The following is a 922746-nucleotide window of genomic DNA, read 5'->3' as shown; positions in this document are numbered from 1 at the left end:
ACAAATTGAGCCACTTTCAGTTTTTAAATTAAACCTAATAATTTAGGTTTATTCTCGGAACAACGAACAGCACTGAGGGAGCTGCACCAGAAACCTACTCATAATTAAACGAGCAAGCCCCAGCTGTTGTATTGCAATTAATTGCTTTAAAAAATATTAAAACTAATTAGCTTGCTTTTTCTTTGTTGGAGCGACCATCATTTGCATTTGACGACCTTCCATCTTAGGCATTTGTTCAACGGTAGCAACCTCTTGAATATCATCCCTAATACGTTCCAACATTTTAAGTCCCAGTTCCTTATGAGTGATTTCACGGCCACGGAACCATATAGTTACCTTGACGCGATCACCGTTATCTAGGAATTTCACCAGGTTGCGTAGTTTTACCTGATAATCTCCCTCCTCAGTTCCTGGGCGAAACTTAACCTCTTTAACCTGGACTTGCTTCTGCTTTTTCTTAGCTTCATGCTGCTTTTTTTGCTGCTGGTAAAGATATTTACCATAGTCCATGATCTTACAAACTGGAGGACTTGCTTTCGCAGTAATCTCAACCAAATCTAACCCAGCTTCTGCCGCTTGTGCTAATGCATCCTGAATGGATACAACACCCGCTTGTTCACCCTCTGCATCAATTAAGCGTACTTCTGGTGTAGCAGTAATTGCCTTGTTAATTCTATCTTTTGGTGCTTCTGGTTGTTGCGGTCTTCCACGACCACCTCTTCTGATTGCGATAGCAATATCCTCCAATTAATTAAATTCTTTTTTTTGCCTGTTATTAGCAGGCGTAACAAAATGCTAGTTTTGTGTTTCGACAACACGTCCTAAATTAGCAATATCGTTATTAAATAGTTCTACAAGTTGTTCAAAGCTAAATGAACCTAGATTTTGACCGTTTCTTGCACGAACATTTACACTGCCTTCTTCCATCTCTTGATCACCTACGACCAAAATATATGGAACACGTTGCATAGTGTGTTCGCGAATTTTAAACCCAACCTTCTCATTTCTCAAGTCCGAATCGACTCTAAACCCATGTTTTTTCAATTTTTTAGTCATTTCGACCACATATTCATTGTGGGTTTCAGAGATTGGTGCGATTACAGCTTGAACTGGAGCCAGCCAAGTTGGGAATCTTCCCTCATAGTGTTCAATCAAAATACCGACAAAACGCTCTAGAGATCCTAAGATTGCACGGTGAATCATCACTGGGTGATGTTTTTCGTTATCTTGACCAATATAAGTAGCATTTAAACGCTCTGCTTGAGTCATTGAGAAATCAAGCTGAATCGTTCCACACTGCCAAACACGACCAATACAGTCTTTCAATTGAAATTCAATTTTTGGACCGTAAAACGCACCTTCACCAGGCTGTAACTTATAATCTAAACCTGCATCTTTAAGCGTGTCTTCAAGGGCTGTTTCTGCTAAATCCCAAACTTCATCAGAACCTACACGCTGTTCTGGACGGGTTGAGAATTTAACTGCAATATTATCAAAACCAAAATCTGCATAGGTTTCAAATACTAAATCGATACAACCTTGCACCTCTTCCTTAATCTGTTCTTCTGTACAGAAAATATGAGCATCATCTTGAGTAAATGAACGAACTCGCATCAAACCATGTAATGTTCCAGATGGCTCATTACGATGCACAGTACCAAACTCAGCAATACGAATTGGCAAATCACGGTAACTAGTCAAGTGACGGTTATATACTTGAATATGCCCAGGACAGTTCATTGGCTTAACCGCATAATCACGGTTATCCGTTTCTGTAGTAAACATATTGTCTTTAAATTTATCCCAGTGCCCTGATTTCTCCCATAGAGATCGATCTAAAATCAATGGGGTACGAATCTCATCATAATCATTAGCAACCAACTGACCACGCATATACTCTTCCACAATGCGATATAAAGTCATTCCTTTTGGATGCCAAAAAGCCATACCTGGAGCTAAATCTTCAACGTGAAACAGGTCTAATGTTTTACCCAGTTTACGGTGATCACGTTTTTCTGCTTCTTCCATCATGTGTAAGTAATCTTTTAAAGATTGCTTATCAGGAAAGGCCACACCGTAAATACGCTGCAACATTTTATTGTCTGAATTACCACGCCAGTAAGCACCAGCAACATGCGTTAGTTTTAGTGCTTTTACAAAGCCCATGTTTGGCAAGTGAGGCCCAACACACATGTCGATATATTCTTCGTGAAAGTAAAAACCAAATTCTGTTTCGTTCGGTAAATCACGAATCAATTCTAATTTATAGTCTTCACCACGAGATTCAAATGTGGCTACAGCCTCTTCACGAGACAACATCTTTTTAACAACTGGGTATTTGGTTTTAGCCAATTCCAACATGCGTTTTTCGATTTTTTTCAAATCATCAGGCGTAATTTTATATTCCAAATCAATATCATAATAAAATCCATTGTCAATCACAGGTCCAATTGCCATTTTCACATCTGGATACAATTGTTTTAAGGCATGCCCCAATAAATGGGCACAAGAGTGGCGCATAATATGAACGCCCTCTTCATCTCGCATAGTGATAATTTCTAGGCTTGCATCTTCAGTAATTAAATCACTTGCATCCTTTAGCTTACCATTCACACGTCCCGCTACCGTAGCCTTTGCCAGTCCCGTACCAATAGTTTCAGCCACTTGCATAACTGAAATAGCGTCGTCGAACTGTTTAGTAGAACCATCTGGTAACGTAATGATTGGCATTGATTTAGTCTCTTATTTTTGAAATTTACATAGTTTGAAAATTAAGCCCGCTATTTTAGCACTTTCTAATACACTTTATCTAGAATTTACATCAACATATCTTAATTATTTCTAGAGCCAATAATCTATGTAAAAAAAATTACCAGGCCTGGTAATTTTTTGTTGCAAAGTGAAGTATGTTAAAAACACAGGCGATATTGAACCTAACCGAGCTTACATTCCCATTTTATCGGCTTCTGCCAAGCCAAGCTGGGATATTTCATCGTACGTTTCAATACTCATATCAAAAAAAGCTAAGGCTTCTATAAGTTTTGCGGGAGGGTTTTCTATGTCACCTTCTAAAATATCTGCTATACCGTTATCAAAACCTAATCTGAATACAGCATGTTCAGCCAAAAATGTTAAATAAGCAAAAGGCTGAAAACGAGGGTCTGCTTTCTCTGGATTGTGGTGAAACGCCACCCCCATTAACACCTCATTTGGGAACGTCCATTCTTGTAATAATCGAGCACTCATTAATGCATGGTAAGTACCAAACATTTTGTTTTCAGCCTGTGGCAATTTGGAGATATCAAAATCTGTTTCTTTAATAACTTCCAAATATTTATCTCTATCCTCAGTGGCGAGTAAATACACACCAATATCACGCATGAGACCAGCTAAAAAGGCTTCACCTGCATCTAACTTTAAATATTGAGCTAACTTTTGAGCAATTAATGCCGATAAAAATGCGTGTTTAAGGAAATGTGTATCGCTAAAGGGAGGTTTGCGTTTAAAAGAAGTTTGATAATTAATGAGATGTGCCATCAATCTCATCTCTTTTAAACCAATCATTGTCACAGCATCTGATAAATCAGTTACTTTGCTACCCGACATATATTTTGCACTATTTGCCATCTCAATTAAGCCAGCAACTAGACGCGGATCCTGTGCAACTAGCTGAGTGATATCCTGCATAGGCAAATCTTCATTTTCAGTTAATGCTTGCTCTAACCTCATAAGTGCATCAGGAAAATGGGGTAAATCATCTAAAGATTTAAGACGTTGCATAATCTCTTTGCTAATATTTGGTTTTGTACTCTCAGACATTTACTGACCCTTTTATAAAATTTTACTTATGTAAATCACATCTACACCTAAGCATTCAGTTGATTTCCATTTTATACAAATTTACTGTACAATCCGCAAAAAATTTAAACCAAATATTCGACTCATTAAGGATTAATTATAAAACCTTAATTTGCCAGGGGTGGTCATTTACGACCTGAGATTTCTAAGTTACTGAAAGACCCTTTGAACCTGATCCAGATAATACTGGCGTAGGAAAGGCACTATCTAGTCAAAAAGATCATCATTGAGTTTGCTCAAGCATTTTGAGCAGGCTAGTTTTATCTTTTCTCGTCTATATCTACTTGTCTTTTCTTGCCCATAAGGAAAGTGCATGACCAACAAACTTAAGCCTATCACCTTGGCTATTTTCGCCTCATTATCAAGCAATCCCTCTTTTGCAGACGAACTCAAACCTGTTGTTATCAGTGCAGACTTGCGTGAAGCAAGCAAGCAAGACATACCTGCCAGTGTTGACGTAAAAACCCAAGCAGATCTGCAAGACCAAGGTGCAATTGAATTTGATGACGTCCTTTTAAAAACGCCTAACGTAAACTTTTCGGGTCAAAGCTCACATGCTCGTCACATTCAAATACGTGGTATTGGACAACGAGATGAGTACACTGGTGCACCAAATTCAAGCGTTGGCTTTTCAGTTGATGATATGGATTTTAGCGGCATTGGTATGGCTGCCAATCTATTTGATGTAAAACAAGTTGAAGTATTACGCGGCCCACAAAACACACGTTATGGCCAAAGCGCGATTGGTGGTTTAATTCATATTGAATCAAACAATCCTACGCCATACCAAGAAAGCATGGCTGAAACTAGCTTGGGACAAGATAACCTAAAAGAAATTGGGTTTATGACTAGTGGACCTGTTAGCTCTAAAGAGGACGCAACTCAATACCGTTTCTCACTGTTTAAACACAACAGTGACGGTTTTAGAGACAATAAGACTCTAAACAGAACCGACACCAATGGACGTGATGAACTAACCTTACGAGGAAAGTTACGCTTCTTCCCTGATTCCGATACTACCGTTGATGTATCAATATTACATGCAGACTTAAATAATGGTTATGACGCTTGGTCAAGAGATAATACATTTACTACGTTAAGTGACCAACCAGGTAAAGACACTCAACTTTCTAATGGCGGCTCTGTAAAGCTAGTATCTAAAGCAAATCCAAACTTTACCTTAACAAGCAAAACCAGTATGGTTATTTCAGATATGCGTTATAGCTATGATGAAGACTGGACAGCCAATTCATATGGTACCTACTCAAACACCAAAAGTCGTAACACCTATAGTCAAGAAGTAAGACTTACGTCTAATGAAAGCTCTAAAATTAATGGAAATACCGATTGGCTAATTGGTGTTTATGCTTCAAAACTAGATGAAAAAAACAAGACTGAATATTACGGCACATCTAGCAGTGACTTCAGCATGACCAAATTAGCTGGCTTTGGCCAACTTGATTATGCCATGTCTTCAAAAGCAACCATTAGTGCTAGCTTACGTCTAGAAAATGATAATAGCAGCTTTTCAAATAATGCAAATGAAGACTATTCACCAAATGAGACTCTTTGGGGAGCCAGCTTAACTTATCGCTATATTTATAATCCAACATATACAGCCTATGCTGGAGTAACACGTGGATATAAAGCTGGTGGCTTTAATGCAGGCCAACCTGCTGGAACACCAGATAAATACTTAAGCTATGACGCCGAAACACTGATGAATTATGAAATTGGATTAAATTCTAATTTCCAAAAATACAAGCTTACAACCAATATAACGGCCTTCTACATGGATCGCCACAACCCTCAAATAGATGGCTATAGCTATGATCCAAACAGTGGTACTAACTGGGTGTTTTATACAGAAAACTTTGATACAGCATCTAATTATGGACTTGAAGCCGACTTTAATTGGCAGGCAACAAACGCCTTTAATTTTTACGGAAGCGTTGGCTTACTACAAACCAATGTATCTGGAACACCATTAAATACTGGATTCGATGTTAGTAATCGAGAGCTTGCTCATGCTCCTAACTATCAGTTAAATATCGGTGCTAAGTACCGTTCAAATAATGGATTTTATGCTCAAACAGATATCACTGCGGTTGATAAATTTTATTTTGATACCACCCATTCAGCAGAATCTAAACCATACCATTTAATCAATGCTCGTATAGGGTATGAAAATAAAGATTACGAAATTTATCTTTGGGCAAAAAACATTACTGATGAAAAATATGCCACTCGTGGATACTATTTCGACTTTAACGCACCGTATACAAATCCTTCAGAATATTACCGTTTAGGCGACCCGCGTCAAATCGGTGTTACAGGAAGAGTTTATTTTTAATAAAGACAACGGGCTCTAATGAGCCCCTTTTTTGGAGCTTACATAAATGAAAATTTCAGTTGATATAAGCCTCTACCCTTTGCAAGAAAGCTATAGAGCTTCGGTAAAGAAATTTATAGATGATATTAAAGATATGCCTAATACCACTGTGACTGTGAACGCAATGAGCACGACTTTATTTGGTGAATATCAAGATATTATGCCTGCACTTAAAAAGGCCATGCTAAGCTCATTACAAGAGATCCCACAAAGCATTTTTGTTATTAAACTTTCTGGCGGTTGCCACTAAAACTTTTTTTGAAACGAGAATAATCTTATGGCTAAAACCAAAGGGTATGAATCCCACGCAACAACCTATGATGAATGGTTTGATGAAAATCCTGACATATATCAAGCTGAAATTTCAGCTGTCAAACAACTTTTACCGAGTGGTAAAGGAATTGAAATTGGTGCTGGCAGTGGGCGTTTTACCGCACCACTTAAGATTGATACCGGAATTGAACCTGCTTTAGCGATGCGTGAACAAGCTAAGTTAAGAGGTCTTTCATTAATTGAAGGTACTGCTGAACAGCTACCCGTTGCAGATAATGAGTTTGATTTTGCCATCTTTATTACCTCTACTTGCTTTTTAGATGACCCACTAAAAGCTTATCAAGAAGCCGCACGCGTGACGAAAGAAAATGGAAAAATCATCATTGCCTTTTTAGAAAAAAACTCCGAACTTGGCAAGCTTTATGAAGCTCACAAAGCAGACAGCCCGTTCTATTGTGATGCCACTTTTTATAGCTATAAACAGATTAGCGGCTTTTTAAATGACGCAGGTTATAAAAACCTTACTAGCGTTCAGACTGTATTACCTGAACATAACAATCAAAAAAAACATGACATCTTACCTGGTCATGACCAAGGCACATTTGTTGTAATTTGTGCAGAAAAATAAAGGAACCACAATGAAAGTATCCGTTGAAATTAGCATGTATCCACTACGCGAAAAATACTGCCAACCCATTATTGATTTTATTGACCGTTTAGAAAAACAAACAAGTGTGAGTATTCAGCGTAATAGCATGTCCACCCATATCTATGGTGACTACCGTGCCGTCATGGATACATTAGATACAGAAATGCTAAATGTTTTAGAGCAAATTCCTGAAACGGTTTTTGTAATCAAATTAATTGGTACAGATCGCGAAAAAGCAGTGATTAATGCTTGCGAGTAATGAACTATTCAATGATATTCTACAAGCCTTTTTAGCTCAATCGGGCTGGGAATGGTTGGCGGCTAGCTTAGGTATTTTATATGTAATTTTAGCGGCTAAAGAATCTGTCTGGTGCTGGCCGTCAGCGTTTATCAGTACAATAATTTATACCGTACTATTTTGGGATGGTCAGCTCCCCATGCAAGCCTTGCTTAATTTCTATTACATGGCAATGGCCATATATGGGTTTATGCTTTGGAACAAAAAATCAGATGTGGAAGACAGATTACAAATCAGCAATAAACCATTAAAGTTTCACCTGATTTATATTTTTACAGGCCTGGTAGTTTCGGGTCTTATTGGTTTATATCTTTCAACCTATCCAGATACACAACTACCTTATTTAGATGCTCTTGTAATGGTATTTTCTGTCATGACAACAGTGTTAATGGCTCGTAAAGTGATAGAAAACTGGCTGTATTGGATTGTCATTGATAGCTTTGCTATCGCTTTATATTGGCAAACTGGTTTTTATGTCACGATTGCTATGTTTCTTGTCTATTTAGCATTGGCTTTTTATGGCTATATCAATTGGTACAAAATACACAAACAATCACTGCCGGAACATTAGAACATTGAAAAATATTCAGCCAGTGAATAGCACTGGCCGAGCCATCCATCTATCTATATCTTTTTCTCCCAATGCGTTCATCAGATAAAATAACACTCGGTAAACCACTCTTTGCTCTTTTGAAATAATCACCTGGCAATTAGTGGCCAAAAAATAACGCTTTTTAAAAACATCTGCTTGTTGGGCGGTTAATAAATATTCCAACATAACAAAGTCCAACTCCGCAGGTGCAAATACATACGCATCTAAATCAAATACTCCAGTAATATCACCATTATTTTGAGCAAATTGATCCCAACGTAAATCCATCATTAACGGCACATTTTTAGAAGATTCAATCTGTTTTACAAGCTCTATTGCTTGATCAATATAAACCGATTCAATACTCTTTTTTTGAGAAAGCACTTCAATCGCTTCAGTGACTTTTTGTCGCCAAACATTTGAATCATAAAAACTGGTGGTAGATATTTTAGGGAATTCAATTCTGCCAAAACCACTGACTGAATATTGATGCAAACCAATTAATAAATCACTCAACTGCTCGATATTTTTCATACTCAGTTGACTTGAACTAAGCGGACAACCAGAAATTTTTTCTACTGCAAGAGCCGCTTGATTTTGCCCTACAAGTAAATCAATCGCGTTAGGTATTTTTAACTGACAAAGAGAAGATATAAGTGGATAAGAATAAGAGGCATTTTGATAAGCTTTTTTTAAAGATAAACCAAACAGTAGGTTCATTGCTTCCCAAAAAGGCGTGCTTAATACCGCTTGGTTATCATCACAACTTTTTAACACACACTCAGAAAAGCCAGATTTATTAAATTCATTACTAAACTGCAACAACCAAATTTGTGAACTACTATCGGAATACAGGCCTGGTAAAAACTCTACATGAGTAATTTGTTGATATTTTTTTAACAACGATCCAGAGTAACCTTTAAACGGAGTTTTATTTATAAAAGTATTATTTATTGTCTGAGGCAATACAAATAACTCCCGTTAATAATTAGTTAAGCAACACGCCATATTCAACAAACAAATAATAGCCTTTTCATTCTTATTGTGTAAAAAACTGTTAAATATTATGGCATTTAATGGCTTTTTTAGCGTTTCAAACAAACAAAGCGTTTATAAAAGAGAACGAATTAGATATAATCTGTCGGCTAAAATTTTGGTCAGCTAATTTTCGGTCAGTTAATCGCTACCTAAAAATATTTAAGAACTAATACAAGACATAAAGGTTAAAAAATGAATCTAGATCAAGCGCGCTTTTTCATGGTAGAACAGCAAATCCGCCCTTGGGATGTTTTAGATCCCAAAATTCTAGATTTATTAATGGACACTCCAAGACACCTATTTGTAGATGCTGGTAATGAAGAATTAGCTTACATGGACATTGAATTGCCTATTGGTGAAGATGAAGCCATGATGGCACCAAAAGTTGAAGGCCGTTTATTACAGGCTTTAGATATTGATGAAAACGATAACGTTTTAGAAATCGGTACAGGTTCTGGCTACTTAACCGCATTAATGGCAAGCCTTGGTAAAACAGTCACTACGGTAGAAATACACGAAAACATTCAGGCCACAGCTAAAAAACGTTTAACCAATTATGAGAATATCGATTTTCAAATCGGTGATGGAAGTCAAGATTGGCCAGATGGTAAAGAGTATGACGTTATTGTTTTGACAGGCTCAGTTTCAGAAACACCAAAAGCTTACAAAGATAAGTTAACTCTTGGTGGTCGATTGGTAGCTATTTCTGGTAACTCTCCGGCAATGGCCGCTAAAGTCATTACCCGTATAAGTAATCAAGAATGGGAAGTTGAATCTCTATTTGAAACAGATCTCAAACCATTAATCTCATCAAACACAAATTCTAAATTTATTTTTTAAAAACTAAATATCTTTGCATTTAAACCTTTACTAACCTCCAATTTTAGTAAAGGTTTAGATCTTTATCCCCCTATAACTACTTTTAATTCACTTTTCCTCAATACTACAATATCTTACGTATAATTAAGAAAAGTTTATGACAAATCTCAAGAGTCATAAATTTTTTCATACCCCTATCAATAAAATATTTTGAATTCTATTCCCACTATATATTTCTTACAATAACACCAGTTTATAAGTTTATCTTATGCTACATAAACCCTATTAATAATAAGGAAATTCACATGGATTTGATTAGCCTTTATCCTACGTGGTTTGAACCGATGGTTGGTTCTGGCTGGGTAGTGGCGCTGATTGCGACCTTCCACGTACTTGCATCTCACACATCTGTGGGTGCTGCTATGTTGTTCGCATACCTTTCGCACAAAGCTTACCGCGAAGATCGAGATGATCTTCTTGATTTTATTAAGAAATATGGTCTTTTCTTAATGGTCTTTACCTATGTTGCCGGCTCGATTACTGGACCTGGTATTTGGTATTCAACAACCGTTGCTAGTCCAAATGGTATTGGAGCTTTAATTCACTCATTTGTATGGAAATGGGCTACTGAGTGGGTATTCTTCGTTATCGAAGTTGTCGGTGTTTACATGATCGTTTACCTAGTAGGTAAAGTTGATAAGCGAACTCACATGAAGATTTCTATCATTTTTGGTATTGCTTCTTTCGCAACTCTAATCATTATCGTTGGTATCTTGTCATTCATGATGCTTCCTGGTAAAGAGCAGTGGTTTACTGAAGGTGGTTACTTAAATGGCTTCTACGGAACAAATACCTTTATTCAAACCGCAATGCGTATTGCATTTATGTTCACAATGACTGCGGTCGTTGGTGGTATTGTTGTTGCAGGCATTAAAGACCCAGCATTCAAAAAAGAGATGGCTCGTAAATTGGGTTGGTTAGGTATTATCTCGACTATTTCTGGTGCTCTTTTATTCCAGTGGTATTTAACATCAGTTCCAGATCAAGCTTTACTGGTTATGGAAAACCGTCTACCAACCTATTTTGTACCAAGCATTATGGCAGTACTAGCGGGCACATTAACCTACTTTGTCATTACAATGCTTCGCCCTCAGGTATTGGTTGAAGGCTTTGCAGGTGCAATGACCGTTATTATTCTTGTTGCGGGATTATGGCCTGAAGAGACTGCTCGTGAATCTATGCGTAAACCTTGGGTTGCGGGTCAATACGTTTACTCTAACCAAGTTATTGGTAGAGACGTGCCAGGTATGGACATTAAGTCACAATTACCAACCATTGAAAGAGTTGGTATTTTAAAAGCTCATCCTTTTACACCTGACGCTCTAAAAACCGTTACCGATGGTAATAAGATCCAAGCAGGTGAATATATTGCAATGGTGTATTGCTCTAACTGCCACTCACCAAGTAAAACCGGGATTCGTCCACTTCACCGCTACTTCCCTGATGGCATTACACAAGCACGAATGGAGCAATATGTTAAAGGTGTTTTAACAACAGGTAATATTGCTTATATGCCAAAAATGCCAATGTTAGATTCTGAAGTAACAGCACTATCTGCGTTCTTAGTAATGAATAAAAATCAAGGTCAAGATGCTGTTGTTGCTGCAATCAAACAAGAAGTTGACGACCGTAATCGTGCTCTTGCAGAAAAAAATGCAGCTGACAAAGTTGCCTCTGCAACTATCTCACAGGAGGTGAAATAATGGATGCTTCTCAAGTAGCTCAGATCACTGAGATGATGTACGCCCTGCGTAATCCAGCGGGTGTACCAACCTACCCAATTATTTTTATAGGGCTTGGTGTATTAACGTTTGCTCTACATATTTTATTTGTACAGCTGATGTTAGGAACCTCTGCCATTACCATTTTTGGTGCTTTTAAAAATGATGCCAAATGGCGTCGTTTAGGTGCAGCAATGTTAGAAATAGCTAAGGTTTCTGTATCAGTAGCTATTGTTATTGGCGTGGCACCGTTGTTGTTTGTACAGGTCGTATATGACCCTCACTGGTACACATCTAATGTTTTATCAGCGGTATGGGTTATTGCCTTTATTGTAATTCTTATCTTTGCTTATTGGGCTATGTACGGCTACTACTTCCTAAACAGTAAAGAAAAAGATAAAACTAAAGAGCCTAAAGGCAAAGCTTGGATGTTAATTAGCTTGGCATTAATGTTAACTGTTGGTTTTATTATGCACAGCTTAACGTCACAAATCCTGCACCCAGAACTTTGGAAAGAGTGGTATCTGCAAAATGGTGTGCTTGATTATTCTGGTTCTAAATTACATGCATATAATTTATGGCGTTTTGCGTTCTTTATCAGCATGGCTATTCCTGTAACTGGTGGTATGTTGGTGACTTATCGTCGCTTTAAAATGGTTCGCGAAGATGCTGATCACGAATACCTCGACTGGGCTGCCGAAGTTGGTAAAAAATGGATTAAAGTAGGTTCTGTTATTTCTGCTGCTCTTTATGTTGCATGGATGATGACAATTCCGGAAACTGCTGGTAATTTTGCAACTTCATTCTGGGGCATTATCGGTGGCGTTATGGTTCTTTTCTACGCTATCTGGGCACAAATCCGTTTACGTGGCAATGCAATGTTCTGTAGCTATATGGCTCTACCAATGGCATTAGTAATCGGTTTAGTAGTGTCGATTTCAAGAGAAATGTTACGTTATGGAATTTTAGACGGTTTCTTTGGCTATAACTTTATGGACTATAAAGTTGTGATGGACTGGTATTCAACTGGTCTGTTCTTTGTAACCTTTGCAGTAGTGGGTGGTTCTGTTTTAGCTTACTTCTTAACGATTGCATGGCAAGCTGGTCAAACAGTAGGTGTTTATACTCCAAGCCCAATGGTTAATAAAATGGGAACTATTGCTCTTTGGGTAATGGTGTTATGGACTGTGCAATTCTTTGTAATCGGTTTTTATACCTGGGCACAATAGGAGAAGAATATGAAAAAGACATTATTAATAAGTGCCCTACTAAGCACTTCAGCTATGGTTTTAACTCAACCAGCTTTTGCTGAAGCACAAAATCCAATTGCATCAGGTGCGGCAATGGCTTGGCAATGTGCACCGTGTCACGGTACTAATGGTCAAGAATTTTTAGAAGCCATGCCACCACTTGCAGGCATGCCTGTTGAACAGTTTACTAGAGCAATGCTTGCTTACCGTGATGGTACTCGTCCAGCCGTTATTATGGATCGAGTAGCTCGTGGATTCACTGATGCTGAAATTGATGCAATGGCAGCATGGTTTGTAAAACAACCTATTAAACAATGGGAAAACACAAGCCTAAATGAAGAGCTTCAACTTAATGACAAAGCAGATGCTCAAGCGACAGGAGGTCAAAAATGAGCCAGCTAGAAAACAAAACATTCGACAGTAAAATCACTCGTCGTGACTTAGTTAAAATTTTTGGTGCTACGGCGGTTGCTGGTACAGGTATTTTTGGTGCAAGTTCTAAAGCTTTTGCAAAATCGGCGGCTCATGTTGTTGTATTAGGTGGTGGTGTTGGTGGATCTACCTTTGCTAAATACCTACGTTTTGCTGATCCTGATGTCAAAATCACCATTATTGAACAAGAGCCAGAGTACATTACGTGCTTAAGAAGTAATGATGTTATTGTTGGCATGCATACCTTAGATGAACTTACTTTCAACTTAGACACCATTCGCTCTAAATATAATGTAAACGTGGTTATTGATAAGGTTGTTGGTGCAGATTTTGATACTAAAACGGTAACAACCGCAAAAGGTGACAAGTTCAGCTATGACAAATTAGTTGTTTCACCTGGTATTGATTTTAAATTCGAAGATTACGAAGGTTATACAGCGGAGTTAGCCGCTACCGATTTTCCTCACGCATACAAAGCTGGCCCTCAAACTTTAAAACTAAGAGAGCAACTTTTAGCTATGCGTCAAGGTGGTACAGCGATTATTTCTCCTCCACAAAATCCTTTCCGCTGCCCTCCTGGGCCGTATGAAAGAGCATCTTTCTTTGCGGAATATTTTAAAAATCATAACCCAACGGCTAAATTGATTGTTTTAGACCCTAAAGAACGTTTTACCAAAGACATTCCTTTTAAAAAGGCTTGGGAAAGACTTTATGGCTTTAAAACAGAGAACTCTATTATTGAATGGGTTCCAGGTTCAGAAGGTGGTCGCGTAATTGGCTTAGATGCCGCTACAAAAACAGTGGAAACTGACACGGGTGAAATTAAAGCAGATCTAATTAATATCATTCCTAATCAGCGTGCTGGTGTTTTAGCACAGAAACTTGGATTAACAAATAGATCAGGTTGGTGTCCAATTAAACGCAATACCATGGAATCTGAGATTCAAGAAAGTGTTTATGTTTTAGGTGACAGTTCAATTGCCGATGCTATGCCTAAATCAGGTTACTCAGCTAACTCACAAGCTAAAGTTTGTGCACAAGCTGTAGCAGATACACTTAAAGGCAAAACGCCAGGAACTGCCATTTACTCAAACGTTTGCTACAGTCTAGCGGGTGAGAACTATGGTGTTTCTATTGCCGCTATTTATGAGGTTAAAGATGGTTTAATCCAACCAAAAGGTAAGTCTGCAGGTGTTTCACCTATTACAGATAAGCCTGCACAACCTATTCTAGAGGCCGTTTATCAAAAGAACTGGCAGCGTGAATTTGTTAAAGATGTATTCTCATAATTAAGGTAGAAAAGATATGTTAAAACAAACTTTATTAGCCGCTACCTTAGTAGGGGCGACTCTAGCTAGCAGTGCTGCATTATCTGCTGGTCATGGTGAAAAGCCACATACAACTCCTTGGTCTAACTTTTCTTTGGAGGAAAAAGTAAAAACAATGCCGCAAGGTGATGCTACTCGTGGACAACAGATTCATGAACAAATGATGTGTAATTCATGTCACGGTGTTAAAGGTGAGTCTCCATCACGTAATTACGCCTCATTAAATGGTCAAACTAAAGAATACACCATGAAAATGATGTTGGACTATCGTGATGGTCGTCGTTGGGAATCATACAAGCAAGCCAATATTATGGTAAAACTTGCACGAGCGATGGATGATCAACAAATTGCAGATGCAGCGGCATTTTATGCCAGTAACCCATCAACAGTTTGGCAAATTGAAGCACAACCAGTATCAGCAAAAATCGACCATCTGGTTCGTAAAGGTGATGTAAGTCGTATGATTACGCCATGTGCATCATGTCATGGTGCACACGGTGAAGGTAAAGGGATTACACCGGCAATTGCAGGTCAAGTTCCTGAATACTTTATTCGTACCATGAAGGCATACCAAGGTAAAGATCGTCACAATGATGTTAACCAAGGTATGGCACAATTTACACACGACTTAACCGATGAAGAAATCCGCGAATTAGCAGATTACTATGCAACATTAAGTAAATAAGAGGATAACGTTATGACTGGTATCAAAGCCATTATTTGGGGTCTCATTTTAACGTTTGGTTCTATTGCGTTAATGTGGTGGTTAAGCACCATAACGGTTGTTGCCGTTTAAACCCAACAACTCTCCTAAGTGACCTCTCAAAATCATTTTTGAGAGGTTTTCAACTCTATTCAAATTCTTTAAGAATCGTTAATTGTACAAACTCATGAGTTTGTAGAGTTAACTATTCTCATAATAAAAGAGCTTATTGTATGAAAACTTTAAAAACACTTTCGATATTAGAGGGAAGCTCTTTGCTTCTTTTACTTTTTATTGCTGTGCCTCTAAAACGTCTTGGCGACATGCCTGAAGCGGTAAGCGTTATCGGCCCTATTCACGGAGCTTTATTTGTTATTTTTAATTTATTTATCTTTTTTGCGATTTCTAAATTAAAACTTAAAAAGAAATATGCCGCTCTTGGGTTTATTGCTTCACTTATCCCTTTTGGTAGCTTTATCTACAAAGCCAAAATATTAAACCGTAGAAGCTCTTTTCGCTAACCAATAGCTTTTCTTCGCATATCATCTGGAGAACACCATGTCACAAAGACTACAAAATATTGCTTATTTTCCCGCCAGTTTCTTTGGGATGATTATGGGCTTAACAGGTCTAAGCATTGCTTTTATAGAACTATCAAAAGCATACGCAAGCACCTCACCATTGGTCAATATATCACTAGACCTTACCCTGCTTCTGTTTGTAGTGTTGTTACTGATGTATCTTTACAAAATAGTAAGATTTCCAAGAGAGGTTATTGCTGAGCTTAAACATCCCATTAAAATGAACTTTGTACCAACCATTAGCATAAGCATGCTTTTACTAAGTATTGCGTTCTATACACTTGGCTACACTGAGATTTCAAAGTACACATGGATAGTTGGAGCAGTTTTACAATTAAGCCTAACCTATTGGGTATTGTATAACTGGGTTCACCATGATTTCTTTACTCCTGAACATTCTAACCCAGCGTGGTTTATTCCTATTGTGGGTAATATTGTTGTGCCAATTGTCGGTGTTCATCATGCACCTGTAGAACTAAGTTGGTTCTTTTTCTCAGTTGGGATTATTTTTTGGTTGGTAGTAAAAGCCATTTTAGTAAACAGAATTATCTTTCATACGCCTTTACAAGAACGTCTTATTCCGACTTTATTTATTTTTATCGCTCCGCCTGCAGTGGGCTTTATTTCATATCTTGCTTTAAATAATCAAGAAATGAATCAGTTCGCCATAGTTTTATACTTTTTTGGTTTAGCGATGACACTTTTAATGCTCGTCTCTGCGGGCAAATTTATGAAGCTGTCGTTTGCTTTATCCTGGTGGGCATTCACCTTTCCATTAGCGGCTATGGCTATAGCAAGTTATAAAATGGCTCATATTTCTTCACATGAAATCTATTTTTATATTGCTGTAGCTATTCATCTATTTTTACTATTCATTGTGCTTTTGTTCTTAGTCAAGACCAGTAAAGCTGTTTATTTACAACAAATTTGTAATGACAAACACTAAGACACAACCATGAATCAAACTAACAAGGATGTTTTTAAGTTAACAATGGAAGCAAGAGATCACGAATGTGATATTCAAGGCGTGGTTAATAATGCACATTACCAACATTATTTTGAGCACGCCCGTCATCGCTATTTGCTTGACCATAAAATAGATTTTGCACAACTCGCCAAACAAGGTATTAACTTAATGGTTAATCATATTGAGATTAGCTACAAAGCATCACTAAGAGCTCATGATACTTTTATAGTTACCGTAGAACCGATACAAATATCTAAGCTCAAAGTCTGTTTTAAACAAATCATCTATATGACTGACTCTACAAAAATTATGGCCATTGCGAATACTACGGTTGTTACCGTGGGTGATAACGCTAAACCGCTTAAAAACAGTCCATTGCTTACACTATTTAATTAAGGAGCCTGCGTATGAAAATTGCGATTACAAGCCCAAATGCAAAAACTATCAGCGGGCATGCTGGCAAGTGTCCTGGTTATTTAATCTATGATATTGATGAGAGTAACAATATTCAAAAATCTCATATTAAATTATCAAAAGAAGAAGTTTTTAAAAACTTCTCTGGCACTTTATCTCAAAACCCAGACCACCCTCTTTATGGGATTAACGTATTTATTACACAAGGTTTAGGAGATGGCTTAAACAACCGTTTAAGCCAAGATAACATTCAAGTTTTAACAACGAATGAAGAAGATCCAGAAGTTATTTTAAATTCTATTTTAAATCACTGATACTCCATATTTAAGTTTTACCAGGCCTGGTAAAATATAAATTCATAAACCGAAGACAATAAAAAACCCCATAACTCATTAAGAATTACAGGGGTTGATATAACAATACTTACCGAAGAATGTCGAAAAATCAATCTATATCATAATCATGACAATCGACTAAAGAATTTATTTAAATTCTCTGCTTTCCAACTTTCAAACAAGGTTATTCAACATTATTTGTAGTTTGACCCTATTGCGCATGATGGACTATTGCACTATTTAAATCCGATAAAGCAATATCTAACTGATCAGTAACTTTTACAAATTCATCTAAAATAATATCCTTTTCTTTTAATTCATCAATCGACAATACCGAGTGGCTATCCATAATTTCTATGGCCTCTTTAACAAGTTCATGTTGCCTAATATGTAAATCGTCAACTTTGCGATACTCAGGGAAATTGGATATCTCAGGCGCTCTACTGATTATCGTTGCCAAACTCTTACCAACTCCGCAAGCACTTGGATTAATAGCACTTTCTAATTCTAGAGAAGTAGGTATTCCATTTAAAAATGTTTGAACACTACTTCTCCAAACACGCATGTTTTGACGAATATCCGACAACTTAACACCATAAACTTCATTTGAATGCTGAATTAATTTTTCAGCTTCGCTTTCATTGATAACAAACTTGCTCGTTTCAGCATTCAGAAGCACTGCCTGCTCCTTAAGTGATACAGCAGCACTTGAAGACTCTTCTACTAAAGCTGCATTACTTTGAATATTAGAATCAAGGTTACTGATTGCTAAAGCGATTTCACTTACCGAATGTTGCTGTTCTTGAATAGATGCAAGTACTATTTTCATCGCTTGACCAATGTTACTGACACGTTCATCAACAGATTCAAATGCCTTTTGAGTTTCGTAGACCTTAGAAACCCCTTCATTGACCTTATTTACTGAGCTATCTATTAACCCTTTAATATCTTTTGCTGCTTCTGCAGATTTTTGTGCAAGCGTTCTTACTTCACCAGCAACCACTGCAAAACCTCGACCATGCTCGCCAGCTCGAGCTGCTTCCACTGCTGCATTTAGTGCCAACAAGTTTGTTTGAAAAGCAATGCCATCAATTATAGTAATAATATTTGCAATTTCTTCAGAAGTCTTCTGGATTTGTTGTATAGAGCTGACTGTGGCCTCAAGAGATTCTTTTGCTACCTTATTGTCATCAACGGTTAAGTGCGCTGTATCGTTCACAGCAGTCAATTCTGCTGTATTCTCGTGCTGCAAATCGCTCATATTTGTCATCGAAGCATTGATTTCTTCCAACGCAGCGGCTGCTTGCTGTGTTCTATCTGAAAGATCGAGTGCTGCTTTGGACGATTCTTCAGCCGCTAAACCCACTGTTTCTGCAGCACGTTTAATATGTAACACAATCGCACTCAAATTATCCAAAGAGACGTTTGTCGCCCCTTTCATTGCGGCAAGAGAGCCTTGTAAATCTTTTTCGACACGACCACGAATATCTCCAATAGCCAACTTAGTCATAACAAAAACCATACTTTCAATAATGGCGTTAAGTTCTTCTAGTAATGAGTTCACATTATTCGAAGTGTCTAAATAAAATCCAGATAGATTTCCAGTATCAATATGCAATGCAGTATGCCCAGTGGAAGCCATACGCAATGTTGATTGTAATTCTTGCTCAATCAAACGCTGTTGTGTCATATCCTGCCATTCAATAATTGAACCGATACTTATACCATCACTATCTTTAACTGGAATAACTGATAGTTGAACCTTCAACAAGCCAATTTCTTCTTCAGACTGCTTCATCTGACTCAAGTCTTTAAAAAATACATTTGGACAGATACTATTTAATTTACAGCCAATCAACTTTGAAAGATCAAAACTTTGCGAACTCTTTCTCACTTCGTCAATATTTGTTTCAAAGAAAGTGTGCAGTTGTTTATTAACATAGATCACTTCGCCGTGATGATTCACCATCATCACACAGGAAGATGCATTATCTAAAGCAGATTTAAGACGCATACTGATTTTCAGCTTTTCTTGAGCATCTACATAGCTAGCACCTAACTGCACTTGCATCATTTTTACCGAAGATATCAGTCGGCTTAAAGAGTGATTACCATAGTAATTAACCTGCCCCGAAAAGTCACCTTCGCGCATTTTATCTATAACAATTTTGGCTTTACCTAAACGACTGAAAGCATACTGCCTCCCTGCATAAGAGTAACCTATAAAAAACAAGCTGATTGCTATTGCTATTTCAATTGATAGATTAAGCAATCCAGAAACTTCTCCTACTAATATCACTCCTAGAATAGCCACCATTGTAATCATCAAATTAATCGGATGAATCTTATCAAATACACACAGACGTTGAAATCCATCACGAATATAGCCATAACGAATCGATTTTCGACCTGAATCAATCTCTTTATAGAGAGTCGATGCAGATTGTTTTATTTCATTGCTAACCGGTTTTCTTATCGATAAATAACCAACTATTTTCCCTTTTTCTAATACCGGGGTAACATTTGCCTCCACCCAATAATAACTTCCATCTTTACAACGGTTTTTTACAATTTGCACCCAGGGAGAACCAGCCTTCAGCGTCATCCACATGTCTGCAAAAACTGCTTTGGGGACATCAGGATGCCTTACTATATTATGAGGTTGACCAATTAACTCTTGCTTACTGTAGCCACTAGCAATTACAAAAGCGTCATTGACCTCCAAAATCGTTCCGTTCAAATCGGTTTTGGATACTATCACCCCTAAATTAGATACATCTTTTTCGGTATTTTGCATTCTTATCACTCTTTTCAGACCAAACAAAAAAGGCATCAATCCCAAACAAATGAGAATGACGCCTTCGTCTTGGATTTATTCTTTAAATACTTTAATTAAATTGAGATTTTGATACTTGAGATAGTCTCGTCAGGATGATAAGCATCATAACAAGCAATGATATTTTGCCTACTTTTCAACTGAATCCTCTTTGAAACAGTCAAACAAAGCTCTACATAAAATGAAAACTGAGAACATTTAGACAGCTAAACCTTGTTAGGATTCAACTGTGCTTTAAAAATATCGCTTATTCTTCAAACAGACACTCTTTTCACTTTTCATAAGCGATAAAGAGAAGACGGCAAACTTTTTCACTAGGCAAAGTATTTAGCAGGTTCCAGGCCACCTGAGCCATCAAATAAGACTTCTTATCCATTTTTTTATTTTTCAGACAATATTGCGTATATTTATGCATATCAATTGTCAATCAAGGACTGTAACAAACAATTTTCTAGCTAGGAGTACCGTTCCCTATAACCATATACTCATTCTAAATAGTGCAATGCCGGCAAAACTTTGCCTAATGCAAATAAAATACCGCCTAAAACTCCAATACAGACTAATACTTGAAAAAAATTTAATTCAAAAAACTGTCTTTTGACCCATTGGTTTCTATTTTGCTTTTTGAAATAAACACCCACTTTATTTTCTAAATAAATGCACCTCTTATTAAGACTCCTCTTTTTGCTCAACTTTGTACACATTTACATACATTTCTTTACAGGCAATGAACACTTAAACACCTTTACCAGGCCTGGTAAAAGTTAAATTCAGCAATCTCCAAACAATAAAAAACCCCGTAATTCAATTGATCTACAGGGTTTTAAAACAAATCATTTTTAGCGAGCGTTTTTGCCAAGGTCAAGGCGGAGCTTGGTGAAATTTAGTGTACTAAACGAACCTATCGACAACACAGAGTTTGGCAAAACAAGCCAATCTACCTGGCCTGGCAAATTTTGGAAAACTTAAATTTTAGACAATAAAAAACCCCATAAACCGAAGAGGTTTACAGGGTTTTGAAACAAACCATTTTTAGCGAGCATTTTTGCCAAGGTCAAGGCGGTTAATGGCGAAGCTTACATTTAGTAAGCGAGTCATTAACCAACGCAGAGATTAGCAAAACAAGCCAATCTACCTGGCCTGGCAAATTTTGGGAAACTTAAATTTTAGACAATAAAAAACCCCATAAACCGAAGAGGTTTACAGGGTTTTAAAACAAACCATTTTTAGCGAGTATTTTTGCCAAGGTCAAGGCGGTTAATGGCGAAGCTTACATTTAGTAAGCGAGTCATTAACCAACGCAGAGATTGGCAAAACAAGCCAATCTACCTGGCCTGGCAAATTTTGGAAAACTTAAATTTTAGACAATAAAAAACCCCATAAACCGAAGAGGTTTACAGGGTTTTGAAACAAACCATTTTTAGCGAGCATTTTTGTCAAGGTCAAGGCGGTTAATGGCGAAGCTTACATTTAGTAAGCGAGTCATTAACCAACGCAGAGATTGGCAAAACAAGCCGCTAAAAAATTAGTTTTTGTCTTGGTCTACGATCTTATTCGACGCAATCCAAGGCATCATACCACGTAGTTTTTTACCAACTACTTCAATTCCGTGCTCAGCGTTATTACGACGAGCAGCTGTCATTGATGGGTAACCAGCTTGTCCTTCTAAAATGAACTGTTTAGCGTATTCACCTGACTGAATGTTTTTCAATGCTTGACGCATTGCTGCACGAGACTCATCATTAATAACCTGAGGACCAGTAACATATTCACCATATTCAGCGTTATTTGAGATTGAGTAGTTCATGTCTGCAATACCACCTTCAAACATTAGATCTACAATCAACTTAAGCTCGTGTAAACACTCAAAGTATGCCATTTCTGGCTCATATCCAGCTTCAACAAGTGTATCAAAACCAGCTTTAACAAGCTCAACTGCACCACCACAAAGAACTGCTTGCTCACCAAATAGGTCAGTTTCACATTCGTCACGGAACGTAGTTTCGATGATACCTGTACGACCACCACCTACACCAGAAGCGTAAGATAAAGCGATTTCTTTAGCGTTTCCAGATGCATCTTGCTGTACAGCGATAAGATCAGGAATACCACCACCACGAACAAATTCAGAACGTACAGTGTGACCAGGTGCTTTTGGAGCAATCATGATTACGTCTAAATCTTTACGAGGAATAACTTGGTTATAGATAATTGCAAAACCGTGAGCAAATGCTAAAACAGCACCTTGCTTGATGTTAGGTTCAATCTCTTCTTTATAAAGAACTGATTGAAACTCATCTGGAGTAAGAATCATAACAACGTCAGCACCTGCAACAGCTGTTGCAACGTCAGCAGTCTTTAGGCCGTAACCTTCTGCTTTAGCGATTGAAGAAGAACCAGGACGAAGACCAACAGTGACATCAACACCAGAGTCTTGTAGGTTAGCTGCGTGAGCATGCCCTTGAGAACCAAAACCGATGATGGCAACTTTCTTACCTTGGATGATTGATAGATCGCAGTCTTTATCGTAATAAACTTGCATTGTTATATCCTTACTTTTAATGAACACCCTGTATTCAAGGTATTCGTTGTTACTAAATAATTGTTTAAATTGGGTAAATATTAAAATTGGCTTTTAAATAATTCATTCTTTATACCCACTCACTTTATGCGGGCATTATCAACGACTTATCTATATGTGTAAACACTTTTCTCCACGCATAACCCCTACCGTTCCTGAACGCACTGTTTCAAGAATTAATACAGGATCAATTGCATCAATAAAGGCATCTAATTTTTTAGATTCACCTACCATTTGCACAGTATAAGTCGTTGAAGTCACATCAATGATGTCACCTCTAAAAATATCGGCTAAACGCTTATACTCTTCACGCATCTCTCCAGTAGCAGAAAGTTTAATTAACATCAGTTCACGCTCAATATGTGTACCTTCTGTTAAATCTAAAACTTTGACTACATCAATTAAACGGTTTAAGTGTTTAACAATCTGCTCTACCTGAGCAGATGTTCCACTTGTCACCAGAGTTAAGCGAGAGAGTGAATCGTCTTCGGTAGGAGCTACCGTTAATGCATGAATGTTATAGCCACGAGCTGAAAACAATCCAGCAACACGTGAAAGTGCACCTGACTCATTTTCCATTAACATTGAAATAATATGTTTCATCGTCTGCCCCTATACCAAAATCATTTCATTAAGGCCTGCACCTGCAGGAATCATTGGGTAAACGTTTTCTTGTTGATCCGTTAGGATGTCAACAAATACCAAACGGTCTTTATACTTGTCAGAAAAAACTTCTTCTAACTGAGCATCCAACGTTTTTGGATCTTCGATACGAACACCAACATGACCATAAGATTCAGCCAACTTCACAAAATCTGGTAGAGACTCCATATAAGACATCGAATAACGACGCTCATAAAAGAACTCCTGCCATTGACGAACCATACCTAAGAAACCATTATTTAAGCAGATGATTTTGACAGGTAATCCGTACTGTAAACAGGTCGATAATTCTTGAATGTTCATTTGAATAGAACCTTCACCCGTTATGCAAACGCTGATTGCTTCAGGATGAGCCATTTGTACACCCATTGCCGCTGGCAAACCAAAGCCCATTGTGCCTAAACCACCTGAATTGATCCAACGACGTGGTTTGTCAAATGGGTAATATTGCGCTGCGTACATTTGGTGCTGACCAACATCAGACGAGACATAGGCATCTCCATTCGTTGCTCGCCAAACAGATTCAACCGCTGCTTGAGGTTTGATTTTTGAACCCATCGTGTCATAACGTAAACATTTCGTTGCACGCCACTCTTCAATTTGAGTCCACCAATCGGCTATCGCTTCTGCATCTGACTTTAGCTCTGTCTTATCTAAAATGGCATTCATTTCTGTTAAAACTTGCTTAACAGGCCCAACAATAGGAATATCAACCAATACGTTTTTAGAAATAGACGCAGGGTCAATATCTACATGAATGATTTTTGCATCAGGACAAAACTTTTCAAGATTACCTGTGACTCGGTCATCAAATCGTGAACCAATTGCAATAATCACATCACTGTTATGCATTGCTAAATTAGCTTCATATGTACCGTGCATACCCAGCATGCCTAAAGACTGTTTATCTGATGCTGGGAACGCACCCAAGCCCATTAAGGTTTGAGTAATTGGGAAACCCAATTTATGCGTTAACTCAGTAAGCTCTGCCGAAGCATCACCTAAAATAACACCGCCACCAGTATATAAAATCGGTCGTTTCGCCGAAAGCATCATTTCTACAGCTTTCTTAATTTGTCCACTATGGCCCTTTGTTACAGGCAGGTAGGAGCGCATATCAACTTCTTGTGGATACACATAGGAGCTTTTGGCGTTTTGGATATCTTTTGGAATGTCAATCACAACAGGGCCAGGTCGGCCTGTTGTTGCTAAATAAAATGCTTTTTTGAGCGTAATAGCAAGATCATTAACATCCTTAACTAAGAAGTTGTGTTTTACGATAGGTCTTGTAATCCCAACAGTATCAATCTCTTGGAAAGCATCTAAGCCAATCAGTGCTGTTGGCACCTGACCAGTAATACAAACCATTGGAATTGAATCCATATAAGCTGTTGCTATCCCTGTTACCGCATTAGTTGCACCAGGGCCAGACGTTACAAGTACCACTCCTGGTTTGCCTGTAGAGCGCGCATAGCCGTCTGCAGCATGCACTGCAGCCTGTTCGTGACGCACTAAAATATGGCTTAATTTTTTAGCGTCCGTATCAAGGGCATCATAGATAGGCAATACTGCCCCACCTGGATAACCCCATATATGCTCTACTCCCTCATCTTCTAGATAATTTACGAAGATTTGGGCACCAGTCATTTCCACAACATCGTCCTCTTAGTAATAAATCGTTCCATTTTTTGATGTAAATTCCTATAGCGGATTCACCAGAAATAAAAACGATTAAAATGTAGTTAAAAAGATCACAAATTTTCTAATGTGACAAAGAGGGAATTATATAAGATTTTCTAATGCTTTAGAACCTTAAGAGGAAGTTTTTATTGACTAAATAAACTTGAAATCGCGGTGTTTTGGGTCAGTTTCCACATGATTTATAAAAAATAACCATTTAATACATCAATTCGATTGATAAATACGGCTTTAAACAACTAGTTTTGGTATTCTGCCAAGAGCATATATTTACGGTAGTGTTGCAGTTCATCAATCGACTCTAAAATATCTGCCAAAGCTAAATGTGCTCCACTTTTTTTGTGCGATTGATAGACTTTTGGCGCCCACCTTCTTGCAAGCTCTTTTAAAGTACTCACATCTAGATTGCGATAGTGAAAAAAGGCTTCTAAAGTTGGCATTTGTTCAACCATAAAACGTCGATCCTGGCAGATGCTATTACCACACATAGGCGATTTACCAGCGGGTACATAATCTTTTAAAAACTCAATCGTTAATTCTTCTGCCTGCTGCATAGTAACAGTGCTGTCTTGAACTCTCTTGGTTAAACCTGAGTTACCATGATGTGTTGTGCACCAGTCATCCATTTTATCTAATTCAGATTGTTGAGTTTGAATGGCTAAAACCGGCCCTTCTGCTAACACATTTAAATCACTGTCTGTAACGACTGTCGCAATCTCAATAATTTTGTGCTCTTTGGGCTCAAGGCCTGTCATCTCAAGATCTATCCAAATTAAATTTTTATCTGACTTCATCACTCATTCTCTTTATACAGTCACCGCTCAAACCCTTTAAAACTCTTAACAACAAGACTAATTACCCTAGTTTTGTTATCAATGCCTATCGTGATAACGGCTCTTAACTTACAATATACGACTATATTAACGTAGAATTCCGATAGAAAACACAGTTACCCATAATCAGAAATAGATAAATAAATAGGTTTTACATGAATTGGATTACACCACTTTTTTTAATCGCCCTAATTTTAAACTTGATAATTGAAGTCTGGTTAAATATCAAAAACCAGTTTCACATTGGAAAGAATCGTGAACAGGTTCCACCTGATTTTGCTGATGTCGTCAGCCTAGAAGCACACCAAAAAGCCGCAGACTATAGTCGTGCAAAATTACAGCTTGGTCGCTTAGGGCTTTTTTATGATGCGGCTGTCTTATGGTTTATGACCTTAGGTGGCGGGTTTCAAAACATTTATTCTCTTTGGCAACAAAGTGGCCTTGAAACGCAATGGATGGAAGTGGCTTTTATTCTGTCAACCCTATGGTTCTTATCCATCTTGCACTTACCTTTCGCCATTATGAGTACGTTTAAAATTGAAGCCGAATTTGGCTTTAATAAAACTAGCCCAATGAAGTTTATAACCGACTTACTCAAACAATGGGTTCTAATTTTAGCGTTGGGATTACCCTTGATTTGGGTTGTTTTAAGTATTATGACGCACTTTATTGACCAGGCCTGGTGGTTTTATACTTGGATAGTTTGGATGGCGTTTCAACTGATTGTTATGTGGGCTTACCCTAAATGGATCGCGCCTATTTTCAATAAATTTACGCCGCTTGAAGATGAAGAAATGAAAACCCGCATTACTAATTTACTTGAACGTACAGGATTTGAATCTAATGGTATTTTTGTAATGGATGGATCTTCTCGATCCGGCCATGGTAATGCCTATTTTACCGGCATGGGTAAAAACAAGCGCATTGTCTTCTTTGACACTTTGCTAGAAACCTTAACGCCAGAAGAAGTCGAGGCGGTTCTTGCTCATGAACTTGGCCATTTTAAACACGGTCATATTCGCAAACGTTTAATTGAAGGTACAATCTACAGCTTAATCGGATTGGCTTTATTAGGTTGGTTAATTCAATTGCCACAGTTTTATACAGGCCTGGGTATGCAAGATCAATCGCCAGCAATTGCCCTTTTATTATTTATGACAGCCGTACCTGTTATGTTCTTTTTTATGGGGCCAATTGGGGCAATGAAAAGCCGCAAACACGAGTTTGAGGCTGATGCGTTCGCTGCTCAACATGTTGGAGCCGAACATCTGATTTCAGCTCTATTAAAAATGTACCGAGACAATGCTAGCACCTTGACGCCTGACCCAGTATTTTCTGCTTATCATGATAGTCACCCGCCAGCAAAAATTAGAATTGAGCACTTAAAATCATTATCAAAAACGGGTTAAAGTTGATTAAATGATGATGCAAAGTCTAAAAGTAGAGTAAAACTAGACTTGAATAAGTCATTATAAAACCCAATATTAAAAAAATAGAAAACCGTAAATTTATACACATCAATATTTTAGGATTTAAACAATGAGCGATACATTATCCCCTCTAATTAAAGAACTGTTAAATCAACATTGCACAGATATGCCTAAAGGCTCTAAACCCATTATTATTCCAACAATTGAAAGTAATTTAAGTGTTTTAAAAGGTTGGGATGCACCACTTAACTACGCAAGCATTGAAAAAACATTTCAGTTTAAAAACTATCATCAAACCATTGCTTTTGTAAATGCGGTAACTTGGTTAGCCAATAGAGAAGATCATCATCCTAAAATTTGTTTTGACTACAATAGCTGTGAGATAAGTTTAACCACTCATTCAGCAAAAGGCTTAACCATGAACGACATGATTATGGCCGCCAAAATTAATGCCCTGTTAGACTAAAACAGTAATGAATTCAATATCAGGTAACCAATAAACAGAATGGCCAAACGCAAGCTGACCCACCAACAAAAACGCCGAGTACTCGAGAAAAAGAGTACTCAAAAAAGCTCTCAAGCAAACAATGACAACAGTTCACTTGGAGAAGAACAACCAGGCCTGGTAATTACTAGTTTTGGTAAACGCGTACTTGTTGAAAACAGCAAAGGTGATCAATATACCTGTGCAATTCGTCAACACTTGGGTAAATTAGTGGCTGGTGATCAGGTCATTTGGCAAACGGATATTGAAGAAAATAAAGGTGTTGTGGTTAGAGTACTACCTAGAACACATGAATTAAGTAGGCCAGGTTTTAGGGGTCAAACTCGCATGATAGCGGCTAATATTGATTTTATTGGTATTGTTATGCCAGTAGTACCTGGTATTCATCCAGATATGATTGACCGATATTTAGTTGCTGCACAGCAACTCGATATACCTGCGATTATTATCATTAATAAAGTCGATTTACTTGAATCAGAAGATGACTGGGAAGCCATTGCGGAACTTTTAGAACCCTACGATGCTATGGACATTGAGTTAATTCCCGCCTCAACCGTATCTCAAGAAGGTTTACAAACCTTGCAAGACTTTATGGCTGATAAAAACAGTGTTTTTGTTGGCCCTTCTGGGGCGGGAAAATCATCGTTAATTAACGCATTAATTCCAGATTTAGAGATTCGTGTAGGCCAGTTATCAGAAGCTACTGGCTTAGGTAAGCACACCACAACCAACAGCATTTTGTATCATCTACCTCAAGCAAATGTAGAACAAGACCAACTACGTAGCACAGGTAATTTAATTGACTCACCTGGTGTAAGGCAATTCAGCCCTGCTCCATGTGAACTGGCAGAACTTGAAAGTTATTACCCAGACTTTGCTCCGTTTTTAGGACAATGTAAATATAATAACTGTACACACTCGATTGAGCCTAATTGTGCAATTAAACAAGCAGTTGAAAATGATGAAATTGCTTTGAGTCGATATCAAAGCTTTCAGCGTTTATTAGAAGAGTTTAAAACAGCAGAAAATGAAGCTAATTCATTTAATGCTTAATTATCAAGTTAAGGTTTTCAGTCGATATTCAAAACCTAAAAATTAAGCAAACTTATGTTTTACTAAATGAATGTATTAACTTGAAACAAACCAAACTGAAATGGCGTATAGCCCAACGGTACTTACAAAAATTACCGCAACCCAAAACAAAAACACCAAACCAATATGCATTGGTTTTCTGATTAACTTTAATAAAAGCCAACTTATTAAAGTTAAGATGATTGCAACAGCCCATAAACGTAAAAAAACCATAGCTTACCTTTGATATTTTTTTATCTTTAATAATTTATCGTTAACAAGTTTTCATTATAGCTAAAGCAAACTAAACAGTAGCTTCAAAATAAATCATTTAAAGACTAAAACTAAGCTTCTTTCTATACTAAAAAAGCTAATCACATGATATTAAGACCTTTTTAAATTTTGCTAAACATGCAAAATTTTAAGCCTACTAGATGTCTTTTGATTAATTAATTAGGGAGCTGTAATATTTAATCAATCATTATGCTAGGTTTTACCACTATTCCCCTAAATATTAAGGGTTGCTCAACTCTTCTTATCTTGACTAACCCCCCCTTTTCGTTTGTAATTGCACTCAGGGATAAAACCCGAACTTTTATTTAAGTGCTTTTAGGAGAGTACACTATGAAAAATACATTAATTGCATTAGCTGCGGCTGGTTTAGTTTCTTTTGGTGCAGCGGCTCAAGCTGCTGGTGATGCAACTGCTGGTCAAGCAACTTTCGCAACTTGCGTAGGTTGTCACGGTGCTGCAGCTGAAGGTGGTGTTGGACCTAAGCTAGCTGGTCTTCCTGCTACTGAAATCATCTCTAAGCTACATGCTTATAAAGCAGGTGAGCAAGTTGGTCCTATGACTTCTATGATGGCTCCAATGGCTGCTGGCCTATCTGAAGCTGACATGGAAAACGTAGCTGCATACGTTAGCTCTCTATAATACATAGAGTTATCGTATAGAGACCGCCTCTTGGTGTAAACCTTAGGCGGTTTTTTTATACCTATAATTTTATATAGAGACCTTTGCACAAGATCATAAACGAAACGAAGTACTCGGCGAAGTGCCGAAAATAAAAATGGTTAAAACAGCACTGCTTTTTGTTCTAAAACTTATCAATAGCTTGGCTATTAACAGCGTTTCAGGCATTTTAAAAGCGCGAGACTTGATTTAATGCTCTTATCGCTATAAATTACTACTTTATGATTCAACATTTACTAAATAAAGAGAACCAGTATGAAAAAACTACTTATTGCAACACTTTCAACAGGCTTACTTATCACTGCTAATGCTCATGCTGCAGCGCCAGCAGCTCCTGCTAAAGCAGCAATGTGTATTGGTTGTCATGGTGACCACGGTAACAGTGTTGTACCTAATTTTCCAAAATTAGCCGGTCAGCATGCAAGTTATCTAGAAAAACAATTAAAAGACTTCAGAGACGGTTTTCGTAAAGATGCAACAATGGTAACTTTTGCAAAAGGCTTATCTGATAGCGAAATTAAAGAGTTAGCAGATTATTACGCATCTCAAACAGCTAAATAAGTCATTCTGTATTACATAAGTTAAATTTAAGAATTACCAGGCCTGGTAATTTTTAAATTAAGGCTCAAAAAGCTTATTAAATATTATTTCATATAGATATATTCATATAAAAAAGGCACATCAACTGATGTGCCTTTTTATTTGATAATAATCAAAATGATTAATATCTAAAGCAATACTTTTTCCACACCTTCATGCTCTAGTCTATTAACAAACTGACCTTTCCAATCATCCCCGTAAAGATTTTTAGCTAGCTCAACCACGATGTAATCGGTTTTTAAGCCAGTTTCATCTTCATAACGATTTAAACCTTGCTGACATGCTGGGCAAGAAGTTAATAACTTAACCTCTCCACCAATTGATTTGTCATGGCCAGTTAATTCATTAATGCCATTGGTAAGCTCAATGGTTTTTCTAAAACGAAGCTGTTCAGAAATATCAGGTCTCGCTGTGGCTAGAGTTCCTGCCTCACTACAACAACGGTCAGAAAGTAACACTTCCTCTGTTTTTAATAAATCTTTAGCGACTTCGGTACCATCCATTTTTTTCATAGGATCATGACATGGTGCGTGATACAAATATTTAACACCATTAGATGAGTCTACCGATATCCCCTTTTCTGAAAGGTATTCGTGTATATCTAATAAACGACAACCAGGGAATATACGTTCAAATTCATATTTTAATAGCTGATCCATACAGGTACCGCAAGAAACAATCACCGTCTTAATATCTAAATAGTTCAGGGTATTAGCCACACGATGGAACAAAGCTCTGTTTTCTGCAGTAATTTGAGCACCTTTATCCGCTTGACCCGCTGCTGTTTGAGGGTAACCACAACATAGGTAGCCTGGTGGTAGAACCGTTTGTGCTCCTGACTCAGATAACATCGCTATCGTTGCTAAACCAATATCACTAAACAGACGTTCTGAACCACAACCTGGGAAATAGAATACCGCATCCGAATCATCATTCACCTTATTTGGATCACTAATAATCGGAACCATATTCGCTTCTTCTAAGCCTAACAAGGCACGCATAGTAGATTGATTTGGGCCTGTATTTAAAGGCTTACGAACAAAGTTAATTACCTGCTGTTGTACAGGTGCAATTGTTGTCGATTGTGCAGGTATATCTTTTGCCTTACCTAAAAGGCCAAACAATTTTGCCGTTTTATGCCCTAGGGTAATAAAATTAGCACTCCAGCCAATCATCACTTTACGCATGATTTTAATGGTTGCCGGATTTTTAGCGTTCAAGAACCACAATGCGGCTTTTACCGTTATAGAAAAGCGTTTTTTACCCATTTTTGTTAGGATATTTCGCATACGGATAGAAACATCACCAAAATCGATGTCAACTGGGCAAGGTGTTTCACACTTATGGCAAGTTGTACAATGGTCAGCCACATCGTTCATAGCGTCAAAATGCTGCAATGAAATACCGCGACGAGTTTGTTCTTCATACAAAAACGCTTCAATCACCTGACCCGTAGCTAAAATCTTATTACGTGGTGAATAGAGTAAATTAGCTCTAGGAATATGAGTCTGGCACACAGGTTTACACTTACCGCAACGTAAACAATCTTTAATATCATTGTTTAAGGCATCTAGCTCATTTGCTTCTAAGATAATCGCTTCTTGATTTACCAAGCTTAAAGATGGCGTGTAGGCATTATCTAGGCTAGACCCAGGCAGTAACTTACCTTTGTTGAAATGACCATTTGGATCGACTTCATTTTTGTACTTAACAAAGGCTTCGACTTTAGAAGGTTCCAAATATTGGAATTTAGTTAGACCAATTCCATGCTCACCAGAAATAACACCACCTAGACGATGAGCCACTTCCATAATTCTATCAACCAGAGACTCAGCTAAATGCACCATTTCATAGTTACCAGAATGCACTGGAATGTTAGTGTGGATATTTCCGTCACCCGCATGCATGTGCAATGCGACAAACAAACGTGCCGTTCGAATATCGCCATGAATTTTATCTAATTTTTTATGCAATGCTTCAAAATCATGGCCTAAGAATGTTTGTTTTAAAAACTCTTTCACCTCTTTTCGGTATGAAAGAACTGTCTCTCTTCTTAAGAACAGACTTGCTAAGGTATCTTCTTCACGTACATTTGCATGAGATTCTTCAGGTAATAAGTCTAAACACTCTTTTGCTGGGCTATTCAGACGTTCTAACTTACCTAACCAACGAGTTTTAACTGTTTTAAAGTGTTCAAGCGTCTCTTCAACCTTACCTCTAAAGTAGTTAGATGGACCTGAAATATCCTCAAAATCATCGGCTTGGATAAACTCTGGTATATCCCCTTCAAAATACTCAATATATGCATTCAGAATATCAATTTTGTTCTTAATTGACATTTCAATATTGATTTTTTCAATTTCAATATTGTATTCATTTAAGCGATCTAACGGGATAACCACATCTTCATTGATTTTAAATGCATTGGTATGTGATGAAATTGCAGCGGTACGAGAACGGTCAAGCCAGAAACGTTTACGAGCATCATCACTAACAGCAATAAAACCTTCAGCATTACGTTTGTTCGCTAGAGCAACAATTTCAGTACAGGTATTGGCAACTTCAAAGCCATTTTCACCACAAATATCAGCAAGCAATAACATCTTAGGCAATTCTTTGCGACTCGCCTTGGTATTGTATTTAACCGCTTTAATATAACGATCATCTAAGTGCTCAAGACCAGCAATCAGAATGCCTTCTTTTTTCTTAGATTCAACGTAGTCAAGAATTTCAACAATAGCTGGTACTGCTAAACTTAGATCAGTCCCAAAAAACTCTAAACATACTGTTCTTGTATGGCTAGGCATGCGATGAACAATAAAACGGCTAGAGGTAATTAAACCATCACAACCTTCTTTTTGAATACCAGGAAGCCCACTTAAAAACTTGTCAGTAACATCTTTACCTAAACCCGCTTGCCTAAAACCTGAACCTGGAATTTCTAAACGTTCAGTTTCACCAATTTGAGTCTGGCCGTCTTTTTCATAACGACGAATATCAAAAATGACAGTTTGTTGGTCTTGTAGTTTGCCAAGGTTGTGATTTACACGCTCGACTTCTAACCATTTTGCATCAGGAGTTACCATTCTCCAAGATGCTAAGTTATCAAGAGTTGTACCCCACAATACGGCTTTCTTACCACCCGCGTTCATTGAGATATTTCCACCAATCGTAGAAGCATCTTGAGAGGTTGGATCTACTGCAAATACATAACCAAAACGTTCAGCTTGCTCAGATACTCTACGGGTAACCACACCTGCACCAGTACGTATCGTAGGAACTTTACCAATCATTGGTAGCTCTACTTGCTCAACTAAACTCATAAACTCAAGTTTTTCAGTGTTGATTACTGCAGTATTTTGATGAAGAGGAATCGCACCACCGGTATACCCTGTACCTCCACCACGTGGAATAATGGTCAACTCTAAATCAATACAAGCCTGAACCATCTCTATGGTTTCTTGTTCAGAGTCAGGAGTTAATACTACTAGTGGTAACTCTACACGCCAGTCAGTGGCATCTGTTGCATGAGAAACTCGTGCTAAGCCTCCAAAGTCAATATTGTCTTCACGTGTACATTTTTTTAAACGTTTTAATACTTGATGACGCAAGATAACCTGTTTTGGAAACCATGCTGAAAACTCTTCCACCGCTTTAGAAGTTGAAGCTAAAAGTTCTGCTGCCGTTTCATTACCATTTAGGCGCTTTTCTACTTCTTTTAAACGATGGTGTAACGCTTGAATTAATGCATCACGACGTTTAGGATTTTGAATTAAATCATCTTGAATGTAAGGGTTACGACTTACCACCCACATATCACCCAGCACCTCAAAAAGCATACGTGCAGACCGACCTGTATTACGAGTTTGACGTAAGGACTCAATCGTTGTCCAACACGACTCACCCAAAAACCTTAACACAATCTCTTTGTCCGAGAATGAGGTATAGTTATAAGGGATTTCGCGAATACGTTTAGTCGGATTTGGACTCATGGTATTAATTCAACTCTTAGTGTTTTTGGGGATTGAAGATGGTAACGCTTTAATTTAAAAAAAACTGTGGATAAACACTGTGTAATCAGTATTTATCTTTATACAATTTTATTTATGTACGGCGTTTTTGAGTTTTTTTCTTTTTCTTAAGTTTAGCTTTCATATCTGATTTTTCTGACTTTGCAGATAATCGAGAAGTTAACTTGTTTTTACGGCCTTCAAAAGGGTTTTGAGTTGCCTTATATTCTACCGTAACAGGTGTGCCAACCCATTTAAACGCCTTACGAAAAACATTAACTAAATACTTTGTATAAGACGCAGGCAACTTATCTACCTGTGAGCCGTGAACAATGACTCTAGGTGGGTTTAAACCACCTAAGTGAGCATAACGCAGCTTCACTCTTCGGCCAGCAATTAGTGGTGGCTGATGATCTAGAACGGCTTGTTCTAACACTCGGTTTAAGTCAGAAGTCGAAACTCGCTTAAATGCAGCTAGGTGAACAGCATCAATGGTATCAAAAAGATCACCAACCCCAGTTCCATGAAGGGCTGAAATCAGATGTTGTTTAGCATAATCAGCAAACTGAATACGGAAACTCAATTCATTCTTAACCCAGTCTTTTTGCTCGGTAGATAAATTATCCCATTTATTAACGGCAATAACCAAACCACGGCCTGATTCAATAGCTAATCCAAGAAGAGTTAAATCTTGATCTGTTAAACCTTCTGAGCCATCAATAAGAACAATCACAACATGTGAATCTTCCATTGCTTCTATAGCCTTAACAATACTAAACTTTTCAATTTTTTCTTTGATGTTTTTACGTCGGCGAATACCTGCTGTATCAATTAAGGTATAAGGCTTGCCATTACGTTCAAATGGCACAAAAATACTATCTCGTGTGGTACCAGGCATATCAAAAGCCACAACACGATCTTCGCCAATCATACGGTTAATCAGAGTTGATTTTCCTACGTTTGGACGTCCAACAACGGCAACTCTGACTCCAGGATGCTCATCTAAATCAAACTCGTCTTCATCTTCTTTTTGAGGAAGAGAAGATAATATATGATCTATTGCAACGGTAACATTATCACCGTGAGCAGAAGAAATGGCGTACGGTTCACCCAATCCAAGTTGAAAAAAATCAGAAGTAGCCATAGAGTAATCACTACCCTCTGCTTTATTCACCAATACCTGAACAGGTTTATCAAACTGTCTAATGTAATTGGCAATGACTTCATCGGCAGGAACAATGCCTTGACGACCATCAACCAAGAAAACAATAGCATCAGATTCTTCTAAAGCCGCCCTAACTTGGTCAGCCATTAAAGGATCAACACCCTCGATCTCGCCACTAAGACCGCCTGTATCTACAACAATATAAGGCATCTTACCAACACGGCCTGTTCCATATTGTCTATCACGAGTTAATCCTGGATAATCAGCCACAATGGCATCTCTTGAACGTGTCAAGCGATTAAAAAGCGTGGATTTACCCACATTTGGTCGCCCAACTAGAGCGATAACCGGTTTACTCATTTTTTCTCTTTACCTAAAACAACAAAATCTGACTGTTTGAATCAACCAGATTTGTTTTTATATTATTTTGCTTTTTGCAATAAAGCCGCTATTGCGTATTTGGTGTTTCTTTCGATTCTTCTTTTGTCTTCTCAGCATATTGTTCTTTAAATAGCTTTAAGTCTGATGGCGTGACATTATAACTTGTGACCACTCCCTCATCATCAAGCAAATAGATGCGTTTATCTTCAGAATGCACTCTTAAAATTCTATTACCGTCGCCGTATTCATTACTGTGTTTTGCTCGTGCAACTTCAATACCCTGTACTTTATTTAACCAATGTAAATAACCCCATCCATCAACAACAAGTAAGTCATCGTCAGCTAAAGACAAATCACCGACTAATCGGTTTTTAAAGGCATTTTGTTTCCATAAGGTTGCACCACTAATCAAATCGAAACTATACAAAGTATCGTTATCATCAACTAAATAGATTGCTTTATCGTCAACAACAAAGTTTCTAAAACCAGAAACTTCTTTAACAAAATAAAAATTTCCATTCTCAGGGTTAATGGACGCAAATTTACCGTGAAAACCTAAAACATAGAGTCTGCCATCTTTTAAAACCAGGTTTGATTGCACATCAACCATACGTTCTAAATCCGTTCTTCCACTTGGTACAGCAACACGAGTTTCCCATAATAAAGAACCAGATTTTGCTGATAGAGCTTGAACAGATCCTGATTCCCACCCCACAAAAACCTTACCATCAGAATATAGTACCTGAGGAGAACCACGTAACGATAAGTTTGGCATTTGGTGCTCAGCAACCCATTCAATGTTACCGTTCTTAGAATTTAACGCATAAAGCTTACCGTCAACGGTTCTTGTAAAAATCTTTTTATCGGCAATAACAGCACGGCTCATCACTTCACTAGAAAGCTGCGTTTGCCAAAGATATTGACCTGTTTTACTAGAAACAGCAATTAACTGACCTTTTGAAGTACCAATAAATAAACGATCACCATCTTTGGTTGGCCCAGAAACAATAGGTGAATCAAATTTCACTTCCCATTGAACTTGGTCTGTCCAACGTGATGTATTGTTCTTTTTTAATGAGACTAAATAGCCTGTTTCAGAAGCAACATAGATATTTTGTTCATCTTCATCAATAAAGAGTCCTTTAGAATCTCTATTAGGCATAGAATCTAACTTTACTTGCCAGTTTTTATGCAAAGAATAGTCTGATTCCATTGGTGCCATATAAGGTTCAACTAAAGGCTTAGCTGTTGAGCAACCACCAATCACACCTAAACTAGCTGCAAATACAACAGCAAGAGTAATACGTTTATTCATTCTAGATTCCAACTCAATTTTTGGGTTATTTTGCTAAATCATCTAACTGAATTTGAGCCAGACCTAGTAGGTTTTTCTCAGTTTCTGGATTTTGAACTACAGCAGTAAAAGCAGTATGGGCATCGTCAGTTTTGTTTCTTTTTAAAGCCAACATTCCGGCGACATAATCAACATCTCCCTTTGCCGCACCTTTCAAGTCTAAATCTTTAAGCTCTACTAACTGTGCTTCTGCTTCATCAAACTTCTTTTGATCCGTAAAAATTCTGGCTAAACGGATATGTGCGGTTGCTTTTAATGCGATATCTGGCGAGTTAGTTACAACCCAACTTAAATGGTCAATAGCATCATCCATATCACCTTTATCGTAACTATAAGTGGCCAGCAACATAGCCGCACCTGCAGAATACGGGCTTTCAGGTTGCTCTTGAATTAACTTTAATGCTTCACGAGTGACTTCACCAAATGTGCCTTGTTGCATATTAGCTTGTAATAACTCATACATAGAAGAAGCATTGGCAGCTTCAACGTACTTTGTATTTGTCCAATAACGCCAACCAGAAAAAGCTAATACAACTACCAAAATAGCGGTAAGTAACTGTGTACCGTATTTATTCCACCAACTTTTAAATGCTTCGATTTGTTCTTCTTCGGTTTCGTAGCGACTCATTTGTTATAAACCCTTTTCAATTTGTTTATATTAAAATTTAAATATATGACGGAATCCGTCAAAAACCCTTAGTTAAAAATTGACTGTAAGTGATTGGTTAATTCACTCAACAAGATAGTTTGCTGTTCAGCTTCTGCTCGCAATGGTTTTACCGCAACAACTTTGTCATTAACCTCTTGCTCCCCCATCACCAAAGCGTAACTTGCTCCAGACTTATCGGCTTTTTTAAACTGGCTTTTAAAACTTCCACCACCACAATTCATTTGAACATTAAGGTGTGGAAATGCATCTCTAACCATTTCAGAAATTACCAGGCCTGGTCTTGAAGCTGCATCACCAACAGCAACAATAAAAAGATCTGCTTTGTTTAGTGTAGGTACCAGTTCTTTATCGATAAGAAGAGCAACTAAACGCTCAATCCCCATAGCAAAACCTACTGCCGGAACAGATTTACCACCAATTTGTTCCACCAGGCTATCGTAGCGACCACCGGCACAAACTGTTCCTTGAGCACCCAGTTCTGTAGTAACCCACTCGAAAACTGTACGATTATAATAATCCAGTCCTCGCACTAAGTTAGGATTAACAACATATTCAATGCCTAAATCGTCTAAGTAAGACTTAACCATATCAAAATGTACTTTAGATTCTTCATCTAGATGATCAATTAACTTAGGAGCTGCATCAACAATAGTTTTCATATCTGGATTTTTTGTATCCAGAATACGTAATGGATTACTTTCTAAACGTCTAAGACTGTCTTCATCTAAACTCTCTTTATGCTGCAAAAGATAGTCCACTAAAGTTTCACGATAACTTGCTCTGGCTTCTTGACTACCAAGAGAGTTAATTTGCAATTCCAAATTATCTAAACCAAGTTGCTCCCATAAACGAGCGGTAAGAACAATTAACTCGGCATCGATATCTGCTGTCGCCAAGCCAAAAACTTCAACACCAAATTGATGAAATTGACGATATCGTCCTTTTTGCGGACGCTCATATCTAAACATTGGCCCAGTGTAATACAGTTTTTGAATTTGATTATATGCGAGTCCATTTTGCACAATAGCTCTAACACAACCTGCAGTACCCTCTGGACGTAGCGTTAAACTATCACCATTTCGGTCTTCAAAGGTGTACATTTCTTTTTCAACAATATCGGTCACTTCACCAATAGAGCGAGCAAATAATTCGGTTTTTTCTACAATAGGTAATCGAATTGAATGATAACCATATTGTTTTAATGCATTTTCAGCAGTGTTAATTAAATAATCAAAAGCGTTTGAATCCTCACCATAAATATCGTTCATGCCTCTGATTGCTGAAATCTGTTTTGCCATTGTGTTTTATTCTCTTAAATCTAAATATTATATTTATTTTTTATTTTTATTTATTTGGTTCAGGCAATGAAATTTCTGTTGCCTTTTCTAACGTCTTACCAAGATCTGATTGTGAAAAGTCGATACCTAATGTAGATAAAACCCAAATCACCAATATAATCAAAGCAACAAAAAATATGAACTTGAAAAAACGACCTATTTTAATAGGCTTTCGGGTTTTAAAGTTATCACGTTGAATTGACTGGAGCTCTGCTCCAACACTCATACCTCGAGGAAACTGCTCTTCAAACTTTTCAATATTTACACCTAACAAAAAAGCATAATTTCTAAGATAACCACGTTCAAAAGTCGATAATGTCGTTAAATCCAAGTCAGACTCTTCAAATTTTTCTAGCTGCTTAACGGATAAATTGAGTTTTTCGGCCGCTTCATCAATCGAGATATTTTGTTGTTCTCTTGCCTTTTGCAGTAGCTCTATTAGTTGCTCATTACCTTCTTCAACAGTATCCGTCATTTATATATCCTGTTAGGTTAAACTTTATTTAGGACGTTACCAGCAAATTCAACCCGATGCTGAGTTCGTTTTGTTCTATCTGAAACCTTTCCAGCTAGCTGACCACAAGCGGCATCTATATCATCACCACGAGTTTTTCTAACCGTTACATTTAACCCACCTTCTTCTAAAATAGCCCTGAACTTATGAATGGCATTATTCGATGAACGTTGATAATCCGTATTAGGAAAAGGGTTAAATGGAATCAGGTTTACTTTACAAGGCAAGTCAGCTAATAACTCTACTAACTGATGTGCATGCTCCACTCTGTCATTAATTTTATCCAACATCACATATTCAACTGTCACATGTTTTTTACTGTGACCACCTTCAACATATCTATGCAAACTCGGCATTAATTGTTCTAGAGGGTATTTTTGGTTGATAGGAACCAGCTCATCTCTTAAAGGGTTATTAGGAGCATGCAATGAAATTGCCAAGCTCACATCAACTTCTTCTTTTATCTTATCTATCGCTGGAACAACACCTGCTGTACTAATTGTAACGCGTCGCTTAGACAATCCGTATGCAAAATCATCCATTAAAATTCGAGCTACGGGAAAGGTGTGGGTTACATTCAAAAGAGGTTCCCCCATACCCATAAACACGACATTTGAAATACGTCTTTCTTCTTTTGGTTTACAGCCTAATGCTTTGTTCGCGACCCACATTTGGGCAATAATTTCCCAATTTTCTAGGTTTCGATTAAAACCTTGCTGCCCTGTTGAGCAAAAACTACACTCTAAGGCACAACCGACTTGAGAAGAAATGCATAAGGTACCGCGGTTTTTTTCGGGTATAAAAACGGTTTCTACTGAATTGTGATTATCTACTTCTAATAGCCATTTAATCGTGCCATCTTCAGAAAGTTGCTCAGCAACAATTTTTGGAGTTCTTACCTGAGCGACATTAGCAAGTTTTTCTCTAAGAGCTTTACTGAGATTTGTCATCTCTTCAAATTCACTAACACCAAATTGATGAATCCACTTCATCACCTGTCCAGCTCTGAAAGGTTTTTCGCCTATTGAAGCAAAAAAAGACTCCATTGCCTGTCTATCCATACCCAACAAATCAATCTTTTGGGGCTGTTCAGAGCTTTTATTAATAAGATTAGTATCCATTTGATTCATGTAAATTAGTAACCATTATGCTCTATAGCAAAGTTCATTTTCATCAAAAAAGTAAGCAATTTCTCTTTCTGCACTTTCTAAAGAATCTGAGCCATGAACCGAATTTTCACGAACAGAGATAGCAAAATCTGAGCGAATAGTACCCTTTTCTGCTTTAGCAGGATCAGTTACGCCCATGATTTCGCGATTTTTTGCAATAGCATTTTCTCCCTCTAAAACTTGAACAATAACGGGAGCTGAAGTCATATATTTGATTAAAGGCTCATAAAAATCACGCCCTTTATGCTCAGCATAAAACCCCTCTACTTCTTCAAGAGTTAACCGTTTCATTTTTGAAGCAATAATACGCAAACCATTTTCTTCAAATCGCTGTGTAATTTGCCCAATTAAGTTTCTAGAAACAGCATCTGGCTTAATAATTGAGAATGTTTTTTCCATCTCTGAAGTCCTTTAATTTTTAATCCGCACATTTTACCAACAATTAACCAAACCTGCAGAAAAACAAAACCCCGGTCAAATGCCGGGGTTAAATTTAGTCTATTACTATTTAGAATGGCTAGACGGTAAAAGATTCACCGCAACCACAACTGTCTTTTACTTTTGGGTTTTTGAAATCAAAACCCTCATTTAATAAACTTTCTTGCACATAGTCAATTTCCATGCCGTCAATATTTTCAAGACTTTTAGGATCAACAACAACTTTGGTTCCAAAACTCTCGAAAACCAAATCATCCTCTTTTATCTCATCAGCATAATCCACTACATACGAGAAGCCAGCACAACCACTAACCTTAGTTGCCACACGCAAACCAATACCATGACCTCGTTTATCAATCATTTTTTTAACACGGTCAGACGCAGATTCAGTCAGATTTACAGCCATTTTATTTCCCTATTTCACCCAAATGCAATTTCTTTAACATTGGATTGCTTCTTATCCATTACACTTTGAAGTGTAATGCTTTTTAGAAAACTGTCAATTGTAGTGCTTAATTCACTCCACAATTCATGCGATAAACACTCATCACCACCATGACAATTTGCTTTACCACCACATTTACGTGCATCAACCGATTCATCAACAGCACGAATAATTTCACTGATTGAAATATCTCCAGGGATACGACTTAGTCGATAACCACCACCTGGACCTCTTGCACTTGTTACTAAATCAGCTTTCTTTAACTTTGCAAACAATTGCTCTAGATATGACAATGAAATACCTTGTCTCTCTGAAATTAATGACAGAGTAATTGCACCTTTGTCTTGATTTAGTGCAATATCAATCATTGCGGTAACCGCATAACGTCCTTTAGATGTTAACTTCATAACAATAAAATCCAGTTGAATAGTATATTAGAATTCTATAATAACCTACTATTTAACTCAAGAATTATTACTCTAAATCGCTTTCATCTTAATACTTGATTAAGACTTAAAACATTAGATATTTAATTAGAACGTTTTTTCTTTAAATGCGCGATCTGCTCAGGGTCACTTGGCTCCAGAACAACATCATCTAATTCTGGCATATCCATTTCGATAGACTCTCCACCCATTTGAGCAAGAGATTTTGCTAATTTTTCCAACTTTTCATCCTGAGCTTGAATATGATCTAACAAACTATAAATCGCTTTTTCTACGGGATCAGCCATCTCTTGACCAACTCCATAAGCATCAAAACCGATTTTTTCAGCCATCTTAGCTCTTTTTGCTTGCACATCATCAGACTTTTGAGTCACCACACGACCAGGAATACCAACAACAGTCTCCCCAACACCAACAGGTTTTATTACAACCGCATTAGAACCAACGCGTGCTCCATCACCAATTTCAATAGGACCCAAAACTTTAGCACCTGCTCCAACAACAACGCCATTACCTAAAGTAGGATGTCTCTTACCTTTTTGCCATGAAGTTCCACCAAGAGTCACACCATGATACAAAGTACAGTCATCACCAATTTCGGCAGTTTCACCAATTACCACACCCATACCGTGATCAATAAAAAAGCGTTCACCAATCGTAGCCGCAGGATGAATTTCAATACCTGTAAACCATCTTGCAAACCCGGATATAAACCTTGCCAACCATTTAAGATTTTTCTTCCAAAACCAGTGAGCCAATCTATACCAAAGAATGGCATGTAACCCAGGATAAGTGGTTAAAACTTCAAATGTATTGCGTGCAGCAGGGTCACGGTCAAAAACACAATTAATGTCAGATCTTAATCTTTTAAACACAATATGTGTTCTCCTTTAAACTCAATACTAAACTTTAAAAAACCAATCAATTCTAACTTATTATTTAAGTGATTGCCTTTGTGCCGCTGTTAAAATTCCTCTAAGGATATCTATCTCTTTTACATCTAGCTGAGAACGATTAAATAATCGACGCATTCTTCGCATAAAACGAGCATTTTTAGCAGGATCTAAAAACTCTATATCTTGCAACGCCTGGTATAGATGGTCATAAAACCCTTCTAATTGCTCGGTAGTCGCCAACTTATGCCTATAACCTTTACGATGAACCGATTCAATTTGCGTTGCCATTAAACATTCATAAGCAAAAACCTGAACAGCGGCTACAATATTGAGTGAGCTATAGGTAGGATTAGTTGGAATATGGGCCAAATAATGACACTTATCCATCTCCGCATTACTAAGCCCTGAATCTTCTCGCCCAAAAACCAACGCAACCTCACCCTCTGCAACGGTTTCCAAAGCTAATTTAGCCGTCTCTCTAACATCAAGTTGCGGCCAAGACACTTTACGCAAACGTGCACTCGCACCTACAACCAATTTAGTGCCTTGCAAAGCCTCATCCAGGGTCGCTACCACTTTTGCATCATTTAACACATCAGTTGCACTTGATGCTCTTGCCGAAGCCACTTGACTAGGAAACTCTTTAGGGTTGACCAATACCAATTGACTAAACCCCATATTTTTCATGGCACGAGCAATCCCGCCAATATTTCCAGGGTGTGAAGTTTCGATCAGCACAATTCTAATTTTTGCTAACCCTGGATCAAGACGGTAATCTTCAATCATTTTTCTTTTCCGTTTATAATATTTTCATTAAAATTTAATTTGATAAACGTGTATTCTACCCGTTCATAAAGAAATTAAACACACTCACAAATAAAAACCAAAGGCACGCCATGCATCCACTTCTAAATATCGCCACTCAAGCCGCTAGAGCCGCAGGAGGCAACATCCTTCATCATCTTGACAGAATTGATCAACTCAATATCGAGTACAAAGGCAAAAACGACTATGTGAGTGAAGTGGATAAAGAAGCTGAAAACACCATCATCCAGACTATTAAAAAATACTATCCTGACCATGAAATCCTTGCTGAAGAGAGTGGCGTGTCACATCAAAAAGGCAAAAAGTCAGATACTCGTTGGATTATTGATCCATTAGACGGTACAACCAACTTTCTTCATCAATTTCCACAGTTTTCAGTTTCCATTGCGGTAGAAGTTAAAGGTAAAATTCAGCATGCCGCCATTTTTGACCCTGTGCGTGATGAAATGTTTACCGCAAGCCGTGGAAGCGGTGCTTTCATTAATAATCGTCGTATACGTGTTTCAGAACAAAAAACACTCAATAATGCTTTATTAGCTACGGGTTTTCCATATCATGATTTCAGCTATCTAGATGCTTACATGGCGAGTTTAAAAGAGTTTATTAGCACAACGGCTGGCATTCGTAGAGCAGGTTCGGCGGCACTTGATCTAGCTTACGTGGCCGCTGGCCGTGTAGATGGTTTTTGGGAGTTTAATTTAAAACCATGGGATATTGCTGCAGGCTCATTAATTATTACTGAAGCGGGAGGTTTGGCAACTGATTTCAACGGCGGTGCAAACTTTTTAACACACGGTAATATTTTAGCTGCCAATCCAAAACTCTATAAAGAGATGGCTCAGACCTTAACTAAAACCGTGCCAGTCGAGCTGAGAAAATAACACTTTCTTTAGCTTTTTCTTATACAACAACTTCGCTAAGGATTTCTATATTCATTAGCGAAGTTGAACTACCCTGCTCTTTGTGGCTTCATTTAATTGAAAACGACATTAAAATCGCATCTTCCTTTTCATCAATCAAACTTTGCGTTTCATCATCCCAAGCTTGAGATCGATAATATCCTTTTCTGATACCATCCTCACTAAAACCTAATTTTTTATACAGTGATTGAGCTGGATAATTAGACTCTCGCACCTCTAAAAATACAATTTTAAAATCACGGTCTTTTAAACCATCAAGAATACTTAAAAAGGCCTGCTTAGCGATGCCTTGTTTTTGAAACTTTGGAGCAACGCAAATATTTAAAACATGAGCTTCATCCAAAACAGGAAGAATACAACAATACCCAAGCATTTTATGGTCTGCATCGCAAAAGACGTAATTCAAACCTTGATCTAAGCTTTTTTCAAAGCCATTTAGGGTCCATGGGTAGTCATAAGACTTTTGTTCAATTTCGTAAACCTGGTTCAAATCAGATTCATCCATCAAACGGAGATAATTAAATTCAAAGGTCTTGGGCATAATTTTAGGTCGACAAAAACAATATAACTTGTTTAAACATGCTTTATTTAAACATACTGTTTAAGAGCAATAATTGAGTGGTAGAAACTTTGTTTGGCATAAGGATCAGATAGCATTAATTCAAACACAGGAACAGAAACAACTTGAACGCCTTCTGACAACTGCTCAGAAATTTCATGCTCCTCGTCCATGCTTAAAACCCACTCCACGCCTAATTCTATAACTTCTTCCATTGTTGAAAAAATGGCATCTTCAGTAACAATCAGCTCAGTATCAAAAAACACGACATGGGCCTCATCCCATTCAAAAGCTTTCATAATATTTTGCCAAAGCTGCCAAGCGAGACTCTCTTCGTTTTGCCAAATGCTCTCTAAACCAGCACCGATAACAACTATAGGCATAATTGGTAAAACACTTTTAGAAATTAAAAGAGCATCTTCATTTTCAGACAATATTTCACTTGAATCATTTATAGGAATATCGGTATGTAGGTTTTGTTCTTCATATTTAACAGCTGAATCTATCTCTTCAGTTTTATCCTGTAACTGACGATTATTAAGATCATTTACCATATTTTCTAAAGATTCTTTTTCAAATTTACCAGGCCTGGTAATCCAATTAGTACCACCTATCTGATCAAACAGGTCTGTTGAAAAGTGTATATTTGCCATAAATATCTACATTACTCAACCAACATTAAACTCTAGCCTGAGGATGCTCTTTACCAACATCAGTTTCAAGTTTATTCAAGGCATTAATGTAGGCTTTCGCAGAGGCAGTAACAATATCTGTATCTGAACCTTGTCCATTAACTATACGCCCGCCCTTCTCAAGACGCACTGAAGTCTCACCTAATGAATCGGTTCCATTTGTTACATTACTTACAGAGTAAAGCAACAACGAAGAACCCGATTCTACTATGGATTCAATGGCTTTAAAGGTAGCATCTACCACGCCGCTTCCCGATGCTAAAGCACTAGCTTCACTGCCTTTAGTCCAAATTGTAACTTCGGCTTGTGGACTTTCTCCTGTTTCCGTAGAAGCTTTAAGAGAGACTAAGCGATATGATTCATTTTCAACACGCTGAGTATTATTATCCGTTACCAGTGACTGAAGATCTTCATCGTAAATTTCATGTTTACGATCGGCTAACTCCTTAAAACTAACAAAAGCTTCATTCAGTTCTTGCTCGGTTTCAAAATCTATACCTAATTCTTCAAGACGAGTTTTAAACGCATTACGACCTGAATGCTTACCCATTACCATTTTATTGGTGCTCCAGCCAACATCTTCGGCACGCATAATCTCATAGGTTTCACGATGTTTAAGCACACCATCTTGATGAATACCTGATTCATGAGCAAAGGCATTTGCCCCAACAATCGCCTTATTCGGCTGAACAGCAAAACCGGTAATATTTGAAACCAATCTTGAAGCGGCTAATATCTCACGTGTATTAATACGAGTATCCACTTCAAAAATATCTTGGCGAGTTTTTATCGCCATAACAACCTCTTCTAGTGCCGTATTACCAGCACGTTCACCTAGGCCGTTTATAGTGCACTCGATCTGTCTTGCACCATTTCTTACTGCCGCTAAAGAGTTTGCAGCAGCCAAACCTAAATCGTTATGACAATGAGCTGAAAAGATTGCTTTATCTGAATTAGGAATTCGCTCTAGCAGCTGTTTAAACAGTTTACCAAATTGATGTGGAACGTTATAACCGACTGTATCTGGAATATTGATGGTAGTGGCACCAGCATCAATAACCGCTTCGATTACTCGGCATAAAAAATCCACATCTGAACGACCAGCATCTTCTGGCGAAAATTCGACATCATCGGTGTAATCACGTGCTTTTTTAACTGCCCATACTGCACGTTCAACAACTTCGTCTGGAGACATACGAAGCTTTTTTTCCATGTGAATGGGTGAAGTTGCAATAAAGGTGTGAATTCGACCAGAATTTGCGGGTTTAATTGCTTCACCTGCCTTTCTAATATCGTTTTCAATCGCTCTAGCCAAACCACAAATAGTACTGTCTTTAATAATAGAAGCAACGGCCTGAACAGACTCAAAATCCCCTTCACTGGCTGCAGGAAATCCTGCTTCAATAACATCAACCTGGAGCTTTTCTAATTGTTTTGCAATTCTAATTTTTTCTTCCTTGGTCATTGATGCACCAGGGCTTTGCTCTCCGTCACGAAGGGTGGTATCAAAGATAACTAAATGGTCTTTCATGCTCTATCTGTCCAAACAATATTTATGATTTTATGATTGTTAACGCGTATTTAAACCGCGAGTTATTTAATGTTATTTTCTTTATTTTCATCAGAATGAATTTCATTAACTTCATCATGATTCGTCTTTTCAACTGATTCTGACGTAGTACTCTCATCAACAACCGTTTCAGCAGCGGTCTCTTCTGATTTATTTACCTTTCTCATTGCTCTAGTTTTTTTAAGGGTAACAAGAGTTATCACGGGACCAGAAATGGCATAACTTAAGAAAATTAAAAACAGAATCATAGCTGGTTTAATGGTAATCACCACAAAGACCAACACCACTAAGAGAAGAGTCACAAAAGGGACTTTGTCTTTAATATTAAGCTCTTTAAATGAACTAAAACGAGTATTACTCACCATCATTAAACCGCCAAATACAGTTAACACTAAAGCGATAACAGGTGTAATGACCAAGTCAATTTGATTACTTTCAACCACCCAAATTAAACTTGCTAACAGTGCCGCCGCGGCAGGACTTGGCAAACCTTGAAAATAGCGTTTATCTGCAGTACCAACCTGAGTATTAAATCTTGCTAATCTAAGTGCAGCTCCCACGGTATAAATAAATGCTACCAACCAGCCTAACTTACCAAAATCCATTAAAGCCCATTGAAAAACTAATATTGCAGGGGCTAGACCAAATGAAACCATATCTGCCAAACTGTCATATTCAGCACCAAAAGCACTGCTTGAGTTTGTCATTCTAGCAATACGGCCATCTAAGCCATCAAAGACCATCGCAATAAGAATAGCAATAGCTCCCTGCTCAAAGTTTCCTTGAATCCCAGCAATAACAGCATAAAAGCCCGCAAAAAGAGCCGCCGTTGTCATTAAATTAGGAAGTAAGTAAATCCCTCTTTCAAAACCTTTCATATTTTATTCTCTAAAGTCATTTTTATGGTTTTGCTTTACCTCAATTTGCTTTTCTAAAAACATAAATTAAGGCTTAACATTTGTAAGTACCGCTTATTCTAACAATTAATTTTATTTTTAAAGCAAAGTATTTACACTACCTTTTAAGTCGATCTCCATTGCAATGATTCTCACGACCTTACATTAAATACTTTACGGTACGACTGAAACATCTCATATAAATAAACTTTGACTATCTGGTGAAGATGCAAAATAGGTAGCCGCTCCCGCAAAACCGATTCCTTCTATAAATTCACTTTCTTTATAACCTTGAAGCTCCATTGTCATTTGGCACGCTGTCATATTCACACCCAATTCCAAGCAAAGCTCCCTTAACTCCTCAATTGGAACCTGCCCTTGCTGTAACAAAGTTTTCTTAAACCCCCAGGTCGCAAGCTTACTCATTCCAGGTAATGTCCATACCAGGCCTGGTAATTTTCGATTTAAATCAATTTCTTTTAACCAATTTGGCCCTACTGGACTTTTAACAACCATACCAGGATTACCCAAAGGAGATACTTTTAATGAATCGGTAGATTTAAGCACCGCTTTAAGACCATAAAAGGTAAAAAACAATTCAACTTCTTTATCCATAGCGGCAGCTGTACTAGCCAAAATAAAAGTTGGATAAGCCCAATCGAGCGTCCCTTTCGAATGTATAACACTCAACTGTCTATTATTTATTTGATCTAATGACATCTATAAACTCTGGATATTAAATTGAATCTTAGGCACATCTTCAATTAACTCACAACTTAGACCTGCTTGTTTACAAAAAGCAGGAATATCTCTTAAACCAGCTTTATCTGAAATGATTAAGTTAATTTCCACCGTTTCACCTTTATGTTCAGCTAAATATTTCTTTAGCTTAATTACTGGCATTGGACAAGCCAAGCCTTCCAAATTTAATTGCATTCTTAAAATACCTTGACTATTTTCGCTACCATTTTATTTCTTCAATATAATAACCAAAAGCAACCTAAATTAATAAAAAGATAATACTTAATGAATCTTAACAACAAACTTCAGAAAAGAATGAAATGTGTGCATTCAATAATCAAGAACGTATTTCTCTTATCTTTATTTTTAGGAAGTTATTCAACTGCTCAGGCAAATACTCTACCAGACTTAGGTTCCCCTGATTTAGTCGAATATGACACTCAAACAGAGCAAGAGCTTGGACGAGCTTTTACCAATGCACTTCACACGCAATATAAACTTTATAACGACCTAGACACTAATGATTACATAAGAAACTTAGGGCATAAACTTGCAAGCTATACCGGTAATAATCGTCACTACTCTTTTTATGTTATTGATGATAACAACATCAATGCTTTTGCTGGTCCAAATGGAGTTATTGGTATTCACACAGGTTTAATTGAAGCCTGCCAAACAGAAGATGAGCTTGCTGCTGTAATTGCTCATGAAATCTCGCACGTTACCCAAAACCACCTATCAAGAAGGTATGAATACTCAACAAGTCAAGGAAGTCTAAACACAATAGCAACCTTAATCGCGGCAATTCTAATCGGAACGCAAGATCCATCCGCTGGCATGGCAACTCTTATGGGAGGCATGGGATATAACTTGCAACAACAACTTAAAAATTCTCGACAACATGAGTCGGAAGCCGATGCCATAGGAATTCAATTACTTTATAAAACGGGTTACAACCCTCACGCAATGGGCGATTTCTTTGCAAGGCTTTCAAAAGAGAGCCAATTGGACAGTATTAAAGTACCTGAAATCTTAAGAACTCATCCCGTTTCAGAACATCGTTTAGCAGAAGCTGAAAATCGTGCCCAAAACCTTCCTCAGAAAAAAGAGATCAAGCCATATAGTTTTCTTAAATTAATTCAAAGCAGAATAATATCTAATAAATACTCACAAGACTCATATCAAGAAAACACTTTAAATGGCTTGAACAGTGAACAATCTTGTTACATAAAAACACTTGAACAAATAAAAAACAAAAAAATGCCACCTAAATGCATTGATAGCCTAGCCTTTAACACCCAATCAAACCCTATTTATATATCAACCCTAATACAAGGGTTAATAAAGTTAAAGGGCATACCAAACCCAGAAACATATAAAAAAATAAAAAAAATAATCGATTTAAAAATAGAACTTTATCCAAAAAGTGAATCTTTACCTATCTATTACAGTAGGTTACTTCGTAAAGACAATCTTAACTCTCAAGCTGGTAAAGTTTTAGAAACAGCTGAACAACACCTTAACTATAAGTATAATCTTCTTATTGAATTGTCAGAACAAAAAGCAAAAGAAGGTAAAAATGGCGAGGCTTATTTAAATTTAGCCAAAGCATATTTAGAAAGTGGCAACGTAGAACGTAGTCAATATTTTCTAAAACTGGCAGAAGAGACAAAAACGAATAATGACGACAATCTTGAGCAAGCAATCCTGTTATTTAAAGAACAAAATAGCAAGTTATTGAATAATAAGGACAAAACTAAAGAAAATTAAATAGCCATAAAAAAATATTTAACATTGATTAAATAATACTATCGCAATCATTACCCAAAAACCTTGCGTTTATTAAGTAACTGAGTAAGCTAACACCACAAAGAGCAATCTCTTTTGTTCATATAAAAAAATCCCAACATATAATGGGAACGTCGAAAGACACTTTTGGAGGAGAAGAATGATGAATTCTAAAATGAAGCAACTGTTGACAGCTTTAGCTATTTCAACTGCGGTAGTTGCAGCACCAATTAATGCTGTTCAAGCAGCGGAGAAAGGTGCTTCAACGGTTGAAGAAGGTAAGAAGCTAGCATACAGCCGATCAAAAGGTAACTGTCTAGCATGTCACATGGCTGGCGATGGTGCTATGCCAGGTAACATTGGTCCTGCTTTAATCGCGATGAAACTTCGCTACCCTGATAAGCAAAAGCTATACGACAAAGTATGGGGTAAGCCTGGAACACACGTGCCTAACAGCATGATGCCTGCATTCGGGAAAAACGGTATCTTATCAGATAGTGAAATCAGCAAAATTGTTGATTACATTTATACTCTATAATTTTTATTAAACCTTAACCGGGAGTTTAAATCCTTATGAAACGTAGATCTTTCCTTAAAGGTACTCTAGCAACTGGTGTTGCAGCAGTAGCTGTAAACGCTGGTCTTCTTACACCTAGCACAGTATTAGCCGCAGATTATAATGCAAAAGCATTCGCTGCTAAGACTACTGATGACGCATTAAACGGCGTATATGGTACAACAAGTGCTGCAGAATCTGGTGATATCAAATTAAAAGCACCAGCTATTGCAGAAAACGGTGCTGTAACTCCAATCACAGTTGATGCTTCTGGTATCGATGGTGTTGAATCTATCGCTATCATGGCTAGCAAAAACCCAATGCCTTTAGTATGTGAATATACTTTCGGTGCATCTGCAATTGGTTACGTTTCAACACGTATCAAAATGGGTCAAACAATGAATGTTATTGCCGTTGTTAAAGCTGGTGGGAAACTACTTAAAGCTGAACAAGAAGTTAAAGTAACAATCGGTGGTTGTGGTGGTTAATCCCCACTGAAATTACTTAATTTCTACAACGAATCAAATTATTAAAAGGAAATAACATGTCTATTAAAATTAGAATGCGTGGTAAAACTAAAGGTGGCGTAGCTGCAGTTAAAGCTCTAATCAAGCATCCAATGGAATCTGGTGTTCGTATGAACAAAAAAACTGGTAAGCCATATCCAGCTAAGTACATCGATTTAGTTACAGTTTCTGTAAACGGTACTGTTGCTGTTGATGCTCAGTGGTCTGGTGCAGTTTCTGCTAACCCATACATGGAAGTAAAAGTTAAAGCTAATGCTGGTGACGAAGTTACTATCTCTCTAGCTGACAACACTGGTGAAAAAGGTACTCACTCTATTAAACTAAAATAATAGTGATTTAACCTTAGGTATTAGCCTTTGGGCTAATACCAACCTCTACAATAATAATAATTAGAAATATACAGAGCTCTCGGACGGAGGATTGGAATGAAAAAAACACTACTAATCGCCTTAACATTAGGTGTGACAGTAGGTGCCGCTTCAACATCGGCATTGGCTGTTGATCCAGAAATGGATCGTCAACAAATCGTTGATTACTTCAAAGCAAAAAATCCAAAAATTGCACCTGAAGAATATATTAATGGCGCATATATTTATAGTGCCGACAAATTTGCTCAATGGGAAGCAGCAGAAGAATTCCCTCCTTATTTAGATGCCATTGATGCTGGTGAAGCTGCTTGGAATAAAGACAAAGCTGTATTTGAAAAATGTTTTGGTTCAGACGTATCTAAGATACGTGTAAAGTATCCATACTTTGATGATAAAGCTAATAAGGTAGTTACTCTAGAAGGTGCTATCAATAAGTGTCGTACAGATGCTGGTCTTAAACCTTACAAGTGGCAGAAAGGGACTATCGCGCAAGTAAGTGCATATCTTGCTTACAATGCTCGTGGTCAGAAAATCAATGTTAAGATTGACAGTGAAGGTGCACGTAAAGCTTATGAAGCCGGACGTGCTATTTATATAGAGCCTCGTGGTCAATTAGGTTTATCATGTGCTAAATGTCACACATATAACGCTGGACGTAAAGCTCGTTCTAACTTGCTATCACCAATGCTAGGTCACACATCAGGTTTCCCAGTATTTCGTGCTAAATGGCAAAACTTAGGTACTTTACACCGTCGTTATGTTGGTTGTAACAAGAATATGCGTGCTAAACCATATAAGCCTCAAAGCCCTGAATACAGTAACCTAGAGTTCTTTGAAGCTTATACTTCTAATGGACTTGAAATCAATGGTCCGTCATACCGCGAATAATAATCAAAAACTATTATTCATTTAAAAACCCAGCCTAGCTGGGTTTTTTTATATCTAAAATATATATCTAATCTTGGTATTATTTAGGTTAATCGATTTATAGATTTGTAATTTTATTAACTGCACTCAACTCTAAACTAGATACAAAGTATAAATTCGAAACATAAAAAAACCGACTTTTAAGCCGGCTTTCTATATAACTTTAGTGTTATCGAACTATTAGATTATGATTCCTCAATCATCATCTCACCCTCGTACATCCAATCGAACCCTTGACGAACCCAACTTTCAATACGAATCATAAGCTCTGGATCATTTAACCCCATTTTTTGGGCAATTAGAAACACCCTATCTTGTTCTTCATCACCAAAATGACCATCTTTGTAAGAAAGCTTAATTAGCTCTTGCAATGTAATAATGCGGGATGCCTTGGTATCAAGCAAAGTAATCGCGTCATCGATATTCAAGTCACTTTTGTCAAGGTTATAATCAATGCCGTATGCATCGCTAAAGTCTTTTAAATATTGAATTTCTTCATCTGAAACATCATTATCGGCTGCAGCTAAATTTGCTGCTAAATCAAACACTACCTGACGTTGAGCTTGAGTAAGTTTATCTGCAAACATATTAATTTCTCCAAGTAGTTTTATTTACGTTCAATTTGTTCAACATTACGAACAGCACCAAAAGCGGCACTTGTTGTCATTGCTGCATAAGCTCTTAGAGCTGCTGATACTTTACGTTCTCTTGGTTGCTCTGGTTTCCATGCATGAGATGCACCCTTTGCCTCCATTGCTTCTCTACGCTTCTCAAATTCTTCATCTGATACTAACGCATTGATTGTGCGGTTTGGAATATCAATTTCAATAACATCACCTTCTTGCACTAAACCAATATTACCACCCTCAGCAGCTTCTGGAGAACAATGTCCTATAGATAGACCTGAAGTTCCTCCAGAAAAACGACCATCTGTTAATAAAGCACACTCTTTACCCAAACCTTTAGATTTTAAATAGCTTGTTGGGTAAAGCATTTCTTGCATCCCAGGCCCACCTTTTGGCCCTTCATAACGGATAAGAACAACATCACCTGATTTAACATCATCTCCCAAAATGGCAGCAACGGCAGCATCTTGACTCTCATAAATTCTAGCTTTTCCTGAAAACTTAAATATGGATTCATCAACACCTGCTGTTTTAACAATACAACCATCAATGGCAATATTACCTTTTAATACAGCTAAACCACCATCTTGTGTATAAGCATGCTCCATTGAGCGAATACATCCGTTTTCAGAGTCTGTATCTACGGTCTTCCAACGTTTAGACTGACTAAATGCCTCTGTAGTTCTAACATTTCCTGGTGCCGCTCTAAAGAAAGTTTCAATCGCTTCGTCTTCTGTGCGACTAATGTCCCACAAATCAATTGCTGCACCCATAGATGAAGCATGAACAGTATGTACATCGGTATTAATTAAACCACCACGTTCGAGCTCACCAAGAATTCGCATAATACCACCTGCACGATGAACATCTTCCATGTGGTAAATTTTAGAATTTGGAGCTACTTTTACCAAACAAGGAACTTTGCGAGAAATTTCATCCATATCTTGCATAGTAAACTCTACTTTTGCTTCATGAGCAATTGCAAGCAAATGAAGAACAGTATTGGTTGAACCACCCATTGCCACATCTAAGGCCATTGCATTTTGAAATGCTTCGTATGTAGCAATTGAACGAGGAAGAACTCGATCATCATCTTGTTCATAATACTGCTTGGTAATCTCAACAATACGACGACCAGCTTCAATAAATAAATTTTTGCGGTCTGCATGAGTGGCTAAGGTTGTACCATTACCAGGTAAGGCAATACCTAAAGCCTCTGCTAAACAGTTCATTGAGTTTGCTGTGAACATTCCTGAACAAGAACCACAAGTTGGGCAGGCTGAAACCTCAACATCATTAACATCACTATCAGAACAAGAGTCATCAGCGGCCATAACCATTGCATCCACTAAATCTAACTTGATACCTTCACCACCTAGAACTGTTTTACCAGATTCCATTGGCCCACCCGTAACAAAGATAGTTGGAATATTCAAACGCATTGCTGCCATCATCATGCCTGGAGTGATTTTGTCACAGTTTGAGATACAAACCAAAGCATCGGCACAATGTGCATTACACATATACTCTACTGAGTCAGCAATCAAATCACGTGAAGGCAGTGAATACAACATGCCATCGTGGCCCATTGCAATACCATCATCAACCGCAATAGTGTTAAATTCTTTTGCTACACCGCCCGCTTCTTCAATAACTCGTGCGACTAATTGCCCCATATCCTTTAAATGAACGTGACCTGGTACAAACTGAGTAAATGAGTTTGCTACAGCAATAATTGGTTTACCAAAATCTTCTGTATTCATTCCTGTTGCACGCCAAAGTGCACGAGCCCCTGCCATATTACGGCCATGCGTACTGGTTTTTGAACGATATTGTGGCATTAAAAACTCCTTTTAAAGGGCATAAAGCAATTTCAACTTTAGACTTTACCCTTGAGACTGTTATACTTACAAAATTATTAACCTTATTTTCGCACATTCATGCAGCAATCTGAATTAGATTTTATTAATACATTAAGACAATCCTCTCGTTATATAGAACAACACCGTGGAAAAACCTGTGTTATCTATTTGCCAGGAGAATTTTTGGCGTCAAAAGATTCTACATCTCAGCTATCTCAAGACATTGGTTTACTTTATAACCTAGGCTTAAAAATTGTCTTAGTAATGGGGGCTTCCCCCCAACTTGATCAAGCTTTTACAAGTGCAGGTATTGATTGGCAATTACACCACCAATTTAGAATTACTCCTACAGATTTAATTCCTGTATTTCAACAAACCATAGGTCTGTTACGCAGTCAATTAGAAGCGACCTTCAGTCAAGCTAACTGTATGCAGCCTAATCCCCCCACTCTTGTTTCAGGTAATTGGATTGTTGCTCAACCTAAAGGCGTGATTGATGGCATTGATTTTCAACACACTGGTAAATTAAGAAAAATACGTCACCAAGCCATCTCAGACTGCTTAGAATCTGATCAGGTGGTGCTATTAACACCTATAGCTTATTCTTTAACTGGTGAAGTCTTTAACCTGAATACGCTTGAACAGGCTTGTGAAATCGCAAGTGTTATTCACGCAGATAAATTAATGATTTATGGTTCAAATGAGCAGTTAACAGATTTGCCAAAACAATTAAGTATTCCACAACTTAATCAAATTTTAAAAACGCCTGCCAATCATGAGCAAGCATTAATGTTAAAACAGGTTTCAGTCACCAATAATAAAGTTAAACGAGTTCATTTAATGGATCAAAACAATCCAAGTGCTCTGTTACTCGAACTGTTTTCTCGCGATGGTTCTGGCACTCTGATTTTCAGTGACCGTTATCATCAATTACGTACTGCAAATATTGATGATGTTGGTGGAATTTTAGGCTTAATTGAACCCTTAGAACAAGAAGGTATTTTAGTTAAGCGTTCAAGAGAAAGATTAGAATTAGAAATTAATAATTTTATTGTAATTGAACGTGATCAACATATTATTGGCTGTGCGGCTCTGTATGAAAATGAAAACCATACCGCCGAACTCGCCTGCTTAGCTGTGCATAGAGAATATCAAGGCCAAGAACTTGGCAGTGAGCTACTTAAGGCAATAGAAATTAATGCTCTCGATAAGCATGTTAAGGAGTTATTTCTATTAACTACACATACCCATCATTGGTTTATTGAACACGGTTTTCACCTAGCTGATGTCTCCGCTTTACCTAATCAAAAACAATCCCTTTATAACCTCCAAAGACAATCCAAAGTGCTTGTCAAAACGCTGTAAAATTCAGCTAAAGTGAAATCATGAGTAAAGTCACTCAAATCAAAGACCGTTTTCGCGGTTTTTTACCTGTTGTAGTTGATGTTGAAACTGCCGGTTTTAACGCCAATACAGATGCCCTATTGGAAATGGCTGTCGTCACCCTAAAAATGGATGATGATGGAATATTAAGCCGAGATCAAACCATTGATCGTAATATATTGCCATTTGAAGGCGCTAACCTCGAAGAAAGTGCTCTCAAATTTATAGGTATGGAAGACCCTTACCACCCTTTTAGAAACGCGATAAATGAAAAACGTGCTTTAAATGAATTGTTTGCCCCGATTCAACAACAGATTAAAGCTACAGATTGCACCCGTGCCATTTTGGTCGGTCACAATGCTTTTTTTGATTTAAACTTTGTGCAAAAAGCCGCTGAGCGTTGCAAGATAAAATCACCTTTTCATGAATTTAGCACCTTTGATACAGTTTCACTTGCCGGTTTAGCTTATGGACAAACTGTTCTTGCAAAAGCGGCTGTATGTGCCGGAATGGATTGGGATAACCAACAAGCTCACTCTGCGGTTTACGATACAGAAAAAACAGCTGATTTGTTTTGTGAAATTGTTAACCAGTGGCCTATTTCACTGAACAATTAAGAAGTTTAAGCTTAGCAGTTAATATCTGAATAGGCTCTTATTAAAATTACCAGGCCTGGTAATTTTAAAGCTGAAACAAAGTGATTCGATTATCTTTCTTTGATTCATAATCAATAGACATTAAAAAAGGCACCTAAGTGCCTTTTTATGATTAACGCATCAAAATTCAGTGTTTTGTCTTAAGCGTTTTGTTTTGCTTCATGCTTAGCATTCGCTTCTGCCATCATCTTTTTCAGCTCACCTGACTCAGCTAACTCAAGAGTGATATCACAACCACCTTGAAGCTCACCATCAATATACAACTGTGGAAAAGTTGGCCAGTCTTGATATTTTGGTAAGTGTTCAAAAATGGTCGCATCAGCCAAAATATTTACAAAAGCAAACTTCTCTCCCGTTTCAGCAACTGCTTGCGCAGCACGACTTGAAAAACCACAAGATGGCATTTGTGGCGTGCCTTTCATGTATAAAACAACAGGGTTATTCGTTACTTGACTATGAATACGCTCTAAAGTTTCTTTTACAATCGGATCTTGGTTTTCCATGGTTTATTCCTTAATAATTTTAAATCCAGAGTAGTTTACTAGGTTATCACAAAAAAATATAGATTTTCTTAGTGGGAGATTAAATAGTTTTATCAACATGCTTTTGCAACCAAAATTCTAATAAGGCCGCATGCCAAAGTTTACTTCCTTGAATTGCAGTAAAAGCATTAGGAGCCTCAGGGTTCGCCAATAACTCTTCAAGTTTTTGTTGATTAAATATCCCTCGAGCCTTAGCTTGTGGCGAAGTTAACAACGTTTTCATATATTCAAAAAATTCGCCACGCACATATTTTAAAGCAGGCATTGGAAAAGCCACTTTAGGGCGGTCTATGATTTCATCAGGCACAATGCCTCGCCCTATTTCTTTAAGAATATGCTTACCATCATTTTTTAACTTTAATTCATCAGGCGCTGCCATGGCTACCTCAACCAATTTATGGTCAAGAAATGGAACTCTAGCTTCTAACCCCCAAGCCATTGTCATGTTATCTACTCGTTTTACTGGATCATCAACAATCAAAGTCGTCACATCAAAACGTAATACTTGATCTAAAAATGTATCCGCTCCCTCTTCAGTTAATCGGTCTCCTACCAAATCAGAGGTAACATCGTGAATATGATATTTAGGATTAATCACTTCTAACCACTCTTGATGAGAACGGTCGAAATAATAGGGTGCAAATGCAGACACAGCTTGTTTTGGTTTGGTTAAATCAATGTTTTTGCCTGCTTCAGCCATTTTGGCATACCAAAAATAGCCACCAAACACCTCATCAGCACCTTGACCAGACATAACGACCTTAACGTCTTTTGATACCTGTTCTGATAACAAATAGAACGCTACAGCATCTTGACCAACCATTGGTTCAGACATCGCTTCAACGGCCTCATGTAAACGCGGTAAAACCTCATTATTAGAGATTAAATACTTTTTATGGTCCGTTTTATATCGCTCTACCACTAAATCAGAAAACTCAAATTCATTGCCTTTCTCTTCTGGAGCATCTTCAAAACCAATTGAGAACGTTTTGATATTTCTTACACCTGCTTCAGCCAACATGGCAACGACTAAACTTGAATCTAAACCACCAGACAATAGAACACCGACAGGCACATCTGAGGCTGTTAACCTTTTATAAACTGCTTCTTTTAATGATTCATGAATGGCATCAATCCACTCTTCTTCGGTTTTTGGTGCTGGTAATCCCTTTAACATTTCAGGGCGTTTAGCTTCTAAGTGCCAAAAACTTTTCTTATACATTTGCCCATCAGGATTTACAATCAACCAGTGGCCTGGCTCGAGTTTTTTTATACCTTTCAAAATGGTATGTGGAGCAGGAATCACAGCATGCAAGGTCAACTGGTGATGAAGTCCAACTGGGTCAATCTCTGTATTAATGCCGTCTGTTTCTAATAACGCTTGTGTATTTGAAGCAAAACGAACCCCTCCATCAATGGGAGAATAATAGAGCGGCTTGATTCCCATACGATCACGAGCAAGCAATAATTGATGTTGTTCGTCATCCCAAATAGCAAAAGCAAACATTCCTTCAAAGCGAGAAACACAGTCCATCCCCCACTGCCGATAAGCCTTTAAAATAACTTCAGTATCTGAATGTGAAACAAACGTCTGTCCCAGCTCCTCTAATTCAACTTTTAGAGCTTCGTAATTGTAAATACAGCCATTAAAAACCAATGTTAAAGTATCATCAATCATAGGCTGATGACCCGCTGAAGAAAGATCAATAATAGATAAACGCCGGTGACCTAGTCCAACATGGTCATTTAACCAAATACCTTCATCATCAGGTCCACGTCTTTGCATGGCGTTTAACATAGGTGAAAGCTTCTCTTTAGAAGCTTGTTTTCCATTCCAATATATCTCACCGCAAATTCCGCACATAAACTCTTCTCGTTTTTTATATTCTTGTATTAAAATTAAACTAACTGTATTTTAACGTTTTTGATTGTTCTTAGCGTCTTTTTACATAGACAAATCCATCTTTAATCTAGGTTAGATATAGCCTAAAATCTCTTCACAAAAACTGAGACAATTCATGCATTAAATCTATAGATTCATTTATTTTGATTTACCTAATTATAAAATTTTGCTACTCTTTCTAGATAATATATATACTTGTTACCAAACTTAAATCGCTAACGATATACAGTAACTCAATAAGTTGTTTATATTGTTTGTAACTCCGTAATGCGTGATAACCAAATTCACGCCAATCAAAGCTGAAAATTATGAATAGTGAAAAAAAGGTAAACTTGATATTAATACGATTATTCAATATTACTCTTTTACTGTTACTTTCATTTCAAAGTCACGCGGAAACGGTATCGCATAAAATCCCTCACTCAAACATCATTGCAGAAGCCAATTATTTTGATGGTGACCCAAAAAAACCCGCCGTTCTTATTATTCATGGCTTTTTAACAACAAACAAATTTCATACAGTTGTTGCAATGTCTAAAGCTTTAGAAAGTGAAGGTTATACCACGCTTGCCCCGACCTTAACATTGGGTATCAATAGAAGAAAAAGCTCTATAAAATGTAATTCAATCCATACCCATACCCTTGAATCTGACGTCGAGGAAATAGAATCATGGGTTAACTGGCTTGTAAGTAAAGGACATAAAAACATTGTTCTGATCGGTCATTCTAGTGGTAGTCAAGAATTGATAGAATATCTCAATACCAAACCTTCAAAATATATTTCTAAAACAATTTTTACCAGTTTATTTTATTTTAATGGTAAAGAATTGGGTACGCTTGAACATGAGATTGTCTACGCTAAAGGTTTAATCCAAAAAAATCAAAACCAGCCACATAAATATAACTTTTTATTCTGTAGAAATAACTACTCAGCTACCCCGCAAAGTTTTCTATCGTATATGAAGTTAGATAGACAATACATTTTAGACAGTCTAAAAAATCTAAAAATCCCAAGCTATACCATTATGGGTAGTGCGGATAAACGTTATCAAAGTGTGGGCTTGAATTGGTTAGATGAATTAAAAGCGACTGGCACTCATTTAATAGAAGTTAAGGGGGCAAATCACTTCTTCTCTAGTGAACATGAATTTGACTTACAAGATCTTATTGTTCAAATTAGTCAAAATAATTCAATAAATACAGGCGATGCTCCTTGAACCTGCCTAAATATCTAGTCCAATCAATTCGTTTTTATTTTTTACTTTCACTCTTTATTTCTGTGTTTGCACTGATATTGGTAGATTTAACCCTCTATGACGAAGGTGAAAACATAAAAAAAACAGTTCACAATCAATCATTACTAGAAGCTCAAAAAGAGATTGAAAATGCAGTTCATCACTCACTAACAATCGTAGAGAAAGAAGCCACTAAAATGGCTGACTGGGATGAGGTACACCAGCAGTTCAACGACCCAAGTTACTATTTTTTTTGGCATGACGAACGTTTAAAAGAAAGTAGTTATTTTAAGCAATACTATGATGCTTTAGAACTGTATAAACCTGATAAAACTTTATTAATGCCATCGTCCCCCGAAGAAAGCCTAACGTCATTACTACCTAATAAAATAAATAGCTTTGAACCAACACTGGTTTTTGATAAACAGTCAAAAATTCACTTGAATGTTTTTCATAAAGTAACTCGTAGAGAAACTAACAAGGTGTTGGGCTATATAGGGATATCGGTTGACTTCAATACTCTTTTGCTAACTCAAAATACCTTTTATAGAATTGATAAAGCCTCAATTAATTTTATGGGTAATGGTGAACATTCATTTGATGAAATACAGAATGTTCTTTCATATAAACCTACCTCAAACCCTGTAAATGACTATTTATGGCAGTTAATCCAAGATTTTATTATAGAACTTAGTTTCTTAATGGTGATTATCGCTTTATTAGTGACCATTTTATTTAATGTCACTATTCTTAAACCATTAAGAATTATTTCTAACTATTTACAGCAGCTCAAAAATAATCCTCAAAAAATTCATCCAATGCCAAATAAAACTTTTATTTTGAAAGAGTTTGAAGAGTTTAAAAAGACAATCCACGATTATCACTATAATTTACAAAAAGCACATAAAGAGCTAGATAAACAAAACCAGGCTGTTTGGGAACAAGCCCGTAGAGATGTTTTAACTAACATCTACAACCGTAGAGCCTTTGATGAAGCCTGGCAAGAAGCCATAGAAGATTACATTCACAATCCGGTACCAACGACTTTCATGTTGTTTGATTGTGATTTTTTCAAAGCATTAAATGACACCTATGGACATGAAGTAGGCGATCAGGTTATTAAGTTATCTGCCATAACAATACAGCAAAGCTTGCCTCTAGATTGCCCTGTGTATCGAATTGGTGGTGATGAATTTGCTGTTTTATTACAAAACAAAACACCGGAAGAAACTGTTTCAATTGCCCAACGTTGTTTACTTGCTATTGAAGAAGCTCCTTTTACCAGTATTGGAATTAAAGAGCATTTAAACTTTAGTGTTGGTGTTAGTAGCACGCTACAGGATATGAGTAATGACATATTCCAGCTTCCAAAACAAGCTGACATAGCCATGTATAAAGCTAAACAATCTCTAAAAGAAAAAATTCAATGCTACCACAGCAGTTTTGATAAGGAATCTATGTCCTTAGTGACAAGTAGTATTATCAATACCGTAGTTGAAGCCATACATAGTGGCGTCAATATACAAATGAATTACCAGCCTATTAAATCTTTAGCAGATAACTCAATCTATTACGAATCTTTAATTCGTATTAAACAAGGTGATGAACTCATCTATCCAAATGATATCTTTTCAGTTGTGGATCGTCGTAGATTAGAGTTTGAACTAGACCATCAAGTTATTCAACAAATTAACAGAGCTTTAAAAGAAGGCGACATACCCAAAGGTACAGGGCTGGCAATTAATATTTCAGGTAAAACATTATTACAGCCAAGCTTTCCCGAATTATTCAAATCTCTTAAACCGTTTTTAGAAGATTATAAAATCGTTTTAGAAATCACAGAAAATAGTCTTATAGATCATATGGAGTACGCTCAAGTTGTACTAAACAATTTACGTTCTGATGGATTTTTAATTGCACTTGATGACTTTGGTAGTGGCTATTCATCAATTCGATATTTAGCTCATATGCCGGTAGATATTATTAAGTTTGACATGACTATGACCCGTGCCTTATTGGGTACAGACACTAAAACCCAAAACATTATTAAAACGACTGCTGAAATGATTATAAATGCAGGCTATGACTTGGTAATGGAAGGCATTGAAGACGATGAATTACTCCAAAAAGTGATTTCAGCGGGTGCAACACATGTTCAGGGTTATCTCATAGGCAAACCTTCGAGCCAGGCTCAATATAAACAAACAGTAAACACGTAAACCTTTTACACTTTTATCTGTATAAATCACAAATGAGTAATGTAATGACAACCGTAATTGGCCTTACAGGTGGAATAGGTTCTGGTAAAAGCACGGTTACCAATCTATTAGCACAACAAGGCATACCCATTATCGATACAGACATCATCGCTCGCCAAGTTGTAGAGCCTGGCTCTGATGGTCTACAACAGGTTGTTAGTCACTTTGGAGAAGCCTGCCTTAACCAAGATAAAACACTGAATAGAGCCTATCTTAGAGAACTGATTTTTAATGACAAAAGTGCTAAAAAAACTCTCGAATCAATACTTCACCCTCTTATTAAAGAAGAAACTTTAAAACAGATAGCTAAATATAGATCCAATAATCCTCGCTTTATTGTGGTGGCTATTCCGCTTTTAATTGAAAGCATTGAAAAGCATTTCACCAGGCCTGGTTACTTAGATGAAGTTTGGGTTGTTGACTGTTCTGTTGAACAACAAATAGAACGTGCCATGCAGAGAGATGGCAATAATAGAGATTTAATTATAAAAATTATTGCTCAACAAGCCAGCCGTGAACAACGTCTAGAGCACGCCGATTTTGTTATAGATAACAGCAAAACAATAGAGCATCTAACGAATCAACTACGTGTAAAACTAAACTCTTAGAGAACAACTGAAAAAGTTAAGGTTTATATGTTACGGCTAAGAACTTTAGTCTTAATCTAAATCTCCCATTTAAAAATCAACTTGGCCAGAAACCAGAAATTGCCGCAATGCCTTGCCCACCGTGCTGTTTTGCCACTAAAACATCATCAGCCTTCATTCCACCTAAAGCAAAAACAGGAATAGGGATTTCTTTTACCTTTTGGGCAAAAACATCCCAACCAATTCCGGGTAGATCAGGATGGGAAGTGGTTTCTTTAACTGGTGAAAGTAAAATAAAGTCGGCCTCTATTTTTAGTGCCTGAGCAATATCTTCATCAGTGTGGGTAGAAACACCCAATAACTTATCTTTGGAAATAGGACGTTTATCAAACTGATAAATTTCATTTGAAGCCAGTTGAATTCCATCTGCACTTTCAAACTGTTCAAGTAATGAAACCCTTCCATTTAAAAGAAGTTTAGCTCCATATTGATGACATAAGTCAATAGCAGGATTTGCAAGTTCAGCAAACTCTTGGTTTGTTAAACCTTTTGCTCTCAATTGACAGAAACTTATGCCATTATCTAGAGCTCTCGAAAACTTATTCAGAGCATTTTCAGCATCAGTGAACGAACCTGAAATCATATACCTATCTGCTAATTCAAGTGCCATAATAATGCCTCTATTCGCTTCTGGAAAAATTAAATCTTTAAGTTCTTCAAGGGTAAACCACTTAACAATCTGCCCTTCATTTCCCATTGGTTCATTAGTATATTGCTCTGTTTGATAGACATGTAATCGCACAGATACCTTTTCATAATGCCATGGAATCTCAATTAGTTTGTTCCAGCCAGAGGTTTCTACCGCAAGCTCTTCTTTAAATTCTCTTATTAAGGCATCCTCTATACTTTCTTGCTTTTCAACCTTACCGCCAGGAAATTCCCAATGATCAGCATGCGACTGATGTTTTTGCCTTAAGCTTAAGCAGAAAGAGTTTTGATTTTTAAGAACGCCTACCGCAATATCAATATAAGAGTCCAAAATATTACCTTTGTCTGTTTTTAAATAATGGGTTGATAATGTATGACTTTAAACAAAACATTCTATGCGGGATATAACTACAAGTTAAGTTTTCTTAAAAAGAATCTCACATATAATTAGCTGTTGTATTCAAGTTTTGTTTAAGCCTAATTTACCAGGCCTGGTAAGTTTAAGGTAAAATAAGCCATAGAAAATTACCCAATTAACCTTTATCTGTTTTTAATTTTAAGAGTCTATCCCATGAGTCAATTTTGGAGTTCGTTAGTTCACACCTTAACCCCCTATGTTCCTGGTGAACAACCTAAGGTGAGTAATTTAATAAAGCTCAATACCAATGAAAACCCTTATCCGCCTTCTGATAGTGTTTTAAAGGTGATCAAAGAGGTTGCTGATGACAAACTTAAACTTTATCCTGATCCTAACGCTGATGTCTTAAAACAGCGTATTGCAGACTATCATAACCTGCAAGCAAATCAGGTTTTTGTAGGTAATGGTTCAGATGAAGTATTAGCTCATGCCTTCCAAGCTCTGCTTAAACACGATAAACCCTTGCTTTTTCCTGATATTACGTACAGTTTTTATCCTGTTTACTGTGGTTTATATGGAATTGATTATCAACAAATTCCACTAACTGATGACTTTGCAATTGATATCAATGACTATCACCAAGAATGTGGAGCGATTATCTTCCCTAATCCTAACGCACCAACAGGCCGCCTTTTAGAACTAGAAAAGATAGAAAGCTTAGTCAAATCACACCCGAATCAAGTTGTGGTCATTGATGAAGCTTACATTGATTTTGGTGGGCAAAGTGCGATTACTCTAGTGAACCAATATCCGAATCTATTAGTCACACAGACCTTATCAAAATCTCGTTCTTTAGCAGGTTTGCGCGTTGGGTTTGCTATTGGTCATCCAGATCTTATTGAAGGTCTTGAACGAGTTAAAAATAGCTTTAACTCTTACCCTTTAGACCGTTTGGCAATATACGGAGCTGTGGCTTCTTTTGACGATGAAACGACTTTTCAACAAACCTGTAAAGCAATTATAGGAACTCGTCTGGAGTTGGTTTCTCACCTAGAAAAACTCGGTTTTGATGTCATTCCATCAAAAGCCAATTTTATCTTTGCTACACATAAAGATTTTTCTGCTGAAGATATTGCTGCTAAGTTACGTGATAAATCGATTATTGTTCGTTACTTTAACAAACCACGTATAGATCAATACCTGCGTGTTACTATTGGTAACAACAAAGAAAACCAAGCATTATGTAAGGCGTTAAGTGACATCGTTGCTTAGTTAAATGACTAGCAACAACCTGGTGAATCATGGCTAATTATAACTAATCATGGCCAACAATAAAAAAGCCCCGAATTAGATAATCTAATTCGGGGCTTTTTTGATTAATATCCACCAGAAACTTAATAATTTAAGTTCTGATTAGCTATAAATCATGAACGATACTCAGCATTAATTTTTACATAGTCGTATGAAAAATCAGTTGTCCAAACCGTTTCTTTAGCTTCACCACGATTTAGCTGAATCACAATATCAATATCCGTTTGATTCATTACCGCTTGGCCTGCTTCTTCAGTGTAACTTGCTGCTCTACCACCATTTTCAACAATACAAACATCACCTAAATAAATTTTAAGGGCATTCACATCCAAAGAATCAACACCAGCCCTACCTACTGCGGCTAAAATACGCCCCCAGTTTGGATCTGAAGCAAATAATGCCGTTTTTACTAAAGGCGATAACGCCACAGCATGAGCAACCTTCAAACACTCTTCTTGTGATGCACCGCTCTCAACAATAACACTTACAAACTTAGTTGCCCCTTCTCCATCACGAACAATCATCTGAGCTAACTCAGTCATCACATCATTAATTTCATTAGCAAAAGCTTTATAAGCCAATGAATCTGTAGAATTGATTTCAGGCATATCGGCTTGTTGTGTTGCCGTTAAGGTACAAGCATCATTGGTAGAAGTATCACCATCAACTGTAATTCTGTTAAATGATAAGTTCACGGCATCACTTAAACATTTCTGCAAACAAGCCTGGTTAATTTTGGCATCTGTTGCTACAAAACCTAACATAGTCGCCATATTAGGGTGAATCATTCCTGAACCTTTGGAGATGCCTGTAATTGTTACTGAACATCCATCTATGTCAACTACTCTACTAACCGATTTAGGAACCAAGTCCGTAGTCATAATCCCTTTTCGAGCGTCTTCCCAACCAGAAATAGATAGGTTTGATAAGGCTAATGGAATCCCTCTTTGAAACTTGTCTAATGGTAGATTCTCACCAATCACACCTGTAGAAAAAGGCAATACTTGATTCTTTTCGCAACCAAGCTCTTGAGCAACCCAAGCGCAAGTCTGCTGAGCATCAGCCATGCCTTGTTCACCGGTTCCAGCATTAGCATTACCACTATTGATTAATAATGCTCGCGGCTGTGCATTTTTTAAATTATTTTTAGCTAGGGTAACAGGGGCTGCACAAAACGCATTTTGAGTAAAAGTAGCTGCGGTAATCGATCCCTCAGCTAATTCCAAAATAACTAAATCTGTTTTGCCGTTCTTTTTTATTTTTGCTTCACAAGAACCTAAATACACGCCTGCAATAGGATGTAATTCTTGAGTATCTGTATTCATAACAATTCCTTAACACCACAATTATCTTCAATAGATAATGGGGAAAAACAAAACCCACCTTACGGTGGGCTTTTTTATGCTTATATCACTTAACTTATAACACTGAATTTAAGTGAGCTAATCAAAAGGATTTAATTAAATTCTTTTAATGCAATTTATTAAATCCTAACAATACAATTTAGAATACTGCGGATTAACTTAATTTTCCACAACATTGTTTATATTTTTTACCTGATCCACAAGGACATGGGTCATTACGCCCTACTTTTGGAGCTTCACGTCTAAAAGTAGTTTCCTCTTCAATATCAATTTCTAACTTATCATCAGAAATACTCTCTGCCTCTGGATGCCTTGCATCTAAATCGTGTGGACGTTCTTTCTCAGTTTGCTCATCAAAATCAGCAACATCTTGAGTGCCCTCAATCTGTACTAAAGACAGTACTTTAACCGTCTCAAAGGTGACTTCTTGTAAGAAGTTTTGGAACATTTCAGAGGATTCACGACGATACTCTTGAAAAGGGTCTTTTTGTGCATAACCACGTAAATGAATACCACGGCGTAGGTAATCCATCTCAGACAGATGTTCACGCCACTGTCTATCAATTGTTCTTAATAAAACTTCTTTTTCAAAATGATGACGTGTCTCAGGATCAACTACATTCATTTTAGCTTGATACAACTCTGCCAACTCAGCAATAACACGCTCGACTAATTTCTCTTCATATAGATTTTTATCGTTATCTAACCACTCTTGAATTGAAAAATCTGCACCAAGCTCTTCTGCCAATGCCTTCTCAAGTCCTTGAACATCCCATTGCTCTTCAATTGAACCTTTAGGAATGTAGGTACCAACAATCTGCTCAACAATCTGTTCACGAAGACTATCAACCACATCAGAAACATCATCCGCTTCCATTAACTCATTTCGTTGTTGATAAACCACTTTTCGCTGTTGGTTAGAGATATCATCAAATTTAAGTAGATTTGCACGCTCATCTTGGTGCATACGTTCTACTTGTTTTTGAGCTCTCTCAATCGATTTACTGACCATCTTGTGCTCAATCGCTTCTTCCGATTTCATACCTAATCGCTTCATCATCGATTTGACTTTTTCAGAAGCAAAACGTCGCATTAAATCGTCATCTAAAGAAAGGTAAAAACGGGTTGAACCTACATCTCCTTGACGACCTGAACGCCCACGTAACTGGTTATCAATACGACGTGACTCATGACGTTCAGAACCAATAACCTTTAAACCACCAGAATTTAAGACTTGTTCATGTCTCTTTTTCCAAGCCTCTTTTACTTGTTCAATTTGTTGTTCAGTTGGATTTTTTAGCTCAGAAAGCTCAAGTTCTAGATTACCACCTAACACTATATCAGTACCACGCCCAGCCATATTTGTTGCAATGGTAACTGCTCCTGGCTGCCCAGCATTAGCAATAATAGAGGCTTCTTTTTCGTGCTGTTTTGCATTTAAAACGTTATGAGGAATATTTTGCTGAGTTAAGAAACGAGAGAGCAGCTCAGACATTTCAATAGATGCAGTACCTACTAAAACTGGTTGTTTAGCTTTATGAGTTTCTTCAATATCTTTGACTATGGCATTAAACTTACCTTCCATATCCAAGAAAACAAGATCTGGTAAATCATTACGAGTTGGCGTTTTATTTGGTGGAATCACCACAACTTCTAAATTATAAGTTGATAAAAACTCACCCGCTTCAGTATCTGCCGTACCCGTCATACCTGATAATTTCTCATACTGACGGAAATAATTTTGGAAGGTAATTGACGCAAAAGTTTGACTCTCTTGTTGAATTTTAACACCTTCTTTCGCCTCTACGGCTTGGTGTAAACCTTCACTCCAACGACGTCCTTCCATCTTACGCCCAGTAAATTCGTCGATAATAACGACTTCGCCGTTTTCAACAATATAATCGCGGTTTTTTTCAAATAATAAGTTCGCTCTTAAAGCCGCATTAACGTGAATCATTAAACCAATGTGAGCAGCATCATAGAGACTATCACCTTCTTCAAGCAAACCTTGCTCAGCCATCATCGCTTCTACTTTAGCGTGCCCTTCATCGGTTAAATAGATTTGTTTGGCCTTTTCATCAATCGTAAAATCACCAGTTGATGTTTTTGTTTCTAAATCTTCTTGGCCCTGTTCAAGGTGGGCAACCAATGGATTAATAGCCGTATAAAGATGGGATTTATCTTCAGAAGGCCCTGAGATAATTAAAGGCGTACGAGCTTCATCAATTAGAATTGAGTCAACCTCATCGATTACCGCATAGTGCTGGCCACGCATAACTTTTTCGGCAGAAAAAATGGCCATATTGTCACGTAAATAATCAAAGCCAAACTCATTGTTGGTTCCGTAAGTAATATCTTTACCATAAGCCGCTTGTTTTTCTTGTTGCGACTGACCACTTAAAATAACACCCGTGCTCAAACCTAAAAATGAATATAACTGACCCATTTGCTCAGCATCACGTTGTGCAAGATAATCATTCACGGTAATAACGTGAACACCTTCACCTTTTAATGCATTTAAATAAACAGGTAATGTCGCTACAAGGGTTTTACCTTCACCAGTACGCATTTCAGAAATACGACCATCATGCAGTGCCATACCGCCTATCATTTGTACATCGTAGTGACGCATGCCAAACACGCGTTTACCAGCTTCACGAACTACGGCAAAAGCTTGAGGAAGAATGTCATCTAAACTTTTTCCATCAGCAAGTAATTGCTTAAACTCTTCAGTTTTATGTTTTAGCTCTTCATCAGATAACGCTTCGTACTCTGCTTCCAATGCGTTGATGGTTTGAGTCGCTTTGCGATACTGTTTAAGCATACGTTCGTTTCGACTACCAAAGAGTTTTGTAAAGATATTTAAGGCCATTTAAATGTACATTCCAGTTAAAAATAGTGCTAACAATATGATGACAAAAATTGTCAAATGGATGAATCTGCTATTGGATTCTATCTCATTTTACCTGCGAGTAAGATTATTCAAATTATACATAATCCGAATACGGTAAAATGAGCAATTATTCTAACATAAAACCAAACAGCAACAGTATGAAACCACTCTTAAATCAGGCACAAGGCGCACTAAAAAACTTACTGGCAGATGCACAGCTTTTCCAGGCATTGCTTGAGGTAGGACAAGACAGCTTACCGTTAGATTTACAACCACATTTGATTGGTGTAAGTTTTGAAAAAAATACCTTGTTATTGCAATTGGATGAGAGTATCTGGGCGACTCAATTGCGTTTTTATGAACCAAACCTTCTTGGTATATATCAGGAGCACTTCCCTCACCTTGAGTTACGAACTGTTAAAGTTCATGTCCTACCACAGTCTCCAGAACCAGTACGTACCAAAAAAATCATCACTCCACCAAGCAATGAGGATGCTGAACAAATGCTTGAGATGAGTAAAAATGTAAAATCTCAAGGTTTAAGCAAAGCCCTAAAATCTCTAAGTTTACGGGCAAAAAAAAACGCCCGTAATTAAAGGCGTTTTTGAAGAGTTATCTCAAACTTGATGTAATAAACTTATTTAAATTTAAGCAACAACTTTACTACTACCGTATCTCACAGGTGGTTTTTCGCCACCATCAGGATATTCAACAAGTTCATAAGCATCTGGTTGTTCTAACAAAGCTCTTAACAATTGATTGTTTAATGCATGTCCTGATTTATGGGCGGTGAACTCACCAATAATTGGGTGTCCAAGCATATATAAATCACCAACCGCATCCAAAATTTTATGGCGTACAAATTCGTCTTTGTCTCTAAGCCCTTCAATGTTCATAACACCTTGTTCATCTAGACCAATGGCATTTTTTAAACTTGCACCCAAACCAAGGTTACGCGCTCTTAAGGTTTCCATATCTTTCATAAAACCAAACGTTCTTGCACGACTCACTTCTTTAAAATAGGCCGTTGAAGAAAATTCTAAGGTCATTTTTTCAGCTGTCTCTTGAAATGCCGGGTGTTCAAAATCTATTGAGAAATTTAATCTGTAACCTTCATAAGGCTTAAATTCTGCAGAACCGCCTTTATCATTCTCAACACGTACAGGCTTTAGGATTTTTACAAATTTCTTTGGTACGTCTTGAATTTCAATACCTGCTGACTGCAATAAAAAGATGAAGTGGGATGAACTACCATCCATAATTGGCACTTCGTCAGAGGTAATATCAATATAGACATTATCAATCCCAACGCCCGCTAAAGCAGACATCAAATGCTCAATAGTTGCAATCTTAAGTTTTTTATCACCTAACGGAGTTACAACAGTCGTGCATAACATGGTCTCACCCACAATCTCAGGCGACACTCTAAACTCAACGACTGGAAGACAGTCAACACGTCTAAACACAATACCCGTATTTACAGGTGCAGGTCTTAAAGTCATAACAGATTCATGACCAGTATGTAAGCCAATGCCTTTGGCTTTGATTTTGTTGGCAAGGGTTCTTTGATTCAAGGGGAACTCATTCTTTAAAATTGTATTTATATGTTTTATTGACTTTGTCTATTAGTAACGCTTGTTTTTTTATAAAAATAGGCAATACAAAGCATTTTAACATATATCATTAGGCTTCAATCAGCCCTAAATTTACTTATATACCGAAGACAATAAGCCTAAAAACTTTTACTGAACCATGTTTTCATACGTTCAAAAATAGAGCTAGCGTCTGCAAAACCGCTACGTTCGCTGATTTCAGGAATCGCCCCACCCAAATGATCACGGGCATGCATAAGTAACCCAACGGTTGTCGCGTAAGATGGGCTATTGACTTCATCTTTTAACCCTTGAACACCTTGTGGATAACCTAATCTAACCGGCATATGGAACACTTCTTCAGCTAACTCAACCGCACCTTCAACTAGAGAGCTGCCGCCGGTTAAAACAATACCTGCTGCCAGTACATCTTCAAAACCAGCACTGCGAAGCTCGGCTTGAATCAGCTGAAATAATTCTTCGTAACGAGGTTCAATAACTTCTACCAAGGTACGACGTGATAAACAACGTGCAGGACGATCGCCTACACTTGCTACTTCAATTTCTTCATCTTTATCAATTAACTGCGGCAAAGCACAAGCGTATTTACGTTTAATTTCTTCAGCCGCTTGTGTAGGGGTACGTAAAGCAACAGCAATATCATTAGTCACTTGATCACCCGCTACGGATATAACCGCAGTATGACGAATCGCCCCATTATGAAAGACCGCGATATCGGTAGTACCACCACCAATATCCACCAGGCAAACACCCAATTCTTTTTCATCTTCAGATAACACTGCTTCACTTGACGCTAACTGCTCAAGAATAATGTCTGCCACACCTAAATTACAACGTTCAACACACTTGGTAATATTCTGTGCAGCACTGACTGACCCGGTAACCATATGTACTTTAGCTTCTAAACGCACACCTGACATACCAATTGGTTCACGGATTCCACCTTGGTTATCAATAATATATTCTTGAGATAAAATATGTAAAACACGCTGATCACCTGGTATGGCGATAGTTTGTGCCGCATCCATAACGCGTTCTATATCATCAGGCTGAACGTCTTGGTTACGAATAGCCACCATACCGTTTGAATTGAAACTTTTTATATGGCTACCAGCAATACCAACATAAACCGATTCAACTTCAAAACCAGACATTCTTTCAGCTTCATCAATCGCTCGCTGGATTGATTCAACGGTAGAATCAATATTGACTACAACACCTTTTTTTAGTCCTCTTGAAGGGTGGGTTCCCATTCCTACGATTTCTATTTCACCATCGGGTTTAATTTTTCCGATAATTGCAGCAATCTTTGAAGTACCAATATCCAAACCCACTACGGTATTTGAGGAGTGTTGTTTTCGCGCCATGCTATGCTTTACCTTTTCTTTACACACTGTCAAATTTTGATTTTGAACCAAGTAAAATTACGATTTATTTCTTGGCAATAATAAAACCATTACTATAGCGTAAATCGTAGATTCGTGCTGATTTTCTCATTGCCAAATCCAGCTTGGGATAGGCTTTTAAAAAACGTTGTAATTTATGCTCATAATTTAAAGAATCCAAAATCACGCTAGGCCCATTTAAAAACCCAATATGCCAGACGTTATCGGACGATAAACTGAGCGATTTAATTGTTAAATCTAAATTTGAGAACTGGCTTTGTAAACTAATAAAATGACGTAACACCTGTTCAGATTGATCTAAGGCCCCGTCTAATTGAACTAAATTTTTAAAACCCTCAATAGATTTTGGGAAAAAAACCTCTCCAGAACGATTTACCAGGCCAGCTTCACCCCAGCGAGCTACAGGCACTTGTTCTTTAATTGAAATATAAAGTAAATTAGGCCATTTGCGTTTAACTTGTGCAGATTTTACCCAATCTAAATGCGTAAGATCGGCTTGAATTTTATTTAAAGGAATATCCCAAAAAGAGCTACCCAAATATGGTTTGACTGCAGATGAAATTTCATTTTGAGTCACTTGTTGCAGTGGCGAAACCAACTCATAATTTTCGATTGGCTGATAAAAAGGGGAATCTTTTTGAGTGGATAACCAACCTACCAGGCCTAGTAAAAACAGTGCCAAAACAAGAAAAGCAATTTGGATACTTCGCCTAATATTAAACAAGGTTTTTATACTCACTTAGTAACAAGGTGTGACCTTAATCTTCTTCTAAGGTGGTTTTTAAAATATCAACCACTAACTGTTCAAAAGAGATACCTGCAACTTTTGCTGCCATTGGCACAAGGCTGTGATCCGTCATTCCAGGAACGGAGTTTAATTCAATTAACCAAGCTTGGCCTTCATCATCTAACATCAAATCAACTCGCCCCCAGCCTTTTGATCCTAAAACCTGAAAGGCTTGTAGTAATAATTCTTGAATCTCTGATTCAGTTTCAGTTCCCAAATCACAAGGGCATATATACTGAGTATCATTAGATTTATATTTAGCATCAAAGTCGTAAAAATCGTGTGAGGTTTTTAACTCAATCAAAGGTAACGCTTGATTGTTTAAAATCGCTCCAGTGTATTCACGCCCAGTAATCCATTGCTCAACCAAAACTTCTGAGTCAAATTCACGTGCGTAATTAACCGCTTCAACCAAACTCTCTTTGTCATAAACTTTACGCATTCCAATGCTAGAGCCTTCATGACATGGTTTAACGATGACTGGAAAAGGTAAATCAAACTCATCAATATCTAATGGCATAACGTCAGATATCCAAATAAAACCGGGCGTTGGCAGACCTGCTCCCATCCACATCCATTTGGTTCGTAATTTATCCATTGCCACAGCAGAAGAAGCCATTCCACTGCCAGTATAAGGCAACCCTAAATCATCTAAAATTGCCTGAACAACACCATCTTCACCCCAACGGCCATGCAAAGCAATAAAAGCTCGGTCATATTCTTTGGCAATACGTTGTAAATCTTCTAATTGAGTTACATCTTCTGAAACGGCATCAATACCTTGAGCTAAAAATGCTTCTGTAACGGCTGCACCACTTCTTAAAGACACCTCTCGCTCAGCTGCTTTTCCACCCATTAAAACGGCGACTTTTCCAAATTCCATTATGCTTGCACCTCAGTTGTTTGCCAATTCTTAGACACCTGACCTACGTCACCTGCACCCATGACTAATAATACGTCATCATCATGCAAAATATCTTTGGCAATTTCATCTAACTGTTCCAAACTGTCTGCGTAAAAACCATGTCCACCACGTACTCTTAAAGCTTGTAACAAAGCTTTTGAGTCAAACATAGGCAACGGCGTCTCACCTGCTGCATAAACGTCCATTAACACCACCAGGTCTGGTCCCGTTAAAGCTTGAACAAAGTCATCAAACAAATCACGGGTTCTGGTATAACGATGAGGTTGAAAAACCAAAACTAGTCGCTTGTCTGGAAACGCCTCTTTGGCTGTTGAAATTGTCGCCTCTAACTCTGTTGGATGATGTCCATAATCATCAACTAAAGTTACAGTATGATTACCAATCACTCGTTCAGGATAAACTTCAAAACGTCTCCCAACACCACCAAACTCTATTAATGCTTGCTGAATTGCATCAATCGAAACTTCTAACTCTAAACCAATCGCAATCGCCGCAAGTGCGTTTAACACATTGTGTTTGCCCGGAGTATTTAAAGTCACATCAAAACTAATTTCTCGCCCAACTAAAACCTGAAACTGCATTTGCAGTCCCTTTGCTTTCACATTAATAGCTCTAACATCAGCAATTTCAGAAAAGCCATAAGTCTTAATTTTACGAGACAGCTTAGGCAATATTTTTTGGATATTCTCGTCATCGATGCACATAATCGCCATGCCATAAAATGGCAAACGATGAATAAACTCAATAAAGGTATTTTCTAAGTTTTGATAATCGCCATGATAAGTTTCCATGTGATCTTCATCAATATTGGTCACCACCGACATCATTGGCGAAAGGTGTAAGAATGAGGCATCGGACTCATCGGCCTCGGCAACTAAATAACGGCTAGAACCCAAACGGGCATTTGAACCTACTTGATTTAATTTACCGCCAATCACAAAAGTTGGGTCAATTCCGCCTTGGGTTAATACTGCTGCGGCAAGACTGGTTGTTGTGGTTTTCCCATGAGTACCCGCAATCGCAATACCAAAACGCATTCTCATTAATTCCGCCAGCATTTCAGCACGGGGAATGACAGGAATTCGAGTACTCTTTGCCCAATCAACTTCTGGGTTGCCAGCCCCAATTGCAGTTGAAACCACAACCACATCGGTATTTTTAACATGATTCGCTTCATGGCCTAATTGAATCAAGGCGCCCAAAGATTCCAATCGGGCAACGGTAGGATTATGCTTTAAATCCGAACCTGATACGACATAACCAAGGTTAAGACAAACCTCAGCAATACCTGCCATACCTACTCCACCAATTCCGACAAAATGAATCTGCTTAACTTGTTCTTTCATTGTGCTGACAACTTCAATTAATAAATTTTAAATATGTGCAGAGCCCATTGTACGAGTGAGCTGCGAATTAAAAATGTGAAAAAATTTCGCTGATTTTAGTAAAAAAATACACATAATAGCTAGCTATTGGGCGTATTTTTTGACTGAAAGATGTGGGATTTTAGCCATTTTTAAACGTAGATACACTCGTGCAAAGGTCTCGTTCAATATCATACAATGATTTTCCCAATAACACGCCAATTTCTATTATGAATATTGATGTTTTATGCGTCGTGAACTTTAAGTATTAAACAGCTATTTTCTTAAGTTATTGAAACTAAAAGACACCTTTAAATGAGACTTTAAAATAATACAAAAAAGTTCAATTTCATTATTGAATTGAGGGGGAATCTAATATATTTAATTGTTCTGTATCTATATCTTCAAAAGGTTTAGATACAGGTTGCGGGTTCATCCAATAATACCGCCCTAATATCGCCGCCAACTCAGTAGGTTTTTGATATGGATTGGTTATTTCAACCGTTCCATTTGATACCGTTGAGACAACCCCTTTAGCTATAGCCTGGTGAATTAATTTTTCTACTAAATCCACTTCTCCTTCCAACAAACCTTTATCGGGATTCCACCAAAAAACCAACTGTGGATAAGGTTCAGATAAGGTCGGCAAAGGAATTAACTCGATACGAATCCAGTTAAGAGGTTGATGGTTTTGTGATTTCATAGAAACCAATATACTGAAAACAGAATAGAATTTATAAAGAATATTTAAAAATATATGAAAAATAACTAGAAATAATTAAAGGTTAAACTTTAAAAAGTTACCAGGCCTGGTAACTTTTGATTTGTCACAAAAAACTAAACTAGCATCTCTTTTGCTTCAAGAATAGAAGCAACTAAACGATCGATATCATCGAAATTATTATAAGCACCAAATGAAGCACGAATCGTAGCGGGTACATTAAAGTGTTGCATAACAGGCATAGCACAGTGGTGACTTGCTCTAACCGCTATACCATCTTGATCCATTAAAGTTGCCATATCATGAGGATGCACACCATCAATGATAAAAGAGACTACGCCTCCCTTGTGTTCAGCTTGACCGATAATCTGTAAACCTTCAATTTCTGAAAGTTTTTCTGTGGCATATTTAAGCAACTCAGCTTCATATTTTGCAATATTGTCTAAACCAACTTCATTCAAAAAATCTACCGCAGCAGCAAGGCCAATTGCCCCAGAAATATGTGGTGTTCCGGCTTCAAATTTATAAGGCAACACGTTATATTCTGTTTTATCAAAGGTCACAGAATAAATCATGTCTCCTCCACCTTGATACGGAGGCATAATTTCTAGCAACTCTTCTTTGGCATACAAAACCCCAATTCCGGTTGGACCGTACATTTTATGCCCAGACAAAGCATAAAAATCACAATCTAAATCTTGTACATCAACTTTCATATGAGGTGTTGCCTGTGCACCATCAATCATAATTTTTGCACCCACCGAATGAGCGATTTCAGCCATCTCTTTTACTGGGTTAATTGTACCTAATGCGTTTGACATATGAGTCACAGAAACCAGCTTGGTTTTTTCTGAAACCAAACTTTTAAGAGCGTTCATACAAACTTCGCCCCGTTGGTTCATTCGCAATACAATCAAACGAATTCCAATGCGATCTCTAAGCAACTGCCAAGGCACAATATTTGAGTGATGTTCCATTTCTGTCACAATCACCTCATCGCCTTCTTTTAGGTTTTCTAACACCCAGCTTTGAGCAACAAGATTTATCGCTTCGGTAGTACCGCGAACAAAAACGATTTCTTTGGTGCTTTTGGCATTAAGAAACTTTCTCATTGTTTCACGTGCACCTTCATACTTCTCGGTTGCACGCTCACTCAAGCCATACACACCTCGATGTACATTGGCATTTTCTTCACGATAATATTTATCTAATGCCTCAATCACTCTTAATGGTTTTTGCGATGTCGCTCCACTGTCCAAATAAACTAAAGGATGACCATTTTCAACTACGTTTAAAATAGGAAACTGTGCTCTAACTTTTGCAAAGTCGATTGTGTTTATTGACATACGTATTCCGTTAGTTGATCACTTAAAGAGTGAAACAAATGAATAAATTTAATAAAAATAAAGAAAATAAATTAAAGTGAATGAATTAAAGTAACAAAAAAACTACTGGTGAATTCTTACCAGGCCTGCTGATAATCTATCTGTTACCCAGTTACGCACCTTAGCATTACTGATATCTTCAGCTGGCTCTAGTAAAAAAGCGTGAGTAATCATTTTAATGGCATCTGCTCGGCGAATTCCGCGTGCTTGTAGATAGAAGATTTGATTTTTATCAATCTGTCCAGACGCTGAACCATGCGAACATTTAACGTCATCCGCATAAATCTCTAACTGAGGTTTGGTATCCATTTTGGCAAAATCCGATAATAAAAGATTTTTGTTATCCATTTGCCCGTCTGTTTTTTGAGCTTTTTGGTCAACTCGAATCATACCGTTAAACACCCCAATAGCATGATCGGCTAAAACATATTTATGCAACTGTTGACTGATACCCCAAACATCGTTGTGTCTGGTATTTGTACGAGAATCAACCACTTGTTTGTCTTTTGCTAAACAGGCACTATTTTGCTGACTTTCAATGTGTTCACCATTCATCCAAACATGGTTCTGATGGCGAGACAATTGCGAACCTAAACCACCATAAAAGCTATGAAAATTGCTATTATCAGCTTGATAGATAAATTGATTATTAAAATAGAAGGCCTGGTCACTCTGCTCTTGCATCACAATTTGCTTACAACGAGCTTGGTTAGCTAAGTGAATCTCTGTTACCACATTGGTACAAGCGGTTTCATCTTGTTCATGCAAACTCACAAAACGTTGTATTACAGTCAACTCTGCATTTTCAGCCAACTCAATTCTATTGCGAACATTACTCATTTGGTTAGCACGCGTTTGAATATGCAAGACAAAAAACGGAGTTTCCATATAAGCATTAGCGGCAACTTGTAAATAAAAACCATCTGCCAACAGCAGGCTATTTACAAGACCAAAAGGCTCTTTATCGATATCGGCTTGATGTTCAAAAAAGCTTGCTGGATTACCAGAAATTTCTTCAATATCCCTAAACGATTCGCAAACCACGCCGTTAGGTAAAGACGATAAATTATCTGACAAGGCATCGCTAAACCAACCATCCACAAAAACAATCATCGTTACTGCAAAATTTGGTCTAAAAGCACTTAACTGTTCACGGGTTACAGAGCTTGCCGCTTGCATAGCAAAATGATTTTGTACAAAAGTCGTTAAACGAGTGTATTGCCACTCTTCATCACGCTGAGTGGGAAACCCTTGCAACGCGATTTGTTCTTGAGCTTGTTTACGAATCTTTTGAAAAGTAGCACTCTGGCAATTGGCATTTAATAACTCAGACTGAGCGATATAATGCTCAACCGCTTTTTGGGCTACGGGAGAGATTTTTCTTTGCATTTAGATATCCGCTATTGTCTTAGTTTTTATTGATTTTGCTGAATGATGTCATCGTAACCATTCTCTTCAAGCTCATGAACTAATTCAAATCCACCTGATTTTACAATCTTACCGTCGTATAAAACATGCACATGGTCTGGCTTAATATAATCAAGCAGACGTTGGTAGTGAGTTACGACAATAAAACTTCTGTCTTCAGAACGCAGAGCATTGACGCCATTAGCAACCACACGTAAAGCGTCTATATCTAAACCTGAATCGGTTTCATCTAAAATACATAGCTTTGGCTCTAGAAGAGCCATTTGAAAAATATCGTTACGTTTCTTTTCACCACCTGAGAAGCCAACGTTAACAGAACGCTCAAGTAAGTCGGCACGCATATCTAACAGCTCAATTTTTGCCTTGGCAAACTCATCAAAATCAAACATATCTAACGCAGGCAAGCCACGCTCTTCACGAATGGCATTTAATGCCGTTTGCATAAACAATTTATTACTTACACCAGGAATTTCTACAGGGTATTGAAATGCCAAGAAAACACCTTTACGAGCACGTTCTTCAGGGTCTAACTCAAGTAAATCTTGGCCATCAAACTCAATAGAACCGCCTGTAACTTCATAATCATCACGACCTGAAAGCACGTTAGCTAAGGTACTTTTACCTGCTCCGTTTGGCCCCATAATGGCGTGTACTTCTCCTGGCTTAACTTCAATATTTAGCCCTTTTAGGATTTGTTTTTCATCAATTTCTGCTTGTAGGTTTTCTACTTTTAATAACATGGTATCAATACTTTTGATTTATAAATTCTGTCAATAATGTATCTAATTGAATAATGTAAATTATCCAACAGACCCTTCTAAACTAATCGCTAATAACTCTTCGGCTTCTTGAGCAAATTCAAGTGGTAATTCGCTAAATACCTCTTTACAGAAACCATTTACAATCATAGAGATAGCATCTTGTTCGCTAATTCCACGCTGTTTGCAATAAAACAACTGATCTTCACCAATACGCGATGTAGTTGCCTCATGCTCAATTTGAGCTGTTGGATTCTCTACTTCAATGTAAGGGAAAGTATGTGCACCACATTTATCACCAATTAACATTGAGTCACATTGGGTAAAGTTTCTCGCCCCTTCGGCACTGGGTAAAATTTTAACCAAACCACGGTAAGTGTTATCACTCTTACCAGCAGATAGCCCTTTTGAGATAATCGTACTGCGAGTGTTTTTACCAATATGAATCATCTTGGTACCAGTATCTGCCTGCTGTCTACGATTAGTTAAAGCAACAGAGTAAAACTCACCAATTGAGTTATCACCTTTTAATATACAGCTTGGATACTTCCAAGTAATGGCTGAACCTGTTTCTGCTTGAGTCCAAGATAACTTTGAGTTTTTACCTTCACAGATTCCGCGTTTGGTTACAAAGTTTAAAATACCACCTTGGCAGTCATCATCACCTGGGTACCAGTTTTGAACGGTTGAGTATTTTACCTCAGCATCTTCATGCACAATAACCTCAACCACTGCAGCGTGCAGTTGGTAGGTATCTCTTACTGGAGCCGAACAACCCTCTAGATAACTTACATAACTACCTTTATCTGCAACGACGATAGTACGTTCAAACTGACCCGTTTTAGCTTCGTTAATACGGAAATAGGTAGATAAATCAATTGGGCAACGCACGTTCTCTGGAATGTATACAAAGGTTCCATCAGAAGCGACTGCTGAGTTTAAGGCCGCAAAAAAATTATCGTGATACGGTACAACCGAACCAATATACTTTTGTACCAAGTCTGGGTAGTCGTGAACCGCCTCAGAGAATGAACAAAAGATAATACCAAGCTCGGCTAAATCTTCACGTTTAGTGGTAGAAACTGAAATTGAATCAAAAATAGCATCTACTGCAACATTAGAATCGTCACCCGTAATTGGTACACCTAATTCTGCAAAGGCTTTAGCAACTTCTGCATCGATTTCATTGCTCTGCCCATCTGTGTCGCACGAACCAGCACATGAACCACATTCTGGAGCCGAATAATAACTATAGTCCTGATAGTCTAAGGAAGTATATTCTGCTTTAGCCCAATGTGGCTCTTCTAAAGTTTTCCAGTGTGCAAAAGCTTTTAAACGAAAATCAAGCATCCATTCAGGTTCATTCTTTTTCGCTGAAATAGCTCGCACAACCTCTTCGTTTAAGCCTTTTGCAAAAGTCTCAACATTGGTCGATGTAACAAAGCCTTCTTTGTAGTGTTGATTTTTAGAAAGCAGAGCATTGATCTCTTCATAGTCGCTTTCATCCACCCTAGTTTCAGGCTGTAATTCGGTTATTTTCGCTGCGTTAGCCATTGTTCTAATTCACCTAATTTTAATATCTGAGTATTTTAGTGGGTTATTAACTAAAAGTCTATCCCTAAGCTCAACTCTTCACCAGTAACTACAGGGTATTTACACTAGTTTTGTCTTACAAGTAAGAACAAATGATTATATTGATTAAGCTTTAATTAATTAGACCTTACAGGCCTGTATCATTTCGGTTAACCAGGCCTGGTTAAGTCCTGTTCCGCAAACTGTAAGCGTTCCAATTTTTTCTTCTGAATCTGCAGCAAAGGTATCCCAACGATATGGAGTTCCTTCAATCTGTACTAAGTTGGCATACTCAAAGGTATTTAATACCCCCGTTACTCGGGTAATATTTATGCCGTGATTTTGCCGTGCGTTATCTAAAACCATCAGTAGATGGTCAAGCATGACTCGTTCAAGAGTAAAATCAAAACACTCATTTTTTTGTTCTGTTAACTGATTATTTGTTGAATTATCTAGCCCCTTATTATCAACCGTAACATCATCAGCAACATTAACTTGCCCTACTGCTCTCTTTTCAAAACCACTAAAGTTACTGGGTAAATTTTGATTTAGCATTCGAACAATCGGTATTTGACTATTGGCGGTCTGTTTTTTAATCCAGCTACCCCACCAAGCCTGGTCATTTAAAGAGCTGTTTTCAGAAAAACTAAAGACAATGCCATCAGCTACATTTATCATTTTTTGCAACATGTTATTTGCCCAGAGCAAAGTTTCCATTGGCAAAACCGACCTAATATCAATGATGCAATAGACATGAACATCACAAAAACCAATACCGCCTAAATTTTGAGTTAATAAGTCAGGCAAACAATCTAAATCATGCCATTCATAACTACCAGGCCTGGTAAATTGAATCTGTTTATTTTCAACTTTTACATCTTCTTTGAACAACACTTTACAACCAAATTGGTTCTGTAACGCCTGGGCAACCTTGCTTTTTCCGGAACCTGGCAAACCTAATAACACAATGTTTTGATTTTGAATGCTACTCACCTAATGTTTACCAGTTTATTTAGTTTGCGATAAACAGTCGTAAAACTGATTAGATAGCTGCTCCAAAAAAACATCATACGGTAGATAATCCGCACTATTTTTTTGCTGATACTCTTTAGAAACCAAGCCAATTGGGTCTAAACTACCTACTTTAACTTTAAGATTTTTAGTTACGGCATAAACTCGTTTAGCTGGAAACTGTGGCTCTTTAAAGACACATCGGACATCACCTTGTTTAATCTTTTCACGTAGCTCAGCCACTCGTTTTAAACTTGGAGAAATCGTTGGGTTTAACTGAATAGAACCAATGCCATTTAAATTATATCGGTTTGAAAAATAGTGAAATGCATCGTGCAATACCATATAAGGCACATCTTTAACTGGCGTTAATTGGCTTTGTATTTTTAAATCAACCATGGCTAACTGCAACAACCAATCTTGAGTTTTTTGTTGAATAATCTTTGCTTGCTGAGGTTTAAGTAATTGCAGCTGGTCAGAAACCACTTTAATGAAGCTTTGAGCGTTATTGAACGACATCCAAATATGGCCATCCATTTGACTCATTTCTGAATTGTGTGACGATTCATGTTCATGTTCATGTTCATGTTCATGCTCATCCTCGTCCTCGTCATGATGGTGTTTTTTTCGCTCCCACAACCCACCTTGTCTTATAGCCAATTGCTCTACATCAGGAACACTCAACAAAGACTGCTTTGGCACCGTAATATTTTGCAGTGGTTTTTTCATCCAATGGTCAACAGGAGTACCTACCCACAACACTAAATCACTTTCTTTCAATGTTTTAATATTAGAAGGCTTTAACTGAAAACCATGTGGACTTGCTCCGGGTTTAAGTAAAACCTCAATATGATCATCATCAGACAGTAAAGGTTTAATCATCCCCGCTAATGGCGGAATGGAAACCGTAATATTTAATGCGTTCGCCGCTGAAGAAAAAACCATGGCGAATAGCAAGCCACCAAGTACAATGCTTTTGTGTAACGTTAATTCTTTTCGGACTTTATGCTGTAAACTCGATAAAATATTCACAATGTTTTTATTCCTTGCTTAGTTAAGCTTGCTTTTGCCTATTTTACTGGCGATAAATCAACCTAAGTTTGAATGTATTTTTTGTATTAAAAGGCTCTTGTCATCGTGCAGTTCTCACAAACCCAGCAACCCCTGATTCAAGCAGAAAAGGTCTCTCACCAGTTTAACTCAACTCAGGTACTGCAACAGATATCGCTTCAAGTTTACCCTAAACAAATAGTGACCTTAATCGGCCCAAACGGAGCGGGTAAATCAACCTTACTTAAAATTTTGTTAGGTCTAATTGAACCAACTCAAGGCTCGGTAACTCGTCAAAAGAATTTACATATTGGTTTTATGCCACAAAAAATTCAAATTGATCCAACCTTGCCTATGACAGTAGAACGCTTTTTGCAACTAGGTTTACCCAACCAAAATGTATTTCAAAAACTATTTGGCGGACAATCAAAGGCAGAATATTTTAACACATTGATAAATAAAACGACCGATGATCTTGATATTACAGAACTACTCAAACAACCTATACAAAAAGTCTCTGGCGGCGAAATGCAACGTATTCTTTTAGCCCGTGCACTTATACGTAAACCCAATTTGCTGGTACTAGACGAACCTGTTCAAGGGGTTGACTTACAAGGCCAAACTGAAATTTACGACTACATCAATAAAATTAGACATGAGTACGGTTGTGGTATTTTGATGGTAAGCCATGATTTACATATTGTAATGAAACACACCGACGAAGTACTCTGCTTAAATCAACATATGTGTTGCACTGGGCATCCACAAAGTGTCAGTAAATCATCCGAATTTAAAGCACTGTTTGGTGATTTATCAGAAAGTTTGGCATTTTATGAGCATCATCACAATAATGACGTGTGTGAACACACTCACGGCTTACACCATAATAGCGACGACCACAATCACGAACATGAACACTCGCACACATCAACAATCAATCACGGAAAAACATCATAATGGCCTGGCTACCTGACTTTATGCTTTTCGCCTTAATTGGCGGTATTGGGCTTGCCATTATCTCAGCCCCACTTGGGGTCTTTATGGTTTGGCAACGCCAATCTTATTTTGGAGCGACCTTAGCTCACTCGGCTCTTTTAGGAATTAGTATTGGGCTATTTTTACAATTGGATCTAACCTTAAGTGTGATTATTGTCTCTATGCTCGTGGCGGCAATGATTTTTTGGCTAAGCCACTTTAAACAGCTCTCATCTGACACTTTATTAGGCATTTTAGCTCACAGCAGCTTGGCTTTTGGTCTGATTTTAATTAGCCTGCAAGACAATATCCAAGTAGATTTAATGTCCTATCTATTTGGAGATATTTTGAGTATTAACGAGGTCGATTTAGGTTTGATTTTATTAACCAGCGTATTGATCTTGCTATTTTACGCCCAACACTGGCAGTCGTTATTAAATGTCACCCTCAATCCAGAACTGGCTCAAGTGGAAGGGGTAAACATAAAACGAGTGCAATTACTGTTTGTGTTATTGCTTGCGTTTATGATTGCATTATCGATGAAAATCGTAGGGGTATTATTGGTGACTTCGTTATTGATTATTCCTGCTGCAGCGGCAAGACGTTTATCTAGCTCTCCAGAACAGATGCTGATTTACAGTATTTTAATTGGTTGCTTATCGATTTTGACAGGCCTGCTACTTTCTTATCAAGTAGATCTACCAACCGGCCCAAGTATTGTAACAACCGCCACCATAATTTTTGTATTACTGCTATTGAAACCACAGCCTAATCAATAACAAGCAATCTTAGGCTCTTTCTAAGGTAACAAAATCAAATGCGTAAGCGTGGCGATCATCTTTTGCATGTTGTTCTCTAGCAATTTCATTCCAGGTAAATTGTGTCCAGTCTGGAAAAAAGGTATCGCCATTTATATCCGCATCTATCAGCGTTAAATAGAGCTTATCAGCTTGTGGAAGCATTTTTGAATATAGCTGCCCACCGCCCATAATAATTACTTCTTCGGCTTCACCTAAATCGGCAAGTTCAGCTAATGCACCTTCAAGAGAACTGAATAGTTTTGCTCCGTTTGCTGCAAAATTCATTTGTCGACTAATGACATAATTTTCGCGATTCGGTAACGGTTTTGAGCCAATCGATTCAAAGGTTTTTCTTCCCATAATCACTGGTTTACCAGTGGTCATCGCTTTAAAAAACTTTAAATCATCTGGCAAATGCCAAGGCATATCGTTATCTAAACCAATCACTCGGTTATTTGCCATTGCGGCAATCATGGCAATTTTCATACAGACACCGTTGCTTTAATGTGTGGGTGAGATTCATAATCCACAATTTCAAAGTCTTCAAACTGGTAATCAAAGATGCTCGCAGGCTTACGTTTAATCACCAGCTTTGGCAGAGGAAAAGGCTCACGACTGAGTTGCTCTTTGGCTTGTTCAATCGTGTTGTTATATAGATGAACATCGCCGCCAGTCCAAACAAAATCGCCTACTTCTAAACCTGTTTGCTGTGCCATCATATGCATCAACAATGCATAACTAGCAATGTTAAAGGGAACGCCCAAAAAAGTGTCAGCACTGCGTTGGTATAGCTGGCAAGAGAGCTTACCGTTTGCCACATAAAACTGAAAGAACGCGTGACATGTTGCTAAGGCCATCTGCCCATTTTCAACATTTTCTTGAGGGCTAATAGATTCATCAGGTAAATCCGCTGGATTCCAAGCAGTAACAATCATACGGCGACTATTTGGATTGTTTTTTAGGGTTTCAACCACTTCAGCGATTTGGTTAATGGTCTCACCATTGGGTTTTTGCCAAGCCACCCACTGCTTGCCATATAAAGGCCCTAAATCACCGGATTCAGTTGCCCACTCATCCCAAATACGTACGCCGTTATCTTTTAAGTATTTAATATTGGTATCGCCCGTTAAAAACCATAACAGCTCATGCACAATAGAGCGGATATGTAGCTTTTTAGTCGTGACTAATGGAAACCCTTTTTGTAAATCAAATCGCATTTGATAACCAAAAACAGATCGTGTTCCTGTACCTGTTCTATCACCCTTATCGGTGCCGTTTTCTAAAATGTGAGTTAATAAATCTAAATACTGTTTCATAATGGATACGCTTTGTTTTCAAAATGGCCTGTTCATTTAATCAAGATTAATCATGCTTTAACATCGTTTGCTATTTTACCAGGCCTGGTAAATTTATAACCGCCATAATCTACTGTTGTAGCACTGTTGTTTTAATTGGCTGTTACGAATGTCTGCTTTTACTTTGATATCTTTACTTTGCTGTTTTTACTTTCTCACTTCTAGCTTTATAAGCCATTAGCAATAAACCAATAATAATCATCGGCAAAGAGAGTATCTGCCCCATTGTCACCCAGCCCCATAGTAAATAACCAAGCTGAGCATCAGGAACTCGCCAGAATTCAACGGTGAATCTAAACACACCATAACCAATTAAAAACAGCCCTGCTACTGAACCTGGTGTTCTTGGTTTTCTGGCATACCATGCTAGCAAAATAAACAGTACAACACCTTCAAGTAAGGCTTCTAATAATTGTGTTGGATATTTTTGCACCGTTTGCTGTATAACCGGATCATACACCCACATACCCAAAGGCGAATCTGTTGTTTTACCCCATAATTCACCGTTAATAAAGTTGCCGATACGCCCTGTAAATAGTCCGATTGGCACTAAAGGGGCAACAAAGTCGGCTACTTGAAAGAGCGACTGTTTGGTCTTTTTAGCAAAAAACAGCATGGCAATGGTGACACCTAAAAGCCCACCATGAAAAGACATACCGCCATGCCAAACTTTAAAAATATCTGTTGGCTCAGCTATGTAATGACTTAAATCATAAAACAGAATATAGCCAATCCTACCGCCTAAAATGACACCCATCGCCACATAAAACAGTAAATCTCCCACCATTTCTGTGTTCCAAGGTTCAATAAACTTTGCTCTGTAAGTTCCGTAAAACCAGCCCAAAGTAAAAGCCAATAAATACATTAAGCCATACCAATGTACTTGTAAAAAACCTAAATCTAGGGCAACAGGGTTAATACTGGGATAAGACCACATAAGACAAATCTAAACTCAAATTAAAGTATATTAAAAAGCCACTTTAATCAGTGGCAGGTAAAAATCTACTTTGCATTATATAGTTTCTAAAAATAATTATGATTACAAATCTACAACTAAACGCGACTAAATGAGAGATATAAAAAAACGACCTCAGTTGGTCGTTTTAATAAAGGCGATTTAATTTAAAAACTTAAAAATTAAATTTTAAATTGATGCACTAAACGTTCAAGTTTATCGGCCAAAACTTGCAGATTATTACCCGCCTGTTCAGTACTATTAGAGCCATTTGCCACCATCTCGGTAACATCGTGAATTTGACTAATGTTTTGATTAATCTCTTGCGCTAAGACACTTTGTGAATGAGCCGCATTAGACATCTGTTGACTCATTTTATTAATATCATCCATTAAAATAACAACTGGCTGTAAGGCATCTTTCGTTTTAGAGATAGTGTCACAACTGGCCTTGGTAGCTTCTTGCCCTGCCTCAACTACATCAGCGGTAGTAAGTGTTGCATTGCGAATTTTTTCAATAATCTTCTCAATCTGACTAGTCGACTCTTGAGTACGTTGTGCTAATCCTCTAACCTCATCGGCAACCACGGCAAAACCACGACCATGCTCTCCTGCACGTGCCGCTTCAATAGCCGCATTTAAAGAGAGCAAATTAGTCTGTTCTGCAATCTCTCTAATCACATTCACCACAGTACCAATTGATTCACTGTCCTCTCTTAACAATCTTACCGAAGAAGTCATCTCCTCCATACCATTTGAAAGTTGTTGAATTTGATCAGCGCTACTCAACACCATATCACCGCTTTTTTTAATGCGTTCTGCCGCTTCGTTAGTGGCTCTAGAAGTGTTTTGCGAATGATCTTCAACACTTTTAGACTTCTCAGTCATCTCAATCATAGAAGCCGATAAACCACCACTAGCTGAAAGCTGTTGCTGAGCCCCCGTTTTAGCCTGGTTAGTAATTTTAAGAAGCTCACCTGAAGAGACTTCTAATTCATGAATAGTTGAAGAAACCTCAGATAACATTTGGTGTATTTTTTCAACAAAAGCATTGAAGTGTTGAGCGAGTTGCCCAACTTCATCTATGCTATTAACCGGCAAACGACGGGTTAAATCACCCTCTCCTTCTGAAATATCTTTCATAGCAGCTGATATTTCTTGAATAGGTGAGACCACAGAATGAGTAACTCGACTTGAAATAATCATACCTGCAAGCTGACCAATCACAGATAACACAATTAATAAAATAATGTTATTTAGACTCATTTGCAGCACGTTTTGACTGGTTGTTTTTACCTCACTCACGGCCAACTTAGAAATAGACATTAACTCTTTATCAAGCTCACTAAACACTGGTCTAATTTTATTATTCATAAACCAAACATCCATACGCCACTTATCACCGCCATGAATGCCTTTAACCACCATAAAATGCTCGCGATAGGTTTCATATAAACCAGCAAGATTACTTAAACCATCTTCCTCTTCAATGGTGAGCTCTACCTTTCTTTGTTTAGCTAATTTATGCATAACCGTTTCAAAAACATCTAAATAGTTATCGGTCGCATCAGACATGGTCTGACTTCTAAAGCCGATATAACCGCGTAAACTACTGGTGACGTTTAGCCAACTTTTTTGAAGTTCAAGTAAATCACTCACCACACTTTCACGCTTTGGTGAAAGTTCAGACAGTTCAGAGCTAATCATGGTAGAAACGATTTGCTGAACTTGATTAGCAATCGATAGCATATTTTCGTTTACATATTTAAAAGCAGGAAATTTTTCCGCACGATTATTTTGAAATTTTTTGACCTCTTTTACCAATTGATTTAGCTGTAAAAGGTGTTGATCTAACTGCTTATATTTTTGAGTTAATGCACTTTGCTCTAGGCTATTTTGATTCAAAGTATCTTGTGCCTTAGCTATGTTTTTCTTAACAGAATCAATGCCAGCCTCATACTGTTTAAGTACGCTTTCATCGTTCATAAGAATATACATACTCAAAGAGTTCATACTTTTTTCTAGTAAAAAGGCTGATTCAATCGCGTCTATGGCAACAGGTTGCTGTTTTTCAACCACATCAGACATATTTGATCGTACAACGGCCAAATTTACCGCCGCTTGAATGGTAATAATGGCTAATACTGCCCAAATCACTCCGAACCCAAAACGCATTTTTTGCTTAATGGTGAGTTTTTTTAACCAATTTTTCATACAGTCTCTTCAATTAATTGACACATAATGAAGTTTGCTAGCAAATTAAGTGCCAGAAAAAGGAAGTGAATTCGAAAATTTTAATACTTAGCATTTAGAAATCATTAATAGAAAGCTTGATATGATTAGGCCAAAAATGTGGCCTAGAGTTGCGTTACTAGTAGAGGCGTTAATGTAAAGTGAGTTTAACGAACAGGGTAGTTTCCACGGGCAATTAAGCCGCCGTCTATCGTTAAAATTGAGCCTGTCATCCATTTAGCCGAGTCAGACAATAGAAAAGCGGTTGCTTCGCCCATATCTTCAACTGTTCCATAACGACCAGCCGGCATTTGGTCACACCATTTTTTTGCCATAGAAGGTTCGTGCAAAATTTTATTGGTACGTTCAACCGGCACGACACCTGGAGCTAAACCATTAACACGAATTCCGTGTTTGCCCCACTCAACAGCCTGAACTTTAGTAATTGCATCCAACCCCATTTTTGAAGCCGAATAAGCAGAAAACCATTCACAGGTTGCTTGACCATGAATACTGCTGTTATTAACAATAATACCTGGCTGTTTTGCTTCAATACAAGCTTTGGCAAAAGCGGTACTTAACTGATACGGTGCTTGTAAATTAACGGTTAACGTCTCGGCAAATTGTTCACCTAGCGGGTCATTTAAAGACGTACTTTTGGTGACAATACCTGCATTATTAACCAAACCATCTAAACCACCATAAAATGACCAGGCCTGGTTAAAAAAGTCGGGCAAATTAGAGAGCTTTTTAAAGTCGCATTTTAATAATTTGGCTTTGGCTCCAAGCTGTTTAACTTCTTGCAAGGTATTTTGAATACCAGACACATTACGGTTGTAATGTAATACTAACTGGCAACCTTCACGAGCCAAAACTTTTGCCATTCCAGCCCCTATTCCGCTTGATGCTCCTGTAATTAAAATACGTTTATTCTTTAAACCTTTCATTTCTTTAGCCCTGTTCGTTTTCTAACGACGCTTTATTTTGTGTGTATTTAACTTATTATTTAAATAATTAATTGCTTACTAACTTAATCAACTAACTAATTAACTTATTGTTTGAATTATTGCTTAACTCAAAATATTAAGTAATTGCTCAACAATCTTTTCTGTTGCTTGAGTCTTTGCTTGATAACGAATATTCATTGAGGCAGCAACCCGTTTTTCCGGCTGTTCACACCAAATAGTTAATGCCGCGGCCAAAACCTCTGGCGTTAGCTGATTTTGCTGAATGATTTCACCACCATCAAGATCAACCAGCGCTTGAGCATTTGCGGTTTGATGGTCATCTACTGCATGGGGGTATGGCACCATAATCGCGGGTCTTGCTGAGGCCATTAATTCACTCACTGTTAAAGCACCTGAACGGCATAACAGCATATCAGCACTGGCATAAGCCAATAGCATATTATCTATAAACGGTACAACATCCGCTTGCACCCCAGCATCGGCATAAGCTTGTTTAGCTTGTTGCAAAGTCTTTTCACCCGTTTGGTGTTTAACTACTGGGCGAATTGATTCATCCATTAAAGCCAAAGCTTTAGGCAAAGTTACATTTAAAGCTAAAGCCCCACGGCTACCACCTAAAACCAACAAGTGGCATGGCTGTGTATTCTCTACCACGTCAATCTCTTCTAGGCCCGCTCTAACAGGGTTACCAATATTAATAACCTTTTTACCTGTTATTTTTTTTTGTGGAAACGCGGTAATGACTAATTTGGCAAATGGGGCCAATAACTTATTGGTTAATCCAGGAATGGCATTTTGCTCGTGAATCACTAGAGGAATACCTAACCATTTAGCTGCCATGCCTCCTGGCCCACAGACAAAACCACCCATACCTAACACTAAGTCTGGCTGAATGTTTTTTATCAATGATTTTGCTTGTAGCCAAGCCTTGGTAACATTAATAGGAGCCTTTAACCAGCCTATTAAGCCATTGCCTCTTAGTCCTTTAATTGAAATAGTAAATAAAGGTATTTGGGCATTGTTAACCCAGGTGGCTTCCATTCCACCTTCTGTTCCTAACCAAACGACCTCAATATTTTTTTCTTGTAGAGCTTGTGCCAGAGCAATACCTGGAAAAACATGTCCGCCAGTACCGCCTGCCATAATTAATACTTTTTTTGTTTTTGTCATATACATCTTCTATTAATATTTTGAGATGAAATTTAAGGAATTTAATGGATTAAAATCTGCTCAATTTAAGTTTACCGTTGCTAACTCAAATTTGAATTTATAAAGACTGAATAACACATATTTTGATGCATGTTTTGATTTCACTTTAACGTCATGTCGTTCAGCAAATGATTAAGCCTAAACTTAACTACCTGCTATACCGCGTGATGGTGAGACTTTGCGTCTGCTTTTACGATGGTTCTGTTTTGGCTGTTCGGTTTCATTTTCATCTTCAACCTCTTCTTTTGGCTCTCTTGGATGATAACGCGTTTCATAATCTACTCTAAACACCACTGCCAAAGCGATACTAAGCAACAACACACTACTGCCACCATAACTCATAAAAGGTAAGGTTAAACCTTTGGTTGGAAAGGCCCCAAGATTAACCCCCATATTGATGCCAGCCTGCAAAATAATCCAAATCCCAATACCATAAGCCACCATACCGCCAAAGAAATGGTTGGCTTCAATGCCTTTTCGACCAATTCGGAATAAGCGATATAAAATACTTAAATACAGTATTACCAAAAATATCACGCCAACAAAACCAAATTCTTCAGCAAAAATAGAAAACAAAAAATCCGTATGTGCATCAGGTAAATAAAGCAGTTTTTGCACGCTGGCTCCAAGTCCGGCACCAAACCATTCGCCACTACCAGAAGCAATTAAGGCTTGAGTTAATTGATAACCTGCTCCAAATGGATCTTGCCAGGGATCCAAAAAGCTACTTACCCTGGCCATTCGGTATTTGGAGGTGACAACCAAAGCGACTAAGATAGTAACCATAGGTAAAACCGTTAGCACAAAATAACGCCACGGAGCACCTGCAATTAACAACATACCCGTAATAATGACCGCAATTACAAAGGTGCTTCCGTAATCAGGCTCCATTAACAGTAATATGGCCATTAAACCAAATGGCAAAGCTAAACGAATAACCGCACTAAACTCTTCTTTAACTGCTGAAGAGTGACGATCTAAGTAACCAGCCATAAAAAGCACGATGGCCAATTTCATAAATTCAGATGGCTGAAAGTTCATAAAGACAAGTGGTAACCAACGTTTACTCCCGTTGATTTCACGTCCAACTAATAAAACCGCTACCAGTAAAAAAATGGCAAGCAAAAAGATTTTACCGCGATGTTTCTCCCAAAAAGCCAGTGGAATTTGAAAAAAGATATATGCGGCTACCGCACCTAAACCCATAGACATCAGCTGTCTTATAAAATAGTGATCTGGGTTTCCAAAGCGCGTTTGACTTATCGCTACCGAGCTAGAGGCCACCATGGTTAGACCCGTTACTGCCAATATTACGACAAAACCTAATAGCCAAAAATCCATTGGCCACGCTTTATTTTGCTGTTGTAAATTGTGAATAAAGGCTTTCATAGGTGTTATTTACTCTTTTACCAGGCCTGGTAATTCTTGTTTAGTTAATATTTGTTTAGTTAATATTTGTTTAATTAATATCAGCTTGTTCATTAATCTCCACCTGTTCATTAATATGTATAACATTACAGGCTTGGTGCACTAACTCAACAAAATGCTCACCGCGTTTAACGTAATTAGCATATTGGTCAAAACTGGCACACGCTGGAGAGAATAAAACATAATCATTTGGTACGGCATTTTCTAACGCAATGGCCACTGCTGAGGCTAAATCTTCTACTTTAGTTATTTGTACATCATTAACTGAATACTGCCCCGCTTTGCTGATAGCGTTAGCAATAATATCTTGGTCTCTGCCAAGTAAAATCACTTGTTTACAATAGGTTTCAACAGGCTGTTTTAGGCCAGAAAAATCTGCGTCTTTTCCTACACCACCGGCAATCAAAATTAGTTGGCCTTTTGCCTGTCTTGCCTGTTCACCAATACTTTGAATCGCGGTAACTGTTGCTCCAACATTAGTGCCTTTTGAATCATTCACCCAACTAATATGATGAGCAACTTCAACCAATTCTGTTCTATGTGGCAGACCTGAAAAAGAGCTTAAGACGTTTTCAAAATGCTGGTTTTCTACATTAAAAGGTCGGCATAGAGCAAGCATGGCTAACGCATTTAACTGATGGTGCATACCTTGCATTTTCATACAAGAAACGGGCACTTGTGGATGGGCTCCATGACCTAACCAGGCCTGGTTATTTTGATAAATCACGCCATAATCCATATCGCTTTCAATACAGCCGTCTTGCAAACAAAAACGGGCAACATCCCCGTTGTGAATCAAGGCTTCAAGCCCAGAATCTTTTGGAATAACCGCTAAATCTGTTTCTGCAAACACTTTGGTTTTTGCATGGATATAGTCTTCAATAGCTTGATAACGATCCATATGATCTTCAGAAATATTAAGCACCGTGGCAGAAATGGTTGCTAATGAATAGGTTGTCTCTAACTGAAAACTTGATAACTCAAGAACATAAACGTCATATTCATTATCATCAATTAATAAATCAAGAGCGGGTTGTCCAATATTACCGCCTACTCCAACGCTATATCCTGCCTCTTGCAACACTAGACCGGTTAGCGTAGTGACCGTACTTTTACCATTTGAGCCTGTAATAGCAATGACAGGAACCCCAACAGCTCGCGAAAATAGCTCAATATCACCAATAATCTGTTTTTCGATTTTTTGCAGTGCTGTTACCCAAGGCTCAGATTTTGCAATGCCAGGGCTAAGAACAACAAACTCAAATTTCTTAAGCCAAGAATTTGGAATTTCACCTAATGCAAATTGCACCTCTGGAAACTGTTTTTGCAGCTCTGACACATCAAAATCTACTCGGGTATCAAATGCTAAACAAGGCTCACCCTGCGTTTGAAAATAACGCAATACCGATTGACCTGTTACCCCTAAGCCGGCTACTAAATACATCTACAAAACTCTCTATAAGCTGATATTTTTCTATTAACGCAGTTTTAAACTCGCTAATCCAATCAATACTAAAATAATGGTAATTACCCAAAAACGCACGATAACTTGTGACTCATGCCAGCCCTTTTGTTCATAGTGATGATGCAGCGGAGCCATTAAAAAGATACGTTTGCCGCGTAATTTAAATGAGCCTACTTGCAAAATAACCGATACGGTTTCAGCTACAAAAATCCCACCCATAATAAATAACACTAACTCTTGTTTTACCGCAACAGCCATACCGCCTAAAACAGCACCTATCGCTAATGAACCTACATCACCCATAAACACTTGGGCGGGATGTGCGTTGAACCATAAAAACCCTAAACCTGCTCCTACTAAGGCGGCGGCTAAAATGGTTAACTCCCCTACACCAGGTATATAAGGAATATTTAAGTAAGCAGAAAAATAGACATGACCTGACAAATAAGCAAACACCCCTAAAGCACCAGAAATCATAACCGTTGGCATAATCGCCAAACCGTCTAATCCATCAGTTAAATTCACCGCATTTGAGGTACCCACAATCACAAAATAACTTAATACAATGGTCCAGGCACCTAGGTGAATAACCGTATCTTTCATATAAGGAATTAATAAATCACTTTCGGCGGGAACCGTGGCCAAAGCAAATAGAGCGTAAGCGGTTGCAAAACCAATAATAGACTGCCATAAATATTTAGTACGAGCACGCATTCCATTTGGGTCTTTGTAAACCACTTTTTTATAATCATCAATAAAGCCAATAACCCCAAAACCAAGCATTGATAAAGTTACAACCAATAAATAGTGGTTAGTTAAGTTACCCCATAAAATCACGGCCATGGCAACAGAAAACAGGATCATGGTGCCACCCATTGTCGGTGTACCAGCTTTGATTAAGTGGGTTTGTGGGCCATCTTGACGAATCGCTTGCCCCACTTTTAATCGTGTTAACCAACGAATCATGGCTGGGCCGACCATAAATGACAAAATCAAAGCAGTTAATACACTCATTATGGCTCGCATGGTGATGTAGCTAAACACACCAAAACCTGAGATATATTGTTGTAAATATTCTGTTAAATAAATAAGCATATTGCTATTCCCTTTGCTTTGTCATCTATGAGCTTGCATTTGATGCATCTGTATTTTATGCACGAGTCATTATGTTTTTGCTATGGTGATTTTCACTATTGTGCCGCTAGCACCTGTTCAACCACTTTTTCCATCTTGGCACTTCTAGAACCTTTCACCAAAACGTTCATTGTTTGTTTTTGTTCTTCACAATCGTGCAACTCTTTTAATAACGATTGTGCGAGTAGATCGTGTGTTTCAAAGTAAAATGCGTTTTCTCCAAATACCTGTGGCATTGTCTTGGTATCTTGACCATAAACATAGAGGTTTTTAACCCCTCTTTTTTTAGCATATTCAGCAATATCCTGATGTGCCTGTTGAGAGGTTTCGCCAATTTCCGCCATTGCTCCCAGACACAGAGTTGCCTGGCCTGGTAAAGAGACTAAGGCATCAATTCCTGCCTTAACGGATTCTGGGTTGGCATTATAACTGTCATCGATTAACCAACCATTACTTATTCTGGTTTTTTGTAATCTTCCAGAAACCCCTGTAAAACTTACCAGGCCTGGTTGAATCTGGTTCCACTTTAACCCAGCCGCCAAGGCAACCGCTAAACAACCCGCTGCATTCATCGCGTTATGAAAGCCCAATACAGGCATTTCAACCGAATAACTTGCCGCTTTTATCTCTAAAACATTCACCACTAATCTAAAACTGATTGCCGAGACTTTTTCATTATTCACTTCTACGTTCGTTTCTTCTAAGTTAACCTTTTCGGTATTAACGACTTCAAAGTCAGATACCTTGATTTTAGCGGTCTCTTTAGTACCAAAAGAGATAATATTTTGAACGCCTAAATTCTCTAAGCTGGTTAACCAATCTTCATACCCTGGTGAATCTGTATTAATGATGGCGGTACCCGGTTTACGACCAGGTATTTTATTCAGCCCTTCAAAAATTTCACCCTTGGTATTGATAATACCTTGTAAACTGCCAAACCCTTCTAGGTGGGCTCCTGATGCATTATTCAGCAGAGCGATATCCGGCAAGGCTAAATGGGTTAAATAGCGAATTTCATGTAAATGATTCGCTCCCATTTCAATAATGGCAAACTCGTGTTCAGGGCGTAAATTTAATAAGGTTCTTGGAACACCTAAGTCATTGTTTAAATTACCAAATGTCGCCAAGGTACTGCCGACGCGACTAAAGATATTTTGTAATAGAGTTTTAGTCGTGGTTTTACCATTACTGCCCGTTACGGCAATCAAGGTTTTAACTGGCATTTGCAAACGATGCCAGCGAGCAAAAGCCCCCAATGCGATTCGAGTGTCGTCTACTTGTACACCTGGCACAATACTCTCAACATCTTCAGAGACTAAAACTGCAACCGCACCTTGTTGAACCGCTTTATCAATAAAATCATGGCCATCAAAGTTTTCACCTTTAATGGCAATATATAAAGCTCCCGGTTCTAGAGTTCGGGTATCGGTACTAATAGAGGTAAATTCTACTAAATCTGAAATAGGCCCAATTCTATCGCCATCAGTACTTTCGCAAAGTTGTTCTAACGTCCAAGAAAACATATTCAATTCCTTTTGTTTGTAAGGACCTGCATCACTATTCGTATCTATTTGTGCTTGTAAAGTTGCCACCAGTTGCTCGGCGTTTTCTGGATGCTTACTGTTTTTTAGGCTCATAAAGTTTTTGGCTCTTTGCCTGTTTTACGTTGCAATGTATTGAGCCAGCCATTTACGACATTGGCATCACTGTATGAGATTTTTTGACCTTTAATCTCTTGATAGTTTTCATGCCCTTTACCCGCAATAACCACAATATCGTCTGCAGTTACACTGTTTAAAACGCTTAAAATCGCTTGTTGTCTATCCAATTCTTTTGCCGCTTTTTGTGGCTGGCTAAGGCCGTTTACTATATCTAGCAAAATCTGTTGCGGCTCTTCATCACGCGGATTATCACTGGTTAACATCACCTTATCCGCTAAGTTTTCTGCAATTTTTCCCATTAAAGGTCGCTTACCTTGATCACGGTTACCGCCACAACCAAACACCACCGTAAGTTTGCCCGCAGAATCTTTTAGATGAGCCTTAATCGCCATTAAAATTTGCTGTAAAGCATCGGGCGTATGGGCAAAATCTAAAATAATGGTTGGTGACTTGGTTGACTCAGTTGACTTAGCCAATATTTGCATACGCCCGGCAACTGATGTGAGAGTGCTTAAATGATTAAATAGCTGTTTTGCATTGAAATCATTTACCAATAAAATCGAGCAGGCACAAAAAACATTTTCTAAATTAAACAATCCCATTAATGGTAATTGAACACCTTTAACTGAGGCTTGCTCTTTTAACTGAGCATCAAAAACAATACCTTCAGGATTTAAATGACTCTCTGTGCAGACTAAATCAGCTGAGCGATCTAAATTTTCTGCATTGGCGTTATAACACCAAACACCTGTTTCATGATTAGCTTTAGCATCGACACATAATTGCTCACCCAATGAATCATCCATATTGAGTACTTGGTTTTGAGTTTTATAATCGCTAAACAATTTGGCTTTTGCTTGTTGGTAAGCCTCTTCCGTGCCATGAAAATCAATATGATCACGAGTCACCTGAGTAAGAGCCACAGTTTGAAAAGACACGCCTTGAATACGTCCTAAACACAAACCGTGAGATGAGACCTCCATAATGACCCACTCAACACCTTGTTGATAAAACTCATGCAATAAACGATGCACCGTCACACTTTCTGGCGTGGTGTTGGTAGATTGCTGTATGGCATCAATTGGCCCATTGCCTAACGTACCTATTAAAGCGACTTTTTTGCCAAAACTTTTTAGCAATTGCCCAGTATAAAACGCGGTGGATGTTTTACCGTTGGTGCCAGTGATACCTACCACTTTAATATTTTGACTAGGATAGTTATAAAACCATGAAGCAAAATCACCAATAAACTGACTTATATCTTCAACAATCCAAACTTCACAAATTGAATCACTTTCATGTAATAGTGTGTTCTCTTGTTCTGTTAATTCTCTATCGCAAATTACCAGGCCTGGTAATTTATCTAAAACATTGGCTAAGAAATCAATACCGTGCCTAGTTTCACCTTGTACTGCAAAAAACAAATCATTTTGAGTGATCTGTCTCGAATCTAACGAGATATTGATAATACTGTTTTGTGAATTTTGTAAATCAAATTTACCAGGCCTGGTAAATTCAAAATACGCTGAAGCTTTGCTTAAAAACTCAGCAATATCCAACACCGTTTTACCGTTAAATCTTGGCTGACTCATAAACAAAAACTCGCCATATTAATGTCCCACCGCTATTTCATCTGGTGGCACATTTCTTAAACGTAACGCCTCTTGCATCACCTCTTTAAAAGCAGGAGCAGCAACCGCACCGCCGTAATAAATACCTCTACTCGGTTCATTTACAGTCACAATCATCACCATATCTGGGTCAGAAACCGGAACAATGCCTGCAAATAAAGATAGGTAGGTATTTTTTTCATACCCACCTCCTTTATTGGTTTTATGAACCGTACCCGTTTTACCCGCAACCCGGTAACCTGGAATTTGTGCTTTAGGGGCGGTGCCCCCTTTGGCAACAACGGTTTCCATCATCTCTAAAACTTCTTTAGCCATTTCAGGTTTTACCAACTGTTTACCCACAGGAGGTTTGTTTAATTTAATTAAACTCAGAGGCAACATCTCACCTTTATTTGCAAACAATAAGTAAGCGTGAGCTAAATCTAATAAATTGGTGTTAAAACCATAACCAAAAGAGGTAGATGCTTGATCTATTTTTTGCCACTGGTCCGCAGGTTTTAAATACCCCATTGCTTCACCAGGTAAAAACAAGCCGCTTTCTTGACCAATACCTATCTCAGCCCAAAAACCACGTTGCTGTTCTGGGGTAAGTTTAAAAGCAATTTTAGAAGCCCCAACGTTACTGGATTTTTGAATTACTTCTAATGGAGTGATTATCCCATGATCGTGAGTATCGGTAATTCGGTTCCCTTGAATACGAATAGAACCTGGACGAGTGTCAATTTTAGTTTCAGTGGTAATAACGCCTTCATCCAATGCTTTAACAATGGTAAAAGGTTTCATGGTTGAACCGGGTTCCATTAAATCAGTAATCGCTCGGTTTTTTATACCAATACCCTTCCTTTGGCTTGGATCATTAGGGTTAAAACTAGGCAAGCTCACCATCGCTAATATCTCACCTGTTTTAGCATCTAGAATGACAGTGCTAGCAGATTTAGCCTGATGTTCAATCATTACTTTTTTAAGAGCACGGTAAGCAAAGTACTGAATATTTTGATCAATACTCAAGGTCATGGATTTACCAGGCTTCGCGGCTTTAACGTCTTTAATAAAGTCGACTACATGCCCTGCTCGGTCTTTTACCACTTGTTTTTTACCTGGAACGCCTTCTAACCAACTGTTATAAGCTAACTCAATTCCCTCTTGGCCTTTATCGTCAATATTAGTAAACCCAAGTAAATTAGCACTACTTTCTCCTGCTGGGTAATAACGACGATATTCGCCTTGGGTATACACGCCAGTTAAATGCATATCTTCAATTTTTTGTGCAACATTAGGCTGTAAACTTCTTTGCAGATAAAGAAAACGTCGCTTAGGGTGTTTGTAAATTTTTGAGGTAATTTCTAAACGATCTTTACCTAAGGCTTGAGCCAATCTTGATGGTGTATAACGATAACGATTAATTAAACGCATATCGACCCAAATTGAAGGCAGTACTTTATTTACCTCAACATGATTAGTTGGTGTGTCATAACTTAGACCAACATATTTGGTATAAGTACCAGGCAACTCTAATTTTGCTAATTCATCAATGATATTTTTATCGGTTACTTGCTTAATAAAACTGAGTTTTTTATAGCGATTTTGTTTACCCAAAGCAGTTAACTCTGAATCGCTTAAGCCAAGTAAATCAAGAAAAGCCAAATAGTTTTGTTCATGTTTAATGACCTCTTTTGGATCAACCCACACTGAAGCCATTGGCGTACTTAACGCTAATAAACTACCATTTCGGTCATAAATCTCACCTCTTGGAGCGGGAATAGCGATGGTACGAATTTGACGTTTATCACCTTCTGCCTGTAAAAAATCAGTTTTAATGACTTGAACATAAAAAGCTCGTACACCAATTGCCACAAAACCTAAAAATATTAAGGCATAAACAACAGAATCACGTTTAATGTTCAACTTGCTCAGCCTCTTCAGTTTGGTTATTGATATTTTCTACATTAGGAAAGGCCGGCTCAACATACAGGTATTGAAAGTGCTCTTTATCTAAGGTCATGCCCAATTGCTGTTTAGCAATTTGTTCAACCATATTTGGAGAGGTAAGGTGTTTTTTCTCTAACATCAAACGCCCCCATTCTTCTTTTGCAACTAGGGATTGTTGTAAAGATTGATAATAGCGGGATTCAATATTACGAATTTTATGTTGTACATGAACAATAGCCAGCAAACTTGCACAAACAAGAGTGACTAAAATAAATAGAAAAAACCCACGCCACTTAAAATTCTTTAAGTGAGTGGGCTCTGGGAACCTATCATGCATATCGAGAACCCGACATGTCAATGCTTGACTTAACTTCGTTTTATGACCGTTGGACAAACGCTCAAATTAAACGAAATTAGTCTGCTTGGCGTCTTAAGAAAGCAGGAATATCTAAATAATTAGAGCTTTCCATACTTCCAGCCATACTACCATTTACGGCCATTTTAGGACGTACAACTTCTGGCTCAGTCGACAATAAATCAGGTTGAGTCATTGCTGCTGCCGCAGGCATAGAATTTTCATTTACCGCTTTAGGAGCTTCTTCAACAACTGCTGCTGCCGCTTGTTTAGCTTCTTGGTTTGCTTTAACCGCTTGTAAGTTTGGCTTAACCGTTTCTGGCTTACCATTTGCATCTAGTGCAGAAGAAAGCCCCGTTGCTACAACAGTAACACGAATTTCATCTGTCATAGATTCATCAACCGATGTACCAATAATTACACGAGCATCAGCCGCTGCAACCTGATCAATAACATCACCTACTTCATTAAACTCACCTAAAGTGAAGTCAAGACCACTTGTAATGTTAACTAAAAGACCACGAGCACCAGAAACTGAGATATCTTCTAACAGAGGGTTAGCAATGGCTTTTTCGGCCGCTTTGATGGCTCGGTCTTCACCAGTAGCGTGACCCACACCCATCATTGCCATGCCACGTTCACCCATAACAGTACGTAAATCTTCAAAATCCACGTTAATCATACCTGGGCGAGTTACAAGCTCAGAAATCCCTTGAACAGCACCAAATAGTACTTCGTTAGCGTAATCAAATGCCTTAGCTAATACAAAGTCACGACCTAGTACTTTTAATAATTTATCATTTGGAACCGTGATTAATGAATCAACGTGTTCTTGAAGCTCAGCAATACCGGCTTCTGCAATGTGGTTGCGACGTTCAAAACCAAAAGGCTTACTCACAACACCTACAGTAAGAATACCCATCTCACGTGCAGCTTGTGCTACTACTGGGGCAGAACCTGTTCCTGTTCCACCACCCATACCAGCTGTAATAAATACCATATCGGCATCTCTAAGCTGTTCTTTTACTGCATCAATATCATCTTTAGCAGCTTGTCTACCACGCTCAGGATCTGCACCCGCACCTAATCCACCCGCACCTAATTGAATGCAAGTGTCTACTGAAGCACTTTCTAATGCTTGAGCATCTGTGTTTGCGCACATAAACTCAACGCCCTTCACGTTTGAGCGTACCATATAATCAACGGCGTTACCGCCGCCCCCGCCTAAGCCAATAACTTTAATGACCGGCATACCAGGTGTCCGAACTGGTGTAACTTCTTTTCCTACAAAATTCATGGCGACGATTCCCCTTAATCAGCATGATAAACAGTAAACAAACTTTTTTTGATTTAACAATGACTTCTTAAGTCAGGTTAAATTTTTTCTGCAATTCTCAATACCGCACTTCGTGATCTTGAGTTTTGCTTGCACTCCTCTGTGCTAGGAAAGACAGGCTTTCCTACTTTCTTCAACACCGGCTCAATAACTTCTAACTGAATCGGTGAATCAGGAAACAGATCTCGAATCCTCGATTGATCTCGAATAAATACTTTAACTATTCGATCTTCTAGCGAGTGAAAGCTAATAACTGAAAGCCTTCCTCCTGGTGCTAGAATCTCCATTGAAGATTCCAATACATTCTTTAATACATCCAACTCACGATTTACCGCAATACGAATTGCTTGAAACGTTCTAGTTGCAGGATGTTTATTTTTTTCTGTCTTTGGCGATACTCTTTGTACTAACTTAGCCAAATCCAATGTTGTTTGTAATTCATCTCGCTCAGAGGCTTCTTTTATCTCTCGAGCAATACGGCCAGAAAATCGTTCTTCGCCGTAATTTTGTAAAACCAACTTTAAGGTTTTTTCATCAACTTGTTTTAACCACTCTTTTGCACTTAACCCTTCTTCAGGATTCATTCGCATATCAAGAGGCCCTTCACGCATAAAACTGAAACCGCGATCAGCATCATCTAACTGTGGTGACGAAACGCCTAAATCTAAAAGCAGCCCATCTACCATGCCAACCAAACCACGTTCTTCACAATACTGCTTAACATTTTCAAAACTGCCGTACTGAATTTCAAAACGCTTATCTTTAAAATGTGTGTTTGCGTACTCTATGGCTTCGGGGTCTTGATCTATCGCAATCAACCGCCCATTTTCACCTAATCGTTTTAACAACGCCGAGCTATGACCACCTCGTCCAAATGTGCCGTCAATATAAATTCCATTTGGTTTTATATTGAGCCCATCTAAAGATTCATTTAAAAGAACTGAAAAATGTGTTTCTTGTGAATCCACGCTGCACCCTTGTTTTGGTCTAAGTAACTTGTATTGTGAATTCTAAATTACAAACTTAAGCTTGCAAGTGATTCTGAAATCTCGTTTGACATCGCCGTATCCAACATTTCTGGGCGACTATTATCCCAAGCTTCTTGCGACCACAATTCAAACTTATTACCCTGGCCTAACAATATGGCCGGCTTATCAATATTGGCATGCTCTCTCAACAAGCTCGGTAACAAAACACGACCTTGTGAATCTATTTCCATCTCAGATGCATGACCCAATAGCAAACGCTGGTACAATCTCGCCTGTGGATCAACGTTTGGTAATGACATTAATTTGCGTTCAATGATTTCCCATTCGTCTAGGGTATAAATCAATAAACATGGACTGTGTAAATCAATCGTGGCAACCAATTGGTTATCACTTGCGTCAGCAATTGACTCACGATACTTCTTAGGGATAGCCATTCTTCCCTTAGTATCGATGCTGACCGAATTGATTCCTCTAAAAAAAAGCATTTTTACCACTTTTCACCACTTTGCCCCACTTGGTGCCACTATATGGAGTTTTGACGCCACTGTCAACCGCTTAAAAAGGTAAATTCTATTTACTGACAACAACTTACGGAGCATTTAGAAGAATACGAAAATATTTTACATAAAATTTTTATCTATATTTATCAATAAGTTATAAAACTTATAAAAAAGTTATTTTAACTACGGACAACAACATTCTGTCTTTACATTGGTAAAATTACATAGCCTTTCATAACCATCCTTAAAGCCATATATATGAAAGCAGAAAAAATTAAACACAACATATAGTATTAACAAATATATAAAAATATTTTTTTAAAGGAAGTGGGGATTTTTTCCTTTTTTTTAAAAAAAATTAAAAAAAGTGGAAATTTTGACCTTTTTTAAGAAATGAGACGAGTCGAGCTAAGAAGTGGTTTGTAAAAATGAGTAAAGAAATTTGCCTGTTTTATAAGCATTGCAAGCTTAGCTAGCAAAAATACTTTTTATCATTTAGAAAAGCAGTAAATAGTATCGTAGCAAACTAAAGTTAAATAAAAGCAAACTGAGTTTGAGTAGAAAGCCAGTACAAACCACCTAGATTAGCAATAACGGTTATCCAAAAAATTGAACGGAATGGTTGTTTTTGAGTTTTATGCCTTAATTTTTGTTGTGCCACCATCGCACCTGGCCAACCGCCAATTAAAGCCAATAGATGTAAAGTGTTTTCAGACGTTCGCCAACTACCGCTTTGAGCCGCAGATTTATCAATCCAATAGACAATAAACGTCAATAAGCTGATTACTAAATATCCAATAGGTATCCAGTAATTTGATATTTGTATTAGCGAGTACAAACTGATTGCTACTAATGATATTAAAGCGATCGCAGTATTAAAGATTGAACCTGAAGAAGATTTTTCATAGGGTAAAAATTCACCACATAACATGGCCGCCTTGCCACAATCTCTTCCTTTAATATCTTTTGCATGAATAAAGCTAATTGTTTGACCAATTTCTGGCTTCCAATTGAACTCTTTGATATGAATAAAGACTTCTTTATGTCCATTCAATGGCTTCACAAATCCAAATCCCTTTTTATGATTCCAAGAGACTATTTTTCCTTGTATTCGCATTAACTTACTCCCAAACTAAAAACACAGACATACATTATACGTAAATAGTAGTATCGAATAAATATTATCAAGTATATTATTAATAGGTAAAACTAAATAGAGCCTAATTTGATTTTTGGTACAGTTTAATAAATATTTAAAATTTCAAAAAGACATTGTCTGCACAATAGGTGTTTCACTTTTTAAGAACTTTCTATTATTATGAAAACCCATTTAGAAAAATTAAATCATATCCTTACGCGTTATATCGAACTACCTGATGACGATTCCAAACAAGTTAAAGTTCTGCATGATTTAAGAGTTTCCGCTCGTAAATTAATCACACTAATAAACCCTAATGAAACTCTAACAGCTAGCTTAAAAAAACTTATTCAGTCTAGTAATAAAATACGGGATCTAGACGTTTTTATAAATGAAACCCTTCCTATTTTTCCCAAAAAGCTGCAAGCTGATTTAAAAGAAGTTCACCTTACACTTCACAATACTAGAGCGGATATGAACCATGAATTTAAGAGTTTGCTTAGTGATGAATTGATTGGCGATCTAAATCAGACACACACCCCATCAACTAAACAAGAAATTAAAGCAGATTTAAGCCGTCATCAAATGCCATTAAACGACATTGATAAACGACTAAAAAAAGTGGTTAGAGAATTACAGTTACTTGATTTAGAAGACAAGCAACTTCATAAAATACGCTTGGTAACTAAACGTTTACATTATCAACTCGAACGTTTTTACCCAGAAGAAAAGAAATCCATTGCATTAGCAAAACTCATACAAACTCAGCTAGGAAAGTTTCATGACATTTATCAAGCAATAAAATTAGTCAAACACAACAAACCGCTCCTTAAACCAAAAACCTATAAAAGCTGTATAGATTTTTTAAAAGACAAAAAGATGCAATCAATTAGAGAGTTACGTAAAGACATTCGTAAAAAATGATTACATCAAACAAATATTCTTAATCAAAATCTAAAGAGCCTATTTAAAAAAGTACTTTTCAAAGATATAGAGTGTTTTGAGATTTACGTAATACAATAGAGATATTGGTCATTACAAGAGATGCTCTTGGGAAAAGAAAAAAGTGGGTCTATAAGCCGGGTTCTGTACTCTTGCGAGTGACAACCATTCATCTGGACTAAACATCACTGCTAGCCTCAAGCAACCTACCCGAAAACTCCTGCGAGCAGCAGGTTGTACCAAGCACGCTTGATACGGTGTTTTCCTATTTGGTCTTGCACCGGATTGGGTTTTCACTGCCACTTCTGTTACCAAAAGCGCGGTGCGCTCTTACCGCACCATTTCAACCTTACCTGATCTCCGAAGAGCCATCGGCGGTATATTTTCTGCTGCACTATCCGTCAGCTTTCACTGCCCAGCCGTTAGCTGGAATCCTGCTCTATGGTGCCCGGACTTTCCTCCGAAGAGTAAACTCTCCCGCGGTTGTCCGACCCACTTTTTAGAGTGCGTATAGTACAGCAATATATCTGAAAAGGCGAATAATGGATTTACGATTCAAGTAAAAGCCTAACCAGGCCTGGTAAATTATTGATATTAGATAAAAAATAGAGGTTTTTACTCGTAGTATTGAACTCGACAAAGAATCGAAAATCACTAAATTTTATAACTTTTTCTTTAGGTGATGACTCATGCAGAGGTCTTATATTAAAACTTACCAGGCCTGGTATTTCCTGTGGACGACTTTACATTATGAGCATAGGGTAAGATTCGTATGCTGAACAAAAAACTAGTAAGCCTGTGCCAGTTCTTTTGCCAATTTATTTCTAAATCTGAAAGGTACTTTTTGATTAATCATAATCGCAAAAGGTAAAAATTTTTCTTGCTTCTGGACGTAGCCTGCCAAAGTACTTACTCCAATTAATGTTCCTGACTTTGCAAACACACTTTTTTCAATTTGAGGTAGAAGCTTTTTCCATGGGGTAAATGCTTCTAACACATCAACCAACTGGCTCGGTGCTAAACGATTATTTCTAGAAAGCCCTGCACCATCTTCAACATGAAATGCTTGCCAATTAAATTGTTTTGAAAGCAGCTGTTGATAAGCCTTTTGTACTTTTTGTTGCGTAGCTGGACCACCAAACAATTCTGCACCTAAATTTAACGCCAGCTGATTGGCAATAAAATTGGTGGAATACTTCATCATCGGTTTAATGATTTCAGCTAAATCTTTACTATTTAAATGTGTATATACTTTTTGAATTGAAGCCGTTTGATTTGGCTGCATTGGTTTAAATAAGATTTGTTTACCTACCGTAATCTTATGTTGACCTAAAAAGGTCGCTAAAAGCTCTGCAAAATATTGCTCATTCAGCTGTGCATCATTTCCTAAATTAACCCTTTTATTGTTTGATTTTGGGTAATGCTTAATCGTTTTAGCTATAGTCAAACCTGCAGGGGTCAGTGGAGTTTGTGGCTCAGCTGAAGTTAAAACGCCAGCATTTTTGTGAATATAAATACTATTAAAGTTTGCGGCAACAGCCGCAGGAATGGCGTCATACGGGTTATCGCTCTCGCCGGTTCCTGGCATAACCAGGCCTGGTAAATAATAACTACTGTCAATTTGAATGCCTGCCAATTGCTTAACACCCAAGTCATTAAGATGCGTGGCTAAATTTTTAGCAAGTAGTTGCAACTCTTCTGATACCAAAAATGGATCGCCATACCCTTTCACAATTAAGGTGGGTAAAGAGTCAGTCTGTTTTTGCAAATAAAATTCTGTTTTAAAACGATGCTTTTCGCCCCAATGTTGCAAACTTAATAGAGCCGTAATTAACTTAGTTGTTGAGGCGGGTACAAAAAATTGTTGAGCATTCTTTTCATTTAAAGGTTGGTAGTTTTCATCTACAAACAAAAAACCTGCATCGTGCAATGTTGCAAAATGCTGCCAATTTGGGCCATCCAAACTAACATGCTGAAGGCTTAATTGGGAAGCCGTTGCCGTTGAACTCACTGTAATTAACAACATAAACCAAAAGCCCATCAAAGAATTTTTGACAAGATTAGTCACGCGTTTATTAAAAACTCGACCTTGTAAAAGCACTGATGTTTTATGAGATGTTGTATAAATAGTATGACTCATTGTCTTAGGGTTCATTGGTACTCGCAGGCCTTAACTTAACTTAAATTAAATTAGGAAGCCTTTTCGCAACCAGGTTCATAAAGTATAAAACACCCATTATTGTACACCCTCATTTGGCTATAAATAAATGAATATAAAGTGAATAGTTATAGCCATTGAGAGCATCCAACACAATCATTTTGGGCGAGATAATATTTATATACACTCAGTTAGAATCCTATTTACCAAAAGCGTTTTGGTTTAAGATAGCGATTCAATGCATCACAACAGTCAATTGAAAATGAATAATCAAACCAAAATGCCTTTTTATAAAAACCCACTAAACAAAACGCTTTTTTATAGTTTTATTTGGGCGTTTGGCTTTGCTTTTCTATTGCCTACTGCAAACATTAGTTTTTGGCAGTACACTTATTTTATTGGCTCTGTTCCCAGTATGTTGTTATCTGACATGTTAAACATGCAGCATAATGGCATTGCTTTACTGGTCGCCATGGCTAATAGTTTAATCTTGTTGATTCCTTATTTTTATTACTTAAAAACCCAACAGCAATATTGGTGGTTATATTGGAGCATTTCTTTGTACGGTTTTATTAATGCCTCTCTTGGCTTCACCATTATTATTAGCATGATCGGGATTACGCATTAAATTATGGAACAACTCAACTCTCATATTAAACCCTGTATTGCCAATACCCATCCAGATAAAGCCAAAGATCTTAGTTACAAGCTAAATTTACCAATCTGTGATGAAGCCGCCACCTCTCCTCTTTGGTTAGATTGGCTTAGCAACAAAAAAGACCCAACCCTCAACCTTAGCTTGTGTTCAGACAAACAAGGCCCTGTGTCGATTGATTTTTTGAGTGGCAAAAAAGCTCATCGCTTGCAGTTTGGCGGCGGTAAAGGCCAACCTTTAGTAAGAGCTATGGGGCAAATTGAAAATGACAACACAAGCCGATTACCCAACATTATTGATGCAACAGCAGGCATGGGTGGCGATAGTTATGTATTGGCAAGTCTAGGCTTTAAAGTGCAGATGATAGAACGCTCACCGATTGTAGCGGCATTATTAGATGATGCTCTGAAAAGAGCCAATAACCCAACTGAAACACTTAGCACGGAGATAACAAGCGGCATTGCCAACCTTTCTTTAATCAATGCCGATAGTGCCGAATATTTGCTGGAACAAAAACCCGATATTGATGTGATTTATATGGATCCAATGTATCCAGAAAAAAAGAAAAAGGCGGCCGCCAAAAAAGAGATGCAGGCCTTGCAGCAATTGGTTGGGCCAGATACCGATAGCGAAAACTTACTTGCCGCGGCACTTCAAACCGCCAAATACCGTGTGGTAGTCAAGCGTCCAAAAGGAGCTATTCCTGTTTTTTGCCCTATCAATAACATTCAACCTAGTGCCCAAGTTAGTAGCCCAAATACCCGTTATGATATTTATGTTATTAAGGCTTTAAAAGCGTCAAAACATCTATAAAATAATACTACCAGGCCTAGTAATTTAGCTTTGCATTTATGATAATCATCACTATACTTAAGCCCATCTCAATCAACAATCCCAGTCACTTACAAGAGGTTGCATGCTAAAAATTCTTATTCTAGATGACGCCAAAGTCATACGAGCATTACTAAAAATGACTTTAGAAAGTGATGGAATAGAAGTAGATAGTGCTTCAACAGTTACAGAAGCCACTCTATACACTATGCAAAAAAGCTATGACCTGATGATTGTGGATCTCATGTTGGAAAATGGGCACCATGGTTTTGAGCTGGTGAAAGCGGCAAAAAAACAGGGTAAAAACACCCAAACGCCTAGCATTATGCTGAGTGCCGAAGGTAGTAAAACATGCAAAGATGATGCTCAAGAATTAGGCGTAAAAGCCTGGGTTAAAAAACCTTTTACTCCAATTGGTATTTTAGAGGTTGTCTATAAAGTACTAGACATCGATTTCTCAGCCCCCAAAGCACTTAAAAAATCAATGCATCACCACCATCAATAAAAGCCTCTTATTTTAAGGTTTCTACTGTGCTTTGAACTCCAGCACTCTCTGGTAAATCGCTTTTTTCTTTTCCCCCGTTATCTCCGCAATCATTTCCGATATCTGTTTTACAGGTAAAGATTGTTTTAACATCACTTGAATCATCTTATCGGTTTCAACCATCGCCGCCGCAGATTCTTCATCGTTTTTAAGTTCAGCCCCTGCCAACATCAATACAAACTCGCCACGTACCTTATCACTATTTTCAGTAAAGTAAGTTAGCACCTCTAGTAAAGAACCTGAAACAAATTGTTCAAACTTTTTAGTTAATTCACGAGCTACTACAATCTCTCTTTGTTCGCCAAAAGTCTGTTGCATATCTTGCAAACAATCTATTAAACGGTGTGGGGACTCATAAAACACCAAAGTACGAGTTTCTTTAACCAAGTTTTCTAATGCTAGTAAACGTTTACTTGACCTGGCGGGTAAAAACCCTTCATAGGTAAAACGATCCGTAGGTAGACCAGCCGCACACAGTGCGGTAATTACCGCACTTGGACCAGGAATAGGCACTACATTAACGCCTTCTTTACGTAACCGCTTAACCAAATAATAACCTGGGTCATTAATTAATGGGGTGCCCGCATCTGAAATTAACGCTCCATTTTCACCATTCAATAATTTCTCTAAAAGCTGTTCTGTACGTTGGGCTTCATTGTGTTCATGTAAACTGAGTAAAGTTTGATTAATGCCTAAAGAATTCAATAAAGGTTTGCTGTGACGAGTATCTTCTGCGGCCACCCAATCTACTTTTTCTAATGTTTCAGTCGCTCTACGGGTAATATCGCTTAAATTACCAATTGGTGTGGCTATTACATATAGAGTTCCTGAAACGGGGTTATTAGCATACTGATTCATATCGACCTTTTTATCTTTAGTGGAACTTTAACGTTTTACTTTACTCTAAAGTTACTATGAAGTTATTTTGAGATTATTTCTTTAAAATTAAAGTATTACTATGGGTTTTAACTGGTTACAATTAGTCTCATTAACAAGCTTTTTTCTTGAAAAAAGCTACAAAACAGAGTGGTAATCAATAAGCAAGGTTACTCAACCTTTACTTAGATATAAGATATAATCCACAAAAACAATTCATAATAAACAAGTTATTCTAAATCAAAATGATAAAGACCTCGCCTTTTTACATTACTAAGCCTCTCAAAACTTTTATGGTTTCCGCCCTATTAATGGGGCTATCGGCTTGTGGAACACCGCCAAGTAAACCTGTTCAGTCTAAAGCAGCAGAGACGATAACACCAAAACCGATTAGTGTAACCCAAGACACAAAAGATCTGAGTATTGAGCAACTAGAATCGCTAAGAAACCAAGCTTCTGTAAATGGGTTATGGGCTGACTATCTTATATACAGCACTCAGCTCTGGCATAAACAAGCAAATAAACCAGAGATTCAAGCTCAACTTGAGGACCAGGCCTGGACAATTGTAAGTTCTTTATCTGCCAATAATTTAGAGCAATTAGCCAATAGCCAAAATCCAGAAGTTCAAGCGTGGAATGATTTATACACCACTATTAATGCATCTCGTTATGATTACCCTACCGCTCTATTGAACCTAAATACCTATGATGAAAACGCCATATTCCATCAAAACTTACTGGCTAAACTCATCGCAGAAAGACCTAAACAAGGTCAGATTAAACAAATAGCCGTGCTTTTACCCTTTGATGGACGTTATAAATTTGTAGGCAACCAAATTCGTAGCGGAATTATGAAAGCCTTTTTTGCATCAGACCAAGACGTTACTCTAAAATTTTACGACACCAGTAATCTTGAAGAGGTAGAAGCAACCTATAATCGAGCTAAAGAAGAAGGTGCTGATAGAATTATTGGCCCTCTTAGAAAAGAAGCTATTCAGCAAATTGCTAGCTTTCAAGATGACCAAGTTTTGGCCTTAAACACCGTTGAGAATAGTTCTATCACTCAATTTAGTTTTAAATCTGCAGACCAAAGTGCACAAATGTTAAGCCGTTTTAATAAATCGGGCTTTAAACGGATTGGCATTCTCACCAACAACGACACACACTCTCTTTCTAAAGCTCAAGAATTGCAGTACATACTGAATCAAGCCAATGATTACGCTGAACTCAGCATGTATCCAGATCAAAATCCGAGGTTAAGAGAAGCTCTAGGCCAGCTAATCCATGAGAATAACAGCAACGAACGTCAAAACAATTTGCGATGGTTATTAGGTGAAAAATTAAGCTTTTTTCCACGTACACGTGAAGATTTAGATGCAATTGTTATCTTTGATAATGCACACCGTATGGCTGTATTTAGACCACAGTTTGACTTTTTTGAGCTTGAAACACCACTTTATGGCGACAATGAATTAACCCCCAATAATTTTCAAGATATTGCGGTTAATCGTGATTTAAACAAAGTTAGTTTCTTAACCTATCCCGCCGTTTTAGATCCTGCAGATCTAAACTCAGCATTTGAAGCCTTTGGTTGGGATAGTTTTGAAGTGACTATGGAAATGGCAAACCTGCAAAACGGGGGTTGTTTAACCAGTGGCAAAACAGGCATTTTAAGTCTCGATGGCAACCAAATTAAACAGAAGTTAGTTTGGGCAAAATATGACAAAAAAGGCTTATTACAAGAAGCACCGCCAGTTGATGTAAAAATCGTAAATCAACAAAATCAGTCTATAAGAAATGCCGATACCGAATAAAAACTACGAATAACTGAGACAAAACCATGTCAAAACTAACCAGTTGGTTCTCTATAGGTCATCAAAAAGAGCAACAAGCTAAACACTGGTTAGTCAATCAAGGCATTCAAATACTAGCTGAAAACTTTCACTGCAAAGGTGGAGAGATTGATTTAATTGGCCTGTATAAAAAAGCTAATCAAGAAACCCAATTAATCTTTTTTGAAGTCAAATACCGCAAACAAACCGCCTACGGCCACCCTTCTGAAACCGTAACGAGCAAAAAGCAACAACACATCATTCTCTGTGCACAAAACTATCTGCTCAAACATCCTCAATATCAAGAACTGGTTATGCGATTTGATGTACTCAGTTACACCGCACAGCAAACTGAACCCGAATGGATTCAAAATGCTTTTGAGGCTTTTTAGTTATTGGTCTATAAGTCGATTGTCCTGACTATCTAACCGTTCGTTATTGGTGACCGAATTTTTAAAAATGCATCACCAATACTAAACACTATTGTCCACTGACTAACGTTTACTAAACCTCTTCTCCGCTGCAATAATCGTTGGCAAGGTACATAACACCGAATCTGGATTTAAACTCATGGCATCAATTCCAAGCTCTACTAAAAACTCGGCAAATTCTGGATAATCTGATGGCGCTTGTCCGCATAAACTTATGTGCTTGCCATTGCGTTTGGCTCCTTCTATGGCCATTTTCACCATTTTTTTCACGCCTGGATCTCGCTCATCATAATTGTAAGCCACCTTGGCAGAATCACGATCAACACCCAAGACTAATTGTGCTAAATCATTGGTTCCAATAGAGAAGCCATCAAAATATTCAGAGAACTCGTCAATCAACAATACATTGTTTGGAATCTCACACATCATATAGATTTTTAAGCCATGAATACCACGTACCAAACCGTTATGAGCCAAGGTATCAATCACTTTTTTGGCTTCTTCAAGACGGCGGCAAAATGGAATCATAATTATAATATTGTCAAACCCCATCACTTCACGTACATGTTTTAAGGCTGCACACTCCATAGCAAAGCTTTCTTTAAAAGAGGCATCGTTATAACGTGCCGCACCTCTAAAGCCAATCATTGGATTTTCTTCTTTTAATTCAAACGCTTTACCACCAATTAAACTGGCATATTCATTCGATTTAAAATCCGACAACCTCACCACAACCGGTTTGGGATAAAATCCAGCCGCTAGAGTTCCAATCCCCTCAGACAACTTACGAATAAAGAAATCTTTGCCACTACTATAGCCCTCAGTCAACTGTTTGATTTTAGCTTTATCTTCTTCACTCTCAATCAGTTCTGGTTGTAATAACGCTTGTGGATGAATTTGAATTTTATTGTTAATAATAAATTCCATGCGTGCCAAACCCAGGCCATCGTTTGGCAGTTTATTTACTCTAAAGGCCATTTCTGGGTTGGCTAAATTCATTAATATTTTGGTTTTCGGTTTTTCAATACCTGACAAATCCGTTTCAATGATTTCAAACGGTATCTGACCTCTATAAACATGGCCTTCATCACCCTCGGCACAACTCACGGTCACTATTTCACCCGTTTTCATTAACTCGGTTGCTTTGCCAGTACCGACAACCGCAGGGATTCCCAACTCACGAGAAATAATAGCGGCATGACAGGTTCGACCACCGCGATTAGTCACTAAGGCTGATGCAATTTTCATAACCGGTTCCCAATCTGGCGTAGTAATATCTGAAACCAACACCTCACCCGCTTTAAACTCATTTAAATGTTCAACCGATTCAATCACTCGCACTCGACCATAGGCAATTTTGGCCCCCACAGAACGACCAATTACCAAACTTTCAGCAGGCTTTTCAGTTAACTGATATTGCTTTAACACCATACCTGCTTGCTGCGAAGCGACCGTTTCTGGACGAGCTTGCACAATAAACAGTTCACCAGTAAGACCATCCTTAGCCCACTCAATATCCATGGGACGATGTTGATTGGCATGGTCGCTATAATGTTTTTCAATTTTAAGTGCGTATTCGGCTAACTTAATGGCTTCAGTATCGCTAATACAGAATTTTTTCTGCTCAGAGATTCCCGTAGGAATATTATGAACCGGCTCTCTTCGGTTTTCATCGCTGGCGTACACCATCTTAATTTTTTTAGTGCCTAAATGGCGTTTAAAGACACTTCTAAACCCTTTTTCAAAGGTGGTTTTATGCACATAAAATTCATCAGGATCTACTGCACCCTGCACCACGTTTTCACCTAGTCCATAAGCCCCAGTAATTAAGATTACATCTTCAAAACCGGTCTCAGTATCGATGGTAAACATCACACCTGATGAGGCTAAATCAGAACGCACCATAATCTGCACACCAATCGACAGACCGACTTCAAGGTGGTCAAATCCTTGATCAGTTCGGTAGTGAATTGCCCTATCAGTAAACAAACTCGCAAAACAGTGACGGCATGCATCAATATAAGCGGCTAAACCTGATATATTCAAATAGGTGTCTTGCTGGCCTGCAAAACTAGCGGTAGGCAAATCTTCTGCTGTAGCCGAGCTTCTTACTGCAAGAGAAGCATTACCATCATATTCTTTAAGCAATTTCTCATAAGCTTCAACCATCTCTTGATATAAGTCATCAGGTAGTTTTGCCGCATAAACTAATCCACGAAGCTGAGCACCACGTTTTTGTAAATCAATAGAATTTTCCGGATTTAAACCATCTAAAAGTTGGGTTATTTCAGGCCAAAGGTTGTTCTCGGTCAATATCCAACGATAGGCTTCGGCAGTAATGGCAAAACCATTAGGAATAGGTACGCCTTGTGGAGTGAGTTCTTGATACATCTCTCCCAATGAGGCGTTTTTACCACCTACTAATGGAATATCTTCAATGGCGATTTCATTAAAAAAACGAATGTATTTAGCTTGATCAGAACGACGTTGCTCAGACATGGTAAGTCTCCTTAAAGAAGTTGACTAGATTTTAATAAATGATGGTAATCAGCTTACGCTTATTAGACTAGAAATGCTAAAGAATTTCATTATTACAAAATAAGAAATATAAATGATTTTACCCTGTGCTTACAAAGCATAGATTGCCACAGGGCATGCCAGGCCTGGTAAACCTATCTGACCGACGATATTGTGAGTATAGGGTAAATTATGAAACCCAAATACTAAAAAAGCCATCAAGACAAATCTTGATGGCTTTTACTTACTACTCATTACACGATTGATTTAGGAGTGAATCAACCGTATATATGGTGCACGCTTCTTAGATTGATTTTGTGCAGAAGTAGAAATCAACACAATCATAGTCATCAGACGCCATACGTGCTTTAGCTTCTTCTGCTGTTGCTGCTGGTGGAACAATCACTTTATCACCAGGCTGCCAAGCCGCTGGAGTCGCCACTTTATGCTCATCAGAAGTTTGCATTGCTTTAACAAGACGTACAAACTCATCCATTGAACGACCATTACTCATTGGGTAGTACATCATGGCACGTAATACACCTTTATCATCAATAATGAAGGTTGCACGTACTGCAGAAGTATCTGCCGCACCAGGGTGAACCATTCCGTATGATGTTGCTACTTTCATGTCTAGGTCAGCAATAATCGGGAATTCGATCTCCATACCCCAGTTTTGTTTAATATTTAGTTCCCAAGCAATGTGAGAGTGGTGAGAGTCAATTGAAAGACCTAAAAGCTCACAGTTCATTGCATCAAATTGAGGTTTACGTTCTTGGAACGCCATAAATTCAGTGGTACAAACTGGCGTAAAGTCAGCTGGGTGGGAGAAAAGAATTAACCACTTACCTTTGTAATCTTCAAGTGTTTTACGGCCGTGAGTTGTAACTGCATCAAATGCTGGTGCCGCTTCGTTCAAACGTGGTAATGAAATGATTTGCTCTTGGTTTTCCATTTTAAATTCCTCATTGAATTATTAAGTATTGTTTTCATCAGTTCGTGTTTCTGATGACTTGTGCATACTATAACTATTTTTTATTTATAGATAAAATTGATTGTTACTAACAGTACGATAGTAAATTACTATTAAGATGTAGACAGGCTTTAACTTATTGCTCAGATTAATAATGGAATTTACCAGGCCTGGCATGCCCTGTGGCAATCTATGCTTTGTAAGCACAAGGTAAAAAGACAACAGAAAATATATTGCGATAGTAATAGGAATTTAACGTGATAAAGCTTTCCCTCTTTGGAGATGCAAAGAAAGTAAGGGAAAGCCAGAAAGAGAGCATTATAAGGTATATAAATGTTTAAAAAGACTTCTCAATTACTCAGAAAAGTCATGATATTTAACGAACTTAAATAAAACATCAGGCTTGGCATGGCCTGTGGAAATCTGTTCTTTTTAAGCACAGGGTAAACCTATTTTTCAACCACAATGCGAACAAATCGCCCACCGCGTTGTGGTGTGTTTTCTATGATTTTGAATCCTAATGATTTCAACATAAAAATAATATCATCCGCATGATAACGATTATGCTCTAAGAAGTGTTCAAACACATCTTCAATATCATCGCGTGAAACATTAGTATTCCAAAGTTCTGCATTGGGGTATTTATGCGTTAAATAGTCTTCTAATGGCTGGCGAACCAAATCAATAATGCAAAAACGCCCGCCTGGTTTTAGCCATTTATAGACAGCCTTAAACATATTTACTGGCTGTGGTAGCTCATGCACCAACATACTCGCCATAACTGTCGCTACTTTGCCATCACCGATATTGGTTGTTGGCTCATTCAAATCATCTTTAAGCATTCTGGCATTGTCCGGTAAGCTAACTTGTGCAGTTAACATATATTCTGCCGCATCAATCCCTACCGCAGTATTTTCTGGATAACGTAGAGCTAGGTCTTCCACAAACTGGCCAATCCCAGCTCCCAAATCTAAAAGTACGTCGCCCTTTGCAATACAGGTACTCATTTGAGCATTCCAGAACTCCCAAAAATCAATATCATGACGTTTCGCATAGGTTTCGGTAATCATTTTTCGAGCGTGTTCTGCATCACCACCGTGGTGACGTAAAATTTGTGCTTGTGTCTTTTCCATTATTTATTCTCTTTTAAATTTTTACGGCAATTTATTGCTATATTGTGTTGCCGTATTTTACAGCGTATTCAGCTCATGCCAAATATTCAAATAACTAAAATACAACACCCATTTTTGAGGTCGATTTTCTATCTGTTTAAACAACTCTCCATAACGAGCAAGTTGTGGTTGGTATTTTTCAGTTTGATGTTTTAAAAACACGTCGGTTTGTTCACTGTCATTTACGCTGGTTTTATAATCCACAATCCAACGTACACCCTCTCGATCAACAAAGGTTCTATCCACAATATGATTGGCAATCACGCCATCATCAATTGATGTGAGCGGATATTCTGTAGCCGATTCAGCATGACTATCTTTCAATGCCCACAGCAGCTTAGTATTTTGTAAACCATTTTGAATAGATTGTTTTACTCTGCGAATTGCTTCAGGTAAATCAACCTCTGGCAAACCTTGTTGTAATAGCCATAGCTCATAAACGGGCAAGCGATTTTCTAACGTATCACTTGTCCAATTTTCAACACCTTCAGTCACCATTTGCTCAAAGATGGCATGAACTAAGTTACCTACCGTTGTATTTAATACCGCGTTTTGTTGGCTAAATACCAGGCCTGGTAAATTGCTTTGATCTTCATTATTTAGGTCTTCATTATTTGTCTCTTCACTATCACTCACTAAAGGAATAGATTGACTGGCCAATTTACGATTCACTAAAGCACTAAAATCATTCTCCGATTTTGGAACAAAATCTGCAAAACCTGATCGCTCAACAGGTAAGCGGCTCACTTTTGGCCAGATTTCTTGCTGATCAACTTGTTGCTCCTCCACAGGTTCATACTGTTTAGCGAGTGCCATAAAATCAGTTTTTACAAACGGCCATAAACTCTGTAACAAACTGTCTTTATTGGGATTAATAATAATCTCATCGCTGGCGAGTTGTTTTTCCGTTGGCTGATATTTCACCTGCCCCAAAAGATGCAAATGCTGTTTGGCACGAGTTGCGGCAACATAAAGCAATCGCCCTAACTCATAACCCTGCTTTTCAGATTCAAAGGTTTTTAATAAATTACGTAAACCTGAAGTAGCTTGGCCTTTTTGATCAATTGGAGCAATCACCAACTGCTCTTCACCGGCATCACTCAAGAACTGAAACCATGAAACTAACGCCGCATCATCACCACGTGGCTTTTTACCCAGGCCTGGTAAAATCACCGTATCAAATTCCAAACCTTTAGATTTATGCATGGTCATCAGTTCAATGGTTTGGCTTTCGGGCGAAGAATCTGGTCGAGCAAATAAGCTTTCAACCTGTTTCTCGAGTTGTTGTAAATCAATCACCGGTGAATCACTGTTTGCCAAGGTTTGGCAAAAGACATCCACGTTCTCTAAAGCCACAACATTTTCAACCGTTTGTGCACCATCCAATTGCAACCAGGTTTCACGAACTAAGGTGGAAAAACCAACGCTGCCTAAACGTTTTAAGGCATTTTCTAATACTGGAATCGCTTGTTGTAATCGCGTTTTTCCTATCTCAGAAAGCTCTGGTAAGTTGTTAAAACACCAATCTTTGTGCGAATCTTTGTGCGAATTTTTGTTGTTAGGTTTTGCACAGCGGCCACGCTCAATCGCTGCCCAAACCGTTTGGTATGGCATGTCACCAATCAGCGTATAAATATCGGTTAAATTAAGCCCCACTAAAGGTGAACGTAATAAGGCAATCCATGCGGCTCTGTCTGCTAAATGTAATAAAGCACGGCTTAAGGCCAAAACATCCTGAACTTCTTGGCGATCTGCAAGGTTCTCTAAATCAACCGCTCTAAAACCAATTTGATGCTGCTTTAACAATTGGGCAATGCCCATTAAGCTTGAGCGAGAACGACCGAGAATGGCGATTTTATGTTTTTTACGGAATGATTCTTTTTGATTGGCATCAAGCTGACTTTCGGCTTGAGCAAAATCATTTAAACGATTTTGAATAATCTGTAAAACTTCCTGAGCTTCTTGCTCTGCAGATTGATTTAATTGCCAGTGAGCAGTTACCGCAGGAGAATCATCTTTAGAGTTCTCTTTAAAAAAGGCGATGGAATCCGAATAAGTTACTGCCCCTTTTTCAATCGCATTCTCTTTAGGCAAGACCTGTTTAAAGGCCTGGTTAACCCAATTGACTACGCCCGCAGATGAACGGAAGTTAACTTGTAAATTAAGCTGTTTTAAAGTGACATTACCAATCGTGCCTTGCCAGGCTTTTAAGAAGTTACCGACTTCCGCTTCACGAAAGCGGTAGATAGACTGCATGGGATCGCCCACCAAAAACAGCGTGCGACCATCATCGACCTGCCAGCCTGCAATCAATTGCTTAAGCAATTTAAACTGTTCACTACTGGTATCTTGAAACTCATCCACCAATAGATGTTGAATTTGGTAATCAAGCTGTTGAGCCAAATCGGTTGGTTCTAGTTCACTACCCAAAGCTTGGCTAGCAGCTTGGGCGATTTCAATGTAATCGGCTTGGCCACTCTGCTGAAAGACCAGTTTTAAAAAAGCCGCACTCATGGTCAATAACTGAATTAACCACTGTAAATCTTGCCATTGGCTGTCGCTGTAGTCAGGCTCTGGCAAATCTCGTAATGTGACCAGGGCTGGCAAAATTTTAGAATCGTTTGCTACCGCAATACGCACCTGATCTAAAACATCAGCAAACCGTTCTTTATTCTCTTGTGCCTCACCTTTTCCAGGCGGAAAGCCTTCATTTTTAGTTAAACGTTTACGGACACTTTTACCATCTTTGGTTAATATCCAATCGGCCAAAACTCGCCACTTTTCAGTTTCAGAGCTGTCTTCAGCAATTGGCCAAGCACCGCATAAAACCGCTAATTGCGGTTGGTCATTTTGCACCGCATAATCGGCAATTTGGCAAATCTCTTCAAATGCAGGTTTTAGGTAATATAAAGCCTTAAACTGTTCGGTCAGTAGTTTACTTACAATCTCTTCAATCGCGGCTTCCAATACCTCTCGTGCTTCATCACCTTGGTACTGTAATAAGGTACGCATCCATTGATCACGTTTGGCTAACATGCCAATCAGTAGGTTTTCAGCTCGATTAAAGCGACCATTTACCAAACGTAATAATCGCCCGACTGGTTCTTCAAGTTCGGGCATTTTTAACACTTGGCGAACCGCTTCTTGATAAGCAGGCGTGGCATCTTGTAACAGTTGCGATTGCCCGCCCATCTTAGAGAGCAGCGGCATTTGGCCGACTAAATAACTATTTAAACCGTCAATGGTTTTAATGCGTAAACGGTTGGGATTCTCTAATAAAGACCATTGCTGTTGAGCATCTCGTTGCAAAGCTTTTTGGGCTAATTGCCAAGTGTTTCTTTCAACAATACTCGCATTTTCTGGCAACGGTTTTTTACCCGTCATTAATGCCTCAATAATACGTTCACGCATCTCAGCGGCGGCTTTTTTGGTAAAGGTCATGGCAACAATTTTTTCTGGCGAATCGACTTGCGACAATAACGCTAAAAACCGCTGAGCGAGCAATGAGGTTTTACCCGAACCCGCTGGAGCTTGCACAATATAGGAGTAATGCGGATGGATACCTTTAAAACGTGCTTCACCATCTGACAGTTGGCTATCTAACTCTAAGTTAAATTCTGTTTTAAGCCATTCAATCGGATTCATAGAAGAATCAAAGTTTGAATTTATCAGGCCTGGTTGACTGTGTTGACCTGGATTATCTACTTTAGCGGTTTCGTGAGCGAATAAATCATTTTGTTGCATTACTCTACTCCCCCATCAAAATCATCATAAATTGACTCAATATCTTGGCGTTGTTGCATGACCTCAGGGAGTCGTAAAGCTAACTTTCCAGCCGCATACTCTATATCTTGAGGTTTTTTAAATGTCATTTGTGCTTGGCCTTGCTGAATTTGTTGGGCGAGTTCTAAGACTTGTTGTTTTAAATGGTCTAAAAAATCAGGCCAAGTGGTTTCAAAATAGTCACCACCCTCTTTTTCTGCCATTTTGGCAAACACTTGAATACTTCGACTTTTAGATAAAAGCACCTCTTCATGTTCAACAATCGCACTGATTTTTACCCCTTCATCCGAATGTAATAAGGCGTAACCGATACCACTAATATCTTGCTTTATTGCCAACAAGTAAACCGCTAACTGCGGTGCTTCTAGCGGTGTATTTAATAGACTGTTAATTGAAGCTTTACCGGTTTTATAATCCAAAATAACGGCTTGTCCATCCACTTCATCAACACGGTCAATAATGATTTTAAATTGAATACCCGCTAAGGTAATAAAATGCTCTTGCTCGGTTTCTATTACCGTAAAACTGCTGCGTTTAGATTCTTCATCTAACCATTGCAAACAAAGCTCTAGCACCCTGGCCTGCTCAACTTCCAAAATCCCTTTTGCCAAACTATCATGCAAGGTTTCAAATGCGCTTTGAATGTGTGAGTTTAGTCGCTCAATTAATTGCTCAGGGCTTAAACTCAACATGGCCACCTGGGTTTTGGTCTCTAGCCAAAAATGCTCTAATACCTGGTGAATCAACGTGCCTTGATTGGTGTTTTGTAAGCTATCTTCAACCTGTTGCAAACCGTATTTGGCACCGAGTCGATAATCTACATAGGCCATTAATGGGCACTGACTTTGAGCCTGTAAAATACCCGTTCCACCCGGGGCAATCGTGCCCTCTGGAATTTCTGCACCTTGGGCATCTAATTCCCATAACAAACCATTTTCTGGCTTACGCAGGGTTAGCATTGCTTCTGCAAGCGTTTGATAGGATTTTGCTTGATAAGCCCGCACACTATGATTTGCTTGCTCCGCTTTGGGCAAAATAGAGCTGGGTAGTAATAATGCCTCGCAAGTTTGCTGTGGATAACTCCAAATAACTTTATTTGCCGAGTTCACTAAACGCTGACTGATTTTTTGTGCGTAAACCAATTCACGGTTAGCATCGCTTCTAGGCAAGCCGTGCTGGCGTTGCAGATACATGGGAATAAAGGGATTAGGGTTTGGCATTCGTGGCCAAGCCTCATTGGTTAAACCCATTATCCACAAGGCATCAAAACTTTGGCCACCCGCTTCTAACATCCCCATAACTTGAATCGGTTGATGACCCACGCTTTGCGATTGATGAACTTGTTCGGTTAAAAAACGTTTCAGTAAACTGAGCCATTTTGAATAGGATTGTTTACCCCCAATTTCAGTTAACTTAGCAAACTGGGTTAGGCTATTTTCAAAGGCGGTTTTTTGCTGATATTCATCCGAATTAAGGGTTCGGTTTCCCGGCCATCCTAAGCTTTCTAGAAGTTGCCAGGCCTGGTCGATAAACTCTTTTAAAGACACCGACGTGTTAGCTTGCTCATTTTGAATTTTTAACCAATTTTGCATGGCGGTTTTTAATGCATTGGGTAACCCCATCGCCGCTTTTGTTTCTAGCAGTTTTGGCCATTGAATATTGGCCCATTGCAAACGTCTAAATTGCGCATCCGCTTGTTGCCTTAAAGCAAAATCGCCGAGAGTATAAGCCGATATTAACCACTGGCTCCAGACCTGGTAAGTGACACTTTTGGTTGGTTGAAAAAACAGGCTTAAGGTTTGCCAGGCGTTTTCGATAAGAGGTTGAGAAAACAGCGGCTCACCTAAAGAGAGGTTGTAGAGTTTTGATTTTATAGCTAAATAATCACCGCTTTGGGTCTGTAACTTACCGAGCCCTTGTAAAAAAAGCTGTTCATCTAAACATTGAATGAGAGAGGTTTTATATTCACCAATATTGGGAGCGACAATCGCGACTCGAATCTGCTCAAGCGGTTTTGATTTTAATTGCTCTGCCACCTCATGAATTGCCCAAGATACGGCTTGTTCAGCTTCATCAAAGGCATCTCGTGCGGGATAAAACTCTATGGACTTGGTTAAGCTATCTAAGTCTTCTAAGCTTTGTTGACTATCAATATTATCTTGATAAACCTCACAACCTAAGCTTTTGACCGCGGATTGCCATTGAACAATATTAGGTGATAAATCATCAAAACCATGTAACTGAAATTGTTGCGGTAAACGCTGAGCACCAATTTGTGAATCGGTTAACCAACTCAATCTCTGTTGAGCCAGTAAAGCTTCATCTTGCCAGTTCTTGGATTTAAGGTGATTTAAGTATTTTTGTAAAACTTTTTTAAAAAGCTCGGCTTCATCCGATAAAAAGCCTTGGCTATGCCAATCTTCTGGTAACCATTCGGCGGTTAATACCCAGGCCTGGTAAAGTTGTTTTGCGGTGGTATGTATATTTAATAACGCTATCGGTTTTAAGCTACCATTGTTACCATTGTTACTAGTATTATCGTCATCATTGATTTGCTGACGATGATCCAACTCTTGTTGCAGTAGACTTTCCCACAACCATTGTGCTTCAAAGCTATTAAGCACCTTTTTAGGTAAGTCCGTTGCCGACAATTCACCTGTTAATAAAGCCGCTGTTTGCCATTCTTGCCACCACTGCCCTAAAGTCATAACCTTGGGTGTTTGCACCACGTTTTGCTGTGCATTAAGAATCGCTTGTTGCTTAATCTCAGCGGTTAAACGGCTATTGGCGGTAATGTGAATAATTGGCATATTTTAGTTTCACTAGTCTATGGTCTGGAGCCCATGGGTAATAAGGCTTTTATTTTTGTAAAAATTCTATCCATTGTCGGCCGTGGGTTTTTAATACTTTTTTGGCCTCGTTGGTTTTTGGGTAGTGTTGCTCCACCAAATCCCAAAACGCTTTTGAATGATTAGCATGAATTAAGTGCGCTAACTCATGCACCACCACATAATCGACTACCCACTCCGGAGCTTGTAATAAGCGCCAATTAAACTGAATGCGGCCATCAGAGTAACAACTTCCCCAGCGAGATTTATAACCTTTAACGGTTAAAGAACGATAGTTTACTCCCATGAGCTGTGCATAAAAATCTAATTTGGGAAGCAAATATTGATGGGCTTTTTCTTTAAAGGTCAATTCAATTATTTGACAACAAATATCCGCTTTTTTATGTTCATCTAGCGTACCATCAAATACAATTTTGGCTAGTTGACTATCATCACAAAAATGCATTTTTGCTGGTAATGACTTTGAAAACTTTTCACCTTCATCCAGCTGCCAATGACACAAGTATGTTTTACCAAAAAAAGTAATAACATCGCCTTGTTGGCCACTAAATGCTGGAGCGGTAAATTCTGATAATTGCTGAATACGGCGAAGTAGCCATTGATGATTGGCTTTTAAAATACGGCTTAGTTGATTAGGTCTAATGGCTTTGGGCACTTCTAATAACAACTGCCCTTGTTTCTGTTTAATGGCAATGGATTTTCTTCTTGCCGACAAAACAATAGGCAAGCTGTAATCACCAAACTGATATTCATCTGGCAGACCTGGCGATACCGAGTTTTTAAGTGATTTAAGCGTAAACATTTTTTAGGTTTTGCCTGTTACTTATACTTTTATTTAGAGACCTTTAAAACAAAAAACGCCCTGAAAGTAATCAGAGCGTTTTTGAAATTAACCCACAATTTGCACATTAAGCTGCTTCAAGGCCTGCCATGGTTTTATAAGCCCAAGAGTTGGCATTCATGTATGCTGAAGAGACCATCATAATATCAATATTTCTGTCGTCCATCTCGTCGTTACCTTGTTCTAAAGAACATATAACAAACAACGCTCTCCCCATGTCGCCAGAGTGGTCAACTAAAGCGCTCTTTACTTCTTTTGATAAAGGCAGTTGTTCAACAATATCAGCCATAGAGGTTTTTAAGAAAGCATTAAGTGTTGAAAACATACCCGTCATAAAATAACGATCTTTGTCAGCATCTCGACCTTGTTTGGCTGCCAAAACTTCCATAAATTTAGCTCTGACTAATGCTGTAGTTAATAACTCTTTTGGCACATCATTTACATCTGACATGACCATCATATTTACCCAAAATTTAAGACGTTTTAAACCCATAAAGTTCACAGCATCTTTTAAGGTTTCAACCACCTGAGGAATATGATTACTTGGGTGATTAATGGCACTTAATAGCTTATGAGTTAAGCCAACATCAGAACCTATCGTTTGTACAATTTTATTGAATTCAATTTCTGAGTCATTCACTTCGGCTAATAATTTGAGCATGGCTAGTCTACTGCCTGACAGCTCTTTTTGACCGGAAATGATAGGGTTAGTGAAGAAATATCCTTGATAAAGATCAGCATCAGTATTGGCATAGTCTACAAACTCTTCTTCTGTTTCTAAACCAGTAATAACGGTTTTAATTTGTTGAAGTTTCAGTGCACTAATAATCTTTTTTACTTCTTCAGCAGTAAAATTCTTAGCATCTAACTTAACTGTTTTAGCAATGGTTAATAGTTTTTTAAAGTCATCACTATCTTCATAACCCAATATAGCAACCTTGGCACCCGATTTTATAAGCTCTTTTAAAGCCTCTAAAACGGTTTTATTATGTAAAACAGATAAACCGACTTCTACGGTTAGTTTTGAAAAATCACCAATTTTTGGTAGCAAGTCTAATGAGAGCACTTCAACTGGAGCTCTATAAAATATCGGTTTATTAGACGTCAAAGCCGTCATGCCATCTTGTTCAGCAATATCTTTACAAAACGCTTTCATAACTTTTTCCCATTCAACCGTTGATGGATCAACATCGTTCACCAGTTCTAAAGATAAATGATATCCGTATAACGCTTGTTTAGAATCTAGTACAGGTTGTTTATTTAAGAAAAGTTGTGCTTGCATTGAGTATTTCCTTGTTAAAACGACTTATCAAATTCATCTGTCACATTCATATTAATGCGGTATATGATTCTGCTTTATCGCTCTTTTAGCTTTCAAATCGCTTTTTGGGCCGTCTAAATTAAATGACTTAATTACCCATCATTATAGGAAGATTCTGAAAAAGGAAAAGAGACAATTCTAAAAAATACTAATGATTTACTGATAATTTAATGCTCAATCTTTAAAATCAACAACATAGCTAGCAAAATCATTTTTATTGGTGTTGAGGTCTCATTTATACTATGCCGATGACAAATCAAAAACCAAACCTTAATCTAGACACCAATCCAGATGTTAATCCAGATGTTAATCCAGATGTTAATCCAGATGCGAAGCAGCACTTTTCAATTCAATGTGCTCTAGAACAGACTGCTTTGGATTTACTGGCAGAAAAAACTGGCCTGGCAAAACAGCAGCTTAAACAGTATGCACAGCAAGGTGCGGTTTGGATTCAACGTCAACCTAATAGCAAACCAGAACGTTTACGCCGTTTAAAAAAAATGATTTTACCAGGCCAGGTAATTGAGTTTTACTATTACCCTGACTTACTCAATGAAACACCAGCAACACCTATCTTAATTGCAGATTTCATTGAATATTCTGTGTGGTTAAAACCCAGAGGAATGTTATCACAAGGTTCTAAATGGGCTGATCATACCGCCTTATATCGTTGGGTTGAACAAAATTACCAACCTGAAAATAACGGCCAAAAGCAAATTCGCCAGGCCTGGATAGTACATCGTTTAGACAGAGCAACCCAAGGTTTGATGCTACTGGCACACACTAAAAAAATGGCTGCCAAGTTGAGTCATCTTTTTGAAACTGACCAAGTTCATAAAAGCTATCAAGCCAATGTTTGGGGTTGTTACCCAGAGAATACTCAAACCATCAACATTGAGATTGATGGGAAACATGCAGTAAGTCATGTTTTAAGATTACAGTACGATAAATTGCAAGACTGTTCCCGAGTTCAAATAGACATTGAAACCGGGCGTAAACATCAAATTCGTCGTCATCTATCAGAGACAGGATTTCCGATTATTGGTGATCGGCTTTATGGTGATGAAACTAAAGACCAACAACTTAAAAGCAGGCCAGACCTCCAACTCACTGCTTTCAAACTTCATTTTAAATGCCCAATAACCGGTGAACCTCGGCATTTTAAACTTGAGGAATCTCAACTTGATCTGCTCAACTTGATTTACTCACCCTCAATTAACCAGGCCTGGTAATGAAAAGAGCCATTCAACTTCCTATTAAAGGTACTTTTTATTACAGTGCTTTTTTTGCGATGCAAGATGACTTAATCTCAACAAACACAGAACTTACATTCAAATTAGAGCCTGACAACATTCATGACATGAATGCGATTCAAATCTGGTTACCCTCAAGTAATCAACCTGAAGCGTTGGGTTTATTACTGGGTTATGTCCCCAAAAGCCTCTCTAAAAAAATAAGTGGCTTGCTCTCTAATCACTTAGTGACGAATATATACATTGTGCACATTGCTCAACAAGGCAAACACATAGAGATTGATTGTCAAATCACCATTGACCAGGCATGGTTACCTTATTTTAGGCTACTTATTCAAAGTAAAATCATCTCAAAATGGTATGCATTAAAAAGAGCGAGAAATCACTGGCTTGCTAATCACTTTAAACAGCTATAACGCAACCGTAAATTATTGATACAATCAAACGCAATTCAAGAAAACATCATTTAAAGACGACACTATTAAAGACGACCCTATGACTGATATGCAAACACTACAAAACTGTGCTGAACAACTCAACCAATCAGAAGACTTTCAAGTTCTTAATAAATTAATCGCTAAAACGGAATTTAACCCACCCACGGCTGAGTCAACCCACAAAGTTTGTATTATTGATACAGAAACTACTGGCCTAGATACTGATGTGTGCGAGATTATTGAGCTGGGTTACCAAATTATTGAATTTGATTCGCACGGCAACTTTTATAAAGTGCTGAGTGCCAAAAACTATTTAAATGAACCTGATGGAGAAATCACCGCAGAAGTCACGCAAGTAACTGGTTTAACCATGGACGATGTAAAAGGCCATAAAATACCTTGGCAAGAAGTTGAAGCAGAAATAAGCCAAGTACAGCTTTGCGTTGCACACAATGCTGGCTTTGACCGCCCGGTAGTTGAACGTTATAGCGATATTTTTATTAATAAAATCTGGGGCTGTTCTGTTGCCCAAATTGATTGGCTAAAACAAGCTCATGTGGGATCAAGAAGCCAAGAATTTTTATGTTGGAAAGTAGGCCAATTTTTCTATGGTGCTCACCGAGCTTTGGATGATGTTCAGGCCTTAACACAATTACTTTCATGCCCTATCTCTGAAAATAAAGTACCCGCTTTTAGCTTTTTATTAGAGGCTGTACGTCAAAGTAAATCATTAGTTAAAGCAACGGGAGCTCCATTTGATATTAAAGATGATTTACGCTCTCGTGGCTACCGTTGGAATGTGGGTGAACGCGTTTGGCAAAAAGTGCTTGATGACTCTAAGCTACAAGACGAGTTAGCGTGGTTAATTGAGCATCAAACGCCAAATCCAAATGTGATTAAACTCAAAGCGACTGACAGCTTTTCAATTAGAGCACGTTAACGTAACAACAACGCTCGCAATACTCGCAAATAATAGAAGATTGACTTAATACAATAATTTTTACCAGGCCTGTATATGACATTAAACCCAACCCCTGAGCTTTTAAATAGTCTATTTTGGATTACGCTTTTTGCTGTTGTGGTCTCTTCTGCATCAGGAGTGCTAAAAGCTGGATTCCGTCAGTTTGATTTGTTTGGTGTGATTATTATTGGTATTACTACCGGTTTAGGCGGTGGTTCACTTAGAGATATGTTACTAGGCAAACAGGTTTTTTGGATTGTCAATGAAGCCTTTTTTATTGCCTCTTTAAGCAGTGCTATTTTGATGTTTATTTTGGCCAGAAACATCACAATAAATCCACGATTTTTTCTTATTCCAGATGCCGCAGGTTTAGCCACTTTTAGTGTGGCAGGAACCTTAGCCTCTCTTATGTTGGGTGCACCTTGGTTTGTTGCCGCTTTTATGGGAGTTATGACGGGTATTATGGGAGGGATTTTTCGTGACATTTTATGTAACACCTCACCCATCGTTTTTCAAAGCCCACTTTATGGAACCGTATCTTGGATAGGGTCGCTGTTTTTTATTGGCTTACTCTATATTGATATTAATGCGAGTGTGGCAGCGATCGTGACAGGTATCGTTATTTTTATTAGCCGTTTATTAGCATTATATTACGATATTAGTTTGCCTACATTTCGCTTTAAGTCTTAAAAAATAAGATTGAAATATCGTGAATGATATATCTAGATTGAATTATTTTGTATAAAATATCTACTTAGACGCAACGTCGTGTTAATTCTTGATTAACCAAGCCTGGTTAATAGCATTTTCAAACGAACTCCACCATAACCACCTACAACTTACTATCTCAATTAAACGTTTATGGTAGCTTTTGTAATTGAATGAAACCAAGAGGTAACACTATCCAATGAATAATCTACAGACCTTAATGCCGCTATATGTATTAAAAGTAAAAGGAGAGCATGGGCTAGTGTTTAAAACAAAACACCCATCAACGATCTATTTACAACAGGTAGGCGAAGAATTGATTAACAGGCCCAAAAGTCATTACCATGAGTATGAAATCCACCCAAGTGATCACTCAAACTCAGAAATGACACAGGCCGAAATTTTATTGCATCCAGTATTTGACTAACCTTAGAAACATAATTTAAAAAAGCATATATTAAAAACATATGTTAAAAAACATAGCCTAGTTACTAAAGTTAACCCTTAGTGCTTTACTTAGTGCTTTACTTAGTGCTTTACCTCAAACACCTTTGAAACACCCTCACCTCTATAATCAGAAGCCGCTTGCCAACCTTGCTGAGTTTTTAAAATAAGTTGCACGTCACCCATATAATTATTCTTTTTAAGTGTATAACCCATAGTTTGTAATTCATCTTTTACCAGGCCTGGTAAATCCGGATTATAAGCAATTTGGTTTTTAGGTAATAACTGATGATGAACTCTAGGAGCATCGACCGCTTGCTGTGCACTCATACCTTCTGTTACCACGTTAATAATGGTTTGAAACACTGAAGTAATAATGGTTGATCCGCCAGGTGTGCCCACCACCATCTCAATTTGGTTGTCTTTTAAAACAATCGTTGGCGACATGGAAGAAAGCATACGTTTTTCTGGTGCTATGGCATTAGCAGCTCCACCAACCACGCCAAACACATTAGCAACACCAGGCTTGGTACTAAAGTCATCCATTTCATCATTCATTAAAAACCCAGCTCCTTTTATCACCACACCGCTACCAAATGGCATATTTAACGTATAGGTGTTAGAAACCGCATTACCATTGGCATCCACAATATTAAAATGCGTGGTTTCTGGGCTCTCAATTTTGCCTGGCTTAATCTTTTCGGATTCTGAAATTTCATCTAGCAACACGTCTTTGCTTCGCTGTTTAATATATGCATCAGAAATCAATTGCTTGACCGGCACATCAATGAAATCAGAATCTCCCAAATAGTGGGCTCTGTCTGCATACACTCGTTTTTCTAGCTCGGCATAAAAGTGAGTTTTAACGGCTAATTCTGATATGCCCTCTTTTTTAGCTTTTTGAATTTCTTGATTTAATTTAGGCTCAAGCAGTGCCTGCATTTTTAATAGTTGCACAATGGCAATACCGCCTGAGCTTGGTGGTGGAGCTGAGATAATGGTTCTGTTTTTCCATTGTCCCATTACAGGCTGACGCCACTTAGCTTGATAATGGGCTAAATCATCCAGGGTAATTAAGCCGCCATTGGCCTGCATTTGGTTTACCAATAATTTAGCCGTTTGCCCGCTGTAAAACTCTTTTACTCCAAGTTGAGCAATCCGTTTTAAAGTTTGTGCCAGCTCTGGTTGTTTTAAAATTTGTCCAGTTTTTAAACCTGAAAAATAATTACTAAAATTCAGTTCGACGGGTGATTTATCTGAAATCCAATCTTTAAACCATTTAGCCCGTGACTCTAACTGTGGTGAAACCTCAAAACCTTGCTGAGCAAGATTGATCGCAGGTTGTAATAAAGCTTGCCAAGGCAATGAGCCAAAACGTTGATGGGCCTGCCAAAATCCCATTACTGTACCTGGCACACCAGAAGCTTTGTACCCCACTAAAGACTGGTAAGGAATCACTTGCTGGTTGTTATCCAAATACATATTTTGGGTAGCGGCTTTGGGGGCTTTTTCACGATAATCTAAAAAATGTACGGCTGATGAACTTAGGTTTTGTTGAGATGCCTGGCTGTCTTGACTAGATCCTGTTTTACCACCATTTGTTGCTGAAAAATGATCTTTAAGTGTTGGAGAGTACAATGTCATAAACCCACCGCCACCAATATTGCCTGCTTCTGGATAAGTTACGGCCAAAACAAAAGCCGCTGCTACCGAAGCATCTACCGCGTTACCACCTTGTTGCAAAACGTCTTGAGCTACCTGGGCACTGTATTTATCAGGCATGGCAACCGCAGCTTGAGTTTCTGTCGCTGCTATACAAGAATTTGAAAAATTAACTAAAAAAACAAATGACAAAAGCCATAAAAAATTCGCTAATTTTGTCTTAAAAAACAACATAGGTTTCCTTGAAATAAGAGGTTAATAAGAGATTAATAAGATGTTATTGCAATAAATTTAAACGCGGAATCGGTGCATTCATGGTAGCAGCAATCGCAAGTACTAACTCTTTTTCTACTGCATTGATTTGACCATCATACTCAATTGACAATACAAGAGCCTCTACAATTTTCTGTTTTAATGGCTCTGAACAATAGAGCAATTTTTCTACCGCTAAACCAAACACTTGTTCTTGATTAAACTCTTTGCCTGATTGTTGATTGTCAATATCAATGCGTTGAAGGTTATACAACTCTAAATGTTTAATCGCTTTGTTAAAGGCTAAATCCATAGTAATTTGTTGATTATGTTTAGAGGCTTCGTTATGTCCGTAATGCACCACAGAAGATAAAATAATTTGTAGCTCCATAGCAACCTGTTGAGCTTTTTTATAACGTACTTTATTGGCCTTAACTAACCCAAAATTTACATCAAGATAACGGCTAACCAATTGAAATATACTCTGTTCAAAGATAGTCTGTTGGCCATCCCAATCAATCACTTTTTGTAGCAATGTTTTAAACTCAAGATATTGTGATTTAGATAAAGTTTTTAAGGCTGGCATAGCCAACTCAACCAAAGGCAACTTATTAACCAGGTTGGTAGATTCAAGCAATTTTTGCTGTTGTTCTAGTAGAGTCAGTAAACCTTTAGCTGAGTTGTTTTCAAGTATTTTTTGCCACTCTATTTGCGGTGTTTTTACTTCAGGATCAGATTTATCATCTGCCGCTAAAACAACCAATACTAACGCCATGGCTTCCATTGGATCTTGAGCTTTTTCTACTAAGGTTTTCAGTGTGTCTTGAGCTTGTGCATTAAGATGTTCAACCATAACCCCGGCTGCCATCAACATAGCCAAAGGTTGCGATAAAGGCTGAGGTAAACTCTCTTGCAAACGTTCTAGACCAGAAGCTGATTTTTCTGTTTGTGATGCCTCACTTTCATTTTGCATTGGTTCTTGGGGCGGTAAGGGTTTTAAATATTCACCATTCCAATTAGGTTCAATACGCTGAATACGCATCTCTATAGGCGGATGAGTGGCAAACAAAAATGCTAAACTCGTGTGAAACGCTTGACCAAAAAACATATGAGACACTGCATGCACATCGGTGTTTTTTAGACGGGAACTCTCGGTTAGACCTCCAATCACTTTTAAAGCACTGGCAATGGCGTCTGGGTCACGGGTAAATTGAACAGAAGAAGCATCTGCCAAAAACTCTCGCTGGCGACTAACAGCTGCTTGAATCATATTGCCAAATAAGATACCAAACCAACCAATAATCCGCAGAGCAATCCCTGCTAAAACAATAGCGCCATTGCCTTTCCCCCTTCGTGACGAACGGTTTCGGTTTGATGAAGTTAAGATACGCCCTAATAAAGCAATAAATTCAATTCCATAGAGCAGCATGATTATGCGTAAATTCAATCGCATATCGCCATTTAAAATATGGCTAAACTCATGCCCTACCACACCCTGCAATTGTGAACGCGTTAATTTATCAATACAGCCTTGGGTTAAACCAATTACCGCATCTTGTGGCGTTTGTCCTGCTGCAAAGGCATTAATTGCTGATTCTTTACGCAAGACAAACACTTCTGGAACAGGCATTCCAGAAGCGATAGCCATCTCTTCAACCACATTTAACGCTTTACGCTCATTTAATTCTTTACTATTGGGCGATAACTTAACTCCCCCCAATGAAGCGGCAATAACAGAACCGCCTTTTGAAAGCGCACGAGCTTTAATCAAAGAACTAATTAAAGCTCCCCCCATCACGAAAGTACCCACCCAAAATAAGGTAGGTAAATTACGTTGATCAAATATGCTGCCCCCAAAATGGTTAAGCATAATAGGGTCACCAGTAAACATAGGTACAACAAACATTAATACCAATGTACTTAAAAAGGTGAGCACCAAAAGAACCAAAATATAAAGTAGCACTAAATATTTAGTTTTCTTTCTAGCGTTTTCTTGGGCAGAGTAAAAGTTCATAGGACTTACACTAATGAGTAATAACGTCTATTAATGAATATTTGCAACTAAATCGACAAGCAAATTTTAGTGAATTAAAATTGAACTTTTGGAGCGTGTTTAATGACTTCTTTATCTTCAAACTCCAGCATTTGTGCATCAACTGGGTGACCAAACATAGCCGCGAATAGGGTTTGCGGAAAACTTTGACGATAAGTGTTATAAGACATAACTGAATCATTAAATGCTTGGCGAGCAAAGGAGACTTTGTTCTCGGTGGTAGTTAGCTCTTCAGTCAGCTGCATCATATTTTGATTGGTTTTTAGATCGGGGTAAGCTTCCATCACCATATTAAAACGTGACATGGCACCGCTTAATACTCCTTCTGCATTAGAGAGCTGAGCCATAACGCCACTATCCCCAGGGTTAGCAGCCGCTGCTTTTAATAAAGATGCCGCTTCATTACGAGCCGCAATAACCGATTCTAAGGTCTCTCTTTCATGAGCCATTGCTTTTTTAGCGACTTCTATTAAGTTAGGAATTAGGTCATAGCGTCTTTTTAACTGCACATCAATTTGAGCAAAGGCGTTTTCAAATCGATTTTTTAAAGCCACTAATTGGTTATAAATGTTGATTACGTAGAGAATCGTAACCACAACTATCGCTAAAAAAATCATCATTCCAGTACTCACAGCAAACTCCTCGGTCTTTTAATTATGTATTTTTTATTTTACACATTTTGATTAAGGGAATTAGATAAAGATAACCGATATTAATAACTGTTTTATAGGGAAAATTAATAAACTGATGTCGCTGTGGTTTAGTCAGTTAAAGCCGTCAACATTTCCATTATCTTCATCTTATTTTCATAATTAGATTTTCATCTCACTCCATTTATGATTAAAATGGAACTAATTTACAGCTTGTCATAATCCATACGTTTATGGGCTATTTTATAAGCCACTCTAACAAACAAGGATACATAAAAATGATTACATCTCTATTTAAAAAAGCAGCAATATTAACCCTGGCAGTATCCAGCCTTACGGTATTTGCTTCAGCCTATAGTTCAACCGTATATGCCGACGATGAATTCAGCGATTCTCAGCCTGAAATGACGCAAGACGTGGATGATGCTGAATACGATAAAACCATTGCAGCGTTTCATCAAGCTCCGCAGTCAGCGGCATTTTTTGATAACTCATACGGTTATGCCGTTTTTCCAACGATTGGTAAAGTGGGCTTTGTGATAGGTGGTGCTTATGGTAAAGGACGTGTTTATGAGCATGGTCGTTTAGCTGGAACGGCTGAAATGACTCAAGCGACCATTGGTTTTCAATTAGGTGGTCAGGCGTTTAGCCAAATTATCTTTTTCCAAGATCAGCGTGCTTATGATGAGTTTACTAGCGGAAACTTTGAATTTGGCGCCCAAGCCTCAGCCATTGTTATTAATGCGGGTGCCAATGCAGAAGCCTCAACCAAAGGTACATCTGCCTCTGCTAATGCTGGAGAAAGACATGTTAAGGCCGATGGTCAATACTATAAAGGCATGGCGGTATTTAGTTTAGCCAAAGGTGGTTTGATGTATGAAGCAACTATAGGTGGCCAAAAATATAATTTTTATCCTAACTAATTCGCTTTAACTTTAACTTTTTAAAAGCCGCCAAATATTAATATTTAACATTAATATTTGGCGGCTTTTTTGGTTACCTTTTTTGTTTACTTTATGTAAACTGTTCAGCAAACAACCCCCTATCAATAAACTAAAAATAATACTATAAGGCAAAATATGGATATTTTAGGCTGGCTAAATGACACGGTTTTACACCTCTCAGGTTGGATGAAAGGATATTTGTATCAAATCGTTCTCTCTATGGTTGCTACACTTTTAGTGATTTATGGCGATAACATTATGAAGATTGTTAAACAACAAATCGGTACTTTAAAATTATTTTTAAGAATCACCCTGTTTGTTGCTTTTTGTGCGTTTGGCTTTAGTTTTCTTACCTCAATAGCCGCACCATTTTTAAGCGGTTTCTTGGCCAAGTCTGACCCACTCTATTTACCGTTTATTATTGTATTTATTTATTATGGTTTAGGATATTTGGCACAAAAGAAAGGCATGATTTAACCATTATAGATTAATGGTTTAAGCCATTATTTTAGACAATAAAAAAGCCAATTTACCAGGGGCCTGGTATGCCTTGTGACCGGCGATACACTGTGAGCATAGGGTAAATTGGCTTTTTGTAATAGGTTGAGTGTTTAAACACTCAACAACTATTAATTAGCTACGGCTAGTCACTTCTAATAAATGATAACCAAACTGAGTTTTTACTGGCCCTTCAACTGAACCCACATCCGCACTGAATACCACTTTGTCAAATTCAGGAACCATCATACCAGGACCAAACTGACCTAAATCACCACCGTTTGAACCTGATGGACAATTTGAGTTTGCTTTTGCTACTTCAGCAAAATCTGCCCCATTAGCAATTTGATCTTTCAATTCATTACATTTCTCTTCTGTATCTACCAAAATGTGGCGGGCTGTTGCTAAAGTCATAGTATTTCCTTTTCAAAACTTATCAATAAAACGTCAATTAACGTTGCTTTAATTAATATAAAGACAAATTAATAGCTTTCAAGGCTGATAATGTGAATTTTTAAAATAGTTTTTGCTATTTTCCTGCCCTTACGCACTCTTGCTCATTTATAATATTGCACTATGACGACACAGACTAAACACCCAACCCAACCTTTCGCATCTATACCAATGCAGGCTGTAGGACCTTTTAAACTTATTGGCGATGTAGAAGTCGATGATTTAATGGTACCAATGGCAACCTATGAAACCCCTCTTTGGCCTTCCGTAGCTCGTGGAGCTCGTGTTGCTGCTCACTCTGGTGGCATTAGGGTAACGGTGATTGATGAAAGAATGACTCGCTCAGTATTGCTACAAGCTCCAAATGCAGGAGTTGCCGCTTTACGTTTAAAACAAATTCAAGCACGCCATGGTGATTTGCAAGAAGTTGTCTCGCAAAGTAGTCGTTTTGCTAAATTGATTGATACCCATTATCAAGTTGTGGGCAATTTAATTTACTTACGTTTAGAGTTTAAAACAGGTGATGCATCAGGTCACAATATGGTGACTAACGCTGCAGATAAGTTACTACCGTGGTTATTAGAACAATACACCGATTTGAGCTATGTCTCTATCTCAGCAAACTACTGCACAGACAAAAAAGTTTCAGCGGTTAACGGTATTTTAGGCCGAGGTAAATATGTGGTTTGTGAAACCACGATTCCAAGAAAATTTTGTAAACGTTTTTTAAAAACCACACCAGAAGCATTGGTTGATCTACATATTAAGAAAGACTTGATTGGCAGTATCGTCTCAGGCGGATTACGTTCAGCCAACGCTCACGTTGCCAACATGTTGTTAGGGTTTTATTTAGCAACAGGGCAAGATGCCGCCAATATCGTTGAGGGATCTCAAGCGATTAACCATGCAGAAGTCACTCCGGAAGGTGACCTATACTTTTCAACCACCCTACCCAACTTAATTGTGGGAACAGTGGGCAATGGCAAAGGTTTAGACTTTGTTTTAGAAAACTTAACTTTACTAGGCTGTGCTAATAACAATGCTCAACCTGGTGAAAATGCTCGCCGCCTAGCTTGTATTGCAGGTGCTACCGCTTTTTGTGGCGAGTTATCGTTGCTTGCCGCACAAACAAATCCTGGTGAACTGATGGAAGCTCACATAAAGTTAGAACGAGCTCAAAATGACTAAAAAGAGTTCATTGAGTTTTGCAGAACAAGTCACCAGCCGTAAACAAGATCATATTGATGCGGTATTAAATGACCCGCAAGTAGAACGTCGTAATGGAGTTTACGGCCAAGGTTTTGACCAAGTTCGATTAATGCATCGCGCTCTACCAGAATGTGACTTTGCAAGCATTGACACCACAACCACATTTTTAGACAAAACTATTAGCTTTCCATTTTTAATTGCTTCAATGACTGGTGGAGCCGCCAACAATTTAGGTGATATTAACATCCATTTAGCTGAAGCAGCTGAAGCTCTTAATGTACCGATGGCAGTAGGCTCCCAAAGAGCGATGATTATTGATGAAGCCGCCAAACAAAGTTTTGCGATTAGACAATACGCCCCCAATGTGCCTCTTATTGCCAATATGGGTGCGGTACAGCTTAATTATGGGTTTGGTTTAGATGAAGCTCGCAGAGCGATTGATGTCTTAGAAGCCGATGCCTTATATCTACACCTTAATCCATTGCAAGAAGTGGTTCAGCCTGAGGGTGATACCGATTTTGCAAATCTGGCCAATAAGATTCATGCTCTGGCTGAAAATATTGAAGTGCCCATTATTCTTAAAGAAGTAGGTTGTGGATTGTCTCCACAAGATATTGAATTAGGGCTGTCTGCAGGTATTAGCCACTTTGACTTGGCTGGAAGAGGCGGTACTTCATGGAGTAGAATTGAGGCCCACCGATCTGAAAATGATTTAGGCATCATCTTCCAAGATTGGGGTCTTACCACATACGAAAGCCTTAAATTAGCTCAACCTTATCAAGAAAATGCGTATTTTATTGCCAGCGGCGGCATACGAAGCGGAATGGATATGATAAAAGCTGTTATAATGGGCGGTCGTTTGTGTGGTGTAGCCGCTCCATTGTTAGAGCCTGCCCAACATTCAACAGAAAAAGTTGTCGCCAAAATAGAACAATTTCAGCAAGAGTTCAAAACAGCTCAATTCTTGCTCGGCATCAAAAATTGCGATGCCTTACATTTAAATACTGCTTTGATCTTACCTTTTTAGGTTTGTATTCAGAGTAAATAACAACCCAATTATTTATGTACTTGCCTCAATGCTTGGCGGACTTTCACGTTTTTAAGCAACGATGCTCAAGTAGTGTAATTAAGAAAAGAACGAATCCACTTTAGATTATGAAAGTAGGCATTGATTTAATCCATTTTGCAACAGCAGACTATTTCCTAGGCTTAGATACCTTTGCCGCAGAGAAACAGACTGATGTAAATAAATTTACCATTGGTATTGGTCAAGAAAAAATGTCCATAGCTCCTCCAGATGAGGATGTGGTAAGTTTAGCAGCAAAAGCAGCTGCTCCAATATTAGACCAAATTAATAGCAACGAAGTCAGTGCTGTCTTATTCGCTACTGAAACCGGTGTTGACCAATCAAAGTCAGCAGGTGCGTTTTTACACGGGTTATTAGGTTTATCAAACCGTTGTCGCGTAATTGAATTAAAACATGCTTGTTATGCAGGTGCGGCAGCTCTTCAAATGGCCACAAATATGGTGCGTGTAAATCCGAAAGAGAAAATTCTTGTGATTGCTGCGGATATTGCAAAATATGATGTGGATACCTCTGGTGAAGCCACTCAAGGTTGTGGTGCTGTTGCTATGTTAGTTACAGAATCACCGCGTATCATTGCAATTGAACCTGGTTCAGGTTATTACACGGATGATGTAATGGATTTTTGGCGACCTAACCATCGCACAACCGCTTTAGTGGATGGAAAATACTCAACAAAAGTCTATTTAAACAGTCTTAAGCACGCTTGGGAACACTTTACCGAGCTAACTGAACGCAAGTTTGAAGATATCGATTACTTCTGTTATCACATTCCATTTACAAAAATGGCTGATAAAGCTCACAAAACCCTAATTAAAAAAGTGGGGGCTACCTTAACCCAAGCACAGCAAGATTCGCAAACCCTACCAAGTCAGCTATATAACCGCATTGTGGGTAATAGCTATAGTGCCTCTTTATTTGTAGGCTTTATCTCTTTACTGGATAATGTAAAAGAGAATATTGAAGGCAAGCGCGTTAGTTTTTTTAGTTATGGTTCTGGTTGCGTTGCTGAATTCTTTACTGGAATTATGCAAGCCGGATATAAATCTGTTTTAATGACAGCAAGTCATAAAAAACAAATTGATGAACGTCTACCTTTAACGTATCAACAATATCTCGATTTTTATCATAATGTTGATAACAGCATTGAAAACATCGTTTACCCAGTGACCAACAAAGGGCCGTATCGTTTAGCAGGTATTGAAGAACATAAACGCTACTATCAAAAAACTACATAACAAATATGTAGGTATGTAGGTACTCAAAATATGCACTCCGCCATGCAAACTCTCTGTTCCGTTCCTGCCAAAATCATCCTTTCAGGGGAGCATGCAGTTATTTATAACAGCTCAGCTCTGAGCATGGCGATTAAACTTTATACTCACTGCGAATGTCAGTTTGAACAAAGCAGTACCAGCAGTGCCACCATTGAATTGGTTGATTACCAACAAAAACATAGCTTTCCCTTAATGGTTTGGCAAAACCTTGCCACCAACATAGAGACTCGCTACACCCTTTTCAGCAACGGCAGCACTGCCATTCAAAGTGTTATTGTTCAACCTATTGATTTAGTGGTGAATGTACTACATCACTTTGATCATTTTCATACTATGAAAAAAGGTAACTGGCACTTCAAAATCTATTCTGAAGTACCAATTGGAAAAGGCCTAGGTAGTTCTGCCGCGGTTATTTTATCTATTTTAACCAGCCTATTTACTCACCATAACTTAGAACCAAATCGTGAGATTTTATTGGCTTTAGCCCGTAAAATTGAAGCTAGACAACATGGACAATCAAGCGGTATTGATCCCGCCACTATGTTATATGGCGGGCTTTTGGAATTTAACCAAAATAAAACCACCCAAAAACTAAACACTCAAGACTTTAAAGCCTGGTTAATTGATACCGGCTGCCCTGTCAGCACCACTGGACAAGCGGTTGATGCCGTAAAAAAGCAATTCGCCACAGACGTAACTTTATGGCAACAGTTTGCAGGAATTACCCAAAATATTATCCAGGCCTGGTCAGAGCAAAATAGTGCCAACCTCTATCAATACATTGAACAAAATGAGATGTTACTTGAACATATTGGCGTTGTACCCAAACGAGTACAAACTTTTATAGAACAGGTTAAAACCGATTTAAACGGCATCACAAAGGTATGTGGTGCAGGCAGTGTAAAAGGTGACAATGCTGGAGTTTTAATCTGTTTTTCTAAAAAAGAGCCTAAAGCGTTATGTGAACAATTTGGTTACCAATGGCAACGCATCAGTATTGATAACCAGGGGGTACAATGCCGCCAGCTGTAAAACCGGATTCGTTACCTAGCTGGCACAGTCAAGCACCAGCCAACACTATGATTTTGGGCGAGCACAGCGTAGTTTATGGACACCCTGCCCTAGCTTGTGCAGTAAATCAGTTTGTAAAGATTACATGGCATGCCAGAGCTGATAACGCCCTTAATATTTACTCTGCTTTGGGCCAACATCATACTCAAATAGATGCCATTTCTCTTCATCCAAAACTTAATTTTGCTGTTGCCGCATTGCAGGCATTTCAATACCAACTGCCACATGGTTTAGATATTCATATTGAGAGTGAGTTCTCCTCCACGATTGGTCTTGGTAGTTCTGCTGCAGTGCTTGCGGCCATGCTCTCTGGTTTAAATACCATTTGCCAAACCAAACATGAACTTATTGCTCTGTTTACAATAGGTCATAAAATCATTATTGATATTCAAGGTCGTGGTTCAGGCACAGATTTAGCCGCCAGTTTATCGGGCGGTGCTATCTATTTTCAACCCAAAAATGAAACCCACAAACACCCTGTTATTAAAAAAATAACGGTTGAACTACCAATCCAACTATTTTACTGTGGCTACAAAACCCCTACTGCCGTGGTATTGCAGCAAGTCGCTGAGGCCTGGCAAAACAAACCTGCTGAGTTAAGCATGCTTTATCGTGCTATGGCTAAAACGACCCGAACAGGATTTGAAGCTTTACAAAACAATACCTTCAGTGACTTTTACCAGGCCTGTAAAAAATACCAACAACTCATGACTGAGCTTGGTGTTAACGACTCCACCCTACAAACCATTATTGATTTACTAACAAGCTGCCCTTCAATTGATGCGGCTAAAATCTCTGGTTCTGGCCTTGGCGACTGTGTATTAGCGATTGGTGTTTTAGATAACTGTTCTACTGAAACCTCTAACAGACTAAACAACTATCAACAGATTAGCGTTAATATTTGCGAAAAAGGGGCTTTTACGCTCTGTGATTCAAATTACCAGGCGTAGTAAAAGCAAGTTAAAATCAGATAAAAATAGATAACAAAACAATTCATTAATGGTTAAAAACCAATATATTCAATATTTAGGACCATGTTATGTCAAAGAGCCAAACGCCTTTAACAAGCAAGCAAAAGCAACAGCAAACCTTTGTTCACCAAGTTATTGGCCATACGTCATCTCATAATGCTTTACAGGCTAAAAAGGCCAGTGGCGATGGTTCAGCCCCAGTGAATATTGCGTTGAGCAAATATTGGGGTAAACGTGATACCGTATTAAACCTACCTACCAATAGTAGTGTTTCGATTAGCTTACCGAGTTTGGGAACTTCAACTCAAATTAGCCTAATAACAGAATCAAACGAACCTGACCAAGTTTCACTTAATGGAGAATCGTTAGAATCCAGCCACCCTTTTGCCAAACGAGTAAGTGAATTTTTAAATCACTTTAGAGTAACTCCAAACACCACTTTTAACGTAGTCACTAAAAACAGTGTGCCTACGGCGGCGGGTTTAGCGTCTTCTGCTTCGGGTTATGCGGCATTGGTTTTGGCTTTAGATGATTTATTTGATTGGCAGTTAACACACAAAAAACTCTCACTATTAGCTCGATTAGGCAGTGGTAGTGCCAGTCGTTCTGTATTTAATGGCTTTGCCATTTGGCACCAAGGTAATCAACAAGATGGATTAGATAGTTTTGCCGAGCAAATTGAAACTCAATGGCCTGAGTTTTGTGTAGGGCTATTAGAAATAGATATTAAGCAAAAACCGGTTAGCTCAACTCAAGGCATGCAAAATACGGTAGAAACCTGCGAACTTTACCAGGCCTGGCCTAAGCAAGCTAATGCGGATGTACAAACCGTATTAACCGCAATTAAAAATCACGACTTTAGCCTGTTAGGTAAAACCGCAGAACATAATGCCTTAACCATGCACGCCACCATGATTGCGACCTGGCCGCCAATTGTTTATTGGCAACCAGAATCCGTTAAGGCGATGCACACCGTTTGGGAACTGCGTGAACAAGGCGTAGAGGTTTATTTTACGATGGATGCAGGGCCAAATTTAAAATTGCTGTTTCTAGAAACGCAAAAGCCTGCGGTTATGCAGGCTTTTGGAGATATTAAGATTTTAGAGCCGTTTAAAGATTAGAGGTTAAATAAATCATTTAACAATCGATAAACTTGGCTTTTTCTTATCTGATTTTTTGGCATTTGAATCTGCTTTTGAAGCGGTTTTTGATTTATCATCTTTTGAAGATTCCACCGACTTCAAGGTTGGTTTATCTTCTTGCTCATCATACCCATCTGGATAAGGCTCTGGTGGAAACGGCATACCATGACCATTTTCACGGGCAAAACAAGCTAAGACTGCTTCTGGCGGAAAGTAAATACTACGCTCCACCCCGCCAAAACGAGCTTTAAAGGCAAATAAATCATTATCTAAACTTAAACCAACCACGGCAGATGGGCTTGCGTTTAACACGATCACACCGTCTTGAACAAACTCCTGCGGCACATTGGCACCAGGATAGTTCGCATCAATTTGTAAATGCGGTGTCCAGTCGTTATCTACAATCCAATCGTAAATAGCACGAATTAAATAAGGGCGATTCGAAATCATCGTCATAAACCTTAAAAAACGTCTCGCATATCGATTTCATCGTCAGACAAACTCTCTTGGAACATCTCTCTGCTTAACACTTTATCTGCATAATCCGTAATGGCCTTAGCCCCTTTTGGAAGTTCAATTCCTAAAGATGGTAGACGCCATAGCAATACAGACATACTGATATCAACCAAAGAGTAATCTTCGCTCATAAAATATGGCATGTGATCAAATACAGGAATTAACTGAATTAAACGCTCTAGTAAGTTACGACGAGCCGTTTTAACCGCATCAGCATCTTCACTGTTAGCAATAGTATCAATTAACGGATACCATTCTGTTTCAATTTGACGCAACATTTGGCGCGAACGGGCTTTTGAAATAGGGTCAACAGACATTAACGGCGGATGCGGAAAACGCTCATCTAAATACTCAATAATGACTTGTGGATCATAAAGCACTAAATCTCTATCTACTAAAGTAGGTAGCGTTGCATACGGATTAAGCTCTAACAAATCTTCTGGAAGATTGTCTTTATCTACTTCAATCACCTCCATTGGAATATCTTTCTCTTTAGCAACTAAGCGTACACGATGGCAGCTTGGGCTTTTAGAGTCAGAAAATAAAACCATTACGGAACGTTTAGTGACTGGAATGTCGGACATGGAGCTCTCCTAAAATAAAAACACGAATAACTTAATGAATACGTGCAAAATACATTTTGCTAAACGTTTTAATTAAGGCTTTTTAAAATTGTTTAAGTTGATTAATAATTATACACCCTCTGTCAAGCCCTTTTGCTCTAGCAAAAGCTCTCTAGCCACTAAAATAAGCCGTTATTACAGAGTGTTAAGCACAATTAAAGGTTTTACCAGGCCTGGCAAATTGTAATTTATTTATAAATAATCAGGGTTTTAGAGTAATTAGGCATCTTCAATACCAAAACAGATACCTTGCTGAAGATTAGAGAGGTTTTGCTGTAAGGCAAATAATCTATCTATACCCAAAGCCACCCCACTACAATCTGGCAGAGTTTGTTGGTTTAAGGTTTGCAATAGGTTCTCATCTAAAGGCACAGCAGGTAGGCCCAATGTCTGTCTTTGCTGTAATGCTTCTGTAAAACGTTGACGATAAATAGTTGCGTCTGCCAACTCATGATAGCCATTTGCCAATTCCATACCGTTTACAAAAACCTCAAAACGTTCAGCAACCAATGGATTATCTTCACAAACTTGGGCTAAAGCGGCATCTTTAGCGGGATAATGGTACATAACACTTATAGTGGGTTTACCTTGATGATTGCCTAATTGAGGTTCAATTACTTCAGTTAAAACCAATTGCTCCCACAAATCTTTATCATCATTATCCACCCCCACAATTTCTGCAATATTATGTTTTTTTAAGCAGGCCTGGTAATCTTCAGCGGTGGCGTTAAATACATTCTCAATATGAGCATATTTTGCAAACACTTGTTGATAACTCAAAGTCTCAACTTCTAATGGCAAATCAGCATGAAATTGCATAGCGATTTGAATCAATTCAATTACTTCATCAATAAGTTGAAACATTGAAAAACCAAGGCGATACCACTCCAACATACTGAACTCTATTTGATGACGCGGGCTTAAATCACCATTACGAAACACCTTACCTAAATAGAAAATATCGCCACTGCCTTCACACAACAGCCGTTTCATTGGATATTCTGGAGAGGTGTGCAAATAATAAGTCTTTGGTTCTTTATAACCAGGCACTTGCAGTTGAGAGCTTAAAGATGCCAAATGAACATCAGGCGTTGCCGCTTGAGAGAGCATAGGGGTATCTACCTCTAGCACTGAGCGGGCATAAAAAAACGCCCTAACCTGTTGCAACAAGTTAGAGCGTTTTTGTAGAGTGTCGCGTCTATTCAACATAAAACCTTATTTAGAATTAGAGCTTTTAAATAAATTGCTGAAAAAGGTGATTTTTGTTCAGTTTCGCGTCGTGCGAGAAGCCGTAGCGGACGACTACATGGATGTAGTCGGTAGAGCAAAGCAGGATGCCCGAGCCGAATGTCCTTACTAGTACATGAGCAACGGAAGTCACAGTGCAACAAAGAAGCTGGGCAAAAAGCACTTTTTCAGTTTTTATTTAGCACGTGAAATGTATTCACCCTTTTCGGTATTTACAATAACTTTTTCGCCAATTTGTACGAATAAAGGAACTTGTACCACAGCACCCGTTGATAAGGTCGCTGGTTTACCACCTGTTCCCGCTGTATCACCTTTTAAACCTGGATCAGTATCAGTCACTTCAAGAGTAATCTGCTTAGGAGGGGTTACCGAGATAATTTGACCATTAAACAACGTCACTAAACAAACATCTTGCTCAATTAACCATTTTGCAACATCAGAAACCGCGGCTTCTGCGGCTTGATATTGTTCAAAAGAGGTTTCGTCCATAAAGTGCCAAAACTCACCGTCGTTATATAAGTACTGTAAGTCAGTATCGATTACATCTGCCGCTTCAACTTTTTCACCTGACTTAAAGGTTTTTTCTAGAACTTTACCCGTCATTAAGTTACGGTATCTAACACGGTTAAAGGCTTGCCCTTTACCTGGAGAAACTTGAGTATTTTCAATAATTGAACATGGTTGACCGTCCATTAAGAACTTCAAACCTGCTTTAAATTCAGTTGTGCTGTAAGTTGCCATATCTTTACCTGAGTACTTGACTTAAAATAATCGCGACATTCTATCTTAAAATACCTTAAAAAACATCATAAGTTAAAACGACCCAATAATAATCAACCATATTTACTGATACTTTTAACGTTAACCATACAACAAAAAACACATACTTCATGGCTAAAAATTTAAGCTCTATACAGTCCGAATCGCAAAATGATTCGCCTAATAATCGTACCTCAAATAAACTCATGCAGCTTGTTCAAACTCTTGAGCTTAATTCAGTAAACCATAAAAATTTAGAAGAGATTGGGATTATTAAAGAAAGTGATTTTATTTATAAAGCACCCAATGATTTTATTGAGCAAATTCAAATCAATAACCTAAATGATCCCCTGCTTAAACAGATATTACCCGTCAAAGCAGAAAATCAATTAGCGATAGATTTTGTAAAAGACCCGGTTGGCGATCTACAAAAAAACCCAACGCCAAGTTTGATTCATAAATACCAGGGCCGAGTATTATTGATTGCTAGCCCAAAATGCGACATTCATTGCCGCTACTGCTTTAGAAGGCATTTTCCTTATGAAGAACAGAGTAATCAACGCCATTGGCAAGCTGCAATACAACAGATAACTCATGATAAAAGTATTCATGAAGTGATTTTAAGCGGTGGCGATCCAATGAGCTTAAGCGAGGCGGTTTTAATGCGCTTAATTGAATCTATTGAACAAATTAAACACATTACCACCATACGAATTCATAGCCGAACGCCCATTGTATCGCCATCTACTGCACCGCAAAAAGCATTGTTAATTTGGGCACAACAAAGTCGTTTAAATAAGGTATTAGTGGTGCATTGTAATCACGCCAATGAATTAAGTGATAAAACTGCAGCCTTGCTACAACAATATCGCCAAAGTGGTTTTACGCTATTGAATCAAAGTGTATTGTTAAAAGATATTAATGATTCAGCAAACACCTTGGCAGAACTCAGCCACAAGTTATTTTCTCAAGGCGTTTTGCCCTACTACTTACATCAATTAGATAAGGTTCAAGGTGCAAGCCATTTTGAGGTAAGCGATTCTGACGCAAAACAAATTCACGAACAGTTATTAACGCAATTACCAGGTTATTTAGTACCAAAATTAGTAAGAGAAATTGCCGGACAGCAAAGTAAAACGCCTTTATAAAACAAAATATTTTGTTTTCACTCTAACCACACGACAAAAGATATTTTTTAAATAAGACGAAAGCTAACAACAAACGCCCAACTTCCCCTTGGAATAGATTGAGCAAGGTTCTTGGTGTAGCGAACGTTTAAAAAACGCTGCTGTTAGAGCGTAGCTTGCGAAGCGAGTTCAGCGTTTTCAGTGAGCAAGCCTAGAACTTGCCAATATATGGAGCGGGGTGCCCTTTTTCTGGTTACTCTTTTTAGGCAAGTAAAAAGAGTAACGGGAAGCCCTTAATTGAAATTGAAGATATATACATTTCTAAAAGGGCTTCTCAACCACTAAGAAAAGCATTCCACTTTTAAACAAATCATTCAAAATCATACTTTTGTTTAAACCCACAACCATCTTTAACCTTTGGAAACCAATCGGGAGCGGTATAAAACTTTTCATTAACAGGCTTAAGCACTTTCTCACGATATAAATCATAATTAAACTCTTCACCCACAAACCAATAATAGGTGGTTGAATCATCGATTTTTAGCGGTGTAATGCTAAAACGCTTAAAAAACTTCTCTACTTGATTTAAGTCTTTATCTTGGGTAATTAAAATTTGCAGATTCTTACCGTTTAAGGCTTTAAAATTCGTTAACTTATCGTCTTCTCTGCCATATTTTGACGTACTGGCAAACACATGAATATTATCATTACCACAGTGATATGAAAGCGTAGATTGACTGCTATAACCTAAGGTAAAAAAGCTTGGCGACGTTTGTACTTTTGCGATTTTTTCACACACATTTTGCGGTTGAACGTAGACCGCTAAATGATGTTTTTGGGTTGGTTTAATCAATTGATTAACCAGTGATAACGCCACTAATATAACTACGGCAACCAACACTGAAAAATAGCCATTAATAACAAACAGTTTTTGTAACTGTTGCACAGTTAAGGTTCTGTATAAAACATACAGAGCCGTGACCGAAATTAACGGCCAATGCAAACCAACCTGATTGGTAAAACTGACTACCAGCAACACCAACAATAAAGGTAAAGCCGCAAAAACTACCAGCTGATTGGGATTAACAAATTGGCTTGCTGTTAGCTCTGCTTGCGATTCTAATTTTGGCTGTGATTGCATTTTTCTATTTTTAAACCAATACCACATCCCTACTGGCGATAATAAAAGCACAATCATCAATAAATAACTTATCACGTTACCGATTTCAAAATGACTCGCTTCAGTGCGTGAAAAGAAATTAAACAGAATATTGTTCCAGCAATGAGTGGCATTAAAATAGAGGTTTTCAGCCACAGCCAATAACACAATAAATACCATCACTAACAACTGTTTAAAGTTGATCTGTTTCCACTGCCACAAGGCATAAAGAATTAGACCAATCAGCATAAACGCGGCAAAGTATTTAGATAAAAATGCCATACCAAGTAGCAAACCAGCCAATAGAACATCGACCCACTTTTGATTCTGTAACGCTTTGGCAAAGAAATATAAACCAAGCATAGAAAAAAGCACCAAAACGGTATCGTTGGCAGTGACCACAAACATTAATGAAATGGGAGATACAAAAAATGCCAGTGCGACCCATAAAGCGGTATTTTCTGATGTGTCCTTAGCCAGCTTAATTAGCTTGTAAATTAAATACGCCAAGATAATCGCGGAAACAAAAGCAAATGCTCGATACCAAACCAAACTGTCGCTAATTTGACCTAATAAATAAAGCACCCAACCAACGGCAGGAGGATGATCGTAATACCCTAAAGCGAGATGTTGCCCCCAAGTAATAAAGTAAGCTTCATCACCCGTTAACGGCACCATAAAAATCAATACAACCTTGAGAAGAACAAAGGCGGTAACTAGCCATTTTTGATGTGTCGTTAACTCTGAGAAAAAAGTAGAGAATGCATGATAAGTATTGTTAGCATTGTTAACATGATGATTTTTAGACATATAAATTTACTGAGCCGTGCCAATTAAAAACGTAAATAACGTATAGGCAACCAGGCCGCCCACAATAATGCCTGCCAAAATCTCAACCCGAGTATGCCCCATTCTTTCACGCAATGGCTTTTCAGTTGAGTTGGTTTTATTTAAAAGATTAATCGCTTTGGCGTGTTTACCTACTTGCTGACGCAAGCTATTAGCATCTAACAACACAATGAATGCTAAAGTGATTGCCACACCAAACGCTGGAGAGGCCATACCTTCTTTAAAGGCGATTAAAAACACCATGCTACTGACAATGGCACTGTGGTTACTTGGTAGGCCACCATAACCAATTAATCCAAATGCCAGCTGTTTGGCTTTAATTGAGTTAACAATAAATTTGGTTATACCTGCAACCAACCAAGCCGCAAACGGGGTAATTAAATAAATATAGTCCTGTAATGCATATTCTTGTAGGGCATAACCTTGTAATACAGACATTATTGACCACCTGCGGGCCATAAAGCCCAAATACAAACACCAATCCAACCCACAACGGTCATTAATAGCTGTTTATCGGCAAACAAAGCATCGGTAGGCGATTCACCTTCATCTAATACTTCACTGACATACCAATAACGATATAAACCAAATAAGACAAATGGTATGGTTATTACCATTTCAGGGCGAGCATTCATGACAAATAAACTGTAAAACATTAGTGCACCGGTTGCCGCCATTTCTGCATAACGGTCCATTAAACTCACGGTATATTTTTGTAAAACTGCACGGCCTTCTTGGTCGGTTAAAAGTAATTCTTGACGACGTTTAATGGCGGCTAAATACAAAGCCAAACATAATGTGGTCACAAACATCCATGAAGAAAGCGGCACAGAAATGGCCACCGCACCCGCATAAACTCGCAAAACAAAACCAATGGCAATGGTAAAAATATCCAAAACGGGTTGATGTTTTAAATAAAAACTATAAGCGACATTCAACAGCAAATAAGCCACAATCACGGCCATTACCATTGGCTGAAACACAAAACCAATCAACAAAATGGCATATAAACCAATTAACAACGCTTTTGCTTGAGATGGCGTGACTTGCCCAGATGCTAAAGGGCGTTTTTTAGACTTAATCGGGTGTTTTCTATCTTGTTCAATATCTTGTAAATCATTAACCACATAGGTTGCAGAGGCGGCCAAGCTAAATAAAGCAAAGGCAATTAAAGTCTGAGAAATTGCGACAACATCAAAAAATAGACCGGTAAACATAAGTGGGGCAAATACAAAAATGTTTTTAGTCCACTGTTTAGGCCTCATGAGTTTTAACAAACCAAGTAATACCGATTTATTACCGTTTGTAGAAGTGTTAGAATTCATGAATGCTTTTACCGCCTGTAACTATGATTGCTGCAAATACTGTGGTGTTTGATTTGTTATGACAATATTTTAACTTACGAAAATATTTTGATTTAAGGGTTTAACCACTAACCATGTCTAAAAAATCGTTTATTACCAGGCCTCTTAAAGTGTTTAAAACACCCGTTTCAAACGCCCCTTATAACCCGCTATTCAAAAGCCAAAGTACTCAATAAATGAAGATTGCCATAATGTACACGATTTTTGCGGTAATCTCCACCATCGCAAACATCGGCAGCCAAACCCTTTCCTTTAGAATCTATCAGGGAAATTATGATTTATGGCTCGCCATTTTTATAGGAACCGCTGTGGGTTTAGTGGTCAAATATTTCTTAGATAAACGCTATATTTTTAAATATCAAACCACTTGCATTAAACACGGCTCAAAAACCTTTTATTTGTATACTTTGATGGGGATTTTCACCACTGTCATTTTTTGGGGATTTGAATATGCGTTTAATTCTATCTACCAAACTGCAGAAATGCGTTATTTAGGTGGTGTGATTGGTTTGGCAATTGGCTATTTTATAAAATACCAATTAGATAAACGCTATGTCTTTAAGTAGGAGAAACTGGTGAAGATTGCAGGATGGGGACGATATCCCAAGATTGAAAGTGAATGTCTTTATCCAAATTTACCGGGCCTGGTAAATCCTATCGTGAGTAAAATGTTTGCTAATCAAACACAGTCTTCTATTCAATCGCATAAAGACGATTCTCATCCTCAACCAACTGGGCACCCAGAGTTTATTGCCCGCGGAATGGGTAGAAGCTATGGCGACAGCAGTTTGGCCAAACATACTTTACACACCACAAAACTAGACCACTTTTTAACCTTTGACGAACAAACTGGCGTATTAACGTGTGAAGCTGGAATGAGTTTTGCAGAAATCTTGCGAATCTTTATTCCGCAAGGTTGGTTTTTACCGGTGACACCAGGCACTCAATTTATAACTGTGGGTGGTGCCATTGCCAGCGATGTTCACGGTAAAAATCACCACCTAGACGGAAGCTTCTCACAACATGTTTTAAGTTTTACATTATGTTTAGCCAATGGCGAAAACGTAGAGTGTTCACTTAACCAAAACCGCGAGCTATTTTTAGCCACATGTGGAGGTATGGGGTTAACTGGTGTGATTCTTTTTGCCACCTTTAAACTCATTCCCATCAAAAGTGCCTTTATTGAAGAAACCACTTATAAAACGGCTAACTTGGCAGAAACCTTGGCCAAATTTGAAGAACACGATTCAGCTACCTATTCTGTTGCATGGATTGATTGTTTAGCCAAAGGTAATCAACTGGGACGGTCACTTCTTATGTTGGGTGAACATGCTACAAAGTCAGCACAAACACCTCTCACGGTTGCTAAACCGAGCAAACTCAATATGCCTTTGGACTTACCTAGTTTTACACTAAACAGCTTAAGTGTTAAAGCCTTTAACACCTTATATTACGGCAAAGTCTTTAATCAACATAGCCAACGCATAGCTCATTACGCCCCCTACTTTTATCCATTAGACAGTATTCAAAACTGGAACCGTATGTATGGTAAAAATGGTTTTGTGCAATATCAGTTTGTTATTCCAAAATCTGCAGGCCTGGTCGGTTTAAGTCAAATTTTAAGCATGATTGCCGACTCTAAACGTGGATCATTTTTGGCGGTCTTAAAAGTATTTGGTCAAGGTAATGACAACTATCTAAGCTTTCCAGAAGAGGGTTACACCTTAGCACTAGATTTTAAAATGGATAGCTCACTTTTGGCCTTTTTAGATCGCTTAGATGAAGTGGTGCTATCTTATGGCGGCAAGCTGTACTTAACCAAAGATGCCCGCATGTCTGAACAGACATTTAAACAAAGTTACCCACAATGGGAGACGTTTCAAGAAATTAGACACAAATATAACGCACATAAAGTCTTTAATTCATTACAATCTATTCGCCTTGGTTTATAGGATTAGATTCATGGGATTAGATTCATGAGTTTAAATTCATAAGCTTAGATTTATAGATTTTATCGGTAAATAGTTCAAGAAACGCCATTAGGAAAAAACATGCCACAAAACATTGTCATTATTGGAGCCACATCGGCCATTGCTCAAGCCACATTAAAAATGTACGCCGAACAAAATAACAATTTATTTTTAGTGGCTCGTAATGTGGAACAACTTGAAACTATTTCTAGCGATGCCAAAATTCGTGGTGCGAATCAAGTGGAATCTTATGCTTTAGATCTTACCGATATAGAACAACACTCTGCTCTAATTGACAACGTGTATCAAACCTACCCAAAGATTGATGTATTGCTTATTGCTCACGGCACTTTGCCAGACCAACAGGCCTGCCAAAATAGTGTTGAATTAACGCTCAAAGAGATTCAAATTAATGCCTTAAGTACTCTCTCTTTACTGACTTTATTTGCCAATAAATTTGAAACCCAAAACTCGGGTTCCATTGCGGTTATTAGTAGTGTTGCGGGTGATCGTGGTCGTCAATCAAACTATGTTTATGGTGCGGCTAAATCAATGGTATCCACCTTTTTACAAGGTTTACGTAATCGTTTAAATGACAGTAATGTGCAGGTATTAGATATTAAACCAGGGTTTGTAGACACCCCGATGACAGCAGAGTTTAAAAAAGGGGCTTTGTGGGCTCAACCAGAACAGATTGCTAGCAGCATTATTAAAGCGATTAACAGCGGTAAAAACACACTTTACACGCCATGGTTTTGGTGGGGAATTATGTTCATCATTCGCTCTATTCCAGAGTTTATTTTTAAAAAGCTAAAACTTTAAATTTCTATTTAATCGAATATCCTTAAGATAATTAACATTATGCCTAACAATCAACACGCATCATTAAGCCCACAAAAAGCCAGTATTTTGCTGGTTGCTTTTATGACTTTACTCCACCTCTTTTTGGCTTTTAATGTTGAGTTGGGTGGTGATGAAGCACATTATGCTTTATATGGTTTAATGCCGGATTGGAGTTATTTTGACCACCCGCCAATGATTGGTTGGCTACAAATCATACCGATGTGGTTAGCCCCCTATGATTGGAGTGCTCGACTTGTACCGATTGCCTTATATGCGGTTTTAAACTATCTGTTGTACCAAATTACCGTGACTTTTTTTGCTGAGAATTTAACCGAAAATACGACTGCAAAAAAACAAACCGCTTGGAAAGGTTTTGCGAGTTTAGTGGTATTAAACACCAGTATTATCTTGTCATTAATGGGTATGGCCATGTTGCCAGACAATCCATTAATGGTCTCTGTTTTGGCGTTGGTTTTAGTCACTCACAAGTTATTACAAACTAATCAAACTAAATATTGGCTGTTGTTAGGATTATTTGTCGGTTTAGCCGCCCTATCAAAATACACGGCGGTAACCGTAATTGCCTCTTTGATTTTGATTTTATTGATAGAACGAAAATGGCAGTGGTTAACCTCAAAGGGTCTTTGGCTTGCCATCATTATTGCGTTGGTTTTAATTGCCCCAATCCTTTATTGGAATGCAATCCATGATTGGGCTTCTTTTATTTACCAAATTGATCATGGTACAAAACACAGTGAATGGCGAGTTTCTCGCCTGCTTCAAACCCAAGCAATTCAATTTGTTTCTTATACGCCATTTTTGTTTATTTTTGGTTGGTGGATGATGTTAAAACCAAGCAATTATGCAGACAAAAACAGCCGTTTATTACTGCTATTTTCTCTACCTATTACGCTTTTATTTGCTTGGGGTTCAGGCTATGAAAAAAGCCTGCCGCACTGGGTGTCTTTAGCGTGGGTTTTATTGATTCCGATCATTGTTAACTTTTTATGGCAAATTCGTTTTAAAGGTTGGGTAAAAATCGTAACAGGCCTGCATATTGTTTTAATGGGGTCTTTGGTGTTGGTTGCTCATAGCTTATTGTTTAGCCCGTGGATTAATTTTCCTGACTATAAAAATCCGTTACAAGGGGATTACGGTTGGCCAAAGGCTTCACAAACCGCGATTGAGCTACAAAAAGAACTTGGTAAAACGCCAGAAGAACTGCCGTTATTTGTCTCTAACTGGAGTTATGCCAGTCATTTAGCTTGGTATAGTCGCCCACAACCGGTTTACATTACCAGTGGAAAACAAACCCAATTTGAGTTTTGGTTTGGCAAACCTAAAGCCGGTATGAATGGTTTATTGGTGTCGCCACATTATGAAAAGAATCCACCTATAACAGGCACGGCAAATCATTTTGAGAGCTGTACACCACTCAAAAAATTAAATGAACCTTCGCAAGGACCAATCATTGTGACGTATTACTATTATTTGTGTAATAACTTTATACCTCAAATAAAGTAGTGACTAGATAAATAGGCAATTTACCAGGCCTGGTAAATTTAAAATAGGCTTTATAATCAAACCTAAACGGAACTTTACAAAACAAAGACACTTTATGTCAGCAACATTGTCACTCTCATCATTTATGGCGGTTTTACGTTGGCCATTTACTAAGCCCGTAAAAGTGGCTCAACAAATTATTCATCAACCGAGTAAGGCATTTCCAGTGGTGGATTTTTTGAAAGGTTTGAGTGTATTGATGGTGATTTTATTTCATATCTTTTTTGCGGTTTTTTTTCTGTTTAAAAAAGACCCTGTCAAACTTCAACAATTTGTAGACAGCATTCCGGCTTGGTTGAGCTTTGTATTAAGTTTTGATAAAGCCGTTGATATCTTTTTTATGCTCAGTGCCTTCTTACTGAGCTACGCCCTACTAAAAGTTTATGACAAACAACGTTTTATTCATATTCGTCGCTTCTATTTGCACCGTTTTTTTAGGATTTACCCTGTATTTTTAGTCGCTTTATTACTTTATGGACTAGCTGACATACACAAGTTAATAACAGACGGCTGGTATAGTCTGCTTTTTATAGAAAACATCTTTAGTAAAGGCATTATTCCCGTGCAGTGGAGCTTGTCTATTGAGATGCAGTTTTATTTAATTTTGCCCTTTTTATTGCTGTTCTTAGCAAAAAGCTCACGCCCTATCATGTGGATTATTATTTTAATCGCGGCCTCTATTGGCCTACGCTTTTGGGTAGCCTTACAACATCCTGTTATTTACCAAACGCACTGGTATCAATTTTTTGATAGTGCTAGCGGTAAAGTCTATATGGACAATATGTACTATGTTATTCAAAGCCGAATCACACCGCTATTTTTAGGCATTTTATGGGCCTTACTTTATTGGCGTTATCCTTTAGCCAAAATTAATCTTAGCAAGAGCAGTGTAGCAATACTTTGGGCATTGGGACTTACCGTAATTTACATGACGATGCGTTTTCCAATTTATTATCCAGACTCTTACTACTTTGAACATTTTAATGAAACCCTAAATCTGTTGGTGGTAACTCTGCACCGTATTGTGTTTAGTATGGCAATTCTAGGCTTGGTTCTGTTGGCACACTATCAAGTGAAACAAGAAAATCCTTTATCACTATTTCAAAAGATTAAAAAGTCGGTTGTTGAATGGAAAGGCTGGCGTTTATTATCTGAAGTAGCTTATCCAATGTACTTTTTTCATTTTCCGTTTATTGTGCTCGCGTGGGTAATTGTTTTAGGTACGATTGATGTGCAAAGTATTCAACAAGTTTCACTGTATAAAATTCCTTTTGCGTACGTTTTGGCAGTATTAATGACGTTATATTTTTCTCTTTTACTGCATTTCTGGGTGGAAGCTCGTTTTATCAAATACGGAAAACAGATTGAAACCAAGTGGTTTGGCGGGCATAATGCCACCACAAATAAGCGTTAATTAAACCTTTAAATATACATTCATTTATAAAATAGAGTCGAAATCATGATATCGATTATTGTTCCTACTTATCAAGAAGTAGAAAACCTAGCCCCACTTAGCGAGATGATTCACTCTGCTCTTAATGAGGCGGGAGAACACACTTATGAAATCATCATTATGGATGATAATTCACAAGATGGCTCTATTGAAAAAGTGGCTGAGCTTGAAAAACAGTACCCAATTCGCATAGTGACTCGTACCGAAAACCGTGGTTTATCACCCGCTGTTATTGACGGATTTGGTGAGGCCAAAGGTGATTTTGTGGTGGTTATGGATGCCGATTTATCGCACCCAGCTTCTGCTATTCCTAAAATGGTAACGCAACTGCGTAATCGAGAAAGCGACTTTGTTTTAGGTTCTCGTTACGTTGAAGGGGGCAGCATTGATGATAGTTGGACATTGTGGCGATATATTAATTCTGTGGTTGCCACAATCCCCGCTTTGCCAATTACCCGCGTAAAAGACCCAATGTCAGGTTTTTTTGCCGTTCGTAAGGCAGATATCCCAAATGAACACAATCTCTCGCCTATTGGCTATAAAATCGCTTTAGAGGTAATGGTTAAAGGTGACTTTCCTGTTGTATCAGAAGTGCCTATCCATTTTGTAGATCGTGTACATGGTGAATCTAAGCTAACCTTTAAAGAACAACTTAAATATTTACGCCATTTACGCCGCTTGTATCAATATAAGTTTCAAACCAAAGCGGAATTTTTTCAGTTTGCAATCGTAGGCGGAAGTGGATTTATTGTTGATTTGGCGGTGTACTTATTACTGCAAATGTTTGGAGCATCACATACTTTAGCTAGAGCCATCTCTTTTTGGCCAGCAGTAACATGGAATTGGATGCTTAACCGCGTTATTACCTTTAGCCACCGTGAAAAAACCAAAAAATCAACACAATGGGGAGCCTTTGCCAGTAGCTCCTTAATTGGTTTTACGGTTAACTATGGAACCTACTATACCCTAACCAAATATGTACCTTTCTTTGAAGAACATATGATTGCGGCATTAATTATTGGGGTCATTATGGGGATGGGCTTTAACTTCTCAATCTCAAACTTATTTATCTTTAAAAAGTTAAGAGAAGAAGTGGATCACGAAAAACAGCAAGAACAACCTAATAATCGATAAACAACCAGTAACTAACAGCAGATAGGATTACATTAAGGTTTTCTAAAAGCTAATTGCTGGTTTTGGATAGATTCAAACGCATCCAGCAAAGGCTGAAATTTAGTTGGATTGTTTTCTAGCTGAGCGAGAAGTTCATAAATCGCTTCTATTGTGGCCAAAGATTGTTGGTCTTTTTGCTTTCTAATCTTGTATTGGGACTCATTCAAGGGGTTAAGCTCAATCCGATCTAATTGTCTTAAAGCAGAATTGAGTTGCATCATTTTATAGGTTTTTCGCCAGGTCCCATCCAATACCAATATCTTAATACCTTGTTTACTCATCGCTGATTGAGTGAGTTCTTTAATTGAATAAGAATAATAAGCCTCTGTTTGATTTTCAATATCAGGGTAAAGCAAATAGACTTTTTCATCTTGATCTAACCAATTTACCAGGCCTGGTAAATCATCTAAAGACTCGCCAACCCAATACGAAACCTTGCATAAAGACAGTTGAGCAATAATCGCCGTACCTTTAATTTGTTTCACCTCAGATGGGTGCTGTAATATACCTATTTCAATATTGTTATTTATTGGTTTAATAAAGCCACAAATGCACACCTTATCGGGTCGCAGGCAATATTGACAAACGTTTCTAGACATAAGACAAAGACATAATCCAATTAGATGACAAAAACAAGCAACCTAACGCTCACATTTAGTATGGCAAAAGAAAATGAGTTTTATGAAATAAAGCATTTTCTTAAACGTAACAAGACCTACTCTGCTAACCGAGATGATTTAATTTATCTTGTACGTTCAAATAACGCCCTAGTTGCTACCGCTAGGCTTCTCAATATTGAAGGTTCTGATTGTGCTTTATGGTTAAGAGGTTTATTTGTAGCGGAAGAGTTTAGGCATAATAAGATTGCTTCTCAGTTGTTAGAACATATACATACAGACTTATTCATTAACCAAAAAACAGACTGTATTTTTGCCTTTGCTGAAGTACATTTAAATCATTTTTACTTACAGAATCAATACCAAATCATTGAACCTGACTTGCTTCCAATCTCTTTAAAACAAAGATTTATAAATGCACAACAACAAGGTAAAAAATGGCTTTGTTTAATGAAACCACTTTAAAAATTAAACATACAAAATGAATTTACCAGGCCTGGTAATTTAATTTGATTCTTCCGATGTAAGTGATGGCGAAAGATCTGCTTCTTTTAACAAATGACCTGGAATCTCTTTTTTGGTTTTACCTGCCAAAGATTTTAGCATTTCAGCCTGTCTAACCAAATTACCATTACCCGATATCATCTGTTTATGTGATTGTTGATAGGTCTGCTGAGCAGTTTGCAACTGTTTACCCACTTTTTCAAAGCTCTCTACAAAACCAACAAACTTATCATGCACCTCAGCGGCACGCTTAATCAGTTTTACCGTATTTTCACTTTGGCGTTCATATCGCCACAGTTGTTCAATGGTTTTAAGCGTAGTAAATAAAGTGGTTGGTGTTACTACCGCAACACGTTTTTCAAAAGCATCTTCAAATACACCACTGTCTGCCTCAATCGCCATTAGATAGGCTCCTTCAACAGGTATAAACATCAAAACAAAGTCTGGTGCATTTAGTTGCTCCAAATGGTCATAGCGCTTTTCTGCAAGAGCGGCAATATGTCGCTGCAAACTACTTAAATGTGCCTTAGTTGCAATAGCCTGACTTGCTTTATCATCTGCGTTTAACGCTTGTTCGTAATGTAATAGAGAAACTTTAGAATCTATAATGACATGCTTATCATCAGGCATATTAATAATAACGTCTGGTCTAAGACGCTTACCTTTTTCATCAGTAAAACTTTTTTCACGTTCAAACTCAACACCTTCAGTAAGCCCAGAACGTTCTAATAGACGCTCTAAAATTAATTCCCCCCAATTACCTTGAGTTTTACTGTCACCTTTTAAAGCATGTGTTAAGTTTTGGGCTTCTTGAGTCATTTGGGAATTAAGAGAGTGAAGTTGTTTAAGCTGTTCCGTTAGGCTGGCTCGGCCCTCTAAATCTTCTTTATGAACCAACTCAACACGACTCTTAAAGGCATCTAAAGCACCTTGCATAGGTTTCAAGACCGCTTCAATGGTAGATTGACTGCTTTGTGTAAATTGAGCCTGCTTTTGGTCAAAAATTTGATTGGCTAATACTTTAAATTCATCTGATAATTGTTTCTTGGCAGACTCTAATAAAGCAATCTTTTCTGAAGCAACTTCCTGCTCTTTCTCTAAGGCAATCGCCAGCTCAGCAGATTGTGTTTCACTAAGCGTAAGGCGATCTCTAAGCTTATCTAAGTCGGCCTCTTTTTTAGAAAGCTGTTCATTTAGATACGTTTGTTGTTTTTGAAGCTGGTCAGATTGGCCTTTAATTTCTTGCAACCCATCGAGTTGAATTCGATAAGAGTCGAGTGTTTTCTCTAACTCAAGTTTATGAGATTCAGCAGTTTGAAGTTGGTACTGACTGGATTGTAATTCAGACTCTATTTGGCTTTGAGTCATTGTCAGGTTAGATAAGGCTTTATTTTTAAGATAAATAGATCGCCATTGCAGCAATATAATTAAGACGCTTACCATTCCGACGATAAGCGATATAGTGAAGAGATCAATAATCATTCGTTTGGTTTTAAATCAATAGGGTCTGCTGTAAGAATCTTGACTTCATCCAGTCTCTTTTTAACGGCTTTTTGCTCTGTTTTTGGCAATGCGTTCTTGCGTGCCGCAGCATCCAATTTATAAGTATCGATTAATTTATTTTTGTGCGTTAACAAAGTTGTACCAACAGGCACAATTTTAGTTTTACCGTTCACGGTAATAGGTACACCATTTGTATTTGTACCACGTTCATCTAACTGAATATATTTTGAAGGTGATTTATTGTATTTGCCATTTACACGAATAATAGTAGAACCATCTGGCCGAACAATAACAGCCGAAATAGCCACTTTAGGTGGAATATAAATTCGTTTTTTCTTTGGCTTACCATCACCTACCTTAGCAATTAGTTTTTCAGGTTCTTTTGCTGGTGGATTTAAATAAGCTTCTCTTTGTTTGTCTATTCTTTGTCTCTCTTCTTGAGTCAAAAACAATTTCTGAAACAACGGAGTAACCTGGTTATTTTTTACCTTAAATCTTTCGATATTCGAATCTGCCTTATCCGTTTCAGCCAAGCTTACCTGAGAGACAGATATCCCAAAAACCAAGGTACATAAAACTGGTATAGTGAACTTTACTTTTTTCATAACTTTTACCTTATGCTCTCAGTTTTAAAGTGGTTTTTTAGTTTCTGTTTGATGAGTATGGAATACAATCAAAGAACAAGTTGCGTCAATGTTTCCACTAGTTAAATTAAAGTTAGCATTGACCTCATAACTACTATCTTTAAGTTTTAGATCACAATCATGAACTAAATATAATGGTGAAATATTTTGACTTATGCTTTCAAATATACGTACTAAATCTTCTTCATGTTGAAGAGACATTTTTAACTTAACGTCACTGTAAAAGAACATACCATTTGGGATTTTAATTTTACTAAATTGCCCACTACTTAAAGGTTTTTCTGGCGAAAATGAGAAACTTAAATCTGGAACAATATATTCATCTTTTAATTTAATTAATGAGTCTGTCCAAAAAACACGATCCTGCTGTTTAACTAAACCTTTTTTAACTAACTCTTGGTATTTTTCACCATACTCTTGATACAACCTTACCTGCTGTTGTAAAAACTTAACTTGGCTTCTCAATGAGTTGAGTTTTTGAACTTTTGGTCTTTCTTGCGCGGCTAATTCTTTTTGTAATTCACCATAACCATACCAAGCTAATCCAAGTAAAACTGAAAGAATTAGTAGTATGATTACCAACTTTTTAAAAAATCGTTGGACAAGTGGATCCCTTATTGTATTACTTAGGTTCAGCATCTTTCACTCTCAACGTTACAGTAAATGGTAAAGCTTGAACGTTACTCATTTTGGAATTAATGTTTAATGTTTGACTCAATTGGCGATTTAAAGGCTCTTTTTGAAGCTGTACCATTTCAACACCGTCAATAGTCTTGAGCTCATTAACAAAAGCATCAACCCACATAACAGGGTCATGATATGTTTCATAAAATGGAAATACCCATGCTTTAATTTCAATCTGATTTTTACGGCTATCAAAACGATCCAGCCCTTTCCATTCAATATCAGAAAGTTGTATATTTTTATGATGTGCAAAAGCCTGACTCAAAGCATTTATATCAAAACTAATTAAGCGATTTACTTTTAGTTTAAGTATGGCTTCAGAAAACTCAACAGAAGCTTTAATTTGTTGTGCATCATCCTGAAGTTTTACAACTTCTTGCAGACGCTTTTTTTCTGACTCATGTTGCTCAATCTTCTGTTCAAGTAGTGCTTGTTTTTGAAAACTAACCAAAGTATCGATACCTGTAATTAACACATAATACAGGCCTATTAAAAATACAAAAATATTAAGAGCAATAAATACTTTTTGGCCGGCGACAAAGCCATTTATTTTGCTTACATAATCATTACTGTAAAAAGTTTTTGGTCTGTCACTAAGAACAAAATCTACCGTAGCTTCTCTTGAATAGCAGGGTAATTCTGCTTGTCCACAGTTAGTTCCGTTGGGCGTTATTTTTCTGAAGTTTGCCGTACCAACAAAATACTCACCCTCTTCCCAAGTTGCTCTAATTAAACCTTCTTCTTGGCATTTGGCTAAGATACCATCAAGCATCTCTTGATCACCATCCAAAAAGACGTAACTAATCGGGCTGTTGAACGGAACGATCTTTTGGTTGTAAACATAGGTGATTGCTAGCTTTGTTTCATCAATAAGTGCTTGACGAATACTATCAATCTTTTCAAAGGATTTATCTATTTCAACCAAACGACTTAAACGTAACTCACCGTTGTAGAAGAAAGTTTGTCTATATGTATTATGAGACTGGTGAGTAACTAATAAAAAAGGTTTATTTAAATCTTGTCGTTTAAGCTTTAAGAAAGGACGAACTTTTTTACGAAAATATTCTTCAAGCAAAAAGGCTTTTGAATGGATTGCTTTTAAAATAATTTGAGCTTCTTCTAGGCTCTGCAAAAAACTACTTAAATTGAAAGAATCTGTGACCGTTGCGGCAAGAATCAATTCCTCTTTTCTGCCATCAGCACTAGTTTGAACATTACCTGTCCATCTAACTTCGGAAAGTGCTATGTTTTCTTGATGCAATCTCTGTTTACGACGATCTGCAATACCCGACTTTTCCCAAGGATGAACTTTGGGAGCCCATTCAAAATACAAATCTTCATCGATCAGATCAAGAATGACATCCGCTTCAGCTTTATCTGGCATAGTAGATAGATAGGCATCAATAAGAGCAACATCGTTCCATTCAAACGACTCATAGGCTTTTGAACCATATTTAGCACTATTGTATGCCGTTAATCCACTATCTGTAATATAAAAAACGTATCTCATTCTTACTGCACCTGTGAAATCGTGTCATATATAGGACCTAAAACAGCAATCATTACCCATCCTACAATAAACCCCATTACTACCGTTAAAATTGGTTCAATGGTCGGTTCTATTTTCTCTATAAGCTCTTTTGCTTCTCTATCATAAAAATAACTAACATTCCTTAAAGAGGTATCCATGCCACCACTTAATTCACCAACTTTAATCATTCTCACTGCCATAGAAGGAAATACCGATGCCTCATCAAAAGATTCATAAATTGGCTTTCCTTCCTTTATCATTCGCGTCGCATGAAGGATATTACCTTCTAAATATTTATTACCTGCTATGACACTTGCCATTTGTAAGCTGTCTGGAAAACTTACCCCGGCACCGTACATAACAGCCAAAGAATTAGCAATACGAGCTAGTTTTAACTTATATAAAACAGGCCCAACAATCCATAAATGTAAGGTCATTTCATCCGTTTTAACTTTGAAATCTGGAGACTGCTTTCTCCAAAACTTAAGAATGACAACGATTAAAATAGGGATAATAAATATCTCCAAAATATAATTCTGTATAAAATCCGAAGTTAAAATTAACGACTTGGTTGCAAAACCAAGCTCTCCACCCATTGATGTAATAAACCCAAGTAGTTCAGGTACTACAAATAACATCATTAGAATAACTACACCAATAACAACTGTTGCAACAATTGCTGGATATATCATAACTTTCTTAGCTTTAGAGACTAATTCGTCTTCCCACTTAAGCATGTTGGCCAAATCCAACAAAATATCTTCTAATTGCCCTGTTTTTTCACCAACAGACACTAAAGAGATATAAACTTCGCCAAAATCATTTTCAAAGTTTTGCAATGATTCTGAGAATGTAGCGCCGCCTTCCATGGACTCGTACACGTTAGCAAGCATTTCTTTTACAGCATCACTTTCAAAATTGTCCTTCAAGTCATTAATAATTTCTAAAAGTGGTACACCGGCTCTAAGAAGTTGCTCTAACTGAAAAGTAACCCCAATAACATCTTTTCTTGTTATTTTTTGTTTGCCTAATAATGAAAAAGAACCTGATTGCTTTTTGTAAGTAAGTAAATCAATATTTGATTTTAATAATTTCTGTTCTAGCTCTTGCTCGTTAGCAGCAGGTAGGACTCCATTCACACGTTTACCGTATTTATTGATTCCTGTGTAATTATAATTTTCCATTTATTATTCTCGCCTACAACAGTTCGGTTAAGTTCACAACACGACTAATTTCTTCGAGTGTTGTTTCACCTTGTTTCACCCAGCGTATTCCACTTTGAGCCATTGTTGAAAAACCATTTTCAATAGCCTTTTCTAATATTGCGTGTTGTGAAGCCCCTTCTAACAAAAGCTCATCCATTTCTGTAGTAAACCTCATGGTTTCTAACACTGCAAGCCTGCCTTTATAACCAACTCCGTTACATTTATCACAACCTTTTGCTTTATACAATTGAGAACCATCTCCATCTGATATAGATAACAATTGTTTCTCAAACTCCTCAGGTTCATAACGCTCTTTACAGTGTTTACAAAGCTTTCTAGCTAATCGTTGAGCAACAATACCTATTAAGTTGCCAGACATAATTGATCTAGAAACACCAATATCTAATAATCTAGGAATTGCACCAATTGCCGAATTTGTATGTAAAGTAGCAAAAACTTGGTGGCCAGTCATCGCTGCACGAAGAGACATTTCAGCGGTTTCTGCATCTCGTATTTCACCGATAAGAATAATATCTGGATCTTGCCTTAATAGAGATTTAATACCAGCAGCAAAACCCATTCCAATCTCTTCATTAACGGGTGTTTGTCTAATCAAAGACATTGGGTATTCGACTGGGTCTTCCAGTGTCATAATATTTACGCCAATATCATTCAATTCATTCAAAATTGAATATAAGGTCGTTGTTTTACCAGAACCTGTGGGGCCTGTTACAAGCATAATGCCAGTCGGCCTACCCATCATGATTTTCAATTCATCATAGGAATCTTTATCTAAACCTAATGCATCGAGAGGGACGATTCCCTTCTCTCTGTCAAGGATACGAAGAACAAAATTTTCTCCATGTGTACCTGGTAAGGATGACACACGAAAATCAATACGTCGTCCATGTACAATTAAAGTCATACGTCCGTCTTGAGGAATTCTTTGTTCTGTTAAATCCAATTCAGACAATACTTTAAGGCGAACAACTAATCCAGACCAAAACATTTTATGTAACAGTCGAATTTCTTGTAAAACGCCATCAATACGATAACGAATACGAATGTAATCTTCTTCTGGTTCGAAATGGATATCAGATGCATTTCGTTTAACAGCATCCGTTAGCAAATTATCAACTAACCTCACCATGGGTTGAGAATATTCATTATTAGCCGATATAGATGCTACATCAGCCTGCCCTGTTTCTAACTCCTTAAGAATACCTTCGATAGAAAGTTCATAACCATAGTAGTTGTCAATCGCATTTTGGATTTCTGACTCAACTACAAGTACTGGTTCAACTTGAATTTTAGGGTTCTGCAAGTGACGTCTAAGTTTATCTAAAACTAAAATATCACCTGGATTAGACATAGCAACTTTAAGAATATTATCTTTGATACTGATGGGCATCAATTGATAATTATGTGCAAATGTTTCTGAAATCAAAGAGAGAGACTTAGGATCAGGGACAACCTCTTTTAGGCTCATTGAGGCATAACCAACAAACGAGCCTACTGCTTCACGAACAACTTCAACATTGACAAAACCCAAAGAAACTAAAATTTCACCTAGTTTTTGCCCATTACGTTTATGTTCCGTTAAAGCAATTGATAGCTGATCAGGTGTTATATACCCCTCATTGACCAATCTTTCACCAAGACGCATTGGAACCAGCATTTAATATCCTTTAACAATAAACTGGCGAATTGAGACCAATCTGTCTTTAACCTGTTTTTTATCAAAACTTACTTGTTTAAATTCTGAATAGCCCAACGCCTGAGTATAGTATTTATCAGCTAATTTATACTCACCTAAATGATCAAAACTAATAGCAAGGTTAAGCATATAATCAGGATTTGTAGAGTCTAAAACGAGTGCATTAAAATAATTTTTTTGTGCCTTTAACCAATCATTTTTTTCTGCAAAAACATTTCCTTGTGCATATTGTAAAACCGCTGATTTAGGGTGTTTTTCAAGCATGCTTGCCAATTCTGATGACCATTCGTTATTTAGGCTTACACGACCAGAAAGATTCGCTATAGATTCAAATGCATATAAATTGTTTGGATCATTATCCAAAACTTTTTGGTAAAGGTTTATTGCCTTATAAAAGTTACCATTTGCGACAGATACACCACCTAATCCCAAAAGAGCATTAATGTTGTTTGGCTGTTTTTCTATAACTTTAGAAAATAAACGCTGAGCTTCGGTAAAGTTTTGTGAATCATAAGCAGAATAAGCTTTAGCAATATCAGACATAGTTGAATTGGTAACAATTATCCCTTTTGATGAGGATTTCTCTGCTTGATTGTGCTTAGGCACAACAGAATGAATAGTCTTTTTACTATTAACGACTGTTTTATTAGATTTAGCCAATGTAGTTTTGTTACCAACAATCGAAGTAACTTCACTATTATCAGTATTTTTAGATTTTTGTTCGTCGACATTAGTAGTATTTAAGTCATCAAGCTTGACTGTTTCTATATTATCTGGAGATATATTACCTTGACCTGAAAGAGGTTGAATAACATTTTTTTCCACTGCATCTTTTATTGTATTTCTTAAAGAAATCACTTTATCAGAGACTAAATTCGTATTTTTTTCACTTTCTTCAGAATCAGAAGCCTTTTGTTTATTTTGTTCATTAGACTGCGAAGGTAGAGTCATTTTAGAAAGGTTATACTTTCTCATACTGAACTCTAATTCTTCATTTTGCTCTTGATAATAAAGCAGGCCGTAGAAACCAATTCCAATAAACAAAAGGATTACGACGAGACTTAAAATAACACGCGTTGATGTGGCATATTTTTTTGCGACCTTAGGTGGTACATTTTCACCATTGACTAGTATCGGATTAGTAACATAAGCTTCATTTTCACTAGAAACAACCTGTTCAGCTTGCTGGTTATATCCTGGAAGTTTATCTAAGCTCCAATCGAAATCATCCTCGGGTAGAGAATCTTGGTTATTATTGGCGAGGGTCGGATTACTATTTTGATTTTCATCTAATTCAAAATTGCTTGTAGATTCAAAGGAATTTTGATCAGGAGAAGATGATTCATGATTAAATTTCTCACCTGAACTGCCAGTAACCTTTTCATCGTCCAGAGACGCCATTAAAGAGATTAAACCTGAATCGTCTGATTCAACATCAACTTCACCATCAGACAACTTAAGCGTTAGGCCTTGAGACGGGGAAGTTGGTTCTATAGCAAGCTGTTCTCTTTCTGTACTAGGTTGTACCTCTTTAGCAACATCCTCACTAATCTTAAGGTCAAATAGAGGTAATTCTTCACTAGTATCTACAGAATCTACAATTGTGACATTTGTTGATTCTAAACTCGATTCTTCAACATGTTCTTCAATACTAAAATTGGAGTTTTGTATTGCATCCAAAGACTCTGATTTTTGTTCAGAGGCACTATTTACAGCTTTCTTTTCTTCAGCTGCTTTTTTTAAAGCATCAAGCAATACACTCACAATTATTTCACTTCTTTATCGTTACTTGTCTTTAAAAATCGACTAACAGATTGCAAGTCACCATTATCAACATCAGGGTTTTTAATAATAATCGGTCTAATAAAAATAACTAACTCACTTTTGGTAGTAGAATCATCTCTTTTTGAGAAAAGATCACCAAAAATAGGAGTATCACTAACCCAAGGTAAACCAGTTTTATTGTTAGCGTTATTATCTTCAATCAAACCTCCAATTATAGCTGTTTGTCTATCTCTTAACCTTAAAACAGACGACATCTCTTTTTCTTGGATAATAGGTATGTTACTAATGACTCCTGCAGTTGCCAAGTTCGGATTAGGATCAGGAACTTCACCAATTTTTCGTGATATAGTTGGACGAACATTTAAAGTAACATCACCATTTTCACTAACAAACGGTGTAACACTCATTGTGAAGCCAACAGGAACTGTATGTATTTCTGTTTCGTAGGTTGTCAATCCTGGCACTGTCGATGTTGATGCTGTTACATTTACATCAACCGAAAAATACACCAAATTATTTACTACTTTCAATAATGCAGTCTGATTATTTATAGCCATAATTTTAGGACTTGATAAAACCTTCGAATCACCAAACTCTTTTAACAATGAGATATTTGATAATATATTCCAATCACCACTAATAACCCCGCCTGCAGCACCTGTATTGTCTATTGTGGCAATCGAAAAACCATTAGAAGGGCCTGGAAATGGTGATGTGATTTTTAAACCACCATCACTACCAAATGCTCTATTACCAAAAAAGGCCCAATCAATACCAGCCTGATATTGATCATTTAAAGTTACCTCTACAACAGTAGCCTCAATCAGAACTTGTCTTTCAGCACGTTCTGTTACTTCTTCAATATAATGCTTTATTGCTTTATGCTGTTTTCTTGTTGTGTAAACTGAAATAACACCAGCTTCAGCATTAACTACAGTATTCTGAGATACGCTTGAAAGAGCAGGCCCTGATTTTTTATTACCTTGGTCTTTACCCTGCGGAACGATTACTCTATTTGCATTAGGATCTAACTGGGCTAATAATTCAATATTTTTAGCCAAATTACCCCAAAAATCATGTTCAGAGGAAGTAGAAACCTTGGTTGAACTTGCACGCCCAGCCGAACTACCACCACTTGTCGTTCCTTTAACGGCGTTAGTTACAGTCATTTTCATGTCAATAGCTTCTTCACTTTTTTTCTTGATATTGACATAATCAATCTTGTAATTTCTCCACTCGGGTAAATCAGGCTTGATTTTCAATGTTTGACCGTCAATTTCAAACATAAAGCCAACTTGATCCGAGATACGATCCAAAATAGTTTCTAATGGCTGGTTTATTGCATTGATAGTTACATTACCTTGAATACCTGAGTAGATATCAACTTCTTTGTTTGCATCTTTTGCTAATTTAAATAGTAAATCAGCAACAGGTACATTCACCGCTGAAATAGAATAATTGTCATTTTGAGAAGACATACCTGACAGAGGAGGAAGTTTAGGAACAGTACTTGAAGTTAGTGAAGGGATATCTGCACTGTTAGCAACGACTTTCTCAACCTTTGGCTTTAATCCAAGGTGCCCTGCTGGTGCAAATTGTTCCGATACTGGTGGAGCAGGAGGATCTCGTTTTACACTGCTATCCTGACAACCGTTTAAAGTAACAATAATAGACAATCCGATAATGATTGGTACTATGGTTTTAAATTTACTATTCATTGACTATTCCAATATCTTCTAATTTTCTATCTGTATAAAGTATGTTCTGTTTTATTTGATCTATGCGTGCAATATAAGGACTTGAAGCCCTGATTTTATAAGGAAGTTCTTCAATAATTTTATTTAGAGCAGAAAATCTAGACGATGCCAGATAAAATACCTTTAACCTAAATTTATCAATATTTTTGTTATAGTCAATCAAAATATGAACACTTCCGTCTTTGATTCCCTGTTTTTGATAAAACTTTAATGTTGTATCTAAGCTACGTATGTGCCTTGTCGAAAGCTGGATTACATAAATATCTTGCAATGAATCTAACCATTCTCTGCCTTCTTTATGATATCTGAGAATTTGCATTAATTGTGCGGGATTTCCAACAATAGCATTAGGATTTTTTATATTTAGATTAGTTACTCCCGAATCTAGCTTAGCATGTGGAGAACTTTTTAGTGGTTTAACAACAGAAGATTGGCTCTTAATTGTAGCAATATCTTGATTATTAACATTAATTTCACCATTACCAACAACAGATTCAGAGTCTTTTTGATCTTGTTTCACAGAATCTACATTCAGCCCCTTATGTTTAGGCAAAACATCTGCTTTTTTAATAGAAGTAGGCTTTTTAATAATCGATGATATATCATCTTTCTGATTGTTAACTTGATCAAGAGGTAATACTGAATGTTTTGAAGAGCTTTCAAAAAATAAAAAATAGCCGAATAAGACTAACAGAAAAAATAATAACGTTATGATAACGGTTGGAAATATAGCAAATCTTGGATTGACCCGCGTAAGATCATCTAACTCTGGCAACGCTTTGAGGTGCTTCGGTTTAGCAAATTTATCACCAGAACCAAAAACCGACATTAAAACTTTATCTGCAACAATATTAATATTTCTTGGAAGGCCATGAGTAAGTTTCTGAATTTTATTAGAAATAGATAAATTAAAAACATCTAAACCAACATATCCAGCTTTACGCATTCTATAATTAAGATATGCTTGAACATCTGAGCCTTTTAATGGTGGTACATATATGTTGTAACTAATTCTACTTTTAAGTTGCCTTATATCATCATGCTCTAATGCCTTGTCTAATTCAGGCTGACCGAAAAGAACCATTTGCAAAAGCTTATCATCGCCTGTTTCAATATTACTTAAAAGCCTTAATTCCTCTAAAGCATCAAAAGTCATTGTTTGTGCTTCATCCACCAACATTACAACTTTTTTATCTTGACTATATAAACTCAATAACTGTTTTTTTAGTGCATTGGTTAGAGTAAATTTTTGAGCATTAAGATCAAACTCTAACCCTAATTCCGAACAAATATATAGCAAAATATCTTTTGCAGATAAGTTTGGAGAATTTATATAGATAACTTCAAAATTAGCCGGCAACCTATCTGCTAACAACCGTAAAAGCATAGTCTTACCGCTGCCAACTTCTCCAGTAACTTTGATAATTCCATCGCCACGAGAAATTGTATAAATTAACGCTTCGAGAATCTCCTGACGTGAACCATGCTTATAAAACATATCCAAATCAGGAGTTGTTTTAAAAGGCAGTGAGCTTAAACCAAAATACTTTCGATACATTTATAATTACCAACTTAAACACTCATTGTACAAAATAATACTACGTTATTTTAATTATATTATTTTAATAAGGCAAAAAAAAACCCGTCATATCTAAGATATAACGGGTTTTAGGATATAAGCTTGGCAATGACCTACTCTCACATGGGACCTCCCACACTACCATCGGCGCTAAGACGTTTCACTTCTGAGTTCGGAAAGGGATCAGGTGGTTCCATCTTGCTATTGTCACCAAGCAATTTGGTGTTACGGGCTGATGACATCAACCTCGTAAAATTCTTTGGAATAGATCTAAACTATCAGTATTCGGTATATATAGTTGATTATACTCAAGGTATATCACAACATCGCTTGTCGTTGATTTTCATCATCTCACAAGTCACTTTTGAGTTGTATAGTTAAGCCTCACGGGTAATTAGTACAAGTTAGCTTCATACATTACTGCACTTCCACACCTTGCCTATCAACGTCATAGTCTCTAACGGCCCTTCAGAAGACTTAAAGTCTAGGGAAATCTAATCTTGGGACAGGTTTCCCGCTTAGATGCTTTCAGCGGTTATCCTTTCCGAACGTAGCTACCGGGCAATGCTATTGGCATAACAACCCGAACACCAGCGGTTCGTCCACTCCGGTCCTCTCGTACTAGGAGCAGCCTCCCTCAAATTTCCAACGCCCACGGCAGATAGGGACCGAACTGTCTCACGACGTTCTAAACCCAGCTCGCGTACCACTTTAAATGGCGAACAGCCATACCCTTGGGACCGACTTCAGCCCCAGGATGTGATGAGCCGACATCGAGGTGCCAAACACCGCCGTCGATATGAACTCTTGGGCGGTATCAGCCTGTTATCCCCGGAGTACCTTTTATCCGTTGAGCGATGGCCCTTCCACACAGAACCACCGGATCACTAGAACCTGCTTTCGCACCTGCTCGACGTGTCAGTCTCGCAGTCAAGCACCCTTTTACTCTTGCGCTCATTGCACGATGTCCGACCGTGCTGAGGGTACCTTCGCGCTCCTCCGTTACTCTTTAGGAGGAGACCGCCCCAGTCAAACTACCCACCATACACTGTCCCTGACCAGGATTCACTGGCCTAGGTTAGAACCTCAATAATATCAGGGTGGTATTTCAAGATTGGCTCCACCATGACTAGCGTCACGGCTTCAAAGCCTCCCACCTATCCTACACAGATAGTATCAAAGTCCAGTGCAAAGCTGTAGTAAAGGTTCACGGGGTCTTTCCGTCTAGCCGCGGGTACGCAGCATCTTAACTGCGATTTCAATTTCGCTGAGTCTCGGGTGGAGACAGTGTGGCCATCATTACGCCATTCGTGCAGGTCGGAACTTACCCGACAAGGAATTTCGCTACCTTAGGACCGTTATAGTTACGGCCGCCGTTTACCGGGGCTTCGATCAAGAGCTTCGCCTAAGCTAACCCCATCAATTAACCTTCCGGCACCGGGCAGGCGTCACACCGTATACGTCATCTTTCGATTTTGCACAGTGCTATGTTTTTAGTAAACAGTTGCAGCCACCATTTTATTGCAACCCTCTAGAGCTTACGGAGCAAGTCCTTCACCTAAGAGGGCGTACCTTCTCCCGAAGTTACGGTACCATTTTGCCTAGTTCCTTCACCCGAGTTCTCTCAAGCGCCTTAGAATTCTCATCCTGACCACCTGTGTTGGTTTGGGGTACGATTCTTTATTACCTGAAGCTTAGAAGCTTTTCTTGGAAGCATGGCATCAATCACTTCGTCCAAAAGAGGACTCGTCATCAGGTCTCAGCATAAAGTATCCCGGATTTACCTAAGATACATGCCTACATCCTTAAACTTGGACAACCATCGCCAAGCTGATCTAGCCTACTCCGTCCCTCCATCGCAGTAATAAAAAGTGCAGGAATATTAACCTGCTTCCCATCGACTACGCCTCTCGGCCTCGTCTTAGGGGTCGACTAACCCTACGTCGATTAACGTTGCGTAGGAAACCTTGGTCTTTCGGCGAGGGAGCTTTTCACTCCCTTTATCGCTACTCATGTCAGCATTCGCACTTCTGATACCTCCAGGACACTTTACAGTGCCCCTTCGCAGGCTTACAGAACGCTCCTCTACCATGCCATAAATGGCATCCGCATCTTCGGTATATTACTTAGCCCCGTTAAATCTTCGGCGCAGGCCGACTCGATCAGTGAGCTATTACGCTTTCTTTAAAGGGTGGCTGCTTCTAAGCCAACCTCCTGACTGTCTGAGCCTTCCCACATCCTTTCCCACTTAGTAATATTTAGGGACCTTAGATGGCGGTCTGGGTTGTTTCCCTCTTGACAACGGACGTTAGCACCCGCAGTCTGTCTCCCATGATTGCACTTGTTGGTATTCGGAGTTTGCAATGGGCTGCTAATCCTTGACGGACCGCTAGACCATAACAGTGCTCTACCCCCAACAGTGATACATGAGGCACTACCTAAATAGTTTTCGAGGAGAACCAGCTATCTCCGGGCTTGATTAGCCTTTCACTCCGATCCACAGCTCATCCCCGCATTTTTCAACATACGTGGGTTCGGTCCTCCAGTACCTGTTACGGCACCTTCAACCTGGCCATGGATAGATCGCCCGGTTTCGGGTCTACACCATGCAACTATACGCCCATTTAAGACTCGGTTTCCCTACGACTCCCCTATTCGGTTAATCTCGCTACATAATGTAAGTCGCTGACCCATTATACAAAAGGTACGCAGTCACAGAACAAGTCTGCTCCTACTGCTTGTACGTACACGGTTTCAGGTTCTATTTCACTCCCCTTCAGGGGTTCTTTTCGCCTTTCCCTCACGGTACTGGTTCACTATCGGTCAGAAGAGAGTATTTAGCCTTGGAGGGTGGTCCCCCCATGTTCAAACAGGATTTCTCGTGTCCCGTCCTACTCGATTTCACTGCTAAAAGATTTTCGTATACAGGACTATCACCTTGTATCGTTAGACTTTCCAGACTATTCTACTAATCTTATAACAGCTTAAGGGCTGGTCCCCGTTCGCTCGCCGCTACTTAGGGAATCTCGGTTGATTTCTTTTCCTCCGGGTACTTAGATGTTTCAGTTCCCCGGGTTAGCCTCCTGCAAGCAGGATATCCATAAATGGATGGGTTTTCCCATTCGGAAATCCACGGATCGAAGCATGTTTACTGGCTCCCCGTGGCTTATCGCAAGTTACTACGTCCTTCATCGCCTTCTTCTGCCTAGGCATCCACCGTGTACGCTTAGTCACTTAACTATACAACTCAAAAATAACCTTATGCCTTTTGTTAACTCCACTTAATTTGGTAGCTATACCATTTAATAACTAAGCTTCTGTTTATAAGGTCTGATGAGTGTACGCAACTAAAAGTTTTTCGCTGTCATGATATACGCTTGAGTATTCTCAATTATATATTTTACCTATACTTGATAACTCCTAAGAGTTATCCAGTTTTGCGTGGTAAGCACCTGGAAGGGATACTTACCACACTCACCTCTCAAATTGTCGGCTGAGAGGTGAGCTTCTCATTGATTGAGCTTTTAAACCAACTACATCTTAAATAAATAAGAAGCTTGTATCTAAAATCCTCAATCGAGAGATCTATTCCAAATTGTTAAAGAACTTTTCAGTTTTTTCAGTATTGTTTGTTTACTTAACGTAAAACAACCAATGCTACTGTTAATAAACTCTAGTTTTTACACTAAAACTCATTAAGAGTAGTATTGGTGGAGCTATGCGGGATCGAACCGCAGACCTCCTGCGTGCAAGGCAGGCGCTCTCCCAGCTGAGCTATAGCCCCATATAATGGTGGGTCTGGGTGGATTTGAACCACCGACCTCACCCTTATCAGGGGTGCGCTCTAACCAACTGAGCTACAGACCCGGGTCGTTCACTATACTTCATGTAATTCAGAGACAATTTATGTGAAAACTCACTTAAGCTCGCAACCTTTTTCTATCTTAAAGGAGGTGATCCAGCCCCAGCTTCCGCTAGGGCTACCTTGTTACGACTTCACCCCAGTCATGAACCACAAAGTGGTAAGCGCCCTCCCGAAGGTTAAGCTACCTACTTCTTTTGCAATCCACTCCCATGGTGTGACGGGCGGTGTGTACAAGGCCCGGGAACGTATTCACCGCGACATTCTGATTCGCGATTACTAGCGATTCCGACTTCATGGAGTCGAGTTGCAGACTCCAATCCGGACTACGAAGGGTTTTTTGAGATTCGCGCACTGTTGCCAGTTGGCTGCTCTTTGTACCCCCCATTGTAGCACGTGTGTAGCCCATCCCATAAGGGCCATGATGACTTGACGTCGTCCCCGCCTTCCTCCGGTTTATCACCGGCAGTCTCATTAGAGTTCTCAACTAAATGGTAGCAACTAATGATAAGGGTTGCGCTCGTTGCGGGACTTAACCCAACATCTCACGACACGAGCTGACGACAGCCATGCAGCACCTGTATCCAAGCTCCCGAAGGCACGAAACTATCTCTAGTAACTTCTTGGTATGTCAAGGGATGGTAAGGTTCTTCGCGTTGCATCGAATTAAACCACATGCTCCACCGCTTGTGCGGGCCCCCGTCAATTCCTTTGAGTTTTAATCTTGCGACCGTACTCCCCAGGCGGTCAACTTATCGCGTTAGCTTCGTTACTAATCTTTTTAATAAGACCAACAACTAGTTGACATCGTTTACGGCGTGGACTACCGGGGTATCTAATCCCGTTCGCTACCCACGCTTTCGCACCTCAGCGTCAGTTTTAAGCCAGGAAGTCGCCTTCGCCACTGATGTTCCTCCAGATATCTACGCATTTCACTGCTACACCTGGAATTCCACTTCCCTCTCTTAAACTCTAGACTACCAGTATCAGATGCAGTTCCCAGGTTGAGCCCAGGGCTTTCACAACTGACTTAATAATCCGCCTACGCGCGCTTTACGCCCAGTAATTCCGAATAACGCTTGCACCCTCTGTATTACCGCGGCTGCTGGCACAGAGTTAGCCGGTGCTTCTTCTAAAGTTAACGTCAAGAACAGCAGGTATTAACTACTGAACCTTCCTCACAATTGAAAGTGCTTTACAACCCTCGGGCCTTCTTCACACACGCGGTATGGCTGCATCAAGCTTTCGCTCATTGTGCAATATTCCCCACTGCTGCCTCCCGTAGGAGTCTGGGCCGTGTCTCAGTCCCAGTGTGGCTGATCATCCTCTCAAACCAGCTAGAGATCGTTGCCTTGGTGAGCCATTACCTCACCAACTAGCTAATCTCACGCGGGCTCATCCTATAGCGATACCTTCCAAGGAGAGGGCACCTTTACTCCGTAGAGCATATTCGGTATTAGCATGCGTTTCCACATGTTGTCCCCAACTATAGGGTAGATTCCCACGCGTTACTCACCCGTCCGCCACTCGACGCCTAAAAAAACAAGTTTTTTTATCGTTTCCGTCCGACTTGCATGTGTTAAGCCTACCGCCAGCGTTCATTCTGAGCCAGGATCAAACTCTTCAGTTTAATCTTGCTGATATTTTTCAATTCCTTCTCAGGAAATAAACACTCGGAATTGACAAAGTTGAAACATGATAAAAAATAATTAATTATTATTTACCAATTTACATATTTGTCAAAAATCGAGATTTTTTATTTGGTCACTCACTAAAGCGAGTTTCCACATAAATTATCTCTGAATTACCTGATTTTTAAAGAACTTAGGTCTCTTCGAGAAGAACTAACTTGGCGACTAAGTCGCTTGCTTTTCCTTCTCGGTAAGCCGCTTATTATAAGTTGATTTCCAATCCGTTGTCAACAATTTATTTTAAATTATTTTCAACTTTTTTTCGCTCAACTTACTCAATCCGTAGACTTCATAAGCGCTGTTCTCAACCACTTCTTCTCGCTAACTCGTAGCTTGTTTTCTGTGTCTGCGTTGGAACAGGTGCGTATTCTAACCATATCCGCTAACAACGCAACCCCTTTTTTATCCTTTTTGACACTTTTTTTACATTTTACCCATTTCTTTTACTTTACCCCACTTTACACACTACTTATCCACAGACTTATTCACATTTTAGGGGTTTTGCCTTATTTTTAACTAAATCACTTTAAGTTATTCACAGTAGATTTAACTCAACCCGGAATAAAAGGAATCGATACGTTTCTACCCTTGAGCTTTTTATATGCGATGAAATGAATAGGGAATGAGAAATTGTAATGAGAGATGAATCTATTTTTTAGATACTTCAATCAGGTGCTAAAAAAACTAATAGTCTAATATAGTGTCTTTACGATTCTGAAGCGGTACTTCTTCTTTATGATTACCATCAATAATAGGTGATGACCATGGACCTGTGATTTTGTATTTATAAGTAACTAAATTTTCATTCACACCCGGCAATACTTTCATTAATGTATAAACAGCCAAGGCGGCTAGTGGATTAGCAGCTCCTGCAAAAGCAGCAATGGTTGGCAATGTGGCACCTATTTTAGGCGTTATTTGTGCATTCAAATCAAAAATTTGGGTTTTGATATTAGTTTGACCTTTTATTATCCCATTTGCCGATGGCGCTTTAATAGTGAAGTTTTTTATTGTTAAAACATTATGATTTAACTCCGCTTCACCTTTTATTTGGTCATAAACCATTCCCTTATTGGTGACATCCTTAATATCTAATTGTAACCTTCTTATTAAAGACTCTACACTTAACAAACCAATAAGGCGTGCAAAGCCTGGCTCTATATCTTCAACAGAACCATCCTCTAACACAAATTTAATATTACCCGCAGATTGTTCAGTTGAGAAACAGTGTAAGCCACCATTCCAATGTAATTTAAGATTGACCTTTCCTGACTTTCCAGTAAACCCTTTATTCAGTTTTATAAAGTCTGTCACTGCTGTTACATTTTTAGAGGTAAGCTGTGCTTGAATTTCACTCTGATCTGTTTTCTTATTTAATTGATATTGCCCATTAATAACCCCTGCTCCAGCTCCAAAAGTTCCATTAATTTTTTGTATAAGCATTTTCTCAGGCGTATCTGTTAATTTAAAGTTAATGGCATCTATTTTTCTGTCATTTAAAATCAACTCTTTACCTTTAAATTCAATGGTCGGTAACAAACTAGCCGTATCTGAAATTGAGCATTTTTTTGTTACTTCATCTTTAGCACTGCCTGTTTTTGAGCTTTTATTAATTTCATCGGTATAAAACCTGAACTTGTTTACATCAACATTTATTAAATTTTTACTCGTTAGAGTTACGGTGCCGTCAATGTCATTATTATGTAAATCGATTTTTAGCGGTGTCTTTTGTTGAGATTTCCAACTGAGTATTAAATTATTATAATCATGAGACAAAAATTTAATGTCTTTTACAAATACTTCAGACTTAGCCCACTGCAGGGGATGTTGGTTATTTTCAGTTGACGATAAATTTAATTCTTTAGCGATTGGAATCCATTCATCTAAAGCCAAACGTTCGATCTCTCCTTTCACATAAGAAAGATTATTCATACTTTGTTTTTTATCTATCTGCGACTTGCCTATCCATACCTTTGTATTACTTAAGGCATAACCATCTTTGAATTTAGCCCAATTCAAGTTTGCATTTACCAGGCCTGGTAAATTAAAAACAGAATGAATCGAGCCATCGATAATAGTTGTATCTATAGTTGCTTTTTTAGTATTAAGCGAAGATTGATTGAGCGGTTCAGGCAATTTACTTTCTGCTTTATCAAGGCTCATTGTTAAGTTTATGTTTATATCTTTTTGTTTAGCCTTCTTAAAAGGCACAGTAATGGCTGTTTTCCAAGGTATCGCATTTTTAAACCAGGTATGGTTATTTTCCAAAAAATGACCATTTCCACTTATCCGTACTTTTTGCGTTTTACTATTGGTCGATACTGCAACATGTCCCCTGCCTTGAAATAGATTAAAATTTAAACGTTTAGCAGAAACGCCCTTCTCTGAAAAGTTTAATTGTCCTTGCAAATTTTCTAATTGAATTTTATTTAAAATCTTTAAATCTGCATTTTTAAAAACAACATTACCCAGAACAGTTTCAGAACGTTTTTTATAACCAGAGATGGGTATCCAAATTTTTTCAAGATTAACTGATGCATCCCCATTGAGTTTTGCCCCTTCTTGCAAAAACTCTTTTAAACCAATCGTTTTAGCTAAAGGTGAGAGTTGCAAATAATTGACTATATTTGGCAATTTTGCGTTCACTTTTCCTTTTACGGTCAAAGCAATGTCTTTTTGATCTAAGTCATTTATTTCTACCAAAACATTATCTGCAGTAACATTGGCTCCAACAGGTAGTTTATCTACAGCAATATCGAGCTTAAACGGCGTAAAAGTAAGGTTAGCATCAAAGTTCTTAAGAACAGGCCAATCAGAGTTAAACAGTAAACTGGCATTTTTAACCTGACCAGTCATTTCAAAAACTCCGCCTCCATTTTTGTATGGAAAGTGATCAAACGCTCCTCTTAGAACACCTTTTAATTCAATATCTTCACCAGCTAATAACCCTTTAGTTAACCAGCTTTTCAGTTTTGGACTCATAAAACCGTAAGGTAAATACTCTTTTAGCTGACTCATTGATGAGATTTTAATTTCGAAATTACTATCAATCTTCTGGGCATTGATTTTTTTCAGTGTAAGTAGAACGGGAATTTTATTTACCAAAACAGTGGCTTGCGGCAATGACCAGGCTTGGCTTTTTTGATTGAAATCCAGGGTAAACGAATCTGGCAAATCAATTCTCATCGGTTTATTGTGTACTCTCGGTTCCATTAACCAAACAGGATTGGGTGATGAAACCGTAACACTCTCTTCTGTTTTAACGATTTTCAGGTTACGTAAACTCATTCCGGGGTATTCAGATACGGGTAAATCTAAACGGTCAAATACGATTTCTAAATCAGGTAAAGCTAGGGTTTTCCAGTTAAAGCGGCCATTTAAGTTTGAAATATTCAAATAAGCAGATCGGTCAAAAATTTTGGCTATATGGGGATTATGTATTAAGGACTTAACGATCACTTTGAATGGATCAATATCAAAATAATCAGCATTAAAACGAAGGAAATCTTGGCCTTCGAATTTTAATTGCATTGCAGAAACTGAATCGATAAAACGGTTATCAATTTGAATATTGGAAAGTGTAAATTGCCAATCTTTTAATTGCTTAGGAATATTTTGATGCTCCATATTCCACAATAATTTTAAACCCAAACTTTCTGGTAAACCTTTGTGTTTTTGGTGCCATTTAAGTGCTTGAGTATTCAGATTTAACGTCATTGACGAAAGTTGCGACTGGGCTACTTTACCTTTTAAATCTAGAATAAGTTCGCCATCGGGCAACACTGACTGCCAATTGACTGACAACAATTTACTTAAACGCTTAATACTTAACGGACGAAACGAAGAAAGCGAAAACTCACCATTTTCAATCCCACCCCAAATATTTGGGGTAAAAGAAGACTTAAAATTGAAGCGTTCATAATTTAATATGTCTTTGTAACTCAAACTAAATTCTGAAGCGACGCTGAGACGAACCCCATTAAGAGATTGAAACTCGTGCAACTGAACTGAAAGACCAGGCCTGGTAAATTCAGTTATTACAAAATCTTTAAGTTTGATTCTTTTCCACAGATGACTAATATTAGCATCTATTTTGCCAATATCTTGAAGGTTCAAAGGTTGATCATCAACTTGAGCGTTTACTACGGCTTTTGGTTGAAAGGCCCCTTTACTGATCTCTAAATAATCACCATAACCTGCAGAAGGGATTAAAAGTGAAAACAGGTTAATATCAATCTTAAGTTCTTCAGCTTGAAATTCAAAATCACTTGATTTAACAGAGAGTTTTTTGACATCTGCCTGAAACCCCAGCCAATCTTGATCAATATTTATAGAACCAAACTGAATGGTAGAACCAGTTAACCATTGAGAAGTGGCTACAAATTGATTAGGTAAAAACTGAACCCAAGAAATAAACAGACGGGTAATTAATAAATAGGCAACAAACAGGCCAAATGCCCAATGCAACGCATGATGTGTTCTTTTAACAATCATAAGGTGTGCCTAAAAGATGAAACAATTGAAATACATCCTTCTATTATCTCTGATTTAACTCTTAAACATCTTTAAGAAAATATTAACTGAGCGTTTTCACTTTAATCGTGACTAAATATAGCTGCTTCATCCACTACATCATAACCACATCAAACTGCTCAGTAGCATAAGTACTTTCAGCCTGAAAACGAATACTTTTATTTAAGAATGATTCAAGCTCAGCGACACTGCTAGACTCTTCATCCATAATGCGTGAGACCACCTCTTCTGCAGCAATAACCCTATATTTACTTGCATCAAAAGAACGTGCCATACGAGTGATTTCTCTAAAAATTTCATACGCAACGGTTTCTGCGGTTTTTACTGTGCCACGGCCGCTACAAATAGGGCAAGGCTCACAAAGCGTTCGCTCAAGACTTTCTCTGGTTCGCTTGCGAGTCATTTCAACTAGCCCTAAGTTAGAGATATTACTAATCGATGTTTTCACTCTATCTTTACTTAGCTCTTTTTCAAGTGCCGACAAGACATGCTGCTGATGGTCTTCATCTTCCATATCGATAAAATCAAGAATAATAATGCCGCCCAAGTTTCTCAGTCTTAATTGACGTGCGATTGCCTGGGTTGCTTCAAGATTGGTGCGATAAATGGTCTCTTCTAAGTTTTTGTGACCAACAAACGCACCCGTATTTACATCAATCGTTGTCATAGCTTCAGTTTGATCAATAATCAAGTAGCCGCCAGATTTTAGGTTTACACGTTTATGTAAAGCCGTTTGTATCTCTTCTTCAATATTATATAAATCAAATATTGGGCGTTCTCCTTGATACAAGCCCAACCTATCATTCAGTTCCATTACATACATTTCAACAAAAGCTTTCATTTTATTAAGCGTTTCTGTTGAATCGACTCGAATTTTTTCAATTCTATCAATCGGAATATCTCTAATAATTCTCAAGAAGAGTGGTAGATCTTCATAGATGAGTGCAGGTTTTTTGGCGTTTCTTGCTCGCTCTTGCACACCATTCCACAAACGTTGTAAATAAATCATATCGGCACGCATCTCATGAAAATCTACACCTTCAGCAACCGTTCTAACAATTAACCCACCTTCTGATTCTTTATATTCAGGAATGGTTTTTGCCATCTCTCTCAATCTTTCTCGCTCATCCGAACCGTCGATTTTTTGAGAAACCCCTAATGTTTTTTCAACTGGCATAAACACTAACATTCTTGAAGGGATAGTTACCTGCATGGTAATTCGAGCCCCTTTTGTTCCAAGAGGGTCTTTTAAAACTTGAACCATAATTTTTTGGCCACAATGCAAAAGCTTAGTAATATCTTCACACTCTTCATCTTCATGCCCAATCGCTTTATGACAGACGTCAGATACATGCAAAAAAGCCGCTCTTTCTAGACCAATATTAATAAACGCGGCTTGCATTCCCGGCAATACTCTATCCACTTTACCAATATAGATATTACCGACTAAACCTCGCTTATTTGCTCTCTCAACCCAGACTTCTTGTAAAACGCCGTTTTCTACCCAGGCAACACGAGTTTCATTTGGGGTAACGTTTACTAATACTTTTTCTTCATTGTGCATTGACAAATGCCTTTCTTTTTTATGTTTTATACGGTTTTATAACCAGATTTTAAGAGTAACTGATTAAGCTCAAATAATGGTAATCCCATTACTCCTGAATAACTGCCATGGATTGAATCTATAAAATTAGCACCCAAACCTTGAATGGCATAACTTCCTGCCTTATCTTGCGGCTCGCAAGTGGCTATATAGTGTTTTATTTCTGAATCTGATAATGGTTTAAAACTGACTTCTGTTTGGTTTAATGCTGAAAACACCTCACCATCATAAACAATCGCAATGGCAGATAAAACTTTATGTTTTTTGCCAGATAAAAGCTGAAGCATTCTATATGAATCGGCCTCATTTTTAGGCTTACCTAACACTTTACCGTCCACCATTACTGCCGTATCACCACCAATAACCCAAACCTCTTTACCTGCAACTTTATTAAATCCAGCCAAGGCTTTTTCAATTGCAATTCTTAACACATAAGACTCTGGACTTTCATTTGGCAGGGCAACTTCTTCAACAGGTGCATTAACGACTTCAAAAGTTAGGCCAACTTGTTGCAGAAGTTCTTTACGCCTTGGCGAGTTTGATGACAAATAAAGCGGTTTATTTTTAGTTTCTTGTGTCATAATTTGAGAGCGAGATTTATTTTATTCTTAATTTTATAATGTTGTCATTCTAACGCCTAAACAAGGATTTTTGTTGGCTTTAAGAGAGTCTTATATCAAATAAAGCTCAAATTAAATTAGAATTGAATACGAACTGAAAAAAGAACTGAATTAGAACGTAAATCAAGCCCCATTTCTATTAAGAACAGATACGAGAAAAGCATGGACTTTATTCTTAGCGACCATTCACCACAAAATTTAGAAGCCACTTTTGATAGCCTCTACCTTTACGACCACCCTCTTTACTCTTTAATGGCTGAAAAAACCGAAATGAAATGGTTATTGGTTGTGCCTAAACAAACATTGGATGCCAGTATAAACCTGTCTTATATTCAAGAACTTTACGGTGCCATCTATGAATTGATTGCATACATCCAACAAAATAAGATAGCAGAGCATTTTAATATCGCCAAAATTGGTAATAAAAACCCTAACCAGCATATTCATTTAATTTTTAGAGAAGAGAATGATGAAGTTTGGCCAGATGCCGTTTGGTGCCATGAACCGTTAAAAAGTTCATTAGAAACACCAGAAAAGTTAAGAGAAGCCTTAAAGCCTTTTTACCAGGCCTGGTAAATCTACTTTGAATTATTGATTATATTCTTAGAATTGTGATTCATTTAACGCCATAGCAAAGACTTGAGCTATATGCAGTGATTGATATTGACCCAAATCTTCTAACTGATGTCGGCAACTGGTTCCCGTTGCCACAATCAAGTCATCCGCTTGAGCTTGTTCTAGTGTTGGTAATAAAACTTGATTAGCAATCGTTTTAGACACCTCATAATGTTTATAACCAAATTCACCAGACATCCCACAGCACCCTGATGGAATCATCTTAACTTCAAGACCTGGTATTAATTTCAGTGCATTTTGTGAGTCAATCGGTTTTGCTAAAGCCTTTTGATGACAATGTACATGCAACCAAAGGATTTTGTTGATTGCCTTTAACTCAGGCAACATCGCTTGTGCGTTCAATTTAAGAACCAGCTCTTCAAATGAAAGGATGCTGCGTAAACCCAGTGTTTTATTTTTAGTATTATTCGGGCTATTACTCTCTTTATGAATTAACCAGGCCTGGTTATCTTCAAACACAATATTATTCAGTAAATCTTTTGCTTCATCTCGCCAAACCAACAACTCAGAAGGCTCAATTCCCACGATCAAATCTTGAGGTTGATACTCTTGCATCGCAAACACCGTTTCTAATAACGCTTTTCTAGCTTGTTTTAAAAGCCCTTTACTAATCAAAGCTCTTGGCGAATGCTGCAAATAAACTGGTATTACCTCTAAACCAAAATGATGCAAAACCTCTAAAACCGCTTGCCCAACTCTAGGCTCTTGATACTGACTATATAGATCACACAGCACCCAAACTTTTGTTTTAACTATAGATGATTGAGTTTTGTTTAGTTCTTTAAAAGACAAGTAATTCCACCATTCAGCTAGATTTGATGAATGTGCCTTAGGCAAAGTTCTGCGTTTATCTACCTGCATTAAGGCCTTGATTGCCGATAAAGATTGCAACCAATTAAAGGTATTAGGCCAATTTTTAGCCTGTTTTAAAATAAATCCGTAGTTGGCAAAAATCCAATTAGAAAGTGACAATCCTTGTGTTTGATACAACACTTCAGCTTTCAGTTTTGCCATATCTACATTAGCTGGGCATTCTGTTTTACACGCTTTGCAACCTAAACACATCTCTAAGGCATCTTGTAGTTCCGCTTGAGATAAGGCTTTTTGTGGATTGGGTTCCGTTAAAGCAAAACGCAGTAAATTGCTTCGCCCTCTGGTAGAGTAGTTTTCTTCACGTGTTGCTTGATACGACGGGCACATCACGCCACGGCCTGCCGACTTTCTGCAAGCTCCAGCACCATTACATTTTTCAACCGCATCCATTAAAGAGAGATCTCTCGACCAATCAAATTTAGTCTCAATCAATTTTTGCGGTTGTCTATCCGCTCGCAAATTATCGGTAATGGGCATATCGCCAATAATCACGCCCGGATTCAATAAATTATGAGGGTCAAATGCCCGTTTCAGCTCCAGCAAATACGCATAAACCTGTTCACCAACTTGTTCTTTAATAAACGGAGCTCGAATGCGACCATCACCGTGCTCGCCTGAAATCGCTCCACGGTATTTTTTAACTAATTTAGAGTTTCGTTCGGCAATGGTTCTAAAAAGTTGCTTACCCTCTTCGGTTGCCAAATCAATTTCTGGGCGAAGATGAATCAACCCTACTGAAGCATGGCCGTAATAAACACAACCTACTTCTAACTCTGCCATTAAGGATTGAACATCGCTAAAGTAATCAAATAGATTTTTAACTGGAACAGCCGCATCTTCGATTACCGCAACGGCTTTTTTACGCGTGACTTTGCCCATTAACATCCCTAAGCCCGCTTTACGAACCTCCCAAACTTTTGCCGCTTGTTTGGCATCAATAATTGGCGACGCATAAGCACCGTTTTTAAGTAACCAGGCCTGGTAATTTAACATTTGATGATTTAAATCTGCTTGATTATCTGCAAACCATTCACAAACTAAAACGGCTTGTGGATCACCTTCAATCCAAAAACGATTCTGTTGTTGGTGAATATTAGCCTTAGTTCCATCAAGCGTCGCTTTATCAATTAACTCAATCGCCGCTGGTTCAAACTCAAGTAACTCTGACACCACCTGCATTGCCGATTCAATCGAATCAAACTGAGCACACAAAAGCTGTCTGTGTTTAGGTTGGGTAACCAAATTTAACGTGGCCGTTTTAACCACCGCCAAAGTACCTTCGCTACCGCAAATCAGAGGGGCTAAATTAAACGGTTTTCCATTCGGATTAAATGGTTGATGATGACGATAAAGCTCGTCTAAAGCATAGCCGGTATTGCGGCGTTTTATGGAGGGGTGAGGAAAGTGTTCTAGAATTTGTTTGCCATGGGTTTCTAACAAACGCATCACAGTTCGATAAATACTGCCTTCAAAATCTTGTTGATTCAATTTATCATGCAGCTGTTTTGCAGTGAGAGGGCCAAAATACGCTTCAGAACCATCGGCTAAAATTACCTCTAACGCCTTAACATGCTCACGCGTAGTACCGTAATAAACTGAGTAAGAGCCACAAGAGTTATTACCAATCATGCCTCCAATCATCGCACGGTTAGAGGTTGATGTATCTGGTGCAAACCTTAAACCATCCGCATTTACAAAATCATTCAAATCATCCTGAATTACGCCAGGTTCAACAGTAATCTCACGTAAATCAGGCTGATAATCAAGAATATTAGTCAGATGCTTAGAAACATCAATAACAACGCCTGAACCAATCGCCTGACCACCTAAAGAGGTACCGCCTGCTCGCATTGTTAATGATTGATGAGAAACTAAATGCTTATGAACAAGCTCAGATAAAACTTGGCCATTCTTTGGTACTTCAATAAGAAGGGTCTTTAACTCATAGACAGATGCATCAGCTATCATTGGTTATTATTTTTCTGCTTATAAAAAGGATTTTTATCAGTTGCATAAGGTAATTTACCATGCATTGTTCTGGCATCTTCCGCAGATAAAGTATAAGCTTCATTTGTTATATCACATTTATTACAGTAATGTTCGGCATTAAGATTAATACCAGAAAAACCAATAAATGAATCAAAAACCAAGTCATTAGAAAATAGTTTATTACTGTTATTTTGTAAATTTTTAAACTTAGTTAAGTATTGTTTTTTGTATTCTGGTGATGCCCAAAATATGGTGGGAATTTCTACCATATCATAGGAAAAATTAGCAGAAGAATGCCCTATACCACGAGCAATATCGTCTGAATGATCTGAAAAATACATTAGACCACCACTTTTATCATTACCTAAAAATGTTTTTAATTGACTTTGAATTTTGTCAATTAGATAGTCATTATATAAAACACTATTGTCGTAGCACTGTTGTGCATGGCCTGTTCCACCAGCCACAAGATTAAACCAAAGTTTTTCAGTAAATGGTATTTTGAACTTTTCAAACTCTGGAGGATAGCGCTTGCAGTAGTGTGTATGATTCCCCATTAAGTGTATAAAAATAACGTTGTTTTTTGAAGAATCAAGTTTAGCAAAAGTCTCTTTTAGGAGCGGTAATAAAACACCATCTGGCTTTTGTCTACTATCAGACATAGTTGTAAATTTTCGATCAAATGTTAAATGTTTTTCGTTAACATGATTTGCAATATAACCTAGAACCATATCATAACTATTTGACAATGGTTGATTCCCTAACCAAATAGTATTAAAACCGGCATTATTAAAAACTTGAACAATTCCCACCGAATCTGCATATTTCTTTTTGTTATATTGATTTGCCTCAGTCATAGCTAATGACAATGCTGCCATTGTACCTGGATAGTTAGCAAAGGCTCTTTCAAGAAAGACTGTATCATCTCTTTTTCTTTCTTTATCTAAAAATGGTGTGGTTTCTATTTTATACCCATATGACGACATATGATGTTTATTTAATGATTCTCCAATCACCAAAATATATGTTTCGCCTTTATTTTTTTTGTCAGCTTTAATATCCATGTCTTGCGATGCATTAGAATACGTTTTTTGCCTTTGTTTAACCGTATCCAGCTCCTTACTATAAGAAGCATATGTAATAAAAGGATAAGTATATAATCCTTTTTCATCAGGAACGATTAACAACGTTAATACCAAAAAAACAAAATAACGTATCATTTCATTTCTACTAAAGGCCTCTTTATCTTTTTTAACGTATTTCTTTGAATAGACATATGTAAGATAAAAAAACAATAAGAAAACAACCACCATTATAGGTGATGCAAAAGATGCTACATACTCTATAGCTTCGTGGAAATTAGTTTGAAAAATTGCTATAAAACTATCAGAATTTACTACAGCTCCCACTAAAAATAAATGCTGAATATAAAATAAAGGCATTAAGGATAATGCAAATATTGTGACAAATACCACAAGGACTCTTAACATGTAGTTTTTGATTTTAGATTCAAGCCAAATTAATAAGATTGCAATCAAAAAGCCAGTTGCAACATCTATTACAAATCCATATGGATATACTTTACCTATAGAAAAGATTGCTAAAATAACAGCCGAAATAGTACTTATTAAAAAACTCCAAAATACTAAATGATGATTTCTTGATCGACAATCTTGATAAAACTTAACCGACAAATAAATCAATCCAATAGCAAAAAAAAGTTTTACCGGAACAAGAGCAAAAACATCCATAAAATAATTTACCTAACTATGCTAATTTCTTTTTACTGTTATTAAATAAAAAGAATGAAGAAATAAAAATAAAGACAAAAATGAAGTATTTTTGAGAAAAAGTATCATCTGTTAATGAAAATTCTAGAATTGATTCTGTAACAACCATTACCAAAATAGCTAAATATATAGTGTTATTAAACTCTTTAGTTTGTTTTATATATCGAATAGCAACAAAAAAAGGCCAAAGCATAAAGGCTAACAGTGAGAGAAGCCCTACCAATCCAGTTTCTACTAAAAACAGGAAATATTGATTATGAGGGTGTCCAAAATCCCTTATGGCTGCAATATCACCCTCATTAAAGACAAACTCTTTAGCAACATTAAAATTTGTCCATCCCCAACCAAACAGAGGTTTTTCTAAAAATGCGTAATAAGATGCCTTCCATAACTCAAAGCGATAACCAACTGATGAATAGGGATTACCATCTAAGTAATTATTTATATCAACAAATACTTGATCTACTCTTTGTTGAATAGGCAGTTCTTCCCAAAAAACAATCAAACAAATCGTTAAAAACAGTTGAATATAAACTAAACTTTTAAACTCTATTTTTTTACCAAAACGATAAAAAATAAAGGTCAATGTAAACATAGAAATCAAGAGTGCAAGCCATCCACCTCTTGACCCCGAAATAAGACTAAGTGCAACACCACTAATAAAACCTAATACAGCTAAAGTTTTCCAAACTTTACTTGGTAAAGCAAAAAATGAAACCATTGCCATTAAACCAAATAGCATACCCATATTGCCGCGATTAATCGCATCTGATAAATAACCAGTATCTCGCGTTACGGGCCAATTCAAAAGGACAAGGCAAAGCCAAAAAATGCTATACAAAGCCGAAATAATTAATGTTTTCCAAAAAATCTCTTCTGAATTAAAAGCAAAAGATGCAAACATTCCAATTAAAGGTATAAAAAGCAACAACTGGAATGCCGTAAACCGCCATTGAAAAAAAGTATGCCAATCATGCATAAGAATGGAAGAGCTGATAATAAATATTAACGTCAAAGCGAGTACATAGAACACTTTAAGCTCAGAAGGTAAATTCTTTTTTTTTATATATAGAGCATACATTCCAACAAAGAATATTAATAGATAAATCGCATCAACACTTCTATGAAGAACGCCACTAAATACTAATGCTAAAATTGCCAAAATGGGCATCAATTTAATCATTAATTAAGCCCTCATAAGCCTTAGCTACTTTAGTTGCATCAAACCTATCAAAGTCAAATATTTGTTGCTCATTATTAATAAGAGCATCATCGAGAACTAGGCTCAACTTATTGACATCACCGATAGGTACAAGGTATTTGGAGTTTTCACCTAATAACACCTCATTAGGCCCTGATGGACAATCAGTTGAAACTACTTTAGTACCAATAATTATTGACTCTATTAATACTCTAGGTAACCCTTCTGCTTCAGAGACTAAAACAGACAATCTCGCATTTTTAATTAAACGATAAGGATTTGGATCCCACGGCCAAAAAACAACCCTATCATCTATTTTAAGCTGCTTAGCTAAATTTTCTAAACGCTCTTTAAGTGCCCCTTTACCTACCAAAACCAATTTAATACTTTTATTCTGCATTTTGCTAAAAGCATGAAATAAATCAGAATGTCTTTTACGTGGTATCAAAGCCGAAACATAGACAATATATTCACCAACTTCTTTAGATTGTTCAAAATGCTCTAACGCTTGATTTTGTATTTTTGCAATATCAAACGGATTATTTATAACCGTAATTCGCTTCTCATCGACATCTAAGTTATCAACCAAATCTGTTTTTATGCCCTCAGAAAGTGCAATCAAATTTTTATTAGCAAATTTATGTTTTAACTTAATAGTTTGAATTAATGTTTTCCATTTAAAGAAAAAGTTACGTTTTTTTAACCAAGCTGTTGGCGTAATATGTACTGAACAAAAACGTTGTTTTGCAGTTAATGCCTCATAATATTCTGCTCTACTGGTCACGAATAAATCTAGCATTCCAATCTCTTTAGCAATTTCTGATAACCCTTTATTTTCATTTTTTGCATAATCCGTTACAACGTGAATATTTAATCCCTCAACAACTTTATAGTCTTTTGCATTTTTTAAAACAACTAAATGCACTTGATTTCCTAATTCATAAAGTTTGCTTGCAAGCGTTAATATCGTTTTTTCAGCACCAGCTCCAGCTAGAGAGCCTAACAAAAATCCTATTTTTTTCATATTTCCATCTTATATTTCAAGCCTATACCTTTTATTAAATACTTTGCTTAAAAAGCATAAAAGTTAAGTTTCTTGAATCTTTCTATTGAACTTTCATTTTTCTTAGAACCCGTTTCTCTAAAATCTTTTACGGGCTTCATTCGCCAACTGTTTTTTATATCTTTTTTTCTTTTTTTTGGTTAGAAACCTATCAATATTCTTTTTAAATTTTCGAATCTCTTTAGTAAGAATTTCTTTTATACTTTCTTTAGAAGGCTTGGCTTCTTGACAAACTTCATAGCCATGAATTGTCATTAAGCTTAACAACCTATCTTCAATCTCATATATTTCAGAAGCCGTTAACTTTTCTTTCCAACCATCTATTCTTGAAGAATCAATTGACTTACCAACTAGGTCATGCTGTTCTTTTGTATACTCAGGAAGTTTAAATCCAGTTCCACCCAACATATTAGAAGCATATTCAATACCTATAAAATCACAAACTTCTTTAAGCACAGGTTCCGTGCTCAACAATAGATCTTCATAATAAATAACCAATACTCTATCTGGAATAGACTGTTGAAGTGCACAACCATAACCAATACTTTCAGCCCATAACTTTGATGCGTCTTTAACGTTATTTGGGCCCCAATCACGATCAATAATAGATGCTGCTACAGCCCTAGGATCTCTAATTAAATGAATAAACTTACTTTCAGGAAAGAGCTTACTTAATATTAAACCATATTGAATATGCGTTGGAGTGTGGTCAATCCAGTGCGTTGAATTCTCTTGGTTTGTTTTTAAAGCATATAGTTGAATAAGATCATTTAAAAAAGCTACATATTCTTTGGAGCTAAACATTTCTTCTTTGTAATTAGAAATATTCGGTATCGGCGACTCCCACAAATGAAATCTAAAATTCTTTTTAAGCCTTTTAAATATTAATTGCTTAGAAAGAATTTCTTGATTAGACCGAAAAGCATCTTTCCACAAATCAACCACAAACTGAGATTCCGGTGTAACCACCGATTCAACAGAAGTTCCCAACAATGACCCAAGCAACGTCGTTCCATTTCTCTGAGAGCCCCCAATAAAAACTGGTTTTAATTTTTTTACCTGATTCATATTCACTTCTCCGAGCACCTGTTTAGTCATTAAAGCATTTACATAACATGTTAAGGCTTATTTAATATCTCTTTCTTGGAACCATTTAACAAAACGCTTTATCCCTACTTCAATCTCTGTAGACGGCTTAAAATCGACGTCCTTCATTAATTCAGAAACATCTGCATAGGTTCTCGGCACATCACCTGCTTGCATGGGTAGGTTATTTCTAATAGCTTTTTTACCCACGGCATCTTCAATGGCATTAATAAATCGCTCTAAGGTGATGGGTTGATTGTTACCAATATTGTAGATTTTGTATGGTGCTTCTGCTGTAGAAAATTCACTGGATTGTCTTTCTGGAATTCTTTCCATGACTCTAACTATGCCCTCGACAATATCGTCGATATAGGTAAAATCACGTTGCATTTGTCCGTGGTTAAAGACATCAATGGTTTCGCCATTCAATATCTTCTTAGTGAATGAGAAATATGCCATATCAGGACGTCCCCAAGGACCATATACAGTAAAGAAACGTAATCCAGTCGTTGGGATGTTATAGAGATGGCTATAAGTATGTGCCATTAATTCATTGGATTTTTTGGTCGCTGCATATAAAGAGATTGGATAATCAACTCTATCATCGGTTGAGAATGGAATCTTGCTATTCATGCCATAAACAGAACTCGACGAGGCATAAACTAAGTGTGCGGTTTGTTGCTGACGACAGCCTTCCAATACATTCACAAAACCAATTAAGTTGGAATCTACATAGGCATTTGGGTTTTGTATCGAATAACGAACTCCAGCTTGAGCGGCTAGATGAATGACTCTATCAAATAGATTCTCTTCAAATAAAGTATGCATCGCTTCTCTATCAGCAATATCCATTTTGATAAATTGGTATTGGTCTTGAAATTGATTCTCATCGCAAAACTGCGTTAAAAAATCTAAACGTGCTTGTTTTAATGAAACATCATAATAATCATTTAAATTATCAATACCAATGACGGAATGACCTTGCTTTAATAAGGATTGAGTGACAAAAAAGCCGATAAACCCGGCTGAACCAGTTACTAAAATATTCATTAATCTTTTCCAAATAAATCGCGAGTATAAACTTTTTCTGCCACATCACTTAATTCATCAATAATGCGGTTTGCAATAATCACATCGCTTTTGTTTTTGAACTCAGTTAAATCCTGCATTACCTTAGAGTGAAAGAATTCCTTTTCACCTTGCTCAGTTAAAACGGGTTCAAATATGACAACTTCTATACCTTTAGCTTTAATACGTTTCATAATCCCTTGAATAGCACTGGCTCTAAAGTTGTCTGAGCCTTGTTTCATGACTAGACGATAGATTCCGACTGTTTTTGGGTTGCGTTTGATGATTTGATCAGCAATAAAATCTTTACGAGTAGTGTTTGAATCGACGATTGCTCTAATAATATTATTAGGTACATATTGGTAGTTGGCTAACAGTTGTTTGGTGTCTTTTGGTAGGCAGTAACCACCATACCCAAAACTTGGGTTGTTGTAGTGATTACCAATACGAGGATCTAAGCCTACACCTTCTATTACTTGCTTGGTACTAAGACCGTGACTTTCACAATAGGTGTCTAGTTCATTAAAGTAGGAAACACGCATCGCTAAATAGGTGTTTGAGAAAAGTTTGACTGCTTCAGCCTCTGTATTGTCGGTAAACAAAACAGGAATCTCATGTTCAGACTTTTCTGCCCCTTCGACTAACAGGCCTGCAAATATTTTAGCTTGCTCAGATTCTTCGCCCACAATAATACGTGATGGATGAAGATTATCGTATAAAGCCTTTCCCTCTCTTAGAAACTCTGGTGAGAAGATGATATTTGTAATGCCAAACTTCGCTTTCACTTGATCGGTATAACCCACAGGAATGGTGGATTTGATAATCATGGTTGTGTTTGGGTTAATGGCTAATACATCGGAAATAACCGCTTCTACCGATTTTGTATTAAAGGTATTGGTTTCGGTATCGTAATCGGTTGGGGTAGCAATCACCACAAAATCGGCATTTTGGTAGGCCTGGTCTTTATCTAAGGTAGCCGTGAAATTTAGGTTTTTATTTTCTAAAAAATACGTAATCTCATCGTCCACAATAGGAGATATTTTTGCATTTAACAAATCAATTTTTTCAGGAACGATATCCAGTGCCACTACTTCATGATTTTGAGCCATTAGCATGGCAAGTGATAAACCGACATAACCGGTTCCTGCGACTGCGATTTTCATTTGCAAGCCATCCTTTGTTTACGATACGTATAATTTCAAGGGCACTATTGTAGTGCCTTTGCTATAGCTTTACCTGGTTTATTGTTATAAACAGCCACTCGATACTCTATAAAAGTTGTCAATTGCTCTTGGGTTAAAACAAACCGTTCAAACTCTTTTGGCAGCTCACCTTGCTCATAAAGCCTAACCCAACGACGGTAGTGATCACCCATCTTTGCATTGGGTAATTTAAGCAATTCAGCACGATGTTTAATATTGGCTTCAAACTGTTCATAGGAGCGAATAGGATAATGATAAACGTGAATACCCGGTTCGTTTCGTGCCGAAAAAGCCTTACCAATATGTTTAGCACGATGATTACCGCCGCTTAACTTAATTAACCCTTTTGGATTCACAATTACTTTAGGGCTAATTGGCACCAATAACATTGAGATTTGATCATCACTTTTTTGAACATCCCGATCATAACAAATAGGATACAACACGCTATGTTCTGCTTGAGAAAAATGATAGTCTGGCTGCAAGGCTTCTTCAGTCAATAACATATTGCTACGCTTAACGGTAACAACAGAATCTTTGGCTTGCAGATAAGACTTTAAATCGCCATTTTCAGGAATCCAAAATTCATCGGCATCATTACTGATTACCCAACGAGCATTCATTTTATTGCGAGCATAAAAGGCCAATTGTTTCATCCATTTAGCCTGTTGGTAGGTTTGTGATGGCTGATCGATAATATGCAGATTATAAATTAGAGCTAACTCGGCTAACTTTTCTCTAGTGCCATCGGTAGAACCGTTATCCATCACTACAAAACCATCTACCCCCAAAGTAGCGTGCGTTTTAATATTGGCTTCGATAATGTCAACTTCATTACGGCATAAAATACTCATTACCAACTGATCTTGATTGCTTTTTGCTTGACGTAATTGCCAAATATATTCGATGCTTGCTAGCATTAAACGATATCCTCAAGTTGATTCGTTACATGGATTTGCATGGTGTTTGATATGGTAATAAAGCGTCTTTGAAAATCATCATGCTCATCTAAAACCGCTGTTAGCGGTAAATCTGGCCTTAGCCATTTACAGGTAAATAACGCCGTACCCACATCACCTATTATGTGACACTTTGCATTAAAAACTGGTAAACAAAACTCAAATGCTATTTGTGTGGGTATGACTTCTGCTGCACCAGAGTCCATTAACGCTAATAAATCTCGCTCTTTTGTTCTGGGATGATATTTAACCCCAATACGTTTGCCCTGGCTGGCTAGCCTATTAACCAATTGCTGAATACGGCCTTTATAGCCAGGCATTTTTTTTATGTTATTTGGGTGCGGAATCAATATAACCACATCTAAGGTGGCTAAATCAGCTGTGTTATATTTCAATTCTTGTGCAACCAATTGGCTTAAATTAAGAATTTCTTGTGTGGTAAACCACTTGGCTTGTAATTGCTTAAGCGGCTTATCTTTTAACAGCTCAACAGCATTATTAGGTGCAAATAACCAGGCCTGGTTAATCCAACTCGAAGCACCAACCGTTTTAGGTTCTCGCCACCAAAAACCATAAGCGAGTTTTTTGAGTAATGCATTAATTCCATCTTTTAAAACGTTATAAGGCCGCCCCGCATAAGAGTACAAACCATCATCTAAATAAATACCTTTTGCACTCAGATGCAATCGCTTTAGCAACTGCATAACAAACTGAAACTCCACTCGGCGATCACTGCCAACCGCAACTTGATTGGGTTGAAACGATTTTATTGCGGTTGTTAATTTTTTAAAGAGCTGTTTTCTATGAGAGATTTTATTTTGTCCATCAGTATTACCCGAAAAAATATCGACTTTTTCAAACGGTGAATCCTGCCATTTTTGCAAGGCCAAAAAATAAGGATTCGATTCACTATTTTTTTGGTCAATTAACCAGAGCTGTGCAGATTCTGGCTCTATTGATGTTTTTTGATTATTTTGCACAGCTAAAGCACAGCTCACCAACACGTTTAATGGGGTCGATGGCATATACAGAGTTTTAGTTTGTGACTCAATATTATGTGACTCAATATTATTTTTCTGCTCAGCTCCAGACAAATCAATCACCCACACGCATTAAAGTTTTAAGGCTTCACTAGCTCTATCTGCTAGTAATAAAGTAAGTCGTTTATTTGCAGCTTGCCAGTGTTCTAGCCCTGGATTTTTCATTGCATTGCCAACAACACCATAATCATGCTGTAAATAATCAATAAAGCTGGCAATAGCCGTTTCATTTAATACTAAAGCATCTAAATGCGATAATTGTTGAAATAAAGCGTCTTCACTATCTACGGGAAAACTAATACCTTCAATTCCAAACAGAGCATCACCCAACACAAATACCTTCTTACGAGCTATCAACGCCTCAATACCCACTGTTGAGTTTACAGTAATAACCGCATCCGCATACTGCACTAATTCTGAAGTTGTAAAATCATCTATGAATTGTAATTGTGTACTTTGCTGCTTTCTCAAATCATCGTATTGTTCATCACAGGCTGGGTGCTCTTTAAAGACAAACGTTATGTTAGGTAATTTTTTACTTAATGACTCACATACTGAAAACAGCTGACGCATATTGCGAATCCATTTTGAATGCAGATAAATATTACTGTCTTCAACGACTTGAAAGGGTACTAAAACAAAACGTTTTGGCAAATTACCAGGCCTGGTATTTTCATGTTTAATGATTTCATTTGTAACATCAGATGACAAAGTTCTATTTAAATAGAAATCAAGAGTATTGGGGATTGAACTATAAAAATTCACCCCTTTAGGGTCGATCGCTGATAGCCCTGGCAAAGGGCCTGTCTCAAAGAATATCGCTTTTTTCTGCTGGTTTTGTAACGCAATCACCAAAATAGCTTGTCTGAATTTTTTACCATTCCAAACGCCAACAAATTTTGCAGATACTCTCTTTAACCAACCAATATAGATGGAATATAACCAACATGCCTGTAGAAGCGATATAAACGTAAACAAAGGCCAAATAAAAGCTGGATACTTTTTACCCTTGGAACTATTTTGTTTTCTAATTGTTAGTAGTTCAGCTTGCTGCCAAAGTTGAGCTAATGGATACGTTATAAATAGAGAAGGTATTTTGAGCGACTTATACCAAACGACTTCACTATCCAGCTCTATATGCTGGTTCAATTCAGTAAAGTAATGTCTTTGGTCTTTACTGGCCGCAAAAAAAAGGATTGCACTCATCGATTATCCTTTGAGCCTAGCGAGCAAGACATTTAATACATCGTCTACCGCCAAGCCTTGCAAAGAGAGGAGCTCCTGCTCTTTGTTGGCAAACTTTTTGATATAACCAGGAGCACAAGGAGATTCTAATCGAGTTACTTTTGCTCCATCCGCTCCTACTAATTTAGGGTCGGTTACTCGGTATAAAACCACCATAGGCACTTCTAAAGCGGCCGCTACATGAGACAAACCGGTATCTACAGAAACTACCGCTTGAGCATTTTTTAAGGTTTTGGCCATATCATTAAGAGACAACATTTCACTAGGCACCCAAACACTTTCTGCCTCGGTGGTGCTCGCTATTCGTAAAGCACGTTGCTGCTCTTCTTGATTTCCCCAAGGCAAAATCACCTTTATACCCAATTTATTGGCTTTTTGTAATAGCTCAATCCAATGGTCTTCTGGCCAATATTTGGTTTCCCAAGTGGTGCCATGTAAAAACACCCAGTAATCTTGTTCGGCAAACTGCTCGATCACCAAATTTGGTTTTGACCAGGCCTGGGTATTTAAACCATAAACAATCGGAGCGTTTTCTGCCAGTGGGTAATTGAGGCTTTGGGCAACTAATTGACGTAAACGTAAAATAGCGTGTTGTTCTTTGGCAACCGGATACTTAAATTGATAAAACAATGTCGCTAAAGGTTCACGAGCACTTTGCCAGTCATAACCCGCCGTTTTGGCCTTAATTTTTCTAGCAACCCAAGCACTTTTTAAAAGTCCTTGAGCGTCAATAATTAAATCGTATTGAGTTTGATTTACTTCTTCAAAAAACGCTTTGATCTCTTGGCGGGTTTGTTTTTTTAGTAGGTTTTTACGCCATTTACGTAATTCTATTGGGTAGACTTTATCAACCACAGGGTGCCATTTTGGAATTTCTGCGAATGACTTTTCAACCACCCAATCTATTACCAGGCCTGGTAAATTGTATTGAGCATCCGACAACGCAGGAAAGGTGTGGAACACATCTCCCATTGAGGACATTTTAATGAGCAGAATTCGCATATTCTAGAAGTTTACTTTGTAAAATTTAAAACTGTCGGGTTTTCGGTTAACCAAGTTAAATACTTTTTAACGCCTTGAGCGACATCATTAAAAGGTTCGCTATAACCCGCCGCTCTTAATGCCGAATTATCCGCTTGAGTAAAGCTTTGATAAGCCCCTTTTAAATGTTCGGGAAACGGAATATATTCGATTTCACCCTTACCATGAAAATCAATCACGGCTTCGGCAATGTTTTTAAAGGGTTCTGCCGCAGCTGGCCCTAGATTGAAGATGCCCGATTTCTCTGGGTGTGCTAAAAACCATAAGTTCACTTTAACGACATCTTCAATGTAGACAAAGTCACGGGTCTGCATTCCCTCACCATAACCATCATATTCGCCAAATAGTTTAAGCTTTTCGCCTGCTAAAATTTGGTTATGCAGTTTAAAGGCCACGCTCGCCATATCACCCTTATGCTGTTCTCTAGGACCATAGACATTAAAGTATCTAAAACCGACAATCTGGCTTTTCGCTTTCGGCAAGATCTGGCGTACATATTGGTCAAACTGAAACTTGGAGTAGCCGTAAACGTTTAACGGTTTTTCGTAGGCTCTATCCTCAATAAAGTCTGGGCCATCGCCATATACAGAAGCCGATGAAGCGTAAAAGAATGGGATTCCCCAATTAAGACAATAATTAAGCACATCTTTTGAGTACTCATAGTTATTATCCATCATAAATTTGCCGTCCCACTCGGTGGTAGCTGAACAGGCACCTTCGTGAAATACCGCTTCGATATCTGGCAGACCTTGTTCGGCAAAAATACGTTGCTGGAAATCCTCTTTATCAAGGTAGTCAGCAATATCGCAATCGGCAATATTGATAAACTTTTTACCGTTTTTTAAATTATCCACCACAATAATGTCTGTGCGTCCTTGTTCATTTAACGCCTTAACAATATTACTGCCAATAAAGCCTGCACCACCTGTTACAACAATCATTTTTTAACCCATAATCTTAGAAATAATAAAACCGCCCCACACTAAAATGGCGATAAAAAAAGATAAAAATACCGCAGCTGACCCTTGGTCTTTAGCACGGCCTGATAGTTTATGATAATCCTCACCAATACGATCCACAACGCTTTCTACTGCTGAGTTTAAAAGCTCAACGACTAAAACGATCAGTAAAACGGCAATTAAAATCACGGTTTCGGATGCGGTATCTCCTATCCAAAACGCTAGAGGCATCATTAATGCAAATAATATAACCTCTTGCTTAAAAGCCGCTTCGTGCTTCCAAGTAGATTTAAACCCTTTCCAGGAATAACCTGCTGCATAGATAACTCGTTTTAACCCAGAGTGCGGAGATTTCATTTCAACCCTTTATCGTAATCTTTGCCATACACTATTCGTGGCTTTGATTGATATTCTGGCAAGCAGAGTGATTTTTTCTGATTCATTAAGTCACTTTTTACTGGAATCATACACTGGGCAATATGAAAAAAGTCATCCAGCATAATTGGAGTTTTGGTATGGCTTAGCAAAGCTTTATCAACTGATGGAAATGCTTTTTCATAGGCCTGGTTACGCCAAAAAACAAATGGAACCTCTAGCATAGACGTTGTTACACCATCAGGGCCATGACCTTTAAAGTCTTTTGTATCAAAAACTTCTTCACCATGATCTGACCAAAAGGTCATCCCAGCAATACCTTTTACTGATTTTAAATCACTTATAATCTTCCCTAGAACATAGTCAGTGTAATGTACCGAGCTATCATAAGCATTAATATAATCTAGTTGAGAAGAAGATGGTTCCGAAGTATATGCCTGAACACCTTTTGAACCTGTAAAGATCATCTTCTCAGGCGGGAAACGGTTTTCATACTGCAAATGGCTCCCCATTAGGTGCACGAAAATCACTTTATGCTGTGCCGGATCATCTATCGCTTTTTTAATTTCTGGTAATAAATAACCGTCATATCGATTAGCCTCTACGCCATGAAAATCATGGCTAATAAAATGTTGCACATCTGCAATGGTTGCCAGAGGTTTAGTTGGCACTCTCAGTGGCTGTTGATTAGATAGCCAAAAAGTCTTAAAACCGGCACGTTTAAACACGCCTACTAAACTAATAGATTCGGCTAACGATTTTTTATTAACCGTATCTTTTTCTGTCAAATTCACACTTAAGGAAGGGGTAGTTTGGGCAAATGCAGATATTGTATTTTTATAGACAATTGCTTGAGAACCTAATGAGATTAAATTTGGTGTAGTGGCTCTATCATAACCATATAAAGCCATGTGATTTCGTCCCAATGACTCTCCAACGACAACCACATAGGTTTGCGGAGCAGTTGATTTTAAGCTTGCTTTAAATGGGCTGTTCTTATAAAGAGCAACACGATTAGCAATGACTTTATCAATAGACTTATGGCTATCCATATAATCAATCGCCACCCCACTAAAACCTGGAAGTACATCAAACGTTCTGCCACGTTCATGAATTTGCTGGACAGCAACGAAAAGCATTAACACACCCAGGCCTGCAAAAACCTTTTCACGAGTTAATTCAGCTTCTTTAAACAAAATTCGTTTTAATGAGTAATAAGCAATCACCCAATAAATAAATAAAATCCCAACATTGACGATACTGGCATAAGCTTGTAAAAACTCTAAAGCCTCATGCTTATCAGTCAACGCCATCGCTTCAAAGGTCGCACTAACAAATACACCACCAAAGGTCACAGCATAAAGAATATCCAAGCTGCCTGAGACCACAAATAAAAAGATAACGCCTAATAGGACTTTTTGTAGAACTGTATGTCTAAACAAATAGGCTAGACCACCCAAAAGGATTAACCAGCCAAACCGTGCATTAAGCTCTGAGCTTCTAATAAAGTCAGAATAGATATACATGATAAGCAGCGGAAAAAACAAAACAAAAAACACTGACCACCAATGAGAACGAACCAATTTAGACACTCATGCTCCTACTGCAAGAATAGAGATTTAAAACTTATAAAGTCGCAATTAACGACAAAAACGTGATTTTATCATTTAAGGCTAATAAAAGGGTAAAATAGCCACAACTTAATCCGCCAATTAAAAGCAATTAAAAGCCAGAATGACTCAATTAAACTCTTTTTGGAAACGTACCAAAGCTCATTTACATGCATGGTTTGTTGACCATGAAATTCTTCGTAGTCTATTTAGAAATTTTTACCCTCTTTCCGAGAACGCGTACCGTAGCAACCACCCTTCTCCGGCTTTTATTAAAAAACTGCACCAAAAATACGGTGTAAAAACCGTTATTAGCATGCGTCGAGCCGATACAACTGGGGCTTACTTACTTGAAAAAGAGGCTTGCGATAAATATGGTATCACCTTAATAAACCATCCAATGTCTTCACGCTCACTGCCAGATATTGATAAGGTTTTACAAGCTAAAGAAATTCTAGAAACTGCTGAATATCCTATCTTAATCCATTGTAAATCAGGTGCTGACCGTGCAGGTATGATGAGTGTTTTCTACAAACTGTTTATTGAACACCAATCTATTGAAGAATCATTACAACAATTAAGCATGAAATACGGCCATTTTAGATGGGCTGAAACAGGCAAATTAGATTACTTTTTTGACAATTACCTAGAATATAAACAACAAAATCCAGATATCTCTTTTTTAGACTGGCTTGAAAACCACTATGATAAACCCAAACTAAATAAAGAGTTTCATAGCTCTGGCTGGGCAAATATTGTGGTCAATAAAATCCTTCACCGAGAATAACTCATGCTAGATCGAGCTACCCTTTCACTTTACCGCCGATTATTGAATTATATTTTGCCTTTTAAAGGCATGATAGCAATCACCTTATTGGCTCTTATCACCATTGCCATTATGGAACCCGCTACTGCGTGGGTGCTTAAAGAGTTGGTTGATGAAAGTTTAATTGCAAAAGACCCAGACTCTTTTATAAAGATGCCGCTATTACTGGCAGGTATTTTTATCATTAAAGGGTTTGCGGAATATTTTAGTAAAGTCTTTAGCCAGTGGATTGCTCAAAAAGCGATTTTGGCGATTCGTGAGGACATGTATCACAAAATGCAGCACCTTCCTTTTGGGGTTTTTCAAAGCTACGGAACGGGCAAATTAATGTCCAAAATAACTTATGATGTGCCCCAAGCTAGCAATGCACTCTCCACAGCCTGGGTAACTTTGATTAGAGATTCACTGACGATTATTGCTCTTATTGCTTGGTTACTTTACATCTCTTGGAAACTCACTTTATTGCTTATTATTATTGGGCCTGTAGTCGCTTGGATTATTGATAAAGCCAGTAAGATGATGCGACAGTCCAGTAAAAATATGCAACAGAATATGGGGCAACTCACTCAAAGACTGGAAGAAAGCCTTACTGCACACCAAGACATTAAAATTTTTGGTGCTGAGCAGTATGAGCAAAATCGTTTTCAAAATACCGCTCATGAGCTTCTCACCAACACAATGAGAGTAACTAAGGTATCTGCTCTCAACGTTCCCTTAGTACAAGTTTTGGCAGCCATTGCTCTTGCTGCAGTGGTTTACACTGCACTACAAATGTCAGCACAAAATCAATTTACAACGGGTGAACTACTTTCTTACATTACCGCTATGGCATTAATTTTTGAGCCTATTCGTCGCTTAACTAGTATTAATGAAACCATTCAAAAAGGCATGGCGGCTTCAGAAAGTATTTTTGAGCTTTTAGACCAGCCAAATGAAACCAATCTTGGACAAACAACACTCGCACAAACTAAAGGAAACATCGTTCTTAAAGATGTGCATTTTCAATACCCAAACAGTGACCAAACTGCCTTAGAACATTTCTCGCTCACTATACCAGCTGGTAAAACTACGGCTTTAGTTGGGCAATCAGGTAGTGGAAAATCAACCCTAGTGAATCTCATTACCCGATTTTACGATGCTGAAAATGGTGAAATTTTACTGGATGGTAAAAACATTCAAGACTTAGACCGCCACTTTTTAAGAGAGCAAATTGCCCTAGTCAGCCAAAAAGTCACTCTTTTTGACGATACCGTTGCCGCCAACATTGCTTATGGCAAAGGAAACACTGAACGAGAAGAAATTATTGCCGCCGCTAAAGCGGCTCATGCATGGGAGTTTATTGAAAAACTGCCTCAAGGTTTAGACACCAATATAGGTGAGAATGGAAACTTACTTTCAGGTGGTCAACGCCAACGTTTGGCGATTGCTAGAGCCTTTTTGAAAAACGCCCCTATTTTAATTTTTGATGAAGCCACTTCCGCCCTCGATAATAAAAGTGAGCAAATGATCCAAAGTGCTATGGAAGTGCTTAAACATAATCGGACCGTAATTGTCATTGCTCACCGCTTAAGCACCATTGAAAATGCCGACAATATTGTGGTGATGGAACACGGCAAACTTATTGAACAAGGCGACCATAGCAGCCTATTAAAGAACAAACGTACCTATTCTCAACTGTATAACCAAGGACAAACAGGAACAGACGATCTATGAGCAAAATTTCAGCTACCAAACACGTACCTGATTTTAGTTACCAGTTCTTTCATCCAAAATACTGGGGTATCTGGTTAGGCTTAGGTTTGTTACGTTTATTGGCATTTATTCCATTCAAACAAAAATTTACGGTAGGTAAGCTTCTTGGCAAAATTTTCTATTTGATTGCAGGTAAACGTCGTCGTTTGGCTAAGGCTAACATAGATTTATGTTTTCCTGAAAAAACTGAAATGGAACGCAATCAAATCCTTAAAGAAAACTTTAACTCTATTGGTATTGCCCTAATGGAGATGACTATTGTCTGGTGGGGTGACCACAAAAACAACCATAAAAATGCATTTGAAAGAAGCATCGTAAGCTTTACTGGTGTACACAATCTTGAACAAGCTCAACAGCAAGGCAAAGGGGTATTAATTCTAAGCCCACACTTTACAACGTTAGAATTATCAGGCCTGTTCATCTCTTTTTTAACCAATTACTACGCCGTCTATCGTCCTCACGACAACCCTTTTATGGATTACCTCATTGCAAAAGGTCGCTCTATCCAATTTGATAATGGTGAGCATGTAGAACCCATCTCCAAAAATAACACAAGACAAATGCTTAAGGTTCTGCGAGCAGGAAAAACCATGGCCATTTTACCTGACCAACGTTACCGAGCAAAAGGCCATATTGAAGTACCTTTCTTTGGAGCATTATCCAAAAGCAATCCTGCCACATCAAAATTAGCCAAAATGACTGGCTGTGCAGTAGTGCCGGCGTTTACAAGACGTTTAGGCGATAATCACTATGAATTTGAGTTTCTGCCCGCTTTAGAGAACTTTCCATCCGGCGATGATTACCAAGACACCTTGAGACTGCACCACCTATATGAAGAAGAAATTCGCCGCAATCCCAGTCAATATTTATGGGTTCACAATCGTTGGAACTTAAAAGATTATTAAAGATTACCTGACCTATATAACACCTTACCGGGTGTGGTAAATTTACAAATTGCATACATTTAAAACAAAAAAGCCGTAATTGAATTTAATCAATTACGGCTTTTCTTATGTGAACTAATTATAAGTTCAGAAAATTAATGACCAGAATGATGCTCTGGATCAAAATCTTTTAACACATACTCCGCACCACAATATGGGCACTTAGCTTTCCCCGTTTCTTCAATTTGTAAAAAAACTCGTGGGTGAGAGTTCCATTTACTCATGTCATCTGTTGGGCAGTGCAGCGGCAGATCATCATAAGTTACTTCATAATGCGATTTAGAATTGGTGGAATTTTCAGCCATTGTCTTTTCCTTATTATTTAGTAGCCTAATTAAGCAACGGTTGTTAACCAATCCAAATGCTTTTCAGAACGGCCATGAACAATATCAAAATACATGCCTTGTAACTTTTCTGTAATAGGTCCACGTGAACCAATTCCAATTGGACGATTATCTAATTCGCGGATTGGCGTTACTTCCGCAGCCGTACCAGTAAAGAATGCTTCATCTGCAATATAAACCTCATCACGGGTGATTTTCTTTTCTATTACATCAAGCCCAATCTCTTTGGCAAGCGTCATAATAGTTTTACGTGTAATACCATCTAAACAACAGGTTAGCTCTGGCGTGTACAAAACACCGTCTTTAACCATAAAGAAGTTTTCACCAGACCCTTCTGCAACATAGCCGTCAACATCAAGCAGTAAAGCTTCATCACATCCGTGATTAATTGCTTCTTGCAAAGCCAACATTGAGTTCATATATGAACCATTCGATTTTGCTTTAGTCATCGTTACATTTACATGGTGACGAGTATAAGAAGAAGTCGCGATTTTAATACCACGAGTTAAATTTTCCTCACCCATGTATGCACCCCATTCCCAAGCGGCAACCATAACGTGTACTTTTAAGTTATCAGCACGAATACCCATACCTTCCGAGCCATAGAATGCCATTGGACGAATATAAGCTGATTTAAGATTGTTTTCACGAACTGCGGCTCTTTGTGCTTCGTTCAAAGTCTCTTTATCGAAAGGCATTGGCATATTAACGATTTTAGACGAATTAATTAAACGATCTGTATGAGCATCTAATCGAAAGATAGAAGTACCTTGCTCAGCCTCATAAGCTCTCACACCTTCAAACACACCCATACCATAATGTAATGTGTGCGTTAGCACGTGAACTTTGGCTTCACGCCATGGAACCATTTCGCCATCTAACCAGATTACGCCATCTCTATCTGCCATCGTTTGCATCAACAAATTCTCCAACAAAATTTTCATTAAATATTTAAGAATGACATTTTATCCTAAATACTCTGCTACTGAATTGAATATTCTTTAATTTTCGCTAATATTCTTTTCAAAAACCGTCTTTAATACAATATATGCTAATTTTTGCTTATCAAAACCGATTAGACTTGATTTTTTTTTAAAATTCGCTAATATAATTTGTTTGAAAACATGCATTAAAAGACAAGAACAAAACGTCAGAATGCATCCTCAAAAAAGCAACCTTGCAGAAACTATTTATAAACATCTAACCTCTTGTAATTCTTCATAGGATTTACACTATAGGTTTTTATAAATAGCCTTCTCAGGTTGCTTTTTTTGTTTATCCATTTCATTTGTTTACGGAGTGACTTTTTGGCGTAATACGCCATAGTTAAAAATTTATGTCAGACCACTTAATGAACACTTATGCAAGAATGCCTGTAACCTTTAAAAAAGGACATGGTGCGACATTACAAGACACCAATGGTAAAACCTATATTGATGCCATTAGTGGTATAGCGGTATGTAGCTTAGGCCACGCTCACCCAAATGTAAGCGAAGCAATTTGTGAGCAAAGCCAAAATTTAATTCATACATCTAACCTATATGAGATTGAGAATCAGACCAAATTGGCCGATAAGCTCATTCAGTATTCGGGAATGGATAGAGTATTTTTCTGTAACTCTGGTGCCGAAGCGAATGAAACCGCGATTAAAATCGCCCGCAAATATGCACATCAAAACAACATTGAAAACCCAGCTATTATCGTAATGGAAAACAGTTTTCACGGGAGAACACTTGCAACTCTTTCAGCAACTGGAAATGCAAAAGTTCATGAAGGTTTTGCCCCCTTAGTTCAAGGTTTTATACGTGTACCTTATGATGATATTGAAGCCGTAAAACAGCATTCAGAAAACCATAACATTGTTGCTATTTTGGTTGAACCCGTACAGGGTGAAGGCGGTGTGCATGTTCCAAAGCCAGGCTACTTAGCCGCACTTAGAGAAATTTGTGACACCAATAATTGGTTACTTATGGTTGATGAAGTTCAGACTGGTATTGGTAGAACAGGACGTTGGTTTGCATTTCAACATGACAACATCAAACCTGACGTTATGAGCCTTGCTAAAGCACTTGGTAACGGTGTACCAATTGGTGCCTGCCTAGCTCACGGAAAAGCGGCACAAGTGCTAGTACCTGGTAATCACGGTACAACATTTGGCGGCAACCCATTAGCTTGTGCTGCTGGCCTAGCGGTCGTAAACACCATCGAAGTTCACGGGTTTGTAGACGCTATTGCCAAAAAAGGTGAAAAACTTGTCAATGCATTTAAAAACAAATTAAGCGATACTCAAGGAATTGTAGATATCCGTGGTAAAGGTTACATGATTGGCATTCAACTCAACCAGCCTTGTGGAGAGCTGGTTAGCCTAGCACTGGAGCAAGGTTTATTAATCAATGTAACTCGTGGTGACACGGTTAGATTACTGCCGACCTTTGTCATGAGCCAAGAACAAACAGATGAACTTGTTGAAAAACTCAGCGAGCTGATTAAAACTTATTTAAACAAAAAGAAAGATTAGAAAGATGACTGTAAGACACTTTTTAACCCTAAAAGATTTAACTCCAGAAGAACTTCAGCAAATAATGCATCGTGGCATTGAGCTAAAAAAAATGCAACATTCTGGTGAAATTTACGAACCTCTAAAAAATCAAACCTTAGCAATGATTTTTGAAAAATCCTCTACTCGTACGCGCATTTCTTTTGAAACTGGCATGACCCAATTTGGTGGTCACGCTTTGTTTTTATCATCAAACGATACTCAGTTAGGTCGAGGTGAACCCATTGAAGACAGTGCTCGAGTTATCTCTAGTATGGCTGATGGCATAATGATCCGAACTTTTGGACATGATATTGTTGAAACCTTTGCTCAACACTCTTCTGTACCCATTATTAATGCATTAACGGATGATTATCACCCATGCCAGCTATTAGCCGATATGCAAACCTACCAAGAACACCGTGGTAGCATTCAAGGTAAAACCGTTACCTGGGTTGGCGATGGTAACAATATGTGCCACTCGTATATCAATGCTGCAGAACAATATGACTTCAAGTTACGCATTGCTTGTCCAGAAGGATATGATCCAAACATGGATCTTGTTAATGCTCACAGTGACCGTGTTGAGATTGTTCGTAACACCTTAGAGGCCGCAACAAACTCAGACCTTATTGTGACCGATGTTTGGGCCAGCATGGGCCAAGAAGAAGAGCAAAAGCTGCGTGAAAAGGCCTTTGCTGATTATCAAGTCAATCAAGACGTTATGAATCAAGCAAACAAAGATGCCTTATTTATGCACTGCCTACCGGCTCACCGTGGTGAAGAAGTCACCGCAGAAGTGATTGATGCCCCAGATTCAGTGGTATGGGATGAAGCAGAAAATAGACTTCACGCACAAAAAGCACTTCTTGAGTTTTTAATGGCAAAATAACTGACATTAAATCTATACAAAAAAGCCCGCTAATGCGGGCTTTTTTGTAAGTTTAAATTCTAAAGCAAGGTTTAGATTGTTTTTCTCGCTAAAAAAGCTTGAGAAAGTGTACCACTATCCAAATATTCCAACTCCCCCCCCATAGGAATTCCTTGAGCCAACCTCGAAACAGTAACACTTAGTCTTTGAGCAATTTGCTGGATATAATGAGCCGTAGCTTCACCCTCCACTGTCGGGTTTGTTGCAATAATAAGCTCTGTTATCTTGCCATCCAACAAACGCTTTTCTAAAACATCTAGCCCAATCTGCTGAGGACCAATACCATCAATAGGTGAAAGGTGTCCCATTAGCACAAAATATTGACCTTGAAAAATCCCTGATTGCTCTATCACCGTTATATCAGATGGAGATTCAACAATACAGAGCTCTCCTGTCTCACGGTGACTTGAATTACAAATTGAACAGGTTTCTTGCTCAGTTAATGTACGACATTTAGAACAATGTTGAATCTCTTCAACGGCCTTTTGCAAGACTTGTGCCAGTACCATACCACCATTGCGGTTTCTTTCTAAAAGGTGGTAGGCCATACGTTGTGCAGACTTTGGGCCAACTCCAGGCAAAACTCTAAAGGCCTCAATGAGTTCTTTAATAAGGGGACTTTGCAATGAATATACTCAACGATTTAAAATGGCATTTTCATTCCTGCAGGCATATCCATACCTGCAGTCAAACCACCCATTCTTTCCTGAGTGACTTCTTCAACTTTACGTGATGCACTATTTACAGCGGCAGCAAATAGGTCTTCTAACATCTCTTTATCATCCATTAAAGAATCATCGATTTCTACCTTAACTAATTCATGCTTTCCAGTCATAACAACTTTTACCATGCCGCCGCCTGCTTCGCCATTAATTTCCATTTTTGCAATTTCTTCTTGAGCACTTTGCATATTTTTTTGCATCTCTTGTGCTTGTTTCATTAAATTGCCAAGGCCACCTTTTCCGCCAAACATAATTTTTCCTTTTTAGTATTTTCTAATTTTAATTAGAGAGTTTGAAATATATCCGTTTAATTATACTGGTTTGATGCTTCCAGCAATCACTTCCATACCTAATGTTGTAACCAATTGCTGAACCATTCCATCTGTTTCAATCGAGTTTTGTGCATCAGCCAATCTATTTGATTCTTGCTGAGCATAGAATTTTGCAGGCGTATCGTGACTATCAGTCTCTACAACTTTAAACTCTATATCAGACCCCAGCTTGGCCTTTATTGATTGAGCAATCTGTTCAAAATACATTTCAGGCTTAGCGTATTGTTGATTAGGGTCAATACTCATCGCCAGAACAGAATCAGTTAATTCAACTAGAACACTATTCCTAGCCATTTCAGAAGCCATTCCTTTCAGCTCTAAGATATCAATAATAGAAATCCAATCTGAGAGCTTATCACCAGATGGTATAAATTCAGTTATGCCAGTGTTCTGCTCTAAAACAGTAGCATTAACTCTAGGTTGCTCTGGCACTTCAGGTTGATTAAGTTGATTTTCTTGAACACTCTGCTCAATCTGTTCGTATGGTTCATCCATAACGCTTACATTTTGAGCTTCTAAATTCATCGACTCTTGTGAAGCTGGAATCTCTTCTAAAGCCCATGGCGGTGGCTCGTGATTCTCTAATGACTGACTTTTTAAAGCCTGATTGTCAGATGAATCACTACCTACGTAGCCATTGTGATTACTTACAAAATTATCTACTAAATTACTTTCTAAATTTGTAGATCCCTGCTCAATATTATCGGATCTCACCGCCCCCCCACTAGCAGTCTGCTCAACTGGAATAGAATTTTCTACCAGATGGGAATCATTAAATTGATTGCTAATATTATTCAATGTCTCTGATAAATTTTTGGGAGTAGAGACTTGATTCTCAGTTTGAGAAACATCAGGTTGTGCCGATGAAAACTTTTGGTTTGAATTGCCAAACGGTTGTTTTAATCTCTCCCGGATTTGAGCTAAGTGATCACTATGACTTGATTTGCTAGTAACATCTTGATGAGAGACAGAATTATGATTGTTTGTTTGCAAGGTTGTTTGGACTGTTGCTTCCGCTATTGCATGCTCGGGCTGTGATGAATTTTCCGGCTCAGAAACTGAATCAGTTGGAATAGCCTGAGTATCATCAAAAGCAGTTAATGAACTATCATCAACAGAGAGTGAAGAATCTCCAGTTGAATAATTCATTTCAAACTCACTTACACGGTCTGTTGATAAATTTTCTTGTACAGAAACGGTCTGTGAAGGAGTCTCTTGGGAGGCAGGTGTATGAATTTGAGAATTGATTTCTGAGTTAGATTGCTGACTTACCTCTTCATTAGAACCATTAGCTACGCTTATTTCATCGTTTTTTTTTCCAACCAAAGATCTTGCTGTTGCTAAGCTTGCAAGAGCATCCATCGGATTTTCTAAATTGCCTTTTTCTAGGGCCTGATTTTGTGTCTCTTTTTGCAGAGGTTTAGACTGAGTCATTTGAGATTCAGAAAGCTCTTTTGACTCCGCAGGCATAAACGCTAACATTCTCATTAAAGCCATTTCAAAGCCGATGCGAATATCTGGTGCTAATTGCATATCTTGCTTAGCAAGCAGTGCGACCTGATATAACAACTGCACTCTTTCTGGAGCAAATTTTTGAGCAAAATTTTGAACAATCTCTACCGGTAGCAAGGTAGTGGTTTCATTATCAGCAAATATCTGAACATAAGAGATGGCGTGTAATGTCTCTATTAATTGAGATAACAATGCTTGGTAATCAACCCCCATAGTAGCTAATTGCTGAATAACGGTTTTTATCTGCCCTGCATCATCATCAGCTAATGCTTTTAATATTGCGACACCAAATTGCTGATCAACCAAACCTAACATTGTTTGCACAGGTTCAAACATGACCTGCCCCGCACCATAAGCAATGGCCTGATCTAAAAGGCTTAAACTATCACGAGCTGAACCATCTGCACTTTTGGCAATTAATGCCAAAGCGCCATCTTCAAACGGTACTTGTTCTTGAGCCAAAATATGAGCTAGATGGTTTTGAATTTGCGGTTGAGTTAATCGCATTAAATTAAACTGCAAACAGCGCGAAAGCACCGTAATAGGCAGCTTATGGGGATCAGTGGTAGCAAGTAAGAACTTTACGTGTTCTGGTGGCTCTTCAAGAGTTTTAAGCAAAGCATTAAAACTGCTTTTAGAAAGCATGTGAACTTCATCAATTAAATAGACTTTGTATCTTCCCTGGGTGGGAGCAAACTGAACATTGTCTAAAATCTCTCGAGTATCATCCACCTTGGTTTTTGATGCCGCATCAACTTCAATCAAATCAATAAATCGACCTTCATCAATTGAACGACAGGTTTCACAAACACCACAAGGTTTTGAAGAGATGCCTTCTTGGCAATTAAGAGCCTTGGCAAAAATTCGTGCAATTGTTGTTTTACCAACACCGCGAGTACCCGTAAATAAATAGGCATGATGCAGACGTTGTTGATCTAATGCATTTGACAATGCCTGCATAACATGCGACTGACCAACTAACTCTGAGAAATTTTTAGGGCGCCATTTTCTTGCTAAAACGGTATAACTCATACGAGAACAACAACTCTTACATAAGAAAAAATTGGGGTTCATTTTAACGTGATTTCATTACAAAATCAGAACTATTTACCAGGCCTGGTAAATTCACCAAACAACGATAGAAGTAAACAATAAGATAAGAACTTTATGGAATAAAATAGAATAGATAAAAGGGTGGCAACCCTACCCGCCTTACCTCGGCGCACGCATCAGAAGGTACCGTTGCTTCCTTCCGGACCTGGCGGAGTTCCCAACTTAGCGTCGCGAGGGGACGAATAGAGTCACCATAATTTGGAGCGGGTAAGGAGAATCGAACTCCTCTCATCGGCTTGGAAGGCCGAGGTAATAGCCAATATACGATACCCGCTTGGCGGAGAGCGAGGGATTCGAACCCTCGATAGGGATTAACCTATACACACTTTCCAGGCGTGCGCCTTAAGCCTCTCAGCCAGCTCTCCCGAACAAGTGGCGAATTATACTTGGTATAACCCCCCTTGTCTAGGAGACAACTGGCGCAAACTTGAATAAGTTAGGATTTGTGAATAAATGCTAGTACATGAGAGCTAAATGCATTGATTATTGCATTTCTAGATCTTCAAGCACTGATTGTACACCTGCAATAGCACAAGCTTCATCATCTTTACCATCTGGTGCTCCGCTTACACCCACTGCTCCATACATCTTACCACCAGCAGCAATTGGCGTAGAACCAGCCATAAATGCTAACCCTTCTCCAAGAGTTGGTAGAGGTCCTTTTGCACGCCCTTCAAGCTGAGAACCTTTGACGTTAAACATAACTGAAGTATAAGCTTTTTTCTTACTGATATTAAGTGATACTGGTGGAGCTGTGGTGTCACGCATTTGTACCTGAACAATTCCATTTCTATCCACAACCGTAACACTTACGGGAATCCCTTTTTCTCTACATGCTTTAATAGTATTCACTGCAATAGTATTTGCAGTATCTGCGGTAATGCGTGCAACATTGACAGTCATAGCCTCTTCAGCATGAGCAGGAAAAGTTCCTGCAACGGTTACACCTGCAACAATAAGTGCTTGAGCTAATTTTTTCATATTTTCATTTCCTATGCTATTAAACATGAACATGCAAAACTTGTACAAAATAGTACAAACATGGATCTAAAGTATAACCTTTTAATTGTTCTACTCTTAAGAAAACAATGTTCAATTTTTAAAAACGTAATATAAACTTTCTCATTCTCAATTAGTTATGAATTTTAGTGGCCAGGTAAACCCATAGACATAAAAAAAACCGGGACAGAATTTCTATCCCGGTTCTTATTAAGTTAGCCTAAATCTATTAAATATAGCTCTTAGCTTACTCAGTGTTAACAGTATTAACTGTATTAAGCATTAGCTTGTTTTTCTAAAGCTTCTTGCTGTTTCACTCCACCATGCCACTGCCAAATATAATACAACAGTGGAATAACCAATAAGGTTAATACAGTAGAAGACAGAGTTCCAAAGATTAACGATACTGCTAACCCTCCAAATACAGGGTCAGTAATCATAATCATAGAACCGAACATAATAGCTAAAGCCGTTAATAAAATTGGACGGAATCGAACTTTACCTGCCTCAATAACTGAATCTTTTAATGACTTACCTTCTGCTCGGTACTCTAAAATAAAGTCAATCAGTAGTAGCGAGTTCCTAACCACAATTCCCGCAAGTGCGATCACCCCTATCATTGATGTAGCAGTAAACGCTTGACCCGTTAACCAGTGACCAGGAAATACACCAATCATAGTCAATGGAATCGCTCCCATTACAATGACTGGCATCATAAAGGATTTATAGTAAGCCACTAAGATTAAGTAGATAAAGATCAACGCAACAATAAATGCACTCCCCATATCTCGGAACACATCTAATGTTAAACGCATTTCACCACCCCACAGAATGGTGTAATTCATAACATCATCAGGCTGTGCTTGAACAAATCCTAAATTAGCCGTATGGAAAGTCACTCCTGAGTTAGGGAGTTTGACACCATCTAACATTTTATCCAGGGTTAACACCGCATAGACAGGACTTGATTGCAATAACTCACCACCAATCATAACCATCTGATGCTGATCACGTCCTAATATAGGTTTTGCATATAAAACCTCATCAACTTTGGCAACTGCAGACAATGGAACTGAAGCCCCCGAACGAGATTGAACCTGTAAAGACATCATCTGCTCTGCGACCGTTCTTTCTGAACGTGGTAAACGTACAATAATATTTACTGGTTCACGCACACTATCAAGGTGCATATAACCCAATTCAAAACCATTTATGTAGTCACGCAACATCTTGCTGACTTGAGCAGGTGCAACGCCCAAAAGGCTCGCCTGTTCACGGTCAATATTGATTTGGTAACTGACATTATCTGCGGTGACAGAATCGTCCACATTGATTAAGCCATAAACCTGATTAAAGGCTTTAGTTACCTCTTTTGCGGCTTCACGTAACTTATCATAATCTGGGCCATATAACTCAGCCATAATTTGAGTAGTAACAGGTGGGCCTGGAGGGGTTTCATACAGCTTAATATTTGCCGTTGGGAACGATTTACGTAAATCATTCAACTGAATATTAAATTTTTCAACAATCTCATGAGAAGAGACATTACGGTCATGTTTATTAACTAAATTAACACGTATTTGAGCAAAATTAGCCCCTTCTTTAATTAAGTCTCCACGCACTAAACCAGCAAAATCAATGGGAGCGTGATTACCTAAATATACACTGTAATCCGTTACAAATTGCGTATGAGAGAGACGCTCACCTACATGACTAACCACTCGATCCGTTGCTTCTAAAGCAGTTCCTTCAGGCATATCAACCTGTACTAAGAATGTACTGGTATTGTCATAAGGCAGCATTTTCACCTCTACACCAAGTGGGTGAAGTGGATTATTCATACCGTCACCACGCATAAATTGTAGTGCAGGCTGAATCATCGCCGCAATTAATGAAAGCAATACTACAAACAAAAAGATGTTACGTTTTGTACGGCTCTCAATCATTGGACTGATGGCTTTCACATACAACTTTTGCATCCAGTCTTCTTTTGTCACGTGATGAGTTTCTAAACTCTCACGTCTTTTCATTTCTTTAATAGCTTTTTTACCAAGCAATCTATAGGCAGAATAAGGCACTAAAATATAGGCAACCACCAATGAAGCAATCATGGCAACAGGTACATTAAATGGAATCGGTGCCATAAATGGCCCCATCATTCCTGTAACAAACAACATAGGAATAAACGCTAAAATAACTGCAATGGTTGCAACGTTTGTTGGGTTACCTATTTCATTAGTCGCTTTAATCAATACCTCATCAAAATTTTCGGGATCAAAGCCATCATGAATATGCCGGTGTATATTTTCTATTACCACTATGGCCGCATCAACAAGCAACCCCAACGATAAAATAAGTGCAAATAACGTTATTCTGTTAATGGTCTGCTCAGCAAGCATCCCAATAAACAAAACCACAAATAATATTAATGGCACTGTCAAGGTCACAATTCCAGCTTCTCTCCAACCTAAGAAAAGCACTAAAATGACAACAACAGAAGCCACCGCAATACCCAAGTGTTCCATTAATAGGTTTACTGCCGCATTGGCCTTTTCACCGTCGTTTCGAGTAACAACAACATGCACATTAGCAGGAATAACCGACTTTTTAAGTTGAGCTAACTGCTCCAACACCGCATTTGCAACATCTACTGCATTAGTACCAGGCTTCTTAGCTAAAGTAATGGTTACTGCTTGTTGCTCATGTGTACCCTCTTTTGAGTTAGGACCGAACCCTAATCGAGTATAACTTTGAGACTCTTGCGGGCCGTCAGAAATGGTTGCAATATCTTTTAAATAAATAGGACGACCATTATTTGAGCCAATAACAAGTTCGCCTACTTCTTTAGCATTACCTAAATAGCCATTAACACGAATCAGCTTATCATGGTTATTGTTAACAACAGAACCAACTGGCAGAGAGACATTACTGCCTTTCAACATTTCACTAACCTGATCTAACGACAGGCCTGTTAATGCAATCTTTTGCGCATCTAACCAGACATTAATTGCCCGCTTTTTACCACCAATAACATCAGAGAATGAAACCCCTGGGATATTTCGTAAGTTTTCTACCAACTTTAGCGATATATCACGTAAATCATAACCAGATAACTCATTTGAAGTTACCGCTAACGTCATAATTGGGACATCGTCAACGTTAATAGGTTTGATTAACGGTTGTTGAGTATCTGGCGGCATCTTATCCATGTTTTGCATAATCTGGTTATAAACCTTAACCAAACTATCTACCTGGTTTTCACCTACTTCGAACTGAACTGTTACTACACCAAAGTCATTGGAAGCATAACCAAAAGTATGATCCACACCTGGTAAAGCACTTAAAATAGTCTCTAATGGTTTGACCACCATATTATTGACTTCTTCAGGCGTAGCACCGGCTTTCGGTACAATAATATTGGCCGCAGGAACAACAATTTGGGGATTATATTCACGTGGTGTAATCAGGTAAGCCATAATCCCTGCAAGGGTTACAGCCACCACCATCATCATCGTAATTTTTGAATGAATAAACGCTTTAGCAAGCTTTCCTGCTATGTTCAGGTCCGCTTCAGGCTTTACCTGGTCTTGAACTTGATTTTCAGCCATCTTATTCTCCTTCGGCTGCGTTCACAGGTTTTTCAGATTCAACCTCATCACCGTTTAACATATCGGCATTGTTGCTAATAACCACTTGCTCACCCAAAGCCAAACCAGATTGAATCTCAACCATGTCACCAATCACGGTTCCTGTTCTAACCATATGAAAGAAAGCACGGCCGTCTTCAACAACAAAGACACCTTCAATGCCAGCTCGATTAACTACCGCTGAAGTTGGTAACATCATTGTTTGACGTTCACCACGAGTAAAACTCACACGAGCAAATGTACCACTATTCACATCATTTACATTCGGCAAGCTTAACTTAACCGTGTGAGTACGTGATTTTGGATCTGCAGCACTTACTAAAGTATAGATGGTTCCTACAAAAGGCTTATCAATACCATCAATTAATATTTTTGCAGTATCGCCATTTCGTAAAACTGCATACAAATCTGCAGACACTTGAGTTTGCACACTTAAAGAAGTTAGGTTTTCCATAACCACAATTGGGTTGCCTGGTGCGGCCAAAGAACCTGCAACAGCCATTTTCTCAACAATAACGCCGTCAAATGGTGCCGTAACATTTGCATACTTTAATTGTGCTTTAGCTTGGTCTAACCCCGATTTAGCTGAGGATAAATTCTCTTCAGCAACACTTAATTGCAAACGCACTTTGTCATACTGCTGTTTAGAAACCGAGTCTTCTTTATACAATTTAGTAAAACGATTAAAGTCTAAGCGAGCATCTGTTAATGCTGCTAGAGCCTGCTGGTAGCCAGAACGCGCTTGAGAAATTTGACTTTTAATATCACCTGAATCAATTGAGAATAAAAGATCTCCTTGCTTAACTTTCTCACCAACTTTTACATCTAAATTTTTGATGTATCCCATTAATCGAGAAGCGATTTGAGCCTTTTGATCTGGCACAACTGCACCCGGCACAACAGATGTTAATGGCACAGAACCTAAAGAAACCGTGTAAACATCAGCAATCACTTTTTTAGCTGACTCTTTGTTTTGCACCTGTTCTTCTTCGTGATTACACCCCGATAAACCTAAAGTTGCCACTAATAATGACATCCCAATTACTTTAGAGATTTGTTTCATTTTTAACCTCAATTCCATATTCTTATTAATCTTTAAAATCATCTATTATTTTCTAATATGTCTTGTTAGATACGAGCAATATCCATACGTCCAGTTAGCAATAACAACTTAGCTTTAAGCACATTTACGTCATAACGTGAAGAAACCAAATCTGCACGAGCCCTATCTAACTGCGTTTCTCCAGCAAGGACCTCTGTAATGGTTGAAACCCCATTTTTGTATCTTTTCATAATCAGGCTTTGAGCCTCAGTCGCTTGCTGAACAGCTAACACATTTGATTGCACCTGTTTTTTAGCAATTTGCAATTTTCTCCAAGATGTCAGCACATCTAAACGCAACGTATTCTCTTGAGATTTAACGGCCGCTTTTTTCTCAGCCGCAGATGCATTTGCCATATCCACCGAACCACGAGTTACACCAAAATCGGTAATTTTCCATGACACAACACCTGCGATGGTATAAGAACCATTATTTAATGCCAAGCTCTCATCATTCCAATCCTGTCTTAACATGACATTAAAGCTAGGGTAGTAATCAGCTCTGGCTGCTTCAACAGAAAAACTAGTTGAAGCCGCTTGTTTACGTTTAGCATCTAGTTCATAGTTACCATTAAGAGCCATACCTAAAAGTTCTTCTGCATTATCAACAGGTAGTTCTAAATCTACTCGATTGGCCACATCCACTTTTGTAGATGCATCCACATTCATTAACATTTTAAGAGTGTCTAATGCAATTTCCTCTTGCCCTTTGGCCTTTAACAAAGCTACTTGTGCACTTGACTGATTCACTTTTGCACTTAAAAACTCTGAGCGAACCACAATACCTTGCTCGACTAAATTACTGGTAGTTTTCACATATGAGTCAGCCGTTTGTACTGCTTGCTCAGCAACCTTAACAAATGAGCGTGCCGCATGCACTGCCTCATAAGCTTGATAAACGTTATAGGTTAAGAATTGCTGTACCGCTAAATCACCTTTTTTGGCAGCATTAATCATTGCTTTAGCTTGGTCTTCGTAACTACTAATCTTGCCGCCATTCCATACAGGAATCAGCATTTCAATACGGGTATTAAAATCAGTATGAGCTTGAGGGTTATTTAAATCACTTGGTGCAATATTGCTAGATGAAGCTGGATCAGCAAACGGAAACTGATTAATACCAAAATCCCCAAATGTCGCTTGACGTTGTTGTAACTTCATACCAAACACATTTAAAGCGTTATCAGAGTTGCTGCCAGTAACAGAAAGGGTAATTTGTGGTAAACGGCTTGACTCAGCCTTGGTTAAAGCACCTTCGGCCTGTTCAATTCTAGCAGCACTTGCCGACATTTCCGGATTTTGATTTAAAGCAGTTTCAACACAGGCTTTAAAATCATATTCTTGTGCATTAGCTGCTAGCGGCATACTTGCAGACAACGCAATTATCCATGCTGTTAATTTACGTTTTACCATTTTTTGTTGTTTCATTCTGACTCCAGCGACTCAAGCTTTTTAACAATAGATTTACTTAAGATATAAAGCAAAAAAGGATGGTTAACCATCCTTTTGCACAACTCTAAATTTCCCAGAAAATATTACCTTTTATTTTGGAAACCTTTTTAAATACCAATAACCAAAAATCAATGAAAATTTAGCCATTTCATTGATTTTTGGTTTTGTGCAAAAGTCTCTTAGTTGAGATTTAGTAACATTAGCGAGTATTTAGAGATAACTCAAGCTTATTAGCATATAAGCAATTGCTGATATTATATGCATTTAGTAAATATAAGCAAATTCTTATATATTTCAAAAACACTCACCATTTAGTAAGCCATCTCAATCACTTTCCTCAACCAAATCAACTCTCCATGAAAGAAATGGCTTGCTTTATCTCTCCAGTAAACATCAGGTTTAGCATCTTGCTTCATAGCCCAATCAAGGATTTCTTGTGCAGAAATAACTTCATCCTGCCCCCCTTGAACCAGCACCCAAGGCAAAATAATGTCTTGTATATCAGAGAAATCATACAACCCAACTGGCGGAGCAATCGTACACAAGGCATCTACATTGCACTTTTTATGTGCTTGCAAAGTAACGTAACTACCAAATGAAAAACCAGCCAACACGGTTTCATCAACATCAAATTCACTCTGAGCCCAGTTAATGACAGCTTGTAAATCTTTTTGCTCACCTAAGCCATTGTCATACTCTCCATCACTATGTCCTACCCCTCTAAAATTGTAAGCGATAGTGATATATCCTAAATGGGAAAAGGCTCGCTCTAATGTGGTAACCACTTTATTGTTCATGGTACCTCCATAAAGAGGGTGTGGATGGCTGATCACCACTAGCTGTTTTTTTGAGCTAACGTCGATAGTTTGTGTGGGTTTAATTCGTACTTCAATATTACCCACATCGCCTTTTATTAATTTTGTTTCTGCTTTCTTCTTCAAACTCATTCTCTACTATTAATATGAGTAATTACTCTTTATTATATGAATATAGTCTTAATTGCTCATTGTATAAAGGTTGTAGTGACACTGTATTCAAACATTTCCAACACTGAGCCTAATTCATAGCAAAATAAAAACAATCAATTTTACCTAAACTATTTCTGTTAATAACTCTAACAAACACACTATATAAATAGACAAACAAAATGAAAATAAAAAAAATCGTTATCGATGATGCCGTACCTTATGCTCACGCCATATTCTCTCACTTAGGTGAAATCATCACCTTACCAGGCAAATCAATCAATGCAGCAACCGTAAAAGATGCTGATGCTTTAATTGTTCGCTCTAGAACACAAGTCAATGAAGACCTTTTAAAAAACAGTAATGTAAGTTTTGTAGGTAGTACTGTTGTTGGGCTAGATCATATTAATCAAACTTACTTAAAAAATAACGGTATTACTTTTTACTCTGCACAAGGCTGCAATGCAAATTCAGTAGCAGAATTTATTATTACCATTCTTTTTCAACTTGCTGAACAATTTGAATTTGATATAACTCAAAAAACACTGGGAATTATCGGTGTAGGTAATGTAGGGCAAAGAGTGTATAACAAAGCCAAAATATTAGGCATTACCTGTTTATTAAATGACCCGCCAAGAATAGAGAAAGAACCAGGCCTGCAAAAAAATCCTGACTTTACTGATTTAGACACTTGCCTGACCGCTGATATTATCACCGTTCATACTCCATTAACTAAAGATGGCAACTATCCGACTTATCAACTTATTTGTGAAAACAAGCTGGCCAAAATTAAGCCAAACCAAATTATAATTAATGCTGCTCGCGGAGGCATTATTAATGAACAGGCCTGGTCAAAAACCCAAACCTTGTGCAATATTATCGACTGCTGGGAAAATGAACCCTATATTGATGAGGCACTCTATAAAACCGCTTTAATTGCAACACCACACATTGCAGGCCATTCATTAGACGCAAAAGTTGCTGGTAGCTCAATGGTTTACCACGCACTCTGCCAACACTGGAACATAAATCCGAGTAATGACTGGCAACAGCAATTACCAGAACCGCCACAACCTATAAAAGTAATTGAATGTAAATCCATTCAAAAAACACTCAACGATTTATTCACCCAAACACATAATATTATTAATGACGATTTAGCTATTCGCTCAAAAAACATGATAGAAACACACCAAAAATATGAAAATTATAGAAGAAATTTTCCTATTTATAGAGAATGGCATCAACATAATATTTTTAAAACTCAAAACTCAAAACTCAATAACTTATTAGAATCATTAGGGTTTACCCTTAGTGGATCATAAACATATTAGAGTATTAGCAATTCTTAATAAAATAAAGTTATAAAACCTATAATTTTTTTAGGTTTCCAATTGAATAAATACTCTGTAATCTACTTAATGACCAAATTGGAGCTGGGAAATATAATCCTACTCAATACACAAAAATATCCAATTGCAACGGAGAAAAGAATGAAATTATCAAACTTATTTAAAGCAGGTATTTTAGCTGTAACAGTAACAACGCTATCAGGCTGTGGAACAATGAACGCAATCAGCAACCTAAACGATGGTGCTGGTGAAACTTTCATGCAAGTCTGGGACAAGTGGGTTGCATCAGACGGTGACATTGCTGATGCCACTATGTGGGAAGTAACTGTTGATGAAGGTGTTGCACTAGAAGACGTTATTGATGCTATCAACGGTGTAGGTATTGCAAACAACATTAAAAACGTTGGTGAACTACCTCTTTCTGAAGAACTAAAAGCACGTGGCATTAAATCTGGTGTTATTCATGTAATGTCATTCTGTAACCCAGAAACAGCTCGTAAAATGGTTGACTTCTCACCAGCAATGGGTGGCTTCCTTCCTTGTCGTGTAAACATTATTGAAGAGCCAGATGGTCGTCTTCATATTTATACAATGAACATGGATATGGCAATTAAAATGGGTAAAAAAATGCCACCAGAACTTTACGAAGCAACCATGCAAGTTCGTAACACTATGTGGGAAATGCTACAAAAAGGTAAATCTGGAGCATTCTAATTTTTAGAATATTCAGCAGACCTATTAGGCCTGGTAAATATCATCAGGCTTGAAAATCAAAACCGCGAATTGTTAAACAACTCGCGGTTTTTTTGTGTTTAAGAATTATCTCTAAACAAACTATATAAATATACAATCAGTCAAAACTTGATACCTATAATTTATTAATATTCTTTATTCCTAAAACACCTTAACCACCTCATTCATACAATCAATCACTCTCAATAAAACTGAGCAAAAAGCACCTAACAGGCACTCAACTCGTTAGAGGTAAAACCACTAAAGAACCTCAAATAGTGTTGCATATTTACAACATAAGTAAAAACTACATATTAGAGCTTTCTAATACTTATAAAATAAAACAAACACCCCGTACAAGACTTTTTTTATTTTCCCTTTAATATCAACATTTTACCCCTCTTAAAAATTTTTATAGACCCATATATTAAAATATCACCAACTTCTGATATAGAAACTAATGGCTCATTAAATTTTTTTAATTACCAAAGTAAAAATAAATATTGCATAGTAGATGTCGACAAGAAAACGGGCCTGGTAAAAATAAAAAAAACCAAAGCCAGTTTAAATAAAACCAAAAAAGAGAATGAAGAGACAATGAAAAAAACTAAATTAGCATTAGCAATCTCAACAGCAATATTCGCGACTTCAGCAATGGCAACCAACGGTGATAACATGATTTCTACCGGTGCGAACGAAACTGCAATGGGTGGCGCAGGTGTATCAGGTATTCATGGTGCAGAAGGAATACTAACAAACCCAGCTTCGACAGGATCAGTTACTGGAACAGAATTCAATATTGGCGGAACTGTTTTCATGCCATCTATAAAAAACAGCACTACATCTTTCCCTACTGAATTGACTAGTGATGGTGATATGTACGTAATTCCAGCCGTTTCTACAGCAACAAGAATAAATGAAAACTGGACATTTGGTTTAGGGATGTGGGGTACCTCTGGGTTAGGTGTTGACTATTCAAATGCTGATGCAGGCGGATTACTATCTACATTCGATGCTTCATCAAACCTACAGCTATTAAAGTTTGCACCATCTGTAACTTATAATGAAGATAACTTTGCGGTAGGTTTTGCACCAGTACTGCAATATGGTTCATTAGACATCCATGAAGACCAATCTGTATTCGGTGGAAATGTAGTTGGTGCGGGCACTTCTTCTGATCTTGGTTGGGGTTATACCGTAGGTGCAACCTACAAAACAGGTGACTTAACCCTTGGTGCATCTTATGATTCCGCTATTGACATGGAATACAAAGACCAAATCACAACACAACTTAATAGCTTTAGTGGTTTTGGTGTAACAAGCTTTACAAATGATCACTTGGAACAGCCTGCCCAAATTAAAGTAGGTGCGGCATACCAAATGGATAACATTACCTTTGCAGCAGACTTTAAACAAATCAAATGGGGCGATGCGAAAGGTTATAAACAATTTGGCTGGGAAGATCAAAACGTATTTGCTTTAGGTGCTAAATACTCTGCTAATGACTACTGGCTAGCAGTAGGTTATAACAAAGGTGATACGCCAGTTAAAGAGCAAAACGCTACCACACCTGATGGAGCAGCAAAAAACTTCTTTAACTTAGGATTTTTCCCTGCAACAGCAGAGCAACACTTCACATTTGGTGGAGGTTACTCTGTAAGCAAAAACTTATCTGTTGATGCTGCTGTTGCATATTCACCTGAAACCACAAAAACCTTTAAAACAACTGCATTTGGTCCGACATTTGGAGATGTCACTACTAAGCATAGCGAACTTGGTTATTCAGTACAAATGAGTTATAAGTTTTAATTAACAACTTTTTAATTAGTTTTATCAAGCCGTACTAGATTTATCTAGTACGGCTTTTTTATTATTTAAACAAACGCCTTTCTTTAAATTACCAGGCCTGGTAATTTTTTATTTACGACTTAAATTTTTAATCTTTTGCTTATTGTATTTTGATACGTTTATGCATACTATTGCAGAAAATGGTTTTACATAGACTTTACATATTTGGAAGAGAATAAATGGCAAATATTTTAATTGTAGGATGCGGTGATATTGGTTGTCAGCTTGGCTCAATACTGAGTGAGCAGAATCACACTGTTTTTGGTTTACGACGCAATATTGAAGAACTTCCGGAAAAAATCACCCCCATTCAAGCGGATTTAGCTTTTGCTTTACCTGAGCTACCTGAAGAGATTGATTATGTTTTTTATATTGCGTCAGCAAGCAAATATAAAGATTCAGCCTATTATCAAGCCTATGTTTTAGGCGTAAAACACACCTTACAAGCTTTAAAAAATCACAACATTAAACGTTTTATTTTTATTTCAAGTTCTTCTGTTTTTGGGCAGTCTGACGGTGAAAAAGTAGATGAAAATAGCCCTACTTCAGATTTAAACTTTTCTACCAAACGTCTTTTAGAAGGTGAAGAGTTGGCTCTAAACAGCAATATCCCTTCTACCGTAGTGCGTTTTGGTGGCATCTATGGTCCAGGAAGAACACATCTAATTGACTTAGTGCTAAACGGTAAAGCTCATTGTATGGAAGATGTTTGGAGCAACCGTATTCATTCAGCAGATTGCGCTGGCATGCTAGCCTTTTTATTAGAGAAAGACATTGAAAAACCAAACAGTTTAGAGTCAATTTACATTGGAGTAGATAGTAACCCTACTCTATCTTGTGAAGTGTACGACTGGCTTTCTGAACAGTTATGTGTACCTGATGTAGAACATATAGAACCTAAAGAATCTTCTCGCCAAATGCGAAGCAATAAACGCTTATCCAATGCTCGAATTGTGAATTTGGGTTATGAATTTATTTATCCAGACTATCAAGCGGGATATCTTGCTCTCCTGGACACTCTTGATTAAAGCAACCAAACAGCCTCAAATATACACTGTCATTATCGGGCTTGACCCGATAATCTTTATTCGAAAAAAATAGAATCCTTTGGACAAGTCAGAGGAAGACGAGTGCGAAGTTAGGTAACGTGCGTGGTTTAGAAGACGTATGATATTTCTTTACCTATGTTTCTACATTAGGGCTTTACCCCCCGCCAAGAAGGTATAAATTACTGGTAATTTATTATTTTTCTTTAAACTCACCATCTAACATGTCATTTTTAATAGTTTTAGGTGGTTGTTCTGGCTTTTCAGCCCATTCACCTTCATAAACAGAATCGTTTTGTTGATAGCGGAAACGACCTCGAGCTTGCATTCCTTTTGTACTTTGTTTAATTAAAAACTTACGTACAAACGGGACTAAAAACAGCAAACCTATAAAATCAGTGATTAAACCCGGAAAAAATAAAAGCACACCACCTAAAAAGATAAACACACCTTCCAACATACTCTCTTGCGGTGAGCGACCTGCGGCAAGCTCAAGCTGTACATTTTGCATAATGGCTAATCCCTGGCTTCTCATTAACGCAACACCAAATACCGCAGTAAAAACAGTCAGTAAAACCGTTGGCAAAGCGCCAATAACATCACCCAGCTGAATTAAAAAATAGAGTTCAATGAGTGGAACAATAAAAATAAGTAGAAATAAAATTCGCATTTTCTGGTCTCTAATATATACAAAGTAAAAAATCAATTTAACGCAAACTTTTTCTAAAAGTATTGAGTAAAAATTTAATATTACAATTTAAGTCTAAGCTCACTTTATTAAAGTGAATAAAAGATTATAATTGATGCTTTATTAAAACATCTAAACAGCAAGCCTAGTCGTTTAAAAGCTTTAACTTTTTATAACGATTATTTTTTGTTTTTCAAGCACTAACGAATGAGAAAATTTATGAGTTCAGTACAGCCAATACCCAAGACAGATAAGCTCAGCCTTTTATGCAGTGAAAGCAGAAAAAAAGCATTTACTTTTTTTACTGGCCTTTTAATTGTACTAAGTTCACTCTTTTCTACAAACGTGTCGGCAAGTGATGAGTTACTTGAAGTTGACCAAGCCTTTGTTTTAAACCAGCCTACCGTAGCAAACCAAAACATTGTAGTTAGCTGGGATATTGCTAATGACTATAAACTCTATAAAGATAAAATGTCAGTTACCGCAACTAACATTACTCTGGGTTCTCCAAGCTACTCAAAATTTGACACTGTCAATGACGAATTATTTGGCAAAAGTGACGTATTTCATCATCAAGCGACCATTACCATTCCTTACAGTGGTGCAGCGAAATCAACAGAACTTACCATTAAATACCAGGGCTGTGCTGATAAACTTGGAGTCTGTTACCCACCACAAACAAGAACCTTTACAGTTACTTTACCAGCTCAAGTAACTGCATCGACAACAACAAAAGAAAGTAATCTAAATTCTTTATCTGAACTTAATAACTATTTAAAAGAGGAAAGTGACCAACCTGAGTTATTAGATGCTGACCAAGCTTTTGCATTTACTGAACAAACCAACAAAAATGGTCAAATCGATCTAAATTGGAAAATCGCCCACGGTTACCACCTTTATAAAGACAAGATTAAAGCGTCAGTAGTAAAAGGTGATGCCACTTTAGGCGAATTAAAGTTACCTAAAGCAGAATTAATTGATGACGAACTTTTTGGTAAAACACTGGTTTATCATGGTGATTTAGCTGCCTCATTACCCGTTACAAAACTTAGCGGTGATGCCACTATTCAAATTGAGTACCAAGGATGTTCAGCCGAAGCTGGTGTTTGTTACCCACCAATCAAAAAACAAATTACGCTTGCGGTAGGTAGTGTAAAAACAACCACTAGTGCTGCTGACAACTCGAATACAGCAGATCAAAACGTAGCTGTAAATACTGATAAGCAAGCCCTTTCAGAAACTGATCAAATTGCTGACACACTTAAAAACAGTAGTGTTTGGATTGTAATTGCTACCTTCTTTATTTTTGGTTTACTACTGGCATTCACACCTTGTGTATTCCCAATGATTCCGATCTTATCGAGTATTATTGTGGGTCAAGGTGATCAACTTACTACTCGCCGTGCCTTTGTTATGTCTCTGGTATATGTTCTAGCGATGTCGGTAACCTACACCGTGGCCGGTGTTTTAGCTGGGATGTTTGGTGAAAACTTACAAGCTGCTTTCCAAAACCCATGGATTATTGGTAGTTTTGCCGCTATTTTCATGTTGCTAGCCCTATCTATGTTTGGTTTTTATGAGCTACAACTTCCAAATTCTGTACAAACAAAATTAACTAATATCTCTAATAAACAACAAGGTGGAACCTTAACTGGTGTTGCTGTAATGGGCTTCTTATCTGCATTAATCGTTGGTCCTTGTGTTGCCCCTCCTCTTGCAGGTGCACTGATTTACATAGGGCAAACCGGTGATGCCTTATTAGGTGGAACCGCCCTATTTGCAATGAGTATGGGTATGGGATTACCACTACTCCTTCTTGGTACATCAGCTGGTAAATTATTACCACGTGCTGGAGCTTGGATGGATAACGTTAAAGCTGTATTTGGTGTCATGTTAATTGGTGTGGCTATTTGGATGGTTGAACGTATTGTGCCACCTGAAGTTGCCATGCTGAGCTGGGCAATTTTATTTATTATGTCTGCCGTTTACCTAGGAGCCTTTGAAAGTACTGCAGAAAAATCTGGCTGGTTAAAGCTAACCAAAGGGTTTGGTTTAGTCCTGTTCTTATACGGCACAATGATCTTAATTGGCTTACTCGGTGGAAGCACACAAATGTTTCAACCATTAAAAGTGTTTCAAGGTGGAGGTTCTCACGTTCAAACACAATCAGAGCACTTAACGTTTAAAACCATTAAATCACCAGCTGATTTACAAGCAGAACTGGCTAAAGGTAAACCAGTTATGCTCGACTTTTATGCTGACTGGTGTGTTAGCTGTAAAGAGATGGAAGCTAGAACCTTTACTGATCCAGCCGTTCACAACGCATTAAAAGGGGTAACTCTTCTACAAGCTGATGTAACCGCTAATGATGATACCGATAAAGCCCTTATGAAACAGTTTGGAATTATTGGACCACCAGGTATTTTGTTTTTTACCGCTGATGGTAAAGAACAAAAAGCACAACGTGTTGTCGGTTTTAAAAAACCAGAAGCTTTTACTAACAACATCAATAATGCTTACAAATAATTCATCTCTCTTGAATTAAAGTCTTTAATTGCAACTATTCCCTCCTGGGGTTTAGTTGCAACATTTCCAAACTATAGAAAATTTCAATTTTCATATAATTTCTAGCACATTCAAAACAGAACGCATCATTTCACGTAAAAAACCTTTTAGTTTTATTGTTATTTACGTAGAGATATTACTGCACTTACGTTATAATTCAGCCATTCAATTTACTTGTAAATACGCTTACAAAGGCAAGTTATGGCAACAATTCTGGTGATTAATGGACCAAACCTCAATATGCTGGGAAGACGTGAACCAGAAATCTACGGTTCTGAAACTCTTGAAGACGTTATTGAGGGCCTATTAGAGCTAGCAGATGAATACAATGTTCGTCTATTTGATTTTCAAAGCAATGCAGAGCATGAAATTGTAGAACGTATTCACCAAGCAATGGATGATGGTACAAACTATATCATCATAAATCCTGCTGCTTTCACTCATACAAGTATCGCCATTCGTGATGCTTTAGCCACAATTAATGTGCCATTTATTGAAGTTCACTTGTCTAACATTCATAAGCGTGAAGAGTTTAGAACCCATTCTTACTTTTCAGACCTTGCAGAAGGCGTAATTGCGGGCCTGGGAACCAAAGGTTACCAATTGGCTTTTGAAGCAATTATTGACAAGTTAGATGACTAATAATCAAATTTAGCCAAGTAAAAAACAAATAAACTTTTAAAACTATTCAACCTGAACAGCTTGTTTAACAGGCTAAAAAAATAAGACCAGAGGATACAAAATGGATATTCGTTCAATTCGTAAACTAATTGAAATTGTAGAACAATCAGACATTGCTGAAATTGAAATCAAAGAAGGTGAACATAACATCCGCATCTCTCGTAGCAAAGAACAAGTCATTGTTCAAGCTCCAGCAGCAGCGGCCCCAATGGCTGCTCCAGCTCCAGCAGCGCCTGTTGCCGCGGCAGCTCCAACTGCAGAACCTGAAGCTCCGGCTTCAACAGAAGCTAACGGACATAAGGTAACATCACCAATGGTTGGTACTTTCTACTCTTCACCATCTCCAGATGCAGGTGCGTTTGTTAAGGTTGGTGATAAAGTGTCTGAAGGCGATACTCTTTGTATTATTGAAGCAATGAAAATTATGAACCCGATTGAATCTGATAAATCTGGAACAGTTAAACAAATTGTTGCCGTCAATGGTGAGCCAGTTGAATTTGGTCAAACTCTATTCGTAATCGAATAAGGAATAGCAATATGATCGATAAAATTCTAATTGCTAACCGTGGAGAGATTGCTCTTCGTGTTTTAAGAGCCTGTAAAGAATTAGGCATTAAAACCGTTGCAGTTCACTCTACGGCAGATGCCGATTTAAAACATGTTTTATTAGCTGATGAATCCGTTTGTATTGGACCTCCAGCATCAACTAACAGCTACCTAAATATGGCAGCGATTATCTCTGCGGCTGAAGTGACTGATGCCAGTGCGATTCACCCAGGTTATGGTTTCCTTTCTGAGAATGCCGACTTTGCGGAACGTGTTGAAGAGAGTGGTTTTGCCTTTATTGGTCCAAAAGCCGAAACGATTCGTATTATGGGAGATAAAGTTTCTGCCATTCGAGCTATGAAAGCCGCAGGTGTACCAACTGTACCTGGTTCTGGTGGTCCTTTGGGTGATGATGATGCGGAAAACCATCGTATTGCAAAAGAGATTGGTTATCCAATTATCATCAAAGCTTCTGGTGGTGGTGGTGGCCGTGGTATGCGTGTTGTTCATACTGAAGCCAGCCTACTTAAATCTATTCAGCTTACTAAATCTGAAGCGGGTAGCTTCTTTGGTAACCCTGAAGTGTACATGGAAAAATTCTTAGAGAATCCACGTCATGTTGAAATTCAGGTTTTAGCCGATGGTCAAGGTAATGCTGTTCATTTAGGTGAGCGTGATTGTTCTATGCAACGTCGTCACCAAAAAGTAGTTGAAGAAGCCCCTGCTCCTGGTGTAACTGAAGAGCAACGTGCAAGAATTGGTGCCGCTTGTGTTAAAGCATGTATCGAGATCAATTACCGTGGTGCAGGAACATTTGAATTCTTGTATGAAAATGGTGAATTCTATTTCATTGAAATGAACACACGTTTACAGGTTGAGCATTGTGTTACTGAGATGGTTACAGGTATTGATTTAGTAAAAGCTCAAATTGAAGTGGCCGCTGGCATGCCATTAACACTTAAACAAGAAGACATTAAGATAACTGGTCACGCTATTGAGTGTCGTGTTAATGCTGAAAACCCTTCTAAAAACTTTATGCCATCACCTGGTAAAATTGAAAGATTACACTTACCAGGCGGTTTAGGTGTTCGTTGGGATTCTCACATTTATACAGGGTATTCCATTCCACCGCACTACGATTCAATGATTGGTAAACTAATCTGTTTTGGTAGTTGTCGTGATACTGCAATCGCTCGTATGGACAGTGCGTTGAGCGAAATGGTGATTAAAGGAATTGAAACCAATATTCACCTTCAACGTGAAATCATGAATGATGGCGGCTTCCAAGACGGTGGACGTAACATTCACTATTTAGAAGAGCGTTTAGAACACTTAGTTTAAGAAAATACGCTTTTTTGTGAACATGTTTCACATCTAAAACCTCTAATGCCTTTTGGTATTGGAGGTTTTTTGTTTTACACAGATTCAATAATTTTAGGAGTCAAAATGGCTTGGATTCAAATCAACACGGTTGTGCCAGAAGCATTAGCAGAACCCTTATCGGATGCTTTTATGGAAGCGAATGCCGCTTCTGTAACTTTTGAAGATGCCAAAGACCAACCCATTTACGAACCTGAAATTGGCACTACTCCAATTTGGGGTAATACCAAAGTCATTGGCTTATTTGATGCAGATGTGGATAGCAAAGCGATTATTGAATTACTTATTCAAATCGTTCCAGAATTAAAACCTAACCAATTCAAAGTTGAACAGCTTGAAGACAAAGATTGGATTAGAGCCTGGATGGATCAATTTAAACCAATGCTATTTGGTGATAATCTATGGATTGTGCCAAGCTGGACAGAAGCCCCACAACCTGATGCAGTCAATCTCTATTTAGACCCAGGCATGGCCTTTGGAACGGGCACACACCCTACTACTTCTTTATGTTTAACCTGGTTAGATCAAAACCCGCCAAAAGATTTAAGCGTGATAGATTACGGTTGTGGTTCAGGCATCTTAGCTTTAGCGGCTCAAAAGTTAGGTGCTAAATCGGTTTCAGGCACCGACATTGATCCGCAAGCGATTACCGCAAGTATTGAAAATGCCAAGCGTAACAATGAAGCGATTCCTTTTGCACTGGTTAAAGACTTTGATGCAGAACCCGCTGATATGATTGTCGCCAATATTTTAGCCGGGCCTTTAAAAGAACTCTCTTCAGAGTTTGACCGCTTATTAAAACCAGGTGGAACCTTAACACTCTCTGGACTGTTAGCGACTCAAGCTGATGAGTTAATTCAACACTATCAAACCATTGGAATCACCCTAGATACTTTTGAAACAAAAGAGGAATGGGGATTGTTATCGGGCAAAAAACAAGCTTAATTCGCTTTATTTACTTGTGCATTTACTTTTAATACACAAGCCAAAATAATTTTACCAGGCCTGGTCGCCTCTCAAAATGGATACCAGGCCTAGTAAAAGACCATTAATTCTTTACACAGTTTCGGATAATAAACTCAATTCATGTTAAAAATTGGACCTTATCAATTTGAACACAATATTGTGCTTGCACCAATGGCAGGCATTACTGATGCTGTTTTTCGTGATTTGTGCCGTACTCATGGAGCAAGCTATACCTTAGCTGAGATGGTGGCTTCAAAAAAAGAGCTATGGCAATCTAAAAAATCGTCTACTCGACACGTTAATATTAACGACCCAGAACCTCGAGCAGTTCAATTGATTGGCACCGATCCGCAGGAATTAGCCGATGCCGCCGCTTGGCAAGTATCGCAAGGTGCTCAAATTATTGATCTAAATATGGGGTGCCCTGCCAAGAAGGTTTGCAGTGTTTCAGCTGGTTCGGCCCTTATGGCTGATCCTGAAAAAGTTAAAAACATTTTTCAGGCTGTGGTGAGTTCTGTAGAGATTCCTGTTACTGTAAAAATTCGTACAGGCACTGACAATCAAAATAAAAATGCCCTTGAAATCGCTCTTATTGCCGAAGAACAAGGCTTACAAGCCATCACTATTCATGGCAGAACGCGTGAGGCTAAATTTACTGGCAATGCTGAATATGACACCATTAAACAGGTCAAACAGCAGGTAAATATTCCCGTGATCGCAAATGGCGATATTTGCACTCCCGAGCAAGCTGATTTTGTATTAAAATACACCTCTGCTGATGGCATCATGATTGGTCGAGCCTCTCAAGGCTACCCTTGGATATTTCGTGAAATAAATCATTACCTTAAAACTGGCCAACAACTTAAAAAACCGAGTTCTTTAGAGTTTAAGCAAACCATGTTTAAGCATATTAATGGTTTACACGAGTTATATGGTGAAATGTTAGGGGTCAGAATCGCCAGAAAACACATAGGTTGGTATGCACAACATTTACCTAATGGTAATACGTTACGTAAGACATTTAATCAACTCAACTCAGCAAAAGAACAATTAACATTACTCAACGATTATTTTGAACACGGTTTTTAGCCATTCTCAATATAGAGACGGCACTAACTAAAATGCATAGGCTTAACAATAAAGATGACGAAAACTAGAGAAAAAATTTTGGAAACTCCTTCATCGTTATCCTTAAGTGATCAAGTTACTTTAATGTTAAACACCTATTTCAATACGCTAGCCGAGCAAAATGCCACTGACGTATATGACATGGTCATACAACAAGTAGAAAAACCGATGATTGAATTTGTATTGCAACAAACAGATAACAATCAAACACATGCAGCCAATATTTTAGGGATCAACCGCAATACCCTTAAAAAGAAAATGCAGAAATATAATCTCGTTTAATACACACAACTTAGATAACTAAAACCAGTTTAATTTTATTTTTTGGAGAACCACAACCATGAAACCAGTACGTCGCGCCCTGATTAGCGTTTCAGATAAAACAGGCATCTTAGAATTTGCCAAATCTCTAGTTGCAATGGATATTGCCATTCTTTCAACAGGCGGTACTTACAAAGTACTTTCTGAAGCAGGATTAGCGGTAACTGAAGTATCTGAATATACAGGTTTTCCAGAGATGATGGATGGTCGTGTAAAAACACTTCACCCTAAAATTCACGGTGGACTTTTAGGTCGTCGCGGTACTGATGATGCGATTATGGAAGAACACGGTATTGATGCAATAGATATGGTTGTGGTTAATTTATACCCTTTTGAAGCAACGGTGGCTAATCCAAACTGTAAACTAGAAGATGCTGTTGAAAACATCGATATCGGTGGTCCAACAATGCTTCGTTCAGCGGCTAAAAACCATAAAGATGTAGCGGTAGTTACCGACCCACAAGACTACATTCACATTTTGGATGAACTTAAAATCAATAACGGTAAACTGTCTCACGCTACCCGTTTTGACTTAGCCATTAAAACCTTTGAGCAAACGGCTCGTTACGATGGTGCAATTTCAAACTACTTTGGTACTATGTTCTCTGAAGACAAAGCAGATAAATTTCCACGTACCTATAACACCCAGTTTGTTAAAAAACAGTCTATGCGTTATGGCGAAAACCCGCATCAAAATGCAGCTTTCTATACTGAACGTTCACCTTCAGAAGCCTCAATTTCTACTGCGTCTCAAATTCAAGGTAAAGAACTGTCTTTTAACAACATCGCCGATACCGATGCAGCTTTAGAACTGGTTAAAACATTCAAAGAAACCGCTTGTGTGATTGTTAAACATGCAAACCCTTGCGGTGTTGCCGTTGGAGCTTCTCAATTTGAAGCCTATGATCGTGCTTACAAAACAGACCCTACTTCAGCATTTGGTGGCATTATCGCATTCAACACAGAGCTTGATGCTGAAACTGCGAAAGCCATTGTAGAACGTCAATTTGTTGAGGTGATTATTGCCCCTACTGTTTCAGATGAAGCAAAAGAAGTAGTAGAAACTAAGCAAAATGTTCGTCTTTTAGCGTGTGGCGATTTAGATGCACAGCAGCCTGCTTACGACTACAAACGTGTAACTGGTGGTTTATTGGTTCAAGACCGTGACTTAGGCATGGTTGATGAAGCTGACCTTAAAGTTGTTACTGAAAAAGCCCCGACAGCAGAACAGATGAAAGACCTAATGTTTGCCTGGAAAGTCGCTAAATTCGTTAAATCTAACGCGATTGTTTACGTTAAAGATGGTATGACTATTGGTGTAGGTGCTGGCCAAATGAGCCGTGTTTACTCAGCAAAAATTGCCGGCATCAAAGCGGCAGATGAAGGTTTAGAAGTGCCAGGTTCTGTTATGGCTTCAGATGCCTTCTTCCCATTCCGTGATGGTATTGATGCGGCAGCTGAAGCTGGAATTACCGCTGTTATTCACCCTGGTGGTTCAATGCGCGATCAAGAAGTAATTGATGCTGCCAATGAACACGGAATAGCAATGGTATTCACAGGGATGAGACACTTCAAACATTAATCAACAGGCCGTAATGGCTTATTTTTCCAATTTCTGCGTTCTAAGAAAAAATCCGCTGCTCACGTACTTTATGTACGCTCCGCTGCGATTTTTTCTTACGCCTTGAACTTGAAAAAAACGCTCATTACTATCTTAGAAAGTGTTTAAAAAAACTAATTTTTATTAAGCCTAACGGCTTAATAATGCATTAAATACAAAATATTTATAATGCTTTTGGGGATTTATAAATCTGGCTAGGCAAGGCAAAAAATGTGAGCTTACACACTGTAAGTGACCATTTTTGAACGCAGCATAGGCTGATTTAGAAATACCCAAAAGCATTATCTAGCGACGGAACGAGATATTAAAATGAAAGTATTGATTATTGGTGGTGGCGGCCGTGAACATGCCTTGGCTTGGAAAACTGCACAAGCAGCTGAAGTAACTGAAGTATTTGTTGCTCCAGGCAATGCAGGTACCGCTTTAGAGCCAAATTTAACCAATGTAAATATTGCAGTAGATGATTTACCAGGCCTGGTAAATTTTGCAAAAGAAAACAATATTGAATTAGCCATTGTTGGCCCAGAAGTGCCATTAGTCTTAGGTGTGGTTGATGCCTTTTCAGAAGCTGGACTAAAGTGCTTTGGTCCAACAGCTGGTGCCGCTCAGTTAGAAGGTTCTAAAGCCTTTTCTAAAGATTTCTTAGCCAAGCACAATATTCCAACTGCGGCTTACGATGTATTCACGGAAATTGAGCCAGCCCATGCTTATTTAGATAAAGTTGGCGTGCCGATTGTTATTAAAGCTGACGGTTTAGCGGCTGGTAAAGGTGTTATTCTTGCTGATACGATGACTGAAGCTAAAGAAGCCGTTTCAGATATGTTAGCGGGTAACAAATTTGGTGATGCAGGTTCTCGTGTTGTTATTGAAGAATTTTTGGTTGGTGAAGAAGCCAGCTTTATTGTTATGGCTGATGGTAAAAATGTGTTACCTATGGCAACCTCTCAAGACCATAAAGCACGTAATAATGGCGATACAGGGCCAAACACTGGCGGTATGGGGGCTTACACTCCAGCACCAGTAGTCACTCGCGAAATTCATAACCGTATTATGGATGAAGTGATTTACCCAACCATTAATGGCATGGCAGAAGATGGTTTACCTTACACAGGCTTCTTATATGCCGGTGTTATGATTGATGCTTCTGGTGCTCCAAAAGTATTAGAGTTTAACTGCCGTTTTGGTGACCCTGAAACACAACCTATTATGATGCGTTTACAGTCTGACTTACACGCTTTATGTTTAGCGGCAATTGACGGTAAGCTAGATACCGTAACGGCTAAATGGGATAGTCGTGCAGCTTTAGGTGTGGTAATGGCGGCTGGTGGCTACCCAGACGAGTACCGTAAAAATGATGTGATTTCAGGTCTAGAACAAGCAAATGCTTCTGATTTGAAAGTGTTTCATGCTGGTACAGCCATCAATGATAACAATGAAGTTACGACATCTGGCGGCCGAGTTTTATGTGTAACTGCTTTGGGTGAGAATGTTACCTCTGCACAAAAACGTGCATATGAAGGTGTTGCTATGATTCACTGGGATGAAGTTTATTACCGTACTGATATCGGCCATAGAGCAGTTTCTAGAGAAAAGTAAAATTAGTTTTTAACTTTTCTCTTTAATGCTTTCGGTAATTATTGAATAAAGGCACTCAGAAACTTTCTCAGTGCCTTTTTTATTGCTCCATATTATTAGAACACTGGCCTGTTCATTGCTTTGTTGAAGATAATGCAAACATGTTATAGTTTAAATGCTATTTTCAGTATTTTTATAGGCTGAGGGTGTATATAAACACCTCAAATTTAATTGAAGGAAGGTTCTCTCAATGTATATTCCCGGAACACTCCATAAGGAGTCAATGATGCCAATGGACAGCGTACACAATTATTTTGAACGACTCGTATTTAATGAAATCAAAGAAAATTATGCCGATAAGTTTGACGACAGCAACGCCCTGGCAGATATGGCTTGTATCGCTCTAAACCGTATCGCTCCACGTTATATTCGTTATGATATTGATATGTCTTTTTATATGTCGGTTGATGAACATATTGAAGTGGAACAGAAAGTAAAAAAAGCGGTTAAAAAAGCTTATAAGAAAGTAAAACATTTTCAGCATGAAAAAGAACAATCTTAAATTTTTGAACGTCAATTCAATCTTTTTAGATTTTTAAGCATTATTGAGTAAAAGTGATGCTTTAATTCCTTTTCAGTAGAAATAAAAAAAACCCACTTTCCTAAAAGAAAAGTGAGTTTAGTGATTTATCGAATCAAACTAATTCTGACTAATTAAAGGTAATCTCATCACCTTGCAATTCAATATGTATCGTTGAACCTGATGCATAATTTCCTTTGAGGATTTTTTGTGCCAATGGGTTTTCAATACGTTGTTGAATTACACGTTTTAAAGGTCTTGCTCCAAACACCGGATCAAAGCCTTGTTCACCAATCGCATCTAACACGGCATCTGTTACCTCTAAAGCTATTTCAGAATGAGCCAAACGTTCACGCAAGCCTTGTAACTGAATATTGGCAATAGAGCGAATCTGTTCTTTTCCTAATGGGTGGAACACCACAATATCGTCAATACGGTTTATGAATTCAGGTCTAAAGTAATCACCTACCACTTCCATAACATCAGCTTTCATTTCATCGTAAGTAGCAACACCCGCCTTCTCTTGAATGACTTGCGAACCTAAGTTTGAGGTCATAACAATTACTGTGTTTTTAAAGTCCACAGTACGCCCCTGACCATCGGTTAAACGTCCATCGTCTAATACTTGCAATAAAATATTAAAGACATCTGGATGTGCTTTTTCAACCTCATCCAATAATATGACAGAATAAGGTTTACGGCGAACTGCTTCGGTTAAATAACCGCCTTGTTCATAACCTACATAACCAGGAGGTGCACCCACTAATCGAGAAACCGAATGTTTTTCCATAAACTCAGACATATCAATACGCACAATCGCATCTTGAGTATCAAATAAGAAATCAGCTAAAGATTTGGTCAATTCGGTTTTACCAACGCCCGTTGGCCCCAGGAATAAGAATGAACCATTAGGACGATTCGGGTCTGAAAGACCCGCACGTGAACGACGAATCGCATCTGAAACAGCTTTAACCGCTTCATCCTGCCCAATAACATTTTTAGTTAACTCTTCTTCCATACGCAATAACTTATCGCGCTCACCTTCCATCATTCTTGAAACAGGAATTCCTGTCCAACGTGCCACCACTTCGGCAATCTCTTCTTCGGTTACTTTATTACGTAATAAATGCGAACCTTCACCCTCTTCAGCTTCACTCTCCGCCATTTCAGCGGCTTGAATTTTAGCTTCTAAATCAGGAATCGTGCCGTATTGAATCTCAGACATTTTGGCTAAGTTACCTGCACGCCTTTCAGCTTCAAGCTCAATACGTGCCGCTTCAAGTTTCTCTTTATATTGCTGAGCACCTTGTAAAGCCGCTTTATCTTTTTTCCAAATTTCTTCTAAATCTGAATACTCTTTTTCAAGATTTTTGATTTCATCCTGTAAAATCTCCATGCGTTTTTTAGAGGCTTCATCTTTCTCTTTTTTCAGTGCAACTTGCTCGATTTTTAACTGAATTAAACGGCGATCAAGCTTGTCCATCACCTCAGGTTTAGAGTCAATTTCCATACGAATGCGAGATGCCGCTTCATCAATCAAGTCAATTGCTTTATCCGGTAACTGGCGGTCAGTGATGTAACGTTGCGACAATCTGGCTGCGGCAACAATCGCAGGGTCAGTAATATCAACCCCGTGATGCACCTCATAACGCTCTTTTAAACCACGTAAAATCGCGATGGTATCTTCTTCTGTTGGCTCATCGACAATGACTTTTTGAAAACGACGCTCTAAAGCCGCATCTTTTTCAATATTTTCACGGTACTCATTTAACGTAGTAGCACCAATACAATGCAAAGCACCACGTGCAAGAGCAGGTTTAAGCATATTACCTGCATCCATAGAACCTTCAGTTTTACCTGCTCCTACCATGGTATGAATCTCATCAATAAATAAGATTACCTGACCTTCTTGTTTGTCTAAATCTTTAAGCAATGCTTTTAAACGCTCTTCAAATTCACCACGGTATTTAGCTCCAGCTAACAGGCCTGCTAAATCCAGTGAAAGTAAACGTTTTTTCTTTAGGCCTTCAGGTACTTCGCCATTTACAATACGTTGCGCTAAACCTTCTACAATGGCGGTTTTACCCACACCTGGCTCACCAATTAATACTGGATTGTTTTTGGTACGACGTTGTAACACTTGAACAGCACGGCGAATCTCATCATCACGACCAATTACTGGGTCTAACTTTCCTTGTTCCGCTAGTTCAGTTAAATCTACAGTATATTTATCTAATGCTTGTCTGTTTTCTTCTGCATTTTGATCTTGCACGCTTTCGCCTCCTCGTACATTTTGAATCGCATTATTGAGTGCCTCTTTTGTTGCACCTGCTTTCTTCAATAAAGTTGCTGCATAATCAGAAGTCTCTAATAATGCAGGATAAAACAATTCACTCGCAATATAAGCATCACCATTTTTTTGGGCTTGCTTATCCATTATATTTAAAACATTGGCCGATGCTTGTGACAACTGCACATTACCACCAGCTCCAGAAACTTTTGGCAAACTGCTAATTTTTTCAGCCAGTGATTGCTTAAGTAAAGGCACATTTACATTAGCCAGTTGCAATAAATTACCAGACTCGTCAATCAACGCTGATAGGATGTGCACAGGCTCAATATATTGATTGTCATGCCCTACTGCCGCAGATTGTGCTTGAGCCAGAATGCTTTGAAATTGGGTTGTAAACTTGTCCATCATTTTTGACAAACTCCTTAATTCTTGTCTGTTTGATACTAAGATAATGGGGATGATTATCTGATTTAAAAGAGTTTTTTTCGTTTTTACAATAAATAGACAAAAAATTCACCTGAAAAGGTGGTAGATTTATCACATAATTTGTAAATCTACAAAACCCTACATTTAAGATGTAAAGACTAATAAAAAGCCCTATTTAAAAGTGTCGAAGTTATGCCCAAAGAATTAAGTACTGTCGATTTAAACGTTCTGTTTGATAACATGGAAGATGCAGTTTATCTAATTGATCCAGGCAGTTCTAACATCTTATGGTGCAACCGTGCTGCACATGAAGATTTAGGTTATGAAAAACATGAAATTCTAAACCACTCAGTACTGAGTTTGCAGCGGCATATGGTTGGCATGCCGCAATGGGAAGAAATCGCTCAAGTTATTCGTAACAACAAATCTTTTACCTTTGTTGGAAATCACCACCATAAAAATGGTGGCGACATCTCTGTAGAAATCATTACTACCGTTTTTGAATATAAACACCAAGAATATTTTCTCTCAGTCGCACGTGATATTGGTAAACGCTTAGAGCACGAAGATACACTCAATACCCGTGATCATAGAATTTGGTTTGCTTTAAATGAAGCCTCTGATGGATTATGGGAGTGGGAGATAAGCAACGGCCATGTGTTTTTTAGTCCGCAATTAAAAAAAATGCTTGGTTATGGCCCTGATGAAATGGAGCCAACCGTAGATACATGGAGCAATAACATTCATCCAGAAGATCTTGAATACGTTATGGCTTCACTTAATGCCCACCTCAATAATGAACGTTCACATTATGAACATCAATACCGTTTAAAAAATCGCAATGGACACTACTTGTGGGTTCATGATAAAGGCAAAATTTGCGAGCGGGATGAATCTGGTAACCCCATAATGATGGTCGGAATGGTGCATAACATCAACAAGCTAAAACAGCTTGAACAACAGTTAGAAGACTTAGCTTCTGAAGACTTTTTAACCAAATTACCCAATAGACGTTGTGGTGAATTAAAAGCTCAGGAGTTGATTTCTAAAGCTATTGCACACAACCAAGACCTTTGTTTAGCCATGCTAGATTTAGATTACTTTAAACGTATTAATGACCAATATGGGCATCAACGTGGTGATGAAGTGCTCAAGTTTACTGCTGATATTCTAAGCCGTTTTATGCGACCAACAGATTTGATTTACCGCTGGGGTGGTGAAGAGTTTATTTGCGTTTTTCCAAATACCTCAATAGTTGAAATCAATTCATTTACCGCTAAGATTCATAAATTATTTGAAAATGCTGATTGGCAAACTTTAGGCATCCCTAAACAGACCATAAGTATTGGTATTGCTTGCACTTCAGAATCAGATTCTAAAGACTTTGAAAGCCTTTTCAAACGAGCTGACTCCGCTTCATATATCGCCAAACAAAGTGGTCGAAATCAAACCGTTATAGCAAAAGCAAATGACGAGTACTCTTTTAAATAATTCATATTATGAATGAACTATTTTTTCTACTTTCAAAAATCAGTTGGGCTTTATTAAGCCCTGGCAACCTATTAGTCTTTGCTCTTTTTGTTGGCATATTGTTTCTATTATTTAATCGAATTTTTCTGGCAAAATTAATTCTTATTCCTACCGGATTAATCGCCTTTATTTTGATGGCCTACCCCGTTAGTGATTATGTCATGAAACCGCTAGAAAACCGTTTTAGCAAACCTCAAACTCTACCCTCTAAAATTGATGGCATTATTATTTTAGGTGGTGGAGAAGACTTAAAACGTTCTTTAAGCTGGAATGTTGCCGAACTCGGAATGGGTGGTGATCGTTATATTGGTGCTGCACACTTAGCCAAGCTTTATCCACAAGCACCCGTTATTTTTACTGGTGGCAGTGGTTTAATCAGTTTGCAAAATACCTCTGGCGAAGCTTCAATAGCAAAACAACTTCTTACCACTATTGGTATTAAGCCATCACGCTTAATTATTGAATCTAAATCACGAAATACCTACGAAAACTTTAGATACACTAAACCGTTGTTACCTACTGAAAATGGTACTTATTTATTAGTCACTTCTGCCTTTCATATGCCAAGAGCCGTGGGGATTGCAAGAATGCAAGGTGTGAAAGTTGTGCCCTATCCGGTTGATTACCGTTCTAATTCAGACAGCTTACGTATTTTAGATTTTGATTTCTTTGACCATTTAAAAGCGTTAGAACCAGCTTGGAGGGAATGGATTGGCTTAACGGTGTATTACTTAACCGGTAAAACCAATAGTTGGTTTCCAGAACCTTAATAGGTTTCCAGAAGCTTAGATTTGATAATTTTTTGAACCACGAAGTCACGAAGGTTTTTGAAATTTTACCAGGCCTGGTATGTCCTGTGGAAAACCATACATTGTGAGCATAGGGTAAATCTAAACAATCAACACAACGAAAAAGACAAATCCAGCTATCGTCATTCCCGTGTTAAACACGGGAATTTACTTTTATCTTATTAAATCACTTTAGAGAAACGGTTAGCCGTACCTTCTTTTAAGTACGCATCAAACACCATGCAGATGTTACGAATCAATAAACGGCCTTTTGGTGTAATGTAAATATCTTCATCGCTTAAGGTTAATAATTCGTCTTCTGCCATAGGGGCTAAGTTTTTTAATTCTTTAGCGAAATACTCTTTAAAACGAATTTTCCAGGCCTGGTCGATTTTGGCAAAATTTAGATGAAAATGACTAATTAAACGAGTAATGACATCACGGCGAAGCTCGTCATCTTCGGTTAATTGAACCCCTCTAAATACCGCTAAATCACCAGCATCAATCGCCTCATAATATTCCGCTAAACCTTTACGGTTTTGGGCGTAGGTGTTATTTACCAAAGAGATGGAAGTCGCTCCCATTCCCACTAAATCACACTCGGCATGAGTTGAATAGCCTTGAAAATTTCTGTAAAGAGTTTCATTACGTTGTGCAATCGCCAATTCATCGTCTGGCTTGGCAAAATGATCCATTCCAATATAGACATAACCCGCTTCTAATAAACGTTCAGTTGAGGCATGCAATATCGCTAATTTTTCATCGGCTGAAGGCATATCAGCTTCATTCATTTTCTTTTGCGTTGGAAACATGCTTGGCATGTGGGCATAGTTAAAGATAGAGAAACGGTCTGGTTCAGCCTCAAGCACTCTATCAAGCGTTTTAATAAACCCTTTCTCTGTTTGCAACGGCAGGCCATAAATCAAATCCACATTCACAGACATAAAACCTGCTTCACGAGCCCCTTCTAACACCTCAAAAGTCTCGGCTTGGGTTTGAATACGATTGACCGCTTTTTGAACATCAGGGTCAAAATCTTGCACCCCTAAACTCATTCGATTAAAACCAAGTTCACGCAGTAATTTAACCGATTCACGATTCGCTTCACGAGGGTCAATTTCAATAGAATATTCACCAGAATCATCGTCATACAAATTGAAATGTTGACGAGTTTTTTCCATTAACTGACGCATTTCATCGTTATTAATAAAAGTAGGTGTACCGCCCCCTAAATGCAATTGTTCTACTTTTCTAGATGAATCAAATAGCTCAGACTGCATCTCTATTTCTTTAAACAGACGTTCTAAATATGGCGTGGTTTTTGAACGATCACGCGTCCAAACCTTATTACAGGCACAAAAAAAGCAAACGGTGTCACAAAACGGAATATGGTAATACAACGATAAACCACGACCAGAGTCATTACTTCTTTGCACCGCTTCTTTGTAATCGGCAATACCAAAGGTTTCGTCAAACTGTACCGCAGTTGGGTAAGAGGTGTAACGTGGCCCTGATTGGTTATAACGTTTAATCAACGCTTCATCAAATTGAATTTTTTGTTCCATATGCCCGTTCCGATTTTGCTGTTATTTTAAAGATAAGGATAATAATCTAAATTGCGAATAGATAAGTTAATCTCACTCAAGAGTTATGTAAGAAACTCGGTTTCTTCCGAGCTCTTTAGCTTTAAAAAGCTGCTGATCAACCAATTCAAAGACTTCTTTGGCAAATAAATCGACTTCTGGGTGAAAACTAATCGCTCCACAACTGACAGTGCATTTATAAGATTGGGACTCTTCTTCACAAAATACTGTTTGTTCTACACTCTGACGAATCCGCTCTGCAAGCTGCTCAACACCTACAGCCGATTTATCCATAGCCAATACCGCAAACTCTTCCCCGCCCCAACGGTAAACATTATCTTCTAGGCGAATAATGGTTTCTATCACACTCGCTAGTTCAATTAATACCTTATCACCGTAAGAGTGACCAAAGGAGTCATTAATGTTTTTAAAGTAATCAACATCAATCACAATGAGTCCAACCCATAAACCACAGCGTTTGGCTAAGGCTAAGTTATGATTTAACTGAGTATCAAAGGCTTTTCTATTTGGTAAATTAGTTAATGAATCCAAATTTGCCGCCAATATAAATTCTTCTTCAATGCATTCAAGCAATACTCTACAAACTTCGTCAGAGGCTAATTCCATTTCGTTTAAAAATTCAACGATTCGTTCTGGATGTTGTTCCGATGCTTCTTTTAAAGCCAAATAGCCTAAACGATGCACCTCTTCATGATAATGTAAAAAGTTCTCTATTTCTTCCGTAGGAATTTTATCCGTACCACCAGAATCTAACCATTTTCCTAAAAGGCAATCGTGAGTTGAATAGGCAAAATCAAAATTATCTACTTCACCTAAAGCACAGGCGTACGCCGTTATTTTCCAGTTTTGGTGGTCAATAAAAGCTTGTACTAGCTCTTCTGGGGCTCTTGATGAGATAAGATGAAATGAACGACGAATACGTTTGATTTCAGTTTGTGATCGTTTGCGAAAACTCACTAAGGTTTGATGCAAGTGATACACGTCAGAAACAACTGCTTGCCCTATATCTATGCTATTGCAAAGATCCTTAGCAAGCACATGGTTATTTTGTTGCTCTGCAATTAACACAAACTGTTGACGAAAATTAGAAAGCAATAACATAGCTCTGCTTAGATTGAAGCCATGACTATGCCACGCTAAGGCTTGATGATATAAATCAATATAAAATTGTTCATCATAATGGCCTGCTATAAAAGCCCTAAATAAATTTTTGTTTAAAATTTTATCCTTATCTAAAACAATCAAATTGAGAGATTCGTACCAACGAAAAAACTCCTCAAAAAATTGATTTTCTTTACTAAGAAGATAGTCAGCTTGTTTTTGAATTTCAAAACTCTCTTTAATACCAATACCTAGCAAACTTTGCCTGGCAATAGAGTAATTCATAAAATTTATCTCCTGCTTTACTGCTGCAGTGCCTTATATTCTTTAAGCACTATTCACTTTTAACGCCGCATTAACATCCCATTAACGACTAATGAATTCCTAATGGTGAGAAATTAACCAGGCCTGGTGAATTTTGCTGTTTCTTTGAAAATCTCTTGGCATCGTTTTTTGGGTAATGTTTTCAATGCTCAAATTCTCTAACGCTTCAGTATCTAACTTAAACTTACGTAGATTATTTGAGAACACTAAAGTTCCGCCTGGGTTAAGCAGTTTCATCGTTTGATTAATTAAAGCGACATGATCACGCTGAATATCTAAAGTGCCTTCCATCCGTTTTGAGGTAGAAAATGATGGCGGGTCTAAAAAGATGACATCAAACGTTGCTTTTGGGTTTTCACTCTCTTTAGATAACCAATCTAAAACGTCAGCCTGTAAAAACTTATGTTGGGCACTGTCTTTAATGCTCTGTTCATTGTGCATTAAGTTATGTTCAGCCCAATACAAATAAGTTTTAGACATATCCACACTTAAACTGCTTTTTGCCCCCATAACTGCGGCTTCAACCGTTGCGGTTGCGGTGTAACAAAATAGGTTTAGTAGCGTTTTTCTAACCGACTTTTGTGCCACTAAAGCACGTACATCACGGTGATCTAAAAATAGGCCAGTATCTAAATAGTCGGTAAAGTTAACACGGATTTTTGCCCCGTTTTCAATTACCGTATAAAAGTCTCGGCTATCATCCAACTTCTCATATTGCGATGTGCCTGATTGACGACTACGTACTTTAAAAATAATTTGGTCTACAGGCACATTTGGGAATACGTTTGGTAAAGCGGCTAAGGCTTCATGTAAACGTTTTTTGGCTTTAGCTTTATCTACTGTTTTTGGTGCGGCATATTCGTTAACTATTAACCATTCACCGGCATCTTCAGTTTGGTATAAATCAATTGATATCGCATATTCAGGTAGGTCGGCATCATAAACTCGGTAAGCATTTACCTCATGTGTTTTAGCCCATTTTTTTAGCTGTTTTAAATTCTTTTTAATACGGTTACCAACCATGACCGCACCTTGTGAATCGGCAAGTTCTGGCATCACAGAACTCACTTCCTGAACAATGTTTGCTCCACCTTTTAACGATGGTTCACGATGAAACTCTTCGGTGATATCAAAACGGAACAGCTTACATTCCATTGGTCCGTTAAAAAAGTTATGACTACGTTTGGCCTTAATGCCCAAATACATACCCAATTCTGGGTTACAAGTCAGAACGGCACCTTGCCAACCATCAAACTCATTTTTAAGGTATTTACCTAAGTCGTTATAAATCACTTTAACTTCTTCAATTTCACCTAAACGCTCACCATAAGGAGGGTTACAAATTACCAGGCCTGGTTGCCAGTCGCCCCAGCGGCGACCTTGTTCAACGGTCATTTGTTTGATTTCAATTGAATCTAAATACCCTGCATTGTGAATAGCTTCTTCGGCAATATCTAATGACTTATGTGATGCGTCAGAACCGTAAATATCGGGTAAATGACGTAAGCCTTCCGCCTCTCGTTCTTTAGCTTCATCAATTAACGTGTTCCACAATTTAGCATCATGCTTTTTCCAAGTGTTTAAAAGCATACGGTTTACTTTTTCTAGGCCTGGTGCTAAGTCAGAGGCCATCATTGCACCTTCAATTAAAAAGGTACCTGAACCGCACATTGGGTCATACAAACATCCACCCTGTTTGGCAATCTCAGGCCAACCTGCACGCATTAATAACGCCGCTGCCACGTTCTCTTTTAGTGGTGCTTTAACTTGCTGACCTTCACGGTAACCACGTTGGTGTAAGCTGTAGCCCACCAAATCAATACTCAAAGTTAATTGGTTTCGGTTTAAATGACCATGCACTCTTAACTCTGGATCTTCAGTATCAACCTTAGGGCGATTATTGGTAATACCTCTAAAGTAATCGACAATCCCATCTTTAATTTTTAACGCACCGTAATGGCTATGATCAATCCCCATGCCTTTACCAGAAAAAGAAACCGCAAAGGTTCCAAACTCATCCATATGGGTTTGCCAATCAACCGTTGCCACTTGTTCAGTTAACTCTTCCTGAGTTTCAAGTTCCGCTTCTAATACGGTTACAAAAATGCGGTTAGCTAAACGTGACCACAAACAACTTCGGTAAGCGACTTCTAAATCACCCTCAAAAGTCACACCACGCGGTTGAGCTTTAACTTCTGTTGCTCCAAAAGACATTAACTCTTCTCTTAGCAACTCACTTAATCCGCCTGGGGCTGTGGCAAAAAATTTCATCATCAATTTTCCATTTATAGTTTGGTTTTAGCTCAAAGATGGCGTTACCTTCAAGGGTATTTTTTGGTAAACCAGAGCTTTTAAAATAACTGTTAATTTTAAACTGTTTTGGCTTCAACTTTTATTTAGTTTCGGTAGAATACAATTTAACTTTTAATTTTACATAAGAATACTTAGCTAGCCGCAGTAATAGCTGCCTTACAAGCCGTATCAAGCCGCTAAGTTTTCAATTAATGCAGATCACAGCAAAGTTGACTATGCCAAATTCCAAACTCGGTTATACCAAAATATTATTCGCTTCTGTTTTGTTGGCTATTTCTTTAAATAGCCAAGCTCAATCAGAAGCCTTTAAGCCCTCAGAAAAAGACTTTCAGAATTGGGTAACTGACTTCAAAAAACAGGCTCAAGATAAAGGCATTTCAAAGTCAACCTTAGATTTGGCCTTTAAAGACGTTACCCTAAATGCCAAAGTGCTTGAGTCCGATAAAAAACAGCCTGAATTTACCAAAACTTTTTTTGACTATTTTGACCGTGCAGTCAGTGACTCTAGAGTAAAAAAAGGCCAAAAAAAGTACCAAGCTAATAAAGCCTTGTTAGACCAAGTGACTAAAAAATACGGTGTGCCAGGACGTTTTATCGTGGCTTTTTGGGGCCTAGAAACCAACTATGGTGGCTACACGGGCAACTTACCTATTATTGAATCCTTAGCCACGCTGGCTTACGACCCACGTCGCAGTAAATTTTTTACTACTCAGTTAATGAGTGCCTTAACCATTTTGGATAGAGGTGATGTGCCATTGAGTGAAATGAAAGGCTCTTGGGCTGGTGCAATGGGGCAATGTCAATTTATGCCGTCTAACTATGTGCAATATGCGGTAGATGGTGATGGCGACGGTAAAATCAATTTATGGGATAGCTTGCCAGATGTATTCTATTCTGCAGGTAACTTCTTAAATCATCTTGGTTGGCAAAAAGAAGAAAACTGGGGTCGAGAAGTCAAACTTCCTAAAGGTTTTAACTACGCACTGGCTGACAATAAAACACAACGCAGCTTAGCTGAGTGGAAAAAAATGGGCATTACCCTAGCCGATGGAAGAGTGTTACCTAATGAAGACATGCAAGCTAAATTGTTATTAGCTAGCGATTACAAAGGCCCCGCCTTTTTAGTCTATAAAAACTTTAATGTCATTAAACGCTGGAACAATGCCGATAAATATGCGATTTCGGTTGGTCATTTGGCAGATCGCATCGTTCAGCTTCCACCGCTTTCAAAACAAAAACCCAAAAACGATAAACCCATTAGTTATGCCCAAATTAAAGAGATTCAAACTCTGTTAAATTCATTAGGTTACGATGTTGGAAAACCAGATGGGATTGCGGGCAGTAAAACTCGTGGGGCACTTCGTGACTTTCAAACTAAGCACAAAATACCTGCGGATGGTTTTGCCAGCGTAGCTATGCTTAAAGCATTACAAAAAGCTCAAACTCAGAAGTAGTGGTAAGAAGGTAAATTTGGTCACTATAATCAATCAGGCAAATCGCAAAAAAGATAATCAAACTGTGCAAAAATTGCAGAGTGATTTTGCCTTGCCTGTTGATTCTCCCAACCACAGACAGATATGTAATCATCCCGCCTATCTATTCTGGAAAATGCAAAGCCAACTCACTAAGTTAGGCAATAAGCTGAATGCTCAAAAGAGAAAACATTAAACGATAGTTTTGGTGTTCAGTGTTCAGTGTTCGGTCTTTGTTGTTTGTTCTTTGTTCTTTAATGATTAGCCAACTGTTATGGGTGTTCTGTGCATTTTTGCCAATAACTGGCTTGAAGCAATCGACAATAAACAATAGCCTAAAAAGTAATAAAAACCACTTTCTAATTTTATCTCTGTCTGCAATAAAGCCGAATCTCCCGAGCTGGCTTTAATCGCTAAAAACGCAATAATCAAAGCCATAACAAACACGTCTGCCATTGACCATTTACTTAAAAAACCACTACTTAAAGCCAATTGTTTTGCAAAGCGTTTAAACAAGAAAGAGACTGCCAATAACGCCAGTTTTAAAGCCGGTACAAAGACACTAAAAAATACAATCAAAAACGCCACTAACTGGTTGCCGTCTTGCCATAGAGTTTCTGCCGTACCCAAAATACTTTTAGCTGTATCTTGAATCACCACCGTGCCACTCGCATGTATTTGGTTAAGTACTTCCATGGTCATTGGCATTAAAAAATTAGGAATGCTACCACTCTGTAAAATCGCCTCTTTACCTAAAACGGTTAACTCACCTTTATCTAACATAGTCGTCATATGTAAAACAGGCTCGGTAACACCTGGGATTAATAAGCCATAAGCACTAATAAGAAAAATAAAACCTAAAATTAGACGAGGATTCACAACAGTCAGTTCCAAAAATAAGAGGGGTTTGATTATACGATGTAAATCTAATTTGGCAAAATTACCAGGCCTGGTAATCTTATCCTCAATAAAGGGCTTTGCACCCTTTTTATTCTTTTTCTTTTTGATAAATGAATAACTAACGTACTAACCAAGACGCTTCTACCAAAACATCATTGTTATGCATAACCTTGGCATAAAATTGATCACCAAGCTTAATTACCCCTACCCCTTTAGGTGTGCCCGTCATTAATAAATCATTATCTTCAAAAGTTAGAAAACTACTCGCTTCTTGTAAAATGGCTTGAGGTTTATGCAACATCAAATCAAAATCTGCTTTTTGTGCCAATCTATCATTAATATACAACTCCATACTCAACCCCTGACAATCGCCACTAAACTCAACAAAGTCACTCAATACCGCAGATTTATCAAACGCCTTGGCCCTTTCCCAAGGTAACCCTTTCTGCTTTAACTTTGACTGAACCTCTCTCTTTGTCAAATCAAGTCCAAAACCGATACCCGCCAATTCACCCGCTTGAATCAAAAAAACAATCTCCCCTTCAAAATGAATCGCGACCTCTTCATTGAATTGAAGTTCGTTTGAAATGGCTGAATTGGGTTTTATAAAAAAGACAGGCTCCGTAGGCGTTTCATTATTTAACTCGGCAATATGCTCGGCATAATTTCTGCCAATACAAACAATTTTAGAAGGATAAACATCCTTATCACAATATTTCACTGAGTTCATTTAAGAGTTCCATATAAGTTAAGTTTTTAAGTTTATCCTATAAGCACTAATGGTTGGCAACAGAGTATGAAGAGCTGGGTTCAGCCGTTACCTTAACTTGATGTTGCAAAGTAAATACCTGATCAAAAACTAAGGTAAACAAAAACGTATAAACCAAGAAAAAAAGCAATAAAGCGGCTTCCATAGTAAAGGCAGTCAAAACGCCAACATCATACCAAAGCATATACAACGGAAGGCAAATCAAAACCAATCCCCCTTCAAAACCTATCGCATGAATACTACGAATAGCCAAGGTACGACGTTTAATTTGCTTTTGAACCTCCCAAAATTCAAAGGCTGTATTAAAGATATAATTCCAAACAACAGCCGCTGTCGACATAATAATCGCAACCGGTAATGATTCTTGGACACTACTCTCACTTAACAGCATAAGAACAAGAGTTGAAAACAAAATGGCCGTAATTTCAAAAAGAATAACGTAAATAAGACGACGCTTGATAGGACTTAAGGTTATCACCGGAAAACTCCACAGAGCACTTAACGCTCTTAAATAAAAAAGAGCCGGTCCGTCCCGGTTGATAAAGAGATGTAGAATTAGAATTTTTCTACCGCAAAGCTACGGTTTCCGCTTGCGTGAATAATATTACACGAGATTTAAAACAATTCCAACCAAAGCTAGAAAAGCTCTTTCGTTCGATTAAATCTATCTGGTTTCTCAATCACAATAGGCAACAAAAGGATTGCATTCACTTTTCCTAATATTTCGATGTCACTTGCATGGAATCACTTCAACAAAAAGAAAATTCAAGCCAGTCTCAACGGTTTGCCAATCAAAAGTGTAATCATTTCCAAGGGTAATTGGCACACCATAGGGTTTGTCGGACCGGTAAACCAGTTCATTGCCAGCTTGGTAATTATTACCATGCCGAAAATCAAAATCTTTCGTATCCGGTGAATATATTTCTTGATTAATGTAATGCGGGTGGTCGGTTGCGACTAAGAGATAACCCACATCCACGAAGTCACCGTAGCACTCTAGGTTCTGGAGGTCTTTGAATACATCATATCGATTATTTGGTTCTCGGTGATTGGCTCTTTTGAAATATTTTAGTTCGATTGCACAAGCATGCTTTTTACCACTTTCAATATCCTCAAGCGAAAACCATATATCGATTTTAGCTTTCTCGGTGCCACTTTTGGTGAACGTCCTATCCGTTAGCTTCACGCTCTTTTCTAGTTCAATATTAAAGCGTTCACTAGGCGATTCTTCATACAGCTCTCCAAGAGTTTTGAGAATTGATGCAAGTTGAAGTTGCAGAGATGCCTCATTGGAAATTTCAATTCTCTGTCCAGTAATCTTACCGCAAAGTCGTTCATATGCCACAGCGACGATTTGTTTAATCCGGTCTTCATGGGTCATGCAATTTCCTTACAATTAAATCTAACAATATAATTTATCTAGCTTGGTAAATCGAATTTAAGGTTTGTTTTTTCTTAGCTGTTGAGAAGCCCTTTTTGATATTTATACATCATTAATTTTAACTATTGGGCTTCCCCTTCCTTTCTTTGCTTGCCCAAACGTAGAACTCGGCTGAAGAGACGAGAAAGAAAGGAAGCAAAGAAAATGCACCCCGCTCCATAAATTGGCAAGTTCTAAACTTATTCACTCAAACCCCAAAACTCGCTGGTGCCCGTAGGAAATGCCCTTGGGGTACTCAAACAGCTGAAGTTTTTAAACGTTCACTTCGTTAAGAACTCTGCACAATTTATTCCAAGGGGAATCTTGGCGTTTGAGGTTGGCTTAATCTATTAAAAATTCAATTTACCAGGCCTGGTATATTTAATTAGGGTCAGAGTAAAATTATTTTTACTTTTATCATAAATATCAATAGGTTATTAATTTAATTTCACTCTGACCCCAATTATTACAGTGGCAAAACAGGCGCTTTGGTTTTAATGTTGAAAAACACCATTAATGTTTTTTTACTACTCCACCAAATCCGTATTCTCCATTTTCTAGAGGAATCACTACAACATTACCAGTTTTCCAATTCTTTACTTTTCGCACCTTGATTCCAATAGAACATAACGTTTAAACTCAGCAGACGCGTTAGCGATCGGCTGGGGTGTGCATTGTTATGTTTTTGTATTTTTATTATTCTTATTTGTAACTGCTATCGAACATAAAAACCTACTGCACAACTTGAATAAAACCTTCTTTTTGAGTGCTAATTGCAGCAAAACGCCATAAAATAACATCTACAACAGAAGCTGGTTCACCTGTTAATTCTGATATGTCACTGCAAAACTCATGAGCATCTGAATAGCCCCAATTAAAGGCCATACGCGCAAGATGGCGATCGTTCTTCGCAACATTCAATCCTAGATTCTTTGCTAGATGCCAGGATGTTATTGGCCCAATGAATGGTAATTCCTGTAGTTTCTGAATCGGGTTTTCTTTAACAGTCTTTTTGAATTCTAAAAAACCCTCATCACGGATGGTTTCCGCTACTTTGATGATTGCATTTAATTTTTTCTTATTCTTGAATGCAGAGCTTGCGGTTAATACACAGGATTGTTGGTGCTCAAATATTTCCTCAGCAGATTCCCAATCGCAGAAGCATAGAGAAATGTAGTCAAAATATTTTCGTACAGTACTTTCTCTAAAACCGGAGCACAAAATAACCCACGCGGTTTCTCGTATAAAATCTTGTTCAGAAAAGCTAGTAAACTTTAATTCTCTCTGCCATTCTATCTCCCAACCGTAACCACTTTTTAATACTGTATTTTGGGCAGTTTGAAACAATTCGAGTACTGTTGTTATCCCTAAGCAAGGCGCCATATTATTAGTCCAAATAATTAATATTAAAGTTATCTCTGATAAACAATTTTAACTTCACTAGCCATATCCAAGCACCAGGATGCTCATCAAGATATTTACTAATAAATACTTTCTTTTTATGCCGTCTTTTACCATTTAAAAATTCTTTTTCAGGAATATTAGTTCCAATGTCAGCTACAACATTATAACTATCTCTTATGCGCTGATAATCAACATCACTAGCAACTTTTGATCCGGAAGTAAATGTTCTGCATTCTGCCTTTACATTTGCATATTCTTTAAAGGATTGATGGTGTGCTTCTGCTATAGTCTTCCAGTCATTCTTAAACTGCACAACCGAAAGAAAAAAAGCGATCAAAGACATTATAGTTATAAATAAAACACGATCAAATCCGAGACTTAGTGGCAAACCAATGGTGGGCTCTACTAGAGTCAATCCAAGCAAGTAAGTTGTCGCAGCCATCAATAGATAATCAAGGAATTTGGCTCTATTACTGTACTTATCCCGTAGTGATGCGTGGATACTGCAAGATTGATCTGCTTTTCTCTCTATCTTTGAGATTTCCTCCGCCATCTGTTTAACAGCTTCACTCACTTCTTGTCTCCAAACATATCTGCCCATTGGTCAAGAGACCCAGAAGCATTTGCATTTCCCATTCTTTTCGATATTCTTCCAAGCAGGTGACTCGCGGCATTTCTCTCACTACTATTAGCATTTCCCATATAAGTATCTACGTGAACTGACTGTCCGGTACTGTCGGTCATCGGGCTCAAAACTCTAGTTTTGGAGTGTTCAAAAAAATGTGGCAGCATCGACGCAGTAGTTTTTGGACCTTTGTAATTTTTAAAAGCATCAATAGCAAGACTTTCTACATGATAACCAGATAATTGGCGTGCTTCGGGAAGTTGGCTGATTATCGCTTTAGCCAGTTTAATGGTAGGAACCAGTTTGCCGTCACACTTTTCATTGTATTTTGTTAAACCCGTATGGAATTTTTTGGGATCCACATTTGACCACTGCTTATCGCTTCTTGCAGAGGGAATTTTAACGGAATCTCCAGACTTAACAGCTGGAAGTAGCTGTATTTCCATGCCGTCACCATATGTGACGGTAACTGCAAGCTGGCCAGAACTAACCTCCGCTTCGCCTTTTAACTTGTCTTTAAGTGCGTCTTCAAAAGCCCCCAATACCTCTCTCGGGCTCTTCCCTTCTAGATCGGTACGGTTGATCATAAGTAGGCAGTCGATATCGCTTAGACCGTCCACATAAGTATGTTTGGCAACTGATCCACCATATATTTGGTCAACCTTATCTTCAATATCATCTTTTAATTTATTTAATATCTCCTCGAGACGCCGTTGAATTAATGGCACATCACGACCGTTAAACTGTGTTAAAAGTTCTGAAAGGTATTCAGATACCTTTGTTTGAAACTCTTTCGCATCGACCTTCTTTTCTTCATCGCGAACTTTTTTTGCGATATCAGAAGGGCTAGACCAACTTGAACCACCGCTTCCTCCCATATTACACCCCCGAGCTAGGATTGATTAAACTAAATGACTCCTTGAAGAGGTCACCATGGTATGAAAAAGAATTAAAATCGTGGTGCTGTAAAAAATTCCTCATTTCATGTTGTAGCTGCTTCAAAAAATAGTAGTTTTCAAAAGAGCATCTCGCTTCAATTAGTTCCGTATCCTCGCTAACTCCATATTTAATAAATGCGTAATTATGTTTGTATATTGAAAAGCCTTCGTGATATGCAAACCTTAACCAGGTTAACCCATCGAATATATCTGCTCCACAAAGAAAATATAGAGGAGTGGATATTGGGTCTAAGCTTCCGAAAATGTGAATCGGTTTATCACCTAATCCTTCTGAGTTGAGCGCAGTTCTGATCTCATATATGCTTTTCATTCTTTGCTCTTGAGTATTGCCAAGTTCTTTCTCAGTGAAGCCAACAGCATCGAATTCATCTAAGTGTTTCACATTTTTAATAACTTCTTCAATGTTTATATAGCGTTCACTATCCTCTTCGGGCTTTATCAGGATTTCACGAAATACGTTGTCTTTTTTTGGTAGTGTATTTTTCGCTCGGTCGATCTGTTCTAAAAGGTTAAACCTTTCATTTGGGTGATCATAGCTAATCACTACTGTAGGTCGCTCACACTCCCATGAATCAACTATCTTTGAGTAAAGGTCTATATTCCATTCTTGTGGAACATAGTCTTTTTTTCGTATATCTGATAATTCCATGTCAATACTTGCTTCATATCCCCCACTATCAAGAAATACAGCTTCCGTAAACTCAAAGGGACCGGACAAGTGGGCGTGGTGAATATCATATGCACTAACAAGAATTTCCGCGTCAATCACTTCTTCTGTAGCACGAAAAATATTATTTATTTCGGGGAATCCTTTACTAGAAAAGGAAGGGAGCAACAAAGGGGTTCGAATAATTTCTTTTCCCTCTTTATAAAATCCTCGTCGTTTTGCAATCACTAAAACATACTCCTATCTATGCATGAAGCGCATTGTTTACAAGGTGGGAATGCACCAGATTCACAACTATATGTCATTTCTATCGGTATTCCGGTCTCACGAAAATATTGGTAAACACTCGACTTATCCCAGTCAACAAAGGGTGCAATAAGTGATAATCGACCGTTGCAGTATTCAGATACTATATTTTCCATTTGAGTGATGAAATTCTTAGAGCAATCGTAGTATGGTGTACCCGAATGAATGCCAATTGCCAACAAACCACTGTGTACTTCTGCTGAAAAAATAGCTGAAAAGATCAAGAAAGCATTTCGACCAATAATTTCGCCATGATCATCCATTTTTGGAGCGGTAGTAACTATATATTTAACCTCAATCTCTAATTCGTCTTTTATTTTCTCTACCGCAATGCACTCTTGATGAAGAGAAGCTTGGCCATAGTCGACAAATACTGCGCTTACAGAGAAGCCCTTCTTTTTTAAGAGGTGGGCACATGATACTGAGTCAATACCGCCACTCAACAGTACAGTCGCTTTTTTTTCCGTCAATCCTTTGCTCCTTATTTAAGAATTTTATGATTGAAATATTGTTATTCCTTTAGCGGTTCTGTCCGCTTCGGGTCAAAAAACCGCCATACCTAAAACACATAACGCCTCAATCAGCCGACGCGTTAACGGTCGGCTGCATTGATTTGTTAGGAGTTTCATACTCTAGTTTTTCGATTACATTCGCCAAGAAAAGATATAGTCCCAGCAAGCCTTGTTTTGCTTCGCTTTCGGAAACTTCTGAGTGAACACCTTTTGATGCAATTTCATTAATCTTTTTAGCAAAAACCATTAAATACTCCAATTCAGCTTTGATCAGTTCGGTTGAAGTTGATTTATAAAAAGACTTTAGAACAAACTCATACAATCTATTCAGGTATTGATCATTCCCCATTCTTCTCTTTTTTCCATCAACACAAACCACTTCCGCTTGTACTGGAGGATAAAAATAGTTGGCTGCAGAGTGAATGGCCCTTCTTATTGAAGTTAGAAGTAATGCATTATCTTCCGGGCTCTTACTGCCCAATAGATCTGTTGCTTTTCTTAGCTTCTGATATGTATCATCTGATCTTGATAGAAAATATGTATTTACCTCATTCTGCACGCTCATTAGGAAAGAGTCTGCACCTTTTTGAGCGGCCAGCTGGTGCTCAATTTTTGAAGCGTAATTTAAACACCTGGTCCGAATTCTTTCCAAGATCGAACTTATACCTGTGATTCTAAGTCTCAGTTGGGATTTGGTTGAATCATATCGATCTGTAAATGCTGCTAGGTCATATCCGTCCATACCTGAAGGGGCTTTTAAATCAGAAATAGTTTCTTTTAGATGCGCTATTTCCTTTTTCATTTCTCCTACCCCCATAACCATGACCGTTTTATCTGGATCATCGGTCATACTGTATTCAAGTGTCCGACCCTCAATCCAGTGATCAGTAACGGTTTTCCACAAGAACTCTTGAGCCTCCTTTTTGAGGTCTTTTACTTCGTCATAAAATGCCTGGTCAGATTGCTTTTTGTCTGGGCGAAGCTCTTTAAGAAACAGGAGGGTGTTAAACACATCACCGACACTTCTAGATAGACGGAGACAAGCAAAAACAGCTTTATCTACATCGTCATTTTCGACGTGATCATGAATTCTCTCGATTATCTCTTTTCTAGCATCCATATGTGAATTCCGATACTCCTAACATTTAGTATAAGGCACATTCACCCGAGTATTTTAGATTGAAAACGTTTTCAGGACTATTTGCTTTAGTATTAATTAAAGCCTGTCACTTTTATAGACTATCTTGTATTACATGTCTTTTCAGGCCTAGTAAAAAAACTTTCAATATAATTTACATCAAAATAACAATAAATATAGAGTTTTTACTTATGATAAGTGCAACAATTCGAGTCAATTAATTGAGTCCATAGCTGAACTAGCTTCAATTTATCAAAAGCTTCAACAGGCTCAATACTGAATTTCACTCTAACTAAATTACTCTTAACTTAAAAAAAACGACCAGGCCTGGTAAGACGTTGGTCGTTTTGAAATGATTGGATTATTGAATCTTGCTTTATGAATCAGCAACTTCCGCTTGCTTCTTTTGCTTTGGTTTTAAAACAAACTCAGAAAGAATTAACAGGCCTGCTCCAAGCGTGATGGCGACATCAGCCACATTAAATGTTGCGTAGTGCCAACTGCCAATATAAAAATCGACAAAATCAGTGACTCGCCCTGCTAAGAAACGGTCAATCACATTACCAATTGCCCCACCTAAGACTAGGTTAATACCCCAAACTTCTGCGGTGATTTTGCTTGGTAGTTTTGATAACCAAAACATCAAAATTGCACTCACCACTAGAGCCAGGCCTGCAAAAAACCAACGTTGCCAACCACCCATTTCAGCTAAAAAACTAAACGCCGCACCGTGGTTGTAAACCAATGTCCAATTTAGGTAAGGCATAACCGCAACAGGCTCAGCAAAATTTAAATTGCTCACCGCAATGTATTTAGTTAATTGGTCTAAAACAATCACTAAAATAGCTAACCAAACCGTTTTTATGGCTGTTGAATTCTTTTGATTCATATAAATTTCCAATTAAAAAAAAGCGAATAAAAATTCGCTTTTAATCGTATTAATTTTGAAATTAAAACCGTAACGAGAAGCTTGTAGACAAGGCAGAAAAATAGGAGCTTACGAATTGTAAGTGACTGTTTTTCTAACGAAGTATCCAAGCTTCGCAGTAGGTTTTAAGCGAAATGACGAACCTCTCCGTCACCTTCAACATTATCCACACAACGCTGACATAGCTCAGGATGTTCGGCAATTTGCCCAACTTCTTCACGGTGATGCCAACAACGAGCACATTTTGGCTTGTCAGTAGCACCCGCATCAATCCACAGGCCTGGCATTTCTGATTCAATCGCTGTATCCGATTTATCAGCTAATGGTTTTAAAGTTGCTTCTGAGGTAATTAATACAAAACGTAGCTCGTCTTGTAGTTTACTCAGTTTATTGTAGATTTCATCATCACAATATAAAGTGACTTCAGCCGTTAATGAGGCTTTAATGACTTTATCGGCACGCAGTTGTTCAAGCTGTTTGGCTACGGCTGAACGCACGGCAATCATCTCTTCCCAGTAGGCTGAGTTCATTTCTGCAGTTTCATCTAAATCGGTTAAACCTTCATACCAAGTTGAAACAAAAATAGTTTCACTACGATTACCAGGAAGTTCTTTCCAAATCTCTTCTGCGGTAAAGCTTAGGATTGGTGCCATCCAACGCGTTAACGCTTCTACTATATGATATAGAGCCGTTTGTGCAGAACGACGCGCTAGCCCTTCTGTTTTACAGGTGTATTGACGATCTTTGATAACATCCAAATAGAATGCCCCTAATTCAACCGAACAGAAGTGAGTCATTGCTTGGTAAATATTGTGGAAATTGTAGCTATCGTAAGCTTCTACAATCTCTTTTTGCAATTTAGCGGCATGACCAATTGCCCACTTATCTAATGGCAATAAATCTTCATAAGCGATCATATCGGTTTCTGGGTTAAAGCCATTGATATTGGCTAATAAGAAACGTGCTGTATTACGAATACGGCGATATGAATCGGCAGTACGGCTGATGATTTCATCCGATACGGTCATCTCATAACGGTAGTCGGCCGCTGAAATCCATAGGCGTAAGATATCTGCACCTAGTTTATTGGCGATTTGCTGTGGTGCAACGACGTTACCTTTAGATTTAGACATTTTTTTACCGTCTTTATCTACGGTAAAACCATGTGTTAATACTTGCTTGTAAGGAGCTTGACCATCGGTTGCTAGAGCCGTTAGTAAAGAGGACTGGAACCACCCACGGTGCTGATCTGAACCTTCTAGATATAGATCGGCAGGAGCGTGTAGTTCTTCACGTTGACCTAACACGGTAAAGTGAGAGATACCTGAATCAAACCAGACATCAAGAATATCAGTCACTTGTTCATAGTCTTCAGCTTCTGCTCCCAGCAAAGAAGCAACATCTAAGTCATACCATGCATCGATTGATTTTTCTTCAACCAGTTTGGCGACTTCTTCCATCAGTTCAGTTGTGCGAGGATGCATTTCACCCGTTACTTTATGCACAAAGATAGCGATTGGCACACCCCAGAAACGCTGACGTGAAATACACCAGTCTGGACGACCATCAATCATACCTTCAATACGGTTTTGACCCCACTCAGGAACCCATTCTACTTTTGGAATGGCGGCCATCGCTTTATCACGTAAACCACCTTCGGTCATTGAGATAAACCATTGTGGCGTGGCACGGAAAATCAGTGGCGTTTTAGTACGCCAGCAATGAGGGTAACTGTGTTCAATGACTTCAATATGCACTAAGGCTTTATGTTCTTTAAGTACTTCGATCACATGGTCATCGACTTTAAGTACGTTCTCACCTTCAAACAAAGGCGTACCAGCCACATAGTTACCATTGCCATCTACCGGGCAATCAACTTCTAGATCGTATTTTAGACCAACCTGAAAATCTTCTACCCCGTGACCAGGTGCAGTGTGAACACAACCTGTACCCGCTTCAGTGGTAACGTGTTCACCTAAGATAAGAGGTACAACTCGGTCATAAAATGGGTGTTGTAAACGGATTAAATCAAACTGTTCACCACGACCATAGGCAATGACGTTGTATTGATCAAAGCCCCATTTATCCATAGCGTCTTTAATCATCGCTTCGGCTAAAAACAGACGTTCTGGCCCGTGTTCACCATGAACTTGAACCACAGAATATTCTAACTCTGGGTTGATTGAAACCGCTTGGTTAGCTGGTAGAGTCCAAGGTGTTGTTGTCCAAATGACAACAGACAAAGGCCCTTCACCGGTATGATCTTCTACATGATGACAACGTTTAAAAAACGCTTCTTCATCAATCACAGGAAAACGCACATCAATTGATTTTGAACGTTTGTTTTCATATTCCACTTCAGCCTCAGCCAGAGCCGAACGACCACCGACAGACCAGTAAACAGGTTTAGTACCTTTAACTAGGTGACCGTTTTCAATGATTTTTGCTAAGGCACGAATTTCATTGGCTTCAAATTTAAAGTCTTTAGTAAGATATGGGTTTTCCCAATCCGCCATCACACCTAAACGTTGAAAGTCAGCCATCTGCCCTTCAACTTGTTTTTGTGCATAGTTACGGCATTCTTGACGGAACTCAGTCGCACCAATTTTTTGGCCAACTTTACCTTTCTTTTTCTCAACATTTAGCTCAATCGGCAGACCGTGACAATCCCAACCTGGTACATACGGAGCATCAAAACCACTTAAGCCTTTTGATTTAACAATCATGTCTTTAAGTACTTTATTTACCGCGTGACCAATGTGAATATCGCCGTTTGCATACGGAGGCCCATCATGCAAAATAAACTTAGGGCGACCCGCCATGTGTTTACGTACGGTTTGGTATAACGAATCTGATAACCAAGCTTCTACTTGTGCAGGCTCTCGGTTAGGTAGATTTCCACGCATTGGAAAATCTGTTTCAGGTAAGTTCAAAGTCGGTTTATAGTCTGTCATTCGATAACTTCACTAGGTTGAGAGGGATAAGGCCTAAATAGGCCCTCACCCTATAATTAAAATTTAAATCTTGGAATCTTTCGGGCATTTAGTCCAAAAGATTAAAATACTGTTTTGCTTGTTGTGCATCTTTAGCAATTTGCTCTTTCAATGCATCTAGACCATTAAATTTCATCTCTGGTCGTATAAAGGCTTCTAGCGTAACTTGCACGTGCTTGCCGTAAACATCTTTATCCCAATTGAATAAATGCACTTCAATGGAAGGTCTTACGCCATCAACGGTTGGTCTTAATCCTAAGTTTGCTACACCAGGCCAAGGTTTATTAGCTATACCATCTACGGTTACCGCAAACACACCTTGTACAGGCATTTGCGAACGCTTGGGGTTAATATTTAAGGTTCTAAAACCAATGGTTCTGCCTAATTTTTGACCGTGAATCACTCGACCATTAAAACTAAAGTCTTTGCCCATTAACGCTTTGGCTTCTGCCAAATCAGGTTCATTCGAACCGTCTTTAGACAAAGCTGTTCTAATCCGTGTACTGCTTACTCGCTCTTGCTCAACGCCAAAAGTTGGCATATCGGTCACTGTAAAATCATTAGTCAAACCCGCTTGTTTTAAGTAAGCAAAGTCACCTTGACGATTTTGACCAAACCGAAAATCATCACCGACGACTAAATGTTTGATATTCAGGCCTTGCAACAAAATTCCATTAACAAATTGTTGGGCGGTTAAAGCGGCAAAATCCGTGTTAAAACGTACACACAATACATAATCAATATCGGTTTGTTTAAACGCTTGCAATTTCTCACGAAAATTCATTAAACGCACTGGAGCTTCTTGTGGTGAAAAAAACTCAATCGGCAATGGTTCAAAAATCATCACTACACTGGGTAAATCTAAAGCTTTTGCTTGAGCATTTACGGCCTGCAAAACTTGCTGATGACCCAGGTGTACACCATCAAAATTACCAATGGTTAACACACAGCCTTTGGCTAACTGAGCCTGATAGTGTTGCAAATTGTGAAGGCCGCGAATTAACTGCATGTGTCTGTTTCTATGTATAAAACCAAACCATAAATTATAGCCTAATGAAACGCCTAACTGTTTGTAAATATACTAAATATAGCGACTTTTTTACATTACGTAAAATATCCCCAAACTATAAATTTACCAGGCCTGGTATGCCTTGTGGCCAATATGGCATTTAGAGAGCTATTTAGAGGGCTTTTTAAGACGTTTTGTTTACTAGTTTTTTAGGGTTTAATCCCACTAAAATCAAGACTAAAGCGTAAATAATCATTGAACCAATAACCAACCCTACTAGCCAAGAGATTCGCATCCAAACATCAAATGCATACCAACTCTCTGCTGTGGGTGATGCAATGACTAAAAAGGCAATTAAAGCGGCATTGGCAATTAAGGCTTGCACAATTAATTTACCCCAGCCGTTCATAGGGGTAAACACCCCCTGCTTTGTTAGATACCAATACAGTAAACCTGAATTAACAAATGCCGATACGGTTGTGGCAGCGGCCAAGCCTACATGAGCAAATGGGCCAATCAATATTAAATTAAGCACGGTATTAGTCACCAGAGCGATAACGGCGACTTTAACAGGGGTTTTCATATCTTTACGAGCATAGAATGCAGGGGCTAAAATTTTAACCAAAATAAAACCGAGCAAGCCAAAAGAGTAGGCCATTAAACTCATGCTCGACATACTGGCATCATGAGCGGTAAATTTACCGTAAAAAAACAAGGTTGTGATTAGCGGTTGCGACAAGATTAATAACCCTAAGGTTGCTGGAAAGCCAATAATTAACACTAATCGCAATGCACTATCAATATCTTGCTGAAAACCTTGCCAATTTTCATTAGCGGCTTTTTTTGACAGGCCTGGTAAAACCACCGTGGCTAAAGCCACACCAAAGACTCCTAAAGGAAACTCCATTAAACGATCAGAATAATACAACCAAGAAACCGATCCTGTTACCAAAAATGAGGCCAAAACGGTATCAACCAACAAGTTAATTTGAGCGACTGAAACCCCAAATAATGCGGGTAGCATTAGCCGTTTTACTTCGCTCACACCTTCATCAGACTGAGTACTTGGGTGCGGTAACAAGCCTAACTTATAAAGAAACGGCAGATGAAATAGCAATTGAACCACACCTGCTACCAACACCCCCCAAGCCAATGCCATAACTGGGATATCAAAATACGGTGAGACCCAAACGGCAAAGGTAATTAATACCAAATTTAAGAATACTGGGGTAAAAGCGGGCACTGCAAACTGGTTATAGGTATTCATAATGGCTGAAGAAAAGGCCACTAAAGAGATTAATAGCAAGTACGGAAAAGTAATCGACAACATATTTGCGGCCAAATTAAACTTTTCTGGATTATCCATAAACCCTGGGGCAAAGACCATCATCCATAACGATGAGCCAAACACACCAAAGGCGGTAAGTAATAATAAAACGCCACCTAGCCTAAAACTAATGGCATTGACTAAATGTTTTACCGCCTCATGGCCTCGTTTCTCTTTGGCTTCTGCTAAGACGGGTACAAAGGCTTGTGAAAAGGCTCCTTCTGCAAACAGACGGCGAAAAAAGTTAGGTATCTTAAAGGCCACAAAAAAAGCATCCGCCCCCATACTAGCACCAAAGTAGCGAGCAATAATCACATCACGTACAAACCCTAATACACGTGAAATCATTGTCATTCCACCAACTGTTGCGGTCGCTTTAATTATTCTTTTCAATAGCCTAATCCAAAGTTAACTTTTCTGGCTGAATTGTATCAAACCCCAATCCGCATACCTATTTAATTGGGCACGTCTAAAAGGATTTTATTTTCTAAACGTCCAAAGATATGCCAATATAAATGAAAGATTCTCTAACTAATGCCTGTCTGTGCTTATACATAGTATATCTATATAAATGGCAAGTTATAGAAGTGGTAAATGACAAATACGCCTACCAACGAGGGTAAACATCATGAAAGCAGCAGAATTGTTTATTAAATGTTTAGAGAATGAAGAAGTTGAGTATATTTTTGGTATTCCTGGCGAAGAAAACTTAGATTTAATGGATGCCTTACTTGATAGCAACATTAAATTCATTTTGACTCGACATGAACAAGGTGCCGCTTTTATGGCTGATGTCTATGGGCGTTTAACTGGCCAAGCTGGTGTTTGTTTAGCCACTTTAGGCCCTGGTGCAACCAACTTAGTAACAGGGGTTGCCGATGCGAATATGGACAGAGCACCCGTGGTAGCCATAGCAGGACAAGCTGGAACTAACCGCCTGCATAAAGAGAGCCATCAAGTTTTAGATTTAGTAAATCTTTTTAAACCTATTACCAAATACAGCACACAAATTCTTACTCCTGATATTATTCCCGAAGTGGTACGTAAAGCATTTAAAGTGGCTCAAGCAGAAAAACCAGGCTGCAGTTTTATTGATTTTCCTGAAAATATTGCACAATATGATGTCGATAAAAAACCATTAAAAAAACAGAGCCCTCTGCCCTCTTACGTTAATCCATTAAAAATTCAGCAAGCGGCCGATATTATTTCTGAGGCTAAATTTCCTATCATTATTGCGGGGAATGGTTTGATTCGCTCACATGCTAGCGAAGCACTGTTTGAATTTGCGACTAAATTAAATATCCCCGTTGCAACTACGTTTATGGCCAAAGGAGCTTTACCTTGCAGTAATGAGCTATCTTTAGGTACGATTGGTTTGCAAGCTCATGACTATATCTCCTGCGGAATAGACCGTGCCGACGTAGTGATTTGTGTAGGCTACGATATTGTGGAATATCACCCACATTTATGGAACCGAAACCCAGAAACCAAAATCATTCATATAGACACTCAGCCGGCAGAAGTGGATGAATTTTATATTGTGGCGGCAGGATTAATTGGCGATATAGGCCAAGCATTATCAAGCGTTGCCGCTTTAAGCAAACGCCATATGGGCTCGCCTTATAAAGGTTTAAAACAACAAATTGAAGAGACCTTTCATAAACTTGATGAAAATCAGAGCTTTCCAATTAAACCACAGCGAATCTTGACCGATTTGAGACAAGTTCTTAACGCAGAAGACATTGTTATTTCTGACGTAGGTGCTCATAAAATGTGGATTGCTAGAATGTATCAAGCTCAAGCCCCTAATAGCTGCATTATCTCCAATGGGTTTGCTTCAATGGGTATTGCTTTGCCTGGAGCGATTGCCGCTAAACTGGCTAAACCTCAACAAGTTTGTGTTGCCGCCACTGGAGATGCTGGTTTTTTAATGAATATTCAAGAGTTAGAAACTGCAGTTAGACTCAATACCCCGATTATTGTTTTGATATGGAATGACCAAAAATATGGACTAATTAAATGGAAACAAATGAATCATTTTGGGCGTGAAAGCAATATAGCCTTTACTAATCCCGACTTTGTAAAACTGGCGGAAGCGTTTGGTGCAAAAGGCTATAAAATAGAACAGACAGAAGATCTTTTACCCACATTAAAACAAGCAATAGAAGACAACTGCGTAGTGCTTATAGACTGCCCCGTAGATTACTCAGAAAACCTAAAACTGACTGAAGAATTAGGTGAAATGATTTGCCCAACCTAACTATTACAAAAATAGAGTACCAATATGATTAAAACCACACTATTAAGCACATTATTTTTCATTGCTTTAACGCCAATTGTACAAGCTCAAGAAGACTTTAAACCCTCTAACTCTGTGGTGACATTAATGCCTATTGTTATGGACAATTTAGATATTCTTGACCTCTCTGCAAAACAACTCGATGAAGTCAGAGCGATTTCTCGTAAAAACTTTGCCGATGTTGAATACATTAATGCTGAATACAATAACCTTAAAACAGAACTTAAAGAGATTCTGTTAGATAGTCAAAATCAAAACCAAAAAAGAGCGACCGAAATTATAGATGAACTTGCCAAACTAGATAAACAACGCATGACTCTTACAATGACATGTGCTTTTAACCTAAAAAGAATATTAGGTACTAAGACTTTTGAAGAAGTGGTTTCTACTCTAGAATTTCAAAGCCACTAAACACCTATTAATCTTTTTTTACAGGTTGTTTTAATACTTTGGCTTTGTAATAAAAGCTTCCAAACGGAATTAACGACGCTAAAAATCCTAAAAAGCCTTTAACAGCAGAAAGTTGACCTCTACCAACATGGTAAAAAAGCACAATATTAAAGGCAATAAACAATCCACCATGAATACGGCCAACCCAGCTCACCACCTCAGGCATTCCAAATTGATATTTCAACGGCATTGCTACAAATAAAAGAAGTAATAAAGAGGTTCCTTCTAACAAAGCCATAAAACGTAAAAACTTCATATTCCTTTCCTTTTTACAGACAACAAAAAACCGGGCTAAACCCGGTTTTTAAACACCTATTTTACACTTGATATCATCGATTAAAAATTTCGTATTCAAGGCAAAAAACGGGAGCTTACAAAAGTAAGTGACCGCTTTTTAACGCAGAAGACGGAAGTTTTAGCGATGATAGCTTTGTAAAATTAAGCGATTGCTTTGATGCGTGCGTTAATACGACTTTTTACACGTGCTGCTTTGTTCTTAGCGATAATACCTTTACGAGCCATACCATCTAATTTAGATTGTGCAGAACGGAAAGCTACGTTTGCTGCCGCTTGATCACCAGCGTCGATAGCTGCTAGAACTTTTTTAACTGCTGTACGCATGTCAGAACGTTGTGCAACGTTTTTAATACGATTTCTTTCTGCTTGACGTGCGCGTTTTGCTGCTTGTGCTGAATTAGCCATTTTTATTTCTCCCGAAATATTGTTTTTACGTGTTAACGATCCGTAGACCTATCATTAACATTTAACACAACATTGCTCTATGCGTACACAGAAACAATGACTACGATGTAATAAGAGCGGAGATTATCCACATTTATCAACTTATGGTCAAGTTATTCATAAGTTTTTATTTAAAAATAACAAGTTACCAGGCCTGGTAAAAATAATGGTGAATTTTTAATTATCAATGTTGAATGAACAAAACACACTTCAGTTGAACAAGACATCCACCTATATACGTGTGGTGGTTTAAACAAGTTCAAGGCACTAGATTACGAAGCCTACAATCAGTACACGAGTAATCTAGTAACGCAGAAATTAAGTAAATAAGCCATTTTTACTCTCTGTGATAGGGATGATTTTGGATAACCGAATAAGCTCGATAAATTTGTTCTGCCACCAAAATTCTGACCATTGGATGCGGCATGGTGAGTTTTGATAGTCCCCATTTCCAGGTGGCTTGCTGAATGAGGCTTTGTTCTAAACCATCTGGCCCACCTACTACCAGAGCAACATCTTGACCACTGGCTAACCACTCTTCTAACTTATCGGCTAGACCTTTGGTAGTGACTTGTTGTCCGTGCTCATCTAAAACAATCAGCTGAGCACCTTTAGGAATAGCCGCCAAGATTTTTTTGGCTTCTTCGGCTTTATATTTATCTGCAGAACCGGTTTTGCCGCGAGTGGCCATTGGTAACTCTACCAATTTAATCGCACAAGATTTTGGTAGGCGTTTTGCATATTCTGCATAGCCTTCTTGCACCCATTTAGGCATTTTTTGACCAACGGTAATAAAGTGAATAACCATAATAATCTAAGAAACTAGAACTTATTCAGCTACTGCTTCAGATGCATTTTCTGCTGAAGTTTGAGCTTTAATATCCCATAGTTTTTCTAATGCGTAGTGAGCACGAGCCCCTTCTGTCATAACATGAACAATCGCATTGCCTAAATCTACTAACACCCAGTCAGGCTGTGGGCCAGCTTCAACACCTAGAGGTGGTTCACCAGCTTCTTTAAACGCTTGCTCTACATGAGAACCAACGGCTTTAACATGTGTGGTAGAAGTACCGGTTGCGACAACCATTAAATCTGCAAAACTGCTGATACCTTTGATATCAATTACTTGAACGTCTCTGGCTTTTGAATCATCTAATGTTTTAACAATTAGATCTTCAACTTCTTTCATATTCATACTCATTGAACTGGTTTGCTCCTTAATCACAATCGATTATTATGTGGTTGTGTTATGTTGTGTTTTATTTATCAATCTGGTTTATCAGTGGCTTTATAAGTGGCTTTATAAGTTAGTTTTTAAACTCGTTTTAAGTTGGTTTATAAAGCCCGTGTTCATTTATATATTCCATAACGCAAGGTGGTAGTAGATATTCTGCTGACTGCCCTGCTAACAAATGGTTTCTTACTAATGTTGAGCTTATATCAAGCTGGGTAACATCAATATCCATAACTTGACCCGCTTCAGCAGTAAACTGGGTTACGTGGTTTTGTTTGTAGATTTCACCCGACTCACCGCTCTGTGGAACCGGTTCACCAGGCCTGTGCATGACCACAATATTGGCCATTTTCAATATCTTCTGCCATTCATGCCAAGTATAAAATTTGGCAAACGCATCGGTTCCCATCATTAAAACCAAGCTAAAATCTTTAAACTGTTCTTTTAAAATGGCTAAGGTATCAGCAGTATAAGATGGTCCGCCTTTGTCCATTTCTATGGTATCCAATACAAATTTAGGTTGTTTTTGGATTGCCAATTTAATCATGTCACTTCGCTGTTTGGCTGAGACACTTGGCGTGTTTTTATGCACGGGCCTAAAACAAGGCACAAAACGAACCTGCTCAAACCCAAGGCGTTGCATAACCTCTAAAGCCGGGCGTAAATGCCCGTAATGAACTGGGTCAAAAGTGCCACCATTAATGCCAATAAATTTCATTATTCGCGAATCGTGCCGTCACCAAGCACAATATATTTTTGCGAGGTTAAGCCTTCTAAACCAACTGGACCACGGGCATGAAATTTATCGGTACTAATACCAATTTCTGCACCCAAACCATATTCAAAACCATCTGCAAATCGTGTTGAGGCATTAACCATCACTGAACTTGAATCTACTTCAGCTAAAAAGCGGCGTGAGGTGGTAAAGTTTTCAGTAATAATGGATTCTGTATGCCCTGAGCTAAATTCGGCAATATGGTCCATTGCCTCATCTACGTTTTCCACAACTTTAATGGATAAAATAGGTGCTAAATATTCAGTCGCCCAATCTTCTTCGGTTGCTGGGTTAGCTTTTATAATGGCACAGGTTTTAGCACAACCGCGGAGCTCCACACCTTTTTCAGCGTATAGTTTAGCCAATTCTGGTAAAACCGCTTGAGCTTGAGACTCAGCAACTAATAAGGTCTCCATTGCATTACACACACCGTAACGATGAGTTTTAGCATTCAAAGCTACCTTAATGGCTTTTTCTTGGTCTGCATCGTCATCAATATAGACGTGACAAATACCATCTAAATGTTTGATAACTGGAACACGAGCCCCTTCGCTGATACGTTGAATCAAGCCTTTACCACCACGAGGAATAATGACATCAACAAATTCAGGCATTGCAATTAACTCACCCACTGCCGCACGGTCAGTGGTCGCAACCACTTGTACAGAGGTTTGAGGTAAGTTAGCCGCATCTAAACCTTGCTGAATACATTTTGCCAAAGCTTGGTTTGAAAAAGCCGCTTCTGAACCACCGCGCAAAATCGCCGCATTACCAGATTTCAAACAAAGTGCGGCGGCATCTACCGTTACATTTGGACGAGATTCATAAATAATACCCACCACACCTAAAGGCACACGCATTTTGCCAATTTGAATACCTGATGGACGGTAACTCATATCACTGATTTCGCCAATTGGGTCTTGCAGTGAAGCAATTTGACGTAACCCTTCTGCCATACCTGCAATACCAGCATCGGTAATAGCTAATCGATCTAGCATAGCCGAATCTAATCCATTGGCTTTACCGTTTGCTAGGTCTTTTGCATTTTCTGACTTTAAGGTTTCCGCTGAATTTTCTATGGCTTCAGCCATAGCAATTAAGGCCGCATTTTTTTGTTTGGTTGAGGCACGCACTAAAATGCGTGACGCTTTACGGGCTTCTTGACCTAATTTTGTCATATACTCTTTTACATTCATCAACCAATTCTCTTTTTATTCATTTTTACTATTTAAATTTTCAGTTTAAATACTGTATTTTTTCAATTTACCAGGCCTGATAAAACCTTACCTTGCTATCTTAGCCACCAAATCTGACAAACCAAACCACACTTCTCTATCACTCAACGTAGGTTGTATGCCTTTAATCATCATGTCAATCTGCAAGGCTTGTTTTAATAAGTTTTGCCACTCTTGCAAGCCGTGACGTTGCATTGCTTGCGAATATTCACCTTGGCGTGACTGCCAAATACGACATTGGTTAAAAGCTTGGTTAAGCGAAACTTGCTGGGTAAGCTGAGCTAACTCAATAAGCTGCCTAATCTCTTTTGACAATAACCAAAGAATTACAGGGGCTTCAATGCCTTCTTGTTGCAGGCGAGTTAACATTTGTACACTATAGGCCACTTTACCATTTAACATCGCTGTGGCTAGAGCAAACAACTGATAATGGGCTTGATCAACTACATGCTCCAAAATATGCTCGGCAGTGACAACAGACCCCGCAGGCAAACTTAAAGACAACTTAGTAATTTCTTGATCAGCCGCTAATAAATTACCTTCAACTCTATCCGCCAATAAATTTGCGGCTTCTCGTTCTAAGGTTAAGCCTTGCAATTGAGCTTGATTTTGACACCAACCTGGTAAAGCATTAATTGGTACAGGTTTGGCCTGAACGACCAGGCCTGCAGATTCTATTGAAGTTACCCACTTAGCTTTAACTTGTCGGCTATCTAATCGTTCGCATAATACCACCAATACAATTTCTGGCGGTAACGCCTGAACATAAGCACACCAATCCTGAAAAAACTTACCACCTTCACGCCCTGGTGAACCTTTAGGCATATTAATCAAAATCATACGAGATTCTGAAAATAATGAACCTGCTTGCGTATCCATCTGCAAACTTTGCCAATCAAAGTTAGCGTCAACATCATAGGTTTCACTGGCCATATAGCCTTGAGACACAAGCTGTTTTTTTAAGCCATCTAAACTATCACGCAAAAACAACGGTTCATCACCGTATAGTAAATAGATTGGCTTAATCTCAAGATTGCCACTATTAAGTTGGTTTAAAAATGCACTGGAAAGTATCACATTAACACTCTTTGACGGAGATAACTTTGTTCAAAAATCACCTACTTATTTACTACTGGTTGAGTAACTTGGGTATTGGCAATCATAGCACGTCTAACTCTTTCAACAATTTGACTAGCAACCTGCTCACTCATAGATTTTTGTATGCTACGTAACTCACTATTAGAGGCTAAAGCGTCTGTTATATTAATTTTTCTATCACGATAAACCACACTTTCGCCACTCACAATCATTTTGCCTGTAGTCAAATTTGTCACTTTAAAAGGTTGAGTTAGCTTCATCAATTCAGAGGTAGCATCGCCCAATCTTGAGCTGGTTCTGGTAGATTTTATTTGTGTGCTCATTAGCTGGATTTGCACTTCTGCTGACTGACTTTTAAGCACCTCAACACCAGACTGAAGTAACTGTAATTTTAATGCCATCTGCACGTCTTTTGTTACCGTACCATTTACTTCTATTTGAGCTGTTTGAAACGGCAGAGAACCGCTTAGCCCTGCACCACGTAAATGAAAACCACAGCCCATCAATGAAACCATAATGACAATAAGAAAACTATTTACCCAAATTCTTTTCAGCATCCGTTAAATCCAATTAACCTTTCACTACCAAGTTCACTAAACGACCAGGCACGACTATTTCTTTAACAACTTCTTTACCGTCAATAAATTTTAGCACCCCTTCTTCCGCTTTAGCAGCAGTAAGAATCGTATCTTTATCGGCATCTACGGCAATTTCAATTTTGCCACGTAATTTACCGTTAACCTGAACCATGAGTTCGATTTCAGATTTCACCAAAGCAGACTCATCAACCACAGGCCATTGAGCATCAACCACCAAGCCTGTTTTACCTAAAGGCTGGCCTAGTGACTCAGCCAAACTCTGTGCCATATGCGGTGCCATCGGAGACAACATTAATACCACAATCTCTAAAGCTTCTTGCATTACCGAACGACCTGAATCGCTTGTTTCAGTGAATTTAGAAACTTCGTTCATTAACTCCATACACGCAGCAATCGCAGTATTAAAGGTTTGACGACGCCCCATATCATCGGTGACTTTCTGTAGGGTTTCATGCACTTTCAAACGTAAGGCTTTGGCTTCTTTGCTTAAGCCCTCTGAAGAAGTTGCCGGTTTTACCAGGCCTGCCTCTAAATGTGAATGCACTTGTCGCCATACACGATTTAAGAAACGATACGCCCCTTCAACCCCTTTATCAGACCACTCTAAACTTTGCTCTGGAGGAGCGGCAAACATAATGAATAGACGAACCGTATCAGCACCAAACTTTTCAATTAAGCCTTGCGGGTCAACAGTATTGCCTTTTGATTTAGACATCTTAGAACCATCAAGTAATACCATACCTTGGGTTAGTAGGTTTTTGAATGGCTCGTCTGAGTTAACCAACCCTTGATCACGCATTAACTTGTGGAAGAAACGTGCATATAACAAGTGCAAAATGGCGTGTTCAATACCACCAATATATTGATCGACTGGCGCCCAGTAATCAGCACGCTCATCTAACATCGCTTTGTCGTTATCTTTTGAGGTATAACGAGCGTGATACCAAGATGACTCAAAGAAGGTATCAAAGGTATCGGTTTCACGTTTAGCTCGGCCACCACACTGAGGGCATTCGCAGTTTTTAAAGCTGTCCATTTTAGCCAATGGCGAACCTGAACCATCTGGCACCACGTCTTCAGGCAAACGTACAGGCAACTGATCTTCAGGTACAGGCAATGCTCCACAGGCTGGACAGTAAATAACCGGAATTGGGCAACCCCAATAACGCTGACGAGAAATACCCCAGTCACGCAAGCGATAGTTTGTCTGTTTTTCGCCTAGGCTCTTATCACCTATTTTCTTCTCGCCCAGTGCTTTTGCCATAGCATGCAAAGCATCTTTAGACTTTAAGCCATCAAACTGACCAGAGTTTACTAAGATACCTTTTTCGGTAAAAGCTTGTTCAGAGACATCAGCCATTTCGTCGGCATTCGGTGCAATTACCGCTTTGATATCTAAGTTATATTTTTTAGCAAATTCATAATCACGTTGATCATGTGCAGGAACTGACATTACTGCACCCGTTCCATAACCCATTAATACAAAGTTAGCCGCCCAAACTGGCACAACTTCACCTGTTATTGGGTGTGTGACTCTAATTCCGGTATCTACACCTTTCTTCTCCATGGTTTCCATGTCGGCTTCCGCCGTTGAGATATGCGAGCACTCTTCAATAAAACGCTCTAAAGGTTCGTTGTTGATTGAGGCCTTATGAGCAATTGGATGATCTGAAGCAATTGCTACATAAGTCACTCCCATTAAGGTATCTGGGCGAGTGGTGTAAACATCTAATGTTTGATCTTCTTGACCAACAATAGGGAAAGAGATTTGCAGGCCTGTAGATTTACCAATCCAGTTTTTCTGCATGGTTTTAACCTGTTCTGGCCAGCCATCTAGCTTATCTAAACCTTCTAATAACTCCTCGGCGTAATCGGTAATACGTAAAAACCACTGAGCAATTTCTTTACGCTCAACTGGTGCACCAGAACGCCAACCCTTACCATCAATAACCTGCTCATTCGCTAAAACGGTCATATCGACTGGGTCCCAGTTCACTACAGACAATTTACGGTAAACCAAACCTTTTTCCATTAGTTTAGTAAATAACCACTGCTCCCAACGATAGTATTCAGGATGACAAGTAGCTACTTCACGAGTCCAGTCATACCCTAAACCAAGCGACTTTAATTGGTTACGCATGTAATCAATGTTTTCATACGTCCATTTAGCGGGTGCAACATTATGTTGCATGGCGGCATTTTCAGCTGGAAGACCAAATGCATCCCAACCCATTGGCTGAAGTACATTTTTACCTTGCATACGTTGAAAGCGAGAAATAACATCACCAATCGTATAGTTACGGACGTGCCCCATATGCAATTTTCCGCTTGGGTATGGAAACATTGACAGGCAATAATATTTTTCTTTGCTCTCATCTTCGGTTACCACAAAGGTCTGGTTTTCGTCCCAAGTTTTTTGGATATCTGCTTCAAGTTGTTGCGGGTTGTATTGCACTTCTGACATGGTGTATTTCTTCTGCTTTTTAAACGATTATTGCAAGACCAATTTTGAACTTGCTAATTAAATTAAATAAGTTCAATATTATAGTGGAAACAATCAGGGTCTGTTGAAAATTCATAATTAGATTCTGCCAAATCCATTTTTGCATCCAGCAAGGCAAAAAGAGCGTGAAACAATCATTATATTTGAGCGAATTTTTAACGCAGCTGGAGTAAAAATGGGGTTGGCTCTACAGGTTGCTCTTAAAAACCCAACACTCAGTGTTACTCATCACTTATTTGGAATGACCAAAAATCACTCTGAGTGCCTTGATTGCTGGATTTTTAAGCTGCAACAGAATCAAGTATGGATATTTAACAGACCCTACTTAACAGGAGAAAATAATGAGCGAAAATAAAATGCTTGTGGCGTACCGTACTCTTTTAAATCACGCTAAAGAGTTTGTGATTAAAACAGAAAATAAAACTTGGGAAACTTTGGGTGAAGGTATTGAAAAAGCCGAGCAAGCTGACCACGCATTGGCTGAGCTAACTGCAGAAGAATTTAAACGTGTTCAAGAAGATTTAAAAGCTGACCTTGAGCAAACTGCGGAATATTTAGCTGAGGCAGAACAAGGCGTTGAAGAATTTATTGAAATGGATTTGCCTATCTTAGAGAAATACTTAGCAGATAAAGCACTGACTTTAGCTGATCCGACCAATATTACCTTGCTTCGTTACCGTTTAGCGGCCGCTATGGATGAAAACCACCCTGTATTTTCAAAAACACACGAATAAAAACTAAACCATAGATTTAAACAAATCATTCTGTAAATACACATTTTTTAGTGTATTTACAGAGAGTTCAGAAAAGGCAAATTACCTTTTTCACTCGGCTTTGCTCATCACCCTCTACATGACTCTTTATGGCTTTAAGCTCTCAACACCTCAGAAAATCCAATCAATTTACTTTACTGTTTTCTTCACTTTTATGGCCTTCAGCTTCAATCACAGCTTCTTTTTGTAGCCACTGGCGTTTTAGATTGTGTATGTAAATAATCAAAATAAAGAACGCCGTTGAAACACCACCTAATATCAGTAATGTCATATTTTCATCTGGTACAGTATCTAATAAAATCAGCTTTCTTATGACCACCACAAAGGCAATTTCTAAAAATGTAAGTGCGTAATCAAAACTACTTTTAATAAAAAGTGCTTTTACAATCGCTAGTACGATTAGAGTAAACAGTGCATCAGTTAATAGAATCTTTATTGACGGAAAGTCTAAAACACCTTGAACCAAAATAAAATCTAATAATTTGCTAGAAATACTAAAGATACAAGCCGCAAGATAAACCACCATAAAAACAATAAAAAACAATCTAAGAACGGTGACAATTTGAGTCAAACCTGACTCAGCATCTTTTTGTACAAAAAGATTTATTTTATTAAATAAATTTTGCTGTGATTTCATGAGCATACCAAATAATGAGAAAAGCTCGTTCAATACTCATTGAGCGGCGAGTCTTTAGTTATAAATAATTATTTTTGTTAAAACAAAATTTTAAAAGCGACCTTTTAAAAAGTAACGTTTTGCTATTAAAAATCCAAAGTAGGTAAAGAGCAAAAACAGAATCGGCAAGGTTTTCCATTCGGCATAAAAGGTTAAGCCGTCATAGGGTTGAACATCACCACGCAAAACACCTTCTTGATATGCTGGAATTTGGGCCTTAATATTGCCTTTAATATCTACTATTGCGGTATAACCTGTATTGGTACTTCTCGCTATTTCTCGACCTAGCTCTATCGCTCGCATTTGCACTTCTTGTAATTGTTGTGCTGGTTCAAAAGTACCGGCAAACCAAGCATCGTTACTGACCGTAATGAGATATTTTGCTTGCGGCAAAGATTCTGCCAACTCTTCACCAAATGCCATCTCGTAACAGACACTTAACCCGGCCTCTTGGCCGCCTAATTTAAATAGTTTTTGATTATCATCGCCTGCTGTAAACTCAGCAAAAGGAATATCAAACAAACCACTTACAAAAGCAAACACGCTACTAAATGGGAAAAACTCACTAAACGGTACAAGATGTTTTTTATAGTAACGTTGCTCTGGATTATGCACATTAATTAAAGCGTTATAGTAGTTTTCAGAGTTTTCGCCACCTGCAATGACACCGGCTAAAATATCGGTATTGAGCAATTTTGCATCTTTAATAAAGCTTTTTAACGCACCTTTTTCTACTACATCGTAATAGGCTGGTATGGCGGTTTCTGGCCAAACAATAACATCAGCATCCATATTTTTTTTGGTTAAACCAATATAGGTTTTTAAGGTGGGATAAAACTCATCAGGTAACCACTTTTTTTCTTGAGCAATATTACCTTGAATCAACGCCACTTCTATCGGCTTACCAATAGGATGCACCCAATTTACATTTTGTAATAAACCACCAGTTGACCAAATCAAACATAAGGTAATACTGGCTCTCACCCAACTTCTTTCTTTAAACAACCATAAAAGCAAACCAGCTGACATGGCAACCATCCAGCTCACACCCCAAACACCTAACAGAGGTGCATAGCCGTCTAACCAGGTATCAACATGACTGGTGCCACTTAACAGAAAGGGAAAACCACCAAAAATGGTTGAGCGAACCAACTCAAGCAAAACCCATACAGCTGGAAACAGTAAAACCAATACCAGGCCTGGAGATTTTGGATTTTTAAAATACTGAGCAATCCAACCGCCAAGAGCAACCGATAATGCTAAGAACAGCACAAAGCAGAATGTAAGCACCACGGCTACTGGCAACATAACGCCAGAATAGAAATACATGCTAGAAAAGAGCCAGCTTACGCCTAAGCCAAATTGCCCAAGCCCAAACCACAAACCGATTTTTGCAGCTTCAAACCTTGATTTTGCTTCTAACCAAAGCATAAATAGCCCAGCAATAGAGGCTAGCATTAATGGAGGGAGATTAAACGGAGCAAAAGCAAAAACGCTTAACAGACCCAAAGCAAAGGAGATTAGATGTGTTTTATTGGGTGTAAATACTTTTTTTAAAAAAGCAAAAGCCGATTTCAAAAAGACTGTCCTTTATTATCAGAGCGTTGAATAAACCTTTTTCATATTTATGGTTTATTCAAATATCTCTTAGCACTTTAATATTTGATTTATTTTTAGGTACTTGTTAAACCATAATTATGACGTTACATTCTCTGAACTAACATCGTTTGAAACAGTGTTGTTTTCAGTAGATGCATTCTCAGTCTCGTCATTCTGAACAGGTTTTGCTTCAAACAGCTCTGCACGGCGATCACTAGCTTTTAATACTCTAAAAACAATACCGTGGGTTTCTATCTCTTCACCCACCACAGGAACATGACCTAATTCTGAACTTAAAAACCCGCCCATGGTTTCAGTATTTTCGGTTTCGATTTCTGTACCAAAAAACTGATTAAACTCTTCAATCGTTGTTAAAGCTTGAACAGAATAAGCTCCTCCTGCACGTTTTTGAATGCATTCATCTTCGGTAATGTCGTGTTCATCTTCAATATCACCAACAATTTGTTCTAACACATCTTCAATGGTTACCAGGCCCGCTAATTCAGCATATTCGTCAACAACCAATGCTAAGTGATTACGGCTAGATTTAAACTCTCTTAACAGAACATTTAAACGCTTACTTTCAGGAATAAAATTGGCTTCACGGTAAATTTTTTGCAAATCATCTTTATCATTTAACTCACCTTTTACAACCGCACGTAAAACGTCTTTGGCGAGTAAAATTCCAACAATTTCTTTATCCAACATAACAGGATAACGTGAATGAGAACTCTCTAACATAGTCTCTAAAATTGACTCTAAACTATCATTTGCATCAATAATTTCAATTTGCGGACGAGGAATCATAATGTCTCGCACTCGGGCTTCAGACACATCCAAAACCCCTTCAATCATTAACAATGCATCTGCATCAAGCACACCTTGTGATTGTGCATCTTTTAAAACAGTTATTAGTTCTTCTCGACTCTCCGGTTCATCTGAAAATACTTTTCCAAGACGCTCTAACCACGAAGAGCCGCTACTACTGTCACTCATTTCTTTTTCTCACCTTTACTCTAGTATTTACTTTAAGAACTACGTTTACAGAGAAAAGAAATATTTCCTTCTCTTTTTCATCGTTCTCAACGTAATAAAAACTTTAAAACATTAAAAAAATTGTATTTAGATTATTCTTTATTGGGTATCTTTATTTGTTAATTTTTTATTTAACTATTCTTCATAAGGATTGCCATAACCCAAATTTTGCATAATCTCTATTTCATGGGCTTCCATCTCTTCGGCATCATCGTCATCTATATGGTCATAGCCTTGCAAATGCAAGGTGCCATGCACAATCATATGAGCCCAATGGGCCTCTAAAGATTTATTTTGTTCTTTTGCTTCTTGAGCCACTACTTCAGCACAAATAACCAAATCACCAAGATAAGGAAGCTCTTCTCCCAAATCTACCAGGCCTGGTGGCTGTTCAAATTCAAATGATAATACGTTGGTGGGTTTATTTTTACCGCGATATTCAAAGTTGAGTGCTTGACTCTCTTCGGCATCAACAATACGGATTGTCATCTCTACAGGTTCAAACGAGCGTGGTTCTAAGATACTAAGATGTACCCATTTTTGACACTGCTCTAAGGTAGGAATCGCTTGCTCTTCAATGCCCCACTGCAAATCGATATCTAACATGTTTTTGCCCCTTACCAACTGTAAAAAAATTTAATCATTAAGCAAATGAGTTTTATTTTTTGCCTGAAGCCTCATTGAGCTTTTGTTGCTTACGGTCATATTTATCATAGGCCGTTACAATTTTTTGGACCATGGAATGTCTAACCACATCTTGGGCTTGATAAAAACTAAAGCCAATGCCTTCTACTCCATCAAGCACTTCAATAACGTGACGTAGACCCGACTTTTGGTGTCTAGGTAAATCACATTGGGTAATATCACCCGTAATCACTGCCGTTGAACCAAAGCCAATACGCGTTAAAAACATTTTCATTTGTTCGGTAGTGGTATTTTGAGCTTCGTCCAAAATAATAAATGATTCATTTAAAGTACGGCCACGCATAAAAGCGAGAGGAGCGACTTCAATGACATTTTTTTCCATTAAACGCTCTACCGTTTCAAAGCCCATCATTTCAAATAATGCATCAAATAAAGGTCTTAGGTAAGGGTCAACCTTTTGGCTTAAGTCACCAGGTAAAAAACCGAGCTTTTCACCCGCTTCAACGGCAGGCCTGGTAAGAATGATTCGGCGAACCTTTTCATTTTCTAACGCTTCAACGGCACATGCCACTGCCAAATAGGTTTTACCTGTACCAGCAGGACCAATACCAAAATTCACATCATATTTTTGAATAGCTTGAATGTAACTTGCCTGGTTTGGGTTACGGGTTTTAATGGTTTTACGCCGAGTTTTAATTAAAACCTGTTCAGCGTCAAAAGCTCTATCGGTTTCTAAACCCAGCTCATGCAAACGTAAATGAATAGTCTCTGGAGTTAATGTTTCTTGAGCCGTAGAGTCATATAAATCTCTAATCACTTGCTCGGCTTTAACAATACGATCCGCCAAACCGGTTACCGAGAGATTAAAACCACGTGAATTGACTTCGACGCCTAAACGCAGTTCTATTTGGTCAAAGTGTTCATTATGCCAACCCAACAAGTTTTGTAAACGCTCATTGTCTTCTGGGTAAAGTGAAAACTGAATAGTATGTAATGCTGGCAAAGTAAGCCTCTAGATTAAGGTTTTAAAATACGCTTTTAAAATATGGTCTTAAGATGAAATCATAATAAAAAAACCAACAAAATGTTGGTTTAATTATGCCTAAAATTCACAATATGGTAAGAGATATAGATTAATGCAAAATTACAACGCATAATATTGCGGAGCTTGATGTTTATCTGCTTCAGGAGTTGCGACCACTTTGCCGCGTAAAGAGTTTGTTAAAGCCTCGGTAATTTCCACATCAACAAACTGACCAATTAAGTCTGGCGAACCTTCAAAATTAACCACTCGGTTATTTTCAGTACGACCAGCTACTTCATTAAACGAGTTACGTGATAAGCGTTCTACCAACACTTTTTGTATTGTACCGATCATGCCATCACTAATGGCTTGAGTTTGTTTATTAAGCTGTTCTTGTAAAACAAATAAACGACGTTTTTTCTTTTCCATAGGCTCATCATCAGGAAAACCTGCCGCAGGTGTACCTGGTCGTTCACTGTAAATAAAACTAAATGAGCGGTCGTAATTTAACTCTTCAACCAAAGCTAAGGTTTCTTTAAAATCATCACAGGTTTCGCCAGGGAAACCAATAATAAAATCACCAGATAGAGACAAGTTTGGACGTAACGCTCTAACTTTACGAATAGTTGATTTATATTCCAACACCATATGGTTTCGTTTCATCATCGCCAATACTTTATCTGAACCCGATTGAATTGGCAGGTGCAAGTGAGAAACTAGCTCGGGAATTTCACCATAACAATCAATAATGCTTTGAGTCATTTCATTTGGATGCGAGGTGGTAAAACGAATACGGTCAATCCCATCAATTGTTCTAATTGCATGCATTAAAATTGCTAAATCGGCAATTTCACCATCTGCCATTAAGCCGCGATACGCATTAACATTTTGCCCAAGTAAATTAACTTCTCGGACACCTTGCTCTGCTAAAACACGAATCTCATGCATCACGTCTTCAAATGGTCGGCTAACCTCTTCTCCACGAGTATAAGGCACCACACAGAAAGTACAATATTTAGAGCAACCTTCCATAATGGATACCATTGCAGAAACACCATTTACTTCAGGTTCAGGCAAATTATCAAACTTCTCAATCTCTGGAAATGAGATATCAATTACCGCCTTTTTCTTTTTAATTGAATCATCACCACGAACTCTTAGGGCTTCATCAATCATCGCTGGCAAACGGTGTAACGTTTGTGGGCCAAAAATCACATCAACACTTGGTGCACGCTGACGAATGACTTTACCCTCTTGCGAAGCAACGCATCCACCCACACCAATGACACGGTTTGGCTTTTTAGCTTTCCATTTAGTCCAACGACCTAACTCAGAAAACACTTTCTCTTGAGCTTTCTCACGCACGGAACAAGTGTTCATCAAAACCACATCCGCATCTTCTGGCTCGGTTACCAGCTTTAAACCATAGGTTTTTTCTAATAGGCTGGCCATTTTGTCAGAGTCATACTCATTCATCTGACAACCATAAGTAATCACATAAAGACCGCCGGTAAATGGTGTGGTTTGAGACATATAAATTCCGTAAAAATAATAAGGGTAAAGGCACTAATTTTGATTCTATCTATCTGAATATACAGAATTTTTATTAGAATCATTTCGGGTCGCGTATTCTAACATAGAGAAAGAATAAAAAGAAAACTTGTGATAAAAATAGAATTACCAGGCCTGGTAAAATCAATTATCTTTAACATTCAATTAAATATTAGATTTGTAAACACATAGTATGGGTTTCTGCTGTATCAAAATCAGAATCAGAACGGATAGTTCCTGTATTCCATACTCCATCATCTAAAGATATGTCCAACTGCCTCGCATGGTCCTTACTTAATAAAGTAACACACGCTTGATTTTTACCTAAAATAGTACCGCTGGTTAAACCAATATTACCCGTTTCAGGTAAAAATGTTGCAAAATAAATCCCCGGATCAACTAAAGCCGCAGAAGGTTCAGGATTAGTAATAAACCCCTGGTCATACAAATCTTGAAAAAAAGTACCATGATTTGCTCAATTGCATCCTGACTTATAAAACAATTATTTTAAGCTTTCATAAAACTTACATTACTTAATAAAGTATTGATTAATGAAAGAGCACCTTCATAAATAAAAAATTAAGAAATAAAAAACCCCGTATAACGGGGCTAATGTATCACTAATCAATAGTGGCAATTACATTTCAAAACAACCAGAAGCGGCGGCAGCTGCCCCAGTTGTATCATATCTAAATTTACCAGTAGCTGGGTTACCATCATCCAACTTAAGATCCATACCTCGTAAAATTTCTTCACCATTTGCTATACCAGCAGTGTAGTCTATACATATATAATTTTGGTTAGCTTCCACTGGCACAGTTCCCGTAGCACCAGCCGAAGCAAAACCAGCAGTAAAACCACCATTTTCATCAAGTTTGGTGCCTATATTAGGATCTTTTACAAAACCTTGAGTAGCTAAATCTTCAAAGAAATTACCAGGGACAGCCGTACCAACAACACCACTAAAACCTGCATTTGAAGTAGTAGTTCTTCCGACAATTTGAGTTTTATTTACGGCTGCATTATTTGGAGTTGCTGCACGCAAAGTACCAGGATAGTAACCCATACGATCAAGGTATGCATAAGTTGAAGCTTGTAAACCAACAAGTGAATCTGTGTCGTTTTTGATTTTAGCTGAGGTTATAAGTTCTTGACCCTTAAGTACACCACCTAATAGTAAACCGATGATAACTAATACGATCGCGATTTCAACTAATGTGAAACCTTTTTGTGCTTGTAAGTTTTTAACTTGCATAAGTATCTTCCTTTTATATGTATAAAACATTTACACGTTTTGTGTATTTTGTATCTTACAGAGAAAAAAAATAAAAAAAAGAGTAAAAATTTTTTACTCCCTCATTTTTTAACTAAAAACACTAAATTCACTTGCCATGAACGTTTAATCTTAAAGATTAATCTACCAGGCCTGGTAATTCAACTGTAAAACCAAATTCTTTGGTTTCATTTTGGTAAAAGTATATTGCTCCACCTAACTGCTTTAATAATTCTCTAGATAGAAATAAACCCAACCCCATTCCACTTTCACTGGTTGTCCAAAAAGGTTCAAACATTCTTTCTGACAAAAACTCTTCATCGTTAATTTTATGACTATTGATAGTGAGCTTAATTTTTTGTTCAAAAGCATCTTGAGTAATCGATATTTGAATAGGCAAATTAGAGGTTGGATGATCTCTAAAATTACCTAAAATATTCTTTAAGACTTCTAATAAAACTTGGCGAGGTAATTTGGTAGAGACATTGCCCTCTATATTGGCTTGTAAACCATACATTTCAACCACATCGTTAATTAAATCTTTTAACGTGTAAACATTGCCTTCATAAAACTCAGACAATGGTTGCTTCATGTGATCAATGGTTTTCCTTGCTCGCTGAGCCATTACGGGCAGTGTACTAACTAATCGTTCAACCAATTTAATCTTTTGATTATCATCTTGGATAACTTGTACTTGCTCAGAAAGCAATTGAATGAACTGAGCAATATTTTTGATTTCATGCTGCACAAATAGCTGATAACGCTCAAGCCTTTTTTGTGAGGTAAGAATCTCTGCTTGCTTAAGCACTAGGTCTTGCTCAAGGATATTAATAAAGGTTTTTAACACCAAGCCGGTTAAGCTTTCAAGCTGATTTGCTTCTCTAGTAATATAAAAAATAATCTCAAAACGCATATCATCGCGATGGACTAAATAGGATTGTTTATTAAATAAACGACCATCAGCCGAGCCTTTATCAACGGTCTTCCTTTCACCAAACCATTCTATATTGGCTTTAAGCCCTATACAGCCAACTGTACTTAAAATTGACCAGGCCTGGTTAAAAAAATCTAATGCATCTTGTTCACATGCATGATTTAACTCATATAAAGCAGATAATGCCCTATTTAATCTTTTTGACTGACGTCTAAAATAATAGGCGGTAAAAAAAAGCGACACACCAATAATAACTAAAGCTAGCCACAACCATTTAGCAACACTTACTGATATTTCATCAATCATTAGTAATGCCTAGAAGCAAGTTAAACATTAAATTTTGATTAATCATTATTAATCGCCACGTTGAATCTCATATTTTTTAATTAAATAATAGACGTTTTCTCGCTTTAATCCTAAACGACGTGCCACCTCATGAACATTAAAATCTGTATCAGCTAAAACTTGCCTTAGTAACTTTTCTTCTGCCTTATTTCTAACCTGTTTTACACCCTCACCCAAACTTGCATCAATCTGTACTTTATGAAAGCCTTCTTGATGGCGTAGCTTTTCTTCTTGCTCATAAAACATTGCCGCTCTTTTAACCGCTTGAATTAAACTTTCAGAAGTGACTGGCTTCTGTAAAAAGTCAAAGGCACCATGTTTTAGAGCCGTATAGGAAGTTGATTCAGGGTTTTGACCTGTTAGCACTATGGTTTTAGCATGGGATTGATTAAGCTTAAGCCACTCTAAAACGGCAACACCCTCTTCAGGAGTATGTTCATTAGGGGGCATTCCCATATCTAGAACAATAATGGGATAAGGCGTATTTTGTAAAAATTGAACCGCTTGAACTCTAGATTCAGCCTCAGAAACCAAATAACCAGAACTCTCTAAAGAAAAACCCAGCATACTGCGTAATGCTGGGTCATCATCTACTAATAAGACTTGTTTATGATTCAAACTTAAACTACCATTTATTTATAGCAATCCACTGTATAAGTGCAATAATCTCTATGGCCTGTTCCATCATCTGCAAAGACAATGTATTCAAAATGAATTAAATCATAAAGATTGTTCTTGGCTTGAAATTCATCAACAGTTTTATAATTTTCTAAAACTAAAATATCAGTACCATCTCCGCCATCAATAGCTCGATTTAATAAACCTGAATTCGGGTCATCAGCATTTCCTAACCACAAAACATCATCGCCAGAACCTAAGTCTAAGTTTGAACCTGAATTAATATTTCCTTGAATCCAAATTTGGTCATTACCTGCTCCGGCATATAAATCTGCGATTAAATCTGATCCTAGAATAAATTGATCATCCCCATCACCGAGCTGAACATTTGAATACGCTTCTTCACCTATATAAACACTGTCATTTCCATCACCAGTATCCAAATCAGCCTTATCACCATTACTCGTGATCTTACCGGTTTTGTTGTTGTACTCCAGCTTTGAAGCTAGACTGCCACCCATAAGCACCACGTCATCTCCCTTACCTAGACTAAGCGAATCAGCAACATTATGATCAACTTTAATGACATCTCGTTCGCTAGTTGAATCATTTGGCAGGTATGCACCTGGTGTTAGATCATACCCTCTGTAAGTTGGCGGTAATACACTGCTTGGAACAGTTGAATTATTCCATACTGTTATTGGTGATAATGCTGTAGACTTTATTTCATAGCCTGTAATTGTTTCAATTGAATCATCAAAAAAGTTTACGTTATCAGTGCTTTGTTGGGCTTTGTTGTATAGCAGGTCTAAATCGCAATTTTCTATATTAATTGGAAGTACTACACCAGCTTGACAACTATTTGGTGCCGCCGCGGTAAGTGTTTGCTCACCATCTGCATTATAGGCAACTAACACTACAATTGCCGTATTTGAATCAATACCTCCGGTTGAATTTAAAACGGTATAGTTACCAAGACCATCATTACCAGCAATAGGTGGAGTATTGGTTAAATCAAAGACTGCTGTACCAGGCGTGCTATTACAAAAATAGCTCGCTGAACTTGCATTGTTACAAATTAAAGCTGGATTATTAGCATTTTGGTTTATTGCATAACGAATAAAGTTTCCATAAGAGTCAACAACATCATCCCTTTTAAAACCAATATCAAGGTAAGGAACCTCACCAGAGGTATTATTACACTCACCTGTTAGAGCTCTATCCTCTCGGCCGTTATTACCAGGACAAGGTAAATACTTATTAATCATTGCAAACTTAATAAGCTGTGCTTTTATATCTTTAAGCTTTTTTTCAGATATATTTTGCTTTGAAACGGCTCTAAATTCACCTGTAAAACTAAGTATACCAGTAATAAGGACACCCACTATAGCTAAAACCACAGCCATTTCTATCAGAGAAAACCCTTTATATTTATTTTGTATTATCATCTAATAAGCACCTGAAGAAACTGTTGAACCTGAACCAGTTGTCGGTTCCGGCTCAACCCACTTAAAGACACTTGTTTCAGGAATAGCATCAATTGGCTTGGCATTTGGAAAGTCTGGCATTACCGTTGGTGCAGTATATAAAACTGCCTTAACATCAGACACTTGCACCTTTTCATCTAAAGCTGTTGAAAAATTTGCAAAATCAACTTTTAAATCACCATTTTCATCCAGTGCAACATTATAAGAAGCATACTCATACCAAGTATTATCCCGATCATCATTAGCATCATAATAATAATACTGATCTTGATTGGGGTTACCCATGTATTCAGCTATATTATCTACGTCCAATCTACCATCTCTAGGGTTAGTAGCACTTGCCGTATCGTAAACTATTTGATTTACATCATTGTTTAATCCTACGATAAATCTATCTTGAGTTTCAAGGTTTCCGTATCTATCTCTTTCAGCTGCTACTCCCTCATTCAGGGCATCAGCATCTTCCCAACCACCCGTCACTTTAGTATTAAATGTTAATGTTACGGTTTTACCTGCATTATCAGCACCAAATTTAAGTGTGCCAGACTCTATATTAACTCCTATATTTTTTGAGAAACGATTATCATCACCGTTACCACCTGCTATATCAACAGTTACTCCATCAAAAGGATTGTCAGGGGGGGGGGGCGGATTGGCAGGATCGCCATTTCGATTAAGCTCAACAATCTCGTTTTCATACCTATCCTTTAGTTCATTAGCAGATATTGTCGTTAACAAATCATCGTAATGCGGCGTTTTAGAGTATTGAGATTGTACAAAATATAAATCTCCGTTATCATTTTCTTGTTCTGCACCATTTAACTGAGCCAATGGTAGGTTTCCGTTTTCATTTTTAGCTACCAATACTGCAATCAAGGCATCCGCATTAATGTTGGCCGGTGCAGTAGCAGGTCCACATGCCGCACCATTACAAACACGAAGGTTATTTACACCAGGGTTGCCCATTACAGGTAAGGTAGTTAAATCAAACATAGGTGGCCTGGTATTGTTAAAGTAACATGCTGAACTTAATGGGCAGTTAGCCATACTTACAGGATTAGTGGCATTATGATTTATTGCATAAACAATATTATTACCCCAACTATCTTGAACATCAGCCGCAGTTAAACCTAAATTATTAAAAGGTACATTACCTGTATCAGCTTGACAAGTCGCATCTAGATTTCTATCTTCAAAGCCATCGGGTGGTATCGTATTATCCGGGCAAGGCATGTAGCTGTTAGTTTTTACAAACTTCAATAGACTTGACTTAATTGATGCTAACCTAGAGTCGCCTTCTTTCCAAAGTACGTGTGTTCTTTGTTCTGAATACACACCAATAGAGCCTGCTGCAATCACGCCCAAAATCGCAAGGACAACAGCAACCTCTACTAAAGAAAAACCTCTGACGGCATATTTCTTTTTACTATTCCAAAGTATATTGTTCATAACAATCGTCCCATATTCGGATTGGTTAATTTCTATATAATTAATGCATGTTTACTTACTGATAAACTTTTAATAACTAAGTATTAGATATAAAAGCAACTGCACACTGCCCTATGCAAAAAAACTTAATTTAATACGGCCCCTGACTTAATAACTGAATACTTAACCTCATACCCTGTAAGCCAAATCAACTGGTCATCAAAATTAGAGCCTTGAACATCACTGCCTTGCCCTTGCCAAAAAATATTATTATTACCATTAGTATTTTCAACTTCTGCGTTGCCACCTGGATTACCAGCCCATGTTTCGGCACCGTTTTTACCGTAACTTATAACAACAGCAATAGCGGCAATCTCACTAAGCTCATCTGCTGGTGTTGCCCCATTACAAAAGAGTGCCCTTTCATTACAAACTGTATAGTTTCCAGTACCATTATTTGAGCCAAATGGAGGGGTATCATAATCAAATCCAACGGCGGGGGCACCTGATCGATTAAAATAGCTAGCAGACTTATTAGGATCAATAATATCAGCACTATCAGTATCACTGTTTACAGCATAATACAAAGGAGAACCCCAAACATCTGTACTCGATAGGCCTAGATCCAAATAGGGCAAAGTTCCCGCTACCTGATCACACCAAGCAGGATTTGCTGCATCCCTATTTTCAAGTCCATCTCCATCCGAATCTGGGCATGGTAAAAAATGATTTACCTGCACATAAGTTAAAAGAGCATCATGAACTTTATTCATAAATATGCGGTTTTGTGCATAATCATCATAATCATCTATTTTATTTAAAGATCCAGTAGCGCCATACAATAAAATCGCAATTAAAGTCAACGCTATTGCTAACTCAAGCAAAGAAAAACCCTTTTGCTTATTCCTATTTAAAGCAATCATGGTGGACATCCTAATTCAGATCTCCATCCCTGTCCGTATAAGTTATCACCAGCAGCCCCTGCGTCTAATGTACAGGCAAAAGGAAGTGGGTTGCCAGGGGAAGCCGCAGTATAGAAACAATCATTAAACCAGTGTAAATCTGCAGGAGTTACAATGTTACATAAATCAGGTACATTATCTGGTGCTGTTCCAGCAGTAGTACCTGTCATTTCATCTTGACTAACACGGCTTAAAACAGCCGCATTCCATTCAGTTCTAGTAATGGGTATAACGTAATCGTTGAATCTTGGGTTATTGGCAACAGGAGCAGGGTCATCAAAAACAGAAATAAAGCTCGCATCACCATTAGAATTATCTTGTTCTAAAAAATTTGCAACATTTGCAACACTAGGTTGACTTGGTTGCTGAGTTTTAAGCGTGTCACCAGCATACATAAGCACCATAACAATATCTGCTCTACCATCTAGAGTTAAACTGGCCAATGCAGGCGATGCTCTATTAAGAGGTACAAAGCGCTTTTGTTCACCAGCGTAAATATAATCTGAATTTTGTGTTAAAAATCTGGAATCAACAGCATACCAATACTTACCAATATCTTGATTGCTATCCAAAAATGTGTAGTTACTAGTACTATTACGTTCTGGAATCAATCCCATTACAAATGCTACACCTGCACCACAAGGTGCATTTGAGTTTCCATCTCCATTTGTATCTGGACAAGGAAAGTACCCTGGCCCTGGAATATCAACTTGATTACGTCTTACTGTAGAACCAGAATTAGTTGCAAAAATTTCAGGTTGCATTACAGCATAAGCCAACATTCGTTCTTTAATTCGCTTCAACTCTAAGACATGCTCATTTTGCATACCTGTTTTTATTGATTCAGAACGCATATTAGAAACTGTCCCAAACCATAAAGCAGCCCCCAAAACTAACAATAGCAAACCTGTTAACACAATAAAACCAGATTGTTTTATTTTTTGGTTATTCATATATTTATAATCATTTCTATGTTACTAAGTAATTTAAATAAACCACAATTTTATAATAAACGAATTCTACTACTAAATACAAATATTGACTTTTACCTGACCTGGTAATTTACCATAGCGATACGCCCAGTTTTTGTTGTTGCAACACCCATTCTTGAAACTCTGGCGGACCGTATGCTAAGGTTAACGGCGATTTTTCTATTTCTTTAGATTCAGGGTCTTGTTGTTGATAGACCAATGGTCGCATATTTTTTTCAGCATAATTCATTAACCATTTTAAGGTTTTTTGCGGTATCTCACGCCCAACCGGCACGGCTACATCAACAGGTAAACCTTGCCAGTTAAACGCAGCATCAATCACTAAAGCACCAGATTTATCTGGCCTAAAATTACCAGGCAGTTTTGAACCCTCTTTAACCCAAGCACACTCAAAAACTTGGCAAGGGTTTACAGGCCTGTTTATATAATCATCACAACCAGACCCCGTACTATGTGGACAAGGCTTGCCAGGATAAGCTTCACAACCTTTAACCTTAATTTGTACCCAGCCATCACAACATGCCGTACAAGGCTGGCATTCTCTTTTTTTCATTTAATAATCCAAATTCTTTTGTATGAGTCAATTTAAAAACAGTATATACAAAACCCATTAGCTGTAAAAAAGACTTTAATAAAAACCCTTTACACAAATAACGAATTTAGCTAAAAAAAAACCCCGCCTATTAATAAATAATAGACGAGGTTTTGATACAAAATTTAATCAAACTGCCTTACGACAGCATTTGATTAGAACTTGTGTAAAAGACCTACAGAAACTACAGTAGTATCATCATCTTTAACACCTAAATCATTTTCAATTGAAGTGTAAGTTACATAACCAGTAGTTTTCTTACCTAATGCATAGTCAAGACCTACAGCGTAGTTAGTAGAGTCTTTAAGTGCAGAAACATCACGGTCAACTACAGAGATTTTAGCTTTAGGCATGAATTTACCGATTTTATAACCTAAGTTAGCTTGAACATCAGTACCTTTCTTATTTGTACCATCAAGAGCATCACCACCAAAGTCTTGGTACATTGCGTTAGCAATTAAACCGCCAGTAGCGTACTGAGCAACTAAACGTGTATGATTTGCTTCTTTACCTTTTGTACCAGTAGTTTGATCAGAAGCTGAATCCATACCCGCAGCTAAATAAAGACCTTTTTTCGCAGAACCGTATGTTAAAGCAACAGAATACAAATCAGATAATGAAGATTCTTTATCATCAGAAGCTGGAGTCATATTAGAACCTTCTTGAGGTACCATTGCTGCAATTAACTTAATACCAGAGAAAGATGGAGAAACATAAGCTAAAACGTTGTTTACACGGTTTTCCATACCTTTACCGAAAGCACCTAAACCACCAGCCATAGGATTGTTATCCGCAACACCGTCGTTAAATAAATCTTTTGCTTGAATCATTTTAGTAGGCGTATCATGACGACCCATTAATACTGTACCAAAACCACCTGCTAAACCAACATATTGGTTACGGTTACCTAGTGTGTTAGAACCACCAACATCTACAGAGAATTCCATCTTGTAGATTGCTTTAAGACCATTACCTAGATCTTCAGAACCTTTAACACCAACACGTGAAGCTACGTTATTTACTTGCGTACCTGAAGCCGCTTTGTTTGCGTCAGTTTGAGCACCAGCATTTGATACATCAAACTGTTCAGTAGCCATATTTACTTGACCATAAACTACAGGAGCGTCAGCCATTGCAACAGGAGCGGCAACTGCAGAAGCGATTGCTAGAGCGATAATATTCTTTTTCATTTGAAAATCCTTAAATTAGTTAAAACTGCCTACGCTTGCAGGCTTGTGATGCACTATATGGAATAAAACTTTTGTGTGCAACCCCAAGTTATAAAAAAAACCACAAAGTTTTTTTGTGTTGTTTTTTTGCAACACCGCTTTAACAGCAGTACATTTTTAAACACGAAGACATAAAAACATGCATTAACCACAAAGGTGCGAAAATGTGAAGCTTTTCTAAAATTTACCAGGCCTGGTCCTACCTTCATTATCGAGCTTGACCCGATAATCTCTTTTTGCCGTTTAAGATTCCCTGGTCAAACCAGGGAATGACGGTTTCTTATACCAGGAAATGATGTTTGTTTTTTTGAACCACGAAGAGACGAAGTTTTTTTAAATACTACCAGGCCTAATAAATTTTATTTTCTCAAACCTTAAGTTAATAAACCAAGCACCGTCGTCATTATCGGGCTTGACCCGATAATCTCTTTTTGCTGTTTTAGATTCCCTGGTCAAGCCTGGGAATGACGTTTAGTTTTTTTACCATGAAGTCACGAAGTTTTTAACTTTACCAGGCCTGGTAGTGTTTATAGCCGTATATACCTTATAAATTGCTTCGCTACGTTCTCGTCTCTACAACCGAGTTCTTCAACCCTTCTTTTTAATCACCGTGCCCTCGTGGTTAATATTTACTTTTAAGCAGACATAAAAAAACCCGCTCTGGCGAACCAGGCGGGTTTTTTGAACCAAAATGCAATATGTAAATATATAAAATATATTTTGTATATATTAACGTTTTGAGAACTGAGGGCGACGACGTGCTTTACGAAGACCGACTTTCTTACGTTCAACTTGACGAGCATCACGAGTAAGAAGACCACGTGCACGTAGAGCAGGACGATTTCCTTCTTCATATGCAACAAGTGCACGAGCAAGACCGTGACGTACAGCACCAGCTTGACCAGTTGTACCACCACCAGAAACAGTGATATAAGCGTCAAACTTATCTACATTTTCTGTTGCTTCTAAAGATTGGTTAATAACCATTAAGTCTGTTTCACGAGCAAAATACTCATTGATATCACGACCGTTTACTGTCATCTTACCAGAACCCGCTTTTAAGAATACGCGAGCTACTGAGCTTTTACGACGACCTGTTCCGTAGTATTGTTCTGTTGCCATTTTAATATTCCTTTATTACACGTCTAGATTTTTTGGCTGCTGAGCAGTATGCGGATGTTCTGTACCAGCATATACTTTTAGCTTTTTAAACATTGCGCGTCCTAATGGACCTTTTGGCAACATCCCTTTTACCGCAAATTCAAGCGGACGGTTTGGCGCTTTGTCAATTAACTTTTCAAAGTTAGTTGATTTTAAATGACCAATAAACCCAGTGTGGTGATGGTACATTTTATCTTTACGCTTGTTACCTGTAACAGCAACTTTTTCTGCGTTAACAACAACAATATAGTCACCACAATCTGCATGAGGTGTATATTCTGGCTTGTGCTTACCACGTAAACGTAAAGCAATCTCTGCAGCTAAACGACCTAAAGTCTTGTTTTCTGCATCTACAATATACCAGTCGCGTTTAATTTCAGCTGGTTTTGCAACAAATGTTTTCATAATTTGTTCCTACAAATAAATAATCCAAATCCAAGATTTGGTTCAACAATTTAAAATTTGTTAAACCAAATCAACTTACTGTTTAACGGGCAATAAGGGGGAAGGATTAACAGACGCGGAATTATATTAGATTTTAGTTTTATTTTCAAATGTAATTACAAATAAAATCTATTTAATTTTAATCATTTACCAGGCCTGGTAGTTTTAAATCCAAAACAGCAAAAAAGCCAGTTGATTTAACACCAACTGGCTTTTAAGGCTTTAACTAATTTTTTTTGTAATTTAATAATTACATAATATCAAATGATTTCGTAACACCTAAGATTAAATAATCTGCATCATCACTTCCATCTTCCATCGACTTAATGTATGACACTGTTCCATCAAAACTTTTTGCAATTTCAAAACCATAGTCCAACTGTACATACGTTATATCTTTTGAAGCTTCTGCTTCATTAAGGCCGTAAGTACCTGTAAAACCAGCATATGTTCCAGAGATTGCTTTGTGAGTATACCAAGTATCTGAACCACCTTTGATACCTGTTGTACCATTATCATAAGCAATTGAGATAGGACCATAGCCTGCTGAGAAATTAAACTCTTCAAACTTTTCAGCATCACCAGTACCAAACTTACCAGTATAATAATATCCAGTTGCACCCAAACCTAAATCAATATCTGAAACCGTACCAGACCAACCACCATACAAATCATATTCAAGATTTGAAGAATCATCTAAAGATGAAGCCCACGTTCCAACATAGAAACCTGAATCATGCTCATAATCAAGCCCAGCAGAAGCTGTTGCTTTTTCAGTTGCCGTTTGCAAAACACCACGGAACACGTATGTTGAAACTAAACCTGCATTTGCAGAAACGCCTGCTTGCGCTGCAGCTGGAACCATTGATACTGATGCAGCTCCTGCAACAGCTAAAGAAAGAGCTAGTGATTTTAATGGGAATGTTTTTTTCATTTTTCTCTCCAACAAGAAGTATTTACAAATTAAATTCACAAACCCTTTAACTATTAAAGTGCCAACCTTAAATAATTCTTTTAAATCAACATGTTAAATATTTTATTAAAATTTTATGAACCAATCATGACAAACTCTATGCACCGTTTTTAAACTTAAGAGCACCAAAATGGTTAAAGCCCATTGGATAACTCTTGTAAAAACTGTGATAGTTTAGTTTCTATTCTCTTAAAGTCTTTTATTAATTGCTTACCCTTTGTTGTTAGCTCGCTACCGCCTCCTGCTTTACCGCCTTTTACTTTTACAATTAAAGGCTCATCATACATATGATTAAGCTCCTCAATAAGTTTCCATGCTTTTTTGTATGACATCCCCATATTTTTAGCTGCTTGACTGATTGAGCCATATTGCTCTATGTTTTCTAACAACTCAATTCGACCAATGCCAATGTAGCCAGAATGGTTACCAGTGATCCAAAAACGAGCACGGATATTTTTTGAATAGGCTTCTCCAGGCAGTTTTTCTGTATGCTCTTCCATCTTTTCTCCATTACTGGGCTTTGGTGTATTTAGTGATGTACTTTATAATAAGGTTGTTTAGTCGATTTGTTTAAACAACTTCGTTATGAAAATTTTTAACTCAATCTTAATCAAACATACTTAATTATCATCACAGTATTGTATGTTAAGGATTGACAATATTTTTATTGATTGAGACCATTAAACCTTGCTTATTAAATGGCAACTAATGACTTACATACAAAATTCCATAAACTTAAATACACATAAATCAAATATACACAATTAGGAGCTCATTATGAACGTTGGCACATTAGATAGAATTATTCGCATAATTATTGGTATTGCTTTAATTGCTCTTGCTTTCTCAGGAACTATCGGGCTTTGGGGTTATATTGGTATTATTCCATTGGTAACAGGGCTTCTAAAATGGTGCCCTCTTTATACATTATTAGGCATTCAAACATGCCCTCTTCATGAGACAGTTAAACGTGACTAATAATTTGTAGCAATCAAAGCAATACAACACTATACAGCAGCTCTTAATTGCACTAGATTAGTTAATATAACGTTTACTATTCTAATTAAGTTAAGAAGCTGCTTATTATCAATACCCTTTAACATAAATTTTTGAATATTAAACCTGTTAATATTCTTAGGCCCCAACCACTTCACCAGTCACTTACTATCTAACTTAAAACATTTTTATACCATTACTTATCCATTGATAGTGAATTCTTATTAGCATGAGCGGTAAAAACACTTGCTTTTAAGATTGAAAACCTCAAAAATAAGATGTACCTTTCACGTCATACTTACTTAAAATCCTTAAAAGAATTCTTATGTCGCAAAAAGCCATTCATAAAATTACAAAACGTTACGACAGATTAGAAAATGGCTTGTCTAATGATGAGGTTGCATTAAAAACTCTGTCTAAGGTTAAAGATCTAAAGCTAAGCCCCAACCCAATTCATTTCACACTATTATTTGAAGCATTAAGTGAAATAGACAGTACTATTGCTACAAAAATTCTTCAAGAAATACAAAACAAAACTTACTCTGACTCTGCTGAGAGTTTGTTTATAGAATATATTTCTCAGCTTCTGTACCAATACCTACCAACTGAAAAAGTTCAAAATCTGCTAATCGACCTTCTTGAAGAGTTAGAATTCTGGCTTGAAAAAAGCAAGGCTAACGAAGAGTTCGTGGCCCTCGAGATTGCAGAGTTGTCAAAGTTTGAATTACCAGGTGAAGTTAAGACTTGTCTTAATGAACGAGTTATGCCAAAAATACATTCAATTTTTGATGATACTAATCGTTTAAAAACTCAAGTGTCGCATTCTGCAACTGAAATTACCCAATTAAAAAATGAATTAGAAAAAGCCCATAAAGTAGCTAATACCGATGAGTTAACAGGCATACCTAATCGTCGTGGATTTAACGAAATCATTAAAAATTTAGCACTTTCAGCAGATACTGAAGATTACAGCTTTGCTTTATTACTAGTAGATATTGATTACTTTAAAAACATTAACGATGAATATGGTCATTTAATTGGCGACAGCGTTTTAAGATACCTTGCCAAACAACTTAATGCAGAAACCAAAGGTAAAGATTCTATTGCACGCATTGGTGGCGAAGAGTTTGTAATTTTATTGCCTCAAACAAACTATGAAAATGCTTTTAGGGTCGCTGAAAATCTACGACAAAAAGTGGAGTGTAATCGCTTAAAAGTCAAAAACAGTGAAAAAACACTTTCTTTAACCATTTCTGTAGGAGTTTCTATCTATGAAAGGGGCGAGAATTTAGAAAAATTAATTGACCGTGCCGATAAAGCACTCTACCAAGCTAAAAATAGTGGCCGAAATAAAATATGCTAATTAACAGCAATAGCTTTAAAGCTTATACCTAAGGCTTATTAAGATGTTTGTATATAGCCTAGCCAGTTACAAAGCTGGAATTCTATAAAATGAATAATACAAAATATATCTATATAGCTCTGTTTTTTTTAGCCGCTTTTATCAGTTTAATTTTTTATACACAAATTCAAGCCAGCCCCCTAAATCTTGAAAAATCGACCCATGAATTAAAAACACTCTTGCTTGAAAAATCGTTTTCTAACTCGGAAGCCATTCAACCTATTTCTGAAAACAGTAATATCGATATGCAAAAAGTGCTACTGGGGAAAAAACTATTTAATGATCCAAAACTTTCTAATGACAGCAGTGTTTCATGTGCTTCTTGCCACAACTTAACCCTTGGTGGAGCAGATCAAAAAGCTCTATCATTAGGAGCAAATCACCATTTAACTCACCTGAATACCCCAACCATTTTTAATGCAGTTTATAACTTTAATTTTTTTTGGGATGGTCGCACTGCCAACTTTACAGAACAGATTAATAATTCTCTTTTTGCAGAAGATCAAATGGGTAATACCGACTGGAACAAACTACTAAATTATCTCAACAACTCTAAAGAGTACTTATTACTATTTAAAAACCAATATAACCTTCCAATAGAATCACATGATCTATTAGATGCGCTTAGTGAATACAGCCAATCTCTGATTACGCCAAATTCGCGTTTTGATCTGTATTTGAAAGGTGATAATTTTGCACTTAACACCTATGAGTTAGAGGGGTATCGCCTCTTTAAAACTATCGGTTGCATTTCATGCCACCAAGGCATCAATATGGGAGGCAATATGTTTCAAAAAATAGGGTTATTTAATAATCTTTCAAATCAAACAGACCCTAAAATAGATGGCAACTTTGACGTTATAGATACGCCAACAGATAAAATTGTTTATAAAGTTCCAACTTTGCGTAACATTGCTTTAACCGCCCCTTACTTTCATGACGGTTCAACAAAAACGCTAGAAGCAGCGGTTGCTAAAATGGCAAAACTTCAATTAGGCACTGAGCTTTCTACAGAAGATGTTAACAAGATTACGGCTTTTTTAAATAGTTTAACTGGCGAATATCATGGCCAACCTCTTTAGTTTTATTAAATTTAGCTAAAGCCAATTTAGCCTTATTCAAAAACATTAAATATTAAATATTAAAATATTAGGTTTAACCAACATAAATGAATAACACTTCAACACAACCCAACAAACAAAATAGCGGTTTTTTTAATAAAGCCAGCACCTTTGTTAAAACGCATTTTATAAAGAGCAGCTTCTTTGTATTCAGCTTATTGTGTATTGTTATTATCTATGCAAAAACTCACAACCCTCTTATTCAAGAAAGTGCCCAAATAACTCAAAACACTTACTATTTAAACATCTTACAAAGCAATATTATTGAGATCATAGCGTTAAGCAAAAGCAAAGAAATCAAACACTTTGACGATATTAACAGACAAGCACAACAGCTAAACAAAACTTTAGCCAAACTCTCAGATACATTAGCAATAAAAACAAACCACGAGCTAGCAAACCAACTCAATAAACTCATTGTTAAAACTAAACAACAACAAGCATTAATAGAATCTTTTAAAACAGCTCACGCAATCAAACAAATTTCTATTAACTATTTACCTGCTGCATTTGCAGAATGTACCAAAAATATTAATAAGCTCAATTCGGTAGATAAAAAAGCTAGTTTTAAAGTCATTCAAGAAGCCATTATTCAAGTATTAAACTTTAATAAACGAGCAAATAGACAAGCTTCTTATGATTTAAAAAACATCAATCACCAGATCATTGAAAATGGGCTTCAGGATTCTTGTAAGGCATTTATTCAGCACAATGACTCTCTCACTAAATACTTATCTCAAGAAGACGCTATTTTCAATCAAATACAAAACCTATCTTTAAACAAAGATCTGCAGCAGTTTTACCTTAATGTTGAACAGCAAGTTGCTCAAGCCATATCTAAAAACAACATTTTTTATTTCATTCTTATTTTCTTGTCTTTACTGCTATTAGCCTTTATATCAATAAGTTATCGAGCCTTATACAAACAAAACAAACAATCCTCTCTTGCCGTCAAAAAACTATCCCAACAACAGGGATTATTTACTACACTCATAAAATTAAACCGTGCCACAGCGAATATTCACGAAAAACGAGCTCTATTTCAGGCTGTTTGCGACATTACGCATACTGAGGCTAGTTTAGATAGCTGCTGGATAGGCCTGGTGGATGAATCTGGATTCGTGAAGGCTATTACTGCTGCAGGTGAAGGCCAAGATATCATTATGTCATTCCAGGTACCCGTTACTGATAATAAAATTAACGGTACTATTGCTGAATCTTATAGAAAAAAAGCTCCTGTGATTACTAATGACTTCCAAACTCGGTTACTCAATAGCTCCTGGGCCGAACTCGCATCCACCTGGGATATTAAAGGCAGTGCCACCCTACCCATATTGCATGATGACAAAGTGCTTGGCTTTTTCATTACCTACACTAAAAAAACCAACTTTTTCAACGATGAAATCAATACCTTGCTTGAGCAATTAGCAAGTGATTTAGGAACCGCTTTAGAAAAGATAAAACTTGAAAATGAACAAATACAACGACAACAAGATTTAGCGATTTCTGCCATTGCTTTTGAAAGCCATGAAGCCATTATGATTACCGACGCAAACAATATTATTATTAGAGCCAACCGTGCATTTAACAAATTAACAGGGTTCTCTCTAGATGAATGTTTAGGTAAAAAGCCCAGTATTTTAAAATCAGGCTTACATGATGCTACCTTTTACAAGGAATTATGGGCCAACCTTAATAAAACAGGCAAATGGCAAGGCGAGATTTGGAACCGTAAAAAAGATGGAACCCTTTATCCTGCATGGCAAAGTATTAGCACATTATTTGATGATGAAAACCAGGTAACTCATTACATCTCACACTCAATGGACTTAACTAAAGATAAAGAGTCGCAGAGAGAAATACATTATTTAAATAACCATGACAGCTTAACCAAACTGCCAAACCGTAGCCTTTTAATAGATCGACTAGATCAACAAATTGGGCAACATAACTCTAATTACAGTTTTTTATTCTTAATTAACATTAACCGTTTCAAACTGTTTAATGAATCTTTAGGACATACGGCAGGAGATCAACTTTTAATACAAGTAGCTGAACGCCTTAAAAATCTCAAGCTCGAAAACATCTTTAATTTAACCGTTGCCCGCATTGGAAGTGATGAGTTTGCATTATTATGTTTAACGGATATAGATGAACTTGAAGATTCGACTATTGAAGCGGGTCATATCGCTAGCCAATTACAACACAATCTAACGCAACCTTTTATTATTCAAAACAACCAAGTAGTAATTGATATCTCTATTGGTGTCACTTTATTTACAAACCATTCAAAAAGTACACAAACCCCAGAAACCTTATTGCAAGAGGCAAATACAGCACTTCACCGCGCTAAGCAAAGCTCTGTATCCTCGGTTCAATTCTTTGAAGCTAATATGCAAATACAGGCTCAAAACCGTCTTACTTTAGAAACTGATTTACGAACAGCACTACATAATCAAGAATTCGTTTTGCACTACCAACCCCAGTTTTCTTTGCTAACAAACGATGTTATTGGTTTTGAGTCACTAATACGCTGGCAAAACAAACAAAAAGGCCTTATACCACCAAATGACTTTATCCCTATTCTTGAAGAAACAGGTTTAATCACTCAAGTAGGTGCTTGGGTAATTGAAGAGTCTATTAATCAAGCCCAAGAAATGCATCAATACAACCCTAACCTGACCATGTCTGTTAACTTGTCTGCAGTACAATTTAATGACACTAATCTTGTGAATAATGTGGCTGCCTTACTTAAACAGACCAGTTATCCTGCCAGTAAACTTGAATTTGAAATAACTGAAAGCCTATTAATGACCGATATCAATGAAACGATTCTAAAACTCAATAAATTAACTGAGCTGGGTATTAAAATTGCCATTGATGATTTTGGTACAGGTTATTCATCTCTCGCTTATCTTAAGCAGTTCCCGGTAAACCGCCTTAAAATTGATAAATCGTTTGTGGATGATATTTCAGACCCAAATGATGTGGATTCAGCCATTGTACGTGCCACCATTGAAATGGCTCATGCACTGCACATTAATACCATTGCCGAAGGGGTAGAAGAAAAAATCCAACAACAACTACTGTATGCTTTTGGTTGCGATGAAGCCCAAGGCTATTTTTATAGCAAACCTATACCTGCAAATGAGCTACATAAATTCATGCAAAATCAAATCAACTAATCTTAATGGCACTATAGTCACCTTATGTTTACCCAAATAGTTAAAAAAACCGCCGTTAATCTCATTACGGGTTCGCTAGGTGCAGGCAAAACAACTCTTTTAAAAAACTTTATTAAAAATAAACCAACCCAAGAGACATGGGCTGTTTTAGTTAATGAATTTGGTGCAATTGGTATAGACGGTAGTATCTTAGAAACCCAAAACACGTCAACAAGTAACTCAATACATATTAAACAAATACCAGGTGGTTGTATTTGTTGCACAGCTCAAAATGAGCTTACAGCAGCCATAGAACAGATTATTGAAAAGATAAATCCGGATAGATTGTTAATTGAACCTACAGGATTAGGTGAACCAGATACCTTGGTAGATATATTACAGGGCGATTTTTTTAAAAAACGTTTTGATGTACAAAGTGTATTTGCCGTTATTGACAGCTCTTATTTAACAGTAGATGAAATTGGCCAATACACCATTCTACAAAACCTATTTAACATGGCTGACGTTGTTGTACTGAATAAAACAGACCTAGCAGACCCAAGCAACCTTCAAGATCTATATCAATACGCTCACTCGGTTTATCCATTAAAACAAGCCGTGATTATGACTCAGCAATCCGTTGTGGATAACGCATTACTATCTGTAAGTTCAAAAACAACTCAACCAGCAAAGAGCATTATAAATACACAGCAAAATACCTTAGATTCAAAAGCAATCAGTAATACTGACTCTGATAACATCCAAACAAGTAGAAGTATTAAATCAAATGATTTATTTGCCGATGCTTTAGATTTACCAGGCCTGGTAAAACGTGAATCTCAACATCAAATATCCACCTTATCAATTGGCTGGGTATTTGAACCTAGCATCATTTTTAACTGGAAATCACTGCAATCTCTTTTTAGCACTTTTGATAACAAACCTTACATCAAAAGAGCAAAAGGCGTTTTTAGAGTGGGTAAACCGTGGATGCTTTTTCAATGGGTCAATAAACAGACTTCACGAGAACTGATAGCTTATCGTCGTGACAGCCGATTCGAGATTCTTATAACTGAAAACAACACCTTTGATTTACATCAATTTGAACTCGATCTAAAAAAGTGTATTCAAAACGCTTAAAAAAATTCACTTTTTCTTCAAAAATCACCTTGGCTTTTTGTATGTTCAAAGCGGTGCAAAACACCCACCATTTTGAAGCATTTAAATAGTAAAAATACGCAAAGCCTATGATTTCGGCATTCTTAAAATGCAAGGTTTTTTTCTATTTTTTTCCAAAGATTTTTTTTACTTATTATAGAATTTTTTTTCTTTAGTTTAAATTAACTCCCCACAGAGTTATCCACAGGCTAACAAGCAAGTTTTTATGGGGATTTTGCTGTTTTTTCCACAACTTTCAACTCCCATAGTCACACAAAAAAACAGAAATTAAAGGCTTGCGTGAAATTACAAAATCTACTATATTTTGCGTTACAGGTTTTTATAAAAAACCATATCTTGTGGAATTGCAAAATTAAGTACACAATGCAATTAGCCCACAATTTTATACTCAACTTTCTATTGTGAAGCTAAGCTAATGAATTTGCTAAAAATTCATTTATTTATCATATATCAACTTCATATATTTTATACACAGGTTAAAAAAACGCCCATGACAAGTCAAAATATTAAAGTTACCAAACGTAATGGAACCCTAGAATCGATTGATTTGGAAAAAATTCACCGCGTAATTACATGGGCAGCCGAAGGGCTAGAAAATGTCTCTGTTTCAGAAGTTGAGTTGCGTTCTCATATTCAGTTTTATGATGGAATCACCACCTCAGATATTCACGAGACAATTGTTAAATCTGCGGCAGACCTGATTTCAGAAAGTGCTCCAGACTATCAGCACCTTTCAGCTCGTTTAGCGATTTTCCATCTTCGCAAAAAAGCATTTGATCGTTTTACACCGCCTACTTTATTTGAACACGTCAATAAAATGGTTCGCAGTGGTCTTTACGATAGCCAACTTTTAGAAGACTTTACCAAAGCTGAAATTGACGAGCTCGATGCTTATATTGACCATGCCCGTGACTTAACTTTTAGTTATGCAGCTGTAAAACAACTAGAAGGTAAATACCTAGTTCAAAACCGTGTAACAGGTAAAATTTACGAGAGTCCGCAGTTTATTTACATGCTTATTCCAATGTGTTTATTTGCACATTACCCAGCCGAGACTCGTTTACAATTCATTAAAGATTTTTACGACGCTTCATCACTTTTTAAACTCTCACTACCAACTCCTATTATGTCTGGTGTTCGTACGCCAACACGTCAGTTTAGCTCATGTGTATTAATCGAATGTGGTGATTCTTTAGACTCAATCAACGCAACCTCTTCGTCTATTGTTAAGTATGTATCGCAACGTGCAGGGATTGGTGTAAACGTTGGACGTATTCGTGCATTAGGTAGTGAAATCCGTGGTGGTGAGGCTTATCACACAGGTATGATTCCATTTATTAAACACTTCCAAACTGCGGTTAAATCATGTTCGCAAGGTGGTGTTCGTGGTGGCGCGGCTACTCTGTTTTACCCTATTTGGCACTTAGAAGTTGAATCCTTAGTTGTTCTAAAAAACAACCGTGGTGTAGAAGAAAACCGTGCACGTCATCTAGATTACGGAGTACAAATCAACCGTACCATGTATCAGCGTATGATTCAGGGTGGTGAAATTACTCTATTCAGTCCATCTGATGTACCAGGCCTTTATGATGCGTTTTTTGAAGACCAAGATGAATTTGATCGCCTATATAAAATCTATGAAGCCGATGAAACCATTCGTAAAAAGAAAGTCAAAGCGATTGACCTATTTACCCAAGTAGCACAAGAGCGTGCTCAAACAGGCCGTATTTACATTCAAAACGTTGACCACTGTAATACCCACAGCCCATTTGATCCAAGCAAAGCACCTATCCATCAATCTAACCTATGTTTAGAGATTGCTTTGCCAACCGCACCTCTTAACTCGGTAGAAGATCCTAATGGTGAAATCGCCCTTTGTACGCTTTCAGCCTTTAACTTAGGAGCTTTGGAAAACTTAGAAGAGCTAGAGTCTCTCTCTAATTTGATTGTTCGTGCCTTAGACAGCCTATTAGATTACCAAGACTACCCTGTTGAAGCCGCTCGACGTGCCAGTATGGGCCGCCGTACCTTAGGTGTGGGTGTAACTAACATGGCTTACTACCTAGCTAAAAATAAAACTAAATACTCAGATGGTTCTGCCAATAATTTAATACACCGTACTTTTGAAGCGATTCAATACAACCTATTAAAAGCATCAAATGAACTGGCAAAAGAACAAGGAGCCTGTGACTATTTTGCTGACACTACCTATTCTCAAGGCATTATGCCAATTGACACCTACAAAAAAGACCTTGATGAAGTATGCAGCGAACCACTACATTTAGACTGGGAAGCTTTACGTAAGGATATTAAAGAACATGGTTTACGTAACTCAACGCTTACAGCGTTAATGCCATGTGAAACCTCGTCACAAATTACTAACTCAACAAATGGTATTGAACCACCACGCGGTTATGTGTCGGTTAAAGCGTCTAAAGACGGCATCTTGAAACAAGTGGTTCCTGGATTTAAAGAGCACCGTAATGACTATGAATTACTGTGGCATATTCCAGATAACAAAGGTTACTTACAACTCGTAGGGGTTATGCAAAAGTTTGTTGACCAAGCAATTTCATCAAATACCAACTACGATCCTGCACGTTTTAATGAAGATAAAGTTCCTATTAAATTAGTGCTTCAAGATTTGCTGTATGCCTATAAGATGGGGCTTAAAACGTTGTACTATCATAATACGCGTGATGGTGCGGATGATAGCCAAGAAGATGATGGATGTGCAGGCGGAGCTTGCAAACTTTAAAATGGTTGTATTACTCAATCTCCGCGTTAGTTAATGACTCGTTTACAGGTGTAAACTTCGTCCTTAACTGCCTTGACCTTGAGCAATACACCACATTTTAACCATGATAATTTTTTAGTTAAAAGCGGTTGGATTTTATGATTCAACCGCTTTTTTTATTTAAATTTACCAGGCCTGGTAAATCCTGTGGACAATAATATATTGTGTGCATAAAATAAATTGGTAAAACATCACGAGATAACAACTCGTTTACAGACGTAAACTTCGCCATTATCCGCCTTGATTCTGGGCAAAAATTCTCTGTTTAAAGCATTTTTAATTTAAAAGCGATCGAATTTAAATTTTTATTCAGTCGCTTTTTTTGGTTTTACCAGGCCTGGTAATTATTGAATTCATTCTGCTAAGGCGTTAAACAGATTATCGGGTCAAGCCCGATAATGACCTTTGAGGTTTTGATTATGACGTTGCGGTTTTGATTATTGAGACGTATTTTCGGTTGTTACATCACCTCAGGAAAAGCTGGCCAGTTATGATCTTTGTGACTCACGGCAATAAAGAATGGGTTTAACAAGGATTTGGTTTGAATATATTCAAGTGGATGCCCTGCCGCATTTAAGACTGCACCGCCCGCTACTTCTAATATACATTGTGCCGCGGCAGTATCCCATAATGAAGTAGGTCCAAAACGTGGATAAATATCGGCTTTTCCTTCAGCCACTAAACAGGTTTTTAATGCCGAACCCATTTTCACTTTAGAGTAATGACCAAGTTGTCCCATAAAGCGTTGCAGCTCACCACCATGCCTACGACTTACTGCCACTCTATAAGGTGCATCACTTTCTGGTAAAGCCGCCACATGAATGCTTGGTGCTTGTTCAACTAAATTTAGCCAATCTAATTTTTGCTTACTCTTGGTTGGCATTAAATTTTCAAGCTTTGCGGCTCTGTTAATTTTTGTATTGGTATTTTGATCAAGTTCTTGGTTTTTATAAGCGAAATACATATCACCCAATTCTGTACCATAAACCACCCCCATTACTGGGTGGTGATTATGTACCAATGCGATATTTACACTATATTCACCCGTATTAGCAATAAACTCTTTAGTACCATCTAATGGATCCACCAACCAATAGGTTGACCAGGCCTGGCGTTTTTCAAAAGGCACATCCTCAACACTCTCTTCTGTGACTAACGGAATATCAGGTGTAAGTTCTTTAAGAGCTAAACAAATCAATTTATCTGCCGCTTTATCAGCCTCGGTAACAGGCGAACCATCAGCTTTACGTTCAACATCAACCTCTTCAGTTTGATGATAATATTCAGAAATAAGCTGACCAGCGTCATACGCAATCTCGCAAATTTGTGGCAACCATTTTTCTAGCGGTAAAGCGGTGTCTGACATGATATTCCTAAATTAATTAAGCTAGTGAATAGTAACTGCTGATTAGATGTAATTACGTTCTTTTAATAACAGCATAAGAGCCGCATAAGCTCTACCCTCGCTAAAATCGGGGTGTTGAAGTAACTTATGCCAATCTGAAAGATGCCATTTTACCACCTCAAGCGGCTCAGGTTCATCACCTTCAGCATCTTGTACCGTTAAGTCTGTCGCTAACACAATATGAGTAAGATGCGTCATATAACCCGCTGCTAAACTCACAGAATCCAAAAGTTTGACTGTGGCTGGCAAATAACTAATTTCTTCTTGGCTTTCACGTATGCTGGCCTCTTTCCAAGTTTCGCCAGGGTCAATTTTACCTTTTGGAAATCCTAATTCATAACGCCCAACGCCTGCCCCATATTCACGAATTAGCAAAATATGATCATCCTCTAAAAGAGGCACAATCAACACTGCACCATCATCACTGCCTAGTAACCTTTCATAGGTCACTTGCGTTCCATTAGAGAATTCAATCTCTTGTGATTGCACAGTAAAAATCCGTGACTGAGCAGCAATATTTTCCGCTAGAATGGTCGGCGTTTTTTTAGGCGGTATTTTTGACATTTGTATTAACCTGACGTTTTGTGTATAAAGCTACAAGGCACACCAATTTTAAACGTTATTGTTAGAGAGACCTTTACACAAGATCTCTTAAAAACTTTGCAAACTTTAATAAAAATTCATCATACTCTAAGGGATAAAAATTGCCAATGCAGACTCCAAAAAACAGCTTAATTGATTGGTCAAACATCGAAACCGTTCTTCTTGACATGGACGGCACTTTATTAGACTTACATTTTGACTGGCACTTTTGGATGGACGTGATTCCGCAAGCTTATGCGGATAAAAATGGGCTTTCTCTTGAACAAGCAAAACAGTTGATTCATGAAAAAATTCACTCACAAACTGGCACATTAAATTGGTATTGCTTAGATTACTGGACAGAAACCTTAAACTTACCTATAGCTGAATTAAAACGTGAACTGCGTCACCAAATTAAAGTACATCCAGAAGTCATGGAATTTTTGGCCTTTTTAAAAAACCAAAATAAAACCGTGATTATGGTCACTAACGCTCATCGTGATAGTTTGGCCATAAAATTAGAAATGACTGAAATCGAACCTTATTTTGATAAACTCATTTCAGCACATGATTTTGGTATGCCTAAAGAAGACATTACGATTTGGTCTGAGATTCAAAAAGTCATGGCTTACAACCCTGAAAACACGCTATTAATTGATGACAATGTACATGCTCTAAGCACTGCCAAAGAGTACGGCATTAAGCACCTTCTCTGTGCCACCTTTGTAAGCCCAAAGTTAGATGCCATAGACCCAAAAGGCTTTGCACACTTTAGTAAATACTCTGAAATCATGCCTTTGTAAATCTGTTTGACAGATTAAGGACTTGCTTAAAAACTAAGCGTCTCCCATTACCATTGACTCTAAAATTTCCCAACGTTCAAACGCGGCTTCTAATTCTGTTTCTTTGTCATTTAAACTTTTCAAAGTCGCCTGCACCACTTCTTCACCTTGTTGATAAAAATCAGGTTCTGCCATTTTTTCATTTAAGGCTTCTAATTCAGCTTCTAAATTCTCAAGTAACTCTGGTAATGCATCATATTCACGTTGGTCGTTATAGCTGAGTTTTTTGGCTTTTTTGGGAGCAGTCGTTTGATTATTTTGAACCTGAGCCGCTTCCACAACAGGGCTAGATTTTTCTGTTTCTGGCTTACGGGTACCGGTGATTTTGGTAACATCACCATAGTGTGCCGGACGTTGACGCAACCAATCGTCATACCCACCCACATACTCATTAACCACACCTGGTGCATCAAACACTAAACTACTGGTACAGACGTTATTTAAGAAAGCACGGTCATGGCTTACTATTAACACCGTACCTTGGTAGTTCATTAATAACTCTTCCAGCAGTTCTAAGGTTTCAACATCTAAATCGTTAGTCGGTTCATCTAAAATCAGTAGATTAGATGGTTTTGAGAAGACGCGTGCCAATAATAATCGGTTACGTTCACCACCAGATAGAGATTTAACTGGCTGCCTCGCACGCTCTGGCGAGAATAAGAAATCAGACAAGTAACTCATAACGTGTTTACGTTGGCCATTTATCTCAACATGATCACTCTCTTCAAGCACACTCTCAACCACAGGCTTATTTTCATCTAACTGAGCACGGTGTTGGTCAAAGTAGGCAATATCAATATTGGTACCGATTTTTACCGTTCCAGAATCAGGTTGTTGTTTGCCTAAAAGTAGCGCTAATAGCGTTGATTTACCACAACCGTTTTCACCAATAATCCCAACCTTATCACCACGAATAATGAGCGTGCTTAAGTTGCTAACAATTGGTTTAGTTGGCCAGTTAAAGGTTAGGTTTTCAATATCAAATACTTGTTTACCAGAGATATCTGAACGATTCACTTGTAAGTTAGCCGTGCCTTGTTGAGAACGGCGAGATTTATGAGTTTCACGTAGTTTTTCTAAAGCACGCACTCTACCTTCATTACGAGTACGACGGGCTTTAATTCCCTGACGAATCCAAACCTCTTCTTGTGCCAGCTTTTTATCAAACAAGGCATTTTGTTTAGCTTCCGCTTCAAGCACTTCAGCTTTGCGTTCTAGATAGGTGTGATAATCGCAATTCCAGTTACTTAAGTTACCGCGATCTAATTCAATAATACGTGTGGCTAGTGCTTGTAAAAAAGCACGATCGTGAGTAATAAAAATCAGTGAACAACGAATATTCTTAAGAAAACCCTCAAGCCATTGAATAGAGGGAATATCTAAATGGTTAGTTGGTTCATCAAGTAAAAGCACATCAGGATCTTGTACCAAGGCTTGTGCCAATAACACACGGCGTTTCATACCGCCAGAAAGGGTAGAAAACTCGCTGTCTTCTGGCAGTCCAAGTTTAGAAATGATGGTATCTACACGTTGCTTTAGCTCCCAACCATTTTGCGATTCAATATCTTGTTGAGTTTTTGTAAATTTATCTAAAACGGCTTCGCTGTAGTTTTGCTCTAGTTGTAAACTGAGTTGATGAAACTCTTCTAATAAACGACCAATATTCCCCATGCCATCGGCAATTACGTGAAACACACTACCAGTTGTGTCATGCGGTACTTCTTGTTGCAGTTTGGCAATTTTGATGCCGTCTTGCACAATACGGGTACCGCCATCCGGCTGAATAAGACCTTCTATAACTTTTAATAGACTCGACTTTCCTTCTCCATTTCGACCAACAATACAAACACGCTCGTTGGGTTCGAGTTGAAAAGAGATCTTATCTAACAAGGGAGCTGCGCCAAAACTTAATGAAATGTCGCGTAAAAATAAAAGGGCCATAGAAATATCGCTTTAGTCTGTATATAAACGGTTGTAAAAAATTAGATTAGTCATTAGAGGTCTCTGCAGGAGATCCATCAATAAATAACTGAATTTTGTGTGTTTGATTGTATCATCGCCAAGTTAGGTTTTTGAAATCTCAGCAATCAAGTTTTGGCTAGATTGAATATTATAGCGATTAAGTGTGCAGTCGGTATTTTCATTCGCCATGTTCTGCCAAAAATTGATCACCTGTTGGGTCTCTTCAGTGGGAACTGGCTTACCATTACTGTGGGTTTGATTCCATTGATACCACAAATTAAAAATTACCAGGCCTGGTAAATTGATATTTTGCCACAGGTTTTCTTGAAACTGTTTATCGCTTAATTCAGTGGGTAAACCTTGAGCATCAAAGATATCAACAATAATCACGTCATAACATTGTGCATTTTCTTGGGCATTATCTTTTATAAAAGCCATTGCGTCTTGGCAAACCACATCAATCTCTGGTTCATTGGGCAGTTGAAAATAATGGTAAGCACAATCAATCACCGCTTGGCGAAGCTCAACTACTGTAATTTGAATATTCGGCAACGTATGAAAAAGATGTTGTGCCATAGTGCCACCACCCATTCCCAACATAAGCACTCTACAATTTTGTTCTTTATTGTGTTGATTGGCAAATGCCAAAACGCACTCTATAATTTTTTCTTGATACTCAAAGTTAAGCGTCATTGGGGCGTTTAAATATAAACAACTTTGCTCAATAGGTGAATCAAAGTAGAGTTTGCGGGTTGAGCGATTTTGCACCACTTCAATCAGACCAAATTCATCACGTACACTGTGAATTGTCATGCCATCATATTTCACTTAATAGCACCACTTGCTTTATCTGATGCCTTATCTGTTGTTTTATCTGCTGCTTTATCACTTGAGTCAGAAGAGGGTTGTGTTAACCCTGCCCACCAAAGTCGTAAACGTAAACCCCAAGCCGTAGTAAAACCTACTTCAACAAACGCAATATTGCCTTGCGGATCAATAACAAAATCCGCTGGTACGGCTTTGGCTCCAAAGGTTTGTAACCATTTTCCGTCTAAATCATTCACAATCAAATTGGGATTCATGTCATTTTCTTTAGCATAAACCAGTAGTTGCTCGTCATCTGCTGATTGAGTGGCAATATTGATAACCGCAAAATCTTTAGCAATACTCTCTACCCCGCCTTTACTCACACTACAAATTGGGCACCAAGTAGCCCAAATATGGACTAAAACAGGTTTACCTTGCTGGTTTAATGCTTGTAAATCTAAGGTTTTACCAGTGATAGAGGTTACTTTCATTTCTGGAGCTTGGCCGTGAATGACATTACCCTGCATATAAGGACGAATCGCTAGAAATGCACCCAGAAACACAATCACCCAAATGAGGTTTTTAAACCAATTTTTTTGCCACAATTTGAGTTCAACCGGTTCACTGGTTTGAGTTACTTCTTGTTGTTTATCTTTAGAATCCTGACTCATCATTTGTTCGCTTTTTGGCTACACACTTTTCTGATTAGCAAAAACTGAAAACAGACATGCTATGTTAATATAATGTGCTTATTATAGAGGTTCAAAAGATAAGGAACACGTTAAATGGAAGCGAATTTTTGGCACGATATGTGGGCAAGCGGTGTAGTGGGTTTTCACCAGCCCGATGTAAATAGCTATTTAAAAAATCATTGGTCAAAATTAGGTTTGCAAGGCAATGAAAATGTTTTGGTGCCGTTGTGTGGCAAATCGCTAGATATGATTTGGCTGGCTAACCAAGGCCACTCGGTTCTAGGGATTGAACTGAGCCCTAAAGCTTTAGCTGAGTTTTTGTCTGAAAACGATTTAACCGCAGAACCTATTGAACAAGGCAACCATTGCGGCTACAAAATGCCAGATATGACTTTGCTGTGTGGTGATTTTTTTCATTTAACCGCGGAGCAATGTGCTGATATTCATGTTGTGTATGACCGTGCTGCATTAGTGGCTTTACCCCCAGAAATGAGAAAACAGTACGTAACTCACCTACAAACTATTTTGCCCGCTGGCAGTCAGTTTTTATTAGTAACAATGGAATACGACCAATCAGTCATGTCTGGCCCCCCATTTTCAGTAACAGAACAAGAAGTACGGACATTATTTGAACCTTTTGCCACGGTTACAAAAGTAGAAGAAGTACCATTTAGCCGCAAAGGAACAAACGCCTTAGAAAAAGTGTTTGTAATAAGGTGTTAGAGATTTGATTAGTTATTACTGTTTTAACATCTGATAAGTTTCTTAACTTGCCAGGCCTTTATATCCCTTGGGGGTTTGGGTAATTTAATCAACTCGCTTAAATTAATTAACCAAGGTAGCTGAAGGCGTGGTATCACCTCTCATGGCACTCCAACGATTTAAACGTCTTAAAACACGTAACATCTCATGGGCAGAAATGGGGTTGATTAGACAGTGGCTAAAATACCCTGCATTAATCAAATCGACCGAATCATTCATTTGTTGAGCTGAGCCGGTGAGAATTAATGGGGCTTTTAAAATACTAGGATTAACCTTAATGACTTCTGTCCAAGGTTTGCTTAAATCTTGAGCCAAATCTGCTGAAACAAATACTGCAAAAAAAACTCTATGAGTTGAATAGCGACGTGACTCTAAATCAACCAACATCTCTTTAGCTGTTTTCATCCAAATCACATCAATACCATAGCGTTGTAAAAAAGCTGTTATTTCGGCAACACGAATTTTATCGGTATCACATACCGCTACCTTTTTACCTTGAAGCCAAATCAACTTTTCTTTAAATGACACGCTTATCCTCTCTGTTGGCATTCTAAAACTTATTTTCATTATCTAAAATCAAACTCATAAAGCCAAGCATAATCATTTAAAGTTAGGCTAATAGCACTTGCTTTTAAAGATTTTTGAATAGATTGAATCAATGCTATAAAACTTTTATCTTGTGCCATTAAAAAAAACAACCACAATATAGGCGACTTTTAATAGATTTTTAGAACTTGCTAACTATTCTTAAACTCAAAACTGTAATACAATGTTTCAACTTTAATTAACCTTCCCCAATTACGTATTAGGTGAACAGTACATGAGCTGCCAAGATAAACATACTTATTCTACTTTTTGTCGTTCTAATAATGACGCAATGAAAGAGCCGATGTTCTTTGGACAGAGTGTTAATGTTGCTCGTTATGACCAGCAAAAATACCCGTTTTTTGAAAAACTGATCGAAAAACAATTAAGCTTCTTCTGGCGCCCTGAAGAGATTGATTTATCGAGCGATAGAACCGAATATTCTGATCTGCCTGAAAATGAAAAACACATTTTTATTAGTAACTTAAAGTACCAAACATTATTAGATTCAGTGCAAGGTCGTTCACCAAACGTAGCTTTATTACCGCTAGTCTCTTTGCCGGAGCTTGAAACTTGGATTGAAACTTGGTCTTTTTCAGAAACCATTCACAGCCGTTCATACACACACATTATTCGTAATATTGTGGCTGATCCTTCAGTGGTCTTTGATGATATCGTTACCAATAAAGAAATTGTGAAACGTGCTGAAAGCGTAACCCAATATTATGATGAGTTAATTGCCTTAACCAATCATATGTACGCTAACCAAATTGATCTTACTAAAGATGACAACTTTCGTAAAAAGATTAAAACCATGCTTTATTTAACAGTGGTTTCAGTCAATGTATTAGAAGCAATTCGTTTTTATGTTTCTTTTGCCTGCAGTTTCTCATTTGCAGAACGCTCTTTAATGGAAGGAAACGCCAAAGTCATTAAACTGATTGCTCGTGATGAAGCTCTTCACCTGTCTGGGACTCAAAACATGATTCAGATGATGGCAGAAGGTAAAGACGATCCTGAAATGGCGGTGATTGCTCTAGAACAACGTGAAGCGACCTACGAAATTTTTAGAGAAGCAGCAGAGCAAGAAAAGCAATGGGCAGAATACCTATTTAAGGACGGCTCTATGATTGGTTTAAATGCGAGCATTCTTAAAGACTATGTTGAGTATATTACTAACGTACGTTTAAGAGCGATTCAATTAGACCCCATTTTTGCCAATACCAGCAACCCTCTTCCGTGGATGAATAACTGGTTGGTGAGTGACAATGTTCAAGTTGCACCGCAAGAATCAGAAATCAGTTCTTATCTTGTTGGACAGGTAGATTCAAAAGTAGAAATGGGTGATTTTAGCGATTTTTCACTCTAGAACTTAGGCTGATCTAAGGAAATAGAATCCTTAAACAGGCAAAAACCAATATAAATGAAAAGGCTATGTATCCAAATTAAAAAGGAGCGTGGCCTTTTTTATTAGGTAGATTTTTAATCAATCTTGATTAGGGATAATAATAAATTACCAGGCCTGGTAACTTTAAAATAAGCCAATGAAAAATACATTAACTTTAATGTTATGAAAGACGTAGTGGTTAACTTTTTAGTCTAAGGTAAAAATGAATTCGCACAGGGATTTCATATTGGTTTTTATCTAATTCATAGGTAAATTAAAACTCATAAAACCAAAACAATTGGTGTTGTGAAAAAGTAAGTTTAAAAAAATCCAGTGAACATGTGTTCACTGGACGACAAAGGTATTCCTAGAATAGCTACACCTTACTTGTAGTCGATATAAGTTTGACTTTCATGGTAGAAGTTATAAACAATAACTCCTAATGTAACTAAAACAGCTAACCCTAAAATAATTCCCATAGCTAATGGATTATCTGCAAACGTAAAGTAGGCTGTTGCTTCTTTCCAGCTTTCAATTGGACTTGCATTCATAATAATTCTCCTTTTATGCTGTTTTTAACCCTGAATCCGTACCATTTTGAGCCGGAACAGATTCAGGATACGCTTGTAACGGTACTTCAACCAAATCAAGACCCGCTTCTTCTGCTTTCGGAGGTACGCGTAGCACACCAAATTTTGCAAAAAGATAAGACACTACATAACCAGGTATGAAACCAAGCAGTATCATAACCCCTGCACTTTGTAATTGACCCATAAATGAGATGTTTGGTGCACCTTCAATCACACTTGGGAATCCACTAAAGACACCTAAACCAATTAAACCGATAAGACCACCAATACCGTGTACACCAAAAGCTCCTACTGGATCATCAATTTTAAAGTATTTGGTGATAAACTTATCAGCCAAAGGAGCTGCTACGCCGCCTACTGTACCTAGGAGGAAAGCTAATGGAGGATAGTAAAGATCTAAACCTGGTGCTGCTGCAACAATCCCAGCAAGACCACCAGACATCATCCAAAAAGGTTGACGAGTGATAACAAATGAACCAATGATACCGCCAGCAAAAGCCATTAATGTATTGAAGCTAATTGCTGAAAGCGTTGTTGGATTACCAAAAATAGATGTCCACTGCCCGCCTGGATTATAGATAATACAACCACCTAGAAAACCAAAGAAACCAACGATAATTAACATTAAGCCAATAATACTCATTGGAACACTGTGCCCGACAATTGGATTAATAGAACCATCAGGTCCAAAACGACCAATTCGTGCTCCTAAGTTTAGAACTACACCCAAAGCAAAAAAGCCTGCAATCATGTGAACCGCACCAGCGGCACCAAAATCATGAAAACCCCATTCTACAGTTAACCAACCTGTAGGATGCCATCCCCAGGAAGCTCCAATAACCCAAACAACTGAGCCTAGTAAAACCGCTAAAATCAGAAATGCACTGATACGAATACGCTCTATAACAGCTCCTGAGAAAATGGAAGCCGTTGTTGCCGCGAACAGAACAAAAGCCCCCCAAAAAATTCCCGAAGCGTTATCGGTTAAATTTGGGCCCATGTTCATCGACCAAGGAAGACCGGCTGCACCAGCTTCAAAATCGGGAACAAACCCGTTGTACATACTTAAATAAATCCACCATCCAAAAAAGAAGAATGTTGGGATGATAAATGCAAAAGCCAAAATATTCTTAACACCAGATGCTAACGCATTCTTAAGACGCGAAGCGCCAATTTCATATGCTAAGAATCCAGCGTGAATAATGACCATTAATCCTGTACAAATCCAATAGAAAATTTCCATATTGATTGTATCGGACATTTCTATCATAGCCTGCAAACTGGCTAATGTAGGTGCTGCCTGCTCCATAAGTGAAACCTCTCAAAGTTGATTATTACCCCGTATCATTCAAAAAAATTCATTTCCAAAAATGATTCGAAACTCAATTTTTCTGAAAGAGACCAATTAGGGTTATGATTAAACATGTTAGAACTTGTCGGTCCAAACCAATCTCTAACAATATTCTTAAATACACTCCTAAAAGAGTGCCTAAACCACGTTTTTCTCAACACTTTAAGTCTTCGCTGACTGCAAATATGGAAATCAAACGTAAACAAACTTCGATGCAAATGCATCGAAAATAAGTCATGTCACCATCATTGGTATTAACATCACTTAAATTCTGTATATGCAGCCAAGAAAGCGACACATTTTTAAATTATTCATTTGTTAAGTTATTAACTTCTAACTCTAGTTCGCTCAGGATCATAAAATGGAAGCGAGACCACTTTGGCAGGTATCCGTTTCTGTTGACCATCAAGCTGTCCGACCTCTAGCTCTCTATTTAGCAACGCATAATCTGGAGCAAGTCGGCACAAAGCAATTTGTTTTTTTAAAATGGGTGAAAAGGTTGCACTTGTAACAACTCCAACAGGAAAGCGGCCATCGTAAACCTTGTCACCATGATGAATTGGATCATTAGTATCCGTTACCAACCCCATCAATTTATGACGGCTCTCTGGAGCCTGTCTTTCTATCGCCTTACGTCCCACAAAATTTTCTTCATTGGTTTTTAAAGGCACTGTAAAACCTATACCAGCTTCAAAAGGATTGGTTTCTGGACAGAATTCGTGCTCTGCAAAAATTAATCCCGCTTCAATTCTTAATTTATCCAAGGCATCAAAACCTAAAGGCGCAATGCCGTATTCTTGTCCGTTTTTCCAAACAATGTCCCACAAAGCCTCACCATCATCAGGATGACACCAAATTTCAAAACCTAACTCACCGGTATAGCCTGTTCGAGAAACCATAAGAGGAAAGCCTTTTGCATCACCAATTCGTCCAACGGTAAAATGAAACCAAGCCAAATCTTTTACAGATGTCTGGTGCTCTGCTGTCCAAATAATTTTATTCAGTAATTCGCGACTATAAGGACCTTGAACAGCAATATTGTGAAGCTGGTCGCTTGATTCTAAAACCTTGACGCTATATCCTGATTTACTGGCTAATTCTCTCAACCAAATTCCAGTATACGGATCACCGCAAATCCAACGAAAAGCTTGTTCACTCATTTTAAAAAGAGTGCCATCATCAATCATGCCGCCAGTCTCATTACAAATGGCCGAATACACAATTTCACCAATGGACATACGTCTTACATTACGAGTAATGGCATATTGCAAAAATGCTTCAGCGTCAGTTCCGACTACCTCAAACTTACGTAATGGGGTTAAATCAATCATTGCAACTTTTTCACGACACGCTAAATATTCAGTATTTGCCCCCCAGCCTTCATACTCACTTGCCACCCAGTAACCATGATATTCAATAAAATGCTTAGTCAGTTTTGACGTTCTACTGTGAAAGCCTGTTTGCTTGGTCATCCGAGATAACTCCTCTGGTATAGTTCGATAGGCAATAGAGCGTGGAAATTCTTCACTTTCACCATAAATTCGCACGTGAATATCGGTAGGTTGCCAACCATTTGCTGGATCAATATCATCAGGACAAGCCGATGATGCACACAATAAATCTCGATTTGCTCGCATCAATACATAATCACCTGGTCGCGACCAAGGTTCAGCAAAATTCATCGTTCCACAAGGTTCAGCATAGGTATTAAAAAAAAAGTTAATTGCTGGCCACCCTCTTCTAGGCTTAATACCATACTGACTTAGATTCTTATTAAAGTTATCGGTACAGTTGATATGACCAAAATAACCTTGATCTTCATAATATTTAGGGGTACATGCGAACAAAAAACTGTCATGACGACCGACGGTATCTTGGACCACTTCCAGCATGGTTTGCTGATCGGCATCCAAAAACTTGGAATACAACCCTGGTTGAGGAAGCGTCAATCCCATTCCCGTACGAGTAGCGGTTCCATCAACCATTATCTCCTTACCTAATTCCAAGGCGGCTTTATCAAACGCGATAAAATCGGAGCTTTGTTTTCCTTGCACATCAATAATCTGAATCCATTGACCTTCTTTCACCTCATACGTACGTGCACTACTGTGAGGAATTCTAATTTCTGCCACGGGCTGAGATAAGGGCTCAGGTATGTCAATAAATGTTGATGTGAAATGGACTACATTCAATTCTGTTGTGGGAAAGTGTTCATCTACCTTCATCTTTCTACCCGCGGCTATCACTAACAACTGAACATCTTTTTTAACAATAAAATCGGGTAAATTTTCTGCAGGAAAGCAATAAGCATTTGCTAATTGTTTTTCTGTTACCTGCCAACGATTAAAATCGTCCTTTAATTTCTTAGATGCTCTTCCAGACTCGTTGAGTAAATTCATTGTTTCTTTTGCTTTACCTTTGAAGCTTTTTACAGAATCTGGCAATTCACTATCTGAAGTAGAAAGAATTACAATTTCACAACCTTGATAACCATCTACGGAATTGACAAGAACACGTTCACCAACCTTCACCGAAAGACATATGGCTTCTTGTCCCAAAACGCGGTATTTCTTTTCATGTGTGTTAGACCCTGTCATCATTTTGGAATCTCTTAAGGTATTAAATCCATTTGGTGCAAAAAAACTATTTCGCACTCATTCAGTGCAACATTAATCGCTAAAATTACACACTTGCTATGTAAATATTATATTTAAAACTCTTTTTTATTATTCCTCATAGTAAAAAAAAGTTACCTATATGATTTATTATTCAAGGGTTTTACACAATACTCCGTTGGCAGTAACTCTAATGAAGTACCCCGTAGATCCCTGTTAATGGCATATTTAGTGCTTTTAGTTGATTCAGGCAGCTCAATTAAGCAATTGTTGATCATAAAGGTGAATCAGAATGGTAAATTTAGGAGAGTTCTTATCGTTCAACTTTTGGAGATTGTTTACAAAAACATCACGTTTTAGCCGAACTGACAATATGAAACAGGTTGATTATTCGGACATTGCTTTTCAGATAGCCACAACCGAAAATTTGGACAAACTTCTACCCTTTCTTCTTTCACAACATGCTCTTCAAACAAACTGTTCAAACCAATTAAAACATTACGATAATCTGTTTATATTGACCCCTAGCCCAGGGGATAAATACCAAGTTCATACCTCAGCCAATACAATACCGAATCCTCAGTTAATGAATTATTTCGAATCTATGTTGGTTAAAAAAAGAGAGATCAGTAATTCACAAAAAACAGAACACCTCGGTCTTTATAATTTTATTTTATTCCCGCTACAAAACAGTGAAAGCGACTGGCTTGGTTACTTAGTCGTCGTTTTTAAAGGTGAAATCCCGCAAAATAATGAAACTGCTAACTTATTACGACCTCTTAGAAACGCGCTGCAAAAAGGCCTACTCGCTCACGACAACAAACTAAAAATGATTGCTAATGCCGTAGACCTTGAGCGCAAAGCACAGGCAGCAGACTTACATGACTCTATCGCTCAAATACTGAGTTACCTTAAATTACGTGTCTCAAGCTTAAATAAGCTTTGCAAAGAAACTGACCCTGAAATTCAACAGATTGCTTCTGATATAAAGAATCAGATTGGTTTTGCACATAGATTAACGCGCGAATTAATATCATCCTCTCGACTGACATTCCAAGAATCCAATTTGTCTAAGGCCTTAGAGAACGCACTTGACGAATTTGAACAGCACTCTGGAATCGTTTTTGAAATGGATAACCGCTGTAAAGATTCTTTGGAAGAAATTTATTACCCAACGGAAACCTTATTTATTGTTAAAGAAGCTTTATGTAATTTAGTGCGCCACTCACATGCATCGCATGCCCGCATTGTTATTACCCAGAATAATGAAAAAGACATAATAATTGTTGTTGAAGACAACGGAATAGGAATTCAATCCAATAGAACACGCCATGACAGTTTTGGATTAAGAATAATGGAAGAACGAGCCCGCAAAATGCGTGCTCAGCTCAGTGTAAACAGACGTAAAAAAGGCGGAACTCAAATAAAACTTCAAATCCCAAGGAAACATCAGGATCATGCATAACAAAACGACAACAAAAGCTATCGTCGTAGATGATCACCCTCTTTTTAGACGTGGCGTGGTTGAACTGTTGAATGAAAGTAACCAATTCGAAGTCATTAAATCTTTTGGCTCGGCAATTGAGCTTATAGACTCTATGCCATTTACTCCTCCAGACATATTATTACTAGATCTTCAAATGCCCGAGATGAGTGGTATAGAAGCCTTAAAAAGACTAAGAAGCAAACTCCAAGATACTAAAATAGTCATTTTAACAGTATCGGCAGATACCCAAAGTTTGATGGATGCAATCAGTATTGGTGCCGACGGATATTTATTAAAAGATACCGATCCAGAGCAAATACTTAAGCAATTATCTTCGGTAATGGAAGGAAAAATAGCGATTACTGAATCGGGAGTAAACATACTGGCGCAAGGTATACGTTCCCAAGGACATACCAATCGTACCTCAGACTCTTCAGAGTTTCATGGAGGAATACTTAAAGATATGACTGAGCGAGAAAAACAAACTCTTGAACTAATTTCAAAAGGTTTAAGCAATAAACTCATTGGTCGACAACTCGGCATCAGCGATGCTACAGTGAAAGTCTACGTTAAGAATTTGTTGCGTAAGCTTGGGTTACATTCTAGACTTGAGCTAGCTGCATGGAACCACAAACACAAAACCTTTCATTCGGACGTTGATTTATAATGAGTTGGCTAAAACAACTGTATGATTCAATCAAACCTTATACCCCATTCAACCTAAACACCATTGTAGACAGTCTGAGCGATGCTGTTATCGTCATTGAAAAACACAATAAACTAAAATACACCAATCAACATTGGACAAATTTAACTGGCCATTCATCTCACTCAAGTTACAAACAATCTTTTACTCAATTTATTCACCCAGAAGATCGTGTTAATTGGCAAATTGCATTTCAAAAATTTCACCAAACGCCAGAAAGTCAATTACATTGGTTACGCATCATTGATGTTGAAGATGAAGTACATTGGTGCGAAATCAGAGTACAACCAGTCTTTGAAGGTAAACCTTATCCTCTTTCTGCGACTATTTGTGACATCACTCCTCAAATACGCTCTGATCAAATTAAAGAAGCACGCCATCGTAGTTTAAAAAGTCTTGTAAACAGAGTACCCGCAATGATTTATCGTTCACGTAATAATATTCACTGGACTATGGAATATGTTAGCGATGGCTGCTTAGAACTAACTGGTTACGAGCCAGAAAAGATGATTAACAACGCTGAACTCTCTTATGGCTCTCTTATTCATTCTGACGACAAAGAAGCCGTATGGTGTAATGTACAAAAAGCGATTCAAGATAATCAATGTTTTGAAATATCCTACCGACTTCTTCATGCCAATGGTAAAACCAACCAAGTTTATGAAAAAGGCTGTGCTATCTATTCTGATACAGGCTCAATTTTAGGGTTGGAAGGCGTCATTTTCACTATAAATAGTTGAACTTTTCTAACCAATACCTGAGATGTATATTTTGGTAGTACTCTTTTAGTCTTACCATTTCTTGGGAATACCCATTCCCTTTCAAATCCCTTACCTTAGTTCCTAACAAACAAAAAGAAACTTTTATTCCTACCAGGAATGAAAACTAATTTTTATACTTAGGAGAAGACAGCATGATAAAACGCGTTGCTATTATCGGAGCTGGTCCAAGCGGTCTAGCTCAACTCAGAGCTTTTCAGTCTGCCCAAACAAAAGGTACTGAAATTCCTGACTTAGTGTGTTTTGAAAAACAAAGTGACTGGGGAGGACTCTGGAACTATACATGGCGTACTGGCTTGGATGAAAACGGTGAACCCGTTCACTCTAGTATGTATCGTTATTTATGGTCAAATGGTCCAAAAGAATGTTTAGAGTTCGCTGATTATACTTTTGATGAACACTTTGGTATGCCAATAGCGTCTTATCCTCCTAGAGAAGTACTCTGGGACTATATTAAAGGACGTGTTGAAAAAGCTGGAGTACGAGACTATATTCGTTTTAATACCGCTGTACAAAATGTCTCCTATAGTGAAGCCACAAAAAAATTTACGGTGACAGTACAAGACTATTCAGCAGATAAAATCTATTCAGAAGAATTTGATTATGTTATCACTGCATCCGGCCATTTCTCTACACCTAAAGTTCCTGAATTTGAAGGATTCACTACATTTGGTGGACGAATTTTACATGCTCATGACTTCAGAGACGCTTTAGAGTTTAAGGATAAAAGCATCTTATTAGTCGGAGCTAGCTATTCGGCTGAAGATATTGGTTCACAATGTTATAAATACGGTGCAAAAAGCATAACCACCAGTTATCGATCAGCCCCAATGGGCTATAAATGGCCTGATAACTGGGATGAAAAACCTTTATTGAAACATGTTGATACTGATACGGCTTATTTTTCTGATGGTTCTTCTAAAAAAATTGACGCTATCATTTTATGTACTGGTTACTTACATCACTTCCCTTTTTTACCAGAGTCTTTACGCCTAGTAACCAATAATCGTCTCTGGCCACTTAATTTATATAAAGGTGTTGTCTGGGAAGACAATCCAAAACTTTTCTATCTTGGTATGCAAGACCAGTGGTACACATTCAATATGTTCGATGCCCAGGCCTGGTATGTGCGCGATATTATCCTTGGCAGAATTTCATTGCCAGAAACAAAAGAAGAAATGACTCATCACTCTATGGCTTGGCGAGAATCTGAATTGAAGCTCGAAACGGCCGAAGAAATGTATACCTTTCAAGGTGACTACATTCAAGAATTGATTGATGCAACGGACTACCCTAGTTTCGATATATCTGAAGTCAATAAAACATTCTTGGAATGGAAACATCATAAAAAGAAAAATATTATGACGTTTCGTGACCACTCTTATCGTTCCATTATGACGGGCACTATGTCTCCAAAACACCACACTCCTTGGATTGATGCACTGGATGATTCCCTTGAGGCCTACTTAGCAAATCCAGATAAAGAACAGTTAGTTTCAAACCAATAAAGATTGAAAAACATGTATCCAATAGGAGCGTCTTATGCAAGCTGTACCAACCATTAAAAGTAGGCCGAAGTACCCACCAATTAGTATTAATGATTCTGTTCAAAAACACCTGTTCATTGCCGAAACAGGTGCTTTTTCAGAATTAAGTAAGGTTATAAAGCTATGTAAAAACGGTACAAAAAGTTATTGGGTAGTTGGTGATACCATCTCAGAAAACTTACATAAAACCATATCTACTGTACCAACCAATCAAATTACCGAAACATTTAGTAATGTATTTGCAAAACTCCCTTTCTCTAGCAACATTTATGTTGCAGCGAAAACCGAAGCTTTTTTGTGGGATATTCATAATTTAGCAATCAAAGCAGGTTTAGCAGATGAACAAATAAAAAAGTTAAAACCTCTGACGAATCAACGCCGTTTATTCTGCACACATTGTTACACCATTACAAATGGCGTTACTTACTCTCCATTTAAGTGTCCTGGTTGCCATCGACAGCTATTAGTTCGAGATCATTTTTCAACATTACATTCAGCTTATGTAGGTGTACAAATCAACGCGGAAGATCCCGATGACATTCCAAAAATAGAGGAGTTAAGCTAATGACAAACATTTCTATTAAAGCCACTGTAAGTAATATTAAAAAAGTTGCTCCAACCATTAATGAATATACTTTAACTCCTGTTAATTCTGACTTTTTTCCGTTTTCTCCGGGATCACATATTGTCGTCGAAATGCCCGCAGGTAATAAAAAAATTCGAAACCCTTACTCGTTATTGAGTGACCCCCGTGACTCAAGTCAATATCGTATTGCTGTACGCTTACAACCACAATCTCGAGGTGGTTCTACTTTCATGCACGAGAATGTACATGTAGGTGACGAACTAATCATTACCCCACCAGCCAACCTTTTTTTACCCGATTGGAGAGCTAAAAAACATCTTTTTCTGGCAGGTGGTGTCGGTATAACCCCATTTATGTCTTATATTCCTGAAATGCTAAGGAATGGGGCTGATTTTGAATTGCATTATATGTTTCGTAGTAGCCAAACAGGAGCTTATGCTGAGTTTCTTGAAGAAACATTAGGAGATCGCTTCTATCCTTACGATTCAGCTATATCCAATAAAGCAAATGTGGCTGAAATTATGGCTGATTGCTTACAAGGCACTCATATTTATATATGTGGGCCACAATCATTAATTGATTCTGTACTTAATGAGGCCAAGAAAACCAGTTGGCCAAAATCACATATTCACTATGAAGCTTTTTCCGCACCAAAACCAGGAAAACCATTTATTGTTGAACTGAAAAAAGCAGGTAAAACCATCTATGTTTCAGAAGATCAAACGTTATTAGAAGCACTAGAAGCAAATGATATCGAAATTCCAAACATGTGCAGAGGTGGCGTTTGCGGTCAATGTATCAGCTCGGTATCCGAAGGTGAAATTGAACATCGAGATCACTTTCTCTCCGAAAAAGAACACGCAGAAAACCACTGCATAATGCCCTGCGTTTCTCGAGCAAAATCAAACCGATTAGGCCTAGACATTTAAAGGAGAATTTTATGAGACTTGCACCCAAGCCAATACAAACATTTAGAGATGATTTTACCTATACCAACAGCTCAGATGCGATCGAGCGTTTTCCATTTCCTTTTCCGGATGATGACTACATGTATTCTGTGAATATTGAAAAACATGTTTTGCCTGGTGCAGAGGGGAGTGTTTATGAACATTTGTTTGATATTGACGAACATTATTTATCAGAAATGGCAGAACGTCGTCTTGTATTGAAAGAAAATCCAAAACGCTGTTTAGCGATGAGTCACATGGACCTCGCATGTTGGGATTTTATCGACCGTGCTATGACAACTATGGCAGCGGATTATCCAAACTATTTTTCACTTGAAAAAGATAATAATCAATGGACCTGGGAAAATAAACTTCTTGGAATCAAAGATAGTTTTATATTCGGTGACAGCAACAGCTTACCGCTACCCCCATTGGAATACATGGGTGGTCAAGTTCAAGGCGATATTGCTTTATTGGATCAACGTGATAATGATCTTTTTATGGATGCCGGCATCATCACCTGTCCTGCAGATTGGTCTATTGCATTCGATGCTGGCATGAGTTTCTCACAATGGCATGGTCCAGTGCCATTGGCGCATGAAATGGGCATTTTTGACCGTGCTTTGAAATACCTCACAGCCATTCCTATAAATCAACCTGTACGTCGTTTGAACTGGACACTAACAATCAATGCTCGAATGGATTCTTCACCTGAAACATTCCCAAATTGGGGAGCAGATCGTAACAGTGTGACTCTAGATAATGTTGGCGAAAAAGTTTACTTACGTGTTGAGTTACAAGTTATGGATCGAATGGCAAGAAGCAATGCTCTCATGTTTAGTATTCGCACCTACCTCATTAGTATGAATGATTTGGTGACCAATCCAGACTGGGCACGACGTATGCATCGTGTCATGAAAACTCTACCAGAAGAATTAATTGAATATAAAGGATTAACCCGATACCACCCAACCTTACTGGCTTGGCTTAAGCAGTTTGATTTAGAAAACTAAGTTTATTCATTCGTTTGATTTGAATCAAACGAATTTTTTATCACGCATAATATCTTTTAAACAAAGGAGAAATGTCATGGCGATGACTCACTACCAGCAAGCAACTAAACGTACTAATATTCCTAGCATGGAAGTAGATGGTACCAACGCTTTTTTAACCGATTTAGTCGTATCAGACGATCCTGATAAAACGATTGTAGGTGGTTTTTTCAAAATGGAAAAATCCGATAAACCTTTGGTATATAGCTATCATTACCATGAAATGAAAATCATTGTAGAAGGTGAAATGATTATTTCTGATGAGACAGGACAAGAAGTGCACGCCAGAGTAGGAGATGTTTTTTATTTCCCTAAAGGTAGTATTATTACTTTCCAGTCACCCAGTGTCGGTCTAGGATTTTTCTGTGGCCAAAGACGAGAGGGTGAAGGCTAATTATTAAATAGAACGATTAGAAAAATTATCTTAAAAACGCCATTACCTTTAATTAAGTAAATTTACTAAAATATTAAAGGTAGAGGCATTTTAAGGTTTAACCTATTTAATTTATTATGCTTACTAAATATTATGTTTACCAGATTTTAAGAACAACTGGCTACTCTTAAAAACTCTAATACTCATACCTAACAATAATGTCATTAAAATAACGTCTTTTTCTTTATTTGATTAAACAGTTAAGTTTAAAAGTTTAATTCAAAGAATGTCTTAATATGATCAGTTGCCGAAACTCTCAAAGCACCTAAATCATACCCCCCTTCCAAAACAGAAATCATTTTACCCTGGCAATGTTTATTGGCTAATTTAATAAGTTCTTGGGTTATCCAAACAAAATCCTTTTCATGCAGTTGCAAATTGCCTAATGGATCTAACGCATGGGCATCAAATCCCGCTGAGATAATAATCAACTCTGGAGCAAAGGCATCTATTGCTGGTAGGCCAATCTGAGACCAGGCCTGTTTAAATTCTTCCGATTTAGCATATTTTTTGAGCGGCATTTTCACCATATTGTTAATATCCGATTCTGGCTCACTAAACGGATATAACGGATATTCAAAACTCGAAGCCAAGAAAGCTCGTGGCTCTCTTCTAACAAAGTCTTCTGTTCCATTACCGTGGTGTACATCAAAATCAATAATGGCAACACGCTGTAAACCATACTTTTGTATAGCGTAGGCTGCACCCACTGCCACATTATTGAATAAGCAAAACCCTTTAGCCTCGTTATATTCTGCATGATGACCTGGTGGTCTTACATTACAAAATGCGCGTTGTGCCCTACCAAGCTGTACCGCATCTACTGCATCGAGTACCGCTCCCACGGCATGGCGTGCTGCATTTACCGAATCTTCACAAAGATGAATATCTTCCGCAACTTCAACAACGCCCTGCTCTGGGCTGTTTTTTTCAAGAAATTTAATTAGTTCAGGATGGTGAAACAGGGTAATCTCGTCATTGCTAGCCGCTCTTGAATCCGCATGCAAAAACCAGTCATAAAGTTGACTACTAATAAGATAGTCTTGAATTCGCTTAAGACGTTCACCCATTTCTGGATGATAAACACCATTGTCATGTAAGATACATTTTTCACTAGTAATATATAGATTCACTCGTCACATCTCTTTAGGGTTTTTAATTATGGGTCCACATTATCTTACGAACTTATTTAAACCAAACAGTATTGCCGTGTTTGGTGCTAGCGAACGACCAGAATCGGTAGGCGGTAACGCCTTTCATAATTTGTTAACCGCGGGCTTTAAGGGCGATATTTACCCTATTAATCCTAAGCATGAGCAGGTACAAAATCAAGTCTGCTATCCAAATATTGAATCTTTACCCCAAATACCGGATTTAGCAATTATTGCCACGCCAGCTAAAAGTATCCCCGCAATCATTCAGGCATGTGGTGAAAAAGGCGTTGCGAACGCTGTCATTTTATCTGCTGGATTTGAAGATAAAGCAGGGAAAATTTTACAACAAAAAATGACTGAAACTGCTCGGACTTATGGCATGCGCTTAGTCGGCCCAAACTGTTTAGGGATTATAAGGCCCGATATAGGGTTAAACGCGACCTTTAGTAAAAACCAAGCTTTAGAGGGTAACTTAGCTCTAGTATCACAGTCTGGAGCTATCTGTACTGCCGTTTTAGACTGGGCAGAGGCTAATGGTGTAGGGTTTTCTCAAGTGGTTTCAACGGGTGACGCTGCTGACATTGATTTTGGCGAAATTCTAGATTTTTTAGCACTTGACCCTAAAACAAAAAGTATCTTACTTTACATTGAAGGCATCTCGGAATCTCGCCAGTTTATGAGCGGGTTAAAAGCTGCAGCTCGTATGAAACCAGTTATTTTATTAAAGTCTGGGCGTATGCCAGAAGGCTCAAAAGCCGCGGTGTCTCACACAGGAGCCTTGGTGGGTGGTGACGATGTATTTAGTGCAGCTATTGAAAGATCAGGTGCTGTACGTGCCCAATCTATTTCGCAATTATTTGCAGCGGCAAAATCTCTGTCACAAAACATTCAAATTAAAAATAATCACTTAGCTATATTAACCAATGGTGGCGGGCCTGGCGTGATGGCCACTGACCGAGCAGCCGAACTCGGCTTAAAACTGCCCGACTTAAGCCCTGAAAGTGTAAAACAGTTAAATAGCTTGTTACCTGAACATTGGTCGCACGGTAATCCAATTGATATATTGGGTGATGCCACTGGCGAGCGTTATACCAAAGCTCTAGAAGTTTGCCAAAACGATGAACAATTTGATCTGACCCTAATTATTCTTACCCCTCAAGCGATGAGTGATCCAAGTGGTATTGCTCAATCGATTATTGATTACCAAAAACAATCCGGTAATGACAAGCCTATTTTTACCGCCTGGCTAGGCGAATCTTTAGTCAGTGATGCCCGTAAGTTATTTAGTAAGGCAAAGATTCCTACTTTTCGAACTCCAGAGGCGGCTGTTGAGGCCTTTAGTTTTATTTCAACTTACCGTCAAAACCAAGCATTATTAATGCAAACGCCTGCTCCTGCAGATCAATGTTGCCAGCCAACAGATACTGCGGGGGCTCGCATGATTATTGATGCCGTTTTAGCAGAGCATCGCACTCTATTAAGCAGTGCCGAGACCCGAGCGATTATGCACGCTTTTGGAGTACCGATTACCCCTGCAATTGAAGTTAATAGTGCCACTCAAGCGATGGTAGCCGCAGAATCGATGGGGTTTCCCGTGAGTTTAAAAATCAACTCACCTGACTTAACGCATAAATCAGATGTAGGCGGAGTTAAACTCAACCTGAACAGCGTACATGAGGTGCGAGTTGAATTTACTAAAATGATCGAAAAAATCACCAAAGAACAGCCTAACGCAACAATTTTAGGCGTAACCGTTGAACCCATGTTTAAACGCCCACATGCTCGTGAGTTATTAGTTGGCGTGATGCGTGATCCAGTATTTGGCCCAGCCATTACCTTTGGTAGCGGTGGTACAGCAGTTGAAGTGATTCAAGACCGTTCAATTGCTCTACCACCTTTAAACCAATTTTTAGCCAATAAAATGATTAACAGCACTAAAGTTTCTAAAATGCTTAAGCCATTTAGAGGGTTACCTGCGGTGAATCATGAGGCAATTGTGAATACGCTTTTACGTATTTCAGATATGGTTGCCCAGTTACCAGAAATTCAAGAGCTTGACATTAACCCGCTGTTTGCTGATGAACAAGGTGTTATGGCAGTAGATGCACGTATAACGGTTAAGTCAATTCCTGCTAACCACAAACCCTATCAACACATGGCAATTCACCCTTACCCTAATGAATTGATTCAATCAATTGAAACCCCTAAAGGTTTAAATATTGAGATTCGTCCTATTCGACCAGAAGATGCTGACCTAGAGTTGGACTTTGTTAACAACTTATCTAAACGCAGTCGTTATTTACGTTTTATGAATAGTATGCAAACGCTAACACCTCAAATGCTGTCACGTTTTACCCAAATTGACTACGACAGAGAAATGGCATTTATTGCAACGACTCAAGACGCAAATGATAATACCATTGAAATTGGTGTAACTCGTTACACCACAAATCCTGACGGTAAATCTTGTGAAATGGCGATTGTAGTGCGTGATGACTACCAGCATAAAGGCGTGGCAAGCGCATTGTTAAACAGCTTAATTCAACATGCTCAATTAAAAGGATTAAACAAAATGGAAGGCGAGGTTTTAAGTGAAAACAGCTCTATGTTATCACTGCTAAAACAGTTTAACTTCAAGCTAAAAACTATGGCCGAAGATCGTAATATTGTTCAGATCGAGTTAAATTTAGACTGACTTTTAGATTAACTTAATTGGCGAAACTTAATTAGCAAAACGTAATTCACAAACCAATTTAGCAGGCCTGGTAAACCCTATGAACATCTATGATGTATGAGCATAGGGTAAATTGGTTTTATTAAATCAAACTAAAACTAAATCAATCTAAGTCAGCCTAAATCTATTCTAAGCAAATTTAACCGCTCTAAAGAAACGCGTCTGGGCCAAAGCAACTTGCTCCATTGTATTTGCTACTATGGCAACTATTCCCCCTTTTACGGGCATTAATTCTCCATGATAACCGCTTTTTTCAAAGGCTTGCATGGCAGTAATTTGCTGACCAGGCATCACAATAATTGTGATTGGTTGGCCATTCTCTTGCATAACAATATGTAAACCTTTTTGGCCTTCTACATCACAAATACCTGCATAACTCATACCTTCTACAGGCTTATTAAGCTGAGCTCCTACACTGGCAAATAGCTGATGCATTTCAGATTCGGTACTTGGCAATTTAACGGCAGTCATTAAGGTGGGGTCTTCTGCAATATGTGCCAATATGTGATTGACCATCGCATCACCACTAATTGTTTTGTGTACATTTGGTGAGTACAAAACGTTAAATAACAAAGCAAAAGCGATAACACTAGCAGCAATACCTGACGTCCACACTGCCCAGTTAGCAAAGGGATTACTTAACCAACCATTTGGATTACTATTAGCTGTTTTCACTGAAATAACTTCGGTCTCAATTCCTCCTGCTATGGATGAATCAGGCTTATTATCAACCTTATTTTGTTGATGGTTTTGTTGGTAACTTTGATTCAGCAAAATTCTGGCATGTAGCCCTTCTGGCACATCAACATCTAAGACATCAGAGATTTTTTGATCAAACTCTCTGGCTTTTTGAACGCTCTGTTTTTTCTCTGGGTTTTGCTCTAAAAAAGCCAGCATATCTGAATCTAATTCATAGGGATTAGTGAGCAATTTAGTACGAAATGTAATTTCATTCATCATTTTGCTCCTTTATTATTTTGTAAGTCAAATTCGGTTATTTCATTATTCATCATCTGTTTTAATTGCTGTCTGGCTCTAAATAATCGGGTGTTTACCGTTGCCAATTTCAGTTCAAGCTCTGCGGCAATTTCATGACCACTAAAGCCCCACATAATTTGTAAAATAAGTGGTTCTTTATACTCATCAGGCAGTTTTAAAATCATGTGATGAAGCTGCTCTTTTTCTAGATTATGGCTGGGTTCATTATGGTAATCATCGGCCACTAAACTCTCTTCTATCTCAAGCAGTTGTGGTTGATATTTTTCATAAAGACGAGCATTTTCTCGTCTTAAAATGGTAATCAGCCAAGCTTTAGCGGCTTTTTCATCTTTCAGACTTTCTATGGATTTCCAGGCACGAGAAAAGGTCTCTTGCACCAAGTCTTCGGCAAGAGGCTTTTGCTTACAAAGCCAATAAGCGTAGCGATATAAATCGTTTGCATAGGCTGAAACAAGCTGCTCAAAAAAGCGGTGTCTATTTTGCATTTGGATTTCCCAACCGGAATCTTTTGTTGATATTTATAACCATTAATAACGCACCCTTTTTACAGCTGTATCACACAAAAATCACTAATGACTCTGATTGATTATCAGCTATTTCTTTTAAAACTTTTATATAAGACCCGGTAGGCACTGTAATCTTTCAGCAAATTAGAAATTTAACTATTTAAGCAGGCGTTAGATTGTTTTCAAAGAATATTAGAACTCAGCAGAAAAACTAGATTGAAGAATTCGGTTAAAGAATTAAGTAGTAGAACAAGGCAATAAGATTGGATGATCGATGCCTTCTGCTTTTATGACTTGAACATCCAAACCTAAAGCTTCTTTGATATTTAAAGGATTTAATGTCTCTTCTACAGAGCCTTGCTTAAGCAATTTGGCGTCTTTAAGCATAATCACTTGGTCTGCCACCTGAGCACAAAGATTAATATCGTGCAGTACCATAATTATCCCTAAACCTTGAGCCGCCCATTGTTTAAAAAGCGTTGCTAAAGTTTGTTGATGATACAAATCTAAACTATTGGTCCACTCGTCTAGCAATAACCAATGACCTAAAAATGGTTTTGGTAGGCCTGCATCAATATTATTCATAGGCCAAATTTGAGCTAATACTCGTGCTAATTGTGCCCTTTTCTGCTCTCCACCTGACAGCTTAATCACATCACGATTAGCTAAATGCAAAACATCACACGCCTTCATTACGGTTAGAGCAACTTGTTTAATCTGCTGTGCAGACATTGGTGTAAAACCTTGTTGTACCTCTGCACCTAGTTCAACTAAAGCTTGTACACTCAGTGAAAATGCCGGCGATTGTAACTGCGGTAATACGCCTCTTTTTTCAGAAAGCTCAGCATAACTCAGCTGCTGTAACGGTTTATTTTGCCAAAAGATAGTGCCATTTGTTGGCATAAGCTCTTTGCTTAAAAGCGAAAGCAAAGTCGATTTACCTGCCCCATTTTTACCCAAAATAACGCTAATTTGGCCTTCATTAAACTGGCAATTAACGGCTTCTAAGAGGCTTTTATGTTTTACCTGATAACTTAAATTATGGCAATGAATCATATTAGCGTGATGGGTGTTCATTACTTTACCCAGCCTTTTCTCTGGTTAAGCAACATTCCTAAGAAGAATGGCCCTCCTAACAAAGCCATTAAAAGCCCTATAGGTAACTCAGAAGGCGAGATTAGAGTTTTGGCAACCCAGTCTGCCAGCACTAATAAAATTGCTCCTGCTAATGCACTTAATGGAATTAAACGGCGATGATCAGACCCAACCCATAAACGAACGATATGCGGAACCACTAGACCGACAAAACCAATTACGCCAACCGTAGCAACCGCGATTGCCACCATAAAAGCTGTACCCCACATAATTTGCCATTTTAGTTTTTTACCGTCATACCCCATATGCATGCAAATATTTTCACCTAACATATAAGCATTTAAAGGTTTAGCTAGTCGCCATAAAAGCAAGGTGATGACAATGGTAACCAAACTAACAATCGTCACGGCATACCAATCTACATTCGCAAAAGAGCCCATCATCCAAAAAGTGACGCTTCTGAGTTGATTATCATCAGAAACACTAATTAACAATTGAGTGGCTGCCCCAGCAATCGCATTAATGGCTACACCGGCTAACAGCATTAAAGCCACGTCTGTTTTACCGTATTTTGTGGCAATCAGATAAATAAAAAACGTTGCTAAAACCGCACTAAAAAAAGCCGCAATACCCATTTGCCAAAATTGAATGTCTTGCCAGATATAAGAACCTAAAACAATCACAAAAACGGCACCTAATGCGGCACTGCTAGAAACGCCAATTAAACCTGGTTCTGCCAATGGATTTCTAAACAGTGCCTGCAATGCCACACCAGCAACGGATAAACCCGCACCTACCACCATGACTAAAACCAACCTGGGTAAACGTAACTCCCATAACACTAGAGATTGCTGTGCATTTAAGCCTTGTTTTATAGCGGTAAAATCAATAGCTAAGCTGCCAGAAAACAGATGCAGGCTTGCCGCAATGAATAAGGCTAAAAACATAAGACCAATAATCACGACCAGGCCTGGAGAATTTTTAGAAGTAACCAGATTACTCACTGACAACCTTTGAGGTATTTGGCACTTTGTCGCTGTTTTCTGTACGAGGTTTGTGCGAATTCATATTCATTAGAGTCGCTACTAAGGCCCCATTCCAGATAACGATAAACCAAATTAGATATAGCCAAAGTAAAAACAGCGGCACCGCAGCAAAAGCACCATAAACAACCGCATAGGTAGGAAACCATTCAACATAGGTTGCAAAACCCGTCTTAAGCAGTTCTAGCTCTAACATGGCAAACAAGCCACTAATTAAAGCTATTTTGATTGGCACCTTAACAATCGGGACTAACTTGTACAGAGCAGTAAAACCAAGCCAAGCTAAAATCAGCGGTACGATCTTCATTCCTGAGGTGAGCTTGTCTATAAAAGGTGTTGTTTCAACAAACAGTGGCAAAGCCAACAATGATGAACTGATTACTAAACTTAACCCTAGCAATAGAGGCCCAAGTAAGCTAACACCTAGATACTGTAAAATATTTACCCACCACTTTCGTTTTAAGCGATGTGACCATAGACCGTTAAGTTTTTGATCCACTTTCCACAACAACATAATTGTTGTAAATAGCATAACGATTAGACCTGGTCCTTTTAAACTGGCAGCGGCTTGTGAAAACTTATATATATATTCTTCAATAACCGGTTGCGAATCAGGCATGAGATTACGCACGACTTGATCCATGACTAAAGCCTCAAAAGAATCAAAATAACTGGATACTGAAAACAACCCCAACATAACCGCTAACATAGGCACAATGCCCACTAAAGAGGTGTACGCTAAAATTGCAACGGCATCGGTTCCTTGGCGGTTTCTAAAATGAATAAAAACCCGCTGCCAAAAACGCCAATGCATTACTTGCTTGATTAAGGTAAATAATGAAACAGAGTCAACTCTAAGCTGTTTGGCTTCTGTTAACTGATTTTGTAAGACATCTTCTGGCAAACGAATCTCCCTTAAACTCGCATAAAATATGGTTTAAAACATTATCGCATAAAGAGTATGGAATCGTGAATGAATGGCTGTTTTATCATACCTGGCATGCCCTCATGCCCTGCGGCCATCAATAACTTGAAGCATGAGGTAAAAATCTATTTACCCTAAATGAATAACCAATAAAGATACTAAAGCAATTAGAGTAGCCTTTATGATTGGCGAACAATGCCCAATTGTTCAAACTCTGCCAAGCTCTGTTGTGCAAATCCTATTAAAGCAGACTCATCCATCTGAGTCTGTTGTGTAACCTCAATAAGTGCTTTTTTTGCAGTCGTAAAATTCTCTAACTGATTTATCCATTGATAAAGAAGTGGAGACATCTCCATAAAACAGACCTTTTCTCTTTGAGGAGTGTTTTGGGCATGGCTGGATTCTGCTGAGCGATACATTAATAAAGTCGTTACCTCAATGGGTTTTTCTGTTGGCTGAAAATCTTTTGAAATCTTATGCACTGGCCACTCATAAGCTAATGGCCAAGCCAGAGGTGATAGCTGATACTGTGTATCTAAATCAATCGGTAACTGTTGTTTGTTATCTTTGTTAATAACAAAACCGCTCTCTTCAGAGACCGTTAATGCTAACTCAACCCACTCATAGTGAGCCAGCTCCATTAAAAATTCAGGATCATTTTCTAATGGCGTAAATTCATTATGCATAAAGTCCAAAAACTCTCCCGCCAGTTCATGAAACAGCGGAGTTTGAGATTGGTGTTTAATCAAGTATTCACGAATCAACTCCGCCCAACGTTGCTCACCTAAAACGGTTTTGCAAACTGGAAACAACTGGCTAAAAAAGTCATGAAGATTATTAAAAAATAGCTCTTCATAAATCTTAAGCCTTCTTGGTTCAATGGCTGTTTCATCTTTAGGATTGTAAGAGTTCTGTTTTGGATTACGAATATGTGCGGTTAATTGCTGCTGCAACAGCTGAAAATACGGTAAGGATTGTTGTGACTTATTCAGTGACATTGTTCACCTTCCAGGCCTGTTGATAAGCCTTAATTTGCTCCACTTCTTGTAATAATTCCTCCATAGGTGGAATATTAAAATCACGCTCTAATAAAGTAGGAATCAAGCCGTGTGTTTGATAAGTTTGCTCTAATAAATCCCACACTTGTTGTTTTACGGGTTGACCATGAGTATCTATTTTTAAATCATCAGCTTCATCAAAGTGCCCTGCCATATGCATGTAAACAATGCGTTCAGTTGGCATCGATTGCATATAATCTTGAGCATTATATTGGTGATTAATAGAGTTAACATAGGTGTTATTTACATCAAACAATAAGTCACACTCAGCCTCACTCAACACCGCATTAACAAAATCCTGTTCACTCATTTGAGTTGTTGGCATGGCGTAGAATGAAACATTTTCAATACCAATCTTACGTTCTAAAACATCTTGCACTTGCCGAATTCTATCAGCAACGTAAAACACCGCTTCTTCTGTAAAAGGAATTGGCATTAAATCATATAAATGTCCGCTATCACCGCAATAACTTAAATGCTCGGTATAGACTCTAATGTCATGTTGTGAAAAAAATTGTTTTAAATCTTTGAGGTAGTCTATATCTAATGGTTTAATCCCACCCAAATCAAGCGATAAACCATGACAAACAAAAGGAATACGTTCCGTCAGTGAACGTAAATTTTTACCATACCGACCACCTAAATGTAACCAGTTTTCAGGAGCAATTTCCATAAAGTCAAACGCTAGATTTTTGGTTTGAGACACCTCATCAAAAAAATCTCTGCGTAATCCTAAACCAACACCTTGTATAGGATAATCTCTCACGACTTGCATAATGCTTACCTAAGAATAAATAAAACGGCTCATACGTAGAATCGCCTTTGTAAAAGAACCCAATGATTTATATAACTGAAATTTACCAGGCCTGGTTATTTTAAAAAGAAGATTGTGACAAATTAAGAATAATTATCACTTAATTGTGGCTTATAAAATATAGGGTTTGCTAGTGATAGTTTACCGATAAATCATAACAAGCCTGAAAAACAAAATTAGCTTATTGATTTTAATTTTATAAATGAATAAAGCCCTAAAGTTTATTTACCTTAGGGTTATCCATTTTTAGTTATTTCATATGAAACTAACCAACTTTACGATTTTGCCCCACATTTACCTTCAGGCTGTTTACCACCGCACTTGCCTTCTGGTTGTTTGCCACCACACTTGCCTTCAGGTTGCTTACCGCCGCACTTGCCTTCAGGTTGCTTACCGCCGCATTTACCTTCAGAAGCAACTTGTAAAGAGTCTGATTCTACAGCTTTAAACCCAAATGGATTTTCAGATGCAGCAGCTACACCAGTTACACCCACCATTGCCGCACCTGCTAATTTTAAAAAATCTCTACGTGAATTGTTTTTCATGTTTGTTCTCCAGTTTCTGATTAAGAAAGATAACGCTTTCAATTTATAAGACCAAAATGACTATTTTTTATTTCATAGTTTTTTTAAATTTACTTCTCTGGGGTTAATTCAGAATTGGGTTTGCCAATATGGTACCCCTGCGCATAATCAACATTCAGCTCTGCAAGCACATTAAGCACTTCTTGATTTTCAACAAATTCAGCAATCGTTTTCATACCGAATGCTTGTGCCATAATAACAACACTTTGAATAAATGCACTATTCTCTGAACTAGAAACAATGTTTCGTACATAAGATCCATCTAACTTTACATACTTTAATGGTAATTTTTTCATGTAACTGAATGAAGAGTATCCTACACCAAAATCATCTAGTGCAATTGAGACACCTAGCTTTGTTAACTCTTCTAAGTTTTTTAAGACTTGAACAAAATTTTCAATATAGGCGGTTTCCGTTAATTCAATAATAATATTTTGAGCCGGTATTTTTGCTTCTCTTATAAGCTCAGAAAAACGAATCGCAAATAACTTCTCTTGTAATGATGGGGCTGAGATGTTGATTGAGAAGCACAAATCTGGTTGTGTAGTTAATACTTGTTTCATAAAGCTAAAAACATGTTCAATAACCCAAGAATCAACATCTCTAATTAACCCAACCCGTTCTGCAATAGGAATAAATATCCCTGGTGATATCCACTCACCCTCTTCATTTTGTAATCTTATAAGGCTTTCATAATGACTTACTTTTTGTTGTTTAATATCCAATATTGGCTGATACACCATAGTAAATAAATCATTCTTAATCGCCAGCCTAAGCAGTCTCATAATGTCATGTTCTTGCTGAAGATTACTTAACTGATCATCTTCATAACTGAAGATATGCCAATTTTTCAAACCTTTTTTCTTAGCCTGATACATTGCCATATCAGAATGCACTATCAACGCTTGCTCATCTGAACCATGATCAGGAAAAACGGCACCTCCTAAACTTACACTGTACTCAACTACTCGAGAGTCCGATAATGTAATCTGTTGATTTAGCTGATCTGAAAGGCTTTCTAAAACACCTGGTAGGTTATCAATGGAAACACCTGGCATTAAAATCGTAAATTCATCTCCCGCTAAACGACAAATTGAATCTTGATTACGGGTGTTTTCTTTTAATTTTTTGGCGATATCAATTAATACCGTGTCGCCAGCCAAGTGACCATAAATATCATTAATCTGTTTAAAACGGTTTACATCAATAAAAACCAAAGCTCCTGTTTCATCTTGAGACAAAAACCTATCTAGATCTTTTTTAAAAGCTCTACGGTTACCAATTTTGGTCAGAGAATCATTATTGGCCAACCAATTTAAAGTCATTTCATCGTTTTTACGTTGTGTAATATCCATACCAATAGATAATACTTGATCACGGCCTTCATCATCTTTAACCAAGGTATGCGTCCAAGCCAAAGTAATCTTGACACCCTGAATGGTTTTCATACTGGCTTCTTGCTGAAAACTTTCAACTGGATTTTCTTTTAAACGAATAATGCCATCGATAAAGATCGTTTTATCATAAGAACTTAAAAATAATTCTAAAAATGACTTTTCTTCTGATGTATCAAATGAATTAGAAAACAGATGATTATTGGTTGCCACTTCATAATTAAAGGATTGGGTAAGAATATATAGGTTGGCATTATCAAATAAACGTTGTAAAAATTCTTTTGAGCGAGTCAACATTAAAATCTGGTTTTTTAATTGCTCTTCTGATATCTCTACCGCCAGATGCAAGTTTTCAAGTTCATTCGCTAAATAAACCGTACTGTCTTCTAGCTGAGTGATTTCATCACGAATTTGCTTTTTTGGGGTTTTTATTAGACTTATAGCTGATTTGTATCGATGTTTAGGGAGTAACTCAAGAGCTTGTACAATCTTTAGCAACCGTTGAATAGGTCCCATCATAAGAAAAATAAGCAAAGTTTCAGCTAAAATCCACCCTACTAAACTTGTAGATACACCACGTATAATCTCTTGCTTTAACTGCTCTTGCCTTTTTGATTCATTAATAATACTCATAAAATAGGCTGGTGAACCCACCTGAATATAATTGCTTGGAACCATATTTCTCAAAAAATAATCTGTATTCCATAGGTTCCACAACGTTATATCTTGGGTTTCTAACATACTGTGGTTTTTACTAAAATTTTCAACGTAAGAATATAGTTCATTAAAACGAGTTATTGCCCACACATGAACATTCCAATTTTTTAATAAATTGCCCTCTTTTCCCGATTGATTTGACTTGTTATAGTCATTATTTTGAATTAATACCGCTAAGTCTGATGAACTCACCGCATGATAACGGGTGATAAGGTCTGACATATTTTGCCCTAATGTCAAAATCCCCACATGGCCATCAGAAAATATAAAAGGTTCCATCACAAACTGAATACATGAGCTTTCGCAAAATATAAAATTTTGTGGCTTTTCTTTAGCTCGAGGAGAAAATAAACGGGTTGAACGTCTTAGACTTTGTAACTCAGAAGGTGTAAAAGCTTGATTAGCTTCAGCAATACGTTTACCGTTGCCATCAATAACTGCTACGTAGTCAATACTAATATTGAGGTTCCATGCGTACCATTGTGACTTTAGGTAATCGTTAATTTCGTTAGATTCGGTGGATAAGGTTTTTTGATAATTTTTTATCTTAGGATTATCGATAATGAGTTGTGCGTGCTGGGAAAGTTTGATGTAGTTATCGGTAATCAGTTGATCAAGAATTTTTTGATGACTTTCTTGACTCTGTTCAATATCAAATTCATAAGTATGTATATTTTGGAATATACCTTGAAATATCCAAGCAAAAGCGATTATAAACAGAATAAAACTGAGTAATATTACCGCTTTCCATCGAATACTTACAAACATAAATTACTTTTAAACCTAAAACTGATAGGTCAATTGCATGGAGTAGGTGTTCCAATATTTTTTCATAGTATAGTTTTCCTCTCCATCAAATACAGGTAACCAAGCATTCCCCTCATTAGAGGTAACTTCTCCCGCTAGAGTCAAATTTGGATTAATTAACCACTTCAAACCAAAAGTTAAGCCTTTGCTATAACTATGATAAGGATTATTAGGGCGATTAGGATCAGCAGCCATTTTATTTTTATCAACCAAATAAAGCTCTTCATAGCGGGCTAAAGCATGAATCTTTCTAGTTGCAAACCATTCGGCTTGTAAATAGAACCCTTCTGAAACAGGTTTAATACTTGTGTTCTTGCCAAGAACTTCAACGTCAATATTATTGAATACATTCAAATACTCTGCAGTAAACAACCAATTTTGATAACCGTATTGAACAGATGCTAATGCTAATACCGAATCAACACTCGCCCCTGTCACATAGTTGGCATAGTTAGTAGACAGTTCATAAGTGGGATTACTTCCACTAAATAAAGCATAACCATACTCTTGTTGAGCAACGAGAGGTGATTTTGTATTATTCATTTTGGCCTTTACATGAAGCAAGCTAAAGCCAAACGTTAATGGCTGTTCTGTATTTAAACTATAGGTAAGATTTAGCCCCTTAATCTCTGCATTATCAAATTTACCTTGAACGTTTTTTCCTAAAACGTAATGCTCCATAACCATACCAGACATCTCACGGTTACCTGCATACACATTCCAGTTTAAATCCCCTGTATCTAAAGCAAAACTACCATATAAACTTAAGCCATCAGTTGCTAATACAACATCTCTAAATGAATCAAAATAAACTGAACTAGGTACATTAATACCAGGCCTGCTTGAAGGAATATCACGAACGGCATTATAAAAACCAAGTGGATTTTTGATTCTGCCAATACGTACACCAAAGCTTGATTTGCTGTCACTATAGGCTAAATAATCAGCGAGTAAAAAGTCGACTAAAATACTGCCATCTGCCGCTTCATCTTTTTTACGACTTAGTAACTGACCAGCAAAACGCAATTTATCTGTTGCTTCCCAAGAACCATTAAGGCCAATTTCTCTAAAGTCAAAACTACCATCTAGAGAATTTTTTCCAGCGTATGGATTTTCGGGACTGTAAACATAGCCTTGTGAAACAAAGCCATGAACTTGAGCTGAGTCATCTATATCAATTGCTTGAGAGGCTGCCGAATAAACTAATAGAGTTAATAGGCTTACTTTTGATATTATATTTTTCATACTTACTTACCTATCACCAGAACTTTTACATCAGAAGTAACATCACTATCGGTTACATACCCAATAGCCCCTGGCGTGCTTTTCACTTTTTGCAACATTTCTTGTACATTCTTAACAACCGTAGGTGTGCGACCTGTACCCGTAAAAATGAGTCTATTCCATAATCTCTCAAGCTGGTGAGGTTGTATTTTCATTTTAGAAATCACAAATTGATGATGTACTTTAGAATTAGAAGGAAATGTGAATACTCTGACAGGCTGGCCGTCATTCCAGTTCTTGATTTGCATTGCATAGATACGGCCTAAAGTTTGAGCATCTATATCCTCTGCTTGAACTGATGGGTTTACAATAACCACGCTAGCTGCATGACTTATCCCAATATTGAGCCATATCAATATGGCTAAAAATACTCCACGTTTTAAGTAGGAGTTTTTAAGTAAAGTTAAAATCAAGATATACCCTGTTACTTAGAGTTTATTTAATAAATCAAAACAATAAATCAAAAACCTTTTGTATTAGCCACGAACTAAAGCGGCCTCAACCTCATTTCGTGTTTTCTCATCCATTAACATCTGCAGCAATTCTAATGCAAAATCAATCGCTGTTCCTGGGCCACGAGAAGTCACGATATTTCCATCAGTTACCACTGGGGTATTGATATATTGCATACCATTAGCAGGATTTTGATCAATAACCCCTGGATAACTTGTTGCTTTTCTATTATCAAGAAGCCCCGCTGTTACCAATACTTTGGGTGCGGCACAAATTGCAGCGGTAATGCCTTGGTTTAATGCAGTTTGTTTTAATAAGGCAATAATTCTTTGGTCCGAATTTAAGTAATCCGCTCCAGGTAATCCGCCTGGTAAAACAATCATGTCAAAAGACTCTTCTAAAACCTCATCTAAAGTTTTATTAGCAATCAATTGCACGCCACGACTGGCCGTAATGACCTTATTTTTGTCTAAACTTGCTGAAATGACATCAACGCCACCTCTAACAAGAATATCAATAATAGTTACCGCTTCTAACTCTTCACAACCTTGTGCTAAAGGAACCAACACTTTCTTAGTCATAACAACAGAACCTTAGTTTGTTTTAGCCATTTTTTGAGCAAGAGCCATTGCCTTAACTAAACGTAAAGCCTCATTTAACTCATAGTCTTTATCTAATAAAGTATTCAGTTCTTTAGCTGCTTTGGTTTTTTTATCATCTTTGCTATTTTTAGCGTTTTCTTCAACATCACTATTTTCTAAATGACCCGCTAAATCACTTTCTTTAATATTAGTGACATCATTTTTGTCGACTTTTTCAACTTTAACCAAATCAATTTCTACGTCAGGTTTAATCCCTTCAGCCTGAATAGAACGGCCTGATGGAGTGTAATAACGTGCCGTTGTGACTTTTATAGCAGCACCATTATTTAATTGCATAAGTGTTTGTACAGAACCTTTACCAAAACTGGTTCTACCTGCAATAATTGCTCTTTTATCATCTTGCAGAGCTCCGGCAACAATTTCAGATGCCGAAGCCGAGCCTTCATTGATTAATACAACAATTGGCTTACCATTCATTATGTCGCCTTTTTCGGCTTCAAAACGCATTTTAGAATTTTTGATTCGGCCTTCTGTATAGACAATCAACCCCTTATCAATAAACGCATCTGAAACCTGAACAGCTGCATTTAAAACACCACCTGGGTTATTACGCAAATCAAGTACTAAACCTTCTAACGGTGCTCCATTTTCTTTATCTAATTTTTTAATGGCTTGAATTAAATCTGGACCTGTTCTCATTTGAAACTGACTGATTCTGACGTAACCAATATGGTCTTTTAGCATTTTTTGTTTAATGCTTTTTACTTTAATCACTGCACGAGTAATCTCAATTTGCAAAGGTTTATCTTCACCTTTACGAACAATCGTTAACATTAATTTGGTGCCTGGCTTACCGCGCATGACTTTAACAGCATCACTTAACGTTTTACCTTTAACAGGTTCTTTACCCAACTTGATAATTAAATCACCTGCTTTAATACCTGCTTTTTGGGCAGGAGTATCATCGATAGGCGAAATCACTTTTACAAAGCCATCTTCCATACCTACTTCCATACCAAGGCCACCAAATTCACCTCGGGTATGTTCTTCCATATCTTTAAAATCTTTAGGCGGAAGATATGCAGAGTGAGGGTCTAAGCTAGCTAACATGCCGCTAATTGCACCTTCTAAAAGTTTTTTATCATCAATCTTATCAACGTAGTCATGTGAAACTCGTTCAAAAACCTCAACAAAGGCACGCAGTTCATCTAACGGTAAAGCTACTTGTTCACTTTGAGTAGCGGGTTCAGCCTCTTTATCTGCCCAAACGGTGGTTCCTATAGCAATCAAAGCTCCTAATACAACGCCCGAGCCTATTAACATGACTTTTTTTAGTCCAGTTGTGTTCACACTACTCTCCATAAATATTTGTTTTTCCATTCTACTATCAATTTGCAATGCAACTAAAACGGTGTTCCCAAAAATAATTTGTCCATTATAAATTAACTTTAGGTGACAGATTGAAGGGAATTCATATAGAATTCAAGGTAATTCCCCTATATTTAACATACTAAAAACAAAAGAAAAACAACATGACAACTCAAGATAGTTCATTTTTTGAAATGAAAGAAGACAACATTAACAAAGCATCCAAAGCACTAAAAGCAATGGGACACCCACTGCGTCTAAAAATACTATGTGTAATAGGCCAACAAGAACTTCCTGTGATGGACATTGTTAAACAAGTCGGCACTACCCAGAGCAATATCTCTCAACATATTGACATCCTTCGTGAAAAAGAGATTATTACCTCAAGAAGAGAGGGGAGCAAAATCCTTTGTAAAGTAAGAGACCATAACATTCTTTTACTTATGGAAGCGATGCAAGAAACTTTCTGCCCTGTTGAAAAGCAAAGTTCGTAATTTGAAGCTTTGGAGCTATTTCTTTGTAAAACTTCATTGCTTTTGATTTTCAACGATTTTTTTAAAGCTAATCATTTTTTTATTTGACTGAATGTTTTCAAACATCTTCAGTTTAGGTTTTAGGCAAAGCTTAAATTTATTTCAATTGTTTTTAAACTTATCAATTTGAAATCGCACAATATTTGTCTTTTGTTTGATTAAAAATAACAGCAACGGTATTAATTTGGTTAAACCATTAGACTTTTAGAATTAAATTAATCATAGATTCAAATAGTTACAAAAAATCAGGTTAACTCTAAATCTAATGCATAAGGAACTTTTGCTAGAATGCAGGACAAACTCTCTAATGCCGCACAAATTTATACTAAATCGCTTGTTCCCTCGATTCCTGAAGAGATTATTAAACTTAAAGAAGAGTTAAATAAAAAATACCCTAATACCGTCACTATCGCTAACCTAATTAGCCACAATCCAGAACTGCTGGGTAACTTTTTAACCTTAGTCAATACAAATATCACCAATGAAAAAACAGAAATTAAAGATGCTAAAGCTGCAGTAAATGTTTTAGGTCTTGATGAAATCTACAATATATTTCTGTCTAGCAGTCTTACCAATATCATCGCCCAATCCCCAACAGAAAAAGCCATACTCTTACATGGCTCAAAGGTTGGTTTAGCTTGTGCTGAACTCTCATACTGGGTTTTTGATGTTTCACGATCTGAAGCCTATATGGCAGGTTTAATGCAAAATGTAGGAGCCATATATTTCTCACGTGCAGAGCCAGATACCTACATAGATTTATACAAATCACAGCTATCAAACCCCATTTCAGGCTACACTTCTGAATTAGAAAAATATGACACAAGTCACGCTTTTGTAGGCACATTTATAGCCAAAAAATGGAATATTAATATCGATGTCTATAAATCAATACTGCTACACCATGACACTGATTTTGCCAATAAACTTGAAAACAACCAAAAGGTACGTCATCTAGTTGCTCTTATAATGGTTGCCAACTTTATTGTCAGCTCCACTTCTGAAGACCAATACATAACCCAGGAACTTAAAGAATATAGAGACATGGGTCTTAGTCAGCTACAGCTTCCAGAAAACGCTTTAAAATCAGCCTATTCAGCCGTAAATAAGTGGGGAAATTCCATTGGTTTAACAACAGGAAGCCACTAACCTTTTACGACACTGCTCTTAGTAAAATATTTGCATCCAACCATACTAAGATAAGCCGAAGTTTTAAGATTTTGCTATTTTATGTTTATAATGACTGAGTATAAACAAACCACGCTAAAATTTTGTTAACAACTACCTTTAAAATATTAAATATTAATAATTTTGCATTGATTTCAGGATATTAAAGAACTTGGTTAGATTTACTTTAGTCATATTTTTGTTACAAACATTTTCGACTTCCGCGTCTGCATGGATGGGTATGTCTGAATTTAATAAAGCAGAAATGGCTCAAATGCATATTGTTCATCAAGTTATGTCACAAGAAAAGGTGCTCCCCTTTGAACAATCATCTTCAATGAAGACCCACAATCATATGGTTCTAATGGATTGTTGTGATGATAAAATGATGAAAGGCGATAGTTGTCATAACTTTTTTTGTCAATCATTTCATGTGACCAATTACTTTTATCCTTCAACGTTAGAAATAAATAACCTATCAACTAAATTTGACTTTGATATCCCTACAAACATCCAAGTTGTTTACTCAAACAGTCAGCCTGAAACACCTCCTCCTCTCGCTTAACTCCAGCGAATAGCACTCACTCCACCTATTTAAAAGCTTCATTTTAAAAATTGAAATGAATCTGTGTGCTTTCGCTCAAAAAATAATTTTGATTTTAATTTTTTTAGGAGTTCGAGATGAAAAATCCAGTGTATCCCAATAAGCAAAATTCTATAAAAGACTCTATACATGAGTCTGTAAACAGTCCTATAAATCGCCGTCAATTTGTTCGCGGCATTGCCTTATCATCTATCGCTTCAGCAGTAGCTACGCATATTCCTTCTGCTTTTGCTAATGGCGAATTTTCTGCAATTAAGACCACCAATAAAAAACCTAAACATCCCGTTTTAATAGGCTCTGAATTCAACTTAACAATAGGCGAAAAACGAGTCAACATTACTGGAAAACCGAGCATAGCTAAGGTTGTTAATAATTCACTACCAGCTCCAACATTAGTCTGGCAGGAAGGTGATACAGTTACCATTCACGTCAAAAATGAACTTACAGTATCTACTTCTCTTCACTGGCATGGCATTATTTTGCCAACAGAAATGGATGGCGTACCTGGTTTTAGTTTTGACGGTATCAAACCAGGTGAAACCTTTACCTATCAATTTAAAGTTCAACAGAATGGAACCTACTGGTATCACAGTCATACAGGTTACCAAGAACAATCTGGAGTTTACGGTTCTATAGTTATCTTACCCAAAGACCCACAACCCATAGATTCCGACTATGACTTTGTTATTCAACTTTCTGATTGGTCTGATACTGCACCAGAGACGATCTATGCCAACCTTAAAAAGATGGGAAGTTATTACAACTTTAGTGAAAGAACCGTTGGCGACTTTTGGGATGAAGTCAAACAAAACGGATTTTTTAAGGCCTGGAATAATAGAAAGATGTGGAATGAAATGCGCATGTCTGATCGTGATATTTCAGATGTTACAGGTGCAACGTACACTTATTTAATGAATGGATTATCTCCTAACGCCCACTGGAGAACGGTCGTTGAATCAGGGAAAAAAGTGAGATTACGCTTTATTAATAGCTCAGCAATGACTTTTTTTGATATCAGAATTCCAGGTTTAAAAATCAAGATAGTCGCCGCTGATGGCAACTTAATTCAACCTATAGAGGTTGATGAGTTTCGGATGGGAGTTGCAGAAGTCTATGACGTGATTATAGAACCAGATACACAAAAGCAACCTTATGCTATTTTTGCACAAGCCATCGATCGTTCTGGATATGCCATTGGCTCAATCACTTCAGATCCTAATCAAATTGCAGAAACGCCAAAAATGGATCCTAAACCAATCCTCACCATGAAAGACATGGGAATGAGTCATAACATGTCTGATATGAAAGGCATGGAGGATATGAGTAATATGAATATGAGCCATTCATCTCACGATATGTCTGGTATGAAAGATATGGGTGGAATGGAGATGAGCCATTCACCTCACGACATGTCGGGCATGAAGGGTATGAATATGGACCATTCTTCTCATGATATGTCTGACATGAAGGGTATGCACTCATCATATAACAACCCTCAAATGAACATGGAAATGGATAACATGGTTATTCCAATGGACATGAATCCCAAACTGCCACAAATACAAGTTCCCAGAAAAGATGGCCCCCAAATAGATATGCGATCTATGGGAGCTAGCTATCAATTAGATGATCCAGGTGTTGGCTTAAGAAACAATGGTAGAAAAGTACTAACCTATGCGGACTTAAAAAACCTATACCCTACTCGCAACGAGCCTAAACCGACTAAAGAACTTATATTACACCTCACAGGTAATATGGAACGTTATATGTGGTCAATCGATGGAATACCTTTTGATGAAGCACCACCTTTAAAATTTAAATATGGTGAGCGAATTCGCATTACCTTTATAAACGACACAATGATGAATCACCCAATGCATTTGCATGGTTTATGGAGTGATTTAGAAAATGGAGATGAAAACCACATACCTAGAAAACACACCATTATTGTACAACCAGGCTCAAAAATAAGTTACCGCGTCACTATGGATGCTAAAGGTGACTGGGCATTCCACTGTCACATGCTGTACCACATGATGGGCATGTATAGACGCGTGCAAGTACGTTAATAAAGTTAAGTATTCTAGGAGAATTTACATGAAAGTAATATTGAACAAAGTCCAAAAAATGACACTACTATCAACCTTAACTATTGCATCACTTAACGTATATGCAGGCGGGGTGCGAGATCCATTGCTTACAAAAGTATTGGTAGAAAAATTTGAAATTAGCTCACAAGCCAACACACCTACTTCATGGGATGCAACGGCCTGGATTGGTAAAGATTGGCATAAACTGTATTTAAAAAGTGAAGGTGAAACAGTCAACGGCAAAACAGAATCTGAAAACCAATTACTTTATAGTCATCCAGTCGATAAATACTGGGATATTCAAGCAGGCTTAGGCTTTGATACAAAACCAGAGCATAATCAATCTTGGGGTATCATTGGGCTTCAAGGGTTAGCCCCCTATTTCTTTGAAACTAACGCTGATTTACTACTCAACGATAAGAATATTGGGCTAAGATTGAGTACCGAGTATGAAGCCTTATTTACTCAAAGACTCATTCTAACACCAAGTATTGCCATAAAAGCTTACACTTCAGATGACTCTAAAATGGCGATTGGTTCTGGACTATCCAGCACAGATTTATCAATTAGATTGCGGTATGAGTTCAACAGAAAGTTTGCACCCTATATTGGAATTAAATTTAATCAGCTCTATGGTACTACTGCAGACTATGCAAAAAATGAAGGAGGACAAACTTCTGAAGCAAGCGTGGTTGCGGGTTTAAGATTCTGGTTTTAAACATCTTCTCTTCTGCAGATAAAAAACGACTATTAAAATCCTGTGTTCGTAATTTTGATTGGACGTAATTTACAAAGAAAAAACTAAAGATGGTGGGCCCTCCCAGACTTGAACTGGGGACCTGCCGATTATGAGTCGGATGCTCTAACCAACTGAGCTAAGGGCCCTTTAGGGGATTTTTTAATTTACCAGGCCTGGTAAATTAAGTGGCGTTATTATAGCGACTAGAAAACACTTTGTGAATTGTTTCTATCAATATTTCAACATTACTCAGCATAAAGTAAAAAGGCCACGCTCTCAATTAAGAAAACGTGGCCTTTTTTATTAAAGAATAGCTAGATATTAATCTAAGAAACTCTTTAAACGCTCAGCACGACTCGGATGACGCAACTTACGTAATGCTTTTGCTTCAATCTGACGAATACGCTCACGTGTAACATCAAACTGCTTACCAACCTCTTCAAGCGTGTGATCTGTATTCATACTTAAACCAAAACGCATACGCAGTACTTTTGCTTCACGTGGAGTCAGAGTACTAAGCATTTCACGAACTGTTTCACTCATACCTTCTGAGTCAGCTGCATCTTGCGGTGATAAGATATTTGAATCTTCAATGAAATCACCTAATGATGAATCTTCATCATCTCCAATTGGAGTTTCCATAGAAATTGGTTCTTTAGCAATTTTCATTACTTTACGAATCTTATCTTCTGGCATTTCCATCTCTTCAGCCAACTCTTCTGGAGTAGGTTCACGCCCCATTTTTTGAAGTAACTGACGCTGAATACGATTTAATTTGTTAATCGTTTCAATCATATGCACCGGAATACGGATTGTACGAGCTTGGTCTGCAATTGAACGTGTAATAGCCTGACGAATCCACCAAGTAGCGTAAGTTGAGAACTTGTAACCACGACGGTATTCAAACTTATCAACCGCTTTCATTAGACCGATATTACCTTCCTGAATTAAGTCTAGGAACTGTAAACCACGGTTGGTATATTTCTTAGCAATAGAGATTACAAGACGTAAGTTTGCTTCAATCATTTCACGCTTAGCAATGCGGGCATTGTTTTCAGCTTTACTTAGGTCTTTATAAATGCCTTTGTATAACGAAATTGGCATTTTTTCAGATTTTTGAATCATCGCTAAACGTTTTTGAGCACGAGTAATTTCTGAACGTGCTTCTTCTAATTCAGCAGCTTTAGTTGGTGCCTTGGCAATCAGTGAATCAACTAATTCAGGACTGGTTTCAGAGCCAATAAAAATTTCTAAAAATGCCGCACGAGGCACTTTAATCTTACGCAATACGATATCGACAATGACTTTTTCTTGTTCACGAATTGCTTTAATTTTCTCTTTGATGCTTTTAATCATTCTATTTGAGAAAATTGGTGTAATTTTAACACCACGCAAATGTTCGACTACTTCATGACGCTTTTTAACCGCTTTAGCATCTTCAGAACCATATTTAGCTTCTGCTTCTAAAGCCGCCGCACTTAGTTTTTCAAGCTTGGCCAAAAAGGCTTCTAACTCTTCTTGGTTAATACCGTCTTCTTTAGGCTCATTGTTATCACTGTCTGGAGATAATTCTTCTACAGGAACATCAATTAAATCTTCTGGGCGAATAAAACCTTGCACAACATCAGCAATTTTTCCTTCACCAGCATCCATTTTAGAAAATGTGTCTAGAATAGAAACTGAAAAATTTGGGTACTTAGCAAGTGCATCCAACATATCGCGGATTCCCCACTCGATACGTTTAGCAATGTCAATCTCACCATGACGAGTTAACAGCTCAACTGATCCCATTTCACGCATGTACATACGTACTGGATCAGTTGTACGACCAAACTCACCATCAACCTCAGCAAGTGCTGTTAATGCAGCTTCTGCAGCTGCGTCATCAAAAGCACCACCTTCTTGTGTTAGCAATTCATCTTCATCTGGCGGTGAATCAAATAACTTGATACCAAAATCTTTAATAATCGTTAAAACTTGGCCTAACTGATCTTCTTCAATATCGTCTGGCAAAACATCATTAACATCAGCAAACGTAAGGTAGCCTAACTCCTTCGCTCGCTCAATCAAATCTATTAACTGCTGCTTTCTTTCGACTTTTGTCATGCTTTGCCTCAAATAATGTTTCTATAATTCATTTTTTTAAAAAATCTATCTGCTTAATGCTTTACAGACAGAAAAAACAGAACCCGTAATTATACTAAATTTCTGCTCACTATGGGTAAAATTCTTCTTTTAAAATTAGCGGTTTAGCTTTTTATAGCAACCTGTTAAATTTACGATAATTAAACCGATTTATTTACTCTTAACTAATGCTTGTAGCTTTAGCATTTCATCAGGGTTCCATCCCGACTGCCCCAACTTTTTTTCATCTAGGTAGGTTGCTAAAGCCACAACATATATCTCAAACTCTGCCTGAATAAAAGCTTCGTCATCTGGAATATCTGAACTGTTTACCAAAGATAATTCAGGTTCATAACCCGCACTACTGACCTTATTCCAAGCAATGTTAGTATCAAAATTATTGCCTTGTAAGGTTTTTATGTAGCCACCTAAAGCTACATAGTCACGTTCACCTGACTTTACAAGGTCTTGTACAAACTCTTTTGCAAAAATCTCTGCCCAGGCAGGTCGTTTTACGAGCAATCTCAGCATTTTTAAGGGCAAAGTGACAATCGTAGATAGACTTTGTTCATCCGTTTTATTTTTACCAGGCCTGGTATTTTCATTTTTAAACCCTGCAAAACCTGATTTAACATTCATCTGTTTTTCAACACGCCAAGTCGGTAGATCCACCAAATTAGCAATGCCTTCCGCTAATAAAAACTGATATAAACCATGTGCAGATTGCACATAAGGTTCTGCCATTGAAACCAACTGCTGACGGCCTTCAATACTATTTACAGGAAAAGACAACTTACCCTGCAAACCTTGCATTAAAAATTCAGATAATGACAACGCATTAGACACTCGTTGATTAAAACCTTCTAACCCATCTTTTCTTACCATGGAATCTGGATCTTCACCATCGGGTAAAAACAAAAACTTAACAGATCGCTCTTTTTCCATCATCGGCAAAGCAAGTTCCAATGCTTTCCATGCCGCTTTAAGACCAGCGGAATCGCCATCAAAACAAAACACCACTTCATTCACTTGTCTAAACAGCAAATCTAAATGTTCAACAGTGGTTGCTGTTCCCAAAGTGGCAACAGCATTACGTATGCCAAACTGGGCAAGAGCAACCACATCCATATAGCCCTCAACCACCAAGATATTATCAAAGCTCTGTCGAGACTGACGCATCTCAAACAAACCGTATAGAGTATAACTTTTGTGAAAGATCGGTGTCTCTGGAGAATTTAGGTATTTGGGTTGATCATCACCCAATACTCGCCCCCCAAATGCAATCACTCGGCCACGACCATCGCGAATGGGAAACATAATCCTATGACGAAAACGGTCATAACTTTTCTTATCATCTTTTTCTACCAACAAACCAACTTCGACCAGCTGTTTTTGCAAAGTAGCATCAGCCTTTAAACCAGAAACAAGACTATCCCACCCTGGTGGTGCAAAACCAATCACAAATTCTTTGGCAATTTCAGCACTTAAACCACGTTGTTTTAAATAGTTTTTTGCTTCTGCTGATTGAGGGTGATCACGAAGTTGATGGCGATAGAATTTAGCAGCAAGATGCATAACATCATATAGGTCACGCTGTTTTTGCTGTTTAATTTGTTGGGCTTTTTGTTGTGCTGGAGTTTGCTGTTCACGTGGGACTTGCATGCCATATTGAGCAGCTAAAGATTCAACAGCTTCAACAAAAGAAAGGCCGTCATATTCCATAAGAAATTTGAGAGCGTCTCCACTCGCACCACAACCAAAACAGTGATAAAACTGTTTGCTAGGGCTAACATTAAACGATGGACTTTTTTCATCGTGAAAAGGACAACAGGCCTTATAGGAAGAACCTGCTTTCTTAAGAGGTACACGTTGGTTTATGACTTGCACAACATCGGCTCGAGCCAATAAAGACTCGATAAATGAACGTGGGATAGAACCACTTTGCTCAGCCATACTCACACCTTATCCACAGAGTGTACACACCTTTTTACACAGGCCTTAAAACCAAAAAAACCCGCTAGCGAAACACTAACGGGTTTTATAGAAAGAGTCAGTCTAAAGAACTTAACTAACAAAATAATCTTTAACAATTACCTACTGATTTTAGCCTAACTTAGCCTTAATTAACTTGCTGACTTCACCCATATCTGCACGACCTTGCATCTCAGGTTTTAACAAGCCCATTACTTTACCCATGTCTTGCATGGAGCTGGCACCTGTTTTTGTCATTGCATCATCAATTAATGCATTAATTTCATCTTCTGTTAGAGCTTGTGGCATGAAATCCTGAATCACAGACATCTCATAGGCTTCTTGCTCAGCTAAATCTGGACGATCGGCATCCGTAAATTGCTGATGAGAATCACGACGCTGTTTCATAGCTTTATCTAAAATAGCTAATACACCAGCATCATCTACTGTCGTTTGATTATCAATCTCAACCTGTTTAATGGCTGCTAAGAGAGAACGTACAACTTGAAGACGCTCTTTATCTTTCGCTTTCATACAGGCTTTCATTTCAGCCGTTAGTTTTTCTTTCATTGTCTCTGACACTAACGTTAACCTTAGTACATACGAGTTGTACGACGGTTTTCACGAGATAAACGTTTTGCTAAACGCTTAACTGCAGCAGCTTTCATACGCTTCTTAGCCCATGTTGGCTTTTCATAAAACTCACGTTTACGAGTTTCAGTTAACACACCTGCTTTTTCGCAAGCACGCTTAAAACGACGTAAAGCTACGTCAAATGGTTCTGTATCTCTGATTTTTACGCTTGGCATAATTTCGACCTTAAAAAATTTTAGAATTCATTGCTTCTTTCTCACGCAAGAAATGAGAAATAGCAGAAAAGGGGGATTATAATTTTCTCACCCGCATTTTGCAAACCTTTTTCAGATAATTTTAAAGATTATTTGTTAAAATTCAGCCACTTTAATTTAAACAGTTGAGTTTTTAAGATGTTGGTATTAGGTATAGAGAGTTCTTGTGATGAGACAGGGGTGGCAATTTACGACACCGATAAAGGGTTAATTGCTCACACTCTTTACACACAGATTGAGCTTCATGCACAATACGGTGGCGTTGTTCCAGAGCTTGCATCTCGTGACCATATCCGTAAACTCACCCCACTTATTATGCAAACCCTTGATGAGGCTAATATAAGTAAACATGATTTAGAAGGTATTGCTTATACTTCTGGACCTGGATTAATGGGTGCTTTGCTTGCCGGTGCTTCAATTGCTCGCAGTCTAGCGTATGCATTAAACATACCCGCAGTCGGTGTCCACCACATGGAAGGCCACTTATTAGCTCCCATGCTTGAAGAAACTCAACCAGACTTTCCGTTTATTTGCCTATTAGTCTCTGGCGGTCACAGTATGATTATTCGAGTAGATGGCATTGGTCAATATAAAGTATTAGGTGATACCTTGGATGATGCCGCTGGTGAAGCGTTTGATAAAACCGCTAAACTATTAGAACTTGGCTATCCAGGTGGTCCTAATGTGTCCAACCTAGCGTTAAAAGGTAATGCAGAGCGTTACAAATTCCCTCGTCCAATGGTAGACAGACCCGGTTTAGACATGAGTTTTAGCGGCTTAAAAACTTTTACCTTAAACACTTGGCAAGCTGCGATCAAAAACAATGATGCTACCGAACAAACTAAAGCCGACGTATGCAGAGCGTTTGAACTGGCGGTAGCAGACACTTTAACCATTAAATGCAAACGTGCTTTAGAACAAGAAAATTTAAATAGATTAGTGGTTGCTGGCGGTGTTAGTGCAAACCGAGAGATTCGCAGTAAACTGGATGCATTAATGGCAAAACGAAAAGGTGAAGTTTTTTACCCAAGATTAGAGTTTTGTACAGATAACGGAGCCATGATTGCCTATGCCGGAGCCCAGCGGTTACTTGCTGGACAAACCCATGACTTAAGCTTTGCCACCACGCCTCGTTGGTCTTTAGAAGATTTACCAAAGATTTAATCAATATTGCACATAAATAAGCATAAGCATAATCATGAGCATAAGCAGTTGATCTTTGGTTATTAAGAATCAAATAAGCATTAACATTTTCGACTATTAATCTTCTTTAGACTCCGCTTTTATCAAACTCTCTTCGCCATTTAATAAACGCTGAATATTGCCGCGGTGACGCCAAAACAAAATTAATGTCATTACCGACGTTACCCATACCCATTCAATATTACCTGATAAAAGCCAGATATAAATCGGGGCCAATATGGTTGCAATCAACGCTGAAAGCGAAGAGATTTTTAATACCTTAGCCACAAATAACCACGTTGCGGCAACCGCTAAACCAATTGGTAACGACAAACCAAACATGACACCCAGCATAGTCGCCACGCCCTTTCCGCCTTTAAACTGAAAAAACACCGGGTAAAGATGCCCAATAAACGCCGCAAAACCAACCAACACAATCATTAAAGTCGAAAGCTCTAACCAGTGTGCAATCAAAACTGGCAATAAACCTTTAAGCATATCGCCTACTAACGTAATGGCAGCCGCTTTTTTACCTTTTTCACCACCAATACGCAGTACATTTGTTGCACCTGGGTTTCCTGACCCACCCTCTCTTGGATTTGGTAATCCCATTAATTTACAAACGATGATTGCGGTTGAAATTGAACCCAATAAATAAGCTACAACAATAAATACAATACTTTCAAAACCCATTTAATTCCTTTTTACCAGGCCTGGTCGTTACAAATAATTGCATGATTTTACTAGAAGTAGATAATGTTGATTCAAATAATTGATGGAAAGAGACCCAATGCAAAATCATCAGAACCTGAATAACACACAAAATACCGATACTATTTTTATAGAAGGTTTACAAACACAAGCCATTATTGGTATTTATGATTGGGAGCGAGAAAACCGCCAACCATTAATTTTTGATATTGATATGCAAGTACCCACCATTACACAGGCGGCGGAATCAGATAATATTGACGATACGGTTAACTATAAACAGGTATCTGATGAAGTGATCAAATTGGTTGAAGAGAGTCGTTACGAACTCTTAGAAAGTTTGTGTGAAGCGATTTGTCAGTACATTTTTAAACACCATAATGCCGTACAAACCATTTACTTAAAAGTGAGTAAACCAATGGCCGTTGCAGAAACAAAAACAGTAGGCTTAAAGATCACTCGAGTAAGAACATCTTAGTTTTTAAAAAGCTATTTTTAGATAGCCGTTTTTAGAAAACAGACTGGCTAGATAAAATTAATCTTCAGCTTCAGATAACTGCAACTCTTTTTGTTCTTGAGCAGCACGTTTAATTAGTGGCACAAGCTGTTCCATATGTAAACACGCATGCTGCTCGGTAATCTTATCCATCGATTTATAATCGTCTTCAAATTGACGACGATTTTGTTTAGATAAATTTTTACACACCTTTTGATAAAGCACATCTCCTTCCGCCAAGCGAGTAATGGTCACTAACTGTTCAGGCGAAACTTTGGGAGCAAATTTTTGAATGACACGACCATCCACACCAGCCATTTTAGTGGCTAACATTCGGTAAGCCTCTAATTTACGCTTGATGTTTTCTTCATCTATTGAATTATTTTGATGCAAACGTTGCTCTACAACTTGTTGCAAAGCACTAATCGCCTCTTTTGGCAAAGTAAAGATAACTGGGCCAATCTCTAATTGATACTCTCCGCTATGCGTTCGACTTGCTGCAATTTCCATAATAACGACCTTTTACTTCTCTTTCATAGCTAACATTGCTCAATCTATTCACTAGATATAGTGTACGTTCTCAGTGGTAAACTCAATGTCGCCTTTGGCCTCTAGCTCAAAGGTTTTTTCAACAATACGGCGAACCGCTTCTTTTACCAAATTGTCTGCTGGCAGGCTTGATGTAAGCAAATCTCTTTCAATTTGTTTACTTAAAATACTACCAATATTTGCCAATACAATCTCGTTTAACTCACTGTCATCCGCCAGCAACATCATGATCAATACATCTTGAGAGTCAACGGCACGTAAAAGCTTTTGTAGATCAATAGGTTTTAAACACTTAATCCTCAAACCCAACTTCACATAACTTTTTAAGGTTGAGTGTTCAGCACCTTGCTCCAGTGCCAACAAATGGTCCAAAGTGATATTTAAAAGAGCAACAGAAAACTGGTCCATCTTAATGGCACCACAACCAATATGAACCAACCACTCATTCTCTTGTAACTTTTTAATACCTACTTTCATAATCTACTCTTTATCAATATAGAACGTATCATGCATGGCAATCATTGCCAAAGCCAACTATTTAACTTTTAAAGTTAAGCAAACTTCTTTCCAAAACTTACTGTTAACAACCAAACCAAGACGAATCCACTCAACCAAAGTAATTTATAATGGTTATTATCTGGCTGTTAACTACGCTTTATTGCATAATATCACATACTGTAATAAACGCACTCTGAAGCTCAATGAAATCAATAAACGCTCGCCAAACTCATCGCCAAAACTCACCAAAATCTTTGCCGGAACCAAACGAAGATGGCATTTTGCACAGCCAAAAACTCAGCAAAAACATTCAACGTTACTTAGCACGCCATAAAAACCTGCCGTTTTCCAAGTTTATGGAGATGGCTTTATACACTCCTCAATTGGGCTATTATTCTGGCGGATTACCTAAAATTGGTAAAACTGGTGATTTTATTACCGCTCCAGAAGTCTCGCCTATTTTTTCTCGCTGTTTAGCCAGGCAAGCAGCTCAGGTGTTAGCTGATTTAGAAGAACCCAATATTATCGAGTTTGGTGCGGGGCAAGGCACAATGGCTAAAGATATTTTGCTCGAGCTTAATGATATGCAGCTAAATATTCATCGTTACTACATTGTAGAAATCAGTGCTGACTTACGAGCCCGACAAAAACAGACGTTTGAAGAGCATTTACCTAGCGAATTGGCAGATAAAATTGTGTGGCTAGACTCTTTACCCAAAACACCAATCAGTGCCGTTATTTTAGCGAATGAAGTGTTAGATGCCATGCCATTTGAACGCATTCGCATAGAACCGCACCAAGCTTTACAAGGTTTTGTACGTTATGATGAAAACACCCAAAAATTTGATTGGGACTACCAAACCATCACCGAACCAGGCCTGCAAAAATTTGCCAACCAACTTATTAAACACATCGGCAAAGTATCCGACTTAGGTTACGAAACTGAAATTAATCTAAACTTAAAACCCTGGCTTAAAAGCCTAAGTGATATTTTAAGTATGGGTGCAGTTTTCTTAATTGATTACGGTTACAGCCGCCAAGAGTATTACCAACCTGCGCGTGTTATGGGAACGTTACGCTGCCATTATCAGCATCGTGCCCATAACAATCCATTTTATTACCCTGGCCTGCAAGATATAACCGCACACGTTGACTTTACTGCCGTAGCCGAAGAAGCCTTTGATAGTGGTTTTAAAGTAGCAGGTTTTACCACTCAGGCCCATTTTTTAATGGGTAGCGGTTTATTAGAGATGTCGTTTAACGCCAATGCCGATATTGGTGAGCAAATTCGCACTGCACAACAGATTAAAACTCTCACTTTGCCTGATGAAATGGGCGAAACCTTTAAGGCGATTGCCTTAACTAAACACTTTAATCAACCTTTAATTGGATTTAATGTGCGTGACTTACGTCATCAACTATAAACTTTAACCAGATTTACTCCCTTAGATAGGACTGCACTATGGACATTTTTCAAGCCGCTATACTAGGTATCATTGAAGGACTTACCGAGTTCTTACCCATTTCTTCAACAGGCCATTTAATTATTGTGAGTGACTGGCTAGGTTTACAGCAAACCGATCAAAACATGGCTTTTGAAGTCATTATTCAAGTAGCGGCTATATTGGCGATTTTTTCGCATTACAGCTCCAAATTTAGCTTAGATCATATTCGCTTATGGATTAATGTGTTTATTGCATTTTTACCCATTGCAGCACTTGGTTTTTTGTTTCACAATCAAATTAAAGAGTTTTTTACCTTAAGCGTAGTGGCCTGGATGTTTATTATTGGCGGTGTTGTATTTCTTATTATGGAAAAACTCTATAACGAAGGCACACACCGCACCAGAAACATAGAAGACTTAAGCATTAACCAAGCATTCTGGATTGGCATAATACAAGTATTTGCCCTAATTCCTGGCACAAGCCGTGCAGGTGCGTCAATTGTCGGTGGCGTAATGATGGGGCTAGATAGAAAAACCTCTGCCGAGTTCTCCTTTTTATTAGCCCTACCCGTTTTAGCCGCCGCTTCAGGTTTAGATCTTCTTAAAAACTATTCAGAATTTGCTGACACTTCTTGGTTACCGTTAATCGTCGGGTTTGTAATGGCTTATATTATTGCCTACTTAACCATGAGCTTATTTTTACGCTTTTTAGAAAAATTCACCTTCAACGCTTTTGGTATTTACCGCATTATTTTTGGTATTGTTTTGCTTATTTGGTTTGTTTAAACCAAAAATGCTAAGGTAACCGCATGAAACTATACAGTGCTCAAAGTTCTCAAGCCATAGACCAAGATGCCATACAAAACCTGGGCATTGCAGGCCTATTATTAATGAAACGTGCAGGCTTTTTTGCCTTTGATATTTTACAAAAAACCTGGCCTGAAAGCAGACACATTCAAGTTATTTGCGGTACGGGGAATAATGGCGGTGATGGTTATATTATCGCCCAATATGCTCATATTGCAGGGTTTGAAGTAACAGTTTTACAAGCGGGTGATTTTAATAAAATTAAGGGCGATGCACTATTAGCCCTTAATGAACTTAAGCAACTTGGCATTCAGCCTGTTCCCTATTCCAAAGAGACTCTGCAAGATGCCGATCTGATTGTAGATGCCATTTTTGGTACGGGTTTAAACCAACCGATTACAGGTGAAATTGCTGAACTCATTGAGCAAATCAACCAAACCAAAAAACCTGTTTTAGCGATAGATATACCGAGTGGTTTAGATGCCAATACCGGTGCTATTTTAGGTTGTGCGGTGCAAGCAGATATTACCTGCACCTTTATTACGCATAAATTTGGGCTATATACATTCCAAGGCCCAGAAGTCAGCGGAAACATCCACTTTAGCCCACTTTTCATCCCTAAAAAACTTTACCAAAAACAGCATGAACTGGCACAAAACCATCTGCTTAAATTTTGGTTAAACACCCTTCCGTTACGTTTAGCATCACATCACAAAGGGGTATCTGGCACAGTTTGTTTAGTAGGCGGTAATAGTACTATGATGGGTGCGATTCAATTAGCTGGCTTAGCAAGTTTAAAAACCGGAGCAGGCCTGGTAAAAGTGATTACTCGTCAAGAACATACTATAGCCATTACCCAAGCGATTCCAGAACTCATGTGTTACCCAACCGAAGAGCTGCTGAATCAAGCCGGCCTGGCAAATGTAATGGGCATTGGCCCTGGTTTAGGTTTGGATGATTGGGGTAAACAACTGTTTATGCAAATCTTAGATTTACCGCTAAATAAAGTGATTGATGCCGATGCACTCAAGCACCTTGCAACCTTAGCCAAAGAACAAGATTTTCCAAAAAATACTCATCAAAATTGGGTGCTCACTCCCCACCCTGGAGAAGCCGCACAGCTTCTCAATACCAACACCGCTAACGTGCAAAAAGACCGTATTTCAGCTATCAAAGCATTACACCAAAAATATGGCGGTGTCATTGTATTAAAAGGCAATGGCAGCCTAATTTACGATGGTAAAAAAATGGAAATTTGTTTAGCCGGCAACCCCGGTATGGCCGTTGGCGGTATGGGTGATGTTTTAACAGGTACCATTGCCACCTTTATTGCTCAAGGTTTATCGCTTTGGAATGCTGCCTGCTTAGGAGTGTCGTTGCACGCACATGCAGGCGATGTACTCGCCAACCAAAGTGGGCAACCAGGCATTTTGCCATCAGAAGTCGCACAAGTGATGAGTCAGCTATTAAGTTATAGCGATAGTCCAGTTTCCTAGATTTCAGTTTAAAATCTGGACTATGTTTTTTAAATTTACCCTATGCTTACAATGCAAATTCGACCGTCGAGCATGCCAAGCCTGGCAAATTAGATTTTAAGGTTTAACTTGTCTTATCTGTTGAGAAGCCTTTTTGATATTTATGCACCTTTACTATTGGCTTTTAGGCTTCCCGTTACTATTTTTACTTGCCTAAAAATAGTAACCACAAAAAGGGCACCCTGCTGACACAATCTATTTCCCTAAGCTTGTCTGCTGAGATTCCCATAACTCGCTACGCAAGCTCCACTCAAACAATGGGAATCTTTAAACGCATCCTGTGCTAAGTGAAATCACGATTGCTTACAGAAGGGAGGTTTTATCTACGTTAATTCCGTATATAAATATCATAGTTATCTTGGGCTTAGTAATTTACCAGGCCTGGTATGCCCTGTGGCAAACCATATATTATGGGCATAGGGTAATTCGATTTTAATCACAGCAGCATTTTCTAAATGCCGTTAAAATACGCACATTAAATTTAATCGGCCTGCCCTTATGCATACTTTAGCTCAATTACAATCTGGTGAACTTAGCGGCATTACTCGTTTGCAGATAAGTGATAATTTAACCGAGTTTCCAGCGGAAATTTTTACCCTAGCAGACAGTCTAGAAATACTAGACTTATCTAACAACCAACTGAGTGCATTGCCGGATAATTTGGCGGATTTGGTCAATTTAAAAATTCTATTTTGTTCAAATAATCTCTTTACTGAAGTGCCAACCGTTCTAGCAAACTGCCCTAAGTTAGAGATGATTGGTTTTAAATCAAACCAAATCACCACCCTTGCAGAAAATACTTTACCGCTTAACACTCGCTGGTTAATTTTAACTGACAACCAATTGACTAAATTGCCCGATTCTATGGGTGATTTAAAACAGCTGCAAAAATGCATGCTCGCTGGCAATCAGTTAACCGAGATACCTAAAAGCATTCAACATTGCACAAACTTACAGTTATTGCGATTATCCGCTAATCAATTAACACACTTGCCAGATGAGTTACTAAGCCTGCCCAAACTGAGTTGGCTGGCTTTTTCGGGCAACCCTTTTTGCCAAACCATTACCAAACCATCGAACTCTTCCAATACATCCAATAAAATTGAAACTGTTTGTATGAACGATATTGATTTTCACGAATTACTTGGCGAAGGAGCATCTGGACTGATTCATCGTGCAAAATGGTCAACCAACTATGCTCAACCCAAAAGAGCCAAAGGGCAAATTGTTGAAAAAAATATTGCGGTAAAATTATTTAAAGGCGAAGTAACCAGTGATGGCTACCCAAAAGATGAACTAGCCGTCTGCTTAAAAATTGGTCAACATCAAAATATTGTTAATACCCTAGCGGTGCTTGAAGACGATAACCAATCTGGCATGGTAATGAATTTAATCCCTAAAAAGTTCTTTAATTTAGGTGAGCCACCTACATTACAAAGTTGTACTCGTGACACCTTTAAAGAGGAATTTTCTTTGCCTGCAACCTCGGTATTAAACCTTTTAATACAAGTGGCCGACAGTATGGAGCATATTCATCAACAAGGTTTTTGTCATGGTGATTTGTACGCTCACAACATTCTTATCAACAAAAATGATTCTGTATTATTAGGCGATTTTGGTGCCGCATCTTGTTTTAAGGACCTGCCCAAAAAACAGCAAAAATTAGTCACTCAACTCGAAGTCAGAGCCTTTGCCAATTTAATAGAAGACCTACTCACCATCACCCAACGCAGTGCAATGGGCAGTTATCTCAGCAATACGTTTAAAGACTTTGTAGACTATTGCAGAGAAGAAGATGATTTAACATTTACTGAAATCAAAGCCGAACTCATTGAGCTTAAAGAAATCTAATCTTAAAAAAATTAAAATTAGACAAACCTAAAGTCATACGATGTTAAAAGGACAATCAATGCGAAGCCTCTCTAAAGTACTTGTAAGCTTGTTATGTGTTATGCCTATGCAAATGGTATTTGCTAACGATACAGGAACCGTCACAACGGCAACAAAAACAACCGCTATTTACGATAACACCTGTATTAAACAAGCACTTGAGACTTTGCCAGATGACACGACTTTGCAACAACTTCGCCAACAGTGTCTAAAAAAAGACACCGCGGTATTAAAAGACTCCCCCATTGAAAAGAGAATTCAAGCAGACAGATTAAGCCAGTTTGACCAATTTTCTATTCAGTCTTATCTACCAAATTACATATTATTTGGTTCATACAACTTTGCAGGAACGAATGAAAAGCCTTATAGAGATACCGCATTCAAAGGCGATGATTTTTTTGAACCAGTTGAAGCTAAATTTCAAATCAGTTTAAAAGCCCCCATTGCCGACAATGTTTTAGGTTGGGGTGATCATTGGTATCTTGCTTACACCAATCGCTCTTTTTGGCAAGCATATAACAGCCACATTTCGTCGCCATTTCGCGAGACAAACCACCAGCCAGAAGCCTGGATAAGTTTTGATAATAATTGGAATATTTTAGGTTGGAAAAACCGCTTAATAGATACCGGTATCGTCCATCAATCTAACGGACAAACCAGCACTCTATCGCGTTCATGGAACCGTGTTTATCTCAGGTTTTTATTTGAAAAAGACAATTCAGCCTTTAGTTTTCAACCATGGATTAGAATCCCTGAAAACAAGGATGATGACGATAACCCAGATATTACCCACTATATGGGCAATGCTGAATTTAGCTACTACACTAAATACACCGACCATAACTTTAGAATGACTTTACGCAATAACTTCGATTTTGACGACAATAAAGGAGCGTTAGAACTCGGCTACACCTACCCAATTCATCGCAACCTCAACTTCTATGCCCAATGGTTTTATGGATATGGAGAGAGCCTAATTGACTACAACTACCGTAACAACACCTTAAGCATTGGTGTGCAAATTGGTAACTTATATTAGATAGGTTTTTGTATTTTAGGTTTGTTTATAGAAAAAATTGAATTTACCAGGCCTGGTAAAACTTAAAATTTTCAACTCAAGAACATACATAAGATTGAAATACGGAATTAACGTAGAGAAAGACTCCCTTCTGTAATCAATCGTGATTTCACTTAGCGTAGGATGCGTTTAAAGATTCCCATTGTTTGAGTGGAGCTTGCGTAGCGAGTTATGGAAATCTCAGCAGACAAGCTTAGGGAAATAGATTGTGTCAGCAGGGGGCCTTTTCTTTGCTTACTTTCTTTCTCGGCTCTGCAGCCGAGTTCTGTGTTTGGGCAAGCAAAGAAAGTAAGGGGAAGCCTAAAAGAAAATACCAAAGGTGTATAAATATTAAAAAGGCTTCTCAAAAACAAGAAAAACTATCAACCTTACCAGGCCTGGTGTTTGTATAAAAATTGAATAGAACAGATAAAGTAAATTTTAGGGCATTACACTTTTGGCAAGAAGTCTGATAACGCTTGAATATCTTTATATAAAGAATCCTCATCCACCGCTAAAAGATTGATGTGTCCTAACTTACGCCCTGCTCTTTCCGCTTTATCGTACAAATGCAAAAACGCATTTGGCATCGCCAGAACCTTTTCTACGGGTCCTGTTTCACCAATAATATTTATCATTGCAGCAATCGGTTGGCGTGGTGACGTATCACCTAATGGCAAACTTGTAATCGCTCTTACGTGGTTTTCAAACTGTGAAGTGTACGCACCTTCAATGGTCCAATGACCTGAGTTATGTACACGAGGAGCCATCTCATTGGCGACTAAGCCATCAACGGTTTCAAACAGTTCTAGCGTTAATACACCTACGTGATCCAATTCATCTAATAAGCTATGCATATACTCTTCAGCTTGCTGCTGAATCTCTGCCGAGACTTCTCTAGCAGGAGCAATGGTGTAACGCAAAATGCCTTCGTGATGAACGTTTTGTACTAGAGGATAATAAACATGCTCATTATTGGCATTACGCACGGCCACAATTGACAACTCACGTTGAAAATCAACAAAACCTTCTAAAATTAATTCACGATTACCAATCTCAGACCAGGCCTGGTCAATTTGTGCAGTTTCTTTTAAAACAAACTGCCCTTTGCCGTCATAACCTTCGGTGGTGGTTTTTAAAACAGCAGGTAAACCAATCTCTTCTACCGCAAGTTTTAAACTCTCTAATGAATCTACCACTTGATAAGGAGCACAAGGAATATTTAACTGGTCAAACATGGCTTTTTCTCTGCCACGGTGCTGTGAAATGAATAGCGATTTTTCTGCAGGATAAACCGGAGTTGTTTTGGCGATTTCTCTAACCTGCTCAACTGAGGTATTTTCACTTTCATAGGTAATGACATCAGCGAAATCAACCAACTGATTTAATGAGTTAGAGTCATCAGTTTGGTTAAACATATTGCCCAATAAAGCAGAGGGTTCATCGTGACTGGTTCCGTAAAAACCAAACTTTTGTCCTAGCGGATAACCAGCAATCGCTAACATGCGTCCAAGTTGACCTGCACCTAATACACCAATGCGTTTTGTAATCGGGGTCATTACCTTCTCCAAATAAAAAAACCGTAATGGTGGGCATTTTATCAAACAACCACCAATACGGTTTTAAAAACGTTGTATTCAATTTGCTTAATGATTTACTCGTCGATTTACTAGAGTATCTAGATTAAGCTGTTAACCATGTTCTGTTAACAGATTATTCTGCACGTGGGTCTGAATTTTCTAAGACAAAATCCGTTTGTTCTTCTCTAAAGTTAGCCACTGCAGTGCGAATAGCTGGGTTTGAATTACCCACAATTTGTGATGCCAAAATACCTGCATTTTTTGCACCTGCATCACCAATTGCCAAAGTACCAACAGGGATTCCACCTGGCATTTGCACAATAGATAGTAACGAGTCTTGACCACTTAAAGCACGTGATTGAACTGGCACACCTAATACTGGCACTAGGGTTTTAGCAGCAACCATACCTGGTAAATGAGCTGCACCACCCGCTCCCGCAATAATAACCTGCAAGCCACGCTCTTCTGCTTGCTCAGCGTATTCAAACATTAAATCTGGTGTTCTATGTGCAGATACCACTTTTACTTCATGCGGCACCCCAAACAGTTCAAGCATATCTACGGCATGCTTCATAGTTGGCCAATCTGACTTTGAGCCCATAATTACGCCTACTAATGGCTGCTTCACTTCACTCATGTTTAAATACCTTAGAAATAGGGAAAGCGGAGTATTCTACAAGGTTCACGCAAAACGTCAACCTAAAAATAGCACATAACTATATGAAAAAATTGGATAAGTGATTCCACTATTTAATGAATAACCATACTTTTACTCTGTTAAAATGCCTATACAACTTAATACCAGGTCAATGAATGAAACTGATTTACATTACTTTTTTTCTTGTAACAATAACACTACAAGGATGCTCTCAAAAAGATCCATCTTCTGATGTACCTAAAACCGTTGAATATACTGATCAAGTACCTGAGTATCACTTTGCTGTTCATCCTCTGCACAATCCAACTCGTCTATTTGAAGTCTTTAACCCTTTAGTAGAATATTTAAATAAAAACATTCCAGAAGCACACTTTGTTCTTGAAGCATCAAGAGATTACGCCACTTTTAATAATAAATTAAAAAATGAAACTATCGATTTTGCTCTACCAAATCCTTACCAAACTTTAATTGCCATACAACACCACTATAAAGTGATTGCTAAAATGGGTGACGATGAAAATTTTAAAGGGATTATTTTGGTTCGCAAAGACAGTAATATCAAAACGCCTAAAGATTTAAAAGGCAAAATTATTAGTTACCCCGCCCCAACGGCTTTGGCCGCAACCATGTTGCCACAATATTATTTACAAACTCATGGATTAAATATTAATAAAGATGTACAAAATAAATATGTAGGTTCGCAAGAATCTTCAATAATGAACGTCTTTTTAGGCACAACCATTGCTGGTGCAACTTGGCCGCCACCATGGAAAGCTCTAACCGATGAAAACCCAGAAATAAAAAAACAAGTAAAAATTATTTGGCAAACCCAATCACTGCCTAATAACAGCATTGTTGTAAAAGAGACGGTACCAGAAGCACTGGTTGATAAAGTAAAAAACTTGTTGATTACTCTAAACCAAAATAAAGAAGGCAAAAAAATTCTGCAAACGATGTATTTATCAAAGTTTGAAACGGCTAATAATCACACTTACGATAGCGTGCAAAAATTTGTCGATAATTTCGAAAAAAACGTCAGGCCGTTATAACCAGTAGAACTTAATATAAAACTGAGTCCGCATCAGAGTGATGCTAACTTAAACCTAGTCTAACCAAGGGATACCACCTTAATAATGTTCGCCAATTTTTTTAGACACTCCATTAAATACAAACTCATTCTCGCTATAGCGTTACTGCATGCTATTTTAATGACCATATTTGTAGTGGATTTAGTTAGCAGACAGCAAAGCTTTTTGATTGATGAATCAAAAAGTTCTACATCGGGTATTGCCAAAACTCTAGCGGCAAATAGTATTCCGTGGGTAATATCTAATGACATTGCTGGACTTGATGAAATCATTCAAGCTCAATCTCAACAACCTAATTTTATCTACGCGATGATTTTAGATACCCGAGGCAAAATTCTTGCCTATAAGCATCAAAATCCAGATGTTTCCAAGCTAGTTGGTCAACATATACCGAGATATTTTCTTACACAAAAACTAAACCACAATGGTGTAATTATTTTTGCAGATGATATTAATCATATTGATTTAGCCGCTCCTATAAAAGTCAAAGACACTTTAATTGGTTGGGCAAGAATTAATATGAATCACCAAAATATCCATCACAGCGTTCAATGGTTAACCATAGAGGGTGCTGTCTATACTTTAATAGCCATTCTAATCGGTACTTTTTTTGCCTGGAGATTAGGACGAAACTTAACCAAAGGCATTTACCAATTGATGAACGCCACCCAGCGCGTAAAAGCTGGCGAACGTAATGTGACTGTTGCTTTAAACCGCAAAGATGAACTGCAAACCTTATCTAATAACTTTCAAGACATGCTTAATACCTTGAGTTTGAACGAACAAGAACTTTTCTCAGAAAAAGAGCGCTTGGAAATTACTTTAAAATCAATTGGTGACGCAGTAATTACCACTGACAAAAATGGCTTAATTACCTATCTGAACCCAGTAGCTGAAATGCTTACAGGCTGGCACCATCTTTCGGCCAAAGGCCAGCCTTTAGAAACTGTCTTTAAAGTCTATAATGAAAAAAATATGGAAGTGGCTGAAAACCCAGCCCTAAAAAGTATGCTTGAAAAGAGAGTTCTATCACTCCCTAATCAAACTGTATTAATTAACCGTACTGGTGAAAAAATATCTATAGATGACTCGGGGGCTCCCCTAGTGGACTTTTCTGGCAATATTATCGGTTCAGTTCTAGTATTTCACGATGCAACAGAGGCACGTCAGCTTCGCAAAAAACTCACTTGGCAAGCTCTTCATGACAGCTTAACAGGCTTAGAAAACCGTCAAGCGTTTGAGAATAATCTTGATGACATTATTGAAAAAAGTAGCTACAACGAACACCTTGAGAGTAGCTTAATCTACATTGATTTAGACCAATTTAAAATTGTAAATGATACGGTTGGGCACGGGGCTGGAGATGAGTTACTAAAACAAGTTGCCACCATTATTAATGATCAAATTCGTGATTCAGACATGTTAGCTAGAATTGGTGGTGATGAATTTGCGATACTTTTAGAAAATTGCCCAATAGCAAACGCCACTCTAATTGCCAAAAAAATTAAGGCTGCAGTCAACAAACACCGTTTTATTTGGGACAATCGTATTTTTGATATTGGTACCAGTATTGGTATTACACTTATGAAAGGCTTTATTAACAAAGCGGCAATCATGAGCCAAGCCGATATTGCTTGTTACATTGCTAAGCAAAATGGCCGCAATCGAATTCATATTTTTGAAGATAACGAAGAGTCTCTAAATGTAGAAATATCACGTTTTGATTGGGCAAACCGTATTAAACGAGCTATTGAAGATGAGCAATTTATTTTATTTGCTCAACAAATTGTGCCTCTACAAAACAACAACCATAAAAAAGCCTATGAAGTGTTGGTACGTTTACAAACCATCGACAATGAGATTGTTGGTCCTGACCAGTTTTTACCGGCTGCCGAACGCTTTAACTTAATGGCGGCATTGGATACCTATATTGTTCAGCACGCCTATAAATGGCTTGAAGAGCATATTGATGAAGTTGATCTGCTTAACCTCAATATTTCAGGGCAATCACTAGGTAGTGACGAATTTAATAATGCTCTTCTTCAACTGTTAGAACAAAACCCAAAAATCAATAAAAAAATCTGTTTTGAAATTACCGAAAGCACCGCTATTAGCCATATGTCTACCAGTATTCTCTTTTTACAGAGCATTAAAAACCATGGTTGCCAATTGGCATTAGATGATTTTGGTTCAGGTTTTTCTTCTTTTGGCTGGTTAAAAACGCTACCTGTTGATTACGTTAAAATAGACGGCGCGTTTGTTTTAGATGTTTTACAAGATAAAGTAGATGCTGCTATGGTAAAAGCCATTAACCAAATCAGTGATGAAATGAACATTGAAACCATTGCCGAGTTTGTTGAAAATCAAGAAGTATCAGACTGGTTAAGAGATATCGGCATTGATTACGCCCAAGGTTATTACTATCACAAACCAAGCCCACTAAATCGTATCTTGTAGCTTTAATCAATACTAATAAATTGAAATTATTGATTAAATCTACATTAAAGTTGCAACCACTTATAGATCATTTATTGTATCAACAATAAAATAGGTATTACCCCCTGCAGCTTTTGCACCTTTTTTGGCTTTAGTTGCATATGAAGCTAGCTTTTGAGTATGTTCGAATGATTCAGGGTTCACTAGTAACACTCCTATAGACAATCCCATCAGAGGGTAAAACCTAGCTTGTCCCTCTCTATCAAATGCCTTAATCCCTCCTTGAAGCTGATCCTCTTGGGTGTAGAAATGCAAAATTTCTTCTTTAAACATTTTTAAGATTGTCTCTGCCCAACCAATATAATCTTCAATAAACGTACCCATGACGACAAAATCATCGCCCCCGATGTGTCCAATAAAAGTATCGCCATGTAGCACCAGTTCTTCAGGTAACACTTGTTTAAGAATATCAGCAATTAATCTGATAACGCCATCACCCTCTTCAAAACTATAGCTGTCATTAAACGGCTTAAAGTTATCTACATCGATGTACATAACCATAAAATCTTGTTTGTTTTTTAACAGTTTATTAAGCCCTTTTTGAATAGGCACATTACCTGGTAAACCCGATAAAGGATTAGCAAACTGAGCACTTTCCACTTTTAAATCGGTGATTTTTCTAAGTAGATCTCTAAAATTACCGCAACCTAAATATTTTTTCTTTTTTTCTACAATAAATGCATCTCTTGAGCCAAATTCATTACTGTCGGTTACTAAGCGACTCAAATCAACAAGGGAGGTTCCTGAATCAACAATAATAGGGGCTTTATCCATTACGCTCGCCACAGATTTTCTGGCATGCAATTCTTGACCAAACTTACTGGCCAGTAAATTCATTAAATCACGTCGCCAAATCATGCCAACAACCTGCTTACCACCCACTACAGGAAAATAATCTAACTCTGCGTGTTGTAAAAACATTTCTGAAACCTCATTAACAAGATGATGAGGTTTTACGATGGGGTGTTCAAAGGCGATTTCGGCAACGGTGTCTTCATCTTTTCCAGCTTTGTTGTCCAACTGCTTTTCAGGCCATTCATAGAGCAAATCTTCACTAATTTTTTCTTCTGGCTTTTTAAACAAATAGCCCTGCATCAAATCCACGCCTAACTGAGTTAACACCTCTAATTCTTTCTCTGTTTCCACTCCTTCGGCAACTACCTTAGTATTGGTACTATTTGCTAAGGTCATTAAGGTTTCCATAAACATTCTTTTATCATCATGCAAATGGATATCAGAGACAAAATGTCGGTCAATTTTGACAAAATCAGGGCGAACTTCTGACCATATTCGTAATCCATTATAGCCACTGCCTAAGTCATCAATTGCAACCTTAAAACCAATAGATCGGTAATAATTAATTGCGGTAACAAAGGCTTCAAAGTTATCTACGGGCTGTAATTCAGTGATTTCAATCACCACCCTTTCAGGAGAAATGCCATAATATTCCAAAGCTTCAAGCGTAACGCCTTTTTGATGTGATGAATTCATCACAGCATTAATGGAAATATTCAAAAACAGGTGCAAATGTTCATCTTTTGCGGCTTGCTGAGCGAATGATTTAATGGATGCAATCCTAACAAAGGTATCTAATTCATACAAAACCCCCTGTTCATCTGCCACTTTAAATAAATTTAAAGGATGATGAAGCACCGAATTAAAAGGCCCTCTAACTAAGCCTTCAAAAGCACAAGTACGCTTTCTTTTAATATCAACAATCGGTTGAAACACACATTGCAGTGACTCATTATCAACAATATCTAACAACTCCATACCCAAGCTAGACTGCATAAGCATAAGGCGTTGACTTGCATTCAACACATTTACATGTCGACTTTTTCTATTGTTAGAATCAATTTTGTTAAATAGCGGCATAATGTTTTTTCAATTATTTAATTGGCGAATAGTAGAGCTTTACTTGAACCATCGTGATTAAAAAAACATTAATATAAGGTGACAAGCAGATGACAAAACCAAACAGATACAATTGGTTTTTTTGAGTTCAACTTGAACCTTAAAAAAAAATATACGATAATAAACAAATGCGCCGATTTGATTATCAGCTTGCGGGCGCTTAAAAAGTACGGCTAAAGCGAGGAACCCTCCCTAGATTTTTCTAAGTTCCCAGCACTGCCCCGTACCTCGTTTTTAATATAATTCATTCTTTTCGAGGAACAAAAAATGACTAAAACAACTGTATTTACTTCAGAATCAGTATCTGAAGGTCATCCAGATAAAATTGCTGACCAAATTTCTGATGCCATGCTTGACGCAATCTTAAAACAAGACCCACGTGCTCGTGTAGCCTGTGAGACTTTTGTAAAAACCGGTATGGTTATGCTGGGTGGTGAAATTACCACTGAAGCTTGGGTTGACCAAGAAGAGCTAGTACGTAAAGTTGTTAAAGAGATTGGATACGACCACGGTGATTTAGGTTTTGATGGCGAAACCTGTGCGGTACTTTCATCAATTGGTAAGCAGTCACCTGAAATTGCAATGGGCGTGGATGACACAGCTGAGCATGAACAAGGAGCAGGAGACCAAGGTTTAATGTTTGGTTATGCGTCAAATGAAACCGACGTTTTAATGCCTGCACCAATCTATTACGCACACCGTCTAATGGAACGCCAAGCTCAAGTTCGTAAATCTGGCCTATTAAATTGGCTTCGTCCAGATGCAAAAAGCCAGGTAACACTACGTTATGAAGATGGTCAACCAGTTGCGATTGATGCTGTTGTTTTATCAACTCAACACGGCCCAGACATTGATAACAAAACCCTACGCGAAGCGATTATGGAAGAGATTATTAAACCTGTTCTTCCTGCAGAATGGTTGCATGCTGACACTCAATATCACATTAACCCAACAGGGCGTTTTGTCATTGGCGGACCAGTAGGTGATGCGGGCTTAACTGGCCGTAAAATCATTGTAGATACTTATGGCGGCATGGCTCGTCACGGTGGTGGTGCTTTTTCTGGTAAAGATCCTTCAAAAGTAGATCGTTCTGCTGCTTATGCTGGTCGTTATGTTGCAAAAAACATTGTGGCTGCTGGTCTTGCTGATAAATGTGAGATTCAAGTCTCTTACGCAATTGGCGTAGCAGAACCAACCTCTATCAGCATTGAAACATTTGGTACCGAAAAAGTGGCCACTCAGTTAATTGAAAGACTGGTTCGTGAACACTTTGACTTACGTCCAAAAGGACTAATTGCTATGTTAGATTTATACCGTCCAATCTACCAAAAAACCGCTTCTTATGGTCACTTTGGTCGTGAATTACCTGAATTCACTTGGGAAAAAACTGACAAAGCGGATGCATTAAGAGCAGACGCAGGCCTTTAAGACTGTTAACCGAGTTAGTCTTTAGTCAATAGCCTTAAATTCGGATCAAATCTATACAAAATAAATATTCACCAGGCCTGGTAAAAGCAGATTTTACAGGCCTGGTAAGAATATAGAGAGAGAGACAAAATGAAATCTCAACAAAAATATGAACAAAAATTTAGTTTAGAGTTTTTCCCTCCAAGAACCGAACCTGGCATGGAAAAGCTTAAAACCGTTATTGATGAATTAAGTACTTTAAACCCTGAATATATGTCTGTTACCTATGGTGCAGGCGGTACAACTCAAGAAAAAACCCTTGAAACCGTAAAGTATATTCAACAAAACACACCAAATGCAGCGGCACCACACTTAACGTGTATTGGTGCTTGCCAAGAAAGCGTTACCCAGTTATTAGATACCTATGAAGAATTAGGGATAAACCGTATTGTGGCCCTTCGTGGTGATTTGCCATCAGGTATGATGGATCCAGGTGAATTTAAATACGCCAGTGATTTAGTAAAATTTATTAAAGACACTCGTGGCGATACGTTTCATCTTGAAGTAGCAGCATATCCTGAAACTCACCCACAAGCACGTAACTGTGACATTGGTATTAAATGGTTTAAACACAAAGTAGAACAAGGTGCCGATTCAGCAATCACCCAGTACTTTTTTAACTTTGATAGTTACCGTTATTTTATTGATAATTGTGAGCGTAATGGCATAGATATTCCGATTATTCCCGGGATTATGCCTATCACCAACTATGAAAACTTGATTCGTTTTTCTGAAGGTTGTGGTGCCGAAGTACCTCGTTGGTTAAAATGCCGTTTAGAAAGTTTTGAGGATGATAAAGAGAGCCTTCTTTCTTTTGGTAAAGATGTGGTTCAAGAACTTGCTCAAAGACTATTAGATGAAGGTGCTCCAGGCGTACATTTTTACAGTATGAACAGTGTTGAACCTACTTTAGAAATCACGAAGTCATTAACGTTTAAATAGGTTAACTCGCTATGCGTATTACTCGCCTGTTTTTAGAAGGCAATTTTCAAGAAAATGAGACTATTGCTTTACCTAAAGAGCAGGCACATTACGCTCTTACCGTCCTTCGTCTTAAGAACGGCTACCTGATTGAAGCCTTTAACGGCAAAGGTTTAGTTGCCAGGGGTAAGCTTGTTGTCACTAGTCGAAGAACGGCTGATTTTTCTATCGAAAGCGTTGAAGAGTCCAATAATGAGTCTCCCATTCATACGGTATTGGTTCAGGGTATCTCTAAAGGCGACCGTATGGATTACTCCATTCAAAAAGCGGTCGAACTTGGGGTTTCAGCTATTCAACCGGTGTTTACTGAACGATGTGATGTTAAACTGCAAGACGATAAATTAGAAAAGCGTCGTAACCAATGGCAAGCCATTGTCATTAATGCTTGTGAGCAAAGTGGTCGGAACCTTGTACCTGAAATATTGCCTATCAAGAATTACCAGGCCTGGTTAACTGAAATTCAAGCAAATCAAATACTATTTGGTTTAGTACTTGACCCTTATTCAAATAATCATATCGCCAATGTGGCGCAGCCAAAAACGACCACTCCCATTCACCTTCTTATTGGCCCAGAAGGTGGTTTAACAGACAGTGAAGTGGAACAATCAAAAAAAGCGGGCTTAACCCCTATTCAACTTGGTCCACGAATATTGAGAACAGAAACTGCAGGTCCGGCTATATTGGCCATATTGCAAACTTTATGGGGTGATTTTTCTTAATCTTGTTTTATTTTAAGCAAAACACCCATTTTTACACCTTGAGTAGTTAACTTTACCCATGACGGTATAGCCTATTTAAAGTAAAATCCACACCTCTTATTCATACTTAATAGAAATCTGGGTTTAACCTTAACTTCAATGAAAAACACTCTTTATTTACAAAAATGGGTTTTAATCTGTTTTTCATTTATTTGGTTCTCTCTCTCCACTTCTGCAATGGCAAACGTGACTAGTTCGCCTAATGAAAAACCCCCTTCTACAACAACCAAAAACTCTCCCCTTGAAAGTAACGTAATTACAAATCAGGATGCCAAACTAGAACATGTTTCACTGCAACTTAAGTGGCTTAATCAGTTTCAGTTTGCAGGGTATTACGCTGCAAAGCTCAAAGGTTTTTATAAAGATGAAGGCCTAGATGTCACCATCAAAGAAAGAGATACTTTTGTTAACAACATTCAACAAGTCATAGATGGTGAATCCGAATATGGAGTTGCCGATTCAATTCTGCTCCTTTATCTTTCTAAAGGTGCTCCGCTATCGATTGTTGCCCCTATTTTTCAACATTCGCCACAAGTATTTATCACCCTACAATCAAGCGGAATTAAAAGCCTATATGACTTAGATGGCAAAAATATTGCCTTTTACAATAAAGATACCGATGGTTTTCCATTATTAGCCATGATGAATCACAATGATGTCATGCCAAATCTGGACCGTGTGATTATTAAATCAGGGCCTGAAATGTTACTGACCGGCCAAGTTCAAGCCTTTCCTGGTTATCTATCAAATGAACCATACTTTTTTATGAAAAAAGGTATCAAAATTCAAATCATTAACCCTATGAACTATGGTGTGGATTTATATGGTGATATGTTATTCACCAATCAAAATGAACGCAAAAACCATCCAGACAGAGTTAACCGCTTTAAACGTGCTTCTATTAAAGGCTGGCAATATGCTTTAAGCCACAAAGACGAAATCATAAACTATATTATCAACACCTTAAAAGTCGATAAAAGTTATGAACATCTTATGTATGAGGCCAATGTTATTGATGATGCTATGCAGGCAGACTCAATCCCTATTGGTACATTAGATGAGGGGCGTTTTAAATATATTGAAAAACTGTTTATTCAGCATAATTTAATTAAAAACAAATTAGATTTTTCAAAAGGAATTTATCAACAAGAAACGCATAAACTAGAATTTACCGATGCCGAACTTGCATGGCTAAAAGCACATCCAACAGTAAAGGTGGCCATTGATCAGAATTGGGCGCCTATTGAGTTTTTAAACCAGAAGGGTGAATACCAAGGTATTACCAATGAGTACTTTAAATATCTTACCTCTTTAACAGGCATTAAATTTATTCCTAAAACAGATCTAAATTGGCAAGAATCCGTAGAACATGTTAAAGAACATAAGCTTGATATGTTCTCGGCTGTTGTATCAACTCCTGAACGAAGAAAATACTTAAACTTCACCCTACCTTACCTTAAGTTTCCAATGGTGATTGCCACTCAAAAAGGCCAGGACTTTATTAAAGATTTAAAAACACTTGGCAATTCAACTATTGCCGTTGTAAAGGGGTATGCTTCAGAAGAACTACTTAAACAGAATTACCCTAATTTAACCATTAAAGAGGTCAATACGCCAGTAGAAGGTCTGCGTGCAGTATCACAGGGCAATGCATTTGGTTATGTTGATAATATCGCCGTTGTTTCTTACCACATAGGTTCGGCAGGGTTATCTAACATTCAAATCAGTGGCGAAACACCTTTTAGAGCCGATGTTTCTATGGCAATACGTAAAGATTGGCCTGAATTGCAATCTATTATTCAAAAAAGCTTAAATAGCATAAATCAGAAAACGAAAACACAATTAAAAGATTCTTGGTTAAACGTGAATTACAAAACTGAAATTGAGTGGAAAAGAGTCTTTTTTATTATGATTCCAATGCTATTTATAGCATTGCTTATATTGCTGTATAACAGAAAACTCAAAAGCCTAAACCTTCAGTTGACAGAAACAAATACAGCGTTGATTTCAACGCAATATGATCTTGAAAAAACCAATAACAAATTAGAACAACTTTCAGTCACTGATTATTTAACAAACACCTATAATCGCAAACATCTAGATAAGGTGCTAAATAAAGAAATTAATAGAAGCCAACGTTACCAAACCCCACTTTCATTGATTATGATTGATTTAGACAACTTCAAACGAGTTAATGATCTTTATGGCCACCTTGTCGGCGATGAAGTCCTTGTTAAAACATCCAAATGTCTGACTAAAAATATTAGAGCATCAGATACGCTTGGACGCTGGGGTGGTGAAGAGTTTATGTTAATATCACCAAACACCAACCAGCAACAAGCTTATCAACTTGCTGAAAAGTTGTTAATTAGCGTTAAAGAAATTAATTTTGAACAAGGTTTTACTCAAACAATCAGTATTGGCGTAGCCACATTACAAGCTAACGAAAACACTTTTGAACTCGTTGAACGCGCTGATAACTATCTTTATAAGGCAAAAGAGCTTGGTAAAGATCAGGTTGTATCTAGCGAAACTGAAGAGATTATTCTATAAATTCTTGAACCAACTGATTAGTTTTTAAAATCGTTAAATACAAACTGCGTATAATGAATATCAAATTTTGTCTAAGGAAATAATAGACATAAATCGATACCCTAAAAGAGATGTTTGCATGCCATCAATAAATCAAGTTCCACATTTACAAACGGCCTTAACTGGGCCTTTACTAAAATTAGAAGAACATATACTTTCCAACCGAAACACAATTGAAGCTTGGTTTAGAAAGCAGTTTAAAAACACTCCAGCCCCCTTTTACGGTTCGGTAGATTTGCGAAATGCGGGTTATAAACTTGCCCCAGTAGATACCAATTTATTTCCTGCTGGCTTCAATAATTTGCACCCTGATTTACGCTCATTAGCTGTGCATGCAGCACAAAATGCAGTCACTCAAGTTTGCCCTATTGCTGATGGGGTTTTAATTATTCCAGAAAACCACACCCGTAATACCTTTTATTTTGAAAACCTTTTTGCACTACAAAATATCTTAGAAAATGCGGGTTATGAAGTACATATTGGTTCAATTAACCCTGAGTTAAACGCTCCAATGTTGATTGAACTGCCTTCTGGCAATGTCTTAATCTTAAAACCTCTTATCAGAGAAGGTAATCGTGTTGGTGTAGAGAACTTTTTTCCGTGTGCAGTATTACTCAATAACGACCTATCATCTGGTCGCCCAGAAATTTTAGAAGGTATTGAGCAAACTTTATTACCACCAATGGAATTGGGTTGGGCAAATCGTTATAAAACCGAACACTTTGCACATTATTCTGATGTAACTGAATCTTTTGCCAAACTGATTGATATTGATCAGTGGTTAATCAACCCTATGTCAATACCATGTGGGCCTATCAACTTTAAAGACCGAACAGGTATAGAAGATTTGGCACAAGCGGTTAACCAAGTTTTAGAAAAGACCCAAACTTATTACGACACCCACAATATTGACTGCAAACCTTTTGTGATTGTTAAGTCAGACAGCGGCACCTATGGTATGGCCATTATGTCGGTAGACAGCCCTGAAGATATTCTTAATTTAAACCGTAAGCAACGTAATAAGATGGCATCGGTTAAAGAAGGATTACAAGTTGAACAAATGCTGGTGCAAGAAGGTGTTTATACTTATGAAACAATTGATGAAGCGGTAGCAGAACCTGTAGTTTACATGATTGGTAGTCAAGTCATAGGTGGGTTTTACCGTGTACATACAGGCAAAACCTCAACCGATAATTTAAATTCACCTGGAATGCATTTTGAGCCACTCTCTTTTGAAGAGTCTTGCGTATTGCCTGATGAAAATCAAAATCCAGACGCTAGCCCTAATCGTTTTTATGCCTATGGGGTTATTGCTCGTTTAGCATTATTAGCGGCGGCAAGAGAGATTGCCGCTTCTAAAAATGAACTACCAGATATCAATGCAATTTAATATCAACATTTAATAGCAAAACTTAATATACATAGCTTAATGTACACAATGCAATATCTTAATATTTAAGAGAGAAAGGAAACATTGATGACTTACCGTGTTGGTATTGTAATGGACCCTATTTCAGGGATTAAACCCCATAAAGATAGCTCGTTTGCCATGCTTTTAGAAGCACAACGACGCGGTCATGAGTTGGTTTATATGCAACCTGAAGACCTCTACTTAAAAAACGGTCAAGCCTTTGCAGTTACCAGCGAACTAAAAGTTTGGGATCGCCCTAAAGAAGAACAATTCTATGGTTTTGGAGCCTCGCATGATATTGCTCTTAATACCTTAGATATTATTCTGATTCGTCAAGATCCTCCTTTTACCAATGATTATCTTTACAGCACACATATTCTTGAACAAGCTGAAGCTGAGGGCGTTTTAGTTGTCAATAAACCGCAAAGTTTACGCGATGCTAATGAAAAGCTATTTGCTAGTTGGTTTCCAGAATGCATTCCACCAACTCTAGTTACCGCTTCTGCAAGCAAGCTTAAAACCTTTATAAAAGATCATCAAGACACCATTCTAAAACCACTAGATGCAATGGGCGGAGCCTCTATTTTTAGAGTGACAAAAGACGATCCAAATATCAGCGTCATTATTGAAACCATGACTGATCATGGCAAACATCATATTATGGCTCAAACTTACCTGCCTGAAATTAAAGCGGGGGATAAACGTATCTTACTGATTAATGGTGAGCCAATTGATTACACCTTAGCAAGAATCCCTGCCCAAGGTGAAACCCGTGGCAATATTGCTGCAGGTGGAACGGGAGTTGGAATGGAAATCACCGAACGTGAACGTTGGTTATGCCAACAAATTGCCCCAACACTCAAAGCTAAAGGACTGTATTTTGTAGGTTTGGATGTCATTGGTGATTACATTACAGAAATTAATGTGACTAGCCCGACTTGTATTCGTGAGTTGGATAGCCAATTTCATTTAAATATTGCTGGGGTGTTATTTGATTGTTTAGAAGCTCAATTAACCTCTTGATCATGCATTAGATTAAGGCTTTGATTAAAACTTTGATTAAGAGATAAAATAATAGCTTCTAGCCTCATCTATGAACAAAAAAGGGGCGATTACATTATAGTAATCGCCCCTTTTTTTGTACTTTTTAGGCAGGTATATTTTTACCCTCTAAACGATAGCCCTTTCCAATTCACCTAAAGCTTTATCTAGTTCCTCTGTAACATGCACGAACTCAACCACCATTTCATCAATCAATTCCATTTTATCCATGCTTAAGTTGCCATCTCGTCGAGTATCTAACACTACCTCAACGGCTTTATGTTGGCGATAATGTAAATCCTCAATCTGTTTCCACAAACTCATTTGCAGAACTGATGAATCTGCCTGGACTATCTGTTGCAATGCAACACCAACCGCACACTTAGAAGCATCAACGCCAGTTGTTTCATCAAAAGGTACATTTACCCCATTTAAATACGATTGTGCAGTAATTCTCCAAAGACGCATTTTTTGACGAATATCGTTAATATTTACCCCATAAACTTCGCGATTTAAGGTTTCTACTTGGTTTTTAGTCTGACTATTTAACTGAAACTTTTCAACCTCATGATTCAGAATATCTGCCTGGTCAGTTAAGCCCTCTGCCGTTGCTGATGACTCTTCAACCAAAGCTGCGTTACTTTGTAAGTTATTATCTAAAGTCTCAATCGCATGAGCAATTTGAGTAACATTTTGTTGCTGTTCAGTAATGGAAACCGCAACCTGAGAAAGTGTATGACTGATTTGTGCAACACTGGCATCTACCTCAGTAAAAACCGCATGAGTGGCTTCAACTTTTTCAGAACCCTCTCTCACCTTATGACCCGACTCCTGAATTAATACTTTAATATCTTTAGCCGCATCTGCCGACTTACCTGCAAGGCTTCTCACCTCTCCAGCAACCACAGCAAAACCTCGACCATGCTCACCTGCTCTTGCAGCTTCTACTGCTGCATTTAAAGCTAATAAGTTTGTTTGGAAAGCAATTCCATCAATTAACCCAATAATCGCTTCAATTTTTTCTGAGGTATCTGAAATACTTTGCATGGCATGAATCGATTCATCCATGGCAACACGTGCATTTTGATTAAGTTCCATGGCATTATTCGCCAGCTTAGCCACACCAGTTAATGATTCACTATTGCCAGACTGCATATCATTAATAACATTCATACTGGCGTTAATTTCTTGTAAGGTAGCGGCTGCTATTTGAGTACGCTCGGATAAATCAGATGAGGCATCAGAAGACTCTTTTGCCGACTGCAATGTTGCATTAGAGACTTCTTGAATCTTTAACATTATGCTATTTAAATTATCTAAAGAGACATTAGCCGCCCCTTTCATTGCATCTAAAGTTCCACCCAATGTTTTATCAATACGTCCTCGCAAATCGCCATTTGCCAGGTTAACTAAGATTTTAACCATATCTTCAATTGCACTATTTAAGCTATAAAGAAGCTTATTAATATTAGTAGCAGAATAAAGATAGAAACCATCTAAACCATCTGTATCAATCGTAATATCCATATGCCCTTTAGAAGCAATATTGAGGGCATTATCTAACGTTTTTTCAACCTTACGCTGTTGAGTTAAGTCGGTCCACTCAAGCACCGCACCAATACACTCATTATGCTCATTGAGTACAGGGTTTTTAACTACTCTTAATACCAGGCCTGCTAAATTGAATTCTTTATCAATCGTTTCCATTAAATCATTGGTAAATAGGTTATCTAATGATTTGGCGTCGTTAAATAAAAGAAGAGAACGATCAATCAAATGATTTGCATCAAACCCTGCATACTCTACCTGAAACGTTGCCTTGTTTTTAATAAAGAAATTTTTAAGCACTTGGTTATAAAAAATGATTTTGCTATCTCTATTGACCACCATGACAAAAGTAGAAGCGTTATCTAATGCGGTAGTTAAACGTAAACTAGAATTTAGCTGAGAACGATTTGCTTCATAACTTGCTCCCATTTGTATCTGCATTTTTTTTATTTCACTGGCTAAAGAAGATACCCAAGTTTTACCTACCGTATTCGTCTGCAAGCTAAAATCACCCTCAGCCATTGCTTTAAGCACAATAGAAAAGCTTGAAATACGTTTTTTTAGTTGACTACTTACAAATAAAGCATAGGCTAAAAGTGCCACCATGATTCCGAGCTGAATTGCCCAAGGCATGCTTAAAATTCCTATGGCATCAAGCATTCCAGCAATACTCATCATCACAATCATACCCACTAATATCATCATAGGATCAACGCGATTAACTAAACAAAAACGGCTAAATAGACTTTGTACAAAACCATCTTTAATCGAAACTTTACCATCATGGACTTGTTTATAGAGAGCTGTCGCAGCGGCTTTTTGAACATCATTAATTTTTCTACGAACCGATAGATAACCAACAACAGCACCCTTTTCACGAATAGGCGATACATTGGCTTCAACCCAATAATATTCTCCACCTTTACAGCGATTTTTTACCAGTTGCACCCAAGGTTTGTCTGATTGAACTGTTTGCCATAAATCTTTAAATACTGCTTTTGGTACATCTGGATGACGCATTATGCTATGTGGTTGACCAATTAATTCTTCTCTTGTAAAGCCACTAATTCGCACAAATGCATCGTTTACATAGGTAATCGTGCCATGCAAGTCAGTTTTTGAGACTATCGTTGTCCCCTCTTGCACTTCTATTTCTTTATCAACAATAACTCTATCCATACCGTATTCCTAAGATGACCAAAATTGATTTTCGATCCATAAAAATCAATCATATTTATTTTTTAAATCAAAAGCAGAATCCATACCAGTTTTATCCAATAAAGAAGCCATCAACCTAATTCAAATAAAACAAGTAAAACTACTTTTATAAGATAACTCTCATTTATAATGAAAGACTTATATTCTCGATGTAATGCATCAAAAAATTAGCTTAAAACATACTAATAGTGGCTTTTACACGACTGATTGATTGAGAAAAATAAGGCAATTGTTTACCGATTAAGGCCAAAATAGAGCTAATAGTCAGCTATTAGCAAAACCGCTTTAAAGGTTAAACACCGCATTATTACAATCTGTCAAAATTTAATCATTTTTTGCCAACAATCTACGTATGTGAATGTCTGTAATACAACTTTAAACGCTATCCACAAGGTAATTAAACAAAGTCATGTCTTTCTTATCACTTTTAAAAACTCGGTTTTTATCATCTTTAAAGCCTTACTCATATATCATCGCTCTTATTCTTCCTTTTACCCTATTAAGCGGTTGTCAGTCTGAAGAGTTACCTGCCACCAAAGGCTCTTTAGTCGTATTTGGTACCTTTGTAGAAATTATTGTGTATGACAAAGATATTGCCAGTGCACAAAAAGCCATTACCCAAGTTGAAGATAAATTTAGAGTCATGCATAAAGAGTGGCATGCATGGGAAAAAGGCGGCATAGTCAGCAAAATTGACCAAGCTATTAAAGAACAAAAGCCCATTAAAGTCGCCCAATCTGTCAAAGATTTTATTGTTAAATCTCAACAGCTCAGCCAAGAGAGTCAGGGGTTATTTGACCCAGGAATTGGAAGTCTTATTGGTCTATGGGGCTTTCATTCAGAAGAATGGAAAGGCCCACCCCCTAGTGAACAAAAAATTAAAGACTGGTTAAAAAGCAAACCTAGCATTGCCGATATCTCTTTTAAAGGTGATGTATTAACCAGTTCAAATAAAGACGTAAGACTCGATTTTGGTGGCAATGCCAAAGGCTTAGCTATTGATATTGCATTAGATACTTTAGAAAAAGCAGGGGTAAAAAATGCCCTAGTGAGTATTGGTGGAGATATGAAAGTGATTGGCAATAAAAATCACCAGGCCTGGTCTATTGGTATAGAAAGCCCAACTAATCCAAAAACAGCAATTGCTCAAATTGCATTAAATAGTGGTGAAAGCATTGTTACCTCTGGCACCTATCAGCGTTATTTTGATTGGAAAGGCCAACGTTACTCGCATATTTTAGATCCCAACACTGGCTATCCTGCTGAGAGTTTCTCATCGGTTACCGTAATTCATCCCGATGCGATTACTGCCGATTCAGCAGCCACGGCACTATTAATTGCAGGGCCTAATAATTGGCTAAAAATTGCCAAATCAATGGGTGTAACCCAAGCATTTTGCATTGACCAATCCGGCAAAATTTACCAAACCCCTAGCATGGCTAAACGCATTAAACTTTTGCAATAAACGTTTGATTGTTGTCCGAGTAAATAACGTGTTGGATCATTAGTGAATCATTAGCTAAATAACTAGCTAAACCATTTCCAAATAGATAGAGAAACAGGTAGGTAAAAAAGTAGCAATTTTTTTACCTACATATGAATTTCGTCTCTATTTCAAAGAAAGGTCTCTGCTATAATTCCTCTATGAATCAAATGCAATCATTAGAACATCACTTTCTTATCGCCATGCCTGCTCTTGAAAATAGCTGGTTTGAAAAAACCGTTATTTATATCGTAGAAGACAACCAGCACGGCACTATGGGTCTGGTGATTAACCTACCTCATAAAAACCTCAATATCAGAGAGCTTTTAGAACATTTCGATTTACCTATTCATGAAGGCTCTGACTACTTAGAAGATCAAGTCCTAATAGGTGGCCCGGTTGACTTAGAGCGTGGCTTTATTTTGCATGATTCTCAAGGCCAATGGAAAAGCTCTATGGATTTACCGGACAATCTCAGCATGACCGTTTCCGAAGATTTTTTAGATGCACTCAGTGAAGACCTGGCCCCTAAAAACTTTATTACTTGTTTAGGTTTTTCAGGTTGGGAACCAGGACAACTTGCTCAAGAAATTCAAGAAAACAGCTGGCTCACCATTCCGTTTAACCATAGTTTATTATTTGAAACCCCTATTGATAAACGTTGGGAAGTGGCCCTTGGCACCTTAGGCATTTCACCAGAATTTTTAAGCTCCGAGGCAGGTCATGCCTAGCAAAAATAAACGAAACAATAGCAAGCCCGAAGGCGTTATTATTGGGTTTGATTTTGGTCTAAAGCGTATAGGTGTTGCTATTGGGCAAACCATTACCCAAACGGCCAGCCCAGAAGCCATTGTAAATAGTAAAGATGGCAAACCTGATTGGCAACACATCACATCCCTGTTTGAACAGTGGCAGCCTGTGGCCATCGTGGTAGGCCTACCAATGCGATTAGATGGTTCTGAACAAGCATTGACTCAACCTGCTCGCAAATTTGGTCAAAGGCTACATGGTCGCTATCAACGGCCAGTATTTTATATTGAAGAACAGTTAAGCTCGATTGAAGCAGAACACCGCGGTTTAAAGCAAAAACACATTGATGACCATGCCGCACAAATTTTATTAGAAAACTGGTTGCAAGCCCTATAATGCTTATAAATTGAGTAGGTTTGTAGATACTGCAAGCAGCCAAAAACAGCAATACTTTGCGTAAAATGAGACTTTATCATGACCGAACTCGATATTGATGTTCCAAAACTGATTACCCAAATCTGTGAAGAAATTCAACAAAAAGCCATATTTAACAAATCACCCAAAATGATTGGTATTCGTACAGGTGGTGAATGGGTTGCCCAAAAACTTCATAAACAACTAAATTTAGAAGATGAATTAGGTGTCATTGATATCTCATTTTACCGAGATGACTTCTCAAAAATGGGCCTTAACCCTACTGTCAAACCATCTAGTATTCCATGGGACATTGAAGACCAGCATATTATTTTAGTGGACGATGTTCTTTATACTGGCCGCACCACTCGTGCCGCTCTTAATGAAATTTTTGATTTTGGTCGCCCTGCAAGTGTCACTTTAGTGACCTTACTAGACCGTAAAGGTTGCCGCGAATTGCCCTTTCAGGCTGATATTATCGGTACCAGTTTGGAGTGCAGTCAGACCATTAAATTAACTGGGCCAGACCCGCTAGTAGTTACCATTTTACAAAACGATGAGGAAACGGCATGAGTGCGAAATTAGCTGGCCCCAATATTCAGCTAAATGAACTGGGCAAACTCAAACACTTTTTAACTCTTGAAGGATTAAAGGCTCACCACCTTACCGAGATTTTGGATACTGCAGAATCCTTCATTAATCCGATTACCAATGAGATTAAAAAAGTGCCTTTGTTGCGTGGTAAAAGCATTATGAACTTGTTTTTTGAGCCAAGCACTCGTACTCGTACTACCTTTGAAATTGCCGAGAGACGATTATCAGCAGATGTAGAAAGCTTAGATATTCAAACTTCCGCCACCAAAAAAGGCGAGTCACTATTAGATACGCTTTGGAACCTACAAGCCATGCAGGCCGACATGTTTGTTATTCGTCACTCAGAAAGTGGTGCCGCACACTTTTTCTCGCAACATGTTGCTCCACATGTACACGTGATGAATGCTGGCGATGGCCAACATGCGCACCCAACCCAAGCCATGTTGGATATGTACACCATTCGCAAACATAAAGGCGATATTTACGATTTAACCGTAGCCATTATTGGTGATGTTTTACACTCACGCGTAGTCCGTTCACAGATTCAAGCATTGAGTATTTTAGAAGCTCGCGAAATCCGCGTGATTGGTCCTAAAACTCTAATGCCAGAATCGCCAGAAGCGATGGGCGTGCATGTCTATCACGATATGGAAGAAGGTTTAAAAGATGTGGATGTAGTGATTATGGTTCGCCTGCAAAACGAGCGCATGACCAGTGCCTTAATTCCAAGTGAAAAGGAGTTTTTTAAACTCTATGGCCTTACTGAAAAACGCTTAGCCCTCGCTAAGCCTGATGCCATTGTTATGCATCCTGGCCCCATTAACCGAGGCGTAGAAATCGACTCTGCGGTAGCCGATGGTCCACAATCCGTGATCTTAGAACAGGTAACCTATGGTATTGCCGTTCGTATGGCAGTCATGTCAATTTTAATGAGCAATGCCGCTCAGCTTGCACAATATAAATTAGAGCAAGAACAACAAGCCTCATTAGATTTAGATAGCCCAATAGACTTGGATGGTTCAATAGACTTAGATGGTTCAACCTCAAAAGCTAACAACACGGAGGATACGCTGTGAGACACATTATTACCAACGGGCGTATCATTGATCCAGGCCAAAATATTGACAAGATAACCAATCTTTATCTTTCTCGTGGTCGAGTTGTGGCAATTGGTGACGAACTACCTGATGGATTTACTGCAGATCAAGAAATTGATGCAACGGGCAAATGGATTTTACCAGGCCTGGTAGATTTGCAAGCACGCCTTGGTGAACCGGGAAGTTATTATGCAGGTAGTATTGAATCAGAAACTAAGGCCGCCGTTGCTGGCGGCATCACTAGCATTTGTTGCCCTCCAGACACCGCACCCGTTAATGATTCTCAAGCGGTTACCGAGCTAATTCAACGCCGTGCTAGACAAGCCGCCACTGCATTTGTTATGCCAATCGGTGCTCTTACCCAAGGGTTAGAGGGCGAACGATTAAGTAATTCATATTCATTAAAGCAAGCTGGCTGTATTGCATTAAGCCAAGCAAACCAACCTATTCAAAATGCATTAACCTTAAAAAATGCACTTGAATATAACGTCACCATTGGTTTACCCATTATGTTACGTTGCGAAGATACTCTGCTAAAAAACAAAGGGATTGCTCATAGCGGCCCGGTAAGTTCTCGTTTAGGTCTGCCTGAAATCACCCCCGCAGCAGAAACAGCGGCTCTAGCCAGAGACTTAATTTTAGTTGAAGAGTCAGGCGTAAAAGCCCACTTCTCACAAATTTCTTGTGCTCGCTCAGTTGAACTTATTGCCGAAGCTAAAAAACGTGGCTTACCAGTTACCTGTGATGTTGCAATTCACCAACTATTGCTCTCAGAAATGGATCTACTTGGTTTTAACAGCCTATTCAATGTCTCTCCACCGCTAAGAAGTTTACAAGATCAAAAAGCTTTAATTGCTGGGGTTAACTCTGGTGTGATTGATGCCATAGTAAGCGACCATACACCTTTAGGAAGAGATGCAAAATTACTGCCTTTTGGTGAAAGTGCTCCAGGTATTAGTGGCTTTGAGACTCTTCTAGCGCTTATTTTGAAATTGGTAGAAAATAAACAGCTCGATCTTATGACCGCAATACGTTGCGTGACTCAAGCCCCTGCTCAAATCATTAGCTGCCAAACTGGATCTTTACTACCAGGTAGTTCAGCAGACATTTGTATTGTTGATCCAGAAGCAATTTGGACCTTAGACACCAAAACGATGGTTAGTGAAGGTAAAAATACACCGTTTGCAGGTTGGGAATTTGTAGGACAAGTTGTAGAAACTTTCTTTCAAGGCCGCCCTGTTTACCGTAGCAGTCAAGCTTAAGGCTGTTTATAAAAATGGCTAAAGAGATAATAACGGAACCGTTTTTATGTCACTGAGTCATGGCGTTAACATAACGATTGAGCAGTTTGAACAATCAGAACAGGTTAATGGTTTTTTCTTAATTTCATTAACCTTACAAGATGAGCTACTCTTTGAAGAGGCTATTGGTAAGGTGTTTTATTTAAATGAAGCACCTGACAATGAACTCATGTTGTTTCAACATGCCAAGCACAACCAAACACATCAATATCAGTTTTTAACCCAAAAACCTATAGCAAAAGAGATTTTTACCAGGCCTGGTAAATTAATGAGCTCTTCTCATTCATCATTTATTAACCCCGATCCGCAGCAACCGCTTCTTATTTTAGCCAGTGATTTAGCTATGGCTAATGCTTTTGCAGTGGCTAAACATCGGTCCAATCAAAAGGCTGATCTTAAATTAGATGCGTCTACGGTTGTAGTTTTAGAGAGTAACGACGCATTTCCGTTTACGGTAAAACCTGCTCGGTATTTAATGCCAGAGATGCCTCCACAAGCAATAGGTGCTTGCACTCTATTAGAAGACTGGAAAATACAGAATCGCTTGGTATCCTCTATTGGGTTGCCAGGATGTGTAGATGGCGACTTGTCTGAGTTATTTGCTTATTGGGTAAATAAGATGCAAAATCAAATAGACAACAGTGATGAAAAAAAATGGCAAGTGTTACTACTTACAAATAAAATCACACAACAAAAATGCCTGCAAATTAGCCAGGATAAAAGCTGGTTAACTGTGCAGGCATTTAATATTAACTGTTAAGACTTAACGGATAATATTTAGCAGATAATTTTTAACAGATAAAACTTAACAACTCTAACGATCTAAACCTTCAATCGTTCTTGCTTTTTTACGTGTTTTTTTGGCTAAACTCTCTAGCTCTTTAGAAACGCCATGCAATATATTTTCAGCCGTTGCCCCTAAAGCGGCTTCTACTAAAATTTGTAACTCTTCAAAACTTTCATTACCTAATACTTTAATTTGCTCTTTTGATAAGCTTTTTTTAAAGCCCGCTACCACTTTGTATGCGTGTTTATCAATCTTCATAATTTGGTCTCCTTGTTTTCTTTATTCAAGTTAAGCTTATTTAATCCAAAGCTATCTAATTTAAAGTTTTCTAATGTAAAGTTATTAACTTTAGTCGTACTGAAAAATATCTTCGCCAGAACTGACAATTAATGGGTCAGGTACTCCAACCACTTTTTCATCTTTACCTTTATAAGGAATCTGACTCAAAACATGACGCATGGCTTCTAAACGGGCACGTTTTTTATCATTTGATTTAACCACTGTCCAAGGTGCATGATTCGTATTAGTATAGAAAAACATATCTTCTTTGGCTCTAGTGTAATCGTCCCAGCGATCAAGCGAGGCTAAATCCATCGGGCTTAGCTTCCACTGCTTTAACGGGTCAGTTTTACGGGCATTAAAACGTCTTAATTGTTCTTTACGTCCTACCGAGAACCAGAACTTAATAATGCGAACACCATCAGCAACCAACATACGTTCAAACTCTGGAGCTTGGTGCATAAATAAGGTGTACTCTTGTGGTTTACAAAATCCCATTACTCGCTCTACACCAGAACGGTTGTACCAAGAACGGTCAAATAAAACCATCTCACCAGCGGTAGGCATATTTTCTATATAACGTTGAAAATACCACTGCCCTTTTTCAATATCGCTTGGTTTATCCAACGCCACAACACGTGCGCCACGTGGGTTAAGATGTTCCATAATGCGTTTGATTGTGCCACCTTTACCTGCCGCATCACGTCCTTCAAACAACAACACAATACGCTCATCATTCTCTTTAACCCACTTTTGTAACTTAAGCAGTTCTATTTGTAGAGAACGTTTGATTTCTTCATACTCTTTACGATTAATCTTATCTGTATATGGATAATTACTCTCACTAGACTTTACTTTCTTCACCCTAACCTCCTTACTTAAAACGGGGATGTCTTTTTTATTTTAGAAACCATTGCATATTTATCTTCTTCTTTAATGATTTCTTATACCTTAACTATACTCTTCTTGACACAGCTTTAAAGTAACAGCTAAGTAAATCTAAGCAAGAAAATTGATTGAAGACAATTTACAACAAACAAACCCAAAACAGATGTTTTAAAGAAAGTTTTAGAAGGTTCTAAATAACCACCGAAATTTCAGATAAAAGCCAGCAGACACCAAAATACATTAAAATGACCAGCATAAAGACTGAGTGAAATTGGAGTTTACATGACTGAGACTATTGAAAAGCGTTACCAAAATGTTAAAAACAGAATTGACCAGGCCTGTAAAATAGCAAATCGTTCTACTGAATCCGTTCAACTTTTGGCGGTAAGTAAAACCAAACCCATTGAAGATATTCAAACTCTTTCTAAAATTGGTCAAAAGGCTTTTGGTGAAAATTATTTGCAGGAATCCTTAGCCAAAATTGAGATTTGTCCTGATTTAGAGTGGCATTTTATTGGCCCCATTCAATCCAATAAAACCAAACCCATTGCCGAACATTTCCAGTGGGTACATAGTGTTGATCGTTTAAAAATTGCTCAACGACTCAGCCAACAACGTCCTGCTGATTTACCTAAATTAAATATTTTGCTTGAGGTCAATATCAGTAATGAAGCTTCTAAGGCAGGATTTACGGTTGATGAGGTTTTAGAACTAGCTCCACAGATTGCTGATTTACCCAATTTGCAATTACGCGGTTTAATGGCGATTCCGCAAATTGCAGAAACAGCAGAACAACAAAGAATCCCTTTTGCAAAAATGCGTGAATTGCTTGCACAAATTCAACAAGCACATCCTAATTGGCAGTTTGATACTTTATCGATGGGAATGTCTGGTGATTTGGAAGCGGCTATTCTTGAAGGAGCCACCATAGTAAGAATTGGTACCGATATTTTTGGTGCCCGTAATTATACAAATTAACCAAAAAAAGTAGCTCAAAAAAGCAAAAAAAAACCAAAACCGCTTTCACCGTTTTGGTTTTTTTCATCTCCTTTTTGCGCAAATCTTATAAAGTAAACCATAGTTATAATAAGAGTTGCTAGGGCGATTTATTCATTTAACTCTCATTAAACGCCAATCACCTCTGTATTATATGTAACGGCCTTTAATTTATTTTCTTAACTATTTTTTACTGTTTTTAACCGTCAATTTAGTGTTTTTTTTGTGCATCTTCAATTTTATCATCAAGCTGTTTTCTCATAAGGCTGACTCACCTTAAAGCTCTCCACATCTTTTTCAATAGCTGGATTTTCATCAACATTATCTGTGTTCTCTAAAGCAACCTTGTTTGGTTGAGCCATTTCAGCTAACTGCTGATGAAACTGTTGAACTCGCTCTAACCAACTTGGGCTACTATCTTGCTGTGCAAACCTTTGTGATGTGACTTGCCCCACAAAATCATCTACTAATTTTCGAGCATTCACAAACTGTTCATTTAATTGATCAATGGTGTTTTGCCAGGTTTGTAGATAGACGGGTAATTCACTCATGTTCACCCCATTGTTTTGCGATGAATCCCCATTTTCGCTTTGTTGCTTAACGTCCTGATATTGATTAACAGCAGCCTGTTGATAACTGGCTTTTACCGTTTGAGTTTGGCTTAAATTAAGTTTAAAACTATCTAAATGAGTAAAATCGATTTTTAACGACATAGCTTGCTGTAATGCCTGCTCAATATTGCCATCAAAAAACTGATTAGCCAAAGAATCCACTTGCTCAAAAACATCAAATACAGCTTTTAATTCATCCTCATTTAAATCACCTTGCACGCTAAACGCAAACTGCTCTACAAACTGGGTGGCTTCCATTGCTTGACGGCTTTCAAAAAGACGCATCCCGCTTGGACTGTTTTTATCCACCTGTGCTGTTTGCATTTGTTGATAAGATTGATACTGAGCATACAGCTGTCTAAAATCCAGACTAACCGTATCGCCCTCTTTTGTGGTCAATTGCAAACTCGACGTTTCACTGTATTGATAGCTACGCTCAACCGCGGCCAGATTTATTGCCTCCATTGCAGATTTCTGACTAGGTAAATACGCCACATCTCCTGCAAAGTTAGCCTGAGACTGTTTATTTGTTGCGGGATTGGCTACTTGTATATCAGTAACAGGTTGAAAACCAACCAAGCCTGGTGATTTTTTATGTTTATTATTTTGAGTCCCAAATAATGAATGTAGTAAGGGATTTTCTAAAATTGAGCTTGGCATAATACACCCCTTTTTTCCTAGATAGGTATTTGCTAGAATGGATATAAAACCGTTTTATTTAACGTTTTATCTTTCTTTTTAAACCTTGGCAATTGAGGCATCTCAATAAACTTTTTATCGAGGCTAGTTAATTTTCTCAGGTGTGTTTTATATATTTTATTGTTAATTTATCGGCCAAATTTCAACTTCTTTAACCCTTTTTTATGTGGTGTTTTTACTCAATACCATGTCCGTAAAATTTGTTTTTTCACTCTAGAATTACTTTAAATCAAGTTTAATTCCATTTCTGACAACAAGCTTTAACTCTACGCAAACAAATAACTGCAATGTAAGTAAAATGAACAGAAAAATAAGGAAAATCCAATGAAACATTTTGCATGGAAAATTTTACCCGCATTTTTAACCCTAATTTTAGTTGGGTGTGGCGGCGGTGGCGGCGATTCCGACACTACTGATGATAGTAATGATTTGCATAGTGCAATCTTCAGCAATACTACTGCTATAGCTGATTGGGGGACTGAAGGAGTGTTTTCTTCATCATTAACATGTGCAATGTGCCATACAGGATCATCAACAGTTATGGTTTACAATAATGTAGATGTCAGCCCTTTTACAAAATGGAAACATTCGACCATGGCCAATTCATTGAATGACCCATATTTCAATGCCGTGGTTGAAGAAGAGGGCCATGTCTTTCCAGACAAAAAAGTATTTATTGAAGACACCTGTATGCGTTGCCATGCCCCAATGGCTTATACCCATGCACACCAAACTGGCACATCATTAGTAGCTGACCCAACAACTTTATTAGCAGATGGTGGCTACCCATTAGCCACAGCAATTGCAGATAACTCTGCTCGTGAAGGTGTAGCTTGTACTGCTTGTCATCAGATTCAGCCAGATAATCTTGGAAATGTAGCCAGTATGAGTGGGCATTACAAAATCAAAGATGCAACAGAAAACGCTGGTTCAGATCCTACTATTTTTGGTCCTTTCAAAGGTCTCACTGCCCAACCAATGATTAATAACACTCAATACACACCTGCTTATGCCGCTCATATTGCAGAATCCGCCATGTGTGCAAGTTGTCACAACCTTTATACACCTACTTTAGATCTTAATGGTGATCCCGTTTTAATCGATCCAAATGACTCAAATTCTATTGCTCAATTTCCAGAACAAACTCCTTATTGGGAATGGTTGAATAGTGATTATTCTGACCCAACTAAAGGTAATAAAACATGCCAAGCCTGCCACATGGCTGAACCTACAAATGGATATAGAACAGTTATAAGTACACGGCCAAATAACTTATCAACTCAAAGACCTGACGTCGCGAGCGGCGATGATGCCAATAGCTTTTTTGGTGTACATGAATTTGTAGGTGGAAATAGTTATTTATTAACACTTCTTAAAACCTATATGAATGAATTAGGTTTAGGTAGTGCCTCTGGACATACTGCTCAAGGTTTTACCGATAAAATTACCGCGACTCAACAATTTTTAAGTCAAGCGGCTGATATTGCTGTAACTCCCTCTTTAGTGGGTTCGACCCTAAATGTACCCGTTAAAATTACCAATAAAACAGGTCATAAACTACCAACAAGTTATCCATCTCGTCGTATGTGGGTTCATATCAAAGTCACCGATACAAATGGTTCAACCGTATTTGAATCTGGTGCTGTAGATAGTAATGGCCGTATTGCAAAAGATGCCAACTTTACCGCCAGCAAATGTTTAGAAATGAATAAGCAACCTGATCCAGCAACTTTTGACTCACTTGCTGAAGGCTGTTATGAACCTCATCACGACATTATTAATAGTGCAGACCAAGTGGCTATTTATGAAGGCGTTTTAGGTGATGTAAATCAAGACATTACTCATGTGTTATTGCATGCTCGTCAATATATAAAAGACAACCGTATTCCACCAACAGGTTGGACTTTAGCTGGTCAACATACCAATCCAGCAGACACCAATATTAAGGATGATGGTATTATAGGAACAGCTACAACAGATACCAACTTTGCCCCAGGCAAAGACACAACGGGATCAGATGCAAGCGATACTGTCACTTATGAAATTAATGTTTCAGCTGGTACAGCACCGTTTACAGTTACTACTGAGTTGTATTACCAAACCATTAAACCAAGCTTTGTCTATGCTATGCACGCCGATGATGTTGCACATGGCGGTATTGCAGGAGATAGTTATGTAGGGCGTTTTAAAGAGATGTATGAACAAACACCACCTCTAACTGAAACCCTTGCAAGTCAAACAGTGGGTGGAATTCAATAACGCCTAAACTGATTTTAAAATTCAAATAGAGTTGAAATAGACTCAATTCATAGCACTTGAATGTAAAACACACTCAAGTGCTATTTTTTTAGTATCAATCCTTTATAATAGTTAGACTTCAAATCTCTAGAAATGGATTAATCTAATATGCATGCATCTATCTGTTTTATTGGCGCAGGAAACATGGCCCAAAGCCTTATTGGCGGACTTATTGCCAGCGGCTATGACAAACAAAATATTATCGCGACCGATCCAACTCAAGAAAGCCGAAACGCTGTCACAGAAAAATTTGGAATTAAATGCTTTGGCGATAACGCTGAGGCGGTAAACAAAGCTGATATTGTGGTTTTAGCCGTCAAGCCACAAATATTAGAATCTGTTTGCCAAACAATCCTAGATTCAGTCAAAAGCAAAAAACCGTTAATCATTTCAATTGCTGCGGGAATCCGCTCAAAAGATATTAACCGCTGGTTAGGTGGTAATGTGGCAATTGTTAGAACCATGCCAAACACGCCGGCATTAATACAAACTGGTGCAACAGGTTTATTTGCCAATGAGATTGTTAGCCAAGATCAACAAAGCCAGGCAGAACATATTTTACGTGCTGCTGGTATTACCGTTTGGGTCGATAACGAGGAAAAACTGGATGCGGTTACGGCACTTTCCGGAAGTGGCCCTGCCTACTATTTTCTGTTTATGGAAGCCATGGAACAAGCTGGTCAACAGTTAGGGCTAGATGAAAAAACGGCACACCTTCTTACCTTACAAACCGCTTTAGGTGCTGCCAAAATGGCATTAGAGAGCCATCAAGACTTTGCTTCTTTGCGTCAAAACGTTACCTCACCAAACGGAACAACTGAAAAAGCGGTTCAAAGTTTTCAGGCAGACGGTTTACCAGAAATTATAAACAAAGCTATGAAAGCAGCACAAAACAGAGCGGTTGAATTAGCCGATGAACTTGGAGGAAAAGCGTAATGGAATTTGCTTCACCCATAGGACAAGGCGGCCTATTTCTTCTTCAATTTATTACTGGGCTTGTTATTTTTGTTTTAATGTTACGCTTTTTACTGCGTGCAACCTATGCAGATTGGCATCACCCCATTGTTAAATTCATTGCTAAAGTCACTAACCCGCTATGTGCTCCGTTCAATAAAATATTGCCTGCAAAAGGACGTTGGGATTGGTCAGCCATTTTAACCGCGGTGGTCATTCAATCCTTATTTGTTGTGTTGATAGGTTATCTATCGGCTCGCAGTTTTAGCGTGCCATTTATTCTGTTAGCCTCAACTACTGAAATTGCAAACCAACTATTAGATATGATGTTTTGGTTAATTATCATTCAAGCGGTCTTGAGCTGGGTATCACCAGGTTATAATCCAAATACTGCGATTTTTGACCAACTCACACAGCCGATTTTAGCTCCGTTCAGACGTTTTGTACCAGCTATGGGTGGGATAGACATCACACCTATTGTTGCTATTTTGGCGATTAAACTTTTTCAAATTGTGATTTTGGGTTCTCTTACTCAAGTCGCCCAACAAATGATAGGTTAGTCAGTACATGAGTCAAAAATTAGGAGTAATTACTCCACAATTGCTACAAATTGAAAGCCCACTTACCTTAGCCAGTGGTGCCGTATTACCGCGTTATGACTTAGTTTATGAAACTTATGGTGAACTTAATGCTACCGCTTCTAATGCCATTTTAGTATGCCATGCATTAAGTGGAGACCATCATGTAGCAGGTGAAGATGCCGATGGTAAAGTGGGCTGGTGGGATGGTTATATTGGGCCAGGTAAACCGATAGATACTAATCATTTTTTTGTTGTCTGTTCTAATAACCTTGGTGGCTGTAGAGGAAGTACTGGCCCAACAAGCCTAAATCCAGAGACGGGTAAAGTGTATGGTCCAGACTTTCCAATGATGACATGTCGGGACTGGGTAAATAGTCAAAATGAACTACGTAAACATTTAGGTATTGATCAATGGGCTGCTTTACTTGGTGGTTCAATGGGTGGTATGCAGGTTTTACAGTGGTCGATTGATTATCCTGACAAACTTCGTCATGCATTAGTGATTGCCGCAGCTCCAAAACTTTCGGCACAAAATATCGCCTTTAATGAAGTTGCCAGGCGAGCGATTATGTCTGACCCGGAGTTTCACGATGGACGCTATATTGAAAAAAACACCATTCCTAAACAAGGTCTATCCTTAGCCCGAATGTTAGGACATTTAACATATTTATCTGATGACATGATGGGCTCTAAATTTGGTCGTGAACTGCGTGAAGAAAAATACCAATACAATTACGAAGTTGAATTTCAGGTAGAGAGTTATCTTCGTTATCAAGGTGAAAAATTTGCCACAAAACAGAACTTTGATGCTAATACCTATTTACTCATGACAAAAGCACTAGATTACTTTGATCCGGCGGCAGATTATGATCACGATCTCAGTAAAACCCTTGCTAAAGCGACCGCTAAATTCTTAGTTGTTTCTTTTACCTCCGACTGGCGTTTTTCACCAGAACGTTCACATGAGATTGTAAAAGCACTACTAGATAACGATGCAGACGTGAGTTATGCAGAAGTAGAATCTCAACATGGTCATGATGCATTTTTATTGCCAAATGATCATTATGAGGGGGTTTTTAATGCCTATATGCAAAGAGTGATTAATGATGTGAAGTTAGCGAACCAACAAGGAGAGTTGTCATGAAAAATATTTCTCCTGAATTTAAACTAATTTCTGACTGGATTACCCCTAACAGCCGTGTATTAGATTTAGGCTGTGGTGACGGCCAACTACTCAAACACCTTATTGATACCTACTCAATTACTGGTTATGGAATGGAGCTAGACTCGCAGAAGAATATTCAAGCGATTCAAAAAGGCATTAATGTGATTCAAAGTGATTTAAATAATCACGATATTTGTGAATACTTTGATGAAGATTCGTTTGATTTTGTGATTATGACTCAAGCTTTACAAGTAGTTAGTCGACCTGATGAACTGTTGGATGATATGTTAGCGGTTGGTAAACAGTGCATTATCACCTTCCCTAACTTTGGTCATTGGCGTATGCGTTTACAGCTACTGCTTAATGGCCGCATGCCAGAAACCGATACCCTGCCCTATCACTGGTACGACACCCCCAATATTCATATGTGTACCTTTAATGACTTTGAAGATCTCTGCGAAGCTAAGGGCTTGGAAGTTGTGGCCAGAACAGTAGTAAACGCAGAACACCAAAGTTCTTTTGGTATGCGTATTGCACCTAACTGGCTTGGTGAGGTTGCCTTGTACAAAGTGCAAAAGAAAAGCCAATAACAAACCGTCTATTTTCAATAATTAGGCTTCAAATAATAAGTTACCAGGCCTGGTAACTTATTAAATTTATCTAAATCACTGCATTAATAGCAATATTCATATTTCTGCAATACTCTTTATTGAGAATAATTTGCATTTACCATTCTGTTTTGCTATCCTGCATGTAAATAAAAACTATTATCATTTAAAAACTTATGCAGACACCAATACACTCTACTCTTCTAAGCGAATGCCACAATGGCCAAGTTTGCCAAATTGTCTCATTAAGTGGCAGTTTAGAACTCAAAATGCGTTTAATAAACCTAGGGTTTCATACCCACAGTATTGTTGAAACCATATTAAGCCGAGGGCAAAACATCGTTATTAGTGTTGACGGTAGTCGTTTTGCCATTGATAAAGAAATAGCCGAATACATTCAAGTAGAACCTCTAGCATGACCGTAATCAAGCCCAAAATTAAATTCAAAAAACAATCAAAACAAGGCAAGCACTCTTATCAAATTGCCCTGATTGGTAACCCAAATAGCGGTAAAACGACTCTATTTAACCGTTTAACAGGTTCACAGCAAACGACAGGTAATTGGCCTGGAGTCACGGTTGAACAAAAATCAGGTTTTTTTGATCTCAATGACCATAGCTACCACCTTATTGATCTACCTGGTGTTTACAGTTTAGAACAGTCATCTCATGCTGGGTTAGATGAAAAAGTTGCTACCGATTACCTTCAGTGCCAACCTGCAGATTTAGTTTTAAACGTGGTTGATGCAACCAGTCTAGAGCGTCAGTTATTTTTAACCGCTCAACTCTTGCATATGGGTTTACCAGTTGTCGTTGTACTTAACCGAATGGATATGCTCAATGAACGAAATCTAAGAATTGATGTTGATAAACTTTCAGAACAATTGGGCTGTCCTGTTATCCCTGTTTCAGCTTATTACAACAAAGGAATTGATCAATTAAAGCAACAGCTTCCTGAGTTGTTAAATAAACGTTCAAGCCTTCACTTTGATCTACCTGAAACCCTGCATAACTCAGTTCATGCCGTGCGTGACATTCAAGAAAACCCAGATTCTGATTCATGCTGGAAAACCCTGCAAATGTTGATTGAACCTCAACATGCTCCTCTTGAGTTACGCAGTTTCTGCCAAGCCGAAAAACAGAAAATAGAATCTCATTACCAAGAAGATTTGGCCTTGATTGCGGCTGATTTATATTTTCAGCATGCACATGACGCGGCTCACTCAAGCCAAGAGCATACCGATCAATTTACACGCAATACAACCGATACGATTGACCGTTGGGCACTTCACCCTTTTTTAGGCATGCCAATCTTTTTAGGCATTATGTATTTGGTTTTTGCACTCTCCATCACGATTGGTAATGCATTTTTAGACTTTTTTGATTTAGGAGCCCAAGCGATATTTGTTGACGGGCCTTCAGCACTTTTACAGTCTATTGGTGCTCCACAATGGATTATTGCCTTTTTAGCCCAAGGTATTGGCGGTGGTATTCAAGTGGTTGCTACCTTTATCCCGGTTATCGGGGCTTTATTTTTATTGCTTTCCATTATGGAAGAAACAGGCTATATGCAACGTGCCGCATTGATAATGGATAATTTTATGCGACGTTTAGGGCTATCTGGCCAAGCCTTTATCCCTTTGGTAGTCGGCTTTGGCTGCAATATCCCTGCGGTATTGGCAAGCCGTACCTTACCCGACCAGCGTGACCGCATTATGACCATTATGATGACGCCATTTATGTCTTGCAGTGCCCGTTTAACAGTGTACGTTATGTTTGCAACAGCATTTTTTGCAGACGATGCCGCTCTGATTGTTTTCTCACTCTACCTAGCGGGGATTCTAGCTGCAATACTCACCGCTATTATTCTTAAAAACACCTTGTTGCCAGGCAAAGCGCCAAAACTATTAATGGAATTGCCTATTTACCATAAGCCTGCCATTATTAACGTGCTGCAAAACACCCGTAATAAACTCAAAAGCTTTATTCTTGATGCCGGTAAAATCATTGTTATCGTGGTGCTAGTTTTAAACTTCTTTAATAGTTTAGGAACTGATGGAACTTTTGGTCACGAAAATCAACCCAGCTCAGTGCTAAGCACCGTTGCTAAGGTGGCTACCCCAATCGTGGAGCCACTGGGCATTTCAGAAGAGAACTGGCCAGCAACAGTAGGACTTTTCACAGGCCTGCTAGCTAAAGAGGTGGTTGTTGGATCTTTAGATGCTCTGTATCAAAAATCATCAACTGAACCTGTTGAACATACAGAGTATCAATTTTTAAGTGCCTTAAAAGATGCGGTTTTAACTATCCCTGCTAATATCTCAGACATTTTCACGAATATTGCAGACCCACTTGGCTTACACTCCATTGAAAGTATTGACGACAAAAGTCTTATTGCTGAAGAACAAGGATTTACGCTTTCAACTTTAGACAAAATGGTCACCTACTTTGATGGTCAAATTGGGGCATACGCTTATCTGTTATTAATTTTATTGTACTTTCCTTGCGTGGCCACTTTTGGAGCCATTAAACAAGAACTCGGCTGGCGCTGGGCAATGTACAGTGCTAGTTGGAGCATGCTTTTAGGTTACTCTGTCTCTGTTGGTTTTTATCAAATTGCCACTTATTCGCGTCATCCAGAACAAACAATCACTTGGGTAGCCATCATTTTGAGTGTTTTTGCTATTTTGTATGCTTATTTATGGAAAACTGGCCAACCCTACCGCTTAAAACAACAGATACAAAACAGATAAAACACTCATAAAAATATAGAGTAGAGAAGTCATTGTGATTTTATTAGATATTAAAAAATATATAAAAAAGCATCAACGGGTGACTCTTCGCGATATTCAACACCATTTTGATCTAGACGAAAAAGCCGCCATTGGTTTAATGGAACCTTTATTGCAACAAGGATATATTCAAGAAATTGTTAGCAATAACAGCCAAAGCTGTTCCACAGGAAGCTGCTCTAGCAACTGCCATCAAGTCAGTAAGGGAGCAGAATTTCAATGGGTAGATAAACCCCTAAAACCACTATCTATTAACGTACAAATTATTTAGAATAGAAATTTAATTATCTCTATTAGGTTTAGTACGCATGAACAAGTGGTTTAGAAAAGGAAATGGTCGTCGTTTTCACCGTGTCGACATGCCTGTACGTTACTTTATTGTGCCTAGCTCTCCTATAAAAGATAGAGAAATCTATGCAACAGGTGCAGATTACTTTCCGCAACCCCTAGTAAACATGATTGAAACCAGAAAATATGACACCATTCGTTCCGTTGAAAAAATTAAAGAACAAAACGTATTGGTTACTCAAATTTTTAATGATGTAATTGAAGATATTGAATTTTTAGGTGAATGTGTAAAAAATGTCTCAATTGGTATCAGTCCTAAAAATGACATTAGTTATTGGTTAAAAGTGAAGGATAAACTGAAAGGATTCTCTTCTATTCATCAAATTGAAGCCTCTTCACCCAAGACATTTCAATACTTATCAATGATTGAAGAAAAATATTTAAGTTATTTACAACGCTTAACCAACAGTATTAACGAATCTACTCCAGAACACTTTTATGTTGAGGGTCTTTTACCAATCGGTTATAAACTTGACGAAATGATGAGTGTTTTTCAAAACAAAAAATTTGCCAAGATACCGTTAATCCAAGCTATCTTACACTTGTCAGAGTTCTTAGAGGCTTATCTAGATACTTATCGTCAAATTAATGATGATAACTACGTTAAGCAGTTTCCTGAAAACTGGCCTACTCAAGTTGCCAACGTGAGTGCGAGTGGATTAGCTCTTTTATTACCTAAACGATTTGACATGTACACTCGTGTTGATGTCTATTTATATTTTGAACACGCCAATAAGATCCTTAACTTTGATGGTAGCGTAGTTGACCTGCGTGAAGACAATCAACAATACAAACAACGTGTTGCAATTAACTTTGAGTTTCCTAATGGTAATGATCAAAATTTCATTCAGCAAGAAATTCAAAAACAAGAAGTCAAAGAGTGCATGAAATTTGCTTTATACTCTTAAACAGATGATGTGCTTATTTAGTTATTTAATTACTTAGTTAGTTAATAACCGCCAATAAAATCGACAATCTGTTACTTTTTTTACTAAACTGTTTTTAAACCAAACATATATTAATAGAGATTTAATCACCGATGCCGGGCAGTAATCATAATTTAGATGCAAGCTTCATGGATGCTTTACCAATATCGGTAAGAGAAGCAGGTCTTGAGCTGATTCGTTTTTATAGCTTAGAAAAGATGCTCGATCTACGAATAAATGGCATTGATGATTTTTTAAAAGAACGCTATAAATTAAAAGAAGAACAATGGTTCCAAGTTTTAAATGCGGTAATCTTAACCAAAGTGAGTTATTTTGAAATCGAATTGCACTTTCCAATTCGTTATATTGATAAATTAATTGAAATCGCGGCGTTTGCTCGTGGCCTTGCTGATCCAGACCCTGTTAATTTATACCAATCAGTACTTTCTGATCACCCTCAATTTGCAGAATGGATTAAAAAAGCCATTCAAATCAAACAGCAGAATATACGCTTCCAAAATAACATACCTGTTTCAGCCTAAGTGATAATAAAATTCGGATAAAATAAGACTTATCACTAAACTAAATTAAACTAATCAAAAGTAATTAAGCTTCACTTTTTACTACGTATTTTTTATTGGTTAAGTTTAATTCGGCAAAGCAACGGTTAGCATGGCATCACGCAACTCTTTACGCTGTTCAAACAAAGTAATTTTTTGCTCCTGATCAGACGTTAATAAATCAAACTGCACACCAATACGGTGCGGATAAACACTATTTTTATACACTCTGTGCGATATAATTTTGCCTCGACAAACTAATATTTCGCCATCAATATCCATAAAAATATCCATTAGGCCAAATTTTTCATACGGTTTTTCAGATTCAAAACTAAAACCACCCGCACTTAGATTCACTCTATATTGAGTCCACTCATCAGAACGTGAAATTTGTCTATATACTTCTTTTAATCTTTCTAACACAGTGGCTTGTAGATTCAGTTTTTGTATCATCAAGCGTAATACCTTAGCTGGTAAAACACCAGTATCCGCTAATTTATCTAAGTTGGTCACATAGTCTTGATCGTCAAACAACGCTAAGGAAGGTCGTGAATAAATAAATATCTTGCCTTCAATACTCTTGTTAACCACCTCTTGAAGCTCATCAATATAACCGTCAATATGATGGTATAAACCCAAAATTAAAGGGGCAATTGAAGAGTCTTTCTTGGTCGTCGGTGGAGAGAACTTAGCGTCTTCTTTAGTTCTAAATTTATAGTCATTTGCTAAACGCGGATCATTAGACTCCATCAAGCTTTCAAGTAACCACCACATAAAATTGATTCTATGATTCAAAACATAAAACACATATAACGCATTTGAACTTGCATCAAAAACCTTATCTAACCAGCCATCAAGTTGAGAATTAAGCTCTTTTAACAGCTCTTCTTCTTGATAAGAGATTAACTGTCTACGCTCAGCTCCCAAATGCTTTCCATAGCGATCCACTGGCTCTAAGTGCATAGCCAAAATCACATCATAACGAAAGTGTCGTCGGGCATTAGACATTAAAAATAATTCCTATAAATTAAGTGTTTTACAACAGCAGTTACAAATTTTATTGTTTTATCATCTTTGTCCAGTACACAGGTCTTATTTAATTTCTTGTTACTGGAATCATTTTTTGACAAGGATAATTTTCAAAAGCAAAAGCTTGACCAAAGCCTCGAACATATCCACCTTTTATAGGTGTTAATGCAAATAAATGAAAGTCTGGCAATGTTATCAACATTGAAACGATCTCACCAAATTTCTCAGAAAACTTTAAAAGCACCTCATTATAAAGAGTTTGCTCTCGCTCTACTTCGGTCACACTAAGCTGTAACGTAATACGTTCTCTAGCAAACATTTGCTCGGTTGCAGACTCATCTGCCAATAATAATCCACTTATTAAGGTTGATGTTTTGTCTTCGATTTTATTGAGTAAAAGTAAATTTTGGGTGTGTTTAGCCAACTCACTCACATAGATAAAAAGTACGCCATCCAATGTAACAAACGGAGCAACACTACTCTCAATCTCACCTTTTGAGTCTAAAGTACTCAGAACAATAGATTGGCAATTTGCATAGAAATCTTCACAGAGTTGTTTATTTGTCATAAAACACCGTCATTTTAGGTTTAGTCTGTTAATAAAGACTTGGTTAACCATTTAGAAATAGCATCAATCTCAGGCATACAGATAGAGTGCTCCATCGGATAAGTTTGCCACTGCAATTCACAGCCTATTTGCTGTAAAAAATCTCTAGATTTTTCAGCCACGCTTAAAGGAATGACTTGATCATAACTACCATGAGCCATAAAAATCGCTTTGTTTTTTGCAACATTTGATTCTGACTCATTAAAACACACTGAAGGGTAATAAGTTGATAAGGCCAAAACACCAGCAAGCAATTTTTTTGAGTGGAGAGCACTATGTAAAACCACTAGCCCACCTTGAGAAAACCCGGCTAACACAATTTTATGTGGCTCTATGCCTTTAAGCATTTGCTGCTCTATCAATTCATTCACAACCTTAGCCGACTGGTTAATCCCTTCAATGTCTACTTTTTCGGCTATAGTCATAGAATAAATATCATACCAAGAACGCATCTCCATGCCGCCATTTACCGTAACAGGTTGAACAGGAGCATGCGGGAAAATAAAGCGAATACCGTGATTATTTGGTAGATTCAGTTGCGGCAAAATACTTTCAAAGTCGTGACCATCAGCTCCTAAACCATGTAACCAAATTACAGCTGATGTCGCTGGCGAAGTCGGCTCCACCACGATACTCGGGTCTAAATCCGCTAAAGTGTAATGTTTATTCATCTATCTACCTTTTATTTTTAATTTACCAGGCCTGGTAAAAACATCTTTAAACCTAAAGTTTTAAATTTATTCAGTGTTAAATAATTATCTATCGTGAGATATTTTGTTTGCTCTGCTAAAATAGCTTCATTTTAAAGGGTCAATCTCTAAATGAGAAACTTAATTGAACCCCACCATTGTAAAACTTGACGACAACAACCAATGCCGTTGTATCGGAATGTAATATTGGAACCCAATTATGAGAACATCAACCCTTATAAGCTTGCTTGCGTGTTTTTTACTGCTTACACAACTCACGGCTTGTGGTAAAAAAGGCCCACTTTATCTACCCGATGATCAAGCCGAAAAACCTGTGCAGCAAGCAAGTTCCGATGCACTGCGTTTACAGCCTAGTCATTAGTGACTATTGAGAACAGTTCTACTAAAACCTTAATTAACCCCCTTTCAGGAAACATCATGACTCAAGCGTTTAACTTACAAAAAACAGGCCTTTTTGCCGAAAATGTGAGTATCGAATCTCTAGCAAAACAATACGGTACACCACTTTATATTTACTCTCGTAGTGAGTTTGAAAACCGTTGGTTAGCGTTTGATGAAGCCTTTGGCTCTCAACCGCATTTGGTTTGTTATGCGGTAAAAACCAATTCAAATATTGCGGTTCTAAATGTTTTAGCAAAATTAGGAGCTGGGTTTGATATTGTTTCACAAGGCGAGCTAGAACGCGTGCTTAAAGCGGGTGGCGACCCTAAAAAAGTGGTGTTTTCTGGTGTTGCAAAACAATCGGTTGAAATTCGTCGTGCTTTAGAAGTGGGAATTCGTTGTTTTAATATTGAATCTCACGCTGAGTTAGATCGTATTCAAGCTGTAGCAGAATCAATGGGATTAATCGCCAATATCTCAATTCGTGTAAATCCTGATGTGGATGCTAAAACGCATCCTTATATCTCAACGGGATTAAAAGACAATAAGTTTGGTGTAGATATCAATACCGCTCCAGAACTTTATGCTGATGCTTGTGCTTGTTCAAACATTAACCCGATTGGGATTGATTGCCACATTGGCTCTCAGCTTACAGAAGTAACTCCTTTTGTAGATGCTTTAGAGCGTGTATTAACGCTTAAAAATACTCTTGCTGACATGGGCATTGATATTCATCACCTAGATTTAGGTGGAGGTTTAGGGATTCAATATACGGATGAAACACCTCCGCCAATCAAAGAATATATTCAAGCGTTACTCAATAAACTCAATGATGACACGATTGAAGTAATTATTGAACCTGGCCGTGCCATTGCGGGTAATGCTGGTGTTTTAATTACTGAAGTTGAATACCTAAAACCTACCGAGCATAAAAACTTTGCCATTATTGATGCCGCTATGAACGATTTGATTCGCCCTGCACTCTACCAGGCCTATCAAGAAATTGTACCTGTTAAACCAAGAACCGATGGCTTAGAAGCACAATGGGATTTAGTTGGCCCAGTTTGCGAAACAGGTGACTTTTTAGGTAAAGACCGTACTTTAAACTTAAAAGCGGGAGATTTATTAGCGGTTAAATCGGCTGGAGCTTATGGTTTTACAATGAGTTCAAACTACAACACTCGTCCACGTGCTGCCGAGGTCATGGTAAAAGATAACCAGGCCTGGTTAATTCGTCCACGCGAAACTTATGAAGACTTAATGGGTACTGAAATATTGATTAAAGATTAATCTATAATCAAGTGGCTCACTGCTGTACAGAACGAGTCATTCAAAGCAAAACATCATTAAATAACACTCTTTATTTAAAACATTGGACATTATCGGGCTTGGCCCGATAATCTTCCAAAATTGCATTTTACAAGCCTTAAAACCACGTAAAAGACTCTCAAGTCAGAGGGTGACAATCTGTTTATTTTTGACCAAACTCTAAAGAATTCAAATATATTGTTTTTAATGAATTTGTATCTCTGCGACTCACCATATTCAGTTTACCAGGCCTGGTAAAAATCAATTTTTAAGTAGCTTTGATTTGTTTGGCTTGCCATAAGTGTAAGGTTGAATATTGTTTTGGACCTGCCAAACAATTCTCTAACCCACGAACTCTAATCACCTGGTGCATTTCATTTATCTGTTCAAGTTGTTCAGGCGTTGCCGGTAATTCTGAATGGATTAACGCCGCCCAAATTCCGTCATCATCTTGCCAAGCAACTAATTGATTGGGAGTTTTATAATCCGTTAACCAGACATGTTGCTGAATTTGCGTTAACGCCATCCAATCCTCTATTCCATGAATCTGAACGGGTTCAGTGGTTAAACGCTGGCTAAAGAGTGTCTTATTACTGGGATGAAGCGAGACTTTTTGAGGTTTAAATGAATTAATCGTTTCATTTAACCAGGCCTGGTAAATTTCACCAACTTCAACCAAATAACGACATTGGCCAATTTTATCGACCGTTGCTTCACCCAAACCTAAATAGTCTGCCACTCGATAAGCATCTTCTAATTGGGCAATCATACTTTGGCACTGCATTGGCCTGCATGGTAACTTAGCTAAAGCGTGATGTAATTTTGAACCAATTAATTCTGGAAATCTGGCCGCTAAAGAAAGCGCCATTGAGTTAATCCGAGGTAAGTTTTGCAGTGCCGTTAAACGTTGCTCATCTAACAGGCATGTTTCAATTTGCTCGGCAATCTCTTTATTCACTAACCGTAATCGCAAATTGGTTAAAAACTTAACCGTCTCGGCTTTGCCTGGCCAACCAACCGTTGCTGCAATATCGGCTCTTTTACCAGAGAGCAATGCCACAATTTCAGGCTCTTCAAGTTTTGAGGTCACTAATCGCCATGCCAACATCGGAGCATGGTCTAGCAATTCTAATACTTGGGGGTATTTACCTGCGTAATGCAGTAAGGTCATTTGATGACTGGGAAACAACGCACAGCTGTCTTGCACCCATTGTGGAATTTGCTTTCGCCAATCGGCATATTGCGATTGTTTAGGCCACGACATAATTTTAAAAAAATCGGGATACTCTGGAATCGGCTGAGCATTCATCATCATGTTATCCCAACCTAAAATCGTAACCACCCCCTCTTTAGGAAAAAGTTTACGAGCATCAATATATAAAACTTGCTCAAATTCATCCCAAAAACAGTGTTTAGCGAGCTGTTGTTGCATTCGATCGGTTGCTGTCAATAAGACGGGCGATTTCATTTTTTTCTCGCTAAGTCGTTCAAACTGTTACCAGCTTGGTGAAACCTTAAAAAATAAGGTTTTGATGTATTCTGTTTCAGGAATTGCAGGATGCACAGGATGATCCGGCCCTTGATGACCTTGATCAAATAATTGTACATTACGGTCAATATGGCGAGATGCCGACTGAACCGCTTGCAATAAGTTGTCTCGTGTTAAGTGATGCGAGCAGGAAGCAGAGACTAAAATACCGTCTTTTTCTAACACTCGCATGGCGAGTTCATTAATTCGACGGTACGCCTCAAACCCTTGTTTGAAATCTTTTTTACGTTTAATAAATGCTGGGGGATCAACGATAACAATATCAAATTTTTCAGCTTCTTGTTTTAACGCATTTAATACATCAAATGCATTACCTTGAATGGTGGTCATTTTTTCTGCCACGCCATTTAAAGCGGCATTGTGGTCAACACCATCCAGTGCAAATTCAGAGGCATCTACACAGGTAACCGCTTCAGCACCGGCAACAGCGGCAGCAACGCCCCAACCACCTAAATAACTAAACACATCTAAAACACGTTTACCTTTAACAAGGCTTTGTAAACGTTTACGTGATTCTCGGTGATCGTAAAACCAGCCAGTTTTTTGGCCGTCTTCTACTGGGATTTCAAATTGGGTATTATTCTCAGTAATCACAATCGATTCTGGCAGCTCTCCCAATACCACTTCTTCATACAAAGGTAAGCCTTCTAAGCTTCGGCTAGCGGTGTCATTTTTCATAACAATGGCTTGTGGATGATAGAGGTTTTCTAAGACTTGAATAATATCGTCTTTAACGGCTTCCATTCCTGCTGTGGTAATTTGTACTGAAAATACTTCACCAAAACGGTCAATTACCAGGCCTGGTAAACCGTCTGAGTCACCAAATACTAATCGATAAAAAGGCTCATCAAAATACAGTTCACGTAAATCTTGGGCGGCTTGAATTCGTTTTTTTAAAAACTTGATATTAAAATCAACCTTTGCACTACGACTTAAAATTCGGGCACAAATCAATGAATTTGGGTTTACATACCCCATACCTAATGGCTTGCCATTTGAGGCTTCAATAATCACTTGCTGGCCAGGTTCAAACGATTTTAAAGACGTGGCTTGAGTATCTACTTCATTGCTGTACACCCAAACATGGCCTTGTTTAATACGGCGTTCTTCATTCTTTTTTAATCGTAGGCTAGCTAACATTGTTACGGTCTCTTCTCTTGTGTACATTCTATGTACTGTATTTCTATGTACTGTGTTTAGGTGTTTATCACTTGATTTTTTTACAAAATGAATATGGCGTTGATGAAACAAAAAGAGGTTTAACCTATCTGGTTAAACCTCTTAATAGTTAAGTCATTAATTAAAGGACTAAAGCTTAACAAAGCTAAGTCTGAATAATTATCAGCAAATAATCAGCAAATCATCAACTAGCCATCAATTAACTTTTGGTATTCTTCATCTGATAGCAAGTCATCTAACTCTGAGGCATCATGTACGGCAATTTTAAATAACCAACCGCCATCGTAAGGTTCTTCATTAATCAACTCAGGGCTATCTTCAAGATCTTCGTTAATTTCAACAATTTCACCACTCACAGGGGCAAATATTTCTGAAGCTGATTTAACCGATTCTAGAGACATAACCTCTTCTTCTGCAGAGATATCAATACCTAGTTGCGGAAAGGTAACGCTCATTAACTCACCCAATGATTCTTGAGCAAAATCGGTAACACCTACCGTTGCAATGCCATTTTCATCGATATATACCCACTCATGAGTTTCGGCATACTTTAAATGGCTTGGTAACACACTCATGCATAATTCCTTTTAATTAAGCTTATTTATGTGGCTATTATACTGGTTATATAAAAGATTTAGTTAACTGAGACAAGCAAACTTTTAACTATTTACATTAACCTGCTGGTTATCGGCTACTTCAACTCTATTTCGACCATTTTCTTTGGCTTTGTAAAGGGCTTCATCCGCTCGTTTTAAAAGTGTTTTGTCGTTATCCCAACGTGTCATATAAGCAACACCAAAACTCACGGTTAAATGAGTGGGTAACGTATCTTCAGGTAGAGTTTCAATTGATTTACGTAATCTCTCTGCAGTAATCTCAGCTTTTTCAAGGTTTGTTTCTGGCATAATCACGGTAAACTCTTCACCACCAATGCGGCATAGAACATCTATTTCTCTTAGTAACTTTGAGACCTCCTGCCCCAATGTAATTAGCACCTGGTCACCTACTTCATGACCATAGGTATCATTAACTTTTTTAAAGAAATCCACATCAAAAATCATTATAGACAAATCAAGTTGATATCGATGGGCACGATGGACTTCATTTGCTAAGGTTCTATTAAAGACCAAACGATTTGAAATGCCTGTTAAAGTATCAGTTTCAGATAGATATTCGAGCTTTTGTCGGTACTCTTCTTCACTGGTAATATCATGCATAATAACGCTATATAAAGGTTTTTCATATAAAGTAATCAAGGCTACTTTGATTTCAAAATAGTGTATTTTGGGGCCTTTTTTAATTTGTACTTTATGTCTTTTTTCTGGGTGTTTTAATACATAATCTAACCAGTATTCCCCATCTTGTTCTTTTTGTAAAAATCCCTCTTTTTTCAAAAAAGTATCACATACGCAATCGTATTTGTTGACGAACTCATCCACGTTAGAAAATTCAGAATAAAAATCAAAAAACTGCTGGTTTGCCTCTTTAATACGAGAGTAATTACTAACAAAAACAATCTCAGAAGCCGAATCTAGAACATATTGATAATAACGTAAACTTTTGTCTGAAGACTTCTTAAAGATATATAAAACCATAATAAACAATGTAAGGACCAATAACGCAACTGAACCGTATAAATACTGTCGATTTAACTGTTCAACATCGGTAAACGTTAATGCATCTAATGGTTTAAAAGTAAACCAATAACCCACCACTAAACCAGCATCATCATGAATCTCGTACTTGGTAATAATTTGATTTTTTACCACCTGTCCAGCTGGCAGTTGAGGAAATTCATTAACACCTAGCTCTTCTAGAGTTTGCACATGGTGCCAATCTATATCTTCATTAGCGATGTAATAATCGTCAAGAAAGCGATTTTTTCTGGCGTTAAGCAACTGTTCTTTATAATGTTTATCAACTAAAACAATGGATGAGATGTTTTGTAGCTTTTTTAATTTAAGAGATAATGGAGATACATGTGAAATAACCTCAACTATTCCCAATAGTTTTTGAGATTTATCAAAAAGTGGCACCATAGATTTAAAGGTTAAATTAAATTTACCGACACTAATACTTTTTAATATTTGTGGTGTTTTTAAGACTTCTTTAACATCTGAACGTGCTTCATAGATTGAATCACCTACTCTTTTAGTCCAACTACGGTAACGGCTCACGCCTTTTGTATCGATAATTTGAATCCATAAATCATCGTTGTGTGTTTGCAAACTAATTTGCTCAAGTAACTTATCAAAATTTAGGGACTTAGTGGAACTAGAAGAGAAATCTTGTTTTAAAAAGTCATGTACTTGATTACTTTCTGAAAGGGATAACGCAACCACCATAGAAGCTTCACGACTATCGTCTATTAAGCCAGTTATTTCATGTGAGATTTTTTTTTGATAGTTGTTTAATGAATCATTTAAAAGCTGAGCTTTAGCATTGTTATATAACCAATACACTGCAACAGCGATTAACATAAAAACGAGCGCACTAACAATATTTATAGGTGAGATTTTTTTTCGCTGTTGCATAAGACTCAAAAAACGCTCCTAAACAAAGGGGATTAAATTTAGATTAAAAATTATATCTCTCATTTACGAGTTTATTGCCTCTTAAAAAGATATCAACGCCTGTAAATAGCAAACAAAATTTACCAGGCCTGGTATTTTAAACTCGAATATTTCAACCATTCTAGCCTGTAAACCCACATAAAATAAATTGTTTTTTTAATGCAGCCCTAAATCCAGTTATAGCCAGGCTTCCTCTTTGTTAAAAAAATGTAAAAAAGCCATTGCTTTACTTATTAAAATTGTGAAATAGTGGCCGTTACCACTCCCCAAATAACAATATCAGACGATTCTCTAACCAAAATTGGCGGGTAGTTTTCATTTTCTGGTACTAGCCAAGTCCCTGTTGATTTCATTGACAAACGTTTTACAGTCAATTCACCGTCTAATGCAGCAATCACAATTTTACCATCTTGCGGCTGAATGCTACGATCTACCACCAAAATATCGCCATCTAAAATACCAACATCCTTCATAGAATCGCCCTGAACAGAGAGTAAAAACGTAGCCTCTTTGTTACGAATCAATTTCTCATTTAAATCCAATCTTGCTTCAATATAATCTTCCGCAGGGCTTGGAAAACCTGCCACCACTTTATGAGCGTACAAAGGTAACTCAACAAATTCACTCTCTTTTTCAGGCATATGCCAAATAAAAGGCGAATCAAACTGAGGCTGATTAGAGGGCAAAGCTTGCTGTAACAGCTTAGCATTGGGCTTGTTTTGTAAATTTAACCAGGCCTGTATTGCCGCTACCTTTGATTGCGGAACCCGCATTACCTTTGTTGGTTCACCAAATTTACCAGTACCTTTTTTACGTCCTGCTCCTTGGCGTACTCCACCGTGAGAAATAGGAGTCACTGTGTTATCTGTTTTTTGATTCATTCTGCTCTCTCACTTTTAATTTTATTGTTTATGGCTACTTTTATAACCCAGGCTATGATTACTCAGACGTGTTCCACATGAATCATCACACACATATTGTTTATAGTGTTTAGGTACGTCATAGCCAAAATTGGACTGAAGATATTACGCTTTAGATATAAATAAAAACCATAACAGCCGTATCTTGATTTGTGTTACACTTTTCATAAATTGGATTATATAGAAATACCTTCTGAAATAACAGCCAATACACAGTTAATATTTTTTACTCTCTTTACCTATCTTTTGAGTACACGCGTTATGCCAACCTATGCGTTAGTTGATGGAAATTCGTTTTACGCTTCTTGCCAAATTGCTTTTCAACCAGGCCTGGTAAATCGCCCTGTTGTGGTGTTATCTAATAATGATGGTTGTATTGTAGCGGCTAACCAAATCGCCAAAAATCTTGATTTACAACATGTAAAAGCCAATAGTATGGGGGCTGGCGGTTATCACGCCGCCACGCCAAATAGCATGATGTTTCAGCCTTTTTTTAAAGTTGCTCCACTATTAAAACGCTATAACACAGCGGTTTTTAGCTCTAACTATGAACTGTATGCCGATATGAGCCAGCGTATGCATGCGATTAGTGCTCAATTTGCGGTACGCCAAGAAATTTATTCCATTGATGAAAGTTTTTTAGATTTTACAGGTATTAATAAAAACGATATTCAGCAGCATGCAAAGCAGTTAAAAGAACGCATATCGCAGTGGATAGGTATCCCAGTTGCCGTTGGTATAGGCAGCTCCAAAACGCAGGCTAAACTTGCCAACCACCTAGCTAAAAAACTGCCTGATTGTGATGGTGTTTTTGATTTAAGCCAACTCAGTCAAACGACACTTAATACACTCTATAAAACTGTTAAAGTGGGGACTATTTGGGGTGTCGGTAAACGCTTAAATGCGCAGCTCAACGCACAAAAAATTCACACGGTGTATGATTTGGTGAGCTTAGATAGCAAAACATTAAGAAAAAAATTCTCAGTCAATATAGAGCGCATGGTATTGGAATTAAAAGGTCAAGCCTGTTTGGCATTTACAGAGAGTCCAGACAATAAACAAAACATTGTATCATCGCGTTCTTTTGGCCAAAACATGACTGATTTTAATGTCATACGTGAAGCGGTTAGTAGCTATACGGCTATTGCAGCCGAAAAACTGCGTAAACAAAAAAGCACTTGTAAAGCCGTTAATGTTTTTATTACCACACCACCTTATCAAACGCAGTTACCTCAGTATCATAATCAATATACTGTGCCGTTAATTTATCCGTCAGACAGCACCATTTTACTAACCAAAATTGCATTAAGAGCGTTACAAAAAATCTGGCAACCTGGCTATGCATACCAAAAAGCCAGTGTGATGTTATTAAACATACAAGATAAACAGAACTTACAAATTGACCTTTTTGCACCTAACCCAGAATATTCGGGTAACCCAAAGTCAGATAAATTAATGCAAACGCTAGATAAGATTAATCAACAGATGGGCAAAAACACCCTTAAACTAGCCAGTAGCGGTTTACAAAACCAGGCCTGGAAAATGAATCGAAACCTTATGTCCAACCGTTACACAACTCGTTGGCAAGAGCTATTAACGGTTAAAGCTAAGTGATTGGTCTATACCAAACTTACCAAAACGACACTTTCTACAAAAGATGTATTACCAATCATTAGTCACAAAAAAAGGGGCAATTGCCCCTTTGTTTGATATACCAAATCAGTAAATCTTAATCTAAACTGGTTGTTTCCATTGGCGAGTTAATGATTGCATCAAACTCTTCTTGAGAAATGTATTGAGGTACATAGGTAAAACCTTTGCTAGTTAATACATCCCAGAAAGATCTTAAGTGATTACGTGAACCTTTCATTAATTCAGAATAAACATTAACCACATCATCATTACCTTCAATTACCGCAATACTTTCAGCAATATCTTTAATATCCAACTCTTCAATTTGGTTACCAACTTGTAAAGCACCTTCTAAACTCTCGCTGCCTTTGGCAACTAAGGCCTCAAATATTTCTACAAAATGATAGTCTGTAAACACACCAACCGTTTCATCGGTAACTGGATCAGCGAGTTGATATTTTTCAATCAATCCTTTAATCGCATCAGTATGCGTTTGCTCTGATTTAGCGATATTTTTAAAGATATTTAATCCCCAAATATCGTAAAGCGTTAAATATACATCACGAGCTAATTTCTCTTCTTCACGCATAAACAAGATGCTTTGCTCTTCTTCAACAGAAATTGAATCAATCTCAGTTGACTCAACAACAACCTCATCTGTTGAAACTGTCGTACTTGCTAAAGCATTAAATGTTAAAGCTGTAAAAGCGATTGCAAAAAGTGTTTGAATTGTCATTTTCATAAGTTATTCCTTCTTATTTGATAACTTGTTTTGTCACTGCCTATATTAAATGTAAATATATTACATTTACAGATAAACATTCTTATATGCATTCATTAAAGACACTTATGCCATATCTAACTTATTTAAAAAACTATCGTCTAATACAAAAAAAGCGCTACCAATTTCATTGGTAACGCTTTAGTTATGAACAAAAAATATGTTCAAGTCATAGGTCAAATCTTAATGGTAAGACTTAGTTTATTTTTGTGTTTTACGTAACCCAATAAACCCAACCAAACCAATTAATATTGCAAGCAATGCAGGTACTAATACACCATCAAAGACACTCGCACTACCACCACCACTACTTGAAGAAACAGTTGCTCCTGGTGCAGCTGGTGGAACATAAGGTGGAATATAAGGATAGTTACCCGTTATAACACCTGACACCCCTTTTGAAACAATTGAATTAACAACTCCAGAAGCCTCTTCATTCCATACGGCATAAAGCGTCTGTCCATCTGGAGTAGGACGTAATTGCGACTCAAAACGTGAAGCATTAACAGGGTTATCCACTCTTACAACCGGTTCAAAATTCACACCTTTATCATATGAACGAGTGTAATAAATATCCTGATCCACTGGATCTTCTAAGTGTGTTGCCACATTAGTTTGTGTACCCCATGCAATCACAAACGCATCTGGGTTGTAATTTTGTGCAGGATCCTCAGAATATGGCGTTTTAACAAATCTTGGCTCTCTTACTGATAAAGGATAGGTCACCACCCCATTAACTGTTTCAGTTGGTAGATTTGAAAGATTATGAGGTACAGTCCATGTATCCGTTACACCATCATAATGACGTAACCAAAAATCATACGTTTTTTGATTGGTATAAGTTGATAACGCCCAATCACTTGTATATGAATAACCAATATATAAATCATCACCTACAATCGCACCACGATGTGCTAATGCATTTTCGGCATTATTCGTTTCAGTCGTATCCGTTAGGTTTCCACCTGTTTCCGTGTTGCTACTGATGTTTATAGCCGGGGCGTTATTCAATACTGTAGAAGCAGTCGTATAATCTGAAGTAACACAGTTTGCAATATCCACAGCTGGCGTCATATTTGATTGATCTACACCATTTTTAAGCAGACGTACCACAATATCTGATGGTCCACCTTGATCGTATTTACCTTCTTTCCAAAAAATACCCATTTGTAAACCACTTGTACCAGGTGTTCCCTGAGGTACAAAACGAACACGACGCGCATTTTCTGCTGGGTTCGAGATAATACAACCTGCTTGATTGGTTACCGAGCCTGGGTCAGTTGTATAAGCAAAGTTGTGGTAACGAATATACTTACCAAACTCAATTTCCTCTGAACCTTTCGTCTCTTCATAAGTCACGACTATTTTTGGTCCAACAATTGCGGTATTTGCTCTACTTGCAGCCGTTTTACCACCATCAATATTAGCCGCATCAACTAAGGCACCCGTGCTATCTCTAACCGTTCTATTCTCACCTGATAACGTATTTGTGGCATTATCAGTTAATCTAGCAACAGGCATAAATGCCACAGGCTTACCTGCTAAAGCTGCTCCTGTATCAGGATCTGTCTTCGTAACCACATTAGTAGTAGTGGTAAACCAAATATCCGTACCATGAGAAGCCGTTGCACCTGAAGCCCCATCACCTGGCCCATCAGCAGAACCAATTTGCAAACCTAAAGGATCTTCTTGCCAAGTCACAACAGATTTACCCATTGAGTTAACCTTGCTCACATCCTGTTTAGCATCACGTGAACCATCTGTTAACTGAACTGGATCTGAAATCCAGCTAATACCACCACTTCCAGAAACTGTTGCACCCCTAGCCCACGTACAACTAAATGGAATCTCACGATTTACACGAGTCACATAAGTCGCTGAACGCTGGTTGGTAATACCATCTGCATCGCCAGTTAAAGCATCACAAAACTTGTCAGTCCAAGTAATCATGATATTAGAACCACCATTTGAAATATTTGGCTTATCTGAATCACCATAATAAGGAGAAGGATCACCATTATCACCCTTCCAATCAGTGGTCATACTCGTTAATTCTGCCGTACCTGATACATTTTGCGGGCTCGACCAATTTGTCTCTAAAGCACAATCAGTATTTACGCTGTCGCAAGTTCTAATAAAAATATCACGTGCTGGACGCTCTGCATCACCTTTTAAGTCATACACCACATTACTGGCATTAACCCCATCGCCAAATACAGTAATTAACGCTCCATTACCTAATCTTACAAGCTTAGTTTTAAACGCCATACCTAAGTCAGGCGATTGTGCATCTGACAGGTTCTCAGGTGTACTAAAATGTAGCTCAGTTGTTGCTTCTGCAGCTAGAACATTACCACTTACTCCCATAGCTAAAGCCATGGCAATAATTAAATATTTCTTTCGTGTCTTCATACTCTCTACCTCTCCATTAAAATGGTTTTGTATCAAACCATCACTCAACTTTCATTGAGTTAACTCTCTCTCTTCAACTACTATATTACGCCTGTAGAAAAACATTATATATAAGTAGAAATTGGGTTCAAAAGATTGACTATGTTTTTAATCAAACATAAAAAACCACAATATATATTTTGAATATAACGTAAAAAAACTAGGGGATACAAGCGTTATTAAACAATCGTTTTAAAAAAGGCTTTATCATCACCCTAAATGGTTAATTTTTTGAACCAGATTTTAAATAAAAATTCTAAATAGCAAGCTAAAAGTCTGGCTTATAGCGATAAATTAATGGCCAAAAAAATTGATCTAAATCAATAATTTTTAAACAATCATGCATCACCCAAAGAGAATGAGAAAAACAAGACTCGTAATAAAAAAACTTAACTTATTTTTTAGACAAAAATGCATGATCAATGAGTAAAAAACACATTCAATCTAACTAAACTGACAAGTTCGATAAACAAATAGATAAAAAGATGGTGCGCTTGAGAGGATTCGAACCCCCGACCCCTGCCTCCGGAGGGCAGTGCTCTATCCAGCTGAGCTACAAACGCAAATAGTGAGGTCGCTATTATAAGGGGTTGAGAATGTTATTAATAGAAATCTAAATGAATTATTTTACGTAAATCACAATAGGTTAATCACACTACGTTGATTATTCTGCTTAGATTGCTTCAAACATTCATGACTAATTTACCAAAAGTCATTTTATGCAAAAGCTAGAAAGCGAACCTGAAATAGAGCTTGAGGCAATGCATCCGCTATTTAATGATTTAAGACATTGGAATGAACAAGCCGAACAATATTTACCAGGCCTGGTAAATTGCTGAGTTAATATTGGCGAAAATGATACGAATTAATATACGAGTATTATCGAATACTACAGTAAGTGTCTACCGCCATTTAAAGGCAATGAGATTCCCGTTGTGTAAGAGCTGTTCATTAAGTACATTACCGCTTGCCAAACTACCTCTTCCCCAGGTTCAATTGGAATGGCCGCCTGAGACAAACGTTTTTGTTTATAGGCTTCAGAATCTCCCTCATTAAAAATAATTAATGCTGGTGCAATATCATTTACTTTGATGTGCGGTGCAAACTTTTTAGCAAACGCTACACTGCTTGTTTGCATGGCCGCTTTACTTGATAAATAAGCGATATGTGTATCAGACACATGACTCACACTGTAATCAGACAAAGAGATAATATCTTTTAATTCAGAATTAGAAGCCAGTAATAAAGACTGTAACTGATGGTTTAAAAAATTAGGTACTTCAACATGTAATCTAAATAAACCTTGATAGGCAGTCGAAAAGACTGGGGCTTGTTCATCGCTTAGCCACACAGAGGCATTATGAATTACGGCTCTTAGGCTTTCACAATATTGTTTTATCTGTTTTACCAGGCCTGGTAAATTATTTTGATCATCAAAATCACATTGAATTGCAATAGCTCCTAGCTCAACCAGCTCATCAACTTCTGCATACTGCGTTCTATAAGTAAACACCACAGGATAATCTGTATTGGCCAAAAATTGACGCACTAAATAGGCACCAATTCGTTGACCACCGCCTGTAATAAATATTGCATTTTCTTTTAGCGTTTTGCTCATAGCACCTAAATCTCTGCTCTCTACCATAACAAGAATTGTGACAATACCATTTGAAGTTATATCATCAATTAAACAAAAATCTATTGTAACTGGTTTGCAGGGAATTTAATAAATAGACAATAACCAAATAAACAATAGCTAAAGCGAGTTCAGAGCCTTTTGAATTTTCCAATTTTAGTTTACAAAACTATCAGCAAGACCTTAACAAGGATAATAATCAAACAAATAATCGTAAAAACGATCTTATTCAACTCTCTACTATATCGACTAGCATCCAAAAGTTAATCTCAAAACATTACATTTACTCTAACCCCATATTAATATTTTTTATATAATGATTGGCTAGCAATTAAATTGCTTAAATTATTCAGTGAACACAGAGATAAAATAGATGAAAAATCGTACATTTGATGTCGTTATTGTTGGCGGTGGAATTTCAGGAAGTGCATTAACGTACCTACTTTCTAAATACACAAATGTCGGTTCTGTGGCCATGCTAGAAAAATATGGTTCACTTGCTCCATTAAACTCTCATGCTCGTTCAAACAGCCAAACTTTGCATTGTGGTGACATCGAAACTAACTACAGTCTAGAAAAAGCCAAATTGGTTAAGCAACAAGCCAATATGATTGTTCACTATGCAAAACAAGTAGAAAAAAACGACTTTTTATATAAGTTTCCAAAAATGATTTTGGCGGTTGGTGAAGAAGAATGTGAACGCTTAGAAAAACGCTATCATGAGTTTGCAGAAGCCTTTCCTTACATGGAACTTTGGGATGCCGAACGCATTGCCGAAGTGGAACCTGCCGTTGCCTTGATTGATGGTAAACCCCGTCCAGAAAAAATTATTGCTTCAGGCTGTACAGACGAATACTCTGCCGTAAACTATGGCAACCTTTCTAAGGCATTTATAAACAGTGCCAGAAACACCAATACTGAAATTAACGTCTCTTTGAGCAGTGAAGTAGAAAAAATCACTAAGTTTGATGACCATTACGAATTAGTTACACCGCAAGGCACCTTCTTTGCCAAATTTGTTGTGGTTTCAGCCGGTGCTCACAGCTTATTGCTTGCCAACCAACTAGGTCATGGTATGGACATGTCTATCTTACCTATGGCTGGTAGCTTTTATTACGTGCCAAAAATGCTTAACGGTAAAGTGTACACCATGCAAAATGACAAACTACCGTTTGCCGCATTACATGGTGACCCAGACTTAATTGAGTTAAATAAAACTCGTCTTGGACCAACCGCCTTAGTATTACCAAAATTAGAGCGTTATACTGGTGGAACCTACCTGGATTTTTGGAAGAGCTTAAAACTCGATACGAAAGTGTTAAAAGTTTTTTGGGATTTAATGAAAGACAGTACTATTCGTAACTATATCTTTAGAAACTTTATGTTTGAAGTTCCTAAACTTCGTCAAAAACTGTTTGCCAAAGATGCCAGTAAAATCATTCCGAGCTTAAAGCCTGAAGACTTGGAATACGCTAAAGGTATTGGCGGTTTACGTCCACAAGTTATTGATAAAACTACCATGGAACTCAAATTGGGTGAAGCCAGCATTGTGCCTGAAAATGAAAACCTTATTTTCAATATGACACCATCTCCAGGTGCAACAACCTGTTTAGGCAACGCTTACCGTGATGCACAAATCATTGCCGATCGTTTAGGTATTGAACTTGATCGTGAAGCCGTTATTAATGAGCTGCTTGGCGGCACTGATATTCCACGCTAAAGAAAAATTCAAATGACTACACCGCTTCCAGTTCACCTTATAACAGGCCTGCTTGGGAGCGGTAAAACTACCTGTTTAAAACACCTCATTCAACAAAAACCAACCAATGAACACTGGGCCATTCTCATTAATGAATTTGGTGAAGTAGATATTGATGCTAGCCAACTGCTTGCAAACCCAGAGTTAACCGAAGGCAGCTCTAATTCATTAGAGATTAAAGCTGTGTCAGGGGGTTGTATATGTTGCACCGCACAACTTGGCTTGGTGAATACGTTAAACAAACTACTTAGCCAAACCACAAAATCCATAGACCGGATTTGGATAGAACCGACTGGGTTAGGTCATCCTGCAAAAATAATAGATGCTTTGCAACAAACTCAATTTATACAACCTTTGCAACTACAAAAGATTGCTTGTGTGGTCACCCCTCTGCAACTCACTGCAGAGCGTTGGCAAAAATCTGAAGTAATGCGAGACCTGGTTAATCTGGCAGATACCATTATTTTAAATAAGACAGATTTAGCAGATCAACAAGCCTTAGATTCCGCCAAAACCCTATTAAAAAACTGCTACCCACCCAAAAACGAAATTATTGAAACTCAATATGCAGACCTAACACTCAGCACTTTGCTAAAACCAAGAACACAAAAGGGGTTTACTCTGCTTTCACAAATTTTGCCTAGCAACTCGTTACAATGCCACACATTTTCAGACCGTTCATTACAAGATATTTCATTAAAAGATATCTCATTAAAAGAGCATACAGATCACCAACAGCAAACTTTGTATCCGCAACAGCCTTTTAACTCTAGTATTTCTGGCACACAACAATGTTTTGTAAGCCAAACTGATTCTGGTGAACTTTTGAGCATGGGTTGGATTTGGAACAATGACCTGCAATTTAATCGCGTAAAACTCAAAGCCTTTTTTACAGAAATCGGCCCTTATATCATTCGTGCTAAAGGCTTACTTAAAACCGGAAAAGAGTGGCAATTGGTTAATTGGTCAAACGAAGAATTACAATTTGAAGACATTGCTTGGCGACAAGACAACCGATTAGAGTGCCTATTTAAGGCTGATAATAATGAGGCAAAAAACAGAGCCAATATTTCTATTCAAACCCTTGAAAGCAAAATAAAAAACACTATACATAACCTGTAATTCGATGTTTTTGATTAATAATTTATATTGATTAAACTCACTATTTGGATGATTAACCCACCAATTTAGTCAATTATTTGATAGAATCGCACGTTACCTTGAGATCACACATTAAAAAGTGCTGTTCTCTTTATAATTAATTCACTGAGTGATATTGATTTTTACGCTAATAGAGAACCTTAAGCGTCAATTCTCAACTCCACTAAAGCCGAAGGAAATTGCATGACCAAGCACATGCCCGATATCGCGTGTCAACCGCATCATGGCCCAAAAGGGAAACTTAACTGGGTAGGAATGAGCGGGATTGAACTCCCAATTCTTGTCAAACAAGCACAGGCAGACAATGAAAATCTAATCGATGTTCGCTTGTCTTCAAAAGCACAAGCTTATGTAAGTTTAGATGACCCACAAAGCAAAGGCATTCACATGTCTCGCCTCTATTTGCTACTAGATCAAATGGCAACTCAAGAGTCTTTAACACCAAACAGAGTCAATGCAATTTTAGATAAATTTATTGAATCTCACCATGGATTAAGTGCTAATGCCTTTGTAGAGTTTAAATTTGACTACTATGAACGTCGCCGCTCACTTAAAAGTGATAATAGCGGCTGGAAACACTACCCAACTACCTTGCGTGGAGAATTACGTGATGGCCAGTTTGAGTGTGAAATGTCGATATCAGTACCCTACTCATCAACTTGTCCATGTTCAGCAGCTTTGTCTCGCCAGTTAATTCAAGAAGCGTTTGAAGCACAATTTGCTGATCAACAACTAGATTATAAAACCGTGGTTGAATGGCTAGGTACGCCAGAAGGCATTAATGCAACACCTCATAGTCAACGCTCTTACGCACAAGTAAAAGTTAAAGTCGCTCAAAGTGATCACTTAGACATTTCTACACTAATAAATCACATTGAAGATGCGTTGCAAACACCTGTTCAAGCAACCGTAAAACGTGAAGATGAGCAAGAATTTGCCCGTTTAAATGCGACTAACCTTATGTTTTGTGAAGATGCCTCACGCCGTGTACAAGCCAAACTGGATGAATCTTCTGAGTACTTAGATTTTTGGATACGAGTGAACCATTTAGAAAGCTTACACCCACATGATGCGGTAGCGATTGTGACTAAAGGTGTACAAAATGGCTATATTGATGAGCCAAACTTAATGGATCCAATGTAATTAATTGATCATTAGTTGATAATGGATTCATATTTCATTCGTTGTTAACTAATTATTGCCGTAAATCAAAAAAGCCGGTTGGGAAATAATCATTCCCCAGCCGGCTTTTTTATTTATCATTTTTTTACAATTTACCACACCACGCAATGAGGTATACAAGCCTGGCATGCCCTGTGGCCATTTATATATTGTGAGCATAGGGTAAATTGATTTAACTATGTTAACTCTATTAACTTCTATCTAAAGAATGTGAGTTTTTATGCTCATATACATCAAATATGGTAATAGCCATCGCGGCAATAACTGGCCCAAAAAACAGTCCAATCACCCCAAAATGTAAGAGCCCTGCAAAAGTTGAAAGCACCGTAATTAAGGTATGGTTGGCCACTTCCAAACCTTCGCCACCACCACTTAAACTTTTAGATAAACGGTTAATCATAATGGGTCGTAAAATATTATCAATCACAAACCCGGTTATAACCACACCCCAAAAAGTAATAATTGCCGCCGTCACGTACTCACCTTGAATCAGGCTATAAATCACAATGGGAATCCAAACTAATGCGGCACCCACTACAGGTATAAAAGAGGTCACGGCAATTGCCATACCAATAAACAGGCCTGGTAAACCTAGCACCCAAGAGATAATCGCAAAAGAGAAACCTTGCACAAAAGCAATACCTACCACACTCAAAGTCAACACCGTAGAGAGTGAAGCAAAACGATTCATAATCATTAAGTCATAGTAGTTTTCTAACGGTGAAAGTATTTTGATGTGATGAGCAATTCGATGACCATCACGATAAAAGAAAAATAACGCAAAAACTGACAAGCCAATAAAGGTAATAAATGATGAGGTTGTACCTAATACGCCTTCAAGCAGAAATACGGTGGCGTTTTGCACAAAACCAATAATCTTTTGTGAGTTATCTCTTAACTGTGCTAAAACATCTGCTTGGGTAGATTCACTCATTGGTAAATACCCTAAGATTGATTGATTGAGTTTCGTTAAACTCTCTGCATTTTGCTGGCCCAACCAGGTTTGAGCGTGATTCATTAAACCACCCACCTGCAAACTCACCTCAACCAATAAATAGGTAACGGGTGCAATGACTCCCACAAACACAGCAACACTCATAATCAAAGCAGCCGAAGTTTCTGAGTGATTTAACTTAGGTAGTAATTTTTGATACCCTTTATAACTTGCCGTGGCTAAAATCATGGCAAAGAAAAGTGCTTCTAAAAAAGGAAAAAACAACCAAATGATTACCGTAATGGCGAGAACCAGTAAAATCATTAAAAAACCTTCCTCATAAGGACGATTGTCACGCATAATAAACCTCATAAAAAATAGTAATCAACGATGAGTGTACCCTATCATGAATACCGATATTGAAGAAGTGATTATTCGCCCAGAAGGCTCTTTACAAATTTTATCTTACCGTGAAGCAAGACAGCTATGCGATGTCTCTGATGAGGGTTTAAATGACATCCTACTACGCTGTGCCTTGGCGGTATTAAACACAGGTTCAGAAGCCGACAATGAATTAGCTTTGCTGGAAAAATATCCAAACTTTTCAATAAACGTTGGCGTGAAAGGACGTGGTGTGCAACTGATTATAAAAAATGCTCCACGCCAAGCCTTTGTTGACAATGAATTAATAGTGGGTATTAAAGAGCACTTGTTTGCTGTTATTCGCGATTTAATCTACTCAAGAAATGAAGTTCTATTTAGCCCTAAATTAGATCTAACTTCCTCGCATGGCATTACCAATGCCGTGTTTCATATTGCTCGTAACGCCCAACTAATGAAACCTAATGAACTTCCTAACATTGTGGTCTGCTGGGGTGGCCACTCAATACCTGATGAAGAATACCATTACAGCAAACACTTAGGCTATGAACTAGGGTTACGCAATTTAGACATATGCACTGGCTGTGGCCCTGGCGTCATGAAAGGCCCAATGAAAGGGGCTATTTTAGGGCACGGCAAACAACGTTACCAAAATGGTCGCTACATTGGCATGACCGAACCCGGAATTATTGCCGCTGAAGCCCCTAATGCCTTTGTAAATGAACTGTGTATCATGCCAGACATAGAAAAACGCCTAGAAGCTTTTGTACGAATTGGTCACGGTATTATTATCTTCCCTGGCGGCCCAGGCACAATGGAAGAGCTACTCTACTTATTGAGCATTTTGCTCAACCCAAAAAACCAAGATATTGCCCTTCCCGTAATTTTGACTGGCGATGAAAGCAGCCGCCACTATTTTGATGGGGTCATGCACTTTTTAGCAGAAACCTTAGGCAAGCCTGCCATAGATATGCTTAGAGTGATGATTGATCACCCTAGAGACATTGCCACCTATATGAAAGCCCAAATGGAAGTGGTGAGACAAGACCGTAAGGCGAGCAGTGATGCTTACTACTATAACTGGCGTTTAATGTTAGATCTGGAACACCAGCAACCATTTATACCAACCCACAAAAACATGGCCGAACTCAACTTACACAAAGACCAACCTGTACATAGTTTGGCAGGGCAATTACGCAAAGCCTTTTCTGGAATAGTAGCGGGCAATGTTAAAGCTGACGGCATTAAACAAATTGCGCGTCATGGCCCATTTGATTTACACGGCGACAAAGAGATTATGGAAGCAATGGATCTCCTATTACATAGCTTTGTTGAACAAAAACGTATGAAACTAGATTCCAGTGAGTATCATCCTTGTTATAAAATACACAAATAGAAACCAATATACATAATAAAGATCTCTGAAATAGCAGGGAAAGCGTAAAAAACGCATCTCTTGCCTGTATAAAAATTAAATTACCAGGCCTGGTAAATTACAACTAGGCGACAACATTGAGAACCACATGACTTTTGAAGAACTGGATTTAGATCCCGCCCTGCTGGATGCGATTGAACAACTAAAATACCACAAGCCGACCCCAATTCAAGAAGCGGCTATTCCTGTTCTGATGAATCGCAGAGACTTATTGGCTGGAGCGGCCACAGGTACGGGTAAAACGGCGGCCTTTGTACTGCCTGTTTTACAATATCTTCTGGATGAGCCACAACGCAGTAATCAACCTAGAGTTCTGTTATTGGCCCCAACTCGTGAGCTGGCTTTTCAAATTCACAAGGTGCTTAAACAGCTCAACACCTACTGTGACTTTGCTACTGCAGTGATTACTGGTGGCTTTAAAATGAGCCAACAAATTGAAACCTTAAAAAAACCCTGCGACATTTTGGTAGCAACACCTGGGCGTTTAGCCAAGATTATGGAAGAAGACCAAGTCAATCTTTCTGACATAGAAATGCTTATTATCGATGAAGCTGATCGCATGTTAGACATGGGTCAAGGACCAACGGTTAGAGCATTAATAGAAGCGATTCCTGGTGACTTCCAAGCTGGCTTATTCTCTGCAACATTAAGTGGTTCTGGCGTTGCCAAATTTGCCGATGAAGTGTTAGATAACCCAGACGTCGTACAAATTGATGCTCCTAACCAACAATCGGTACAGGTTCAGCAAGCGGTCTACTTGGCTAATGATAAAGAGCACAAGCACGCTATTCTTACCAATTTGCTGAGTGACCCAAGTTGCCAAAGTGCCATTGTTTTTTGCAATAAAAAAGACAAAGCGATTGAAGTCACAGAGTATCTTCAATCACAAAACATCTCTGCTCAAGTTCTACATGGCGATTTTATTCAAGCAGTACGCCTTGAGAAAATGCAAAAATTCACCTCTGGAAAAATCAAAGTCTTAGTAGCAACCGATGTGGCTGCCCGTGGTTTAGATATGTTAAATATTACCCACGTAATCAATTACGATATGCCATTTAGAGGTGATATGTACATTCACCGCATTGGACGTACCGGCAGAGCACAACAGGTCGGCGTAGCTATCAACATTGTAGAACGCCATGATCTACCAAATTTAGAAAGAGTGGAATACCATCTACAACAAAAACTGCCTGAAGAAAAAATTGCAGGCCTAGAACCTAACTTTAAGCTAAGAGATGCCATTAAAAAAGCGACGACCAAAAAGAAACCTAAGAAATCGGTAGCTAAGAAAAAAGCTAAAAAAACGACTAAAAAGAAACGTTAAATACGTTGATTAAACATGGCTTACAACCATGTTAATAGCTGATAAAATTTTACCAGGCCTGGTAAAAACCATTTTTGCAGGCCTGGTAGATTATCTTAAGAAGGCTCTCTCGCAGGCATAGTAGAAAGGTGCTCAAAATAGTGATGCGATAATGCAATCACCGCAAGTACAGGAACAAACAAACCAATTAACGGTAAAGTGCTCATTAAAAACAAAGCGGCTAATGCCGTGGTCGGTGTCCAGTTTGTCATGGGCTTAACCTGATTAAACATCGATTCAGGTAAAATTACCTGCCCCACGTCTTGAACAATTGAATATCTAAAAAACATAAAACCTAGCAACCAAAACCACACCACATTCACCAATGGAATAAACAGCATTGGAATCGTAACAATAAACAACAACAATAGTAAAAAGCCAAACCATAGTAGCTTTCCTATCATCCCCATCATTGTTCCATGGCCAGAGTAGTCGGCATTAGGATAATGTTTGTCATGCACAACTTTTACCAAACTATCCGTCATAAAGCCGGTAATAATCATGGCAAAAATCAAAATTAAATAACTGCCTAACAGTACGCCTAAAATTCCCGCAATAACGGCAAATACCATTCCAAAAATCCACAGCAAGGCACTACCGATAAAAGGAATTGCACCAATGCTTTGTTCTGCCTGATCAGTCCAAACGCCCATATCTTGCACAATCGGATTCTGCGTGACAAAGTCACTTACCAAAAACACGCCAAAAATGCCGTAGCCCATAATAGAGACCAAAACAATCGCTGCCACAAATGGCACAAACAAACGCCACAAGATCGCTGGCTCTTTTAAATCAGATAAAGTTTTAAACAGTAAATCAAACATAGTTGGCCTTTTTTTAAACTGGCATTATTTAAATTACACAATCTTTAGTTAATAACTAAACGTGTTAACAACCTGGTGCTGAGTGATAGTTATTTAATCCAAATAGATTTTACATTAGTAAATTCACGAATACCATGTTCTGATAACTCACGACCATACCCCGAATTTTTAACACCACCAAACGGCATCCTAGGATCTGAAAAAGTTATGTTATTGACAAAAGTCGCTCCAGATTCCATGCCGCGAGCCATAGTCTCTGCCGTAGCAATATCATTTGTCCAAATAGAGCCGCCCAAACCAAACTCAACCCCATTAGCAATCCCTAGAGCGTGTGCTGGTTCTGAAGCTTTAATCACAATGGCAACAGGGCCAAATAATTCTTCATGATAGGCAGGCATATTACTAGAAACATTGGTTAAAATGGTTGGTGCATAATAACAACCAGGACGATCTAGCTGGTAACCACCTGTAACGATTTTTGCCCCTAATTCTACAGATGCCATGACTTGCTCATGAAGCTCATCAAGTAGGTCTTGGCGAGCCATTGGAGCTAAGGTAGTTTCTGGAACCATTGGGTCACCAGCAACAAACTTCTCTTCAACTGCTGTTTTAAGCTGATCCACAAATTCATCGGCAATAAATTGGTCAACAATAAAACGTTTTGCAGCAATACAACTCTGCCCCATATTCTGATAACGCCCAACTATTGCACCCTGAACAGCATCTTTAATATTGGCACTATCCAGCACAATAAATGCATCAGAACCACCGAGTTCTAGCACAGTTTTCTTTAATTCAGAACCAGCAATACTCGCAACTTTACGACCCGCATTCTCACTACCTGTTAAAGTTACCGCTCTTACTACTGGGTGCCTAATAACTTGTTCAACCTTGTCTGAACCAATCATTAAGTTTGAAAAGATATGGTCTGGAAAACCTGCTTTACGAAAAACTTCTTCCATGGCTAAAGCACATTGAGGAACATTTGAAGCATGCTTTAACACCGCAATATTACCTGCAATCAATGCTGGAGCAGCAAAACGGAAGACTTGCCAAAACGGATAGTTCCAAGGCATCACTGCCAATACAACACCCAATGGTAAATAAGCTACATAACTTTTGCTGGCATCGGTTTCAACCACTTCATCTGCTAAATATGCAGGGCCTTTTTCTGCGTAAAAATCACAAACCCAGGCACATTTTTCAATTTCAGCCTGAGCCTCTTTGGTGGTTTTACCCATCTCTAGCGTAATCAACTCAGCCAAAGGTTCAATGTCATCTCGTAACACCTCTGCCACTCGTTTAATCATGGTACAGCGATCTTCCATTGGTGTTAATTTAGACCAATCTTCAAACATATGGCCAGCTTGATTGAGGGTGTAATCTAATGTTTCTTCATCCCATGTATCAAACTCTATTAGCAACTCACCGGTTGCTGGATTTATTGAACGCATTGTCATAGCGGTGCTCCTATTTTTCTGGGCTTATTCTGGACTTATGTTTATTTAATATCATTTTATATGATTCACTCATACTAACTAATAAGTATTATCTGCTTTAAATAAGCCCTTAAAAACAAATAAAGCCGGACAAAAGCCGACTTTATTTGCAATGTGTTACTAAATTGTACAATTGAATGGCATCTAAATTAAAGCTTTTAGGTTAGTTCATTTAACCTTTTAACACTTGTTGAGCCCAGGCATTTGCAGCCATAAAGCTGCTACCAATCTGCCTTATATTTAATCCATCATATCGCAAGCTAGTTAAGGTGTGGTTAAACTGCTCAATACTGATTAACACTTTTAAAGCATCACCCATTGGGCCTTCCTTTTCAACCAGTGCGTTAACAAGCTCTTCAGCTAAAGGCATCTCAGCCACGACTTCAGCAATCGGAGTTTTGAAAAAAGCTCCTAAATTAGAAAATAAACCTACTAAAAAAAAGCTGTCTTTATCGGCGGAATGACCTGTCGATTCTGCCAATAGCTCACAAAATTTAGCACGCATTAATGAAGTAGTTAATAATTCTTGAGGAATATCTTTCATACTTGAAAGCATGAGCATATTAACCCAAAACTTTAAACGTTTAATCCCCATATACTTCAAGGCGTCAGAAATATTTTCTACACGAATCGGAATCATCGCGGCGGGATTATTGATTGCTACTAAAAGCTTATGACTTAATGCCACATCTTGAGCAATGATTTTTGAAAGCTCTTCAAAATCGGTTGATGGATCATTCACTTTAGAAAGCAGTTGCAACAATGTAAGTTTATTGCCACTTAATTTTTGACCATTAATAATAATAGGATTGGTAAAGAAATAGCCTTGAAAATAATCAAAACCAAGCTTTTTTAAATAGAAAAACATTTCTTCTGTTTCTACTTTTTCAGCAATAACTTTAATATTTTTTTGCTGCAATTCTGCAAGCATTTTTTTCATCTGTATTTCGTTATGTGATTCAGGATCAATCTTAACGTAATCACTAATTCCCGCTAAACGAACACTCGACTCATCATCCATAAAGTCATCAAGAGCTATGCTGACGCCTTCTGCTTTTAACTCTTTTAAGTTACGTAATAATTCAATATCACGGGTAATATTATTGGGTATTTCTAAAACAAGTTGGTGAGTTGTATCAAATTGGGGCAATGCAGACTTTTTAATGAGTTCTTTTGGCAAATGAAGCATGGCATTATGGTCACCCACGATCGATTGAAAGCCAATTTTTTCTTCAATATCTTTAATCAACTCTTCGGTTGCTTCTAGACTTTTATTATTTGGATTAATGCCGTGATAAAACTGAAGCTCATAAGCAAAGACATTCATCTCTCTATCTAAAATAGGTTGTCGCCCAATAAATACTTCAGACATATACCATGCTACCCTTATGTATTTTAAAAAGATTAATCGATATTAAAAAATAGGTTTTTTATTCACTAAGTACTAAGTTATCTCTATGCACAAGTGATTCATCTTCAATATACCCAAGTATTGATTCAATCTGCTGACTGGGTTTACCCATAATCTGTTGAGCTTCAGTCAGCGAATAATTTACTAAACCACGAGCAACTTCTTTACCAACTTCATCATAACAGACTACCATTTCTCCACGCTGAAAATTTCCATGCATAGATTTAACACCAATAGGCAGTAAACTTTTACCTGAAGAACGCAATACTTTAACTGCTCCCTCATCAATTACCAATGAACCTTTAGCCTGTAAATGACCTGCTAGCCATTGCTGACGGGCCGTTAAAGGTTCTAAGTCTGGTATTAATAAAGTGCCTTGTGATGCACCATGAAATAGATTAGGTAAGATATTTTCTGCGTGACCGGAAGCAATTAAAGTTGCCGTACCAGAACGTGCTGCACGTTTTGCCGCCATCACTTTAGTGTACATACCACCCTTACCTAAAGCACCACCTTCTGGGCTGGCCATTGCTTCAATATCTTTACGGCTCACACGTGCTTCGCTGATTAATTCAGCATTTGGATTTTCACGAGGATTATCATTATAAAGACCTTGTTGATCGGTCAAAATAACCAACACATCTGCAGAGATAAGATTAGCTGTTAAGGCTGCTAAGGTGTCATTATCGCCAAAACGAATCTCATCGGTTACAACGGTATCGTTTTCATTAATAATAGGTACAACGCCGTACTCAAGAAGGGTTTCAATAGCACTTTTTACATTTAAATAACGCTTACGGTTAGATAAATCATCATGTGTCATTAAAATTTGTGCTGAATGGATATCGTACTGAGAAAACTTTGATTCATAAGCTTGAATTAAGCCCATTTGACCAACTGAAGCGGCCGCTTGTAGTTCATTTAGTAATTTAGGACGGGTTTTCCAACCTAGACGTTTCATACCTTCAGCTACCGAACCTGAAGAGACAATTACAACTTCAACGCCTTGGTTTTTCAACTCAACCATCTGCGCAACCCAACTTGCAAGAGCTTTACGATTTAATCCTTGGCCATCATTTGTTAATAAGGCACTGCCAATTTTAACCACCCAACGTTTGGTATTTTTTAAATCAGAACGCTGCATATAGTTTTAACTCACCTTTTCGTTACAGGCTAATCTTAAAAATCAAAATCTTCGTCAACCTGTGCACGCACAGGAGCTTCTTCTTCAGAAGCTTCAATTCGGTTTTGCTCTAGGGCATAAGCGATATCATTCACTAACTTTTGAGTACCGTCACGTTGTACAGCAGAGATTTGGTAAACCTTACCTTGCCACTGTGTCTCTTCAACGATACGTGCACAAACTTCATCAGCATCTTCAGCAGGTAATAAATCGGTTTTATTTAATACTAACCAGCGGTCTTTACCAGAAAGCTCTTCACTATATTTTTCTAATTCTTTTTGAATAATCTTCACATTCTCAGCAGGGTCAGATTCGTCTTCTGGTGCGATATCCACTACATGCAACAATAAGCCAGTACGAGAAAGATGTTTTAAAAACTGAATCCCTAAACCTGCACCTTCTGCAGCACCTTCAATTAAACCAGGAATATCAGCTATTACAAAACTTGTTTCTGGCGATACGGCTACCACCCCCAAATTTGGGTACAAGGTAGTAAACGGGTAATTTGCAACCTTAGGACGTGCAGCAGAAACTGCCGTAATTAAACTCGATTTACCTGCATTTGGCATACCCAATAAACCAACATCCGCTAATACCTTAAGTTCTAAACGTAGCTCTCTCTCTTCACCATCTTCACCAGGAGTACACTGGCGTGGTGTACGGTTTTTACTGCTTTTAAAGTGAATATTACCTAAACCATGTCGTCCGCCTTCAGCCACCATGATCTTGTCACCATGTTCTGTTAAGTCACCAATCACTTGATCAGCATTCACATCAAAAATAGTCGTACCAACTGGTACGGTAATAACTAAATCTTCACCCGCTTGACCGGTTTTTTGTTGACCCATTCCACTATGGCCATTTTGGGCTTTATAGTTTTTGGTAAAACGAAAATCGACTAAGGTATTTAGGTTACGGTCTGCCAAGAGATAAACACTGCCGCCATCTCCGCCATCACCACCGTTTGGCCCGCCAAAAGGAATATATTTTTCACGGCGAAAACTGACCACTCCGTTTCCACCGCGGCCTGCTTCTACGTGAATTTTGGCTTCATCAACAAATTGCATGAATGCATCCTTTTTAAATTGGTTAACCAGAACAACTGGCAATGCTATAGCTTGGATAAAATGGCTTTAAGTTCTTAATTAAACCAGTTTATGCAAACTTCTAAGTCAAATTATTTTATCAAAGCTTAGTAATAAAAACCGCACTATAAAATCTTAATAAAACGTAATTTTTAACTAAGAGCTGTCGCCCTTTTTATATTTTTTTGTACACAAACAAAAACGCCCCGTCAAAGCGGGGCGTTTTGTTAACAAGCGAGTCTGAAATTATTCAGATACAATTGTTACGTAAGTACGTAGAGGCTTACCTTTAGATACGAAAGCAACCGAACCGTCTGCTTTTGCAAATAAGGTATCATCTTTACCGCGACCAACGTTATCACCCGCGTGGAACTTAGTTCCGCGCTGACGAACGATAATGCTTCCAGCAGAAACTTGCTGACCACCAAATGCTTTCACACCTAGTCGCTTGGCATTAGAATCGCGACCGTTTTTAGTACTACCTGCTGCCTTCTTATGAGCCATGGTATAGTCCTTTTATTAACAGTGTTATCCCCTACTCAGAAATAACAGCCGTTTAGATTCAAATTTTAAGCTGAAATCTTACCGATTTTAACTTCAGTGTAGTTTTGGCGGTGGCCTTGCTTAGTCTTAGAGCGGTTCTTACGACGACGGAATTTGATGATGGTTACTTTTTTACCACGACCGTTTGATTCAACAGTTGCTGCAACTTTAGCACCTTCAACAACAGGCATACCGATTTTAACATCAGCACCTTCACCTACCATCAATACTTCGTCAAACTCAATTGCATCACCTGCTTCTGCATTTAGTGATTCAATACGTAAGATTTGACCTTCACGAACTCTATACTGCTTACCACCGGTTTTAATAACTGCGTACATATATCTCTCCCGGATATCTAAATTCTTTTTAATAAGCCGCTATTTAGCGAAAGCGGGATTATATAAGCTTTTACCTTCCAGGTCAAAACAATTTCACAAATATTTTTAATTTACCAGGCCTGGTAATTTTCTTAAATCCTTGTAAGCCCTTTATTCTATATAAAATTAGACTAAGATATTGATAATAATAAACATTTATTTATTGTATTTATTTAGAATTTAAAGTCTATTTATCTCAATAAAAAAAGGATTTTTGTATTTTATTTAATAATATTTGCTATCTAAACGCTAAGACTAGCGTCTCTGGCTTATTCATACTAAAATAGCGTCCTTTATAAATACCTGGAAGGCAAATCGCCTAACACATCATGACGTTATCAGAAATCCGTGCCTTAATTGAAGACGATATCCTAGCGGTTGACCAACTTATACTAAACCGCCTATCTTCTGATGTTGTTCTAATCAACCAAATAGGACACTACATTATTAATAGCGGAGGTAAACGTCTACGTCCTCTTTTAGTGTTATTGAGTGCTCGTGCTTGTGGCTATCAAGGTACTGATCATCAGTTAATGGCTGCGGTAATTGAATTTATCCATACTTCAACTTTATTACATGATGATGTTGTTGATGAATCAGACACCCGTCGTGGTAATAAAACCGCCAATGAAGTTTGGGGCAATGCAGCGAGTGTTTTAGTAGGTGATTTCTTATATTCTCGTTCTTTTGAAATGATGGTTGAACCAGGCCTGCTAAAAATAATGCAGGTTATGTCAGAAGCCACCAATGTCATTGCTGAAGGTGAAGTACTGCAACTGCTTAATTGCCATGATGCCGATACTACCAAAGAACGTTATATGGAGGTTATTCACCGTAAAACTGCAAAGTTATTTGAAGCGGCTACTCATATGGGACCAATATTGAGCAATAAACCAGAATTAGAAGATGCTTTTATTGCTTATGGCAGACATTTAGGTGCCGCCTTTCAATTAATTGATGACGCTTTAGATTACACCGCAAACGAAGAAGAGTTGGGCAAAAATATCGGTGATGATTTAGCAGAAGGCAAACCAACTTTGCCCCTTATTTATGTATTAGAAAATGGTAGCGACTCTGAAAAAGAGATTATTCGCAGAGCGATTGAATCAGAAGGTATTAATCTTTTAGAAGAAGTCACCACTATTATTAAAGGCTCGGGAGCAATAGCTTATACACAAGAGATCGCTCAAAATGAAGCCGAACAAGCCAAACAAGCATTACATGTTTTAGAAAATAGTACATTAAAAACGGCTCTATGTTCTATTGCTGATTTAGCCGTTAATCGCTCTCATTAATACCTAAAAATCTTCAAGGCTCCAAAAACACAAAAGCCCGCTTTACCAAAAGATATAAAGCAGGCTTTTTAGTCACTATTCAATACTCATATTTATTAATGAATTTTGCGTCTATTCTTCATTAAACCTTTTTGATGCCTTTCCAAAGCGAGTTTAAGCTCTTCCTCTTCTTTTAATGCCGCCGCTGCAGCAATCTGTTCTTCAATTTCAGCTTGTTGTTGTTCAAGAAAACGCTTGTACAAATCTAAATTAGCCAAACGCGTTTTATCCCAATCAATTCTTCGTAAAAGCCAACGAATCATAAATCGAATCACATGACTCTGATCCTGACTTGCGTACATTAGTTCGCCTTTAGGACGGCAACCATGCAACCGTTCAACAATGATTTTTTGCTCTTTATTAACAGGCTTAATTCGTATAAATCCGCTCTGTTCTTCATCAAAACTCGTGCTGTAATAGATGCGTACAACTCTATTCATACTAAAAATGGCTTTAGATAAAATAGTTGACTCATGCTTACCATTCAAACCCACCGTATGAATAAAAATATTCTGCGTCATAATTTGCCTAAAAAAACCCTCAACCTCTTCAAAATGAACTTCTTGACGAGCATCAGCTTCAGAGTTTAGCTCCTCTTGAATCTCGGCAGAGCGTTTTTCTAAACGTCTAAAAAAGTATTTGATTGCTGGACCAATCGGCTTGTTATTTCTCATCCATAGATACCTCTAATTAAGGTATCGACCGCAAGCGGTTTTTATAAAGCCCAAAAAGCAATTTTATTAAAAAAACAACTTACTCAAGCCAAAAACCAAAGAGAGAGCTCCATGAGCTTAAAAATACCATGTTAAAATATTCGTAGTTTTTAGTACAAGAAATAAACCATGCCTAAGTTACAGATAATAAAAATCATATTTTTACTCTTAACATTAAGCACATTCATAACGGGGTGTTCTTCTTACGGTGTAATTAATAATGAAAAACAAAATAATCGCTATAAACCAATAGAAAGTGTTTATTCCATTCAATCGGTTTTAGAACTTAAACCACAAGGTCGCATTGCATTAGTATTAACGTTTTCTGGTGGTGGTACGCGTGCAGCAGCTTTAGCTTATGGCGTTTTATTAGAATTAAGAGACACAAAACTTCCTCATTCAAAAACAGAGACTCGTTTATTGGATGAAGTGGATATCATTAGTGCGGTTTCTGGGGGGAGCTTCATTGCTGCCTACTATGGTTTAAATGGCAATCAAACCTTTAAAGATTTTGAAAAGGTTATGCTAAAAAAAGATATTGAAGATGAATTAATTAGTGAAGTACTTAATCCTCTGTCTTGGTTTAGTGATACAGGCCGTACCCAAATGGCCATCCAGCTTTACAACACGACTATCTTTAAAGATGCCACTTTTGCAGACTTAAAAAAACCTGGCCGCCCTCTGATATTAATTAATGCATCAGATTTAGCCAATGGTGCTCGTTTTTCGTTTACCCAAGACTATTTTGATTTGATTTGTTCAGACATTAGTAGTTTTTCAGTGGCCAAAGCGGTTACTGCATCATCTGCCGTACCCGTAGTTTTTAACCCTGTCGTGCTGCAAAACTTTCAACCCTGTAAAAATAACGCCTTAAAAAAACTTTCTGTTTCAGAAAAATACATTAAGGACAATCTTGAGTTGCAACAAGCGGTTCATTCTCTAAAAGAATATGCCAGCAATAATTACCCATTTTTACAACTTGTTGATGGCGGCATAACAGACAATCTAGGCTTACGGGCTATTTACGAAGCGATTCAGTTTGCAGGTGGACCAAAAGCCTTTTTGCGTAAAATGAATAAAAAAAGTGTTGATCATATTGCGGTAATTTCAGTCGATGCTTCTACTCAAAGCTCTCAAAACATTCGAATGACAAATAAAAGTCCTACTATTCAACAAAGTATTGATGCGATGAGTGACATTCAAATTCACCGCTACAATGACGCCACTTTACAACTATTTAAAAACTCTCTGACTGAATGGGGAAATCAACTCTCTTCACCTGGTCACGTGGTTCAACCGCACTTTATCAAAATAAACTTTAATGAATTAGAAACTCAAAAAGAGATTAATGAATTTAACCAGATTCCAACACGACTAAGTTTGACTGAGCCTGATGTGGCTAAATTAATTAACGCAGGTCGTTCACTGCTAAAAAATAATTTAGAGTTTCAAATGTTGCTGCAAGAACTGGATGACGACGAAAGCATCCAAGGTAAATCTAATAACTAAATAACCAATAACCTGACATTGAATTTACATAAAACCATTCTACTTCAAAGTAAAAAAGTTATAAAAAAAGGCCTTATTAGGCCTTTTTTCAATTCAAAATATGTTCTAGACATAATTAGACTAAACAGCCAACTTTATATTGGACCATACCTTGGAATATCTTCAGATGGATACATCAAATTAGAGTCATCGTACATCTCATCATGAAACTCCTCAACCTTGCCTTCTGCAAGATCACTACGAGCAAATTTAGCAATATGAAACAACGCTTCACCTTCATTGACCAAAGGCATACACATTTGCCCAATAACAATTCCACTGTTTGGAGAATAGACCTCTTCTTCTACTTCCCCAAAAGGATCAGAGACAACCCCAATCAGGGTTTTATTTGCTTCAACACGATCTCCATCTTGAATTAAAGACCTAAAAATTCCACTTTGTGGAGCACGAATCCAAAAACTAGAACGTGCAATAACCGGTTTCATTTTTCGCTCTTTTATACGACGAGATTTTTGTAACATACCTAAATGCCGCATGACATTTACAATACCTGATACGCCTGCACGAATTGAGACTTCATCAAAACGAAGAGCTTCTCCTGCTTCGTATAACAGAATTGGAATACCTTTTTTAACCGCTGCCGCTCTCAAAGAACCATCTCTTAAATTAGCATTAAGCATAACCGGAGAACCAAATGATTCAGCCATCATCTTCACTTCTTCATTATCTAAATCGGCTCTAATTTGTGGTAAATTGGTACGGTTAATCGCCCCCGTATGTAAATCGATACCGTGAGTGGCTTTACTCACAATTTCATTCAAAAAAATATGTGCTAAACGCCCCGCAATCGAACCCGATTTTGACCCTGGAAAACTACGGTTTAAATCACGACGATCAGGTAAATAACGACTATGGTTAATAAAGCCATGCAGATTAACAATTGGTACGGTAATCAATGTGCCTTTTAAACGCTGTAAAGCTTTAACCTTTAACAGCCTACGAATAATCTCTACACCATTTAATTCATCACCATGAATAGCCGCACTAATAAATAGAGTTGGTCCAGCCTGGTTACCACACCAAACTTGAACAGGCATAGTCAATTCACTGTGGGTATATAACTTACCTACTTGCAATTCAATCGTTTTCTTTTCACCTGGTTTAACAGTGACATCGCCAATAGTAATTGCTTGATTTTTAACAACCTTAGCGACCACTAATTTATCCCTTACCTACAGTTTGAGTTCGGTTTAATTTTTTATTGGAATTTATTTCAATGAACTGAATAATCATGCTTGCAATATCTTTGCCTGTAGCACCTTCAATCCCTTCCAAACCTGGTGATGAGTTAACTTCCATAACGACTGGACCATGGTTTGAACGTAGCAAATCAACACCACATACATTTAAACCCATTGCTTTAGCAGCATTAACTGCCGTAGCTCTTTCAGCAGCGGTAATTTTAATAAGTGATGCAGAACCACCTTGATGAAGATTTGAGCGAAACTCACCTTCTTTACCTTGGCGCTTCATAGCCGCGATGACTTTACCACCCACCACAAAACAGCGAATGTCTGCACCGCCCGCTTCTTTAATGAACTCTTGAACCAGTATATTTGCCTTAAGGCCATTGAATGCTTGAATAACCGAAGACGCTGCAGAGTGAGTGTCTGCCAAAACCACACCAACCCCTTGAGTTCCCTCAAGCAATTTAATCACTACTGGTGCACCACCAACGGTTTTTAATAGGTCATCAACATCATCAGGAGAGTGTGCAAAACCCGTTACTGGCAAGCCAATTCCTTTGCGTGATAACAGTTGTAAACTTCTCAACTTATCACGAGAACGACTAATTGAAACTGATTCGTTCAATGGGTAGACATTCATCATCTCAAATTGGCGAAGTACTGCTGTTCCGTAGAAAGTTACCGATGCCCCAATTCTAGGAATCACAGCATCAAAGTTGTCTAAAATTTCACCCTTATAATGAATTTGAGGATTAACCGAGTTGATATTCATATAACAACGTAGTGCATCAATAACACGCACCTCATGGCCTCGAGCTTCGGCTGCTTCTACTAAACGACGTGTTGAGTAAAGCTTAGGTCCTCTTGATAAAATGGCAATCCTCATTCTATTTCACTCCTTGTAAATATGATTCTGCTGAATTAACAATTAATCCAGCTTTTCTGAGAGCAGTTCGACCTAACAACATCTTAAATGCCATCGTATCTCTGCTTGTCAATGAAACTGGAATTTGCAGTCTAAAATCGCCAATCTCAAGTGCCGTTTCTATAAAGAAACGTTCCGCTGAGTTACCGCTAGAGTCAGTCACCGTTCTGATATCTTGTACCTCCGCTTCACAAACTTTTACCTTAGAAAGGTCATCGTTATCAATATGAATTGAAAAACGCACCCAATCTTGTCCATCTTTTTGAAATGGTTCCACTTCAAAAGCATGCAATGCGGAATTTTTTGCTCCGGTGTCAACCTTGCATTCCAATCGTTCAATACCTAGCTCAGGTAACCTTACCCATTCGCACCAACCAACAGTGTTCGGCATAGATGAATCCTTTTTTAATTCAAAATTAATAACGTGGCTAAACCAAGGAAGGATAAAAACCCTACCACATCGGTTACAGTGGTTAAAATAACCGCTCCAGATAGAGCCGGATCTTGTCCAAATCTTTTTAAGATTAGCGGCACTACAACACCAGAAACAGCAGCGGCAATCATATTAATAAGAATGGCCAAACCAATCACAACACTAATCATAATATCATCAAACCATAGCTGTGCAATTATAGCGACAATTACAGCCCAAATAAGTCCATTTATAATACCAATCCAAAATTCTTTATTAAACAGAACTACGCGGTTAGAGCCACCAATTTTACCCATGGCTAAACCACGAATAGTCAATGTTAAAGTTTGGCTACCAGCAATGCCGCCCATACTCGCTACAACAGGCATTAAAACCGCCAAAGCCACTACTTGAGCAATCACCGCTTCAAACTGGCCAATTACCGCCGCCGCTAAAAATGCCGTCGCTAAATTAATACCCAACCAAAGGGTACGGCCATTTACACTCTTTTTAATTGGAGCAAACAGATCCTCTTCTTCATCTAAACCCGCCATATTCATAACGGTTTGTTCACTCTCTTCTAGGGTTAATTCAAACACATCATCTGCGGTTAATTGGCCCATTAACACACCACAATCATTAACAACAGGTGCAAAATGATGATGCTTAGAGCGTATAAACTTGGCTGCTTCAATAGCATCCATAGTATCCAATACGGTTTCAGGTTGTTCCATAACATCAGCAACCATTGCTTCAGGATCATGGCGAATCAATTCCACAACATGCAAAGTACCTAATAATCGATTGTTTTCATCTACCACCATTAGCTCTAGAGTGCCTTTATGAATGACGTTTTTCATTCTTAAAAAACGCTGAACAACTTCTAATTTGACGTTTTCACGAATTGAAACGGTATCGGTGTGCATATAACGCCCCACCGCATAATCATCATAATCTAAAACACTTTGCACCTCTTCACGACGAGTCTCGTCCATGCTTTGCATGACATCTGCTTCAAGCTCGTGGTCTAAGGACCCTAAAATTTCAGCGGTATCTTGAGCATCTAAGTCTTTAGTAATTTCATTAAGTTCTTTAGCTTCAACGCCTTGCAAAATTGACAAACGAGCATCTTCATTTAGCTCTGCAAGCACTTCTCCGCGAATCTCATCTGGCACACAAACCCACAAACTTTGACGCTGATTTTGAGGAAACGACTCAAGAATATGCGACAATTCATGCTCTGTGAGCCTCAAAAATAAATCACATACTTCTTGCTCACGGTTATCGGCAACCATATTTTGAATATGAAGCAGTTTATCTTCAGTGCTCATAATCTCTTCAGGAAACAAATCATTAGACATCTCTTGCCTCCTTCTCGTTTTTATTACCCGCGGCTTTTTGATTTTTTTGCATAGTCTTCTCAATCGTTTTAGATTACTTTTTGTTCTTATATATTCATTTTTAGGTTTATTTTCAGCTTAATGTTGATTCTGAATCAGACGGCTCTAATATTGCCCAAATTTTTTCTGCCCGATTACCTTCCAAGCTTTTAACTAAAAACTTCCAACCCTTGTAGATAACCTCGTCGCCCACTTTTGGAATCTCATTCAGTTCAGACATAATCAAACCTGAAAGTGTACTCACATTATGTTCAACATCTAGTTTGGTGGAGGTGAGTTTTTCAAAGTCGTGCAAGGCCATTAATCCGTTCACTTCAAAGCCTTCAGTAAACTTTAACTGTTTAATTGCTATCTCTTCATTATCGAGTTCATCGGCAATTTCACCCACAATTTCTTCAATTAAGTCTTCCATGGTAATAATGCCGGATAGAGCACCGTATTCATCTACAACTAGAGCCATATGGTTTCGTTCATTTCGCATTAAATCAAAGGCTTTTTGTAGCCCCATCACCTCTGGCATAATTAAGCTTTTACGAGCCAACGATTCAATATCAACAAGTGCAGATGATTCATTATCTAAGTTGTTTAACAGTAAATCTTTAACCAACAACACCCCAACAATTTCATCCAAATGACCTCGCACTAACGGAAAACGAGAGTGACCTAATTCCACTATCTTTTTAGTATTAGTTTGTAAATCATCATTCACATCTAACCAATCAATTTGACTGCGCGACACCATAATGTCTCTTACAATGCGAGTATCAAACGCAAACATGTTTTGAATCATATCCGCTTTAATATTATCTAAGTTACCGTGAATGCTTGATGCATCAATCATCTCACTCAACTCTTCATCACTAAAAATTTCCTCATGAGAAGCTTCTTTTACCCCCATTGCGCGCAAGATAGTTGAAGCTGACCAGTTAAGAGCCTTAGTTAATGGATAACTCAATAAATAAAACCCATGAAGTGGAATCGCCACCCAAACAGAGACAGGATCTGGTTTACGAATGGCATAGGTTTTTGGTACTTGCTCACCAATCACAATATGCAAAGAAGAGAAAATAATGAAACCAATTAAAAAAGAGGTAAAGTGCAATACTTCGTCTGGCATACCCATTGAATAAAATAGCGGTTCAAGCAGTTTAGAAACAGCCGGCTCCCCCACCCAACCTAAGCCTAACGAGGCCATGGTTATACCTAGCTGGCACGCCGCTAAATACGGTTCTAAGTTTTGTTTTATTCTTAACGTTAGGCGAGCAGATAATCCACCTTCTTTAGCCAAGTTTTCAACTCTTAGAGTGCGGACTTTTACCAAAGCAAATTCGGCGGCAACAAAAAATCCGTTTGCCACTAAAAGCACAATAATTACCATTAAACTGGTACTAAAGTTTTCCATTGTAATTTTCCTATCGTTTTATAATGTAGCCAAAGTAATGCTACTCAGACATCGGCTCTATGACAAAAGTCACTTAAATTATGTGACTTTGTTGAAAATAAGATGGTCTTAATCATTAGGTATGTATCATAACAAGCATGTTGAAAGAATTAACAGATATTGAAATTGTTGAACAAGCAAAAGCTGAATTACCCCATGTTACCGTGGCGTTTGAAGAATTAATTATTCGCCATGAAAATAAAGTGTACGCAATTTGTTTAAGATACTTTGGTCATCAAGAGCAAGCAGAAGAGATTTCTCAAGAAGTTTTTTTAAAAGTATTCCAGCAATTAAAAAATTTTAGAGGCGATGCTCAATTCTCAACCTGGTTATACCGAATTGCCATTAACTTATGTCATACCGCAGCCCAAAAAAAGAGCTATACGACCCAGTACGATTCGCTTGATGACTATGCTGATGATGTGCAATTAAGTAGCGAGTTTGAGTGCGATGATGAAGAGCAGTGTGTTCAATATTGCATTGATCAACAAAACGAAGTAGAAAAGGCCATTATTAGTATGCGTTTTAATACTGAATTGAGTCTTAAAGAGATTGCCGATATTCTTAATCTCAAACTAAGTGCCACCAAAATGCGATTATACAGAGCAATGGAAGGCTTTAAACAACTCTATGAGAAAAACTGTTTATGACACCTGATTCAATAGAAGAAGACAAATTCAAAAAGCTTTTGTCATTAGACAACTCTAAAAACACCCCAGCTCAAAGAGCCTCTATGATCATACAAGGCGTGAATTGGCTAACACTGGTTCAAGAAGTCTTTATTCTATTTTTATATAAACTCCCATTAGCTCTATTTTCTATGGCTAAAACTTTGTCACATCAAAAGGAAAACTCATGAATATTTATGATGTAAAGGACCGCATTCAGTTTACATGGGGAGATGCTTACAACAATTTTTTAATGGCTCTGCCCGATGTACTGATTGCATTTAGTATTTTATTAATCGGTTATTTATTGGCGGTATTTGTTCAAAAATTAAGCTTTAAATTATTTAAAAAACTAAAATTTGATTGTGCCGCTGAACGTATTCAATTAGATAAAAAGCTTTTAGCTGTGGGGATTAAACAAACACCCTCAACCCTTTTAGCAGGCCTGTTCTTTTGGTTAATTGTGCTATTTACATTTATTACTGCAGCCGAATATGCAGGATTAACTGGATTTGTTGATACATTAAATAAAGTGGCAATGTACATTCCTAATGTAATGGCTGCGTTAATTATTTTGGTTGCTGGTTTATTTATAGCCCATTTTATTCGTAATGCTTTAAACAGTGCCCTTAAAAACTTTATACCAGCTGCGTCCCAGCTAATTTCTAGCTTTATTTACGGCGTATTGGTCGTCATTATTGTCTTAACCGTATTAGAACAGTTGGCTTTTGACACTCAGTTAATTCAGATGATTATATTAGTTGCATTTACTGGTATTACTTTAGCTATTGCCCTCGCTATTGGAATTGGTAGTGCCCCACAACTTAAAAAAATCTTATCGTCTTACTACCTCAAAGAACACATTAATGTAGAAGACACCATTACTGTACAAGGACAAACCGGAACGGTCATTAAAATTAATGGTAGCAGTACTGAGATAAAAACCAGTGAAGGGATTGTTGTTATTCCAAATGACCAATTACTTGACCAAATTTACCAAAAACAAACCAAGTAAAATCTACGATTTGAGATAACTTTAAAAAGCTTAATAAGGCACTCAATATTTTAAAATTACCAGGCCTGGTAAAACCAAAATATCTATTTGATAACATCAGGTTATTGGTGCTAACATGAATATAAACAACAAATAATTAAAAAAGTTTTTTATAAAACAATGCTAAATATGTGACTTTTTAGTGCCTCGCAGCGTCTTAAATTATAAGAGTCATTTTGACTCTAAACTATCTATTAAAGGATTATTTACATGATAAAAACAAGACTTCTTCCACTGATTGCAATTATTTCTATTGCTGCAAGCTCAAATGCTATTGCCGCTTCTAATGCTTACGTAACTGATAGTTATGGTGAAATCGCCAAAGATGCGTATGGAAGTTGCGTTCGTTCTAGTGCATGGACTCCAGAAACCGCTATCGCAAGTTGCGAACAGCCAAAAACAGAACAAGCTAGCACGACTAAAGAAGCAGATGAAAGCACTACTGCAGAAAGCAAGCCAGCACCAACTCTTTTGCCACCAGTAAAAGAAGATATTGATGGTTCTGGTCAAATTGCATATGTAGTAGATTCACAAAACCGTATCGTTCGTGATGGTTATGGTTATTGTGTTCGTACCATTCATTGGTCTAAAGACACCGCTATGGCTAAATGCGAAGGTTGGGCTGAACCAAAACCTCCTGTTGTAGCTAAACCTGCACCAGTGGTTGTTCCTAAACCTGAGCCGGTTTTTGTTAAGAAAATTGTTGATGATGCACCTGTTGCGTTCCGTGGATTCTTTGACTTTGATAAAGCTGTTTTAAAAGATGCCGCTAAAACAAAACTAAATGACTATGCAGACTACCTATCTCATAATGCTAAAACAGAAGTTAAAGTAACTGGACATACAGACTCTACTGGGCCTGCCGCTTATAACCAAAAACTTTCTGAAAGACGTGCCAACTCAGTAAAAACTTACTTAGAGTCAAAAGGCATTGAAGCAGACCGTATTCACGCTACTGGTATGGGTGAAGAAAGTCCAATAGCTTCAAACAAAACCAAAGAAGGCCGTGCTGAAAACCGTCGTGTTGAGATGGAAATCATCAAATAGTTCACTATTTAAGCCTTAAAAAAAGTCACTATCAGGCACTTTATACTTGATATAACGACCCAAAAACACGGCTGTTTTCTTTACAGAAAATAGCCGTTTTACTATCTAGCAATCATAAGCTTCAAACAGACTGCTAATTTATTACTATTCTATGTAATATTTACCAGGCCTTTATACCCGCTTGCAGGGTGTGGTAAATTAATGTCAGTCAATGCATAAAAAATATACACTTACCCTAACTGTTTTTTCAGACAATAAGGCTTTATATACCTTATCAGGAATCCACTATGCTCGATTTTATTAAGCAATATTTAAGCTCTCCCAACCATCCTTTAATAGATGCCTTTATTTTGCTGACCATTGCAATTTTTACTGCCCTAATCGTAAGTTACTTTATTAAATGGACATTTCTTGCTTGGTCCAATAAAAAACAGCGTACCAATCTTGCATTTGTATTTAATGCCATTCGCTTACCTATTACCATTTCAATTGTATTAATAGGCATCAACAATGCCGTTCATAGCTTTGAATTAAGCGACAAATTTGAATCCCTATTGCCAATGATTTTACAAAGTATTGATATTATTGTTTGGGGACAATTCATTTACCGCAGCTCACAATTTAGCTTAAAAAATCTAAGCCAAACGCATCGTCAAGGTGGATTTATTCAACCACAAACCCTGCCCTTGTTTGAAAACATTGCAGCCGTTTTAGTGGTATTAATTATTTTTTATCTGCTGTTTATCACCTGGAATATTGACATGAGTGCCTGGCTAGCCTCAGCGGGGATTATTGGTATTGCTGTGGGGTTTGCTGCAAAAGACACCATTGCCAATTTACTTTCTGGTGTATTCATTTTGGCAGATTCACCTTATAAAATCGGGGACTATATCGTTATCGATAGCGGCGAGCGTGGCATGGTAACCCATATTGGTTTACGTTCAACCCGAATCCTAACACGAGACGATCTAGAGATTAATGTACCTAATGCCATTATTGCTAACGGTAAAATTGTAAATGAGTCGTCCGGTAGGCACATAAAATCGAGAACACGAGTTGCGGTAAGCGTAGCTTATGATGTGGATATTGATCATGTTAAATCGACACTCATGCATATTGCCAGCGAAGAAACTCAAATTTGTACTGATCCAGAACCACGAGTGCGTTTTCGTCAATTTGGTGCTTCAGGTCTAGATATGGAATTATTAGTTTGGATAGATAATCCTGAAATACGAGGACGTGTAGTGGATAGCTTAAACACGGCTATCTACAAACGCTTTGCCATTGAAGGCATTGAAATTCCATTCAGCAAGCATGACTTGTATATAAAGTCATTGCCCCCACAAACTGAAAATTAAAAACAAAGAAACAGACTAACCGGCATTAGGCGAAATAATCAGTAAAACATGTAATTTTTTCTGCCCGATGCAAGCCATAAGATTAAAGATTTATTTGAAAGTTGAACTTCGAGATAAATAATTAAGGTTAATCTGGCTTGATAGCTAAACCATTTATAAAAATTTTCACACCTTGAATTAACGCTAACTCTACGTCTTCTTCTGAAACTTCTTCACCAAAAAGTAACCTATTAACAAACGGCCCCTTAACCATTTCAATAAATTGTGTTGCAGCAATCTCTTCATTTATGGGGGCAATCTTTTTAAGACTAACCTGTTTTCTTAAATAACAGGCCAACATTTCTATACCAACCTGCGGGCCATATTTATAGTAAATTCTTTGTATTTCTTTCTGATCGTCATTATTTTCCATTAAAACTAGGCGATAAATAGCGATACCATCGGGCTTCAAAACCACACTTTGTATGTGTCTACCAAACGCCATCAAACTTCGCTCTACATCATCACTCCAAACCACTCCCTCTTCCAACTCATTAAAAAAAGTCATGGCGAGTTTTCTAAAAACAGCTTCGAACAATCCAATTTTATTACCAAATAAACGATACAAAGTCCCTAAAGAACCACCAGATAATCTTACAACTTCATTAACACTTGTGTTGGCATAGCCAGAAGCCAAAAATAGTTTTTCTGCAGTTTCTAAAAACTTTTGTTGACGGGCTACGCCCCTTTTATTGCATGGCTCGCTAATTGATTGCTGTATCGCTTTTCTCATAATTTCACCAGTTATTCACTTTCAATTTTTGGGGGTATTGTACCTTATAATTTATTTTAACTTATTATTGAAACAAAAGTGTAGTGTATGCTACACTTTATTTAATTCTTGACCATTTATAAAGGAAATTATGATGTTTTCAGCCCTGTTAAATCCAAAAAAATGCTTAACTCAAAGCTTTATTGGTGTATTGCTTTTTATGCCTCTTTTTGTTTCTGCGGCTGATTCAGGCCAGAAACCGCAAGCCTTACCCGTTGCCGCGACTACAGTTAGCCTAGAAAATGTTCCAGTTTATGCTGATTACTCCGCTCGCACACAAGCCGCACAACAAGTTGAAGTGTATGCACGTGTGAGTGGAATTTTACAAAAGAAATACTTTACTGAAGGCCAAGAAGTAAAGGCAGGCCAATTACTTTATAAAATTGATGATCGCAAATATCGTGCATTAGTACTTAAAGCAAAAGCTCAAGTTAATGTTGCAAAAGCGAACCTAAATCAAGCTCAGAGAGAGTATGACCGTGTTAAGGGTTTATATAAAAATAAAGCGGTAAGTGCTCAAGAAGTTGATACGGCTTTATCTAACCTTGAATTGGCAAAGGCTAATTTAGAAGGTCAAGAAGCGGCATTAAATGAAACCCAAATTGACTTAGATTACACTGAAGTTCGTGCTGAAATCTCGGGGGTTGCAGGTATCAAACAACAAGATATTGGTAGCTTAGTTGGCTCAAACTCTGAAAACACCCTGCTTACCAATATTACTCAATTAGATTTAATTAATGTTATTTTTGCGATACCTGATGCTGATTACATTCAGCAACAAAAAGAAATTCAGGCAGGCAAACTAAAAACTCTTCCTAAAAACCAATGGACCGCACAAATCATCAATGCGAAAGGTGAAGTCATCGCCTCTGGAAAAATTGATTATGTTGACAGCAACATCAACACAACAACAGGTAGTATTCAAGCACGAGCCGTATTTGATAATAAAACAAACCAATTAATGCCAGGATCATTTGTGCGTTTAAGAGTGACCGACTCAATTCGTCAAAATGTATATATTGTTCCTAAAAAAGCGGTTGTACAAATGGGCGGACAATCCTTTGTTTATAAGGTAACCGATGGCATTGCAGATTTAGTACCTGTGCATTTAGGTGGTGAAAAAGGCCACAATTGGTTAGTAGATTCTGGCTTATCTAACGGTGATGTAGTAGTAACCAATAACCTTATAAAGTTACGCCCTAAAACACCGGTATCCATATTGCCAAACAAACCAAGCACTGCTGGTAAAACAGATAAAGAGCATGCAGCAAAATAATACTTTGCTATAGATAATTTACATTACCAATTAACTTAAACCGTTAATCTGAGGAAAAACCATGTTTTCTAAATTTTTTATTAATCGCCCTGTTTTAGCCAGTGTACTGTCTTTTGTGGTGATTATTGCTGGGTTTCTTGCAATGAAGGGTTTACCCATTGCCGAATACCCTGAAATAGTGCCACCGCAAGTTGCGGTAACGGCTACCTACCCTGGAGCGAGTGCTGAAACCATTTCACAAACTGTAGCGGCTCCTTTAGAGCAGGCTATTAACGGCGTGGATAACATGCTTTACATTAACTCAGTTACCTCCTCTGCTGGTACTTTAACCCTAACGGTTACCTTTAAGATTGGTACAGATATTGATCAGGCAAATATTAACGTTAATAACAAAGTACAAGGAGCATTAAGCAAGCTGCCAACAGAAGTACAACGTGCAGGTGTAAAGGTTAATAAAAAATCATCAAGTATCTTAAAAGTTATTTCGCTCTACTCTGGCGATTCAAGTTTAAGCACGGTATTTATTGCTAACTACGGCTTAATTAACGTCTTAGATGAACTGGCTCGTATTCCAGGAGTGGGTGAAGCTCGCCAATTTGGTTCTAAAGACTACTCTATGCGAGTATGGCTAGACCCAAATAAATTGGCACAATACAAACTTACACCTAGCGATGTCTATAACGCGATTCAGTCACAAAACTCTCAGTTTGCTGCGGGGCGTTTTGGCCAGGAACCAATGGCTAACCCACAAGCTTTTTCTTATACCGTGACTACAGAAGGTCGTTTATCAACACCAGAACAGTTTAAAAACATTATTTTAAAAGCTGAAAAGCAAGGTGACACCTTACGTTTAAAAGATGTTGCACGTGTTGAATTAGGTGCTCAAGACTACAACTTTAATGCAACCTATGATGGTAAACCAACTGTACCAATTGGGGTGTTTTTAAAACCAGGGGCAAATGCCTTAGAAACCTCTGCATTAATTGATAAAAAGTTAGCGGAATTATCTAAGAGTTTCCCTAAAGGACTCAACTACTCTGTACCTTATGACACCACAGAATTTGTAAACATCTCTATTGAAAAGGTTATCTATACCCTTTTTGAAGCCCTAATTTTAGTCGTATTAGTGGTATATCTATTTTTACAGAATGTTCGTGCAACGCTGATTCCTGTTTTGGCTATTCCAGTGTCTATCATTGGTACATTTGTAGGGATGTATCTACTTGGGTTCTCAATCAACCAGCTAACATTATTTGGAATGATACTCGCCATAGGTATTGTGGTGGATGATGCCATCATAGTGGTAGAAAACGTTGAACGAATAATGCGAACCGAAAACCTCTCACCACGAGAGGCTACGATTAAAGCGATGAGTGAAATAACAGGCCCTATTGTGGCGATTGTTTTAGTACTTGCTGCGGTATTTATCCCTGTTGCGTTTATCAGTGGGTTAACGGGTCAAATGTATAAACAGTTTGCCATAACTATTGTTATTTCAGTCACGATCTCAGGTATTGTAGCCTTGACCTTAACACCCGCGTTATGTGCCAATATTTTACAATCGGCACATCAAAAGCAAACTGGCTTTTTCTTATACTTTAATCGCTTTTTTGATCGTATTACCAGTGGGTTTACTGCTGGTGTAAGAACAATTATGCGTTACAGCTTAATCAGTGTGTTACTTTTTGCAGGCCTGGTAGCCATTACCTATCAAACATTAGGTGGCGTTCCAAAAGGTTTACTTCCGCAAGAAGATAAAGGGACTCTGTTTGTACTTAACTACTTACCTCCAGCGGCTTCATTGTCTCGTACTGAAGTGGTTCGTGATAAAACTTCAGAAATGTTAATTCAACACCCTGGTGTGGCTCACTCAATCAGTTTTGCTGGGTTTGATTTACAAACATTTACCAATAAAACCAATGCGGCGGTCTCTTTTGTAAGTTTAAAACCTTGGGATGAGAGAACTGCACCAGACCAAAGTTTGAAAGCGATTGTTGGTCAACTGTTCGGTCAGTTAATGGCTATCCCAGATGCGTTTAGTATTCCAATTGGTATGCCAACTATTATGGGGATGAGTATGACGGGTGGTTTTGAAGCTTATTTGCAAAACCGTAACGGCGATGGCTCTTTAGCCTTAAGTAAAGTAACCGATGAATTGATTAAAAAAGCGTCTGCACGCCCTGAATTAAAATCGGTACGCACAACTTTCTCAACTAAAGTGCCACAATATGAAATCACCTTAGACCGCGAAAAAGCACAAGCAATGCAAATACCTGTTGCCGATGTCTTTGCCGCAATGCAAGCCACGTTTGGAACACTTTATGTGAATGACTTCAACTTATATGGTCGTACTTATAAAGTTAACTTGCAGTCGGAATCTAATTTCCGTGAAAAACCAGAAGATTTAGCTCAAGTATTTGTGCGCTCGCAAACTGGCCAAATGGTTCCATTAAGTGCATTAGTAAGTGTAAAACGCACAACTGGTGCCGATATTGTAGATCGTTTTAACCTATTCCCTGCCGCTAAGCTAATGGGAGAACCTGCTCCAGGTTATAGCTCTGGACAAGCGATAGCTGCTTTTGAACAAGTTGCTAATGAAGTGATGCCAAATGGCTATAGCTTAGGTTGGGTCGGTGAAGCCTATCAAGAAAAGCAGTCTTCTAATTCAGGTAACCAGGCCTTCTTATTTGGTTTACTGTTTGTCTTCTTAATTTTAGCGGCACAGTATGAACGCTGGTCAATCCCGCTTGCGGTTTTAACTGCTGTTCCATTTGCAGTATTAGGAGCAACGATTGCCGTGAAGTTAACTGGATTACAGAATGATATCTACTTCCAGTTAGGGCTCTTAACCTTAATAGGTCTCTCTGCCAAAAATGCCATACTGATAGTTGAGGTTGCCATGCAAAAACATAAACAAGGCATGTCATTAATTGAAGCCGCTGAAACGGCGGCTAGATTAAGATTTAGACCTATTGTAATGACCTCTTTGGCCTTTACTATTGCAGCAATACCGCTTATGTTAAGTACCGGTGCGGGTGCTGCGGCACGTCAAGCAGTAGGTACAGGCCTGGTAGGTGGAATGATTGCAGCAACGCTATTTGCTCCGCTATTTGTACCAATGTTCTTCCGTTGGGTTGCGGGTATGTCTGAACGCTTCTCCTTCAAAAAAACAGACAAAAATTCTGTTGAACAATCACAAACGGAGTCTAAATAATGAGAAATTTAATCACCATTTCGGCTCTTATTCCTGTCTTGATGCTGACAGGTTGTAGCCAAATACCTACTTATGAAAAACCTAAGGTAGAACTGCCTACCCAGGCCAGCTGGAATAACTTACAACCTAAAGTTGACAGCCAATTAAACTTAAGTGAACAGGCCTGGTGGAATCAGCTTTCTGGCGATAACACTTTAGCAAACTTAATGAATGAAGCACTGACTCACAATAGTGACATTGCTCTGGCAAAGCTCAATTTACAACAAGCACGTTCAGTTCTAAATCAAAGTAAAGCGGCACAATATCCAGAGTTAAGTGCAACAGGTCAACTTGGCCGAACAAAAAATAGCCTAGAAGCTTACCCTGTTGGTTCAGAAGCCACTTATGGGCAGTTTTCACTGGGTGCATTATTAAGTTATGAAATTGACCTGTGGGGGAAAAATGATGCCCTTAAACAACAAGCACAAGCCAACTTAAAAGCCACTGAAGCAGACCAAAAAACGGTTAAATTAAGCGTGACTGCGGCAGTAGCACAAGGTTATTTAAATTTAATGGCCTTAAATCAAGATGTGCGCATTGCTCAAGATACCGTTGAATCTCGTAAAGAAGCCTTGCAACTCAGACAAACTCAACTTGAATATGGCAGTGTTACACCGTTATATGTTCATCAAGCTGAATCTGAATTAGCCTCGGTTGAAATTGCCCTGCAACAACAACAGCAACTACGTGATTTACAGCTTCATGCCCTATCAGTTTTGGTAGGTCAATCACCAAAAGCCTTAGCTCAAATGACTGCCAGCTCATTTGAGACCAAAGACTTAAACTCTTTAAATAGTTTGCCTATACCTAAAGGGTTGCCTTCTGACTTATTAGAACGTCGTCCTGATATTGTCGCCATGGAGCAACGCCTAATTGCCGCGAATGCAAATATTGGTGTCGCCAAAGCAGCGTTGTATCCATCTATCAGTTTGAGTGGTTTATTAGGTTTTTCAAGTGAAGCGTTAAATAAACTATTTACTGATGATTCAGTTAGCTGGAATACCTCAGCCGCTATTAACGCCCCTATATTTGATTATGGTAAACGCCGGTCGCAAGTACAGATTACTGAGGCACAAAAACAAGCGTTAGTCATTCAATACCAACAAACAATCCGCACGGCTTTTAAAGAAGTTTTAGATGCACTCACTAACCTTAAAGGCAGCAGTCAACAACTTGCGGCACAACAACGACAAGTGACAGCACTGAAACAGATATTAGATTTATCGCAAAAACGTTTTGATGCAGGTTATTCAAGTTATCTAGAGGTATTAGATGCGCAAAGAAACTTATTTAATGCTGAAATAAATCGCGTCAATCTAATGCTTAGCCATTCAACAGCTTTGGTCAACTTATACAAAGCACTTGGCGGCAAGTGGCAAGAGTCAAAGTCTTAGGCTTTAACTATTACACTTGTTTTACCCATTGACTCAAACAAATAAACAAAACTCTCCTAAATAAAAAAGGCCGATTATTCGGCCTTTTTTATATTTATTTAAATTTTACAGCCGACTTAATCAGCAATACTTTGAATGTAATAACGACCATTGTTTTGTTGGAGATCCATCTCTATTTCAAAAATAGTGGATAGGTTTTGTGAATTTAAAATATCAGACTTATTACCCTGCTTATAAATGGTTTTGTTATACATCAAAGCAACATGGCTAATCTCTTCAAAGACTTCTTCTATATGATGCGTTACCAAAATAATCGATAAACGGTTCGTGAGCTTGCGTAGTAATTTTAAAAATCGATGCTGAGCTTTAAAATCTAAACCAATAGTTGGTTCATCCAATATCAAAGCTTTTGGGTTGTGAATAAGTGCTCTACCAATCACACACAACCTTAATTGGCCAGTGCTCATTTGGTGAACAGCTTTATCTTTGATTGTTAGGATATCTAAAAACTCTAGTGTTTCTAAAGCTTTTTGATGTTGCTCATCAGTAAAATCTTGGTGTTGAAACACTCCAATTGAACTATAAAAACCGCTCAATACCACTTCATAAGCGGTTAAAAAATTACCATGAATTGCAAAATAGTTATGTAAGTCGTGGGTAATAATGCCAAGATGTTGTTTGAGTTCAAAAATATTCCAAACCGATTTACCAAATACCTCTTTTTTAAACGAAAACCTAGGGTTTGGATATAAATCGTTTGAAATCAATTTAATCAAAGTAGATTTACCACTACCATTACTACCCAAAATCACCCAGTGTTGGTTGGGTTCTATGGTTAGGTTCACCTTTTCTAAAACGGGTTCCTCGCCATAACTTACATAGATATCTTTAAAATCCAACAGGGCATTGCTTGTATTCATTGAACCCTCTTTTTGATTATCCACAAACCACCCTCTTTTGAATTAACTCTAAATTTTATAGCACTTTTTAAAAAGCCATGTTTACTGAACACAGTATTAATATACCAGGCCTGCTAAAATTAAAAATAAGCTAAAAAATGAAACTTTTTTAGCTTTTCAAATCACAACCTTTAAATCTAAACTAGAGACAATTCATTATTTAAGAAATAATAAAGCCTCAGCTTTTAGAACCCTTCATTATAATCATAGATTTCAGCCCAAGCCTCGTCATAAATTCAATACATTTCATGCCTTACTCAATCTTTTTTCAGCAATGAAAATTATGACTCTGTAATCGTTTTGTTATGGCATTTATTTTTGAACGTTTACTTTTTTGCTCCCATATGAGAAGCACAAAAAAATTCAACAACACTCTTAAAAATGATGATGAGATAATTTCAAAATAGACACAAAATCATTGGCCTATTACCTACTTAAACAGATTTGTTTTAATACAGATAGGCGAATACATCTAAGAATCTTTACACCAACTCCTTCCTAAATACCTAAAAAACCTGTTGATTCACAATAGTACAAAAATAATACAAAACCTATACATAGCATGTATAATGTTTTTTTAACAAAACCAATTTTTTATTTAAAAACAAAGCTAAAGGAACTCTTTTTATGCCATTAGAAAATATTAAAGGCTATCTCGACCGTGCTCCTTACGCGTTTTTTAGATGGAAAAATGAACCTGAATGGCCAGTCATGCACACTTCCAGTATGGCTGTTAAATTATTGGGATATTCTGCCTCTGAATGGATGAGCGGTCAGAAATTATATTCGGAAATAATTCATCCAGATGATCTGAGCTGCGTTCTTGACGAAGTCAATGGTGCTTTAATGAGCAACCTATCTGATTTTATTCATAAACCTTATAGAATAAAAACGAATAATAATGAATGGATTTGGGTTAAAGATTCCACCCATATTGTGCGTGATGCCAATGGAAAAGTTATAGAGTTTTATGGGTTTTTAGAAGACATATCTAACTTTAAAAAACTTGAGAGTATTGCGGAAAAGGCACTTGTTTTGAACGAACAAATAACGTTTGCACTCGATCAAAGTAATTTAATTTCACGTGCTGACCAATACGGAAACTTTACCTATGTAAATGATAATCTACTTAATTTAACAGGCTATACTCGTTCAGAATTACTTAATAAACCTCACAGCATTCTTAGACATCCAGACACACCTTCAAGCTTGTTTAAAGAACTATGGGAAACTATTAAAACTGGAAATACCTGGAAAGGACGACTAAAAAATCAAAAAAAAGATGGAAGTTCATATTATGTCGAAATGACTATCGTGCCGCTAAGGAACAGTTCTGATAATTTACTGGAATATCTAGCAATTCGTCACGAAGTTACAGAGTTAATGGAAAAACAGGCAGATTTAGAGCACGCCATACACACCTCTAAACTTTTAGAAATACCTAATCGTAATGCATTAATAAGAGATATACCCAGTCTTAAATATCCAAAGCTCGCAATGCTAGATATTGATGATTTTCGGCAGTTTAACGATTATTTCGGTAATGAATTCGGTGATCTTTTATTGCTTGAATTTGTAAAAAGTATTTCATCACACTTACCTAAAAATGCTCTGCTTTATCATTTTCATGCGGATCAATTCATAATTTATTGTAATAAATTATCGAATGAATCCTTTACTAATGAGATGAAAACACTTCAAAAATATTTGTCTTCGGAGACCTATTCGGTCAAGGGACAAGAGATAATGTTTAATACTACGTTAGCCATTTGTTTTGAGCCGCATGATGTAATTCTTAACAAGTTAGAAATGACCATGAGTCAGGCTAAAAAAGCATCGCTAGACATGCTTCAATTTTCACCCAAAATTGATATGGTCGAACAACGAGCAAATAATTTAATGTGGTCTGATAAGCTCAATCGTGCAATTGAAGAAGATCGTATAACGCCTTTTTATCAACCAATCATGAGCCTAAGAAATCATCAAATTTATAAACATGAAGCTTTAGTTCGACTGATAGAACCAAATAAAGAAGTTATTTCCCCTTACCTTTTCTTAGATGTTTCTAAAAAAACCAAAAAATATCACAAGATTTCCAAACGCGTTGTAACCAAAACATTTGAGCTTTTCAAAAAAATTGATAAAGAATTTTCAATTAATATTTCTGCATCAGACATTTTGAACCCAGCCTATGTTAGTCACCTACATAATCATTTAGCTGTCTTTCCTTACAAACACAATATTACCTTTGAAATTCTAGAGTCAGAGGAAATTTCTGATCTTGACGGTGTGACAGCTTTCATTGAAAACTTGAAAACTCACGGATGCAAGTTTGCACTTGACGATTTTGGAGCTGGTTATGCAAATTACAGCAATATTTTAAACTTAAAGCCTGATTACATTAAATTAGATGGTTCTTTAATACAAGGATTAGCATCTAACGAAGATACAAAAGACATACTTGAAACAATCGTTTCTTTTGCTCAAAAAAAAGACATTAAGACGATAGCGGAGTTTGTTTCTGATGAGGCAATTTTTAAGACCGTTAAGCAACTAGGTATAGATTATGCTCAAGGCTATTATATTGGTAAGCCTATGAGTAAACCCGATTATAAACCGTGTTTTAACTTAAAAAATTAACTGTAAGAGGATGCCATTACTGATAGCACAATCAATAAGGCAACATATTAAGTAGATATAAACAAAAGATTTCGACTCAACGGCGAGTTGTGATTAATCAGTAAAAGATTAATTTTCTATGATTTTTAGAAAAAAATCTTACATTCTGAATTCAATGCCAATTTTCTCAATCAAAGTTTGAAGGAATCTATTGGTACAACTAAAGCATTTTATAAGAGATTAGAAATATGTTTTGTAAAAAATATAAGCAAAAAGTCAGTCAGCAAACCAAGACACTAAATGAACAAGCCGCATTAATCAACGCCATTGAAAAATCCAATGCCATAATTGAGTTCGACCTATCTGGTAAGGTATTAACAGCCAATACAAATTTTTTAAATGTCATGGGCTATAAACTTGACGAAATTGTAGGCCAACATCATAAAATGTTTTTAGCATCTCAAGAAACATCCAGTTCTGAATATGAAGGTTTTTGGCAAAAATTACGAGCGGGTAATTTTGTGGCTGGCCGATTCAAGAGAGTTGCTAAAAATGGTAAAACGATATGGCTTGAAGCTAATTACAACCCAATTTTAAACGATACTGGAAAACCATATAAATTTGTAAAATTTGCTACTGATGTTACAGCAAAAGTAGAGCATGAAATAGAAGCTCAAGCACAGATTACTGCAATTAATTTGGTTATGGCCACTATTGAGTTTGATACTCAAGGCAATATTCTGACTGCCAATGATAATTTTTTAAAAGTCATGGGTTACAGCCTAAGTGAAGTACAAGGAAAACACCATAGCATGTTTGCAGTTGGTGATTTTGCACAAACCCCTGCTTATAAAGCATTTTGGGATAAACTCGCGAAAGGCCAAGCATTTTCAGATACTTACGAACGAAAAACAAAAAATGGCAAATCAGTTTGGTTAGAGGCAAGTTATAACCCTATACTGAATCCTGACGGGCAAGTATGCAAAGTCATAAAATATGCAACCGATATTGGCTCAAACAAAAACTCTATTTTATTAGATGCTGTCATTGACGATGCCTCTAATGTAGTAAATGCAATGGCAAGTGGAGACCTATCGGCACACATGCAAAATCACATCGATCCAGATGCCACGACTCTTTACGATCAAAATATCACAAAACTATCAGGTTCTATTGGAGAGCTCGGCTCTAAGTTACAAGGCGTTATTTCAGAAGCTTTAGAAGCAGCCAATACCGTAAATGATGTGTCTGGTGAAGTTGCAACGAGTGCTTTAGATTTAAGCCAGCGAGTTCAGGAACAAGCCGCTGCTTTGGAAGAAACCTCTGCTACTATGAATGAAATGAATTCTCAAGTGCAAAGTAATACTCAAAATGCTCAAGAAGCTGAGCAAGTCTCTAACGATGTCCAATCAAAGGCAAAAAGTGGTCAGGCTATTATGAGGGACACTATTACCGCAATGGAAACCATCCAAGAATCGAGTCACCGAATTTCTGATATTGTAACTCTTATTGATGGTATAGCTTTTCAGACAAATTTATTGGCACTAAATGCTGCTGTTGAAGCCGCTAGAGCAGGAGAGCATGGAAGAGGTTTTGCTGTCGTTGCAGGAGAGGTTCGAAACTTAGCACAAAAGTCTGCGGAAGCAGCTAAAGATATTAAAAAACTTATTGAAGAAACTGTAAGCAGGGTTACACAAGGCGTGAACCTAGCGAGTGACTCTGGTGAGATGTTAACTGAGATTAATGAGGCCATTCACACCGTCACACAAATGATTACTCAAATTTCACAAGCTTCTACCGAACAGGCTGAAGGTGTTCATCAAGTTCATCAAGCAATAACACAAATTGATGAAGTAACTCAACAAAATGCTGCATTAGTCGAAGAAACCTCGGCTTCTGCGGAGAATTTAAAAGACCTGTCTGAGTCTTTAAATCAAAGCATGGGATACTTTAATAGAGGTACGCACCATCAAAACCAAATACCAGTCAAACAAAAAATAAAAAACCAACAGAATTTAGTTAATATCCAATCTGTACAAAAAACAGAACTATCATCATTTTTAACGAATTCAAACACTGTTGAAATTCCGGCGAACGCTGAAAAATGGGACGAATTTTAATGTAAATATTATTAATAATTGTGCCAGAAATACCAGTTAATCTGGACGTGTTAGAAGCTGCTAAGTTGAGTGCGAAATAACGTAAAATCTCTCTTAAATCATACTGCACTTTTGACAACGAATTTTATAAGTCATATCAAAAGCTTAGAAAGTTTTTATTGTTTTTTCTTTCCAAATTCTTAAATAATTTGGGATATAAACTTCAGAAAAAATAAATTATAGATAAAAAAATACCTAACATATAAAAAATTAGGTATTTTGCATTTTAAACCAATTAAACAATAACTTACAGCTAAAAAGCTAACAAAATAGTAGCATGTAAACCCTAGAACGGTACGTCATCATCATCAAAGTCATTTGGTGCATAGGCTGGTGCACGCTGAGGTTGAGCTGGTTGTTGATGCCCTCCCATTGGCGGAACATTTTGCTGACCCATTGGATTTTGCTGTCTCGGTTGTTGAGCTGGCTGCTGATTAAAACCACCTTGTGGTTGTCCGCCCATTTGACCACCCTGGTTACCCATAGGTGCTTGGTTAAAGTCATTACCACCACCAAAGGAAGCATCACCCCCCTGACGATTACCACCACCAAGCATTTGCATGGTGCCGTCAAAACCACTCAAGACCACTTCTGTAGTGTAGCGATCTTGGCCGTTTTGGTCTTGCCATTTACGAGTTTGTAATTTACCTTCTAAATAAACTTGTGAGCCTTTTTTAAGGTATTGGCCAGCAATCTCAGCGAGTTTTCCAAACATAGAGACACGATGCCACTCTGTTTTTTGCTGCTTTTGCCCAGTGTTTTTGTCATTCCACTCTTCACTGGTTGCCACACTTAGGTTTGCAATGGCATTACCATTTGCCGCATATTTAACTTCTGGGTCTGCACCTAAGGTTCCAACCAAAATGACTTTATTCACACCACGCATAGTATTGCTCTCTCTATTTCTTGTTTAATTTATATCTGGTCAATTTTACAATTTATCTTTGTTCAATGTAATTAATTAACGCAACTTCATCGACAACTTTTCTGTCTATTTTGAAATACACACGTTTTTCATCTGGTAATACTACCACTTCGTAGATGCCATCGTACGCTAACAATTTGTTTTGAATACTTTCAACTTCACCTTCTTTAAGGTCTTCAATAGGCACTGAAGCAATGCTTAGTGGTAGAGGTTTTTCCATTGTTAAGGCGGCTAAAGTCCATAATGCACCGATAGTTGCGGTAAAGATAAACACGCCATCATGCCCATAATGCTGATAGAAATAACCACCCATAGCACCACCTAAAGCGGCACCTAAAAACTGGCTAGTTGAAAATACGCCACTTGCTGTACCTTTTTTATCCGCTGGGGAAAGCTTAACGACTAACGATGGAAGAGAGGCTTCTAATAAGTTAAAAGCCGTGAAGAAGATTAACAATAAAACAAACAGTGTCCAAAAACTTGGAGGCACAAAGGCAAAACCAAGTTGCATTAGGGTAAGAGTGGCAATGGCTCCTACAAATACCATTTTCATTCTGCCACGGCTTTCGGCTTGAATAATAAATGGCACCATTAAAACAAATGACAATAACATAACAGGTAAATAGATTTCCCAATGTTCAGTGGATACCAGGCCTGCAGAATCTCTTAAGGTTAGTGGTAAAACAACAAACATGGCGGTTAGCATGGCGTGCAAAACAAATACACCAAAGTCTAAACGCAGCAATTGCGGGTGTTTTAAAATCTCTTTAAATTGACTGGGATCGGCTTCGGCTTCTCGTTGAAAATTTTGCTTTTCAATATCAGGCATGGCAAATTTAACAAGCAACATACCAATCACGGCTAAACCTGCAATCGTCCAAAAGATACCTCTTACCCCAAAGAAACTGGCTAATAAAGGGCCCGCGATTAATGACAATGTGAATGATAAACCGATTGTCATCCCTACAATCGACATCGCTCTTAAACGAAACTGCTCAGTAACTAAGTCGGCTACTGAGGCCATAAGTACTGCGGCCACTGCCCCCATACCTTGGATGGCTCGTCCAATAATCATCATCTCTATAGAGTCCGCCATGGCACAGACAATTGAACCGACCATAAAAATAAACATACCAAAAATAATGAGTGGTTTTCGGCCATATTTATCTGAAAGCATGCCGTATGGAATTTGTAAAAAGGCTTGGGTCAGTCCGTAAATACCCATAGCAATACCAATTTGCAAACCTGTGATGCCGTTAAATTCCTGTTGTGCAAATAATGCAAATACAGGGAATATCATAAATAGACCTAACATGCGGGTAGAGAAAATTCCGGCAACTGAGAAAGCAGCACGTTTTTCAGTAGGACTCATTGTTTGTCGTTCTAGGCTCATGGTTTATTCTGCCATTGATTTTGGTTTAATGAATTGCTTAGTATTAAGCGGCGAAATTATAACAAACTTCATAAAATCTAACGTTATAATCGAGAAATTAGCTAACTAAATCATTAGAAAACCTGAATAGGTTTATAAATGGATTATTAGCCGCCTAATTTACAGGCTATTTTGTTAATGAGCAATGCACATCAAAGGTATCTTAACGATTCCTTAAGGAGCTTAAAAAGTGAAACGATTAACCTTCAAACATTCGTTAATTTTGTCTGGATTTCTATTTTTATTTAATCTAACCAATCCTGCTTTTGCAGACAGCACTCAACCGCAAGGAAACCGGGTTAGTTTTTCTATCTCAGAAATGCAAAATGTACCTAATGACATTATTTCAATGACATTTAACCGAGTTGCTGAGGGCATTTCACCTCAAGCGGTGGCCAATGAAATAAATAGGCAAATGCAATCTGCAATCAAAGCTTTAAAGCCTTACCCTGACATTATTGTTAAAACCTCTCAGTACAGCATTCAACCTGTCTATACCAAAAAGGTTATTAGCCATTGGCGTGGCCAACAAAGTTTGGTTTTAACTTTAGAAAATAAACCAGGCCTGGTAAAAGTTTTGACTAAAATCCAACCTTACTTAGCCTATCAATCAATGCAATTTGGCGTATCTGATGCATTGAAACATAAAATTTTAGGAAAATTGACCGACAAGGCTATTCTACAATTTAGAGACCAAGCATCAAGAATTGCGCATGGTTTCAATGTTCCATCATTCAAAATATTAGAAACCCGAATCAATACCCCTAATAGTTTTCAGCCAAGACCGATGTATGCTAATTCAGAAATGGCGATGATGTCTTCTAAAATGGCGGCACCAGTCGTTGAAGCGGGCCAAAGCCAAATTACTGTAAACATCTCTGGCACAATCTTACTGCCTTATTGAGTTCTGTTCGCTTAAACACAATCGTAAAACGATCACTTCATCAATCCTGGTTCTAAAGTATTTCAAGCATTATGACCAGGCCTGTAAATTCCCTTTTTAAATAGAAAGTTATCGCTAATTAAGTAAGCACTCGTTCATTTTTAGAATCTTGCTATAATAGCTGATTGCTAAAATTTAAATGGAATCTAGGCCATGTTAGAAGAAATTGTTATTCGCGGTGCCCGCACCCATAACTTAAAAAACATTGATGTGACTCTACCCAGAGATAAGCTAATTGTTATTACAGGATTATCTGGTTCGGGTAAATCTTCTTTAGCCTTTGATACCATTTATGCCGAAGGCCAACGCCGTTATGTTGAGTCACTTTCAGCCTATGCTCGTCAGTTTTTGTCGGTTATGGAAAAGCCGGACCTTGATCATATTGAAGGCCTTTCTCCAGCTATATCCATTGAGCAAAAATCTACTTCTCACAACCCACGCTCTACCGTAGGTACGGTGACTGAAATCTATGATTACCTTCGTTTACTGTTTGCTCGTGCAGGTACACCTCGTTGCCCAACGCATGGTTGTGATTTAGAAGCCCAAACCGTTAGCCAAATGGTTGACCACACCTTAACCTTGCCAGAAGGCACTAAATGTCTGTTGATTGCGCCGATTGTACGCGGCAAAAAAGGGGAACATCACAACCTGTTAGATGAGCTACAAGCTCAAGGCTTTATTCGTGCCCGTATTGATGGCAAGGTGATGGATTTAGATGGCACTATTGAATTAGATAAAAACAAAAAACATGACATTGAAGTCATTGTTGACCGCTTTAAAGTACGAGAGGACATTAAACAACGTTTAGCTGAATCGTTTGAAACAGCATTACGTTTAGCCGACGGCATTGCCCAAGTATTACCAATGGATGAAGATGATGACTTTGCCCTACTGTTTTCAGAAAAGTTTTCTTGTCCACATTGTGGCTACTCAGTACCTGAGTTAGAACCGCGTATTTTCTCATTTAACAATCCACATGGAGCTTGCCCAACCTGTGATGGTTTAGGCATTAAAGAGAGTTTTGATCCTGAACGAGTGATTACTCATCCAGAGTTAAGCTTGGCTGGCGGTGCAATTCGTGGCTGGGATCGCCGTCATAAATACTATTATGATTTGCTAAAAGCGCTGGCCGAGCACTATGGTTTTGATGTAGAAGAGTCTTGGGAGAACCTGGATGAAAAACATAAAAAAATCATCCTATTCGGTTCTGGTCGAGAGAAGATTCCACTTCCTCACGGTAAATACAGCGATACACGTCGTTTTGAAGGTGTACTACCTAATATGGAACGCCGTTTTACCGAGACTGAAAGTAAAGCGGTACGCGATGAATTAGAAAAATTTCGTGTAACAACACCTTGTAAAAGTTGCCACGGCACACGTTTAAATGAAGCAGCACGTAATGTCTTTATTACCGAATACAGCCTACCCTCTTTAACCGAACTTCCTGTTGGCGAACTGCATGAGATTTTTGGTACCTTAGCTTTAAAGGGTGCCAAAGGTGAAATCGCCAGCAAAATCATTAAAGAAGTGCATGACCGCTTAACTTTTCTGGTCAATGTGGGACTTAATTACCTAACGTTAAACCGCAGTGCCGACACACTTTCGGGTGGTGAAGCACAACGCATTCGCCTTGCCAGCCAAATTGGAGCAGGCCTGGTAGGTGTGATGTATGTACTTGATGAGCCCTCAATTGGACTGCACCAACGTGATAATGACCGCCTACTAGCGACCTTAACGCATTTACGTGATTTGGGTAATACGGTGATTGTGGTAGAACACGATGAAGATGCCATTAGAGCCGCTGACTATGTGCTTGATATTGGCCCTGGCGCAGGTATTCACGGCGGCCGCATTATGGCCGAAGGCACACCAGAAGAAGTTATGAATAATCCCAACTCATTAACAGGTCAATTTTTAAAAGGCACTCGTAAAATTGAAGTGCCTGGCGAACGTCTAGAAGCTACCGACAAATGGCTTACCATTGAAGGTGCTAGCGGAAACAACCTAAAAGACGTCACCTTAAAGATTCCAGCAGGTTTGTTAACATGTGTAACCGGTGTTTCGGGTTCAGGTAAATCAACACTCATAAACGGTACTTTATCCAAGCTAGCGGCTAATGAATTAAATAAAGCACAACATACGCCTGCCCCTTATACCAAACTATCTGGAATGGAGCATTTTGATAAGTCGGTCAATATTGACCAATCTGCCATTGGCCGTACACCTCGCTCTAACCCAGCGACTTATACCGGATTATTCACACCGATTCGTGAGCTACTTGCTGCTACACCAGAATCACGTGCACGTGGTTATAACCCTGGTCGTTTTAGTTTTAACGTTAAAGGCGGACGCTGTGAAGCTTGCCAAGGTGATGGTGTACTTAAAGTTGAAATGCATTTTTTACCAGATGTTTATGTACCTTGCGATGTGTGTGAAGGGGCTCGTTATAATCGCGAAACCTTGCAAGTTCAATACAAAGGCAAAAACATTCATGAAATTTTAGAGATGACCGTGGAAGATGCTCGAGCATTCTTTGATGTGATTCCTGTAATTGCTCGTAAACTGCAAATGCTGATGGAAGTCGGTCTGGGTTATATCAAACTCGGCCAAAGTGCTACGACCCTCTCTGGTGGTGAAGCACAGCGTGTTAAGCTAGCTAAAGAGCTATCTAAACGAGATACTGGTAATACGCTATATATTTTAGATGAACCTACCACAGGCCTGCACTTTCATGATATTGAATTGTTACTAAAAGTCATTAGACACCTGCGAGACCAAGGAAACACCATTGTGATTATCGAACATAATTTAGATGTCATTAAAACAGCGGACTGGATTGTCGATTTAGGGCCAGAAGGTGGTTCTGGAGGTGGGACCATTGTTGCAACCGGTACACCAGAAACCATTGCGGCTTGTAAAGAGTCACATACAGGGTTCTATTTAAAGAATATGTTGTAAATTACCAGGCCTGGTAAAACCTGTGGTTGGCCATAGTTAGCCAGCCATAGACTTTGAGCATAGGGTATAAAGATTTTAGGTGAATGTTGATGTGGTTTAACAAAACGATTTTAAATTTAAACCTATCATCTGTTTTGGTTTTGGCAATATCACTTTTTCTGTATGGTTCTAATAGTTATGCAGAAAGTCATCTAGAAAAAGCTCAACCAAACAAGACTTCTAACAAATTTACTCTTTGGCAAAACCCACAATATATTCTTAAATCCTTTCAAGAGATCGCTCTTAAAAATGAGTATAAAAAAACTCATAAGCGGATTTTAAAATGGCAACAGCCAATTCGCTATCAGTTTAATTACCAACATCTCAAAAAAAACAATTTAGTTGAAAAATTGTTTAACGCACATCTCAAACATTTGGCAGATATTACAGGCCTAGACATTCAGCCTGCAAAAAATTCAGTCGCTAACTTTACAATCTACCTAACCAAAGATAAAAATTACGCTGACATAATAAAAAAGTACACAGGATCAACGGTTAAAAACCTAGAAAAAGACAGCCACTGTATGGGTAGCTATAAAACCAATAAACAAAATGAAATTATTCAAGCTGATGTAGTTTTACCAGTAGACCATGATTATAGCCGAGGATTACTAGTTTCATGTGTTGTAGAAGAAACCACGCAAGTATTAGGACTGCCAAATGATGCAAGCTGGGTCAATCCAAGCATTGCCAATGATGATAGCAAAATAGAGCTACTTACAGGCTTAGATTATATTTTACTGAAGCTACTTTATAATTCAGAGATTAAAGCTGGTATGTCTCAAACAGAGAGCCAGAAGGTACTTAAAAAAGAGATACAGCAATTAATGGATAATGGTGAAGTCAAGAACGCCGCTAAAACAGTAAACTCTAAAGGTTTATACCAACTGGTAAACTGAATATACCCTATGCTCAAAATGAATGAATAGAGCCACTGGGCATACCAGGCCTGGTAATTTACATATAGCTTTAAGGATGGAGGTTGTATCCTATGATTTTTTAACTACTCAGAATGAGCAATCGAAGTAATCACATGCCCTGCTAACATCAAACCAAAAATCCCTGGCATATAACTCGCCGTGCCATTAACCACCCTACCACGGGCACCTTCAATTTCTTCCATTGGCCCTGGCTCTTTAGGTATCTCGGTAGAAAAAACAGTCATAACCCCTTTTTTAATACCTTGTTTTTTGAGTCTTTGACGCATATTACGAGCTAGAGCACAACCGTGGGTTTTAGAGATATCTGCTAATGCGATTTTAGTTGGATCAACTCTACGGCCTGCACCCATACTAGAAACCACGGGTATATCCTTTTTAACTGCCGTAATCACTAGATTAGCTTTACAGTTAAGGCTATCTATTGCATCCACTACAAAATCAAAGCCTTGGGCTAATAACGGCTCCATATCCTCTGGTGATAGGAATGACTGTAGTACATTCACTTTACAATTAGGGTTAATATCAGCTATACGTTGTGCCATCACAACAGCCTTATTTTTGCCAAGAGTTGAATCTAGAGCAATAATCTGACGATTCTTATTAGAAGGAGAAACATCATCGTGATCTACCATCGTTAATTGACCGACCCCTGCTCTTGCCAGTGCTTCAATAACAAAGCCACCTACGCCACCTACACCAGCAACTAATACATGAGAATTTATTAAATTTAGAAGACCTTGTTCTTCAAAAACAAGCAGACTTCTTTCATACAAAGCATCATTTATATTCATAACACGTTTCTTTTAAATATTTGCTCAGCATTATAATCGGTTTGTTGAATAACATCTTCAACAGAAACACATAAAATATTCGCTACTGTTTTAGCAACAACATGAATATCATTAAGTGATGGATTTACCAGGCCTGGTAAATTGATATTAGGATAATCAGTTTCTAAAACAATATGTTCTACTCCAAAACGTTTTATTAACGCATGATAACGTTTTGCATTCTCACGAACCGCTACCGCATTGACTCCAAATTTAAAGCCTAAATCAATATACTGCTGTGCAATTTGTACACTCGTACCCAGACCATGAACTACACCAATGCAATTGCACCCTTTGAGTAAACCCAGCATTTCATTATGGGCTTTAACACAATGCAAGGATAGCGGTAGTTGATGACTTTCAGCTATTTGAAGTTGTTGCTCAAAACATTGAATTTGTATCGTTCTACTCTTTTTATATTGTTCATTAAAATCAAGACCAATTTCTCCGATAGCCGTAATGCCATATTCTGAAATTAAACTTTTAAGAACAACTAAATCAATACCGTAGGATTCCTTAACAAACCAAGGATGGATACCTAATGCAGCTAAAACATTATGATGTTGAGAAGCAAATTTAATGGTATCTAGCCAATCATCAACCTGCGTGGAAACAGCTAAATAAGAATTTATAGAATCTGGAAAATCAAGAGGAGTATTAAAATAAGAATTTAGATGACAGTGAGTGTCGAACATAAGAAAACTTTTCAAAAGATATAAAAAAGCCCGCTTAGAGCGGGCTTTTAAATCTGATTACTCAGCAGCTGAATCAGCAACCGGACGGTCAACTAATTCAACAATTGCCATTGGTGCATTATCACCAGGGCGGAAACCACATTTTAAAATGCGGATATATCCACCTGGACGAGCTTGGTAACGAGGACCAAGTTCACTGAATAACTTACCAACAGCTGCTTTATCGCCTAAACGTGCAAACGCAGTACGACGGTTATGTACGCTGTCATTTTTTGCCAACGTGATTAAAGGCTCAGCAACTCCGCGAAGTTCTTTAGCCTTAGCAACCGTAGTACGAATCACTTCGTGTTCGATAAGTGAAGCAGACATGTTTTTAAACATTGCCTTACGGTGCGAGCTGTTACGATTTAACTTACGACCTGTCTTACCATGACGCATGATAGCTTCCTTATAATTAAGCTGACTCTTTACTTACCAAACTTGCTGGTGGCCAGTTTTCTAACTTAGTACCTAGGCTTAGACCTCTCTGAGCAAGAACATCTTTGATTTCTTGTAGAGATTTTTTACCTAAGTTTGGTGTTTTAAGTAAGTGAGGCTCAGCTCTCTGTACTAGGTCACCAATATAATAAATTTGTTCTGCTTTCAAACAGTTAGCTGAACGTACTGTTAACTCAAGATCATCAACAGGCTGTAAGAAGATAGGATCAAATTCATTCTCTTCTTCTTCCGGTGCAACAACTTCTTTATGCTTAAGATCAACAAAAGCATTAAGCTGATAATGTAGAACCGTTGCTGCTTGTTTGATTGCATCTTCAGGATCTAAAGTACCATCAGTTACTACGTCAAGAATTAACTTGTCTAAGTCAGTACGCTGTTCAACACGAGCGTTCTGTACTTCGTAACTTACTGTATGAACAGGACTGTAACTGGCGTCTAAACGTAAAACACCAATCTGTGAGTCAGTCGCAGTTGGAGCAGCTTGGTAACCCATGCCAGTCGCAACTTTGATTGTCATATTCAATTCTGCACCTTCTGAAACATGTGCAATTACATGATCAGGGTTAGCGATTTCAGTATCGTGGTTTAACACGATATCTGAAGCACGCACAACAGCAGGACCTTTTTTGTTCAGCGTCAACTCAGCGCTATCACTAGCGTTAAGCTTAACTGCAACTTCTTTAAGGTTTAAAAGAATTTCTAAAACATCTTCTCTTACACCTTCAATTGAAGAGTATTCGTGTAAAACACCATCAATTTTGGCTTCTACAATAGCAGCACCAGGCATAGATGATAATAGAATACGACGTAGTGCATTACCTAGCGTGTGACCAAAACCACGTTCTAGTGGTTCTAAAGTTACACGGCTATGAAATGGAGTCTTTCTATCAATATCAACTAAACGCGGTGTTAACAACTGTTCTAACATCTCTTGCATTCGAAGTTATCTCCCGTATCAAATCAAAGTTTACTTAGAGTAAAGCTCAACAATTAAGTTTTCTGAAATATCAGCAGATAGATCTGAACGATCAGGAACATTTTTGAATGTACCTTCAAATGCAGACTTGTTAACTTCAACCCAGCTAACCCCACCAGCTTGTGCATTAAGTTCTAATGCAGTCGCGATGCGAGTTTGGTTACGAGATTTCTCTCTAATAGCAACGATGTCACCAGCAGAAACTTCAAATGAAGGAATATTTACTGATTGACCATTTACTAAAATCGACTTATGAGAAACCAATTGGCGTGCTTCAGAACGAGTAGAAGCAAACCCCATACGATAAACAACGTTATCTAAACGGCTCTCAAGGATTTGTAACAAGTTAACACCTGTTGAACCCTTACGTCGATCCGCTTCTTTATAATAAAGGCGGAATTTTTTCTCTAGTACACCGTACATACGACGTACTTTTTGTTTTTCACGTAACTGTAAGCCGTATTCTGTTACGCGCTTACGTCCTGCTCCGTGTTGACCTGGTAGTTGATCAATCTTACACTTAGATTCGATGCTACGAACACCGCTTTTAAGAAAAAGATCAGTACCTTCACGACGAGCAAGTTTACACTTTGGACCAATATATCTAGCCATGTTAACCTCAAATATTAAACGCGACGTTTCTTAGGTGGACGGCAACCGTTGTGTGGAATCGGAGTTACATCAGAAATTGATGTAATTTTGAAACCAGCACTATGTAAACCACGAACAGCAGAATCACGGCCAGGTCCAGGACCTTTAACCATAACTTCAACGTTCTTAACACCGTAGTCGTGAGCCATTTGACCAGCTCGTTCTGCAGCAACCTGTGCAGCGAATGGAGTACTCTTACGAGAACCACGGAATCCACTACCACCAGAAGTTGCCCAGCAAAGTGCATTACCTTGACGATCTGTGATTGTCACAATTGTGTTATTGAAACTAGCGTGAACGTGTGCAACGGCATCCGTTACAACCTGTTTTACTTTCTTTTTAACACGCGAATTTGCTTTAGCTTTTGCCATATCTAATCTCGCAATTATGCGTTATCTCTTAATAGGTCTTACAGGACCTTTACGAGTACGTGCATTAGTTTTTGTACGTTGTCCACGAAGAGGTAGACTACGACGGTGACGGATTCCACGATAGCAACCCATGTCCATTAATCGCTTAATGTTCATAGATACTTCACGACGAAGATCACCTTCAATTTTATAATTTGTAACTTCTGAACGAAGTGCTTCTAACTGTTCTTCAGTTAGTTCTCGAACCTTCGTAGCTGGATCTATCTTTACAGCATCACATATTTTCTGAGCTGAAGTAGAACCAACACCGTAGATCGAAGTCAATCCAATAACAATGTGCTTGTTAACTGGAATGTTTACGCCGGCAATACGAGCCATTTTGCGCTCCCTTTAATTCCATCTACTGAAAAACGGGCAATTATACACGTCTTTCAACCTAAATACCAGATATATAACAAGTTTTGTTATTTACCTTTTAAATTTGCTTTTTTCATCATTCCTTCGTATTGGCTAGATTGCATCTGAGCCTGAACGGCCGTCATGAAATCCATGACAACAATAACAATGATGAGCAGTGAAGTTCCACCAAAATAGAATGGAACGTTCCAATATAAAATAAGGAACTCTGGCAACAAACATACCGCAGTGATGTATACAGCTCCGGCTAATGTTAGACGGCCCATAATACTATCAATATGACGAGCTGTTTGTGCTCCGGGTCTGATACCTGGTAAATAGGCACCTGATTTTCTTAAGTTATCTGCTGTTTCTTTAGGATTAAATACAATCGCTGTATAAAAGAAACAAAAGAAGATAATAGCTATTGCATACAAAAGTACATAAAGCGGTTGACCTGGTGACATCGTCGTGGCGATGTCCTTCAACCATCCTAGACCTTCAGCACTTCCAAACCAGCCACCTAATGTGGCAGGGAATAGAATAATGCTCGAAGCAAAGATGGGAGGAATCACTCCAGCCATATTAAGTTTAAGTGGTAGATGTGACTCTTGACCACCATATAACTTACGCCCACGCATCTTTTGCGCATAGTGAACAGGAATACGACGCTGTCCTCGTTCAACGAAAACAACAAACGCAATAACTGCAAATACTAAAGCAAGCAATACAAAAATCGTAATTGCGTGCATAGCACCTGTATTAACCTGTTCAAATGTCCCACCTAGAGCTGCTGGTAAACCTGCAACGATACCGGCAAAGATAATCAAAGATATACCATTTCCAATACCACGCTCGGTAATCTGCTCTCCTAACCACATTAGGAAAATAGTACCACCAACCAGTGTAATAACTGCCGTAAGCCTAAACATCAAGCCTGGGTCAATTACTACCGACATACCATTCACATTTTGTGATTCCAGTGCAATAGCAACACCTAACGCTTGGAAAGTAGCCAATACAACAGTACCGTAACGCGTGTACTGTGTGATTTTACGACGACCTTGCTCACCTTCTTTCTTAAGTTGCTCCAATGTTGGAGAAACTACGGTAAGAAGCTGCATAATAATCGACGCCGAAATATAAGGCATGATTCCAAGTGCAAAAATAGATAAACGCTGAAGGGCACCACCCGAAAACATGTTAAACATGTCTAGAATGGTACCCTTTTGCTGTTCAAACATTGCTGCTAGGGCAACTGGATCAATTGATGGTACAGGGATATGAGTACCTAATCTATAAACGATTAGAGCACCCAAAACAAAAAGAATTTTGTTTTTTAAATCACCCATACCTGATGCAATAGAACTATTCATAATTAGGCTTCTACTGATCCGCCGGCTGCTTCAATAGCGGCCTTAGCACCAGCAGTAGCTTTAATGCCAGATAATTTAATTGCTTTAGTTACTTCACCAGAGTTAATAACTTTAACAACTTTAATTTTCTCACCAATCACGTCAGCCGCTTTAAGCGCTGCTACGTCAATGATATCAGCATCAATTTTTGCTAATGTATCTAGACGAATCTCAGTTGCATATGCAGATTTGCGTGAAGAGAAACCAACTTTAGGTAATCTTCTTTGAAGAGGCATTTGCCCACCTTCAAAACCAATCTTAGGCATACCACCAGAGCGAGACTTCTGACCTTTATGACCACGGCCACCCATCTTACCCCAGCCAGAACCTTGACCACGTCCTACACGCTTTTTAGAAGGTTTAGAACCTTCAGCAGGTTTAAGAGTATTTAACTGCATTTTATGCTTCCTCTACCTTAAGCAAATAGGAAACCTTATTGATCATTCCACGATTTTCAGGAGTATCAATAACGCTTACTGTTTGGTGCATCTTTCTCAGACCAAGACCAGATACACATGCTTTGTGCGAAGGTAAACGACCAATTGTGCTCTTTACCAACGTCAAAGTGACATATTTCTTATCTGACATCTTACTCACCTACAATTTCATTAACTGTTTTGCCACGTTTAGCTGCAATATAATCAGGACTTGAAATACCTGTTAATGCATTAACCGTAGAACGAACAACGTTAACTGGGCGTGTAGTACCTACACACTTTGAAAGTACATCTTTAACACCTGCAGCTTCTAAAACTGCACGCATAGCACCACCAGCAATTACACCAGTACCTTCAGAAGCTGGAAGCATAACAATGTTAGCTGCACCTTGTTTGAAGTTAATTGGGTATTGGATAGTACCATTATTTAAATGTACATCTCTCATATTACGACGAGCTTTTTCCATTGCTTTTTTGATAGCCACAGGAACTTCGTTAGCTTTACCGCTACCGTATCCTACTTTACCTTCTCCATCACCTACTACCGCAAGTGCTGAGAATGCAAATACACGACCACCTTTAACAACTTTAGCAACACGACGTACGTTGACTAATTTTTCAATTAGACCATCTTGTCCGTCTTGTAATTCACGTGAAGACATAATTAATCCTTCTATTAAAATTCAAGACCGTTTTCACGGGCTGATTCTGCTAATTGTTGGATGCGTCCGTGATATTTAAAACCAGAACGGTCAAAAGCAACAGCTGTAATTCCGGCAGCTTTTGCTTTTTCAGCAATCGCTTTACCTACTGCAGCAGCAGCGTCTTTATTACCAGTGTTACTAATTTCTTTTTTAACGTCCGCTTGTACAGTAGAGCTAGAAGCAATCACTTCTGAACCACTTGCAGAAATTAACTGTGCATAAATATGCTGAGCTGTGCGGTGTACGCAAAGTCTTGGCATTTTAAGTTCCAGAATCTTTCCACGAGTTTTCTTAGCTCTACGAAGACGGGCTGTTTTCTTATCCATATCGACTCAGCCTTATTTCTTCTTAGCTTCTTTACGTAAAATGCGCTCACCAGCGTATTTAACACCCTTACCTTTATAAGGCTCAGGTGGACGATACGCGCGGATTTCAGCAGCAACTTGTCCAACAACTTGCTTATCTGCACCTTTTACAACAATTTCAGTTTGGGTTGGAGTTTCAACAGTAATACCTTCAGGCAATACGTGTTTAACTGGGTGTGAAAAACCTAAAGTAAGATCTAATGCCTTACCTTCAGCTTTAGCACGGTAACCAACACCAACTAATTCTAATTTCTTTTCAAAACCGTCAGTTACACCAATAACCATGTTATTGATGATTGAACGAGCAGTACCTGCTTGAGCCCAACCGTTTGGTGCACCTTCAATAGGAGCACAAGTTACAACGCCAGCATCATTCTTAACAACAACTGAAGAGTTAAACACTTTAGTTAGAGATGCTTTAGAACCTTTTACAGTGACAGTAGAGCCATCAACTGAAAGTTCTACACCTGCAGGTAAGTTCACTGGAGCTTTTGCAATTCTAGACATAATAATTTCCTTATGCTACGTAGCAAACAACTTCGCCACCGATACCAGCTTGTCTAGCATCGCGGTCAGTCATAATACCTTTTGACGTTGAAATTACAGCGATACCAAGACCGCCAATTACTTTAGGTAACTCATCTTTGTTTTTATAAACACGAAGACCTGGACGGCTTACACGTTTAATCATATCAATAACAGGTTTACCATCAAAATACTTAAGATCCACTGATAATTCAGCTTTTCCATCTTTGTCATTTATGCTGTATGCAGAGATAAAACCTTCATCAGACAAAACTTTAGCAACTGCTGCTTTTACTTTTGAAGAAGGCATTACTACATTCGAGTGACCAGCCATTTGGCCGTTACGAATGCGTGTTAACATATCAGCAATTGGATCAGACATACTCATAGATATTTATCCTTACCAACTGGCTTTTCTTAATCCAGGAACATCACCTGCCATTGCTAATTCTCTTAGCATGTTACGTGATAATCCAAATTTTCTATAAACACCGTGTGGGCGCCCTGTAATACGACAGCGATTACGCTGACGAACAGGCGATGCATTACGAGGAAGAGCAGCTAGCTTTTCCATTGCATCCATACGCTCTTCGAAACTCAAAGACATATCTACAGATGCTTTTTTATATGCAGCACGTTTCTCTGCATATTTAGCAACTGTTTTTGCACGTTTTTCTTCGCGCATAATCATTGATTGCTTAGCCATTAGAAAAACCTCTATTTCTTAAACGGAAAGTTAAAGGCTTCTAAAAGAGCTTTCGCTTCATCGTTAGTTTGTGCAGTAGTTGCGAAGTTAATATCCATCCCGCGGATTTTATCAACTTTTTCAAACTCGATTTCAGGGAAAATAATTTGCTCTTTAAGGCCTAAGTTATAGTTTCCACGACCATCAAATGCTTTCGGGTTTACACCACGGAAGTCACGTACACGAGGTAACGCAATATTGATTAAACGATCAAGGAACTCATACATCTTTTCACCACGTAAAGTCACTTTACAACCTAAAGGGTATCCATCACGGACCTTAAAGCTTGCTACTGATTTACGAGCTAAAGTTTTAATTGCTTTCTGACCTGCAATTGCTTCCATATCAGAAACAGCACTATCTAAAACTTTTTTATCAGCAATCGCTTCACCTACACCCATGTTGATTGTAATCTTAGTCAACTTAGGTGCCTGCATTGGCGACTGATAACCAAATTGTTCTACTAATTTAGAAACAACCTGCTCTTTATACATTTTTTGTAATCTTGCCATCTTTATACCCTTAATTAAGCGTCAATCGCTTTACCATTAGATTTAAAGAAACGGATTTTTGCATCACCTTCAACTTTAAAACCAACTTTGTCAGCTTTATTTGTTTCAGGATTTACTAAAGCCACATTTGAGGCATCGATTGGCATCTCTTTAGAAACAATTCCACCTTGCGCACCAGTCATAGGATTTGCTTTAGTGTGTTTCTTAACAAGGTTGATACCATCTACTAGAACCTTACCGTTAGATAAAACTGAAGAAACAGAACCACGTTTCCCCTTGTCTTTACCAGTAATAACGATAACTTCATCACCTTTTTTTAAACGATTCATTACGTCTTCCTTATAGAACTTCAGGAGCTAAAGAAACGATTTTCATAAACTTGTCGTTTCGTAACTCACGAGTTACTGGACCGAAGATACGTGTTCCGATAGGCTCATGTTTTGCGTTAAGAATTACAGCAGCATTGCCATCAAACTTAATCAAAGAACCATCTTGACGTCTTACACCCTTAGCTGTACGAACAACTACGGCGTTATATACATCACCTTTCTTCACTTTTCCACGTGGTGCAGCTTCTTTTACACTCACTTTTATTACGTCACCAACACCAGCGTAACGACGTTTTGATCCGCCTAACACTTTAATGCATTGGACACGCTTTGCTCCGCTGTTATCAGCAACATCAAGCACAGTTTGCATTTGAATCATGGTGGTACTCCATCCATAAACTTAAAAATTACTTACAGCACAAAAACCACTAAAAAGAGCAGTTCCTAATCTAAAATTAGGCTTATTCTTTAAAGTGGCTAAGTAGATTCCGAGAATTATAACAGATAATTTTCGGAAATGCTATAAAACTTAAATTTTTGCTTTTTCGTCAATAGAAACTAAAGTCCATGACTTGTTTTTAGAGATAGGAGCAGTTTCTTGAATAGTAACTGTATCACCAACTCCACAAGCATTTTCAGCATCATGTGCCATTACTTTAGTTGATTTCTTAACGAATTTTTTGTATTTCGCATGTTTGATGAAACGTGCAATTGAAACAACGATAGAATCTTGCATACCATTACTTACAACAACACCCTGCATAGTACGTGCTTTATTTTCTTGACCAGCCATCTTTACTTACTCACTTTTTGACGAATGATGGTTTTAACACGAGCAATAGAACGACGAGTCGTTTTTAATTGCGCAGTGTTAGATAACTGACCAGTTGCATTTTGCATTCTTAAGTTAAATTGCTCTTTCAAAAGATCAAGCAACTCAGCATTAAGCTCTTCAACTGTTTTTTCATTTAATTCTTTAGCAGTCATTTACATCACCGTTCTTGTTACAACTTGTGTTTTAAAAGGTAATTTAGCCGCTGCAAGCTCAAACGCTTCGCGAGCTAATTGCTCATTTACACCCTGGATTTCGAATAAAACACGACCCGGCTGAATCTGAGCTACCCAATATTCAACACTACCCTTACCTTTACCCATACGAACCTCAAGAGGTTTGTTTGTGATTGGCTTATCAGGGAATACGCGGATCCAAATTTTGGCTCCACGCTTAACGTGACGAGTCATAACACGACGACCAGCTTCGATTTGACGTGAAGTCATACGGCCTCTTTCTACAGCCTTAAGACCAAAATCACCAAAGCTAACTTTGTTACCGACCTGTGCTAGACCACGGTTACGTCCTTTGTGTACTTTTCTAAATTTTGTACGTTTAGGCATTAACATAGTTGGAAATCCTTTTAATTACGGCCTTTTTTGCCCTTAGATTGATTATTGTCATCTAATGCAAGCTTACCTAGCTTCTCACCTTTGAAGATCCATACTTTTACGCCAATTTTGCCGTAAGTTGTGTCTGCTTCGAAAGTTGCATAGTCGATATCAGCACGGAAAGTATGTAAAGGTACACGCCCTTCTCTATACCATTCAGCACGTGCAATATCAGCACCGTTTAAACGACCTGAAACCGTAACCTTAATACCTTCAGCACCAATACGCATTGCATTACCTACAGCACGCTTCATGGCACGACGGAACTGGATACGCTTCTCTAATTGTTGAGCAATAGACTCAGCAACTAATTTAGCATCTAGTTCAGGTTTTTTGATTTCTTCAATATTGATACTTACTGGCAAACCAGTTTTAGCTGAAAGCGCAGCTTTTAGCTTTTCAATATCTTCACCCTTCTTACCAATAACAACACCAGGACGAGCAGTATGGATAGTTACACGAACTCCATTTGCTACACGTTCAATGTTAATTTTACTGATAGAAGCATGTTTTAATTTTGCATTTAACTCGTTACGAATCTCAACATCACTGATTAAGTTATCAGAATAGTTTTTGCTATCCGCGTACCAACGAGAATTCCAATCTTTTGTGATCCCAAGACGAATCCCAATAGGATGAACTTTTTGACCCATTCTGATTCTCCTTATTTATCGCCAACAGTGACAGTGATGTGACTGATACGTTTTAATATACGGTTACCACGACCTTTTGCACGAGCACGCATGCGCTTCATGATAGGCCCAGCATTTACATATGCTGCAGTAACTTTTAATTCATCGATATCAGCACCTTCATTATTTTCAGCATTTGCAATCGCAGAGTTTAAAACCCCTTTGATTAGATCAGCGGCTTTTTTGTCGCTGAATGCTAAAATATTAACTGCTGTTTCCACATCTTTACCACGGATTAAGTCTGCTACAAGGCGAGCTTTCTGTGGAGAGATACGAGCAAATTTATGTGTTGCACTTACTTGCATAATAATCCCCTACTAGCGCTTAGCTTTCTTATCCGCAGCATGGCCGCGATAATAACGAGTCATTGAAAATTCACCCAATTTGTGACCAACCATGTTTTCTGATACGAAAACTGGAATGTGCTCTTTACCATTATGAACGGCAATTGTTAAACCGATCATATCAGGTAAGATCATTGATCTACGAGACCATGTCTTAATTGGACGTTTATTACCAGATTCTTGTGCCTCTACCACTTTTTTATATAAGTGATTATCAACAAAAGGTCCTTTTTTAACTGAACGTGGCATCAGTGTCCTTCCTTATTTTTTGTTTCTACGACGTACGATCATTCCATCAGTACGTTTATTGCTACGAGTCTTCTTACCTTTAGTCGGTACACCCCATGGAGTAACTGGGTTACGTCCACCAGAAGTACGACCTTCACCACCACCGTGTGGGTGATCAACAGGGTTCATCGCAACACCTCGAACAGTAGGACGAACACCGCGCCAACGCTTAGCACCTGCCTTACCTAGCTTACGTAAGCTATGTTCAGAGTTTCCAACTTCACCAATAGTTGCTTTACATTCAGCAAGGATCTTACGCATTTCACCAGAACGTAAACGAACTAGAACGTAAAGACCATCTCTACCAACAATAGAAGCTGAAGCACCAGCAGAACGTGCAATTTGAGCACCTTTACCTGGACGCATCTCTAAGTTGTGAACGATAGTACCTACTGGGATATTGCGAAGCGGTAAACAGTTTCCTGTTTTAATTGCTACATGATCACCAGTTTCAACTAAATCACCTGCTGCTAAGTTCTTAGGAGCAATGATATAAGAACGCTCACCATCAGCATACTTTAGTAATGCAATATGAGCTGAACGGTTAGGATCATATTCAAGACGTTCAACAGTTGCAGGAACTCCTGCTTTACTACGCTTGAAGTCAACCATACGGTAATGCTGCTTGTGACCACCACCGTGGTGACGAACAGTAATACGACCGTTGTTGTTACGACCACCTGATTTTGATTTCTTTTCAAGTAACGCTGAATGAGGTTTACCTTTATGTAAACTTGGCTCAACAACACTTACAACAAATCGACGACCTGGAGAAGTCGGTTTAGATTTTTTAATAATTGCCATGCGTGAACTCCTTATTCAGCTGAAGCGAAGTCAATGTCTTGACCAGGAGCTAAACGAACGATTGCTTTACGCACACCATTACGCTGTCCTTGACGACCTTTGAAGACTTTTCGCTTACCTTTAAGGTTAATCATATTTACAGACTGCACTTTTACATCAAATAAAGACTCAACTGCTGCCTTTACTTCAGTTTTAGTAGCTGTCGGCTCTACTTTGAATACGTACTGACTAGCTGCATCAGCCATGATTGCTGATTTTTCAGAAACATGTGGTGCTAGCAATACTTTTAGAATTCTTTCTTGTTTCATGCTAATTGCTCCTCTAGCTGCTTAACCGCACCTTGAGTCATTACAACATTCTGAAAACCAATTAGGCTTACAGGGTCAATTGACGCAACATCACACACATCCGCACCATAAAGGTTACGAGCTGACAAATACAAGTACTCATCAAAACCTTCAGTGATAACTAATGCATCAGTAATATTTAACTGTGCTAGTTTTGCATTAAATTCTTTAGTCTTTGGTGCTTCAACCTTGAAATCATCAACAACAATTAAACGACCAGTACGAGCAAGCTCAGCTACGATTGAACGCATAGCACCACGGTACATTTTTTTGTTTACTTTTTGAGAGAAATCACGGTTATGACCAGGGAACGCACGTCCACCACCAACCCAGATAGGGCTACGGATAGTACCAGCACGTGCACGACCAGTTCCTTTTTGGTTCCAAGGCTTAGCACCACCACCACTTACAGCAGCGCGGTTCTTTTGACCCTTAGTTCCTTGACGTCCTGCATTCATATATGCAGTCACTACTTGGTGTACTAGAGCTTCATTGAAGTCCACACCAAATAAGGCATCAGAAACAGCAACTGTACCGTTTTCTTTACCTGAAGCTAATTCGATTAATTTTAAATCCATCATGCCCACCTTACTTAACAGCTTTACGAACAATGACAGTACTGTTTTTAGCACCAGGGACTGCACCCTTAATCAATAACAGACCATTCTCTGCATCAACTTTCACTAAATCTAAGTTCTGTGTTGTTTGACGAACATCACCCATGTGACCAGACATTTTCTTACCTTTGAAAACACGACCTGGAGTTTGGTTTTGCCCGATTGAACCGTTTGAACGGTGAGAGATCGAGTTACCGTGAGTAGCATCTTGCATACTGAAGTTATGACGTTTAATACCACCTTGGAAACCTTTACCTTTAGTAGTACCAGTTACATCAACCACAGCAATTTCATTGAAACGCTCTACAGTTAACTCAGAACCTACCTCTAGTCCTTCCATATCTGCTTCTTCAGCACGGAATTCCCAAAGACCCTTACCAGCTTCAACACCTGCTTTCGCAAAATGCCCAGCAGCAGGCTTGCTTACGCGACCTGCATGCACTGATCCAGTAGTAACCTGAATCGCAGAATAACCATCAGTTTCTAATGTTTTAATCTGTGTAATACGATTAGGTGACACTTCAACAACTGTTACAGGAGTTGAAATACCTTCGTTATTAAAAACACGAGTCATTCCGATTTTTTTACCAATGATACCAATACTCATATCATTACCTCATTATTATAGTGTTGCTTGTCATTACGATTGATGACTAGCTATCTACGAATTAACGTAGTTCCAATTGAACGTCTACACCGGCCGCTAAGTCTAACTTCATTAATGCATCTACTGTTTTTTCAGTAGGATCAACGATGTCTAACAAACGCTTATGAGTACGAATTTCGTACTGATCACGAGCATCTTTGTTTACGTGCGGTGAGATCAAAATTGTAAAACGCTCTTTACGAGTTGGCATTGGAATTGGACCGCGTACTTGCGCACCAGTTCTTTTTGCAGTTTCCGTAATTTCTCGAGCTGATTGATCAATCAAACGGTGATCAAACGCTTTCAAGCGAATACGAATATTTTGAGTCGCCATAATTTATTCTCTTTTATTTAGAATATAGAAAAGCACGCCTATTTAGCGGCGTACAAACTAAGGGAGCGGATTATAGCAAGTAAATTAAATAAAAACAAGCCCTTATAACATTCAAATAAAGAAACCTTTTTTATGTAAAAAAACACTCAATCTCAACTCAGCTAGCACCCTGAAGCATTAACAAACTAGACTCTTAAAAAATTATAACTACATATTTAAACTTTCAACTTTACTTTATAAACATAAATTATTTTTAGCCTTCTCATTTCACATCTATCATTTCTAGTAGTTATACCTGTGCATTAGGCATTCATGAGATTGAAATACAGTTTTACCAGGCCTGGTATTTTAGATTTGATAATTGAGAACATATAAATCATTCAACACTTAATGATTTATTTTCATAAATTCACCTTTCAACTATACCCATATAAATACACTTATTACTTTGGCCAACTATCCGCCTTAAAATTTGGACAAAAAAAGGGAGCCTAAGCTCCCTTTTTTATAACAAATGTTTGTTATCTAAAATTAGTCAATAATTTTAGCAACAACACCTGCACCAACTGTACGTCCACCTTCACGGATGGCAAAACGTAAACCTTCTGACATCGCGATTGGGTTGATTAACTCTACAGTCATTTGTACGTTATCACCAGGCATTACCATTTCTGTTCCTGCTGGTAATTCACATGCACCAGTTACATCCGTTGTACGGAAGTAGAACTGTGGACGGTATCCGTTAAAGAATGGAGTGTGACGTCCACCTTCATCTTTACCTAGTACATATACTTCTGCTTCAAACTTAGTATGTGGAGTAACAGAACCTTTGTGTGCTAGAACTTGACCACGCTCGATGTCTTCACGCTTAGTACCACGTAATAGGATACCTACGTTGTCACCAGCTTCACCTTGGTCTAGAAGCTTACGGAACATTTCTACACCAGTAACTGTTGTTGTTTGAGTTGGGCGAATACCTACGATTTCGATTTCTTCACCAACTTTTACTACACCAGTTTCTACACGTCCAGTTGCTACTGTTCCACGACCTTGGATTGAGAAGATGTCTTCTACAGGCATTAGGAATGGCTTGTCTGTTTCACGAGTAGGATCTGGGATGTATGCATCTAGAGCGTCTACTAAACGTCCGATAGCAGGAGCACCGATCTCTGATTCGTCACCAGCGATTGCTAAAGTAGCTGAACCGATGATTACTGGAGTATCGTCACCTGGGAATTCGTACATATCTAGAAGTTCACGAACTTCCATTTCTACTAGCTCCATTAGCTCTTCGTCGTCAACCATGTCAGCTTTGTTTAGGAATACTACGATGTATGGTACACCTACCTGACGTGATAGAAGGATGTGCTCACGTGTCTGTGGCATTGGTCCGTCTGCTGCTGAACATACTAGGATTGCTCCGTCCATCTGTGCAGCACCAGTGATCATGTTTTTAACATAGTCGGCGTGACCTGGGCAGTCTACGTGTGCGTAGTGACGTGTATCTGATTCATATTCAACGTGTGAAGTTGAGATAGTGATACCACGATCTCTTTCTTCTGGTGCGTTATCGATAGATGCGAAATCTTTGATATCCCCACCAAACTTCTTACCTTGTACAATTGTTAGTGCTGCTGTAAGAGTTGTCTTACCATGGTCAACGTGACCGATCGTACCAACGTTTACATGCAATTTCGCGCGTTCGAATTTTTCTTTTGCCATTTTAAAATACCTATATTAAGCAAAGGCTCACTATTAAAGCGAGCCATAAATTTATATAAAAAGATTAAGAGCCTTTTTTAGCACTTGCAATGATTTCTTCTTGGATATTACGTGGTGCATCATTATATTTCTCAAACACCATGCTGTAGTTAGCACGCCCCTGAGTTAATGAACGCATTGAGTTTGAATATCCAAACATCTCTGAAAGTGGAACTTCAGCTTTGATTGACTTACCGGTTGGAATATCATCCATGCTTGAAACCATACCACGACGACGGTTAAGGTCACCAATGATATCACCCATGTACTCTTCTGGAGTAGTAACTTCAACAGCCATAATAGGCTCAAGAATAACTGGGTTAGCTTGCTGGGTACCATTCTTAATACCCATACCAGCTGCTACAGAGAATGCCATTTCGTTTGAGTCAACATCATGGTATGAACCATCGATAAGCTCAACCCCTACATCAACCATTGGGAAGCCAGCGATTACACCGCTTTCAAGCTGTGCTTTAGCACCTTTTTCAACTGCACCAATGTATTCACGAGGTACAGCACCACCAACGATAGAGTTAACAAACTCAAATCCAGATCCCGCTTCACGTGGGTAGATTTTGAATACAACGTGACCATACTGACCACGACCACCAGACTGACGTACAAATTTACCATCAGCTTCAACCGCAGTTTTAATTGTTTCACGGTAAGATACTTGTGGTGCACCAACGTTAGCTTCAACACTGAACTCACGTTTCATACGGTCAACAATGATATCTAGGTGAAGCTCACCCATACCAGAGATAATTGTTTGATTCGTTTCTTCATCAGAGTGTACGCGGAATGAAGGATCTTCAGCAGCAAGCTTCTGTAGAGCAATACCCATCTTCTCTTGGTCAGCCTTAGTTTTAGGCTCAATCGCAATCGAGATAACTGGCTCAGGGAATTCCATACGCTCAAGAATAATACGGTTATCAGGATCGCATAATGTATCACCCGTTGTTGTATCTTTAAGACCTACTGCACAGGCGATATCACCAGCACGTACTTCTTTAATCTCTTCACGAGAGTTTGAATGCATCTGCAAGATACGACCAACACGCTCACGCTTAGCTTTTACTGAGTTATATACAGGGCTACCAGCGGCCAACACACCAGAATAAACACGGAAGAATGTTAAAGTACCAACATATGGGTCAGTCATGATTTTGAACGCTAATGAAGCAAAAGGTTCATCATCTGTTGAATGACGCTCAGCAGTAGTACCATCTTCAAGTTCACCTTGAATCGCAGGAACATCCATTGGAGCAGGCATGTAATCAATTACTGCATCAAGTAACGTCTGAACACCTTTGTTCTTAAAGGCAGAACCACAAAACATTGGAACAATCTCAACATCAATACAACGTTGACGAATACCAGCTTTAATGTCTTCTTCAGAAAGATCACCTTCATCAAGATACTTATCCATAAGTTCTTCAGAAGCTTCAGCAGCAGTTTCAACCATTTTCTCACGCCATTCTGCCGCAAGATCAGCCATATCTTCAGGAATTTCTTCATAAGTATATTCCATACCCATGTTTTCTTCGGCCCAATAGATTGCTTTCATTTTAACTAGGTCAACAACACCGCGAAAAGTTTCTTCAGCACCAATTGGTAACTGCATAGGAACTGGTGTAGCACCTAAACGATCAATAACCATTTGGTTAACGTTTAGGAAGTTTGCACCTGCACGGTCCATCTTATTGACGAAGCCCATACGAGGTACACCATATTTATCAGCCTGACGCCATACAGTCTCAGACTGTGGCTCAACACCTGATACAGAGCAGAAACAAGTTACTGCACCATCTAATACACGTAGAGAACGTTCAACTTCGATTGTGAAGTCAACGTGCCCCGGAGTATCAATGATATTGATACGGTGCTGTGGGTATTGCTTAGCCATACCACTCCAGTGACAAGTAGTCGCTGCAGAAGTGATGGTAATACCACGTTCTTGTTCTTGTTCCATCCAGTCCATAGTCGCACCACCGTCATGAACCTCACCAATTTTGTGAGATACACCGGTATAGTACAGAATACGTTCTGTTGTTGTTGTTTTACCCGCATCAATGTGGGCCATGATACCGATATTACGATATCTATCTAAAGGGGTTGTACGTGCCACTTTATTAACCTTTTCGTTAAAACATAAATAACAAAGGCCCTAATTAGGGCCCTCTTCAGATTACCAACGGAAATGTGAAAAGGCTTTGTTAGCCTCAGCCATTCTATGGGTATCTTCTTTTTTCTTGATAGCAGAACCACGATTCTCTAGTGCGTCACCTAACTCACCAGCTAATCTTAGCATCATACCTTTTTCACTACGCTTACGTGAAGCTTCTACAAGCCAACGCATAGCTAACGCAGTTTTACGGTCTGGACGTACTTCAACAGGAACCTGATAAGTCGCACCACCTACACGGCGAGATTTAACCTCAACCATCGGACCGATGTTATCTAATGCTTCTCTTAATAAAGCAGCGTGATCGCCACCTTTTTTACGCTCGACTAAAACATCTAAAGCATCATAAACGATTTTTTCAGCAACGGCTTTTTTACCGCTAACCATAATCATGTTAACGAATTTTGTTAACGTTGTATCACCAAACTTAGGATCAGGTAGAACCTGACGCTTTGGTATTTCTCTTCTTCTTGCCATTCTTAACTCTTCCGGTATAAATTGAACACAAATTGTTGCAAAACGTATGTTTAAAAGTTAATTACTAACCTTTAGGACGTTTTGCACCGTACTTAGAACGACCTTGTTTACGATCAGAAACGCCAGCACAATCTAATGCACCACGAACTGTGTGATATCGCACACCAGGTAAATCTTTTACACGACCACCACGGATAAGGATAACCGAGTGCTCTTGAAGGTTATGACCTTCACCACCAATATAAGAGGCTACTTCATAACCATTCGTTAAACGTACACGCGCAACTTTACGCAGAGCAGAGTTAGGCTTCTTAGGGGTTGTTGTATAAACACGCGTACAAACACCACGACGTTGAGGACATGCCTGCAACGCTGCAACGTTAGAAACTTTACGCTTATCTTTACGCGGCTTACGCACCAACTGGTTAATAGTCGCCATTAAATTTTCTCCAAATTTGAGATTAACTCTTACATATACGAAAGTGCAGGCCTGGTACATTACCAGACCTACAAATTAGGAATGAGGATTTTAGAGACCTAAAGTCAATAAGTCAAGCATTAACTACTTGAATTTATTTAACTTAGGCATCAACCCCTTCATTCTCAATTACATTTTCAACTACTGCTTCTTCAACATCTTCTACAACTTCAGAGTTATCTTTAGTCATAAATGCTTGAAGCTCGTTCATTGATTTTTCTGCGGCTGCTTTTCTAGCTAGGTGATAGGCGAAACCTGTACCTGCTGGAATTAAACGACCAACAATAACATTTTCTTTCAAACCAACTAAAGTATCACGTTTACCACTTACTGCGGCTTCTGTTAATACACGAGTTGTTTCTTGGAAAGATGCTGCTGAAATAAATGATTCAGTCGCTAATGAAGCTTTAGTAATACCAAGTAATACACGTTCAAAACTTGCTTCTACTTTACCTTCTTCACGAGCTTTTTCATTTAATGCTAGAACATTTGAGTACTCAGCTTGCTCACCTTTAATTAGGCCAGTATCACCAGAGTTCTTAACTTCTACTTTTCTTAACATTTGACGAACAATCGTTTCGATATGTTTGTCATTGATTTTTACACCTTGTAAACGATATACATCTTGTACTTCGTCAACAATGTATTCTGCCAATTTTTCAATACCTAATAAACGTAAGATGTCATGTGGGTTTGGGTTACCATCGACAACAACATCACCACGTTCTACACGCTCACCCTCAAAGACTGAAACTGTACGCCATTTAGGAATAAGTGCTTCATACTGTTCACCGCTATCCTGTGTAATAACAAGACGCTGCTTACCTTTAGTTTCTTTACCGAAACCAACCACACCAGAAACTTCTGCCATGATTGAAGGCTCTTTAGGTTGACGAGCTTCAAACAAGTCAGCCACTCGAGGTAGACCCCCAGTAATATCCTTGTTTTTAGAAGAAGCTTGAGGGATACGTGCAAGAACATCACCCGCACCCACTTTTCCACCTTCTTGTACAACAACAATACCGTTTTCTGGTAGGTAATATAAAGCAGGAGTTTGCGTACCTGTAAAGCATACCGCTTCACCAGCTGTATCAACAATTGCAATATATGGACGTGTCTCTTTTACAGAAGACATACGCTCTTTTGCATCCTTAACCACGTGAGTAGTTAAACCTGTTAATTCATCAACACGCTCTTCTACAGTTCCTTCAAAGTTACCGAAAGCAATACTACCTTCTACTTCAGTGATAACTGGGTGAGTGTGTGGATCCCATTGTGCAAGAATCTCACCAGAAGTAATTTTACCGCCATCTTCTGCATTCAAAGTTGTACCATAAGCAATCTTATAACGCTCTTGTTCACGACCAGCTTCATCACTTACAGAAACCTCACCAGAACGAGACGTAACAATAATTTGTTTATCAGAGTTCTTGATTGCTTTGATGTTATCCCACTTAACGACACCAGAGTGTTTAACTTCAATTTGACTTTGGGCAGCTGAACCAGATGCTGTACCACCAATATGGAATGTACGCATAGTTAGCTGTGTACCAGGCTCACCGATTGACTGTGCAGCCATAACACCTACAGCTTCACCCATATTTACTAGGTGACCACGTGCTAAATCACGTCCATAACAATGCTTACAAATACCAAATTTAGTTTCACAAGTCATTGGTGAACGAACATTTACATGATCCACACCACTTTCATCAATCAAATTAGCTAGCTTCTCATCAATCAGCTCACCTTTACCAACAATCACGTCACCAGACTTGGTCACAACTTCGGTACTGGTAATACGACCTAATACTCTATCTTTTAGAGATTCGATAATATCACCACCCTCAACGTGAGCAGTCATTCTGATACCGGCTTCTGTTCCACAGTCATCTTCAGTTACAACAACATCCTGAGCTACGTCTACAAGACGACGAGTTAAGTAACCAGAGTTTGCTGTTTTAAGAGCGGTATCGGCAAGACCTTTACGAGCCCCGTGAGTAGAGATAAAGTACTGAAGTACGTTTAGACCTTCACGGAAGTTTGCTGTGATTGGTGTTTCAATGATAGATCCATCAGGTTTTGCCATAAGACCACGCATACCACCAAGCTGACGCATCTGTGCTACCGATCCACGAGCTCCTGAGTCTGCCATCATATAAACTGAGTTAAATGATGTTTGCTTAACGTCATTACCTTCTTTATCAGTAACGGTTTCAAACTGAAGCTCTTCCATCATTGACTTGGTGACTAATTCATTAGTATGTGACCAAATATCAACAACTTTGTTATAACGCTCACCTTCGGTAACAAGACCTTGTGAGAACTGCCCTTGAATCTCTTCAACCTGAGCTTCTGCACGATCGATAATACCCGCTTTTGAATCAGGAATTAACATATCATCTGAACAGAAAGACAGACCCGCTAATGTAGACCACTTGAAACCAGCATACATTAATTGGTCAGCAAAAATAACAGTCTCTTTAGGCCCTAAAACACGGTAACAAGTGTTAAGTACAGTACTGATATTTTTCTTTGTTAGGTTTAAGTTTAATAAGTCATAACTTAATCCCTTAGGTAAAATTCTAGTCAGTAACGCACGACCTGCTGTAGTGTCAACAATACGGCTCGATACAGTTTCTACACCATTATCATCAATCACTGTTTCAACAATACGTAATTTGATAATTGTATGTAAATGCACCGCTTTAGCATCAATTGCACGCTGAACTTCTTGCCAGTTAGAGAACGCTTTACCTTCACCAATAGAGTTAATTCGCTCGCGAGTGATGTAGTACAAACCTAATACAACATCCTGCGAAGGAACGATGATTGGATCACCATTCGCAGGTGATAGTAAGTTGTTTGTTGACATCATTAATGTACGTGCTTCAAGCTGTGCTTCTAGTGATAATGGCACGTGTACCGCCATTTGGTCACCATCAAAATCGGCGTTGAATGCTGAACATACCAATGGGTGCAAGTTAATCGCTTTACCTTCAATCAATACTGGCTCAAACGCTTGAATACCAAGACGGTGAAGTGTTGGTGCACGGTTTAGCAGTACTGGATGCTCTCTGATTACTTCATCAAGAACGTCCCAAACTTCTGGCAATCCTTGCTCTACCATTTTCTTAGCAGCTTTAATTGTTGGAGCTAGTCCACGCTTCTGTAACTTACTGAAAATAAATGGTTTGAATAACTCAAGAGCCATTTTCTTAGGAAGACCACACTGGTGTAAACGTAAAGTTGGTCCAACAACGATTACAGAACGTCCTGAGTAGTCAACACGCTTACCAAGTAAGTTTTGACGGAAACGACCTTGCTTACCTTTAATCATGTCCGCTAGAGACTTAAGCTGACGTTTGTTAGTACCTGTTACGGCACGACCACGACGACCGTTATCTAATAGAGAGTCAACAGATTCTTGTAACATACGTTTTTCGTTACGTACGATAATATCTGGAGCCATCAAATCTAATAGACGTTTTAGACGGTTATTACGGTTAATAACTCGACGGTATAAATCGTTTAAGTCAGAAGTAGCAAAACGACCACCATCAAGAGGTACTAATGGACGCAATTCTGGTGGTAAAACTGGAAGTACATCTAAAATCATCCACTCAGGCTTATTACCTGAACCTAAGAAAGATTCAATTAGCTTTAAACGCTTGGAGATTTTCTTTTGTTTAGTTTCAGAATTCGTACTGTCGATTTCCACACGTAGACGCTCAGCTTCGCCAGGCAAATCGATAGCTTGAAGCATTTTCTTGATTGCTTCCGCACCCATTTGTGCTTCAAACTCATCACCATGCTCATCCATTGCATCCAGATATTCTTCTTCAGTCAATAGCTGCCATGGCTCTAACGGTGTAAGACCTGGGTCAACCACCATGAAAGCTTCAAAATAAAGGACAGCTTCGATTTCTTTTAATGTCATATCTAACATTAAACCGATACGTGAAGGTAGTGACTTTAAGAACCAAATGTGTGCAACCGAAGTAGCAAGATCAATATGACCCATACGTTCACGACGTACTTTAGATTGAGTTACTTCAACACCACATTTTTCACAAATTACACCACGGTGCTTAAGACGTTTATATTTACCACACAAACATTCAAAGTCACGAATAGGTCCAAAGATTTTTGCACAGAATAAGCCATCACGCTCAGGCTTGAACGTACGATAGTTAATTGTTTCTGGCTTCTTGACCTCACCAAAAGACCAAGAACGGATTTTCTCTGGTGAAGCAAGTGTTACTCTAATCGCATCAAAATCACTTGATACGTTTTGTTTTTTTAGAAATCCTAATAAATCTTTCATTTAGTCTTGCTCCAACTCAATATCAATACCTAAAGCACGAATCTCTTTACGTAATACGCTAAACGATTCTGGCATACCAGGTTCCATGTATTCATTACCATCCACAATGTTTTTGTACATTCTGGTACGACCGTTTAAGTCATCCGACTTAACTGTTAGCATTTCTTGTAGAGTAAATGCTGCACCATAAGCTTCTAGTGCCCATACCTCCATTTCACCAAAACGCTGTCCACCGAACTGAGCTTTACCACCTAAAGGCTGCTGAGTTACAAGGCTATATGGACCAGTAGAACGAGCGTGCATCTTATCGTCAACCAAGTGGTTAAGTTTTAGATAGTACATGTAACCAACTGTTACAGGACGGTCAAACTCTTCACCTGTTAAGCCGTCAAATAATTTCATTTGACCAGACTCTGGAAGTTCAGCAAGCCTTAGTAAAGACTTGATTTGTTCTTCAGAAGCACCATCAAAAACTGCAGATGCTAAAGGCACACCTTTTTTCAAGTTATGTGCTAATTCAATGATTTCATCATCAGAGAACTGAGTTAAATCAACAGGCTGACCTTGAGTGTCATTGTAAATCTTGTTCAAGAAACCACGAATTTCAGCAATATCAGCCTGCTGAGCAAGCATGGCATTAATCTTAGTACCAAGACCTTCTGCCGCTAAACCTAGGTGAACTTCTAAGATCTGACCAACGTTCATACGTGATGGTACACCTAGAGGGTTAAGACAGATATCTACTGGACGACCAGTTTCATCATAAGGCATATCTTCAACAGGGCAAATACGTGAAATAACACCTTTGTTACCGTGACGACCAGCCATCTTATCACCAGGCTGAATACGACGCTTAATCGCAACATAAACCTTAACCATCTTAGAAACACCAGGTGCCAAATCGTCACCTTGAGTAAGCTTCTTGCGCTTCTCTTCAAACATATCATTGAAGGTTTTACGGCTATCTTTAAGTTGGGCTTCAAGCATTTCTAGTTGGTGCATAACATCTGCATCATCAACATTTAAAGAGAACCATCTTGATGATTCAATACCTTCAAGGTAAGCTTCATCAATCTTAGTTCCATCTACAAGCTTCTTGCCATCTAGCATAGTTTTAATACGACCTAACGTATCTGCTTGAAGAATAATGAACTGTTCATCAATATCTTTACGAACCTTGGCTAATTCTTCTTCTTGAATAGCTAATGCACGTGAATCTTTTTGAATCCCTTCACGAGTAAAGACCTGAACGTCAATAACCGTTCCTTCAATACCTTTAGTTACACGTAATGAAGTGTCTTTTACGTCAGAGGCTTTTTCACCAAAGATAGCACGAAGTAGTTTTTCTTCAGGTGTTAATTGCGTCTCACCCTTAGGCGTAACCTTACCTACAAGAATATCACCTTGCTTAACTTCAGCACCAACATTAACAATACCGCAATCATCTAAACGAGCTAGAGCTGACTCACCAACGTTAGGAATATCCGCAGTAATCTCTTCAGGCCCAAGCTTAGTATCACGTGCTAAACACGTTAACTCTTCGATATGAATTGTTGTATAACGGTCTTCCTGAACAACACGTTCAGAAACAAGGATTGAATCCTCAAAGTTATAACCATTCCAAGGCATAAATGCGATACGCATGTTTTGACCAAGAGCCAATTCACCTAAATCTGTAGATGGTCCATCCGCCATAACATCACCACGAACAACAACATCACCCGCTTTTACAATCGGCTTCTGGTTGATACATGTATTTTGGTTAGAACGCTGGTATTTAACTAAGTTATAAATATCTACACCAGACTCACCATCTTTAATTTCTTCAGCATTTACACGAACAACAATACGAGCCGCGTCAGATGAAAGAACCTCACCACCACGATCAGCAACCACTGTTACACCTGAATCGATAGCAACAGTTTTTTCAATACCTGTTCCTACTAATGGCTTATCAGCACGTAACGTTGGAACAGCCTGACGTTGCATGTTAGCACCCATAAGTGCACGGTTAGCATCATCGTGTTCAAGGAATGGAATAAGTGACGCCGCAACAGATACGATCTGCTTAGGCGATACGTCCATATAGTTAATATCAGCAGAAGATGCTAATGTAAATTCATTTTGATGACGAGCTGAAACTAAGTTATCTAAAAATTTACCTGATGCATCAACATTTGCACTTGCCTGGGCAATAACAAACTGAGCTTCATCAATTGCAGATACATATTCAACTTCATCAGTCACCTGACCATCAACAACTTTACGGTATGGTGTTTCTAAGAATCCATATTCATTTGTCTTAGCATAAATAGCTAATGTATTGATCAGACCAATGTTTGGCCCTTCAGGTGTTTCGATTGGGCATACACGACCGTAATGAGTTGGGTGAACATCACGCACCTCAAAACCAGCACGCTCACGAGTCAGACCACCAGGCCCAAGAGCCGAAACACGACGTTTGTGAGTAACCTCTGACAATGGGTTAACTTGGTCCATAAACTGTGATAACTGACTTGAACCAAAGAATTCTTTGATTGCAGCAGATACAGGCTTAGCATTAATAAGATCTTGAGGTAAAAGACCATCTGTTTCAGCTTGATTCAAACGCTCTTTAACTGCACGTTCAACACGCACAAGACCTACACGGAAAGCATTCTCAGCCATCTCACCAACTGCACGAATACGACGGTTACCTAATGTATCAATATCATCGACAGTCGATAGACCGTTACGGATATTAATTAATTCACGCAATACATCAATAATATCTTCTTTTTCAAGAACAACATTACCTTCATTAGTCTTACGACCTAAACGACGGTTTAGTTTCATACGACCTACAGAAGACAAATCATAACGAGCATCATCAAAGAACAAGCTATTAAATAAAGCTTCTGAAGATTCTTTTGTTGGTGGCTCACCTGGACGCATCATACGGTAGATTTCAATCTGAGCTTCCAACTGAGAAGTTGTAGTATCTAGGTTTAGCGTATCTGAAATATAAGGACCGTTTTCAAGCTCATCGATATAAAGAATCTTAATTTCACATTTATTAATATGAGAAATTTTTTCAATAAGCTCAGCGGTTAATACTTCATTAGTACGTGCAACTAATTCACCAGACTCTTTATCTACAACACCTGAAGCTAAAACTTTACCTAGTAGGTAATCTGCAGACACCTTAACAGACTTAATTCCTGCTTCATTAATTTGCTTAACAGTTCGTGCCGTAATTTTCTTACCAGTTTCAACAATCTTCTTACCATCGTGTTCAATATCAAACACAGCTGTTTGACCTTTTAACTGTTCAGCAACTAACTGAAGCTCAAAACCTTTCTTAGTGATTTTGATCGTATTTGAATCTAGGAAACTTGCAAGAATATCTTCATTTGAATAACCCATAGCACGTAACAATACAGATACAGGTAATTTACGACGACGGTCAATACGAGTAAATAGGCAATCGTTATGATCAAATTCAAAATCTAACCATGAACCACGGTAAGGAATGATACGAGCATTAAACAACAACTTACCAGAAGAGTGAGACTTACCTTTATCGTTATCAAAAATAACACCTGGTGAACGGTGAAGCTGAGTAACAATTACACGCTCAGTACCATTGATAACAAATGTTCCGTTATCTGTCATTAAAGGAATATCACCTAAATAAACTTCCTGTTCTTTAACATCTTTAACAGGACGTTTTCCAGCCGGAGCGTCTTTATCAAATAAAACTAAACGCATTTTAACGCGAAGCGGAGCAGCATAAGTCACACCACGCTGCTTACACTCTTTTACATCAAACTCAGGCTGTCCCATGTGATAACTCACATATTCAAGATCAGCAGTACCTGCTACACCATGAATTGGGAATACTGAAGCAAATGCAGAATGAAGACCAACTTGAGCACGCTCAGCAGGCTTTTTCTCCATTTGTAAAAAATCGTGAAAAGATCCTTTTTGCAAAGAAAGCAAATAAGGTACTTCAAGAATAGATGGGCGAGTTGCAAAATCTTTACGAACTCGTTTCTTTTCAGTTAAAGAATAGGTCATCGTTTACCTCGACGATAAGATTGTCAGTAGAGCGAAATTTCTTTCACCCGGTAATGCATAAAACTGTGGTAGCTCGATAAAATATCTAGCACACTTTTACACACTTTAAAAACACGAAAAGGCCGACGCAAAAACGCCAGCCATTTCATGCTGTAAATCAGCGGTTAAAGCAGAATTATTTTACTTCTACTTCGATACCAGCTTCTTTAAGCTCGTTAGCTAATGCATCAGCTTCTTCTTTAGAAACACCTTCTTTCAAAGTGAAAGGAGCGCTTTCTACAGCTTCTTTAGCTTCTTTAAGACCTAGACCAGTTGCTCCACGTACAGCTTTGATTGCTGCAACTTTGTTAGCACCGGCACCAGTAAGAACAACATCAAACTCAGTTTGAGCTTCTGCGCCAGCACCAGCATCACCAGCAGGACCTGAAGCAACCATAGCTGCTGCAGATACACCAAATTTCTCTTCCATTGCAGAAACTAATTCTACAACTTCCATTACAGACATCGCTGCAACTGCTTCTAAAATATCATTTTGTGATACAGACATTTGAAATCTCCAAATATTTAATAGGGTAAAACGATTTAACGTTTAATAAAAATTTAAGCTGCTTCAGCTTCTTTTTGTTCTTTAACCGCTGCAAGGGCACGAGCCAACTTAGCAACAGGTTCTTTCATAACAAATAGAAGTTTAGCAACAGCTTCATCGTAAGTAGGTAGAGCAGCAACAACCGCTAGCTGGCTAGCGTCCATTACACCTTCACCGATAGATAATGAGTTCACAATAAGTGCATCATTATCTTTAGCGAAATCTTTGAAAACACGTGCAGCATTACCTAGTTCTTCACCAGACCATGCAAACACTAGAGGACCTGTAAAGGTATCCGCCATGTCTTCAAACTTAGTACCAGCTACCGCACGACGTGCAAGCGTATTTTTAACAACACGTACTTGTACATTTGCCGCACGTGCTTTTGCACGTAACTGGGTCATTTGCTCTACAGTCAAACCACGATATTCAGCTGTAATCATTGAACCTGCACCTGCTACAACAGCAGAAACTTCTTCTACGACCAGCTTTTTATCTTCGATATTGAGCGCCATATAACCTCCAAAACAGTTCAATACTCAAAACATTGAACTCTTCCATCTACGCAGGCTTAAATCTATTAAGAGTGTATGTTTTACACTCGCCTACGGTCTGCGATGAGCACTCACTTTCAACCTATTAGGAATAAAGGAGACTCGATTCGCAAATAATGTCTGCACCAAATTAATTGGTGCAACCATCATTATAGTGTTGACTGATCAACTACTAGGCCTGGACCCATTGTAGAAGAAATAGTCACTTTCTTAACGTAAACACCCTTTGCAGAAGCTGGCTTAGCTTTGTTTAGGTCTTCCATTAAGGCATTTAAATTTTCTTTAAGCTTGTCAGCTTCAAAAGAAACAGTACCGATTGAGGCATGAATAATACCTGCTTTATCAGCACGGAAACGAACTTGACCAGCTTTAGCATTATTGATAGCACCAACTATATCAGGAGTTACAGTACCAGTTTTAGGGTTAGGCATAAGACCACGTGGACCTAGAACCTGACCTAACATACCAACAACACGCATAGCATCAGGAGACGCGATTACAACGTCAAAATCCATCATGCCTTTTTTAATTTCGTCAGCTAACTCTTCCATACCAACAAAATCAGCACCAGCTTCTTTTGCAGCAGCTTGGTTAGCTTCACCAGTAAATACAGCAATACGTACAGTTTTACCAGTACCATTAGGCATAACTGTTGCACCACGAACAACCTGATCAGATTTACGTGGATCAATACCTAAACGAATAGCAACATCTACAGATTCAACAAATTTAGAATTTGCTAAGTCTTTAACAATGTTAATACCTTCAACTAGGTCATAAGAAGCATTACGATCAACGCGTTCAGCCCAAACTTTTTGTTTTTTAGTTAGTTTTGCCATTTTATTAACCCTCTACCACTAAGCCCATTGAACGCGCAGAACCAGCAATGATATTTACTGCAGCGTCAAGGTCATTAGCGTTCAAATCCGCCATTTTAGTATTTGCAATTTCTTCTAACTGCGCACGAGTTACTGTTCCAACTTTGTTTACGTTAGGAATAGCTGAACCACTCTTGATACCAGCAGCCTTCTTAAGAAGGATTGAAGCAGGAGGAGTTTTAGTAATGAATGTAAAACTTTTATCACTATATACAGTAATAACTACTGGAATAGGCATCTTAGCTTCAAGACTCTGAGTCTGAGCGTTAAATGCTTTACAGAATTCCATGATATTAACACCGTGTTGACCTAATGCAGGACCAACTGGTGGACTAGGGTTTGCAGCACCAGCAGGTACTTGCAACTTAATATAGGCTTGGATCTTCTTAGCCATGATTTTCTCCTATTCGGGTAATAACGCCTTTCAGCTCCCCAGACTTAAATAAGTATTAAATTTTCTCTACTTGAGTAAACTCAAGTTCAACCGGAGTTGAACGACCAAAAATTAATACAGAAACTTGTAACTTATTTTTATCGTAATCCACGTTTTCAATAACCGCTTCAAACTCTTTAAACGGTCCATCTATTACACGAACCATTTCACCTGGCTCATAAATAACCTTAGGACGCGGCTTATCAACACTAGTTTCTACACGTTGTAAAATACGATCAACTTCTTTCTGAGAAATAGGTGCCGGACGATCACTAGTACCACCAATGAAACCCATAACCTGCGGAACACTTTTAACCAAATGCCATGAATCTTCATTCATTTCCATTTGCACTAAAACATACCCAGGGAAGAATTTACGCTCACTAGTACGCTTTTTCCCATCACGAATCTCAACAACCTCTTCTGAAGGAACTAAGATTTCACCAAATGAATCTTCCAACCCTGCACGCTCAACATATTCTGCAAGTGCATTTTTTACTTTATTCTCATAACCTGAATAAGCATGTACGACATACCATCTTTGAGCCATCTTAACCACCTTGCCCTGTTAATAATTTAACTGCCCATAAAAAGAACATGTCAACTAACCACAAAAAGATACCCATTAAAATAACAACTACAAAGACAATTAATGTCATCTGCACAGTTTCAGGACGTGTAGGCCATACAACCTGACGAACTTCTCGCTTAGCAAGCGATAGGTAATGAAACCAGCTTTTACCAACAGAAGTTTGATAAAGAATAAAAATCGCAATTGCTGCACCAACAACAACGCCTAATACACGAATCACCGGATGAACATCTGGAAACATGTAATATCCAACTAAAGAACCAACTAAAACCAATAATGATAAAACCATCTTTACGGTATCTAGCGAGCTCGAGTTACTTTGACTTTCTAATTCTTTACTCATATATATCTATCAGCTAAATTAAAAACGACCCGCATTTCAATAAAATGCAGGTCGTTAGGAATGTGGCAGGGGTAGAGAGATTCGAACTCCCAACACCCGGATTTGGAATCCGGTGCTCTACCAATTGGAGCTATACCCCTGAAGTGTATTCACAAAAAAAGGGGATTATACCCCCCTTTTCTTGCTAGAGCAAGTGCTATTTAATACTAAAATTAGTCAATAATTTTAGCAACAACACCTGCACCAACTGTACGTCCACCTTCACGGATGGCAAAACGTAAACCTTCTGACATCGCGATTGGGTTGATTAACTCTACAGTCATTTGTACGTTATCACCAGGCATTACCATTTCTGTTCCTGCTGGTAATTCACATGCACCAGTTACATCCGTTGTACGGAAGTAGAACTGTGGACGGTATCCGTTAAAGAATGGAGTGTGACGTCCACCTTCATCTTTACCTAGTACATATACTTCTGCTTCAAACTTAGTATGTGGAGTAACAGAACCTTTGTGTGCTAGAACTTGACCACGCTCGATGTCTTCACGCTTAGTACCACGTAATAGGATACCTACGTTGTCACCAGCTTCACCTTGGTCTAGAAGCTTACGGAACATTTCTACACCAGTAACTGTTGTTGTTTGAGTTGGGCGAATACCTACGATTTCGATTTCTTCACCAACTTTTACTACACCAGTTTCTACACGTCCAGTTGCTACTGTTCCACGACCTTGGATTGAGAAGATATCTTCTACAGGCATTAGGAATGGCTTGTCTGTTTCACGAGTAGGATCTGGGATGTATGCATCTAGAGCGTCTACTAAACGTCCGATAGCAGGAGCACCGATCTCTGATTCGTCACCAGCGATTGCTAAAGTAGCTGAACCGATGATTACTGGAGTATCGTCACCTGGGAATTCGTACATATCTAGAAGTTCACGAACTTCCATTTCTACTAGCTCCATTAGCTCTTCGTCGTCAACCATGTCAGCTTTGTTTAGGAATACTACGATGTATGGTACACCTACCTGACGTGATAGAAGGATGTGCTCACGTGTCTGTGGCATTGGTCCGTCTGCTGCTGAACATACTAGGATTGCTCCGTCCATCTGTGCAGCACCAGTGATCATGTTTTTAACATAGTCGGCGTGACCTGGGCAGTCTACGTGTGCGTAGTGACGTGTATCTGATTCATATTCAACGTGTGAAGTTGAGATAGTGATACCACGATCTCTTTCTTCTGGTGCGTTATCGATAGATGCGAAATCTTTGATATCCCCACCAAACTTCTTACCTTGTACAATTGTTAGTGCTGCTGTAAGAGTTGTCTTACCATGGTCAACGTGACCGATCGTACCAACGTTTACATGCAATTTCGCGCGTTCGAATTTTTCCTTTGCCATGATGCAATCTCCTAAGTAGCAGCGACTGTACAAGACAGCTCGATGCAAATATTAAAATCTGGAGCTCTTAATCGGAATCGAACCGATGACCTCATCCTTACCATGGATGCGCTCTACCTACTGAGCTATAAGAGCAAATTAAAAAGGCCCTCTTCATCAATCTGAATTAACAAACTAACAAAGAAAGCCTTTGAAATATGGAGCGGGTAAGGAGAATCGAACTCCTCTCATCGGCTTGGAAGGCCGAGGTAATAGCCAATATACGATACCCGCAAATATGGTGGAGGGTGGTGGATTCGAACCACCGAAGGCTGAGCCAGCAGATTTACAGTCTGCCCCCTTTGGCCGCTCGGGAAACCCTCCAAATTGTGAGTGCGTATTTTATAGATTAATTAGACCCTGTCAACACTAAATTTAATATATTTTAAATTTAAATACTAATCAGTACACAGCCCACAATAGATGTTCATAGTCCAAATTGAAAATAAATATTAACAATCAATAAGTTAATTGTAAACAGCCAATAATATCCCTATTTCATTTTTATTTATTGGTGGTTGTTTTTTCAGACTTAAATAGGGTTTGTTTGCTATTTTTTCTATAAAATAAAAAACATTCCAATTTTTAAATTTATTGTTAACACATGTCAGAAACCAGAACCATGCTCACTCAATGCCAATTACATAACCTTAAAATCCTCTACCAAGATGATTATATTGTTGCAATTCACAAACCTGCAGGCCTGTTGGTTCATCGTTCACCAATTGATAAACACGAAACCCAGTTTGCTGTTCAAATCACTCGTGACCTAATTGGACAAAAAGTTTACCCTATCCATCGTTTAGACAAAGCAACCTCAGGATTATTACTTTTTGCGTTGGACTCTGTTACTGCTAGAAACCTCAGTGACCAGTTTATGAGTCACACTATTAATAAGACCTATCAAGCTATTTGCAGAGGCTGGGTAGACGAGAGTGGCTATATCGACCACGCATTAAAATATAAAAAAGACAAGATTGCTGAAAAACTCAAACGAGAGCAACTTGAACCCCAATCGGCTGAGACAGCCTATACCTGTTTAAGACAAACTACGGTGAAACATACGATTGGTCGCTATGAGCAGCAACGTTACTCCTTGATAGAACTTAAACCTAAAACTGGGCGTAAACATCAATTGCGTCGCCACATGAACCATATACATCATCCTATTATTGGTGATGTGAAATATGGTGATAGACACCACAACCATTTTTTTAATGAATGGCTTGGTCAGCATAGACTTTATTTAGCCGCTACCACTCTTGAATTCACACACCCACAAACATTAGAACCGATGACGATTCAAGCACCACTAGAAAACAGCTTTACCCTTGCTTTAGAAAAGTTGAATTTCTAATTTACCAGGCCTGGTAAGATAGCCTAAATATCTATTTAATAATTAAAAGTGAACAACTAAGTAAGCAATATATGAATTCATTTAACGATTGGAATGCACGATTACAATACGACCAAGAGCACATTTGGCACCCTTATGCCAAATTACCTAACCCCATTGCTGCGATTGGTGTGAAAAAGACTCAAGGATCAATCATTACACTTGCAGATGATCGTGAGGTGGTTGATGGTATGTCATCCTGGTGGGCGGCTTTACATGGTTATAATCATCCAAAAATTCAACAAGCGATGCATGAGCAAATAGATACCATGCCACATATCATGTTTGGCGGTCTTACACATGAACCTGCGATAGAACTTGCCAAACGTTTAGTCGATTTATCACCCCCAGGCCTGGAAAAAGTATTTTTTGTTGATTCTGGTTCAGTCGCCATGGAAGTAGCCATTAAAATGGCCATGCAATATTGGATTAGTTTAACCAGGCCTGGTAAAAACAAATTACTCACTGTTAAAAATGGTTATCACGGTGATACCTTTGCCACTATGGCCATTTGCGACCCTGTTAATGGCATGCATAGTCTATTTTCTGAATTACTGCCTAAACACTTCTTTGCACCTGCTCCGCAAATGGGGTTTGAGATTGAATCAGACAATCAAGACATCGCCCAGTTCAAAGCCATTCTTGCAGAACATCATAATGAAATCGCCGCAGTAACGATTGAGCCGATTGTACAAGGAGCTGGTGGTATGCGTTTTTACCGCCCTGACTATTTGAAACAGGTTAGACAATTGTGCGATGAATTTGATGTGTTACTGATTGCCGATGAAATTGCCACTGGGTTTGGCCGTACTGGCAAACTGTTTGCCTGTGAATGGGCTGATATTTCACCAGATATTCTAACTTTAGGTAAAACATTAACAGGCGGACATATCACTTTAGCGGCGACCTTAGCCACTAGTAAAATCAGTGAAACTATTAGTCAAGGCCAACCAGGTATATTGGCACACGGCCCAACCTACATGGCCAACCCTCTTGCTTGCCGAGCGGCGATTGCCAATATTGATGTATTAATGGCCTCGCCTTGGCAGGATAATATTCAACGTATTGAGACACATTTTAATGAAACTCTATTACCACTAAAAAAGCTAGAGGGCGTAAAAGATGTGCGAGTTCTGGGTGCAATTGGTGTCATTGAATTAGAAAGAAATGATTTAGGAGCAGACATTCAAGCTGCCGCTATAGAAAACGGCGTTTGGATAAGACCTTTTGGCAAACTTATCTATACCATGCCTGCTTATAATATTCCTCAAACACAACTAGAAAGCTTAACCAATGGCTTAATAAAATCAATTGAAAGCAGTTTAATTTAAAAATCCCCATCCAATATTTAAAAAAGCTCGCGTTTTAATAAATACAGATTAAAATCAAAATTTCGTGAGCTTAAACTCTTATTTATAAAGCCTTGCTTTAAATCAATTGACGCAACAGAACCTTATTATTCTGCCATGTCTACTCTAACTTGGAGAGACCAAATGGAACACTTTGATGAATTCATCGACTTACTCAAATCTTTAATTCGCCAGCCGAGCGTTGTGGGTGCTGAACACTCATTTTTTAGAGTATTACAACGCGAGCTAGAAGAGCGTGGGGCTAAAGTCACTTGGTATGAAGGTGTTTTGGTTGCTCAAGGTAATGACCCTGAAAGCTGTATGTTCTCTAGTCATATTGACCGTCATGGTTTAATTTGTACCGGGCCTAATGAATTTCAGTTTGCCGCTTTTATCACTGGCAAAATTGGCACTTTATTTGATAACTCAATCAGTGATGAACTTAAGTTCACGTTAATGAACCGTTTTGACCAAACGCCTGTTTTGGCTTATGAACCTTGGTCGGGAGCTTATCGCGGCACAGGAACAATCAATAACGCTTATATTTGTGAGTTTCGTAATAACTTAATTTTTGAGGTTGAAGGTTTAGAGCACGTTGTGGCTGGAACGCCAGTTGGATTTTTAGATAAATTAAAATCTGAAGAAGGTCTGTTATCAGGTCAATTAGATAACGTTTTAACGGCTGCAGTTTTGGTTCATTTATTTAGTTTAGGTTATCAAGGAACGGCTTTCTTTACAGCTGAAGAAGAGTGCGGCGGAAGCTGGCGTTATCTATTGGAGTGGTTCCGCCGTTTTGGTAACTCAACCAATGAACTTTATGTATTAGACACAAGCCCATACAAAAATCGTGAAGAAGCTGATAAACAACATATTGTGTTACGTAACCGCGATGAACATGCCGAATTTAATATTGAAACCACACAAGCCGTTGTTCAACACTGTGCTCAATTAGAGATTCCGTTTAGCTTCAAAGATCACTACATTGAGCAACTTAATCAAACATCGAGCTTAAATGGGCAAAAACCACAAGGGCTTGGACGTACCGAGTTAGGTAGAATCACTGCCAACTCTCAAGGTTTAGTGCATGGTACCACCATTCAAATCCCTACCACTGGCTATCACACCATGAATGAAACCGCCTCTTTAGAAGCGGTGCAGTCTTTTATACGTTTGATTATGCAAATTGCTGACATTCAAGATGATATTGAAGAATAGCCTAGAAAAAGGACCAAAAGGATTAGCAGGCCTGGTAACTCAATAACAGCTTTAAATGGTTTTAACCAAAACGGCGGTTAAAACCATTTTCGCCATTTGAATAGCGCCAGTTGAGAAATAATTAACACGACTAAACCAATCACAAAATAGCGAAAAGCTTCGGGATTATCCGAACCAGGGATTCCGCCAACGTTAATTCCTAACAGGCCTGTTAAAAATCCTAATGGCAAAAAGATAGCGGTAATCACTGATAGCACATACATTCGGCTATTTAACTCTTCAGATATGCGATTTTGCAACTCTTCTTGCGATACTGCTGCACGCTCTCTTAACATCTCAAGCTCTTCTAAGGTTCGAGTAATCCTATCAACCACTTCACGCAACAAGATACGATCGTTTTGACTTAACCAAGGCAATTTTTCAATAGAAAAACGCATTAACGCTTCTTTTTGCGGCCCTATATAACGTCGTAAATAAATAATCTGCCTACGGATTGCACTTAATTCTAGTCTTAAGGCCATCCTTCCTTCTTCAATGACTTTACCTTCTAGGTCTGACATATGATCATCAAAGTCATTCACTACATCACCAATTTTCCAGACCATTTTGTCTGCAATTTCAATCAACAATTCACCAATAGTTTCGGGCCCTCGCCCTCTCTCTAAAGCATGCACCACTTCATTAACAGCCATTAAATCGCGTCTTAAAGTAGAAATAAGCCGCCCTTCTTCTCGCCATAATCGAATTGCCACCATGTCTTCTGGATCAGCTGTTGGATTGAGGTTCACACCTCGCCAGGCCATCAAAACCCCTGGATCGAGCATGCTAAATCTGGGACGAGACTCATTGCTCAGCAAGGTTTCTGCTACTGAAATATCTAAATGACTCTCATGAAAAAGCCACTCTTTAACATGGTACACACTGTAATCCATGTGTAACCATAGTTCTCCTTTAGAGGGGTTCCAGTTTTTAATTTCTGACCAGCTTAGAGACTTTGCTCCACCTTGGCCATCCAACAACAAGCCATGAATCAAACCTTCTGACATGCTCAAATCCTTAATTAGCAACTGTATTAACTTAATAACTTTTTACCAGGCCTGGTAAAAATAAAGTCATTATTTTGCACAACTATGCCCTAGTTAATGTTTTTTTTCTAGCATTTTAAAATCGAAAGTACAAGAAACCTATATCCCAAAGAGAGTCATGCTCTATTGAATTTAAATATATCAAAGCAAACCAAGTTAAACCTTTCTTATAAATTGACAGTGAATCAAGCAATACGTACTATACATATACGCTATTGAGCGTACTAAATAAAAATATTAAGAGGATAACTTGTGAATTTTTTTATCGATGCTATTAAAAATTACGCAACATTTACAGGCCGAGCAACGCGTCAACAATATTGGATGTTTTATCTGTTCTATATCATTTTCTATATCATTCTATCTGTGTTAGAAAATGCTCTCGGATTAACGCTTGGAGAGTTTGGAGAAGGAATATTAACTATTATATACAGCCTTGCTTTGCTGATCCCATCTATTGCCATACTTGCAAGAAGACTACATGATACTGGTCGTTCAGGTTGGTGGATTTTACTGATTTTCATTCCATTGATTGGAGCGATTGTCATTCTTATCTTTACGCTCTTAGACAGTGAAAGACAAGCAAATGAATATGGGGAGAGCATCAAATATTAGGTGTAATCGCTAAATAAATTAGCCGATCATTTCAGCTAACTTTTCATTGAACTTAATATCATATATTGAGTTCAATGAAACAAAACATAACTTCTCAAACCAAATCAGCATGTAGCTGTTCATGAATTACTTATAAAGAAGTATTCATACAGAAGCAACCATAAAGAACCCCCTAGAAATTACCCTTCAATAATCTCATAGCTATGTGTCATTTCTGCTGTTTTTTCAAGCATCTTAGAAACTGAACAGTATTTATCCGCTGATAATTCAACCGCTCTAGCAACTTTCTTCTCATTTAGGTCTGTACCAGTCACTTTAAAATGTAGGTGAATTTTAGTGTAAACCGCAGGCACAGCATCAGCACGTTCAGAGGTCACTTCCATTTGACAATCTTTCACATCTTGCTTGCCTTTTTCTAACATCATCATGACATCAATTCCAGAACAACCACCTAATCCCATCAACAACAGTTCCATCGGGCGAGAACCACGATCTTCACCACCCACTTCCTTAGAGGCATCCATCATCACTTTATGGCCTGTTGATGAAGTCGCTTCAAACGCTTTCTTGCCTTTCCATTCAATTTTAATACTCATGCTTTTTCCTTATAAATTCTGAATTATAGTAATGATAATAGTGAAATTATTTAGCTTTCGCAATCTCAGCGATTTATCTAGCAAATAATAAAAAACCAAGCCTTACTTGCTACCTGCTACTTGATACCTGTTGAACCAAAACCACCTTGGCCTCTTTCTGTCACATCGCCAAACTCTTGTACCTCAGTAAAGACGGGCTGTAAAACCGGCACAATCACCATTTGGGCAATTCTTTCACCTACTTCTACCTTATAAGGTGTATCGCCACGATTCCATACCGAGACCATTAATGGACCTTGGTAATCAGAATCGATTAAGCCCACCAAATTCCCTAATACAATTCCGTGCTTATGCCCTAAACCTGAACGCGGCAAAATCATAGCAGCCAAGCCTGCATCATCTAAATGAATGGCCATGCCAGTAGGAATCAAAACCGTTTGACCAGGTTCAATTGTCATATCTTCATCAAGACAAGCACGTAAATCTAAACCTGCTGAACCTTTAGTACCGTAATGTGGCATTTCAATTTCATTACCTAAGCGTTTGTCCAAAATTTTATATTCAACTTGAATGGTCATTATTTACTCCTCTATTATTTAACTTTTTACCGCAGCAACAGATTAACGCTATGGCTTAAAACTATCTGGCATGACTAGGATAGAGCTTATTTTACATGACTCACTCTCTGCAAGACGATGCTTTTTAACAAGCAAAATTGGATAAAGCTTTGTAATCCTTTACACTGAGTTTCACCAGGATTACTATCACTGTAATTTTAATTACACTTTTAAACAGCACATACTTGTTAAGGAAGCGTTATGTTTAAAATTCATACAGCACAAAACGCCCTAAATAGATTACAAACATCTAGAGAAGAATTAGCCAACAGCCTTAGTCATGGACTAGGTTTATTAGCAATACTATTTGGTACTCCGTTTTTAATTCTGCATGCCATACATAGCGAACACACTGGTTACATTATTGGGGTATGCATTTTTACCGCTAGCATGATATTGCTCTATTTAGGATCAACGCTCTACCATGCAACCCCAAATGGTCGGTTAAAAGATGCCTTTCAGATTATTGACCACTCAATGATATTTCTATTAATTGCCGGCACTTATACCCCGTTTACTTTAGGTGTATTAACAGGCGGTTGGGGTTGGTCGATATTTGGTATTACCTGGGGGTTAGCTGCACTAGGTATTAGCTTAAAAATTTTTGGTGGGGCGATGAATCGGCCAATTTTTGACAATATTCTCTACTTAGTTATGGGATGGATAATTGTCATTGCGATTGAACCTTTAATCAATAATCTATCAAGCACCGGTATGTTCTGGCTAGTCACAGGTGGTATCTCTTACAGTTTGGGCATGGTGTTTTACCTAACAGACTCTCGGGTTAATTACGGACATTTCTTATGGCACTTGTTTGTATTAGGAGGTAGCATCAGTCATTTTTTTGCAGTGTGGTATGCCAGCCCTGTCTATGTCATACCTTCGGTACAGGGATAATGAGATGAGTTCAAATGACTCAAACCAGAAATTTGAACATAATCATTCAACACCCGTGGTTACTAAAGCGTATGAGCTAATCACTGGTGATGAAGATTCTCGTGTTTGTAAGGAGATACCCGAGCAGGCCTGCAAACATCAGCCAAAAAACTTTTTTGCCTATTTAATTGCCAACTTTCTTGGCAAAGTTGCCGACGAACTCGCCAGTGCAAAACTCATATTACCTTGGTTAATGGGAGCTTTAGGAGCTCCCTCTGCCATGGTGGGGTTTTTAGTTCCTATTCGTGAATCTGGGGTACTTTTACCGCAGCTATTTGTAGCCGCCGCTGTTCGCAATCGTCCAAAACGAAAAGGGGTTTGGCTGTTGGGTGCGGGGCTGTCTGGACTTGCACTTTTGTTAATGTCGGTCACGGCAATCTCTTTTAGCGGGGCTATTGCTGGTTGGGCTTTACTGATTGCTTTGGTAATTTTTAGTTTAGCGAGAGGCTTATGCTCAGTATCCGCGAAAGATGTTTTAGGCAAAACGGTTTCAAAAGGCAAACGTGGTGTATTAATGGGAATAAGTGCAGGACTTGCAGGCATAGCCACCCTAGCCGTTGGTATATATATTGAATTTTTTAATGCTACACCTCCCATTGAGTTACTTGCCTTTCTGCTTTTACTAGGTGGAATATTATGGTTTATAAGTTTATTCTTTTTTAGTGCCATTGAAGAGCATGACGGAGCCACTGAAGGTGGTGGCAATGCGATACAAACTGCCATAAAAAGCTTTGTATTGCTTAAAACAGATAAACCATTCAGGCATTACGTTATTGGTCGCATTCTTCTATTAAGCAGTGCCTTAGTACCACCCTTTTATATTTTATTAGCCCAACAATACAGTGCTCAACAACTGACAGGTTTAGGCATGCTCATTATAAGTAGTGGTGTTGCTAGTATGGTCAGTGCCCCACTTTGGGGTAAACTTGGTGACCGCTCAAGCCGTGTAGTTATGGCACTAGCCTCTTTAGGTACAGGTCTTATTGGCATTACTCTTTTTAGTTTAGTTGAGCTTAATAGTGATTGGTTAACACATCCTCTTACTCACGCTTTATTCTTCTTTGCGGTAACCGTTTTTCATGGCGGTGTTCGACTTGGTCGAAAAATTTACCTAGTTGACCTTGCCAATGAAAAAACACGAGCCACTTATGTAGCGTTAAGCAACACGGTAATTGGTATCGCCATGCTTACAGGTGGTTTAGTTGGAATCTTAGCCGATACTGTTTCTATTCAGTTTGTCATTTTACTTCTTAGCTTATTGGCTATTTTTGCGGCCTGGTGGAACTTTAGACTTAAAGAAGTTAGTGTTTAATAAAGCTAATTTAGACACATACATATACAAGCAGCATTTTTGGGCTGCGTATCTTCAAACAAATTTTCTATCACTCAACAAAACATTTTTACTCGACTTTACTGCCCAAGCTAGGTAACTTAATCAACAAACACACACTATTTGAGACCTTTATGGAAAACATCAACAGCATTCTTTCTACCGCGAGCAGCTTGGCCTGGGGGCCAGCTATGCTAGTACTGTTATTAGGTACGGGGATATTTTTAACCATTCGTTTAAAGTTTTTGCCACTTCGTCACCTTTTTTACGCTTTTAGCTTACTGTGGAAAAGCCGCAAATCAAAAGAGGACGGTGATATTAGTCCATTTAGTGCCCTAATGACTGCCATGGCGGCCACAGTGGGTACAGGTAACATTGCAGGTGTTGCCGCAGCCTTATTTATTGGTGGGCCAGGTGCGATTTTTTGGATGTGGGTGACGGCAATAGTTGGTATGGCCACCAAATACAGTGAAGCGGTGCTAGCGGTTAAATATCGTGAAATTGATGAAGATGGTCGCCATGTTGGTGGCCCAATGTACTACATTAAAAATGGTATGGGTGAAAAAGGGAAACCGCTAGGTTTTGCGTTTGCTCTGTTTGGTACTATTGCCGCTTTCGGTATTGGAAACATGGTACAAGCCAATGCTGTTGCTGGAGCCATGGAGACGGCATTTCATATTAACAATCAAATAACAGGCCTGGTTCTTATGGTTTTAGTAGGCCTGGTCTTGTTTGGAGGCATTCAACGTATTGCTAAAACAGCCACAGCATTGGTGCCAATTATGGCTTTGCTTTATATTCTTTTTGCTGTTTATATATTAATTATGCATGCTGATGCTCTACCAGGAGCAATCAGCACTATAGTACAAAGTGCTTTTACTGGTAGTGCAGCAGCAGGTGGTTTTGCTGGAGCAAGTATTATTTTAGCCATTCAGTTTGGAGTTGCCCGTGGGGTATTTTCTAATGAAGCAGGTTTGGGAACAGCTCCTATTGCACATGCCGCTGCAAAAACCAAAGACCCTGTAAAACAAGGTCACATTGCTATGCTCGGTACCTTTATCGATACCATCATTATCTGCACCATGACCGCTTTGGTGATTATGGTGACTGGTGTCTGGCAAAGTGGCGAAACAGGTTCACCCTTAACCGCAATGGCATTTAATGTAGGTTTAGATTCTGATTTTGGTGCCATTGTGGTTGCTGTAGGCTTGGCTATTTTTGCTTTTACTACCTTACTTGGTTGGAGTTATTATGGTGAACGTTGTGCCGAATATATTGCAGGAACAAAAGTGATTACTGGTTACCGAGTGTTATGGGTAATTGCGGTTTTTGCTGGTGCTGCGTTATCTGACTACTTTAATACCGTATTAATTCTTGCAGATGTACTGAATGCCCTTATGGCGATACCAAACTTAATTGCCTTATTGGTACTTTCGCCAATTATTGTCAAACTCTCTATGCAAGCAAAACCTTAGCTATTCCAAAAACAAAGATCAAATCTTTTCTCAAAAGCCTGCTATTTTGCAAATGTAGCAGGCTTACCTATGACATTTACCAGATCTTATAATTACTATAAAAGTTTGTTGTATTTGAGTTATTTTTTAGGTGTAACATAAACTTTCATTTACTAAATTTAATTGATGAATTCTGACTATGTTTATTAGCGTTTTTGATATTTTTAAAATTGGAGTTGGCCCTTCTAGCTCTCATACTATGGGACCTATGATTGCGGCTCAAAATTATATTGACCTTGTCAGCTCAAAACTTAATCAAAATCCTGACTTAAAAATTGCCCGAATCAGATGCACCTTAAAAGGTTCTTTAGCCTTTACAGGTCATGGTCATGCGACAGATAGTGCCGTTTTATTGGGTGCTCACGGTTATAAACCTGAAAACTTGATTAATGTAGACATCCCCATTTTGCTTACTCAGCTTAAAGAACCAACACCTATCGCTCAATTAAGCAAAGAAATACTATTTGATCCAGAACGCGATATTGTTTTTGACTACAAAGAACCTCTGTTTCAGCATCCAAACGGCATGATTATGGAATGTTTAGATGAAAATGATCAGCGTATCCATATGGAAATCTACTTCTCTATTGGTGGTGGTTTTATTACAACGGTAAATGAAATCGGTTCTATTGAAGCCCCAATTAAAGGTGAACCTGCAAAGCTATTTCCATTTCCGTTTAATAATGCAGAGTTAATGTTAAAACTTTCTAATAGCCATCAAAAATCCATTGCTGAGATGAAAATTACAAATGAAAAAGAGCATTTATCAGATAAACAAATAGACAAAAAATTAAACGCTATTTGGCATGCCATGCAAACGTGTGTTGAAAACGGCTTAGCTGCTGAGGGTATCTTACCAGGCGGGTTAAATGTAAAACGTCGAGCCAAAAACCTTTTTACCCAACTACAAAAAGAATCTAGAACAGGCAATGTAAATGACTGGCTATGTGCTTATGCCATGGCCGTAAATGAAGAAAATGCCGCAGGCCATATGGTGGTTACCGCTCCAACGAACGGTGCCGCAGGCGTAATTCCTGCTGTTTTATACTACTTTGTACATCATGAAAACGGCACATTTGAACAGGTAAAAACTTTTTTACTTACCGCAGCCGCGATTGGTGGATTAATTAAACACAATAGCTCTATTTCTGGAGCAGAAGTCGGTTGTCAGGGTGAAGTAGGTTCGGCATCAGCCATGGCTGCGGCTGGGTTATGTGCGGCAAAAGGGGGAATCCCTGAACAAATTGAGCAAGCTGCCGAGATGGCTTTAGAACATCACTTAGGTATGACCTGTGACCCTGTAAAAGGTTTGGTGCAAGTACCTTGTATTGAACGTAATGGTTTTGGTGCAATTAAAGCCTACACCTCTTCATCAATCGCACTGCGTGAGAGCGGTGAACACATTATGTCTTTAGATAGTTGTATTGAAGCTATGAAAAAAACTGGCGACGAGATGTCTCATAAATACAAAGAGACCTCTTTAGGAGGATTAGCCGTTACCTGGGTGGAGTGTTGATTAACTCAGCCCAATCATTTTACCTATCTTGACCAAATCATTAGATATCATCAAGAGAAACTAAAACCTAAAAAACCCCAAGCCAATAGATTAACTATGACTTGAGGTTTTATCATCACTAATTCAACTAGCTAATACAGTAAGATTTTGAAAGTATTCTTGAACATAAGTTTGAACATAATTTCTCTCAAGCAAGCTATCGTAATACATGCAAGAAGTGCATGTGCTTATGATAGTGATCAATAATGTCATTGATAATAGCGGTTTTTGACCACCCCATTACATCGTAATCTTGCCCACCTTCACGTAAATGAATTTCAGCACGATAATAATGAGCACTCTCATCCATTTCTTCTGATGGCATTTCTACTTGAGTAAATTCAGGACGTAAATGTGAACGACTGCGTACCTCATAGATAAAATCAATCTCTTCACCGTGGCGGACAATTAAACGTATTCTATCAAGGTCTTTTTCATTTTCGACTTCTACAATAAGCTCTTGCTCTTTTAATTCTTTCGCTACTTCGTTAAAAGCCGAGCTAACGACTGTTTGAATATAACGCCCTACTGCAGAGCGACTTGGATAATCTACAATATTATGTAAACGATCCTTCCAACTACTATCGCCATTTTCACTTGGAATAGGATAGACATTTGAAAGTAAGCTATCGCGCTTAGCAATATCCACACGCAGAGCCTTAATCAATCCATAAGTAGTCATTAATAATACAATCGAAAATGGCATAGCACTAGCAATGGTCATGGTTTGCAAAGCACCTAACCCTCCCACGAGCAATAAAATGATCGCAATCAATCCAATAGCAACGACCCAATACATACGCTGCCACATTGGCGTGTCATCACGACCATTTGAACACAGCATATTTACTACCAATGCACCCGAGTCTGCAGAGGTGACAAAGAAGATTATCACCATAACAATGGCAATACCCGACAGCACGTCACCAAATGGAAATTGATTTAAAAATGCAAATAGTGCGAGGGAAACATCACTAGACACTTGGTCACCAAGACTGCTTAAACCTTGATTTAGAATCATATCAATAGCGGAATTACCAAAAACGGTAAACCACATCATACTAAAGCCTACTGGTACAAATAATACGCCAATAACAAACTGGCGAATGCTACGGCCACGAGAAACACGTGCAATAAATAGCCCAACAAACGGAGCCCATGCTAACCACCAAGCCCAGTAAAAAATAGTCCAACCACCTATCCAGTCCGTCTTTTTGTAGGCGTAAAGATTAAATGTCGCACTAATAATATCTGATAAATAAGCACCTGCATTTTGTATCATCGCTTGCAGTAAGAATACGGTAGAGCCTAACACTAGCACCAATAACATCAACAGAACCGCCAAGCTCATATTTAATTCAGAAAGACGGCGAATCCCTTTATCCAACCCCGTTGCAACAGATACCGCAGCCAATGACATGACCGCTAAAATTAACAACGACTGCGAAATCGTATCCACAGGCATACCAAATAAATAGTTAAAACCCGTGTTCATTTGCAGAACGCCGTAACCCAAAGAAGTTGCAATACCAAATACGGTTCCTATTACCGCAAACACATCAACCGCATGCCCAATTGGGCCATATATTTTTTCACCTATCAGCGGATACAAGGCTGAACGTAAAGTCAGCGGCAAACCGTGACGGTAACTAAAAAAGGCTAAAATTAATGCCACAATAGCGTAAATAGCCCACGCATGAAGTCCCCAGTGGAAAAAGGTGATTCGCATAGCCTCTCGAGCCGCTTCTATAGTGCCAGCATCACCGACTGGTGGTGCCAAAAAATGCATAACGGGTTCAGCCACTCCAAAAAACATTAAACCAATTCCCATTCCCGCAGAAAACAGCATCGAAAACCAAGTAATATCAGAATAATCTGGTGTGGAATGATCAGGTCCCAGTTTAATTTCACCGTAACGAGATAAGCCTAAAAATACAACGGTAATAAAAAGTATGGCAACGGTCAGAATATAAAACCACCCTCCATTATCAACGAGTATATTTTGCAAGCTTTTAAAAAATGAACCTGCCTGTTCAGGCATAAAAGAGGTGTAAATTAATAATAAAACGATGATACCAGAGGCACTAAAAAACACCGCTGGATTTAACTTTGCGGCTTCAATTTTTTCGACTTCACTCATTGGAACTACCTTTGTGTATTACTTTAATGCTATTGAGCGTTCTCCGCCCTTGTAAATGACAACCAATAAATATTGGTTTTATAAAATGAAACGCTTCAGAAATATGACGTTAAAAAATCAGGAGAATGTTTAGTAATACCAATCCATAGAAAGATAAAGAGCACTAAACTCATACTTGTCATTTACCACATCGCCATAACGATCGATATAACCATTTTGAGTTAAGTATTCAGCATAGATCCAACCAGGACCATAATCATAACTAACGCCAGGAGCATAGGCGGCAATCATATTATTGTTATTACCCTTGGTGCTCGAATCTGCCCAAGTGGCATCTAAGTAATATCTCCAGTTTCCGGAAGTGCGGCCCACTTCAAACGCATAACGCGTAGTTTTGTGCTTACTGGCAATCCCATCAACGGCGACTAAGTCACCTGGCATAGAACGTTGTGTCTGAATCGCTTCTGCATTGACAAAAGTTGGACCAAATGTTCCTTTATAGTAAATGACCGCCGCGGTTTGATCACCGTCTGACTCATTTCTATTATTGAGTTTTGTTAAAGGATTAGAACGCTCACCAGTTAAGTCTTGTAACTGACCCGTTTGCAATGACACACCCACAGTATGATTTGGAGCAATTGCCGTATTAAAATCGGCAACAAAAGTACCTACCTTACGGTAAGTAGTAGAAGAACCCCAATGACGGTTGTCATCGGTAGTATCAGTACTGGTTGCCCACCAATCATCCTGAAGGTAATAAGCGAGGTTGTAATTCAATTTACCTTTTTTGGCTTCTAGTTTTAAGCCAACATCCATCTGATCACCGTAACCTGCCTGATACATATCGCCAGGCCAAAAATTAGTGGTTTTCCAGCCAAAAGGTACCTGACTTTTACCAATGATTAATTTGTAATCATTGCTAAAATCAAACCCAACCCAAGCTTTATGCAATGAGATTTCATCACCCGTTGAATTATTTAGAGTGTCTGTGAAAGAACCCGGACCAACTCGTAATTCAGCTGAATACGACCAATTTCCTTTGCCTTTTTCAGCCGCTCCATCAGCATATAAAATAACAGCACCGTTTCCAAAATCACCATTGGCGGTATAACTATTACCGGGAACGTTATCGTTTTCATTGGCGTAGTTATACCAAACACCTAACGTTAAATCGTTAGAAGCAAAAACTTGATTGGAAAAAATGACTGAAAAAACACCTGCTGATACGGAAGAAAGATGACTAAATCTCATGAAAAATGCTGACCCTAATTTGTATTTGTTTTTTTACCATAACAAATCAAAACTACGTATACAAACGGCCTAAACTTAAAATTTAGCGGTAAAAACCCTAAAAACAGGCATTAGACAGCGTGTTCGTAGGGTCTATAGAGAGGGGAATATAATCTTAATTATTTTCAGAAATCGTGTTTAACACTGCGATTGCCTGTTGATACTTAGATGAACTTGGAAATGTTTGTTGCTGAGAATGGGTAATAACAGTTAGCGAATTATCGTCACATTCAAAACCTTGATTTTCACCCACCTGATTAGCACAAATCATGTCTAAATTTTTACGCTTTAATTTGTCTTTAGCGTACTCAATGACATTTTGAGTTTCTGCGGCAAACCCTACTACAAAAGGTTTATCTTTTTGTTGAGCTACCCAGGCAACTATGTCAGGGTTTTTAATCAATTCAAGCGTCATATTTTCATTATCTGCCTGTTTTTTGATTTTTTGCTCAGCCATCTCTGCCACTCTAAAATCTGCAACCGCTGCCGCACTTATAAAATAGCTGTTTTGAGCGTACTCTTTTTGGACAGCCTCAAACATATCTAGTGCTGAACGCACATTAATACGCTTTACTTTATCAGGTGTTGTTAATTGTACAGGCCCAGCAATTAAGGTGACATTAGCACCAGCCAAAGCTGCCACTTGAGCAAGTGCAAAACCCATTTTTCCGGAACTTCTATTGCCTATAAAACGCACTGGATCGATGTTTTCATAGGTTGGCCCAGCACTAATTAGTAATGATTTACCCTGCCAAAATGTTTTTAACTCTGACCAGGCCTGGTAATTTTCTTTTTGCTGTTGTTCAACCTCAATCACGGCGTCAAATATTTGTTGTGGTTCAGGCATTCGGCCCTCACCCACTTCACCACAGGCTTGCTCACCAGAACCTGGTTGTAATAACGTCCAGCCACGTTGTTTTAAAACCGTTACGTTTTCTTGAGTCGCTTGATTGCTCCACATTAAACGATTCATTGCTGGGGCTAAAACAATAGGTTTATCGGTTGCTAAAATCAAAGTGGTTAACAAATCATCTGCACGGCCCATTCTTAATTTGGCTAGGGTTTCTGCAGAGGTTGGTGCAACCACAATGACATCTGCCCAACGGGCAAGTTCAATATGCCCCATGCCTGCTTCTTGGTTTACATCAAATAAACTGTCACGCACAGGATTGCCTGACAACGCTTGAAAAGAGAGCGGTTGAATAAACTCTTTTGCACCCGCCGTCATCACTACTTGAACCTCATGCCCAGCTTTAATAAAAAGCCGAGTCAGTTCCAAAGATTTATATGCGGCAATACCGCCTGTAACCCCAATTAGTATTTTCATCTATATTTCATATTCAAAAGTTAAACTACACTTATGATACCGAGTTTACATAATAAGCGAATACTTTTTATTACTCTTACTTTTATGAATATCAAGATACAACCTCTTATAAATAAAGGCTCTAGCCATGCATATCGTCCGTTTTAGTTTAGGGGTGTTTATTATCCTGTTTTTAATTTCTCTTATAGATATTCTCTATGATTGGGATAGCATGGGAGAACTTAATGCCCATATTTTAATTGAACTATTTATGGGATTGATGTCATTGACTGCATTTGGCGTTTTGCTATTTTCCTCTTGGAAACAAAAGAAAACGCTCCAAAAGATGGGAAGCAACCTTATTCAAGCTGAAGCAGCATTAAATACAGCAAAACAACAAAGTAATAAGTTGAAGGGAGAGTTCTCCAAAATCATACAATCGCAATTTGATCTTTGGAATTTTACTCAGAGTGAAAGAGAAGTGGCTTTACTTCTATTAAAAGGCCTAACTTTAGAGGAAATTGCAGCGGTACGAGAGACTAAAGAGAAAACGGTTCGTCAACAAGCATCCAACTTATACAAAAAAGCCGGCATATCAGGCCGGCATGAGTTAGTTGCTTTCTTTTTTGAAGACTTATTGATGTAATTGCTGACTTAATTGCTGATTAAGTTATTTATTTACTTAACTGTATCTTTAAGCCTTCAATATTGAAAATATTTAAGAGAAAGTATCTGCAAATAAATTACCTGACCAATTAAACATCGAACGATAATTTTCTGCACTTGGAGCTCCTGAAGCATACTTATCTAAAACGCTATTAGGAACGATATCAATAGGCTGCATTTGCTTTGTATCTGAATTGTATTCATATACCGCAGTTAACCATGAAGCCGTTGTTGCAGATACTGGGCTATAACAAGCTGAATTGGTTTTTGGTGCTGGATCCGGATCCAACCCTTTTAAAGATCGAAGCACTGCATCAGCACAAATTTTTGCTTCTGAATTTCCAATATGTCCTGCTTTTGGCAAGCCTGTTCCTTGTGAATCACCAATAATATGAATATCTAAACCTACTGCTTCAGATGATCCGTTTAGCTTAGTTGATTCATACGTTAAAGGATTAATTGGTGCCCAATTTCCCTCATTAAGACCCGCCGTAAATACGATAGGACCCGCTTTCTGGTTTGGTATCACATTTAACGTAGTGGCACTATCAGTAATTGGTGTGGCATCTGAACCAACCGTATAAGTCACCGATTTATTATCTGAATCAACGCTTAATACTGTTGCACTATGAATATATTCCACACCATAACTTGTAAACATTGTTCCAAAGGTATCGGCTTCAACCGTAATTGCAGCGTTTGCATCTAGTACTTTTACGGTACAACCCGTAAACCCTTTGGTGTTTTTGAGATAATCCGCTACGACACAAGCACGTTCATAAGGCCCTGGAGGACAGCGATAAGGAGCCTTTGGAACAGTCATAATAAAACTATCACCATCGTTCATCGCATCAATTTGTGCTTTTAAAAGATTAGTTTGCTCTCCTGCTTTCCAAGCGTGAGGTACTTTCGTAAAGTCATGGCCTGGTACAGAGTCAAAATCAATTCCAGGAGCAAGTATTAACTTATCATAACTAATACTGCCACCGCTTAATAAGGTAACAGACTTTTCGGTGTTATTAACCGCAGTCACCGTATCATGTAGCATATTTACAGCATATTTCTGGCTATGATTAATATAGTTAAAACTTAAGTCATCTGTGGTCTTTTGACCATTCAGTACTAAGTTACTTAAGATAGGTGATACATAAGTTGAGTTTGGTTCAATAACGGTAACTTGTACACTTAAACCACCCCACATTTTTAGATATTTTGCAACGGTTGCTCCAGCAAAACCACCTCCGACAACAACAATGTGAGGCAAAGTATCTGCAGCTTTTACCAGGCCTGGTAAAGCGGTTGCAGCAATACCAAGACCAAGTGATTTTAATAAATTTCTTCGTGATAATTGATTATTCATATTCACTTTCCTTAATCATCGTCATTATCTGAGTTAGCCTGAGTTGCTAACCATGCTGCTAAAGCTTCTATTTCGGCATCGCTATAACCATGTGCCTGTGCTTGCATAATAAGATCTTCTTCACCCGCTTGAATCTCTTTCATCTCTTCAATAAGTTCACTAGCACTTTCACCAGCAATGCTGTCCCAACTATTGGTTGAACTACCATTTGTGCCATGACACTGTGCACATTGAGATGCTAATAAGCGACCCGTTGTTAAGGTATATTCAGAAACCGGGGTGTAAACCGTTGTTGAAGTCGTTTCATTATCATCGTCATGGTCAGAATCTTCGCTATCAGGCGTACCGTCATTATCGTCGTCAGAATCAGCTTCATCATTTAGGCCGTCATTATCATCATCTAGATCATAAATATCATCAATACCATCGCCATCTGTATCGCCAACTCTAACGTAATCGCTGTCTTCCGAATTTATCTCACCGTCATCATCTTCATCGTTATAGACATCTGGTATATCGTCACCGTCTTTATCCAAAGAGTCATAACTTACATCTCTAACCACAACACCATCAGGTAATGTTAAAGGCAAGGCTAGAGGAGCATCTGCAACGCCATCACCATCAGCATCCACTCCTGTACGCGTTAATGAAAGCGGAACATAGCCTAATTCAAAATCTTCTGACATGTTAATCAGGCCACTTGTTACGAGCCCTGAATTTATTTGTATAGAAGTAATCACTCTTGTTGCCGGATCATCTTCATTCGTCGTCATAACTAATCGACAATCGACATTATTAGGTAATGAAATTGAGAACGGATGCTCGGTTGTGCCATCATCCGTTGAATTTACATGATAGTAAGTTCCGTCTGCACAAAAAGCTTCAATTAGAGTTCCTGGAACCGTGCCACTTACCACACTTGTTGTACTTGCCGTAGTTGCTGTAGTTGTATCTGTACTGCTACTGCCTCCTCCGCCGCAAGAGGCTAATAATATCGCTATAGATATTCCGGACAGTACAAATGGGGCTTTTGTTATTTTCATAGCCAATCCTAGTTGTGTATTTATTAAATATGTAAAATTCTTACTTGATAGTACAGAATAAAACCATACAAAACAGAGGGCATATGTCTTAATAGACATTTGTCTTAAGTACAAAAGCTTATTTTTAGAGAATTAATTTAGTAGAAATGAATACATACATTGGCATGCATATGCATAAAACAAAAAAAGCTAAATTGTTTATTTACAATTTAGCTTTATAAGATCATTGCTACACGAGTCAGGAATGAGAAAAAACAAGTTAAGATTTTCTAGTCTTAAAATAGTCAATTACCACTGCTTTCACCCTTTATTCATTCGTGCAAAACCTCTTTATATTTTGAATAAAGTAAACTTTACCAGGCCTGGTAAAATTTAACCAAAAGTATCTGCAAAGAGATTATTAGCCCATTTTAACATTGGCCCTAAATAGGCCTCACTAGGTTCAGGAGCAGCATTACCTACACTAACTACCATTGTTTGCGTACCTGAATCATATCGCCAAGCTTTACCTGCCCAGTTGATTTTGGTTTGAGTTACTGGTGCAGAACAACCCACTGTAGTAATTGGTGTTGCATAAGGTGTATCACCAGCCATAATTCTTAAAATGGCATCCGCACAAATTTTAGCTTGAGCATTAGCTGCTTGACCACCTTTAACTTGTGAAGTGGCTTGAGAATCACCCAAAACATAAATATTTTCTTTACCTGCAACAGTTGACTCGTAGGTTAATGGGTTAATCGGAGCCCAATTATCGACATTTAAACCCGCATCAAAAATAATTGAACCCGCTTTATGGTCTCCAATTAAGTTAATAACATCGGCTTCAATCGTTTGATTCGCTCCACCAGATTGGCTAAAGGTAATAGATCGACCATTTCCATCTGCATCACCAGAATTGACACTACTGACCTCTATATTAGGACGATAATCCACCCCAAATTCGGTATAAAGTGCATGAAACATATCCGGTTCTACTGAAATATCTGGCTGTGGATCTAAAACAATCACATTGGCTTTTTTATTATTCACGCGTAAATAATCGGCTACGGTACTCGCACGTTCATAAGGTCCTGGAGGACAACGATATGGCAGTTTTGGCACTTTAATAACTAAAGTTCCACCTACTGGAAAATTAACCAGTTGCTGTTGAAAATTAACCAGTTGCTCTCTTCCGCTCCAAGCGTGCGGTAGTTTAGTTTTATCCCAACCTGGTACATCAATAAAATCAATCCCAGGAGCAACAATTAAATGGTCATAATTCATGGTAGTGACACCATCTGATAATGTTACCGTTTTACCCGCCGAATCAACAGCTGTCACACGGTCTTGAACAAGATTGACACCATGAATACCCGTTAAACGATTGTAACCAAAATCTAATTTCTCAACTTCTAATTGGCTAGTCACCACCATGCCGCTCAAGATGGGAGAACTGAACTTACTATTAGGCTCAATCAAAGTCACATTAACCGTGTCTTTACCCCAAATCTTTAAATATTTAGCTGCGGTAGCCCCACCAAAACCACCCCCAACCACAACAATGTGTGGAACGGCAGCAAAGGCTTTTAAGCTTGTTAAACCAGATAATCCTGCTAACAAACCTGCACCCGTTTTTAGTAATTGACGACGAGACCAAATGGCCTGACTTACGTCTATTTGAACCGTTGATTTACTCATCATTAGCCTCCTCCAGCTGGTGTGTATATGACTTTAGAATAATAGGTTTTTAATAAATCTACTTCATCTGTCGTATAAGCCTTTGCATGCATGTACATCATATTGTCGATATATGAAACATCTTGATATGTCGTCATTGCATTTCCAACGCCACCAGGCCCATAAATGTCTGGCCAATTTGCTACTGCAACACCATAAGTGCCATGGCACTGAGCACATTGAGAAGCTAACAACCTTGCACCAGGTGCTAAGCCATTAACCCCGCTATCCAAACTTATTGCACTGTAATCTACCCCATCAATAGGAAAGTAAATACCACTATCAGCTACACCATCACTTGATGACGATTCAAAACAACCTGTAATAAAAACAGACATAAGTAACGGCATTGCCACGAGACCAAAAGACTTGGTTGAGCGCCTTATATTTTTTGTTTTTGCCTTCATCCCCCCTCCTTGTAATTATTTTTTGAGACTGAAAAACTAATACACTTTTCTAAGCCAATACGATAAAAAGCTTAATCCAAGTCTAATATTCCATATAAACGATATTAGTTCTTCACCCGAAAGGGGTAATTTAAATAACAAAATAAAAAATAGATGACTCAAATCAAGTTTTGTCTCAATTTAAGAAGCAAAAACCCACTAAATCGACGAAATAACAATGCATAAGGAAGAAGGATTTTAGCTTTATAAACAAATACTTATTAAAAAGTATATGTAGATTTAGATAATGATAAAGAAGAGAGCAATTGAATTAAACTTGACCCGCAAAAGGCCAAGTATTGTGATTTTTAAGTGATTCTTTTTAGTCGCTGCTTAAGAGAATGATGGTTGAGGCAACTATATTTCGGTTAGCCATGTTAATGGCATGGTTTGTTGAACTATTTTTTTGGCAAGATTCGTTTTAACGTATTGTCCTTTAAAACGTAATGATGGAACAACGCAGCGGCAGCATGAATACCAATTAACCAATAACCAATCTCACCCAAAAATTCATGCACTTCTTTAATCGTATGTGCCAGATCTTTATTTGGCTCTATTAAGGCTGGTAAATCAAAACCATAGAACGGAATCGACTTGTCTGCTCCGCTAAGAATCAACCAACCTAATATTGGCATAGCAAACATGAATAGATAAAGGCTGACTTTCATTGCCTTGGCTACTTTTTGCAATCTATCATCAGGTGTTGGCAATATTACTGGCTGTCTTTGCGGTAACATAATGAATAAACGCACTATTACCAATGCCAAAATAGTTAAACCCAAAGTAAAGTGTATGGTTTTCATGAAGTCTCTTGCTTCGGTTCCTTTTTCAAAAAGGTCACGCAACTCTATACTGGCAAAAGTCATGACAATAATAAGAAACATTAGCCAATGTATTCCTATCGATAAAGCGCCATAACGTTCATTGCTGTTCGTTAAACTCATATAAACCTCTCTATTTATAAAACTAAGCCATATAAAGAAAAAAACATTGTTAATCTACCAGTATACGGATAAACAATCAAAAAATAACGACATCTACTTACAAATAAACCAAAATGCAAAACCAATAAAGCAAAGATAATAATATTTGCTTGCTTTTGCAGAGTGAAACAAAATATAACTAGGAATTTTGAGCGGTTATCTGTTTAATAACATGAGAGCATCTCAACTAACCCTTGATGAAATTCAACGGGACTTAGAGCCCGCCCGTAGGGGCTTAGCCAAGTTAGCCATCTCTGTGTTGTGAAGATTTGCAATGTATAGACATTCCTTCATCTTCACGCCTTGATATGACTAACTTGGCCTTGCCTGAATTCATCAAGGGTTAATCGAGGTGCCCATAAATAAAAAACAGAATGTTTTTAAGCTAATTTAGGGGTAACAAAATGCGACTCACCGTTTTTTTAATTTGGATATTTGCCATAGTTTCTTTTGGGCAAACAGCCATGGCAGCTGATCCAGCTGAATCGGTAAACACCTCTAAAGCCATAACAGTATCCATTGATACGGTTGAAACTCTAACCCAAGCTGTTAGCCAATCTAATGCATTAAATGACACTGAAAAAAACGACCTATCATTACAGTTAGAACAAGCTAAATCATGGATTTTATCGAGTACTAAAACTCTTGAAGTTCTTAATACAGAAAAACAAAATGTGGCTGATTCAAGCAAGCGTGAACTAGAAATCAACATTAACCTTGCTCGATTAACCAAAAAATTAGAAGAGATCCAAAAGCTCACTCAAGAAGTCATCTCAAATGATCGTTTAAACACTCTATTAGACACCACTCAAAACGCATTAGATTTAGCCAATGATAACTACCTCAAATGGGATAAAGCCTTAAATCAATTTCAAGCGTTGGCAGTAAGTGGAGCCAAACAAAAAGTAAACTTAGAACAAACGCTTGAGAAATTCACCCAAAACACCTCAAATAATACGGCACCAAAGCAAACTGACTTATCTACACAGGTCAGTGTATTTAGCTTTAAGGCACGTCAAGAATTACTGCAAAACAATCTCAACCTGCTCGATTTTCAAATTAATAACTTAGGTGATTTAACTAAGAACGCCCAAGTAGAACGTGATTACTGGCAAAAAAATAAAGCATTAGAGTTACAAATAGTTAATCGTCTACAAGGTATTTTGCAAAACCAAAAAACTCAGCAAGCAGAAAACGAATTAGAGGAAACGGTTAAAGACCAGCTTGACCCTTCAAGTCCGCTCTATTCTATCCAAGCTAAGATTATTGATGTACAGCAAGAAAAAGCCAACTTAGTAAAACAAGAGCAACAAATACAACAACAAATTAACTACATTACCAATACTAATAACGCGATAGAGGCTGATTTTAGCCGCGATAAACAAATTGTTGCCATAGAAGGCTCTAGGGATATTATTGCCCAAGTACTCCACAAACGAGTTGAAAGTTTAGCAGGTTATCGGGTTAAAGAATCAACGGCATTAAAAATTAAAGACCAGCTTAACCATACCGTGTTAGCACAAATGCTATTAAGCGAAAAACTCCGTGAAGCAAACCAACTAAGTTCTAGCAAGTTGGTTGACCAAACAATTGGAAAAATCCACATAAATGACCCAAATGAATTGACTCAAATACAGTCTCAGTTGGAAGAGATTCAAGCAAAATATATTGATTCAGCCAATGAGTTACAAAGTCTATATCCTGACTTTGTTAGCAAACTTTCTGAGTTAAATGCACTTTACAACAAACGTGAGCAGTTAATTGCCAAGTATTCTCACTTTTTAGATAACAATTTATTATGGTTGCCCAATGTTCAGGCTAATTCATTATTTTCGGTTCAGGCTTTAAGCCACAGCTTACATTGGTTTTTTGACTCACAAAATAGCAATGCTCTTTTAGACGACATTAAAGAGGGTGTGAATAAACAACGAACAATGATTGCTATATGGTTATTCATAATAGCCATGCTCATTTACATGAGAAAACGTTTTATAAAAGGCCTTGAAGAGACGGCAACTAAAATTGTATCTATCCGGACAGATTCGTTTATTTACACCTTAAAAGCGGTGGGGTTCACACTGGCACTTACACTCACCCCACCACTGGTGTTTTTTGGTTTGGCCAGTTTATTAAACGATTTAAGTACTCCATCTGAATACTCGCAACGTCTTATAAACAGTTTTATCAACGCAGGTACTTTGTTGTTCATTTTAGGAGGATTAAAACAGATTTGTAGGGACAATGGATTAGCACAAAGACATTTTCGCTGGCACGAACCTACCTATAAAACTATTTACAAAGTGCTTAAATGGGCGGTACCTATCGCCGTTTTTTTAATTATCATTATTGGGTTAAACACAGATTCAACAGGCCCTTCTGATAGGCAAGTCTTAGGCCGTCTTGGCTTTATTGGATTAATGATTTTACTGACTTTAACGCTCTTCAAACTGTGGGGGCCTTCTAGTGACATTATTAAAAACACCCGTTTACAAAGCCCAAAAAACAACTGGATGCAAATACACTTTATTTGGTTTCCTGCCTTATTATTAATTCCAGCATTTTTAATTTGGAGCACCATTTCAGGCTATTACTACTCATCACTTATTATTGCTGAAAGACTCAACTTGACCATAGGCTTAATTCTCATCGCCTATATATTTAGAGAGCTCTTGCTACGTAGCATCTACTTATCTGAAAGAAAGCAGCATTTTGCAGAAAAGGTCAAACAACAAGAAGCCTTAATGTTAGCTAGACAAGCAGACGAACAAGACACACCAAAAGAGAGTGCTGACATTCCGCCGATTGAAGTGGATGAAATTAATTACGATAAACTCAGCAACCAAATTAGACAAACCGTTAGCCTTGGTTTCTTTGTGGCTCTTGCAGTAGGTACTTGGCTAATTTGGAGTGATTTACTACTTGCCCTAAACTTAATCAATGACAGTACTTTACCTCTCACTAAATCTCAGGTAATTGATGGCGTTATTCAACAAGTTCCGCTTACTTTAGGTGATTTGTCACAAGGCTTAATATTAGGCTTTGTAACGCTATTGCTTGCTAAAAACTTGCCTGGAATTTTAGAATTTACACTACTTAAATATCTACCTATTAGTAATGCAGCTCGCTATGCAACCAGTTCATTAACACAATATATTATTGCCATCATCGGTTTTATTCTTATTTTTAGAGCACTGGGGATAGAGTGGTCAAATATTCAATGGTTAGTGGCCGCTTTATCAGTTGGTTTAGGTTTTGGCTTGCAAGAAATTGTGGCCAACTTTGTAAGCGGTATTATTTTACTGTTTGAACAACCTATTAGAGTAGGCGACATTGTGACCGTTGACGGAGTGACAGGAAAGGTTTCTAGAATCCGTATCAGAGCCACAACCATAGTAAACTGGGAACGACAAGAACTCGTTATACCTAATAAACAAATTATTACTGGGCAATTAATTAACTGGACGCTCTCAGACCCAATCAACCGTGTAAAAGTAGAAGTGGGTATTGCTTACGGAAGTGATGTTGAAAAGGCGATGAAGCTTATGTTAGATGCCGCTAATGAACATCCAAGTGTGTTAACCGATCCTGAACCAACTGTAGTGTTTGATGCCTTCGGTGACAACTCACTTAACTTCATATTACGTTGCTTTGTGGATGACCTAGATCAAATGATTATTACTCGATCTAGCTTACATGAACTCATTAACAGTAAGTTTGCAGAAGCGGGCATTGAAATATCATTCCCACAAAGAGATGTACATTTAGATACCTCTGGCCCATTAGAAATTCAATTAACCAAAGGCAAAACCGCAACTTAAACAAACAATGTTAAATGTGGGCATTTAGATAGTGACCAATTTATCTAATGCCTCAAACACAACGGGGCGGCCTTTTTCATTTAAGGCTACTCCTAAGGTGCGGGCTTTAAGCATGAGTTTATCATCTGCTTTACGGTAAACATGTTGAATAAAGGCATACTTAACTCGCGACTCTTTTTCTACCTCAACGGTAATATAAAAGTCATCACCTGGCACCAAAGACTGTTTGTAATCCAGCTCAGCCCGCACCACGACCAAGTGAATACTTGCTTTAGCCAGAGCCACAAAATCAACGTTGTTAGCTAATAAATATTCATGGCGACTATGTTCTAAATAATTTTGATAGACGGCGTTATTCACCACTTTTTGTATATCACACTCATAATCACGAACTTTCATTTCAACTTTAAACATTGCTTATATACGCCCTATTACTTAATATTACTTAAATATAATTTAATATAAAAACCAAACGATTAAGGCTCTATCCAAAACAAAGGGATAAAACCTAAAGATACCAGGCCTGATAAATTTGAAATTTATAGTATCAAAAACCAAATTAAAGTCCTAAATAAACTCCACATAATAAGTGATATAAAGCTATGGCAATAAGTGATTGGCATGAAAATGATCGCCCAAGAGAAAAATTGATTAAATTTGGTGAAAACACACTCACCGATGCCGAGCTATTAGCGATATTTTTGCGTGTAGGAGTTAAAGGTAAAAGTGCGGTGGATTTAGCTCAAGATTTACTAGATGAATTTGGCAGTTTACATAATTTACTCAAAGCCAATGAAACCGATTTTTGTAAAGCAAAAGGCTTAGGGCAAGCCAAGTATGTTCAACTAAAAGCGGTGTTAGAAATGTCACGCCGTCACTTTCAATCAGGCCTAGAAAAAGGCAATGCCTTTACCAGTCCAGAACTCGTTGCTCAATTTCTCTCTCATGAACTCTCTCATCAAAGTCGTGAACGTTTTGCCATATTGCTATTAGATCAACAACATCAATTGATTGAGCTACAAATACTCTTTGAAGGCACGCTCAACCAAGCAGAAGTGCATGCTAGAGAAGTTGTAAAAGCCGTTTTAAGTGCCAATGCAGCAGCCGTTATTTTGGCACATAACCACCCTTCAGGCGATCCATCGCCAAGCCAAGCCGATATTCAACTTACCCAATCTCTAAGCTCTGCTCTTGAACTTATTGAAGTAAGAACCTTAGACCATATGATTATTGGCGATAAAGGTCGCTGGCACTCCATGGCGCAACATAATCAAATGCTTTAATCCTCAATTTACCAGGCCTGGCATACCCAGAGATCAACCTATATGTTGTAAGCACAGGGTAAATTGCAAATCAACCTATTTAATAAAAGAGTAACAATAATCCAAACATAAAATAGCAGTCATTAAGTTGATTAACTCATTTGTTAAATATAGATACTTATAATTTATTCCCAAATAATGTTTATAACCTAAATTTTCACTTCAAACGGTTAATTCCTGTCATTTTTCTTTAAACAAAATGCTATTTTCAATTAATCCAGTTGTCATAAAACCTTTCTAAAATTCATAGCCGAACTCACAACTTATTATCCAATTACTTAGAGAGAATAAAATGAAACTGAATGCATTAAACAAAGCAATAGCTATTGCCTTAGCAGCCTCAACTATTACTTTAGTTGGTTGTGTACCTGAAGATGGTGAAACTGGAGCAACTGGAGCTCCTGGTAGCATATATTCATCAGACATTCAATTTACAGAGATTGCTCCGGCGATTACTGAGGCAGAAAAAAACAGTATTAGAGCAACTACTGAAGTAACGATTGCAGGTGACTCACAAGCCATTGGCTATACAACCTTAATCAAAACAGGTGACACTAATAATGGTGAAACATTTGGTGCCGTAAAAGACTATACCGACGCGGTGATTACTGAATTAGATGGATCACCAGTTCTATGTAACGGAACTGATACTGGAACAGGTTCTGGTTTAGACCATTTCTCATTCTTACAAAAAAACGGAAAAATTTATTCAGTTGCCCAGTTTGAGTGTGCACCTGGTGCTATGTATATGAGTGAAATAGAGCAAGCTGCTGATGGTAAATTAAGCGTTAAAGCAAACTCTTTACAATTTGTTAGCCAAAAAGAAGAATTTGGTGGTTGGGTTCATTGTGCAGGTATGACAACACCTTGGAACTCACATTTAGGTTCAGAAGAATATGAACCAAACGCCGCGTCTCCAGGAGGCAGTTACTACAATGAAGTAAGTAATAAATACTGGGGTAATGCTGCTCTTAACAGCCCTTACTACTATGGCTGGACTCCAGAAGTTAAAGTAAATGCAGACGGCACGCCTGACTATACCAAACACTATTCAATGGGGCGTTTCGCACATGAATTAGCTTATGTTATGCCAGACAACAAAACGGTTTACCTTTCTGATGATGGTACAGATGTTGGTTTATTTATGTTTGTAGCCGATACAGCGGAAGATTTAAGCTCTGGTCAACTATATGCGGCTAAATGGAACCAAACATCAAACAGTGGCTTAGGTGAAGCAATTATTACCTGGATTGACCTGGGTCACTCAACCGATAGCACGATTAAATCTTTATTAGACCCAGATAATGATTACACCACCAATGACGGTATTACTTTTGCTAATATTTTTGCAACAGAAGCTCCTACAGGCACTTCTTGTCCAACAGCCGGTTTTGTTTATACTAAAACAGCTACAGGGGCAGAGTGTTTACAACTACAAGATGTGAACAATGACACAACTGTAGATGCAGCGGATGAAGCTTTGGCAGCTCGTTTTGAGACACGTCGTATGGCGGCTTATAAAGGTGCAACAACAGAGTTCAAAAAAGAAGAAGGTATCACATTCAATGAACGTGATAACAAGCTATATATAGCTATGTCGAACGTAGGAAGTTCTATGAGTGACGGTGCTGATGATATCCAAGTTGCTTCTAATGGTTGTGGTGGTGTTTACGCTTTAGACGTCGCTAAAAATGAAACTATTGGAACAGACTATGCCGTTTACAGCATGAAAGGCCTAGTCGCTGGTACGCCAACAGATTACACAGGCACACCTTTGGAAGGTAACACTTGTGATGTTAACGGCATTGCTAGTCCTGATAACCTTACATTCCTAAAAGATACTGACATCCTTGTTATTGGTGAAGACACTAGTGCACACCCTAATGATATGGCGTGGTCGTATAACATCAAAAACGGCAAGATGGAACGTATCTTTACAGGACCATACGGTTCAGAAACTACTTCGCCTTTCTGGCACAAAAACATCAATGGAAAGGGTTACCTAAGCATGACGGTTCAACACCCATTCGGTGAGGTAGCTGGTGGTTACGTTCGCCCTGCTGGGGTAGAGACAAGAACAGAAGCTGGTTACATCGGACCTTTTGATTTCTCAAAACTAAAGTAACAATTATCTAACAGAGATAATTTTAACTTTAGCACTAAAAGCCTTGTTTTAACCAACAAGGCTTTTTTATATCACATTGCTCGATCGTACAATTCGATAGAGCGATTTAATAAACAAACCACCCGCAATAGATTTTGCCTTTGTTTATTAAATCGCTTTTAACAAACATGCTGGAATCCCGTTATGAATCATTCTATGAATCAACAAAAAACAAAAAATAATATTATTGTCAAAACGCTATTCATGGCGCTAAGTGGATTAGTATTATCTCAATATGCTCAAGCGAATCAAAACATTGAGCACGTTCAAAAGATTGAATTACTAAACAATAAAATTATCAATACTGCTGGAGCCTACATTCCATCGCAATGCTATACAAAAACAAAATCAACTCGAGGTAAGGTACACAACCCTTGCTTTAGCTGCCACACAACGCCGCAAAGTCCCAACTTTATTGATGATGCAGACTTACAGCTTGAATACAGTTTTAGAGAATCAACTAGACAAAACCCTTGGACAAACCTATTTAAAGACAGAAGCCAGCAAGTAGCACAAATATCTGATAGTGACATTCTCAACTACGTTCGTACCTCTAACTACTTAGATAAAAACAATCAAATTATTCTTGCCGAAAAAATGGCTCAAGTGCCAAAAGAGTGGGATGTTAACGGCGATAAAAAATGGAATGGATATACACCCGATTGCTATTATAACTTTGATAACCAAGGGTTTGACCACAAACCCAATGGTGAACTTACTGGATGGAGAGCATTTACCTACACACCGTTTTTTGGCACTTTTTGGCCAACTAACGGCAGTACAAACGATGTACTGATTCGCTTGGCAGAACCTTTTAGAAATGATGAGCAAGGCAAGCCCAATCTTGCCGTCTATAAATTAAACTTAGCCATTCTAGAGTCGGTGATCCAACGCAAAGATGTTGAGATTAGCGCCACAGATGAAACACAATACGGTGTTGATCTGAACCGTAATGGCAAATTAGATATAAGCCATCAAATTACTTACCGTTGGGCCCCAAAAGAAGGCAAGTTTATGTCTTATGTTGGTCAAGCTAAACTATTGTTAGAGCAAAACCAGCTACATCTAGCCGCTGGGCTTTACCCAATAGGTACTGAATTTTTACATTCGGTACGCTATATGGATATAGATAACGCAGGTAGGCCAATTATGGCTAATCGTTTTAAAGAGTTACGCTACGGTATTAAAACCAACTGGAACACTTATAGCCAATTAAATAATGCCGCGCTATCTGAAGTAAAAGAACTCAGGGACTTTCCTGAGCGTTTACGCCGTGTATTGGGCAATTCTGAAGCAGGAATGCTAAATGGACTAGGCTGGGCTTACCAAGCCTTTATAGAAGATAAAAAAGGCGACCTGAGGCCACAGAGTTTTGAAGAGACACTGTATTGTATAGGTTGTCATTCAGGCATTGGCGCAACCACCGACAGTGGTTTTTCTTTTGCTCGAAAAATCAATCCTAAAGACCTAAAAAACACTTGGACACACTGGACACAACAGAGTTTACACGGTCTACCTGAACCCAAGTTTAACGATGGAACTTGGCAATACACTGAATATTTATTAAACAACCACTCAGGCAATGAATTCCGTAATAACAATGAAGTCGCCAAAAAGTTTTTTGATGAAAAAGGCAATATCAAACCCAAAGAGCTTAAAGTGCTCCATACAGATATTGGACACCTTTTACTTCCATCAAAAGAGCGAGCTTTAATGCTAAACAAAGCCTATAAAGTGATTGTAGATGAACAAAGCTATATTTTTGGTCGTGATGCCCATGTAAGACCAATAACAACCAGTTGGGATATTGTGCCAATCAATGAAAAAACTGGGGTCGTTGAGCCTATTACTCATCATTAATTATTTTTTTCATGCAAATTAGAAGCTTAGTTATGTAGGTTATTCAATTTAAATAGGAAATAAACTTGCAATCCACTCTACTTTTATGGATAATTCCGCTTCTTATTTTTAACGTTACCCACATAGCGTTATGAATATAGAAATATTCGAATATTTTTATTTATTTGAGTCCCTCTTGGGGTTCAAAAACTGTTTTTAAGAAGGATTGTGAAATGTCTAAAGTATGCCAAGTTACAGGAAAACGTCCTGTCGTAGGTAACAATGTTTCTCACTCTCACCGTAAAACTCGTCGTCGTTTCTTACCAAACTTGCACACGCATCGTTTTTGGTCTGAAGCTGAAAGTCGTTTTGTTAAGTTACGCGTTACTGCAGCTGGTATGCGTATCATTGATAAAAACGGAATTGACGCTGTGATCGCAGATATGCGTTCACGTGGTGAGAAGGTCTAAGGAGACTAACCATGCGCGATAAAATCAAATTACAGTCAACTGAATCTGCTTATTTTTATACAACTGATAAAAATAAAAAGAACATGGCTGGAAAATTCGAGATCAAGAAATACGATCCAGTAGTTCGTAAACACGTCTTGTTCAAAGAAGCAAAAATCAAATAAGTCTTACCCAGATAGATTTGAGACCAACCCGGTTCAAAAGACCGGGTTTTTTTATGCCTAAAATAAACCCAACCTGATACATTTCTTCCATTCCACCAAGGATAGTTAAAACCTTAAAGCTTAAGCTTCTTTATCTGGTGTATAGACAACTACCTGATTACGTCCATTTTGTTTAGCTTCATATAACATTAGATCAACCGTTTTAAACAAGTCTTCAGCATTTAGTTCTCTAGATGGCTCTGAATATACACCGCCTACTGAAATGGTGACCACATCATTTATAGCCCCTTCATTTTTAATAGCTAATGCCTCAACCTGTAAACAGACCTTCTTCAAGTATGTCTCAAAATCTTGCTGAGTTTTAAAACGGCAAATCACCATAAACTCTTCACCACCAACCCTAAACACATGATCATTTGCACGGTTAAAGGCATCTTTTAACACGTTAGAAATTTGTTTTAAAACCAGGTCACCTTGCTGATGTCCATAATTGTCATTTACGGCTTTAAAGAAATCTATATCTAACATTACTAACCCTAAAGCCAGGTGTTCTCGTTGACTGCGACGTATTTCTAACTCAATTATTTCATTGTAATGACGGCGATTAAACAACCCCGTTAACACATCGCTTACAGACAATTTTTCAATCCGTTTTTTATCAGTAATATCCACCCTTGTTGCCAAAACACGATTAACATTACCCCAAAGGTTCTTATTAGGTGTTAGGGTTAGTTCTATCCAGTAACTCTCTCCCGTTTTTTTTCTAGCCTCAACATCTCCAACCCAGGTACTGCCGGACATTAATAGAGCATGTATATGCTCAACAAACTCCGTAGGAATATCTTCACGTGCCAATTGTAAATAAGACATCCCTTTTAATTCTTGATGACTATAACCGGTTAATTTCATAAAAGATTTACTTGCCCAAATAATGGTACGAGAATTTAAATCGATTTCAGTGGCTAATGAGAGTTCGTAAATTTCACGAATGTACTCTTTTTGTTTACGTTTTTGATAGGCATAAACCATCAACAACACTAACAGAACAAAAATAATAAGAAGAGTAGGAATTAAAATTTGCAGTAATTGCTTGGTATCTAAATTATTGACAACCTTAAGCTTAACCCAACGAGAAAAAATCTCTTCTCGCTCGGCTTTTGTCACCGAGGCTAAGGCTTTTTGCATAATACTAAACAAAATCGGTTCACTCTTTTGCACACCCATAGCCAATTCAAAGTGGTGTGGAAACTGCCCAACAATACGAATCCCTTCCATGCCAAACTTACGAATATTAAAGTTAATCACTGCCAAATTGCCTAAATAACCATCAGCACGCCCATCTATAACAGCTGATAACCCATCAACCACATTAGGTACTACCATCAGTTTAACTTTAGGATAGTGTGTTTTTAAAAACTCATGTGACCAATAATCTTTAACCACCGCAACTGTGTAACCTTCTAGTTGCGAATAATCCCCAACATAAGCCGACTTTTCTGTCGCCGCTAGAGCCACAGGAAACGAGAGATATGGCTTAGTAAATCGCATATATTGTTCACGGTCAGGGGTAGCGACTGCACAAGTGTACAAATCAATTTTGCCCTGTTCTGCTAAACGAGTAACGCTTGCCCAAGAATCAGAAAATTCTGGTTTAAACTTAACGCCTAATTTTTTCTCAAAAAGTTTAAAGTAATCGGCAGACATACCACTATAACCATTTACAGAATCAAAAAACTCAAATGGCCCCCAATCACGATCCGTACCTATAGTAATTACAGGATGTTGATGCAAATAATCCAACTCTTCTTTACTATAGGTAGTTCGGCTAGCATCAAAAATAAAGTTTTGCATCTTGATTGCCGAAAATTCTTGATCAGTTATTAAGCCAATGTCTTTTACAGTCGCCGCCATTGACATTAATTTGATTGGATCAACTGAACCTATTGGAGTATCGCCAGTTTTTACATATTGCGTTGTGGCACGTGCTTCCGCCAATAATGATTCCCTATCTTTAACTACTAAATAGTTTTTTATTATGTAGTCGACTATCTCGTCTTGATGAGCGATGGCATATTGCCAACCTTTTATTGTGGCCTTTTTAAATGCTTCAACCATAGATGGATTAAAATTTGCATTTTGCTGAGTGGTAATCACCAAATCACCATAATTTTGGACACCATAGCCTTTAGGGTCAACAAGATAAAAAGGGATATTTCTCTTTTTTAAGCGATAAGGCTCATTAGTTGTGTAGGCGGCATAAAAATCTACTTTGTTATTCACAAAGTCATTTATATCTCCTGAAGTTGCTAGCCTTTTTATTGGGCTTTTAACTATATAATCTGCTTTGTTAAGTAAGCCACTTATCTGTAAGCCATTATGATACATAACCGTTTTACCAGATAATTGAGAAAGATCGTCAATCGGCTCATGCGACAACAAAACTAGTGGCGAAAATTGAAATGATGCCATAACCAAAGATACAGGATCTCCTTTGGCATAATTAGCCAATACATCACCCTTACTAGTTCCAAAATCAGCCCGACCTTCAATCACCTCTTTAACCACATTGATGCCAGATTTCCAGTCTTTAATTGTGACATCTAAACCCGCTTTTTTATAATAGCCTTGTTTTTTAGCTGCATAAAAACCTGCAAATTGAAACTGATGATTCCAATTTGTTTGAACACTGATAGGAGTTAGGCTTTGCGAATTTTCAAAGCTCTTTGATGATGCTGGTGCTGGTAATAGATTATTTGACGATTGGCTTGCTAAGACGGAAGCAGAAAAACTAACCAATAAAACAGATTTAACAAAGGCACACATTAACCTTTTAAATGGTTGAAATACATTATTTATTTGGTTGTTATTCCGTGTCATTTACTTAGTATATGTAAGATTTTAAATAAATGAAATCAAAATCACCATAAACATTGTGGGGTAAAACAAAAACTACAGCATTTTTTGACCATAATAAATTGCTTTGGCTGCCCGCATTGCTGGCGGGGTCTTATCAAAGTGACTTAAAACAGGTCTATTTTCAAAAGAACGTTTTGCCTCAAATGCCTCTTCACAATTGGCAAAAGCCGCTACAACCCGAGCACCAAATAAAACGACAAAATCACTACCATTAAACTCTACTAAATAATTTGAATTAGACATTTAGCCTCCATTTACTCACTATCTTATTAATGTTATCGGCCAAATAGTCAATAACTTGTTGATTATCTAAAACTAAACACATTTTATGCCTAAACCTTAATGTATCGATTTACGGATATCTGACGTTTTGCTTTCGCTTTGTTTACAATATTGTCAATTTCATTAAATTAAATAGTTACCATGCCAGAATTACCCGAAGTAGAAACCACACGAAAAGGCATTACTCCAAAGGCCAATCAGCAAACTATTAAAGCCTTTGTAGTGCGTAATGCTAGCTTACGCTGGCCAGTTGATTTAAGCCTCACTAAAAAATTACCAGGCCTGGTCATTCAATCTATAGATCGAAGAGGCAAGTATTTATTACTCAAAACAGAGTTAGGCACCCTACTTATTCATCTAGGCATGTCTGGCAACCTCCGAGTTTTACCCGAAAATACCCCAGCCCTGAAACATGACCATGTAGATATCATTTTAGAAAACGGATATTTAGTGCGTTTAAATGATCCCCGTCGTTTTGGTTCAGTACTTTGGCACCCTGCTTCAGCTGGTTCAGTTGAACAGCATAAGCTCCTGGCTAAATTAGCACCCGAACCTTTAACAGATGATTTTAATGGCCAATACTTTTATGAAAAAACTCGCAACCGCAAAGTAGCCATTAAAAGCCTAATCATGAACAGTGCAGTTGCCGTAGGTGCTGGTAATATTTACGCTAATGAATCTCTATTTATGAGTAAGATTCACCCCCAAACCATGGCTAGTAAACTGACTAAAAAGCAATGTGAGTTATTAGTTAGCAATATAAAACGAGTACTTTCAGCAGCCATTGAACAAGGCGGCACCACACTTAAAGACTTTATGTCTCCAGATGGAAAACCCGGTTATTTTGTTCAAAAACTGAATGTCTATGACCAAGCTGGAAAACCTTGTACCGTTTGCGGCACCCTAATTGAGCGTATTATTCTTAATCAACGTGCCAGCTATTTTTGCCCAAAATGCCAGAAAAAATAATCACTTAACTAAAAAACCAAAAAGCACCTTCTCTCTAACCATATAAAGTTGATATGATTAAACGACAGATACATCACAAATGACTATTAATGGAATTTGCAGTCGATATGGATAACTTAAGAGAGAAGCACTGGCATCATCATCCATTATCAGAGATGGATAACTTGCTGGAGACAAATAGTCACACAGGTTTGAATTTACTCACGGTAAAAGAGCGTCAGCTGTTATACGGTGCTAATCGACTTACTCCTCAAAAGGGCAAAAGCCCTCTTATTCTGCTTTTACTTCAATTTCATCAACCACTTGTTTATATTCTTTTAGCCGCAGCCATCGTCACTTTTCTTTTGCAAGAATGGGTTGATAGCGGCGTTATTTTTGGCGTTATTTTAGTTAATGCCATCGTTGGTTTTATTCAAGAATCAAAAGCATTAAAAGCCATTGAGGCTCTATCTCAAAGTATGGAAGGGTCAGCAACCGTTTTGCGTGCGGGTACAAAAGTTACCATTCCTTCCCAAGAGTTAGTTTTAGGCGATATCGTTTTACTTCAATCTGGTGATAAGGTTCCTGCTGATTTACGTTTGGTACGTTGCAGAGAGTTACAAGTGGATGAATCGGCCTTAACGGGTGAGTCGGTTCCATCTCAAAAAGATTTACAGCCACTCCCATTAGAAACCTCTTTAGCCGACCGAAAAAACATGGCTTACTCATCAACCCTGGTTACCTATGGAACGGCGGTAGGTATCGTGGTTGAAATAGGTGATAGCACAGAAATTGGCCAAATCAATACGCTTATCAATAATGCTACGACCTTAGCCACACCATTAACCAAAAAAATCTCTGAATTTAGTGAACTACTTTTAAAAATAATACTTCTTTTAGCAGGCCTCACTTTTGCTATAGGCTGGTTTCACGGACAGCCTTTGCTTGAAACCTTTATGGCGGCAGTTGCTCTAGCGGTTGGTGCGATTCCTGAAGGCTTACCTGCGGCTATGTCTATTATGCTCGCGATAGGAGTCAATAAAATGGCTGCACGTCATGCCATTATCCGAAAAATGCCTGCAGTTGAAACCTTAGGTAGCACCACCGTTATTTGTTCTGACAAAACAGGGACTCTGACCCAAAATCAAATGACGGTTCAACAAATCTATACTGACCAAACACATTATGAGATAACCGGTACTGGCTACAACCCACTAGGAGAGATATTAAACAACGGACAACCTATAGAATCCTTTCAGACCTTAACCGCTAACAGTGAACATAAAGCCCTTTCAGAAACCCTTAAAGCTGGCTTATTGTGCAATGACTCTAGAATCTATGAAAAAGCACAACAGTGGATGATTGAGGGTGATCCAACTGAAGCCGCCTTAATTTCTTCAGCTTTAAAAGGCCAGTTCAACACAGATGAGCTGAATCAATCCTATCCCAGGTTAGACACTTTGCCGTTTGAGTCACAGCACCAATATATGGCTACTCTGCATCATTTAGCAACTTCAACTCAAGAAGAAACAAACCGAGCAGTCATATACATTAAAGGTTCTGTTGAAAGCATATTAAAACGCTGTGAAAACGCCTTAAGCAATCACAATCAAATCATTGCTCTTGATACCGATCGCATTCATCAAGAAATTGATTTAATGGCATCCAAAGGCTTAAGAGTATTAGCTTTTGCTAAAAAAATCGTTTCTGCTGAAACAAAAAACGTCACTCATGAAGAACTGAGTACTGGGTTAATATTTTTGGGTTTACAAGCCATGATGGATCCACCTCGCCAAGAAGCCATCTCTGCAGTAAAAGCGTGTCAAGCAGCAGGCATTCATGTGAAAATGATTACCGGCGACCATGTTGCTACTGCAGCAGCCATTGCCAAACAAATAGGTTTAAAAGGCACAGCAAACAAAACAGACGAACACTATGCCTATAGCGGACATTCGCTTGCACAACTCAGTGACAGTGAACTCATTGAAGTCGCTGAAAATTCTGCAGTATTTGCTCGTGTGACACCAGAACAAAAATTACGTTTGGTAGAGGCATTGCAATCTAAAGGCCATGTTGTTGCTATGACAGGCGATGGAGTTAATGATGCCCCTGCTCTAAAACAAGCTGACATCGGTATTGCTATGGGGTTAGGAGGCACTGAAGTAGCTAAAGAAGCCGCAGATATGATTCTTACGAATGATAACTTTGCCACCATTGAAGCTGCAGTTGAAGAAGGCCGTTCGGTCTTTGATAACCTGGTCAAATTCATCACTTGGACTTTGCCCACCAATGCAGGGGAAGGTTTGGTCATTTTAACCGCCATTATTTTTGGTCTTACCCTACCCATTACACCCGTTCAAATTTTATGGATTAATATGACAACTGCATTGTTATTAGGATTAATGCTGGCATTTGAAAATAAAGAGCCAGGTCTAATGACTCGCAAACCACGCAAACCCAATTCACCTATTATTAATCCAGAACTGGCGATTCGTATCTTAACCGTGAGTGCATTAATGCTAGCAGGAGCTTATGGCTTATTTAATTGGGCAATATACACAAACAACAGTCTAGAAACTGCTCGTACTTTAGCGGTAAACATGTTTGTATTTGGCGAGATTTTTTATCTCTTTAATTGCCGTTCTTTACGCTTTTCAATGTTTAAAATAGGTTTTTTCTCAAACCCTTGGCTACTAGCAGGCGTAAGCACAATGGTATTCATTCAAATTCTATTTACTCATTCCACCACAATGAATACTTTATTTGGCAGTGCACCACTTTCGTTGCTGCAATGGGGTGCTGTGATACTTTCTGGTTTAAGTATTTACATCATTATAGATATTGAAAAACGCCTGAGAATCCATTTAGAAAACCGTTTAAAAAGCTGAACAAAAAACCGCCATGCCAAGCTAATCTATAAAGTTCGTGCTATTTTTTTAATAAAAGCCTTGAAACAAACAATATGAATATGTTCTAATTACTACATCGATATGTACTAAACAACATATTGAGTATTCAACCTCATAAATCCTTGAGGTTTTTTTACAAAACTCGTTATATACAAAAGTATACTTAGGTATGTAAGCTTAATAAATTATAGACCCTTTTGCTTTCTGTCATTTATCAAAAGGACTTTGCCCAGAACTTCAGATACTCTGGGTGCTTTAAGCTTTACAAAACCTTTTCATCAAGAAGGAAAATAGATGAAATTTAGTGCACGTAACCAAATCAAGGGCATTGTAAAAAGCATCCACGAAGGTGTGGTAAATACCGAAGTGGTGATTGAAGTTGCTCCTGGTGTTGAAATCGCCTCGATTATTACCAAAAGTTCTGCCGATAACCTCGGCTTAACCGTAGGTAAAGAGACCTATGCATTCATAAAAGCCAGTAGCGTTATGCTTGCGGTTGAATAATTTCTAGTTTTTTCTTTGTTGCTTTAACACCTTTAGCCCGACTTAACTCGGGCTTTTTTTGTATTTCCCCTCATTACTAATTATTTTCAAACATCTATCAAAAACACCAATCTTGAGGAACCGTATGATATTTTTTCAAACACACGAAATTGAAGCCTGGATTAATGAAGATGCTCCGCTCATTGATTTAACCAGCCATCTTCTAGAGATTCATGAACAACAGGCAATATTGACGGTTCGCACTCGGCACGCTACACGCTTAACCTTAATGGAAGAAGCCGCACGTATTTTTGAAATTTTAGGAGCACAAGTCTGTCTACAACTACCTTCTGGAGAAGACGTCGAATCTCAGAAAATCATTTTACAAATCAAAGGCCGTGCAGATGCATTACACCGTGGCTGGAAAGTTGCCATGAACCTACTAGAATATTTTTGTGGGATTGCTACACAAACCGCTCAAATGGTTGCCGAAGTACAGGCAGTTAGTGACATACCATTATTGGTGACTCGTAAACACTTACCGGGAATGAAAAAACCGATGATTAAAGCGATTCTCTCCGCTGGAGCTCACCCCCACCGTTTAGGGTTATCAGAAACCATTTTGGTGTTTGAAAACCATCTTAATATCATTGGTGGTCGGGATGCTATTGCAGAACAAATCCCGCTCATTAAAACGGCCGCCTGCGAGAAAAAAATATCAATTGAATGCGATACCTTAGAACAAGCAATACAAGCCGCTCAAGCGGGTTCTGATCTGATTCAATTTGATAAAATCGAGCTCAACCAACTTGCTCAATGGGTAAAACAATTAAAAGCTCAATACCCGCTACTCACAATTATTATTGCTGGAGGCATCACACCACAAAATATTCAAGATTACGCTAAAACAGGGGTTGATGGCATTGTATTGAGTTCGGTTTATCACGCTAAACCAGCTGATTTAGGCGTAACCATCAATCTCATTGACCGTTAATGACGAATGACATCACTCTGTCATTGCCACCGTTTTAATCAAAGCGAAAACGACCAGGCCTGGTAAAAGTTGTAAACGATTAGCTGAGCTCTTTGTGATTTCGGCAAACAGGTGTTGACCATCAGCCAACAATAAACGCACAAGAACCTTATGTTTGCCTTGCGGAATCAACTCACTCACCTCAGCTTTAAGATGATTAATAATGCTTAAATTCTGTGGATCAGCTAAACCGATACTGACATCTCTAGCTAAGATTCGCACTCTGACTTGAGGTTTTTGAACCAATAAGTGTTCAGCCACCCATAATGATTGCTCACAACTTTTGTCAATATCTTGGTTAATTTGAATACACTGCAAACCATCTTCAACTTGCTGAGGAGTTCCCATTAAGACAGACACCGCGCCTTGCTCATCAAACAATGGTGAATCGGGACGAGCCAAGGCTTGTTGTAATGTTTCCATGTGTTCAATCTGCCCTGCCTTCATAAACACCACTCGATCAGCTAAACGTTCAACTTCGGCAGGAGCATGAGTGATATACAACACAGGTAAATTGTACTGTTCTATCACCTCTTCAATTAATGCAAGTAACTCAGCTTTGGCCCGCCAATCTAGTGCCGAAAGAGGTTCGTCCATACAGAGTAACTTAGGACGCATTAACAAGGTGCGAGCGATAGCTACACGTTGACGCTCTCCACCCGAAAGATAAGTGACTTTACGATCTAATAACTTGCTAATACCCACACGCTGCACAATATCGTCAAAATCAGCAGGCCTGGTTGTTTTGGGTAAACGTTTAATGCCGTACTCTAAGTTTTGGCGAACCGTTAAATGCGGGAACAGAGCAGCATCTTGAAATACAAAACCAATATTACGGTTTTGGGCAGGCATGGATTTGCTCTCTTGTTGCCAAATTTGTTCTTCTACCGTTAACTGCCCACGAGTTCGTTTATCTAAACCTGCAATGGCTCGTAATAAGGTGCTTTTACCACTGCCTGATCGTCCAAACAGTACCGTCACACCTTGTAGTGGAATTTCAAAATTACCGCTATCAAGGGCAAACCCGCCTAAATCTAATTGTAAATTGCCTTTTATCATTGGCGGTTTTATTGGTTGTTTTATTGACTCCGTCATCGCCCTAACCTACCTTTACGCCAAAGCGACGATTCACGCCATATACCAAAATTAATACTGCCAACGAAAACACCAGCATCATGCCTGATAATATATGGGCCTGGTCATACTCCATGCTTTCAACATGGTCAAAGATATCAATTGAAACCATTCTTGTTTGCCCAGGAATATTGCCTCCCATCATTAATACCACACCAAATTCACCTACGGTATGCGCAAAAGTTAAGGTCGCGGCAACTAAAAAACCACGTTGTGAAAGCGGCACCACAATGGTAAAAAAGCGATCTAAAAATGAGGCTCGCATAGTCGCTGCCGCATCTAATAAACGAGGAGGAATCGATTCAAAGGCATGCATAAGTGGTTGAACGGCAAATGGCAAAGAGTAAAAAACTGAACCAATAACCAAACCCGCCTTACTAAAGGTTAATTGGCCTTCAAATCCAAAGAACTGTAAAAACTGTGTAACCATGCCGTTTGGATTAAAAATAATTAGCATATAAAAACCTAATACGGTTGGCGGTAAAACCAACGGCAAAGCCACTAATGCCTCTAGCATAACTTTATTAGATGAACGCATCTGTGCCATCCACCAGGCTAAGGGAGTCCCTAAAACCAGCAAAACAATAGTCGTCATGGCGGCCACTTCTAAAGTTAGCCATATTGGATTCAAATTAATCTGTGTGCCAAAAATTTCCAGCATGGAAACCTTCCTTTGATTCAAAAACAAAAACAGGTAGAAACACCTGCTTTATAGATTTCAACAATTATGCACAATTCTCTAAATCAGCACATCGTTAAGTTTTCTTAGTTCCGATGTTAATTAACACCGTAACCGTAATTTTCAATAATTTTAATCGCTTCTGGAGTTTTCATAAAGGCCATAAAGTCTTTTATTGCGGCATTTTCTTTACCACGTTTCAATACCACAGCACCTTGATTAATGGGTTTGTAATCCGCTTGCGGCACGACCCAATATTCACCTTTTTTGTAAATTGGACTTTGTGGGTCAACAATTTGTGACATCGCCACAAAACCGATCTCCGCATTACCCGTTGCTACATACTGAAACGCATGGGCAATACTTTCACCGTTAACGATTTTTGCTTTAACGCCGTCATATAACCCTTGGCTCTGTAAAAATGCTTGGGCACGTTCTCCATAAGGAGCTGTCTTTGGATTCGCAATCGCCAAATGGTTAAATTTAGCTTGTTTTAGGACTTCTATTGGCTTTTTAGCCACTGGAAATTTGGAGCTATAAAGAGCGATTTTACCTTGAGCATAAACAAAATAGCTGTTTGCCAGTCCTGTGCCTACCTCAATGGTTTTTTTAGCACGTCTTTCATCAGCGGCAAAAAAGGCATCAAACGGAGCACCATTTTTAATTTGGGCAAATAACTTACCTGTTGGACCAAAAGAGAATTTTATATGATGCTCAGGGTGGTGTTTTACAAACGCTTCATTTACCGACTCGATGGTTTTAGTAAAATTAGCCGCTACAGCGACTGTGGCGTTTTGTGCATATACCTGAGAGCTAAAGGCTAAACCTAAAGCTAACCCAAAAATTAAGCTTAAACCTTGCCCTAAACGTTTATGTGTTTTTTTCATTTTTGTCTCCATCCTCAGTTTTAATTGGTTTGTAAAAAAACAAACCCGAATTAAAGTTTGATACATTTTGATACATATAACCTTTTATACATATAACCTTTTATACATATCGATTTTTAAAAAAATAGGCAACTTAGCAAAGACTAAATCACCTCGGTACTATATTTTGAATTCTTTTGTGATTGTTAACGCTTGGTTAGTCAGAAACTGCCAATAATACATGGCTAGATTTAATCAATGCACAACAACGCTCACCCACTTCTAATTCTAGATTCTCAACACTCTGATTGGTAATTACCGCAGAAAGCTTTTGCCCGCCACCAACATCCACAGTGACATCACTGTTAACCGCACCTTTTTCAATATGAGTAATTTCTCCACAAAATTGGTTACGAGCACTGGTTTTAAAAGCACCATTAATATCTTCAGTTAAGATAACCCAGCTGGCCTTAATTAAAGCATAAGCGTCAGAACCTACTTCTAACCCCAAACGTTCCAGACTCTCTGGAGTAATATGTGCCACCACTTGCATGTCATGACCAATCGCCAAAATTACTTCGCAATTCACAGGGCCTGTTGTAATTTTAGTAACCGAACCATGAAACAGGTTTCTTGCACTGGTTTTCATTGAGACCTTCCGCATAATTTCTAACTGACTTAACACACCAGGTGAGATACTTTCTAACTCTCTCATCCAATGTTGCATTTGTTCTGAAAACAACTGGTATGCCGCCAACAGAGACTCTCCCTCTGTAGTTAACACCATTCCACCGCCACCAGCACCGCCTTTTTGAGCTGTAACCAAAGGGGTTTCTGCGGCTAAGTTCATTGCCTCAATAGCCTGCCAAGCTCCTTTGTAACTCATGCCACAAGCTTTAGCGGCGGCAGATAATGAGCCCAAAGAAGCAATTTTATTTAATAACTCTAAACGACGTTGCCCTGAACGAGACTGCTTAGAGCCCATTAAAAAAGATTGCACAAGTTGTTCTGGATGAGAGTCGTTCAAAACGTTATTACCATATATACATATTGATTCAAATTATAACTTGGAACAAAATCATGTCAACCCTATTCATAAACATTATTTTGTAACCACAACACGCAAACTTAATATGGTTTTAACACTGAGTTTCTTGAATTAAGAGTATTAAAATTTTCTGAATTTACCAGGCCTGGTATTTACACTAAAGACGATAGATGTAACCATACTCAAATCTTTGTAATAATTGAAAAACTTCATGCAATCAATCTTCCGTTCAATTACACAATTTATTGGTCACACCAACAACACCGCCAGTCACAGTGAAAAAATCATTTCTGCAATCGGTGGTTTTATCGCTGTTTTTGCCGTAATCACAATTAGCGAACGTTTTTTAGGCTTAAACGCAAGCTGGGGGATTATTGCTTCAATGGGGGCTTCGGCCGTATTACTTTTTGCAGTACCTAATGGACCACTGTCACAACCCTGGCCAGTTTTTGGAGGCCATATTTTTGCCGCTTTTATCGGTGTAAGTTGTGCCATATTGATTCGTGATCCACTATTAGCGGCCAGTATTGCAGTAGGTTTAACTATTGGGGTCATGTATTATTTAAACTGCATTCACCCCCCTGGTGGAGCAACCGCATTAACAGCAGTAATTGGTGGAGAAAGCATTCATCAAATGGGGTATCAATTTATAGTAACTCCAGTTTTGCTCAATGTAATTACTATATTATTGATTGCCATCTTGTTTAACACGTTATTTCACTGGCGTCGCTATCCTGCTTTCTTACGAGCGAGTAACCAACCTCCATTAAACAACTCAAATGACTCAGCAACCATTTCACACGAAGATTTTTTGAACGCTTTAAAAGAGATAGACTCTTTTGTGGATGTAAATGAAGATGAATTACGACGAATTTTTGAACTTGTTAATCAAAATGCAGCCAAAAATAGGCTCACCAATTATGACATTCAGCTTGGTAAGGTTTATAGTAATGGTCAAGTAGGTAGCGATTGGAGTATGCGACAAATTATCGATGAATCGCCTGATAAAAACCCTGCTCAAGATTATGTTATTTTTAGACAAATTGCAGGTAAAGCCAAAAAACGCAGTGACTGTGTTACACGTAATGAATTTGCTCAATGGGCAAAATATGAAATGATTAATCAAGATGGTAAATGGATACGTAAAGATTAACACAAGCCTTTAGTGTCAGAAAATACAGAAGATAATGATGATAAAACCTCAAAATATAGCCATATTACTTTCTCTTATTCTTACAGGCCTGGTATTACAAGGCTGTTCAAAATCTGAAGATAGCAATATCACACAATGGCAAACCCCAAAAAATTGCGATTTACATACTAACAGCTGTACCGCTGTAATGGGCGAAGCTAAAGTGACACTAAAAATAAGTCCGCACCCTATTCCAATTGCTAGACCTCTGGGAATAGAGGTGGATACAAAAAACCTAGATGCTCAAAGAATGGAGTTAGATATTTCTGGAATTAATATGTATATGGGATATAACCGGGTTGATTTAACACAAATGGATTCTAATCGCTTTGTAGGTACATCAATGTTGGCATTTTGTACAAATCAAAAAATGGAATGGCAAATCACCTTAATGATTCATCAAAAAGACGGTACACAAATTCAAATACCTTATACATTAGAAACCATAAATCGACGATAGATGGTAAAGCTTAGAACATTAAAACAAAAAGGCTACCAGGCCTGTAAAATTCGATTTAAACGTATTTAAAATAATGCTTATAGGCCTTGTTTGTCTTTAAGAGCTTTACCCACAACTGGGTGTACAAATTCAGACACATCGCCCCCTAAAGCCGAAATTTCTCTTACCAAACTAGACGAGATAAAGGCATATTGTTCAGCTGGTGTCATAAACATTGTCTCGACTTCTGGAGCTAATTTACGGTTCATTGAAGCCAATTGGAACTCATACTCAAAGTCAGATACCGCTCGTAAACCACGTAATAAAACATTACCATCAATCTCTTTTACAAAATCAACTAGTAAACCGCTAAAACCAACCACTTCAACATTGGGTAAATTTGCAGTGACCTCTTTTGCCAAAGCCACTCGCTCTTCTAATGTAAACAGCGAATTTTTATTACGATTATCTGCCACAGCAATCACTAAGCGGTCATAAAATCGTGCTGCTCGCTCAATTAAATCAAAATGCCCACAAGTAATCGGGTCAAAAGTACCTGGGTACACCGCGGTAATAGACATATGTTTCCTTTTGCATTGCTTATCAGCTTAATAACTTATCTAGCAATGGATGTTTATTAAAAAATATGCAAGCCATTCTACGTTAAGAACAATCATAAAAAAACCAGCACATGGCTGGTTTTCTATTCAAGTGATATTTCTATTAGAAATTATTCGACAATTTCACGTTCGTTAGTCGCTTAAATTGTGCAATCGTTTGTGTGCATAACCTCATGTAAGAGTTTTTTATCAGATGGCAAAAAAGCAAGGCATAGTGCCTTTAGTCTTATATCAGCCAAGGGTTAATGGGCAATGCAATCTTTAAAAACGGTTGTGTTCATTGGTAAACACAGCCGTTTTTTATTGTCTAACACTTTCATTTCATGATTGTTTTTATTCCTTACGGTTTCTCAATCTATATATTTAAATAAACCAAATCTAACTTGAGACGTAGTTTTTTCACGATGACAAACCCAACCTTGCGGCAAACTCGGCCAATCAAGCTGTTTTTCTTGTTCTAAATATAACCAACTCTGATCATTTAAATAACCATTAGCAAACAGTAAATCAATCGCTTTTTGCATAAACTCTTTATGAAATGGAGGGTCTAAAAACACTAAATCATAAGCCTGTTCACAAGGTTTGTTTAACCAAAGCAAACTGTCTGTTTGTTCAACCTTGGCATTTGAGATATTTAACATGTTTAAATTTTGGCGTAATTGCTGGGCATTTTTTGTGTTCAACTCCAATAAGCTAGCCTGTTTTGCTCCACGTGAAATGGCTTCAAAGGATAAAGCACCAGAACCTGCGAACAAATCTAAACAACTCGCTCCCGCCACCTCAAACTGTAGCCAGTTAAATAATGTCTCTTTAACTCTATCTGAGGTTGGACGTAATCCTTCAGCATCTAAAACAGGAAGTTTTCGGCCTCTAAATTTGCCGCCAATAATTCTTACTACTCCACTTGAGTTATTTCTCTTTTTTATTGCGTTACTTTTTGTCTTGTTTGTTTTATTTGCCATTTCTTAAACCACGCTTACTCGATTTCGACCACTCTCTTTAGCGTTATACATTGCTCTATCAACCCTAATTAATAAGGATGACTGATCATCATCTATTGTCATCTGAGTTACCCCAAGACTTACGGTTATTTGTCCAACCGTATCAATGTGTGTGCTTTCTATTTGTTGGCGAATCTTTTCTGCAACAATAGCGGCTTCGTCATGGTTTTGCATGGACAGTAAGACCATAAATTCTTCACCACCGACTCTAAAAAGAGCATCCGTCTTACGTAAAACTAAATGAACAGTTTGGACAACACTTTTAAGTACTTCATCACCCACCGCATGCCCATAGCTATCATTGACTGCTTTAAAGTAATCAATATCAAATGAAATTAAAGAGAGGCTTTGTCCTTTTAGTTTTGATAATTCAATCTCTCTCGATAAAGCTTCATTAAAACTTCTACGATTACCTACCTGAGTAAGTTCATCAGTTAAGCTCTGAACATGAAGTTGAGTATTTAGGTTTTCAATTGTAGTAATATCCGTGAGCACAGCCACATAGAGCGATGACGGTGAATCGAGTTTCCTGGCCTTAACTTGAAAAATTTTTCTAGAGCCGTTTTGTAAAACCAATACCTTATTTTGCTTAAACGGTTGTTGAGTCAAATACTCAATCCATAAAACGCCATCCATGTACTTTTGCAAAAAGCCGTCTTCTTTCTCAAAGAAATCACAAATACACTTGTAATCATTCTCTTTCAAACCTGGAAAATAGTGAAATAACTGGGAATTTGCATCAACCCACTGCTCTCCATTGGTAACCAATACGGCCTCTTCTTCATAGTTAAGAATATCGTGATAATACTGTCTTTGAGCTCTCACATAAAATAATGCTAGCCCCATTAATAAGGTAATTGAGATAACGATATCGGCAGTAATAAAGAAGTTCTTTTTATTTACCAATGAGACAAATAAATCAGTTTGACTGGTAAGATCTGCAATAGAAGACATTCCATAAACATACGCGTGAATTGTGTTATCAGCCCCTTTTAAGGGATGTTTTACGACCAGTTTATCTTGCCATAACCAATAGTTTTTTTGTCTATCTTGCCAATTACGAACAATCTTTTCATTAAGACTGCTCATTAAACTAGGGTTAGGATTAAGATTTGCAATATAAAAAGGGCCTATTCGATGTGAACTAAAAGGCACTGTAATCAATTTTGAGCGTTCCTCGGTAGCAATAACAATTGAATCAATATGTTTTGTCTCCAAACTGTGCTGTATGGAGTTGAAATGCGAAATGAGGTCTAAAAAACCAACTATTTGATCGTTCTGAATGATAGGTGTTACCGTTTTTAGAACGACACCAAACATTCCTGATGCAACGCCCTTTACCAGATCACCACTCTGCAAAGCTAAATTGAATTCAGGGTGAACATTAGACAATTTATTGTGGAATGGACTCCAGCTTCGATATACAGCACTCCCCTCTTTATTTACAATTTGAACCCCAAGATTTTTGTAATCAGAATGCTTTTTAATTTGTGCAATTAAAGAATTAAACTCGATATTATGTTCTAGCTTTTCAGGTGAAATTTCTAACCTAGTAACATCATGACTTAGGGCAAAGGCAAGGGCTGTTGTTGCTCGCTGTTTATCAATAATGCTTTGTTCTATTTCATTATTAATTTTTGAAGCTAAGGTCTTTAACTGGTTTTGACTCATCAACGATGCATATTGAGAGACCGTATAAAAAGTAAAAAGCTGCAACAACAATAAAAAACCTATTACAAGCAAACCAGTTTTATACTTGATAATAAAATTAAGCATCATAAAACCTTGGTGGCAAATTAAACAATCGAGATTTGATCGGGAGTAATTAAAATCTTTCTCGCTTTGTACAACTTACTCAATGCTTTTTTATAGGCTGCTTTACTCACTCTGTATTGTTTAAAAATGGCTTCTGGAGAGCTTTTATCCGTTAACTCTGATACACCACCATTCACTTCTAATACAGCAAGAATCATCTGCCCTAATTCATCTTGAGCTTCTTGCCCACGCTTTTGAAGAGTAAGATTAATTTTATGGTCAGGACGAATGCCTTTAATATAACCCTGCATTTTTTGCCCCATTCTCAATGGCTGTAAAATATCCGAATTATGAATAAGCCCTAAATGCGTACCATCAATTAATGCGGTATATCCCATATTACTTCTACTCACCACCATGAGTTTGACAGGCTGGCCGCTTTTAAAATTATCATTGGTTTCTTTAAGATGTAAACTCAATTTACTGGATGCAGCAATACGATCACTTAAATCCATATATAGATAAACACAGTAAAATTTGCCTTTTTCCATTGGCACTCGTTGCTCAGCATAAGGTACCAATAAATCCTTAGGCATTCCCCAATCCATAAAAGCACCGGTTCTATTTACATCGGTCACTTTTAAATAGGCTACCTCACCCACCTCAGCCAGAGGTTTATCCGTGGTTGCTACTAAACGATCTTGTGAATCCAAATGAATAAAAACTTCTAGCGTTTGCCCGACTTTGGCATTGGCAGGTACATAGCGTTTAGGCAATAAAATCTCACCCAAATCACCACCGTCTAAATACAGCCCAAATTCGACTTCTTTAACAATTTTTAATTGGTTTATTTGTCCAACCTGAGCCATTCTTAACCCTTTAACTAATTTGAGCACCAAAATTTTAGTGCCATAAAATACGCTTAAAAAAATTTAACGAGACCTTTGCACGAGTTATGGACAAAAGAAAAATGAGTGAAAATTTTTACTGGTTAAGGCCTGAAACGCAGTTAATAGCTAACTATTAACAAGTTTTAGAACGAAAAGCAGTGAAATTTTAGCCATTTTTATTTGTTTATGATCTCATGCTAAGATCTCTTTACGTTTATCTACTATTTATCTGTTAATTATAACCAGGCCTGGTAATTTACATGAAGGTAAATAGAGTTTATGCATTAAAAACAGAAGCATTAGTACATAAAACAGATAACACTACGCTTGTATGCTTATGATTTTTAAAGTATAAAGACTGACTATATTTATACTTTAAAGTCTTTCTATGTTTAGTGGCATACCTAATATTATTGATTTGGAGGCATCTAGCTTAAGTAGCGATTCTTACCCGATTGAGGTTGGTGTTGTATTACATACCGGAGAACGTTATTGTGCGTTAATTATGCCTGATGAGTCTTGGCAAGATTGGGATTTAGAGGCCGAAAAAGTTCACCAGATAACTAAAGATGTTTTACAAAAATATGGCAAGCCCGTTGATAAGGTCGTGGATGAACTGAATGCTCTTTTAGGTAATCAAACGGTGTATTCTGATGGTTGGGTAGTGGATGATTCTTGGGTAAAAAAACTTTTTTACACCGCCCATAAATCACCTACCTTCACCGTAAGTACTTTAGAACTTATTTTGACGGAAGATCAGATGGAAATTTGGCATGAAACCAAAAACAAGCTGTTAAAAGGTCATGAAAAAGAACGACATAGAGCCAGTTTTGATGCCTCTCTTATTCAAAAAACTTTCATTAAAACACGTAAACAAACTAATTTAAAACAAGGACTATTAACACGATAGCCTTAAAAACTGCCATTAATACCTTTGAATAAACTTAAAAATTCATTTCCTGTTTCTAATTTATCACCTATTTATTGCGGTTTACCCACCATAATTTCCACCATCTTTTTAGGATGAATGTGTTTTTTCCAGGCCTGTAAGATATCTTGTTTGGTTACTTTAGCAATCTGTTTTGGAAACTCATCTAAATAATCTAACGGTAAACCGTAAAAACCAATCATAGAAATGTAGCCCAAAATTTTGCCGTTGTTATCCGCTCTTAACGGAAAACCACCAATTAAGTTATCTTTAATGGCTTGCAGTTTTTTATCTGAAAAGTCTTTTAGAAAGCCATCTAAAGTTTCTCTTACTACCTTATCAGCCTGGTTAGCGGTGGCGTTTTTGGTAGAAAGCCCAATAATAAAAGGGCCCGTGACTTTTTGCGGTGCAAAGTAGCTATACACGCTATAAACTAATCCACGCTTTTCACGTACTTCGTCCATTAACAACGAACCAAAACCAGCACCACCCAATAAATGATTACCCACAAATAAAGGCACATAATCAGGATTTCCACGCTCTATACCTAATTGTGCAAGAGAGTAGTAGGTTTGAGTTGAATCAAAATTAATTTTAATAATTTGCTGTTTAGGTTCTTTTGTTGGATTTACCAGGCCTGGTGGTTTAGAACCTATTGGTAAATTTTTAGTCAGCTGATTAGCAATCGCTTTGGCTTGAGCTTTATCCACATTACCAACAATTGCTATAACCGCATTTGAAGCCACATAGTATTTTTTATAAAACGTCTTAATTTCATCTAGGGTTATTTTATCCACAGATGTTAGCGTGCCAGAAACTGGATGTGCATAGGGATGATTACCATATAACGCCTTCCATAAAGCTTCATTAGACATGACCTGTGGCTTAACCGTATTTTGTTTTAAACCAATTTTTAGGCGTTGCATCTCACGTTCAAAAATAGCTTGTTTGAACTGAGAATCACTGACTAATTTTGCAAAATTATCCAGTGCCGTTTTCATGATTTTTGGTCGCGTAAGTGTACGCAAAGAAACAGAAGCGTTATCACGACTCACATTAGAACCAATTTGTGCCCCAATGTTGTTAAAGGTTTCAGAAACCTGCTCTTCATTTAATTTAGACGTACTTGTACCCAGTAAATTAGATGTCATTGAGGCAAGCCCCCAAACATCGCCGTCTCTTGCAGAGCCCGCATCAAAAGTCATCTCAATATCAAGCATAGGGAGCTGTTTGGCCTGCACATACATGACTTTAGCCCCATTATCGGTGTGCCAGCTCTCAATATGTACCCCAGCAAATGCCGATACACTTACCAACAAAAAGCCAATAAACAACCAGGCCTGGTAAATTGGTCTTGTTATAAATACTTTCATTAGTGTATATCTCCTAAATGCATGCCCGCACCCGCTTTTCTTTGTATGGTTTTACCGTTTGGCAATAAAGTAGCCACCGTCACTTTATCTTTTTGTAGGTATTTTTTTGCTACAGCTTGTAATTGTTTTGGGGTAACTTTACGCAATTCATCTACCCATTTATCTAAGGTATCTGCTGGCAAACCAACACTGACCAAAGAACCAAGCACTATCGCTTGCGACTGAATAGAGTCTTGGTGATAAATATATTGAGCTTCCGTTTGCGCCAGTACACGGTCTAACTCTTCTTGTGAAACAGGTTCCGTTTGTAGTTTTTCAATTTCTTTCCAAATTGCTTTTTCTGTCTGTTCTGGCGTAACTCCTTCAGACGGTGTTGCACTAAACATAAATAATGTTTTCAAACGGTCTGTTGCGTCATACCCAGCACCCACACTAGCAACCACTTGCTGTTTTCTCACCAAGTCTTTGGTTAAACGAGCAGAGTCATCACCATCTAAAATTGAACTCAATACCTCTAAAGCAAACACCTCTTTACGTTGTTCTGCATTTTTAGCGGTAACTAATGTTGGAGCATGAAAGCCCATTAATATACTTGGAGCTTTAGTTGCCCCTTTTAGCACAATTCGTCTTGGCCCCTCTTGCTCTATCTCTGTTTGCGGCGGCGGTTGAACCATTTTTTCTGGTTTGATTTTTCCGTAATATTTTTGGGCTAATTTATATACCTCTTGCGGATTAACATCGCCTACCACAACTAATGTTGCATTGTTTGGTGCATACCAACGCTTGTACCAATTACGAGCATCCGTCGCTGTCCAGCTTCTAATGTCTGGCATCCAACCAATAACGGGATGATGAGCAGGACTGTTCATAAACGCGGTGGCCATAAACTGCTCATATAATTTACCTGTTGGCTTATCTTCAGTACGCCAACGACGCTCTTCGGTGACCACATCTCGCTCTTTCAAAAATTCTTTATCGGTAAGCACAATATTTCGCATACGATCGGCTTCTAAGCTCATTACTTCACCTAAATGCTGTTTACCCACCACTTGGTAATAGGCGGTATAGTCAGTAGAGGTAAAGGCATTTTCTTGACCACCCATTTTTGAAACTATTTTAGAGAACTCACCTGGCTTAAGTTTTTTGGTACCTTTAAACATCATGTGCTCAAGCATATGAGAAATACCCGTTTTACCGCTGTGCTCATAATTAGAACCCACACGATACCAAACTTGATGCACCACAACAGGTGCACGATGGTCTTCTTTAACCAACACTTTCATTTGGTTGTCTAAGGTAAATTCTGTTACTTTTGCCATACTCGGTAAACTTACCGCAGCAAGTAATATTGCCGAGGCAACGCTTATAGCAAACCTTCTTGTAGCCATTATGAAGTTTCCTTGTTTATCTTGAGTTATTTGTCTTATATTTTTTATATTGGGTATCTAACTTAAAAAATCTTTTTTATCTTTTAATGATTGTGTGGCATTGTCATGAAATAAAGTCATAGTTTGATACATTTAAGCTAATTTACCAGGCCTGGTAAATTTATATTTATATTTATCTTTTAAAATATTTAACGTTGTCATTGCTAACTTAAAATGGCTTAGCCCTTCTGAGAATCTAGGCCTGTTGAGCCAAACACTTAATGATTTCATTTATAATAACGAGAGTTTTTAATTTAAGTATGAATAAAACTTGGATTTTTAGGGTAAACACCCCATAAAACCGATATAAACCACCAACATAATTTACACTACAACATTCAATCCAGTTTCAGGGAAAACGCATGTTTAGCTTTTTGCGACGTAAGAAAAAAAATGAAGAAACTTCAGAAAATATTGCTGAAGAAACCAGTCAAAACCTTGAAGACAATTTGCTGTCTGAAGAAAAACAACCACAGACACAGAATGAATCGGACTCTTTGCCAAACCAGCCGGTTCAAGAGGTTGAAAGTGAACCTGTAATTGATGATAAAGAAACAGCTGATCAAATTATTCAGCAAACTTCAGTAACCGAATTAACTAAAACGGCAAACAAGCCAGCTGATACTGATATTGCATTGGATCACTTAATCAATGATGCATTAAAACAAACCAAAGAAACTGTCGAAGCACCGATTGAAGAACTGAAAGATCTTACAGAGATTAAAGAAGCTGATGCCGATACCAACTCAGCAGTTGATAGCTCGACAATGTCTAATGGCGATATTGCTATTGAGAAAACCGAGCAAGTTGAACAACCGCAAAAAGTAAGCTTCTTCACCCGTTTAAAAAATGGACTCAGCAAAACTCGCCAGAGCTTCACTGATAGTTTGGCAAGCCTAGTATTAGGTCGCAAAGAAATTGATGAAGATCTATTAGATGATCTTGAGATGATTTTGTTAACCGCCGATGTAGGAATCGACGCAACCGATAGAATCATCAAAAACCTCACTGAACAAGTCTCTCGTAAAGAACTAAAAGACCCTGAAGCATTAATTAATGCCCTTAAAGTTCAGCTTCAAGAGATAATTGATCCAATGTCGCAACCATTAGATATTGATAGCCATTTAGCTAAAAATGCTGGGCCGTTTGTGATTTTAATGGTGGGTATTAATGGTGTAGGTAAAACCACAACCATTGGTAAACTTGCTAAAAAGTATCAGCTAGAAGGTAAATCTGTGATGTTAGCCGCTGGTGATACGTTTCGTGCCGCAGCGGTTGAACAGTTACAAACGTGGGGGGAACGCAACAATGTTCCAGTGATGGCACAAAAAACAGGTGCAGATTCTGCCGCAGTTATTTTTGATGCCATACAATCTGCCAAAGCCAAAAAAATTGATATCTTAATTGCCGATACGGCTGGCCGTTTACATACTCAATCTAACTTAATGGAAGAGCTAAAAAAAGTAAAACGCGTTATTGCTAAAGTAGATGAAACCGCACCGCATGAAGTGATGTTAGTGATTGATGCTGGAACAGGACAAAACGCACTTAACCAAGCTCAACAATTTCAAGAAGCGGTAAACGTTTCTGGAATTACCTTAACCAAGTTAGATGGAACAGCAAAAGGCGGTATTGTCTTTGCACTGGCAGAGCAACGTCAAATTCCAATACGTTTTATTGGTGTCGGTGAATCAATTGATGATTTACGTAGCTTTGATAGCAAAAGTTTTACCGAAGCTTTATTTGATCAATCCCAAAACAGTTAATTATTAGGCTTTATTTCTCCCTATGCAAATGCCTGAAACCGACAATATCGATTATCAATATGCCTTTAAAAAAGGCTATAGAATGGCGATTGAAGGCAAAAGAGTTACTAGCATGCCTAGCAATATCCGCAGAGACATGGTCATGCGTGATTACTTTCAGCAAGGTTGGGAGCAAGCAATTGAAGATGTTAGTCTCGCCAATGAACAGGCCAATAAACCTGAATGGCGTAAACGTTTTGTTTGGTTTATGTTTATGGTAATTGGCGGCATAGCAACTGCCAGTTTAATGATACATAACATAGAACAAGAACAAGCCAATCAACAAGCCTTAATTGATAATAATCGGCCTCCTGAAGTAGCACCCAAACAGACTACGCAACCAGCTTCTAACTTACCTAGCAGTCAATCCTCTAGGGTTCCAGAAACCAGCCAAATTCAAATCTCTGAACCTAGTCTCTCACTGCTATCTGACAATCAAAGAAATGATCTAGCTTTAAACCAGCAAACACAACCGGATAAAGTTAATCTACCACTTGAGCCACTGACGACTAGCAATATCATTGTATCTAATGCTCAAATCAGCCAAAATGTAGAAAACAAAACTCCAGTTAATGTATTGGATGATGAAATTCCAAAATATATACGTAAAATCTATTTTTATACAGAAATATCAAATGCTAAAGGTCAAACCATTTATCACCGCTGGAGAACCGATAAAGAAATCCTTTCTACTGTTAAATTAGATATTGAGAGCAATCACTTTAGAACCTGGTCATCAAAAAAACTCAGTAGTGCCTGGCAAGGCCCCTGGTATTTAGAAGTTTTAGATAGTGACAAAAACGTGATTTACCGTAAACCTTTTTACTATGGGACAAAAAAATAATGAGCCTTAAATATTACACTCTTATTGGACTTGCCTTCATTAGCTTATTAATGAGTGGTTGCAGCAGTACTCCTCCACCAAAAAGCACATACAATAACTTATGTTCTATCTATAACCATGATGATGATTGGAAAGAAGCTGCTCAAAAATCCTATAAAAAATGGGGCACGCCTCCCTATGTTTTAATGGCAATGATTCACCAAGAATCACGCTTTAAACCAGACGCACAACCTGCTAGAGAATATGCACTTGGATTAATCCCATTACCAAGAAGGTCATCAGCTTATGGTTATTCTCAAGCTAAAGACGGCACATGGCATGATTACATGAAAGCCACCGGTAACTGGGGTGCCTCACGATCAGATATAGATGATTCATTTGACTTTATCGGCTGGTATAACTATCAGTCATATAAACGTTTAAAGATTTCACGCAAAGATACTTACAAACTTTATTTAGCTTACCACGAAGGACAAGGAGGCTATTCAAGACGTACCTACTTAAAAAAGAAATGGCTTCTTGCCGTAGCTAAAAAAGTATCAAATCGTGCTCGCATGTACAAAAAGCAGTTTAGGAAATGCAGATAATATATTCTTAGTAAGAAGAATATATTTGCCGTAAGTTGCTAAAAACACCAGCTCGCTTCTCTTTACAGGAAAAAAGCTAGCTATTAATATTCAAATTAACGACTACTTGAACAATAATTTAATAAATAGAGTTTATAAAACTTACACATAAAAAAACCGAGAAGAACTTTGTTCAACTCGGTTTTTTTAAATTTACCAGGCCTGGTAAATGTATCTAATCTAATAAGACTAAAGCTTTTTATATATACTTCAGCCTTATTCTTTAAGCTTTATAGCGTTCTAACACCACAGAAGCATTTGTACCACCAAAACCAAAACTATTACTCATAATACGGTTTAAACCTGCATTATCAATTCGCTTAGTAACAATCGGCATTCCTTCGCATTCAGAGTCTAGGTTTTCAATATTAATAGAAGGACAAATGAAGTCATTCTCCAACATTAACAAACTATAAATAAATTCATGAACACCTGCCGCACCTAAAGAGTGACCAGACATTGATTTAGTTGAACTTATTTTAGGGATCTTAGAACCAAATACTTCACGAATGGCAGCAGCCTCTTTGGTATCACCCACAGGAGTTGACGTTCCGTGTGGGTTGATATAATCAACATCACCATCAACGGTTTCTAATGCCATCTGCATACAACGTACTGCACCTTCACCAGAAGGAGCAACCATATCGTAACCATCAGAGTTAGCACCGTAACCAGTAATTTCAGCGTAAATCTTTGCACCACGTGCTAAAGCATGCTCTAGTTCTTCAACTACAACCATACCACCACCACCGGCAATAACAAAACCGTCACGGTCAGCATCGTAAGCACGTGAAGCTTTTTCAGGAGTATCGTTATACTTAGTCGATAAAGCACCCATTGCATCAAACAATACAGACATTGTCCAATGAAGCTCTTCTCCACCACCAGCAAAAACAACATCTTGTTTACCAAGTTGAATTTGCTCTACAGCCGTACCAATACAATGAGCTGATGTTGAACAAGCTGAACTTATTGAATAGTTAATCCCTTTAATTTTAAAAGGCGTCGCTAAACAGGCTGAAACAGTCGAACCCATAGTACGAGTAACCATATAAGGTCCAACGCGTTTTACACCCTTTTCACGTGCAATTTCTACTGCTTGAGTTGAGTTAGAGTTTGATCCCCCACCAGAACCTGCAATTAAACCTGTTCTAGGATTAGAAATTTGATCTTCACTTAAACCAGAGTCAGCAACTGCTTGTTGCATAGCAATATAAGAATAAGCTGCAGCATCTCCCATAAAGCGAAGTTGCTTACGGTCAATATGTTCTTTAAAGTCCAGGTTTTTGACGGCGCCATGTACTTGTGAACGTAATCCGTTTTCAGCGTATTCAGGGGCAAACACAATACCTGATTTGCCTTCATACAAAGACTTTAAAACTTCGTCTGAATTATTTCCTAAACTTGAAACAATCCCAATACCTGTAATAACAACTCTTTTCATAATTAAAAACTATCCGTATTAGTAAATAGACCAACCTTAAGGTCAGATGCACTATAAATTTCACGTCCATCGACAAACATCTTAGCATCACCTAACCCCATATAAAGTTTACGTTTTATGACACGTTTCATATCAATAACATATTCTACTTTTTTGGCTGTAGGTAATACCTGACCATAAAACTTTACTTCACCAGAACCCAAAGCTCGGCCTCTACCAGGCCCGCCTGTCCATCCTAAAAAGAATCCGATAAGTTGCCACATGGCATCCAAACCTAAACAACCTGGCATTACAGGATCTTCATTAAAATGACACTCAAAAAACCAAAGGTCTTTTGTAATATCTAGTTCTGCACGAATTTGACCTTTACCATAAGCACCACCCTCTTCCGAGATGTGGGTAATACGATCCATCATTAACATAGGTGGAAGAGGCAATTGTGCATTGCCAGGGCCAAAGAGTTCTCCACGACCACTAGATAAAAGTTCTTCTTTTGTATAACTAGACTGTTGTTCCATTCAGATTACCAATTTCAGTATCAAATATCCTGCATTATAACAGGTCGTTAAAGCACAGTACAATTCGAGTTTATATAACAAAAAAGCCCGTAATTTACTAAAAATTACGGGCTTTAAAATATGGTGCCGACATCAAGACTTGAACTTGAAACCTACTGATTACAAATCAGTTGCACTACCAATTGTGCTATGTCGGCGAAGTTGGTGCGTATTATAAAGCGTTATTAAAATGAGTCAATAACTTTTTATTAATTTTTTATTCTTTTTTTATACTTTCTTCAATGTTGACCATTCCTTGCAAAACTAGGTCTGGAACGTAATCAAATTCATAGTCAATTAAACTACAAATTTTGCGTGCATCACCACCTGTAATAATCAATTTGAACTGGGTTTTTAGTTGGTTATTTAAATCGAATACAACCTGATTAATAAATGACACTGTCATATATAAAGTACCGCCTAAAATCCCTTCAGCAGTATTTGTAGCAAGTAGATTGTCTTTACGCTCACTATCAACCGTCTCAACATCATTAAACAAAGATAGGTTTTGTGTATTTTTAGCTAAAGAAACCCGCATTGTATATAAACCCGGTACGATAAATCCACCTAAGTGTTGACCATCCTGAATAGCATCAATTGTCAACGCGGTACCAGCATCAACCACTATTACAGGATCTGAATAAATACCCAAAGCTCCTTGCATCGCAAACCAGCGATCATCACCCAATTGATTAAAATCAGTGTAACCAGAAGTCAATCCGCAGCATTGCTTCTGTGCCGTAAGCTGAATAGGAAAGACTTGCCAATGCTCCTGAATAGCCAACTTCAATTCATCAACCCGATGTGCATCACCAACACTAGAAAAATAGACTACATCAGGACTCTTAACGACATCAAAGCATGACAGACCTTCGGTTTCAATTTGTTCGAAAGAGACTGCCTCATGAACTTCATAAGTATTATCAAGAACGGTTGCCCATTTAACAAAGCTATTACCAACGTCTAAAAAAAGTTTAAGCATACAAATTTAACAAACCAAATGGTCTCAAAATCGAGACGCACATAAAAAAAACATCAACCAATAAAGTTGAAAAGAAGGCATTATGATACACGATAGTATAAATTTGTAATCAGTATATTTAACGTAAATAATAAGAATTTAGTACCTAATAAACATACATAAAACAAAAAATAACAGGAAAAATTTCAAGCAAAAAAAAACCCGTCATATCTAAGATATAACGGGTTTTAGGATATAAGCTTGGCAATGACCTACTCTCACATGGGACCTCCCACACTACCATCGGCGCTAAGACGTTTCACTTCTGAGTTCGGAAAGGGATCAGGTGGTTCCATCTTGCTATTGTCACCAAGCAATTTGGTGTTACGGGCTGATGACATCAACCTCGTAAAATTCTTTGGAATAGATCTAAACTATCAGTATTCGGTATATATAGTTGATTATACTCAAGGTATATCACAACATCGCTTGTCGTTGATTTTCATCATCTCACAAGTCACTTTTGAGTTGTATAGTTAAGCCTCACGGGTAATTAGTACAAGTTAGCTTCATACATTACTGCACTTCCACACCTTGCCTATCAACGTCATAGTCTCTAACGGCCCTTCAGAAGACTTAAAGTCTAGGGAAATCTAATCTTGGGACAGGTTTCCCGCTTAGATGCTTTCAGCGGTTATCCTTTCCGAACGTAGCTACCGGGCAATGCTATTGGCATAACAACCCGAACACCAGCGGTTCGTCCACTCCGGTCCTCTCGTACTAGGAGCAGCCTCCCTCAAATTTCCAACGCCCACGGCAGATAGGGACCGAACTGTCTCACGACGTTCTAAACCCAGCTCGCGTACCACTTTAAATGGCGAACAGCCATACCCTTGGGACCGACTTCAGCCCCAGGATGTGATGAGCCGACATCGAGGTGCCAAACACCGCCGTCGATATGAACTCTTGGGCGGTATCAGCCTGTTATCCCCGGAGTACCTTTTATCCGTTGAGCGATGGCCCTTCCACACAGAACCACCGGATCACTAGAACCTGCTTTCGCACCTGCTCGACGTGTCAGTCTCGCAGTCAAGCACCCTTTTACTCTTGCGCTCATTGCACGATGTCCGACCGTGCTGAGGGTACCTTCGCGCTCCTCCGTTACTCTTTAGGAGGAGACCGCCCCAGTCAAACTACCCACCATACACTGTCCCTGACCAGGATTCACTGGCCTAGGTTAGAACCTCAATAATATCAGGGTGGTATTTCAAGATTGGCTCCACCATGACTAGCGTCACGGCTTCAAAGCCTCCCACCTATCCTACACAGATAGTATCAAAGTCCAGTGCAAAGCTGTAGTAAAGGTTCACGGGGTCTTTCCGTCTAGCCGCGGGTACGCAGCATCTTAACTGCGATTTCAATTTCGCTGAGTCTCGGGTGGAGACAGTGTGGCCATCATTACGCCATTCGTGCAGGTCGGAACTTACCCGACAAGGAATTTCGCTACCTTAGGACCGTTATAGTTACGGCCGCCGTTTACCGGGGCTTCGATCAAGAGCTTCGCCTAAGCTAACCCCATCAATTAACCTTCCGGCACCGGGCAGGCGTCACACCGTATACGTCATCTTTCGATTTTGCACAGTGCTATGTTTTTAGTAAACAGTTGCAGCCACCATTTTATTGCAACCCTCTAGAGCTTACGGAGCAAGTCCTTCACCTAAGAGGGCGTACCTTCTCCCGAAGTTACGGTACCATTTTGCCTAGTTCCTTCACCCGAGTTCTCTCAAGCGCCTTAGAATTCTCATCCTGACCACCTGTGTTGGTTTGGGGTACGATTCTTTATTACCTGAAGCTTAGAAGCTTTTCTTGGAAGCATGGCATCAATCACTTCGTCCAAAAGAGGACTCGTCATCAGGTCTCAGCATAAAGTATCCCGGATTTACCTAAGATACATGCCTACATCCTTAAACTTGGACAACCATCGCCAAGCTGATCTAGCCTACTCCGTCCCTCCATCGCAGTAATAAAAAGTGCAGGAATATTAACCTGCTTCCCATCGACTACGCCTCTCGGCCTCGTCTTAGGGGTCGACTAACCCTACGTCGATTAACGTTGCGTAGGAAACCTTGGTCTTTCGGCGAGGGAGCTTTTCACTCCCTTTATCGCTACTCATGTCAGCATTCGCACTTCTGATACCTCCAGGACACTTTACAGTGCCCCTTCGCAGGCTTACAGAACGCTCCTCTACCATGCCATAAATGGCATCCGCATCTTCGGTATATTACTTAGCCCCGTTAAATCTTCGGCGCAGGCCGACTCGATCAGTGAGCTATTACGCTTTCTTTAAAGGGTGGCTGCTTCTAAGCCAACCTCCTGACTGTCTGAGCCTTCCCACATCCTTTCCCACTTAGTAATATTTAGGGACCTTAGATGGCGGTCTGGGTTGTTTCCCTCTTGACAACGGACGTTAGCACCCGCAGTCTGTCTCCCATGATTGCACTTGTTGGTATTCGGAGTTTGCAATGGGCTGCTAATCCTTGACGGACCGCTAGACCATAACAGTGCTCTACCCCCAACAGTGATACATGAGGCACTACCTAAATAGTTTTCGAGGAGAACCAGCTATCTCCGGGCTTGATTAGCCTTTCACTCCGATCCACAGCTCATCCCCGCATTTTTCAACATACGTGGGTTCGGTCCTCCAGTACCTGTTACGGCACCTTCAACCTGGCCATGGATAGATCGCCCGGTTTCGGGTCTACACCATGCAACTATACGCCCATTTAAGACTCGGTTTCCCTACGACTCCCCTATTCGGTTAATCTCGCTACATAATGTAAGTCGCTGACCCATTATACAAAAGGTACGCAGTCACAGAACAAGTCTGCTCCTACTGCTTGTACGTACACGGTTTCAGGTTCTATTTCACTCCCCTTCAGGGGTTCTTTTCGCCTTTCCCTCACGGTACTGGTTCACTATCGGTCAGAAGAGAGTATTTAGCCTTGGAGGGTGGTCCCCCCATGTTCAAACAGGATTTCTCGTGTCCCGTCCTACTCGATTTCACTGCTAAAAGATTTTCGTATACAGGACTATCACCTTGTATCGTTAGACTTTCCAGACTATTCTACTAATCTTATAACAGCTTAAGGGCTGGTCCCCGTTCGCTCGCCGCTACTTAGGGAATCTCGGTTGATTTCTTTTCCTCCGGGTACTTAGATGTTTCAGTTCCCCGGGTTAGCCTCCTGCAAGCAGGATATCCATAAATGGATGGGTTTTCCCATTCGGAAATCCACGGATCGAAGCATGTTTACTGGCTCCCCGTGGCTTATCGCAAGTTACTACGTCCTTCATCGCCTTCTTCTGCCTAGGCATCCACCGTGTACGCTTAGTCACTTAACTATACAACTCAAAAATAACCTTATGCCTTTTGTTAACTCCACTTAATTTGGTAGCTATACCATTTAATAACTAAGCTTCTGTTTATAAGGTCTGATGAGTGTACGCAACTAAAAGTTTTTCGCTGTCATGATATACGCTTGAGTATTCTCAATTATATATTTTACCTATACTTGATAACTCCTAAGAGTTATCCAGTTTTGCGTGGTAAGCACCTGGAAGGGATACTTACCACACTCACCTCTCAAATTGTCGGCTGAGAGGTGAGCTTCTCATTGATTGAGCTTTTAAACCAACTACATCTTAAATAAATAAGAAGCTTGTATCTAAAATCCTCAATCGAGAGATCTATTCCAAATTGTTAAAGAACTTTTCAGTTTTTTCAGTATTGTTTGTTTACTTAACGTAAAACAACCAATGCTACTGTTAATAAACTCTAGTTTTTACACTAAAACTCATTAAGAGTAGTATTGGTGGAGCTATGCGGGATCGAACCGCAGACCTCCTGCGTGCAAGGCAGGCGCTCTCCCAGCTGAGCTATAGCCCCATATAATGGTGGGTCTGGGTGGATTTGAACCACCGACCTCACCCTTATCAGGGGTGCGCTCTAACCAACTGAGCTACAGACCCGGGTCGTTCACTATACTTCATGTAATTCAGAGACAATTTATGTGAAAACTCACTTAAGCTCGCAACCTTTTTCTATCTTAAAGGAGGTGATCCAGCCCCAGCTTCCGCTAGGGCTACCTTGTTACGACTTCACCCCAGTCATGAACCACAAAGTGGTAAGCGCCCTCCCGAAGGTTAAGCTACCTACTTCTTTTGCAATCCACTCCCATGGTGTGACGGGCGGTGTGTACAAGGCCCGGGAACGTATTCACCGCGACATTCTGATTCGCGATTACTAGCGATTCCGACTTCATGGAGTCGAGTTGCAGACTCCAATCCGGACTACGAAGGGTTTTTTGAGATTCGCGCACTGTTGCCAGTTGGCTGCTCTTTGTACCCCCCATTGTAGCACGTGTGTAGCCCATCCCATAAGGGCCATGATGACTTGACGTCGTCCCCGCCTTCCTCCGGTTTATCACCGGCAGTCTCATTAGAGTTCTCAACTAAATGGTAGCAACTAATGATAAGGGTTGCGCTCGTTGCGGGACTTAACCCAACATCTCACGACACGAGCTGACGACAGCCATGCAGCACCTGTATCCAAGCTCCCGAAGGCACGAAACTATCTCTAGTAACTTCTTGGTATGTCAAGGGATGGTAAGGTTCTTCGCGTTGCATCGAATTAAACCACATGCTCCACCGCTTGTGCGGGCCCCCGTCAATTCCTTTGAGTTTTAATCTTGCGACCGTACTCCCCAGGCGGTCAACTTATCGCGTTAGCTTCGTTACTAATCTTTTTAATAAGACCAACAACTAGTTGACATCGTTTACGGCGTGGACTACCGGGGTATCTAATCCCGTTCGCTACCCACGCTTTCGCACCTCAGCGTCAGTTTTAAGCCAGGAAGTCGCCTTCGCCACTGATGTTCCTCCAGATATCTACGCATTTCACTGCTACACCTGGAATTCCACTTCCCTCTCTTAAACTCTAGACTACCAGTATCAGATGCAGTTCCCAGGTTGAGCCCAGGGCTTTCACAACTGACTTAATAATCCGCCTACGCGCGCTTTACGCCCAGTAATTCCGAATAACGCTTGCACCCTCTGTATTACCGCGGCTGCTGGCACAGAGTTAGCCGGTGCTTCTTCTAAAGTTAACGTCAAGAACAGCAGGTATTAACTACTGAACCTTCCTCACAATTGAAAGTGCTTTACAACCCTCGGGCCTTCTTCACACACGCGGTATGGCTGCATCAAGCTTTCGCTCATTGTGCAATATTCCCCACTGCTGCCTCCCGTAGGAGTCTGGGCCGTGTCTCAGTCCCAGTGTGGCTGATCATCCTCTCAAACCAGCTAGAGATCGTTGCCTTGGTGAGCCATTACCTCACCAACTAGCTAATCTCACGCGGGCTCATCCTATAGCGATACCTTCCAAGGAGAGGGCACCTTTACTCCGTAGAGCATATTCGGTATTAGCATGCGTTTCCACATGTTGTCCCCAACTATAGGGTAGATTCCCACGCGTTACTCACCCGTCCGCCACTCGACGCCTAAAAAAACAAGTTTTTTTATCGTTTCCGTCCGACTTGCATGTGTTAAGCCTACCGCCAGCGTTCATTCTGAGCCAGGATCAAACTCTTCAGTTTAATCTTGCTGATATTTTTCAATTCCTTCTCAGGAAATAAACACTCGGAATTGACAAAGTTGAAACATGATAAAAAATAATTAATTATTATTTACCAATTTACATATTTGTCAAAAATCGAGATTTTTTATTTGGTCACTCACTAAAGCGAGTTTCCACATAAATTATCTCTGAATTACCTGATTTTTAAAGAACTTAGGTCTCTTCGAGAAGAACTAACTTGGCGACTAAGTCGCTTGCTTTTCCTTCTCGGTAAGCCGCTTATTATAAGTTGATTTCCAATCCGTTGTCAACAATTTATTTTAAATTATTTTCAACTTTTTTCGCTCAACTTACTCAATCCGTAGACTTCATAAGCGCTGTTCTCAACCACTTCTTCTCGCTAACTCGTAGCTTGTTTTCTGTGTCTGCGTTGGAACAGGTGCGTATTCTAACCATATCCGCTAACAACGCAACCCCTTTTTTATCCTTTTTGACACTTTTTTTACATTTTATCCATTTCTTTTACTTTACCCCTCTTTACACACCACTTATCCACAGACTTATTCACATTTTAGGGGTTTTACCTTATTTTTAACTAAATCACTTTAAGTTATTCACAGTAGATTTCGCTCAACGCGGAATAAAAGGAATGGATACGTTTCTACCCTTTAGCTTTATATGAGATGAAATGAATAGGGAATAAGAAATTGTAATGAGAGATGAATTTATTTTTAGAAACAAAAAAGGCGATGCCTTTCGACATCGCCTTTTTATATTTATATAGATTTTAAGTACAGGTTTTAAACTAAGTTTATTACATATATATAATGTATCTAAAAGCTACACTGTTTAATCAATAGTAATTTTGGCAAACTTACGCTTACCTACTTGATAAACAGCCGTAGTCCCAATAGGCATAATTTGACGACTATCATCAACTTTCTCACCATTAATTTTAACAGCACCTTGCTTAGTCATTCTGTGACCATCAGAAGTCGAACCAACTAAACCAGCTTCTTTTAATAAATTCGCCAATGGCATTTCACCATTAATAGTCATTTCCTCTATATCATCAGGAATCGCATTTTTTGAAAACTTAGTTTCAAAATCTTTTAAAGCACCTTGAGCAGCTTCCTCTGAATGGAAACGTGAAATCAATTCTAAAGCCAATTTTACTTTGACATTACGTGGGTTTTCACCATTTGCAATTGCTTCTTTAAGTCTTTCAATAGTTTCAATTGATTCAAAACTTAGCAATTCATAATAACGCCACATTAACTCATCTGAAACAGACATGACTTTACCAAACATATCGTTTGGTTCATCTTTAATACCGATGTAGTTATTTAAGGACTTGGACATTTTTTGCACACCATCCAAACCTTCAAGAATTGGCATAGTTAAGGTACATTGCTGAGGCTTACCATAATGACCTTGTAAAGTACGACCCATTAATAGATTGAACTTTTGATCTGTTCCACCTAATTCAATATCCGCATCCAATGCAACTGAATCATAACCCTGAACCAACGGATATAAAAACTCATGAATGGCAATCGGCGTATTAGCAGCATAACGATCACCAAAATCATTACGCTCTAACATTCTCGCCACCGTCATTTTACCCGCTAGCTGAATCATATCAGCAGCAGATAACTTAGACATCCACTCAGAGTTAAACACAACTTTAGTTTTAGCGGGATCAAGAATTTTGAACACTTGCTCTTTATAAGTCTCGGCATTTTTAGCGACTTCTTCTGCCGTTAACGGAGGACGAGTGACACTTTTACCGGTTGGATCACCAATCATTGCCGTAAAGTCACCAATTAAGAAAAGCACCTCGTGACCTAAATCTTGAAGTTGCTTTAACTTATTAATAAGAACTGTATGTCCTAGGTGTAAATCTGGCGCAGTAGGATCAAAACCCGCTTTTACACGAAGAGGCTTGCCACTTTCCAGCTTTTCAATTAATTCTTTTTCTACCAGAATTTCTTCTGCACCGCGTTTTATAATCGCTAATTGTTCTTGAACTGATTTCATACTAACTTCTTACTTTATATTTTAATTTGATCATTTTACCAGGCCTGGTAAACGCTTAAACAGCTCCACACAGAACCGTGTCGGTATTTAATTCTAATTGGCCTGTCATCTGTGCTACTGAGGTAAACCCATTGGCTTTCATATATTGAGCAATACCTTTATTCACTTTTTTTACCAACAAAGGGTCTTTAGCCACGGCTGTTCCAATTGCGACCATTGAAGCTCCCGCCAAGAAAAACTCAATGGCATCTTCAGCACTGGCAATTCCACCTAAACCAATAATTGGAATATTATGTTGTTTGGCAACCTGATAGACTTGGTGAACTTTTAATAATGCCACTGGCTTTATTGCAGGCCCTGATAAACCACCTTGGTTATTTCCCAACGTAGGTTTGCGTGTATTCACATCAATTTGCATTCCCATTAAGGTATTAATTGCTGATAATGCATCTGCACCCGCGTCTATAACACGGCGTGCCCCTTCAGCAATGTCGGTTTGGTTAGGCGATAATTTTACAATTAAGGGTTTAGTTGTTTTTGCTCTGCAAGCCTCAACCACTCTTGCAGCCATATCAGGATCATTACCAAAAGCGGCTCCACCCTTTTTTACATTAGGGCAAGAGATATTAACTTCTATTGCAGGCAATTCAGTTTCGTTGAATAAACCAACCACTTCGGCATATTCTTCAATACTAGAACCAGAGACATTAATAATAAACTGAGACTGACTTAAATCCAGTTTAGGCAAATACTCTTCAATCACGACTTTTGCACCCGGGTTTTGCAGTCCAATTGAGTTTAATAACCCACTGGGTGATTCCATTACTCGCTCAGGTTTATTACCCAATTTCGGCTCTAATGTTGTGCCTTTTAAAAACACCGCACCCACATCTCTATTGGAAAACCCTGAAACAGCCTGGTATTCTATGCCATAACCGGCGTTCCCCGATGCCATAGCGACAGGGGAATTGAAATGAATACCGCAAATATCAACTGATAAATCAACCACAGAAACTTCCTATATGTTACATATTATTCTTTACGAGCCTGAAATCCCGCAAAATACTGGTGCTTTAATCCGTTTAAGTGCCAACATGGGTGCTCATTTGCATTTAATTCACCCAATAGCTTTTGATTTAAGCGAAAAAAAGGTACGTAGAGCGGGCTTAGATTATGCCGAACTCGCCAATGTTTACGAGCATCAAAACCTTGAGGCGTGTTTAAACAGCGTTAAACCCAATCGAGTTTTTGCCTTAACCACCAAAACCACGCGGTATTATACCGAGCCAAAATTTGAAAATGGTGACGCTTTTATGTTTGGCCCAGAAACTCGTGGACTGCCTGCAGACGTTATTGCTAGTTTGCCAGAAGAACAGCGATTAACCATACCAATGATGCCTGGTGGCAGAAGCCTAAACTTAGCCAATGCAGTTTCTGCAATGGCTTACGAGGCTTGGCGTCAGCTTGATTTTAATATGAAGCTTTAAGCCAAAATACAATTTACCAGGCCTGGTAAATTGCATTTAAGCTTTTATTCTGACTTTCCAGAACGAGACATCAAGGCATGCACCGCTTGTTTTGGAGAGATATCTGCATTTACCAACAGGTAAACTTGCTCCATTATAGGTAAATCTAAACTCAATTTATCTGCAATCAACTTAACCGTTTTTACCGCTTTAACACCTTCAACGACCTGACCAATCTCATTCATCACTTGTTCTGAAGAGAGGTTACCGCTAGCTAAACCAAATCCAAAACGGCGGTTACGAGATAAATCATCGGTACAGGTTAAGACCAAATCACCTAAACCCGCTAACCCCATCATGGTTTCAGTGTGCCCACCCAAAGCCTGACTAAGACGCATCATCTCAACCATTCCACGCGACACTAATGCTGCACGAGCGTTTGCTCCCATGTGCAAGCCATCGCTTACACCCGTAGCGATGGCCATAATATTTTTATAAGCACCGCCTACTTCTACCCCCACCATATCGGATTGGGTGTACATTCTAAAAGAATCATTATGAAATAAGTTTGCCCAATATTGAGCTTCTGTCTCTTTGTTAGAGGCACTTACCATAGCCGTAGGCAAACCTTTCGCCACCTCATTGGCAAAGGTTGGGCCTGATAACACAGCCACCTGTGGATCTTCACCCATTACCTCAAAAGCCACTTCGTGCAATAGCTTTTGGGTGGTAGGCTCAAACCCCTTTGTTGCCCAAGCCAAATGAATGTCTCTCTCTTTTAACTGACTCTTAACAGCGATTAGAGTTTCTCTAAAAGCATTACTAGGTACAACTAAAAGAATCGCGTCAACACTCGCTAAGGCTTCTGCCAAGTTGCCAATAGGGTTTAAGTTCGCTGGAAAAAGAATGCCGGGTAAATACCTAGCATTTTCTCTAGCAGACATAAGCTCAATAGCTTGCTCTTGGCGATGAGTCCATAAATTAACGGTGTGCCCCACTTTAGCCAAGTGAATAGCTAATGCTGTTCCCCATGCCCCAGCACCTAAAACCGCAATATTGGTAGCTTTATTCAAAACAATAACTTTCTAAAGTGCTTATTGCTGTGTGGCATTAGCTGCCGTATTAGCTTCTGCATTCGTTTCGGCGTCTGCCTGAGCTTGTTGCATGTGCTGGTGATAAATTGCTTCAAAATTTACTGGTTCTAACAATAATTGTGGGAACCCACCTCTTGCAACTAAATCTGAAACCGTTTCACGAGCATAAGGAAACAAAGCAGTAGGACACTGAACACCTAACATGTAAGAAAGTTCAGCATCGTTGAAACCTGCAAGTGTGAAAATACCAGCCTGCTCAACTTCACATAAAAATGCCGTTTTATCTTCAACCTTAGTCGTTGCTGTTACACGCAAAATTACATGATAAATATCACCTTCTAAATGTTTGCTTTCAACATTTAAATCCATAGCCAGTGCTGGTTGAAACTCTGTAGCAAATAATTCTGGAGTATTTGGTGATTCGAATGAGATATCTTTAGTGTAAATTTTTTGAATTACAAAGGCTTGTTCTGGTGCTTCAGACATTTTGATTCCTATTATATTTTTATCTTAGGTTTAAATTTATGCTTGTAAAAGCGGATCAATTTCGCCACGTTTATCGGCAGCCGAAAGGTCATCAAAACCACCAATATGGTGATCGCCAATAAATACTTGTGGAACCGTATTTCTACCCGTTTTTGCTTCTAACTCTGCCCACTTCTGAGCATCACCACCTATATCAATAGATTTATATTCAACGCCTTTAGCATCGAACAAACGTTTTGCCATCATGCAGAACGGGCAAGTAGCAGTACAATAAATAACAACTTCTGACATCTTTTTATCCTCTACTGGCAAATCATCAGTCACAACTTTTCTAGAAGCTGTCTTCTGATTTGCCTGTTTTACTTTTTTTTGTTTTTTTTCGACTTCTCACGACCTACCGGTAAACCCGCAGCTTTCCAAGCATTGATACCACCAGATAAGTTATTTACGTTGGTATAACCAGCTTTAGCAATGGCACCAGCAGCTCTAGCCGAACGTGCTCCTGATAAGCAATACACTAAAATAGGTGCATCTTTATCTTTAGGCAAAAGCCCCATTTTTGAGCTAATTTCAGTCGATGAAATATTGGTTGCATTACCAATGTAACCCTCTCTATATTCACCCGCTGTACGCACATCTAAAACAAAAGCGTCATCATTATAAAGACGTGTTGCTGCATCAGAGTTTACTGATTTATAGCCAGCAAGTTTATCGCCTACATAACTATAGATAAGCATAATTGTGATAACAAAAGCAGCAACAAATAATGGCCACTGCTCTTGAAAGAATTCATTAAACATTTACATTCCCTTAGTAAGCTAATTTTTAAACCTAATGATTTTAACAGCGAAAGTCGATACAATAAACCGAATTGACTAATTATTTATATGGTAAAAACAAATGTCTCAGGATTTAAAATCAAAGATTAAAATTAAAAACCGTCCTACTGGCTTAATCATCCTTGATGGTTGGGGCCATAGAGAAGAACGCCAAGACAACGCAATTGCCCAGGCCAACACCCCAAACTGGGATAAATTAGTAGCTAATCATCCAGATACTTTAATTAGTACCTCAGGATTAGATGTTGGTTTACCACACGGCCAAATGGGTAATTCAGAAGTAGGTCACATGAACCTAGGAGCTGGACGCGTAGTTTACCAAGAGCTAACCCGCATTCAAAAAGATATCGACGATGGTCGTTTCTTTAATAACAACGCCCTATTAAGTGCTATTGACAAAGCAACGGAACGTGAGCGTTCGGTTCATATTTTAGGTTTACTTTCTGATGGCGGTGTTCACTCTCACATTAACCACATTAAAGCCGCTCTATCTCTAGCCGTTGATCGTGGCGCTAAAACGTTTTTACATATCTTTACAGACGGTCGTGATACTGCCCCTCAAAGTGCTTTAGAGTATATTGCAGAAATTGAAGCACATATTAAAGAGATTGGTGGGAACTGCACAATTGCATCAGTAATTGGCCGTTTTTACGCTTTAGACCGTGACAACCGCTGGGAACGTATTCAAGAAGCTTACGATTTAATCTGTTGTGGTGAAGCTAAATTTAAAGCTGAAACCGCACAAGAAGCAATTGAAATGGCTTATGCACGTAACGAGACTGACGAATTTGTACAAGCAACTGCAATCTTGAATAAAAAAGGCAAAAAGAGCAAAGTAAAAGACGGTGATTCAATTATCTTTATGAACTACCGCTCTGACCGTGCTCGTCAAGTAACTAGTGCTTTTATTATGCCTGATTTTGGTGAGTTTCATCGTTGCAAAACTCCTATTTTATCTGCGTTTGTGACCCTAACTGAATACAACAAGAACTTTGAAAACTTTGGTGCAACGATCGCGTTTCGTCCAACCAAGTTGATTAACACTTTTGGTGAAGTCATCGCCAAAAACAAATTGCGTCAACTACGCATTGCTGAAACAGAAAAATATGCACACGTTACTTTCTTCTTAAATGGTGGTGTTGAAGCACCTTATTTAGGCGAAGATAGAATCTTAGTACCATCTCCTCAGGTTCGTACCTATGATTTACAGCCTGAAATGAGTGTGGTTGAACTAACTGATAAGCTAGTTGAAGCGATTGAGTCAGGTAAATATGACACCTTTATTTGTAATATCGCCAACCCAGACATGGTTGGGCATACGGGTAACTTTGATGCTTGTATTAAAGCAGTAGAAGCCGTAGATACAGCTTTAGGTCGAATTCTTGAAGCGATTGAAAAAGCCAATGGACAAGTTGTTGTTACAGCCGACCACGGTAATATTGAGATGTTAGTTGACCCTGAAACAGGCAAGCCATTAACTTCTCACACAACCTGCCCTGTTCCATTAGTTTATTTTGGCCCTAAAGAGCTTGAATTAAGAGAAGGCGGTTCATTACCAGACGTAATGCCAACACTTCTAGACTTAATGGAGATCAAACAACCAGAAGAGATGACAGGAATTTCACTTCGTAAGAAGTAACATCCAATCTTTAAACATCTCTTTTTAAAATAACCAGGCCTGGTAAGTTATCAATTTACCAGGCCTGGTCATTTCTACTTTACCCGTAAAACCCTTCCCTAAATTTTGCTACAAAATAGTTCACCATTTCTCTATGGACTATTTACCATTTTCATCTTATTCTAAGCTCTAATTAGTAAACCATTGGAGCCCCAAATGCCTGTAGTCAATGAACTAGATCATTTCTCTATTTGGCTTTATTTTCTTTATACACTTCTCGTGATTACCGCTATTTTGCAGATACTCTACCAAAGACGTTCACCGCAAAATCTTATGGCCTGGCTCCTAACCATCTTGCTTTTACCAGTCATTGGTCTTCTTTTTTATGCCATTTTAGGGTCTCGAAAATTCTTTACTAAAAGCAAAAAACCCATTATCAATCTGCACTCTATTGCCGAAGAATCGCCAAAATCAGAATTAGGCAAAAGCATTAACAATATTCTTAATGCCAACGGTCTTCCTAGTGCATCGCAAAACAATACTATTCAAGCATTTTTAAATCCTGTTGATGCCTACAATTCCTTTATATATGAGATTGAAAATGCTAAAACTTGCATTCATATACAAACCTATATTTTTGAATTAGACAATACCAGCCTGGCAATTTTAAACGCCTTAATCAAAAGAGCTAAAGAGGGATTAGAAGTCTGTTTATTAATGGATGCTATTGGCTCTTTTTCACTTTATCGCAACTCAAAACCACTACAACCACTTATTCAAGCTGGTGGACAGTATGCATTTTTTCAACCTATTTTTAAATCTGCACTTAATAGCCAAATTAATCTTAGAAATCACCGAAAAATCTACCTGTTTGACAGCCAAACTCTACTCACAGGTGGAATGAATATTTCTAGTGACTATTTAACATCGGATGATAACAATCAAACCAACCTTCAATGGAAAGACCTTCTCTTAAAAATCACTGGGCCAACAGCCCTTCATCACCAAAACATCTTTAATGAAGATTGGATCTACTCAACTAAACAAGACCTTAAAAAGCTGAATCACCAACCTATTAAAAATCACATTAATTCCAATACAAACGCCAGTATACAAGTAATTCCATCTGGGCCCGATATTGAAAAAGACGTGCTTTTTGAAGCGATGTTACAAAGTATTTATGTAGCCAAAACCTCAATAGACATAGTGAGCCCATATTTTATTCCAGACAATTCATTAATGAATGCGTTTTTGGTGGCTATCAAACGTGGGGTTAAAGTGAACTTAATTACCCCACAAAAATCTGACCACCTAATTTTTGACCTAGGCCGTAGCTCTTATATGCGAGAATTACACGAAAACGGCGGTAAAATTTATTTAGACCAATCTGCCATGCTCCACGCAAAACTTATGGTGATTGATCATGAATGTGCCATTATTGGTTCAGCAAATCTAGATTATCGCTCAATGTTTATTAACCATGAAATTGTTAATTTTATCTACTCAGAGCAGATAATTAATCAAATGAAAGCTTGGATTGAAAAACTCACTCATGATGCGCGACTTTATCAATCAAGCTCAAAAAAACGTCACCGACTGCTGGAAAACTTAACCCGCATTTTTGCCCCAATTTTGTAAAAAATGGTAAAGAAATTTTAAGATGTATCAACCCAAATACACCCCAATTGCTAGCCGACAAGCACAGCCAACATCACAAGATCAATTACCTGAGTGCTTTACCCTGCTTGCTTGGAATTTACAAAAAACCGATTTTTCTCACTATGTTTATCGCAATCTCAAAGAGCTGTTAACTCAATCAGAGTTTACTAATGAACCGCATATCTTATCGTTTCAAGAGGCTAAAACCTTACCTGAACAAATCAGTTTTTTTAACCTCTCATTTGTTATCGCTCCCAATATACAAACCAAAAAAAATCATTTTGGCGTTCTAACCGCATCTAGCTCAATTATAAACCCTATCAGACAATGCCTAACCCAGAGCCGGGAGCTTGGCTGGGCGACTCATAAAACCGCACTTATCACTCAACACAAACTCAGTAATAATCAGATTCTTACACATGTAAACATTCACGCCATTAACTTTGTTTCTCACAGTGTTTTTCATCGTGAACTGCAAAAACTATTTCAACATCTTGACCAAATCACAGGGCCCATTATTATTAGCGGTGACTTTAATACTTGGAACAAAAAAAGAACTAAAACCCTAATTGAAGCGACCCAAAAACTCAGTCTAAAGATGGTCAAATATCCCGATCATCGCCCTATAAAATCAATATTCAAACAACCTCTAGATCACATCTTTTATAGAGAGCTCTCTTTACAATCTTCACAAGCGATTGATGTAAACCTTATCTCTGATCACAACCCCATTTTGGCAACCTTTTGCACCATTAATAATCACTGAAAAATAGCAAAACACAAAATGTACCAAGCAACACAATAAAAGCGACGTAACACGGGGTAAACAATGGTAAAATTTGATTCTAATTGCACTAATAAAGTATAATTCCGCTCTTATTTTTATTATTTAAACGCGCTGAAACGAGACAAATCCCTTGCACATCAACAGGTTAACTCAGATTAACCGGGGTTTATTTGTGCAAAATTTGACAGACAGGAACCTGAATATGAACCCATTACAATCTTCAAACGGTCTTAACCTTGCAGGCTTATATTCTCCTGAGTTTGAAAAGGAGAACTGTGGTTTTGGCTTGATTGCCAATATGGATGACAAACCAAGCCATTGGCTAGTAAAAACGTCCATCGAATCACTTGCAAACATGACGCACCGTGGTGGAGTTGCGGCCGATTGTTGTACGGGTGACGGTTGTGGTTTATTAATTAAAAAACCTACTGCATTTTTAACGTCTGTTGCTAAAGAACTTGGTTTTGAACTAACTGATATTTATGCGGTTGGTATGATTTTCTTAAACCAAGATGCTGATAAAGCACAAGCTGCACGTTCGTTCTTAGAAACAACCTTAATCAATAAAGGATTAAGTGTTGCTGGATGGCGTAAAGTTCCTGTACGTTCTGAAGTGCTTGGTGCTCAAGCAGCAGGTATGGAACCAGTTATTGAACAAATTTTTGTCAATGCCCCTGCTGATATTGATGAAGCACAATTTAACCGTTTACTGTTTACAGCACGCCGTAAAACAGAGATGGAAATTGAACCAAATGATGACACTTTCTACGTCGCTTCTTTAAATACTCAGTTATTAGCCTATAAAGGCTTGGTCATGCCTAAAGAACTTCCAGAGTTCTATCTTGACCTTAAAAATGATGAGTTTGCGTCTTCGTCTATCTCTTATCACCAGCGTTTCTCAACCAACACAACTCCACAGTGGCGTTTGGCTCAGCCGTTCCGTTTCTTGGCACATAATGGTGAATTGAATACCATTCGTGGTAACCGTAACTGGGCATTAGCTCGTCAAAAGAAATTTGAAACACCATTGCTACCAGATTTAGGTGAACTAAAACCATTAGTCGCTCAGTCTGGCTCTGACTCAAACTCATTAGATAATATGATGGAAATCTTGATGATGGGCGATATGCACATCTTCCAAGCTTTACGTCTGTTAGTACCGCCTGCTTGGCAAAACATTCCATCAATGGATGCTGATAAAAAAGCCTTCTTAGAGTACAACTCTATGCATATGGAACCTTGGGATGGCCCAGCTGGTATGGTTCTTAACACAGGTAAATATGCGATTTGTGGTGTTGACCGTAACGGTTTACGCCCAACACGTTATGTAATTACTAAAGATCGTCACATTACCTTTGCTTCTGAAATAGGTGTTTACAACTATGCACCTGAAGATGTTGTTGAAAAAGGCCGTCTAAAACCAGGCCAGGTGATTGCTGTTGATTTAGAAACAGGTACCTTAATCAAGCCTGAAAATATTGATGACCAACTAAAAACTGCAAAACCTTACCGTCAATGGATGGATCAAGGTTATATGCACATCGAAGAAAAACTTGAACAAGAAGAAAAAACGCTTGATTGGGATAGCAAAAAAGCAGACATCTATCAAAAATACTATCAAGTAACTTTTGAAGAACGTGATGCGGTTATTCGTGTTTTAGCAGAAGATGGACAGGAAGCAACGGTTTCTATGGGTGATGATGCCCCTTTACCTGTTTTCTCTCATAAAGCACGTTCAATCTTTGACTACTTCCGTCAGATGTTTGCACAGGTTACTAACCCGCCAATCGACCCTTTACGTGAAAACATTGTTATGTCTCTTAATACCTGTTTTGGTAAAGAGCTAAACATGTTTGAAGAAGGTCCAGACCACGCTAAACGTTTAGAAGTACAGTCTCCAGTATTAAGCCCTTCAATGATGGAACAACTGCTTTCTGTTAATGTAGAAGGTTATGAAAACTGCAGAATTTCACTTCATTACAACCATGAAGAAATGGGGCTAGAATCAGCCATTAAAGCAGTTTGTGCACAGGCTGAAGCTGAAGTAAAAGCAGGTAAAACCATTCTAGTGTTAAGCGATTTAGATATCGAAAATGGTCAAACTACTATTCCTGCGGCTATGGCAACAGGTGCAGTTCACCATCACTTAATTGCTAAAGAATTACGTACAGAAGCAAACATTGTGGTTGAAACCGCAACCGCTCGTGACCCTCATCACTTTGCAGTGTTATTTGGTTACGGTGCTACCGCTGTATTCCCATACTTGGCTTATGAAAGTATTGAAGACATGCGTCGTACTAACGAACTTAGTAAAGATGTTTCTATCACCAAATACATTGGTAATTACCGTAAAGCAATCAATAAAGGGTTATTTAAAATCCTTTCTAAGATGGGTATTTCAACCATTACCTCTTACCGTGGTTCACAGTTATTTGAAGCGGTAGGTTTAAGTTCTGACATCATTGAGCTGTGTTTTAAAGGTACGCCTTCACGTATTCAGGGTACTAAATATGAGCACATCGAGCTAGACCAACGTCGTTTAGCGTGGGAAGCATTCAACCCACGTAAGCCGTTACAGCAAGGTGGTTTATTCAAGTACGTTCACGGTGGTGAATACCATGCATTTAACCCAGAAGTGGTTAACAGTATTCGTGAAGCGGTACAAAAGAACGATCAAAACAAATATAACGAGTTCCGTGATCTAGTTAACAATCGCCCTGCTATGACCATTCGTGATTTATTCACTTTTAAAGATGGCATTGAAGGCGTTGAGTTAACTGAAGTTGAACCAGTAGAAGCTATCTACAAACGTTTTGACTCTGCGGGTATCTCGCTTGGTGCTTTATCACCTGAAGCTCACGAAGCTTTAGCTACGGCAATGAACCGTTTAGGTGCTCGTTCTAACTCAGGTGAAGGTGCAGAAGATCCAGCACGCTACGGTACTGAAAGAATGTCTAAAATTAAGCAGATCGCTTCTGGACGTTTTGGTGTAACCGCACATTACCTACGTAATGCTGAAGTACTTCAGATCAAAGTTGCTCAGGGAGCTAAGCCGGGTGAAGGTGGACAGCTTCCAGGTCACAAGGTTGACATGACGATTGCTAAGTTACGTCACTCAGTACCTGGTGTAACATTGATTTCGCCTCCTCCGCATCACGATATTTACTCTATCGAAGATTTAGCACAGCTAATCTACGATTTAAAACAGATTAACCCTAACGCTTTAGTTTCGGTAAAACTTGTTGCTGAGCCAGGTGTTGGTACAATCGCAGCCGGTGTAGCTAAAGCTTACGCTGACCTTATTACTATCTCAGGTTATGACGGTGGTACAGGTGCTTCACCGATGACATCTGTTAAATACGCTGGTAACCCGTTTGAAATGGGTCTAGCTGAAACTCACCAAGTTCTACGTGCTAACGACTTACGTGGTCAAGTTATCGTACAGGCTGATGGTGGTCTTAAAACTGGTTTAGATGTTATTAAAGCGGCTATCTTAGGTGCAGAATCATTTGGTTTTGGTACCGTACCAATGGTTGCATTAGGCTGTAAATACCTACGTATTTGTCACTTAAATACTTGTGCAGTGGGCGTTGCAACTCAAGATGAACGTTTACGTAAAGAGCACTTTATTGGTATGCCAGAAATGGTTATGAACTACTTCAAGTTTGTTGCTGAAGAGACTCGTGAGTGGATGGCAAAACTAGGTGTACGTTCTTTACAAGAGTTAGTTGGTCGTGTTGATCTATTAAAAATGATTGATAACCCTCTAACTGAAAAACAGAAAAACATCGATTTATCGGCATTTATTACTGATGCAGGCATCCCTGCTGATAAGCCACATACCGTTCAAGTAAAACGCAATAACCCTTGGGATCACGGTGATATCGCTGAAGAGATGGTTAAGGAAACTTTACCAGCTATCGAAGCGAAATCAGGTGGTACTTTTGAATTTAAACTAGTTAACACGGGTCGTTCTATCGGCGCACGTGTTGCGGGTGAAATTGCCGAACGTTATGGTAACGATGGTATGAAAGATTCACCAATCACCCTAAAACTAACAGGTATTGCCGGGCAATCTTTTGGTGTATTTAACGTTGATGGCTTAAACCTTCACCTAGACGGTGATGCTAACGATTACGTTGGTAAAGGTATGGCAGGTGGTGAGATTGTTATTCGTCCACCAGCTGGAAGCACATTTAACGCTAAAAACACGCCTATTGTTGGTAACACTTGTTTATACGGTGCAACTGGCGGTAAATTATTTGCCAACGGTACTGGTGGTGAGCGTTTTGGTGTTCGTAACTCAGGCGCAACTGCAGTGGTTGAAGGCCTAGGCGATCACGGTTGTGAATATATGACTGGTGGTACAGTTGTAAGTTTAGGTGAAGTGGGTGTTAACTTTGGTGCGGGTATGTCAGGTGGTATGGCATTCATCCTAGATGAAAACCGCAACCTACCAGATTGCCTAAACCCAGAAATGGTAGAAGCAATCCGTATTGACACAGAAAATACTGAAGCTTACCGTGTTTACCTAAAAGAGCTAATCACTGAGTATGTTGCCAAAACTAACAGCCCATGGGGTCAAGAAGTACTTAACAACTTCAGTGCATTCATTGGTCAGTTCTGGTTAGTTAAATCACGTGCAATCGGTGTTGATAAACTATTCGATTTATTTGTTAAAGCTGCAGACTAAGAGAAACTGGAAGGAATTTAAAAATGCCAAATGTTAGACAATTTTTAGAATTAAACCGCCAGCTTCCTGAAAAGAAAGCGGCTAATACCCGAAACAAAGAATTTACTGAAATCTATTCAGCTTTCAAAATGGAAGACGCAATGGCACAGGCAGATCGATGCCTGCATTGTGGTAACCCATACTGTGAGTGGGCCTGCCCTGTTCACAACTACATTCCAAACTGGCTAAAACTGGTTGCGGAAGGTAACGTAATGGAAGCCGTTGAGATTTCACATAAATCAAACTCACTGCCAGAGATGTGTGGCCGTATTTGTCCGCAAGACAGACTGTGTGAACAGGCCTGTACTTTAGAAGATACTAACTTCGGTTCAGTCACCATCGGTCAAATCGAGAAGTTCATTACCGATACTGCGTTTGCTGCTGGTTGGACTCCTGATTTATCTGACGTAGTTATGACCGATAAAAAAGTCGCCATCGTTGGTGCAGGCCCTGCGGGGATTGCCGCAGCTGACATCCTAATCCGTAATGGTGTTAAGCCTGTTGTCTTCGAAAAACAACCTGAAATCGGAGGCCTACTGACGTTTGGTATTCCTCAGTTCAAGTTAGACAAAGACATCGTCGTACGTCGTCGTGAAATCTTAGAAGGTATGGGAATCGAATTCCATTGCAACATTGAGATCGGTAAAGACATCTCTTTCCAATCATTAGTTGATGATTACGATGCTGTATTCCTAGGAATGGGAACCTACAAGCCAATGGCAGGTCGTTTCCCTGGTGAAGAGCTACCAGGTGTTCACAAAGCACTAGACTTCCTAATCGGTAACGTTAAAAACGAACTAGGTATGGAACAATCTCCAGAACCATTCGTGAGCATGGCTGGTAAAAAAGTTGTTGTTCTAGGTGGTGGTGATACCACTATGGACTGCACACGTACTTCTATCCGCCAAGGTGCAGACGAGGTTTACTGTGTATATCGTCGTGACGAAGAAAACATGCCAGGTTCACGTGCCGAAGTACAAAACGCCAAAGAAGAAGGTGTTCAATTCAAGTTTAACCTAGCACCGGTTGAAGTGATTGGTGATGGTAAAGTTGAAGGTATTAAGGTAATCGAAACTCGCATGGGTGAGCCAGACGAAAATGGTCGTCGTCGTGCAGAGATGGTTGAAGGTTCAGAACAAGTGATTCCATGTGATGCAGTTATCGTCGCATTCGGTTTCCAACCAAACCCTCCAGCTTGGTTTAAAGACTACAATATTGAAGTCAATAGCTGGGATGGCGTAGTTGCTTCTGACAAGTCTCTATACCCTTTCCAAACCACTAACCCAAAAATCTTTGCGGGTGGTGATATGGTTCGTGGTTCAAGTTTGGTTGTTGAAGCCATTGCCGAAGGTCGTTCAGCCGCAGAAGGGATTTTGGATTACTTAGAAGTTTAAGTTTTCAGAATTACCCTGTGCTCGCACAACAGTAACGGCCACTGTACATACCTGGCCTGGTAAGTTATAAAAAAACCCGCAAGGATTTCCTTAGCGGGTTTTTTTATTTATTCAATACATACAAAAATAAAAAGCCCGCTTAAAGCGGGCTATTAACCATAATAACTAGGCAGCACGTTTTTTTCGTCGCTGCTTTTTAGCATCACTCTTCTTTTCTACCTTAAACCATTGAAAGTCATTAACATTGATGCCCTTTTTCTGACACTCTGCAAATGCATGGCTTAAAGCTTTACTAAACTTCGCGTGCACATCTTTTTGCGTGTAGTTTGACATGAATTACTCCTCAGTTCGCTGGATGACGAGCCATCCACCTTGGTTAAATACTAAAAATCCATTAATTGGATGCTTTTCAACCCATTCGACAACGAGTTTAAAAAAAGTTTTCATTTCATGACCACGGCCGAATATCTTTACTTGACTCATTCCGTGTTCAATAATTCCTTGTTCAGATAAAGCAACAATAGTACCAGCGATTCCTTGTGCTGTACTCATCATTCCTATTTCTTGTTCCTCAAGATATGCAGTATTAGATTTTGGATTTAACTGCATATGTAAAACTTTATGCGAATTAATCGGGGCAGCATGTACAACACCAATTAAAGCAACATATTCATCATCTTCTGTATTAACAACAGCGTGATTATAATTTACACTTTCTAACGAAGAACTAGTATCAGCCTTAATAATTTGCTTCATATCTTCATCATCAAAGCTTTCTGCCATTTCATCCCATCTATCTTTTACTGCTTGCTTAATACCAGGTTGTTCTAATGGGATAGCTTGATACATTTTTCCACCTTACTTTACAGGCAAGGCCAATTATTATACAAAAAATTAGCATTATCTGTAAACTTTATTATAAATATTATGAGTTAACTGTTATTTATTCTACGTTATTTTACACACTCTCACAATATTTCAGTTTACAAAATAATCGATGGGGTCAATCGGGTGAATTCAATTCCAAAGTCCAACACGTGTAATAAGAAAATCGACGGGTTCAGACTCGATTGATGTTTGTAGCTGTTGAGACGCCTTTTTTATATTTATATACCTTTGAATAAGGTGATGCTACCCTTTTATCTTCTATGATTGAGAAGCCTTTTTAATATTTATATACCTTTTAAATTGTCATTCAGGCTTCCCCTTACCTTATTGTTTGCCCAATAAGGTAAGCCAACAAGGGCACCCCGCTCCATAAATTGGCAAGTTCTAAAACTCATTCACTGAAAACGCTGAACTCGCTCCGCAAGCTACGCTCTAACAGCAGCGTTTTTTAAACGTTCACTTCGTTAAGAACTCTGCACAATTTATTCCAAGGGGAACCTTGGCGTTTGTGGTTTGCTTCATCTATTAAAAAATCAATTTACCCTATGATCACACTGTATTAATGGTCACAGGACATGCCAGGCCTGGTAATATCCGCAACCCACGATAAAAACAACTAAAGAAATGATGAATTAACGTAGAAACAGCCTCCCCTCTGTAAGAAATTGCTCTTTTACTTAGCGTAGTATGCGGTTAAAAATTCCCATTGTTTGAGCGTAGCGAGTTATGGGAATTTCAGCAGACAAGCTTAGTAAAATCGATTTTGTCAGCGGGGTGCCTTTTCTTTGCTTCCTTTCTTTGGGCAAGCAAAGAAAGGAAGGAGAAGCCTGTTAGCTAAAACAAAAGGTCTACCAATATTCGTAAAGGCTTCTCAACAGCTAAGACTCATCAAACATTAAAACCAAATTTACCAGGCCTGGTAAGTTACTAAAAACCCGCAAGGATTTTCCTTAGCGGTTTTTTTATTTGTATCGAAAATTCAAAACCATTTCTAAACACAATTTCATTTACATTTTAGCCATACATAGTAATACTACCTATCAATCAAACATTCTGGCCTTCAAGGAAACAAAATGAAAGATAAGGAAAACATAGCCGTATTTATTGACGCTGATAATGCTCCTGCAAAAAAAATAGATAAAGTACTTTCTGAACTTGCCCGCTATGGAGTTGTCAATATTAGAAAAGCATACGGAAACTGGAAAAATCAAAATCTAAAATTGTGGGAAGATGTGATTCACGATTATGCAATACAGCCAATCCAACAATTCGATTTAACAAAGGGAAAAAATGCAACAGACATGGCTCTTGTAATTGACGCGATGGATATTTTATATACAAAAAATGTAGACGTTATTTGCCTTGTTTCCTCTGATTGTGATTTCACCCCCTTAGTTACTCGTGCCCTCGCTGATGGTAAATTCGTTATTGGTTTTGGAGAACGCAAAGCTCCATTAGCTTTCGTAAATAGTTGTTCCCGTTTTCTTTATTTAGATGAAGAAAAAACACAAAGCGAACCTATTCAAAAACAAACTAAGACTATCAAAAGCGATACAAAACTCATCAATTTATTACGGCAAGCTATCGAAGCGGTAGAAGAAGAGGATGGCTGGGCAATGCTTGGCCCTATAGGAACTCATATATCAAACCATGCTTCATTTGACCAACGAAATTACGGATTTAAAAAACTAAGTGACTTATTTATAGCAATAGACCTTTTTGAAATGAAGAAAACAAATGGCTCAGTTCTCTGGGTTAGAGATAAGAAAAGAGCAAGGCAACTCAACAAACCAGCATAATTAAAATCGTTGGCGTAAGACTCGATTGATCTTTTGTAACTGTTGAGAAGCCTTTTTAATATTTATATACCTTTGAGATTCTCATTCTGGCTTTCCCTCTGAGGGCAATCGCTCTTTTATACCCCAAGGGCACTTCTTTCAGGGCACGTATTTGGTTACTTTTTGCCTAACAGCAAACGAAGAACTCGGCTGAAGAGACTAGAAAAAGTAACGGGAAGCCAGAGTCATCAAAATAAAGACCTATAAGTATTAAAATGGCTTCTCAATAATTATCAAAATCAATTATTTGAGTTTTACCAGGCCTGGCATGTCCTGTGGCCATTAATACAGTGTGTGCATAGGGTAAACCTAATAATGTTCAAATAAAAAACCCGCTAAGGAATATCCTCGCGGGTTTTTTATTGTTTCAGTAAAGAACCCTGTTTAACGTTGTGATGCTTTGATATAGGCACGAGCACGTTCAACCTTATCAATACAGTTTGGGTACTTACCAAATTCTTTCTGAATTTTAGCTGCTCCCAGCAGGCTTGCAGCCTTAGTGTATTCAACCGTACCGCTAAAACCCTTGGTCTTGGCATAATCGAGTTCTTGGTAGGCAATGTTCAACCCATCTGAACACTGCTTTGCCAAAGAACTATTTGGGTTTCCGGCACAGCCGGCGACCATCATTATAAATATAAATGGTATAAGCATTTTAGTTAGCATATTTAATACCTCTATTTAATCTTGAATTTTAATCTTGAATTCATTTTTTGAAACACCCTTTTCATTCTAGCCCATTGAGAAAACGATTACCTTAATCTATTTTTTATATAAAAACTTTTGATTTTTACAATGACTAATCGAATACCCCTGGCCTGGTAAAGAAGCCCCTAGATATAGTACTTTAATACGTTTACCTTAATAAATTGCTGCTACTAATCCTTTTAGATTTCTATTTTTTAATGGTGACATTCTACAAAACAATACTTTATACTACTTAGAAGCCTGCTATAAAGTGCATGATGTGCTGTGAAAGAATATGATTTTTTAAAAGAGTTCAGTACTGACAACTTTGAAACCATTTTCAATTTGTCGAAAGATGGTATCGCAATAATTAGTTTAGAAACTAACTTCTTAAAGTGTAACCCTGCTTACTTACAGATAACAGGCTTTAGCAGTGAAACCTTACTTAATCAAACCCTGTACGATTTAACCAAACCTGAAAACAAAGACAGCCTTTCTACGGTTATACAAGAAGTCATCAAAACGGGGCATATTGACAATTTTGAGACAAGTTTACGACTTAAACGCACAACCTCTCAAGTTAATATGGCACTGACATTACTTCCTGATAAAAATCATATTTTAATTTCCCTTCAAAACCTCTCTGAAAAACAAAACCTAATCGATTCACTGGAACAAACAGTTAAATTTGATGCTTTAACCCAACTTCCTAATCGTGAGTACTTTACGCAACTATTCAATCAAACCTGTGAAAAGATTAAGAATTTACAAAATATCTATATCGGTTTTTTAGACTTAGATAGCTTTAAGAGCATCAATGACTTGTATGGACATACATTAGGTGATGAACTCCTTACCTCTCTCGCTCATCGATTAACAATCTCTTTAGAACAAGACGAAGCGGCATCTCGTTTAGGTGGTGATGAGTTTGCCATTTTATTACTAGCAAACAATATGGAAGAATTGGAGTTTCGTATTGAAAAGCTGTTTAAACAATTGGAGCTGCCTTATGTGCTTAAATCCAGCCCTGTACCTGTAGAAATTTCTTGCAGCATTGGGATTTCTCAGTATTCTGATGAGTTTAATGAATTAGATACATTATTACGCCAATCTGATCACGCCATGTACCTGGCTAAAATGCCAAACCACCCTAATATCAAATACTTTTCTCACTCTGAATACCAGAAAACAATTTCACACCAAAAGATGTTGGTTAAGATTTCTGATGCCATCAAAAATAATGAAATGGAGCTCTATTATCAACCTAAAGTAAACTTAAGAACGGGAAAAATTACCGGATTTGAAACCTTAATTCGTTGGATAGATCCCAAGAACGGTCTCGTTTTACCCAATAATTTTTTGCCTATTATAGAGTCAACCCATGTCATTATTGAGTTAGATCGCTGGGTCATCAAACAGGCCATTGCAGAAACCCAACAGCGTTATAAACAAGGCTATTTCTGGCCTGTTTCAATCAATATTTCCAACCGACACTTTCACCATGATAGCTTTCTTCCTTTTTTGGAGGAAGCACTAAAAAGTGCTCCAGAACTGCCACCCAATACTTTTGAGATTGAACTATTAGAATCAATTGCCATTATTGATTTTGCTCAAGCTAAACAGGTTTTAACAGCTATAAAAGCACTGGGAGTAAATCTCTCACTAGATGATTTTGGAACGGGCTACTCTTCAATTGCCTATTTAAAACACCTACCTTTTGATACAGTCAAAATCGACAAGATGTTTATTCAAACCATGCTGTCACATACCGATGAAATGCAAGTTGTGGAAGCCACCATTAATCTTACCAAAGTATTCAATTTAAACGTTATCGCAGAAGGTGTTGAAACGATTGAACACGGTATCGTATTACTACGTTACGGTTGCAATCAAGCTCAAGGGTTTGGTATTGCTAACCCCATGCCAGGAAAAGACATCATTCAATGGTCTGAACATTTCACTCCTGATCCAAGCTGGTCTTTATGGGCAGATGCACTTTGGGATACCCGAGACTTTCCGTTGCTGGTAGCAAAAAGTGATCATATTATTTGGATTGAACAAGTCCTACTGACCATGAGAGATGCCAATATCGAACCCGATTTAACTCAATTAAAGGATGAATATAGCTGTCGATTTGGTCAATGGTACTATGGGATAGGTAAACAACAATACAGCCACCTTCCCATTTACCAGAAAATTGAAAGCATTCATCAAGAGGTTCACCATGTTGGGCTGGAAATGTATGAATTGAAGCAATCGGGTGATATTCATTCCGCCAAAGAACTTATTGAGCACTTACTGGATTTGCGAGATCAAATACTAACCGCTTTAGATCAATTACAACGTCAATTCATCAAACAAAACACACCAAAAAAGTAAGAAACTGCCTAACAAAATAAATCATAAATAACCCAGCTACACCTGCCTATAGCTAGGCGCTAGCTATAATTTTACACAGGGTAAATTTATTTTAAATGCTCAACGAATAAACGCACGAATCCAGTGAGTGTTGTGACCAAGGTCTGGTAGTAACATAGATAATTGGCGAATAATCCGATCATCTTCGGTTAGGCTTCGCCATTGAATTGTAGGGGGTAAGGTTTCTATTGCCATCTTTGAAACCAAGGCAATGCCTAATCCAACCCTCACCGCCTCTTTGATAGATTCAGTACTATAAAGCTCTATTACGGATTTAATTTCTATATCCAGCCGTTGTTTATAGGCTAGTTCAATCATCTCGCGAGTTCCTGAACCTTGTTCTCGTAAAATGAGCGGATACTCATAAATTGATTTTAAAGTAATTTCTTCAACTTCAGCGAGCGGATGATTGTCAGGCATAATCACGATAAGTTCATCTTGCTTCCACGCAGTTGGATAGTAGCCTGTATTTTTTATACCATGCACTCGCCCTTCTACAAAAGCGGCATCGAGTGAAGTTAGGCTATTTAAAATCTTTTGAGTATTCCCCACTAAAACATCGACTTTTATCATTGGGTAATCTTTATGAAATTGGGCTATTAGCCTTGGTAAGGCGTAGTTGGCTATGGTGGTTGAAGCACCTACTTTTATGGTGACAACTTGATCATGTTCTATTTGCAAACGAAAGGTTTCGGCATCTATCAACAGTTTGGTTTGCCGTTGTGCATAAGGTAATAACGCTTTTCCTAGTTCTGTAAGCTCAATTCCCATTCCCTTTCGTTCATACAAAGGCTCGGTAAAAGATTCTTGTAAGGCTTTTAATTGACCAGAAACAGCGGGTTGAGAGCGGTGCAAAGCTTCTGCCGCAAGAGATATGTTTTTTAACTCAGCAACTTTGGCAAAGGTCAGCAAGTGATTAGCCTTAATCATCAGAATTTCCGATAGTATTCATAATTAAATAAGATTTAATTATATAACGACTTTTCTAAAATGGTAGTTGAAATCAATTATTCGTCTAGCTATTTAAGAGAGGTCACTATGTTAGCTATCGCCACGCCAAGACAACATACCTTACACGGTATTTTACTGGTCGCATTATTTGCGATTGCCGCCCACACCATCGCTCAAACCGGAATAATGACTCATTTAGGCTTAAGCCCCTTAATTGTGGGCATTTTACTCGGAGCCATTTACGGCAACACGTTACATCAACACATTCCACAAGAGTGGCATGCCGGGATTCATTTTTCCGCCAGAAAAATTTTACGCTTGGCGATCATACTCTACGGCTTTGCTATTACCTTACAAGAAATCGCCTCTATTGGTTGGCAGGGGATTGTATTGGCGGCGTTGGTTGTTACTAGCATTTTAACGGTGGGATATTTGATTGGTACTAAAGTCCTAAAAATGGATTCAGAAACCGCGTTATTAACTTCTGCAGGCAGTGGTATTTGTGGTGCAGCGGCAGTATTAGCAATGGAACCTGTTACCAAAGCACAAGGGCATCAAACATCGGTAGCAGTTGCCACGGTGGTCGTGTTTGGTACTTTATCGATGTTTTTGTATCCGATTTTAGACGGTATGCATCTGTTTCAACTTAGCAACGAAGCTAAAGGCTTGTATTTTGGTGCCACCATTCATGAAGTTGCTCAGGTTGTTGGAGCATCGAGTATTTTACCGACCGAGGCTCAAGACTATGCTGTGATTGAAAAAATGACGCGTGTTTTAATGATTGTGCCAGCTATCTTAGTGGTAGGTTGGTTGGTGTCTCGAAAAAAATCGACCAACCAAACTGGCAAAGCATCATTAGTGTCATCAATCCCTTGGTTTGCAGTTGCCTTTTTAGCGGTAGCCGCATTTAATTCATTAAACCTTTTACCAAAAGAGATCGTCAGCTCTATTCATCAGATAGACACGTTTTTATTAACCATGGCTATGGTTGCTCTAGGCATGGAAACGCAAGTGAGCAAAATGAAACAAGTTGGCGGTAGTGCCTTTATTCTGGCAGGTATATTGTTTTTTATTCTATTGGTTGGCGGGTATTTTTTGGTTAGATTATTAGCGGTATAACCTAAATTAGAGCAATTTATTCTATGCTCAAAATGCATGGGAAACTAGACACAGCAAACCCCGACACGTCCTGTGGCAAGCTGTAGTTTGTAACCACAGGGTAAATCCCTAGCATTTGCATAGAAAACAATTATTAATACAGTTTTAATTTTGGTTTTATACGTTTTTCTAAGACGCTTACTAACATATACCAAACCGTTCGCCAAAAACCGTGCAGGACTATTTGGTGTTGTCTGTAAAGACTTGCATATGCCCAACGTGCAAACTTGCCTTCTACTAACCAGTTTTTATTTAATAGCTGGTCTAACAAGTTACCCACAGCTTGAAAGTGGCTAAGAGAGACCAGTGCACCATGGTCTTGGTATGTAAAATTCACCTGTGGTTTTTGTTTGATTTGAGCAATAATATTGTTGGCACACACTTCGGCCATTTGATGTGCCGCTTGAGCCGTAGGCGGAACAGGACGACCTTCATCATTCAATAGAAATGCACAGTCACCAATAGCATAAATATTTGTACTGGTTTTTACTTGTAAAGTTGGCTCTACTTCAACTTGATTAATTCGGTTAGTGGGTAAATCCAAATCACCTAAAAACTTAGGTGCTTTTACGCCTGCCGCCCAAACAATTAAATCAGCTTCTATCACTTTCTCATCAGTTATTAAGGTGTTGGCTTTAATCTGTTTTACCATCACATTAGTTTCAATATCCACCCCTAAATCGGTCAGGGTTTTATGAGCTTTGTTGGCCATTGATTCGGGTAAAACGGGTAAAATCCTGTCGGTCGCTTCTATTAAATGTACACACAAACTATTGTGATGAATCTTATGCACGCCAAACTGCTCAAGGCGGTCAACGGTTGAATAGAGTTCTGCAGCAAGTTCAACACCTGTGGCCCCGCCGCCCACAATCGCAACCTTAACCAAATCGTTTGTTTGTGCGGTTTCGGAAAACTGTAAAAACCGATTCAACAAACTCAAATGAAAATCTTCTGCTTCTTGTGCGGTATCTAAGGTAAAGCAGTGCTCTCTGACCCCACTAATACCAAAGTCATTACAGCGAGAACCCAAAGCCAAAATCAAGTAGTCATAATCTAATGTTCTTTGTGGTAACAGTTGTTTACCGTGGTGATCTAATAATGGCTCAAGCGTTAGAGTTTTGTTGTGGCTATCTAAATCACAAAAACTGCCAAGTTGAAAATAATAGCCATTTTCGGCTGAATGAGCTCGATAACTCAAGGCTTCTCGGCCAGTATCAAGTGAACCAGATGCCACCTCATGTAAAAGCGGTTTCCATAGATGAATTCGGTTGGAATCAATCAAATTAATTTCAGCAAGGTTTTTCTTACCCAGTCGATTTCCCAAGCGGGTTGCAAGCTGTAAACCCGCAGCACCACCACCAATAATCATGACTTTTGGCAAAGCAGACATCATCATTCTCCTAACAAGTTGTTTTACTAAAATAGTTTGGTTAGAAAACGGAAAAACAACCTCGACGCTGAGGAATATGGAATGGATATGAACTTACACACTATCAAATAAAAGCCTTAGCCACAATAGTTATGAAAACAGCCAACAATCATTTGTTAAAGAAAATCACCAGGCCTGATAATTTTAAGCCCCAAAATTCTGCTGCTACCGTACAATGTTTTTATTTAGACTTTTGGTCAGATCAGATAAAAATTATGCTCGCCACCTTTACCATTCTATTCCCCGTATTCGCCTTAATTGCTACTGGCTATATCAGCTATAAAACCAAAATCTTAGGCCCCGCTTCAGCCACTGAACTAAGCCGATTTGTTATTTGGTTGGCTCTACCCGCTTTGTTATTTGAGATTACCGCAAAAAGTGATTGGCAAACCCTGTTTAAAGCTGACTTTATTGCCGTTTATATTATCGGTTCTTTTGTGGTGTTTCTGCTGGTGATGTTTTGGCGACTAAGCCAAGGTAAAGATTTAGCTGAAGCCAGTATTGATAGCATGGCAGCGTCTTATGCTAATACTGGATATATTGGTTTTCCGCTGATGTATTTGGTGTTTGGTACGGTCAGTGAAGTGCCAACGGCTATTGCCAGCATCATCGTGGCATCTTTGCTATTTGGTTTTGGGATTGTTTTAATTGAAAGCGCTTTGCACGCCTCTTTAGCTTGGCACTTACGAGCGATAAATGTTTTTAAAGCGGTATTTAAAAACCCTTTAGTAGTCGCACCTATAGCTGGGGCTTTATTCTCCGCAACCCCTTACACCTTGCCAGAGAGCATTGCTACTTTTTTAAGTTTATTGGCCGATGCCGCAAGCCCAGCCGCCTTAATCAGCTTAGGGTTGTTTTTGGCTCACGCCACCGCTCAACCAAAACAAAATGCAACCGATGTTCGCAAAACCGCTCTCACTCTGACAACGGCCAAATTAATACTGCAACCTTTATTGGTGGCTTGGCTGGCTTTTTATGTTTTTGATATGCAGACTGAATTGGCGATGATGGCGGTATTTTTAGCCGCTTTACCAACCGGAACCGGCCCTTATATGTTGGCTGAATTTTATAAACGAGATGCCTTAATTACCGCACAAACGGTTCTATTATCCACCGTATTTTCTTTGCTGACTTTGTCACTATTATTACAATATGCCAAACCCTAGCAATCTAAAATTGGGATAATTAAAATAAAATATAAAATTACCAGGCCTGGTAAACCTGTTTATTGTTATGCCCTGTACATTTTTCTAAAATGTGTGCAAAGGGTAATTTAACAATCTATGTTTTGAAAAACCTTACAATTTGCAAGAGATATACTTTTTAATTTAACAGGGAATATGTAATATTCAGTTTAACTCCATCAGCTCACTCTAATCAGCTTCGTTTATCTTTGGGAGGAAACAATGATTAAAGTTACCATTAACGGACGAACGGTTGAAGTTGAAGAGGGTTCAACCTTGCTGGATGCAAGCCGTATAGCAGGTGTGCACATTCCCACACTCTGCTACTATCCTCGCCTTCCCTCCCATGCGGTATGTCGTTTATGTTTAGTGAATGTCAACAATATCGCCCGCCCCCAACCAGCCTGTAAAACCCAAGCCCAAGATGGTGACATTGTTACCACCGATTCTAAAGAAATCATTGAATTTAGAAAAGCGGATGCCGAATGGCTATTGTCGCGCCACCCTAATGACTGCATACGTTGTGAAGTGAATGGTTCATGTAAATTTCAAAACTTTGTCAGTGAATATCAACTAGAAGACCGTTGGCCAAAAGAGCTAAGAGGTTCAGTTGAACACCCAGAACATCAACTAACAGATCACACCTCCCCCAGTATTTGGCGAGATTTATCCAAATGTGTGGAATGTGGTTTATGTGTAGAAGCCTGTGGTGATGCAGGGCAACAGCAACATGTAATTTGTTTTGCGGAACATGGGTCGGGGCGATTACCCGTTACCGTATTTGATAAACCGCTTTCTGAAACCAATTGTATCTCTTGCGGTCAATGTACTCTGGTTTGCCCAACCGGTGCCTTAATCGAAATGCCACACTGGCATGATGTACTGCACACTCTTGATGCTCATAGACGTGTCTCTGCAGTACAAGTCGCCCCTGCAACTCGGGTGGCAATCAGTGAAGAGTTTGGCATGAAACCTGGCACAGTGAGTACAGGGCGAATGATTAATGCCTTAAGACAGATTGGTTTTGACTACGTATTTGACACCAATTTTGCGGCTGACTTAACCATTATGGAAGAAGCAAGCGAATTTTTAACACGTTTGAAAAACCAAAAACAATTACCTCTATTTACCTCCTGTTGCCCTGGCTGGGTGAATTGGGTTGAGATTAACCGCCCTGACCTACTGCCGCATCTCAGTACCACTAAATCTCCACAACAAATGCATGGTGCATTGACTAAACGGAGTGCCTTTGTAAAAACGCTAGGGACTGCTTTTTCAGAGGGTGATGCTGAACCTTATGTCGTGAGTGTTATGCCTTGCACGGCAAAAAAGGATGAAGCGGCTCGTCCTGGAGTATCAGGCGATGTTGACCATGTCTTAACCACTCGTGAACTCGCAAGAATGATTAAAGCTCGTGGAATTGCCTTTGGTGCTTTGTCAGAGGAAGCAGAATTTGATAACCCGCTGGGTGAAAGCACGGGTGCGGCACAAATCTTTGGTGCATCAGGTGGCGTTATGGAAGCGGTGGTACGTACGGCTTCTCACTTTATCGGTCAAGAGGATTCATTACCTTTGGAATGGCATCAACTTCGTGGAGTCAGCACGACGGGTGTGAAAGAAGCCGAGGTTCCTGGCGTAGGCAAAATTGCCATTTGTAATGGCATTGCAGTAGCACAACAAATGCTTGAAACAGAAAATTGGCGAGATGAGTATGTCGCTATTGAAGTCATGGCCTGTGTGGGTGGTTGTTTAGGCGGAGGTGGTGAACCAAAGTCGATGGATCCACTAATCCTGGAAAAACGTATGCAGGCGATTTATAACATTGATAAAAATGCCCCAAGAAGACGTTCCTATGAAAACCAAGACATACAAAAACTCTATGCAACAGAATTAGACCAACCCAATTCAGCCAAAGCCCATCAATTACTGCACACTCACTATGCTGCACGTAACAGCAAACGTTTACTGCTAATGCGTTTTCTGGATTGTGTTGATAGACGAGAGGGTAGTGAAGCGGCTAGTTTATTTCACCCTAATGCTATATGGTCAACGGCTTCTCCTTTTGGCGATATTCAAGGTGCTACAAATATAGAAACCTTTATCAACGAAAAACTCCCCGCACGTAGATATGGCCCTGATTATGTTCGCCATCAAATGGCATCCGCCGCAGATTTTAATGATCTCACTGTCATTACTCCAAACGGTGAACGCTGCCTATTTAGTTTGGAAACCGAGAGCCTGCACAATGGTTCTGAGTCCAAAACGGTCATTACACAATTAACACGAAAAACACCGGAGTGATTTAACTCTCACAACTAGATTTGGTCGTTTATCGTTTTACACAATCAAAACAGAACGTTTATTCGCTCTGCCAAGAAACTATCAAATTACGCTTAAAAACTATTACAATCAATTAAATAGGAAAAATGTGAGGTTATGATGAGAACATTATTAAACTCTTTTTTAACCGGATTGATGGGCCTGTCACTGTTTGGTTGTGGTGCTGAAGAGTCTAAACGAATTGAGTTGGAAGTGACCGCTACGGCTTATACATCAACACATTCACAAACGGATAAAACACCTTTTCTTGCCGCGTGGAACAACCCGTTAAAACCCGGAATGAAAGCGATAGCGGTTTCTAGAGACCTCTTAAAGATGGGGTTAAAAAACGGCTCAAAAGTAACCATTTCTGGCTTGCCGGGTGAATATACCGTGTTAGACAAAATGAATAAACGCTGGAAAAAGAAAATCGATATTTATATGGGGCAAGACCATAAAAAAGCCCGTGAGTGGGGCAAAAAAGAAGTGATAATCAGTTGGGCAGACCCAGTTGAATAAATGGATAAAACAGATTAAACAGATAAAACTGGCAACAGCTAATCGAAAAGTACGACACGTCTTCGCTTAAAGAGAAAACGCTATAATTCAAGATATTTGCACCAAAAACCGATGTAATTCATCATTATTATCTTTATCATATTTTTTGTATTATTTTTATCTTAAGAAGAATCTAAAAATAGCTCTAGCCTTTAATAGAAAATTAGCTCGATAAAAGAGAGAATTTTGTTATATCGAGGTTTTATTATATGTTTAACCACCGTATACTTGATTAACTTACCTCACGACTTTTCACAGCAACGCATGAACATCTCTTGGCTCTCTGTAACCGTACTTTGTCTCAGCACATTAATGTTGCCACAGCTTACCTATGCCCAAAATCCAGAGTCCGAACCACTTATTAGCGAAGATAAAGGGCTTGTAAATAAAGATTATGTAAATAAAGAACTCGCAAACAAAGAAATCAATAATAAGCCCTCTGCTCAATATCCTTTATTGCAAGTTGATCTTCAGTTTACAGGCGGTGGCGATAACAAATTAAAAGAACGCTTAATCAGTGAGATTTCTTTAGGTAACTTAAAGCGTGATCAATACCCCGCACAAACTGACTTTTTATTTAAACGCGCTGAACAAGAAATTCTAGATACCTTGCGTGCTTTAGGTTACTACGAACCCAGTCTAACCAAAAGACTCCAACGTAGTGCCAAGCAAACATTAGCCAGCTTTACCATTACCTTAGGTAAACCAGTCAAGATTCGTAACATTAATATTGTGATAGAAGGTGATGGCAAAAAATTATCTGCCTGGAAACAATTTAAAAAGTTTCAGCTAAAGCTACGTAAAGGCGATCGATTTACACATCAAAACTATACCGATACCGTTAATGCATTAAATAATTTAGCCTTAAATGAAGGCTTTATGGATGCCGTGTTTACTAAACGTAACTTTAAGGTTTATCCACACTTACATGCGGTGGATATTAACTTATACCTTGATACTAAAACAGCCTATCAATTTGGGCAGGTGAATTTTCATGGTAACAAAACAATTCAAAGCAGTTTTTTAGCTAAATTTGCTGAGTTTCAACCTGGCGATACCTTTAAAAATGCTGATATTGTGGCTTTACAGAAAAGCCTTATTGACAGCCATTATTTTGGATCAATACGGGTAATACCTCAATTTACAGAACAAAAAAATAAACGTATTCCTGTTTCAGTAGAACTTGAAGAGAGTCTAAAACATCATTACGATGCGGGTATTGGATACGGAACCGATACCGGTGCACGTATTCTCTTTGGTTTTGAAAACCGCCTCATTAACCAGCAAGGCCATAGTTATCAAATAGACAGCCTATTTGGTGAACGTGCCCAAAACTTTAATTTTAACTACCATATTCCAGGTGATCGCCCTGCGGTTCAACATTGGAATATTGGTTTTGGCTATGAGGCAACGCAGTCAGATACCCTAGATAAAACTCAAAAATCGGTTACTGCTGACTATAATTTTCAGGCTACACCAAGTTGGTTACTTAATCCGTTTGTCTCTTTTGAATCTGAAAATTATCGCTACAAAAACGCCCCTCAAGAGCTAGTCCAAACGCTTTTATTGGGTATTAACGTTAGATCACGATGGGTTAATAATGAATCGTATCCCACTTCGGGTTATCGGCATAGTGCTACGTTACGAGGCAGTTTTGACGGTATTGCCTCTGACTCTCAATTTGCTCAAATTGAATTAGCCAGCAGTGGTATTTTTCCCATAATGGATTTTTGGCGACTACATGCTAAAGCCAAAATAGCCTTAACCGCTGCCGACAAAAATCAAGTGGTACCAGCCTCTTATCGTTATTTACTGGGTGGCGAAACCTTAAGAGGTTATGCATTTGAATCTATTGGTTTACCCACCAGTACTGGAACCATTGAAGGGGCTAAAAATATGGTTTTAACCTCTTTAGAAACCGATTACCGAATCAGTGAATACTTTGGTTTAGGGGCTTTTATTGATGCTGGACAGCTTTTTGATACAACCGAATCTACCGATATTAAAGTAGGTTCGGGTTTTGGATTACGTGGTTACACGCCAGTTGGAATGGCTAAGCTGGACATTGCCTGGCCTGTATCAGAACCAGGACAACAAGATTGGCGATTACATTTCTCATTAGGGTTTGATATATGAGTACCACGCCAGAGAACCAAACACCAAATCAAGGCCTAAATCAGCCCCCAAGCCAGGCCACAAACCAATCACAACTCAGTAAGACCCTCGTGCGTGCTTATTATTGGTTTAGCCTTAGCTCAATCGGGCTGTTTTTGGTGATATTACTCACTCTAGCTGTATTGTTAGGTTTATTACTATTTAACCCAAATACCGCACAAAAAGCTTTGCCTTATATTTCAAGTTGGACTAATGGCCAGTTGCAAATTGAATCTGCTAAAGGACGCTTAATTGATGGTTTAACACTGAAAAATGTACATTATCAAGATGATACGACTAACCTACAAATTGATACTATTAGCTGGCATTGGCAACTTAAAGATTTATTAAGGAACCGTATTCAAATAGATCAACTAACGGTTTCTAAAGCTTTCTTAAAAACAGTGACACAACCAAAACAAACGACCACCACAGAAAACCCACTGGCGGCAATTTTTGCTTTTAGCAAAAACTACAGTACACAAGTGCATATAGATGACTTACAAATTCATCAAGCAAACTTACAAATTGATCAACAGCCTATTGAAGAAATTGACCAACTGAAAACCGCCCTAGAATGGCAAAACCAACAGCTTAAAATTGCCGATTTAACAGGGCAATACCAACAGATAAAAATAGCCAGTGCCGCTGATTTTACGTTGCTTAACTCAAATGAATTTTCTGCTAACTTAGCCTTAGAGTTAACCGATTTAAACACGGTTAAAAAAGGGCAAAAAGAAGCCACATCACCGCCTTTTAATTCCATAAAGTTGACCAGCAAAATTCAGGGAAACCTTAATACCGTTAACATTCAGCTTAATACCACATTACCCTACATTAGCCGCTCGCAACACACGCTAAAACTTCAAGGAAACCAGATTGCCCTTGACTCTCATTGGCAAGAATTTAAGGCCAAACTGAATACACAATGGCAACTAGAACAAACACAAGGTCACACTCAGCTTCAATATGATGCTGATGCAAAAAAACTCACCACTAATGGTCAGTTAGCACTGAGTTTTAAAAACCACCCTAAAGCCAAAATTAACTTTAATATAACGGCACCATTATCGGCGTTAATTACAAATGCGACTTTACCGAAAACAAGCAATGTAAAACCCGAAAACATGATTTTTACATTGCAAAGTCAATTGACTGATATGGGCTCTTTGCAGGCAAAAGGCACAGGTAATCTAATCACAAATCAGTTTAATATTGATGTCACCACTCAACACTTAAATTTACAATGGATTAACCCAGAAAATGATTACCAGATTACCAGCCAATTTAACTGGAAACTAAACAACTTTGTTCAACGTCAGAGCCAATTTAATATTACACAGTTTGACTTAACAGGCCTGCCAGAAAATCTATCGTTTATTGGGCAAATAAATACCAGATTAAATCCCGTCGCCAAAAGTACAGAAGTTACAAAAAACACGCTCGCTAAATATAAAATTGATATTACCAACACCCATCTTAACTACGCCAAATACAGTGGAAGCGTTCAAGCTCAGCTAGCATTAGCAGAAGATTTATCTCATGGTAATTTGCAACAAGCCCGATTGGTATTGGGTGATAATCAAGCCAATCTATCTGGACAATGGGCCAAAACGTTTGAACTTAAGCTGAATGCAAAACTGAACCAATTAAGCCAAATTTATCAGCCTTTAAGCGGTTCAATTACCCTTAATATGGATACAAAAGGTAACGTAAAAAAAGACCTTTCTGGATTTTACCAGGCCTGGTCAACCGTTCAATTAAATGCCAATCAACTCGGTTATCGTTTGCCAGCAGCTAAAAATAAACCAAGTGAAAGCTTCTCAATTAAAACCCTTAACCTTAAGGCCCAAATTCCATTGCATAAACTGGCACAGAGTGAACTACATTTACATGCCCAGAAAATCCAACAAAAAACCGGCTTACACCAAAACCAACTATTACTTTCAGCTCTGGTTTTTGATAGACAAGCACAGCCAAAAAGTAGTGGAGTTAATCCACAACCAGGCTTTACAAGCGACATCAAGCTCTCACACCCCAACTTAAGCCTGCAAGCCAGCACATATGAAACTAAACCTTCATTAGACCAACAAACAATTCGTTTAAAGCAGTTTGATATCAAACAACCAAACGTGGGTGACTGGTCATTAAAACAAGCCACCAATATCGATTGGAAAAGCCCTAACCAAATTAAAATAGCCAATCTTTGCATTGCATCTCAAACAACTCAAAATTCAGAATTTTGCCTGAAAAGTGATGCAACTCAAGCAGAATGGAGTATGCACGCCCTGCCTATTTTTGATTGGTTAGAACCCTGGCTAACTTCAAATATTAAACTCAAAGGGCAATTAAATGGTCAAGGGAATGCCAATTGGAAAAACAAACTGGTTGCTAATCAATCACTAACCGTTCCGCAACTTGATGTCACTCTGATTGAACAAGGTTTTGTGTTTCCTATTTCTGTTAAAAACTGGCAAACACAGGCCAAAATAACACCCAATACTGCCAATATAAAAAGCCAAGCTCAGCTAAATGAAACAGGACATTTAAATCTTCAAATCGATAGTCAAAAACAAACTAACCAGGCCTGGTTAAATGCAAAAATAAAGGGCGATATTACAGCCACTCTTAATGAATGGACTTTAAATAAACGGGCCTTAGAATTTGTGGAACTACACAAAACCGCTTTAAAATTACACAGCCAACTTTCTGGAAAATTAAACGCACCAAAACACAATACCCAAGCCAATTTAGATGTAAAACTTGACTTACCCCTACTTGGTTTGAGTGATCAATCAATCAATTTAACGGCCAATGTCACCCCTAAAACCATTGATGCAACAGGTTTATGGACTCAAACCAATAACCGCCATGCAGATTTAAGTGTAAAACTGGTAGATTTACAGACCCAACCTAAACTCTTAGCTAACTTTAAAACCGACACCATTGAACTACTTAAAACGCAATTTGCCGAGTTAAATACCTCTGCTAATATTGATGTTACCTTGCTAGAAGGTGCGACCCATATCAAAGGTTTTGCCCAACTGCACGACAGTAGTTTAAATTTGGATAAGATGCCATTGCACGAACGCACATCCACCAGTGATGATGAAATCATTATCGATAAACAAGGCAATGAAGTGCCAAAACAAGAGATGATTAGTCAGTTAAGTTATGACCTAAAAATTGGTTTTGGCAAACAAGTGAAAATCAATGTGCGTGATGCAGAGACCTTTTTAGGTGGCGAACTACAACTTGTTAAACAAGGTGATAGCCCAGACTTACAAGCCTTAGGAGAGGTGAAATTATTGAGTGGTTACATTAATCTTGATGCACGTAATCAGATACAAATTGCAAAGTCGAGTTTTAGCTTTAATGGTGCTATTGGCAACCCAGCTTTAAATGTGAATTTATTTAGAGTGGTTGATCAAACCACAGCACGACTGAATATTACCGGCACAGCAACACAACCCCAATTTGCCTTTTATTCAGATCCATCTACTTCACAAGGTCGAATCATCAATTTGCTTATATTTGGTCGAGCTGGCGATTCATCACAAGAACCTAACTATCAATCTCAAGTACTCAGTGCCTTCTATAAATTAGGTATTCAAAACAATACCCCAGTACTCAATACCCTAACTCGTACCTTAGGCATTGAAGATGTATATTTTGATGTAAAAGACCAAAAAGTCAGTAATTTATTAGTGGGCCGTGCTTTGACCGATAAACTTTATGTTCGCTATGCCAAAGACCTAACAGGCCAACAAAATAATGCCGTACAGTTTTTTTACCAACTCACACAAAAACTACTGATTAAAAGTAACAGTGCGGACGATAGTAGTTCTGTTGATTTAATTTATCGCATAGAACGCTAAGTCTTATATGAATTTACCAGGCCTGGTAAAATCACAAAATGAGCAAACAAATTCGTTATAAAACTCCACACAATTGTGAAATATTTAGGTGATTATTTAAGACATTCACTAGATTTATACGCGATTTACACCAAAGTTATTCGAGAGACCTTTTCATAAGTGCTTTTCATGAAACCTTTACACAATTAGCATTACAGGTAAGAATGGTCTAAATGAATTAAAACCGAGTACAAAATTATGAGACATGTAGTAATTACTGGCGGCAATAAAGGCATTGGCCTTGCCTTAACCCAAAAATTTGTAGAAGCCGGTGATACCGTGCAAATTATTGCCCGTGATTTTAGCAATCAAGAAGATTTTGATTACCAGAATCATCCACAAGTGACTTGCACAGAATTTGATTTAACCGATATTGAAAATCTACCAGGCCTGGTAGATTCAATTGAACAGATCGATGTGTTAATTAACAATGCGGGTTTACTGCAACCAATTACCATTGATAATTACCCAGACGATGATCGTGATTACTCTTTGCAATTAAATATCATATCGCCAGTGACATTAACTCAACTGCTTACAGACAAACTAAAAACCACATCAAATTACACACCAAGAGTTGTCAATAATGCTTCCATTGCGGGGCAAATTGGTCATCCAGACATTTGGTATGGCATTAGTAAAGCGGGGTTAATTAACGCCACCAAAAGTTTTGCTAAGTTTTTTCAAGGAGAGATTATTATCAACGCGGTAGCACCTAGTCCAGTTGAAACTGACATGCTTAATAGTATTCCGCAACACCGCCAACAAGCCTTTTTAAGTAATACGATTGATGGTCGTTTTGCTACCGCTCAAGAAGTGGCAGAAACCATGTATTGGCTAGCCACCAGTTCACCCGAATACATTAATGGTAGCTGCATTGACATTAACAATGGCTCTTTTCCTAGATAAAACGATTTGTTATTGAATATACAACTAGATATCAGACAAAGCATTGACTTCTTTCAGTGCTTCTAAATAAATTAAGGCATACTCCTGATGCTCATCCGCCGCATTCATCTCAAAAGATTTTGCGGTATTAAGCAATCGCCCATACTCACCTTCGCCCTTTAATAAACCTTGCTTAATATTGTCATTAAGAGGAATTTGCTCCAAAGCTTTTTCTAAATTTTGACCAACTATCACATCAACCATAGAAAACAAACCCGCTAAGTAATAGCTATCTACCGCTGGCAATTTTAATTTTTGGGCAACGTTACGCATAAAAATAGCTCGCAAACGAGCTAAGTTAAAGACTTCTGGTAAAACATCTTCTACAGCCGTCATAGAAAGCATGGTTGCCCACGATTGGACTCGCTTTAAACCAAACAACGTAAGTACATCTTTAAGCGATGAAAAATCAGGCATAGTCTGCGTTTTATACTGTTTGGCTAACTTCATTATTTTGATACTTAAGCCAATATCTTTTTCAATGATGTTAGCTAAATCATCAAGGTGAAGAGATTCATCCACCACTTTTTCTAAAAGCTCAAGCAGATTAATTTTTGCCACACTCAATTTTTTACCTGTTACCACTTCTGGCTTGGCAAAATAGTAACCTTGAAACAAATTTGCACCCGCCTCTTTACAAAGCTCATACATTTCTTTAGTTTCAACACGTTCGGCGAGAATAATAACGTCTTTTAGCTGTCTGATTTTTTGAAAGAGTGGTTTAATTTTTTCAGGATCAATATCCAAGACATCAAATTTAACAATATCTGCCAGCTTGATAAACGGAATAAATTTCTTACTAAAAATAAAGTCATCTAAAGCAATCATATAGCCTTGCTCTTTCAAGTAAGTAACACTTTCAATGACTTCTTCGGTAGGTTCAACGGTTTCTAAAATTTCTATTACCGCTTGAGAATGATGAAAACACGGATCTCGCATTTCAAAAAAGAATTCTTCAGGAAAGTTAATAAAGGCTTTAGCACTGCCTATTAACTGGTTTAACCCCATGTACATCATGGCATTACAAATAACAGTAGCGGTTGCTTGACTAGGAGAGTCAAAATCAGCCTGATTAGGGTTTAACCCGCCTCGGAATAATAATTCATAACCATAAATATTATTCTGTACGTCTAGAATTGGCTGTCGGCCAACAAAAAAATCTTCTTTTTGTTCCGATTGCATTTAATTTAACCCTATAAATCATTTTTAGCTTTTTCAATTCTATTAGTTTATAGGTCTAAAAATATTTAACCATTCAAATATTCTAGGGTATAGATAAATAGAAACTAACCCTATATTATTTAATTGCACAAACCTCCCCATCTTTAGGTTCTAGAGCCCATTAGTTTTATAAAACATTCACTTAGCATTAGCGTTATTTAGAGCGAGATTGCGAGCGTTTTGCCCAAGAAGAGATAGATTCTGTATTGTCTGTTTTACTTTTTTCTACCATTTTTATGACTGGCCGCTGTAACACCAAGTTATTTGGGTAGGCAATTTCTTGATTATCTTCATCTATTAATAACACCTGAAACAGATTGATTTCAGTAATAGTGCCTTTAATTCTAGTTGCACCATCCACAATTTCAACGGTGTCACCAATACGTGCCGGAAAAGCAAAAAACACAATGACCCCTGCAGTGATATTACTCAAGATAGACCATTGGGCAACGAGTGCCACACCAATTACTGCAAGCACCGAAGATAAAAACACTAACATGCCCGCGTAATCTACACCCCATACCATCATTAAGGTAAGAACCAGCACGATAAAAAGAATCAAAATAAAATAGTTGGTTACATTCTTAATACGAATCTCTGGTACTTGTTTAGCTCTGCCAAGTTTTAGTATGAGTTCGACTAGAAGCCATTTACTGAAAAAGTACCCAGCTATTAACGCAATGGTTAATGCTATTTGAAAATAATATCGCTCCATATATAACCTTTAATTAACGATTGTCTTTGTATTTACTTTCTTTATATTCTATAACTACTCTACTGTTATATATAACCATAAAAAGCGGTGATTTCGTTTATTTTATAATTTGTTTTACAATCTAGGACCACACTTAAATATAAGCTACAAGCCTTGAGGATTCTATGAGTGATTTACGTACCGATGCCCTGCACTATCATGAACTACCCAAACCAGGAAAACTTGAAACAGCCCTGACCAAACCTTGTGAAACTCAACGTGATTTAAGCTTAGCATATAGCCCTGGTGTGGCAGAACCTGTACGAGAAATTGAAAAAAATCCTAATGATGCTTATCGCTACACCGGCAAAGGTAACTTGGTGGGAGTTATCTCGAATGGTACCGCGGTTTTAGGATTAGGTGATACTGGAGCTTTAGCCAGCAAACCGGTTATGGAAGGCAAAGGCATGCTCTTTAAACGTTTTGCCAATATTGATGTGTTTGATATTGAGGTCGATTGCCATGATACCCAAGAGCTGATTCAAACCATAGCCAATATCGCCCCCACATTTGGTGGCATTAATTTAGAAGATATAGCCGCACCGCAATGTTTTGAAGTAGAACAAGCACTTAAAGCTAAATTAGATATTCCGGTATTTCATGACGACCAACATGGCACCGCCATTGTTGCATCAGCCGGTCTCATTAATGCTTTAGAACTACAACATAAAACCCTAGAGCTAGCCAGAATTGTTTGCGTGGGAGCTGGTGCTGCAGGTATTGCCTGTATGAACTTACTCATGGCAATGGGGGCAAAAAAATCCAATATTACATTAGTAGATAGCCAAGGCATTGTAAGTACCCATCGTACAAATTTAAACCGCTATAAAGAAGCCTTTGCTTTAGAGACCGATAAAACAACCTTGGCAGAAGCGATGGAAAATGCCGATGTATTTTTTGGCGTGTCTGGTAAAGATATTTTAACGGTGGATATGTTATTAACCATGGCCGCTAACCCCATTGTTTTTGCTATGGCGAACCCTGACCCTGAAATTGATCCCAACTTGGCACACAAAACCCGTGATGACGTCATTGTGGCCACTGGACGAAGTGATTACCCAAACCAAGTAAATAATGTTTTAGGGTTTCCGTATATTTTTAGGGGAGCTTTAGATGTCCGAGCCTCCGAAATCAATATGCCAATGCAGATTGCCGCCGTAGAAGCCCTAAGAAAGCTCGCTCATAGCACGGTACCTGCCGTGGTATTAGAAGGTTACGGGCTTAAAGAATTAAGCTATGGTAAAGAGTATATTTTGCCAAAACCAAATGACCCAAGATTGATTAATGTGATTCCTGCGGCAATTAGTCAAGCCGCTATTGACTCTGGTGTTGCTCGTATTTAACAATCAACAAACAGATAAACCTTAGTCGGTTTAACCAATAAAAACAGCTCTTTTCAGCCTGTGGATAACTATGTATAAAACTCAATTCATCCCCAAACCAAGCCACTTTTTCTTTGGTTTATTCGCTATTGCTTTTTTACTGGCTGGCTGTAGCAACCAACCAATCAAAGCGCCTTTAGCCAATCAACCAAAAGCAAAAGAGGTTCATAAAACAGAACTCGCCACAGCCTATGACTATGATTTGGTTAATCAGCAGTTACAACCCATTTCTTTAAAACAACTTATCACAGAATTAAAAGATACCGATATTGTGTTTATTGGTGAATTTCATGGCAATCACGCATCTGCTTTATTAGAGATGCAAGTTTTGGCGGGTCTCTATCAACAAAGTGAACTTCAAAATCAAAATATCGTCTTAAGCATGGAAATGTTTAACCGTGATCAGCAAGAGATTTTAAACCAGTATTTAGACAGTGAAATAGGTGAAGTACAACTCATTAAAGAAGCCCCTGCTTGGAACAACTACGTGGCAAGTTATCGTCCGTTGGTTGAGTTTGCCAAACAACGGTTTGTGCCCGTTGTTGCCGCCAATGCAGCGGCAGATATTGTGCGTTGTGTTGGCCGTGAAGGACAAAACTATATCAGCAAGCTAACCCCACAAGAAAAGAGCACCATTGCCAAACACCCTTTTGCAGAAATACCGGGTTATAAAAACAAATTTGCAAGTTTTTTAGGTGAGATGCGACACCTACCTGAAAATCGTAAAAACAACAGTTATTCAGCTCAAATCACTCGTGATAACACCATGGCTGAATCTATTTACCAGGCCTGGTTAAATCATCCAAATTTAAAAGTAGTCCACATTAATGGTAGTTTTCATAGCGAGAATCATTTGGGAACCGTAGCCGCATTACATCGCTTAGACCCAAAGCTAAAAATAAAAGTGATTACCCCAATTAGGGTTGAGAGTACGGCGGATATTAGCCGTTTTAATAAACAGACAGCTAACGCCAAAGATGATTATTTGTATTTTATTAAACCGCAACCAGAGCAATATGTGGATGCGGCATATAAAATGCGAGACCGCCGAGCAATGTTTAAACGCTCGGATTTAAAAAGCTGTAAATAAGCTTAAACTTAGATTTAAGCATTACTGCTTTAACAGTTACTGCAAATACAAATAGTACATGCCAGACTTAAGTTTTAATTGGTCTAGCATAGGAATATCTAAAATCTTCCAGGCCTGGTCTGAGCTATTTGCTTGCATAGAAGGTGAATAACTGGTGGCATTGGCATTTTCTGTAAAACGATAAGTCACAACTTTACAGTCTTTGCTATCGGCAAGTTTACAGGCCTTTTTAGTGGCATCACTCAGATACCCTAAAGAATCAATTAATCCAGTTTGTACAGCCGTTTCGCCGGTAAAGACTCTAGCGGTTTTTAACACGGCCATTTGTGAATCTGATAATTTACGTTTAGTTTGCACAATCTCATAAAAACGGTTGGCCATTTGATCCACCAGGCCTTGAAAAACCTGTTTATCAGACTCACTCGCTTGTCTAAAAGGGGAACCCATATCTTTGTTTTCACCCGTTTTATACACATTAACTTCAGCCCCTACTTTCTTCATGGTGCCAGATAAATCAGCGTTAATAATAATTACCCCCACTGATCCGGTGATAGTGGATGGATGTGCCTGAATATGGTCCGCAGCCATCGCAATATATAACCCGCCAGATGCGGCAACATCCATCATTTGCACATAGATTTTTTTATGAGTACGCTCTTTAAAGGCCATTAACTCATGGTACAAAATATCGCTTACCGTCACCCCTCCGCCTGGACTATTAATCTTGAGCAATACAGCTTTAATTTTTTTGTCTTTTTCCGCTTTTTTAAGCTGCATCATCACCGAATCTAGCAAGCTAGGTGCGGTAGATAACAGACCTGTTTTTGGACTATCGCTTAACAGGCCGTTGATATTAATAATCAACACCTTATCATCACTTTTACCTTTTTCAATCACCTGTTCTTGAATCGGTTTATCGTAAGACTGACCTAACTTAATAGTGGCACAGCCAGAGAGTAAAACGGTGCTTAATAAACCTATAATAACTAAAGCTGGTAATTTGCAACCTGTGCTTAGTTGACTCAAGTAGGACAAATTAATGTGTTTCACAAGTAACCTCATTTTCTAAACAACTCGTGGTTTCTGGGTTATTGATATATTCATGAATATTCGCGGTAGTGGTTTGTGCAATATGAGTAAGAGCCTCTTCTGTAAAGTAGGCTTGGTGTCCGGTAATTAAAACGTTTGGAAAGGTCAGTAAACGTTCAAAGGCATCATCTTGAATAATTTCACAAGAGTGGTCTTCAAAAAACAGAGCACCCTCTTTTTCGTATACATCCATGCCCAAGTAACCAATTTTTTTGCTTTTTAAGCCCTCAATTAATGCCATGGTGTCCATTAAGGCTCCTCGGCCAGTGTTAATTAACATGACACCATTTTTCATTTGTTCGATAGTTTGCAAGTTAATAAGATGATTAGTTTCTGGGGTTAACGGGCAGTGTAAAGAAATAATATCAGACTGAGTAAACAGTTCAGCAAGCTCAACCTGCTTAATGCCTAAATCTTTACAGGCCTCGCATGTGTATGGATCGTAAATCAATATTTCACAACCAAATGCTTGCAACATTTGACCCACTAAACGGCCGATTTTACCTGCACCTACAATCCCCACAGTTTTGCCATACATATCAAAACCCAACATGCCGTTTAAAGAGAAGTTACCCTCTCGCACTCGGTTATAAGCTCGATACAGCTTGCGGTTTAAACCTAGCATTAAAGCCACTGTATGCTCAGCTACTGCATAGGGTGAATAGGCTGGTACTCTTACCACCTTAATACCTAAAGATTTGGCGGCCTCTAAATCTACATGATTAAAACCTGCACAGCGCAAGGCAATAAGCTTTGTTCCACCTTCAGCCAGCAAGGTTAAAACTTTGGCATCTAAACGATCATTAACAAAAGCAGAAATCACTTCAGCATCTTTTGCATAAGCAATAGTATTTAGATCTAAAGGCACCTCTAAATACAAGGTTTCCCATTGATGATGAAACTCTCTACACAGAACCTGTTTGTCATAGGGTTTAGCACTGTAAGCAACAATTTTCATGCACAAGATCCTTCTTCATCTAGGGGTAAAATAATTTGGGCTTGATTTCTACCTTGCTCTTTAGCTTGATATAAGGCATCGTCGGCAATTCTATAAATACAATTCAGAGTATCTAGGCTTTCAACCTTAGCAGAAAAAATACCTATTGAAATGGTAACGTATTTTTCTGGTGCTTTTGTTGAATGTAGTATTTGTAAAGCCTCAACTTCATCTTTTAGTTTTGAAATCCACTCACTCGTTTCCGCGGGATTATTAGTCACTAAAAGACCGCCAAATTCTTCTCCACCTAATCTAAACACTAAGTCATCTTGGCGTTTGATGTAATTATGAACCGCTGTAGCGACTTGCTTTAAAACATCGTCACCTTGGTAGTGACCATACTCATCGTTATAAAGTTTAAAGTGATCAATATCTAAAATAAAAAACGTCAAATATAAGTCGGAACCTTTAAGCTCTTTAAGTTTTTTTTCTAACACTTCTTTAAAGTAATGACGGTTATACAACTCAGTTAATGCATCTACAGTAGATAGACGTCTTAACTCATCAGCATAGCGTTTTTCTTTTTTACGTTGTTTGTTAATCTGGTGATTTAACCCTGTATTGGCAATATCCATAACCACGGTAAGTAACAAACTGATAACTGAGGCTAAAATAAAGCGAACTAAACTCGTTTGGGTCCAATATTTATCATCCCATGCATCTAATCCCCAAATGGCCATGCTAAATATCACGACATAAAACAATAGTAAATAACGTAAACCGGCTTTAAGCCCTGTTAATGTAATGATCACAAAAGGCACAAACAATCCCCAAATCAAGCCATATTCTGCCGCCTGATTGAGGTAGGTGAATAGAATAAAATACACCATAACCATAAAAGCCATAATATGACCTTTTCGGCCCATTTCTTTGGTTTGATACAACCCAAAAAGCAAGCTCGCTATAATAAATACAGCAATAAAATTGAGTATTGCCGTGTAGTGAAGCCCCGTTACAAAAACGTGAAACAATACAAAAATAGAAAGCGATATTAAAACTACCGTCATTATTGCCGCATTCAAAAGTTGCCTAAAGGCATCAAAAGGCCTTTCCAACATCATTTCTTGATTAACAAATAATTTTTGAAAACCATTTTTCATCTGTTTAAAAAACAATACTTATTTTCCTTTAAGAGTTTTCTGGTTGTGAGTCTCACCATGATGGTGTTTATCACCATCACTTGTTTGATAACGGTTATCTATAACAAACCGATTTCTTCCTTCATTTTTTGCTTTATACAGAGCCTTATCGGCATTTCTATATAGCTCTTCCATGGTGATTGAACTTGCTGGTTTCATGGTGCTTACCCCACCAGAAATGGTAACAAAGGGTAAACCCACACCTGGTGCATGTTTGATTTTAAGTGATTCAACAACCTGAGAGAGCTGCTTTAACCATTGAGCCATTTTCTCTGGTTTACGGGCATCTAACAAACCACCAAATTCTTCACCGCCCAACCTAAAAACCAAATCATTTTCACGCTGAATAAACTTTCTTATTGCAACGGCTATCCGCTGAATAACCTCATCACCCGCTTGGTGGCCGTAGTAGTCGTTATAGGCTTTAAAATAGTCAATATCCACAATAAAAAACATCAGGGAATGTTTAGCATGTGCAAGCTCGTTAATCTTTTCCTGAAAAACTTGGTTAAAGTAATGGCGGTTATACAATCCAGTTAATCCATCAGTCCTTGACATGATTTTAAGTTCATTCAAATACAGTAATTCTTTTTGACGCATACCTGATTCACGTTTATGAGCAAGTACCTTTGTATAATCAATTAACAATGCAATCATTAACGCCAGAATTAATGATGCAACTAACCGATAAAAGTGAACACTATTCCATTCTCCGTTATCCCAAACACCAATATTAAGGTAAGCCAATGGAAACATAATGGCGAAAAAAGAGAGTACATACCACAACCCTTTTTTCCAACCATTTACCAATATGATAAAAAATGGTAAAAACACCACCCATATAAAACTCATATTTTCATTCTGCGTGGTGCCCATAAAAAAGCAGTAAATAACCACAGTACCCACTGCCATAAAATGGCCAAACATCTGTAATGATTTTTTAATTCTTAATTGTATTAACAGTGCCGTTACAAAAAATAACGCTAGTGCATCAAATAACGCAATGACATAATTACCTGTAATCAGTAAATGATAAATGGTAAAAAAACCAACTAGAACACCAACAACATACAAAACAGCATTAGCTACAAGCAATCGAGAAAAAATCTGACTATCTTCAATATAAATCCCTGAGGTTAATATCTTTAACCAAAAAGACTCTTTACAGATATCTTTTAAGAAGTTAATCATTCTGTAACCTTTATCTCTAAATAAACTCTAAATAAATCGTATTAGAGCAGAGTAACATGCCATCCTCTTTCTCTTTCAGTATAGTCCTTTTAATGCAAATAAAAACACCGAAAAATACTCAGGAATTCAATATTTTAGCTTATATAAGACAATGGCTATGCGGAAGGTTTTATAACAACAGATTAATCCTCCTTATAACAATATAATCCGGATTAAAAAATGTTCTTGGTAGCTTACTTTAGAATTTATTTTACAACCAATTAAGATTTAAAAAGACTGAACAGTAAATTTACAAACAGGCATAAAAAAACCCAATTCACCAGACCTTTATGCCCCCTTGCGGGGTGGGGTAAATTGGGTTTTTAATTTAAAACAAATTAGCTTTGATAGACCACGAGAAGGTCTATTTTAATTAAAGCGAACGAGCTCTTAAGAATGCTTGTTCAGAAACTGCCGTCCATTGCATAACTTGTTCTTTAAAGGCTTTTTGCGATGCCCAAACTTTAGCAGATAATGGATCTTTTGCCGCTTCTTCATCAATGACTTCTTCAGATATTTCTTTAAGCTTTTTTAATACATCATCAGGGAAGTATCTTAATTCCACATGATGTTCATGAATTAAGGTTTGTAATGCTTGCTCATTACGTGCTGTATATTCTGACAACATATCAGCATTAGCGACCTTCATGGCATTACGAACGATACTTTGTAAGTCAGCTGGCAACTCATTAAAGGCGGCTTCATTAATCATACATTCCATAGTCGTTCCTGGCTCATGCCAACCTGGTGTATAGTAATATTTAGCGACTTTATAAAAACCAAACGCTAAATCGTTATATGGGCCAACCCACTCAGAGGCATCTAAAGCACCAGACTGCATTGATGGAAATAACTCACCACCTGGTAAAGTTACTGGAATACCACCCGCACGTTTTAAGACTTCACCGCCAAAACCAGGCATACGCATCTTAAGGCCTTTTAAGTCTTCTATAGAGTTAATCTCTTTATTAAACCAACCCCCCATTTGCGTACCCGAATTACCGCCCGCATTAGGAATTAAACCAAAAGGTTTATAAGCTTCTTCCCACAATTCTAGACCACCACCATAAAACAACCAGGCGTTCATCTCTTGGGCTGTTAAGCCAAAAGGCACTGATGAAAAGAACGGAGCTGAAGGAATTTTACCTTTCCAATAATAGGCCCCAGCGTGACCTAATTGAGCATTACCACGTGAAACCGCATCAAACACTTCAAAGGCACCAACCAATTCACCGGCACCATATACTTTAACTTCAATACGCCCGCCAGACATCTCATTAATCAGTTTGGCGATATTGTTAGCACCCGTTCCTAATCCAGGAAAGTTTTTAGGCCAAGTGGTGACCATTTTCCATTTAAACGTTTTTTGTGGGGCAGCAGCGGCTTGGGTAGGTGTATCTTCTGTACCACAAGCAGTTAAAGCGGTTGCCGCAGTGGCACCAGCCATTGCTCCTATAAAATCTCTACGTTTCATTTGCCATGCTCCTTAGTCATTTGTTTGAACATTTTAAGCAAAAACAGACACAAAATGGCTTTTTTTAAAAAAATCAGAAGATAACAACTATACGGTATGGCTTTTGCTGAGTAATACCAATACTAATCGTTAATTATTGAACAAAACCAGTTATTTTGTTCGGGGGCAAAAATGAAACTCACACCAAAACTTATTACCAGCTTTTTAGTCATCGGTTTAACGCCGCTTTTTATTTTTGCCGCCATCTCAATACAAAATGCAGACCACGGTTTACAAAATCTAGCTACTCAACAGCTGGAGTCCATTAGAGACAGTAAAAAAGCCTCCATTCATCGCTATTTTGATAATCTCTCTAGTCAAGTCGTTACCCTGGCAGATACCCAAGTTATTTTACAAGCTATGTTTTACCTACCTGCACAAGTCAAGGGCTACCAAGCTTTGGCCGATACGACCAACCTTAAGCAAGTGCAAGAAAATCTTAAAAACAAATACCAATCTTTAGGTTTAAAGCCAGACTATGTTTCTAAACTTGATGATATTGCTTTAATGATGCAAAACGATTATTTAACTAATAATCCACATAACCAAAATGAACGTTGGAAACTCAATAAAGGTAGCAGTAAATCGGCCTATCATGCCATTCACAGCTCAATGCAAAATGTAGTCCACAAGTTTATAAGTAACGCCCACTTTAATGATTTGTATTTAATTGATCAAAATACCGACCGTGTTTTATACAGCGTAAATAAAGGCAGTGACTTTGGGGTAAATCTTGCCACTGGTCCGCTTAAAGATTCTGGCCTGAACCAGGCCTATCAAAAAGCCAAAAACCTAAAAGCTAGCCAAACTGCCTTTGTTGATTTTGCACGCTACCAACCTGCAGGCGATATTGCCGAATCATTTATGGCAACGCCTGTGGTTTATGATGGCAAAACGATTGGTATTTTGGTTGTGCAAATTGGTTCAAACCAACTCAATGCAATTATGACGGACCATTCTGGTATGGGAGAATCAGGCGACACCTTTATTGTAGGTAAAGACTTTTTAATGCGAAGCGACTCAGCCAAAGATAGACAACATAGCGTAACCAATTCTTTTGCTAAACCGCAAACAGGCAAAGCTAAGTATTCATCCGTTGAGAAGGCTCTAAAAGGACAAACAGGAGCCGATTTAACCACCAGTTTTAACGGCATTGATGTAATGAGTGCCTATACACCGATTGATGCTTTAGGCACTCAATGGGCTCTAGTGGTTGAGCTTGATAAACAAGAAGCTCTAGCCAGTTCAAATAGTTTATTAACCACGGCAATGATAACGATCCTTATTGCTATTTTGGCGAATATATTGATTGCTTTTGTGGTTGCCAGAAGCATTTCAAACCCTATACAGAAATTGGTTAAAACCATTCAAAACATTGGAAAAACGTCCAATTTCACTCTTAGACATTCGGTGTCTGGAAATGATGAGGTTGCCCAAGCTGGCCAAGCCATTAACCAACTTATGAGTAACTTAGACCAGTCATTTACTGAAATACAAGAGGTGATGCAGTCCATCAGTGAAGGCAACTTTAGTCAACGTGTTCAATCTCCACTGCAAGGCGATTTAGAGAAATTAAAATCTTCGGTCAACGCTTCTGCAAACAGTGTAGAAAATACCATGCATGCCCTATCTAAAGTCATGCACGGCATTGCGGATGGCGATTTTTCTGTACGCTTAGATGACAGCGTAAAAGGCGAATTAAAAGGCCAGGTAGATAATGCGCTAACGCAAATGGATTACGCCATTCATGCTATTAGTGATGCTATGGAAAGTGCCGCTAAAGGCGTATTTTCTCATCGAGTTACGGGGGAATTAAAAGGCGATATGGTCAAACTCAAACACTCGGTTAACGCTTCACTAGAAGAGATTCAATCGGCTATTGATGAAATTACTAACTCGGCTAAAGCGATGGCTCAAGGTAATTTACAGCAAACCATTCAAGGCAAACACGAAGGTGAACTAAAAGAGTTGCAAGACGCTCTTAATAGCTCCATTTTACATTTAGGGCAAATGGTGCAGTCAGTTAGGGATGCCTCGCATACTGTGTCACGTGGAGCAAATGAAATCTCTTTAGGTAGCTCAGACTTAAATGACCGAACTCAGCAACAAGCTACGGCTTTAGAACAAACTGCCGCATCAATGGAACAAATGACCTCTTCAGTACAAGGCAATGCCGACAATGCACAACGTGCACATAAACTGGCTGAAAACGCTCGTAACACCACTCAAGAAGGTGTGCAAATTATGCAAAAAACCATTCAGTCCATGCAAGATATTGAAGATGCCAGTAACAAAATCAACGATATTATTACCTTAATTGATAGCGTTGCTTTTCAAACCAATCTATTGGCATTAAACGCCGCAGTAGAAGCCGCACGTGCTGGTGAAGCAGGTCGTGGATTTGCGGTTGTGGCGGGTGAAGTAAGAAATCTAGCGGGCCGCTCGGCTGATGCTGCAAATGAAATTAAAGGGCTAATTGGTAACGCTGTTCACCAAATAAAAAGTGGTACTCAATTAGTTAATCAATCAAGCACCTCTTTAGATGAGATTAACCACTCTATTCAAGAGGTAAACGATATTGTTTCTGAAATTAGCTCAGCCAGTAAAGAACAGGCTAATGGCATTAGCCAAGTAAATTTGGCGATTAATAATATGGACCAATCTACTCAGCATAACGCTCATTTAGTAGAAACCTTATCGGTTAATGCTCAAAGCGTAAACAACGAAGCTGATGAACTCGAATCGATTGTCTCTGGTTTTCAGATTAAATAGGCAGCTATTATCAACATAATAATAATGACCAATAAAAAAGCCAGTGGACTGAATCTCACTGGCTTTTTTGCTTAGTTCATATTACCCATATTGCTCATATTAAAAGTAATTTAATACAACTTAATACAATTAATACAACCTAATAATCTGCCCTTGGGTTAAAAGGCATTTGCTGTGCCATTTTTTCATATAAAGCTTTATCTTCATCCGTTGCCGCTGGCGGAGTATGAATTTGTACAATCACATACTGATTACCTGGCGTTGCTCCCAAACCACGATCTTTAATACGTAATTTTGTGCCTGACTGAGTACCTGCTGCAATCGCCATTTTAATTTTACCCTTTAAAGTAGGAATCTCCACTTTAGCCCCTAAAGCGGCCTCCCATGGAGTAACAGGTAAATCTACAAATACATCTTTACCTTCCACTTTAAACAGTGGATGTTTTTCAAGCTTAATCTGAATAATAACATCACCATTTGGCCCGCCATTAAATCCAGTGAAACCTTTTCCCTTAACTCTAATTTTTTGATCTTGGGTTACTCCAGCAGGAATACGCACCTTAATTGGCTTGGTGTCATATGAGTAACTGCTAGATTGCGGATTCCCCGTTTGTACATTAATGGTTCTTTCAGTGCCTTCAACCGCCTCAACCAGTGAAACCATAACATTAACCGTTTGATCTTCACCTTTCTGTGGACGAGCTTGTTGTTGACCAAAACCACCCTGGCCACCGCCAAAGCCGCCACCTCCAAACATATCACCAAAAATATCACTAAAATCTGCCGCACCGCCATAACCACCCTGGCCGCCACCAAAACCACCTGCGCCACGTTGCTGATAGTCAGAACCAAACTGATCATACATTGATCGTTTTTCAGCATCGCTTAGAGTTTCGTACGCTTCGCTAACCTCTTTAAACTTGGCTTCATCACCAGTTGGCTTATCGGGATGATATTTTGCAGCCATTTTACGATAGGCTTTTTTAATTTCTGCATCACTCGCACTGCGAGAAACGCCTAAAATCGCATAATAATCTTTGCTCATAATGTCCTTGTATCTCTTAAATTCTTTAACTGCCTTGTAAATAAGGGCTTTTATACCCTTTTTCAAGGGTAAATCAATAAATTTTGACCATTTTAGCAGGCCTGGTAAACCTAAAATGCCTTTAAGCAGAAAACAATAAAAAAGGCCTGGGATTTTCTCAAATCACCAGGCCTCATTAAAACAAGATTTAATTGTCGTTTATATTTTTAAATATTAAAAATCCAAACGTGCTTTTAGTTGAATATTTCTACCTGCATTCAAGGTGTAGCCTTTATAGGTATTTAAGAAATCAACATAAGCAGTATCAAATAGATTATCCACACTCGCACTCAAATAAAGCTTTTGTTTATCAAGTTTCACTTGCGTTTGATAACCTAAATTCCATAAGGCGTAAGCGTCTGTTGAGGCTGTACCAATTGGTAGATTATCAAACTGCGAGAATGGCTCATACAGGCCTGGAGAATTTTTCTCTGCAACCAGCTTTAAACCAACCGTAATTTTTTGAGCTGACAGACCAGCAAAGTCTTGCGGATGATAATGCACATTAATTTTGGCATTATTCGCAGGCATTAACGGTAAACCTTGGTTGTTTTTGGTATCAACCCCATCAATTAACTCTAGGGCTAAGTCGGTTGACCAGGCCTGGTTAAATTGATGTTTAAGACTGAATTCAAAACCAGTGATCACGGCATCAGTTTGTTGTGCCTTCATTTCAGGAATCGTTCCAGGTATCTGTGAAGCAAATTGTAAAGTTTGGTCACCATTACCTTCTGAATAACGGTAAAAACCAGTATTTGCCAAATAGATATAGTTATCTATCCAGTTTTGGTAAACCGTAGCCACCATCTGGGTTTTAGGAGCTTGCCAACGCAAAGATAAATCGGTATTAATCGCGGTTTCTGCTTTTAGATCTGGGTTACCAATTTGATAAGCTTGTACCCCACCGTGTTCACCCCCTGCGTATAAATCAAAAATGCTAGGTGCTCTGAAACCTCTAGCAATATTCCCTGCAACACTCCATTGGCTATCTACTTTATAAGTCGCCCCTAAAGAGCCAGTAAACACATCAAATTGACGGCTATTATTAGACCCATCAAATATGCCTAAATCAACAAAGTGAGTGTTACTACCCCCAAGTGGAGCACGCACATCTTGCCAGTCATAACGGCCACCAAACTGTACTAACCACTTGTCGTAATCGGCTTCTTCAAACACATACACCGATCTTTTACTCTCATGTGCCGTTGGCGTTAAATGACCAGAACGTAAATCTTGCTGTTTTTCAGTCGCTTCAAACCCAATTTCACCTTCAAAATCACCGATTTTAGGATGTTCTAAAGCAAGTTTATAGTCATCACGTTTAACCAATAAATCCAAATATTCATCACTGCCTTTATCTTCAGACATGGTTTCATACGGTAAGTCATGAGCCGCTTCACGAGCATTACGAGTATGCGTATAGCTTGGTTTTATGACCCAATCGTTGTCGGTATAAAATTCAGCACTTAACTGAGTTTCGTCATTTTGCAGTTTTTGCCCTGTCGCTAAAGCTTCAAACTCAGACGTTGGGCTTGCCGCCTCTACACCTAAGAAGTTTTGCTGTGAGACCCATTGTGTGTGACGCAGTTCAATTTTGCCCCAGTCATCTTGATAACCTAAACCAATATTACCTGCACGGTTTTTAAAGTTGGTATAAGGTACTTCACCAACAAATAAAGGTTTATCACTAATCGGGCTTGTCGGCGTTGCTCCTTGAGAAGTAGAGGTATTTGGAACGGTAAAGTTATCTCCCTCACGAATTGCTACTCCAGCATTAATCGCAAACTTCTCTGAACCTGCACCGACTTTTGCTCCCACCATTTTTTCTTGGTTATTGCTGTTATATTCACCCGCAACCTGGCCTTTAAAATCTTGACCATAAGGTAAGTCAGGCTGAATCACATTTACCACACCACCCATAGCTTCTGAACCATAAAGTACACTTTGTGGGCCACGAATTACCTCAACACGTTCTGCTAAATACGGTTCTGTATTAGGATTATGGCGTGTGCCGTAGGCTTGATAATCCGTACTTTGCCCATTAGAAAGCACCTTAACGCGGTTACCTGTTAAACCTCGAATAACAGGCTTACCTGCTTGAGCCCCTGCTGATTGGTTATTGACCCCAGGAATACTTTCCAACATTTTGCCTAAAGAACCGCTGTCTTGAGCCATTTTTTGGTCGCCGCTAATACTGTCAATTTGCGATGGTACTTCAAAAGCTTCGTGGTCATGGATTGGTGAAGCAGATACCGTTACAGCCGGTAATAAGGTATTGTCAGTTTGTGAGTCTTGAGCTTGTGCCACGGCACTTAAACTGTATAACCCTGTGGCACAGTATATGGCCACGGTTAATTTACTTAATTTCATGGTTTTTCCTATTTCTTTAGAGTCTAGAATTGAGTTTCGTGACTCAAATTCTAGAATCATTTTTTTCGTTTAAATTCAGCATGCTTTAGACACAACAAAGGCTAAGCCTTAATAAACACAAAGCCTGCTGAATTAGTAAATTGTGATGAAACTAAAAAGAAATAGGCGGAGCACGACTAAAGAAATGAGCGGTGAATGGTGTTTCAAATACCGAAACCAAAGCAAACGCATAAGGAATGATAGGTGAAGGTTTAAAAAAGCTAAACGTGTAAGTATTGCCACTATCAACAGGTTGAGCAAGTTGTTCAAACAACTCACAACTGGCGGTATGTTTATGAAACGGATGAATTTCAGCATGCAACAATCCTGCCGTTTGCGATGACAAAAACAGCAAAATTAGCCCGACAATCCAATGACTCAATTTAGAGTCCCATAATGAATTACCTGCTTTTGGTTGAAAACCACTATTAAATTGACGCAAAACTAAACAATCCGCTACCCGTAAATATCCATAAATAAGAGGGGTTTCATTATAAAATATTTTACCCTCATAAATTCCACAATATTACTAGGTTTTGCTTATTAAACGCCGACTACTTTAGACCAGGCCTGGTAATTTATACAAATATGAATCATAGATTCTCAGTCAGTCATTTAAATAAGCAACTCAATTAAACCGCTTAATTTATACTTTGAAAAAAACTACTACAATCCCTTACTAAAAACACGTAATATAAAGCCTAAATTTATAATCGATTTTTAGTATCCAACTTAGCGGTGCACCCAATTTTCACAAGACAACTTTATAAAGCGAGATAACTATGGCCATTTCTCCATATGCAGGCAAAAAAGCTCCTTATACCCTTTTGGAAAACATTCCATTATTAATGGCGGATTACTACAACCTTACACCCGATGCAAGTAACCCAGACCAAGCTGTTAGTTTTGGTACCAGTGGACACCGTGGTTGTTCAAGCAAAACCACTTTTAATGAAAACCACATTGCCGCAATTTGCCAAGCCATTGTAGAGTATCGTCGACTGCAAAATACGGTAGGACCGATGTTTATTGGAATGGACACCCACGCCTTATCTGAGGCCGCTCACGCCACCGCTGTTGAAGTATTTGCTGCAAATAATATTAACGTCATCATTCAGTCAAATGGACGTTACACGCCGACACCAGTAGTTTCAAATGCCATTTTAAGTTACAACGAAGGTCGTCAAGGCGGGCTTGCGGATGGCGTTATCATCACCCCATCACACAATCCTCCGCAAGATGGTGGTTTTAAATATAACCCGCCAACTGGCGGCCCAGCAGACACCGAAGCCACATCATGGATTCAAGACCGTGCCAATGCCATGATTATTAGTGGCATGAGTGAAGTAAAACGCATGCCGCTTAAAGAGGCCATGGTTTCTGATTGCGTTACCCCAACAGACTTAATTACACCTTATGTAGAAAACCTAGATAAGGTTGTGAATATGCAAGCCATTAAAGAAGCGGGATTAAAATTGGCGATTGACCCAATGGGTGGTGCCGCGGTTGATTTTTGGCAACCGATTGCTGAGCATTACGGCTTAAATTTAGAGATTGTAAACCCACAAGTGGATGCGACTTTCTCATTTATGCATGTAGATAAAGATGGCAAAATTCGTATGGATTGCTCGTCACCTTACGCCATGGCAGGCTTAATTAATTTAAAAGACAACTATGACCTAGCATTTGGTAATGATCCAGATGTTGACCGCCACGGAATTGTGACCAAATCGGTTGGTTTAATGAATCCTAACCACTATTTAGCGGTAGCCATTCAATACCTATTTAGTCACCGACCAAACTGGCCCCAAAATGCCGCTGTCGGTAAAACCTTGGTTTCTAGCTCAATGATTGACCGTGTTTCTAAAGCGATGAACCTAAATTTAAGCGAAGTACCCGTTGGCTTTAAATGGTTTGTAGATGGCCTACAAACCGGAGATTTTGGCTTTGGTGGTGAAGAGTCAGCAGGTGCGTCATTCTTACGTTTTGACGGAGGCCCTTGGAGCACCGATAAAGACGGCATAATTCTAAACCTACTCGCAGCAGAAATTACTGCGGTAACCGGTAAAGATCCTGGCGTGCTTTATCAAGAACTTACTGAAAAATACGGCAACCCAATTTACAGCCGCATTGATGCCCCTGCAAACCGAGAGCAAAAAGCCATTTTAAGTAACCTTTCGCCAGACATGGTTAAAGCCGATACCTTAGCAGGTGAAGCCATTACCGCTAAACTTACGCATGCTCCTGGCAATGGTGCCGCTATTGGCGGGCTAAAAATTACCACTGAAAACGGTTGGTTTGCCGCTCGTCCTTCAGGAACCGAAGACATTTATAAAATTTACGCTGAAAGTTTTAAAGGTCAAGAACACCTTGATACGATTTTAGAAGAGGCAAAGGCAATCGTGTCTGATGCCCTCAAATAATTGATTCGTTAATCATGACATCATCTAATAAAAAAAGTGTCTCTCTAGTATTAGGCAGTGGCGGTGCTCGCGGCTTAGCTCATATTGGCGTGATTCGTTGGTTAGAAGAACATAACTATGAAATTCAATCCATTTCAGGTAGCTCAATAGGGGCTTTAATAGGTGGTCTTTATGCCTGCGGCAAAATGGATGAATATGAAAGCTGGTTAAAAAAAATGGGAAAAACCGATTTTTTAGCTTTAATGGATATTGCTTGGGATCGCAGTGGATTAATTAGGGGCGACAAGCTGGTTGCCGCTATAAAAAAATTAATTGGTGAACCTAATATTGAAGATTTGCCCATTTCTTTTACTGCCGTGGCAACTGATATTAATCATGAAAAAGAGATTTGGTTACAAAAAGGCTCATTACTGGATGCCATGCGAGCCTCTTTTTCTTTACCAATGATTTTTATGCCCCATAAACACAATGGCTTAACCTTAATAGACGGTGGCGTTTTAAACCCTATTCCCATTGCTCCAACGTTTGGAGAAAACTGCGATTTAACCATAGCAGTAAACCTAGGCGGTAAACCCAAATTAACTATTCACAACAACGTGGTAGAAAATACTCCAAACACGTCACAAGATGACGGTTGGATTCCCAGTTTAAATGGCGTGATGGACAGTATAAAAGAATACTTCAGTACTGATACCAATCCGTTAAAGACCCCATTTAGTTGGGATGTGTATGATATAAGCAACAAAGCCTTTGATAGCATGCAAAATAGTATTGCACGCCAGCAACTGGCGGCTTATCCTCCAGACATTACCATTGAAATACCGCGTAATGCCTGTGGAATGTTAGAATTTTCTTTGGTAGATAAAATGGTCAAACTTGGCTATGACCGTTGTCAAGAAGAGCTTGGCAATAAAAATGACAACACATAAATTGCATTGTTAACGCTTGTTTTCTTATTACTTGCTTTCTTTCCCCAAAATACTGAAAATATGCCAACTTTTTAAATAAGCTATTTATTGACTCGTCTCTCTCATGTAAGGAACCCCGCATGCCAAAAATTAATGAACTCAAAAAAGGCAGTGTTGTTGAAATCAATGGCGTACCCCATATTGTAAAAACCTACGACGTTCGTAACCCCTCTTCTCGTGGTGCTTCTACTATGTATAAGGTGCGTTTTAACAACCTTAAAACTGGGCAAAAAGTCGATGAAACCTTTAAGGGTGAAGACATGATAAAAGAGGTAGAAACCACTAAAGTATCGGTTATGTTTTCGTACATTGATGGTGATAACTATGTCTTTATGAATAACGAAGACTTCACTCAATATTTATTAAATGCCGATGAACTAGAAGACGACAAAAAGTTTATTACTGAAGGTTTATCAGGGATTACCGCCTTATTATACGAAGACCAAATTTTAGCGATTGAACTGCCAACCAATGTTGACTTAGAAGTGATTGAAACCAATCCTGGAACCAAAGCAACCGGAGCAGGCCGCACCAAGCCAGCGGTTTTATCAACGGGCTATGAAATTCAAGTACCTGAATTTATTGAACCTAATGAAATCGTTAAGGTCAGTACCTTAACCGGTAAATTTCTTTCAAGAGCATAGTCTATTAAGAACCGTAATTTCATTTACATTCACTTAAAGACAACTCTAATCAAAAAATTAAGATTACCAGGCCTGGTAGTCTTAAAACTCATATTGATACCAATAGAATTTATAGATCCTTTAAAATTTTATTCAAAAATTAACGAATTTACTTTATTCACAAAGTAAATCTCTATAGCATTGAACAATGTACACAGTGAACTTGAACTGGATTTGCTAAAGCAAACCCCATTACAAAATGAATTCCACAAATACCTGCTTCATAATAAAGAGACCTTTAGTATGCAAACCATTACGGAAGGGGTTGAAACGTTAATTTAATTACGCTTGTACGACCAATCGCTTATAAATAAATAGCGATTGAAAATTTCACTATAACCTATAAATAAATTCATTCAGGGTTAATAAAGGACAACGCAATGCTTGAAGCGGGACTCATGATTATCGCATTAATGGTTACAGCGTTAATCATTCAAGAAAAACTTAAAATACCTTTACCCATCAGTTTAATCAGTATTGTTTTTCTGCTTTCTCACTACAATATTCACCCTATCGATATTAATGCAGAACGTTTTGACCAACTACTGCTGTTGCTACTGCCATTAATGTTAATTGGTGATGTCATTCAACTTGATACCGAAGATTTAAAAAAACATTGGTTAAGCATATTTGGTACTGCTGGAATTGCCGTTGTTTTATCAATCATGGTTGGTGTCTTTTTAAAAGATGTGATGTTACCTGACTACGCCATTGGCATTCCCGCTATGGTGGCATTAATGGCAATGGTGGTGGCAACGGACCCTGTAACCGTTGGCGCGGTTTTTAATACCACCAAAATACCGCATAACCTAAAGTTTTTAGCCGAGTCAGAATCATTGTTTAATGATGCCTCTGCCTTTGCCATTTTTAGCGTAGCCATTACGTTAATGCACCAACCTTTAGGCAGCTTAGATATTGCCTATAGCTTTGTTTTCTCAGCAGGTGGAGCTTTGATTACCGGAGCCATTGTTGGAATCATTGGAATGTATGTATTAAAACTATCCGATAATCCAATCACAGAAACTGGCATTATTTTAATGATTGCTTACAGTGCTTTTTTGCTGTCTGAGCATTATCACTTTGCAGGTATTTTTGCGATTGTCGTCTCTATGGTTTTGGCAAAAGCCTTAATCACCTCTCGAGAAAAACTGTTTGAAAAAAGCCTTGAACAAAACGAAAAACACGACCACTCTCAATTTAATCAACGTCAACAAAAAATTATAAATAAGGTATCAAAACTACATGTAGTCAAACAGTTTTTAAACCTAAAACACCTTAATGCCACCCACCAAAACGGTCAAGAAATCATTGGTTTTATAGGTTTTACTGCATTATTTGCTAATGTGATTTTATTTGTTTCCATCTCTGAGATTATTGACCTCAGTTTATTAAAAACTTACTGGAAAGAGATTTTATCTGTTTTTGTAGTAACTACATTTATTCGAGCGTTAGTTTTAGGGCAATTTGCATGGGTATCTAATCGCTCTAAAAAAATGCAAGATATTAGCTTTGACTGGTGGGCAATATTGGTTTTTGCTGGGGTAAAGGGTGGACTTTCTATTTTAATGGTTCACATGATTCCAAATAGTTTTGAATACAAAACCCTATTTGAAGCTATCGTAGTTGGCAATATTATTCTTTCAATATTTCTCTATGCACCTGCCATGATGTTAGTCATCAAACTCAGAAAACATGTGTTGAGCCATAAAGAACAAACAATCTAGAGTGAAAATAGCTTATTAAAAATTTAGGTATTGACCACAGATTATTTTCTATCCATATCTGTATCACCACCCAATAAAAGCCTTAACTCTTCTTCAGTAAGAATAGATTGCGGGTTTTGAAAGTCTTTTTCAGTAAAGTTCCGCCGACGATCACCACCTTTACGGCGATCGACACCCAATCTTGGCTTAATAATAGATTTAAGCCACAACCTGAATTTACGTAGCTTCCAAGCCGAATCTCTAATCTCTTCACGGCGTTCATCAGCTACTCTTCTGTCTGGGCCTCTGTTAACCATTTTAGATGGGTCTCGGCGTTGCTCTTTTTTATATTTGTTTAAACTGTGAGTTGCGGCCATTAAACACTCTGCTAAATTTCATTATTTTTGATTAATGGTTAATGCAATTGATTGCAATAACAATCTAAATTCATACATTAAGTTTATTTAACCAACATTCAACAATTAGGTAAATAGGTATATTTCTTTATTACTTAAGTTATTGTAACAACAAATTGATTTTATCAATATGTTCTTTATTATCCCATTCTGTTCCACCAAACAAAGCAAAACGAACTTTACCCTCTTTATCAATCAAATAACTGCTCGGGTATGCAAAGACTTTCCACTCCTTAGCCGCTTGAGACCCCTTATCGAACAAAACAGGGAAATTAACGGGGTGTTGTTCTAAAAAGAGTTTTACTTGTTGAGGTTCTTCGCCTAAGTTAGCGGCTAAAATTTCAAATGGCTCATTTTTAAAATGGGTTTTTAAACGGGCCATTGACGGCATCTCATGTACACATGGCGGGCACCAACTAGCCCAAAAATTCAGTAAAACAACCTTACCTTTGTAATCCGCTAGATTATGCAAATGGCCTTGTATATCATTCAAAACTAACGGCAAACCCTGTGCCCCTTTGTACTGATTTAGCTCAGTTGTATTTTGGTGCTTAACGTTACTTTGAATTGCCTGCATTGTTTTTTGAGTCAGAAGAGCTTTAACACTTCGTTGTTGTTGCATATATGGCAATTGCAACCTCATCGCTTGCATAATATTACCTGCAAGTTTTAGCGTTTTAGCTTGCTCAATAGGCAAAGCATCTGGCCTAAAGTAAAAACGGTCTCTTACGTCTGTAATCAATTGGGTAAAAACATCGCTTCCCGCTTGACTCAAATGCTGGTTCAATTCAGCAATATTTAACTTCCATGGTGATAGTTCTGATTGAATCACGGTTATAGGTAGATTGATATTGCTAGCCTCTGGCCAATATTTGGCAGTCAAACCAGGCAAAGGGGTTTGAATATATAGATTTGGGTTTATCAATACCAACCCCATATTTTTACCAGGCCTGGTAAATATCTTTTGCAATCCTTTAACTGCGATTTGTGCCGCTTTATTGGGAGCAATAATCCACAGCGGTACATTTTGTTGATTACTCTGTTTCTGTGCTTCTTTAATAAGGGTAGCCGTCCACTCTGGGTTAACTTTATCAACAGCACTTGGTGTTGGCGATAAAAACATCGCCTCATAATAATCTACAAACCATGATTCAAAACCTTGCTTTGCAAGTTGTTCAGCCAATGCTTTTTCTTGCGGTAAAACACCATATTCAGAAGGTAACCAAATAATTCGAGCGATTGGGCGTAATTCTTTTGAAGCAGGTTGACTAATCAACTTAATGTTCTTTTTAGAGTCTTCGCCTGGTGATATGATTTGAATGGTTAGAGAGGTATCGCCAATATTTAATTCGCGTTCTTGAGCAAGCGCACTATTGCCAAAAAACAGACTAACAAAAGAAAAAATAGTGAATATTAAAACAGGTGATAATAAGGCTGAAAAAGATTGGTTAAGTCTAGACATATAGTGTGGTCTTCTCATTTAAGATTACTGCAAATAGGTTTGCTCAAAGCTTTCTATTGGCTGGCAAATTTTATTCTTTAAATATATTTTTTAAATGACTTCTTGCTCAGCAAAACTTAATTGTTCTACCCAGCTTTTTGGCCTTTTCCATTGCTTAAGCCACTCAGGAACCTTTTCATTAGTCATCGGTTTGGCTATAAAGTAGCCTTGGCCATAGGTGCAACCTAGCTCAATTAACATAGTTCCATGACGCTCTGTTTCAATACCTTCTGCTATAACATGCCTGTGTAATAATTTAGTTAGACCAATTAACCCTTCAAGCAAAGTAATATCTGCAAAATAATATCTTCTGAGTCTTCAAACATAATAGTTGAGAATGGCAAAAAATAACGTATTACGTATTTAAAAAAATGATTGAAGAGCTCATGGAGAAAGACATAATAAAATCACTGCAGTTATCCACGTTATCTTTAATTCAACCACCATATAGTGAACAAAAATCAACGGGTTATTAAAATATTACTTTTATCATACCTTTAGTAAAATTCCCTCACAATTCTATTTTGATTTAATTAGCAATATTTCTATTAATATCCCCAACAGTTTTTATGATTTTTTGTAACATAAAAGGCGAGTGTCACTTTGTCACAGCTTGATTCTGCATCAATCAACTACCTATCACCTATTTACCTCCTATTTACCACTGATTCGTCATCTATTTATCATTAATTCTTCATTTACTCGTCATCTAAAAAACACCTGGCCAGGTAATAATGCTTTATGACTTTTTCTAACCTTGAGACATACCCAAATATGCTAAATATTGAAGCGGCTATTGCTGAAAAGTTTCCTGATTTACAAACTAAAAAAACTGGCAAACTTGCTATTAGTTTAATTAAAGCTCTTACCCATGAAGATGAGATAAACCAATTCATTGATACAAATCAACACCTTAAAGGTTTTGCTTTTTTAAATGCGGTATTAGACCACTTTAACTTTAGTTATAAAATCAGCTCTAAGGCCACACATCGTATTCCCGCCAACGGCCGAGTGATTATGGTTGCAAACCATCCAATAGGCTCTTTAGACGGTTTAGCTCTATTAAAAATGGTACGCTCTATTCGACCCGATGTGCAGATTGTCGCTAGCGATTTACTTAACCATATTGAACCTCTAAAATCGCTATTTTTAGGCATTGATAATATCAGTGGCAAACCGTCTCATAAGCAGCAATTTAAAGCGATGGTTAACGCGCTAGAAAATGAACAGGCGGTGATTATATTTCCCGCTGGAGAAGTCTCTCGAATTCGCCCTAATGGGGTACGTGACGGCAAATGGAAAAGCGGCTTTTTAAAACTTGCTAAAATCACCAAAGCCCCTATTCAACCTATCTACATCGATGCTAAAAACTCATCGCTTTTTTATGCACTTTCCACTTTGTATAAACCACTTGGTACTTTGATGTTAGTCAAAGAGATGTTTAATAAAAATTATCAAGAAATTCAATTTTTTGTAGGCAAACAAATCCCTTGGAAATCTATAGAAAATAGCGAACTACCAACCAAACAGTTGGCCAATCAGTTTCGCAAACATCTCTACCTATTAGATAAAGAGAACAAACAGGTTAAAAAGGGCAAGCAAACCTATTTTAAAACCATTGAAACTGTTGCTCACCCTGTTGATAGACAGGCTTTAAAAAAAGCCTTAAAAAAATCACCTTTACTTGGACAAACTCAAGACGGTAAAAAAATCTATCTCTATGACTTTGAAGACGATTCCCCTGTTATGCACGAAATTGGTCGCTTACGAGAACTCACTTTCAGAACGGTTGAAGAAGGGACTGGTGGTGCGATTGACCTTGATTTATATGATGTACGATATCGTCATTTAATACTTTGGGACAATGAAGATCTGGAAATTGTTGGAGCCTACCGAATTGGAGAGTGCCAAGAGATAGTGGAACAGCATGGCAACAAAGGTCTATATACCAGCACGTTATTTCACCTTAAGCCAGAAATCGACAACTATTTGCCCAACGCAATAGAGCTTGGCAGAAGTTTTGTACAGCCTAAATACTGGGGTAAACGTAGTTTAGATTATTTATGGTATGGCATTGGTGCTTATGTGGCACAACACCCAAATATTAAATATTTATTTGGCCCAGTCACCTTAAGTGATGCTTACCCACAAAATGCTAAAGAGCTAATTATTGGCTTTTTTGAACAACAATTTGGCTCTAAGCAAGACTTAGCCAAAGGCATTCGTCCAGTGAAACTTGGCCAAAATAATCAACAGATTGCTCAAGAAATTTTTAGTGGTGACTATAAAGAGAGTTATAAAAAGCTCAATGCATTACTTGATTTAGAAGGCGTCAAAGTTCCCACTCTTTTTAAACAATATGCCGAAGTTGCTGACGATAAAGGTTGCCGCTTTATTGACTTTAGTATTGATCCTGACTTTAACGACTGTATTGATGCATTAATATTGGTGGAGTTAGACAAATTGAAACCGAAAAAACGCGAACGCTATTTAAACCCAATTAAAGGTTAAAAAATAGCCTATTACGTGGTGTGGTAGATTTCTTTTTGAATTAAAATAGCTCTACCTTCATAAAGGTATATTGCCCGAATCATCACTCGGCTTTTTTTACAGACTTGTTTCCAGAATTCTTAAACAACCAAACCACCACAAAATGCAGTAGCAAACTTACTATTAAAGAACCACCAGCCACTAACCACAAATTATTCAAAGCCCAAGCCGACCAACCCATTTTTACTCCTTTTTAATTACTAAAAAGCCCAGCAGAATTCACTTCTACCAGGCCTGGTATTTGTTGTTTTTCTATTAAAATAGACTAACAAACATTACCTTCTTGAAATCCTGGATTCCAAGGATGGTCTAAACGGATTAAGCCATTATCGACAGGAGGTACGGTAATATCGCCATTGCATTGCTTCCAAGCATTAAAGCCGCCAGCTAAGTTGACTACATTGGTGTAGCCCATTTTTTTCATGGTATCTACGGCTAAAGCCCCACGACCGCCAGATAAACAAAATACAACCCAGCCTTGGTCTAAGTCAGCTAAATCACCAATATGACCTTCATAACATTTGTCACACATAGGTTCTAACATACCGCGCGGCACATGCACTGACATGGGAATCGTACCGTCTAAATATTCAGCCGCTTCACGCACATCAAGCGGCTTGTAGCCACCACATTTAAATAAATCTTTAGCTTCAGTAGTGGTTACTTCTTTAATATTGGCTTTGGCGGCTGAAACAAGGTCTTTTAATCTTGCTGGCATGTTATCTCTCCTAAATTAAGTTAAGTTATAACTTTCACTTTTAATTTAGCATAAATAAAAAAATAAGAGATTACAAATGGATGAAATTGGATATTTTTCTTCTTTTAAATCAATTTATTAGAGATTAATTTTGATTGATCCATTTCTAATTCAATCATTAGTGCTTTTGCAATACATCTAGGGTTAATCGTTGACGAGAGTCAAACAATTTACGACATGCTAAGTTAACCGCAATCAAGGTTCCAAACCCCGTTGAGGTAACAATTAATAGCATTATCATAATTTGATATTTAACCGCTTCCATAGGGTCTGCTCCGGCTAAAATCTGCCCTGTCATCATCCCAGGTAAGGAGATAATCCCTGCGGCAACCAACATATTAATTATTGGGATCATTGCAGAGTGCAAACTCTGTTGGCGTATAAAGTTCATTGACTGTTTAGCGGTTTTGCCCAGTGCTAGTTGAGCTTCAATTTTGGCTTTAGATTGCACGGCATTGCGGGTTAAGGTATCCATTCCCAAGCCTATTGCCGTCATGCTATTACCTAGCAGCATACCTAAAAGTGGAATGGCATATTGAGGTTCATACCAAGGTGAAGGTTGAATAATAACGGTTAAGGTAACGATTAACAGTACCAAAGAGGTCATTGAAAGAGCTAAAAAACCAACTAACCAACCATTTAACTTTTTAAAACGGTATTGCTGACGTTTGCTGATTTCATAGCCCGAGGCCGTGAGCATAACCAGGCCTACTAAAACAATCCAAATAGGGTTGTCGGCATAAAATACATAACTCAACCACACGCCCATAAAGAGCAATTGCACAACCATTCTGGCAGTAGCAATCCAAAGCTGTTTAACTTTATTAAAGCCGTTTAACCATAGAAAAATACCCAGTAAAAAAACCAATACTGAGAGACTGGCTAGATCCCAATAACTAATTAAAATCATATAATTACCCTAAGTCCTCACTGCTATAACCATGTTTGGTAAAGGTCAGCGTTTTTGTTGCCATTCGCTTAGTTTGCTCTGGATCATGACTAATCCACAGTGCGATTGCATGGTTTTGTTGAACATACTCTTTAACCATGGTTTCAACTAGATATTCACTGCTAGGGTCTAAGTTTGCGGTTATTTCATCAAGCAATAAAACCTTAGGTTGATATTGCAGTCCACGGAGCAATGCAAATCGTTGTTTTTCACCCGATGAAAGTGAATCTGGATTCGCATTTAACATGATGGTATCGAGCCCAATTTTTGCAAGCTGCTGCTCTTTTGGCGGTGTGTCAAAATGAGTGGCAACCACATCATCCCACCATGCCGTTTCTGCGGAAAAATACATAACTTGAACACGCCAAATCTCTGGGCTGGTTTGTTCTAGAATTTGTTGCTCTAACTGAACCTTTCCTGAATGTTCAATTAAGTCAGCCAATGCTTTAAAAAACTGTGACTTACCACTACCAGAGGGGCCAGAGACCATACAGATATCTTTAGCATTCAATTGCAAATCAATTGCCGCAGACATGCCTTTCGCTTTTAGATTTTCAATCGTCAAAAAGAGGTTAGTATCAACAGGTTTTTCTACTGATTGTGGCACCGTTTAGCCCTTTTTCTCTAAATTGGCGTAAGCGGTAACTAACCACTTTGGGCCTGCGTGGGTAAAGTTGATTTGAATACGTGCATGGTCACCACTGCCTTCGGTTCCGACCACCGTGCCATCACCAAATTTTTGATGAAACACTCTTTCGCCAACATTAAACCCTGTTTCATTTACCGTACTGGTTAATCCAAATGCTGGCTGTTGCGAATAACCACCAAACGCAGGAGCTACTGAACCTGACAGTCGCACCGTTTCAATACAGTCTTGTGGAATCTCTTTAATAAAACGTGATGGTGTTGGAAACAGTTCTTTACCGTGAATTCTTCGACGAGTGGCATAGGTAATCATTAATTGCTTTTCAGCACGGGTGACACCGACATAAGCTAGACGTCGTTCTTCCTCTAAGCGTGAGGCATCTTCATGCGATTGCTGCGACGGAAATAACCCCTCTTCAACCCCAATCATAAAGACTAACGGAAACTCCAAGCCTTTGGCGGCATGTAAGGTCATTAATTGCACCGAAGATTCCCATTCGTCCGCCTGACGTTCACCGGCTTCTAAAGCTGCTTGAGCGAGAAATTCTGATAAAGGATTATCAAAGGTTGGTGTTAATAAAATGGTATTGCCATCTTCATCAATCCCTTCAACGGTATTTTGATTGGCGGCTTGATTAATAGCTTGACCAGCAAACGCTTGCTGTTCAGTTTCAACTCCATTGGCATTTTGCTGTGCATTAGCTTGCTTAAACTGACTAGCGGCGTTAATCAGTTCGTCAATGTTTTCTAAACGGCCTTGACCTTGTTCTGTACGGTCTTTTTCAAAATGGGCTTGCAAACCAGATTGCGATACGACCTTAAGCATTTGGTCTTCAAGATTAAGTGGCTGAGTGAGTTCATCTAAGTTGTTAATTAACTCTAAAAAACTAGCAATTGAGGTTTTTGCTCTCGGGGTTAAGCCATTTTCAACCAATTGTTGTGCGGCATCCCACAAAGAGATTTGGTTATGTTTGGCGACTTCACGAATAGTATCGGCCGTTTTTTGGCCAATGCCTCTTGGCGGATGGTTATAGGCACGTTCAAAAGCCGCATCATCTGCACGATTAACCAATAAACGTAAATAGCTCAATACATCCTTAATTTCAGCACGGTCATAGAAACGTAAACCACCATAAACACGATACGGAATCTGTGCTTGCATTAAGGCTTGTTCTAAAATTCGCGACTGGGCATTTGAACGATATAGAATCGCCACTTCATTTCGAGCACCGCCATTTTCGCACCATTGTTCAATTTGATTACAGACATAACGAGCTTCGTCCATCTCATTAAAGGCTTCATAGACTTTAATTAGCTCACCCTTTTCACCAGCTGACCAAAGCTCTTTACCCATACGTGAAGTGTTATTGGCAATTAAACCGTTAGCGGCGTTCAAAATGGTTTCGGTTGAACGATAGTTTTGTTCTAAACGCACCATTTTTACATTGGCAAAATCTTCATCAAACTGGCGAATATTTTCTACTTTAGCACCACGCCAACCGTAAATAGATTGGTCATCATCACCCACCACAAATAACTTACCTGAACCACCTGCTAACACTCTTAACCAGGCATATTGCAAACTATTGGTATCTTGAAACTCATCCACCAAAATATGTTTAAAGCGAGCTTGATAGTGAGCTAAAACCGAAGGCTGCTTTAACCATAACTCATGAGCTCTTAATAATAGTTCGGCAAAATCAACCAGCCCTGATCGCTGGCACTGTTCTTCATAAGCTTTATAAACCTGAACCATTTTGCCCACAAATGGATTGTGACCAATATCGATATGATGTGGACGTCTGCCCTCTTCTTTTTCGCCATTAATAAACGCTTGGATTTGCTTGTGAGGCCACTGAGCTTCATCAAGTTCCATCGCTTTTAACAAACGTTTAATGACTCGTTTTTGGTCATCCGAATCTAAAATTTGAAAATCTTGCGGTAAACCTGCTTCTTGGTAATGTTGGCGAAGAATCCGATAAGCAATCCCATGAAACGTACCCATAGTCAAACCAGCCGCTTGTTGGCCAATCAACTTTTCTATACGACCACGCATCTCGTTTGAGGCTTTATTGGTAAAGGTCACGGCCAACACATTATAAGGAGAATGCCCCATAACCTGGGTTAACCAAGCAATACGATGCACCAATACGCGAGTTTTACCACTTCCGGCCCCAGCTAAAATTAACGCATGGGTTTCATCTGCCGTCACGGCTTCACGCTGTGCATCGTTTAAGTCATTTAATATAAAAGAGATATCCATCAAAAATTCCGTGTGCGTCATTTAAAGCATATACATAATGTTCTTACTCAACATCAGGCTTACTAGGCATTTATTAATTGCTATTTAAAAATACCCGGCCTGTACTTTCCTATGGCCATAATGTCTTGTAAGCACAAAATGCAATACTCAAAATGAGAAAATAAACCTTAAAATGATTAAAAATCTCAAGGTTTATCAATTAAAAATTAATGCCACATATCGTACGATAATTTAGGTTAAGTTTGGTGACTTTCACACGCCAAAACAACTTAAAAAGCACCCTCAATAATAAATTAAACTTGGTTTTACCCTGCACTCGTAAAACAGGATTACTCTATGCTCATAGAGATAGCCCTCTAGAGGATTACCAGGCCTGGTAAATTTAAAATCACCTTGAAACTAAGATTTAAACATTACTTATTTCTAATATTTTTTAACAATAAGACTTGATATTTAAAAAATCTTCCTGTAATGTTTGTCCAATATCAAAGAACATTGAAGTTTTTCAAAACGAATTTCAGTTGGTATCAACAAGTTCGACATCACATCAAATATTAAAATCCATACAGCTCCTACACGTTTATAAACAACATGACCTACTCCTACATAAGAGTATGCGTGAATTAAGTGTATCTGTATGATAATTTAGAGTTAGGAGAAAACATGATTTCAACAAGCGATTCAAACTTTGAAGCAGAAGTTTTACAATCAGACCTTCCAGTACTAGTCGATTTTTGGGCAGAATGGTGTGGCCCTTGTAAGATGATTGCTCCAATCTTAGATGATATTTCTACTGAATATGCTGGTAAAGTAAAAGTAGCTAAGTTAAACATTGATGAGAACCCATCAACTCCACCAAAATATGGTGTTCGTGGTATTCCAACATTAATGTTATTTAAAAACGGTGAAGTAGATGCAACTCAAGTAGGTGCTAAATCACAGTTAACCGCGTTCTTAGACGGTAACCTGTAATACTTACCTCCTAAATAGGAAATCTATTTAGGAGGAAAACCTCCCCATCTTTATAGTCATTAGAACTTCAGTAAGAAACTCAAAAACTCAATCATTGAACGAATTTAACATTCATTTCAACACTTCAAGAAACCATCAAATAAAAAATAAATTATGCATTTACTCGATTTAAAAAAACAATCTGCCGCTAAACTTCTAGACCTAGCTTCAAGCATGGGCTTAGACAACTTAGCTCGTTTACGCAAACAAGACATTGTCTTCGCCATCTTAAAAGCACACTCTAAAAAGGGTGAGGACATTTTTGGCGAAGGCGTTTTAGAAATCTTGCCTGATGGTTTTGGTTTCTTACGTTCTGGTGACGGCTCTTATCTAGCTGGCCCTGATGATCTTTATGTTTCTCCTAGCCAAATCCGTCGTTTTGGATTACGCAAAGGTGACACAATTCAAGGTAAAATTCGTCCTCCTAAAGAAGGTGAACGTTACTTTGCTTTGTTAAAAGTTGAACAAATCAACTACGAAGATCCCGATGTTGCTCGCAAGAAAATAGCCTTTGAAAACTTAACGCCTCTGCACGCCCAAGACCGTTTAAAAATGGAAATTGGTAACGGCAGTACCGAAGACATTACACCACGTATTATTGATATTGCCGCTCCGTTTGGTAAAGGTCAGCGTGGTTTGATTGTGGCACCGCCTAAGTCAGGTAAAACGGTTATTCTTCAGCAAATGGCACAATCTATTGCTGAGAACTATCCCGATGCACACCTGATTGTTCTTCTTATTGACGAACGTCCTGAAGAAGTAACCGAGATGGAACGCACCGTTAAAGGTGAAGTGATTTCATCTACTTTCGATGAACCAGCAACCCGTCACGTACAAGTTGCAGAAATGGTTATTGAAAAAGCCAAACGTTTAACTGAACATAAGACAGACGTTATTATCTTATTAGATTCAATTACCCGTTTAGCTCGTGCTTACAATACGGTTGTACCAGCATCAGGTAAAATCTTAACGGGTGGTGTGGATGCCAACGCATTACATCGCCCTAAGCGTTTCTTTGGTGCCGCTCGTAACATTGAAGAAGGTGGTTCTTTAACCATTATTGCTACGGCATTGGTTGATACAGGTTCTAAGATGGATGAAGTTATCTTTGAAGAATTCAAAGGGACTGGTAACATGGAATTACACCTTTCTCGCAATATTGCAGAGAAACGTATTTTCCCAGCTATCAACTTAACTAAATCTGGTACTCGTAAAGAAGAGTTACTCACCACACCAGAAGAGCTACAAAACATTTGGATACTTCGTCGTTTCTTACAATCTGTCAATGAAGTGGAAGCGATTGAAACCTTAATTGACCAAATGAAAGTCTCTAAAACAAACCAAGCATTATTTGAAGCAATGAAAGGCTAATTTGATTTAAAAATCAATATGCAAATCAATGCATTAAATAACGATAAAAGTTAATAAAAAGTTAAGCAAGTTTATATAATTAAGCTTGCAATTCTTATTTTTATCAATATAATGCTCTTTTTTTATAGAATTAACTTATTATTGGACCGTCATCATGAAAGCAGGCATTCATCCAGAGTACAAAGAAGTAGTTTTCCAGGATATCTCAACTGGCGAAACCTTTATTACTCGCTCAACAATTGAAAAGACTTCTGGCGACACAATTACTCTAGACGGTAAAGACTACCCGCTAGTTCGTGTTGAAGTTTCTAGCGCATCTCACCCTTTCTACACTGGTAAACAGACTCTTGTAGATACTGAAGGTCGTGTTGAGAAATTCAAGCAGAAATACGCTCGTCGTTAATCAAATCTTTTTGGTTACACGCAAAAGCACTACAGGTTTTACCTCTAGTGCTTTTTTTATATCTAAATTTTCTTGTCCCTTCGCTTTTATAATTTTCTCTTTTTAAAATGACCAGGCCTGGCAAATTTTGCAAAGCTTATTTATCTTGGCTTATCAATTGCTTGGTATTTAACCTTAAAATCATTACAATCAATAGCATGAAACCAATTACCCTACCAATTTTAAGCCTCATTATTTTAATGAGCTCTCTACTCTCTTTAAGTGCCCTTGCAGAAGACGAACAAAGCTGCAAAATCGACACGAGCAAATTATTATGGACTAAAGCGGAATACGCCATTTCTGGTGACACCTTAGTTATCAACAAACAAGTGGTTAGACTTATTGGTATTCATGCACCCAAAATTGCCAAAGAGCAAAAATTTAATAACTCTGGTGAACCGCTTGCAAAAGAATCTCAGACTTTCCTTAATAAACTACTCGCTAATAATAATTTAGAAGTAGGTGTTGAATTTGATACGACACGCCTAGACAATCGTAATAGACAGCTGGTGCACCTATTTTTAAAAGATGGCACAAGCATTCAACAAAAAATTCTAGAAAGTGGTTTTGCAGTAAACCGCACTATGTATAACAACCTAAAACACGCAAAATGCTATTATCAAGCTGAAGAGAAAGCTCGTAAAGGCGGCTATCAGTTGTGGGATTATTTAGCTAAACATCCAGACAGCCACTTCCCATTAGTCGATAGCTCTAAACTCACCACACAAGACACTGGCTTTAGAATTATTAAAGGCAAAATCGTTAAGGTAGATAAATCATCAACTAACTATATTATTAATATGGATACGACAGGAATTCGTATTCCTAAAGAATATTGGGATCGTTTTGATTACAACAAAATCAAAGCACTTGAAGGGCAAACAATCGAAGTACGAGGTTACGCATATCTATATAAACGTGTGATGTACATGATTATTAAAGAGCCATACGCATTTGCTCCATTTAGCCCTATAGGCAATTCTTAACCCATAACATTAACATCATTAACTTCATAACTCTGTCACTATTCTGCAGAGCTAAATCCTTGCTTTACCCGCTTTTTCCGCTAAAATAACCCTCTATTTTTCAGTGGACGTTTAGATTAACGTTCCCATTAAGCTACAGAAAGGGCCTTATTATGGCAGAACTACAAAACGATCGTTTTTTACGTGCACTTCTTAAAGAACCAGTTGACCGCACTCCAGTATGGATGATGCGTCAAGCGGGTCGTTATCTGCCTGAATACCGTGCAACACGTGCCAAAGCCGGCTCTTTTATGGATCTTTGCAAAAACAAAGAATTAGCTTCTGAAGTGACTTTACAGCCACTTGAGCGTTACCCTTTAGATGCGGCAATTTTATTCTCTGACATCCTAACAATTCCAGATGCTATGGGATTAGGATTACGTTTTGAAACTGGTGAAGGCCCTGTATTTGATAAACCGATCAAAACGCAAGCTGATGTTGACCGTCTATTTGTTCCTGATATGGGTTCTGATTTAGGTTACGTAATGGATGCGGTAAGCACTATCCGTAAAGATTTAAATGGCCGTGTGCCATTAATTGGCTTTTCTGGTAGCCCTTGGACATTAGCGACTTATATGGTTGAGGGTGGCTCAAGTAAGCAGTTTGGTAAAGTTAAAGGCATGATGTTTGAACAGCCTAAGATGATGCACCAAATCCTTGATGTATTAGCTGACTCAGTAACCGCCTATTTAAACGCTCAAATTGAGGCTGGTGCACAAGCGGTACAAATTTTTGATACTTGGGGTGGTCTATTAACGCCGCGCGACTACAAAGCCTTCTCTTTAGACTATATGGCTAAAATTGTAGATGGTTTAATTAAAGAAAAAGATGGCCGTAAAGTACCATGCATTCTTTACACCAAAGGTGGTGGTCAGTGGTTACATGCTATGGCCGATGCTGGTGCAGATTGTTTAGGTATTGACTGGACAATGGATATGGCAGATGCACGAGCTCAAGTGGGTGACCGCGTTGCTTTACAAGGTAATATGGATCCAACCGTTCTTTATGCTTCACCTGAAAGAGTTCGCCAAGAAGTAAAAAGCGTATTAGATAGCTATGGCAAAGGTGAAGGTCACATCTTTAACCTAGGACATGGAATTCACCCAGGTATTGATCCAGAGACCGTAGATGCATTTATTAATGCGGTAGTTGATTTCAGCCCAGAATATCACCAATAAATTACCACCAATAAATAGCCTGTCTGTTATTACTAAAACGCCCTCATTTGAGGGCGTTTTAGTTTGTGCGACTTAAAATTGAACTGACACAATTTATAAATACAATTTTAATGATGCAATAATTTGGCTATCGCTTTCTACCAACGTCCACACTATCTGCAAATTTCATCGCCTGTAAATACATGTTAGAAACTTCAGTTGGGGTTAAGTCTTTAGGCACAATAAAATCTGTTTTACCACGCTCTAGTCCTTTTACCATCGTTAACACTTGGCCTAAATCACCCTGCTCTTTTAATAAAGCCATCTCAATCCTTGGCTCTAAACCTAACTGCTTAATTAGGGTTGTAAGCTCGGTATCCATAACGGCATCTAAACAAGAAAAAAGGCCCACTGTAAAATAACTGTCTACCGAAGCATTACCAATTTTTGCCCCTACAATTTCACAAAATTTTGCTCTGGTCAGAGCCGTAGTAAACAGTTCAAAAGGTTTATCATCAACCCCTGATAGAACCAACATACTTGCCCAACTTTTTAAACGGTTTAAACCAAATCGCAACACCGCATCATGAATTGACGAAATTTGTACACCAGAAACATTCGTTTCAGCCACAAATTTAAGCAACTTTTGGCTTAACGAGACATCTTGACTAATAATATCTGTCAAGCTATGCATATCCACATCGGGGTTATACACTTTAGATAACAGCTCAAGAATAGTAAGTTTATTGTTAGGCAATCTTTTACCTTCAATAATTTTAGGTTTAGCAAAAAAGTAACCTTGAAAGTAGTCAAAACCTAACTTTAGGCAAAACTCATACTGCTCACGAGTTTCTACTTTTTCTGCTAGTAAAAGAATACCTTGAGCTTTTAGTCTAGCAGCATGCTCTGCCAGTTTCTTAGGACCTACTTGAGTTATTTCAACCTTAACAATATCGGCAAATTTTTCTAACGACTGTAGTTCTGGATTAAAAATATAATCATCTAATGCAATGGTAAAACCCATTTCTTTAAGTTTAGCTAAAGATTCAAGTAATTGTGGTGTGACCTCAATATCTTCTAACACCTCAATAACTATTTTTCTTTTGGGGAAAAATGGATGATACTCTCTAAGCAATAGACCTTCAGTAAAGTTGATAAAGCCTTTGTGATTTCCTAAAACTTCGGCCAACCCCAACTCACCAAAGACATTCATCATCACTTGAGCAGAGGCCGCATCACCGCCTAAGATAACGGCGTGATTGTTTTGTACTCCACTGCGAAACAAAAGTTCATAAGCGATGACTTCAAGGTCTTTATTAAATATAGGTTGGCGACCAATATAGATATCAACAAACTGACTCACACTTTTTCCTTAAGGCTTTCTGATTACTTTTTAATCAGACTAAACAATTTTCTACAAACCGACCGCAAACAACTTAAACAGATTTAAACTCATCAGGCATATCAATATCTTGATCATCAAATAAGAACTTTTGCATCTCTTCTAATAAAAAAGTACGTGCTTTTGCATCTAAACTCGACAAACGATATTCATTAATTAAAATCGTTTGCTGCCCTAACCATTGTTTCCAAGCCTCCTTAGAAACATTGTCATAGACTTTTTGTCCTAGTTCACCTGGAAAAGGTAAAAAGTCTAAACCTTCTAACTCTTCACCCATTTTTACGCATTTTACTTTTCTGCTCATAATTTTTACTCCGTAACCCGTTAATGTTCTTTGCTAAATTGACCCATCTCGTAAACGTGAATCTAACTGCATGATCAATTTGCTAATGGGGGCTGGTAAACCCACCTTATTATTTTTTAAAGCGGCTAACGAATACCAAGCTTCTGGCGGTATTTCGCTATCAATATTGGCTTTTTGATTACCCGTTAACAGCTCTGGCAATTCAGTACTATATTGCACTGTGTTTTCAGCTACATTGGTTGTCATTTCGCATTTATCTTCAATCTTTAGATAAATTGGATGAATATCTAAATGATAATGTGAAAACGTATGCCTGAATACATCCCATTCTATCAAAGTCTGTTCACTTGTGGTTTGGCTTTGCACAAATTGCTCACACAAGCTAAAACTAGTAAACTCTGGCAAACTCCACAATCCACCCCAAATGCCTTTTTGTGGCCGTTGCTGCAATAATACATCACCGTTTTGTTTGGTTTGAATAAGTAACCAGGCCTGCTTAATTGGTTTATCTTTTTTTGGTTTTTTATACGGAAACTCAGCCACCCTATTTTGCTGATAAGCTTGGCAATCTGCTTGTTGCGGACAGGCCTGGCAATTTGGCTTACTGCGAGTGCACAATGTTGCCCCTAAATCCATAATCGCTTGAGTGTAATCGGCAAAACGTTCCTTTGGCGTCAATTTATCTGCAAGTAACCATAATTGATTTTCTATGGCTTTTTCACCTGGCCAACCGTCAACCGCATAATAACGACTTAACACGCGTTTTACATTGCCATCCAATATGGCAAAACGTTGCTGCAAAGCAATAGATAAAATGGCACCGGCGGTAGAGCGCCCTATTCCAGGAAGGGCCACAATTGCATCAAAATCATTAGGAAATTCACCATTATGTTCGGCAACAATAAGCTGAGCCGCTTTATGCAAGTTTCGCCCTCTGGCATAGTAACCTAAGCCTGCCCAATGGGATAAAACCTGCTCTTGAGTAGCATTTGCCAAATCTACCACCGTAGGAAAGCTCTGCATAAACTTTAGATAATACGGTATAACGGTTTTAACCTGGGTTTGTTGCAACATAATTTCAGACACCCAAACCCGATAAGGATTAATCTCTTGTTGCCACGGTAAATCATGTCGACCATATTGATCAAACCACTCTAATAATTTATCTGAAAATGAATGCTTTATATTCTGTGCCATTTAAGCCCTTAACCATCAAAACTGATCTCTAAGCTATATTATAAAGACTGCTTAAATATTGCTTAAAGACGGCTTCTTAGATTGTAATAGATTGTATTTTTTGAATTACGCTATACTATACGCATTCAAAATTAACTCAACCGATTCTCATATCCTATACCAGAAAAATTATGACTGAAGAAAGCAAATCAAACCAAACTCAAGACGATAATAAATCAACGATTACACGCCGTATTAAAAGCTTTGTTTTACGCCAAGGACGTTTGTCTGCCGCACAACAAAAAGCAATTGATACGCAATGGCCAAAATTTGGTTTAACCGTCAGTGATCAATTATTAGACTTTACAGAACTGTTTGGCCGTGATGCCCCTACAGTGGTTGAAATTGGTTTTGGAATGGGAAAAAGCTTAGCAGAAATGGCCGAAGCAAACCCTCAACAAAACTATATTGGTATTGAAGTCCACAGGCCTGGTATTGGTGCGTTATTAAAATTAGTTGAAGAGAAAGGTTTAACTAATATACGTGTTTTTAATGACGATGCGATTGAAGTGTTGGAAAAATGTATTCCAAAGGATTCATTGGCGGGTGTTTATCTGTTTTTTCCTGATCCTTGGCATAAAAAACGCCACAATAAACGCCGTATTGTACAACCTGCTTTTGCAAAAACGATTGCCTCGCACCTTAAACCTGGTGGGCAATTTCACATGGCAACAGACTGGGAAGATTATGCCGTTCACATGATGGAAGTGATGAATGAAGCTGAAGATTACCGCAACATCAGTGGTGAAGGACAATACACACCTAGTCCAGATTATCGCCCGCTTACTAAGTTTGAAGCTCGTGGGCATAAACTAGGCCACGGAGTTTGGGATTTAATTTTTGAGCGTGTTTAAACCCACCTCAATCTTTCAAATCGTCCTATAACTTTTAATTTAAAATCGCCTGTAAAGCCTTTAAAACTGGCGATTTATCAATCAATTTTGGGCTTAACTCTGCAAAATCGATAGACCAATTAGGGTTTTGCATATCACCCTTAAAAACCAATGGCAATGTAGTACCCTTTAATCCTTTTATAGCTAGTCCTTTCATAAAGTCTTCTGAGCTATCAACCCTTAATCGTAAGACGCCATCCACTTGTTCGGTTGCCAAATTTAGTTGACCACTACCGCTTCCTTTAAAACGATTACTTACAACGGTAAGAAGCATTGGGCTGTAAATGCCCCTCTCACAACTCCCCTTTGTTTTAAGGTATTTAAAATGGGTAAAAGTTGCTTGCTGTGGATTCAAATCCAAATCACCTTGCAATAATTGGTTTAGGTTTACGCCATAAAGTTTGGCGTTTTCTATTTCTGCATTGATTTTACATTGCAGATTCTCTGCCCAATCTTTGGTTGTATTTCCTTTTGTGGCAAAAATAAAATGGCTACTTAAGCTACCATTTAAGTTTGATTGCTGTTTTGGCATTAGCTGATTTAGAGCGAGAGATTTGGTTTGTCCTTTCCAAAAATAATCTGGCTGAGGATTAGATAAATCAATCAAAAGCTTAGATTGCATCAAGCCTTCATTAAACACAATATCAAAGGGTGCTAACTCAAGTTCACCGTTTCGGCTCTGAAATTCTATGGTGACTTTTTTTGCTTTAATATTTGCCGCAGAAAAATCCACCAACTTAAGTGAACCTTGTGCATACAGGGTTTGCAAAAACGCAACGGGAATGGGATAAAAGGTGTTTTGTAATTTAGCAGGCCTGGTATTTAGAGTTTTTTTTTGTGTATTTTCAGAACTTTCGAAGCTTGCAACGGTGTCTTCTGGCTGAGAATTAACGCCGTTATTTACCGTGTTTTTGAGATTAGCATCAACCTGTTTTAACTCACCTTTTATGAGGTAGTTTTGTAAGTTCAAATGGTTTAGCGTTAAATCAAATTTTGCTGGCATCGAAGAGTGAAATGGAATGGATAATTTGCCAGTGATGTCGGTATCATCGACCTTGGCATTAACCTCTTTAATAGAAAGCGTTTTACCATCCCAATGCCAATTAAAGGTGCCCGTTGCTTTAGTTAAAGATTGCTCATTAACCATTGCGGGAACTGGAAAACCTAAATGCTCTACCCACGATTTTAAATCAAGCTCTTTAGCCGTGAAGTTGCCTGCAAACTCGGGAACCGCACCGTAACTACCATCAAAACTGGTTTTTACTTCTGAATTCAAGCCTTCTAAAACCGCATTTTTAATGTAGACATGTTGCTCAGTAAAATCAACCATAAACCCTTCACCATGGGTCGTTAGGCGTACATCTGGACGATTTTGCTCTTTTGGCAACTGCATGCGAAACACGCCTTGCCAATTAGATAAATGCAATTGACTAAACTGTTTAGCTAACAACATTTTGGCATTGATTTCAAAATCAAACTGTCTCTGGGATTGGCTATGCTTGTATACAAAATCGCTATTTATTTCAAATGGCTGATTGGGCTTTATATCAAAAGAGAGCAAGTTTACTTTACTGACACTCACCGTATAGTTTTGGGTTTTATCAGTGTAGTCAACTTCACCATTTTTAATTAATAAACTCTTTAAACTCCAATCTTGGTTGTTCTCACTGGTATTACCATTTGCCGCATTACTCTCATTAGCCACTTTTACCAGGCCTGGTAAATTTGTTTTTGAAGTGACGTTAGCGTGACGTAAATAGTTTGGATTAAACAGCCCATCACTTGAACTTAATTGACTCAATTTTTGAGTGCTATTGTTAGGCAGTATGGCTGCTAAAAAATCAATATCTGACCAGTTATTTTGGTTAGCCATTTGTACAAAATGAATTTTAGGTTCAATTAACTCCAAGCTAAGAACCTTAACCCTTCGCTCTAAAAACAATTGCGGTAATGATAGCTCTATTTGAGCCTCTTTCATCGTCATTAGATTTTCAGAACCAAATCCAGGTTTGTTTTTTAGACGCATGTCACCAACATGAAACATAAACGGCAAAATAGAAACCTTTACCTCACCCTCAATTTTAAAGTCTCGATGAGTTAGCTCTTTGACTTCTTTTTCAATTTGGGGTTTGTACTGATTAAAATCAATTAGACTTACTGCTCCAGCAAACGCCAAAAACAGCAATATCGGAATAATGGCAATAATCAAAATGGCGCGTTTTGACCATTTAATAGCAGTTTTTGTCACAAAATTACTCTTAATAGTTCATAAAATGGGAGTTTCTATAATCACCTTTGTAATCAACAATGGCTTTAACAAGACTCTTATTATACGTTTTACTCAGTTAAAAAAGCACTGACCACATCATTGAGATATTGTTGCCCTTTTGGGGTTAATTGTAACCAGCTAGAGTCACTAACCGTGATTAAACCTTGGTTTTGCAAACTCTCTAAAGTAGGCAAAATTTGGCTGTGTGGCAACCCTGTTCTTAATGCAAACAGATGCAAATCAAAGCCTTGCTGCAATCGCAAGGCATTGAGCATAAATTCAAAAATAGCGTCCTCATCTTCTAACCAGTGAGTACGTCCAGCATCGGGTGATTTCATCGCTTCTATATAACCACCTGGTGAGGCAGGCATTTGAGTTCTAAAAATTCGTCCTTCTGGTGCCATGGTAATTTTTCCATGAGCCCCCGCACCCAATCCAATGTAATCACCAAATTGCCAGTAATTTAAGTTATGTTTACACTGGCGATTTTTCTGAGCATAGGCAGAGACTTCATAATGTTCATACCCTGCTTTAGCAATCACTTGTTGGCAAGCTTGTTGAAATTCCCAGGCCTGGTCATCGTTGGGTAATACTGGCGGATTTTTATAAAATGGCGTATTGGGTTCTAAGGTTAATTGATAATGCGATAAATGCGGTGGCTGATAACTCAAGGCTTGCTCAACATCAGCAATGGCTTGCTCTAAAGTTTGGTTGGGTAACGCAAACATTAGGTCTAAATTAAAGTTTGTGAACCCTGCTGATTTGGCGGCTAATATGGCTTTATCCGCCTCATTCGCGGAGTGAATTCTGCCAAGAGCTTTAAGCTTTTCATCATCAAATGACTGTATACCCATTGATAATCGATTAATACCAGCCTCATAAAAACCCGCAAACTTTTCAAAATCAACCGTACCAGGGTTGGCTTCTAACGTAATCTCTATTTCTGGAGAAAACCCTAACAAGGCTCTGGCTTGCGATAAAAATCGATTTAACCCCTCTTCTGAAATCAAACTTGGTGTGCCGCCACCAAAAAAAATTGAACGAATCGGTCGCCCCCAAATCTGCGGCAGCAATCGTTCCAACTGAAGCAACATCGCATCGATATAAGCCGCTTCATCAATCTCTTTTTTAAGCGTGTGTGAATTAAAGTCACAATAAGGGCATTTTTGCACACACCAAGGGTAATGCACATACAAGCTAAGCGGAAGTGGCTGAGTAAAATTCACAAAGTTATCTCTATCATTAAATTTTCAGGCCTAACATTAACAGACCAGCATTTGCCACACATTCTACCGTTTTATAGACTTTTTGCGTGTAAAAACAGAGGACGATATTTAGGTTTTATAACTTTAACTAGACCATGCCTAATTATTATCAATGACGATTTGTATTGAATGTCGCATTTATATTAAGCGATACTAATATTCCAATTTAGAGGGAATATTCATGTTAAAAACGCACTTTATTACCTTATCGATCTCTTGCCTTACTCTGGCATCTTTTAGCACTAATAGCTCAGCAGCAGAACAGACTCGAGCAATTTTAATGACACAAATCCAAGGTCAACCGACCCAATCCAATCCTTATCCTGTAGAACTAAAGATTGTTCAAGGGCCAGCTAAAGGCTGTAAAGTCTATGGCACAGCCCACCTTAACGCAAAGCGTTTACGTTATGAGTATAAGCTGCAACCAGTAAATTGCATCAAAAATGGACACGCGGTCTCAGTAGGTACAGTTGTGCGTGGTCAACATAATATTAAAGGCACTATGGCTAATAGTGGTTTGGGACGCGATTACCTAGTGTCAAATAAAGGTGTAACGGTAACGTTATCTAATGAATAAAATCTCAAATAGAAGGACTTTTTACCTTTCACACTACTTGTCTAGTGTCGTTAATAATGATTTTGAAATTCTTTAAGAAATTGATTTAATGTAATGTTGATTTAAATTATGTGCTTAAACTCAAGCATATGCTAATCTGATCAACACTCCATTAAAAAGAGGCCTTTACTATGGTTCCTATTCAATCGTTTGGTGCAGCTGAAACCGTTACGGGTTCATGTCATTTTTTACAGCTTAAATCTGGCCCCAAAATACTCATAGACTGCGGGATGTTTCAAGGCCACTCTGATCATGACTCAGCTGAGCCTTTCGGCTTTAATCCTCAAGATGTTGATATTTTACTCATTACTCATGCCCATTTAGACCATGTTGGTCGCATACCTAAACTGGTTAAAGAAGGGTTCAATGGTCGAATTGTAGCCACTAGAGCCACAATGGATTTAGCCGAGGTTGTATTATTAGATAGTGCAAAAATAGCCGAAGAAGACTTCAAAACCTCACTCAAAAAAGCCAAACGCCGTGGTGATGAAAAAGAAGTTGCTGAGCCAATCTATACGATTGATGATGCCAGAGCCGTTTTTGATATGAACATTCAATATGCAGACTACGATAATACTATTCAGCTTGATAAAAATGTTAGTGCAACCTTTAGAAATGCTGGTCACATCTTAGGTTCATCCACCATTCAAATTGATTTTAACGATGATGGACAAAATAAAACCATTGTCTTTTCTGGCGATTTAGGTGGTTGTATTGATACCGTTATGCCCTCTCCTACAACGATTCCAAAAGCGGATGCACTTTATATAGAATCAACCTATGGAGACCGCAATCATCGCTCTTTAGAAGACAGTGTGAATGAATTTAAAACTGCAGTAATTCAAACACTTAAAAATGAAGGGAATGTTCTTATTCCTTCGTTTGCCATTGAACGAACCCAAGAGATTTTAATCTTACTAAAACAGATGTATTACGACAATGAACTTCCTGAATGTAAGATATTTTTAGATTCACCAATGGCCACCAAAGCGACTGTCATTTACAACCAAAACCATAAAAACCTAAACAAGACTGCCCAAGAACTGTTTAATAAAGATGGTTCTGTGTTTGACTTTCCGTACTTAGAGTACACCGTTAGCGGTGCTGACTCTATGCAAATTAACGAGGTTGAATCGGGTGCGATTATCATTGCAGGAAGTGGAATGTGTAATGGTGGACGAATTCTGCATCACTTTAAACACCGTTTATGGAATGATAAAAACACCCTGATCTTTGTGGGCTACCAGGTAGAGGGAACTTTAGGTAGGAACTTGGTTGATGGGGCTGAATTTATTCACGTATATGGCGAAAAAATCAAAGTACGAGCCAACCGACTCATGATTAATGGTTTCTCAGCCCATGCCGATCAAAAGGACATGCTCAAATGGGTGGGAGCCTTTGAAACGCTTGATAAAGTCTTCTTGATTCATGGAGAGCGTGATAAACAAGAAATCTTTAAAAAAGCGATTGAAGACAAACTTCACAAAACAGTTCATATTGTGGAATATGCAGAAGAGGTTTGGATTTAAAGGAATTTGAATTTACCAGGCCTGGTAAATTGCATTGTTAAATTAACAATTCACTGCCAATAATTAAGCTCCACGTCTTAATTGCATAACCAACCCGTTTAAAGCCTGTGCCCGATGGCTCACTTGGTTTTTTTGTGATTTTGGCAATTCTGCTGCTGTTTTACCAAACTCTTCTACCCAAAAAATCGGGTCATAACCAAATCCGCCATCTCCGCGTTTTTCGGTCAAAATCTCACCATACCAACGCCCTAAACCAATAATGGGAGTTGGATCATCAGCGTGTTCTAAATATACCATTGCACAATAATAGCTTGCTTGGCGTTGTTCTGCAGGCAAGCCTGCCAACTCATCTAATAACTTTTGAAGATTCGTTTCATCATTAGTCGCTTCACCGTAAATATCTTGTGAATAACGTGCTGAATAAATTCCTGGGCGACCCTGCAAAGCAGACACTTCTATTCCGGAATCATCCGCAATCGCAGGTAACCCTGTTTTTTGAGAAGCGTAGCGTGCTTTTAAAATTGCGTTTTCAATAAACGTTAACCCTGTCTCTTCGGCTTCAGTATCAAAAAATTCAGACTGCACTTTTACCTGCCAACCATGCGGCTGTAAAATATCAGACATTTCTTGTAACTTACCTTGATTACCGGTAGCCAATACAACCGTTTGCACCATTGTGTTTCCTTTTACTCTGAGTCTTGCTAAATTACCGTTATTATAAGTCAACGACTCCAAAAAATTTAGGCATTGAAAATGAGCAATCTAAATTACAACGTAAACAGTATGACCGCTTTTGCTCGTACTCAAGAGAATCATGATTTTGGGCAAATAAGTTGGGAAATTCGCTCGGTCAATCAGCGTTATTTAGAGATAAGCCCTCGTTTACCTGATAACTTTAGACATCTAGAAACAGCCTTAAGAACCCAACTCAAACAACGCATTGCTCGTGGTAAGCTCGATATCTCATTACAGGTTAATATCGCTCAAACGCAACCTTCAATGCAGGTAAATGCAGCGTTACTTGATTCTTTAAATAAAGCCATTGATCAAGTACAAAACTCAATACCTGCAGCAAGCCATATTAACCCACTTGAGGTTTTACAGTGGCCAGGTGTACTTCAAGTAAATGATTCAAACATAGAGCAAGAGACTTTAGATACACAAGTTTTAAACGATTTACAAAAAGCCATTGATTTATTTAGTGAACATCGGCTTCGTGAAGGACAAGGTTTAGCGGAAGTGATTTTGCAACGTTGTGAATCAATATCCCAACTGATTGCTCACCTTGAAGCCAAATTACCAAGTATTTTAGAAAACCACACACAAAACCTTAAAAATCGAATAACAAGCTTAGCCGAAAATTTAAACAATCATATAGGAGATGAGGTAAACGAATACCGCTTTCATCAAGAAGTCGCCATAATCGCACAAAAAATGGATATTAATGAAGAGATTGAACGCATTAAAATCCACCTCAATGAAGTGATACACATCATTACTCAAAATGGTAAAACAGAACCTTTATCGCCGATAGGCCGAAGGCTCGACTTTTTAATGCAAGAACTTAATCGTGAAGCGAATACGCTTGGCTCCAAATCAATTAATGCTTTTACCTCACAAACCAGTGTTGACCTAAAGGTGTTAATAGAACAAATGAGAGAGCAAGTACAAAATATTGAATAGAGGTTGCATAGAGCCCAAACTAGAATAAAGTCAATTTTTATAGGTAGCTAATACAAGTCCTAATACAGGTCCTATTACAGGTCATAAACCAGCAACAAAAAACCATAAAAATATCTTGCCCTTAATGAGCGGTATAAACTTGATATAAATCAATCTTAAGCGGGTAATTTGATTGAAATTTAAGCGTAAAATCAGTATAGTTCGAGGTGAAATAAAATATATAAAACTTTGTTGAGGCAAAAAATCATGAATAACTTTGTAAAAATGTTACTTACTATCGTAGTTGCTGTGGTTATTCCATTAGCGGTTCTTTTAGGTATTTGGGCTGGCATTCTTCCACAATCACTACAAGTTGCAATTGGTCTTGCAGGTGTAGCGTTAGCGGCAGCATTTATCATTATTGGTAACCTATATCTAATGTACAGCGACATCAAAACAGGTCGTTACAGCAAGTAATAAAACGGATTTTATTACTGTTTAAAACCCAGCCCTGGCTGGGTTTTTTAGTTTTATAGATAGCACATTTCATTGTTTTCAATTTCTTCTAGCCATATCCTCACTCCTGATAGATGTTCACCCCCCTTTAATCCGCAGTTTTCTTTCATCATTCAATCGTAAATTGCCTATCAACTTAATACGCAAAAAAGCTATAATAGCCTCAATTTTAAAACAAAATACAGCATGCACAGAGTTTCGTGATTAAGCGATACAAAGTACGTTGCAAATAGCCAAACGAACACAAACAGAGTCAATTCATGAGTGAAGAAAACAATCCAACAATTGAAGTGAAAAATGATCTGGCTAAAAGCCCGACACCTGAGAACACAACTTCTTCAGCTCAAGAACCACCTGTGAAACCACCTAAAAAGAAACGTCGAATCTTTTTATGGTTTTTTGCAATTAGCTTTGTTATTTTTGGCATTATCATTCCTGCTATTGCGGCAACCTATTACTATGTAACCATCTATCCAACCCTGCCAGATGCATCTGAACTTAAAGATGTCAGTTACCAAGTTCCGCTTCGTATCGTGACCAAAGACAATAAATTAATCAGTGAAATAGGTACCAAAAAACGCCTACCTTTAGAGTATTCTCAAATTCCAGAACGTATGACCCAAGCCATTATCTCTGCGGAAGATGAACGATTTTTTGAACATGGTGGTGTCGATTTTCGTGGTTTAGGCCGTGCGGTCTATGAACTGGTTACTACTGGTGATAAAAAATCAGGTGGTTCAACCATCACCATGCAGGTGGCTCGTAACTTCTTTTTAACTAAAGAAAAGACTTATTTAAGAAAATTGAACGAGATTATTCTCTCCTACAAAATAGAAAACGAACTTAGCAAACAAGAGATATTGGCTCTTTACCTAAATAAAATCTTTTTAGGCTATCGATCATACGGTGTTGCCGCGGCTGCACAAACCTATTATGGTCGCCCAATTTCTGAATTAACGCTTGACGAATATGCCATGATTGCAGGTTTGCCAAAAGCCCCATCAGCCTATAATCCTATTGCAAACCCTAGCCGAGCTAAACTACGACGTAACTATGTTTTACGCCGCATGCATGAGCTTAATTTCATTACAGAAGATGAAATGAAACAGGCACAAGAGGTTGAAGTGCATGCCGACAAGCATGCTGCAATGGTTGATGTTGAAGCCGATTATGTTGCCGAGATGGCTCGCTCTTTTGCACTTGAAAAATTTGGTCTTGAAGCGTTGCAAAATGGCTTAACGATTGTAACTACCATTGACAGCAAACTACAGAAACAAGCCAACAAAGCAGTACGTGAAGGTTTACAACGTTATGAACGCCGTCACGGATACCGTGGTCCTATCACCAATTTAGACTTAACCTCTTTTGAAGACCAAGATGCGATTTTAGAGCAACTAAAAGACACGCCAAATTATGGCGATTTACAGGTTGGTGTCGTTACCGACTTTGCTAAAACAGATACCCAAGTCTTAATGGAAAATGGTGAAACAATTTCAATTCCATTCAGCACTATGGAATGGGCTGCACCCTACAAAACCGTCAACTACAAAGGGAAAAATCCTAAAAAGCCGCAAGATGTACTAAAAAAAGGCGATGTAATCTATTTGGAGCTACTGAATAACCAATGGCAACTTGCTCAAGATCCTGCAACAGAATCGGCTTTGGTTTCTATTGATTCACATGACGGGCATATCTTTGCATTAGTAGGTGGTTACGATTATTTTAGAAGTAAATTTAACCGTGCCACTCACGGACGCCGCCAAGTAGGTTCTAACATTAAACCATTTTTATATTCTGCCGGTTTAAATAGCGGCATGACTGCGGCAACCACCATTAACGATGCCCCGGTGGTTTTTCACGACAAAAACTTAGAAGATGTGTGGCGTCCAGAAAACTATTCTGGTCGTTTTTATGGCCCTACCCGTTTACGTAACGCTTTGGCTTTCTCACGTAACTTGGTTTCTATTCGATTACTCAGAAAACTAGGTATAAGTGATGCCTCAGAATATATTGAACGTTTTGGATTCCCAAAAGAAGAGATTGATAAACACCGTGACTTATCACTCGCATTAGGAAGTGTGCAGTTTACGCCTTGGGAAGTGGCTAGAGCTTATTCGACATTTTCAAACACTGGGTATTTGATTGAGCCTTATATTATTGATGAAGTTCGCGATTTTAATGGTGATGTGCTTTACAAAACCGTTCCTAAAATTGCCTGCACTGATAACCGTTGTGTGCCAGGTGATGAGCAAAATGCTCCAAGAGTAATAGAACAGCGTAACGCCTATATTATGGATACCATCATGCAAGATGTTATTCGCATTGGTTCTGGTAAAAAAGCCAAAGAGCTAAACCGAGTAGATATTGCAGGTAAAACAGGAACCACCAACGAACAAAAAGATGCTTGGTTCTCAGGATTCAATTCAAATATAGTCACAACTGTATGGGTAGGATTTGATAGCCCAACCACACTTGGACGCAGTGAAGTAGGCGGTAGAGCTTCATTACCTATCTGGATGGATTACATGAAAGTGGCTCTTGAAGCTTATCCAAATGTTCCATTCACTCAACCTGATGGCATTGTTAATATTCCAATTGATCCAGAAACGGGGCAAGCTGTACCGACAAATACCCCTGGGTCAATTACAGAAATTTTTAGAGAAGAGAATGCACCAGAGGTACCAAAAGTATCGCAAAAGCAAATAGAAGAGATTACCGACGACCTTTTTAATTAATATTTGAGGCTTGAGGCAAGCTAATCAACACTACTCCTCGGGCATCAATAAGGAGTCATTATGGACTGGCACGCTTTTTCAAAACACCTGTCTGAACAGCTCAATGAGTCTGTTCACATTAATACCGCTCATTCAGTTATGGGCGGTGATATTCATCAGTCCTATCAAATCCATACCAATCAAGGTAACTTCTTTTTAAAGCTTAACCAGCCCTCTCTATTTCCGCTGTTTGAGACAGAAGCCCATAACCTCAATGCGATTTATCAGTCTAATAGCATGCGTTGTCCAAAACTAAAAGGCTTCGGCATCTTTGAAAATAACCAGGCCTGGTTATTAATGGAGTACCTTAGTTTAACGAATAAAGGTGATGACTTTCAACGCGGTCGTGACCTTGGCTATATGCACCAACAAATCCATCAAACTAGCCAACCTTTTGGTTGGTTTGAAAATAACTATATTGGTCATACCTTGCAAAAAAACGAGTGGCACTTTAACTGGGTTGATTTTTATGCAAGCCAACGCCTGAAACCTCAGCTTGAATTGGCACAATTACGTGGCGCACAGCCCGCTATGTTTGAACTTGGTCAACAACTAATTGACACTTTGCCGTTTTGGTTTCAAAGCTACTCACCTAAAGCCTCATTATTACATGGCGATTTATGGGGTGGAAACAGCAGTTTTGCTTTTGAAAATGACGATCAAACAGACTCCGAACCAGTGATTTTTGACCCTGCTTGCTATTATGGTGACCGTGAAACAGACATTGCTATGACTGAACTTTTTGGTGGATTTAGTCAACAGTTCTATGCAGGATACAACAGTATTTATCCTTTAGATTCGGGTTATTCACAAAGAAAACCACTCTATAATTTATACCACGTAATCAATCACTTTAATCTCTTTGGCGGTTCATATGAACAACAAGCCATTAACATCATTCAAAACCTCTTGAAACAGAGCAAAACCTAGCACCGAGATAATCAATCAAACATTTTTACCAGGCCTGGTAAAACTTAAATATGAGTTAAACCTGCATGAATTAAACTTTCACAGGTTAAACTTTTATGCCGCTAAGAAACACCGTATAATATTGCCAACTTTTTTCTAATTACTAGGATTCTAAATGAAATTCATTCTATTAGGTGCTCCAGGTGCCGGTAAAGGTACACAAGCTCAGTTCTTAACTAAGCAATTCAATATTCCGCAAATTTCTACTGGCGACATGCTACGTGCCGCTATTAAAGCTGGAACTGAATTAGGTAAACAAGCTAAAGCGGCCATTGACGCTGGGCAACTAGTAACGGATGAAATCATCATTGGTATGGTTAAAGAACGTATTGCCGAACCAGATTGTGCAAATGGCTTTTTATTAGACGGTTTTCCACGTACTGTTCCGCAAGCCGATGCTGTTGCTGAAGCAGGCGTTGAAATTGATGCGGTGATTGAAATTGATGTGCCTGATGAAGAGATTGTAAACCGTATGTCAGGTCGTCGTGCTCACTTAGCATCTGGTCGTACTTACCATGTTGTGTATAACCCTCCAAAAGTAGAAGGTAAAGATGACGAAACAGGTGAAGACCTAGTTCAACGTGATGACGATAAGCCGGAAGTGGTTAAAGATCGTTTAGCTGTTTATCATGAGCAAACAGCACCTTTAATTAACTACTACACAGATGTTGCCGCTAAAAATCCAGCGTTAAAATACATTAAAGTAGATGGTACTCAGCCTATTGATCAAGTTGAAGCTGAAATTATTGCAAGCCTAAAATAATCCTACGCTTCAGTAAAATTAGTAAAGACGAAAAAAGCCCGTAAAGCTCATAACATGAGCCTACGGGCTTTTTTATTATTCATAGAGTATCAGTCAGGTGCAACGCCTAACGAACTTCAACCAACTTTTCTACCTTACGATAAACGCTTGCCCACAAAATTACCGCTACCAACCAAAGTAACAGTGTAGATGATGCCATTAACAGAAGCGAATCATGTACAAATGGCACAACTAAGATTGAGACTAAAGCGGCGGTTCCCATTTGCATTAAACTTTGTACTGAAGCGGCCATACCTCTTTTTTCGGGCAAACAATCTAAAGCAAGCGTAGCTAAAACTGGTAATCCAAAAGAGAGTCCAAAGGCAAATAAACTAATAAATGGAATCACACTAAAAACAGAAGGCTCAAATAAAAAGTCAGAGGTTAGTCCTAAAATAGCCGCTAAACCAGCCACGGCAAAAGAGGCACTGGCAATATGCATAGGTGAATATTTATCAGTCATTCTATGAGAAGTAATAGAGCCTAAGATCATGCCTCCCACCATTGGTACAAATTGAATCCAAAAATCTTCTGGCCCTAACTTTAGGTGATCAAACATCACACTGGCTGAACCCGCAATATAAACAAATAGGCCGCCAAACACTAAAGATTGCGATACCACTAATCGTAAAAAAATTGGGTGCTTGATGCTGTGCCAATAAGAACTCATTAATTTTTTAGGCTGTATGGATTGCACGTGTTCTTTATGCTGTGTTTCTTTGATAAAAAACAACAAAATAAACAGCGTAAATGCCGCATAGATAGTTAAAAAGTAAAAGATACTTTGCCAATCAAAATGGGTTTCTAAATAACCGCCAACAATAGGTGCAAGGGCAGGAGCAATGGCAAAGACCATCATCACAATCGCCATGGTTTTTTGAGCCTCTTTAGGCGGAAAGACATCCCTAATCATTGCTCGCCCGCCAATAATCACTCCACCCGCTAAAATTCCTTGCATGACTCTAAAAATCATAAAACCATCAAAGGTTGGGGCTAAGGCACAACCTACTGAGGCAAGACCAAACCCAAACAATGAAACTACCGCAACTGATTTACGACCAAACCGATCGGCAAAAGGCCCCCACAGTAAAGTGGTAATGGCAAAGGCACCGAGATACGCCCCCATTGAAGAGGAGAGCATTTCTCGTGAAACGCCATAATAATCTTCTATTGCTGGAAATGATGGAAGGTATGTATCTATCGAAAAAGGGGCAATCATGCTCGCCAAAGCAGTAAATGCGATTAATAAAATTTTGTTCACTCACCCTTTCCTTGTTAATTTATTTTATAAAGCAAATACATTTCGTAAATAACAACAAGTTATCTTACCTTGATGTACGGACTCATTGTCACAAAATTGAATTGCGTATATTAAATCAATCTGGATTTTAGAAAGAATTTATTGTGGAAAGTGAGGGGCAAAAATTTACAAAATGAATAGCAAAAAGAAAATAACACCAAATAATAGTCAAAAATATCTTTTAGAAGTACCCACAAAAATATAAATAAACCTCCGTGAATACTTAATCAACCTCGCTAGATACAAGCAAAGTCATTAGAGATAACAAATCATAACTCACTTAATTAGTTATTCATTAGATAGTAAGCCGTTACAATAGCTACCTGGGATTCATCATGATTCGTATCGCTAGAATCACCATAAGCTCTTCTATTATCAATAGACCAATCTGTAGAGGTTGCACTGGTGCTGTTAGCTAAAGAGCTCTCTCTAAACAAACCAAATCTTGCATCAACTTTGCCATCAACTTGAGAGTCTAAAAACTGTGCTAAATCAGGTGTTAATGACTTAATAACCATAACATTACGTTTTCTCACCACATAGCCCGTTGTTGCTCCAGGCAAAGTCCAATCAACATTATGAAAACAAACCGTTGTTTGCTGAGGGTTACCGTTGCTATCTAAATAAACAAACGCATCTTCACTACCTTCTGCACGCCCTGCAGGCATACGGATACCTGCGGCATCCATAAACCCCTGTAAACTTGTGGTACAAATCTCTCCAGGAGTGGTATTAGCACCATCCACTTTCAAAGTTGGGGCACTAGCTGAGTCACCAATAACAATACCCGTTTTATTAAAATAATTTTGGTAGGCTTGACTCCAAGGTTGAACAAAACTAGAGCTTATTTGTTGATATACCGCATTACGTTGTAAATCAGAACCAATTGAAACCGCTCCAATAATCAGCCCAATAATCACTAAAACCACAGACATTTCAACAAGAGTGAAGCCGGATTGCTTTGCCCTGCGTATTCTATTTTTCTTTATATGTGGTTTCATAAGATTCTCTCTTAATATTTTCATTATTGTTGATATACACCTTTAGCATCTGCTTGAACAGCATTACTATAAATTGAAGCATTTAATGTATTTATTTCAGCTAACTTCGTTGTAACTTGGTTCACTAAATCCTCTGCCCCAGTTTTATTCACAGCAGCCATACCAGTAATCACGGATGCAGTAACTACACTGGCAGCGGCAGCGGCAACTGCAGCTACAGAAAGTGCGGCAGTCGGTGCCGCAACTCCGGCTGTATTAATTGACTCAGAGGTTGCAATAGGTATCGTTGCCGCCGCTGATGCCGTACCACTTGCCGCACTTAAAATAGATGCGGCAGCCGCAGCAATATCGGCATTAGCGACATCGACTGCAAGCTCTGCTTGAACTTTATAATCCGCCAATGCTTGATTCATAATCGCTGATGCACTTGCCGCATTAGGATGAGCATGCCCAACCGATGAAATGGCTGATGAACAACCTAAATCACTCCATAGCTGGCCAAAATATTTCACATACACATAATCATCATTTGTGGCTCCATCCACATTGTCTGCTGAATCAAATCCTAAATCCGTTGCATTTAGGCTATTACTTCCATCATAAAGTCCATTTAATCCATCAGCATCTTGAAGCCCTTGGTCATGAATTAAATAAGCCACATGTTTAAATTTAGCTCCTGTTCCAGAATGTAGTCGAGAAGAATCATTAGATGTATTTGAACCATTTTGCAAAGCATGACACATGTCTAAACCATTTGGACTGCCTACATTTAAGACTGAATTTTGTGCAACGGGTCGAATATTAACATCATTATTATCCGTTGCTATATAGGCTTCATAGCGGTCCTTTAATACGGTTAGTTCCATATCCGATGCTCCAGTCAGGGCTTTGTCAAAAACCGCATAACGTAAAGCAACTCCAGCCTGGTTTCGTATCGCTGAGGCAAACCCTAAGGTTCGATATGGAAACTCTCCTTTAACCAAACTACAATCCTCAACGCCACTCATATCAGCTGATGGACAAGGTAACCGTCCTTTGGCAAAGACAAAACCTAATACAGACTCTTCTAAACGGTTTGTTTGTAACCCTGATTGTTGTTTTGCCGAACTCTCGGTTATTTTTGGATACAATCCGGCGAGAACAGTGACCACAAAACCCAATACCATCAAGGCAATCGACATCTCAATTAAACTATACCCCAATGATTTCTGAAACATTTTTTTGTGACCTGGGTACATTTCCATTAAAACCACCCTTTACTGTCTAAAGCTTTCGTCTTAGCTAGTTTTTGTGCGTATAACGTATCAATATCAACCTTTTGTGCATCCGCTTCCGTTTTTTGGGCGGAGGCAACATCCCTAGCTTTTTTTGCATCACTCAATCCATTAGCTGCATCAATCAACCCTTTTACGGTTAAAGCTCCCGCTGCAACAGCAGGAATAGCAATCGCAGCAACGGCAACACCAAAACTCTCCGCTCCTGCTGCAATCGCAATAACAGTTTGTGCTGCATAAATCGCTGCATCAGCAATAGCTAAGGCTTCAACAAACTCGGCCTGGTCAACATTACCTTCATGTACATTTAAAGCTAATGCTCTAAAACCCACTGTATAATCCATTAACCGTTGTAAGTCATACATTGCATAACTTGTTCGTGCAGCACCATTCACACGTCCTAACAAACTAGAACATTGCAATTCACCCGCTAATTCAGCAAAACCAACACTTTTAACGGTGTCATCATAGGTACTGTCAATCACTTTATTTGGTAATTCAAATCCCTTAGAATCTATTTGATTGATACCATCAAAAAATGTTCCTGCATTATTTGCATTTGAGGCTCCCGGACTAGCCAAAACAAAAGCCTGGTTATAGGGTGAAGAACTGCTTCCTACATAACTAAATTGATTTGAATTTGGTGCAGCTATGGCATTTTTCAATGCCCAGCAAAAATCTAAACCATTTGAATTTGTACTACTCTCAGCATTAGGAAGAATAGGAGAAAAGCGATTTTTAAGACTCGCCAAATCAGCGTCTAAGTTGGCACTTGCATTACTTTTACGGTAAACACTATAGGCAATCGGTTGACCGAATCCATTTTTAACAGGCGATGACAACTTTAACGTTTTATAGGGTAATAAACCGGCATCCACGCCAGCTCCACAGTCCTCAATACCATCCGCATTTGAATCTGGACAAGGAAAACGACTTTGTGCCTTTAAGAACCCTTTAATAGAACTCTCTGCTCTATCTAAGGTTTGCTCATCATTTTCTGCAACAAAAATCTGCTGAATAGTTGGTATCACTGCGGGTATAGCTAAAAACATAACCCCAAGTATCGCTAAAACAATTGAAAGCTCAATTAAACTAAAACCACTTAAGCGTTTTGTAACATAAGGCATGTTCATCTAAACACCCCCTGAGAATCGGCTTTTTGTAGAATATTAGTACCGCCATTAGATACGCTTATAGCTGTACTTACTCCTGCAGCTGGTGTAGTTGAGCAAACAAGAGTTGTCTTATCCCAATAATTGCCATCTTGCATACACTGCAAACTGTCAATATTATTTTGTAAACTAGTTAAGTTACTTTCTTTTTCAGTTGCGTAATTATCAGCACTATCTGCCAACGATTGTTTAATCAAAATCGCATCTATATATGATCCCGATGTCACTGTAAAAGCATCATTTTCATCCACAGGAACAAACGCATGGTAATCAATAATATTCCCTGCTGCCGATAGTAAGGCTGCAGTAAAATCACAACCCGAATAATCTTCACAGCGTTTCGTTGTTGCTGCAGAAACCAACTTTCCATCAGTATCTTTAACTTCAGGAATATACACAGGATGATCTAAGGCAGCTTGATATGCCACAGTGTATGCATTATTAGTTGCTATTTTGGCCGCTTGGTAAACTGAATCCGCAGTATTTGCCGTCGCTTGGGCAGTAGCATAATTCTGACAAGCCGTTGACGACTGATTAGGCGTTCCACCTGCTGGACAAGAGGGAGGTGGATCAGTTGCAGTTAATCCATCAAAGGCCGATTGAGGAATAACGCATGATGTATTATTACAATCCTCCTCTAACCCTGCTGCTATAGCGGCCTTGTCTTGATAGTCTTGTAATTTAGCATATTCATCATTAACCGCTGTTTTATAAGCTTCAGACTTGGTTTTTAAGTTATTGACCGCGTCGGTATAAGCCTGTTCAGTAGCATAGGTATTAGGTAAAGCTCCACCATTTCTCGCACTGACGATACTTGCATCATTGTACATATCGGTAAAACGTTGATTAGCAATACTTAATGTCGTTGATGCTACACTCAGTTTAGTATTTGCATCACTCCTTGCGGTAGTGGCTTCATTGATTGCTGCCGTTTTTTCTGCATTCAGTGCTGTTATGGTTGCGGAATAGTCTGGGTTAGAAGTGGTGTCAGCAACATCAGGTGGAATCGCCGCATTGGCTCTAATAGCGATATCAGCATATAGTCCCGTTGCAACCGCTTGAGAAATACCTGCGGCTGCTCCAGCACCAACGGCTACAACTCCTAAACCGACACCAATACCAGCAGCGACGACACTTGCTGTGTAAACAGGAATAAATGCGCAACCAACCAACACAGCACAGGACGCAATAGCACCAGACAACAAGCCAGAAGCCACCCCTAAGGTTACACTTGCATTCGTTACGTCAACCGCCGCCAAAACCACACTGTAAGCAATAACAGCGACGTTAACACCAGCCATAATGGCACCTTCTACTGCAGCATCCGCCATATCTTGTGCTTGGTCTTTAACCTCTTTTTCAATAAGCACTGAGTTTGCCATCATATTCAGAGATTGCATGACCACGTCACACTGCATACTTTGTTTAAGCTCAGAAAAAGAGCGACTGATGACGTAATCATCATAGCTACTAGAAAGCAGAGTGCCTGAACTGTTAAATGCTGTTGCTGAAGAACCATTCAATCCATCGTCTAAACCTCCATTACCATTGCCATCAAAACGCCCTCCCATAGATAAGGCATAAGCCACATTTTTTCTTGCTCCCGAGACAGTTTGTACATAAAGTTTAGTCGTATCTAAAGCGGCGGCTTCCCCAACATTAAGTGCTTGGCAAAAATCCAGCGAATTTTGGTTATTTATCCCTGTAAAATTAAAAGAGTAGCCACCCGCCATTGTTGGCTGATAACGATTTTTTAAGCTGGCTAAATCCGCATCATTTTTAAGTAAAGAAACCGCATTAGCATCGGTTGTATCTAAGCGATCTAGTCCACCATTTTTAACCGCGGTATTATTTGCTTTACGGTACACCCCATATTTTATTGGTGAATCACCAGCAACAAATCCAGAGGTCGGCATTCCTAATGTAATATAAGGCAAACCGCCTTTTACATTGGTACTACTACAGTCTTCAACGCCGTCTCCATTAACATCTACACAAGGCAAACGACCGTTTTTAACAATAAAATCGTTTAATAATTTATCGGCCTTTTTGAGTGCCGCCTCATTGGCTTGGGTAGAGGCTTGAGGCGCTAAAGGTTTAAGCATATAACTTGCTAAACCACCGATTATCATCAACAAAATAGCGACTTGTAATAAACCAAAACCACATTGTGTTTTTTTAGTTGCTAATGTTGTCATCTCATAATCCTCATAGCCATGTACTAGCCATGTACCTGGCTGACTAACTGATAAATAGGAAGGAATAAAGCAATAATAAGTAACAAGAACAAGCCACCAGCAATAAGCATTACAACGGGTTTAATAATTTCACTGATTGAAGCGACAATATGATCAAATCTCTGACGATACTCTTCTGCAAGATAACTCAACTGTTCATCAATACGCCCAGTTTCTTCGCCGACACTTATCATTCTGACCACAAACCTTGGATACATTTTTATCTGACGCATTTCTGAACTTAATGAATTACCACGAATGACGCCCTCTCGCATAGTATGGATGCTTTTGCGATAGACCTCATTGGTGGTGGAACGCTCTAAAATTTCTAGACTATCTACTATGCTCAAACCTGAAGAGATTAATAAACTTAAATATTCTGTAATAAACGCCATTGCTGAAGAGTTGACTAAGACCTTGCTGACGGGTAGTTTCATCAATAATCGATGAAATTGATAACGCACACGATAACTATGCCGAATAGAGTAAACAGTAATGACAAACAGCAAGACCAAAATAATAAAAGTCAGTAATAAATTTTGACCAATATTATCTGATATAGCTAAAACCATCTTCGTCAGAGGAGGTAACTCTACGCGCATCTGTTTAAATAAATCACTAATACTTGGAATAACATAGCTAATCCAAAATACAGCTGTCGCTAAAATAGTAAAGAAAACAAATGTAGGGTAAATCATGGCTCGTTTACTATCTCGAACAATTTTATCCACGCGTTTAAGGTGCTCTGCAGCATCCATTAGGGTCCGATCTAAATTACCCGAGCTCTCACCAATACGAATTAAATGAATGACCGTTTGAGGCACAATATCCGAATGGCGTTCAACAGCTTCACTAAATGATGCTCCTGTTTTTAGGCTCTCTAACATATCTTTTGAAACGCGTTGTACAGCAGACGATGAATCATCAGAAGCCATATCCTCAATGGCAGTAAACATAGGAATTCCACTACGGAGCATGACTGCAATATTTCTAAAGAAATCGGCGACTTCTTCACGTTTTAGCTGAGGTCTAAAAATGTGCATAACAAAGTCATACGGCCAATTCAACCATGATGGCAACATGACCAATTTGACAATAACAGCGTCCCCCCAGCGTTGTTCTAAATAAAATTTGGCTGATGTCTCATTAATAAAAGCCAATTTCTCAACGCCAGAGGCTATCTGCCCTGTATCTAACAATCTTTGAAAGTAAAAATATCTCATGGTGAAACTCGCTCTAAGCTATTTCCTAATAAACGAGTTACCTCTTGCAAGGTTGTATTCCCAAGCAAGACCTGTTGAATTGCCATAGTTTCAATGGTTTTAAAGTTGGATGACTCAAGCTTTCTCATTAACTCGGTACGGCTTGCATTTGAAGCAATCATCTCTTGCAGTTCAGCATCAACATAAAGAATTTCGTAAAGTGGAATTCGGCCAAAATACCCCGTGCCTTTGCAGTGAGAACAACCCTCTCCTCTAAAAAGCGTAATCTCTTTAGACTCTTGAGGGAAATAGACTAATTCTGCCTCGGTTGGTTGGTACTTAGTTTTACAATGTGAACAGATTTGACGAGCTAGACGCTGATTAACAACACCCACTAATGAATCGGCAATCATCTGCACTGGAACATCCAATGCTTGCAAACGAGAGATAACGCCCAATACACTATTGACGTGTAATGTAGATAATACTAAATGTCCAGTTTCAGCCGCGGTAATGGCAGCATGAGCTGTTTCAGCATCACGAATCTCCCCAACCAACATAACATCAGGATCATGTCTTAAAAATTGGCGTATGGCATGTGAAAAGTCATACCCTGCTTTTCGGTTAACTTGAGTTTGGCAAATAGTAGGTAACTTGTACTCAATCGGGTCTTCTACCGTAAGAATATTTTTACCGACCATGCCTTTTGAGCGTAGACCTGCATGCAAGGTGGTGCTTTTACCTGATCCCGTTGGTCCAGTCATTAATAAGATGCCATGCGGATGCAAAAACATATTATTTAACATGACCAAATCTTCTTCAAAGAAACCAAGTTCATTTAACCCTTTAACATGCATGCCACTTGGCAATAAACGCATTACCACGTTTTCACCGTATTCAGAGATTAGAGTGGAAACACGAACATCAAAAGGCATAGAAAGGATATTGGTTGAAAAGCTACCATCTTGAGGGCGTAATTGATCAGAAATATCCATATCCGCATGACGCTTAATAGCTGCAACCAGACGTTTCAGTGTAGTTGGAATAGCAAAAATAGGCTGTAAAACACCATCTATACGAAAAGAAATATGAATACTTTTAAGTTCAGGTTGGATATGAATATCCGTGGCACGCTGAAGTACCGCAAGGTGTAACAAATAATGAATTAGGTTATCTGGAGAAAGTACTTGATCTTTATCTTTATCAATTTTAGAAACTTCTTTTAAGAAAAGTTTATCTACAGGGTTATCAATAAAGAAATAGTTATGGCGAATAGCTTGAAGAACTTTACTAAATTCACCTTGTTTTACAGAGCAATTCATCCCTGCACGCTGAGTTACTGCTTGTTTCACATCATGAACATTCGCATTACCAATCACAACGACGAGTTGATTACCGTCTCGATATAAAGGAAGGAATCCTCTATTCAGGCAGTACTCTTGGTTAAACAAGCGAAGAATATCAGTATTTGGCTTAGAAATAGTATCGACATCGACAAACTCAACACCTGTCTGTGTTGCTAAATGTTTTGCTAAATCAAACTCAGAAACAATACCTAATCTTACCAATAACTCACCTAAGCGTTCACCAGTAACGTTTTGCTTCTGTAGAGCAAATTCCATCTGATTTTGATTCATTAACTCAGCGTTGAGTAATGACTCACCTAATCGAACAACTTGTGTATTCATCTCTTCTGACATAGTGACCAGCTTTATGTTTATGTTTAGCAATAACTTCTACAATTCAAACTAATTTAAATTGCACCGACTAAGAACAACAACTACATGACCAATGCACTGTTATCCCGAGTTAAAAAATACAATGTTAAGGAATCTGCTTTACCTGTTGGTTCAATTCCTACCGACCTCTGAAAATTAGCAACGGCATACATCGTTTTAGAACCAAGAACGGCATCTTCAGAAAACTTAAAAAAACCTTCTTGTTTTAGCAACTTTTGTAGTCTCTCTACATTAGAAGACTTCATACCAAAATAATATTTACTAAATGTTAGCTTTGGCTTCCAAAGCATTAACCAATATTTTTTTTGATTACTGGATTCCAATTTCAATACTGCTCTAGCAGGCCCAATAAAAGGTTTTTTATTTAGTAAAAGTTCCCAGCCTTGTTGCAAAATTTGCTTTTTAAGTAAATCCCAATTTTCTTGTGTTAAAGCACTCGCCAGTTCACCTTTTGGGTCTTTAATTCCATAATCTCTTAAAAAATAATTAAATTCTGTATTAACGTTTTTTTTAACTAATTCCGTTGCTACCGCCTGATTTACCAGGCCTGGTAAATCCTTTGTTACATTTACCTTTACCTGCTCAAAAGGGGCATTTATCAGGGTGTTTTTGAGCACCTCTTTTTTATCTACAGCCTCTTCACTTAAAGGTAAACTGGCGTAAGAATCGGTAACAATTTTTTGTTCACTCAAGCGACTCATCCAAGCCTTTGGTTCAAACTGCCAAAAAACTAACCCTAAAATCAAGACCGCTGCAAATCCTGTCATATAGGCTTTAGTGCGATAAGCATTTGCTTTTTTGGAAACGTCACCGTCATATCGAACCTGTTCAATATCATTATTTGCTAAGATGATCAGCTTATCGCTCACTAAAGTATTCGCATCTACCAATAAGGCATACAAAACTCTATCCATTATCAGGTTAATACGTCTTGGGTAACCTTTACTCAGTTTATGCAGCTGTTTACCTGCTTTTTTTGTTAAACAAATATTGTGCTGATTACCAGCACCATCAAGTCTAAAGTAAACGTAATCTAATACTTCTTGTTCAGTAAAAGGTGCCAATTCTATATGCAGTGCAATACGGCTTTTTAGCTGTCTTATTTGCGGCAAATTTAAGGTCAACATGATTTCTGGTTGAGCAATAAGTAAAATTTGCACCAGCTTGTGTGTACTCACCTCAAAATTTGATATAAGGCGAATCATCTCCAAACTTTCTGTACTTAAATTTTGTGCGTCATCAATAATAATCAGGCAATTTCGTTGATTTGCATATTGCCTTAATAAAAAACTATTTAACGCATCTAACTGTTCTTTAATGCCTCCTTCAACCTTCATTCCAAAGTCATCATTGATGGCTTTTAATAATTCAACACCCTGTAAAAACGTATTCAAAACTAAAGAAATATCAGTATCTAGTTCATCCAAATTGTTAATTAAATAACGGCTTAATGTACTTTTACCTAGGCCTACATCTGCTGTAAAAAGTAAAAAACCTTTACGCATATGAATGCAATGCATTAATTCAAGTACGTGTGATTCTAGTCTCTGAGAACAAAAATAATGACTTGCATCAGGTGTTACAGGAAAAGGAGATTCTGTAAGACCAATGCGATCAAACATATCTGCATCAGGAATCGCTAAACTAATATCCATATTTAGCGTGAATCATTTTTTTATATTGTTTCAATTGGCTTGATTCGGGATACATCGAATCTAAGCGATTCAATTTCTGTTTGGCCGTCTGCTGGTCACCTAACTCGGCCAATGCAATAACTAAATTCATATTCGCCTCCATATCTTCAGGCTTTTGGTTTAGTAATTTTTGATAACTATTAGCAGCCGCTTGGTAATGTTGTTTCTTTAATGAGGCATAAGCATCCATTCTTTGATAAATAACGCTATCTTTTCCAGATAACTTCTTTAACTCGTTTAAATGTCTTTCTACTTGTTTGTCATTTTTTAAACGAATAGATTGTTTAATCTCTGCAACCTTACTTTTAACTGAATTGAAATACTCATACGTATTTTTATTTGCAATCTCATCAGTTTGTATTGCATTCGATTTGGCTACTTTTACATCCATTTTTTTGAATGTCGCCCCTTTTTCAGTAGCTGTTACTATTGGTTTTGCAACACGATTCTTTACAACAGTTTTAGCTAAAATGGGCTTAGGCTTATTAGCAACTTTAGCGACAACTAGCTTTTCAGTTTTTAGCAAGACTTGAGGAGCTTTCGGTTCTTGTTTGACCTCAACCTTACTTACTTCAGTTCTCTTAACTTCAGATTTATTGACCTCTTGTTTACTCGTTAGACTCGCAACAAGAACATCCTCTTTAACCTTAATGGCAGGTCCAACCTCGTTTAATCCATCGGGTGCTAAAGCCTCACTACCGTTATTTTTAGTAGAACTATCAGCCTGAACTATTTGTTCCGCTGGCTTTACCTCTTTATCTTTTACAATAAGTGCTTTATCAGATTTTGCTTCAGCACCTATCTTTTGCTCATTGTGCTGTATTGACACCGTAGCTAATTTAGGAGAAATTTCAGATTGCGTTGGTGCTGTAACCATCTCTTTTGATGCCAACGTTAATTGCAGATCTTGCTTAAGTAATGCATCATTTGATTTAGCGACCAAACTCTTTTCTTTTATCTCCTGAGTAACTACATTTTTTGTTTCATTCGTTGTTTCTTGATTTGTATTGAGATCAATATTCTGATGTTCTTGACTAAGCAAATCACTCTCTTTACTCAAAGCACTTGTTTGAGGATTGCTTGCCAAAACTAGATGATGAACACTGTTGACGTGTTCATCTTTGGCTTGATAACCCCAATAATTTTGCACAATCAATAAACCGACAATACAAACTGCCGTTGAGACTGAAACAATAAGCAAAAAAGAAGTTTTTGAAAAAGTTTTCCTCTCTTGAGCTCGTATTCTCTGGCTCATCGGATTTATTTTCGGTTGCGAGTCTTTTTTTTTCTCATGCTGTTTTAATGAGTTATATATTAAGCTCATATTCCGCTAGAGAATTGTTACACGTAAAACCATAACTAACTCTCTAGTCTCCTTTTCGTGCATACGGTTACCACCAAATAGAGCACCAATGCCAGGAATCTCATTTAAGCCAGGCACTCCTTCTCCTGAGTCAGTTGCCACTTCATCCATCAAACCACCTAAAATAACCGTGTCACCATCTTTAAGGCTTAGAGAAGTAGTTAGACCTTTGAAATCGATTACTGGCAATGTAATTTTAGTGCCATTACCCACATCAACCAATGCCATACTTGCTTTATCTACATTCGACTGCATTGGGTGAATGGTTAAACTGATTTTTCCATCAGCATCAATAAATGGTTCAAACCCTAAAATGATTCCATCAAATACAGAACTAGTTGATACATCACTTGATGTGGTTAAAGAACCACCGACATTATTGACAGTAGTAGTACTTTCGGAAATATATTGCGAGTTACGCCCCACACTAATAAAGGCTGGACGAGCATTTTTAGCACGAATACTTGGATTAGATAATACTCTTAAGGTACCGAATTGCTGCAATGCCTGCATCGCAACTGAAAAGGTATTTGCCGAGTGCACAAGTTTTAAACTCGTCGCACCATCCACACCATAATTGTTAGCAGGAATTGTGATAGAACGAATTTGGTTACCTGTGCCAGCCAAGGTATCTGTTACACCACCTAAATCAACGGATCCTGCTCCGTAGTTATAGGCAATATCTTGACCTAGCTTATTCCAATCAACCCCGTACTGATTTCCATCGCCTAGGCGAACATCCAGTAGCTGTGCTTCAATTAATACTTGTCTAGAAAGTACTGATTTATATTGTGTAATAAGTTGATCAACCGCCTCAACTTGTGAAGGTTTAGCTTTCAGGTATAAGGTACCTGTCATTTCATTTAGAGAGTAAATGGGCTGAAAACCTTTTGGTTTTTCTTTAACAGGCATTGCCAAACGATTCATTATATTTGGTGCTTGATTAGTAACACCTGGGATCTGGCTATCTTGTTCATTTGATTTTTTTCTACCTAAAACGTCTTCTAACATTTTACTTAACTGAGCATAAGGGTTACTTTTTGTTGCCCCTGTGCCTTTAAATGCTAAAGTACCAGTCATGGGTTTATTGCCACCTGAGCTGCCACTACTATTGCCTTTTGAACTGGTATTCGCACCAAACACATCTCCACCCATGCTGTAATCAATACTGGTAGAAGTCTGTAAAAAATTCAATTCATATACTTTTTCACGGTAAGGCTTAACAATCAAAACATTGCCTTTCACCTGACCATCAAAATCTAGAAGATCCATTACTTGGTTAAACACAAGGCTTGCTGGAACATTTTTTAGATGCATACTGATTTTGCGTTTAAGTTCTGATAACTGTGGGTCCATCAGTAAACTCATTCCCGCTTGGTCTGAAATTGCATGAAGCACCGATTGAACATCGCCATTGTCTACATTCACACTAATTTGAACCGCATCTAATGGATTAAATACGGGTTCAACTGCAACCACTTCTGGTTTTACTTCAGGAATTTTTTGAATCGCTTTGTAAAGAGACTTGTTTTGATCCAAAAACTTTTTGGATTCTTGATCAATACGATCCGAAATCAACTCATGTGATTGAGTATCGACAGCCTTCATATTATCAATATTGTTTTGGGAAACATGTGCAGTTGTGCACCCCGCCATTAATACACCACTCACAGCAAGTGATACGATTTGAATATAAGCATGATTTTTAGTACGCATCTTAAAACCCATTTTTTGATAATTATTCATTCAAAAATCCGTTTAAAGCAAGCCGATTAATTCACTAAAGGCTAAACCAGAAACTCTATCTACATAATTTGCATCTTGTCTTCTTGATGGGGCTGAAAAGCATAGAGAACCAGAACCATCATGCTTTAGAAATGCATTCACCCCATCAAAAGGATTACCATCTCCATCCGCATCTTCAACACTAGATGAAGCCATCCAAAACGCTCCATTTGCCACTCTATTTGTCAAACAATTTTCAACACCAGAAGCATCATTGTCTCCCGTTATAAAAGGCTGGTTAGCACTTACAGCAAGTAAGCTCGCATTCGATAACGCTTTTTTAAAGTCATTAATATTTAGGTAATCAGCATCACCTAAACTATCCCCAGTACGCTCAACCAAAACGGTTAAATCTGCATCATGGGCTGAATCTCTAAAAACTCCATAAATTAGGTTTTGGAAACCAGCATCAACATCTGAAACTTGGCTACTTATGGGTAATCCAAGGGTATTAAAAGGTAACTGACCGGTTTTTTGAGTGCCCGAACAATCTTCAAACCCATCACCATTAATATCAGGACAAGGCAAACGAAAATTACTCTTTGCAAAATTGACAACGGCTTCTTGTGCCTGCAATAACGATTTATTCGCCAATGCCTGAGTTCTATACGTATTTACAGAGTTATAAACTTGCAAAGTTGCCATCGATATTACTCCAATAATAACGAGTACAATTGAGAGCTCTACTAAAGAAAATCCTTTATATAGATGTCCTCTGTAATTGACATGATTACTCATGTTTTACAACAATTCCCTGCTGAAGATCTTGAAGAGTTTCAACCTCTTGCTTTAACTTCTGGTTCTTATCCTCTCCTGGCAACAAACCTTTATTCTGTGATGTCTCAATAATTTTTTGAGATTGGGCAATTATTTTTCTTAACTGAGGAATATTTACCCCCCCCACAATGCCGTTTTCATCACCTATTTCCTGTAGCTCAACAAGTAAGGCATCTAGCTTATTAAAATCAACATCTTTAGGGTCACCAGTGGCTATTTTTCTTAACCCTTCGCGAATCATATTTAACTTTTCACGCTTTTGCTCTTCCGCAGAGAGAATATCCATTTTGGTCTTATTAGCTGCAGATGACTGTGTCGTTAGGTCCTCAAAAGGAGTTGTCGCCACATCTGGCTTTTGGGAGTCTTTATTTTCTTGCGAGTTTTCGTTACCAATATTTGATGTACTATTAGCCTGTTCTTTTTGTTCTTGCCCAACTTGATTATTAATTAGTTGTTGAGTATTTATGTCTTCGCTCTGACTATCTTCGGTCTGCACATTCAACTTTTCATTTGTAAGTGGTTGATGTTCCATACTGCCGTTATGTTGCAATGGTGGAGCAAAATAATTAACAGCCCAGTATGCGACTCCAACAATCAGCAAAAAACCTACAATTGCAAAGACACTTTTATTTACTTTCATTACCCCTTGCCTTTAATTCCTATTAATAATCATTAGCTTAATTTTTATTATTTGTCTTAAATTCTTAACCTTATTAACTAAGAATGAATTTTATACGTACGGACTTTTTTACCTTGTTTCACTTCAACATAACTTTCTTCAATAGAAACAATTTCCCCACCATCAGGCAGTACATCTCCCACTCTTGAAAAATGACCATCGACCACTGCATAGCGGTTATTAGGAGCAATAAAAATCATAGAAATTGCGTACTTTTTATAATGCTTAGGAACGGCTCGTGTGTAAGGAGTATAACGTTGTTTTGGCAATGTCACCGTCAGCGTTTTAGCTACGGGAATAGTAGGAGCCAATGCAATTAAATTTGTATCAATTTTTGCAGCCGATTGATGATAGGCAGCAATTACATCAACTTGGTGATTCAATGTAGAAGCTTTAGCCTTTTGTGAAGCCTGTACCGATGTTTTAGACACTAGGTCTTGCAACTCTGCTATTGAGGTTTCTGAGTTTGAAGGAATGTATTGCTTGTTTTCAATCTTATCCCACGATAAATAGACTGAAGCAGCAATAATCAATAATAAAACTAAACCACTATATTTCATCTTGACACCTATTCCTTATTTCCAGGAATCATTATTAACTGGAATCCATTATTACCATTTTTAGCAACGAAACCTTTATCTTCAATTTGGTAGCCTTTCTCACCTAAACGTTCTATAAACATACGAACCTGTTTAGAAGCAAAATCTAAGTCTTGGTCAACAAAGCCATCAACTACCATTCCATGGGGTTCATCTTCATCCTGGTTATATAATCTAATGTCATTTATATGAATAAACTTATTTACACTTGTTTGTAGGTCAGCAATCATTTGTGGAATAGAATTAGATTGAGCAATAACGTATAGCTCTTCAATAAAATCAATCTTATCCTTTTCAAGAATTCCAGCCGTTTGATTATTTTTAGCTACCAGCTGTTTAACGTTCATCAATTTCGACTCAAACTCACTTGATACCAGTAAATTTTTTGTAGAGTCAGCATAGTCTTCAGCAGATTTTTGCCAATTAAAGCCAGCTATAAAAGCACCTACACTTATTGCTAAAACAACGCTGGCTACCCAAGGTAATATTCGCTCAAAATTAAAAAGAACCTTACTTGTTTCGCCCTTAATGGCATCGCAACTTGAAGCTGATTGAAATAAGCCATCCAAATTACTTTCAAACTTGGTATTGTTTACGGATATAGATTGTTTTTTAGCTAAAGAAACTGTGCGTCCAGACAAACTTTCAAATCGTTCTGCTAATTCAGCAGGCGAGTCGTCGGCACACCATAAAAACCACTGAACATTCTCTATTCGAACCGATTGCTCTGATTCTAAATGGTTAAACTCAGTGGTTAAATAACCAAGGGCACTATCCCAATCTTGCCCATCATAAGAAGCACTAGACACTCTAATGCTATGTATAGGAAAACCTGTATCTGCAACGACTACATCGAGTACATCGCCGTGTTGAACAACCACAGCTGAAATACCTTTTTCAGCCACTTTCAACATAACACTCCACAAAGGAATATATAAACAATGATCGCTGTGTTTTTTTATAACCTCAAGATAAGCGGCATATTCATTAATAGGCAGTGCAGCATAAAACACATTTTGTGCTTTGGCAGCTTTTTGACTCTTTAAAACCAATACCTCACTCGCACCTTCCATATCACCACGACTGCGAAGTTGCTTCTCAATGACTGCCGCGGCATAAGAACTACCTTGGTGAACGGTTTCGATTCCTGTCAATGCATGATTAAAGTCAGATAAAACAATTTTGGGACCTGAAATTTCCTCAAGAGAATCAACTAAAGTGGCTTTTTTACCCTCTAATAACCAATACTGATTATCAAGATGCAATACTCGCTTAAAACCTAAAGGTACACTCATAATGGTCTCCGAATCATATATTCACCTTCAAGCAATAAATTAATCTGGTTTGAACTTTTTGTTGTCCAATGAAAAAGGTCATCTTTTTCACTCATTGTTTTTAAAGCAAATTGTTTAGGCTTAAACCATTGGGCCTCTTTGTTAGAAATGCCTTTTAAGAATCCAGAGACATCTTGTCTTGAAATAATGCTATTTTTAACAATGACACTTTTACTGCTCCAACTCTCTTTATTAAGAGCGTTATCTGTCACCCCTGATTGAATAGAAAGTAATGTATTTTGATAATCTTCAAATCCAGGTAATTGCTTTTCAAGCTCAGCCATCACACTGACTTTTTTCTCAGCAGCCAAATAGTCTTGCTGAGCGGTTTGAAGTTTTTGCCACTGTTGAACTGAGTAAGAGACTGACACTACTAAAAATATTGCCGCCAAAACACCCAATCCAAAAGTTAATATTCTGAGTAGTGACATTAAAACCTTCCTCCCAACACCGATATATTCATTGATTAATGTTAATAATCAATCTACTGATCCATCTGCCATTGTGCTGTCAATAACACAATTCGATTCTCATCCTGATTATCACCTTTTCCATCGGCTGTAGCTGTGGCTTCTTCTCCAACCTTATATGTACTATTTGCACGCCATTCGACCCCAGGCTGCTGACTGGTATTTGCCCCATTAGTATTTAAAGCGGCATCTTGCTGACGGAAACGACCTTCAATCGCATCAGGCTTACCATCAATCATCGTATCCAAAGTACGAGCTAAATCAGGAGTAAGTCCTCTCAACACAAGAACATTACCAGCACCACTATTAGTACCATCAGGATTCCACTGAAAACAAACCTGCAATTCCGCAGGGTTGCCATTTGCATCTAAGTATAAATAGCGATCTTCTTGGCCTTCTGCACGACCTGGAGGCATTTTTAAGCCCGCTCGGTCAAACAATGCATGAAGATCTTGCTGTGCAAGCCCTGCATCACCTAACCCAACGGTATTAGCGGCATAACCTTGACCATGACAGATTTTCAGACCAGTGCCTTGAAAGTTATTAGCAACGCCGGCTACATTTCCGTTTACATTTCCAGAGGCACCACCGCTTGAACCACTACCAATATTAGCCTCTAAGCCATTAACCATATAAGTTGGAGCGACTTGACTATCACCCAAAACCACGCCAATACGGGTATAGTATTGGTCATAGGCGGTCTTCCAAGCGGCTACAAATTTTTGATATATTTTTTGGTTTTCAGCATCACGCTGTAAATCTTTACCAACAGAAACAGCACCCAAAATCACCCCAATAATAGCCAAAACAATGGCCATTTCAACAAGGGTAAAGCCTTTTATTTTGGCTATTTTTTGCATAGTCATGAGTGTTCTCCTATTGATTCATTTTATAGATAGCAACCACGGTGATAACCTGATCTTCATCCTGATTATCTGAAACATCAGTTGCACTGGCTGTAGCCGCTGACTGATCCTGTGCATTATTTCCAACCCACTCAATACCTGCGATACCACCTGTGGTATTCGCTACGCCTTGCTGTCTAAAATTACCTTCACGAGCATCCGCTTTTCCATCAATCATCTGGTCTAGCGTTCTTGCTAAATCAGGGGTCAATCCAGCTAAAACCATTACATTTCCTGATCCATCAGCAGTCCCTGGTTTATTCCATTGAAAACAAACCTGGACTTCCTGAGGGTTACCATTACTGTCTAAGTAAAGATATCTATCTTCTAGACCCTCCGCACGCCCAGGAGGCATGCGAATACCCAAGCGATCAAAAAATGAATGTAAATCTACATCGGCATTTGCTCTAGTCATCTTGGGTGCTTTGGAACCCTGACAAATAGCATTAGGCTCTGAAACCGCAGTCATATCCCCACCTGAAATAGGAGAACCCGTTGCCGCTGCATAATTTTCTCCATTCACCATAAATCTTGGTTGAGATTGACTATCTCCAACTACGACCCCCGCCCTCTGATAATAAGTGTTGTAAGCTTGCACCCATTGATCAACAAATTTTTGTTTGATTTTGCTGTATTCAGCATCTCTTTGCAGATCTTTACCAATAGACACCGCACCTAAAATTAAACCGATAATGACCAATACAATCGACATCTCAACTAAGGTAAAACCACGTTGCGACTTATTATGTGCTTGATGTTTCACGATGCTCTCCCAATCGTTAACTAGACTCTTTTTTGATAGAAATTAAACTTTAAAAACACGGTCTTTGTTGCCTAAAAACCTAGGTGGCAATAGCTAAAAATACTTTAAACATCCGAGCAGATAGCTTAAAAAATCAACATAAAGCACCACGCCAAACCGCTAACGAGTGAAAGTATGCTCTTTTTAAGAGAGTATTACCAACGACTAATTACGACTAAATGCGACAGAAACCGACATTTATAAATTAAAGAATGCCACGGGGGAGGAGGGGAGGATGAGAATATTAGATTGGAAATGAATTAAATAATTTCTATTGACTCTATAAAGGAATAACCAATCGAATGAATTGTTTTGATAGGCTTGGTTTTATCCCCAGATATGGGTTCAAGTTTCTGACGTAGCCTTCTAACCAAGACCTCCAGACTTCTTGAGTCATAGGAATCTTCTTTTTTATTTAGAGCTAAAATGAGTTCTTTTTTAGTAACGGCTTGACCTGGCATTAATGCCAATCGATTTAACACCATTTCTTCAAGTTTGGTTAACTTAATAGGCTCTGGATGGCTTTTATGCTTTAAACTCCAATCCAAGGCATTTAATATCCACTCTGCAGGGGTTAATGAAGGAGATACTGCCTGCTTTTTATTATGAATATTAGAAATAATTGCTGTTAGCTCTTCTAAAGCAATTGGCTTAATAAGGTAAGAATCAATTCCCAACTCAAAACCTTGGATACGATCAACAACCTCACCTCTCGCAGAGGTAATAATGACAGAAATATCATCACTTAGTGGCCTTTCTTTAAGCCACTCCATACCATCATCACCTTCTAGATTTAGGTCTAAAACAACCACATCAGGCGTGTTTTTAGCCAACCATTTTTGAGCATCATTGAGATTACTAACACCAACAGCAAATGCATCTTCTAAATTTAAATAAGAGACAACTGCATCACGTAAATCAATTTCATCTTCAATAACTAATACATTAATACCATTCATAATCAGTCGTGTAACTCCTTAGCTAAAGACCTAACTTTTGCATAAATTTAAGCACGTTTAAAGCTTAAAACAAAACGGCTACCTTTTGTATATTTATCATCTACATAAACCGTTCCATCATGAAGTGCCATGACATTTTTAACTAAAGACAGCCCTAAACCACTTCCTGAGACACTACTGGTACCTTTACCACGAACAAAACGTTCAAAGATTTTTTGCCTGTCATCTTCAGATATTTCTGACCCAAAATCTTCAACACAAAGATGAATAGATTCTTCATTCACCACAGTCTTAATAACAATCAAGCTTCCAAGAGGTGAATATTTAACCGCATTATCTATTAAATTATAGAGCGCCAGTTTAAGTAAAACTGAATCAGCATGAATCGTAACATTTTGTTTTTCAAACTGAAACTGATGGGTACTGTATGTTTGTTGAATCATTTCTTCTAGCGATTCTATCCATTCAGACAATTCAAAGGTCTGAATTTCAAAAGAGAAAAGGTCGTTTTCAATTTTATCTGAAATCAACCAGTCATCAAATAGCATTTCCATTCGCTGAGTGGTCATGCTCATAGTATTAAGACGGTTTTTACAGTTATTTATGCCTCTAGATGTCTCTTTTCTTAACAGAGAAATTTGGCTTTTAATAATGCCCAAAGGATTTCTTAATTCATGGGTAATAAAGGATATAAAATGTGAGTATTGCTGAACCAACCCATTTTGTTTTTCCAACATTTGCTCTAGCTGCGAAGTTCGTTGTGAAACTTGCCTTTCTAAACGAAGATTGGTTTGAGTTTGTATTTCTGCCAAATATTTATTAGAACGTTCTTTTTCATCCTGTATTTGAAACACTTTCATCGCAAGAATATATGCAAAAAATGCAAATTCAATCACAGAACCAGGAAAAGGAGCATTACGTGTCAATATGTTATAGGGTAACCATCCTAATGCCAGCAATGACAATACAATCATGCCTGCAAAATAGGCAAACAAGCCAATAACATATAAATTAATCAGCTTTTCTTTTCGTAGCAGAGACTTAAGTGATAACAAGATAAGGGTTATCATCGTTATAGTGACAACCAAATTATGCAACATAAAGCCTATTTGCAAGTCATAACCAATAAAAAACATCACTAAAACATACAGTACAATCAAAATATTGAGGAGAGTATGAAAGCGGGGATTATGTTTATGAGTCTCTAAAATAGATTGTGAAAATTTAATGAGAAATATAAAGGCAATGGGCATGAATATATACAATAGATTATTCAACCATTCATTGAAAAACATAGGGATTAAGCCGTTATACAAGGCCACCCAAACTGAGTAGCTCAAACTATAAAGACTATAATAAATAAAGCTTGATTCTTTAAGATACACATGCAAAAACAAGTAGAAAAGTGAGAGCATGATAAGAGCGACAATAATCGAAGAAAAAATCATTGACCGTTTCAATACATAAGAATAAAACCCCTTTTCTGAAGTAGCTAATAACGCACCGAAAACACCTAAATGTCCTTCCAGCTCAACATAGATTACTCTTTCTTCTTGAGGTTTTAATTGAACTTTCAAATGCGGATATGTATCCATTACATCTCGATACTTAACATCAAGATGCAAACCTTTAGAAATTTTCGTTAATTGATTATTAATTTTTTCGTAAAAAACAACTTTATGTAAAGACGTTTCTGTTATCCAAAGAAAGGGATTAAGAGGTTCGTTAGTGATATTTTTAAGTTCAATCTTTATCCAGTGGTTACCACCAGGATAACCAAATGAAAAGTGATTAGAATGGGACTGCCAATCGTTTTTATTTATAACATCGGTAATTGAAAGTTTTTGAGAAGCATCAAGATAGCTTTCTATGTCTATAAAATGAGGGGCTTCGTCACTTGTCAGAACCACCGCATTGGCAGTTGATGCAAACAGACATAATAGAATCCAAAGCCACAATTTTATTTTTTTCATCCAGCATTATGCCTCTGTTAACATGCATCAAAATTTAATCAATAAATCATCTTAAATTAGATACATATCCAAACACAAGGGTTGTCTCAATTCATCTAGAACAAACTACCTTGCAATTTACTTACATAATTCGTTGCTGATTTTTTACGCATTAGAAATGCCCAGTCAGGTAGATCATTATCTGATTGTGCATTGAGATTAAAGTCAACTTGGTAGGCTAAACGTTTATTTAATGTGGCTGCACCAGTTAAAGACCAGCTATTTTGTTGACCATTTATTCGAGCCATAATTTTATCTTTTTCAAGCGTGGCGTTTATAGCCAATCTTGGGAAAGCATTATTCATAACCGTTAATGAATCCACTTGTAAATTAGCGGTAAAGCTTTTAAACCAATTTTCGCTTAATTGATACTCTCCAACCAACTCATTCACACCTACCTGGCCTGTTAAATTTTGTAACATTGGTAATTGAGGGATATCTAAGGTAGGTATTTTCTGGATAAGATGGTTTAAATCTGCAACGCCAGATACATCGGTAAATACAATAGTACGCTTAGCATGAGCGGCAAACACTTGCGTGGATACCAGGCCTGTTAAATTTGATTGATTTAACGTCCAATTCAGATTCATTTTTATGTTGTTGAATAATAATGAAGTAAGGTGCCAATTCCAACTCAATGAACCAATGCTAATCACATTGCTCGCTGAACTTGATTTTATCGAACTCAAATTACCAGGCCTGGTATTTTGAGTTTGATAGGTTTGAATTGCCAAATCAACTTCACCCTGCCAAATCGTTCCACGTGAAGCCAAAATATGCAGATTTGAGTTTGAGTTAATTCTCTGTTCAATAGCAGATTCTATTGTTGGTTGTGACAATACCCAGCTAGCTGGCAATTGCACGATAACAGACAACAAAAGTGCGACTAAAAAAATCACACTTAACCCTGCGGTCTTTCTTTTATTAACCGTTAATCGTGCAAACATCTAAAGCGTCCTAAGAAGTAATTTATAACCAAGTTTCTAGGTGTTGATCGAAAAGTCATACAAGAGAAATTCATACCGCATTAATTTACTTTAAATTGCATATCTGCTTTTACCAGGCCTGGTGCAACCCAATTCACTTGCAAGGTTTTAGGCACAACTCCCTGCCTTTCAAGCAATGTCAGCCATTTAAATAAACGAGTCGCATCTACTTGTTCAAAGCTCACTTTACCGCCCTTATCTACACCTTGTAATGTTTTAATATCTTTAAACAGGTTTTGCTGGCGTAAACTACTTTGCAATAATGACATTAATCCATTTTGAGTATCAACCTTTTGTAGGTTAGTACTACTACCTTCGGCCAGTAAGGCTTTTGCAGCAGGTATTTGTTTATTGAGCCACTGCCACTCTTGTTCTGCCGTGGTTAACGTTTGTTGTGCTTGTCGCTTTTGATTATGGATTGGTGACCAAATTAATAGGTATAACAAAACCAACACTAGAAAGACCGCCAAGGCTTTAACCAAGGTTTGTTCACGGGCATCTAAATTTAACCAGGCCTGGTTAATTTGCATCCACATAAATCACCCCCTCAGCACCCTCTGCAGTGACATTTTTTAGGTTTAGAGTCATAGTATATTCGCTATTTTTAGATTCTTTCTGAAGCGATATTAACCGTTCTATCTCTTTAGAACTCGGAGCACTGACTGTGATTGCTAACGCCTTCTGCTTTTTATCGCTTTGCCATTGCAACTGTTCAACTTTTACCGTTTTAGCTTGATTAAACCAAGGTTCTATCTGTTGCAAAATAGGCATTAAAAATTGAATTTCTTTATCGCCTTCAGCACTCTGTTTCAAATAGGTTAACGCTTGAGATTTAATATTAACGATACGTTTAGCCTGAGGAAACATCACCTTAAACAGCTTGGTATTTTGCTGAGAAACATAAGCGGCTTGTTTTTGTAGTTGATGGGTTTGTAACATTTGCATACCCAAATACAATACAATCGTTACCAAAAATAGTACCCCAATCCAACGCCATTCGTACCAATGGCCTTTCTCACTCGCATTACTTTTATAAGCAGACTGACTTAAACTCAGCGGCAATACTTTGGCTAAATTTTGTGAATGACTAGTAAGCAGATCTTGGTCGGTAACCGTAGTTTCATCAATATGAGCATCCGCTTGCTGCTTTTTCAAAAACAGATTGTTTAACGCCTGTTCTTTAATTGCTACATACCAATTTGTATTACCCGCAAAGCCTTGATAACCACTGGTTCTAACTAATACACATTCACCTTGATGATAAATTGTCCAAGCTTGCGAGTCTTGAGCCAACTCACCGTTACTGTTTTCCAACCTAAAACAGTTCGGTATTAACTGCACATGCTGTAACCCAAAAGACTCAACCACACGTTTCCAGTTTTTCATGTCCTCATGGGTGGCAATCGCGACCGATACCAAACCCTCTGTTGTTCGGTGATAAGCTACAACGTGATAGTTTTCAATTGATTCTGCCAAGCTCTCTTCTAAAGAAAACGGCAAAGCAGCCATCCAGTGTGCCTTGCGTTTACCTGGTACAGTAACTTCGGTCATCACAATTTTTTGAGTTGGCAACCAAACAATGGCAATTTCTTTGGCTAATCGACGGCTCGATTTAAGTTTAGAAATCACCTCTTCAGTCTTTAACAATTGCCCATCAATCGTTTGAATTTGCAACTCACCTTGCAACGAGATACTAGCTACTAGCGAATTGGCTAAAATGCCATCTGTTTGCTGTATTTCGGTTTGACTATGGTTCTTACCCAACACTTAACCACCTTTGCACTAATATCACTTCGTTCTCGCTTTTTCGATTAAAAATCGATGTAACAATCTGTTTTACATCGCCATAATCAACACGTGCTTCTAATAAAAAATAATGACTTTTTACATCCAAAACCTGACTAGGGATGTCTTTACTAATCTCTTCAAGCGTAAAGCCAGTAATACTCACTAAAAAGGCTAAAAACTGATTAATATCTTCAGCCGGTTGAGCCTTTCTTTGTTCTATCCATTGTTTAGCAACGTCTTCTGTTAGCCAGTCAGCCATGGCCATTAAAGTAGTTGCATCGGCAGTATTCACATTAATCGCCGTTACTTCAGGCAGAGCCGTTAAGTCGCTCTCTATTCTTAGTAAGTCTTTCTGATTCAACCGTTCCATACCTTGTAAGCGGCTTATCTCACTAGGCATAACCATCGGTTCGTTTGCTGCTCTATAAGCGGGTTGATTTAATAAATACACCTGACTTTCTGCACCATAATCTTGAGTGTCATCATCGGCATCTACCCAGTCTTGGAGCACATCAGAAAAACCAACAAAATTCTCTTCAGGCAACTGTATCGCTAAATAACGATCCACCATTTTTTTCCAAAAAATGCGGATTTTACTATCTTTTTCCAGCACGTTATTTACATTTAAACGCGCTTGCAAATCTTGTAATCGCCCGCTAACTTCTCCATCAGCAAACGGTATTGGGGCTAAAGGTTGTGCCCATTGTTCATTTAAATGATCTGTAGCGTTATTTTTCGCATCAGCCATTAGGCCTTTTTTAACCCAGTCTTCAAAACCATAGGCTACCGAAATAGAATGGGCTTGATGAATCATAAAAGTACTACGCTGTATATGCACTTGTTGGTCATATAACAATTGGCTAGACACCATGCTTACCAGTGCCACCACCAACATGACAGTAAGCAACGCAAAACCTTGTTGAGTTTTTGGAGCTTTCTGTTTTTTATACATCACGCCACCCCATAAACTGAGGTGACAAAACCGTAAGTCTTTGCCTTTTTAGTTGCATCAACCTACTCCCAAAAACAAACGTGATAACTTACCTAACGTTTTGTGCTCAATAGTGACCTTAATCGCTCTTGGCAAAGCACTCAAAGCTTGGCTAGAGGCTGGCCAAGATTGAACCCAATGATTATTAGCACTAAGTAACTCAATATCAAATCCAGTCACATCTTTGAGTAATACCACTTTTTTAGGTTTGGTGTCTGGAGCTCTATCCATTACTGGCCACGTTAATCGGTACAACACCTTATTTTCTAAAATATAGCCAACACGTAATAAACCACCATTGGCATTTGGTGTGGCAAACTGAGCGTTTCGGCTTAACTCTACCCCGGTATCATCACGGTATTTAAATGCGGCTATTTTTGAGCCTAATTCATCTTCTACAGGTCTAGGTACGAGCTGAACAAAATCTTGCTCCATCCACCACATTGCTCTTTGCAATTTTTCAGCTTGGTTAGAGTGTTCTTCAACACTCGTTTTAACATTCACCATGCTGTCAATCGATTGATAAGACAACACGGCAATCACTGCAGAAACCCCCAAAGCCACCAGCAACTCAATAAGAGTAAACCCACCTTGCTTTAGGCGATAATTTACTTTACTTGTCATTGGTACCTACAACGCTAAATAAATTAGCTGAAACTTCTTCGCTTCCTTGTTCTTTAACCTCAACAGACAAGCGGTAAATTTCTGGCAAAAAAGTGGATTCTGTTTGTGAGGTGACTAGCCATTTACGATTTAACATCTCCACCGTTTGAGTAGATTCATCATTACTCCCAGCAGAAATTTGCTGCTGAGCAATCACATTTTCTGCCACCCAAGTTGCTACCACTCGTGACTCTAAATGTGATTGGTTAGAGACAGTTACTCCTAAACTTCGGCTCACTGCAGATAAGGCAATAGCAATAATCGCCAAGGCCACCATGACTTCAATTAAGGTAAAGCCAGCAAATTTATTGATTCTCTTAACCATGCTAACTTACGCCTTAATCTCGAGTGAACTCTAGTGCTTCATTCCAACTGAGTTTCATTTCTCTGTTGGTTGCAGAGCTACCAGTATTTGTATCTAAGTTCTTTAATGTAATGCTGCCACTTAAAACATCACCACTGGGCCAAAACACCCAACCAGGCCTGGTAAGTTTTTGTTGCTCTGCAAAATGTTCATCCAAAACCCAAGAGACTTCAAATCCATTTTGCCAAGCTAAATTGGCAATATCATCTGCAGGTTGCCATTCATAATTCACATATTTGTAGGTGGTTAAGCCTTCATCATCTGGAGCAATTAAATACATTTTTTGATTAAAAGCCGATTGATCAGCTACCTGTTTGAAATAGCTTTCAATTTTAGCCTGCTGATTCTCGGCCAAATCTTGATTAATCCGCCCTAATGAAAGAACCCCAACCGAAACCACCACACTCATAATGACCACAACAACCATTAACTCTATCAGCGTAAACCCTTGCTGATTTTTGAGTGATTCTAGAGCACGGTTGGCCATTAGAGTTGTCCTTTTAAATGGCTTACTTTATGTTCCATTGGCCTATAGTTGCATTCACACCTTCACCCCCTTCTACTCCGTCAGCCCCATAGGTAAACAGATCAAAAGCACCATGTTCACCTGGCGATAAATACAAATACGGATTGCCCCATGGGTCAAGAGGTACATTATCTAATAGATTTTTCCAATTTTTTGGAACGGGATCTGTATCCGGTTTAGTCACTAAAGCTTCTAAGCCTTGATCAGTTGTTGGATAAACAAAATTATCTAATTTATATAGTTTTAAGGCCGATGAAATAGCTGAAATATCTTGTTTGGCTTTAACAAGACGTGCTTCATCAGGTCGATCCATTAAATTAGGAACAACCAGGCCTGCTAAAACTGCCAAAATAACCACAACCACCATTAACTCAATCAGTGTAAAACCCTTTTGAAGTCTCAGTTTTTGTTTATTCATTAATCTTTCCATTAAATTAACCTTCTTAAAATAGTTAGTTTTCGTTTTCCATTTGGCTTTTCCGTAATAAACCTTTAAGTGTTAATTACCAACCATTTGATTCATTTCAAAAATTGGCATCATAATTGCCAATACCACAGTCAATACCACCGCACCCATTACAATAATCAAAATAGGCTCTAAAACACTCACTAATGTATTGGCCGCAGTTTCTACTGAAAACTCATAATGTTTTGCACCCTTAAGTAACATGGTATCTAACTGACCTTTACCCTCACCCGTTCTTACTAGGTTCAATAATAATGGCGGAAAAAACCCCGCAACTTGCATAGATTTTGCAACCGATTCACCTTCACGAACATCAGACACCATTTTAACCACGGCTGTTTTTAACGGTTCTAAGGTCACCACCTCAGCAGCAATCTTAAGTGCATCTTGAATCGCTACACCACTCGAAAGTAAAACCCCTAGTGTTCTTGCCCAACGAGCCGCCGAAGAGTAAATTAAAAAACGACTAATACCAGGGGTATTCAGTAACATTTGATGTACTTTATAGCGACCTTTTGGTTGACGCATTAACCAAATAAATAACCCCCACACTGCAACACCCATAAACAATAACCAACCCCACTGATGTTGAATAAAGTCACTAAAGCTCAATAAACCTTGAGTTAAAGGCGGCAACGTCTGTTGCATATTATCAAACACCTTAACCACTTTAGGCACAACATACATCATTAAAAAGAACACAATCACAACCGCAACAACTACCATTAAAATAGGATAAATTAGGGCTGTTTTCATCTTCTTATTAAGCTGGTCACGCTGCTCAATGGATTCAGCTAAACGAGACAACACCTTATCTAAATAACCACTCTCTTCACCCGCTTGAATGGTGGCAATAACATCCGTGGGCACGGTAAATGGTGCTTGGCTTAATGCACTGGCTAAACCATGCCCCTCAGCAACCTTAGTGTGCAAGCTGGTAACAAAACGTCTCATCTGTTTTGATTCAGCCTGCTGTGCCATTGATTTTAAAGCCTCATTAAGAGGCGTTCCCGCATCTAAAAGTGTATATAGCTCTCGGGTAAATAAAGATAAATCTGCTGTTTTAATGGGTGATACAAAAAGAGAACGGCTTCCTTCTAAACCCGCTTTAGGGGCTTTTGAAAGTGGCTCTATTTCAGTAGGAACCAGCCCTTGATCACGTAACATTTGGCGAATTTGTTTTTCAGAATCACCCTCTAAAAAGCCTTTTTTAAGCTTGCCAGAAGTGGTTAATGCCTTGTATTCAAACGCTGGCATGTAAAAAATCCATTGGTTTCATATTCATTCTCATAAACACTAAACCTGAGTAACTCGTTGTACTTCAGATAAATTGGTATGACCTTTTAAAACAGCCTCGTAACCATTATCTCGTAACGATTTTGAAGACTTTCGTAATACCGCTTCAATCTCATCTTCGGTCATATTTGAATAGATCATCGCACGAAGTTTTTCATCCATTAAAAACAGCTCATACAATCCCATTCGTCCTTTATAACCAGTATATCGGCAAGCTTCACAACCATTTGGCTCATAAATCGTGGCATGTTTAACACCCAAAATTTCACATTCCACCTCGTCGGCTTCATGCGGGGTTTTACAATCACATAACTCACGTACTAAACGCTGAGCTAAAACTCCAACAATACTTGATGAGAGTAAAAAAGGTTCAACCCCCATATCTCTCAAACGAGTTACTGCACCGACTGCAGAATTAGTATGTAAAGTGGATAATACCAAATGCCCTGTCAAAGAGGCTTGCACCGCAATAGTGGCAGTTTCTGCATCACGAATCTCACCCACCATCACCACATCTGGGTCTTGACGTAAAATGGCTCTTAAACCTTTAGCAAACGTCATATCGGCCTTGGTATTTACTTGGGTTTGATTAATGCCATCAATGTGATATTCAATCGGATCTTCGACTGTCATAATATTACGTTCGGCATCATTTAATAACGTTAAGCCAGCATATAAGGTGGTGGTTTTACCAGAACCTGTTGGCCCCGTGACCAAGAAAATACCATGTGATTTAGCTAACGCGGCTTGCACACCCTTTTCTACTTGCTCAGGAAGTTTGAGTTCTTTAAGATTTAAACGGCCTGCACTTTTGTCTAATAGACGTAATACCACACGTTCGCCATAGCTTGACGGTATAGTTGAAACCCTTAAATCTACCGCTCTACCACCAAGTTTTAAAGAGATACGACCATCTTGTGGCAAGCGTTTTTCAGCAATATCTAGACGAGCCATAACCTTAATACGAGATACCAACATTGAGGCTAAAGCGATTTTGGGAGTGAGTACGGTTTTTAAAATGCCGTCAATTCTAAAACGGATACGTAATTGGTTTTCAAACGGTTCAATATGAATATCAGAAGCACGAGAACGAATCGCCTCACCTAAAATTGCATTCAGCAGTTTAATGATAGGGGCTTCATCTTCACTATCTAATAGATCTTCTGGCTCACCCACTTCAGCAAAAACTGAGGCTAAATCCTCGGTTTCAATCGCCTCAATAGCTTGCATTGATTCTTGACCGTGCGATGAATAACTTGATTGAATCTCCATATCAAACTGGGCTTGATCAATTTTTTTAAGCTCAATATCACAACTTGCAAATTGTCTTTGTAACTCTAATAGAGCACTGCCGGGAGTTTCAGTCGTGTATTCAACCTGCAAGCCTGCATCTAGACTTTTAACCAATACTTTATTTTTATTGGCAAAACCAAAGGGTAAGGTAACATTCATAATATTGCGTCCTTGCTACCTTATAAACCTAACAGGTCTTCTGTACTCATTTCTTGAATCAATGAGTCATCTTTTTTACTCGCTTTATCTGTTTTAGCTTGTTCTTTAGCCGCCGTTTCTTTGGCTTTTTGCTCCTCACTGTACGGTGTTGCAGGCTCGCTATTTTCAAATTGCTTTTGTGTAGGTAATCTTGGACGAAGTCCTTCTAATAACTGTCCTTCTTTTTTATTCAACATATCTTCTTGTTGTTGATAAATATAGTTATATTTTTTATTACTGTAATAGTCGCTCATCTCATTATTGCGAATAATTATCGGGCGTAAAAACACCATTAAATTCACTTTTTCACGAGTATCTTTTGATGAGCTAAATAGACTACCCAAACCAGGTATATCACCCAGGCCTGGAACTTTTGATTTTGAACGAACTTCTTTTTCATTAATCAAACCACCTAGCACAACCATCTTGCCATCGCCTACAATAACCTTGGTTTTAATTTGGCGTTTAGAAGTTTGAATGTCTATTGCTTGACCCTTATCAATCACATCAGAAACTTCTTGATCAATATCCAAGTAGACCTCATTACCTTCATTGATTTGCGGCTTAACTTTTAGTTTCAAACCCACATTTTTTCGTTCAATTGTACTAAACGGATTAGTGATTGAAGTTCCAGTATTGGCATAAGTTCCCGTTTGAAACGGCACCTCTTTACCCACTAAAATTTCAGCTTCTTCATTATCCAAAGTTAATACAGAAGGTGTTGCCAAAATATTAGAAGATGAATCTGAGTTTAAGGCACTAATCAAAGCCCCCCATCCATAACCATCTGAATCAACATTACCGCCTGCTAAGGTAATGCCCGAACCGATAACCTGAGACTGAGCCAATACATTGCCAGAGTTACCAATCAATGCAGGAATCGCACCCGAAAAGTTAATAACTCCCGCACCGCCTGCACCACTTAGGCCCCATTCAACACCCAATGCAGCCGCTTTATCTGCTGCAATTTCAACAAAAATTGCTTCAATCAATACTTGAGCACGCCTAATGTCCAACTGCTTTATAACTTTTTTCAAACCATTTGCAACAGCAGTTGGTGCACTGATAACCAAAGCATTCATGCGTTCATCGGCTTCAATACTAATTTTTTCTTTAAGCTCGTTTTTATTCAAAACCGACATATTCAAACCAGTAACCTGTTCAGGAATCCCAGCCACACTTTCAGGAGCTGCAGCTGCTTTTGGCGCAGAAGAAGTGGTGGTGGTTTCTTCGCTAACTTGAATAGCTTGATTACTGGCAATTTTTTGCAAAATTGGAGCAATATCTGCAGCTTTAGCGTAGCGTAAATAAATAACTTGAACACCGCCTTCGGCATCCATCGGTACATCAAGTTCTGCAATTAACGCACGTAACATCATGCGTTTAATTTCATCGCCACTTAAAATAATTCGATTTGAGCGAGCATCAAAACCAATCGTTGCATCAACACCACCTTGATTTTTAGGCATCACACTTTTTAAAGTTTTTGCCAAATCAACTGCTGAGGTGTTTTTAATAGGAATCACCTCAAAAGCACCTTTAACATCAACATCTACACGTTTTAAAATACTTTTTAAACGCTTAATATTAGAAACCGTATCTGAAACAATCAATTTATTGCTTTCCGCCAACGCCACTAAATGCCCTTCTTTAGCAACTAACGGGCGTAAAACTGCCACTAACTTACTGGCATTAACGTTATAAATACTAATAACTTCGGTTACCCAATCTTCATCATACTCAGTCCAATTACGGTAAGGGATTTGATCTCGTGCAATATTCGCCGGCACCACCTTAATAACACCATCCGCAGGTATTGCTACATAACCATAAACATTCAGAACAGCTAACAAAGAGTCATACAACTCTTCAGGTTTCATCCCTTCAGGAGCAATAAAAGTTACATTCCCTTTTACGCGAGGGTCAATAATAAAGTTTTTACCGGTAATCTTAGCTACAGCCTCAATCACCGTTTTAATATCAGCCTGTTTAAAATTCTGTTTTAAGGTTCCTTCAGCCAATGCCGATTGAGTGCTTGAAAATAACAGTACAAAACTCACCGTTGTCACTAATAAAGCTTGAAATAGAGTCTTTATAAAATATTGATTTCTAAACAACACCTTGCTCTCCTGGTTGTTTGCATTGTGAGCGATATTCATAATTTGTCCCTATTTCATCTAATCCAGATTAACCGACACATTCTGTGTTTGGCCATTTCTAATTAACGTTAACTCTAAATTTGTTTTCTTTAAAAGTGATTGCCACAAGGCAGGCGACTTAGTCAGCTCTGCAATCGAATGTCCATCTACTGTTTGCAACTCATCACCTGGCATAAAACCAAGAGAGCGAAATATCTCTGCTTCTTTTTGTGGCCACACTTTTACAGAAGTGACCTTACCCTCTTTTTGAACCATCTGAAAACGCACATAACGCATAATTGATATCGGATTCTTCAAGGCATTTTCTTTAACGTTTTTAAGAATGGTTAACTGACGCTGATTTAATTCCGGAGAATCTGTATTTGGTATAAACACATCGTCATCTTTTATCATTTGCAACTTTTCTAAAAGCCCGTTGTGACTAATCACGACATAGTCAGGGTAAACTTCTTTGAGTATGACTCCGTTTTGAATTGTCTCTTCTAAACTATAGCTTTCTGACTTACCTGCATTCTCAATAATAGCCACACCAAAATCTGGGCCTACTAAACTACCCAACAACTTCAGTTTTAAACGGGTTTTTTGAACATTTTCTTGAGAAATAGCAGGACGAGTAGATAAATCTGATTGAGAACGACCAAACAGAGTGATAGGAGCAATCGCAGTGGACTTAGCTTGATTGACTTGGGCATTCTGTATGACAGGTAACAACAGTTCTTTTTTAGGGCTATCCATTACCGCCCAAAAGAACTTACCTAGCATCCATGCAATAATGATAAGCAACAGAACCACAAAAAAATTAATGATTCTATTTCTAACTAAAGTATCCAAATAAACCTCAAGGTGATTTTATATATTATTTGATGCGGCGTTTAACAGTTTCTAAAACAAACTTAACCTAGCAACTCTTCCAAAGAATTCAAGATAATACCAAGTTAGTAAATTTGGCCTAAGCTATTATAAGACGTTATATGTCATTTTATGAAATACCAGCCCTTTCTGCAATCATATAGCCACTTGCCTTAAGACTCAAAACTAGCGTTGCACGAGTTATTCTAAATCAAAATTTTAGACTACAGACCTGTAAGTTACTCACATTAACTCAAGTTTAATTCAAGGTTAAACAAATCGTAACAAATCTGACACAACAAAACAGGTATAACGACACTAGTATATATACGAAAAACAGAACACTCAATCACCCTTAATGATGAAGAAAACTTGCGTTAACAAATATACACACGCATATGATAATAAATTAGTAAAAAATAAATATTGTGCCGTCTTAAGGACTGTATTTTCATTCAGCGTTAACTCATTAATTCTTTTGAAGAAAACCAACTAACCTTGCTTTAAAATCTGCTTATAAATTTGTTGATACTTTTAACTAAATTAATGTGATTATAAATTTGATTATAAACGCCTACTTATATAAAATAGAATCTTAAGTATGAATACGCATCGTAGTGTATAAGAAAAGTAATTGCCTTCATTGCTGATTTTTTAATGGAAATTACAAAAATTATCTAATCGTTATTAACCGTATAAACGTAAATACAGAACTACACAAAACAAATACAGGAGCATTAAGATGCGTAACATATTGACTATACTAGCAACCTCTTTGCTACTATTTGCAACCCATGCAAATGCTGATCAAAAAACCGTTGCCGCGATTGAAAAAGCCGGTGGAGCCTTAACTAAAGAAGAAGCCACTGCCCTTAAAGACATTCAATGCAAAAAACCAAACCCAAAAGAGGACTTTGTTGTATCTGAAAGCTGTCAAAGCTTAGTAGATCAGATTGCCGAGCTTGTGGCAAAGTACTCTGCTGACGAAAACATGGTCAACGCCATTCTAACAGGGGCTGTTGATGCTCACCCTGAGCTATCACAACAATTTGCAGATGCCGCAATGGCTGCTTCACCTGATAACATTGCACAAATTGCCGCATTAATGATTGATTTAGCACCAACTGCTGCGGGTATCACAAACCCAACAGCGATTGCCGCAACATCAAACATTCCAACGCCATCAGGCGGTGGTGGATCTTCAAGTCCTAACTAAAATCAAAAGATATGACTTAAACCTCCCTGTTTAGCAAATGCTTTGCAGGGGTAACTGCGAGCATTACATTATGAATAAGTATAATAAACACCTTATTACGGCTATAGCCTTAATCCATAGTGGTACAAGCTACGCCCTAGACCCAGCAGCTATCGACTTTGATGGCATTGAAGTTACCCCTGCACTAGAAGTTTCTGGCACTTATGATGACAACTACCAAGCCATAAAAAATGGTCCTGATTCTTGGATTACCACTATTGCACCTGGCGTGCAAATCACCGCATACGGAGATAAAACCCTTTATCAATTAAAGTCCGGCATAAAACACGACATGTATAGTGCGTCAAACGCTAAAGACTTAACCAGTTACTTTGTTAAAGGCACAGGAACATTTAATTTTGATGTTCGCAATAAACTTGATATTGAAGCGGGCCTAAACAGAACAGAAAGTGCTGCAAATGCATATGTTCCTGGAACCATTAACAGCTTCAAACAAACCAATATCGGTGCTAGCTATGTTTATGGTGCTCCATCAGCTACTGGCAATATAGAACTTGGTGTAAATCATGTTATCTATCGCTCAGACAATGGTTTGAACTTAGACCGAGAAAGAGATTCAAACGCATACAGAGCTGCTTTTTTGTATAAAGTCACTGATAAAACTAAATTAGTAGCAGAACTTAACGGCTCTCGCTATGACTACATCACCAATAAAGCATTAAACAGCACCAATCTATCTTACTTACTCGGTGCACAGTGGGAAGCAACCGCAAAAACTACTGGGCATGCAAAAATTGGTAGTGAAACAAAAGATTTTGATGATGCAAACCGAAAAAATGCCAGCCTCACTACATGGGAGGTCAGTGTAGATTGGAGTCCATTAACCTATTCAACCGTCATCTTTACTACAAATCAAAAAATTGATGAAGGTAGTTACGGAGCTTCTTACACCGATACCACAAATAATAACTTGCGATGGAAACACGATTGGGGCAGAGGTTATGCAAGTCAAGTCTATTTAAGCAACAGAACAGATGACTACAAAGGTATTCGTAAGGATACAACCAACTCGGTTGGTGCGGGCATTACCTACAATATTCGTCGTTGGGCCGATATCGCTTTTGATTATCAAAATAGTAACAGAACCTCAACTGACAATGCACAAGAATATAACCGTAATATTTTTAAACTAACATTTACTGTCGGCTTATAATCTCAAGTGTGCATTACTTTACACAATGCACTCATTGCATATTCAACAACACAAATCAGGTAAAGTATTTATGGCAAAGTTTTTACGCCTAATCATCACTCTCAACCTCATTCTTATGTCTGCTTTAGCCTGGGCAGACACAACAAAAAGCACCAATACTGATTACCAACTCTCCTCTGGAGATGTTATTTCAATCACTGTATTCGCTGAGCCTGACTTAAGTTTTGAATCCCTTAAACTCAACGATGCTGGCAGTTTTTCTTACCCATTTTTGGGTGAAGTTAATGCACAAGGATTAACCGCCTTACAACTACAAAACAAAATTGCTGCCAAGCTAGAAGGTGATTATTTAGTTAACCCTAAAGTCAGTGTCAGTATTTTAGAATACCGTCAGTTCTATATAAGTGGTGAAGTTAAACAGCCTGGCGGCTATCCATACCAACCCGGGTTAACGGTAAGGAGAGCGACTGCTTTAGCAGGAGGTTTAACAGAGCGAGCCTCTGAACGCCGCATAACTATTATTCGTGAAGCAGATAAAAACAAAAAACCAAAATACGTTTCAATGGAAGACCGGGTTATGCCAGGTGACACCATCACTATTGGTCAAGGTTTCTTTTAATGGGTAACTCAATCAATATGCAAAACCAAACAGACAACAACATCTCACAAAATAACGATGTCATCGACCTATTACCTTTAATTAAGGCAGTTTGGCGTAAAAAATGGAGCATTATTAGCTTAGTTTTTATTGTGATGTTACTTACTACTCTTATCGTTATGAGTATTACACCAACCTACCAAGCCACAGCAACCATTCAAATAGACCCAAAAGAAAATAAAGTTGTCTCATTTGATCCTGTTTACGGCCTAAGCAATGATAATGACTACTTAATTACCCAGTTTCAATTACTTCAGTCTCGTGTACTTGCCGAAAGAGTCGTAAAAAAGCTCAATTTAACAACTAATCCAGAGTTTGATCCAAGACAACAAAAGCCACCGCTTATCGACATTAAAGGTTTTATTAAATCATTTAACCTTAAGCAATTTTTACCGGGTCAATCACCGGAAGATTTAGCAGAAAAACCACTTACTGAACAAGAAATCTTAGATTCAGTTGTGAATAAGTTCATGAAGAGAGTCTCTATATCACCAATTAAGAAGAGTCAACTTGCCAATATCAGTGTGCAAATGGCCGACCCTAAATTAGCCACACTTGCAGCAAATGAAATCGGTAAAGAATTTATTAAAAGCCAGCTTGATGCCGCTATGGAAGACTCTTTAACCGCAACTAAATGGATGAATGAACGCCTAGTTGATATAAAAGAAAAACTTCAAAAATCAGAAGACAAGTTACAGGCCTATAAAGAAAAAGAAGGCTTAATTGATGTTAAAGGCGTTGTCACTATTTCAGCCAATGAACTCTCAGCCATTAACCAACGCCTAGTCGATGCACGTAGTAAAAGAGCCGAGGCCGAAAGCCAATATAACCAAGTCAGAAATATTAAAAAAGACGACTGGAAACGTTTGTCTACCGTACCAGCAGTATTAAGCCATCCGTTAATCCAAACCTTTAAAGCCGATGAAGCCAAAGCCAGAGCTAAAGTTGAAGAGCTATCCAAAAGATATGGCAAAAAGCACCCTGCTATGCAAGCCGCTTTAAGTGACTTAAACGCAGCACAAACCAGCCTAAAAACTCAAGTACAGCAAATTGTTGCGGGTATTCAAAAAGAGTATCAAATTGCTTCAGCTAATGAACGTTCTTTACAAAAGTCAGTCAATGAAAACAAAGAACAAATTAAAGAAATCTCTAAAGACGAATATAAATTAAGAGCATTACAACTTGAAGTAGATTCAAACCAAGCGGTTTTTGACACCTTTATAAACCGTTTAAAAGAGACTACGGCGACCGCTGATATTGAAACAACCAATGCTCGTATTGTTGATCCTGCTGTTATTCCAACCCAGCCGATTAAACCTAAAAAATCGTTAATTATCGTTTTAGCAGGCCTGTTATCTGGAATGTTAGCCGTATTTTTAATTTTGCTATTAAATGCTTTGAACAACACCTTTAAGAGTACCGATGAAATTGAAATGGCAACCAACCTACCAGTACTCGGTGTTGTACCATTGATTGTAAAAAAACCTAATCAGCATATTTCGCAAATGTACCATAAAGCCACAGATAAAATTTTCTCTGAAGCGATTAAAACCATTCGCACCGGGGTAACCTTATCTGCCATTGAAAAACCACATAAAATCATAGTGATTACCTCCTCCATACCTGGGGAAGGTAAAACCAGTTTATCGGTTAACTTATCCGATGCTCTTCGTGAAAATGAAAAAGTATTGCTTATAGAAGCCGATATGCGTCGCCCAAATATCGCTCGCAGTTTTGGATTACCGCCTGGAACACCAGGCCTGGCAAATTTAATTGCTGGCACAGCAACCCAAGAAGAAGCTATTCAATCTTTATACGGTGGTATCGACACCATGGTGGCAGGCGTAGTACCACCGAATCCGTTAGAACTACTTTCAACTGAAAAGTTTAAACGCACATTGCAAGAGTTGTCGGTGGAATATGATCGAATCATTATCGACTCACCACCTGTTCAAGCAGTAAGTGATGCACTATTGCTATCCACCTTTGCAGATGCTGTGCTTTATGTTGTTAAAGCAGAATCCACATCCAAAGACCTGGTTAAAAAAGGGATTGGTAAACTACTACAGCACCGAGCACCAATGCAAGGCACTATTTTGAACCAGGTTGATATCAAGAAAGCCAAAAAGCACGGCTATGGTTACGATGGATATTATGACTATTACGGTTATAGCAAAAGCTAATTGCCTAAAATACAAGGCATAAAGCATGTACGACTTACACAACCATCTTCTACCTGGCATAGATGATGGTGCACCCAATATTGAAACCGCTTTAGAACTTGCAAGAATAGCAATTGATGATGGCATTACCCATATGGTGTGCACACCGCACATACACCCTGGGCGTTATGACAACAACATCACAACCATCCAATCAGCACTGCAAGAATTTAGATCTGCTTTACAGCAAAACAATCTTAATTTAAAAATCGCCGCCGCGGCCGAAGTGCGAATTGGGCCAGAAATTATAAATGCAGTTAAAAACCAAACCCTGCCCTTTTTGGGAGAATGGCAAACCAGCCCCGTTTTACTGCTAGAACTGCCATCCAATATTATTCCAGTAGGCAGTGACAACCTAACTAAATGGCTATTATTTCAGGGAATAACCCCAATAATTGCACACCCTGAGCGTAACCTAGCCATTATCAATAACCCAGGTAAGCTCAAACCCTTTTTAGATCAAGGCTGCTTATTACAAATAACAGGCGGTGCGTTAACAGGTAACTTTGGTCAAGCCAGTAAAGCCATTGCCCAACAACTACTTTTAGAAAACAAAGTTACCATTATGGCAACCGATGCACACAATATTAAATACCGACCGCCGAAATTAACCAACAGCTTACAAGCGGCAACGGAATTAATCGGTGAAAACGCTGCAAAAAAACTGGTGTTAGATAACCCAATTGAAATGACCAAAAATATATTTTAAAAATGCTATTAAACAACCAAATACCGCCAACAACCCAATAAGACCCAAAGACTAAAAGCAAATGACTATCAACCAAGCAAAAATACAAATTAATAAATTAAAAGCGATTGGCTTACTAATTTTTGCAGGCCTGGTCATTTATTTAGCCGCAAGCATGCTTATTGCAAGTTTATACAACATTCAAAGCAATCTATTTTTAAATGATTGGCAAAATAAAAAAACAACACCAAATGACCAGGCCTGGTTAGCGGCCAAACAAGCCAGTGAAAACGCCATAAATATAAACCCCGTTAATAATGCTTTTTTACAAGAGAATAAAGGCAAGATTTTACAGTGGCAGACATATTCGCAACCATTGCAGACAGTAATGCCCAACGAAATCGCTTACACGCATTACAATCGTATCGCAAACAAACAGCCCTAATCCCGTTATGGCCAAAAGCCTGGTTAAATTTATTAAGTATAAAAATTGAACTTAACCAGTATGACAAAGAGCTTTATCACACCTACAATCAGGTAAAACTCACATCAAATCATAATCCAGAAGTTACCCCATTATTTATACAGCTTGGCATACAGGCCTGGCAAAAATTAAACAACAAAACCAAAAGTGACATGTTAAGAGTCATTACCCAACAAGCCACAAGCGGCCCTAAAAACGCTAAAAAATTAAAGCCCATTTTACAAGCCAATAACTTACTTGCACTAACCTGCATGTATGCAAAAGCCACTAAACAAAATACATATAACTTGTGTAAATAGTTAATCGCCAACAAGTATGGCCATTAACTCAATATTAGCCATTTAATTTAAGTATATTTAATTACGTACATTTATTTACCTCATGCTGTTTACTGGGTACAATAAATAAAAAACTTTTATAGGGTATTAAAATGAAAATCGCAGTCGCTGGAACCGGATATGTAGGTTTATCTTTAGCTGTATTATTGGCTCAAAACCATGAAGTGGTCGCTTTAGATATCATTCCTGAAAAGATTGATTTACTAAACAAAAAACAATCTCCAATAGTTGATACCGAAATCACTGATTTTCTAGAAAATAAATCCCTAAACTTTACCGCCACTTTAGACAAAGACCAGGCCTACCAAAATGCCGATTTTGTCATAATAGCCACTCCAACTGATTACGACACGGTTACCAATACCTTTAATACTCGTTCAGTAGAAGCGGTCATTGCGGATGTTTTAGCCATTAACCCAAATACCACCATGATCATTAAATCGACTATTCCAGTCGGTTACACAGATCAAGTTAAAGCCAAATTTAACTGCAATAATATTATCTTTTCTCCAGAGTTTTTAAGAGAAGGTAAAGCCCTTTACGATAATCTTTATCCGTCACGTATTATTGTAGGCGATGAGTCTGAGCAAGCTAAAATATTTGCAGGCCTGTTAGTTGAAGGTGCTGCTAAAGCAAAAGAAGAGATTCCCGTTCTATTTACCAATAGTACAGAAGCCGAAGCAGTCAAACTCTTCTCTAACACTTATTTAGCGATGCGTGTCTCTTACTTTAATGAACTAGACACCTATTGTGAAAGTCATGGTTTAAGTGCTAAACAAGTCATTGAAGGTGTAGGCTTAGACCCTCGCATTGGAAATCACTACAACAATCCAAGTTTTGGTTATGGTGGTTACTGCCTACCAAAAGACACCAAACAACTGTTAGCCAATTATCAAGATGTACCTAATAATATTATTAGAGCAATCGTAGATTCAAACACCACCCGTAAAGACTTTATTGCAGAACAAGTCATTAAAAAACTTCAAAACGATCCTAGTTTTGATATTCAGAACCCAACCACAGGCAATGGCATCGTTGGAATTTATCGCCTAGTTATGAAACAAGGGTCAGACAATTTTAGAGCCAGTGCCATTCAAGGCATTATGAAACGCATCAAAGCCAAAGGTATTGAAGTCGTCATTTACGAACCTGTTTTAACAGAAGAAGGCAAAACTGAGTTCTTTCACTCAAAAGTCATCAATGACTTCAATGAATTTAAAAAACAAAGTAATGTAATCATTGCCAATCGCATGATTGATGATTTATTAGATGTAGCGGATAAAGTCTATACCCGTGATTTGTTTGGTAACGATTAAACCAATCCGTTTCAAATTTACCAGGCCTGGTGAATTCCAGGATAAGAAAGGTTATCCCTTTAAGAAGTTGCAGTGTGAAAGCCAAAATTCAACAAATAACAAAAAATAAATTTGTTCGCAACGTCGCTATCGTCGCAACAGGAACGGCTGGTGCCCAGGCGATTACCATGGCTTTTGCACCTTTTCTTACTCGCATATACGGCCCAGAAACTTTTGGGTTATTAGGTGTATTTGTCGCATTAATAGCAATATTAGCTCCAATAACAGCTTTAACGTACCCTGTAGCGATCGTGTTACCGAAAAAAGATACAGATGCCAAATTAATTGCTAAGCTTTCATTTTTCCTTGCATTTATCATTACTTGTTTTTTCTCAATAATTCTATATTTTTGGGGAGAATCTATACTTAATCTTATTGGCTCAGAAAAGATTTCACCCTACATGATGTTAATACCTCTTGCATTATTTTTTGCGACGTTACTACAGATTACCGAGCAATGGCTCATTCGGAAAAAACAATTTAAAACAACTGCAAAAATTGCAATTGTTCAATCATTAATCATTAACAGTACAAAAACAGGAATTGGATGGATAAACCCAACAGCCGTGGTTCTAATTACCATTACTGCTTTAGGTAGTGCATTGCATGCATTTATGATGGCTATTAGCCTTAAATTCAATACAAATGCCAAAGCTGAAATGGATTCAGATGACAACCCAAAGACAGTAAACCAGTTAGCAATTGCTCATATAGACTTTCCACTATATCGTGCCCCGCAATTATTCATCAATGCGATTTCTCAAAATATGCCCGTTTTAATTTTAGCCAGTTTTTTTGGACCCATAGCCGCGGGATTTTATTCCTTAGCCAGAATGGTTTTAGAAATACCCGCAAAATTAATAGGTAAATCAGTAGGCGACGTCTTTTATCCACGAATAAATGATGCCTCTCATAATAATGAAGAGCTAGATAAATTAATATTAAAAGCAACAAAAGCATTAGCATTATTAGGCCTAGTACCATTTGGTATAGTCATTGTAATTGGGCCTTGGCTTTTCAGTTTTGTTTTTGGTGAAGAATGGAATAGTGCAGGAGAATATGCCCGTTGGCTATCATTGTGGCTTTATTCAGCATTTATTAACAGACCAAGCTTTGTTTCAATACCTGTATTAGGGTTCCAAAAAGAAATATTTCTTTTTGAAGTGCTTTCACTTTTTTTAAGATTTGCAACCTTACTTGTCAGCTACTACTTAACCAATAGTGCTTTAGTAACTATAGCATCCTTTAGCACATTAAATGTTCTACTAAATTTACTGTTAATTACAACTACAATTTATTTGTCAAAAAAATGAAGAATTCAAAGGGATTACTTACTTATGGTTGACATAGTTCATTGGAACCCAAAACGTTCTATTTTCAAAAAGAAGCCGTTTTCTTATATTCCAATTAAAGCTCCAGTTAATAATTTCGGTGACCTATTAGGTCCTTTAATAATTGAAAAAATTCTTCAAGATAAAGGAATAGTCAATAACCAAAGAACTAACAGTAAACGTTTGCTTGGTGTAGGTTCAATACTTCATTTTGCAAAAGATTTTGATACGATTTGGGGAAGCGGTCGAAATGGAAAAATAAAAGATACCTCACATAACTTTAAAGACCTCGATGTTAGAGCTGTTAGAGGACCCTTGACACGTGATTTTTTAATTAACAAGGGAATTAATTGCCCCGAAATATATGGTGATCCCGCACTACTCCTACCGCACTACTTTCCAGAACTAAAAATATTATCTGAAGAAAAAAAATTCAACATTACCATAATACCCAACCTGAATGACTTAGGTAAATATGAACTAGATAAAAATACCATAAACCCCACTATGGATCTTTTCTATATTTTAAAAAGAATAGTCCAAAGCAAATACGTAATAGGCTCATCTCTCCATGCAATTATTGTTGCTGAAGCATTTGGAGTACCCGCTCGTTTAATAACTAGTGAAAATGAAGATCCCTTTAAATACCATGATTATTTTCAAGGGAGTGGGAGAACAGATACTGTCTTTGCTAAAAGCATTCAACAAGCCATAGATATGGGTGGAGAAGCCCCCATTAAATGGCATGCTAAAGAATTAATAGATAGCTTTCCTAGTGATTTATGGAATGAAAAACTATGTTAACTTTGCAAAATAAACTTTAAGAAAACCAGAAATTTACAAATAATGAAAATTAAATACTTTCCAGAGCCAAGCAAAGATAATCAGTATGTTCAAAATACGATTAATGCAATTGAGACCGCTTTTAAAACTAAAGTAGAAATTGCTTCAAGCTTAAAAAGCGTTATAAAAAGACCTAAATTGCTATTTGACCAGAAAAAAAGTGATCTTTTAATTATTAATTGGCTAGAGAATCATTTACGGTCTCCTAATAATGGGCTTTCAATTCTAGGGATATTCAAATATTTTCTGTATTTATTGTATTTTCGCCTAATTTCAAAAAAAACAATCTATGTAAGACACAATATCTACCCACACAATATGAAAGGTTTCCATGCAAAACTAGCTACTTTCATTACAAATATTGGGGAAAACCTGTGCCATAAAAAAATTGCACACTCAGGCCATTTAATTAAAGAAGGCTACGATTATGTACCACATCCTCTTTATAACTTAAGTTTAAGCAATGAATACAAATCAAGTTACGATAATTACTACACTATGTTCGGAAGAATAGAACGTTACAAAAAAATTGAAACCATTATTAAAAACTGGGATCTTGAAGAAACTCTTTTAATTGCAGGTTCAATTGGAGACCAATCTTATCTTGATGAATTGTTAAAACTGTCAGTTGGAAAAAATATTCAATTTGATGCCCGCTTTATACCTGACAATGAAGCTGCTAATTTAGTGAGTGCCTCCAACGGTATTATTTTGGCACACTCTGAAGAAAACATGATTGTCAGTGGTAGTTTTTTCTTTGCCATTACTTTGGGTGTATCAGTTTTTGCAATTAAAAATCCCTTTTTTAATTGGTTAGAAAAAGAAGGGTTTAAAGGTTTAATTGTTTTTGATGAGACTTCAGCAATGATAAAACAACTAAAGATCAACACTTCGCACCCAACAAAAAAAGCAATCCAACATAAAGCTGTACAGATCTTTGGCCAAGAAACAGTAAAGGAAAAATGGCTGGAAGCATTACTTGTCAGTTGCTCTGAGGATAACAGAGATGAATAAATTAGTAACTATTAACCCCCAAAAAGCGACCACCATGGGCGGTGTTGAAACTTTAATTCGTCATATTCAAGAGTTGTCTACAGATAAAGACATTTATGAGTTTTTTGAATTTGTACCAAAAGATGAACATTTTTCTGAAAGCACCAATGTTATCTATAACTGCTTTGGTTCTAAAAAAAGTGCTGGATTATTACGTAAACTTTTAACGAAAAAAAACCAATGGCGATCGATTGCCAAATTAGAGCTTTCTAACGTAGATACTATTATCCTTTTTCATCCAAATGACTTGTTATATATTCCGTTCAGTACCTTACGAAAAAGCAAAATAATCTTAGTTCAAACTAATAAATTTGATATGTTTTTTGAGCCTTTCTCAAAGTTAGTAATGTTCTTTTATGCTAAATATATCCATTTTTTTACCGTCTATACTGATAAAGATAGTGAAGCCTTATTAAAAATATATCCTAAACTAGAAGGACGAATTCGAGTGATACCACGTGGTTGCAAGCTTGAAACGTCAAATCAAATTGCAACGTTTTCTAAAAAACTGGTGACCATTGCCCGTATTGATGAACAGCAAAAAAACTTTACTGAAATGATTAAACTAATTGACTCTTTACCCGATACATTTTGCTTAGATATTTATGGCGATGGTAGCCTTGATGAAGTAAGTGCTTTAAAAAACAAACTTAAAGACAATAAGCGAGCTTTTTACAAAGGGCCTACAAGTGATGTGGCAAAAACACTAAAAGAATATGCTGTATTTATTATGACTTCACGGTATGAAGGTTTTGGGCAAACCTTAATAGAAGCCAGAAGCCAAGGTTTGCCGATAGTTGCTTATAATAACTTTGATGCACTTACATGGATTATTGATGATGGTGTAAATGGTTACGCCGTAGACAATAAAAACCTAATGCAATTTAGCCAAAAAATACAAAAAATTTGTGCTGATAAACAGCAATATGAAACCATGTCCACTAATGCACTTAATAAATCCGTAGAAACAGAGAAACACCAAGTTGATCTGCTTTGGAGAGCGATTTTATGATTAAGTATTCAGTAATAGTGCCCGTTTATAACACCTACCAATATGTAAAAAACATTATTGATTGGTTTGAAACTGAATATAAAAACCGTGATTTAAAGGATATTGAGTTGGTCATTATTGATGATGGATCAATAGAAAAGCCTAATTATGTGATTGAACACCCAGGAATAAAAGTTTATAAAAAAGAAAATGGTGGCGTATCGAGTGCTAGAAATATGGGAACACTCAAATCCACAGGTGAATACATTCTTTTTTTAGATTCCGATGATATGTACTCCACTGGTATTTTTAATATCCTTGACCAACAAGCTAGTCATAATGCTGACACCATTCTTTTTTCAATACAAAAAAATATGGGGAAAAAGACAAAACATATTTGCAATAAGTACGCAGTTCTTTCAAGTAAAGAAAGTCTAGAAAACTTTTTTATTAAAAAAGTTAGATTACATATTTGTGGGCTGGCGACAAAAAAGGATAATTTAATATCACACAATCTTTTTTTTGATGAAAGTATTCATTTTAGTGAAGATATTCTTTTTATTGCGACTTTACTAGCTAATTCAAATAAATGTATCTTTATAGAAAACTTTCTTTACTTGCACACTGTTCGTGAAGGTTCAGCAATGAATAGCTACATGAATGAAAAGGCACTTACACACCTAATCGCTTTTGAAAAAATAGCACAACTTGGTTATCAGTTTTGCGATGAAAAAATTGTTAATTTTTTCATCGCAACTTGTTATGTCAATCTAATTAATTTTTTAGTGACCCACAAAACTCAAAACTCAGAACTATTTGATGGAATTATTTCTAAGCAGTCCTTTCTGAAAAAGAAAATGAAACTTAATCTGACTTATTATTCTTTAAGTATATTAACACTTAGAGCTCTTATGTTTGTTGACAACATTTTAAATTACCGTCTTTTACGAAGCATCTCTATCGTTAAACCTCGTCTTAAAAGTGAACAAAAATGAAAGTTTTAAATGTTGCTGAAACTACGAAAGGTGGCATAGAAACTTATTTTGGTTCTTTATCACGTTCAAAAAAATTAAAAAATGAGTTTTTGGCTGTTGGCTATGATATTTCAATTATTGATATTACAGATAAAAAAAGTCGTCTAAAAAACCTCTTAACCCTTTGCTATATATTGTTTTTTAAAGTTAATTTAAAATCATACGATGTAATTTTTCTACATAGTACTTTTGCAGGCCTACTCAGAATACTTGTCTATCCATACGCTAAATTGTTCAATATTAAAGTAGTTTATTGCAGCCATGGCTGGGCTTTTGATATGGAAGAAGATAAAAAAAGCTTTAAAAACAATCTTTATATTTTTACAGAAAAACTTTTAACACATTTCAGTGATATTGTTTTTTGTATTTCTCAGTCTGACTTAAATTCAGCTTATTCAGCAGGTCTATCAAAAAACAAATTGGTATTAAATTGGAATGGTGTACGGGCAAGTTCAGTTGAATCATCTAATGAAACCAAAGCACGACAAACTTCAAATGTAAAAGTTTTATTTGTTGGGCGGTTAGATCGCCAAAAAGGTTTATATGAATTTTTAACGACGATCAAAAGCATATCTCACAATCTAAATAAAGAAATCGAGTTTACAATTATTGGTGAACCCGTAAGAAATGATAGCCCTGAACTTTACGAAGTATTAGACCAAGCCATCGATAATGTCAAAATAATACAACTTGGTTGGGTAGCAAATGATAATTTAGATTACTATTTTAAAGAAACGGATTTTGTTATTGTACCTTCCCTTTGGGAAGGGTTTGGCTTAATCGTGGCCGAGGCTTTACGAAATGGTAAACCTGTATTTGCATCAGCCGTAGGGTCACTACCTTTTATGCTTAACTCTAAAACTGGATGGTTGTTTGATGCGAAAGATAGAGCTTCTTTAGAAAAGAATTTTAAAGACGTGATAAACAAAGAACTTTATAAAAAAATTAGCTCAGAAGATTGTTTAAATTATTTTTATGAAAACTTTCACGAAGACATTATGAATAAAAACTACTTACTTAATTTTGAGAAACTTTATGCCTAATGTTTTCCAACCACAAAACTCAAGCATTATGCGTATTTCAATTAAGAATATTCCATTCTACTTACTATGCTTAACGATTCCATTTGAAAATACGTCACTTGCAAGCATAGGTGGTGTATTTACAGCCCCGCTGTCTTTTTTACTTGTTCCTTTCTTTTTAACTTATATTATCTACAAAGCTAAATCACTAAATAAAAGTTCATTTTTTATTATTAAATATATTTTCTTTATGATTATTTATTCCTTAGCAGTATTGTTTTTTTATATTGATGAATATGACATGTATTTTTTAGTCGATCGCGGTATTAGGTTTTTGCTGTTAACAATCCCTCTTATTACCGTTTTTATAATAGGATCAATGCAGACTGAAGAGGTAATGAAGAAAGGCATATATATTACATTTAGTGTTGTAATGTTATCTTTCTTTATTAATTTATTGGTACCAGACTTGATTAATAACACATCTTTTATTCAATATTCAAGTGCACTATCAGTTGATAGAATGCGAGGCTTTACATTAGAAGCTAGTAATTTTGGTTTTCAATTTGTATTAATATTTTTAATGTTTCTTGCTGCCAAAAAACTGAATAACTTGATATTTATCCCCATCATAATATTAACTTGCTTGTTAATAACTTCTAAGGGATCAATTATAGGATTTATGGTTGCTATAGGAATTACCTTTGCTTTTTTTTCTAAAACTCATCCCGCTTTTAAAATAATTTTAGCTTTTATATTTAGCATTTTAATTTTCTATTTCCTACAATTAACATTAGAAGACACCATCACAAGAGATATAGAAAAGTACAACAGCATTGCTACACGTTCTACAGTCATTTTGACATCATTAATTACATTAGTTACCAATCCTTTTGGTGCAGGATTTTTTGGTTATTTACCGTCTATATATGAAAATGGACATACAGCTATGGATATTATGAATTCTTTGTTTCCAGGCGATTTAAATTTCAGTGAGTTCACACAATATCTAATCGTTGGTCAAACAGATGGTGTATCAACAAAAAGTTTCTTTTTTGACTGGTTAATTTATGGTGGATTAGTTTTTTTATATTTCTATATAAAGTTTGTTTTTAGACTTTTAAAAGTATTTATAATCACCAATAGTAAATTAGAATTTACCGTACTGATATTTTTAATGCTGAGTACTATGTTTTTCATTTCAATTGAGACTCGTTATATTGCTGCACTAGCCCTGTCTTTTCTTTATCTCAGATATAACAGTCTAGCTAAAGATCATCAAAAAAATGCTTAACATCATCTTCTGCGGCAATTTTGATATACCTCTTTGAGACATTGTATTCTGCTTAAGTAATTCAATTTAAATTACATTTAAAACTAAGCTATCCCAATAAGTAACAATCTTTTTATTTGGATTTTTTGATGTAGAAAATGATATTAAATTTAACCTAACGAATCTGGTGCCCGTAGGTGCATGCCCAATGAGTTTTATGTCAATCCAACCGTCATAGGAACTTGTTGAACTGTTTAATACTTTATGTTTAGTAGACCCTCCAGTACTTATGTATTTACCATTAGCATCATAAAAATCTAAAGCACTGGTAACTTTACCTGTTATATCTCCAGTAGAACCATTAGTGTTCTCTGTTACCCACTTTACCTTACCGAAAGCCAATACTAAATTACCTGAATTACAGTTTATTTCTTGCTCAACTTGTGATGAATTCCATGTTTTATCTCCGTCATAATCGCAAATTGTCTTAAGGCTTCGTGTGCCAACCCAATAATAATCATCACTTACAATAGCTGAGGCTGAATACGGTGCTGTATTATTAACAGTCCAAAAAGAAGGTGAGCTACCAATATCATCCATTTCAAAATCACAATTATCTAAACTTCTACCTACTAATGACCTTGAAATAGGTATTGGAAAGAATGTTTGAAACATTGAGTTTATGTATGCCTGCCCAGTAAGATAAACTCTGCCGCCGCCGCCAACCAATTCTTGATAGCCATCACCTTCATAGGTAGTTCTATCTGCTTTACTTTTAACTAAAGCGAGATCTGGACGATATTTTTTTACCGCTTGGTATTGGGGATTGTTTAATGTTAAGCCACCTGACCAGGCATGTTTATTTGAGCCTGTACCAGCTTTGCAATAAAACATGGTGCTATAGATATCTGTGTTTCGTATAACAATTGTTGGATTATCTAATACGCAACTAGCATGATTACCTGTTACTTCTAAAAACCTTTTATTTTTAGCTGTTGAAGCTGGATTTTCAAAATGTGGAGCAAACATTTTTACGTTAGAGTCCCCCTCAACGACCACCCTCATATTATCGAATGACCCCCCTGAAATATAGTATTCTCCAGCTGAGAATACTACCTTACCTATACCTCCATCTATGCGTTTATGGTTATCCGCAATAAAGCAATGATTCAGTTTTATATTTTCGCCAAAATCAATTCCTCTAAAGTAACTTGGGGTTCTCCAAGAGCCGCCAATAGTATTAACATGGTGCAGTTCAAAAGCCCATGACCCATTCCATAAGTCGATAACATCATCAAAATCAATAACGTTAACTCTTGAGATTATAAACTTACTAGTTACAACGACACCATCTGTTGATTGTCTTGCATTAGCATGGCCTATTTGTAAACCTGAGCCAGAACGCATTATCCCATTTTGCCCAAAAGTAAACCCTTCTAACGGCTTATAATTAGAATCATTAACTCTAGTAGAGTAATTTGTTGAAGTAGTGTATCTACCTCTAACTTTGATTGCGAAACCTTGTGTTGGATTGTCTGTCCAATACATGTGACAATTTCCAGAGCAATACCAACCGCCTGACTCGACATATATCGTAAATGAATAACTTGGAGATATTGCATAGGTTACTTTTTCATCAAAAACTAATCTCGCCCTAATATTTGTTAGCATGCAGTAATTATGTGCTTTTGAAATATACTCAGATTGACTTAAAACACCATCATTGAAATCTTCAACATAAACATCATCTAGTGGCTTAAGGTGCTCTAAACTGAATGGTGAATCGAGTTCAACTACTTTCCACTTTGTTGAGCCTGTAGTGCATATATCACCAATTTCAAGTTCTATAATATTTGCTGGTGAATTTATGGTTTTTATCATTTCTGATGTATTTTTGAAGAAAACGTGAGTGCTTGGTGATTTTGACGTTTTTTGCCTAATCCAACAGCCAAAACCCTCACCTTTTGCAAGCCATTCAAACACTTGCTTTTCATCTTCCCAATTAGTTGGAAAAGGTCTTAAGGGGTCTATTACATTAGATCCATTATGATGTGTTTTATCTTTGCTAGCATTCCAATAAAACATACCTCCTCCACCTTCTAAACCCTCTCGGTAATTATTTACATTTACTGAGTTGATTACTAATGGGTCTATTGCGGAAAGGTATTTTATTGATGAAACACTGTTATTGTTATAAAGGCTTTTGAGGTTACAAGTCCACTCTGAAAGTTTTTTGCACTCTTCTACTTTTTGAGATAAATCGGTTGGTTTTAATTCTGTCATTGAAACGATTCCTTTTAGGCTGACTTACCCCAATTTTCTATATAGTTTGTCCAGTTAGTAGGCTTGACTGTTTTTAATAAGTACCCCGGATGGGTACTCGTTTAATTACAGAATTAAATCTCTTATTATTGTAAATCACCCACAATTTATTTTGCTAAAGTTTAAGTTTGTTTAATGCTTTTAATAAACGATTCAACGGCAATGTTAAAATTTACCTATGCTTGCTATGAACTCACTCACCTACTCACCGTAAATTAATTTTTTCTTTTATTACGTAAAAAAACCTAAAAACCTAATTTAACAATCTATAATTTACCTCAGTAATATAAAATTTAGGAGCAACTTATGATTAACATCATCCTCTGCGGCGGTTCTGGAACACGTCTTTGGCCTTTAAGCCGTACTATGTTGCCTAAGCAATTTGTGCGTTTATTTAATAATCGCTCCTTGTTTCAAGATACTGTGTTAAGAAACCAGCCTGTGTGTTCACATGCCTTTGTGGTATCGAATAATGAACAATATTTTTTAGCGGTTGATCAGTTAGATCAAATCAATTCTCACTCGGCTCAATTTTTATTAGAACCCGTTGGACGTAATACTGCCCCTGCAATTGCTTTGGCGTGTATGGCATTAGACTCTGATGATTTAGTGTTAGTCACCACCTCAGACCATTTAGTAAAAGACCAAGCCGCTTATGAAGCTGCAATTTCAGAAGCTAAAGCGTTAGCAGAACAAGGTAATTTGGTGACGTTTGGTATTAAACCGACTTATCCAGAAGTAGGCTTTGGCTATATTGAAGCCAATGGTCATGATGTTTTATCGTTTAAAGAAAAGCCCGATGCCGATACCGCTCAATCGTATATTGACCAAGGTAACTATTATTGGAATTCAGGCATGTTCTGTTTTAAAGCGGGTGTATTTTTAGACGAGCTTAAACAATATGCTCCAGAGATGTACCAGGCCTGTGAAAAAGCTATGCCAAAAGATGGTTGTGATGCTGAAATTCGCATTGAACTGGATGCGATGAACGCCATACCAGAAGACAGTATTGATTATGCGGTAATGGAACAATCCCAAAAAGTGAAAGTCGTGCCTTGTGATATGGGTTGGTCTGACCTTGGGAGTTTTGATGCTTTATATGATGAAGTAAAACAACCAGGCCTGCAAAATGCCGTGTTATCGCGTTTAGATGATTCACCCGAACCAATTTGTATTGATTCAACCAATAATCTAATTGTGGCACGTGAACGCCAAATTGCTTTAGTGGACGTAGAAGATCTATTAGTGGTGGATACCTCTGATGCGATTTTAGTCTCTAAAAAAGGCAGTTCGCAAAAGGTAAAAGCCGTTGTGGCCAAAATCAAAAAACAGTCCCCTGAATTAGCCGACATTCACCGCTTGGCATTCCGTCCTTGGGGTTCTTATGAAGTGTTAGTGAACACCGAAGGGTATAAAGTAAAACGCATTATTGTTAAGCCGGGCGGACGTTTATCGTTACAAAAGCATTTTCACCGTAATGAGCACTGGATTGTGGTTTCAGGTACAGCAACGGTCACCGTGGACGATAATCGTTGTTTAGTACGTCCAAATGAATCGACCTACATAAAAATGGGCCAAACCCACCGCTTAGAAAACGAAGGCAAAATCGATTTAGTGATGGTTGAAGTGCAAGTGGGTGAATACACTGGCGAAGATGATATTGTGCGTATTGAAGATGTTTACGGACGTTAATTTTACAAGCCGCTTCTGGACGTAGAAAATCGATTACTGTTTTTGGACGAGATTACACTACTGACGATGGTACTTGTATTCGTGACTATATTCACATCAATGACTTGTGTTCTGCACATGCCTTGGCTTTAGAGTTTATTCAATCTGGAAAAGGCCGTGGGGCTTTGGCCTATAACTTAGGAAATGGTCAAGGGTTCTCGGTTCAACAAGTAATTGATGCCGTAGTTAAGGTAGTAGCAAAAGATGGTTATAGCCTAACGGTTGAAGACGGCGAACGCCGAGCGGGCGACCCGGCTGTTTTAGTTGTCGATGCGACTCAAGCTAAAACTTTATTGGGGTGGAAACCCAAATATGCAGATTTAGAAACCATTATTAATCACGCCTGGGCTTGGGAGAAGAAGGTATTTAACCGCAAAACTTAACATTGCTTTACCTTCTATCTCGATTTAGCTTGATTTTATAAGCTCTTTTATCTGGTTTTTATACCCTTTTGCATTATGTTGTAAACAATTTATTTCTTACACTATCATTTATTTTTATTCATTACCTATTTTTACTAATCATTTATAACATCGTATGCTAGAATTTAGATTCAGCATTGATGTTCTTTTACGTTGTTAAGCATTACTCAATTTAGTTTTCTGTATTCAATCAATTTAAGTGGGTTAAGGATGATTCAAGCTACTACTGGATTACGGTCAAACGACAATGCACCTTCAATTTTTCGTATATTTGATATCACTATTTTGGTAATAACACTTATTATTATTGTTAGTGTGTACGGCTTAACTTTTAATAATAATCATGTAATGGTTCTTACCCTTACTTTAGTTTTTTTCTTGTATTTAACTGAAGCGATGGGACTTTATCGTAAACTACGTTTAGGAAAATTTACCCAACGAGTAATGGTGATTTTTGCATCAACTACGTTAAGTTTTTTACTACTCACCTCCACCCTATTTTTGATTAAAGAGAGTGAACAATTCTCTCGTCTTGTTATTTTTAGTTGGTATATTTTCTCTTTAATTGGCTTTGTTGGCTGGCGACTCATTTTTCGCCACACTAAAAGAAATTTATATAAACAAGGGATTAATTTAAGAAAGGTGGCCATTATTGGCCTTAACCCAGTGGCGAGAACGTTACTTAGAGAGATTGAAAAATACCCTGAATTGGGTTTGGAGTTTGTTGGCTTTTACGATGATCGAGATAAAGGACGTTTAAAAGGCGACTTAAGCCAGCTTAAGGGCAATGTAAGTGATGCCTTAAAATTAGCCCAAGATGGCACCTTAGACAGTGTTTATATTTGCATACCGTTAATAGCTGAAACCCGAATTGCACGCATTATTCATACTTTAAGTGACTCCACAGTAAACGTATTTATGGTGCCCGATTTTTTATTAAGCACCTTAATGCACGGCAATATTGGTACCTTAGGCAACTTAGATACTATTAGTGTTTTTGAAGAACCTCTGTCTGGCAGTAAAGAATTTTATAAACGCTCATTTGACATTGTCTTTAGCCTTTTTGTTTTGGTATTAATCTCGCCGATTCTTTTAGCGATTGCAATAGCCATTAAAGCTACCTCTAAAGGACCGATTCTGTTTAAACAAGACCGTTATGGATTAGATGGTAAAAAGATTGGGGTTCATAAGTTTAGATCCATGAAAGTAATGGAAAATACCGATAAAGTGGTTCAAGCCACTAAAAATGACACCCGCATTACCAAAGTGGGTGCTTTTTTACGCAAAACCTCTTTAGATGAATTGCCGCAGTTTTTTGATGTTTTGATTGGCAAAATGTCTGTTGTTGGCCCCCGTCCTCACGCCGTTGCACATAATGAAGAATACCGTAAACTGGTGGATTACTACATGCTAAGACACAAAGTAAAACCAGGCATTACCGGCTGGGCTCAAATCAACGGTTGGCGTGGTGAAACCGATACCATTGAAAAAATGGAAAAACGTGTTGAATACGATTTGCAATACATTCGTAACTGGTCACTATGGTGGGATTTCAAGATTGTATTTATGACGGTGTTTAAAGGTTTCATTAATAAAAACGCTTATTAGATTTTATCAATAATAAGTCGATGTTTAGCCGTTTAATTTGCATTCAATGTTAAATTGGACATTGAAAATTCAGCACTCAAAATAAATTACCAGGCCTTTATTCCCTCTTGCGGGGTGTGGTAGTTTATTTTCTTCAATAGGCTTTAATGTGCATTTTTTATATCGTATTCGCTATTTTTTGTTTTTAGTATGTTTAGTCATACTGCTTTACGGTATTTTACGCCCCGAAAGCCCGCCTAATTTATTTACTCATTCAGATAAATACCTGCACTTTATTGCCTTTTTTGGTTTTAGTTTAGTAACCCGTTTTGCCTTTTGTAATAAAGGCATTTGGTTGGTTTGGTTTGCTCTATTTTTAAGTGCACCAGGCCTGGAATATTTACAGCATTATTTACAAGTTAGTCGTGAATTTAGCGAGGGCGATATGCTGGGGAATTTAAGTGGTGTTGTAACCGCGTTTATACTTTGGAAGCTGCTTTTAAAGCATTATTTTAATCGCTGTATAAAGCCTATTGTTTAAAACAAAGTAAGGCAAGGCAAAATAAACCATGTATGCACGCTCCCCGCATTTAATCAAAATAATACTTAGCAAGACTTTAAAATTCTAAAACTTTTTAGATTTTTAAATGATTTGTTTTCTTAGTTTTTTATTTTTGTGAGTATTGGCTAATACAGCAATAGCCGCGACCACAACATAAGTCATCGCATTGGCTGGAATTTGTAAATTAAAATCAGAAGCAGAGTGAATAATTATGGCTATCATCGCCATAGCCGCTCCAAAACCCACGCCACTGCGATAGTTTGATTGTTTGTTTTTTAAGGCTCTAAAGGCTTGATATAAAGCGATTAGCGTAAATATAACCAACGGCAAACTACCAATAAGACCGTACTCAACCCAAAATTGAATGTAATCATTGTGAGCGTGGTCAAAATGCCCACCAAAGTTTGGCCCAGCATGGCCCATAAAAACGACTTCAAAACTACCAGCACCATGACCTATCCATGGCTTTTCTTCCGCTAATGGAATTGAGTTGGTAAATGCTAATCCTCGTAAATCGTTTATATCAAAAATTAATTTGCCGTCTGCCTCTTGGCTTACACTGACCTCGGTATTAACTAGCCTGTCTTTTAAACGCTCCAAACCAAAATATTGGCTAATAACAATCATATCAATCACGATAAAACTGACTAGCAAAATACTGTTACGTAAACGGTGTTGCTTAGTAATGGCAATAAACACCGCCCCCACAATAATTAAACTGCTAAAAAAGCCTGCATTGCCCATTCTTGATTGTGTCATGACCAAACCAATCACCATAATCACCAAGGCTAAACGCAACTTGGTTTTTGGGCCTAGCAAGAGTTCGATAATGTTTCGCCAACGAAAAGGCTGACCATCGCGCAAAGCTAACATCAAACCGATTCCTAGGCCTATTGTCATCTCTAAATAGCCTGCTAGATGATTACGGTTTACAAAAGTTCCCGTGGCTTTGCCTAGATAATGCTCTTTTGGCACGCCAAAAAGCCACTCTACCTGAGATAGAACCATAGACGCCCCCCAAAATGCTTGAAAAGCACCACTGGCAACTAACACACTTAATAACAAGGTTAATCGTTTACGCGTGTTGAATAGGCTTATGACCATTAAGAACATTAAGGTATAGCTAATGCCCAACATGAGATATTGAAAGGTTTGACCAGGCCTGGCAGATAGATCAAATAACCACTGAAAACCAACCCATAATTGAGTAAAAACCAACATAGCCAACATGACCAGGCCTGGTAATTTTAATTTGGTATTTGATTCAGGATGTTTAAATAGATGAATTGCCCATAACAAAGCTAAGATTGCGACCAATAGTATTAATAATGCCGCTGACCAGTCTCGATTACTGCCTAATGGCAATGGTGCCCAAATAATTAAGGTAAGTAATCCCGCTACAATAATCCGTTGTAACAGAGATTTTTGAGTACTGTCTTTGTATTCCATTAAAGATTCCAAAATTAACTGAACGGCAATCTACCATAAGATAAAACATTGTAGACCATTAGGAGGATTACTTAAATTTAAACCGCCGACTATTCGCATTTAATTATTTAAGTTTTAAGTTAACATTTAGACTAAATATCTAGATGCCTTATACAAAACTGTCTTTATCCTTTTTGCCAGGCCTGGTCATAGGTTAACTGAACTTATCACGATTTAAATCACTATCGACACTATCGATTTATATATTCTTATGCTCTCTGTACACCGCATCCTCTTTTGCTTTTGTGTTTTCTGTTTGATCTGTTTTGGATTGTATTAACAAGATTTTCTAAATTACGTTTTATGTGGTCTATGGCGTTTTATCTAGTAAGCCAATTTTATGATTTGCATGCAAAAACGTCTTCAAATTGGGAGTTCTCTATAGTACTTATTGGATATATCAATTATTCATCGCATACAAACTTCACTAATATTCATCCTAAGTAAAAGCATCAACAAACGATATATGAAAAAGATTAGGAGTTTATGATGAATATACAAATTGTTTGGTCAATTTTAATCTATGCCATACCCCTGCTCTTTTTAATAGGAGCAGGCACAAACCTTTATAGGGTTAATTGGAAGATGGCTAAGTGGATCACTGGGCTAACGTTTGCTATGTCAGTCGTATTTGGTTTATTAGTGGTCTCCAACGGAGTATCTTTATCTCTCATTCAAAATGAGGGATGGTTAAACCCTTCAAATAGCAGTGTGATTATGTTGATTTTAATCAGCTTTATTGCACTCATCAATGTGCGTTTCTCTGAAACCTATATGTCAGGTAATGCAGAAGAAGAAGCTCGTTTTTTACGTTGGCTAATGATGGCTTTAGCCGCAGTAACCGTTGTGGTAATTAGTAATCATTTACTCATTTTACTGGCCGCTTGGGTAGCGATTAGCAGCAGCCTTCACAAGCTTTTGGTGTTTTATCCACAACGTCAACGTGCAGTATTAGCAGCATATAAAAAATTTATTTTTGCTCGTATTGCAGAATTTACCTTGTTCATAGCCATTTTACTTTTACATTACGAAACTGGTTCTTGGTTAATTAGCGATGTTTATAAAGCAATGGAATCTCAACCAGAGTTATCTTTTACTATGCAGATTGCCGCCATTTTATTAGCTCTAACGGCCTTAATTAAGTGTGCTCAATTACCTTTGCATGGTTGGTTAATTCAAGTGGTCGAGGCCCCAACTCCGGTATCGGCATTATTGCACGCAGGGATTATTAACCTGGGTGGCTTCTTAATGATTCTGTTTGCCCCACTCATCATGCAGTCTGCGGTTGCCCAATGGTTGCTGTTAATTGTGGGCGGTCTAACCACGGTGGTGGCGGCGTTAGTTATGATGACTAAGGTTAGTATCAAAGTGCGTTTGGCTTGGTCTACCATGTCGCAAATGGGATTAATGTTGGTTGAGTGTGGTTTAGGGTTGTATGAGTTAGCACTATTACACTTGGTTACTCACTCTTGTTACAAGGCCTATGCATTCTTAAACTCTGGTACCGAAGTGGAGACCGATTTAAAACGCCGTTTGGCCTTACCAAAAATGCCGGTTGTGACTCAATGGTTGATCAGTGCTGTATTTGCCTTTGGTTTTGTCGCAATCATTATTATGTCATTTGGCTTATCAGGCCCTTATAGCCCATGGTTACTCCTTGGTATTGCCATTATGATTTTATTGGCCGAAAAAGACAGTCGCACCCAAAAAGGGAGTTTACTTGGGGTATTGAGTATGGCTGTTATTTTAATCACGGCTTATAGCTTACAAAAATATGGTGCGGGGTTCATTGTTCATCAAATGCCGCCTGCCACAGGAGTATGGGGTGACCTTTTGATTGGCCTGTTATTAGTGATATTTCTATTACTGTATTGGGTAATGCGATATTGGCCAAACCATCCAAAAATTGTGCACTTTAGAGTCGATTTATACGCTGGGTTTTATTTAGATGAATGGGTAACTCGTCTTAACTTAAAACTGTTCCCAAAACGTTTACCAGTCAGGGTGAATCCAAAACAACTGCAAATACCTGAAAAGGAGATGATTCAATGAAAAATGTTTCTATAGACATCAAATCACCGCCTCGCTTGCAAGAAGCACACATTGCAGCTATTAGGACCGCCTCTGATTTAATTGCCCCAACCTGGCCTTTAGATCAGTGGATTGCGGTAAACCCTTGGTGGGAGCAACGTCACAAGCCTTTTAAAGACGTAGCATCACACTTGGCGGCTTTATCACAAATTAATTGCTTGCCAAGTAAAACCTACTTTGAATCTTTGTGGATGGAACGTATTCAGCCTGAACATCTACAAAAATCAATTGATGAATCTGGGTTAGAGATTGATATTCGCATGTGTGAATCACACCTACTTTCTCACGATGAAGCAGCCCATTGGCACAATATCAGTGACTTAATGGACAGCGGTCGTAACCGTCTTCACAAGATGGCTTGGCGTGATGAAATAACACATCAAATCAGTCAATTTTGTGCATTCTATTATCACGATTCAGAGGTTTATAGCCAGTTCAGTAATGGCAATGAAAGCCTGTATTTAAGCTGGCTCAAAGCCACTCATGCCGACAAAGGAATAGAAATTGTCATGGATGAGCCGGGCTTAACTGAAGTGTTTGAACAGCTTCCAGATACGGCTGAAGCTCTAATTGCTATGGCTTTAGATGACTTAGACATTGATACAGAAGCTCTAACTGATTACGCTCATGCCCTTTTACTGGATATTAACGGCTGGGCATCTTGGGTTGCTTATGTACGTTGGCAAGGTCGTTTAAATGAGACACCAAAAGACCAAATGATGGAACTTTTAGCTATACGTATGGCTTGGGAATGGGTGCTTTGGAGCTATCAAAAACAAAAAAACAAGAGTGTCTTTGGAGAACTAAAATTCTTATGGCGTCACCAGATGGCTAGGAGAGATGCTCTAAAAGAGTCCAATGCACATGCCCAACAAATCACTTGGATATGGCAACGTGCGGCTGAGCTAGCGTATCAGGATTCTTTGCATCAACAAATGCAAAAACCAAAGCCAGAAGCTCCACCCAAAGCCATTGTACAGGCAGCGTTTTGTATTGATGTTCGCTCTGAAGTCATTCGTCGTGCTTTTGAAGCCCAAGATGCTCGTATTCAAACCTTAGGGTTTGCAGGTTTCTTTGGTCTACCCATTGAATATCAAGCACCGGGGAGTTCTTTAGTGAGACCACAGTTACCAGGCCTGCTAAAACCTTCTGTTCGGTTAACACCGATATTGAACGAATCAGAACTCAGTCAGCAAAAATCGGTTTTTAACCGAAAAGCACGTTGGTTAGATTGGGGAAGTTCAGCACCCGCTACATTCAGTATGGTCGAAGCGAGTGGTTTACTGTATGCCTTTAAGTTATTGCGTAATACGCTCTTTCCAGAGGCACATCAACACCCTGTAAATGATCTAGACCTAGGAAAGGCATGGCAACTTACACAAAATGATTTGCCTCTTACCACTGAGCAACAAGTTGAGTTAGCTGGTGGGATTTTGAAAGCTATGGGCCTAGACCAAAACCTTGCCAAATATGTCATGTTAGTGGGTCATGGCAGCCAAACCTGTAACAACCCGTTTGCAGCAGGTTTAGACTGCGGTGCCTGTGGTGGTCAAACCGGAGAGCTTAACGTAAGAGTATTAGCCTACTTGCTTAACCAGGCTGAAATTCGCGCAGGCTTAAAATCACAAGGTATTGAAATACCGGAAGAAACGCAATTTATTGCCGCCCTTCACAATACCACCACCGATGACATTCAATGCTTTGACATTGACGAAGTGGACAGTGAATTACAAGACTGGTTAGAAGAAGCGGCTAACTTAGCAAGACAAGAGAGATCAACTCGTTTAGGTTTAACGCATCTTCAAGGTGAAGCTCTTCATAAAGAGATTCGTGGTAGAACAAAAGACTGGTCTCAGGTTCGACCAGAATGGGGGTTAGCCAATAACGCATCCTTTATTGTTGCCCCGCGTCAACGTACGCAACATTTAAACCTGCAAGGTCGCAGTTTTTTACATGACTATAAAGCCGAAAATGATACCGACTTCAGTTTGCTAGAACTGATTATGACCGCACCAATGGTAGTGACAAACTGGATCAACCTGCAATATTACGCCTCAGTTTGTGACAACTATAAATATGGCAGTGGTAACAAAGTGTTGCAAAATGTCGTAGGTGGCAATATAGGTGTGTTTGAAGGTAATGGTGGCGATTTACGGATAGGTTTAACCATGCAATCAATTCACAACGGTGAAGATTGGATGCACGAACCTTTACGTCTCAGTGTATACATTGATGCACCACAAGAAGCTATTGCTGAGATTGCTGCAAAACATGAAAGCGTAAGTAACTTAATAGAAAACGAATGGTTGTATTTGTTTAGTTGGGACCGTAACGGAAATATTCAACGCTTCAATGGCAAGCAATGGTTAGAAGTGGCTTAACCAAAAATATAAAAACCAAAAGCATGAAAAAACATTATGAAAAATGTTTTCTCATCACTTCTAAACTCAAGCTTAGTCCATAAAACTTAAACTGAAGGTTTAACTTAGTAGAGCAAAAAATCGCTCTATTTGGTTAGGCCTTTTTTTATGCCTCAAAAAATTTTCACCGCGATATTCCTATTCCCCCCCCAAAAAAAATAAGACCGTCACCCTACGTTACTGTCTCAATTAAAAAAATGGCAATAACACCATCTACGTTCGAATTAAATTTAGACAAGATAACCCATCCAAAATTTAAACCAAAAAAAGCCCCGTAAAACGGGGCATTTTGATTAAAAGATTATTCAACTAGGTAATCCATAAGGTTGATGTATAAACGCTCCAAGCGTTTAATGTTTTCTGCGGTAACTTGCTGATCGCAATCAGGGTGTTTCATTGCAGCTTGGTTCAGCTGCCATAAACGCTTACAGGTAGCAATAGTCATACGCAATTCATAAGGAGAAGGGTTACCCGCTTCTTGCCAATCGCCAGGCATCATGTCGACCTCTTTTTGGGTAAATTCAATTAACCTAGATGGACTTTTAGTCGCGGTTTTTTGGTTTGGCTCATTTACGGTGTGAGCCGTTCTTTTAGCTTGTTCAGCTACAGGAGAATATTGAATGGCCATAATGCGTTACCTCTATTAAAAATCAAGTCACGATTTTGATTATAGAGGGCCTGACCCATTGATAATAATTGGACTTTCCTATAAGTGACTGCGAAAGTAGTCTATGGATAGAGATAGCTAAACAATGGGTGAAGACTTAGAACACAATTTTAAAAAATAGACAGGGCTTTAAACCAAGTACGATAGAGCTGCACTCATCCTATCCTCATGTAATCTCTTTCAAGGCCACTGAATACTCAAAGAATATCTATGCTCAAAATAGACATAATTTGGGCACACAGAATAAAATCATATTATTTCAAAATAAAATTTGACAGTCGCAGAGCCCATCCATATAATACGCCCATTCTATTTTGGCCACATAGCTCAGTCGGTAGAGCAAGGGATTGAAAATCCCTGTGTCCCTGGTTCGATTCCAGGTGTGGCCACCATATTTTAATAAGGTGTTTAATTTATTAAACATCTTATTCGCGGGAGTGGTGGAATTGGTAGACACGCCAGATTTAGGTTCTGGTGCCTTTGGTGTGAGAGTTCGAGTCTCTCCTTCCGCACCAATTCAAAAACCTCGATTGATTCGTCAATCGGGGTTTTTTTATGTCTAAAATTTTTAGTTTTTACCCTTAATAAAATTAAAGAGACTGTCCCTAGATAACTAAAATTACCTAAGATGGCACTTGTCGTTGTTAATACAACTACTGCTAGTTATTACTTTCAGCGTTTAAAACAGTCCAAATTAAATTACCAGGCCTGGTAAAAACTGAAAACTCTTTATCCAAAATCGAATGTAACAATCTCTTCTTGACCAAGTATTGCGGTTATTAACTTTAGCAATAAGTATCTAGATTAATAGGAATTTTATAGAATAAAAAAACACCGCTAATTAGCGGTGCATAAATGACAGAGTGATTAGAAATCCATTATGAGGTTCAGTCATTTTTAAACCTCAACTTTTGGTCCTATCCAAACTTGCTGATAATTCACAAACTCTTTGATTCCATGAGGGCCTAATTCACGCCCGTAGCCAGATCGTTTAATACCGCCACTTGGCAAGCGTGGATCACTCTTAACGATACCATTTATAGTGACCTGGCCAGCTTCAAGCATAGGGGCTAACTTAACCGCTTTATCCACATCTGCAGTCCAAATTGAAGCCGCTAAACCGTAAGGGGTGTCATTAGCTATTTGCATAGCCTCATCTTCTGATGTAACTTTCATGACTACCGCAATTGGGCCAAACGTTTCTTCACAAGAGGCTTGCATATCAGGGGTAACGTCAACCAACAAGGTCACCGGATAGAAAAATCCTGGGCCATCCGGCATCTCACCACCTAATAAACATTTACCACCTTGATCAATAGTCATTTGTACTTGGCGATGCAAACCTTCTCTTAAGTCGGCTCTAGCAATTGGCCCGACTTGCGTGCTTGTTTCAGCAGGATCACCCATTTTTAACTGGGCTAATTTGCCTTTAAGCTTATCCACAAATTCATCATAAACTGAATCCATCACAATTAAGCGTTTGGCTGCAATGCAAGACTGACCCGCATTGATAATTCTGGATATGACCAATGCTTCCACCGCCGCATCAATATCTGCATCTGCAAACACTAGGCTTGGATCAGAGCCGCCAAGTTCAAGAACTGCGGGTTTAATTTGTGAAGCCGCTAGAGAAGCCACCGCACTACCCGCACCACTAGAGCCCGTTAAAGAGACGGCTTGAATTGCATCATGTTTAATCACAGATTCTACTTGCTCACGATGTATAGGAATGTTTTGCATAATACCTGGGGTTAAGCCTAATTCTTCAGAAACATCACTGAACAGCTTGGCAATGGCTTCTGCACACGCTGGAACATGTTCATCGTGCTTCATCAAACAGGTATTACCTGCCATAATGGCAGGAGCACAAAAGCGGAAAGCTAACCAAAATGGCGCATTCCAAGGCAAGATACCAAGAATGGTACCTAAAGGCAGGTGTTGTACATAACTGTGGGTGGCATCCGATGGTAAATCGATTGATGACAGATAGGTTTCACCATTTTCAGCATAGTGTTCTGCACACCAAGCAGATTTTTCGAGCTCGCCGTAAGACTCATTAATTGGCTTGCCCATCTCTACAGTCATGAGCAGAGCAAGCTCATCCTTATCTTCTCGTATTTTTTCTGCAACTCGATTTAACAGTTTTCTACGGGTATCAAAATCGGTTAACTTCCAACTTTTAAACGCGATAACTGATTGTTCTATTGCCGCGTTAAGCTGTGAATCGTCCATTGCTGGATAACGGTGCACTTCTTGGCCCGTGCAAGGGTTAATCGCTACTAACATGGCATCCCCTTATTTGGCTGTCTTATTACTCGATTGTTTATTAGTCGTTTCAGAACCTTCAGCTTTGCTAGCACTGATTGGTGTCACTAATTTGCCTTTACTCTTTTCTGCTCCACCAGGCTTAATGACAAAATCTCTTTCAAAGTCTTCAAAGAAAGAGCCACAACCTTTTTCAGTAATATAAAAAGTGTCTGATATACCACAAGTCTTATCACCATCAACACCCCATAACCATGGAATTATATGAAAGGTCATTCCTGGTTTTAAGATATCTGACTGCCCTTGGTTTAAGCTCAGAATGTAACCTTCATCCCAAGAAGGAGGGAACGCAATCCCAATAGAGTAACCAGATCGAGTAATCAGGCGTGCACCAACATTATTTTCATGCAGGATACTACGTACCATGCGATCTACTTCTGATACTGTCATACCTGGTCGTAACTCTGTTTGTAACCAACGCAGGGCTTTTTTCATTTTCTCTTGGGCTTGATACATACTGTCAGACATTTCGCCACAAATAGCGGTTCGCATCATTGCGGTATGATAACGTCGATAACAACCTCCTACCTCTAAGAATACGTGCTCTCCTGCTTCAACTTTTTTACCCTCCCATGATGCGTGTCCAATCATTGTTCTCGGCCCAGAGGTCACATAAGGCATCACTGCGGGTATTTCTCCACCAGCTGCAAACATCGCCTGGCTGATAGCGGCACCAATCTCGTTTTCCGTCACCCCAGGTTGCACCATATCCAAACCTGCTTGCATACCTGCCTTTGTGGCTACGGCCGCCTTTTGCATGGCAGCTAATTCATATTCAGACTTACAAATTCGGCTCTGCTCAACAATTCCAAAACAATCCATTAAACGGCTACGCATAAAGGCTGTTTTAAATACATCTTGCTGATAAGCGTTAAAATAATAAGAGTTACGCTCATAACCAATTGTGCCGCCTGCAAGTCCAAACTCTACCAATGAGCTCACTAACATTTGAATGGCATCACCGGTATCTGGATATGGACGTGTGATTTCTACCCAAGTACGGTGAATCACATTTGACTCTTCTAGTTTGCGAGTCACCATAAACGGCTCACCTTCTAACGGCACAACTAATGCCTGAAAAAAAGAGTAACCTGTCGTTTGGTAATCCGTTAGATACATAATATTTTCTGCATCAGAAATAATAACCGCATCCAAAAGGCGTTCAGCCATCCGAGCACGCAGTTCACTAATTCGGCGTGTATATTCCGCAAAAGGGAATGTCATATCATCTCTTTCAATCATGTTCTCTCTCCCTTATGCATTAATGAGCATGTACTTTTATTTGTCGTTCTAGAGCCTCTTTAAGAATGGCAAAACCTTGCTTAAGATCTTCGTCAGGAATCGTCAAAGGCGGAATCATTTTCATCACTTCACCCCCAATACCACAAGGCCCAAACAACATGCCGTTTTCAAAACAATCTTTTGCCACTGCTTTTGATAAAGTGCCATCTTTGACATCAATAGCTTGCATCATCCCTTTACCACGAACCTCAAATCCGTGGTCGGGGTAACTATCTGCAATCTCTTGAAGTTGTTGACGCATCATTTCACCCTTAGCTTGGGTCTGTTGCATAAAAGTATCATCATCAAAATAACGAAGTGCTTCTCGGCCTGCTACGAAAGAGAGGTTTTGTCCGCGAAAAGTTCCAGTATGCTCACCGGGTTGCCAATGTTTGTCGTGTTCAGGCTTGACTAAATTCATCGCCATTGGTGTACCCATGCCACCAATCCCTTTTGCTAGAGTAATAATATCTGGATCAATATCGAGATCTTCAAAACTAAAATATTGACCGGTACGACCACAGCCTGCTTGAATATCATCAATAATTAATAACGAACCTAAGTCCTTAGCCAGTTTTTGCAAGGCCTGCATCCACCCTTTAGAGGCGACATTAACACCCCCTTCTGCTTGAACGATCTCAACGATAAAAGCGGCCGGGGCTTCAACCCCACTTGAGGTGTTTTGATACATGGCTCTTAAGGTATCTAGAGTTTGCAAACCGCCCCCCTCATGGGTTTCAAAAGGACAGCGAGAAACATTTAAAAGAGGAACGCCTGCGGCTTGACGAAAATAGTGATTGGCAGTACAAGCAAGGGCACCCAACGTCATACCGTGAAAACCTTGAGTAAATGAAACCACGGTTTCTCGTTTAGTGACTTTACGTGCTAGTTTTAGAGCCGCTTCAACTGCATTAGTACCAGTAGGACCCATAAATTGAAGCTTATAGTCCATTTCTCTAGGTTTGAGAATGGTTTCTACAAATGCTTTGATAAACTCTCGTTTGGGTGGTGTCATCATATCTAGAGTGTGTATAACACCGCCAGACTGTAAATATTCGACAAGTGCTGTAGTCATCTTAGGGTTATTATGCCCAAAATTGAGCACACCTGCACCAGCATAAAAATCTATATATTCTTTACCTTCTTCATCAATCTGGCGAGCGTTATCACCCTTAACAAATACTGCTGGGTAAGCACGACTATAAGCACGTATATCGGATTCATAAGTTGCAAACCAATCCATGACGGCCCTCCTTTTTTGAATTTAACTGACCACTTTAGTGCAGTCAAACTAACTCAAGCAGGAATTATGCCTATTATTTTTGAAAAACTACGCATGACCAATTCAATTAGACGATCATTAAATTGATAGTGAGGGTTGTGGCAAGGATAATGATATATGGATTGGTTTCCCTGTTGCTCAGACATACCTATCAAAGCAAAGGCACCCGGAATCTCATTTAGATAATAACTAAAATCTTCTGAGGCCATAATAGGTAGCATTAAATCGACTTGATCATAAGTATTACCCAATTCATCTTTTAGCACATCGCGGAAATGTGCTGCAGCTGAGTGATTGTTCACTGTAGCCTCATAACGAGGTAAGACCTCAACTTCAGCCTCCACGCCATAAGATAAAGCGGTATCTTCTGCAATCTGCGTTATGAGCTCTGTCAATTTAGGACGCCACTTAGGGTCAGACAAGCGAATGCCACCTGAGATTTTTACCGTTTGAGGAATAATAGTGACATCAGAATCAGCCAAAATACGGGTAACACTAATAACTGCCGCCGCTTGCGGCGGTAAACGTCGACTAACAATCTGCTGCAAATTCAAAGTAATTGCCGCTGCCGCCAACACTGGATCACGACAAGCCTCAGGTTGTGAAGCATGACCTCCTAACCCATTCACCGCTATATGAAAACTACCGTTACCTGACATCACAGGGCCATCTGGACAAACTGCGCGGCCAAATGGCATAGCAGGCCAGTTGTGCCAGCCATAGATTACATCAACCTGCTCAAGAGCACCGTCTTCTATCATTTTTTTAGCACCATGCCCGCCTTCTTCCGCAGGCTGAAATAGAAAACTCACAGGACCTTCAAGGCTAACTTCATTTTGTTTCGACCAATACACAACACCCAACAGTGCAGCCATATGCCCATCATGTCCGCAAGCATGCATTTTACCGTCAAAGCTTGAACAGAAAGGGACATCGACCTGCTCTTGTATGGGCAAAGCATCCATATCTGCACGCAATGCAATATGCTTTCCAGCTTTATTTGCAGCCAGCGTAGCAACTGTTCCGTAAGTCGCACAAGCTCGCCAAGGAACGGCCCACTCATCTAAACATTCACGAATTTTTTGTGCAGTATTTTCTTCTTGCCAAGTCAATTCAGGGTGCTGATGAAACCAATGCCTCAGTTCGATTGCATTCTGTACCGCTTTTTGCCACTCCATTTAACCCCTCTTTTCTGGTAACAGACTTTTCGTACTTTGTTCCTTAAAACTTTTTACTATGTAATTAACTACATCTCTCTAAGCCAGTAGAAACCAAAACCAGGAATAATTAATGAATTATTATAAATTTCAGGTTGCTGGCGGCTTTCCAAATCAAATAATTGACCTTGGTCATAACTGCCCCAACCATTCACCTCTTCTAATTCTAACTTTTGTGGTTGGTTGTTAAAGTTGGCTACGACCAACACTCGATCACTCGATTTTTGAGGGTTAAAGCGACTAAAGACAAATAAATTTGGATTACTGACATCGACTAACTCACGGTTATTAAAATCAGCAAAGACATTGATTTCTTTACGAACAGAAATCATTTTTTTAATTCCATTAAATATTTCATATTCAATGGTTCCTGTAACATGGCGTTGCTCAGCTTTTCCCCAGTTAATACATGGACGATGTACCCAGCGATTATCGTCAACTTTATGCGGATCATCGAGATAGGAGTCATCATTTAAGGTACCAACTTCATCACCATAATAAAGTAGAGGAATACCACCAAACGACAAAATCATGCTGTTCAAAAGCAGAATCTGTTTAACTGCATTTTCTTGTGCTTCAATGTCTCCTGAATTGGTTGCATACTGCAATCCAATCAATGAGGCCAGAGAGCCAGAAATACGCGAATCGCCCGTTTTGAAATTCTCTGCAAAAGGTAGGCCACGAGCGTGAGAATCGTCATAACGCCCAGTTAGATAGTCGATTAAAAATCGACGATGTGATTGTGGTTCATAACCCGCTTGAATAATATCTTTATCATCAAACCCTAAACCAATATCATCGTGACAGCGAATGTAGTTTAACCAGGTTGCACGCTCTAATTTGACAGGTAAACTTTTAATGCCCTGGGTTAATAGCTTGGCATTTTTGGTTGCAACGGCATCCCATAATAACGCCATATAAGTCGCGTTATAGGCAATCTCACACTCTTTGGCAATAACCGCATCTTCACCAAAATATTTAGTCACTTCTGAGGGTGCCACAATCGCTTCAGCAATAAACAATACGCCAGGTGCCACTACCTGACAACAATCTTTAAGCAGTTGTAATATTAAGTGGGCTTCATGTTCGTTTTGGCAGGTACTACCGAGTTTTTTCCAAAGAAAGGCAACCGCATCCAAACGTAAAATATCTGCGCCTTGGTTTGCCCAGTAAAGAATAATATCAAGCATATCAATAAAAACGGCGGGATTACTGTAGTTTAAATCCCACTGGTAATTATTAAATACCGTCATAACCCAACGCTGCATTTTTTCATCCCAAGTAAAATTACCTGGTGCGGTTTCTGGAAACACTTCCAGCATACTTTGTTCAAACATGTCTGGGACATTTCGAGATTCAAATGTGTAGTAATAATCACGGTAAATAGGATCACCCTCACGGGCTTTTTCTGCCCATTCGTGTTCGTCTGAGGTGTGGTTTAAAACGACATCTAACGCCAATAACATATCGCGTTCTCGCATATCCTCCGATAGGTTTTTTAAATCTTCAAGAGAACCCACACGGTCATCAATCTCACGAAAATCACTTACCGCATAACCACCATCACTCTGGCCTTCTGGACATTTCATAATCGGCATAATATGCACTAAATTGACACCTAGCTCTTGTAGGTAACTTAGATGTCCCCGCATATCTTTTAAATCTTTAGCAAAGCCATTGGCATAAAGTGCCATGCCTACCCATTTTTGACTTAAAAACCAGTTGTAGTCTTTCTCTCGATCTATGTCTTGCTGCTTTAATTCATCTGAACGTTTGATGTATTTTCTGGCCATGGTTTCAACCAACTTTAAAGACTGTTGGTCAAAATCAGGACGGTTACCGTATAACTTTGCAAATAAACCATGAATCGCATAAAAATTTGCCCCTAAGCGGGTATAGAAATGGCGTAGATCTTTTTTATAAATATCAGGTTTGATTTGATTGAGTATATCGTTCAATAACGAATGAGAGATTTCTTCGTACATAGGCTCTTAACTAGTTTGTATTGAATCAGCTTAAAGTAGCGACTGATAAAAGGATTTATGTTCAGGTGTGGCACCACGAATGCCAATAATTTTGCTCGCGAGCGACTGTGCTGTAGCAAGTGTTTGTTGAGTTGACCAATTTTTTATTAAACCATGCATATACACTGCGGTAAAGGCATCACCCGCACCAACCGCATCAATAAACTGATCAACTTTGTCTGGCGTTTCTCTAAAAAAACCGTCTTCAGTTAATACAGTAACGCCTTTAGCTCCTTGGGTAACAATAATTTGTTCATTACCAAATTCGGTTTGAAAGGCTTTAATTGCGGTTTCAAGATTGGATTGAACAAACCCTAATTCACGTAATTCATCTATATTCAGTTTTACCCATCTTGATTGTTTAATCCACTGAATCAGGCTATGTTTATCCCACCAAGGAGCTCTTAAGTTCACATCTAAAAAAATATCCCAATCACCAGAATCAACCAGTTTTTGAAACTGTGTTTTTGCATAATCACTTCTTAGGGCAAGAGACCCATGATAGAGAATGCCTTTTGGATTTGGTAAGACTGTTTCAGCTTGATTAATGAAATCGTAAGCACTGTTAATTTTAATATCGTAGTGTGGTTCATCTTCAATAAACGTTACTTGCACTTGCCCTGTGGGATGCTCTTCATCAATTTGTATATTGTTTGTAGAAATCCCCCAATCGCCTGCTTGCTGAATAATCTTTTTGCCAAGAAGGTCGTTACCCACTCGTGAAATAAAAATAGGGTTATCGCTCAAAGCTTGCAGGTGCCAACAGATATTAAAAGGAGCACCACCTAGCACTTGTACATCGTTTCCTTGCTGACTAAAACAGTCAAATAAAACTTCTCCAAATAAAGTAATTTTTGTCTCTTGAGGTATATTCATATTATCAATCTTTGACTTAAATTCTGGACAGTAATGCATCACGCCTTGTAATACACCTGAGCTATAGTTTCCGTTATTACTGCCCCTATTATTGGCTTGATAAAACTGTTGCTCAGTGCCACGTTGCTTCGCCAAAGTTAACGCTTGTTGTTTTAACTCTGGCGTAGAATTAGCAACCAAAACCGATTGAATTGGACTAATCAATACTTCAAGGTCGTTACCGCTATCTCCTGCAAATACCACTTCTTGTGCTGAATACCCTAAATATTCCTGCAAAAACTGTATGGCGTGAAGTTTGTTGGCTTTGGGTGGCAAAATATCAAGTAAACCCGTATTGCTGGTTTCATCAATACTCCAAATTAAATTGGTTTGAATCTTTAGCGGAGCAAGTTGTTTTTTAACTTCAGTTAAGCAGGTTTGTTCATCGAGGGTTTGAAGGTCAATATAAAAACTGATTTTATGTGAATTCTGTTTTTCAAACTCTTGTAATGACAGGCCTGGTATTGAACTAAGCAAATCATAAATTTGCTTTGGTTCTACCTTTAAATCAGGGTTTTGCCAATCTTGATCAATTTCTTTTTCCCAAGCCGTTATAGGGTGCCATTGGTGGTTTTTGTAATGGTAAATACGAGTACCCACATCGGTAATAGCAAAGTCTGCTTGTGGTAATTGATACTCTGTAACCGCTTGCTGCATTAACCCCAAGTGGCGGCCTGTCACATAAACCAAACTTACCGATGGCAAATCACAAAATTGAGTCAAATTTTCACGGGCATTCAAGGCTTCTTGTTGCATACCATTTGGAATAACCGTACGATCCATATCCGTACAAAGAAGCAATTTCATCATTAAGTCTCCTCATTTTCAGGAGAGTCGTTATTGGTTTCAGAACCTAATTCAGTGGCTACTTGTTGTTCTGGTGGACAACATTTACCAAAGAAATCAAAGTGTTCAATAGCTTCTAAAATACCCTCTTCATAACTTTTCTTAGCGTAATAAATTTTCTCAAGTTCTGGCAGATGTGAAAGCTTTTCGTCATGTCGGTTCGCCACGACAACAGCAAGCGTGTTACCTCGCATCATGTTCTCATCCGCACCAGAACCACCTATCACCAGGATATTTTCTAATGGTATTTGCCAACGATCTGCTACATAGCGAAGAGCCATCCCTTTAGAGGCTCTCATAGGCAATATATCTAGGTATTTATCAAATGAAAGCTGAGTATTTGCCGACTCATCTTCTTGGTGAAGAATACCGTTAATATGATCTAAATCGGTTACATCTTGATTTAAGTAATAACTGATTTTAAAAGGCGTTTGCTCTGATTTTGGCTGCAGATATAAGCCAGGATGCTCGTCCAATAATGCTTTAATTTTATGTCTTCCCCAGTGGAAGTCGATATGTTTTGCCCAATACTTATCTTTAGTGAGTTTAGGAGCATAGTAAATTTCGGTTCCCGAGCTGGTAATCAAGGTATCTGGCTCTGGAAGCTTGAAGTGTTTAAGCAAACGCAGTGCTGAATCCATTCTTCTGTTGGTCGCCACCACAAATAAGGTTGATTTTCTATGTTCTTTTATTAACGCAATAAGCTTACTTAACGCTTCTGGGTTACCAACTAAGTTATGATCTAGACTGGTCACCAAAGCACGATCTTTATAAAGTGCAGAACGCCTTGCTATTGGCGTTCTCGGTAAGCGCTCTGATTTTTCAATAATTGGCGTAATTAATTGTATATATCTTTCAGCATGGGCTGCCCAAGCATAGTGCTGCTTGACTCCTACCAAACCCTGTTGAATCATTTGATTTTTTATTTCAGACTGATTAAATAATTTAAGTAAAGCCTGGGTAATGGTTTGCGGCTCTAATGGATCGATTAGAATGCCGTTTTGACAGTTCTCAATAATATCTCTTGGTCCACCATCTTCGGTTGCTACAAGTGGTAACCCTGATGCGGATGCCTCAATTAAGGTTAATCCAAACGGTTCTGTTAATGCTGGATTAACAAATACGCCACCTGATGCCGCCGCAATGCGATAAATAAAAGCCACATCGTTGCGACTATGATGTTTGGGTAAAGAAACTTTGCCATATAAATCATAGCGGTCAATCATTGACCAAATTTCATGAAACACCTCTTGAGCACCAGACTCTAAGTCTTCCACATCATCTCGGTTACCGGCAATAATCAATAAGTTGGCTTTTTCTTGCAATTCAGATGATTGCCCATAGGCCTCAATTAACGCAGAAATATTTTTACGTGGATCAGGTCTTGAAAGTGCAAGTATCAGTGGTTTTTTGGTATCTACTAATGAATAAGTTAATTGCTTATAAAGCTCCGAATCGAGCTCATCGCCACGAGGTGGCTGAAATTGATTGAGGTTTGTTCCTGGTGGAATAACCCGCATTTGCTCAGGCTGATAAAAGTCGTAAATTTCATACTGCTCTTCAATTTCTTGGTGGGTGCTGGTAATCACTCTTTCTGCAGTGGCCAAAACATGCTCTTCAGCGTTAATTCGCCTAGACATGTTGTATTGGCCTTCAATCTCTTCACTAGGTACACCATTAGCAAACAGCCTTGCTCGCTTTACACGACCTAATGAATGACCTGTATGAATAAGAGGAATGGATAATTGATTGGCTAACTGACTACCGACATATCCCGCATCGGCATAATGACTGTGAATAATGTCCGGGTAATGGTCTTGATCACGAAAATATTCCATCACATTGTCGGCGAACGTATCAAGATAATCCCACAACTGCTCTTTAAAAATATAGCCTTCTGGGCCTGCTTCCATTCTAACAATAGACAGTTTGTCATTTATTTGTTCAATTGGTTGTGCATATTCAGGGTCAACCGAGTCATCTTTAACCAATCGGGTAAAAAGCTCTACTTTACCAACTTCTGGTCTTTCTGATAAAGCTTGGGCTAGTTCAAGAACATAAAGGGTTTGGCCACCAGTATCCGCATCACGCCCTAATTCCAGGTTTTTTCCACGAATAAGACCATGAACACTAATTAGGGCGATATACATATCTGCTTGCTTTTTATTCATACTTTTCACTCTATTGACTATTCTTGTTAGCTTAGAAATCAATTTTGTTAAAAGGCTAATTGAATTTTTAACTCTCTCTTTTATAACATACTCTAAAAGAGGAATCTCAGATTTAAGAAATACTTAAGTTGTACTTAAATAGTATTTAAGGTTATCAAATTGAAGATTTTAAAAACAAGATCAAATAGAAAGATAACTCTAGAACAGAGCCAAGAAATCATGTACTTAAAATTTTTTAAGTTCTAAAAACTTATATTTTTGAAGCTTAGTCAGGTAAAGAGTCTTGAGCAATATATACCTTAGTCTGCTTACCCTGCACTTTTTGAATGGGTAGTTCACCTTCAGTATTTAACCATTGCTTGATGGCATCACGTTTAGACTCACCAGTAATAAGCTTAATCACTAAATCACATTTAGCAAATGCTGAATAACTTAAACTCACCCTTTGGCTAGGTGGTTTAGGTGAATTGTTTTCAATAATAATATCAGCCTGTTGAACATTATCATTTACAAAAACCTGTTCAATGCTCTGGCCTTGTTCATGACCTGGAAACAAACTTGCAGTATGTCCATCTTCACCCATGCCCAATAAGCACACGTCAAAATGATCAATAGATTCAATTAGCTTTGCATAGGCTTTAGCAGACTTTTGAGCTCCTGCCTCGGTATTAATAAAGTGAATATTTTTGACGGGTATAAGATTATTGCTTAACCAGTATTTGAGTAAAGCTTGAGAGTTTCGTTCGGCATGATTAAATGGTAATACACGCTCATCGCCCATATATATATGCCAGTTTTTCCAATCGGCTTGACGTTCGGCCAATAATTGATAACAACGATTTGGTGTTGAACCTCCCGCTGTCACGAAATGAAACGCTCCTCTTTTCTGAATGGCCTGGTCAGCAATATTAAGAATTTCTTCTACTAGTTGCTGGGCAAGCGTTTCTGCATCATCAAACAATTGCCAATTTGCTGGTAAAGAAGCGTTCACAACCATCTCCTATTCTTTGCAGTGCGGGTTAATATAGGTACGCCAAGATTGTTCATGATCATCAAATAGCTTTTGTGACCCTTCTGGCCCCCAACTACCTGATGCGTAAGTATCAATATAACTGGTTTGGCTTGCCCATTCAGTCAGTATCGGGTCAACGACATCCCAGGCTGCTTTGACTTCATCAAAACGTAAAAACAGTGATCTGTCGCCTTTAATAACATCTAACAGTAGCTCTTCATAAGCATCTATCTTAGAATTTTCATCGTACTTCATGGCTGCATCTAAACTAATTTGCTCAGTATTAATTTCCAGGCCTGGTTGTTTAGCAATCATCTCTATTTTGATTGATTCATTTGGTTGGATACCAAATACAATCCAGTTAGGTTCCATTTTTTTAACTTGAGAATCTCTAAAAAACTGTTTTGGTGGGTGTTTAAAACAAATTGAAACTAGTGTTTTAGACTGCTTCATATTTTTACCCGTCTGAATATAAAAAGGCACACCTTCCCATCGCCAGTTATCAATATATAACTTAATGGCCGCATAGGTTTCTGTGACCGAATCAGGGGCTACACCAGGCTCTTCTAGATAGCTGACCGCATGATTACCATGAATAATCCCTTCAGCATATTGGGCACGATAGGCCTGTCCCTTAACCTGCTTCTTATTAATAGGACGAATGGATTTGAGCAACTTCACTTTTTCATCACGTAAAGATTCTGCATCCATAGATGCAGGCGGTTCCATTGCCACTAATGCCAACAGCTGTAAAAGGTGACTTTGAATCATGTCACGCAATGCACCACTGTGATCATAGTAACCTGCACGAGTACCTACACATTTGTCTTCAGCATGAGTGATTTGAATGTGATCAATAGTATTGCGGTTCCATAGTGGTTCCATTAAGGCGTTGGCAAATCTAAACACCATCACGTTTTGCACCATGCCTTTGCCCAGGTAATGGTCAATACGATAGGTCTGTTCTTCTGACAATGCCTTACTGATTTTATTTTGCAATGCGGCGGCACTTTCTACGTCATAGCCAAAAGGTTTTTCTAGCACCACACGTTTCCAGCCATTTGATTCGTCAAGCAACCCATTTTCTTTTAATTCATGGGTTACTTGAGCAAACATATCTGGGCCAAGCGAGAGATAAAATGCAATCTTAGAAGAGAATTTGGTTTGCCCCAAAGTGGCAGCCAAATTTTTATAACATTCCGCATTTGAGATATCCATTTGCACGTAATCCATACGCTCTGCAAAGGCTTTAAAAATATCGTGATTGATTCCGCCACGTGCGACAGGCTCAATATGCTTTTTGATTTCAGCCATTAGGTCTTCAAGATGCCATTCACGGCGACCTATCGCCACAATACGCATTCCTTCAGGCAAGCGACCAACACATTCTAAGTGATAAAAAGCAGGCATTAATTTGGTTAGAGACAAGTTCCCTGTCGCACCAAACACCACATAAGTACACGGTTCAACCATGATTAAACCTCATAAGTCGTAGAGCTGACATTACCGCCAGATTGAATCCAATCGGTATGGAAGAACTCTCCACGTGGAGCATCAACACGCTCATAGGTATGAGCACCAAAGTAATCACGTTGTGCTTGCAATAAATTGGCTGGCACAACTTCACTACGATAACCATCAAAAAATGCTAAGGCAGAACTTAACGTTGGAGTCGCAATTTGTTGTTCAATACCAAAAACCACGGCTTTACGCCAGTGATCTTCTGCGGTTTTAATGGCCTTTTCAAAGAAAGGTGCTTGCAGTAGATTTGCCAGGCCTGGTTGTTTTTCGTAAGCGTGTTTAATCTCTTCTAAGAAACGGCTACGAATAATACAACCACCACGCCACATTAAGGCAATACCACCGTAATTTAAGTCCCAGCTGTACGCTTTAGCAGCTTCTGCCATTAGCATATAACCTTGTGCGTAAGAGATGATTTTTGAGGCATATAGAGCGTCATGAATTGAGGCTACAATGGCTTGTTTTTCTTCAGCCGTATAGGTTTTAGTCGATGCGGTTCTTGGATAAATTTTAGAGGCCTGTACACGCTCTGTTTTTAAAGCGGATAAACAACGTGCATAAACAGACTCGGTAATAAGAGTAACAGGAATACCGAGCTCTAATGAGCTAATACCAGTCCATTTACCAGTACCCTTTTGACCCGCTGCATCTAAAATCTTATCAACCAACGGCTCACCATCTGTGTCTTTAAAGGTTAAGATTTCAGCAGTAATTTCTATTAGGTATGAGTCTAAAACGCCTTTATTCCAGTCAGCAAATACCGCTTGGCATTCGTCAGCACTCATACCTAAGCCTTCTCGCATTAATTGATAGGCTTCTGAAATCAGTTGCATATCACCATACTCAATCCCGTTATGCACCATTTTTACATAGTGCCCAGCACCATCGTCACCTACCCAATCGCAGCAGGCTTCATCACCCGATTTAGCGGCAATTGATTGAAAAATGGGTTTAACACTTTCCCAGGCCTGTTTATTACCACCTGGCATAATTGATGGCCCAAAACGAGCACCCTCTTCGCCCCCAGAAACACCTGTACCAATAAACAAAATCCCTTTCTCGGCTAATTCTTTGGTTCTGCGGTTTGAATCAATATACAGCGAATTACCACCATCAATAATGATGTCGCCTTTATCTAATAAAGGAACAAGCTGTTCAATAAAGGCATCAACCACATCACCAGCCTTAACCATTAACATGACTTTACGAGGTGCGGCCAAAGAATCAACCAACTCTTTTAAAGAGTAAGCAGCACTAATTGGAAACCCTTGCGCTCGGTTCTTAATAAACTCATCGGTTTTTTGTTCTGAACGGTTGTAAACACAGACATGAAAGCCGTGTTCTGCCATATTTAACACCAAGTTTTGCCCCATTACGGCAAGGCCAATTAAACCAATATCTGCAGCTGACATACTCTATTCCTTGTTGGTTTTTAACGTCTAAATTCTAAAACTGTTGTGTTTGTTAGGTTGATTTTTCTTATTGCTTGTTTTGTTACCTAATTGTCTATTCGAATAGGTTACCAACGGTTGGTAATCCATACCGTTTGGTATGGGGCAAGAACGTATTCACCGTATAAATCGGTAATCATTTCACCGCTAATAATCTCTTTCCACTCATCCATATCAATTAAGTTTAATTGTGCCAAGCTTAAGCTTTGTGATTGATTTGTGACATTATTCACCACAAAAATACTCTGGTGTCGCATTAAGCTTTGACGCCAAAAACCAAACAACTCATCTGGCAGATGTAAGGTAAATTGTGTCGCATTTGGATGAAAGGCCGCTTGCTGTTTACGTAGATTAATTAACTTGTTCAATCCACTTAACACCTTAGCATGTATACTCTCAGGTTTATCCAATAAAGGATATAACTCTTCAGCACGCCATTTATGACGATTTATATCACGATTATGCTCGGTTTGTTCTAACATTTCATAATCATTTTCAGTGGCAAAGAAAGAGTGTACATAAATAGCAGGAATCCCCTCTAAAGCAATCGCTATGGCATGAGCACATAACATTCGCTCTATCTGGTAGTTATCCTCTCCCTCTGCAGTACCTTTAAATGCATCAATCAGGGCAATATTAATCTCGTAGGGATGCTTTTCACCATTTAAACCCGCTCGCCAAGAAACCTTTGCCCCAAAAGATTGCAATGCATAAATCATGTTTTGCAATTCTTCTGGGTCCAAAATCCCCTCGGCGGGTCTTACACCAATGCCATCATGACTGGCAATAAAGTTTAAAAAGGTGGTCCCCATTTGTGCTGGAGGCATAGACATTAACCACGTTTTTAAATGTTTTGCCGATCCGGTAATCATAGAATTAATTAACAATGGCGGTAAGGAAAAGTTGTACACCATATGAGCTTCATTGGCATTACCGAAATAGGTCAGGTTTTCTCGTTTAGGCACGTTTGTTTCAGTAATGATAATCGCATCTGACAAACGATATTCAATTAACGCTCGCATCAATTGAATGGCCATGTGAGTTTCTGGTAAATGAATACAGGTTGTACCGATAATTTTCCATAAAAAACCAATAGCATCTAACCTGAAAATACTCGCTCCCTTATCAATATACAACGAGATTAATCGCATAATCTCTAACAACACCTCTGGGTTGGCAAAGTTAAGGTCGATCTGGTCATGGCTAAAAGTACACCAAACGTATTTTTCACCTTCTGGAGTATGGGTAATACGTAATAAAGGGGTAGTACGTGGACGAACCACTTCAGATAAATCATCGGTGGGACTAGCTTGTACAAAATAATGCTCATATTTAGGATCACCAGCTTCAAAAGCTTTAAACCAAGGGTGCTCACTGGAGCAATGGTTAATCACTAAATCCGCCATAATTTTGTAATCTTGGCTAATCTCTGTCACGTCAGACCAATCCCCTAAATCGGGATTGATCTTTTCATAATCAGACACCGCAAATCCCCCATCGGAGGTATAAGGGTAATAGGGCAAAATATGCACCATAGACACACTTTCTTTTAAGTAAGTATCTAAGGTGCTTTTTAAGGTTTGTAGAGGTTTTTCACCCTCTTTGAGAATGGTATCACCATAGGTTATGAGCATAATATCTTGCTCATTCCAATGGGATTGATGAGAGATAGGCAACTGGCAATCATCTTTATCAATGCCAGTATTTTCTATTAGTTTGTCTGCCAACTTAACGGCATCTTCATTAGGGTACAAAGCCTGAATTAAGGGCGTTATTCTTTCAACCAATGCGTTATAGGCTGATTCGCTGGAAAATGTTGTTGCCATAAAACCCCCAGTTATTTTGATTTATACTCATCCATATCGGCCTTAACCGCTTCGGTAATTTCTTGTAATATATCTGGAAAAGCAGATGAAACACGATTCCATGAAGGAATAAACGGCGTTTCCATTGGAGCATCTAAAAAGTGACGCCCAGCTTTGATGATGTTTTCAGAAAACATCTCAACCGCAATTTCTTCTTTGTGCACATCTAAGGTTAAGCCATTCATAATGGCGTCATTACGATAAGACTCAATCAAATCCAAGGCTATTCGGTAATAAGTCGCTTTTAAGGTTCTAAAACCTTCTTGAGTAAACGTAACCCCTTCTGCAGCCAATTTACGATAAAACGCTTTGGCAATATCTATCGACATTTTAGAAAGCCCTTTTTGGGCATCTTCAGGCGATAATTCTTGGTGTTTATGGTCATAAATATCAGCAATATCTACCTGACAAATTCGGTTAGAGCTAATGTTTCTTTTCATTTCTGAAAGCACGCCAATCTCAAGTCCCCAATCTGACGGAATACGTAAATCAGAAATCACCCCTGTTCTAAAAGCAAATTCGCCTGCTAAAGGATAACGGTAAGAATCAATATGGTCTAAATACTCATTAGCCCGTTCATTCTGCTCACCTGCCGTTTTTTGCAAAGCTCTAATTAATGGCGTAACCAATAAACGAGTTACTCGGCCATTCATAGTACCGTTGGCAATACGGGTGTAAAATCCTTTAGCAAAGGCATAGTTAAACTGAGGGTTGGCAACAGGATAAATCAAACGGGCCAATAAAGAACGTTCATAGGTCACAATATCACAGTCGTGTAAGGCAACCGACTCCACTCGATCTGACCCCAAAACATAACCAATCATGTACCACACATTTCGTCCTTTTCCAGGAGCTTCTGGTGCAATCCCTTCATCTACTAATTTTTTATGAATCGCTTTCATTCGCGGGCCATCATTCCAAATGACCTTAACATCTTGCGGTAACACTGAAAAATACTCTAACGCATGTCGGTACTCTTCTTCATTTGCTCGGTCTAAACCAATTACGATCTCTTCAAGATAAGGAACCGATTTAAGCTCCTCGACAATCTTGGCTAATGCGGGGGTTTGTAGCTCTGAATATAAGCTTGGCAATATCAAACCTAGAGGGCGATTTTTGCTGTACTTAAGTAAGTCGGCCTCCATATCCTCGATGGGCCTATCCACTAAATTGTGTAAGGTGGTGATAATGCCATTTTGGTAAAAGTCCATACTTGCTCCTTCCCTTCTTTGGGGTTTGCGTACTCTTTATAAATTTGTAATTAATTAACAACGAGCCAGTTTAAAACTGCGTTGTTCCAGCCTTCGGGGCCGTATTCTTTGGTTACAACTACATTAGGGTGATTCACTTGTGGAGGTGGATTAACTGGAGAGCGAATCACCACTGGGTAATCACTCGCCTCCAATAATGGTACATCATTATTACCGTCTCCCAACGCCATGGTTTCAATAGGTGTTTGCCAGGCCTGGTAGTAGTAGTCGGCCAAGAAACGTAATGCAAGGCCTTTATTACTCAACCCCATTAAATGCACAAATCTGCCACCTTTAATAAGTTGTAAACCATGAGGTTGTAAAGCACGTTTAAATTGCTGTAATTTTTCTTCTGAATCTTGCCAAAGCAAAGGTTCTGAAAAGTGACGTTGTTTTGCTTTCGCTGATTGCTCTACGGTCAAGCCGGTGCAGTCGGTCACCTGCTGAGCACTCATTTCTGAAAAGCTCGTAAATATAAGATTGAGCTTTTTTCTAAATTCGTTTGCAAGCTCAAGCATTTGAGTCATTGAAACGGAATTTAAACTTATATATTCAAAGTCGTTTTGCCAAGTTTGAATCTCAATGTTTTGCAACCATTGACGCTCAAACACATCAGTAAACTGCATACTCTGTTTTGGCCAGAAAACCCCTGCTCCATTTTCTACAATAAATGGGTAAGGGTTTTCTAACTGTCTTTTGATATCAATCACCTCTTCTGCAGTTTTACTGGTGGTTAAAATCCATGGAATATTTTGAGCTTTTAAAGCTTGTAACGCAGGCAGAGCTTGAGAGTAGTCGTAATTATGATGATCCAAAAGAGAGCCATCTAAATCGGTAAACAACAGTTTTCTCATCTATGCACCTTTGCGTTTTAAATTAAGTTTAAATTCTTTTTTTACTCAATGTTCCACTTTGTAGCAATCTTAGCTACAAGCCGATTAATGCAATCATTGTGCCAACGGTGTTAAAAAACCACCTTGAAACAATCACTACCAACCACTTATTCAGCCACCATAAAATAAAAATAAGTCCATATATAACATTAAGTTAATAAAAAATATCGATTGCATCATTTATCTCATTAGATTTATTTTTTGAACTCTATTCTTTATTACAGATAAATTGAAAAATGCCACAAAGAACCGCTTAATTCTTTACAACCTACTCATTTATCACCATTATGGTGCAATTTTTTTTCAACTCACTCAAAACGCTATATAAAAGAGTCATTAAATATATTTAACATACTGATTTTTAAGACTTTATTTTTTAAATACGTACTAATTGCTATATTAAATAAAAAATAAGTGAGGTCAATATGCAAATAGAACAAAAATACTTCAATAATGACTTTTATGATGAATCCATTGGTTCAGACAAAACACCAAGGATAGCTTGCAAAGAACTGTTTCAACACCTAAATAACTTGGGTTATGAAGAGTTAGAGTTACGTCAGAAAATTGCTGATAAGACCATTGCACAAATGGGTATCTCATTTACAGTTTATAGTGATAAAGGCAATATTGACCGTCTTTGGCCATTTGATTTAATTCCAAGAACGATCGAATCTTCAGAATGGGATGTAGTTGCAGAGGGCTTAAAACAAAGATTAAAAGCTCTTAACCTTTTTATTGAAGATATCTATAACGACCAATCTATATTGAAAGATGGAGTCGTACCATCTGAAATCATTCTTACCTCTAAAGACTATCGAGAAGAAAGCCGCGGCATGAAATTAAAGCACCAGGCTTGGGCCTGCATTTGTGGTTCAGATTTAGTGCGTGATGATGAAGGGGTATTTTATGTACTTGAAGATAACCTTCGCGTACCTTCTGGTGTTTCTTATATGTTAGAAAACCGTGCCGTTTCTAAGACGGCAATGCCAGAAGCGTTTCAAGACATTAATATTCAACCAATGAACCAATACCCCTATGAACTTCTTAAGATGTTGCGTTCTATTTCACCAACAGAATCTGAAGATCCTGAAATTGTGGTACTCACTCCTGGGATTTTTAACTCGGCTTACTATGAACACGCATTTTTAGCCCATGAAATGGGCGTTGAATTGGTAGAAGGTGGTGACCTTATTGTGGGCGATGATGATTGCGTTTACATGCGAAACATTGATGGACTACAAAAGGTTGATGTCATTTATCGCCGTATTGATGATGATTTTATTGATCCAGAAGTCTTTCGCGAAGATTCTGCCTTAGGAGTGCCTGGCTTAATGCGAGCTTGGCGAAATGGTAATGTGGGCATTGCGAATGCTCCAGGCTGTGGTGTAGCAGATGATAAAGTTTTATATGCTTATGTACCCGACATTATTCGTTACTATTTAGACGAAGAACCTTTAATTGCCAATGTACCTACTTATCTTTGCAGCAACCCTAAAGACCGTGAATATGTTTTAAAGCACTTAAATGAGTTAGTTGTAAAGCCAGCCAATGAGTCTGGCGGCTATGGTTTATTGATTGGTACTAAGGCAACTCAGGAAGAGCTAGATACCTTTTATCAATTGATTCAAGAAAACCCTAGAAACTATGTGGCACAACCAACCTTAAAACTCTCTACCGTACCGACAATTTGCGAAGAAGGTATTGAGGCACGTCACGTAGATTTAAGACCCTTTATTTTGCATGGAGAACACAGCTACGTAACCGCTGGAGGATTAACTCGGGTTGCCTTGGTCAAAGGTTCATTAGTGGTTAACTCGTCACAAGGTGGTGGCAGTAAAGACACCTGGATTGTGAAAGTGGAGGATAAATAATGTTATCACGCGTTGCAGAAAGAATTTATTGGTTAGCACGTTATATAGAACGTATAGAAAACACGGCACGCCTTACAAAAGTGCATTCACAGCTCATGTTTGATATGCCTAAATCAGTCAAGTTGTCTTGGTACACTCTCATCGAAATCACCAGTAACGACGAGTTTTTTGACGAGCATTACGATGCTAAAACAGAAAAAAATTGTTGCTGGGCCATTTTAGGAGATCGAGACAATTCGGCTTCCTTACTCTCTTCACTTTGGTGGGCTAGAGAGAATGTTCGCACTACTCGTGACAGTTTACCTAGAGAAGCTTGGATTTACGTCAATGAACTTTATCTTCATGTATTAGATAACCAAGAAGACTTTAACACTCGTAGTAAACGTAACGAACTATTAGAACACGTTATTCGTTCATGCCAAGCGATTGCAGGAATGATGGACGGCACCATGCGATTAAATAAAACCTTTCAGTTTTTACAATTGGGTACAGCAATTGAACGTGCCGATATGACATCACGTATTTTAGATGTAGGTGGTTTTTTTGTTGCTCAAGAGTTAGAAGAGCAAGAAATCAAACAATTTGACAGCATCTTGTGGGCGAATATATTAAAATCTGTGAGCGCTTATTTTATGTACCGTCAAGCATTACAGATGGAAATCAACGGTAAGTCGGTCATTCGATTCTTAGTCAATGACCCTGATTTATTTCGCTCAATTAGACACTGTGTTGGTATGATGCAGACCCAAGTTGCTACCTTACCGGGTTCAACTGAAGTGACAAATGCAATTAATGATCTACTTGAACTGATTCACCAAAAAATACCGTTTGAAATCGGTTCACCTGTTTTGCATGACTATCTTGATGATATACAAATGCATCTTTCAGTATTGCATAAAGAGTTTTATCGTACATGGTTCCATCCACCCATTGTACTTCCTGCAAACCAACAACAAACTCAGTAAGGATTTCACAACTTGAAGCGGTTCTACTGTCAATGCAAACAAGAGATATTCTTTAATAATGCATTTTGCGATAAATGTGGTCGTGATTTAATTTACGACCCAAAAGCACAAACTATGTGGAGCGGAGTATTAACTGACCACGACTTTATTACTCATCCCAATTCTAGTACAAATGAAACTGCACCTGTTGTTTTACACCCTTGTAATAACAGAAACTCAGCGATTCATTGCAACTGGGCAGTATCATCTGAACATGATACGCAATGTGTTTCATGCAAAACAACACGTTATATACCAGACTTGTCTATCCCAAAAAACAACCAACGTTGGCTAACCATTGAACGAGCAAAACGCCAACTTATTTCATCCTTAATCAGCTTAAACTTGCCGATCGAAAATTATCATGAAAAAGAGGGTGGCTTAGCCTTTGATTTTTTAGAAGATCAACGTAGCAACCCTAATGTCGCTTTAGAGCATGTTTTAACGGGTCACTCAAATGGCGTAATTACCATAAATGCCGCTGAAGCCGATGAGGGTTTTTTGCATGTAATGAAAGAACAGATGGGCGAACCATACCGTACTATCCTTGGTCATTTCAGGCATGAAGTAGGTCACTATTATTGGGATCAACTGATTCAAACGGACTATCAGTTACAGGTCTTTAGAGAACTGTTTGGTGATGAACGTCAAGATTACGAAAAAGCTTTACAACACTACTATAATCAAAAGAAACCCAAGTTTAAAAGTAGCCAGTTTATAACGCCTTATGCCAGTAGCCACCCTTTTGAAGATTGGGCCGAAACCTGGGCACACTACATGCACATTGTAGACACCCTTGAAACAGCAGTAAGTTATGGATTAAGTAGCTATGAACCTAAAATCAATGACTTTAACAGCTGGTTTTCAGAGTGGGCAAGAGTTGCTCAAATTATGAATGCTCTTAACCGCAGTATGGGATTAACGGACGCTTACCCGTTTATTCTTACCCAAATAGTTCGCAACAAATTAGAATTTATTGACTCACTTATCGATGGTTATGCTGATTTTCCAAGCAACATTACTAAACCCTTAAAATAAGCAAAACCTTATCAACTCAATCCACCTGGCCTGGTGGATTATGGTATCCTTTGATTTTTAAAATTACGAACTCATTGCTCACTTACTACATATGATTTTTTATATTCAACAGCCATATTAAATTTTTCTGTTAAGTGCAGACAAGGAAATCAAATGATTCAAATTAAGAACTCGCTTTTAAAATTCCCTTTTATAGCATTACTGCTACTCATGGCATTTTCTCTTACCGCCTGCTTAGGTGACTCACAACCCTCTGAAAGTGATGTAAAGTCAATGGCCGCTCAATATTTTGATAAAGAGTACAGTGGTTTATTTACCGCCAGTAAAGTTGTTAAAAACAATGGCTATAAACAAAACGATACCCACTACGTAGCCGAATTAACCATTACCGGTAAAGCCTTGGTCTCTTTAGAAGATTACGCTAAAAGCATCATGAACGATAAAACCATGTCTGGCTTAGATAAAATCACCACCAGTATGTCATTAGGAATGCTAAAGCTCTCTATGCCTGCTTTTCAAAAAGACGACCAACTAGACTTTGAAAAGCACTACTTATTTATTAAAACCGACAATGGCTGGCAAATTAAAAAAGAGCTAGACCGAAACAATGAAACACATCCATTGCCGCAATAATAGCCGTTAATTTAGAGTTCTCTATACGAGTTAATCAACAAATAAAAACGGCTATACTTAAGAATCAACTACAAAATTAGGAAAAAACCATGCCACTACTAGACAGTTTTACCGTTGACCACACTATTATGAGTGCACCTGCTGTACGTGTTGCAAAAACCATGACATCGCCTTCTGGAGACACCATTACTGTGTTTGACCTGCGTTTTAACAAACCAAACGAAGATATGATGAGTGAAAAAGGGATCCATACCCTGGAGCATTTATTTGCTGGCTTTATGCGTAATCACTTAAATGGCGATGGTGTAGAAATTATTGATATTTCACCTATGGGTTGTCGTACTGGTTTTTACATGAGCCTATTAGGTTCTCCTGCAGAAGACCGCGTGGCAACTGCCTGGTTAGCCTCCATGAAAGATGTACTGAATGTGCAGCGTATGGAAGATATTCCTGAACTTAACGAATACCAGTGTGGAACTTATGTCATGCACTCGCTAGAAGAAGCCAAAGAGATTGCTCAAAGCATTATTGACCACGGAATTGGCGTTAATAAAAATGCCGATATCGCTCTAAGCGAAGAAACCTTAAAATCGCTTGGTAACGAGGTTTAAAAAACAACATGAAAATAGCCATTATTGGAGCAATGGAAGAAGAGGTCACTCTTCTTCGTAGCAAACTAGAAAATCAAACTACAGAAGTTTATGCTGGGTTTGAATATTACCTGGGAAACATTGCAGACAAACAGATTGTATTGTTGCGTTCTGGAATTGGTAAAGTGAATGCCGCAATCAGTACCGCACTGCTATTACAAGTTTTCCAACCCGACTACGTTATCAATACGGGTTCTGCAGGTGGTTTTCATACTGATCTAGAAGTTGGCGACATTGTTATCAGTAGCTCAGTTTGTCATCACGATGTAGACGTCACGCCTTTTGGTTACGACCTTGGTCAAGTACCAGGCCTGCCAACTTGCTTTTTACCAGATGACACTCTGATTAAAGCAGCTCAAAAAAGCATCGAATCGCTTCACGAAGTCACTCATATGCATGGTTTAATTGCCACGGGCGACCGCTTTATGCATCAGCCAGAAGATGTGAATAGCACTCGCAAAAACTTCCCAGAAATGATTGCTTGTGAAATGGAAGCGGCCTCAGTAGCGCAGGTTTGCCATACTTTTGATAAACCGTTTGTCATTATTCGCTCACTCTCAGATATTGCTGGTAAAGAAAACGCTAAAACGTTTGAGCAATATCTAGAACAAGCGGCCACACATTCAGCTAAAGTGATTTTAGGCATGTTAGAACGTATTTAATCTAATCCTGCCTCCAATAAAAAAACGCCCGCAATTTTCATAAATTAGCGGGCGTTTTTATAGCTGTATTTGCATTTTACCAGGCCTGGTAAAATCAAAAAATAACCCAAACAAATCAATAAACCATCAATTTGACGGTGGTTTTTTTCTTTTACCAGTAATCATGGGAATAATTAAAGGAACACGGGTTAATGTCTGCGTTATCACAACAGCCATTACATGTATCAAAACACTCGCCATTAAAACATCGGCCGAATATTCATGAAGCCATTGAACCCAATCTTCGCCCCAAAACATATCTAAACCACGCATCCAACCGCTTAATGCCGTTAAAAATAACATAAACAGTAAAAATAAAATCATCATGCCACCAAGCGGATTATGCCCACTTGTGTATGACGTTTTATTTGGAAACCGCTGAACATATTGTTTTATATTGAAGACTGATGGCCAAAAACTGTTAAAGCGAGCATTTGTTGATCCAATAAACCCCCATATTACTCGCAATACAACAAGCAAGGCGATGGCATAACCAATCCAATCATGTAGATCTTCGCCGCCCTCAACTACCCAATAATCTAATAAAAATAGTGTGGCGACTGACCAATGAAAAATTCGTATGAATTTATCCCAAATGACAAAACTATTTTCGTTTGGCATATCTGTTAATCATCAATCTCTTTTTTAACAATCGCACCTGTTACGGGATTGAAATATACCTCAATCTTAACAAATTTATCTTTTGCATCATTTAAACCCCAGCCATAAATTTCATAACATTGACCATCGGTTTGAAACTTTTTAATAGCAAAACCATATTCATTTACGATTTTCTTTTGCATATCTAATACATGCATCCATTTTTCTTTTGGCTGTTTTGGGCATTTTGCGCCGGCAATAGCCGAACCTGAAAAACTTGCAATAATCATTGTAAAAATTACATTTTTAATCATAGTAAATAACTCCTTTATACATCAGACCAACGTCTGAGTAGGTTGTGGTAAACGCCCGTTAGGCGCAGTAAATCAGAATCGTCTTTGTTTTTTTCAATCGATAAAGACTGAATAGATTGATCAAGGTCATACAACATTGTTCTGGCTTGCTCTTCTTTGATTAAACTCTGCATCCAAAAAAATGATGAAATGCGTGCACCCTTTGTTACTGGGGTAACATGATGCAGACTACTTGATGGATAAAGCACCATATCGCCAGCATTTAGCTTAACTTGTTGTGCACCAAACTGGTCTTCAATAACCAATTCACCGCCCTCGTAATCTTCTGGTTCAGATAAAAACAAGGTTGCAGACAAGTCACTTCTAATCATGATATTGGTACCAGGTACTTGCATAATGGCACTGTCAACATGTTCACCGTAATAACCACCATCTTGATAACAGTTAAATTTTGGCGGGTAAATCTTATTAGGCAAAGCAGCTGAAATAAATTGCGGGTTATTACCCAGTTTCGTCAAAATATGATTCCCTAAAGAAACGGCAATATCAGAAGCTTCATTAATCTGTAAATTACGCTTTACAGAACCTGATAAGGTCCCTGCGGTACTCAGCCCATCTTGCCATTCAGAACTGTTATCCAAATGTTGGCGAAATTGTGCAACTTCATCTTGAGTCAGTACTTGTTCAATAATAGAAATCATCTTTTTTCCTTATTTTTAGCATTTGTTTTGCAGTCCGTAAAAGCAAATTTACTTGTCTTCCACACAACTCTTACTCAACAGTGAATGAGGAATGAGATTCATAAAGAGCCTGTTGATTTATCTCTTCAATGCTGGCGCAACCTGCCATAGCCATGCAAACTTCTAACTCTTCTTGTAATAATTTAAGAAGGTGAGCTACACCCAAGGCACCTGACACAGCAAGAGCATAAACTTGCAAACGTCCAATCAGTACACTATTTGCCCCTAATGCCAAAGCTTTAAAAATATCTTGGCCTGAGCGAATACCACCATCAAATAACAGTGGATAATTTTCACCCACCGCTTTTCTTATAAGCGGTAAAACATCCAAGCTTGCTGGTGCACCATCCAGCCCTCGCCCACCGTGATTAGAAACAACGATTCCAGAAATACCCATCTCTTTTAAACGAACCGCATCATTTGGATGCATCACCCCTTTAACAATAATGGGTAATTCCGTTTGAGACTGCAACCATTGCAAATCTTGCCACTGCGGTGCTTCAGCCATAATGCCTTGAAAAATCAGACTATCATCGGCATCTAATACTCTTTTCTTAAGATCCGTTGAATTTTGAACATTTACCGCAACCATATCTTGAGGCATAACAAAACCCGCTTTTTTAGCCTGAACACTGGGCACTTGTATGGTTGCATCTAATGTCACCACTAAAGCAGAATAACCTGCTTGTTCTGCACGCTTTACGAGCAAAAGCGTTTCTTGGGTTGTAGGTTGAAAATATAGCTGAAACCACTTTATTTGCTCTGTTTTCTGGGCGACATCTTCTAACGTCTGGCTTGCTAGCGTACTTAAAATAAGTGGTATATCCATAGCTTCTGCCGCCTGAACCGTTGCTAACTCTCCTTGCGGATGAACCAGTTTTTGATAGGCAACTGGCGCCAATAAAATAGGAGAACGCAGCGAATGTCCCAGTAGTTTTGTCTGGGTCGACCCTTGTGCGCAATCCTGTAAAATTCGGGGAAAGATTTGACGTTTTTTGAAACTATTTACATTGGCCAATAACGTCAAGTCTTGACCGCTACCACCTGAAATATAGGCATAAGTAGCGGGTTGTATAAATTTTTTAGAAAGAACCTCGTAATCCTGAGCACAAAAAATCTCATTAGAAATGGTCTGTAACGCTGGAGATAAAGGTTCAATCGTCATTTTAGTCATCTTTAAGTTTGTAAGACCTTTATCACAAAGGTCTGATTGATTATTTAAAACTCATAATCCACAGTTAATTGAACATTACGTTTATCACCTAGGTAAGCAAATGAACCGCTTCTATATGCCGCTAAATAATAAGTTTCATCCGTGATATTACCAATATTTAAACGGGTTGATAATTTAGGTGTCACATCATAAGTTGCAAACACGTCATACACTGTGTAACCAGGAATTTTTACGCTATATTCGCCTGTTGTGCTGTTATAACCTGCGGCGGTATCTGGCTGTCCTGCATAGCTTTCGCTTGAATAGGTCGCATTTCCACCAAAGGCAAATTTAGGTGTCGCTTGATAACGCAATTGTAAAAAGGCCGAATCGTCTGCGAAATTACTTAATGTTTTACCTTCATTCGCTGGCGTATGCGACTTAAGAATTTTTGCTTCCATTAACGTTAATGCCGCTTGCACTGATAGCTTATCGGTTAAGTTACCACTCAAGCCAAATTCAATCCCTTTTACTTGGTTTTTACCTGTATTAAACGTACCCACCGAGTCATAGTCAGCACCTTCCATTACATCAGACTTGGTGATTTGAAAAATAGCAGCCGTTGCCAGTAATTTTTCGTTAAAGAGATTCCATTTAGTACCTAACTCATAGCTTTCGGTCTTTTCAGGTTTTGCACTGGCAACACTTCCGTCATACACCACTAAGCCGCCGTAGCCACTATTGGTACCCACATCAGATTCGCCACCATTAATATTCGCGGCAGTACTATAACTGGCGTAAATATTACCCTGCTCATTAATTTTATAAACCGCTCCTAAATGTCCATTCCATAAATCATCCGAGTAGCTGTATTTTGTTAGATTACCGCTGCGGTCTCGCACCTTATTTGTATAATCAAAATGATCTAATCTAATTCCTGCAAAGACCGATAAATCATCCGTTACTTCTACCGTATCCATAGCTGATAATGATGTCGTTTTAATGTTGTAGTCCGAATCATAGTTGCCTTTTGTAATACTGCGACCCATTACGCCATTTAAGTTTGGAATGGTATTACCATTGATATCTTGTGCACAATAACTTGCCGTGGGCCCACCCCTTCCATTCACAATACAATTTGTGGCCCCCGTGTTATTAACATCATAAACCCCATTCTTAACGTGCATATCTGAGAATTCAACCCCAAAAACCATTTCGTTTTTAAAGCCGCCAATCTCTTTTTCAACAAACGTATTGAGTTGGTTTACAAAATAAGAAACGTCTTGCCATCCCTGGTGAGTGCTTAAAGACTGGGTGTCATACACTCCATTTGGATCTGATGCATCGGTTGTTGTACCTCGCATTCCTGTAACGACATAGCCATTATTCGTTGTACCGTAGCGTGTGGCGTTTTCTACACGAACAGAATCATTGACTTCATATTTAAGACGCACGGTTGCGGTATCAACGTTGGACTTTAAAAAATCCTGATCCTGTAAATAGACTGGAATATCTCCATGCGGTTCATTATTTTTAATATAACCACCTAGGTCTGGCTTATCATTCGCTTCTAGATGATAGACATCTGTCGTAATTTGCAATTTATCACTCGGTTCATATACGCCTGAAAGTGCAAAACCTTGGCGTTTTCTTTCTGCTGGTGAACGATCTGGAACACTTTCAGAGTGATCTAAAAGATTTAAGCGTACGGCAAGCTCATCATTAAACTTATGGTTAGCATCGAGTTCATAACGACGATAATCGTCTGTACCAACACCACCTCTTATTTTAGTAAAATCATATTCTGTACTAGCTTGTTTGGTTACACTGTTAATTGCACCACCCGTAGAACCTCTACCAGCAAATGTTGAACTTGGCCCTTTCGTCACTTCAACTTGTTCGGTGGCAAAACTTTCACGAATGGTCATTCCTGGATCTTTTAAACCATCAACAAATACATCACTACGAGATTCATGACCACGAATAATGTAACGATCCCCAAACGCATTACCATTTTCACCTGTACCTAACGTAATACCTGGCTGTGCTTGTAAAATATCTTTTAAATCTGTTTTACCAGAATCGTCTATTTGAGTCTTAGTCAAGACGGTAATGGTTTGTGGCGTTTCTGCTAACGGTTTTACATGACGGCTATCACCAGAAAACTTAGCCTTATAAGGTGCACCTGGTTCTGCATAAGGGTTGGTATCGATAGTACGCTCTTCAATTTGTAAGGTGTCTAAATTAATAACATCGTCTTGGGCAAAAGCCCCCGTGGTTAAAATAGATGAAATACTTAAGGCTAAAACACTTTTACCATTCGGCATTTTTCTCGATTTTTCGGTACGCAAACTCTTAGGTTTGAGTACATTTTTTTTGATTGAATTCGTCATATTTATCCCTAAACTTTTACAACTTATTGGTTATTAATGAATATTCGACCGGTATCGCAATGGTCAATGCGTCCCGCCCGAATGCCTTGGGTATTGGAGGTAAAGGATTAGCTTTTTGTAGCATGTCTAATGCGGCTTGATCTAATCTGGCATTACCCGATGATTTTTTAATTTTAGAGTGGGTAATCTGCCCATCTTTAGTAAAGGTAAACTGCACCTCAACCGTACCTTGTTGTTTCGCTTTTTTAAGTTCAACAGGGTATTCTTTATGCTGATTTAACCAATGCGTTAATTCTGCAAAATAGCTTTTTACATTGCCTTTTTTGCTCCCTGAACGGCGGTCACTTTTTGAGCCTGTGGCCTTGTTCATTTGCGGCATCGCTTTCGTTTTTTGCTCAACCGCTGGCTCTGCCAGTTGCTCTGTTTTTTGTGCAGATACTGTTGTTGCTTCAATAGGTTTCTTTTCTACAGCAACTTCATCCTGCGTGACCTCTTGAGTCTTTTTAATTGGCCTGACTTGTTCAGCAACTTCAATCGATTTTTCTGGCTTATTAGCCAATTTAGTGATTTTAGGAACCGCTTTGGACACTGCCTTTTTTTCAATTGGCTTAGTCGGTTTTGGCTTAGGCTTTGGTTTAAGCTCAGCAACTTTTTTAACGGGTTTATCTTTTGGCTTTTGTTTAACGTCCACGGTTTTAACTGGTTTTTTAACCGGTTCTTCAACCACCTTTTCTTCAGTCTTTGGTTTTGGTGGATGTAAAATTTCTTGGTAGCTACCTTGCATGCCCAAGCCAACTTTAATGCCGCCTTTCCCCTCATCTTCAGCCATATCAGGAACTTTGTTGTCTGGCATTTTATAAATAGCGTAGGCTGCGGCGATATGTAGAATTAAGGCCGAAAAAAAAGCGATAACAAATGCGCGTGACATTATTCAGAATCCTGTAATTGGCTATACAGCAAAATATTTTTAACCCCTTGCTCCCGCAGAGTTTGTAAGACAGGGTGCAGGGTTTTTGCTGTAGTGTTTTGATCTGCTTTAATAATCACTTGTTCCAACGGCATGTCATCCTTCACTAACTCAGCCAATACAATCGGCTCGTCATTCAGTAAAATCTCTTGCTGTGCATTAATTTGTATCACCCAGCCATCTCTATCTAAAGGCGTTTCACTCGAACTGGTGGGTGGTTCAATATCTTGAGTCTCTGTTGCACTGATCTGCCCAGCCACCATAAAAAATATCAACAATAAAAAGACGATATTAATTAACGGAATCAAGCTGTCTTCTGGGTCAGGACGACGGCGTTCAATGAGTTTAAAATCCATTACTGATTTCCTTGTGTCGTATCTTCTTGATAAGGCTCTCCAAGAGACACTTCGCTTAAGCCAATCTCACGTAGCTTTTCAATAACCGAAACCATCAATTGCAACTTAACGTCAGGTGCTGGCAAAAGTAACACTGGACGTTTGCTATCTAAGTCGCCCCATAAAGCCATTGATACATCAGAAAACGCCACCGTTTGATTTTCTTTATGCAGCGGATATATTTGGCCTTCGGTTGTTAACACAATAAATTGTGGTAATGCGGGCTTTGTTGTTTGTACTTCAGTCACCGGACTATCAATTTGAATGGTTTTCCACTGTTCAAAACTGGATGTCAGCATAAAAAACATCAACATAATAAAAACGACATCAATCAATGCCGTTAAGCCAATTCGGCGTCTTCTAGGAACATAAGCAATAACAGAGTTCATTAGACGTTTTCCATGCCTACTGATTTTTTATGCTCTAGCTTGCTGGCAAAATGTGTTGATATACGGGCTAAATCATCTTGAATTGCTAAGGCTTCACGCTCAACTTTACGTTCAAAATAGCTATGAACCATAGACACTGGAATGGCGACAGCAAGACCAACCGCAGTAGTTAACAAGGCTTGCCAAATACCACCAGATAAAATAGCTGGATTGACATTTTTACCTGCCGCTTCCATAGCCTGAAAGGCTTCGATCATGCCCAAAACCGTACCAAACAATCCAAGTAACGGCGCAATGGTGGCAATCACTTCTAAAGGTCTTAGGTATTCATCCAGTTTAGAAATGCTCTGACGTGCATTGCGTGCCAGTTCTTGTTTAATATCAGCAATTGACATGGTTTGCTTTTCAAATAAATCAACCGCTTGAGAAATCAGCTTTGCACGTGGATTTGCCTGCCCTTTACTCATGAGTTTGACCTGATTGGTTTCTGATTTTTCAACCAGACTAATCAGCAAACTGGGTTCAGCACCATTAACTTTTCGCATACGAAAAAACTGCCACAGCTTTAATAATGCCAACGTTGTCGCCACCACTGAAAAGCCAATAAGAATAAGAACGACTGGCCCACCAAAGTTTAAAAATGCGAATAAATCCTGAATCATACAATCCTCTAGTAATAGTAACGCTACTGATAATGATTCGCATTCTACATATTAAAAAAAGAAAAGGCAATCATTTTCAAATAAAAATAATTATCATTAATAAAAGTGGGTTTACTTGAACTTTAGAGCAATTTACTAGAGGGTATCCATAACGCCTTTAGAATACAGACATAAAGATATAGAGATAAAAGCACTAACCGAATGTATAAAATCAGTTAAAACTAAGAGGTAGGTTTTATAAGGGTTATTTCTCGTTAACTAGTTGATTAGCATATCCTATTTTTGTTTTATCTTATGTATACACAACATAGATAGCCATTAAATTCACCAGGCCTGGTAAAATCATTTTCATAAAACCCATTGCATAAATAGCGGAAGAATTAGTAGAAAAATTTGAGCCGTAGAGATAACAATCAATCAGACAGTGAAGGAAACACTTAGACTTTTGAACAATACCTAGAACAGGCCCTTACAGACTCGGTTTTAGTTAGATTAGGCATGTTGAACCGTATTTAATCCAATCCTGCCTCCAATAAAAAACGCCCGCCAATTTAATAAAAATTGCGGGCGTTTTTATTGAAAACTTTATTCGTTCTTTTAATCGATAATATCAACTTACCACACCGTAAAGCTAGGGAAATACAAACCTGACAACTCCCTTACCTGCATATTTCAACCTAACAGCGGCTTTCATTGTCGAGACGAATCTTTAATATTAAACCTATTAAAAAGCCTGCAATATAGCAGGCTAAATAAATGGAAATTAGTCAAACAATTATTAAGCTTAACTTCTAGTCAAATGTTGTTGCACTTCTTCATTTTTCCAACACTGAACATTTTGTTTAATAATCATTCGATAAATGAGTGCGATAACACTAAAAACCGTCACCGAAAGAAGTATGGTTTCTACGCCAATTAACAGATAAATGATGCCACTTCCTTTTGCTATTAGCCCAAGTTTTAATGCTGTCATGGTATATAAAGCGGTAATCACATAACTTGAAACCAACATACAGATTAAGCCTAAAGAAAAGACTAATGGCTGTTGAGCTTTAAATAGATGTGCAAAAAATCCACGCTTCCACAATAAAAATAAAACTAATAACGCGATAGGCACTGTAATAGCCGCCCCCCAAGTAATCATATTTTTGGTGGCTAATTCAAATTCAGAAAAATGATGCCCGTAATTTAGGTAGTTTCGCACACTGGTAATAAGCCAAACATTAAAGGTTGTTACTGCCGTTCCAAAATTCATTAACTGTGACCAGTTTTTTGTTTTAGTGGCATCAGTATTGTCATTTTTATAAGCAAACAGAGCTTTAGAATCTTTCTTAAAAGTAGCCAATTTTGTTAACCATGCATACATTGAAAGCAACATAAACCCAATAGATAAAAAGATGGATATGCTTACAACAACATCATGACTTCCCATTGCTCCTGGACCGGCTAAATTAAGCCCCATAAAACCTAAAGCAAAAGGCACAACCATGGAGGATTGCTCTGGCTGATCAGCCTGTTGTTTTGCCTGACGATACCAAATATATTGAAACAGAGCCATAAGAGCAATGGCGGTGTTATAGGCTAACCAAAACGGCCAGATAAAGTCATCCGCTTTCGCATTTAGTTCAAAAAACATAACGGTAGCAAAACTGGTGACATTACCAAACATCGCCAAAGTTAATGACACACCAAACCATCCTGCTGTTTCCATGGCATTTTTATCTGAAATTTGATGAGCTCCAGATTTTAAAAACTGGATAGATTTATAAAGAAAATAAGGAATAAGTATTGTGGCGATAGCCAGTAGTGCCCAAAACAACCACCAAGTAAGATTGATTGCCAAAGCAGCAAAAAAGTTCGATTGTTCAATAAAACTATCAACTTGAGTAATAGAGGGTAAAAAATACCCTTTATGCGGGACAAAAATATTGAGGATAAAAACCAGCATTATGCTGGTACCCATTATGCCTAGAGGCAATAACCAATGACGTGGATGCCATTTTTGTAAAAATAATTGATTCATAATAATAACCCTTTTAATTATATGCCTATAAATAAAACTAATGCCCAAGCACATATTAGGGTAAAATTACGCATTAAAATAGTCTGATAAAGCCTCTTCAAGGGTTTATCCATTATTCCTTAGAATAGACGGTCTAACCATTTGCTCTATAAGATTAAAGATATATTGATTGAAACTTTAGTGCTCTTTAAGAGAAGAACAACTAACAGGCGTTTTTCATGTAAGAGAAATGAATATTCGTCGGACTCTACAACAGGCTATACAGAGTGGGTAATAACTTAATTTTTAATAAAGATCCAATTTATTAAACCTTTATGCTTCTCTTTGCTAGGAGTGGCGTGATAAAACGTTAAATCAAACAATATCATCACTGCTAAAGGTTTCATCAAATCCACAAACATACTTATCCAATAATTTAAAACCTGCTAATTTCTGTGGCATTGTCTGTAGCAAAAACGACTTTACTGTCCAAGAATATCTATTAATTAAATCTATTCGTTACCAAAATTAAACTCAAACAGTCATTATTGTTCGATGCTAGTATATTTGCTTAAGGGAAAACCCTTATAAATATCAAATTCTATAAGCGTTTTTCCTCCGGGGTATTATTCCAATACCCTCTCTTTCCTAGGTTTTAGTCTTCATTATAAAACCTAGGTTTTTTAATTTTACCAGGCCTGGTTAAACGTCTTTCCAACCACCCCAGAACATCCAACCTACGTACTTCATTTTTTTCATTTCGCAATCTAGACCTTCATAAGAACGTTCCCAGTCTAAAATTGGGCCAAAGAAAAAAGACATCATTCGCTGAAAGAAATTCATATGCATACTACTTCTTCGTGAAATATCTAAACAGCTTTCATAACGCTCAGTACCACTATCATTATAGGAAAGACAACGTGACATATCAGAATTAGCTTTATTTGTACTTGGAACACAAGTTCCTTTGTAACCAATATAGAAACTGTCATCTAAGACAACTTCTGGATTAGACCAAGAAGAAAACGAGCTACAAGACTTTACAGACCACGAGTTTGAGCAGCGATAATTATCAAAATCAGGGGAAGAGGATATGTCGCTCTTTTTAAGCTTAGACTGATCTTGTTCATAGGCCAATTTTTCGTCCAAAGAACTCCCAGGCATAAATAAAGACATCATGCTTAGCATCGCAGAAAACATACCACCCGTTTTATATAAAGGATCTTCACCATCATTAATTGCTAACGGTTTATGCTCTAAAATCTTTGAAAAAGCGGCATCACTATAGCCTTTAGAGTAAAACATAAAGAAATTCACCGTATCTGGTTCACGACCTATCCAACCATCATCAAATTGAGCCCAAGGGTATTTGGTTTTATTTAAATTACTGGCTTGAGAAGGAGTATAACCATAGTTGCAATAATTTTTACGTTCGTCAGAACCTTTAACTGCAATAAGAGCGGCATCAGCGGCAGGAATAGGAGCTAAATCAGCCGACGTTAAATCCATATCCAAACAAGCGGTATAACGATTTTTACAATAACAACTAGAGTCTGCATTTTGATCCGAAGATGATAAACCGTATATCGCTTTGCCTTGCGGGGTAAATGTATAAAAACTTTCGGTACTCCATAGCTGAACAGCAACCGCACTGAAGTATGGAGGCGTTTGAGCTGCTTTTGGATTATTGGCATCGCTCGATAAAGCAACAAATTTTCCATTTTCGTCGAGGTTACCAAAGGTAATCTCTTTATATAAATTGGCAGCTTTACTATCTGTAGCAGTAGCATACATATTGACTTGATTGAGCAGATCATCAACTACAATACTGGTTTGGTCGGCACTCATGGTGCCAGCATCAATTCCAGCCTTAGTAATGGCTAATTCAGAACGTAAAGCGACATTTGCAACCGTGCGAGCATAGTTGTCTAACTCTCGGTCTAATATTTTGGCATTACCATATTGTAAAACTTGATCAAATCCAAATAATCCTAAAGCAATCGCTGCGGCACCCAAAATGCTCACAGCACCTCTTTGTTTGTATAAATGTTTTACTACTCTCATAGTCGTCCTACCAAAGTATCAAGCAATTTTAAGTTATTCATCGCTTTGCTATTGAGAGGGTCTTTTTGTAAAGCCTGTAGAAAATACGTCTTAGCTCTTGCATTCTTCTTTTGTAACATCGCTGAAAACCCTAAATTATTTAATCCACTGACTTGTACCACTTCTTTATCTGAATTTAACCAGGCCTGGTAAATTGATTCAGCGAGTTTAAATTGATTTTCCATTAAGGCTAAACGTCCTAATTGAGCTTCATCTTTAGTGGTTTTATCGTTTGATTTATTGACTTCTTTCCAAGCAATTAAAGCCAAATCTAGTTTATTTTGAGCTTCATAAACTTGTCCCAATAAACGATAAATGCGCACATCAGTACGGTCAATTTTTCTCAGTTTTTGTAATAACACTTCAGCACGTGAATAATGCTGACGCTTAATTTCTAAACCAACTAAATCCAAAGCAAATTCATATTCATCTTTATCATTTAAATTGGTGGCCAAAGGTTCTGTTTTAGGTTGTTGATAAGCTTGTTTTTGTAGATCAGCAAGCTTGGTTGGCGTTTGTGAACATCCGCCTAATAAGGTAATTGCCAAAACATTCAGTACAATTATCAGTTTATTTTTTACACTCATTTTAAAATCCTCTAGCAAGCATAACCATGCGTTCGCCAACCAGTAAAACCAAATATGGCATCATTAAAAAAGGCATAATCACCACCGCCATCTTAGCGGAAGTTTTGGCTGCCTTCTCTTCTAAAAACTGCTCTCTTTCTTGATACATGCGGCGAGAAAAGCTGTTAAGAGCCGCACTAATAGAACTACCTAGCTTTTCGTTTTGAATTAATACCTGTACTAAATTCTGAATATCTTTGGTAGGATTTCTCTGTGCAAATTGACGTAAAGCATCGGTACGAGCAACGCCTATTTGAATTTGATCTAATACATATTCAAACTCATAGCAGATTTCAGGGTGAACCTCTTTAAGCTCATGTGAAACTCGTTTAATGGCAACTAAATAACTTAACCCTGCATTCATACAGACATTACACATATCCAAAAAATCAGGTAGATCGGTACTGACTTGAGCTAAGCGCTTCTGCCCTAAAAAAATTAGAATTCTTTCAGGCAATAAGATCATAATAATGACCACTAATACTGCCCATTCCAACCTTACGGAATACCAACTCCATAAAGCCAACATGCCTAAAATAGTCATGATTAGGGTGCTGTATTTAATAAAAAAATAACCGCCAACATCTTTATCATTGCGAAACCCAGCGCCAAATAATTGTTGTTGGGTTTTAGCTAACTCTTTTTTACTCTTTGGAGCTAGAGCTTTACCGAGAGAGCACCACCAACAATTAGAAAAACTTTGTTTTTCTGCCGTGTATTTATTTGCCAAGCCTACCCGAGATTTTAAGTGTTCAATTTCAATTTGTTTTGCTTGTAACTTCATCACTCGATTCACTAATAACCAAACCGAAAAAAATGATAAAAGACCTACAATCAATAACAGTATTACCATATTCATCTTAATTAAAATCTCATTTTTAGCATGTAACGCAGAATCAGAGTTCCTGTGATTATCATGATCAACGAAAAAACAAAAAGCTTGAAACCAAGTGGATCATACAAGTAAAAATTCATAGACTCTTTGTCAAAGAAATACTTATACACAATATAAAGAATCGGTGCTCCGCCAATAAACCAAGCAGTAAAGCGTGATTCTGCGGTTAAGGTTTTTAACTTGGCTTGAAAATTATCTCGACGTCGCATTAATTTAGAAAGTTCGGTCAGAATAGCGGCCAGTTGCCCACCTGTCTCACGCTGGATTATCAAAGTAATGACAAAATACTGGGCTTCAGGCAGTGCGACTCTACGTTGAAACTCCCTTAAAATGTCGCGCATACTAACACCTAACACCAGCTGTTTATTGACCTCTTTCATCTCTTCGGCCAAAGCACCATTCATATCTTCACCAATAGCGGCAATTGCGCCGTCGATTCCATACCCTGAATGCAATGAGCGAACAATAGAGTCCAGCATTTCTGGAAATTGTTTACGGAGTTCAGCCTGTCGCTGACGAATTTTAATAAACAGATAGGCCGCAGGAATTAGCGGTAACAACACACTTAAAATGATATGTTTGTCAGTGAGGGTATTAAACTTAGTTGATAAAACAAAGACACTGAAAAATATCATAAAAGCCTGAATAATAATTAATACGGTAATTTCTCGTTTATTGGATATCCCAGCTTTTTTAAACAGACCAATCAACCACAAAAACCAGTTTTTATCTCTTTGCAACATAAGCTGACTGGTTACAGTTTTCGTTTCTGCCGACTGTAGTCCGACTCGGAGCATTAGTGCTTTTAAATGCTGTTGCCTTTGGCGTTTTTGTTTAGCTAAAAAAGTAAAACTTAACAATAAAAAAGGAAAAATAATCGCCAATGCAACAATAACAAAACCCAAATCCATTAAAAAACATCCTGAGAAAAGCTGAATAAATCATTGGGAAGTTGGTAACCAACGGCTTCGCATTTTTTATTGCATGCCGGACGCAGACCCGTCGCCTTGAATTGACCACGCATGCTATCAGTAACCTTGTCATATTTGTTCTCAAAGACAAAGATCTCTTGCAGAACAACATTATCCTCCTCAATCCCTACGACTTCGGTTACTGATTCAACACGGCGTTTACCATCCTTACCTCGGTTAACATAAATAATTAAATCAATGGCACTGGCAATTTGCTTACGAATCGATGCCGCAGGAATATCAACCCCACTTAAGTTAATCATTAACTCTAGTCGGGCGATACTGTCTCGTGGACTATTGGCATGCAGTGTGGCCAAAGAACCATCATGCCCAGTGTTCATGGCTTGAAGCATATCAAGTACTTCACCACCACGCACCTCACCCAACACGATTCGATCTGGGCGCATACGTAACGCATTTTTTAACAATTCACGCTGACTCACTTCGCCCACGCCCTCTGCATTAGGCGGCCGTGTTTCTAAACGTACTACATGAGTTTGCTGCATACGTAACTCGGCACTATCTTCAATGGTTACCGTACGTTCATTTTCTGGAATTAACCCCGAAAGCATGTTTAATGTAGTCGTTTTACCTGAGCCTGTTCCCCCACAAACCAACATGTTTAAACCTGCTTTTACTGCGTAGTCTAAAAAAGTAAACATTTGTTCCGTCATAGAACCAAATGCAATAAGGTCTTTAGGGCGTAAATGTTGTTCTGGAAAACGACGAATTGAGACACTAATACCATCAACGGCTAATGGCGGAATAATAATATTTATACGTGAACCGTCTGGTAAACGGGCATCAACCAGTGGAGAGGACTCATCAACACGACGTCCAGTTGAATACAGCATACGATCTACTTTATTTCGTAAATGCTCTTCACTGATAAATCGCACATCTGATAACTCAAGTTGACCAGCTCGCTCAACATAAATCTGGTTATAACCGTTAATTAAAATATCTGAAATAGTTGGGTCAGTTAGCAAAGGCTCAATAGGGCCCAAACCGTAAATTTCATCTAAAAGCTCAATTCCTAATTGACGAACCTCTACTTCAGAAAGCGGGTAACCCAAATCACCCGCGTGCTCTCTAACCAACTCCTCTAAACGAGGACGTAATTCTTGACGAGTTTCTTTACTGTCGGCTTCATAAAAGGCATCATCTTCTGCCGCCTTTTTTTGGCAACGTTTTTTAATTTCTAATAGAGTAGGATTTTGGGCTAGATTAACCTCTGACAAGCTCCGTTTTGCCGAAGAGCGGCTTTTATTGGAATCTTGTGCAGAGTCTTTTTTGAGTGTGGGCTGTCGACTTTGCTCTACTTGTCTTAGACGATCTTGCAACCCCATTTAAGACACCACCATTTTGTCATTTAAAAGCTTAACCGCCTCTTCTGAGGTTTGCTCTACATTTGCAGGTTTACTTTCCTTTTTTAACAATTTATTAAGCCAATTTTTAGCGATTGAAGAACGTTCTATTGGTTGATCAACATACATATTCTTACTGCCGTTATGCATCATATTGGCGATGTTATGTAGCTGTTTATTAATAATGGAATCTGGGTTGTATTCTTTAAGTAAGATTCCCTCTTTTAACGACTCATTAAAATCGGCATAAGCATTATTCACTTTAATAACGGTCTCAACATCTAACGAGTTAACAACTTCATTAAGCATCTCATCATCATCGCTATTGCTTCGGTTTACGACTAATTTAATAGAGTCTTTCACATAACCTAGTTTTTGCGTTAACTGCAAAACAGAGTTAACGGCTCTTAGTGACGAGAGTGAAGGTTCGGAAACCAAAACAATATTATCGGATTCATCCAAACAGCTGATTGTCATATCAGATAAATCACTCGCACAATCAATAATCACATGATCATAATAGCGCCTGAGAGCTTGAATAATGGTTTTAACCATATTACCGTTTAAGCTTTCTAGTTCAGTTACTTCTGTTGGCAACGGCAGTAAATACAATCCTGACTCATGCTGGCTAAGTGACTTGTAGATAAGATTTTCATCAAATCGATTTAGGTTATATACAAAATCGGTTAATGAGTAGAGATGCTGGCTTTCCATATTAAGATATAAAGCGGTATCCCCCAATGGCATGTTTAAGTCCACCAATACGGTTCTACCCTCGGTCATATCATTTAAATGTGAGGCTAAATTTGTGGCTAATGCTGTGCAACCTACCCCGCCTTTTAAGCTAAATAGAGAAGAGACATTACCGTTTTTGCCTAGTCGCCTTCTATCTTGCATATGCAAAATGGAGAGGATATGTAAAACCTCATTGGGGCACTCTATAAAACCTTGAACCCCTTGATGAGAAGCCTCAATAATAAAGTCGGCATCTTTTTGCTGAAGCAAAATATAAAGAGGCACACCTTTAGCTAATGTCAGAATCTGATTAATTTTAGAAAGAGTTTCAGCTGAATCACCACCGTATTCAAGAAATACTAAATCAATTTCTTCAGGCCAGATATGAGGAATTTCGTCCATTGAATTCATACTGTATTTAGAAACAATAGATACTCTCACCGTTTCTACTAAATCTTCATCATGCCCAAAATACAGTGCTTGCTTAAGAGCGACATCACTAGCCGATAAGTTAGTCATTATGGGGTCTCCAGTCCAATCTTAACCGATAACTCAGGTAAAACACTTTCGCCTTCAGGTAACATTTTTGCCAACTTTCCATAGAAAAATCCATCCGCAGAACTTGGTCTGTCTAGGTTTTCGCCAGGTAAAGTCACCTTTTTGTTTTTATCAATTGGGTTAACAAAAGTAGGGGTTACTAAGATAGCCAGTTCTGATTGATCTTTGTCATAACTCGTTGAGCGAAATAAAGTACCAATAATTGGGATATCGCCTAAAAAAGGAACTTTAGAAACTGAACTACGTAAATTATCTTGAATTAATCCACCAATGACAAAACTCTGACCCGGCTTCATAGTAATAGTTGTATTGGTTTTGCGAGAGCGAAAACCTGGCACCACGATGCTACCTGCTTGGTAACCCGCACTTGAATCGATATTACTGACTTCAGGTGCAACAGTCATCTGAATCTCGCCGGACTCAGTAATAATTGGGCTGAAACGCAGGCGAACACCAAACTCCTTATACTCAACAGTAATCGTATCTTGACGCTGAGCGACAGGAATCGGTACCTCTCCCCCTACTAAAAAAGAGGCTGTTTCACCAGATTGCACAATTAATTCTGGTTTGGCTAAAACGCGAGCTAAATTCCTACCCTCTAAAATAGATAACACGCCAAACAGGTCACTCCCTGTTGGGTTAATGCCTATTTGAAAACCATCTGGGTGCGGAAAAGCCATACCTGAAGGCGTTCCAGCAGCAACGTTTTCAACATTTAATAAAAAACTCGCCGTTGTACCTAAATTTCCAGGAGGGAAAAGCCCAAAACGATCTCTTTTATCTCTCGTTGCAAAACCACTTCTAAATGGATTGCCTTTCACCACTTCAGCCACACGAACCGATAACTTTATTTGCTGTGGTCCCGTGACATTAATCATATTTACCACACTCAAACCCAAAGCTGAAATCACCGAATGAATTCGTTTTTTCTGGGCTTTATTGGGCACATTACCGCTCAGCAATACCATATAGTTACCTGCTAAAGGCTGTGCATCTAACTGACCCGCAGTGGTTGCTGTTTGCAAAACATTTTTGTCTTTTCGTTTGGCTTGTTTAATTGAATTATCGCCATCAATTTGATTACCAATTTCGTCAATCTGTCTGCGAACAGAACCTTCGGAATTAATCCAAATATTTTTCAGCTCAAACTTGACCGTGCCTTGAGGGTTTAGATCAGCAAGTAAACTTGTTAAGGTTTCTTTAATCTCTTCACGACGAGATTGATCTGGTGAGACATTTAACACAATTTTATTGTCAACGTTAGGCGTGTCACGATAGGTCACAATTAACTGGGTACGACCCGCTTCTTTACCCGTGACCAATAGCTCTTTGTTACTTAATACTTTAACGGTGGCAAGTTCTGGGTTTGCAATTAGGGCACGTTTTAAAGGCTTATCAAACTTTATAATTTGGCTATCGCTTTCAGATAACTTATACAATTTAGCCACATCGGCAGCAGCGTTCATCGTACAAAGACTTAAAGAGAGACCTATACCACTTAATACAGACGGGCTTAACCATTTAGAAAGATATTTCATTGTGTAATTACCTCTTGAACTTTGTCACCCTGCATAATCTGTATGACATCACGCTGTTGTTTTGGTTTATATTTAGGTGGTCTCTGCTTTTCGCGCTCCATCACCTTAACATTGACACCATCAGTTCTTACCAGTGCCACATCTGCCGGGCCTCGTAACGCAAGGTGAATTGCTCCAATATTCATGGCTAAAGCCAACTTTTCCGCTTGTTGAGTATCTACATTCAAAGCCACCATGGAGGCCTTTACAAAAGCTTCACCTTCTCGGTTTTTCTCAGATTCTTGGCGCTGTTCCTCTTTTAACTGTCCCATTCTGTTGGTTTGGCCAATTGATAAAACCTCAATATTCTGTAAGATCGTGCGGCTAATCATTCGTTTACCATCAGCACTTTCAAACACACTAATCACATCGACATGATCACTGGGGTTTAACATCCCCAACAACCCACTTTCTGCAGAAACAGGAATTCGCAAAGCACGCTTGCCCTCTTCTAACAAAGATTCAACGCGCCCACCATCATCATCTTGCAAGCCAAATTTTTGTTCAATCAGCCATTCACCTGCATAAATATGCTGTTTAGCGACGTGACCTATAATTTTATTTGGATTGGTCACAACACCTGTTGCAATCACACCTTCTGTTGGAACATTTAGCACTTTAATATCATCAGCATTAATTTTTTCACCACGATATAAGTCACGATTAGCAACAACCACTGAACGTAATTCAGGCTTTTCAACTACGGTTACTGTTTTAACCTCGGCGTGACTTTGTGCCTCTGATACACGGTTTTCGACATAACCATACACTAAACTCACAGCTAACAAAGATGAGAGCAAAGCGACACCATACAGAATCAAATCACTGCGTTGAATTTTCATAAAATTCTCTTAAAAATTGGGGCGGTAACAACAGAAATGAGAGTTTTACGGCTCACAACTATCTTTAACACTTATTACCGTATCGACACTAATAGGTAATAAAATTGAAAACATATTTGGGATAACTAAGGTATTGGCAGTTCCCGAAAAGTTTACGACATAGACATCAAAGCCAGAGACGACACTTTTGGTGATTTTGGTAACACCAGGATCAGAGGCCGTAAAAGTAATATGTCTTGATGCAAGAGCGGTAGTCACAATAGTATTAATTGAGCTATTGATACCTGTTGGTAACACAACCTTTCCATCAGAACTACAGCTTGCATACTGAATGGATGGATCCAATAGTTTGCCAGCGTCTAAATTACTTACCGTTGAAACTTCACTCAAAATAGTGGAATGCACATCGGTTAAAACATCATTTACTGCAAAACTATTCATTGCATAACCAATGACTTCAACGGTTAATAAAATAACCGCTACCATCACTGGCAAAACATAAGCCGTCTCAAGCATGACGGCTCCTTTTTGTTTATGCAATTTGTGCTTAGGCACTATTTAAGCACCAGCATTAGTAACAGAACTTTCTACTTTGTCCTTAATTGCTTTACCTACGCCAGTGGTCGTATCGCCAGAGAATACAGCAAACGCAATTGCAGCAACACCTGCAACCACAAGAGCGTATTCAATCATAGTTGCTCCCTTCTGTTTTTTCTGTTTTTTAGTTTGTAACATCTGGGTAACTTTTGCTTCATCCAACATGATTCTTCCTCGTTTTAAATCCATTTTTTATTTTTTGACCTGAGCCCTTCCAGAACACGGAGGCTATTTAAAATCATCACATTTACTAATTCAATTAAATTTATAACAAATCATAAACAAAACTTTTGATTTGTTCATAAGCATTTTTTTTGATTGGATTTTTAATCCAAAAACACCATGTAACACATTGTTATTTAAGGATATAATATATTTATATCATGTATTAATACGCCTTATTCAAGCATTATCTAATATTAGAAAATGCTGTAATTTATCAGCCCATTAAGACAAAACCTTAAACTAAATATGGATATTTAAGAGCAAAAAAGAGTAAATAAAAGAGTTAAAAAATAGATTTTTTTCAAAAAAAGAAGGTAAAACAATTAGTTTTATATAAAAAACTGGTTATAAAAGTAGAAAAAAACTATCTTAAATTTTATTAAGAAAGGTTTTTTATTTGACGGTTATGAATCTTAGAAAGAAATACCACTGCACAAATCGCCCCCAAAAGTGCATAACCCATATCTGACTGGGTATCCCATACATAACCTTGTGTGCCTAAAAAGGCTTCGGCAGCCTCTTCAGAACTCAAAGCAACCCACCATTCAATCAATTCATAAAATGCACTAAACGCTAAGGTAATACTCACACTGATAAAGTTTACCCAGGCCTGTCCTTTTACAATCTGTTTACGAATCAAAATCTCCCTGGCAATTAATGCCGGTACTAAGCCTTGAGCAAAATGGCCTACTTTGTCGTAGTTATTTCTACTCCAATTAAACATCTCTTTAAAGGTATCAAACAGAGGAACTTCGGCATAGGTGTAGTGACCACCAACCATAAGTATAAAACAGTGAATAAGGATTAAAAAATAGAGCAATGAAGTAAGCGGAAACCGTTTACGAGTAAACACAATCAACACAAAACCGATAATAGCGGGGGCAACCTCTAAAAACCAAGTAAAGCCATCTTTAGGGTAAATAGCCGACCACGTAAAGACAACTAAAAAACTCACTAGCCAAAAAATTTGGTTTAAATTGATTTCTTTATGCATGGCTTACTCTCTATTATAAGTTAACAACTCTTTCTACATTTAGGTTGAGCTTGCTTTTATTGATAATTTTGATTTTACCAGGCCTGGTATATCCTGTGGCTTTCTATGTCGTCTGAGCATAGGGTAAATCTAAAAATCTTTAGTATCACTTGTAACCATTACGCAAGCCTGTGACGTTAAAAAATGTCACAGCAAATAGCCGTAGAGTTAAGATTTAGACACAAAAAAACCCCAAGCAGGGGTTTTAAGGATTTAACAAAATACTAATTTGGCTATATTAAAAATTTAATAAGTGATTAAGCTATAACAAGTAAGTCTTGTTGAATAGATTGTTGAAGCTGCTCTGCATCAACTGGTTCAGACCAGTTTTCACCTTGCGCCATTGAACAACCCATACTGCGATATTGCAGTGCTTGTTCTTGAGTTTCAACACCCGTGGCAATCACACATAAGTCTAGACTTTTAGCCATTTGCACAAGAGCTTGAACCCATTTTTGGCCTTTTTCATTTGCCATCGTTGCTTGCAACCAATCGCGGTCTAATTTAATTTCTTGTAAATTTAATTGAGCCAATAAGGCCAAATCTAATGGCGTTTTGCCGACTTCACTTAAGGTAATTTGATAACCCGCTGCCGTTAAAGCATTAAGTACTTCTTGCAACGCTTTATTCTCGGTTAAAGCTTTAATAGAGAATTCTAACTGTACTTGAGAAGTTTGCACATCAAAGTGAGCAAAACGCTCATTTAATATGGCCACTAAATCTTGCTGTTGCCATAACGCATCTACAACAGGAATCGAAACAATCATGGCATCATTATATTGTTGCCACTGCTTTAAATAATACAAACCAGAATCCATTAACCATGCACCAACCGTATAACCCGCTTTAGAGTCATTTAACATTTCAATCCAGCTAGCTAAATATGGCGATTCAATTTCTTTCTCATCCCACTTTGCGGTAATACTCGCACCAACAATCGAATCAGAGGTTAAATCAATTTGAGGCTCAAATTGTAAGGCAATTTGTCCATTATCTACCGCATCATATAAACGATTAACCAAAACATGTTTTGGTGAAATGGTCTCTTCTACAATCTCATGGTAAAAACGATAGGTTTTACGACCACTCTGTTTTGAAACATATAACGCTTGATCGGCAAGTTCAACCAATTCTGTCGAAGTTTTGCCATCCAACGGAAAACGAGAAATACCAATACTGGTAGAGATTTCAACATCATGACCATTAATCCAATAGGGTCGACTCACTTCATTGATAATGCGCTGACAAACAATTTCAATGGTTTCTTTCTCGGCTACATCCGCAAGTAACACCACAAATTCATCACCACCAAGACGACTCACGATATCGCCTTCTCGTGTTGCAGACATTAAACGAGCACTGACATTACGTAATAACTCATCACCCGCTTTATGACCTAATTTATCGTTTACCGATTTAAAACCATCTAAATCTAAAAATAATAAACCAAAGTCTGCTTCAGCTTCTTGGGCTTTAAGAACAAGCTGTTCGACAGTGGTATTGAAATACGCACGATTTGGCAAGTGAGTTAAGGCATCATAATTGGCTTGTCGAAAGAGTTCACGAGTACGCATCTGCACTTGTTTCTCAACCATTTCTGCAATTTCATTTGAGATATCACCAGTATGTGAAAAACGATTTTGTAATGCACGCATCATTTTTTTCACACTAAAACCTGCCACTTCTTCTTCGTGGCGTTGAATCGATGTTTGTGTGCGGCTACGCTCAGACTGTAGAAAACGCTCTACTTCAGGAGAAGTGATTGTTTCTGCTTTTACTGGGCTACTTAACTCTACCATGGTGCTTAACCTCGTGTTCCGTTGAGCCGTGTTGCCTCATAAAATACCGTATAATATTGGGTGTTTAAGACAACCGCTTTGCGGTTTTAAGCTTTTTAAATATTTTTTTAATATTTTTAAAAGTTTTTCTAAAGTTTTTTAAACTGTGGCCGATATATTTGGCCTTGTTTTTCTTAATTACCTTTAAGCAAAGGAGATGCCATGTCGAGCATTGGTACACCATTTTCATCAACAGCGGTTCGTGTTTTATTATGCGGAGCAGGTGAATTAGGCAAAGAAGTTGCCATTGAATTGCAACGTTTTGGAGTAGAAGTGATTGCTGCTGATCGTTACCCAAACGCCCCAGCCATGCAGGTTGCAGATCGTAGCCATGTTATTGATATGTTAGATGGTAATGCCTTAAGAAAAATCATAGAGCTCGAAAAACCACATATGGTCGTTCCAGAAATTGAAGCTATTGCTACCGATACTTTAGCGGCAATGGAGAAAGAAGGTGTCAAAATAATACCAACCGCTCGTGCCACACAATTGACAATGAATCGTGAAGGTATTCGTCGCTTAGCGGCAGAAGAGTTAAATATCCCCACCTCTCCTTATGAATTCTCAGACACACTGGAAGACTTTGCCGCTTCTGTGAAACGTATTGGCATACCTTGCGTGGTAAAACCCATTATGAGCTCGTCTGGTAAAGGGCAAAGCGTGATTAAATCTGCCGATGATATTCAAGCCGCTTGGGATTACGCTCAAGAAGGCGGCCGTGCCGGTAAAGGCCGTGTAATTGTTGAAGGTTTTGTGGATTTTGACTATGAAATTACTCTGTTAACCGTACGCCATGAAAACGGCATTAGTTTTTGCGAACCAATTGGGCATCACCAAGAAGATGGGGACTATCGTCAATCTTGGCAACCTGCCGCCATGCCCCCAAAAGCCCTAGCTACCTCAAAAGAAATTGCCGAAAAAGTGGCCAACAACCTATGCGGTGAAACTGGTCGCGGTTTATTTGGTGTTGAATTGTTTATTAAAGGTGATACAGTTTATTTTAGCGAGGTATCTCCTCGTCCACATGACACTGGCTTGGTTACATTACTTTCACAAGACTTATCAGAATTTGCCTTACACGCTCGTGCTATTTTAGGCTTGCCGATTCCTAACATTGCCCAACATGGTTTTTGTGCCTCTAGCGTAATTTTGCCAACTGGCACTTCAACTAAAACCAACTTCTCAAACCTAGAACAAGCTTTAGCTGAACCTGACACCCAAATACGCCTATTTGGTAAACCAGACATTGATGGTCGCAGAAGAATGGGAGTTGCTATTGCTCGAGCTGAGAGTATTGAAGAGGCCATTAATAAAGCCGATAAAGCGGCAAATTCGGTACAAGTGACGTTTTAATTTTTTTGACTCATAAAGTGTGAAGCCACTTTTCAGATTGGCTTTTACAATAATACTTTTACAGAAAAACGGCAATATAAATGCGATTTAGAACCAAGCATTCTTAAAGAATCGGTTTTAAATCGTATCTCTTCTAAAAAACCTTTAAATCTCTACCATTTTTTTTGACACTTTTCAGTTTTACCAGGCCTGGTAAAATGATTTTTACTCTTACACTTAACACTTAAAACCATTTATTTTCTGCTGTTTTATCCGCTGTTCTAACAATAAACTATTCCTTTAAAATCATAATGTTATCAACCCACAATCTTCTAAAGACTTCTGTCTAACTTATTTCATCAACTGCCCTTATTGTATTTTTTGGCATGTCATATGCTGTACGACAGACAAAGCAAAAACTTGAATAAAAAAATCAAGACTTGCCAACCTTACACAAGACAAAAGCGAAAACCGCTAAACACACTAGGGGAATCACATGACTTTAAATAACAATACGGCAGCCGATATTAAGGCGCCTATTTTAGAAGAGTACCGCAGAAACCAAGAAGCCGAAAAAACATTGGCGGAAAATCCACGCAAAACCATCCTACTGCTTTTACAAGGTGCCGTAGATAAAGGCAACCTGGCAAAAGTTTGCCACCAAAGCCAAGCTTTAGTAGAAAAGGGCTTTCATCTAGGCCGTATGACAACGATTTTGGATGCCTTACGCGACCGTTTAAGTTTTACCAAAGATACACCGTTAGCTTATGACTTAGAAGAGCTATATCGTTATGCCGATCAAAGCATTCAAGAAGCGGTGTTTGAAAAAGATACTTTCTATTTAGACAGCGCAATTGAAATCTTAACCGAACTGCGTGATGCATGGTTAGAGATGATGCAACAGACTGGTCAGTTTCCAGAAAACGCATAAATTCAGTAATGCAAAAAAGAATGATCAAATTTTAAATTAAGATATATCGATCAGATGTTTAAAGGTGATGTTATAAAATTGACATCTCTATATTTTCTAGGCTTGGTAAATAAGGTATCAAACTATAATTTTTTGCATCCATAACTGAATTTAGCACCTTACTACTCGTTTTTTACTGTTTGTTATATTAATGACAAACGTATAAGAGTGGTAGTGATTCTCTGAAGCCAAACAAAAACCTTTTGTTTGGCTTTTTTACTTTAACTTCATATATATTCATACATAAAATATAAATACATACCTACCGCTCTTAATGCATTCCGACTTAGTACAAACTGCCTCAATTATCTGCTTCACACTTTGAAAATCTAGATATAAAAATAAGTGCATTAAAGCCCTATAAAACAGGCTTGATAAAAAAACCAACCAACAACCTCTACCAGAAAATTGAAAGATAATGACTTGTTTTAGCACTCTCTTGCATTGAGTGCTAAAAATGAGTTATATTAACTACATAAAGTATTAATGGAGGGCAATGTATGTCTCAGACAATTACAAATTACCTACAAGCGGAACAAGCACAGAAACTTCCTTCTGCTGAGGTATTAGCACACCAATTAGTACCAGGACAGAACCTGGAAACTTATTTGCACACCATTAAAAGCGTGCAACAGTTAACAGCGGCTGAAGAAAAAACGCTTGCCGAAAAACTCTACTACCAAGATGATGTTGAAGCAGCTCGTCAGTTAATTTTATCTTCACTACGTTATGTAGTGCCAGTTGCACGCTCATACAATGGTTACGGTTTACCATTAGGCGATATTATTCAAGAAGGTAATATCGGCTTAATGAAAGCAGTAAAACGCTTTAACCCAGAAGAAAACGTGCGCTTAATGACGTTTGCAGTACATTGGATTCGTGCCGAAATTAATGAATATGTTATCAAAAACTGGCGTATTGTTAAAACAGCCACAACCAAAGCACAACGTAAACTGTTTTTTAAACTACGTAGCACTAAAAAAAATCTGGAATGGTTTGGCGATAAAGATGCCGATGTCGTTGCTGAAGAGTTAGGTGTAACTCGTAAAGATGTATTAGAAATGGAAACACGTCTTTACGGTAAAGATTTATCGGTTGATATGCAGATGGATGAGGATAATGAGAACACCACGTTCCCAGTATTAATCAGCCAAGAAGCCAACCCAGAAATGACTCTTATTCAAGAGAACAACGCAGAATATGAGTTGAATCGCATGCAACAAGCGTTAGCGACCTTAGATGATCGCAGCCGTGATATTTTGCAAAAACGTTGGTTAACAGACGATAAAGTTGGTTTAAAAGAGTTATCTGCAGAATACGGTGTTTCTATGGAACGTATTCGCCAGGTTGAACAACAAGCATTAAATAAATTAAAAAACTTATTAGTTGTGTAATTAAACCTTATACATATTGCGGTTAATTATCCAGGCCTGCTAGAATTCAATTTCTAGCAGGCCTTTTTTATTTCTGGAGTTTATGTGCCTTACCCTATAAAAGAACACATAGAAAATGACGTGGATTTTAAATTATCTGCCACCAAACTCTATGTAATTAGTTTTATTATGACCCTTATTGCCGGTTACATTAACAGTGCCATGTTAATCGAGTTTGGCATACCTGTTAGCCAAATGACAGGTGTTAGCTCTCGCATGAGTGATGCCATTGTGGATATTGAATGGATAGACCTACTCAACAACTTCATGATTTTAAGCGGCTTCTTTGGCGGTGCTTTTATTTCTGGTTGGTTAATAGGTCATTCCCAATACCAAACCACTCCCAATTATGGTTATGCACTATTACTAAACTGTATTTTATTAAGCCTGGCCACCTTCTTTAGTTTTATACAGTCAGATCTTTCTCTTTTATTAGCCGCCATTGCCTGCGGCTTACAGAACGCATTGGTAGCCAGTTATCGAGGATTACAAATTCGTACCACTCACGTTACAGGAACCGTTACCGACTTGGGTGTGCATTTAGCACAAAAAATAAAACATAAACGAGCATGGTCTTGGAAGGGTAATGCTTTAATTGTTTTACTTTTAGGGTTCATTATTGGCGGCGTTATTGGCATCTTTGCCTACAGACTTTTTCCAAACTGGTCATTGGTTTTTCCGGCTTTAATCACTCTTATTTTAGGGCTTGCTTACCTTTACCAATTTAGAAGCAGGCAGCCCACTAATTAGATAACAGACGACAACCTTATACATAGGTTTTACAAATAATAAACACACTTATACAAATCATCTTTGATGTATTGCTTTGCATTGTTTAGAATGAACCCAATTCATTCAAATTTGGACTGTTCTAATGTTAACCAGAGAAGATTTAATCACCTATCCTCCAGAGCTTCTAAGTGGAGATATTGAATCCAAACGTCAAGAAATTAAATCCTACTTTAACCTGACCTATGATGCTTATGAGGCACTGTTTTTAACTCTAAAGTCCGACTCAGCTTTTTATGAACGACCTTGTTCTCTTCGTCACCCCCTTATTTTTTATTTTGGGCATACCGCCACCTTCTTTACCAATAAACTGGTTTTAGCCAAGCTTTTGCCTAATCGCATTAATCCAAAAATCGAATCAATGTGTGCTATTGGTGTGGATGAAATGTCTTGGGATGATTTGGATGAAACTCATTACGACTGGCCAAGTGCAGACGATGTTAGAGATTATAGAAACCAAGTTAGAGAAGCTGTGAATCAGTTAATCGACCGTGTTGAATTTACGATGCCGATTGATTGGAAAAGTCCAATGTGGCCGATTTTAATGGGCATAGAACATGAGCGAATTCACTTAGAAACCTCTTCAGTGTTAATTCGCCAGTTGCCAATTACCTCTGTGCAGTCGCATGATTTATTTCCAATTTGTCGGCAATCCGGCTCCGCACCAGAAAACCAGCTATATGATGTACCAGCTGGTGAAGTGTTAATTAATCATCATGACCCAGCACCCGTTTATGGCTGGGATAATGAATACGGCCAACATCAAGCTAAAGTCCCAGAGTTTAAAGCAGCTTCTTTTTTGGTCTCTAACCAAGAGTATTTGGCTTTTGTTGAAGATGGCGGTTATGACAAAGCTGAATATTGGGATAATGAAGGCAACCAGTGGCGTAACTTTAGCCCTGTAAAACACCCTACCTTCTGGGTTAAAAAAGATCACCCTGACCAGGCCTGGTATTTACGCTGCATGACTGAAGAAATTCCCATGCCATGGAACTGGCCAGTTGAAGTCAATCAGCTTGAAGCACACGCCTTTTGCCAGTGGAAATCACAACAAACTGGCCTGCCAATTCGTTTACCAAGTGAAGATGAATATTTACGTTTAAGAGAACATAGCCAAGCCTTACACCATAAACAACAGGCCAACTTTAATTTACAAAAATTTGCCTCATCCACCCCGGTAGATGAAAATAAAACGGACGATTTTTATGATGTTTTAGGCAACGTATGGCAGTGGACACAAACCCCTATTTACCCCTATGAAGGTTTTAAAGTGCATCCGCTTTATGATGACTTTACCATGCCTACTTTTGACAATAAACACAACTTGTTTACAGGTGGTAGCTGGATATCTACCGGTAATGAAATTAATGGTTATTCACGCTATGCGTTTCGTCGTCACTTTTTTCAACATGCAGGTTTTCGCTATATTCAGTCTGAAGCAAAAGTTAAAACCGAATTCTCAACTTATGAGACAGATCAATCGGTTTCTCAATATTGTGAATTTCATTACGGTGATGAATATTTTGGCATTGAAAATTTTGCTAAGGCCTATGCAAATATTGCCATTGATACCATTAAAAATGATTCAGACTTCAATAATAAAACCGATTTAAGCGTTCTTGAAGTAGGTTGTTCAGTAGGACGTGCTAGTTTTGAACTTGCCAAACACTTTTCCCAAGTAACCGGTTTAGATTTTTCAGCCCGCTTTATTCAAGTGGCTAACCAGCTTCAAGACAATGGCACGATTCGATACTCGATTCCTCAAGAAGGGGAAATTATGGAGTTTAAGTCTCAGAGCCTTGAGAACTTAAATCTTAATGATGTGGCTAAACGCTGTACTTTTATGCAACAAGATGCCAGTAACCTTAAACCGCGTTTTACCGATTATGACATGGTCATTGCCATTAACTTAATTGACCGCCTGTATGAGCCAAGCAAATTCTTGAGCATGATCCATGAACGAATCAACTCACATGGGTATCTAATTATTGGCTCACCTTACACTTGGCTAGAAGAGTTTACTGAAAAATCCCGCTGGTTAGGTGGTTATAAAGATGAACAGTCTGGTGAAAACGTAACCACATTAGAAGGCCTACACGCTATTTTAGACAGCCACTTTACCCGTGTTGCAGAACCTTTTGATGTGCCATTTGTGATTAGAGAAACTCAACGTAAATATCAGCACTCTTTATCTGAATTTACAATATGGAAAAAAATTACATAACATAGAGAAAATGATGGTAAGCTATAAAAAATCAACAAGACAGGCTCAGCCTGATACCGATATAGCACCAGAAAAAGAATCTATTGAGACCTTTCCAAACATGTTTAACTTTAATCAACCCATCTCTAGGACAGGCACTCACGCCGAAAAATATGAACTACGCCAAGCTTTATTTGGCACTAAAGACGTTTTGCCAATGTGGGTGGCCGACATGGATTTACCCACGCCACCTTTTGTAATGAATGCGTTAAAATCTCGTTTAAACCACTCATTATTAGGTTACACGCTTACCCCTGAAGGGGTTTATCAAGCCATTATCAATTGGCAGGCACAACATAATTACCGCGTAGATAAATCACATATTGTGTTTACTCATAATGTTGCCAATGGCTTTTTTATGGCTGTATCTGCTTTTACCAGGCCTGGTAATTCTGTTTTAGTTCAACCTCCCATTTATCCCCCTTTTTTAAAAGCTCCAGAAATCAATGACCGTCGGCTAATAGAAGCTCCCCTTGAATTAGTAGATGGACGTTATCAAATAGACTTTGAAAGTTTTGAAAAAGCCATTGTGGATAACTCTGTAAAACTATTCTTATTCTGTAATCCACAAAACCCATCAGGGCGCGTTTGGTTAAAAGATGAAATAGAACAATTAGCCAATATTTGTCTTAAACACCAAGTGACGATCGTCTCTGATGAAATTCATTCAGATATGATCTATGCACCGCATAAACATATTCCAATGGCGTCAATATCGGATGAAATTGCCAATATCACGATTACCCTAAGCTCACCAGGTAAAACCTTTAATTTAGGTGGTTTACAGATTGGTTATGCCATTATTGCCAACCCAAAACTGAAAGCCGACTACCTCAAAATATGTCAACAAAATGCAATTGATAGCGTAAACCTATTTGGGCAAATTGCCATGGCGGCCGCTTATACAGAACAGGGCAAAGAGTGGAGAGATGAGTTACTGGTTCACCTCAATCAAAATATAGACTTGTTAGAGAATTTTTTAGCTAAAGAACTACCTAAAGTGAAATTGATGCGGCCTGAAGCCTCGTATTTGGTTTGGTTGGATTTTAGAGAATTATTTACTGACCAAACAGAGCTTAAAGAGTGGTTAGTAAGTAAAGCTAAGCTTGGCTTAAATGATGGTGAAAGCTTTGGTGGGCAAAGTAAAGCAGGAACCGGCTTTATGAGAATAAACCTTGCCGTACCAAAACCCACCTTAGACAAAGCCTTACAACAAATCAGACAAGCACGTTACTCATTACCTGCCCAATAAAATTTGGTACAGCCACGAGGACTCGAACCCCGAACAGCCCCTTAGGAGGGGGCAGTTATATCCAGTTTAACTATGGCCGCAATTTTAATAGTGCGTTATTTTAACAGGTTTACCATTTGAAGTTAAAGCCTGGTTAGCCTTCGAAACTCTTTCAAACGCTTACTTTTAGTATCTGTCTTTACTTTACCACACCCCGCAAGAAGGGAAGGCAGGCCTGGTAAATACAGATTGTGTTCATAATTATTTAAACTTACCGTGGTAGAGTTATGAAGTTGATTACTTTAGTTTAATACAGAGGGATTCTTATGATTTATAACACGTTAGGAAGTTCAGATATTCAAGTTAGTCGTATCTGTTTAGGAACTATGACTTGGGGTGAGCAAAACACACAAGCAGAAGCCTTTGAACAAATGGACTACGCCCTAGATAACGGTGTAAATTTTTGGGATACCGCAGAACTGTATGCGATACCTCCTCGTGCAGAGACTTATGGAAAAACTGAAGAGTTTATTGGTAAATGGTTAGCCAAAACAGGTAAACGTGATCAGATCGTATTAGCTTCTAAAATCGCTGGACCAAGCAGTTTTACTCAGCATATTCGTGGAGGCAAAAGTCGCTTTAATCGCCAGCAAATTCATGAAGCACTTGAAGGCTCTTTAAAACGTTTAGGTACCGATCATTTAGATTTATATCAACTTCATTGGCCTGAACGCCATACCAATTTTTTTGGTGTTTTAGGGTTTGACGCCCCTGAAAAAGACACCGTAGATATGACTGACTTTGAAGAGACTTTAGAAGTACTAACTGAATTGGTTAAAGCAGGTAAGATTCGTCATATTGGTTTATCTAATGAAACCGCCTGGGGCACAATGAAATTTTTGCAGATTGCCGAACAAAAAGGCCTAGAAAAAATTATTACGGTTCAAAACCCATATAGTTTATTAAACAGAAGTTTTGAGGTGGGTTTATCTGAAGTAGCGTATCAAGAAAAAATTGGTTTATTGGCATACTCGCCACTTGGCTTTGGGGTATTGTCTGGCAAGTATTTAAAAGGCAAAAAACCAGAAGGAGCAAGAATTACCCTTTTTCCTCATTATGATAGATACTCAAATGATAATGCGGTTAAAGCCACGGAACTTTATGCAGCTCTGGCAAATGGTAATGGCTTAACTCCGACTCAACTTGCTTTGGCATTTGTAAACAGCCGCTCATTTGTAAGTGCCAATATTATTGGTGCTACAAGCATGACCCAACTGCAAGAGAACATTGATTCTATCAACATTACCCTTGATGCAGAAACCCTACATCAAATTGAACGAATTCACTCTCAATATACAATTCCATCACCTTAATAAGGAGTTAAACTCAAACGCTTTAACTTGGTTTATAGCTGATAGTCTCCTCTAAAAACCAAGTTAATTGTGCCTTATTTTGGTTGATCTAAAGCCCCTAAACGCGCCAGTGTATATGTGCCTGCTTTAGGGTCAAGTTTGTAAATATTAAAGTTGGTATCAATATCAAAGCCTGGTAAACGTGAGGCATAGTTGGTTGATAAACTGCCTTCTGGTGAATGCACTCTATGAAAAACATGAGCAGGCCAACCAAGAATGGCAGCACCATCAAAGATTTTTTGGCTATTGTGATAAATCGCATCGGCAGTCACTTCAAAATTTTCTACCTGCCCGTGCTTAACCGAATACAACTGAACTAAACGTCGTCCCTGGTGAACAACAAGCTTATCTTCTTGATCAGTGTGCATATACCAATACCAAGTATCATCACCCGCAATTAATGGGCTTTTACCGCCCGCTTCATGCATAACTAAATCTACACCTGATAAATCATCAACAATACCTTCTATGGCAAAAAACGATACTTTTGGAGTAGCTCTTAGGGATTTTAACGGAAGAATAAAACATAAGTCTTCGATGTAAGTACTTTTAACTCCGGCTTCTAAAGAAAGCATTTAAACCTCATAAATGATAATTTTGAACAAAAAAATACCCTGACACTAACTCATTATGACAAGGTTTGAATGTATCGTCGTTGATACAGAGAAATGGATAAATTTATTTAGCTGACCACTTAAAAGTATCTAGCTATAGGCGTCTCTTAATGCCGTTTTTATTGAACTGCTTTATGCAAATTGCCGTTTAGCGAACCAACTAAACTAAATAGATTCATGCAGTCGATTTCACACTATATTTTACACTCAACAAATGCTCAGAATCTCTAGGAATACTGACTGTATTATCTAAAACATTACCGCTTTCTACACAAGCAAATTCTAACCAAGCCTGGTCATCAATATCGGCAAAACCTTTTACAATTTCAGGGCCTGGATTCCAAACAACACTTGATTGGGAATGACGCTTTTCAATCAGTATCTCACGTAAATTATCGGCATCTACAATAACGACACTACCAGTTTGATTTAAATACACTGAGTCTTTAGCAGGGTTTAACACCACAGCCTCTTTTTGTATCTCGGGCTGAGCATCATCAACAAGCTTATCTAAATGCGTACTCTCTTCTAAACCTTTAATGAGCATACCAACAGGGTTAGCTACTGCAAAATAGGTATGTAATGCCTCAGTGATCTCGATGGTTTCATCACCCATATTTACAGTTGTCAAAGTGATGGTTAAACTTGAATTTACCTGTACACAAAGTTTAAGTTCAAATTCATGCGGCCAGATTTTAAGAGTTTCATCGTTAGACTTACAAACCAGTAAAACACGAGTTTCGCCGTTTTCTAATTGACCTACTTTTTCAACTTGCCATACCATATTACGAACAAAACCATGGGCCGGGCCGCCTTGCTTAGCCGCAGCACCAAACCATGGCCAACATACAGGCACTCCACCTCTTACTGGCTTTGTTCCATCATAAACGGCAGAATTACTGACCCAAAGCACATCACGCTGACCATGCGGAATAAAACTTAATACCGTTGCTCCGTACGTTGTAATGGTTGCCTTAGCAAACTGATTTTCTATATGAATGAGTTCAATCCCATCACGAGTCGTAAATTTAACGCCTTCTACATCAAATTGCTTTGCATATTTACTTGTCATCTCTACGCTCCTGTGAAAACAGCCTGTTTTGTATTAACTTTGTACTGGCTAAACCTTTATTTATAAGCAGTCTAATTCTAGAAAAAATAATTCTAATAAATAACGATTATCGCCATTCAGTAAGAGTTTGCTCTAATAATGTTTGAGGATAATCACCAGTGACATAAGCTTGACCGATGTTTTTTAGCAATACCAAACGAATCGTACCTGCTTGTACTTTTTTATCGCCAGCCATTAAACCTAAATATTTCTCATTACTCATCTCTGCAACCGATGGCGGAACAACAGGCAAATGAGCACGCTCAAAAATAGCTTTAATACGGTCTTCATCTTCCTGAGAAAGATTGCCTAATAACTTAGACATATATACCGCTTGCATAGAACCAGCACTCACGCCCTCTCCATGCAACCAATTACCGTAACCCATACCCGCTTCAATCGCATGACCAAAAGTGTGCCCCAAATTAAATAAAGCACGTAAACCAGCTTCTTTTTCATCTTTTGCCACTATGTCTGCCTTATCTTGGCAAGAACGTTCAATCGCGTATGACAAAGCTTCTGGCTCACGATTAAGCAGTTTTTCAATATTGGCTTCTAACCATTCAAAAAACTCTGGGTCTTGAATTAAGCCATATTTAATCACTTCTGCCAGGCCTGCTGATAATTGGCGATCTTCTAACGAATTGAGCGTTTCAGTATCAATCACCACACATTCAGGCTGATGAAAAGCCCCAATCATATTTTTACCTAATGAGTGATTCACCCCTGTTTTTCCGCCTACTGATGAATCTACTTGAGAAAGCAAAGTGGTTGGCATTTGAATAAAATTCACGCCACGCTGAAACGCTGCCGCCGCAAATCCAGTCATATCACCAATAACTCCGCCACCCAAAGCAACCAGTGTGCAACTGCGATCAAAACGGTCGCCAATTAACTTATCAAACACTAGGTTTAAGGTTTCTAAATTTTTATACTCTTCGCCATCAGGTAACACCACAGATTGAACATTAAAGTCAGCAAAAGATTTTTTGCACGCTTCTAAATAAAGTGGAGCCACCGTTGTATTGGTAACAATTAAGACTTGTTGGCCTTTAACAAAGGGTTTTACTAACTCAGCATTACCCATTAGTCCTTGACCAATAAAAATAGGATAACTTCTATCCCCTAATTCAACCTTTAATGTTTTCACGTTTTTTCTCTTACCTTGTTGATTCTATCGGCCTAACTAGACAATCTGTTCAGACTCTAAACAATCAATAATTTGTTTGACCACACGGTGTACCGGTACTTGCTGAGTTTCAATCACCAAATCGGCCATTTCTAAATACCACGGCTCACGGCGTTCCATTAAATCACGCAACACTTGTGCTGGATTATCAGTTTGTAATAACGGACGATTACGGTCGTGTTTGGTTCTTTGTATTAATGATTCTACTGGAGACTTTAAATACACAACAAAACCACGAGATCGCAAATGCTGTCGATTACTTTCTGTTTCGACCACACCACCACCTGTTGCCAACACAACCTCATTACGTTCTGACAATTCATCAATCATGGCCGCTTCACGGGTTCTAAAGCCCAGCTCACCTTCAATGTCAAAAATCATCGGAATGGTTGCACCCGTTCGGGCTTCAATCTCATGATCACTGTCCACAAAACGGTAGTGCAACTTTTCGGCCAATAATTTACCTACTGTGGACTTTCCAGCCCCCATAGGACCTACTAAAAATATACTTTCTTTATGCATACAATCATTATAAATAGATTTTAAAAATTTGCCGTGACTTATACGACTTAATCGAATAAAAAATTACATTTATTCAATTCTCCAGGCCTGTACTGCCGCTTCTGAAGCCGACCAAGCAAGAAGTTTATGTTTTAGAGGGCTTTTGGAATGGCATAAATACAACGAGTGCATATAATAGACACCCCAAAGCAATTTAATTCTCTGTTAAAATACGCCACTACTTCAAATTTATTCAATACCGGAGAAGTTCTTATGAGCGGTTCACTGTATATTATTTCAGCCCCGTCTGGTGCAGGCAAAACATCTCTTGTTAGCAAGTTAATTGAACAAGACAGTCGTATTATTGTTTCCGTATCAAGTACCACTCGTGAGATGCGTCCAGGTGAAGAAGACGGCGTAAACTACCATTTTATAAGCGTAGAAGCTTTTAATGAAAAGATCGCTCAAGGCGATTTTTTGGAACACGCTCAAGTATTTGACAACTTTTACGGAACATCTAAAAGCACGGTAGAGGCCCAGTTAGAAGCTCGTAAAGACGTAATTTTAGAGATTGATTGGCAAGGTGCTCAGCAAGTTAGAAAATTAATGCCTGATGCAATTTCAATTTTTATTTTGCCTCCATCACGTGAAGAACTGCATAAACGTTTAACAAACCGCGGAACGGATAGCGAAGATATTATTGAACGCCGTATGCAAGATGCCGTTAGCGAAATGTCGCACTACGCTGAATTTGATTATATTGTGGTAAACAATAATTTTGAAATCGCTCTTAACAAACTACAAAGCATTTTTACTGCAAACCGTTTACGTAAAGAGAAACAAATAGCAATACATAAAAACATGATTGCCGCTTTGCTTGAAACTGAATAAACTCATTATTAAAGCTCAATCAATTCACGTAAAGAATTCAGTAAACAACGTAAACCAAACAAAAAAACACGTTTGACCCATTTTTAGGAGTATGTAATGCCAGGTTTTGAGATTTTTGATGAATCCGAAAAACAACAAATCAATGAAGTCATGGACAAAGGATTTACCTTTCGTTACAACTTTGACGGGATGCGTAATGATGTTTGGAAAGCTCGCGAGCTAGAAAGCATGATCTGTGAAACAATTGACGTTAAACACGCTCATTTAGTCTCAAGTGGAACAACGGCTTTAACGACGGCTTTAGCTGCAGCTGGCATTGGTGCTGGCGATGAAGTTATTGTGCCGCCATTTACCTTTGTAGCGAGTATTGAAGCGATTGTCTTAGCAGGTGCAATCCCAATCTTTGCAGAAATTGATGAAACCCTAACTCTTTCTGCCGAAGGCATTGAAGCGGTAATCACTCCAAGAACCAAAGCCGTTAACTTTGTACACATGTGCGGTTACGGTGGTCACATGGATGAAATCAAAGCCGTATGTGACAAACACAACCTCGTGCTTTTAGAAGACGCTTGCCAAGCTACAGGAGCGACCTATAAAGGTAAAGCCCTTGGCACCATTGGACAGGTTGGAACTTTCTCATTTGACTCAGTAAAAACTATCTCTTGTGGAGAGGGTGGTGCCGTTTTAACTAACGATGAAACCATCTACAACAATGCTCACATGTTTTCAGATCATGGTCATGACCATATCGGCATGGACCGTGGTGCAGAAAGCCACCCTATTATGGGAAGTAATTTCCGTATCTCAGAAATGAATGCGGCAGTGGGTGTCGCTCAGTGGAAAAAACTCGACCGCATTTTAGAGATTCAACGCCGTAATAAAAAAGCTTTAAAAGATGCACTTCAGCAATACCCTGAAGTCTCTTTCCGTGTAATTGCCGATGAATCTGGCGATAATGCAGGATTCTTAAGCATTATCATGCCAACTGAAGAACGTGCAAAAGAAGTTGTGGCTGCACTTGGTGAACAAAAAGTGCCTGCGGTATTTTATTGGTATGCCAATAACTGGCATTATTTAAAAAACTGGAAACACATCCATGAGATGAAAAGTTCAGCCAAACTACCAATTGATTTAATTGCTGATCGTCCAGATTACACACAAGTAAAAACACCAAAATCGGATGATATTATGAGCCGAACTATCTCTATGTTGATTCAATTATCCTGGACAGAAGAAGACATTCAGTTCAGAATTGACGCATTCGCAAACGTATTTAAAAAATAACTGTAAGGCCATTGCGGCTTACTAGGAAAACTGCATTATGAAATTTCGTAATTTTAAAACCGTACCTAAGATGATTTTTGGTCGAGGGTCATTTGACCAACTTGATGATGTTCTTGCTGAAGAGCGTAAAAGCACAGACGATTTTGTGGTCTTCCTAGTAGATGAAGTGCATAAAGACAAGCCTTTAGCAGAACGTATTCCTGCAACGGGAAAAGACATGGTCATTTGGTTAGACGTTACCGATGAACCTAAAACCAAATATGTTGATGCCCTAACCGTTGAAGTTCAGGAGTACTCTGCAAAAAATATAGACGGCCGTAACCCAGTAAGCGTAGTGGGGCTTGGTGGTGGTTCTTCTTTAGATTTAGGTAAAGCAGTTGCCTTAATGCTAACCAATGAAGGAGGTTCTGCCTCTTACCAAGGTTGGGATTTAATTAAAAACCCAGCAGTTCATCACGTTGGCATTCCAACCATTTCGGGTACCGGAGCGGAAGCTTCGCGTACAACCGTATTAACAGGCCCAGACAAAAAATTAGGCATGAACTCTGACCATACGGTTTATGACCAAATCATTATGGATCCTGACCTTATCAAAGGCGTACCGAAAGACCAGTGGTTCTATACAGGAATGGATTGTTACATTCACAATATTGAAGCCCTAAATGGTACTTACATTAATGAATTTGCCCGTGCATTTGGTGAAAAATCTTTAGACCTATGTTACGAAATCTTTTTAAATGACCATCCCGATTCAGATGAAAAACTGATGATGGCGTCATATATGGGTGGTCAAAGTATTGCCTATAGCCAAGTAGGTGCGTGTCACGCATTATCTTACGGATTGTCTTATGTAATGGGATATCACCATGGTATTGGTAACTGTATTGCATTTGATGTGCTTGATGACTTCTACCCTGAAGGCGTTAAAATTTTCCGTGAGATGATGGCAAAGCACAATATCACCCTTCCGAAAGGCATCACCAAAGACCTATCAGAAGAAGATATGGAAAAAATGATTCGTACCGCTTCTGGTTTAGCACCACTTTGGGAAAATGTTTACGGACCAAGCTGGAAAGAGAAGGTAACGCCAGAGTTGTTACGCTCCTTATACTCCAAAATGTAAATTTTGGTTCACCACTTTTTGGTTTTGGCGTTGTTGTTGAATCGGTCATTGAGTAATACTCAACTCCCTCATCAACACCTAGCCAAATCTCAAAAATTGACGTCCAAATTCCATTAAACCTAAAATTTTAACCTACCTAAAAAGCCTTCTACTATGAACACTTATGTTTTTATTCCTGCTCGATACGGTTCTTCTCGTTTACCTGGTAAGCCTTTAAAGCTGATTGATGGTAAACCGATGATTCAGCATGTATATGAGCGTATTTCTAAAGCTCAGGGGCTGGCTGGGGTTTATATTGCTACGGATGATGACCGCATTAAAGAGGTAGTAGAAGCCTTTGGTGGTAAGGTGGTAATGACACCTATTGAAGCCGCTTCTGGTACTGACCGTATTGCAGCGGCAGCTAATGCTCTTGGTTTAAAAGATGATGATTTAATTGTCAATGTACAAGGCGACCAACCGCTTGTTCATCATGAATCTATAGAAGATGTCATTGCTCCATTCTTAGCTGAAGATTACGATAAAAGCTTTGAAATGAGCACTTTGTCCTTCAAAATCGTCAATGAAGCAGAAATTACAAATCCTAAAGATGTGAAGTTGGTTACTGATGTAAATGGCTTTGCCTTATATTTCTCCCGTGCCACTATTCCACATGGTCGTGACTATTGGGATCACGATAGCTTTAAACATTTAGGGGTTTACGCTTACACCAAACGCTTTGTAGATACCTTTAATGCATTACCTATGGGCAAGCTTGAAGATATCGAAAAACTTGAACAGTTAAGAGCTTTAGAATACGGTCATAAAATTAAAATTGTGCAGAGCCAATACGACTCACCAGAAGTCGATTTACCGGGCGATATTGCGATTATGGAAGCACTGCTTCAAGCGGGTCATTAATTTACCAGGCCTGTATACTCCCTTGCGGGGTGTGGTAAATTGTAAAAACAAACGAGTGACTTTAAATGCCTATTTATCAAATATTAATCCGCTTACTTAGCCCGCTTATTTGGCTAATTGTGATTATTGAAGGCCTAAAAAATAAAGCTGGTTGGGCATTTATCTCTCAAAAACTGGGTTTACACTATAGTAAACCTCTGCAAAATTTTCACCATCCTATCTGGATTCATTGTGCATCAGTGGGCGAAGTTAAAGCCGCAGAACCACTTATTAAACACTTAATGTCTGAACATAAGATTCTGTTAACCACCAACACCAAAACAAGCCAACAATTAGTTAATGAGCTATTCGCTGATCAGGTATTTCATCGATATTTACCATTTGATTGGCCATTTGCCTTGAGACGTTTTATAAAAGCTTATCAACCGAATCGTCTATGGATTGTAGAAACGGAAATATGGCCTAATCTGTTTAGAGTGGCGAATAAAAACGCTATTGAAATCTGCATTTTAAATGGCCGTTTAACCCAAAAAACTTTTCAGTCTCCAAACTGGTTACAAACCGCTTACCGCAATAGCTTACGCCGTGTTGATAAAATCATAGCTCGTTCTGAACTCGATGCTGAAATGTTTGGCAAATTAGGTGCCGATTCAAATAAAATTCAAGTTTTAGGCAATCTAAAATATTCTGCTCAACCCGAAATACAAAAACAAGCTAGACCGATAGAGAGAGAGTTTATTCTTGCCGCATCCACACATAATGATGAAGAATTAAACATCACCCAGCTTTGGCTGGAATTAAATCGATCAGAACTACTCGTAATTGTGCCTCGCCACCCAAAACGCAGTATTAAAATTCAAAAACAACTGCAGTTTTTAGGCTCAAAATTAAAAGTTGCAACCAAAAATGAAGCCATTCAAGAAGATACAAAAGTTTATTTAGATGACCGAATTGGCCGTCTATTGCCTTTATACGCACATGCAAAGATTGTTATTATGGGTGGTAGCTATGTGCCAAAAGGCGGGCATAATATCTTAGAACCTGCAGCCTTTAAGAAAGCGATTATTACTGGTCAAGATAGCTCAGATTTTGAAGATGAGATGACTTTACTAAAAGCAGAAAACGGTATTATTCAAAACCAAAATTACCCACAACTGCAGCAAGATCTTATTACCCTGCTCGAACATCCAGAACAAGCACAGAAACTTGGTGAAAATGCCTACCAGGCCTTACAAAAACAAAAAAATACCCTTCAAAAATACTTAGTGGCCCTAAATATTCAATAATTCACCTTAAAACCATGCATTTATTATAGATTTACGTAGCCTCTTGGGTACAATCTAGGGTAAAATAACTCCTTACCTTTGAAATTTACCATACAGGAAGTACATTATGGCTCGCGTCACAGTAGAAGATTGTTTAACTCAAGTAGAAAACCGTTTTGAATTAGTTATTTTAAGCGCTAAACGTGCTCGTCAATTAGCGAACGGTGCTGAAGCGACTTTAGATTGGGATAAAGATAAACCAACTGTTATGGCTTTACGCGAATTAGCAGAGAACACCATTGATGGTGATGTTGTTATGGCTGATCCTAATACTCCTCCTTTCTTCAGCTAAAAACCTTTTATTTGGAATTCATTTTTAATTTAAAGGTTCAACTACCCAATGCCGACTCCAGTTTCATTAGATGGTCTGATTAGCAAAGCTTCTGCTTATTTAACGCCAGAGCAAGTTGATCTCATTCAATCCGCCTATGAATTTGGAGCACTTGCACACCAAGGGCAAACACGTAAATCGGGTGGTGATTACATCTGGCACCCTGTTGCCGTTGCCGAGATTCTGGCAGAGATCCAACTTGATAAAGAAAGTTTAATCGCTGCTATTTTGCACGATGTGGTTGAAGATACCCCCTATACCAAAAATGATATAGCTGAACGGTTTGGCGAAAGTGTGGCTGAAATTGTTGATGGTGTTACCAAACTTGGTAAGCTTGAGTTTGACAACCCGCAAGAAGCACAAGCCGAAAACTTTCGTAAAATGATTTTGGCAATGGCACGCGATATTCGAGTTATTTTGATTAAGCTTGCCGATAGACTCCACAATATGCGAACTCTAGGCGTTATGCGTCCAGATAAACAACGTCGCATTGCTCATGAAACTCTAGATATCTTCGCTCCAATTGCTGGCCGCTTAGGTATCAACGCCATTCGTATCGAATTAGAAGACCTTGGTTTTAAAGCCATGCACCCTATTCGTTTTGCCGTATTAGAAAGTGCCGTCAAAAAAGCCCGTGGGAATCGTAAAGAGGTAATTGAACAAATTACCGAAACCATTCAAAATCGTTTGAATCAAGAAAACATTCAAGGCGAAGTCGTCGGACGAGAAAAGCATCTTTATAGTCTCTATAAAAAGATGAAAAATAAGCGTCAAAACTTCAATGACATCTTAGATATTTTTGCATTTCGTATTCTGGTTGATACGGCCGATGATTGTTATCGTACACTCGGAGCTGTGCACTCGCTTTATAAGCCTTTACCTGGTAAATTTAAAGACTATATAGCTATTCCTAAATCAAACGGCTATCAGTCACTACACACTGCTTTATTTGGTCCTTATGGCGTGCATTTAGAAGTCCAAATTCGCACTGAAACAATGCATGAAGTCTCAGAGCACGGTATTGCGGCACACTGGCAATATAAACAAGACCACACAGAGCAAGAAAATTCAGTGTCACATGTTGATTTACGAGCTCAAGAGTGGGTTAAAAATCTGCTCGAAATTCAGCAGAGCGCCGGTAACTCTCTAGACTTCTTAGAAAACGTTAAGATTGATTTATTTCCTGATGTTATCTATGTCTTTACGCCAAAAGGTGACATCATTACCTTACCTACCGGTTCAACACCTGTTGATTTTGCCTATGCGGTACATACTAATATAGGGCACAGTACTTTAGGGTGTCGTATTGACAAAAAACTGGTACCACTCAGAACTCCGTTAGAAAGTGGTAAGACAATTCATATCATAAAAGGCACTGAAGCAGAGCCAAATCCTGCTTGGTTAAACTTTGTTAAAACCGCTAAAGCTCGCTCTCAGATTCGCCACTTTATGAAAAACCAGCAAACTGGAGAGGCCATTACCCTCGGTCAAAGAATGCTGACGAAGTCTTTACGCCATTTCAATATGTCTTATGACGGTTTAACCGATGAGATTCGCACTCACTTGATCAATGAGTTAAAACTAAGTGATTGGGAACAGTTACTCAGTGAATTGGGTACAGGTAATCGTATGGCTCCATTAGTAGCCAAACAAATACACGATATTGTTTTAGGTGCAGATGATGATATAGGCCCTAAAAATGCTAACCCTGATGCCGCATTACCAATCTCAGGAACAGAAGGTATGGTGGTGCACTTTGCTAACTGCTGTCACCCTATTCCTGGCGATGAAATTATTGGATTTGTAAGTACAGAAAAAGGGCTGGTTATTCACAGAGATTCCTGTCACAACATCAAAAATATTCGTAACCAGCCTGACAAGTGTATAGACGTACAATGGGATCAGAACTCTGAGGCGACATTCCTTACAGAAGTACAAATTGAAGCAATGAATCAACGTGGAACGCTAGCTACAATTGCTAATGAAATCGCTAAAACTAATACAGATATTGAACGGGTGCGTTCAGAAGATAAAGATGAATCTTACAGCTTAATGCATTTTGTTATCAATGTGCGAGACCGCGTGCATTTAGCTCAAGTTATGAGAAGATTAAAACGTTTACCGATTGTCGAAAAAATCCAGCGTCTTTAATTTTATGGTTAAGTCTTTAGCCAACAAACAAAGCCAAAACTAAAGACGCTGATTTTATTTTACTTTTTGACTTTCATGTCCGTGGATATTAATAAATTCCGTTCCTTTTTCTTGTAAAAAATCTAAAAAAGATCTAGCAATCAAAGAAAGCTCTTTTCCTTTTGGATACACAATGTGCCATTCTTTTTCAATAGGAAATCCCTCCACATCAATTTCTTTTACCGAACCAAAATCGCCACCTAAATACAGTGAGTGACGGGAAACCACAGCAATTCCCAAATCAGCAGAAACACAGTGTTTTATCGCTTCATTCGTTTCTAAGGTCATTCTTTCTTGAATCTCTAAGCCTTGTTTATCAAACAAGTCTTGAACGGCTGAACGAATCCCAGAACCCTCTTCACGCATAATAAAAGGGTACTTAGCAAGTTTTTTCAATGTCACTTTTTTAGTGCTATTACATAATTCATGATTTCCATTTGCAATGACAACCAGAGGGTTAGGAGCAAAAGGAATAATCTCTAAATCTAAATGGTTAGGTGGAATTTGACCCAAAATATAGAGGTCATCCATATTGTGATTAATACGATTTAATATATTCTCTCTATTAGAAACTTTTAAATTTAAATCTATATCAGGATGTTGTTTAATAAAATTACCTAACGCAAGTGGGGCAAAATATTTAGCGGTTGAAACCACTGCCACTCTTAGGCGACCTCGCATTAAACCTCTAAAATCATCCAACAAAATTTCTAAATTAGACAGTCTATCGATAACCTCTCTACAACTACAGGCTACATGCTCACCAACTTCTGTTAGATAGATGTTTCTTCCCACCTGTTCATATAAAGGCATTTCAATTGCCTCAACTAGGCTTTTCACCTGAGATGAAACGGTTGGCTGTGTTAAATGTAACTCTTCCGCAGCACGAGTAAAACTAAGGTTACGAGCAACGGACTCAAAAACCTGAATTTGTCTTAAAGAGGCGTGTCTAATTAAAAAATTAGATTGGTTTTTAGTCATTTCAGCCATTACTATCTCCTACTTCTAAGGTAATTTTTATATGACTAACATTTTTTGAAAAATAAAATTAACCACTGTTTAAAACTATACATTAACAGTTAATTAGTTATACAATTTTTATACAATTATTTTTTTCTTAATAACAAAAATAACTATTTAAGCTGACAAGGCATTCTATCAAGTGCGGCTTTTGCCGCTCTTTCTGCTTCAATAACATCAGCTTCTTTTCCGCACATAATTAAACGTCCATAAGCCCCAACTGCTCGTGCTTCAACCAAAGTAACATTGGCCGCTTTTTCGGCTTCATTTGCTGCGTATACGACATAACCTGCAGGATCGGTTTCCATTATAAACATACTTTGTCCTGGCAGTATCATTGAGCCTCTACGATTGTCTCGGTTAATTAATACCGCGTGATCTGGGGTAATGCCTCTAATAATCTCTGACCATTTCACCTGACATTTATCACGTTCAAACTCATTTGTTTGAAGGTAATTAAGAATATGCTTACCAGACTCTAATACATCACTTTGATCTCGATGGTTAAACAACATAGAACCATAGGCACGCTCAACAACTTGTTGAGCTAAACGTACATTACTGGCTTTTAATGCGATGTCAGTAATTTTATGCACTGCCATCCCGGGCGCTACTTCAACCCAAAGACACGAATCCCCAGGTACGGGTAAAAAACCCATTGAAGCCGTACCAATATAAGATGCCAACTGAGGCTGTAATGAATCTAAAAAGATATAGGTTCTTAACTCTATCATTTAGCCTCCCGCTGTTTAATTTGATTAATCACCGATTGCATTGCTTGGGCACGATGACTAGTTTTTAGTTTTTTCTCAAGAGGTATTTCAGAAGCGGCTTTAAGCTCGCTTGGAATCCATACAATCGGATCATAACCTATCCCAAATTGGGTTCTAGGTTCTGACAGAATATCTCCATGCCAAGTACCCATTCCAATCAAAGGCGTCTCATCATCTTCATGTGCCACATATACCACGCAACAAATATAGTTTGCTTTACGATCTTTAAGAGGCAGCCCCTTAAGCAATTCAACTAGATGTAGCATATTTTCAGAATCAGAGCTCTCAGGGTAGCCAAGTGTTTCTGCAAACCTTGCAGAATAGATACCAGGCCTGCCATTTAAATAATCAACTTGTAAACCTGAGTCATCTGCGATTGCAGGTAATCCGGTTTTAGCACTGGCAAATCTGGCTTTTTTCAGTGCATTTTCAACAAAGCTCAAACCATCCTCAATCACTTGATCGCAAAAAAAATCAGTTTGTAGCTTTACATCAAAACCATTTAACTGCAAAGGAATACTGAGTTCCTTTACTTTATTGGGATTGGCTGTTGCTATCACAATCTTTTTCATGCATTAGATTCCTATACGCCCTTAGCTGAAATAAATACATCTACTGCAAAAACACAAATCATGAGATTTAATCTTTGCTTTAAAAGTTTTGGTTTTAAATAATTCATTAACACCTGTTAACAAACCTTAATTTAACTGTTATCTATCGCCTACTTTTAATACCAAATAAACATTCAGTAACCTGTATGCTCAATAGTATGAAAAAGTCTCATATTTGAGAAATTGAAAATTCAACTCGCAGCTATAGACAATAATGAATAGGTTAGCCATTCATTAATTCGTTATTCTTTCATCCGTTCTATAAATGACTAATACCTATTTTTAGATAAAAAAAGAGGGTACGTTTTTGGGTACCCTCAATGGCTAAGAACGTTTAAGAAAAGCAGCCTAATCTGGCCATACTCTTCTAGAAGAAAGTACTTTAATCTGTTCTGCTATATGCTCCTGATCAGACTTTTTACTTGCCGCATTTTTACTGCTTGAAGTAGCTGTCGTTGATTTTGCTTTTGGCGTTGCCACTTTTTTTGCAGCAGGCTTACGAACTGCTGGCTTTTTAGCTGAAGCCGTTTTTGTAACAGGTTTTTCGTCAACAGTCTTTGACTCTGTTGTTGTATCTGCTGTTAACACCCAACTCTCTGAGTTTTCTTCTTCAACTATCATGCCCAAGCTCCTTCAGACTGATTAGTTACTCGGTAGTAACCTTCATCAATGCCTTTTGCTAAAGTAAAATCAATAGGTTGCAATTCTTCAGATTGTGAATAAATCATCACCGAAACGTGACCTCTACCAAAGCTAATGTTTGGATGATGATCAAGTAAATCTGCCTGCTGTGCTAGTTCATCCAAAAAAGATCTTAAAACTGAAAAATCTTTGAAGTCAAAACGTGTTTCTAATGAAGCAGGTTTTAATTTAGCTTTCCAACGTTCGTTCATACAAAACTCCTATCTGAATATTGATTTACATTCATAGAATGATAAAACTCGGCTAACCAACCATTAATTCTCATTAACTGAGCTTGCTCTTCTTCAAGAAGGCGATTAAATAATGAATGATCTTCCATAGCACCGATATTTGCACAATACTGGGTTGCTTCGCCATAAAGCTGAATCAAGGCCAACTCACGTGCTTCACAGCTTCTTAAAGCTTCTGCAATTGAATTAGCAGGAGTAGCTGGACTCAATACACTGCCCGCTGGCAAAGCACCTTGAGCGACCATGCGATCGGTTAATAAGTTAGCATGTTGAAACTCCTCGTTTGCCAAAGTGACAAAACCTTGAGCATAAGTCATTTCATTACGAAATTTAGCTAAAGAAGCTTGTGCTAAATAGTGCTGACCTGCTGAGAACTCTAAACTTAAAGCACGCCCTAAGTAACCTAGAACTCTTGAGTTAGCCCCTGTATTTTGAGGTGTCTCAAACTGAGGGTAACTCCCAACACCAGGCATGACACTACCTTGCATTCGTGGTTGATAACGCATAACTTACTCCTCTCGTTAGTGAGGGCCTAAGCCCTCATTGGATTTAACCAATTCTTGCTCCGTTGCTAGCCATGTCTAGAACAGGTTCCACTTCTTTGTGTGGACGTGCAATGATGTGTGCAGCTACTAGTCCGTCACCTACTCGTTCACAAGCATCGGCTCCAGCTCTTACTGCTGCATTTACTGCACCAGTTTCACCACGTACCATTACTGTTACGTAACCACCGCCTACAAATTCACGACTTACTAAGCGTACTTCTGCCGCTTTGGTCATAGCATCCGCCGCTTCAATCGCTGGTACTAAACCACGTGTTTCGATCATTCCTAAAGCAATTCCATATTCTGTGCTCATGGCTATTCTCCTAAGCTAAATTAATTATCAATTTCTTAATTATTTCTTTTCAATCGTAACGACTGATTCAACTTCGTTGTGAGGACGTGCAATGATGTGTGCAGCTACTAGTCCGTCACCTACTCGTTCACAAGCATCGGCTCCTGCTCTTACTGCTGCGTTTACTGCACCAGTTTCACCACGTACCATTACTGTTACGTAACCACCGCCTACAAATTCACGACTTACTAAGCGTACTTCTGCCGCTTTAGTCATAGCATCCGCCGCTTCAATCGCTGGTACTAAACCGCGTGTTTCAATCATTCCTAAAGCAATTCCATATTCTGTACTCATGGCTTTTCTCCTAAACGTTCTTACTGTTTGTTTTTTAAAATTTCTTAAGCTTTGTCAGTTGTAACAACTGATTCAACTTCATTGTGTGGACGTGCAATGATGTGTGCAGCTACTAGTCCGTCACCTACTCGTTCACAAGCATCGGCTCCAGCTCTTACTGCTGCGTTTACCGCTCCAGTTTCACCACGTACCATTACTGTTACGTAACCACCGCCTACAAATTCACGACTTACTAAGCGTACTTCTGCCGCTTTGGTCATAGCATCCGCCGCTTCAATCGCTGGTACTAAACCGCGTGTTTCAATCATTCCTAAAGCAATTCCATATTCTGTACTCATGGCTGTTCTCCTAACGTTCTAACTAATTTATATTTAAAATCTTTTACGCTTTTTCAATGGTTAATACAGGTTCCACTTCTTTGTGTGGACGTGCAATGATGTGTGCAGCTACTAGTCCGTCACCTACTCGTTCACAAGCATCGGCTCCAGCTCTTACTGCTGCGTTTACCGCTCCAGTTTCACCACGTACCATTACTGTTACGTAACCACCGCCTACAAATTCACGACTTACTAAGCGTACTTCTGCCGCTTTGGTCATAGCATCCGCCGCTTCAATCGCTGGTACTAAACCACGTGTTTCGATCATTCCTAAAGCAATTCCATATTCGCTCATGATATTTCTCCTGTTACTTTCGTTTACTAATTTGTTTGCGGTTGCCAATTATCAATAATGCCGGCTACCGTTAAGTCGGTTAAAATTTTATCGTCGCCTGCGGCGGTTCTGGCTGCAGAGTTTGCAATGGTAAAAACCCAATCTCCATTTTTTACACCTATAGGATCTAAAGCGACTAAAGTCGATCCAGAAACACTTTGTAAAACCTTTATAGGAAGGTGTCCTAAACCATCAAGTCGACTGGTCATAATTAATCTTTGTTTAACTTGATGAATCTCCATCGGTATTCACCTCCCATCGGTCAATGATTCCAACTATAGTTAAATCACTTGGATATCCTTTAATCCCACTGGCATCACGTGCCGCCGAACTCCCTACACATAACACCCAATCCCCTGGCTTGCAGCCAACTGGATCGACTGCAACTTGTGGAGTTCCACCTGCCTTTTCAGCAACCACTAATAATGGTTTATGTTCCATCGTGGCAATGCGGTTGGTGGAGACCAGGGTTTTTTCAACTTGAAATATCTTCATCCAATCCTCCTTTTAGTTACAGATTAACCAGGCCTGGTAATTCTTCGGCCGGTTGATTTCCAGTGTTATCCCTTAAAGTACTTAAGGTCTGTAGCTGACCGCTTGCCGATAATTCGGTATAACGATCATGTAACGCTTGTTCAATTCGTTTGGCTTTTTCTTCAGCTCTATCTTTAGAACCTGGGACTCTTCCGTCATAATCACAGCGGATAATGATTGGAATTGGCCAGCCATTTTTAAGATTAAGACCAGTAAAAATCTTAATCCCGACATTGACATCATTTAACCCTTCCTCAACCGTATCCAAATAGCTGTAGTAAGTTAGGTTACGAAGTTGAACTTCTTCAAATCCGTTACCGATGCCTATAAATCTTTCTGCGTGTCCAATGTCTGAATAACATCCGTTTTCATACTCTTGAACATACGCAATCTGAGAAAAATTATTCTCAATGAACCAAGCAATCAGTTTATTCATTGATTCAACTGGTGCGGTTGAGCCTAACTCTGGGTTACATTGCTCTACCGCTTGTTCAATCTTGATTCTGGCTTGCTCAGAATTCATATTGGTTGTTTGTTGGAAAAGTGCATCCGTTTCTACAAAACGTTTTAAACACACTTTTCCTTGTTGGTTTGGAACGTGTATCTTCAGACTATCGTCGTCAGTATTCATTCCAATAAGCAGTGTTTGTACGGTTGACCCGCATCCAAATCGGTTTTCGATTGCTTGGCGGAAATCTTTCAATTTCGTTAAAGCTGCCTCTGCCGCTTTGGCATCATCACTACCGTGAGCCGCACAACCTTGGTGGTGTGGATCTGATTTTGAGTAGTGATACACTGCAATTTTTAAATATTTTGTTGGCTCTTCACTTGAATTAGGTATGCCATCACGAAAACGGCTATGTTCAATAAAGACCCAGTTACGTACGCTTTCACTCACATCAAACAGAGCTCCAGCATGCGCTTTTCTTCTGGTTACCGAATAAGGCAACCGTAATACATAACTAATAATGTGTGCTAAACGCCCATCGGCACATGGTGCAACACCGACGGCATGAAAACCCGCATCTTTAAAAAGACGCTCTGCCTGTAGTTTGTTTTGACCGTGTAACGGATCTTGTTCAAAAAACTCCTTAGACATCGACATAAACTGGTTAAAAACACATTGGCCATATAAAACATTGCTATCGAACTTCTGGCTAAGACTCTCTTCAACTTGTTTTTGGCTTAGGGTAATACCCAGTTTTTGTTTAATTGTCTGTTGAGCCCATTGCTCAAAATCGTTACGTTTCTGCTGCACAATTAAATGTTGTACAACCGATTTAATCTCATCAAACCCAGCTTTAATACGCACTTCATAATCACGTAATTGGGCATTTTGTGATGTATTTACCAAAGCGTGAACACTTGGTTTTCCATCATTAGATGCTTTATTCAAACCTTCTGAAGCTTCTCCTTGGATCTTCTTCACAACATTTGCTGGCAGTGGATAAGTACGCCAGAACAATGATTTTTCACGGGTTTTTGCGTTTAACATCTTATTCACCTATTACTTAGACTATGCTCTGGCTCCGCCAGTCAAAGTCACCTTTGCACCTTCCCCTGTGTTACCCGAAGATCCTGTAATTGGACTCTGCGGAACAGGTTCCATGGTTTCAGGTCTAAAGTTTGCTGCACCCATTGGAGCTTGCATTGCCCCCCCTTTAATTGAAGGGTTACGCTGCGTTGCAAAAGGTCCATCGGTACCCGTTACTTTAGAACCTCTATCCCAACCATCACCAGTGATTCTGCTTGCCGGTGCAACTGGCTCAGCAGTTGGTAAAGGTTGTGACATATCGACAGCAGGAGCTTGCCCCATCATTACCGGAAAATCCGATTCTCCAGGGTTTGCTGCATTTGCCGTTTGACACATTGTGCTCATTTGATCAGCACCTTGATAATGCGTACCTGATACTAATTCGCATGCGCCTTTTTGTGCACCTGTTAAACCTTGTGGTCCAGGCTGTACACCGGTTAATGCATGACCAAACTGGCGGTCAATAGGAGCGGTTTTTTTTTGAGCTGCAGCTTGTTCATCTGTTGAACAACTGTTAGCAAACGACTCTTTTCCCATATAAGGTGTTCCACTTACCGCTTTACAACGACCCGCTTCTCCACCTGTAATATTGCTATTGCCTCCACTACGGTCACCAGTAATAGTTTGTCCTGCAAAGGTACCCGATACATTCACCTTTTGAGGTGTGGTTTCAGGAGCTGAAGTCTGACAAATTGTTTCAACTTCCTCTTTACCTTGATAACCTGTACCCGTTACTGATTTGCAATAACCACGTTCATCACCAGTTACTTCTTGTGTACGCCCTACTTGAGTACCTGTTGTCGTATTCCCTGCGAAGGTATTAGACATCACTACTTTTTTAGGCCCACCTGTGTTACTACCTGAACTTGGCTGAATAGAACCTGACATTGCAGGATATTCGTTGCCGCCGCTCACTTTAGAAACACTTTCAATCGCTGCCTCTAAAGGCTTTTTTGCACCCTTAACTGAAGGGCCTGGGTTAATGCTAAACCCAGTTTTTGTTGTACTTGCCTGACCAGCTTGATCTGAGCAAAACAGAGCACTTTGATCCGCAGGTAAATATTCAGTACCAGTGATACCAGAACATTGACCTTGACGATTACCAGTTACAGCTTGGTCTTGACCCATTCTGTTACCACTAATCGTCTGACCACGAGTTGTTTGCGTCATGGTTACTTTGGATGGTGATGCTTTAGGGCTTTCAGAGCAATGTGCTTTAAACTCTTCCGTTCCTAAATATTCCGTTCCACTTACCAATTGACATGCCCCTGTTTCAGCCCCAGTTAATTGACCTTGGCCTACCTGAGTACCTGATACTTCTTGACCACTTAAGGTTTCAGAAATACCAACCTTTTCAGGTGCGTTGTTAGAGCGTGGTTTACGACTCTGACGTTTAACTGAGCTCTCAGTAGAGCTACTACAACCAGATTTACCTTTAGTACAACGTTCGGCTCTCACTGAACGTGCAATATCTCGGGTTGAGGCATCTGGGTTACTTAGCTTGGCTAAAGAACCCGCTTGACCTGCTTTTGTTTTGTAAGCTGATTCACCAGACTTACCCTTAGTCAATGCCTTACGTCTTGCTTTAGACATTTTTCGACCACTGTTATCCGCAACTTGCGTTGATTTAACAGGGTTTCTACGTCCAGAAGCCTCTGCTCGGCTCGCTTTTGACTCAGTACGTTCGCGAGGTTCAATAATCGGCTCAGGTTTTTTCTTTTCCCTTGCCTTAGCTTGTGATTGAGGCTTTGAGCTCGTCGCTTTACCGCTCATCATTTGCTTCCTTTTTTGCTTAGCGGCCTCTCTTCCTTCTGCAACCACTACTGGCTGAGAAGGACGAACAGGTCTTCGGCTTGAAGGCTGTCCAACCGTCTGCAATGGAGCCTGAACAGGCTCGGCAATTGCTTCTACTGGCGTACTTGGAGCACGCTTAGTTCGGGTTGGAACTGCTGGTGCTTTATTGCCACCAGAAACTCTTGATTTACGATGTGCCATAGCTTGCGAGCGTCCACTAGTTGTGTTGTTTGTCGTTGCACTCATGCTAAAGGCCTCCCTTTATTCATTGCTTAGGTTTGTTACAACTTTGGTTTACATGCCTCTTGGGCGATATACCACAAAGTTGTGTCCCTGACACTGAGTGTAATTGTCATAACCAATTACACGAATTAAGTGATCAGGGTAGGCCTGACGACAAGCCTCAATCTCTGCTAATACTTGGTTTGGATCACGCATACCAAAGAATGGTAGCTTCCACATACCCCAGTAATGGCGAGCTGCTTTAGCTGGTTCTTCGTGCTCTAGAGCTGGTGTCCAACCTTGGTTGATGATGTATACAATTTGGTCATAAATTTCATCGGCATTCATGTCCGGAAGAAATGAAAAGGTCTCAAGCGTATACTTAGTACGATAATCATCAGTCTGTAAGTTACTCATTTGTAATCTCCTTCAATTGGAATAAAGTGCTTTGGTTGTTCAAGCTAGAATTAACCTGTTATTAACCATCTAATTTATCAACAGTGTCGAATTCAAACTTGATCTCTTTCCAAGTTTCAAGTGCTACAGCAAGTTCTTTACTATTACGTGCCGCATCACGAAGAATGTCACCACCTTCTCTTTCTAAATCACGACCTTCGTTACGAGCTTTAACACACGCTTCTAGAGCCACACGGTTTGCTGCTGCACCCGCTGCGTTACCGCCTGGGTGACCTTGCGTACCACCACCAAACTGAAGTACAGAATCATCACCAAAAATGTTAACCAATGCAGGCATGTGCCATACGTGGATACCACCTGATGCTACGGCGAATACACCTGGCATCGAAGCCCAATCTTGGTCAAAGAAGATACCGCGTGAACGATCTTCTGGAACAAAGTCTTCGCGAAGTAAATCAACAAAACCTAGGGTAGAAGCTCTATCCCCTTCTAACTTACCAACAACCGTACCTGTATGTAGGTGATCACCACCTGACAAACGTAAACACTTAGCTAATACGCGGAAGTGAATACCGTGTTTTGGGTTACGGTCAATTACTGCGTGCATTGCACGGTGAATGTGTAATAACATTCCGTTTTCACGACACCAGTTAGCAAGTGTTGTATTAGCAGTAAAACCAGCTGTTAAGAAGTCATGCATGATGATTGGTTGACCTAGTTCTTTAGCGAACTCAGCACGTTTCATCATCTCTTCAACTGAACCAGCGGTTACGTTTAAGTAGTGACCTTTACGCTCACCCGTCTCTTCAGTTGCTTTATCAACCGCTTCGGCAACGAATTCAAAACGGTTACGCCAGCGTTGGAAAGGCTGTGAGTTGATGTTTTCGTCATCTTTGGTCAAATCTAGACCACCACGTAAACACTCATATACTGCACGACCATAGTTCTTAGCTGAAAGACCAAGCTTAGGCTTGATAGTACAACCCAACATCGGGCGACCATACTTATTCAACTTATCACGCTCAACCTGAATACCAGCTGGCGGACCACCACATGTTTTAACAAACGCTACTGGGAAGCGGATATCTTCTAAACGTAAAGCACGTACTGCTTTAAATCCGAAAACGTTACCAACTAACGAAGTTAATACGTTAACCACTGAACCTTCTTCAAAAAGGTCTAATGGGTATGCGATAAACGCGTAAAATGATGTTGAGTCACCAGGTACATCTTCAATTCGGTAACAACGACCTTTGTAGTACTCCATATCAGACAGAAGATCTGTCCATACTGTTGTCCAGGTCCCGGTTGAACTTTCTGCAGCTACCGCAGCAGCTGCTTCTTCACGTGGAACACCGTCTTGTGGTGTTACTTTGAAACACGCTAATAAATCTGTATCCAATGGTGTATAGTCAGGAGTCCAATAAGTTAATTGGTAATCCTGAACACCTGCATCAAAAGTTTGTGTAGACATAAATTTTCTCCTCTAAGGTTTGGAGTTGAATTAGATTCGAGCTCAATGTTATAGAGGGACCGATATATTGACTAATTGAAAGAACCGATGAAATTTATTGAGGATTATCAATGCATCGAAGTTTATCGTTCTAATAAAAAAACAATAAGATATTGATATTATTAACTTTTAATTAATTTAGCTTGGATTTGATTTAATTAGTTTTTTTGATAAAAAAGAAAAAGAAAAAGTCGTTTTTTTGATAAAAAAATAATTTACATTCTTCAAAAACCAAAATTTAACGCATTATTTGAATTTTGGTTACAATGTTTTTTTAATATTAAATCCATACATTTAAAGGAAAATTCATGCGCGAAGTTATAGCCACAGAAAACGCCCCCCAAGCCATTGGAACTTACTCTCAAGCGGTGAGAATTGGTAATACCGTTTACCTTTCAGGCCAGATTGCTTTAATTCCTGAAACCATGGAATTAAAAGAAGGTGATATTTCAGAACGCATTCATCAGGTGTTTAAAAACTTAAGTGCAGTTTGTGAAGCGGCGGGCGGATCTTTACAAGATATAGCAAAGTTAAATATCTTCTTAACAGACATGAGTCACTTTGCAACAGTCAATGAGATTATGGCAGAGTACTTTCAACAGCCTTACCCTGCACGTGCAGCCGTTGCGGTAAAACAACTGCCTAAAGATACCGATGTTGAAATGGATGGTGTTATGGCTTTATCTTCATACTAAGGCTATCGGCTACACCCACTTTTTTAGCCCTCTTTATGAGGGCTTTACACATTCAGGTTAAACAATACCGATAATAGGTATCCGTTAGTCAAGTTTCAGATTTGAAAACTAGAGCTCCTACCGTTGAACGAATTCTTAAAACAGCTTTAGTAAAAAAAAATTTGCTATGAATCAAAGTTCATTTTGAATGCGTTTATAACCACCCACTAACTCGTGATTAGCATTTACGACCGATTCAGAAAAAGACTGCATATCTGCACTTTTACTCGAAAATTGTGACAAATCGCTGTTTCCATCAATATGCGTGGTTGAAGGTACATACAATCCCGTCGGCAAGGTACAACCTTCAATCACCGAATTATGTCTTACTACCACTTGATCAGCCACACAGCAATTAAACAATACGCTGTTAAAACCAATAAATACATCCGAACCAACATTACACGGCCCATGAACAATGGAACGATGTGCAATGGAAGTACGCTCTCCAATATTAACCTCTGCCCCAGCCTTTGAATGAATCACCACCCCGTCTTGGATATTAGAGTGCGCACCAATAATAATTGGCTCCATCTCACCAACATCATTGGTTTCATCGGCCCTAATTACCGCATAAGGACCAATAAAAACATTCTCCTCAACAATAATTTTTCCACATAAAATAGCTGTTGGATCAACAAAAGCCGAGGCATGAACAGAGGGCATATCACCCGTTGGATTTTTTCTAATCATACAATTTCCGTTATTTTTTTATTCTTACTTTCTACTTCGAAGTGTCTGTGTGATTTGTGGCTGATAAAAGCCTCACATAAGTGTTTTCAATGCGTTTGGCATCCCTTGCAGATGCCGTGAATCTCAATACCAGGCTGGGTCACTTTAAAACTTAACTGCTTAGCCTGAGCTTGAATACCTTGCCACATTGCCTCCTCCATCATGCGCTCTTCAATATCGCCACAAGTGTCGCACATAAAAAAATGTGCAGGCCCATGATGCGGTCTTCCAATGTGCTCGCAAACCACATATTGACTGGTAGAAGCCAAACGATGAACCAAGCCAACAGACTCTAAAAAAGTTAATGCACGATAAATTGTCATAGGTTGTGCGCCACTTTGTTCAGTTTGTTGGTAGTCACTAAGAATCTCATAAGCACTTGATGGATGTTGCCGTTGGTGCAAGATATGGAGCACTTTTTCTCGCACTGGCGTGAGCTTTTTGGCATGCTTTTGGCATTGAGAGTGTGCTTTGCAAATAAAATCATCCATAATAAAAGCCCTCCTTAGGCTGCAAAAGGATCAGAAAGTTGGTACCAACATTCTACTCCAGCCAACAACTCGTCATCACTCAGTAAACATAAATTGAGTTCGGCAATTATTTTTTCTTCATCCAAATCTTGACCAATAAAAACCAATTCTTGACGCATATCCCCAAATGGCTCAATCCATTTAGTTTGAATAAAAGCACGTGATTCATGGTCATTAGGCCAAGAGCTTTCTGGCACCGCTTTCCAAAACATACCTGCAAAGTAGTGATGTGCAATCCCTCCCGCTTGGCTCCACACACCTGCCATTTGTGGTTGTGTAGCTAACCAAAAGTAGCCTTTAGAACGAATCAAACGTCCCGTTGGCCAGTCTTGGTGTAAGAAATTCCAAAATTTTTGTGGGTGAAAAGGTTTTCGTGCCTCATAGGTAAAACTAGAAATACCGTACTCTTCGGTTTCTGGCGTATGCTCACCTCGGGCCTCTTTTAGCCAATTAGGTGATTGTTGTGCCTGGTTAAAATCAAACAGGCCTGTATTCAGTACCTTGCTTAAATCCACCTTGCCTTGTTGCATGGTATAAATCTGTGCATCGGGGTTTAATTTTTTTAAAATAGTCTCTAATTCAGCCACCTGTTGAGGTGTTATTAAATCGGTTTTACTTACTAAAATAACATTAGCAAACTCAATTTGATCAATTAACAGATCCGCCACACTTCGCTGATCTTCCTCCCCCAAACTTTCACCCGCCTCTTGTAACGATTTAGCCTGCTCAAAATCGCGTCTAAAGTTAACACCATCTACCACCGTTACCATGGTATCTAGCGTAGCCACATTGGATAAAGAGACGCCATCTTCATCGGCAAAGGTAAACGTTTCGGCAACAGGCAAAGGTTCAGAAATACCCGTTGATTCAATCAGCAAATAATCAAATCGGCCGCTATTCGCCAAGGCCTGCACCTCTAGCAGTAGATCTTCTCGCAAGGTACAACAAATACAGCCATTAGACATCTCCACCAATTTTTCTTCAGCACGATTAAAGCTCACCTCACCTTGCACTAAACTGGCATCAATATTCACCTCACTCATGTCATTGACAATAACCGCAACTCGCAAGCCTTGGCGATTATTTAAAATATGATTTAACAAAGTCGTTTTACCCGAGCCCAAAAAACCCGATAACACCGTAACTGGTAATTTTTTCACTTTTCACTCCCTACCCACTAAACGCCTAAACAACGACGCAATTAAATGTTATGTTATAACATAACTTTTAGCTTAAAATAAACTCTAATCTATAAAATTTGCAAGTCGGTTCATTAACGATACGAACAATCCGACTTTGAAAACGATACCTATACCATCCACACATCTCTCTCTACCTCAACTTGAGTGCGACAATTTGTCACATTGTTTGTAGCCTGTTACGTCATTAGAATCCTCGCCTAAATGAAAATTAAGGATTTCTCAATGTATCAACTACCTTTCAAGCCAAAGCCTTTAGCTCTATTAATCACTACAGTATTTGCTTCACATATTTCTCTAAGCCATGCCGAATCAAGTGATCTTGATGTAATTAAAGTGACCAGTTCAACGATTGCTGATCGTTTTGAAGCAGATAAAGATGAGCCTTCAAGCACAATGGTTATCAGTGGAGAAGCAGTAGAGGCAAAACACACAACCAATATTATTGAAGTACTGCGCAGTGTTCCAGGTATTACCGCTGATTTAGCTGGTGAAGGCGATAGTATAAAAATCAAGATTCGAGGGATTGATAACCAGCGATATATGGGTGAAAAACCAGGCGTTGCCATTGTTATCGATGGTGTACCCGTTTTTGAACGTACAGGTAAGGTTAATATTGATTTAGACAATATTGAATCGATTCGTATTGTTAAAGGCGGAGCTTCTTACCTATTTGGTGAAGATGCGTTAGCAGGTGCGGTGATTATTACCACCAAACGTGGTGCAGATAATGCGGGAACGACCCTAGAACTTGATACGGGAAGCTACGGTTACACACGTAAACAACTCAAGCTTGGACTTGCCGAAGAAGACTTTTCTGGTCATATCCAATATTCAGACCGCCATAATGATGGTTACTATGCTTTATCTAAACGTGATTCAAAAAGCCTTTCTGGAAACCTACAATATTATCTAGATGACAGCAGTGATTTGACTTTTGGTTTTGAAAAGGCTGATAGATTTCGTGACCGAGATGGCTCGGTTACTGGTGTTACAGCCGCAGAAACAGATCCTAAAGGTGAGTTTGAAGGACGTGGCTACACACGAATGTTCAATGTCGATTTATCCCGTTTAAATCTTACTTATTCAAAAGATTTTTCCGATACAGGTAATTTTCAAGCGATTATTTATCAATATGAAGACATTACTGACTTTTGGTCAGCACCCATTAAATACGATGGAACTGGCGCTTCTGTAGGCGATGATCAAGTAGAGATGTATCAAAACCTAAACGATTACCATCAAATTCAACGAGGTTTAAAACTAGAAACTCGTGAATCATTTGGTAATTGGGCATTAATGGGCGGACTTGAATTCAAGAACAATACTTTTGATGAAGTAACCACCGTAAAAGAAGACTATCGTACCTATAAATTTGGTAGCACCATTACTGCTGGCACAATAAAATCTGATTCATATCGTGAAGAAACCACTAAAGCTGCATACACTGAAGCCAAGCTTGCGGTAAATTCTGATTTTCATCTAACAATGAACTACCGTTTTGATCAAATTGATATGAATGGTTTGGACAGATTAACAGACGCAAAATCAAGCGACACTTTTAATATGCACTCCTTCCGTTTTGGCGGTGATTACGATCTCTCCTCAACGACTTCAATCTATAGTTCAGTATCAACCGGCTTTAGAGCACCTACTCTAGCGCAGATGGCAACCAACAAAGATCTAAAACCTGAAACAACCTATAACCTAGAACTCGGTATCCGTAATACAACCAGCCTCTTTGGTTGGAAAACCAAAATGAATACCTCAGCATTTTATATTGACCGTAGTGATTTCATTACTAGCAGTATCGGGCAATACGTCAACGGCAATGTTACTAATCAATACAATATTGAAGATTTATACGAAAACATAGGTCAAACCACTAGCTATGGTTTAGAGCTCGCTCTGCAAACTGAAAAGAAACATGATCTTTCTTTTGACTTTGCTTACACCTATCTTGTAAGTAAATTTGGTCGTTATAAAGACTTTTATCTAGCTTTAGGGAACCCTTACGGAACCTCTGTCGATTCTTTAGCAGCTTTAACCGATCCAACCCGTCAAGTCTATTTTGAACACTATGACAACAGCGGCAACTATGTACCAAGAACCCCAACCCATAGTGTTAACTTCCGTACTAATTGGTATGCCACAAATCACCTCACTATTAATGCTGAAGTAGATTACCGTGGTGAAAGTTATGCCGATGAAATCAACCAAGAAAAAATGCCTGCCCGCACATTATTTAACTTAGGTTTGGAATACAAAACCAAAGCTAAAGTCGTGGGAGGTCGACCTTCTGATCTAAGCTTCTTCTTTAAAGTCGATAATGTACTTGATGACCAATTCTATTCCATCGTGCGTGGTACTTATGACAGCAATCAGGATGGTGTTTATAACCAAGAAGACCTTTCCATTAATGTTGATCCAGGCCGAGTTTGGATGGCTGGCTTAAAAGTTAAATTCTAAGGAATAATATGAAACATTACTCATTATTGATGTTTCTGATAAGCGGTTGGTTGGCAATCTGGTCAGCCTCCGTTTCAGCGTCAGAAGCCGAACCAAATAAAGTTCTACAAAACAAGGTAGCACTGATATCTACTGAGTTTGTACTAAACCATAAATTTAAGTTACTCCAACCGCTTGCCAAAGAGCAAGGAGTTGAGTTTTCTTGGGTACAAGTCGATGCTAAAAATGGTTCTGGTGGTATCAAGGGGATTAAAAAAGCTTTAAAAAATGCAGGCCTGGTGATTATTGATGCACCGCGAAATGAAGACCAAGCGATGATTGAAAATATCGCAGGCGATACCTTACGTGCCTTAAAAGTTCCTGTTGTTTATATTAACCGTTTCAGCCGTACCTTAAAGATGCGAACTGTTAATGTCAGTGGTCAGATTGGACAAAATATTTACGCCTATTATTTAGGTGGCATGACAGACAACCATCGTTTACTGTTTGACTATGCCAAAGCACTGATTAATGGTGAAGATTTAGCCCAAGTAGCACCTCCTATTGAAATGCCAAATGGCGGAATCTACCACCCAAAATACTCAAAACAAATCTTTACTGACCTACCAAGTTATTTAAGCTGGTGGCAACAGCAGAACCAAAAAGACGACACCGAAAGAAAGCCAAGCATTGTAATTGGAATGGAAACGACTTCCAGTTATCTGTCCGATGGTCAAACCCGTCATTTAGATGCCGTGATTACTGAAATTGAAAAACGCGGTGCCATGCCCTTAGTTTATTATCGAGCCGCTCGAGTTAATAGCAATACCTTTGCTAAACGTCCACAACAAGGTGCAACCAAGCCTCAAGGTAAACCTTCTGGCCGTCCAATGCAGGCAAACTCCGGCAAACCTCAAACCATTTCACAGAGACCAAGCAGTCGACCTCAAGCAAAAAATCAAACCGACAACCCTTTCCCTAACCCAAAAACAGGGCGTCCTTACAAATTTGACGAGCCGTTAATCACTTATCAAGGCAAAGTTTTACCAAATGTCATGCTGGTCAATACCTTTTTAGGTGGCGATACTGATGGCAAAAAATTACGTTATCAAGCTCAAGGAATTCCTGTTCTTAACATCCTTCACTACCGTGAAGGCGGCAGAGAAATGTATCTTGAAGACTTGGCGGGCGTGAGCTCGTTCCGTTTACCGTTTACATTAACCAATGCTGAGTATATTGGACTACAAGATCCTATTGTTTTAACAGTAAACCCTGATGGTGAAATGATTCCTTTACCTGAACAGATGGACTTACTGATTGGAAAAGCCATGAATTTGGCTAAATTACAGAAAAAAGCCAATGCCGATAAAAAATTGGCTTTGCTGTTTTGGAACCATCCACCTGGTGAGAAAAACCAAGGTGCATCTAATATGAATGTTCCGCGTTCTATTGAAAAATTAGTTACCGATTTAAAAAGACAAGGTTACCAATTTAAGGATATTACTGAACAACAAATGATTGATGCGGTAGCCACTATGTTACGCCCTGCATATCGCCAAAATGCCTTACCTGAATTGATGAAAACCGATATGTGGGATTTTATGCCTTTATCAATTTACCAGGCCTGGTTTAAAACCTTACCGCAAAAAGTGCAAGATGATATGAATCAGCATTGGGGAGACGCCGCAAAGAATCATTGGGTGGTGAAATATCAAGGAAAAAAAGGCTTTGTGATTCCTCGCTTAAAGCTGGGGAATTTAATCGTTATGCCGCAGCCAAGCCGTGGTGGCAGCACCGCACAACAAGACAAAGACCTGTTTCATGACACCAAAAAACCCATGAACCATTACTATGCCGCCGCCTATCTTTGGATTCGTGAAGTCTATAATACCGATGCCATCGTTCATTGGGGAACTCACGGCACACAAGAGTGGCATCCAGGTAAAGAACGTGGTCTTTGGGCGTACGATTACCCTAATTTAGCGGTTGGCAACACCCCCGTTGTTTACCCTTATATTGTCGATAACATTGGCGAAGCACTTCACGTCAAACGTCGCGGTCGTGGTGTCATTATCAGTTACCAAGTGCCATCTTTCTCACCTGCTGGCTTGTCTGACGATTTTGTCGCCATCAATGACACCATTCGTGAGTACACCTCTTTAGATGATGGTTTGGTGAAATCAAATGCTAAAGAGTTAATCATTGAACAAGCGGTCAAAATGAAAATTCCCGAAGATATGGGATGGAAAGTGGCTGATTTACACGCCAATTTTGACTCGTTTTTACGCGATATTGAAAACTACTTGGAAGATTTAGGTTCTGCCATGCAACCTCTTGGCTTACACACATTTGGCGAAACCGCAGAAGACGACCACTTAGCACTCAATATTATGTTGATGCTAGGTGATGATTTAATGCAACCGCTTGGTATCAAAAACAGCCGCCAACTGTTTAAAGCGGATTACAAACTCATTAAAGAGAGTGAGCCGTTTAAATTTGTACGTAGCCATATCATCCAACAGCAACCTTTATCAGCCAAAGATCAAGCGAATTCAGCCTTGGCTGCCATGGTTAAACAAGGCATTAAATACGCCAATAATATGCGTGCAGAAACTGAAACCACTGGATTATTAACCAGCCTATCTGCTAAGTGGGTTGATCCATCTTATGGTGGCGATCCAATTCGCAATCCGGATGCATTACCAACAGGTCGCAATATGTATGGGTTTGACCCTTCACGCATTCCCACCAAAGCCGCTTATGCCGCCGGTGTACAGGCGATGAAAGAGTTGATTATTAGCCACGAAGCCACTCATAATGAGTTTCCTAAAAAACTCACCTTTACCATGTGGAGCTCAGAGACGTTACGCCATTTAGGCATGTTGGAAGCACAAATCTTTTATGCCATGGGGGTAAAACCTACCTGGGATAGAGGCGGACGTGTCACTGGCTTAGAGGTCATTCCATTAGAGGAGCTTGGACGACCTCGTATTGATACCGTTATTTCATTAACAGGCCTGTATCGCGATCAATTTCCAAATGTAATGGAACGTTTTAATGAAGCAATCGAAATGTTGGCTAATCTGGATGAATCACCCGAACAGAATCTCATCAAAGCTAATACGTTACGTATTGAAAAAGCCTTACGTGCATCGGGGATTGACGCCAAATCAGCCAGAAACTTTGCGTTAACCCGTGTGTTTGGAACCGAAAGCGGAGATTACGGCACTAAATTGCCTGATGCCACTTTGGCCTCAGACCAGTGGGATGAAAAAGATGGCAAGTTAGCCGAGCTTTATCTATCACGAATGTCTTGGGCATACGGGCCAGATAAATCGCAATGGAGTCAAAAAGCCAAAGATGCCACTGGCAAGATTGTTAATGTCTATGCCGAACAACTTAAAGGCACGAGTGCCGCGGTATTTTCTCGCTCATCCAATTTACGTGGCCTGTTAGATATGGACCACCCGTTTGAATATTTAGGTGGGATTTCTCTCGCCGTTCAACATTTAGATGGCAAAGCTCCTCAACTGTATATCTCTAATATGCGCGACCCTAAAAAAGCCAAACTGCAAACTGCCGAACGTTTTTTAGCTACGGAACTACGGGCAGTCTATCAACACCCTAATTGGGTGAAAGAGATGCAAAAAGAAGGTTATGCGGGCACACTTGAAATGCTGGATGTCATCAATAACTTCTGGGGTTGGCAAGTGATGGACCGTAATGTGGTGCGTGATGATCAATGGCAGGAGTTTCATGAGGTATATATCAAAGATAAATACAACTTAGATATGAAAGAGTGGTTTGAGAAGTCAAACCCAACCGCCAAAGCCCAAATTGCCGAACGTATGTTAGAGGCAATTCGTAAAGATTATTGGAAAGCCTCTGAACAAACTAAAAAGGAGTTGGTTCAGGTCTATCAAGAATTGGCTGAAAAATATGATGTGCAATCGGATAATCAAACCTTTAAAGCCTATGTAGCAGAATTGGCCGCAGGTTATGGGTTAAGTTCAGCACCTGCACCCGATGCAGCAACCAGCCAAGCAGCAATCGACACGCCGCAACAACCAGAAAATAGTGAGCAAACAGAAAGCAGCGATGCTACTGAGGTGGTTCAAGGCCAAGTAATGCAAGAACAACAAGCACAGGAACCTCAAGAACCACAACCACGTTGGTGGTTGGTCTTATTTGCTTTATTACTCATTGGTGCAATTCACCAGGCCTGGTTACGCAAAAAACAATCTGCATAATGAAAAAGTGAAGATGAAAAAATGAATATCGAAATTTAAAACATAGAACTAAGAACAGAAAACGCAAAATTTAGATTTAAACCAAATTTACCAGGCCTGGTAAATTTGAAAACAAATAGATAAAAAGGATACTAAATGAACTTTATTGAACAGATGATGGCCGATGTTTCTAGCCTATTCTTAGCGCCTGTATTAATCGTATTAGCGCTAATGTTTTTATACGCTTTATATGAATTGGGCCGTTTTAGCTTTGAACTCATTATGCAAAAACTAAGCGGTCAAGCCGAACAACCTTTGGGCTATTTTTGGAACCAAAATCCCGAATTAGACCAACAAGAGATTGAACTTTATCTATTAAAAAAATTAGAACCTCTGCGTTTGGTTAGCCGCATAGCACCTATGCTAGGTCTAGTCGCTACTATGATTCCGATGGGGCCAGCCTTAATGGCAGTAGCTTCAGGTAATTTTATGGATGTAGCCAATAATTTAACCGTAGCTTTTGCCGCCGTTATCATCGCCTTAATGTCTGCGTCTATTACCTTTTGGATTTTATCGGTTCGTCGCCGTTGGTTATTAGAAGAGCTCAAAACATTGGTTAAAAATAGTGCTGAACAACCAATAAGCCCACAAACAGTGACAGCATAAGGAAACAGCATGAGCCAAATTGATTTAAAAATAATTGAAGAAGACGAAGACGACCCGATTTTGAGTGTGGTCAATATGGTAGATCTGTTTTTAGTAGTCATTGCGGTATTGCTGATTATTGTAATGAGCAATCCGATTAACCCGTTTAACAGTGCTGAAAATGTCACCGTCATTAAAAATGCTGGCCAACCCAATATGGAAATCTTAGTAAAAGAAGGTGATGAATTAAAAGAGTATAAATCCACAGGGCAAATGGGCGAAGGTAAAGGCTCGAAAGCAGGGGTTGCTTATCGTTTAGAAGATGGCAGTATGATTTACGTGCCAGAAGAGAAAAAGTAGTTGAGGCTTTTACAGTTAATCACCTGGCAACATAGATTGCCAGGCAGCTATTAACTGATTTTAGCAGATTTTACATCATTGGATAAATTGAAGCCAACTTATCAAACTGCTCTGCCGTTAAGACTTTTTTCATATTGTCACGGCAATCAATTTTAGTTTCTGCAATTTTTTTACGCATATCTAAGGTTTTTTGAAACTTAGCCATTAATTCAGCTTTAGATTGACCAGCTAAAGAGTCTTGAATTAATGCTTTCTCAGCTACATTAACCGCTTGAAACATACGCTTCATCTCATCACCATGTTTGTTAGTCCAAGCTTTAAGATTGCGTACTTGCTCATCACTCAAGCCTAATTCTTGTGCATTTTTAATCGCAATACCTGTTAAGTTAGGAAACGCAGGGTTTGCATGCATAACCAATTGCATTGGATTGGTGTTTCTACCATTGGTAAGCTGTTTACCATTACCACCCATCATGCCCATTTTCATGCCTTTCATTGGCATTAATGGACGACCTTTAGCTTCAATCGTTTTAGTAGAGCCGTCATCAAATGTTAAATCTATTTTGATGTTTTGATCTTTTTGTACTGGGGCGTTTAAACCAATCAACATAATATGAAAACCACCTGGTTTTAAAGCTGTTGATTGACCTGCAGGCAAATCTATTTTTTGCACTTGGCGCATACGCATCACACCGTTGTCGTGAATATGATTATGTAACTCAGTGATTTTGTTAATGTAAGCCTTAGCAGAAACTAAAGCGTGGTCTTTACCACTTGTATTCTTTAGTTCCATAAACGCAGCCGTTGCTGGTGCGGTTGGTGGAACCATGCGAACATAAGGATCAGAAACCTCTATGCTATCAGCTACTGAAGCGGCAAAAACTTGCCCAGATAACGTCAAGCCTGCCATTAGAGCCCAACCCATAAATGTACGTCTTTTCATAAAGCACCTCTTTGTAGTTTTTTAAATACTGTATATAACTATATATAACTTAATTTAACGTCTGTTAATTACCAGGCCTATTCTAAACTAAAAATAAGACAATTTACTTATTATAAAAACGATATTATTTCTCTACTGGACGCTTTTGTAATTTACGCTGTAAGGTACGGCGATGCATATTTAAAGCCTCAGCAGTAAGACTAATATTGCCTTCGTTTTCTAACAACACTTTTTGAATATGCTCCCACTCCAATCTCTTAACCGACATAGGTTGAAAATCTTCTGCTTCTGGCTCTGGTTCTTCGGTTTTTTCGTCAGTTAAAACCGCAATAATTTGCTGGGCGGTAGCAGGCTTACATAAATAGTCTTTTGCTCCTAATCTCATCGCCTCTACAGCCGTTGCCACACTGGCATAGCCTGTTAAAATCAAAATTTTACAATTAGGTTGCTGGCTTAACAGTTGTTGCATAAGATTTAAGCCACTTTGTCCATCCAGATTTAAATCTAAAATAGCGTAATCAAAGCAATGCTCGGCTATTTTTTGCAGAGCTTGCTGTGCATCTAAAGCAGGAGTAACCTGCCACTTTTCAAGTTCTAAGGTGCGAGCGAGAATATTAAGAAAAACATCATCGTCATCTACCAACAGTACATTTGGAGTTTGATTCATGATTGGCCCTCACTCAATATTGGCAATTCAATGTAAACCCGCAATCCCTTTACTCCTTGAATCAAAGCATTTTCAAATTTAAGGTTACCCTCAAAACGTTCGATTATCATGCGGCTTAACAAAACCCCCATGCCGTTGCCATGATAATCATCAACCAGCATCTCACCCAGCTGTACCAATTCATGTTCAGACAAGCCTCCCCCCTGATCTTCAACCATAAAACGCCAAATCTTGTTGTTTTGTTCAATACGCAAACGCACACAATTTGGGCTATAGCGAGCCGCATTGTCTAATAAGTTTAAAATAGCCAGCTTTATACTGACATCACCCACGACTTTACCATTAGGTATTTCAAAATCAATATCAAGCTCACTTTTTGGGTGAAGTAAAGCAAATTCTTTATAAAGCTGATTTACCAAATCCGTTAACTGTAAACCAGATTTACTAGGTATAGCCGCTTCTTCAGCTTTAGCTCGCAAACTGTGAATCTCTTCAATACAACGGTTCAATTGGGTATTAGCAGAGTGTAGATAGTTTTTACCCTCTGCAGAAGAGACTTCTTTTTCTAATAACTGATGCAATAAAACCAAACTATTTAACGGGGTACTTAAATAATGAACTGAAGCCGATGCCATACTGGTAACCGACAACATATACTCATTTTGTAAAGCTCGTTGGTACTGCTGATTGATGGTTTGTTTTTGTTTTTCTAAAGAACGTTTTAATGGCAAAATCCAAACAGCAAGCATAAATACAATGAGCATAAAAACCCACATAGAACCATGAAGGTACCAAGCAAAAAAAGCGGGTAAACTCGCCACTTTTAATGACATTAATGGAACATAAAATAGACTAAGAACAAAATATAAGGAGGCGGTGAGAAGAGCGATAACAATAAAATTTTTGGACGAAAGCACCCACATTGCCAATACAAGCGGTAATAACAATAAGTGAATTAAAGGATTAATAGTGCCACCCGTTTCATAAAGTAGGCCGGCATTAAGGATTAATACCCAACTAAGCAAACCTAACCATATTGATTCAGAGGGGTGTGAAAATGCTTTAAAAGGTGGTTTTGCGGTAGTAACCACCACGAGAGTCAATAACAGTAGGCCCAAGAACAATAGCACCATTACATGGTCAAAATGCATCTCTAAACGCCACGAAAACCAAGTTAAGATTCCACTCCAAAGCACAATCAAGCTCAATAACATCGCTAAAAAGTAGCGTAATTCAGGTTTCTTTTTCGATAAGACGGAAAGTTGAAATAATTGCACAGAAATGGTCTTTTAAGTGATTGTTTTATATTTTGATACCTTTGCACAAGATCATAAACAAGTAAAAATTTTCTCTCATTTTACTTTTGCCCATGACTCGTACAAAGTTCTCATTTTAATAAACTATTTTACTGCGATTTAGAGAATATAACCATGTCGTCATACTGTATTAACTTAGCTTTCATAGCTTAGCTCTATTAACTAAGGGTTGATAACTAAACCTTGAAAACTAAGCTCATAATTTATAGCGAGATTCTAAAATCTAAAGTAGGCAATATCGTCACTTAAGATTTCTGATTGATCATTAAGATTTTTTGCATTCGCAGAAGTATTTTCAACCATTTTTGCATTCTCATGAGTTGATGACTCTAAATGACGTATGGAATTATGCACTTCATTAATCCCTTGAGCTTGATTTTGTGAAGCTTCGGCAATTTGTGAAATCATATCAGTCACTTCAGAAATAGAATTGTTAATACTCGATAACACTAAACCTGATTCACTTGCCATAGTTGAACCTTGATTCACTCTAGAGACGGTTTCATCAATCAGTTTTTTAATATCTTTTGCCGCCTCAGCCGATTTTTGAGCCAAAGAACGTACTTCACCGGCAACTACAGCAAAACCTCGGCCTTGCTCACCTGCTCGTGCGGCTTCAACCGCAGCATTAAGAGCCAATAAATTTGTTTGAAATGCAATACCATCAATCAGAGTGACAATATCCGCCACTTTTTCACTCGACTCTTGAATGCTCGACATCGCATCGATGGTTTGCTGCATGACTTGCACACCCTGATTCGCCTTAGATTGAACTTCTTCGGCAACGAGGTTAGCTTTTTGGGTATGTTTAGATGTCTGTTGGACTGCACTATTCATTTCATCCATAGTATTGGATGTATGCTGTAACTCTTTAACCTGTTGTTGAACACGCTCATTTAAACTAATGGCATCATTCGATATTTCTGCCGCTGAACTTTTGGCAATACTCGCCGCATCTGAAGCAACACTAATCACCTCTTTAAGTTTAACCACCATATTCTCAACAGACTGGCTCAACTTCTCAATATCTTCATCATATAAAGTCTTTTTGTCTTTATTTAAATGGTTAGTCATCTTAACAGCAAGATTACCTTGGGCAATCGAAGAGATAGTATTTGCCACATCTTCAACCACCTTATCTAATAATTGAGCATTCGGGTTAGATCCAATATCGGTTGCGTATTTAATGACTTTAACCACTTTACCTTGGCTATTCATAATGGGGTTATAGCTGGCCTCTAGCCAAACCCGTTTATTGTCTTTCCCTAATCGGCAATAGGTTCCCATAAAAGATTGCCCACTTGCTAAGGATAACCAAAAATCTTTATACTCTTTACTGGTAGCATAATCTGGATTAGCAAACATTTTATGATGCTGGCCTTGTATCTCTGCTAATGAATACCCCATGGTTTTTAAAAAATTCTCATTCGCACCGATGATGGTTCCATCAGGCTTAAACTCAATGACGGCCATTACTTTATTAATTGCGGCAACTTGTGCTTTGGCATCAAGTTCTTCTGTCACTTGATTGGTAATATCCGTAGCAAATTTAACCACTTTATAAGGCTTGCCTGCTTCATCAAACACTGGGTTATAACTGGCTTCTAACCAGACGCCATCGCCATTTTTCTTATGCCTGTAAAAACGTCCAGAACAAGGTTTACCCGCACTCAAATCTGACCAAAACGTTTTATATTCTGGCAAGTTGACTTCTTTGCTATCTACAAAAATCTTGTGATGCTGAGAAACCAATTCATCTAATGAATATCCCATGGTTTTGAGAAAGTTCTCATTGGCTCTTAAAATTTTACCTGTTAAGTCAAATTCAATAATTGCTGTCACTCTATCCAAAGCGTCAAGCATTGAATTTTGATTTGTCAATTCTGATTTTAATGACTTAACTTGGTCTTGATAACGTTTACAAAACATACATACCTCTCGAGAACCCCGACAGAACCGTACATTATTTATCAAACCTAGTTACCAAAAATTAAGATTTGTTGCACAAGTTTATCCGGAGAATAAATTTACTCTAATGAAAGCTATATAAGCGAATTCCATACCAGCTTACGTTTGGCCGCAGGCATGAATGATTTTTAAGCAAACCACCCAACTCCTTCAAAATTACAGCTAAACTAAACTCTAATGCTCATGCACTCAATGAGCTGCTATTTAAAAGCACAATTACCCAAAATTCTTTTTAGGCCAATTCAATTTTTAAATAAGCTTTGCAATCTCATTTACTTTAGAATGATAACTTGTGTTACATCCTCATGATGCCATCTCTATGCCTAAAGCAAGATTGCAATATTTAAAACAGCTTGATTAAGTTAAATTTTATGAAACAACAACTTGCAATAGCCGCTTCAATTTTAAGCAAAGTAAAATTGCCTAAAATTTCAAATGAAGTTGCCACCCTTCAAAATGAATCCTTAAAACCAGAACCTGATGTTTTGGTCATAACTCAGTGCATCAATCGAAACCCTAAACTTTTTACTAAGTTCCTTGCTGTAGCCTCTTTTATGGCTAAAAAAGAAATTACAACAGCACGGCAAGCGGTTGATATTTTAGGTACTAAGGGTATTTTTACCGTTTTCTTTTCAAGTGCAATTGAGTTTAGTTTTCAGTCAAAAGGCGATTCTGTCATTATTGTGAATCACGCCATCAAAATCGCTACTGCTATGGTTGAGCTTTCTAGAAAATTAAAAGACTTTAAATCAAGTGATGCCTATCTATATGGTCTGCTATACAACGTGGGTTATATTGTCTTAAGTCAATATGCTCCCGAAAAATACAAACCTTGTTATATTGCGAGCTTAATGACACCTTCGAAATGCAGAGAAATGGAACTTAAAGCGTTTCACACTACCAGTGCTCATATTGGTATTTACGTTGCAAAAAAATGGCATGTTAAAAACTCAGTATATTGCGGTATCCTTTTTCAGCAAGAAGACATTGAGAAGTGCCCAAATGGTGAAAACCAAGCTTATGAAATGATTAATCTATTAAACATTGCTCGTATGGTCGTCTCAGAAACAGAGGATTCACGCTATGTGACCGATGAAGTGAGAGAAGCCGCAAAACTATCCATGCAACGTTTAAACGTAAGCCAAATCCAATATATTAGAGCTCAACAAAAAGTTAAAGAACTCGGTAAACATCTCCGCTCTATCCCGGAAGAGCTCTCTGGCAATGAAGAAATTAAATTTGCTCTGCAATAGTTAGCAATAGTAAGCAATAGCTAGCTAGTTCCTTAAACGCTTTCTATTGCTCTTAATCAATCCAGAGTTTATCTCTAACCATTTTTACCTGGCCTGGTAGATTTTGATAGAATTTAAGCAATTTGATTAAGACCACTCATATGCTCACTGAACTCTCTTTAGACAATTTGAAAGGCGTAGGCCCAAAACAGTTAGAAAAACTGCATAAAATCGGGCTATTTGTGGTTCAGGATTTACTATTTCATCTGCCTTTAAGATACCAAGACAAAACCAAACTTACCTCTATTGAAAATGCACTTGTTGGAACCGAGGTTTTGGTTGAGGGTGAAATTTTTTCCCAAGCATTAACTCGTGGTAGAAGAAATAGCCTTTTAGTTAAGATTCAATCTGAAAACGGGGCTTTTTTAACCCTAAGATTTTTTCACTTTCATTATCGCCAAGCCCAGCAATTTACCCGTGGCAAACATTTACAAGTCTTCGGCGAGGTACGCTCAGGGCCAAATGGTCTAGAGATGGTTCATCCCAGCTATCAGTTTATTAAACCAAACGATGAGCCAATACTTGAAACGACCTTAACCCCAACCTACCCAACAACTGAAGGTTTAGGCCAAGCAACAATCTTAAAGTTAATCCATCAAGCGATTGATCTATTAAAAGAACAACCACTTAAAGAGCTACTGCCAAAAACCTTACTTGACGAGCTTCAATTACCGCTATTAAACCATGCTTTATTAACCTTGCACCAACCGCAACCCAACGACGATTTAGGCAAAATCAAACAATTTACCCACCCTGCACAACAACGTTTAATTGTTGAAGAGTTAATAAGCCAACAAGCTGGTCTGCAACTATTACGTCAAACTGAGCAAAAACGTATCGCCCCCGCATTACCTCCAAGCCAAAATAGCAATGCATTATTAGCTAGCCTACCGTTTATGCTGACCAACGCTCAGCAACGGGTTTTACAAGAGATACAACACGATTTAGCTCAACCTCATCCAATGCAAAGACTGGTTCAAGGCGATGTTGGTTCAGGTAAAACGGTTATTGCCGCTTTGGCAGCCATTCAAGCGGCAGATGCGGGGTATCAAGTGGCAATAATGGCACCTACAGAAATATTGGCAGAACAACACCTTAATGCCTTTTTAGAGTGGTTAGAGCCGCTTAATATTCCTGTTGCCTGGCTCAATGGACGAATGAAAGCTGCAGAAAAACGATATCAGCTGGCTCAGATTGCCTCTGGTGAAGCTAAGGTCATTGTCGGTACACACGCCCTCTTTCAAGATGCGGTGGAATTCCACAAGCTCGGTTTGGTGATAATTGACGAACAACATCGCTTTGGCGTTCATCAGCGTTTAGCCCTACATGAAAAAAACAGGGATGAAAACATCCATACCCATCAACTCATTATGACTGCCACACCTATCCCGAGAACCTTAGCGATGACAGCCTATGGTGATTTAGATTTGTCGGTTATCGATGAACTGCCTCCAGGGCGTAAACCGATTGATACGGCGGTATTAAGTAATGAAAAACGCCACCAAGTCATGGAACATCTTTACGCAAAATGCAAAGATGGGGTGCAAGCTTACTGGGTTTGTCCGCTCATTGAAGAGTCAGAACTATTACATGCTCAGGCAGCAGAAGTAACCGCCACGCAATTTATAGATTACTGGCCAGATTTGAGAGTTGGCCTGGTTCATGGACGCTTAAAAGGCGAACAAAAAGCCTTAGTCATGAATGCCTTTAAAGAACATCAACTTGATTTATTGGTGGCCACTACGGTGATTGAAGTTGGCGTTAACGTGCCTAATGCAAGTTTAATGATTATTGAAAACGCCGAACGTTTAGGCCTTGCCCAGCTTCACCAGCTTAGAGGCCGTGTGGGTCGAGGTGACTTACAAAGTCACTGTGTTTTACTCTATCAAGCTCCATTATCCGAAACCGGTAAAGCTCGCCTAAACATTATGCGAGACACCACCGATGGTTTTAGAATTGCCGAAGAAGATTTAAAAATTAGGGGGCCTGGTGAAATACTCGGCACCAAACAAACTGGTGGATTACAGTTCCGTATTGCAGACCTTAAACGAGATAGTCAATGGATTCCTACCGCTCAGCATTGGGCAAGTCTATTGGTCTCTGAGAACCCAAAAATTGTAGATGCATTACAAAACCGTTGGGTTGGCCATAAAATAGATTACCAACACGCATAAATCGCTAATCGTTTACCAAACAAATCAATGTGTTTTTTAAGAATATTGCTGCTTTTATAAGGTAGTGTAAAGCGTATTTTTGCCACAATTTTACCAGGCCTGGTAATTTATCCTACAGACAAAAAAACCTCGGTTGCAATATGAACAACCGAGGTTTTAATCGTATCAAAAAGCTCTGTAAGCGATTAACAAGCAAACATTAAGCACTTGCTTTTAGAGCAAAACGTTCACGTAACTCTTTTGTGGCTTTCACCATATTGGTTAAAGCAGGTTCGGTCTCTTTCCAACCACGAGTTTTTAACCCGCAATCAGGGTTGACCCATAAGCGTTCAGCGGGAATATTCTGTGCCGCTTTTTCAATTAAAGCGACCATCTGTTCTACCGTTGGAATATTGGGTGAATGAATATCATACACACCTGGACCAATCTCATTTGGATAATCAAAATCAACAAAAGCATCCAGTAACTTCATTTGTGATTTAGAGGTTTCAATGGTGATGACATCCGCGTCCATATCGGCCACAGATTGAATAATATCGTTAAACTCGGAATAACACATATGAGTATGAATTTGGGTACTATCTTTCACCCCAGAGGTTGTTATACGGAACGAGTTAACCGCCCAATCTAGATACTCGATCCAATCGTTTTGTTTTAAAGGCAACCCTTCACGCAGCGCCGCCTCATCAATTTGAATGATTTCAATACCTGCCGCTTCTAGGTCTTGCACCTCATCGCGCAATGCTAAAGCAATTTGATTACAAGTTAGTGAACGTGGCTGATCATCACGCACAAATGACCACTGCAACATGGTTACCGCTCCCGTTAACATTCCTTTCATAGGTTTATTAGTCAAGCTTTGTGCATACTTTGACCAAGCAACCGTCATAGGAGCTTCACGTGAAACATCGCCATAAATGATAGGTGGTTTAACGCAACGCGAACCATAAGATTGCACCCAACCAAACTGGGTAAAGGCAAAGCCTTTGAGTTGTTCACCAAAATATTCAACCATATCATTTCGTTCGGGCTCACCATGAACAAAGACATCAATCCCAATACGTTCTTGTCTCTCAACCACGTCACGAATTTCGGTCTGCATTTTTTCTAGGTACTCAGCTTCGGTTAAATCACCCTTTTTAAAGGCTTGACGTGCTTGGCGAATCTCTGCGGTTTGTGGAAACGATCCAATGGTGGTGGTTGGAAACAGTGGCAAATTGTATTTTGTTTTTTGCAATTTTGAACGAATCGCATAAGAGCTATTACGTTGTAACGCAATCTGTCCAATATTTAACAAGCTTTTTTGCACTTGAGCATTGTTCACCATGGCTGAATCAGCTCTCGCAGCAATGGTTTTAGCATTGGCAACCAGCTTGGCCTTATCAACCTCACTCAATTCACTATTGAGTGCTTTATCAATAATGGCCACTTCAGCTAATTTCTGTTTGGCAAACGCTAAATAACCTTTTAGTTCGGCATTTAATGTTTGCTCACTCTCTAAATCAACGGGTACATGCAGTAAAGAACAACTTGGCGCAACCCATAGGTTGTCTGCAAATTTGGCTTTGGCTGATTTAGCCAGCTCAATCACTTGTTGCAGATTGGTTTTCCAAATATTGCGGCCATCGACCAATCCTAATGACAAAACCTTATCTGCCGAAATACCGTCTACAACTTCAGCCAGCTGCTTTTTACCCCAAATCGCATCATAATGCAGGCCATCAATCGGTAAACTTGTAACTAGGTCAATATGTTCGCCTAGGGTTTCAAAATAGCTCGCTAACAGTAGTTTTACATTATCACTCGCAAGCTCGCTATAACTCGATTGCAAAGCCTTTTGCCACTTATCTTCTAACTCTAAAGTGAGAATAGGTTCATCCATTTGTACCCACTCAATTCCTTTAGCGGCTAACTTTTCTAATATCTCTTTATAAACGGCCAATAGCTCTGGTAAACGGCTCAGCTTATCAATAGAGGTGCCTTTATTTTCGGCTAAATACAAGTAGCTCACAGGGCCTAGCAAAACAGGTTTAATCTGCACATCTTTACCATCTTTGGCCACAATCAATGCCTCGTCTACTTCGGCAAACAACCTGGTATCAGTCAAACAAAAACGGGTATCTTGCTCAAGCTCTGGCACGATATAGTGGTAATTAGTTCCAAACCATTTTTTCATTGCCCCAGCATACCCCGCCTTTGACTCTGTTGGCGTATGAGAAGCACAGCAAAAATGGCCATCATCGGAAGGAGCGCGTCCTCTAGCCATTCTAAAAGCAATATCTACATGGTATTTTTCTTGACGGAAACGGCTTGGAATCACCCCTAATAAGGTACTCATATTGAGCACTTGGTCATAATAGGCAAAGTCATTGACTGGTAATAATTTAATACCTGCCTCGATTTGAGTTTGAAAATTTTGGTAACGAATATTACTGGCAAGTAATTCAAGTTCTTTAAGCGGTTTTTCACCTTTCCAGTAACTTTCTAATGCAAATTTTAATTGACGTTTATCGCCAATTCTTGGGTAACCTAAGTTATGCGTGGTCATGATTTATCCTTTCAATTGTTCACTTTGGAGAGTATTACGTTTGAAAAGAATGATAAGATAGCCACAAATTGAAAACAAACGAATAAAATTCACTTAAATATGAATTATATTCATAATAAGAATATCTGTTTTTTTGAGGTGAATGGTTTCGGTTTTTAAAATTTACCAGGCCTGGTAAACCTGCATAAAGCGATATCAAACACAAAGTCATATCCACTATATTCGTCATACAGAGCTAAAAACGTGATTGAAATTAAACACCTGCAAACGATGGCTACCTTAGCAGAGACCCACTCAGTCAATGCTACCGCAGAAAGACTGTTTATGACGCAGTCGGCATTGTCACACCAAATAAAACACTTAGAAGAGGTATTGGAACTCAAGTTATTTGAACGCAAAACCAACCCGATTCAATTCACCCCCGCAGGACAAATTCTATTAAAAACCGCACAAGAGCTTTTACCAAAGTTACAGCAAACTCAGCAAACGCTTAAAGCATTGGCTCAAGGAGAACAAGGTCGTTTATTTATTGGTGTAGATTGCCATACCTGCTTTGAATGGTTGCTTCCCATGCTACGCAACTACCAAGCAAAATGGCCGAATGTGGATTTAGATATCTTAAATTCTTTTGGTGAACAGCCCTTAAAAAAGCTGCAAAGCCAAAATTTGGATTTGGTCATTACTTCTGACCCTGAACCTTACCCTGAACTGAGCTTTCTACCTCTTTTTAGCTACGAATTAGTAGCGGTTTTGCCTGTTAACCACCCCTATTGCCAAAAGCAGTGGTTAGAACCAGAAAATTTTGCCGACCAGATTTTAATTACCTATCCCGTGTCAGCTCAGAAATTAGACATTTTTACTCGCTTCTTGTACCCAAAAAGCATTGAACCCGCAAATATTCGATACTCTGAATTAACGTTAATGATGCTGCAGTTAGTCGAGTCGGAACGAGGTTTATGCGTTCTGCCGAAATGGCTCATTCAAAGCCAACCGGACTTTGCCCACTTACCCACTCGAAGCCTAGGTAAAGACGGACTTTGGTCAACGCTCTATGCGGCAACATTACAAAGCCAGCAACATCATGCCTACATACAGGACTTTATTCAAAGTGTCTCAGAAAAAATGGCTTGATAATAACGTAGATCGACAACACACGTAACCTCATTACCACACAGGACTCTAAACTCTATATTCAAAATCAAAAACTTAAGGAAACTGGCTTTTTTCTTGCTTGCCTCCGATATACCTGAAATAAAAAATCCAAATTAACAATTAAGATAAATAAAAATTAGTAATGAATTAAGTAAAAATCCAATCAAAACCCTATAGTCCTAATATAAAGGCAAAATTGGCTTTAATAAATTTTAGATCATGATTTAAATCATTCATATTTTTTACTTATCTTAGATACAGAAAAGTATTTAACAATTGCTCCAGGAGAACAATTCAATGAGCCATTCAACGACAAAAGGCCAAACTACAACACAAAATATGGTTATATTTTTTGTGCTCTTACTGGTAATAAATGTCCTAGGTTATTGGGGATTCAATTCATTAGAGAATAAAGCTAATCAAGAACTAATAGCCTTGAATCAGAATTTCTCTGAGCGAACCAAGCTACTGCAGGATATACAAGTTCAAATGGGCTATGGACAGTTTATACATAATTTTAAAAATATGGTTCTCCGAGGCGAAAAAGACTATCGCACCCAAAGCTATAGCCAGGCTGTATTACAAAATTCCAAAAACATCAGAAAAGACCTAAATCACTACAAAAAATTAACGCCCCTACACGCTTCTGAAAAAGAGGCTATCAATACTATTGAAAACGTGGTGAACCAATACACTAAAATGTCTGAGAAAGTCATTGAATTAAAAAATTCAGGTATGAGTATTCAAGAGATCGATTCTCAAGTATTAGTTGATGACCGTAAAACAATCGAGGCAATTAATACATGGTATGTCTATCTTACTAACGAGAGGCAAAAACAAACTACAGAATTACTCGAACAAGCAGCAACCAATAAGAAAATAGAAATTTTCTTGGTTTTTGTCGCTATATTCATTTTTACAATCCTCGCTTTTGAATTACTATTTAGACGCTCACTTATTTCTCCGTTACAAAATATTTACAACGGTTTAAACCAAATTTGCTCAAAAGATGGCGTTATTGATACCAATATAAAAATCAAACCTATGGGTAGTTTAGAAGTCAAAAAACTCGCTAGTAACGTCAATAACATGTTGCAACGAATTGGACGCCAGATGCATGAGCTTAATGCAATACGCACTACCGTTGACCAAAGCACCTCTAATATTATGTTGGCTGATAATGATCTTAATATCACTTACATGAACGAGGCAATTCTACAAACCTTAAAATCAGTTGAACCAGATATTCAAAAAATGTTACCTCAGTTTGAAGCCAATGATTTAATTGGTAAAAATATTGATATTTTTCACGTTAATCCAGGACATCAACGCCATTTACTTGGTCAACTTAAAGAGACCTACGTTGCCAAACTTACGCTAGGAGAGCTTCATTTAAATATCATTGTTAACCCTATCTGGGGAGATGAAGGCCAACGTATTGGTTTTGTGACTGAGTGGAAAGATATTACTGAAAACGTCAAGCTTGAAAAAATGCAAGCCGCAGTAGAACAAAATCTAAAAATCATGGTAGAAAAAGCCGCTAGAGGACATATTGGCGAACAAATTGATGTCTCTGCTTTAGATGGCTTTATTCATGACTTAGGTGAACAAATCAACTATATGTCTCAGGCAATTCATCACGCTAATACAAATATTTCTAATGTCATTGAGTATTTATCTGAGGGCGATTTAACTCATCGTGTAGAAGGCGACTATGAAGCCGATTTAGGCAATATGAAAGATGCCATAAATCATTCATTAGATAAACTTTCTACCACCATCTCTCAGGTAGACGCTTCTATTCGCAACATTGCCAAAGATATTGATGCTACAACCAGTCGTAATACCGATTTAGCCCAACGTATTAAAGACCAAGCTGCCGCACTAGAAGACACCGCTTCGACCATGGAAGAAATCACTGCTGCAGTAAGAAACAATGCCGACAACGCCCAACAAGCTAATTCGCTGAGTGTAGATGCCAGCAAATCTTTAAATCAGGGTAGTCAGATCATGCAAAAAACCATTAGTGCCATGCAAGACATTAAAAAATCCAGCGATCAAATTCAGCAGATTATTGGCTTGATTGATTCTATTGCGTTTCAAACCAACCTACTGGCTCTTAATGCTGCCGTTGAGGCGGCACGAGCTGGTGAACATGGTAGAGGTTTTGCCGTAGTTGCTGGTGAAGTAAGAAACCTAGCAGGTAAATCAGCAGATGCGGCAAAAGATATTAAAACTCTTATTGATCGCTCAGTATCACAAGTGGTTGAAGGCACTCGTTTGGCAGAGCAATCAGGCTCATCAATGAATGATCTGAGTCAGTCAATGGAACAGGTTATTCATATGATTGGTGAAATAGCAACATCATCATTAGAGCAATCACAGGGTATAGAACAACTTAACCAAGCTATTGTATCCCTAGACAGCAATACTCAAGAAAATGCTCAATTAGTACAACTCTCTGCTGAAAGTGCCCTTGCAATTTCGGAACAATCGCAAGAATTAGTTGAGAGTATTAAAACCTTTAAAATTGCCGATTCATTCACCCAACAAGCCCAACAACGTTTACTCGATCACAAAGGGTAAGCACGGTTTCAAGTTATATCAGGTAACAACTCTCTACATAAACTGAATACTCGCTCTTTAATAGGAGCGAGTTTTTGGCTTAGGGTTTATTAGGGCTTAGGGTTTATAGCTTTAATGTCAAACCAACCGCCCATTAAACTCTACTAAACAACCTCTTAACCCTCAATTATTCTGATTGATTAAAGATTTTACTCTTTTTTATTTTTATTGAGCAAAAAGCAATCTATGTTTTAAACGGTTCATTTAACAGCACAATGTATTAAAAGGTTTTCTATTTAGAAGACTTTTCAATAATTTACTTGATATAGATTTATTCTAAATATATGTATAATCAAGCAAAACTTTGTTATTAATACTAATCAACATCATGACTTTAATCTAAATTTCACTTGGGAGTTAATATGGTTTTTGCTTTAGAGACTCAATTTAGTTCAACGATTATTCAAGATCCTGATGTTCAGGCTTCGATGCAATCTTGGATTGAAATGGAGTGTTACCAGCTTAGTCGGGGAAATCAGCTCGCACAAATGGATTGCCTTGACTTAGGCGGGCAACAGCTTGTACGAGAAAGCCAAACGACTTCCGTTCAAAAGTTAGGTTGTACACCTGCTAACCTATGTACCATCTCATATTGTACTCCCGACCCTAAATCTCGATTCTCAGAATACGGAATGGTTAATGATGAAGCGGTATTTTTTATGCCTGAAAATACTGAATTTGATATTTATGTGCCAGCCGGAGCACAAACATCTTATGTCTCTTTAAACCAGGATGATTTTTTAAATGGGGCTCAAGCTTTAAATCCTGAAAAATGGGATAAAGCACCACAGGAGTTGCTTATTATGAATTCCACAAAGCAGCAATCGATAAAAGAGGTAATGAATAGATGGCTTTGCATAAGTGAGATGAATCATGTAAAAAACTTGCCTGTATGTCCGAATCTGATGAATCGTATGCTCTTGCAAGATATATTGCAGGCTACAACTAACTTTGATGTTGGTCATGCTAGACCAACGATTATGGAGAGAAAACGGGCATTTAATCTTTGTCAAAAGGTGCGTGCTTTTATTGATGAGAATCTTGCTTCCGATATGGTACCAACCATTGTAGACATCTGTAATGCCATTGGCATTTCTGAACGAACTTTACAATATGCATTCAGGTGTTATGTTGATATGCCCCCTCTCGCTTATCTTCGTTTGTGTCGTCTTCATCGTGTTCGAGAAAAACTTAAAGTGTCAGATCCTCAAAGCAGAACTGTCACAGCTATTGCCATGCAATATGGTTTTTTACATCTCGGTCGGTTTGCAACCGAGTATCGTCAGTTATTTAACGAACTTCCCTCCAAAACCCTAGCTACCTAATTATTTAACCGACTTTTACATCAGTCTAAGACTCTTGTTTATTTACTATACAAATAAAGATGCTCATCGTTTCAATTTATCTTTTCCACTCAAATATGCTACTTACTCTAAGCTAAAGAGAGCATTATAAATCCTAGTAAAGAGGCATTTAAATCAATGCTTTTGCGGAAATTGGATAGTACTTAATTAAATCTACGCATATCATTCTCTTTATATACAACGTCGATTTTACTCGCAAGACTCAGAAAAAATAGTTAAAGGGTTGATTGTCATTATGCAGAACACGCCATTTTTTCTGTTACTAAGCCGCACCACATGGAACTATGCGATAGTGAATAAGTCGTGCAAACCGCCCGTCATCAAAGTAAATAAATGGACGGTATAAAATCATACTCTGCTTTCGTCTACAAAGTCGTGCTGGTATTGATAACCATAAAAACATATTCATTAAGGAAATTCAGGTGGAACACACACTAAAAGATTCGAGCGTTCTTCACTCTAAATTAAAACCCCTTTATTGGGCGATTTTGTTAGTGCTTTCCACAGGACAGCAAGCAAGGGCTGCCGTTATCAACTATACAGATGGTGAAGATAAAACGGGTGTAATTGCTCTGACGGATAATTCAACTCAACTTCAGGTCACGACGGGGACAGCAACGCAATCTGGGAGCATCGATGACATCAATGGCTCATTTAGTCTTGAAAAGACAGGTTCGGGCATCCTTATTTTCTCTGGGTTTAATAATAGTTACCAAGGTGATACCAATATTACAGCGGGCACATTACGCTTAACTGGTGGGGGTGCTATCTCCAACACAAGCGAAACAGTCAATGTTTCAGCGGGCGCAACATTGAATGTAGCCGATAGTGAAAGTATCAACGGCTTTGCTGGTGCCGGCACCGCGTCCATTAATGCGGGGCAGACTTTAACCTTGGGTTCGAACAACGCTGGAGGTATTTTTTCGGGTGACATTACCGGCGCTGGTAATCTAAAGTCATATGGAAACCGAACCTTTTCAGGTAATAACTCATTTACTGGTGTAACCACTGTCATTGGTGGGATATTAACAGTATCGGCAACAGGCGATATTAATGAGAGTTCGGCAATATCGATTGAGGCGGCAGGTACTCTCAATATCGATGGTGGCGGTAATGCGGCAATAGGGGATGGGGTTGCGGTCAGTAATGCGGGCAATTTCATACTAACGGGCAGCGATGAAACCATCGGCTCAATTAACGGCGCGGGTAATATCAATCTCAATGGTCAAACACTGACCACCGGTGGTGATGGCACATCGACAACGTTGTCAGGTGTAATTTCAGGTTCTGGCGGTGGTTTAACAAAACAAGGTGCTGGAACCTTTACGCTTTCTGGCGCCAATACCTATACCGGTGCAACCACTATCAGTGCAGGTACCCTGCAAGCCTCCAATACCAGTGCGTTAGGTAGTAACAGTGCGGTAACGGTAGGCGGAGGTTCACTTGACCTGACAACAGACTTGAGCATTGGCTCATTAGCCGGTGCAGGTAATGTGACCCTAAATACCAATACGCTCACCACGGGGGGCAATAACACTTCAACAAACTATTCAGGCGTTTTATCGGGTACTGGCGGCCTAACCAAGCAAGGTTCGGGGACACAGACCTTATCTGGCGCTAACACCTACAGCGGCGGCACAACAGTCAACGGCGGCACACTGCAAGGTACAACGACTTCACTACAAGGCAATATCACCAATAATGCCAATGTCACATTTGATCAAAGCACATCTGGCACCTATGCGGGCGTAGTGAGTGGTACGGGGAGTTTAACCAAAACAAACACAGGTACGGTGACCTTATCTGGTGCCAATACCTATACTGGTGCAACCACCATTAATGCAGGTATTCTGCAAGCTTCCAATACCAGTGCGTTAGGTAGTAACAGTGCGGTAACGGTAGGCGGAGGTTCACTTGACCTGACAACAGACTTAAGCATTGGCTCATTAGCCGGTGCAGGTAATGTGACCTTGAATGCCAATACATTGACGACTGGCGGTAATAATACATCGACAAGTTATTCTGGTATTTTATCGGGTGCTGGTGGCCTGACCAAGCAAGGTTCGGGGACACAGACATTATCTGGTGCCAATACCTACACCGGCGGCACAACAGTCAGTAGTGGCACATTGCAAGGTACAACGACTTCACTACAAGGCAATATCACCAATAATGCTAATGTCACATTTGACCAAAGTACGTCTGGCACCTATGCGGGCGTAGTGAGTGGTACAGGTGGCTTGACCAAGACAAACACAGGCACGGTGATCTTATCTGGCGCTAACACCTACAGTGGCGGCACGACAGTCAATGGTGGCACATTGCAAGGTACAACGACTTCACTACAAGGCAATATCACCAATAATGCTAATGTCACATTTGACCAAAGTACGTCTGGCACCTATGCGGGCGTAGTGAGTGGTACAGGTGGCTTAACCAAAACAAATACTGGTACGGTAATCTTATCTGGTACTAACACCTACAGCGGCGGCACAACAGTCAATGGCGGCACATTGCAAGGTACAACGACTTCACTACAAGGCAATATCACCAATAATGCTAATGTCACATTTGACCAAAGTACGTCTGGCACCTATGCGGGCGTAGTGAGTGGTACAGGTGGCTTAACCAAAACAAATACTGGTACGGTAATCTTATCTGGCGCCAATACCTACAGTGGCGGCACGACAGTCAGTGGTGGCACATTGCAAGGTACAACGACTTCACTACAAGGCAATATCACCAATAATGCTAATGTCACATTTGACCAAAGTACGTCTGGCACCTATGCGGGCGTAGTGAGTGGTACAGGTGGCTTAACCAAAACAAATACTGGTACGGTAATCTTATCTGGCGCCAATACCTACAGTGGCGGCACGACAGTCAGTGGTGGCACATTGCAAGGTACAACGACTTCACTACAAGGCAATATCACCAATAATGCTAATGTCACATTTGACCAAAGTACGTCTGGCACCTATGCGGGCGTAGTGAGTGGTACAGGTGGCTTGACCAAGACAAACACAGGCACGGTGATCTTATCTGGCGCTAACACCTACAGTGGCGGCACAACAGTCAATGGTGGCACATTGCAAGGTACAACGACTTCACTACAAGGCAATATCACCAATAATGCTAATGTCACATTTGACCAAAGTACGTCTGGTACCTATGCGGGTGTACTAAGTGGTACAGGTGGCTTGACCAAGACAAATACAGGTACGGTGATCTTATCTGGCGCTAACACCTACAGCGGCGGCACAACAGTCAATGGCGGCACACTGCAAGGTACAACGACTTCACTACAAGGCAATATCACCAATAATGCTAATGTCACATTTGACCAAAGTACGTCTGGTACCTATGCGGGCGTAGTGAGTGGTACAGGTGGCTTGACCAAGACAAACACAGGCACGCTGACCTTATCTGGCACCAACACCTACAGCGGCGGCACAACAGTCAATGGCGGCACACTGCAAGGTACAACGACTTCACTACAAGGCAATATCACCAATAATGCTAATGTCACATTTGACCAAAGTACGTCTGGCACCTATGCGGGCGTAGTGAGTGGTACAGGAAGTTTAAGCAAATCAAATACAGGCAACCTTAATTTAACTGGCGTGAACATCTACACAGGTAGCACCACCATTAATAACGGTATTCTTTCTGTCAATGGTTCCATTGCCAACTCTGCTACCACCGTTAATACAAATGGTCAGCTAGGCGGTAATGGTACCGTGGGCAGCGTTACCTTAGCTGGCGGAACCATTGCACCAGGTAATTCTATCGGTGCCTTGAATGTAAACGGTAATGTCGATTTTTCTGGCGGAGGTCTTTATGCGGTAGAAGTGGATGATGCCGGAAATAATGATGTGATTCATGCCACTGGTACGGCAACTTTAACTAACGGAAGTGTTCAGGTTAAACCAGAAGCTGGAAGTTATAACGTCAGTACCGATTACACAATTCTTACTGCAACAGGTGGATTGGGCGGCACTACCTTTGGCAGCGCAAGTTCAGACCTAGCTTTTTTAACCCCTACTTTGTCCTACGATGCGAATAATGTCTTTCTAAATTTACGCCGTAACACCTCTGACTATGCAGGTGTTTCAGGAACCATAAACCAAACAGCCGTTGGAACATCGCTAGATACTTTCTTTCAAACTAACAGTGATAGTCTGGACACGATTTACAACAACCTAAACACACTTACGGCTAAGGGTGCAAGACAAGCTTACGATAGCTTAAGTGGTGTACAACACACTCACAGTAGTCAGATTGCTTTGCAATCTGTCAATCAATTTCAAGGTGTACTCTTTGACCGTATTCAAGGCAATAATTCATTACTCGCAAATGGCGGCACGGTGATGCTTGCTTATAATGATAATGACAGCATGAACGATGCTGGCTCGCAATTACTCAATAACTCGGTTGATACCCAACGTGGCTGGTGGTTACGTGCTATTGGCAATGAAGGCAAAATTGATAGCACCACTAATGCTTCTGGTACTGAATACAAAGCAGGCGGCATTGCCACTGGCTTTGATTATAACCTGACTAACAACCTCACTATTGGTACCGCCCTTGGCTACACCAGTGCTAATGCCGATGTTGAACAAGGGCGTTTAAATGCGGATAGTTACCAATTAGCTCTTTACGGAAAATGGCACTTAAATAACGACTATTATGTGAGCGGTACTGCTGGCATTGGTACCCAAAAAACCAAAGCCAGTCGTAACGTCACTGTTGGGCTTTCCAACCTTGTTGCTAAATCAGATTACGATGCAAGAACCGCTAATATTGCCATTGAAGGGGGGCGTAAATTTACCTTAAATGAAAACACCAGTATCACGCCTTTTGCGGGTCTTGAATACGCACACGTTAACCGTGATGGTTTTACTGAAACAGGTGCGGGTTCGGCTAATCTTAAAGTGAATAGTGATTACAAAGAATCACTGCGTTCTGTGATAGGTACTCGCATTGCCCATAGCTGGACAACCAAACAAGGTTATCAAATTCAGCCTAATGCCGAATTAGCTTGGGTGCATGAAAATATGGATAACGAATCTACTTTACGTGCTGGTTTTGAACCTGCGACCAATACGAGCTTTACAGTTTATGGCCCCAAGCTTAACCGGGATCACGCTAGAGTAGGTCTTGGCCTTAATGTTCAATTTAATGAAACGACTTCGTTAAATCTTGGTTATCAAGGTGAGATTGCGGCTTCTGATGAGAGGCATGACGTTACAGCGACGTTTAGGATGGTTTGGTAACACTAAGCAAAATAAGGATTAAAAAAATGCTGGAGAATGTAGGTTAGTAAATGAAAAAAATAAACGTCTTAGTAGTAGAGAATGAAATTAATTTAAGAGATCAAATGGTCTCTTATCTTAATCTAGAAGGTATTTTTGCAGTAGGCGTTGATACTCTAGAAAGTACTAACAAATGGTTATCAAATAATTCCCCCGATATTATCGTGATGGAGCACAACTTAAATAGTGACGATGGCTTTACATGGTTAAAAAGAACCATGTTACCTAACGATGTTTCTATTATTATCGCCTCTGCAAATGGTGAGGTTATAGATAGAGTACAAGGCTTTGAATTAGGCGTAAACGCTTATCTGGTCAAACCGATTGCTTTAGAAGAACTCATTGCTATCATTCGCAATCTTCATCATAAAAAGCATCACTTAAATAATCACAGTTCACAGCCTTTATGGGTACTTAATAAATTAGAGTGGACCCTTAAAAATAAAGGCCATTTTGATGTATTGAAATTGACAAAGAATGAAGAGCTTTTGATTAAACGTTTGGCACAGGAGCCAGGGAAAGCGGTGAATAAAAAAGAACTGGTTTTAGCACTTAACAAAACAGAAGATACTTATGATTATCGATGTTTAGAGGTTTTAATTCGTCGCCTAAGGAATAAAATTGAACCTATATCTGGAGATAAAACTAAGCCTATTAAAACGGTTCATTCAATAGGCTACTCTTTCATTGAGTCGATTGATATTGTCTAGTTTTTAAAAATGTCTCAAATTTTGTATTTTGACAATCTGTTTTAGTACTTTAAACTCCAACAGAATTCGTGCATTCATCACTTCATAAATTAACGTTATTACTAATGTTTTTACTTTTATCAACGTTTTTAAGCCATTATTTAGTTTTAAATTGACCAATCAAATTACTAAGTTGATTTGAAAGATCGCCAACATGTGTGCAAGACTGAAAGGTCTGTTCCGCTCCTTGTGACACGTTTATTGCAACATCACTAATTTGCTTAACGTTGCTATCAACTAGCTCGGCCTGTTTTGTCTGATTGTCTGAGGCTTGAAATATTTGTGAGTTCATTTTATGAATATTGCTTATGGCAGTTTCTATCATTTTTAATGATAAACCCGCTTCATTCACTTGTTTAACGCTTAAAGTAGCTTTATTACTACCTAACGTCATAACATCAACCGCTTCTCTGGCGGCCTCTTGCAGTTGCACAATAGTTGATTCAATTTTAGTGGTCGATTCTTGCGTTTTACTGGCTAAAATTCTTACCTCGTCGGCAACAACAGCAAACCCACGACCATGCTCGCCCGCTCTAGCAGCTTCAATTGCGGCATTTAAGGCGAGTAAATTGGTTTGCTCTGCAATGTCTTTAATAACGTCTAAAATACTACCAATGGTATCGCTATCTTGTTCTAAACTTTTGATTACATTGGCCGCTTCTTGAACCTGTTGTGCTAGAGCACTAATAGATTCTACAGTGTCATTTACGACAATATTACCTTTCTCTGTGGCACGATTTGCCTCATCAACTGAATTTAATGCACCTTGAGCATGGTTTGACATCTCTTCCACTGCACGGTTCATTGTTTCAACAGCTTGAGCGACATTATATGTATCTGATTTTTGCTTCTCCACTCCACTCTGAGTTGTTTGAGTGACCGAGACCATATCTGTTGAAGCAGAAGAAAGTTGCTGAGAAACATCTAAAATACGTTCAATCATTGTGCGTAAATTTTGAGACATTAGGTTAAAACTAGAAGCCATATCACCTATAAAATCATAACTTTCCAGACTACATTTGTGCGAAACATCGTTATTACTGATGGCATTGGCTACTTCACCAATACGTTGCAAACGGCGTAATAACATTTTATTGAGTAACCAAAAGTTTATTAAGCCAATACTAATCCCGGCAATAATGCACGATAGAATAAACCAAACCAACATGCCCTCTTTCCACTCAACAAAAAGATTGGCAAAAATCGGAAAGATCACCCCCATTAAAAAGCCAAAACTCATAAAGGCGAGAAACATATTTCTTAAAATACTGGGTTTACTAAAATCAAATGAAATCATTACGTTATACCTTAATCAAAAATTTATGCCTTTGTTTAAAGCAAAATAGAGTCCAATTTTTGGCTAAACAATTGAACTTATTAATAATTACCTATGAAAATTTTTATGACCTTAATAGAAAAGAAGGTGAATTGGTTTGCTGACATACTGCCGAGTAGTTTACAATCTGCTAATCTTATTTTTAGCTAAACCTCTCCACAAAAAGCCGCCAGGAACCCTACATGCCTTTAGATAGAATCTCTAAAATTAAAGCCTTAATGCAAGAGAAAAAAAATGCACCCAATTCGATTTTGCCGCAATTTTGGAAACCGGCTAAACTGATTGCACGTATTACAACGTCTAAACCTATTCAAAAATGGCTAATCTTTCCTTCTTCTTTAACCGCTAAATTAAGGGAGCAGTGTCCTGAGTTACACGTAGAAGTTATTTCTGAAAAGTTTGAATCGCCTTTATTAAATGAAGCTCAGGCATTAGGCATGCAAAGAAATGAACAGGCTTGGGTAAGATGTGTATTGTTAAAGTGTGACCAAAAAAATTGGGTATATGCTCGAACTATTATCCCAAATTTAACACCTGAAAATCCGTGGTACGATTTACAAAACCTAGGAACAAAGCCCTTAGGAGAAGTATTATTTGAACTACCAAGTATTGAGCGTTCTGATTTTGAAGTCTCTACTAACAAATTAGATTATTGGCCATATTTAATGAAACACTTAGCCAATCAAAGTCTAGCCAATAAACCCGGCTTTGCAAGAAGATCTATCTTTAAACAGCAAAATACGCCTTTATTGTTAACTGAAGTATTTTTACCAGGCCTGGTAAACTCTTAATACGGTTAAACGTATAATTAAATCAATATCAATTCGATTTTTGCCAGGCATTTATCCTCCCTGACAGGTAGTGATAAATTCAAAAATGCACTTCTAAATTACATTCAAAAAGCATATTTCAAAACTCAGAAACCAAAAAGCCCGGATGCTTTATCATCCAGGCTTTTGGGTATTGTATTTTTTTCTTACAGATTAAAAATCTGGTTCAACAATTGGAAAACCTAATGCAGCCCAATCTAACATGCCACCACGGTAGTAGTAAAAGTTGCTCGCCGGAAAGCCTTCACGAACCGAGGCTTTAATAGCAATGGGTGACTGAGGACAAACCGGACCATTACAAAAAGCCACAATTTTTTTGGCATTTGCACAGTTCCATTTACCATCTGTTTTTTCACATCCCATTTCATTTAAACGCATAGCAACTTCGGTGTAAGGAATATTTTTTGCTCCAGGAATCGTGCCTTCAACGTAGTTGTCTTGTACACGCATATCTAACAAAATATAGTCCGGATCATTCATGCTTTTAAGCAGTTCAATTTCTGTAATCGGATGAACGCCCTCGACAGGAATAAGCGGTTGTAACCAGCCTTTGTTTTTGGCACATTTTGTCATTTGACGAGTAATCACATACTCTTTGCCATTTACTTTAGTGGTAAAAGAAGTATCGCCCGCTGCTTCACTCATAATTCGTAAGTTTTCTTGTTCAGCAGCATGCACATTTAACCCAATAACGGCCAGTGAAATCGCTAGTAATTTCAGAATTTTTGAAAGCTTCATAATAGTTATCCTCTTTGATTATCATTATGTTTTTTTTGATTTATCATTTTTGATTTTGTGCTGATTTTTACAACACAACAAGAGTCATTATAATGAAGCTGAGGATAAACCAATAATCAAATAAGTTTTTAGTTAACTGGCTTAGATAAATAAAATATTATTTACTTATAGAAATGCATCTCGAGCATTACGCGTAAACTGTAAACAGGTTGGCTAAAGTTATCACTTTCATACCAAGTCACTCTGGGTTCAATTTCTCCAAATAACCATTTTTTATAGAGTTGTTGTCTTACGTTAACCCCAACACCCACGTTTTCAAAAGTAACCCCTTGGTTAATAACACTCCAGTTTGTATCTAGGTAGTAACCTCTAACCGTATAAGGGGAGACCGTTTGGAACAATACCCCTTTTTGGTTGAGTAAAACCTGTCGGTCTCGCCGCCACCAAGAGGCCGTGGTTTGACTTCTAGTTAACCACTCTTTATTAGATTGATAATCTAGAACATTTTGGCCTTCCCAAGCAAACCCTTTCTCTCTTTCTAAATAGAGCGTTTGGGTACCGCGATTAGTGAGTGTTTTATCACTTTTTTTGATGTAACGTATTTTGTATTTAACGTAAGGATTAGGCTCAATGTAGTTAATAAACTTTAAACCGACGTCGATCTGACTAATTCTATTTTTCGTATTGCCCAATAAGAACCGCCCCGCCAAAGAGTTTTCTGAACTATTGGGATTATCCGTTTGCGTATTTGATCTAGGCGTACTGCTATTGTTATTTAAACTATTGGTTTGATTCAGTTCATCTTGTTCAAAAGAGGAAACTAAGATTTTCCAACGATTATTCGTTTTAGGTAGGTCAATTTGAGCTCGGTAGTTAATACTTCCCTTACTCGTACCATCATCGTAAATGGTAAATGGGGTATAAACAATTAAGCGGTTCCCTTTATAAACCACATCCAGATCTTTACTACCAAAAAAGCGATCAATACTTTCGCCAAAAGACTGCACGTATTTACCCACATAGGCTTGGGAGTCAGACAGTGTGCTTAGATAATGTTGTATACGAGGACTGTTAATCTTTTCTAGTAAGGGCTTATCAACGACTGGTTGAGTTGGTGCAAGCTCGCTTTTCTCGCTTTTATCATACGTGCTGGGCAAAGAATCGTCAGCAAAGCTTGGTACCGAGATTAATGCACTAAAGCACAGCAAACCTTTTATAATAAGGTGTTTATCTCTTTGCAAAATGCTGTCTTTTAATAACATGAAACGAACCTAATCTATGAGCGACAAAATCAATCAAATCCAAGCAACTTATTTTCCTGCTGAAGACAGAATACTCTTAAAAATTAAAACTCTCAACGAGCTCGTCTATTTAGCATGGATTACCCGTCGTTTTATGAAATTAGTTATTCCAGTTTTGCATGGTCAACACCCTACTACAGGTAAAACGCTATTTGACGATAAAACCACTCAAGTACAGCAGATGGAAACTGAAAAAACGCAACTAATTGGTGATTATGATAGCAAATACCAACAACCAGAAAACCCTCAGTACCCTCTTGGTGAAGAACCTATTCTTTTGGCTAAAATTGCTTTCAAAGATATGTACAGCGATAAAGCTCAACTTGCTTTTGAGCCTGAAACAGGGCAAGGCATCATTTTACCTTACCACTCTGATTTGCTTGGGCCGTTGATTAAAATCTTCTCACAAGCACTAAATGCGGCCGATTGGGCACTGGATTTAGACCCCATTTTAGAAGTACCAAAAGAAACCCGCTTGCAATAATATTGAATGTTAAAACAGAATTTACCCTATGCTCACAACGTGTAGATGGCCACAGGGCATGCCAGGCCTGGTAAATCTTATGGTGATGTATCTAATGAGACATTCGGTAAAACTCAAATATCAAGATTAATTTGAATTTGTGTAGGCTAAATCCAAAGCGATACTCAACAATACAATCACCCCAATCCAGTGGTTTTGAATAAAGACTTTAAAGGCGAGTTTATCATCACCCTTTGCAAGTCGTTTTAAATCATAGATAAACCATACTGCAACAATGACCAGGCCTGTAAAAAATATAAAACCAAGGCCAAATAACACTCCAACCCATACCAATAATAACAACATGATTAGCTGAAAAAATGCGGTTATTGGCACCAGTTTGTCGGCAAATAGAATAGCGGTGGATTTTACTCCGATTTTTAAATCGTCTTTCATATCACCCACGGCATAAGCGGTGTCATAAATGAGTGACCAAACCATGGTGGCGGCAAAAATTGGCCAAACTTGCCAAGGAACCTCATTTTGAACTGCGGCAAATGCCATTGGTATTGCCCAGGCAAACGCCGCACCTAAAAAAGCTTGTGGCCAATAGGTATGACGTTTCATAAAGGGGTATAAAGCGGCTAAAAAAACCGCTCCAAAAGAGAGATAAACGGTAAGGCTATTGAGTGTTAACACTAGCCCAAAGGCAATTAAACACAACACGGCAAAAAACAGCAGTGCCGCATTGGCTGAGATTTCGCCAGAGGCAAGTGGTCGATTACAAGTACGTTCCACGTGGCCATCAAAATTACGGTCGGCAAAGTCATTAATTACACAACCGGCCGAACGCATTAAAATCGCTCCAAAAACAAAAACAAACAATAAGTATATTGAAGGCATTCCGCCAGAAGCCAACCAAAGAGCCCATAAAGCGGGCCATAAAACCAAATAGATGCCTACTGGGCGATTTAATCGGGTTAAAGAAATGTAGGAATGGAGTTTACTCATAAGTCACTGTGAGGAGGTTTAAATCAATGAATTAAGATAGTTCATCGATCATTGTCATAATCTCATCATAAATTGCGGGAGAGATTTCTAAATTAGCTTGCACCTGGCCTTGTCGGTCAGAGTATTGCATTAACACTTTATGACCGTCTTTTTCCCACGCTATGACATAGCCATAAGCTAATAACTCAGTTTGCCCTACATCTTGATGGGTAATTTGCCAGGCCTGGTCTGCCATCGCTTTTTTAAACGGTTCGCAAAGCTTGCCAGCTATTTCATAATGTTTCATAGTGTATAACTCTATTTTTTAGTCGGCTTTTGCCAACTTGAAATCGTTAACTGTTTTGAACGTGACAGTGTTAATTGTGCTTCTGGTGCATCTTTGGTAATGGTAGAACCAGCACCAATAGTCGCATCATCACCAATTTGTACAGGGGCAACTAATTGGCTGTCTGAACCGACAAACACACGGTCACCAATAATGGTTTTATGCTTGTTTACTCCATCATAGTTGCACGTAATTGTACCAGCACCAATGTTGACGTCTTTGCCCATATCCGTATCGCCAATATAGCTTAAATGGTTGACCTTAGAGCCTTCGCCAATAATCGCTTTTTTGGTTTCGACAAAGTTACCGATTTTAGCTTCATCACCTAATTCTGTACCTGGACGCAAACGAGCATAAGGACCAATAATGCAATTTTGCCCTACTATACAATCTTCAAGATGGCTAAAAGGATGGATTACCGTACCATCGGCGACCGTGACGTTTTTTAAGATGCAGTTAGCACCAATGGTGACGTTTTCACCTAAGGTGACCAGGCCTTCAAAAATACAATTAACATCAATTTCAACATCCGCTTGTGCATTGACTTCACCACGAATATCAATGCGATTTGCATCAATTAAGGTTACGCCTGCTTGCATCAATTGAATGGCTTGTTGTTTCTGATAACGACGTTCTAAATCTAGTAACTGGACCTTATCATTCACACCCAATACTTCAATTTCAGAAGCAGGTTGTGTCGTTTGAACGGTAAATCCATCATTAACCGCCATGGCAATAATATCAGTTAGGTAATATTCACCTTGAGCATTATCACTACTTAATTGCGATAGCCAATGATTAAGCTGTTGGCCTTTAACCGCGATAATCCCGGTATTGACTTCATCAATTAAAAGTTGATCTGCTGATGCGTCCTTTTGTTCAACAATCGCCTGCACTACATTATGTTGGTCACGAACAATACGACCATAGCCAGTTGGGTTTTCTAGATTAATCGTTAACAATGCCAAAGGGTTTTCAGTTGAAACTAAAGACAATAAATCTTGAAGTGTTTGCAATGACGTAAGAGGAACATCGCCATACAAAATTAACACCGTATCATCTGCATCAACCAAATGTGTAGCCATTTGCACAGCATGCCCTGTACCCAATTGCTGCTCTTGCATTACAAAGCTAAGGTTATCGCCACTAACACGTTGCTCAACCAATTCAGCACCATGACCAATTACAGTAATAACTGAATTTGAATGTAAAGATTCCGCTGTATCAATTACATGCTGTAAAAGAGATTTTTGAGCTAAAGGCTGAAGAACCTTAGGCAACTTAGAACGCATACGAGTACCTTTACCCGCAGCAAGAATAACAACTTTTAAAGACATAGCCTTATTCCTTAGAAATAAAAACGATTATATAAAAGGTAGTTTACATAATCATTCTTAAAGAGAAGTATGAAGATACTTTGTTAGATTAGTCGTATTGATTGTGGTGCAAGGTCAAGGAAACGTAAGTGAGTGTAGTTGTCCTACACGACACGTCGTTGACAAAGAGATTGCCCGCAGGCAGTACAACCAATCAACAAAGAAAAAAAAAGCGGCTTAAAAGCCGCTTTTTAGTAGGGTAAGAATTAAGCCAACCCAGTTTTATGCAAACGATCACGAAGTTTCGAGATAGCTTGTATTTGAGCAACAGCTTCTGCTAATTCTACTTGAGCACGAGCAATGTCGGTCTCAGATTTAGCATTGGTCATTGCTTCTTCAGCACGCTGTTTAGCTGCTGTAGCTTCAGCTTCATCTAAATCAGCAGCACGAATTGCAGTATCCGCAAGAACGGTTACAACACTTGGCTGGATTTCGATGATACCACCGCTGATGTAGAAGTGATCTTCTTCATCGCCGCTTACAACACGCACTGTTCCAGGCTTCAAAGAGCTTAGAAACTGGGTATGGTGAGGCATAACACCTACCTCACCATCGGCAGCCTGTGCATAAAGCATCTCAGCTTTACCTGAGAAAATTTCACCTTCTGCACTTACAATATCTACTTGCATTGAGACTGCCATAATTAATTACCCTTGGTATTTTTTCGCTTTTTCTAGAACTTCGTCAATGTCACCAGCGTACATAAATGCTTGCTCAGGAACATCGTCCATTTCACCACTTGCGATCATTTTGAAACCACGAATAGTTTCTTTTAATGGAACATAACGTCCATCTTCACCAGTGAATACTTTAGCTACGAAGTAAGGCTGAGAGAAGAAACGTTGCATTTTACGTGCACGTGCTACTAAAGAGCGATCTTCTTCTGATAATTCATCCATACCTAGAATAGCAATAATGTCTTTCAACTCTTTATAACGTTGTAGCGTTTGCTGAACGTTACGAGCTACATCATAGTGCTCTTGACCAACAACTAGTGGATCAAGCTGACGTGAAGTTGAATCTAGTGGATCGATTGCAGGATAAATACCTGTTTCAGCGATAGCACGGTTCAATACAACAGTCGCGTCTAAGTGAGCAAATGTAGTAGCAGGAGCAGGGTCAGTCAAGTCATCCGCAGGTACGTATACCGCTTGGATAGATGTGATAGAACCAGTCTTAGTTGAAGTGATACGTTCTTGTACTTGACCCATCTCTTGTGCAAGAGTTGGCTGGTAACCTACCGCAGATGGTAAACGACCTAACAATGCAGATACTTCTGTACCAGCAAGAGTATAACGGTAGATGTTATCTACGAAGAACAGGATATCACGACCTTCATCACGGAAGAATTCAGCCATTGTTAAACCAGTCAAGGCAACACGTAAACGGTTTCCTGGAGGTTCATTCATCTGACCATAAACAAGAGCAACTTTATCAAGTACTCCTGACTCTTCCATTTCATAATAGAAATCGTTACCTTCACGAGTACGCTCACCTACACCAGCAAATACTGAGTAACCTGAGTGTTCGATCGCGATGTTACGAATAAGTTCCATCATGTTTACAGTTTTACCAACACCGGCACCACCGAATAAACCAACTTTACCACCCTTAGCGAATGGGCAAATTAGATCGATTACTTTAACACCTGTCTCAAGAAGTTCTTGAGAAGCTGCTAGTTCATCAAATGCTGGAGCTGCACGGTGAATCGTGTTCTTCTGCTCTGCTTCTACTGGTCCTGCATTATCAATTGCATTACCAAGAACGTCGAAGATACGACCTAGCGTTGCTTTACCTACTGGTACAGAAATCGCTTCACCAGTATTTTTAACATCCATTCCACGCTTTAAACCGTCAGATGAACCCATCGCGATAGCGCGAACAGTATCATCACCGATTTGCTGTTGAACTTCTAGAGTTAGGTCTAGCTCTTCAACTCTTAACGCGTCATAGATCTTTGGTAAATCAGCACCTTTAAACTCGACGTCGATTACCGCGCCGATGATTTGTACTATTTTTCCGTTCATAATCTTTAACCTTTTATTGAAACTATCAAACTTATACGGCTGCAGTACCAGCAACAATTTCTGAAATTTCAGCAGTGATCGCAGCTTGACGTGCCTTGTTGTAAGACAATTTCAATTCATTGATCATTTCACCTGCATTATCCGTAGCATTTTTCATTGCCATCATACGAGCACCTTGCTCACATGCAGCATTTTCTACTACAGAACCAAATACAGTTGCTTCAACGTAACGACGCATTAGAGTATCTAACGCAGTTTTAGCATCAGGTTCATATAAATAATCCCAATGACCTTCGTTCGCATTTTCATTAGCCTCAAGAGGAACTAATTTGCTGATTGTTGGGTCTTGTGCCATTGTATTGACAAAAACGTTTGAAGCTAAATACACTTCATCAATTTCACCCGCATCAAATTTGTCTAAAACAACTTTAATGGTACCAACTAAGTCCTCAATATGAGGTGTGTCGCCTAAGTCAGAAACAGTTGCAACTACATTACCACCGTAACTACGGAAGAATGTTTGTGCTTTGTTACCAACTAATGCAAGCTCAACTTCAATGCCTTGCTCATTCCACTGCTTAAGCATTGGTAGAGACTTACGGAATAAGTTTGAGTTTAAACCACCACATAGACCTCGATCAGAAGAGATCATAATCAAACCAATACGTTTTACTTTATCACGCACTTGAGTATAAGGATGCTTATACTCAGGATGTGAACCAGCAACGTGAGCGATTACTCTCTTCACTTTTTCGACGTATGGTTTCGTCGCTTCCATGCGAGCTTGCGCTTTACGCATTTTAGACGCCGCAACCATTTCCATGGCTTTAGTGATTTTTTTGGTATTTGTTACGGAGCCAATCTTGGCTCGTATTTCTTTACTACCGCCTGCCATGGCCTACCCCTTATCTTAGTAAACGCCGTTTGCTTTGAAAGATTCGATACATGCTTTAACGCCTGCAACGATTTCATCGTCCCATCCGCCTTTAGCATTGATCGCATCAGCAACTGAAGCGTGTTCAGAGTTAAGGTATGCATGTAATGCTGCTTCAAAGTCTAATACTTTGTTGACTTCTACGTCATCTAAGTAACCTTCGTTAGCTGCATACAAAGACACTGCCATTTCTGCAATAGTAAGTGGGAAGAACTGCTTCTGCTTCATAAGTTCAGTTACACGTTTACCACGCTCTAACTGTGCTTTAGTCGCTGCATCTAAATCTGATGCAAACTGAGCAAATGCCGCTAATTCACGGTATTGTGCTAAGTCAAGACGAATACCACCACCAAGTTTCTTGATTGCTTTAGTCTGAGCAGCACCACCAACACGTGATACAGAAAGACCAGCGTTAACCGCAGGACGGATACCTTGAGAGAATAAACCTGTTTCAAGGAAAATCTGACCATCAGTAATCGAGATAACGTTAGTAGGTACGAATGCAGATACGTCACCCGCTTGTGTTTCAATAATAGGAAGAGCAGTCAAAGAACCAGTCTTACCTTTTACTTCACCGTTAGTGAATTTTTCAACATAGTCAGCTGATACACGAGCAGCACGCTCAAGTAAACGTGAATGTAGATAGAAAACGTCACCAGGGAATGCTTCACGACCAGGAGGACGACGAAGTAGTAGTGATACTTGACGGTATGCTTGGGCTTGCTTTGTTAAATCATCATAGATGATTAACGCATCTTCACCACGGTCACGATAGTACTCACCCATCGCACAACCAGCATAAGCTGCCATGTATTGAAGAGCCGCAGGATCAGAAGCGTTAGCCGCTACGATTACTGTGTTCTCCATTGCACCGTATTCTTCTAATTTGCGTGCTACGTTGTTAACAGTAGAAGCTTTTTGACCCATCGCAACGTATACACATTTCACACCAGTATTCTTTTGTGAAATGATTGCATCGATAGCGATTGCAGTCTTACCAGTTTGACGGTCACCGATGATTAACTCACGCTGTCCACGTCCTACTGGAATCATAGAATCGATTGATTTAATACCAGTCATCATTGGCTGATCAACTGATTGACGGTCAATTACACCAGGAGCGATACGCTCGATAGGTGAAGTCACCTTAGTATCAATTGGACCTTTACCATCGATTGGACGACCTAATGCGTCTACAACACGACCGTTCATTTCTGGACCAACTGGTACTTCTAAGATGCGACCAGTACAGGTAACTTTGTCACCTTCAGAGATATGGCTATATTCTCCAAGTACAACAACACCAACAGAATCGCGCTCTAAGTTAAGCGCCATACCAAAAGTGTTCTCGTCGAATTGAACCATCTCACCATACATCACATCTGATACACCGTGAACAAGTACAATGCCGTCAGCGATGCTAACAACAGTACCTTCACTGCCAGACTCAGCTGAACCGTCAAAACCTTTAATACGGTCTTTGATCAGGCTGCTGATTTCAGAGGCATTCAATTGCATGTTTGTTCCTCTCCATTATTGGGCGATTGCTGCGCCAAGTTTGTTTAGTTGTGATAAAGCTGAACCATCAATAGCCCAGTCACCCACAATAATTTTAATTCCTGCTATTAGTGTCTCATCAACTTCATAGTTAATTTCTACTTCAGCATCAAACTTAGCATTTAAAGCAGCACTTAATTTTTTCTTCTGCTCGACAGTCGCTTTTCTAGCTGAAATAACCGTTGCACGTACACGTTTTTCTTCAGTTGCTTTTAAAGCTTCAAAAGCTTCAGCAACATCAGGAAGTGCGTTCAAACGTTTAAATTCAGCCATAGCCGCAAGAAGGTTTTTACCTTCTTTAGACAAGCTGTCTCCCATAACACCTTCATAAATAGAGATTACATTCTCTTCAGAAAATTCAGGGTTATTCAACATTGCAGCCATAGCATCATCTTTAGTAATGATTGCTAGGTTTGCAAGTTGCTCGGACCAGCTAGCCATATTTTGCTCTTCTAAACTTAGAGCAAATACTGCTTCAGCGTAAGGTCTTGCAATTGTCATTAATTCTGCCATAGAGTTATCCTTAGATTTGTTTTACTAAGGCTTCAAGCATGTCGTTATGCGCAGCAGCATCAACTTCTTTTGCTAGAATTTTCTCAGCACCAGAAATTGCAATTGATGCAACTTCTTTACGAAGATCTTCTCTCGCACGACTAACTTCTTGCTCTATTTCTGCTTGGGCGGAAGCTTTAATACGGTCAGCTTCTTCTGTAGCTTTTACTTTCGCATCTTCTACGATTTCAGAACCACGCTTTTCAGCTTGACTTAGTACATTTTGAGCTTGAGCTTTAGCTTCTTTTAAGACTTCTTTAGCCTTTTGTTCAGCTAACTCAAGTTCATGCTTACCTTTCTCAGCGGCAGAAAGACCGTCAGCAATTCTCTTCTGACGTTCTTCCATTAACTTCGAAAGCGGCCCCCACAGCACCTTGTTCACAAACCAAATCAGCGCAATAAATGCGATAATCTGGATGAGAAGCGTTGCGTTAATACTCACAGTGGTTACCTCGCCATTCGTTATTAATTAAATAAGTAGTACAGTTAAAACGCTATGGTTTAAGCACCAATAGCAGCTTGCATTGCACCAACGAATGGGTTAGCGAATAGGAACCACATTGCAAATGCTAGGATGATGAACGGGAAAGATTCCATCAAACCAGCGAAAATGAACATGTTAGTCATTAATGCTGGACGCATTTCAGGCTGACGTGCAATCCCTTCAAGAGTCTTAGAACAGATAAGACCCCAACCAATAGCCGAACCTAAACCAGCCGCAGCCAAAATTACACCTACACCAATTGCAGTTGCAGAATAGATATCAGCAATCATAGTAGCAGTTACTTCCATCGATTTTCTCCAAAGTTAAAGTTAAAAAAATTAAAAGTTAAAAAAGCTTTTTACTCAGTATTCAAAACACTTAGTAGGTGCGCTTAGACCCTTATGGTGACTCACTATAAAACTATTAAATAGTTTTAAAATGAGCCGCCTATTCCTTTCATTGTTACTGGGCGGTTAGTGACCTTCGTCGTGAGCCATACCCAAGTAAACAATCGTAAGCACCATAAAGATGAAGGCTTGAAGAGTGATTACCAATAAGTGGAAAATCAACCAACCCAAATCCAACAGAACTTGTAACGGTGCCCAGAATAGGGCAGCGGCACCCACTGCTAATGTTCCACCGATCAAAGCGATCAGAAGGAATACCAATTCCCCTGCGAACATGTTACCGAACAAACGCAGAGCAAGAGATAGAGGTTTAGAAACTTCTTCGATTAACGTCATTACGATGTTAACTGGTACGAAGAACTTTCCGAAAGGGTGAAATAGGAACATCTTAGCGAAGCCTACTACACCTTTAATTTTAATGTTGTAGTACAAGATTAGAGCAAATACAGTTGCAGACATTGCAAGCGTTGTATTTAAGTCAGTCGTAGGTACTACTTTTAGGTGAGCATGCGGATCACCTGTAACAATCTGAAATAGGTATGGTAATAAATCCACTGGAATTAAATCCATGAAGTTCATCAACCAAACCCAAATAAAAATAGTTAATGCTAAAGGAGCAATAAGAGGGTTATGCCCAGGGAAAGCATCTCTTACATTGGTAGAAACAAAGTCTAAAATTGATTCTACAAAATTTTGGAATCCGCCTGGTGTTCCAGATTCTAATTGCTTACCTAAACGTGCAGCAACAAAAACAATTAACGCACCCAATAAAACACTTACAGCAATGGTATCTAGGTTTAATGCCCAAAACGTCATTTGCCCTTTATCAATTGCTTCTTGTGCTTCAGCATTCAAAGCGAGTGTATTGTTAGTCAAGTGATGTTGAATATACTCGACTGTTCCCATCTTTTCAGCACTCAATGGTCTACTCCTTAGTCAGTCAAACGTCTTTTACCCTTTAGATCGAAAAGCTTACCAAGTTGCATTAGTACAAAAGTAATAACAACAGGAAACGCTTGACTCTCATCTAGGAAAGACAGCCCTAAAACAAATAACACAGCTAATAGAACAAATCTAATCACTGCACTCAAATATAAAACTAAAATTCCGCTTTTTGGGTCTTCTGTCGTACTCGCTTTTTGGAAGGTGTAGGTCAACATCCATACATTAACCATTCCAATAAACATGCCGTACGCTGCCCCAGCAGGTTGGCCTAATAGGCTGTAAATCATGACCATCGCCAAGCCAATTAAGGCTTGGATTTTTATGGCTTTATCAAGATTTTTCACTATCTTGCTTCTCTTGATCTACAGGCTTAACGTTATCAAGCCTACTTGTTAATCTGTGTACTTTTTGCATACCACCAATAAATCCCAAAACAGCACAACTCAACATAAAAATAGGTGTTGTTTCAAAAACTTGGTCCATTGCGTAGCCAACTAAAAAACCGGCAATTAGCATCGATGTAAATATCGAACCCGCACTCAGCAACAAATAATTTGCTGCTGGTGACGGATCTGCAGCTTTCTTTTGTTTTTCTTTATCTTGCTGCAATTCACTCATCTCTTGGCAAACTCTATTAATGATACTTTTTCGTTGAATCAAGTTCAACCTAAATGGGCGCTCATGATAATGTTTTATGCGGCTAAAAGCTAGCTTATATAGCTGATATTTTATTTTTTTTATGCCATTATTAATTTGACTTACTACATAGTGTGATTTAAAAAAGTATGAACACAATATGACTAAGGTTAATAACGTAATTAAAAAAAGTTAATAAATTTTATTTATATGATTTAAATCTATTTATTTTGTTTAAATAATCAAAATAAATTCATAAGACGGTTAAGTTCTTCTAAATCGTTATAACTAATTTCAATTTTGCCGCGACCATTTTCTTTATGGTTAATCTTTACATTAGCTTGTAGCTTTTCAGTTAATGTATTCTGTGATTGCATCACAACTTCAATGTTTGGAATGGCTTTTTTCTTAGCTTCTGTAATCAACTTTTTAGGCACAAGCACTTGTTGAGCGGCTTCTTCCATCTCTCTTACTGACCATCCTTTTTCGATGGCCTTATCCGCTAATGTCTTTTGAACATCCTCTGGCAGACTAATAATTGCACGGGCATGACCCATACTAATTAAGCCATCATGCAAAGCAGCTTGAATATTTTTTGGCAATTTTAATAAACGCAGTAAATTTGAAACGGCTGCACGTGATCGACCCACGGCGTCAGCGACCGCTTGCTGTGTTAAATCAAACTCTTTTAATAAACGTTTTAAACCTATTGCTGTTTCAATCGGGTTTAAGTCTTCACGCTGTATATTTTCAATCAGAGCCATTGCCAAAGTTGCTTGGCTGTCTGCCTGACGAATAACGACAGGAACCTTATCTAAACCGGCTAATTTCGATGCTCTCCAGCGACGTTCACCTGCGATAATTTCATATTTATCTGTTCCTACAGGGCGAACAATAATGGGTTGAACAACACCTTGTACTTTAATTGATTCTGCTAACTCTTTTAAAGCAACGGCTTCAAATTGCTGTCTTGGCTGATATTGCCCTGGCTGAAGCTGGTCTACTGGTAGTTTCTCAATACGTAAATCAGCACTGCTATTATCAGATTTCTGTTTTGCACCAAGCATGGCATGGATGCCACGGTTTCCCATTCCTGAACGTTTTTTTACCACGAAACTCTACCTTTCTCGTTATATCTGGGTTTTACGAATTAATTCATTGGCAAGAGCCAAATAAGCAATTGCACCATTTGACGTAGCATCATAATCAAGTATTGACTCTCCGTAACTTGGTGCTTCTGCTAGACGCACATTACGCGGAATAATGGTTTGCAACACTTTCATACCAAAGTGAGCTACAAGCTCGTTTGAGACATCATTTGCCAAATTATTACGGCGATCATGCATTGTTCTTAACAAGCCATCAATATGCAAGGTGGCATTTAATTGGCTCTGCACAGTATCAATGGTATCCATAAGAGCCGATAGCCCTTCTAATGCAAAAAATTCACATTGTACTGGTACCACAATACCATCAGCTGCTGTTAATGCGTTTAATGTCAACATATTGAGGGTTGGTGGGCAATCAATAATAATAACGTCGTAATTTTCACGCACTTTCTTTATAGCCTTACGCATGCGTTTTGGCCCCATATCCTCTTCAAGTAGCGTGACTTCAGCGGCAGTTAAATCGCCATTTGCAGGCATTAAATCAATATTGGCTTGTTCAACATGCACAATCGCTGCCTTTGCCTTCATTTCACCTACAAGCACTTCAAACACAGAGGCATTAAGTTGTTCTTTATCTACCCCAATGGCAACCGTGGCATTTCCTTGTGGATCTAAATCTACCAACAAAACATTTTTGCCCAAACGTCCCAGAGCGGCGGCCAAATTAACACTGGTTGTGGTTTTACCTACGCCGCCTTTTTGGTTTGCGATTGCAATGACTCTTCCCACGCTATTTGCCTCTAAGTGGATGATTTAATGCCTTTACAAGTGTAAAGATCTGATTTAATTAAGGTTGATACTCTGATTGTTTTACGCCTTTAACCAAAATGCGTTCTGCATGAAGGTTTGGAACCTGTAATTCAATCACTTTTTCTATTTTTACCAGGCCTGGTAATTTGCCTGGCAATGCTGATAAATCTTCAAATTCTTTTTGACCTTTCATAGCCCACCAAATGCCGCCGACCGGAATTAAATGATGTGTCCAGAACAGCATATCTTCCATAGCCGCAAATGCTCTCGAAATCACGCCATCGTATAATGGTTCTGGCTGATATTCTTCTACTCGACTATGAATGACTTTGGTATTGACTAAACCCAACTCTGCCTTAGCTTGAATTAAAAAGCGGGTTTTTTTACTGTTGCTGTCTAATAAATCAATCTGTTTGTCAGGGTAACAAATGGCCAGCGGAATACCAGGTAAACCTCCGCCAGTTCCTACATCAATTAAACGTTCGCCTTGAATATAGGGCACAACCGCTAAACTGTCTAATAAATGCTTAATCAGCATCTCTTCTGGGTCACGAATTGCCGTTAGGTTGTAAACCTTATTCCACTTTTGTAGTAAGGTCAAATAGGACATTAATTTATCAATCTGAGTTTCTGTTAACTCAAGTTCTAATGAATTCAAACCTGAGACTAAAAGATCTTTTAGATGATCCATATTCGACTAGGCCTGCTTCTTTTGTGAACGGAATTTTTTGATTTCAATCAGCAATATTGAAATTGCTGCAGGCGTGATTCCTTGAATACGACCTGCCATACCAAGATTATCAGGTTTATGATCACGCAATTTTTGCTTAACCTCGTTTGATAGGCCAGATATTTTATCTAAATCTAAATCATCTGGAATTTTAACTGACTCTGAGCGTTTCATTTTGTCTATCTGTTGAATTTGACGGTCAATATAACCGGAGTATTTAGCCTCTATCTCAATTTGATCAACCACCGCTTCGTCTTTTACGCCTTCACCAAAAGCGTCTAAAGTTGCTAATGCATCATAAGCCACATTGGGCCGTTTGAGTAAATCAAATAAGGTCTGCTCTTTACTTAAAGGTAACTCCATCAACTCTGAAGCTTTCTTTGCTTCTGGGTGTGATGGGTAAATCCAAGTTTCTTTTAGTCTCTGTACTTCTTTTTCGAGAGTCTCTAGCTTATTCTCATAAGCACTCCAGCGAGTATCATCTACTAAGCCCAATTGACGAGCAATTGGCGTTAAACGCTGGTCAGCGTTATCTTCACGCAACATTAGGCGATATTCAGCTCTTGAGGTAAACATGCGGTAAGGTTCATTGGTTCCCATGGTGATGAGATCATCAACCAATACCCCTAAATACGCTTCATCTCGACGAGGATACCATGACTCTTTGCCTTGTGCTCTAAGTGCGGCATTAATACCAGCCAAAAGCCCTTGAGCTGCAGCTTCTTCATAACCGGTTGTGCCATTAATTTGCCCGGCAAAATAGAGACCTTTAATCGCTTGAGTTTCAAGCGTTGGTTTCAAACCACGCGGGTCAAAATAGTCGTACTCAATGGCATAACCTGGACGCATAATTTTGGCATTTTCTAAACCGGCCATTGAGTGCACGATTTGCAACTGAGTTTCAAACGGTAAACTGGTTGAAATACCGTTTGGATAAAGCTCATTGGTTGTTAATCCTTCTGGCTCAATAAACACTTGGTGTTTATCTTTATCCGCAAAACGCATGACTTTGTCTTCAATAGACGGGCAATATCTTGGACCAACGCTATCAATCTCGCCTTGGTCAGAATACATTGGCGATTGATCAAGTGATGCCATAATCGCTTCATGGGTTCTGGCATTGGTGTAGGTAATGTAACAAGGTAACTGCTGCGGATGCATTGAGGCTTTGCCCATATATGAAAAGACCGGGACAGGGTCATCCCCTGGCTGAATTTGCATAGCATCAAAATTCACGGTACGAGCATCAATTCTTGGTGGCGTACCGGTTTTTAAGCGTCCAACAGGTAGATTTAATTCTCTGAGTTTTTCAGCAAGACGATTAGCCGGTTCATCACCCGCTCGACCACCTTGATAGTTTTGTAAACCAATATGAATGCGGCCTGCCAAAAAAGTACCTGCTGTTAAAACAACTTGGCTTGAATAGAATTTTAGCCCCATCTTTGTAACAACACCGCTAATTGATTCGCCATCTAAAATAACGTCTTCTACAGGTTGCTGAAATATAGTGAGGTTTTCTTGGTTTTCTAAACGCATGCGAATTGCTTGGCGATAAAGTACACGGTCAGCTTGAGCACGAGTTGCTCTTACTGCAGGGCCTTTAGAGGCATTTAAGATACGAAATTGAATCCCCGCCTCATCAATCGCCATCGCCATTGCACCGCCCATGGCGTCAATCTCTTTAACCAAGTGTCCTTTACCAATACCACCAATGGCAGGGTTACATGACATTTGCCCTAAGGTATCAATGTTATGAGTCAATAAAAGGGTGTTTAGCCCCATACGAGCTGACGCAAGTGCCGCTTCGGTACCAGCATGACCGCCGCCAACAACAATGACATCGTATGTAGAATATGCAAAACTCATAACTCACCTTTAAAACACTGTAACGGCAATAGAAATATGCCGTTAAACTGCGTTGAACAATATTCATCAACAAACAAAAATAAACCGCTGCGGTTCTAGTTCTGTTTTGCGATATTTAACCATTAAAATAACCGCATATTTTAGCATATGAATCAATTATTTGCGTATCTTCAAATACCCCTTAAACACAAAACTCTTCATAAAAACCAATTTACCAGGCCTGGTAAATTGGTTATGGGTTTAAAAAATAGATCTTTATCACCAAACGGAGGCTTTAATGTAATCATCGCAGATAGTTAAAGGCGAGGTATTAGAAGGATTTTCCTTTATATTTTTTGATTAAATCTATTTAGTACTTTGCACTCAAAAAACTTAAGCTTACTTTTAAGCTGTGAATAAAAAAATGGCTACTTATATTAAAAAACTGGTTAGTCTCATCTACTATCTCGAGTTCTCAATGGCGACCAAGCACACACTAATGTCAGTAACATATGAAACTAGCAAGTCACTAGAAATATCGTAGTATAAACTTAACAACTCCGCCTAGAACTGATTAATATTAATGATTTAGTCAGAAAGAATGTCATTGTTAACCTGTATAATTCAAATTACACAAAAGTGAAAGAAAGCTATCACTTACCTTTCTTATCCTCGTTTAGTACTCAAGGTACTTTTTAGTCAAAAAACATTTTACCAGGCCTGGTTAAAAAGGAGACTTCATGAAATATCAATATGCACTTTATGCAGTAATCGCTAGTATATTTTTGTCATTAACGGCTTGTTTTAGCTTAACAATGAAACAATATGACGACCTAAATATTAACCAACACTTTGTTTTGAATAAAGCCCTTACTATTGCCCCAAATTCTGCACGCTCTTACATACAAAATGGTCAACGACTTGGTAGCGCTGGTTTTAACCGTAGCCAACAACATTGTCGACTAGAGGTCAAAAACCTGAGTGATAAGGTACAAACGATTCAACCAGAGACATTTAACATTACTTCAATTCAAATTGATGAAGAGATGATTGCTCAAAAGCAATCTAAACAAATACAAGTTGCCATGAATGACTATGCACAGGTACAGTCTGATGCACCTTCAATAACTCAAATTATGTTTGCCGATAATACTCCAGAACGCGTGGAGTCAATGGATTTAGTACACTTGAACTTAATGTCAAAAAATCAACCCAATGTTATGCGCTTAACTTGCTCAGGTTCTTTAAGTAAAGGGAATCCGCAAGATGCACCAGAAAGTTATCGTCCAGACCTAAAACAAATTAATCAAATATTGGGTGATGTAGGCCATATAGGATAATAAGACTTATGCAAAACAAGAAATCTATAAACATGAATGCGTTTTGGATTTTTATAAACACACTATCAACTTGATTTACCAGGCCTGTTGATTCTTAACATAGCAAGGTAAGTTATAGATAGTTCTTGATTTTATTGCGGTCGTTTACCATTTGGATTTGGCCGCATAGTTAATAACTCTTCAACCTCATGTTGCGAATAACCTCTATCAAACGCAAAGTGTGCAAGCTTTGTTGCCCTTTCTTGTAGATCTTGAGGGTGAGTTCCGTTTTCAATAGCCTCTTCTAACCACTCTGATAACAAATCAATAGTACTGGCTTCTTCTTCGTTTTTATCTGGCCCTTGTTTTATTAAACGGGCTAAATTCTGGTCAAAGGCTTTTAAAAGTTGTTGTGCTTTTAGGGTGTTTTTAATATCAATTACATCATGAACAGACAAGACAGGCTCCTTAATAAAGACTTCTCGGTAAATCTTGCATTTAAGATTGTAAATAATTGCTATGCACTATGACAAAACCAATGCATCTCGCATTTGCATAAAGGCAATTAAAAACTCGAATAATAAACGCCAAAACAGTTCTGCAAAAATAAATAAAAATACAAACAACAAAATCCATTTAATTTTGGCTGAGCGACTTAATGAATTGAAAACTGCTTGAGTACCAGTATCAATAAGCTGTTGAGTACCAGCCACTTTATTTACTATAAGCTGTTTAAGCCAAACCATACCCCATAAAATAGTCAATGGTATGACAACCGCTCCAAGGTAGTAAAAAACAATTAAGACATCAATGCTAATAAGAGTATGAAATGTTAAAAAATCTATCATTAAGATTTACCAGGCCTGGTAACCTTGCGTAATACATAACGTGGATTATGTTCATACAAATCATCCCAACCATCATCACCTTTTCCTTGGCGCTTAGGCTGCTCTATTGGTTGCACATCTAATACCCACTCATAACCAAATAGTCGAGCAATGGAGTTTATGATTTTTAAAAACATATTACTGACGTAACGTCCTTGAAATATCAAATTCTTCTTCAAAGTTTGAACGATAAGGATTTATATCTAAGCCGCCTCGTCTAACATAACGTGCATAAACGGTTAATTTTTCTGGTGAACAAAAAGTCATAATATCTGTAAATATTCGTTCAACACACTGTTCATGAAATTCATTATGTTCTCTAAAAGAGATCAAGTAGTGTAAAAGTGATTCATGATCAATTTGAAGGCCTTCATAACGAATAACGACAGAACCCCAATCTGGTTGTCCGGTTACTAAACAATTTGATTTGAGTAGATGACTATTCACTGTTTCTGAAACGATCTCATTACTGTCATCATTTCTTAGCAACTGGTTGTTTAATTGGTAATCCGTAATTTCAATATCAAGGTCATCTAAATTAATTCCTGGTAACTTAGAAACTAAAGTCTCATCAAAGTCTAAATTTCTTAAGTCAACTGAAACCTCTTCACCACAGGCAGAAGATAAATCTTTAATCCAAGTTTTAACCACCTCTTCGGGACTACTAAAACGTGTCCCGTTAAATGAATTAAGGTACAGTTTGAACGATTTAGATTCAATCAAATACTCGCTATCGGCAGGAAAAGCGAATTCAGCTATCGCGACTACAGGCTTGCCTTTAGAGTTAAGCCAAGACACCTCAAAGGCTGTCCAAATATCCAAACCAACAAAGGGAAGGTTTCCTATAGAAACATTTATTTCATCACGCTTTTCTTGCCGTGGGATTGGAAACAACAATTCAGGGTTATATACACCACAATAAGGTGTAGATTTTCCTAATAAACTATCTTTGGCAGTACCGTTACTATTTGTGTTCATCTATTAACCAGCCACATCAAAGTTACGTAAAGCCGTTCTATATGAATTAAATGGGTTCAATAGTGAATCTGCAACAATAATAGCAAAACCAATCCAATGAAAGAAAGTAGGCTCTTTACCTTCTACAAACCACAAATAAGTTAGTAACCCTGTTGCCAAAATTAATGTCACAACAGCCCAAAACTGATCTAGTAAAAAAGCAAATGCGCTTACATCACCAGATTTAAACATTTCAATAAATAAAACAATGACAGCTATTGTAATAAATGCATAGCCAACAGCACCTTGTAAACTTACCTTTAAATATTCAGCTATTATTAAAAATCCAATTATAAATAGCATCCATGGTACTTTGTTAACCACTGTCATAACCGTATTTGATTTAACTGTCACCTGTGACATAACTACTCCTTAAATGTTTTTAACATTGTACTCAATAACACCATAAACTGCGAATAGGCAGATAGCTCTATCTACAATAAAAATATAATTAATAAATAACAGGAAAAATTTCAGGCAAAAAAAAACCCGTCATATCTAAGATATAACGGGTTTTAGGATATAAGCTTGGCAATGACCTACTCTCACATGGGACCTCCCACACTACCATCGGCGCTAAGACGTTTCACTTCTGAGTTCGGAAAGGGATCAGGTGGTTCCATCTTGCTATTGTCACCAAGCAATTTGGTGTTACGGGCTGATGACATCAACCTCGTAAAATTCTTTGGAATAGATCTAAACTATCAGTATTCGGTATATATAGTTGATTATACTCAAGGTATATCACAACATCGCTTGTCGTTGATTTTCATCATCTCACAAGTCACTTTTGAGTTGTATAGTTAAGCCTCACGGGTAATTAGTACAAGTTAGCTTCATACATTACTGCACTTCCACACCTTGCCTATCAACGTCATAGTCTCTAACGGCCCTTCAGAAGACTTAAAGTCTAGGGAAATCTAATCTTGGGACAGGTTTCCCGCTTAGATGCTTTCAGCGGTTATCCTTTCCGAACGTAGCTACCGGGCAATGCTATTGGCATAACAACCCGAACACCAGCGGTTCGTCCACTCCGGTCCTCTCGTACTAGGAGCAGCCTCCCTCAAATTTCCAACGCCCACGGCAGATAGGGACCGAACTGTCTCACGACGTTCTAAACCCAGCTCGCGTACCACTTTAAATGGCGAACAGCCATACCCTTGGGACCGACTTCAGCCCCAGGATGTGATGAGCCGACATCGAGGTGCCAAACACCGCCGTCGATATGAACTCTTGGGCGGTATCAGCCTGTTATCCCCGGAGTACCTTTTATCCGTTGAGCGATGGCCCTTCCACACAGAACCACCGGATCACTAGAACCTGCTTTCGCACCTGCTCGACGTGTCAGTCTCGCAGTCAAGCACCCTTTTACTCTTGCGCTCATTGCACGATGTCCGACCGTGCTGAGGGTACCTTCGCGCTCCTCCGTTACTCTTTAGGAGGAGACCGCCCCAGTCAAACTACCCACCATACACTGTCCCTGACCAGGATTCACTGGCCTAGGTTAGAACCTCAATAATATCAGGGTGGTATTTCAAGATTGGCTCCACCATGACTAGCGTCACGGCTTCAAAGCCTCCCACCTATCCTACACAGATAGTATCAAAGTCCAGTGCAAAGCTGTAGTAAAGGTTCACGGGGTCTTTCCGTCTAGCCGCGGGTACGCAGCATCTTAACTGCGATTTCAATTTCGCTGAGTCTCGGGTGGAGACAGTGTGGCCATCATTACGCCATTCGTGCAGGTCGGAACTTACCCGACAAGGAATTTCGCTACCTTAGGACCGTTATAGTTACGGCCGCCGTTTACCGGGGCTTCGATCAAGAGCTTCGCCTAAGCTAACCCCATCAATTAACCTTCCGGCACCGGGCAGGCGTCACACCGTATACGTCATCTTTCGATTTTGCACAGTGCTATGTTTTTAGTAAACAGTTGCAGCCACCATTTTATTGCAACCCTCTAGAGCTTACGGAGCAAGTCCTTCACCTAAGAGGGCGTACCTTCTCCCGAAGTTACGGTACCATTTTGCCTAGTTCCTTCACCCGAGTTCTCTCAAGCGCCTTAGAATTCTCATCCTGACCACCTGTGTTGGTTTGGGGTACGATTCTTTATTACCTGAAGCTTAGAAGCTTTTCTTGGAAGCATGGCATCAATCACTTCGTCCAAAAGAGGACTCGTCATCAGGTCTCAGCATAAAGTATCCCGGATTTACCTAAGATACATGCCTACATCCTTAAACTTGGACAACCATCGCCAAGCTGATCTAGCCTACTCCGTCCCTCCATCGCAGTAATAAAAAGTGCAGGAATATTAACCTGCTTCCCATCGACTACGCCTCTCGGCCTCGTCTTAGGGGTCGACTAACCCTACGTCGATTAACGTTGCGTAGGAAACCTTGGTCTTTCGGCGAGGGAGCTTTTCACTCCCTTTATCGCTACTCATGTCAGCATTCGCACTTCTGATACCTCCAGGACACTTTACAGTGCCCCTTCGCAGGCTTACAGAACGCTCCTCTACCATGCCATAAATGGCATCCGCATCTTCGGTATATTACTTAGCCCCGTTAAATCTTCGGCGCAGGCCGACTCGATCAGTGAGCTATTACGCTTTCTTTAAAGGGTGGCTGCTTCTAAGCCAACCTCCTGACTGTCTGAGCCTTCCCACATCCTTTCCCACTTAGTAATATTTAGGGACCTTAGATGGCGGTCTGGGTTGTTTCCCTCTTGACAACGGACGTTAGCACCCGCAGTCTGTCTCCCATGATTGCACTTGTTGGTATTCGGAGTTTGCAATGGGCTGCTAATCCTTGACGGACCGCTAGACCATAACAGTGCTCTACCCCCAACAGTGATACATGAGGCACTACCTAAATAGTTTTCGAGGAGAACCAGCTATCTCCGGGCTTGATTAGCCTTTCACTCCGATCCACAGCTCATCCCCGCATTTTTCAACATACGTGGGTTCGGTCCTCCAGTACCTGTTACGGCACCTTCAACCTGGCCATGGATAGATCGCCCGGTTTCGGGTCTACACCATGCAACTATACGCCCATTTAAGACTCGGTTTCCCTACGACTCCCCTATTCGGTTAATCTCGCTACATAATGTAAGTCGCTGACCCATTATACAAAAGGTACGCAGTCACAGAACAAGTCTGCTCCTACTGCTTGTACGTACACGGTTTCAGGTTCTATTTCACTCCCCTTCAGGGGTTCTTTTCGCCTTTCCCTCACGGTACTGGTTCACTATCGGTCAGAAGAGAGTATTTAGCCTTGGAGGGTGGTCCCCCCATGTTCAAACAGGATTTCTCGTGTCCCGTCCTACTCGATTTCACTGCTAAAAGATTTTCGTATACAGGACTATCACCTTGTATCGTTAGACTTTCCAGACTATTCTACTAATCTTATAACAGCTTAAGGGCTGGTCCCCGTTCGCTCGCCGCTACTTAGGGAATCTCGGTTGATTTCTTTTCCTCCGGGTACTTAGATGTTTCAGTTCCCCGGGTTAGCCTCCTGCAAGCAGGATATCCATAAATGGATGGGTTTTCCCATTCGGAAATCCACGGATCGAAGCATGTTTACTGGCTCCCCGTGGCTTATCGCAAGTTACTACGTCCTTCATCGCCTTCTTCTGCCTAGGCATCCACCGTGTACGCTTAGTCACTTAACTATACAACTCAAAAATAACCTTATGCCTTTTGTTAACTCCACTTAATTTGGTAGCTATACCATTTAATAACTAAGCTTCTGTTTATAAGGTCTGATGAGTGTACGCAACTAAAAGTTTTTCGCTGTCATGATATACGCTTGAGTATTCTCAATTATATATTTTACCTATACTTGATAACTCCTAAGAGTTATCCAGTTTTGCGTGGTAAGCACCTGGAAGGGATACTTACCACACTCACCTCTCAAATTGTCGGCTGAGAGGTGAGCTTCTCATTGATTGAGCTTTTAAACCAACTACATCTTAAATAAATAAGAAGCTTGTATCTAAAATCCTCAATCGAGAGATCTATTCCAAATTGTTAAAGAACTTTTCAGTTTTTTCAGTATTGTTTGTTTACTTAACGTAAAACAACCAATGCTACTGTTAATAAACTCTAGTTTTTACACTAAAACTCATTAAGAGTAGTATTGGTGGAGCTATGCGGGATCGAACCGCAGACCTCCTGCGTGCAAGGCAGGCGCTCTCCCAGCTGAGCTATAGCCCCATATAATGGTGGGTCTGGGTGGATTTGAACCACCGACCTCACCCTTATCAGGGGTGCGCTCTAACCAACTGAGCTACAGACCCGGGTCGTTCACTATACTTCATGTAATTCAGAGACAATTTATGTGAAAACTCACTTAAGCTCGCAACCTTTTTCTATCTTAAAGGAGGTGATCCAGCCCCAGCTTCCGCTAGGGCTACCTTGTTACGACTTCACCCCAGTCATGAACCACAAAGTGGTAAGCGCCCTCCCGAAGGTTAAGCTACCTACTTCTTTTGCAATCCACTCCCATGGTGTGACGGGCGGTGTGTACAAGGCCCGGGAACGTATTCACCGCGACATTCTGATTCGCGATTACTAGCGATTCCGACTTCATGGAGTCGAGTTGCAGACTCCAATCCGGACTACGAAGGGTTTTTTGAGATTCGCGCACTGTTGCCAGTTGGCTGCTCTTTGTACCCCCCATTGTAGCACGTGTGTAGCCCATCCCATAAGGGCCATGATGACTTGACGTCGTCCCCGCCTTCCTCCGGTTTATCACCGGCAGTCTCATTAGAGTTCTCAACTAAATGGTAGCAACTAATGATAAGGGTTGCGCTCGTTGCGGGACTTAACCCAACATCTCACGACACGAGCTGACGACAGCCATGCAGCACCTGTATCCAAGCTCCCGAAGGCACGAAACTATCTCTAGTAACTTCTTGGTATGTCAAGGGATGGTAAGGTTCTTCGCGTTGCATCGAATTAAACCACATGCTCCACCGCTTGTGCGGGCCCCCGTCAATTCCTTTGAGTTTTAATCTTGCGACCGTACTCCCCAGGCGGTCAACTTATCGCGTTAGCTTCGTTACTAATCTTTTTAATAAGACCAACAACTAGTTGACATCGTTTACGGCGTGGACTACCGGGGTATCTAATCCCGTTCGCTACCCACGCTTTCGCACCTCAGCGTCAGTTTTAAGCCAGGAAGTCGCCTTCGCCACTGATGTTCCTCCAGATATCTACGCATTTCACTGCTACACCTGGAATTCCACTTCCCTCTCTTAAACTCTAGACTACCAGTATCAGATGCAGTTCCCAGGTTGAGCCCAGGGCTTTCACAACTGACTTAATAATCCGCCTACGCGCGCTTTACGCCCAGTAATTCCGAATAACGCTTGCACCCTCTGTATTACCGCGGCTGCTGGCACAGAGTTAGCCGGTGCTTCTTCTAAAGTTAACGTCAAGAACAGCAGGTATTAACTACTGAACCTTCCTCACAATTGAAAGTGCTTTACAACCCTCGGGCCTTCTTCACACACGCGGTATGGCTGCATCAAGCTTTCGCTCATTGTGCAATATTCCCCACTGCTGCCTCCCGTAGGAGTCTGGGCCGTGTCTCAGTCCCAGTGTGGCTGATCATCCTCTCAAACCAGCTAGAGATCGTTGCCTTGGTGAGCCATTACCTCACCAACTAGCTAATCTCACGCGGGCTCATCCTATAGCGATACCTTCCAAGGAGAGGGCACCTTTACTCCGTAGAGCATATTCGGTATTAGCATGCGTTTCCACATGTTGTCCCCAACTATAGGGTAGATTCCCACGCGTTACTCACCCGTCCGCCACTCGACGCCTAAAAAAACAAGTTTTTTTATCGTTTCCGTCCGACTTGCATGTGTTAAGCCTACCGCCAGCGTTCATTCTGAGCCAGGATCAAACTCTTCAGTTTAATCTTGCTGATATTTTTCAATTCCTTCTCAGGAAATAAACACTCGGAATTGACAAAGTTGAAACATGATAAAAAATAATTAATTATTATTTACCAATTTACATATTTGTCAAAAATCGAGATTTTTTATTTGGTCACTCACTAAAGCGAGTTTCCACATAAATTATCTCTGAATTACCTGATTTTTAAAGAACTTAGGTCTCTTCGAGAAGAACTAACTTGGCGACTAAGTCGCTTGCTTTTCCTTCTCGGTAAGCCGCTTATTATAAGTTGATTTCCAATCCGTTGTCAACAATTTATTTTAAATTATTTTCAACTTTTTTCGCTCAACTTACTCAATCCGTAGACTTCATAAGCGCTGTTCTCAACCACTTCTTCTCGCTAACTCGTAGCTTGTTTTCTGTGTCTGCGTTGGAACAGGTGCGTATTCTAACCATATCCGCTAACAACGCAACCCCTTTTTTATCCTTTTTGACACTTTTTTTACATTTTATCCATTTCTTTTACTTTACCCCTCTTTACACACCACTTATCCACAGACTTATTCACATTTTAGGGATTTACGTCCATTGTTTATCTTATTAATGTAGTTATTTTTCTAAAAAAACAAAAAGAGGAGGGACATTAATTTCTTTAGACAGGTAATCATCCATATCTGCTTATAACGCTTTCTCTATAAGTTGTTAAGGAGTTGGTTAGTCTTGTTGTTTTCAACAACCAGTACATAACCATTAAGTAAGAGCATATTTCTTCTGTGATTAATGATGTTTCTTTTCCTCTGATTATTCTTTGGGAATCTCTATAGTAAATTCATTGCCTTGATCCTTTCTACTGTACACAGAAAGGTCTCCACCTAGTTTCTTAGCATATACATTCATTATTTGGGATTTGTAAAAGTCTTAATCTGAGTATAGGCTAATATTTAATCCCTAAATGAGAGGTAATTATGATGTCTAAACAATCACGCAGAGATTTCATTTTAAAAGCTACGGCATTACTTGCAACAAACTCCTTTTCCGGTGCTTTAATCGCGAGTGATCAAGTTCACACTCATAATAGAAAGGTTGGTGTGGTTCTTGACCAACTTTTCTTTAAGCATGATCGAGTAGACCACCCTGAAAATGCTAAGCGTTTAATTGCCATAGACAATGCCTTAACTGAAGCTAATCTTTGGAAGCAACTTACACCTGTAAAAGGACGAATGGCCGTTAATGAAGAGCTATTGTTAGCTCATGGTCAGGGGTACATTGATGAAATTGAAATTTTAAGTGATGAGGGTGATTCATTTTTTAATGAATACCAGCAAGATACTTATATTAATAAATATACCTTTGATGCAGCTAAGATGGCAGCGGGAAGCAATATTAATTTAAATTTAGCTATATACGATAGATTAATTGATACTGGTTTTGCCCTATTAAGACCGCCTGGACATCATGCACTCGAAAACAGAGCTATGGGCTTTTGTATTTTTAACAGCGACGTAATCGCTGCAAGAGCCTTACAAACTGAACGTGGTGTTAAAAAAGTTGCCATTATAGATTTTGATGTACATCACGGTAATGGTACCCAAGACCTAACGGCAGACGACCCTTCTATTTTGGCCGTATCCATTCATCAACATCCATATTGGCCATTAACTGGTGGACTGGAGTTTACTGGTAACGGTGAAGCTAAAGGCACTATTGTGAATTGTCCGTTTAATAAAGATGCTGGCGATAACGCTTATTTAGGGGTTTATGATAAAGTCATTCATCCAAAGCTAGTTGAATTTGAACCTGAGCATATTATTGTCTTTGCAGGTTATGATGCTCACTGGCAAGACCCATTGGCTCGTCATCAGATGACCGTTAAGGGGTTTAATCAGTTGGTTGAAAAATGTCTAAATTCAGCCAATGAACTCTGTAATGGAAGAATAAGCTTTACCTTAGGTGGTGGCTATAATCTAAAACCACTTGCTGAAAGTGTTGTCGGGACTTTTCATACTCTTTTAAATAATCCAGAAAAAAACCAAGATAAAATTGGAAAGGGGCCAATTGCACAAAAAGATTATCTAGATCAAATTGAAACTATTAGAAAACATCATCTTGGATAAACTTGATACGGAAGCTGATTTAATAGGATTAATATTATATAAAGTAATTGAGTGACTGATATTCTCAATATTATCAATCACTCAACTTTATAAACTGATATTTAACGATATCGTTTTAACGTTTTTTAAATTATTTTAATTTTGCATTTTACCCATTCCTGGGCGATTAAGTTGATTCTTATATCCTGGTTTTGCTGGAGGCTGATCTGGCAAAACAATACCTTTTTGTTTAGCACGTAATTGCATTTTTTGATGATGTAGCTGACGCAATCGCTGTTTTTCTCCGGGCGTTTTGGCAGCACGCATTTGTGCTTGATGTTCTAGTCGTTCCTGCTGGGTCATAAGCTGACTACCATAAATTGGCTCAACTTCATTGGCTGACGCAGGTACAACCACCATAAAAAATCCTGCAAAAAATAAAGACTGAATAATCAATTTAGACATAACAAGCTCCTTTTCTGTATGAATACGAGAGCAACCACTCTCAAATTCATTATAGGCTTGAATTTGCATACATAACAATAAAATGATTTATTCAAAGATAATGGCTTAATACACTCTTTTGAAAAATTACCAGGCCTGGTAATTTTGAATTTAATAAACTAAGTTAACTCTCCAGATATTTAAATTGGCATTGGTGAGCAGCTAATTGCTTAATCAAAGTCTCTGTTTCTGTTTTAGGTATGTGAATCTGCATGGTGACTTGCTGTGCATAATCAACGTCACCAATCTGCCCCTCTGCTAAAGACACCCAATGACGTACTGATTGCTCTAAAGCAAAGTCACACAATATTTGGAGAGTATCGACCTCAACTTGTTGTTCAGTTGGTAGCACTTCCATAACGGCTTGTGCCGCTTGACCATAAGCACGGGTTAAACCTCCAGCACCGAGTTTAATTCCGCCAAAGTAACGCACAACGATAATCATCACATCGCCAATGCCCTTATGATTAAGTACGTTTAAGATGGGTTTACCTGCAGTGCCTGAAGGTTCTCCATCATCGCCCATTCCGGCATTAGCAGCACAATTTGGATTACCAAGCAGATAAGCCCAGCAATGATGCCTCGCATCAGGAAACTCTGCTTTTATCTGTTCAAGCCAAGCCATACCTTGGGCTCTATCTTGAATACCTTTGGCGTAGGCGATAAAACGACTTTTTTTAATCTCAATCTCTGCCACAGCTTGTTCAGTAGGAATAGGATAGGACACTATTGAATCTTTACTTTATTCCATACAGAATATAATGCTGGCAAAAACAGAATGGTTAGCAAGGTTCCAAAACCTATTCCGCCAATTAGCACATAAGCCATTGGTCCCCAAAAGGTAGAATGAGTCAGTGGAATAAATGCCAACATGGCTGCAACTGCGGTTAACAATACGGGTCTTGCGCGGCGAACGGTGGCATCAATAACAGCCTCTTGCTTTGAATATCCTTCTTTAAGGTGCTCATCAATTTGTCCGGTCAGAATAAGCGTGTTTCGCATCAAAATACCAGCCAAACCTAATAAACCTAAATTCGCCACAAACCCAAAGGGTTGATTAAACACCACCAAGGCAAATACTGCACCTATTAAACCTAAAGGAGCGGTGATCAAAACCATAAACATCGTGCTAAATGATTTAACCAATAACATAATTAACAATGTCATAGCCAAGATCATTAGTGGCACTAATACCTTAATGGAATCTTGTGCCTTAGCAGATTCTTCAACAGAACCACCGACATCAATACGATAACCTAGCGGTAACTTATCCATAATTGGCTGCATCTGTTGTTGGATAATACCAGTGGCAACTGGCGGCTGAATACCTGGAATCAGTTCGCTATTAACCGATAAATACAATTCTCTATTTCTACGTTCTAATAACGGATCTTCATACTGAATATCTATATTACCAAGTTGATCAACAGGTAAGGTTGTGCCCTTAGCCGTTTTAATCATTAAGCTACCTAACTCAGATACATCAATTTTTTTGGTTTTATTGGCGCGAATAACCACATTGATAGTTCTAATATTTTCTCTAACCTGAGCAACAGAAATGCCTTGTAACTGCACTTTTAACTGCTCGGCCACGTCTTGACTGGTTAAGCCAAGCTGAGCTAAACGTACCTTGTTCATATCGAGATGAAGAGTTGGCACACGTGCACCCCATTCAAGATGAGGATCAACTGCAAAACTCTGCTTTTCAATGAGTTCTCTTAAATCGTTAGCAATCTTTCTTAATTCTATTGGATCTGGCCCAACCACTCTAAAACTTACTGGCCAGGTAACGGGTGGCCCAAATAAAAGTGGGTGAACGCGCACTCTTGCCTCTGGGAACTTTCCTTCATTAACCAGTTTGCGTAACTTAGCTTGTAAAGCTTCACGCTGCTCTTTACCGTGAGTGACCACCACAATTTTGGCAAACGATGGATTAGTCAATTCAGGATTTAATGCTAAGAAAAAGCGTGGGGCACCGCGACCAACATAAGAAGATAACGACTTCACTTCATCAAACTGGTTAATTACCGCTTCTACTTTTTTGGTGACTTCATTGGTTACATTAATTCCCGTGCCTTCTGGTAGAGAGATATCCACCATCAACTCAGGCCTGTCTGAACTTGGAAAGAACTGTTTTACCACCAATTTGTTCATACCAATCACGGCTAATACAAAAATCGCAACAGTAACAAAAACCACTAAAAATTTTCTACGAACACAAAAGGTAATCAACCCTCTTAAAGCACGATAAAAACGAGTATCGTAGGGGTCTTTTTTAGGCGAATCATGCTTAAGGTTTGCTGGTAACAGTTTTACGCCTAAATAAGGCGTAAAGTAAACCGCTACAATCCAAGAGGCGATAAGAGAGATACCAAGTACCCAGAAGATATTTCCTGCATACTCCCCAACACGAGAGTTGGCTAAACCAATCGGTAAAAAACCTGCTACGGTGACTAAAGTACCCACTAACATTGGAGCCGCAGTTACTGTCCAAGAATGGGCAGCCGCTTTAGCTTTATCCATGCCTTCTTCCATTTTTACCAACATCATTTCAATGGCAATAATGGCATCATCGACCAATAATCCTAACGAGAGAATTAGAGCCCCTAAGGTTATACGGTCAAAATTAAGACCATCAATAAACATAAACAAAAAAGTCATGGTTAAGGTTAAAGGTACGGCCAAAGCAACGATTAAACCCGCCCTAATACCCAATGCAATCAGACTAACCATTAACACCACTAATAGAGCAGTAACAAACTTCAACTGAAAGGTGCTAACAGCTTGATGAATTGCATCCGCCTGGTTGGTTAATTTATCTACCTTAATGCCAAGTGGTAAATTTTTGTTGTATTGCTCTTCAAATTTTTTGAGGTTTTCTTCTAATACCAAACCATCTGTTGATGGAGCCATAACCACACCAAGCAAAACCGCATCTTGCCCTTTATCTCGCACCAGATACGTTGGTGGTGATTCATAACCACGGCTAACTTTTGCTACATCTTGTACCAAGACTTGCTTGCCACCAATGATTAAGGGTAGGTGACTTATTTGTTCAACCGCGTCTTGTTTGGAACTTAATCCCTGGCCTGTTCTTAAGTATAGTCTTGGCCCGTGAGTTTCTATAAAACCGGAATCGGTAACCGATAATTGACCATTAATGGCCGCCGTTAATGACGCTAAACTTAAACCTAGTTGAGCGGCACGCTCTTCATCGATATCAATAAAAATGCGTTGATCACGCTCGCCGATTAAATTAACTTTTTTAACGCCTTTAACTTGCCCTAAGGCAATTTGCATTTTATCGGCTTCTTGTACTAACTTTTCTTGTGGCCAACCTTTAGCTGTAAAACTGTATAGAGTGAAATAAACATCATCAAAGTCATCATTAAAAAATGGACCTTGCACACCTGCCGGTAAATGAATAGATTCATCACCCAGACGTTTACGAACCTGGTAATAAAGTTCGGTTGAGATGCCTGGAGGCGTGTCTTCTGCAAAGCTGATTAACATGTCCACTCGACCAGCCCGGGACTTGGTCTCTACTTTGTAAAAATGCTCAACTTGTTCTATCTGTTTTTCAAGCGGGTCAGCGACTTGATTTTGCATCTCTAAAGCGGTGGCACCTGGCCAAACCGCAGACACCACCATAGTATTTACACTAAAGGTTGGGTCTTCTGCACGGCCCATATGTAAAAACGCATAAACTCCAGCAATGGCGACCATCAAAATAAAATAGAGGGTTAAGGATCTCTCTTTGACTGCATAAGCAGAAACGTTAAAACGATTCATTCAGCAGACTCCCTAACTGCTTCACCCTCATTAAGAAGATGAACCCCTAATGCAACAATTGTTTTAACATCAGAAAAATCTCCCTCAACCCAAGCCCAACGATCTGATAGGCTTTTAACCTTGACCTCAATACGGTGGACTTTACCCTCTTTAACTTGCCAAATTGAGGCAAAATCAGCTTGTTCATACAGTGCGGTATTAGGTACTTTGATTAAAGAGTGGTCGCTGGCAAAAACCAGTTTTGCTGTTTGTCCTAAGTTAAGAGAATCAAGCTCTTTTTGTGATGTCTTGCCACTTAATTCAAAGGCATAGTTGGCTTTCCAAGTTCGGCTAGCGGGGTCGGCTTGGCCAGAGATCTCACGCAACTTAACGGGATAGCTATGATTCACACCATAAATATGAGCTTGAGCTATTTTTGGCAGGCCTGGTAGGCGGTTTTCAGGAATAGAAACAGTGACTTCTCTTGAACCATTCAAGGCTAAAGAGGCAACTGCTTGGCCTGTGCCAACAACTTCATCCTCTTCAGCCATCACTGCCAAAATCTTACCCTGGCCTGGTGATTTTATCTCCGTGTATTGCAACTGATTTCTGGCTTGTTTTTCTTGTAATTTTTGTGCTTTTAATCGTTCTTGTAAAACCGTTAACTGGGTTTGTGCCTGATCAATGACTTGCTGTGAAATAAGGTTACGTTTTAACAGACTTTGGTAGCGTGCTAATTCGGTTTGAGCATTATTAATTTCAGATTCAGTTGAGTTTACATTGGCCACAGCAACATTAACGGCTAATTGATAGTCAGTAGGGTCTAGTTTATATAGCACCTGACCTGCTTTTACCATATCGCCAACATTCACAAGGCGTTGTTCTATCTTGCCACTTACTCTAAAGGCTAAATTGGATTGATAGCGTGCAGAGACTGTGCCTACTAGAGACCAAGTCGGTTGGGTAGAGGCAGAATCAATATTAATGGTTTTAACAACAGGAACTACTTTATCAGGTTGTTGAGCTTCATTATTACAACCACTTAATAAACCCGTTACAAAGCCAGTGACTAATAGCCCTAAAGCTAATTTACCCACTGTAATTTTTGTTGCTGACTTTGCTGAAGCTAATGACATTATGCTCTCCCACATTGAATGGTCATTGTTTAATGTGTATTAAAAATGAATAAGTAGACTTACTTTAGCTCATATTAGATAAAGCTACCAGGCCTTAGAATTTTGAAAAGAATTAATCTAATTTTGCTGTTGTGATGATATCAAACAACCCAGGCCTGCATAATTGCCAATCATATATCGTATTTTAGCCAAATTCTCATTGGCTTTCTCAACCGTTAAGGCTTTCGTTAACCGTAAACGCGTATCTACTTTATAAACCCCAAAATCCATTGACGTAAACTCATTCAATAAATACGTTATTTACCAATACAAAATGAGGTAAAGATTCTACCCAGCAAATCATCTGAGGTGAATCGCCCGGTAATTTCCGACAAGGCTTCTTGAGCAAGGCGTAAGTCTTCTGCCAATAATTCGCCAGCAGCAAAGTTTTCTAATTGATGTTGACCATTTAGCGTCCAATCAAGAGCGGTTTGCAAGGCATCTAAATGGCGTTTTCTGGCCATAAATACCCCCTCTTCCGTTTGTGCATAACCCATCTCAGTCTTCAGGTGTTCTTGTAGCGCATCCAAACCCAACTTGTGTTTTGCTGATAACCAAATCACTGTTCTACCGGTTTGTTCTTCAACTTCAACCATTGGCTGGTGATTAATTAAATCAATTTTATTTCTAACCAAAGTGACAGGAATATGCTCGGGTAGCTTATCTAAAATAATTTGGTCTTCTGCATGAATGGCTTCGCCTGCTTGGAGCATAACCAAAACTCGATCCGCACTGTCTAAGGCTTGCCAAGCTCGTTCGATTCCAATTTGCTCTACTTGATCGGTTGCCACACGAACCCCAGCGGTATCTAAAATATGCAAAGGCATGCCATCGATATTAATCTCTTCTTTAACAATATCTCGAGTAGTACCGGCAATATCGGTCACAATTGCACTTTCTTTGCCCGACAACGCATTTAATAAACTCGATTTACCTGCATTTGGACGGCCTAAAATGACTACCGACATCCCTTCACGCAATAACGCACCTTGTTTGGCAGAAGCAAACACAGCATGTAAACGATCCAGAATATGCTGTAACTGACCTGCGACTTTACCGTCTGATAAAAAATCAATCTCTTCTTCCGGAAAATCAATTGCGGCTTCAACATAGATTCGTAACTGAGTCAGTTCTTCAACCAAGGTATTCACTTCACGAGAAAAATCACCTTGCAGTGAACGTAATGCAGATTTAGCGGCTTGGTCAGATGAGGCTTCAATTAAATCGGCTATGGCTTCAGCCTGGGCTAAATCGAGTTTATCGTTCATAAACGCTTGTTTTGAAAACTCGCCTGGCTCAGCCAGCCTTGCACCTAACTCTACTACACGTGCCAAAAGCCATTGCAAAACAACTGGGCCACCATGTCCTTGCAGCTCTAATACATCTTCACCCGTAAATGAATGAGGATTAGGAAAATACAAAGCAATACCTTGGTCTAAAACCGAACCATCTTCTGCATAAAATGCCCCGTAATGTGCATAGCGAGGTTTAGGTAATTTACCTAAAACCGCTTGGGCAATTTCAGCCGCCTTTTTACCAGATACACGCACAATACCTACGCCGCCTCGGCCAGGTGCTGTGGCTACAGCGGCAATGGTATCTATATTGTCAAATTCCATAATCTATCCAATCAAATGTGCAAATGTCTTAAATCATCAAAACAAAAAACGCCCAATAAAGGGCGTTTGAATGACTTGTTCAGTTTTCAGCTTTGGCTTTAAACTCAAGTTACGCCACAATGTTGTAGGTTGTGGTGTTTAAGTCCGTAATAAACTCTTTTTCAGAGTAAAGTGTGATGGTTTTATCAAGCTTTTTCTTAGAGGTAAAACTCATCTCTTCAGCTTCACCATTCACTTTAAATGATAAAACATAAAGTGGCTTAGTTTCCACATTAGCCGTTTCGTTAGAATCCGCGGTAACGGCTGGTGCCGTACCTTCTTCTAAAGGCATATAACCGTCTTTGGTTTTGTAACAAATTGGCTTAGTGCCATCTGCAACCAATGATTCTACTTTGCCATACATTGGGTGGTCTGTACCCAGTTTTTGATATGTTAAATGCATGCTAACCTCTCTATTTCTCTTCGCCAGCTTCAATTTTACGCGTGATATACCACTGCTGTGTAACCGAAAGAATGTTGTTTACTACCCAGTAAAGTACTAAACCAGCTGGGAAGAATAAGAAGAAAACGGTGAAGATAAATGGCAACAACTTCATTACTTTTTGTTGCATTTCATCCATCATTGCAGAAGGGTTCAATTTCTGCTGAATGAACATCGTAATACCCATAATTACAGGCAGGATGTAATAAGGATCTTGTGCCGATAAATCTTGAATCCATAACATAAACGGTGCTTGACGCATCTCTACCGAATATAAAAGTACCCAATAAAGTGCAATAAATACCGGCATCTGGATAAAGATAGGTAAACAACCACCAAGCGGGTTAATTTTCTCTTCTTTATAAAGCTTCATCATCTTCTGTTGGAAGACAGCTTTGTCATCACCATAGTTCTCTTTAAGCTGTTTTAGCTTAGGCTGGAATTTTTTCATTCTTGCCATAGAACGGTAACTGGTTTCTGATAATTTATAGAACAAGATTTTAATAAGTAGAGTTAACAAAATGATTGCTACACCCCAGTTACCAACTACACCGTGAATTTTTTCTAGTAACCAGAAAATAGGTTCGGCAATAAAGGTCAAAATACCATAGTCAATGGTTAACTCTAAACCTGGAGCAATTGCCGCCAATTTATCTTGAGACTCTGGCCCGATGTAAAGTTTTGAAGTCAATTCTTGCGACTGACCAGGAGCAACAGTTACTAATGGTTCAATCACACCCACTGCATAACGATCATTCCCTAATGGCTTAGCGTAATAGCTGTTTTGTGCCGTTTGGTTAGGAATGATTGCCGTTAAGAAATAGTGTTGGATCATTGCCGCCCAACCACCTGTGACATTACGTCCAGAAATGGCTTGAGTGTTTAGATCTGAGAATGAATGCTTAACATATTTGTCTTCAGCATTACCATCGTACAATACTGGTCCAGTATATGAGTGAATCATCATACTGGCATCAGCGTTAAATTGATTACGCACAATTTGAGAATATAAACTACCAGACCAAGTCTCTTGAGTGGTGTTTTCTACTTTATAACTGACACCGACTACATACTTACCTTTGGTAAATGTGTAGGTTTTCGTTACTTTAATACCGTCTTGAGACCAAGTTAATGGCACACTCAATGTATCACCACTCATCACATAATTAGTCTGAGCAGTTTGGTAAACGCTCTTGTGAGTAGGTGCCGGTAATTTAGCTTGCGGCTGAGTCGCTAAACCATTTTGAGTAAAGTAAATTAAAGACCCTGAATCAGACAATAACTGAAACGGTTTAGAGTGATCATCACTCGCACCATACTGTAAAAGATCAGCATCACGAATGTCACCACCCGCTGTGTCTATAACTAAATCTAAAGTATCGGTTTTAACATGAATTCGCTGGCCTTGAGCAATACCGTTTTGAGTAACAGGTACTTCACTGTTTTGCACGCCACCCGTATGAGCACCAGGTACATCAGATGCCGACTGGCCTGCCGAAGGAACCGCATTCATGCTTGCAACAGGTACTTCTTGAGCAGTACTGGTTTCTAAAGTTTGCTGAGTTTTATGGGCTGTAAACTGGCTCCATTGAAGCCAAATCCAAGTTAACGTAAAGGCTAACGCTAACCACCAAATTGATCTCATATTCATGTGTGATACTCTTTGTGAATCTCTAATTAGAATCCCATTATTGGGTTATTCTGAAGGACGATTTTTTAAGTTACTTTTTTTAATTTTTCGAATTAGGTGCAAAAAGCTATTATGCAGAGTCTGGTTATCAATCTCTTGCATGCCTTTTTTTCCTAAAACGACAATATCATACCCACTTAACTCTTTCTTATGTGAGCGAAATGCCTCTCTTGCAATTCTTTTTACTCGATTTCGCCAAACTGCACGCTGTAACTGTTTTTTTGCAATCGCTAATCCAAGGCGCGGATAGCTTTCATCATTGGGTCGAACAATAAATGTCCAATTACGATTGCCAAAGCGTTCTGCTTGAGAAAATACATGAGAATAAGATTTGGGAGATAACAATCGATTAGACTTAGGGAAGTCATTTTTCGCTTGTTTAGAAGAGGTGGGGGTCTCTGGAGAAGTTGATAACTCTTGATTAGAATTCATTACTTTCTCCAGAAGATTTTCTGCGTGCATGGGAAGGCTCCCGACACTCAATCGCTTAAGGTGTTAAGCGTTTGCGTCCTTTTGCACGACGAGCCGCGATTACTTTACGACCATTTTTAGTCGCCATACGAGCACGGAAACCGTGAGTACGAGCACGCTTGATTACGCTTGGTTGAAATGTACGTTTCATGTCACTGTCCTTAAAATTCTATTCCGGATTCGGAAAAACGGGAATTATATAGAGTTATCAACAAGAAAACAACAATTCTACAAAATAAATATCATTCTAAATCAAGATAATAAACATAAATATCAATCAGCTTGTGTTTAAAATCTATTTAACTACAACCAGTTGTGCTTAAACCATTAAAAAATAAGTTACCAGGCCTGGTATTTTTATATTTATTCTAACTATTTTTAGTACCTAGCCAGCAATATTCAATGTGCCATAGGTCACAACAATATATCGTCCCAGTTTGCCAATAGTCACTAACAATATAAATAACCAGAGATTAATTCTCAGAACTCCTGCTATTACGGTTAAAGGGTCTCCAATGATGGGTACCCATGCTAGTAATAAACTGAATTTTCCCCATTTTTCAAAACGTTCTCTAGACCGCTCAAAATTTTGTGGCTTAATTTTTAAGACACGCTCAATAACAAAAACACTGCCAAAATAACCAATAACATAATTGACTACCGAACCCATTACATTACCGATTGTTGCCACCGTGACCACTAGAACTGGATTAAAGCCATTTAGCAAAAGACCCACCAATACAACTTCAGAACCAATGGGTAAAATGGTTGCTGCTAAAAACGCAACCATAAAAAGTCCTAAGTAACCAAACTCTAAAAAATATTCCATTTATCTCATTACAATCTTTTATAAACCAATTGATACAGTATATTCAAACTTCATGATTACTCAAAAATTCACATAACTCATTAGACATAAAATAGAATAAATAAAGGCCTACCAGGCCTGGTAAAAATTCAAATTCAATTTAACACTCAATAAACACAAATCTAAACTAAGGCCAAATTGCTATGCTTGATGTCAATATACTTATTGAAATAACCACCTATTTGGTAACAGGAGCAATTGTAGGTTTTGCGGCGGGTTTATTAGGCATAGGCGGTGGCTTACTGATTGTGCCGGTATTAAGTACGGCTTTTATCTATTTTTTAAATGTGCCTGAGGTTGTTCATTTAGCCATAGGTACTTCACTGGCAACCATTGTGGTTACCTCTTTCTCTTCTGTAAAAGCACATCATGGTCATGGTGCCGTTCAATGGGATGCTTTTAAACTATTAGCCGCAGGTACTTTATTTGGTGCCTTTTTAGGCGGCTGGAGTTCTCAATTTGTGAGCTCTGATCTTTTAGGTAAAATCTTTGGGATTTTAGAGATACTAATTGCCATCAATATGTTGTTGGCACTAAAAACTAGCCCAACTAGACAATTACCAGGCCTGGTAGGAAATACGGTTGCAGGTACTGCCATTGGTGGATTTTCGTCATTAATAGGTATAGGCGGTGGTACCTTAACCACGCCATATTTAACTTGGAACAATATCTCTATGCACAAGGCGATTGCAACCTCTACCGCCGTTAGCCTACCGGTTGCCATTGCTGGCACCATTGGTTATCTTTTTGCCGGGTTAGATGCTGAGAATTTACCCGCTTATGCTACTGGCTATATCTATTGGCCAGCCTTTTTTGGTATTGTTTTAGCAAGCTACTTTACTGCACCTATTGGGGCTAAATTTTCGCACCAACTTCCTGTCAAACTACTCAAACGCATGTTTGGCGTTTTCTTAATAATTTTAGCAATTAAAATGCTATTTTTTACGCCAAGTGTATAACCGTAAAAAAAGTTTTTATTACATAGAGTTAACCTACTACTAATTCAAGTTATCCACATGGTTTATACCCAGAGTTATCCACAGAAAAAAACCTTGTTTTAAAGTTATTCACAGGTATACTAATTTTATTGAAAAGATTACGAATAATTTTGCAAGGTTTAATGTAAAGAATTACCTCTTTAACACCTTATCTTGCCATTATCGCTTTGCCGTTTTATATAGTAAAACAATAATAAAAATCTTGAAACGGGCTCTAAAAAATAATCAAAAAATACTAAACAACCCTATTTAACCGCGTTTACCTGCAGAGCAAAGTCGTTTCTAGGTAAAAAACGGTGTTTTGAAGGTTTTGTAACAAAGCTCTGTGCTGATTACAAAATTTTCATTAGATACTTTTGAGGATACAACTTTGTCATCACTTTGGACCCAAAGTCTTAAACACTTAGAAAACGACCTAAATGATCAGCAATTTCACACCTGGATTCGTCCATTACAAGCTATTGAAGAAGAGTCCGTTATTCGTTTATTAGCACCCTCTACCTTTATTTTGGATTGGGTCAACAAAAAACTAATGGACAACATTCGCCAAGCGGTTGCAATTGCAGCTCCAACCAATACACCTGAAGTACATCTAGAAATTGGCGATTATGCTCTTGAAACTATTGAAGAACCTGAGCCAACCGTTCCGCAAGCTTTACAAAATAAAGCAAAAGCTGATAGCAAACCAGATCAAGATACTGCCAAATCAACAACCAATAAAACGGGCATTAAGCACAACCTAAACACCAGTTTTACCTTTGAAACCTTTGTTGAAGGTAAAGCTAACCAGTTGGCAGCAGCAGCAGCTCGCCAAGTAGCAGAGAACCCTGGTGGTAGCTACAATCCTTTCTTTATCTATGGTGGTGTGGGGTTAGGTAAAACTCACTTAATGCATGCTATCGGTAATCAGTTAATGAAAGACAAGCCTAATGCACGAGTGGTTTATTTGCATTCAGAACGTTTTGTTGCCGACATGGTTAACGCACTGCGTCATAATAAAATTGACGAATTTAAACGTTTCTACCGCTCTTTAGATGCTTTATTAATCGATGATATTCAATTTTTTGCCAATAAAGATCAATCTCAAGAAGAGTTTTTTCATACCTTTAATACTTTATTAGAGGGCAATAAACAGGTTATCTTGACCAGTGACCGCTTTCCAAAAGAAGTAGATGGTTTAGAAGACCGTCTTAAATCTCGTTTTGGCTGGGGCTTAACCATTGCGGTTGAACCACCAGAATTTGAAATGCGAGTCGCCATCTTATTAAAGAAAGCCTCAGAATTTGGCGTAGCTTTACCTGATGAAGTGGCATTCTTTATTGCTAAACGTTTACGTGGTAATGTGCGTGATTTAGAGGGTGCATTAAAACGTGTTGGTGCCTATTCTCAATTTACCCAACAAGCATTAACGGTTGATGTGGTTAAAGAAGCCCTGAAAGATTTGTTGGCATTACAACAAAAAATGGTTACTCTTGATAACATTCAAAAAACGGTCGCTGATTATTATAAAATCCGTGTAGCAGATATTTTGTCAAAACGTCGTTCTCGAAATGTAGCTCGTCCAAGACAAATAGCCATGGGAATTGCAAAAGAGCTTACCAATCACAGCTTGCCAGAAATTGGCGATGCCTTTGGTGGCAGAGACCATACAACAGTATTACATGCGGTTCGCAAAGTGAAAGAATTGCGTGAAACAGATCATCATATTGATGAAGATTTTAATAGTTTAATTCGTATCATTACCAACTAGGACTCAAAAAGGCACTTGGCATGAAAATCACTTTAACTCGTGAAAATCTTTTAAAAGTTTTGCAAACCGTAGGCGGTGTCGTTGAAAAGCGTCAGACCATGCCTATTTTAGGCAATGTTTTATTTCAAGTTTCAGAAAACACCTTGACTGTTACCGCATCCGATTTAGAGATTGAAACTCGTGCTCAAACTGAGCTTGAATCTTCTGAAGTCAGTCAGTTTGCCATTACTCTGCCAGCAATGAAGCTGATTAATATTGTGCGTTCTTTACCTGATGGGCTCACCATTGTTTTAGACTTTGATGAATCTCGTTGTAACTTATCTGCTGGTCGTTCACGTTTTAAACTTTCTACTTTGCCGGCTGAAGACTTCCCAACTATTGACTTAACTCAAGCCGATATGTCTTTTTCGCTGTCTCAGCACCAGTTAAAGCAGTTAATTCAACACTCAAGCTTTGCCATGGCAAGCCAAGATGTTCGCTTTTACTTAAACGGTATGCTATTTGATATTAGTAACCAAACGTTACGTGTTGTTGCCACAGATGGTCACCGTTTATCAACCTGTTCAACCGAATTAGCGATTGACGGTTTAACGCCAACTCAAGCTATTTTGCCAAGAAAAGGCGTGTTAGAACTGTCTAAATTAATTGGTGATGACGATGCATTAATTGAGTTTGCATTGGCTAAAAACTATTTAACTGTTCAGTTTGAAGAGACCGTGTTTACTTGTAAATTGGTTGATGGTCGTTTCCCAGATTTCCGCCGAGTGATTCCACAACATAATGATCAATTAGTGCAAACTGATCGTGAGTTATTACGTAGCCTATTACAACGTGCTTCAATTTTGTCTAATGACAAATTTAAAGGGATTCGTTTAGTGTTAAGCAATAACCTACTTGCGGTAAATGCTTCTAATAGTGAACAAGATGAATCACATGAAGACATGGCGATTGACTACACGGGTACCGAGATGGAAGTTGGTTTTAACGTTAACTATATTTTAGATGTACTTAACTCAATGCATGAAGATTGTGTCACTTTGTTAATGAAAGATGCCAATAGCAGTTGTTTGATTGAAACCACAACTGACGCATGTCATTGTCAGCATGTAATTATGCCAATGCGCCTCTAGAAGCGGATTATTTTGCCCATAGCGTAGGCCATTTCTTCGTTAGAAACGTTCATGTACTCATTGTACATTCACTTTTTCTGCCTTGAACTGACCTTCGCTCTGAACAAACTAATCTCGTTCTAGCCTCCAAACTAATTCTTGCAAATTCTTAACTATTTACTGACCACACACCTTATCAAGATTTTCTTTTTAGACTTGTTCAATTAAATTGTATTAGACTTTAGTTTTGCCTACACTCATGCAGATATTTTATGAATAAAGCTCGTCTTGTCAGAATCGCAACTTATGCTTCTGTAGTGATTGCTAGTTTGCTTTTACTACTAAAATTTTATGCTTGGTGGTACACAAGTTCAGTCAGTATATTAGCTTCACTTCTTGATTCTGCAATTGATATTGCCGCCTCAATCATGATCGTAATTGCAGTACAAATTGCCCAAACTCCCGCAGATAGAGAACATCGCTTTGGTCATGGTAATGCAGAACCTTTGGCGGCTCTTGCTCAAAGTATATTTATTGCCGGCTCTGCAATTTATTTAATTATCTTCTCCATAGAACGCTTTATTTACCCACACGCCATTACCTCGCCTGACCTAGGTTTAATCGTAATGATTATCTCTTTACTGGTCACTTTAGGGCTATTGAGTTTTCAGCGTTATGTGATCCAAAAAACCCAATCTACAGCTATAAAGTCGGATTCATTGCATTATCTATCTGATGTGCTTGCTAACATATTGGTCATTATTAGCTTATGGTTAAGTGCTATAGAATGGTTAGATCCGCTACTTGGACTTGGAATTGCCGCATGGATTTTCTATTCTGCAATCCAAATCGCCATAGAAGCGGGAAATCAATTACTGGATCATGAACTACCAAAACCAATGCGTGAAGAGATAAAACAAATCACCTTAACCACCTCTCATGTTAGAGGCATGAATGACTTACGTAGCTACCAGTCTGGTCCAAATAAATTTGTGCAGTTTGATCTAGAGTTAGATGACAACCTTACACTTTTAGAAAGCCATAAAATCACAGAAAATGTGACACAACGCCTTAAAGCAAAATTTGCAGATCTTGATGTTATGATTCATCAAGAACCTGCAAGTTTAAAAAATGACCCTTCTCACCATAAATGGGGTAAACATTAAGGTGACCCAACTTGCTCAAATCTCCATTCAACATTTTCGTAACTGTGAAGCGGCTCACTTTGAGCTGAGCTCTGGGTTAAATTTGATAATTGGAAATAATGCCGCCGGTAAAACGGCAATTATTGAAGCCATTTGGTTATTAGCTACTGGGCGTTCTTTTCGTTCACAGAAATCGCATCACCTTATTCAGCACAATCAAACTTCGGCCACCATCTTTTGTGAAGCGGTCTCAAGCCATGACTTAACCCAAAAACACAAAATTGGTATTCAAAAAACAACGGACAACACCTTACTTAGAATTGATGGCGAAACCGTAAAATCGCATGGTCCAATTGCTAAACTGCTGCCTATTCAATTACTCACTCCAGAAAGCCACAAATTGCTAGAAGAAGGGCCTAAAGCACGTCGTCAATTTATGGATTGGGGTTGTTTTCATCAGTCAGAAACTTTTATGCCATTATGGCGAAATTATCAACGTGGTTTAAAGCAGCGTAATCATGCTCTTAAAAAACACCTGCCAAAAGAACAGGTTCAACTTTGGGATCAAACGCTAGTAGAAAACGCTCAACAAATCGATGTAATTCGCCAAGACTACCTAGATCAGTTAACACCCTACTTGATCACCTTTTGCCAAGCCTTAATGCCTGAAATTGAAACCGATGTGGTGTGTCAATACAGAGCGGGTTGGCCTAAGAGCAATGATGATTTGTTGGCACTTTACCAAAGTAACTTTTCCAAAGATATGCAAGTAGGTCATACCCAATATGGTGCTCATCGTGCGGATATTCGATTTAAATTTAACAACCAAGAAGCGATGAATATTTTATCTCGTGGCCAACAAAAGCTGTTTGTATGCGCCTTATTGCTGGCGCAAGCAAGCCTGCATGAAAAAATAGTGAATGAACCCGTAATTATGTTGATTGATGACCTACCGGCAGAGTTAGACGAGATACACAGAACCAAGCTACTTGAATTGCTGCAAATCTTAAATATACAGCACATCATTACCACCACATCTGAAAACCTAATTCCCATTCTTAATTCTGAGAATTACCAGGCCTGGTCTATTGATAATGGTCTCATACAATCTAAATAACGCCAGCCAAAACAGATTTTAAATGTACCGAAACCCGCAAGGATGGTATGAAGGCTTGGTAATTAATTTTATTACTATAAAAAACAATTATTTTGATAAGGAAATTATCTTCTTTTGTTAGAATTATCTAGATTTAAAAAAATAAAAATAATCAGAAAAGGATATTTATGTCAGACCAAGTTGAAAACACTCAACAAGAAAAGTCTATAGCGACACCAACAACGGAAATTAGCACTACCATTCCAACTATCGTTTATGTTTTATATCTAGTTAGTTTCATTATAGGAATAACATCCATCGTTGGACTCATCATGGCTTATGTCAATAAAGGCGATGGTAACTACCTAGACTCCCATTATCAGTTCCAAATTCGTACTTTTTGGATTGGTTTGCTTTATAGCGTTATTGGCGTGTTATTACTTTCTATTTCAATTGGGATTCTGGTATTAATATTCACCGCAATATGGCTCATTGTTCGCTGTGTGGTAGGCTTTAAATATCTTGGTAAAAAAGAACCTATTCCAAATCCAACAAGCTGGATGTTCGGTTAATTATCAATTTAATATTTAATTGATGACTAACTAAAATAAAGGCCGCATCAGCGGCCTTATTTTTCCATTCAAATCAGTTTAGGTCACTTTTACTTGTTTTCCAGTTTTGATTTTTTCGAGTTTTGGCAAGGTAACTTCTAACACGCCATCCTCACAACTCGCTTTTACATTTTCACTATCAATCCCACCTGGAAGAATAAAGCTTCTTTCAAACTTTCCATAACTACTTTCTATTCTTTGATAATCGTCTTTTTTTACCTCTTTTTTCTCTTTTCTTTCCCCAGAGATAAATAAACGATTATCTTTAACCTCAACCTTAATATCTTTTTTCTTTACACCCGGTAAATCCACTTCAACATGATATGCGTAGTCACCTTCTCTGCTATTTACTGACGGTGTAAAATCAACCAAACTTGATTCCAATTCCGATGCTTTGGGAAACAACTTATTAAAACGTTCTTCCATTTCCTTTAATTCTTTAAATGGTTCCCATCTACTAAGTGATATGCTCATAACAAACTCCTTAATTTTAAGAATTAAAAATGCTGTGTTGCAAAGCAATTGTGTTACAACTGCTTAATTCTAACTCAAAATTTTATCAACCGATACCACACGCGATATAAACCCACATATCCTATTGATATATATCAACTTATTACTGTAATTCAGGCAATATTAAATTGATTTAAATTGAATCAATAAGGGTATTAAATTATCTGCAATATTAAGAGCCATAATTAAAAATAAAAACACCCAAAATTTTTACCTGTAACTACTTGATTATAAAGGAAAATATAGCAAGCACTAAGACCATGCATTTAATAAAGCTTTATGGTAAAATTGACCAAATATTTTGATTATAAAAATAACCCGAGATTTTGAGTTGAAATAGACCCAAAACCTCCATAAAAGAAATCGAGTTTTATGTCTGAAGAAACGCAATACGATTCCTCCTCCATCAAGGTATTAAAAGGCCTTGATGCAGTCCGTAAACGTCCTGGTATGTACATTGGTGACACCGATGATGGTACTGGTCTCCACCACATGGTTTTTGAAGTTGTTGATAATGGTATCGATGAAGCCTTAGCTGGTCACTGTGACAAAGTTGTTGTCACTATCCACACGGATGGTTCCGTCTCCGTTACCGATAACGGTCGTGGTATCCCTGTTGGTATACATGAAGAAGAAGGTGTATCGGCAGCTGAAGTTATTATGACGGTACTTCATGCTGGTGGTAAGTTTGATGATAACTCCTACAAAGTCTCTGGTGGTCTACACGGGGTAGGTGTTTCGGTTGTAAACGCTTTATCATCTAAACTGGATTTAACTATCAAGCGTGAAGGTCATATTTGGAAGCAATCTTACACCCACGGTGTACCAGATGCTCCTATGGAATCGGTTGGCGAAACCACAGAAACGGGAACCGAAATCCGCTTTTTACCAAGTAAAGAGACATTTACCAATGTCACTGATTTTAATTTTGATTACTTGTTAAAGCGATTAAGAGAGCTTTCTTTCTTAAACTCTGGTGTTCACATTGAATTAATTGATAAACGTGATGACCGCCATGAGGTGTTTCAATTTGAAGGCGGTATCAAGGCCTTTGTTGACTACATCAATACTAATAAAACCCTGATTCATGAAAAAGCTTTCTATTTCTCTACCGTAAAAGACGACATTACTGTTGAAGTAGCAATGCAGTGGTCAGAATCTTACCAAGAATCGATTTTTTGTTTTACCAACAATATTCCTCAGCGTGATGGTGGTACCCACTTATCTGGTTTTAGAGCGGCGTTAACACGTACTTTAAATAGTTATGCTGAATCTGAAGGCTTAACCAAAAAATATAAAATGAACGTTTCTGGTGATGATGCTCGTGAAGGTTTGGCAGCGGTTATCTCGGTTAAAGTGCCTGATCCAAAATTCTCATCACAGACTAAAGATAAATTAGTTTCTTCAGAAGTGAAATCTGCTGTTGAAACAGCAATGAATGAAAAATTAGCAGAGTTCTTACTTGAAAACCCTAAAGATGCTTTAGCCGTTTTCTCAAAAATCATGGATGCCGCTCGTGCCCGTGAAGCGGCTCGTAAAGCTCGCGAAATGACTCGCCGTAAAGGGGCTTTAGATATTGCTGGTTTACCTGGTAAACTGGCTGACTGCCAAGAAAAAGACCCTGCTCTTTCAGAACTATACTTGGTGGAGGGTGACTCCGCTGGTGGATCGGCTAAACAAGGCCGAGACCGTCGAACTCAAGCGATTTTGCCTCTTAAAGGTAAAATCCTTAACGTTGAAAAAGCCCGTTTTGACAAAATGCTGGCTTCAGCAGAAGTTGGGACCTTAATCACGGCTTTAGGCTGTGGCATTGGTGCCGATGAGTACAATATCGATAAACTACGTTATCACCGTATTATTATCATGACGGATGCCGACGTGGATGGTTCACACATTCGTACTTTACTGTTAACGTTCTTCTACCGCCAGTATCCAGAATTGGTCGAGAAAGGCTATATCTACATTGCTCAGCCACCTTTATATAAAGTGAAAAAAGGTAAGCAAGAAACTTATCTAAAAGATGACAGAGAGCTTGAAAGCTACTTATTACAGAATGCCATTGATGGCTCCTCTTTATTTACCGCTCAAGGTGCTCCTGCCATTAGTGGCGTAGCGTTAGAAACCTTATCTAAAGAGTACTTTAAAACGAAACATGTTATAGACCGTTTAGCTCGTCGTTATAACCCCGTTTTCTTAAATATGTTGGTGGATTATCCAGAAATCAACCTAGATACTTTAAATGACTCAAGTGCTTTAGAAGCCTGGATTAACGAACTTCTTCCACATATTAAAGCCAGTGGTGAACTGAATAAAGTTGATTACCAACTAAGCAGTGAACCTGCCACAGATATGGAAAGCAAAGGTAAGTTCCAAATTCGTTTACATCAACGTGAACACGGAACCTTAAGCACACAGATATTTGATGCTGAATTCTTTACTTCTAAAGATTACGCACAAATTGTAGAGCTTGGTAAAGCCTTACAAGGCCTGTTAACTAATACCGCTTATATTCAACGTGGTGAAAAAACACAATCAGTTGCTACTTTCAATGAAGCCGTTGATTGGTTATTTAATGAAGCCAAACGTGGTCAGAATATTCAGCGATACAAAGGTTTGGGGGAGATGAACCCAGAACAACTTTGGGAAACGACCATGAATGCAGAGGCCCGCCGTCTCTTACAAGTTACTGTACGTGATGCCATGATTGCTGACCAAGTCTTTACTACCTTAATGGGGGATGAAGTTGAACCACGTCGTGATTTCATTGAGTCAAATGCATTACAAGTAGAAAACTTAGACGTGTAAAAAGCTCTTTTAAGGCAAAACCTTAGAAACCAAAAGTGATTTATTTTTGAAAAAAAACCGCTTTTGGTTTCTAATATGCCGCACAAGTCTAAAGCTATAAAGAATTTATAAAGTAAAACACAGAATTACCAGGCCTGGTAATTTTATTAAATTAGGAGACAGTTCATGTCAGTACAACACCCTATCGTTACCGTAACTGGTTCATCTGGAGCAGGTACTTCTTTTGTTAAACGTGCTGTAGAAAAGATTTTTGATCGCGAAAACCTAAACGTTGCTATTGTTGAAGGTGACAGCTATCACAAGTACAGCCGTGCTGAAATGAAAGAAAAAGTCGCTGAATCAAAAGCAAACGGTGGTCCAACATTAACTCACTTTGCAGAAGCTGCTAACGAATTTGCCGAACTAGAAGCTCTTTTTAAAGAGTATAAAGAAACGGCTACAGGTAAGCGTCGTTACTATATTCACAGCGATGAAGAAGCAGCTGAACATAATGCACGTTTAGGTGGTACTAACTACCAATCTGGTGAGTTTACTCCTTGGGAGCCAATTCCTGAAGGTACGGATGTACTTTTCTATGAAGGTCTTCACGGAATGGTTAAACGTATGGATCACGGTCCTGAAGAAGGTATGCACAACGTAGCACAGTATGTTGATTTAGGGATTGGTGTAGCACCATCTATCAACATCGAGTGGATGCAAAAAATCTACCGTGATACAGCAGAACGTCCATATTCAGTTCAACAGGTACGTGACACCATTCTTGAGCGTATGCCTGACTATATTGAGACAATCGTTCCTCAGTTCCACCGTACTCACATCAATTTCCACCGTGTACCGTTAATTGATACGTCTGATCCATTCTCAACCATGTCTCCAGATGCACCAATGGGACCAGCACCAGAAGATTCTTTAATCATCTGTCACGTTCGTCACCAAGATGTTGATCTAGAAGCCGTTAAAGACCAAATTGAAGGTGCTTTCTTACAGAATGCAGAAACGTTAGTTTGTAGCGGTTCACATATGGTTCAAGCAATGGATTTAATGATGACACCAATCATTCAAAATCTAATTGCTAAAAAACGTGCTGCAATGGCAAATGCTTAATTATTAAGCTTTTGCATATGGCATTAAAAACCCGCTCTTTTAGCGGGTTTTTTTATGTCTATTAGATTAGTTCCAGGGTATTTATTTTGTGCTGTCACTATGGAGAATTTGAGCAACTTGTTAATCTAAAAACTTTGCTTAACGCAAAATCGCAACCTTAGCTTCTAATTTAATTTTTCGGTTTAACCTTTTCTCAATCTCTGCCTTAACCTTATCTACTTGCTCAGAATTAATCCCTTTATCAGACAACAAGGTAGCTGAAAGGTATAACGGTGACAATTCTCGAATTTGCACATCTCTAACCTGTATTTCTCCAAAATTCCAACCCTCAAGTTCAGAAATAACATGTTGTTTATCCACTAATTTTGCAAATGAAAAATTCAAAGGAATACTCACTAATAGTACAAATCCTAATGCGTAAGCAACCCCTTTTTTAGCTAAATGAAACGGACTAAATCCCATCACCAAAAACGTGATGGTCGAAGCTAAAACAATTCCCACTAAGTTAGTAATAAATAATAAAAAAGCAGCTGAAAATGTATGCCAATCAAGCCAACCAATACCAATACCTGAAACCGCTAATGGAGGAACTAATGCCACAGCAATAGCGACTCCCGCTAAGCTTTTTGCCACCTCTGAACGAGCACTCGCATAAGCACCTGCAATACCAGAAATCACAGCAACCGCTAAATCTAAAATGGTAGGGCTCAAACGTGCAGCAATCTCTGTAGTAACGACTTGTAAAGGTGTAATGAGAGTGAGCAAAATACCAAAAATAAGGGCCAGAAAAATCCCAACAAGAAGGGTTTTAACACTGGTTAATATAAAATCAACATTTTGGCGAAGCACCCCCATAGATAAAGAAATAATGGGTGCCATGAGAGGGGCTAAAATCATAGCACCAATAATGACAGGTGCTGAATTGGCAAACAAGCCAACCGTAGCAAGAAGGGTTGAAAGTACCATTAATACCAAATATGACTCGGTAATTTGAGCACTCTCTTTTAGATTAACAAAAGTCTCTTTTACCTCTTCATGATCAACGTGATGAATCCAAGGTAATGAACGGTCACTAAGCTCTTTAACAGCTTGCCCTTTAGGTAAAGTAGAGACACAAATAGACTCTTTAATCTCTTTGGCCGCCTCTTTATTCGGGAGTTTTTGACTCATAACCTTAAGTGCATCGGCTTGTACGGAAATATCTAATTTATCATCCGTATAAGGAACCGCATCAATAGTAAAGGATAGAGGTTGAGGTGCTGAAACATGAATTGTACGCGTTGTAATATGGCCAATATAATTGGCTAGACTCTGTGTGCCCTCTTTATACGGAAATAAACGTGAAAAGAGAAAACGAACCACTTCTGAAATGCTTCTTGGTGCTAAAACAATAGCATTTAATGTAGATTGATCTATTTCAGTTTCACCAATCACTCTTTTAGTAAAGTCACTTCCACTTGGACGATATACGAAGGTAATTCCCAATGCTGCCGTGTTAACTATTGAACCTTTTTCTGTTTGAAGTTTAAAAGGTGAAAGACTCACCTTACTCAAATTAAAAGTCATGACTGTTAAGTATTTAAGCTTGCTCCAAATACTATTATCTATATTAGAAGCGGGTCGCATTATGGTTGGGTTACCCAACATAACCGAACCTAAAACAAGGTGATTATTACAAAATAATAAATCGCTTGTAACAGGCTCTTTTGTGGTTTTTATATCCTCTAATACTTCCTCAATTTTTTTAGAAACCGGAAAGGTACGATAAAACCGGTTTAAATCTGGATGAGGTAAAAAGCCAACTGTCCAACTCTTTTCAACCGCAAAGGGAATCAAGTCATATAAAGCTAAATCGCCTAACCAAAATAAAATATTCGCATTATCTGGCAAAGATAATTCATTAATAGACGTAAAAGGCAAAGTAGCCCAGTTTTTATCTAGATGAGGGATTACAGAACTTTCAAATAGCTCTAAATTTTGGTCATCAAATAGAACAACACAATCAGAAAAATTTGTCATAAGAATTCCAAGTTCATTTAGAAAGTAATTGACTGATTATATGCGTATTAAAGTGAATGAACGAAAAATATCTGTTTTTTTAACTCAACTCAAAACCATGGAAAAAGCCGATCATAAAAACCATCATAAATTTGATGCGATGTCCTAATGCAGGTTATTTAACAGGCCTGGTAGATATTACATCAGGTGAAAACAATGTGGTGGGAACTTTTGTTAACCAAAAAAATGAATGGCATGGAATCTCCACCCATGGACAGGTAGTAATGTTAGTAAACAATTACAAACCGTAGTTAAATAAAAAAGCACCCACAAAAAAGCACCCATTTGGGTGCTTTTATTCATTATAAACAAGCCATTCTATTGAAGAATGCTATTTCAAAATTACTTAAAAACGGTAAGTCACACCAGCTTGTAATATCGGTAGAAAATCATATTCAGACAGTTTATCCTGTACTTTTTTCTCTTCTTTAGCGATCTCTGCTTGAATTGAAGGATCAGTAGAAACATCATTTCCGTTCAATGTACCTGTACCTATAATATTAACATTTGTAGTACCGGTAAAGATGGCTCCCAACTCAATTAAACCACCCCAGCCTTTTTCTGGAGAGTTCCCCCACCCTAAACTCAGACTAGGTGCATTATTCCAGTCTAACGTACCGTTCAGTGTCACATTACCACTATAAGTGGTATCACCAATCGTAATATCTGAACCATTCTTTTGTGCATCAGCAGCAACATTAAAATTATTAACTGCATAGCCTGCAGAGAGAAAAAAACTGTTTTCAAAAGGATGGTAATCTAAAGCCAATCGGTTAATACCATTTTTTGTTTTAACTTTGTATTCAATATCCGTTGTTGCTGTTTCACTCATATCCATACCTGAAGACAGTGCACCTCTAACTTGCCAAGAATTATTGATTGGATAGGTTAACTCTAAAGTAGGCCCAGCGAATAAACCGTAATTAATACCAACTCCTACAGAATTTAATTCAGATGCTTTACTTGCAAATGGCGACATAGCAACCATTCCACCCAATACACTAGATACTATAATTTTTTTCATTTTTCTCTCCACAAAATAAAACTTAAACCAATAAAAATTCTATAAATTAAAGTTCAAAAGAATCAATTTTTCTTCTATCACGTTTGGTTGGTCGTCCCATACCTTTTTCTCGATAGCCAACCAATGCCATATCAGCGGTTGGTTTTCGTTGATTTAATACTTCATTGTCTAATTGATAAAGCGTTGCAGCTTGTTCGGCATTACCCCGTTTATCACTCACAATCAGTACAGTAACCTCTACTTGACGATGCACTTGGGTGATTTTAAGTTTATCACCCACACTTAAGGTTTTACTTGGCTTAGGTTTAAAACCGTTTAGCTCAATTTTGCCGCCTTTAATCGCTTCAAGAGCTACACCACGAGTTTTAAAAAAACGTGCCGCCCATAGCCATTTATCTACTCGTAATTTATCCATAAAATTTACGCTAACTCGGTTAACCAATCTTTTGGTGTTAAATAGTTATAAATATTAGATTCTTCGGTTCCTGGCTCTGGATGGTAATTGTATTTCCAATTCACTACTGGTGGCATAGACATTAAGATAGATTCAGTACGGCCACCTGTTTGCAGGCCAAAAATAGTGCCTCGGTCAAACGCGAGGTTAAACTCAGCATAACGACCGCGACGGTAAAGCTGGAAGTCTTTTTGACGTTCGCCATATTCCATTGTTTTACGACGTGCCACAATTGGACGATACGCGGTGATAAAGTGATCACCAACCGATTGCATAAATTCAAAACATTTGGCAAAGTCCCAACCAAAAGTACTTTCATTTAAATCATCGTAAAAAAGTCCACCCACTCCACGTGTTTCATCACGATGTTTTAGATAAAAGTATTCATCACACCACTGTTTGTATTTTGGATAGATTTCATCACCAAAAGGTTCGCAAGCTTCTTTTGATTGTTGATGCCAATGTAATACGTCTTCATCAAAAGGATAATAAGGTGTTAAATCAAAACCACCACCAAACCACCAAACGGGCTGCTCTCCCTCTTTTTCTGCAATAAATAAACGGATATTGGCATGAGAAGTTGGAACATATGGGTTTCGAGGATGAATAACCAGTGAAACACCCAAAGCTTGAAATGAACGTCCAGCTAACTCTGGGCGATGTGCGGTTGCTGAAGGCGGTAGGTTTTTACCTTTTACGTGCGAAAAGTTAACTCCGCCTTTTTCAATGACATCACCACCTTCCATGACTCGAGTACGGCCACCGCCAGTCAAGCCCATTATGCCCTCTTCACCCTCTCGCTCCCACTCATCAACAATAAAATCCATTGAGCCATCTTCTATGGCTAATTGTGAGCAAATATCGTCTTGTAAGCTAAGTAAGTAACTTTTAACGGCTTGAATATTGATAGCAGTTTCTGACATGATGAATCCTTAAATAATGAGTAGGGTTATTCTAGTCGTTCTTAATTTTATTTGCATGTTTGCAAAGCAATCTACCCTGTTCTAATTTCAATAATGCGTGCACCATTTTTTAAAATAAATAATTTTGCCAAAAATAACGTTAGATTAACGCATAATATCAATACGTTAAATTAAGCTAAACTACTTAACTCTAAGAGCAAACATGATGAAACCACTTTTATTTTTAACCCTTATTTTACATAGCTGGCTAGCTTATGCTAATGATGATCAAACACAGCTATTAAAACAATTTCATGAATTTGGTATTACCCATTGCGATGAATTTATTTCTAAAAATACCGCCACACCGGGTGTCTGGAAATTTTTTATGTCCAAACATCCTGGTGGTATTGATGGCCCAAGTACAGAGGTATCTTTAACCCAAATATCTGGAAAACCAGGCCAATCTTTTAAGACAGACTACACCTTTATACAAACTTTAAAACAATGTTTTTTACATAAATCAGGACAAATTGTTGCGTTTGATTCTTGTGCTAAGGCGGTTGATAGCAAAGTGTGGAACTTACAATACAAATTACCAGAATTTGATTATGAGAGATATAAAGATAAAAAAGGCGTCATTCTGTTTACCAAAGAGATTGCGATAGATGATAAAAAGATCTGTCTCCTTAACTACGAATTCCGTACTCAGGGTAAACACAGTATCTACAAAAAAATAGATAGCGAATCATTAAGCAATCAAAAAAAACTCAATCCAATACCAGCTAAGTAAAGACTAAATTAACTGCTTTAAATGTGAGCTTCGCACGAGTGAAGTGATTTGGTTATAAAAATTTATGTAATAGATTTATTACGCAAACTTTATTAACCTTATTTTCATTGAATAGTTCTTAAATTTCGGTATTCTAGCTTTGTTAGTATCAATACCTATTATTTTATGAGGCCGCTTTATGAACAAAAACAGAACCTTCTCCCTAAACACTTTAGCTGCTCTACCGTTATGTTTTGTTTTAACAGGCCTGGTAAACCCAGTTCAAGCCAGCTGGTTAGATCAGGGTGCTGATTTATTAAAAAGTCTACAAGATAAATCGAGCTCAAGCACAAATAATACGGTAACCAATCCTGCCATCCCCAGTAATTTATCTAGTGAAGAAATACAAAAGGCTTTTAAACAAGCTTTATCAAAAAGTTCTGAGGTAGTAGTTGATAAGCTAGGTACTTTAAATGGCTTTAATAGTGATCCTAAAGTACATATTCCGCTTCCAGATTCTTTAAAAACGGTTCAATCAACGCTTGATAGATTTGGTATGGGTAAATATATGGATGACCTTGAAACTAAACTTAATCGTGCTGCTGAAGTGGCTACTCCACAGGCAAAAGCTTTATTTATTAAAGCCATTCAAGATATGAAGTTTGAAGACGTTAAAAAGATTTACGATGGCCCAAAAGATTCTGCCACACAGTATTTAAAATCTAAAACAGAGCCAGAGCTTAAAGCCAAAATGACACCCATTATAGAAAACTCTTTAAATGAGGTTGGAGCCATTCAAGCTTATGACAAAGCCATTAACAAATACAAAAACTTACCTTTTGTTCCAAATGTAAAAGCTGACTTGCTTGACCATGTATTAGATAAAGGCATGAGTGGCATGTTTTATTACATGGCACAAGAAGAAGCCGCTATTCGTAAGGACCCAGTTAAACAATCAACCGAATTATTGAAAAAAGTTTTTGGCCAGTAATGAACCATTAAGTCGAGGTAGTAATTACGGAATTTGGTTATGCAAATACTCTCTTATTCAAAACATCTAATCATTGTTTTATTTTTAGCAGGCCTGGTAGGTTGTACAACGACCAGTACTAAACAAGGCACAGTGGGTATAAAACGAGAACAACTCCTTTTGGTTTCTCCGGCAGAGATGCAAAAAGGAGCCCAGCTTGCCTACAACTCTGTTTTAAAAGAAGCCAAAACAGCTAAAAAACTCAATACCAATAGTGCCATGCTTAAACGTGTGCGATCTATTGCTAACAGAATTATCCCACAAACCGCCATTTTTAGAGAAGATGCCCCTAAGTGGAAGTGGGAAGTTAATGTTTTAGAGTCTGATCAATTAAATGCTTGGTGTATGCCTGGAGGCAAAATTGCGTTTTATACAGGTATTATCAATAAACTTAAATTAACCGATGCTGAAATTGCGGCTATTATGGGTCACGAAATTGCTCATGCTTTGCGAGAACATGGTAGAGAGAGAGCCTCAGAACAAGCGTTAACCCAAGTTGGACTAAGTGCATTAAGCATTTTTACTGGAGCCCGTGGCCCAACACTGGATGCAGCGGCAATGGCTTTGCAAGTTACCGTTACATTACCCAACAGCCGTACCCATGAGGTTGAAGCAGATAGAATGGGCGTAGAGCTTGCAGCAAGAGCAGGCTATAACCCTTATGCTGCGGTCAGTGTTTGGCAAAAAATGGAAAAACAGTCTGATGGGGGGCGACCACCTGAAATACTCAGTACTCACCCTTCTCACGCAAGTCGAATCAAAGATTTAAACGCCTACGCTAAAAAAGTAGAGCCGTTATATAGGCAAGCTATAAGGCAAAAAAGCTATATACGCTAATATTTGTTTTGTATCTAAAGCCTACAATTAACAGAAAAATTTAGAGATAAACACTTTGATTAAAAAGTATTTTCCAACATTTAAGAATCCAGTTTCTCTTGAAGAGTATCGCCAAGAGATGATACTGACGACCATTATTCCATTGGGTTATATCATAATGGGAGTTTTTGGCCTTTATAATGCCTTTATTTTAAAAAACATCTACGTAACCATCATCTCTGCAACATCAGCAGGCATGCTATTGGTAGTACACATTTACTTCAAAAAATCTCAAGATATCATAACTCCCGTAACCATCGGTCTAGTGGCATATGCCGTGTTTTTACTCGCTTTTAACTATATCAACCAAAATTATGGCTTTGGTCTAGTTTGGACGATTATTTTTCCAATCGTAGCGATTATTAGTCGTGGAAGACTTTGGGGCACATTTCTTAGTTTACTGTTCTTTATTATCGTCTTTGCCGAGCTTTATCTTGGCTTAAGCAATTGGCTAAATAGTCAGTGGGATATCACTGGACTATTACGTTTTAGCTTTGCCTATTTTGCGATTTTATATATTATTTTCATGATTGATTTTACTTACGAAAACGTCTATTTAAAAAATAAATCTAGTGACAAAAATTCAGATAAAGCAAATCAAATTTTTCCAACAACCAAAGATCCTTTAACCCAGCTTTATAATCGCCAATATTTACCGTTGGTCTCACCTCTTCTGTCGGTACAAATACAACAGCAACAACCCAGCGTAATTTTTGGATTAATTAAATTAGATGACTTTAGAGCTTACAATGAACAATATGGTCATCAACAAGGAGATGCGGCCATTCAAAAAGTCGCCGAAGCATTACAACAACTGGTGGGCTCTCTAGAGGGTATTTTATTTCGTACTGGTGGTAATGAATTTGCTCTTACTATCTTAATCAAACAGCCTAAAGCCGTTATTCAAAAATTAAAGAAAGTCCACCAACTAATTGCCGATTTGAATATTAAAAATGAAAACAGTGAATATCAAAAATTAACCATTTCAGCAGGCCTGTTAAAAACAGAAAATAGCCAATATTTTGATTTTGACGACTATTTTAAACAGGCTAATCAAGCTCTACAACAAGCAATAAAACAGGGTAAAAACCAAACTATTATTGCCCGTTAGGTTATTTTTATGGCCTAAGCACCTGTGCCGTTCTGGCATCTCTTATTTGTGTTGGTTGGTCTAATCCGCCAAGCTCAGCGTCAACACAATAAACCTTATCATCAAATACCTTAATAATTTGCTCACAAGACTTAGCTGGTGGTTGGCTAGAAATATTGGCACTGGTTGATACTATTGGCCCAGAAAACTGCTTACACAATGCCTGCACAATCGGGTGGCTAGAAATCCTAATTGCAACTGTATCTCGCCCTCCAGTAATCCAATCGGGCATGGGCTTTTTAATAGGTAAAATCCAAGTAACTGGCCCAGGCCAAGTCTCTAAAACTTGCTGCTGCCAAGAAGCCCCATCCAACTCAACCCACTCGGTAATTTGTGCAACAGAAGCCGCCACTAGAATAACGCCTTTTTCTAGAGGCCTCTGTTTCACGTGAAACAAATCTGCCACTGCCTTTTCATTAAAAGGATCACAACCTAACCCATAAACCGCTTCAGTTGGATAAGCAATTGTTTTACCTTGCTGTAAATACAACACTGCCTGATTAACTTGTTGCTGAATTTTTGAGGATAACGACACTGAGTATTCCGATTTTATTTGTGCTAATGGATTTAAAGTACCGCCCAATTGTAATCCAATAAACTATATAAATACATGAATTTGCCTAGCATGTGGCAATCTACTTGCAGTTGAAAACACACTTTTAATATATTGATATAAACTCTACTTTAAACCTATGTCTATCTAATTAATCAAACTTACCAGGCCTAGTAAAAACCATTTACAAAGACCTCATTTGTGATGAATTTAAAACAACGTTTTTATACGCCAGCATCAAAATGCTGATTCAAGTAAATGAAATTGAGGCTCCTAACCATAACATCATGGTTATTGATCTTAGAGTAGAATCAGAACTAAACAAAAAAACATAAAGTAGATTTACCAGGCCTGGTAAATCTAAGTAAGAGAAATCTATATAGTAAATATATTAAAATAGAAAAACTGATTTATTGATGAAGCTGTAACACACGTTTAAAGACATTAGGATCTTTGATTTGTGTCATTTCACCTTCTCGAGGAATATGTTTATCTTTAAGACGAGATAAGAAAAATCTAAGTGCCGCTAAACGCAAAGCAGCTGGCCAGGCTACTTGTTCTTGCTCTGTTAAAGAGCGTTGCGTTTGGTAAGCCGATATCATGGCATCTATACGTTCTTTATCAAATTCGATTTTTGATGGCTCATCAGCATGTACACGACACCAATCATTTACCATGACGGCTAAATCGTATAATAGTGTCGAATTACAGGCGTAATACAAATCAATTATCCCAGTTAAGGCATCACCATTAAACATGGCATTGTCACAAAATAAGTCGGCATGAATCACACCCTTTGGAAGTTCTGCCCAATCGGTTTGAGCTTGAAAAGCAAATTCCTTTTCAATCATCTGGCATTCATCGTCTGCTAAATAACCTTTAATGCTTGTATAAGTGGTTTGCATCCAATTTAAATCACGGTCATTTTCACGATTGCCTTCATAATGTTGTCCCGCAATATGAAAACGAGCTAATTGCCCACCCATAACACCACATTGTTCAATAGATGGGTCTTCTACAGTATTACCTACTAGTCGCTCTACAAGAGCAGCAGGCTTACCGCATAACTCTTTTAAATAGCCATTGGAGTGTGTTGGCATTGGATGAGCTGTTGGAATATTGTGTTCTGCCATAAACGCCATAATATTTAAGAAATAAGGCAATTCTTCAAAGGTATGGTGTTCAAAAATCGTTAAAACAAACTGCTCTAGTTGGCCATGCTTTGTCGTGTTTACAAAGTAATTGGTGTTTTCAATTCCGGCACTGATTCCTTGGAAGGATTCTAAAGTACCAACATCATAATCTTCTAAAAAGGCCACTAATTGTTGTTCTTCAACGACTGTATAGACAGACATAGAGTAAAGTCTCTTATATGCATCGATTATTCGGTAGAATAATCCGTTGGGACTTTTACAAAACAAATATTTGTGTAAAAGCCTCAAATTAATTAAATAAATTATTTCAACTCACTGCTAAATATTGGCCAATCAATTAGCTAATCAAAGCTAATTTTTAAAGCCCAAGCAGTAAGTGCAAATTTTATCACAATGAGCAATATAAATGACCGATTCAAATTCGCAAATCAGTTTTAATCCCGATAGCCCTTTTATTTTAGTAGATGGTTCCTCTTATCTATTTAGAGCCTTTCATGCTATGCCGCCTCTAACAAATGGCAAAGGTCAGGCAACGGGCGCGATTTTTGGGGTAATTAATATGCTCGGTAAATTGCTTGAGCAATATCAACCAGAGAAAATGGCGGTCATTTTTGATGCCAAAGGCAAAACTTTTCGTCATGAAATGTACAGCGAATATAAAGCCCATCGCCCGCCAATGCCCGATGAACTCCGCACTCAAATAGAGCCAATTCATGAAATTGTTAAAGCATTAGGTTTGCCATTATTGGTTATTGATGGCGTAGAAGCGGATGATGTAATGGGAACCTTTGCTCATCAAGCAACCCAAGCCAAACACGACACTCTCATCTCAACGGGTGATAAAGATTTGGCACAACTTGTAAATGAACATGTGACATTAATTAACACTATGAACGACAGTTTATCAACACCAGAAACCGTCGTTGAAAAGTTTGGCGTTCGTCCAGATCAAATCATTGATTATTTGGCCTTAGTGGGAGATAGTGCCGACAATATCCCAGGAATTCCTAAGTGCGGCCCTAAAACAGCTGTTAAATGGCTTAATTCTTTTGGCAACATCCACAATTTGGTTGAAAACGCCCCTATGATTGGTGGCAAAATTGGTGAAAACCTTCGTAATAACCTAGATCAACTAGCTCTTTCTAAAGAGTTAACCACTATTAAAGTAGATTGCGACTTACCTGTTAGCCTAGATGATATTCAACGCCAACCACCTGATATGCAACGTTTACAAGAATTGTTCACGGAATATGACCTAAAGAATTGGCTAAATCAAGTAATGAGTGGTCACGTGCCTTTCTCAAAATCAACAGGTGCAAAAGCACATAGCCAAACCATTCAAAAGAAAAATACTAACAATGATACAAACTCAGATTCTAACGATGAAAATTCACCAGCAGTTCAAGCAACTACTGTAGCTTCTAACTACGAAACTGTCTTTACCCAAGAAGCATTTGATAACTGGGTAAACCGCATTGAAGCTTCTGAACTATTTGCCATTGATACCGAAACCACCTCATTGAACACCTTACAAGCAAAAATTGTTGGGTTATGTTTAGCGGTTAAAGATCCAAAAAACCCTGGTAACCAGGCCTGTTATATTCCTTTAACTCATGACTATGAAGGTGCACCCGAGCAACTTGATATTGAAATGGTATTAAATCGTTTAAAACCTATATTAGAAAACCCAAATGTTGCTAAATGTGGTCAAAATTTAAAATATGATTGGCATGTGTTTCAAAATCACGGTATTTCACTTAAAGGTATGCAGTTTGATACCATGCTCGAATCTTATAGCTTAAACAGTGTAGCTACTCGCCATAATATGGATGATTTAGCCCTTAAATATCTAAATCACCGCACCACACACTTTGAAGAAATTGCAGGTAAAGGCAAAAAACAACTGACCTTTAACCAAATTGAAATTGAAACTGCAGCGCATTATGCTGCAGAAGATGCCGATATTACTTTGCAACTACATCAAACACTTTGGCAACAATTAGAAGCAGAACCAACCCTTAAAAAGGTATTTACCGACATAGAGATGCCATTAATGCCTGTTTTGGCACATATGGAACGTAACGGTGTATTACTTGATACAGAGATGCTTGCCATTCAAAGTGATGAACTAAGCAAAAAACTAACAGAACTCGAACAAAAGGCACATTTAATCGCTGGAGAGAACTTTAACCTCAACTCTTCAAAGCAACTACAAGTGATTTTATTTGAGAACCTACAGCTACCAGTTATTAAAAAAACACCAAAGGGCCAACCCTCTACTGCAGAGCCAGTATTGGCCGAATTAGCGGAACAAGGCCATGAGATTCCGATTCTTATTTTAGAATACCGTAGTTTAGCCAAACTAAAATCAACCTATACCGATTCTTTACCTAAACAGATTGATAAGGATACCGGTCGAGTTCACACCTCGTACATGCAGGCGGTGGCGTCTACTGGACGTTTATCTTCAACTGAACCCAACCTGCAAAATATTCCAATCCGTTCTGCAGAAGGTCGTCGAATTCGCCAAGCCTTTGTTACCAAGCCTGGTTATAAAATGCTAGCAGCTGATTATTCGCAAATTGAATTACGAATCATGGCTCATTTATCCGGTGACCAAGGCCTTTTAGATGCATTTGCACAAGGTAAAGACATTCACCAAGCCACCGCTGCAGAAATTTTTGGTGTCCCTTTAGAAGAAGTCACCACAGAACAACGTCGCAGTGCCAAAGCAGTTAATTTTGGTTTGATTTACGGAATGTCTGCATTTGGTTTAGCTAAACAATTAAACGTCGGTCGTAATTTAGCTCAAGAGTACATCGACCTGTATTTCTCACGCTACCCTGGCGTATTACACTATATGCAAAACACCAAAGATCAAGCTAAAGACACAGGATATGTAGAGACTCTCTTAGGACGTAGATTGTACTTGCCTGACATTAATGCTCGTAATGGTCAACTAAGACAATACGCTGAACGCACAGCGATTAACGCACCTATGCAAGGTACCGCTGCTGACATCATTAAAACAGCAATGATACAAATTGAAAGCTGGCTACAAACCTGTGATTTTGATATTCAAATGATTATGCAAGTGCACGATGAATTGGTGTTTGAAGTGGCTGAATCTCAATTAGAAGCGGTTAAACCTGAAATAAAACGCCTAATGGAATCGGCATTAGAACTTAAAGTACCACTTATTGTTGAAATTGGCGAAGGTAATAACTGGGATGAAGCACACTAACTTTATAACGAATGCTGATTAACATCTGATTAAATCCTCAATAATTTCATAATATTTTATCCAAAAACAGGTCTTTATTTAAAAAATAGAGGCCTGGTATCTCTTTCTTTATCCTTTCACTACTTACAATAATATATTGTTAATATTCATATAGTTAAAATACTTTTCTACTTTTTAAAAAAGCGAATATTGGATTCATTTCAATAAATTATGTAATTATTTTACATTTTAATTGACAATAAACTCTCCATTTAAGTAATATTATAAATGTAAACGTTTAACATATTTTGTATAATACTCACATTGGAGACAGTTCTATGAACACTCAAACTCAAAAAAATATTTTAAAAACTCTTGCTGCAGCTGCTTTAGTTACTGCTACTTTTGCAACCATGGCGATGGATATGACAAATATGCAAGCACAACAAGAGATGGCTATGCATTCACAAGAAAAAGTGCAAACCATGACTCAAAACATGGAAAAAATTCAAGCCATGACTCAAATCATGGAACAGACTCAAGCCATGACACAATCAATGGAACAGGCTCAGAACCGTGTTAAAGCTCAATTAGAAATTAATGCAAATAATGATGTCATTGCTTCTAAAGAAGAAACAACAACTGAAGCTCCTACAACGGAATCGCCTGAAACAGAAGCGGTAACAGATTAAAAAGCATTAAAAATGTATGGCTATATATAGGGCTAAACTTTAAGACTTGTTTATGCCCTACGCCATATAAAAAGGTAAATGATGAATCACTCAATTTTTAAAATCATTTTGTTACCAATCATCCTTATTGTGATTGGCTCTATTGCTTTAAGCAAAGTAGCACAGGCTGCAGACAGCACAAAACTAACAACTGGTTTATTTTATGCTAATGGTCAAAGTGAAACCATTAACAGTGACGATGTTTCATCGACCTCTGTTCCACTGCTTATTTCAGTTAAAAAAGACAAACTTTCTTTTGGTGTGTCTATGTCTTATCTCACAATTGAAAGCGGCAATTTAAAAGAACAAGGTATCGGGGATACGACACTTTCATTAGGTTACGACGTAACCAACAACTTTGCTTTAAAACTCAGAGAAAAACTACCTACTGGTGATGAAAATAAAAGTTTAAGTACCGGTAAAAACGATACTTCAGTACAACTAGATTATTTTGCCGTTGCCAACCAAAAAGTCTCATTTTTTGGTTCCGTAGGTTATAAGTTTGTTGGTAAAGTTACTGGACAAAATATGCAAGACACCGCTTTTGCCTCAATTGGAACTGGCCGTATTTATGGAAAAAATACCAGTGTTGGCGTGAGCTTAGATTACAGAGAAAGTGTGTTTAAAAATTTAGATGATCAATTAGGTATTGCTGCATTTGTTAGCAAGCCAATTAACGAAACCTATAGCTTATCTGCATTTGCAGGCTATGATAGTACTCAGACCAACAGTATTGGTGTGAGTTTAACCACCAAATTTTAAAGTATAGAAATATGACTCAAGAATCTTCAACCTCCATTAAAGAAAAGGCATTAGCCAAAGCTTTAAGCAATATGCTTAGGCCTTTAGTTCGCCTGTTAATTCATCAAGATATTACTTATGTAGGTTTATTAAACCTGCTTAAGCGTACCTATGTAGAAGTTGCCGAAGAGTCCTTTTCTATAGAAACCAAAAAACTAACCGATAGCCGAATTAGCTTACTCACAGGTATTCACCGTGGTGATGTAAAACGTATTCGTACTGAAAACATTAATCAACCAACAGAAAAAGAGTTAAAGGCTAGCTTGAGCTCGCAACTTATCTCAATTTGGATGGGTCACCAAGGTTATATAGATTCTGAAGGAAACCCATTAGTCTTATTTCGTTGTCAACAAGATGGTAGCCCATCTTTTGAAGAGATGGTTTTTTCAGTGTCTAAAGATAAACACCCAAGATCAATTTTAGATGAATGGTTAAGCCAAGGTTTGGTTGAGCTTCTTCAAGAGAAAGGGGTCGATAAAATCCAGCTTAAGGAAACAGGCTATGTTCCAGCAGAAGACTTTGAAGAAAAGTTATTCTTTGCTGGTAAAAATATTGGTAGCCACCTTACAGCTGTTGCCCACAACCTTGAAAATAAAACACCAGCTATGTTTGATAGAGCTGTTTATTATTCAAATCTTACCGATGAATCAATTGAAAAAATAGAAGCTCTTTCAAAAGAACGCATGATGGCAGTTTTAACTGAAATCAACCAATTGGCAAACCAGTTGCAGGAACAAGATTCTGCTTTAGATAATGCAGCTGAAAATGCAACCAAAGAGATGCATGTAGGTGCCTATTTTAGCCGTGCTTTATTAAAAAATGAGCAATCAAGTTCATCAGAGCAGGAATAAATTCATGTTCATCTTTACTGCCCTTTGCAATTATTTGTCATACCGTTTTTTTAACTTAAAAAAAGCACTTGTTGTTATAACAGCGGCCTTATTATTAAGTGCTTGTCAGTTAACACCAACTGAGGTTAAAACAGCCTCTAACTCTGGATTTGGTGGTACTGGAAAAACAGCCGATCAAACCACTCAAGTCGCCAAAACCTCAGGTTTTGGTGGAACTGGTCAAGTAGCATCTAACTCTGGATTTGGAGGTACTGGTATCATTGGTACTATTACCGAATTTGGCAGTATTTGGGTTAATGGTGTTGAAGTTGAATACAGCAAAAACGTTAAGGTAACATCAAACCTCTCAACTAAAGAGACCCTACAACTTGGACAACAAGTGGTGGTTGAGACTGAGCTCGGTCATAAACAACCTTGGGCAAATACAATTCAAGTATTTTATCCTTTAGCAGGCCTGGTAGAAAAAGTTGAAGATAATTTAATTGTAGTTGATGGACATACTGTAATCATTAACAAGCAAACCCGTATTGCGGATGGCCTTAATGTTAAAGCAGGCGAAATGGTTGCTGTAAATGGATATCCTGATAATGATAACCGTTGGGTTGCGACAAGATTAAGCTACAACACAGAAAGCAAGCATATTTATCAAGTAATTCCTGATGTGCATTTTTCTAATAAAGTAAATAACGTTATTATTGAAACCAATAAAACACAGCTTTCTGATTGGAATAAAGTTTTCTCGGGACTTAATATTAATCTTATTGAGAACTCTGGAAATCACAAAATGAATCAAAAATATCTGTTAAAAGCAGATGTAAATAATGGAAAAATAACTGGTTATCATCTGCATGATTATTATCGAATGGTAAAAAATCAAAAGGTTAAACAAGACGGTGAATTTAACAATTTGAAAGAAATACCAAAAATGCCCAAAGGTGGCCAAATAAAAAAGCCTCTGGAGCCTCTAGAAATCAAAGAGGCTCATGAAACTCTTATAGAACAAAAAACGATAATACAAAACCAATTGGAGCAGATGTATCAACTTCAAGAAATTAAAGATAATATACAAAATATCAATGAGTTAAGAAGCCAAATGCCATTAAAAAAATGATCTGATTTAGATCAAACTGAAAACAACAGAGCCACTAAGAAGTTTATTCTTAATGGCTTTTTTGCTTTTTTATAAGCTCTCTTAACCAAAACTTGCACATTATTTGCACCTTTAAACCCTATAACTTAGTTATAGTTTTTATCGTAGTTTGCAAAGACAATATTTATATAGACACAACTCTAAAACTCGTTATTACAAACGTTTTAAACCACCTTATTAAGATTAATTTTGGAAAAAATTCATGGGTATTCGCTTAAAGTTAATTACTTTATTACTACTATTTGGCTTTATTGTCCTTGGAGCATTACTATGGAGTAATCAGTTTGTTCTTCATAAAACAATGCTGCATTACATTGATCAACGAGACCAGCAACGCCTTGAACGTTTACAAAGCAATTTAGACTTTTATTTACAAAATGAACCTGTTGAATCGATTAATCAAGTTCCAGAAGTCATTTGGTTAAGATTGTTACGTCTGTCTCACAGAGTAGATCTTCAAGAAAACCCTATCCCTCTTAAATATGTTATTAATAAAGAGAACAAAAAACGTAAGCGTAGTTTTCCGTCTGATGAGTTTGAAAACCGTGTAAGCCTGATGAATCCCGCAGGTCAAATTACTTTTGGTACCACCTTAGAAAAATCGAATGTCCATTTGCCTATTACCCAGAATGGCCAGATTATTGGTCAAATTGGCTATCACCCTTTGAAAGAACTCATTGAGAAAACGGATATTGAATTTGCCCAAAACCAATTTAAATTGCTCAGTTTAGGCTCTTTATTTATTACCTTATTGGCTCTTTTAATTATTTGGCCTTTAGCCAATCATTTAATTGCACCTATTCGTCAAATAACAGAAGCCATGCGTAACTTAACTTCTGGCGATTTTACACACCGTTTAAACATTAAACGTAAAGATGAATTTGGTGAGCTGCAACGAGATGTTAATCATCTAGCCAAAACACTTGAAGCCTCTCAGCTTAGCCGTAATCAGTGGATAGCGGATATCTCACACGAGTTGCGTACACCGCTAACTGTGCTCAGAGGATCAATTGAAGCGATGCGTGATGGCATTCGTCCAATAAATGAAAAAAACCTTGAGCAATTGCATCATGAAGTAGCTCTATTACAGCGATTAATAGAAGATTTATACCAACTAAGTTTAAGTGATGTTGGTGCCTTACAATACTCAATGCAACGCCTAGATTTAAGCCAATTACTCAGACAAACTGCAGCTCAATTTGAAAATAAAGCTCAGCAGAAAGGGTTAATGATGCAAATCACTAAGTTTGAAACCAAAGCTTGGGTGCAAGGTGATAGCGAACGTTTACAACAATTGCTCAACAACTTATTACAAAATTCCATTGACTACACAGATGCAGTGCAACCAAATGGTTCTATAGGGAAAATACAATTAAGTTTAAGCAAAAACAATAATGCATGGACACTCTGTGTTGAAGACAGTGCTCCTGGCGTTAGTGAACAAGAATTAAAACACCTTAAAGAACGCTTTTACCGAGCAGAAGCCTCACGCAATCGAAGAACAGGTGGAACAGGATTAGGATTAGCTATGGTTAATCAAGTCGTGCAAGCCCATGAAGGTGAGTTTACAACTGAACTATCCGAATTAGGTGGCTTAAAGGTTAGCATCCTTTTACCATCTTATGAATCAAAGGTAAGTTAATCATGAACCAAACCATTGTTATTGTTGAAGATGAAATAAAAATTGCCGAAATTGTCATTGAATACCTGCAAAGCCACGGTTACCAAACTCAGTATTTTGAATCTGGCGAAGGTGTAATAAACTGGTTACAACATAATCAAGCTGATTGTGTATTACTTGATGTTATGCTTCCAAATAGCAACCTTTATGGCAATGGATTAGAGTTATGTAAACAAATCCGCGGCTTTAGCCAAGTACCAATTATGATGATTACTGCCCGTATAGAAGAGTTAGATCGTATTTTAGGTTTAGAGTTAGGTGCTGATGACTATATATGCAAACCGTTCAGTCCACGTGAAGTGGTAGCCAGAGTCAAAGCTCTACTACGTCGTGCAAATTTACCTGTTCAAGCCATTCAGTCTAGTGATTGGCAGCTTGATGAACAACGTTATCAAGTTCACTTTAAAAGCAAAAGCACAGATCTTTCAGCGGTTGAATTTGAAATTTTGCAAACCCTCTCAAAATCACCAGGTAGAATCTTTTCACGTTCACAAATCATAGATAACATATACCATGACAATCGCGTGGTTTCTGATAGAACAATCGATAGCCACATCAAAAAATTACGCCAAAAACTGAACTCTGCTTTTGGCGAAAATGATTGGATTCAATCGGTTTATGGAGTTGGTTATAAGTTTTTATTAGATTAAATAGAATTAAACTCTTCAAATCCACTATCAACCTCACCTTTCACAAACTATCATTTTACTTGCACAATGTTTGCACACTTAATTGAGAAACTACACCTGACCAAAACAGAAAACAAAATGTTTACAACTTAAAAGGTAAACAACAAAAATTCTGTTTATAAAACAATCATGATTAGGAGATTTTCTCATGAAAAAACTAACAACTCTTGTTACCGCTATTGTTTTAAGCTCAGCTTCATTTGCCGTTCTTGCAGATTCACACATGTATGGAAAAGGTGATAAAAAATGTCATCATGATTCAAAACAATATTATCAAAAATTAAGCCTAGCAGAACGCCAAGCAAAAATGGAAAATCGCATTAATTTTAAAGTTGAACGTATGGCTAAAAGACTTGATTTAACTAAAAAACAGCAACATAAGTTAAAACAGATCTTAAAAAACAAAGCAGAAAAGAAACGTGAACTTTATAAAGAAACCAAACAACAAATTCACAATATTCTTAACCCTGAACAGATTAAGAAAATGAAAAGATTTAAAAAAGCATAAATAACATTAACTAGAGCAGTATTAGAAAAACTTTACTAACCTCAAAAGGTTCTAATATTGCTCTTTTTTTTCTTTTTCTTAAGCTTAGTGCCTTTTTCAGCCAAGTGTCTATGCTGAACAACCTCTTCTCTTTTAGGTCGTTCAAAGTTCATCCAACTATCTAACTTGTCCCACACTTCATTTAAACCCTGCTTATTCAAAGAAGAAAACAACTGTACCGTTGCATGCGGATAGTTTTCATCAATAATGCTTTGCATAGCATGCAAACTTGCCTTTGCTGGCCCTTTCTTAAGTTTATCTGATTTAGTCAAAAGCACATGAACAGGCAACCCAATATCTAAAGTCCAATCAAGCATAACTAAATCAATTTCAGTTGGTTCCATTCTTGAGTCAACCAATAAGATTAAACCTTTTAATGCCTCACGTTTTTCTAAATAGGTACTTAAACCGGCTTCCCAAGCACGTTTAACTTTAACGTTTACCTTAGCAAAACCATAACCAGGCAAATCGACTAATGCACGGGTTTCATCTACTGGAAAAAAATTGATTAACTGAGTACGACCTGGCGTTTTACTCGTTCTTGCTAGAGTTCTTTGTGTGGTAATCACATTTAATGCACTTGATTTACCTGCATTAGAACGCCCGGCAAAGGCAACTTCATGAGTAAGTTCTTCTGGGCATAAATCAATTGTGGGTACACTTTTTAAATAAGTGGCTTGCTGATACAGAGGGTGTTGCATAGTCTTATTGTCAGTTCCATAAATGGGTTAGCTAATAATGAACTAAATCATCAATAACCTTTAAATTAAAGGGGTTTAACGGTCAATTAAACCTTAATAAAAAATCATATTTTAATACTTTATCAATGATTTACATAGGTATATACTCTATCCTATTTTTTAACCGATTCTATCTAGTTAACTTGCCGTTTAAATAAAGTCAGCTCATATAATGAATGGCTTTACTTAAAATAACAAACGACAAAAACAAGATGTTATTCACTAGATAAAACAACCATAACGAAAATATGACTAAAATGACACAAGCCGAAAACAATACACCAATACCAAAAAACGAGCCTAAAAAAGCTTCTGCTATAAAAAAACCTAGTGTTTTTATGAACTTTTTAGGGTCTATGAACCTAGCCGTTACCTTATTGGTTATGCTTTCTATCGCCTCTGTAATTGGTACTGTCTTAAAACAAGACCAAACCGTACAAGACTACATTATTAAGTTTGGCCCATTTTGGAGCCAAGTTTTTAACGAATTAGGTCTGTTTCACGTTTATGGAGCAGCTTGGTTCGTTTTAGTTTTACTCTTTTTACTATTCTCAACAAGTGTATGTGTTACCCGTAATACACCAACCTTTTTAAAAGACATAAAGCAATATAGTGAAAAACTTTCAAAGAAAGCCTTAATTCATCAACCAAATAATACGGTTTTTGAAGGTAAGTTAGAATTTGAAGAACAAAAAGGTTATGCTCAAGCATTGTTAAAATACAATGGTTATAAAACTAAAGTTCATCAACGCGATGATGGCAGTATCACCATTGCTGGCTTAAAAGGTCGTTGGAATCGTTTAGGTTATTTTTTCACACACATTTCAATCATTGTTATTTGTATAGGTGCGTTATTAGACAGTAACTTACTACTTAAATACAGAGAATTAACAGGTGGTTTGCAAGCAGAAACCCGATCTGTAAGTTTAGATAAAGTTAACCAAAAATCTTGGTTAGGTCCAGAAAACCTTTCATTTAGAGGCTCGGTTAATGTTCCTGAAGGTGAAAAAACGGATGTTTTATTTTTACCTTATGAAAACGGCTACCTAGTACAAAAACTGCCGTTTACTGTTAAAAACAAAAACTTTAGAATTGAATATTACGATACAGGTATGCCTAAATCATTTGAAAGTGATTTAATTCTTACTGCTCCTGATTTAGATAAACCTATTGTTAAAACTATTTCGGTTAACCACCCTCTTTATTATAAAAACTACGCGATTTATCAATCATCATTTGGTGATGGCGGAACTAAATTAGAGATTAAAGTCCACCCTCTACTTTCACCTATTGAAAACTCGATTACCCTAAACACAAGTGTTAAAAGTATTGAACCTTTAAAAACCCCTGTTGGAACCTTTAAAGCCGAGTTTGACGACTTTAAAATGCACAATATCGTTCCAGCAACGGAAGCAGAATTTAAAGAAACAGGCCATAAAATGCACAATAATGGGCCAACGATTATTTTTAAAGTTCGTAACGATCAAGGTACTGCTTGGGAATATGAAAATTACTTCTTACCAAGTAAACAAGAAGGCCGTTGGTTCTTTATGACTGGGGTTCGTAGTAGTAATGCAGATCCATTTAAATACTTATTTATTCCTGCTGATGCAAAACGTACTAAAGAACGTTTCTTTAAACTGTTAGCTAAAATTAATAATCCTTTAGTCACTAAAGAGCTATTTGAAAAACTTTATCCAAAAGCTCCAGACATGACCCAAAAGGCTTATGACACTCAATTAAAACTATTACAACAATTAGTCATGTTATTCCGAAGCAAAGGCTTTAACGGCATTACTAACTTTGTGAAGAAAAACGTACCTGAAAAAGATCAGAAAAAAGTCTCTGATTTCTATTTCAGTCAAACATCATTTGCCTTACAAACCATCTATATGGATGTGCTAAAAGAAGAAGGTGTTGTAAAAGGCTATAATGATGATATCTCTGATTTTGATAAAAAATGGTTTGAAGATGCATTAAATACCATTTCTTCATTATCAGCCTATGGCCCACCGATGTACTTTGAACTTAAAAACTTCAAAGAAATACAAGCTACAGGCCTGCAAATTACTAAATCGCCAGGTAAAGATGTGGTGTATTTCGGTAGTGCTATGCTAATTATTGGTGTGTTCTTCTTATTTTATGTAAGACAACGCCGTGCTTGGATTCATATTGAGCAAAAAACCAATGAAAATGGTGACAATGATGGAACAGAAGTAACTGTTGCTGCAAAAGATAATAGAAATTTACCAGAAACAACCAAAGAATTTGAATCTATTGTGACCCAGATTCAAGATTATAATAATAAGTCACAAAATGAAAATTAACCGCTATTCATAAAAGTAATAAGGCTACGATTATGCAAACTGAAAACTATATGGATGAATTTAAAGATTCAACAAAAACATCCCTATCCATAAGAGATATTGCCTGGGCACTATTTGTTATTTTAGGGGCTATTTATGCATGGAACCAATATGGCAGCTTAATGGATCAATTTGAAGTAGGGATTCTTGCGGGTACTGCTATTGGATTAATTATTTTAGGTCGCCTATGGCAAAGTATTCAACAGTTAACACTTTGGGTAACAGGCTTAACATTCCTGGCTTTGTGGAGTTATCAAATTCACGATAACGTGATCACCGCTAATGAACACGCGTTCTTCCTTAAATTTTTAGTATCGAGCCAATCGGCTACTATGTGGATGAGTGCCCTGTTTATTCTTTCAGGTGTAACTTACTTTTTTGCTCTAATTACCAAATCAGAATTTGCTGGTAAAAGTGCATCAGTATTCGCATGGAGTGCCGTAACGTTTGGTTTAGTGGGTATGATGGTTCGCTGGCGTGAATCGTATATCATTAACTTTGATTACGGCCACATTCCAGTCAGTAGCCTATATGAAGTATTTATTTTATTTACTGTTATTACAGGCCTGTTATATCTGTTTTATGAACAACGTTATAAAACTCGTGCGTTAGGTGGCTTTGTTATGTTGGTTATCAGTGCCGCTGTAGCATTCTTGCTATGGTATACATTTGATAAACAAGCAAACGTAATCCAACCACTTGTTCCTGCATTAAAAAGCTACTGGATGAAGATACACGTTCCAGCTAACTTTATTGGTTACGGTTCTTTCTCAATTGCTGCCATGATTGGTTTAGCTTATCTCTTAACAAACAGGGCTCTTGAGAAAAATCCAGATAGTGGTTTTGCTAAAAGAATGCCATCTTTAGAAGTGATGGATGACTTAATGTATAAAACCATCTCTTTAGGTTTTGCATTCTTTACTATTGCTACTGTATTAGGTGCAATGTGGGCCGCAGAAGCTTGGGGTGGATATTGGTCATGGGATCCAAAAGAAACCTGGGCATTAATTGTTTGGCTAAACTATGCAGCTTGGTTACATATTCGTATGTCTAAAGGTTGGCGTGGAACTCCTATGGCTTGGTGGGCTCTTATTGGTCTATTAGTTACCACCTTTGCGTTCTTGGGTGTAAACATGTTCTTATCTGGTTTACACTCATACGGTGAGCTGTAAACAGCGTATTTAAGTGATTTTAAGGAATTAACTATGCAACGTAGAGCATTTTTAACAGGTCTAACAGGTTTATTGGCTACCCAAGCTTTTTCCGTATCTGCGGCACCGCTTGCATCACAAGAATTTGAGTTGCAAGAAGGTGTTGAATATCAATTAGTACCTGAGCCACAACCAACCGCTCCGTACCCTAAAAAAGTCGTTGAAGTGTTTGGTTATGGTTGTCCGCACTGTTATCACTTAGAACCAAGTATCCATAAGTGGTTAAAAACCAAACCTAAAGATATTCATTTTGAAAGAATGCCAGTCGTGTTTAATAATCCAAACTGGATTTTTATGGCTCGTGTGTTCTTTACCGCTCAAGAATTAGGTGTGGTTGAACAATCTCATACACCGTTTTTTAATGCCTTACACAGAGACAAAAAACCGCTTTTTACCGTTGAAGCTATTGCTAAATTCTTTACCCAATTTGGGGTTAAAGAAGCTGACTTTATTTCAACTTTTAAAGGTTTTAAAGTTGATCAGTTAGTGCGACACGCTGGTAAATTAACTAAAGATTACGGCGTTGAAGGTGTACCATCTATTATTGTAAATGGTAAATATCTCACTGATGTAGGAATGAACGGTACCCGCGATAAAATGTGGAAAACCGTTACCGAACTTGCCAATAAATAGTCTCTTAAAACCGTTTTTAATCACCTCATGATTTTAAGCGGTTTTTTTTATTTTTTAGACCATTCAAAACAATATCAAACAAATCCCCTTCTAGGTTTTCTTTATTCTCTATTAATCTTAATAATTATTAAGTTACCAGGCCTGGTTATTTGGCTTTTTAGTCTTCATAATAAAGTTCACATAATAAAGTTTAATAAAAGAGTAATTAAATGATTTATCACTCATTTTAATCATTACAATTTACTTACTCTTAGAATGATAAAAATATCCAAAAAGCGAGCACTCCATGAAAGCGGCCAAACTATTTGTTAAATGTTTAGAAAACGAAGAAGTTGAATTTATATTTGGTATTCCAGGAGAAGAAAACCTGGATATTATGGATGCCCTTCTTGATTCTAATATTAAATTTATAACAACTCGACATGAACAAGGTGCGGCCTTTATGGCTGATGTTTATGGCCGTTTAACTGGCAAATCTGGTGTATGTATGTCAACCCTTGGACCTGGTGCAACCAACCTAGTAACAGGGGTTGCTGATGCCAATATGGATAATGCTCCTTTAGTTGCTATAGCTGGCCAAGCAGCCACCACTCGTTTACATAAAGAGTCGCACCAAGTAGTGGATTTAGTTAGTATGTTTAAACCCATTACAAAATACGCAACTCAAGTATTAGAGCCAGAAACCATTCCAGAAGTAGTGCGTAAAGCTTTTAAAGTTGCTGAAGCTGAAAAACCAGGTGCAACCTTTATAGATTTACCTGAAAACATCACCGAAATGGATACCGATGAATTGCCATTACCTGTGAGTACAAACCGCTTAACTTTTGCACATCGAAGCTTATTAAAACAAGCAGCAGATTTAGTTACTAAAGCTAAAAATCCACTCATTTTAGTGGGTAACGGTGCGGTTCGTGCCAGAGCAGGTGACTATATTCAACAATTTGTAGAAACTCATAAAATACCCGTAGTTAACACTTTTATGGCTAAAGGGATTGTTCCGTTTTGGAATGATATGTCTATGGGAACAGCTGGCCTACAAAAAGGCGATTATGAAAATGCAGGGTTTGCAAAAGCCGACTTAGTTATCTGTGTTGGTTTTGATATGGTTGAATACCACCCGCATCTTTGGAACCCTAATCGCCAACACACCATCATTCATATCGATACTAAAAAAGCGGAAGTGGACAATCGTTATATTCCTGAAATTGAGTTAATTGGAAATATTGGGGCTAATCTTGCCGGCTTAGGTGAAGCATTGGATGAAATCCTTGAAAAACCTATTGAATCAACCGAAATTGAGTTTTTATTACGTGAAGCGATGATTCAAGAGATGAATCGTTGTCGTAAAAGTGACGATTGGCCAATGTTACCGCAAAAGATAATTTGGGATTTACGTACCGCCATGAATTCTGACGATATTGCAATTAGTGATGTTGGTGCACACAAGATGTGGATGGCACGTATGTTCCGTTGTGATGAACCTAATACCTGTATTATTTCAAATGGTTTTGCTGGTATGGGTATTGCTGTACCTGGTGCAGTCGCGGCAAAGCTCGCCTATCCAGATAAAGCTATAGTGGCTGTGACAGGAGATGCTGGCTTTATGATGAATTCGCAAGAAATTGAAACCGCATTACGTTGCCAAGCACCAATTGTTATTCTGATTTGGAATGATAGCCAATATGGTTTAATCGAGTGGAAACAACAACGCCGCTTTGGTCGCCCAGCGTATATTGATTTTAAGAATCCTAACTTTGTAGATTATGCAAAATCATTTGGTGCAGAGGGCGTCCGCATTGAATCTGCAGATCAATTATTACCTACTTTACAGACAGCACTTAAAAATAATACCGTTACGATTATAGATTGCCCAGTAGATTACTCGCAAAATGATCGTTTAACTGAGTTATTAGGTAATGTTTTATCAGAGATGGATGATTAACTGAGTTTAATTTTTAAAATTACCAGGCCTGGTAAAACAGGCTTATTAACCCTTTTTAATACAGGCTAAGTCTATGATTTATATCGAACGTAATACAGATGGTGATATCAATAATATTCATTTTTCACCAGGACAAAATTTAGAAGGAATTAGTCTGCATGATCCTAAATTAAAAGAGTTCATTGAAACTTCTCCCAATAGTGAAGAGATTATTCAGAAGGTATTAAATCAATTAGATTTAGATATGGTGCGTGTCATTGAAGATGTGATTGATATTCTAATTGATAAAAATTTAATGCTATTTACCGACTTACCAGAAGTGGTACAAAACAAAATTTTATTTAAAAAGAACATTCGTAACTTATCTAACAATAACTCAATTATTGAAGATGAAGAACTTCTTAATTTTTAAAAATATCTTAAATTTATCTTAAAGCGGCCAAAAATTCAAAGCCATAGCGTGAAAGTTTAGTCTCTCCTACACCACTTATAGCTAATAATTCAGCATCGGTTTGTGGTCGCTTTTGAGCCATTTCAACTAAAGTAGCATCGCCAAAAACTTGGTAAGCGGGAATATCTTCACTCTCTGCAATCTCTTTACGCAATGTTCTTAATTCTTCAAAACATTCCCTGTCTTTATCTAACAACGTTTCTTTAGAAGATTTTTTACCAGGCCTGGTTACTTTTGTTGTTTGTTTTTTAGGAAAGGCTAATTGAACCTCTACCTTACCTTTTAATACATCACCAGAAAGCTCTGTAAGCTTTAATACCGAATAATTTTGTATATCTTGGTACAAATACCCTAAATGAATTAATTGACGCAGTATGCTTGACCATTCGTGAGCAGAATATTCTTTACCAATTCCATAAGTGCTCAACTGATTGTGATTTAAATTGCGAATACGTTCATTATCCATTCCACGTAAAACATCAATAACCTGTTTAGCCCCAAAACCCTGATTCATTCTATAAACGCAAGATAATGCTTTTTGTGCTACTTCTTTACCATCAAATAGAGTCGGTGGATCCAAACAAATATCGCAATTACCACAAGGCTTATGACTTGGCTCAGCAAAATAGTTGAGTAATACATTTCGTCTGCAAGTCTGAGCTTCAGCAAAATCAACCATACTTGAAAGTTTAAAATTCTCTAAACGGCGTTGATTTTCATCTGCAACATTTTCAACAAAATGTTTGGCGGTGGCGACATCTTGCATACCAAAAAGTAATAATGCTTCAGAAGGTAAACCATCTCGCCCTGCACGGCCTGTTTCTTGGTAATAGCCTTCAATGTTTTTAGGTAAATCGTAATGCACTACAAATCGCACATTAGGTTTATCAATACCCATTCCAAAAGCTACCGTTGCCACCACTATATCCACTTCATCTCTAATAAATTGTTGATGAACTGAGTGTCTAATTTGAGCAGGTAATCCAGCGTGATAAGCTTTGGCATTAATACCTTCATCTTTAAGTTTCTCAGCGACCTCTTCAACTCGTTTACGGCTTAAAGCATAGACAATACCGCTTTGATTTTGATGACCCTCTAAAAACCCCAATAACTGTTTCATAGGGTTATATTTTTCTAACACTTTGTAACGAATATTTGGTCTATCAAAACTACTGATATGAACTTTAGGTTCATGAAAATGCAGCTTATCAATGATGTCTTGTCGAGTCGTTCTGTCAGCCGTAGCAGTAAGAGCTATAAAAGGAACTTGGTTAAATTTTTCTCTTAATGAACCCATTTGACTGTATTCAGGTCTAAAATCATGACCCCATTGAGAAATACAGTGAGCCTCATCAATCGCAAATAAAGCGATAGGAAGACTTTGTAAACGCTGAATAAATTGCTGATTCAATAACCGTTCTGGAGAAACATACAACAAATCTAATTGGCCAGAATGTAACTGACTTAACACTTCTTCTGCAGATTGAGCATCTAAACTAGAATTATAGTAAGCGGCAGATACACCATAGCCTTGCAATGCAGAGACTTGATCTTGCATTAAGGCAATTAAAGGCGAAACCACAATGGCAGTGCCTGAGCGAATCAGAGCAGGAATTTGATAACAAAGGGATTTACCACCCCCTGTTGGCATTAAAACAAAACAATCTTGACCAGAAATAACATCTTCAATGATCTCAGCTTGTTGGTTACGAAATTCATCATAACCATAAACTGTTTTAAGAACTTGTCGTGCAGATAAAGACATATATTTGGGTCAGTTTTATTTAAAAAGAGCGAGTAAATTAGAAGATAATGCTTAAAAAAACAAGTTTAAACCTTAATTTAGTGATTTAAGCCACTTTACCAGGCCTGGTAAAACCAAAAAATTTAAATAGTGACAGTTAATCTAAATAAACCGTTACTTCTTCCAGTGTTTTTCTTTTAGGTGCCACATTTCCCATACATTGATCATCAATATTACCTATATATAAGGCACCAATTAGTTCAATTTCAGCAAATTCAATTGGCAGTTCTTTATAGGTTCTACTGTCTGAAATAATCGGTCCAGTACTCCATTGCACCCCTAAACTTTGTTGCCAAGCCATTAGTTGAAAATTTTGAATTGCACAAGCACAAGCAGCGTAATCTTCTTTTTGGGTAATTTTGCATTTACTACGTTGTTGACCTACTAAAATGACTTTAGGAATTGCCATAAATTTATCATAAGCACTCTTGTAAAATTTGTCATAACAACACGCTTCAAGTAAGGATTTTTTTTGCGCTCTATTGTCTGCATAAATATCCGCAAATTTAACTTTAGCTTTTTCGCCTATTACCCAAAACCGCCAAGGTTGAGTCAATTTATGATTTGGAGCCCAAATTGCACTTTGTAAACAAATGTTTATTTTAGTGTCATCAACTGGAACATCATCCTTATCTAAAAACTGATAACATGTTCTTCTAGATTGAAATAAATCAAATAAAGATTCAGTACTGATATTAGTTGATTTCATGAGGTTTATATTCCTATTATTTTTTGTTTTGTTGAACCCAGTATTTTAAGATTAAGCCCTTGGGATAACTTATGTATTTTTGTGGATAACTATGACATAAAAGACAAAGTTAAATTTTATCCACATTTCACGCACACTTACACACATACTTTATCAGAAACTCTACACACACCTTAATCACAAGCTAACTATTTGATAAAATACTTAAATTAACACTTATCTACACATTTCTTGTTACTAATAAGAACTATAAGAAGTTATATATATAAAAAATATATACTTTACTAAACACACCACTTATCCAAATAAATTCAAAATAAAAGACAAATAAATGACATTAAACGAACTTAAATACATTGTTGCTGTTGCTAAAGAAAAGCATTTTAGAAAAGCATCTGAAACATGCTTTGTTAGTCAACCAACATTAAGTGTGGCTATTAAAAAACTAGAAGAAGAACTTGGTGTTATTTTATTTGAAAGACGTAAACAAGATGTTTTGGTGACCTCTGTAGGTAAAAAAATTATTACCATTGCAGAAGAAATCTTAGAACGCAGTAAAGACATTAAGCAAATATCTAAAGAAGCTCAAGGTGACTTAACTAGTGAATTAAGGATTGGTGCTATCTATACCATTGCACCGTATTTACTACCTAAATTGATACCTAGTTTTCATAAATTTGCACCTAATGTACCTATTATTATTGAAGAAAATTACACACATGTTTTAGCAGATAAGTTGCAATCCGGTGAATTAGATATTGTGATACTTTCACTACCTTTTGATGAACCTAATATTGAAACCTATCCGCTTTATGATGAAGATTTTAAAGCGATTATTCCTAATGAACATCATTTAGCTAAAAATAACAAACCAGTAAAGTTGCAATCTATAGAAAATGAAACGTTTTTATTATTAGGCTCTGGCCACTGTTTTAGAGATCAAGTGATAGAATCTTTTCCAAACTTAATGCATTTAAATTATCAAAGTAATCGAATACAAAAAACATTTGAGGGTAGTTCATTAGAAACTATTCGTTATATGGTTTCTTCTGGTGCTGGTATCTCTATCTTTCCATGCACATCACTCTCAGAACGTGATGAAGAGCTTTTTACCATAAAACCTTTAGCTGACCCCGTTCCAAAAAGAACGGTTGCCCTTGCATGGCGTAAGACGTTTTCTAGATTACAAATATTAGAATTATTTAAACAAGCCATTGAAGAAATTCAAATACCTTGTACACTGACAAAAAATTAGAGGCCTTTGCAAAAGATCACAAACAAGTAAAAAAGGCTAAGATTTCACTGCTTTTTGTCCTAAAACTTATCAATAGCTAGCTATTAACTGTGTTTCAGGCCTCAAGCAGTATAAATTTTCTCACATTTTTCTTTTGTCTATGACTCATGTAAAGATCTCAAGTAATTAACCTTAGAAAATAACAATATGAAAAAAATACTACTACTATCTGTTGTTTTAAGTGGGTCTTTGTTTAGCTTAAACTGCTTTGCAGATATCGATGAAGCAAAACCAAAACCTGCTAAACAAATGCCACCGATGAGTTCGGAAGATCCTTATGAATCATTTAACCGGGTTATGTTTGATTTTAATATGGGATTTAACGATACCGTTGGTAGACCAGTTGCTAATGCCTATAACGGTGTAGTACCCCAGCCGGTAAGAACA

General features: G+C 38.4%; 795 protein-coding genes, 18 tRNA genes, 9 rRNA genes, 2 other RNA genes, 3 pseudogenes and 1 riboswitch (1 of these 828 running past the window's edge). Of the genes and pseudogenes, 316 read left to right on the top strand and 511 right to left on the bottom strand.

Features of this window, described 5'->3' with window-relative positions; translation table 11 throughout:
* Window positions 1-162: 162 nt before the first annotated feature.
* From infC to ACORJQ_RS05700, 3 genes are all read right to left on the bottom strand, one after another.
* Window positions 163-726, bottom strand: a complete 564-nt coding sequence (infC, locus tag ACORJQ_RS05710) for a translation initiation factor IF-3 (RefSeq protein WP_321326848.1) — start codon at window positions 724-726, stop codon at window positions 163-165.
* Window positions 727-795: 69 nt separating this feature from the next.
* Window positions 796-2730, bottom strand: coding sequence for a threonine--tRNA ligase (gene thrS / locus ACORJQ_RS05705; protein WP_321326791.1), 1935 nt, complete (start codon window positions 2728-2730; stop codon window positions 796-798).
* Window positions 2731-2943: 213 nt separating this feature from the next.
* Window positions 2944-3819: an HDOD domain-containing protein gene (locus ACORJQ_RS05700; protein ID WP_321326789.1), complete on the bottom strand. Its 876-nt coding sequence runs from the start codon at window positions 3817-3819 to the stop codon at window positions 2944-2946.
* Between the two features lie 146 nt (window positions 3820-3965).
* Window positions 3966-4074, top strand: a riboswitch (TPP riboswitch).
* A gap of 97 nt (window positions 4075-4171) precedes the next feature.
* Here ACORJQ_RS05700 and ACORJQ_RS05695 point away from each other — a divergent pair.
* The 5 genes from ACORJQ_RS05695 to pnuC are packed head-to-tail and all read left to right on the top strand — an operon-like array spanning window position 4172 to window position 8041.
* Window positions 4172-6211: a TonB-dependent receptor gene (locus ACORJQ_RS05695; protein ID WP_321326787.1), complete on the top strand. Its 2040-nt coding sequence runs from the start codon at window positions 4172-4174 to the stop codon at window positions 6209-6211.
* Between the two features lie 46 nt (window positions 6212-6257).
* Complete coding sequence (locus tag ACORJQ_RS05690) at window positions 6258-6500, top strand: YkoF family thiamine/hydroxymethylpyrimidine-binding protein (protein ID WP_321326785.1); 243 nt, start codon at window positions 6258-6260, stop codon at window positions 6498-6500.
* A 27-nt stretch (window positions 6501-6527) separates the two neighbouring features.
* Entirely contained in the window at window positions 6528-7151 is a 624-nt protein-coding gene (locus ACORJQ_RS05685) for a class I SAM-dependent methyltransferase (RefSeq protein ID WP_321326783.1), read from the top strand.
* A 10-nt stretch (window positions 7152-7161) separates the two neighbouring features.
* Window positions 7162-7431 carry a YkoF family thiamine/hydroxymethylpyrimidine-binding protein gene (locus ACORJQ_RS05680; protein WP_321326782.1) on the top strand — a complete coding sequence of 90 codons (270 nt, stop codon included), beginning with the start codon at window positions 7162-7164 and terminating at the stop codon, window positions 7429-7431.
* The gene (gene pnuC, locus ACORJQ_RS05675; RefSeq protein ID WP_321326781.1) at window positions 7418-8041 is read left to right on the top strand and encodes a nicotinamide riboside transporter PnuC; all 624 of its coding nucleotides are present in this window, start codon (window positions 7418-7420) and stop codon (window positions 8039-8041) included. Before ACORJQ_RS05680 ends, pnuC begins: the two co-directional genes overlap by 14 nt.
* 15 nt (window positions 8042-8056) lie before the next feature.
* Here the strand turns inward: pnuC and ACORJQ_RS05670 are convergent, their stop codons facing one another.
* Window positions 8057-9028, bottom strand: a complete 972-nt coding sequence (locus ACORJQ_RS05670) for a hypothetical protein (RefSeq protein WP_321326779.1) — start codon at window positions 9026-9028, stop codon at window positions 8057-8059.
* Window positions 9029-9292: 264 nt separating this feature from the next.
* Here ACORJQ_RS05670 and ACORJQ_RS05665 point away from each other — a divergent pair, with 264 nt between their 5' ends.
* The 10 genes from ACORJQ_RS05665 to ACORJQ_RS05620 all read left to right on the top strand — a co-directional run bounded on the left by ACORJQ_RS05665 (window position 9293) and on the right by ACORJQ_RS05620 (window position 17689).
* Window positions 9293-9940: a protein-L-isoaspartate O-methyltransferase family protein gene (locus ACORJQ_RS05665; RefSeq protein ID WP_321326777.1), complete on the top strand. Its 648-nt coding sequence runs from the start codon at window positions 9293-9295 to the stop codon at window positions 9938-9940.
* A 284-nt stretch (window positions 9941-10224) separates the two neighbouring features.
* Window positions 10225-11682: a c-type cytochrome gene (locus ACORJQ_RS05660; protein WP_321326775.1), complete on the top strand. Its 1458-nt coding sequence runs from the start codon at window positions 10225-10227 to the stop codon at window positions 11680-11682.
* On the top strand, window positions 11682-12929 hold the full coding sequence (locus ACORJQ_RS05655; protein ID WP_321326774.1) for a hypothetical protein: 1248 nt from the start codon (window positions 11682-11684) through the stop codon (window positions 12927-12929). Before ACORJQ_RS05660 ends, ACORJQ_RS05655 begins: the two co-directional genes overlap by 1 nt.
* Window positions 12930-12938: 9 nt before the next feature.
* Window positions 12939-13343, top strand: a complete 405-nt coding sequence (locus ACORJQ_RS05650) for a c-type cytochrome (RefSeq protein ID WP_321326772.1) — start codon at window positions 12939-12941, stop codon at window positions 13341-13343.
* The gene (locus tag ACORJQ_RS05645; protein WP_321326770.1) at window positions 13340-14671 is read left to right on the top strand and encodes an FCSD flavin-binding domain-containing protein; all 1332 of its coding nucleotides are present in this window, start codon (window positions 13340-13342) and stop codon (window positions 14669-14671) included. The genes ACORJQ_RS05650 and ACORJQ_RS05645 overlap by 4 nt, the downstream gene beginning before the upstream one ends.
* 16 nt (window positions 14672-14687) lie before the next feature.
* Complete coding sequence (locus ACORJQ_RS05640; protein ID WP_321326768.1) at window positions 14688-15395, top strand: c-type cytochrome; 708 nt, start codon at window positions 14688-14690, stop codon at window positions 15393-15395.
* A 251-nt stretch (window positions 15396-15646) separates the two neighbouring features.
* Complete coding sequence (locus ACORJQ_RS05635; protein WP_321326766.1) at window positions 15647-15934, top strand: DUF3817 domain-containing protein; 288 nt, start codon at window positions 15647-15649, stop codon at window positions 15932-15934.
* Window positions 15935-15971: 37 nt separating this feature from the next.
* Window positions 15972-16940 carry an SLAC1 anion channel family protein gene (locus ACORJQ_RS05630; protein WP_321326764.1) on the top strand — a complete coding sequence of 323 codons (969 nt, stop codon included), beginning with the start codon at window positions 15972-15974 and terminating at the stop codon, window positions 16938-16940.
* 9 nt (window positions 16941-16949) lie between these two features.
* On the top strand, window positions 16950-17357 hold the full coding sequence (locus ACORJQ_RS05625) for an acyl-CoA thioesterase (RefSeq protein ID WP_321326762.1): 408 nt from the start codon (window positions 16950-16952) through the stop codon (window positions 17355-17357).
* Window positions 17358-17368: 11 nt separating this feature from the next.
* Window positions 17369-17689: a NifB/NifX family molybdenum-iron cluster-binding protein gene (locus ACORJQ_RS05620; protein ID WP_321326760.1), complete on the top strand. Its 321-nt coding sequence runs from the start codon at window positions 17369-17371 to the stop codon at window positions 17687-17689.
* A 232-nt stretch (window positions 17690-17921) separates the two neighbouring features.
* Here the strand turns inward: ACORJQ_RS05620 and ACORJQ_RS05615 are convergent, their stop codons facing one another.
* From ACORJQ_RS05615 to orn, 5 genes are all read right to left on the bottom strand, one after another.
* On the bottom strand, window positions 17922-20507 hold the full coding sequence (locus ACORJQ_RS05615; protein ID WP_321326758.1) for a methyl-accepting chemotaxis protein: 2586 nt from the start codon (window positions 20505-20507) through the stop codon (window positions 17922-17924).
* A 1564-nt stretch (window positions 20508-22071) separates the two neighbouring features.
* Entirely contained in the window at window positions 22072-23088 is a 1017-nt protein-coding gene (gene ilvC / locus ACORJQ_RS05610; RefSeq protein WP_321326756.1) for a ketol-acid reductoisomerase, read from the bottom strand.
* A gap of 150 nt (window positions 23089-23238) precedes the next feature.
* Complete coding sequence (gene ilvN, locus ACORJQ_RS05605) at window positions 23239-23730, bottom strand: acetolactate synthase small subunit (RefSeq protein ID WP_321326755.1); 492 nt, start codon at window positions 23728-23730, stop codon at window positions 23239-23241.
* A 9-nt stretch (window positions 23731-23739) separates the two neighbouring features.
* Complete coding sequence (locus ACORJQ_RS05600; protein ID WP_321326753.1) at window positions 23740-25443, bottom strand: acetolactate synthase 3 large subunit; 1704 nt, start codon at window positions 25441-25443, stop codon at window positions 23740-23742.
* A gap of 284 nt (window positions 25444-25727) precedes the next feature.
* Window positions 25728-26282, bottom strand: coding sequence for an oligoribonuclease (orn, locus tag ACORJQ_RS05595; RefSeq protein ID WP_321326752.1), 555 nt, complete (start codon window positions 26280-26282; stop codon window positions 25728-25730).
* Between the two features lie 194 nt (window positions 26283-26476).
* Between orn and ACORJQ_RS05590 the strand changes: the two genes are divergently transcribed.
* The 5 genes from ACORJQ_RS05590 (at window position 26477) to ACORJQ_RS05570 (ending at window position 30860) form a co-directional block, all read left to right on the top strand.
* Window positions 26477-27730, top strand: a complete 1254-nt coding sequence (locus ACORJQ_RS05590) for a M48 family metallopeptidase (RefSeq protein ID WP_321326750.1) — start codon at window positions 26477-26479, stop codon at window positions 27728-27730.
* Window positions 27731-27860: 130 nt separating this feature from the next.
* Window positions 27861-28217 carry a 4a-hydroxytetrahydrobiopterin dehydratase gene (locus tag ACORJQ_RS05585; protein WP_321326749.1) on the top strand — a complete coding sequence of 119 codons (357 nt, stop codon included), beginning with the start codon at window positions 27861-27863 and terminating at the stop codon, window positions 28215-28217.
* A gap of 39 nt (window positions 28218-28256) precedes the next feature.
* Window positions 28257-29309: a ribosome small subunit-dependent GTPase A gene (gene rsgA / locus ACORJQ_RS05580; protein ID WP_321326747.1), complete on the top strand. Its 1053-nt coding sequence runs from the start codon at window positions 28257-28259 to the stop codon at window positions 29307-29309.
* 642 nt (window positions 29310-29951) lie between these two features.
* Complete coding sequence (locus tag ACORJQ_RS05575; protein WP_321326745.1) at window positions 29952-30260, top strand: c-type cytochrome; 309 nt, start codon at window positions 29952-29954, stop codon at window positions 30258-30260.
* 294 nt (window positions 30261-30554) lie between these two features.
* Window positions 30555-30860 carry a c-type cytochrome gene (locus tag ACORJQ_RS05570; protein ID WP_321326743.1) on the top strand — a complete coding sequence of 102 codons (306 nt, stop codon included), beginning with the start codon at window positions 30555-30557 and terminating at the stop codon, window positions 30858-30860.
* 167 nt (window positions 30861-31027) lie between these two features.
* On the opposite strand, the gene ACORJQ_RS05565 is transcribed toward ACORJQ_RS05570, so the two are convergent.
* From ACORJQ_RS05565 to ACORJQ_RS05510, 12 genes are all read right to left on the bottom strand, one after another.
* Complete coding sequence (locus ACORJQ_RS05565) at window positions 31028-34891, bottom strand: DUF3683 domain-containing protein (protein WP_321326741.1); 3864 nt, start codon at window positions 34889-34891, stop codon at window positions 31028-31030.
* A gap of 112 nt (window positions 34892-35003) precedes the next feature.
* Window positions 35004-36434, bottom strand: coding sequence for a ribosome biogenesis GTPase Der (gene der, locus ACORJQ_RS05560; protein ID WP_321326739.1), 1431 nt, complete (start codon window positions 36432-36434; stop codon window positions 35004-35006).
* Between the two features lie 88 nt (window positions 36435-36522).
* The gene (bamB, locus tag ACORJQ_RS05555) at window positions 36523-37770 is read right to left on the bottom strand and encodes an outer membrane protein assembly factor BamB (RefSeq protein WP_321326737.1); all 1248 of its coding nucleotides are present in this window, start codon (window positions 37768-37770) and stop codon (window positions 36523-36525) included.
* Window positions 37771-37795: 25 nt separating this feature from the next.
* On the bottom strand, window positions 37796-38437 hold the full coding sequence (locus tag ACORJQ_RS05550; RefSeq protein ID WP_321326735.1) for a YfgM family protein: 642 nt from the start codon (window positions 38435-38437) through the stop codon (window positions 37796-37798).
* Window positions 38438-38505: 68 nt separating this feature from the next.
* Window positions 38506-39777, bottom strand: coding sequence for a histidine--tRNA ligase (hisS, locus tag ACORJQ_RS05545; protein WP_321326733.1), 1272 nt, complete (start codon window positions 39775-39777; stop codon window positions 38506-38508).
* Between the two features lie 46 nt (window positions 39778-39823).
* Window positions 39824-40291 (bottom strand): helix-turn-helix domain-containing protein, encoded by a 468-nt coding sequence (locus ACORJQ_RS05540; protein ID WP_321326731.1) that lies wholly within the window; start codon window positions 40289-40291, stop codon window positions 39824-39826.
* Window positions 40292-40308: 17 nt separating this feature from the next.
* Window positions 40309-41460 carry a dual-specificity RNA methyltransferase RlmN gene (rlmN, locus tag ACORJQ_RS05535; RefSeq protein ID WP_420719573.1) on the bottom strand — a complete coding sequence of 384 codons (1152 nt, stop codon included), beginning with the start codon at window positions 41458-41460 and terminating at the stop codon, window positions 40309-40311.
* A 15-nt stretch (window positions 41461-41475) separates the two neighbouring features.
* Complete coding sequence (ndk, locus tag ACORJQ_RS05530) at window positions 41476-41898, bottom strand: nucleoside-diphosphate kinase (protein WP_321326730.1); 423 nt, start codon at window positions 41896-41898, stop codon at window positions 41476-41478.
* 118 nt (window positions 41899-42016) lie between these two features.
* Window positions 42017-42343: a HesB/IscA family protein gene (locus ACORJQ_RS05525; protein WP_321326728.1), complete on the bottom strand. Its 327-nt coding sequence runs from the start codon at window positions 42341-42343 to the stop codon at window positions 42017-42019.
* A gap of 14 nt (window positions 42344-42357) precedes the next feature.
* Window positions 42358-42789 carry an Rrf2 family transcriptional regulator gene (locus tag ACORJQ_RS05520; protein ID WP_321326726.1) on the bottom strand — a complete coding sequence of 144 codons (432 nt, stop codon included), beginning with the start codon at window positions 42787-42789 and terminating at the stop codon, window positions 42358-42360.
* A gap of 122 nt (window positions 42790-42911) precedes the next feature.
* The gene (cysE, locus tag ACORJQ_RS05515; protein ID WP_321326721.1) at window positions 42912-43703 is read right to left on the bottom strand and encodes a serine O-acetyltransferase; all 792 of its coding nucleotides are present in this window, start codon (window positions 43701-43703) and stop codon (window positions 42912-42914) included.
* Between the two features lie 60 nt (window positions 43704-43763).
* Window positions 43764-44510, bottom strand: a complete 747-nt coding sequence (locus ACORJQ_RS05510; RefSeq protein ID WP_321326719.1) for an RNA methyltransferase — start codon at window positions 44508-44510, stop codon at window positions 43764-43766.
* Between the two features lie 110 nt (window positions 44511-44620).
* Between ACORJQ_RS05510 and ACORJQ_RS05505 the strand changes: the two genes are divergently transcribed.
* A complete protein-coding gene (locus tag ACORJQ_RS05505) occupies window positions 44621-45430 on the top strand; it encodes an inositol monophosphatase family protein (protein WP_321326718.1) in 810 nt (269 codons plus the stop codon).
* An 88-nt stretch (window positions 45431-45518) separates the two neighbouring features.
* Here the strand turns inward: ACORJQ_RS05505 and rimI are convergent, their stop codons facing one another.
* From rimI to ACORJQ_RS05475, 6 genes are all read right to left on the bottom strand, one after another.
* A complete protein-coding gene (gene rimI / locus ACORJQ_RS05500) occupies window positions 45519-45959 on the bottom strand; it encodes a ribosomal protein S18-alanine N-acetyltransferase (protein ID WP_321326717.1) in 441 nt (146 codons plus the stop codon).
* Between the two features lie 98 nt (window positions 45960-46057).
* On the bottom strand, window positions 46058-46681 hold the full coding sequence (locus ACORJQ_RS05495) for a hypothetical protein (protein WP_321326716.1): 624 nt from the start codon (window positions 46679-46681) through the stop codon (window positions 46058-46060).
* Window positions 46682-46706: 25 nt separating this feature from the next.
* Complete coding sequence (locus ACORJQ_RS05490) at window positions 46707-48251, bottom strand: 2-isopropylmalate synthase (protein WP_321326714.1); 1545 nt, start codon at window positions 48249-48251, stop codon at window positions 46707-46709.
* A gap of 62 nt (window positions 48252-48313) precedes the next feature.
* Entirely contained in the window at window positions 48314-49168 is an 855-nt protein-coding gene (gene pssA / locus ACORJQ_RS05485; RefSeq protein ID WP_321326712.1) for a CDP-diacylglycerol--serine O-phosphatidyltransferase, read from the bottom strand.
* 213 nt (window positions 49169-49381) lie between these two features.
* Entirely contained in the window at window positions 49382-49906 is a 525-nt protein-coding gene (locus tag ACORJQ_RS05480; RefSeq protein ID WP_321326710.1) for a DsrE/DsrF/DrsH-like family protein, read from the bottom strand.
* Window positions 49907-50122: a sulfurtransferase TusA family protein gene (locus ACORJQ_RS05475; protein WP_321326708.1), complete on the bottom strand. Its 216-nt coding sequence runs from the start codon at window positions 50120-50122 to the stop codon at window positions 49907-49909.
* Between the two features lie 129 nt (window positions 50123-50251).
* On the opposite strand from ACORJQ_RS05475, the gene ACORJQ_RS05470 reads away from it, so the two are divergent.
* The 5 genes from ACORJQ_RS05470 to soxA all read left to right on the top strand — a co-directional run bounded on the left by ACORJQ_RS05470 (window position 50252) and on the right by soxA (window position 54054).
* Complete coding sequence (locus ACORJQ_RS05470) at window positions 50252-51697, top strand: M48 family metallopeptidase (RefSeq protein ID WP_321326706.1); 1446 nt, start codon at window positions 50252-50254, stop codon at window positions 51695-51697.
* A gap of 178 nt (window positions 51698-51875) precedes the next feature.
* On the top strand, window positions 51876-52253 hold the full coding sequence (gene soxX, locus ACORJQ_RS05465; RefSeq protein ID WP_321326705.1) for a sulfur oxidation c-type cytochrome SoxX: 378 nt from the start codon (window positions 51876-51878) through the stop codon (window positions 52251-52253).
* 35 nt (window positions 52254-52288) lie between these two features.
* Window positions 52289-52759 (top strand): thiosulfate oxidation carrier protein SoxY, encoded by a 471-nt coding sequence (soxY, locus tag ACORJQ_RS05460; protein ID WP_321326704.1) that lies wholly within the window; start codon window positions 52289-52291, stop codon window positions 52757-52759.
* A 56-nt stretch (window positions 52760-52815) separates the two neighbouring features.
* Window positions 52816-53127, top strand: coding sequence for a thiosulfate oxidation carrier complex protein SoxZ (gene soxZ, locus ACORJQ_RS05455; RefSeq protein WP_321326702.1), 312 nt, complete (start codon window positions 52816-52818; stop codon window positions 53125-53127).
* Window positions 53128-53223: 96 nt separating this feature from the next.
* Window positions 53224-54054 carry a sulfur oxidation c-type cytochrome SoxA gene (soxA, locus tag ACORJQ_RS05450; RefSeq protein WP_321326700.1) on the top strand — a complete coding sequence of 277 codons (831 nt, stop codon included), beginning with the start codon at window positions 53224-53226 and terminating at the stop codon, window positions 54052-54054.
* Between the two features lie 224 nt (window positions 54055-54278).
* Here the strand turns inward: soxA and ACORJQ_RS05445 are convergent, their stop codons facing one another.
* Window positions 54279-54680, bottom strand: a complete 402-nt coding sequence (locus ACORJQ_RS05445; protein ID WP_321326698.1) for a TerB family tellurite resistance protein — start codon at window positions 54678-54680, stop codon at window positions 54279-54281.
* Window positions 54681-54700: 20 nt separating this feature from the next.
* On the bottom strand, window positions 54701-56560 hold the full coding sequence (ilvD, locus tag ACORJQ_RS05440) for a dihydroxy-acid dehydratase (RefSeq protein ID WP_321326696.1): 1860 nt from the start codon (window positions 56558-56560) through the stop codon (window positions 54701-54703).
* A 99-nt stretch (window positions 56561-56659) separates the two neighbouring features.
* Here ilvD and argA point away from each other — a divergent pair, with 99 nt between their 5' ends.
* Both argA and rnt read left to right on the top strand, forming a co-directional pair.
* Window positions 56660-57946, top strand: coding sequence for an amino-acid N-acetyltransferase (gene argA, locus ACORJQ_RS05435; protein WP_321326694.1), 1287 nt, complete (start codon window positions 56660-56662; stop codon window positions 57944-57946).
* A gap of 20 nt (window positions 57947-57966) precedes the next feature.
* Complete coding sequence (rnt, locus tag ACORJQ_RS05430; protein ID WP_321326693.1) at window positions 57967-58581, top strand: ribonuclease T; 615 nt, start codon at window positions 57967-57969, stop codon at window positions 58579-58581.
* 179 nt (window positions 58582-58760) lie between these two features.
* On the opposite strand, the gene grxD is transcribed toward rnt, so the two are convergent.
* Window positions 58761-59123 (bottom strand): Grx4 family monothiol glutaredoxin, encoded by a 363-nt coding sequence (grxD, locus tag ACORJQ_RS05425; RefSeq protein WP_321326691.1) that lies wholly within the window; start codon window positions 59121-59123, stop codon window positions 58761-58763.
* A gap of 79 nt (window positions 59124-59202) precedes the next feature.
* Complete coding sequence (locus ACORJQ_RS05420; protein ID WP_321326689.1) at window positions 59203-61026, bottom strand: N-acetylglutaminylglutamine amidotransferase; 1824 nt, start codon at window positions 61024-61026, stop codon at window positions 59203-59205.
* Window positions 61027-61373: 347 nt separating this feature from the next.
* On the opposite strand from ACORJQ_RS05420, the gene ACORJQ_RS05415 reads away from it, so the two are divergent.
* From ACORJQ_RS05415 to coaE, 3 genes are read left to right on the top strand one after another with little or no spacing between them, the layout of a single operon-like run.
* Entirely contained in the window at window positions 61374-62282 is a 909-nt protein-coding gene (locus ACORJQ_RS05415) for a DUF1749 domain-containing protein (RefSeq protein WP_321326687.1), read from the top strand.
* A complete protein-coding gene (locus tag ACORJQ_RS05410) occupies window positions 62279-64519 on the top strand; it encodes an EAL domain-containing protein (protein WP_321326685.1) in 2241 nt (746 codons plus the stop codon). Before ACORJQ_RS05415 ends, ACORJQ_RS05410 begins: the two co-directional genes overlap by 4 nt.
* Before the next feature lie 44 nt (window positions 64520-64563).
* Window positions 64564-65166 (top strand): dephospho-CoA kinase, encoded by a 603-nt coding sequence (gene coaE, locus ACORJQ_RS05405; protein WP_321326683.1) that lies wholly within the window; start codon window positions 64564-64566, stop codon window positions 65164-65166.
* Between the two features lie 76 nt (window positions 65167-65242).
* Here coaE and ACORJQ_RS05400 read toward each other — a convergent pair whose 3' ends face one another.
* Window positions 65243-66184 (bottom strand): Nudix family hydrolase, encoded by a 942-nt coding sequence (locus ACORJQ_RS05400; RefSeq protein WP_321326682.1) that lies wholly within the window; start codon window positions 66182-66184, stop codon window positions 65243-65245.
* A gap of 240 nt (window positions 66185-66424) precedes the next feature.
* Between ACORJQ_RS05400 and hisC the strand changes: the two genes are divergently transcribed.
* Window positions 66425-67483: a histidinol-phosphate transaminase gene (hisC, locus tag ACORJQ_RS05395; RefSeq protein ID WP_321326680.1), complete on the top strand. Its 1059-nt coding sequence runs from the start codon at window positions 66425-66427 to the stop codon at window positions 67481-67483.
* A gap of 152 nt (window positions 67484-67635) precedes the next feature.
* On the opposite strand, the gene argJ is transcribed toward hisC, so the two are convergent.
* Together argJ and secA are read right to left on the bottom strand one after the other, a co-directional pair.
* Complete coding sequence (argJ, locus tag ACORJQ_RS05390) at window positions 67636-68847, bottom strand: bifunctional glutamate N-acetyltransferase/amino-acid acetyltransferase ArgJ (RefSeq protein WP_321326678.1); 1212 nt, start codon at window positions 68845-68847, stop codon at window positions 67636-67638.
* 193 nt (window positions 68848-69040) lie between these two features.
* Window positions 69041-71758: a preprotein translocase subunit SecA gene (gene secA, locus ACORJQ_RS05385; RefSeq protein ID WP_321326676.1), complete on the bottom strand. Its 2718-nt coding sequence runs from the start codon at window positions 71756-71758 to the stop codon at window positions 69041-69043.
* 179 nt (window positions 71759-71937) lie between these two features.
* On the opposite strand from secA, the gene ACORJQ_RS05380 reads away from it, so the two are divergent.
* Window positions 71938-72375 carry a DciA family protein gene (locus tag ACORJQ_RS05380; RefSeq protein WP_321326674.1) on the top strand — a complete coding sequence of 146 codons (438 nt, stop codon included), beginning with the start codon at window positions 71938-71940 and terminating at the stop codon, window positions 72373-72375.
* A gap of 51 nt (window positions 72376-72426) precedes the next feature.
* On the opposite strand, the gene lpxC is transcribed toward ACORJQ_RS05380, so the two are convergent.
* From lpxC to ACORJQ_RS05320, 12 genes are all read right to left on the bottom strand, one after another.
* On the bottom strand, window positions 72427-73353 hold the full coding sequence (lpxC, locus tag ACORJQ_RS05375) for a UDP-3-O-acyl-N-acetylglucosamine deacetylase (protein ID WP_321326672.1): 927 nt from the start codon (window positions 73351-73353) through the stop codon (window positions 72427-72429).
* 158 nt (window positions 73354-73511) lie between these two features.
* Window positions 73512-74759, bottom strand: a complete 1248-nt coding sequence (gene ftsA / locus ACORJQ_RS05370; protein ID WP_321326671.1) for a cell division protein FtsA — start codon at window positions 74757-74759, stop codon at window positions 73512-73514.
* 64 nt (window positions 74760-74823) lie between these two features.
* Window positions 74824-75522, bottom strand: coding sequence for a cell division protein FtsQ/DivIB (locus ACORJQ_RS05365; RefSeq protein WP_321326668.1), 699 nt, complete (start codon window positions 75520-75522; stop codon window positions 74824-74826).
* A 34-nt stretch (window positions 75523-75556) separates the two neighbouring features.
* Window positions 75557-76468: a D-alanine--D-alanine ligase gene (locus ACORJQ_RS05360; RefSeq protein ID WP_321326666.1), complete on the bottom strand. Its 912-nt coding sequence runs from the start codon at window positions 76466-76468 to the stop codon at window positions 75557-75559.
* On the bottom strand, window positions 76468-77856 hold the full coding sequence (gene murC / locus ACORJQ_RS05355; protein WP_321326665.1) for a UDP-N-acetylmuramate--L-alanine ligase: 1389 nt from the start codon (window positions 77854-77856) through the stop codon (window positions 76468-76470). Before murC ends, ACORJQ_RS05360 begins: the two co-directional genes overlap by 1 nt.
* A 370-nt stretch (window positions 77857-78226) precedes the next feature.
* Window positions 78227-78577 (bottom strand): hypothetical protein, encoded by a 351-nt coding sequence (locus ACORJQ_RS05350; RefSeq protein ID WP_321326663.1) that lies wholly within the window; start codon window positions 78575-78577, stop codon window positions 78227-78229.
* A 134-nt stretch (window positions 78578-78711) separates the two neighbouring features.
* Entirely contained in the window at window positions 78712-79941 is a 1230-nt protein-coding gene (locus ACORJQ_RS05345) for an aminotransferase class V-fold PLP-dependent enzyme (protein WP_321326660.1), read from the bottom strand.
* 102 nt (window positions 79942-80043) lie between these two features.
* The gene (gene sufD, locus ACORJQ_RS05340) at window positions 80044-81369 is read right to left on the bottom strand and encodes a Fe-S cluster assembly protein SufD (RefSeq protein ID WP_321326659.1); all 1326 of its coding nucleotides are present in this window, start codon (window positions 81367-81369) and stop codon (window positions 80044-80046) included.
* Window positions 81370-81395: 26 nt separating this feature from the next.
* The gene (gene sufC / locus ACORJQ_RS05335) at window positions 81396-82148 is read right to left on the bottom strand and encodes a Fe-S cluster assembly ATPase SufC (protein WP_321326657.1); all 753 of its coding nucleotides are present in this window, start codon (window positions 82146-82148) and stop codon (window positions 81396-81398) included.
* 60 nt (window positions 82149-82208) lie between these two features.
* Window positions 82209-83720 (bottom strand): Fe-S cluster assembly protein SufB, encoded by a 1512-nt coding sequence (gene sufB / locus ACORJQ_RS05330; protein WP_321326655.1) that lies wholly within the window; start codon window positions 83718-83720, stop codon window positions 82209-82211.
* Window positions 83721-83879: 159 nt separating this feature from the next.
* Complete coding sequence (locus ACORJQ_RS05325; RefSeq protein ID WP_321326654.1) at window positions 83880-84731, bottom strand: hypothetical protein; 852 nt, start codon at window positions 84729-84731, stop codon at window positions 83880-83882.
* Window positions 84732-84746: 15 nt separating this feature from the next.
* Entirely contained in the window at window positions 84747-85781 is a 1035-nt protein-coding gene (locus ACORJQ_RS05320) for a zinc ABC transporter substrate-binding protein (RefSeq protein ID WP_321326652.1), read from the bottom strand.
* Between the two features lie 105 nt (window positions 85782-85886).
* Between ACORJQ_RS05320 and ACORJQ_RS05315 the strand changes: the two genes are divergently transcribed.
* Together ACORJQ_RS05315 and ACORJQ_RS05310 are read left to right on the top strand one after the other, a co-directional pair.
* Window positions 85887-86756 carry an ATP-binding cassette domain-containing protein gene (locus ACORJQ_RS05315; RefSeq protein ID WP_321326650.1) on the top strand — a complete coding sequence of 290 codons (870 nt, stop codon included), beginning with the start codon at window positions 85887-85889 and terminating at the stop codon, window positions 86754-86756.
* Window positions 86756-87553: an iron chelate uptake ABC transporter family permease subunit gene (locus ACORJQ_RS05310; protein ID WP_321326648.1), complete on the top strand. Its 798-nt coding sequence runs from the start codon at window positions 86756-86758 to the stop codon at window positions 87551-87553. Before ACORJQ_RS05315 ends, ACORJQ_RS05310 begins: the two co-directional genes overlap by 1 nt.
* Before the next feature lie 9 nt (window positions 87554-87562).
* On the opposite strand, the gene folA is transcribed toward ACORJQ_RS05310, so the two are convergent.
* The 17 genes from folA to ACORJQ_RS05225 all read right to left on the bottom strand — a co-directional run bounded on the left by folA (window position 87563) and on the right by ACORJQ_RS05225 (window position 107837).
* Window positions 87563-88060: a type 3 dihydrofolate reductase gene (gene folA, locus ACORJQ_RS05305; RefSeq protein WP_321326646.1), complete on the bottom strand. Its 498-nt coding sequence runs from the start codon at window positions 88058-88060 to the stop codon at window positions 87563-87565.
* Window positions 88057-88890 (bottom strand): thymidylate synthase, encoded by an 834-nt coding sequence (locus ACORJQ_RS05300; RefSeq protein ID WP_321326644.1) that lies wholly within the window; start codon window positions 88888-88890, stop codon window positions 88057-88059. Before ACORJQ_RS05300 ends, folA begins: the two co-directional genes overlap by 4 nt.
* A 172-nt stretch (window positions 88891-89062) precedes the next feature.
* Window positions 89063-89866, bottom strand: coding sequence for a prolipoprotein diacylglyceryl transferase (lgt, locus tag ACORJQ_RS05295; RefSeq protein WP_321326642.1), 804 nt, complete (start codon window positions 89864-89866; stop codon window positions 89063-89065).
* A 200-nt stretch (window positions 89867-90066) separates the two neighbouring features.
* Complete coding sequence (locus ACORJQ_RS05290; protein WP_321326640.1) at window positions 90067-92097, bottom strand: methyl-accepting chemotaxis protein; 2031 nt, start codon at window positions 92095-92097, stop codon at window positions 90067-90069.
* 185 nt (window positions 92098-92282) lie between these two features.
* Entirely contained in the window at window positions 92283-93062 is a 780-nt protein-coding gene (locus tag ACORJQ_RS05285) for an SDR family NAD(P)-dependent oxidoreductase (RefSeq protein WP_321326638.1), read from the bottom strand.
* Between the two features lie 123 nt (window positions 93063-93185).
* Complete coding sequence (gene murG / locus ACORJQ_RS05280) at window positions 93186-94253, bottom strand: undecaprenyldiphospho-muramoylpentapeptide beta-N-acetylglucosaminyltransferase (RefSeq protein WP_321326636.1); 1068 nt, start codon at window positions 94251-94253, stop codon at window positions 93186-93188.
* A gap of 183 nt (window positions 94254-94436) precedes the next feature.
* Window positions 94437-95681, bottom strand: a complete 1245-nt coding sequence (gene ftsW, locus ACORJQ_RS05275; RefSeq protein WP_321326635.1) for a putative lipid II flippase FtsW — start codon at window positions 95679-95681, stop codon at window positions 94437-94439.
* A gap of 70 nt (window positions 95682-95751) precedes the next feature.
* Window positions 95752-97164, bottom strand: coding sequence for a UDP-N-acetylmuramoyl-L-alanine--D-glutamate ligase (gene murD, locus ACORJQ_RS05270; RefSeq protein WP_321326633.1), 1413 nt, complete (start codon window positions 97162-97164; stop codon window positions 95752-95754).
* A gap of 33 nt (window positions 97165-97197) precedes the next feature.
* Window positions 97198-98280, bottom strand: coding sequence for a phospho-N-acetylmuramoyl-pentapeptide-transferase (mraY, locus tag ACORJQ_RS05265; RefSeq protein WP_321326631.1), 1083 nt, complete (start codon window positions 98278-98280; stop codon window positions 97198-97200).
* 95 nt (window positions 98281-98375) lie between these two features.
* Window positions 98376-99956 carry a UDP-N-acetylmuramoyl-tripeptide--D-alanyl-D-alanine ligase gene (locus tag ACORJQ_RS05260; protein WP_321326629.1) on the bottom strand — a complete coding sequence of 527 codons (1581 nt, stop codon included), beginning with the start codon at window positions 99954-99956 and terminating at the stop codon, window positions 98376-98378.
* A complete protein-coding gene (locus ACORJQ_RS05255; protein ID WP_321326627.1) occupies window positions 99953-101572 on the bottom strand; it encodes a UDP-N-acetylmuramoyl-L-alanyl-D-glutamate--2,6-diaminopimelate ligase in 1620 nt (539 codons plus the stop codon). Before ACORJQ_RS05255 ends, ACORJQ_RS05260 begins: the two co-directional genes overlap by 4 nt.
* Before the next feature lie 18 nt (window positions 101573-101590).
* Window positions 101591-103516, bottom strand: coding sequence for a peptidoglycan D,D-transpeptidase FtsI family protein (locus ACORJQ_RS05250; protein WP_321326626.1), 1926 nt, complete (start codon window positions 103514-103516; stop codon window positions 101591-101593).
* Window positions 103506-103877 carry a cell division protein FtsL gene (ftsL, locus tag ACORJQ_RS05245; protein ID WP_321326625.1) on the bottom strand — a complete coding sequence of 124 codons (372 nt, stop codon included), beginning with the start codon at window positions 103875-103877 and terminating at the stop codon, window positions 103506-103508. The genes ACORJQ_RS05250 and ftsL overlap by 11 nt, the downstream gene beginning before the upstream one ends.
* Window positions 103878-103953: 76 nt before the next feature.
* Window positions 103954-105192: a cell division protein FtsZ gene (gene ftsZ, locus ACORJQ_RS05240; RefSeq protein ID WP_321326623.1), complete on the bottom strand. Its 1239-nt coding sequence runs from the start codon at window positions 105190-105192 to the stop codon at window positions 103954-103956.
* A 77-nt stretch (window positions 105193-105269) separates the two neighbouring features.
* Window positions 105270-106199, bottom strand: a complete 930-nt coding sequence (gene rsmH / locus ACORJQ_RS05235) for a 16S rRNA (cytosine(1402)-N(4))-methyltransferase RsmH (RefSeq protein ID WP_321326621.1) — start codon at window positions 106197-106199, stop codon at window positions 105270-105272.
* A 47-nt stretch (window positions 106200-106246) separates the two neighbouring features.
* Window positions 106247-106705 (bottom strand): division/cell wall cluster transcriptional repressor MraZ, encoded by a 459-nt coding sequence (gene mraZ / locus ACORJQ_RS05230; RefSeq protein WP_321326619.1) that lies wholly within the window; start codon window positions 106703-106705, stop codon window positions 106247-106249.
* Window positions 106706-107252: 547 nt separating this feature from the next.
* Window positions 107253-107837 (bottom strand): DUF1294 domain-containing protein, encoded by a 585-nt coding sequence (locus ACORJQ_RS05225; RefSeq protein WP_321326616.1) that lies wholly within the window; start codon window positions 107835-107837, stop codon window positions 107253-107255.
* Window positions 107838-108038: 201 nt separating this feature from the next.
* On the opposite strand from ACORJQ_RS05225, the gene ACORJQ_RS05220 reads away from it, so the two are divergent.
* Complete coding sequence (locus ACORJQ_RS05220) at window positions 108039-108782, top strand: CHAD domain-containing protein (protein ID WP_321326615.1); 744 nt, start codon at window positions 108039-108041, stop codon at window positions 108780-108782.
* A gap of 135 nt (window positions 108783-108917) precedes the next feature.
* On the opposite strand, the gene rnpB is transcribed toward ACORJQ_RS05220, so the two are convergent.
* An RNA gene (gene rnpB / locus ACORJQ_RS05215) (RNase P RNA component class A) lies at window positions 108918-109299 on the bottom strand.
* A 288-nt stretch (window positions 109300-109587) separates the two neighbouring features.
* A complete protein-coding gene (locus ACORJQ_RS05210; RefSeq protein ID WP_321326613.1) occupies window positions 109588-110826 on the bottom strand; it encodes a D-alanyl-D-alanine carboxypeptidase/D-alanyl-D-alanine-endopeptidase in 1239 nt (412 codons plus the stop codon).
* Window positions 110827-111196: 370 nt separating this feature from the next.
* Between ACORJQ_RS05210 and ACORJQ_RS05205 the strand changes: the two genes are divergently transcribed.
* The 3 genes from ACORJQ_RS05205 to ACORJQ_RS05195 all read left to right on the top strand — a co-directional run bounded on the left by ACORJQ_RS05205 (window position 111197) and on the right by ACORJQ_RS05195 (window position 112949).
* Entirely contained in the window at window positions 111197-111586 is a 390-nt protein-coding gene (locus tag ACORJQ_RS05205) for a hypothetical protein (RefSeq protein ID WP_321326610.1), read from the top strand.
* A 3-nt stretch (window positions 111587-111589) separates the two neighbouring features.
* The gene (locus ACORJQ_RS05200) at window positions 111590-112426 is read left to right on the top strand and encodes a class I SAM-dependent methyltransferase (RefSeq protein WP_321326609.1); all 837 of its coding nucleotides are present in this window, start codon (window positions 111590-111592) and stop codon (window positions 112424-112426) included.
* 103 nt (window positions 112427-112529) lie between these two features.
* Window positions 112530-112949 (top strand): response regulator, encoded by a 420-nt coding sequence (locus ACORJQ_RS05195; protein ID WP_321326607.1) that lies wholly within the window; start codon window positions 112530-112532, stop codon window positions 112947-112949.
* Window positions 112950-112970: 21 nt separating this feature from the next.
* Here the strand turns inward: ACORJQ_RS05195 and rsmI are convergent, their stop codons facing one another.
* The gene (gene rsmI / locus ACORJQ_RS05190; RefSeq protein ID WP_321326606.1) at window positions 112971-113846 is read right to left on the bottom strand and encodes a 16S rRNA (cytidine(1402)-2'-O)-methyltransferase; all 876 of its coding nucleotides are present in this window, start codon (window positions 113844-113846) and stop codon (window positions 112971-112973) included.
* Window positions 113847-114157: 311 nt separating this feature from the next.
* Between rsmI and ACORJQ_RS05185 the strand changes: the two genes are divergently transcribed.
* The gene (locus ACORJQ_RS05185) at window positions 114158-115678 is read left to right on the top strand and encodes a penicillin-binding protein activator (RefSeq protein ID WP_321326605.1); all 1521 of its coding nucleotides are present in this window, start codon (window positions 114158-114160) and stop codon (window positions 115676-115678) included.
* Window positions 115679-115704: 26 nt separating this feature from the next.
* Window positions 115705-116088: a YraN family protein gene (locus ACORJQ_RS05180; RefSeq protein ID WP_321326603.1), complete on the top strand. Its 384-nt coding sequence runs from the start codon at window positions 115705-115707 to the stop codon at window positions 116086-116088.
* A 102-nt stretch (window positions 116089-116190) separates the two neighbouring features.
* Here the strand turns inward: ACORJQ_RS05180 and ppsA are convergent, their stop codons facing one another.
* The 7 genes from ppsA to ACORJQ_RS05145 all read right to left on the bottom strand — a co-directional run bounded on the left by ppsA (window position 116191) and on the right by ACORJQ_RS05145 (window position 129544).
* The gene (gene ppsA, locus ACORJQ_RS05175; protein ID WP_321326601.1) at window positions 116191-118626 is read right to left on the bottom strand and encodes a phosphoenolpyruvate synthase; all 2436 of its coding nucleotides are present in this window, start codon (window positions 118624-118626) and stop codon (window positions 116191-116193) included.
* A 322-nt stretch (window positions 118627-118948) separates the two neighbouring features.
* Window positions 118949-119599, bottom strand: coding sequence for a peroxiredoxin (locus ACORJQ_RS05170; protein WP_321326599.1), 651 nt, complete (start codon window positions 119597-119599; stop codon window positions 118949-118951).
* Between the two features lie 467 nt (window positions 119600-120066).
* A complete protein-coding gene (locus ACORJQ_RS05165) occupies window positions 120067-120750 on the bottom strand; it encodes a class I SAM-dependent methyltransferase (protein WP_321326597.1) in 684 nt (227 codons plus the stop codon).
* A gap of 57 nt (window positions 120751-120807) precedes the next feature.
* A complete protein-coding gene (locus tag ACORJQ_RS05160) occupies window positions 120808-124533 on the bottom strand; it encodes a UvrD-helicase domain-containing protein (protein WP_321326595.1) in 3726 nt (1241 codons plus the stop codon).
* The gene (locus ACORJQ_RS05155) at window positions 124533-127382 is read right to left on the bottom strand and encodes a PD-(D/E)XK nuclease family protein (RefSeq protein WP_321326593.1); all 2850 of its coding nucleotides are present in this window, start codon (window positions 127380-127382) and stop codon (window positions 124533-124535) included. The genes ACORJQ_RS05160 and ACORJQ_RS05155 overlap by 1 nt, the downstream gene beginning before the upstream one ends.
* A 49-nt stretch (window positions 127383-127431) precedes the next feature.
* The gene (locus ACORJQ_RS05150) at window positions 127432-128223 is read right to left on the bottom strand and encodes a M48 family metallopeptidase (RefSeq protein ID WP_321326591.1); all 792 of its coding nucleotides are present in this window, start codon (window positions 128221-128223) and stop codon (window positions 127432-127434) included.
* Window positions 128224-128329: 106 nt separating this feature from the next.
* Window positions 128330-129544: an EAL and HDOD domain-containing protein gene (locus ACORJQ_RS05145; RefSeq protein WP_321326589.1), complete on the bottom strand. Its 1215-nt coding sequence runs from the start codon at window positions 129542-129544 to the stop codon at window positions 128330-128332.
* Between the two features lie 281 nt (window positions 129545-129825).
* On the opposite strand from ACORJQ_RS05145, the gene ACORJQ_RS05140 reads away from it, so the two are divergent.
* The 5 genes from ACORJQ_RS05140 to ACORJQ_RS05120 all read left to right on the top strand — a co-directional run bounded on the left by ACORJQ_RS05140 (window position 129826) and on the right by ACORJQ_RS05120 (window position 133369).
* On the top strand, window positions 129826-130815 hold the full coding sequence (locus ACORJQ_RS05140) for an RluA family pseudouridine synthase (protein WP_321326587.1): 990 nt from the start codon (window positions 129826-129828) through the stop codon (window positions 130813-130815).
* Entirely contained in the window at window positions 130815-131252 is a 438-nt protein-coding gene (locus ACORJQ_RS05135; RefSeq protein ID WP_321326586.1) for an HIRAN domain-containing protein, read from the top strand. Before ACORJQ_RS05140 ends, ACORJQ_RS05135 begins: the two co-directional genes overlap by 1 nt.
* 79 nt (window positions 131253-131331) lie before the next feature.
* Window positions 131332-132213, top strand: a complete 882-nt coding sequence (locus tag ACORJQ_RS05130) for a 3'-5' exonuclease (protein ID WP_321326585.1) — start codon at window positions 131332-131334, stop codon at window positions 132211-132213.
* Between the two features lie 75 nt (window positions 132214-132288).
* Window positions 132289-132924, top strand: coding sequence for a trimeric intracellular cation channel family protein (locus tag ACORJQ_RS05125; protein ID WP_321326584.1), 636 nt, complete (start codon window positions 132289-132291; stop codon window positions 132922-132924).
* A 217-nt stretch (window positions 132925-133141) separates the two neighbouring features.
* Window positions 133142-133369 (top strand): hypothetical protein, encoded by a 228-nt coding sequence (locus tag ACORJQ_RS05120; protein ID WP_321326582.1) that lies wholly within the window; start codon window positions 133142-133144, stop codon window positions 133367-133369.
* Window positions 133370-133470: 101 nt separating this feature from the next.
* Here the strand turns inward: ACORJQ_RS05120 and ggt are convergent, their stop codons facing one another.
* The 3 genes from ggt to ACORJQ_RS05105 all read right to left on the bottom strand — a co-directional run bounded on the left by ggt (window position 133471) and on the right by ACORJQ_RS05105 (window position 137985).
* Window positions 133471-135282 (bottom strand): gamma-glutamyltransferase, encoded by a 1812-nt coding sequence (ggt, locus tag ACORJQ_RS05115; protein ID WP_321326580.1) that lies wholly within the window; start codon window positions 135280-135282, stop codon window positions 133471-133473.
* Window positions 135283-135325: 43 nt separating this feature from the next.
* Complete coding sequence (locus ACORJQ_RS05110) at window positions 135326-137314, bottom strand: M48 family metallopeptidase (RefSeq protein ID WP_321326578.1); 1989 nt, start codon at window positions 137312-137314, stop codon at window positions 135326-135328.
* Between the two features lie 74 nt (window positions 137315-137388).
* Complete coding sequence (locus ACORJQ_RS05105) at window positions 137389-137985, bottom strand: LemA family protein (protein ID WP_321326577.1); 597 nt, start codon at window positions 137983-137985, stop codon at window positions 137389-137391.
* Window positions 137986-138281: 296 nt separating this feature from the next.
* Here ACORJQ_RS05105 and ACORJQ_RS05100 point away from each other — a divergent pair, with 296 nt between their 5' ends.
* The gene (locus ACORJQ_RS05100; RefSeq protein WP_321326576.1) at window positions 138282-138926 is read left to right on the top strand and encodes a lipid-binding SYLF domain-containing protein; all 645 of its coding nucleotides are present in this window, start codon (window positions 138282-138284) and stop codon (window positions 138924-138926) included.
* A 156-nt stretch (window positions 138927-139082) separates the two neighbouring features.
* Window positions 139083-139424, top strand: a complete 342-nt coding sequence (locus ACORJQ_RS05095) for a DUF3392 family protein (RefSeq protein ID WP_321326574.1) — start codon at window positions 139083-139085, stop codon at window positions 139422-139424.
* 156 nt (window positions 139425-139580) lie between these two features.
* On the opposite strand, the gene ACORJQ_RS05090 is transcribed toward ACORJQ_RS05095, so the two are convergent.
* Entirely contained in the window at window positions 139581-139859 is a 279-nt protein-coding gene (locus tag ACORJQ_RS05090; protein WP_321326572.1) for a peptidylprolyl isomerase, read from the bottom strand.
* A gap of 162 nt (window positions 139860-140021) precedes the next feature.
* Here ACORJQ_RS05090 and ACORJQ_RS05085 point away from each other — a divergent pair, with 162 nt between their 5' ends.
* The 6 genes from ACORJQ_RS05085 (at window position 140022) to mvaD (ending at window position 146631) form a co-directional block, all read left to right on the top strand.
* On the top strand, window positions 140022-141086 hold the full coding sequence (locus ACORJQ_RS05085; RefSeq protein ID WP_321326571.1) for a hydroxymethylglutaryl-coenzyme A reductase family protein: 1065 nt from the start codon (window positions 140022-140024) through the stop codon (window positions 141084-141086).
* On the top strand, window positions 141079-142134 hold the full coding sequence (gene fni / locus ACORJQ_RS05080; RefSeq protein ID WP_321326570.1) for a type 2 isopentenyl-diphosphate Delta-isomerase: 1056 nt from the start codon (window positions 141079-141081) through the stop codon (window positions 142132-142134). Before ACORJQ_RS05085 ends, fni begins: the two co-directional genes overlap by 8 nt.
* 128 nt (window positions 142135-142262) lie before the next feature.
* Window positions 142263-143429, top strand: a complete 1167-nt coding sequence (locus ACORJQ_RS05075) for a hydroxymethylglutaryl-CoA synthase (protein WP_321326569.1) — start codon at window positions 142263-142265, stop codon at window positions 143427-143429.
* A 30-nt stretch (window positions 143430-143459) separates the two neighbouring features.
* Entirely contained in the window at window positions 143460-144500 is a 1041-nt protein-coding gene (locus tag ACORJQ_RS05070) for a mevalonate kinase family protein (RefSeq protein WP_321326568.1), read from the top strand.
* Complete coding sequence (locus ACORJQ_RS05065; protein ID WP_321326567.1) at window positions 144485-145489, top strand: mevalonate kinase family protein; 1005 nt, start codon at window positions 144485-144487, stop codon at window positions 145487-145489. Before ACORJQ_RS05070 ends, ACORJQ_RS05065 begins: the two co-directional genes overlap by 16 nt.
* 89 nt (window positions 145490-145578) lie before the next feature.
* Window positions 145579-146631, top strand: coding sequence for a diphosphomevalonate decarboxylase (gene mvaD / locus ACORJQ_RS05060; RefSeq protein WP_321326565.1), 1053 nt, complete (start codon window positions 145579-145581; stop codon window positions 146629-146631).
* A 12-nt stretch (window positions 146632-146643) separates the two neighbouring features.
* On the opposite strand, the gene ACORJQ_RS05055 is transcribed toward mvaD, so the two are convergent.
* The 4 genes from ACORJQ_RS05055 to efp all read right to left on the bottom strand — a co-directional run bounded on the left by ACORJQ_RS05055 (window position 146644) and on the right by efp (window position 149780).
* Window positions 146644-147102: a ClpXP protease specificity-enhancing factor gene (locus ACORJQ_RS05055; protein WP_321326564.1), complete on the bottom strand. Its 459-nt coding sequence runs from the start codon at window positions 147100-147102 to the stop codon at window positions 146644-146646.
* Window positions 147103-147113: 11 nt separating this feature from the next.
* Window positions 147114-147752: a glutathione S-transferase N-terminal domain-containing protein gene (locus ACORJQ_RS05050; RefSeq protein ID WP_321326563.1), complete on the bottom strand. Its 639-nt coding sequence runs from the start codon at window positions 147750-147752 to the stop codon at window positions 147114-147116.
* 258 nt (window positions 147753-148010) lie between these two features.
* A complete protein-coding gene (gene epmA, locus ACORJQ_RS05045) occupies window positions 148011-149000 on the bottom strand; it encodes an EF-P lysine aminoacylase EpmA (protein ID WP_321326561.1) in 990 nt (329 codons plus the stop codon).
* A gap of 213 nt (window positions 149001-149213) precedes the next feature.
* Complete coding sequence (efp, locus tag ACORJQ_RS05040; RefSeq protein ID WP_321326560.1) at window positions 149214-149780, bottom strand: elongation factor P; 567 nt, start codon at window positions 149778-149780, stop codon at window positions 149214-149216.
* Between the two features lie 149 nt (window positions 149781-149929).
* Between efp and epmB the strand changes: the two genes are divergently transcribed.
* The gene (gene epmB / locus ACORJQ_RS05035; protein WP_321326559.1) at window positions 149930-150946 is read left to right on the top strand and encodes an EF-P beta-lysylation protein EpmB; all 1017 of its coding nucleotides are present in this window, start codon (window positions 149930-149932) and stop codon (window positions 150944-150946) included.
* Between the two features lie 349 nt (window positions 150947-151295).
* Here epmB and ACORJQ_RS05030 read toward each other — a convergent pair whose 3' ends face one another.
* Genes ACORJQ_RS05030 through ACORJQ_RS05020 form a run of 3 tightly spaced genes read right to left on the bottom strand, consistent with a single transcriptional unit; the run spans window position 151296 to window position 154258 of the window.
* Window positions 151296-152894, bottom strand: a complete 1599-nt coding sequence (locus ACORJQ_RS05030) for an ArnT family glycosyltransferase (RefSeq protein WP_321326558.1) — start codon at window positions 152892-152894, stop codon at window positions 151296-151298.
* A gap of 6 nt (window positions 152895-152900) precedes the next feature.
* Window positions 152901-153371 (bottom strand): divergent PAP2 family protein, encoded by a 471-nt coding sequence (locus ACORJQ_RS05025; protein WP_321326556.1) that lies wholly within the window; start codon window positions 153369-153371, stop codon window positions 152901-152903.
* The gene (locus tag ACORJQ_RS05020) at window positions 153371-154258 is read right to left on the bottom strand and encodes a decaprenyl-phosphate phosphoribosyltransferase (protein WP_321326554.1); all 888 of its coding nucleotides are present in this window, start codon (window positions 154256-154258) and stop codon (window positions 153371-153373) included. Before ACORJQ_RS05020 ends, ACORJQ_RS05025 begins: the two co-directional genes overlap by 1 nt.
* Window positions 154259-154473: 215 nt before the next feature.
* On the opposite strand from ACORJQ_RS05020, the gene ACORJQ_RS05015 reads away from it, so the two are divergent.
* From ACORJQ_RS05015 to ACORJQ_RS04990, 6 genes are all read left to right on the top strand, one after another.
* On the top strand, window positions 154474-154863 hold the full coding sequence (locus ACORJQ_RS05015) for a GtrA family protein (protein ID WP_321326552.1): 390 nt from the start codon (window positions 154474-154476) through the stop codon (window positions 154861-154863).
* Window positions 154864-154872: 9 nt separating this feature from the next.
* On the top strand, window positions 154873-156249 hold the full coding sequence (locus ACORJQ_RS05010) for an FAD-binding oxidoreductase (protein WP_321326550.1): 1377 nt from the start codon (window positions 154873-154875) through the stop codon (window positions 156247-156249).
* 99 nt (window positions 156250-156348) lie between these two features.
* A complete protein-coding gene (locus ACORJQ_RS05005; RefSeq protein ID WP_321326545.1) occupies window positions 156349-157089 on the top strand; it encodes an SDR family oxidoreductase in 741 nt (246 codons plus the stop codon).
* 39 nt (window positions 157090-157128) lie between these two features.
* Window positions 157129-158634, top strand: coding sequence for an ArnT family glycosyltransferase (locus tag ACORJQ_RS05000; protein ID WP_321326540.1), 1506 nt, complete (start codon window positions 157129-157131; stop codon window positions 158632-158634).
* 94 nt (window positions 158635-158728) lie between these two features.
* Window positions 158729-160087 (top strand): acyltransferase family protein, encoded by a 1359-nt coding sequence (locus ACORJQ_RS04995; protein ID WP_321326538.1) that lies wholly within the window; start codon window positions 158729-158731, stop codon window positions 160085-160087.
* 45 nt (window positions 160088-160132) lie between these two features.
* Window positions 160133-161260, top strand: a complete 1128-nt coding sequence (locus ACORJQ_RS04990; protein WP_321326536.1) for a glycosyltransferase — start codon at window positions 160133-160135, stop codon at window positions 161258-161260.
* A 32-nt stretch (window positions 161261-161292) separates the two neighbouring features.
* On the opposite strand, the gene ACORJQ_RS04985 is transcribed toward ACORJQ_RS04990, so the two are convergent.
* The gene (locus ACORJQ_RS04985) at window positions 161293-161898 is read right to left on the bottom strand and encodes a tRNA-uridine aminocarboxypropyltransferase (protein WP_321326534.1); all 606 of its coding nucleotides are present in this window, start codon (window positions 161896-161898) and stop codon (window positions 161293-161295) included.
* 24 nt (window positions 161899-161922) lie between these two features.
* Between ACORJQ_RS04985 and ACORJQ_RS04980 the strand changes: the two genes are divergently transcribed.
* Window positions 161923-162381: a GNAT family N-acetyltransferase gene (locus ACORJQ_RS04980; protein WP_321326532.1), complete on the top strand. Its 459-nt coding sequence runs from the start codon at window positions 161923-161925 to the stop codon at window positions 162379-162381.
* A 39-nt stretch (window positions 162382-162420) separates the two neighbouring features.
* Here the strand turns inward: ACORJQ_RS04980 and rmuC are convergent, their stop codons facing one another.
* From rmuC to ACORJQ_RS04895, 17 genes are all read right to left on the bottom strand, one after another.
* Entirely contained in the window at window positions 162421-163902 is a 1482-nt protein-coding gene (gene rmuC / locus ACORJQ_RS04975) for a DNA recombination protein RmuC (RefSeq protein ID WP_321326530.1), read from the bottom strand.
* A complete protein-coding gene (locus ACORJQ_RS04970) occupies window positions 163899-164528 on the bottom strand; it encodes a hypothetical protein (protein ID WP_321326529.1) in 630 nt (209 codons plus the stop codon). The genes rmuC and ACORJQ_RS04970 overlap by 4 nt, the downstream gene beginning before the upstream one ends.
* A 24-nt stretch (window positions 164529-164552) precedes the next feature.
* Complete coding sequence (locus ACORJQ_RS04965) at window positions 164553-165206, bottom strand: hypothetical protein (RefSeq protein ID WP_321326527.1); 654 nt, start codon at window positions 165204-165206, stop codon at window positions 164553-164555.
* Window positions 165190-166761, bottom strand: coding sequence for a hypothetical protein (locus ACORJQ_RS04960; protein WP_321326525.1), 1572 nt, complete (start codon window positions 166759-166761; stop codon window positions 165190-165192). Before ACORJQ_RS04960 ends, ACORJQ_RS04965 begins: the two co-directional genes overlap by 17 nt.
* A 2-nt stretch (window positions 166762-166763) precedes the next feature.
* Entirely contained in the window at window positions 166764-167966 is a 1203-nt protein-coding gene (locus tag ACORJQ_RS04955) for a type II secretion system F family protein (RefSeq protein ID WP_321326523.1), read from the bottom strand.
* 13 nt (window positions 167967-167979) lie between these two features.
* Complete coding sequence (locus ACORJQ_RS04950; protein ID WP_321326521.1) at window positions 167980-169665, bottom strand: GspE/PulE family protein; 1686 nt, start codon at window positions 169663-169665, stop codon at window positions 167980-167982.
* Window positions 169666-171468 (bottom strand): tetratricopeptide repeat protein, encoded by a 1803-nt coding sequence (locus tag ACORJQ_RS04945; RefSeq protein WP_321326519.1) that lies wholly within the window; start codon window positions 171466-171468, stop codon window positions 169666-169668.
* Between the two features lie 2 nt (window positions 171469-171470).
* Complete coding sequence (locus ACORJQ_RS04940; protein ID WP_321326517.1) at window positions 171471-173207, bottom strand: type II secretion system protein GspD; 1737 nt, start codon at window positions 173205-173207, stop codon at window positions 171471-171473.
* The gene (locus tag ACORJQ_RS04935; protein WP_321326515.1) at window positions 173200-174804 is read right to left on the bottom strand and encodes an ExeA family protein; all 1605 of its coding nucleotides are present in this window, start codon (window positions 174802-174804) and stop codon (window positions 173200-173202) included. The genes ACORJQ_RS04940 and ACORJQ_RS04935 overlap by 8 nt, the downstream gene beginning before the upstream one ends.
* A gap of 121 nt (window positions 174805-174925) precedes the next feature.
* Window positions 174926-175040, bottom strand: a 5S ribosomal RNA gene (gene rrf / locus ACORJQ_RS04930).
* Between the two features lie 158 nt (window positions 175041-175198).
* Window positions 175199-178065: ribosomal RNA gene (locus ACORJQ_RS04925) — 23S ribosomal RNA — on the bottom strand.
* A 468-nt stretch (window positions 178066-178533) separates the two neighbouring features.
* Window positions 178534-178609, bottom strand: a tRNA-Ala gene (locus ACORJQ_RS04920).
* 6 nt (window positions 178610-178615) lie between these two features.
* Window positions 178616-178692: transfer RNA gene (locus ACORJQ_RS04915), tRNA-Ile, on the bottom strand.
* Between the two features lie 79 nt (window positions 178693-178771).
* Window positions 178772-180317 (bottom strand): 16S ribosomal RNA (locus ACORJQ_RS04910).
* Together the 16S, 23S and 5S rRNA genes with 2 tRNA genes alongside form the textbook arrangement of a ribosomal RNA operon.
* A gap of 745 nt (window positions 180318-181062) precedes the next feature.
* Complete coding sequence (locus ACORJQ_RS04905; RefSeq protein WP_321326513.1) at window positions 181063-184872, bottom strand: YhdP family phospholipid transporter; 3810 nt, start codon at window positions 184870-184872, stop codon at window positions 181063-181065.
* A gap of 133 nt (window positions 184873-185005) precedes the next feature.
* Window positions 185006-186475 (bottom strand): ribonuclease G, encoded by a 1470-nt coding sequence (rng, locus tag ACORJQ_RS04900; protein WP_321326511.1) that lies wholly within the window; start codon window positions 186473-186475, stop codon window positions 185006-185008.
* Between the two features lie 26 nt (window positions 186476-186501).
* Entirely contained in the window at window positions 186502-187095 is a 594-nt protein-coding gene (locus ACORJQ_RS04895) for a Maf family protein (RefSeq protein WP_321326509.1), read from the bottom strand.
* A gap of 201 nt (window positions 187096-187296) precedes the next feature.
* Here ACORJQ_RS04895 and ACORJQ_RS04890 point away from each other — a divergent pair, with 201 nt between their 5' ends.
* The gene (locus ACORJQ_RS04890) at window positions 187297-187710 is read left to right on the top strand and encodes a hypothetical protein (RefSeq protein WP_321326507.1); all 414 of its coding nucleotides are present in this window, start codon (window positions 187297-187299) and stop codon (window positions 187708-187710) included.
* A gap of 27 nt (window positions 187711-187737) precedes the next feature.
* On the opposite strand, the gene ACORJQ_RS04885 is transcribed toward ACORJQ_RS04890, so the two are convergent.
* The 14 genes from ACORJQ_RS04885 to ACORJQ_RS04820 all read right to left on the bottom strand — a co-directional run bounded on the left by ACORJQ_RS04885 (window position 187738) and on the right by ACORJQ_RS04820 (window position 205253).
* Complete coding sequence (locus ACORJQ_RS04885; protein WP_321326505.1) at window positions 187738-190611, bottom strand: FAD-binding and (Fe-S)-binding domain-containing protein; 2874 nt, start codon at window positions 190609-190611, stop codon at window positions 187738-187740.
* Window positions 190608-192383, bottom strand: coding sequence for a sulfatase-like hydrolase/transferase (locus tag ACORJQ_RS04880; RefSeq protein WP_321326504.1), 1776 nt, complete (start codon window positions 192381-192383; stop codon window positions 190608-190610). The genes ACORJQ_RS04885 and ACORJQ_RS04880 overlap by 4 nt, the downstream gene beginning before the upstream one ends.
* 16 nt (window positions 192384-192399) lie before the next feature.
* Window positions 192400-193605, bottom strand: a complete 1206-nt coding sequence (locus ACORJQ_RS04875; protein ID WP_321326502.1) for an O-antigen ligase family protein — start codon at window positions 193603-193605, stop codon at window positions 192400-192402.
* On the bottom strand, window positions 193598-194647 hold the full coding sequence (locus ACORJQ_RS04870) for a glycosyltransferase (protein ID WP_321326500.1): 1050 nt from the start codon (window positions 194645-194647) through the stop codon (window positions 193598-193600). Before ACORJQ_RS04870 ends, ACORJQ_RS04875 begins: the two co-directional genes overlap by 8 nt.
* Before the next feature lie 117 nt (window positions 194648-194764).
* The gene (locus tag ACORJQ_RS04865) at window positions 194765-195754 is read right to left on the bottom strand and encodes a sulfotransferase family protein (RefSeq protein ID WP_321326498.1); all 990 of its coding nucleotides are present in this window, start codon (window positions 195752-195754) and stop codon (window positions 194765-194767) included.
* 57 nt (window positions 195755-195811) lie between these two features.
* Entirely contained in the window at window positions 195812-196822 is a 1011-nt protein-coding gene (locus ACORJQ_RS04860) for an NAD-dependent epimerase (protein WP_321326496.1), read from the bottom strand.
* Window positions 196822-198003 carry a nucleotide sugar dehydrogenase gene (locus tag ACORJQ_RS04855; protein WP_321326494.1) on the bottom strand — a complete coding sequence of 394 codons (1182 nt, stop codon included), beginning with the start codon at window positions 198001-198003 and terminating at the stop codon, window positions 196822-196824. Before ACORJQ_RS04855 ends, ACORJQ_RS04860 begins: the two co-directional genes overlap by 1 nt.
* Before the next feature lie 44 nt (window positions 198004-198047).
* Window positions 198048-198962: a glycosyltransferase family 2 protein gene (locus tag ACORJQ_RS04850; protein ID WP_321326492.1), complete on the bottom strand. Its 915-nt coding sequence runs from the start codon at window positions 198960-198962 to the stop codon at window positions 198048-198050.
* A complete protein-coding gene (locus ACORJQ_RS04845; protein WP_321326489.1) occupies window positions 198962-200095 on the bottom strand; it encodes a polysialyltransferase family glycosyltransferase in 1134 nt (377 codons plus the stop codon). The genes ACORJQ_RS04850 and ACORJQ_RS04845 overlap by 1 nt, the downstream gene beginning before the upstream one ends.
* Before the next feature lie 18 nt (window positions 200096-200113).
* Complete coding sequence (locus ACORJQ_RS04840; protein WP_321326488.1) at window positions 200114-201247, bottom strand: capsular polysaccharide export protein, LipB/KpsS family; 1134 nt, start codon at window positions 201245-201247, stop codon at window positions 200114-200116.
* Between the two features lie 3 nt (window positions 201248-201250).
* Entirely contained in the window at window positions 201251-202288 is a 1038-nt protein-coding gene (waaC, locus tag ACORJQ_RS04835; protein ID WP_321326487.1) for a lipopolysaccharide heptosyltransferase I, read from the bottom strand.
* Between the two features lie 11 nt (window positions 202289-202299).
* Entirely contained in the window at window positions 202300-203268 is a 969-nt protein-coding gene (gene rfaD / locus ACORJQ_RS04830) for an ADP-glyceromanno-heptose 6-epimerase (protein ID WP_321326486.1), read from the bottom strand.
* Window positions 203269-203271: 3 nt separating this feature from the next.
* Window positions 203272-203643 carry a diacylglycerol kinase gene (locus ACORJQ_RS04825; protein WP_321326483.1) on the bottom strand — a complete coding sequence of 124 codons (372 nt, stop codon included), beginning with the start codon at window positions 203641-203643 and terminating at the stop codon, window positions 203272-203274.
* Window positions 203640-205253, bottom strand: a complete 1614-nt coding sequence (locus tag ACORJQ_RS04820) for a phosphoethanolamine transferase (protein ID WP_321326481.1) — start codon at window positions 205251-205253, stop codon at window positions 203640-203642. Before ACORJQ_RS04820 ends, ACORJQ_RS04825 begins: the two co-directional genes overlap by 4 nt.
* A gap of 142 nt (window positions 205254-205395) precedes the next feature.
* Between ACORJQ_RS04820 and ACORJQ_RS04815 the strand changes: the two genes are divergently transcribed.
* The 3 genes from ACORJQ_RS04815 to ACORJQ_RS04805 are packed head-to-tail and all read left to right on the top strand — an operon-like array spanning window position 205396 to window position 208754.
* Entirely contained in the window at window positions 205396-206058 is a 663-nt protein-coding gene (locus ACORJQ_RS04815) for a fused DSP-PTPase phosphatase/NAD kinase-like protein (RefSeq protein WP_321326479.1), read from the top strand.
* A 3-nt stretch (window positions 206059-206061) separates the two neighbouring features.
* Window positions 206062-207810 (top strand): lipid A export permease/ATP-binding protein MsbA, encoded by a 1749-nt coding sequence (msbA, locus tag ACORJQ_RS04810; RefSeq protein ID WP_321326477.1) that lies wholly within the window; start codon window positions 206062-206064, stop codon window positions 207808-207810.
* Window positions 207807-208754 (top strand): lysophospholipid acyltransferase family protein, encoded by a 948-nt coding sequence (locus ACORJQ_RS04805; protein ID WP_321326476.1) that lies wholly within the window; start codon window positions 207807-207809, stop codon window positions 208752-208754. Before msbA ends, ACORJQ_RS04805 begins: the two co-directional genes overlap by 4 nt.
* Window positions 208755-208888: 134 nt before the next feature.
* Here ACORJQ_RS04805 and ACORJQ_RS04800 read toward each other — a convergent pair whose 3' ends face one another.
* Window positions 208889-209098, bottom strand: a complete 210-nt coding sequence (locus ACORJQ_RS04800; protein ID WP_321326474.1) for a zinc-finger domain-containing protein — start codon at window positions 209096-209098, stop codon at window positions 208889-208891.
* A 29-nt stretch (window positions 209099-209127) separates the two neighbouring features.
* Window positions 209128-210054, bottom strand: a complete 927-nt coding sequence (locus tag ACORJQ_RS04795; RefSeq protein ID WP_321326472.1) for a branched-chain amino acid transaminase — start codon at window positions 210052-210054, stop codon at window positions 209128-209130.
* 419 nt (window positions 210055-210473) lie between these two features.
* On the opposite strand from ACORJQ_RS04795, the gene ACORJQ_RS04790 reads away from it, so the two are divergent.
* Both ACORJQ_RS04790 and argF read left to right on the top strand, forming a co-directional pair.
* A complete protein-coding gene (locus ACORJQ_RS04790) occupies window positions 210474-211655 on the top strand; it encodes an aspartate aminotransferase family protein (protein ID WP_321326471.1) in 1182 nt (393 codons plus the stop codon).
* A 4-nt stretch (window positions 211656-211659) separates the two neighbouring features.
* On the top strand, window positions 211660-212565 hold the full coding sequence (gene argF, locus ACORJQ_RS04785) for an ornithine carbamoyltransferase (protein WP_321326469.1): 906 nt from the start codon (window positions 211660-211662) through the stop codon (window positions 212563-212565).
* 71 nt (window positions 212566-212636) lie between these two features.
* Here argF and recR read toward each other — a convergent pair whose 3' ends face one another.
* The 11 genes from recR to ACORJQ_RS04730 all read right to left on the bottom strand — a co-directional run bounded on the left by recR (window position 212637) and on the right by ACORJQ_RS04730 (window position 224429).
* On the bottom strand, window positions 212637-213230 hold the full coding sequence (recR, locus tag ACORJQ_RS04780; protein ID WP_321326468.1) for a recombination mediator RecR: 594 nt from the start codon (window positions 213228-213230) through the stop codon (window positions 212637-212639).
* Between the two features lie 17 nt (window positions 213231-213247).
* On the bottom strand, window positions 213248-213577 hold the full coding sequence (locus ACORJQ_RS04775; protein ID WP_321326467.1) for a YbaB/EbfC family nucleoid-associated protein: 330 nt from the start codon (window positions 213575-213577) through the stop codon (window positions 213248-213250).
* 60 nt (window positions 213578-213637) lie between these two features.
* Window positions 213638-216202, bottom strand: a complete 2565-nt coding sequence (gene dnaX / locus ACORJQ_RS04770; protein ID WP_321326466.1) for a DNA polymerase III subunit gamma/tau — start codon at window positions 216200-216202, stop codon at window positions 213638-213640.
* Between the two features lie 169 nt (window positions 216203-216371).
* Window positions 216372-216468, bottom strand: an RNA gene (gene ffs / locus ACORJQ_RS04765) — signal recognition particle sRNA small type.
* Window positions 216469-216482: 14 nt separating this feature from the next.
* Window positions 216483-216557 (bottom strand) — tRNA-Gly (locus ACORJQ_RS04760).
* A 1-nt stretch (window position 216558) separates the two neighbouring features.
* A tRNA-Ser gene (locus ACORJQ_RS04755) sits at window positions 216559-216648 on the bottom strand.
* A 118-nt stretch (window positions 216649-216766) separates the two neighbouring features.
* Window positions 216767-217264 carry a GlcG/HbpS family heme-binding protein gene (locus ACORJQ_RS04750; protein ID WP_321326465.1) on the bottom strand — a complete coding sequence of 166 codons (498 nt, stop codon included), beginning with the start codon at window positions 217262-217264 and terminating at the stop codon, window positions 216767-216769.
* A gap of 293 nt (window positions 217265-217557) precedes the next feature.
* Window positions 217558-220890 (bottom strand): efflux RND transporter permease subunit, encoded by a 3333-nt coding sequence (locus ACORJQ_RS04745; protein WP_321326463.1) that lies wholly within the window; start codon window positions 220888-220890, stop codon window positions 217558-217560.
* A gap of 1 nt (window position 220891) precedes the next feature.
* Window positions 220892-221992 carry an efflux RND transporter periplasmic adaptor subunit gene (locus ACORJQ_RS04740; RefSeq protein ID WP_321326461.1) on the bottom strand — a complete coding sequence of 367 codons (1101 nt, stop codon included), beginning with the start codon at window positions 221990-221992 and terminating at the stop codon, window positions 220892-220894.
* Window positions 221993-222057: 65 nt separating this feature from the next.
* Window positions 222058-223458, bottom strand: a complete 1401-nt coding sequence (locus tag ACORJQ_RS04735) for a TolC family protein (RefSeq protein ID WP_321326458.1) — start codon at window positions 223456-223458, stop codon at window positions 222058-222060.
* A gap of 335 nt (window positions 223459-223793) precedes the next feature.
* Entirely contained in the window at window positions 223794-224429 is a 636-nt protein-coding gene (locus ACORJQ_RS04730) for an alpha/beta hydrolase (RefSeq protein WP_321326457.1), read from the bottom strand.
* A gap of 200 nt (window positions 224430-224629) precedes the next feature.
* Between ACORJQ_RS04730 and ACORJQ_RS04725 the strand changes: the two genes are divergently transcribed.
* The 4 genes from ACORJQ_RS04725 (at window position 224630) to ACORJQ_RS04710 (ending at window position 229407) form a co-directional block, all read left to right on the top strand.
* On the top strand, window positions 224630-225772 hold the full coding sequence (locus ACORJQ_RS04725; protein ID WP_321326456.1) for a 4-phosphoerythronate dehydrogenase: 1143 nt from the start codon (window positions 224630-224632) through the stop codon (window positions 225770-225772).
* A gap of 168 nt (window positions 225773-225940) precedes the next feature.
* Window positions 225941-226513, top strand: coding sequence for a DUF302 domain-containing protein (locus ACORJQ_RS04720; RefSeq protein WP_321326454.1), 573 nt, complete (start codon window positions 225941-225943; stop codon window positions 226511-226513).
* A gap of 615 nt (window positions 226514-227128) precedes the next feature.
* Window positions 227129-228340, top strand: a complete 1212-nt coding sequence (locus ACORJQ_RS04715) for an OmpP1/FadL family transporter (RefSeq protein ID WP_321326452.1) — start codon at window positions 227129-227131, stop codon at window positions 228338-228340.
* 218 nt (window positions 228341-228558) lie between these two features.
* Window positions 228559-229407: an SDR family oxidoreductase gene (locus tag ACORJQ_RS04710; protein WP_321326450.1), complete on the top strand. Its 849-nt coding sequence runs from the start codon at window positions 228559-228561 to the stop codon at window positions 229405-229407.
* A gap of 214 nt (window positions 229408-229621) precedes the next feature.
* Here ACORJQ_RS04710 and ACORJQ_RS04705 read toward each other — a convergent pair whose 3' ends face one another.
* A complete protein-coding gene (locus tag ACORJQ_RS04705; protein WP_321326448.1) occupies window positions 229622-230095 on the bottom strand; it encodes an FxsA family protein in 474 nt (157 codons plus the stop codon).
* A 237-nt stretch (window positions 230096-230332) separates the two neighbouring features.
* On the opposite strand from ACORJQ_RS04705, the gene ACORJQ_RS04700 reads away from it, so the two are divergent.
* From ACORJQ_RS04700 to ACORJQ_RS04655, 10 genes are all read left to right on the top strand, one after another.
* On the top strand, window positions 230333-232639 hold the full coding sequence (locus ACORJQ_RS04700) for a protein-disulfide reductase DsbD (RefSeq protein WP_321326447.1): 2307 nt from the start codon (window positions 230333-230335) through the stop codon (window positions 232637-232639).
* Between the two features lie 240 nt (window positions 232640-232879).
* The gene (gene aroQ, locus ACORJQ_RS04695; RefSeq protein WP_321326446.1) at window positions 232880-233320 is read left to right on the top strand and encodes a type II 3-dehydroquinate dehydratase; all 441 of its coding nucleotides are present in this window, start codon (window positions 232880-232882) and stop codon (window positions 233318-233320) included.
* 100 nt (window positions 233321-233420) lie between these two features.
* Entirely contained in the window at window positions 233421-233885 is a 465-nt protein-coding gene (gene accB / locus ACORJQ_RS04690; RefSeq protein WP_321326444.1) for an acetyl-CoA carboxylase biotin carboxyl carrier protein, read from the top strand.
* 11 nt (window positions 233886-233896) lie between these two features.
* Window positions 233897-235246: an acetyl-CoA carboxylase biotin carboxylase subunit gene (gene accC / locus ACORJQ_RS04685; protein ID WP_321326443.1), complete on the top strand. Its 1350-nt coding sequence runs from the start codon at window positions 233897-233899 to the stop codon at window positions 235244-235246.
* A 105-nt stretch (window positions 235247-235351) separates the two neighbouring features.
* Window positions 235352-236230, top strand: coding sequence for a 50S ribosomal protein L11 methyltransferase (gene prmA, locus ACORJQ_RS04680; RefSeq protein ID WP_321326442.1), 879 nt, complete (start codon window positions 235352-235354; stop codon window positions 236228-236230).
* 141 nt (window positions 236231-236371) lie between these two features.
* Complete coding sequence (gene dusB, locus ACORJQ_RS04675) at window positions 236372-237340, top strand: tRNA dihydrouridine synthase DusB (RefSeq protein WP_321326440.1); 969 nt, start codon at window positions 236372-236374, stop codon at window positions 237338-237340.
* A gap of 54 nt (window positions 237341-237394) precedes the next feature.
* On the top strand, window positions 237395-237661 hold the full coding sequence (locus tag ACORJQ_RS04670) for a helix-turn-helix domain-containing protein (protein ID WP_321326439.1): 267 nt from the start codon (window positions 237395-237397) through the stop codon (window positions 237659-237661).
* 58 nt (window positions 237662-237719) lie between these two features.
* Window positions 237720-239282, top strand: a complete 1563-nt coding sequence (gene purH / locus ACORJQ_RS04665) for a bifunctional phosphoribosylaminoimidazolecarboxamide formyltransferase/IMP cyclohydrolase (protein WP_321326437.1) — start codon at window positions 237720-237722, stop codon at window positions 239280-239282.
* 348 nt (window positions 239283-239630) lie between these two features.
* Complete coding sequence (gene purD / locus ACORJQ_RS04660) at window positions 239631-240917, top strand: phosphoribosylamine--glycine ligase (protein ID WP_321326436.1); 1287 nt, start codon at window positions 239631-239633, stop codon at window positions 240915-240917.
* Window positions 240918-241146: 229 nt separating this feature from the next.
* Window positions 241147-241458, top strand: coding sequence for a late competence development ComFB family protein (locus tag ACORJQ_RS04655; protein WP_321326434.1), 312 nt, complete (start codon window positions 241147-241149; stop codon window positions 241456-241458).
* A 148-nt stretch (window positions 241459-241606) separates the two neighbouring features.
* Here ACORJQ_RS04655 and clpB read toward each other — a convergent pair whose 3' ends face one another.
* Window positions 241607-244177 carry an ATP-dependent chaperone ClpB gene (clpB, locus tag ACORJQ_RS04650; protein WP_321326432.1) on the bottom strand — a complete coding sequence of 857 codons (2571 nt, stop codon included), beginning with the start codon at window positions 244175-244177 and terminating at the stop codon, window positions 241607-241609.
* 210 nt (window positions 244178-244387) lie between these two features.
* Between clpB and ACORJQ_RS04645 the strand changes: the two genes are divergently transcribed.
* Window positions 244388-245686 carry a sensor domain-containing diguanylate cyclase gene (locus ACORJQ_RS04645; protein ID WP_321326431.1) on the top strand — a complete coding sequence of 433 codons (1299 nt, stop codon included), beginning with the start codon at window positions 244388-244390 and terminating at the stop codon, window positions 245684-245686.
* Between the two features lie 8 nt (window positions 245687-245694).
* A complete protein-coding gene (locus tag ACORJQ_RS04640; RefSeq protein WP_321326430.1) occupies window positions 245695-246495 on the top strand; it encodes a YdcF family protein in 801 nt (266 codons plus the stop codon).
* A 200-nt stretch (window positions 246496-246695) separates the two neighbouring features.
* Here the strand turns inward: ACORJQ_RS04640 and hemN are convergent, their stop codons facing one another.
* The 3 genes from hemN to rlmKL form a co-directional block, all read right to left on the bottom strand.
* A complete protein-coding gene (gene hemN / locus ACORJQ_RS04635) occupies window positions 246696-248078 on the bottom strand; it encodes an oxygen-independent coproporphyrinogen III oxidase (protein WP_321326429.1) in 1383 nt (460 codons plus the stop codon).
* A 72-nt stretch (window positions 248079-248150) separates the two neighbouring features.
* Window positions 248151-249503 carry a GGDEF domain-containing protein gene (locus tag ACORJQ_RS04630; RefSeq protein ID WP_321326427.1) on the bottom strand — a complete coding sequence of 451 codons (1353 nt, stop codon included), beginning with the start codon at window positions 249501-249503 and terminating at the stop codon, window positions 248151-248153.
* A 99-nt stretch (window positions 249504-249602) separates the two neighbouring features.
* Entirely contained in the window at window positions 249603-251816 is a 2214-nt protein-coding gene (gene rlmKL, locus ACORJQ_RS04625; RefSeq protein ID WP_321326425.1) for a bifunctional 23S rRNA (guanine(2069)-N(7))-methyltransferase RlmK/23S rRNA (guanine(2445)-N(2))-methyltransferase RlmL, read from the bottom strand.
* A 230-nt stretch (window positions 251817-252046) separates the two neighbouring features.
* Here rlmKL and ACORJQ_RS04620 point away from each other — a divergent pair, with 230 nt between their 5' ends.
* Both ACORJQ_RS04620 and ACORJQ_RS04615 read left to right on the top strand, forming a co-directional pair.
* The gene (locus ACORJQ_RS04620) at window positions 252047-253309 is read left to right on the top strand and encodes a lytic murein transglycosylase (protein ID WP_321326423.1); all 1263 of its coding nucleotides are present in this window, start codon (window positions 252047-252049) and stop codon (window positions 253307-253309) included.
* A gap of 64 nt (window positions 253310-253373) precedes the next feature.
* Complete coding sequence (locus ACORJQ_RS04615; RefSeq protein ID WP_321326422.1) at window positions 253374-253523, top strand: hypothetical protein; 150 nt, start codon at window positions 253374-253376, stop codon at window positions 253521-253523.
* A gap of 65 nt (window positions 253524-253588) precedes the next feature.
* Here ACORJQ_RS04615 and ACORJQ_RS04610 read toward each other — a convergent pair whose 3' ends face one another.
* The 14 genes from ACORJQ_RS04610 to murJ form a co-directional block, all read right to left on the bottom strand.
* Window positions 253589-254206, bottom strand: coding sequence for a paraquat-inducible protein A (locus ACORJQ_RS04610; protein ID WP_321326420.1), 618 nt, complete (start codon window positions 254204-254206; stop codon window positions 253589-253591).
* A 139-nt stretch (window positions 254207-254345) separates the two neighbouring features.
* Window positions 254346-254957: a fumarylacetoacetate hydrolase family protein gene (locus ACORJQ_RS04605; protein ID WP_321326419.1), complete on the bottom strand. Its 612-nt coding sequence runs from the start codon at window positions 254955-254957 to the stop codon at window positions 254346-254348.
* Between the two features lie 46 nt (window positions 254958-255003).
* Window positions 255004-255474 carry a PACE efflux transporter gene (locus ACORJQ_RS04600; protein ID WP_321326417.1) on the bottom strand — a complete coding sequence of 157 codons (471 nt, stop codon included), beginning with the start codon at window positions 255472-255474 and terminating at the stop codon, window positions 255004-255006.
* Between the two features lie 252 nt (window positions 255475-255726).
* Window positions 255727-256377, bottom strand: coding sequence for a hypothetical protein (locus ACORJQ_RS04595; RefSeq protein ID WP_321326416.1), 651 nt, complete (start codon window positions 256375-256377; stop codon window positions 255727-255729).
* Window positions 256378-257148: 771 nt separating this feature from the next.
* Window positions 257149-257799, bottom strand: a complete 651-nt coding sequence (locus tag ACORJQ_RS04590) for a hypothetical protein (protein ID WP_321326415.1) — start codon at window positions 257797-257799, stop codon at window positions 257149-257151.
* Window positions 257800-257803: 4 nt separating this feature from the next.
* Window positions 257804-258394 (bottom strand): hypothetical protein, encoded by a 591-nt coding sequence (locus tag ACORJQ_RS04585; RefSeq protein WP_321326414.1) that lies wholly within the window; start codon window positions 258392-258394, stop codon window positions 257804-257806.
* Window positions 258391-259323 (bottom strand): CBASS oligonucleotide cyclase, encoded by a 933-nt coding sequence (locus tag ACORJQ_RS04580; protein WP_321326413.1) that lies wholly within the window; start codon window positions 259321-259323, stop codon window positions 258391-258393. Before ACORJQ_RS04580 ends, ACORJQ_RS04585 begins: the two co-directional genes overlap by 4 nt.
* A 1-nt stretch (window position 259324) precedes the next feature.
* A complete protein-coding gene (locus ACORJQ_RS04575) occupies window positions 259325-260299 on the bottom strand; it encodes a hypothetical protein (protein WP_321326411.1) in 975 nt (324 codons plus the stop codon).
* Window positions 260299-260847, bottom strand: a complete 549-nt coding sequence (locus ACORJQ_RS04570) for a 7-cyano-7-deazaguanine synthase (protein WP_321326410.1) — start codon at window positions 260845-260847, stop codon at window positions 260299-260301. The genes ACORJQ_RS04575 and ACORJQ_RS04570 overlap by 1 nt, the downstream gene beginning before the upstream one ends.
* A gap of 106 nt (window positions 260848-260953) precedes the next feature.
* Window positions 260954-262009 carry a hypothetical protein gene (locus ACORJQ_RS04565; protein ID WP_321326408.1) on the bottom strand — a complete coding sequence of 352 codons (1056 nt, stop codon included), beginning with the start codon at window positions 262007-262009 and terminating at the stop codon, window positions 260954-260956.
* A 394-nt stretch (window positions 262010-262403) separates the two neighbouring features.
* The gene (gene lspA, locus ACORJQ_RS04560) at window positions 262404-262916 is read right to left on the bottom strand and encodes a signal peptidase II (RefSeq protein WP_321326407.1); all 513 of its coding nucleotides are present in this window, start codon (window positions 262914-262916) and stop codon (window positions 262404-262406) included.
* Between the two features lie 164 nt (window positions 262917-263080).
* A complete protein-coding gene (ileS, locus tag ACORJQ_RS04555) occupies window positions 263081-265909 on the bottom strand; it encodes an isoleucine--tRNA ligase (RefSeq protein WP_321326406.1) in 2829 nt (942 codons plus the stop codon).
* Between the two features lie 88 nt (window positions 265910-265997).
* Window positions 265998-266957 carry a bifunctional riboflavin kinase/FAD synthetase gene (gene ribF / locus ACORJQ_RS04550; RefSeq protein WP_321326405.1) on the bottom strand — a complete coding sequence of 320 codons (960 nt, stop codon included), beginning with the start codon at window positions 266955-266957 and terminating at the stop codon, window positions 265998-266000.
* Between the two features lie 184 nt (window positions 266958-267141).
* On the bottom strand, window positions 267142-268677 hold the full coding sequence (gene murJ / locus ACORJQ_RS04545; RefSeq protein WP_321326404.1) for a murein biosynthesis integral membrane protein MurJ: 1536 nt from the start codon (window positions 268675-268677) through the stop codon (window positions 267142-267144).
* Window positions 268678-268912: 235 nt separating this feature from the next.
* Here murJ and ACORJQ_RS04540 point away from each other — a divergent pair, with 235 nt between their 5' ends.
* Together ACORJQ_RS04540 and ACORJQ_RS04535 are read left to right on the top strand one after the other, a co-directional pair.
* Window positions 268913-270544, top strand: coding sequence for an acetolactate synthase large subunit (locus tag ACORJQ_RS04540; RefSeq protein WP_321326403.1), 1632 nt, complete (start codon window positions 268913-268915; stop codon window positions 270542-270544).
* 24 nt (window positions 270545-270568) lie between these two features.
* Entirely contained in the window at window positions 270569-270994 is a 426-nt protein-coding gene (locus ACORJQ_RS04535) for a hypothetical protein (protein ID WP_321326402.1), read from the top strand.
* A gap of 7 nt (window positions 270995-271001) precedes the next feature.
* Here ACORJQ_RS04535 and ACORJQ_RS04530 read toward each other — a convergent pair whose 3' ends face one another.
* The 9 genes from ACORJQ_RS04530 to leuS form a co-directional block, all read right to left on the bottom strand.
* Window positions 271002-271289, bottom strand: coding sequence for a DUF3817 domain-containing protein (locus tag ACORJQ_RS04530; RefSeq protein WP_321326401.1), 288 nt, complete (start codon window positions 271287-271289; stop codon window positions 271002-271004).
* 182 nt (window positions 271290-271471) lie between these two features.
* The gene (gene rpsT / locus ACORJQ_RS04525; protein WP_321326400.1) at window positions 271472-271735 is read right to left on the bottom strand and encodes a 30S ribosomal protein S20; all 264 of its coding nucleotides are present in this window, start codon (window positions 271733-271735) and stop codon (window positions 271472-271474) included.
* 376 nt (window positions 271736-272111) lie between these two features.
* Window positions 272112-272582: a 23S rRNA (pseudouridine(1915)-N(3))-methyltransferase RlmH gene (gene rlmH / locus ACORJQ_RS04520; RefSeq protein ID WP_321326398.1), complete on the bottom strand. Its 471-nt coding sequence runs from the start codon at window positions 272580-272582 to the stop codon at window positions 272112-272114.
* A 21-nt stretch (window positions 272583-272603) separates the two neighbouring features.
* Window positions 272604-272975, bottom strand: a complete 372-nt coding sequence (rsfS, locus tag ACORJQ_RS04515; RefSeq protein ID WP_321326396.1) for a ribosome silencing factor — start codon at window positions 272973-272975, stop codon at window positions 272604-272606.
* A gap of 124 nt (window positions 272976-273099) precedes the next feature.
* Window positions 273100-273726 (bottom strand): nicotinate-nucleotide adenylyltransferase, encoded by a 627-nt coding sequence (gene nadD / locus ACORJQ_RS04510; RefSeq protein ID WP_321326393.1) that lies wholly within the window; start codon window positions 273724-273726, stop codon window positions 273100-273102.
* Window positions 273726-274979, bottom strand: a complete 1254-nt coding sequence (locus ACORJQ_RS04505) for a glutamate-5-semialdehyde dehydrogenase (protein WP_321326392.1) — start codon at window positions 274977-274979, stop codon at window positions 273726-273728. Before ACORJQ_RS04505 ends, nadD begins: the two co-directional genes overlap by 1 nt.
* An 87-nt stretch (window positions 274980-275066) precedes the next feature.
* On the bottom strand, window positions 275067-276095 hold the full coding sequence (gene holA / locus ACORJQ_RS04500; protein WP_321326391.1) for a DNA polymerase III subunit delta: 1029 nt from the start codon (window positions 276093-276095) through the stop codon (window positions 275067-275069).
* A 41-nt stretch (window positions 276096-276136) separates the two neighbouring features.
* Window positions 276137-276673 carry an LPS-assembly lipoprotein LptE gene (locus ACORJQ_RS04495; protein WP_321326389.1) on the bottom strand — a complete coding sequence of 179 codons (537 nt, stop codon included), beginning with the start codon at window positions 276671-276673 and terminating at the stop codon, window positions 276137-276139.
* Window positions 276674-276686: 13 nt separating this feature from the next.
* Complete coding sequence (gene leuS / locus ACORJQ_RS04490) at window positions 276687-279179, bottom strand: leucine--tRNA ligase (RefSeq protein WP_321326387.1); 2493 nt, start codon at window positions 279177-279179, stop codon at window positions 276687-276689.
* A 380-nt stretch (window positions 279180-279559) separates the two neighbouring features.
* Between leuS and ACORJQ_RS04485 the strand changes: the two genes are divergently transcribed.
* The gene (locus ACORJQ_RS04485; protein ID WP_321326385.1) at window positions 279560-279952 is read left to right on the top strand and encodes a zinc ribbon-containing protein; all 393 of its coding nucleotides are present in this window, start codon (window positions 279560-279562) and stop codon (window positions 279950-279952) included.
* Between the two features lie 163 nt (window positions 279953-280115).
* Here ACORJQ_RS04485 and ACORJQ_RS04480 read toward each other — a convergent pair whose 3' ends face one another.
* The 20 genes from ACORJQ_RS04480 to ACORJQ_RS04385 form a co-directional block, all read right to left on the bottom strand.
* The gene (locus ACORJQ_RS04480) at window positions 280116-280628 is read right to left on the bottom strand and encodes a hypothetical protein (RefSeq protein ID WP_321326383.1); all 513 of its coding nucleotides are present in this window, start codon (window positions 280626-280628) and stop codon (window positions 280116-280118) included.
* A gap of 90 nt (window positions 280629-280718) precedes the next feature.
* Window positions 280719-282245, bottom strand: coding sequence for an apolipoprotein N-acyltransferase (gene lnt, locus ACORJQ_RS04475; RefSeq protein ID WP_321326382.1), 1527 nt, complete (start codon window positions 282243-282245; stop codon window positions 280719-280721).
* Window positions 282246-282362: 117 nt separating this feature from the next.
* On the bottom strand, window positions 282363-283262 hold the full coding sequence (locus ACORJQ_RS04470; protein ID WP_321326380.1) for a CorC family transporter: 900 nt from the start codon (window positions 283260-283262) through the stop codon (window positions 282363-282365).
* A 174-nt stretch (window positions 283263-283436) separates the two neighbouring features.
* Complete coding sequence (gene ybeY / locus ACORJQ_RS04465) at window positions 283437-283907, bottom strand: rRNA maturation RNase YbeY (protein ID WP_321326378.1); 471 nt, start codon at window positions 283905-283907, stop codon at window positions 283437-283439.
* A 52-nt stretch (window positions 283908-283959) separates the two neighbouring features.
* Window positions 283960-284949: a PhoH family protein gene (locus ACORJQ_RS04460; protein WP_321326376.1), complete on the bottom strand. Its 990-nt coding sequence runs from the start codon at window positions 284947-284949 to the stop codon at window positions 283960-283962.
* Window positions 284950-285090: 141 nt separating this feature from the next.
* Entirely contained in the window at window positions 285091-286503 is a 1413-nt protein-coding gene (miaB, locus tag ACORJQ_RS04455; RefSeq protein ID WP_321326374.1) for a tRNA (N6-isopentenyl adenosine(37)-C2)-methylthiotransferase MiaB, read from the bottom strand.
* Between the two features lie 190 nt (window positions 286504-286693).
* Window positions 286694-286969 carry a hypothetical protein gene (locus ACORJQ_RS04450; RefSeq protein ID WP_321326373.1) on the bottom strand — a complete coding sequence of 92 codons (276 nt, stop codon included), beginning with the start codon at window positions 286967-286969 and terminating at the stop codon, window positions 286694-286696.
* A gap of 189 nt (window positions 286970-287158) precedes the next feature.
* On the bottom strand, window positions 287159-287776 hold the full coding sequence (locus ACORJQ_RS04445) for a prepilin-type N-terminal cleavage/methylation domain-containing protein (protein WP_321326371.1): 618 nt from the start codon (window positions 287774-287776) through the stop codon (window positions 287159-287161).
* A 157-nt stretch (window positions 287777-287933) separates the two neighbouring features.
* Window positions 287934-289034: an ATP-binding protein gene (locus ACORJQ_RS04440; RefSeq protein WP_321326370.1), complete on the bottom strand. Its 1101-nt coding sequence runs from the start codon at window positions 289032-289034 to the stop codon at window positions 287934-287936.
* A 48-nt stretch (window positions 289035-289082) separates the two neighbouring features.
* A complete protein-coding gene (locus ACORJQ_RS04435) occupies window positions 289083-289691 on the bottom strand; it encodes a response regulator (RefSeq protein ID WP_321326368.1) in 609 nt (202 codons plus the stop codon).
* Between the two features lie 14 nt (window positions 289692-289705).
* Entirely contained in the window at window positions 289706-291139 is a 1434-nt protein-coding gene (locus tag ACORJQ_RS04430; protein WP_321326366.1) for a type II secretion system protein, read from the bottom strand.
* Window positions 291140-292627 (bottom strand): type II secretion system protein, encoded by a 1488-nt coding sequence (locus ACORJQ_RS04425; protein ID WP_321326364.1) that lies wholly within the window; start codon window positions 292625-292627, stop codon window positions 291140-291142. It abuts the gene before it with no gap.
* A 125-nt stretch (window positions 292628-292752) separates the two neighbouring features.
* Window positions 292753-293529: a type II secretion system protein gene (locus tag ACORJQ_RS04420; RefSeq protein WP_321326362.1), complete on the bottom strand. Its 777-nt coding sequence runs from the start codon at window positions 293527-293529 to the stop codon at window positions 292753-292755.
* Entirely contained in the window at window positions 293526-294521 is a 996-nt protein-coding gene (locus ACORJQ_RS04415) for a hypothetical protein (protein ID WP_321326360.1), read from the bottom strand. The genes ACORJQ_RS04420 and ACORJQ_RS04415 overlap by 4 nt, the downstream gene beginning before the upstream one ends.
* 109 nt (window positions 294522-294630) lie before the next feature.
* Window positions 294631-295113 carry a hypothetical protein gene (locus ACORJQ_RS04410; protein WP_321326359.1) on the bottom strand — a complete coding sequence of 161 codons (483 nt, stop codon included), beginning with the start codon at window positions 295111-295113 and terminating at the stop codon, window positions 294631-294633.
* A gap of 194 nt (window positions 295114-295307) precedes the next feature.
* The gene (locus ACORJQ_RS04405; RefSeq protein WP_321326358.1) at window positions 295308-296342 is read right to left on the bottom strand and encodes a porin; all 1035 of its coding nucleotides are present in this window, start codon (window positions 296340-296342) and stop codon (window positions 295308-295310) included.
* A gap of 768 nt (window positions 296343-297110) precedes the next feature.
* Window positions 297111-297503, bottom strand: a complete 393-nt coding sequence (gene rpsI / locus ACORJQ_RS04400; protein WP_321326357.1) for a 30S ribosomal protein S9 — start codon at window positions 297501-297503, stop codon at window positions 297111-297113.
* A 15-nt stretch (window positions 297504-297518) separates the two neighbouring features.
* A complete protein-coding gene (rplM, locus tag ACORJQ_RS04395) occupies window positions 297519-297947 on the bottom strand; it encodes a 50S ribosomal protein L13 (protein WP_321326356.1) in 429 nt (142 codons plus the stop codon).
* 289 nt (window positions 297948-298236) lie between these two features.
* Window positions 298237-298920: a TorF family putative porin gene (locus tag ACORJQ_RS04390; RefSeq protein WP_321326355.1), complete on the bottom strand. Its 684-nt coding sequence runs from the start codon at window positions 298918-298920 to the stop codon at window positions 298237-298239.
* A gap of 173 nt (window positions 298921-299093) precedes the next feature.
* Complete coding sequence (locus tag ACORJQ_RS04385; protein WP_321326353.1) at window positions 299094-299459, bottom strand: winged helix-turn-helix domain-containing protein; 366 nt, start codon at window positions 299457-299459, stop codon at window positions 299094-299096.
* Between the two features lie 277 nt (window positions 299460-299736).
* Here ACORJQ_RS04385 and ACORJQ_RS04380 point away from each other — a divergent pair, with 277 nt between their 5' ends.
* The 6 genes from ACORJQ_RS04380 to nrdA all read left to right on the top strand — a co-directional run bounded on the left by ACORJQ_RS04380 (window position 299737) and on the right by nrdA (window position 309579).
* On the top strand, window positions 299737-299937 hold the full coding sequence (locus tag ACORJQ_RS04380) for a YgaP family membrane protein (RefSeq protein WP_321326350.1): 201 nt from the start codon (window positions 299737-299739) through the stop codon (window positions 299935-299937).
* Between the two features lie 343 nt (window positions 299938-300280).
* Window positions 300281-301318, top strand: coding sequence for a GGDEF domain-containing protein (locus ACORJQ_RS04375; RefSeq protein WP_321326348.1), 1038 nt, complete (start codon window positions 300281-300283; stop codon window positions 301316-301318).
* An 89-nt stretch (window positions 301319-301407) separates the two neighbouring features.
* On the top strand, window positions 301408-302439 hold the full coding sequence (locus ACORJQ_RS04370; RefSeq protein WP_321326347.1) for a cytochrome-c peroxidase: 1032 nt from the start codon (window positions 301408-301410) through the stop codon (window positions 302437-302439).
* An 86-nt stretch (window positions 302440-302525) separates the two neighbouring features.
* Window positions 302526-305663, top strand: coding sequence for an EAL domain-containing protein (locus ACORJQ_RS04365; RefSeq protein WP_321326345.1), 3138 nt, complete (start codon window positions 302526-302528; stop codon window positions 305661-305663).
* Window positions 305664-305687: 24 nt separating this feature from the next.
* On the top strand, window positions 305688-306782 hold the full coding sequence (locus ACORJQ_RS04360) for a CobW family GTP-binding protein (protein WP_321326344.1): 1095 nt from the start codon (window positions 305688-305690) through the stop codon (window positions 306780-306782).
* Window positions 306783-307311: 529 nt separating this feature from the next.
* Window positions 307312-309579 (top strand): class 1a ribonucleoside-diphosphate reductase subunit alpha, encoded by a 2268-nt coding sequence (gene nrdA / locus ACORJQ_RS04355; protein ID WP_321326342.1) that lies wholly within the window; start codon window positions 307312-307314, stop codon window positions 309577-309579.
* Window positions 309580-309721: 142 nt separating this feature from the next.
* On the opposite strand, the gene ACORJQ_RS04350 is transcribed toward nrdA, so the two are convergent.
* The 3 genes from ACORJQ_RS04350 to nudE all read right to left on the bottom strand — a co-directional run bounded on the left by ACORJQ_RS04350 (window position 309722) and on the right by nudE (window position 311587).
* Complete coding sequence (locus ACORJQ_RS04350; protein ID WP_321326340.1) at window positions 309722-309850, bottom strand: hypothetical protein; 129 nt, start codon at window positions 309848-309850, stop codon at window positions 309722-309724.
* A gap of 228 nt (window positions 309851-310078) precedes the next feature.
* Window positions 310079-310984, bottom strand: a complete 906-nt coding sequence (locus ACORJQ_RS04345) for a 3'(2'),5'-bisphosphate nucleotidase CysQ family protein (RefSeq protein ID WP_321326338.1) — start codon at window positions 310982-310984, stop codon at window positions 310079-310081.
* A 42-nt stretch (window positions 310985-311026) separates the two neighbouring features.
* The gene (nudE, locus tag ACORJQ_RS04340) at window positions 311027-311587 is read right to left on the bottom strand and encodes an ADP compounds hydrolase NudE (protein WP_321326336.1); all 561 of its coding nucleotides are present in this window, start codon (window positions 311585-311587) and stop codon (window positions 311027-311029) included.
* 146 nt (window positions 311588-311733) lie between these two features.
* Here nudE and yrfG point away from each other — a divergent pair, with 146 nt between their 5' ends.
* On the top strand, window positions 311734-312408 hold the full coding sequence (yrfG, locus tag ACORJQ_RS04335) for a GMP/IMP nucleotidase (RefSeq protein WP_321326335.1): 675 nt from the start codon (window positions 311734-311736) through the stop codon (window positions 312406-312408).
* Window positions 312409-312441: 33 nt separating this feature from the next.
* Here yrfG and ACORJQ_RS04330 read toward each other — a convergent pair whose 3' ends face one another.
* The 3 genes from ACORJQ_RS04330 to ACORJQ_RS04320 form a co-directional block, all read right to left on the bottom strand.
* Complete coding sequence (locus ACORJQ_RS04330) at window positions 312442-314388, bottom strand: ATP-binding cassette domain-containing protein (RefSeq protein WP_321326334.1); 1947 nt, start codon at window positions 314386-314388, stop codon at window positions 312442-312444.
* A gap of 123 nt (window positions 314389-314511) precedes the next feature.
* Complete coding sequence (locus ACORJQ_RS04325; RefSeq protein WP_321326333.1) at window positions 314512-315222, bottom strand: spermidine synthase; 711 nt, start codon at window positions 315220-315222, stop codon at window positions 314512-314514.
* A gap of 11 nt (window positions 315223-315233) precedes the next feature.
* Window positions 315234-315890 carry a redoxin domain-containing protein gene (locus ACORJQ_RS04320; RefSeq protein WP_321326331.1) on the bottom strand — a complete coding sequence of 219 codons (657 nt, stop codon included), beginning with the start codon at window positions 315888-315890 and terminating at the stop codon, window positions 315234-315236.
* 111 nt (window positions 315891-316001) lie between these two features.
* On the opposite strand from ACORJQ_RS04320, the gene ACORJQ_RS04315 reads away from it, so the two are divergent.
* A complete protein-coding gene (locus tag ACORJQ_RS04315; protein ID WP_321326329.1) occupies window positions 316002-316631 on the top strand; it encodes a thiopurine S-methyltransferase in 630 nt (209 codons plus the stop codon).
* 102 nt (window positions 316632-316733) lie between these two features.
* On the opposite strand, the gene ACORJQ_RS04310 is transcribed toward ACORJQ_RS04315, so the two are convergent.
* The gene (locus ACORJQ_RS04310) at window positions 316734-317198 is read right to left on the bottom strand and encodes a hypothetical protein (protein ID WP_321326327.1); all 465 of its coding nucleotides are present in this window, start codon (window positions 317196-317198) and stop codon (window positions 316734-316736) included.
* 292 nt (window positions 317199-317490) lie between these two features.
* On the opposite strand from ACORJQ_RS04310, the gene nrdB reads away from it, so the two are divergent.
* Window positions 317491-318624 carry a class Ia ribonucleoside-diphosphate reductase subunit beta gene (nrdB, locus tag ACORJQ_RS04305; RefSeq protein WP_321326325.1) on the top strand — a complete coding sequence of 378 codons (1134 nt, stop codon included), beginning with the start codon at window positions 317491-317493 and terminating at the stop codon, window positions 318622-318624.
* Window positions 318625-319025: 401 nt separating this feature from the next.
* Here the strand turns inward: nrdB and ACORJQ_RS04300 are convergent, their stop codons facing one another.
* The 3 genes from ACORJQ_RS04300 to ACORJQ_RS04290 all read right to left on the bottom strand — a co-directional run bounded on the left by ACORJQ_RS04300 (window position 319026) and on the right by ACORJQ_RS04290 (window position 323183).
* Entirely contained in the window at window positions 319026-319193 is a 168-nt protein-coding gene (locus ACORJQ_RS04300) for a hypothetical protein (RefSeq protein WP_321326324.1), read from the bottom strand.
* A 13-nt stretch (window positions 319194-319206) separates the two neighbouring features.
* Window positions 319207-320541: an ammonium transporter gene (locus tag ACORJQ_RS04295; RefSeq protein ID WP_321326323.1), complete on the bottom strand. Its 1335-nt coding sequence runs from the start codon at window positions 320539-320541 to the stop codon at window positions 319207-319209.
* Between the two features lie 368 nt (window positions 320542-320909).
* Entirely contained in the window at window positions 320910-323183 is a 2274-nt protein-coding gene (locus ACORJQ_RS04290; protein WP_321326321.1) for a DUF1989 domain-containing protein, read from the bottom strand.
* Window positions 323184-323490: 307 nt separating this feature from the next.
* Here ACORJQ_RS04290 and ACORJQ_RS04285 point away from each other — a divergent pair, with 307 nt between their 5' ends.
* The 8 genes from ACORJQ_RS04285 (at window position 323491) to ACORJQ_RS04250 (ending at window position 330695) form a co-directional block, all read left to right on the top strand.
* Complete coding sequence (locus ACORJQ_RS04285) at window positions 323491-324663, top strand: sensor histidine kinase (protein ID WP_321326320.1); 1173 nt, start codon at window positions 323491-323493, stop codon at window positions 324661-324663.
* Window positions 324656-325351 (top strand): response regulator, encoded by a 696-nt coding sequence (locus ACORJQ_RS04280; protein ID WP_321326318.1) that lies wholly within the window; start codon window positions 324656-324658, stop codon window positions 325349-325351. The genes ACORJQ_RS04285 and ACORJQ_RS04280 overlap by 8 nt, the downstream gene beginning before the upstream one ends.
* The gene (locus ACORJQ_RS04275) at window positions 325351-326130 is read left to right on the top strand and encodes a PAS domain-containing protein (protein ID WP_321326316.1); all 780 of its coding nucleotides are present in this window, start codon (window positions 325351-325353) and stop codon (window positions 326128-326130) included. Before ACORJQ_RS04280 ends, ACORJQ_RS04275 begins: the two co-directional genes overlap by 1 nt.
* Before the next feature lie 173 nt (window positions 326131-326303).
* Complete coding sequence (locus tag ACORJQ_RS04270) at window positions 326304-327677, top strand: trimethylamine monooxygenase (protein ID WP_321326314.1); 1374 nt, start codon at window positions 326304-326306, stop codon at window positions 327675-327677.
* Between the two features lie 34 nt (window positions 327678-327711).
* Window positions 327712-328281, top strand: coding sequence for a dimethylamine monooxygenase subunit DmmA family protein (locus ACORJQ_RS04265; protein ID WP_321326310.1), 570 nt, complete (start codon window positions 327712-327714; stop codon window positions 328279-328281).
* Window positions 328281-329231, top strand: coding sequence for a PDR/VanB family oxidoreductase (locus ACORJQ_RS04260; RefSeq protein ID WP_321326308.1), 951 nt, complete (start codon window positions 328281-328283; stop codon window positions 329229-329231). Before ACORJQ_RS04265 ends, ACORJQ_RS04260 begins: the two co-directional genes overlap by 1 nt.
* An 11-nt stretch (window positions 329232-329242) precedes the next feature.
* On the top strand, window positions 329243-330262 hold the full coding sequence (locus tag ACORJQ_RS04255) for a heme-dependent oxidative N-demethylase family protein (protein ID WP_321326306.1): 1020 nt from the start codon (window positions 329243-329245) through the stop codon (window positions 330260-330262).
* 76 nt (window positions 330263-330338) lie between these two features.
* Window positions 330339-330695: a cupin domain-containing protein gene (locus ACORJQ_RS04250; protein WP_321326304.1), complete on the top strand. Its 357-nt coding sequence runs from the start codon at window positions 330339-330341 to the stop codon at window positions 330693-330695.
* Window positions 330696-330940: 245 nt separating this feature from the next.
* Here the strand turns inward: ACORJQ_RS04250 and ACORJQ_RS04245 are convergent, their stop codons facing one another.
* Window positions 330941-331867 carry a histone deacetylase family protein gene (locus ACORJQ_RS04245; RefSeq protein ID WP_321326303.1) on the bottom strand — a complete coding sequence of 309 codons (927 nt, stop codon included), beginning with the start codon at window positions 331865-331867 and terminating at the stop codon, window positions 330941-330943.
* Between the two features lie 28 nt (window positions 331868-331895).
* Between ACORJQ_RS04245 and ACORJQ_RS04240 the strand changes: the two genes are divergently transcribed.
* Complete coding sequence (locus ACORJQ_RS04240; RefSeq protein WP_321326299.1) at window positions 331896-334583, top strand: bifunctional acetate--CoA ligase family protein/GNAT family N-acetyltransferase; 2688 nt, start codon at window positions 331896-331898, stop codon at window positions 334581-334583.
* Between the two features lie 168 nt (window positions 334584-334751).
* Here the strand turns inward: ACORJQ_RS04240 and ACORJQ_RS04235 are convergent, their stop codons facing one another.
* The 13 genes from ACORJQ_RS04235 to ACORJQ_RS04175 all read right to left on the bottom strand — a co-directional run bounded on the left by ACORJQ_RS04235 (window position 334752) and on the right by ACORJQ_RS04175 (window position 348226).
* Window positions 334752-335579, bottom strand: a complete 828-nt coding sequence (locus ACORJQ_RS04235; protein ID WP_321326295.1) for a DUF3379 family protein — start codon at window positions 335577-335579, stop codon at window positions 334752-334754.
* Window positions 335579-336106 (bottom strand): sigma-70 family RNA polymerase sigma factor, encoded by a 528-nt coding sequence (locus ACORJQ_RS04230; RefSeq protein ID WP_321326293.1) that lies wholly within the window; start codon window positions 336104-336106, stop codon window positions 335579-335581. The genes ACORJQ_RS04235 and ACORJQ_RS04230 overlap by 1 nt, the downstream gene beginning before the upstream one ends.
* Window positions 336107-336364: 258 nt before the next feature.
* Complete coding sequence (locus ACORJQ_RS04225) at window positions 336365-337204, bottom strand: ATP-binding cassette domain-containing protein (RefSeq protein ID WP_321326292.1); 840 nt, start codon at window positions 337202-337204, stop codon at window positions 336365-336367.
* On the bottom strand, window positions 337204-338226 hold the full coding sequence (locus tag ACORJQ_RS04220) for a FecCD family ABC transporter permease (RefSeq protein ID WP_321326290.1): 1023 nt from the start codon (window positions 338224-338226) through the stop codon (window positions 337204-337206). The genes ACORJQ_RS04225 and ACORJQ_RS04220 overlap by 1 nt, the downstream gene beginning before the upstream one ends.
* Window positions 338219-339169: a YihY/virulence factor BrkB family protein gene (locus ACORJQ_RS04215; RefSeq protein WP_321326288.1), complete on the bottom strand. Its 951-nt coding sequence runs from the start codon at window positions 339167-339169 to the stop codon at window positions 338219-338221. The genes ACORJQ_RS04220 and ACORJQ_RS04215 overlap by 8 nt, the downstream gene beginning before the upstream one ends.
* A 200-nt stretch (window positions 339170-339369) precedes the next feature.
* The gene (locus tag ACORJQ_RS04210; protein ID WP_321326286.1) at window positions 339370-340188 is read right to left on the bottom strand and encodes an HvfC family RiPP maturation protein; all 819 of its coding nucleotides are present in this window, start codon (window positions 340186-340188) and stop codon (window positions 339370-339372) included.
* Window positions 340175-341023: an HvfB family MNIO-type RiPP peptide maturase gene (locus ACORJQ_RS04205; protein WP_321326283.1), complete on the bottom strand. Its 849-nt coding sequence runs from the start codon at window positions 341021-341023 to the stop codon at window positions 340175-340177. Before ACORJQ_RS04205 ends, ACORJQ_RS04210 begins: the two co-directional genes overlap by 14 nt.
* A 314-nt stretch (window positions 341024-341337) precedes the next feature.
* Complete coding sequence (locus ACORJQ_RS04200; RefSeq protein WP_321326282.1) at window positions 341338-341607, bottom strand: twin-arginine translocation signal domain-containing protein; 270 nt, start codon at window positions 341605-341607, stop codon at window positions 341338-341340.
* Between the two features lie 89 nt (window positions 341608-341696).
* Window positions 341697-344525: an EAL domain-containing protein gene (locus ACORJQ_RS04195; RefSeq protein ID WP_321326280.1), complete on the bottom strand. Its 2829-nt coding sequence runs from the start codon at window positions 344523-344525 to the stop codon at window positions 341697-341699.
* Between the two features lie 15 nt (window positions 344526-344540).
* Complete coding sequence (locus tag ACORJQ_RS04190) at window positions 344541-345809, bottom strand: hypothetical protein (RefSeq protein WP_321326278.1); 1269 nt, start codon at window positions 345807-345809, stop codon at window positions 344541-344543.
* Window positions 345810-345811: 2 nt separating this feature from the next.
* The gene (locus ACORJQ_RS04185; RefSeq protein WP_321326276.1) at window positions 345812-346165 is read right to left on the bottom strand and encodes a substrate-binding domain-containing protein; all 354 of its coding nucleotides are present in this window, start codon (window positions 346163-346165) and stop codon (window positions 345812-345814) included.
* A gap of 159 nt (window positions 346166-346324) precedes the next feature.
* Complete coding sequence (locus tag ACORJQ_RS04180) at window positions 346325-346882, bottom strand: DJ-1 family glyoxalase III (protein WP_321326274.1); 558 nt, start codon at window positions 346880-346882, stop codon at window positions 346325-346327.
* 12 nt (window positions 346883-346894) lie between these two features.
* Window positions 346895-348226, bottom strand: a complete 1332-nt coding sequence (locus ACORJQ_RS04175; RefSeq protein WP_321326844.1) for a S41 family peptidase — start codon at window positions 348224-348226, stop codon at window positions 346895-346897.
* Between the two features lie 209 nt (window positions 348227-348435).
* Between ACORJQ_RS04175 and ACORJQ_RS04170 the strand changes: the two genes are divergently transcribed.
* The 5 genes from ACORJQ_RS04170 (at window position 348436) to ACORJQ_RS04150 (ending at window position 353383) form a co-directional block, all read left to right on the top strand.
* Window positions 348436-348765, top strand: a complete 330-nt coding sequence (locus ACORJQ_RS04170; protein WP_321326272.1) for an ArsR/SmtB family transcription factor — start codon at window positions 348436-348438, stop codon at window positions 348763-348765.
* A gap of 327 nt (window positions 348766-349092) precedes the next feature.
* Complete coding sequence (locus tag ACORJQ_RS04165; RefSeq protein ID WP_321326270.1) at window positions 349093-349953, top strand: HDOD domain-containing protein; 861 nt, start codon at window positions 349093-349095, stop codon at window positions 349951-349953.
* Window positions 349954-350170: 217 nt separating this feature from the next.
* On the top strand, window positions 350171-350536 hold the full coding sequence (locus ACORJQ_RS04160; protein ID WP_321326268.1) for a hypothetical protein: 366 nt from the start codon (window positions 350171-350173) through the stop codon (window positions 350534-350536).
* Window positions 350537-350652: 116 nt separating this feature from the next.
* Entirely contained in the window at window positions 350653-352644 is a 1992-nt protein-coding gene (locus ACORJQ_RS04155) for a copper resistance system multicopper oxidase (RefSeq protein ID WP_321326266.1), read from the top strand.
* 28 nt (window positions 352645-352672) lie between these two features.
* A complete protein-coding gene (locus ACORJQ_RS04150) occupies window positions 352673-353383 on the top strand; it encodes a copper resistance protein B (RefSeq protein ID WP_321326265.1) in 711 nt (236 codons plus the stop codon).
* A 90-nt stretch (window positions 353384-353473) separates the two neighbouring features.
* Here the strand turns inward: ACORJQ_RS04150 and ACORJQ_RS04145 are convergent.
* From ACORJQ_RS04145 to rpsU, 5 genes are all read right to left on the bottom strand, one after another.
* Window positions 353474-353550: transfer RNA gene (locus ACORJQ_RS04145), tRNA-Ile, on the bottom strand.
* Between the two features lie 175 nt (window positions 353551-353725).
* Window positions 353726-355510, bottom strand: a complete 1785-nt coding sequence (gene rpoD, locus ACORJQ_RS04140; protein WP_321326263.1) for an RNA polymerase sigma factor RpoD — start codon at window positions 355508-355510, stop codon at window positions 353726-353728.
* A 189-nt stretch (window positions 355511-355699) separates the two neighbouring features.
* Entirely contained in the window at window positions 355700-357481 is a 1782-nt protein-coding gene (gene dnaG / locus ACORJQ_RS04135) for a DNA primase (RefSeq protein ID WP_321326261.1), read from the bottom strand.
* 150 nt (window positions 357482-357631) lie between these two features.
* Window positions 357632-358081: a GatB/YqeY domain-containing protein gene (locus ACORJQ_RS04130; protein ID WP_321326260.1), complete on the bottom strand. Its 450-nt coding sequence runs from the start codon at window positions 358079-358081 to the stop codon at window positions 357632-357634.
* A gap of 11 nt (window positions 358082-358092) precedes the next feature.
* Window positions 358093-358308 (bottom strand): 30S ribosomal protein S21, encoded by a 216-nt coding sequence (gene rpsU, locus ACORJQ_RS04125; RefSeq protein WP_040727729.1) that lies wholly within the window; start codon window positions 358306-358308, stop codon window positions 358093-358095.
* Between the two features lie 177 nt (window positions 358309-358485).
* Between rpsU and tsaD the strand changes: the two genes are divergently transcribed.
* Window positions 358486-359511 carry a tRNA (adenosine(37)-N6)-threonylcarbamoyltransferase complex transferase subunit TsaD gene (gene tsaD / locus ACORJQ_RS04120; protein ID WP_321326258.1) on the top strand — a complete coding sequence of 342 codons (1026 nt, stop codon included), beginning with the start codon at window positions 358486-358488 and terminating at the stop codon, window positions 359509-359511.
* 96 nt (window positions 359512-359607) lie between these two features.
* On the opposite strand, the gene plsY is transcribed toward tsaD, so the two are convergent.
* Window positions 359608-360222: a glycerol-3-phosphate 1-O-acyltransferase PlsY gene (gene plsY / locus ACORJQ_RS04115; protein WP_321326256.1), complete on the bottom strand. Its 615-nt coding sequence runs from the start codon at window positions 360220-360222 to the stop codon at window positions 359608-359610.
* A 97-nt stretch (window positions 360223-360319) separates the two neighbouring features.
* Between plsY and folB the strand changes: the two genes are divergently transcribed.
* Window positions 360320-360718, top strand: a complete 399-nt coding sequence (gene folB / locus ACORJQ_RS04110; RefSeq protein ID WP_321326254.1) for a dihydroneopterin aldolase — start codon at window positions 360320-360322, stop codon at window positions 360716-360718.
* Window positions 360719-360775: 57 nt separating this feature from the next.
* Here folB and ACORJQ_RS04105 read toward each other — a convergent pair whose 3' ends face one another.
* The gene (locus ACORJQ_RS04105) at window positions 360776-361246 is read right to left on the bottom strand and encodes a FliG C-terminal domain-containing protein (RefSeq protein ID WP_321326253.1); all 471 of its coding nucleotides are present in this window, start codon (window positions 361244-361246) and stop codon (window positions 360776-360778) included.
* Window positions 361247-361297: 51 nt separating this feature from the next.
* Window positions 361298-361762, bottom strand: a complete 465-nt coding sequence (locus tag ACORJQ_RS04100; RefSeq protein WP_321326251.1) for a FliG C-terminal domain-containing protein — start codon at window positions 361760-361762, stop codon at window positions 361298-361300.
* Between the two features lie 224 nt (window positions 361763-361986).
* Between ACORJQ_RS04100 and ACORJQ_RS04095 the strand changes: the two genes are divergently transcribed.
* From ACORJQ_RS04095 to ACORJQ_RS04075, 5 genes are all read left to right on the top strand, one after another.
* Window positions 361987-363207, top strand: a complete 1221-nt coding sequence (locus tag ACORJQ_RS04095) for a class I SAM-dependent methyltransferase (RefSeq protein ID WP_321326249.1) — start codon at window positions 361987-361989, stop codon at window positions 363205-363207.
* Between the two features lie 38 nt (window positions 363208-363245).
* On the top strand, window positions 363246-364013 hold the full coding sequence (locus ACORJQ_RS04090) for an undecaprenyl-diphosphate phosphatase (protein WP_321326247.1): 768 nt from the start codon (window positions 363246-363248) through the stop codon (window positions 364011-364013).
* 23 nt (window positions 364014-364036) lie between these two features.
* Complete coding sequence (locus ACORJQ_RS04085) at window positions 364037-365530, top strand: NAD(P)H-hydrate dehydratase (RefSeq protein ID WP_321326245.1); 1494 nt, start codon at window positions 364037-364039, stop codon at window positions 365528-365530.
* Between the two features lie 537 nt (window positions 365531-366067).
* Window positions 366068-367420 (top strand): leucine-rich repeat-containing protein kinase family protein, encoded by a 1353-nt coding sequence (locus ACORJQ_RS04080; protein WP_321326243.1) that lies wholly within the window; start codon window positions 366068-366070, stop codon window positions 367418-367420.
* Window positions 367421-367460: 40 nt separating this feature from the next.
* Window positions 367461-368498 (top strand): phospholipase A, encoded by a 1038-nt coding sequence (locus ACORJQ_RS04075; RefSeq protein WP_321326242.1) that lies wholly within the window; start codon window positions 367461-367463, stop codon window positions 368496-368498.
* A 467-nt stretch (window positions 368499-368965) separates the two neighbouring features.
* Here the strand turns inward: ACORJQ_RS04075 and ACORJQ_RS04070 are convergent, their stop codons facing one another.
* The gene (locus tag ACORJQ_RS04070) at window positions 368966-370075 is read right to left on the bottom strand and encodes a 5-(carboxyamino)imidazole ribonucleotide synthase (protein ID WP_321326240.1); all 1110 of its coding nucleotides are present in this window, start codon (window positions 370073-370075) and stop codon (window positions 368966-368968) included.
* 154 nt (window positions 370076-370229) lie between these two features.
* Complete coding sequence (purE, locus tag ACORJQ_RS04065; protein ID WP_321326238.1) at window positions 370230-370733, bottom strand: 5-(carboxyamino)imidazole ribonucleotide mutase; 504 nt, start codon at window positions 370731-370733, stop codon at window positions 370230-370232.
* A 176-nt stretch (window positions 370734-370909) separates the two neighbouring features.
* Here purE and ACORJQ_RS04060 point away from each other — a divergent pair, with 176 nt between their 5' ends.
* Complete coding sequence (locus tag ACORJQ_RS04060) at window positions 370910-371803, top strand: phosphate/phosphite/phosphonate ABC transporter substrate-binding protein (protein ID WP_321326236.1); 894 nt, start codon at window positions 370910-370912, stop codon at window positions 371801-371803.
* Between the two features lie 84 nt (window positions 371804-371887).
* Window positions 371888-374299 carry an EAL domain-containing protein gene (locus ACORJQ_RS04055; RefSeq protein WP_321326234.1) on the top strand — a complete coding sequence of 804 codons (2412 nt, stop codon included), beginning with the start codon at window positions 371888-371890 and terminating at the stop codon, window positions 374297-374299.
* A gap of 60 nt (window positions 374300-374359) precedes the next feature.
* Here ACORJQ_RS04055 and ACORJQ_RS04050 read toward each other — a convergent pair whose 3' ends face one another.
* The gene (locus ACORJQ_RS04050) at window positions 374360-376213 is read right to left on the bottom strand and encodes a GGDEF domain-containing protein (protein ID WP_321326232.1); all 1854 of its coding nucleotides are present in this window, start codon (window positions 376211-376213) and stop codon (window positions 374360-374362) included.
* 306 nt (window positions 376214-376519) lie between these two features.
* Here ACORJQ_RS04050 and metK point away from each other — a divergent pair, with 306 nt between their 5' ends.
* The 6 genes from metK (at window position 376520) to gshB (ending at window position 384484) form a co-directional block, all read left to right on the top strand.
* Window positions 376520-377680, top strand: coding sequence for a methionine adenosyltransferase (gene metK / locus ACORJQ_RS04045; protein ID WP_321326229.1), 1161 nt, complete (start codon window positions 376520-376522; stop codon window positions 377678-377680).
* A gap of 129 nt (window positions 377681-377809) precedes the next feature.
* Complete coding sequence (metF, locus tag ACORJQ_RS04040; RefSeq protein WP_321326228.1) at window positions 377810-378661, top strand: methylenetetrahydrofolate reductase [NAD(P)H]; 852 nt, start codon at window positions 377810-377812, stop codon at window positions 378659-378661.
* 11 nt (window positions 378662-378672) lie between these two features.
* Window positions 378673-379419, top strand: a complete 747-nt coding sequence (locus ACORJQ_RS04035) for a 16S rRNA (uracil(1498)-N(3))-methyltransferase (RefSeq protein WP_321326226.1) — start codon at window positions 378673-378675, stop codon at window positions 379417-379419.
* Between the two features lie 138 nt (window positions 379420-379557).
* Complete coding sequence (locus ACORJQ_RS04030) at window positions 379558-382011, top strand: transporter substrate-binding domain-containing diguanylate cyclase (protein WP_321326225.1); 2454 nt, start codon at window positions 379558-379560, stop codon at window positions 382009-382011.
* A gap of 118 nt (window positions 382012-382129) precedes the next feature.
* Window positions 382130-383440 (top strand): glutamate--cysteine ligase, encoded by a 1311-nt coding sequence (gene gshA, locus ACORJQ_RS04025; protein ID WP_321326224.1) that lies wholly within the window; start codon window positions 382130-382132, stop codon window positions 383438-383440.
* 87 nt (window positions 383441-383527) lie between these two features.
* Entirely contained in the window at window positions 383528-384484 is a 957-nt protein-coding gene (gene gshB, locus ACORJQ_RS04020; RefSeq protein WP_321326222.1) for a glutathione synthase, read from the top strand.
* Window positions 384485-384631: 147 nt separating this feature from the next.
* On the opposite strand, the gene ACORJQ_RS04015 is transcribed toward gshB, so the two are convergent.
* Window positions 384632-387229: a methyl-accepting chemotaxis protein gene (locus tag ACORJQ_RS04015; RefSeq protein WP_321326220.1), complete on the bottom strand. Its 2598-nt coding sequence runs from the start codon at window positions 387227-387229 to the stop codon at window positions 384632-384634.
* Window positions 387230-387677: 448 nt separating this feature from the next.
* Between ACORJQ_RS04015 and ACORJQ_RS04010 the strand changes: the two genes are divergently transcribed.
* The 7 genes from ACORJQ_RS04010 to ACORJQ_RS03980 all read left to right on the top strand — a co-directional run bounded on the left by ACORJQ_RS04010 (window position 387678) and on the right by ACORJQ_RS03980 (window position 393667).
* Window positions 387678-388733: an FAD:protein FMN transferase gene (locus tag ACORJQ_RS04010; protein WP_321326219.1), complete on the top strand. Its 1056-nt coding sequence runs from the start codon at window positions 387678-387680 to the stop codon at window positions 388731-388733.
* Between the two features lie 179 nt (window positions 388734-388912).
* Entirely contained in the window at window positions 388913-389482 is a 570-nt protein-coding gene (locus ACORJQ_RS04005) for a YqgE/AlgH family protein (protein WP_321326217.1), read from the top strand.
* Entirely contained in the window at window positions 389475-389897 is a 423-nt protein-coding gene (gene ruvX, locus ACORJQ_RS04000; RefSeq protein WP_321326216.1) for a Holliday junction resolvase RuvX, read from the top strand. The genes ACORJQ_RS04005 and ruvX overlap by 8 nt, the downstream gene beginning before the upstream one ends.
* Window positions 389898-389975: 78 nt before the next feature.
* Window positions 389976-390488 carry a bifunctional pyr operon transcriptional regulator/uracil phosphoribosyltransferase PyrR gene (gene pyrR, locus ACORJQ_RS03995; protein WP_321326214.1) on the top strand — a complete coding sequence of 171 codons (513 nt, stop codon included), beginning with the start codon at window positions 389976-389978 and terminating at the stop codon, window positions 390486-390488.
* Window positions 390485-391585 carry an aspartate carbamoyltransferase catalytic subunit gene (locus tag ACORJQ_RS03990; RefSeq protein WP_321326212.1) on the top strand — a complete coding sequence of 367 codons (1101 nt, stop codon included), beginning with the start codon at window positions 390485-390487 and terminating at the stop codon, window positions 391583-391585. The genes pyrR and ACORJQ_RS03990 overlap by 4 nt, the downstream gene beginning before the upstream one ends.
* The gene (locus ACORJQ_RS03985) at window positions 391582-392868 is read left to right on the top strand and encodes a dihydroorotase (protein ID WP_321326211.1); all 1287 of its coding nucleotides are present in this window, start codon (window positions 391582-391584) and stop codon (window positions 392866-392868) included. Before ACORJQ_RS03990 ends, ACORJQ_RS03985 begins: the two co-directional genes overlap by 4 nt.
* Window positions 392869-392914: 46 nt before the next feature.
* Window positions 392915-393667 carry a hypothetical protein gene (locus tag ACORJQ_RS03980; protein ID WP_321326210.1) on the top strand — a complete coding sequence of 251 codons (753 nt, stop codon included), beginning with the start codon at window positions 392915-392917 and terminating at the stop codon, window positions 393665-393667.
* 54 nt (window positions 393668-393721) lie between these two features.
* On the opposite strand, the gene ACORJQ_RS03975 is transcribed toward ACORJQ_RS03980, so the two are convergent.
* Window positions 393722-393952 (bottom strand): hypothetical protein, encoded by a 231-nt coding sequence (locus ACORJQ_RS03975; protein ID WP_321326208.1) that lies wholly within the window; start codon window positions 393950-393952, stop codon window positions 393722-393724.
* A gap of 90 nt (window positions 393953-394042) precedes the next feature.
* Window positions 394043-394864 carry a polyphosphate kinase 2 gene (gene ppk2 / locus ACORJQ_RS03970; RefSeq protein WP_321326842.1) on the bottom strand — a complete coding sequence of 274 codons (822 nt, stop codon included), beginning with the start codon at window positions 394862-394864 and terminating at the stop codon, window positions 394043-394045.
* A gap of 279 nt (window positions 394865-395143) precedes the next feature.
* Between ppk2 and ACORJQ_RS03965 the strand changes: the two genes are divergently transcribed.
* Entirely contained in the window at window positions 395144-395839 is a 696-nt protein-coding gene (locus ACORJQ_RS03965; RefSeq protein ID WP_321326206.1) for a YggS family pyridoxal phosphate-dependent enzyme, read from the top strand.
* A 263-nt stretch (window positions 395840-396102) separates the two neighbouring features.
* Here the strand turns inward: ACORJQ_RS03965 and ACORJQ_RS03960 are convergent, their stop codons facing one another.
* A complete protein-coding gene (locus ACORJQ_RS03960) occupies window positions 396103-397128 on the bottom strand; it encodes a hypothetical protein (RefSeq protein WP_321326204.1) in 1026 nt (341 codons plus the stop codon).
* A 363-nt stretch (window positions 397129-397491) separates the two neighbouring features.
* Here ACORJQ_RS03960 and ACORJQ_RS03955 point away from each other — a divergent pair, with 363 nt between their 5' ends.
* The 10 genes from ACORJQ_RS03955 to ACORJQ_RS03910 all read left to right on the top strand — a co-directional run bounded on the left by ACORJQ_RS03955 (window position 397492) and on the right by ACORJQ_RS03910 (window position 407380).
* Window positions 397492-399426, top strand: coding sequence for a hypothetical protein (locus tag ACORJQ_RS03955; protein WP_321326202.1), 1935 nt, complete (start codon window positions 397492-397494; stop codon window positions 399424-399426).
* Window positions 399427-399609: 183 nt separating this feature from the next.
* Complete coding sequence (proC, locus tag ACORJQ_RS03950; RefSeq protein ID WP_321326201.1) at window positions 399610-400401, top strand: pyrroline-5-carboxylate reductase; 792 nt, start codon at window positions 399610-399612, stop codon at window positions 400399-400401.
* Complete coding sequence (locus ACORJQ_RS03945) at window positions 400401-400979, top strand: YggT family protein (RefSeq protein ID WP_321326200.1); 579 nt, start codon at window positions 400401-400403, stop codon at window positions 400977-400979. Before proC ends, ACORJQ_RS03945 begins: the two co-directional genes overlap by 1 nt.
* A gap of 7 nt (window positions 400980-400986) precedes the next feature.
* Entirely contained in the window at window positions 400987-402144 is a 1158-nt protein-coding gene (gene metX / locus ACORJQ_RS03940; protein WP_321326198.1) for a homoserine O-succinyltransferase MetX, read from the top strand.
* Window positions 402145-402149: 5 nt separating this feature from the next.
* Window positions 402150-402755 (top strand): methionine biosynthesis protein MetW, encoded by a 606-nt coding sequence (gene metW / locus ACORJQ_RS03935; protein ID WP_321326840.1) that lies wholly within the window; start codon window positions 402150-402152, stop codon window positions 402753-402755.
* Between the two features lie 194 nt (window positions 402756-402949).
* Window positions 402950-403192 (top strand): FeoA family protein, encoded by a 243-nt coding sequence (locus ACORJQ_RS03930; RefSeq protein WP_321326196.1) that lies wholly within the window; start codon window positions 402950-402952, stop codon window positions 403190-403192.
* The gene (gene feoB / locus ACORJQ_RS03925) at window positions 403189-405525 is read left to right on the top strand and encodes a Fe(2+) transporter permease subunit FeoB (RefSeq protein WP_321326194.1); all 2337 of its coding nucleotides are present in this window, start codon (window positions 403189-403191) and stop codon (window positions 405523-405525) included. The genes ACORJQ_RS03930 and feoB overlap by 4 nt, the downstream gene beginning before the upstream one ends.
* A gap of 34 nt (window positions 405526-405559) precedes the next feature.
* On the top strand, window positions 405560-405835 hold the full coding sequence (locus tag ACORJQ_RS03920) for a FeoC-like transcriptional regulator (RefSeq protein ID WP_321326192.1): 276 nt from the start codon (window positions 405560-405562) through the stop codon (window positions 405833-405835).
* Window positions 405836-405872: 37 nt separating this feature from the next.
* A complete protein-coding gene (locus ACORJQ_RS03915) occupies window positions 405873-406820 on the top strand; it encodes a PilZ domain-containing protein (RefSeq protein ID WP_321326190.1) in 948 nt (315 codons plus the stop codon).
* Window positions 406821-406951: 131 nt separating this feature from the next.
* Window positions 406952-407380, top strand: coding sequence for a hypothetical protein (locus tag ACORJQ_RS03910; RefSeq protein WP_321326188.1), 429 nt, complete (start codon window positions 406952-406954; stop codon window positions 407378-407380).
* Window positions 407381-407485: 105 nt separating this feature from the next.
* On the opposite strand, the gene ACORJQ_RS03905 is transcribed toward ACORJQ_RS03910, so the two are convergent.
* From ACORJQ_RS03905 to ACORJQ_RS03895, 3 genes are all read right to left on the bottom strand, one after another.
* Window positions 407486-408406 (bottom strand): PilZ domain-containing protein, encoded by a 921-nt coding sequence (locus ACORJQ_RS03905; RefSeq protein ID WP_321326187.1) that lies wholly within the window; start codon window positions 408404-408406, stop codon window positions 407486-407488.
* A gap of 88 nt (window positions 408407-408494) precedes the next feature.
* Window positions 408495-408995: a HugZ family pyridoxamine 5'-phosphate oxidase gene (locus ACORJQ_RS03900; RefSeq protein ID WP_321326185.1), complete on the bottom strand. Its 501-nt coding sequence runs from the start codon at window positions 408993-408995 to the stop codon at window positions 408495-408497.
* Between the two features lie 20 nt (window positions 408996-409015).
* Window positions 409016-409705 (bottom strand): alpha/beta hydrolase, encoded by a 690-nt coding sequence (locus tag ACORJQ_RS03895; protein ID WP_321326183.1) that lies wholly within the window; start codon window positions 409703-409705, stop codon window positions 409016-409018.
* Between the two features lie 238 nt (window positions 409706-409943).
* Here ACORJQ_RS03895 and lptM point away from each other — a divergent pair, with 238 nt between their 5' ends.
* Both lptM and lysA read left to right on the top strand, forming a co-directional pair.
* Window positions 409944-410105, top strand: coding sequence for an LPS translocon maturation chaperone LptM (gene lptM, locus ACORJQ_RS03890; RefSeq protein WP_321326182.1), 162 nt, complete (start codon window positions 409944-409946; stop codon window positions 410103-410105).
* 56 nt (window positions 410106-410161) lie between these two features.
* The gene (lysA, locus tag ACORJQ_RS03885; protein ID WP_321326180.1) at window positions 410162-411415 is read left to right on the top strand and encodes a diaminopimelate decarboxylase; all 1254 of its coding nucleotides are present in this window, start codon (window positions 410162-410164) and stop codon (window positions 411413-411415) included.
* Between the two features lie 286 nt (window positions 411416-411701).
* On the opposite strand, the gene ACORJQ_RS03880 is transcribed toward lysA, so the two are convergent.
* The 5 genes from ACORJQ_RS03880 to ACORJQ_RS03860 form a co-directional block, all read right to left on the bottom strand.
* A complete protein-coding gene (locus ACORJQ_RS03880) occupies window positions 411702-412901 on the bottom strand; it encodes a hypothetical protein (protein WP_321326178.1) in 1200 nt (399 codons plus the stop codon).
* Window positions 412902-412928: 27 nt separating this feature from the next.
* Window positions 412929-414122: a class I SAM-dependent rRNA methyltransferase gene (locus ACORJQ_RS03875; RefSeq protein ID WP_321326176.1), complete on the bottom strand. Its 1194-nt coding sequence runs from the start codon at window positions 414120-414122 to the stop codon at window positions 412929-412931.
* A gap of 227 nt (window positions 414123-414349) precedes the next feature.
* Complete coding sequence (gene gcvH, locus ACORJQ_RS03870) at window positions 414350-414736, bottom strand: glycine cleavage system protein GcvH (protein WP_321326175.1); 387 nt, start codon at window positions 414734-414736, stop codon at window positions 414350-414352.
* Between the two features lie 84 nt (window positions 414737-414820).
* Window positions 414821-416695, bottom strand: a complete 1875-nt coding sequence (locus ACORJQ_RS03865) for a sensor domain-containing diguanylate cyclase (RefSeq protein ID WP_321326838.1) — start codon at window positions 416693-416695, stop codon at window positions 414821-414823.
* A 272-nt stretch (window positions 416696-416967) separates the two neighbouring features.
* Entirely contained in the window at window positions 416968-417615 is a 648-nt protein-coding gene (locus tag ACORJQ_RS03860; RefSeq protein WP_321326173.1) for a LexA family protein, read from the bottom strand.
* 300 nt (window positions 417616-417915) lie between these two features.
* On the opposite strand from ACORJQ_RS03860, the gene ACORJQ_RS03855 reads away from it, so the two are divergent.
* Window positions 417916-419268 carry a Y-family DNA polymerase gene (locus ACORJQ_RS03855; protein ID WP_321326171.1) on the top strand — a complete coding sequence of 451 codons (1353 nt, stop codon included), beginning with the start codon at window positions 417916-417918 and terminating at the stop codon, window positions 419266-419268.
* 115 nt (window positions 419269-419383) lie between these two features.
* On the opposite strand, the gene ACORJQ_RS03850 is transcribed toward ACORJQ_RS03855, so the two are convergent.
* The 4 genes from ACORJQ_RS03850 to folM form a co-directional block, all read right to left on the bottom strand.
* Window positions 419384-420028 carry a DUF2202 domain-containing protein gene (locus tag ACORJQ_RS03850; RefSeq protein ID WP_321326169.1) on the bottom strand — a complete coding sequence of 215 codons (645 nt, stop codon included), beginning with the start codon at window positions 420026-420028 and terminating at the stop codon, window positions 419384-419386.
* Window positions 420029-420268: 240 nt separating this feature from the next.
* Window positions 420269-422479, bottom strand: coding sequence for a choice-of-anchor O protein (locus tag ACORJQ_RS03845; protein ID WP_321326167.1), 2211 nt, complete (start codon window positions 422477-422479; stop codon window positions 420269-420271).
* A 525-nt stretch (window positions 422480-423004) separates the two neighbouring features.
* Window positions 423005-423081: transfer RNA gene (locus ACORJQ_RS03840), tRNA-Arg, on the bottom strand.
* Between the two features lie 326 nt (window positions 423082-423407).
* The gene (gene folM, locus ACORJQ_RS03835; RefSeq protein ID WP_321326165.1) at window positions 423408-424136 is read right to left on the bottom strand and encodes a dihydromonapterin reductase; all 729 of its coding nucleotides are present in this window, start codon (window positions 424134-424136) and stop codon (window positions 423408-423410) included.
* 391 nt (window positions 424137-424527) lie between these two features.
* Between folM and ACORJQ_RS03830 the strand changes: the two genes are divergently transcribed.
* From ACORJQ_RS03830 to folE2, 3 genes are all read left to right on the top strand, one after another.
* Window positions 424528-425874: an FAD-dependent oxidoreductase gene (locus tag ACORJQ_RS03830; RefSeq protein ID WP_321326164.1), complete on the top strand. Its 1347-nt coding sequence runs from the start codon at window positions 424528-424530 to the stop codon at window positions 425872-425874.
* Between the two features lie 12 nt (window positions 425875-425886).
* Window positions 425887-427035 carry a CobW family GTP-binding protein gene (locus ACORJQ_RS03825; protein ID WP_321326162.1) on the top strand — a complete coding sequence of 383 codons (1149 nt, stop codon included), beginning with the start codon at window positions 425887-425889 and terminating at the stop codon, window positions 427033-427035.
* Between the two features lie 222 nt (window positions 427036-427257).
* Complete coding sequence (folE2, locus tag ACORJQ_RS03820) at window positions 427258-428217, top strand: GTP cyclohydrolase FolE2 (RefSeq protein WP_321326161.1); 960 nt, start codon at window positions 427258-427260, stop codon at window positions 428215-428217.
* A gap of 229 nt (window positions 428218-428446) precedes the next feature.
* Here folE2 and ACORJQ_RS03815 read toward each other — a convergent pair whose 3' ends face one another.
* Window positions 428447-429550: an AI-2E family transporter gene (locus ACORJQ_RS03815; RefSeq protein WP_321326159.1), complete on the bottom strand. Its 1104-nt coding sequence runs from the start codon at window positions 429548-429550 to the stop codon at window positions 428447-428449.
* A 46-nt stretch (window positions 429551-429596) separates the two neighbouring features.
* Between ACORJQ_RS03815 and ppnN the strand changes: the two genes are divergently transcribed.
* Window positions 429597-430967: a nucleotide 5'-monophosphate nucleosidase PpnN gene (gene ppnN / locus ACORJQ_RS03810; RefSeq protein WP_321326157.1), complete on the top strand. Its 1371-nt coding sequence runs from the start codon at window positions 429597-429599 to the stop codon at window positions 430965-430967.
* Window positions 430968-431094: 127 nt separating this feature from the next.
* The gene (locus tag ACORJQ_RS03805) at window positions 431095-432330 is read left to right on the top strand and encodes a DEAD/DEAH box helicase (protein WP_321326155.1); all 1236 of its coding nucleotides are present in this window, start codon (window positions 431095-431097) and stop codon (window positions 432328-432330) included.
* Between the two features lie 95 nt (window positions 432331-432425).
* Here the strand turns inward: ACORJQ_RS03805 and ACORJQ_RS03800 are convergent, their stop codons facing one another.
* The 7 genes from ACORJQ_RS03800 to rplU all read right to left on the bottom strand — a co-directional run bounded on the left by ACORJQ_RS03800 (window position 432426) and on the right by rplU (window position 439255).
* Window positions 432426-433193, bottom strand: a complete 768-nt coding sequence (locus ACORJQ_RS03800; protein ID WP_321326153.1) for an EI24 domain-containing protein — start codon at window positions 433191-433193, stop codon at window positions 432426-432428.
* 89 nt (window positions 433194-433282) lie between these two features.
* Window positions 433283-434653, bottom strand: coding sequence for an NAD-dependent succinate-semialdehyde dehydrogenase (locus ACORJQ_RS03795; protein ID WP_321326151.1), 1371 nt, complete (start codon window positions 434651-434653; stop codon window positions 433283-433285).
* A gap of 211 nt (window positions 434654-434864) precedes the next feature.
* Window positions 434865-436064: an EAL and HDOD domain-containing protein gene (locus tag ACORJQ_RS03790; protein WP_321326149.1), complete on the bottom strand. Its 1200-nt coding sequence runs from the start codon at window positions 436062-436064 to the stop codon at window positions 434865-434867.
* A 58-nt stretch (window positions 436065-436122) separates the two neighbouring features.
* The gene (proB, locus tag ACORJQ_RS03785; protein ID WP_321326147.1) at window positions 436123-437247 is read right to left on the bottom strand and encodes a glutamate 5-kinase; all 1125 of its coding nucleotides are present in this window, start codon (window positions 437245-437247) and stop codon (window positions 436123-436125) included.
* A gap of 35 nt (window positions 437248-437282) precedes the next feature.
* A complete protein-coding gene (gene cgtA / locus ACORJQ_RS03780; protein ID WP_321326145.1) occupies window positions 437283-438353 on the bottom strand; it encodes an Obg family GTPase CgtA in 1071 nt (356 codons plus the stop codon).
* Between the two features lie 264 nt (window positions 438354-438617).
* On the bottom strand, window positions 438618-438875 hold the full coding sequence (gene rpmA, locus ACORJQ_RS03775) for a 50S ribosomal protein L27 (RefSeq protein WP_321326143.1): 258 nt from the start codon (window positions 438873-438875) through the stop codon (window positions 438618-438620).
* A 65-nt stretch (window positions 438876-438940) separates the two neighbouring features.
* Entirely contained in the window at window positions 438941-439255 is a 315-nt protein-coding gene (rplU, locus tag ACORJQ_RS03770) for a 50S ribosomal protein L21 (RefSeq protein WP_237262435.1), read from the bottom strand.
* Between the two features lie 368 nt (window positions 439256-439623).
* Here rplU and ispB point away from each other — a divergent pair, with 368 nt between their 5' ends.
* A complete protein-coding gene (gene ispB / locus ACORJQ_RS03765; RefSeq protein ID WP_321326139.1) occupies window positions 439624-440589 on the top strand; it encodes an octaprenyl diphosphate synthase in 966 nt (321 codons plus the stop codon).
* 95 nt (window positions 440590-440684) lie between these two features.
* On the opposite strand, the gene ACORJQ_RS03760 is transcribed toward ispB, so the two are convergent.
* Window positions 440685-441302 carry a hypothetical protein gene (locus tag ACORJQ_RS03760; protein WP_321326138.1) on the bottom strand — a complete coding sequence of 206 codons (618 nt, stop codon included), beginning with the start codon at window positions 441300-441302 and terminating at the stop codon, window positions 440685-440687.
* Window positions 441303-441470: 168 nt separating this feature from the next.
* Here ACORJQ_RS03760 and ACORJQ_RS03755 point away from each other — a divergent pair, with 168 nt between their 5' ends.
* On the top strand, window positions 441471-442850 hold the full coding sequence (locus ACORJQ_RS03755) for a patatin-like phospholipase family protein (protein WP_321326137.1): 1380 nt from the start codon (window positions 441471-441473) through the stop codon (window positions 442848-442850).
* A gap of 134 nt (window positions 442851-442984) precedes the next feature.
* Here ACORJQ_RS03755 and ACORJQ_RS03750 read toward each other — a convergent pair whose 3' ends face one another.
* The 5 genes from ACORJQ_RS03750 to ACORJQ_RS03730 form a co-directional block, all read right to left on the bottom strand.
* Window positions 442985-444067: a succinylglutamate desuccinylase/aspartoacylase family protein gene (locus tag ACORJQ_RS03750; RefSeq protein ID WP_321326136.1), complete on the bottom strand. Its 1083-nt coding sequence runs from the start codon at window positions 444065-444067 to the stop codon at window positions 442985-442987.
* A 4-nt stretch (window positions 444068-444071) separates the two neighbouring features.
* Window positions 444072-444983 carry a 30S ribosomal protein S6--L-glutamate ligase gene (gene rimK / locus ACORJQ_RS03745; RefSeq protein ID WP_321326134.1) on the bottom strand — a complete coding sequence of 304 codons (912 nt, stop codon included), beginning with the start codon at window positions 444981-444983 and terminating at the stop codon, window positions 444072-444074.
* 1 nt (window position 444984) lies between these two features.
* On the bottom strand, window positions 444985-445413 hold the full coding sequence (locus tag ACORJQ_RS03740) for an ATP-dependent zinc protease family protein (protein ID WP_321326132.1): 429 nt from the start codon (window positions 445411-445413) through the stop codon (window positions 444985-444987).
* A gap of 14 nt (window positions 445414-445427) precedes the next feature.
* The gene (mgtE, locus tag ACORJQ_RS03735; RefSeq protein ID WP_321326131.1) at window positions 445428-446795 is read right to left on the bottom strand and encodes a magnesium transporter; all 1368 of its coding nucleotides are present in this window, start codon (window positions 446793-446795) and stop codon (window positions 445428-445430) included.
* Between the two features lie 112 nt (window positions 446796-446907).
* On the bottom strand, window positions 446908-448236 hold the full coding sequence (locus ACORJQ_RS03730) for a hemolysin family protein (protein ID WP_321326129.1): 1329 nt from the start codon (window positions 448234-448236) through the stop codon (window positions 446908-446910).
* 137 nt (window positions 448237-448373) lie between these two features.
* On the opposite strand from ACORJQ_RS03730, the gene ACORJQ_RS03725 reads away from it, so the two are divergent.
* The 5 genes from ACORJQ_RS03725 (at window position 448374) to ACORJQ_RS03705 (ending at window position 452402) form a co-directional block, all read left to right on the top strand.
* Window positions 448374-448925 carry an RNA polymerase sigma factor gene (locus tag ACORJQ_RS03725; protein ID WP_321326128.1) on the top strand — a complete coding sequence of 184 codons (552 nt, stop codon included), beginning with the start codon at window positions 448374-448376 and terminating at the stop codon, window positions 448923-448925.
* Window positions 448922-449134 carry a hypothetical protein gene (locus tag ACORJQ_RS03720; RefSeq protein ID WP_321326126.1) on the top strand — a complete coding sequence of 71 codons (213 nt, stop codon included), beginning with the start codon at window positions 448922-448924 and terminating at the stop codon, window positions 449132-449134. The genes ACORJQ_RS03725 and ACORJQ_RS03720 overlap by 4 nt, the downstream gene beginning before the upstream one ends.
* Window positions 449131-449958, top strand: a complete 828-nt coding sequence (locus ACORJQ_RS03715) for a mechanosensitive ion channel family protein (protein ID WP_321326124.1) — start codon at window positions 449131-449133, stop codon at window positions 449956-449958. The genes ACORJQ_RS03720 and ACORJQ_RS03715 overlap by 4 nt, the downstream gene beginning before the upstream one ends.
* A gap of 249 nt (window positions 449959-450207) precedes the next feature.
* On the top strand, window positions 450208-451044 hold the full coding sequence (locus ACORJQ_RS03710; protein WP_321326122.1) for an OmpA family protein: 837 nt from the start codon (window positions 450208-450210) through the stop codon (window positions 451042-451044).
* A 287-nt stretch (window positions 451045-451331) separates the two neighbouring features.
* Window positions 451332-452402, top strand: coding sequence for a mechanosensitive ion channel family protein (locus tag ACORJQ_RS03705; protein WP_321326120.1), 1071 nt, complete (start codon window positions 451332-451334; stop codon window positions 452400-452402).
* A gap of 127 nt (window positions 452403-452529) precedes the next feature.
* Here ACORJQ_RS03705 and ACORJQ_RS03700 read toward each other — a convergent pair whose 3' ends face one another.
* Window positions 452530-453174, bottom strand: coding sequence for a TetR/AcrR family transcriptional regulator (locus tag ACORJQ_RS03700; protein ID WP_321326118.1), 645 nt, complete (start codon window positions 453172-453174; stop codon window positions 452530-452532).
* Window positions 453175-453304: 130 nt separating this feature from the next.
* Here ACORJQ_RS03700 and ACORJQ_RS03695 point away from each other — a divergent pair, with 130 nt between their 5' ends.
* From ACORJQ_RS03695 to ACORJQ_RS03685, 3 genes are all read left to right on the top strand, one after another.
* Window positions 453305-454489 carry an efflux RND transporter periplasmic adaptor subunit gene (locus tag ACORJQ_RS03695; RefSeq protein ID WP_321326116.1) on the top strand — a complete coding sequence of 395 codons (1185 nt, stop codon included), beginning with the start codon at window positions 453305-453307 and terminating at the stop codon, window positions 454487-454489.
* A gap of 61 nt (window positions 454490-454550) precedes the next feature.
* The gene (locus ACORJQ_RS03690) at window positions 454551-457703 is read left to right on the top strand and encodes an efflux RND transporter permease subunit (RefSeq protein WP_321326115.1); all 3153 of its coding nucleotides are present in this window, start codon (window positions 454551-454553) and stop codon (window positions 457701-457703) included.
* Window positions 457703-459136: an efflux transporter outer membrane subunit gene (locus tag ACORJQ_RS03685; protein WP_321326113.1), complete on the top strand. Its 1434-nt coding sequence runs from the start codon at window positions 457703-457705 to the stop codon at window positions 459134-459136. Before ACORJQ_RS03690 ends, ACORJQ_RS03685 begins: the two co-directional genes overlap by 1 nt.
* 116 nt (window positions 459137-459252) lie before the next feature.
* On the opposite strand, the gene ACORJQ_RS03680 is transcribed toward ACORJQ_RS03685, so the two are convergent.
* The gene (locus tag ACORJQ_RS03680; RefSeq protein WP_321326111.1) at window positions 459253-460080 is read right to left on the bottom strand and encodes an ABC transporter ATP-binding protein; all 828 of its coding nucleotides are present in this window, start codon (window positions 460078-460080) and stop codon (window positions 459253-459255) included.
* 642 nt (window positions 460081-460722) lie between these two features.
* Here ACORJQ_RS03680 and ACORJQ_RS03675 point away from each other — a divergent pair.
* Together ACORJQ_RS03675 and ACORJQ_RS03670 are read left to right on the top strand one after the other, a co-directional pair.
* Window positions 460723-462735, top strand: a complete 2013-nt coding sequence (locus ACORJQ_RS03675; RefSeq protein WP_321326109.1) for a bifunctional diguanylate cyclase/phosphodiesterase — start codon at window positions 460723-460725, stop codon at window positions 462733-462735.
* A gap of 227 nt (window positions 462736-462962) precedes the next feature.
* Window positions 462963-464513: pseudogene (locus tag ACORJQ_RS03670) on the top strand (methyl-accepting chemotaxis protein); the annotation flags it as partial.
* Between the two features lie 310 nt (window positions 464514-464823).
* Here the strand turns inward: ACORJQ_RS03670 and ACORJQ_RS03665 are convergent.
* The 3 genes and pseudogenes from ACORJQ_RS03665 to ACORJQ_RS03655 all read right to left on the bottom strand — a co-directional run.
* Window positions 464824-464969: pseudogene (locus ACORJQ_RS03665) on the bottom strand (IS1595 family transposase); the annotation flags it as partial.
* Window positions 464970-465159: 190 nt separating this feature from the next.
* Window positions 465160-465759, bottom strand: coding sequence for a single-stranded DNA-binding protein (gene ssb / locus ACORJQ_RS03660; RefSeq protein ID WP_321326106.1), 600 nt, complete (start codon window positions 465757-465759; stop codon window positions 465160-465162).
* A gap of 52 nt (window positions 465760-465811) precedes the next feature.
* Window positions 465812-467191: an MFS transporter gene (locus ACORJQ_RS03655; protein ID WP_321326104.1), complete on the bottom strand. Its 1380-nt coding sequence runs from the start codon at window positions 467189-467191 to the stop codon at window positions 465812-465814.
* A 229-nt stretch (window positions 467192-467420) separates the two neighbouring features.
* On the opposite strand from ACORJQ_RS03655, the gene ACORJQ_RS03650 reads away from it, so the two are divergent.
* The 3 genes from ACORJQ_RS03650 to ACORJQ_RS03640 all read left to right on the top strand — a co-directional run bounded on the left by ACORJQ_RS03650 (window position 467421) and on the right by ACORJQ_RS03640 (window position 472069).
* On the top strand, window positions 467421-468134 hold the full coding sequence (locus tag ACORJQ_RS03650; protein WP_321326102.1) for an SIMPL domain-containing protein: 714 nt from the start codon (window positions 467421-467423) through the stop codon (window positions 468132-468134).
* A 192-nt stretch (window positions 468135-468326) separates the two neighbouring features.
* On the top strand, window positions 468327-471131 hold the full coding sequence (gene uvrA / locus ACORJQ_RS03645) for an excinuclease ABC subunit UvrA (protein WP_321326100.1): 2805 nt from the start codon (window positions 468327-468329) through the stop codon (window positions 471129-471131).
* 83 nt (window positions 471132-471214) lie between these two features.
* Window positions 471215-472069: a DUF2927 domain-containing protein gene (locus tag ACORJQ_RS03640; RefSeq protein ID WP_321326098.1), complete on the top strand. Its 855-nt coding sequence runs from the start codon at window positions 471215-471217 to the stop codon at window positions 472067-472069.
* A gap of 104 nt (window positions 472070-472173) precedes the next feature.
* Here ACORJQ_RS03640 and ACORJQ_RS03635 read toward each other — a convergent pair whose 3' ends face one another.
* The 46 genes from ACORJQ_RS03635 to ACORJQ_RS03410 all read right to left on the bottom strand — a co-directional run bounded on the left by ACORJQ_RS03635 (window position 472174) and on the right by ACORJQ_RS03410 (window position 505514).
* The gene (locus ACORJQ_RS03635) at window positions 472174-472902 is read right to left on the bottom strand and encodes a tRNA threonylcarbamoyladenosine dehydratase (RefSeq protein WP_321326096.1); all 729 of its coding nucleotides are present in this window, start codon (window positions 472900-472902) and stop codon (window positions 472174-472176) included.
* Window positions 472899-473636 carry a TatD family hydrolase gene (locus ACORJQ_RS03630; RefSeq protein ID WP_321326094.1) on the bottom strand — a complete coding sequence of 246 codons (738 nt, stop codon included), beginning with the start codon at window positions 473634-473636 and terminating at the stop codon, window positions 472899-472901. The genes ACORJQ_RS03635 and ACORJQ_RS03630 overlap by 4 nt, the downstream gene beginning before the upstream one ends.
* Before the next feature lie 57 nt (window positions 473637-473693).
* On the bottom strand, window positions 473694-474074 hold the full coding sequence (rplQ, locus tag ACORJQ_RS03625) for a 50S ribosomal protein L17 (protein ID WP_040726345.1): 381 nt from the start codon (window positions 474072-474074) through the stop codon (window positions 473694-473696).
* Window positions 474075-474090: 16 nt separating this feature from the next.
* Window positions 474091-475071 carry a DNA-directed RNA polymerase subunit alpha gene (locus ACORJQ_RS03620; RefSeq protein WP_321326091.1) on the bottom strand — a complete coding sequence of 327 codons (981 nt, stop codon included), beginning with the start codon at window positions 475069-475071 and terminating at the stop codon, window positions 474091-474093.
* 30 nt (window positions 475072-475101) lie between these two features.
* Window positions 475102-475722: a 30S ribosomal protein S4 gene (gene rpsD, locus ACORJQ_RS03615; protein WP_321326089.1), complete on the bottom strand. Its 621-nt coding sequence runs from the start codon at window positions 475720-475722 to the stop codon at window positions 475102-475104.
* 14 nt (window positions 475723-475736) lie between these two features.
* A complete protein-coding gene (rpsK, locus tag ACORJQ_RS03610; RefSeq protein WP_321326087.1) occupies window positions 475737-476132 on the bottom strand; it encodes a 30S ribosomal protein S11 in 396 nt (131 codons plus the stop codon).
* Between the two features lie 21 nt (window positions 476133-476153).
* Window positions 476154-476510 carry a 30S ribosomal protein S13 gene (rpsM, locus tag ACORJQ_RS03605; RefSeq protein ID WP_321326085.1) on the bottom strand — a complete coding sequence of 119 codons (357 nt, stop codon included), beginning with the start codon at window positions 476508-476510 and terminating at the stop codon, window positions 476154-476156.
* Window positions 476511-476596: 86 nt separating this feature from the next.
* Window positions 476597-477904: a preprotein translocase subunit SecY gene (secY, locus tag ACORJQ_RS03600; protein ID WP_321326082.1), complete on the bottom strand. Its 1308-nt coding sequence runs from the start codon at window positions 477902-477904 to the stop codon at window positions 476597-476599.
* Between the two features lie 2 nt (window positions 477905-477906).
* Entirely contained in the window at window positions 477907-478341 is a 435-nt protein-coding gene (gene rplO / locus ACORJQ_RS03595; RefSeq protein ID WP_040726364.1) for a 50S ribosomal protein L15, read from the bottom strand.
* A 1-nt stretch (window position 478342) separates the two neighbouring features.
* Window positions 478343-478531 carry a 50S ribosomal protein L30 gene (gene rpmD, locus ACORJQ_RS03590; RefSeq protein ID WP_040726370.1) on the bottom strand — a complete coding sequence of 63 codons (189 nt, stop codon included), beginning with the start codon at window positions 478529-478531 and terminating at the stop codon, window positions 478343-478345.
* A 1-nt stretch (window position 478532) separates the two neighbouring features.
* Window positions 478533-479042 carry a 30S ribosomal protein S5 gene (gene rpsE / locus ACORJQ_RS03585; RefSeq protein WP_321326080.1) on the bottom strand — a complete coding sequence of 170 codons (510 nt, stop codon included), beginning with the start codon at window positions 479040-479042 and terminating at the stop codon, window positions 478533-478535.
* 14 nt (window positions 479043-479056) lie between these two features.
* Complete coding sequence (rplR, locus tag ACORJQ_RS03580; protein ID WP_321326078.1) at window positions 479057-479410, bottom strand: 50S ribosomal protein L18; 354 nt, start codon at window positions 479408-479410, stop codon at window positions 479057-479059.
* 12 nt (window positions 479411-479422) lie between these two features.
* A complete protein-coding gene (gene rplF, locus ACORJQ_RS03575; RefSeq protein WP_321326076.1) occupies window positions 479423-479956 on the bottom strand; it encodes a 50S ribosomal protein L6 in 534 nt (177 codons plus the stop codon).
* A gap of 10 nt (window positions 479957-479966) precedes the next feature.
* Window positions 479967-480362, bottom strand: coding sequence for a 30S ribosomal protein S8 (rpsH, locus tag ACORJQ_RS03570; protein ID WP_321326075.1), 396 nt, complete (start codon window positions 480360-480362; stop codon window positions 479967-479969).
* Window positions 480363-480374: 12 nt separating this feature from the next.
* Window positions 480375-480680, bottom strand: a complete 306-nt coding sequence (rpsN, locus tag ACORJQ_RS03565) for a 30S ribosomal protein S14 (protein WP_321326074.1) — start codon at window positions 480678-480680, stop codon at window positions 480375-480377.
* 11 nt (window positions 480681-480691) lie between these two features.
* Complete coding sequence (gene rplE / locus ACORJQ_RS03560) at window positions 480692-481231, bottom strand: 50S ribosomal protein L5 (RefSeq protein ID WP_321326072.1); 540 nt, start codon at window positions 481229-481231, stop codon at window positions 480692-480694.
* Window positions 481232-481245: 14 nt separating this feature from the next.
* Entirely contained in the window at window positions 481246-481560 is a 315-nt protein-coding gene (gene rplX, locus ACORJQ_RS03555; RefSeq protein ID WP_321326070.1) for a 50S ribosomal protein L24, read from the bottom strand.
* A 10-nt stretch (window positions 481561-481570) separates the two neighbouring features.
* Window positions 481571-481939, bottom strand: coding sequence for a 50S ribosomal protein L14 (gene rplN, locus ACORJQ_RS03550; protein WP_040726393.1), 369 nt, complete (start codon window positions 481937-481939; stop codon window positions 481571-481573).
* Window positions 481940-482089: 150 nt separating this feature from the next.
* Window positions 482090-482353: a 30S ribosomal protein S17 gene (rpsQ, locus tag ACORJQ_RS03545; protein WP_321326067.1), complete on the bottom strand. Its 264-nt coding sequence runs from the start codon at window positions 482351-482353 to the stop codon at window positions 482090-482092.
* Window positions 482354-482355: 2 nt separating this feature from the next.
* Window positions 482356-482547, bottom strand: coding sequence for a 50S ribosomal protein L29 (rpmC, locus tag ACORJQ_RS03540; protein ID WP_321326066.1), 192 nt, complete (start codon window positions 482545-482547; stop codon window positions 482356-482358).
* Window positions 482548-482961, bottom strand: a complete 414-nt coding sequence (gene rplP, locus ACORJQ_RS03535) for a 50S ribosomal protein L16 (protein WP_321326065.1) — start codon at window positions 482959-482961, stop codon at window positions 482548-482550.
* Between the two features lie 14 nt (window positions 482962-482975).
* Window positions 482976-483656, bottom strand: a complete 681-nt coding sequence (rpsC, locus tag ACORJQ_RS03530) for a 30S ribosomal protein S3 (RefSeq protein ID WP_321326064.1) — start codon at window positions 483654-483656, stop codon at window positions 482976-482978.
* Window positions 483657-483667: 11 nt separating this feature from the next.
* Window positions 483668-484000: a 50S ribosomal protein L22 gene (rplV, locus tag ACORJQ_RS03525; RefSeq protein WP_321326062.1), complete on the bottom strand. Its 333-nt coding sequence runs from the start codon at window positions 483998-484000 to the stop codon at window positions 483668-483670.
* Window positions 484001-484012: 12 nt separating this feature from the next.
* Window positions 484013-484288 (bottom strand): 30S ribosomal protein S19, encoded by a 276-nt coding sequence (gene rpsS, locus ACORJQ_RS03520; protein ID WP_029406738.1) that lies wholly within the window; start codon window positions 484286-484288, stop codon window positions 484013-484015.
* A 12-nt stretch (window positions 484289-484300) separates the two neighbouring features.
* On the bottom strand, window positions 484301-485131 hold the full coding sequence (gene rplB / locus ACORJQ_RS03515; protein ID WP_321326060.1) for a 50S ribosomal protein L2: 831 nt from the start codon (window positions 485129-485131) through the stop codon (window positions 484301-484303).
* 11 nt (window positions 485132-485142) lie between these two features.
* Window positions 485143-485439 carry a 50S ribosomal protein L23 gene (gene rplW, locus ACORJQ_RS03510; RefSeq protein ID WP_321326058.1) on the bottom strand — a complete coding sequence of 99 codons (297 nt, stop codon included), beginning with the start codon at window positions 485437-485439 and terminating at the stop codon, window positions 485143-485145.
* Window positions 485436-486041, bottom strand: a complete 606-nt coding sequence (gene rplD, locus ACORJQ_RS03505; protein WP_420719577.1) for a 50S ribosomal protein L4 — start codon at window positions 486039-486041, stop codon at window positions 485436-485438. Before rplD ends, rplW begins: the two co-directional genes overlap by 4 nt.
* Before the next feature lie 25 nt (window positions 486042-486066).
* Window positions 486067-486702 (bottom strand): 50S ribosomal protein L3, encoded by a 636-nt coding sequence (gene rplC, locus ACORJQ_RS03500; RefSeq protein ID WP_321326055.1) that lies wholly within the window; start codon window positions 486700-486702, stop codon window positions 486067-486069.
* Window positions 486703-486763: 61 nt separating this feature from the next.
* Entirely contained in the window at window positions 486764-487075 is a 312-nt protein-coding gene (rpsJ, locus tag ACORJQ_RS03495; protein WP_029406733.1) for a 30S ribosomal protein S10, read from the bottom strand.
* A 531-nt stretch (window positions 487076-487606) separates the two neighbouring features.
* A complete protein-coding gene (tuf, locus tag ACORJQ_RS03490; protein ID WP_321326031.1) occupies window positions 487607-488797 on the bottom strand; it encodes an elongation factor Tu in 1191 nt (396 codons plus the stop codon).
* A gap of 64 nt (window positions 488798-488861) precedes the next feature.
* On the bottom strand, window positions 488862-490964 hold the full coding sequence (gene fusA / locus ACORJQ_RS03485; RefSeq protein WP_321326049.1) for an elongation factor G: 2103 nt from the start codon (window positions 490962-490964) through the stop codon (window positions 488862-488864).
* 60 nt (window positions 490965-491024) lie between these two features.
* Window positions 491025-491498 carry a 30S ribosomal protein S7 gene (rpsG, locus tag ACORJQ_RS03480; RefSeq protein ID WP_321326048.1) on the bottom strand — a complete coding sequence of 158 codons (474 nt, stop codon included), beginning with the start codon at window positions 491496-491498 and terminating at the stop codon, window positions 491025-491027.
* Window positions 491499-491562: 64 nt separating this feature from the next.
* The gene (rpsL, locus tag ACORJQ_RS03475; protein ID WP_040726436.1) at window positions 491563-491937 is read right to left on the bottom strand and encodes a 30S ribosomal protein S12; all 375 of its coding nucleotides are present in this window, start codon (window positions 491935-491937) and stop codon (window positions 491563-491565) included.
* Window positions 491938-492079: 142 nt separating this feature from the next.
* A complete protein-coding gene (gene rpoC / locus ACORJQ_RS03470; RefSeq protein ID WP_321326045.1) occupies window positions 492080-496303 on the bottom strand; it encodes a DNA-directed RNA polymerase subunit beta' in 4224 nt (1407 codons plus the stop codon).
* Window positions 496304-500362: a DNA-directed RNA polymerase subunit beta gene (gene rpoB / locus ACORJQ_RS03465; protein WP_321326043.1), complete on the bottom strand. Its 4059-nt coding sequence runs from the start codon at window positions 500360-500362 to the stop codon at window positions 496304-496306.
* 175 nt (window positions 500363-500537) lie between these two features.
* Window positions 500538-500909: a 50S ribosomal protein L7/L12 gene (rplL, locus tag ACORJQ_RS03460; RefSeq protein WP_321326042.1), complete on the bottom strand. Its 372-nt coding sequence runs from the start codon at window positions 500907-500909 to the stop codon at window positions 500538-500540.
* 53 nt (window positions 500910-500962) lie between these two features.
* Window positions 500963-501463, bottom strand: a complete 501-nt coding sequence (rplJ, locus tag ACORJQ_RS03455; RefSeq protein ID WP_321326040.1) for a 50S ribosomal protein L10 — start codon at window positions 501461-501463, stop codon at window positions 500963-500965.
* A gap of 188 nt (window positions 501464-501651) precedes the next feature.
* On the bottom strand, window positions 501652-502341 hold the full coding sequence (rplA, locus tag ACORJQ_RS03450; RefSeq protein ID WP_321326039.1) for a 50S ribosomal protein L1: 690 nt from the start codon (window positions 502339-502341) through the stop codon (window positions 501652-501654).
* Window positions 502342-502345: 4 nt separating this feature from the next.
* A complete protein-coding gene (gene rplK, locus ACORJQ_RS03445; protein WP_321326037.1) occupies window positions 502346-502774 on the bottom strand; it encodes a 50S ribosomal protein L11 in 429 nt (142 codons plus the stop codon).
* 55 nt (window positions 502775-502829) lie between these two features.
* Window positions 502830-503363 carry a transcription termination/antitermination protein NusG gene (gene nusG, locus ACORJQ_RS03440; RefSeq protein ID WP_321326035.1) on the bottom strand — a complete coding sequence of 178 codons (534 nt, stop codon included), beginning with the start codon at window positions 503361-503363 and terminating at the stop codon, window positions 502830-502832.
* Window position 503364: 1 nt separating this feature from the next.
* Window positions 503365-503748, bottom strand: coding sequence for a preprotein translocase subunit SecE (gene secE / locus ACORJQ_RS03435; protein WP_321326033.1), 384 nt, complete (start codon window positions 503746-503748; stop codon window positions 503365-503367).
* 63 nt (window positions 503749-503811) lie between these two features.
* Window positions 503812-503888, bottom strand: a tRNA-Trp gene (locus tag ACORJQ_RS03430).
* A gap of 72 nt (window positions 503889-503960) precedes the next feature.
* The gene (gene tuf / locus ACORJQ_RS03425) at window positions 503961-505151 is read right to left on the bottom strand and encodes an elongation factor Tu (protein ID WP_321326031.1); all 1191 of its coding nucleotides are present in this window, start codon (window positions 505149-505151) and stop codon (window positions 503961-503963) included.
* Between the two features lie 59 nt (window positions 505152-505210).
* Window positions 505211-505286, bottom strand: a tRNA-Thr gene (locus ACORJQ_RS03420).
* Between the two features lie 63 nt (window positions 505287-505349).
* Window positions 505350-505424, bottom strand: a tRNA-Gly gene (locus tag ACORJQ_RS03415).
* 5 nt (window positions 505425-505429) lie between these two features.
* A tRNA-Tyr gene (locus ACORJQ_RS03410) sits at window positions 505430-505514 on the bottom strand.
* A 280-nt stretch (window positions 505515-505794) separates the two neighbouring features.
* On the opposite strand from ACORJQ_RS03410, the gene ACORJQ_RS03405 reads away from it, so the two are divergent.
* From ACORJQ_RS03405 to ACORJQ_RS03395, 3 genes are all read left to right on the top strand, one after another.
* Window positions 505795-506547, top strand: coding sequence for a pseudouridine synthase (locus ACORJQ_RS03405; protein ID WP_321326030.1), 753 nt, complete (start codon window positions 505795-505797; stop codon window positions 506545-506547).
* Window positions 506548-506618: 71 nt separating this feature from the next.
* Window positions 506619-507917 carry an adenosylmethionine--8-amino-7-oxononanoate transaminase gene (locus ACORJQ_RS03400; protein ID WP_321326029.1) on the top strand — a complete coding sequence of 433 codons (1299 nt, stop codon included), beginning with the start codon at window positions 506619-506621 and terminating at the stop codon, window positions 507915-507917.
* Between the two features lie 162 nt (window positions 507918-508079).
* Window positions 508080-509150, top strand: coding sequence for a peptidase M42 (locus ACORJQ_RS03395; protein WP_321326027.1), 1071 nt, complete (start codon window positions 508080-508082; stop codon window positions 509148-509150).
* Window positions 509151-509227: 77 nt separating this feature from the next.
* Here the strand turns inward: ACORJQ_RS03395 and ACORJQ_RS03390 are convergent, their stop codons facing one another.
* Window positions 509228-510196: a zinc transporter ZntB gene (locus tag ACORJQ_RS03390; RefSeq protein WP_321326025.1), complete on the bottom strand. Its 969-nt coding sequence runs from the start codon at window positions 510194-510196 to the stop codon at window positions 509228-509230.
* A 291-nt stretch (window positions 510197-510487) separates the two neighbouring features.
* Here ACORJQ_RS03390 and ACORJQ_RS03385 point away from each other — a divergent pair, with 291 nt between their 5' ends.
* On the top strand, window positions 510488-510850 hold the full coding sequence (locus ACORJQ_RS03385) for a DUF805 domain-containing protein (RefSeq protein ID WP_321326023.1): 363 nt from the start codon (window positions 510488-510490) through the stop codon (window positions 510848-510850).
* Between the two features lie 179 nt (window positions 510851-511029).
* On the opposite strand, the gene ACORJQ_RS03380 is transcribed toward ACORJQ_RS03385, so the two are convergent.
* Window positions 511030-511446, bottom strand: coding sequence for an OsmC family protein (locus ACORJQ_RS03380; RefSeq protein WP_321326021.1), 417 nt, complete (start codon window positions 511444-511446; stop codon window positions 511030-511032).
* Window positions 511447-511562: 116 nt separating this feature from the next.
* Window positions 511563-512024 carry a dUTP diphosphatase gene (gene dut / locus ACORJQ_RS03375; RefSeq protein ID WP_321326020.1) on the bottom strand — a complete coding sequence of 154 codons (462 nt, stop codon included), beginning with the start codon at window positions 512022-512024 and terminating at the stop codon, window positions 511563-511565.
* 240 nt (window positions 512025-512264) lie between these two features.
* Between dut and trhA the strand changes: the two genes are divergently transcribed.
* The 4 genes from trhA to ACORJQ_RS03355 all read left to right on the top strand — a co-directional run bounded on the left by trhA (window position 512265) and on the right by ACORJQ_RS03355 (window position 517359).
* Window positions 512265-512960 (top strand): PAQR family membrane homeostasis protein TrhA, encoded by a 696-nt coding sequence (trhA, locus tag ACORJQ_RS03370; protein ID WP_321326017.1) that lies wholly within the window; start codon window positions 512265-512267, stop codon window positions 512958-512960.
* A gap of 4 nt (window positions 512961-512964) precedes the next feature.
* Window positions 512965-514311 (top strand): MFS transporter, encoded by a 1347-nt coding sequence (locus ACORJQ_RS03365; RefSeq protein WP_321326015.1) that lies wholly within the window; start codon window positions 512965-512967, stop codon window positions 514309-514311.
* Between the two features lie 152 nt (window positions 514312-514463).
* Complete coding sequence (locus tag ACORJQ_RS03360) at window positions 514464-515804, top strand: alanine/glycine:cation symporter family protein (protein WP_321326013.1); 1341 nt, start codon at window positions 514464-514466, stop codon at window positions 515802-515804.
* Between the two features lie 178 nt (window positions 515805-515982).
* Complete coding sequence (locus tag ACORJQ_RS03355; protein WP_321326011.1) at window positions 515983-517359, top strand: L-serine ammonia-lyase; 1377 nt, start codon at window positions 515983-515985, stop codon at window positions 517357-517359.
* A gap of 196 nt (window positions 517360-517555) precedes the next feature.
* On the opposite strand, the gene betT is transcribed toward ACORJQ_RS03355, so the two are convergent.
* From betT to coaBC, 3 genes are all read right to left on the bottom strand, one after another.
* Complete coding sequence (gene betT, locus ACORJQ_RS03350; protein WP_321326009.1) at window positions 517556-519538, bottom strand: choline BCCT transporter BetT; 1983 nt, start codon at window positions 519536-519538, stop codon at window positions 517556-517558.
* Between the two features lie 129 nt (window positions 519539-519667).
* Entirely contained in the window at window positions 519668-520789 is a 1122-nt protein-coding gene (locus tag ACORJQ_RS03345) for a hypothetical protein (RefSeq protein ID WP_321326007.1), read from the bottom strand.
* Window positions 520790-520943: 154 nt separating this feature from the next.
* A complete protein-coding gene (gene coaBC, locus ACORJQ_RS03340; protein ID WP_321326005.1) occupies window positions 520944-522155 on the bottom strand; it encodes a bifunctional phosphopantothenoylcysteine decarboxylase/phosphopantothenate--cysteine ligase CoaBC in 1212 nt (403 codons plus the stop codon).
* A gap of 127 nt (window positions 522156-522282) precedes the next feature.
* On the opposite strand from coaBC, the gene ACORJQ_RS03335 reads away from it, so the two are divergent.
* Entirely contained in the window at window positions 522283-522780 is a 498-nt protein-coding gene (locus tag ACORJQ_RS03335) for a helix-turn-helix transcriptional regulator (RefSeq protein ID WP_321326003.1), read from the top strand.
* A gap of 72 nt (window positions 522781-522852) precedes the next feature.
* Here ACORJQ_RS03335 and ACORJQ_RS03330 read toward each other — a convergent pair whose 3' ends face one another.
* From ACORJQ_RS03330 to ACORJQ_RS03310, 5 genes are all read right to left on the bottom strand, one after another.
* Window positions 522853-524160 carry an FAD-dependent oxidoreductase gene (locus ACORJQ_RS03330; RefSeq protein WP_321326001.1) on the bottom strand — a complete coding sequence of 436 codons (1308 nt, stop codon included), beginning with the start codon at window positions 524158-524160 and terminating at the stop codon, window positions 522853-522855.
* Between the two features lie 11 nt (window positions 524161-524171).
* Window positions 524172-525203: a c-type cytochrome gene (locus tag ACORJQ_RS03325; protein WP_321326000.1), complete on the bottom strand. Its 1032-nt coding sequence runs from the start codon at window positions 525201-525203 to the stop codon at window positions 524172-524174.
* A gap of 372 nt (window positions 525204-525575) precedes the next feature.
* Complete coding sequence (locus ACORJQ_RS03320; protein ID WP_321325998.1) at window positions 525576-526883, bottom strand: FAD-dependent oxidoreductase; 1308 nt, start codon at window positions 526881-526883, stop codon at window positions 525576-525578.
* Window positions 526883-527326, bottom strand: a complete 444-nt coding sequence (locus ACORJQ_RS03315; protein ID WP_321325996.1) for a c-type cytochrome — start codon at window positions 527324-527326, stop codon at window positions 526883-526885. The genes ACORJQ_RS03320 and ACORJQ_RS03315 overlap by 1 nt, the downstream gene beginning before the upstream one ends.
* Window positions 527327-527763: 437 nt before the next feature.
* Entirely contained in the window at window positions 527764-528309 is a 546-nt protein-coding gene (locus tag ACORJQ_RS03310; RefSeq protein ID WP_321325993.1) for a cytochrome b, read from the bottom strand.
* A gap of 443 nt (window positions 528310-528752) precedes the next feature.
* Between ACORJQ_RS03310 and ACORJQ_RS03305 the strand changes: the two genes are divergently transcribed.
* The gene (locus ACORJQ_RS03305) at window positions 528753-532166 is read left to right on the top strand and encodes a mechanosensitive ion channel domain-containing protein (RefSeq protein WP_321325990.1); all 3414 of its coding nucleotides are present in this window, start codon (window positions 528753-528755) and stop codon (window positions 532164-532166) included.
* A gap of 24 nt (window positions 532167-532190) precedes the next feature.
* Here the strand turns inward: ACORJQ_RS03305 and ACORJQ_RS03300 are convergent, their stop codons facing one another.
* A complete protein-coding gene (locus ACORJQ_RS03300; protein ID WP_321325983.1) occupies window positions 532191-532580 on the bottom strand; it encodes an acyl-CoA thioesterase in 390 nt (129 codons plus the stop codon).
* 188 nt (window positions 532581-532768) lie between these two features.
* Between ACORJQ_RS03300 and radC the strand changes: the two genes are divergently transcribed.
* The 5 genes from radC (at window position 532769) to rpmG (ending at window position 538125) form a co-directional block, all read left to right on the top strand.
* Window positions 532769-533449: a RadC family protein gene (radC, locus tag ACORJQ_RS03295; protein WP_321325981.1), complete on the top strand. Its 681-nt coding sequence runs from the start codon at window positions 532769-532771 to the stop codon at window positions 533447-533449.
* Between the two features lie 331 nt (window positions 533450-533780).
* Entirely contained in the window at window positions 533781-535613 is a 1833-nt protein-coding gene (locus tag ACORJQ_RS03290; protein ID WP_321325979.1) for a PhoX family protein, read from the top strand.
* A gap of 183 nt (window positions 535614-535796) precedes the next feature.
* Window positions 535797-537512, top strand: a complete 1716-nt coding sequence (locus tag ACORJQ_RS03285; protein WP_321325977.1) for an Aq_1262 family (lipo)protein — start codon at window positions 535797-535799, stop codon at window positions 537510-537512.
* Between the two features lie 212 nt (window positions 537513-537724).
* Window positions 537725-537961: a 50S ribosomal protein L28 gene (gene rpmB, locus ACORJQ_RS03280; protein WP_029408318.1), complete on the top strand. Its 237-nt coding sequence runs from the start codon at window positions 537725-537727 to the stop codon at window positions 537959-537961.
* A gap of 11 nt (window positions 537962-537972) precedes the next feature.
* Window positions 537973-538125 (top strand): 50S ribosomal protein L33, encoded by a 153-nt coding sequence (gene rpmG / locus ACORJQ_RS03275; RefSeq protein WP_028485767.1) that lies wholly within the window; start codon window positions 537973-537975, stop codon window positions 538123-538125.
* Window positions 538126-538245: 120 nt separating this feature from the next.
* Here the strand turns inward: rpmG and ACORJQ_RS03270 are convergent, their stop codons facing one another.
* Both ACORJQ_RS03270 and ACORJQ_RS03265 read right to left on the bottom strand, forming a co-directional pair.
* Complete coding sequence (locus ACORJQ_RS03270; protein ID WP_321325973.1) at window positions 538246-540948, bottom strand: diguanylate cyclase; 2703 nt, start codon at window positions 540946-540948, stop codon at window positions 538246-538248.
* 126 nt (window positions 540949-541074) lie between these two features.
* On the bottom strand, window positions 541075-541284 hold the full coding sequence (locus ACORJQ_RS03265) for a hypothetical protein (RefSeq protein WP_321325971.1): 210 nt from the start codon (window positions 541282-541284) through the stop codon (window positions 541075-541077).
* A gap of 180 nt (window positions 541285-541464) precedes the next feature.
* Between ACORJQ_RS03265 and mutM the strand changes: the two genes are divergently transcribed.
* From mutM to modD, 4 genes are all read left to right on the top strand, one after another.
* Window positions 541465-542292, top strand: a complete 828-nt coding sequence (mutM, locus tag ACORJQ_RS03260; RefSeq protein ID WP_321325969.1) for a bifunctional DNA-formamidopyrimidine glycosylase/DNA-(apurinic or apyrimidinic site) lyase — start codon at window positions 541465-541467, stop codon at window positions 542290-542292.
* Between the two features lie 89 nt (window positions 542293-542381).
* On the top strand, window positions 542382-545159 hold the full coding sequence (locus tag ACORJQ_RS03255; protein WP_321325968.1) for a cation-transporting P-type ATPase: 2778 nt from the start codon (window positions 542382-542384) through the stop codon (window positions 545157-545159).
* 315 nt (window positions 545160-545474) lie between these two features.
* Window positions 545475-545684: a TOBE domain-containing protein gene (locus ACORJQ_RS03250; protein ID WP_321325966.1), complete on the top strand. Its 210-nt coding sequence runs from the start codon at window positions 545475-545477 to the stop codon at window positions 545682-545684.
* A 124-nt stretch (window positions 545685-545808) separates the two neighbouring features.
* On the top strand, window positions 545809-546657 hold the full coding sequence (gene modD, locus ACORJQ_RS03245; RefSeq protein ID WP_321325965.1) for a ModD protein: 849 nt from the start codon (window positions 545809-545811) through the stop codon (window positions 546655-546657).
* Window positions 546658-546669: 12 nt separating this feature from the next.
* On the opposite strand, the gene modC is transcribed toward modD, so the two are convergent.
* From modC to ACORJQ_RS03225, 4 genes are all read right to left on the bottom strand, one after another.
* A complete protein-coding gene (modC, locus tag ACORJQ_RS03240) occupies window positions 546670-547791 on the bottom strand; it encodes a molybdenum ABC transporter ATP-binding protein (RefSeq protein WP_321325963.1) in 1122 nt (373 codons plus the stop codon).
* 4 nt (window positions 547792-547795) lie between these two features.
* The gene (modB, locus tag ACORJQ_RS03235; RefSeq protein WP_321325962.1) at window positions 547796-548491 is read right to left on the bottom strand and encodes a molybdate ABC transporter permease subunit; all 696 of its coding nucleotides are present in this window, start codon (window positions 548489-548491) and stop codon (window positions 547796-547798) included.
* 116 nt (window positions 548492-548607) lie between these two features.
* Window positions 548608-549396, bottom strand: coding sequence for a molybdate ABC transporter substrate-binding protein (gene modA / locus ACORJQ_RS03230; protein WP_321325961.1), 789 nt, complete (start codon window positions 549394-549396; stop codon window positions 548608-548610).
* A 196-nt stretch (window positions 549397-549592) separates the two neighbouring features.
* Entirely contained in the window at window positions 549593-550402 is an 810-nt protein-coding gene (locus tag ACORJQ_RS03225) for a molybdenum-dependent transcriptional regulator ModE (protein ID WP_321325959.1), read from the bottom strand.
* 232 nt (window positions 550403-550634) lie between these two features.
* On the opposite strand from ACORJQ_RS03225, the gene ACORJQ_RS03220 reads away from it, so the two are divergent.
* A complete protein-coding gene (locus tag ACORJQ_RS03220) occupies window positions 550635-551576 on the top strand; it encodes an HPP family protein (protein ID WP_321325956.1) in 942 nt (313 codons plus the stop codon).
* A gap of 34 nt (window positions 551577-551610) precedes the next feature.
* Window positions 551611-552075, top strand: coding sequence for a hypothetical protein (locus ACORJQ_RS03215; RefSeq protein ID WP_321325954.1), 465 nt, complete (start codon window positions 551611-551613; stop codon window positions 552073-552075).
* Window positions 552076-552152: 77 nt separating this feature from the next.
* On the opposite strand, the gene coaD is transcribed toward ACORJQ_RS03215, so the two are convergent.
* The 4 genes from coaD to ACORJQ_RS03195 all read right to left on the bottom strand — a co-directional run bounded on the left by coaD (window position 552153) and on the right by ACORJQ_RS03195 (window position 556299).
* Window positions 552153-552635, bottom strand: a complete 483-nt coding sequence (gene coaD / locus ACORJQ_RS03210) for a pantetheine-phosphate adenylyltransferase (protein WP_321325953.1) — start codon at window positions 552633-552635, stop codon at window positions 552153-552155.
* Window positions 552636-553024: 389 nt separating this feature from the next.
* Window positions 553025-553636 carry a 16S rRNA (guanine(966)-N(2))-methyltransferase RsmD gene (rsmD, locus tag ACORJQ_RS03205; protein WP_321325951.1) on the bottom strand — a complete coding sequence of 204 codons (612 nt, stop codon included), beginning with the start codon at window positions 553634-553636 and terminating at the stop codon, window positions 553025-553027.
* Between the two features lie 3 nt (window positions 553637-553639).
* Complete coding sequence (locus ACORJQ_RS03200) at window positions 553640-555346, bottom strand: GGDEF domain-containing protein (RefSeq protein WP_321325949.1); 1707 nt, start codon at window positions 555344-555346, stop codon at window positions 553640-553642.
* 125 nt (window positions 555347-555471) lie between these two features.
* Window positions 555472-556299, bottom strand: coding sequence for a CvfB family protein (locus tag ACORJQ_RS03195; RefSeq protein WP_321325947.1), 828 nt, complete (start codon window positions 556297-556299; stop codon window positions 555472-555474).
* A 409-nt stretch (window positions 556300-556708) separates the two neighbouring features.
* Here ACORJQ_RS03195 and ACORJQ_RS03190 point away from each other — a divergent pair, with 409 nt between their 5' ends.
* On the top strand, window positions 556709-557230 hold the full coding sequence (locus ACORJQ_RS03190; RefSeq protein ID WP_321325945.1) for a hypothetical protein: 522 nt from the start codon (window positions 556709-556711) through the stop codon (window positions 557228-557230).
* 71 nt (window positions 557231-557301) lie between these two features.
* On the opposite strand, the gene ACORJQ_RS03185 is transcribed toward ACORJQ_RS03190, so the two are convergent.
* Together ACORJQ_RS03185 and ACORJQ_RS03180 are read right to left on the bottom strand one after the other, a co-directional pair.
* Window positions 557302-558621, bottom strand: a complete 1320-nt coding sequence (locus ACORJQ_RS03185; RefSeq protein ID WP_321325944.1) for a M16 family metallopeptidase — start codon at window positions 558619-558621, stop codon at window positions 557302-557304.
* Window positions 558621-560009: a M16 family metallopeptidase gene (locus tag ACORJQ_RS03180; protein WP_321325943.1), complete on the bottom strand. Its 1389-nt coding sequence runs from the start codon at window positions 560007-560009 to the stop codon at window positions 558621-558623. Before ACORJQ_RS03180 ends, ACORJQ_RS03185 begins: the two co-directional genes overlap by 1 nt.
* A gap of 806 nt (window positions 560010-560815) precedes the next feature.
* Between ACORJQ_RS03180 and ftsY the strand changes: the two genes are divergently transcribed.
* From ftsY to ACORJQ_RS03165, 3 genes are read left to right on the top strand one after another with little or no spacing between them, the layout of a single operon-like run.
* Window positions 560816-561814, top strand: coding sequence for a signal recognition particle-docking protein FtsY (gene ftsY, locus ACORJQ_RS03175; protein WP_321326835.1), 999 nt, complete (start codon window positions 560816-560818; stop codon window positions 561812-561814).
* A 22-nt stretch (window positions 561815-561836) separates the two neighbouring features.
* Window positions 561837-562697, top strand: coding sequence for a DUF2914 domain-containing protein (locus ACORJQ_RS03170; protein WP_321325941.1), 861 nt, complete (start codon window positions 561837-561839; stop codon window positions 562695-562697).
* A complete protein-coding gene (locus ACORJQ_RS03165) occupies window positions 562697-563284 on the top strand; it encodes a transglycosylase SLT domain-containing protein (protein ID WP_321325940.1) in 588 nt (195 codons plus the stop codon). Before ACORJQ_RS03170 ends, ACORJQ_RS03165 begins: the two co-directional genes overlap by 1 nt.
* A gap of 262 nt (window positions 563285-563546) precedes the next feature.
* Here ACORJQ_RS03165 and fabB read toward each other — a convergent pair whose 3' ends face one another.
* From fabB to ACORJQ_RS03110, 11 genes are all read right to left on the bottom strand, one after another.
* Window positions 563547-564767 (bottom strand): beta-ketoacyl-ACP synthase I, encoded by a 1221-nt coding sequence (gene fabB, locus ACORJQ_RS03160; protein ID WP_321325939.1) that lies wholly within the window; start codon window positions 564765-564767, stop codon window positions 563547-563549.
* A 2-nt stretch (window positions 564768-564769) separates the two neighbouring features.
* Window positions 564770-565285 carry a 3-hydroxyacyl-[acyl-carrier-protein] dehydratase FabA gene (gene fabA, locus ACORJQ_RS03155; protein WP_321325937.1) on the bottom strand — a complete coding sequence of 172 codons (516 nt, stop codon included), beginning with the start codon at window positions 565283-565285 and terminating at the stop codon, window positions 564770-564772.
* A 121-nt stretch (window positions 565286-565406) separates the two neighbouring features.
* Window positions 565407-565482, bottom strand: a tRNA-Thr gene (locus ACORJQ_RS03150).
* 59 nt (window positions 565483-565541) lie between these two features.
* Window positions 565542-566306, bottom strand: a complete 765-nt coding sequence (locus ACORJQ_RS03145) for a type III pantothenate kinase (protein WP_321325935.1) — start codon at window positions 566304-566306, stop codon at window positions 565542-565544.
* Between the two features lie 238 nt (window positions 566307-566544).
* A 5S ribosomal RNA gene (rrf, locus tag ACORJQ_RS03140) occupies window positions 566545-566659 on the bottom strand.
* 158 nt (window positions 566660-566817) lie between these two features.
* Window positions 566818-569684: ribosomal RNA gene (locus ACORJQ_RS03135) — 23S ribosomal RNA — on the bottom strand.
* Between the two features lie 468 nt (window positions 569685-570152).
* A tRNA-Ala gene (locus tag ACORJQ_RS03130) sits at window positions 570153-570228 on the bottom strand.
* A gap of 6 nt (window positions 570229-570234) precedes the next feature.
* Window positions 570235-570311 (bottom strand) — tRNA-Ile (locus ACORJQ_RS03125).
* A 79-nt stretch (window positions 570312-570390) separates the two neighbouring features.
* Window positions 570391-571936 (bottom strand): 16S ribosomal RNA (locus ACORJQ_RS03120).
* Window positions 571937-572766: 830 nt separating this feature from the next.
* Complete coding sequence (gene tyrS, locus ACORJQ_RS03115) at window positions 572767-573957, bottom strand: tyrosine--tRNA ligase (RefSeq protein WP_321325933.1); 1191 nt, start codon at window positions 573955-573957, stop codon at window positions 572767-572769.
* 55 nt (window positions 573958-574012) lie between these two features.
* Window positions 574013-574966 (bottom strand): dihydroorotate dehydrogenase, encoded by a 954-nt coding sequence (locus ACORJQ_RS03110; RefSeq protein WP_321325931.1) that lies wholly within the window; start codon window positions 574964-574966, stop codon window positions 574013-574015.
* Window positions 574967-574979: 13 nt separating this feature from the next.
* On the opposite strand from ACORJQ_RS03110, the gene ACORJQ_RS03105 reads away from it, so the two are divergent.
* Window positions 574980-575444, top strand: coding sequence for a tRNA (cytidine(34)-2'-O)-methyltransferase (locus tag ACORJQ_RS03105; protein ID WP_321325930.1), 465 nt, complete (start codon window positions 574980-574982; stop codon window positions 575442-575444).
* Window positions 575445-575488: 44 nt separating this feature from the next.
* On the opposite strand, the gene ACORJQ_RS03100 is transcribed toward ACORJQ_RS03105, so the two are convergent.
* The 4 genes from ACORJQ_RS03100 to ACORJQ_RS03085 form a co-directional block, all read right to left on the bottom strand.
* Window positions 575489-576496 (bottom strand): NAD(P)H-dependent glycerol-3-phosphate dehydrogenase, encoded by a 1008-nt coding sequence (locus ACORJQ_RS03100; RefSeq protein WP_321325928.1) that lies wholly within the window; start codon window positions 576494-576496, stop codon window positions 575489-575491.
* A 21-nt stretch (window positions 576497-576517) separates the two neighbouring features.
* The gene (secB, locus tag ACORJQ_RS03095) at window positions 576518-577003 is read right to left on the bottom strand and encodes a protein-export chaperone SecB (protein WP_321325926.1); all 486 of its coding nucleotides are present in this window, start codon (window positions 577001-577003) and stop codon (window positions 576518-576520) included.
* 36 nt (window positions 577004-577039) lie between these two features.
* Window positions 577040-577294 carry a glutaredoxin 3 gene (grxC, locus tag ACORJQ_RS03090; protein ID WP_321325924.1) on the bottom strand — a complete coding sequence of 85 codons (255 nt, stop codon included), beginning with the start codon at window positions 577292-577294 and terminating at the stop codon, window positions 577040-577042.
* Between the two features lie 68 nt (window positions 577295-577362).
* Window positions 577363-577803 carry a rhodanese-like domain-containing protein gene (locus ACORJQ_RS03085; RefSeq protein ID WP_321325923.1) on the bottom strand — a complete coding sequence of 147 codons (441 nt, stop codon included), beginning with the start codon at window positions 577801-577803 and terminating at the stop codon, window positions 577363-577365.
* Between the two features lie 100 nt (window positions 577804-577903).
* On the opposite strand from ACORJQ_RS03085, the gene gpmI reads away from it, so the two are divergent.
* The 5 genes from gpmI (at window position 577904) to ACORJQ_RS03060 (ending at window position 588032) form a co-directional block, all read left to right on the top strand.
* Window positions 577904-579481 carry a 2,3-bisphosphoglycerate-independent phosphoglycerate mutase gene (gene gpmI / locus ACORJQ_RS03080; RefSeq protein WP_321325921.1) on the top strand — a complete coding sequence of 526 codons (1578 nt, stop codon included), beginning with the start codon at window positions 577904-577906 and terminating at the stop codon, window positions 579479-579481.
* Between the two features lie 195 nt (window positions 579482-579676).
* Window positions 579677-581098, top strand: coding sequence for a cardiolipin synthase (gene cls, locus ACORJQ_RS03075; protein ID WP_321325919.1), 1422 nt, complete (start codon window positions 579677-579679; stop codon window positions 581096-581098).
* 22 nt (window positions 581099-581120) lie between these two features.
* On the top strand, window positions 581121-581885 hold the full coding sequence (locus tag ACORJQ_RS03070; RefSeq protein WP_321325916.1) for an endonuclease/exonuclease/phosphatase family protein: 765 nt from the start codon (window positions 581121-581123) through the stop codon (window positions 581883-581885).
* Window positions 581886-582108: 223 nt separating this feature from the next.
* Window positions 582109-586599 (top strand): glutamate synthase large subunit, encoded by a 4491-nt coding sequence (gene gltB, locus ACORJQ_RS03065; RefSeq protein ID WP_321325914.1) that lies wholly within the window; start codon window positions 582109-582111, stop codon window positions 586597-586599.
* Window positions 586600-586622: 23 nt separating this feature from the next.
* Window positions 586623-588032 (top strand): glutamate synthase small subunit GltD family protein, encoded by a 1410-nt coding sequence (locus tag ACORJQ_RS03060; protein ID WP_321325912.1) that lies wholly within the window; start codon window positions 586623-586625, stop codon window positions 588030-588032.
* Window positions 588033-588197: 165 nt separating this feature from the next.
* Here the strand turns inward: ACORJQ_RS03060 and ACORJQ_RS03055 are convergent, their stop codons facing one another.
* On the bottom strand, window positions 588198-588365 hold the full coding sequence (locus ACORJQ_RS03055) for a hypothetical protein (RefSeq protein ID WP_321325910.1): 168 nt from the start codon (window positions 588363-588365) through the stop codon (window positions 588198-588200).
* Between the two features lie 3 nt (window positions 588366-588368).
* The gene (locus ACORJQ_RS03050; protein WP_321325908.1) at window positions 588369-588881 is read right to left on the bottom strand and encodes a hypothetical protein; all 513 of its coding nucleotides are present in this window, start codon (window positions 588879-588881) and stop codon (window positions 588369-588371) included.
* A gap of 1112 nt (window positions 588882-589993) precedes the next feature.
* On the opposite strand from ACORJQ_RS03050, the gene ACORJQ_RS03045 reads away from it, so the two are divergent.
* Window positions 589994-590719, top strand: a complete 726-nt coding sequence (locus ACORJQ_RS03045; protein WP_321325907.1) for an NYN domain-containing protein — start codon at window positions 589994-589996, stop codon at window positions 590717-590719.
* Window positions 590720-591142: 423 nt separating this feature from the next.
* Here ACORJQ_RS03045 and ACORJQ_RS03040 read toward each other — a convergent pair whose 3' ends face one another.
* On the bottom strand, window positions 591143-591424 hold the full coding sequence (locus ACORJQ_RS03040) for a hypothetical protein (protein WP_321325906.1): 282 nt from the start codon (window positions 591422-591424) through the stop codon (window positions 591143-591145).
* A 306-nt stretch (window positions 591425-591730) separates the two neighbouring features.
* Here ACORJQ_RS03040 and ACORJQ_RS03035 point away from each other — a divergent pair, with 306 nt between their 5' ends.
* Window positions 591731-593824 (top strand): EAL domain-containing protein, encoded by a 2094-nt coding sequence (locus ACORJQ_RS03035; RefSeq protein ID WP_321325905.1) that lies wholly within the window; start codon window positions 591731-591733, stop codon window positions 593822-593824.
* A 99-nt stretch (window positions 593825-593923) separates the two neighbouring features.
* Here ACORJQ_RS03035 and ACORJQ_RS03030 read toward each other — a convergent pair whose 3' ends face one another.
* Window positions 593924-594793: a LysR family transcriptional regulator gene (locus ACORJQ_RS03030; RefSeq protein ID WP_321325904.1), complete on the bottom strand. Its 870-nt coding sequence runs from the start codon at window positions 594791-594793 to the stop codon at window positions 593924-593926.
* Between the two features lie 60 nt (window positions 594794-594853).
* On the opposite strand from ACORJQ_RS03030, the gene ACORJQ_RS03025 reads away from it, so the two are divergent.
* A complete protein-coding gene (locus ACORJQ_RS03025; RefSeq protein ID WP_321325901.1) occupies window positions 594854-595933 on the top strand; it encodes a YeiH family protein in 1080 nt (359 codons plus the stop codon).
* Between the two features lie 133 nt (window positions 595934-596066).
* Here the strand turns inward: ACORJQ_RS03025 and ACORJQ_RS03020 are convergent, their stop codons facing one another.
* Window positions 596067-597362 carry an NAD(P)/FAD-dependent oxidoreductase gene (locus ACORJQ_RS03020; RefSeq protein ID WP_321325899.1) on the bottom strand — a complete coding sequence of 432 codons (1296 nt, stop codon included), beginning with the start codon at window positions 597360-597362 and terminating at the stop codon, window positions 596067-596069.
* Window positions 597363-597493: 131 nt separating this feature from the next.
* Here ACORJQ_RS03020 and ACORJQ_RS03015 point away from each other — a divergent pair, with 131 nt between their 5' ends.
* The 6 genes from ACORJQ_RS03015 (at window position 597494) to ACORJQ_RS02990 (ending at window position 608442) form a co-directional block, all read left to right on the top strand.
* Complete coding sequence (locus ACORJQ_RS03015; RefSeq protein WP_321325898.1) at window positions 597494-598567, top strand: AEC family transporter; 1074 nt, start codon at window positions 597494-597496, stop codon at window positions 598565-598567.
* Window positions 598568-598807: 240 nt separating this feature from the next.
* Entirely contained in the window at window positions 598808-600886 is a 2079-nt protein-coding gene (locus ACORJQ_RS03010; RefSeq protein ID WP_321325897.1) for a [FeFe] hydrogenase, group A, read from the top strand.
* A gap of 135 nt (window positions 600887-601021) precedes the next feature.
* A complete protein-coding gene (locus ACORJQ_RS03005) occupies window positions 601022-601423 on the top strand; it encodes a 3D domain-containing protein (RefSeq protein ID WP_321325895.1) in 402 nt (133 codons plus the stop codon).
* 303 nt (window positions 601424-601726) lie between these two features.
* A complete protein-coding gene (locus ACORJQ_RS03000; RefSeq protein WP_321325893.1) occupies window positions 601727-603598 on the top strand; it encodes an autotransporter assembly complex protein TamA in 1872 nt (623 codons plus the stop codon).
* Window positions 603595-607494 (top strand): translocation/assembly module TamB domain-containing protein, encoded by a 3900-nt coding sequence (locus ACORJQ_RS02995; protein WP_321325892.1) that lies wholly within the window; start codon window positions 603595-603597, stop codon window positions 607492-607494. Before ACORJQ_RS03000 ends, ACORJQ_RS02995 begins: the two co-directional genes overlap by 4 nt.
* 237 nt (window positions 607495-607731) lie before the next feature.
* Window positions 607732-608442, top strand: a complete 711-nt coding sequence (locus ACORJQ_RS02990; RefSeq protein WP_321325890.1) for an SDR family oxidoreductase — start codon at window positions 607732-607734, stop codon at window positions 608440-608442.
* A 24-nt stretch (window positions 608443-608466) separates the two neighbouring features.
* Here the strand turns inward: ACORJQ_RS02990 and ACORJQ_RS02985 are convergent, their stop codons facing one another.
* Together ACORJQ_RS02985 and ACORJQ_RS02980 are read right to left on the bottom strand one after the other, a co-directional pair.
* Entirely contained in the window at window positions 608467-609663 is a 1197-nt protein-coding gene (locus ACORJQ_RS02985; protein ID WP_321325888.1) for an EAL and HDOD domain-containing protein, read from the bottom strand.
* Between the two features lie 193 nt (window positions 609664-609856).
* Window positions 609857-610417, bottom strand: a complete 561-nt coding sequence (locus ACORJQ_RS02980) for a mechanosensitive ion channel domain-containing protein (protein WP_321325886.1) — start codon at window positions 610415-610417, stop codon at window positions 609857-609859.
* Window positions 610418-610581: 164 nt separating this feature from the next.
* Here ACORJQ_RS02980 and ACORJQ_RS02975 point away from each other — a divergent pair, with 164 nt between their 5' ends.
* Together ACORJQ_RS02975 and ACORJQ_RS02970 are read left to right on the top strand one after the other, a co-directional pair.
* Window positions 610582-611799: a malic enzyme-like NAD(P)-binding protein gene (locus ACORJQ_RS02975; RefSeq protein ID WP_321325884.1), complete on the top strand. Its 1218-nt coding sequence runs from the start codon at window positions 610582-610584 to the stop codon at window positions 611797-611799.
* Window positions 611800-611869: 70 nt separating this feature from the next.
* Window positions 611870-612928, top strand: coding sequence for a ChaN family lipoprotein (locus ACORJQ_RS02970; protein WP_321325882.1), 1059 nt, complete (start codon window positions 611870-611872; stop codon window positions 612926-612928).
* A gap of 36 nt (window positions 612929-612964) precedes the next feature.
* Here the strand turns inward: ACORJQ_RS02970 and sppA are convergent, their stop codons facing one another.
* From sppA to ACORJQ_RS02945, 5 genes are all read right to left on the bottom strand, one after another.
* Window positions 612965-613978 carry a signal peptide peptidase SppA gene (gene sppA, locus ACORJQ_RS02965; protein WP_321325880.1) on the bottom strand — a complete coding sequence of 338 codons (1014 nt, stop codon included), beginning with the start codon at window positions 613976-613978 and terminating at the stop codon, window positions 612965-612967.
* Entirely contained in the window at window positions 613965-614975 is a 1011-nt protein-coding gene (locus ACORJQ_RS02960) for a 2-hydroxyacid dehydrogenase (RefSeq protein WP_321325878.1), read from the bottom strand. Before ACORJQ_RS02960 ends, sppA begins: the two co-directional genes overlap by 14 nt.
* Window positions 614972-616129, bottom strand: a complete 1158-nt coding sequence (locus tag ACORJQ_RS02955) for a GGDEF domain-containing protein (RefSeq protein ID WP_321325877.1) — start codon at window positions 616127-616129, stop codon at window positions 614972-614974. Before ACORJQ_RS02955 ends, ACORJQ_RS02960 begins: the two co-directional genes overlap by 4 nt.
* A 3-nt stretch (window positions 616130-616132) precedes the next feature.
* Complete coding sequence (locus ACORJQ_RS02950; protein WP_321325876.1) at window positions 616133-617344, bottom strand: GGDEF domain-containing protein; 1212 nt, start codon at window positions 617342-617344, stop codon at window positions 616133-616135.
* 412 nt (window positions 617345-617756) lie between these two features.
* Window positions 617757-618857 (bottom strand): TRAP transporter substrate-binding protein, encoded by a 1101-nt coding sequence (locus ACORJQ_RS02945; RefSeq protein ID WP_321325874.1) that lies wholly within the window; start codon window positions 618855-618857, stop codon window positions 617757-617759.
* A 171-nt stretch (window positions 618858-619028) separates the two neighbouring features.
* Here ACORJQ_RS02945 and ACORJQ_RS02940 point away from each other — a divergent pair, with 171 nt between their 5' ends.
* The gene (locus tag ACORJQ_RS02940) at window positions 619029-621668 is read left to right on the top strand and encodes a methyl-accepting chemotaxis protein (RefSeq protein WP_321325872.1); all 2640 of its coding nucleotides are present in this window, start codon (window positions 619029-619031) and stop codon (window positions 621666-621668) included.
* 139 nt (window positions 621669-621807) lie between these two features.
* Here the strand turns inward: ACORJQ_RS02940 and ACORJQ_RS02935 are convergent, their stop codons facing one another.
* From ACORJQ_RS02935 to ACORJQ_RS02925, 3 genes are all read right to left on the bottom strand, one after another.
* A complete protein-coding gene (locus ACORJQ_RS02935) occupies window positions 621808-622713 on the bottom strand; it encodes a DnaJ C-terminal domain-containing protein (protein WP_321325871.1) in 906 nt (301 codons plus the stop codon).
* 213 nt (window positions 622714-622926) lie between these two features.
* On the bottom strand, window positions 622927-625122 hold the full coding sequence (locus tag ACORJQ_RS02930) for a TonB-dependent receptor (protein ID WP_321325870.1): 2196 nt from the start codon (window positions 625120-625122) through the stop codon (window positions 622927-622929).
* Between the two features lie 151 nt (window positions 625123-625273).
* Window positions 625274-625603, bottom strand: a complete 330-nt coding sequence (locus tag ACORJQ_RS02925) for a hypothetical protein (RefSeq protein ID WP_321325869.1) — start codon at window positions 625601-625603, stop codon at window positions 625274-625276.
* Window positions 625604-625943: 340 nt separating this feature from the next.
* Between ACORJQ_RS02925 and pgm the strand changes: the two genes are divergently transcribed.
* The 4 genes from pgm (at window position 625944) to ACORJQ_RS02905 (ending at window position 630959) form a co-directional block, all read left to right on the top strand.
* Window positions 625944-627584, top strand: coding sequence for a phosphoglucomutase (alpha-D-glucose-1,6-bisphosphate-dependent) (gene pgm, locus ACORJQ_RS02920; RefSeq protein WP_321325868.1), 1641 nt, complete (start codon window positions 625944-625946; stop codon window positions 627582-627584).
* Between the two features lie 14 nt (window positions 627585-627598).
* Window positions 627599-628513 carry a patatin-like phospholipase family protein gene (locus tag ACORJQ_RS02915; RefSeq protein WP_321325866.1) on the top strand — a complete coding sequence of 305 codons (915 nt, stop codon included), beginning with the start codon at window positions 627599-627601 and terminating at the stop codon, window positions 628511-628513.
* Window positions 628514-628632: 119 nt separating this feature from the next.
* On the top strand, window positions 628633-629196 hold the full coding sequence (yeiP, locus tag ACORJQ_RS02910) for an elongation factor P-like protein EfpL (RefSeq protein ID WP_321325864.1): 564 nt from the start codon (window positions 628633-628635) through the stop codon (window positions 629194-629196).
* A 419-nt stretch (window positions 629197-629615) separates the two neighbouring features.
* Entirely contained in the window at window positions 629616-630959 is a 1344-nt protein-coding gene (locus tag ACORJQ_RS02905) for a cation:proton antiporter domain-containing protein (protein WP_321325862.1), read from the top strand.
* Between the two features lie 41 nt (window positions 630960-631000).
* Here the strand turns inward: ACORJQ_RS02905 and ACORJQ_RS02900 are convergent, their stop codons facing one another.
* From ACORJQ_RS02900 to ACORJQ_RS02890, 3 genes are all read right to left on the bottom strand, one after another.
* On the bottom strand, window positions 631001-631315 hold the full coding sequence (locus ACORJQ_RS02900; RefSeq protein ID WP_321325859.1) for a hypothetical protein: 315 nt from the start codon (window positions 631313-631315) through the stop codon (window positions 631001-631003).
* Between the two features lie 139 nt (window positions 631316-631454).
* On the bottom strand, window positions 631455-632816 hold the full coding sequence (locus ACORJQ_RS02895; RefSeq protein WP_321325857.1) for a TlpA disulfide reductase family protein: 1362 nt from the start codon (window positions 632814-632816) through the stop codon (window positions 631455-631457).
* Between the two features lie 90 nt (window positions 632817-632906).
* Entirely contained in the window at window positions 632907-633140 is a 234-nt protein-coding gene (locus ACORJQ_RS02890) for an EAL domain-containing protein (protein WP_321325856.1), read from the bottom strand.
* A 456-nt stretch (window positions 633141-633596) separates the two neighbouring features.
* Between ACORJQ_RS02890 and ACORJQ_RS02885 the strand changes: the two genes are divergently transcribed.
* Window positions 633597-635366: a bifunctional ornithine lipid synthase OlsF gene (locus ACORJQ_RS02885; RefSeq protein WP_321325854.1), complete on the top strand. Its 1770-nt coding sequence runs from the start codon at window positions 633597-633599 to the stop codon at window positions 635364-635366.
* Between the two features lie 82 nt (window positions 635367-635448).
* Here ACORJQ_RS02885 and ACORJQ_RS02880 read toward each other — a convergent pair whose 3' ends face one another.
* The 5 genes from ACORJQ_RS02880 to uvrD form a co-directional block, all read right to left on the bottom strand.
* Window positions 635449-635586, bottom strand: a complete 138-nt coding sequence (locus tag ACORJQ_RS02880; RefSeq protein ID WP_321325853.1) for a hypothetical protein — start codon at window positions 635584-635586, stop codon at window positions 635449-635451.
* A gap of 84 nt (window positions 635587-635670) precedes the next feature.
* The gene (locus tag ACORJQ_RS02875; protein ID WP_321325851.1) at window positions 635671-636123 is read right to left on the bottom strand and encodes a rhodanese-like domain-containing protein; all 453 of its coding nucleotides are present in this window, start codon (window positions 636121-636123) and stop codon (window positions 635671-635673) included.
* A 157-nt stretch (window positions 636124-636280) separates the two neighbouring features.
* Window positions 636281-637072 (bottom strand): ABC transporter permease, encoded by a 792-nt coding sequence (locus tag ACORJQ_RS02870; RefSeq protein ID WP_321325850.1) that lies wholly within the window; start codon window positions 637070-637072, stop codon window positions 636281-636283.
* Between the two features lie 4 nt (window positions 637073-637076).
* Window positions 637077-637718, bottom strand: a complete 642-nt coding sequence (locus ACORJQ_RS02865; protein WP_321325848.1) for an ABC transporter ATP-binding protein — start codon at window positions 637716-637718, stop codon at window positions 637077-637079.
* A 3-nt stretch (window positions 637719-637721) separates the two neighbouring features.
* Window positions 637722-640019 (bottom strand): DNA helicase II, encoded by a 2298-nt coding sequence (gene uvrD, locus ACORJQ_RS02860; protein WP_321325846.1) that lies wholly within the window; start codon window positions 640017-640019, stop codon window positions 637722-637724.
* Between the two features lie 663 nt (window positions 640020-640682).
* Between uvrD and trxA the strand changes: the two genes are divergently transcribed.
* The 5 genes from trxA to hemE all read left to right on the top strand — a co-directional run bounded on the left by trxA (window position 640683) and on the right by hemE (window position 645046).
* The gene (gene trxA, locus ACORJQ_RS02855; protein WP_321325844.1) at window positions 640683-640991 is read left to right on the top strand and encodes a thioredoxin TrxA; all 309 of its coding nucleotides are present in this window, start codon (window positions 640683-640685) and stop codon (window positions 640989-640991) included.
* 153 nt (window positions 640992-641144) lie between these two features.
* Window positions 641145-642401: a transcription termination factor Rho gene (gene rho, locus ACORJQ_RS02850; protein ID WP_321325843.1), complete on the top strand. Its 1257-nt coding sequence runs from the start codon at window positions 641145-641147 to the stop codon at window positions 642399-642401.
* 154 nt (window positions 642402-642555) lie between these two features.
* Window positions 642556-642804 carry a type B 50S ribosomal protein L31 gene (locus tag ACORJQ_RS02845; RefSeq protein ID WP_321325841.1) on the top strand — a complete coding sequence of 83 codons (249 nt, stop codon included), beginning with the start codon at window positions 642556-642558 and terminating at the stop codon, window positions 642802-642804.
* Window positions 642805-643001: 197 nt separating this feature from the next.
* Window positions 643002-643829: a thermonuclease family protein gene (locus ACORJQ_RS02840; protein WP_321325839.1), complete on the top strand. Its 828-nt coding sequence runs from the start codon at window positions 643002-643004 to the stop codon at window positions 643827-643829.
* A gap of 152 nt (window positions 643830-643981) precedes the next feature.
* Window positions 643982-645046 (top strand): uroporphyrinogen decarboxylase, encoded by a 1065-nt coding sequence (hemE, locus tag ACORJQ_RS02835; protein ID WP_321325837.1) that lies wholly within the window; start codon window positions 643982-643984, stop codon window positions 645044-645046.
* 127 nt (window positions 645047-645173) lie between these two features.
* Here hemE and ACORJQ_RS02830 read toward each other — a convergent pair whose 3' ends face one another.
* From ACORJQ_RS02830 to mutY, 3 genes are all read right to left on the bottom strand, one after another.
* Complete coding sequence (locus ACORJQ_RS02830) at window positions 645174-646388, bottom strand: EAL and HDOD domain-containing protein (RefSeq protein ID WP_321325836.1); 1215 nt, start codon at window positions 646386-646388, stop codon at window positions 645174-645176.
* Window positions 646389-646461: 73 nt separating this feature from the next.
* On the bottom strand, window positions 646462-646731 hold the full coding sequence (locus ACORJQ_RS02825; RefSeq protein WP_321325835.1) for an oxidative damage protection protein: 270 nt from the start codon (window positions 646729-646731) through the stop codon (window positions 646462-646464).
* A 33-nt stretch (window positions 646732-646764) separates the two neighbouring features.
* Complete coding sequence (mutY, locus tag ACORJQ_RS02820) at window positions 646765-647928, bottom strand: A/G-specific adenine glycosylase (RefSeq protein ID WP_321325833.1); 1164 nt, start codon at window positions 647926-647928, stop codon at window positions 646765-646767.
* 170 nt (window positions 647929-648098) lie between these two features.
* Between mutY and trmB the strand changes: the two genes are divergently transcribed.
* Window positions 648099-648821: a tRNA (guanosine(46)-N7)-methyltransferase TrmB gene (gene trmB / locus ACORJQ_RS02815; protein WP_321325832.1), complete on the top strand. Its 723-nt coding sequence runs from the start codon at window positions 648099-648101 to the stop codon at window positions 648819-648821.
* 34 nt (window positions 648822-648855) lie between these two features.
* On the opposite strand, the gene ACORJQ_RS02810 is transcribed toward trmB, so the two are convergent.
* Entirely contained in the window at window positions 648856-651108 is a 2253-nt protein-coding gene (locus tag ACORJQ_RS02810) for an AsmA family protein (RefSeq protein ID WP_321325831.1), read from the bottom strand.
* An 89-nt stretch (window positions 651109-651197) separates the two neighbouring features.
* Window positions 651198-652355 carry a radical SAM family heme chaperone HemW gene (gene hemW, locus ACORJQ_RS02805; RefSeq protein ID WP_321325829.1) on the bottom strand — a complete coding sequence of 386 codons (1158 nt, stop codon included), beginning with the start codon at window positions 652353-652355 and terminating at the stop codon, window positions 651198-651200.
* Window positions 652356-652575: 220 nt separating this feature from the next.
* Here hemW and ACORJQ_RS02800 point away from each other — a divergent pair, with 220 nt between their 5' ends.
* Together ACORJQ_RS02800 and ACORJQ_RS02795 are read left to right on the top strand one after the other, a co-directional pair.
* Window positions 652576-652971, top strand: coding sequence for a hypothetical protein (locus tag ACORJQ_RS02800; RefSeq protein WP_321325828.1), 396 nt, complete (start codon window positions 652576-652578; stop codon window positions 652969-652971).
* Window positions 652972-653141: 170 nt separating this feature from the next.
* Window positions 653142-654539 (top strand): MBL fold metallo-hydrolase RNA specificity domain-containing protein, encoded by a 1398-nt coding sequence (locus tag ACORJQ_RS02795; protein ID WP_321325826.1) that lies wholly within the window; start codon window positions 653142-653144, stop codon window positions 654537-654539.
* A 63-nt stretch (window positions 654540-654602) separates the two neighbouring features.
* Here the strand turns inward: ACORJQ_RS02795 and rdgB (ACORJQ_RS02790) are convergent, their stop codons facing one another.
* Window positions 654603-655214, bottom strand: a complete 612-nt coding sequence (gene rdgB / locus ACORJQ_RS02790) for an RdgB/HAM1 family non-canonical purine NTP pyrophosphatase (RefSeq protein ID WP_321325825.1) — start codon at window positions 655212-655214, stop codon at window positions 654603-654605.
* A 78-nt stretch (window positions 655215-655292) separates the two neighbouring features.
* Between rdgB (ACORJQ_RS02790) and ACORJQ_RS02785 the strand changes: the two genes are divergently transcribed.
* From ACORJQ_RS02785 to adk, 5 genes are all read left to right on the top strand, one after another.
* On the top strand, window positions 655293-656222 hold the full coding sequence (locus tag ACORJQ_RS02785) for a YicC/YloC family endoribonuclease (protein ID WP_321325824.1): 930 nt from the start codon (window positions 655293-655295) through the stop codon (window positions 656220-656222).
* A gap of 246 nt (window positions 656223-656468) precedes the next feature.
* Window positions 656469-656678: a hypothetical protein gene (locus ACORJQ_RS02780; RefSeq protein ID WP_321325822.1), complete on the top strand. Its 210-nt coding sequence runs from the start codon at window positions 656469-656471 to the stop codon at window positions 656676-656678.
* 299 nt (window positions 656679-656977) lie between these two features.
* Window positions 656978-659452, top strand: a complete 2475-nt coding sequence (locus tag ACORJQ_RS02775) for a penicillin-binding protein 1A (RefSeq protein WP_321325820.1) — start codon at window positions 656978-656980, stop codon at window positions 659450-659452.
* Between the two features lie 60 nt (window positions 659453-659512).
* Entirely contained in the window at window positions 659513-660421 is a 909-nt protein-coding gene (locus tag ACORJQ_RS02770) for a fructosamine kinase family protein (protein WP_321325818.1), read from the top strand.
* Between the two features lie 154 nt (window positions 660422-660575).
* Window positions 660576-661223, top strand: a complete 648-nt coding sequence (gene adk, locus ACORJQ_RS02765; RefSeq protein ID WP_321325817.1) for an adenylate kinase — start codon at window positions 660576-660578, stop codon at window positions 661221-661223.
* 106 nt (window positions 661224-661329) lie between these two features.
* On the opposite strand, the gene ACORJQ_RS02760 is transcribed toward adk, so the two are convergent.
* The 32 genes and pseudogenes from ACORJQ_RS02760 to gspC all read right to left on the bottom strand — a co-directional run bounded on the left by ACORJQ_RS02760 (window position 661330) and on the right by gspC (window position 696127).
* Window positions 661330-662523, bottom strand: coding sequence for a multidrug effflux MFS transporter (locus ACORJQ_RS02760; protein ID WP_321325815.1), 1194 nt, complete (start codon window positions 662521-662523; stop codon window positions 661330-661332).
* A 323-nt stretch (window positions 662524-662846) separates the two neighbouring features.
* Window positions 662847-663563, bottom strand: coding sequence for a type II secretion system protein (locus tag ACORJQ_RS02755; RefSeq protein WP_321325813.1), 717 nt, complete (start codon window positions 663561-663563; stop codon window positions 662847-662849).
* A gap of 23 nt (window positions 663564-663586) precedes the next feature.
* Window positions 663587-664807 carry a type IV pilus modification PilV family protein gene (locus tag ACORJQ_RS02750; RefSeq protein ID WP_321325811.1) on the bottom strand — a complete coding sequence of 407 codons (1221 nt, stop codon included), beginning with the start codon at window positions 664805-664807 and terminating at the stop codon, window positions 663587-663589.
* Complete coding sequence (locus ACORJQ_RS02745) at window positions 664807-665970, bottom strand: type II secretion system protein (protein ID WP_321325808.1); 1164 nt, start codon at window positions 665968-665970, stop codon at window positions 664807-664809. The genes ACORJQ_RS02750 and ACORJQ_RS02745 overlap by 1 nt, the downstream gene beginning before the upstream one ends.
* On the bottom strand, window positions 665967-668207 hold the full coding sequence (locus tag ACORJQ_RS02740; RefSeq protein WP_321325806.1) for a hypothetical protein: 2241 nt from the start codon (window positions 668205-668207) through the stop codon (window positions 665967-665969). The genes ACORJQ_RS02745 and ACORJQ_RS02740 overlap by 4 nt, the downstream gene beginning before the upstream one ends.
* 23 nt (window positions 668208-668230) lie before the next feature.
* On the bottom strand, window positions 668231-669469 hold the full coding sequence (locus ACORJQ_RS02735; RefSeq protein WP_321325805.1) for a type II secretion system F family protein: 1239 nt from the start codon (window positions 669467-669469) through the stop codon (window positions 668231-668233).
* A complete protein-coding gene (locus ACORJQ_RS02730) occupies window positions 669466-671148 on the bottom strand; it encodes a GspE/PulE family protein (protein WP_321325803.1) in 1683 nt (560 codons plus the stop codon). Before ACORJQ_RS02730 ends, ACORJQ_RS02735 begins: the two co-directional genes overlap by 4 nt.
* Before the next feature lie 80 nt (window positions 671149-671228).
* A complete protein-coding gene (locus ACORJQ_RS02725) occupies window positions 671229-672842 on the bottom strand; it encodes an AAA family ATPase (protein WP_321325801.1) in 1614 nt (537 codons plus the stop codon).
* Window positions 672832-674205, bottom strand: a complete 1374-nt coding sequence (locus ACORJQ_RS02720; RefSeq protein WP_321325797.1) for a tetratricopeptide repeat protein — start codon at window positions 674203-674205, stop codon at window positions 672832-672834. The genes ACORJQ_RS02725 and ACORJQ_RS02720 overlap by 11 nt, the downstream gene beginning before the upstream one ends.
* 6 nt (window positions 674206-674211) lie before the next feature.
* Window positions 674212-675990 (bottom strand): pilus (MSHA type) biogenesis protein MshL, encoded by a 1779-nt coding sequence (gene mshL / locus ACORJQ_RS02715; protein WP_321325795.1) that lies wholly within the window; start codon window positions 675988-675990, stop codon window positions 674212-674214.
* A gap of 12 nt (window positions 675991-676002) precedes the next feature.
* Complete coding sequence (locus ACORJQ_RS02710; protein ID WP_321325793.1) at window positions 676003-676674, bottom strand: hypothetical protein; 672 nt, start codon at window positions 676672-676674, stop codon at window positions 676003-676005.
* A gap of 18 nt (window positions 676675-676692) precedes the next feature.
* A pseudogene (locus ACORJQ_RS02705) lies at window positions 676693-676767 on the bottom strand (prepilin-type N-terminal cleavage/methylation domain-containing protein); the annotation flags it as partial.
* Complete coding sequence (locus tag ACORJQ_RS02700) at window positions 676760-677446, bottom strand: hypothetical protein (protein WP_321325792.1); 687 nt, start codon at window positions 677444-677446, stop codon at window positions 676760-676762. The gene ACORJQ_RS02700 and the pseudogene ACORJQ_RS02705, both read right to left, overlap by 8 nt.
* Before the next feature lie 77 nt (window positions 677447-677523).
* Window positions 677524-678045 carry a hypothetical protein gene (locus tag ACORJQ_RS02695; RefSeq protein WP_321325790.1) on the bottom strand — a complete coding sequence of 174 codons (522 nt, stop codon included), beginning with the start codon at window positions 678043-678045 and terminating at the stop codon, window positions 677524-677526.
* A gap of 8 nt (window positions 678046-678053) precedes the next feature.
* Window positions 678054-679379: a hypothetical protein gene (locus ACORJQ_RS02690; protein WP_321325788.1), complete on the bottom strand. Its 1326-nt coding sequence runs from the start codon at window positions 679377-679379 to the stop codon at window positions 678054-678056.
* Window positions 679376-679849 (bottom strand): hypothetical protein, encoded by a 474-nt coding sequence (locus ACORJQ_RS02685; protein ID WP_321325787.1) that lies wholly within the window; start codon window positions 679847-679849, stop codon window positions 679376-679378. The genes ACORJQ_RS02690 and ACORJQ_RS02685 overlap by 4 nt, the downstream gene beginning before the upstream one ends.
* 53 nt (window positions 679850-679902) lie before the next feature.
* Window positions 679903-680754 (bottom strand): type II secretion system protein, encoded by an 852-nt coding sequence (locus ACORJQ_RS02680; protein ID WP_321325783.1) that lies wholly within the window; start codon window positions 680752-680754, stop codon window positions 679903-679905.
* Window positions 680755-680764: 10 nt separating this feature from the next.
* On the bottom strand, window positions 680765-681556 hold the full coding sequence (locus ACORJQ_RS02675; protein ID WP_321325781.1) for a type II secretion system protein: 792 nt from the start codon (window positions 681554-681556) through the stop codon (window positions 680765-680767).
* 299 nt (window positions 681557-681855) lie between these two features.
* Window positions 681856-682554: a response regulator transcription factor gene (locus tag ACORJQ_RS02670; protein ID WP_321325779.1), complete on the bottom strand. Its 699-nt coding sequence runs from the start codon at window positions 682552-682554 to the stop codon at window positions 681856-681858.
* A 47-nt stretch (window positions 682555-682601) separates the two neighbouring features.
* Window positions 682602-684527 carry a sensor histidine kinase gene (locus ACORJQ_RS02665; RefSeq protein ID WP_321325778.1) on the bottom strand — a complete coding sequence of 642 codons (1926 nt, stop codon included), beginning with the start codon at window positions 684525-684527 and terminating at the stop codon, window positions 682602-682604.
* A 95-nt stretch (window positions 684528-684622) separates the two neighbouring features.
* Window positions 684623-685513 (bottom strand): type II secretion system protein N, encoded by an 891-nt coding sequence (gene gspN, locus ACORJQ_RS02660; protein ID WP_321325776.1) that lies wholly within the window; start codon window positions 685511-685513, stop codon window positions 684623-684625.
* 80 nt (window positions 685514-685593) lie between these two features.
* Complete coding sequence (gspM, locus tag ACORJQ_RS02655) at window positions 685594-686088, bottom strand: type II secretion system protein M (RefSeq protein WP_321325773.1); 495 nt, start codon at window positions 686086-686088, stop codon at window positions 685594-685596.
* The gene (gene gspL, locus ACORJQ_RS02650) at window positions 686072-687319 is read right to left on the bottom strand and encodes a type II secretion system protein GspL (RefSeq protein ID WP_321325771.1); all 1248 of its coding nucleotides are present in this window, start codon (window positions 687317-687319) and stop codon (window positions 686072-686074) included. Before gspL ends, gspM begins: the two co-directional genes overlap by 17 nt.
* Window positions 687309-688292 carry a type II secretion system minor pseudopilin GspK gene (gspK, locus tag ACORJQ_RS02645; RefSeq protein WP_321325768.1) on the bottom strand — a complete coding sequence of 328 codons (984 nt, stop codon included), beginning with the start codon at window positions 688290-688292 and terminating at the stop codon, window positions 687309-687311. The genes gspL and gspK overlap by 11 nt, the downstream gene beginning before the upstream one ends.
* Before the next feature lie 57 nt (window positions 688293-688349).
* Entirely contained in the window at window positions 688350-688955 is a 606-nt protein-coding gene (gene gspJ / locus ACORJQ_RS02640) for a type II secretion system minor pseudopilin GspJ (RefSeq protein ID WP_321325766.1), read from the bottom strand.
* Window positions 688945-689319 (bottom strand): type II secretion system minor pseudopilin GspI, encoded by a 375-nt coding sequence (gene gspI, locus ACORJQ_RS02635; RefSeq protein WP_321325764.1) that lies wholly within the window; start codon window positions 689317-689319, stop codon window positions 688945-688947. The genes gspJ and gspI overlap by 11 nt, the downstream gene beginning before the upstream one ends.
* A 13-nt stretch (window positions 689320-689332) precedes the next feature.
* Window positions 689333-689845: a prepilin-type N-terminal cleavage/methylation domain-containing protein gene (locus ACORJQ_RS02630; protein WP_321325763.1), complete on the bottom strand. Its 513-nt coding sequence runs from the start codon at window positions 689843-689845 to the stop codon at window positions 689333-689335.
* 22 nt (window positions 689846-689867) lie between these two features.
* Window positions 689868-690302: a type II secretion system major pseudopilin GspG gene (gene gspG, locus ACORJQ_RS02625; RefSeq protein WP_420719569.1), complete on the bottom strand. Its 435-nt coding sequence runs from the start codon at window positions 690300-690302 to the stop codon at window positions 689868-689870.
* Window positions 690303-690383: 81 nt separating this feature from the next.
* Window positions 690384-691607 (bottom strand): type II secretion system inner membrane protein GspF, encoded by a 1224-nt coding sequence (gspF, locus tag ACORJQ_RS02620; RefSeq protein WP_321325759.1) that lies wholly within the window; start codon window positions 691605-691607, stop codon window positions 690384-690386.
* Window positions 691608-691646: 39 nt separating this feature from the next.
* Window positions 691647-693098: a type II secretion system ATPase GspE gene (gspE, locus tag ACORJQ_RS02615; protein WP_321325757.1), complete on the bottom strand. Its 1452-nt coding sequence runs from the start codon at window positions 693096-693098 to the stop codon at window positions 691647-691649.
* Between the two features lie 20 nt (window positions 693099-693118).
* Window positions 693119-695296, bottom strand: coding sequence for a type II secretion system secretin GspD (gspD, locus tag ACORJQ_RS02610; protein WP_321325756.1), 2178 nt, complete (start codon window positions 695294-695296; stop codon window positions 693119-693121).
* 18 nt (window positions 695297-695314) lie between these two features.
* The gene (gene gspC / locus ACORJQ_RS02605) at window positions 695315-696127 is read right to left on the bottom strand and encodes a type II secretion system protein GspC (protein WP_321325755.1); all 813 of its coding nucleotides are present in this window, start codon (window positions 696125-696127) and stop codon (window positions 695315-695317) included.
* Window positions 696128-696887: 760 nt separating this feature from the next.
* Between gspC and ACORJQ_RS02600 the strand changes: the two genes are divergently transcribed.
* The 15 genes from ACORJQ_RS02600 (at window position 696888) to ACORJQ_RS02530 (ending at window position 711887) form a co-directional block, all read left to right on the top strand.
* Entirely contained in the window at window positions 696888-697361 is a 474-nt protein-coding gene (locus ACORJQ_RS02600) for a hypothetical protein (protein ID WP_321325753.1), read from the top strand.
* A 70-nt stretch (window positions 697362-697431) separates the two neighbouring features.
* On the top strand, window positions 697432-698574 hold the full coding sequence (locus ACORJQ_RS02595) for an outer membrane beta-barrel protein (protein ID WP_321325749.1): 1143 nt from the start codon (window positions 697432-697434) through the stop codon (window positions 698572-698574).
* A gap of 70 nt (window positions 698575-698644) precedes the next feature.
* Window positions 698645-699193: a polysaccharide biosynthesis/export family protein gene (locus ACORJQ_RS02590; protein ID WP_321325748.1), complete on the top strand. Its 549-nt coding sequence runs from the start codon at window positions 698645-698647 to the stop codon at window positions 699191-699193.
* Window positions 699193-701415 (top strand): GumC family protein, encoded by a 2223-nt coding sequence (locus ACORJQ_RS02585; protein WP_321325746.1) that lies wholly within the window; start codon window positions 699193-699195, stop codon window positions 701413-701415. Before ACORJQ_RS02590 ends, ACORJQ_RS02585 begins: the two co-directional genes overlap by 1 nt.
* Window positions 701416-701440: 25 nt before the next feature.
* Window positions 701441-702163: a tyrosine-protein phosphatase gene (locus ACORJQ_RS02580; protein ID WP_321325745.1), complete on the top strand. Its 723-nt coding sequence runs from the start codon at window positions 701441-701443 to the stop codon at window positions 702161-702163.
* A gap of 61 nt (window positions 702164-702224) precedes the next feature.
* Window positions 702225-702587, top strand: a complete 363-nt coding sequence (locus ACORJQ_RS02575) for a hypothetical protein (RefSeq protein WP_321325744.1) — start codon at window positions 702225-702227, stop codon at window positions 702585-702587.
* On the top strand, window positions 702497-702925 hold the full coding sequence (locus ACORJQ_RS02570) for a hypothetical protein (protein ID WP_321325742.1): 429 nt from the start codon (window positions 702497-702499) through the stop codon (window positions 702923-702925). The genes ACORJQ_RS02575 and ACORJQ_RS02570 overlap by 91 nt, the downstream gene beginning before the upstream one ends.
* A gap of 131 nt (window positions 702926-703056) precedes the next feature.
* Complete coding sequence (locus tag ACORJQ_RS02565) at window positions 703057-704280, top strand: nucleotide sugar dehydrogenase (protein ID WP_321325741.1); 1224 nt, start codon at window positions 703057-703059, stop codon at window positions 704278-704280.
* 74 nt (window positions 704281-704354) lie between these two features.
* Entirely contained in the window at window positions 704355-705632 is a 1278-nt protein-coding gene (locus ACORJQ_RS02560) for a lipopolysaccharide biosynthesis protein (RefSeq protein WP_321325739.1), read from the top strand.
* Window positions 705633-705656: 24 nt separating this feature from the next.
* The gene (locus ACORJQ_RS02555) at window positions 705657-706454 is read left to right on the top strand and encodes a polysaccharide pyruvyl transferase family protein (RefSeq protein WP_321325737.1); all 798 of its coding nucleotides are present in this window, start codon (window positions 705657-705659) and stop codon (window positions 706452-706454) included.
* A gap of 42 nt (window positions 706455-706496) precedes the next feature.
* On the top strand, window positions 706497-707507 hold the full coding sequence (locus ACORJQ_RS02550) for a glycosyltransferase family protein (protein ID WP_321325735.1): 1011 nt from the start codon (window positions 706497-706499) through the stop codon (window positions 707505-707507).
* Window positions 707500-708558, top strand: coding sequence for a glycosyltransferase (locus tag ACORJQ_RS02545; protein WP_321325733.1), 1059 nt, complete (start codon window positions 707500-707502; stop codon window positions 708556-708558). The genes ACORJQ_RS02550 and ACORJQ_RS02545 overlap by 8 nt, the downstream gene beginning before the upstream one ends.
* On the top strand, window positions 708555-709532 hold the full coding sequence (locus ACORJQ_RS02540; RefSeq protein ID WP_321325729.1) for a glycosyltransferase family 2 protein: 978 nt from the start codon (window positions 708555-708557) through the stop codon (window positions 709530-709532). Before ACORJQ_RS02545 ends, ACORJQ_RS02540 begins: the two co-directional genes overlap by 4 nt.
* Window positions 709529-710614, top strand: coding sequence for a glycosyltransferase (locus ACORJQ_RS02535; RefSeq protein WP_321325727.1), 1086 nt, complete (start codon window positions 709529-709531; stop codon window positions 710612-710614). The genes ACORJQ_RS02540 and ACORJQ_RS02535 overlap by 4 nt, the downstream gene beginning before the upstream one ends.
* Window positions 710607-711887 carry a hypothetical protein gene (locus tag ACORJQ_RS02530; protein WP_321325725.1) on the top strand — a complete coding sequence of 427 codons (1281 nt, stop codon included), beginning with the start codon at window positions 710607-710609 and terminating at the stop codon, window positions 711885-711887. Before ACORJQ_RS02535 ends, ACORJQ_RS02530 begins: the two co-directional genes overlap by 8 nt.
* A gap of 66 nt (window positions 711888-711953) precedes the next feature.
* Here the strand turns inward: ACORJQ_RS02530 and ACORJQ_RS02525 are convergent, their stop codons facing one another.
* Window positions 711954-714149: a putative phage tail protein gene (locus tag ACORJQ_RS02525; protein WP_321325723.1), complete on the bottom strand. Its 2196-nt coding sequence runs from the start codon at window positions 714147-714149 to the stop codon at window positions 711954-711956.
* A 345-nt stretch (window positions 714150-714494) separates the two neighbouring features.
* Here ACORJQ_RS02525 and ACORJQ_RS02520 point away from each other — a divergent pair, with 345 nt between their 5' ends.
* The 4 genes from ACORJQ_RS02520 to ACORJQ_RS02505 all read left to right on the top strand — a co-directional run bounded on the left by ACORJQ_RS02520 (window position 714495) and on the right by ACORJQ_RS02505 (window position 718469).
* A complete protein-coding gene (locus ACORJQ_RS02520) occupies window positions 714495-715880 on the top strand; it encodes a mannose-1-phosphate guanylyltransferase/mannose-6-phosphate isomerase (RefSeq protein ID WP_321325721.1) in 1386 nt (461 codons plus the stop codon).
* The gene (locus tag ACORJQ_RS02515; RefSeq protein WP_321326833.1) at window positions 715880-716302 is read left to right on the top strand and encodes a GDP-mannose 4,6-dehydratase; all 423 of its coding nucleotides are present in this window, start codon (window positions 715880-715882) and stop codon (window positions 716300-716302) included. The genes ACORJQ_RS02520 and ACORJQ_RS02515 overlap by 1 nt, the downstream gene beginning before the upstream one ends.
* Before the next feature lie 249 nt (window positions 716303-716551).
* Complete coding sequence (locus ACORJQ_RS02510) at window positions 716552-717949, top strand: undecaprenyl-phosphate glucose phosphotransferase (RefSeq protein WP_321325720.1); 1398 nt, start codon at window positions 716552-716554, stop codon at window positions 717947-717949.
* Between the two features lie 148 nt (window positions 717950-718097).
* On the top strand, window positions 718098-718469 hold the full coding sequence (locus ACORJQ_RS02505) for a VanZ family protein (RefSeq protein WP_321325719.1): 372 nt from the start codon (window positions 718098-718100) through the stop codon (window positions 718467-718469).
* 102 nt (window positions 718470-718571) lie between these two features.
* On the opposite strand, the gene ACORJQ_RS02500 is transcribed toward ACORJQ_RS02505, so the two are convergent.
* Window positions 718572-719939 carry an O-antigen ligase family protein gene (locus tag ACORJQ_RS02500; protein WP_321325717.1) on the bottom strand — a complete coding sequence of 456 codons (1368 nt, stop codon included), beginning with the start codon at window positions 719937-719939 and terminating at the stop codon, window positions 718572-718574.
* Window positions 719940-720467: 528 nt separating this feature from the next.
* Here ACORJQ_RS02500 and ACORJQ_RS02495 point away from each other — a divergent pair.
* Entirely contained in the window at window positions 720468-722030 is a 1563-nt protein-coding gene (locus ACORJQ_RS02495; protein WP_321325716.1) for an NADH-quinone oxidoreductase subunit L, read from the top strand.
* On the top strand, window positions 722027-724450 hold the full coding sequence (locus ACORJQ_RS02490) for a YbcC family protein (protein ID WP_321325713.1): 2424 nt from the start codon (window positions 722027-722029) through the stop codon (window positions 724448-724450). The genes ACORJQ_RS02495 and ACORJQ_RS02490 overlap by 4 nt, the downstream gene beginning before the upstream one ends.
* Window positions 724451-724790: 340 nt before the next feature.
* Here the strand turns inward: ACORJQ_RS02490 and ACORJQ_RS02485 are convergent, their stop codons facing one another.
* The gene (locus ACORJQ_RS02485) at window positions 724791-725117 is read right to left on the bottom strand and encodes a hypothetical protein (RefSeq protein ID WP_321325710.1); all 327 of its coding nucleotides are present in this window, start codon (window positions 725115-725117) and stop codon (window positions 724791-724793) included.
* A 355-nt stretch (window positions 725118-725472) separates the two neighbouring features.
* Here ACORJQ_RS02485 and ACORJQ_RS02480 point away from each other — a divergent pair.
* Window positions 725473-725548 (top strand) — tRNA-Phe (locus ACORJQ_RS02480).
* A 39-nt stretch (window positions 725549-725587) separates the two neighbouring features.
* A tRNA-Leu gene (locus ACORJQ_RS02475) sits at window positions 725588-725671 on the top strand.
* Between the two features lie 382 nt (window positions 725672-726053).
* Here the strand turns inward: ACORJQ_RS02475 and ACORJQ_RS02470 are convergent.
* From ACORJQ_RS02470 to ACORJQ_RS02410, 13 genes are all read right to left on the bottom strand, one after another.
* Window positions 726054-727442 (bottom strand): NAD-dependent succinate-semialdehyde dehydrogenase, encoded by a 1389-nt coding sequence (locus tag ACORJQ_RS02470; RefSeq protein ID WP_321325709.1) that lies wholly within the window; start codon window positions 727440-727442, stop codon window positions 726054-726056.
* A gap of 9 nt (window positions 727443-727451) precedes the next feature.
* Window positions 727452-728723: an ectoine hydrolase gene (gene doeA, locus ACORJQ_RS02465; RefSeq protein ID WP_321325706.1), complete on the bottom strand. Its 1272-nt coding sequence runs from the start codon at window positions 728721-728723 to the stop codon at window positions 727452-727454.
* Between the two features lie 19 nt (window positions 728724-728742).
* Window positions 728743-730005: a diaminobutyrate--2-oxoglutarate transaminase gene (ectB, locus tag ACORJQ_RS02460; RefSeq protein ID WP_321325705.1), complete on the bottom strand. Its 1263-nt coding sequence runs from the start codon at window positions 730003-730005 to the stop codon at window positions 728743-728745.
* A 53-nt stretch (window positions 730006-730058) separates the two neighbouring features.
* Entirely contained in the window at window positions 730059-731222 is a 1164-nt protein-coding gene (doeB2, locus tag ACORJQ_RS02455; protein WP_321325703.1) for a N(2)-acetyl-L-2,4-diaminobutanoate deacetylase DoeB2, read from the bottom strand.
* A 68-nt stretch (window positions 731223-731290) separates the two neighbouring features.
* A complete protein-coding gene (locus tag ACORJQ_RS02450) occupies window positions 731291-733246 on the bottom strand; it encodes an alpha-amylase family glycosyl hydrolase (RefSeq protein WP_321325701.1) in 1956 nt (651 codons plus the stop codon).
* 30 nt (window positions 733247-733276) lie between these two features.
* Window positions 733277-735010, bottom strand: a complete 1734-nt coding sequence (locus ACORJQ_RS02445) for a PfkB family carbohydrate kinase (protein WP_321325699.1) — start codon at window positions 735008-735010, stop codon at window positions 733277-733279.
* Window positions 735010-737238, bottom strand: a complete 2229-nt coding sequence (locus ACORJQ_RS02440; RefSeq protein ID WP_321326831.1) for an HAD-IIB family hydrolase — start codon at window positions 737236-737238, stop codon at window positions 735010-735012. Before ACORJQ_RS02440 ends, ACORJQ_RS02445 begins: the two co-directional genes overlap by 1 nt.
* Before the next feature lie 244 nt (window positions 737239-737482).
* On the bottom strand, window positions 737483-738208 hold the full coding sequence (gene pgl / locus ACORJQ_RS02435; RefSeq protein ID WP_321325697.1) for a 6-phosphogluconolactonase: 726 nt from the start codon (window positions 738206-738208) through the stop codon (window positions 737483-737485).
* Window positions 738209-738217: 9 nt separating this feature from the next.
* Complete coding sequence (gene zwf / locus ACORJQ_RS02430; RefSeq protein WP_321325695.1) at window positions 738218-739702, bottom strand: glucose-6-phosphate dehydrogenase; 1485 nt, start codon at window positions 739700-739702, stop codon at window positions 738218-738220.
* Between the two features lie 2 nt (window positions 739703-739704).
* Window positions 739705-741162: a decarboxylating NADP(+)-dependent phosphogluconate dehydrogenase gene (gene gnd, locus ACORJQ_RS02425; protein ID WP_321325693.1), complete on the bottom strand. Its 1458-nt coding sequence runs from the start codon at window positions 741160-741162 to the stop codon at window positions 739705-739707.
* A 107-nt stretch (window positions 741163-741269) separates the two neighbouring features.
* Window positions 741270-743027 carry a sugar phosphorylase gene (locus ACORJQ_RS02420; protein ID WP_321325692.1) on the bottom strand — a complete coding sequence of 586 codons (1758 nt, stop codon included), beginning with the start codon at window positions 743025-743027 and terminating at the stop codon, window positions 741270-741272.
* Between the two features lie 11 nt (window positions 743028-743038).
* Entirely contained in the window at window positions 743039-744277 is a 1239-nt protein-coding gene (locus ACORJQ_RS02415; RefSeq protein WP_321325691.1) for a glycosyltransferase family protein, read from the bottom strand.
* Between the two features lie 50 nt (window positions 744278-744327).
* Window positions 744328-745170 (bottom strand): HAD-IIB family hydrolase, encoded by an 843-nt coding sequence (locus tag ACORJQ_RS02410; RefSeq protein ID WP_321325690.1) that lies wholly within the window; start codon window positions 745168-745170, stop codon window positions 744328-744330.
* 464 nt (window positions 745171-745634) lie between these two features.
* Between ACORJQ_RS02410 and ACORJQ_RS02405 the strand changes: the two genes are divergently transcribed.
* The 6 genes from ACORJQ_RS02405 to mtnN all read left to right on the top strand — a co-directional run bounded on the left by ACORJQ_RS02405 (window position 745635) and on the right by mtnN (window position 751070).
* Window positions 745635-747083: a circularly permuted type 2 ATP-grasp protein gene (locus tag ACORJQ_RS02405; protein WP_321325688.1), complete on the top strand. Its 1449-nt coding sequence runs from the start codon at window positions 745635-745637 to the stop codon at window positions 747081-747083.
* A complete protein-coding gene (locus tag ACORJQ_RS02400) occupies window positions 747083-748048 on the top strand; it encodes an alpha-E domain-containing protein (protein ID WP_321325687.1) in 966 nt (321 codons plus the stop codon). The genes ACORJQ_RS02405 and ACORJQ_RS02400 overlap by 1 nt, the downstream gene beginning before the upstream one ends.
* Before the next feature lie 12 nt (window positions 748049-748060).
* Entirely contained in the window at window positions 748061-749125 is a 1065-nt protein-coding gene (locus ACORJQ_RS02395) for a zinc-binding metallopeptidase family protein (protein WP_321325685.1), read from the top strand.
* Between the two features lie 153 nt (window positions 749126-749278).
* Complete coding sequence (locus ACORJQ_RS02390) at window positions 749279-749758, top strand: hypothetical protein (RefSeq protein ID WP_321325683.1); 480 nt, start codon at window positions 749279-749281, stop codon at window positions 749756-749758.
* Window positions 749759-749847: 89 nt separating this feature from the next.
* Entirely contained in the window at window positions 749848-750369 is a 522-nt protein-coding gene (luxS, locus tag ACORJQ_RS02385; RefSeq protein ID WP_321325681.1) for an S-ribosylhomocysteine lyase, read from the top strand.
* Between the two features lie 8 nt (window positions 750370-750377).
* Entirely contained in the window at window positions 750378-751070 is a 693-nt protein-coding gene (gene mtnN / locus ACORJQ_RS02380) for a 5'-methylthioadenosine/S-adenosylhomocysteine nucleosidase (RefSeq protein ID WP_321325679.1), read from the top strand.
* A gap of 126 nt (window positions 751071-751196) precedes the next feature.
* Here the strand turns inward: mtnN and ACORJQ_RS02375 are convergent, their stop codons facing one another.
* The 22 genes from ACORJQ_RS02375 to ACORJQ_RS02270 all read right to left on the bottom strand — a co-directional run bounded on the left by ACORJQ_RS02375 (window position 751197) and on the right by ACORJQ_RS02270 (window position 774052).
* Window positions 751197-751730, bottom strand: a complete 534-nt coding sequence (locus ACORJQ_RS02375) for a cytochrome b/b6 domain-containing protein (RefSeq protein ID WP_321325676.1) — start codon at window positions 751728-751730, stop codon at window positions 751197-751199.
* Window positions 751731-751735: 5 nt separating this feature from the next.
* A complete protein-coding gene (locus ACORJQ_RS02370; protein WP_321325674.1) occupies window positions 751736-752023 on the bottom strand; it encodes a PepSY domain-containing protein in 288 nt (95 codons plus the stop codon).
* A gap of 14 nt (window positions 752024-752037) precedes the next feature.
* A complete protein-coding gene (locus ACORJQ_RS02365; protein WP_321325672.1) occupies window positions 752038-752724 on the bottom strand; it encodes a Fe2+-dependent dioxygenase in 687 nt (228 codons plus the stop codon).
* Window positions 752725-752794: 70 nt separating this feature from the next.
* Complete coding sequence (locus ACORJQ_RS02360) at window positions 752795-753928, bottom strand: alpha-hydroxy acid oxidase (RefSeq protein WP_321325671.1); 1134 nt, start codon at window positions 753926-753928, stop codon at window positions 752795-752797.
* 53 nt (window positions 753929-753981) lie between these two features.
* Window positions 753982-756309, bottom strand: a complete 2328-nt coding sequence (locus ACORJQ_RS02355; RefSeq protein ID WP_321325670.1) for a TonB-dependent receptor — start codon at window positions 756307-756309, stop codon at window positions 753982-753984.
* A 16-nt stretch (window positions 756310-756325) separates the two neighbouring features.
* Window positions 756326-757237, bottom strand: a complete 912-nt coding sequence (locus ACORJQ_RS02350; protein ID WP_321325668.1) for an energy transducer TonB family protein — start codon at window positions 757235-757237, stop codon at window positions 756326-756328.
* Window positions 757237-757632 (bottom strand): ExbD/TolR family protein, encoded by a 396-nt coding sequence (locus tag ACORJQ_RS02345; RefSeq protein ID WP_321325665.1) that lies wholly within the window; start codon window positions 757630-757632, stop codon window positions 757237-757239. The genes ACORJQ_RS02350 and ACORJQ_RS02345 overlap by 1 nt, the downstream gene beginning before the upstream one ends.
* Window positions 757632-758060, bottom strand: coding sequence for an ExbD/TolR family protein (locus ACORJQ_RS02340; RefSeq protein ID WP_321325663.1), 429 nt, complete (start codon window positions 758058-758060; stop codon window positions 757632-757634). The genes ACORJQ_RS02345 and ACORJQ_RS02340 overlap by 1 nt, the downstream gene beginning before the upstream one ends.
* The gene (locus tag ACORJQ_RS02335; protein ID WP_321325661.1) at window positions 758060-758722 is read right to left on the bottom strand and encodes a MotA/TolQ/ExbB proton channel family protein; all 663 of its coding nucleotides are present in this window, start codon (window positions 758720-758722) and stop codon (window positions 758060-758062) included. The genes ACORJQ_RS02340 and ACORJQ_RS02335 overlap by 1 nt, the downstream gene beginning before the upstream one ends.
* Before the next feature lie 784 nt (window positions 758723-759506).
* Window positions 759507-760745, bottom strand: a complete 1239-nt coding sequence (locus ACORJQ_RS02330; protein WP_321325659.1) for a TsoY family (seleno)protein — start codon at window positions 760743-760745, stop codon at window positions 759507-759509.
* A gap of 681 nt (window positions 760746-761426) precedes the next feature.
* Window positions 761427-762788, bottom strand: a complete 1362-nt coding sequence (locus ACORJQ_RS02325; RefSeq protein WP_321325657.1) for a hypothetical protein — start codon at window positions 762786-762788, stop codon at window positions 761427-761429.
* The gene (locus ACORJQ_RS02320; protein ID WP_321325655.1) at window positions 762785-763414 is read right to left on the bottom strand and encodes a tetratricopeptide repeat protein; all 630 of its coding nucleotides are present in this window, start codon (window positions 763412-763414) and stop codon (window positions 762785-762787) included. The genes ACORJQ_RS02325 and ACORJQ_RS02320 overlap by 4 nt, the downstream gene beginning before the upstream one ends.
* 1 nt (window position 763415) lies before the next feature.
* Window positions 763416-764312 (bottom strand): type II secretion system F family protein, encoded by an 897-nt coding sequence (locus ACORJQ_RS02315; RefSeq protein ID WP_321325654.1) that lies wholly within the window; start codon window positions 764310-764312, stop codon window positions 763416-763418.
* A 5-nt stretch (window positions 764313-764317) separates the two neighbouring features.
* The gene (locus ACORJQ_RS02310) at window positions 764318-765259 is read right to left on the bottom strand and encodes a type II secretion system F family protein (RefSeq protein ID WP_321325653.1); all 942 of its coding nucleotides are present in this window, start codon (window positions 765257-765259) and stop codon (window positions 764318-764320) included.
* The gene (locus ACORJQ_RS02305; protein WP_321325651.1) at window positions 765259-766668 is read right to left on the bottom strand and encodes a TadA family conjugal transfer-associated ATPase; all 1410 of its coding nucleotides are present in this window, start codon (window positions 766666-766668) and stop codon (window positions 765259-765261) included. The genes ACORJQ_RS02310 and ACORJQ_RS02305 overlap by 1 nt, the downstream gene beginning before the upstream one ends.
* A complete protein-coding gene (locus tag ACORJQ_RS02300) occupies window positions 766669-767940 on the bottom strand; it encodes a CpaE/TadZ family protein (RefSeq protein WP_321325649.1) in 1272 nt (423 codons plus the stop codon). It abuts the gene before it with no gap.
* Window positions 767940-769517, bottom strand: a complete 1578-nt coding sequence (locus ACORJQ_RS02295; RefSeq protein WP_321325647.1) for a type II and III secretion system protein family protein — start codon at window positions 769515-769517, stop codon at window positions 767940-767942. The genes ACORJQ_RS02300 and ACORJQ_RS02295 overlap by 1 nt, the downstream gene beginning before the upstream one ends.
* On the bottom strand, window positions 769514-770398 hold the full coding sequence (gene cpaB, locus ACORJQ_RS02290) for a Flp pilus assembly protein CpaB (RefSeq protein WP_321325645.1): 885 nt from the start codon (window positions 770396-770398) through the stop codon (window positions 769514-769516). Before cpaB ends, ACORJQ_RS02295 begins: the two co-directional genes overlap by 4 nt.
* Window positions 770399-770443: 45 nt before the next feature.
* A complete protein-coding gene (locus ACORJQ_RS02285) occupies window positions 770444-770914 on the bottom strand; it encodes a hypothetical protein (RefSeq protein ID WP_321325643.1) in 471 nt (156 codons plus the stop codon).
* A gap of 42 nt (window positions 770915-770956) precedes the next feature.
* Window positions 770957-771184 carry a Flp family type IVb pilin gene (locus tag ACORJQ_RS02280; protein WP_321325642.1) on the bottom strand — a complete coding sequence of 76 codons (228 nt, stop codon included), beginning with the start codon at window positions 771182-771184 and terminating at the stop codon, window positions 770957-770959.
* A gap of 415 nt (window positions 771185-771599) precedes the next feature.
* Window positions 771600-772214: a DUF2238 domain-containing protein gene (locus ACORJQ_RS02275; protein ID WP_321325640.1), complete on the bottom strand. Its 615-nt coding sequence runs from the start codon at window positions 772212-772214 to the stop codon at window positions 771600-771602.
* Between the two features lie 296 nt (window positions 772215-772510).
* A complete protein-coding gene (locus tag ACORJQ_RS02270; protein ID WP_321325638.1) occupies window positions 772511-774052 on the bottom strand; it encodes a putative bifunctional diguanylate cyclase/phosphodiesterase in 1542 nt (513 codons plus the stop codon).
* 201 nt (window positions 774053-774253) lie between these two features.
* Between ACORJQ_RS02270 and purT the strand changes: the two genes are divergently transcribed.
* The 6 genes from purT (at window position 774254) to ACORJQ_RS02240 (ending at window position 782130) form a co-directional block, all read left to right on the top strand.
* Entirely contained in the window at window positions 774254-775444 is a 1191-nt protein-coding gene (gene purT, locus ACORJQ_RS02265; protein WP_321325636.1) for a formate-dependent phosphoribosylglycinamide formyltransferase, read from the top strand.
* Window positions 775445-775919: 475 nt separating this feature from the next.
* Window positions 775920-776354 carry a flagellar export chaperone FliS gene (gene fliS, locus ACORJQ_RS02260; protein ID WP_321325634.1) on the top strand — a complete coding sequence of 145 codons (435 nt, stop codon included), beginning with the start codon at window positions 775920-775922 and terminating at the stop codon, window positions 776352-776354.
* A 539-nt stretch (window positions 776355-776893) separates the two neighbouring features.
* Window positions 776894-777787, top strand: a complete 894-nt coding sequence (gene rpoH, locus ACORJQ_RS02255; protein WP_321325633.1) for an RNA polymerase sigma factor RpoH — start codon at window positions 776894-776896, stop codon at window positions 777785-777787.
* 84 nt (window positions 777788-777871) lie between these two features.
* Window positions 777872-778576: a YoaK family protein gene (locus tag ACORJQ_RS02250; protein ID WP_321325631.1), complete on the top strand. Its 705-nt coding sequence runs from the start codon at window positions 777872-777874 to the stop codon at window positions 778574-778576.
* Window positions 778577-778700: 124 nt separating this feature from the next.
* The gene (ovoA, locus tag ACORJQ_RS02245; protein WP_321325629.1) at window positions 778701-780839 is read left to right on the top strand and encodes a 5-histidylcysteine sulfoxide synthase; all 2139 of its coding nucleotides are present in this window, start codon (window positions 778701-778703) and stop codon (window positions 780837-780839) included.
* Window positions 780840-780849: 10 nt separating this feature from the next.
* Complete coding sequence (locus tag ACORJQ_RS02240) at window positions 780850-782130, top strand: MalY/PatB family protein (RefSeq protein ID WP_321325627.1); 1281 nt, start codon at window positions 780850-780852, stop codon at window positions 782128-782130.
* A 4-nt stretch (window positions 782131-782134) separates the two neighbouring features.
* On the opposite strand, the gene ACORJQ_RS02235 is transcribed toward ACORJQ_RS02240, so the two are convergent.
* Window positions 782135-782210 (bottom strand) — tRNA-Arg (locus tag ACORJQ_RS02235).
* A gap of 225 nt (window positions 782211-782435) precedes the next feature.
* Between ACORJQ_RS02235 and ACORJQ_RS02230 the strand changes: the two genes are divergently transcribed.
* Complete coding sequence (locus tag ACORJQ_RS02230; protein WP_321325626.1) at window positions 782436-783482, top strand: NADP(H)-dependent aldo-keto reductase; 1047 nt, start codon at window positions 782436-782438, stop codon at window positions 783480-783482.
* A gap of 74 nt (window positions 783483-783556) precedes the next feature.
* Here ACORJQ_RS02230 and ACORJQ_RS02225 read toward each other — a convergent pair whose 3' ends face one another.
* The 4 genes from ACORJQ_RS02225 to ACORJQ_RS02210 all read right to left on the bottom strand — a co-directional run bounded on the left by ACORJQ_RS02225 (window position 783557) and on the right by ACORJQ_RS02210 (window position 786924).
* The gene (locus ACORJQ_RS02225; RefSeq protein ID WP_321325624.1) at window positions 783557-784096 is read right to left on the bottom strand and encodes a hypothetical protein; all 540 of its coding nucleotides are present in this window, start codon (window positions 784094-784096) and stop codon (window positions 783557-783559) included.
* A 214-nt stretch (window positions 784097-784310) separates the two neighbouring features.
* Window positions 784311-785207: a D-hexose-6-phosphate mutarotase gene (locus tag ACORJQ_RS02220; RefSeq protein WP_321325622.1), complete on the bottom strand. Its 897-nt coding sequence runs from the start codon at window positions 785205-785207 to the stop codon at window positions 784311-784313.
* Window positions 785208-785313: 106 nt separating this feature from the next.
* Window positions 785314-786396 (bottom strand): 3-dehydroquinate synthase, encoded by a 1083-nt coding sequence (aroB, locus tag ACORJQ_RS02215; protein WP_321325621.1) that lies wholly within the window; start codon window positions 786394-786396, stop codon window positions 785314-785316.
* Between the two features lie 36 nt (window positions 786397-786432).
* Entirely contained in the window at window positions 786433-786924 is a 492-nt protein-coding gene (locus tag ACORJQ_RS02210) for a shikimate kinase (RefSeq protein ID WP_420719576.1), read from the bottom strand.
* 285 nt (window positions 786925-787209) lie between these two features.
* Between ACORJQ_RS02210 and gmk the strand changes: the two genes are divergently transcribed.
* From gmk to ACORJQ_RS02175, 7 genes are all read left to right on the top strand, one after another.
* Window positions 787210-787827, top strand: coding sequence for a guanylate kinase (gene gmk, locus ACORJQ_RS02205; protein WP_321325617.1), 618 nt, complete (start codon window positions 787210-787212; stop codon window positions 787825-787827).
* A gap of 96 nt (window positions 787828-787923) precedes the next feature.
* Window positions 787924-789111 carry a DegT/DnrJ/EryC1/StrS family aminotransferase gene (locus ACORJQ_RS02200; protein ID WP_321325615.1) on the top strand — a complete coding sequence of 396 codons (1188 nt, stop codon included), beginning with the start codon at window positions 787924-787926 and terminating at the stop codon, window positions 789109-789111.
* Between the two features lie 37 nt (window positions 789112-789148).
* Window positions 789149-790234 carry an iron-containing alcohol dehydrogenase family protein gene (locus ACORJQ_RS02195; protein WP_321325613.1) on the top strand — a complete coding sequence of 362 codons (1086 nt, stop codon included), beginning with the start codon at window positions 789149-789151 and terminating at the stop codon, window positions 790232-790234.
* A 153-nt stretch (window positions 790235-790387) separates the two neighbouring features.
* A complete protein-coding gene (kdsB, locus tag ACORJQ_RS02190; RefSeq protein ID WP_321325611.1) occupies window positions 790388-791134 on the top strand; it encodes a 3-deoxy-manno-octulosonate cytidylyltransferase in 747 nt (248 codons plus the stop codon).
* A gap of 65 nt (window positions 791135-791199) precedes the next feature.
* On the top strand, window positions 791200-792420 hold the full coding sequence (locus tag ACORJQ_RS02185; RefSeq protein ID WP_321325609.1) for a 3-deoxy-D-manno-octulosonic acid transferase: 1221 nt from the start codon (window positions 791200-791202) through the stop codon (window positions 792418-792420).
* A gap of 106 nt (window positions 792421-792526) precedes the next feature.
* Complete coding sequence (rpoZ, locus tag ACORJQ_RS02180; RefSeq protein ID WP_321325607.1) at window positions 792527-792751, top strand: DNA-directed RNA polymerase subunit omega; 225 nt, start codon at window positions 792527-792529, stop codon at window positions 792749-792751.
* Window positions 792752-792799: 48 nt separating this feature from the next.
* Window positions 792800-794941, top strand: coding sequence for a RelA/SpoT family protein (locus ACORJQ_RS02175; protein ID WP_321325605.1), 2142 nt, complete (start codon window positions 792800-792802; stop codon window positions 794939-794941).
* 54 nt (window positions 794942-794995) lie between these two features.
* Here ACORJQ_RS02175 and ACORJQ_RS02170 read toward each other — a convergent pair whose 3' ends face one another.
* The 16 genes from ACORJQ_RS02170 to ACORJQ_RS02095 form a co-directional block, all read right to left on the bottom strand.
* Window positions 794996-795970: a LysR family transcriptional regulator gene (locus ACORJQ_RS02170; RefSeq protein ID WP_321325603.1), complete on the bottom strand. Its 975-nt coding sequence runs from the start codon at window positions 795968-795970 to the stop codon at window positions 794996-794998.
* Window positions 795971-796113: 143 nt separating this feature from the next.
* A complete protein-coding gene (locus tag ACORJQ_RS02165) occupies window positions 796114-796734 on the bottom strand; it encodes a BMC domain-containing protein (RefSeq protein ID WP_321325602.1) in 621 nt (206 codons plus the stop codon).
* The gene (rdgB, locus tag ACORJQ_RS02160; protein ID WP_321325600.1) at window positions 796731-797345 is read right to left on the bottom strand and encodes an RdgB/HAM1 family non-canonical purine NTP pyrophosphatase; all 615 of its coding nucleotides are present in this window, start codon (window positions 797343-797345) and stop codon (window positions 796731-796733) included. Before rdgB (ACORJQ_RS02160) ends, ACORJQ_RS02165 begins: the two co-directional genes overlap by 4 nt.
* 387 nt (window positions 797346-797732) lie before the next feature.
* A complete protein-coding gene (locus ACORJQ_RS02155; protein WP_321325599.1) occupies window positions 797733-798005 on the bottom strand; it encodes a hypothetical protein in 273 nt (90 codons plus the stop codon).
* Window positions 798002-798277: a 4a-hydroxytetrahydrobiopterin dehydratase gene (locus tag ACORJQ_RS02150; protein ID WP_321325597.1), complete on the bottom strand. Its 276-nt coding sequence runs from the start codon at window positions 798275-798277 to the stop codon at window positions 798002-798004. The genes ACORJQ_RS02155 and ACORJQ_RS02150 overlap by 4 nt, the downstream gene beginning before the upstream one ends.
* On the bottom strand, window positions 798274-798822 hold the full coding sequence (locus ACORJQ_RS02145) for a ferritin-like domain-containing protein (protein WP_321325595.1): 549 nt from the start codon (window positions 798820-798822) through the stop codon (window positions 798274-798276). Before ACORJQ_RS02145 ends, ACORJQ_RS02150 begins: the two co-directional genes overlap by 4 nt.
* Window positions 798823-798865: 43 nt before the next feature.
* A complete protein-coding gene (locus tag ACORJQ_RS02140; RefSeq protein WP_321325593.1) occupies window positions 798866-799174 on the bottom strand; it encodes an alpha-carboxysome major shell protein CsoS1 in 309 nt (102 codons plus the stop codon).
* A 39-nt stretch (window positions 799175-799213) separates the two neighbouring features.
* On the bottom strand, window positions 799214-799507 hold the full coding sequence (locus ACORJQ_RS02135; RefSeq protein ID WP_040727285.1) for an alpha-carboxysome major shell protein CsoS1: 294 nt from the start codon (window positions 799505-799507) through the stop codon (window positions 799214-799216).
* A 44-nt stretch (window positions 799508-799551) separates the two neighbouring features.
* On the bottom strand, window positions 799552-799845 hold the full coding sequence (locus tag ACORJQ_RS02130; protein ID WP_321325591.1) for an alpha-carboxysome major shell protein CsoS1: 294 nt from the start codon (window positions 799843-799845) through the stop codon (window positions 799552-799554).
* A 43-nt stretch (window positions 799846-799888) separates the two neighbouring features.
* Window positions 799889-800179, bottom strand: coding sequence for an alpha-carboxysome major shell protein CsoS1 (locus ACORJQ_RS02125; RefSeq protein WP_198525659.1), 291 nt, complete (start codon window positions 800177-800179; stop codon window positions 799889-799891).
* A 26-nt stretch (window positions 800180-800205) separates the two neighbouring features.
* On the bottom strand, window positions 800206-800427 hold the full coding sequence (locus ACORJQ_RS02120; RefSeq protein WP_321325590.1) for a carboxysome peptide B: 222 nt from the start codon (window positions 800425-800427) through the stop codon (window positions 800206-800208).
* Between the two features lie 13 nt (window positions 800428-800440).
* Window positions 800441-800713: an alpha-carboxysome shell vertex protein CsoS4 gene (locus tag ACORJQ_RS02115; RefSeq protein WP_321325589.1), complete on the bottom strand. Its 273-nt coding sequence runs from the start codon at window positions 800711-800713 to the stop codon at window positions 800441-800443.
* 16 nt (window positions 800714-800729) lie between these two features.
* Window positions 800730-802247, bottom strand: coding sequence for a carboxysome shell carbonic anhydrase (locus tag ACORJQ_RS02110; RefSeq protein ID WP_321325588.1), 1518 nt, complete (start codon window positions 802245-802247; stop codon window positions 800730-800732).
* A 21-nt stretch (window positions 802248-802268) separates the two neighbouring features.
* Window positions 802269-804326, bottom strand: a complete 2058-nt coding sequence (locus ACORJQ_RS02105; RefSeq protein WP_321325586.1) for an alpha-carboxysome scaffolding protein CsoS2 — start codon at window positions 804324-804326, stop codon at window positions 802269-802271.
* A 48-nt stretch (window positions 804327-804374) separates the two neighbouring features.
* Window positions 804375-804719 (bottom strand): ribulose bisphosphate carboxylase small subunit, encoded by a 345-nt coding sequence (locus ACORJQ_RS02100; RefSeq protein ID WP_321325584.1) that lies wholly within the window; start codon window positions 804717-804719, stop codon window positions 804375-804377.
* 61 nt (window positions 804720-804780) lie between these two features.
* Window positions 804781-806193 carry a form I ribulose bisphosphate carboxylase large subunit gene (locus ACORJQ_RS02095; protein ID WP_321325582.1) on the bottom strand — a complete coding sequence of 471 codons (1413 nt, stop codon included), beginning with the start codon at window positions 806191-806193 and terminating at the stop codon, window positions 804781-804783.
* A gap of 347 nt (window positions 806194-806540) precedes the next feature.
* Between ACORJQ_RS02095 and ACORJQ_RS02090 the strand changes: the two genes are divergently transcribed.
* The gene (locus ACORJQ_RS02090; protein WP_321325580.1) at window positions 806541-806927 is read left to right on the top strand and encodes a deaminase RidA; all 387 of its coding nucleotides are present in this window, start codon (window positions 806541-806543) and stop codon (window positions 806925-806927) included.
* Window positions 806928-807098: 171 nt separating this feature from the next.
* On the opposite strand, the gene ACORJQ_RS02085 is transcribed toward ACORJQ_RS02090, so the two are convergent.
* The 3 genes from ACORJQ_RS02085 to zigA all read right to left on the bottom strand — a co-directional run bounded on the left by ACORJQ_RS02085 (window position 807099) and on the right by zigA (window position 809388).
* The gene (locus tag ACORJQ_RS02085; protein ID WP_321325578.1) at window positions 807099-807659 is read right to left on the bottom strand and encodes an LbetaH domain-containing protein; all 561 of its coding nucleotides are present in this window, start codon (window positions 807657-807659) and stop codon (window positions 807099-807101) included.
* 86 nt (window positions 807660-807745) lie between these two features.
* A complete protein-coding gene (locus tag ACORJQ_RS02080) occupies window positions 807746-808189 on the bottom strand; it encodes a transcriptional repressor (protein ID WP_321325576.1) in 444 nt (147 codons plus the stop codon).
* Between the two features lie 14 nt (window positions 808190-808203).
* Window positions 808204-809388 carry a zinc metallochaperone GTPase ZigA gene (gene zigA, locus ACORJQ_RS02075; protein WP_321325574.1) on the bottom strand — a complete coding sequence of 395 codons (1185 nt, stop codon included), beginning with the start codon at window positions 809386-809388 and terminating at the stop codon, window positions 808204-808206.
* Window positions 809389-809652: 264 nt separating this feature from the next.
* Between zigA and ACORJQ_RS02070 the strand changes: the two genes are divergently transcribed.
* From ACORJQ_RS02070 to ACORJQ_RS02055, 4 genes are all read left to right on the top strand, one after another.
* Window positions 809653-811896 carry a TonB-dependent receptor gene (locus ACORJQ_RS02070; RefSeq protein ID WP_321325572.1) on the top strand — a complete coding sequence of 748 codons (2244 nt, stop codon included), beginning with the start codon at window positions 809653-809655 and terminating at the stop codon, window positions 811894-811896.
* Window positions 811897-811904: 8 nt separating this feature from the next.
* Window positions 811905-816125, top strand: coding sequence for a cobaltochelatase subunit CobN (gene cobN / locus ACORJQ_RS02065; RefSeq protein ID WP_321325570.1), 4221 nt, complete (start codon window positions 811905-811907; stop codon window positions 816123-816125).
* Window positions 816126-816260: 135 nt separating this feature from the next.
* Complete coding sequence (locus ACORJQ_RS02060; protein WP_321325568.1) at window positions 816261-816770, top strand: MotA/TolQ/ExbB proton channel family protein; 510 nt, start codon at window positions 816261-816263, stop codon at window positions 816768-816770.
* 9 nt (window positions 816771-816779) lie between these two features.
* Window positions 816780-817109, top strand: coding sequence for a DUF2149 domain-containing protein (locus tag ACORJQ_RS02055; RefSeq protein WP_321325566.1), 330 nt, complete (start codon window positions 816780-816782; stop codon window positions 817107-817109).
* A 70-nt stretch (window positions 817110-817179) separates the two neighbouring features.
* Here ACORJQ_RS02055 and ACORJQ_RS02050 read toward each other — a convergent pair whose 3' ends face one another.
* The 4 genes from ACORJQ_RS02050 to ACORJQ_RS02035 form a co-directional block, all read right to left on the bottom strand.
* The gene (locus ACORJQ_RS02050; RefSeq protein ID WP_321325564.1) at window positions 817180-818052 is read right to left on the bottom strand and encodes a copper chaperone PCu(A)C domain-containing protein; all 873 of its coding nucleotides are present in this window, start codon (window positions 818050-818052) and stop codon (window positions 817180-817182) included.
* A 124-nt stretch (window positions 818053-818176) separates the two neighbouring features.
* Window positions 818177-818719 (bottom strand): response regulator transcription factor, encoded by a 543-nt coding sequence (locus ACORJQ_RS02045; protein ID WP_321325563.1) that lies wholly within the window; start codon window positions 818717-818719, stop codon window positions 818177-818179.
* Entirely contained in the window at window positions 818716-819996 is a 1281-nt protein-coding gene (locus ACORJQ_RS02040) for a sensor histidine kinase (RefSeq protein ID WP_321325562.1), read from the bottom strand. Before ACORJQ_RS02040 ends, ACORJQ_RS02045 begins: the two co-directional genes overlap by 4 nt.
* 255 nt (window positions 819997-820251) lie before the next feature.
* Window positions 820252-821964 (bottom strand): methyl-accepting chemotaxis protein, encoded by a 1713-nt coding sequence (locus ACORJQ_RS02035; protein WP_321325561.1) that lies wholly within the window; start codon window positions 821962-821964, stop codon window positions 820252-820254.
* 410 nt (window positions 821965-822374) lie between these two features.
* Here ACORJQ_RS02035 and ACORJQ_RS02030 point away from each other — a divergent pair, with 410 nt between their 5' ends.
* Window positions 822375-823256, top strand: coding sequence for an HDOD domain-containing protein (locus tag ACORJQ_RS02030; RefSeq protein WP_321325559.1), 882 nt, complete (start codon window positions 822375-822377; stop codon window positions 823254-823256).
* A 140-nt stretch (window positions 823257-823396) separates the two neighbouring features.
* Window positions 823397-825469: an ATP-dependent DNA helicase RecG gene (recG, locus tag ACORJQ_RS02025; RefSeq protein ID WP_321325557.1), complete on the top strand. Its 2073-nt coding sequence runs from the start codon at window positions 823397-823399 to the stop codon at window positions 825467-825469.
* A gap of 199 nt (window positions 825470-825668) precedes the next feature.
* Here the strand turns inward: recG and metE are convergent, their stop codons facing one another.
* Window positions 825669-828017 (bottom strand): 5-methyltetrahydropteroyltriglutamate--homocysteine S-methyltransferase, encoded by a 2349-nt coding sequence (metE, locus tag ACORJQ_RS02020; protein ID WP_321325555.1) that lies wholly within the window; start codon window positions 828015-828017, stop codon window positions 825669-825671.
* Window positions 828018-828260: 243 nt separating this feature from the next.
* Here metE and ACORJQ_RS02015 point away from each other — a divergent pair, with 243 nt between their 5' ends.
* From ACORJQ_RS02015 to ACORJQ_RS01995, 5 genes are all read left to right on the top strand, one after another.
* Window positions 828261-829148 carry a LysR family transcriptional regulator gene (locus ACORJQ_RS02015; protein ID WP_321325554.1) on the top strand — a complete coding sequence of 296 codons (888 nt, stop codon included), beginning with the start codon at window positions 828261-828263 and terminating at the stop codon, window positions 829146-829148.
* A gap of 318 nt (window positions 829149-829466) precedes the next feature.
* Window positions 829467-831755, top strand: coding sequence for a HAMP domain-containing methyl-accepting chemotaxis protein (locus tag ACORJQ_RS02010; protein ID WP_321325552.1), 2289 nt, complete (start codon window positions 829467-829469; stop codon window positions 831753-831755).
* Window positions 831756-832156: 401 nt separating this feature from the next.
* Window positions 832157-833119, top strand: a complete 963-nt coding sequence (locus ACORJQ_RS02005; protein ID WP_321325550.1) for a helix-turn-helix domain-containing protein — start codon at window positions 832157-832159, stop codon at window positions 833117-833119.
* A 461-nt stretch (window positions 833120-833580) separates the two neighbouring features.
* Window positions 833581-838434, top strand: coding sequence for an autotransporter-associated beta strand repeat-containing protein (locus ACORJQ_RS02000; RefSeq protein ID WP_321325548.1), 4854 nt, complete (start codon window positions 833581-833583; stop codon window positions 838432-838434).
* Window positions 838435-838484: 50 nt separating this feature from the next.
* Complete coding sequence (locus tag ACORJQ_RS01995; protein ID WP_321325546.1) at window positions 838485-839183, top strand: response regulator transcription factor; 699 nt, start codon at window positions 838485-838487, stop codon at window positions 839181-839183.
* 136 nt (window positions 839184-839319) lie between these two features.
* Here the strand turns inward: ACORJQ_RS01995 and ACORJQ_RS01990 are convergent, their stop codons facing one another.
* Window positions 839320-840519 carry a methyl-accepting chemotaxis protein gene (locus ACORJQ_RS01990; RefSeq protein WP_321325544.1) on the bottom strand — a complete coding sequence of 400 codons (1200 nt, stop codon included), beginning with the start codon at window positions 840517-840519 and terminating at the stop codon, window positions 839320-839322.
* A 221-nt stretch (window positions 840520-840740) separates the two neighbouring features.
* On the opposite strand from ACORJQ_RS01990, the gene ACORJQ_RS01985 reads away from it, so the two are divergent.
* A complete protein-coding gene (locus ACORJQ_RS01985; RefSeq protein ID WP_321325543.1) occupies window positions 840741-841349 on the top strand; it encodes a chorismate--pyruvate lyase family protein in 609 nt (202 codons plus the stop codon).
* 192 nt (window positions 841350-841541) lie between these two features.
* Here ACORJQ_RS01985 and ACORJQ_RS01980 read toward each other — a convergent pair whose 3' ends face one another.
* Together ACORJQ_RS01980 and ACORJQ_RS01975 are read right to left on the bottom strand one after the other, a co-directional pair.
* Entirely contained in the window at window positions 841542-842126 is a 585-nt protein-coding gene (locus ACORJQ_RS01980) for a rhodanese-like domain-containing protein (protein ID WP_321325541.1), read from the bottom strand.
* A 161-nt stretch (window positions 842127-842287) separates the two neighbouring features.
* Window positions 842288-843388, bottom strand: coding sequence for a hypothetical protein (locus tag ACORJQ_RS01975; protein WP_321325539.1), 1101 nt, complete (start codon window positions 843386-843388; stop codon window positions 842288-842290).
* Between the two features lie 16 nt (window positions 843389-843404).
* Between ACORJQ_RS01975 and ACORJQ_RS01970 the strand changes: the two genes are divergently transcribed.
* Window positions 843405-843911, top strand: coding sequence for a hypothetical protein (locus tag ACORJQ_RS01970; RefSeq protein WP_321325537.1), 507 nt, complete (start codon window positions 843405-843407; stop codon window positions 843909-843911).
* Window positions 843912-844037: 126 nt separating this feature from the next.
* On the opposite strand, the gene ubiA is transcribed toward ACORJQ_RS01970, so the two are convergent.
* From ubiA to mnmG, 17 genes are all read right to left on the bottom strand, one after another.
* Window positions 844038-844901, bottom strand: coding sequence for a 4-hydroxybenzoate octaprenyltransferase (ubiA, locus tag ACORJQ_RS01965; RefSeq protein ID WP_321325535.1), 864 nt, complete (start codon window positions 844899-844901; stop codon window positions 844038-844040).
* Window positions 844902-844932: 31 nt separating this feature from the next.
* The gene (locus tag ACORJQ_RS01960) at window positions 844933-845187 is read right to left on the bottom strand and encodes a hypothetical protein (RefSeq protein WP_321325533.1); all 255 of its coding nucleotides are present in this window, start codon (window positions 845185-845187) and stop codon (window positions 844933-844935) included.
* A gap of 11 nt (window positions 845188-845198) precedes the next feature.
* Window positions 845199-846563, bottom strand: a complete 1365-nt coding sequence (gene glmU / locus ACORJQ_RS01955) for a bifunctional UDP-N-acetylglucosamine diphosphorylase/glucosamine-1-phosphate N-acetyltransferase GlmU (protein ID WP_321325531.1) — start codon at window positions 846561-846563, stop codon at window positions 845199-845201.
* 245 nt (window positions 846564-846808) lie between these two features.
* Complete coding sequence (locus tag ACORJQ_RS01950) at window positions 846809-847243, bottom strand: F0F1 ATP synthase subunit epsilon (protein ID WP_321325529.1); 435 nt, start codon at window positions 847241-847243, stop codon at window positions 846809-846811.
* A gap of 6 nt (window positions 847244-847249) precedes the next feature.
* A complete protein-coding gene (gene atpD, locus ACORJQ_RS01945) occupies window positions 847250-848632 on the bottom strand; it encodes a F0F1 ATP synthase subunit beta (RefSeq protein WP_321326829.1) in 1383 nt (460 codons plus the stop codon).
* Window positions 848633-848660: 28 nt separating this feature from the next.
* Window positions 848661-849524 (bottom strand): F0F1 ATP synthase subunit gamma, encoded by an 864-nt coding sequence (gene atpG / locus ACORJQ_RS01940; protein ID WP_321325527.1) that lies wholly within the window; start codon window positions 849522-849524, stop codon window positions 848661-848663.
* Window positions 849525-849539: 15 nt separating this feature from the next.
* On the bottom strand, window positions 849540-851081 hold the full coding sequence (atpA, locus tag ACORJQ_RS01935) for a F0F1 ATP synthase subunit alpha (protein ID WP_321325525.1): 1542 nt from the start codon (window positions 851079-851081) through the stop codon (window positions 849540-849542).
* A gap of 15 nt (window positions 851082-851096) precedes the next feature.
* Complete coding sequence (locus ACORJQ_RS01930) at window positions 851097-851633, bottom strand: F0F1 ATP synthase subunit delta (RefSeq protein WP_321325523.1); 537 nt, start codon at window positions 851631-851633, stop codon at window positions 851097-851099.
* A gap of 10 nt (window positions 851634-851643) precedes the next feature.
* Window positions 851644-852114 (bottom strand): F0F1 ATP synthase subunit B, encoded by a 471-nt coding sequence (locus ACORJQ_RS01925; protein ID WP_321325521.1) that lies wholly within the window; start codon window positions 852112-852114, stop codon window positions 851644-851646.
* Between the two features lie 59 nt (window positions 852115-852173).
* The gene (gene atpE / locus ACORJQ_RS01920; protein ID WP_040727240.1) at window positions 852174-852464 is read right to left on the bottom strand and encodes a F0F1 ATP synthase subunit C; all 291 of its coding nucleotides are present in this window, start codon (window positions 852462-852464) and stop codon (window positions 852174-852176) included.
* 165 nt (window positions 852465-852629) lie between these two features.
* On the bottom strand, window positions 852630-853484 hold the full coding sequence (gene atpB / locus ACORJQ_RS01915) for a F0F1 ATP synthase subunit A (protein ID WP_321325518.1): 855 nt from the start codon (window positions 853482-853484) through the stop codon (window positions 852630-852632).
* 11 nt (window positions 853485-853495) lie between these two features.
* Entirely contained in the window at window positions 853496-853852 is a 357-nt protein-coding gene (locus ACORJQ_RS01910) for an ATP synthase subunit I (RefSeq protein ID WP_321325516.1), read from the bottom strand.
* Window positions 853839-854126 (bottom strand): AtpZ/AtpI family protein, encoded by a 288-nt coding sequence (locus ACORJQ_RS01905; RefSeq protein WP_321325514.1) that lies wholly within the window; start codon window positions 854124-854126, stop codon window positions 853839-853841. The genes ACORJQ_RS01910 and ACORJQ_RS01905 overlap by 14 nt, the downstream gene beginning before the upstream one ends.
* Before the next feature lie 260 nt (window positions 854127-854386).
* Window positions 854387-855235 carry a ParB/RepB/Spo0J family partition protein gene (locus ACORJQ_RS01900; RefSeq protein WP_420719575.1) on the bottom strand — a complete coding sequence of 283 codons (849 nt, stop codon included), beginning with the start codon at window positions 855233-855235 and terminating at the stop codon, window positions 854387-854389.
* 39 nt (window positions 855236-855274) lie between these two features.
* Window positions 855275-856042, bottom strand: a complete 768-nt coding sequence (locus tag ACORJQ_RS01895) for a ParA family protein (protein WP_321325510.1) — start codon at window positions 856040-856042, stop codon at window positions 855275-855277.
* A 58-nt stretch (window positions 856043-856100) separates the two neighbouring features.
* Window positions 856101-856754: a 16S rRNA (guanine(527)-N(7))-methyltransferase RsmG gene (rsmG, locus tag ACORJQ_RS01890; RefSeq protein WP_321325509.1), complete on the bottom strand. Its 654-nt coding sequence runs from the start codon at window positions 856752-856754 to the stop codon at window positions 856101-856103.
* 6 nt (window positions 856755-856760) lie between these two features.
* On the bottom strand, window positions 856761-858659 hold the full coding sequence (mnmG, locus tag ACORJQ_RS01885; protein ID WP_321325508.1) for a tRNA uridine-5-carboxymethylaminomethyl(34) synthesis enzyme MnmG: 1899 nt from the start codon (window positions 858657-858659) through the stop codon (window positions 856761-856763).
* Between the two features lie 719 nt (window positions 858660-859378).
* On the opposite strand from mnmG, the gene ACORJQ_RS01880 reads away from it, so the two are divergent.
* On the top strand, window positions 859379-859978 hold the full coding sequence (locus tag ACORJQ_RS01880; protein WP_321325506.1) for a hypothetical protein: 600 nt from the start codon (window positions 859379-859381) through the stop codon (window positions 859976-859978).
* Between the two features lie 131 nt (window positions 859979-860109).
* Here ACORJQ_RS01880 and ACORJQ_RS01875 read toward each other — a convergent pair whose 3' ends face one another.
* The 10 genes from ACORJQ_RS01875 to ACORJQ_RS01830 form a co-directional block, all read right to left on the bottom strand.
* Window positions 860110-860415: a hypothetical protein gene (locus ACORJQ_RS01875; protein WP_321325504.1), complete on the bottom strand. Its 306-nt coding sequence runs from the start codon at window positions 860413-860415 to the stop codon at window positions 860110-860112.
* A 66-nt stretch (window positions 860416-860481) separates the two neighbouring features.
* Complete coding sequence (locus ACORJQ_RS01870) at window positions 860482-860805, bottom strand: DUF4282 domain-containing protein (protein WP_321325502.1); 324 nt, start codon at window positions 860803-860805, stop codon at window positions 860482-860484.
* Window positions 860805-860981, bottom strand: coding sequence for a hypothetical protein (locus ACORJQ_RS01865; protein ID WP_321325500.1), 177 nt, complete (start codon window positions 860979-860981; stop codon window positions 860805-860807). Before ACORJQ_RS01865 ends, ACORJQ_RS01870 begins: the two co-directional genes overlap by 1 nt.
* 1 nt (window position 860982) lies before the next feature.
* Window positions 860983-861822 carry an NADPH-dependent 7-cyano-7-deazaguanine reductase QueF gene (queF, locus tag ACORJQ_RS01860; protein ID WP_321325498.1) on the bottom strand — a complete coding sequence of 280 codons (840 nt, stop codon included), beginning with the start codon at window positions 861820-861822 and terminating at the stop codon, window positions 860983-860985.
* A gap of 3 nt (window positions 861823-861825) precedes the next feature.
* Entirely contained in the window at window positions 861826-862224 is a 399-nt protein-coding gene (locus ACORJQ_RS01855) for a hypothetical protein (protein WP_321325496.1), read from the bottom strand.
* A gap of 163 nt (window positions 862225-862387) precedes the next feature.
* A 5S ribosomal RNA gene (rrf, locus tag ACORJQ_RS01850) occupies window positions 862388-862502 on the bottom strand.
* Between the two features lie 158 nt (window positions 862503-862660).
* Window positions 862661-865527: ribosomal RNA gene (locus ACORJQ_RS01845) — 23S ribosomal RNA — on the bottom strand.
* A 468-nt stretch (window positions 865528-865995) separates the two neighbouring features.
* A tRNA-Ala gene (locus ACORJQ_RS01840) sits at window positions 865996-866071 on the bottom strand.
* Window positions 866072-866077: 6 nt separating this feature from the next.
* Window positions 866078-866154: transfer RNA gene (locus ACORJQ_RS01835), tRNA-Ile, on the bottom strand.
* A gap of 79 nt (window positions 866155-866233) precedes the next feature.
* Window positions 866234-867779: ribosomal RNA gene (locus ACORJQ_RS01830) — 16S ribosomal RNA — on the bottom strand.
* A 946-nt stretch (window positions 867780-868725) separates the two neighbouring features.
* On the opposite strand from ACORJQ_RS01830, the gene ACORJQ_RS01825 reads away from it, so the two are divergent.
* Window positions 868726-869874: a histone deacetylase family protein gene (locus ACORJQ_RS01825; protein ID WP_321325495.1), complete on the top strand. Its 1149-nt coding sequence runs from the start codon at window positions 868726-868728 to the stop codon at window positions 869872-869874.
* A 135-nt stretch (window positions 869875-870009) separates the two neighbouring features.
* On the opposite strand, the gene ACORJQ_RS01820 is transcribed toward ACORJQ_RS01825, so the two are convergent.
* From ACORJQ_RS01820 to ACORJQ_RS01770, 11 genes are all read right to left on the bottom strand, one after another.
* Window positions 870010-870318: a hypothetical protein gene (locus ACORJQ_RS01820; RefSeq protein WP_321325493.1), complete on the bottom strand. Its 309-nt coding sequence runs from the start codon at window positions 870316-870318 to the stop codon at window positions 870010-870012.
* A 163-nt stretch (window positions 870319-870481) separates the two neighbouring features.
* Window positions 870482-871084 carry a YigZ family protein gene (locus ACORJQ_RS01815; protein WP_321325491.1) on the bottom strand — a complete coding sequence of 201 codons (603 nt, stop codon included), beginning with the start codon at window positions 871082-871084 and terminating at the stop codon, window positions 870482-870484.
* A complete protein-coding gene (locus ACORJQ_RS01810) occupies window positions 871084-874149 on the bottom strand; it encodes an efflux RND transporter permease subunit (protein ID WP_321325489.1) in 3066 nt (1021 codons plus the stop codon). The genes ACORJQ_RS01815 and ACORJQ_RS01810 overlap by 1 nt, the downstream gene beginning before the upstream one ends.
* Complete coding sequence (locus ACORJQ_RS01805; RefSeq protein WP_321325487.1) at window positions 874146-875264, bottom strand: efflux RND transporter periplasmic adaptor subunit; 1119 nt, start codon at window positions 875262-875264, stop codon at window positions 874146-874148. Before ACORJQ_RS01805 ends, ACORJQ_RS01810 begins: the two co-directional genes overlap by 4 nt.
* Before the next feature lie 117 nt (window positions 875265-875381).
* Window positions 875382-875534 carry a hypothetical protein gene (locus ACORJQ_RS01800; RefSeq protein ID WP_321325485.1) on the bottom strand — a complete coding sequence of 51 codons (153 nt, stop codon included), beginning with the start codon at window positions 875532-875534 and terminating at the stop codon, window positions 875382-875384.
* A gap of 26 nt (window positions 875535-875560) precedes the next feature.
* Window positions 875561-876922, bottom strand: a complete 1362-nt coding sequence (mnmE, locus tag ACORJQ_RS01795) for a tRNA uridine-5-carboxymethylaminomethyl(34) synthesis GTPase MnmE (protein ID WP_321325483.1) — start codon at window positions 876920-876922, stop codon at window positions 875561-875563.
* 109 nt (window positions 876923-877031) lie between these two features.
* A complete protein-coding gene (locus tag ACORJQ_RS01790; RefSeq protein ID WP_321325481.1) occupies window positions 877032-877364 on the bottom strand; it encodes a hypothetical protein in 333 nt (110 codons plus the stop codon).
* Between the two features lie 10 nt (window positions 877365-877374).
* On the bottom strand, window positions 877375-879054 hold the full coding sequence (gene yidC, locus ACORJQ_RS01785; RefSeq protein WP_321325479.1) for a membrane protein insertase YidC: 1680 nt from the start codon (window positions 879052-879054) through the stop codon (window positions 877375-877377).
* A gap of 45 nt (window positions 879055-879099) precedes the next feature.
* On the bottom strand, window positions 879100-879525 hold the full coding sequence (gene rnpA, locus ACORJQ_RS01780; protein ID WP_321325477.1) for a ribonuclease P protein component: 426 nt from the start codon (window positions 879523-879525) through the stop codon (window positions 879100-879102).
* A 55-nt stretch (window positions 879526-879580) separates the two neighbouring features.
* Window positions 879581-879715: a 50S ribosomal protein L34 gene (gene rpmH / locus ACORJQ_RS01775; RefSeq protein WP_040727210.1), complete on the bottom strand. Its 135-nt coding sequence runs from the start codon at window positions 879713-879715 to the stop codon at window positions 879581-879583.
* Window positions 879716-879949: 234 nt separating this feature from the next.
* Window positions 879950-880393, bottom strand: coding sequence for a YqaA family protein (locus tag ACORJQ_RS01770; RefSeq protein WP_321325474.1), 444 nt, complete (start codon window positions 880391-880393; stop codon window positions 879950-879952).
* Window positions 880394-880575: 182 nt separating this feature from the next.
* Between ACORJQ_RS01770 and ACORJQ_RS01765 the strand changes: the two genes are divergently transcribed.
* The 6 genes from ACORJQ_RS01765 (at window position 880576) to ACORJQ_RS01740 (ending at window position 887102) form a co-directional block, all read left to right on the top strand.
* Window positions 880576-881391 carry a sulfite exporter TauE/SafE family protein gene (locus tag ACORJQ_RS01765; protein WP_321325472.1) on the top strand — a complete coding sequence of 272 codons (816 nt, stop codon included), beginning with the start codon at window positions 880576-880578 and terminating at the stop codon, window positions 881389-881391.
* 409 nt (window positions 881392-881800) lie between these two features.
* Entirely contained in the window at window positions 881801-883180 is a 1380-nt protein-coding gene (gene dnaA / locus ACORJQ_RS01760; protein WP_321325471.1) for a chromosomal replication initiator protein DnaA, read from the top strand.
* Window positions 883181-883200: 20 nt separating this feature from the next.
* The gene (gene dnaN, locus ACORJQ_RS01755) at window positions 883201-884310 is read left to right on the top strand and encodes a DNA polymerase III subunit beta (protein WP_321325469.1); all 1110 of its coding nucleotides are present in this window, start codon (window positions 883201-883203) and stop codon (window positions 884308-884310) included.
* A 251-nt stretch (window positions 884311-884561) separates the two neighbouring features.
* Entirely contained in the window at window positions 884562-885455 is an 894-nt protein-coding gene (locus ACORJQ_RS01750; RefSeq protein WP_321325467.1) for a cation diffusion facilitator family transporter, read from the top strand.
* Entirely contained in the window at window positions 885421-886551 is a 1131-nt protein-coding gene (gene recF / locus ACORJQ_RS01745; RefSeq protein WP_321325466.1) for a DNA replication/repair protein RecF, read from the top strand. The genes ACORJQ_RS01750 and recF overlap by 35 nt, the downstream gene beginning before the upstream one ends.
* Before the next feature lie 167 nt (window positions 886552-886718).
* Entirely contained in the window at window positions 886719-887102 is a 384-nt protein-coding gene (locus tag ACORJQ_RS01740) for a DUF4870 family protein (RefSeq protein WP_321325465.1), read from the top strand.
* 78 nt (window positions 887103-887180) lie between these two features.
* Here ACORJQ_RS01740 and ACORJQ_RS01735 read toward each other — a convergent pair whose 3' ends face one another.
* Complete coding sequence (locus ACORJQ_RS01735) at window positions 887181-887615, bottom strand: Hsp20/alpha crystallin family protein (protein ID WP_321325463.1); 435 nt, start codon at window positions 887613-887615, stop codon at window positions 887181-887183.
* 411 nt (window positions 887616-888026) lie between these two features.
* Between ACORJQ_RS01735 and gyrB the strand changes: the two genes are divergently transcribed.
* Entirely contained in the window at window positions 888027-890459 is a 2433-nt protein-coding gene (gene gyrB / locus ACORJQ_RS01730; RefSeq protein ID WP_321325462.1) for a DNA topoisomerase (ATP-hydrolyzing) subunit B, read from the top strand.
* Window positions 890460-890624: 165 nt separating this feature from the next.
* Window positions 890625-891563, top strand: a complete 939-nt coding sequence (locus tag ACORJQ_RS01725) for a phosphoribulokinase (protein ID WP_321325461.1) — start codon at window positions 890625-890627, stop codon at window positions 891561-891563.
* A 138-nt stretch (window positions 891564-891701) separates the two neighbouring features.
* Here ACORJQ_RS01725 and ACORJQ_RS01720 read toward each other — a convergent pair whose 3' ends face one another.
* Entirely contained in the window at window positions 891702-893582 is a 1881-nt protein-coding gene (locus tag ACORJQ_RS01720) for a TIGR00341 family protein (protein WP_321325459.1), read from the bottom strand.
* A gap of 134 nt (window positions 893583-893716) precedes the next feature.
* Here ACORJQ_RS01720 and ACORJQ_RS01715 point away from each other — a divergent pair, with 134 nt between their 5' ends.
* Entirely contained in the window at window positions 893717-893872 is a 156-nt protein-coding gene (locus tag ACORJQ_RS01715) for a hypothetical protein (protein ID WP_321325457.1), read from the top strand.
* 95 nt (window positions 893873-893967) lie between these two features.
* On the opposite strand, the gene ACORJQ_RS01710 is transcribed toward ACORJQ_RS01715, so the two are convergent.
* The 3 genes from ACORJQ_RS01710 to hemF are packed head-to-tail and all read right to left on the bottom strand — an operon-like array spanning window position 893968 to window position 896022.
* The gene (locus ACORJQ_RS01710) at window positions 893968-894645 is read right to left on the bottom strand and encodes a hypothetical protein (protein ID WP_321325455.1); all 678 of its coding nucleotides are present in this window, start codon (window positions 894643-894645) and stop codon (window positions 893968-893970) included.
* A gap of 46 nt (window positions 894646-894691) precedes the next feature.
* Complete coding sequence (locus ACORJQ_RS01705; protein WP_321325453.1) at window positions 894692-895060, bottom strand: Hsp15 family ribosome-associated heat shock protein; 369 nt, start codon at window positions 895058-895060, stop codon at window positions 894692-894694.
* Window positions 895061-895065: 5 nt separating this feature from the next.
* Window positions 895066-896022, bottom strand: coding sequence for an oxygen-dependent coproporphyrinogen oxidase (gene hemF / locus ACORJQ_RS01700; protein ID WP_321325451.1), 957 nt, complete (start codon window positions 896020-896022; stop codon window positions 895066-895068).
* A gap of 202 nt (window positions 896023-896224) precedes the next feature.
* Here hemF and ACORJQ_RS01695 point away from each other — a divergent pair, with 202 nt between their 5' ends.
* From ACORJQ_RS01695 to ACORJQ_RS01680, 4 genes are all read left to right on the top strand, one after another.
* Window positions 896225-896794 carry a hypothetical protein gene (locus ACORJQ_RS01695; protein ID WP_321325448.1) on the top strand — a complete coding sequence of 190 codons (570 nt, stop codon included), beginning with the start codon at window positions 896225-896227 and terminating at the stop codon, window positions 896792-896794.
* A gap of 178 nt (window positions 896795-896972) precedes the next feature.
* Window positions 896973-897764, top strand: a complete 792-nt coding sequence (locus tag ACORJQ_RS01690) for a DUF4197 domain-containing protein (RefSeq protein WP_321325447.1) — start codon at window positions 896973-896975, stop codon at window positions 897762-897764.
* Window positions 897765-897803: 39 nt separating this feature from the next.
* Window positions 897804-898640 carry a M48 family metallopeptidase gene (locus tag ACORJQ_RS01685; protein WP_321325445.1) on the top strand — a complete coding sequence of 279 codons (837 nt, stop codon included), beginning with the start codon at window positions 897804-897806 and terminating at the stop codon, window positions 898638-898640.
* A gap of 55 nt (window positions 898641-898695) precedes the next feature.
* Window positions 898696-899790 carry a GGDEF domain-containing protein gene (locus ACORJQ_RS01680; RefSeq protein ID WP_321325442.1) on the top strand — a complete coding sequence of 365 codons (1095 nt, stop codon included), beginning with the start codon at window positions 898696-898698 and terminating at the stop codon, window positions 899788-899790.
* A gap of 7 nt (window positions 899791-899797) precedes the next feature.
* Here the strand turns inward: ACORJQ_RS01680 and ACORJQ_RS01675 are convergent, their stop codons facing one another.
* Complete coding sequence (locus ACORJQ_RS01675; RefSeq protein ID WP_321325440.1) at window positions 899798-900412, bottom strand: L-threonylcarbamoyladenylate synthase type 1 TsaC; 615 nt, start codon at window positions 900410-900412, stop codon at window positions 899798-899800.
* A gap of 380 nt (window positions 900413-900792) precedes the next feature.
* Window positions 900793-901737 (bottom strand): homoserine kinase, encoded by a 945-nt coding sequence (locus ACORJQ_RS01670; RefSeq protein WP_321325438.1) that lies wholly within the window; start codon window positions 901735-901737, stop codon window positions 900793-900795.
* A gap of 205 nt (window positions 901738-901942) precedes the next feature.
* Here ACORJQ_RS01670 and polA point away from each other — a divergent pair, with 205 nt between their 5' ends.
* From polA to ACORJQ_RS01630, 8 genes are all read left to right on the top strand, one after another.
* Window positions 901943-904780 carry a DNA polymerase I gene (gene polA, locus ACORJQ_RS01665; protein WP_321325436.1) on the top strand — a complete coding sequence of 946 codons (2838 nt, stop codon included), beginning with the start codon at window positions 901943-901945 and terminating at the stop codon, window positions 904778-904780.
* A gap of 317 nt (window positions 904781-905097) precedes the next feature.
* A complete protein-coding gene (locus ACORJQ_RS01660; protein ID WP_321325434.1) occupies window positions 905098-905451 on the top strand; it encodes a hypothetical protein in 354 nt (117 codons plus the stop codon).
* A gap of 81 nt (window positions 905452-905532) precedes the next feature.
* The gene (locus tag ACORJQ_RS01655; protein ID WP_321325433.1) at window positions 905533-906252 is read left to right on the top strand and encodes a hypothetical protein; all 720 of its coding nucleotides are present in this window, start codon (window positions 905533-905535) and stop codon (window positions 906250-906252) included.
* A gap of 11 nt (window positions 906253-906263) precedes the next feature.
* Complete coding sequence (locus tag ACORJQ_RS01650) at window positions 906264-907142, top strand: DUF6502 family protein (protein WP_321325431.1); 879 nt, start codon at window positions 906264-906266, stop codon at window positions 907140-907142.
* Window positions 907143-907146: 4 nt separating this feature from the next.
* Window positions 907147-908253 carry a DUF5666 domain-containing protein gene (locus tag ACORJQ_RS01645; protein ID WP_321325429.1) on the top strand — a complete coding sequence of 369 codons (1107 nt, stop codon included), beginning with the start codon at window positions 907147-907149 and terminating at the stop codon, window positions 908251-908253.
* 241 nt (window positions 908254-908494) lie between these two features.
* Complete coding sequence (locus ACORJQ_RS01640; protein WP_321325427.1) at window positions 908495-909934, top strand: ATP-binding protein; 1440 nt, start codon at window positions 908495-908497, stop codon at window positions 909932-909934.
* Between the two features lie 2 nt (window positions 909935-909936).
* Complete coding sequence (locus tag ACORJQ_RS01635; protein WP_321325425.1) at window positions 909937-910623, top strand: response regulator; 687 nt, start codon at window positions 909937-909939, stop codon at window positions 910621-910623.
* A gap of 187 nt (window positions 910624-910810) precedes the next feature.
* Entirely contained in the window at window positions 910811-911170 is a 360-nt protein-coding gene (locus tag ACORJQ_RS01630; RefSeq protein WP_321325424.1) for a hypothetical protein, read from the top strand.
* A 41-nt stretch (window positions 911171-911211) separates the two neighbouring features.
* Here ACORJQ_RS01630 and yihA read toward each other — a convergent pair whose 3' ends face one another.
* Window positions 911212-911910: a ribosome biogenesis GTP-binding protein YihA/YsxC gene (gene yihA / locus ACORJQ_RS01625; protein WP_321325422.1), complete on the bottom strand. Its 699-nt coding sequence runs from the start codon at window positions 911908-911910 to the stop codon at window positions 911212-911214.
* Window positions 911911-912197: 287 nt separating this feature from the next.
* Here yihA and ACORJQ_RS01620 point away from each other — a divergent pair, with 287 nt between their 5' ends.
* The 5 genes from ACORJQ_RS01620 (at window position 912198) to ACORJQ_RS01600 (ending at window position 918513) form a co-directional block, all read left to right on the top strand.
* Entirely contained in the window at window positions 912198-914276 is a 2079-nt protein-coding gene (locus ACORJQ_RS01620) for a cytochrome c biogenesis protein ResB (protein ID WP_321325420.1), read from the top strand.
* Between the two features lie 32 nt (window positions 914277-914308).
* Window positions 914309-915487 carry a c-type cytochrome biogenesis protein CcsB gene (gene ccsB / locus ACORJQ_RS01615; protein WP_321325418.1) on the top strand — a complete coding sequence of 393 codons (1179 nt, stop codon included), beginning with the start codon at window positions 914309-914311 and terminating at the stop codon, window positions 915485-915487.
* A 33-nt stretch (window positions 915488-915520) separates the two neighbouring features.
* Entirely contained in the window at window positions 915521-916159 is a 639-nt protein-coding gene (locus tag ACORJQ_RS01610) for a thiol:disulfide interchange protein DsbA/DsbL (protein WP_321325416.1), read from the top strand.
* Window positions 916160-916445: 286 nt separating this feature from the next.
* Entirely contained in the window at window positions 916446-918101 is a 1656-nt protein-coding gene (locus ACORJQ_RS01605) for an acetolactate synthase large subunit (RefSeq protein ID WP_321325414.1), read from the top strand.
* Between the two features lie 73 nt (window positions 918102-918174).
* Entirely contained in the window at window positions 918175-918513 is a 339-nt protein-coding gene (locus tag ACORJQ_RS01600; RefSeq protein ID WP_321325412.1) for a hypothetical protein, read from the top strand.
* 13 nt (window positions 918514-918526) lie between these two features.
* On the opposite strand, the gene recQ is transcribed toward ACORJQ_RS01600, so the two are convergent.
* Both recQ and ACORJQ_RS01590 read right to left on the bottom strand, forming a co-directional pair.
* The gene (gene recQ / locus ACORJQ_RS01595; protein WP_321325410.1) at window positions 918527-920317 is read right to left on the bottom strand and encodes a DNA helicase RecQ; all 1791 of its coding nucleotides are present in this window, start codon (window positions 920315-920317) and stop codon (window positions 918527-918529) included.
* Window positions 920318-920453: 136 nt separating this feature from the next.
* Complete coding sequence (locus ACORJQ_RS01590; RefSeq protein ID WP_321325408.1) at window positions 920454-921065, bottom strand: nitroreductase family protein; 612 nt, start codon at window positions 921063-921065, stop codon at window positions 920454-920456.
* Window positions 921066-921396: 331 nt separating this feature from the next.
* On the opposite strand from ACORJQ_RS01590, the gene ACORJQ_RS01585 reads away from it, so the two are divergent.
* Both ACORJQ_RS01585 and ACORJQ_RS01580 read left to right on the top strand, forming a co-directional pair.
* Window positions 921397-922320, top strand: a complete 924-nt coding sequence (locus ACORJQ_RS01585) for a hydrogen peroxide-inducible genes activator (protein ID WP_321325406.1) — start codon at window positions 921397-921399, stop codon at window positions 922318-922320.
* A gap of 186 nt (window positions 922321-922506) precedes the next feature.
* Window positions 922507-922746: the beginning of an MlaA family lipoprotein gene (locus ACORJQ_RS01580; RefSeq protein WP_321325404.1), read on the top strand. It continues 525 nt past the right edge of the window; the window shows 240 of its 765 coding nt (coding positions 1-240); its start codon is at window positions 922507-922509; its stop codon lies beyond the right edge, outside the window.

The organism is Thiomicrorhabdus sp., from assembly GCF_963662555.1.
Classification (GTDB): Bacteria; Pseudomonadota; Gammaproteobacteria; order Thiomicrospirales; family Thiomicrospiraceae; genus Thiomicrorhabdus.
The sequence above is the reverse complement of the archived record's forward strand: the minus strand, read 5'-3'. Positions and strand labels throughout refer to the sequence as shown.

Excerpts from the sequence above, each read along its gene's own strand:
- ACORJQ_RS05445 (WP_321326698.1), bottom strand. The coding sequence starts at position 54,680 with ATGTTTGCAGATAAACTTACTCAAGCTCAACGTCAGGTAGTGTTTGAT.
- ruvX (WP_321326216.1), top strand. The coding sequence starts at position 389,475 with ATGCCTAGCAAAAATAAACGAAACAATAGCAAGCCCGAAGGCGTTATT.
- ftsL (WP_321326625.1), bottom strand. The coding sequence starts at position 103,877 with ATGCATGATAGGTTCCCAGAGCCCACTCACTTAAAGAATTTTAAGTGG.
- soxZ (WP_321326702.1), top strand. The coding sequence starts at position 52,816 with ATGTCTATTAAAATTAGAATGCGTGGTAAAACTAAAGGTGGCGTAGCT.
- ACORJQ_RS02005 (WP_321325550.1), top strand. The coding sequence starts at position 832,157 with ATGGTTTTTGCTTTAGAGACTCAATTTAGTTCAACGATTATTCAAGAT.
- ACORJQ_RS04705 (WP_321326448.1), bottom strand. The coding sequence starts at position 230,095 with ATGCGAATTTTATTTCTACTTATTTTTATTGTTCCACTCATTGAACTC.
- ggt (WP_321326580.1), bottom strand. The coding sequence starts at position 135,282 with ATGTTGTTTTTTAAGACAAAATTAGCGAATTTTTTATGGCTTTTGTCA.
- ACORJQ_RS03855 (WP_321326171.1), top strand. The coding sequence starts at position 417,916 with ATGCCAACCTATGCGTTAGTTGATGGAAATTCGTTTTACGCTTCTTGC.
- ACORJQ_RS02685 (WP_321325787.1), bottom strand. The coding sequence starts at position 679,849 with ATGTCACTACTCAGAATATTAACTTTTGGATTGGGTGTTTTGGCGGCA.
- ACORJQ_RS02405 (WP_321325688.1), top strand. The coding sequence starts at position 745,635 with ATGCAAATAGAACAAAAATACTTCAATAATGACTTTTATGATGAATCC.
- rpoZ (WP_321325607.1), top strand. The coding sequence starts at position 792,527 with ATGGCTCGCGTCACAGTAGAAGATTGTTTAACTCAAGTAGAAAACCGT.
- ACORJQ_RS05360 (WP_321326666.1), bottom strand. The coding sequence starts at position 76,468 with ATGGAATTTGGAAAAGTCGCCGTTTTAATGGGTGGAAAAGCAGCTGAG.
- ACORJQ_RS04270 (WP_321326314.1), top strand. The coding sequence starts at position 326,304 with ATGATAAAACGCGTTGCTATTATCGGAGCTGGTCCAAGCGGTCTAGCT.
- ACORJQ_RS02595 (WP_321325749.1), top strand. The coding sequence starts at position 697,432 with ATGAATAAGTATAATAAACACCTTATTACGGCTATAGCCTTAATCCAT.
- ybeY (WP_321326378.1), bottom strand. The coding sequence starts at position 283,907 with ATGTTAGATATCGATTTGCAGTGGGGCATTGAAGAGCAAGCGATTCCT.
- ACORJQ_RS04300 (WP_321326324.1), bottom strand. The coding sequence starts at position 319,193 with ATGAATGCAAGTCCAATTGAAAGCTGGAAAGAAGCAACAGCCTACTTT.
- rplU (WP_237262435.1), bottom strand. The coding sequence starts at position 439,255 with ATGTACGCAGTTATTAAAACCGGTGGTAAGCAGTATAGAGTTCGTGAA.
- ACORJQ_RS04495 (WP_321326389.1), bottom strand. The coding sequence starts at position 276,673 with ATGCTGAAAAGAATTTGGGTAAATAGTTTTCTTATTGTCATTATGGTT.
- ACORJQ_RS05510 (WP_321326719.1), bottom strand. The coding sequence starts at position 44,510 with ATGATTGAAGATTACCGTCTTGATCCAGGGTTAGCAAAAATTAGAATT.
- hemF (WP_321325451.1), bottom strand. The coding sequence starts at position 896,022 with ATGTCAGAAACTGCTATCAATATTCAAGCCGTTAAAAGTTACTTACTT.
- ACORJQ_RS03045 (WP_321325907.1), top strand. The coding sequence starts at position 589,994 with ATGAAAGATAAGGAAAACATAGCCGTATTTATTGACGCTGATAATGCT.
- ACORJQ_RS04225 (WP_321326292.1), bottom strand. The coding sequence starts at position 337,204 with ATGAACACCCATCACGCTAATATGATTCATTGCCATAATTTAAGTTAT.
- ACORJQ_RS04255 (WP_321326306.1), top strand. The coding sequence starts at position 329,243 with ATGAGACTTGCACCCAAGCCAATACAAACATTTAGAGATGATTTTACC.
- ACORJQ_RS03760 (WP_321326138.1), bottom strand. The coding sequence starts at position 441,302 with ATGAGAAATAACAAGCCGATTGGTCCAGCAATCAAATACTTTTTTAGA.
- ACORJQ_RS05565 (WP_321326741.1), bottom strand. The coding sequence starts at position 34,891 with ATGAGTCCAAATCCGACTAAACGTATTCGCGAAATCCCTTATAACTAT.
- ACORJQ_RS03000 (WP_321325893.1), top strand. The coding sequence starts at position 601,727 with ATGAACATCTCTTGGCTCTCTGTAACCGTACTTTGTCTCAGCACATTA.
- ACORJQ_RS03390 (WP_321326025.1), bottom strand. The coding sequence starts at position 510,196 with ATGTCAGAAGGTTTGATTCATGGCTTGTTGTTGGATGGCCAAGGTGGA.
- ACORJQ_RS05290 (WP_321326640.1), bottom strand. The coding sequence starts at position 92,097 with ATGAAAAATTGGTTAAAAAAACTCACCATTAAGCAAAAAATGCGTTTT.
- ACORJQ_RS04015 (WP_321326220.1), bottom strand. The coding sequence starts at position 387,229 with ATGGATAGAGTTATTGTTGATAAAGAAATAGAAGTGCAAGAGGGGACA.
- ACORJQ_RS03200 (WP_321325949.1), bottom strand. The coding sequence starts at position 555,346 with ATGAGTCAAAACCAGTTAAAGACCTTAGCTTCAAAAATTAATAATGAA.
- ACORJQ_RS05655 (WP_321326774.1), top strand. The coding sequence starts at position 11,682 with ATGGATGCTTCTCAAGTAGCTCAGATCACTGAGATGATGTACGCCCTG.
- ACORJQ_RS05490 (WP_321326714.1), bottom strand. The coding sequence starts at position 48,251 with ATGAAAGACCATTTAGTTATCTTTGATACCACCCTTCGTGACGGAGAG.
- ACORJQ_RS04720 (WP_321326454.1), top strand. The coding sequence starts at position 225,941 with ATGAAATTATCAAACTTATTTAAAGCAGGTATTTTAGCTGTAACAGTA.
- gspK (WP_321325768.1), bottom strand. The coding sequence starts at position 688,292 with ATGTATAAAAAACAGAAAGCTCCAAAAACTCAACAAGGTTTTGCGTTG.
- ACORJQ_RS05005 (WP_321326545.1), top strand. The coding sequence starts at position 156,349 with ATGCCACAAAACATTGTCATTATTGGAGCCACATCGGCCATTGCTCAA.
- ACORJQ_RS02535 (WP_321325727.1), top strand. The coding sequence starts at position 709,529 with ATGAAAGTTTTAAATGTTGCTGAAACTACGAAAGGTGGCATAGAAACT.
- dnaG (WP_321326261.1), bottom strand. The coding sequence starts at position 357,481 with ATGGCTGAGCAAAGTGGTTCTATCCCACGTTCATTTATCGAGTCTTTA.
- ACORJQ_RS03335 (WP_321326003.1), top strand. The coding sequence starts at position 522,283 with ATGCATATCGTCCGTTTTAGTTTAGGGGTGTTTATTATCCTGTTTTTA.
- ACORJQ_RS01805 (WP_321325487.1), bottom strand. The coding sequence starts at position 875,264 with ATGTCATTAGCTTCAGCAAAGTCAGCAACAAAAATTACAGTGGGTAAA.
- ACORJQ_RS02045 (WP_321325563.1), bottom strand. The coding sequence starts at position 818,719 with ATGAATCAAACTCCAAATGTACTGTTGGTAGATGACGATGATGTTTTT.
- ACORJQ_RS03795 (WP_321326151.1), bottom strand. The coding sequence starts at position 434,653 with ATGACAATGCGTTCAATAAATCCAGCAACCGGTGAGTTGCTAATAGAG.
- ACORJQ_RS03265 (WP_321325971.1), bottom strand. The coding sequence starts at position 541,284 with ATGTCTAATTCAAATTATTTAGTAGAGTTTAATGGTAGTGATTTTGTC.
- ACORJQ_RS01695 (WP_321325448.1), top strand. The coding sequence starts at position 896,225 with ATGATGAAACCACTTTTATTTTTAACCCTTATTTTACATAGCTGGCTA.
- ACORJQ_RS03185 (WP_321325944.1), bottom strand. The coding sequence starts at position 558,621 with ATGAAAGTATTTATAACAAGACCAATTTACCAGGCCTGGTTGTTTATT.
- rpmG (WP_028485767.1), top strand. The coding sequence starts at position 537,973 with ATGCGCGATAAAATCAAATTACAGTCAACTGAATCTGCTTATTTTTAT.
- ACORJQ_RS04370 (WP_321326347.1), top strand. The coding sequence starts at position 301,408 with ATGAATAATACAAAATATATCTATATAGCTCTGTTTTTTTTAGCCGCT.
- ACORJQ_RS03725 (WP_321326128.1), top strand. The coding sequence starts at position 448,374 with ATGTTGAAAGAATTAACAGATATTGAAATTGTTGAACAAGCAAAAGCT.
- ACORJQ_RS02085 (WP_321325578.1), bottom strand. The coding sequence starts at position 807,659 with ATGATTAGAAAAAATCCAACGGGTGATATGCCCTCTGTTCATGCCTCG.
- ACORJQ_RS01905 (WP_321325514.1), bottom strand. The coding sequence starts at position 854,126 with ATGAGTGAATTGCAGCAAGATAAAGAAAAACAAAAGAAAGCTGCAGAT.
- ACORJQ_RS03165 (WP_321325940.1), top strand. The coding sequence starts at position 562,697 with ATGAGCCTTAAATATTACACTCTTATTGGACTTGCCTTCATTAGCTTA.
- ACORJQ_RS04735 (WP_321326458.1), bottom strand. The coding sequence starts at position 223,458 with ATGAAACAACAAAAAATGGTAAAACGTAAATTAACAGCATGGATAATT.
- ACORJQ_RS05310 (WP_321326648.1), top strand. The coding sequence starts at position 86,756 with ATGGCCTGGCTACCTGACTTTATGCTTTTCGCCTTAATTGGCGGTATT.
- mgtE (WP_321326131.1), bottom strand. The coding sequence starts at position 446,795 with ATGTCTAATGATTTGTTTCCTGAAGAGATTATGAGCACTGAAGATAAA.
- ACORJQ_RS04205 (WP_321326283.1), bottom strand. The coding sequence starts at position 341,023 with ATGCAAGTCGTGAGAGATTATCCTATACAAGGTGTTGGTTTAGGATTA.
- ACORJQ_RS04170 (WP_321326272.1), top strand. The coding sequence starts at position 348,436 with ATGACAACTCAAGATAGTTCATTTTTTGAAATGAAAGAAGACAACATT.
- gmk (WP_321325617.1), top strand. The coding sequence starts at position 787,210 with ATGAGCGGTTCACTGTATATTATTTCAGCCCCGTCTGGTGCAGGCAAA.
- ACORJQ_RS04290 (WP_321326321.1), bottom strand. The coding sequence starts at position 323,183 with ATGATGACAGGGTCTAACACACATGAAAAGAAATACCGCGTTTTGGGA.
- ACORJQ_RS02755 (WP_321325813.1), bottom strand. The coding sequence starts at position 663,563 with ATGAAACCACATATAAAGAAAAATAGAATACGCAGGGCAAAGCAATCC.
- ACORJQ_RS02575 (WP_321325744.1), top strand. The coding sequence starts at position 702,225 with ATGACTATCAACCAAGCAAAAATACAAATTAATAAATTAAAAGCGATT.
- ACORJQ_RS01630 (WP_321325424.1), top strand. The coding sequence starts at position 910,811 with ATGAAAAAACTAACAACTCTTGTTACCGCTATTGTTTTAAGCTCAGCT.
- ACORJQ_RS03790 (WP_321326149.1), bottom strand. The coding sequence starts at position 436,064 with ATGTCTGAAGTATTTATTGGGCGACAACCTATTTTAGATAGAGAGATG.
- argA (WP_321326694.1), top strand. The coding sequence starts at position 56,660 with ATGCAGCAATCTGAATTAGATTTTATTAATACATTAAGACAATCCTCT.
- rpsE (WP_321326080.1), bottom strand. The coding sequence starts at position 479,042 with ATGTCTTCACGTGAATTACAAGACGGACAAGATGGTCTAATTGAAAAA.
- rplF (WP_321326076.1), bottom strand. The coding sequence starts at position 479,956 with ATGTCTAGAATTGCAAAAGCTCCAGTGAACTTACCTGCAGGTGTAGAA.
- ACORJQ_RS04385 (WP_321326353.1), bottom strand. The coding sequence starts at position 299,459 with ATGGAAGAGCATACAGAAAAACTGCCTGGAGAAGCCTATTCAAAAAAT.
- cgtA (WP_321326145.1), bottom strand. The coding sequence starts at position 438,353 with ATGCAATTTGTTGATGAAGCCAAAATTCACGTAGAAGCAGGCCGCGGT.
- ACORJQ_RS04730 (WP_321326457.1), bottom strand. The coding sequence starts at position 224,429 with ATGAGTTTGAAGAAGAAAGCAGAAACAAAATTAATAAAAGGCGATGTG.
- ACORJQ_RS03975 (WP_321326208.1), bottom strand. The coding sequence starts at position 393,952 with ATGAAGATTGATAAACACGCATACAAAGTGGTAGCGGGCTTTAAAAAA.
- ssb (WP_321326106.1), bottom strand. The coding sequence starts at position 465,759 with ATGCGTGGTGTGAATAAAGTCATTTTGGTTGGAACCTTAGGTGCAGAC.
- hemE (WP_321325837.1), top strand. The coding sequence starts at position 643,982 with ATGGCAGAACTACAAAACGATCGTTTTTTACGTGCACTTCTTAAAGAA.
- ACORJQ_RS03380 (WP_321326021.1), bottom strand. The coding sequence starts at position 511,446 with ATGAGTATTAAAATTGAATGGAAAGGCAAGAAAGCGTTTGAAGCGACT.
- miaB (WP_321326374.1), bottom strand. The coding sequence starts at position 286,503 with ATGTCTCAAACCACACCATTTACCGGCGGTCTTTATGTGATTACTTAT.
- rplN (WP_040726393.1), bottom strand. The coding sequence starts at position 481,939 with ATGATTCAAATGCAAACTGTGCTTGATGTTGCTGATAACAGCGGAGCA.
- soxY (WP_321326704.1), top strand. The coding sequence starts at position 52,289 with ATGAAACGTAGATCTTTCCTTAAAGGTACTCTAGCAACTGGTGTTGCA.
- ACORJQ_RS01870 (WP_321325502.1), bottom strand. The coding sequence starts at position 860,805 with ATGATAGATTTTTTAACATTTCATACTCTTATTAGCATTGATGTCTTA.
- folE2 (WP_321326161.1), top strand. The coding sequence starts at position 427,258 with ATGACCAAGCACATGCCCGATATCGCGTGTCAACCGCATCATGGCCCA.
- epmB (WP_321326559.1), top strand. The coding sequence starts at position 149,930 with ATGGCTAAAAATTTAAGCTCTATACAGTCCGAATCGCAAAATGATTCG.
- ACORJQ_RS03900 (WP_321326185.1), bottom strand. The coding sequence starts at position 408,995 with ATGACAAATAAACAACTCTGTGAAGATTTCTATGCAAATTGCCAATCT.
- ACORJQ_RS01605 (WP_321325414.1), top strand. The coding sequence starts at position 916,446 with ATGAAAGCGGCCAAACTATTTGTTAAATGTTTAGAAAACGAAGAAGTT.
- lspA (WP_321326407.1), bottom strand. The coding sequence starts at position 262,916 with ATGAATCAAAAGAATTCAACAGCCATAAAAACGGTTTGGTTAGCTATT.
- ACORJQ_RS05150 (WP_321326591.1), bottom strand. The coding sequence starts at position 128,223 with ATGTTTACGCTTAAATCACTTAAAAACTCGGTATCGCCAGGTCTGCCA.
- ACORJQ_RS02590 (WP_321325748.1), top strand. The coding sequence starts at position 698,645 with ATGGCAAAGTTTTTACGCCTAATCATCACTCTCAACCTCATTCTTATG.
- ACORJQ_RS01720 (WP_321325459.1), bottom strand. The coding sequence starts at position 893,582 with ATGACAAATTTTTCTGATTGTGTTGTTCTATTTGATGACCAAAATTTA.
- ACORJQ_RS04885 (WP_321326505.1), bottom strand. The coding sequence starts at position 190,611 with ATGATAGCTGATGCATCTGTCTATGAGTTAAAGACCCTTCTTATTGAA.
- argF (WP_321326469.1), top strand. The coding sequence starts at position 211,660 with ATGACTGTAAGACACTTTTTAACCCTAAAAGATTTAACTCCAGAAGAA.
- nrdA (WP_321326342.1), top strand. The coding sequence starts at position 307,312 with ATGACAAGTCAAAATATTAAAGTTACCAAACGTAATGGAACCCTAGAA.
- waaC (WP_321326487.1), bottom strand. The coding sequence starts at position 202,288 with ATGCGAATTCTGCTCATTAAAATGTCCTCAATGGGAGATGTGTTCCAC.
- ACORJQ_RS02795 (WP_321325826.1), top strand. The coding sequence starts at position 653,142 with ATGGTTCCTATTCAATCGTTTGGTGCAGCTGAAACCGTTACGGGTTCA.
- murC (WP_321326665.1), bottom strand. The coding sequence starts at position 77,856 with ATGAAAGAACAAGTTAAGCAGATTCATTTTGTCGGAATTGGTGGAGTA.
- rplO (WP_040726364.1), bottom strand. The coding sequence starts at position 478,341 with ATGCAGTTAAATACTCTTAAACCTGCTGAAGGTTCTAAACCTTCTAAA.
- gspM (WP_321325773.1), bottom strand. The coding sequence starts at position 686,088 with ATGTGGATGCAAATTAACCAGGCCTGGTTAAATTTAGATGCCCGTGAA.
- ACORJQ_RS05120 (WP_321326582.1), top strand. The coding sequence starts at position 133,142 with ATGAATAATCTACAGACCTTAATGCCGCTATATGTATTAAAAGTAAAA.
- ACORJQ_RS02565 (WP_321325741.1), top strand. The coding sequence starts at position 703,057 with ATGAAAATCGCAGTCGCTGGAACCGGATATGTAGGTTTATCTTTAGCT.
- ACORJQ_RS02140 (WP_321325593.1), bottom strand. The coding sequence starts at position 799,174 with ATGAGCACAGAATATGGAATTGCTTTAGGAATGATCGAAACACGTGGT.
- ACORJQ_RS02415 (WP_321325691.1), bottom strand. The coding sequence starts at position 744,277 with ATGGACTTTTACCAAAATGGCATTATCACCACCTTACACAATTTAGTG.
- ACORJQ_RS02300 (WP_321325649.1), bottom strand. The coding sequence starts at position 767,940 with ATGACTAACTTATCGGCTAGTGATGTCGCTCTTAAGCAAGCACTGTAT.
- ACORJQ_RS01735 (WP_321325463.1), bottom strand. The coding sequence starts at position 887,615 with ATGAGCATATCACTTAGTAGATGGGAACCATTTAAAGAATTAAAGGAA.
- ACORJQ_RS05700 (WP_321326789.1), bottom strand. The coding sequence starts at position 3,819 with ATGTCTGAGAGTACAAAACCAAATATTAGCAAAGAGATTATGCAACGT.
- ACORJQ_RS04950 (WP_321326521.1), bottom strand. The coding sequence starts at position 169,665 with ATGCTGGTTCCAATGCGTCTTGGTGAAAGATTGGTCAATGAGGGGTAT.
- ACORJQ_RS02900 (WP_321325859.1), bottom strand. The coding sequence starts at position 631,315 with ATGGCCGCAACTCACAGTTTAAACAAATATAAAAAAGAGCAACGCCGA.
- gshA (WP_321326224.1), top strand. The coding sequence starts at position 382,130 with ATGCCATCAATAAATCAAGTTCCACATTTACAAACGGCCTTAACTGGG.
- ACORJQ_RS04010 (WP_321326219.1), top strand. The coding sequence starts at position 387,678 with ATGTCTTTCTTATCACTTTTAAAAACTCGGTTTTTATCATCTTTAAAG.
- ACORJQ_RS02225 (WP_321325624.1), bottom strand. The coding sequence starts at position 784,096 with ATGCTTTCTTTAGAAGCCGGAGTTAAAAGTACTTACATCGAAGACTTA.
- ACORJQ_RS04725 (WP_321326456.1), top strand. The coding sequence starts at position 224,630 with ATGAAAATAAAAAAAATCGTTATCGATGATGCCGTACCTTATGCTCAC.
- ACORJQ_RS05125 (WP_321326584.1), top strand. The coding sequence starts at position 132,289 with ATGACATTAAACCCAACCCCTGAGCTTTTAAATAGTCTATTTTGGATT.
- ACORJQ_RS03815 (WP_321326159.1), bottom strand. The coding sequence starts at position 429,550 with ATGCGTGACAATCGTCCTTATGAGGAAGGTTTTTTAATGATTTTACTG.
- fni (WP_321326570.1), top strand. The coding sequence starts at position 141,079 with ATGACTAAAAAGAGTTCATTGAGTTTTGCAGAACAAGTCACCAGCCGT.
- ACORJQ_RS05380 (WP_321326674.1), top strand. The coding sequence starts at position 71,938 with ATGAAACCACTCTTAAATCAGGCACAAGGCGCACTAAAAAACTTACTG.
- ACORJQ_RS05260 (WP_321326629.1), bottom strand. The coding sequence starts at position 99,956 with ATGAGCCTAAAAAACAGTAAGCATCCAGAAAACGCCGAGCAACTGGTG.
- ACORJQ_RS03105 (WP_321325930.1), top strand. The coding sequence starts at position 574,980 with ATGTTACATATTATTCTTTACGAGCCTGAAATCCCGCAAAATACTGGT.
- ACORJQ_RS02110 (WP_321325588.1), bottom strand. The coding sequence starts at position 802,247 with ATGTTAAACGCAAAAACCCGTGAAAAATCATTGTTCTGGCGTACTTAT.
- rpmB (WP_029408318.1), top strand. The coding sequence starts at position 537,725 with ATGTCTAAAGTATGCCAAGTTACAGGAAAACGTCCTGTCGTAGGTAAC.
- ACORJQ_RS02945 (WP_321325874.1), bottom strand. The coding sequence starts at position 618,857 with ATGAAACGTAGAGATTTTATAGGAGCAATGGCTGGTGCCACTGCGGCA.
- bamB (WP_321326737.1), bottom strand. The coding sequence starts at position 37,770 with ATGAATAAACGTATTACTCTTGCTGTTGTATTTGCAGCTAGTTTAGGT.
- purH (WP_321326437.1), top strand. The coding sequence starts at position 237,720 with ATGAAACCAGTACGTCGCGCCCTGATTAGCGTTTCAGATAAAACAGGC.
- rpsK (WP_321326087.1), bottom strand. The coding sequence starts at position 476,132 with ATGGCAAAAGCTAAAGCAAATTCGCGTGTTAAAAAGAAAGTAAAACAG.
- ACORJQ_RS02700 (WP_321325792.1), bottom strand. The coding sequence starts at position 677,446 with ATGAAAGTAAATAAAAGTGTCTTTGCAATTGTAGGTTTTTTGCTGATT.
- ACORJQ_RS05220 (WP_321326615.1), top strand. The coding sequence starts at position 108,039 with ATGAAAACCCATTTAGAAAAATTAAATCATATCCTTACGCGTTATATC.
- ACORJQ_RS03020 (WP_321325899.1), bottom strand. The coding sequence starts at position 597,362 with ATGTCTGCTTTGCCAAAAGTCATGATTATTGGTGGTGGTGCTGCGGGT.
- ACORJQ_RS02525 (WP_321325723.1), bottom strand. The coding sequence starts at position 714,149 with ATGACAGAATTAAAACCAACCGATTTATCTCAAAAAGTAGAAGAGTGC.
- lysA (WP_321326180.1), top strand. The coding sequence starts at position 410,162 with ATGACTCAAGCGTTTAACTTACAAAAAACAGGCCTTTTTGCCGAAAAT.
- ACORJQ_RS02145 (WP_321325595.1), bottom strand. The coding sequence starts at position 798,822 with ATGCGTTATCAACCACGAATGCAAGGTAGTGTCATGCCTGGTGTTGGG.
- ACORJQ_RS02420 (WP_321325692.1), bottom strand. The coding sequence starts at position 743,027 with ATGGCAACAACATTTTCCAGCGAATCAGCCTATAACGCATTGGTTGAA.
- ACORJQ_RS02530 (WP_321325725.1), top strand. The coding sequence starts at position 710,607 with ATGCCTAATGTTTTCCAACCACAAAACTCAAGCATTATGCGTATTTCA.
- ACORJQ_RS02585 (WP_321325746.1), top strand. The coding sequence starts at position 699,193 with ATGGGTAACTCAATCAATATGCAAAACCAAACAGACAACAACATCTCA.
- rsmI (WP_321326606.1), bottom strand. The coding sequence starts at position 113,846 with ATGAATCAGTATGCTAATAACCCCGTTTCAGGAACTCTATATGTAATA.
- ACORJQ_RS02825 (WP_321325835.1), bottom strand. The coding sequence starts at position 646,731 with ATGAGCAGAAAAGTAAAATGCGTAAAAATGGGTGAAGAGTTAGAAGGT.
- folA (WP_321326646.1), bottom strand. The coding sequence starts at position 88,060 with ATGAAAATTGCCATGATTGCCGCAATGGCAAATAACCGAGTGATTGGT.
- ACORJQ_RS02975 (WP_321325884.1), top strand. The coding sequence starts at position 610,582 with ATGAGTGATTTACGTACCGATGCCCTGCACTATCATGAACTACCCAAA.
- ACORJQ_RS05050 (WP_321326563.1), bottom strand. The coding sequence starts at position 147,752 with ATGTCCGACATTCCAGTCACTAAACGTTCCGTAATGGTTTTATTTTCT.
- ACORJQ_RS05690 (WP_321326785.1), top strand. The coding sequence starts at position 6,258 with ATGAAAATTTCAGTTGATATAAGCCTCTACCCTTTGCAAGAAAGCTAT.
- rsgA (WP_321326747.1), top strand. The coding sequence starts at position 28,257 with ATGGCCAAACGCAAGCTGACCCACCAACAAAAACGCCGAGTACTCGAG.
- ACORJQ_RS03955 (WP_321326202.1), top strand. The coding sequence starts at position 397,492 with ATGAAACATTTTGCATGGAAAATTTTACCCGCATTTTTAACCCTAATT.
- ACORJQ_RS04005 (WP_321326217.1), top strand. The coding sequence starts at position 388,913 with ATGAATCAAATGCAATCATTAGAACATCACTTTCTTATCGCCATGCCT.
- ACORJQ_RS02070 (WP_321325572.1), top strand. The coding sequence starts at position 809,653 with ATGTATCAACTACCTTTCAAGCCAAAGCCTTTAGCTCTATTAATCACT.
- ACORJQ_RS02315 (WP_321325654.1), bottom strand. The coding sequence starts at position 764,312 with ATGAATATGGTAATACTGTTATTGATTGTAGGTCTTTTATCATTTTTT.
- ACORJQ_RS05550 (WP_321326735.1), bottom strand. The coding sequence starts at position 38,437 with ATGAGTCGCTACGAAACCGAAGAAGAACAAATCGAAGCATTTAAAAGT.
- ACORJQ_RS03915 (WP_321326190.1), top strand. The coding sequence starts at position 405,873 with ATGAACAAGTGGTTTAGAAAAGGAAATGGTCGTCGTTTTCACCGTGTC.
- ACORJQ_RS05415 (WP_321326687.1), top strand. The coding sequence starts at position 61,374 with ATGAATAGTGAAAAAAAGGTAAACTTGATATTAATACGATTATTCAAT.
- ACORJQ_RS02195 (WP_321325613.1), top strand. The coding sequence starts at position 789,149 with ATGAAATTTCGTAATTTTAAAACCGTACCTAAGATGATTTTTGGTCGA.
- ACORJQ_RS04410 (WP_321326359.1), bottom strand. The coding sequence starts at position 295,113 with ATGAAAAAAAGAGAATGCCAGCCTTGTACGGCATGTTGTGATGGCTGG.
- rho (WP_321325843.1), top strand. The coding sequence starts at position 641,145 with ATGCATTTACTCGATTTAAAAAAACAATCTGCCGCTAAACTTCTAGAC.
- ACORJQ_RS04935 (WP_321326515.1), bottom strand. The coding sequence starts at position 174,804 with ATGTATCGAAAGTATTTTGGTTTAAGCTCACTGCCTTTTAAAACAACT.
- trhA (WP_321326017.1), top strand. The coding sequence starts at position 512,265 with ATGTTTAAAATTCATACAGCACAAAACGCCCTAAATAGATTACAAACA.
- ACORJQ_RS02935 (WP_321325871.1), bottom strand. The coding sequence starts at position 622,713 with ATGAGCAAAGATTATTATGCGATTTTAGGCGTTTCTCGCAGTGCGAGT.
- accC (WP_321326443.1), top strand. The coding sequence starts at position 233,897 with ATGATCGATAAAATTCTAATTGCTAACCGTGGAGAGATTGCTCTTCGT.
- ACORJQ_RS01705 (WP_321325453.1), bottom strand. The coding sequence starts at position 895,060 with ATGGATAAATTACGAGTAGATAAATGGCTATGGGCGGCACGTTTTTTT.
- ACORJQ_RS03755 (WP_321326137.1), top strand. The coding sequence starts at position 441,471 with ATGCCTAAGTTACAGATAATAAAAATCATATTTTTACTCTTAACATTA.
- ACORJQ_RS04480 (WP_321326383.1), bottom strand. The coding sequence starts at position 280,628 with ATGAAATCACAGCAAAATTTATTTAATAAAATAAATCTTTTTGTACAA.
- ACORJQ_RS03695 (WP_321326116.1), top strand. The coding sequence starts at position 453,305 with ATGATGTTTTCAGCCCTGTTAAATCCAAAAAAATGCTTAACTCAAAGC.
- ACORJQ_RS02330 (WP_321325659.1), bottom strand. The coding sequence starts at position 760,745 with ATGAATCAATTATTTTTACAAAAATGGCATCCACGTCATTGGTTATTG.
- ACORJQ_RS04345 (WP_321326338.1), bottom strand. The coding sequence starts at position 310,984 with ATGTCAGACACCGCTTTACCGCTAGAAAAATGGTTGCCACAAATTTGC.
- ACORJQ_RS02490 (WP_321325713.1), top strand. The coding sequence starts at position 722,027 with ATGAAAAATGTTTCTATAGACATCAAATCACCGCCTCGCTTGCAAGAA.
- ACORJQ_RS02990 (WP_321325890.1), top strand. The coding sequence starts at position 607,732 with ATGAGACATGTAGTAATTACTGGCGGCAATAAAGGCATTGGCCTTGCC.
- ACORJQ_RS03055 (WP_321325910.1), bottom strand. The coding sequence starts at position 588,365 with ATGTCAAACTACACGCAAAAAGATGTGCACGCGAAGTTTAGTAAAGCT.
- ACORJQ_RS04995 (WP_321326538.1), top strand. The coding sequence starts at position 158,729 with ATGTCAGCAACATTGTCACTCTCATCATTTATGGCGGTTTTACGTTGG.
- ACORJQ_RS03305 (WP_321325990.1), top strand. The coding sequence starts at position 528,753 with ATGCGACTCACCGTTTTTTTAATTTGGATATTTGCCATAGTTTCTTTT.
- atpE (WP_040727240.1), bottom strand. The coding sequence starts at position 852,464 with ATGGAAGTAACTGCTACTATGATTGCTGATATCTATTCTGCAACTGCA.
- ACORJQ_RS04565 (WP_321326408.1), bottom strand. The coding sequence starts at position 262,009 with ATGGATGCTAGAAAAGAGATAATCGAGAGAATTCATGATCACGTCGAA.
- rpsI (WP_321326357.1), bottom strand. The coding sequence starts at position 297,503 with ATGGCAACAGAACAATACTACGGAACAGGTCGTCGTAAAAGCTCAGTA.
- ACORJQ_RS04710 (WP_321326450.1), top strand. The coding sequence starts at position 228,559 with ATGGCAAATATTTTAATTGTAGGATGCGGTGATATTGGTTGTCAGCTT.
- rsmG (WP_321325509.1), bottom strand. The coding sequence starts at position 856,754 with ATGGATCATCTAAAAGATCTTTTAGTCTCAGGTTTGAATTCATTAGAA.
- ACORJQ_RS05085 (WP_321326571.1), top strand. The coding sequence starts at position 140,022 with ATGACGACACAGACTAAACACCCAACCCAACCTTTCGCATCTATACCA.
- ACORJQ_RS02355 (WP_321325670.1), bottom strand. The coding sequence starts at position 756,309 with ATGACGAATTCAATCAAAAAAAATGTACTCAAACCTAAGAGTTTGCGT.
- ACORJQ_RS02785 (WP_321325824.1), top strand. The coding sequence starts at position 655,293 with ATGAGCAATCTAAATTACAACGTAAACAGTATGACCGCTTTTGCTCGT.
- ACORJQ_RS02980 (WP_321325886.1), bottom strand. The coding sequence starts at position 610,417 with ATGGAGCGATATTATTTTCAAATAGCATTAACCATTGCGTTAATAGCT.
- ACORJQ_RS04155 (WP_321326266.1), top strand. The coding sequence starts at position 350,653 with ATGAAAAATCCAGTGTATCCCAATAAGCAAAATTCTATAAAAGACTCT.
- ACORJQ_RS04090 (WP_321326247.1), top strand. The coding sequence starts at position 363,246 with ATGGACATTTTTCAAGCCGCTATACTAGGTATCATTGAAGGACTTACC.
- trmB (WP_321325832.1), top strand. The coding sequence starts at position 648,099 with ATGACTGAAGAAAGCAAATCAAACCAAACTCAAGACGATAATAAATCA.
- ACORJQ_RS04315 (WP_321326329.1), top strand. The coding sequence starts at position 316,002 with ATGGAAGCGAATTTTTGGCACGATATGTGGGCAAGCGGTGTAGTGGGT.
- murD (WP_321326633.1), bottom strand. The coding sequence starts at position 97,164 with ATGTATTTAGTAGCCGGCTTAGGGGTAACAGGTCAATCGGTATTGCGT.
- ACORJQ_RS05195 (WP_321326607.1), top strand. The coding sequence starts at position 112,530 with ATGCTAAAAATTCTTATTCTAGATGACGCCAAAGTCATACGAGCATTA.
- ACORJQ_RS04775 (WP_321326467.1), bottom strand. The coding sequence starts at position 213,577 with ATGTTTGGCGGAAAAGGTGGCCTTGGCAATTTAATGAAACAAGCACAA.
- ftsW (WP_321326635.1), bottom strand. The coding sequence starts at position 95,681 with ATGAAAGCCTTTATTCACAATTTACAACAGCAAAATAAAGCGTGGCCA.
- ACORJQ_RS01660 (WP_321325434.1), top strand. The coding sequence starts at position 905,098 with ATGAACACTCAAACTCAAAAAAATATTTTAAAAACTCTTGCTGCAGCT.
- ACORJQ_RS01855 (WP_321325496.1), bottom strand. The coding sequence starts at position 862,224 with ATGTCACAGGTGACAGTTAAATCAAATACGGTTATGACAGTGGTTAAC.
- orn (WP_321326752.1), bottom strand. The coding sequence starts at position 26,282 with ATGAAGTCAGATAAAAATTTAATTTGGATAGATCTTGAGATGACAGGC.
- trxA (WP_321325844.1), top strand. The coding sequence starts at position 640,683 with ATGATTTCAACAAGCGATTCAAACTTTGAAGCAGAAGTTTTACAATCA.
- ACORJQ_RS02600 (WP_321325753.1), top strand. The coding sequence starts at position 696,888 with ATGCGTAACATATTGACTATACTAGCAACCTCTTTGCTACTATTTGCA.
- ACORJQ_RS03255 (WP_321325968.1), top strand. The coding sequence starts at position 542,382 with ATGGAATTTGCAGTCGATATGGATAACTTAAGAGAGAAGCACTGGCAT.
- ACORJQ_RS03710 (WP_321326122.1), top strand. The coding sequence starts at position 450,208 with ATGATAAAAACAAGACTTCTTCCACTGATTGCAATTATTTCTATTGCT.
- ppsA (WP_321326601.1), bottom strand. The coding sequence starts at position 118,626 with ATGTCTGAGCAACGTCGTTCTGATCAAGCTAAATACATTCGTTTTTTT.
- ACORJQ_RS01995 (WP_321325546.1), top strand. The coding sequence starts at position 838,485 with ATGAAAAAAATAAACGTCTTAGTAGTAGAGAATGAAATTAATTTAAGA.
- uvrD (WP_321325846.1), bottom strand. The coding sequence starts at position 640,019 with ATGGATATCTCTTTTATATTAAATGACTTAAACGATGCACAGCGTGAA.
- ACORJQ_RS04360 (WP_321326344.1), top strand. The coding sequence starts at position 305,688 with ATGTTTACCCAAATAGTTAAAAAAACCGCCGTTAATCTCATTACGGGT.
- gshB (WP_321326222.1), top strand. The coding sequence starts at position 383,528 with ATGACTTACCGTGTTGGTATTGTAATGGACCCTATTTCAGGGATTAAA.
- ACORJQ_RS03875 (WP_321326176.1), bottom strand. The coding sequence starts at position 414,122 with ATGTTAGCTAGCCTACGATTAAAAAAGAATGAAGAACGCCGTATTAAA.
- ACORJQ_RS03395 (WP_321326027.1), top strand. The coding sequence starts at position 508,080 with ATGGAACACTTTGATGAATTCATCGACTTACTCAAATCTTTAATTCGC.
- ACORJQ_RS04530 (WP_321326401.1), bottom strand. The coding sequence starts at position 271,289 with ATGAAGTTTTTACGTTTTATGGCTTTGTTAGAAGGAACCTCTTTATTA.
- rplB (WP_321326060.1), bottom strand. The coding sequence starts at position 485,131 with ATGGCAATTATTAAAAAATCTAAACCGACTTCTCCAGGTCGTCGATTT.
- folM (WP_321326165.1), bottom strand. The coding sequence starts at position 424,136 with ATGAGCAAAACGCTAAAAGAAAATGCAATATTTATTACAGGCGGTGGT.
- ftsY (WP_321326835.1), top strand. The coding sequence starts at position 560,816 with ATGTCTAATGGCGATATTGCTATTGAGAAAACCGAGCAAGTTGAACAA.
- gyrB (WP_321325462.1), top strand. The coding sequence starts at position 888,027 with ATGTCTGAAGAAACGCAATACGATTCCTCCTCCATCAAGGTATTAAAA.
- ACORJQ_RS04795 (WP_321326472.1), bottom strand. The coding sequence starts at position 210,054 with ATGCAAACGATGGCAGATAGAGATGGCGTAATCTGGTTAGATGGCGAA.
- ACORJQ_RS03315 (WP_321325996.1), bottom strand. The coding sequence starts at position 527,326 with ATGAAGGCAAAAACAAAAAATATAAGGCGCTCAACCAAGTCTTTTGGT.
- grxC (WP_321325924.1), bottom strand. The coding sequence starts at position 577,294 with ATGTCAGAAGTTGTTATTTATTGTACTGCTACTTGCCCGTTCTGCATG.
- ACORJQ_RS04070 (WP_321326240.1), bottom strand. The coding sequence starts at position 370,075 with ATGACCCCGATTACAAAACGCATTGGTGTATTAGGTGCAGGTCAACTT.
- coaBC (WP_321326005.1), bottom strand. The coding sequence starts at position 522,155 with ATGAAAATACTAATTGGGGTTACAGGCGGTATTGCCGCATATAAATCT.
- ACORJQ_RS05165 (WP_321326597.1), bottom strand. The coding sequence starts at position 120,750 with ATGGAAAAGACACAAGCACAAATTTTACGTCACCACGGTGGTGATGCA.
- doeA (WP_321325706.1), bottom strand. The coding sequence starts at position 728,723 with ATGATTGAAAGAGATGATATGACATTCCCTTTTGCGGAATATACACGC.
- ACORJQ_RS03620 (WP_321326091.1), bottom strand. The coding sequence starts at position 475,071 with ATGCAAGAGATGTTAGAACAGTTGTTAACACCGCGTTTAGTTGATATT.
- ACORJQ_RS05145 (WP_321326589.1), bottom strand. The coding sequence starts at position 129,544 with ATGCAAGCACAACTTTTCTTAAATAAACAACCTGTACTAGATTCTAAA.
- rpsU (WP_040727729.1), bottom strand. The coding sequence starts at position 358,308 with ATGCCAAGCGTAAAAATCAGAGATACAGAACCATTTGACGTAGCTTTA.
- ACORJQ_RS04815 (WP_321326479.1), top strand. The coding sequence starts at position 205,396 with ATGACTCAATTAAACTCTTTTTGGAAACGTACCAAAGCTCATTTACAT.
- recQ (WP_321325410.1), bottom strand. The coding sequence starts at position 920,317 with ATGTCTTTATCTGCACGACAAGTTCTTAAAACAGTTTATGGTTATGAT.
- ACORJQ_RS03270 (WP_321325973.1), bottom strand. The coding sequence starts at position 540,948 with ATGTGTGCCTTTGTTAAATCTGTTTTATTGGTTAGTTTTTCTGCTTCC.
- metX (WP_321326198.1), top strand. The coding sequence starts at position 400,987 with ATGAGTCAAAAATTAGGAGTAATTACTCCACAATTGCTACAAATTGAA.
- metF (WP_321326228.1), top strand. The coding sequence starts at position 377,810 with ATGAAATCTCAACAAAAATATGAACAAAAATTTAGTTTAGAGTTTTTC.
- queF (WP_321325498.1), bottom strand. The coding sequence starts at position 861,822 with ATGAACACAAATAGTAACGGTACTGCCAAAGATAGTTTATTAGGAAAA.
- coaD (WP_321325953.1), bottom strand. The coding sequence starts at position 552,635 with ATGTCTATTACCGCGGTGTACCCAGGTACTTTTGACCCGATTACTTGT.
- yeiP (WP_321325864.1), top strand. The coding sequence starts at position 628,633 with ATGCCAAAAATTAATGAACTCAAAAAAGGCAGTGTTGTTGAAATCAAT.
- ACORJQ_RS02725 (WP_321325801.1), bottom strand. The coding sequence starts at position 672,842 with ATGGATATTAGTTTAGCGATTCCTGATGCAGATATGTTTGATCGCATT.
- ACORJQ_RS04250 (WP_321326304.1), top strand. The coding sequence starts at position 330,339 with ATGGCGATGACTCACTACCAGCAAGCAACTAAACGTACTAATATTCCT.
- efp (WP_321326560.1), bottom strand. The coding sequence starts at position 149,780 with ATGGCAACTTACAGCACAACTGAATTTAAAGCAGGTTTGAAGTTCTTA.
- ACORJQ_RS03325 (WP_321326000.1), bottom strand. The coding sequence starts at position 525,203 with ATGAAAATAACAAAAGCCCCATTTGTACTGTCCGGAATATCTATAGCG.
- ACORJQ_RS05285 (WP_321326638.1), bottom strand. The coding sequence starts at position 93,062 with ATGAAAGGTTTAAAGAATAAACGTATTTTAATTACAGGAGCATCAAGC.
- ACORJQ_RS04855 (WP_321326494.1), bottom strand. The coding sequence starts at position 198,003 with ATGAAAATCGCAGTCGCAGGAACCGGTTATGTCGGTTTATCACTTGCC.
- ACORJQ_RS04970 (WP_321326529.1), bottom strand. The coding sequence starts at position 164,528 with ATGAAAAAAGTAAAGTTCACTATACCAGTTTTATGTACCTTGGTTTTT.
- ACORJQ_RS04800 (WP_321326474.1), bottom strand. The coding sequence starts at position 209,098 with ATGGCTGAAAATTCCACCAATTCTAAATCGCATTATGAAGTAACTTAT.
- ACORJQ_RS05585 (WP_321326749.1), top strand. The coding sequence starts at position 27,861 with ATGAGCGATACATTATCCCCTCTAATTAAAGAACTGTTAAATCAACAT.
- epmA (WP_321326561.1), bottom strand. The coding sequence starts at position 149,000 with ATGTTGAATAGACGCGACACTCTACAAAAACGCTCTAACTTGTTGCAA.
- ACORJQ_RS03700 (WP_321326118.1), bottom strand. The coding sequence starts at position 453,174 with ATGAGAAAAGCGATACAGCAATCAATTAGCGAGCCATGCAATAAAAGG.
- ACORJQ_RS04405 (WP_321326358.1), bottom strand. The coding sequence starts at position 296,342 with ATGAAAAAGAATATTATCGCTCTAGCAATCGCTTCTGCAGTTGCCGCT.
- tuf (WP_321326031.1), bottom strand. The coding sequence starts at position 488,797 with ATGGCAAAAGAAAAATTCGAACGCGCGAAATTGCATGTAAACGTTGGT.
- ACORJQ_RS02770 (WP_321325818.1), top strand. The coding sequence starts at position 659,513 with ATGGACTGGCACGCTTTTTCAAAACACCTGTCTGAACAGCTCAATGAG.
- ACORJQ_RS04100 (WP_321326251.1), bottom strand. The coding sequence starts at position 361,762 with ATGAAAGTAGGTATTAAAAAGTTACAAGAGAATGAGTGGTTGGTTCAT.
- ACORJQ_RS02100 (WP_321325584.1), bottom strand. The coding sequence starts at position 804,719 with ATGAGTAACTTACAGACTGATGATTATCGTACTAAGTATACGCTTGAG.
- ACORJQ_RS02170 (WP_321325603.1), bottom strand. The coding sequence starts at position 795,970 with ATGGCTGAAATGACTAAAAACCAATCTAATTTTTTAATTAGACACGCC.
- ACORJQ_RS05525 (WP_321326728.1), bottom strand. The coding sequence starts at position 42,343 with ATGGCTGTAAATCTGACTGAATCTGCGTCTGACCGTGTTAAAAAAATG.
- proB (WP_321326147.1), bottom strand. The coding sequence starts at position 437,247 with ATGCAGCGTTCTGATTTAAAAAATACCAAACGTTGGGTGGTTAAAATT.
- ACORJQ_RS04505 (WP_321326392.1), bottom strand. The coding sequence starts at position 274,979 with ATGAATGTAAAAGAGTATATGACAAAATTAGGTCAAGAAGCCCGTAAA.
- ACORJQ_RS04645 (WP_321326431.1), top strand. The coding sequence starts at position 244,388 with ATGCCCAAAGAATTAAGTACTGTCGATTTAAACGTTCTGTTTGATAAC.
- ACORJQ_RS01980 (WP_321325541.1), bottom strand. The coding sequence starts at position 842,126 with ATGAAGCTTTCAAAAATTCTGAAATTACTAGCGATTTCACTGGCCGTT.
- ACORJQ_RS03220 (WP_321325956.1), top strand. The coding sequence starts at position 550,635 with ATGCAATCAATCTTCCGTTCAATTACACAATTTATTGGTCACACCAAC.
- ACORJQ_RS02730 (WP_321325803.1), bottom strand. The coding sequence starts at position 671,148 with ATGTCAGAAGAGATGAATACACAAGTTGTTCGATTAGGTGAGTCATTA.
- pgm (WP_321325868.1), top strand. The coding sequence starts at position 625,944 with ATGGCCATTTCTCCATATGCAGGCAAAAAAGCTCCTTATACCCTTTTG.
- cobN (WP_321325570.1), top strand. The coding sequence starts at position 811,905 with ATGAAACATTACTCATTATTGATGTTTCTGATAAGCGGTTGGTTGGCA.
- sufB (WP_321326655.1), bottom strand. The coding sequence starts at position 83,720 with ATGGCTAACGCAGCGAAAATAACCGAATTACAGCCTGAAACTAGGGTG.
- ACORJQ_RS04990 (WP_321326536.1), top strand. The coding sequence starts at position 160,133 with ATGATATCGATTATTGTTCCTACTTATCAAGAAGTAGAAAACCTAGCC.
- gspF (WP_321325759.1), bottom strand. The coding sequence starts at position 691,607 with ATGCCAGCGTTTGAATACAAGGCATTAACCACTTCTGGCAAGCTTAAA.
- ACORJQ_RS05345 (WP_321326660.1), bottom strand. The coding sequence starts at position 79,941 with ATGTCAATAAACACAATCGACTTTGCAAAAGTTAGAGCACAGTTTCCT.
- ovoA (WP_321325629.1), top strand. The coding sequence starts at position 778,701 with ATGTTAACCAGAGAAGATTTAATCACCTATCCTCCAGAGCTTCTAAGT.
- ACORJQ_RS02370 (WP_321325674.1), bottom strand. The coding sequence starts at position 752,023 with ATGATTAAAAATGTAATTTTTACAATGATTATTGCAAGTTTTTCAGGT.
- ACORJQ_RS03720 (WP_321326126.1), top strand. The coding sequence starts at position 448,922 with ATGACACCTGATTCAATAGAAGAAGACAAATTCAAAAAGCTTTTGTCA.
- ACORJQ_RS01725 (WP_321325461.1), top strand. The coding sequence starts at position 890,625 with ATGTCAGTACAACACCCTATCGTTACCGTAACTGGTTCATCTGGAGCA.
- ACORJQ_RS04230 (WP_321326293.1), bottom strand. The coding sequence starts at position 336,106 with ATGCAAAATAGACACCGCTTTTTTGAGCAGCTTGTTTCAGCCTATGCA.
- ACORJQ_RS01590 (WP_321325408.1), bottom strand. The coding sequence starts at position 921,065 with ATGAAATCAACTAATATCAGTACTGAATCTTTATTTGATTTATTTCAA.
- rpsS (WP_029406738.1), bottom strand. The coding sequence starts at position 484,288 with ATGCCACGTTCAGTTAAAAAAGGACCTTTTGTTGATAATCACTTATAT.
- betT (WP_321326009.1), bottom strand. The coding sequence starts at position 519,538 with ATGAGTGAAGTCGAAAAAATTGAAGCCGCAAAGTTAAATCCAGCGGTG.
- hisS (WP_321326733.1), bottom strand. The coding sequence starts at position 39,777 with ATGGCAAAACAGATTTCAGCAATCAGAGGCATGAACGATATTTATGGT.
- ACORJQ_RS01635 (WP_321325425.1), top strand. The coding sequence starts at position 909,937 with ATGAACCAAACCATTGTTATTGTTGAAGATGAAATAAAAATTGCCGAA.
- rplL (WP_321326042.1), bottom strand. The coding sequence starts at position 500,909 with ATGTCTGTATCACAAAATGATATTTTAGAAGCAGTTGCAGCGATGTCT.
- rnpA (WP_321325477.1), bottom strand. The coding sequence starts at position 879,525 with ATGAATTCTAATCAAGAGTTATCAACTTCTCCAGAGACCCCCACCTCT.
- ACORJQ_RS03740 (WP_321326132.1), bottom strand. The coding sequence starts at position 445,413 with ATGCCGAACACTGTTGGTTGGTGCGAATGGGTAAGGTTACCTGAGCTA.
- metK (WP_321326229.1), top strand. The coding sequence starts at position 376,520 with ATGACTAAAACAACTGTATTTACTTCAGAATCAGTATCTGAAGGTCAT.
- proC (WP_321326201.1), top strand. The coding sequence starts at position 399,610 with ATGGCCCAAAGCCTTATTGGCGGACTTATTGCCAGCGGCTATGACAAA.
- modD (WP_321325965.1), top strand. The coding sequence starts at position 545,809 with ATGATATTTTTTCAAACACACGAAATTGAAGCCTGGATTAATGAAGAT.
- ACORJQ_RS02270 (WP_321325638.1), bottom strand. The coding sequence starts at position 774,052 with ATGGTAGAGTTAAGTAGCCCAGTAAAAGCAGAAACAATCACTTCTCCT.
- ACORJQ_RS05475 (WP_321326708.1), bottom strand. The coding sequence starts at position 50,122 with ATGCAATTAAATTTGGAAGGCTTGGCTTGTCCAATGCCAGTAATTAAG.
- murG (WP_321326636.1), bottom strand. The coding sequence starts at position 94,253 with ATGACAAAAACAAAAAAAGTATTAATTATGGCAGGCGGTACTGGCGGA.
- ACORJQ_RS02365 (WP_321325672.1), bottom strand. The coding sequence starts at position 752,724 with ATGATTTCTATTATTGAACAAGTACTGACTCAAGATGAAGTTGCACAA.
- mnmG (WP_321325508.1), bottom strand. The coding sequence starts at position 858,659 with ATGAGTTTTGCATATTCTACATACGATGTCATTGTTGTTGGCGGCGGT.
- rpsL (WP_040726436.1), bottom strand. The coding sequence starts at position 491,937 with ATGGCGACTATTAACCAGTTGGTGCGTAAGCCGCGTAAAGATAAGCGT.
- ACORJQ_RS01865 (WP_321325500.1), bottom strand. The coding sequence starts at position 860,981 with ATGTTTTTAAAAATCATAAACTCCATTGCTCGACTATTTGGTTATGAG.
- ACORJQ_RS01645 (WP_321325429.1), top strand. The coding sequence starts at position 907,147 with ATGTTCATCTTTACTGCCCTTTGCAATTATTTGTCATACCGTTTTTTT.
- ACORJQ_RS02995 (WP_321325892.1), top strand. The coding sequence starts at position 603,595 with ATGAGTACCACGCCAGAGAACCAAACACCAAATCAAGGCCTAAATCAG.
- ACORJQ_RS01610 (WP_321325416.1), top strand. The coding sequence starts at position 915,521 with ATGCAACGTAGAGCATTTTTAACAGGTCTAACAGGTTTATTGGCTACC.
- ACORJQ_RS01950 (WP_321325529.1), bottom strand. The coding sequence starts at position 847,243 with ATGGCAGTCTCAATGCAAGTAGATATTGTAAGTGCAGAAGGTGAAATT.
- ACORJQ_RS01990 (WP_321325544.1), bottom strand. The coding sequence starts at position 840,519 with ATGATTTCATTTGATTTTAGTAAACCCAGTATTTTAAGAAATATGTTT.
- rplV (WP_321326062.1), bottom strand. The coding sequence starts at position 484,000 with ATGCAAGTAAGTGCAACACATAAATTTGCTCGTATCTCTCCACAGAAA.
- ACORJQ_RS01820 (WP_321325493.1), bottom strand. The coding sequence starts at position 870,318 with ATGTCTAAATTGATTATTCAGTCTTTATTTTTTGCAGGATTTTTTATG.
- ACORJQ_RS05180 (WP_321326603.1), top strand. The coding sequence starts at position 115,705 with ATGTCAAAACTAACCAGTTGGTTCTCTATAGGTCATCAAAAAGAGCAA.
- ACORJQ_RS02445 (WP_321325699.1), bottom strand. The coding sequence starts at position 735,010 with ATGATGAAATTGCTTCTTTGTACGGATATGGATCGTACGGTTATTCCA.
- ACORJQ_RS02550 (WP_321325735.1), top strand. The coding sequence starts at position 706,497 with ATGAAAATTAAATACTTTCCAGAGCCAAGCAAAGATAATCAGTATGTT.
- ACORJQ_RS01900 (WP_420719575.1), bottom strand. The coding sequence starts at position 855,235 with ATGGGAAACCGTGGCATCCATGCCATGCTTGGTGCAAAACAGAAATCT.
- ACORJQ_RS05570 (WP_321326743.1), top strand. The coding sequence starts at position 30,555 with ATGAAAAAACTACTTATTGCAACACTTTCAACAGGCTTACTTATCACT.
- gspJ (WP_321325766.1), bottom strand. The coding sequence starts at position 688,955 with ATGACAAGTAAAGTAAATTATCGCCTAAAGCAAGGTGGGTTTACTCTT.
- ppnN (WP_321326157.1), top strand. The coding sequence starts at position 429,597 with ATGAATACCGATATTGAAGAAGTGATTATTCGCCCAGAAGGCTCTTTA.
- ACORJQ_RS05575 (WP_321326745.1), top strand. The coding sequence starts at position 29,952 with ATGAAAAATACATTAATTGCATTAGCTGCGGCTGGTTTAGTTTCTTTT.
- rlmN (WP_420719573.1), bottom strand. The coding sequence starts at position 41,460 with ATGAATCAAATGGATACTAATCTTATTAATAAAAGCTCTGAACAGCCC.
- ACORJQ_RS03180 (WP_321325943.1), bottom strand. The coding sequence starts at position 560,009 with ATGGCTACAAGAAGGTTTGCTATAAGCGTTGCCTCGGCAATATTACTT.
- ACORJQ_RS03005 (WP_321325895.1), top strand. The coding sequence starts at position 601,022 with ATGATGAGAACATTATTAAACTCTTTTTTAACCGGATTGATGGGCCTG.
- ACORJQ_RS04955 (WP_321326523.1), bottom strand. The coding sequence starts at position 167,966 with ATGGAAAATTATAATTACACAGGAATCAATAAATACGGTAAACGTGTG.
- ACORJQ_RS03705 (WP_321326120.1), top strand. The coding sequence starts at position 451,332 with ATGCTCGATTTTATTAAGCAATATTTAAGCTCTCCCAACCATCCTTTA.
- lptM (WP_321326182.1), top strand. The coding sequence starts at position 409,944 with ATGAGAACATCAACCCTTATAAGCTTGCTTGCGTGTTTTTTACTGCTT.
- ispB (WP_321326139.1), top strand. The coding sequence starts at position 439,624 with ATGACGTTATCAGAAATCCGTGCCTTAATTGAAGACGATATCCTAGCG.
- ACORJQ_RS02780 (WP_321325822.1), top strand. The coding sequence starts at position 656,469 with ATGAATAACTTTGTAAAAATGTTACTTACTATCGTAGTTGCTGTGGTT.
- pyrR (WP_321326214.1), top strand. The coding sequence starts at position 389,976 with ATGACCGAACTCGATATTGATGTTCCAAAACTGATTACCCAAATCTGT.
- ACORJQ_RS04030 (WP_321326225.1), top strand. The coding sequence starts at position 379,558 with ATGAAAAACACTCTTTATTTACAAAAATGGGTTTTAATCTGTTTTTCA.
- prmA (WP_321326442.1), top strand. The coding sequence starts at position 235,352 with ATGGCTTGGATTCAAATCAACACGGTTGTGCCAGAAGCATTAGCAGAA.
- aroQ (WP_321326446.1), top strand. The coding sequence starts at position 232,880 with ATGGCAACAATTCTGGTGATTAATGGACCAAACCTCAATATGCTGGGA.
- ACORJQ_RS02310 (WP_321325653.1), bottom strand. The coding sequence starts at position 765,259 with ATGGATTTGGGTTTTGTTATTGTTGCATTGGCGATTATTTTTCCTTTT.
- ACORJQ_RS02985 (WP_321325888.1), bottom strand. The coding sequence starts at position 609,663 with ATGCAATCGGAACAAAAAGAAGATTTTTTTGTTGGCCGACAGCCAATT.
- ACORJQ_RS04805 (WP_321326476.1), top strand. The coding sequence starts at position 207,807 with ATGAGCAAAATTTCAGCTACCAAACACGTACCTGATTTTAGTTACCAG.
- rpsN (WP_321326074.1), bottom strand. The coding sequence starts at position 480,680 with ATGGCTAAGCAATCAATGATTATGCGCGAAGAAAAACGTGCAAAAACA.
- ACORJQ_RS03850 (WP_321326169.1), bottom strand. The coding sequence starts at position 420,028 with ATGAAAATGACAATTCAAACACTTTTTGCAATCGCTTTTACAGCTTTA.
- ACORJQ_RS05130 (WP_321326585.1), top strand. The coding sequence starts at position 131,332 with ATGACTGATATGCAAACACTACAAAACTGTGCTGAACAACTCAACCAA.
- ACORJQ_RS04965 (WP_321326527.1), bottom strand. The coding sequence starts at position 165,206 with ATGCTGAACCTAAGTAATACAATAAGGGATCCACTTGTCCAACGATTT.
- radC (WP_321325981.1), top strand. The coding sequence starts at position 532,769 with ATGGCAATAAGTGATTGGCATGAAAATGATCGCCCAAGAGAAAAATTG.
- mshL (WP_321325795.1), bottom strand. The coding sequence starts at position 675,990 with ATGAATAATTATCAAAAAATGGGTTTTAAGATGCGTACTAAAAATCAT.
- ACORJQ_RS02915 (WP_321325866.1), top strand. The coding sequence starts at position 627,599 with ATGACATCATCTAATAAAAAAAGTGTCTCTCTAGTATTAGGCAGTGGC.
- ACORJQ_RS02090 (WP_321325580.1), top strand. The coding sequence starts at position 806,541 with ATGCGCGAAGTTATAGCCACAGAAAACGCCCCCCAAGCCATTGGAACT.
- ACORJQ_RS02470 (WP_321325709.1), bottom strand. The coding sequence starts at position 727,442 with ATGTTAGTAGCGATTAACCCTTGCACGGGCCAAGAAGTGCACCGTTAT.
- rpsC (WP_321326064.1), bottom strand. The coding sequence starts at position 483,656 with ATGGGTCAAAAAGTTCATCCTATTGGGATTCGTCTTGGGATCACAAAA.
- ACORJQ_RS03830 (WP_321326164.1), top strand. The coding sequence starts at position 424,528 with ATGAAAAATCGTACATTTGATGTCGTTATTGTTGGCGGTGGAATTTCA.
- ACORJQ_RS05420 (WP_321326689.1), bottom strand. The coding sequence starts at position 61,026 with ATGTGCGGAATTTGCGGTGAGATATATTGGAATGGAAAACAAGCTTCT.
- gpmI (WP_321325921.1), top strand. The coding sequence starts at position 577,904 with ATGTCTCAGGATTTAAAATCAAAGATTAAAATTAAAAACCGTCCTACT.
- rpmD (WP_040726370.1), bottom strand. The coding sequence starts at position 478,531 with ATGTCAGATAAGAAATATGTCACTTTGACGTTGGTAAAGAGCACAATT.
- rdgB (WP_321325825.1), bottom strand. The coding sequence starts at position 655,214 with ATGGTGCAAACGGTTGTATTGGCTACCGGTAATCAAGGTAAGTTACAA.
- ACORJQ_RS02210 (WP_420719576.1), bottom strand. The coding sequence starts at position 786,924 with ATGGGGGCTGGAAAGTCCACAGTAGGTAAATTATTGGCCGAAAAGTTG.
- ACORJQ_RS01960 (WP_321325533.1), bottom strand. The coding sequence starts at position 845,187 with ATGAAACATTATGAAATAGCTGGCAAGCTTTGCGAACCGTTTAAAAAA.
- ACORJQ_RS03330 (WP_321326001.1), bottom strand. The coding sequence starts at position 524,160 with ATGAATAATCAATTATCACGAAGAAATTTATTAAAATCACTTGGTCTT.
- ACORJQ_RS05140 (WP_321326587.1), top strand. The coding sequence starts at position 129,826 with ATGCCGATGACAAATCAAAAACCAAACCTTAATCTAGACACCAATCCA.
- pnuC (WP_321326781.1), top strand. The coding sequence starts at position 7,418 with ATGCTTGCGAGTAATGAACTATTCAATGATATTCTACAAGCCTTTTTA.
- ACORJQ_RS01690 (WP_321325447.1), top strand. The coding sequence starts at position 896,973 with ATGAACAAAAACAGAACCTTCTCCCTAAACACTTTAGCTGCTCTACCG.
- ACORJQ_RS03675 (WP_321326109.1), top strand. The coding sequence starts at position 460,723 with ATGCCATTAGAAAATATTAAAGGCTATCTCGACCGTGCTCCTTACGCG.
- gnd (WP_321325693.1), bottom strand. The coding sequence starts at position 741,162 with ATGTCAGCTGCAGATATTGGTTTAATTGGCCTTGCCGTAATGGGGCAA.
- ACORJQ_RS05590 (WP_321326750.1), top strand. The coding sequence starts at position 26,477 with ATGAATTGGATTACACCACTTTTTTTAATCGCCCTAATTTTAAACTTG.
- ACORJQ_RS03930 (WP_321326196.1), top strand. The coding sequence starts at position 402,950 with ATGCAGACACCAATACACTCTACTCTTCTAAGCGAATGCCACAATGGC.
- rimK (WP_321326134.1), bottom strand. The coding sequence starts at position 444,983 with ATGAGGATTGCCATTTTATCAAGAGGACCTAAGCTTTACTCAACACGT.
- ribF (WP_321326405.1), bottom strand. The coding sequence starts at position 266,957 with ATGCAGTTAATTCGCGGCCTTCACAATTTGCAACACTATCAGGCTCAG.
- soxA (WP_321326700.1), top strand. The coding sequence starts at position 53,224 with ATGAAAAAAACACTACTAATCGCCTTAACATTAGGTGTGACAGTAGGT.
- ftsA (WP_321326671.1), bottom strand. The coding sequence starts at position 74,759 with ATGGCGCGAAAACAACACTCCTCAAATACCGTAGTGGGTTTGGATATT.
- gspD (WP_321325756.1), bottom strand. The coding sequence starts at position 695,296 with ATGAATATCGCTCACAATGCAAACAACCAGGAGAGCAAGGTGTTGTTT.
- ACORJQ_RS04390 (WP_321326355.1), bottom strand. The coding sequence starts at position 298,920 with ATGAAAAAAACATTCCCATTAAAATCACTAGCTCTTTCTTTAGCTGTT.
- ACORJQ_RS03715 (WP_321326124.1), top strand. The coding sequence starts at position 449,131 with ATGAATATTTATGATGTAAAGGACCGCATTCAGTTTACATGGGGAGAT.
- ACORJQ_RS03630 (WP_321326094.1), bottom strand. The coding sequence starts at position 473,636 with ATGTTCGACACTCACTGTCATCTAAATTCTTATTTTAATACTCCTCTT.
- mraZ (WP_321326619.1), bottom strand. The coding sequence starts at position 106,705 with ATGCTTTTTTTTAGAGGAATCAATTCGGTCAGCATCGATACTAAGGGA.
- ACORJQ_RS05495 (WP_321326716.1), bottom strand. The coding sequence starts at position 46,681 with ATGGCAAATATACACTTTTCAACAGACCTGTTTGATCAGATAGGTGGT.
- ACORJQ_RS05095 (WP_321326574.1), top strand. The coding sequence starts at position 139,083 with ATGGATATTTTAGGCTGGCTAAATGACACGGTTTTACACCTCTCAGGT.
- ACORJQ_RS04905 (WP_321326513.1), bottom strand. The coding sequence starts at position 184,872 with ATGATTGTTAAAAGAACACATCATGCGTTGCATTGGGCATTTGGCCTG.
- ACORJQ_RS03865 (WP_321326838.1), bottom strand. The coding sequence starts at position 416,695 with ATGCAACAGCGAAAAAAAATCTCACCTATAAATATTGTTAGTGCGCTC.
- ACORJQ_RS05075 (WP_321326569.1), top strand. The coding sequence starts at position 142,263 with ATGAAAGTAGGCATTGATTTAATCCATTTTGCAACAGCAGACTATTTC.
- ACORJQ_RS04080 (WP_321326243.1), top strand. The coding sequence starts at position 366,068 with ATGCATACTTTAGCTCAATTACAATCTGGTGAACTTAGCGGCATTACT.
- luxS (WP_321325681.1), top strand. The coding sequence starts at position 749,848 with ATGCCACTACTAGACAGTTTTACCGTTGACCACACTATTATGAGTGCA.
- rpsJ (WP_029406733.1), bottom strand. The coding sequence starts at position 487,075 with ATGGCGACTCAAAATATTCGTATTCGCTTGAAAGCGTTTGATCACCGT.
- ACORJQ_RS02165 (WP_321325602.1), bottom strand. The coding sequence starts at position 796,734 with ATGATAGAGTTAAGAACCTATATCTTTTTAGATTCATTACAGCCTCAG.
- ACORJQ_RS03945 (WP_321326200.1), top strand. The coding sequence starts at position 400,401 with ATGGAATTTGCTTCACCCATAGGACAAGGCGGCCTATTTCTTCTTCAA.
- ACORJQ_RS01970 (WP_321325537.1), top strand. The coding sequence starts at position 843,405 with ATGAGCGACAAAATCAATCAAATCCAAGCAACTTATTTTCCTGCTGAA.
- ACORJQ_RS04055 (WP_321326234.1), top strand. The coding sequence starts at position 371,888 with ATGTTCGCCAATTTTTTTAGACACTCCATTAAATACAAACTCATTCTC.
- cpaB (WP_321325645.1), bottom strand. The coding sequence starts at position 770,398 with ATGAAAATTCAACGCAGTGATTTGATTCTGTATGGTGTCGCTTTGCTC.
- ACORJQ_RS02630 (WP_321325763.1), bottom strand. The coding sequence starts at position 689,845 with ATGGCCAACCGTGCTCTAGAATCACTCAAAAATCAGCAAGGGTTTACG.
- rmuC (WP_321326530.1), bottom strand. The coding sequence starts at position 163,902 with ATGATTATTGATCTCTTCACTATATCGCTTATCGTCGGAATGGTAAGC.
- ACORJQ_RS01600 (WP_321325412.1), top strand. The coding sequence starts at position 918,175 with ATGATTTATATCGAACGTAATACAGATGGTGATATCAATAATATTCAT.
- ACORJQ_RS05025 (WP_321326556.1), bottom strand. The coding sequence starts at position 153,371 with ATGTCTGTATTACAAGGTTATGCCCTACAAGAATATGCATTACAGGAC.
- ACORJQ_RS05300 (WP_321326644.1), bottom strand. The coding sequence starts at position 88,890 with ATGAAACAGTATTTAGATTTATTAACTCACATTTTAGAAAACGGCACC.
- ACORJQ_RS04825 (WP_321326483.1), bottom strand. The coding sequence starts at position 203,643 with ATGAAATCTCCGCACTCTGGGTTAAAACGAGTTATCTATGCAGCAGGT.
- ilvN (WP_321326755.1), bottom strand. The coding sequence starts at position 23,730 with ATGAAACATATTATTTCAATGTTAATGGAAAATGAGTCAGGTGCACTT.
- ACORJQ_RS05055 (WP_321326564.1), bottom strand. The coding sequence starts at position 147,102 with ATGATTTCGAATCGCCCTTATTTAATTCGTGCTATTTACGATTGGATT.
- ACORJQ_RS04895 (WP_321326509.1), bottom strand. The coding sequence starts at position 187,095 with ATGACACAAGAAACTAAAAATAAACCGCTTTATTTGTCATCAAACTCG.
- rplE (WP_321326072.1), bottom strand. The coding sequence starts at position 481,231 with ATGGCAAGATTACAAAAAATGTATAAAGAGCAGGTTGTTTCTAAATTA.
- rpmA (WP_321326143.1), bottom strand. The coding sequence starts at position 438,875 with ATGGCTCATAAGAAGGCAGCAGGTAGTACTAAAAACGGTCGCGATTCT.
- ACORJQ_RS01880 (WP_321325506.1), top strand. The coding sequence starts at position 859,379 with ATGAAATATCAATATGCACTTTATGCAGTAATCGCTAGTATATTTTTG.
- ACORJQ_RS02905 (WP_321325862.1), top strand. The coding sequence starts at position 629,616 with ATGCTTGAAGCGGGACTCATGATTATCGCATTAATGGTTACAGCGTTA.
- adk (WP_321325817.1), top strand. The coding sequence starts at position 660,576 with ATGAAATTCATTCTATTAGGTGCTCCAGGTGCCGGTAAAGGTACACAA.
- yidC (WP_321325479.1), bottom strand. The coding sequence starts at position 879,054 with ATGAATATGAGATCAATTTGGTGGTTAGCGTTAGCCTTTACGTTAACT.
- ACORJQ_RS02035 (WP_321325561.1), bottom strand. The coding sequence starts at position 821,964 with ATGTTTTGTAAACGTTATCAAGACCAAGTTAAGTCATTAAAATCAGAA.
- ACORJQ_RS02895 (WP_321325857.1), bottom strand. The coding sequence starts at position 632,816 with ATGTCTAGACTTAACCAATCTTTTTCAGCCTTATTATCACCTGTTTTA.
- ACORJQ_RS05480 (WP_321326710.1), bottom strand. The coding sequence starts at position 49,906 with ATGTCATTAGATCAAATAAATAATAGACAGTTGAGTGTTATACATTCG.
- ACORJQ_RS04350 (WP_321326340.1), bottom strand. The coding sequence starts at position 309,850 with ATGGCGAAGTTTACGTCTGTAAACGAGTTGTTATCTCGTGATGTTTTA.
- rpsT (WP_321326400.1), bottom strand. The coding sequence starts at position 271,735 with ATGGCTAATTCAGCACAAGCAGCAAAACGCGCACGTCAAGCAGAAAGA.
- ACORJQ_RS05100 (WP_321326576.1), top strand. The coding sequence starts at position 138,282 with ATGATTACATCTCTATTTAAAAAAGCAGCAATATTAACCCTGGCAGTA.
- rdgB (WP_321325600.1), bottom strand. The coding sequence starts at position 797,345 with ATGAAAAAGATTGTGATAGCAACAGCCAATCCCAATAAAGTAAAGGAA.
- nadD (WP_321326393.1), bottom strand. The coding sequence starts at position 273,726 with ATGAAATTTATTGGCATTAATGGTGGCACTTTTGACCCAGTTCATTAC.
- fabA (WP_321325937.1), bottom strand. The coding sequence starts at position 565,285 with ATGGAACAACAGTCTAGTTATACAAAAGAAGAACTTTTATCTAGTGGT.
- ACORJQ_RS04095 (WP_321326249.1), top strand. The coding sequence starts at position 361,987 with ATGAAATCAATAAACGCTCGCCAAACTCATCGCCAAAACTCACCAAAA.
- cls (WP_321325919.1), top strand. The coding sequence starts at position 579,677 with ATGCCTGTAGTCAATGAACTAGATCATTTCTCTATTTGGCTTTATTTT.
- ACORJQ_RS01825 (WP_321325495.1), top strand. The coding sequence starts at position 868,726 with ATGATGTCTAAACAATCACGCAGAGATTTCATTTTAAAAGCTACGGCA.
- rlmH (WP_321326398.1), bottom strand. The coding sequence starts at position 272,582 with ATGGTTATTCACTTTATTACCGTTGGTCAAAAAATGCCTAAATGGGTG.
- ACORJQ_RS04200 (WP_321326282.1), bottom strand. The coding sequence starts at position 341,607 with ATGAAAAACAATTCACGTAGAGATTTTTTAAAATTAGCAGGTGCGGCA.
- ACORJQ_RS04060 (WP_321326236.1), top strand. The coding sequence starts at position 370,910 with ATGAAACTGATTTACATTACTTTTTTTCTTGTAACAATAACACTACAA.
- ACORJQ_RS04590 (WP_321326415.1), bottom strand. The coding sequence starts at position 257,799 with ATGGCGCCTTGCTTAGGGATAACAACAGTACTCGAATTGTTTCAAACT.
- ubiA (WP_321325535.1), bottom strand. The coding sequence starts at position 844,901 with ATGAGTAAACTCCATTCCTACATTTCTTTAACCCGATTAAATCGCCCA.
- ACORJQ_RS01790 (WP_321325481.1), bottom strand. The coding sequence starts at position 877,364 with ATGCATTTAACATATCAAAAACTGGGTACAGACCACCCAATGTATGGC.
- rpoD (WP_321326263.1), bottom strand. The coding sequence starts at position 355,510 with ATGACAAAAGTCGAAAGAAAGCAGCAGTTAATAGATTTGATTGAGCGA.
- rng (WP_321326511.1), bottom strand. The coding sequence starts at position 186,475 with ATGCACAATGAAGAAAAAGTATTAGTAAACGTTACCCCAAATGAAACT.
- ACORJQ_RS03990 (WP_321326212.1), top strand. The coding sequence starts at position 390,485 with ATGAGTGCGAAATTAGCTGGCCCCAATATTCAGCTAAATGAACTGGGC.
- modC (WP_321325963.1), bottom strand. The coding sequence starts at position 547,791 with ATGACGGAGTCAATAAAACAACCAATAAAACCGCCAATGATAAAAGGC.
- nrdB (WP_321326325.1), top strand. The coding sequence starts at position 317,491 with ATGAGCTGCCAAGATAAACATACTTATTCTACTTTTTGTCGTTCTAAT.
- ACORJQ_RS05665 (WP_321326777.1), top strand. The coding sequence starts at position 9,293 with ATGAATCTAGATCAAGCGCGCTTTTTCATGGTAGAACAGCAAATCCGC.
- ACORJQ_RS04280 (WP_321326318.1), top strand. The coding sequence starts at position 324,656 with ATGCATAACAAAACGACAACAAAAGCTATCGTCGTAGATGATCACCCT.
- der (WP_321326739.1), bottom strand. The coding sequence starts at position 36,434 with ATGAGTAAACCGGTTATCGCTCTAGTTGGGCGACCAAATGTGGGTAAA.
- ACORJQ_RS03365 (WP_321326015.1), top strand. The coding sequence starts at position 512,965 with ATGAGTTCAAATGACTCAAACCAGAAATTTGAACATAATCATTCAACA.
- sufD (WP_321326659.1), bottom strand. The coding sequence starts at position 81,369 with ATGCAAAGAAAAATCTCTCCCGTAGCCCAAAAAGCGGTTGAGCATTAT.
- ACORJQ_RS03730 (WP_321326129.1), bottom strand. The coding sequence starts at position 448,236 with ATGGAAAACTTTAGTACCAGTTTAATGGTAATTATTGTGCTTTTAGTG.
- ACORJQ_RS04165 (WP_321326270.1), top strand. The coding sequence starts at position 349,093 with ATGCAGGACAAACTCTCTAATGCCGCACAAATTTATACTAAATCGCTT.
- rpsM (WP_321326085.1), bottom strand. The coding sequence starts at position 476,510 with ATGGCTCGTATTGCCGGCGTAAACATTCCAGTTAACAAGCACATTGTT.
- ACORJQ_RS02930 (WP_321325870.1), bottom strand. The coding sequence starts at position 625,122 with ATGAAATTAAGTAAATTAACCGTGGCCATATACTGTGCCACAGGGTTA.
- atpG (WP_321325527.1), bottom strand. The coding sequence starts at position 849,524 with ATGGCAGGCGGTAGTAAAGAAATACGAGCCAAGATTGGCTCCGTAACA.
- atpA (WP_321325525.1), bottom strand. The coding sequence starts at position 851,081 with ATGCAATTGAATGCCTCTGAAATCAGCAGCCTGATCAAAGACCGTATT.
- ACORJQ_RS02335 (WP_321325661.1), bottom strand. The coding sequence starts at position 758,722 with ATGATTCAGGATTTATTCGCATTTTTAAACTTTGGTGGGCCAGTCGTT.
- rpsD (WP_321326089.1), bottom strand. The coding sequence starts at position 475,722 with ATGGCTAGATATATTGGTCCAAAGTGTAAACTTGCTCGTCGTGAAGGT.
- ACORJQ_RS03195 (WP_321325947.1), bottom strand. The coding sequence starts at position 556,299 with ATGGCTCAGGTTGGACAAATAAACCAATTAAAAATTGTTAAAGAAGTC.
- mutM (WP_321325969.1), top strand. The coding sequence starts at position 541,465 with ATGCCAGAATTACCCGAAGTAGAAACCACACGAAAAGGCATTACTCCA.
- ACORJQ_RS04150 (WP_321326265.1), top strand. The coding sequence starts at position 352,673 with ATGAAAGTAATATTGAACAAAGTCCAAAAAATGACACTACTATCAACC.
- dusB (WP_321326440.1), top strand. The coding sequence starts at position 236,372 with ATGTTAAAAATTGGACCTTATCAATTTGAACACAATATTGTGCTTGCA.
- ACORJQ_RS04985 (WP_321326534.1), bottom strand. The coding sequence starts at position 161,898 with ATGTCTAGAAACGTTTGTCAATATTGCCTGCGACCCGATAAGGTGTGC.
- ACORJQ_RS05020 (WP_321326554.1), bottom strand. The coding sequence starts at position 154,258 with ATGAATTCTAACACTTCTACAAACGGTAATAAATCGGTATTACTTGGT.
- rpoH (WP_321325633.1), top strand. The coding sequence starts at position 776,894 with ATGTCTCAGACAATTACAAATTACCTACAAGCGGAACAAGCACAGAAA.
- ACORJQ_RS05635 (WP_321326766.1), top strand. The coding sequence starts at position 15,647 with ATGAAAACTTTAAAAACACTTTCGATATTAGAGGGAAGCTCTTTGCTT.
- ACORJQ_RS02735 (WP_321325805.1), bottom strand. The coding sequence starts at position 669,469 with ATGAGATATTTTTACTTTCAAAGATTGTTAGATACAGGGCAGATAGCC.
- ACORJQ_RS02695 (WP_321325790.1), bottom strand. The coding sequence starts at position 678,045 with ATGAAATATAGTGGTTTAGTTTTATTATTGATTATTGCTGCTTCAGTC.
- ACORJQ_RS04415 (WP_321326360.1), bottom strand. The coding sequence starts at position 294,521 with ATGAATAACCAAAAAATAAAACAATCTGGTTTTATTGTGTTAACAGGT.
- ACORJQ_RS04655 (WP_321326434.1), top strand. The coding sequence starts at position 241,147 with ATGTATATTCCCGGAACACTCCATAAGGAGTCAATGATGCCAATGGAC.
- rplR (WP_321326078.1), bottom strand. The coding sequence starts at position 479,410 with ATGGATAAGAAAACAGCCCGTCTTCGTAGAGCTAAGAAAACTCGTGGA.
- ACORJQ_RS02970 (WP_321325882.1), top strand. The coding sequence starts at position 611,870 with ATGTATAAAACTCAATTCATCCCCAAACCAAGCCACTTTTTCTTTGGT.
- ACORJQ_RS05540 (WP_321326731.1), bottom strand. The coding sequence starts at position 40,291 with ATGACGGATACTGTTGAAGAAGGTAATGAGCAACTAATAGAGCTACTG.
- ACORJQ_RS02500 (WP_321325717.1), bottom strand. The coding sequence starts at position 719,939 with ATGGAATACAAAGACAGTACTCAAAAATCTCTGTTACAACGGATTATT.
- grxD (WP_321326691.1), bottom strand. The coding sequence starts at position 59,123 with ATGGAAAACCAAGATCCGATTGTAAAAGAAACTTTAGAGCGTATTCAT.
- ACORJQ_RS02950 (WP_321325876.1), bottom strand. The coding sequence starts at position 617,344 with ATGATTAACTTCTTAAAAGATATCTGTAAAGAGTCTTTTTGGTTAAAG.
- ACORJQ_RS04535 (WP_321326402.1), top strand. The coding sequence starts at position 270,569 with ATGATTAAAACCACACTATTAAGCACATTATTTTTCATTGCTTTAACG.
- ACORJQ_RS04595 (WP_321326416.1), bottom strand. The coding sequence starts at position 256,377 with ATGACCCATGAAGACCGGATTAAACAAATCGTCGCTGTGGCATATGAA.
- ACORJQ_RS02580 (WP_321325745.1), top strand. The coding sequence starts at position 701,441 with ATGTACGACTTACACAACCATCTTCTACCTGGCATAGATGATGGTGCA.
- ACORJQ_RS02800 (WP_321325828.1), top strand. The coding sequence starts at position 652,576 with ATGTTAAAAACGCACTTTATTACCTTATCGATCTCTTGCCTTACTCTG.
- ACORJQ_RS02125 (WP_198525659.1), bottom strand. The coding sequence starts at position 800,179 with ATGAGCGAATATGGAATTGCTTTAGGAATGATCGAAACACGTGGTTTA.
- ACORJQ_RS04865 (WP_321326498.1), bottom strand. The coding sequence starts at position 195,754 with ATGAATCAGGTAAAAAAATTAAAACCAGTTTTTATTGGGGGCTCTCAG.
- ACORJQ_RS02720 (WP_321325797.1), bottom strand. The coding sequence starts at position 674,205 with ATGAGCTTAATATATAACTCATTAAAACAGCATGAGAAAAAAAAAGAC.
- ACORJQ_RS01985 (WP_321325543.1), top strand. The coding sequence starts at position 840,741 with ATGCCTTTAGATAGAATCTCTAAAATTAAAGCCTTAATGCAAGAGAAA.
- ACORJQ_RS05210 (WP_321326613.1), bottom strand. The coding sequence starts at position 110,826 with ATGTTGTTAATTACAGTGAGTTCAACGGCAACGGCTTCCCAATTAAGC.
- ACORJQ_RS05065 (WP_321326567.1), top strand. The coding sequence starts at position 144,485 with ATGCCGCCAGCTGTAAAACCGGATTCGTTACCTAGCTGGCACAGTCAA.
- ACORJQ_RS02325 (WP_321325657.1), bottom strand. The coding sequence starts at position 762,788 with ATGAGAGTAGTAAAACATTTATACAAACAAAGAGGTGCTGTGAGCATT.
- ACORJQ_RS02540 (WP_321325729.1), top strand. The coding sequence starts at position 708,555 with ATGATTAAGTATTCAGTAATAGTGCCCGTTTATAACACCTACCAATAT.
- ACORJQ_RS03040 (WP_321325906.1), bottom strand. The coding sequence starts at position 591,424 with ATGCTAACTAAAATGCTTATACCATTTATATTTATAATGATGGTCGCC.
- ACORJQ_RS05645 (WP_321326770.1), top strand. The coding sequence starts at position 13,340 with ATGAGCCAGCTAGAAAACAAAACATTCGACAGTAAAATCACTCGTCGT.
- ACORJQ_RS04365 (WP_321326345.1), top strand. The coding sequence starts at position 302,526 with ATGAATAACACTTCAACACAACCCAACAAACAAAATAGCGGTTTTTTT.
- mutY (WP_321325833.1), bottom strand. The coding sequence starts at position 647,928 with ATGGCACAGAATATAAAGCATTCATTTTCAGATAAATTATTAGAGTGG.
- ACORJQ_RS03635 (WP_321326096.1), bottom strand. The coding sequence starts at position 472,902 with ATGAATATAAATGATGCTTTGTATGAAAGAAGTCTGCTTGTTTTTGAA.
- ACORJQ_RS02285 (WP_321325643.1), bottom strand. The coding sequence starts at position 770,914 with ATGCTTGAGACGGCTTATGTTTTGCCAGTGATGGTAGCGGTTATTTTA.
- mtnN (WP_321325679.1), top strand. The coding sequence starts at position 750,378 with ATGAAAATAGCCATTATTGGAGCAATGGAAGAAGAGGTCACTCTTCTT.
- ectB (WP_321325705.1), bottom strand. The coding sequence starts at position 730,005 with ATGGATTGGTTTGCAACTTATGAATCCGATATACGTGCTTATAGTCGT.
- gcvH (WP_321326175.1), bottom strand. The coding sequence starts at position 414,736 with ATGAGTGTGTTACCAAGCCATTTAAAGTATGCCGAAACTCATGAGTGG.
- ACORJQ_RS02665 (WP_321325778.1), bottom strand. The coding sequence starts at position 684,527 with ATGAAAAAAATAAAATTGTGGCTTTGGATTCTATTATGTCTGTTTGCA.
- ftsZ (WP_321326623.1), bottom strand. The coding sequence starts at position 105,192 with ATGAATTTTGTAGGAAAAGAAGTTACACCAGTTCGGACACCTGGTATG.
- ACORJQ_RS04740 (WP_321326461.1), bottom strand. The coding sequence starts at position 221,992 with ATGAAACAAATCTCTAAAGTAATTGGGATGTCATTATTAGTGGCAACT.
- ACORJQ_RS02275 (WP_321325640.1), bottom strand. The coding sequence starts at position 772,214 with ATGCATAAAGAAATCAATTTAAACCAAATTTTTTGGCTAGTGAGTTTT.
- ACORJQ_RS04050 (WP_321326232.1), bottom strand. The coding sequence starts at position 376,213 with ATGCCGCTATTTAACAAAATTGATTCTAACAATAGAAAAAGTCGACAT.
- recG (WP_321325557.1), top strand. The coding sequence starts at position 823,397 with ATGCTCACTGAACTCTCTTTAGACAATTTGAAAGGCGTAGGCCCAAAA.
- mvaD (WP_321326565.1), top strand. The coding sequence starts at position 145,579 with ATGTCAAAGAGCCAAACGCCTTTAACAAGCAAGCAAAAGCAACAGCAA.
- ACORJQ_RS03980 (WP_321326210.1), top strand. The coding sequence starts at position 392,915 with ATGTCACTGAGTCATGGCGTTAACATAACGATTGAGCAGTTTGAACAA.
- ACORJQ_RS05350 (WP_321326663.1), bottom strand. The coding sequence starts at position 78,577 with ATGAAATCACAAAACCATCAACCTCTTAACTGGATTCGTATCGAGTTA.
- ACORJQ_RS05640 (WP_321326768.1), top strand. The coding sequence starts at position 14,688 with ATGTTAAAACAAACTTTATTAGCCGCTACCTTAGTAGGGGCGACTCTA.
- ACORJQ_RS02390 (WP_321325683.1), top strand. The coding sequence starts at position 749,279 with ATGATTCAAATTAAGAACTCGCTTTTAAAATTCCCTTTTATAGCATTA.
- plsY (WP_321326256.1), bottom strand. The coding sequence starts at position 360,222 with ATGGGTTTTGAAAGTATTGTATTTATTGTTGTAGCTTATTTATTGGGT.
- ACORJQ_RS02745 (WP_321325808.1), bottom strand. The coding sequence starts at position 665,970 with ATGAACATGCCTTATGTTACAAAACGCTTAAGTGGTTTTAGTTTAATT.
- ACORJQ_RS02350 (WP_321325668.1), bottom strand. The coding sequence starts at position 757,237 with ATGTCACGCGCATTTGTTATCGCTTTTTTTTCGGCCTTAATTCTACAT.
- ACORJQ_RS04980 (WP_321326532.1), top strand. The coding sequence starts at position 161,923 with ATGACAAAAACAAGCAACCTAACGCTCACATTTAGTATGGCAAAAGAA.
- ACORJQ_RS03910 (WP_321326188.1), top strand. The coding sequence starts at position 406,952 with ATGCCGGGCAGTAATCATAATTTAGATGCAAGCTTCATGGATGCTTTA.
- hemN (WP_321326429.1), bottom strand. The coding sequence starts at position 248,078 with ATGGAACAAAAAATTCAATTTGATGAAGCGTTGATTAAACGTTATAAC.
- gspE (WP_321325757.1), bottom strand. The coding sequence starts at position 693,098 with ATGAATGTTACCTTACCCTTTGGTTTTGCCAATAAAAATAAAGTATTG.
- ACORJQ_RS05070 (WP_321326568.1), top strand. The coding sequence starts at position 143,460 with ATGCACTCCGCCATGCAAACTCTCTGTTCCGTTCCTGCCAAAATCATC.
- purT (WP_321325636.1), top strand. The coding sequence starts at position 774,254 with ATGTCGAGCATTGGTACACCATTTTCATCAACAGCGGTTCGTGTTTTA.
- ACORJQ_RS05200 (WP_321326609.1), top strand. The coding sequence starts at position 111,590 with ATGGAACAACTCAACTCTCATATTAAACCCTGTATTGCCAATACCCAT.
- ACORJQ_RS03320 (WP_321325998.1), bottom strand. The coding sequence starts at position 526,883 with ATGATGAGTAAATCAACGGTTCAAATAGACGTAAGTCAGGCCATTTGG.
- ACORJQ_RS02220 (WP_321325622.1), bottom strand. The coding sequence starts at position 785,207 with ATGACAAGTAAATATGCAAAGCAATTTGATGTAGAAGGCGTTAAATTT.
- rplW (WP_321326058.1), bottom strand. The coding sequence starts at position 485,439 with ATGAAACAAGAAAGAATTCTAAAAGTATTGCTAGCACCACATGTTTCT.
- ACORJQ_RS02055 (WP_321325566.1), top strand. The coding sequence starts at position 816,780 with ATGAGCCAAATTGATTTAAAAATAATTGAAGAAGACGAAGACGACCCG.
- ACORJQ_RS03405 (WP_321326030.1), top strand. The coding sequence starts at position 505,795 with ATGTCAGAAACCAGAACCATGCTCACTCAATGCCAATTACATAACCTT.
- ACORJQ_RS04425 (WP_321326364.1), bottom strand. The coding sequence starts at position 292,627 with ATGAACAATATACTTTGGAATAGTAAAAAGAAATATGCCGTCAGAGGT.
- gspN (WP_321325776.1), bottom strand. The coding sequence starts at position 685,513 with ATGTTTGCACGATTAACGGTTAATAAAAGAAAGACCGCAGGGTTAAGT.
- ACORJQ_RS05110 (WP_321326578.1), bottom strand. The coding sequence starts at position 137,314 with ATGAACTTTTACTCTGCCCAAGAAAACGCTAGAAAGAAAACTAAATAT.
- ACORJQ_RS03025 (WP_321325901.1), top strand. The coding sequence starts at position 594,854 with ATGGTAGTTGAAATCAATTATTCGTCTAGCTATTTAAGAGAGGTCACT.
- ACORJQ_RS04075 (WP_321326242.1), top strand. The coding sequence starts at position 367,461 with ATGTTAAAAGGACAATCAATGCGAAGCCTCTCTAAAGTACTTGTAAGC.
- rplJ (WP_321326040.1), bottom strand. The coding sequence starts at position 501,463 with ATGGCGCTCAATATCGAAGATAAAAAGCTGGTCGTAGAAGAAGTTTCT.
- ACORJQ_RS02200 (WP_321325615.1), top strand. The coding sequence starts at position 787,924 with ATGCCAGGTTTTGAGATTTTTGATGAATCCGAAAAACAACAAATCAAT.
- tsaD (WP_321326258.1), top strand. The coding sequence starts at position 358,486 with ATGTTGGTATTAGGTATAGAGAGTTCTTGTGATGAGACAGGGGTGGCA.
- ACORJQ_RS05160 (WP_321326595.1), bottom strand. The coding sequence starts at position 124,533 with ATGCAACAAAATGATTTATTCGCTCACGAAACCGCTAAAGTAGATAAT.
- ACORJQ_RS04175 (WP_321326844.1), bottom strand. The coding sequence starts at position 348,226 with ATGTTAATAGGCTCGGGCGTTGTATTAGGAGCTTTGATTGCTATAGGA.
- coaE (WP_321326683.1), top strand. The coding sequence starts at position 64,564 with ATGACAACCGTAATTGGCCTTACAGGTGGAATAGGTTCTGGTAAAAGC.
- ACORJQ_RS04330 (WP_321326334.1), bottom strand. The coding sequence starts at position 314,388 with ATGGCCCTTTTATTTTTACGCGACATTTCATTAAGTTTTGGCGCAGCT.
- ACORJQ_RS03170 (WP_321325941.1), top strand. The coding sequence starts at position 561,837 with ATGCAAATGCCTGAAACCGACAATATCGATTATCAATATGCCTTTAAA.
- secY (WP_321326082.1), bottom strand. The coding sequence starts at position 477,904 with ATGAATAGTTCTATTGCATCAGGTATGGGTGATTTAAAAAACAAAATT.
- ACORJQ_RS04275 (WP_321326316.1), top strand. The coding sequence starts at position 325,351 with ATGAGTTGGCTAAAACAACTGTATGATTCAATCAAACCTTATACCCCA.
- ACORJQ_RS01930 (WP_321325523.1), bottom strand. The coding sequence starts at position 851,633 with ATGGCAGAATTAATGACAATTGCAAGACCTTACGCTGAAGCAGTATTT.
- ACORJQ_RS01770 (WP_321325474.1), bottom strand. The coding sequence starts at position 880,393 with ATGGAATATTTTTTAGAGTTTGGTTACTTAGGACTTTTTATGGTTGCG.
- ACORJQ_RS02375 (WP_321325676.1), bottom strand. The coding sequence starts at position 751,730 with ATGCCAAACGAAAATAGTTTTGTCATTTGGGATAAATTCATACGAATT.
- ACORJQ_RS04875 (WP_321326502.1), bottom strand. The coding sequence starts at position 193,605 with ATGATTAAATTGATGCCCATTTTGGCAATTTTAGCATTAGTATTTAGT.
- ACORJQ_RS04105 (WP_321326253.1), bottom strand. The coding sequence starts at position 361,246 with ATGGAAATTGCAGCAAGTCGAACGCATAGCGGAGAGTATCAATTAGAG.
- ACORJQ_RS02185 (WP_321325609.1), top strand. The coding sequence starts at position 791,200 with ATGCCTATTTATCAAATATTAATCCGCTTACTTAGCCCGCTTATTTGG.
- ACORJQ_RS02845 (WP_321325841.1), top strand. The coding sequence starts at position 642,556 with ATGAAAGCAGGCATTCATCCAGAGTACAAAGAAGTAGTTTTCCAGGAT.
- ACORJQ_RS02960 (WP_321325878.1), bottom strand. The coding sequence starts at position 614,975 with ATGAAAATTGTTGCTTACAGTGCTAAACCCTATGACAAACAGGTTCTG.
- nudE (WP_321326336.1), bottom strand. The coding sequence starts at position 311,587 with ATGTCAAAAATACCGCCTAAAAAAACGCCGACCATTCTAGCGGAAAAT.
- ACORJQ_RS04605 (WP_321326419.1), bottom strand. The coding sequence starts at position 254,957 with ATGAACTCAGTGAAATATTGTGATAAGGATGTTTATCCTTCTAAAATT.
- ACORJQ_RS05225 (WP_321326616.1), bottom strand. The coding sequence starts at position 107,837 with ATGCGAATACAAGGAAAAATAGTCTCTTGGAATCATAAAAAGGGATTT.
- ACORJQ_RS04860 (WP_321326496.1), bottom strand. The coding sequence starts at position 196,822 with ATGAATATTTTAGTAACTGGTTCAGCCGGGTTTATCGGCTTTTTTGTC.
- ACORJQ_RS02295 (WP_321325647.1), bottom strand. The coding sequence starts at position 769,517 with ATGAAATATCTTTCTAAATGGTTAAGCCCGTCTGTATTAAGTGGTATA.
- ACORJQ_RS04260 (WP_321326308.1), top strand. The coding sequence starts at position 328,281 with ATGACAAACATTTCTATTAAAGCCACTGTAAGTAATATTAAAAAAGTT.
- ACORJQ_RS02030 (WP_321325559.1), top strand. The coding sequence starts at position 822,375 with ATGAAACAACAACTTGCAATAGCCGCTTCAATTTTAAGCAAAGTAAAA.
- ACORJQ_RS01670 (WP_321325438.1), bottom strand. The coding sequence starts at position 901,737 with ATGTCTGTCTATACAGTCGTTGAAGAACAACAATTAGTGGCCTTTTTA.
- ACORJQ_RS05090 (WP_321326572.1), bottom strand. The coding sequence starts at position 139,859 with ATGACTTTAGCAACAGCCCGCCACATTTTGGTAGATACAGAAGAGAAA.
- secB (WP_321325926.1), bottom strand. The coding sequence starts at position 577,003 with ATGTCTGAAGCACCAGAACAAGCCTTTGTAATTCAAAAAATTTACACT.
- ACORJQ_RS05030 (WP_321326558.1), bottom strand. The coding sequence starts at position 152,894 with ATGTCTAAAAATCATCATGTTAACAATGCTAACAATACTTATCATGCA.
- ACORJQ_RS02175 (WP_321325605.1), top strand. The coding sequence starts at position 792,800 with ATGCCGACTCCAGTTTCATTAGATGGTCTGATTAGCAAAGCTTCTGCT.
- rpsQ (WP_321326067.1), bottom strand. The coding sequence starts at position 482,353 with ATGGCTGGTCAAGAAAATAAAGCACGTACTATGCAGGGTGTTGTTGTA.
- ACORJQ_RS03290 (WP_321325979.1), top strand. The coding sequence starts at position 533,781 with ATGAAACTGAATGCATTAAACAAAGCAATAGCTATTGCCTTAGCAGCC.
- ACORJQ_RS02280 (WP_321325642.1), bottom strand. The coding sequence starts at position 771,184 with ATGGATTTAAAACGAGGAAGAATCATGTTGGATGAAGCAAAAGTTACC.
- rplQ (WP_040726345.1), bottom strand. The coding sequence starts at position 474,074 with ATGCGTCATGGTAAGACAGGTCGTAAGTTAAATCGTAACAGCTCGCAC.
- ACORJQ_RS04445 (WP_321326371.1), bottom strand. The coding sequence starts at position 287,776 with ATGCAAGTTAAAAACTTACAAGCACAAAAAGGTTTCACATTAGTTGAA.
- metE (WP_321325555.1), bottom strand. The coding sequence starts at position 828,017 with ATGACCACGCATAACTTAGGTTACCCAAGAATTGGCGATAAACGTCAA.
- leuS (WP_321326387.1), bottom strand. The coding sequence starts at position 279,179 with ATGTCAGAAGTGCAATACAACCCGCAACAACTTGAAGCAGATATCCAA.
- ileS (WP_321326406.1), bottom strand. The coding sequence starts at position 265,909 with ATGACAGACTATAAACCGACTTTGAACTTACCTGAAACAGATTTTCCA.
- ACORJQ_RS04870 (WP_321326500.1), bottom strand. The coding sequence starts at position 194,647 with ATGAAAAAAATAGGATTTTTGTTAGGCTCTCTAGCTGGAGCTGGTGCT.
- ACORJQ_RS04670 (WP_321326439.1), top strand. The coding sequence starts at position 237,395 with ATGACGAAAACTAGAGAAAAAATTTTGGAAACTCCTTCATCGTTATCC.
- ACORJQ_RS03895 (WP_321326183.1), bottom strand. The coding sequence starts at position 409,705 with ATGAATAAACATTACACTTTAGCGGATTTAGACCCGAGTATCGTGGTG.
- ACORJQ_RS04210 (WP_321326286.1), bottom strand. The coding sequence starts at position 340,188 with ATGTCACTGAATAAGTCACAACAATCCTTACCGTATTTTCAGCTGTTG.
- ACORJQ_RS04715 (WP_321326452.1), top strand. The coding sequence starts at position 227,129 with ATGAAAAAAACTAAATTAGCATTAGCAATCTCAACAGCAATATTCGCG.
- ACORJQ_RS02885 (WP_321325854.1), top strand. The coding sequence starts at position 633,597 with ATGACTTTTTCTAACCTTGAGACATACCCAAATATGCTAAATATTGAA.
- ACORJQ_RS03310 (WP_321325993.1), bottom strand. The coding sequence starts at position 528,309 with ATGAGTTTAACGAACAGCAATGAACGTTATGGCGCTTTATCGATAGGA.
- yihA (WP_321325422.1), bottom strand. The coding sequence starts at position 911,910 with ATGCAACACCCTCTGTATCAGCAAGCCACTTATTTAAAAAGTGTACCC.
- rpmC (WP_321326066.1), bottom strand. The coding sequence starts at position 482,547 with ATGACTGCTAAAGAATTAAATGAAAAAACAGTTGAAGAGCTTAATGCT.
- ACORJQ_RS01975 (WP_321325539.1), bottom strand. The coding sequence starts at position 843,388 with ATGTTATTAAAAGACAGCATTTTGCAAAGAGATAAACACCTTATTATA.
- zwf (WP_321325695.1), bottom strand. The coding sequence starts at position 739,702 with ATGGTTGAACCGTGTACTTATGTGGTGTTTGGTGCGACAGGGAACTTG.
- ACORJQ_RS05205 (WP_321326610.1), top strand. The coding sequence starts at position 111,197 with ATGCATCACAACAGTCAATTGAAAATGAATAATCAAACCAAAATGCCT.
- ACORJQ_RS04440 (WP_321326370.1), bottom strand. The coding sequence starts at position 289,034 with ATGATTGATGAAATATCAGTAAGTGTTGCTAAATGGTTGTGGCTAGCT.
- ACORJQ_RS05620 (WP_321326760.1), top strand. The coding sequence starts at position 17,369 with ATGAAAATTGCGATTACAAGCCCAAATGCAAAAACTATCAGCGGGCAT.
- ACORJQ_RS04265 (WP_321326310.1), top strand. The coding sequence starts at position 327,712 with ATGCAAGCTGTACCAACCATTAAAAGTAGGCCGAAGTACCCACCAATT.
- ACORJQ_RS02670 (WP_321325779.1), bottom strand. The coding sequence starts at position 682,554 with ATGAATGGTATTAATGTATTAGTTATTGAAGATGAAATTGATTTACGT.
- ACORJQ_RS05650 (WP_321326772.1), top strand. The coding sequence starts at position 12,939 with ATGAAAAAGACATTATTAATAAGTGCCCTACTAAGCACTTCAGCTATG.
- ACORJQ_RS01715 (WP_321325457.1), top strand. The coding sequence starts at position 893,717 with ATGCGATGTCCTAATGCAGGTTATTTAACAGGCCTGGTAGATATTACA.
- ACORJQ_RS01750 (WP_321325467.1), top strand. The coding sequence starts at position 884,562 with ATGAATAAAGCTCGTCTTGTCAGAATCGCAACTTATGCTTCTGTAGTG.
- ACORJQ_RS02690 (WP_321325788.1), bottom strand. The coding sequence starts at position 679,379 with ATGAGTGTACCTTTAGGTTTTAAGCGAGTATTGCATCTTGATAATCAG.
- ACORJQ_RS04890 (WP_321326507.1), top strand. The coding sequence starts at position 187,297 with ATGGACTTTATTCTTAGCGACCATTCACCACAAAATTTAGAAGCCACT.
- ACORJQ_RS04085 (WP_321326245.1), top strand. The coding sequence starts at position 364,037 with ATGAAACTATACAGTGCTCAAAGTTCTCAAGCCATAGACCAAGATGCC.
- ACORJQ_RS05015 (WP_321326552.1), top strand. The coding sequence starts at position 154,474 with ATGAAGATTGCCATAATGTACACGATTTTTGCGGTAATCTCCACCATC.
- ACORJQ_RS03070 (WP_321325916.1), top strand. The coding sequence starts at position 581,121 with ATGTATCAACCCAAATACACCCCAATTGCTAGCCGACAAGCACAGCCA.
- mraY (WP_321326631.1), bottom strand. The coding sequence starts at position 98,280 with ATGCTTATTTATTTAACAGAATATTTACAACAATATATCTCAGGTTTT.
- ACORJQ_RS02135 (WP_040727285.1), bottom strand. The coding sequence starts at position 799,507 with ATGAGTACAGAATATGGAATTGCTTTAGGAATGATTGAAACACGCGGT.
- dnaN (WP_321325469.1), top strand. The coding sequence starts at position 883,201 with ATGAAAATCACTTTAACTCGTGAAAATCTTTTAAAAGTTTTGCAAACC.
- ACORJQ_RS02080 (WP_321325576.1), bottom strand. The coding sequence starts at position 808,189 with ATGGATGATTTTATTTGCAAAGCACACTCTCAATGCCAAAAGCATGCC.
- rpmH (WP_040727210.1), bottom strand. The coding sequence starts at position 879,715 with ATGAAACGTACATTTCAACCAAGCGTAATCAAGCGTGCTCGTACTCAC.
- ccsB (WP_321325418.1), top strand. The coding sequence starts at position 914,309 with ATGCAAACTGAAAACTATATGGATGAATTTAAAGATTCAACAAAAACA.
- ACORJQ_RS01650 (WP_321325431.1), top strand. The coding sequence starts at position 906,264 with ATGACTCAAGAATCTTCAACCTCCATTAAAGAAAAGGCATTAGCCAAA.
- ACORJQ_RS02010 (WP_321325552.1), top strand. The coding sequence starts at position 829,467 with ATGAGCCATTCAACGACAAAAGGCCAAACTACAACACAAAATATGGTT.
- argJ (WP_321326678.1), bottom strand. The coding sequence starts at position 68,847 with ATGAATACAGATACTCAAGAATTACATCCTATTGCAGGCGTGTATTTA.
- glmU (WP_321325531.1), bottom strand. The coding sequence starts at position 846,563 with ATGTCTTTAAAAGTTGTTATTCTTGCTGCGGGTAAAGGTACTCGTATG.
- ACORJQ_RS04700 (WP_321326447.1), top strand. The coding sequence starts at position 230,333 with ATGAGTTCAGTACAGCCAATACCCAAGACAGATAAGCTCAGCCTTTTA.
- ACORJQ_RS05135 (WP_321326586.1), top strand. The coding sequence starts at position 130,815 with ATGAAAAGAGCCATTCAACTTCCTATTAAAGGTACTTTTTATTACAGT.
- ACORJQ_RS04745 (WP_321326463.1), bottom strand. The coding sequence starts at position 220,890 with ATGGCTGAAAATCAAGTTCAAGACCAGGTAAAGCCTGAAGCGGACCTG.
- ACORJQ_RS01710 (WP_321325455.1), bottom strand. The coding sequence starts at position 894,645 with ATGAAAAAAATTATAGTATCTAGTGTATTGGGTGGAATGGTTGCTATG.
- ACORJQ_RS02485 (WP_321325710.1), bottom strand. The coding sequence starts at position 725,117 with ATGGCCATTCAATATTCTCCTGTAGCTGAACAAGCTAAAAGAACGGCT.
- ACORJQ_RS02320 (WP_321325655.1), bottom strand. The coding sequence starts at position 763,414 with ATGAGTGTAAAAAATAAACTGATAATTGTACTGAATGTTTTGGCAATT.
- ACORJQ_RS02155 (WP_321325599.1), bottom strand. The coding sequence starts at position 798,005 with ATGATAGTTGAAGAAGAAAACTCAGAGAGTTGGGTGTTAACAGCAGAT.
- tuf (WP_321326031.1), bottom strand. The coding sequence starts at position 505,151 with ATGGCAAAGGAAAAATTCGAACGCGCGAAATTGCATGTAAACGTTGGT.
- ACORJQ_RS04540 (WP_321326403.1), top strand. The coding sequence starts at position 268,913 with ATGAAAGCAGCAGAATTGTTTATTAAATGTTTAGAGAATGAAGAAGTT.
- ACORJQ_RS04640 (WP_321326430.1), top strand. The coding sequence starts at position 245,695 with ATGAATGAACTATTTTTTCTACTTTCAAAAATCAGTTGGGCTTTATTA.
- rpsG (WP_321326048.1), bottom strand. The coding sequence starts at position 491,498 with ATGGCAAGAAGAAGAGAAATACCAAAGCGTCAGGTTCTACCTGATCCT.
- folB (WP_321326254.1), top strand. The coding sequence starts at position 360,320 with ATGCAAAATCATCAGAACCTGAATAACACACAAAATACCGATACTATT.
- ACORJQ_RS04790 (WP_321326471.1), top strand. The coding sequence starts at position 210,474 with ATGTCAGACCACTTAATGAACACTTATGCAAGAATGCCTGTAACCTTT.
- ACORJQ_RS03300 (WP_321325983.1), bottom strand. The coding sequence starts at position 532,580 with ATGTTTAAAGTTGAAATGAAAGTTCGTGATTATGAGTGTGATATACAA.
- fabB (WP_321325939.1), bottom strand. The coding sequence starts at position 564,767 with ATGAAAAGAGTTGTTATTACAGGTATTGGGATTGTTTCAAGTTTAGGA.
- ACORJQ_RS03880 (WP_321326178.1), bottom strand. The coding sequence starts at position 412,901 with ATGAAATCGCCCGTCTTATTGACAGCAACCGATCGAATGCAACAACAG.
- ACORJQ_RS04295 (WP_321326323.1), bottom strand. The coding sequence starts at position 320,541 with ATGGAGCAGGCAGCACCTACATTAGCCAGTTTGCAGGCTATGATAGAA.
- ACORJQ_RS02710 (WP_321325793.1), bottom strand. The coding sequence starts at position 676,674 with ATGGCAACTTTGCAAGTTTATAACTCTGTAAATACGTATAGAACTCAG.
- ACORJQ_RS04035 (WP_321326226.1), top strand. The coding sequence starts at position 378,673 with ATGCGTATTACTCGCCTGTTTTTAGAAGGCAATTTTCAAGAAAATGAG.
- yrfG (WP_321326335.1), top strand. The coding sequence starts at position 311,734 with ATGCAGACTCCAAAAAACAGCTTAATTGATTGGTCAAACATCGAAACC.
- ACORJQ_RS05630 (WP_321326764.1), top strand. The coding sequence starts at position 15,972 with ATGTCACAAAGACTACAAAATATTGCTTATTTTCCCGCCAGTTTCTTT.
- ACORJQ_RS02105 (WP_321325586.1), bottom strand. The coding sequence starts at position 804,326 with ATGAGTGCAACGACAAACAACACAACTAGTGGACGCTCGCAAGCTATG.
- ACORJQ_RS02150 (WP_321325597.1), bottom strand. The coding sequence starts at position 798,277 with ATGAACGAACGTTGGAAAGCTAAATTAAAACCTGCTTCATTAGAAACA.
- ACORJQ_RS04195 (WP_321326280.1), bottom strand. The coding sequence starts at position 344,525 with ATGTTTGTAAGTATTCGATGGAAAGCGGTAATATTACTCAGTTTTATT.
- modB (WP_321325962.1), bottom strand. The coding sequence starts at position 548,491 with ATGCTGGAAATTTTTGGCACACAGATTAATTTGAATCCAATATGGCTA.
- ACORJQ_RS03085 (WP_321325923.1), bottom strand. The coding sequence starts at position 577,803 with ATGTTTAATGAATTCTTTCAAGAGCAGTGGCCATTATTTGTTGCTGCT.
- ACORJQ_RS03250 (WP_321325966.1), top strand. The coding sequence starts at position 545,475 with ATGAAATTTAGTGCACGTAACCAAATCAAGGGCATTGTAAAAAGCATC.
- ACORJQ_RS04880 (WP_321326504.1), bottom strand. The coding sequence starts at position 192,383 with ATGGATGTTTTTGCTCTTGTTCCGGTAAAACTTTTTTTTGCTATTGGA.
- ACORJQ_RS02050 (WP_321325564.1), bottom strand. The coding sequence starts at position 818,052 with ATGAAAAGACGTACATTTATGGGTTGGGCTCTAATGGCAGGCTTGACG.
- ACORJQ_RS03215 (WP_321325954.1), top strand. The coding sequence starts at position 551,611 with ATGATGATAAAACCTCAAAATATAGCCATATTACTTTCTCTTATTCTT.
- nusG (WP_321326035.1), bottom strand. The coding sequence starts at position 503,363 with ATGGCTCAAAGATGGTATGTCGTACATGCTTATTCAGGTTATGAGAAT.
- doeB2 (WP_321325703.1), bottom strand. The coding sequence starts at position 731,222 with ATGGAGTGGCAAAAAGCGGTACAGAATGCAATCGAACTGAGGCATTGG.
- purD (WP_321326436.1), top strand. The coding sequence starts at position 239,631 with ATGAAAGTATTGATTATTGGTGGTGGCGGCCGTGAACATGCCTTGGCT.
- ACORJQ_RS04180 (WP_321326274.1), bottom strand. The coding sequence starts at position 346,882 with ATGACTAAGAAAGTGTTGGTTCCTTTAGCACAAGGTTGTGAAGAGTTA.
- ACORJQ_RS04285 (WP_321326320.1), top strand. The coding sequence starts at position 323,491 with ATGGTAAATTTAGGAGAGTTCTTATCGTTCAACTTTTGGAGATTGTTT.
- ACORJQ_RS03360 (WP_321326013.1), top strand. The coding sequence starts at position 514,464 with ATGGAAAACATCAACAGCATTCTTTCTACCGCGAGCAGCTTGGCCTGG.
- ACORJQ_RS05680 (WP_321326782.1), top strand. The coding sequence starts at position 7,162 with ATGAAAGTATCCGTTGAAATTAGCATGTATCCACTACGCGAAAAATAC.
- ndk (WP_321326730.1), bottom strand. The coding sequence starts at position 41,898 with ATGGAAAAAACATTCTCAATTATTAAGCCAGATGCTGTTTCTAGAAAC.
- ACORJQ_RS01655 (WP_321325433.1), top strand. The coding sequence starts at position 905,533 with ATGAATCACTCAATTTTTAAAATCATTTTGTTACCAATCATCCTTATT.
- ACORJQ_RS02840 (WP_321325839.1), top strand. The coding sequence starts at position 643,002 with ATGAAACCAATTACCCTACCAATTTTAAGCCTCATTATTTTAATGAGC.
- ACORJQ_RS02340 (WP_321325663.1), bottom strand. The coding sequence starts at position 758,060 with ATGAACTCTGTTATTGCTTATGTTCCTAGAAGACGCCGAATTGGCTTA.
- ACORJQ_RS04430 (WP_321326366.1), bottom strand. The coding sequence starts at position 291,139 with ATGATAATACAAAATAAATATAAAGGGTTTTCTCTGATAGAAATGGCT.
- ACORJQ_RS03190 (WP_321325945.1), top strand. The coding sequence starts at position 556,709 with ATGTTTAGTGGCATACCTAATATTATTGATTTGGAGGCATCTAGCTTA.
- gspG (WP_420719569.1), bottom strand. The coding sequence starts at position 690,302 with ATGAATAAACAAAAACTGAGACTTCAAAAGGGTTTTACACTGATTGAG.
- ACORJQ_RS04580 (WP_321326413.1), bottom strand. The coding sequence starts at position 259,323 with ATGGGAGGAAGCGGTGGTTCAAGTTGGTCTAGCCCTTCTGATATCGCA.
- clpB (WP_321326432.1), bottom strand. The coding sequence starts at position 244,177 with ATGATGGACAAGTTTACAACCCAATTTCAAAGCATTCTGGCTCAAGCA.
- ACORJQ_RS02240 (WP_321325627.1), top strand. The coding sequence starts at position 780,850 with ATGATGGTAAGCTATAAAAAATCAACAAGACAGGCTCAGCCTGATACC.
- ACORJQ_RS03060 (WP_321325912.1), top strand. The coding sequence starts at position 586,623 with ATGCCAAATGTTAGACAATTTTTAGAATTAAACCGCCAGCTTCCTGAA.
- ACORJQ_RS04485 (WP_321326385.1), top strand. The coding sequence starts at position 279,560 with ATGAGCGAAAATAAAATGCTTGTGGCGTACCGTACTCTTTTAAATCAC.
- ACORJQ_RS02510 (WP_321325720.1), top strand. The coding sequence starts at position 716,552 with ATGATTCAAGCTACTACTGGATTACGGTCAAACGACAATGCACCTTCA.
- ACORJQ_RS04470 (WP_321326380.1), bottom strand. The coding sequence starts at position 283,262 with ATGAGTGACAGTAGTAGCGGCTCTTCGTGGTTAGAGCGTCTTGGAAAA.
- ACORJQ_RS04235 (WP_321326295.1), bottom strand. The coding sequence starts at position 335,579 with ATGAATGAAATTACATTTCGTACTAAATTGCTCACTAATCCCTATGAA.
- ACORJQ_RS01800 (WP_321325485.1), bottom strand. The coding sequence starts at position 875,534 with ATGGATTTTGGGGTTTATAAAGTAGATACGCGTTTACGGTTAACGAAA.
- gspI (WP_321325764.1), bottom strand. The coding sequence starts at position 689,319 with ATGGTTAAGAGAATCAATAAATTTGCTGGCTTTACCTTAATTGAAGTC.
- gltB (WP_321325914.1), top strand. The coding sequence starts at position 582,109 with ATGAACCCATTACAATCTTCAAACGGTCTTAACCTTGCAGGCTTATAT.
- ACORJQ_RS03355 (WP_321326011.1), top strand. The coding sequence starts at position 515,983 with ATGTTTATTAGCGTTTTTGATATTTTTAAAATTGGAGTTGGCCCTTCT.
- rnt (WP_321326693.1), top strand. The coding sequence starts at position 57,967 with ATGAGTAAAGTCACTCAAATCAAAGACCGTTTTCGCGGTTTTTTACCT.
- rlmKL (WP_321326425.1), bottom strand. The coding sequence starts at position 251,816 with ATGATGAAATTTTTTGCCACAGCCCCAGGCGGATTAAGTGAGTTGCTA.
- rplA (WP_321326039.1), bottom strand. The coding sequence starts at position 502,341 with ATGGCAAAACTAACTAAAAAACAAAAAGTTTGGGCTGAACGCGTTGAT.
- ACORJQ_RS02130 (WP_321325591.1), bottom strand. The coding sequence starts at position 799,845 with ATGAGTACAGAATATGGAATTGCTTTAGGAATGATTGAAACACGCGGT.
- ACORJQ_RS02520 (WP_321325721.1), top strand. The coding sequence starts at position 714,495 with ATGATTAACATCATCCTCTGCGGCGGTTCTGGAACACGTCTTTGGCCT.
- secA (WP_321326676.1), bottom strand. The coding sequence starts at position 71,758 with ATGGCCTTAAATATCTTTACAAAACTCTTTGGTAGTCGAAACGAACGT.
- ACORJQ_RS02495 (WP_321325716.1), top strand. The coding sequence starts at position 720,468 with ATGAATATACAAATTGTTTGGTCAATTTTAATCTATGCCATACCCCTG.
- rsmD (WP_321325951.1), bottom strand. The coding sequence starts at position 553,636 with ATGGCAAATAAAACAAACAAGACAAAAAGTAACGCAATAAAAAAGAGA.
- ACORJQ_RS02450 (WP_321325701.1), bottom strand. The coding sequence starts at position 733,246 with ATGTACGAAGAAATCTCTCATTCGTTATTGAACGATATACTCAATCAA.
- ACORJQ_RS02775 (WP_321325820.1), top strand. The coding sequence starts at position 656,978 with ATGAGTGAAGAAAACAATCCAACAATTGAAGTGAAAAATGATCTGGCT.
- ACORJQ_RS03960 (WP_321326204.1), bottom strand. The coding sequence starts at position 397,128 with ATGCCAAGCTCAATTTTAGAAAATCCCTTACTACATTCATTATTTGGG.
- sufC (WP_321326657.1), bottom strand. The coding sequence starts at position 82,148 with ATGTTATTAAAAGTAGAAAACCTACAAGCAGAAATTGATGAAAAACAA.
- fliS (WP_321325634.1), top strand. The coding sequence starts at position 775,920 with ATGACTTTAAATAACAATACGGCAGCCGATATTAAGGCGCCTATTTTA.
- ACORJQ_RS03010 (WP_321325897.1), top strand. The coding sequence starts at position 598,808 with ATGATTAAAGTTACCATTAACGGACGAACGGTTGAAGTTGAAGAGGGT.
- ACORJQ_RS03030 (WP_321325904.1), bottom strand. The coding sequence starts at position 594,793 with ATGATTAAGGCTAATCACTTGCTGACCTTTGCCAAAGTTGCTGAGTTA.
- polA (WP_321325436.1), top strand. The coding sequence starts at position 901,943 with ATGACCGATTCAAATTCGCAAATCAGTTTTAATCCCGATAGCCCTTTT.
- ACORJQ_RS05155 (WP_321326593.1), bottom strand. The coding sequence starts at position 127,382 with ATGCCAATTATTCACATTACCGCCAATAGCCGTTTAACCGCTGAGATT.
- ilvC (WP_321326756.1), bottom strand. The coding sequence starts at position 23,088 with ATGCAAGTTTATTACGATAAAGACTGCGATCTATCAATCATCCAAGGT.
- ACORJQ_RS04320 (WP_321326331.1), bottom strand. The coding sequence starts at position 315,890 with ATGATGAGTCAGGATTCTAAAGATAAACAACAAGAAGTAACTCAAACC.
- dnaX (WP_321326466.1), bottom strand. The coding sequence starts at position 216,202 with ATGAGTTATACCGTTTTAGCAAGAAAATGGCGCCCTAAAAATTTCTCA.
- ACORJQ_RS03825 (WP_321326162.1), top strand. The coding sequence starts at position 425,887 with ATGACTACACCGCTTCCAGTTCACCTTATAACAGGCCTGCTTGGGAGC.
- ACORJQ_RS03145 (WP_321325935.1), bottom strand. The coding sequence starts at position 566,306 with ATGCTTAAACTTTTTTTAGACGTTGGTAATAGCTTTGTTAAATGGGCA.
- ACORJQ_RS01685 (WP_321325445.1), top strand. The coding sequence starts at position 897,804 with ATGCAAATACTCTCTTATTCAAAACATCTAATCATTGTTTTATTTTTA.
- ACORJQ_RS03655 (WP_321326104.1), bottom strand. The coding sequence starts at position 467,191 with ATGAGCCTAGAACGACAAACAATGAGTCCTACTGAAAAACGTGCTGCT.
- rplK (WP_321326037.1), bottom strand. The coding sequence starts at position 502,774 with ATGGCTAAGAAGATCCAAGCCTATATTAAGTTGCAAGTACCTGCTGGT.
- ACORJQ_RS02875 (WP_321325851.1), bottom strand. The coding sequence starts at position 636,123 with ATGCCAGCAAGATTAAAAGACCTTGTTTCAGCCGCCAAAGCCAATATT.
- ACORJQ_RS03860 (WP_321326173.1), bottom strand. The coding sequence starts at position 417,615 with ATGAATCAAAAAACAGATAACACAGTGACTCCTATTTCTCACGGTGGA.
- ACORJQ_RS01765 (WP_321325472.1), top strand. The coding sequence starts at position 880,576 with ATGCTTGATGTCAATATACTTATTGAAATAACCACCTATTTGGTAACA.
- recF (WP_321325466.1), top strand. The coding sequence starts at position 885,421 with ATGACCCTTCTCACCATAAATGGGGTAAACATTAAGGTGACCCAACTT.
- ACORJQ_RS04420 (WP_321326362.1), bottom strand. The coding sequence starts at position 293,529 with ATGATTGCTTTAAATAGGAATAAGCAAAAGGGTTTTTCTTTGCTTGAG.
- ACORJQ_RS02545 (WP_321325733.1), top strand. The coding sequence starts at position 707,500 with ATGAATAAATTAGTAACTATTAACCCCCAAAAAGCGACCACCATGGGC.
- ACORJQ_RS03965 (WP_321326206.1), top strand. The coding sequence starts at position 395,144 with ATGACTGAGACTATTGAAAAGCGTTACCAAAATGTTAAAAACAGAATT.
- ACORJQ_RS04375 (WP_321326348.1), top strand. The coding sequence starts at position 300,281 with ATGTCGCAAAAAGCCATTCATAAAATTACAAAACGTTACGACAGATTA.
- ACORJQ_RS05695 (WP_321326787.1), top strand. The coding sequence starts at position 4,172 with ATGACCAACAAACTTAAGCCTATCACCTTGGCTATTTTCGCCTCATTA.
- feoB (WP_321326194.1), top strand. The coding sequence starts at position 403,189 with ATGACCGTAATCAAGCCCAAAATTAAATTCAAAAAACAATCAAAACAA.
- secE (WP_321326033.1), bottom strand. The coding sequence starts at position 503,748 with ATGAGTAAAGAATTAGAAAGTCAAAGTAACTCGAGCTCGCTAGATACC.
- ACORJQ_RS04840 (WP_321326488.1), bottom strand. The coding sequence starts at position 201,247 with ATGAGTGCAATCCTTTTTTTTGCGGCCAGTAAAGACCAAAGACATTAC.
- ilvD (WP_321326696.1), bottom strand. The coding sequence starts at position 56,560 with ATGCCACAATATCGTTCAAAAACCAGTACGCATGGCCGTAATATGGCA.
- rsfS (WP_321326396.1), bottom strand. The coding sequence starts at position 272,975 with ATGAGTATGAATATGAAAGAAGTTGAAGATCTAATTGTTAAAACATTA.
- rplM (WP_321326356.1), bottom strand. The coding sequence starts at position 297,947 with ATGAAAACATTTGTTGCAAAACCAGCTGAAATTAAACGCGACTGGTAT.
- ACORJQ_RS05660 (WP_321326775.1), top strand. The coding sequence starts at position 10,225 with ATGGATTTGATTAGCCTTTATCCTACGTGGTTTGAACCGATGGTTGGT.
- ACORJQ_RS03050 (WP_321325908.1), bottom strand. The coding sequence starts at position 588,881 with ATGTATCAAGCTATCCCATTAGAACAACCTGGTATTAAGCAAGCAGTA.
- rpoB (WP_321326043.1), bottom strand. The coding sequence starts at position 500,362 with ATGACCTATTCTTTAACTGAAAAGAAACGAGTTCGTAAAGATTTTGCA.
- ACORJQ_RS03690 (WP_321326115.1), top strand. The coding sequence starts at position 454,551 with ATGTTTTCTAAATTTTTTATTAATCGCCCTGTTTTAGCCAGTGTACTG.
- ACORJQ_RS02095 (WP_321325582.1), bottom strand. The coding sequence starts at position 806,193 with ATGTCTACACAAACTTTTGATGCAGGTGTTCAGGATTACCAATTAACT.
- rfaD (WP_321326486.1), bottom strand. The coding sequence starts at position 203,268 with ATGATTGTTGTAACAGGTGGTGCAGGCTTTATTGGCAGTAATATTGTT.
- ACORJQ_RS05170 (WP_321326599.1), bottom strand. The coding sequence starts at position 119,599 with ATGGAAAACCAAGAGCAAATCATTTCATTACCACGTTTGAACGAAGCG.
- ACORJQ_RS02750 (WP_321325811.1), bottom strand. The coding sequence starts at position 664,807 with ATGGAAATGTACCCAGGTCACAAAAAAATGTTTCAGAAATCATTGGGG.
- ACORJQ_RS03800 (WP_321326153.1), bottom strand. The coding sequence starts at position 433,193 with ATGTTTGATTTACTGTTTAAAACTTTATCTGATTTAAAAGAGCCAGCG.
- rplP (WP_321326065.1), bottom strand. The coding sequence starts at position 482,961 with ATGTTAATGCCTAAACGTACAAAATTTAGAAAAGTACACAAAGGACGT.
- ACORJQ_RS02740 (WP_321325806.1), bottom strand. The coding sequence starts at position 668,207 with ATGACAACATTAGCAACTAAAAAAACACAATGTGGTTTTGGTTTATTA.
- ACORJQ_RS03345 (WP_321326007.1), bottom strand. The coding sequence starts at position 520,789 with ATGAGATTTAGTCATCTTTCTTCCGTATCAGCAGGTGTTTTTTCAGTC.
- hisC (WP_321326680.1), top strand. The coding sequence starts at position 66,425 with ATGAGTCAATTTTGGAGTTCGTTAGTTCACACCTTAACCCCCTATGTT.
- purE (WP_321326238.1), bottom strand. The coding sequence starts at position 370,733 with ATGAGTGAAGTGAAGCAGCCATTAGTAGGCGTAATTATGGGCTCAAAG.
- ACORJQ_RS04240 (WP_321326299.1), top strand. The coding sequence starts at position 331,896 with ATGGGTCCACATTATCTTACGAACTTATTTAAACCAAACAGTATTGCC.
- ACORJQ_RS04960 (WP_321326525.1), bottom strand. The coding sequence starts at position 166,761 with ATGAGATACGTTTTTTATATTACAGATAGTGGATTAACGGCATACAAT.
- ACORJQ_RS01585 (WP_321325406.1), top strand. The coding sequence starts at position 921,397 with ATGACATTAAACGAACTTAAATACATTGTTGCTGTTGCTAAAGAAAAG.
- dut (WP_321326020.1), bottom strand. The coding sequence starts at position 512,024 with ATGACCATTCAAGTTGAATATAAAATTTTGGACAAACGCTTAGGTAAT.
- ACORJQ_RS05520 (WP_321326726.1), bottom strand. The coding sequence starts at position 42,789 with ATGAAGTTAACATCTAAAGGACGTTATGCGGTTACCGCAATGATTGAT.
- ACORJQ_RS03640 (WP_321326098.1), top strand. The coding sequence starts at position 471,215 with ATGTTGATGTGGTTTAACAAAACGATTTTAAATTTAAACCTATCATCT.
- ACORJQ_RS02870 (WP_321325850.1), bottom strand. The coding sequence starts at position 637,072 with ATGATTTTAATTAGTTATTGGGATCTAGCCAGTCTCTCAGTATTGGTT.
- accB (WP_321326444.1), top strand. The coding sequence starts at position 233,421 with ATGGATATTCGTTCAATTCGTAAACTAATTGAAATTGTAGAACAATCA.
- ACORJQ_RS04850 (WP_321326492.1), bottom strand. The coding sequence starts at position 198,962 with ATGCTAGCAAGCATCGAATATATTTGGCAATTACGTCAAGCAAAAAGC.
- ACORJQ_RS02120 (WP_321325590.1), bottom strand. The coding sequence starts at position 800,427 with ATGACCAGTCGACTTGATGGTTTAGGACACCTTCCTATAAAGGTTTTA.
- ACORJQ_RS04940 (WP_321326517.1), bottom strand. The coding sequence starts at position 173,207 with ATGAATAGTAAATTTAAAACCATAGTACCAATCATTATCGGATTGTCT.
- ACORJQ_RS02680 (WP_321325783.1), bottom strand. The coding sequence starts at position 680,754 with ATGACTATGCAAAAAATAGCCAAAATAAAAGGCTTTACCCTTGTTGAA.
- pssA (WP_321326712.1), bottom strand. The coding sequence starts at position 49,168 with ATGAAAGGTTTTGAAAGAGGGATTTACTTACTTCCTAATTTAATGACA.
- uvrA (WP_321326100.1), top strand. The coding sequence starts at position 468,327 with ATGTTAGAAGAAATTGTTATTCGCGGTGCCCGCACCCATAACTTAAAA.
- msbA (WP_321326477.1), top strand. The coding sequence starts at position 206,062 with ATGCTAGATCGAGCTACCCTTTCACTTTACCGCCGATTATTGAATTAT.
- thrS (WP_321326791.1), bottom strand. The coding sequence starts at position 2,730 with ATGCCAATCATTACGTTACCAGATGGTTCTACTAAACAGTTCGACGAC.
- ACORJQ_RS02345 (WP_321325665.1), bottom strand. The coding sequence starts at position 757,632 with ATGGATTTTAAACTCATTGAACGCCGTCGTCCTGACCCAGAAGACAGC.
- lgt (WP_321326642.1), bottom strand. The coding sequence starts at position 89,866 with ATGTGGTCTTATCCCAGTATTAACCCTGTTGCCCTAGATTTAGGTTTT.
- rplX (WP_321326070.1), bottom strand. The coding sequence starts at position 481,560 with ATGAATCGTTTAAAAAAAGGTGATGAAGTTATCGTTATTACTGGTAAA.
- ACORJQ_RS04750 (WP_321326465.1), bottom strand. The coding sequence starts at position 217,264 with ATGAAAAAATTAGCTCAAGCACTTATTGTTGCAGGTGTAACCGTTGCA.
- ACORJQ_RS05505 (WP_321326718.1), top strand. The coding sequence starts at position 44,621 with ATGCATCCACTTCTAAATATCGCCACTCAAGCCGCTAGAGCCGCAGGA.
- ACORJQ_RS05000 (WP_321326540.1), top strand. The coding sequence starts at position 157,129 with ATGCCTAACAATCAACACGCATCATTAAGCCCACAAAAAGCCAGTATT.
- ACORJQ_RS03400 (WP_321326029.1), top strand. The coding sequence starts at position 506,619 with ATGAATTCATTTAACGATTGGAATGCACGATTACAATACGACCAAGAG.
- rpoC (WP_321326045.1), bottom strand. The coding sequence starts at position 496,303 with ATGAAAGATTTATTAGGATTTCTAAAAAAACAAAACGTATCAAGTGAT.
- ACORJQ_RS04190 (WP_321326278.1), bottom strand. The coding sequence starts at position 345,809 with ATGAAAAATATAATATCAAAAGTAAGCCTATTAACTCTATTAGTTTAT.
- rpsH (WP_321326075.1), bottom strand. The coding sequence starts at position 480,362 with ATGAGTATGTCTGATCCAATTGCTGATATGTTAACACGCATTCGTAAC.
- ACORJQ_RS03845 (WP_321326167.1), bottom strand. The coding sequence starts at position 422,479 with ATGAAGACACGAAAGAAATATTTAATTATTGCCATGGCTTTAGCTATG.
- ACORJQ_RS02060 (WP_321325568.1), top strand. The coding sequence starts at position 816,261 with ATGAACTTTATTGAACAGATGATGGCCGATGTTTCTAGCCTATTCTTA.
- tyrS (WP_321325933.1), bottom strand. The coding sequence starts at position 573,957 with ATGAAATCAGTTCAAGAACAATTAGCGATTATAAAACGCGGTGCAGAA.
- kdsB (WP_321325611.1), top strand. The coding sequence starts at position 790,388 with ATGAACACTTATGTTTTTATTCCTGCTCGATACGGTTCTTCTCGTTTA.
- ACORJQ_RS01810 (WP_321325489.1), bottom strand. The coding sequence starts at position 874,149 with ATGAATCGTTTTAACGTTTCTGCTTATGCAGTCAAAGAGAGATCCTTA.
- ACORJQ_RS02940 (WP_321325872.1), top strand. The coding sequence starts at position 619,029 with ATGAAACTCACACCAAAACTTATTACCAGCTTTTTAGTCATCGGTTTA.
- ACORJQ_RS01620 (WP_321325420.1), top strand. The coding sequence starts at position 912,198 with ATGACTAAAATGACACAAGCCGAAAACAATACACCAATACCAAAAAAC.
- ACORJQ_RS02115 (WP_321325589.1), bottom strand. The coding sequence starts at position 800,713 with ATGAAGATATTTCAAGTTGAAAAAACCCTGGTCTCCACCAACCGCATT.
- soxX (WP_321326705.1), top strand. The coding sequence starts at position 51,876 with ATGATGAATTCTAAAATGAAGCAACTGTTGACAGCTTTAGCTATTTCA.
- ACORJQ_RS02360 (WP_321325671.1), bottom strand. The coding sequence starts at position 753,928 with ATGACGATTGAACCTTTATCTCCAGCGTTACAGACCATTTCTAATGAG.
- ACORJQ_RS02305 (WP_321325651.1), bottom strand. The coding sequence starts at position 766,668 with ATGGGGTTGCAAGATCGTCTAAGACAAGTAGAGCAAAGTCGACAGCCC.
- rplC (WP_321326055.1), bottom strand. The coding sequence starts at position 486,702 with ATGAGTATTGGTATCATTGGTAAAAAAATCGGAATGACTCGTGTTTTT.
- ACORJQ_RS05255 (WP_321326627.1), bottom strand. The coding sequence starts at position 101,572 with ATGAGTCAGCCAAGATTTAACGGTAAAACGGTGTTGGATATTGCTGAG.
- ACORJQ_RS04630 (WP_321326427.1), bottom strand. The coding sequence starts at position 249,503 with ATGAATTACTCTATTGCCAGGCAAAGTTTGCTAGGTATTGGTATTAAA.
- mnmE (WP_321325483.1), bottom strand. The coding sequence starts at position 876,922 with ATGGAATTTGACAATATAGATACCATTGCCGCTGTAGCCACAGCACCT.
- ACORJQ_RS04325 (WP_321326333.1), bottom strand. The coding sequence starts at position 315,222 with ATGACAATTCACAGTGTACGTGATGAATTTGGTCTGATTGAAGTGGTG.
- ACORJQ_RS05615 (WP_321326758.1), bottom strand. The coding sequence starts at position 20,507 with ATGCAAAATACCGAAAAAGATGTATCTAATTTAGGGGTGATAGTATCC.
- ACORJQ_RS03285 (WP_321325977.1), top strand. The coding sequence starts at position 535,797 with ATGAATCATTCTATGAATCAACAAAAAACAAAAAATAATATTATTGTC.
- ACORJQ_RS02880 (WP_321325853.1), bottom strand. The coding sequence starts at position 635,586 with ATGGGTTGGTCGGCTTGGGCTTTGAATAATTTGTGGTTAGTGGCTGGT.
- ACORJQ_RS05685 (WP_321326783.1), top strand. The coding sequence starts at position 6,528 with ATGGCTAAAACCAAAGGGTATGAATCCCACGCAACAACCTATGATGAA.
- ACORJQ_RS03685 (WP_321326113.1), top strand. The coding sequence starts at position 457,703 with ATGAGAAATTTAATCACCATTTCGGCTCTTATTCCTGTCTTGATGCTG.
- ACORJQ_RS02400 (WP_321325687.1), top strand. The coding sequence starts at position 747,083 with ATGTTATCACGCGTTGCAGAAAGAATTTATTGGTTAGCACGTTATATA.
- ACORJQ_RS05625 (WP_321326762.1), top strand. The coding sequence starts at position 16,950 with ATGAATCAAACTAACAAGGATGTTTTTAAGTTAACAATGGAAGCAAGA.
- ACORJQ_RS02230 (WP_321325626.1), top strand. The coding sequence starts at position 782,436 with ATGATTTATAACACGTTAGGAAGTTCAGATATTCAAGTTAGTCGTATC.
- ACORJQ_RS03905 (WP_321326187.1), bottom strand. The coding sequence starts at position 408,406 with ATGTCTAATGCCCGACGACACTTTCGTTATGATGTGATTTTGGCTATG.
- ACORJQ_RS02555 (WP_321325737.1), top strand. The coding sequence starts at position 705,657 with ATGGTTGACATAGTTCATTGGAACCCAAAACGTTCTATTTTCAAAAAG.
- ACORJQ_RS03805 (WP_321326155.1), top strand. The coding sequence starts at position 431,095 with ATGACTTTTGAAGAACTGGATTTAGATCCCGCCCTGCTGGATGCGATT.
- ACORJQ_RS04380 (WP_321326350.1), top strand. The coding sequence starts at position 299,737 with ATGAACGTTGGCACATTAGATAGAATTATTCGCATAATTATTGGTATT.
- ACORJQ_RS02410 (WP_321325690.1), bottom strand. The coding sequence starts at position 745,170 with ATGAGAAAACTGTTGTTTACCGATTTAGATGGCTCTCTTTTGGATCAT.
- modA (WP_321325961.1), bottom strand. The coding sequence starts at position 549,396 with ATGAAAAAAACACATAAACGTTTAGGGCAAGGTTTAAGCTTAATTTTT.
- ACORJQ_RS04620 (WP_321326423.1), top strand. The coding sequence starts at position 252,047 with ATGCAGATCACAGCAAAGTTGACTATGCCAAATTCCAAACTCGGTTAT.
- ACORJQ_RS03015 (WP_321325898.1), top strand. The coding sequence starts at position 597,494 with ATGAAAACAGCCAACAATCATTTGTTAAAGAAAATCACCAGGCCTGAT.
- ACORJQ_RS01740 (WP_321325465.1), top strand. The coding sequence starts at position 886,719 with ATGTCAGACCAAGTTGAAAACACTCAACAAGAAAAGTCTATAGCGACA.
- ACORJQ_RS05185 (WP_321326605.1), top strand. The coding sequence starts at position 114,158 with ATGGTTTCCGCCCTATTAATGGGGCTATCGGCTTGTGGAACACCGCCA.
- ACORJQ_RS01640 (WP_321325427.1), top strand. The coding sequence starts at position 908,495 with ATGGGTATTCGCTTAAAGTTAATTACTTTATTACTACTATTTGGCTTT.